General features: G+C 47.9%; 854 protein-coding genes, 10 tRNA genes, 2 other RNA genes, 14 pseudogenes, 3 riboswitches and 3 other annotated features (1 of these 886 cut by a window edge). Of the genes and pseudogenes, 408 read left to right on the top strand and 472 right to left on the bottom strand.

Translation table 11 applies throughout. The features are described from left to right. Positions 1 to 81 precede the first annotated feature (81 nt). The 12 genes from nagA to LACSTY_RS08775 all read left to right on the top strand — a co-directional run bounded on the left by nagA (position 82) and on the right by LACSTY_RS08775 (position 14,729). Positions 82 to 1,227: an N-acetylglucosamine-6-phosphate deacetylase gene (gene nagA, locus LACSTY_RS08830; protein ID WP_049170065.1), complete on the top strand. Its 1,146-nt coding sequence runs from the start codon at positions 82 to 84 to the stop codon at positions 1,225 to 1,227. A gap of 24 nt (positions 1,228 to 1,251) precedes the next feature. Next, positions 1,252 to 1,953: a GntR family transcriptional regulator gene (locus LACSTY_RS08825; protein WP_087912366.1), complete on the top strand. Its 702-nt coding sequence runs from the start codon at positions 1,252 to 1,254 to the stop codon at positions 1,951 to 1,953. 199 nt (positions 1,954 to 2,152) lie between these two features. Next, positions 2,153 to 3,616, top strand: a complete 1,464-nt coding sequence (locus tag LACSTY_RS08820; RefSeq protein WP_087913275.1) for a nicotinate phosphoribosyltransferase — start codon at positions 2,153 to 2,155, stop codon at positions 3,614 to 3,616. 1 nt (position 3,617) lies between these two features. Continuing rightward, positions 3,618 to 4,814, top strand: coding sequence for a serine hydrolase domain-containing protein (locus tag LACSTY_RS08815; RefSeq protein ID WP_087912365.1), 1,197 nt, complete (start codon positions 3,618 to 3,620; stop codon positions 4,812 to 4,814). Then, complete coding sequence (gene nadE / locus LACSTY_RS08810) at positions 4,814 to 5,641, top strand: NAD(+) synthase (RefSeq protein WP_087912364.1); 828 nt, start codon at positions 4,814 to 4,816, stop codon at positions 5,639 to 5,641. Before LACSTY_RS08815 ends, nadE begins: the two co-directional genes overlap by 1 nt. 112 nt (positions 5,642 to 5,753) lie before the next feature. Beyond that, positions 5,754 to 6,917: a serine hydrolase domain-containing protein gene (locus LACSTY_RS08805; protein WP_087912363.1), complete on the top strand. Its 1,164-nt coding sequence runs from the start codon at positions 5,754 to 5,756 to the stop codon at positions 6,915 to 6,917. Between the two features lie 583 nt (positions 6,918 to 7,500). Then, positions 7,501 to 10,164 (top strand): cation-translocating P-type ATPase, encoded by a 2,664-nt coding sequence (locus LACSTY_RS08800; RefSeq protein ID WP_087912362.1) that lies wholly within the window; start codon positions 7,501 to 7,503, stop codon positions 10,162 to 10,164. Between the two features lie 59 nt (positions 10,165 to 10,223). Beyond that, a complete protein-coding gene (locus LACSTY_RS08795; protein WP_087912361.1) occupies positions 10,224 to 10,661 on the top strand; it encodes a hypothetical protein in 438 nt (145 codons plus the stop codon). Between the two features lie 717 nt (positions 10,662 to 11,378). Beyond that, positions 11,379 to 12,374 carry a tryptophan ABC transporter substrate-binding protein gene (gene trpX, locus LACSTY_RS08790; protein WP_151466845.1) on the top strand — a complete coding sequence of 332 codons (996 nt, stop codon included), beginning with the start codon at positions 11,379 to 11,381 and terminating at the stop codon, positions 12,372 to 12,374. Then, positions 12,371 to 13,270 (top strand): ABC transporter permease, encoded by a 900-nt coding sequence (locus tag LACSTY_RS08785; RefSeq protein WP_025012662.1) that lies wholly within the window; start codon positions 12,371 to 12,373, stop codon positions 13,268 to 13,270. Before trpX ends, LACSTY_RS08785 begins: the two co-directional genes overlap by 4 nt. Next, positions 13,263 to 14,015 (top strand): ABC transporter ATP-binding protein, encoded by a 753-nt coding sequence (locus LACSTY_RS08780; RefSeq protein ID WP_087912358.1) that lies wholly within the window; start codon positions 13,263 to 13,265, stop codon positions 14,013 to 14,015. The genes LACSTY_RS08785 and LACSTY_RS08780 overlap by 8 nt, the downstream gene beginning before the upstream one ends. A 261-nt stretch (positions 14,016 to 14,276) precedes the next feature. Next, the gene (locus tag LACSTY_RS08775; RefSeq protein ID WP_087912357.1) at positions 14,277 to 14,729 is read left to right on the top strand and encodes a SprT family protein; all 453 of its coding nucleotides are present in this window, start codon (positions 14,277 to 14,279) and stop codon (positions 14,727 to 14,729) included. Here LACSTY_RS08775 and LACSTY_RS08770 read toward each other — a convergent pair. Then, entirely contained in the window at positions 14,722 to 15,186 is a 465-nt protein-coding gene (locus tag LACSTY_RS08770; protein ID WP_087912356.1) for a GNAT family N-acetyltransferase, read from the bottom strand. The genes LACSTY_RS08775 and LACSTY_RS08770 overlap by 8 nt on opposite strands. 103 nt (positions 15,187 to 15,289) lie before the next feature. Further along, positions 15,290 to 15,375: transfer RNA gene (locus LACSTY_RS08765), tRNA-Leu, on the bottom strand. Positions 15,376 to 15,565: 190 nt separating this feature from the next. Between LACSTY_RS08765 and LACSTY_RS08760 the strand changes: the two genes are divergently transcribed. Beyond that, a complete protein-coding gene (locus LACSTY_RS08760; protein ID WP_049172308.1) occupies positions 15,566 to 16,171 on the top strand; it encodes an ECF transporter S component in 606 nt (201 codons plus the stop codon). A 45-nt stretch (positions 16,172 to 16,216) separates the two neighbouring features. Next, positions 16,217 to 17,359 carry a M20 family metallopeptidase gene (locus tag LACSTY_RS08755; protein WP_225362686.1) on the top strand — a complete coding sequence of 381 codons (1,143 nt, stop codon included), beginning with the start codon at positions 16,217 to 16,219 and terminating at the stop codon, positions 17,357 to 17,359. 94 nt (positions 17,360 to 17,453) lie between these two features. On the opposite strand, the gene LACSTY_RS08750 is transcribed toward LACSTY_RS08755, so the two are convergent. Beyond that, positions 17,454 to 18,272: an aldose epimerase family protein gene (locus LACSTY_RS08750; protein WP_087912354.1), complete on the bottom strand. Its 819-nt coding sequence runs from the start codon at positions 18,270 to 18,272 to the stop codon at positions 17,454 to 17,456. Between the two features lie 113 nt (positions 18,273 to 18,385). On the opposite strand from LACSTY_RS08750, the gene LACSTY_RS08745 reads away from it, so the two are divergent. Together LACSTY_RS08745 and LACSTY_RS08740 are read left to right on the top strand one after the other, a co-directional pair. Next, positions 18,386 to 18,949 (top strand): restriction endonuclease, encoded by a 564-nt coding sequence (locus LACSTY_RS08745; RefSeq protein ID WP_087912353.1) that lies wholly within the window; start codon positions 18,386 to 18,388, stop codon positions 18,947 to 18,949. A gap of 177 nt (positions 18,950 to 19,126) precedes the next feature. Further along, positions 19,127 to 19,957 carry a TIM barrel protein gene (locus LACSTY_RS08740; protein ID WP_087912352.1) on the top strand — a complete coding sequence of 277 codons (831 nt, stop codon included), beginning with the start codon at positions 19,127 to 19,129 and terminating at the stop codon, positions 19,955 to 19,957. Here the strand turns inward: LACSTY_RS08740 and LACSTY_RS08735 are convergent. Beyond that, positions 19,954 to 20,253: a hypothetical protein gene (locus LACSTY_RS08735; protein WP_087912351.1), complete on the bottom strand. Its 300-nt coding sequence runs from the start codon at positions 20,251 to 20,253 to the stop codon at positions 19,954 to 19,956. The two genes, LACSTY_RS08740 and LACSTY_RS08735, sit on opposite strands and share 4 nt — an antisense overlap. A 472-nt stretch (positions 20,254 to 20,725) precedes the next feature. Here LACSTY_RS08735 and LACSTY_RS08730 point away from each other — a divergent pair, with 472 nt between their 5' ends. The 4 genes from LACSTY_RS08730 to spxB all read left to right on the top strand — a co-directional run bounded on the left by LACSTY_RS08730 (position 20,726) and on the right by spxB (position 26,384). After that, positions 20,726 to 21,907 (top strand): thiolase family protein, encoded by a 1,182-nt coding sequence (locus LACSTY_RS08730; RefSeq protein WP_087912350.1) that lies wholly within the window; start codon positions 20,726 to 20,728, stop codon positions 21,905 to 21,907. Between the two features lie 9 nt (positions 21,908 to 21,916). Further along, positions 21,917 to 23,197, top strand: coding sequence for a hydroxymethylglutaryl-CoA reductase, degradative (locus tag LACSTY_RS08725; protein ID WP_087912349.1), 1,281 nt, complete (start codon positions 21,917 to 21,919; stop codon positions 23,195 to 23,197). After that, a complete protein-coding gene (locus tag LACSTY_RS08720) occupies positions 23,181 to 24,374 on the top strand; it encodes a hydroxymethylglutaryl-CoA synthase (RefSeq protein ID WP_087912348.1) in 1,194 nt (397 codons plus the stop codon). Before LACSTY_RS08725 ends, LACSTY_RS08720 begins: the two co-directional genes overlap by 17 nt. A 255-nt stretch (positions 24,375 to 24,629) precedes the next feature. Then, a complete protein-coding gene (gene spxB, locus LACSTY_RS08715; protein WP_087912347.1) occupies positions 24,630 to 26,384 on the top strand; it encodes a pyruvate oxidase in 1,755 nt (584 codons plus the stop codon). 61 nt (positions 26,385 to 26,445) lie between these two features. Here spxB and LACSTY_RS08710 read toward each other — a convergent pair whose 3' ends face one another. Together LACSTY_RS08710 and rlmD (LACSTY_RS08705) are read right to left on the bottom strand one after the other, a co-directional pair. Further along, on the bottom strand, positions 26,446 to 26,934 hold the full coding sequence (locus LACSTY_RS08710; RefSeq protein ID WP_087912346.1) for a nucleoside 2-deoxyribosyltransferase: 489 nt from the start codon (positions 26,932 to 26,934) through the stop codon (positions 26,446 to 26,448). A 76-nt stretch (positions 26,935 to 27,010) separates the two neighbouring features. Beyond that, the gene (rlmD, locus tag LACSTY_RS08705; protein ID WP_087912345.1) at positions 27,011 to 28,378 is read right to left on the bottom strand and encodes a 23S rRNA (uracil(1939)-C(5))-methyltransferase RlmD; all 1,368 of its coding nucleotides are present in this window, start codon (positions 28,376 to 28,378) and stop codon (positions 27,011 to 27,013) included. Positions 28,379 to 28,454: 76 nt separating this feature from the next. Between rlmD (LACSTY_RS08705) and LACSTY_RS08700 the strand changes: the two genes are divergently transcribed. Beyond that, positions 28,455 to 28,835 (top strand): hypothetical protein, encoded by a 381-nt coding sequence (locus tag LACSTY_RS08700; RefSeq protein ID WP_087912344.1) that lies wholly within the window; start codon positions 28,455 to 28,457, stop codon positions 28,833 to 28,835. An 11-nt stretch (positions 28,836 to 28,846) separates the two neighbouring features. Here the strand turns inward: LACSTY_RS08700 and LACSTY_RS08695 are convergent, their stop codons facing one another. Further along, on the bottom strand, positions 28,847 to 30,367 hold the full coding sequence (locus LACSTY_RS08695) for a helix-turn-helix domain-containing protein (RefSeq protein WP_087912343.1): 1,521 nt from the start codon (positions 30,365 to 30,367) through the stop codon (positions 28,847 to 28,849). Positions 30,368 to 30,439: 72 nt separating this feature from the next. Between LACSTY_RS08695 and recX the strand changes: the two genes are divergently transcribed. The 3 genes from recX to LACSTY_RS08680 all read left to right on the top strand — a co-directional run bounded on the left by recX (position 30,440) and on the right by LACSTY_RS08680 (position 32,391). Beyond that, complete coding sequence (recX, locus tag LACSTY_RS08690; RefSeq protein WP_087912342.1) at positions 30,440 to 31,237, top strand: recombination regulator RecX; 798 nt, start codon at positions 30,440 to 30,442, stop codon at positions 31,235 to 31,237. A 73-nt stretch (positions 31,238 to 31,310) separates the two neighbouring features. Next, positions 31,311 to 31,847: a nucleoside tri-diphosphate phosphatase gene (gene ntdP / locus LACSTY_RS08685; RefSeq protein ID WP_010487673.1), complete on the top strand. Its 537-nt coding sequence runs from the start codon at positions 31,311 to 31,313 to the stop codon at positions 31,845 to 31,847. A gap of 25 nt (positions 31,848 to 31,872) precedes the next feature. Continuing rightward, positions 31,873 to 32,391 carry a hypothetical protein gene (locus tag LACSTY_RS08680; RefSeq protein WP_087912341.1) on the top strand — a complete coding sequence of 173 codons (519 nt, stop codon included), beginning with the start codon at positions 31,873 to 31,875 and terminating at the stop codon, positions 32,389 to 32,391. A 112-nt stretch (positions 32,392 to 32,503) separates the two neighbouring features. On the opposite strand, the gene LACSTY_RS08675 is transcribed toward LACSTY_RS08680, so the two are convergent. Next, complete coding sequence (locus LACSTY_RS08675) at positions 32,504 to 32,938, bottom strand: GNAT family N-acetyltransferase (protein ID WP_087912340.1); 435 nt, start codon at positions 32,936 to 32,938, stop codon at positions 32,504 to 32,506. Positions 32,939 to 33,014: 76 nt separating this feature from the next. Between LACSTY_RS08675 and LACSTY_RS08670 the strand changes: the two genes are divergently transcribed. The 3 genes from LACSTY_RS08670 (at position 33,015) to LACSTY_RS08660 (ending at position 37,266) form a co-directional block, all read left to right on the top strand. Beyond that, complete coding sequence (locus LACSTY_RS08670) at positions 33,015 to 34,193, top strand: AI-2E family transporter (protein ID WP_087912339.1); 1,179 nt, start codon at positions 33,015 to 33,017, stop codon at positions 34,191 to 34,193. 73 nt (positions 34,194 to 34,266) lie between these two features. Continuing rightward, the gene (locus LACSTY_RS08665; RefSeq protein ID WP_087912338.1) at positions 34,267 to 35,625 is read left to right on the top strand and encodes a hemolysin family protein; all 1,359 of its coding nucleotides are present in this window, start codon (positions 34,267 to 34,269) and stop codon (positions 35,623 to 35,625) included. 66 nt (positions 35,626 to 35,691) lie between these two features. After that, positions 35,692 to 37,266 carry a peptide chain release factor 3 gene (locus LACSTY_RS08660; RefSeq protein ID WP_087912337.1) on the top strand — a complete coding sequence of 525 codons (1,575 nt, stop codon included), beginning with the start codon at positions 35,692 to 35,694 and terminating at the stop codon, positions 37,264 to 37,266. 128 nt (positions 37,267 to 37,394) lie between these two features. Here LACSTY_RS08660 and LACSTY_RS08655 read toward each other — a convergent pair whose 3' ends face one another. Both LACSTY_RS08655 and LACSTY_RS08650 read right to left on the bottom strand, forming a co-directional pair. After that, a complete protein-coding gene (locus LACSTY_RS08655) occupies positions 37,395 to 37,688 on the bottom strand; it encodes a DUF1827 family protein (RefSeq protein ID WP_025012683.1) in 294 nt (97 codons plus the stop codon). 168 nt (positions 37,689 to 37,856) lie between these two features. Beyond that, complete coding sequence (locus tag LACSTY_RS08650) at positions 37,857 to 40,085, bottom strand: ATP-dependent Clp protease ATP-binding subunit (RefSeq protein ID WP_225362685.1); 2,229 nt, start codon at positions 40,083 to 40,085, stop codon at positions 37,857 to 37,859. 219 nt (positions 40,086 to 40,304) lie between these two features. Between LACSTY_RS08650 and ykzS the strand changes: the two genes are divergently transcribed. The 19 genes from ykzS to nrdG all read left to right on the top strand — a co-directional run bounded on the left by ykzS (position 40,305) and on the right by nrdG (position 61,103). Next, entirely contained in the window at positions 40,305 to 40,496 is a 192-nt protein-coding gene (gene ykzS, locus LACSTY_RS08645) for a protein YkzS (protein ID WP_010487689.1), read from the top strand. A gap of 142 nt (positions 40,497 to 40,638) precedes the next feature. Beyond that, entirely contained in the window at positions 40,639 to 40,905 is a 267-nt protein-coding gene (locus LACSTY_RS08640) for a phosphocarrier protein HPr (RefSeq protein ID WP_003566007.1), read from the top strand. Then, positions 40,905 to 42,629, top strand: coding sequence for a phosphoenolpyruvate--protein phosphotransferase (gene ptsP / locus LACSTY_RS08635; protein WP_049171742.1), 1,725 nt, complete (start codon positions 40,905 to 40,907; stop codon positions 42,627 to 42,629). The genes LACSTY_RS08640 and ptsP overlap by 1 nt, the downstream gene beginning before the upstream one ends. A 262-nt stretch (positions 42,630 to 42,891) precedes the next feature. Next, positions 42,892 to 44,316 carry a sugar porter family MFS transporter gene (locus LACSTY_RS08630; protein ID WP_306390910.1) on the top strand — a complete coding sequence of 475 codons (1,425 nt, stop codon included), beginning with the start codon at positions 42,892 to 42,894 and terminating at the stop codon, positions 44,314 to 44,316. Between the two features lie 335 nt (positions 44,317 to 44,651). After that, positions 44,652 to 44,749: riboswitch (TPP riboswitch) on the top strand. Positions 44,750 to 44,791: 42 nt separating this feature from the next. Next, on the top strand, positions 44,792 to 45,397 hold the full coding sequence (gene thiT / locus LACSTY_RS08625) for an energy-coupled thiamine transporter ThiT (RefSeq protein ID WP_010487772.1): 606 nt from the start codon (positions 44,792 to 44,794) through the stop codon (positions 45,395 to 45,397). A gap of 359 nt (positions 45,398 to 45,756) precedes the next feature. Then, positions 45,757 to 46,242, top strand: a complete 486-nt coding sequence (gene purE / locus LACSTY_RS08620) for a 5-(carboxyamino)imidazole ribonucleotide mutase (protein WP_087912334.1) — start codon at positions 45,757 to 45,759, stop codon at positions 46,240 to 46,242. Further along, positions 46,239 to 47,354: a 5-(carboxyamino)imidazole ribonucleotide synthase gene (gene purK / locus LACSTY_RS08615; RefSeq protein ID WP_087912333.1), complete on the top strand. Its 1,116-nt coding sequence runs from the start codon at positions 46,239 to 46,241 to the stop codon at positions 47,352 to 47,354. Before purE ends, purK begins: the two co-directional genes overlap by 4 nt. Continuing rightward, positions 47,348 to 48,076, top strand: coding sequence for a phosphoribosylaminoimidazolesuccinocarboxamide synthase (purC, locus tag LACSTY_RS08610; RefSeq protein WP_162494865.1), 729 nt, complete (start codon positions 47,348 to 47,350; stop codon positions 48,074 to 48,076). The genes purK and purC overlap by 7 nt, the downstream gene beginning before the upstream one ends. Beyond that, positions 48,069 to 48,329 (top strand): phosphoribosylformylglycinamidine synthase subunit PurS, encoded by a 261-nt coding sequence (gene purS, locus LACSTY_RS08605; RefSeq protein WP_087912332.1) that lies wholly within the window; start codon positions 48,069 to 48,071, stop codon positions 48,327 to 48,329. The genes purC and purS overlap by 8 nt, the downstream gene beginning before the upstream one ends. After that, positions 48,326 to 49,012: a phosphoribosylformylglycinamidine synthase subunit PurQ gene (purQ, locus tag LACSTY_RS08600; RefSeq protein WP_087912331.1), complete on the top strand. Its 687-nt coding sequence runs from the start codon at positions 48,326 to 48,328 to the stop codon at positions 49,010 to 49,012. The genes purS and purQ overlap by 4 nt, the downstream gene beginning before the upstream one ends. After that, on the top strand, positions 48,999 to 51,215 hold the full coding sequence (gene purL, locus LACSTY_RS08595; protein WP_087912330.1) for a phosphoribosylformylglycinamidine synthase subunit PurL: 2,217 nt from the start codon (positions 48,999 to 49,001) through the stop codon (positions 51,213 to 51,215). Before purQ ends, purL begins: the two co-directional genes overlap by 14 nt. Continuing rightward, positions 51,191 to 52,645 (top strand): amidophosphoribosyltransferase, encoded by a 1,455-nt coding sequence (gene purF, locus LACSTY_RS08590; protein ID WP_087912329.1) that lies wholly within the window; start codon positions 51,191 to 51,193, stop codon positions 52,643 to 52,645. Before purL ends, purF begins: the two co-directional genes overlap by 25 nt. Further along, on the top strand, positions 52,642 to 53,652 hold the full coding sequence (gene purM / locus LACSTY_RS08585; protein ID WP_087912328.1) for a phosphoribosylformylglycinamidine cyclo-ligase: 1,011 nt from the start codon (positions 52,642 to 52,644) through the stop codon (positions 53,650 to 53,652). Before purF ends, purM begins: the two co-directional genes overlap by 4 nt. Beyond that, positions 53,649 to 54,218 (top strand): phosphoribosylglycinamide formyltransferase, encoded by a 570-nt coding sequence (purN, locus tag LACSTY_RS08580; protein ID WP_306390909.1) that lies wholly within the window; start codon positions 53,649 to 53,651, stop codon positions 54,216 to 54,218. Before purM ends, purN begins: the two co-directional genes overlap by 4 nt. Beyond that, positions 54,219 to 55,742 (top strand): bifunctional phosphoribosylaminoimidazolecarboxamide formyltransferase/IMP cyclohydrolase, encoded by a 1,524-nt coding sequence (gene purH / locus LACSTY_RS08575; protein WP_087912326.1) that lies wholly within the window; start codon positions 54,219 to 54,221, stop codon positions 55,740 to 55,742. 430 nt (positions 55,743 to 56,172) lie between these two features. After that, positions 56,173 to 57,417 carry a phosphoribosylamine--glycine ligase gene (gene purD, locus LACSTY_RS08570; protein ID WP_087912325.1) on the top strand — a complete coding sequence of 415 codons (1,245 nt, stop codon included), beginning with the start codon at positions 56,173 to 56,175 and terminating at the stop codon, positions 57,415 to 57,417. A 212-nt stretch (positions 57,418 to 57,629) separates the two neighbouring features. Then, on the top strand, positions 57,630 to 58,073 hold the full coding sequence (locus LACSTY_RS08565) for a CopY/TcrY family copper transport repressor (RefSeq protein WP_087912324.1): 444 nt from the start codon (positions 57,630 to 57,632) through the stop codon (positions 58,071 to 58,073). Further along, the gene (locus LACSTY_RS08560; protein WP_087912323.1) at positions 58,063 to 60,309 is read left to right on the top strand and encodes a heavy metal translocating P-type ATPase; all 2,247 of its coding nucleotides are present in this window, start codon (positions 58,063 to 58,065) and stop codon (positions 60,307 to 60,309) included. Before LACSTY_RS08565 ends, LACSTY_RS08560 begins: the two co-directional genes overlap by 11 nt. Before the next feature lie 215 nt (positions 60,310 to 60,524). Further along, entirely contained in the window at positions 60,525 to 61,103 is a 579-nt protein-coding gene (gene nrdG / locus LACSTY_RS08555; protein ID WP_049171719.1) for an anaerobic ribonucleoside-triphosphate reductase activating protein, read from the top strand. A gap of 482 nt (positions 61,104 to 61,585) precedes the next feature. Here nrdG and LACSTY_RS08550 read toward each other — a convergent pair whose 3' ends face one another. After that, positions 61,586 to 62,665 carry a sensor histidine kinase gene (locus tag LACSTY_RS08550; RefSeq protein ID WP_087912322.1) on the bottom strand — a complete coding sequence of 360 codons (1,080 nt, stop codon included), beginning with the start codon at positions 62,663 to 62,665 and terminating at the stop codon, positions 61,586 to 61,588. Between the two features lie 9 nt (positions 62,666 to 62,674). Next, on the bottom strand, positions 62,675 to 63,349 hold the full coding sequence (locus tag LACSTY_RS08545) for a response regulator transcription factor (RefSeq protein ID WP_010487816.1): 675 nt from the start codon (positions 63,347 to 63,349) through the stop codon (positions 62,675 to 62,677). Between the two features lie 167 nt (positions 63,350 to 63,516). On the opposite strand from LACSTY_RS08545, the gene LACSTY_RS08540 reads away from it, so the two are divergent. Next, on the top strand, positions 63,517 to 64,287 hold the full coding sequence (locus tag LACSTY_RS08540) for an ABC transporter ATP-binding protein (protein ID WP_025012701.1): 771 nt from the start codon (positions 63,517 to 63,519) through the stop codon (positions 64,285 to 64,287). Further along, on the top strand, positions 64,271 to 66,346 hold the full coding sequence (locus LACSTY_RS08535) for an ABC transporter permease (RefSeq protein ID WP_087912321.1): 2,076 nt from the start codon (positions 64,271 to 64,273) through the stop codon (positions 66,344 to 66,346). Before LACSTY_RS08540 ends, LACSTY_RS08535 begins: the two co-directional genes overlap by 17 nt. Before the next feature lie 200 nt (positions 66,347 to 66,546). Here LACSTY_RS08535 and tnpA read toward each other — a convergent pair whose 3' ends face one another. Then, complete coding sequence (gene tnpA, locus LACSTY_RS08530; protein ID WP_087912320.1) at positions 66,547 to 67,017, bottom strand: IS200/IS605 family transposase; 471 nt, start codon at positions 67,015 to 67,017, stop codon at positions 66,547 to 66,549. Between the two features lie 74 nt (positions 67,018 to 67,091). On the opposite strand from tnpA, the gene LACSTY_RS08525 reads away from it, so the two are divergent. Further along, positions 67,092 to 68,342, top strand: a complete 1,251-nt coding sequence (locus LACSTY_RS08525; RefSeq protein WP_087912319.1) for an RNA-guided endonuclease InsQ/TnpB family protein — start codon at positions 67,092 to 67,094, stop codon at positions 68,340 to 68,342. 153 nt (positions 68,343 to 68,495) lie between these two features. On the opposite strand, the gene LACSTY_RS08520 is transcribed toward LACSTY_RS08525, so the two are convergent. Beyond that, positions 68,496 to 69,017, bottom strand: a complete 522-nt coding sequence (locus LACSTY_RS08520) for a monooxygenase (RefSeq protein ID WP_087912318.1) — start codon at positions 69,015 to 69,017, stop codon at positions 68,496 to 68,498. A 68-nt stretch (positions 69,018 to 69,085) separates the two neighbouring features. On the opposite strand from LACSTY_RS08520, the gene LACSTY_RS08515 reads away from it, so the two are divergent. From LACSTY_RS08515 to LACSTY_RS08505, 3 genes are all read left to right on the top strand, one after another. Further along, entirely contained in the window at positions 69,086 to 69,823 is a 738-nt protein-coding gene (locus tag LACSTY_RS08515) for an MBL fold metallo-hydrolase (RefSeq protein ID WP_087912317.1), read from the top strand. A gap of 251 nt (positions 69,824 to 70,074) precedes the next feature. After that, a complete protein-coding gene (spxA, locus tag LACSTY_RS08510; RefSeq protein WP_010487825.1) occupies positions 70,075 to 70,473 on the top strand; it encodes a transcriptional regulator SpxA in 399 nt (132 codons plus the stop codon). A 635-nt stretch (positions 70,474 to 71,108) separates the two neighbouring features. Then, on the top strand, positions 71,109 to 71,792 hold the full coding sequence (locus LACSTY_RS08505) for an adaptor protein MecA (protein ID WP_010487827.1): 684 nt from the start codon (positions 71,109 to 71,111) through the stop codon (positions 71,790 to 71,792). A gap of 114 nt (positions 71,793 to 71,906) precedes the next feature. Here LACSTY_RS08505 and LACSTY_RS08500 read toward each other — a convergent pair whose 3' ends face one another. From LACSTY_RS08500 to LACSTY_RS08485, 4 genes are all read right to left on the bottom strand, one after another. After that, on the bottom strand, positions 71,907 to 73,724 hold the full coding sequence (locus LACSTY_RS08500; protein WP_087912316.1) for a glycerophosphoryl diester phosphodiesterase membrane domain-containing protein: 1,818 nt from the start codon (positions 73,722 to 73,724) through the stop codon (positions 71,907 to 71,909). Further along, positions 73,721 to 74,662: a dihydroorotate oxidase gene (locus LACSTY_RS08495; RefSeq protein WP_087912315.1), complete on the bottom strand. Its 942-nt coding sequence runs from the start codon at positions 74,660 to 74,662 to the stop codon at positions 73,721 to 73,723. Before LACSTY_RS08495 ends, LACSTY_RS08500 begins: the two co-directional genes overlap by 4 nt. 129 nt (positions 74,663 to 74,791) lie before the next feature. Then, positions 74,792 to 74,974 carry a hypothetical protein gene (locus tag LACSTY_RS08490; protein WP_087912314.1) on the bottom strand — a complete coding sequence of 61 codons (183 nt, stop codon included), beginning with the start codon at positions 74,972 to 74,974 and terminating at the stop codon, positions 74,792 to 74,794. Between the two features lie 12 nt (positions 74,975 to 74,986). Then, positions 74,987 to 75,373 (bottom strand): hypothetical protein, encoded by a 387-nt coding sequence (locus tag LACSTY_RS08485; RefSeq protein ID WP_047107557.1) that lies wholly within the window; start codon positions 75,371 to 75,373, stop codon positions 74,987 to 74,989. A gap of 167 nt (positions 75,374 to 75,540) precedes the next feature. On the opposite strand from LACSTY_RS08485, the gene LACSTY_RS08480 reads away from it, so the two are divergent. The 3 genes from LACSTY_RS08480 to argR all read left to right on the top strand — a co-directional run bounded on the left by LACSTY_RS08480 (position 75,541) and on the right by argR (position 78,018). Then, a tRNA-Gly gene (locus LACSTY_RS08480) sits at positions 75,541 to 75,611 on the top strand. A gap of 219 nt (positions 75,612 to 75,830) precedes the next feature. Then, complete coding sequence (gene argS / locus LACSTY_RS08475) at positions 75,831 to 77,513, top strand: arginine--tRNA ligase (RefSeq protein ID WP_087912313.1); 1,683 nt, start codon at positions 75,831 to 75,833, stop codon at positions 77,511 to 77,513. Positions 77,514 to 77,562: 49 nt separating this feature from the next. Next, entirely contained in the window at positions 77,563 to 78,018 is a 456-nt protein-coding gene (gene argR, locus LACSTY_RS08470; RefSeq protein WP_087912312.1) for an arginine repressor, read from the top strand. 445 nt (positions 78,019 to 78,463) lie between these two features. Here the strand turns inward: argR and LACSTY_RS08465 are convergent, their stop codons facing one another. Then, the gene (locus tag LACSTY_RS08465) at positions 78,464 to 79,294 is read right to left on the bottom strand and encodes an RluA family pseudouridine synthase (protein WP_087912311.1); all 831 of its coding nucleotides are present in this window, start codon (positions 79,292 to 79,294) and stop codon (positions 78,464 to 78,466) included. A gap of 111 nt (positions 79,295 to 79,405) precedes the next feature. On the opposite strand from LACSTY_RS08465, the gene LACSTY_RS08460 reads away from it, so the two are divergent. The 3 genes from LACSTY_RS08460 (at position 79,406) to LACSTY_RS08450 (ending at position 82,978) form a co-directional block, all read left to right on the top strand. After that, complete coding sequence (locus LACSTY_RS08460) at positions 79,406 to 81,448, top strand: PBP1A family penicillin-binding protein (protein WP_087912310.1); 2,043 nt, start codon at positions 79,406 to 79,408, stop codon at positions 81,446 to 81,448. 22 nt (positions 81,449 to 81,470) lie between these two features. Then, a complete protein-coding gene (locus LACSTY_RS08455; RefSeq protein WP_010487847.1) occupies positions 81,471 to 81,818 on the top strand; it encodes a YlbF family regulator in 348 nt (115 codons plus the stop codon). Between the two features lie 191 nt (positions 81,819 to 82,009). After that, complete coding sequence (locus tag LACSTY_RS08450; RefSeq protein ID WP_087912309.1) at positions 82,010 to 82,978, top strand: 3'-5' exoribonuclease YhaM family protein; 969 nt, start codon at positions 82,010 to 82,012, stop codon at positions 82,976 to 82,978. Between the two features lie 94 nt (positions 82,979 to 83,072). On the opposite strand, the gene LACSTY_RS08445 is transcribed toward LACSTY_RS08450, so the two are convergent. The 3 genes from LACSTY_RS08445 to LACSTY_RS08435 all read right to left on the bottom strand — a co-directional run bounded on the left by LACSTY_RS08445 (position 83,073) and on the right by LACSTY_RS08435 (position 84,916). Continuing rightward, a complete protein-coding gene (locus LACSTY_RS08445; protein WP_010487850.1) occupies positions 83,073 to 83,978 on the bottom strand; it encodes a peptidylprolyl isomerase PrsA in 906 nt (301 codons plus the stop codon). 147 nt (positions 83,979 to 84,125) lie between these two features. After that, positions 84,126 to 84,485: a YtxH domain-containing protein gene (locus LACSTY_RS08440; protein WP_025013350.1), complete on the bottom strand. Its 360-nt coding sequence runs from the start codon at positions 84,483 to 84,485 to the stop codon at positions 84,126 to 84,128. Next, positions 84,482 to 84,916 (bottom strand): HIT family protein, encoded by a 435-nt coding sequence (locus tag LACSTY_RS08435; RefSeq protein ID WP_010487852.1) that lies wholly within the window; start codon positions 84,914 to 84,916, stop codon positions 84,482 to 84,484. Before LACSTY_RS08435 ends, LACSTY_RS08440 begins: the two co-directional genes overlap by 4 nt. A 97-nt stretch (positions 84,917 to 85,013) precedes the next feature. Between LACSTY_RS08435 and LACSTY_RS08430 the strand changes: the two genes are divergently transcribed. The 4 genes from LACSTY_RS08430 to trmB all read left to right on the top strand — a co-directional run bounded on the left by LACSTY_RS08430 (position 85,014) and on the right by trmB (position 88,982). After that, the gene (locus LACSTY_RS08430) at positions 85,014 to 85,745 is read left to right on the top strand and encodes an ABC transporter ATP-binding protein (protein ID WP_087912308.1); all 732 of its coding nucleotides are present in this window, start codon (positions 85,014 to 85,016) and stop codon (positions 85,743 to 85,745) included. Beyond that, positions 85,742 to 86,956 (top strand): ABC transporter permease, encoded by a 1,215-nt coding sequence (locus LACSTY_RS08425; RefSeq protein ID WP_087912307.1) that lies wholly within the window; start codon positions 85,742 to 85,744, stop codon positions 86,954 to 86,956. Before LACSTY_RS08430 ends, LACSTY_RS08425 begins: the two co-directional genes overlap by 4 nt. A gap of 209 nt (positions 86,957 to 87,165) precedes the next feature. Next, positions 87,166 to 87,939: a phosphotransferase family protein gene (locus tag LACSTY_RS08420; RefSeq protein ID WP_087912306.1), complete on the top strand. Its 774-nt coding sequence runs from the start codon at positions 87,166 to 87,168 to the stop codon at positions 87,937 to 87,939. Between the two features lie 404 nt (positions 87,940 to 88,343). Next, the gene (gene trmB / locus LACSTY_RS08415; protein WP_087912305.1) at positions 88,344 to 88,982 is read left to right on the top strand and encodes a tRNA (guanosine(46)-N7)-methyltransferase TrmB; all 639 of its coding nucleotides are present in this window, start codon (positions 88,344 to 88,346) and stop codon (positions 88,980 to 88,982) included. Here trmB and LACSTY_RS08410 read toward each other — a convergent pair. Next, positions 88,979 to 89,320 carry a hypothetical protein gene (locus tag LACSTY_RS08410; protein ID WP_087912304.1) on the bottom strand — a complete coding sequence of 114 codons (342 nt, stop codon included), beginning with the start codon at positions 89,318 to 89,320 and terminating at the stop codon, positions 88,979 to 88,981. The genes trmB and LACSTY_RS08410 overlap by 4 nt on opposite strands. 162 nt (positions 89,321 to 89,482) lie before the next feature. Between LACSTY_RS08410 and LACSTY_RS08405 the strand changes: the two genes are divergently transcribed. The 18 genes and pseudogenes from LACSTY_RS08405 to thrS all read left to right on the top strand — a co-directional run bounded on the left by LACSTY_RS08405 (position 89,483) and on the right by thrS (position 113,015). Next, complete coding sequence (locus LACSTY_RS08405; RefSeq protein WP_010487858.1) at positions 89,483 to 89,800, top strand: thioredoxin family protein; 318 nt, start codon at positions 89,483 to 89,485, stop codon at positions 89,798 to 89,800. 14 nt (positions 89,801 to 89,814) lie between these two features. Then, positions 89,815 to 90,453 carry a YtpR family tRNA-binding protein gene (ytpR, locus tag LACSTY_RS08400; RefSeq protein ID WP_087912303.1) on the top strand — a complete coding sequence of 213 codons (639 nt, stop codon included), beginning with the start codon at positions 89,815 to 89,817 and terminating at the stop codon, positions 90,451 to 90,453. 171 nt (positions 90,454 to 90,624) lie between these two features. After that, positions 90,625 to 91,407: pseudogene (locus LACSTY_RS14760) on the top strand (DNA translocase FtsK); the annotation flags it as partial. A gap of 90 nt (positions 91,408 to 91,497) precedes the next feature. After that, a pseudogene (locus tag LACSTY_RS14755) lies at positions 91,498 to 93,000 on the top strand (DNA translocase FtsK); the annotation flags it as partial. Next, positions 92,997 to 94,319 carry a UDP-N-acetylmuramate--L-alanine ligase gene (gene murC, locus LACSTY_RS08390; RefSeq protein ID WP_087912301.1) on the top strand — a complete coding sequence of 441 codons (1,323 nt, stop codon included), beginning with the start codon at positions 92,997 to 92,999 and terminating at the stop codon, positions 94,317 to 94,319. The pseudogene LACSTY_RS14755 and the gene murC, both read left to right, overlap by 4 nt. Positions 94,320 to 94,590: 271 nt before the next feature. Then, entirely contained in the window at positions 94,591 to 96,111 is a 1,521-nt protein-coding gene (locus tag LACSTY_RS08385) for an AcpB/EbpR/MafR family transcriptional regulator (RefSeq protein WP_087912300.1), read from the top strand. Positions 96,112 to 96,527: 416 nt separating this feature from the next. Further along, positions 96,528 to 100,034 (top strand): cell surface protein, encoded by a 3,507-nt coding sequence (locus LACSTY_RS08380; RefSeq protein WP_225362684.1) that lies wholly within the window; start codon positions 96,528 to 96,530, stop codon positions 100,032 to 100,034. Positions 100,035 to 100,068: 34 nt separating this feature from the next. Beyond that, the gene (locus tag LACSTY_RS08375; protein ID WP_087912299.1) at positions 100,069 to 100,845 is read left to right on the top strand and encodes a WxL domain-containing protein; all 777 of its coding nucleotides are present in this window, start codon (positions 100,069 to 100,071) and stop codon (positions 100,843 to 100,845) included. Between the two features lie 41 nt (positions 100,846 to 100,886). Beyond that, entirely contained in the window at positions 100,887 to 101,222 is a 336-nt protein-coding gene (locus tag LACSTY_RS08370) for a hypothetical protein (RefSeq protein WP_151466843.1), read from the top strand. 85 nt (positions 101,223 to 101,307) lie between these two features. Further along, positions 101,308 to 102,330 carry a WxLIP family cell surface protein gene (locus LACSTY_RS08365; protein WP_225362683.1) on the top strand — a complete coding sequence of 341 codons (1,023 nt, stop codon included), beginning with the start codon at positions 101,308 to 101,310 and terminating at the stop codon, positions 102,328 to 102,330. Between the two features lie 287 nt (positions 102,331 to 102,617). Beyond that, positions 102,618 to 103,328, top strand: a complete 711-nt coding sequence (locus LACSTY_RS08360) for a Bax inhibitor-1/YccA family protein (protein WP_087912297.1) — start codon at positions 102,618 to 102,620, stop codon at positions 103,326 to 103,328. Positions 103,329 to 103,501: 173 nt separating this feature from the next. Then, entirely contained in the window at positions 103,502 to 106,147 is a 2,646-nt protein-coding gene (gene polA, locus LACSTY_RS08355) for a DNA polymerase I (RefSeq protein ID WP_087912296.1), read from the top strand. A gap of 11 nt (positions 106,148 to 106,158) precedes the next feature. After that, on the top strand, positions 106,159 to 107,007 hold the full coding sequence (gene mutM, locus LACSTY_RS08350; protein WP_087912295.1) for a DNA-formamidopyrimidine glycosylase: 849 nt from the start codon (positions 106,159 to 106,161) through the stop codon (positions 107,005 to 107,007). After that, a complete protein-coding gene (gene coaE, locus LACSTY_RS08345; protein ID WP_087912294.1) occupies positions 107,004 to 107,606 on the top strand; it encodes a dephospho-CoA kinase in 603 nt (200 codons plus the stop codon). The genes mutM and coaE overlap by 4 nt, the downstream gene beginning before the upstream one ends. Before the next feature lie 54 nt (positions 107,607 to 107,660). After that, complete coding sequence (gene nrdR / locus LACSTY_RS08340) at positions 107,661 to 108,128, top strand: transcriptional regulator NrdR (RefSeq protein WP_005687991.1); 468 nt, start codon at positions 107,661 to 107,663, stop codon at positions 108,126 to 108,128. Between the two features lie 68 nt (positions 108,129 to 108,196). After that, complete coding sequence (locus LACSTY_RS08335) at positions 108,197 to 109,546, top strand: replication initiation and membrane attachment family protein (protein WP_087912293.1); 1,350 nt, start codon at positions 108,197 to 108,199, stop codon at positions 109,544 to 109,546. Continuing rightward, on the top strand, positions 109,546 to 110,481 hold the full coding sequence (dnaI, locus tag LACSTY_RS08330; protein WP_087912292.1) for a primosomal protein DnaI: 936 nt from the start codon (positions 109,546 to 109,548) through the stop codon (positions 110,479 to 110,481). Before LACSTY_RS08335 ends, dnaI begins: the two co-directional genes overlap by 1 nt. A gap of 557 nt (positions 110,482 to 111,038) precedes the next feature. Next, positions 111,039 to 113,015: a threonine--tRNA ligase gene (gene thrS, locus LACSTY_RS08325; RefSeq protein ID WP_010487873.1), complete on the top strand. Its 1,977-nt coding sequence runs from the start codon at positions 111,039 to 111,041 to the stop codon at positions 113,013 to 113,015. Between the two features lie 102 nt (positions 113,016 to 113,117). On the opposite strand, the gene LACSTY_RS08320 is transcribed toward thrS, so the two are convergent. Next, the gene (locus LACSTY_RS08320; RefSeq protein ID WP_087912290.1) at positions 113,118 to 113,687 is read right to left on the bottom strand and encodes a histidine phosphatase family protein; all 570 of its coding nucleotides are present in this window, start codon (positions 113,685 to 113,687) and stop codon (positions 113,118 to 113,120) included. A 145-nt stretch (positions 113,688 to 113,832) separates the two neighbouring features. Between LACSTY_RS08320 and LACSTY_RS08315 the strand changes: the two genes are divergently transcribed. Together LACSTY_RS08315 and LACSTY_RS08310 are read left to right on the top strand one after the other, a co-directional pair. Then, on the top strand, positions 113,833 to 114,225 hold the full coding sequence (locus LACSTY_RS08315; protein WP_087912289.1) for a hypothetical protein: 393 nt from the start codon (positions 113,833 to 113,835) through the stop codon (positions 114,223 to 114,225). Beyond that, positions 114,215 to 114,910, top strand: coding sequence for an enhanced serine sensitivity protein SseB C-terminal domain-containing protein (locus LACSTY_RS08310; RefSeq protein WP_049172141.1), 696 nt, complete (start codon positions 114,215 to 114,217; stop codon positions 114,908 to 114,910). Before LACSTY_RS08315 ends, LACSTY_RS08310 begins: the two co-directional genes overlap by 11 nt. A gap of 2 nt (positions 114,911 to 114,912) precedes the next feature. Here the strand turns inward: LACSTY_RS08310 and LACSTY_RS08305 are convergent, their stop codons facing one another. Further along, positions 114,913 to 115,866 carry a sugar-binding transcriptional regulator gene (locus tag LACSTY_RS08305; RefSeq protein ID WP_087912288.1) on the bottom strand — a complete coding sequence of 318 codons (954 nt, stop codon included), beginning with the start codon at positions 115,864 to 115,866 and terminating at the stop codon, positions 114,913 to 114,915. A gap of 120 nt (positions 115,867 to 115,986) precedes the next feature. Here LACSTY_RS08305 and LACSTY_RS08300 point away from each other — a divergent pair, with 120 nt between their 5' ends. Next, a complete protein-coding gene (locus LACSTY_RS08300; RefSeq protein WP_087912287.1) occupies positions 115,987 to 116,736 on the top strand; it encodes a DeoR/GlpR family DNA-binding transcription regulator in 750 nt (249 codons plus the stop codon). A gap of 318 nt (positions 116,737 to 117,054) precedes the next feature. On the opposite strand, the gene LACSTY_RS08295 is transcribed toward LACSTY_RS08300, so the two are convergent. Continuing rightward, on the bottom strand, positions 117,055 to 119,508 hold the full coding sequence (locus tag LACSTY_RS08295) for a glycyl radical protein (protein ID WP_087912286.1): 2,454 nt from the start codon (positions 119,506 to 119,508) through the stop codon (positions 117,055 to 117,057). A gap of 314 nt (positions 119,509 to 119,822) precedes the next feature. On the opposite strand from LACSTY_RS08295, the gene LACSTY_RS08290 reads away from it, so the two are divergent. The 5 genes from LACSTY_RS08290 (at position 119,823) to rplT (ending at position 122,915) form a co-directional block, all read left to right on the top strand. After that, positions 119,823 to 120,611: a glycyl-radical enzyme activating protein gene (locus LACSTY_RS08290; protein ID WP_087912285.1), complete on the top strand. Its 789-nt coding sequence runs from the start codon at positions 119,823 to 119,825 to the stop codon at positions 120,609 to 120,611. A 154-nt stretch (positions 120,612 to 120,765) separates the two neighbouring features. Beyond that, positions 120,766 to 121,467 carry a fructose-6-phosphate aldolase gene (locus LACSTY_RS08285; RefSeq protein ID WP_087912284.1) on the top strand — a complete coding sequence of 234 codons (702 nt, stop codon included), beginning with the start codon at positions 120,766 to 120,768 and terminating at the stop codon, positions 121,465 to 121,467. A 263-nt stretch (positions 121,468 to 121,730) separates the two neighbouring features. Continuing rightward, on the top strand, positions 121,731 to 122,246 hold the full coding sequence (gene infC, locus LACSTY_RS08280) for a translation initiation factor IF-3 (RefSeq protein ID WP_171024638.1): 516 nt from the start codon (positions 121,731 to 121,733) through the stop codon (positions 122,244 to 122,246). Between the two features lie 77 nt (positions 122,247 to 122,323). Further along, positions 122,324 to 122,524, top strand: a complete 201-nt coding sequence (gene rpmI, locus LACSTY_RS08275; protein WP_003565872.1) for a 50S ribosomal protein L35 — start codon at positions 122,324 to 122,326, stop codon at positions 122,522 to 122,524. A gap of 34 nt (positions 122,525 to 122,558) precedes the next feature. Then, positions 122,559 to 122,915, top strand: a complete 357-nt coding sequence (rplT, locus tag LACSTY_RS08270) for a 50S ribosomal protein L20 (protein ID WP_025013361.1) — start codon at positions 122,559 to 122,561, stop codon at positions 122,913 to 122,915. A 136-nt stretch (positions 122,916 to 123,051) separates the two neighbouring features. Here the strand turns inward: rplT and LACSTY_RS08265 are convergent, their stop codons facing one another. From LACSTY_RS08265 to LACSTY_RS08245, 5 genes are all read right to left on the bottom strand, one after another. After that, positions 123,052 to 123,615 (bottom strand): LOG family protein, encoded by a 564-nt coding sequence (locus tag LACSTY_RS08265; protein ID WP_087912283.1) that lies wholly within the window; start codon positions 123,613 to 123,615, stop codon positions 123,052 to 123,054. A 73-nt stretch (positions 123,616 to 123,688) separates the two neighbouring features. Then, the gene (locus LACSTY_RS08260; protein WP_087912282.1) at positions 123,689 to 124,657 is read right to left on the bottom strand and encodes an NADP-dependent oxidoreductase; all 969 of its coding nucleotides are present in this window, start codon (positions 124,655 to 124,657) and stop codon (positions 123,689 to 123,691) included. A gap of 5 nt (positions 124,658 to 124,662) precedes the next feature. Beyond that, complete coding sequence (locus LACSTY_RS08255) at positions 124,663 to 125,304, bottom strand: alpha/beta hydrolase (RefSeq protein WP_049172146.1); 642 nt, start codon at positions 125,302 to 125,304, stop codon at positions 124,663 to 124,665. 15 nt (positions 125,305 to 125,319) lie between these two features. Beyond that, entirely contained in the window at positions 125,320 to 126,288 is a 969-nt protein-coding gene (locus LACSTY_RS08250; protein ID WP_087912281.1) for a ring-cleaving dioxygenase, read from the bottom strand. Continuing rightward, on the bottom strand, positions 126,281 to 127,180 hold the full coding sequence (locus LACSTY_RS08245) for a VOC family protein (protein ID WP_087912280.1): 900 nt from the start codon (positions 127,178 to 127,180) through the stop codon (positions 126,281 to 126,283). Before LACSTY_RS08245 ends, LACSTY_RS08250 begins: the two co-directional genes overlap by 8 nt. 243 nt (positions 127,181 to 127,423) lie before the next feature. On the opposite strand from LACSTY_RS08245, the gene LACSTY_RS08240 reads away from it, so the two are divergent. The 12 genes from LACSTY_RS08240 (at position 127,424) to LACSTY_RS08185 (ending at position 137,957) form a co-directional block, all read left to right on the top strand. Beyond that, on the top strand, positions 127,424 to 127,960 hold the full coding sequence (locus tag LACSTY_RS08240) for a YqeG family HAD IIIA-type phosphatase (protein WP_025013367.1): 537 nt from the start codon (positions 127,424 to 127,426) through the stop codon (positions 127,958 to 127,960). After that, positions 127,941 to 129,065, top strand: coding sequence for a ribosome biogenesis GTPase YqeH (gene yqeH / locus LACSTY_RS08235; RefSeq protein ID WP_087912279.1), 1,125 nt, complete (start codon positions 127,941 to 127,943; stop codon positions 129,063 to 129,065). The genes LACSTY_RS08240 and yqeH overlap by 20 nt, the downstream gene beginning before the upstream one ends. Positions 129,066 to 129,149: 84 nt before the next feature. Continuing rightward, on the top strand, positions 129,150 to 129,461 hold the full coding sequence (locus LACSTY_RS08230) for a YhbY family RNA-binding protein (protein WP_087912278.1): 312 nt from the start codon (positions 129,150 to 129,152) through the stop codon (positions 129,459 to 129,461). An 8-nt stretch (positions 129,462 to 129,469) separates the two neighbouring features. Next, entirely contained in the window at positions 129,470 to 130,120 is a 651-nt protein-coding gene (locus tag LACSTY_RS08225; protein ID WP_025013370.1) for a nicotinate-nucleotide adenylyltransferase, read from the top strand. Continuing rightward, positions 130,113 to 130,712 (top strand): bis(5'-nucleosyl)-tetraphosphatase (symmetrical) YqeK, encoded by a 600-nt coding sequence (yqeK, locus tag LACSTY_RS08220; RefSeq protein ID WP_070650473.1) that lies wholly within the window; start codon positions 130,113 to 130,115, stop codon positions 130,710 to 130,712. Before LACSTY_RS08225 ends, yqeK begins: the two co-directional genes overlap by 8 nt. 3 nt (positions 130,713 to 130,715) lie before the next feature. Continuing rightward, positions 130,716 to 131,075, top strand: coding sequence for a ribosome silencing factor (rsfS, locus tag LACSTY_RS08215; RefSeq protein WP_010487900.1), 360 nt, complete (start codon positions 130,716 to 130,718; stop codon positions 131,073 to 131,075). Further along, a complete protein-coding gene (locus LACSTY_RS08210; protein ID WP_087912277.1) occupies positions 131,072 to 131,809 on the top strand; it encodes a class I SAM-dependent DNA methyltransferase in 738 nt (245 codons plus the stop codon). Before rsfS ends, LACSTY_RS08210 begins: the two co-directional genes overlap by 4 nt. A 49-nt stretch (positions 131,810 to 131,858) precedes the next feature. Beyond that, entirely contained in the window at positions 131,859 to 132,995 is a 1,137-nt protein-coding gene (locus LACSTY_RS08205; RefSeq protein ID WP_087912276.1) for a nucleotidyltransferase, read from the top strand. 67 nt (positions 132,996 to 133,062) lie between these two features. Then, positions 133,063 to 133,611, top strand: coding sequence for a YceD family protein (locus tag LACSTY_RS08200; RefSeq protein WP_087912275.1), 549 nt, complete (start codon positions 133,063 to 133,065; stop codon positions 133,609 to 133,611). A 267-nt stretch (positions 133,612 to 133,878) separates the two neighbouring features. Next, positions 133,879 to 135,297: an NADP-dependent phosphogluconate dehydrogenase gene (gene gnd, locus LACSTY_RS08195; RefSeq protein ID WP_087912274.1), complete on the top strand. Its 1,419-nt coding sequence runs from the start codon at positions 133,879 to 133,881 to the stop codon at positions 135,295 to 135,297. Positions 135,298 to 135,684: 387 nt separating this feature from the next. Next, a complete protein-coding gene (locus LACSTY_RS08190) occupies positions 135,685 to 136,371 on the top strand; it encodes a response regulator transcription factor (protein ID WP_003565833.1) in 687 nt (228 codons plus the stop codon). Then, positions 136,371 to 137,957, top strand: a complete 1,587-nt coding sequence (locus LACSTY_RS08185; protein ID WP_162494864.1) for a HAMP domain-containing sensor histidine kinase — start codon at positions 136,371 to 136,373, stop codon at positions 137,955 to 137,957. Before LACSTY_RS08190 ends, LACSTY_RS08185 begins: the two co-directional genes overlap by 1 nt. Positions 137,958 to 138,142: 185 nt before the next feature. Here LACSTY_RS08185 and yidC read toward each other — a convergent pair whose 3' ends face one another. Both yidC and LACSTY_RS08175 read right to left on the bottom strand, forming a co-directional pair. Next, positions 138,143 to 139,132 (bottom strand): membrane protein insertase YidC, encoded by a 990-nt coding sequence (gene yidC, locus LACSTY_RS08180; RefSeq protein ID WP_049172171.1) that lies wholly within the window; start codon positions 139,130 to 139,132, stop codon positions 138,143 to 138,145. Between the two features lie 58 nt (positions 139,133 to 139,190). Further along, a complete protein-coding gene (locus tag LACSTY_RS08175) occupies positions 139,191 to 139,472 on the bottom strand; it encodes an acylphosphatase (protein ID WP_025013374.1) in 282 nt (93 codons plus the stop codon). A gap of 244 nt (positions 139,473 to 139,716) precedes the next feature. Between LACSTY_RS08175 and LACSTY_RS08170 the strand changes: the two genes are divergently transcribed. From LACSTY_RS08170 to LACSTY_RS08115, 12 genes are all read left to right on the top strand, one after another. Continuing rightward, a complete protein-coding gene (locus LACSTY_RS08170) occupies positions 139,717 to 140,478 on the top strand; it encodes a TrmH family RNA methyltransferase (RefSeq protein WP_087912273.1) in 762 nt (253 codons plus the stop codon). An 83-nt stretch (positions 140,479 to 140,561) separates the two neighbouring features. Continuing rightward, on the top strand, positions 140,562 to 141,065 hold the full coding sequence (locus tag LACSTY_RS08165) for an HD domain-containing protein (RefSeq protein ID WP_005684434.1): 504 nt from the start codon (positions 140,562 to 140,564) through the stop codon (positions 141,063 to 141,065). A 228-nt stretch (positions 141,066 to 141,293) separates the two neighbouring features. Next, positions 141,294 to 141,680, top strand: a complete 387-nt coding sequence (locus LACSTY_RS08160) for a winged helix-turn-helix transcriptional regulator (protein ID WP_010487928.1) — start codon at positions 141,294 to 141,296, stop codon at positions 141,678 to 141,680. Between the two features lie 382 nt (positions 141,681 to 142,062). Continuing rightward, the gene (gene pheS, locus LACSTY_RS08155; RefSeq protein WP_087912272.1) at positions 142,063 to 143,109 is read left to right on the top strand and encodes a phenylalanine--tRNA ligase subunit alpha; all 1,047 of its coding nucleotides are present in this window, start codon (positions 142,063 to 142,065) and stop codon (positions 143,107 to 143,109) included. 1 nt (position 143,110) lies between these two features. Further along, complete coding sequence (pheT, locus tag LACSTY_RS08150; protein WP_087912271.1) at positions 143,111 to 145,522, top strand: phenylalanine--tRNA ligase subunit beta; 2,412 nt, start codon at positions 143,111 to 143,113, stop codon at positions 145,520 to 145,522. 178 nt (positions 145,523 to 145,700) lie between these two features. Further along, positions 145,701 to 146,852 (top strand): endolytic transglycosylase MltG, encoded by a 1,152-nt coding sequence (mltG, locus tag LACSTY_RS08145; protein WP_087912270.1) that lies wholly within the window; start codon positions 145,701 to 145,703, stop codon positions 146,850 to 146,852. 237 nt (positions 146,853 to 147,089) lie between these two features. Then, positions 147,090 to 147,728 (top strand): uridine kinase, encoded by a 639-nt coding sequence (gene udk / locus LACSTY_RS08140; RefSeq protein ID WP_087913269.1) that lies wholly within the window; start codon positions 147,090 to 147,092, stop codon positions 147,726 to 147,728. A 66-nt stretch (positions 147,729 to 147,794) separates the two neighbouring features. Further along, the gene (gene greA, locus LACSTY_RS08135) at positions 147,795 to 148,265 is read left to right on the top strand and encodes a transcription elongation factor GreA (RefSeq protein ID WP_010487938.1); all 471 of its coding nucleotides are present in this window, start codon (positions 147,795 to 147,797) and stop codon (positions 148,263 to 148,265) included. Between the two features lie 228 nt (positions 148,266 to 148,493). After that, positions 148,494 to 149,198: a cell wall-active antibiotics response protein LiaF gene (gene liaF, locus LACSTY_RS08130; protein WP_087912269.1), complete on the top strand. Its 705-nt coding sequence runs from the start codon at positions 148,494 to 148,496 to the stop codon at positions 149,196 to 149,198. Further along, positions 149,195 to 150,259 carry a sensor histidine kinase gene (locus LACSTY_RS08125; RefSeq protein ID WP_162494863.1) on the top strand — a complete coding sequence of 355 codons (1,065 nt, stop codon included), beginning with the start codon at positions 149,195 to 149,197 and terminating at the stop codon, positions 150,257 to 150,259. The genes liaF and LACSTY_RS08125 overlap by 4 nt, the downstream gene beginning before the upstream one ends. Continuing rightward, complete coding sequence (locus LACSTY_RS08120; protein WP_087912268.1) at positions 150,252 to 150,917, top strand: response regulator; 666 nt, start codon at positions 150,252 to 150,254, stop codon at positions 150,915 to 150,917. Before LACSTY_RS08125 ends, LACSTY_RS08120 begins: the two co-directional genes overlap by 8 nt. After that, the gene (locus LACSTY_RS08115) at positions 150,898 to 151,197 is read left to right on the top strand and encodes a HesB/YadR/YfhF family protein (RefSeq protein ID WP_010487945.1); all 300 of its coding nucleotides are present in this window, start codon (positions 150,898 to 150,900) and stop codon (positions 151,195 to 151,197) included. The genes LACSTY_RS08120 and LACSTY_RS08115 overlap by 20 nt, the downstream gene beginning before the upstream one ends. Before the next feature lie 95 nt (positions 151,198 to 151,292). Here the strand turns inward: LACSTY_RS08115 and LACSTY_RS08110 are convergent, their stop codons facing one another. Further along, positions 151,293 to 153,887: a YfhO family protein gene (locus LACSTY_RS08110; RefSeq protein WP_087912267.1), complete on the bottom strand. Its 2,595-nt coding sequence runs from the start codon at positions 153,885 to 153,887 to the stop codon at positions 151,293 to 151,295. A 145-nt stretch (positions 153,888 to 154,032) separates the two neighbouring features. Between LACSTY_RS08110 and LACSTY_RS08105 the strand changes: the two genes are divergently transcribed. From LACSTY_RS08105 to LACSTY_RS08085, 5 genes are all read left to right on the top strand, one after another. Next, positions 154,033 to 156,159 carry a peptidoglycan D,D-transpeptidase FtsI family protein gene (locus LACSTY_RS08105; RefSeq protein WP_151466841.1) on the top strand — a complete coding sequence of 709 codons (2,127 nt, stop codon included), beginning with the start codon at positions 154,033 to 154,035 and terminating at the stop codon, positions 156,157 to 156,159. Positions 156,160 to 156,348: 189 nt separating this feature from the next. Beyond that, complete coding sequence (locus tag LACSTY_RS08100) at positions 156,349 to 157,038, top strand: rhomboid family intramembrane serine protease (RefSeq protein WP_010487950.1); 690 nt, start codon at positions 156,349 to 156,351, stop codon at positions 157,036 to 157,038. Next, positions 157,035 to 157,289 (top strand): YqgQ family protein, encoded by a 255-nt coding sequence (locus LACSTY_RS08095; protein WP_010487952.1) that lies wholly within the window; start codon positions 157,035 to 157,037, stop codon positions 157,287 to 157,289. Before LACSTY_RS08100 ends, LACSTY_RS08095 begins: the two co-directional genes overlap by 4 nt. Further along, entirely contained in the window at positions 157,282 to 158,244 is a 963-nt protein-coding gene (locus LACSTY_RS08090) for an ROK family glucokinase (protein WP_010487954.1), read from the top strand. The genes LACSTY_RS08095 and LACSTY_RS08090 overlap by 8 nt, the downstream gene beginning before the upstream one ends. A gap of 22 nt (positions 158,245 to 158,266) precedes the next feature. Then, on the top strand, positions 158,267 to 158,674 hold the full coding sequence (locus LACSTY_RS08085; protein ID WP_010487956.1) for a rhodanese-like domain-containing protein: 408 nt from the start codon (positions 158,267 to 158,269) through the stop codon (positions 158,672 to 158,674). 70 nt (positions 158,675 to 158,744) lie between these two features. On the opposite strand, the gene LACSTY_RS08080 is transcribed toward LACSTY_RS08085, so the two are convergent. After that, the gene (locus LACSTY_RS08080; protein ID WP_010487958.1) at positions 158,745 to 158,924 is read right to left on the bottom strand and encodes a DUF3042 family protein; all 180 of its coding nucleotides are present in this window, start codon (positions 158,922 to 158,924) and stop codon (positions 158,745 to 158,747) included. A gap of 68 nt (positions 158,925 to 158,992) precedes the next feature. Between LACSTY_RS08080 and miaA the strand changes: the two genes are divergently transcribed. Beyond that, the gene (gene miaA / locus LACSTY_RS08075) at positions 158,993 to 159,952 is read left to right on the top strand and encodes a tRNA (adenosine(37)-N6)-dimethylallyltransferase MiaA (protein WP_087912265.1); all 960 of its coding nucleotides are present in this window, start codon (positions 158,993 to 158,995) and stop codon (positions 159,950 to 159,952) included. Then, positions 159,936 to 161,198, top strand: coding sequence for a methionine gamma-lyase family protein (locus tag LACSTY_RS08070; protein WP_087912264.1), 1,263 nt, complete (start codon positions 159,936 to 159,938; stop codon positions 161,196 to 161,198). The genes miaA and LACSTY_RS08070 overlap by 17 nt, the downstream gene beginning before the upstream one ends. A 107-nt stretch (positions 161,199 to 161,305) precedes the next feature. Here the strand turns inward: LACSTY_RS08070 and LACSTY_RS08065 are convergent, their stop codons facing one another. Continuing rightward, positions 161,306 to 163,396: an Orn/Lys/Arg family decarboxylase gene (locus LACSTY_RS08065; RefSeq protein WP_087912263.1), complete on the bottom strand. Its 2,091-nt coding sequence runs from the start codon at positions 163,394 to 163,396 to the stop codon at positions 161,306 to 161,308. A gap of 306 nt (positions 163,397 to 163,702) precedes the next feature. Here LACSTY_RS08065 and LACSTY_RS08060 point away from each other — a divergent pair, with 306 nt between their 5' ends. The 4 genes from LACSTY_RS08060 to LACSTY_RS08045 all read left to right on the top strand — a co-directional run bounded on the left by LACSTY_RS08060 (position 163,703) and on the right by LACSTY_RS08045 (position 169,787). Continuing rightward, positions 163,703 to 164,065 (top strand): MerR family transcriptional regulator, encoded by a 363-nt coding sequence (locus LACSTY_RS08060; RefSeq protein WP_010487965.1) that lies wholly within the window; start codon positions 163,703 to 163,705, stop codon positions 164,063 to 164,065. A gap of 18 nt (positions 164,066 to 164,083) precedes the next feature. Continuing rightward, the gene (glnA, locus tag LACSTY_RS08055) at positions 164,084 to 165,424 is read left to right on the top strand and encodes a type I glutamate--ammonia ligase (protein ID WP_010487966.1); all 1,341 of its coding nucleotides are present in this window, start codon (positions 164,084 to 164,086) and stop codon (positions 165,422 to 165,424) included. A gap of 236 nt (positions 165,425 to 165,660) precedes the next feature. Then, complete coding sequence (locus LACSTY_RS08050; protein WP_087912262.1) at positions 165,661 to 168,054, top strand: Xaa-Pro dipeptidyl-peptidase; 2,394 nt, start codon at positions 165,661 to 165,663, stop codon at positions 168,052 to 168,054. A gap of 71 nt (positions 168,055 to 168,125) precedes the next feature. Beyond that, positions 168,126 to 169,787: an ATP-binding cassette domain-containing protein gene (locus LACSTY_RS08045; RefSeq protein WP_087912261.1), complete on the top strand. Its 1,662-nt coding sequence runs from the start codon at positions 168,126 to 168,128 to the stop codon at positions 169,785 to 169,787. Between the two features lie 79 nt (positions 169,788 to 169,866). Here LACSTY_RS08045 and LACSTY_RS08040 read toward each other — a convergent pair. Continuing rightward, positions 169,867 to 169,940 (bottom strand) — tRNA-Arg (locus tag LACSTY_RS08040). 359 nt (positions 169,941 to 170,299) lie between these two features. On the opposite strand from LACSTY_RS08040, the gene LACSTY_RS08035 reads away from it, so the two are divergent. From LACSTY_RS08035 to recN, 16 genes are all read left to right on the top strand, one after another. Then, positions 170,300 to 170,422 carry a hypothetical protein gene (locus tag LACSTY_RS08035; protein WP_087912260.1) on the top strand — a complete coding sequence of 41 codons (123 nt, stop codon included), beginning with the start codon at positions 170,300 to 170,302 and terminating at the stop codon, positions 170,420 to 170,422. Positions 170,423 to 170,634: 212 nt separating this feature from the next. Next, positions 170,635 to 170,874 (top strand): hypothetical protein, encoded by a 240-nt coding sequence (locus tag LACSTY_RS08030; RefSeq protein WP_032958366.1) that lies wholly within the window; start codon positions 170,635 to 170,637, stop codon positions 170,872 to 170,874. Between the two features lie 192 nt (positions 170,875 to 171,066). After that, positions 171,067 to 171,135 (top strand) — a sequence feature (ribosomal protein L21 leader region). A gap of 30 nt (positions 171,136 to 171,165) precedes the next feature. Continuing rightward, positions 171,166 to 171,477, top strand: coding sequence for a 50S ribosomal protein L21 (gene rplU / locus LACSTY_RS08025; protein WP_005684402.1), 312 nt, complete (start codon positions 171,166 to 171,168; stop codon positions 171,475 to 171,477). 11 nt (positions 171,478 to 171,488) lie between these two features. Next, entirely contained in the window at positions 171,489 to 171,839 is a 351-nt protein-coding gene (locus LACSTY_RS08020) for a ribosomal-processing cysteine protease Prp (protein ID WP_010487974.1), read from the top strand. A gap of 18 nt (positions 171,840 to 171,857) precedes the next feature. Beyond that, positions 171,858 to 172,148, top strand: coding sequence for a 50S ribosomal protein L27 (rpmA, locus tag LACSTY_RS08015; RefSeq protein WP_003564659.1), 291 nt, complete (start codon positions 171,858 to 171,860; stop codon positions 172,146 to 172,148). Between the two features lie 75 nt (positions 172,149 to 172,223). Further along, positions 172,224 to 173,291: a M24 family metallopeptidase gene (locus LACSTY_RS08010; protein ID WP_087912259.1), complete on the top strand. Its 1,068-nt coding sequence runs from the start codon at positions 172,224 to 172,226 to the stop codon at positions 173,289 to 173,291. Positions 173,292 to 173,378: 87 nt separating this feature from the next. Next, positions 173,379 to 173,942 (top strand): elongation factor P, encoded by a 564-nt coding sequence (efp, locus tag LACSTY_RS08005; protein WP_010487979.1) that lies wholly within the window; start codon positions 173,379 to 173,381, stop codon positions 173,940 to 173,942. Between the two features lie 20 nt (positions 173,943 to 173,962). After that, positions 173,963 to 174,418 (top strand): Asp23/Gls24 family envelope stress response protein, encoded by a 456-nt coding sequence (locus LACSTY_RS08000; RefSeq protein WP_010487980.1) that lies wholly within the window; start codon positions 173,963 to 173,965, stop codon positions 174,416 to 174,418. A 1-nt stretch (position 174,419) separates the two neighbouring features. Then, positions 174,420 to 174,827 carry a transcription antitermination factor NusB gene (gene nusB / locus LACSTY_RS07995; RefSeq protein WP_087912258.1) on the top strand — a complete coding sequence of 136 codons (408 nt, stop codon included), beginning with the start codon at positions 174,420 to 174,422 and terminating at the stop codon, positions 174,825 to 174,827. 122 nt (positions 174,828 to 174,949) lie between these two features. Continuing rightward, positions 174,950 to 175,801, top strand: a complete 852-nt coding sequence (folD, locus tag LACSTY_RS07990) for a bifunctional methylenetetrahydrofolate dehydrogenase/methenyltetrahydrofolate cyclohydrolase FolD (protein WP_087912257.1) — start codon at positions 174,950 to 174,952, stop codon at positions 175,799 to 175,801. Further along, entirely contained in the window at positions 175,794 to 177,143 is a 1,350-nt protein-coding gene (gene xseA / locus LACSTY_RS07985) for an exodeoxyribonuclease VII large subunit (protein WP_087912256.1), read from the top strand. Before folD ends, xseA begins: the two co-directional genes overlap by 8 nt. After that, the gene (locus LACSTY_RS07980) at positions 177,136 to 177,363 is read left to right on the top strand and encodes an exodeoxyribonuclease VII small subunit (protein ID WP_010487989.1); all 228 of its coding nucleotides are present in this window, start codon (positions 177,136 to 177,138) and stop codon (positions 177,361 to 177,363) included. The genes xseA and LACSTY_RS07980 overlap by 8 nt, the downstream gene beginning before the upstream one ends. Then, positions 177,360 to 178,208 (top strand): polyprenyl synthetase family protein, encoded by an 849-nt coding sequence (locus LACSTY_RS07975; RefSeq protein ID WP_087912255.1) that lies wholly within the window; start codon positions 177,360 to 177,362, stop codon positions 178,206 to 178,208. The genes LACSTY_RS07980 and LACSTY_RS07975 overlap by 4 nt, the downstream gene beginning before the upstream one ends. Beyond that, a complete protein-coding gene (locus LACSTY_RS07970) occupies positions 178,208 to 179,038 on the top strand; it encodes a TlyA family RNA methyltransferase (RefSeq protein WP_087913266.1) in 831 nt (276 codons plus the stop codon). Before LACSTY_RS07975 ends, LACSTY_RS07970 begins: the two co-directional genes overlap by 1 nt. A 101-nt stretch (positions 179,039 to 179,139) precedes the next feature. Then, on the top strand, positions 179,140 to 179,592 hold the full coding sequence (locus LACSTY_RS07965; protein ID WP_010487998.1) for an arginine repressor: 453 nt from the start codon (positions 179,140 to 179,142) through the stop codon (positions 179,590 to 179,592). Between the two features lie 4 nt (positions 179,593 to 179,596). Continuing rightward, complete coding sequence (recN, locus tag LACSTY_RS07960; RefSeq protein WP_047106288.1) at positions 179,597 to 181,294, top strand: DNA repair protein RecN; 1,698 nt, start codon at positions 179,597 to 179,599, stop codon at positions 181,292 to 181,294. Between the two features lie 236 nt (positions 181,295 to 181,530). Here recN and LACSTY_RS07955 read toward each other — a convergent pair whose 3' ends face one another. Continuing rightward, on the bottom strand, positions 181,531 to 181,833 hold the full coding sequence (locus LACSTY_RS07955) for a hypothetical protein (RefSeq protein ID WP_087912254.1): 303 nt from the start codon (positions 181,831 to 181,833) through the stop codon (positions 181,531 to 181,533). Between the two features lie 123 nt (positions 181,834 to 181,956). Here LACSTY_RS07955 and LACSTY_RS07950 point away from each other — a divergent pair, with 123 nt between their 5' ends. From LACSTY_RS07950 to ftsY, 26 genes are all read left to right on the top strand, one after another. After that, positions 181,957 to 182,640, top strand: a complete 684-nt coding sequence (locus LACSTY_RS07950; RefSeq protein WP_162494862.1) for a patatin-like phospholipase family protein — start codon at positions 181,957 to 181,959, stop codon at positions 182,638 to 182,640. 66 nt (positions 182,641 to 182,706) lie between these two features. Next, a complete protein-coding gene (gmk, locus tag LACSTY_RS07945) occupies positions 182,707 to 183,333 on the top strand; it encodes a guanylate kinase (protein ID WP_025012432.1) in 627 nt (208 codons plus the stop codon). A gap of 58 nt (positions 183,334 to 183,391) precedes the next feature. After that, positions 183,392 to 183,640 carry a DNA-directed RNA polymerase subunit omega gene (gene rpoZ / locus LACSTY_RS07940; protein WP_010488005.1) on the top strand — a complete coding sequence of 83 codons (249 nt, stop codon included), beginning with the start codon at positions 183,392 to 183,394 and terminating at the stop codon, positions 183,638 to 183,640. Between the two features lie 215 nt (positions 183,641 to 183,855). Next, entirely contained in the window at positions 183,856 to 185,055 is a 1,200-nt protein-coding gene (gene coaBC / locus LACSTY_RS07935; RefSeq protein ID WP_087912252.1) for a bifunctional phosphopantothenoylcysteine decarboxylase/phosphopantothenate--cysteine ligase CoaBC, read from the top strand. Positions 185,056 to 185,059: 4 nt separating this feature from the next. Then, positions 185,060 to 187,477: a primosomal protein N' gene (priA, locus tag LACSTY_RS07930; RefSeq protein ID WP_087912251.1), complete on the top strand. Its 2,418-nt coding sequence runs from the start codon at positions 185,060 to 185,062 to the stop codon at positions 187,475 to 187,477. 58 nt (positions 187,478 to 187,535) lie between these two features. Beyond that, positions 187,536 to 188,492 carry a methionyl-tRNA formyltransferase gene (gene fmt / locus LACSTY_RS07925; protein ID WP_087912250.1) on the top strand — a complete coding sequence of 319 codons (957 nt, stop codon included), beginning with the start codon at positions 187,536 to 187,538 and terminating at the stop codon, positions 188,490 to 188,492. Then, on the top strand, positions 188,479 to 189,819 hold the full coding sequence (gene rsmB, locus LACSTY_RS07920; protein ID WP_087912249.1) for a 16S rRNA (cytosine(967)-C(5))-methyltransferase RsmB: 1,341 nt from the start codon (positions 188,479 to 188,481) through the stop codon (positions 189,817 to 189,819). The genes fmt and rsmB overlap by 14 nt, the downstream gene beginning before the upstream one ends. A gap of 9 nt (positions 189,820 to 189,828) precedes the next feature. After that, positions 189,829 to 190,572, top strand: a complete 744-nt coding sequence (locus LACSTY_RS07915) for a Stp1/IreP family PP2C-type Ser/Thr phosphatase (RefSeq protein ID WP_047106281.1) — start codon at positions 189,829 to 189,831, stop codon at positions 190,570 to 190,572. Then, on the top strand, positions 190,569 to 192,566 hold the full coding sequence (gene pknB, locus LACSTY_RS07910) for a Stk1 family PASTA domain-containing Ser/Thr kinase (RefSeq protein ID WP_087912248.1): 1,998 nt from the start codon (positions 190,569 to 190,571) through the stop codon (positions 192,564 to 192,566). Before LACSTY_RS07915 ends, pknB begins: the two co-directional genes overlap by 4 nt. Next, complete coding sequence (rsgA, locus tag LACSTY_RS07905; protein WP_087912247.1) at positions 192,563 to 193,468, top strand: ribosome small subunit-dependent GTPase A; 906 nt, start codon at positions 192,563 to 192,565, stop codon at positions 193,466 to 193,468. The genes pknB and rsgA overlap by 4 nt, the downstream gene beginning before the upstream one ends. 180 nt (positions 193,469 to 193,648) lie before the next feature. Continuing rightward, positions 193,649 to 194,299 carry a ribulose-phosphate 3-epimerase gene (gene rpe / locus LACSTY_RS07900; RefSeq protein ID WP_087912246.1) on the top strand — a complete coding sequence of 217 codons (651 nt, stop codon included), beginning with the start codon at positions 193,649 to 193,651 and terminating at the stop codon, positions 194,297 to 194,299. Next, the gene (locus tag LACSTY_RS07895; protein WP_087912245.1) at positions 194,296 to 194,964 is read left to right on the top strand and encodes a thiamine diphosphokinase; all 669 of its coding nucleotides are present in this window, start codon (positions 194,296 to 194,298) and stop codon (positions 194,962 to 194,964) included. Before rpe ends, LACSTY_RS07895 begins: the two co-directional genes overlap by 4 nt. A gap of 155 nt (positions 194,965 to 195,119) precedes the next feature. After that, a complete protein-coding gene (gene rpmB, locus LACSTY_RS07890) occupies positions 195,120 to 195,305 on the top strand; it encodes a 50S ribosomal protein L28 (RefSeq protein WP_010488015.1) in 186 nt (61 codons plus the stop codon). A 222-nt stretch (positions 195,306 to 195,527) separates the two neighbouring features. After that, complete coding sequence (locus LACSTY_RS07885) at positions 195,528 to 195,890, top strand: Asp23/Gls24 family envelope stress response protein (protein WP_010488017.1); 363 nt, start codon at positions 195,528 to 195,530, stop codon at positions 195,888 to 195,890. A 59-nt stretch (positions 195,891 to 195,949) separates the two neighbouring features. Then, positions 195,950 to 197,626, top strand: coding sequence for a DAK2 domain-containing protein (locus LACSTY_RS07880; RefSeq protein ID WP_087912244.1), 1,677 nt, complete (start codon positions 195,950 to 195,952; stop codon positions 197,624 to 197,626). Positions 197,627 to 197,734: 108 nt separating this feature from the next. Then, positions 197,735 to 199,774: an ATP-dependent DNA helicase RecG gene (recG, locus tag LACSTY_RS07875; protein WP_087912243.1), complete on the top strand. Its 2,040-nt coding sequence runs from the start codon at positions 197,735 to 197,737 to the stop codon at positions 199,772 to 199,774. Positions 199,775 to 199,797: 23 nt separating this feature from the next. Then, complete coding sequence (gene plsX, locus LACSTY_RS07870) at positions 199,798 to 200,847, top strand: phosphate acyltransferase PlsX (RefSeq protein ID WP_087912242.1); 1,050 nt, start codon at positions 199,798 to 199,800, stop codon at positions 200,845 to 200,847. Positions 200,848 to 200,877: 30 nt separating this feature from the next. After that, positions 200,878 to 201,120 (top strand): acyl carrier protein, encoded by a 243-nt coding sequence (gene acpP / locus LACSTY_RS07865; RefSeq protein ID WP_047106272.1) that lies wholly within the window; start codon positions 200,878 to 200,880, stop codon positions 201,118 to 201,120. A 457-nt stretch (positions 201,121 to 201,577) separates the two neighbouring features. Then, positions 201,578 to 202,600, top strand: coding sequence for an ABC transporter ATP-binding protein (locus LACSTY_RS07860; protein WP_010488029.1), 1,023 nt, complete (start codon positions 201,578 to 201,580; stop codon positions 202,598 to 202,600). A 2-nt stretch (positions 202,601 to 202,602) separates the two neighbouring features. Next, entirely contained in the window at positions 202,603 to 203,556 is a 954-nt protein-coding gene (locus LACSTY_RS07855) for an ABC transporter ATP-binding protein (RefSeq protein WP_010488031.1), read from the top strand. Beyond that, complete coding sequence (gene opp4B / locus LACSTY_RS07850) at positions 203,556 to 204,518, top strand: oligopeptide ABC transporter permease (RefSeq protein WP_025012446.1); 963 nt, start codon at positions 203,556 to 203,558, stop codon at positions 204,516 to 204,518. The genes LACSTY_RS07855 and opp4B overlap by 1 nt, the downstream gene beginning before the upstream one ends. Positions 204,519 to 204,534: 16 nt before the next feature. Continuing rightward, the gene (locus tag LACSTY_RS07845) at positions 204,535 to 205,446 is read left to right on the top strand and encodes an ABC transporter permease (RefSeq protein ID WP_087912241.1); all 912 of its coding nucleotides are present in this window, start codon (positions 204,535 to 204,537) and stop codon (positions 205,444 to 205,446) included. A gap of 192 nt (positions 205,447 to 205,638) precedes the next feature. Continuing rightward, positions 205,639 to 207,429 carry an oligopeptide ABC transporter substrate-binding protein gene (locus tag LACSTY_RS07840; protein WP_087912240.1) on the top strand — a complete coding sequence of 597 codons (1,791 nt, stop codon included), beginning with the start codon at positions 205,639 to 205,641 and terminating at the stop codon, positions 207,427 to 207,429. Positions 207,430 to 207,521: 92 nt separating this feature from the next. Continuing rightward, positions 207,522 to 208,217 (top strand): ribonuclease III, encoded by a 696-nt coding sequence (rnc, locus tag LACSTY_RS07835; protein ID WP_010488038.1) that lies wholly within the window; start codon positions 207,522 to 207,524, stop codon positions 208,215 to 208,217. Positions 208,218 to 208,236: 19 nt separating this feature from the next. Further along, entirely contained in the window at positions 208,237 to 211,791 is a 3,555-nt protein-coding gene (gene smc, locus LACSTY_RS07830; RefSeq protein ID WP_087912239.1) for a chromosome segregation protein SMC, read from the top strand. Then, entirely contained in the window at positions 211,791 to 212,786 is a 996-nt protein-coding gene (gene ftsY / locus LACSTY_RS07825) for a signal recognition particle-docking protein FtsY (RefSeq protein ID WP_087912238.1), read from the top strand. Before smc ends, ftsY begins: the two co-directional genes overlap by 1 nt. A 90-nt stretch (positions 212,787 to 212,876) precedes the next feature. Here ftsY and LACSTY_RS07820 read toward each other — a convergent pair whose 3' ends face one another. Together LACSTY_RS07820 and LACSTY_RS07815 are read right to left on the bottom strand one after the other, a co-directional pair. Next, positions 212,877 to 213,191, bottom strand: coding sequence for a hypothetical protein (locus tag LACSTY_RS07820; protein WP_010488042.1), 315 nt, complete (start codon positions 213,189 to 213,191; stop codon positions 212,877 to 212,879). A gap of 440 nt (positions 213,192 to 213,631) precedes the next feature. Further along, positions 213,632 to 213,823: a hypothetical protein gene (locus LACSTY_RS07815; protein ID WP_010488043.1), complete on the bottom strand. Its 192-nt coding sequence runs from the start codon at positions 213,821 to 213,823 to the stop codon at positions 213,632 to 213,634. 231 nt (positions 213,824 to 214,054) lie between these two features. Between LACSTY_RS07815 and LACSTY_RS07810 the strand changes: the two genes are divergently transcribed. The 12 genes from LACSTY_RS07810 (at position 214,055) to LACSTY_RS07755 (ending at position 223,191) form a co-directional block, all read left to right on the top strand. Continuing rightward, positions 214,055 to 214,396 carry a putative DNA-binding protein gene (locus LACSTY_RS07810; RefSeq protein WP_049169472.1) on the top strand — a complete coding sequence of 114 codons (342 nt, stop codon included), beginning with the start codon at positions 214,055 to 214,057 and terminating at the stop codon, positions 214,394 to 214,396. A 12-nt stretch (positions 214,397 to 214,408) separates the two neighbouring features. Further along, positions 214,409 to 215,845, top strand: a complete 1,437-nt coding sequence (gene ffh / locus LACSTY_RS07805; protein WP_010488046.1) for a signal recognition particle protein — start codon at positions 214,409 to 214,411, stop codon at positions 215,843 to 215,845. Between the two features lie 95 nt (positions 215,846 to 215,940). Further along, on the top strand, positions 215,941 to 216,216 hold the full coding sequence (gene rpsP / locus LACSTY_RS07800; protein WP_003564756.1) for a 30S ribosomal protein S16: 276 nt from the start codon (positions 215,941 to 215,943) through the stop codon (positions 216,214 to 216,216). Positions 216,217 to 216,228: 12 nt separating this feature from the next. Continuing rightward, the gene (locus tag LACSTY_RS07795) at positions 216,229 to 216,483 is read left to right on the top strand and encodes a KH domain-containing protein (RefSeq protein ID WP_049169471.1); all 255 of its coding nucleotides are present in this window, start codon (positions 216,229 to 216,231) and stop codon (positions 216,481 to 216,483) included. A gap of 69 nt (positions 216,484 to 216,552) precedes the next feature. Next, positions 216,553 to 217,071 (top strand): ribosome maturation factor RimM, encoded by a 519-nt coding sequence (gene rimM / locus LACSTY_RS07790; protein WP_025012453.1) that lies wholly within the window; start codon positions 216,553 to 216,555, stop codon positions 217,069 to 217,071. Then, positions 217,061 to 217,855 carry a tRNA (guanosine(37)-N1)-methyltransferase TrmD gene (gene trmD / locus LACSTY_RS07785; protein ID WP_087912237.1) on the top strand — a complete coding sequence of 265 codons (795 nt, stop codon included), beginning with the start codon at positions 217,061 to 217,063 and terminating at the stop codon, positions 217,853 to 217,855. The genes rimM and trmD overlap by 11 nt, the downstream gene beginning before the upstream one ends. Positions 217,856 to 218,047: 192 nt before the next feature. Beyond that, positions 218,048 to 218,395, top strand: a complete 348-nt coding sequence (rplS, locus tag LACSTY_RS07780) for a 50S ribosomal protein L19 (protein WP_010488055.1) — start codon at positions 218,048 to 218,050, stop codon at positions 218,393 to 218,395. A 314-nt stretch (positions 218,396 to 218,709) separates the two neighbouring features. Continuing rightward, positions 218,710 to 218,886 (top strand): hypothetical protein, encoded by a 177-nt coding sequence (locus LACSTY_RS07775; protein WP_010488057.1) that lies wholly within the window; start codon positions 218,710 to 218,712, stop codon positions 218,884 to 218,886. A gap of 31 nt (positions 218,887 to 218,917) precedes the next feature. Beyond that, a complete protein-coding gene (locus LACSTY_RS07770) occupies positions 218,918 to 219,163 on the top strand; it encodes a DUF896 domain-containing protein (protein ID WP_049169468.1) in 246 nt (81 codons plus the stop codon). Between the two features lie 60 nt (positions 219,164 to 219,223). Next, entirely contained in the window at positions 219,224 to 219,445 is a 222-nt protein-coding gene (locus LACSTY_RS07765; protein WP_010488061.1) for a YneF family protein, read from the top strand. 190 nt (positions 219,446 to 219,635) lie between these two features. Further along, a complete protein-coding gene (locus LACSTY_RS07760) occupies positions 219,636 to 221,393 on the top strand; it encodes an ABC transporter ATP-binding protein (protein ID WP_087912235.1) in 1,758 nt (585 codons plus the stop codon). After that, positions 221,383 to 223,191, top strand: coding sequence for an ABC transporter ATP-binding protein (locus LACSTY_RS07755; RefSeq protein ID WP_087912234.1), 1,809 nt, complete (start codon positions 221,383 to 221,385; stop codon positions 223,189 to 223,191). Before LACSTY_RS07760 ends, LACSTY_RS07755 begins: the two co-directional genes overlap by 11 nt. An 81-nt stretch (positions 223,192 to 223,272) precedes the next feature. Here LACSTY_RS07755 and LACSTY_RS07750 read toward each other — a convergent pair whose 3' ends face one another. The 3 genes from LACSTY_RS07750 to LACSTY_RS07740 form a co-directional block, all read right to left on the bottom strand. Beyond that, positions 223,273 to 224,055, bottom strand: a complete 783-nt coding sequence (locus LACSTY_RS07750) for a DUF1003 domain-containing protein (RefSeq protein ID WP_087912233.1) — start codon at positions 224,053 to 224,055, stop codon at positions 223,273 to 223,275. Between the two features lie 38 nt (positions 224,056 to 224,093). After that, positions 224,094 to 225,488 carry an amino acid permease gene (locus LACSTY_RS07745; protein WP_087912232.1) on the bottom strand — a complete coding sequence of 465 codons (1,395 nt, stop codon included), beginning with the start codon at positions 225,486 to 225,488 and terminating at the stop codon, positions 224,094 to 224,096. A 185-nt stretch (positions 225,489 to 225,673) separates the two neighbouring features. Beyond that, positions 225,674 to 226,324, bottom strand: coding sequence for a lysophospholipid acyltransferase family protein (locus tag LACSTY_RS07740; RefSeq protein WP_049169464.1), 651 nt, complete (start codon positions 226,322 to 226,324; stop codon positions 225,674 to 225,676). An 82-nt stretch (positions 226,325 to 226,406) separates the two neighbouring features. On the opposite strand from LACSTY_RS07740, the gene LACSTY_RS07735 reads away from it, so the two are divergent. The 26 genes from LACSTY_RS07735 (at position 226,407) to lepA (ending at position 257,754) form a co-directional block, all read left to right on the top strand. Further along, positions 226,407 to 227,141, top strand: coding sequence for a tRNA1(Val) (adenine(37)-N6)-methyltransferase (locus tag LACSTY_RS07735; RefSeq protein ID WP_087912231.1), 735 nt, complete (start codon positions 226,407 to 226,409; stop codon positions 227,139 to 227,141). Further along, positions 227,131 to 227,397 (top strand): GIY-YIG nuclease family protein, encoded by a 267-nt coding sequence (locus LACSTY_RS07730; RefSeq protein WP_087912230.1) that lies wholly within the window; start codon positions 227,131 to 227,133, stop codon positions 227,395 to 227,397. Before LACSTY_RS07735 ends, LACSTY_RS07730 begins: the two co-directional genes overlap by 11 nt. Before the next feature lie 155 nt (positions 227,398 to 227,552). Next, complete coding sequence (gene rpsB, locus LACSTY_RS07725) at positions 227,553 to 228,341, top strand: 30S ribosomal protein S2 (RefSeq protein ID WP_010488078.1); 789 nt, start codon at positions 227,553 to 227,555, stop codon at positions 228,339 to 228,341. An 84-nt stretch (positions 228,342 to 228,425) separates the two neighbouring features. Continuing rightward, positions 228,426 to 229,307 (top strand): translation elongation factor Ts, encoded by an 882-nt coding sequence (gene tsf, locus LACSTY_RS07720; protein ID WP_087912229.1) that lies wholly within the window; start codon positions 228,426 to 228,428, stop codon positions 229,305 to 229,307. Positions 229,308 to 229,531: 224 nt separating this feature from the next. Further along, positions 229,532 to 230,251, top strand: coding sequence for a UMP kinase (pyrH, locus tag LACSTY_RS07715; RefSeq protein WP_010488080.1), 720 nt, complete (start codon positions 229,532 to 229,534; stop codon positions 230,249 to 230,251). Beyond that, complete coding sequence (gene frr / locus LACSTY_RS07710; protein ID WP_010488081.1) at positions 230,251 to 230,808, top strand: ribosome recycling factor; 558 nt, start codon at positions 230,251 to 230,253, stop codon at positions 230,806 to 230,808. The genes pyrH and frr overlap by 1 nt, the downstream gene beginning before the upstream one ends. Positions 230,809 to 231,496: 688 nt before the next feature. Continuing rightward, positions 231,497 to 232,249: an undecaprenyl pyrophosphate synthase gene (uppS, locus tag LACSTY_RS07705; RefSeq protein ID WP_087912228.1), complete on the top strand. Its 753-nt coding sequence runs from the start codon at positions 231,497 to 231,499 to the stop codon at positions 232,247 to 232,249. A gap of 35 nt (positions 232,250 to 232,284) precedes the next feature. Then, positions 232,285 to 233,073, top strand: a complete 789-nt coding sequence (locus LACSTY_RS07700; protein ID WP_306390906.1) for a phosphatidate cytidylyltransferase — start codon at positions 232,285 to 232,287, stop codon at positions 233,071 to 233,073. 16 nt (positions 233,074 to 233,089) lie between these two features. After that, positions 233,090 to 234,331, top strand: a complete 1,242-nt coding sequence (rseP, locus tag LACSTY_RS07695) for an RIP metalloprotease RseP (protein WP_087912227.1) — start codon at positions 233,090 to 233,092, stop codon at positions 234,329 to 234,331. A 23-nt stretch (positions 234,332 to 234,354) separates the two neighbouring features. Next, positions 234,355 to 236,085: a proline--tRNA ligase gene (locus LACSTY_RS07690; protein WP_087912226.1), complete on the top strand. Its 1,731-nt coding sequence runs from the start codon at positions 234,355 to 234,357 to the stop codon at positions 236,083 to 236,085. Between the two features lie 128 nt (positions 236,086 to 236,213). Further along, positions 236,214 to 240,548, top strand: coding sequence for a PolC-type DNA polymerase III (locus LACSTY_RS07685; protein ID WP_087912225.1), 4,335 nt, complete (start codon positions 236,214 to 236,216; stop codon positions 240,546 to 240,548). Between the two features lie 252 nt (positions 240,549 to 240,800). Continuing rightward, a complete protein-coding gene (gene rimP / locus LACSTY_RS07680; protein ID WP_025012466.1) occupies positions 240,801 to 241,280 on the top strand; it encodes a ribosome maturation factor RimP in 480 nt (159 codons plus the stop codon). 16 nt (positions 241,281 to 241,296) lie between these two features. Continuing rightward, positions 241,297 to 242,508 carry a transcription termination factor NusA gene (gene nusA / locus LACSTY_RS07675; RefSeq protein WP_049169458.1) on the top strand — a complete coding sequence of 404 codons (1,212 nt, stop codon included), beginning with the start codon at positions 241,297 to 241,299 and terminating at the stop codon, positions 242,506 to 242,508. A gap of 11 nt (positions 242,509 to 242,519) precedes the next feature. After that, on the top strand, positions 242,520 to 242,813 hold the full coding sequence (rnpM, locus tag LACSTY_RS07670) for an RNase P modulator RnpM (RefSeq protein ID WP_010488102.1): 294 nt from the start codon (positions 242,520 to 242,522) through the stop codon (positions 242,811 to 242,813). Between the two features lie 2 nt (positions 242,814 to 242,815). Continuing rightward, positions 242,816 to 243,115: a YlxQ-related RNA-binding protein gene (locus LACSTY_RS07665; protein WP_049169456.1), complete on the top strand. Its 300-nt coding sequence runs from the start codon at positions 242,816 to 242,818 to the stop codon at positions 243,113 to 243,115. A gap of 20 nt (positions 243,116 to 243,135) precedes the next feature. Continuing rightward, complete coding sequence (gene infB / locus LACSTY_RS07660) at positions 243,136 to 245,925, top strand: translation initiation factor IF-2 (RefSeq protein ID WP_087912224.1); 2,790 nt, start codon at positions 243,136 to 243,138, stop codon at positions 245,923 to 245,925. A 203-nt stretch (positions 245,926 to 246,128) separates the two neighbouring features. After that, positions 246,129 to 246,482: a 30S ribosome-binding factor RbfA gene (gene rbfA, locus LACSTY_RS07655; protein ID WP_003565780.1), complete on the top strand. Its 354-nt coding sequence runs from the start codon at positions 246,129 to 246,131 to the stop codon at positions 246,480 to 246,482. Positions 246,483 to 246,609: 127 nt separating this feature from the next. Beyond that, a complete protein-coding gene (locus LACSTY_RS07650) occupies positions 246,610 to 247,401 on the top strand; it encodes a TerC family protein (protein WP_191981854.1) in 792 nt (263 codons plus the stop codon). A 54-nt stretch (positions 247,402 to 247,455) separates the two neighbouring features. Beyond that, the gene (truB, locus tag LACSTY_RS07645; protein ID WP_087912223.1) at positions 247,456 to 248,364 is read left to right on the top strand and encodes a tRNA pseudouridine(55) synthase TruB; all 909 of its coding nucleotides are present in this window, start codon (positions 247,456 to 247,458) and stop codon (positions 248,362 to 248,364) included. Between the two features lie 5 nt (positions 248,365 to 248,369). Further along, positions 248,370 to 249,314, top strand: coding sequence for a riboflavin biosynthesis protein RibF (gene ribF / locus LACSTY_RS07640; protein WP_087912222.1), 945 nt, complete (start codon positions 248,370 to 248,372; stop codon positions 249,312 to 249,314). 1 nt (position 249,315) lies between these two features. Next, positions 249,316 to 250,461, top strand: coding sequence for a radical SAM family heme chaperone HemW (gene hemW, locus LACSTY_RS07635; RefSeq protein ID WP_087912221.1), 1,146 nt, complete (start codon positions 249,316 to 249,318; stop codon positions 250,459 to 250,461). 158 nt (positions 250,462 to 250,619) lie between these two features. Further along, positions 250,620 to 251,666, top strand: coding sequence for a heat-inducible transcriptional repressor HrcA (gene hrcA / locus LACSTY_RS07630; RefSeq protein ID WP_049169452.1), 1,047 nt, complete (start codon positions 250,620 to 250,622; stop codon positions 251,664 to 251,666). A gap of 67 nt (positions 251,667 to 251,733) precedes the next feature. Beyond that, a complete protein-coding gene (gene grpE / locus LACSTY_RS07625; RefSeq protein ID WP_087912220.1) occupies positions 251,734 to 252,327 on the top strand; it encodes a nucleotide exchange factor GrpE in 594 nt (197 codons plus the stop codon). A 30-nt stretch (positions 252,328 to 252,357) separates the two neighbouring features. After that, positions 252,358 to 254,226, top strand: coding sequence for a molecular chaperone DnaK (gene dnaK, locus LACSTY_RS07620; RefSeq protein WP_049169450.1), 1,869 nt, complete (start codon positions 252,358 to 252,360; stop codon positions 254,224 to 254,226). A gap of 113 nt (positions 254,227 to 254,339) precedes the next feature. Further along, a complete protein-coding gene (gene dnaJ / locus LACSTY_RS07615; RefSeq protein WP_049169449.1) occupies positions 254,340 to 255,512 on the top strand; it encodes a molecular chaperone DnaJ in 1,173 nt (390 codons plus the stop codon). A 403-nt stretch (positions 255,513 to 255,915) separates the two neighbouring features. After that, complete coding sequence (lepA, locus tag LACSTY_RS07610) at positions 255,916 to 257,754, top strand: translation elongation factor 4 (RefSeq protein WP_306390905.1); 1,839 nt, start codon at positions 255,916 to 255,918, stop codon at positions 257,752 to 257,754. A gap of 155 nt (positions 257,755 to 257,909) precedes the next feature. Here the strand turns inward: lepA and LACSTY_RS07605 are convergent, their stop codons facing one another. From LACSTY_RS07605 to LACSTY_RS07595, 3 genes are all read right to left on the bottom strand, one after another. Beyond that, positions 257,910 to 258,140, bottom strand: coding sequence for a hypothetical protein (locus LACSTY_RS07605; protein ID WP_025012476.1), 231 nt, complete (start codon positions 258,138 to 258,140; stop codon positions 257,910 to 257,912). 5 nt (positions 258,141 to 258,145) lie between these two features. Next, positions 258,146 to 258,622, bottom strand: coding sequence for an ASCH domain-containing protein (locus tag LACSTY_RS07600; protein ID WP_087912219.1), 477 nt, complete (start codon positions 258,620 to 258,622; stop codon positions 258,146 to 258,148). Between the two features lie 191 nt (positions 258,623 to 258,813). After that, on the bottom strand, positions 258,814 to 259,185 hold the full coding sequence (locus LACSTY_RS07595) for a hypothetical protein (protein WP_049171355.1): 372 nt from the start codon (positions 259,183 to 259,185) through the stop codon (positions 258,814 to 258,816). A gap of 293 nt (positions 259,186 to 259,478) precedes the next feature. Here LACSTY_RS07595 and recJ point away from each other — a divergent pair, with 293 nt between their 5' ends. The 5 genes from recJ (at position 259,479) to LACSTY_RS07570 (ending at position 264,116) form a co-directional block, all read left to right on the top strand. Further along, complete coding sequence (gene recJ, locus LACSTY_RS07590; RefSeq protein WP_087913261.1) at positions 259,479 to 261,773, top strand: single-stranded-DNA-specific exonuclease RecJ; 2,295 nt, start codon at positions 259,479 to 259,481, stop codon at positions 261,771 to 261,773. Continuing rightward, positions 261,770 to 262,297, top strand: a complete 528-nt coding sequence (locus LACSTY_RS07585; protein WP_010488148.1) for an adenine phosphoribosyltransferase — start codon at positions 261,770 to 261,772, stop codon at positions 262,295 to 262,297. Before recJ ends, LACSTY_RS07585 begins: the two co-directional genes overlap by 4 nt. Positions 262,298 to 262,384: 87 nt before the next feature. Continuing rightward, positions 262,385 to 262,885 carry a Cys-tRNA(Pro) deacylase gene (ybaK, locus tag LACSTY_RS07580; protein ID WP_087912218.1) on the top strand — a complete coding sequence of 167 codons (501 nt, stop codon included), beginning with the start codon at positions 262,385 to 262,387 and terminating at the stop codon, positions 262,883 to 262,885. A gap of 16 nt (positions 262,886 to 262,901) precedes the next feature. Continuing rightward, positions 262,902 to 263,219, top strand: a complete 318-nt coding sequence (locus tag LACSTY_RS07575) for a DUF960 domain-containing protein (RefSeq protein WP_049171364.1) — start codon at positions 262,902 to 262,904, stop codon at positions 263,217 to 263,219. Between the two features lie 102 nt (positions 263,220 to 263,321). Next, positions 263,322 to 264,116: an N-formylglutamate amidohydrolase gene (locus tag LACSTY_RS07570; protein ID WP_087912217.1), complete on the top strand. Its 795-nt coding sequence runs from the start codon at positions 263,322 to 263,324 to the stop codon at positions 264,114 to 264,116. Between the two features lie 219 nt (positions 264,117 to 264,335). Here LACSTY_RS07570 and LACSTY_RS07565 read toward each other — a convergent pair whose 3' ends face one another. Beyond that, positions 264,336 to 264,935, bottom strand: coding sequence for an Ltp family lipoprotein (locus LACSTY_RS07565; RefSeq protein ID WP_162494880.1), 600 nt, complete (start codon positions 264,933 to 264,935; stop codon positions 264,336 to 264,338). Positions 264,936 to 265,486: 551 nt separating this feature from the next. On the opposite strand from LACSTY_RS07565, the gene LACSTY_RS07560 reads away from it, so the two are divergent. From LACSTY_RS07560 to LACSTY_RS07545, 4 genes are all read left to right on the top strand, one after another. Beyond that, positions 265,487 to 265,574, top strand: a tRNA-Ser gene (locus LACSTY_RS07560). Between the two features lie 260 nt (positions 265,575 to 265,834). Further along, on the top strand, positions 265,835 to 266,221 hold the full coding sequence (locus tag LACSTY_RS07555) for a hypothetical protein (protein ID WP_010488153.1): 387 nt from the start codon (positions 265,835 to 265,837) through the stop codon (positions 266,219 to 266,221). Next, positions 266,221 to 266,424, top strand: coding sequence for a hypothetical protein (locus LACSTY_RS07550; RefSeq protein WP_087912215.1), 204 nt, complete (start codon positions 266,221 to 266,223; stop codon positions 266,422 to 266,424). The genes LACSTY_RS07555 and LACSTY_RS07550 overlap by 1 nt, the downstream gene beginning before the upstream one ends. Positions 266,425 to 266,831: 407 nt before the next feature. Beyond that, positions 266,832 to 267,218 (top strand): DUF1093 domain-containing protein, encoded by a 387-nt coding sequence (locus LACSTY_RS07545; protein ID WP_087912214.1) that lies wholly within the window; start codon positions 266,832 to 266,834, stop codon positions 267,216 to 267,218. A gap of 164 nt (positions 267,219 to 267,382) precedes the next feature. Here the strand turns inward: LACSTY_RS07545 and LACSTY_RS07540 are convergent, their stop codons facing one another. Beyond that, positions 267,383 to 267,631, bottom strand: a complete 249-nt coding sequence (locus LACSTY_RS07540; protein WP_010488157.1) for a hypothetical protein — start codon at positions 267,629 to 267,631, stop codon at positions 267,383 to 267,385. A gap of 104 nt (positions 267,632 to 267,735) precedes the next feature. On the opposite strand from LACSTY_RS07540, the gene LACSTY_RS07535 reads away from it, so the two are divergent. The 8 genes from LACSTY_RS07535 (at position 267,736) to LACSTY_RS07500 (ending at position 274,696) form a co-directional block, all read left to right on the top strand. Then, positions 267,736 to 268,341, top strand: coding sequence for a DNA-3-methyladenine glycosylase (locus LACSTY_RS07535; protein WP_162494861.1), 606 nt, complete (start codon positions 267,736 to 267,738; stop codon positions 268,339 to 268,341). Continuing rightward, positions 268,338 to 268,832, top strand: coding sequence for a DUF3013 family protein (locus LACSTY_RS07530; protein WP_087912213.1), 495 nt, complete (start codon positions 268,338 to 268,340; stop codon positions 268,830 to 268,832). Before LACSTY_RS07535 ends, LACSTY_RS07530 begins: the two co-directional genes overlap by 4 nt. A gap of 61 nt (positions 268,833 to 268,893) precedes the next feature. Continuing rightward, positions 268,894 to 269,847 (top strand): 50S ribosomal protein L11 methyltransferase, encoded by a 954-nt coding sequence (gene prmA, locus LACSTY_RS07525; protein WP_087912212.1) that lies wholly within the window; start codon positions 268,894 to 268,896, stop codon positions 269,845 to 269,847. Next, positions 269,847 to 270,575 carry an RsmE family RNA methyltransferase gene (locus LACSTY_RS07520; RefSeq protein WP_087912211.1) on the top strand — a complete coding sequence of 243 codons (729 nt, stop codon included), beginning with the start codon at positions 269,847 to 269,849 and terminating at the stop codon, positions 270,573 to 270,575. Before prmA ends, LACSTY_RS07520 begins: the two co-directional genes overlap by 1 nt. Positions 270,576 to 270,612: 37 nt before the next feature. After that, the gene (locus LACSTY_RS07515) at positions 270,613 to 270,936 is read left to right on the top strand and encodes a membrane protein (RefSeq protein WP_049171380.1); all 324 of its coding nucleotides are present in this window, start codon (positions 270,613 to 270,615) and stop codon (positions 270,934 to 270,936) included. A 337-nt stretch (positions 270,937 to 271,273) separates the two neighbouring features. Continuing rightward, complete coding sequence (locus LACSTY_RS07510) at positions 271,274 to 273,499, top strand: RelA/SpoT family protein (protein ID WP_047106218.1); 2,226 nt, start codon at positions 271,274 to 271,276, stop codon at positions 273,497 to 273,499. A 124-nt stretch (positions 273,500 to 273,623) separates the two neighbouring features. Then, the gene (gene dtd, locus LACSTY_RS07505; protein ID WP_025013559.1) at positions 273,624 to 274,070 is read left to right on the top strand and encodes a D-aminoacyl-tRNA deacylase; all 447 of its coding nucleotides are present in this window, start codon (positions 273,624 to 273,626) and stop codon (positions 274,068 to 274,070) included. Then, positions 274,070 to 274,696 carry an HAD hydrolase-like protein gene (locus LACSTY_RS07500; RefSeq protein ID WP_087912209.1) on the top strand — a complete coding sequence of 209 codons (627 nt, stop codon included), beginning with the start codon at positions 274,070 to 274,072 and terminating at the stop codon, positions 274,694 to 274,696. Before dtd ends, LACSTY_RS07500 begins: the two co-directional genes overlap by 1 nt. An 80-nt stretch (positions 274,697 to 274,776) precedes the next feature. Here the strand turns inward: LACSTY_RS07500 and LACSTY_RS07495 are convergent, their stop codons facing one another. The 3 genes from LACSTY_RS07495 to LACSTY_RS07485 form a co-directional block, all read right to left on the bottom strand. Next, positions 274,777 to 276,099, bottom strand: a complete 1,323-nt coding sequence (locus tag LACSTY_RS07495) for an N-acetylmuramoyl-L-alanine amidase family protein (RefSeq protein WP_087912208.1) — start codon at positions 276,097 to 276,099, stop codon at positions 274,777 to 274,779. A 140-nt stretch (positions 276,100 to 276,239) separates the two neighbouring features. Continuing rightward, on the bottom strand, positions 276,240 to 276,920 hold the full coding sequence (locus LACSTY_RS07490; RefSeq protein WP_087912207.1) for an HAD family hydrolase: 681 nt from the start codon (positions 276,918 to 276,920) through the stop codon (positions 276,240 to 276,242). An 18-nt stretch (positions 276,921 to 276,938) separates the two neighbouring features. Further along, positions 276,939 to 277,397 (bottom strand): HIT family protein, encoded by a 459-nt coding sequence (locus LACSTY_RS07485; RefSeq protein WP_087912206.1) that lies wholly within the window; start codon positions 277,395 to 277,397, stop codon positions 276,939 to 276,941. A gap of 624 nt (positions 277,398 to 278,021) precedes the next feature. Here LACSTY_RS07485 and hisS point away from each other — a divergent pair. From hisS to LACSTY_RS07460, 5 genes are all read left to right on the top strand, one after another. Further along, positions 278,022 to 279,305, top strand: a complete 1,284-nt coding sequence (gene hisS, locus LACSTY_RS07480) for a histidine--tRNA ligase (RefSeq protein ID WP_087912205.1) — start codon at positions 278,022 to 278,024, stop codon at positions 279,303 to 279,305. Position 279,306: 1 nt separating this feature from the next. After that, positions 279,307 to 281,112 carry an aspartate--tRNA ligase gene (gene aspS / locus LACSTY_RS07475; RefSeq protein WP_087912204.1) on the top strand — a complete coding sequence of 602 codons (1,806 nt, stop codon included), beginning with the start codon at positions 279,307 to 279,309 and terminating at the stop codon, positions 281,110 to 281,112. Positions 281,113 to 281,206: 94 nt separating this feature from the next. Next, positions 281,207 to 281,650 (top strand): peptide-methionine (R)-S-oxide reductase MsrB, encoded by a 444-nt coding sequence (gene msrB, locus LACSTY_RS07470; protein ID WP_087912203.1) that lies wholly within the window; start codon positions 281,207 to 281,209, stop codon positions 281,648 to 281,650. Between the two features lie 281 nt (positions 281,651 to 281,931). Beyond that, the gene (locus LACSTY_RS07465) at positions 281,932 to 282,852 is read left to right on the top strand and encodes a YitT family protein (protein ID WP_010488175.1); all 921 of its coding nucleotides are present in this window, start codon (positions 281,932 to 281,934) and stop codon (positions 282,850 to 282,852) included. A 113-nt stretch (positions 282,853 to 282,965) separates the two neighbouring features. Further along, complete coding sequence (locus LACSTY_RS07460) at positions 282,966 to 283,853, top strand: deoxyribonuclease IV (RefSeq protein WP_087912201.1); 888 nt, start codon at positions 282,966 to 282,968, stop codon at positions 283,851 to 283,853. On the opposite strand, the gene LACSTY_RS07455 is transcribed toward LACSTY_RS07460, so the two are convergent. Further along, entirely contained in the window at positions 283,850 to 284,680 is an 831-nt protein-coding gene (locus LACSTY_RS07455) for a pyruvate, water dikinase regulatory protein (RefSeq protein WP_087912200.1), read from the bottom strand. The genes LACSTY_RS07460 and LACSTY_RS07455 overlap by 4 nt on opposite strands. Before the next feature lie 260 nt (positions 284,681 to 284,940). Continuing rightward, on the bottom strand, positions 284,941 to 286,398 hold the full coding sequence (locus LACSTY_RS07450) for an ISNCY family transposase (protein ID WP_087912199.1): 1,458 nt from the start codon (positions 286,396 to 286,398) through the stop codon (positions 284,941 to 284,943). A 215-nt stretch (positions 286,399 to 286,613) separates the two neighbouring features. Between LACSTY_RS07450 and rpsU the strand changes: the two genes are divergently transcribed. From rpsU to LACSTY_RS07350, 20 genes are all read left to right on the top strand, one after another. Then, entirely contained in the window at positions 286,614 to 286,790 is a 177-nt protein-coding gene (gene rpsU / locus LACSTY_RS07445; protein WP_005687665.1) for a 30S ribosomal protein S21, read from the top strand. A gap of 27 nt (positions 286,791 to 286,817) precedes the next feature. After that, positions 286,818 to 287,252: a GatB/YqeY domain-containing protein gene (locus tag LACSTY_RS07440; RefSeq protein WP_191978411.1), complete on the top strand. Its 435-nt coding sequence runs from the start codon at positions 286,818 to 286,820 to the stop codon at positions 287,250 to 287,252. Between the two features lie 405 nt (positions 287,253 to 287,657). After that, the gene (locus LACSTY_RS07435; protein WP_087912198.1) at positions 287,658 to 288,644 is read left to right on the top strand and encodes a PhoH family protein; all 987 of its coding nucleotides are present in this window, start codon (positions 287,658 to 287,660) and stop codon (positions 288,642 to 288,644) included. A 3-nt stretch (positions 288,645 to 288,647) separates the two neighbouring features. After that, positions 288,648 to 289,106, top strand: coding sequence for an rRNA maturation RNase YbeY (ybeY, locus tag LACSTY_RS07430; protein WP_025013638.1), 459 nt, complete (start codon positions 288,648 to 288,650; stop codon positions 289,104 to 289,106). Continuing rightward, positions 289,090 to 289,488 (top strand): diacylglycerol kinase family protein, encoded by a 399-nt coding sequence (locus tag LACSTY_RS07425; protein WP_025013637.1) that lies wholly within the window; start codon positions 289,090 to 289,092, stop codon positions 289,486 to 289,488. The genes ybeY and LACSTY_RS07425 overlap by 17 nt, the downstream gene beginning before the upstream one ends. A gap of 2 nt (positions 289,489 to 289,490) precedes the next feature. Then, positions 289,491 to 289,880 (top strand): cytidine deaminase, encoded by a 390-nt coding sequence (locus LACSTY_RS07420; protein ID WP_010488204.1) that lies wholly within the window; start codon positions 289,491 to 289,493, stop codon positions 289,878 to 289,880. Further along, on the top strand, positions 289,877 to 290,779 hold the full coding sequence (gene era / locus LACSTY_RS07415) for a GTPase Era (protein ID WP_087912197.1): 903 nt from the start codon (positions 289,877 to 289,879) through the stop codon (positions 290,777 to 290,779). The genes LACSTY_RS07420 and era overlap by 4 nt, the downstream gene beginning before the upstream one ends. After that, positions 290,779 to 291,594 (top strand): DNA repair protein RecO, encoded by an 816-nt coding sequence (recO, locus tag LACSTY_RS07410; RefSeq protein ID WP_087912196.1) that lies wholly within the window; start codon positions 290,779 to 290,781, stop codon positions 291,592 to 291,594. The genes era and recO overlap by 1 nt, the downstream gene beginning before the upstream one ends. Before the next feature lie 111 nt (positions 291,595 to 291,705). Beyond that, positions 291,706 to 292,017, top strand: coding sequence for a hypothetical protein (locus tag LACSTY_RS07405; RefSeq protein WP_087913258.1), 312 nt, complete (start codon positions 291,706 to 291,708; stop codon positions 292,015 to 292,017). Between the two features lie 503 nt (positions 292,018 to 292,520). Next, positions 292,521 to 293,417, top strand: a complete 897-nt coding sequence (gene glyQ, locus LACSTY_RS07400; protein WP_087912194.1) for a glycine--tRNA ligase subunit alpha — start codon at positions 292,521 to 292,523, stop codon at positions 293,415 to 293,417. A 1-nt stretch (position 293,418) separates the two neighbouring features. Then, complete coding sequence (gene glyS / locus LACSTY_RS07395; RefSeq protein ID WP_306391005.1) at positions 293,419 to 295,488, top strand: glycine--tRNA ligase subunit beta; 2,070 nt, start codon at positions 293,419 to 293,421, stop codon at positions 295,486 to 295,488. Positions 295,489 to 295,683: 195 nt separating this feature from the next. Next, positions 295,684 to 297,453: a DNA primase gene (gene dnaG / locus LACSTY_RS07390; RefSeq protein ID WP_087912192.1), complete on the top strand. Its 1,770-nt coding sequence runs from the start codon at positions 295,684 to 295,686 to the stop codon at positions 297,451 to 297,453. Positions 297,454 to 297,466: 13 nt separating this feature from the next. Beyond that, the gene (rpoD, locus tag LACSTY_RS07385) at positions 297,467 to 298,717 is read left to right on the top strand and encodes an RNA polymerase sigma factor RpoD (protein WP_080958079.1); all 1,251 of its coding nucleotides are present in this window, start codon (positions 297,467 to 297,469) and stop codon (positions 298,715 to 298,717) included. A gap of 149 nt (positions 298,718 to 298,866) precedes the next feature. After that, positions 298,867 to 299,577, top strand: coding sequence for a tRNA (adenine(22)-N(1))-methyltransferase (locus LACSTY_RS07380; RefSeq protein WP_087912191.1), 711 nt, complete (start codon positions 298,867 to 298,869; stop codon positions 299,575 to 299,577). Further along, a complete protein-coding gene (locus LACSTY_RS07375; protein ID WP_087912190.1) occupies positions 299,564 to 300,358 on the top strand; it encodes a Nif3-like dinuclear metal center hexameric protein in 795 nt (264 codons plus the stop codon). The genes LACSTY_RS07380 and LACSTY_RS07375 overlap by 14 nt, the downstream gene beginning before the upstream one ends. A 178-nt stretch (positions 300,359 to 300,536) precedes the next feature. Continuing rightward, positions 300,537 to 300,725 carry a 2-hydroxymuconate tautomerase gene (thmT, locus tag LACSTY_RS07370; RefSeq protein ID WP_025012407.1) on the top strand — a complete coding sequence of 63 codons (189 nt, stop codon included), beginning with the start codon at positions 300,537 to 300,539 and terminating at the stop codon, positions 300,723 to 300,725. Between the two features lie 35 nt (positions 300,726 to 300,760). Further along, positions 300,761 to 301,108 carry a metal-sulfur cluster assembly factor gene (locus LACSTY_RS07365; protein WP_047106198.1) on the top strand — a complete coding sequence of 116 codons (348 nt, stop codon included), beginning with the start codon at positions 300,761 to 300,763 and terminating at the stop codon, positions 301,106 to 301,108. Positions 301,109 to 301,215: 107 nt separating this feature from the next. Then, on the top strand, positions 301,216 to 301,959 hold the full coding sequence (locus LACSTY_RS07360) for an SAM-dependent methyltransferase (protein ID WP_087912189.1): 744 nt from the start codon (positions 301,216 to 301,218) through the stop codon (positions 301,957 to 301,959). 213 nt (positions 301,960 to 302,172) lie between these two features. After that, complete coding sequence (locus tag LACSTY_RS07355) at positions 302,173 to 303,129, top strand: ABC transporter permease (protein WP_087912188.1); 957 nt, start codon at positions 302,173 to 302,175, stop codon at positions 303,127 to 303,129. Continuing rightward, complete coding sequence (locus LACSTY_RS07350) at positions 303,116 to 304,447, top strand: RsmF rRNA methyltransferase first C-terminal domain-containing protein (protein ID WP_087912187.1); 1,332 nt, start codon at positions 303,116 to 303,118, stop codon at positions 304,445 to 304,447. Before LACSTY_RS07355 ends, LACSTY_RS07350 begins: the two co-directional genes overlap by 14 nt. Positions 304,448 to 304,535: 88 nt before the next feature. Here the strand turns inward: LACSTY_RS07350 and fni are convergent, their stop codons facing one another. The 3 genes from fni to mvk are packed head-to-tail and all read right to left on the bottom strand — an operon-like array spanning position 304,536 to position 307,483. Continuing rightward, the gene (fni, locus tag LACSTY_RS07345; RefSeq protein WP_087912186.1) at positions 304,536 to 305,570 is read right to left on the bottom strand and encodes a type 2 isopentenyl-diphosphate Delta-isomerase; all 1,035 of its coding nucleotides are present in this window, start codon (positions 305,568 to 305,570) and stop codon (positions 304,536 to 304,538) included. Continuing rightward, complete coding sequence (mvaD, locus tag LACSTY_RS07340) at positions 305,536 to 306,540, bottom strand: diphosphomevalonate decarboxylase (protein ID WP_087912185.1); 1,005 nt, start codon at positions 306,538 to 306,540, stop codon at positions 305,536 to 305,538. The genes fni and mvaD overlap by 35 nt, the downstream gene beginning before the upstream one ends. A gap of 7 nt (positions 306,541 to 306,547) precedes the next feature. Continuing rightward, positions 306,548 to 307,483, bottom strand: a complete 936-nt coding sequence (mvk, locus tag LACSTY_RS07335) for a mevalonate kinase (protein ID WP_087912184.1) — start codon at positions 307,481 to 307,483, stop codon at positions 306,548 to 306,550. Positions 307,484 to 307,605: 122 nt separating this feature from the next. Between mvk and LACSTY_RS07330 the strand changes: the two genes are divergently transcribed. The 9 genes from LACSTY_RS07330 to LACSTY_RS07290 all read left to right on the top strand — a co-directional run bounded on the left by LACSTY_RS07330 (position 307,606) and on the right by LACSTY_RS07290 (position 322,748). Continuing rightward, entirely contained in the window at positions 307,606 to 311,145 is a 3,540-nt protein-coding gene (locus tag LACSTY_RS07330) for a PD-(D/E)XK nuclease family protein (protein WP_087912183.1), read from the top strand. After that, entirely contained in the window at positions 311,142 to 314,852 is a 3,711-nt protein-coding gene (addA, locus tag LACSTY_RS07325) for a helicase-exonuclease AddAB subunit AddA (RefSeq protein WP_087912182.1), read from the top strand. The genes LACSTY_RS07330 and addA overlap by 4 nt, the downstream gene beginning before the upstream one ends. A gap of 43 nt (positions 314,853 to 314,895) precedes the next feature. Then, positions 314,896 to 317,676, top strand: a complete 2,781-nt coding sequence (locus LACSTY_RS07320; RefSeq protein ID WP_306391002.1) for a helicase C-terminal domain-containing protein — start codon at positions 314,896 to 314,898, stop codon at positions 317,674 to 317,676. 172 nt (positions 317,677 to 317,848) lie between these two features. After that, complete coding sequence (locus LACSTY_RS07315; protein WP_025012400.1) at positions 317,849 to 318,340, top strand: cell wall elongation regulator TseB-like domain-containing protein; 492 nt, start codon at positions 317,849 to 317,851, stop codon at positions 318,338 to 318,340. Positions 318,341 to 318,392: 52 nt separating this feature from the next. Beyond that, positions 318,393 to 319,568 carry a pyridoxal phosphate-dependent aminotransferase gene (locus LACSTY_RS07310; RefSeq protein ID WP_025012399.1) on the top strand — a complete coding sequence of 392 codons (1,176 nt, stop codon included), beginning with the start codon at positions 318,393 to 318,395 and terminating at the stop codon, positions 319,566 to 319,568. A gap of 30 nt (positions 319,569 to 319,598) precedes the next feature. After that, positions 319,599 to 320,897 (top strand): asparagine--tRNA ligase, encoded by a 1,299-nt coding sequence (gene asnS / locus LACSTY_RS07305; RefSeq protein ID WP_087912180.1) that lies wholly within the window; start codon positions 319,599 to 319,601, stop codon positions 320,895 to 320,897. Between the two features lie 54 nt (positions 320,898 to 320,951). Continuing rightward, positions 320,952 to 321,572 carry a DnaD domain-containing protein gene (locus tag LACSTY_RS07300; protein ID WP_049170398.1) on the top strand — a complete coding sequence of 207 codons (621 nt, stop codon included), beginning with the start codon at positions 320,952 to 320,954 and terminating at the stop codon, positions 321,570 to 321,572. A gap of 61 nt (positions 321,573 to 321,633) precedes the next feature. Then, complete coding sequence (gene nth, locus LACSTY_RS07295; protein WP_087912179.1) at positions 321,634 to 322,287, top strand: endonuclease III; 654 nt, start codon at positions 321,634 to 321,636, stop codon at positions 322,285 to 322,287. After that, entirely contained in the window at positions 322,284 to 322,748 is a 465-nt protein-coding gene (locus LACSTY_RS07290; RefSeq protein ID WP_025012395.1) for a deoxycytidylate deaminase, read from the top strand. Before nth ends, LACSTY_RS07290 begins: the two co-directional genes overlap by 4 nt. Positions 322,749 to 322,934: 186 nt before the next feature. Here the strand turns inward: LACSTY_RS07290 and LACSTY_RS07285 are convergent, their stop codons facing one another. Next, a complete protein-coding gene (locus LACSTY_RS07285) occupies positions 322,935 to 325,247 on the bottom strand; it encodes a PBP1A family penicillin-binding protein (RefSeq protein WP_087912178.1) in 2,313 nt (770 codons plus the stop codon). Then, a complete protein-coding gene (gene recU / locus LACSTY_RS07280) occupies positions 325,240 to 325,866 on the bottom strand; it encodes a Holliday junction resolvase RecU (RefSeq protein ID WP_087912177.1) in 627 nt (208 codons plus the stop codon). Before recU ends, LACSTY_RS07285 begins: the two co-directional genes overlap by 8 nt. 66 nt (positions 325,867 to 325,932) lie before the next feature. Here recU and LACSTY_RS07275 point away from each other — a divergent pair, with 66 nt between their 5' ends. The 6 genes from LACSTY_RS07275 to LACSTY_RS07250 all read left to right on the top strand — a co-directional run bounded on the left by LACSTY_RS07275 (position 325,933) and on the right by LACSTY_RS07250 (position 330,441). Beyond that, complete coding sequence (locus LACSTY_RS07275; protein ID WP_087912176.1) at positions 325,933 to 326,508, top strand: SLOG family protein; 576 nt, start codon at positions 325,933 to 325,935, stop codon at positions 326,506 to 326,508. Positions 326,509 to 326,563: 55 nt separating this feature from the next. After that, positions 326,564 to 326,962 (top strand): cell division regulator GpsB, encoded by a 399-nt coding sequence (gene gpsB, locus LACSTY_RS07270; RefSeq protein WP_010488257.1) that lies wholly within the window; start codon positions 326,564 to 326,566, stop codon positions 326,960 to 326,962. 12 nt (positions 326,963 to 326,974) lie between these two features. Beyond that, an RNA gene (gene rnpB / locus LACSTY_RS07265) (RNase P RNA component class B) lies at positions 326,975 to 327,340 on the top strand. Between the two features lie 649 nt (positions 327,341 to 327,989). Continuing rightward, on the top strand, positions 327,990 to 329,141 hold the full coding sequence (locus LACSTY_RS07260) for a THUMP domain-containing class I SAM-dependent RNA methyltransferase (protein WP_087912175.1): 1,152 nt from the start codon (positions 327,990 to 327,992) through the stop codon (positions 329,139 to 329,141). Positions 329,142 to 329,144: 3 nt separating this feature from the next. After that, positions 329,145 to 330,080, top strand: coding sequence for a phosphoglycerate dehydrogenase (locus tag LACSTY_RS07255; RefSeq protein ID WP_087912174.1), 936 nt, complete (start codon positions 329,145 to 329,147; stop codon positions 330,078 to 330,080). Between the two features lie 133 nt (positions 330,081 to 330,213). Then, entirely contained in the window at positions 330,214 to 330,441 is a 228-nt protein-coding gene (locus LACSTY_RS07250) for a hypothetical protein (protein ID WP_025012388.1), read from the top strand. A 78-nt stretch (positions 330,442 to 330,519) separates the two neighbouring features. Here the strand turns inward: LACSTY_RS07250 and lplA are convergent, their stop codons facing one another. Next, complete coding sequence (gene lplA / locus LACSTY_RS07245) at positions 330,520 to 331,533, bottom strand: lipoate--protein ligase (protein ID WP_049170414.1); 1,014 nt, start codon at positions 331,531 to 331,533, stop codon at positions 330,520 to 330,522. Positions 331,534 to 331,886: 353 nt separating this feature from the next. Here lplA and LACSTY_RS07240 point away from each other — a divergent pair, with 353 nt between their 5' ends. Both LACSTY_RS07240 and LACSTY_RS07235 read left to right on the top strand, forming a co-directional pair. Further along, positions 331,887 to 333,791, top strand: a complete 1,905-nt coding sequence (locus LACSTY_RS07240; RefSeq protein WP_087912173.1) for a M13 family metallopeptidase — start codon at positions 331,887 to 331,889, stop codon at positions 333,789 to 333,791. A 236-nt stretch (positions 333,792 to 334,027) separates the two neighbouring features. Next, positions 334,028 to 334,918 carry a LysR family transcriptional regulator gene (locus LACSTY_RS07235; protein ID WP_087912172.1) on the top strand — a complete coding sequence of 297 codons (891 nt, stop codon included), beginning with the start codon at positions 334,028 to 334,030 and terminating at the stop codon, positions 334,916 to 334,918. Between the two features lie 165 nt (positions 334,919 to 335,083). Here LACSTY_RS07235 and nrdF read toward each other — a convergent pair whose 3' ends face one another. The 3 genes from nrdF to nrdH form a co-directional block, all read right to left on the bottom strand. Further along, positions 335,084 to 336,064: a class 1b ribonucleoside-diphosphate reductase subunit beta gene (nrdF, locus tag LACSTY_RS07230; RefSeq protein WP_025012384.1), complete on the bottom strand. Its 981-nt coding sequence runs from the start codon at positions 336,062 to 336,064 to the stop codon at positions 335,084 to 335,086. Positions 336,065 to 336,117: 53 nt separating this feature from the next. Beyond that, entirely contained in the window at positions 336,118 to 338,289 is a 2,172-nt protein-coding gene (gene nrdE, locus LACSTY_RS07225; RefSeq protein ID WP_087912171.1) for a class 1b ribonucleoside-diphosphate reductase subunit alpha, read from the bottom strand. Between the two features lie 69 nt (positions 338,290 to 338,358). Next, the gene (nrdH, locus tag LACSTY_RS07220) at positions 338,359 to 338,589 is read right to left on the bottom strand and encodes a glutaredoxin-like protein NrdH (protein ID WP_010488276.1); all 231 of its coding nucleotides are present in this window, start codon (positions 338,587 to 338,589) and stop codon (positions 338,359 to 338,361) included. A gap of 318 nt (positions 338,590 to 338,907) precedes the next feature. Between nrdH and LACSTY_RS07215 the strand changes: the two genes are divergently transcribed. Both LACSTY_RS07215 and LACSTY_RS07210 read left to right on the top strand, forming a co-directional pair. After that, positions 338,908 to 340,359, top strand: coding sequence for a helix-turn-helix domain-containing protein (locus LACSTY_RS07215; RefSeq protein ID WP_087912170.1), 1,452 nt, complete (start codon positions 338,908 to 338,910; stop codon positions 340,357 to 340,359). 137 nt (positions 340,360 to 340,496) lie between these two features. Further along, complete coding sequence (locus LACSTY_RS07210; RefSeq protein ID WP_010488279.1) at positions 340,497 to 340,823, top strand: hypothetical protein; 327 nt, start codon at positions 340,497 to 340,499, stop codon at positions 340,821 to 340,823. Between the two features lie 171 nt (positions 340,824 to 340,994). Here the strand turns inward: LACSTY_RS07210 and cls (LACSTY_RS07205) are convergent, their stop codons facing one another. Then, positions 340,995 to 342,464, bottom strand: a complete 1,470-nt coding sequence (cls, locus tag LACSTY_RS07205; protein WP_049169835.1) for a cardiolipin synthase — start codon at positions 342,462 to 342,464, stop codon at positions 340,995 to 340,997. A gap of 300 nt (positions 342,465 to 342,764) precedes the next feature. On the opposite strand from cls (LACSTY_RS07205), the gene LACSTY_RS07200 reads away from it, so the two are divergent. Continuing rightward, positions 342,765 to 343,367, top strand: coding sequence for a nitroreductase family protein (locus LACSTY_RS07200; protein ID WP_025012382.1), 603 nt, complete (start codon positions 342,765 to 342,767; stop codon positions 343,365 to 343,367). Positions 343,368 to 343,486: 119 nt separating this feature from the next. On the opposite strand, the gene LACSTY_RS07195 is transcribed toward LACSTY_RS07200, so the two are convergent. Beyond that, positions 343,487 to 343,885: a ribonuclease HI family protein gene (locus LACSTY_RS07195; RefSeq protein ID WP_087912169.1), complete on the bottom strand. Its 399-nt coding sequence runs from the start codon at positions 343,883 to 343,885 to the stop codon at positions 343,487 to 343,489. A gap of 24 nt (positions 343,886 to 343,909) precedes the next feature. On the opposite strand from LACSTY_RS07195, the gene LACSTY_RS07190 reads away from it, so the two are divergent. The 14 genes from LACSTY_RS07190 to LACSTY_RS07125 all read left to right on the top strand — a co-directional run bounded on the left by LACSTY_RS07190 (position 343,910) and on the right by LACSTY_RS07125 (position 360,094). Further along, positions 343,910 to 344,314: an EbsA family protein gene (locus tag LACSTY_RS07190; RefSeq protein ID WP_010488282.1), complete on the top strand. Its 405-nt coding sequence runs from the start codon at positions 343,910 to 343,912 to the stop codon at positions 344,312 to 344,314. Between the two features lie 12 nt (positions 344,315 to 344,326). Continuing rightward, positions 344,327 to 346,000, top strand: a complete 1,674-nt coding sequence (locus tag LACSTY_RS07185) for a formate--tetrahydrofolate ligase (RefSeq protein WP_049169833.1) — start codon at positions 344,327 to 344,329, stop codon at positions 345,998 to 346,000. Between the two features lie 108 nt (positions 346,001 to 346,108). Further along, positions 346,109 to 346,576, top strand: coding sequence for a signal peptidase II (gene lspA / locus LACSTY_RS07180; protein WP_025012380.1), 468 nt, complete (start codon positions 346,109 to 346,111; stop codon positions 346,574 to 346,576). Then, entirely contained in the window at positions 346,573 to 347,493 is a 921-nt protein-coding gene (locus LACSTY_RS07175) for an RluA family pseudouridine synthase (RefSeq protein WP_087912168.1), read from the top strand. The genes lspA and LACSTY_RS07175 overlap by 4 nt, the downstream gene beginning before the upstream one ends. Positions 347,494 to 347,851: 358 nt before the next feature. Continuing rightward, complete coding sequence (gene pyrR / locus LACSTY_RS07170; protein WP_010488286.1) at positions 347,852 to 348,400, top strand: bifunctional pyr operon transcriptional regulator/uracil phosphoribosyltransferase PyrR; 549 nt, start codon at positions 347,852 to 347,854, stop codon at positions 348,398 to 348,400. Between the two features lie 3 nt (positions 348,401 to 348,403). Beyond that, positions 348,404 to 349,711, top strand: coding sequence for a uracil-xanthine permease family protein (locus LACSTY_RS07165; protein ID WP_010488287.1), 1,308 nt, complete (start codon positions 348,404 to 348,406; stop codon positions 349,709 to 349,711). Continuing rightward, positions 349,698 to 350,639: an aspartate carbamoyltransferase catalytic subunit gene (locus tag LACSTY_RS07160; RefSeq protein WP_087912166.1), complete on the top strand. Its 942-nt coding sequence runs from the start codon at positions 349,698 to 349,700 to the stop codon at positions 350,637 to 350,639. Before LACSTY_RS07165 ends, LACSTY_RS07160 begins: the two co-directional genes overlap by 14 nt. Positions 350,640 to 350,647: 8 nt before the next feature. Next, positions 350,648 to 351,922 carry a dihydroorotase gene (gene pyrC / locus LACSTY_RS07155; RefSeq protein ID WP_087912165.1) on the top strand — a complete coding sequence of 425 codons (1,275 nt, stop codon included), beginning with the start codon at positions 350,648 to 350,650 and terminating at the stop codon, positions 351,920 to 351,922. After that, on the top strand, positions 351,919 to 353,001 hold the full coding sequence (locus LACSTY_RS07150) for a carbamoyl phosphate synthase small subunit (protein ID WP_087912164.1): 1,083 nt from the start codon (positions 351,919 to 351,921) through the stop codon (positions 352,999 to 353,001). Before pyrC ends, LACSTY_RS07150 begins: the two co-directional genes overlap by 4 nt. A 2-nt stretch (positions 353,002 to 353,003) precedes the next feature. Next, positions 353,004 to 356,186 carry a carbamoyl-phosphate synthase large subunit gene (gene carB, locus LACSTY_RS07145; protein WP_306390999.1) on the top strand — a complete coding sequence of 1,061 codons (3,183 nt, stop codon included), beginning with the start codon at positions 353,004 to 353,006 and terminating at the stop codon, positions 356,184 to 356,186. 52 nt (positions 356,187 to 356,238) lie between these two features. Next, a complete protein-coding gene (locus LACSTY_RS07140) occupies positions 356,239 to 357,108 on the top strand; it encodes a dihydroorotate dehydrogenase (protein WP_087912163.1) in 870 nt (289 codons plus the stop codon). Continuing rightward, the gene (gene pyrF, locus LACSTY_RS07135) at positions 357,105 to 357,824 is read left to right on the top strand and encodes an orotidine-5'-phosphate decarboxylase (RefSeq protein WP_087912162.1); all 720 of its coding nucleotides are present in this window, start codon (positions 357,105 to 357,107) and stop codon (positions 357,822 to 357,824) included. The genes LACSTY_RS07140 and pyrF overlap by 4 nt, the downstream gene beginning before the upstream one ends. Beyond that, positions 357,817 to 358,458, top strand: coding sequence for an orotate phosphoribosyltransferase (gene pyrE, locus LACSTY_RS07130; RefSeq protein WP_049169826.1), 642 nt, complete (start codon positions 357,817 to 357,819; stop codon positions 358,456 to 358,458). Before pyrF ends, pyrE begins: the two co-directional genes overlap by 8 nt. 562 nt (positions 358,459 to 359,020) lie before the next feature. Then, positions 359,021 to 360,094: a PTS sugar transporter subunit IIC gene (locus tag LACSTY_RS07125; protein ID WP_410055337.1), complete on the top strand. Its 1,074-nt coding sequence runs from the start codon at positions 359,021 to 359,023 to the stop codon at positions 360,092 to 360,094. Positions 360,095 to 360,235: 141 nt separating this feature from the next. Here LACSTY_RS07125 and LACSTY_RS07120 read toward each other — a convergent pair whose 3' ends face one another. The 3 genes from LACSTY_RS07120 to LACSTY_RS07110 form a co-directional block, all read right to left on the bottom strand. Further along, positions 360,236 to 360,547, bottom strand: coding sequence for a MazG-like family protein (locus tag LACSTY_RS07120; RefSeq protein WP_025012370.1), 312 nt, complete (start codon positions 360,545 to 360,547; stop codon positions 360,236 to 360,238). 13 nt (positions 360,548 to 360,560) lie between these two features. Then, a complete protein-coding gene (locus tag LACSTY_RS07115) occupies positions 360,561 to 362,261 on the bottom strand; it encodes an NFACT RNA binding domain-containing protein (RefSeq protein WP_087912160.1) in 1,701 nt (566 codons plus the stop codon). Positions 362,262 to 362,396: 135 nt separating this feature from the next. Beyond that, complete coding sequence (locus LACSTY_RS07110; RefSeq protein WP_087912159.1) at positions 362,397 to 362,669, bottom strand: AbrB/MazE/SpoVT family DNA-binding domain-containing protein; 273 nt, start codon at positions 362,667 to 362,669, stop codon at positions 362,397 to 362,399. A 189-nt stretch (positions 362,670 to 362,858) separates the two neighbouring features. Between LACSTY_RS07110 and LACSTY_RS07105 the strand changes: the two genes are divergently transcribed. The 15 genes from LACSTY_RS07105 to LACSTY_RS07035 all read left to right on the top strand — a co-directional run bounded on the left by LACSTY_RS07105 (position 362,859) and on the right by LACSTY_RS07035 (position 375,948). Continuing rightward, positions 362,859 to 363,725: a DegV family protein gene (locus LACSTY_RS07105; RefSeq protein WP_049169823.1), complete on the top strand. Its 867-nt coding sequence runs from the start codon at positions 362,859 to 362,861 to the stop codon at positions 363,723 to 363,725. 74 nt (positions 363,726 to 363,799) lie between these two features. Then, the gene (locus LACSTY_RS07100; RefSeq protein ID WP_087912158.1) at positions 363,800 to 364,360 is read left to right on the top strand and encodes an NUDIX hydrolase; all 561 of its coding nucleotides are present in this window, start codon (positions 363,800 to 363,802) and stop codon (positions 364,358 to 364,360) included. Between the two features lie 298 nt (positions 364,361 to 364,658). Continuing rightward, the gene (hisC, locus tag LACSTY_RS07095; protein WP_087912157.1) at positions 364,659 to 365,756 is read left to right on the top strand and encodes a histidinol-phosphate transaminase; all 1,098 of its coding nucleotides are present in this window, start codon (positions 364,659 to 364,661) and stop codon (positions 365,754 to 365,756) included. Between the two features lie 141 nt (positions 365,757 to 365,897). Then, positions 365,898 to 366,152 (top strand) — a binding site (T-box leader). Positions 366,153 to 366,408: 256 nt separating this feature from the next. Then, entirely contained in the window at positions 366,409 to 367,557 is a 1,149-nt protein-coding gene (locus LACSTY_RS07090; protein ID WP_087912156.1) for an ATP phosphoribosyltransferase regulatory subunit, read from the top strand. Then, positions 367,554 to 368,183: an ATP phosphoribosyltransferase gene (gene hisG, locus LACSTY_RS07085; protein ID WP_087912155.1), complete on the top strand. Its 630-nt coding sequence runs from the start codon at positions 367,554 to 367,556 to the stop codon at positions 368,181 to 368,183. The genes LACSTY_RS07090 and hisG overlap by 4 nt, the downstream gene beginning before the upstream one ends. Before the next feature lies 1 nt (position 368,184). Further along, complete coding sequence (gene hisD, locus LACSTY_RS07080; protein ID WP_087912154.1) at positions 368,185 to 369,465, top strand: histidinol dehydrogenase; 1,281 nt, start codon at positions 368,185 to 368,187, stop codon at positions 369,463 to 369,465. Between the two features lie 41 nt (positions 369,466 to 369,506). Then, positions 369,507 to 370,091 carry an imidazoleglycerol-phosphate dehydratase HisB gene (gene hisB / locus LACSTY_RS07075; RefSeq protein WP_087912153.1) on the top strand — a complete coding sequence of 195 codons (585 nt, stop codon included), beginning with the start codon at positions 369,507 to 369,509 and terminating at the stop codon, positions 370,089 to 370,091. Next, the gene (gene hisH / locus LACSTY_RS07070; protein WP_087912152.1) at positions 370,091 to 370,717 is read left to right on the top strand and encodes an imidazole glycerol phosphate synthase subunit HisH; all 627 of its coding nucleotides are present in this window, start codon (positions 370,091 to 370,093) and stop codon (positions 370,715 to 370,717) included. Before hisB ends, hisH begins: the two co-directional genes overlap by 1 nt. Then, positions 370,695 to 371,444: a 1-(5-phosphoribosyl)-5-[(5-phosphoribosylamino)methylideneamino]imidazole-4-carboxamide isomerase gene (gene hisA, locus LACSTY_RS07065; RefSeq protein WP_087912151.1), complete on the top strand. Its 750-nt coding sequence runs from the start codon at positions 370,695 to 370,697 to the stop codon at positions 371,442 to 371,444. The genes hisH and hisA overlap by 23 nt, the downstream gene beginning before the upstream one ends. Continuing rightward, entirely contained in the window at positions 371,413 to 372,171 is a 759-nt protein-coding gene (gene hisF / locus LACSTY_RS07060) for an imidazole glycerol phosphate synthase subunit HisF (protein WP_087912150.1), read from the top strand. The genes hisA and hisF overlap by 32 nt, the downstream gene beginning before the upstream one ends. Continuing rightward, positions 372,168 to 372,491, top strand: coding sequence for a phosphoribosyl-AMP cyclohydrolase (gene hisI, locus LACSTY_RS07055; RefSeq protein ID WP_087912149.1), 324 nt, complete (start codon positions 372,168 to 372,170; stop codon positions 372,489 to 372,491). The genes hisF and hisI overlap by 4 nt, the downstream gene beginning before the upstream one ends. 6 nt (positions 372,492 to 372,497) lie before the next feature. After that, positions 372,498 to 372,830, top strand: coding sequence for a phosphoribosyl-ATP diphosphatase (gene hisE, locus LACSTY_RS07050; RefSeq protein ID WP_087912148.1), 333 nt, complete (start codon positions 372,498 to 372,500; stop codon positions 372,828 to 372,830). A gap of 203 nt (positions 372,831 to 373,033) precedes the next feature. Further along, positions 373,034 to 374,122: a histidinol-phosphate transaminase gene (gene hisC, locus LACSTY_RS07045; protein ID WP_087912147.1), complete on the top strand. Its 1,089-nt coding sequence runs from the start codon at positions 373,034 to 373,036 to the stop codon at positions 374,120 to 374,122. 146 nt (positions 374,123 to 374,268) lie between these two features. After that, positions 374,269 to 375,066 (top strand): fumarylacetoacetate hydrolase family protein, encoded by a 798-nt coding sequence (locus tag LACSTY_RS07040; protein WP_087912146.1) that lies wholly within the window; start codon positions 374,269 to 374,271, stop codon positions 375,064 to 375,066. A gap of 246 nt (positions 375,067 to 375,312) precedes the next feature. Further along, positions 375,313 to 375,948, top strand: coding sequence for a nitroreductase family protein (locus LACSTY_RS07035; protein ID WP_087912145.1), 636 nt, complete (start codon positions 375,313 to 375,315; stop codon positions 375,946 to 375,948). A 181-nt stretch (positions 375,949 to 376,129) separates the two neighbouring features. On the opposite strand, the gene LACSTY_RS07030 is transcribed toward LACSTY_RS07035, so the two are convergent. Further along, positions 376,130 to 377,332: an MFS transporter gene (locus LACSTY_RS07030; protein WP_087912144.1), complete on the bottom strand. Its 1,203-nt coding sequence runs from the start codon at positions 377,330 to 377,332 to the stop codon at positions 376,130 to 376,132. A 97-nt stretch (positions 377,333 to 377,429) separates the two neighbouring features. On the opposite strand from LACSTY_RS07030, the gene LACSTY_RS07025 reads away from it, so the two are divergent. The 4 genes from LACSTY_RS07025 (at position 377,430) to LACSTY_RS07010 (ending at position 381,923) form a co-directional block, all read left to right on the top strand. After that, positions 377,430 to 378,125 carry a response regulator transcription factor gene (locus tag LACSTY_RS07025; protein WP_010488338.1) on the top strand — a complete coding sequence of 232 codons (696 nt, stop codon included), beginning with the start codon at positions 377,430 to 377,432 and terminating at the stop codon, positions 378,123 to 378,125. After that, positions 378,118 to 379,077 (top strand): sensor histidine kinase, encoded by a 960-nt coding sequence (locus LACSTY_RS07020; protein WP_087912143.1) that lies wholly within the window; start codon positions 378,118 to 378,120, stop codon positions 379,075 to 379,077. The genes LACSTY_RS07025 and LACSTY_RS07020 overlap by 8 nt, the downstream gene beginning before the upstream one ends. A 93-nt stretch (positions 379,078 to 379,170) precedes the next feature. Then, complete coding sequence (locus LACSTY_RS07015; RefSeq protein ID WP_087912142.1) at positions 379,171 to 379,941, top strand: ABC transporter ATP-binding protein; 771 nt, start codon at positions 379,171 to 379,173, stop codon at positions 379,939 to 379,941. Continuing rightward, positions 379,938 to 381,923, top strand: a complete 1,986-nt coding sequence (locus tag LACSTY_RS07010; RefSeq protein WP_087912141.1) for an FtsX-like permease family protein — start codon at positions 379,938 to 379,940, stop codon at positions 381,921 to 381,923. The genes LACSTY_RS07015 and LACSTY_RS07010 overlap by 4 nt, the downstream gene beginning before the upstream one ends. A gap of 117 nt (positions 381,924 to 382,040) precedes the next feature. On the opposite strand, the gene LACSTY_RS07005 is transcribed toward LACSTY_RS07010, so the two are convergent. The 8 genes from LACSTY_RS07005 to parE form a co-directional block, all read right to left on the bottom strand. Further along, entirely contained in the window at positions 382,041 to 382,394 is a 354-nt protein-coding gene (locus LACSTY_RS07005; protein WP_087912140.1) for a hypothetical protein, read from the bottom strand. A gap of 104 nt (positions 382,395 to 382,498) precedes the next feature. Continuing rightward, entirely contained in the window at positions 382,499 to 383,620 is a 1,122-nt protein-coding gene (gene xerS, locus LACSTY_RS07000; RefSeq protein ID WP_087912139.1) for a tyrosine recombinase XerS, read from the bottom strand. Positions 383,621 to 384,672: 1,052 nt separating this feature from the next. Beyond that, positions 384,673 to 385,605, bottom strand: coding sequence for a manganese-dependent inorganic pyrophosphatase (locus LACSTY_RS06995; protein ID WP_087912138.1), 933 nt, complete (start codon positions 385,603 to 385,605; stop codon positions 384,673 to 384,675). A gap of 28 nt (positions 385,606 to 385,633) precedes the next feature. After that, positions 385,634 to 386,602, bottom strand: coding sequence for a LysR family transcriptional regulator (locus LACSTY_RS06990; protein WP_010488353.1), 969 nt, complete (start codon positions 386,600 to 386,602; stop codon positions 385,634 to 385,636). Between the two features lie 120 nt (positions 386,603 to 386,722). Further along, positions 386,723 to 387,574 (bottom strand): pyruvate formate-lyase-activating protein, encoded by an 852-nt coding sequence (gene pflA, locus LACSTY_RS06985; protein WP_087912136.1) that lies wholly within the window; start codon positions 387,572 to 387,574, stop codon positions 386,723 to 386,725. Positions 387,575 to 387,712: 138 nt separating this feature from the next. After that, entirely contained in the window at positions 387,713 to 389,974 is a 2,262-nt protein-coding gene (pflB, locus tag LACSTY_RS06980; protein ID WP_087912135.1) for a formate C-acetyltransferase, read from the bottom strand. A gap of 253 nt (positions 389,975 to 390,227) precedes the next feature. Beyond that, positions 390,228 to 392,669, bottom strand: a complete 2,442-nt coding sequence (gene parC / locus LACSTY_RS06975; RefSeq protein WP_087912134.1) for a DNA topoisomerase IV subunit A — start codon at positions 392,667 to 392,669, stop codon at positions 390,228 to 390,230. Between the two features lie 6 nt (positions 392,670 to 392,675). Further along, the gene (gene parE / locus LACSTY_RS06970) at positions 392,676 to 394,688 is read right to left on the bottom strand and encodes a DNA topoisomerase IV subunit B (protein WP_087912133.1); all 2,013 of its coding nucleotides are present in this window, start codon (positions 394,686 to 394,688) and stop codon (positions 392,676 to 392,678) included. A 311-nt stretch (positions 394,689 to 394,999) separates the two neighbouring features. Between parE and plsY the strand changes: the two genes are divergently transcribed. After that, on the top strand, positions 395,000 to 395,623 hold the full coding sequence (gene plsY / locus LACSTY_RS06965) for a glycerol-3-phosphate 1-O-acyltransferase PlsY (RefSeq protein ID WP_087912132.1): 624 nt from the start codon (positions 395,000 to 395,002) through the stop codon (positions 395,621 to 395,623). A gap of 79 nt (positions 395,624 to 395,702) precedes the next feature. Here plsY and LACSTY_RS06960 read toward each other — a convergent pair whose 3' ends face one another. The 19 genes from LACSTY_RS06960 to LACSTY_RS06870 form a co-directional block, all read right to left on the bottom strand. Beyond that, complete coding sequence (locus LACSTY_RS06960; RefSeq protein ID WP_010488372.1) at positions 395,703 to 396,581, bottom strand: aldose 1-epimerase family protein; 879 nt, start codon at positions 396,579 to 396,581, stop codon at positions 395,703 to 395,705. A gap of 39 nt (positions 396,582 to 396,620) precedes the next feature. Continuing rightward, positions 396,621 to 398,030 carry an ATP-dependent protease ATPase subunit HslU gene (gene hslU, locus LACSTY_RS06955; protein WP_049169800.1) on the bottom strand — a complete coding sequence of 470 codons (1,410 nt, stop codon included), beginning with the start codon at positions 398,028 to 398,030 and terminating at the stop codon, positions 396,621 to 396,623. 32 nt (positions 398,031 to 398,062) lie between these two features. After that, the gene (gene hslV, locus LACSTY_RS06950) at positions 398,063 to 398,587 is read right to left on the bottom strand and encodes an ATP-dependent protease subunit HslV (RefSeq protein ID WP_087912131.1); all 525 of its coding nucleotides are present in this window, start codon (positions 398,585 to 398,587) and stop codon (positions 398,063 to 398,065) included. Between the two features lie 121 nt (positions 398,588 to 398,708). Then, on the bottom strand, positions 398,709 to 399,605 hold the full coding sequence (xerC, locus tag LACSTY_RS06945; protein WP_087912130.1) for a tyrosine recombinase XerC: 897 nt from the start codon (positions 399,603 to 399,605) through the stop codon (positions 398,709 to 398,711). Positions 399,606 to 399,815: 210 nt separating this feature from the next. Continuing rightward, positions 399,816 to 401,135: a methylenetetrahydrofolate--tRNA-(uracil(54)-C(5))-methyltransferase (FADH(2)-oxidizing) TrmFO gene (gene trmFO, locus LACSTY_RS06940; protein ID WP_087912129.1), complete on the bottom strand. Its 1,320-nt coding sequence runs from the start codon at positions 401,133 to 401,135 to the stop codon at positions 399,816 to 399,818. A gap of 371 nt (positions 401,136 to 401,506) precedes the next feature. Continuing rightward, on the bottom strand, positions 401,507 to 403,591 hold the full coding sequence (topA, locus tag LACSTY_RS06935) for a type I DNA topoisomerase (protein ID WP_010488381.1): 2,085 nt from the start codon (positions 403,589 to 403,591) through the stop codon (positions 401,507 to 401,509). Positions 403,592 to 403,842: 251 nt separating this feature from the next. Next, a complete protein-coding gene (gene dprA / locus LACSTY_RS06930; protein WP_087912128.1) occupies positions 403,843 to 404,658 on the bottom strand; it encodes a DNA-processing protein DprA in 816 nt (271 codons plus the stop codon). 51 nt (positions 404,659 to 404,709) lie between these two features. Continuing rightward, positions 404,710 to 405,468 (bottom strand): ribonuclease HII, encoded by a 759-nt coding sequence (gene rnhB / locus LACSTY_RS06925; protein WP_087912127.1) that lies wholly within the window; start codon positions 405,466 to 405,468, stop codon positions 404,710 to 404,712. Next, the gene (gene ylqF / locus LACSTY_RS06920) at positions 405,452 to 406,312 is read right to left on the bottom strand and encodes a ribosome biogenesis GTPase YlqF (protein ID WP_087913256.1); all 861 of its coding nucleotides are present in this window, start codon (positions 406,310 to 406,312) and stop codon (positions 405,452 to 405,454) included. The genes rnhB and ylqF overlap by 17 nt, the downstream gene beginning before the upstream one ends. Positions 406,313 to 406,965: 653 nt before the next feature. Further along, on the bottom strand, positions 406,966 to 407,676 hold the full coding sequence (locus tag LACSTY_RS06915) for a uracil-DNA glycosylase family protein (protein ID WP_087913255.1): 711 nt from the start codon (positions 407,674 to 407,676) through the stop codon (positions 406,966 to 406,968). 94 nt (positions 407,677 to 407,770) lie between these two features. Further along, on the bottom strand, positions 407,771 to 408,106 hold the full coding sequence (locus LACSTY_RS06910) for a DUF6176 family protein (RefSeq protein ID WP_087912126.1): 336 nt from the start codon (positions 408,104 to 408,106) through the stop codon (positions 407,771 to 407,773). Between the two features lie 275 nt (positions 408,107 to 408,381). Next, positions 408,382 to 410,529, bottom strand: a complete 2,148-nt coding sequence (locus tag LACSTY_RS06905) for a hypothetical protein (protein ID WP_087912125.1) — start codon at positions 410,527 to 410,529, stop codon at positions 408,382 to 408,384. Beyond that, positions 410,480 to 414,058, bottom strand: coding sequence for a DEAD/DEAH box helicase family protein (locus LACSTY_RS06900; RefSeq protein WP_087912124.1), 3,579 nt, complete (start codon positions 414,056 to 414,058; stop codon positions 410,480 to 410,482). The genes LACSTY_RS06905 and LACSTY_RS06900 overlap by 50 nt, the downstream gene beginning before the upstream one ends. Positions 414,059 to 414,283: 225 nt before the next feature. Continuing rightward, positions 414,284 to 415,753, bottom strand: coding sequence for a S41 family peptidase (locus LACSTY_RS06895; RefSeq protein WP_439898599.1), 1,470 nt, complete (start codon positions 415,751 to 415,753; stop codon positions 414,284 to 414,286). Next, complete coding sequence (locus tag LACSTY_RS06890) at positions 415,695 to 415,937, bottom strand: YozE family protein (protein WP_010488395.1); 243 nt, start codon at positions 415,935 to 415,937, stop codon at positions 415,695 to 415,697. The genes LACSTY_RS06895 and LACSTY_RS06890 overlap by 59 nt, the downstream gene beginning before the upstream one ends. A gap of 2 nt (positions 415,938 to 415,939) precedes the next feature. Then, positions 415,940 to 416,458 (bottom strand): peptide-methionine (S)-S-oxide reductase MsrA, encoded by a 519-nt coding sequence (gene msrA / locus LACSTY_RS06885; RefSeq protein ID WP_087912123.1) that lies wholly within the window; start codon positions 416,456 to 416,458, stop codon positions 415,940 to 415,942. Positions 416,459 to 416,482: 24 nt separating this feature from the next. Continuing rightward, the gene (locus tag LACSTY_RS06880) at positions 416,483 to 417,124 is read right to left on the bottom strand and encodes a YpmS family protein (protein ID WP_025013419.1); all 642 of its coding nucleotides are present in this window, start codon (positions 417,122 to 417,124) and stop codon (positions 416,483 to 416,485) included. Positions 417,125 to 417,129: 5 nt separating this feature from the next. Next, positions 417,130 to 417,975 carry an SGNH/GDSL hydrolase family protein gene (locus LACSTY_RS06875; RefSeq protein WP_087912122.1) on the bottom strand — a complete coding sequence of 282 codons (846 nt, stop codon included), beginning with the start codon at positions 417,973 to 417,975 and terminating at the stop codon, positions 417,130 to 417,132. Positions 417,976 to 418,463: 488 nt separating this feature from the next. After that, positions 418,464 to 419,306: a DegV family protein gene (locus LACSTY_RS06870; RefSeq protein WP_025013421.1), complete on the bottom strand. Its 843-nt coding sequence runs from the start codon at positions 419,304 to 419,306 to the stop codon at positions 418,464 to 418,466. 193 nt (positions 419,307 to 419,499) lie between these two features. Between LACSTY_RS06870 and trhA the strand changes: the two genes are divergently transcribed. Further along, positions 419,500 to 420,141, top strand: a complete 642-nt coding sequence (gene trhA, locus LACSTY_RS06865; RefSeq protein ID WP_025013422.1) for a PAQR family membrane homeostasis protein TrhA — start codon at positions 419,500 to 419,502, stop codon at positions 420,139 to 420,141. Positions 420,142 to 420,288: 147 nt separating this feature from the next. On the opposite strand, the gene LACSTY_RS06860 is transcribed toward trhA, so the two are convergent. The 5 genes from LACSTY_RS06860 to LACSTY_RS06840 all read right to left on the bottom strand — a co-directional run bounded on the left by LACSTY_RS06860 (position 420,289) and on the right by LACSTY_RS06840 (position 425,633). Continuing rightward, a complete protein-coding gene (locus LACSTY_RS06860; protein ID WP_087912120.1) occupies positions 420,289 to 420,774 on the bottom strand; it encodes a dihydrofolate reductase in 486 nt (161 codons plus the stop codon). Between the two features lie 116 nt (positions 420,775 to 420,890). Next, complete coding sequence (locus LACSTY_RS06855) at positions 420,891 to 421,841, bottom strand: thymidylate synthase (protein ID WP_087912119.1); 951 nt, start codon at positions 421,839 to 421,841, stop codon at positions 420,891 to 420,893. Positions 421,842 to 421,868: 27 nt separating this feature from the next. Continuing rightward, a complete protein-coding gene (locus LACSTY_RS06850) occupies positions 421,869 to 423,761 on the bottom strand; it encodes an ABC-F family ATP-binding cassette domain-containing protein (protein WP_087912118.1) in 1,893 nt (630 codons plus the stop codon). 94 nt (positions 423,762 to 423,855) lie between these two features. Next, positions 423,856 to 424,311 carry a hypothetical protein gene (locus tag LACSTY_RS06845; RefSeq protein WP_025013426.1) on the bottom strand — a complete coding sequence of 152 codons (456 nt, stop codon included), beginning with the start codon at positions 424,309 to 424,311 and terminating at the stop codon, positions 423,856 to 423,858. Between the two features lie 125 nt (positions 424,312 to 424,436). After that, the gene (locus tag LACSTY_RS06840) at positions 424,437 to 425,633 is read right to left on the bottom strand and encodes a CCA tRNA nucleotidyltransferase (protein ID WP_087912117.1); all 1,197 of its coding nucleotides are present in this window, start codon (positions 425,631 to 425,633) and stop codon (positions 424,437 to 424,439) included. 101 nt (positions 425,634 to 425,734) lie between these two features. Between LACSTY_RS06840 and LACSTY_RS06835 the strand changes: the two genes are divergently transcribed. Then, positions 425,735 to 426,613 carry a YitT family protein gene (locus LACSTY_RS06835; RefSeq protein ID WP_087912116.1) on the top strand — a complete coding sequence of 293 codons (879 nt, stop codon included), beginning with the start codon at positions 425,735 to 425,737 and terminating at the stop codon, positions 426,611 to 426,613. A gap of 11 nt (positions 426,614 to 426,624) precedes the next feature. Here the strand turns inward: LACSTY_RS06835 and LACSTY_RS06830 are convergent, their stop codons facing one another. The 8 genes from LACSTY_RS06830 to LACSTY_RS06795 all read right to left on the bottom strand — a co-directional run bounded on the left by LACSTY_RS06830 (position 426,625) and on the right by LACSTY_RS06795 (position 435,382). After that, complete coding sequence (locus tag LACSTY_RS06830) at positions 426,625 to 427,893, bottom strand: tetratricopeptide repeat protein (protein ID WP_087912115.1); 1,269 nt, start codon at positions 427,891 to 427,893, stop codon at positions 426,625 to 426,627. 302 nt (positions 427,894 to 428,195) lie between these two features. After that, entirely contained in the window at positions 428,196 to 428,471 is a 276-nt protein-coding gene (gene hbs / locus LACSTY_RS06825) for a non-specific DNA-binding protein Hbs (protein ID WP_003658248.1), read from the bottom strand. Positions 428,472 to 428,704: 233 nt separating this feature from the next. Next, entirely contained in the window at positions 428,705 to 430,012 is a 1,308-nt protein-coding gene (der, locus tag LACSTY_RS06820) for a ribosome biogenesis GTPase Der (RefSeq protein ID WP_025013430.1), read from the bottom strand. A 141-nt stretch (positions 430,013 to 430,153) separates the two neighbouring features. Beyond that, positions 430,154 to 431,467, bottom strand: a complete 1,314-nt coding sequence (gene rpsA / locus LACSTY_RS06815; RefSeq protein ID WP_087912114.1) for a 30S ribosomal protein S1 — start codon at positions 431,465 to 431,467, stop codon at positions 430,154 to 430,156. An 88-nt stretch (positions 431,468 to 431,555) separates the two neighbouring features. After that, positions 431,556 to 432,221 (bottom strand): (d)CMP kinase, encoded by a 666-nt coding sequence (gene cmk, locus LACSTY_RS06810; RefSeq protein WP_087912113.1) that lies wholly within the window; start codon positions 432,219 to 432,221, stop codon positions 431,556 to 431,558. A 65-nt stretch (positions 432,222 to 432,286) separates the two neighbouring features. After that, entirely contained in the window at positions 432,287 to 432,946 is a 660-nt protein-coding gene (locus LACSTY_RS06805) for a LysM peptidoglycan-binding domain-containing protein (RefSeq protein ID WP_087912112.1), read from the bottom strand. 59 nt (positions 432,947 to 433,005) lie between these two features. After that, positions 433,006 to 434,415, bottom strand: coding sequence for a RecQ family ATP-dependent DNA helicase (locus tag LACSTY_RS06800; protein WP_087912111.1), 1,410 nt, complete (start codon positions 434,413 to 434,415; stop codon positions 433,006 to 433,008). Beyond that, positions 434,402 to 435,382 carry a helix-turn-helix domain-containing protein gene (locus LACSTY_RS06795; protein ID WP_087912110.1) on the bottom strand — a complete coding sequence of 327 codons (981 nt, stop codon included), beginning with the start codon at positions 435,380 to 435,382 and terminating at the stop codon, positions 434,402 to 434,404. Before LACSTY_RS06795 ends, LACSTY_RS06800 begins: the two co-directional genes overlap by 14 nt. Before the next feature lie 83 nt (positions 435,383 to 435,465). Between LACSTY_RS06795 and LACSTY_RS06790 the strand changes: the two genes are divergently transcribed. Further along, positions 435,466 to 435,723, top strand: a complete 258-nt coding sequence (locus LACSTY_RS06790) for a ferredoxin (protein ID WP_087912109.1) — start codon at positions 435,466 to 435,468, stop codon at positions 435,721 to 435,723. A 170-nt stretch (positions 435,724 to 435,893) separates the two neighbouring features. Here LACSTY_RS06790 and LACSTY_RS06785 read toward each other — a convergent pair whose 3' ends face one another. From LACSTY_RS06785 to dnaE, 11 genes are all read right to left on the bottom strand, one after another. Then, entirely contained in the window at positions 435,894 to 436,472 is a 579-nt protein-coding gene (locus tag LACSTY_RS06785; protein WP_047106101.1) for an ECF transporter S component, read from the bottom strand. A 96-nt stretch (positions 436,473 to 436,568) separates the two neighbouring features. Beyond that, positions 436,569 to 436,687: riboswitch (FMN riboswitch) on the bottom strand. A 76-nt stretch (positions 436,688 to 436,763) separates the two neighbouring features. Next, positions 436,764 to 437,510, bottom strand: a complete 747-nt coding sequence (locus LACSTY_RS06780) for a pseudouridine synthase (RefSeq protein WP_070651831.1) — start codon at positions 437,508 to 437,510, stop codon at positions 436,764 to 436,766. Then, positions 437,494 to 438,111, bottom strand: coding sequence for an SMC-Scp complex subunit ScpB (gene scpB / locus LACSTY_RS06775; protein WP_087912108.1), 618 nt, complete (start codon positions 438,109 to 438,111; stop codon positions 437,494 to 437,496). The genes LACSTY_RS06780 and scpB overlap by 17 nt, the downstream gene beginning before the upstream one ends. Beyond that, complete coding sequence (locus tag LACSTY_RS06770) at positions 438,111 to 438,836, bottom strand: segregation and condensation protein A (protein WP_010488453.1); 726 nt, start codon at positions 438,834 to 438,836, stop codon at positions 438,111 to 438,113. Before LACSTY_RS06770 ends, scpB begins: the two co-directional genes overlap by 1 nt. Next, positions 438,811 to 439,197 carry an N-acetyltransferase gene (locus tag LACSTY_RS06765; RefSeq protein WP_087912107.1) on the bottom strand — a complete coding sequence of 129 codons (387 nt, stop codon included), beginning with the start codon at positions 439,195 to 439,197 and terminating at the stop codon, positions 438,811 to 438,813. Before LACSTY_RS06765 ends, LACSTY_RS06770 begins: the two co-directional genes overlap by 26 nt. Positions 439,198 to 439,262: 65 nt before the next feature. Further along, positions 439,263 to 440,144, bottom strand: coding sequence for a site-specific tyrosine recombinase XerD (gene xerD, locus LACSTY_RS06760; RefSeq protein ID WP_087912106.1), 882 nt, complete (start codon positions 440,142 to 440,144; stop codon positions 439,263 to 439,265). Between the two features lie 4 nt (positions 440,145 to 440,148). After that, a complete protein-coding gene (locus LACSTY_RS06755) occupies positions 440,149 to 441,030 on the bottom strand; it encodes a CvfB family protein (protein WP_049169845.1) in 882 nt (293 codons plus the stop codon). Between the two features lie 41 nt (positions 441,031 to 441,071). After that, positions 441,072 to 441,533, bottom strand: a complete 462-nt coding sequence (locus LACSTY_RS06750; protein WP_087912105.1) for a DUF441 domain-containing protein — start codon at positions 441,531 to 441,533, stop codon at positions 441,072 to 441,074. A gap of 225 nt (positions 441,534 to 441,758) precedes the next feature. Then, the gene (gene pyk, locus LACSTY_RS06745) at positions 441,759 to 443,525 is read right to left on the bottom strand and encodes a pyruvate kinase (protein WP_010488463.1); all 1,767 of its coding nucleotides are present in this window, start codon (positions 443,523 to 443,525) and stop codon (positions 441,759 to 441,761) included. A 59-nt stretch (positions 443,526 to 443,584) separates the two neighbouring features. Beyond that, the gene (pfkA, locus tag LACSTY_RS06740) at positions 443,585 to 444,544 is read right to left on the bottom strand and encodes a 6-phosphofructokinase (RefSeq protein WP_010488465.1); all 960 of its coding nucleotides are present in this window, start codon (positions 444,542 to 444,544) and stop codon (positions 443,585 to 443,587) included. Positions 444,545 to 444,655: 111 nt separating this feature from the next. Next, positions 444,656 to 447,952, bottom strand: a complete 3,297-nt coding sequence (gene dnaE, locus LACSTY_RS06735; protein ID WP_087912104.1) for a DNA polymerase III subunit alpha — start codon at positions 447,950 to 447,952, stop codon at positions 444,656 to 444,658. Between the two features lie 95 nt (positions 447,953 to 448,047). On the opposite strand from dnaE, the gene LACSTY_RS06730 reads away from it, so the two are divergent. Then, positions 448,048 to 448,242 carry a YjzD family protein gene (locus tag LACSTY_RS06730; RefSeq protein WP_010488470.1) on the top strand — a complete coding sequence of 65 codons (195 nt, stop codon included), beginning with the start codon at positions 448,048 to 448,050 and terminating at the stop codon, positions 448,240 to 448,242. A gap of 182 nt (positions 448,243 to 448,424) precedes the next feature. Here LACSTY_RS06730 and LACSTY_RS06725 read toward each other — a convergent pair whose 3' ends face one another. From LACSTY_RS06725 to obgE, 10 genes are all read right to left on the bottom strand, one after another. Further along, positions 448,425 to 449,285 (bottom strand): hypothetical protein, encoded by an 861-nt coding sequence (locus LACSTY_RS06725; RefSeq protein ID WP_010488472.1) that lies wholly within the window; start codon positions 449,283 to 449,285, stop codon positions 448,425 to 448,427. 91 nt (positions 449,286 to 449,376) lie between these two features. Further along, positions 449,377 to 450,930, bottom strand: coding sequence for a bifunctional metallophosphatase/5'-nucleotidase (locus tag LACSTY_RS06720; protein WP_087912103.1), 1,554 nt, complete (start codon positions 450,928 to 450,930; stop codon positions 449,377 to 449,379). Further along, on the bottom strand, positions 450,927 to 451,481 hold the full coding sequence (locus LACSTY_RS06715; protein ID WP_039638984.1) for a DUF1836 domain-containing protein: 555 nt from the start codon (positions 451,479 to 451,481) through the stop codon (positions 450,927 to 450,929). The genes LACSTY_RS06720 and LACSTY_RS06715 overlap by 4 nt, the downstream gene beginning before the upstream one ends. A 455-nt stretch (positions 451,482 to 451,936) precedes the next feature. After that, positions 451,937 to 452,128, bottom strand: a complete 192-nt coding sequence (gene rpmF / locus LACSTY_RS06710; RefSeq protein WP_005686472.1) for a 50S ribosomal protein L32 — start codon at positions 452,126 to 452,128, stop codon at positions 451,937 to 451,939. 180 nt (positions 452,129 to 452,308) lie between these two features. Continuing rightward, on the bottom strand, positions 452,309 to 454,915 hold the full coding sequence (clpB, locus tag LACSTY_RS06705; RefSeq protein WP_087912102.1) for an ATP-dependent chaperone ClpB: 2,607 nt from the start codon (positions 454,913 to 454,915) through the stop codon (positions 452,309 to 452,311). Between the two features lie 125 nt (positions 454,916 to 455,040). Continuing rightward, positions 455,041 to 455,367 (bottom strand): LapA family protein, encoded by a 327-nt coding sequence (locus tag LACSTY_RS06700; protein ID WP_010488491.1) that lies wholly within the window; start codon positions 455,365 to 455,367, stop codon positions 455,041 to 455,043. A 13-nt stretch (positions 455,368 to 455,380) separates the two neighbouring features. Next, positions 455,381 to 456,166: an SDR family NAD(P)-dependent oxidoreductase gene (locus LACSTY_RS06695; RefSeq protein WP_162494879.1), complete on the bottom strand. Its 786-nt coding sequence runs from the start codon at positions 456,164 to 456,166 to the stop codon at positions 455,381 to 455,383. 110 nt (positions 456,167 to 456,276) lie between these two features. After that, entirely contained in the window at positions 456,277 to 457,236 is a 960-nt protein-coding gene (gene rnz, locus LACSTY_RS06690; RefSeq protein WP_087912100.1) for a ribonuclease Z, read from the bottom strand. Between the two features lie 196 nt (positions 457,237 to 457,432). Then, positions 457,433 to 459,436, bottom strand: coding sequence for an acyltransferase family protein (locus LACSTY_RS06685; protein WP_087912099.1), 2,004 nt, complete (start codon positions 459,434 to 459,436; stop codon positions 457,433 to 457,435). A gap of 40 nt (positions 459,437 to 459,476) precedes the next feature. Continuing rightward, positions 459,477 to 460,763: a GTPase ObgE gene (gene obgE, locus LACSTY_RS06680; protein ID WP_087912098.1), complete on the bottom strand. Its 1,287-nt coding sequence runs from the start codon at positions 460,761 to 460,763 to the stop codon at positions 459,477 to 459,479. A gap of 248 nt (positions 460,764 to 461,011) precedes the next feature. Here obgE and LACSTY_RS06675 point away from each other — a divergent pair, with 248 nt between their 5' ends. The 3 genes from LACSTY_RS06675 to LACSTY_RS06665 are packed head-to-tail and all read left to right on the top strand — an operon-like array spanning position 461,012 to position 464,649. Further along, positions 461,012 to 461,761, top strand: coding sequence for a DeoR/GlpR family DNA-binding transcription regulator (locus tag LACSTY_RS06675; protein WP_087912097.1), 750 nt, complete (start codon positions 461,012 to 461,014; stop codon positions 461,759 to 461,761). After that, positions 461,758 to 462,672 (top strand): 1-phosphofructokinase, encoded by a 915-nt coding sequence (gene pfkB, locus LACSTY_RS06670; protein WP_087912096.1) that lies wholly within the window; start codon positions 461,758 to 461,760, stop codon positions 462,670 to 462,672. The genes LACSTY_RS06675 and pfkB overlap by 4 nt, the downstream gene beginning before the upstream one ends. A 9-nt stretch (positions 462,673 to 462,681) precedes the next feature. After that, positions 462,682 to 464,649, top strand: a complete 1,968-nt coding sequence (locus LACSTY_RS06665) for a PTS fructose transporter subunit IIABC (protein WP_087912095.1) — start codon at positions 462,682 to 462,684, stop codon at positions 464,647 to 464,649. Positions 464,650 to 464,759: 110 nt separating this feature from the next. Here LACSTY_RS06665 and uvrC read toward each other — a convergent pair whose 3' ends face one another. From uvrC to LACSTY_RS06650, 3 genes are all read right to left on the bottom strand, one after another. Beyond that, the gene (uvrC, locus tag LACSTY_RS06660) at positions 464,760 to 466,568 is read right to left on the bottom strand and encodes an excinuclease ABC subunit UvrC (protein WP_087912094.1); all 1,809 of its coding nucleotides are present in this window, start codon (positions 466,566 to 466,568) and stop codon (positions 464,760 to 464,762) included. 180 nt (positions 466,569 to 466,748) lie between these two features. Then, positions 466,749 to 467,495, bottom strand: coding sequence for an amino acid ABC transporter ATP-binding protein (locus LACSTY_RS06655; protein WP_087912093.1), 747 nt, complete (start codon positions 467,493 to 467,495; stop codon positions 466,749 to 466,751). Then, positions 467,485 to 468,942: an ABC transporter substrate-binding protein/permease gene (locus LACSTY_RS06650; protein ID WP_087912092.1), complete on the bottom strand. Its 1,458-nt coding sequence runs from the start codon at positions 468,940 to 468,942 to the stop codon at positions 467,485 to 467,487. Before LACSTY_RS06650 ends, LACSTY_RS06655 begins: the two co-directional genes overlap by 11 nt. A 350-nt stretch (positions 468,943 to 469,292) precedes the next feature. Here LACSTY_RS06650 and LACSTY_RS06645 point away from each other — a divergent pair, with 350 nt between their 5' ends. Next, on the top strand, positions 469,293 to 469,454 hold the full coding sequence (locus tag LACSTY_RS06645) for an SPJ_0845 family protein (RefSeq protein ID WP_049169759.1): 162 nt from the start codon (positions 469,293 to 469,295) through the stop codon (positions 469,452 to 469,454). A 116-nt stretch (positions 469,455 to 469,570) separates the two neighbouring features. On the opposite strand, the gene LACSTY_RS06640 is transcribed toward LACSTY_RS06645, so the two are convergent. The 5 genes from LACSTY_RS06640 to LACSTY_RS06620 all read right to left on the bottom strand — a co-directional run bounded on the left by LACSTY_RS06640 (position 469,571) and on the right by LACSTY_RS06620 (position 475,331). Further along, entirely contained in the window at positions 469,571 to 469,861 is a 291-nt protein-coding gene (locus tag LACSTY_RS06640) for a nucleoside triphosphate pyrophosphohydrolase family protein (protein WP_010488525.1), read from the bottom strand. Further along, positions 469,858 to 470,460, bottom strand: a complete 603-nt coding sequence (gene yihA / locus LACSTY_RS06635) for a ribosome biogenesis GTP-binding protein YihA/YsxC (RefSeq protein ID WP_049169758.1) — start codon at positions 470,458 to 470,460, stop codon at positions 469,858 to 469,860. The genes LACSTY_RS06640 and yihA overlap by 4 nt, the downstream gene beginning before the upstream one ends. Positions 470,461 to 470,656: 196 nt before the next feature. Further along, entirely contained in the window at positions 470,657 to 471,907 is a 1,251-nt protein-coding gene (gene clpX / locus LACSTY_RS06630; protein WP_010488530.1) for an ATP-dependent Clp protease ATP-binding subunit ClpX, read from the bottom strand. 161 nt (positions 471,908 to 472,068) lie between these two features. After that, positions 472,069 to 473,409 carry a trigger factor gene (gene tig / locus LACSTY_RS06625; protein WP_087912091.1) on the bottom strand — a complete coding sequence of 447 codons (1,341 nt, stop codon included), beginning with the start codon at positions 473,407 to 473,409 and terminating at the stop codon, positions 472,069 to 472,071. A 185-nt stretch (positions 473,410 to 473,594) separates the two neighbouring features. Continuing rightward, complete coding sequence (locus LACSTY_RS06620; protein ID WP_087912090.1) at positions 473,595 to 475,331, bottom strand: ABC transporter ATP-binding protein; 1,737 nt, start codon at positions 475,329 to 475,331, stop codon at positions 473,595 to 473,597. Positions 475,332 to 475,480: 149 nt separating this feature from the next. On the opposite strand from LACSTY_RS06620, the gene LACSTY_RS06615 reads away from it, so the two are divergent. From LACSTY_RS06615 to LACSTY_RS06600, 4 genes are all read left to right on the top strand, one after another. Beyond that, positions 475,481 to 475,855 (top strand): MerR family transcriptional regulator, encoded by a 375-nt coding sequence (locus LACSTY_RS06615; RefSeq protein ID WP_087912089.1) that lies wholly within the window; start codon positions 475,481 to 475,483, stop codon positions 475,853 to 475,855. A gap of 71 nt (positions 475,856 to 475,926) precedes the next feature. Continuing rightward, positions 475,927 to 476,301 (top strand): carboxymuconolactone decarboxylase family protein, encoded by a 375-nt coding sequence (locus LACSTY_RS06610; protein ID WP_025012906.1) that lies wholly within the window; start codon positions 475,927 to 475,929, stop codon positions 476,299 to 476,301. Positions 476,302 to 476,306: 5 nt separating this feature from the next. Continuing rightward, a complete protein-coding gene (locus tag LACSTY_RS06605) occupies positions 476,307 to 477,032 on the top strand; it encodes an SIR2 family NAD-dependent protein deacylase (protein WP_087912088.1) in 726 nt (241 codons plus the stop codon). An 89-nt stretch (positions 477,033 to 477,121) separates the two neighbouring features. Beyond that, entirely contained in the window at positions 477,122 to 477,988 is an 867-nt protein-coding gene (locus LACSTY_RS06600; protein WP_087912087.1) for a DUF3737 family protein, read from the top strand. A 312-nt stretch (positions 477,989 to 478,300) separates the two neighbouring features. Here the strand turns inward: LACSTY_RS06600 and tuf are convergent, their stop codons facing one another. The 5 genes from tuf to rpsO all read right to left on the bottom strand — a co-directional run bounded on the left by tuf (position 478,301) and on the right by rpsO (position 484,096). Continuing rightward, positions 478,301 to 479,491, bottom strand: a complete 1,191-nt coding sequence (gene tuf, locus LACSTY_RS06595) for an elongation factor Tu (RefSeq protein WP_010488554.1) — start codon at positions 479,489 to 479,491, stop codon at positions 478,301 to 478,303. Positions 479,492 to 479,708: 217 nt separating this feature from the next. Further along, on the bottom strand, positions 479,709 to 480,614 hold the full coding sequence (locus LACSTY_RS06590; RefSeq protein ID WP_087912086.1) for a hypothetical protein: 906 nt from the start codon (positions 480,612 to 480,614) through the stop codon (positions 479,709 to 479,711). Positions 480,615 to 480,696: 82 nt separating this feature from the next. Beyond that, entirely contained in the window at positions 480,697 to 482,379 is a 1,683-nt protein-coding gene (locus LACSTY_RS06585; protein ID WP_047106075.1) for a ribonuclease J, read from the bottom strand. Positions 482,380 to 482,690: 311 nt separating this feature from the next. Next, positions 482,691 to 483,380 carry a hypothetical protein gene (locus tag LACSTY_RS06580; protein ID WP_087912085.1) on the bottom strand — a complete coding sequence of 230 codons (690 nt, stop codon included), beginning with the start codon at positions 483,378 to 483,380 and terminating at the stop codon, positions 482,691 to 482,693. Positions 483,381 to 483,826: 446 nt separating this feature from the next. Beyond that, positions 483,827 to 484,096 carry a 30S ribosomal protein S15 gene (gene rpsO / locus LACSTY_RS06575; RefSeq protein ID WP_005685642.1) on the bottom strand — a complete coding sequence of 90 codons (270 nt, stop codon included), beginning with the start codon at positions 484,094 to 484,096 and terminating at the stop codon, positions 483,827 to 483,829. A gap of 247 nt (positions 484,097 to 484,343) precedes the next feature. Between rpsO and rpsT the strand changes: the two genes are divergently transcribed. Next, the gene (gene rpsT, locus LACSTY_RS06570; RefSeq protein WP_010488569.1) at positions 484,344 to 484,598 is read left to right on the top strand and encodes a 30S ribosomal protein S20; all 255 of its coding nucleotides are present in this window, start codon (positions 484,344 to 484,346) and stop codon (positions 484,596 to 484,598) included. 146 nt (positions 484,599 to 484,744) lie between these two features. Here rpsT and holA read toward each other — a convergent pair whose 3' ends face one another. The 23 genes and pseudogenes from holA to LACSTY_RS06460 form a co-directional block, all read right to left on the bottom strand. After that, positions 484,745 to 485,806: a DNA polymerase III subunit delta gene (gene holA / locus LACSTY_RS06565; RefSeq protein WP_087912084.1), complete on the bottom strand. Its 1,062-nt coding sequence runs from the start codon at positions 485,804 to 485,806 to the stop codon at positions 484,745 to 484,747. After that, positions 485,793 to 487,997, bottom strand: a complete 2,205-nt coding sequence (locus LACSTY_RS06560) for a ComEC/Rec2 family competence protein (protein WP_087912083.1) — start codon at positions 487,995 to 487,997, stop codon at positions 485,793 to 485,795. The genes holA and LACSTY_RS06560 overlap by 14 nt, the downstream gene beginning before the upstream one ends. Further along, positions 487,994 to 488,185: pseudogene (locus LACSTY_RS14750) on the bottom strand (ComEA family DNA-binding protein); the annotation flags it as partial. The pseudogene LACSTY_RS14750 and the gene LACSTY_RS06560, both read right to left, overlap by 4 nt. A 77-nt stretch (positions 488,186 to 488,262) precedes the next feature. Beyond that, a pseudogene (locus LACSTY_RS14745) lies at positions 488,263 to 488,656 on the bottom strand (SLBB domain-containing protein); the annotation flags it as partial. 81 nt (positions 488,657 to 488,737) lie between these two features. Next, the gene (locus tag LACSTY_RS06550; RefSeq protein WP_162494860.1) at positions 488,738 to 489,826 is read right to left on the bottom strand and encodes a SepM family pheromone-processing serine protease; all 1,089 of its coding nucleotides are present in this window, start codon (positions 489,824 to 489,826) and stop codon (positions 488,738 to 488,740) included. Then, on the bottom strand, positions 489,804 to 490,307 hold the full coding sequence (gene coaD, locus LACSTY_RS06545; RefSeq protein WP_039638970.1) for a pantetheine-phosphate adenylyltransferase: 504 nt from the start codon (positions 490,305 to 490,307) through the stop codon (positions 489,804 to 489,806). The genes LACSTY_RS06550 and coaD overlap by 23 nt, the downstream gene beginning before the upstream one ends. Continuing rightward, entirely contained in the window at positions 490,300 to 490,866 is a 567-nt protein-coding gene (gene rsmD / locus LACSTY_RS06540) for a 16S rRNA (guanine(966)-N(2))-methyltransferase RsmD (RefSeq protein WP_087912081.1), read from the bottom strand. Before rsmD ends, coaD begins: the two co-directional genes overlap by 8 nt. Next, positions 490,853 to 491,200, bottom strand: a complete 348-nt coding sequence (locus tag LACSTY_RS06535; protein ID WP_025012967.1) for a YlbG family protein — start codon at positions 491,198 to 491,200, stop codon at positions 490,853 to 490,855. The genes rsmD and LACSTY_RS06535 overlap by 14 nt, the downstream gene beginning before the upstream one ends. 17 nt (positions 491,201 to 491,217) lie before the next feature. Next, the gene (locus tag LACSTY_RS06530) at positions 491,218 to 494,655 is read right to left on the bottom strand and encodes a pyruvate carboxylase (protein WP_087912080.1); all 3,438 of its coding nucleotides are present in this window, start codon (positions 494,653 to 494,655) and stop codon (positions 491,218 to 491,220) included. Continuing rightward, complete coding sequence (locus tag LACSTY_RS06525; RefSeq protein WP_087912079.1) at positions 494,648 to 495,820, bottom strand: FtsW/RodA/SpoVE family cell cycle protein; 1,173 nt, start codon at positions 495,818 to 495,820, stop codon at positions 494,648 to 494,650. Before LACSTY_RS06525 ends, LACSTY_RS06530 begins: the two co-directional genes overlap by 8 nt. A 287-nt stretch (positions 495,821 to 496,107) precedes the next feature. Further along, entirely contained in the window at positions 496,108 to 497,952 is a 1,845-nt protein-coding gene (gene typA / locus LACSTY_RS06520) for a translational GTPase TypA (protein ID WP_010488589.1), read from the bottom strand. Between the two features lie 268 nt (positions 497,953 to 498,220). Continuing rightward, positions 498,221 to 499,000, bottom strand: a complete 780-nt coding sequence (locus LACSTY_RS06515; protein ID WP_025012969.1) for an inositol monophosphatase family protein — start codon at positions 498,998 to 499,000, stop codon at positions 498,221 to 498,223. Between the two features lie 2 nt (positions 499,001 to 499,002). After that, a complete protein-coding gene (locus LACSTY_RS06510; protein ID WP_010488593.1) occupies positions 499,003 to 499,284 on the bottom strand; it encodes a UPF0223 family protein in 282 nt (93 codons plus the stop codon). Next, positions 499,274 to 500,167: a Rossmann-fold NAD(P)-binding domain-containing protein gene (locus LACSTY_RS06505; protein ID WP_087912078.1), complete on the bottom strand. Its 894-nt coding sequence runs from the start codon at positions 500,165 to 500,167 to the stop codon at positions 499,274 to 499,276. The genes LACSTY_RS06510 and LACSTY_RS06505 overlap by 11 nt, the downstream gene beginning before the upstream one ends. 305 nt (positions 500,168 to 500,472) lie before the next feature. After that, entirely contained in the window at positions 500,473 to 501,876 is a 1,404-nt protein-coding gene (gene lpdA, locus LACSTY_RS06500) for a dihydrolipoyl dehydrogenase (protein ID WP_087912077.1), read from the bottom strand. 2 nt (positions 501,877 to 501,878) lie between these two features. Next, entirely contained in the window at positions 501,879 to 503,519 is a 1,641-nt protein-coding gene (locus tag LACSTY_RS06495; RefSeq protein WP_087912076.1) for a dihydrolipoyllysine-residue acetyltransferase, read from the bottom strand. A 17-nt stretch (positions 503,520 to 503,536) separates the two neighbouring features. Further along, on the bottom strand, positions 503,537 to 504,514 hold the full coding sequence (locus tag LACSTY_RS06490; protein WP_010488601.1) for an alpha-ketoacid dehydrogenase subunit beta: 978 nt from the start codon (positions 504,512 to 504,514) through the stop codon (positions 503,537 to 503,539). 2 nt (positions 504,515 to 504,516) lie between these two features. Continuing rightward, on the bottom strand, positions 504,517 to 505,629 hold the full coding sequence (pdhA, locus tag LACSTY_RS06485; RefSeq protein ID WP_087912075.1) for a pyruvate dehydrogenase (acetyl-transferring) E1 component subunit alpha: 1,113 nt from the start codon (positions 505,627 to 505,629) through the stop codon (positions 504,517 to 504,519). A gap of 261 nt (positions 505,630 to 505,890) precedes the next feature. Further along, a complete protein-coding gene (locus tag LACSTY_RS06480) occupies positions 505,891 to 506,706 on the bottom strand; it encodes a P-type ATPase actuator domain-containing protein (RefSeq protein WP_087912074.1) in 816 nt (271 codons plus the stop codon). A 216-nt stretch (positions 506,707 to 506,922) separates the two neighbouring features. Beyond that, positions 506,923 to 507,086: riboswitch (M-box (ykoK) riboswitch) on the bottom strand. A 105-nt stretch (positions 507,087 to 507,191) separates the two neighbouring features. Continuing rightward, positions 507,192 to 507,746, bottom strand: coding sequence for a peptide deformylase (gene def, locus LACSTY_RS06475; protein ID WP_010488607.1), 555 nt, complete (start codon positions 507,744 to 507,746; stop codon positions 507,192 to 507,194). A 234-nt stretch (positions 507,747 to 507,980) separates the two neighbouring features. Beyond that, positions 507,981 to 508,886, bottom strand: coding sequence for a beta-L-arabinofuranosidase domain-containing protein (locus tag LACSTY_RS06470; protein WP_250645002.1), 906 nt, complete (start codon positions 508,884 to 508,886; stop codon positions 507,981 to 507,983). After that, positions 508,828 to 509,979 carry a glycoside hydrolase family 127 protein gene (locus LACSTY_RS06465; protein ID WP_250645001.1) on the bottom strand — a complete coding sequence of 384 codons (1,152 nt, stop codon included), beginning with the start codon at positions 509,977 to 509,979 and terminating at the stop codon, positions 508,828 to 508,830. The genes LACSTY_RS06470 and LACSTY_RS06465 overlap by 59 nt, the downstream gene beginning before the upstream one ends. A gap of 389 nt (positions 509,980 to 510,368) precedes the next feature. Then, complete coding sequence (locus LACSTY_RS06460) at positions 510,369 to 510,818, bottom strand: hypothetical protein (RefSeq protein WP_087913252.1); 450 nt, start codon at positions 510,816 to 510,818, stop codon at positions 510,369 to 510,371. Positions 510,819 to 511,362: 544 nt separating this feature from the next. Here LACSTY_RS06460 and LACSTY_RS06455 point away from each other — a divergent pair. The 3 genes from LACSTY_RS06455 to LACSTY_RS06445 all read left to right on the top strand — a co-directional run bounded on the left by LACSTY_RS06455 (position 511,363) and on the right by LACSTY_RS06445 (position 514,381). After that, the gene (locus LACSTY_RS06455) at positions 511,363 to 511,575 is read left to right on the top strand and encodes a DNA-dependent RNA polymerase subunit epsilon (protein ID WP_010488611.1); all 213 of its coding nucleotides are present in this window, start codon (positions 511,363 to 511,365) and stop codon (positions 511,573 to 511,575) included. Between the two features lie 4 nt (positions 511,576 to 511,579). Continuing rightward, the gene (rnjA, locus tag LACSTY_RS06450) at positions 511,580 to 513,262 is read left to right on the top strand and encodes a ribonuclease J1 (RefSeq protein WP_047106055.1); all 1,683 of its coding nucleotides are present in this window, start codon (positions 511,580 to 511,582) and stop codon (positions 513,260 to 513,262) included. 168 nt (positions 513,263 to 513,430) lie between these two features. Continuing rightward, entirely contained in the window at positions 513,431 to 514,381 is a 951-nt protein-coding gene (locus LACSTY_RS06445) for a diacylglycerol/lipid kinase family protein (RefSeq protein WP_087912073.1), read from the top strand. 66 nt (positions 514,382 to 514,447) lie between these two features. Here the strand turns inward: LACSTY_RS06445 and LACSTY_RS06440 are convergent, their stop codons facing one another. The 12 genes from LACSTY_RS06440 to LACSTY_RS06385 all read right to left on the bottom strand — a co-directional run bounded on the left by LACSTY_RS06440 (position 514,448) and on the right by LACSTY_RS06385 (position 527,296). Then, complete coding sequence (locus tag LACSTY_RS06440; protein ID WP_162494845.1) at positions 514,448 to 514,606, bottom strand: hypothetical protein; 159 nt, start codon at positions 514,604 to 514,606, stop codon at positions 514,448 to 514,450. A 234-nt stretch (positions 514,607 to 514,840) separates the two neighbouring features. Then, the gene (locus LACSTY_RS06435; protein ID WP_025012978.1) at positions 514,841 to 516,058 is read right to left on the bottom strand and encodes a GNAT family N-acetyltransferase; all 1,218 of its coding nucleotides are present in this window, start codon (positions 516,056 to 516,058) and stop codon (positions 514,841 to 514,843) included. 6 nt (positions 516,059 to 516,064) lie between these two features. Continuing rightward, positions 516,065 to 518,533 carry an SF1B family DNA helicase RecD2 gene (gene recD2 / locus LACSTY_RS06430; RefSeq protein WP_087912072.1) on the bottom strand — a complete coding sequence of 823 codons (2,469 nt, stop codon included), beginning with the start codon at positions 518,531 to 518,533 and terminating at the stop codon, positions 516,065 to 516,067. Next, entirely contained in the window at positions 518,520 to 519,188 is a 669-nt protein-coding gene (locus LACSTY_RS06425; protein WP_087912071.1) for a tetratricopeptide repeat protein, read from the bottom strand. The genes recD2 and LACSTY_RS06425 overlap by 14 nt, the downstream gene beginning before the upstream one ends. 42 nt (positions 519,189 to 519,230) lie before the next feature. Then, positions 519,231 to 519,893: a histidine phosphatase family protein gene (locus LACSTY_RS06420; protein WP_087912070.1), complete on the bottom strand. Its 663-nt coding sequence runs from the start codon at positions 519,891 to 519,893 to the stop codon at positions 519,231 to 519,233. A 208-nt stretch (positions 519,894 to 520,101) separates the two neighbouring features. After that, on the bottom strand, positions 520,102 to 521,235 hold the full coding sequence (gene mnmA / locus LACSTY_RS06415) for a tRNA 2-thiouridine(34) synthase MnmA (protein ID WP_087912069.1): 1,134 nt from the start codon (positions 521,233 to 521,235) through the stop codon (positions 520,102 to 520,104). A 192-nt stretch (positions 521,236 to 521,427) separates the two neighbouring features. Further along, positions 521,428 to 523,698, bottom strand: a complete 2,271-nt coding sequence (locus LACSTY_RS06410) for an ATP-binding cassette domain-containing protein (RefSeq protein ID WP_087912068.1) — start codon at positions 523,696 to 523,698, stop codon at positions 521,428 to 521,430. A gap of 202 nt (positions 523,699 to 523,900) precedes the next feature. Next, entirely contained in the window at positions 523,901 to 524,242 is a 342-nt protein-coding gene (locus LACSTY_RS06405) for a DUF1831 domain-containing protein (protein ID WP_010488627.1), read from the bottom strand. Positions 524,243 to 524,549: 307 nt separating this feature from the next. Beyond that, positions 524,550 to 525,713 carry a cysteine desulfurase family protein gene (locus LACSTY_RS06400; RefSeq protein WP_087912067.1) on the bottom strand — a complete coding sequence of 388 codons (1,164 nt, stop codon included), beginning with the start codon at positions 525,711 to 525,713 and terminating at the stop codon, positions 524,550 to 524,552. A gap of 13 nt (positions 525,714 to 525,726) precedes the next feature. Next, positions 525,727 to 526,437 (bottom strand): 5'-methylthioadenosine/adenosylhomocysteine nucleosidase, encoded by a 711-nt coding sequence (locus LACSTY_RS06395; protein ID WP_087912066.1) that lies wholly within the window; start codon positions 526,435 to 526,437, stop codon positions 525,727 to 525,729. 66 nt (positions 526,438 to 526,503) lie between these two features. Continuing rightward, on the bottom strand, positions 526,504 to 526,764 hold the full coding sequence (locus tag LACSTY_RS06390; RefSeq protein ID WP_087912065.1) for a hypothetical protein: 261 nt from the start codon (positions 526,762 to 526,764) through the stop codon (positions 526,504 to 526,506). After that, positions 526,751 to 527,296 carry an NUDIX domain-containing protein gene (locus LACSTY_RS06385; RefSeq protein ID WP_087912064.1) on the bottom strand — a complete coding sequence of 182 codons (546 nt, stop codon included), beginning with the start codon at positions 527,294 to 527,296 and terminating at the stop codon, positions 526,751 to 526,753. The genes LACSTY_RS06390 and LACSTY_RS06385 overlap by 14 nt, the downstream gene beginning before the upstream one ends. Positions 527,297 to 527,533: 237 nt before the next feature. Here LACSTY_RS06385 and LACSTY_RS06380 point away from each other — a divergent pair, with 237 nt between their 5' ends. Both LACSTY_RS06380 and LACSTY_RS06375 read left to right on the top strand, forming a co-directional pair. Continuing rightward, positions 527,534 to 528,196: a 5-bromo-4-chloroindolyl phosphate hydrolysis family protein gene (locus tag LACSTY_RS06380; RefSeq protein WP_087912063.1), complete on the top strand. Its 663-nt coding sequence runs from the start codon at positions 527,534 to 527,536 to the stop codon at positions 528,194 to 528,196. Beyond that, positions 528,193 to 529,395 (top strand): toxic anion resistance protein, encoded by a 1,203-nt coding sequence (locus tag LACSTY_RS06375; protein ID WP_162494859.1) that lies wholly within the window; start codon positions 528,193 to 528,195, stop codon positions 529,393 to 529,395. The genes LACSTY_RS06380 and LACSTY_RS06375 overlap by 4 nt, the downstream gene beginning before the upstream one ends. A gap of 113 nt (positions 529,396 to 529,508) precedes the next feature. Here the strand turns inward: LACSTY_RS06375 and LACSTY_RS06370 are convergent, their stop codons facing one another. Beyond that, positions 529,509 to 530,945, bottom strand: a complete 1,437-nt coding sequence (locus LACSTY_RS06370) for an MFS transporter (protein WP_087912062.1) — start codon at positions 530,943 to 530,945, stop codon at positions 529,509 to 529,511. A 175-nt stretch (positions 530,946 to 531,120) separates the two neighbouring features. Here LACSTY_RS06370 and LACSTY_RS06365 point away from each other — a divergent pair, with 175 nt between their 5' ends. Beyond that, on the top strand, positions 531,121 to 532,026 hold the full coding sequence (locus LACSTY_RS06365) for a phosphate ABC transporter substrate-binding protein PstS family protein (protein ID WP_087912061.1): 906 nt from the start codon (positions 531,121 to 531,123) through the stop codon (positions 532,024 to 532,026). Positions 532,027 to 532,132: 106 nt separating this feature from the next. Here the strand turns inward: LACSTY_RS06365 and tnpC are convergent, their stop codons facing one another. The 20 genes from tnpC to LACSTY_RS06265 all read right to left on the bottom strand — a co-directional run bounded on the left by tnpC (position 532,133) and on the right by LACSTY_RS06265 (position 551,791). Continuing rightward, the gene (gene tnpC / locus LACSTY_RS06360; RefSeq protein ID WP_087911750.1) at positions 532,133 to 533,650 is read right to left on the bottom strand and encodes an IS66 family transposase; all 1,518 of its coding nucleotides are present in this window, start codon (positions 533,648 to 533,650) and stop codon (positions 532,133 to 532,135) included. A gap of 100 nt (positions 533,651 to 533,750) precedes the next feature. Continuing rightward, positions 533,751 to 534,104: an IS66 family insertion sequence element accessory protein TnpB gene (tnpB, locus tag LACSTY_RS06355; RefSeq protein WP_087911751.1), complete on the bottom strand. Its 354-nt coding sequence runs from the start codon at positions 534,102 to 534,104 to the stop codon at positions 533,751 to 533,753. Further along, positions 534,079 to 534,276, bottom strand: coding sequence for a hypothetical protein (locus LACSTY_RS06350; RefSeq protein WP_087911752.1), 198 nt, complete (start codon positions 534,274 to 534,276; stop codon positions 534,079 to 534,081). Before LACSTY_RS06350 ends, tnpB begins: the two co-directional genes overlap by 26 nt. 208 nt (positions 534,277 to 534,484) lie before the next feature. Beyond that, positions 534,485 to 534,706, bottom strand: coding sequence for a cold shock domain-containing protein (locus LACSTY_RS06345; protein ID WP_087912060.1), 222 nt, complete (start codon positions 534,704 to 534,706; stop codon positions 534,485 to 534,487). A 12-nt stretch (positions 534,707 to 534,718) separates the two neighbouring features. After that, positions 534,719 to 537,505: an isoleucine--tRNA ligase gene (gene ileS, locus LACSTY_RS06340; protein ID WP_087912059.1), complete on the bottom strand. Its 2,787-nt coding sequence runs from the start codon at positions 537,503 to 537,505 to the stop codon at positions 534,719 to 534,721. 247 nt (positions 537,506 to 537,752) lie between these two features. Further along, positions 537,753 to 538,544, bottom strand: a complete 792-nt coding sequence (locus tag LACSTY_RS06335) for a DivIVA domain-containing protein (protein ID WP_047106042.1) — start codon at positions 538,542 to 538,544, stop codon at positions 537,753 to 537,755. 190 nt (positions 538,545 to 538,734) lie between these two features. After that, on the bottom strand, positions 538,735 to 539,514 hold the full coding sequence (locus tag LACSTY_RS06330) for a YlmH family RNA-binding protein (RefSeq protein WP_047106041.1): 780 nt from the start codon (positions 539,512 to 539,514) through the stop codon (positions 538,735 to 538,737). 6 nt (positions 539,515 to 539,520) lie between these two features. Next, positions 539,521 to 539,808 (bottom strand): YggT family protein, encoded by a 288-nt coding sequence (locus tag LACSTY_RS06325; protein WP_010488652.1) that lies wholly within the window; start codon positions 539,806 to 539,808, stop codon positions 539,521 to 539,523. Positions 539,809 to 539,820: 12 nt separating this feature from the next. Further along, positions 539,821 to 540,279 carry a cell division protein SepF gene (locus LACSTY_RS06320; RefSeq protein WP_087912058.1) on the bottom strand — a complete coding sequence of 153 codons (459 nt, stop codon included), beginning with the start codon at positions 540,277 to 540,279 and terminating at the stop codon, positions 539,821 to 539,823. A gap of 17 nt (positions 540,280 to 540,296) precedes the next feature. Continuing rightward, entirely contained in the window at positions 540,297 to 541,559 is a 1,263-nt protein-coding gene (ftsZ, locus tag LACSTY_RS06315; RefSeq protein ID WP_025013180.1) for a cell division protein FtsZ, read from the bottom strand. Positions 541,560 to 541,583: 24 nt separating this feature from the next. Continuing rightward, positions 541,584 to 542,933: a cell division protein FtsA gene (gene ftsA, locus LACSTY_RS06310; protein ID WP_087912057.1), complete on the bottom strand. Its 1,350-nt coding sequence runs from the start codon at positions 542,931 to 542,933 to the stop codon at positions 541,584 to 541,586. A 112-nt stretch (positions 542,934 to 543,045) separates the two neighbouring features. Next, positions 543,046 to 543,900: a cell division protein FtsQ/DivIB gene (locus tag LACSTY_RS06305; RefSeq protein WP_087913250.1), complete on the bottom strand. Its 855-nt coding sequence runs from the start codon at positions 543,898 to 543,900 to the stop codon at positions 543,046 to 543,048. Positions 543,901 to 543,905: 5 nt separating this feature from the next. Continuing rightward, positions 543,906 to 544,997, bottom strand: a complete 1,092-nt coding sequence (gene murG, locus LACSTY_RS06300) for an undecaprenyldiphospho-muramoylpentapeptide beta-N-acetylglucosaminyltransferase (RefSeq protein ID WP_087912056.1) — start codon at positions 544,995 to 544,997, stop codon at positions 543,906 to 543,908. Continuing rightward, positions 544,998 to 546,377, bottom strand: coding sequence for a UDP-N-acetylmuramoyl-L-alanine--D-glutamate ligase (murD, locus tag LACSTY_RS06295; protein WP_047106035.1), 1,380 nt, complete (start codon positions 546,375 to 546,377; stop codon positions 544,998 to 545,000). It lies immediately after the preceding gene. A 28-nt stretch (positions 546,378 to 546,405) separates the two neighbouring features. After that, positions 546,406 to 547,371 carry a phospho-N-acetylmuramoyl-pentapeptide-transferase gene (gene mraY / locus LACSTY_RS06290; protein WP_087912055.1) on the bottom strand — a complete coding sequence of 322 codons (966 nt, stop codon included), beginning with the start codon at positions 547,369 to 547,371 and terminating at the stop codon, positions 546,406 to 546,408. Between the two features lie 14 nt (positions 547,372 to 547,385). Further along, a complete protein-coding gene (locus LACSTY_RS06285; RefSeq protein WP_087912054.1) occupies positions 547,386 to 549,533 on the bottom strand; it encodes a penicillin-binding protein in 2,148 nt (715 codons plus the stop codon). Then, complete coding sequence (gene ftsL / locus LACSTY_RS06280) at positions 549,530 to 549,895, bottom strand: cell division protein FtsL (protein WP_049169714.1); 366 nt, start codon at positions 549,893 to 549,895, stop codon at positions 549,530 to 549,532. The genes LACSTY_RS06285 and ftsL overlap by 4 nt, the downstream gene beginning before the upstream one ends. Positions 549,896 to 549,907: 12 nt before the next feature. Next, positions 549,908 to 550,849 carry a 16S rRNA (cytosine(1402)-N(4))-methyltransferase RsmH gene (gene rsmH / locus LACSTY_RS06275; protein ID WP_087912053.1) on the bottom strand — a complete coding sequence of 314 codons (942 nt, stop codon included), beginning with the start codon at positions 550,847 to 550,849 and terminating at the stop codon, positions 549,908 to 549,910. Between the two features lie 2 nt (positions 550,850 to 550,851). Next, complete coding sequence (mraZ, locus tag LACSTY_RS06270) at positions 550,852 to 551,283, bottom strand: division/cell wall cluster transcriptional repressor MraZ (protein ID WP_010488673.1); 432 nt, start codon at positions 551,281 to 551,283, stop codon at positions 550,852 to 550,854. A gap of 175 nt (positions 551,284 to 551,458) precedes the next feature. Beyond that, positions 551,459 to 551,791, bottom strand: a complete 333-nt coding sequence (locus LACSTY_RS06265) for a hypothetical protein (RefSeq protein ID WP_025013188.1) — start codon at positions 551,789 to 551,791, stop codon at positions 551,459 to 551,461. A 289-nt stretch (positions 551,792 to 552,080) separates the two neighbouring features. Here LACSTY_RS06265 and LACSTY_RS06260 point away from each other — a divergent pair, with 289 nt between their 5' ends. Further along, positions 552,081 to 552,200 carry a DUF4044 domain-containing protein gene (locus LACSTY_RS06260; RefSeq protein ID WP_003565145.1) on the top strand — a complete coding sequence of 40 codons (120 nt, stop codon included), beginning with the start codon at positions 552,081 to 552,083 and terminating at the stop codon, positions 552,198 to 552,200. 101 nt (positions 552,201 to 552,301) lie between these two features. On the opposite strand, the gene cls (LACSTY_RS06255) is transcribed toward LACSTY_RS06260, so the two are convergent. The 12 genes from cls (LACSTY_RS06255) to LACSTY_RS06200 all read right to left on the bottom strand — a co-directional run bounded on the left by cls (LACSTY_RS06255) (position 552,302) and on the right by LACSTY_RS06200 (position 563,611). Next, entirely contained in the window at positions 552,302 to 553,735 is a 1,434-nt protein-coding gene (cls, locus tag LACSTY_RS06255; protein WP_087912052.1) for a cardiolipin synthase, read from the bottom strand. Positions 553,736 to 554,057: 322 nt separating this feature from the next. After that, complete coding sequence (locus tag LACSTY_RS06250) at positions 554,058 to 554,870, bottom strand: amino acid ABC transporter substrate-binding protein (RefSeq protein ID WP_087912051.1); 813 nt, start codon at positions 554,868 to 554,870, stop codon at positions 554,058 to 554,060. Further along, entirely contained in the window at positions 554,867 to 555,505 is a 639-nt protein-coding gene (locus LACSTY_RS06245; protein WP_087912050.1) for an amino acid ABC transporter ATP-binding protein, read from the bottom strand. The genes LACSTY_RS06250 and LACSTY_RS06245 overlap by 4 nt, the downstream gene beginning before the upstream one ends. Before the next feature lie 12 nt (positions 555,506 to 555,517). After that, positions 555,518 to 556,174 carry an amino acid ABC transporter permease gene (locus LACSTY_RS06240; protein WP_039638949.1) on the bottom strand — a complete coding sequence of 219 codons (657 nt, stop codon included), beginning with the start codon at positions 556,172 to 556,174 and terminating at the stop codon, positions 555,518 to 555,520. A gap of 621 nt (positions 556,175 to 556,795) precedes the next feature. Beyond that, complete coding sequence (gene minD / locus LACSTY_RS06235; protein ID WP_010488690.1) at positions 556,796 to 557,593, bottom strand: septum site-determining protein MinD; 798 nt, start codon at positions 557,591 to 557,593, stop codon at positions 556,796 to 556,798. Next, positions 557,594 to 558,250 carry a septum site-determining protein MinC gene (locus LACSTY_RS06230; RefSeq protein ID WP_087912049.1) on the bottom strand — a complete coding sequence of 219 codons (657 nt, stop codon included), beginning with the start codon at positions 558,248 to 558,250 and terminating at the stop codon, positions 557,594 to 557,596. Positions 558,251 to 558,264: 14 nt separating this feature from the next. Then, positions 558,265 to 558,795: a rod shape-determining protein MreD gene (gene mreD / locus LACSTY_RS06225; RefSeq protein WP_087912048.1), complete on the bottom strand. Its 531-nt coding sequence runs from the start codon at positions 558,793 to 558,795 to the stop codon at positions 558,265 to 558,267. Between the two features lie 3 nt (positions 558,796 to 558,798). After that, a complete protein-coding gene (gene mreC / locus LACSTY_RS06220) occupies positions 558,799 to 559,659 on the bottom strand; it encodes a rod shape-determining protein MreC (RefSeq protein ID WP_010488695.1) in 861 nt (286 codons plus the stop codon). An 87-nt stretch (positions 559,660 to 559,746) separates the two neighbouring features. Beyond that, on the bottom strand, positions 559,747 to 560,748 hold the full coding sequence (locus tag LACSTY_RS06215; RefSeq protein ID WP_005684795.1) for a rod shape-determining protein: 1,002 nt from the start codon (positions 560,746 to 560,748) through the stop codon (positions 559,747 to 559,749). Positions 560,749 to 560,884: 136 nt separating this feature from the next. Next, positions 560,885 to 561,553, bottom strand: coding sequence for a RadC family protein (gene radC / locus LACSTY_RS06210; RefSeq protein ID WP_047106024.1), 669 nt, complete (start codon positions 561,551 to 561,553; stop codon positions 560,885 to 560,887). Between the two features lie 130 nt (positions 561,554 to 561,683). After that, positions 561,684 to 562,328: an HAD family hydrolase gene (locus LACSTY_RS06205; RefSeq protein ID WP_087912047.1), complete on the bottom strand. Its 645-nt coding sequence runs from the start codon at positions 562,326 to 562,328 to the stop codon at positions 561,684 to 561,686. Continuing rightward, positions 562,325 to 563,611: a bifunctional folylpolyglutamate synthase/dihydrofolate synthase gene (locus LACSTY_RS06200; RefSeq protein WP_087912046.1), complete on the bottom strand. Its 1,287-nt coding sequence runs from the start codon at positions 563,609 to 563,611 to the stop codon at positions 562,325 to 562,327. The genes LACSTY_RS06205 and LACSTY_RS06200 overlap by 4 nt, the downstream gene beginning before the upstream one ends. Positions 563,612 to 563,885: 274 nt before the next feature. On the opposite strand from LACSTY_RS06200, the pseudogene LACSTY_RS14740 reads away from it, so the two are divergent. After that, positions 563,886 to 564,125: pseudogene (locus LACSTY_RS14740) on the top strand (hypothetical protein). Between the two features lie 36 nt (positions 564,126 to 564,161). Here the strand turns inward: LACSTY_RS14740 and LACSTY_RS06195 are convergent. From LACSTY_RS06195 to ezrA, 5 genes are all read right to left on the bottom strand, one after another. Next, entirely contained in the window at positions 564,162 to 566,804 is a 2,643-nt protein-coding gene (locus LACSTY_RS06195; protein WP_087912045.1) for a valine--tRNA ligase, read from the bottom strand. Positions 566,805 to 567,062: 258 nt separating this feature from the next. Then, positions 567,063 to 567,265, bottom strand: a binding site (T-box leader). A gap of 37 nt (positions 567,266 to 567,302) precedes the next feature. Further along, complete coding sequence (locus tag LACSTY_RS06190; protein ID WP_087912044.1) at positions 567,303 to 567,971, bottom strand: redox-sensing transcriptional repressor Rex; 669 nt, start codon at positions 567,969 to 567,971, stop codon at positions 567,303 to 567,305. 295 nt (positions 567,972 to 568,266) lie between these two features. Next, entirely contained in the window at positions 568,267 to 569,484 is a 1,218-nt protein-coding gene (thiI, locus tag LACSTY_RS06185) for a tRNA uracil 4-sulfurtransferase ThiI (RefSeq protein WP_087912043.1), read from the bottom strand. Positions 569,485 to 569,500: 16 nt separating this feature from the next. Continuing rightward, positions 569,501 to 570,658 (bottom strand): cysteine desulfurase family protein, encoded by a 1,158-nt coding sequence (locus tag LACSTY_RS06180; protein ID WP_047106020.1) that lies wholly within the window; start codon positions 570,656 to 570,658, stop codon positions 569,501 to 569,503. A 384-nt stretch (positions 570,659 to 571,042) separates the two neighbouring features. Next, positions 571,043 to 572,746, bottom strand: coding sequence for a septation ring formation regulator EzrA (gene ezrA, locus LACSTY_RS06175; protein ID WP_087912042.1), 1,704 nt, complete (start codon positions 572,744 to 572,746; stop codon positions 571,043 to 571,045). Positions 572,747 to 572,922: 176 nt separating this feature from the next. Between ezrA and msrC the strand changes: the two genes are divergently transcribed. Both msrC and rpsD read left to right on the top strand, forming a co-directional pair. Further along, positions 572,923 to 573,405 carry a free L-methionine (R)-S-oxide reductase MsrC gene (gene msrC / locus LACSTY_RS06170; RefSeq protein WP_025013882.1) on the top strand — a complete coding sequence of 161 codons (483 nt, stop codon included), beginning with the start codon at positions 572,923 to 572,925 and terminating at the stop codon, positions 573,403 to 573,405. Positions 573,406 to 573,580: 175 nt separating this feature from the next. Next, a complete protein-coding gene (gene rpsD / locus LACSTY_RS06165) occupies positions 573,581 to 574,192 on the top strand; it encodes a 30S ribosomal protein S4 (RefSeq protein WP_010488729.1) in 612 nt (203 codons plus the stop codon). Between the two features lie 147 nt (positions 574,193 to 574,339). Here rpsD and LACSTY_RS06160 read toward each other — a convergent pair whose 3' ends face one another. The 6 genes from LACSTY_RS06160 to LACSTY_RS06135 form a co-directional block, all read right to left on the bottom strand. Further along, positions 574,340 to 575,179, bottom strand: coding sequence for a DUF1129 domain-containing protein (locus LACSTY_RS06160; protein ID WP_087912041.1), 840 nt, complete (start codon positions 575,177 to 575,179; stop codon positions 574,340 to 574,342). Continuing rightward, positions 575,151 to 575,519 (bottom strand): PadR family transcriptional regulator, encoded by a 369-nt coding sequence (locus LACSTY_RS06155; RefSeq protein WP_087912040.1) that lies wholly within the window; start codon positions 575,517 to 575,519, stop codon positions 575,151 to 575,153. The genes LACSTY_RS06160 and LACSTY_RS06155 overlap by 29 nt, the downstream gene beginning before the upstream one ends. A 168-nt stretch (positions 575,520 to 575,687) precedes the next feature. Then, a complete protein-coding gene (locus LACSTY_RS06150; protein WP_087912039.1) occupies positions 575,688 to 576,992 on the bottom strand; it encodes an APC family permease in 1,305 nt (434 codons plus the stop codon). Beyond that, positions 576,985 to 577,734 carry a gamma-glutamyl-gamma-aminobutyrate hydrolase family protein gene (locus tag LACSTY_RS06145; RefSeq protein ID WP_087912038.1) on the bottom strand — a complete coding sequence of 250 codons (750 nt, stop codon included), beginning with the start codon at positions 577,732 to 577,734 and terminating at the stop codon, positions 576,985 to 576,987. Before LACSTY_RS06145 ends, LACSTY_RS06150 begins: the two co-directional genes overlap by 8 nt. 314 nt (positions 577,735 to 578,048) lie before the next feature. After that, complete coding sequence (locus tag LACSTY_RS06140) at positions 578,049 to 580,223, bottom strand: Tex family protein (RefSeq protein ID WP_087912037.1); 2,175 nt, start codon at positions 580,221 to 580,223, stop codon at positions 578,049 to 578,051. A 118-nt stretch (positions 580,224 to 580,341) separates the two neighbouring features. After that, a complete protein-coding gene (locus LACSTY_RS06135) occupies positions 580,342 to 580,854 on the bottom strand; it encodes a hypothetical protein (protein WP_087912036.1) in 513 nt (170 codons plus the stop codon). A 169-nt stretch (positions 580,855 to 581,023) separates the two neighbouring features. On the opposite strand from LACSTY_RS06135, the gene LACSTY_RS06130 reads away from it, so the two are divergent. Beyond that, entirely contained in the window at positions 581,024 to 581,533 is a 510-nt protein-coding gene (locus LACSTY_RS06130; RefSeq protein ID WP_087912035.1) for a hypothetical protein, read from the top strand. Positions 581,534 to 581,702: 169 nt separating this feature from the next. On the opposite strand, the gene LACSTY_RS06125 is transcribed toward LACSTY_RS06130, so the two are convergent. Genes LACSTY_RS06125 through LACSTY_RS06105 form a run of 5 tightly spaced genes read right to left on the bottom strand, consistent with a single transcriptional unit; the run spans position 581,703 to position 588,898 of the window. Then, entirely contained in the window at positions 581,703 to 582,356 is a 654-nt protein-coding gene (locus tag LACSTY_RS06125; protein WP_087912034.1) for a GNAT family N-acetyltransferase, read from the bottom strand. Positions 582,357 to 582,402: 46 nt separating this feature from the next. Next, positions 582,403 to 583,215, bottom strand: a complete 813-nt coding sequence (locus tag LACSTY_RS06120; protein ID WP_087912033.1) for a DUF2399 domain-containing protein — start codon at positions 583,213 to 583,215, stop codon at positions 582,403 to 582,405. Between the two features lie 36 nt (positions 583,216 to 583,251). Beyond that, on the bottom strand, positions 583,252 to 586,374 hold the full coding sequence (locus tag LACSTY_RS06115; RefSeq protein WP_162494858.1) for an SbcC/MukB-like Walker B domain-containing protein: 3,123 nt from the start codon (positions 586,372 to 586,374) through the stop codon (positions 583,252 to 583,254). Continuing rightward, positions 586,371 to 587,390, bottom strand: a complete 1,020-nt coding sequence (locus LACSTY_RS06110) for a hypothetical protein (protein ID WP_151466850.1) — start codon at positions 587,388 to 587,390, stop codon at positions 586,371 to 586,373. Before LACSTY_RS06110 ends, LACSTY_RS06115 begins: the two co-directional genes overlap by 4 nt. Positions 587,391 to 587,401: 11 nt before the next feature. Next, the gene (locus LACSTY_RS06105) at positions 587,402 to 588,898 is read right to left on the bottom strand and encodes a hypothetical protein (RefSeq protein WP_087912030.1); all 1,497 of its coding nucleotides are present in this window, start codon (positions 588,896 to 588,898) and stop codon (positions 587,402 to 587,404) included. Between the two features lie 198 nt (positions 588,899 to 589,096). Here LACSTY_RS06105 and LACSTY_RS06100 point away from each other — a divergent pair, with 198 nt between their 5' ends. The 6 genes and pseudogenes from LACSTY_RS06100 (at position 589,097) to LACSTY_RS06075 (ending at position 596,650) form a co-directional block, all read left to right on the top strand. Further along, positions 589,097 to 589,987 (top strand): ABC transporter ATP-binding protein, encoded by an 891-nt coding sequence (locus LACSTY_RS06100; RefSeq protein WP_087912029.1) that lies wholly within the window; start codon positions 589,097 to 589,099, stop codon positions 589,985 to 589,987. Further along, positions 589,984 to 590,748 (top strand): ABC transporter permease, encoded by a 765-nt coding sequence (locus LACSTY_RS06095; protein WP_049169028.1) that lies wholly within the window; start codon positions 589,984 to 589,986, stop codon positions 590,746 to 590,748. The genes LACSTY_RS06100 and LACSTY_RS06095 overlap by 4 nt, the downstream gene beginning before the upstream one ends. Before the next feature lie 16 nt (positions 590,749 to 590,764). Next, positions 590,765 to 591,859: a sensor histidine kinase gene (locus tag LACSTY_RS06090; RefSeq protein WP_191981870.1), complete on the top strand. Its 1,095-nt coding sequence runs from the start codon at positions 590,765 to 590,767 to the stop codon at positions 591,857 to 591,859. Next, complete coding sequence (locus LACSTY_RS06085; protein ID WP_087912028.1) at positions 591,856 to 592,464, top strand: response regulator transcription factor; 609 nt, start codon at positions 591,856 to 591,858, stop codon at positions 592,462 to 592,464. Before LACSTY_RS06090 ends, LACSTY_RS06085 begins: the two co-directional genes overlap by 4 nt. Positions 592,465 to 592,888: 424 nt before the next feature. Continuing rightward, a pseudogene (locus LACSTY_RS06080) lies at positions 592,889 to 593,142 on the top strand (response regulator transcription factor); the annotation flags it as partial. A 79-nt stretch (positions 593,143 to 593,221) separates the two neighbouring features. Then, positions 593,222 to 596,650, top strand: coding sequence for an AAA domain-containing protein (locus LACSTY_RS06075; protein ID WP_087912027.1), 3,429 nt, complete (start codon positions 593,222 to 593,224; stop codon positions 596,648 to 596,650). Positions 596,651 to 596,932: 282 nt separating this feature from the next. On the opposite strand, the gene LACSTY_RS06070 is transcribed toward LACSTY_RS06075, so the two are convergent. The 4 genes from LACSTY_RS06070 to LACSTY_RS06055 all read right to left on the bottom strand — a co-directional run bounded on the left by LACSTY_RS06070 (position 596,933) and on the right by LACSTY_RS06055 (position 598,776). After that, positions 596,933 to 597,562, bottom strand: coding sequence for a glutathione S-transferase family protein (locus LACSTY_RS06070; RefSeq protein ID WP_087912026.1), 630 nt, complete (start codon positions 597,560 to 597,562; stop codon positions 596,933 to 596,935). A 49-nt stretch (positions 597,563 to 597,611) separates the two neighbouring features. Next, positions 597,612 to 597,896 carry an ArsR/SmtB family transcription factor gene (locus tag LACSTY_RS06065; RefSeq protein ID WP_087912025.1) on the bottom strand — a complete coding sequence of 95 codons (285 nt, stop codon included), beginning with the start codon at positions 597,894 to 597,896 and terminating at the stop codon, positions 597,612 to 597,614. A 144-nt stretch (positions 597,897 to 598,040) separates the two neighbouring features. After that, the gene (locus LACSTY_RS06060) at positions 598,041 to 598,358 is read right to left on the bottom strand and encodes a carboxymuconolactone decarboxylase family protein (RefSeq protein ID WP_087912024.1); all 318 of its coding nucleotides are present in this window, start codon (positions 598,356 to 598,358) and stop codon (positions 598,041 to 598,043) included. A gap of 1 nt (position 598,359) precedes the next feature. Further along, the gene (locus LACSTY_RS06055; RefSeq protein ID WP_087912023.1) at positions 598,360 to 598,776 is read right to left on the bottom strand and encodes a cupin domain-containing protein; all 417 of its coding nucleotides are present in this window, start codon (positions 598,774 to 598,776) and stop codon (positions 598,360 to 598,362) included. 219 nt (positions 598,777 to 598,995) lie between these two features. Here LACSTY_RS06055 and LACSTY_RS06050 point away from each other — a divergent pair, with 219 nt between their 5' ends. Further along, positions 598,996 to 599,877: a LysR family transcriptional regulator gene (locus LACSTY_RS06050; RefSeq protein ID WP_087912022.1), complete on the top strand. Its 882-nt coding sequence runs from the start codon at positions 598,996 to 598,998 to the stop codon at positions 599,875 to 599,877. A 114-nt stretch (positions 599,878 to 599,991) separates the two neighbouring features. Here the strand turns inward: LACSTY_RS06050 and LACSTY_RS06045 are convergent, their stop codons facing one another. After that, a complete protein-coding gene (locus LACSTY_RS06045; protein WP_087912021.1) occupies positions 599,992 to 600,762 on the bottom strand; it encodes an ABC-2 transporter permease family protein in 771 nt (256 codons plus the stop codon). Further along, positions 600,755 to 601,687 carry an ABC transporter ATP-binding protein gene (locus tag LACSTY_RS06040; protein WP_087912020.1) on the bottom strand — a complete coding sequence of 311 codons (933 nt, stop codon included), beginning with the start codon at positions 601,685 to 601,687 and terminating at the stop codon, positions 600,755 to 600,757. The genes LACSTY_RS06045 and LACSTY_RS06040 overlap by 8 nt, the downstream gene beginning before the upstream one ends. Positions 601,688 to 601,843: 156 nt before the next feature. Here LACSTY_RS06040 and LACSTY_RS06035 point away from each other — a divergent pair, with 156 nt between their 5' ends. The 3 genes from LACSTY_RS06035 to LACSTY_RS06025 all read left to right on the top strand — a co-directional run bounded on the left by LACSTY_RS06035 (position 601,844) and on the right by LACSTY_RS06025 (position 605,212). Beyond that, positions 601,844 to 602,518, top strand: a complete 675-nt coding sequence (locus tag LACSTY_RS06035) for a response regulator transcription factor (protein WP_087912019.1) — start codon at positions 601,844 to 601,846, stop codon at positions 602,516 to 602,518. A gap of 18 nt (positions 602,519 to 602,536) precedes the next feature. Further along, the gene (locus LACSTY_RS06030) at positions 602,537 to 603,433 is read left to right on the top strand and encodes a sensor histidine kinase (RefSeq protein WP_025012605.1); all 897 of its coding nucleotides are present in this window, start codon (positions 602,537 to 602,539) and stop codon (positions 603,431 to 603,433) included. 138 nt (positions 603,434 to 603,571) lie between these two features. Next, complete coding sequence (locus LACSTY_RS06025) at positions 603,572 to 605,212, top strand: peptide ABC transporter substrate-binding protein (RefSeq protein ID WP_087912018.1); 1,641 nt, start codon at positions 603,572 to 603,574, stop codon at positions 605,210 to 605,212. Between the two features lie 51 nt (positions 605,213 to 605,263). On the opposite strand, the gene LACSTY_RS06020 is transcribed toward LACSTY_RS06025, so the two are convergent. The 9 genes from LACSTY_RS06020 to LACSTY_RS05980 all read right to left on the bottom strand — a co-directional run bounded on the left by LACSTY_RS06020 (position 605,264) and on the right by LACSTY_RS05980 (position 613,541). Beyond that, positions 605,264 to 606,076, bottom strand: coding sequence for a PHP domain-containing protein (locus LACSTY_RS06020; protein ID WP_087912017.1), 813 nt, complete (start codon positions 606,074 to 606,076; stop codon positions 605,264 to 605,266). A gap of 279 nt (positions 606,077 to 606,355) precedes the next feature. Further along, positions 606,356 to 607,084 carry a deoxynucleoside kinase gene (locus tag LACSTY_RS06015; protein WP_087912016.1) on the bottom strand — a complete coding sequence of 243 codons (729 nt, stop codon included), beginning with the start codon at positions 607,082 to 607,084 and terminating at the stop codon, positions 606,356 to 606,358. Between the two features lie 79 nt (positions 607,085 to 607,163). Continuing rightward, a complete protein-coding gene (pnuC, locus tag LACSTY_RS06010) occupies positions 607,164 to 607,895 on the bottom strand; it encodes a nicotinamide riboside transporter PnuC (RefSeq protein ID WP_010488807.1) in 732 nt (243 codons plus the stop codon). A 229-nt stretch (positions 607,896 to 608,124) separates the two neighbouring features. After that, positions 608,125 to 609,060 (bottom strand): SDR family NAD(P)-dependent oxidoreductase, encoded by a 936-nt coding sequence (locus LACSTY_RS06005; protein WP_087912015.1) that lies wholly within the window; start codon positions 609,058 to 609,060, stop codon positions 608,125 to 608,127. Between the two features lie 28 nt (positions 609,061 to 609,088). Further along, the gene (gene msrA, locus LACSTY_RS06000) at positions 609,089 to 609,919 is read right to left on the bottom strand and encodes a peptide-methionine (S)-S-oxide reductase MsrA (RefSeq protein ID WP_087913248.1); all 831 of its coding nucleotides are present in this window, start codon (positions 609,917 to 609,919) and stop codon (positions 609,089 to 609,091) included. A gap of 442 nt (positions 609,920 to 610,361) precedes the next feature. After that, the gene (locus LACSTY_RS05995; protein ID WP_087912014.1) at positions 610,362 to 611,048 is read right to left on the bottom strand and encodes a histidine phosphatase family protein; all 687 of its coding nucleotides are present in this window, start codon (positions 611,046 to 611,048) and stop codon (positions 610,362 to 610,364) included. 93 nt (positions 611,049 to 611,141) lie between these two features. After that, entirely contained in the window at positions 611,142 to 612,011 is an 870-nt protein-coding gene (gene sdaAA / locus LACSTY_RS05990; protein WP_049169582.1) for an L-serine ammonia-lyase, iron-sulfur-dependent, subunit alpha, read from the bottom strand. Positions 612,012 to 612,058: 47 nt separating this feature from the next. Further along, positions 612,059 to 612,724, bottom strand: coding sequence for an L-serine ammonia-lyase, iron-sulfur-dependent subunit beta (sdaAB, locus tag LACSTY_RS05985; protein WP_087912013.1), 666 nt, complete (start codon positions 612,722 to 612,724; stop codon positions 612,059 to 612,061). A 166-nt stretch (positions 612,725 to 612,890) separates the two neighbouring features. Then, positions 612,891 to 613,541, bottom strand: coding sequence for a DUF1054 family protein (locus LACSTY_RS05980; protein WP_191981863.1), 651 nt, complete (start codon positions 613,539 to 613,541; stop codon positions 612,891 to 612,893). A gap of 89 nt (positions 613,542 to 613,630) precedes the next feature. Here LACSTY_RS05980 and LACSTY_RS05975 point away from each other — a divergent pair, with 89 nt between their 5' ends. Continuing rightward, entirely contained in the window at positions 613,631 to 614,077 is a 447-nt protein-coding gene (locus LACSTY_RS05975; protein WP_087912011.1) for a YueI family protein, read from the top strand. 122 nt (positions 614,078 to 614,199) lie between these two features. Here LACSTY_RS05975 and LACSTY_RS05970 read toward each other — a convergent pair whose 3' ends face one another. Beyond that, positions 614,200 to 616,164, bottom strand: a complete 1,965-nt coding sequence (locus tag LACSTY_RS05970; RefSeq protein ID WP_191981869.1) for a glutamate--cysteine ligase — start codon at positions 616,162 to 616,164, stop codon at positions 614,200 to 614,202. Positions 616,165 to 616,389: 225 nt separating this feature from the next. Here LACSTY_RS05970 and LACSTY_RS05965 point away from each other — a divergent pair, with 225 nt between their 5' ends. From LACSTY_RS05965 to LACSTY_RS05955, 3 genes are all read left to right on the top strand, one after another. Beyond that, the gene (locus tag LACSTY_RS05965; RefSeq protein ID WP_087912009.1) at positions 616,390 to 617,685 is read left to right on the top strand and encodes a replication-associated recombination protein A; all 1,296 of its coding nucleotides are present in this window, start codon (positions 616,390 to 616,392) and stop codon (positions 617,683 to 617,685) included. A 440-nt stretch (positions 617,686 to 618,125) separates the two neighbouring features. Next, positions 618,126 to 618,404: a hypothetical protein gene (locus LACSTY_RS05960; protein ID WP_049169588.1), complete on the top strand. Its 279-nt coding sequence runs from the start codon at positions 618,126 to 618,128 to the stop codon at positions 618,402 to 618,404. A gap of 60 nt (positions 618,405 to 618,464) precedes the next feature. After that, the gene (locus tag LACSTY_RS05955; RefSeq protein WP_087912008.1) at positions 618,465 to 618,965 is read left to right on the top strand and encodes a universal stress protein; all 501 of its coding nucleotides are present in this window, start codon (positions 618,465 to 618,467) and stop codon (positions 618,963 to 618,965) included. 170 nt (positions 618,966 to 619,135) lie between these two features. Here the strand turns inward: LACSTY_RS05955 and LACSTY_RS05950 are convergent. The 13 genes and pseudogenes from LACSTY_RS05950 to LACSTY_RS05890 form a co-directional block, all read right to left on the bottom strand. After that, positions 619,136 to 619,546: pseudogene (locus LACSTY_RS05950) on the bottom strand (XRE family transcriptional regulator); the annotation flags it as partial. 399 nt (positions 619,547 to 619,945) lie between these two features. Next, complete coding sequence (locus LACSTY_RS05945) at positions 619,946 to 620,914, bottom strand: DUF2785 domain-containing protein (RefSeq protein WP_049169590.1); 969 nt, start codon at positions 620,912 to 620,914, stop codon at positions 619,946 to 619,948. Positions 620,915 to 620,995: 81 nt separating this feature from the next. Continuing rightward, positions 620,996 to 621,376, bottom strand: coding sequence for a DUF1694 domain-containing protein (locus LACSTY_RS05940; protein ID WP_010488839.1), 381 nt, complete (start codon positions 621,374 to 621,376; stop codon positions 620,996 to 620,998). Between the two features lie 333 nt (positions 621,377 to 621,709). After that, a complete protein-coding gene (locus LACSTY_RS05935; RefSeq protein ID WP_087912006.1) occupies positions 621,710 to 621,892 on the bottom strand; it encodes a hypothetical protein in 183 nt (60 codons plus the stop codon). Positions 621,893 to 622,134: 242 nt separating this feature from the next. Further along, on the bottom strand, positions 622,135 to 623,571 hold the full coding sequence (sufB, locus tag LACSTY_RS05930) for a Fe-S cluster assembly protein SufB (protein WP_010488843.1): 1,437 nt from the start codon (positions 623,569 to 623,571) through the stop codon (positions 622,135 to 622,137). After that, positions 623,564 to 624,010, bottom strand: coding sequence for a Fe-S cluster assembly sulfur transfer protein SufU (gene sufU, locus LACSTY_RS05925; RefSeq protein WP_025012621.1), 447 nt, complete (start codon positions 624,008 to 624,010; stop codon positions 623,564 to 623,566). Before sufU ends, sufB begins: the two co-directional genes overlap by 8 nt. Then, the gene (locus tag LACSTY_RS05920) at positions 623,997 to 625,193 is read right to left on the bottom strand and encodes an aminotransferase class V-fold PLP-dependent enzyme (protein ID WP_087912005.1); all 1,197 of its coding nucleotides are present in this window, start codon (positions 625,191 to 625,193) and stop codon (positions 623,997 to 623,999) included. Before LACSTY_RS05920 ends, sufU begins: the two co-directional genes overlap by 14 nt. Then, entirely contained in the window at positions 625,186 to 626,217 is a 1,032-nt protein-coding gene (locus LACSTY_RS05915) for a SufD family Fe-S cluster assembly protein (protein ID WP_087912004.1), read from the bottom strand. Before LACSTY_RS05915 ends, LACSTY_RS05920 begins: the two co-directional genes overlap by 8 nt. Next, positions 626,210 to 626,977 (bottom strand): Fe-S cluster assembly ATPase SufC, encoded by a 768-nt coding sequence (gene sufC / locus LACSTY_RS05910; protein WP_010488859.1) that lies wholly within the window; start codon positions 626,975 to 626,977, stop codon positions 626,210 to 626,212. Before sufC ends, LACSTY_RS05915 begins: the two co-directional genes overlap by 8 nt. A 333-nt stretch (positions 626,978 to 627,310) precedes the next feature. Next, entirely contained in the window at positions 627,311 to 628,000 is a 690-nt protein-coding gene (locus LACSTY_RS05905; RefSeq protein ID WP_010488862.1) for a methionine ABC transporter permease, read from the bottom strand. A 4-nt stretch (positions 628,001 to 628,004) separates the two neighbouring features. Next, positions 628,005 to 629,057: a methionine ABC transporter ATP-binding protein gene (locus tag LACSTY_RS05900; protein WP_049169593.1), complete on the bottom strand. Its 1,053-nt coding sequence runs from the start codon at positions 629,055 to 629,057 to the stop codon at positions 628,005 to 628,007. Between the two features lie 18 nt (positions 629,058 to 629,075). After that, positions 629,076 to 629,906 carry a MetQ/NlpA family ABC transporter substrate-binding protein gene (locus tag LACSTY_RS05895; RefSeq protein WP_087912003.1) on the bottom strand — a complete coding sequence of 277 codons (831 nt, stop codon included), beginning with the start codon at positions 629,904 to 629,906 and terminating at the stop codon, positions 629,076 to 629,078. A gap of 747 nt (positions 629,907 to 630,653) precedes the next feature. Next, positions 630,654 to 631,475 (bottom strand): MetQ/NlpA family ABC transporter substrate-binding protein, encoded by an 822-nt coding sequence (locus LACSTY_RS05890; RefSeq protein ID WP_087912002.1) that lies wholly within the window; start codon positions 631,473 to 631,475, stop codon positions 630,654 to 630,656. A gap of 771 nt (positions 631,476 to 632,246) precedes the next feature. Here LACSTY_RS05890 and LACSTY_RS05885 point away from each other — a divergent pair. Further along, a complete protein-coding gene (locus LACSTY_RS05885) occupies positions 632,247 to 633,371 on the top strand; it encodes an ArgE/DapE family deacylase (protein ID WP_087912001.1) in 1,125 nt (374 codons plus the stop codon). A gap of 109 nt (positions 633,372 to 633,480) precedes the next feature. Here the strand turns inward: LACSTY_RS05885 and LACSTY_RS05880 are convergent, their stop codons facing one another. The 21 genes from LACSTY_RS05880 to LACSTY_RS05780 all read right to left on the bottom strand — a co-directional run bounded on the left by LACSTY_RS05880 (position 633,481) and on the right by LACSTY_RS05780 (position 650,097). Next, a complete protein-coding gene (locus LACSTY_RS05880) occupies positions 633,481 to 633,780 on the bottom strand; it encodes a glycine cleavage system H family protein (protein ID WP_087912000.1) in 300 nt (99 codons plus the stop codon). Positions 633,781 to 633,790: 10 nt separating this feature from the next. Next, entirely contained in the window at positions 633,791 to 634,996 is a 1,206-nt protein-coding gene (locus LACSTY_RS05875; protein ID WP_049169598.1) for an FtsW/RodA/SpoVE family cell cycle protein, read from the bottom strand. A 94-nt stretch (positions 634,997 to 635,090) separates the two neighbouring features. Then, positions 635,091 to 635,312, bottom strand: a complete 222-nt coding sequence (locus tag LACSTY_RS05870) for a DUF2969 domain-containing protein (protein WP_025012630.1) — start codon at positions 635,310 to 635,312, stop codon at positions 635,091 to 635,093. Next, positions 635,305 to 635,610 (bottom strand): membrane protein insertion efficiency factor YidD, encoded by a 306-nt coding sequence (gene yidD, locus LACSTY_RS05865; protein WP_010488878.1) that lies wholly within the window; start codon positions 635,608 to 635,610, stop codon positions 635,305 to 635,307. The genes LACSTY_RS05870 and yidD overlap by 8 nt, the downstream gene beginning before the upstream one ends. An 8-nt stretch (positions 635,611 to 635,618) precedes the next feature. Further along, positions 635,619 to 635,789 carry a DNA-directed RNA polymerase subunit beta gene (locus LACSTY_RS05860; protein WP_010488880.1) on the bottom strand — a complete coding sequence of 57 codons (171 nt, stop codon included), beginning with the start codon at positions 635,787 to 635,789 and terminating at the stop codon, positions 635,619 to 635,621. A gap of 10 nt (positions 635,790 to 635,799) precedes the next feature. Further along, positions 635,800 to 636,789, bottom strand: a complete 990-nt coding sequence (locus LACSTY_RS05855) for a rod shape-determining protein (protein ID WP_025012631.1) — start codon at positions 636,787 to 636,789, stop codon at positions 635,800 to 635,802. A gap of 64 nt (positions 636,790 to 636,853) precedes the next feature. Next, positions 636,854 to 637,090, bottom strand: coding sequence for a DUF1146 family protein (locus LACSTY_RS05850; RefSeq protein ID WP_010488885.1), 237 nt, complete (start codon positions 637,088 to 637,090; stop codon positions 636,854 to 636,856). Positions 637,091 to 637,380: 290 nt separating this feature from the next. Further along, entirely contained in the window at positions 637,381 to 637,812 is a 432-nt protein-coding gene (locus LACSTY_RS05845) for a F0F1 ATP synthase subunit epsilon (protein WP_087911999.1), read from the bottom strand. 14 nt (positions 637,813 to 637,826) lie between these two features. Next, the gene (gene atpD / locus LACSTY_RS05840; protein WP_087911998.1) at positions 637,827 to 639,293 is read right to left on the bottom strand and encodes a F0F1 ATP synthase subunit beta; all 1,467 of its coding nucleotides are present in this window, start codon (positions 639,291 to 639,293) and stop codon (positions 637,827 to 637,829) included. 175 nt (positions 639,294 to 639,468) lie between these two features. Further along, positions 639,469 to 640,392, bottom strand: a complete 924-nt coding sequence (locus LACSTY_RS05835) for a F0F1 ATP synthase subunit gamma (RefSeq protein ID WP_047105963.1) — start codon at positions 640,390 to 640,392, stop codon at positions 639,469 to 639,471. 11 nt (positions 640,393 to 640,403) lie between these two features. Beyond that, a complete protein-coding gene (atpA, locus tag LACSTY_RS05830) occupies positions 640,404 to 641,933 on the bottom strand; it encodes a F0F1 ATP synthase subunit alpha (RefSeq protein WP_025012634.1) in 1,530 nt (509 codons plus the stop codon). A 23-nt stretch (positions 641,934 to 641,956) separates the two neighbouring features. Continuing rightward, positions 641,957 to 642,502 (bottom strand): ATP synthase F1 subunit delta, encoded by a 546-nt coding sequence (gene atpH / locus LACSTY_RS05825; RefSeq protein ID WP_087911997.1) that lies wholly within the window; start codon positions 642,500 to 642,502, stop codon positions 641,957 to 641,959. Further along, positions 642,489 to 642,977, bottom strand: coding sequence for a F0F1 ATP synthase subunit B (gene atpF, locus LACSTY_RS05820; protein ID WP_010488895.1), 489 nt, complete (start codon positions 642,975 to 642,977; stop codon positions 642,489 to 642,491). Before atpF ends, atpH begins: the two co-directional genes overlap by 14 nt. A 34-nt stretch (positions 642,978 to 643,011) precedes the next feature. Beyond that, a complete protein-coding gene (atpE, locus tag LACSTY_RS05815) occupies positions 643,012 to 643,224 on the bottom strand; it encodes a F0F1 ATP synthase subunit C (RefSeq protein ID WP_010488897.1) in 213 nt (70 codons plus the stop codon). 22 nt (positions 643,225 to 643,246) lie between these two features. Continuing rightward, positions 643,247 to 643,957 carry a F0F1 ATP synthase subunit A gene (atpB, locus tag LACSTY_RS05810; RefSeq protein WP_010488899.1) on the bottom strand — a complete coding sequence of 237 codons (711 nt, stop codon included), beginning with the start codon at positions 643,955 to 643,957 and terminating at the stop codon, positions 643,247 to 643,249. Positions 643,958 to 644,256: 299 nt separating this feature from the next. Further along, the gene (upp, locus tag LACSTY_RS05805) at positions 644,257 to 644,886 is read right to left on the bottom strand and encodes a uracil phosphoribosyltransferase (RefSeq protein ID WP_010488901.1); all 630 of its coding nucleotides are present in this window, start codon (positions 644,884 to 644,886) and stop codon (positions 644,257 to 644,259) included. Positions 644,887 to 644,926: 40 nt separating this feature from the next. Beyond that, entirely contained in the window at positions 644,927 to 646,159 is a 1,233-nt protein-coding gene (glyA, locus tag LACSTY_RS05800) for a serine hydroxymethyltransferase (protein ID WP_087911996.1), read from the bottom strand. A gap of 164 nt (positions 646,160 to 646,323) precedes the next feature. Further along, the gene (locus LACSTY_RS05795; RefSeq protein WP_087911995.1) at positions 646,324 to 647,346 is read right to left on the bottom strand and encodes an L-threonylcarbamoyladenylate synthase; all 1,023 of its coding nucleotides are present in this window, start codon (positions 647,344 to 647,346) and stop codon (positions 646,324 to 646,326) included. Between the two features lie 81 nt (positions 647,347 to 647,427). Further along, positions 647,428 to 648,258 carry a peptide chain release factor N(5)-glutamine methyltransferase gene (gene prmC / locus LACSTY_RS05790; RefSeq protein WP_087911994.1) on the bottom strand — a complete coding sequence of 277 codons (831 nt, stop codon included), beginning with the start codon at positions 648,256 to 648,258 and terminating at the stop codon, positions 647,428 to 647,430. Next, positions 648,251 to 649,330, bottom strand: a complete 1,080-nt coding sequence (gene prfA / locus LACSTY_RS05785) for a peptide chain release factor 1 (protein WP_047105956.1) — start codon at positions 649,328 to 649,330, stop codon at positions 648,251 to 648,253. Before prfA ends, prmC begins: the two co-directional genes overlap by 8 nt. A 176-nt stretch (positions 649,331 to 649,506) precedes the next feature. Further along, positions 649,507 to 650,097 carry a thymidine kinase gene (locus LACSTY_RS05780; protein ID WP_049169604.1) on the bottom strand — a complete coding sequence of 197 codons (591 nt, stop codon included), beginning with the start codon at positions 650,095 to 650,097 and terminating at the stop codon, positions 649,507 to 649,509. Positions 650,098 to 650,224: 127 nt separating this feature from the next. Between LACSTY_RS05780 and LACSTY_RS05775 the strand changes: the two genes are divergently transcribed. Continuing rightward, the gene (locus LACSTY_RS05775; protein WP_087911993.1) at positions 650,225 to 651,577 is read left to right on the top strand and encodes a Mur ligase family protein; all 1,353 of its coding nucleotides are present in this window, start codon (positions 650,225 to 650,227) and stop codon (positions 651,575 to 651,577) included. Positions 651,578 to 651,682: 105 nt separating this feature from the next. On the opposite strand, the gene LACSTY_RS05770 is transcribed toward LACSTY_RS05775, so the two are convergent. Together LACSTY_RS05770 and LACSTY_RS05765 are read right to left on the bottom strand one after the other, a co-directional pair. Continuing rightward, positions 651,683 to 652,696, bottom strand: a complete 1,014-nt coding sequence (locus tag LACSTY_RS05770) for a serine hydrolase domain-containing protein (protein ID WP_087911992.1) — start codon at positions 652,694 to 652,696, stop codon at positions 651,683 to 651,685. Positions 652,697 to 652,731: 35 nt separating this feature from the next. Then, entirely contained in the window at positions 652,732 to 653,598 is an 867-nt protein-coding gene (locus LACSTY_RS05765; protein ID WP_087911991.1) for a VOC family protein, read from the bottom strand. 378 nt (positions 653,599 to 653,976) lie between these two features. Here LACSTY_RS05765 and LACSTY_RS05760 point away from each other — a divergent pair, with 378 nt between their 5' ends. Beyond that, complete coding sequence (locus tag LACSTY_RS05760) at positions 653,977 to 654,735, top strand: flavodoxin family protein (protein ID WP_087913245.1); 759 nt, start codon at positions 653,977 to 653,979, stop codon at positions 654,733 to 654,735. Positions 654,736 to 654,859: 124 nt separating this feature from the next. On the opposite strand, the gene LACSTY_RS05755 is transcribed toward LACSTY_RS05760, so the two are convergent. The 4 genes from LACSTY_RS05755 to LACSTY_RS05740 all read right to left on the bottom strand — a co-directional run bounded on the left by LACSTY_RS05755 (position 654,860) and on the right by LACSTY_RS05740 (position 660,118). Next, entirely contained in the window at positions 654,860 to 656,746 is a 1,887-nt protein-coding gene (locus tag LACSTY_RS05755) for an ABC transporter ATP-binding protein (RefSeq protein ID WP_087911990.1), read from the bottom strand. Continuing rightward, on the bottom strand, positions 656,746 to 658,476 hold the full coding sequence (locus tag LACSTY_RS05750) for an ABC transporter ATP-binding protein (protein WP_087911989.1): 1,731 nt from the start codon (positions 658,474 to 658,476) through the stop codon (positions 656,746 to 656,748). Before LACSTY_RS05750 ends, LACSTY_RS05755 begins: the two co-directional genes overlap by 1 nt. Before the next feature lie 59 nt (positions 658,477 to 658,535). Then, a complete protein-coding gene (locus LACSTY_RS05745; protein ID WP_025012648.1) occupies positions 658,536 to 659,192 on the bottom strand; it encodes a TetR/AcrR family transcriptional regulator in 657 nt (218 codons plus the stop codon). Positions 659,193 to 659,398: 206 nt separating this feature from the next. After that, the gene (locus tag LACSTY_RS05740; RefSeq protein ID WP_087911988.1) at positions 659,399 to 660,118 is read right to left on the bottom strand and encodes a histidine phosphatase family protein; all 720 of its coding nucleotides are present in this window, start codon (positions 660,116 to 660,118) and stop codon (positions 659,399 to 659,401) included. Positions 660,119 to 660,265: 147 nt separating this feature from the next. On the opposite strand from LACSTY_RS05740, the gene LACSTY_RS05735 reads away from it, so the two are divergent. Further along, positions 660,266 to 660,601, top strand: a complete 336-nt coding sequence (locus LACSTY_RS05735) for a hypothetical protein (protein WP_087911987.1) — start codon at positions 660,266 to 660,268, stop codon at positions 660,599 to 660,601. Beyond that, complete coding sequence (locus LACSTY_RS05730) at positions 660,594 to 660,779, top strand: hypothetical protein (protein WP_010488926.1); 186 nt, start codon at positions 660,594 to 660,596, stop codon at positions 660,777 to 660,779. Before LACSTY_RS05735 ends, LACSTY_RS05730 begins: the two co-directional genes overlap by 8 nt. A 182-nt stretch (positions 660,780 to 660,961) precedes the next feature. On the opposite strand, the gene LACSTY_RS05725 is transcribed toward LACSTY_RS05730, so the two are convergent. Further along, positions 660,962 to 661,032 (bottom strand) — tRNA-Gln (locus LACSTY_RS05725). 126 nt (positions 661,033 to 661,158) lie between these two features. Between LACSTY_RS05725 and LACSTY_RS05720 the strand changes: the two genes are divergently transcribed. Both LACSTY_RS05720 and LACSTY_RS05715 read left to right on the top strand, forming a co-directional pair. Then, complete coding sequence (locus LACSTY_RS05720; RefSeq protein WP_087911986.1) at positions 661,159 to 662,589, top strand: C69 family dipeptidase; 1,431 nt, start codon at positions 661,159 to 661,161, stop codon at positions 662,587 to 662,589. Positions 662,590 to 662,845: 256 nt separating this feature from the next. Continuing rightward, entirely contained in the window at positions 662,846 to 664,039 is a 1,194-nt protein-coding gene (locus LACSTY_RS05715) for an MDR family MFS transporter (protein ID WP_151466853.1), read from the top strand. 86 nt (positions 664,040 to 664,125) lie between these two features. Here the strand turns inward: LACSTY_RS05715 and LACSTY_RS05710 are convergent, their stop codons facing one another. After that, on the bottom strand, positions 664,126 to 664,263 hold the full coding sequence (locus LACSTY_RS05710; protein WP_010488931.1) for a hypothetical protein: 138 nt from the start codon (positions 664,261 to 664,263) through the stop codon (positions 664,126 to 664,128). A 504-nt stretch (positions 664,264 to 664,767) separates the two neighbouring features. On the opposite strand from LACSTY_RS05710, the gene LACSTY_RS05705 reads away from it, so the two are divergent. Further along, positions 664,768 to 665,604 carry a TIGR02391 family protein gene (locus tag LACSTY_RS05705; RefSeq protein WP_087911984.1) on the top strand — a complete coding sequence of 279 codons (837 nt, stop codon included), beginning with the start codon at positions 664,768 to 664,770 and terminating at the stop codon, positions 665,602 to 665,604. Between the two features lie 101 nt (positions 665,605 to 665,705). Here LACSTY_RS05705 and LACSTY_RS05700 read toward each other — a convergent pair. From LACSTY_RS05700 to LACSTY_RS05690, 3 genes are all read right to left on the bottom strand, one after another. Then, positions 665,706 to 665,777: transfer RNA gene (locus LACSTY_RS05700), tRNA-Glu, on the bottom strand. A gap of 184 nt (positions 665,778 to 665,961) precedes the next feature. Next, positions 665,962 to 666,429, bottom strand: coding sequence for a nucleoside deaminase (locus LACSTY_RS05695; RefSeq protein ID WP_087911983.1), 468 nt, complete (start codon positions 666,427 to 666,429; stop codon positions 665,962 to 665,964). 97 nt (positions 666,430 to 666,526) lie between these two features. Beyond that, positions 666,527 to 667,444, bottom strand: coding sequence for a Gfo/Idh/MocA family protein (locus tag LACSTY_RS05690; RefSeq protein WP_087911982.1), 918 nt, complete (start codon positions 667,442 to 667,444; stop codon positions 666,527 to 666,529). Positions 667,445 to 667,906: 462 nt separating this feature from the next. On the opposite strand from LACSTY_RS05690, the gene LACSTY_RS05685 reads away from it, so the two are divergent. The 7 genes and pseudogenes from LACSTY_RS05685 to LACSTY_RS05660 form a co-directional block, all read left to right on the top strand. After that, positions 667,907 to 669,070 carry a glycosyltransferase family protein gene (locus LACSTY_RS05685; RefSeq protein ID WP_087911981.1) on the top strand — a complete coding sequence of 388 codons (1,164 nt, stop codon included), beginning with the start codon at positions 667,907 to 667,909 and terminating at the stop codon, positions 669,068 to 669,070. Positions 669,071 to 669,223: 153 nt separating this feature from the next. Continuing rightward, complete coding sequence (locus LACSTY_RS05680) at positions 669,224 to 669,988, top strand: sunset domain-containing protein (protein WP_087911980.1); 765 nt, start codon at positions 669,224 to 669,226, stop codon at positions 669,986 to 669,988. Beyond that, positions 669,988 to 670,177: pseudogene (locus tag LACSTY_RS14735) on the top strand (DNA/RNA non-specific endonuclease); the annotation flags it as partial. The gene LACSTY_RS05680 and the pseudogene LACSTY_RS14735, both read left to right, overlap by 1 nt. Positions 670,178 to 670,263: 86 nt before the next feature. Then, positions 670,264 to 670,839 (top strand): annotated as a pseudogene (locus LACSTY_RS05675) (DNA/RNA non-specific endonuclease); the annotation flags it as partial. Positions 670,840 to 671,117: 278 nt separating this feature from the next. Next, complete coding sequence (locus tag LACSTY_RS05670; RefSeq protein ID WP_087911978.1) at positions 671,118 to 671,405, top strand: putative quinol monooxygenase; 288 nt, start codon at positions 671,118 to 671,120, stop codon at positions 671,403 to 671,405. A gap of 207 nt (positions 671,406 to 671,612) precedes the next feature. Beyond that, entirely contained in the window at positions 671,613 to 672,215 is a 603-nt protein-coding gene (locus tag LACSTY_RS05665) for a DUF4352 domain-containing protein (RefSeq protein ID WP_087911977.1), read from the top strand. 198 nt (positions 672,216 to 672,413) lie between these two features. Then, positions 672,414 to 673,253, top strand: a pseudogene (locus LACSTY_RS05660) (tyrosine-type recombinase/integrase); the annotation flags it as partial. Positions 673,254 to 673,393: 140 nt separating this feature from the next. Here LACSTY_RS05660 and LACSTY_RS05655 read toward each other — a convergent pair. From LACSTY_RS05655 to LACSTY_RS05450, 41 genes and pseudogenes are all read right to left on the bottom strand, one after another. Then, positions 673,394 to 673,468 (bottom strand): annotated as a pseudogene (locus LACSTY_RS05655) (glucose-6-phosphate isomerase); the annotation flags it as partial. Positions 673,469 to 673,664: 196 nt separating this feature from the next. Beyond that, positions 673,665 to 674,840 (bottom strand): GH25 family lysozyme, encoded by a 1,176-nt coding sequence (locus LACSTY_RS05650; RefSeq protein ID WP_087911976.1) that lies wholly within the window; start codon positions 674,838 to 674,840, stop codon positions 673,665 to 673,667. A gap of 10 nt (positions 674,841 to 674,850) precedes the next feature. After that, positions 674,851 to 675,264, bottom strand: coding sequence for a phage holin (locus LACSTY_RS05645; protein ID WP_087911975.1), 414 nt, complete (start codon positions 675,262 to 675,264; stop codon positions 674,851 to 674,853). Positions 675,265 to 675,278: 14 nt separating this feature from the next. After that, positions 675,279 to 675,629 carry a hypothetical protein gene (locus LACSTY_RS05640; protein WP_016386759.1) on the bottom strand — a complete coding sequence of 117 codons (351 nt, stop codon included), beginning with the start codon at positions 675,627 to 675,629 and terminating at the stop codon, positions 675,279 to 675,281. Positions 675,630 to 675,733: 104 nt separating this feature from the next. Next, complete coding sequence (locus tag LACSTY_RS05630; protein WP_016381085.1) at positions 675,734 to 676,024, bottom strand: hypothetical protein; 291 nt, start codon at positions 676,022 to 676,024, stop codon at positions 675,734 to 675,736. A gap of 1 nt (position 676,025) precedes the next feature. Continuing rightward, positions 676,026 to 678,461 (bottom strand): phage tail family protein, encoded by a 2,436-nt coding sequence (locus LACSTY_RS05625; RefSeq protein ID WP_306390989.1) that lies wholly within the window; start codon positions 678,459 to 678,461, stop codon positions 676,026 to 676,028. Further along, on the bottom strand, positions 678,462 to 680,459 hold the full coding sequence (locus LACSTY_RS05620) for a distal tail protein Dit (protein WP_087911974.1): 1,998 nt from the start codon (positions 680,457 to 680,459) through the stop codon (positions 678,462 to 678,464). It lies immediately after the preceding gene. After that, positions 680,460 to 683,549, bottom strand: coding sequence for a phage tail protein (locus LACSTY_RS05615; RefSeq protein WP_087911973.1), 3,090 nt, complete (start codon positions 683,547 to 683,549; stop codon positions 680,460 to 680,462). Then, a complete protein-coding gene (locus LACSTY_RS05610; RefSeq protein ID WP_016373369.1) occupies positions 683,542 to 683,895 on the bottom strand; it encodes a hypothetical protein in 354 nt (117 codons plus the stop codon). The genes LACSTY_RS05615 and LACSTY_RS05610 overlap by 8 nt, the downstream gene beginning before the upstream one ends. Positions 683,896 to 683,993: 98 nt before the next feature. Beyond that, positions 683,994 to 684,326: a tail assembly chaperone gene (locus LACSTY_RS05605; protein WP_016383085.1), complete on the bottom strand. Its 333-nt coding sequence runs from the start codon at positions 684,324 to 684,326 to the stop codon at positions 683,994 to 683,996. 86 nt (positions 684,327 to 684,412) lie between these two features. Continuing rightward, on the bottom strand, positions 684,413 to 685,045 hold the full coding sequence (locus LACSTY_RS05600; RefSeq protein ID WP_016373305.1) for a phage tail tube protein: 633 nt from the start codon (positions 685,043 to 685,045) through the stop codon (positions 684,413 to 684,415). A gap of 11 nt (positions 685,046 to 685,056) precedes the next feature. After that, positions 685,057 to 685,461: a gp17 family tail completion protein gene (locus tag LACSTY_RS05595; RefSeq protein WP_003575579.1), complete on the bottom strand. Its 405-nt coding sequence runs from the start codon at positions 685,459 to 685,461 to the stop codon at positions 685,057 to 685,059. Further along, positions 685,462 to 685,827, bottom strand: coding sequence for an HK97-gp10 family putative phage morphogenesis protein (locus LACSTY_RS05590; RefSeq protein ID WP_016373306.1), 366 nt, complete (start codon positions 685,825 to 685,827; stop codon positions 685,462 to 685,464). It lies immediately after the preceding gene. Then, the gene (locus LACSTY_RS05585; protein ID WP_087911972.1) at positions 685,824 to 686,126 is read right to left on the bottom strand and encodes a hypothetical protein; all 303 of its coding nucleotides are present in this window, start codon (positions 686,124 to 686,126) and stop codon (positions 685,824 to 685,826) included. The genes LACSTY_RS05590 and LACSTY_RS05585 overlap by 4 nt, the downstream gene beginning before the upstream one ends. Positions 686,127 to 686,130: 4 nt before the next feature. Further along, positions 686,131 to 686,505, bottom strand: a complete 375-nt coding sequence (locus LACSTY_RS05580) for a phage head-tail connector protein (protein WP_087911971.1) — start codon at positions 686,503 to 686,505, stop codon at positions 686,131 to 686,133. A gap of 227 nt (positions 686,506 to 686,732) precedes the next feature. Beyond that, positions 686,733 to 687,746: a capsid protein gene (locus tag LACSTY_RS05575; RefSeq protein ID WP_087911970.1), complete on the bottom strand. Its 1,014-nt coding sequence runs from the start codon at positions 687,744 to 687,746 to the stop codon at positions 686,733 to 686,735. A 15-nt stretch (positions 687,747 to 687,761) separates the two neighbouring features. Next, complete coding sequence (locus LACSTY_RS05570; protein WP_087911969.1) at positions 687,762 to 688,418, bottom strand: DUF4355 domain-containing protein; 657 nt, start codon at positions 688,416 to 688,418, stop codon at positions 687,762 to 687,764. Positions 688,419 to 688,542: 124 nt separating this feature from the next. Next, entirely contained in the window at positions 688,543 to 689,535 is a 993-nt protein-coding gene (locus tag LACSTY_RS05565; protein WP_087911968.1) for a minor capsid protein, read from the bottom strand. Next, positions 689,501 to 690,928, bottom strand: a complete 1,428-nt coding sequence (locus LACSTY_RS05560) for a phage portal protein (protein ID WP_019892308.1) — start codon at positions 690,926 to 690,928, stop codon at positions 689,501 to 689,503. Before LACSTY_RS05560 ends, LACSTY_RS05565 begins: the two co-directional genes overlap by 35 nt. 4 nt (positions 690,929 to 690,932) lie before the next feature. Further along, entirely contained in the window at positions 690,933 to 692,288 is a 1,356-nt protein-coding gene (locus tag LACSTY_RS05555; RefSeq protein WP_019892310.1) for a PBSX family phage terminase large subunit, read from the bottom strand. Further along, positions 692,266 to 692,799, bottom strand: a complete 534-nt coding sequence (locus LACSTY_RS05550) for a terminase small subunit (RefSeq protein WP_019892312.1) — start codon at positions 692,797 to 692,799, stop codon at positions 692,266 to 692,268. Before LACSTY_RS05550 ends, LACSTY_RS05555 begins: the two co-directional genes overlap by 23 nt. 135 nt (positions 692,800 to 692,934) lie before the next feature. Continuing rightward, entirely contained in the window at positions 692,935 to 694,152 is a 1,218-nt protein-coding gene (locus tag LACSTY_RS05545; protein WP_306390987.1) for a hypothetical protein, read from the bottom strand. Between the two features lie 948 nt (positions 694,153 to 695,100). Then, positions 695,101 to 695,173: transfer RNA gene (locus tag LACSTY_RS05540), tRNA-Ile, on the bottom strand. Positions 695,174 to 695,335: 162 nt separating this feature from the next. Further along, positions 695,336 to 695,406 (bottom strand) — tRNA-OTHER (locus LACSTY_RS05535). Between the two features lie 275 nt (positions 695,407 to 695,681). Next, the gene (locus tag LACSTY_RS05530; protein ID WP_087911966.1) at positions 695,682 to 696,110 is read right to left on the bottom strand and encodes an ArpU family phage packaging/lysis transcriptional regulator; all 429 of its coding nucleotides are present in this window, start codon (positions 696,108 to 696,110) and stop codon (positions 695,682 to 695,684) included. A 217-nt stretch (positions 696,111 to 696,327) separates the two neighbouring features. Next, positions 696,328 to 696,495 (bottom strand): hypothetical protein, encoded by a 168-nt coding sequence (locus LACSTY_RS05525; protein ID WP_161492242.1) that lies wholly within the window; start codon positions 696,493 to 696,495, stop codon positions 696,328 to 696,330. A 57-nt stretch (positions 696,496 to 696,552) separates the two neighbouring features. Beyond that, on the bottom strand, positions 696,553 to 696,840 hold the full coding sequence (locus LACSTY_RS05520) for a hypothetical protein (protein ID WP_087911964.1): 288 nt from the start codon (positions 696,838 to 696,840) through the stop codon (positions 696,553 to 696,555). Further along, a complete protein-coding gene (locus LACSTY_RS05515) occupies positions 696,837 to 696,962 on the bottom strand; it encodes a hypothetical protein (protein WP_257789392.1) in 126 nt (41 codons plus the stop codon). Before LACSTY_RS05515 ends, LACSTY_RS05520 begins: the two co-directional genes overlap by 4 nt. A 107-nt stretch (positions 696,963 to 697,069) precedes the next feature. After that, the gene (locus tag LACSTY_RS05510) at positions 697,070 to 697,435 is read right to left on the bottom strand and encodes a RusA family crossover junction endodeoxyribonuclease (RefSeq protein WP_003607027.1); all 366 of its coding nucleotides are present in this window, start codon (positions 697,433 to 697,435) and stop codon (positions 697,070 to 697,072) included. After that, positions 697,432 to 697,686 (bottom strand): hypothetical protein, encoded by a 255-nt coding sequence (locus LACSTY_RS05505; RefSeq protein WP_012491444.1) that lies wholly within the window; start codon positions 697,684 to 697,686, stop codon positions 697,432 to 697,434. The genes LACSTY_RS05510 and LACSTY_RS05505 overlap by 4 nt, the downstream gene beginning before the upstream one ends. 46 nt (positions 697,687 to 697,732) lie before the next feature. Next, on the bottom strand, positions 697,733 to 698,182 hold the full coding sequence (locus LACSTY_RS05500; RefSeq protein ID WP_087911963.1) for a hypothetical protein: 450 nt from the start codon (positions 698,180 to 698,182) through the stop codon (positions 697,733 to 697,735). Then, positions 698,179 to 698,511, bottom strand: a complete 333-nt coding sequence (locus LACSTY_RS05495; RefSeq protein ID WP_087911962.1) for a hypothetical protein — start codon at positions 698,509 to 698,511, stop codon at positions 698,179 to 698,181. Before LACSTY_RS05495 ends, LACSTY_RS05500 begins: the two co-directional genes overlap by 4 nt. After that, on the bottom strand, positions 698,508 to 699,290 hold the full coding sequence (locus LACSTY_RS05490) for an ATP-binding protein (RefSeq protein ID WP_019892357.1): 783 nt from the start codon (positions 699,288 to 699,290) through the stop codon (positions 698,508 to 698,510). The genes LACSTY_RS05495 and LACSTY_RS05490 overlap by 4 nt, the downstream gene beginning before the upstream one ends. Then, positions 699,277 to 700,128 (bottom strand): DnaD domain protein, encoded by an 852-nt coding sequence (locus tag LACSTY_RS05485; RefSeq protein WP_087911961.1) that lies wholly within the window; start codon positions 700,126 to 700,128, stop codon positions 699,277 to 699,279. Before LACSTY_RS05485 ends, LACSTY_RS05490 begins: the two co-directional genes overlap by 14 nt. 15 nt (positions 700,129 to 700,143) lie before the next feature. Further along, positions 700,144 to 700,944 carry a 5'-3' exonuclease gene (locus LACSTY_RS05480; protein WP_087911960.1) on the bottom strand — a complete coding sequence of 267 codons (801 nt, stop codon included), beginning with the start codon at positions 700,942 to 700,944 and terminating at the stop codon, positions 700,144 to 700,146. Further along, positions 700,925 to 701,791, bottom strand: a complete 867-nt coding sequence (locus tag LACSTY_RS05475; RefSeq protein WP_072672149.1) for a recombinase RecT — start codon at positions 701,789 to 701,791, stop codon at positions 700,925 to 700,927. The genes LACSTY_RS05480 and LACSTY_RS05475 overlap by 20 nt, the downstream gene beginning before the upstream one ends. 12 nt (positions 701,792 to 701,803) lie before the next feature. After that, the gene (locus tag LACSTY_RS05470) at positions 701,804 to 702,211 is read right to left on the bottom strand and encodes a host nuclease inhibitor (protein ID WP_087913243.1); all 408 of its coding nucleotides are present in this window, start codon (positions 702,209 to 702,211) and stop codon (positions 701,804 to 701,806) included. Between the two features lie 99 nt (positions 702,212 to 702,310). After that, positions 702,311 to 702,439 (bottom strand): hypothetical protein, encoded by a 129-nt coding sequence (locus LACSTY_RS05465; RefSeq protein ID WP_003581996.1) that lies wholly within the window; start codon positions 702,437 to 702,439, stop codon positions 702,311 to 702,313. A gap of 12 nt (positions 702,440 to 702,451) precedes the next feature. After that, positions 702,452 to 702,673 carry a helix-turn-helix domain-containing protein gene (locus LACSTY_RS05460; RefSeq protein WP_003582309.1) on the bottom strand — a complete coding sequence of 74 codons (222 nt, stop codon included), beginning with the start codon at positions 702,671 to 702,673 and terminating at the stop codon, positions 702,452 to 702,454. Next, positions 702,652 to 703,200, bottom strand: coding sequence for a hypothetical protein (locus tag LACSTY_RS05455; RefSeq protein ID WP_003582311.1), 549 nt, complete (start codon positions 703,198 to 703,200; stop codon positions 702,652 to 702,654). Before LACSTY_RS05455 ends, LACSTY_RS05460 begins: the two co-directional genes overlap by 22 nt. Before the next feature lie 65 nt (positions 703,201 to 703,265). Further along, positions 703,266 to 703,412, bottom strand: a complete 147-nt coding sequence (locus LACSTY_RS05450; protein ID WP_003594175.1) for a hypothetical protein — start codon at positions 703,410 to 703,412, stop codon at positions 703,266 to 703,268. Between the two features lie 87 nt (positions 703,413 to 703,499). Between LACSTY_RS05450 and LACSTY_RS05445 the strand changes: the two genes are divergently transcribed. Continuing rightward, a complete protein-coding gene (locus LACSTY_RS05445; protein WP_016371378.1) occupies positions 703,500 to 703,727 on the top strand; it encodes a DUF2188 domain-containing protein in 228 nt (75 codons plus the stop codon). Here the strand turns inward: LACSTY_RS05445 and LACSTY_RS05440 are convergent. Both LACSTY_RS05440 and LACSTY_RS05435 read right to left on the bottom strand, forming a co-directional pair. Then, a complete protein-coding gene (locus LACSTY_RS05440) occupies positions 703,724 to 703,879 on the bottom strand; it encodes a hypothetical protein (protein ID WP_003582323.1) in 156 nt (51 codons plus the stop codon). The genes LACSTY_RS05445 and LACSTY_RS05440 overlap by 4 nt on opposite strands. Then, complete coding sequence (locus LACSTY_RS05435; protein WP_016369986.1) at positions 703,876 to 704,118, bottom strand: helix-turn-helix transcriptional regulator; 243 nt, start codon at positions 704,116 to 704,118, stop codon at positions 703,876 to 703,878. The genes LACSTY_RS05440 and LACSTY_RS05435 overlap by 4 nt, the downstream gene beginning before the upstream one ends. 135 nt (positions 704,119 to 704,253) lie before the next feature. Here LACSTY_RS05435 and LACSTY_RS05430 point away from each other — a divergent pair, with 135 nt between their 5' ends. The 8 genes from LACSTY_RS05430 (at position 704,254) to LACSTY_RS05395 (ending at position 709,580) form a co-directional block, all read left to right on the top strand. Continuing rightward, a complete protein-coding gene (locus LACSTY_RS05430; protein ID WP_003607004.1) occupies positions 704,254 to 704,685 on the top strand; it encodes a helix-turn-helix domain-containing protein in 432 nt (143 codons plus the stop codon). Beyond that, positions 704,686 to 705,132, top strand: a complete 447-nt coding sequence (locus tag LACSTY_RS05425) for an ImmA/IrrE family metallo-endopeptidase (RefSeq protein ID WP_019892387.1) — start codon at positions 704,686 to 704,688, stop codon at positions 705,130 to 705,132. 46 nt (positions 705,133 to 705,178) lie between these two features. Beyond that, on the top strand, positions 705,179 to 705,772 hold the full coding sequence (locus LACSTY_RS05420; RefSeq protein ID WP_019892389.1) for a hypothetical protein: 594 nt from the start codon (positions 705,179 to 705,181) through the stop codon (positions 705,770 to 705,772). 59 nt (positions 705,773 to 705,831) lie between these two features. Continuing rightward, a complete protein-coding gene (locus LACSTY_RS05415) occupies positions 705,832 to 706,533 on the top strand; it encodes a DUF3862 domain-containing protein (protein ID WP_003574520.1) in 702 nt (233 codons plus the stop codon). Positions 706,534 to 706,613: 80 nt separating this feature from the next. Continuing rightward, positions 706,614 to 707,384: a DUF4393 domain-containing protein gene (locus LACSTY_RS05410; protein WP_019892391.1), complete on the top strand. Its 771-nt coding sequence runs from the start codon at positions 706,614 to 706,616 to the stop codon at positions 707,382 to 707,384. A 269-nt stretch (positions 707,385 to 707,653) separates the two neighbouring features. Then, positions 707,654 to 708,079 carry a pyridoxamine 5'-phosphate oxidase family protein gene (locus LACSTY_RS05405; protein ID WP_087911959.1) on the top strand — a complete coding sequence of 142 codons (426 nt, stop codon included), beginning with the start codon at positions 707,654 to 707,656 and terminating at the stop codon, positions 708,077 to 708,079. Between the two features lie 23 nt (positions 708,080 to 708,102). Next, positions 708,103 to 708,306 (top strand): hypothetical protein, encoded by a 204-nt coding sequence (locus LACSTY_RS05400; RefSeq protein ID WP_060611504.1) that lies wholly within the window; start codon positions 708,103 to 708,105, stop codon positions 708,304 to 708,306. Positions 708,307 to 708,395: 89 nt separating this feature from the next. Continuing rightward, positions 708,396 to 709,580 carry a site-specific integrase gene (locus LACSTY_RS05395; protein ID WP_081528605.1) on the top strand — a complete coding sequence of 395 codons (1,185 nt, stop codon included), beginning with the start codon at positions 708,396 to 708,398 and terminating at the stop codon, positions 709,578 to 709,580. A gap of 126 nt (positions 709,581 to 709,706) precedes the next feature. Here the strand turns inward: LACSTY_RS05395 and LACSTY_RS05390 are convergent, their stop codons facing one another. The 3 genes from LACSTY_RS05390 to LACSTY_RS05380 form a co-directional block, all read right to left on the bottom strand. Continuing rightward, positions 709,707 to 711,047 carry a glucose-6-phosphate isomerase gene (locus tag LACSTY_RS05390; RefSeq protein WP_039638901.1) on the bottom strand — a complete coding sequence of 447 codons (1,341 nt, stop codon included), beginning with the start codon at positions 711,045 to 711,047 and terminating at the stop codon, positions 709,707 to 709,709. A gap of 194 nt (positions 711,048 to 711,241) precedes the next feature. Continuing rightward, positions 711,242 to 712,099 (bottom strand): GRP family sugar transporter, encoded by an 858-nt coding sequence (locus LACSTY_RS05385; RefSeq protein ID WP_087911958.1) that lies wholly within the window; start codon positions 712,097 to 712,099, stop codon positions 711,242 to 711,244. Between the two features lie 162 nt (positions 712,100 to 712,261). Further along, entirely contained in the window at positions 712,262 to 712,867 is a 606-nt protein-coding gene (locus LACSTY_RS05380; protein ID WP_087911957.1) for a VanZ family protein, read from the bottom strand. A 469-nt stretch (positions 712,868 to 713,336) separates the two neighbouring features. On the opposite strand from LACSTY_RS05380, the gene LACSTY_RS05375 reads away from it, so the two are divergent. The 3 genes from LACSTY_RS05375 to LACSTY_RS05365 all read left to right on the top strand — a co-directional run bounded on the left by LACSTY_RS05375 (position 713,337) and on the right by LACSTY_RS05365 (position 716,996). After that, positions 713,337 to 715,595: an LTA synthase family protein gene (locus tag LACSTY_RS05375; protein ID WP_087911956.1), complete on the top strand. Its 2,259-nt coding sequence runs from the start codon at positions 713,337 to 713,339 to the stop codon at positions 715,593 to 715,595. 75 nt (positions 715,596 to 715,670) lie between these two features. Continuing rightward, complete coding sequence (locus LACSTY_RS05370; protein ID WP_047105931.1) at positions 715,671 to 716,417, top strand: hypothetical protein; 747 nt, start codon at positions 715,671 to 715,673, stop codon at positions 716,415 to 716,417. Positions 716,418 to 716,426: 9 nt separating this feature from the next. Further along, complete coding sequence (locus tag LACSTY_RS05365; RefSeq protein ID WP_087911955.1) at positions 716,427 to 716,996, top strand: branched-chain amino acid ABC transporter ATP-binding protein; 570 nt, start codon at positions 716,427 to 716,429, stop codon at positions 716,994 to 716,996. A 106-nt stretch (positions 716,997 to 717,102) separates the two neighbouring features. Here the strand turns inward: LACSTY_RS05365 and purB are convergent, their stop codons facing one another. The 8 genes from purB to LACSTY_RS05325 all read right to left on the bottom strand — a co-directional run bounded on the left by purB (position 717,103) and on the right by LACSTY_RS05325 (position 724,507). Beyond that, on the bottom strand, positions 717,103 to 718,398 hold the full coding sequence (purB, locus tag LACSTY_RS05360; protein ID WP_087911954.1) for an adenylosuccinate lyase: 1,296 nt from the start codon (positions 718,396 to 718,398) through the stop codon (positions 717,103 to 717,105). 113 nt (positions 718,399 to 718,511) lie between these two features. Continuing rightward, positions 718,512 to 719,621 (bottom strand): ATP-grasp domain-containing protein, encoded by a 1,110-nt coding sequence (locus LACSTY_RS05355; RefSeq protein WP_047105929.1) that lies wholly within the window; start codon positions 719,619 to 719,621, stop codon positions 718,512 to 718,514. A 20-nt stretch (positions 719,622 to 719,641) separates the two neighbouring features. After that, positions 719,642 to 720,970 carry a nucleobase:cation symporter-2 family protein gene (locus tag LACSTY_RS05350; RefSeq protein WP_025013166.1) on the bottom strand — a complete coding sequence of 443 codons (1,329 nt, stop codon included), beginning with the start codon at positions 720,968 to 720,970 and terminating at the stop codon, positions 719,642 to 719,644. An 8-nt stretch (positions 720,971 to 720,978) separates the two neighbouring features. After that, positions 720,979 to 721,557 (bottom strand): xanthine phosphoribosyltransferase, encoded by a 579-nt coding sequence (locus LACSTY_RS05345; RefSeq protein WP_151466854.1) that lies wholly within the window; start codon positions 721,555 to 721,557, stop codon positions 720,979 to 720,981. Positions 721,558 to 721,747: 190 nt separating this feature from the next. After that, the gene (locus tag LACSTY_RS05340; RefSeq protein WP_025013168.1) at positions 721,748 to 722,383 is read right to left on the bottom strand and encodes a glycoside hydrolase family 73 protein; all 636 of its coding nucleotides are present in this window, start codon (positions 722,381 to 722,383) and stop codon (positions 721,748 to 721,750) included. A gap of 6 nt (positions 722,384 to 722,389) precedes the next feature. Beyond that, positions 722,390 to 722,875, bottom strand: a complete 486-nt coding sequence (locus LACSTY_RS05335; protein ID WP_087911953.1) for a GNAT family N-acetyltransferase — start codon at positions 722,873 to 722,875, stop codon at positions 722,390 to 722,392. A 301-nt stretch (positions 722,876 to 723,176) separates the two neighbouring features. Further along, positions 723,177 to 723,377, bottom strand: a complete 201-nt coding sequence (locus LACSTY_RS05330) for a cold-shock protein (protein ID WP_003566521.1) — start codon at positions 723,375 to 723,377, stop codon at positions 723,177 to 723,179. A 164-nt stretch (positions 723,378 to 723,541) separates the two neighbouring features. After that, positions 723,542 to 724,507 carry an aromatic acid exporter family protein gene (locus LACSTY_RS05325; protein WP_087911952.1) on the bottom strand — a complete coding sequence of 322 codons (966 nt, stop codon included), beginning with the start codon at positions 724,505 to 724,507 and terminating at the stop codon, positions 723,542 to 723,544. A 135-nt stretch (positions 724,508 to 724,642) separates the two neighbouring features. Between LACSTY_RS05325 and LACSTY_RS05320 the strand changes: the two genes are divergently transcribed. Both LACSTY_RS05320 and LACSTY_RS05315 read left to right on the top strand, forming a co-directional pair. Next, positions 724,643 to 725,281, top strand: a complete 639-nt coding sequence (locus tag LACSTY_RS05320) for a YkyA family protein (protein WP_025013170.1) — start codon at positions 724,643 to 724,645, stop codon at positions 725,279 to 725,281. A gap of 47 nt (positions 725,282 to 725,328) precedes the next feature. Further along, positions 725,329 to 726,258, top strand: a complete 930-nt coding sequence (locus tag LACSTY_RS05315) for a glycosyltransferase family 2 protein (protein ID WP_087911951.1) — start codon at positions 725,329 to 725,331, stop codon at positions 726,256 to 726,258. A 70-nt stretch (positions 726,259 to 726,328) separates the two neighbouring features. Here the strand turns inward: LACSTY_RS05315 and LACSTY_RS05310 are convergent, their stop codons facing one another. Then, positions 726,329 to 728,068, bottom strand: a complete 1,740-nt coding sequence (locus tag LACSTY_RS05310; RefSeq protein WP_087911950.1) for a putative glycosyltransferase family protein — start codon at positions 728,066 to 728,068, stop codon at positions 726,329 to 726,331. Positions 728,069 to 728,334: 266 nt separating this feature from the next. Between LACSTY_RS05310 and LACSTY_RS05305 the strand changes: the two genes are divergently transcribed. The 3 genes and pseudogenes from LACSTY_RS05305 to LACSTY_RS05295 all read left to right on the top strand — a co-directional run. Beyond that, entirely contained in the window at positions 728,335 to 730,974 is a 2,640-nt protein-coding gene (locus LACSTY_RS05305; protein WP_087911949.1) for a YfhO family protein, read from the top strand. Between the two features lie 430 nt (positions 730,975 to 731,404). Beyond that, the gene (locus LACSTY_RS05300) at positions 731,405 to 732,235 is read left to right on the top strand and encodes a PRD domain-containing protein (protein WP_049172278.1); all 831 of its coding nucleotides are present in this window, start codon (positions 731,405 to 731,407) and stop codon (positions 732,233 to 732,235) included. Between the two features lie 41 nt (positions 732,236 to 732,276). Next, a pseudogene (locus tag LACSTY_RS05295) lies at positions 732,277 to 732,507 on the top strand (PTS sugar transporter subunit IIB); the annotation flags it as partial. 209 nt (positions 732,508 to 732,716) lie between these two features. Here LACSTY_RS05295 and LACSTY_RS14695 read toward each other — a convergent pair. The 5 genes and pseudogenes from LACSTY_RS14695 to LACSTY_RS05275 all read right to left on the bottom strand — a co-directional run. Beyond that, a pseudogene (locus LACSTY_RS14695) lies at positions 732,717 to 732,863 on the bottom strand (KxYKxGKxW signal peptide domain-containing protein); the annotation flags it as partial. A gap of 468 nt (positions 732,864 to 733,331) precedes the next feature. Continuing rightward, positions 733,332 to 734,903 (bottom strand): hypothetical protein, encoded by a 1,572-nt coding sequence (locus tag LACSTY_RS05290; protein ID WP_087911948.1) that lies wholly within the window; start codon positions 734,901 to 734,903, stop codon positions 733,332 to 733,334. Positions 734,904 to 735,002: 99 nt separating this feature from the next. Continuing rightward, a complete protein-coding gene (locus LACSTY_RS05285) occupies positions 735,003 to 736,058 on the bottom strand; it encodes a DUF1015 family protein (protein WP_161492240.1) in 1,056 nt (351 codons plus the stop codon). Beyond that, complete coding sequence (locus tag LACSTY_RS05280) at positions 736,058 to 737,020, bottom strand: ornithine cyclodeaminase (protein WP_087911946.1); 963 nt, start codon at positions 737,018 to 737,020, stop codon at positions 736,058 to 736,060. Before LACSTY_RS05280 ends, LACSTY_RS05285 begins: the two co-directional genes overlap by 1 nt. Beyond that, entirely contained in the window at positions 737,001 to 738,821 is a 1,821-nt protein-coding gene (locus LACSTY_RS05275) for an aminotransferase class I/II-fold pyridoxal phosphate-dependent enzyme (RefSeq protein WP_161492239.1), read from the bottom strand. The genes LACSTY_RS05280 and LACSTY_RS05275 overlap by 20 nt, the downstream gene beginning before the upstream one ends. A 246-nt stretch (positions 738,822 to 739,067) precedes the next feature. On the opposite strand from LACSTY_RS05275, the gene glf reads away from it, so the two are divergent. Then, positions 739,068 to 740,183 (top strand): UDP-galactopyranose mutase, encoded by a 1,116-nt coding sequence (gene glf / locus LACSTY_RS05270; protein ID WP_087911944.1) that lies wholly within the window; start codon positions 739,068 to 739,070, stop codon positions 740,181 to 740,183. 110 nt (positions 740,184 to 740,293) lie between these two features. Here the strand turns inward: glf and LACSTY_RS05265 are convergent, their stop codons facing one another. The 9 genes from LACSTY_RS05265 to LACSTY_RS05225 all read right to left on the bottom strand — a co-directional run bounded on the left by LACSTY_RS05265 (position 740,294) and on the right by LACSTY_RS05225 (position 751,508). Next, positions 740,294 to 741,142: a hypothetical protein gene (locus LACSTY_RS05265; RefSeq protein WP_087911943.1), complete on the bottom strand. Its 849-nt coding sequence runs from the start codon at positions 741,140 to 741,142 to the stop codon at positions 740,294 to 740,296. Beyond that, positions 741,132 to 742,580, bottom strand: coding sequence for a glycosyltransferase (locus LACSTY_RS05260; protein WP_087911942.1), 1,449 nt, complete (start codon positions 742,578 to 742,580; stop codon positions 741,132 to 741,134). Before LACSTY_RS05260 ends, LACSTY_RS05265 begins: the two co-directional genes overlap by 11 nt. A gap of 58 nt (positions 742,581 to 742,638) precedes the next feature. After that, positions 742,639 to 743,400 (bottom strand): accessory Sec system protein Asp3, encoded by a 762-nt coding sequence (gene asp3 / locus LACSTY_RS05255; RefSeq protein ID WP_087911941.1) that lies wholly within the window; start codon positions 743,398 to 743,400, stop codon positions 742,639 to 742,641. A 21-nt stretch (positions 743,401 to 743,421) separates the two neighbouring features. Further along, on the bottom strand, positions 743,422 to 744,987 hold the full coding sequence (gene asp2, locus LACSTY_RS05250) for an accessory Sec system protein Asp2 (protein ID WP_225362721.1): 1,566 nt from the start codon (positions 744,985 to 744,987) through the stop codon (positions 743,422 to 743,424). Then, positions 744,977 to 746,074 (bottom strand): accessory Sec system glycosyltransferase Asp1, encoded by a 1,098-nt coding sequence (asp1, locus tag LACSTY_RS05245; protein WP_161492238.1) that lies wholly within the window; start codon positions 746,072 to 746,074, stop codon positions 744,977 to 744,979. The genes asp2 and asp1 (LACSTY_RS05245) overlap by 11 nt, the downstream gene beginning before the upstream one ends. 51 nt (positions 746,075 to 746,125) lie before the next feature. Continuing rightward, complete coding sequence (gene asp1, locus LACSTY_RS05240) at positions 746,126 to 746,566, bottom strand: accessory Sec system glycosyltransferase Asp1 (protein WP_087911938.1); 441 nt, start codon at positions 746,564 to 746,566, stop codon at positions 746,126 to 746,128. A gap of 11 nt (positions 746,567 to 746,577) precedes the next feature. Then, on the bottom strand, positions 746,578 to 747,816 hold the full coding sequence (locus LACSTY_RS05235) for a preprotein translocase subunit SecY (RefSeq protein WP_087911937.1): 1,239 nt from the start codon (positions 747,814 to 747,816) through the stop codon (positions 746,578 to 746,580). Positions 747,817 to 747,868: 52 nt separating this feature from the next. Further along, positions 747,869 to 750,217, bottom strand: coding sequence for an accessory Sec system translocase SecA2 (secA2, locus tag LACSTY_RS05230; protein WP_087911936.1), 2,349 nt, complete (start codon positions 750,215 to 750,217; stop codon positions 747,869 to 747,871). A gap of 274 nt (positions 750,218 to 750,491) precedes the next feature. Next, on the bottom strand, positions 750,492 to 751,508 hold the full coding sequence (locus LACSTY_RS05225) for a glycosyltransferase (protein WP_151466799.1): 1,017 nt from the start codon (positions 751,506 to 751,508) through the stop codon (positions 750,492 to 750,494). Between the two features lie 401 nt (positions 751,509 to 751,909). On the opposite strand from LACSTY_RS05225, the gene LACSTY_RS05220 reads away from it, so the two are divergent. The 3 genes from LACSTY_RS05220 (at position 751,910) to LACSTY_RS05210 (ending at position 755,356) form a co-directional block, all read left to right on the top strand. Continuing rightward, positions 751,910 to 753,025, top strand: coding sequence for a glycosyltransferase (locus tag LACSTY_RS05220; protein WP_087911933.1), 1,116 nt, complete (start codon positions 751,910 to 751,912; stop codon positions 753,023 to 753,025). An 87-nt stretch (positions 753,026 to 753,112) separates the two neighbouring features. Then, complete coding sequence (locus LACSTY_RS05215; RefSeq protein ID WP_087911932.1) at positions 753,113 to 754,225, top strand: glycosyltransferase; 1,113 nt, start codon at positions 753,113 to 753,115, stop codon at positions 754,223 to 754,225. Between the two features lie 36 nt (positions 754,226 to 754,261). Continuing rightward, positions 754,262 to 755,356, top strand: a complete 1,095-nt coding sequence (locus LACSTY_RS05210; protein WP_087911931.1) for a sugar transferase — start codon at positions 754,262 to 754,264, stop codon at positions 755,354 to 755,356. Positions 755,357 to 755,477: 121 nt separating this feature from the next. Here LACSTY_RS05210 and LACSTY_RS05205 read toward each other — a convergent pair whose 3' ends face one another. The 9 genes from LACSTY_RS05205 to LACSTY_RS05165 form a co-directional block, all read right to left on the bottom strand. Then, positions 755,478 to 756,764, bottom strand: coding sequence for a zinc metalloprotease (locus LACSTY_RS05205; RefSeq protein ID WP_087911930.1), 1,287 nt, complete (start codon positions 756,762 to 756,764; stop codon positions 755,478 to 755,480). Positions 756,765 to 756,843: 79 nt separating this feature from the next. Further along, positions 756,844 to 758,391: a glycosyltransferase gene (locus LACSTY_RS05200; protein ID WP_087911929.1), complete on the bottom strand. Its 1,548-nt coding sequence runs from the start codon at positions 758,389 to 758,391 to the stop codon at positions 756,844 to 756,846. Then, the gene (locus LACSTY_RS05195) at positions 758,388 to 759,908 is read right to left on the bottom strand and encodes a glycosyltransferase (protein WP_087911928.1); all 1,521 of its coding nucleotides are present in this window, start codon (positions 759,906 to 759,908) and stop codon (positions 758,388 to 758,390) included. Before LACSTY_RS05195 ends, LACSTY_RS05200 begins: the two co-directional genes overlap by 4 nt. Before the next feature lie 350 nt (positions 759,909 to 760,258). After that, positions 760,259 to 768,667 (bottom strand): KxYKxGKxW signal peptide domain-containing protein, encoded by an 8,409-nt coding sequence (locus tag LACSTY_RS05190; protein ID WP_087911926.1) that lies wholly within the window; start codon positions 768,665 to 768,667, stop codon positions 760,259 to 760,261. A gap of 3 nt (positions 768,668 to 768,670) precedes the next feature. After that, complete coding sequence (gene asp1 / locus LACSTY_RS05185; protein ID WP_151466800.1) at positions 768,671 to 770,236, bottom strand: accessory Sec system glycosyltransferase Asp1; 1,566 nt, start codon at positions 770,234 to 770,236, stop codon at positions 768,671 to 768,673. Between the two features lie 10 nt (positions 770,237 to 770,246). Further along, the gene (locus LACSTY_RS05180; protein WP_087911924.1) at positions 770,247 to 771,833 is read right to left on the bottom strand and encodes a glycosyltransferase family 4 protein; all 1,587 of its coding nucleotides are present in this window, start codon (positions 771,831 to 771,833) and stop codon (positions 770,247 to 770,249) included. 559 nt (positions 771,834 to 772,392) lie between these two features. Beyond that, entirely contained in the window at positions 772,393 to 773,307 is a 915-nt protein-coding gene (gene galU, locus LACSTY_RS05175; RefSeq protein WP_049173056.1) for a UTP--glucose-1-phosphate uridylyltransferase GalU, read from the bottom strand. A 162-nt stretch (positions 773,308 to 773,469) separates the two neighbouring features. Next, on the bottom strand, positions 773,470 to 774,543 hold the full coding sequence (locus LACSTY_RS05170) for a phosphomevalonate kinase (RefSeq protein ID WP_049173046.1): 1,074 nt from the start codon (positions 774,541 to 774,543) through the stop codon (positions 773,470 to 773,472). A 204-nt stretch (positions 774,544 to 774,747) separates the two neighbouring features. Then, on the bottom strand, positions 774,748 to 775,638 hold the full coding sequence (locus LACSTY_RS05165) for a glycosyltransferase (RefSeq protein WP_087911923.1): 891 nt from the start codon (positions 775,636 to 775,638) through the stop codon (positions 774,748 to 774,750). A 210-nt stretch (positions 775,639 to 775,848) separates the two neighbouring features. On the opposite strand from LACSTY_RS05165, the gene LACSTY_RS05160 reads away from it, so the two are divergent. Beyond that, positions 775,849 to 776,058, top strand: coding sequence for a DUF1659 domain-containing protein (locus LACSTY_RS05160; protein WP_087911922.1), 210 nt, complete (start codon positions 775,849 to 775,851; stop codon positions 776,056 to 776,058). 20 nt (positions 776,059 to 776,078) lie between these two features. Next, positions 776,079 to 776,312 (top strand): DUF2922 domain-containing protein, encoded by a 234-nt coding sequence (locus LACSTY_RS05155; RefSeq protein WP_087911921.1) that lies wholly within the window; start codon positions 776,079 to 776,081, stop codon positions 776,310 to 776,312. A 220-nt stretch (positions 776,313 to 776,532) separates the two neighbouring features. Here LACSTY_RS05155 and LACSTY_RS05150 read toward each other — a convergent pair whose 3' ends face one another. Further along, positions 776,533 to 777,579, bottom strand: a complete 1,047-nt coding sequence (locus LACSTY_RS05150; RefSeq protein ID WP_087911920.1) for a glycosyltransferase family 2 protein — start codon at positions 777,577 to 777,579, stop codon at positions 776,533 to 776,535. Between the two features lie 188 nt (positions 777,580 to 777,767). Next, positions 777,768 to 778,592, bottom strand: a complete 825-nt coding sequence (gene map, locus LACSTY_RS05145) for a type I methionyl aminopeptidase (protein WP_025013679.1) — start codon at positions 778,590 to 778,592, stop codon at positions 777,768 to 777,770. A 199-nt stretch (positions 778,593 to 778,791) separates the two neighbouring features. On the opposite strand from map, the gene LACSTY_RS05140 reads away from it, so the two are divergent. After that, a complete protein-coding gene (locus LACSTY_RS05140; RefSeq protein WP_049173038.1) occupies positions 778,792 to 779,253 on the top strand; it encodes a flavodoxin in 462 nt (153 codons plus the stop codon). Positions 779,254 to 779,330: 77 nt separating this feature from the next. Here the strand turns inward: LACSTY_RS05140 and LACSTY_RS05135 are convergent, their stop codons facing one another. From LACSTY_RS05135 to LACSTY_RS05125, 3 genes are all read right to left on the bottom strand, one after another. Next, positions 779,331 to 780,332, bottom strand: coding sequence for a YihY/virulence factor BrkB family protein (locus LACSTY_RS05135; protein WP_087911919.1), 1,002 nt, complete (start codon positions 780,330 to 780,332; stop codon positions 779,331 to 779,333). A 136-nt stretch (positions 780,333 to 780,468) separates the two neighbouring features. Continuing rightward, a complete protein-coding gene (locus tag LACSTY_RS05130) occupies positions 780,469 to 781,845 on the bottom strand; it encodes a DUF2252 domain-containing protein (protein WP_087911918.1) in 1,377 nt (458 codons plus the stop codon). Positions 781,846 to 782,076: 231 nt separating this feature from the next. Next, positions 782,077 to 782,685, bottom strand: a complete 609-nt coding sequence (locus LACSTY_RS05125) for a TetR/AcrR family transcriptional regulator (RefSeq protein ID WP_010489114.1) — start codon at positions 782,683 to 782,685, stop codon at positions 782,077 to 782,079. A 275-nt stretch (positions 782,686 to 782,960) separates the two neighbouring features. Between LACSTY_RS05125 and LACSTY_RS05120 the strand changes: the two genes are divergently transcribed. After that, positions 782,961 to 784,196, top strand: coding sequence for an aminopeptidase (locus tag LACSTY_RS05120; protein WP_087911917.1), 1,236 nt, complete (start codon positions 782,961 to 782,963; stop codon positions 784,194 to 784,196). 99 nt (positions 784,197 to 784,295) lie between these two features. Here the strand turns inward: LACSTY_RS05120 and recQ are convergent, their stop codons facing one another. Continuing rightward, entirely contained in the window at positions 784,296 to 786,083 is a 1,788-nt protein-coding gene (recQ, locus tag LACSTY_RS05115) for a DNA helicase RecQ (protein ID WP_087911916.1), read from the bottom strand. Positions 786,084 to 786,200: 117 nt separating this feature from the next. Beyond that, positions 786,201 to 786,923 carry a hypothetical protein gene (locus LACSTY_RS05110; protein WP_087911915.1) on the bottom strand — a complete coding sequence of 241 codons (723 nt, stop codon included), beginning with the start codon at positions 786,921 to 786,923 and terminating at the stop codon, positions 786,201 to 786,203. Between the two features lie 475 nt (positions 786,924 to 787,398). Here LACSTY_RS05110 and LACSTY_RS05105 point away from each other — a divergent pair. Beyond that, positions 787,399 to 787,472 (top strand) — tRNA-Arg (locus LACSTY_RS05105). A 148-nt stretch (positions 787,473 to 787,620) separates the two neighbouring features. Here LACSTY_RS05105 and LACSTY_RS05100 read toward each other — a convergent pair. The 5 genes from LACSTY_RS05100 to LACSTY_RS05080 all read right to left on the bottom strand — a co-directional run bounded on the left by LACSTY_RS05100 (position 787,621) and on the right by LACSTY_RS05080 (position 792,422). Beyond that, positions 787,621 to 788,937 carry a Fic family protein gene (locus LACSTY_RS05100; RefSeq protein ID WP_087911914.1) on the bottom strand — a complete coding sequence of 439 codons (1,317 nt, stop codon included), beginning with the start codon at positions 788,935 to 788,937 and terminating at the stop codon, positions 787,621 to 787,623. A gap of 239 nt (positions 788,938 to 789,176) precedes the next feature. After that, positions 789,177 to 789,599 (bottom strand): DUF3284 domain-containing protein, encoded by a 423-nt coding sequence (locus tag LACSTY_RS05095; protein WP_087913240.1) that lies wholly within the window; start codon positions 789,597 to 789,599, stop codon positions 789,177 to 789,179. A 183-nt stretch (positions 789,600 to 789,782) separates the two neighbouring features. Next, positions 789,783 to 790,112: a PTS lactose/cellobiose transporter subunit IIA gene (locus LACSTY_RS05090; RefSeq protein WP_049173021.1), complete on the bottom strand. Its 330-nt coding sequence runs from the start codon at positions 790,110 to 790,112 to the stop codon at positions 789,783 to 789,785. A 37-nt stretch (positions 790,113 to 790,149) separates the two neighbouring features. Continuing rightward, the gene (locus LACSTY_RS05085; protein ID WP_087911913.1) at positions 790,150 to 791,454 is read right to left on the bottom strand and encodes a DEAD/DEAH box helicase; all 1,305 of its coding nucleotides are present in this window, start codon (positions 791,452 to 791,454) and stop codon (positions 790,150 to 790,152) included. Positions 791,455 to 791,468: 14 nt separating this feature from the next. Then, positions 791,469 to 792,422, bottom strand: coding sequence for a Gfo/Idh/MocA family protein (locus tag LACSTY_RS05080; protein WP_087911912.1), 954 nt, complete (start codon positions 792,420 to 792,422; stop codon positions 791,469 to 791,471). Between the two features lie 208 nt (positions 792,423 to 792,630). On the opposite strand from LACSTY_RS05080, the gene LACSTY_RS05075 reads away from it, so the two are divergent. Continuing rightward, the gene (locus LACSTY_RS05075) at positions 792,631 to 792,987 is read left to right on the top strand and encodes a DUF4828 domain-containing protein (RefSeq protein ID WP_087911911.1); all 357 of its coding nucleotides are present in this window, start codon (positions 792,631 to 792,633) and stop codon (positions 792,985 to 792,987) included. Between the two features lie 103 nt (positions 792,988 to 793,090). Here LACSTY_RS05075 and LACSTY_RS05070 read toward each other — a convergent pair whose 3' ends face one another. Further along, a complete protein-coding gene (locus tag LACSTY_RS05070; protein WP_049173017.1) occupies positions 793,091 to 793,447 on the bottom strand; it encodes a YxeA family protein in 357 nt (118 codons plus the stop codon). A gap of 129 nt (positions 793,448 to 793,576) precedes the next feature. Then, positions 793,577 to 794,302 carry a GH25 family lysozyme gene (locus LACSTY_RS05065; RefSeq protein WP_087911910.1) on the bottom strand — a complete coding sequence of 242 codons (726 nt, stop codon included), beginning with the start codon at positions 794,300 to 794,302 and terminating at the stop codon, positions 793,577 to 793,579. A gap of 347 nt (positions 794,303 to 794,649) precedes the next feature. Here LACSTY_RS05065 and LACSTY_RS05060 point away from each other — a divergent pair, with 347 nt between their 5' ends. The 4 genes from LACSTY_RS05060 (at position 794,650) to LACSTY_RS05045 (ending at position 797,468) form a co-directional block, all read left to right on the top strand. Further along, positions 794,650 to 794,844 carry a hypothetical protein gene (locus tag LACSTY_RS05060; protein WP_025012952.1) on the top strand — a complete coding sequence of 65 codons (195 nt, stop codon included), beginning with the start codon at positions 794,650 to 794,652 and terminating at the stop codon, positions 794,842 to 794,844. Between the two features lie 37 nt (positions 794,845 to 794,881). Then, positions 794,882 to 795,814, top strand: coding sequence for an SPFH domain-containing protein (locus tag LACSTY_RS05055; protein WP_049173014.1), 933 nt, complete (start codon positions 794,882 to 794,884; stop codon positions 795,812 to 795,814). Between the two features lie 200 nt (positions 795,815 to 796,014). After that, positions 796,015 to 796,887 (top strand): DegV family protein, encoded by an 873-nt coding sequence (locus LACSTY_RS05050; protein ID WP_087911909.1) that lies wholly within the window; start codon positions 796,015 to 796,017, stop codon positions 796,885 to 796,887. A gap of 125 nt (positions 796,888 to 797,012) precedes the next feature. Beyond that, a complete protein-coding gene (locus LACSTY_RS05045) occupies positions 797,013 to 797,468 on the top strand; it encodes a GNAT family N-acetyltransferase (protein WP_087911908.1) in 456 nt (151 codons plus the stop codon). Positions 797,469 to 797,553: 85 nt separating this feature from the next. Here the strand turns inward: LACSTY_RS05045 and LACSTY_RS05040 are convergent, their stop codons facing one another. Next, positions 797,554 to 799,458 carry a M13 family metallopeptidase gene (locus LACSTY_RS05040; protein WP_087911907.1) on the bottom strand — a complete coding sequence of 635 codons (1,905 nt, stop codon included), beginning with the start codon at positions 799,456 to 799,458 and terminating at the stop codon, positions 797,554 to 797,556. Positions 799,459 to 799,580: 122 nt separating this feature from the next. On the opposite strand from LACSTY_RS05040, the gene LACSTY_RS05035 reads away from it, so the two are divergent. Next, positions 799,581 to 800,456: a PPK2 family polyphosphate kinase gene (locus LACSTY_RS05035; RefSeq protein WP_087911906.1), complete on the top strand. Its 876-nt coding sequence runs from the start codon at positions 799,581 to 799,583 to the stop codon at positions 800,454 to 800,456. A gap of 71 nt (positions 800,457 to 800,527) precedes the next feature. On the opposite strand, the gene LACSTY_RS05030 is transcribed toward LACSTY_RS05035, so the two are convergent. The 11 genes from LACSTY_RS05030 to pcrA all read right to left on the bottom strand — a co-directional run bounded on the left by LACSTY_RS05030 (position 800,528) and on the right by pcrA (position 816,977). Further along, the gene (locus tag LACSTY_RS05030) at positions 800,528 to 801,340 is read right to left on the bottom strand and encodes a Cof-type HAD-IIB family hydrolase (protein WP_087911905.1); all 813 of its coding nucleotides are present in this window, start codon (positions 801,338 to 801,340) and stop codon (positions 800,528 to 800,530) included. Positions 801,341 to 801,444: 104 nt separating this feature from the next. Beyond that, positions 801,445 to 802,668 (bottom strand): MDR family MFS transporter, encoded by a 1,224-nt coding sequence (locus LACSTY_RS05025; RefSeq protein ID WP_225362714.1) that lies wholly within the window; start codon positions 802,666 to 802,668, stop codon positions 801,445 to 801,447. A 464-nt stretch (positions 802,669 to 803,132) separates the two neighbouring features. Beyond that, positions 803,133 to 805,184 carry a glycoside hydrolase family 3 N-terminal domain-containing protein gene (locus LACSTY_RS05020; RefSeq protein WP_087911904.1) on the bottom strand — a complete coding sequence of 684 codons (2,052 nt, stop codon included), beginning with the start codon at positions 805,182 to 805,184 and terminating at the stop codon, positions 803,133 to 803,135. 451 nt (positions 805,185 to 805,635) lie between these two features. Then, positions 805,636 to 807,006, bottom strand: a complete 1,371-nt coding sequence (gene rlmD / locus LACSTY_RS05015) for a 23S rRNA (uracil(1939)-C(5))-methyltransferase RlmD (RefSeq protein ID WP_306390982.1) — start codon at positions 807,004 to 807,006, stop codon at positions 805,636 to 805,638. After that, positions 806,999 to 808,033: a diacylglycerol kinase gene (locus LACSTY_RS05010; protein ID WP_087911903.1), complete on the bottom strand. Its 1,035-nt coding sequence runs from the start codon at positions 808,031 to 808,033 to the stop codon at positions 806,999 to 807,001. Before LACSTY_RS05010 ends, rlmD (LACSTY_RS05015) begins: the two co-directional genes overlap by 8 nt. Positions 808,034 to 808,251: 218 nt before the next feature. Beyond that, entirely contained in the window at positions 808,252 to 809,682 is a 1,431-nt protein-coding gene (gatB, locus tag LACSTY_RS05005; protein ID WP_087911902.1) for an Asp-tRNA(Asn)/Glu-tRNA(Gln) amidotransferase subunit GatB, read from the bottom strand. Between the two features lies 1 nt (position 809,683). Beyond that, positions 809,684 to 811,138 (bottom strand): Asp-tRNA(Asn)/Glu-tRNA(Gln) amidotransferase subunit GatA, encoded by a 1,455-nt coding sequence (gene gatA, locus LACSTY_RS05000; RefSeq protein ID WP_087911901.1) that lies wholly within the window; start codon positions 811,136 to 811,138, stop codon positions 809,684 to 809,686. 3 nt (positions 811,139 to 811,141) lie between these two features. Then, positions 811,142 to 811,438 (bottom strand): Asp-tRNA(Asn)/Glu-tRNA(Gln) amidotransferase subunit GatC, encoded by a 297-nt coding sequence (gene gatC / locus LACSTY_RS04995; RefSeq protein ID WP_087911900.1) that lies wholly within the window; start codon positions 811,436 to 811,438, stop codon positions 811,142 to 811,144. Positions 811,439 to 811,490: 52 nt separating this feature from the next. Further along, positions 811,491 to 812,642, bottom strand: coding sequence for a CamS family sex pheromone protein (locus LACSTY_RS04990; RefSeq protein WP_087911899.1), 1,152 nt, complete (start codon positions 812,640 to 812,642; stop codon positions 811,491 to 811,493). A gap of 12 nt (positions 812,643 to 812,654) precedes the next feature. Beyond that, positions 812,655 to 814,679 (bottom strand): NAD-dependent DNA ligase LigA, encoded by a 2,025-nt coding sequence (gene ligA, locus LACSTY_RS04985; protein WP_087911898.1) that lies wholly within the window; start codon positions 814,677 to 814,679, stop codon positions 812,655 to 812,657. 45 nt (positions 814,680 to 814,724) lie between these two features. Then, entirely contained in the window at positions 814,725 to 816,977 is a 2,253-nt protein-coding gene (gene pcrA, locus LACSTY_RS04980) for a DNA helicase PcrA (protein ID WP_087911897.1), read from the bottom strand. 255 nt (positions 816,978 to 817,232) lie between these two features. Between pcrA and LACSTY_RS04975 the strand changes: the two genes are divergently transcribed. The 5 genes from LACSTY_RS04975 (at position 817,233) to LACSTY_RS04955 (ending at position 821,297) form a co-directional block, all read left to right on the top strand. Continuing rightward, the gene (locus tag LACSTY_RS04975; protein WP_087911896.1) at positions 817,233 to 818,021 is read left to right on the top strand and encodes an SGNH/GDSL hydrolase family protein; all 789 of its coding nucleotides are present in this window, start codon (positions 817,233 to 817,235) and stop codon (positions 818,019 to 818,021) included. Between the two features lie 3 nt (positions 818,022 to 818,024). Next, positions 818,025 to 819,233, top strand: coding sequence for a zinc-ribbon domain-containing protein (locus LACSTY_RS04970; protein WP_087911895.1), 1,209 nt, complete (start codon positions 818,025 to 818,027; stop codon positions 819,231 to 819,233). An 84-nt stretch (positions 819,234 to 819,317) separates the two neighbouring features. Then, positions 819,318 to 819,488 carry a hypothetical protein gene (locus tag LACSTY_RS04965; RefSeq protein ID WP_087911894.1) on the top strand — a complete coding sequence of 57 codons (171 nt, stop codon included), beginning with the start codon at positions 819,318 to 819,320 and terminating at the stop codon, positions 819,486 to 819,488. A gap of 188 nt (positions 819,489 to 819,676) precedes the next feature. Continuing rightward, positions 819,677 to 820,984: a Y-family DNA polymerase gene (locus tag LACSTY_RS04960; RefSeq protein ID WP_087911893.1), complete on the top strand. Its 1,308-nt coding sequence runs from the start codon at positions 819,677 to 819,679 to the stop codon at positions 820,982 to 820,984. Continuing rightward, a complete protein-coding gene (locus LACSTY_RS04955; protein WP_049169976.1) occupies positions 820,962 to 821,297 on the top strand; it encodes a hypothetical protein in 336 nt (111 codons plus the stop codon). Before LACSTY_RS04960 ends, LACSTY_RS04955 begins: the two co-directional genes overlap by 23 nt. A 147-nt stretch (positions 821,298 to 821,444) precedes the next feature. Here the strand turns inward: LACSTY_RS04955 and LACSTY_RS04950 are convergent, their stop codons facing one another. Together LACSTY_RS04950 and LACSTY_RS04945 are read right to left on the bottom strand one after the other, a co-directional pair. Then, on the bottom strand, positions 821,445 to 821,948 hold the full coding sequence (locus LACSTY_RS04950; protein WP_010489165.1) for a hypothetical protein: 504 nt from the start codon (positions 821,946 to 821,948) through the stop codon (positions 821,445 to 821,447). 22 nt (positions 821,949 to 821,970) lie between these two features. Then, positions 821,971 to 822,405 carry an ACT domain-containing protein gene (locus LACSTY_RS04945; protein ID WP_025012936.1) on the bottom strand — a complete coding sequence of 145 codons (435 nt, stop codon included), beginning with the start codon at positions 822,403 to 822,405 and terminating at the stop codon, positions 821,971 to 821,973. A gap of 314 nt (positions 822,406 to 822,719) precedes the next feature. Here LACSTY_RS04945 and LACSTY_RS04940 point away from each other — a divergent pair, with 314 nt between their 5' ends. Then, the gene (locus LACSTY_RS04940; protein WP_039638878.1) at positions 822,720 to 822,926 is read left to right on the top strand and encodes a hypothetical protein; all 207 of its coding nucleotides are present in this window, start codon (positions 822,720 to 822,722) and stop codon (positions 822,924 to 822,926) included. 64 nt (positions 822,927 to 822,990) lie between these two features. Here the strand turns inward: LACSTY_RS04940 and LACSTY_RS04935 are convergent, their stop codons facing one another. From LACSTY_RS04935 to LACSTY_RS04920, 4 genes are all read right to left on the bottom strand, one after another. After that, positions 822,991 to 823,524, bottom strand: a complete 534-nt coding sequence (locus LACSTY_RS04935) for a GNAT family N-acetyltransferase (RefSeq protein ID WP_049169974.1) — start codon at positions 823,522 to 823,524, stop codon at positions 822,991 to 822,993. Positions 823,525 to 823,619: 95 nt separating this feature from the next. Further along, a complete protein-coding gene (locus LACSTY_RS04930; protein ID WP_087911892.1) occupies positions 823,620 to 825,167 on the bottom strand; it encodes a sensor histidine kinase in 1,548 nt (515 codons plus the stop codon). Then, positions 825,164 to 825,895 (bottom strand): response regulator transcription factor, encoded by a 732-nt coding sequence (locus LACSTY_RS04925; protein ID WP_087911891.1) that lies wholly within the window; start codon positions 825,893 to 825,895, stop codon positions 825,164 to 825,166. The genes LACSTY_RS04930 and LACSTY_RS04925 overlap by 4 nt, the downstream gene beginning before the upstream one ends. A 16-nt stretch (positions 825,896 to 825,911) precedes the next feature. Continuing rightward, entirely contained in the window at positions 825,912 to 826,307 is a 396-nt protein-coding gene (locus tag LACSTY_RS04920) for an SdpI family protein (protein ID WP_087911890.1), read from the bottom strand. Positions 826,308 to 826,421: 114 nt separating this feature from the next. On the opposite strand from LACSTY_RS04920, the gene ssrA reads away from it, so the two are divergent. Further along, positions 826,422 to 826,785, top strand: a transfer-messenger RNA (tmRNA) gene (gene ssrA / locus LACSTY_RS04915). A 588-nt stretch (positions 826,786 to 827,373) separates the two neighbouring features. Here the strand turns inward: ssrA and LACSTY_RS04910 are convergent. Both LACSTY_RS04910 and LACSTY_RS04905 read right to left on the bottom strand, forming a co-directional pair. Further along, positions 827,374 to 827,661 carry a hypothetical protein gene (locus LACSTY_RS04910; RefSeq protein WP_151466801.1) on the bottom strand — a complete coding sequence of 96 codons (288 nt, stop codon included), beginning with the start codon at positions 827,659 to 827,661 and terminating at the stop codon, positions 827,374 to 827,376. 393 nt (positions 827,662 to 828,054) lie between these two features. After that, positions 828,055 to 828,255, bottom strand: coding sequence for a hypothetical protein (locus LACSTY_RS04905; RefSeq protein ID WP_087911887.1), 201 nt, complete (start codon positions 828,253 to 828,255; stop codon positions 828,055 to 828,057). Between the two features lie 428 nt (positions 828,256 to 828,683). Between LACSTY_RS04905 and LACSTY_RS04900 the strand changes: the two genes are divergently transcribed. Both LACSTY_RS04900 and LACSTY_RS04895 read left to right on the top strand, forming a co-directional pair. Next, the gene (locus LACSTY_RS04900; protein ID WP_087911886.1) at positions 828,684 to 828,992 is read left to right on the top strand and encodes a hypothetical protein; all 309 of its coding nucleotides are present in this window, start codon (positions 828,684 to 828,686) and stop codon (positions 828,990 to 828,992) included. Between the two features lie 13 nt (positions 828,993 to 829,005). Then, positions 829,006 to 829,131, top strand: a complete 126-nt coding sequence (locus LACSTY_RS04895) for a hypothetical protein (RefSeq protein ID WP_257789391.1) — start codon at positions 829,006 to 829,008, stop codon at positions 829,129 to 829,131. Between the two features lie 111 nt (positions 829,132 to 829,242). Here the strand turns inward: LACSTY_RS04895 and LACSTY_RS04890 are convergent, their stop codons facing one another. The 16 genes from LACSTY_RS04890 to LACSTY_RS04810 form a co-directional block, all read right to left on the bottom strand. Continuing rightward, positions 829,243 to 831,537 carry an alpha-galactosidase gene (locus LACSTY_RS04890; RefSeq protein WP_087911885.1) on the bottom strand — a complete coding sequence of 765 codons (2,295 nt, stop codon included), beginning with the start codon at positions 831,535 to 831,537 and terminating at the stop codon, positions 829,243 to 829,245. Positions 831,538 to 831,776: 239 nt separating this feature from the next. Further along, complete coding sequence (locus tag LACSTY_RS04885; protein ID WP_087911884.1) at positions 831,777 to 832,646, bottom strand: lysophospholipid acyltransferase family protein; 870 nt, start codon at positions 832,644 to 832,646, stop codon at positions 831,777 to 831,779. Then, positions 832,643 to 833,599, bottom strand: coding sequence for a glycosyltransferase family 8 protein (locus LACSTY_RS04880; RefSeq protein ID WP_087911883.1), 957 nt, complete (start codon positions 833,597 to 833,599; stop codon positions 832,643 to 832,645). Before LACSTY_RS04880 ends, LACSTY_RS04885 begins: the two co-directional genes overlap by 4 nt. Beyond that, the gene (locus LACSTY_RS04875; protein ID WP_087911882.1) at positions 833,600 to 834,439 is read right to left on the bottom strand and encodes a glycosyltransferase; all 840 of its coding nucleotides are present in this window, start codon (positions 834,437 to 834,439) and stop codon (positions 833,600 to 833,602) included. It abuts the gene before it with no gap. Beyond that, positions 834,436 to 835,200, bottom strand: coding sequence for a lysophospholipid acyltransferase family protein (locus LACSTY_RS04870; RefSeq protein WP_087911881.1), 765 nt, complete (start codon positions 835,198 to 835,200; stop codon positions 834,436 to 834,438). The genes LACSTY_RS04875 and LACSTY_RS04870 overlap by 4 nt, the downstream gene beginning before the upstream one ends. Before the next feature lie 291 nt (positions 835,201 to 835,491). After that, positions 835,492 to 836,853: an amino acid permease gene (locus LACSTY_RS04865; RefSeq protein WP_025013835.1), complete on the bottom strand. Its 1,362-nt coding sequence runs from the start codon at positions 836,851 to 836,853 to the stop codon at positions 835,492 to 835,494. 286 nt (positions 836,854 to 837,139) lie between these two features. Continuing rightward, complete coding sequence (locus LACSTY_RS04860) at positions 837,140 to 837,598, bottom strand: hypothetical protein (RefSeq protein WP_025013834.1); 459 nt, start codon at positions 837,596 to 837,598, stop codon at positions 837,140 to 837,142. A gap of 343 nt (positions 837,599 to 837,941) precedes the next feature. Beyond that, on the bottom strand, positions 837,942 to 838,955 hold the full coding sequence (locus LACSTY_RS04855; protein WP_087911880.1) for a class I SAM-dependent methyltransferase: 1,014 nt from the start codon (positions 838,953 to 838,955) through the stop codon (positions 837,942 to 837,944). A gap of 105 nt (positions 838,956 to 839,060) precedes the next feature. Next, a complete protein-coding gene (locus tag LACSTY_RS04850) occupies positions 839,061 to 839,375 on the bottom strand; it encodes a hypothetical protein (RefSeq protein WP_087911879.1) in 315 nt (104 codons plus the stop codon). Beyond that, on the bottom strand, positions 839,372 to 839,842 hold the full coding sequence (locus tag LACSTY_RS04845) for a ComGF family competence protein (RefSeq protein WP_087911878.1): 471 nt from the start codon (positions 839,840 to 839,842) through the stop codon (positions 839,372 to 839,374). Before LACSTY_RS04845 ends, LACSTY_RS04850 begins: the two co-directional genes overlap by 4 nt. A gap of 240 nt (positions 839,843 to 840,082) precedes the next feature. After that, entirely contained in the window at positions 840,083 to 840,484 is a 402-nt protein-coding gene (locus LACSTY_RS04835; RefSeq protein WP_225362713.1) for a type II secretion system protein, read from the bottom strand. A 20-nt stretch (positions 840,485 to 840,504) separates the two neighbouring features. Next, on the bottom strand, positions 840,505 to 840,825 hold the full coding sequence (locus tag LACSTY_RS04830) for a type II secretion system protein (protein ID WP_025013539.1): 321 nt from the start codon (positions 840,823 to 840,825) through the stop codon (positions 840,505 to 840,507). A gap of 2 nt (positions 840,826 to 840,827) precedes the next feature. Next, positions 840,828 to 841,784 carry a type II secretion system F family protein gene (locus tag LACSTY_RS04825; RefSeq protein WP_087911875.1) on the bottom strand — a complete coding sequence of 319 codons (957 nt, stop codon included), beginning with the start codon at positions 841,782 to 841,784 and terminating at the stop codon, positions 840,828 to 840,830. After that, the gene (locus LACSTY_RS04820) at positions 841,781 to 842,650 is read right to left on the bottom strand and encodes an ATPase, T2SS/T4P/T4SS family (RefSeq protein WP_087911874.1); all 870 of its coding nucleotides are present in this window, start codon (positions 842,648 to 842,650) and stop codon (positions 841,781 to 841,783) included. Before LACSTY_RS04820 ends, LACSTY_RS04825 begins: the two co-directional genes overlap by 4 nt. 126 nt (positions 842,651 to 842,776) lie before the next feature. Then, on the bottom strand, positions 842,777 to 843,508 hold the full coding sequence (locus LACSTY_RS04815; protein WP_087911873.1) for a YebC/PmpR family DNA-binding transcriptional regulator: 732 nt from the start codon (positions 843,506 to 843,508) through the stop codon (positions 842,777 to 842,779). 70 nt (positions 843,509 to 843,578) lie between these two features. After that, entirely contained in the window at positions 843,579 to 844,073 is a 495-nt protein-coding gene (locus tag LACSTY_RS04810; protein ID WP_087911872.1) for a VanZ family protein, read from the bottom strand. 73 nt (positions 844,074 to 844,146) lie between these two features. Between LACSTY_RS04810 and LACSTY_RS04805 the strand changes: the two genes are divergently transcribed. Further along, a complete protein-coding gene (locus tag LACSTY_RS04805; protein ID WP_087911871.1) occupies positions 844,147 to 845,952 on the top strand; it encodes a M3 family oligoendopeptidase in 1,806 nt (601 codons plus the stop codon). Positions 845,953 to 846,088: 136 nt separating this feature from the next. On the opposite strand, the gene glmS is transcribed toward LACSTY_RS04805, so the two are convergent. The 4 genes from glmS to cdaA all read right to left on the bottom strand — a co-directional run bounded on the left by glmS (position 846,089) and on the right by cdaA (position 851,545). After that, positions 846,089 to 847,900: a glutamine--fructose-6-phosphate transaminase (isomerizing) gene (gene glmS, locus LACSTY_RS04800; protein ID WP_087911870.1), complete on the bottom strand. Its 1,812-nt coding sequence runs from the start codon at positions 847,898 to 847,900 to the stop codon at positions 846,089 to 846,091. Positions 847,901 to 848,194: 294 nt separating this feature from the next. Continuing rightward, positions 848,195 to 849,559, bottom strand: coding sequence for a phosphoglucosamine mutase (glmM, locus tag LACSTY_RS04795; RefSeq protein WP_049169938.1), 1,365 nt, complete (start codon positions 849,557 to 849,559; stop codon positions 848,195 to 848,197). A gap of 28 nt (positions 849,560 to 849,587) precedes the next feature. After that, the gene (locus LACSTY_RS04790) at positions 849,588 to 850,691 is read right to left on the bottom strand and encodes a CdaR family protein (RefSeq protein WP_087911869.1); all 1,104 of its coding nucleotides are present in this window, start codon (positions 850,689 to 850,691) and stop codon (positions 849,588 to 849,590) included. Further along, a complete protein-coding gene (gene cdaA, locus LACSTY_RS04785; protein WP_010489262.1) occupies positions 850,688 to 851,545 on the bottom strand; it encodes a diadenylate cyclase CdaA in 858 nt (285 codons plus the stop codon). Before cdaA ends, LACSTY_RS04790 begins: the two co-directional genes overlap by 4 nt. 196 nt (positions 851,546 to 851,741) lie before the next feature. On the opposite strand from cdaA, the gene LACSTY_RS04780 reads away from it, so the two are divergent. The 4 genes from LACSTY_RS04780 (at position 851,742) to LACSTY_RS04765 (ending at position 857,231) form a co-directional block, all read left to right on the top strand. Continuing rightward, positions 851,742 to 852,479, top strand: a complete 738-nt coding sequence (locus LACSTY_RS04780) for an ABC transporter ATP-binding protein (protein ID WP_087911868.1) — start codon at positions 851,742 to 851,744, stop codon at positions 852,477 to 852,479. Further along, on the top strand, positions 852,469 to 853,611 hold the full coding sequence (locus LACSTY_RS04775) for an ABC transporter permease (protein WP_087911867.1): 1,143 nt from the start codon (positions 852,469 to 852,471) through the stop codon (positions 853,609 to 853,611). Before LACSTY_RS04780 ends, LACSTY_RS04775 begins: the two co-directional genes overlap by 11 nt. A 26-nt stretch (positions 853,612 to 853,637) precedes the next feature. Further along, the gene (locus tag LACSTY_RS04770; RefSeq protein WP_087911866.1) at positions 853,638 to 854,288 is read left to right on the top strand and encodes a TetR/AcrR family transcriptional regulator; all 651 of its coding nucleotides are present in this window, start codon (positions 853,638 to 853,640) and stop codon (positions 854,286 to 854,288) included. Between the two features lie 129 nt (positions 854,289 to 854,417). Then, complete coding sequence (locus tag LACSTY_RS04765; RefSeq protein WP_087911865.1) at positions 854,418 to 857,231, top strand: cation-translocating P-type ATPase; 2,814 nt, start codon at positions 854,418 to 854,420, stop codon at positions 857,229 to 857,231. Positions 857,232 to 857,391: 160 nt separating this feature from the next. On the opposite strand, the gene LACSTY_RS14730 is transcribed toward LACSTY_RS04765, so the two are convergent. From LACSTY_RS14730 to murB, 8 genes are all read right to left on the bottom strand, one after another. Next, a complete protein-coding gene (locus tag LACSTY_RS14730; RefSeq protein WP_010489269.1) occupies positions 857,392 to 857,583 on the bottom strand; it encodes a hypothetical protein in 192 nt (63 codons plus the stop codon). Positions 857,584 to 857,805: 222 nt separating this feature from the next. Beyond that, complete coding sequence (locus LACSTY_RS04760; RefSeq protein WP_087911864.1) at positions 857,806 to 858,879, bottom strand: ABC transporter substrate-binding protein; 1,074 nt, start codon at positions 858,877 to 858,879, stop codon at positions 857,806 to 857,808. Beyond that, positions 858,863 to 859,696, bottom strand: a complete 834-nt coding sequence (locus LACSTY_RS04755; RefSeq protein WP_010489273.1) for an ABC transporter permease — start codon at positions 859,694 to 859,696, stop codon at positions 858,863 to 858,865. The genes LACSTY_RS04760 and LACSTY_RS04755 overlap by 17 nt, the downstream gene beginning before the upstream one ends. Beyond that, complete coding sequence (locus tag LACSTY_RS04750; RefSeq protein ID WP_151466835.1) at positions 859,693 to 860,466, bottom strand: ABC transporter permease; 774 nt, start codon at positions 860,464 to 860,466, stop codon at positions 859,693 to 859,695. Before LACSTY_RS04750 ends, LACSTY_RS04755 begins: the two co-directional genes overlap by 4 nt. 142 nt (positions 860,467 to 860,608) lie before the next feature. Next, complete coding sequence (locus LACSTY_RS04745) at positions 860,609 to 861,697, bottom strand: ABC transporter ATP-binding protein (protein ID WP_010489277.1); 1,089 nt, start codon at positions 861,695 to 861,697, stop codon at positions 860,609 to 860,611. A gap of 13 nt (positions 861,698 to 861,710) precedes the next feature. After that, on the bottom strand, positions 861,711 to 862,250 hold the full coding sequence (locus tag LACSTY_RS04740) for a helix-turn-helix domain-containing protein (protein ID WP_010489279.1): 540 nt from the start codon (positions 862,248 to 862,250) through the stop codon (positions 861,711 to 861,713). A 273-nt stretch (positions 862,251 to 862,523) separates the two neighbouring features. Beyond that, the gene (locus LACSTY_RS04735) at positions 862,524 to 864,635 is read right to left on the bottom strand and encodes a cation:proton antiporter (RefSeq protein WP_087911862.1); all 2,112 of its coding nucleotides are present in this window, start codon (positions 864,633 to 864,635) and stop codon (positions 862,524 to 862,526) included. Between the two features lie 33 nt (positions 864,636 to 864,668). Next, complete coding sequence (gene murB, locus LACSTY_RS04730) at positions 864,669 to 865,571, bottom strand: UDP-N-acetylmuramate dehydrogenase (RefSeq protein WP_172493414.1); 903 nt, start codon at positions 865,569 to 865,571, stop codon at positions 864,669 to 864,671. A 134-nt stretch (positions 865,572 to 865,705) separates the two neighbouring features. Between murB and LACSTY_RS04725 the strand changes: the two genes are divergently transcribed. Both LACSTY_RS04725 and LACSTY_RS04720 read left to right on the top strand, forming a co-directional pair. After that, positions 865,706 to 866,464 (top strand): exodeoxyribonuclease III, encoded by a 759-nt coding sequence (locus tag LACSTY_RS04725; RefSeq protein ID WP_087911861.1) that lies wholly within the window; start codon positions 865,706 to 865,708, stop codon positions 866,462 to 866,464. Positions 866,465 to 866,476: 12 nt separating this feature from the next. Next, a complete protein-coding gene (locus tag LACSTY_RS04720; RefSeq protein ID WP_047105830.1) occupies positions 866,477 to 867,019 on the top strand; it encodes a 3'-5' exonuclease in 543 nt (180 codons plus the stop codon). A gap of 426 nt (positions 867,020 to 867,445) precedes the next feature. On the opposite strand, the gene LACSTY_RS04715 is transcribed toward LACSTY_RS04720, so the two are convergent. The 5 genes from LACSTY_RS04715 to LACSTY_RS04695 all read right to left on the bottom strand — a co-directional run bounded on the left by LACSTY_RS04715 (position 867,446) and on the right by LACSTY_RS04695 (position 872,018). Further along, positions 867,446 to 868,705 carry an ABC transporter permease gene (locus LACSTY_RS04715; protein WP_087911860.1) on the bottom strand — a complete coding sequence of 420 codons (1,260 nt, stop codon included), beginning with the start codon at positions 868,703 to 868,705 and terminating at the stop codon, positions 867,446 to 867,448. Then, positions 868,698 to 869,594, bottom strand: coding sequence for an ABC transporter ATP-binding protein (locus tag LACSTY_RS04710; protein ID WP_087911859.1), 897 nt, complete (start codon positions 869,592 to 869,594; stop codon positions 868,698 to 868,700). Before LACSTY_RS04710 ends, LACSTY_RS04715 begins: the two co-directional genes overlap by 8 nt. 194 nt (positions 869,595 to 869,788) lie before the next feature. Beyond that, complete coding sequence (gene tsaE, locus LACSTY_RS04705) at positions 869,789 to 870,253, bottom strand: tRNA (adenosine(37)-N6)-threonylcarbamoyltransferase complex ATPase subunit type 1 TsaE (protein WP_087911858.1); 465 nt, start codon at positions 870,251 to 870,253, stop codon at positions 869,789 to 869,791. Beyond that, positions 870,250 to 871,227, bottom strand: a complete 978-nt coding sequence (gene pta / locus LACSTY_RS04700) for a phosphate acetyltransferase (RefSeq protein ID WP_010489293.1) — start codon at positions 871,225 to 871,227, stop codon at positions 870,250 to 870,252. Before pta ends, tsaE begins: the two co-directional genes overlap by 4 nt. A gap of 101 nt (positions 871,228 to 871,328) precedes the next feature. Further along, positions 871,329 to 872,018 (bottom strand): uracil-DNA glycosylase, encoded by a 690-nt coding sequence (locus LACSTY_RS04695; RefSeq protein WP_087911857.1) that lies wholly within the window; start codon positions 872,016 to 872,018, stop codon positions 871,329 to 871,331. Between the two features lie 118 nt (positions 872,019 to 872,136). Between LACSTY_RS04695 and LACSTY_RS04690 the strand changes: the two genes are divergently transcribed. Together LACSTY_RS04690 and LACSTY_RS04685 are read left to right on the top strand one after the other, a co-directional pair. Further along, positions 872,137 to 873,030, top strand: coding sequence for a Cof-type HAD-IIB family hydrolase (locus LACSTY_RS04690; protein ID WP_010489297.1), 894 nt, complete (start codon positions 872,137 to 872,139; stop codon positions 873,028 to 873,030). 48 nt (positions 873,031 to 873,078) lie between these two features. Beyond that, positions 873,079 to 873,585 (top strand): LURP-one-related family protein, encoded by a 507-nt coding sequence (locus LACSTY_RS04685; protein WP_010489299.1) that lies wholly within the window; start codon positions 873,079 to 873,081, stop codon positions 873,583 to 873,585. 381 nt (positions 873,586 to 873,966) lie between these two features. On the opposite strand, the gene LACSTY_RS04680 is transcribed toward LACSTY_RS04685, so the two are convergent. Continuing rightward, positions 873,967 to 874,539 carry a GNAT family N-acetyltransferase gene (locus tag LACSTY_RS04680; RefSeq protein WP_049172340.1) on the bottom strand — a complete coding sequence of 191 codons (573 nt, stop codon included), beginning with the start codon at positions 874,537 to 874,539 and terminating at the stop codon, positions 873,967 to 873,969. Positions 874,540 to 874,838: 299 nt separating this feature from the next. Between LACSTY_RS04680 and LACSTY_RS04675 the strand changes: the two genes are divergently transcribed. From LACSTY_RS04675 to LACSTY_RS04660, 4 genes are read left to right on the top strand one after another with little or no spacing between them, the layout of a single operon-like run. Further along, positions 874,839 to 875,900, top strand: coding sequence for an ABC transporter ATP-binding protein (locus LACSTY_RS04675; RefSeq protein WP_087911856.1), 1,062 nt, complete (start codon positions 874,839 to 874,841; stop codon positions 875,898 to 875,900). Beyond that, positions 875,890 to 876,783: a carbohydrate ABC transporter permease gene (locus LACSTY_RS04670; protein WP_049172338.1), complete on the top strand. Its 894-nt coding sequence runs from the start codon at positions 875,890 to 875,892 to the stop codon at positions 876,781 to 876,783. The genes LACSTY_RS04675 and LACSTY_RS04670 overlap by 11 nt, the downstream gene beginning before the upstream one ends. A gap of 17 nt (positions 876,784 to 876,800) precedes the next feature. Then, complete coding sequence (locus LACSTY_RS04665; RefSeq protein WP_039638850.1) at positions 876,801 to 877,622, top strand: carbohydrate ABC transporter permease; 822 nt, start codon at positions 876,801 to 876,803, stop codon at positions 877,620 to 877,622. 9 nt (positions 877,623 to 877,631) lie between these two features. Then, the gene (locus LACSTY_RS04660) at positions 877,632 to 878,948 is read left to right on the top strand and encodes an ABC transporter substrate-binding protein (RefSeq protein ID WP_087911855.1); all 1,317 of its coding nucleotides are present in this window, start codon (positions 877,632 to 877,634) and stop codon (positions 878,946 to 878,948) included. A gap of 179 nt (positions 878,949 to 879,127) precedes the next feature. Here LACSTY_RS04660 and LACSTY_RS04655 read toward each other — a convergent pair whose 3' ends face one another. Continuing rightward, positions 879,128 to 879,304, bottom strand: coding sequence for a hypothetical protein (locus LACSTY_RS04655; protein ID WP_161492237.1), 177 nt, complete (start codon positions 879,302 to 879,304; stop codon positions 879,128 to 879,130). A 185-nt stretch (positions 879,305 to 879,489) separates the two neighbouring features. Between LACSTY_RS04655 and LACSTY_RS04650 the strand changes: the two genes are divergently transcribed. Beyond that, positions 879,490 to 880,731 (top strand): MBL fold metallo-hydrolase, encoded by a 1,242-nt coding sequence (locus LACSTY_RS04650; RefSeq protein WP_087911854.1) that lies wholly within the window; start codon positions 879,490 to 879,492, stop codon positions 880,729 to 880,731. Positions 880,732 to 880,774: 43 nt separating this feature from the next. On the opposite strand, the gene LACSTY_RS04645 is transcribed toward LACSTY_RS04650, so the two are convergent. The 34 genes from LACSTY_RS04645 to liaX all read right to left on the bottom strand — a co-directional run bounded on the left by LACSTY_RS04645 (position 880,775) and on the right by liaX (position 919,473). Continuing rightward, positions 880,775 to 880,963 (bottom strand): helix-turn-helix transcriptional regulator, encoded by a 189-nt coding sequence (locus LACSTY_RS04645; protein ID WP_010489313.1) that lies wholly within the window; start codon positions 880,961 to 880,963, stop codon positions 880,775 to 880,777. Continuing rightward, positions 880,963 to 881,247: a hypothetical protein gene (locus LACSTY_RS04640; protein WP_047105819.1), complete on the bottom strand. Its 285-nt coding sequence runs from the start codon at positions 881,245 to 881,247 to the stop codon at positions 880,963 to 880,965. Before LACSTY_RS04640 ends, LACSTY_RS04645 begins: the two co-directional genes overlap by 1 nt. Before the next feature lie 160 nt (positions 881,248 to 881,407). Next, positions 881,408 to 882,070: a beta-phosphoglucomutase gene (pgmB, locus tag LACSTY_RS04635; RefSeq protein ID WP_087911853.1), complete on the bottom strand. Its 663-nt coding sequence runs from the start codon at positions 882,068 to 882,070 to the stop codon at positions 881,408 to 881,410. Next, on the bottom strand, positions 882,063 to 884,324 hold the full coding sequence (locus tag LACSTY_RS04630; RefSeq protein WP_087911852.1) for a glycoside hydrolase family 65 protein: 2,262 nt from the start codon (positions 884,322 to 884,324) through the stop codon (positions 882,063 to 882,065). The genes pgmB and LACSTY_RS04630 overlap by 8 nt, the downstream gene beginning before the upstream one ends. A gap of 48 nt (positions 884,325 to 884,372) precedes the next feature. Next, a complete protein-coding gene (locus LACSTY_RS04625; protein WP_087911851.1) occupies positions 884,373 to 886,118 on the bottom strand; it encodes a glycoside hydrolase family 13 protein in 1,746 nt (581 codons plus the stop codon). A 483-nt stretch (positions 886,119 to 886,601) separates the two neighbouring features. Continuing rightward, positions 886,602 to 887,075: an SsrA-binding protein SmpB gene (gene smpB, locus LACSTY_RS04620; RefSeq protein WP_047105815.1), complete on the bottom strand. Its 474-nt coding sequence runs from the start codon at positions 887,073 to 887,075 to the stop codon at positions 886,602 to 886,604. A gap of 71 nt (positions 887,076 to 887,146) precedes the next feature. Continuing rightward, positions 887,147 to 889,516, bottom strand: a complete 2,370-nt coding sequence (gene rnr / locus LACSTY_RS04615; protein ID WP_151466803.1) for a ribonuclease R — start codon at positions 889,514 to 889,516, stop codon at positions 887,147 to 887,149. 1 nt (position 889,517) lies between these two features. Then, a complete protein-coding gene (locus LACSTY_RS04610) occupies positions 889,518 to 890,252 on the bottom strand; it encodes an alpha/beta hydrolase (RefSeq protein WP_087911848.1) in 735 nt (244 codons plus the stop codon). 245 nt (positions 890,253 to 890,497) lie between these two features. Then, the gene (gene secG, locus LACSTY_RS04605; protein ID WP_010489332.1) at positions 890,498 to 890,734 is read right to left on the bottom strand and encodes a preprotein translocase subunit SecG; all 237 of its coding nucleotides are present in this window, start codon (positions 890,732 to 890,734) and stop codon (positions 890,498 to 890,500) included. A gap of 164 nt (positions 890,735 to 890,898) precedes the next feature. Beyond that, on the bottom strand, positions 890,899 to 891,267 hold the full coding sequence (locus LACSTY_RS04600) for a hypothetical protein (protein ID WP_087911846.1): 369 nt from the start codon (positions 891,265 to 891,267) through the stop codon (positions 890,899 to 890,901). Positions 891,268 to 891,372: 105 nt separating this feature from the next. Beyond that, positions 891,373 to 892,953 carry a ClC family H(+)/Cl(-) exchange transporter gene (locus LACSTY_RS04595; protein WP_087911845.1) on the bottom strand — a complete coding sequence of 527 codons (1,581 nt, stop codon included), beginning with the start codon at positions 892,951 to 892,953 and terminating at the stop codon, positions 891,373 to 891,375. Between the two features lie 140 nt (positions 892,954 to 893,093). Next, entirely contained in the window at positions 893,094 to 894,398 is a 1,305-nt protein-coding gene (eno, locus tag LACSTY_RS04590; RefSeq protein ID WP_010489337.1) for a phosphopyruvate hydratase, read from the bottom strand. A 48-nt stretch (positions 894,399 to 894,446) separates the two neighbouring features. Further along, positions 894,447 to 895,202 (bottom strand): triose-phosphate isomerase, encoded by a 756-nt coding sequence (gene tpiA / locus LACSTY_RS04585; RefSeq protein ID WP_010489338.1) that lies wholly within the window; start codon positions 895,200 to 895,202, stop codon positions 894,447 to 894,449. Positions 895,203 to 895,280: 78 nt separating this feature from the next. Beyond that, positions 895,281 to 896,471: a phosphoglycerate kinase gene (locus LACSTY_RS04580; protein ID WP_010489340.1), complete on the bottom strand. Its 1,191-nt coding sequence runs from the start codon at positions 896,469 to 896,471 to the stop codon at positions 895,281 to 895,283. A gap of 180 nt (positions 896,472 to 896,651) precedes the next feature. Beyond that, a complete protein-coding gene (gene gap / locus LACSTY_RS04575; protein ID WP_025013036.1) occupies positions 896,652 to 897,674 on the bottom strand; it encodes a type I glyceraldehyde-3-phosphate dehydrogenase in 1,023 nt (340 codons plus the stop codon). Between the two features lie 36 nt (positions 897,675 to 897,710). Beyond that, positions 897,711 to 898,748: a sugar-binding transcriptional regulator gene (locus tag LACSTY_RS04570; protein ID WP_087911844.1), complete on the bottom strand. Its 1,038-nt coding sequence runs from the start codon at positions 898,746 to 898,748 to the stop codon at positions 897,711 to 897,713. Positions 898,749 to 899,306: 558 nt separating this feature from the next. Beyond that, positions 899,307 to 899,378 (bottom strand) — tRNA-Arg (locus LACSTY_RS04565). A 329-nt stretch (positions 899,379 to 899,707) separates the two neighbouring features. Beyond that, positions 899,708 to 900,298, bottom strand: coding sequence for an ATP-dependent Clp endopeptidase proteolytic subunit ClpP (clpP, locus tag LACSTY_RS04560; protein WP_005684526.1), 591 nt, complete (start codon positions 900,296 to 900,298; stop codon positions 899,708 to 899,710). Between the two features lie 117 nt (positions 900,299 to 900,415). Further along, complete coding sequence (locus tag LACSTY_RS04555) at positions 900,416 to 900,871, bottom strand: MarR family winged helix-turn-helix transcriptional regulator (RefSeq protein WP_010489365.1); 456 nt, start codon at positions 900,869 to 900,871, stop codon at positions 900,416 to 900,418. A 300-nt stretch (positions 900,872 to 901,171) separates the two neighbouring features. Then, complete coding sequence (whiA, locus tag LACSTY_RS04550; RefSeq protein WP_047105807.1) at positions 901,172 to 902,119, bottom strand: DNA-binding protein WhiA; 948 nt, start codon at positions 902,117 to 902,119, stop codon at positions 901,172 to 901,174. Between the two features lie 4 nt (positions 902,120 to 902,123). After that, positions 902,124 to 903,152 carry a gluconeogenesis morphogenetic factor MgfK gene (gene mgfK, locus LACSTY_RS04545; protein ID WP_087911843.1) on the bottom strand — a complete coding sequence of 343 codons (1,029 nt, stop codon included), beginning with the start codon at positions 903,150 to 903,152 and terminating at the stop codon, positions 902,124 to 902,126. Beyond that, on the bottom strand, positions 903,149 to 904,036 hold the full coding sequence (gene rapZ / locus LACSTY_RS04540; RefSeq protein WP_010489370.1) for an RNase adapter RapZ: 888 nt from the start codon (positions 904,034 to 904,036) through the stop codon (positions 903,149 to 903,151). Before rapZ ends, mgfK begins: the two co-directional genes overlap by 4 nt. A 137-nt stretch (positions 904,037 to 904,173) precedes the next feature. Next, the gene (locus LACSTY_RS04535; RefSeq protein ID WP_010489372.1) at positions 904,174 to 904,713 is read right to left on the bottom strand and encodes an HdeD family acid-resistance protein; all 540 of its coding nucleotides are present in this window, start codon (positions 904,711 to 904,713) and stop codon (positions 904,174 to 904,176) included. A gap of 215 nt (positions 904,714 to 904,928) precedes the next feature. Continuing rightward, the gene (gene uvrA / locus LACSTY_RS04530; protein WP_087911842.1) at positions 904,929 to 907,817 is read right to left on the bottom strand and encodes an excinuclease ABC subunit UvrA; all 2,889 of its coding nucleotides are present in this window, start codon (positions 907,815 to 907,817) and stop codon (positions 904,929 to 904,931) included. 193 nt (positions 907,818 to 908,010) lie between these two features. Continuing rightward, entirely contained in the window at positions 908,011 to 910,026 is a 2,016-nt protein-coding gene (gene uvrB, locus LACSTY_RS04525; protein WP_049171476.1) for an excinuclease ABC subunit UvrB, read from the bottom strand. A 172-nt stretch (positions 910,027 to 910,198) separates the two neighbouring features. After that, positions 910,199 to 910,846: a YfbR-like 5'-deoxynucleotidase gene (locus LACSTY_RS04520; RefSeq protein ID WP_010489378.1), complete on the bottom strand. Its 648-nt coding sequence runs from the start codon at positions 910,844 to 910,846 to the stop codon at positions 910,199 to 910,201. Positions 910,847 to 911,051: 205 nt separating this feature from the next. Continuing rightward, positions 911,052 to 912,779 carry a phospho-sugar mutase gene (locus LACSTY_RS04515; protein ID WP_087911841.1) on the bottom strand — a complete coding sequence of 576 codons (1,728 nt, stop codon included), beginning with the start codon at positions 912,777 to 912,779 and terminating at the stop codon, positions 911,052 to 911,054. A gap of 496 nt (positions 912,780 to 913,275) precedes the next feature. After that, on the bottom strand, positions 913,276 to 914,223 hold the full coding sequence (gene trxB / locus LACSTY_RS04510) for a thioredoxin-disulfide reductase (RefSeq protein WP_087911840.1): 948 nt from the start codon (positions 914,221 to 914,223) through the stop codon (positions 913,276 to 913,278). Between the two features lie 65 nt (positions 914,224 to 914,288). Continuing rightward, complete coding sequence (locus tag LACSTY_RS04505) at positions 914,289 to 915,344, bottom strand: NAD(P)H-dependent glycerol-3-phosphate dehydrogenase (RefSeq protein WP_087911839.1); 1,056 nt, start codon at positions 915,342 to 915,344, stop codon at positions 914,289 to 914,291. A gap of 10 nt (positions 915,345 to 915,354) precedes the next feature. Next, a complete protein-coding gene (gene lgt, locus LACSTY_RS04500) occupies positions 915,355 to 916,182 on the bottom strand; it encodes a prolipoprotein diacylglyceryl transferase (protein ID WP_010489395.1) in 828 nt (275 codons plus the stop codon). A gap of 1 nt (position 916,183) precedes the next feature. Then, positions 916,184 to 917,143, bottom strand: coding sequence for an HPr(Ser) kinase/phosphatase (hprK, locus tag LACSTY_RS04495; RefSeq protein ID WP_010489397.1), 960 nt, complete (start codon positions 917,141 to 917,143; stop codon positions 916,184 to 916,186). Positions 917,144 to 917,371: 228 nt separating this feature from the next. Continuing rightward, the gene (locus LACSTY_RS04490; RefSeq protein ID WP_010489400.1) at positions 917,372 to 917,707 is read right to left on the bottom strand and encodes a phage holin family protein; all 336 of its coding nucleotides are present in this window, start codon (positions 917,705 to 917,707) and stop codon (positions 917,372 to 917,374) included. Positions 917,708 to 917,709: 2 nt separating this feature from the next. Beyond that, positions 917,710 to 917,970 carry a hypothetical protein gene (locus LACSTY_RS04485; protein WP_010489401.1) on the bottom strand — a complete coding sequence of 87 codons (261 nt, stop codon included), beginning with the start codon at positions 917,968 to 917,970 and terminating at the stop codon, positions 917,710 to 917,712. Positions 917,971 to 917,982: 12 nt separating this feature from the next. Continuing rightward, complete coding sequence (liaX, locus tag LACSTY_RS04480; protein WP_087911838.1) at positions 917,983 to 919,473, bottom strand: daptomycin-sensing surface protein LiaX; 1,491 nt, start codon at positions 919,471 to 919,473, stop codon at positions 917,983 to 917,985. A 234-nt stretch (positions 919,474 to 919,707) separates the two neighbouring features. Here liaX and LACSTY_RS14725 point away from each other — a divergent pair. Continuing rightward, positions 919,708 to 919,967, top strand: a pseudogene (locus LACSTY_RS14725) (hypothetical protein). A gap of 38 nt (positions 919,968 to 920,005) precedes the next feature. On the opposite strand, the gene phoU reads toward LACSTY_RS14725, so the two are convergent. From phoU to pstA, 4 genes are all read right to left on the bottom strand, one after another. Next, positions 920,006 to 920,683, bottom strand: a complete 678-nt coding sequence (phoU, locus tag LACSTY_RS04475) for a phosphate signaling complex protein PhoU (protein WP_010489405.1) — start codon at positions 920,681 to 920,683, stop codon at positions 920,006 to 920,008. A gap of 10 nt (positions 920,684 to 920,693) precedes the next feature. Further along, positions 920,694 to 921,458, bottom strand: a complete 765-nt coding sequence (pstB, locus tag LACSTY_RS04470; protein WP_010489407.1) for a phosphate ABC transporter ATP-binding protein PstB — start codon at positions 921,456 to 921,458, stop codon at positions 920,694 to 920,696. Positions 921,459 to 921,467: 9 nt separating this feature from the next. Then, on the bottom strand, positions 921,468 to 922,286 hold the full coding sequence (pstB, locus tag LACSTY_RS04465; protein WP_025012524.1) for a phosphate ABC transporter ATP-binding protein PstB: 819 nt from the start codon (positions 922,284 to 922,286) through the stop codon (positions 921,468 to 921,470). 84 nt (positions 922,287 to 922,370) lie between these two features. Next, a protein-coding gene (pstA, locus tag LACSTY_RS04460) for a phosphate ABC transporter permease PstA (protein WP_010489412.1) crosses the window boundary here: on the bottom strand, positions 922,371 to 922,746 show its end. The gene runs 509 nt beyond the window's last position; only the last 376 of its 885 coding nucleotides appear in the window; the start codon falls outside the window, past its right edge; its stop codon occupies positions 922,371 to 922,373.

Genomic DNA, 922,746 nt, shown 5'->3' with positions numbered 1-922,746 from the left:
GTAGGCCACCTTGCAACTCTGGTCTATACCGGTTATACTGGTTAATGATAGTCAGGACATTAAATGATTAGGAGTGGTATTGTGACGGTTACGGTATTGAAACACGCAACAATTTATACAGGATTGGAACGCATTGAAGATGGGTATATCCGCTTTGACGACAAGATTCTGGCGGTTGGCGATATGTTTGATTACAAGGCTCAGGCTGGTGAACAGGTCGTTGACGTTCAAGGTAAAACGTTGATACCGGGATTCATTGATGTCCATGCTCACGGCGGTTATGGCTTTGATGCCATGGATGGTGATGCCGATCAAATCGATGAAATGGCCACCAAGATGATGACGCACGAAGGGGTTACCACCCTTTTTGCTACAACCATGACTCAATCAACCGAAAATATTGATAAGGCCATGCGCGGCGTGAAACAGGCAGCCGAACGCAATCGCATTATCCAAGGTGTCCACCTCGAAGGTCCGTTTATCAGCAAGGTCTTCAAGGGTGCCCAACCAGAAGAATATATTAAGAATCCTAATATCGATTTAGTTAAGCAATGGCAGGAATTATCCGGCGGTCTGGTTAAGCTGATCACTTATGCGCCGGAAGATGAAGGTTCCCGCGAATTTGAAGATTATCTTTTAGCACACAACATTGTGCCATCAGTCGGCCACAGTAATGCAACGCGCGAACAGATGCTGCAAAGCAAAGCGACCCATGTGACTCATCTATACAATGCACAGCGTGGGTTACGTCACCGTGAACCAGGCGTCACCGGCCACGCGATGCTTGAAGACAATATGTACTGCGAATTGATCTGCGACGGTTTCCATATTGTGCCTGACATGTTACGCTTGGCCTTTGATCAAAAAGGTCCGGAACGGATTGAATTGGTTACCGATTCCATGCGCAGCAAAGGGATGCCGGAAGGAAAAAGTGAATTAGGCGGCCAGACGGTGTATGTTAAAGACAAACAGGCGCGGCTAGCTGATGGTACGCTTGCCGGTTCCGTTTTAATGTACAAGGATGCCTTTAAAAATGCGATGAGCTTCATGGATGCTTCTCTGTTTGATGCGGTTGAAATGTCGTCAGTCAATCAGGCTCGCGAATTCAATCTGACGTCCAAAGGAACCCTTGAAGTAGGTAAGGACGCCGATATTAACATGTTGGATCGCAACCATGATCTCATTGCCACTTATAGTTATGGCGTCAAACATGACACTGAAGACTGAACCACGTATTGGAGATGATGATTGATGGAGGTACCGGTTTATATTCAAATTCATAACGCGATTCGGGCTGATATCGAAGCCGGAAAATGGCAGGTCGGCGATCGTATTCCTTCCGAACGCGATCTCGCGGTGACCTTTAATGTTTCCCGAATGACGTTGCGGCAGGCCATTCAAACTTTAGTCGACGAAGGTATTTTAGAACGGCGCGTGGGTTCCGGAACGTATGTCGCGAATCAAAAAGTTCAAGAAAAAATGTCCGGCGTAACTAGCTTCACGGATTTGATGCAGGCCCAAGGTAAGGTACCATCCAGCAAGACGGTATCTTATCACGTGGCCCAGCCAACCAGTTCGGAAGTTGAAAAGTTGAAGCTGGCTCCAGGCGAGCAAGTGCTGCGGATGGAACGAATCAGGTATGCCGACAAGGTGCCGATCAGTTTTGAAACAGCTGCTGTTCCGCATGATTTAGTCAAAAACTTCACCAAAAAAGAAATGACGGCTAGTTTCTATCACACCTTGGAGAAAAAAGGCGGCTACGTTCTTGGCGGCGCACAACAAACCGTCAGCGCAATGTTAGCCAGCGAACGGATTTCCGAATATTTGGCGATCAAACGCGGCGATGCAATTCTACGGCTGCGGCAGGTTTCGTTCTTAAACGACGGCACACCGTTTGAATACGTCCGCACGCAGTATGTTGGCGAGCGATTTGAGTTTTATCTAGAGCGGTAATGAATCAGTATTAGCATGACCAAAAGGCCAGAAAACAGATTTTATTGTTTTCTGGCCTTTTGCGATGATGAGAAAAATGGCACAGCACGCTTCCTGCAAAGCGGTCCGCAGTGGTATATAATCATTACCTATATGATTGAATTAAATGCTCAAAAGTTAACGTACGTTGTTTTTGTATGTTGCTGGAAGGGGAAAGATGATGGCTACGCAATTGGGTGAAGGACTGACACTCCACACCGATTTTTATGAATTGAATATGATGAACACATTTTTTGAACGAGGGATCAGTGAACGTCATGCAGTATTCGAGGTTTTCTTTCGGGAGTTACCATTTGGCTCGGGGTTTGCTGTATTCGCCGGACTAGAACATGTGATTGATTACCTGAATCATCTCAGCTTTTCCGAAGACGACCTGGCTTATCTTAAGGCGCAGACAAATTATTCGGATGCGTTTATCGATTACTTGCGAAAGTTTAAATTTAGCTGCACAGTGCGATCAGCTTTAGAAGGCGATCTGGTTTTCAATAATGAACCGATTTGGCAAATCGAAGGGCCACTGGCGCAGGCGCAGTTGGTTGAAACCGCTGTTTTGAACATGATCAATTATCAAACGCTTGTTGCCACCAAAGCGGCGCGGATTCGCAGTGTTGCCGGCGCCGACCCCTTGATGGAATTCGGTACGCGCCGGGCACAGGAAACCGCAGCAGCGTTGTGGGGCACTCGAGCGGCTTACATCGGTGGTTTTAACGCGACGAGCAATGTTTTGGCCGGTAAAGAGTTCGGTATCCCGATTAGCGGAACCCACGCCCACTCGCTGGTTCAGGCCTATGGCAACGACTACGATGCCTTTAAAGCGTATGCGCAGAGCAACAAGAACGTGGTTTTCTTAGTTGATACTTATGACACCTTGCGTTCCGGTGTTCCCGCGGCAATTAAAGTGGCTAATGAGTTTAAAGGCCGGATCAATTTCCTTGGCGTTCGGATTGACAGTGGCGATATGGCGTTTATTTCCAAGCGTGTGCGTCAGCAATTAGACGATGCCGGGTATACTTCAGCAAAAATTTATGCATCGAATGATCTCGATGAAAACACGATTCAAAACCTGAAAATGCAAGGTGCCAAAATTGACATCTGGGGTGTTGGTACGCGACTGATCACCGCGTACGACCAGCCAGCGTTGGGAGCTGTATTCAAGCTTGTCTCGATTGAAGACGCCAGCGGTAAGATGCATGACACGATTAAGTTATCCAATAATGCCGAAAAGGTGTCGACGCCAGGCAAGAAACAGGTTTGGCGGATTACACGCCGGGATGACGGTAAGTCGGAAGGCGATTACGTGGCATTAGCCGATGAGCAGATTGACACTGACCGCAGCCTCTACATGTTCCACCCTAATTTTCCGTATATCAATAAAACGGTTAAAAACTTTGAAGCCAAGCCACTGTTGCAACTCATTTACGATCAGGGGAAACAGGTTTATCAAACCCCGCCACTCGCTGAGGTTCAGGCGTATGCCACCCGCAGTACCAATGCTTTGTGGGATGAATATCGGCGCATTTTGAATCCGCAAGACTATCCGGTCGACTTATCGCAGCGGGTGTGGGATAACAAGATGGACTTAATTAAAAAAGTGAAATCGGCGGTTGCTGACCGCGAGGAATAATATGAAACACGAAAAAAAATGGGGTTGGACACGCTGGTTGATCTTGGGACTCTTCGCCGGCCTTGTCATCGGCATCGCGGTTTATGGTAGTTATGATTACTTTTATCTCCGCCCGCAAACCGAAGCCAAAGAAGAACGCGCCCGGCGCAAGTATGAAACCGAGCTGAATCGGCATCGCGCGATCGAGCAACGCCTGCAAAATGCCACGCGTCAGGCAACGAGCACCACTGATCGGCTGATGCAACAGGTTATCCCTGCAGAAGCGCAACCTTTTTTAAAAAAACTGGAAGCCGATCATTTTAGCGGTACCGTTTTAATGATGCGCAAAGGGAAAGTGATCCTGAACACGGGGTTGGGTTATGCCGACGCTGAATCTGGTCGTTTGAACGGGCCTGAGAGTCTGTATCAAATTGGCTCGATTCAAAAAGGGCTCACTGCGGTCTTGCTCATGAAACTTGTGGAACAAGGCAAGGTACACCTGACGGATCCGATTAGTCGCTATTTACCAGGCATTCGCACGGGCAAACAGGTGACGTTGCGGATGATGCTGGATATGCGAAGTGGCTTTTCATTGAAGCGTAATCAACCGACCCAACTATCAGATGCTGGAATAGTCCGGTGGTCAATTGCCAATTTGAATTATGGTGCGAAACAGTACGCGTATGAACCGGTTAATTTTGTTTTATTAGCCGGAGTGATTGAAAAAGTGACCGGTCATTTATACGCCGACTTAATTCAGCAGGAAATATTTAAAAAGTTAAAGTTGACGCATTCGGGATTTATGCCTGAATTGTATCGTGAACCTAATCAATCATTTGGGTATAATGGTCCCAAGGCGAATCCTTATTCGCGCCGTTACGTCGAGCCGTCTTTGAATTATAATCGGGAATTGGGGACTGGTAATATTTACACGAGTGCCGGTGATTTATACCAGATTATGGCGGCCATCAATCAAGGCAAGATTATCAGGCGCTCATCGGTCGCCACATTACGTGATCTGAATCAAGGCCAATACACGGCGGGTGTGTATAATTTTGGCAACTACACACTGACGCATGGCGTTGTGGCCGCACAATCAGCGGCAACTGTCATGGATAGCAGCGGTCAAAATGCGGTCGTGCTGTTGGCAAATACGGATCAGGTGACGCGGGATCTAGCCCAAGCACTTTATCATGACATGATTAAGGGAGTGAAGTAATGCGTCCATTACAAGCAAAGATTATTAAAGCATTAGGCGTACAGCCAACAATTGATCCTGAAACCGAGATTCGGCGGAGTATTGATTTTTTAAAAGACTATCTTAAGAAAAATACGTTTTTGAAAACATATGTGTTGGGAATCTCAGGTGGCCAAGACTCGACGCTTGCCGGGACGTTGACGGAAAAAGCCATGCAGGAGATGCGCGCCGAAACCGGCGATCAGGCGTATCAATTTGTGGCCGTTCGTCTACCTTATGGCGAACAAGCCGATGAGGCGGATGCCATGGCAGCCATTGACTTCATGCAGGCAGACGTGGTTAAACGGGTCAATATCAAACCTAGTGTCGATGCCATGGTCGCGGCAGTGGAAGCCAACGGATCAGCCATTTCCGATTTTAACAAGGGCAATATTAAAGCCCGAATGCGCATGATTGCCCAATACGCGATCGCCGGTAATATGTCCGGCGCCGTCATTGGCACGGATCATGCCGCGGAGGCGGTCACCGGTTTTTATACCAAATTTGGTGACGGCGGTGCTGATTTGACGCCGCTTTATCGCTTGGACAAACGCCAAGGTGCGGCTTTGCTGAAGACGCTGGGCGCACCGGCACATCTTTATAAAAAGGCGCCGACTGCCGATCTTGAAGACAATCGGCCGGCTTTGCCAGATGAAGTTGCGCTTGGCGTCAAATACAAGGACATCGATGATTATCTAGAAGGCAAGCAAGTGAGTGACCATGCTGCCGAGACGATCGAACGTTGGTACCAGAAAACCGCACATAAGCGCCATCTGCCGATTACGGTTTTTGATACTTTTTGGAAATAAGCATGGCAAACAGCCAACATCGGCGAAGTTTCGCTCAAAGGTGTTATGGCTGTTTTTTTGCGCTGGTTTAAGGTATGCTTTGGTACACATGGCAGTAGGAGGTTGAAACGCAGTGCGTCATCGTTGGGCTCTTTGGTTAGGCATTGTGACATTAAGTGCACTTTTATTAGGCGCTGTGGCTTTTGTCTGGCAGAAGAAGATAGCTATTCCGGATAGACAGGCTAAGGTTTTGTCGTCGCAGCGGCATGAGCAGGCGACTCACCGTGAAGCCGTGCAAACGGCAGCAACGCATTTTGATGAGCGTCTGGACCGGCCGATCGACACATCGGCAGGCAAATCGTTCAAAGAAACCTTAACAAACGATAAATTTATTGGCAGTGCTTTGATTATCAAACAGGGTGAAATTATCTTCAATGGCGGCGTGGGTTACGCCGATGCCGCAGCGAAACGCGTTAATGGGCCAACGACTTTGTTCCAGATCGGATCGATCCAAAAAGCGGTCACTGCAGTTGCCGTCATGCAGCTGGCTGAAGAAGGCAAGTTGCATTTGGATGATCCGGTTGGCAAGTATTTATCCGGCATCAAAACCGGTGATCAGGTGACATTGCGCATGATGATCGATATGCGTAGTGGTTTTGCGCTTAGAAAGTATCAGCCTTCCGTTATGGACGATGCCGGTATTATTCGCTGGGCAATCGGCAATATGACCTATTTACCGCAGCGAAACTACGCGTACCAGGCGGTTAATTACCAATTACTCGCCGGTGTGGTTGAAAAAGTCGCTGGCCGTTCTTATGAGCAGCAGATCAGAAAGACGATTATTGACCGATTGGGGCTTAGACACACCGGATTCTTGCCGGGAATGCTGACAGATACCAACCGCTCATTGACGTACACGGGGCCGGTAACGAATCCTTATCAAACCTCCATTGGCGAACCAGAACTGTGGTACAACCGCGAGCTGGGTACCGGCAATATGTATACGACTGTTGCTGATTTGTATCGGTTGCTGCGGGGCATCGATGATGGAAAAGTTTTGCCATTATCAGCGTTAAAGACATTGCGCAATCGCGATGACGGGGTTTATACGGCAGGTATTTATAATCATAGCGACTTTTACTCAACGAATGGCACCGTGGCCGGGCAAATGGCATCAACTGCTATTAGCCATGATGGCAAAGACGCTGTGATTTTGTTGAGCAATTATAATTCACATGCGCTCAATCTCCATGATGAAGCCGTTCGTTTGTTCCAAACGTTGCGGCAAAAGGGATAGGTCGAACCCCTTTGTGAATTAATTTGGCTTGTTGAAAGGCGTTCACTGGCGTAGGAGTCTGCGTATAAGGCCCTTGATCGCAATGGCCAAAGCCTGAGCTTGGGGGAATAAGGCCTGTGAGGCAATCCGGCTCCGAAACGCGCTTACAGTCGCAGAAACCTACGTGTAAGGACCTTGAGCGTGATGGCCCAAGCCCGGCCATCACGCTCAAGGCCACTTACACTCCGGTTTCTAAGCGCTCCTGTTCGCGCTCTGAAACGCGATCGCAGGCCCAGAAACCCGCGTGTAAGGACCTTGGTCGCGATGGCCAAAGACCAGGCCATCACGCCCAAGGCCGCTTACACTCCGGTTTCTGACCGGGCCTGCTCACGCTCTGGATTTTTAACGATCGCTTGCGCAAGGCTGCTTTGACCTGATATACTTGAAGCAACATAGGGGAGTAACTAGCAGAGCTTTTCTGCGACAACATCACCAACAAGGCTATGTCTGGTGTTGTCTTAAATAGTGAGACTTATGGATCTACTGCTGGTAGGCCATAAGTCTCTTTTTGGCTACCGGCCCAAACAAAGAAGGAGGCACTATCTTGGCAAAGAAACCGCCATATGCATTAAGCAGTCAAGAAGTTTTGCAAGAAGAACAAACCCAATTGACTGGACTATCTAAAGAAACGGCACAAACCCGGTTGGGTGAAAACGGGCCGAATGAATTGGCCCAGGCCGAGAAAAAGAGCATGTTGGCGCGCTTTTTGGATCAGTTCAAGGATTTCATGATCATTGTCTTGCTTGCCGCTGCTTTGATTGCCGGGTTCTTGTTGAGTGAATGGGCAGATGCCGGGATTATTTTGGCTGTTGTGTTACTGAATGCCGTTTTCGGCGTTTTTCAGGAAAGCAAGGCCGAAGAAGCGATTGACGCGCTCAAGGAGATGTCGACGCCGAATGCACACGTTCGGCGTGGCGATCAGGTTTTGACGATTCCAAGCAGTCAGCTGGTTCTGGGCGATATCGTGTTGCTGGAAGCTGGTGACGTGGTTCCTGCTGATTTACGGTTGGTGGAAAGCGCTAATTTAAAAATCGAAGAAAGTGCCTTAACAGGTGAAAGTGTGCCGGTTGATAAATCCACGGCACCACTGGACGCTGATGACGTTGGCATCGGTGACCGAACCAATATGGCCTTCATGAACAGTAATATCACTTACGGTCGTGGTGTTGGGGTCGTTGTTGCCACCGGGATGAAGACTGAAGTTGGTCGGATTGCCGGGATGATCAATGCCGCAGAAGAAACCACGACGCCGTTACAGGAAAACCTTAAGAGTCTGGGTAAGACGCTGACCGTGATGATTCTGGTCATTGCAGTCATTGTGTTTGCAGTCGGTATTTGGCGGAATGCGGCAAGTCTGCCGGAAATGTTCCTGACGGCGGTGTCCTTAGCGGTTGCGGCTATTCCTGAAGGACTGCCGGCAATTGTAACGATTATTTTGGCACTGGGAACCCAGAAAATGGCCAAGCGCCACGCTTTGGTCCGCAAGCTGCCAGCTGTGGAAACTTTAGGTAGCACCGATATTATTGCCAGTGATAAAACCGGAACGCTGACGCAAAATAAAATGACCGTTGAAAAGGTTTATTACGACGGTCAGCTAAATAATGCCAGTGACGGCATCCACGGCGGCAATCCGCTGATGACCATTATGAATTTTGCTAATGATACGCAGGTTCAGGATGATGGTAAATTACTGGGGGATCCAACCGAAACCGCGCTGGTCGCATATGGGAAGACCCAATCGTTTGATCTGAATCACGCCTTGGCAGACGAACCGCGGATCGATGAAGTACCATTTGATTCTGAACGTAAATTGATGTCGACCCTTCATCGGCGGGCAGACGGCAAGATTCTGGTGACAACCAAGGGTGCGCCGGATGAATTGCTCAAGCGCGTGACTGAATTGGCCACCGGTGATCAGGCAGCACCGATGTCTGACAGCGAACGTGATGCCATTTTAAAGGCCAATAAAGATATGGCCACCCAGGCTTTGCGGGTGTTGGGCATGGCGTATAAGGTCATTGCTGCAGTTCCTGAACCGGTCAATTCGGAGACAGTTGAAAATAATCTGATTTTCGCCGGTTTGGTTGGGATGATCGATCCGGAGCGGCCTGAAGCAGAAGCAGCGGTTGCAGAAGCAAAATCAGCCGGGATTCGGCCAATGATGATTACCGGCGATCACCGCGATACTGCTGAAGCAATTGCGGTTCGGCTGGGGATCATTGATCAAGGCGATGATGATGCTGTCATTACCGGCGCCGAACTTGATCAGCAAAGTGACGAAGAATTTGCCAAAAATGTTGGTAAATACAGCGTTTATGCACGAGTGGCACCAGAGCATAAAGTTCGGATTGTCAACGCCTGGCAGAAAAAAGGTAAAGTTGTTGCGATGACCGGTGACGGTGTCAATGATGCGCCTGCTTTGAAGGCCGCCGATATCGGCATTGGCATGGGGATCACCGGCACAGAAGTTTCCAAGGGTGCCTCTGACATGGTGCTAGCCGATGACAACTTCGCCACGATCGTTGTGGCCGTTGAAGAAGGCCGAAAAGTCTTTTCCAACATTCAAAAGGCGATTCAATACCTGTTGTCCGCCAACCTTGGCGAAGTACTGACGTTGTTCATGATGACCATGCTTGGCTGGGATATCCTGGCACCGGTGCACATTCTTTGGATTAACTTGGTGACGGATACATTCCCGGCGATTGCCCTTGGGGTTGAACCGACAGAGCCGGGGATCATGAAGCAAAAGCCACGTGGTCGCAAATCCAACTTCTTCTCAGGCGGCGTCGGTCCAGCGGTCATCTGGCAGGGTATTCTTGAAGGCTTACTGACCTTAGGCGTTTACTGGTTTGCCATCACGTATCCGGTTCACAGTGGTCAAGCAGCGATGCATGCGGACGCATTGACGATGGCGTATGCTACTTTGGGCTTGATTCAGCTCTTCCATGCCTTTAACGTCAAAAGCATTCATCAAAGCCTCTTCACAGTTGGTGCCTTCAGAAATAAAGCTTTCAACTGGGCAATCCTTGCTTCCTTTGTGTTGTTGGCTGTCACCATTCTGGTACCGGGATTCAATGGACTCTTCCACGTGACAACGCTGGATTGGCACCAATGGTTAACGGTTTTAAGTGCCGGGGTTACCATGATTGTGCTCGTCGAAATCGTCAAGATCTTCGAACGTGCTCGGCGCAAGCGGCGCGGTCTGTAAATCTTCAGCATTCGGAAAAAATTGATGGATTAGTTTTCAAGAGAGGATTCGTGCTTTTCATGAACAAGCAACAAATTAAAATGGCGCACTATGGTACCACGATCAATGATGTGGTGGAACAAACCCAGGACAATCAGGAAAAGATGGCGCCTTTGTTTGAGCCATTACGTGAAGCGATTGATGCCGGCAAATTGGCCGATTATGATCAGGACACCTATGATGACACGCGGGTCGTGTTTCGTGAGGGTACCGATGCTTACAAAAAGTTACTCACTCGATTGCAAGAAGTCGCGGTTCCTGCACGGTTGGTCGGGCCACACCGTACACTAATTCACAACTTTGCGACCTTCACGGAGGCGTGTGAAGCCATGACCGAAAGCCTCAAGTCTGACTTAGAAGTGGATGTCACAGCGTTTAATGCAGCCGAAAAAGCGCAAGACGAAGCGATCCAAAAATTCACCAAGCAAATTCAAAAGATTTCAGCGATCTTACAGTGATTTTTCTTCGTGAAAAGGATCATTTTCGCTTGACATGAGAAGTTTGCTCACGTATCTTTAATTTACCAACTTATTTCAAGTTTAAACGAATGGAGGAAACCAACATGAAAGCACTGCTTACCTTAAAAACTTGGCAAAGCCAACTTTAGGTAGGTTGCAGACGCAACCTGCCAGACGCGCAGGTTGTGTCTATGTTGGCTTCTGATCAATTTGTCCGCATAGATACCCTACAACGGGACTATGCGGTTTTTTATTTGCCGCGAAGGTCTAAACCTGCCGCGGCAATTTTTGTGTGAGCGTGAGCCGGCGCGCTTAGGGGTCGGAGTGTAAGTGGCCTCAGGCGTGATGGCCGGGCTTTGGCCATTGCGACCAAGGTCCTTACACGCAGGTTTCTGGGCTGGCGAACGCGTTATAGAAAGCTGAGCGTGAGCAGGAGTGCTTAGAAATCGGAGTGTAAGTGGCCTCAAGCCTAAATGGCTGGGTTTTGCCATTTAGGCTTGAGGTCCTTACACGTAGATTTCTGCGACTGCGAACGCGTTATAGAAAGCGAAAGCAGAATTTATCGACTAGACGTCATTAGAACTAGCTGCCATGGTTGGAAGGAAATGAGCCATGGCGACAACAAGGCCTTTACATGCCGATACACGCGTCACGGCTCGATACACACAACAACCTCACCACACCAAACCAAAAATCACAACAATTGGAGGAACCCGCATGAAGCGAATGCTTGGATTGATCATCATCATTTTCGGCTTTTTAGGCATTGCCTATTTTCAAAGCGGTACGACAATGCAACGGACGCAAACAAAGCCAACAGTAGGAATTTTACAGCTGACGACTCACCCGGCGTTAGATGCGATTCATAAAGGCATTATTTCAGGACTAAAAGATAAGGGTTACGTTAACGGAAAAAACATTAAGATCGACTTCCAGAATGCTGAAAATGATCAGAGCAATCTGAAGTCAATGTCGGAACGGTTTACCCAAGAAAATGCGGCGGCCACCGTGGGAATTGCAACACCGGCGGCTCAGGCACTGGCCAATGTTAACCAGAAAACGCCGATCATTCTTGGCGCCATTACCGATCCGGTGGCGGCTAAATTAGTCAAAAATGTCAAAAAACCGGGTGGCAATATCACCGGTGTTTCTGACCAGGCGCCGATTGCGGCCCAACTGAAGCTGATTCGCCAGATCATGCCTGACGCCAAAACGCTGGGTGTGATTGCCACTTCTAGCGACGACTCAGCCCAGACACAAGCTAAAATGGTGGCAAAACTCGGACCAAAAGAAGGGTTTACGGTGAAACGGTATGCCATTAGTTCCACCAATGATTTAAACCAAGTGGCAAGTCAAATGGTCAGCCAAGTTGATGCCGTTTTCGTGCCGACTGACAACACGGTTGCAAGCGCGATGCAAACGCTGGTTGCGGCGGCTAATGCGCGCAAGGTGCCAATTTTTCCGACTGTCGATACCATGGTTAAACAAGGTGGAGTTGCCACGATCGGAATCAATCAGTTTCATCTAGGCGTTGTGACCGGACACATGTTAGCGGATGTTTTGAAAGGCAAAACCAAACCCGCAACGACGCCCATTCATTTTGAAAAAACAGGCGAGCTTATTTTAAACGAGAAACAGGCAAAACAGTTAGGGTTGACCTTACCTAGCGCGTTAGTCAAACAGGCAGAGACGAAGGGAACGGTGATCAAATGAGTTTAGGCGTTTCGGCAATTGGTCAAGGATTACTTTATGGGTTAATCGGACTTGGCTTGTTTTTAACATTTCGGGTTCTGGATTTTCCCGATATGACAGTTGAAGGGACTTTCCCGTTTGGGGCGGCAGTCGCGGTTAGTGCGATTACCCATGGCATTTCGCCGATCATTGCGACACTGCTTGCTACCGGAGCGGGGATGCTTGCGGGCTTGGCAACAGGCTTATTAACGACAAAAGGACGGATTCCGGTCTTGCTTGCTGGTATTTTGGTTATGACCGGCCTGTTTTCGATTAACTTACGAATTATGGGGCGGGCGAACTTATCCTTGTTGCATCAAGCCAATCTTTTTCAGGAATCGTTTTTGAAGGATCTGCCGCCATACTTTAACAGCGTCGTGATTGGGCTGGTGGTTGCGGTCGTTGTCGTCGGATTACTGATGCTGTTTTTAAACACCCAATTGGGCCAGGGCTTTATTGCTGCCGGAGATAATCCGAACATGGCGCGTAGTTTGGGGATTGACCCTGATCATCAAATGGTGCTTGGTTTAATGGTCGGGAATGGGCTTGTCGGACTTGCCGGTGGCTTGTTAGCGCAGAACAACGGCTACGCGGATGTCAATATGGGTATCGGGATCATTGTTATCGGGCTTGCCGCCATCATCATCGGTGAAGTCGTTTTCGGTGAACTGACCTTGTCACAGCGCTTGGTCGCCGTGATTCTGGGCAGTATTCTATACCGGTTTGTTCTGCTAGTGGTTTTGGCACTGGGATTCAACGCCGACGACCTGAAATTGATTTCGGCAGTGGTCCTAGCCGTTGCCATCATGGTGCCGCAAATCGATCATCAACTGCGATTACGGCGAGTTTTGCAAAAAGGGGTGCAGGCACATGGCTGAATTAATATTGGATCACGTCACAGTCAATGTACCGGTCGCAACGGAAGTAAAAACCTTGCTTCAAGACGTGACGTTAACGGTCAAAACCGGTGATTTCGTAACAGTCTTAGGCCATAACGGCGCAGGAAAATCGACGCTGTTTAACGCCATTACCGGTGATCTGCCGGTGAGCGGAGGAACGGTGACCTTAGCGGGTAAAAAGTTGAATGGGCAACGTCCGGAGCAACGGGCGCGTCACATTGCCCGAGTCTTCCAAGATCCGAAAATGGGCACAGCCCCGCGGATGACGGTCGCCGAAAACTTGCTATTAGCCAGTCACCGTGGCCAGCGCTTAAGTTTGCGCTCACGGGGACTTACTGCCCAAAAGGAGCGGCTGAAAGAACTTGCGGCCAAAACCGGGAATGGTCTGGCTGAAGCGCTTGATAAGCCGACTGAACAACTTTCCGGCGGGCAACGGCAGGCACTGAGTCTATTAATGGCCACCATGCGCGAGCCTGATCTGTTATTACTTGATGAGCACACGGCAGCACTGGACCCGCACACGAGCCAATCAATCATGACGCTGACTAACGAAATTGTTTCGGGCCAACATTTAACCTGCTTAATGATTACCCATCAAGTCGAAGATGCGTTACGCTATGGCACGCGCTTAATCGTTTTGGATGCCGGCCAGATTGTGGCTGATTTTGATCAAAAGAGAAAAGCGGCGCTAACCCGTAACGATGTGTTGGCGTTCTTCAGCTAAAATAATATTTTTAGTTAGCTGAAGCATTCAAGTCAATGCGTCTCGATGCATAAAAAATGCGTGACGCGTGAGTCAGATTTAATTTTGCAATGACATTAAAAATCGGTTCTAGATGATCGTGCACATCAATCATGCATGAACGCCTAGAACCGATTTTGTATTATTGGTATAGATTTTTTATGAACAGATTAGCGGTCAGCGTCAGTCGTGCAATCGAGCATCACTTGATGTACACTGTTGGCTCGGAGGTAATGTTCAACGATGACAAACCAAGAACTACAGGCACGCGTGGAGGCAATTTCCGTGGCGGCATTTCACCAGCCGTTCCGCCACCGTGCCATTTTCAATGCCCGGCTTAAAACAACTGGTGGCCGGTTTCATCCAGCTGACATGAATTTGGACTTTAACCCCAAACTCTTTGCCGCTTATCCCCCAGCAATCACCGATGGCATCATCAAGCACGAACTGGTGCACTATCATTTGTACGCCCAGCATCGCGGGTACCAACACCGCGATCATGATTTTCGCCAATTACTGGCAGCAGTTGGCGGGTCCCGCTTTGCTCCGCCGCTACCCACGACCGGCCGTCAATATACCTATGTTTGTACGCAATGCGGCCGGCAATTCATTCGTCGGCGGCGGATTGACGTCAGACGGTATGCCTGTGGCCACTGCCGAGGCAAGTTACGACTACAAAAAACGGTGATCAGTTGAGTGGCTTTTGTAACGTTAAATTGACTGGTTCAAAACCGGCCTTGGCGTATACTTCACGAGCCGTCTTATTAGCACTGAGGACATTGAGTTGGATAAAAGATGCCTGGTGACTTTTGGCAAAAGCCGTAACTGCCGCCATCAGCTGCTTTGCCAAGCCGTGATGACGCTGATCAGGGATGACGAAGAGGTCGATGAGTTGGGCAAAATGTTGCGGCACGAATTCAGGACTGGCACTGGTTTGTGCTAAGACAACCAAGGCAAAACCGGTAAGTTTCCCATGACTTTCGGTCACAAATAACCGGGCAAGGTCGTTTTGCAGATAATCGGCAAAATATTGGCGGTTATCAGTGGCTAATGGTCGATACGTTTCTGGCGCCAATGTCGCCATTTCCGTTGTAAGCTGTTGGTAAAGATCCACGATTGCAGACAGATCAACAAACTGGGCTTCACGAAGCATTTTAAGTTACTCCTATCTCATTCGAATTAAGCGGTTACGGATAACCAATCATTAAAAAAGATCCGATCAACAAGTTATCGTTGTTGGTCGGATCTTTTTACGCTGCGGGCAAGAAGACTCGAACTTCCATGAGCAAAAATGCTCACAAGATCCTTAATCTTGCGCGTCTACCAATTCCGCCATGCCCGCATGGCTATTTAAGCACAAGAAATATTATAGAAAATCAGATGATCAAAGTCAACAAAAATTTACTATTCGGTTGAACCCGTAGAGTGGCGAAAAGTTGACAAGTCCTGACTGAAAGCTGAACTTGTTTGGTGCTGCTTGGAACGTGTATAATCTGATAGAGCTAACTGTAAACAAATAGGGGGTGTCCAGCATGACGCGTCGAGGGAAAGCGTATAACATTGCTATTATTGGAATTCTCGGTGCTTTAATTATCCTCCAGGCTTATATTCCGATGGTGGGGTATGTTCAGATTTTTCCAGCCTGGCCTGCCATTTCGACGATTCATTTGACCGTCATTATTGGTGGGATTGTTCTAGGATATGGCGGTGGTGCCAGTCTTGGCTTATTATGGGGGCTGACGAGCCTGATCCGTGCTTATACATCAGCGACTGATCCTGTGACTTTATTGCTTTTTCGTAATCCGATTATTGCATTGGTGCCGCGCGTCATGGTGGGTCTCGTGGCGGCGTTTATCTTTCACCAAATGTTTAAGCGCCATCAAAGTGCGCTGGCGCAAACGATTAAAATGGTATTCGCCGGTGTGGCCGGTGCCTTGACCAACACACTTTTGGTCATTGGCTTTACCTGGTTGCTTTTTTCGAGCAAGGCTGCGCAAATTGTGCCAGGTGCTAATGCATCCAATCTTGGGTGGCTGCTGATCACGGCGCTGGCCATTAACGCGGTTGCTGAAGCTTTGCTAGGCGGTATTGTCACACCCATCTTAGGCCATGCGTTACTGCGTTTTCGGCGAAAGTAGTTTTAGAATCAGCAATCATGAGTTTTGAGAAGCGGAGGTTTTGGATTGACAGATGAAGAGCAGCAAGTCGTTGATTTATTGCAGGCAATGGTACAAGTACCGAGTGTTGGCGCAAAAGAAGGTCAAGTTGCTGAGCTGATTGAGGCTTATTTAGCCCCTGAGTTGCAAGCCGGTTTAATTAAGCGCGAGCGGATCACATATGCGCCGGGACGGGATAATCTGGTTTTGACCGTTGGCGATCCAAATGCCAAACGGTGGCTAGGTGTCGATGGGCACATGGATGTTGTCGATGCCGGCGATGAATCCAAATGGCAGTTTCCACCGTTTTCAGGACAGGTAAAAGACGGCAAGTTATATGGCCGCGGGGCAACGGATATGAAATCCGGGTTGGCAGCGGTGGTTGTCGCTTTGAAACAAGTCGCGCATGCGCAACTGGATCATGGGATTCAGTTGATGGCCACTGTCGGTGAAGAAATCGATAATTATGGCGCCCGGCAATTGGCAGCAGCGGGTTATGGCGACCGCCTCAATGGTCTTTTAGTGGCAGAGCCTGGCAATAGTAACGTGGATGCGGCTGAGCGCGGGATTATCGATTATACGTTGACCGCGCATGGTAAAGCAGCGCATTCATCGCGTCCGGATCTTGGGGCCAATGCCATTCACGGTTTGTTTGCATTTGCTAATGCGGCATTGACCGCAACAGCGCCGTTGCAGGCCAAGGATGATCCGATTTTGGGACACGCCACGCACAATATTGATATTATCCATGGCGGGAACCAGATCAACTCGCTACCTGAGTCGGCCTATCTGCGTGGCAATATTCGCACAACCATGATCGCCGACAATGATGCGTTTATTCAGGCGCTAAAACAAGCAGCGAAAACGCCTGTACCTAAAGGCGTGCATCTGGCGCTTTCAATTGACTCAGTACTGGGCGCGGCTGCTGCTTCGCCTGACAATGCCTTGATTGAGACCGTTCAGCAGGCACGGCAACGTATCGGTCTTGATCGCGGGGCCGTGGCGTATCGGACCGGGATTACTGATGCAGCACTGTTTTATCACGATGGGTTGGATCTGGCAATTTATGGGCCGGGAAATGATACATCACATGAGACCAACGAATATGTGGCGCTTCAAGATGTTTTTGACAGTGTGAAAGTTTATAAAGATGTTTTCCTGAACTATTAACCAGAATATTGACAATCAAAAAACCTTGTGCGGGTCATGCGTACAAGGTTTTTTGGTCAACTAAATGCGTTTGTTAGACGCAACTGAGTCTGGCTTACGACTCGTGCCGAATGCCTAGGTGATATTCAGCATGATGGTGCCATGTCGCACCTGCAGGAAGTTCCCAGGCTTGTGCTTGCAAATTAGCTTCAGGGGCAAAGCCGACTGCCACATGGGGCTGTCCGAGGATGCCGTTGAAATTGTTTTGCGTGCCAATGTCGGCAAACGGATCGATTCGGGTAGCCGGCGCATCGGTCAGGTAATGGAGTTGCCAGTCAGCGGCTGCTAAGTCGTAGTCCTGAGCCGCATAAACTTTTGACTGTTGTGCGATCATACTTGGCTGCGAGGCAATTGTTAATTTAGCCTGCATCATCGTTTGTGCCGGATCAGCTGTGAGCAGCCAAGGCAATACCAGCCGCGGATGTAGATGAATTGAAGCGCTGGTTTGGATTGTCATATCAATTGTCCAGACGTTCGCATTGTTGAGTCGGTGGGTAATGCTAAGTTGACGCATGCCGGGCTGGCCATCAGCACCTTCTGGCAAGTCTAGCGAAAACGTGATGACTAAATCAGGATCCTGACTGGTTTTCACCGCCCAGTTCCAGTTTTGCCATGCGCCAGGGACATTGGCTTCGTCTGGTTGCAGCGGACCGGTCATGGCGCCGAAAAAGCCGGGCTGATGCAGATAGTCTTCTAAAGTGACAAATCCAAGCAGTAAGTTAGGGTCAAATCCGGTCGCATTAGGCAGACGAACCTGTTGGACCCGGGCACCGAACGTTAAAAAGCGTAAGGTCATGTGATGATCGTTCACCAAAGTATATTGGGTAATTCGTTCCTGACCGACTTTGGCAAAAATTTTGGCGCTTAGTTTCATGGCGAAAACGCTTCCTCTCTCAATAGTTTAAGCCTACAGAAAAATTGCTCCAGATTCAATGCAATCATGACTTGAATCTGCTAGGCTTGATAAGGAAAGAGAAGGGTGGAACCATGAGAACGTTACTTAAGAAGGCCTATCAATTACTGTGGGCACTATTTATTCTGGCACTTGCCTACAGTTTCTGGGCCCGCGACATTCTGCCCCGGCAGTTGCGACCATATGGCGATCCGGCAAGTTTTGTGATCATTAGTCTGTTTGTGGTGGTGAATGCCGTTTGGCTGTACCATCACCATTTTCGCTTCCGTGATTTAAAAATGGAAAATGTCGACATCATGGAAGGCGAGAAATTTGAGGAGTTTTGTGCTTACTTGTTGAAGCGAAACGGTTTTAAACATATTCAGCTGACGCAAGCTTCCGGTGATCAGGGAATCGACATTATCGCTCGAAAAAAAGGGCAGTCCATTGGGTTTCAATGCAAACGCTATACCGGTTTTGTCGGCAATAAAGCGGTGCAGGAAGTTTGGGCCGGCCATCAATTTTATAAACTTGATCAAGCAGCGGTGATCACCAACAGTGACTTTTCCGACTCGGCAATCGCACTAGCGGATGATCTAGGGGTTATGCTCATTGATCGCAAAAAGCTCAAGCGGCTTATGAGAAGACTGCCAAGTTGAGGTGAGCGTGAGCCGGCGCGCTTAGAAGTCGGAGTGTAAGTGGTCTTGGGCGTGATTGCCCGGGCTTAGGCCATCACGACCAAGGTCCTTACACGCAGACTTCTGCGCCGGCGAACGCGTTATGGTAATTTGGGCAACCGCGTGTTATCAGTTTGATGAGGAGGCAGCAAACAATCGATGTTACTGGGATTAAAAGCTAGTACAGATGAACGGCAGATTCGTGATCGGTTGCAGTATCATCCGGACGTATTTGAATTTCACTTAACCGAAAACGATTTTACGGCAACGGGATGGGCCCATTTTTTGAAAATGGTGACTTGGGTGCGCAGCCAAGTGCCTACAGTGGTTTTCCATCATCCGATGCGGTTCGGCGGTCAACGTAATGAATTAGCCATGAATCCGACCAAGTATCCGACGCGTTATGATTTTATGATGACTAGTTCGATTAAGCTCATGAATCTGGCCAAAAAGGTGAATGCGACGGCGTTGATCCATGGGGGTTATCGGGTGGACACACCAGGCGATTATGCTGGGTGGACGGACGTTGCCAAGGCGCAGGATGTTGCTTTAGCGCGGATGATTGCGTTTGCTCAGGAGGCACCGGGACACGTTGTCTTTGAAAACTCCATGTCCCCCATTTTTCGCTATGGCGATCCTGATTTTGAGGCGCGGATATTGCGTTGGCAGCTACCGTTAGCCTATGATACCAGCCACACCTTCATCACGCTTCACGGCGATAATGATCGGCTCATGGCCAGTCTGGCGAATCTAAAGCCTTTGGTTCGGCACTATCATCTTGTCGATTCGATGGGTAAAACGCATGACAGCCTGCCACTTGGGCAAGGCCGGATTGACTGGGCGCGGGTTTTGCCGCTGCTCAACCCTAAGGCCAGTCGGATTTATGAAATCGGATTGAAGGATCAATTCAACTGTGAAGAAATGATTGCCAGCCATCACTATTTAGAAAAGGTGGCTGAGGAATTAGCCGCAGCCAAGCACCCAGCCTAGTTAAGTAGTAAATCGTTCTGGCGCTTGATGAACCCAAAAAGAGCGCGTGGTCCATTTGCGTCAGTCAGATACAAAAATCGCGCTTGGAGATCCGGTTTATTTAATAAGAGCTGCAATTCCCAGACACGTAAAGGCGCTTTCCGGGTCAAGTTGGGTTTAAAAATCAGTTGCGGCTGATCGTCCGCGGTTGTCAGGATAAAGTCATCAAAACGGCTCGGTGTTGGTTGCGTGTCCAGCAACACGGAGGCGTTTTTGTTTTGGTCGGCTAATAACGCGAGTAAATCAATCACTCGCATGGTGGCGGCCTCCTTTCTAATGGCAAAAGTTAAGGATTCATGAAGAAGGTTGGTGCTTATCAGAACAATCGCATACAATTTAAGCAAGCTTATGTTTGATTTGGTTTTATGAGATGTAGATAGCATAACGAGTGGTTAATTTGCGCGGGAGGCTTGGGTGAATTTATAAGAACGTGCGCTGGCTTTGTAAGCACAGTTTTTGTGCAGGTGCCTGCCGACACTTCGGCTTCTAAGCGCGCCAGTTCACGCTCTCAAACGCGTTCACTGGCGCAGAAGCCTGCGTGTAAGGACCTCAGTCGCAATGGCCTAAGCCCGGGCCATCACGCCTGAGGCTACTTACACTTCGGCTTCTACCCGCGCCAGTTCACGCTCTCTAATTATAGCTCAGTGTTTTGCAGTTAAGTCTGTGATAAACTGTAACGGTTTATCTAAAAAGCGTAAGAAGCGCGATTGGACGTATTAGGAGGTCATCATGGAAGAAGTTGTCATTCTCAGTGCCAAGCGAACGCCGATTGGGAAGCTGGGCGGCGAGCTTGCTGGCGCCAGTGCGGTTGATTTGGGGGTTGCAGCGGCACAGGCAGCTATTAAAGCAGCGCGGGTTGATCCTGAACAATTGGATCAGGCTATTTTCGGGAATGTCTTACAGGCCGGTTCCGGTCAGAATGTGGCACGGCAAATTGCGTTAAAAAGCGGGATGGCAAATCGCTCCACGGCCATGACGGTCAATGAAGTGTGCGGATCCGGATTAAAGGCGATTCGGCTGGGACAGGCGGCGATTCAATTAGGCGAAGCCACTGCTGTGCTGGTTGGCGGTACAGAAAGTATGAGTCAGGTACCTTATTACGCCGAAGCCATGCGTGCCGGCCATAAATTTGGCGACACGGCATTTGTTGACGGATTGAGCCGCGACGGTTTAAATGACGCCTTCAGTCAGCAACCCATGGGGATCACCGCGGAAAATATTGCCACGCGCTTTGAGATTAGCCGTCGCGACCAAGATGAGTTTGCCTTGCGCTCCCATTTACGCGCGGCAGCTGCAGCGGCTGAAGGTCGATTTAAATCGCAGATGGCGCCAGTCACGATTGCCGGTCGCCATGGCGATGTCACCGTCGAAACCGATTCCGCCATCCGTCCAGACACGTCACTGGCCCAACTAGCCAAGCTGCCGCCGGTTTTTGAAGTTGGCGGTACGGTGACGGCTGGTAATGCAAGCGGTATTAATGATGGTGCTGCGGCTTTGGTTTTGATGGCCAAAAGTAAAGCCGAGCAACTAGGACTACATTATTTAGCGACGATTACCGATTATACTGAAGTCGGCATTGATCCGGATATCATGGGCTATGCGCCTAAATTGGCGATTGATCAATTGCTTCAGACCAATGGCACTTCGATCGCGTCCATTGATCAAGTCGAACTTAATGAAGCCTTTGCCTCCCAAAGCGTTGCGGTGATGCGTGACTTGGGCTTAACCGATGAACAGGTGAATATCAATGGCGGTGCCTTAGCGTTAGGGCATCCACTTGGGGCATCCGGTGCGCGCATTATGGTTTCATTACTTTATAACTTAGCAGAACGTGATGAAAAGACCGGTATTGCAGCTTTATGTGTCGGCGGCGGTATCGGCATCGCGATGCAAGTCGTCCGGCATGTTTAGGAGGGCGTGATGAAATTTTACGAAAAAACGCCTGAAGAAAGGCGCACGCAATTGATTCGCGAAGGTTCGCTGACGCAGGCGGATGCCAGTTTATTCGCGGCAACGTTATCCCTTCCTGCCGCAACCGAAGCGAAGCTGATCGAAAATTCAATCGGTGAATTTTCGCTACCTTTAGGGATTGCCCGAAATCTATTAGTGAATGGCCAGTTACATCAGGTGCCACTTGCCAACGAAGAACCTTCTGTTGTAGCAGCCGCCAGTAATGGTGCGCGGATTGCTGCCGAAAATGGCGGGGTTGTGGCACGGGTTGATTCGCATCAGGTGGTCACCGAGGTGGTTTTGACAGACTTAGCCGATTTGGAAGCTGCCAAGCAAACGGCTTTGGCCCATCAAGCAGACATCAAAGCGATTGTGGCAGCCGCCCATCCTTCCATGATTCAGCGTGGTGGCGGGTTAGTTGGCGTTGCCGTGTCGGTGTTAGCCAACCGTTTTTTGAAGATTCGCTTAACCCTTGACCCTAAAGAGGCGATGGGCGCCAATTATGCCAATACGGTAGCCGAAGCAGTTGCAGCAGTCGTTAAAACCTGGCTCAACGGAACGATTTTGGTCAGTATTTTAACAAATGCCCCAGCAGAGTTAGTGACCGCGACGGTGCAACTTGATCCGCCGACCCTTGCCACGAAGACAGCGTCAGGTGAGGTAATTGCCAAAAAAATCGTGCAACTTAGCGAATTGGCTTTTGTCGATCCGGAACGTGCCGTAACGCATAATAAAGGAATTCTTAACGGCGTCATTGGAGCAGTTTTGGCAACTGGCAATGACACGCGGGCGATTGCCGCAAGTGTGGGTGCTTTCGCAGCTGCTAGCGGCCAATATCAACCTTTATCGCGCTGGGTGATGCATGCCGGTAAGTTAGAAGGAACCTTGCAAATACCGTTACCGCTCGGAGCGGTCGGTGGTGCAATCGGTGCCTTGCCACTGGCACAAGCTGTCCGCCGCCTTGGTGGTTATCGAGATTTAGCCACCATGCAGCAGGTGATTGCGGCATTGGGCTTGGTGCAGAATCTTGCGGCATTGCGGGCACTGGCCGGACCGGGTATTCAAGCCGGGCATATGAAGCTGCAAGCTAATGCCTTAGCGATCGCGGCTGGTGCCGACGAACGCGAACTGCCTGCTCTGGTCGCTGCATTGCGGGAAGGGCAAATGGACCTAGCACATGCCAAAACTTATTTAGCAAACATTCGATCAAATCAGAAAGTAGGCCAATCAAACAATGAAAATCGGGATTGATGCCATTGCAATGGATACACCGGACTTTTACGTCGATTTAGTGGAACTCGCAAAGGTTCGGGGAGATGAACCGGACAAGTACACCATCGGTATCGGCCAAGATGAACAGGCGGTACCGCCTTCAAGTCAAGACATTGTGACCATGGGTGCCAATGCTGCAGCGCCACTGATGACCCCGGCAGTCTGGGACAGCCTGGGAATGGTGCTGGTCGGAACCGAAAGTGGTGTGGATGCAAGCAAATCGGCAGCGTTGTTTATTCATCAGCTGCTGGACTTGCCTGAATGGGTACGTGCAGTTGAATTAAAAGAAGCCTGTTATGGCGGAACCGCGGCTTTGATGATGGCGCGGGATTATGTTGCTGGGCATCCAGATAAAAGCGTGCTGGTCATTGCGGCTGATATTGCCCGGTACGGCTTGGCGACAGCGGGTGAAGTCACTCAAGGTGCCGGCGCCGTGGCGATGATCGTCAAGGCGGCTCCGCGACTGATCACGATCGAGCCGGATTCGGTTTATCGTTCGGCATCAATTAATGATTTTTGGCGGCCGGTTTATCAAGATACTGCAATTGCACAGGGAAAGTATTCCACTGAACAGTACCTGGCCTTCTTTCAGGCGGTCTGGGATCGTTATCAGACAGAAAACAGTTTGACCGCAGCTGATTTTGCGGGGATGACCTTCCATTTGCCTTACACCAAAATGGGCAAAAAGGCGTTGGATTTAGTCTTGCCCGAAGCCGACGACCAGACTGTGAGCCGGTTAAAGAAACGTTTTGACGCTAGCACCCGTTACTGCCGCCGGATCGGAAATATTTACACGGGATCGCTTTATTTGGGTCTGCTTTCCTTATTGGAGCACGATGCAACACTGCAGGCCGGCGACCGTATCGGGCTCTTTTCATATGGCTCGGGTGCCGTGGCGGAGTTCTTCAGCGGGATTTTGCAGCCGGGCTTTAAGGATCAACTAAACTCGGCCGCCCACGCGCGTCAGTTAGATGAGCGACAACAGTTGACGGTGCCGGAATACGAGGCCCTGTTCAGCGACAAGGTGCCTTATGATCCCGAAGATTATCGGCCGGATCCAGCGTACTTCCGTGGCAAATTTGTGTTGACTGGCGTGGTTGGGCAAGAGCGCTTGTACGAAAAGCGGCCGGCTAATTCATCGACTTCGACACGTTAATCTGATTTGTGGCTGGTTATTTTATGGCGGTTATTTTCGGCAAACGGTATGAAACATGTCAATCTGTATTAGTCAATTTGGTTGACTGTTATGGTTCCAACGGGCTTATTATGCCGGTCATGGAAGCGATTACTAGGCTTTTGGCTTTTTTGCAAGATTAGTTGAGGTGAAAGGGCTTGCATTGCTGACGATTAATTGTTATACTCATTTTTGTAATGAACTTACAAAATGTAAGTAATAATGGAGGCAAGTGTCATGACAGAAAAAATCAACGCTGCAGACGCAATGATCAAGGTGCTCGAAGACTGGGGCATTCATAACATTTATGGGTTGCCTGGTGGTTCTTTTGATAGCACGATGAATGCACTTTATAATCGGCGTCACACGATCAACTATGTTCAGGTTCGGCATGAAGAAGTCGGTGCGTTAGCCGCAGCCGGTGAAGCTAAAGTAACTGGCCGCATTGGCGCAACGTTTGGTTCTGCTGGGCCTGGGGCAGTACATCTGCTGAATGGGTTGTATGATGCTCAATACGATCATGTGCCGGTTTTGGCTTTGGTCGGGCAGGTGCCGACTGCTGCCATGAACACCAACTTTTTCCAGGAAATGAATGAGAATCCGATGTTTGCCGATGTTTCGGTTTACAATCGGACAGCGATGACGGCTGCTCAGTTGCCACATGTGGTTGACGAGGCCATTCGCCAGGCATACAAGCATCAGGGTGTGGCAGTGGTGACGATTCCTAAAGATCTTGGTTGGGAACAGATTGATGACAATTATGTATCATCGGCCAACCTTTATCAGAAACCGCTTTTGCCTGAGCCGGACCCGGAGCAGGTTGCGACAGCTTGGAGCATCATCAAAGGTGCCAAGAAGCCGATTTTATACGTTGGTAATGGCGCGCGTGGTGCTCGGGACGAGATTATCGCTTTTTCTGAAAAAACGCACATTCCGATTATCACGACGGCTTTGGCAAAAGGCGTTGTTCCTGACGACTACAAGGCAAATATGGGTTCTGCCGGCCGGGTTGCGTCCAAGCCGGGCGTTGAGGTTGCCCGTGGTGCCGATATGGTCTTGTTCCTTGGTTCGGATTTCCCATTCCAGCCATACTTTATCGCACCGAATGCCAAATATATTCAAGTTGATATTGATGCCAGCAAGTTTGGCCGACGTCACACCGTTGATTTAGCGGTTCTTGCTGATGCCAAGAAGTTCATCAAAGCATTGACCAACGTCGCTGAGCCATTACCGGAAACGGCTTGGTATCGCGCTTCATTAGCCAATAAGGCAAACTGGGTTGATTGGATGAAGTCTTTTGAAGACGACGCTGAAACGCCATTGCGGGTTGAGCCAATCTTCAAGCTCATCAATGAAATGGCGGAAAAGGATGCCATTTTCCAAGTCGACGTTGGTAACGTGACGATTAACGGGATGCGCTATCTTAAGGCTAACGATGATCAGGCCTTCACCACGTCCGGCTGGTATGCGACGATGGGTTATGCGTTGCCAGCAGCGATTGGGGCACAATCAGAGTTCCCGGATCGTCAGGTATGGTCAATCTCTGGTGATGGTGGCTTTGCGATGGTGATGCAAGACATTATGACACAAGTGAAGTATCACCTGCCGATCATTAACGTGGTTTTGACGAACCAAAGCCTAGGGTTCATCGAAGCAGAGCAGGATGATACGCACCAGCCACACTCAGGAGTTGATCTGATCGGTGCCGATTATGGCAAAGCTGCCGAAGCCATGGGCGCTCAAGGTTTTGAAGTCCACACCCTGGATGAACTTAAGGATGCGTTTGCTAAGGCGAAGGATCGGAAGGGTCCGGTTGTGATTGATGTGAAGATTTCCAACTTGCGGCCGATTCCGGTTGAGCAATTGGTTCTCGACAAGCAAACCCAGGATCCCGAAGCCGTTGATGCCTTCGTGAAGAAGTATCATGCCGAGAGTCTGATCCCGTTCCGGCAATTGCTTGAAGATGCAGAAAAAACCACTGCGAATGTTTAGTTGAGTCATAAAAAAAGCTTCCGTTCATCAGATTGTTATCTGGTGGCGGAAGCTTTTTTGATTAGCTAGGCTTAAGGTTTGCTCGGACTTTTATGGCCGCAACCAACGCTGCTTCATCGGTGTAGATGGCGCCATTGAGTTTGATTAGCCCTGTCGTATAAAGATTTAGATAATGGAATTGATTTTCGGCAACCCGTTGCAAGGCGTCAAGCTTTTGCTGATTAGTAGCGCCAAGACGCCGACTGTCGGTGTAAAGGCCGAGTATCGGGATTTTGGTGGCATAGGCGACCCCAATTTCAGTGGCCACCCCATTATCGATGACTGGGCCGTCTAAGATAGCCACCAACAGATCAGCAGCCTCCAGGCGATCAGTATCAGCCTGGGCGATCATTTTGGAATCGGCATAAGCTTCCTTATTGTTAATTGCCGCGTTTTCTTGAGGCACATACAGATCGACCTCAGGAACGGCGGTGCGAATTTGCGCGGCTAATTTTGCGTTGTAATCAAAGTCGGCATGACTGAAAAGGGCGTTGGCAAAATAAATTTTCATGGCAGGAACCTCGCTTTGAATGGATGAATTGGGGGAAGAATGGGGATTGGTGAAGATGCTGCTTCATTTAACGCGATTAGCGTCGCGTAAACTTAACAACCGCCTCACAGCGCGCCGTTTGTGGGAACATGTCGATGCTTTGAATCCAATCGACCTTGTAATGTTTGGCCAGAGGAACGAGATCCCGCGCTAACGTTGAGGGGTTGCAGGAAATATAAACGAACTTCTTAGGATTAAGGTTCAGCAAGGCATCGATAAATGGACGTTCAAGGCCGGCACGCGGCGGGTCGACAATCACGGCGTCAGGGTGAATTCCTTCTTCCAGCCACTTAGGAAACAGTGTCTCGGCTTTGCCAACAAAATAATGGGCCTGGGTAAAGCCATTATGAGCCGCGTTGGCCTTCGCGTCGGCAATCGCTTCAGGCACCGTATCCATGCCGTAGATTGTCTGGTATCGGTCAGCGAGGCTGATACCGACAGTGCCGATTCCACAATACGCATCGACCAGTGTATCGCATGGTGCCAATTCAAGGGCATCTTTTGCGACAGTATAAAGACGTTCTGTTTGCGCTGGATTAAGTTGCAAAAAGGCTTGTGGCGACACCTGAAAAGTGCGGCCTAACAACGTCTCTTGAATATAAGGCTGGCCAGCCAATAGTCGGCTTTCCTTGCCCCAGATCAACGATGTATTGCCGGGGTTAATATTTTGAGCAATGCTGACGACCATAGGCAAGCGCGTTGCAATGGCCGCGACTAATTTTGTCTGCTGCGGTAGTTTAGCGCTGTTGGTAATGAACGTGACTTGCACTTCACCAGTTGCAAAAGACTCCCGAACGACCAACGTTTTGACAATGCCGGCGTTCTTTTTTTCTTCGTAAATTGGAATCTGGAGCTCTTCAAGCAGCTGACACAAAGCAGTCACGACTTTCATCGTTAATGGTGCTTGCGTCAAAAAATGGGTTAACGGGACGAGATGATGTGAGCCGGGCGCATATAAGCCGGCGCGAACATGACCATCAATGACCCGAACTGGGAACTGAGCCTTGTTGCGATAATGCGTCGGGTGTGCCATGCCGATGGTTGGCTTTAAGTCATAATGCTGCCAGCCGGCTGGTTTGAACTTGGCTAAGGCCTGTGCGACCACATCCCGTTTGAAGCGCAATTGTGCCGGATAAGCAAGGTGGTTTAATTCGATCCCGCCGATCTGCCCATAGAGCGGTTCCGTGGGTTTCACCCGATCAGGTGAGGCCGAACGAATTTTGTGCACCTTGGCTTCAAGATAGCGGTCATGAATCGCTGTTACTTCAGCAACGACAACCTCGCCGGGGAGCGCACCGGTGACAAAGGTGATTTTGCGTTGATAGTACCCGATACCTGCGCCGTTGATATCCAAACGCTTGATAGTCAATGGAAAACGTTGTCCGATTTTAACCGTGGTTGCCATAAATACTCCTTTACGCTGACAAATGGTGACGATCCCTGAAAAATTCTAGTATAATGTACTTTCAGGAGGATTGACTGTGAAAATTACTTATTCGAATACCATGAGCAAAAAAATGACGGCGACCGTTTGGCAAAACGAAACGCCACATGTCATGCACGTTGGCGAAACGTTAGATCTCAAAGTCCAACGCGGCGACAAAATAACCTATAAAGTTGGCAGATTGAACAAGGTACATGCGATTGATTATCAAAGTCCTGAGGCTAAATTTGAAATTCAGATCAATCGCAGCCTGCAAAATGCCTACTTTGTCGTGATGTTTCTGATGGTGGTTTTTTTGTGGTTTAACCGCAATAGTAACTTAAACAACACGATGTTGGTTACCGCGGTCGTTCTGGGACTGGCCGGCTATGAGGCGTTGGTTTATTTTGTCGGCTATACCGCCAAGCCTTTTCACTAAAATAAAAAGGTTCACAACTGCGCTGATGAGCCGTGTTGACGCTGTAATTGTTTGAGTCGGCGATAAAGATTGAAATAATCTAAATCAGTCGGTTCCGGCATCCAGGTAATCAGCGGGGTTGCGGGATCAAACGGGTGGCCCAGACGCGGGATCACCCGTTTTGGTTTGGTGAGGCTGGTGATGATCAAATCCGGTTTAACCGCTGCATCAGGTGGCACAACCCGGATAAAGCCCAGATCATCCAAAAAGTTGAGCAAGTCCCGTTTGGCAAACGAGTCATGCTCGATGAGAACATTGACAACCATCTGCATGTCCCGGTTAAGTTCAGGATAATTGTCTCTCACCAACAGATACAGGCCGCTGACGAACGGCTCGGGGAAGTCAGCAAAAATGGATTCAGGCATCGATTTAGGAATTTTTTTGAGGTACTGTTGAATTTCCGCAGCTAATTGACTGCTGTCGGCTTCTTCGTAAGGTGATTGGGCAAAGTCGATGCGCTGGCTAAATCGCCCATCGAGTACATATTCATTAAAACTGAGACGATACAGATTAGCAATCATGACTTGGCTTTCGGCAATCAGCTGGCGATCCGTTTCTTGCAGCTGATCGTTCAAGTGGCTGAGCAACCCAAAAACAAATCGATTCACGAGGTTATCGGTTTCATCGAAATGTTCGATGATTTGCCGATCAAGCGTTTGCGGTTGCCGAGTCACGGTCATAAAATACATGCGCATAAAATAATAAAATTGTTTTTCCGCCTTTAGTTCTGACGCTGACAGATTAGGAAACCGTGATTGGGTAAAAATCAAATCCGGCAGGTCATCGTGTCCGGAAAAAAGCAGCTGCATGCGGCGATTCGGCAATAGGGCATGGCCTGCTTTGATCCGCATCAGCTGAATGGCAAGAATGACCAATGCTTCCTTGGACATCGGTTGCACCGGTACCAACAAAAAGGTTGGCGCAACCTGATTAATCTCCGTCAAAAGCGTCTTTGCCTGCTGCTCCTGATCAGCTGAAAACGGCCAGCCCGCACCACGATAAGCAAGCATAAAAAAGGTAAACATCGCCAAGCGGATATGTAGCTCATCACCTTCGATTGCCCAGGTTGTGCTGTTGAGACTGACGCCATTGTCCGCCAAGTAATCCCGAAATGGGGTAATCCGGCGTCTCAAGGTTGAAACACTTGTCTGGTGATTTTCTTTAAATCGGTGAAAATCAGGATGCGGATTTTTAAACACGTCATCAAAGAATTCAAACGGCAGGCTGTCTTTAAGCAAGGCAAAGCGGTATTGGTTGAGCGTGACCCGTTTTAAAAATTGGGTAAAATTTGCCTCGTCAACGGCTTCGTCAGGAATGATTTTATTAAGCTGAACCAAAACGGTCTGAAATGCCGTGTAGGTTTGCGAGTATGATAAACCTGTTGTGCGGCTAAGTGCATTGATCGATATGGTTGTTTGTGGCAAGGTCTTCATTGCCCGAAATAGTTGATAATTAATCAAACTATGACGGTCAAAAAAACTAGCTTCAAACATAACAGACCTCCATCTTATTTATCAAAAGTATAACATAAGTGATGACATGATTAGAAAGGTGGTCAAAAGCGCATGGGGCAAATTACAAAGATAACAGCGCAAAAACGGCGGGGACGCTATAATATTTTTTTGGACGGTGAGTATGCCTTTCCGGTCAGTGAGACGACATTGGTGAATTATCAGCTCGCCAAAGGGATGACACTCACACCAGCGGAGGAGGCCCAGATCAAGGACAGCGAAGTCGTTGCCATGGGTTTGGAGATTGGTTTGAATTATATCAATCATCAAAGTCGCACTCGCCATGAAGTCAAGGAACGGTTGGCGAAAGAAGAATTTCCAGAAGACGTCATCGGCCAAATCTTACAGCGTTTAACCGAGTTGGGGTTTTTAAACGATGCCGAGTATGTTCAGCGTTATTTAGAAGCCAATAGCAAAATGGGCGAAGCCGGACCACGCATGGTGCGTCACAAGCTTGAACAGAAAGGCATTGCGGCCGATTTGTTAACCGAGCAACTGGCCACCATCCCTTCAACAACCTGGACTGAAGCAGCGGTGCGTGCGGGTCAAAAAAATCTGCGCCACCATCAAAACCGGGCATTTAAGGATCAATTACAGCGACTGCGGATTGCCTTGATTCAAAAAGGTTTTGACGAAGCAACGATTACTGCCGCGATTGAAATTCTCGATCCGCAACCGGATGCAGAAAGTGAGCTGGCACTTTTAAAAGCCGAGGCAGCGAAACAGTGGCGGTTAAAACAACATTACGAAGCGCGAATTCGTAAGCAAAAGGTCAAGTCGGCCTTATTTCGCAAGGGGTTCGATTTGGATGCCATCGATGATGTTTTGGCGGATTTGGCAGAAAAGGACTAGAGCTCTAGTTTTTTAGCGGTATCCGATAAGCTTTGTTATAATGGAAATCGGAATTTTAGAAAGCGGGTTTTGTATGCTGATCCCTAAAGAAGGCGACTCGTTCGCCATTCAGAGTTATAAACATGATGGCAGTTTGCATCGCACCTGGCGTGACACGATGGTGCTTAAAACGAGTGAAGACGCCTTGATCGGCTGCAATGATCATACCTTGGTCACCGAGTCTGACGGGCGTCGCTGGTTGACGCGGGAGCCGGCAATTATTTTCTTTCACAAGCATTACTGGTTCAATGTGATTGCGATGATTCGTGAAGGCGGCGTTTCGTATTATTGCAACTTGGCGACCCCTTTTACCATGGATCAGGAAGCACTGAAATATATTGATTACGATTTAGATGTCAAAGTGTTTGCGGACGGGGAAAAGCGCCTGCTGGATGTTGATGAATATGAAGCCCACCGCAAAATGTGGCAGTACCCCGCCACGACGGATCGTATTTTGAAAGCCAACGTTAAAGTGCTGGTCGATTGGATCAACCACGGTAAGGGGCCTTTTTCCCAAGCCTATGTAGATTTGTGGTATCGCCGGTACTTACAATTGGCCCATCGAATCTGAAGACGGTATGAATGTTGGAGGCAATATGAAACAAATTCCGCAACAACCTGCACAATTATTTGCAGGTCATGCTTATACAACCGAAAGTAGCGATCAACTCGGCACGTTTCGCCCTGCGTGGACGGATTTCGAACAGCGACTGGGATTTAAATCGCTTGATCAGTTGGCCAAAACGCCTAACCGAACGGCGATGGTGATCTTTTCGCCGTATGATACCTTTCTGTACTGGATTGGCAGCTTATTGCCGGCGGGGACAGATGTACCAAAAGCTTACGACTGTTTCCAACTGCCAGCGGCGACGGCCGGGCAAGTGAAGCAACCGGCCAGTCAAGTTTTGGCAAAAGAATTACCGTTGGCTACCAGCTTTAATAAAGGCTTACAGATCATCGAGCAGGCAGGGTATCCGCTCCCGGAACGCCTAGGTCAGACGGATCATCCGTATTATTTAGAAAGTTATCTGCTTGATGGGGCGGCGGTCAAAACGGTGGCTTATCGCCTTTATATTGATCCGGATCAGTTGACCGGGGTTGACGAATATGAATAAAAAAGCAAGCCCGGCATGGCCTGCTTGCAGTGATGGGCTTCTAATAAAATCAAATTAGAAGCGTATTTTTTTCAAATTTGAATGGTTTAATCGGACTAACCTGAAGCACCGCCTAATCTAGTTTCAGTATCATTTCACGATGGCGAATGCCGGCATCCAGGAATTCCGGTCGATTCGTTAATTCAAATCCTAAAGTTTTATAAAAACCAACTGCCTGAATCTGGGCGCCGAGTTTTAGAAACGCCACATGGTGCTGGCGGGCATATTTGATGATGGCGGTTAGCACCATTTTGCCAAGGCCATGCTTGCGGTAGACCTTTTCCACGGCAACGCGTTGAACGTGATAGCCGTTTGCTTCCGGTAAAATTCGAGCAGTAGCCACAGGCAAGCCAGCGTCATAAAGGACAAAGTAGGTGGCTTTTCCTTCATCACTGTCGACTTCCAGATCTGCCGGGACGTGCTGTTCCTTGACGAAAACATGTGTCCGGATCTGAACGCTATCTTGGTGAATCGGTGAATCTAAAGCAGTTGTTGTCTTTACTTCCAAGGTACGAACCTTCTTTCCGTTTTGATAAATTGTTTGCTATTATAACACTAGCGAGAAGAGGTTGGGGAGGCCAATTATGTTTGATAAGTTACGCCATTCAAAATTAATGTTCTGGTCAGTCGAGTTATTGGTACTGATTTTCGTGGTGATCGGCTTAACCCAGGTCTCGTTCTTATTTGCGCCGGTTGCAACGTTCTTTTCAACGCTGCTGATCCCGATTCTGTCGGCCGGATTTTTGTTCTATTTGTTTAATCCGATTGTGAAGCTGTTGCAGCGGCTTCATATCAGTCGCAATATTTCGATTCTTTTGATTTTCCTAGTCGTCATCGGTGCCATTGTTCTGATTGTCATGGCCGTCTTGCCGAATCTGATCTATCAGGTTACGCAATTCGTTACCAATATCCCGGACTTCTTAAAAGGGCTGCGATCCTTTATCAGTAAGGCGTCGCACTATACTTGGTATCAACGGCTTAACATTGGTAAATATGTGGCAAGTTTACAAATATCGCCGAGCAAATTGTTGAGCCAGGTGTTAGGCAGCTTTTCAAGCGGCCTGCCAGGTATGATTGGCTCCTTGGCAAGCATTGTGGTCAGCATTATTACGATTCCGGTGATGCTCTTTTACTTCCTTAAAGACGGCGAAAACTTCGTGCCAAGTATTCAGCGACTCTTACCGCGGCGGTATCATGCGGAGGTGGCAACAGTGTTCACACGCTTGAATGCCACACTATCGCATTATATCGGTGGTCAGGCAATTGAATGTTTATTCGTTGGCACCTTTACCTTTATTGGCTATCTGATCATTGGCATGCCATACGCGTATCTGCTGGGTTTCATTGCCGGTGTGGTCACCATCATTCCTTATTTGGGACCGTATATTGGCATTGCCCCAGCGCTGGTCATTGCGGCAACCCAGGGATGGACCAAAGTTTTGCTGGTTGTCTTGGTTGTTGTCATTATTCAGATGACTGACGGGAACTTCATCTATCCTAATGTCATCGGTCGGTCTTTGGACATTCATCCGTTAACCATCATCATTTTGCTGATGGTGGCGGGCAATTTATGGGGGCTACTGGGCACTATTTTGGCTGTACCGACTTATGCCGTGATCAAAACCGTCATTACTTACTTATACGAACTATATCGGTTCCATCAAGAACATAAGGATGACGAAGATTTTGATGATGAGCGCGAACTACCCGAGCCGACCCCACAGGACGGCGCGCAGCACGATTCTGAATTGAAAAAGAAATAAGGACTTGCTATACTGAAGTGATCGAACTACGGGGATGAGTCCCCGTTTTTTTTACGAAAGGTTGTGTTTTTGAATGGGCAGTGACCCAGACGGTCAGATATGGGGACAGTTAATCCTCATTATCTTTTTGACTTTAATTAATGCAGGATTTGCTGCCGCAGAAATTGCGGTCGTTTCAAGCTCACGTACCCGAATGCAAGCACAGGCAGACAAGGGTGATCGAAAGGCAGCTAAGTTGGTTGCCATTATGAAGGATTCCAGCCGGTTTTTGGCCACGATTCAAGTCGGCATTACCTTTGCCGGATTTTTTGCGTCGGCTTCGGCGGCAACCACGTTGGCTGATCGGATTGCGCCGATTTTTGGTAACTGGTCTTTTGCGCATGAAGCAGCGGTGATTTTAGTCACGTTGATCTTATCGTATTTTTCGCTCGTCTTCGGTGAACTTTATCCCAAGCAAGTGGCGCTTCAACGGGCAGAACGCGTGGCCAAGATGAGTGTGACACCGATTAGTTGGTTAGCGACCTTAATGCGTCCGTTTGTCTGGCTTTTGTCGGCATCAACTCAACTTTTAATGAAGTTGACCCCCATGGAATTTAACCACCAAGGCGAATCTGTTACGCGTGAAGAAATGGTCGCCATGATCGAAAATGGTCGGAATGCCGGCGCCATTGATCCTGATGAATATCAAATGTTTGAAGGGATTATCTCGTTGTCAGACACAATGGCCCGCGAAGTGATGGTCCCACGAACAGATGCCTTCATGATTGATGCCGAAGAACCTGATCAAAAAGCAATCGACGCGATTTTAAATAATATTTATTCACGAATCCCGGTTTACGAAGAGGATAAGGACCATGTCATCGGGATTGTCCATATCAAGAACTTACTCAAGGAGGCACGGCGAGTCGGTTTTGAACATGTTAAAATCGAATCGGTGATGACGGAGCCGGTGTTTGTGCCGGAAACCATTACCGTGGATGCATTGCTCAAGGAAATGCAAACCCGCCAACAACAAATCGCCATTCTTTTGGATGAGTATGGCGGTGTTGTTGGCATTGTCACGATTGAAGATTTACTTGAAGAAATCGTCGGCGATATTGATGATGAATCGGATCAGGCGGAGCAGCTTTATACGAAACAAACGGAGCATGACTATGTCGTTTCCGGGCGGATGCCGATTTCGGAGTTCAATGATTTATTCAAAACCAGTCTGGATGTGCCGGATGTTGATACCATCGCCGGCTATGTGTTGACGCAGCTTGGTGCGATCCCTTCGACGCATCATAGCGAAAAGCTTGAGCTGGCACCGGGCGTCATGTTGTCGACCGGCAAAGTGGAAGGGTCACGGCTTGTCAACGTTCACATTCATTTAACTGATGTGCCGACGTTAGAGACATCGACAGAAGTGTCGTCCAAGGAGACGGATAGCTAGCACGGCTCAAAATGACATAGAGCAGATGCTGGCAGTAACTTTGAACATTTTGGAAGGAACCAGATAATGAAACCACAGGAATTAGCACAAGAAGTCGCAAAACGGCGGACATTTGCGATTATTTCTCACCCGGATGCTGGGAAGACTACGATTACCGAGCAGTTATTGCTGTTTGGGGGCGTTATCCGTGAAGCCGGAACGGTTAAAGGCCGAAAGTCCGGGCATTTTGCCAAATCGGATTGGATGGAAATCGAAAAGAAACGTGGTATTTCGGTTACGAGTTCGGTGATGCAGTTCGATTATCAAGGCAAACGTATTAATATTTTGGATACCCCTGGGCACGAGGACTTTTCCGAAGATACGTATCGGACGCTGATGGCTGTCGATGCTGCCGTGATGGTGATTGATTCGGCGAAAGGGATCGAAGCCCAGACGAAGAAGCTGTTTAAAGTTGTTAAGCAGCGTGGTATTCCTATTTTTACCTTCATGAACAAATTGGATCGTGACGGCCGCGAGCCGTTGGATTTGATTGCTGAATTGGAAGATTTGCTGGGCATTGAAGGTTATGCGATGAACTGGCCGATTGGGATGGGCAAAGGCTTGAAAGGGCTGTACGATCGGGTGAATAACCGGATCGAACTGTACCGACGAGAAGGTGACGATCGGTTTTTGCCGCTTAATGATAAAGGCGAGCTTGATCCCAGTGAACCATTGACTCAGGATTCCATTTACACGCAAACGATGGATGACATCGAGCTGTTAAACGATGCGGGTAATCAATTTAGCCTCAAGAAAATCATGGCTGGTGATCAGACGCCGGTTTTCTTCGGATCAGCCTTAACTAATTTCGGCGTTGAAACCTTTTTAAAAAGTTTCGTGAAATATGCGCCTGAGCCGGGTCCCAAAAAGACCGAGCAAGGTGATGAAGTGATGCCGACCAATCCGGAATTCTCAGCGTTCGTCTTCAAGATCCAAGCGAATATGAACCCGGCCCATCGCGATCGGATTGCGTTTGTGCGAATTGTTTCCGGCGAATTTGAGCGCGGCATGGATGTCGTTTTACATCGTACCGGTAAAACGATGCGGTTGAATAATTCGACCGAATTTATGGCAGACAGCCGCGAAACCGTTTCGACTGCGGTTGCCGGAGATATCGTCGGCTTATATGACACCGGTAATTTTCAGATTGGCGATACCATTTATCAAGGTAAAACGCCGATCCAATTTGAAAAGTTGCCACAGTTTACCCCAGAAATCTTCGTGCGCGTCACCCCTAAAAATGTCATGAAACAAAAGTCATTTCATAAGGGCATGCAGCAGCTGGTTCAAGAAGGGGCGGTCCAACTTTATAAGACTTACCATACAAATGACTACATTCTCGGTGCGGTCGGGCAATTGCAGTTTGAAGTTTTCCAGTTCCGGATGTTGCATGAATATCACTCCGAGGTTGTGATGACCCCGATCGGTTCGCGCATTGCTCGCTGGATTGATCCGGATCAAATGGACGAAAAGATGAGCAGTTCGCGGAACTTGCTCGTGCAAGACATTCACGGTGATCCGTTGTTCTTGTTTGAAAACCAATACGCCGAGCGGTGGTTTGCGGACAAGTATCCGGATGTGAAATTGACGGCTAAGCTTTAATCTTGGCAACAAAAAAACGGCTGTTGGCCGCTTTTTTGTTGCCGGATTTTGAGGTGCCTTTTCGCTTATACACGAGAACCATGACGATGCATCGTTTGATCGCCTAACGAACGAACAAAAGCCCTCTTTTATTCAGCCTGACGTTCTAGCTTAGGCACCGTTACCTCGGCTAAATGGTGGCCCATGATTGGCGAAACCTCGTCAATGGACTTTTTGAGCAGCCGGTCAAGCGTGAAGGCAATTTCCTCACGTTGAATGTTGCGGCGTTCGTTGGTGAACAGTATCTCGATGTGTGAAGGTGCTTCTGTATAAACAACGGTGGTTTGACCGAGTGAAAAGACTTTGACAAGTCGGGCATCAGTGCCGCTCAGTTGCTGGCTTACCAAATTTCTAAAGCTGTTGGTGACATTAATTAGTCGCATGGTCAGGCCCTCCATTTCTCTTCCTACTGGTTTTATTATAAAACAATTTAAGGAAAAATAATATTATGTACAATCGAAAGCCCGCGAACATTTTGTCCGCGGGCTTTCTGTCTTTGCATCAATCATCCTGATCGTTATGATCGGGTGATGTTTGATGTTTGCTGGTTGTTACTTTTTACTGGTTTTTGAAGGCGTTTCGGCTTTCGCAGGTTCGCCAACCGTAATTTCACCATTGCTGATGCGTGCTTCAAGTTCCTTGGCATCCGGATGATCCAGATAGAAGTCAGCTACCCGATCTTCAATCTGTTCCTGGATTACCCTGCGTAATGGCCGCGCACCCATGGATGGATTGTAACCCAGACTGACCAGCTTCTCTTTGACCGGATCGGTGACATGAATCGTCAGACCCTGACTCTTGAGATTATTGTTGGTGTCAGTGATCATTAAGGAAACGATCTTCAACAAGTCATCTTTAGAAAGTGGCTTGAATTCAACAATATCATCGAAACGGTTGAGGAATTCCGGCTTGAAGTAATTGCCAAGCTGATCCAGAACGCTGTGCGTCTTGCCACTCAAGGTTGCACCAAAACCGACATTAGCCTCGGCGTCAGTTGATCCGGCGTTGGACGTCATGATGATGATGGTGTCCTTGAAGGAAACGGTACGGCCTTGCGAATCTGTCAAGCGGCCATCATCCAGAATCTGCAGGAACATGTTCATAACATCGGGATGGGCTTTTTCAATTTCATCTAACAAAATCAGACTATAAGGATTCCGCCGAACTTTTTCAGTTAACTGGCCGGCTTCCTCGTAGCCAACATAGCCTGGCGGTGACCCGATCAGTTTGGAGACGCTGAATTTCTCCATGTACTCCGACATGTCAAACCGAATCATGGCATCTTCCGAACCGAACAGCTCTTTGGCAAGCTGCTTGGCCAGCTCGGTTTTACCAACACCGGTAGGCCCAACGAAGAGGAAGGAACCGATTGGCCGGCCGGTCTTATTGAAGCCAATCCGGTTACGGCGAATGGCCCGCGCAACCTTGTCAACCGCCTCGTTTTGACCGATGACGTGCTTTTCAAGATCGCTGGCAAGGTTCTTCAACTGTGCCTGTTCTTGTGCTTTCAGTTCACCGACAGGAATGTTGGTCTTTTCTTCGACAATCTTTTCCATGTCCTTTTCGGTGACAGTTGGCACTTCATTTTCAGGGAGATTTGATTGCTTCTTGGCCATGTCTTCTAATTTCGTGACTTGATCGCGATAGAAGGCGGCTTTTTCGTAATCTTCCTGTTTCAGTGCTGCCTGTTTTTGATTCTCGGCATCCGCAATCTTGGTTTTAATCGTTTCAGGATCAACGGTCGCAATCGTCAGATTCTTACGGGATCCGGCTTCGTCCAACAGGTCAATGGCCTTGTCGGGCAAAAAGCGATCCTGAATGTAGCGGTTGCTGAGTGTAGCTGCGGCTTCAATCGCGGCTTCCGTGTACTTAACGTGATGGAAGTCTTGATAACGCGGCTGCAAGCCTTTCAGAATTTTAATGGTTTCGTCAACGCTAGGTTCTTCAACCATGACTGGCTGGAGTCGCCGAGCAAGTGCGGAATCTTTTTCAATTTGCCGATACTCGTTGCTGGTGGTTGCGCCAACCAGTTGCAATTCGCCACGAGCGAGGGCAGGTTTCAAAACGTTGCCTGCATCCATACCGCCTTCAGCGTTGCCGGCACCGACAATTTCGTGAATTTCATCAATAAATAGGATAATGTTTTTATTTTGTTTGAGTTCATCGATCAATTGTTGCATCCGCTGCTCGAATTGACCACGAATACCGGTTCCTTGAACGAGGGAAACGACATCAAGGCGAATAACGTGACGATCCTGGAGTTTTGCCGGTACGTCGCCATTGGCAATCTTCAAAGCCAAGCCTTCGACGACAGCGGTTTTACCGACACCGGCTTCACCGATCAGAACCGGGTTATTCTTCGTCCGGCGATTCAGGATTTCGATCACCCGTGAAATTTCCTTGTCGCGGCCGATGACCGGATCAATTTGGCCTTTGCGTGCCTGTTCGGTCAGATCAACACCGAATTGACCCAGTAATCCCTTACCGCCATTGCCATTGCGGCCGTTGTTACCATTGCCGCCGCGTCCTGCCTGAGTAGGCGGGATCTGCGCGTTAGGCTGTTGCGGCCGATCCATTCCCTGATTCATCGCACGGAAGATATCATCTAAGCTCCCGAACCCAAACGGATCAGTAGCATTTGTTGGATTCATATTTCCTCCTGCTTGTTTCTTGAGTAATTGATAACAGTTTTGGCAGAGATTGATCTCCTGCCGCGTTCCGTTAACAACGGTTGAAAGATGAATAGTGGCTGGATTCTTATGACAGTTTTCACATAACATTTTGTCACAACCTTCCTGTCTAATTAGGTGCCACATATAGTCGAAAAAGGTTTGACCTTTCTTGACCTATGGCAATAGTATACACCCTCATGTTGAGAATGCAAGCACTCGACACACAAGAGTGCTAAAAAGTTCCAAATATTTCAGTGATATCAGGCATTAGCGCTTTTTCAATGCCTACTTTTATGCTAACCTTATGGAGTGAGGTGAGGCAAATAGATGACTCAGGATTATGTCGCTTTAATGGATGAGTTAAAGACTGGTCAGCGTGACAAGATCACGGTGACGCCCGAAACATTCATGGCGTTTCGGGCGGCATGGACAAATTATCCCGATCGTGAAGAAATTGTGGGGACGGCAAAACGCGATGGTGTCATCGAATACCATTACCGGTCAGTTGATTCCCGCTAAATAAGCGTCAAATCTCATGTGACGCTTGTGGCAAGCTACAAAAAATGGTAAGGTTTACATGAATTGTTTTAGGTGTTAGTGTGCCTATAAACTATTCGGAAAAACACTAGAAATCTAGTTAATATGAAGGAGCAGATCAGTCATGGAAAAACGTGAATTTAACATTATTGCAGAAACCGGGATCCACGCACGTCCGGCAACCTTGTTGGTACAAGCAGCCAGCAAGTTCAACTCAGACATCAACTTGGAATATAAAGGCAAGAGCGTTAACCTGAAGTCCATTATGGGTGTTATGAGTTTGGGTGTTGGCCAAGGCGCCGATGTTACCATTTCTGCTGAAGGTGCTGACGAAGCAGACGCAATTGCTGCTATTACCGATACTATGAAAAAAGAAGGCTTGGCTGAATAATGGCTGAACATTTGAAGGGAATCGCTGCTAGTGATGGGATCGCCACAGCGAAGGCCTATTTACTGGTTCAACCTGATTTATCATTTGACAAAAAAACGGTTGATGATCCTTCAAAGGAAATCAATCGGCTGAAGCAGGCACTTGATCAAAGTAATGATGAGTTAAAGGTTATCCGTGCAAAGGCCGCTGAATCGCTTGGCGAAGAAGAGGCTCAAGTTTTTGATGCCCATATGATGATTTTGGCTGATCCTGACTTTACCGGTCAGATCGAATCCAAGATCAAGGACGAAAAAGTAAATGCCGAACAAGCTGTGAAGGAAGTTTCCGAATTCTTCATTCAGACCTTTGAAGGCATGACTGATAATCCGTATATGCAGGAACGTGCTGCCGATGTTCGCGATGTAACAAAGCGTATTATGGCGCATTTGTTGGGTCGTACATTGCCGAATCCGGCGTTGATTGATGAAGAAGTCATTATCGTGGCTCACGATTTGACCCCTTCTGACACGGCACAGCTCAACAAGAAGTATGTGAAGGCATTCGTCACTGATATCGGTGGTCGGACGGCCCACAGCGCAATCATGGCGCGTTCATTGGAAATTCCTGCTGTTGTCGGAACCGATGACGTCACCAAGAAGGCCCAAAACGGTCAATTGATTTCCGTTGACGGTCTGACTGGTGAAGTGGTCATTGATCCTTCGACGGATGAGGTTGCCAAATTCAAGCAAGCTGCTGAAGCATTTGCCAAGCAAAAGGCTGAATGGGCGCAACTGAAGACGGCGAAATCCGTGACGGCTGATGGCAAGCATTTTGATGTTGCGGCTAACATCGGGACCCCGAAGGATCTTGATGGTGTGCTGGCAAATGGTGCTGAAGGTATCGGCCTGTATCGTACCGAATTCCTTTACATGGATTCTTCCGAATTGCCGACTGAAGACGATCAGTTCGAGGCCTACAAGAAGGTTCTTGAAACCATGAATCCAAAGCCGGTCGTTGTTCGGACAATGGATATTGGCGGGGATAAGCATTTGCCGTACCTGCCATTACCGCAAGAACAAAACCCATTCTTAGGTTATCGTGCGATCCGGATCAGTCTTGATCGTCAGGATATTTTCCGTACCCAATTGCGGGCTTTGTTGCGCGCATCTGCATTCGGTAATCTGCGGATCATGTTCCCGATGATCGCAACCATTTCCGAGTTCAAACAGGCTAAGCAGATCTTCACAGAAGAAAAAGACAAGTTGGTTAAGGATGGCGTTAAGGTATCCGACAACATTCAGCTTGGCATTATGATCGAAATTCCTGCTGCGGCAGTTCTGGCTGATCAGTTTGCTAAGTATGTCGACTTCTTCTCGATCGGGACTAACGATTTAATTCAGTACTCAATGGCGGCTGATCGTGGGAACGAACATGTTTCTTACCTGTATCAACCATACAACCCATCGATCCTCCGGCTGGTCAAGCATGTGATTGACTCAGCCCACAAGGAAGGCAAATGGGCTGGCATGTGTGGTGAAGCTGCTGGTGATCCGATCATGGTTCCGTTGCTGCTTGGTATGGGACTTGACGAATATTCCATGTCTGCAACTTCTGTTCTTAAGGTGCGCAGCTTGATGAAGCGGCTCTCCACCGAGGACATGGCTAAGATGGCCGATGTTGCTCTAAATGAAAATATTTCGAATGACGAAAATGCGGACTTGGTTAAAAAGACAACCGGTCAGTAATGACGTCATGATTTGAAGAAGGCTGTCATCCCAAACAGGGTGGCGGTCTTTTTTAATTGCTTTAAAGCTTTGGCGAGAGCTTTGTCATTTCTTTTAAGTGGCTTGGTAAGTAGACGGCAATGCCTGGGCAGATCGTATTTACCTGGTGCACATGCAGCATTTTCAGAAAAGTGGTATGGTTATTATGTAAACTAAAAAGGTCGAGCCGCGATGCAGATCTGTGATAGTAAGTATGGTGGTTCACCGAATGAGGGGGAATTGCATGTATTTACAACATCAAACAAAAACAGGCTTGCAGCGCAGGACTGGTGCTTTTTCCACTGCGCGTGTTCGGTTACGACTAGTGGCGCTCATTTCGACAATGGGCGGGCTTCTTTTTGGCTATGATACCGGCGTCATCAATGGCGCTTTGCCGTTTATTTCCAGTGAACTTAAATTAGCACCGGGTTTACAAGGATGGGTCACCAGTAGTTTAACGTTAGGCGCGGCATTTGGTGCTGTGTTGGTCGGCCGGGTTAGTGATCGATACGGGCGAAAACGTTTGATTACCGGATTAGCCGGTTTATTTTTTCTCGCCACCCTCGCTTCTTCACTAGCGCCCAGTGCTGGTTGGTTGATTGGGGCCCGGATGGTCTTGGGGCTGGCAGTCGGTGGTGTTTCGGTTTTGGTTCCTAGCTTTCTGGCTGAAATTGCGCCAACGAATCGGCGTGGTCGGCTTGTGACCCAAAATGAATTAATGGTCGTCTCGGGTCAACTGCTTGCGTTCATCTTGAATGCCGTTTTAGGGACGAATTTTGGCAATGTTCACGGTATTTGGCGGTGGATGATCGTCTTGGCCGTGATCCCAGCTATTCTTCTGGGTGTTGGCACCCATTTTGTTCCTGAATCACCGCGTTGGTTAATGATGAAGGGCCGTCAGCAAGATGCTGAAGACAGCCTCGCAGTTTTGCGAACACCGCAAGAGGTTCCAAATGAGCTTGAACATTTAAAACAGACGATTGCGAAAAGTGCAGAACATAAAAAGGTCAAGCCGGTTGATGCACTCAAGGTTAAGTGGATTCGCCGACTATTGATGATCGGTATCGGCTTAGGCGTTATCCAACAAATCGCTGGGATTAATGTCATGATGTATTATGGAACATCAATTTTGCAGATGACTGGATTTGGCCGCAACAGTGCGTTGATTGCCAACATTGCCAATGGGGTCACGGCGGTCGCTGCTACAATTGTCACGATGCAACTGCTTAAACATGTGCCGCGCCGACCATTATTGATTATTGGTTTAATTGGTACGTCACTGGCGATTACAGGTGTGACATTTGCTTCCCGTTTGCCGGCAGGATCGCCGATGCGTTCTTTTACAACCATTCTGATGATGATGCTCTTCCTGGCCTTCTTCCAAGGAGCGATTAGCCCAATGACCTGGCTGCTTATGTCGGAGATTTTACCGGAACAGTTGCGCGGCCTTGGTATGGGCACAGCGACCTTCTTCCTGTGGTTGAGTAATTTTGCGGTTGGGGTGCTTTTCCCAATTGGCTTGGCACAGATGGGGATGTTTTGGACGTTCGTTTGCTTCATTGTGACGAATATTGTCTCGTTGCTGTTTGTCGTTATCTTTGTACCGGAGACGGCAGGGAAGTCGTTGGAGGCTTTGCACCGTGAAGAAAAGGCGCGGTTGAGTCGGTGAGTGAAAAAATTCATGTTGCAAGATTGCCGCTGTTCTGAAGTACGCTCACGCTCCATAAAACGCGTTCGCAGGCCCAGAAACCTGCGTGTAAGGACCTCTCTCAAGTATAAATGGTAAAAGGCAGATCAGTTCCTGATGCACTTAAAAACGCGCTCACCAGCCCAGAAACCTCCACATAAGGACCTCAGACCTAAATGGCCAAAGCCCGGCCATTTAGGTCTGAGGCCACTTATGCTCCGGTTTCTAACCGGGCTGGTTCACGCTCTGCTCTGGGTAAAATATTTGCCCTTTCTCCAAAGTCTGGTAGGATAAAGTTGTATCAATTAATTCGATGAACCTTCACAAAGGGGAGCCATTGGCTGAGATCGGGGAGACCCGGACCCTTCGAACCTGTTCGTTAATGCGAGCGTAGGGATTTGTGAACGGTCGGAAGCGACCTTCTTTGTGAGTGGGGATTCACTAGGAGGCTTTTTTTATGCAACAACATAAGCGTCTGGTTGTTATTTTGGAAACAGCGATTATTGCCGCGTTTGCGATGGCGCTGACGTATATTCCGCATACCACCGGTGTTTCGGCGATTGAGTTGAATTATGGCTTGATTCCGATTGCGGTGCTGGCGATGCGGCGTGGGGCGATTCCTGCCGCATGGGCTGGCTTTGTCTGGGGCATTCTTGATTTGATTCTGCGTGGCCTTAGTGGCGGCAGTGTTCTGAACCCGATTCAGGGCTTTCTTGAATATCCAATCGCCTTTACGCTAGTTGGTTTAATGGGATTGACCTATGCTGCCTTTCAAAAGAACGTTCGCGGCGGTGAAAAGGTAAAGGCTAGCGGCTATGCTTTCGCCGGTATTATCATCGGTACTTTTGCTAAGTACTTCATTCACTTTATCGCTGGTGTTGTTTTCTGGGGCAGTTATGCACCAAAAGGCATGAATGCCTGGATCTATTCGTTGATCGTTAACGGCGGATCTGCGCTGTTCAGTACCGTATTGGCGATTGTCGTTGTCGGCATTTTGCTAACGGTCGCGCCACAACTCTTTATTGCCAAAGATGGCAAGTCGCTTTCTACCAAAGCAGCTTAAGCCGTTGCATCATTCGTAAAAATGACTGGCTGGTTCTTGTCTCCCCGTATTGTAAGGGGTTAGGCATCTAGGCCTTAAATCGGTTCCAAAGATGAAACAAATCTTTGGAGCCGATTTTTTTGTTTTCAAGAAAACTGAAGATGATTAGCGCGGCAGTTGCTGAATTTGAAGCCCTTTACGTAGCCAAATTTTCCCATTGAAGTTAACGATGATTCAAGTTTTAGGCACTGCAAGAATTAATATCTCTAGTAAAACACGAACATTAATTTGAAATAAGTCCAATATAGTTCCATTTTACGGTTGAATGTTGTTTCTGAACGTGCTATTCTCAAAATATCTTAAAGAAAGCAGGGAACAAGATGCAGAAAGTAGCTGTGGTCATGGGCTCAAGCTCCGATTGGCCAACCATGCAACAGGTTGCAACGCAATTGACGGCGCTGGCGATCCCTTATGAAAAGCGCGTTATTTCGGCTCATCGGATGCCGGATAAGCTTGCGGAATTCGGTAAGCAAGCGGCTGATCAAGGCTTTGGGGTGATTATTGCTGGAGCAGGCGGTGCGGCTCATTTACCGGGGATGCTCGCAGCCAACACCCTTTTGCCTGTCATCGGGGTGCCAATTAAAACCCGAACATTAAATGGCATTGATAGTTTGTTATCGATTGTCCAGATGCCCGGCGGAGTGCCAGTCGGAACCATGGCCATCGGTGATGCCGGTGCTGTAAATGCTGCTTTATTTGCCGCTTCAATCCTAGCTTTGACAGATGAGGCATTAACCCAACGTCTCGAAGCCTTTCGTGCCGAGCAGACCAAACGCGCCGAAGAAAGCGAGGCTGCGCTCAAATGATTGATGTGGTGACGTCTCCGGCAACAATCGGCATTATCGGCGGTGGTCAGCTTGGTCGGATGTTAGTCCAAAGCGCCAAGACGATGGGTTATCGTGTCGGCATTCTCGAACCCACACCCAATTCACCGGCAGGGCAGGTCGCGGACTTCCAAATTACGGCGCCCTACGATGACCAAGCGGCGTTGACCAAGTTAGCCAAGGAATCCGATGTTTTAACTTATGAGTTCGAAAATGTTGACTTAGCTGCACTTGAGGCTGTCCGACATTTAACTCGCATCCCTCAAGGCACTGCGATTCTAGCAACGACCCGAGACCGCATCAAGGAAAAGACTTTTCTTGAAACCCACGGCGTTCCAGTAACACCGTTTGCGGCCGTTGATTCACCGGCAACACTGAAAACCGCGATTGCCAAGATCGGCCTGCCAGCGATTCTGAAAACCACAACAGGCGGTTATGACGGACACGGCCAACAGGATATCAACACACTGGCAGATGTACCGGCGGCGGAAAAACTACTTGCGCATGGGCCCTGCATTTTAGAAAAACGCCAGCAATTCGATCGCGAAGCCTCTGTCATGATCACGCGTGATGGTCGCGATCAAGTCCGAGTTTTCCCGATTGTTGAAAATCGGCACAAAAATCACATTTTGCATCTCACTTTAGCACCGGCGCCGAGCATTTCATCGGTGTTAGCGCACAAGATTGATGACCTGGCGACCAAAATCGCCTTAGGACTTGATTTACGTGGTGTGTTAGGCGTTGAGCTGTTCCTTGAAGGGGATAACGTCATTGCCAACGAGCTGGCACCGCGGCCGCATAACTCCGGTCACTACTCGATCGAAGCATGTAACTTTTCCCAGTTCGATGCGCACATTCTGAGCATCTGTGGCTTGCCAATCCCGCCGATTGAATTGAAGCAGTCAGCGGTCATGCGCAATTTGCTCGGTGACGATTTAACCCAGGCCAAAGCAAAGTGGCCGCAGCATCCCGAATGGCACATGCATGATTATGGCAAAGTCGAGATTCGCCCTGGCCGTAAGATGGGGCACATCACGGTGACCGATGATCGCAATGTTTTGGACATACTTAAACAAATGGAGGCAGCATGGTGAAGAAGACAACGTTACTGTATACCGGCAAAGCCAAGCAGGTTTTTGCAACCGAGGATCCGGATGTTTTATGGATGGCTTACACCAATCAGGCCACGGCTTTAAACGGGGAAAAGAAGGCACAGATTGATCATAAAGGTGAGCTAAATCGCGCCATTTCGACCTTGTTGTTTAAAGAGTTAGCTGCCGCCGGTATTCCAACCCATTACATTGATTCGCCGGATGCCACTACGATGATCGTCAAAAAAGCGACGATGCTGCCGCTGGAAGTGGTGGTGCGTAATTATGCATCAGGACACTTTGTCACGAAATTCAATGTGAAACCGATGATGAAGCTCGACCCGCCGATCCACGAATACTATTACAAGTCCGATGAACTCGGCGATCCATTCATGAACGAGGCACAAATTTTCGCTTTACATGAAGCAACGCCTGAACAATTACGTGAAGTTCGTGCATTAACCGACCGCATTAATGCCTATCTCACAAAACGTTTCAATGAAGTTGGCATCACCTTGGTTGATTTCAAGCTTGAATATGGGACGTTAAAAGACGGCACATTGGTATTAGCAGACGAACTGTCACCGGATAATTTCCGCTTGGTTGACCAACAAACAGGCGCGTCGCTTGATAAAGACGTTTTTCGCCAAAATCGGGGTCCGCTAACACCGGTTTATCAAGAAGTGCTTAATCGACTACAAGAAAAAGGAGCTGCTCATGTTTAAAGCTAAAGTTTACGTGACCTACAAACCTTCTGTACTGGATCCCAAGGCTGAAGTCATCAAAACGGCCTTAAGCCGGATGGATTATCACAATGTTGATGACGTCTTGTATGGTAAATATTTCGAATTAAAGCTTAGCGGCACCGAAGCAGCGGTACGAAAGCAAGTCGATACGATTTGTGATCAGTTGCTTGCTAACGTCAATATGGAAACTTATCGCTTTGACTTGGAGCCAGTCACGGAGGATGAGGCATGAAAGCGGCCGTTATTTCTTTTCCCGGATCCAATTGTGATCTGGATTTGCAGTGGGCAGTGCAGCAAATTGCCGGTGCCGACTGTGAATTGATCAAGCAGGATCAAACCGATTTAAGCAGTTACGACGTCGTGATGGTACCCGGCGGTTTTTCTTACGGTGATTATTTGCGCAGCGGTGCCATCGCCCGGTTTTCACCCGTCATGACGGCGCTAAAAGATTTTGCGGATGCTGGCGGGTATGTGCTTGGTATCTGCAATGGCTTTCAGATTTTAACTGAAGCCGGTTTGTTGCCAGGGGCCTTGCAGTGGAATCGCGATCTGAACTTTATCTGCGAGCCGGTGGCGTTGACCGTTGATCGCGCGGACACGGCATTCTCGAATCAATATCAGGTCGGCGAACAGTTGACGTTGCCGATTGCCCATGGTGAAGGCAATTATTATGCCGATCCCGAAACGTTGGCGGAGCTCGAAGCTAATGGCCAAGTGGTGTTTCGGTACGTCGACAATCCGAATGGTAGTGTTCATGACATTGCAGGCGTGACCAATGCGGCGGGTAATGTTTTAGGGATGATGCCGCATCCGGAGCGTGCGGTTGAAGCCTTACTTGGCGGTACTGATGGATTAGGCGTCTTTCATTCGCTTATCCAACAAACGAAAGGAGCCGACATTCGTGGCACACGTTGAAATGAGTCCAACGGCCATTGCGGAAAAGAAATCCTATCTGGACTTGGGATTGACTGAGGCCGAGTATGAGCGTTTTGCCGAATTAATCGGCCATCAACCTAATGACACTGAAATCGGTTTGGCAAGCGGCATGTGGAGTGAACACTGTGCTTATAAGTACAGCAAACCGATCTTACGCCAGTTCTGGACCAAAAATGAACGGGTTTTGATGGGGCCTGGTGAAGGTGCCGGTGTCATTGATATCGGTGAAGGCAAAGCGGTGGTGTTTAAAGCCGAAAGCCATAATCACCCTTCCGCCGTCGAACCTTATGAAGGTGCCGCAACCGGTGTCGGCGGGATTATCCGCGACATTTTCTCCATTGGCGCTAAGCCTGTAGCGATGCTGGATTCACTGGCTTTTGGCGATCTTAATCAACCGCACACGCAACATCTGGTTGACCGGATTGTTGCCGGCATTGGCGGTTATGGCAATGCAATCGGCATTCCGACAGTGGGTGGCGAAACCAATTTTGATGGTAGCTATACGCGCAATCCGCTGGTAAATGCGATGTGTGTGGGCATCATGGATAAGGATCAGATTCAAAAAGGCAAAGCAGCCGGCGTCGGTAATGCCTTGATTTATGTCGGTGCCAAAACCGGTCGGGATGGCATTAATGGTGCCAGCTTTGCCTCTAGTGAATTTTCCGACGACGAGGCGGCGGATCGCTCAGCCGTTCAGGTCGGCGATCCATTTATGGAAAAGCTATTGATGGATGCGTGCCTTGAGATCACCCAGCAACATCAGCAGGCACTTGTCGGCATTCAGGATATGGGTGCGGCAGGGTTGGTTTCGTCCAGTGTTGAAATGGCCGGTAAAGCCAATAGCGGCATGGCCTTGGATCTTGACTTGATTCCGCAGCGCGAAGCCAACATGACGCCATTTGAGATTATGTTATCCGAGTCGCAGGAACGCATGCTGCTTTGTGTTCGCGCCGGTTTTGAACAAGAAGTCTTGGATGTCTTTGCTGCCTATGATTTAGACGCAGCAGTTGTTGGCCACGTGATTGAAGGTCATCAATACAAACTTTATCATCATGGCAAATTGGTTTGCGATGTGCCGGTCAGCTCTTTAACCGATGATGCACCGGTTTATGAACAAGAGGCTAAGCAGCCGGAGCGTCTGGCTAACCCGGCACCTGATTTTGATCCGATTGTGACAGATCCGGTCGCAACCTGGAAAGCGATGATGGCGATGCCGACCATTGCCGACAAGTCATCCTTGTACCGGCGCTATGACGCGCAAGTGCAAACCAATACCGTGGTTCTGCCAGGCAGCGATGCCGCAGTGATTCGTGTGCGAGGGACGCATCGGGCACTGGCGATGACGACCGACAGTAAGGGACGGTATCTCTATCTCGATCCGCAAGTCGGTGCCGCAATAAGTGTCGCCGAGGCCGCGCGGAATCTGGTTGCCAGCGGCGCAGAGCCATTGGGGATTACCGATTGCCTCAACTTTGGCGATCCGACCAAACCGGAGGCATTTTACGAACTTGCCGAGGCAGCTAAAGGCATTATTCAAGCGACCAAAGCGTTTAATGCACCGGTGATTTCCGGTAATGTGTCGCTTTATAACGAAACGAATGGGCACGCGATTTATCCGACGCCGATGATCGGGATGGTGGGGCTGATTGAAGATCTCAGCACCATCACGACAGCAGCGTTTAAGCACGCCGATGATCTGATTTATCTGGTCGGTGAAACGCATGGCGACTTTAACGGCAGTGAGTTGCAAAAACTACAAACTGGCGGCGTTTCCGGTCGATTATTCGACTTTGATTTAGAAGCAGAACAGACTAATCAAGCGTTCGTCTTAAAAGCGATTCGGCAACATTTGGTGACTGCCGCCCATGATTTAAGTGATGGTGGGCTGCTGGTGGCACTTGCAGAAATGGGCTTTGCCAATGGTCTGGGCGCCAAGATTAAGGTGACGTTGCCAACCAGCTGGGGCTTTTCCGAAACCCAAGGCCGCTTCTTGATAACGGTGGCACCAGAGAATCAAGCAGCATTCGAAGCTTTAAACGGTTCGGCCAAACTGATTGGCCATGTCCAGGCAGCACCACAATTCGACGTCACAACGGTCAGTCATCAATTTTCGGTGGCCTTGAGCCAGCTGCAAACTGCATTTGAGGAGGCACTCCCATGGTACATGAACCAAAAGGCTTAAATGAAGAATGCGGCGTCTTTGGTATTTGGGGCAACCCCAACGCTGCCAGTATTACCCATCTGGGCCTGCACACGCTGCAACATCGTGGACAGGAAGGTGCCGGCATCGTTGGTCTCACCAAAGAAGGCATGCGGCGCCATTATGGTTTGGGACTGCTAAGTGAAGTGTTTACTAACACCGATCAGTTGCGGCCATTGATGGGTCGGGCTGCTTTAGGTCATGTTCGCTATTCAACAGCAGGCGGTCGCGTTCTGGAAAATATCCAGCCGCTACTTTTCCGGTTTTCTGATGAGTCAATCGCTTTAGCGCACAATGGCAATTTGACCAACGCGATTAGCTTGCGGCGGGAACTTGAAGATCAAGGTGCCATTTTTCAATCCACTTCGGATACCGAAGTGCTCATGCATTTGATTCGTCGCCAGGTCGACAAGCCTTGGTTGGTTCAGCTAAAAACGGCACTGAATGAAGTGCACGGTGGTTTTGCGTTTGTTTTGCTGACCGAGCATGGCTTGTATGCAGCGGTTGATCCTCACGGCTTTCGGCCGATGGTGGTCGGCGTCATGCCAGATGGTGGTTACATCGTTTGCAGCGAAACTGCTGCGTTAGATGCGGTGGGCGCCGACTTTGTTCGCGATGTTCAGCCTGGTGAATTAATTACAATTGACGATGCCGGGTTGCACCTTGATCATTTCACGACAGATACCACGCTGGCCGTTTGTTCAATGGAATATATTTATTTTGCCCGTCCGGATTCTGACATTCATGGCATCAACGTTCACCAGGCGCGCGTACGCATGGGCGAGCGTTTGGCTAAGGAACAACCGGCCGACGCCGATATTGTTGTCGGGGTGCCTAATTCATCACTGTCAGCCGCGATCGGTTATGCTAAGGCCAGCGGGATCCCTTATGAAATGGGACTGGTCAAGAGCCAGTATGTGGCGCGGACATTCATTCAACCGACGCAGGCCTTGCGTGAAAAAAGCGTCAAAATGAAGTTGAGTGTCATTAAGCCCGTCGTTGCCGGAAAGCGGATCGTTTTGGTCGATGATTCGATTGTGCGGGGAACCACTTCCAAACAAATCGTTAAATTGCTCAAAGAAGCCGGAGCTGCCGAGGTTCACCTGCGCATTGCCAGTCCGCCATTGCGGTTCCCGTGCTTTTATGGCATTGATTTTCAAACGACCAGCGAGCTGTTTGCAGCCAATCACACGGTTCCGGAAATGCGTGATTTGTTGAATGTTGAATCACTTGGATTTCTTTCGACTCAAGGGCTTGAAGATAGTATCGGGTTACCGACCACGGCTCCGAATGGCGGGTTATGCGTGGCTTATTTCACCGGAAAATATCCAACGCCGCTTGACGATTATGAATCCGACCTGAATAAAGAAGTTGCGTCACTCAAAGTTAATGTTGCGGAGGTTAGCGCATGACAGATTACAAAGACGCTGGCGTTGATATTAAAGCCGGTGATGAAGCGGTGCAACGAATTGCCGCGTTAGCCAAGGAAACAACGAATGAAAATGTGTTAGCAAGTGTTGGCGGTTTTGCGGCGGCATATCGGTTGCCGTCTGTCCCACAGCCGACTTTAATCAGTGCCACGGATGGGGTCGGAACCAAGCTACTGTTGGCCTTGCAGTGCGATGCGCATGAAACGGTTGGCATTGATTTGGTGGCGATGGTGGCCAATGATTTGCTTGCCTCAGGTGCGCAGCCATTGTTTTTCCTTGATTACATGGCGGTGGATCATTTGGATGTGGCGCGTGCCGAGTCTGTGGTTCGCGGGATTGCGTTCGGTTGCCAACAGGCCGAGATGGCGCTTATCGGTGGTGAGACTGCTGAGATGCCGGATATGTATCCGCAACATCATTACGATTTGGCTGGGTTTGCGGTTGGCGTTGTTTCGGCACCAAAACGGTTACCGCAACATGTCGCTGAAGGGGACGTGCTGATCGGTTTGCCAAGTTCCGGGGTTCACAGTAACGGCTATTCGCTGGTGCGGAAGTTGTTGGCCGAAACCGATTTGGGCAGTCAGACACTGGAAGACGGTTCGGAAATGATGCAAGCGCTCATGCGACCGACGCGAATCTATGTTAAACAGGTGCTGCCTTTGATGCAGCAGGGCCTGATCCATGCGGCAGCGCATATTACCGGTGGGGGGATTACCGAGAATCTGCCACGGGTGATCCCCGATGGTTTAAGTGCCCACGTCGATCCGCAAGCATGGCGGCGGCCGGAACTTTTTGATCGTCTGCAACATGCCGGTCATTTGAGTGAAAGCACGATGCGGATGACCTTTAATCTTGGCATCGGTATGATTTTGGTAGTCGCTAAGGAATCGGTTTCCGCAGTCCAGACGGCCTTGCCAAGCAGTAAAGTGATCGGCGAAGTTGTCGCAGACCCAGCGGAAAAGATTCACTGGCAGGTGGCAGGCGAATGAAAGCATTAGCTGTTTTTGCATCAGGGAACGGAACCAATTTTGAAGCATTGTTTGCGGCTTCGCAGGCGCATGATAGCAATTTTCGCATTGTGGTGGTGGTTTGTGATCGGGCACGTGCCCCGGTGATTCGCAAAGCAGCCCATCATCAGATTCCAACCATTGTCGTGAACTTCAAGGACTATACCGATAAGGCGGCAGCCGAAGCTCACATTTTGACGGCGCTTCCGCCGGTCGACGCGTTGATTCTGGCAGGCTACATGCGCATTATCGGCCCGACCTTGTTAGATGCATTTCCGCGGCGCATTATCAACCTGCATCCGGCACTGTTGCCAAGTTTTCCCGGGCGCCAAGGGATCAAGGATGCCTTTGATTATGGGGTGAAAGTAACTGGTGTGACCGTCCATTACGTTGATGCGGGTATCGATACCGGCGAAATCATTGCCCAGGATCCTGTCCGGGTACTGCCCGGCATGACATTAGCCGAATTGGAAGCCGCCATTCACCGTCAGGAGCATCACACTTTTCCGGAAACTGTCAAGAAACTCATTCAAGAAGGAGCGATTTAAGTGAAACGAGCATTGTTAAGTGTCTCTGATAAAACCGGTTTGGTACCTTTTGCTAAGGGATTGATTGAACGGGGTTTTGAACTGATTTCAACTGGCGGCACCCATCGTGAACTGGCTGAAGCAGGCGTGGCCGTGACCAGTGTTGAAGATGTGACCGGTTTTCCGGAGATGCTTGATGGCCGGGTTAAGACACTGCATCCTAAAATTCATGCCGGTATCCTGGCGCGCCGGGATGATCCGAAGCATATGCAGGCGTTGGCCGATCATGACATCCAACCGATTGACGTGGTGTGTGTGAATCTGTATCCGTTTGCTGAAACCATTAAACGGGCTGATGTGACCCGGGCCGAAGCTATTGAACAAATTGACATCGGTGGTCCTTCTGCTTTGCGCGCCGCGGCTAAAAATAGTGATAGTGTCTGGGCCGTGGTTGACCCGGCTGATTATTCAGCAGTTTTGACCGGTCTTGATCAAGATGATGCGGCGTTGCGGCAGAAACTGGCAGCCAAGGTTTTTGCAGTAACGGCGGCTTATGATGCCCAAATCGTTCATTACTTAGATCCAGAACCATTTCCGGAGCAATTCACCCCGACTTACCACAAGCGCCAAGACCTGCGCTATGGGGAAAATAGTCATCAGCAAGCGGCGTTTTACGTTGAACCGGATCCTGATCCGACGAGTCTGGCGGCTGCCAAGCAGTTGCACGGCAAAGAGCTTTCGTACAACAATATCAAGGATGCTGATGCTGCTTTGGCGATGCTGCGTGAATTCAAGCAGCCGGCTGTTGTGGCAGTTAAACATATGAATCCTTGTGGCATTGGCTTGGGCGAAACGATCGAAGCTGCATGGGACAAGGCGTATGCGGCAGATCCGATGTCGATCTTCGGTGGCATTATTGCGCTGAATCGGCAAGTAGACTTGGCGACTGCCGAAAAAATGCATAAATTATTCCTTGAAATCATCATGGCGCCGGGCTTTGACGATGATGCCTACGAGATTTTGGCTAAGAAGAAAAATGTGCGCTTGTTAACGATTAATACGGCCGATGTGCCAGAAGAACTGGGCACCGAAACGGTTTCGATTTTCGGCGGCCTACTGGTACAAACGCGTGACGATAAGACGGAAACACCGGCAGATATGACCGTTGTGACCAAGGTGCAGCCGACTGCTGATCAGTTAAAAGCCTTGGCGTTTGCGCAAACCGTGGTTAAACACGTGAAGAGCAATGCGATTGTGGTCGCCCAGGCAGATCAGACGTTAGGCATTGGCGCCGGTCAAATGAATCGGATCGGGTCAGTCGAATTGGCATTGACCGAGGCGCAACAAAACGAAAACTTTGCCGGCGCCGTCATGGCCAGCGACGCCTTCTTCCCAATGGACGATTGCGTTGATTACGCTGCGAAACACGACATCAAAGCCATCATCCAACCAGGCGGCAGCATCCGCGACAAAGACTCCATCGCCAAAGCAGATGAATACGGCATCGCCATGGTAACAACGGGTGTGCGGCACTTTAGGCATTAAGAGCGTGAGAGCGTGAGCTGGCGCGGTTAGAAGTCGGAGTATAAGTGGCCTTAGGTGTGATGGCCCGAACTTGGCCATTACGCCTAAGGTCCTTATACGTAGACTTCTGCGCCAGCGAACGCGTTTTGGCGCCAGAAAGCTGCAGTGCAGGTCTTGGGCCATTGCGGTCAAGGTCCTTACACGCAGGTTTCTGGGCTGGCGAACGCGTTTTGGCGTCAGAAAGCTACAGTGCTGGTCTTTGCCATTTAGGGCTAGATGTCCTTATACGTAGACTTCTGTGCCAGTGAACGCGTTTTGGCATCAGAAAGCTGCAGTGTCGGTCTTAGGTCATTTATGCTCAACACCCTCACACAAAATTTTTACGCCAGCAAACGCGTAAATGCCACCCTCATCACCCACAAATATGCGCCCATACGCGCGAGGAGGTTTTATGAAACAGGTTCTTGTCATTGGCGGCGGTGCCAGAGAAAGTGCCCTTGCGCTAAAATTCAACCAGTCGCCACAAGTTGACCACGTCTATGTGGCACCCGGTAATCCGGCTATGACGCTTTTAGGCGTTGAGCCAATTGGTATAAAAGAAGCCGAAGTGCCGGAACTGATTCAGTTTGCCCGGGATCATCAGATTGATTTGACGTTTGTCGGTCCTGAAGTACCCTTGGCGGCTGGCATTGTCGATGCTTTTCAAGAAGCTCATCAGCCGATTTTTGGCGTGACGAAAAAACTCGCCCAACTCGAATCCAGTAAGACGTTTGCCAAAGACTTTATGAATCGCCACCATCTTCCGACCGCTGCCAGCAAAACCGTCCACAGTGCACTGGAAGCCCATGCCGAGGCAACGTTAATGGGATTACCAATTGTTCTTAAAAAAGATGGTCTTGCCGCCGGAAAAGGGGTCGTCATTGCCCAAGACGCCGCTGCCTTGGACGATGCGATTGATCGACTTTATGAGGGGCACCCAGATGCAACGGTGCTTCTTGAACAATACCTTGAAGGGGAAGAAGCATCGGTGATGGCGCTTTTCAATGGTCAAAACCGCGTGATTTTACCATTGTCGCAGGATCATAAACGCCGGTTCGCGGCCGATCGTGGGCCTAACACCGGTGGCATGGGCGCCATTAGTCCGCTACCACAATTCACTGCCGACCAAGTAGAGGCAGCTGAGGCATTAGTTGATGCGACGTTGGCAGGGATGCAGGAGGATGGTCTTAGCGGGCAAGGCGTGATGTACATCGGCCTGATTTTTACCGCTGATGGTCCTAAAATTTTGGAATACAACATGCGCTTTGGTGATCCGGAAACACAGGTGCTGTTACCTCAGATCGAAAATGATTTTTATCAGTTGGTAACGGATTTGTTGAACGGCCAACAACCGGATTTGAAGTTAAATGGCCAATCCTACGCGTGCTTTGTTGCGGTAAATCCGGATTATCCCGGTTCAGGATTAAAGCAGGTCCCGGTGATTGTGCCAAAAGACTGGCCGATTGGCACCTGGTTGCCAGCAGGCGTTAACCTGATGGAAAACGGCTGGATTAGCAGTTCAGGCCGAATTTTCTCGGTCGTAGAGGCGGCACCAACTCTTTCTGAAGCTATTATGAAGGCTAAAAAGGCCATGGAAAGTGTCCAAGGGGTTTTAGATTATCGCACTGACATTGGTTTCCATGCGGTCAAAGCCTGAAGAAAACAATCAGCGGTAAAGCCTGATTTTGGCGAATAGCATTAACGAAATAGGCACTGTGACAGTTTCTTGTCGCGGTGCCTATTTGTATGTCCATTTTTTCAGGATGCGCAGGCATTTCCAAATAAAATTAAAAAATTGATATTGACATTCATCGTTTACAGTTGTAAATTATAAGCGTTGAAAGATTACAAGTGTAAACGGAGGCAATTATGGAAACACCAACAGTCGACATCTCCCAATCGGAATGGGAGGTCATGCGTATTATTTGGACACTCGGACCTTTAAAAAGCAGCACGCTTGCCGCTATTTTGGCGGATAAGATGGGCTGGAAGGTTGCAACTACCAAAACCTTTTTAGGACGCTTGGTTAAAAAAGGCGCACTTGTAACGGAAAAACAAGGTCGTGAATTTTTGTACCATGCTACGGTCGGCGAGCAAGCATCCATGGATGCAGCAGTGACTGAGCTGTTTAGCCATTTATGCCAGATGAAAATAGGCAAGACATTGGATCACTTGATAACGCACGTGACTTTATCAAAACACGACATCAACGACCTACAACAAACATTGACAGCCAAGCTGCCGGATGCACCGACAATGGTCAGCTGCAATTGCTTGCCAGAAGGGTGTAAGGAGGAAGTTCATGAAGGATAGTAAGATGGAACATGCAAACGGAACGACTGGAAAAACCAGTGAGATGCAACATGAGCACATGCAACATGATGATATGGCGGATATGCCAATGGACAATGAACAGATGGGGCACCAAGCTGGTATGGAAACCATGGCCATGGACCAGGGAACCATGGCTCATGGTCAAATGAATCATGGCGACATGCATATGAGCCATGGTGACATGAGCCATATGGATATGCATCACGGCGATATGTCGCATATGGACATGGATCACGGTGGTGGTCATATGATGCATATGGGCAATCTCAAGCAAAAGTTCTGGGTCAGCCTGATTGTGATGATTCCAGTGCTTTTGCTTTCCCAGTTTATGGGGATGAACATCCACTTAGGCGCTTTGCAACTACCGATCGTATTTCCCGGATCTGACTGGCTGGTTCTGATTTTATCGTCATTTCTGTTCTTCTATGGTGGCTGGCCATTTTTGACCGGAGCTAAATCCGAATTGCAACAGCGGCAGCCAGCGATGATGACGCTGATTGCAATGGGCATTACCGTTGCTTATGGTTATTCACTTTACGCGTTTGTGATGAATCATTTTATCGCGCCGAATGGTATGGTCATGGATTTCTTCTGGGAACTGGCAACATTGATCGTGATCATGCTGTTAGGGCACTGGATTGAAATGAATGCGGTCATGGCAGCGGGCAATGCGGTCGAGAAACTTGCGGCGTTGCTGCCAAGCCAAGCGCATGTCGTGCATGGCGATCACGTGATGGACATGCCGTTAGCAGAAGTTCAGGTCGGCACGCGTTTGCGCGTTCTGGCAGGTGAACAGATGCCGGCTGATGGCCAGATCGTCAGTGGTAGCAGTAGTGTGAATGAATCCCTAGTTACCGGTGAAGCCAAAGCCATTCATAAAGCTGAAGGCGATCGGGTCATTGGTGGATCAGTCAATGGTGATGGCGTCATTGAAATCAAAGTCACCGGTACTGGCGAAAGCGGCTACCTGTCGCAAGTGATGAAGCTGGTTCAAAGTGCCCAGGCCAATAAGAGTAAGGCAGAAGGGATGGCCGACAAAGTTGCTGGCTGGCTTTTCTACGCAGCATTAGCAGTCGGTATTCTGGCATTCTTCATTTGGCTAACAGATGGAGCGGCAATTGCCTTTGAACGCATGGTCACCGTTTTCATCATTGCCTGCCCGCACGCACTGGGACTGGCAATTCCATTGGTCATCGCGCGTAGCACCAGTATTGGCGCAACCAATGGCTTATTGATTCGTAATCGTCAGGCACTTGAAACTGCCAAACATGCGAAGTTTATCTTAATGGACAAAACCGGTACGTTGACTGAAGGTAAATTCACCGTTGCCAAAACCGTTGCATTTGCCAATCATGATGAAGCCCAAGTCTTAGCCTTGATGGCCGCACTTGAGAGTCATTCAGAGCATCCGCTGGCAACCGGCATTAAAGCCGCAGCCAAGGAACAGCAATTAAATGTACCTGCTGCTCAAAATGTTCAGGTACTCAAGGGTATTGGTCTTCAAGGCGAAGTTGATGGCCAAGCTTATACCATCGTCAATGCGCGTTACTTGAAAGACCATCAGTTAAGTTATGATCAGGCCCAAGCCGATCATTTGGCGGCTGCCGGGAACTCATTGGCCTTCTTACTACAGAAGGATCAGGTTTTAGGGATGGTAGCTGAAGGCGATCAGTTGAAGCCATCAAGCAAGCCGTTCGTAGCGGCCTTGAAGCGTCAAGGGATCACACCAGTTATGTTGACTGGTGACAATCATGAAACAGCCAAGAAGGTTGCGGACCAGCTGGGGTTAACCGATTTTCAGGCAGAGCTCAAGCCTGAAGATAAAGTTGCTCAGGTCAAGGCTTATCAGCAGCGTGGCGTTGTGATGATGGTCGGCGATGGTGTCAACGATGCGCCTAGTCTGGCTCAAGCAGATATCGGGGTAGCAATCGGTGCTGGTACCGATGTGGCCATTGATACGGCCGATGTGGTTCTGGTTCACAGCGACCCGGCTGATATTCTTAACTTCTTATCGCTGGCAAAGGCGACGAACCGCAAAATGGTGCAGAACCTTTGGTGGGGAGCTGGCTACAACATTTTAGCCATTCCGTTGGCAGCTGGTATCCTGGCGCCGATTGGTTTCATTCTCAGTCCGGCAGTCGGCGCGGCGATCATGTCGTTATCAACGATCGTGGTTGCGTTAAATGCCATGACGCTGCATTTGAACCGTGCTTAGAATAATCAAGCTTTGATATGAATACCGGCTCGCCATCAAGATATAGATGACAAGCCGGTATTTTGTGTACAACTAATACTATATATTGGGGTTAAAAGATGATACGATAAAAAAGACTTACCAAACAAGGTGCCGGTTTACCGACCAGCACTTCGGTAGAAACCAAGTCTTACACTGCATCGCTACAATGACTTCAGAAAGAGGCAGATATTGTTATGACCACCAATCGCTTACCACAGAATCCTAAACCTAAGGAATGGCTCGCTAGCGACCTTTCCCAGCAACGTATTGCGGATTACAAACCATTTAACTTTGTGGATGGCGAAGGTGTGCGTTGTAGTTTATACGTATCTGGCTGCCGGTTTGCCTGCCCCGGCTGTTACAATCGGGTTGCCCAGAATTTTCGATATGGGAAACCTTACACTCAGGAGTTAGAAGATCAGATTATTGAAGATCTTAGTCAGTCATATGTACAAGGGCTGACATTATTGGGCGGCGAACCGTTTTTGAACACGCAGGTATGCATTCGGTTATGCCGCCGGATTCGGCAGGAATTTGGCCACGACAAAGACATCTGGAGTTGGAGCGGGTACACATACGAGGAACTGATGCAGGATTCTGAAGATAAGTTGACGTTATTAGGGCTCATCGACATCCTGGTCGACGGCCGCTTCTTACTGGCACAAAAAGATTTAACCTTACAATTTCGCGGCAGCGCCAATCAACGCATCATCGACGTGCCGGCAACGCAAGCGGCTGGCGAGATTAAACTTTGGAAGAACCTGATTCGCTAACATAAAAAAAGAACGAGTGACTTCCGACATGCAGTTTAATGCAGAAAGTCACTCGTTCTTTTTTTGTTAGATGTTGCTGACTAAAAGGCGCATGAGTCTGCGTCATAATTTATAGCTACAATGAAAAGGTGGACACACTCTGCAATAATGAGGGTAGTATGCTTCCTTTTTGTTTCCGTGAGGTAATATGATTGGGTTATTTAAGACGTTAGTGCCAAAGCGGAGCAATCGTAGGCCAGATGGGGCTCAGCCGTGCAAACAACACAGCGACCGATCTTGTCGCTGATGTTGTTAGGCGACTTTGAGACAGCGGTTTTCTGGCTCAAAGCGCCGTCTCCGCTCTAGCTTCGCTTCGCCACCCCAGCTGGCCGGAGATTGCGGAGTTTGGCATGGCAAGGAACGTATTGCCTAAAACTGTTTGATCGTTCAAAATTCACTAATCTATGAACGTTCTTGCAAAATTATGGCTCAGCCTCATGCATTTAACTATTAGAAGATTGCTCGCGGTTGGTTTTGGGATGATGGACCGTTTGGCCGGGATCACTGTAATAGCTGACATATGGAAAATGAATGGTCACGGTGGTCCCTTGGTTGATCACGGACGTCAGCGTCAAATGATGGCCAAGTTTTTCGGAAAGCTTTTCCGCCAAAAAGAGCCCCAAACCAGTTGATTTGTGATTCGATATCCGTCCATTGCTCCCAGTAAAGCCTTTTTCAAACACACGATGTTGTTCATCTTTAGGAATGCCAATGCCAGTGTCGGTAATCATGAGCTGGGTTTCTTTGCCGGTATTGCGAATGGTAGCACTGATGCGGCCGCCTTCCGGTGTGTATTTCACGGCATTTGAAATCAGTTGCGCCAAAATAAACCGCAGCCACTTATTATCGGTTAGCACGGTTTGATCCTCGCCATTAAGCTTAAATGACAGGCGTTTGTTGATAAACCCGTTCCGCTGACTGGCGACGACATCATTTACAAGTGGTTTTAACGGCGTGTTGTGCAGCAGATAATCTTTGGAAAAACTGTCGAGTCGGGAGTAGTACAAAACTTGCTCGACATAAAATTCGATCTGATCCAATTGCAAATTAAGATTATCGAGTTTGTCGTCCGGTACTTGCCCTTCAAAACTCTCAGCCAAAAGCGAAACCGCCGCTAGCGGCACTTTAATTTCATGGACCCAGGAATCAATGAAGTCTTTTTGATCTTGTTGCTGGGCTAATAAGGCGGTAATCTGTTGGCGATGCAGCGTCAGCATTTGGTTGTACGTATCGGCAACAACTTGTTCGAGGCCTGATTCGCCACCAGGCAGCGGCCAGTCCAGCGCCGCATCCTTGGCCTCTTGACGGTCATGAAGTTGGGCCGCAAACCGCCGAATTCGGCCAAAGTGGGCCACAAAAAAAGCGCTCGCAACAAGTGTTACTAATAACACTGCGTACCAGAGTGTTGACATTTTAACTCGATGTTGAGGATCCAGCCAGATAATGATGGCCGCTAACCCAACACATAAAATGTAACCGCCAATAGGCCACAGGTGGTCTTTGACGTAATCGCGAAAACGCATGGCAGCCTCCTAAGGAACGATATAGCCCTGACCGACTTTGGTTTGGATATAATCTTTTAAGCCGGCTTCTTCGATTTTTTTGCGCAACCGATTGATGTTAACCGTTAGCGTATTATCGTCAACAAAACGTTCATCTTGCCAGAGATCTTTAAGGAGACGGGACCGGCTGACGATCTGCCCATGTTGCCGCATGAGGATCTGCAGTAACTTGTACTCGTTTTTTGAAAGGTTGATTTCATTATCATTAACCTGCGCCATTCCGTTTTTTAGGTTCAACATAAGGCCGTTGTGTTCCAAAACATCCGTGCCTTGATCGGCGTAATTATAGGTTCGGCGCAACAGTGCGTTGATTTTGGCGATCAAAACTTCCATCGCAAACGGTTTATTTAAGAAATCATCGGCGCCCATGTTCATGGCCATGACCATGTCCATATTGGTGTTGCGGCTTGAGATAAAGATGACCGGCACCTTAGAGACTTCGCGAATCTTTTGGACCCAATAATAGCCGTCAAAAACCGGCAGATTGATGTCCAATAAAACCAAGTGAGGCTTTTCTTGCAGAAAATCATCGAATACAGCGTTAAAATCAGTCACAACGACTGGTTCGAACTGCCATTTTTTTAGGTTGTCAGCGATCAGGCCGCTGATGGTCTGATCATCCTCTACGATCATGATTTTAAACACGTGATCAACTCCATTCCTGCACTTATCGTATAAGTTTTGGCCAGGAAGCACAAGCCGCGAGAACAGTTGGTTAATAAGAAAATATCGCTGACATGGGCAGTTTGTCAGTGAGGACGATGAACAGCAGTCACCACTGGTTTTTGGTAGAATGATGACGGAGGTAAGCCATGGCAATTTTAGAAGTATCTAATTTAAGTAAAATCTTTGGACAGCGACATGATCGGGTTCGCGCTTTAAATGACCTTAGCTTTCAGGTTGCAGCCGGTGAATTCATCGGTATCATGGGGCCAAGTGGTGCCGGGAAGTCGACCTTGCTGAATATTTTGGCCACGATTGAAACGCCTAGCACAGGTAAGGTCAAAATTGCCGGATATGATCTGGAAGCTTTGAATGAAAGCCAACAAGCCGCATTCCGCCGTGACCATCTGGGCTTTGTTTTTCAGGATTTTAATCTGTTAGATGATATGACGGTCGCGCAAAATGTCCTTTTACCACTGACGTTACAGCGTCATGTTCAACCAGATCGCGCTGAACGTCTCCGGACGGTGTCCCAGCATCTCAATTTAGACCCGTTATTAAAAGCGTTTCCCGGTGAATTAAGCATGGGACAGCGGCAGCGGGTGGCGGCTGCACGGGCGGTGATCACGCAGCCGAGCCTGCTGCTGGCTGATGAACCGACTGGAAGCCTTGACTCATTGGCAGCTACAGACTTTTTGCGGTATCTCCAGCAGTTAAATCAGCAGGAGAAAACCACAATTTTGATGGTCACCCATGATCCGTTTACGGCTAGTTTTGCCAGTCGGATTATTTTCATTAAAGATGGCGCGTTTTTTGCTGAAGTAACCCGCGGCAAATCCCGTGAACAGTTCTTTGATCGCATCATTGATATGGAAGCGACGGTAAGCGGAGGAGGCCATGCACGTGTGGCAACAGATTAAGACCAACCTTGTGCGACATCGGCACGAAGATGGCTTGCAGATCATGATCGCTGCGTTAATCAACGCCATTATGTATGCGATTGGCGCGGTGGCGAACAATCGGTTGATTTTAACCGATGCCAGCAAGCGCCTAGGCAGTCTGGATATTGTACCCAGTCTGTTAATGATTGTCATGGTCCTGCTCGCTTTGTTTTCGATCAGTTTCCTATTGTATTTAAATAGCCTGTTAATTGCCCGCCGTGATCAGGAGATCGGCTTATACCGACTATTGGGATTATCTGGAGCCAAACTTGGCCTGACCGTGTTTATTGAAAGCTTGATTGTCGGTGCTATCGGGTTTGTGGCTGGTGTCTTGCTTGGACTTATTCTGTCGCCATTGTTAGGCATGGTGTTGATCCGCTTGATGGCCTTGCATACGCCGATTGGTTTTATGGTTTCGCCGTCAGCGTTGCTGGATGTTTTGACATTGATGGGCGTTGTCTATCTGTTAGTCGGTGCGGTTAACGCCATTTATGTTCAAAATCCACTCCGGCAATTCATTCGGCAACAAGATGTGCCGGTTGCGCCTAAACCGCAGACTTGGTGGCGGTTTTGGCTTGGCATTGGCGGTTTTACGTTACTGGTCGGTAGTTTATTAACCATGTTACGCCTGTTGCCGATTAGCGGCAGTTTAATGCGCTTGCTGCCATGGATTCCGGGTCGAATGATGCTGCCGATTTTATTGGTCGTAGTCGTGGCAGCTTTGTTACTGGGGCTATTTTTAGTCTTCGCCGACTTCCTTCCAGGATTGGTGGCGTGGTTTCAACGTCGTCATGAGATGCAGACCCGCAATGCAAGTGGGATTTCCCGTCATCTGATTATCAAAAGGTTGCAAGGCAATGCCCATTCATTGTGGTTGACGACTCTTCTTTGCGCGGTGACGATTACGATGCTGGGCAGTTCAGTCATGCTTTTTCAATACAAGCAGGAGCTGGTATTGCGCGAAATTCCAACGACTGTCGTGGCCTCCGGTGTCGGCGTCGATAATGTGACCGACGTTTTGAAAAAAGCCAAGGTTAAGCCGACCCATGCGGTTACCATTTCGTCTAAATTAGTCTATGCCGAGATTCGGTTACGGGATCAGGTCGGGCAGGTTCGCGAGCAGCCTGGTGTTTACAATGTTGTTGCAATGCGTGATTATCGGCGGGCAGCACGACTGCAAAAGGGTTTAACGCCAGTTCGATTACGCCAACAGGAAGCTCAGCTAATGTTGCCAAACAGAACCGGGTTTCGACCGGTTGGCGCGCGGCGTAATCCGGATCGGGCGATTATGTTACCAGGCAGTGATACGTCACTTCGGCTCACCCAGACAACCAATCTTTTTCCAACTGGCAGTAACAACTATTTTGATCGGGGATTACTGGTTAGTGACCAGACATTTGACATGTTAGAAGGCACCCCGGACCGGCTATATATGGCTAAGCTGCCAAAAAACAAGACCGCGCGACGGGCACTGGCACAACTGCAGCATCTGGACAATAGCCAGAATCTACAGGAATACGTCAATATAGGTGACAATGAGCTGGCAGGCGATGATTTGACGGTCACTAATCGGGTGCGTACCAAAATGAACTTCTGGCGCAATCCGATCGGGCTGCAAGCATCGCAACAAAATTTCGTCAGTACGTTATATGGCTTTTTACTATTTTTGATCTTACTGTTAAGTGGCGTTTTTGTGGTCGCAACCGGCAGTATTTTATTGCTCAAACAAGTCATCGCCGTTCGTCAGGAGACTCGGCATTTTCAGATACTGAAGCATCTGGGGATGGATCCGCAACAGATTCGACACACGATTTATCGCCAGGCGGGGGTTGTTTTCGCCGTCCCACTTGTATTCGGTATTATCATGGCACTGTGTGTGATCAGCGTGATGACCAATTATCTTGATAATCCGCCGTCGCGTTATCTCGGTCTGATGATTGCCATTTATGCCGGGATTGACTGGCTGTTTTATCAGGCGACTGTGCATGTCATGATTCGTATGGTTGATGGGCCGGTTAGCCGGTGGGTTAGCGACTGATGAAAATGCATCAAAAAGCACCAGAATGACCAGCGAAGATCAGCGATAACGGTGGTTAGTTATCGGGGAATCGGTTCCGCCGAATTCTGGTGCTTTGATGTTAGCCGAATACTGGCCGGGTCACGTGACGGGTATGTTAAAAATTTTCCAGCTGCATGATCGGCTTGTTTTAATTATGGCTGGCCGGAAATCCAGTGACTTTAGTCATGGGATGGATAGGCCCTGTCAACGCCTGTTAGGTTTTTTAGTTCGTTGTACTTTTGGTTGTTGATGTAATTCTCAACGACGTCCTTGCTCATATTGCCAAGTGTACTCATGTAGTAGCTGGGTGACCATAAATGTCCGCTCCAATCTTGAGAATGACGAATTTCCGGATGTCGTTTGAGAAAGATAAAGGCACTTCTACCCTTGAGCGCCTTGATGGCACTGGTTGGTGCCTTGCTAGGCGGAAAACTGATCAAGACATGGACATGATCGGGCATGACTGCCATTTTTTCGATCACAATCTCATTATCATCGGCAACCTTTTGTAAAATGTTCTTCATTTCATCTGCCAGTTCCTTAGTCGCAAAAGTTTGATTGCGATATTTCGTGACCCAGATCAAATGGTAATGAAAATTATAGATATAGCGTCTGGTATAAATTGCGTCTTGGAATTTTCCTTTAGTCATAAAAGTCACCTCAATTGTTAGAGTCATTGTCCAATGCTATAATACCATTACAGCAAGAAAAGAGGTGAGATTAAATGAAGTCAATGGCACAATTAGAATATCATTATGGCTTGAAGGTTCGCATCTACCCAAGTGACCATCAAAAGAAATTGATTAAGCTGAACAGCGATGCCAGTCGCTTCGTCTATAACGAGATGGTTGCGATTGGTAAAGAGCTCTGGCAATTAAAACAAGTTAAGCTACCAATTGATACGGTTCAAGATCGAATCAAGCAGCTTGAACTACGGCAAAATGCCAAGCAGCTGTCAAATCATTTCCAATTCTTAGAAGACAAGCGAATTGACAGTCTTGCTAAGGCTAACGCTATCCAGAACTACCGCAAGGCATGGAAAGCCTTTCGGAAGGTTCATAGTACTGGCGTCCCAAAATTCCACCGCAAAAGCTATGCGTGGGGCTATCAGACTAATTGCCAATATATCCAGCAGAAAACGACGCAGCTAACCAACGGGACCGTCTGCTTTGAAGATGGCAAGCACATTTTAGTGCCTAAGTTAGGTCGGCTACGCATTAAAGGCTCCCACAAACGATTACTGAATCGGAAAGCAGAAACTCGTATTGGCACGGTCACGATTACTAAGGACGCCGCAGACCGTTTCTTTTTATCCATGCAGCTGGGTTCTGATACACCCTTCATGACGAAGCCTGCCAAGACCAACCGACAAACTGGCATTGACCTCAACACGGAAAACTTCTTGACCACCAGTGATGGCAAAGTCGTAGCCAACCCGCGCTACTATCGAACAATTAAGGGACGATTGGCTAAGGAACAACGCATTTTGTCACGCCGTGCTCGAAGGGCAAAGAAAGAGCATCGGCCGTTACGGAACAGTAAAAATTACCAAAAACAGCGCTTGGTAGTTGCCAAAATTCATGCCAAGGTTCTAGATCGCCGTAAGAACTTCCTGCACAACGTCTCAACCACACTCATCAAGAACCACGATTTGGTGGTTGCAGAGGAATTGCGAAGTAAGAACTTACTAAAAAATCATGCCTTGGCCATGAGTATCGCAGACGTAGGCTGGCGTACATTCTTAGGCATGCTAACTTACAAGGCCGACCTTTATGGTCGCCAGTTTATAACGGTTAATCCTAAGAATACCACTCAAACCTGCCATCATTGCGACTTCGTCATGGGAACAGAAGGCACTGATAAGCTGACGCTTGCTGATCGAGAATGGATGTGTCCTAAATGCCAGACCCATCACGTTCGCGATCACAATGCCGCTCAGAACATACTGATCAAAGGTGTTGCTAAATTAGCCTGAATAGGCTCGTCCCTATGGCAACCTGGGGACACTAAAGGCACTGGTAATTGCCGTGTAAGACAGGCAGTTCGTAGAACTGCCTGCAGTGGTGTATCTGTGCAAATTGTGATTCAAGTGCTCGTAACAGGGGTGTTTGCTCACAAGCCACTGACTTTAGCCAGTGGTGGTTGACTCTTTTTGATGGGGGTCAATGACGGTATAACCCGCTTCATGAAAGCCATTAGCCGAAGCGGCGCGGCGAATGAACTCCTTGACTGACGAGAGCGCTGGGGTATTCTTGAACTCGTAGTAGTCATTGCTGGATTGCCAGACAGAAACCATCAGAAAATTATCAGGGTGTTTGACTTCTTGCGCCAACAGGATGTGATTTTCCCCAAGCAAGATGTCGTGGTTATCGATCAATTGTTTGATTTTTGATAAGAACACTTTGACATCGTCCGTGTCCAAATTAAAATACATGAACTGCACATAGCCGTTTTGTTCGGTTGGGCCTAAGCTCGTAATGATGTCGTAACGCAATGGCGCACTGAATGTCGCCCGGCCACTCGGATCGTAAATCATGTAATCCAGGCCGCTTTGTGCCGGCTTTAACAATTTTAGTTGGGGATCATGGCGCTCATCGAGCAATTTGACAAGGAACGACTTGCTACCGAAGACTGTTTGTATTGTGGACATACCGACCACCTCCACACTTATTATAAACTTCTTAGTGGCTTTTCAGGTTGAAAGGGAGGAAAAACTAAATGAAATTGACAGTTTTAGGTTATCTTGGCGGTTATCCGGATGCCGGCCACGCGACCAGCACCTACTTAGTTGAAAGCGGCGATTACCATTTATTAATGGATTTAGGCAGTGGCGGTCTGCTTGCCTTGGAGAAGGTTTTTGATCCATTGCAACTAGACGCCGTATTGCTGACGCATTATCACCACGATCACACGGCGGATGTCGGGGTGTTGCAATATTACTATCAGCTGCGTAAGGGTGACAAAAAAGTCTCGCCACTGCCAATTTACGGTCACACGATGGATCCGTTAAACTTTGGCAGTCTTACCTTTGGCCCGTATACACAAGGCATGGGCTACTCCGCTGACAGTACCTTGCATTTAGGACCGTTCACGATCACGTTTCTTGAGACGCAGCATCCAGTGCCAGCCTTTGCTGTGCGCATTGTTGAATCAGGGACCAATAAAGTGCTGGTCAACACAAGTGATACGCGTTACTTTCCTGGATTGGTACCGTTTGCAAAAAACGCCGATCTCTTGATGGCAGATACCAATTTTCTGGCGGATCAACCGACACCACGATGGCATTTAACCGCACCTGAGGCCGGCGGCTTAGCAAAGGATGCCGACGTCAAGCAACTCTTGTTGACACATTTGCCGCAACAACTCGACCTTGATACCTTAAAACAACAGGCTGCAAAACAAGCAGTGGGCATACCAATTTTGTTAGCGACAGATGACTTGACAATTAATGTCTGATAGTGATCATAAATGTTCACTTAAAATGAGAACTAAATGTTAAAAAATTAGTTATTATAACTTGAGCTATTTTTCACAAGAAAACTTATAAAAACGTTGATTGTGCAGAGATCTACAGAGATTTCAAAATTGGATTTTCAATTTTTAAAAAATTATTTTTCTGAATATGATTGCGCCGCTTCGAGGCAATCTCGTATACTATACCTGTAGTTGAGAAGGATTCCTCGTCAAAGAAAAAGGAGCGAGCGCTCATGGTTATTTTATACACGTCCCCAAGTTGCACATCTTGTCGGAAGGCGCGCGCCTGGTTAAAGGAAAATAAGATTCCTTTTAAAGAACGTAATATTTTTTCTGATCCATTGAACGTTGATGAAATCAAGCGGTTATTGATGATGACCGAAGAGGGTACCGAAGAAATTATTTCAACACGTTCGAAGATCTTCCAGGAGCTAGGGATTAACATCGATGAGTTATCGACTGGCACGCTGATTAAACTGGTAGCAAAATATCCGGGTTTACTGCGGCGGCCGATCATGATGGACGACAAGCGTCTTCAGGTTGGTTATAACGAAGACGAGATCCGGCGCTTTTTGCCGCGGTCTGTGCGTACCTTGGAACTTCAACAGGCGCAATTATTGGCAGGATTTTAATTTGAAAAGTCGTGGTCTTTTACCCGCGTGACTGTTGTACTTACACAAGCTAGCAGCCAATCGGTCATTAATCATAAAACAAATAACAAATTGTCTCGACACACGTATAAGTGTTGGGGCATTTTTTCGTTTTGACGAATAAATTTTTTTGGGGGGAGGATTTGGTTCTGAAATGCGTTGACTGGCCAGAAGCCTTGCAATACGGGCCTTGGTCACTGCACTGTGGCCAGATTGAGGGGTGTGGGGCAATCCGGTTCCGAAACGCGCTCGCAGGCCCAGAAACCTCCACATAAGGACCTCGAACCTAAATGGCCAAAGCCCAGCCATTTAGGTTCGAGGCCACTTATGCTCCGGTTTCTAACCGGGCCTGCTCACGCTCTGAAACGCGTTCATTGGCGCAGAAGTCTGCGTGTAAGGACCTCAGCCGCAATGGCCTAAAACCGGGCCATCACGTCTGAGGCCACTTACACTCCGACTTCTAACCGCGCCAATTCACGCTCTGTGCACTAGACTTGATCATAGCGCTTACGTGCGGTAGAATGCCTTGACGTAGTAAATCTGCTATAATGTAGTAAGTGGTCATGTGATGAACCACAGAACTCAGGGTTCCGTGACTAAAGTGAGGTGCAGCAATCATGGAAATGGAACGGATTAATGCAAATACGATCCGGGTCATGTTAGGTAACGATGATCTAGCGCAACGGGGGATTACGGTATTGGATCTGCTTGGCAATCACAAGCAGATTGAGAGCTTCTTTTACAGCATCCTCGATGAAGTTGACAAAGACCATACGTTTGCCACAAACGAGGCCGTGACGTTTCAGGTCATGCCAAGTCAATCCGGGCTCGAATTGTTGATCAGTAAGAATGGTCAAAAGAATGATGATAGCGACACCGGTTCTGATGATGACAGTACGGACACCCAAGTACCGGATTATATTCGTCAGCAGCTGCAGGGCTTAGACGCCAATGATCAACACGATCAGCAGGCAGTCGACGAAGGCGGTTATATTGACGCTAAAAAGGCTCCGCAAACCGAACTCGTTTTGAAATTAAAGGACTTTGAAGACTTTATCAGCCTTGCGCAGACGCTGCGTTTGGAAGGCGGAAAGAGCGACCTTTACCGGTATAAGCAAAATTATTACCTCGTATTAACGTTCTATCCTAATGAGATTTCCTCTAACGAAGCCCATGACGAAATGGCGGTTGCACTGGAATTTGGTGATCGTTCGCCACTATCATCCGCAGTTCTGTCCGAATATGGTAAGCGTTTGATGGAGACCAGTGCGTTAGAAACGGCACGTTATTACTTTAAATAAATAGGTTCAGTAACTGAGCGATATTGATCGTCTAAAGAAAGCCGGCACCTTTTCCAAACTGGAAAAGATGCCGGCTTTTGCGTTGTCTGTGCTCAAAAGATGTCACTCGAGGCATTAAAATGGTGCATTGTCTTCGGTTGAAAAACCATTCAAATAATTCAAGAGCTGATCAGCATAACTAGGGTGATCATTCATCTCGCGCAACGTCGTCTTTAACAGACGCAACTGATCAGTAATGATGCCATCAGCGTCCATGAACGTCATTTTCTGCATGTCATCAGGATCGTTAATGGTCCAAGCATAGACAGCTTGATGATGGTCGTGGGCTTGATCAGCAACCGTGGTAGAAAGTGTGGTTGATTCTAACGTATAGCCGCTAGCTGGCGTTTCTGGGAAAACCAACGTGTACGGTAAAATAAAGAACGTCTTAAGCTTCGGAACCCGTTTGCGCAGCGTCTTAACCACACCGTAATCAAGCGAATGTACTTGATCATGATTGGCTAATAAGCGTTTGGCATAGTGGTTGATGAATCGATCCATCATCTGCGGACTGTCCTGTGGCGTGGTTTTGATCTCCACTAGCAGTTTTTGATGAACCTGTTCAGCTGCGGCCAAATATTGGTCAAAGCTTGCGACTTTGGCTGCGTGGCCATTTTCGCGCGCGGTCAGTTGCGTGATTTCCGCCAGTGTTAGTTGATGTGGCGTCGCGTCTTTACCAGTTAGAGCCTTCAGATTCTCGTCGTGCATGACGACAAACTGATGATCCTTGGTTTCGTGAAGATCCATTTCGACATAATCTGGTTTTTCTTTGGCAGTTGCCAGAAGCGCCGGAATGGTGTTTTGAACCCCGTTGCCGTTATCGACGCCGCGGTGAGAGATCGTTAACGGCTGGGTGGTTAACGCGCCGATCAGGTAGGCATGATAAAACAGACTCGTTCCGCCGATAATCATCATGATTAAGGCAAATGCGCTCACTCTAAAAACCCAATTGCGTCGCCGCTTTGGTATTTGCACAACGTGGTCCTGACTGTCGATCAGATGAAACGTTTCCGCTTGCGAAGTCGCCAGTTGGTAAAGCATGACAGTGAAAAAGGCCGTGATCAGCAACATGGCGACTTGCAAAAGGCCGAGATTAATCGTTGCACCCAGTAGTGACCACTGTTGCCACTGCTGGTCTAGATAGGTTTGAAAAGCATACAGGCCTGCAACTAGCAGGATGGAAAGCACTAACACGGGAATCACAATCAGGATAACTGCCCATAAAGTTCGCCAGGTTTGACCGCGGGTTGCCCGCCAGCTGCGAACCACCGTTGCCCGCGGCGATTGATCACTGAGGATTAGAGCAGGCAATAAAGGCAAGAGGCGAATAGCCAGCCAAGTGCCCAATAAATAAAGCACCACGATCAAAACGGTTAAATACCACCGATCAAAGATGTAATCGATGATGAAATCAGGAATTGTCAGTTTTGCCAATAAACTGGTTTTAAAGACGATGCTTGAAAAGGGGAAGATTAACACGAAGTAAGCAATTAAACTCACAATGGTCGTGGGTGTCAGGCGCCTGGTTTTCCTAATAGTGGCGCCGGCCAGTTGCCTAAAGCTTAAGTGTGTTTGTCGATGAATGTTTTGAATGCCTAACAACAAAAATGCAAACTGCCAGTAAACAAACAACAGCAATATCAGTCCGATTAGCACCAGTAACAGTGCTGTGACCGGTTTGGCCGTGGCAATCTGTCCCAGGTTAGTCAAAGTAATATAGGGTACCTTTCCTAAGCGTAAGACTTGTTGGGCACCGAAAGTTAGTAGTGGGATGATGGCGAGACCGACAACTAAATTGGTCACGCTAATAAGCAGAAAATAGGCACCCCAGTGTCGGGCAAAGTCTTGACTATTGTGCTTGAAATACGCCCAGACTCTGATTTTTTCGTTCATGATAAGACTTTCAATTGCCCCTTGAAGTCGCTAATGGCACTGTAGCCCTTAGTTTGCATCACGGCGCGTAACTCCCGAGTTAACCGCGTGAACGCAGCGGGGCCTTCTTCTTGCAAGAGGGTACCCACCTGCACAAGACTTGCGCCGGCCAGAATTAAATCGTAAGCATCCCGGCCGTTGGTCACGCCACCGGTTCCGATTAGTTGAATCTTAGGATCGAGGCGCTGCGAAAAGGCCCGGACGTTAGCAAGTGCGATTGGTTTGGCGTAAGCACCGCCGATGCCGCCAAAGCCACCCTTAGGCTTGATCAACGCCGTGTCGGTTTCCGGATCAATCATCAGGCCGTTGCCGAGGCTGTTAATCGAATTTACGAATTTAAGCGGGAATTGATTGAGAATCGCCGCCATCTGGTCAAATTGCGCGAGGTCAAAATAAGGCGGCAACTTGACACCGGCCGGTTTGGTAAAGAAGCTAAAGAGATTGGTCAAAACTTCCTGTGTCCGGTCAAAATCATAACCGGTCTGAGGCTTGCCGGGAACATTCGGGCAGCTTAAATTGAACTCAACCAAACCGTTAAAATCTGAATCTTCAATGGCGTGGGCCATCGCCAGATTTTCTTCCATGGAAAGACCGGCAACTGACAGAAAAATCGGCTTGTCAGGATTGGCTTTTTGGAAATTCAGTGCATAGTCCAAGTAATACTCCAGACCTTCATTAGGCAACCCCATGGAATTAATCGAGCCTAGTTCTAAGCGGGCATACCGCGGGCTGGGATTGCCAAGCCGCTTTGCCTGGGTCGCGCTCTTGGTAACCAAAGTTCCGGCATCGCTTTGTGCCAGTTCATCCAGTTCGCCTTTGGTGTAGCAACGTACGCCACTGGCATTCATAAACACGTTGTCAAATTGAAACTTATCAATACTTGTATGCAGATCAGTCATGTCCACACTCCTTCAATATTTGCTGTTCCCATTTAAGCATAGAAAAGCGCCAGAAACCAGTCGCCGGCTCGCCAGCCAAACAAAAACGCCCCGGCATCGCGGAAAAGATGGCGTACGGAGCGTTAATCATTAAGTGAAGGCATTCAAAACCAAAGCAATTAAAGCAACTGCACCACTCATCAGCGTCAAACGACGAGCGCGATCAGGTGGCCGATGCCTAAGCATCAACACCAGCCAACTCAATAAACCGACAAAAGCTGAGAGAATACCAACAACAAAGACTGCCAATAAGATCATTTGAAAAGTTCGCATCTTATCAGTACCCTACAAAGCAACATTGTCATTTGGCGTTACCAAGCCTGCAAGTTTGGCGGCTTTTTGCCGAATATCGTCTGGCGGCGTTTGCGGTAAGGTAAAGTGTGTCTCCATTTTGTGGGGATCAAAGTCTGGCGTGACGCTCACTAACGAGTAGAAAACGTTACTTGAAACAGTATCCGGAATATCTGACAGTGTATAGGCGCGGATCTCGGCTTCTTTTTTTGGCAGATGGCTTAAGAAATCAGCCAAGACCCGATATGAATAATAAACGGTTTCTTCATACGTTGTCCCGACTGCCTCAGCATTAGGGATATTAGGAAAACTGATGCGATAACCAGTTTTGGTTTTCTCGTTGCGCGCCACGAAATAATAGTGACGTCCCGTTTTTGCCATCTCAACCACTCCTCTTCTTTCCTATTATTATAGCACGGTGAGAAAGATTAACAACAAAATTACGCGTACTCATTTTTAAGATGTTTTCTCATTGAAATCATAGAAAAAAAGACCGATTGCGGCTTTGCAAATGCGCATCGCCGTGATACACTTATATGCGTTGATTTGCGGTCGTAGTTTAGTGGTAAAACTCCAGCTTCCCAAGCTGGTGTCGCGAGTTCGATTCTCGTCGACCGCTGTATAGGTCCGAAGAGAAAGAGGATGTCAGGTCAATCGGCGTTTTGACAGTGAGATCGGCTAGTGCAAACGATCACGTCAGACCAGGCGGCGCGCTTTTGAGGATCAGTGTTTTGAGTGGACATATGTCAAGTAGAGTGGTACCGCGGGCAAAGGCTCGTCTCTTCGATAAGGGAGAGATGGGTCTTTTTTCGTGGCATCATCATTTTAGGAGGAACTTATGGATTTTAAAGAACTTGTTGTCAATGCCCTTAAATCAGCCTTGGCGGGTCAACTGGATGAAGCGAAGATTGCCGCGTTAGTTGAAACGCCTAAATCGTCTGACTTAGGTGATTATGCTTTTCCAACTTTCTCATTAGCCAAAATCCTGCATCGCGCACCCAAAATGATTGCCAGCGATTTGGTGGAAAAAATCGATGCGGCGCCATTTGAACAGGTTAAAGCGGTTGGCGGTTATGTGAACTTTTATTTGGACAAGATTAGTTTTGCCCACGAAGTCCTGAAAGCCATTGCGCAGGAAGGCGAGCATTACGGCGATGCAGAGTTGGGCAAAGGCAATGTCCCGATCGATATGAGCAGCCCTAATATTGCCAAGCCAATGTCAATGGGCCATCTGCGTTCGACGGTTATCGGCAATGCGCTGGCCAATATTTTGGCAAAAGTCGGATACAGTCCAATTAAAATCAATCACCTTGGCGACTGGGGCACCCAATTCGGTAAGTTAATCGTGGCCTATAAAAAATGGGGCTCCGAAGATGCGGTCAAAGCCGATCCGATCAAAAACCTGCTTCACTATTATGTGCAGTTTCATGAGAAAGCCGAAAAGGACCCCGAATTGGAAGGAGAAGCACGGGCATGGTTCAAACGCCTTGAAGATGGCGATGACGAAGCACTCACGCTATGGCGCTGGTTCCGGACCGTGTCACTGGCTGAATTCAACCGCATTTACAAGATCCTCGGCGTAGATTTTGATTCTTACAACGGGGAAGCTTTTTACAACGACAAAATGGACAGTGTGGTTAAAACGCTTGAGGACAAACATCTGCTCAAAACCAGTCAAGGTGCTGAAATTGTCGATTTAAGCAAGTACAACCTTAATCCGGCGCTGATCAAGAAGTCCGATGGCGCTACGCTTTATATGACGCGTGACCTTGCTGCGGCAATTTTCCGCAAGAATCATTATCACTTTGTCCAAAGCCTGTATGTGGTTGGTAATGAACAGCGCGAGCATTTCCAGCAGTTGAAAGCAGTTTTGCTGGAGATGGGTTATGAATGGGCCAATGATATTCATCATATTCCGTTTGGTTTGATTACGGCGAATGGCAAGAAACTGTCAACCCGCCGTGGCAACATTATTTTGCTGGAAAAAGTTTTAAACGATGCGGTTGATCTAGCCAAGCAGCAAATTGCCGAAAAGCACCCGGATTTGCCGAATGCGCAAAAGGTAGCCCATGAAGTGGGTGTCGGGGCGGTTATTTTCCACGACCTGAAAAATGAACGTTTGGACAACTTTGATTTCAATTTGGAAGAAGTGGTTCGGTTTGAAGGCGAAACCGGTCCTTATGTCCAATATACCAATGCCCGGGCGCACAGCATTTTGCGGAAAGCAGACATTGCACCTGCGCCGGAAGTTGCCTTGAGCGATCCGGCTGCATGGGATGTTTTGCGGGCATTAGGCGACTTCCCAGCCATTGTTGCGCGTGCTGCCAAGGAGTATGAACCTTCCGTGATTGCCAAGTATGCTTTGCGTTTGGCCAAGGCGTTCAATCAGTATTATGCCAACGTCAAGGTCCTGGTTGAAGACAGTGAATTGCCGGCCCGGCTCGCGATGGTGAAGGCGACCACGCAGGTTTTGGAGAATGCCTTGAATTTACTCGGCGTGGCCGCACCGGAAGAGATGTAGTCCGTCAGATCATCGCGACTAGCGACAGCGTCATGGTGGAGGTATTGGGATGAACAAGAATGAACGGCAGGCAGCGTTGGCGCGGATCATCAATCAAAAGCCAATCGCCACCCAAGAAGAGCTTCTGGCGGCTTTAAAAGCGGCTGGTATTGATGCCACACAGGCAACGATTTCCCGCGATATTCGCGAAATGAAAATCGTGAAGGCACAAGATGCAACAGGAACGCTGCGGTATACGATTTTTCGTGGCTCGGCGGAATCACAACTCGAGCGTCTAGGCCGTTCGATCCGTGAAGTCGGCTTGTCAATCACCCGGGTTCAATTTATGAATGTCATCAAAACACTGCCGAGTAACGGTAACCTGCTGGCTGCCATCATCGACGATATCGATTTCGATCAGGTCGTCGGCACCATCGCCGGTCATGATACCATCGTGGTCATCAGTCCCGATGAAGAGCAGGCGAAGTGGTTTGAAGAAGCATATCGGCATGCTTTTGATCGGTGATGGCGGTGTTGTTTGGTTGAGGCGTGACGAGTTGACAAAAGACGTGGCTGAGCCATAACTAATGACGACAATACAGAAGCGAACATACTTTCCAATGCTGATTTGAGTATGTCCGCTTTTTGTTTTCCCAGGAGAATTTGCTAGGATTATTAAGATATCAGTGCCAAAGCGGAGCAATCGTAGGCCAGATGGGGCTCAGTGGTGAGATTGTACTAGCCGGGCGGTCTTCCCGGCGTAGTACAAGGCCGAGCTTAGAGACTCTGCCGGTTTTGCAGAGGCTCTAAGTCGTGCCCACCACGTTCCAGACCCAGCTGGCCGGAGATTGTGGAGTTTGGCACGACTCGGAACTTATTACCTGAGCTTTTTTGATTGTTAAGAATTCACTAATCTATGAACGCTCTTGCAAAATTATGGCTCGGCCTCGTCTTTCTATGCGACCGATCACCTAAAATGGCACCGGACTAGTGACGGTGAGTTGTTCGTCACTAAGCGGCTTTGTAAGGCGAACGCGATAGGCGTGCAGGCGCATTCGCGGTTCATCACTTGGCAATGCGTATAATGGATCACCGATGATTGGATAGCCGATGCTGGCGAGATGGACGCGGATCTGGTGAGTGCGGCCGGTTTCCAGGCGAAGCAGAACGGTGGCAGTCGTCGCCGTTTCCGCAATTCGTTGGTAATGAGTGACAGCCGGCGCACCGTCAGGCCGAATCATCCGCTTGCGTTTGTCTTGCGGATCATGGCCGATTGGTGCGTCAATACGGCCTTCTTTGGGGATGCCGCGCTGAACCACCGCAAGATAGTCGCGGTGCATGGTTTTGGTCGCCAGCTGCCGATTAATGATGGCTTGTGCCAGGGGATTTTTGGCAATGACTAAAAGTCCGCTAGTTGCCATATCGAGCCGGTGCGTGATTAGCGCCGGCTGTGGGGCCAAATACGCTGCAGCCTGATTCATCAAGGTGCCGGTTTCTCCCGGCTGATTCGGATGGGTTTTCATGCCTGCAGGTTTGTCGACAATGAGTAAGTTGTCATCTTCATAGCGGATATCGAGATGGGGCGTTTCCGGCACATAGGCCAGGCGAATCGGTTCGTCGTAAGTCATGGCGATACGGTCACCGGTGGCCACTGGCTCGTTAAAATGCCGATAATGCCCATTTACCTGGATCGATCGAGCAACGCGCATCTGATGTTGCCGTTTGCGGGGAATCAACCAGGATTGAAGCTGATCACGCAGACTCGCATGCGTTTTAGCAATGGCGATGGTTTGAAATAACAAGAGTTTTCCTCGTTTCCTTTGACCATAAAGTTTGCTTAAAAACCTGAAGCCGGGATTTAGGTAGCGCCTGGCTATGCTACAATAAATAAGATTCACAATAGGAGGGCAGGCATGGAATTTTTATCACGTGTCTGGCAGGGCATTCGGTGGTTCTTCCGCCGGTTTCAGGTGATTCGTTGGCTGATTTTAATCGGACTAACGGTCATTTTGGTGTTCTCTGCCTGGTTTACTTATAAAGCCAAAACCGCTGATGTTCAAAATATTAAAAGTACCTTGCAAACCAAAACGGTCATTTATGATGATAACAATGAAGAAGCAGGGACATTGTATGGCCAAAAAGGGACCTATGTTGAGTTAAAAGACATTAGTAAGCAGGTTCAAAATGCGGTGATCTCAACGGAAGATCGAACTTTTTATACCAATGGCGGGTTTTCGATTAAGGGGATTCTGCGGTCTGCATTCAATTATGTTATCCACCACGGTCAGATTATGGGTGGTGGCAGTACGATCACCCAGCAACTCGCCAAGAATACGTTATTGACACAGAAACAGACGATCATGCGTAAGGCGCAGGAATTGTTCATGGCCATTCAGCTGAATAAAGTTTACTCCAAGCAGGATATCCTTGCCATGTATCTCAACAATGCGTATTTTGGCAATGGTGTTTGGGGCGTGCAGGATGCGGCGAAACGGTATTTTGGCAAAAATGCCAGTCAATTGGATGCCAGTGAAGGGGCCATTTTAGCAGGGATGCTGCGGAATCCCAGTTACTACAATCCTGCTGACCATAAAGACAACGCCATTTCGCGACGCAACGTTGTTTTGCAACTGATGGCCGACAACCATAAGTTAACCCAGGCTCAGGCCAATGCGGCTAAAGCCCAGTCGGTGCAGGTTGTCGATGCCTTTTCAACGGCTAATGCGCAGAAATACCCGTCTTATTTCGACTCGGTTATTGAAGAAGCGCGGAGTGAAGGTATTAGTGTTGATGACATTTTGAACAAAGGTTATAAGATTTACACGAACTTAGATCAAACGTATCAGCAGAACCTGCAAACCAGTTTTGAGCAGAACTGGGCATTCCCGGCCGATGCTGCGGATGGTAAACAGGTTCAGGGTGCCTCCATCATCTTGGATCCCAAAACCGGTGGTGTGCGCGCAGTCGTGGGCAATCGCGGTGAGCATACCTTCTTAGGGTTTAATTATGCCACCCAGTTGCGCAATTCACCCGGTTCGACGATTAAGCCGCTGATGGTTTACACGCCGGCACTGGAAAATGGCTACCATTACGATTCGATTCTGAAAGACGAAAAGCTTAGTTATGGTAAAAATCAATATACGCCGACCAATGCTACGGGAACCTATCTGGGTACCGTGCCAATGTATAAAGCGCTGGCGGATTCGATTAATGCGCCGGCGGTATGGTTGTTAAACAAGATCGGCGTTCAAAAAGGGGTTTCCAGTCTTGATCGTTTCGGCATTCAACTCAAATCAAGCGACCAGAACCTAGCAGCGGCACTTGGCGGTTTGAAAAATGGGGTGTCCCCGCTCATGTTAGCGCGGGCGTATGCGGCGTTTGCCAACGGCGGTAAGCTGCCGACGACCCATTTTATCCGCAAAATTGTCGACGCGACGGGCCAGACGGTGGTCGATAATTCGAACCCGCCAAGCCGGCAGATCATCTCCAAAAAAGTGGCGCAGGAAATGACCAGCATGATGATTGGCACGTTCAACGAAGGCACCGGATCGACGGCCAAACCATCCGGCTACACCATTGCCGGGAAAACCGGCAGTACCGAAGTGCCAAGCAGTTGGGGCTATGGTACAAAAGACCAGTGGGTTGTCGGATATACACCGGATATCGTCAATGCGACCTGGATCGGTTATCCGACAACCGACAGTCAGCATTTCCTGCAGGGCACAAGCACTTCTGGCGTAGCACCGTTGTTCAAGCTTGAAATGTCCAAATTAATGCCCAATACCCCGCAAACCGCCTTTGATACCAAGGATGCGGCACAAATGGCAAGTATTCAGACACCAGAAAAAAATGACGATATTTGGCAAGGAATTCAAGATGGTATCGATAAAGGCATAGACAGTGCCAAGCAAACTGTGGGAAAATGGTATGATAATATCAAGGGCTGGTTCAAATAGGCTCAAAAAAGTGAGGTAAAGTATGGCAAACGTTTACGACACCGCTAATCAGATGGCGGAAGATATCAAGACCACTCAGGAATTTCAGGATCTCAAGAAGGCATTTGACTTGTTGAAGTTGGACACCGTTGCTTACGGCTTGTTCCAACAGTTTCAGCAAAAGCAATACGAGATGCAGCAAAAGTCAATGCAGGGACAGGATTTCACGGATGAAGAAGTGAAATCGCTGCAGGCACTTGGCGACAAGATGCGCGACATCCAACCGATCCAAAACCTGATGGCCAAGGAACAAGGCCTGTCACAGATGATGGACGAACTGAATAAGATTATTTCCCAGCCAATTATTGATGTTTATCAAAGCAAACCTTAATCAGTTAACTGGGTCAGTGTAGGTGCTGAATCCGTTTAGGAACCTGCACTGGAAAAAGTTCCGGAGAGCGTTCTCTCTGGGGCTTTTTTATTTTGGCAACAAGTGACGAACAATTGAGACCTTCCTTGTACTTTAGGACTGACATCGGTATGATTTAGTTAGCTTGTATAGTAAAGGAAAAGGTGACAACCGTGGCAAAACGGCTTTTTGATTACCATAATGAAGAAGATGTACGGCTTCCCGTGCTGATTAAATCGGCTGAAGTTCGCGTAGCCAAGAATGGCAAAAAATTTATTGCGATGATTTTCCAGGATAACTCCGGCCATATTTCCGGGAAGTTCTGGGATGCCACCGCTAATGATATTGCCCAGTTTAAAGCGGGTGAGGTGGTTCGGCTATCCGGGAAACGTGAACTATACCAAGGTAATCCGCAAATCAAGATTTATTCAATGCGCCTTGCAACACAGGAGGAGGGCAACGATCCCAAGAATTTTGTCGAGCGGGCACCGGAAGCGCCTAATGCCATGGAAGAAGAGCTGAATAGCTTTATTTTTGAGATCACCAACGCCAACTGGAATCGCATCGTCCGTAAGTTGATTAACGATCACAAAAAGGCGTTCTTCAGTTATCCGGCTGCCAAGTCGAATCACCATGCGTTTGCTGGCGGGCTGGCGTTTCACACGCTGAGTATCTTGCGGTTGGCCAAAAGTGTCACCGCTCAGTATTCGAGTCTAAATAAAAGTCTGCTATACGCCGGGGCCATTTTGCATGACTTAGGAAAAACCATCGAATTAAGCGGATCGATTTCGACCGATTACACAGTACCCGGGAATTTAATCGGGCACATTGTCTTGATTGACGAGCAAATTGTGCTGGCTGCCCATCAGCTTAAAATCGACATCAATGGGGAAGATATGTTGCTGTTGCGGCATGTGGTTTTGGCCCATCACGGATTGCTTGAATATGGCTCACCGGTTCGCCCGCAGTTATTAGAGGCGCAAGTGCTGCATGAGCTGGATGAGATGGATGCCTCTATCAATATGATGACCACCGCTTACCAGCATGTTGATCCGGGGACGTTTACCGAACGACTTTTTGGCATGGATAATCGCCGCTTTTATCGGCCGACGAACGGTCAGACATTTCCGGATCCGCATTGATGCCATTAAGTAAAATGGACTTTCAAAAATAAAAGATACACAAAAAGGCTCGCGCCACGGCGCGAGCCTTTTGCTATCTTGCTTGGTCCTGTTTTTAGTTGGAAGTGCTTGAACTGCTTGAGCCGCTGCTCAGGTAGCTTGAAAGAACGTCTTTAAGGTCGTTATCCTTAATTGAAACGTTAGCCTTCTTCAAGACTTTGGTAATAACACCGTTCATCACGGTCTGATCACTCTGCCATGAAGTGTAAATCTGATTTTCCAGATCCTTCTTGTGTTCCTTCATGGTACCTTTCTTGCCGATGGAAATGGCACGAATGACATGGTACCCATATTGGGTCTTAACCGGTGTTGTCGTGATATCGCCAGGCTTTTTGAGCTTGAAGGCAGCTGTCTTGAAGGTTGAATCCAAGCTGGTATCCGTGTTATCGAAGGCAGTTAACTTACCACCTTTATTCTTGGTACCTGTATCGATAGAGTTCTTCTTAGCCAAAGCCTCGAAGTTCTTTTCGGTTGGATCCTTTTGGTAATCGGAAATGATTTGCTTAGCTTCATCTTCGGTCTTAACCAAGATATGCTGTACCTGAATCTTGGGTTGGTACTTCTTCCACTGGGCTTCAATTTGCTTCGTGGTTGGCTTCTTCATGTCCTTTAAAGCAACTTCGGAATACAACGTTGTCCGGATTTGATCTTTGAAGCTTGATTCGGTGTAGCCGTTTTGTTCAAGCGTTGAATCAAATGAAGAACCATATTGCTTCTTCAGCTTGTTGAACTGGCTGTTGACCTTTTTGTCTGACACCTTGTTCGGGTATTGTTGTTCTAACGCCTTTAAAACGATCATGTTACGTAAGGTCGCTTGACCGGTGGTGGTCTTCTTCATGGCGTTATAATACTCATCTTTGGTGATCTTGGCACCCTTCATATTTGCAACAGTGCCGCTTGAACAGCCTGCTAAGGTCACTGCTACAAACAAGCCAACAACGCCGAGAATCCATTTTTTCATGCAATCACACATCCTAATCTAAAAAGTTTCTGTTTAACACTGCCGTCTACTATACCATAACTTATCGCCATACGCCGATCTTCACATAACTTTCAATAATCCGTCACGGCTTGGCGACAACTGCTTACGCCATTTTCAATGTTTGGGTTAAGGTTTTGCTGTAGACGTCGGTGCTTTGGTGCCAAGATCGCTGACTGCCTCATTGATCTTGTCGAGATGTTCCTGGATCGCGTCCGTGCGCGGTGCCGTTTCGAATTCGAAAGTTTCGACGCTGTTGGTAATGTCTTTCATGGCTGGCTTGAGCGTTTGATCAACTTCAGCGGACAAGTTCGTTAGCGTCTCACTGAGGTGGTTGATGCTTTGGCGAACTTGGGTGACGCCATTTGCAACGCCGTTAAAATAAGCAGCAATCTCCTGTTGCCGTTGCGGACCGGTTTTTTTGGCCGTTAATATTCCATAAATTGTACCGGCAACCGCGCCTAATAAAAAGCCGTGACGAAATTTCATGCTTGTGCCTCCAGCTGGTTGCGAATTTTGGCGGCAACGGCCTCAAGCTTGGCATTATCGTACTGAGCGCTGTGATCGCCGAAATGCATACCGAAGTCGTCTTGATCGCTGTAGCGCGGGATCAAGTGGATATGTGAATGAAAGACGCTTTGATAAGCAACTTTGCCGTTATTGTTCAAAATGTTCATGCCTTTGATCGCCGGATTGCTTGCCTTAATCGCCCGGGCAATTTTAGGCACCCGTTCAAAAACTGCGGCGGCCAGGTCGGTATCATAGGCAAAAATATCGGGAACGTGTTTCTTAGGTACGATTAACGTATGGCCCGGCGTAACCTGCGTGATATCCAAAAACGCCTTCACGACATCGTCTTCATAAACCGGAACGTTGGGAATCTCATTGCGAACAATTTTACAAAAAATGCAATCAATCATGTCCTTGCCTCATTTCTGCTTACGCTTTTGTTAATAGAAACCTTGATTTCATGCTATCATATCCCTAACTGAAATTATACAGATAGGGACTGGTAAGATGACTTTAACAATTGATGGACTCACTGGCGGTTACGGCAATTTAACGATTCTCAAAGATGTCAGCTTCTCGGTACCTTCAGGCAAAATTGTCGGGTTGATCGGCCTCAACGGAGCAGGCAAATCGACAACCATTAAACATATTATCGGTTTACTGACGCCACAAGCCGGCACGATTGACTTAGATGGCAAAACGCTCAAAACCGATCCGACCGGGTTTCGCGCAAGCCTAGCTTATGTCCCCGAAACCCCGGTGCTTTATCCCGAGTTGACGCTGCGCGAACATCTTGACATGACGATCATGGCTTACGACCTCGATGAAGACGAAGCTTGGCGCGAAGCCGATACAATGCTAGAACGGTTCCGCCTTGACAACAAACTGGACTGGTTCCCGGCTAAATTTTCAAAAGGTATGCAGCAAAAGGTGATGATAGTGGCGGCGTTTATGACGCATGCCCAACTATTCATCATCGACGAACCGTTTACCGGTCTTGATCCGCTGGCCATTCATGATCTTTTGGACATCGTCACGGCTAAAAAGCAGCAAGGGGCATCGGTGCTCATGTCAACGCATATCCTGGCAACCGCCCAGCAGTATGCTGACGAGTTTGTGTTGATCAAATCCGGAAAAGTGCGGGCGACCGGCGACATGGCCTCCCTGAAGCAACAATTCGGTTTGCAGGACGGCAGCCTGGATGATATTTACATGAAGATGACGGAGGAAAAAGCATGATCAAGTTGTGGCGAACCCGTCTCCGTCAACATGTGCAAGAACAGCAAAAATATTTGCGGTTGGTGTTTAACGATCATTTCGTTTTGATTTTGCTGATTTTGTTTGGCGGTGCGCTTTATGCATATAGTCAAATTGTTAAAACCTTGCAACCTTCTGGATGGCTTGCTTTAGGACTGGCTCTGATTTTCACCGGCTTTCTGAGCCTTGGTCAGCTGGCCACGCTTGCGGAAGCACCGGATCAAATTTTCTTGTTGCCAAAAGCCGAAGCCTTTAAAGCTTATTTGTTGAAGGCACGCCATTATAGCATGATCCTACCTGGCGTCTTGTTGACGTTTACGAGTTTAGCGATGTGGCCGTTATTTGCGCAGCTTGGTCAGGATCCGGCAAGCGGAACGATGGCATTGCTCGTGTCCTTGTGGTTGTTTAAAGATCTTGATTTGTGGTTGCAGTTTTTACAGCGGTACCACCTGCCGAATCGTTGGCATCACCAGCGGCTTATACTGCTTAGCATTGCGTTCATCGCCTTGTTTGGCGGATTTTACCTTCATCCTGCCATGACGCTTTTGGTGGCGTTAATCTTGGATCTTGTTTTTAGATGGCAGTTAAAATCGGTGCTTGACCAAGGACAATTGAATTTTTCCGCTTTAATTAGCTTGGAAGAGGCACGAATGGGGCGGCTGTATCGGTTTTACAATCTCTTTACCGATGTGCCTGGCTTAGCCAACAGTGTCCATCGACGCCGATATCTGGATGGATTGTTGAAACTGGTCAAGCCCCAGCAGGCAACGACATGGCTATTCCTGTATTTGCGTGGCTTTTTGCGCGGCGGCGAATACCTTGGTTTGTATGTGCGTTTACTCGTCATTGGTGCCGTGATCGTGGCCGTTTTGTCACCGTGGTGGCTGGTGCTGGGCTTTGCCATCTTGTTTCTTTACATGGTCGGGTTCCAACTGTTACCGTTTTATTATCAGTATGATGATATTGTCTTTGTGCATTTGTATCCCGTGGCGCCTGAGCAGAAGCCGGCTGCGTTTGAGCAGCTGTTAACGGTTTTGCTGTTGATTGAAGTACTGACATTTACGCTTGTGACACTTGTTCGGCTGCAATGGTTGGCAGCCGGGTCAATCTTCATCGGCGGAGGACTTTTCGTCTGGGCATTTACCCGCTGGTATGCGCGCATGCGGTTAAAACAGCATCACGTCATGATTTAATCCTGGTTGGCTGACAGCTCTAAGTCAAATCAAAAACGTTCGGTGGAAAATGAAAAGCCTGCGTATTTCGTCAGGTCAGCTGCAATTGGCAGTTAGTCTTGACGGGTAAATCGCAACTTAGTAATATGAAACGTGGACGCACGAGCGCCTGGGAGTGTCTTTTTGATGACTAGAACCATTCCTGCGGCCAGATATAAGGAGTAGTGCCTATGGAGTTTGAATTAGATGCCGGGTGGTCCCTGCAGCCTGCAGGCGGTTCCACCGGAAGTGCGTTTCTTGGGGTTTATGCGAATCAAAAATATTTCCTTAAACGTAACGCGTCACCATTTCTTGCGGCACTTTCAGTTGAACACATCACCCCGCGGTTGCTATGGACGCGCCGGGTCAGTACCGGCGATGTGTTAACCGCACAAGAATGGTTAGACGGCGAAACGTTGACCCGCGAGCAAATGATGCAGCCGGTCGTCGCCAGCATGTTAGCAAAGGTGCACCACTCAAGTTTATTAAAGCGAATGCTTCGCCAAGTTGGCGGTCAGGTTTTGGATCCTGATCAGTTACGCCAATCGTTGTTGCAAAACTTTCCCGAAAATCTCGCGGCCCAACCGCGAGTGGAGCAGGCACTGGCGGAGATCCAACGCTGGGTGCCGCGGGTGACCGTGCAAAGTGTCTGCCACGGCGACCTGAATCACAAAAATTGGCTGCGAGCAAACGGCCGCCTGTATTTAGTTGATTGGGAGCAAGTGGCGCTGGGCGATCCGGCTTATGATCTTGCCGATGTCATGGCGCATTATGGTAACCACGACACGTGGCCGGCGTTCCTAACAGCTTATGGGGCAAACGTGGATGATCATTTGCAACATCGGCTTTATTGGTACAGTGACCTGCACTTATTAAGCGATATGAAGACCGCTGCGTTACATCAGCGATCGGATGAAGTGGCAAAAGCCCTGCGCCAGTTCGAAGTACTGCAATCCACACATTGAAGTGGTGCAACAAGTAGCAAATCAAAAGGCCTGTGGCAAAATGGCTTTGTCGCGGGTCTTTTGATTTGTTGAGCGTGAGCCGGCGCGGTTAGAAGCCGGAGCATAAGTGGCCTTGAACCTGAATGGCTGGTCTTTGGCCATTCAGGTTCAAGGTCCTTATGTGCAGGCTTCTGCGCCGGCGAACGCGTTATGGAGAGCTGAGCGTGAGCCAGTCCGGTTAGAAACCGGAGTGTAAGTGGCCTTGGGCGTGATGGCCGGGCTTTGGCCATTGCGACCAAGGTCCTTACACGCAGGTTTCTGGGCTAGCGAACGCGTTACGGCAGCCACCAGCCCTAAACAAATATGCAAGTTAACTCAAAAAATCACCGCATTAAACAATACTCAAAGATAAGGAAACGATACCAATGCGATTACGTAACAAAACATGGGCCAAACCATTGATTGAGGCTCATCCAGAGATGATCCTCGTACGGCCAGAAAAAATGCCCGGTCAGTGGCAGACGCGGTTTACGCAGGGACAGCCACTGTATCTTGAAGTCGGTTCTGGCAAAGGCCAGTTTATTGTTGCCATGGCTCAAGCCCATCCGGAATATAATTTCATCGCTTTGGAATTGCAGGAGGCGGCCATTGCCATGATTCTAAAGAAGCAGGTGGCGTTAAAACTGCCTAATCTTCAGCTCGTTTTAGGCGATGGCGCCGATTTAACTGATTATTTTGCTGATGGTGAAATTAGCGGTTTGTTTTTGAACTTTTCCGATCCATGGCCAAAAACCAGACACGAAAAAAGACGGCTGACTTATCGCGACTTTTTGCGGCAATATCAAGCAATTATGAAACCAAACGCATTGCTGCAGTTTAAGACCGATAATCAATGGCTTTTTGAATATTCGTTGGTGAGCATGAATAACTTTGGCATGACCTTTGACCTCGTGTCGCTTGATCTTCATCACGACAAGCGCATTACCGACAATGTGCCTACCGAGTATGAGGAGAAGTTCAGTGCTGACGGCGGCCGGATTTACGAGTTAGTTGCGCATTTTTAGATTTCCACCAAGTGAAGTTGGTGGCGTCGCCATAAATGGCCATCAGGTTGTACCGCAAATTCAAATTGTTGGTGTGTATGGTGTTGACGTATCGTCAGGCCACCTGTATAAACTCGGATATGGTGCTGACTAGGCGTTTCAATCGTTGTCGGATACATGGCAATCCAACTGTTCTCAATGGTTCCGCGGTTTGCGAAACCGGCTTTAATGTTGGCTAGAAGCCGATTAGGGATGGTTCGGTAATAAAGTCGGTGATGAATCAGCACCGATGTTCCCGCTGTGATGATGCCGGTTGCTAGCCAGACAGCAAAAGACGATCTTAATTTCGAAACTCGCATGATAGCCCTCCTTAACGCAAAAGATGCGACGACTTTTTTCAGTTATCAGCTTGTGGCTAAACGTCTAACTTAAGTATAATGTAACTAATATGAAGTGACATTGCACCAATGCGATTTTCCTGTTATAGTTACTTTTAAATAGTAAGTGAAAGGATGTTGGCTATGAAAGAACTTGGATCGAATACAGCAATTTTGGATGAGGTTAAAAAACCAGGCAAAAAAATGCTGTTCTTTTCTGCGGATTGGTGCTCGGATTGCCGCTTCATCAAACCGGCAATGCCGGAAATCGAAAAAGATTTTCCGGACTATGAATTTGTCGCGGTTGATCGCGATAAGAATTTAGAAGTTGCCCAGGACATGGGTGTCTTCGGTATTCCTAGCTTTATTGCCTTTAATGACGGCAAAGAAGTCGGCCGGTTTGTCAATAAAGATCGTAAAACGAAACAACAAGTCGAGGACTTTATCAACGGCTTGCATTAATTTTGGAGGTACGCATGCTTATTACCAGTTATAATCAATCAGCATTCGGCGATACGTTAATTGCGATCACAGGGCCGGATACAGCGACACAGACAACCCAGCAAAATGGGGACGTTGTGGCGATCTTAAATGACCAAAATCAGGTGATCGGCTATAACTTTTTCAAGGTCAGTCAATGGCTGGGTTCTTTAACAGGCAAAGGTCAGGTTAAGTTGACCAAAGAACAAGTGGCGAAACTAAATGCTGCTATTCAAGAAGCAGGGTTGCCGGGCCAGCTTGAAGCAGATGACAAGCCCAAGTTTGTGATTGGCAAAATTGTCGATTTCAAGGATCATCCTGATGCTGACCATCTACATGTGGCGCAGGTTGATATTGGTGAGAAGCAAGTGCAGATTGTTTGTGGCGCGCCCAATGCGGCTTTAGGACAAACGGTCGTGGTGGCACTGCCTGGTGCGATGATGCCAGATGGTAAGATTATCTGGCCCGGTTCCTTGCGCGGGGTCGCCTCTTACGGCATGATCAGCAGCGCCCGAGAATTAGCCATTCCGGGGGCACCACAACGCCGTGGTATTCTTGTGATGCCAGATGAGCTGGCTGCCGGTACTCCGTTTGATGCTAAAGAAGCCGCTAAAGTGGTGGCTGCGCAAGCCTAATAGAACATTCAAGGTAGATTGTAAATCGACTCAAGTGCAATGATGCTTGAGTCGATTTTTTGTGAGCGCGTTATGAGGAAAAGATTATTTTTATAGATCAAGGATTCGGGGAACCGGTGCGTATGCTAAAATGGAGACACCGTTAAAACACGATAAAAAGGGGATTCAATCATGGCACATTATGATGGGCCGGCATTTTTACATCAAAATAACTTGCCAACACCTGAATCCGAATTAACGAATTCGAAATGGAAGCAGCCGCAAGATGAACCATATCACCTGCCACCTCAGCTGGCACATACGCCAAAAAAACCGGTGAATCCGCGGAAAGTTGCAGAAGCGCAAGCCGATTTGCGGGCCATGAGTCATCCGCTGCAAAGCCATGATCGCGATCGAATTGCGAGTCTCAAAACACCGAATAGTACGGTTCGAACCCTGCCGAAAGAGCGGATTGACTATCAGAAGATCGCGACAGCTTTAAGGCCGGATGAGCAAAGCGTTTATCTTTTTGTGGGTCACGGCACCAAGCCAAGTAAGCAGATTGAAGCTAATTCATTAGCGATTGCGGTGACATCATCGGAATCTGTTGGCAAAGAAGAAGGGGCTTCTGGGGCAACTTCAACAACTGCTTCCGGACCAGTTGCAGGCGAACCGGCCGCGGCTGTTCATGAGGCAAGTGAACCGCATAAGTCGCATGCCGTTGCAGCAGCTGTTGCTAAACCAGTTGAGTCGCAACCGGCGTCTGACGCAGAAAAGCAGGGGACGGCCAAAGAAAACAGCAACCCTGCGCCGTCAGTGGAAGTTTCATCAATGCCAAAGACGCCATCCGCCAATGCCGGGCAGGAGACGAAACCGCATGGGCCTAATAGCCGCAAAGCTGCCCGAATCGAGGCGTTAAGACGCAAGCATGAAGCCAAGAAACTGCGCAAGGCGTTAGCAGCACAGAAGGCGAAGACGTTAGCAAGCAGGGATGCCGAAAGTGCACGGTCAGCGCCGTCAATACCGGAAGCACGAGGCGCAAGCGAGGCGTCTACAGCACAATCGCAATCAGGAACAGCCGGGCTGCCTGCGTCAATGACAACGTCGGAACACCCCGTTACAGCGGTTAGCGCAGATGATGCCACCACAGAGACCATCCCGCCATTACGCTTACTTTCGCCGCCAGTCGTGGCTGATCAGGCAGCCCAGCGTGACTGGGTGCTGCAACAGCGCCAGCAACTTGATCAAACGCTTCAAGCCTTTAACGTGGACGCACATGTGGTCGCTCATACCATCGGTCCCACCGTGACGCAATTTCAGGTCAGTTTGGCAAGCGGGGTTAAGGTTAGCAAAATCACCAACTTGAATGATGACCTTAAACTGGCACTTGCTGCCAAAGACATCCGCATTGAAGCTCCGATTCCCGGGAAAAATACGGTTGGTATCGAAATCCCCAATTTGAAACCGCGACCGGTCATGTTACGGGAAGTGCTCGATACTCCCGCCTTTCAACAAGCAAAATCGCCTTTAACCATTGCACTTGGGGTGGATCTTTTTGGTCAGCCAGTCGTCACAAATCTGGCCAAAATGCCGCACGGGTTGATTGCCGGTGCGACCGGATCGGGCAAGTCGGTCTTTATCAATAGCTTGCTGGTTTCGTTGTTGTACAAAGCCACGCCACAGCAAGTTCGTTTGCTTTTGATCGATCCTAAGGCCGTTGAGCTGGCTGGATACAATGGTTTACCACATCTGGTGTCGCCGGTTATCTCCGATCCTAAAGCTGCCAGCGCGGCATTGAAGTGGGTTGTTACCACGATGAATGACCGTTATAAGAAGCTGGCAGCGGCCGGCGTTCGAAATCTGGAACAATTTAATGTGAAGGCTAAGCGCCATCAAGAATATAACCAAGTGTTGCCGTATTTGGTCATTATTATTGATGAGTTGGCGGATTTGATGTTGGCAGCTGGTAGCGAGATTCAAGACGATATTGCGCGGATCACCGCCAAGGCGCGTGCGGCTGGTATTCATTTGCTGGTTGCCACCCAACGTCCTAGTGTTGATGTGATCACCGGTACGATTAAGAATAATATTCCAACGCGAATTGCCTTCATGACCGCCAGTCAAATTGACTCGCGAACCATTATCGATACCGCTGGCGCAGAACGGCTTTTAGGCCGCGGCGACATGTTGTACTTAGGCAACGGTGCCAGTCAGCCGATTCGACTGCAAGGTACGTTTGTCGATCGGGAAATCGATCAAATTGTAGATTATGTGAAGGCGCGGCAAGGACCGCGGTACTTATTTGATCCAGCAGGACTTGTCAAGTCGGCTGAAGCCGAAGCCAGCTATGCCCATGAAGATGAGCTTATGCCCGATGTTTTGGACTACCTGGCTGGTGAACGCCACATTTCGACATCTAAACTGCAGCGCGTCTTTTCAATCGGGTACAATCGCGCGGCAAATCTCATTGATACACTGGAAGCTCGGCATCTAGTGTCGGCAGCTAAAGGCGCCAAACCGCGTGAAGTTTATTACACACAAGCAAAGAAAGAGGAACAATCGTCATGACAGAGGCAACCTATTATTTTATTGGTATCAAAGGCTCAGGAATGAGTGCGTTGGCACTGGTGCTACATGATTTGGGCCACAAGGTGTTGGGCAGTGATATTACCCAGTACACATTTACACAAAAAGGTTTGGCAGCAGCCGGAATCACCATGCTACCATTTGATCCTGCCAATCTGAAGCCAGGCTACACCGTCATTGCCGGCAACAGTTTTACCGAAGATCATCCGGAAATCAAGCAGGCCAAGGCGATGGGGCTGACCATTTATCGCTATCATGAGTTCCTCGGCCAATTGATTAAGGGTTATACCAGCATCGGGGTTGCCGGTGCCCATGGCAAAACCAGTACAACGGGGTTGCTGGCCCACACGTTAAGTGGTGTTGCCAAAACCAGTTATTTGATCGGTGATGGTACCGGCAAAGGCGTGCGCGATTCAAAATTCTTTGTTTTTGAAGCGGACGAATATCGGCGGCATTTCTTGGCTTATCATCCCGATTACATGATCATGACGAACATCGACTTTGATCATCCTGACTATTATCACGGCTTTGAAGATGTCTACGATGCTTTTGAAACTGAGGCTAATCAGGTTCAAAAAGCGATCGTGGCCTGGGGTGATGATCCATGGTTACGCAAATTAAAGGCTAAGGTGCCGGTTTATTATTACGGCACCAGTGATCGGGACGATTTTCAGGCGCGGAACGTGGATCGCGACACTAAAGGCAGCAGTTTTGATGCCTATTTCCACGATCAGCTAATCGGCCACTTCTTTGTTCCATTGTTTGGCGAACACAGTGTCCTCAATGCGTTGGCTGTTGTTGCAGTCGCACATATGGAGAAACTTGACGCTGGGTTAATTGCCCGTGAGCTGGGAAACTTCGGCGGGGTCAAACGGCGCTTTGCCGAAAAGGATCTCAAGGATATGATCATCGTGGACGATTATGCCCATCATCCTAATGAAATTAAGGCAACGCTGGATGCAGCCCGCCAAAAGTATCCTGATAAAGCGATCATTGCGGTTTTCCAACCTCATACTTATAGCCGAACCAAAGCCTATGAACCGCAATATGTCCAAGTGTTGAGCCAGGCTGATCAAACGTTCCTGACACCGATTTTCAGTTCTGCCCGTGAAAAAAATGGCAACATTCGGTCAGAGGACGTTGTGGCCCAAATCAAAGGCGCTGCGGTGATCCATCAGGAAGACATGCGACCACTGCTCAAGTTCCATCACGCGGTTGTTGTCTTCATGGGCGCCGGCGATATTCAAAAGTACGAAAAGGCTTATGAGTCGTTACTCAATGAAGAATCATTCCCTAAATGACTAAAAAGCCGCTGAACCATTTCAATCGATTGTTTTACTGATGTGTCCCAATATAGGCACTGTGTCTTACGCCAAGACCAGTTGCTTATATTGGGTTTTTATTTGGATTAAAAATCATATTAAAATTATAAAAATTGTAGAAACATCTATTCTGCGGATAAAAGACACTAAAAAAACAAGCTGACACGATAACATTGTCATGTTAACATGATGAAACATTGATGAACGATAACTTAGAATAATCCAATGGTAAGATCGCGAGGCGAATGGCATGGATTTGTATGATTTTATTGAAAGCAACGAAGCTAGAGATGTGAAGCTGTTGCAGTTACTTTTGACAGCCGGAACGCATGGCTGTTCTTACTCCCGATTACTCGAAAGTCTACAAGTGACTCCAAGTACACTTGCTGCCACTGTGGCGTCTTTGCAACAACGGCTGCAGGCATTTGACGAAGCAGCTCAAATTAGACAATGCAACGAGGGAAAAGGGCGCAGGCTCTTTTTGGAAACGCAAAAGCCGGTGTTGTTTGATGACTTGTACCGGAAACTTTTGCGACAGTCGAAGGAATATCAGATCTTGGCAACACTACTGGAAAAAGGAAAATGTCGGGTTGACGAGTTTGTCGCGCAGTTGTACATGAGCAAAGCCGCCGTGTTTCGCAAAATCAAACAATTAAATCTCGGATTGAAGTCGCATGCGATCAAAATTAAAAATGGCACGTTGACTGGCTCAGAGGTTGAGATTCGGTATTTATATTACCAGTTGGTTTTAAATAGTTATGATAGCGAAGAACTTGCAGCTTTGGCGGCAACTTTTTCGGCCCGGCGTTACATTAAGAGATTCGAAGCCCGATCAAAGGTCAAATTTTCTCCTCATGGTGAAATCAAGCTTTGTGTTTGGCTGGATATTGCACTTAAACGTCATTTTACCGGCGATAAAAAATTTACCGGTATCCCGGAAGAAACGCTTCATCAGCTGGAAGTAAATCCGCTTTATCACATGATTAGAAATTGGCTATTTGAAATTGCCAAGCAATATGCGCTGGCTTTGGATGAATTTGAAGTCTATAACATCTATATTTTTGTTTGTTCGATGGACATCATTGATTTCTCAGCAACTGATCCTCGTCACGTTGAAAAATATTTGGCACTAGCTTTACCGACTGTGCAGCAGCGGAATCAATATTTTATGGCGGCGTTGCGGCAAATCTGTGCGGGCTTTGAGACGCAGTGTTCAGATGCTTCCAGGATCCGCATGCAGTACACATTAAATCAATTACATCATCGAATTCAGTTTTTCCAAGGAGACTTTAGGTTATTGGCTCAGCCATCTGACCGGGTGTCAATCAATGATCAGCAGTTGCAACATTTAGAAACATTGGCCAGTGAGTTGACTGCGATCGTGGCCAAGGATGACCCATGTTGCGCTGCGCCTGCTAAACGGCTTTTTTTAACGCAACATTATGTGCGACTTTTAATGGTGACCCATGTTCAAATCGCTAAACCGATTCGAATCGGCCTTCTGCTGAACGACGACTGGTTGGCGACATCTGCGGTAATGGCGCGCTTAAAACTGGCTTTGGCGGGCATGTGCTCGGTTGTCCTTGAAATTGCGGAGGCACCGGCGACATATGATTTGCTGATTACCAGTTTCAAAATGTCGTCAGCCGCAATTGCCGCTAAGTATCATTATCAAATCAATGAAATTGAAACAACTTACGATATTGATCAAATCAAGTCTTTGCTGGTCAGCATCATTCGCGAGCAAGCTGCCATCTCCAGTCAGTTTTGAAAAGGCAAGGCCGCAGCTCAGAACCGTTTTTAATTAATGATTTATGGCATTTAGGTTAATTGGATGATGAATATTCGGTATTTAGAAAATAAAATAGAATTGATGCAGGAAGCAGTTCTTACAACGAAAGTAACTGATTTTAATTAGAAAAAATTAATATACACGATAAATATAAAACAATATAAAAGCCAAAATCAGAATCTCCAAAAATCACAATACCCAAAAATGTGAAATTTATGAGACACGCAAAACCTATAAAATTAGTTTTTGTAACATTCAGTGTTACACAATTGGATATTATGAAAGGAGTGATAAAGGTGCCGTCAAAGCACATAAGATGGTGTTTCGTGCTATTAGCGCTGTTTACCGGTGTATGCATCAGTTGCGCATTTTTTGCTTTTGAGAAGCAAGGTAACGTGCAAACGCGGTTTAAAGACCGGATTGCGAACCCAGTTAAGGCCGCTGATCGTCGCATGGCTGGGAATACACAGTATGGCAAGCTGAAGCAACCAGCGATGGTGCCTTTAAGCAAAACGGCCGGCCCTGCCTTATCAGCAAGACTGCTACTGCCTGGAGCAAGGATTGAGGGACAGGATGCAGTGTTTACACTGGGTGAGTATTTTAGTACCCAGACAAGATCACGGTGGATGAAGGGTGCTTATGAAGCTGATGGCACCAGTGTCCCATATTCCAATTCGAATATTTGGCCAACAATTCCCGACAAGGTTCAGAGCGCGACACGGCAAATGGGGTTGAATGAACCCAATAAGCGAATTGACGTGTTGTATAACAATCAACAGATTGATTTGCTGTTTCATTCGCGCACAGGCAAAGTGACGGGCGTTGGCTCGGCAACTGCTAAATATGGTAATGCCATTATTGTTAATGGCCGAGAAACCTCAGCAAATCGCAATGCCATGGGCGTTTTGTCCTTGGTTGACAGTGATCCGGATGGGGTTTTAAAAGTGATTGCCACATCTGGCGGTAGTAGTGACAATGGAAAAATCAATTCAAACTTTGGAGACCAATTTTATGGTCGGTTTGAATATATTTCGATGCGGGATCACAAATTTTTGAATTTGGGCTTTTTTCAAGATAATACTGCTGGTGCCACCGGGAATACCAAGAAGCAGGATTTTCTGAATCAGTGGGGTTTGAATCGCGTGCAACCCGTTCAGCTGGGTGACATCATTAAAGTGGAAAATGTTGAAGGCAAAATCAGCTATGCCAAAGACTCACAGGTGCATACGTTGTCGGAAGCTGAATATCCCAATATTAAGAAAGCGGTTTTCTTTCAAATCACGAAACAAGGGTTTAAACCGATGAAAGTGAACCAGCTTGAAACAAGAGTTGTCGATGTGCCACAAAATGCCACTGATGCGGAATTAGATGCAACGTTCCCTAAAGCACTCGGCATTAAATACAATATCGTTGCTAAGCGGTTTAGAACGCGACCGGATGTTAGCAAGCCCGGTAAAACCAAAGCATTTGTCCGGACTTTTGAAGTGTTAGAAGAAGATCGCGTTGCGGATTTTGACTATGAAGTCGAATTAAATGTGATTCCGGCTGGCGACATTAAAGCTAGGGACGGTCATTTTGTCCTAGGTGAACAGTGGCGGGCGAAAAATTTAAAACGCATGTTTGTCAGTGCCAACCAACTTGATGGCACCCCGGTTGCATGGGTGGATGATCAAATCGAACTTTTGCTACCGCAGGCAATCAACGACAAGCTGAATGCTAAGACTAGGCGGATTGATGTCCTGTTCCAAAAGCTTCCTGCACCGTTCCTCTTCAATTCGAATACGGGTCACATTCAGTCCACGCAGACGGCAACGGCAACCTATGGTAACGCCATTGTTATGCGCGGCCAGGGTGACGAAGCTGGTCAATCGCGTGATGCCGGTGGTGCCTATGTGTTGTTGAATGATGACGGCTTAAAAGTCATCGCCACTTCTGGTGCGGCTAATGATAATAACGCACTCAATGACCAGTTTAAGGGAAAGCCATACGCTGCGATTGCTCATGTTGATATGAAACAGTCAACCACCAAGAATCTGTCAAAAGAATCACTCAATTGGTTTAATGGTGATGCTAAAAAGCAAGACTTTCTGAATGCGTGGGGCAACAATCGTGAATTGCCGGTCGAACCGGGTGATGTCATCTTAGTGGCCAATGAAGCAGGTAAAATCGGTTATACCCAGGATTCTAAAGAACAGCAACTGACGGCGATTAATCGTCCCAAGGAGCTTTATTTTGAAATTACCGATAACGGTTATCGACCACTACAGGTGAATCAGTTAAAACCACAAAGTGTCAATATTCCTGTTCATGCCACTCAAGATGAAATGGATCTACGGTTGCGTGAATTCTTTAAATTACCGGCCAAAGCCAAGCTGGCAATCAAACGTTATGAAAGTAACCCTGACGTCGGTAAAGTCGGCAAGACATCGGCAAAGGTAGTCGTTTCCGAAAAATTAATGAGTGGTAAGGAAGTTGAAGCCACCTATGACGTGCCGGTTCAAGTTGTGAAGCGAGCCACTTTTGCGACTCAGCCAATCACCTTCAATTTAGGTGAAACTGTCACGATGGCGAAATTAGGTGCGATGCTTGTGTCAGCTAAAGAGTACGATGACCGCGACGTCAAGTGGGGTGATCAGAAGCTCTCGATCAATCGGCCGCAAGCCATCGACAAGTTGTTAAATCCTAAGAACCAGCGCTTGACCAAAATCGGTAATCCCATTGATGTGACGATGCGTTTTGATGCCAGCACTGGGAGCGTCTTGTCCACCAACACCATGAAGGTTGGTTATGGGAATGCGATTGCGATCAAAGGTTATGAAATGACACCGCGCTATGCTGGCGGCGTCTTGGCGCTTGTTAAAGAGCAGAATCAGTTGCAAATCGTGGCAACGGATGGTCTCGATGATGATAATCGCGAGGTTCACAGTATCTTTCCAAAGCAGAAGTATCTCAGCACGTCTCTTTATACCACCACGGGTACCATGTTAACCGTACATGATCGCAAACAGCTTGCTGCCGAAATGACAGCAAATGGCGATACTCGGAAGCAACAGCTGCTGGATCAGTGGGGAAAAGATCGGATTGCCGCGACCAAACCTGGCGATGTACTTGCTGTGGAACATCTTGAAAACAAAGTGAGTTGGATGCAAAACGGTGTTGCCCAAAGTATGCCCAAACGTCAAAACAAAAAGGAGTGGCTGTTCGAAGTCACCGATCAAGGCTATCGATTGTTAGATTTGAATCAAATGGTTTTCCCAGCATTAACATTTGAAAACCATACGGATCCGTCGAAGGTCGAACAGGTCATTAAAAATGAAGTTGCCAAGCAACAGGCGTCATTGAAGATTGAATCAATTGACATGCCTGACTTAAAGACTGTTGGGAAAAAGCAAATTCAACTCAAGGTCAGCCAAGCCAGCGTTGCCAGTGTTAATCAGCGGATTGCCTATGTGTACGAGATTCCTATTGAAGTAACTGAAGGCAGTCTCAGCTTTGTTCAAATGCCTAAAGTGATTGATTTTGGTAGTGTCCGGATTGACGGGCAGAAGATTGAAGTCCCTAGAGTAGGCGATCAATCAACCATGACGATTAAAGTCAGAGATGGTCGGAGTCGAAAGACAAGTTGGACGCTTGATGTTCAACAACAGTCGCCATTGACCGACAGCAAGCAGCGAACGGTTAAGCAATCGCTATTGTTTTTCCGTGAAGATGCACATGAATATCCGCTGAAAGTGGGTACGAATCAACGGATTAAGAAAGTTTCCAAAGCACAAATCGATCATAGCTTTACCTATGATGCGCAAGCAGGGTTGTTGCTACGCATTCCGGAGAATATGTTTGATTTTTCGGCTGACACTTATGATTTTAAATTGCAATGGACGTTAGGCGACACACCAGTCTGAGATGTGAAGAATTTATTCAGGAGGAAGATGACAAATGAAGACACACACAAAATTAAAGTTCATGGCGTTTGCGGCGTTGACGGTGGGGATGGCAGCGAACTCAGCGGTTGTCCATGCCGACGACGCCCGCACGGTGACAACTGACGGCAGCGTCAAGATTATGCAATCAGATGCGCCGACTCGGGTTTTAAATCCACTTAACCCCAAAGACAAGACGCCGGGTACGGTAGCTAATGGCGACAATACCAAAAATGCAGGTGGTGAAGGCTTAACGTTAGACTATGTGTCGCAACTTGACTTTGGCCAATTAAAGTTGGATCCGACTGTTGCGACAACAGTTTATGCTAAGCCTGATCAGTGGACAGGCCAGGATGGCAAAACGATTCCGGTGCCTAATCGCTTCCAGGTGACGGATAAGCGGCTGGGGGCAGACGCTTGGAAGGTCAGCTTGTCGGCATCCGATCTGAAGTCAGACGAAAAGGATAGCCAAGGAAAGACAGTTAAGCTGGAGAATGCTTTCATCACATTGCTGGAAAGCAGTGTTGTGGATGGACAGGCTCGCGATGCCAGCAACCATTTTGGCTTAAGTAAAGCCATTAAAGTTTATATGGGTGACGGCCAAGCGACTGACGTTTTGGCCGTCAACGACAAAGATGTCGCTAAGGGAACCTTTATTAACCTTTTTAATCCGGCTAAGGCAGGGGAAGGTGTGTCATTGACCGTTCCGGCTGAAAGCTACACAACGAAGGGCTTGAAGTCAGCTGAATTCACCACCAAGTTGACATGGACGCTAACCAGTGCGCCGATTTAATCAAGATGATGAAGAAGGGTATCAGCGGGGCTTTCGTCATCTTGGCCTACTTGGTGAGCATGCCACCCGGGCAGGTTACCGCATCAGCTACCTTTGAAACCGAAGCGCGCGTTCAAATCGTTATCGAACCGACCGGTCAACGCGGCGGGTCGTTGCCACTGCCTGACTTTAAGTCGATTCAGATTAAGAGTTCAAAAGTGCCTGATCGTGGATTGTCTTCGTTGAGCGTTGAGAGCGGGGATGCTCGATACCTGCCAAAACTAAACGAATGGATCAAAAATAGTCTGGTGCTTTGCGGCATTGGCATTCTCTTGATCGCGAGTGTTTTGTATGGTCGGAAAAAGGTTATGGATCGATTAACTTTAAAGAAAGGATAAGACCCAGTGCAAATATCAGTGCCTGGCAAACTGAGTGTTGGTGTGGCTTGATAGCTGACCTTTTGGGCTGGTTTCAAGAAGAAAAATGATTAAGAAAAATTGGCTTTTGTTGAGCTTGGCTATAGGGTTGATTGCTTTTGGGATTGGTTTGCGGCCGCAACAGGTGTTGGCTGCTGATGATGCCGGCTTTACCGTCAAAACGGTTTTACCGGCAAACCAGCGGGATACAAGTCAGACATATTTTGATTTGCGGGTCTCGCCGAATCAGGAGCAGGATCTAGAGGTCGTGATTCAGAACCGCAACACAGCACCTTTGACAGTTTTACTGGCTGCCCACTCAGCGTTTACCAATGATAACGGGGTCGTTGAATACGGTAAGTCTCCTAAACCGGCTGATCCGACTTTACCGGTCAACCTGCAGGAAATTGTGACGTTGCCGGCTGAGGTGACGATTCCTGCTCTTAGCCAACAAACCGTTAAGATCCATTTGAAAATGCCGGCCAAGCCCTTCTCAGGAACGGTGCTTGGTGGGTTGCAATTCAAGGCCAAGCCTGATGATAAAGACACGGAAAAAGGTGCTGTAACCAATCGCTATGTTTATGCGGTCGGCTTAATGTTGTCGGAATCCGATCAGCCGGTCGTACCGGATTTGAAATTGCGACAAGTGGCAGCGGATAACGATCACGGTCAGCCGGCAATTCTTGCTAATATCCAGAACTTTGAAGCAGCCATCCTGCGCAATTTGCACGTGAGCGGTTATCTTTATCGCCAATCAGGCGGTAAGGCGCTTTATCGATCCGAAAAAACTCGTATCAACATGGCACCGAATTCCAATTTTAATTTCAAGCTTAATCTTGGTAAAGGCCCGTTGGAACCGGGAAAATATCGACTTAAGCTGGTTGCCAAAGGAGGCGGGCGCACGTGGAACCTGACGCGGACATTTACCGTTTCCAAGAAAGATGCCGACAAGTTACGTGAGTTATCTAAACCAGAGACGCCAGCAGCATCGATACCGTGGTACTTGATTCTCATTGGTGGGATCGTGTTAGGTATCAGCCTTTATGCCGGTTTCAAGAAAATCCAATCAATTCGCCGCTGCAAACGGTAATCTGATTCACCGACTCTGCTCAATGACGAAGTTGTCTGAGTGAGTTTGAAAATCATTGCCGTAAGTTAAGAAAGTAGGCCTTCTCATACTCGTTCTAGAGTGAATGAGGAGGCTTTTTGCTGTTTATCTGCGTCATTAAAAGTTACAATAAAATCACTGCACCTCAAGATATTGAGAGCATTATCAGTCATCAAACCCGGCAGCACAAGATCGGTCGTTGGTCGGACTGACAAATGCTACAATAGCAGTTATAATAGATACAGATAGTTGAAAGGAATGAACGCAATATGCAAGAACGCCGTGTTGTGAACGAGGCCGGCTTGACACAGTTCTTCTCCCGCATCTACACCTTGATGGGGAGCGGGCTGGTTGTGACGGCGCTCGTGAGTTATTTACTTGGAGTCACTTTTAAAGCAGATTATACGAACTTTGTAGGTGCACATCCGATTGTTTTCTGGGTTATGCTTGCTTTACCGCTGATTTTATCCTTCTTTGTCACAGGACGACGCGCCCAAGCCAGTGCGGGTTATGCAACGTTGATGTTTTATCTGATGTCGGCAAGCTTTGGCTTTACCTTTGCAATGGTTGCGATGGTTGCGCGGACTTCGAACTTGGCAGTTGCTTTGGCAACAACGGCGGTGGTCTTCCTCGTCATGTCGATGGTTGGCCATTTTGGCAAGCGTGATTTGAGCAAAGCCGGTAACATTGCCTTTGTTGCGTTGTTCGGCGTGATCATCATGTCTTTAGTCAACGTGTTTATGGGTTCGACAGGTCTACAGATGCTGATCTCCTATGCCATCTTGATTATCTTCATCGTCTTGACCGCTTGGGATACGCAGCGTTTAAAGAACCTGTACCTGACAACCGGCAGTGACGGTCAGGCGGCAATTTCAGAAAATTCCCTGGCTGTTGTCGGAGCATTGATGCTCTATCTGGATTTTCTGAACCTATTCACCGCCATTCTGCAGATTCTGGGCGTTGGCAACAATAATAATTAAATGTATTCAAAAGCTGGCTGAATGCCGGCTTTTTTTCTACCCAAAACTAACGCTAGTGGCGAACCGCCAAATATGAACCACCCGCCAAAAAGGCCTAGAATTTGGTACAATGATTGTGACAATTAACTCATGACATCTTCAGAGGTGGTCTGAGAAGAAAAGGAAGCTCATATATGACGAGTCAAACTAAATTATTGCTGATTGACGGCAACTCGATTGCGTTTCGCGCTTTTTTTGCCTTATACAATCAGCTCGATCGGTTCACCAATCAGGATGGGCTGCATACGAATGCGATTTACGCGTTCAATAACATGCTGGAAATTGTTTTGAAGTCTGTTCAACCTGACGCGGCGCTGGTGGCATTTGACGCCGGTAAGACCACGTTCCGCACCGCGAAGTATGCGGATTATAAGAGTGGCCGAGCCAAAACGCCAAGCGAGTTATTGGAACAGCTGCCGTATATCAAAGAATTGCTTGACGATATGGGCATTCAGCATTATGAATTAAAAGATTACGAAGCCGACGACATCATCGGAACCATGGCGAAGCGGGCAGATGACGCTGGCTGGCAAACAACGATCGTGACCGGTGATCGAGACTTGACCCAATTGACCACCGACCAGACGACAGTGCAGGTGACTGTCAAAGGCGTCAATGAACTTGAAGCGTATACGCCGGAGCATGTTAAAGAAAAGCTGGGGATTACGCCGACACAAATCATCGACCTGAAAGGCTTAATGGGTGACACCTCTGACAATTATCCTGGGGTTACCAAAGTCGGCGAAAAAACCGCGTTGAAATTGCTGAAGCAGTATGGCAGCATTGATAACCTTTATGCGAATATTGACGGGATGAAAACATCCAAGTTGAAAGAGAACCTGATCAATGATAAGGATAAAGCCTATCTCAGTAAGCAACTCGCCACGATTGATCGCGATGCTCCCGTCACAGTCGACTTGGCTGATGTCACTTATTCTGGACCTGACTTAGCCAAACTGCGGGAATTTTATACCAAGATGAACATGAACTCGTTACTGAAAAAGATCGGCGGGGATGTGGCTAAACCTACGCAGCCGGTTCATTTTTCGGTGCTGGATGATAAGTCCATTTTGGCCCTGACGAAAATCACGGAACCAATCACTTTTGAAATCGAAATGTTGGACGACAATTATCATATTGCCGACCAGATTGGTTTTTTTATTGGCACGAAAGACGAAACGTATGTCAGCACGGACGTTTCCTTGCTGACGATTCCCGAAGTGACCAAATGGCTAGGTGATTCGAAGCGGGATTTGACGGTGTTCGATGGCAAGCGCAACATTGTGGCTGCCCATCGCTTAGGATTAGAGTTACCGGACATCGCGTTTGATGTTTTACTGGCTTCATACTTGATCAATCCGGACGAAAATAGCAATGATTTAGGCAAAATCGCCGAAGACCATGATTATCACGACCTGCCGCGGGATGAAGATGTTTATGGCAAAGGAGCCAAGCGCCAAGTACCAGAAGATAAAAAGCTATTTGCCCAATTTGCCCGCAAGTCAATGGCACTTTTTGCGTTACGTCCCGACTTAACCGAAGATCTGGCTAAACAGGAACAGACCGATCTTTTCACGGACATGGAAATGCCATTGGCGCGCGTGTTGGCAGAGATGGAAATTCAGGGAATCACGCTTGATGCCCAGACCTTAAAAGATATGGGTACAGAGTTTTCACAAAGCATCAAGGTGCTGGAAGAAAAGATTTATGGTGAGGCTGGCGTTAAGTTCAATCTGAATTCGCCAAAGCAACTGGGCGAGATCTTATTTGAAAAGCTGAATCTGCCGGTCATCAAGAAGACCAAGACAGGTTATTCTACCAGTGTCGATGTCTTAAACGAGCTAAAGTCTGCCAGTCCAATTGTTCAGGATATTCTGGATTATCGCGGGTGGGCTAAGTTGAATTCGACGTATGTTGTGGGGTTACTGAAGGCGCAAATGCCGGATCACAAGATTCATACCCGTTACTTGCAGACGTTAACCCAGACCGGCCGCTTAAGTTCCGTTGATCCGAATATGCAAAACATTCCAGCGCGAGACGAAGGCAAAATCATTCGGAAGGCGTTTGTGCCGTCCCATCCTGATTGGCAGATTTTTAGTTCGGACTATTCGCAAATCGAATTACGCGTGTTGTCACATATTTCCGGTGACGAAAATATGCAACAAGCCTTTAAAAATGGCGTCGATATTCATGCCAACACAGCGATGAAGATTTTTGGCTTGGATTCACCGGATCAAGTCACGCCGGATATGCGACGGCAAGCCAAGGCAACTAATTTTGGAATTGTTTATGGTATTAGCGACTATGGCCTGGCACAGAATATCGGAATTTCGCGTAAGCAAGCCAAAGCTTTCATTGATGGCTATTTCGAGCAGTATCCTAAGGTTCATGATTACATGGCCAATATGGTTAAAAAGGCGCGCGAAGACGGTTACGTCGAGACACTGTTCCATCGCCGCCGCTATTTGCCGCAAATTCATTCACGTAACTTTAATTTACGTAAATTTGCTGAGCGCACCGCGATGAACACGCCGATCCAAGGCAGTGCAGCGGACATTATCAAAGTTGCAATGATTCGCATGCAAAAAGCGTTAACCGATGCCCATCTGCAAGCCAAAATGCTGTTGCAAGTGCACGATGAACTCATTTTTGAAGCTCCCACCTCAGAAATGGAACAGCTTGGCAAACTTGTGCCTAAGATCATGGACTCTGCCGTGCAACTGGACGTGCCGTTGAAGGTCGATAGCCACTACGGCCCGACTTGGTTTGATGCAAAATAAGGAGAACGGGAATGCCAGAGTTACCTGAAGTCGAAACGGTTCGCCGTTCATTATTGCCACTTATCAAAAACAAACGGATCACCGCGATTAGTACGAATTGGGCGAAAATTCTGATTAATGGCTTGCCAACTTTTCAAAAAGAAGTCGTCGGCGCTGCTGTCACCACGATCGATCGCCGGGGAAAATACCTGTTGATTCGGCTGAACAACGGTGAAACCATTGTCAGCCATTTACGCATGGAAGGTCGCTATTACGTCGTTAGCGATGACCATACGCCATTTGACAAGCACGATCATGTGACTTTTACGTTCCAGGATGGAAGCCAACTGCGCTACCGGGATTTACGCAAGTTTGGCCGCATGCGCTTGATTCATACTGGTCAGGAACAATCGGTGCCGGCGTTGGCAAAATTAGGTCCGGAGCCGACCCCTGCGACGTTTGACGAGGCGGCGTTTGCCCAAAAACTAAAACGCCATCATAAAGCGATCAAATCGGTTTTACTGGATCAGACCGTTGTTGCCGGTATCGGCAATATTTATGCCGACGAAGTTTTATGGTTGAGTCGTTTGAATCCATTGCAGCCAGCTGATACGCTGACAAAAAAAGAAATTCATACCTTACATGACAATATTATCAAGGAGTTAGATGCTGCCATTGCTGCTGGTGGCACCAGTGCTCATACCTACGTGGATGCAAAAGGTAACCGCGGCTCTTTTCAAGATGCCTTGCATGTTTACGATCGGGAAGGGACGCCTTGTGATCGCTGCGGCACACTCATTGTTAAAATCAAAGTCGGCCAACGCGGTACCCACTATTGTCCCCACTGCCAACCTCTGCATCAAAGGAGGCGTCCGGCATGACCTATTTATTGGGTTTGACAGGCGGTATTGCCTCAGGAAAGTCAACGGTGAGTCGAGTCTTTAAAGCAGCTGGCTATCCAGTCGTAGATGCCGATGTGATTGCGCGCCGGATTGTCGAACCCGGTCGGCCTGCACTCGCCCGCATTGTCCAGGCATTTGGGCCACAAGTGCTGCGCGCGGACGGTAAACTCAACCGTGCCAAGCTTGGTGAGATTGTCTTTTCCCAACCGCGACGTTTGGAGGCGCTGAATCAAATTAATCGACCGTACCTGCGCGCGGCGATTAATCAAGCGTTAGAGCAGGCAAAAGCCGGCGGTGCTGCGATTGTAGTTGGCGACATTCCACTTCTTTATGAAGCTGATTATGCCGATGCATTCGATGGTGTTGCTGTGGTCACCGTTGCTCCTGATGTTCAACTGGCCCGGCTGATGGCCCGCGATGGTTTGACAGAAGCCGAAGCCAAAGAACGCATTGCATCACAGATACCCTTGGCGGAAAAAGCGGCCATGGCTGATTTTGTCATTGACAATAACGGAAAATCAGAAGCAACGATTGCCCAAGCGAAAGCCTTAATCCGCCAGTTACAGCACCTATCATAAGCGGCGTGTGCGTGCTATAATTAATTATCAAACTTTGATTAAGAAGGTGGAGTCGTGCAATGTCCCCATTGCCATCATAATAGTTCGCGGGTCGTTGATTCGCGTCCCACAGACGGCGGTCGGGCGATCCGACGCCGGCGCGAATGCGAGAATTGCGGGTTTCGCTTCACGACTTTTGAACGAGTCGAGCAAACCCCGTTATTGGTAATTAAGAAAAATGGTACCAGAGAAGAGTTCAATCGTGAGAAGATTCTGAAAGGGCTGATCCGGGCCGCAGAAAAACGACCGGTCACCATGGAGCAGATGCAAGGGATCGTTGATTCGGTTGAAAACCAATTGCGTGCGATTGGTGAAAATGAAGTTTCCAGTCAAGCCATTGGCGAGTATGTCATGTCCAAGCTAGCAGATGTTGACGACGTGGCTTATATTCGCTTCGCCAGTGTTTATCGGCAATTCAAAGATATGTCCGTCTTCATGCAAGAGCTTCAGGATATGATGAAGAAGGAAAAGACCAAGAAATAGTGAACGTGAAACAAACGGACCTGGGGCAGTTGTCTCAGGTCCGTTGTCTGAAAAGAGGTGAATTCGATATGCAGCGTCCGGATACGTTTATGCCCCAAGCAGGCTTTGTGTTGACCAAGGCAGGTTATTTTAGCGACTTTGATGAAAAGATCGCTATCTCGCTTTATCAACCGCTCGTGGGGCCGATTGCCATGGCGCTTTATCTAAGTCTATGGCAGGAGGTCAAAGACCGCGCTTTGGTGACGGATCGGCGCCCGCAACTCTGGCTGTTGGATTTGTTGGATATCGACATCGATCAACTCTTTGTGGCTCGCGTCAAACTGGAAGCAGTCGGCTTATTGCGAACTTATACGCAAGTCGATTCCCTAGGACGCTATTACGCTTATGAACTTTACCCGCCAGTGCAACCAGATGCCTTTTTTAAAGATGATTTGATGGGCCTGTTGCTTTATGACAAGGTTGGTGAAAAACGGTATGACGAACTGGTTGCACAGTTCAGTCTGAAACCGGTTCGCCGCCCGGAATGGCAGGAGATCACGGCAAACTTTTTGGACGTGTTTCGCTTTGACCACAACTTAAGCGGGGAACCAAGTGCGGTGGTTGCCGCCAAAAAGGCAATGGCTCAAAATCAGCCTCAACTACCGCGGCTTGGTAATGGCGAAGGCTATGACTGGGAACTTTTGCAATCGTTGTTAGCCAACAGCAATATTCAGTCAGGTCAATTAGCCAAACACCAAGAGGCACTGTATCAAATCGCCGGGTTTTACGGGATTCAACCACCTGACTTTGCGCGGCTGATCAGTCGGGCGACGGATGTGATGACGGGCAAAATCGACTTGAACGCGTTGCGGCGGCTGGCCGAGCAAAGTTATACCCGCCAGCAGCCTAAAACTAAGCCGCAACCAGTGGCAACCAAACCACCAAAAGTGGCCAGTGCTGACGAAGCGCTGCTGAAACGGGCGAAAAGCATGCCGCCACGCCAGTTTTTAACCGCAACCAAGCAGGCTAAAAATGACCGGATGTATCCGGCTAATAATGAATTGCGCGCGGTACAGAGCCTTAGTGAACGCAACGTTTTTGATGCCCCCACCATTAATATTTTGATCGATTATATTCTCCGAACGAATGATAGTATCAATCAAGCGTTGATGGATGCCATTGCCAACAGCTGGTTGAAGGCCAACGTGACGAGCCCGGAAGCAGCGTTACAGCAGATTCATACGTTTGAAGAGCAAAAAGCAACTGGAAAAAAGCGTTTTCAAAGCCAATCCAAAGGTGTGCGGCAGGAAAAGCTGCCAGATTGGGCTAAGGAAGGCTATCAACCCAAGAAGAAAAAGGTCAGCGAAGCAGATCGCCAGACGTTGGCTGCTCAACTGGAAAAGTTACGGCAACTCGGTGATAAGGGAGGGACGAACTAATGGAAGATATGCGCAAACGCTTGGCAATGTTAATGGACTCTCGACAGTGGCGGGAGCGGTATTTCAAAATGGTCAAGGCAGCCTTGCAGGATCCTGATGTCCAGACCTTCCTTAAGCAACACGAGGCAGAATTAGCTGATGATGCGATTGATCGCGGCACGGCGAAGATATATGAATTCGTCAGTGAGCGGAACAAGATTGCCCGTGGTGAATTACCATTGGCACCCGGCTATCAACCCACGTTAGTCGTTGCTAACGGGCTGATTGATGTTGCGTATGAGCCGACAGATGCAAAGCTTGCGGCTGACGAAGAGGCCAAGCAGGCGTCGCTAGTGACCTCGGTTAATATGCCCAAAGATATTCACGATGCAAGTCTGACAAGTTACGATCCGACTGATGAGCGAGTAGATGCGCTCTTGGCAGCAAACCGGTTTGTATTGGCAGTGGTCGCCGATCCCAAAACATTTCACCAAGGCCTGTATCTAAGCGGTCCATTTGGCGTCGGTAAAACCTATTTGCTCGGTGCCATTGCCAATGATCTTGCCAGCAAAGGCGGCATTGCCACGACGCTGATTCATGTCCCGACCTTTGTTGTTGAAATGAAGAGTGCCATTGGCAGCAACACGGTTTTGAAAAAAATCGATAGCGTCAAACGTGCGCAAGTGCTGATGCTTGATGATATTGGTGCTGAAAGTATCAGTCCCTGGGTGCGGGATGATGTGCTTGGCATCATTTTGCAATACCGCATGCAGGAAAAAATGCCGACGCTGTTCAGCTCCAACAAAAGCATGGCCGATTTAACCGAATCTTTGGCCGGAACTGACCGGGGTAATTCCGAGATGCTAAAAGCGCAACGCATCATGGAACGGATCCGTTTTCTGGCTAAAGAAGTAACGGTCGGCGGAGAAAATCGCCGCAATCCGCTGGCCAATTAAGTGCAATTCAAAAGAGAATAACGCAATTTTCAGAAAACCGCTTGCACCTGGCCGCGCAATGTGGTTCAATGTAGCTATCGAAGACGGAAGCAATAAAGGATCATCCGACAGAGAGCAAGGCCGCGGCTGAAAGTCTTGCAAGATCTGATCCGAACCACTTCTTGAGATTGCCGAAAGGCCCAGTTGCGCAGGTTACGCGTTAATGAAGTGGCCCGCAGCAAGACTGTCGGCAACCTGGGTGGAACCGCGATCACAAATCGTCCCTGATGTCTCTTAGGAGATGTTAGGGGCGATTTTTTTGTGAGCGTGAGCAGGAGCGCTTAGAAATCGGAGTGTAAGTGGCCTCAAGCCTAAATGGCTGGACTTTGGCCATTTAGGCTTGAGGTCCTTACACGGAGATTTCTGCGACTGCGAACGCGTTATCGCAAGCGGAAGCCGCAGTGTCTGGAACTGAAGCGTTGTGCCCTTAGGCATTGCGACCAAGATCCTTACGCACAGGTCTCTGCATCGGTGAACGGATGGTTTCTTCGAAAAAACAACAAAGGAGAGTCTTTCTTATGGCATTAGATATTACGTTTCCAGATGGCAATGTTAAACAATTTCCAGATGGTACAACGGTGAAAGCTATTACAGAAGGCATTAGTAACAGTTTGGCCAAAAAGGCGGTTGCCGGCAAGTTGGATGGCGAGTTGATCGCTTATGACGAACCGATTGCTCATTCTGGCAAACTGCAGATTATGACCAAGGATGATGCCGAGGGGCTGACGGTTCTCCGGCAAACGGCAGCGTTTGTTTTGGCTGCAGCACTCAAAGCTTTGTATCCTGATATTCATTTTGGTCAGGGTCAGGCGACCGAGGATGGCTTCTATTACGATACCGATCGGGCGGATGGCCAGGTAAGTGTCGATGATTTGCCAACGGTTCAAAAGAAAATGGAAGAAATCATTAAGGCCAACGCTGCTTTGGAACCGGTTGTTCTCAGTCGTGCCGATGCTTTTGCCCGCTTCAAAGACGATCCTTTCAAGAAGCAATTGGTCGAAGCTGCTGGTGATCCGATTAAGGGTTACAAGCTCGGTGACTTTGTTGACTTCGAAGAAAAAGTCCTGCTACCAAGTCTCAAAGATCTGAAGCATTTCAAACTGCTGTCAGTTGCCGGCGCTTACTGGCAAGGCAAGAGCAGCAATCCGATGCTCCAGCGGATTTACGGGACGGCTTATTGGAGTGAAAAAGGTCTCGAAGATGATGCTAAACGCCGTCAGGAAGCAGCTGAGCATGATCACCGGGTTATCGGCCGCGACTTGGATCTTTTCTTCGTCGATCCTAAAGTCGGTGCCGGTTTGCCTTACTGGATGCCAAATGGGGCAACAATCCGGCGGGTGATCGAACGGTATATTATCGACAAGGAAATCGCAGACGGCTACGAACACGTTTATACGCCGGTGCTTGCCAACCTCGACTTATACAAGACATCCGGTCACTGGGATCACTACCGCGAAGACATGTTCCCGCCAATGGACATGGGCGATGGTGAAATGCTTGAATTGCGGCCGATGAACTGCCCAAGCCACATTCAGATTTACAACCATCATATCCGTTCTTATCGTGAATTACCGCTGCGCATTGCTGAATTGGGCATGATGCACCGCTATGAAAAGTCCGGCGCACTGTCCGGCTTGCAGCGTGTTCGGGAAATGACGCTAAATGACGGCCACACTTTTGTTGCCTTGGATCAGGTTCAAGAAGAATTCAAAAAGATTCTGCGCCTGATCATGGACGTTTACGAAGACTTCAACATTACCGATTACAGCTTCCGGCTTTCATATCGTGATCCCAAGAATACCGAAAAGTATTTTGATGACGATGAAATGTGGACCCGCAGCCAGAGCATGCTTAAAGGTGCGATGGATGATCTGCATCTTGATTACTACGAAGCTGAAGGCGAAGCTGCCTTTTATGGGCCAAAGCTGGATATCCAGACCAAGACGGCCTTGGGTAATGACGAAACGATGTCGACCATCCAGTTGGACTTCATGTTGCCAGAACGCTTCAACCTGACCTATGTTGGCAAAGATGGTGAAGAACATCGACCAGTCATGATTCATCGTGGCATTGTCGGCACGATGGAGCGCTTCATCGCTTATCTGACCGAAATCTACAAGGGTGCCTTCCCGACCTGGTTAGCACCGACACAGGCTGTTTTGATCCCGGTTAACAATGATCTGCACTTAGACTATGTCAACCGCATCAAGCGCCAGATGTTGGCAGCCGGCTTGCGGGTCAAAGTCGATGATCGGAATGAAAAGATGGGCTACAAGATTCGTGAAGCCCAGACTAAGAAGATCCCGTATACGGTTGTTGTCGGTGATAAGGAACTCAACGATGCTGCCGTTTCGGTTCGGCGTTACGGTGATGAGCATACCGAAGAAGAAGCCGGTAACATGTTCATTGACGCGATGGTCGCTGAAGTCAAGAACTACAGTCGCGATGGCAAAACCAAGCCCACCGAGGCAAAGAAGGTCTTAGGCGATAAATAGCTTGTCGAAGTGAACAAAGAGGGAACCCTTGGATGAGGCTCCCTTTTGTTTTGCACAAATAGCGTATTGGTTAGGCGGGTAAGATTGAATTGAAGGTGAAAACTATTCTAGCGAAATGAATGCTTTGAAATTTTCCGACCAAGAAGCGATCCGGACGATTTGATGATCAGAGACTTCAAGCCGAGTCACGGCTGCATAGGATAAGGTTTTGAAAAAATCACCACCCTTACCAGGCATTGCGGACTCAATGACACTGCTTATTGCTGTCCCATGGCTGCCTATTGCAACGAATGAAGTAGCTGGCAGACTGAACAGAAAAGAAAGATAACGTTTTTGAACCTGAAAAATGGACTCACCAGGGCTTTTAAAGAATGTCAGATCACGCCATTGGTGAGCAACATATTCAGAAAAGTCGGATACCCATGAAGGCATTTTTCGCTCGACAAGTCTGTCATCAGTTTGAATAGGCAAACCATGATCGCGCGCGATGGGGACAACTGTATCGACTGCACGTTTAAACGGACTCGAAAAAATTGTGCTGTAAGGTATCTGCCGTAGATTGTAAGCGATTTGCTGACTTTGACGATATCCCTTTTGTGTAAACGGTCGAGAAAAATCATCATGGACTGTCGTGTCAGATTCAGCATGTCTGATCATATCAATTATTGTCATAGATATCCCCTTAATCATTGGCAATCTTCAAGTTAACGCGGTCAATTTGAGATTTGCTTTCAACTTATCACAGAATCTGACTGGTTTCACTTATGTATGATACACTGGACACATTTACGACAGACAGCAAGGAAAGGGTGACTAGGTGGTTATTGCGTTATGGGCTTCATGGCTCGTTTTATTTTTCGTCACAAAAGTTTTGGCAGCCAGCTTGTATTTTGTTGTTCTACTGGTTTACTTGAAGTTGCCGTGGCGGACTCCCAGTCAGCGCGGCCGCTGGCTCATTGCCCATCGTGGTCGCGGCCTGCTGGTGTTGATGGGGATCGTGATGTTTTTAACGGCACTGGCCGCGTATGGCATTGCCAATTGGTGGTTCGGTAAAATTGAATTTCAGCCTCAAGGCGTTGCGGTTTTCGGCAGTGTCGGCATCGTTTTATTGTCATGGCTGATCGGCTTACCTAAAAAATTACGGAATTTTCGCAATAAAATGAACCTCAACCGGCAGCACAATAAAGGAGAAGATGACGATGACCAATGAGCCACAAGTTCAAAATCCCCAGTTAATTCATTTGATGCGGCTTTTAAGAACGGATCAAAATGATGACACGCAAGCGGCTTTTTATGCTGGCTTGAAAAGTGCCAAGTTTATGTTACCAGTCGGAACGGCACGTACAGGCGACCCGACCGTGGTGATGCTTACTGATGACAATGGGCATGATTATTTGCCAATTTTTACGGATCAGGCAAACTTTGCCAAAAGTCCGGATCACGATCATTTTGCGGTTGCGACGATTGCTGATTGTGCCAACTTTCTATATGAGGATCGCGACATTTTCGGCGTGGTCATCAATCCATATGATGAAAACATGGTATTGTCACGTGCCAATCTATTTTATGTGGCAAAGCCGGATCAAGCCAAACATGGCGAGGCTGTTCGAATTAGTGAACCACCTCGCGAAACCGCTGATCTTGTTGAGCAGTTGCGGGAATACCTGCCAAAAATGCCAACTGTGCACGCCGCTTATTTGGTTACGATGATGCGTGCGGATGACGCACAGAGTTTGCTACTGGTTGTCGATGCTGACAAAGACGCTGATTTACACGCATTGGTTGGTTTTGCGGAAGCTTACTTACCGGAAACTCAGCAATTTCATGTCAGTCCAACCGATAATGAACTAGGCAGATATGTCAGTGGTGAGTTTTCGCCTTTTTATCAGCGATGACATTATTTGTCTCTCAGCGTATTGATCCGTTCCGCAGTTTGTTGATCGGTGATTAAAGTGTTGATTAGATCCATCCGTAAGCAAGCGTTGATTGCTGGCGCTTTTGATAAACCACGCGCAACCGCAACGGTGTTGGGCGTGGTTTTTAATTGCTTGGGATCGATCGCAATCGTACGTGAAAATAGATCACCGCGCAGTATTTTACCGTTACGATCGAAAAAAGTACAACAGCAATCGCCAATGACTTCGCGATCAGACAGCTCGTCAAAATCCTGAGTTGACAGCAGGTCACGCCAACGACTTGTTCCTTGTCTCAACGCCCCGCCAATCCCAACGAAGGCTAAGTCCAGATGTGCCCAAGCATCCCGCACGGGTTGGAATTTTTGTGAATTCACAATCTGATCGTGTAATGCTTGTGTTTTTTGCACTGCAGCAGCATCAATAAACAGAGCTTTGCCATTGAACTGACGAGCCGCGTCATAAACGATCGCGTTGACGTGGTATTTAGTATTTTTAGGACTTGGTCCGCCAACTAATGGGACGAAAATGGCGTTGGTGTGGACGGGATGGTTGAGTTGGCCAATCATGCCAGCTAGCGTTGTTCCCCAAGCAAAGCCAACGCGATCGTGCGGTTTGATCACACGTTTAAGGTAGTGTGCTGCTGCTGTTGCGAGTTGTTGATTTTTAGCCTCAACCGAATCACTTGCTGAAGAGGGAATGATCACTACTTGGCGCAGTTTAAAAGCCTGCCTCAACTTTTCCTCAAGCTCAAAGATTTCGGTATTGGCGTGATTGACCCGGACTGTCACAATGCCTTTGGTGCGGGCGCGTTTTAGTAAGCGACTGACAGTTGAACGGTCAATATTGATAGTTTTCGCAATTTGCGATTGGGTTTGATCTTTCACGTAATATAGATAAGCAACTCGAGCAACAAAGTCATCTGGTTGTTCAGACATCACCATCACCTCCCACCAAACGTAGCATAACAAATGTCAAACGTAAACAAAGTGAGTTCATTTGAAACTATATATTTACGATATTAAGTGATAAACTTTAAATACATCGGAGGGATCAGCATGGGAGAAAAGCGCATTGACCGTATCCTTGATCGCGTTAATCAAGCCGGAGAGATTGAAGTTTCTCAGTTAGCGAAAGAACTTGCAGTTTCGCAGGTTACAATCAGAAAAGATCTAACGACTCTCGAGGATAAAGGTCTGTTACGAAGGCAGCACGGGGTCGCGATTCTAAACGATCCAGCCAATTTACGTTTTCGCTTGGCACAACATTATGAAACTAAGGAGAAAATCGCAGCTAAAGCAGCAGCGCAGGTCAAGGATCATAGTACGATCATGATTGAATCTGGATCGACTTGCGCCTTACTAGCCGAAACCCTCGGTAAAGAAGGCAAGCAAATAACCATCATTACGATTTCAAGTTTTATTGCGGATTATGTCAGCAATTATCCAAATTTAAGCGTGATCTTGTTGGGCGGGAACTATCAAGCTACTGCGCAGGTTTCTGTTGGTCCATTGACAAAGCAAATGTTAGCAAATTTTCAGGTGCAGCAGTTGTTTGTCGGCACAGACGGTTTCAGTGCTCAGCAAGGTTTTTATGGCAATGATATCCTTCGCACCGAAATCGTTCAGGCAATGGCGCGGCAATCCCGGTTTGTGACTATCCTGACTGATTCGAGTAAATTCAATTCTGTTAGTCTTGTGCATCAGTTAGATTTCGCAGACATCAATCAAGTGATCACAGATAAAGGGATTCCACAAGCGGCTCAACAAGCTTTAGAAGACGCAGATGTCAAGGTGACCATTGTATGACAGAGTCACCTGTTGTGGAATACCACAAGACTCAACAACATTCCAGTTTAACTTTACTCTATTCGTCACAAAATGCTGTGGCTACCGCAGATTTAACTGGATTGCTTACGCTAGAAAGACTGAACGCAACGGCTTCGATGTTCCTTTTAGATAAGGGCTATCGAAGCCGTTTTAAATGGACTTCACAATCTTGCACTTACATCGAGCAACAAAAAGCGAACACACCTAAGCATGTTCGCATAGTTTGACCGTAAATGATGTTGCGGTCATTTTTTGTTGAAGTGGTTAAATGCGGGAAGACTGAAAAGAAGCTGGCTTTTAAAAGCTTTGTTCGGTTCTTGCAATGATATCATCCTGCGTTTCCTTGGACAATCCAACGAAGAAGGCAGAGTATCCGGCAACGCGAACGATTAGATCGCGGTGTTGGTCAGGATGTATTTGGGCATCAATCAAAGTTGCACGATCAACAATATTGTATTGAACATGGTAGCCATGCAGCCTGTTGAAGAACGTGCGCAGTAATGCTACCAGTTTCATGCAAGACTCGGTCGTTCGCAGGATCTGCGGTGACATCTTTTGGTTCAGTAGTACGCCGCCAGTAATGGCTTTGGTATTAAGCTTGGAGACACTTTTGAAAACAGCAGTCGGTCCATTGGTATCCATGGCGTGTTCGGGTGAACAACCTTCGGAAAGCGGTGTCCGCGCATGACGGCCATCTGGGGTTGCCAAGGTACTGTGACCTTGACCAACGTTGGCTGAAATCGAGCTTGTTCCGGCGTAGCGAAGACCACCGATTGGGCCGCGACCATAGCGCGTATTTTTGTATTTTGCGATTTCATCAATATAAGGTTGATATGCATCAGCAATCAACTGATCGACATAATCATTATCGTTACCATATTTTGGCGCGTCATTGAGTAACATCTGGCGAATTTGTTCACCGTCAGCACCGGCAAAGTCGTTTTTGAGGGCTTCCCACAGCTGTTCGGGAGTAAGCTTTTTTTCTTCGAAGACTAATTTTTTAATTGCTGCCAGTGAGTCTGCTAAGTTAGCGATTCCGACTTGTAAACCGGAAATGAAATCGTAAACAGCTCCGCCTTCTTTGATCGTTTTGCCGCGACCAATGCAATCGTCTGTCAACGTCGAACACAAGATATCGGGATATCCCCGTTCCAAGACCATGTCGCAGGTATTCTCGATAATGACACTTTGTCTGGTGATCTCCCGCAGCGACTTGTCCCATGCAGCCATCAATTGATCGTAACTGGTCATTTCCGAAAAGCGGCCATAGTCAGGTAAAAGCTGTTTGCCGGATTCAGGATCAACCCCACCATTCATGACAATCAGAAGTGTCCGGGGAAAATTAACAAAACTCATTCCGGTGCAACGATAGCCCCATTTTCCGGGGATGGCAGTTTCCACGCAGCCAATGGCAGAATAGTTATACGCATCTTCTTTTTTAATGCCGCGGGCGATGAAGGAAGGGATAATGATTTCATCGTTGTTGAAAGCCGGCATCCCAAGGCCTTGCTTCACGACTTGCACGCAGGCCAGCATAAAATCGTCAGATAAATTCTTGTGATAACGGACGGTTAGGTTTGGCTGAGGGAGATGCGCTTGAGCGATTGCTTGAAGGATCAAATAGGACATTGGGTTAACAGCATCTTGTCCGTCTTTGGTCTGGCCACCGATTGTAATGTTTTGGTATAGCGGTGAGCCGGCTGAAAACTCTGTGTGCGCCCATGATCGAACCTTGTTGATCGTCAAAGTCTTCAAAGCGAGGTTTGTCAACAGTTCGACCGCCTGATCTGACGTTATTCGCCCGGCTTTGATGTCAGCTTCATAGAAAGGATCCAAGTATTGGTCGACGCGGCCGTATGAAACAGAGTGACCATTGGATTCGATTTGGAGGATCAGGTGGATTAACCAAACCGATTGAACAGCTTCCCGAAAAGTTGTTGCCGGTTCGTAAGGAACTTTTTGTAAAATCGTGGCGATCTTTTCGAGGTTGGCTTTTTCGTTTGGATCAGCCGTTTTGCTGGCCATTTTTGTTGCGAGGTCAACGTAACGCTGAGCAAAGCGCCGCACTGCGTTAATCACGATCAGGCTGGCCTGATAGAAATAAAGTTTCTTTTGTTGGTCATAGTCAGTCAGGTCAAGGTCAGCCATCGCCGTCTGAACCCGAGCCTCGTACCACTTCAAGCCTTTGTTGATTAATGTGCTGTAGCCTACTGCGATATGACCGTCACCGGAAGTGATGTTGCCGTCAGCGCCGATAATCCCTAAGTCGTAGAAAAGACGGCTTTTAGGAGGGAAGGCGGCTAATCCGCGATCCTCCAACGTATTGTTTTGCCAGTATGGCGCAATTTCGCGGAGTTTCTTTTTACTGTCTTCAGTGATGTAGAAAACGTCACCTGGACGTTTTTCGAAGGTATCTAGTTCGTCAATAACCCAATTCATCGAATATTCAGGGAAGACTGGAGCCCAACGATTTTTTTGTGCTTGATTGCCGACGATTAAAGTTTCAGGCTCAATAAAAATCGTCATCTTGTCGAGAATATGTGCGAGTAACTTGGCTCGTAAAACATCCACTTGTTCATTTTGGTGCGCTTTGTAAGCCTCTGTCGCCAATACGGCACGTTCTGGATCGACATATGGTTTTGCATTGATAATCTTGTTACGTAAATTGTTCATACGTGGTGTTAACTTGCCGAATTCACCTTGTGTGATGGGCGTGAATTTCGTAGTTTTATTTTGTACGACAGCATCCATAATGGTTCGACCTCCTTGAAATAAGCATTTCATGGCAATAATCGGTTGCGTCTAACTAATTACAAACAAAATGTAACATTGCTTCATTCGTAAATCAATCAGTAAGCATCGTGTTGCTCGCGATTGCACAAATGTGCTTGGCCGAAATTTTTGAACTTGTTGGCCTTTCCTGGGGTTAAGCCAAAAAGACCGATCCTTAGCTAAATAACAATGAAACACTTCTATAAAAACTAAACAAACATGTTTTACCACAATTCATAATTGTTGCGTTCGTAAGTGAAGATGCTAACGTATGAATTGAGGAGGTGCTGGTTATGTCCAATGAACTAGGACTAGTATTCAATATTCAGAAGTTTAGCCTCAATGATGGTCCGGGCATTAGGACGGTCGTGTTCTTTAAAGGTTGTCCATTGCGTTGTAAGTGGTGTTCAAACCCTGAATCACAATTGGGAAAACCGGAACCTATGTACGATGAATCGAAGCAACGCAATGTGACAGTCGGGCGGTGGTATACCGTTGATGATGTGATGAAAATCATTGTTCAGGATATGGATTTCTATGAAGAATCCGGTGGGGGCGTCACGCTTTCCGGTGGTGAGATTCTTTTTCAGCCTACTTTTGTCACGGCATTAGCAAAGGCGTGCCACAATGCCGGCATTAATGTTGCGTGCGAAACAACTGGCTATGCTAATCCAAAAGTGTTCACGGATCTGGCTCAGTACATTGACTTGATGTATTACGACTGTAAGCAATGGGATTCTGACAAGCATCGAGCAGGTACAAATGCGCGCAATGAACTTATTTTGAAAAATTTGCAAACGGCGATGCATATGCAAAAACTTACGGTACGTGTCCGCATACCAGTCATTCCCGGCTTTAATTATAGTGATGATGATGCGAGGCATTTTGGTGAATTATTCAATCGTATTCATGTCCCAGAAGTGGAGTTGTTGCCGTTTCACCAATTTGGTCTCAAGAAGTACGAAGACTTGCATCGAGAGTATGCTTTGAAGGATGTTAAGCAGCTTCAGACAAGCGACCTCGAAAGCTTTCAAGAGATCTTGCAACAAGCGGGGATAAAAGCAACTATTAATGGTTGGTAATTTTCGTAGAATGGCACACAGAAGCACGAAATAATCAGTATTTAGACGTTCAAGCGCTGGTCAGTTTGAGATGTTCATATTGTTAACTGATCACGCTTGATGAAACTTGAACTAGATTATTGTAAAGACAATAGAAAACATATGAGGTGGAAAAATGGAATTTCTTTTAGACACAATTCACATTGCTGATATTGAAAAATACGCTAAGATCATTTCTTTAGCTGGGGTGACATCCAATCCAACGATCGTAAAGAAAGAAGGTAAGGTCGACTTTTTCGATCATATGCGCCAGATTCGTTCCATTATTGGTCGCGATCAGTCTCTTCATGTTCAGGCTGTTGGCCAAACCACAGATGCGATTGTTAAGGATGCCTTTGCAATCGTTTCTAACATTGATGAAGATGTTTTTGTCAAAGTACCGACGAATGAGGCAGGACTTGCTGCGATTAAGATTCTGAAGCAAAATGATATTCATGTGACTGCAACCGCGATCTACAGTGAATTCCAAGGCCGCCTTGCGATCGAAGCCGGGTCAGATTATCTGGCGCCTTATTATAATCGGATGATCAATATGGGTATTGATGCCAAACAGGTTATTAAGCATCTTGCCGATCAAATTGCGTTTCAGCACGCATCCACTAAGATCCTAGCTGCTAGTTTCCACACCGTTGGACAAGTAAATGACGCTTTCCAAGCTGGCGCTCAGGCAGCAACCATGGGTGTCGATATTTTGCGCTCTGCCTTACAAAACCCTGCTATTAGTAATGCCGTTCTTGACTTTACCAAAGACTGGGAGAGCGTTTATGGTGTCGGCACTAACATCGCGACACTTGCTGACGAAGTTCTTGATCACTGATATCTTATATGCAAAGAGTTTAAAAAGGCCGCAAAAAACAGCTGCGGTCAATACAATCCAAACATACATCGACAACGAACTTCTTGACGCAGGCAGGTTGCTCCTGTATAGTAGTTGATGTTGAGAAAAAGCAGAAGTTCCCGCTTCTCGCCCACGTCTTTAGACCTCTAGGCTCATTAGTTCGGTATTTAATGAACAGCGGGGGTCTTTGCGGCCACGCTGTTTTTGTTTTTTCTCTGAAATTCACACGGAGGTGAACAACCATAGCAAGAGATCTGATAGTCAATGACAGTATTCGCGCACGTGAAGTTCGATTGATCTCCCAGACCGGTGAACAGCTCGGCGTTAAGAGTACGCGTGACGCCTTGGCCATTGCCGAGGATGCAAACTTAGATGTTGTCTTAGTATCGCCTAATGCCAAGCCACCGGTTGCCCGCATCATGGACTACGGGAAATTCCGATTCGAGCTGCAGAAAAAAGAGCGCGATGCTCGGAAGAAACAAAAGACTGTCACCATTAAGGAAATCCGCTTGAGCCCGACCATTGGTGAAGCAGATTTCAATACCCGGCTTAAGAACGCGACGAAGTTCCTGAAAAAAGGGGACAAGGTCAAAGTGAGCGTTCGATTCCGTGGTCGAGCAATTACGCACAAGGATCTTGGTCGTAAGGTTCTTGAACAGATGGCGGATGCCGTTAAGGAAATTGCTACTGTTGAAACTCATCCAAAGATGGATGGTCGCAGCATGTTCTTAATGCTTGCACCGCGAGCCGATAAATAATCATCGGCGAATGTTACAAAGGCGTGCACGGCTTTAAGTAGTCGTGCGCGCATTGATGTTTAGAGGAGGAAAAAGACATGCCAAAATTCAAGACCCACCGCGCTTCCGCAAAGCGTTTTAAGAAAACCGCATCAGGTGCCCTTAAGCGCGGTCACGCATACACGTCACACCGTTTCCACGGCAAGACGAAGAAGCAGCGTCGTCAATTGCGTAAGTCAGCATTGGTATCCCACTCAGATATGAAGCGGATCCGCCAGATGCTCAGCCAGATGAAATAATAAGCTATCGGATTTGATTTGAGGAGGAATTCTAATGCCACGTGTTAAAGGTGGAACAGTTACTCGTAAGCGTCGTAAGAAGGTACTGAAACTCGCTAAGGGTTATCGTGGTGCCAAGCATTTACTGTTTAAGGCAGCCAGTGCCCAGGTCATGGTTTCGTATCGCTATGCATTCCGCGATCGCCGCGCCAAGAAGCGCGATTTCCGGCGTCTTTGGATTGCCCGGATTAACGCAGCAGCGCGCATGAACGATATTTCTTACAGCAAGTTGATGCACGGCCTGAAACTCGCCAATGTCGACATGAACCGTAAGATGCTCGCTGATCTTGCTGTCAGCGACCCGGACGGTTTCAAGGCTTTGGCGGATACCGCTAAAAAGGCTTTGGCTTAATCATCATGTAACCTGTTGACTGGCGTAGGTTCTAGTTGCGTCAGTTTACGCTTACTTATAAAAAAGACACGTCATTCCATTCGCTCTGAATGAAACGGCGTGTTTTTTTATATGAGTTATATACCAGCTTGATTGGTTAATGATATTGTCGTACCCCGAGCGGTTGGTAATTAGCGATGAACGTGCTGATTTCCTGCAGATCAGATGAAAATAACAGGTTGTCAAATGCATCCTGGTCGAAGAACCCTTGATCTACCGCTGTTTGGTACATCTGATGCAGCGGCTCGTAATAACCGTCTTGATTGAACAAAACAGTAGGACTGGCGTTTAATCCGATCCGGGAAAAAGAAATGGCTTCCGTAATTTCTTCTAACGTTCCCGGGCCGCCGGGTAAGGCGATATCGACATCGGCCAGTTCAATCATTCGGGCCTTACGGGTACCCATATCCGCGACAACTTCCAAATCCGTCAGGTCGGGCATGGCCAGGCCGCGATCTGCTAACACCTGAGGCATGACGCCAATGACTTGACCGCCATGTTGAAGCGTACTGCCGGCAACCGCACCCATTAAGCCTAGCTTGCCGCCGCCGTAGATTAAAGTATCACCACGCTCGGCAATCCAGGCACCAACCTGTGTAGCTGCCTGAAGAAATTCATCATTAACGCCATGATTGGCACCGCAATAGACTGCAATTTTCATATCTTTCCGCCTTTCCGTGCATGTTGTTATCATACGGCGGGAAAAGGCGGGTCGCAAGCGGTTTTTTGAGGCACTACAGGTGGTTAACGTCTTTGCGAATCGGGTGGATGACATGGCGGCCTTGCATAACGACTAACTTGCCTGGCGCGTGATGCGTTTCCAGCATTTCATGGCCGGCAATCACACCGTCAACATTAAATGGGAAAGCCTGAGCGACACGAACCTGTAGTCCCCATTTTTGGGCGACATCCTTGAGATAGGCAAAGCCATCATGCACCGAGTAGTCCTTCGACGGATTTAACTGCAAATGAGTCACGTCTGGTTTGCTGCTGAGATCAACATCGGCATAAGCCGTTGTGACATACTGACCGTTTGGCTTAACAAGTTTTAATGCAGCGCCATGATCGGCAGCGCCGAACACGGCATTGACCACAGCATTGGCTGCATCTTCCGGCAAATCGTCAGTGTAGCCGAAGATTTGATCGGCACCTAGCTGCCGCAGATACTCACGATGCTGCTCACCAGCCACGGCGATGACGTGCAACTTTTCAAACTTGGCAATCTGCACCAAGATGGCACCGACGCCACCGCTGGCACCGATGACGCCCAATGTTTCTCCAGGTTTAAGATTCAACATATAGTGAAGAATGTTAAACGCTGCCAAGCCGACTTGCGGTAACGCCGCAGCATCCAAAAAGCTTAGCGCAGTCGGCTTTTTGTAAACTTTAGAGGTTGAAGCCGTCACAAATTCACTATAGCCGCCGATCGGACGATAATTCAAAACAACATCGCCCACGGCAAAATCCGTGACACCTTCACCCAGCTTGGTAATACGGCCAACCACATCCGTTCCCGGTACCACGGGGAACTTAACTTTCCGAAACGCCGCCTGTTCACCGCGGCGCAGAGAAGCGTCATAAGGGTTCAAGCCAAAACCCAAGACCCGCAACTGTACCTGACCGGCTTTTGGTTCTGGAACCGGGGCGTCAATACTTTTAAAAACACTTGGCTTGCCATATTCCTCAAACCCAAAACGTTGCATAAGATTCACCTCCGTTGCCAATCCTGCAGTCGGCCACTATTCGCCAACCAGGATTTGGCATTTGCCAATTCAGCTTCATTTAAATTATGGCTTTGCCCGTGCCGGAAAATCGTCACGTCCGCCCCTTGTTCTTTGAGATAAGTGGTCAACACCTTAAAGTTCTGGGCTGGCACGATCGGATCCTGATCGCCATGAGACATCCAGACTTTGACATCACTTAGATCTTGCTGGGAATCAACCGTTGAAAGTGCCATCGGGTGGAAAAAGATGCCGGTGTGAAAAGTATCGCGCCGCGTCAACAATGCGCGCGCAGCAACGTTGGCACCGTTTGAATAGCCGACGACCACAAACCGGTTATAGTCAATATTGAATTTCTGGCAAAGCTCGTTTAAAACCGAAAAAAGCCAAGTGGTTTCCTGCTCAAGGTTGGCCAAATCAAAGCCGCCGTTTTCCGAATGCCGAAAATAACGATTCATCCCTTGTTCCTGAATGCGTCCACGTATCGAAAGCATGGGACTATTAGGCGACAGGTATTTCCCGATCGGCAGCAAATCATTTTCATTGCCGCCTTGGCCGTGTAGCAATAACAAAGGGGAGACGGTGGGGTCACCTTTTACAAAAGTATAATTGACGTTTTCTTCTGCCATAACTACCTCCACAAATTAACGACCGCGCCAATCGGTTTTGACTGGTGTGAGCTGCTTTTCGATTTCATCGCGTTTGCTTTCCAGGAATGGCGGCAACTCAAGGTGGATGCCGGCTTCATCATAAGTTTCGTCTTGTAAGAAGCCTGGTCCGGTTGTAGCGATTTCGAAAAGAATTTGCGGTGCTGCCCGGAAATACTCGGACTTAAAGTAGAAGCGGTCGACATAGCCGGATTGCGGCAGGCGATATTGCTTGATACGATCAATCCATGTGCCAAGCGTCTCACGTGTATCCGTGGAAAAGGCGGCGTGATGAATGTTACCAAAGCCTTCAACGGCAATTGGCAGATCTTCGCGGTGTTCCAAAATGACCTGTGCTCCGTGACCGCCTTCACCAACTTCGTATAGGGACCAGTTACCGTCTTCGGCGATCTTGGTATAACCCATAATTTCTGTTAGCACATATTGCATGTGGCCGAGATTGAAAATCGTAACCGTGACCGGCCCAAGACCGGTGATGGCAAATTCTTCCGGAACATCATTGTGTTTCCAAGGGGTGCCACCTGCGACTCCATGATTGTGTTCATCGGAGATAAGCTGAAACTGCTGATCATCCTGATCGTGGAAATTAATGATTTTGGCATCAAACTGGGTGCTGATGCCATCGTTTGCGACTCCTTTTTCCGCAAATCGCTTGAGCCAGTAATCTAAGGCAGCATCACTTGGTACCCGGAAGCTGGCCCGCGAAATCATATTCGTGCCTTTTTTGCCTTTTTCCTGATTGGGGAACGTGAAGAAGGTCATGTCGGTGCCGGCAGTGCCTTGGTCATCGGTAAAATAGAAGTGATAGGTGTCTAAAGCATCCTGATTCACTGTTTTCTTGATCAGATGCAGCCCTAAAGTCTTGCTCATGAAATCAAAAATGGCTTGAGGATTACTTGCCATGGCGGTGACGTGGTTCATGCCGAGTAATGGATGTTCAATCATGGAAATCCACTCCTTTGGTTTTAAAATAACTTTCAATGGTCGCCCGCCGCGCTTCGAACTTCGGCGGCAGGCCCAGTTTCTCGCCTAAGTGTTCCAGCGGCTCGTCTAATGTAAAGCCGGGCTCTTGGGTTGCAAATTCAATGCGGTTGTCAGCCGGATCACGAACATAAAGGCTTTTAAACCAGCCGCGATCGGCAAACTCTTCAACTTCGTAACCATGTTGTGCGGCAATGGTACCAAGACGCGGCAACGCTTCTTCATGGTCAACGGTTAAAGCGAAATGATCCATACTGCCACGGCCAAACCGTTTGACATCGTCAGTCAGGCTCGGTTTTAGTGTCAAAGTGTTGCCCGCTGCCAGCTTAAATTGTTCATGTTCGGCTTTCTGGCCTAGCATTGCTTCGAAGAAAGCCTTCTCAGCCTCGTGATCAGCAACAGGGATGTCAACATTGATGAGGCCGGTGATCTGTCGGTTGCCGGGGATGTCGTTAGGAACCGTTAAATGATCTGGCAAAGTCTTCTGGAAGGCAATCAGCCGAACCGGCGTATCAGAAGGATCAACCAACGTAAGACGGTCCGCGGCTTCAGAAATCACACAGCCGGCTTGCTGCAGCCGTTCAAACCAAAAAGGCAAAGAATCGCCGGGGATCGCCAAATCGATCCCGCCTAATTGATTGCGCCCGTCATAACGGTGGCCAAGCCGATCAATGACGAAAAAAGTCACGACGCTGCCAGGCGTTCCCTGATAATCACCGAAAAACAGATGCCGGACGTGAATATTTTCCTGATTAACCGTATTTTTTACCAACCGCAAGCCCAAAACATTTGTATAAAAATGAATAGTTGCGGTTGCGTCGCCAGTTAAAAGCGAGACATGATGCAAACGGGTCATGGTGTTGCCTCCTATTTTGAAACACTTACTAAAAATAAGTATAACAGGCTTAATAACGGAATGCGAGCGTTTGATTTCAAATTCATCGTACCCTGTTTGCAACAATAAGGCGATTATTTCGTCTTTTTAAAATAGCGTTTTCATTGTGGACGCGTCGTAGGTATTAGGCAAACGGCCTCGCGCTTAGGCATCTTTTCCGCTATAATATATAGAATATGAACAACCGGAGAGGGGACAAGATTTGTGGCAGTTTTTGAGCCGACTTGGCTGGTAACGAATATCTTCAGTCTGACGCCTGCCAGTCTGAAACAGCAAGGCATTAAAGCGGTGTTGACGGATCTTGATAATACGTTGATGGCTTGGGATCATCCGGAAGGTACGGCTAAACTGACTCGCTGGCTTTCAGATCTGAAAAAAGGCGGCATTCAAGTGGTGGTCGTCTCAAATAACAACGCTAATCGTATCCACAAGGCAATGGCCAAGCTTCAGGTCGCGTATGTGGCGCGAGCATTGAAGCCGTTGCCGGTGGGGATTACCAAAGCACGTAAGGAATTGGACTTAAAACGCTCGGAAGTGGTGATGGTCGGGGATCAGCTCCTGACTGATATTTGGGCTGGCAACCTTGCCGGCGTGCGCACGATTCTAACGCAACCACTGGTGGAAAGTGATGCGTGGAACACGCGGATCAATCGGTTTTTTGAAGGCTTCGTTTTTAAAGCACTTGCGAAAAAACGGCAGCTGAATTATCAGGAGGATATTCATGGACACCATCAAAAATGATGAAGAGCGCCGCTGCATAGGCTGTGGCGCTATTTTACAGACAACAGATCCAAAACAACCCGGATACTTGCCTGCTGCTACTTTAGCTAAAGCTGACACTGAAGACGATATTTATTGTCAACGGTGTTTTCGGTTGCGGCATTATAATGAAATCGCACCGGTCACATTGACAGATGACGACTTTTTACGTTTGTTGAACGCAATTGGTGAGAGCAACGCGCTAATCGTGAATGTGATTGATATTTTTGATTTTAATGGCAGCGTGATTCCCGGATTACACCGGTTTGTCGGCGATAATCCGGTCATTTTGGTGGGCAATAAAGCCGATGTTCTGCCTAGGTCGCTGAATCCGAACAGGTTAAAAAATTGGTTGCAGCAGCAAGCCAAAGCACAGGGGTTACGCCCGGTTGCGACGATACTGGCCAGTGCCAAAAAGGGGTTTGGCGTTGACGACTTATTAAACGCAATCGAAAAATATCGAGAGCATCGCGATGTCTACGTTGTTGGCGTGACAAATACCGGAAAATCGACTTTAATCAACCGAATTATCAAGGAATTAACGGGTGTTGAGAACCTGATTACCACTTCGCGTTTTCCAGGCACAACGCTGGATCGGATTATGATTCCGCTAGATGACGGCCAGTCGCTGATTGATACACCAGGTATTATTCATCGGCATCAGATGGCACATTTTGTGGGACCTAAGGATTTAAAACTGGTATCCCCGACATCGGTGATCAAGCCGGCCACCTATCAGTTAAATGAAGGACAGACGATTTTTCTTGGTGGATTGGCGCGATTCGACTATCTTCGCGGCGGCCGTCAGTCGTTCGTGATCTACACGGATAATCAATTGCCGTTGCACCGCACCAAGTTAGCTAACGCTGATGATTTTTACCAAAGACATGTTGGCGGCCTGCTTGCGCCACCGCAAGCCGATGAAGTGGCCCAGTTTCCGCCACTGGTACGGTTTGAGTTCACCCCAAAGGAAAAGTCGGATCTCGTTTTTGCCGGACTTGGCTGGATTACCGTACCGGCCGGTGTCACGATCGCAGGCTATGCGCCTAAAGGTGTGGATGTTCTATTGCGAAAAGCATTTATTTAAGTTTGATTGCGATCGCAACGATGTGGCTAGCCGCAGTTGAGTCAAAGTTGACGAAAGTGCCATCAGAGGAGTTGTTTTAAAAATATGTTAACTGGTAAACAGAAACGCTATTTACGGAGCCTGGCGATGACGACCAAACCGTTGATTCAAGTTGGCAAAAATGGGCTTGGTGATGCGTTTGTCGCTGGCGTCAAAGATGCGTTGGAAACGCGAGAATTGGTAAAAATCAGTCTGCTGCCAACCGCCGATGATACCCCGCGGGAAGTTGCTGACACTTTACAGGCCGCGATTACCGGCTTGGAAGTGGCTCAGATTATCGGCCGCACGGTGATTGTCTACAAAGAAGCAGCCAAAATCGAGCATCGCCGAATTAGTCTTGAAGTGAACGCACGGTAGGGATTGCGATGGAAAAGACGCAGAGTGTCACCTTAACTCAGCCGGTCATCTCAGTGGCGATGCGCGAACAGATTCTAGGTGTGCATCGCCGCAAGCAGGTGGGCCTGTTTGGCGGAACCTTTAATCCAATTCACAACGGCCATTTAATTATGGCGGAGGCAGCGGGCACCGAACTCGGCTTGGAAAAAGTTTACTTTATGCCGGATAATCAGCCGCCACATGTTGATACTAAAACAGCTATCTCGGCACGGCATCGGGTGAACATGGTACAATTGGCCATTGCTGACAATCCGCTTTTTGGATTGGAAGGCATCGAAATACGCCGAGGCGGTATTAGTTATACCTATCAAACCATGCAGGCGTTGCGACGGCTACATCCGGACACTGACTATTATTTCATCATCGGCGCTGACATGGTCGATTATTTACCCAAGTGGGCTCATATTGATGAACTGGTCAAACTTGTGACTTTCGTGGGCGTTAAACGCCGCGGTTATACACCGGCCAGTCGCTATCCGATTTTATGGGTCGATGCCCCGCTAATCGATATCAGTTCGACCGCGGTGCGTGAACGGGTGCAAAATGGACGCAGCCTGCGTTATTTGGTACCAGACCCAGTTATTGACTATATTCAAAAAGAGGGATTATATCGTGAATGAACATCAGTACCCTGACAGCTTGACACACGGCTTAAGCCGCCAAGAAATCTTAAATCGCTTACGCAACCGCCTGGACGAACCGCGTTACGAGCATTGCCTGCGCGTGGAACAAACAGCCATTGAACTGGCTAAGCGATTTGATCAAGATGTTGATCGTGCCGGTTTGGCCGGTTTGCTGCACGATTATGGCAAAGAAATCCCGGTCGAAACCTACAAACGGGTGATTGTCGAAGATGGCTTTGATCCCAGTTTGTTGCAATATGGCCGAGGCGTTTGGCACGGGGTTGTCGGCGTTCATTTTATCCAAACCGAAGTCGGCATTACGGATAAGCAGGTCTTGACTGCGATTGCCCGGCACACAACCGGGGATCCGGAAATGACGCCATTAGATGAATGTATCTTTGTCGGCGATTTTATTGAGCCGCAACGAGCTTTGCCTGTCGAAGCCAAGGCGCGCAAGGCTGCTGAAACGAATCTGGAAGAGGCCAGCCGCATCGAACTGGAAAATACGTTGATGTACCTGATCGGCGCGCGCAAGTTGGTCTTTCCTAAAACACTGTTAACTTATAACGCATTTTTATCAAAGGAGTAGTTTATGGTCGACGCAAAAACAATGTTGGAAATTGCTGTTAAAGCCGGCGATTCAAAGCGGGCCGAGGATATTGTCGCTTTGGATATGCGCGGTGTGAGCTTATTGGCGGATTATTTTGTCATTATGAGCGGCACTTCAGATCGTCAGGTACAGGCGATTGTGGATGAAATCGAAGAAAAAGAAGAAGCTGCGGGTGTCGATATTCGCCGAATCGAAGGCCAAAAAGGTTCGAAATGGATGCTCATCGATTTAAATGATGTGGTTGTTCATGTCTTTATGCCGGAAGAACGGCAATTCTATAACCTTGAGAAGTTGTGGCAAAGTGCACCGCTTGTCAACGTGGATCAGTGGGTTGAGGCATGATTTACACCACTTTTGCCGAAGTTTATGACAAATTGATGGATCAGTCACTGTATTTACGGTGGCGGGATTACGTTAAACGGCGGGTAGCGCCAGCCAATCAGCCTTTGCTGGAGCTTGCTGGTGGTTCGGGCTTTCTCGCCGTGTTGTTGGCACAGTCAGGCTATCAAGTCACCGATCTCGATCTGTCAGACGACATGTTGACATTAGCTGAAGAAAAAGCACTTACTGCTGATGTTGATTTAACGCTGATCCAAGGTGACATGCGGGATTTACATGACTTGCCGAAGTTCCCCGTGGTCACCTGCTTTGATGATTCCATTTGCTATATGCCCGATCTTGATGCAGTTAAGCAAGTCTTCGCCCAGGTGGCGGCATTGCTACCTTCAGACGGAGATTTTCTTTTTGATGCCCATTCGCTTTACCAGATGGATCACGTTTTTCCGGGCTATATGTACAATTATCAAAGCGATGACTTCGCTTTTTTATGGAACAGTTTTGTCGGTGAAAAACCGCATAGTATCGAACACGATCTGACGTTTTTCATTTATGACGAGGACTTAGATGCTTACAAGCCGCTAACCGAAACCCACAAGGAGCGCACTTATCCGCTGGAAGATTATCTGGCGGCGCTGCAGGCGACCGGCTTTGAAAAGGTTGAAGTCACGGCTGATTTTGGGACGCAACCGGTTTCGGCCAAGAGTACCCGCTGGTTCTTTCACGCCAAGAAGCGGTAGGCAAAAACGAATTCTGATTTGACTGACGAAGGCGATTCTGGAGGTGCGTATGCAAGCTGTTGGCATGATTGCGGAATTTAATCCGTTTCACTCAGGCCATGCTTTTGCATTGGCTAAAGCGCGAAATTTAACGCACGCAGATGTCGTCGTGGTGGTCATGTCAGGCAATTATGTGCAACGTGGGGAACCGGCGATTTTTGATAAGTGGGTACGTGCAGAGGCGGCACTGACTCATGGCGCCGATATCGTGCTTGAATTACCGGTGACCGGTGCCGTTCAAGCGGCCGATCAATTCGCGCAAGCCGGTGTGTCAGCCTTAGCAGCATTGCATGTACCGGCACTGGCATTTGGTACCGAACACCCTGAGTTAGATTATTTAGATCTTGCCCGGCAATTGGCGTCGACTGATATCACGGACCCGGGTTTTGCCGATTATACGCAGACTTACGCGACCCAGCTGAATGCTGCCTATGCGAAGGTGGCGGGGATTACGCAGACGGACCCAAACTTTATGTTGGGCTTGAGCTATGCCAAAGCGGTTTTGGCATTACAGGCGCCGATGCAGCTTTACCCTTTCGGCCGACAGGGTGTTGGGCATGATGACCAGAAGATCAAAGCCAATCTTGCCAGTGCGTCGGCGGTGCGACAACACTTGCGGGAAGGGGAGCCCATCACAGGTATTGTGCCAGCAGATTTGATTTCGGTTTATGCTGAGCAACCGCAATATGGCTGGTCGCAATTTTTCCCGTGGTTAAAATATCGCCTGCAAACGGCTGATTTAGCTGAGTTGCGGCAAGTGGCGACGATGGCAGAGGGGTTGGAATATCGGTTCACCCAGCAGATTGATGATGCTCATGATATGACCGAATTTTTACACCGGGTTAAGTCAAAGCGCTATACCTATGCCCGATTGCGCCGGCTTGCCTTAGCCATCACACTCAATATGACAACCGCTGCTGTTGCGAAAGCCCGGCGCCTGCCACAACTGCATGTCCTTGGTTTTACACCGACTGGCCGGCAATATCTGCGCACTGTCAAACACCACTTGGCTTACCCCTTGCTCACACGTGTCAGTGCTGATATGCTTGCACCGGATGGGGTCTTGGCCATGACCCATCGCGCGGATCGATTAATCACAGCCATTGGTGGCGTCGAACAGAATTATGGTCGACCGCCACTCATGTGAGGCGTATGAATCGATTTTTATCCGAAGGTCCTAGGCTTTCGCATGTATTTTTAAGGAGGAGACTGCCATGTTGAAATGGACCATTCAGGAATTAATGAAACATGATGAGCAACCGTTACACTTCAGTACCACGTTAGATGTCAAGGATGATCTGCAGGATCGCGATCCGGAGATTCTTGATGTGAGTCCCATTCAGGTGAGTGGGGATGTGTTGTATGATCGCGGCGATTTTCTGGTCAGTGTTAATCTGACCGGTACGCTCGTGGTGCCGTCCACCCGCAGCCTGAAACCGGTGACCATGCCGCAGAACTTTACTTTTAGCGAAATCTATTTAACCGATGAAGGCCATGCGGATCAGTATGAAGACGGCGAAATCCTGATGCCCCTCGAAGAATCCGAGCTTGATCTTTTGCCAGCGGTCGAGGATCATTTGTTGCTCAGTATTCCTATGCAGGTGCTCACACCGGAAGAAGCAGCCACCGGTGATATGCCTGCCGGAGATGAATGGGAAGTGCTCGCCGAAGATGAATACAAGAAGCGGACAGAAGAAGAAAAGAAGGCAGATAATCCCTTTGCAAAGTTGAAGGGGATGTTCCCGGATCAGGATGAATCGTGATGGGTACGCTTGTTGCTAAAAAGCGCCAGGCAAACCTGCATGATAAAATATGAACAGATACTAGGTTCTAATCATGAATTAAGCAGTGCTCACTGGCATAAGTCGGGCACTGCTTTTTTTATTTGCCTGGTCACTCAGTCCGAACTTGGCTAACTTGAAAATAATACATTTTACCTGCCTGCGAAGGCTTCTGAAGACTGTTAAATCAAGGCTGTTTCTGCTAACATGAATGGAGTAAATGTTGAAATTAATGAGGAGGTTTCCGTAATGGATAAACCACAAATCGGCGTTGTCGGTATGGCTGTAATGGGTAAGAATCTTGCCTTGAACATTGAAAGCCGCGGCAATACCGTTGCAATCTACAATCGAACCGGAAGTAAGACCAAGGCGGTTGTTGACGAGCATCCAGATAAGAAGTTGGTACCAAGTTATAAGATCGAGGACTTTGTTGCTTCGCTCGAAAAGCCGCGCCGAATTATCATGATGGTTAAAGCTGGCGCCGGCACTGACGCGGTTATCAAAGAATTGTTGCCTTTGCTTGATAAAGGCGATGTTTTAATTGATGGTGGGAATACTTTCTTTGAAGATACCATGCGCCGGAGTACCGAATTGGACAAATCCGGCATTAATTTCATCGGCATGGGCGTTTCCGGTGGCGAATTAGGTGCGCTGCACGGTCCTTCCCTCATGCCTGGTGGTCAAAAGGAAGCCTATGATCTGGTTGCACCAATTCTTGAAGCCATTTCTGCAAAAGCTGACGATGGCGCACCATGTGTCACTTACATTGGGCCAAATGGTGCCGGTCATTATGTCAAAATGGTGCATAACGGCATCGAATACGGCGATATGGAACTTATCGCTGAAAGTTACAATTTGATGCGTAACCTGCTTGGCTTGGATGTTAAAGAAATTGCCGACATTTTCAGTGACTGGAATAAAGGCGAACTGGACTCTTATCTCATTGACATTACAGCCGACATTTTGACCCGCAAGGACGATCTTGGCAGCGACAAACCAATTGTTGACGTGATTCTGGATCGTGCCGGTAATAAAGGCACGGGTAAATGGTCATCACAATCAGCGCTTGAATTGGGCGTTCCGCAGAGTGTGATCACCGAATCCGTATATGCTCGTTACATCAGTGCCATGAAGCAGGAACGGGTGGCAGCAAGTAAAGTTTTGCCAAAGCCGGTTGCCAACGTTTCGGTCGACAAAAAAGAAGCCATCGAAATGATTCGCAAGGCTCTGTACTTCAGCAAACTGATGTCATATGCTCAAGGCTTTGAACAAATGCGCTTCGCCTCAGAAAAATACGACTGGAATCTCCAATATGGCGAATTGGCAAAGATCTGGCGTGCCGGCTGCATCATCCGTGCCCGCTTCTTGCAAAACATCACGGATGCTTACAACAAAAAGCCAGACTTGCAAAACTTATTGCTAGACGATTACTTCCTGAATATCGCCAAGAATTATCAGGAAAGTGTCCGTGATCTGGTTGGTCTCGCCGTTAAAGCCGGTGTGCCGGTTCCGGGTTTCTCCGCAGCGATCAGCTACTACGACTCTTATCGTTCGCCAGTGCTCCCAGCTAACCTGACGCAGGCGCAACGCGATTACTTTGGTGCCCACACTTACGAACGAACCGATCGCGATGGCATTTTCCACTATAGTTGGTACCACGAAGCTTAAAAATTTAATGACCAATCAATCGAGTCAATCCGTAAACATACCGGATTGGCTCTTTTTGGGTTAAAGGCTGAGCCAAAGATGTACGCTGATGGCTTGATGGAAATTGGCGGTAGACCGCTTATGAAAATAAAATTAGAGAAGTGCTGGGCGAGTGGGTAACTCGGTTAAGTATGAGCGTGGACCTGTTTATGAGAACCTGTCCGGATTGAAAAATGAGAAAACCACCGAACAAACTTTTTTCAATGGCGATTGTGCCCATCATTGCGCGGCTTATAGCCAAAATGAGAAAACTGTGCTAAACTAGCTTAGCATCGTTTTTTAATGAGAAATCACGAATAAAGTTGCGTTGCGTGTGTAGTGCCACTAAGAAAGCATAAGGAGACCCTGATGAGTAAAATACTGATTATTGAAGACGAAAAAAATCTTGCCCGGTTTGTCGAGCTGGAATTAAAACACGAAGGCTACGAAACGGAAGTCCATTTCAATGGTCGCACCGGACTTGAGGCGGCGTTGGCTGAAGACTGGGATGCCATCCTGCTTGATTTGATGTTACCTGAGTTGAATGGCCTTGAAGTCTGCCGACGGGTACGACAGGTCAAGAATACGCCGATTATCATGATGACGGCCCGTGATTCTGTGATTGATCGCGTTAGTGGCTTGGACCACGGCGCCGATGATTACATTGTCAAGCCATTTGCCATCGAAGAATTGTTGGCGCGGTTACGCGCGTTGTTACGCCGAATTAGTATCGAAGGCGAAAACAACACCGCTAAACAAACCACGATCAAATATCGTGATCTCGTGATTGAAAAGGAAAACCGGGTTGTTCGGCGCGGTGATGACATTATCGAGCTGACCAAGCGTGAGTATGAATTGCTTTTGACTTTGATGGAGAACGTCAATGTGGTCTTGGCTCGTGACGTCTTGCTTTCCAAGGTCTGGGGTTATAACTCCGATGTTGAAACGAATGTTGTCGATGTGTATGTCCGCTATATTCGTAACAAAATCGATCGGCCGGGTGAACCTAGTTATATTCAGACGGTTCGGGGAACCGGCTATGTCATGCGCTCGTAATGGTGATTAAACAGACAAGTACCGGGCAAAAGAAGAAAAGTCCCCGCATCTCGTTAAAGGTCAAATGGGCCGTAACGGTTGGTGTCGGGATTTTTGTCACTTTTGTCACCTTTTCGATGATTCTTTACGGCGCAATGCGACAGATTCTGTTGAATCAGGAGCGCCGAACCGTCACGGACACGCTTAGTACTGTCGTCCAACGACTTTCCCCAGTCAGTGGCGATTTGACCATTGCCCAGGTTGTTCCGCGGTTGGAAGGTACAACGGCGTCGGATCAACCTTCGTTACCGGCACCGAGTGAATCACGTGAGCGGATTTTTTCTGATTCGGTGATTCAAAAGTTGGCGCAGGCCGATGTGAGTGTTTCGGTTTTCTCGCGCGATCGCACGAATATTTTTCAGTCGCGGGATACGCCCATCACGTTAGGCAAGGTTCATGGCACCGAGGTACAGGAGAGCCATATTGGTGATTTTAACGGTCTGGTAGGCACTGCACCAATTTATTCGGCCACGACGTCTGACCTAATTGGTTATGTACAAGTGACGAATAAACTAACGGCGTTCCATGCGACCATGCACGAAATCACCTTACTGATTATGGGATTGAGCTTTGCGGCGGTGTTGATTTCAATTCTAATTGGTTATGTTTTGGCAACCCGCTTTTTAAAACCCATTAAATTAATCACGAATGCCATTGATGTGGTGAATGAGGAACCGGAAAGCACCGTTCGCATTCCCGCGTTGAAGCGCAACGATGAGCTCGGTGACCTAGTGCTTGAATTTAATGGCATGTTAGATCGGATTCAACGTTATATTGATCAGCAAAGCGAATTTGTACAGGATGTCTCGCATGAGCTGCGGACGCCGGTTGCCATTTTGGAAGGCCATCTGCAACTGTTGAACCGGTGGGGCAAGGATGATCCCGAGGTCTTGGATGAGTCTTTGAAGGCATCGTTGCAGGAAATTACCCGCATGAAGAGTCTGATTCAGGAGATGCTGGATCTGACTCGTGCTGATCAAGTGGATGTTCAATTTCCTAATGCCGTGGTCGATGTGCATAAAACTGTTCAGCAAGTTGTCGCTGACTTTCGGATGATCCATCCCGACTTCACGTTTACGTTAGATGATGACCTCGAGAAGACCACGTATGTTCGCATGTATCGTAATCATTTAGAGCAGGTCATGATTATTTTAATGGACAATGCGGTCAAATATTCGACTAACCGGAAAGAGATTCATGTGTCAATGGCGCAAAACAGTGGCAATGGTGTTGCTTTGGCCGTGCAGGACTTTGGCGAAGGCATTGCCGAAAAGGATCGACGCCGTGTGTTCAATCGCTTCTACCGCGTTGACAAGGCTCGCAGTCGGGAAAAAGGCGGCAATGGGCTCGGATTATCGATCGCCCAACAGTTAATTGAAAGCTACCACGGACAAATCGAAGTCGACTCGGCGTTGGGACATGGTTCCATTTTCCGAATTGACTTGCCGACCATTACCGAAGCAAAAGCGAAGGCGCTTAAGGCTCAGGAAGAAGCTAAACAAGCGGCCGCGCCAAAAAGCGATACCACGATTAAAAGTAATTTGTGACTTCCAAGTTGACTGAAAGTTGTTAGCGCTTCTCACGCAAAATCGGCTGCAGAGACAAAATTTGTCTTTGCAGCCGATTTTGTTGTCTTACGATCAGAAATTTTAGTTGCCTTAGCACCTTGGTGAGCGCGCACAGTATCAAAAAAGCCGCCCGGGAAAACGGACGACTAAGAAATTTGATCGGTTTATTTGCGTGGTCGCTGCTGCTTACCGGCATTGCGCTTACGTAATTTGTTATGGTCGATGGCATCTGGATCTGCCGGCTGGTGACTGCCGCTAGTCGCACCAGCTGTCGCAGTGACTTTGCCCCAGTCATCAAAGGTATGTTCATTAACAACGATGACCGGTGGATTTTCTTCCATTTCTTCATCGAGCCGCTTACGAATGTTAGGCGTTACGATGTAAGTCACAATCGCTTGCTGGATGATGAGGATAATGCCGCCAGCACCAAAGTAGAGACCTAAGCCGGCATTGTACATCATACAAAAAATAAACGTCATGATCGGGTTCAAAAAGGCCGTTGTCTGCATCGCTTTTCGCTGTTCCGGCGGCACGCCCTGCAACATGATCAAGCTGACCACAATATACGGCAAGGTGGCTAAAATTGTGACGATGAAATTGGAGTGGCCTAGTTGAATACCAAAGAAGGTTGCCCGCGAGATTTCCGGTGAGTACGCAATGGCTTGGTAAAGACCTGAGAAAATCGGCAACTGAATGAGCATCGGCAAACAACCCATGGACGGAATCATACTCGTCCCGTTGGCGGAATAAATTTTCCGCATGTAGTTATTGGCAGCTAATTGTTGCTCCGGGGTTTTGGCTTTTTTGGTCGCTTCTTGGACAATTTTCAGTTGTGGCTGGAGGATTTTTTGCTTTTCCTGATAAGCCGTCATGGTCCGTTGTTGCCGTAACATGAGCGGTAACACGATTAAGCGGACCAGTAAGGTGATCACGATAATCGCAATCCCGTAGCTGCTGGTCGTGCCGACAAACCCGGCAATCCACTCCATCAAGTGCTGAAGTGGCAGCCCAATGACTTTATAAAAAGTGCCAAAGAATGGATCCGTTGGTGGTTTAAGCGTGACCCCTTGTTTCGTGGTTGGAGCACACGCGGCTAATAGTAAGGGCAATAAGCCCACAATTCCTAGTGTAAATACTTTTTTCGACTTGTGCATGAATAATTTCCCTTCAAAATGTCATCGGGTTTAACTATACTGTATGGGCTGAACGGATTCAACCGGTGACGCGAAAACCATGGAAGTCTGGAATGTTTTCCAAGGGCTTCTCTTCATAAGTCGAAACGTTAGCATAAGGATTAGGACCTGCCTTAACCTGGGCGACAAATTTTGCCAGATTAAGCGGTTCGCCGGCTGCCTGAATAAAAACAGAGCCGTCAGAGCGGTTTTCGATGGTGCCGCTAATGTTCAGATTATCCGCAATCATCTTCGTGGCCCAGCGGAAACCGACGCCTTGCACCCGGCCACGGACGACGATTTGTTTTGCAAGTTTGACCAAAAAGACACTTCCTTTCTTACTATCACGCATACCTAGTATCAGAAAGCTTCCAGGTGCGCTCATCTCGTGAGAAAACTGCCTGTGAAAAAGCATTAAAGTCCTTATCCGCGCTTTCTCCACAGTCCATACTAGTGTAGCATAAGGCTTATGAGTGCGGCGACAATGGACTAAAGTTTGATTTTTAAAAATGAACTTGTTGGCAACTGTAAACATCGCCGAACATTGGCGCCAGAAGGAGAATTTTATGGAATATATTTCATCACCTAAGAACGACAGAATCAAGACCGCTAAAAAATTAACCGTTAAGAAACACCAAAAAGATGCCGGACGTTACTTATTGGAAGGGCGTCATTTGGTTCAGGAGGCGCTGGCGAGTGGTCAGACGCCTTACGATATTTATGCAACCGAACAATATTTGGATGACCGCGCGCTCAAGCCGTTTTATGACAAAATCACCCAGATTTCGGAATCAGTCGCGGAACATCTCAGTGACACCGAGACACCGCAAGGCATTTTTGCGGTTATGCCACGGCAGGCCGAACAATTACCTGATCCTTTGAGCGGGCAATTTTTGTTGTTAGACGCGATTCAGGATCCCGGCAATGTCGGAACTTTAGTACGTACGGCAGATGCTGCCGGCATCAAGACCGTGATTTTCGGGCAGGGAACGGCAGATGCTTTTGGTCCAAAAGTCTTGCGGGCCATGCAGGGCAGTCAGTTCCATGTCCGTATTGTCTCTGCCAAGCTGATGCCGATTATCAAAGCACTGCAACGGGCCGGCATTCCGGTTTATGGGTCGGAACTCAATGAGAAGGCCAAGAGTTATCGCAAGATTCAGCCAAGTGCGCAATTCGGGTTGATTGTCGGCAACGAAGGTAACGGTATGGATCCTGTTCTTTTAAAGCAAACCGATACAAATTTATATATTCCCATTCGCGGACAGGCAGAATCGTTGAATGTTGCGGTCGCTGCAGCGATCATGATGTTTCATCTAGTTGGGGATTAAGAATCTATTATGAAGGTGCCTTTTAGGGGTGGAAGCTGTTATACTATAAGTGTGTTCATCAAACCACAAAAGGAGCAGATGTCTTGAGCAAAAAACGCGATTGGCAATCGGATGCTGAGTATGTAGGGTATGTGGCTGATTTATTGGCCAAGCCTGAGGTTCAGCGACTGGCAGAACACCCGCAACATCATTATTCTAACCGATTGGAGCACTCGATCAGTGTTTCCTATCAGAGCTATCTGATCGGGAAACGGCTGCATCTGAATGTTCGTGCGATCGCCCGAGCAGGCTTGTTGCACGATCTGTTTTACTATGATTGGCGCAAAACCAAGTTTGACTTGGGGACGCATGCCTTTATCCATCCTCGGATTGCTTTACGGAACGCTGAGAAGCTGACCGAATTGTCACCGATGGAAAAAGACATCATCATCAAGCACATGTGGGGCGCAACAGTTGGCTTGCCTAAATACAAGGAGAGTTTTGTTGTATCTCTAGTTGATGATTATGCTGCGATGGATGAGGTCGTCGTACCATGGATGCACAAGCTCCGGCATCCGATCCACACCCACTTAAAGGCTTTAAATTAGGATCGTGATATGACAGTGGTAGTTGCCACCGTCCACACGGGAACCGCGGATATTTATCTGCGGTTCTTTTTTAGGGAAGACCGTCCCATTCGAACCTAGTGAGTTACTTTATTAGCTAATTTGCCAAGTTTGTCTGGACTTTCTTATACATCGGGTTGTAATATTTTGCCAGTGTGGTATGCTAGCACTATCTAAATGTAAGTAAGTGGGAATAATGAGGTGAGTAGAGTGGATGCAACAGTAACCAGTACAACCGATTGTCAAAGTCAGCAAGTCGCTCTTTGTCCTAAATTTCAACATACATTTGAAATTCTAGGCAAGAAATGGAACGGTTTGATCCTGGAAGTGTTATTGAACAATGGCAATTCCCGGTTCAAGGATATTGCGAAGCTGATTCCGCGTTGTTCAGACCGGGTTTTGGTTGAGCGTCTGAAAGAACTTGAGGGCGAAGGCTTGATCAATCGTTTGACCCATAAGGATTCGGCGTTAATCGAATATGCACTGACAGATAAAGGCCGGGCTTTGAATTCGGTGATGGCAGCGGCACACGCTTGGGGCGATGCCTGGGTTACGGATGAAGAGTGCCACGCCAATGAGACTCAGAAAAACGCGTAATTCACGCGTTTTTTCTTTTTAACAGGAGCCAGTTAAAAAATCAGCTCTTGACGTCAGCGCTCAATTTGCTAAGCTTGTTTTATCTAAAAACATAAAAACCATGACGAAAGCCCAAACAGGCTGGTAAGACAGGGAGTGACGTTCATAAGACTGCGAGACGTCTGTTACCAAAATGTTTGTCTTCACTTTCCGAGTTGACTTTTGAGGTGGCAACACTTAGAAAGCTCCGGCCTGGCCGTTACCTTGTTGAGTGCATGGATCAGTGTGACCATGAACAAGGGTGGTACCGCGACGCTTCGTCCCTTTTGAAGAGGGACTTTTTTTATGCCTTCAAAACGCATAAAAAAATGCCACTTGCAGTCAGTAATCGAGGAGGAAAAATATGGATTTTCAAACCAAGCTCGAACAACTTTTTCAACAAAACAACGAGCGCATCAAAGAAGTCAATTCGTTGGATGACTTGAATCAGATTCGCGTGCAGCTATTAGGGAAAAAAGGTCCGATCACCAGCGTCCTGCGTGGGATGAAGGATCTTGCAGCCGATGAACGACCAAAAGTCGGTGCATTTGCCAACAAAATTCGTGATGAGTTGAGTGCCGCGATTGAAGCCCGCAAAGCGCAACTGGAACAGGCGGTTATTGATGCCAAATTGGCGTCGGAAACCATTGACGTGACATTGCCGGGCGACCCGGTTGTTGCTGGTACGCCGCACATCATTATCCAAATCATGGACGATCTTGAAAGCTTCTTCATGGGCATGGGGTATCAAGTGCTGAGTGGCCCGGAAGTCGAGGAAGATCATTATAACTTTGAAATGATGAACATTCCCAAGGACCATCCGGCGCGTGATATGCAGGAAACTTTTTATATCAACAATGAATTGCTGATGCGATCACAGACGAGCCCGATGCAGGCGCGGACCATGGAAAAGCATGATTTCAGTAAGGGGCCGTTGAAGATGATCAGTCCGGGTGTGGTTTATCGTCGCGATGATGACGATGCCACGCATAGCCATCAATTTCACCAAATGGAAGGATTAGTCATTGATAAGCACATTACCATGGCTGATCTCAAAGGCACCTTACTGGCCATGTGTCAGCACGTGTTTGGCGCTGATCGAACGATTCGGTTACGTCCGAGCTATTTTCCATTCACGGAACCGTCTGTCGAAGTTGATGTTTCCTGCTTCCGGTGCGGTGGCAAGGGCTGCCCGGTTTGCAAGTATACCGGGTGGATTGAAGTCCTCGGTGCCGGCATGGTGCATCCGAATGTTCTGCGGGCAGCTAAGATTGATGCCGATGTCTATGGTGGCTTTGCATTTGGCCTCGGTCCGGATCGGTTTGCCATGCTGAAATATGGCATTGACGATATTCGCAGCTTTTATACAGACGACTTGCGCTTCCTAACGCAGTTCAGTCAGGAGGGTTAAGATGAACGTTTCATATGATTGGTTAAAAGAACTCGTCAATGTCCCGGTTTCACCAGAAGAACTGGCCGACAAGGTTTCCCGAACCGGGATAGAAATTGATGGGGTTAAGCACCCTGACGCCGGATTGAAAAAAATTGTGGTCGGGAAAGTGCTGACAAGTAAGCCGCATCCGAATTCCGATCATCTCAAGCTTTGTGAAGTGGATGTCGGCGAAGCGGATCCGCGGCAGATTGTTTGCGGTGCTCCTAATGTCGCTGCAGGACAAACGGTCATTGTGGCACTGCCAGGTGCGCGGATTGCGGACAATGTCAAAATTAAAAAAGGCAAAATGCGCGGCGAAGAAAGCCTCGGGATGATTTGTGCGCTTCAGGAAATCGGCTTTAACGAAAATGTGGTGCCGAAGTCCTATTTAAACGGCATCTATGTCTTCAACGAACCATTGAAGCCAGGTAGTGATGCCTTAGCCGCGTTAGGCATGCATGATGCCATTTTGGATTTTGAAATTACCCCTAACCGCGCGGATGCTTTAGGGATGCACGGCGTTGCGTGGGAGGTCGGTGCCACCTATGCCGAAAAACCGCATTTTGACGAGAAACCGTTAACCGAGGGCACAAAGTCGATTGCCGACTATCTAAGTGCGGAAGTCAAAGATGCCCACGATGCACCGAGCTATCAGCTGCGGGTTATTGATCATGTTAAGGTCAAAGAAAGTCCACTCTGGTTGCAACGGCGTCTCTGGAATGCCGGCGTTCGACCAATTAATAATATTGTCGATATCACGAATCTGATTATGTTGGCATATGGTCAGCCGCTGCACGCGTTTGATTATGCCAAACTCGGCAGCCAACACATCGAAGTCCGCCGTGCCAAAAACGGTGAGCCGTTAACTACCTTGGATGGTCGGGAACATGAACTGGATGATCGCGATATCGTCATTACGAACGGTCAGGTGCCGGTTGCTTTGGCCGGGGTCATGGGCGGCTTGAATTCGGAAATTTCCGAAACCACCACAACCGTTGTCGTTGAAGCGGCTAGCTTTAATCCGGTCAATGTGCGGAAAACCGCGTTGAAATATAATCTGCGCTCAGAGGCGTCTTCCCGCTTCGAAAAAGGCATCAATCTGGCTGATATTAATCATGCGTTGGATGCTGCCGTCGCTTGGATGGCTGAATTGGGTGGCGGTCAATCGGCTAAAGGCACTTTGGGTCCGACTGCTGTTGAAGCCAAGGATGTGGTGGTAGATATCTCACTAGACCACATCAATCACGTCTTAGGCACCGATCTGCAAGAAGACCAGGTAACCGGCATTTTTCGCCAGTTAGGTTTTGGCGTCACAGTTGCGGACGGTCTTTTTGCGGTTGCGGTTCCGCCACGCCGCTGGGATATCCACATTAAAGCGGATCTGGTTGAAGAAGTTGCGCGTATTTATGGCTTTGACAATTTACCAAGTACCTTACCAACGACAACCATGACGATTGGGGAATATACCCCGAAGCAGAAACGGATTCGGCGGACGCGGCATCTTCTTGAAGGGTTGGGCTTAACGCAGGCGATCACTTATGGCTTAACCACTGCCAAAGCGGCTGAGCAATTCAAATTGCAACCAGGCAAGCCAACTCAGGTTGATTCGCCGATGACAACCGATCACGCTGTGTTACGCATGAACATGGTCACTGGGTTATTAGATGTCATTAAATACAATCAGGCCCGTAAAGAAACCAATGTGGCGATTTATGAGCAGGGCCGCATTTTTACCAAAACCGGCAATCAGGTTCGCCCGACTGAAATCGAGTACCTAGGTGGTGCATTGACTGGTCAGGTGACGACCAAGACTTGGAACCAGGATGCCCGTCCCGTTGATTTCTTTTATGTCAAAGGGATTGTCACCCACTTGCTTGAAGATTATTCATTGACAGAGCCGGTACGGTTTGCGGCAACGCAGGCAGTGGCCGAACTGCATCCGGGTCAAGCTGCCGATGTTTTTGTTGGCGACACGCGCATTGGCTTCTTAGGGCGCCTGCATCCCGCATTTGAGCATGACAACCATTTACCAGAGACGTTTGTCTTTCAGCTGGATCTTGACGCCTTGTTCGTTGCTCCAAAACAGGAAAAGATTGCCCAACCGGCGCCGAAGTTCCCGGCCGTTACGCGCGATATTGCACTTCAGGTCGCCGAAACAGTCACGAATGCACAAGTGATGGACGTTTTCCGGCAACACGGCGGTGCCTATCTCAAGCAGGTTAAACTTTTTGATGTTTACGCAGGTGAACACGTTGCTGAAGGCCAAAAGAGCTTGGCATACACGCTGACTTATCGGCGGGATGACCAGACGCTGACTGAAGACGAAGTGACGCAAGCGTTCGATCGTGTTAAGTCTGCGTTAGCATCAGATTTGGCTGCTGAGATTCGCTAATCATCAGTCGCAATTTACCGCGCAATTAGGTATGATGGTCACTGGTTATTAAGCTGCTGCCGAAGATAGTTCGGCGGTGGTTCTGTTACATAAGCGGCTGTATGCTGCCAGTTTGGATTATAGGCACATTTAGGTTAATCCGCGATAAACAACAGTACGTAAAAAGGAGGCATCTTTTTTGGATAGGCGATCCCGACATGTAGAGGACAAACGGCGGTTGCGCGCTGATGAAAAAAAGGCGTCGCACAAGATTGTCGCGTGGGTTCTGAGTATCTTGTTTGCGGTGCTGGTGATTGTTGGCCTGATGGGGTATCGGTACGTCCACTCGGCACTTCAGCCGGTGAATCCGAATGGTCAGACTTCTGTCAATGTAACGGTGCCTGCAGGTTCATCCACCAAACAAATTGCCGCCAAATTGGAAGCCAAGCACGTGATCAAAAGTGCCATGGTGTTCAATTATTATGTCAAGTTTCACAACATTGCTGACTTTCAGGCCGGCAGTTATCAGTTGACACAACGTGATTCGATGAATCAGGTGATCCAAAAGTTGCGGGCTGGCGGCACAGCAGCCACCGCGGCGGGACAGTTGCTGGTTAAAGAAGGCGCGACAATCGAGCAAATTGCGACATCCGTGAACAAGCTGGGTAAATCAAATCAGAATCTGACAAGCAAGAAGTTCATGGCGCTCATGAAAAATCAGACCTTCTTTAATAAAATGGCCAAGAAATACCCGCAGCTCCTGAGTTCTGCTGCTTCGGCCCAAGGCGTTCGCTACCGCCTGGAAGGTTACCTTTTCCCAGCCACCTATAGTGTGAGCGCAGGCGAAACGGTAGAGGATCTGGTTGAAGCGATGTTAGCTAAAACCGACAGCGTCATGCAAAGTTACTATAAGAGTATCAAGAAGCAAGGGTATACGGTTCAGGAAGTCATGACCTTGGCTTCGCTGGTTGAGCGTGAAGGGGTGACCCAGGAAGATCGCCGGACAATTGCCGGGGTCTTCTTGAACCGTATTGATGCGGATATGCCATTGCAATCCGATATTTCAGTTATGTATGCTTTAAATACGCATAAAACTCATTTGACCAATAAGGATACCAGTGTTGATTCGCCGTATAACCTATATGTGCACACCGGTTACGGGCCGGGTCCATTTGATTCGCCAAGTGAGCAAAGTATCACCGCGGTGTTGAGTCCAAACGACCGCAGCAAGCATTATCTGTACTTTGTTGCCAACCTGAAGACCGGCGAAGTGCTGTATGCTACCACGCGTGAACAACACGACGAGAACACGGCTAAGTTTGCCAGCGATAACTCATCAGTCAATAAGTAATTTATATGTTGGCCATAGCGCCCCTTATCCACGACTTTAGTAGCATGATTTACTTATGGATTGATCTTGACAGGCAAGACGGAGCAGTTCTATCGTGTTAGAATCAGTGGCGAAAGTTTAGTGACTCAATTAAAGAAAAACGGCCTTGGAAATGATGCTTGAATGCTGGACATCTTTTCCAAGGCTGTTGTGCGCAGTTTTTTCTGTCAACGATTTAAATTGAAAGAAGGCCAGCAGATGCAGCAAAAGAAACCCATTGTGATCGGTGTGACCGGTGGTTCTGCCAGTGGCAAGACCAGCGTCAGTCGGGCGATTTTCGATCACTTTTCCGGGCATTCTTTGCTCTTGCTGGCACAGGATGCGTATTATAAGAAAAGCGACAAACCGTTCTCGGAGCGGAAGAAAATCAATTATGATCATCCGTTGGCGTTTGACACTCCGCTACTGAAGCATCACCTGGATGAGTTGATCCATCGCCACGCGGTTGACCAGCCCGTTTATGATTACACGATTCATAATCGTTCGGATAAAACGGTGCACCTTGAGCCTAAAGATGTGATCATTCTTGAAGGGATTCTGATTCTTGATGATGAGTCGTTACGTAACATGATGGACATTAAGGTATTTGTTGATACAGATGACGATATTCGTGTCATTCGTCGGATCCGGCGCGACATGATTTCGCGCGGGCGGACACTAGATTCAATTATTAATCAATATTTAAAAACCGTAAAACCGATGTATCATCAATTTGTTGAACCAACGAAACGCTATGCGGATCTGATCGTTCCGGAAGGCGGTCAGAATCAGGTCGCCATTGATTTACTGGTGACCAAGATCAAAGCCATTCTAGCGGAACGCGGTTTACAAGAGTAGCCATTGACAAATGGCTCCCGGATTAATAAAGTGACTAAGGAAAATAAGAAGTGAGGTAAGTATTTTATGGCAGACAAAAGCTATCCGATGACAGCAGAAGGTAAAAAGAAACTTGAAAACGAACTTGAGGAACTAAAAACCAAGAAACGCCCAGAAGTTATTGAGCGGATCAAGGTAGCCCGGGGGTTCGGCGATTTGTCCGAAAACTCAGAGTACGAAGCAGCCAAGGATGAGCAATCCACACTTGAAAATCGGATCGTGACGATTCAAACAATGCTGCGTTACGCCGAGATCATTGATGCCAAGGCCGTTGCCAAAAACGAAGTCTCCATTGGTAAAAAAGTGACCTTTGAAGAAGACGGCGACGAGGAAACATACGAAATTGTCGGGGCAGCAGAAGCCGATGCTTTCAATGGCAAGATCAGTAATGAAAGCCCGATTGCCCAAGGCCTTATTGGTCGTAAAGTTGGCGACAAAGTTACCATCAACACTCCAGGCGGCGAAATGACCGTGACGATTACAAAGGTTGAAGGCTAATCCCATTTTATAAAAGCTAGCCGGCAAGCACATCTCCGACGACGAGGATGTGCTTGCTGGCTTTTCTTATGAGCAAATATCACTTGCCGGTGAATATCAGCCTTACGCCCTAAGCTAGCGAGCATTTGATTCGTTATAATAAATCAAGGATATGGTAGTCGGGTACGAATTTGGTGATGCCTCACTGCCAGATAAATTCACGATTTTGATTAAAAGGAGGGATCGCAAATGCGCCGCTGGCAACTGTTTTTGGGGATTGAATTTGCGCTCTTACTCTGGCTAGGATTCCAGATCATTACGAATCCCATGGCGTTGGCAACGATCCTGATTGGCTTTCTATTTCTTTTCTTAGGGATGCACTGGCACCGGCTGCGGACTTTTAGTGTCACGTTTGGCGGTGTATTAATGGTGCTGGGTATTTTTATTAATCCCGCGATTTGGCTCATATTGATGGTGGCCGGGATCTTTTTGATGATGGTTCTGACCAAGCCAAAAGCAGGCTTTTCGGTTTGGAATCATAAACAGTACGTTGCGCCGGTAACGGAGGCTCCAGGTAAAAAAGCCGGGCGCCGAACGATTCATTCCTGGGCGGGGCGGCAAACGATTGCACCCAGTTACGATTGGGATGACATCAACATGGTGGTGCCGGCCGGCGATACCATCATTGACCTAGGTGACACTTTTTTACCCAAAGGCGATAGCGTGATTATGATTCGCAAAGGCTTTGGTAAAACCAGAATTTTGGTTCCCGTGGGTGTTGGCGTTGCTGTAGAACATGCGACGTTTTATGGGCGGCTGCATTTTGAAGATTCCGACTCGATGCTGCATAGCCAAAGCGTGACCGCTTATTCGCAGGATTACGACGATGCACCGCGTCGAATCCACATTATCACGAATGTGGTGGTGGGCGACTTGGAGGTGCTGGCAGTATGAGGAGACGGATGTTAGTCGGTTTTTTTCTGATTCTTCTGGTCTGGACGATTTTGGTCGAGGCCTGTTTGGTGTTTATGCTGGCAAAAGTGACCCATCATGATTTTTTGCAGCTGTTGTTAGCAAATGTGCTTTCAGCGCCGTTATTTGTTTATCTTTTTATTGGAGCCTTACTGATCAGTTCCGGCGCCACCGTGATTGTGTTATGGCGACAACGGGTGATGCGCAATCAGTTAGATAGTCGTCTTGCGCAGTTGAATGCCGGGCAATATCAAGCCCCGATTTTTAGTCGCTCTCAACAAGCGGTCGCAGCATTAGGCCAGCAACCAGCTGACTTGCTTGAAGCGTTACGGCAAAAAATGATACGCTTACAACGTGAGATTGAACGTTATAGTAATACGCCTGTGCGCTTTTCCGGCGAAACCCGTGAGGCCATTCTGACCGGTGAACGTCATCGGTTGGCCCGGGAACTGCATGATTCGGTTTCCCAGCAGTTATTTGCGGCGATGATGATGTTGTCCGCACTGCGGAGTGTCGCGGAACGCGATCCTAAGCAGGAAGCTTTGCAGAAGCAGTTGGATACGATTCAAAAAGTGATCAATGAAGCCCAGGCGGAAATGCGGGCGTTGCTATTGCATCTACGTCCGACTAATCTTGAAGGCAAATCGCTAAAGCAGGGGATTATCCAGTTGTTGAAAGAATTGCAAACCAAGATTACAATCAAAATCACATGGCAATTGGATGACATTAAGTTAAATGCGGCGACTGAGGATAATCTTTTCCGGATTGTTCAAGAGCTGCTTAGTAATACATTACGCCATGCTAAAGCCGATAGCCTTGAAGTTTATCTGAAGCGGTTGCAAGATATGGTTATTTTGCGTATGGTGGATGATGGTGTTGGGTTTGATCCAAAAGAAACTAGTGGCAACGGTAACTATGGTCTTGCCAATATCAAGGAACGCGCGGCGGCCATGGGTGGAACAGCCAAGGTCGTGAGCGTAGTCGGTCAAGGAACCAGTGTTGAAGTCAGAGTACCGTTATCAAAGGATGTTGCGCATGATTAAAGTATTGATCGTTGATGATCACGAAATGGTTCGATTGGGACTGGCGACTTATATTGGCGTTCAGCCTGACTTAGAGGTGGTCGATCAAGCCGAAAACGGCCAGGAAGGCGTCGATATGGCGTTGAAAGATCGGCCTGATATTATCTTGATGGATCTGGTGATGCCGGTAAAAGACGGCATTACGGCGACTAAGGAGATTCTGAAAGCTTGGCCAGAAGCGCGGATTATCATTTTGACCAGTTTCATCGATGATGCCAAAGTGTATCCAGCCATGGAGGCAGGGGCGGCGAGCTATATTCTGAAAACCGCAACGGCGGAAGAAATTGCCAAAGCCATTCGTCAGACTGCCAAGGGCGAACGGGTACTTGAGCCGCAAGTGACCACCAAAATGATGAATCGCATGAATCATCCGCAACCGCAGTACGACGAACTGACTAACCGCGAACGCGAAGTTTTGCAGTTGATTGCGCAAGGCAAGTCGAATCAGGAAATTGCCTCGGCGCTATTCATTACATTAAAAACGGTTAAAACGCACGTCTCAAACATATTAGCCAAGTTGGATGTCGAGGATCGGACCCAGGCGGCGATTTATGCGCTCAAGCATGGTCTGGTTAAAAATGATCAAGGAGATGATGGGGTTGCAACTCGCGATCACTGATAAAGCAAGTCAATGGTTTCACCGTGAATTAAATTTACCGGATCAAGGTGCCGGCATTCGTTTCTTCGGCAAAGCTTATGGGAAGACCCAGGTTCATGATGGTTTTAGCGTGGGGATGACAAGGGATGATCATCCTGAGCATCCAATCATGTCGGTCGAAAAAGACGGTGTGACCTATTTTGTCAATCCGACCGATGCATGGTTCTTTGAAAACCTTGCAATGACGGTTGATTACGATGCCCATCTGGATGAACCTAAGTACGAATTTAAAGAAGAATAAGCCAGATTGCAGTCATACTTCATGTATGATTAATCTGCACGCAAAAAAATCCTCGGGCGCGGTTGCTGTTGCCTAAGGATTTTTTGCTTTTCAGATCAGGATTTCCGGTAGGGCTGGTGCCGAGTTGTGACAAACCACCACCCCACCGTCAGAAGCAAGCCGATAACCGTTATCAGGCTGCCCCAGCCCAATAATGGCGGCGTGTAGCGCATGGTGATGCGATAATGCCCGGGCTTAAGCGGAATGGCCATGAAAATACCGAGACTGGTTTTGACGGAAACCGGGCGGCCGTTAACGCGGACGTGCCAGCCTGGTGCCGTTGGGATCGTTGTTTGTAACATTTGATTTGGTCTGCGAATAGTGACATCAGCCGCAATGGTGGTGTCAGTGGCGTGTTTAACCCGCCAACCGCCAGCTTGTAACTGTTTGAGATCGTGTTGAATAGTACCGACATCAGCTTGATACAGACCAACATTGTCAAACCAGGCTTCTTTTTTATTGAGCTGAAAAGTTAACAATTGCTCCTGGAGGCCCTTCTTAGGCGTGACGTTAACAGTGAGGGTGTTGTTAAAACTGTCAGGTAGCGCCACGGTTTTCCCATTTTGCTTGAGGTTCACCAGATGATTGGCAAAATGGCTGCCAAGCGTCAGAACGTAGCATTTTCCCGCTTGCGGTTTAAAACGATAGGTCACAGTATGGCGGCCCTTGCCAACCTTGGTAAATGTCGAGGTGCCATTTGATGTCGTGCGGCGAACGCCGGTAAGTGTCGGTTCGGGGAGTGGCAACGCGCTAAAATAAGGATCGGTGTCTTTTCCTAGGGCAGCTTGGAGAATAAACGATTGATTGGCAACAGGCGTATCACTATAAAGTTGCTGTTTCAGTAAATCAGTGTTGGCCGCGAAGCCAATTTGTTGAGCGAATGGCGACCGCAGAATTTTCCAAGGGCCGACTTGGTTCACTTGCCGATACCACTTTAAATCAGGTCGTTGCCCGGCATCAGGGAGAGAAGACCGCGCATGAGTCGGCGTCAAAAAGTACTTCATCCCCAGCAGACTATCGGTGATTAAGGTGCCATTGGTGTATGCAACCGAGCCATCGTCTTCGGGTTGGCCAATTTGTCCAAAGAACTTCGGCAAAGCAGGCTCAAGCAGCGAGTTGAATTGATCGGCACCGCGATAGTTGCCGGTCATCGGATCGTTACGCGTCCGAATTGTGGTTTTGCCAATGCGAAAGAATCCGTGATCTTCTTTCTTAACGGCGTTGGCACCTTGGACGAGCGCCGCGGTATAATCGTGGTAATCACGGTGGTCGAGGTAAGCCAGCTGATTCAGTGTCAGAATCATGCTGCCGCTCATATCCACCAAAACAATGGCAAACCCAAACCATAACGGCCGGTGCTGGTCCAGACTGAGCCACACAAGAACTAGTAACAGCGAACCGATGCCAAACACGAGATTACCGAAAGTCAAAAAGCTGAAGTGTTTCAGATTAAGTGCGACATCACCATAAATCAGCCCGAATACGATGAGTAAAATGACGAGCTTTTGAAGCGATAATCCTGTTTCTATCTTTGCCAGACTGCTAATACCTAAACTCAGGAACCAGAAGCACAAGACAAATGTAAAACGATACGGATACCAAACCGGAAATTGAAAACCATGCCACAATAAATCCAGCGGTTCGAACATGCAGGAAAGTAGCAAGAAACCGGTCACCAAGGCAGCCGCAATTTTCTGCCGCCATGACTGCTGTCTGGATAAGAAGAAAAGGACTGCTAGAACAAATCCTAAGGCGCCGACGTAAATATTCGGGAACCCTGAAGGCATTTGATCAAAGTTGAAACTGCCCGGGATCAGCTTGCTTAACAAGCGATCCGGGGCATACTCAAAGCGCCACTGGAACGTTTTGACCGTATAAGTTGCTTTGGATTGGGCAAGTTGAAACCAGGTTGGAAGGAGTACCACGGCGCTGCACATAGCTGCCAGTAAGCTGGCGCCTATAAAGCGCAGGCCGATGCGCCAGGCGTGCCGCCAAGACTTGGCATGGGCACCGAGCCAATAAGCGGCGTATAATACCAGAAACAAAGCGATCATATAGCCTGTGTAAAAGTTAATGATTAGGGCAGCTGCCAGCCAGCCGATATAGGCAATGTTCCGGCCTTTGGTGAACAACGCCTCCGCACTTTGAACGATCAGTGGCAGCAAAATCGCTGCATCTAGCCACATCAAGTTGAAACTGTTTGCCAACAGCCAACCGCTAAGCGCATATGCCAATCCAAAAGCGGAAATCATCAGCCCGTTAATTCCGTGGTGTTTGGCATACCATCCCATGGTTAATCCGGCCGTGCTGATTTTTAGAATCATGATCAAAAAAGCAGCAACATCCAGCATGTCAGCGGGGAAAAGAATTACCAACAAATTAAACGGACTCAGTAAATAATATGCAAAGACGCCAAACATGTCGCCGCCTAATCCTTTATTAAAGGCATAAAAAAGCTGCCCTGGGTGGCCGAGCAGAGTTTGGCGAAGATAGGCAAAAAAGTCAATATACTGTTGGCCCAGATCAACCGTGAGCACGCTGCTGGAACCAAACGGGAAAACGCCGCGAATAGCAAAGTAAAGACCGACTAACAGTCCCGGCAGTAAAAAACTAAGGATCAGCGGATTGTTTTTTAACCATCGTCGTCGCACAGGTACCCACCAACTTCTAAATTAAAATTAATTCCGGCTTATTTTCGTCCGGCATCGCTATTTCAAGCATATCATAAGACACATAGCGTTTTGCCGGGTTCTTTGCTACACTTTAAAAGATAGAGATTTCAAAGGAGCATTTAGGGTGAAGTACATTCGTACACCGCAGCCGAAACGAAATAAAAGTCACATTCCGTTTCGCTTAAATTTATTGTTTTTCATTGCGTTTCTTTTGTTAGCGGCACTGGTTGCCCAGCTGGCTTATTTGCAGATTCTAAATGGTCCCCGATTGGCTGCCGAAGTCGATCGGACGAACAAAACAACGGTCACCGGCAATGTACCGCGTGGGTTGATTTATGACAGTAAAGGTCGCGCACTTGTGACTAATAAGGCTAATAATGCCATCACCTATACCAAGAGTGTCGGAACCAAATCCCAGCAAATGTATGATATTGCCAATCAGCTGGCCAAGTTGATTGATAAGCCGGCTGAGAATCTAACCAAGCGTGATTATATTGATTACTACCTTGCGCAGACCAAGGTGTCAAAGCGAATCACCAAAAAGCTGCCTAAGCAGATTCAAAAATTGCCTTCAGCGGACTCCGATAAATTGTATAAATATCAAGTTGCCTATGTTCGCAAACATATGCCGACGTTGACGCCCATTCAAAAAGAAGCAGCAGGACTTTATAAAATCATGAACGGTGCCACGCAGTTGTCCACGGTTTATTTGAAAAACCAAAATGTCACTGCTCATGAGGTGGCGGTTGTCGGTGAACGGCTGACGCAGATGCCAGGCGTTAACCTCGGCACTGATTGGGAACGCTCATACCCTAATGGCGAGTCAATGACCTCGATCATCGGCCGAGTTTCCAACGAAAAAAGCGGGCTGCCTGCCGATGAACTGAACGCCTACTTAGCGAATGGGTATGCGCGTAATGATCGCGTCGGTACCAGTTACTTGGAAAAAGCGTATGAGAACGTTTTGAAAGGTTCAAAGAGCCAAACCCAGGTTGAAATCGGCAACAACAACCAGATTGTCCAGTCGGTTTCCAAATTCAAGGGGCAGCAGGGAGCCAATCTGAATCTGACCATTGATTCGGAATACCAAAAGAAAGTCGAAAAGGCGTTGGATGACACCTTTAGTTCGGTTCGCTCGGCCGGTGCCGGCAGTTTATCGGATGGTGCATATGCCGTGGCAATGGATCCAAATACCGGGCGGATTCTGGCCATGGCCGGGCAACATCAGGATACGCAGACCCATAAAGTCGAAGACGATGCGCTTGGGGTTATCAATCGTGCCTTTGTTGTCGGGTCTGCGGTCAAAGGGGCAACGGTTCTCGGTGCACTTCAAGACGGAGTTATTACGGTTGACCACAATACCCAGGCAGACACGCCGATTTATTTGCCGGGTACACCAGTTAAAAAATCCGTTTACCCTGTCGGTACGTTCAGCTCGCTGGATGCTGCTTCAGCGCTGGAAGTGTCCAGTAACATTTACATGATGTGGCTGGCGATGAAGGAAGGCCATTACGCTTACTCGCCGAATAATTATCTAAAACTAGACAACAACATTTTCAGCAAGATGCGCGGTTACTTCAATCAGTTCGGTTTAGGGATTAAGACCGGCATTGACTTACCCGGTGAAATTGCCGGGCTAGAAGGTAAAACACATGATACGTCAGGTAACCTACTCGTGGGGTCAGCGCTGGACTTGGCTTACGGAAACTACGATAACTACACCTTGATTCAGATGCTGCAATACATCAGTGCGATTGCTAATAATGGCTACCGGATGCGCCCTTATCTGGTCAATAGTATTAGTCAGACCTTGAGCGATGGCAGTAAGGGACCGACTTTAAGTACCACTCAGCCATCTGTGACGTCTAAAATCGAGAATACGCAAGCACAAATCGATCTGGTTAAGCAGGGAATGTGGCAGGTTGTCCATGGTACGAACGGGTGGACGACGGCAACGTCTCTGAATAGTCTGAATCCTGGAGTCGCTGGGAAAACCGGGACTGCGCAAGGCTTTACTCGTCAATCAAAAGGGTCGGCGTTGACTGAGACCATTACGGAAAGTTTTGTTGGGTATGCGCCCGCGAAAAATCCCAAAATTGCGATCGCGGTTATTATTCCCAACCTGAAAGCTGAAACGACGACGCCTTATCAGTTGCAAATTGCCAAAGAAATGTTTAGCGACTTCTACAAGATGAATGACATCAAAGAAGACAAGGGCTATTCAATTCATCAAAAGACCGTCAATGGTTAACGTTGTTTTGTTGGCAGCGTGTGCAAAAAATGCTAAACTACTACAAGAACATGGCCGTCAAGTGATTGATTGGCACTGGTGGCAATGGGAAAACAACAGGGTCACCTGTTGTTTTTTTAGCGAGATTGCCGCTTGGCGACGGTTATACACGCACTAGCTGCTTGGGCAGTCAGGTTAGAAAGGATTTCAATGAACTACGCAAATTGGCGCTCACGCTTTCAAAATTCAGCCTATGTGACCAACGGCATTTTGGCCGTTACGATTTTGGTGTTCATTCTAGAGACACTTTCCGGTGGCAGCACCAATACTGAAGTGCTGATTGCTTATGGTGCCCGAGCTAATCCGCTTATTTTATACGGACAATGGTGGCGCCTGATCACCCCGGTATTTGTTCATATTGGCTTAACGCACATCTTGATGAATGGCTTTTCGTTATACTTTTTAGGCGAAATGACCGAACGTTTATTTGGTCATTGGCGGTTCTTCCTGCTATATTTCATTTCCGGTTTTGCCGGCAACGTGGCAAGTTTTGCTTTCAGTCCCAACACGTTGGCAGCAGGAGCCAGCACCGCGATTTTTGGGTTGTTGGGAGCTTGCTTGATGTTGGGGGATACCTACCGCGATAACCCCGTCATTCGGCAATTGTCGCGTCAATTTTTGTTGTTGGTTGTCTTGAACTTGGCATTTAACCTTTTCTCTAGCGGCGTTGATATTTATGGCCACATTGGCGGTGTGCTAGGCGGTTTCTTAGCGGCCGGCATGTTGGGAGCCCCGGCACTTGGTCGTATGGGGACTGTCCGGCGCGTCGCTTCGGCAGTCACCTTGATCTTTGGACTGGTTGCTTTGATTTTATTTGGAATTCAGCGCGGAATCGTATGAAAACTTATTATGATGTTTTGCAATTATTAAAGAGCTTTGGCACCTTTATCCATGTCGGTAAACGGGTGTGGGATATTGAGCTGGCAGCACTAGAATTAGACCGTTTGCATCAGGCAAAATTGATTGACGATAAGGTTTATCTGAATGCGAAAGTTGTTTTGCGGCATGCCCATGAACAAGAAGAGCAAGATCCCTTGAATCACGATTTACCTTTGCATTCGGATCAACGGAGGAATGATCAAAATGAATAATCAAAAATTAATCGGGGTTGACTTAGGCGGGACAACCATTAAATTTGCTATTTTAACCCAAGCAGGCGATATTCAGCAGCGCTGGAGTATCGACACCAACATTCTGGATGAAGGCAGCCATATTTTGCCGGATATTGTGACATCCATTAACGAACACCTAAAACTTTACAACATGTCGCCAGCCGATTTTGCCGGCATCGGCATGGGGTCTCCGGGTTCTGTTGATATCAAAGCTGGCACCGTTATTGGCGCATATAATTTGAACTGGAAAACATTACAGCAAGCCAAAAAAGTGATTGAATCCGGCACCAAGATTCCTTTTAACATTGATAATGACGCCAATGTTGCGGCATTGGGCGAACGCTGGAAAGGCGCCGGTGAAAATGATCCGGATGTGACCTTCGTGACGCTTGGTACGGGCGTTGGTGGGGGCATTATTGCAGATGGCGAGCTGTTACATGGCGTTGCCGGTTCTGCCGGTGAGTTAGGACATGTCACCGTCGATCCGGTTAACGGGTATCTATGTACCTGTGGCAAGCGCGGCTGCCTCGAAACAGTAGCTAGTGCGACCGGCGTGGTGCGGGTTGCTCGGGACATGGCAGAAGAATTTGCCGGCGACTCAAAGTTGAAGCAAACGCTGGACGATGGGGACGAGATTTCTAGCAAAATCGTTTTCGATTTGGCAAAGGACGGCGATCGCCTGGCTTTGATGATTGTGGACCGGGTTTGCTTCTATCTTGGTTTGGCCTTAGCGAACGTTGGTAATTTATTGAATCCGAAATTCATCGTCATCGGTGGCGGTGTGTCGGCAGCGGGCGACTTTTTGCTTAAACGCGTCGATAAGTATTTCAAAGAAAATACGTTCCCGAATGTTCGTGAAACCACCCGATTGCGGTTGGCAACGTTGGGCAATACAGCTGGCGTCATTGGGGCCGCAAGCTTGGCGCTGAAGTAAGGGAAAAAGGAGAGTCGTGTAAGTGTTAACTTATCTGTTAATCTTTGTTGGATTATTTTTAATTTACTGGGGCTTCAGCTGGTTGTGGAGCTATTATCAAAAGTCGAAATTCAAGGCCATCGGTGGCGAAATTTCACCTGAAGAATTTGAGCACACGATGCGCAAAGCCCAGATTATCGACTTACGGGAACGCAACGAATTCAAAGCAGGCCATATTCTTGGTGCGCGTGACCTTCCGTATACGCAGCTGCGTGAGCGGTTAGGCGAGATGCGTAAAGATTTGCCGGTCTATCTCTATGACAAAACCGGCGTCCTTTCGTTGCGGGCAGCACGGCGCTTGCGCAAGAATGGCTTTGAGAAGATCAGCTGGTTAAAAGGCGGTTACGATAACTGGTCAGGCAAAATCAAAAAAAGCCCGACTAATTATTGAGCCGTACATAGGCAGCAAAAAAAGCAATCGCACTGGTCGATTGCTTTTTTGTTAAGCGATGCTTATTTGCTTAGCCTTGATGGGCTGAGAAGCGTTTGCGATTAGCTTTGCGCCGATTTTCATTGATTTCATCGGCCTTGGTTTCAACAGGTTCGACATAGTTTTTCTTGAAGGCGAAAACACTGCCGGCAATGGCGCCAAGCGTCATCAACGTGCCAACGAAAAAGCCGCGTGCAAATTTATGTTTCATGAGAATCCCCCCTGATTGGTGATCTGTGATACTGAATTTATTATACTATATTGATGGAGCTTAATGAAATGGATAAACCGGTAAACCGCATCGTCATGATTGTGGGACCAACAGCAGTGGGTAAAAGTGATCTTGGCATTTACTTGGCCCAGCAGCTTCAAGGCGAAGTCATCAATGGTGATGCGTATCAAATTTATCGTCATATGAATATTGGTACGGCCAAAATCATGCCTGACGAAATGGCCGGTGTTCCGCATCATTTACTGGATATCGTTGAGCCGACGATGCCTTATACAGTCGCTAAGTTTAAAGAAGCCGCCGAAAATGCCATCACGCTGGTCAGCAAACGGCATCATCTGCCGATTTTAGTTGGCGGGACCGGTTTTTATTTGAATAGTTTACGCCTGAATCTGCCGCTGGGTGGTAAAGCGCCGCCAAAAAGTGTCCGTCAGCGATGGCAAAAGGCATTAGCCGAGCATGGTGCGTCATGGTTATGGACGCAGTTGGTACAGCGTGATCCGGTCGCGGCCAAGCAGATTGAACCTGCTAATACGCGCCGGGTGATTCGCGCACTGGAAGTCATTGAATTGACTGGCAGGCGGTTTTCCGAACAGACTCAGCCCCAACCGCTTTATGAAACATTGGTTATCGGCTTGACCACGGACCGCGCGGTTTTATACGAGCGAATCAATGCGCGGGTGAATGCCATGATGGTTGAGGGACTGGAAGCAGAAGTCGCCAATTTGTTAAAAACCGTTCCGCCTGATGCTCAGGCAATGCAGGCCATTGGCTATAAAGAACTGGTTCCATATTTTAAAGGTCAAGCTGATTTGGCTGACTGTGTGGCACTCATCAAGCAGCATTCACGCCACTTTGCCAAACGGCAGCTGACGTATTTTCGCAACCAAATGCCGACACACTGGTTTGATTTGGTTGCTCATCCGGAAGAAAAGCAGGCAGTGGTTGCGTTAGTGCGGCGATGGCTGAAGCAATCGGTTAAAGGAGAAAAAGATGAGTTGGACAGATAAATTTGATCCCGCCTTATTAAAAATGGTCAGGGAAGTCGATACCCAAATCGCACCACAATTGGCTGCGATTGATGAACGAATTTTGGAGAACCAAGATAAAGTTTTAACGAGCTTTCAGAAACACCATGTTGCCGAAAGCTATTTAACCGGATCAACCGGTTATGGCCATAACGATGAGGGCCGCGATGTGCTTGAGGCCATCTATGCTGACGTTTTAGGCGGTGAAGATGCGCTTGTGCGGCCGCAATTTGTCTCCGGCACCCACGCCATCGGGGTTGCATTGCTTGGGCTTGTCCGCCCGGGGGATGAGATTTTGTACATCACCGGAAAGCCGTATGATACGTTGCAAGAGGTGTTGGGACTTGCTGGCAACGGCATTGGTAGTCCTAAAGAATATGGCATTGGCGTCGATTATGTCGATCTTTTGCCAAATGGGGCAGTCGACAATGACGCGGTTAAGGCACGGCTGACCGCTAAAACCAAAGTGGTTGCGATTCAGCGTTCGCGTGGGTATGCAACGCGCGATTCGTTTACGGTTGATCAAATTGCGGCGATGATCAAAGTTGTTCGCAGCGTGTTGCCGAATGTCTGGATTTTTGTCGATAACGCTTATGGCGAATTTTCCGAGACAACCGAACCACTTGAAGTTGGCGCCGACGTCATGGCCGGGTCGCTGTTTAAAAATGCTGGTGGCGGCATGGCCAAAACCGGTGGGTATATTGTCGGCAAGAAGGATTTAATTGAGCGCATCAGCTATCGCTTTACAGTTCCTGGTCTTGGTGGTGCCGAGGGGGCGACTGTCGGTGCGCTGGCTGATATGTATCAAGGTTTCTTCATTTCACCGCAAACAACCGGTAATGCGATTAAAGGGGCGATCTTTGAAGCGGCATTATTTGCTAAACTAGGCTTAGATGTATCACCAACCTGGGATGCGCCGCGGACGGACCTGATTCAAACGGTTAATTTCGGTAATCAAGCTGACATGGTCAAGTTTGCCAAAGCTATTCAGGCCAATTCGCCGGTTGACAGCTTCGTGACGCCGATTCCGGAGAAAATGGCTGGTTATGAAGACGAGGTCATCATGGCCGGTGGTACTTTTGTGGCCGGATCGACGGTTGAATTTTCCGGTGATGGTCCATTGCGTCCGCCATACACACTGTATTTGCAAGGCGGCTTGACTTACGCGCATATTAAGTTGGCAACCATGGGAGCGGCCCAATCGACTTTTTTTGATCAAGCTCAATAAACGATTTGTATGTCAAAAAGCGTCAGCGTCACTGCAAACAGGCAGTGCACTGGCGCTTTTTTGATTTGCTCGTGAAAAATGTAAAGTCTGAAAAATTCCAAAAATCGCTATTTCTCAGCCACGACCTGCACGTAAGGTTCACCGTCCGCACCGGTCACAATGCCCTGAATCTCCGGCGTGAATCCGGGAAAACGCCGAATCCCGGCAAATAGGGTTTCAAAATAGTGAATGGCCACCGCACGCCAGCGTTCGCCCGGCACGACGACGAAAATGCCAGGAGGATATGGCAATGCCCCGGCAACCGCGATTCGGCCTTCCGCTGCCTGTAACGGGATGGTTTCAAATTCTCCACGAACAAAGCAACGGTCGGCTGCTTGCGGCGTCATAGCAGTCGGTATGTTGTTCGTGTTTGTAAAAAGTAATTGTTGCTGCTGGACTAACTTAGCTTCGCGGAAAAAGTCGGACATGTTCTGGCCCAGTTCGCGTAAGGTCATATGCAGATAAGCTTCACCGGTTTCAGCCACTAATTTTGGCAATGTTTCGGTAACGGTTTTGTTGGCAAAGTAATCTTTTTCGAATTGTTGCAAAACTCGGCGAAGGTGCTGCCAGTCGGTTGCGGCAGATCCCGGCGTTACCAAAAAGAGCAAGCTGTTCAAATCGGCTTTTTCCGGGACAATTCCGTGATCAAGCAAGTAGCGATCGACCAACCAGCCGCTAACGCCAAATGTCGCCGTTTCCGGTAGCAGCACCGTGACCTTGCCAGGATCAAGATAAGCTTGGTTCGGCTTTAAGTGCAGGAGCTGATGCCACTTGGCGTTAGGCGTCATTGACCAGGCTTCCGCAGAAGTCGTTGCCTTTTCAGGAGCAATTGCGGTTAATGTCGGGTTTTGATAGGCCGAAAACAAACGAGAATCACTTAACGAGCGGCGGAAGGCGAGTGCCGCCAGAAGCGCATCGGCCCAGATCTTTTGACCCCGGCGGCCTTGATTGATTGCGGTATTAGCGACCAACGATGCATAAAGTGGGTAAGAGTAGCTAGTGGTGACATGTTTAAGGTACGCATGGTTGAACTGCTCATGGGTGACATAGCGTGGCTGTCCTTTGATGTGCGCATCTTTTTTATGAATCTGAGACGCTTGGCCGAAGCCGGATTGTTGCTTGTGAACGCTTTGGGTGACGATGATGCCCGGATCATCCGGACCCAATGGCACTTGCAAAGGATCCGTTGGTTTCATGGCCGGAATGAAGGGCTCGTATCCGCCCCAAGCGGCATCAAAGGCAATGTAGTCCGTTAGTGGGCCAAAAAGATCAAGTAATTGGCGGACATTAGGAACAATACCGTCGAAGGTTTCCAGCTCAAGAATGGTCAGTCTAAACGGATGGCGCTCTTTGGCTTTTTGCGGATCAATGGCCGCAACCAGTTGGCGTAGCCGGTTAGCGCTGATATCAGTAAGGTCGAGTGGACCGATTAATCCGCGTTGGGTACGGAGGGTGTCAAGGTAAACCGGGCGGGCCCCATTTTGTACCAGCGCGGCATTATAAAATGATTTGTGATTATTGCGGTCAAATAAAACCAGATCACCTAGCGTCAGCAACGCACTGGCTACAATGTTGTTGGAGCCAGTCGTGCCATTGGTGACAAAATAAGTTTCATCAGCATGGTATAACCGCCCCGTGGCTTGTTCAGCTGCCAGCGGGCTGCCGCCATGTGTCAACATGTCCCCCAGCGCAGTGACGACATCGCTGGTATCGCTGGCAAAAAAAGTGTCACCATAAGCTTGATAAAGTAAATAACCGGCGGGCGCTAATCGATCGTAATGGCCGCTGTGGTGACCGGGGGTGGCAAAGCTTGTGGGATTTGCCTGCGCAAAATTCAGTAGATCATTTAGAAAAGCAGGAATCATGGTCTTTTCGTAATGTGTCGCTGCCGCGGTGATTTGAGTGAGCAAACTAGCATCAAGTCGCGGTGCTTCAGTCACGTCCAGCTGGCCGGTTGAATCATTTTGGCGGTGGCCAATGACAAAGACCGGCAAAGGCAGTTCACTGGCAACAAGTTGGTCAAAGACATTTTGATCGGCCGCATGCACCACCACTGCATTGAAAGCTGCCGAAGGGTAATCATTAAACGGCAGCCAGTCAGTGGGTAAGTTGACAGATTTCATGGTCGGGGTGTACCCAACGTGTAAATGTAAGGTCATGATGACAACGTCCTTTCAAAAGCCTAGTTACTGTTATCATACGTTTCATAGCTGAAAATACCTAGAAAAAATCTGGCTTGCAGTAAGCTTTCGGATTGCTCGGATAATATGGACAAGAATGGCAAGTTGACTTAGCAGAAAACGCTTCTTTTTTGAATGATTAGATCAACATATTGGTCTATAACAAGTTGACCGTAAAAATAAAATTTTTTCATTTTTTACGGTAAATGTAAGAAAACCTTACATGTTGCGTTGACACCGTTTATCTGGTTTGATAAGCTGACATCGTTGTAAAGGAGGATGCCTATGGCTGAGATCGCTGATCTGAGAACGCGATCGGTTTTGCCGATTGGTACAGTTATGTTGTTAACAGACTTGACTGCCCGCCAGATTCGTTACTATGAAGCCCAGGGGTTGGTCAAGCCCGAGCGCAACGCCGGCAATCACCGAACTTATTCGCTTAATGACGTTGATGAACTGCTGGAAATCCGCAGTCAGATGGCAGATGGTTTCACGCTGGCTGACGTCAAGCGGTTGAAGCATCCACGTCATCGCGAGGATAGTGATGCCGAAGTTCGCAAAGTGTTGCGCGACGAACTGCTGAATCAGAGTCGACTCAATCAAAGCCCGGATCCGGGTCCCACCATCGGCTTCCGACAATCACACTAAAGATAGGAGTTCACGTATATGGCAAGAAAAGCAATTACCGCTGATGAGATTCGCCAGACAGTTAAGGATGAGAACGTCTTATTCTTGCGCCTGATGTTTACCGACATTAACGGGATCATTAAGAACGTCGAGGTGCCGATTTCCCAGTTGGAAAAGGTGCTGAATAATAAGATTACCTTCGATGGTTCGTCGATTGACGGTTTTGTTCGAATCGAAGAAAGCGATATGCTGCTCTATCCGGATCTTAACACTTGGCTATTGTTCCCGTGGGAGAATGATCATGGTAAGATTGCCCGGCTGATCTGCTCGGTTCATCGTCCAGACGGCACACCTTTTGGCGGCGATCCGCGTAACAATCTGATCCGTGTCGTGAATGAAATGAAAGAAGCCGGCTTCACAGCTTTCAATATCGGCCCTGAACCGGAATTCTTCTTGTTTAAACTGGACGAAAATGGCAATCCGACAACGAAGCTGAACGATCATGGTTCTTACTTCGATTTTGCGCCGCTTGATATGGGCGAAAATTGCCGGCGTGATATTGTCCTTGAGTTGGAAAAGATGGGCTTTGAAGTCGAAGCTTCCCATCATGAAGTAGCACCGGGCCAGCACGAAATCGACTTCAAATATGCCGATGCACTTGACGCTGCCGATAACATTCAAACCTTTAAACTTGTGGTCAAAACCATTGCCCGCAAACACGGCTTGTATGCGACCTTTATGCCAAAACCGCTTCACGGCATCAACGGTAGCGGCATGCACATCAACATGAGCCTTTTCCACGACAAAGGCAATGCTTTCTATGATCCAAATACCGACGATCAGTTGAGTGAAACGGCGATGCATTTCCTTGCTGGCGTTTTGCGCCATGCTTATGCGCTGACCGCGGTTAACAACCCAACCGTCAACTCCTACAAACGACTGGTGCCAGGATTTGAAGCCCCGGTTTATGTGGCTTGGTCCGGCAAAAACCGCTCACCACTGATTCGGGTACCGCAGTCACGGGGATTATCAACCCGCTTGGAGTTACGCTCGGTTGATCCGACTGCCAATCCTTACTTAGCCATTGCCGCAATCCTTCAGGCCGGCCTTGATGGCGTCAAGAACCAGTTGAAGCCGGAAGAAGCGGTAGATCGTAACATTTATCGGATGCAAGACGACGAACGTAAAGCAAATCATATTCAAGACCTCCCATCAACCTTGCACAATGCGTTGAAGGCATTGGCGGCTGATGACGTGGTCAAGGCTGCCCTGGGTGAACATTTGTATCAAAGCTTTATGGATTCGAAGAACCTCGAATGGTCCGCATACCGCCAGCAGGTTTCCGAATGGGAACGGCAACAATACCTGGAATTGTATTAATTCCAGCCACCCAAAAGCTGTTGTTAACCTTTTCCTTGACTAACTGGTAAAAACAGTCAAGCATTCCATATTTCAAAAAGCTTCAGACGCAACCACGCCTGAAGCTTTTTTGATTGCGTACGATCTGAAAAACCTCAACTGTTGTAGGGAGTTAATCAATATTAATAGTTGAAAACGCTAAATGAGATGGCTACACTGAATTTATCACATTTCTCTCATAAAGGACGGCACTGCTCATGAAATTAAACCAATTCGCGCGGTTAACACCTGAATTTAGCCAACAATTAACGGAACTTGCCCGCATCGGCTTGCCGGCAGATCCTAAAGGTGACTTTGCAGATACGGCTGCAGCCATGTATGCGGCCTTTTTCCCGGAAGCTTATCAGCCCGCGGCCAAACAAGATAAATTCGCTCAGATTGCAGTCGATTCGCGGCAGAATCTGACTGAATGGTTGGCATCGGGGCCCACGCAGATGACCCGGCAAAACTTTTACAATGTAGCCCTGCAGTTGCTGGGGTTTGAAGCCTTCACCGATTTCGATTTGGCAGATCCATTGACGTTTATGGCAGCGACAAAATTGCCAAGCATTGATCATGATTTGCTTGACACCGAGGATTTCCTTAAGGCTAGCTACTTATTGTTGATGACGCGAACCAAACACTTGGTGAACTTTCTCGATGATTTAGCCAATCGTGGCTTTTTCAAAGATTTTCAGTCGTCGGCAACCCAACCGAAACCTTTATTGTTTAATGGTAAAGTGCAACAGGTTTTCGATGCGCGTCAAGCTATCCGCGAGCTGGTATGGATTGAGTCTGATGTCGACTCAGACCACGATGGAATGCGGGATCTTTTAGAAGCGACGATTTATCGACCAAAAGCCACCGAGCAAGGATTGAAGGTTCCGGTTCTATTTACCGCGAATCCATACTTTCATGGGACCAATGATGTGACAGCTGCGACGCATGTTCCGGAAACGGTTTTGGCGGTCAAGTCGCATGGAGCCTCGAAGGCGGAAGTGACAGCTACACCGGCTCAAACCGAAGACTTACCGAAGCGGGTCGTTACTGGCGAGGTGACAGAGGCAGAGGCTTATGCCGAAGAAAATAGTATGTATGCGTTCAATGATTATTTTCTTGCGCGCGGGTTTGCCGTGGTTTACTCAGCCGGCGTCGGGACGCGGTATTCAGACGGCTTTCGGACCATTGGTGGACCTGAGGAAACTGCTGGCGCGGTTGCGGTCATCGAATGGCTGACCGGTAAGCGCCGGGCGTTCGCGAATCGTACTTCAGGTGTTGCTATTAAAGCTTGGTGGTCAACCGGCAAAGTTGCGATGACCGGTAAGTCTTACTTAGCCACGCTGGCTATTGCTGCAGCAACAACCGGTGTTGAAGGGTTGAAAACCATCATTGCCGATGCCGGCATTTCTAGCTGGTATGATTATTACCGCGAAAATGGGCTGGTCGTGGCGCCCGGCGGCTTTCAAGGCGAAGACGCCGATGTTTTGGCCGTTGATACGTTTTCCCGGCAGAAATCCGGCGGCGATATGATTCGCATCAAGTCGGCTTGGGAGCGTCATCTTGCTGCGATTACCCGTGATCAGGATCGGACGACGGGTGCCTATACCGCGTGGTGGGATGCGCGTAATTACCGCAAAAATGCCGCCAACGTCAAAGCCGACGTGGTGTTGATTCACGGGCTCAATGACTGGAATGTGAAACCTAAAAACGCGATTCGCTTCTGGCAGGCAATCTCAGATTTGCCGATTCAAAAGAAACTGATTTTACATCAAGGACAACATGTTTATGTTCACAATGTTCGCTCGTTGGACTTTTTGGACATGATGAACTTGTGGTTGACACATGAGCTGTTAGGGGTAGCCAATGATGTTGCAGATGTTTTGCCGAATGTTATTGTGCAAGATAACGTGACTCCGCAGACCTGGTCAGCCTATACCGATTTTGCTAATCCGGAAGCGGAACATGTGACAACTGAGGTCAACCTGAAGAATGACTTTGAAGCAGCTACCGATCAGTTTACCGATCATGCCACGGCAACGTTTGCGGCGCAACATGACACCAGCGCCAGTTTCGAAAAGGCCATCATTACCCCTAATAGTGCTTACGCTAACAGCCGGTTGTGGTTGACCCAACCAGTGCTTGAGCGTGATCAAATCCTGGAAGGCATTCCACATCTTGAGCTGACGTTGGCAGTTGATGCACCGACCGGCATTCTTAGTGTTCGGCTCGTGGATCTCGGCGAGGCCAAGCGTTTTGGCGAAACCGCAGCCACCGTTGCGGCCAATGATTTACAGTTAGGCTTTGATTTTAAAACAACCGATATTGTCGAATTCAAGCCGGCCGCTAAGCCAACCCCAAGTAAACTGATAACGTTAGGTCATATTAATTTACAAAATCCTAAAAACGCCTACGAAGTGCAGCAAATCACACCGGGCCAGTTTTTTCACGTGAGTCTGGATCTGCAACCGACGCACTATCACTTACCGACCGGCCGGCAGCTTGCCTTGATCATCCATGGTGCCGATATGGCGCAAACGATCCGACCGACAAAAACCACGCATTATCAGGTTGACTTGGCGAAAAGTACTTTAACATTGCCATTCCGACTTTAAAAAATACCGTCCACGGTTGAGGACAACATCGTCATAAGTTTACGCCGTCTCGGGAAAAGGACGTGAAGTGGATGGTTCATCAAGAACGTCAGATTAATTTACGTTGGGTTATTCGACAGTTGCCGCTGACTTTAATAGTGGTGCTATTTTTACTGAGTCTGACAAGCACTTTGGAGCCAATTTTAAATGGCGTGGTTTTCGGTCAGCTGGTCAATATTGACTTTAGTAATCTTGACGCTGTGGTGCGTTATGTGTCATTAGCTGCAGCTGCCTACCTCGTTACCTACACATCACTCTATCTGTTTTTGCGCGCCCAGCAACGCGCTGTTCGGGTGTTGAATCAGGCACTTAAATCAGCGTATTTCACCGCCTCAGTCGCGCACGCAGGGACTGACGCCACGGAGGTTTCTGACACGATCAATGATGTGACCGGCGTTGCGAAACAAATTGAACAAGCCTACTTTGTCGGACTTATCAACATGCTGCAACAAGTGATTGGCTTGATCATCGCTGTGGCTTTTATCCTGAAAACCAATATCGTGTTAAGTTTGGTCTATGTGTTATTTTCTGCATTGTCACTGCTTCCGAGTCACTTTGGCAGAAAGAGCCTGGCAAAAAAGTCGGACATTTGGGCTAACACCAATGCCGGTTTGGTCTTGAGTATGAAAGACATTTTTCAAGGCCGAATGGAAATCTTTAATTTTAAAGCCTGGCCGGTCTTCTTCACCCGATTTAAGCAACATTTGAGCCAAGAAGAACGCGACTATGAACGAATGAATAACTTTCAATATTTATTTCAATATGTTTCTTGGCTATTTGCCATTGCGGCGTTTTTGTTGCCATTTTTTATCGGCCTCCTCTTGATGGCCAAAGGATTGTTTGGTGTGACGACCAGCGTCATTTTGACACTGACAATGACGGCAGATTCTGTTGTAGGCGGCGCTCGCAGTTTGAGCAAATATCAAAGCCAAATTGTTAGCACGAGTCAGCTACGCGTGTTACCGGCGGCTGGTAAATTTGAAATATCCAAGGTTGATGATGGCGAGTCAAACCCAGAAGCTTTAGAAGGTCAGCTTGACATCAGCGATCTAACTGTTGTGCGTGATCGGCATTTAATCTTGAGTGATGTCAATATCCGCCTTGAACCGGGTAGCAAAGTCATCGTGACCGGTCCTTCTGGAATAGGTAAAACAACCCTTCTAAAAGCAATCACCGGTCAAGTGACATCTCAGGGTGCGATTCGGTTTGCCGGTCAGCCGCTGCATGCTGGTGATTTTGTTTTGGTGTCGCAAAATGTCTGGTTATTTAATGGTACGTTGCGGGATAATATCACGTTATATCAGGCTTACGATGATGCCGCGGTTTTGGCGGTTTTGCGGCTGGTGGGCCTTGATCAGGAATTGGGTGAGCATGTGCTTGATTTCAAAATTGTTGATAACGGCAGTAATCTATCAGGTGGACAAGCGCAGCGCATTGCGATTGCCCGCGGACTGTTGCGCAAAAGTCCCATCTTTTTACTTGATGAGATTTCCTCAAGTCTTGATCAGACCAATGCTGATAAAATTCATCGCATTATTTACACGCTACCTGCAACGGTCATTGAAGTCGCGCATCATTATCAGGAAGCCTTGGCGCAGGCGTATGGCGTAAAGATTTACGAAATGGTTGATCACAGGTTGCGGTTAAAAAGTGAGGGTTCCAGGGAAGTTGCTACTGGCACAGAAGCTATTTAAGGGCGGCATTTAAGTAACCTTGGGTAAAACAAAAAGCCCGAGATATCGGACTTTGAGTGGGAAATCTGCTTACTTTAAGTGTGCCAGCCGGGATTTGAACCCGGGACAAACGGTTTAGAAGACCGTTGCTCTATCCAGCTGAGCTACTGGCACAAATCGTTATTAAGTATACGAGAAGCGCGGGTAGGCGTCAACGGAATGTTGAGGAACTTGGACTTTGTGAGGTGGGGCGAAGAGTGTTTAATGGTGCGGGAGGGGGGTTACGTGTTGGCAGCTTTACAGCGCTCGTAGTTAGGCAATCCGGCTTTGAAACGCGTTCGCAGTCGCAGAAATCTCCGTGTAAGGACCTCAAGCCTAAATGGCCAAAGCCCAGCCATTTAGGCTTGAGGCCACTTACACGGAGATTTCTAAGCGCTCCTGCTCACGCTCTTGACTTCCTAACAATAAGTGAGTAACATACACTCAATCGCTACCGAAGGCCATTCACATTTTTTAAGAATGGAGGGATTCTGATGGGATATCGAATCCAGTTGAACATGAAGACGCAAGAATTTATCGCGATTGATCCGCACAATGCTAAGCACATTGGTAGAGGCGAGACAATTGAAAAAGCGTTGCAACAACTGAAGAAATAATGTCTTGCTGCCGGTGAATGACTTCATACCGGCGGCTTTCTTTTTTGCCAAGGGACTAGTGCCATGGAGACTTTTTATGCTATATTAGGTTCCTTGGCAGGGGCAGGCTCAGATTTTTTCTGGGCCTTTTTTTGGCTCGAAGTCGCCGATTAAAACGTTTCCTTGTTGAAACTGGTTGGCTTGGCTATAATTCCATCCAGGGGGTGGCACTTATCATCATTTTGCTGAACATCTTCATTTTACTGGTTACCGCCGCATTGCTAATAACGGTAACCACCCAACTCAGAAAACCGATTAATTGGATTGTTGATGGCATTTTATATGTGGCCTTACTGCTGATTAATGCAGCGTTTGGCGGCTGGTTGACGTTCTTTACCTTGATTTATGCGCTTTATATGCCCGCGGTCATCATTGGCGTTTGGCTTTACCGCCAGCAGCACTTGCCGCAATAAGAAAGCTACTGTCTTAAGTCTGCAATTTAATTTGACCATTTAATTGACGTCAAGCCGAGTTGCAAAACGGTAGCGGGTTTGGAACAATCAAAAGCTGTTATCATCAGCGATCGACAAAAAACGGCTATTATCGGCGATGTGCTTGCAACTTGGCGTGCTGTCTGGTAATATTAGTCCGTTGTATTTGGCACCCCTCCTATGCAACCGCACATCGTTAGGTTTTAAGCGTAAGCACCTAACTTGGCGAGTCTTCAGGGGAAAAGCCGAGAGGCAAAACAGGAGGTGCACACAGTGTACGCAATTATCAAAACAGGCGGCAAGCAGTATAAAGCTGAAGTCGGTGAAGCCATCTATGTTGAAAAACTTGATGCCGAAGAAGGCAAGCAAGTTACTTTTGACGAAGTGATTATGGTTGCTGGTGAAGGTGATGCCAAGATTGGCACGCCAACTGTAGCCGGCGCAACCGTGACTGGCAAGGTCGAAAAACAAGGGCGCGAGAAAAAGGTTGTTACTTACAAGTACAAGCCTAAGAAGCATTCTCATCAAAAGAAGGGCCATCGTCAGCCATACACGAAAGTCGTTATCGACGCGATTAACGCATAAGAGGTCAGTTTATGATCAAGGCAATTTTTCATCGCGATGAGCATGGCGATATCGTCAGTTTCGAACTGAGTGGCCATGCCGATGCCGGTAAAACCGGCAAGGATATCGTCTGTGCTGCTGTTTCGGCTGTGAGTATCGGCGCCGTCAATGGTGTCGAAGCGCTGGCGGGTTTTAAGCCTGACGTTGATGCGGATGAGGTCCATGGCGGCCATCTGCAAATGACGCTCAAGTCGGCAATCACTGGCGAACAGTTGCACATTAGTCAGATTTTGTTGGAAAATTTATTGCTTGAATTACAAAGCATCCAAGATCAATATCCTGATCGCATTTTGATTACGACAAAACAATTAAAACAAAATTAATTCTCGGAGGTGTACGTTATGTTAAAGATGAATCTGCAATTCTTCTCTCACCATAAAGGTGGCGGTTCGACATCTAACGGCCGTAATTCTGCAGGCCGGCGTTTAGGTAGCAAGCGTGCCGATGGTCAGTTTGTTAAGGCAGGCAACATCTTGTATCGCCAGCGCGGTACCAAGATCCATCCTGGTGAAAACGTTGGCCGCGGCGGCGACGATACCTTGTTTGCGACTGCTGACGGCGTTGTCAAGTTTGAACGCTTCGGCCGTGACAAGAAGAAGGTTTCAGTTTATCCGGCAGCAGCTGCTGAATAAATATTGATGACGTCCCGGTAATCGGGGCGTCTTTTTTTCAAAATTTTAAAATGACGTCAATAAGGAGTGGTTTGGATGGATCGAATGACAGCATTGCAGGCGCGGATTCTGGACAAGAAATTGGATGGCTTTTTTGTTACCGATGCCACCAACGTTACTTATTTGACAGGTTTTACTGGTGAAGAAAGCGCCTTGCTGGTGACGCCGGAGAAAGCTTATTTTATAACGGATTCTCGGTTTACCGAGCAATTTAAGCAGCAGGTACATAATGCCAAACTGGTGTTGCATCAAGATGGTTTGTATAAGACAGCAGGCGACTTAGCCAATCAATTGCAGTTGACCAGAATTGGCTTTGAAGCCGTTCATCTGAATTATGCCGATTATGAAGCCTTTGATCTTTTAACGCAGGGAACACTGGTGCCAACCCGTGACTTTGTTGAAACCCAACGCGAAGTCAAAGACGATGAGGAACTGGCCTTGATCAAAAAGGCAGTTGCCATTGCCGAAAAAGGTTACCAGCATGTTCTTGATACGATCAAACCTGGCATGCGGGAAATTGACATTGCCAATGACCTGGACTTTTTCATGCGTCAACTTGGTGCCAGCAATGTCTCGTTTGAAACAATTGTGGCTTCCGGCACGCGTTCGGCAATGCCGCATGGCGCAGCAACGGAAAAGAAGATTGCCAAAGGGGACATTGTGACCCTCGATTGGGGATGCATCTATCACGGCTACATGTCCGATTTGACGCGGACGTTTGCAGTCGGTGAGCCAGATGCCAAGCTTAAGACGATTTACCAAATTGTTTATGCGACGAATCAGAAAGTCCAGCAAGCTTTGAAGCCTGGTGTCATGGGCCGGACGATTAATGACTTGGCGCATAACGCAATTAATGACGCTGGCTATGGTCAATATTTTGGCCATGGTACCGGACACGGCATTGGCTTGTCGATTCATGAAGGCCCTGGCGCCTGGGGTCCTTATCTCGATGTGCCAGCCGCAAAAGGCAATGTCGTGACCGATGAACCCGGCATCTATGTTCCGGATCTTGGCGGTGTCCGAATTGAAGACGATTTGGTCGTGACTGCAGACGGCAATCAAAGTCTTAGTCAACCGGCACCAGCTGAATTACTGGTACTGTGAGGCTGTCTACGTGGCATGGCTGTTGCAAGCATCTTCACCGCTTGCTAGAATAGATTTAGCTTACAACTGAATGTATGGAGGAAGTTCATGATATCTGTTAATGATTTTAAGAATGGTTTGACGATTGAGGTCGACGGTGACCTATGGCGAATCGTTGAATTTCAACACGTTAAGCCAGGCAAGGGTTCGGCATTTGTTCGCTCAACCTTGAAGAACCTGCGCACGGGTGCGGTACAGGAAAAAACGTTCCGATCAACTGAAAAGGTTGAAAAAGCGCAGATCGACAGTAAAAACATGCAGTACCTTTATGCCGATGGCGATAATTACGTCTTCATGGACACCGATACTTACGATCAACTGACACTTCCTGGCGATGAGATTCGCGACCAGTTGAATTATTTAAAAGAAAACATGAATGTTAAAATTATCATGCACGGCAATGAAACCCTGGGTATTGAGTTGCCGAAAACCGTTGACTTAACGGTTAAGGAAACCGAGCCAGGCATTCGCGGTAATACCAGCAGCGGCGGTTCAAAACCAGCCACCATGGAAACCGGACTAGTCGTTCAAGTGCCGTTTTTCATCAACACTGGCGACGTACTGACGATTAACACGGATGATGGTACTTACATTTCACGTGCCAATAATTAAGGCTTAGGAGGGTTCTCGCGATGGCTGAAGAAACCAATATCATATTAGCAAATCGGACGGATGCCCAAGGGACCATTGAAATTGTTCCTGAAGTTTTGGAAGTCATTTTGGGCATTGCTGCGAGTCAGGTAGACGGTGTCTATCAAATGCGCGGTACATTAGGCTCTTCAATTAACGCCTGGTTTGGCCGTGCCAACCACGGTAAAGGCGTTAGTGTGACAGTTGCCGATGATAAGATTACGGCTGATGTCTACGTTTATCTGGATTATGGTGTCTCCGTTCCGAAAGTGGCTTTGGCCATGCAAGAACAGCTACGTGAACAGTTACTCTTTATGACGGATTTGACGTTAAGCGAAGTGAATGTGCATGTCGTTGGCGTCATCCCTGAAAAGACGGAAAAAGTCAATCCGGATGATCTGTTTAAAGATGATGACACTGATGAACCATCAACAACGAGCAGCAAGGATGACGATTAACATGGAATCACGACACGCGATCCGTGAAGCTGCCTTTCGAGCGCTTTTTGCGTTGGCAACGAATCCGGAAGCAGATAAAAGCGCCGTATACGCAGAAGTTTTACCTAAAGATACTGAAGTGCCGCCTTATTTAAGTGAATTGGTAGAAGGCGTCTTGACGCATCAGGAGGCATTGGATGCTGCCTTAACGCCTCAGCTTAAAAAGGGATGGACGCTGAATCGGTTGACCAAACCGGACTTAATGATTCTGCGCTTGGGCTTGTATGAAATTCGCTATGAAGAAGCGATGCCGGAAGCTGCGGCAATTAATGAAGCCATCAATTTGGCCAAACGTTACAGCGATGACCAATCTGCTAAGTTTATCAATGGCATTTTGGCTAATTTTATTGAAGCATCGCCGAAAGCGTAAGTTAACCGGTCAAAGACAATTACTTTGGCCGGTTTTTGCTTTATACCGGTACTTGACGCGATCGAGGAACCGAACATTGGTTGTTATATCAGACAATGCTAATCAAATGGGGAGTGGTTTTTGTGGCAACGCGATTGGATGGCAAGGTAGTTTCAAAACGCATTCTTAGTGAACTTCAACAGACAGTGACTGGTTTGGCGCAACAAGGTGTGACGCCAACACTTGCAGTCATTTTAGTGGGATCGGATCCGGCCAGTCAGGTTTATGTGCGTAACAAACAACGGCGCGCGGAGGAAATCGGGGTTCGTTCCTTAATGTTTAAGTTGCCAGAAGAAACCTCTCAGGAAACCTTGTTGGCAAAGGTAGCTGAATTGAATCAGGATCCCGATGTGGATGGCATTCTGGTCCAGCTGCCATTGCCAAAGCAACTGGATGAACAGGTCGTGATTAATGCGATCGATCCCGATAAAGACGTGGATGGCTTTAGCCCGGTGAGTGTGGGCCGCTTGTGGACCAATGAACCGACTGTTGTGGCTTCGACCCCTTATGGCATTATGGCGCTGTTAGATGCCTATCAGATTGATGTCATCGGTAAGCGGGTGGTCATTGTTGGCCGCTCGAACATTGTCGGCCGGCCGCTCGCTGGTCTGATGGTGAATCACGATGCGACGGTGACCATTGCCCACAGTAAAACCCGTGACCTTAAAGCGTTAACCCGTGAAGCGGATATTTTGGTTGTTGCCATTGGCGTGCCGCATTTTATTGGCGCTGATGCGGTTAAACCCGGGGCAACGGTTATTGATGTCGGTATTTCGCGCGGAGCTGATGGTAAACTGCACGGCGATGTTGATGCCGAAGCGGTTGAGCCTATTGCTGGTGCTTTAACACCGGTACCGGGTGGCGTAGGACCAATGACCATTGCCTCGCTAATGGCTCAAACGGTTGAACTGGCGAAGAGGCGATTGCATGGTTGATACCGACCAGTACTTAAGTGTCACCGCACTAACCCAATATTTAAAACGTAAATTCGATGCCGATCCTTATCTGGCCAAGGTTTATTTAACCGGTGAAATTTCCAACTATCGTAAACGGGTGGGCAATCAATATTTTTCGCTCAAAGATGATCACGCTAAGATTGGCGCCTTGATGTTCCGCAATGCTTTTAGCAAGTTGCAATTCAATCTTGAAGAAGGCATGAAGGTTCTGGCAGTTGGCCGCGTTAGTCTGTATGAACCAAGTGGTGAATACCGGCTGATTGTGGAACGATTGGAACCGGACGGCGTTGGCGCACTCTACCAAGCCTTTGAGCAGTTAAAGAAAAAGCTGGCTAGCGAAGGGTTATTTGATCGCAATAAACGTTCGTTGCCGTTGTTTCCTAAACGCGTGGCGGTTGTGACCAGTCCCAGTGGTGCGGTGATTCAGGATATCATGACCACTGTGGCGCGCCGTTATCCGATTCTACAGCTGACTCTTTTTCCGGCGGTTGTCCAAGGGGATCAGGCGGCGGATTCGATTGTCAAACAGTTGAACCGCATTAAGGCCATGTCAGACTTTGATGCCGTCATTATCGGCCGCGGCGGCGGTTCGATTGAAGACCTGTGGCCGTTTAACGAAGAGAAAGTGGCGCGGGCTTTAGTCGACATGCCCATCCCGATTGTGAGTTCGGTCGGACATGAGACCGATACGACCATTACGGACTTCATTGCCGATCGGCGGGCGGCTACGCCAACGGCTGCTGCGGAAATTGTAACGCCCGTGACGCTGGTAGACGCACTTAATCGCATCTCAGAAGATCGGGTGCGTCTGGTCAATGCCATGCACAACCGACTCAAAAATGCTGCCAGCCGACTGCAGCGCTCTGCAGAAAGCGTCGTCTTAACCCAGCCTGATCGTTTGTACGACCAGTACGTGCAACGCGTCGATCAATTGCGGCAGCGGCTTAATCAAAGCATGGTCAATCAATTGCGCGAAAATGACCATCGTCTGGCCATGGCGACGCAGCAACTTGATGGGCGGCAATTACTGATAAAAGTCGTGAACCTCAAACGGCAACTGCTCGATGATCAACACCGTCTAGATCGGGCAGTCATCAGTGTTGTAAAGGCTAAGCGTCAAGCGGTGGCCAATGCGGCGCTTGGACTGGACCATTTGAGCCCATTGAAGATACTGGGCCGAGGATTTGCCTATGTAACGGATGACACCGGGCAGATGCTCAAAAAGACAGATGACTATGCGGTCGATGCCGACATTCACATTCATGTTGCGGATGGTCAAATTGGCGCTCATGTGACAACAAAGGAGAAGAATCATGGCTGAACCTACGTTTGAAGAAAAACTTGCCCAACTTGAGGCAATTGTGAATCAGTTAGAGCAAGGCGATGTACCGCTTGAAAAAGCCTTGGATCAATTTAAAGCTGGTGTGAAACTGAGTCAGGAACTCGAAAAAACATTGAAGTCAGCTGAAAAAACAGTGACAGAAATGGTGAGTGACGATGGCACCACCCAACCTTTTCAACCTAAAGAAGGCCAACAATGAACCCGATTTTAAGTCAATGGCGGACAGCCGTTGAACATACATTAGATGAAACATTGGCAAAGGTACCTAACCCGCATTTGCGTGCCGCGATGGCTTACTCCGTCGATGCAGGTGGGAAGCGATTGCGCCCGCTGCTTTTATTGAGTGTGGTTGCTATGTATGATGGTGTGGTTGCTGAAGCACTGCCTGCCGCTGCTTCGCTTGAATTTGTGCATACTTATTCATTAATTCATGACGATTTGCCCGCGATGGATAATGATGATTTGCGGCGCGGCAAGCCAACAAATCACAAGCAGTTTGGCGAAGCATTGGCGATCTTGGCCGGGGACGCACTTTTAACCGATGCCTTTGCCTTATTGAGTCAACATTATCCGGATAAATGCGCTGCGTTGGTTCAGATTCTTGCCGAGGCAGCCGGTAGTTCGGGGATGGTTGAAGGCCAGGTCCTCGATATGGATGGCGAGCGAGTCCAGTATGATTTGGCGACGCTGAAGCACATGCATCAAGCCAAAACCGGTGCCTTGATTCAAGCCGCTGTGGCGATGGGCACCGTATTCGTAACGATCCCCGAAGCTGATCAGGCGGCCTTGGCAGATTTTGCGGCTGCTTTTGGTCTCGGTTTTCAGATCAAGGATGATATTAACGATGTCACCAAAACAACTGCCGAGTTAGGCAAAACAGCGGATAAGGACGTTGCCGAACATAAAAACACCTTCCCCGAGCTACTTGGACTAAAAGGTGCCGAGCAGGCGTTGGTAACTCAAATTCAGCAAGCTGATGCAGCGTTAAAGAGCTTAACCGTCGATGCGGCGACGCTACAATCGATTTTGGCGGTGTTGAAATGATGGAAAAAGTCAAAAAAGAACGAGTCGATGTCCTGCTGGTTGAACAGGGACTTTTTGAATCCCGCGAACAAGCAAAGCGATCGGTCATGGCTGGTGAGGTCTATGATCAGAACAACCAGCGCTTGGACAAGCCCGGTGTCAAGATCCCAGGCGATGCGATTTTGCACGTGAAAGGTAAAAAAATGCCGTATGTCAGCCGCGGCGGACTTAAACTGGCAAAAGCCTTGAAATCGTTTCACCTTGATTTAACCGGCAAAACGGTTTTGGATATCGGTGCATCAACGGGCGGTTTCACTGACGTTGCATTACAAAAAGGTGCCAAGATGAGCTATGCCTTGGATGTTGGCTATAATCAGTTAGCGTGGAAATTGCGCGAAGATCCGCGAGTCAAGGTGATGGAACGCGTGAATTTTCGCTACAGCAAACCGGAAGATTTTACTAACGGCCCGGTTGAATTTGCAATGACAGATGTTAGCTTTATTTCATTGAAATTGATTTTACCGCCACTAAAAGCAATTCTGATCCCCAATGGCCATGCGGTTGCTTTAATTAAGCCGCAGTTTGAAGCAGGTCCAGCCCATGTTGGCAAGCACGGCATTGTCCGTGATCCCCAGGTCCATCGCGATGTTTTAAAAATGATCGTTGATTTTGCCAGTGCGACTGGTTACAACGTTTTGGGATTAGACTATAGCCCGATTAAAGGCGGCGAAGGCAATATTGAATTTTTAATTCATTTACAAAATGCCGAGCAAACGCCGGGCAAGGTCGCGCCCACTGTGGATATTGAGGCAACATTGAAGGCTGCTTATGCCGAGTTAAAACGCCCTTAATGTATATTTATGCAAAACCGTGGCAACCCTGCAATGCATGCGCTATGCTAGAGCTAAAGCATTCGAGCTACTGGGATGCCATTTTTGATAGAGGTGAGCATATGCGCAAGCGTGAACGACAAGCAACCATTCAGCGGTTAATTCGGGATGAACCCATTGAGCGGCAAGAAGACTTGGTGGCGCGCCTGAACGACTTGAACATTCCGGTAACCCAAGCAACCATTTCACGCGACATCAAAGAAATGCAGTTGATTAAAGTGCCGGCAGGGGAAGGCCACTATCGCTACAGTATGCCAGTTGAAAAGCAGCTTCCGGCAACTGACAAATTGAAGCGGACGCTTGTTACAGCGATGAAGTGGGGCGAGGCCATGGATAACTTCGTCCATTTAGCGTTGTTGCCGGGAACGGCGGCAGCAGTTGAAACATTAATTGAGCAGTTGGATGATCAGCGGATTTTTGCAACGATTAGTGGTGATGCGTCAATTTTGATTATTTGTCGGTCGGCGCAATATGCGTCAGCAGTGTTGTCTGAACTTGAGGCAATGGTGGGGTGAAGCAATGTTACAAGAGTTAGCAATTCATGATTTTGCCATCATTGACAACCTGGCGCTGAGCTTTCAGCCAGGGATGACGGCGCTTACAGGAGAAACCGGTGCCGGGAAGTCAATCATTATTGATGCGGTCGGTCTGCTTGCGGGCGGACGCGGTTCCGTGGACTTCATTCGGACCGGCACTGCCAAAGCCAGCTTGGAGGGCTTGTTTGATGCGCAAGCAAATCCGGCTACTGAAGCCAAATTGCAGGCATACGGGGTCATGGATCCGGATCAAAAAGACACGGTCTTATTACAGCGTGAATTATTCCGCAGTGGGCGTAATGTTTGCCGCGTCAATGGACATTTGGTGAATACTGCCACGTTAAAAGCTATCGGCGAGACGCTGGTCGACATTCATGGTCAAAACGAACATCAGCAGTTAATGCATTCCGAAACGCACTTAGGTTTGTTGGATGCCTTTGCTGGTGATGATTTGCTGAAAATTCGGCAACAGTATGCTGAGGTTTATCACAATTACCAACACACCTTACAGGCCGTTAAGCAAAAACAGGCAAACGAACAGGAATGGGCACAACGGCTGGATATGCTGAAATTCCAGGTTAATGAAATTCAAAGTGCAGATCTGCATCCGCATGAAGATACGGATTTAAGTACCGAGCGAGAACGCTTGGCCAATTTTCAAAAAATTAATTCAGCGTTACAGGAGAGTTATGCATTGCTAAGCGACGAAGAGGTTAATGCGCTTGACCAAATCGGCCAAGCCATGTCGAGTATGCAAAGTATTGCGGATTTGGATCCTGATTTTGCGGCCATCGCCGATAATCTGCAAAGTGCCTATTACAGTTTGCAGGATGTCCAAAATGATTTATCTAACGAGCTTGATGATCAGGAGTTTGATGAAGGTCGGCTTGATGAAGTTGAAAAGCGCCTTGATTTATTTAATCAACTCAAACGTAAATACGGTGAAACGCTTGATGAAGTCATTGCCTATGGTAAGCGTGCGGCCGCAGAATTAAGTCAGATGGAGCAGGCCGAAACCTCGGTTGAAGATCTAGACAGTACTTTGAAAGAATCCCGCGCGCAGTTGCAAAAACTGGGGTCAGCCTTGTCCAAGCGGCGGCATGCGGCGGCCAAACAACTGACCAAAGCGATTCATGAACAGCTAGCATCGCTATACATGGATAAAACAGTCTTCTCGGTTCATTTCACGAAGGCCAAAGATTTTCGGCCAGATGGTTTGGACGAAGCGGTTTTCTATATCCAGACAAACCCAGGTGAAGAAGCAAAACCGCTGGCTAAAATTGCCTCAGGTGGCGAACTATCGCGCTTGATGCTGGCAATGAAAACGATTTTTGCCCGATCCGAAGGTGTGACAGCCATTATCTTTGATGAAGTTGACACTGGGGTATCCGGTCGAGTTGCCCAGGCAATTGCCAATAAAATCAGCCTCATTGCCAAATCTTCGCAGGTTCTTTGCATTACGCATCTGCCACAGGTCGCTGCCATGGCGGATCACGAGTATGTGATCAGTAAAAACGTCCATGACGGGCGAACCACCACGCAAGTTAACAAACTAACGGCTAAAGCACGGGTTGATGAAATTGCCCGTATGCTGGCTGGTGAAAAGATCACCAAACTAACGGTCGAACACGCCGAAGAGTTGTTGAAAATGGCCGATGAGTTCAAACACGGTCGGACATGACCTCATTTGGCGTCCAAGCTTAGCCATTAAGTGATGTACATTTACGGAACTGAATAGCAAAAAAATCGCTCGCAAGACATAAACTTTGTCTTTGCGAGCGATTTTAATTTAAATGTATCACTGGCTTCAGTGCGGCAAACATGTGATGTTAGCCTAACGATGCAACTTAGAAACGTAGCGATGGTTTCTAATGCACAGCTTTAATGTTCAACATGATTGGAATTGGAAAGGGCCTGTTAATCAAAGCGCTTGATAAAGTTGACACTTGTGCTGGTCATGACGCGGAAAACGTTGCTGTGGTATGCTTTGGCTAGAAAGCGGTTGTTGCCGAGCGTCCGAATAATGTGACCAACAAAAGGTGACGATTCGTGATTAAAGAAGAGTGCCACTTTATAGTGACGCTGCATGGCCTGATCAATGAAAAGATCCACCTGATGCATTGGCATGCGAGCAGTGGGCGCTGCCAGATCGAATATTTCGCGATAAGAAGCCACAAGATGCTGGGTGACGCTTTGCAGTGCTGATGATTTATTTTCCATGATCAAGCCTCCGAACATTTGTTTGTAACTTCATTATACGAACATGTGTTCAAACTTGCAACTACTTTTTTAACTTAAGATCGCTTCAGTCACAAGGTGATGTGCAAACGGAGGTGCGTTAGTTTGACCCTTGCAGTTGTTTTCGGTGGTGGCGCGGCGCATGGCGCATATCAGGCAGGCGTGTGGACTGTTTTGGGTCCGCGCCTGGCACCGACTTTTGTGATCGGTTCTTCAATCGGAGCCATTAACGCGGCGGCAACAGCCCGCATGACGCCATTCCAATTAGCCCGCTGGTGGCAATATTTTACGGCACGCAAAATGACCGGACCGGTGTTTGCACGACGTAATTTTGTTCCACTGCTTGATCAAATGCTGAAGATGCCCAAACGCGATGATCGAGCGGTGCTGGTTGTGACAACCTCGCTGCCGGATTTTAAAGCTCATGTCACTAGGTTAGACGTGCTTGATGCCGTGGATGCCAGAGAATGGTTATTAGCATCAAGTGCGATGCCGGGTGTGTTCACGCCGATCAAACGACAAGGCGTTAATTTTGTGGATGGTGGCGTGGTCAATGATTTACCGGTTGATCTTGCCAGAGATATCGGTGCTGATTTTGTCGTGGCGATTAGTGGTGAAGGCATTGGCCGCATCGGTCATGATCACGGCGATTGCTATCTAAAACCCAGTCGCCGGTTGCCGCAGCTCTTTGATTTTCGGCCAAGTGCCATCGCTGCCATGTTGGAATTGGGTCGTCAGGATGCCAAAAAAGCGTTACCCCGCATGACGTTTTTGTTACCACATCAATGAAGCAGTTGAAATCAGCGTCGAAAAAGTGCAAAATGTTTGGTAATACTTAACGAAAGAGGTTCACACATGCACGAACGGGGGATGCTGATTGTTTTGTCTGGCCCTAGTGGCGTTGGCAAAGGAACAGTTCGGCAGGCCATGCTGAATGGTAACTATCGGGATTTTCAATATTCAATTTCAATGACGACACGCCAAATGCGGCCCGGTGAGGTTGACGGGGTTGATTATTATTTCAGAACCAAGGCGCAGTTTGAGCACGAAATTGCGACAGGTGGTATGCTGGAATATGCGAAGTACGTGGATAACTACTATGGTACGCCGCTGAAATATGTGAATGAGACGCTTGATTCCGGGCGTGATGTGTTACTTGAAATCGAAGTCAATGGTGCGATGCAAGTGCGCAAGAAATGTCCCAATGGCGTTTTTATTTTCCTGACGCCACCAGACTTAGGTGAGTTGCGCCATCGGCTAAAAGGCCGTGGTACCGATGACGATGAAACGATTGATAAACGCATTCGCAAGGCGGCTTCGGAAATCACGATGATGGAAAACTACGATTATGCCGTGGTCAATGACAAGGTTGATTTGGCTGTAAAACGGATTGAACGCATCATTGAAAGCGAACATTTACGGGTGCCACGCGTGATTGATCGTTATAAAGGCATGTTGGCAAGCGCCGACTTAGCCAGATAATGACAGGCTGACTGCTCGCCATGGCAGAGCGGCTATTATGACAAAAAGGAGCTTCATTATGATTATTTATCCTTCTATTGACAAGTTACTGGAAAAAGTACCTTCACGCTATTCGCTAGCGGTGTTGGCCGCAAAACGTGCTCATGAACTAGAATCCGGGGATCTGAAAATGTTGTCTGATTATAAATCTGACAAGAGTGTCGGCAAAGCACTTGAAGAAATTGCCGCGGGTGACGTGGTCATCGATCCAAAGTCCAAGTTACTTGAACGCGATGCTGAAAAGCTGGATCACAAGGAACAAGCATAAGCACCCATGATGTTTATCCATTTGGGTTTGCGCCAATAGGAAAAGGAGGCAGGGACGCTGCAAAAAAGTCCACTGCCTCTTTTTATTGAGCGCGAGCAGGAGCGTTTGGAAATCGGTAATCCAGACTCTGACGCTCGGCTCTCGCAACCATGCAAGCATGCCGTTCACTGTTTGCTATAATGAACCTAAGAATACAGAAGTAAAAGGGGTGCCTCATGAAGAAGCAACAGATAGCCCTGTTTGTCACTGGCGGTATTGCTGCTTACAAAACGCCGTTGCTGGTTCGGGCTTTAGTAAAAGCAGGCCATGATGTGCGCGTTGCAATGACAACGAGTGCTGAAAAGTTTGTCACGCCGGAAACACTTGCGATTGTTAGCAAGCACGCCGTTTTAACCGATGGACATGAATTTGACCATCCCGAACATGTCGCTCACGTGGCTTTGGCTCGTTGGGCCGACTTAGGCGTTATTGTGCCAGCCACGGCCAATACCCTGGCAAAACTGGCGGCAGGGATGGCCGATAACGTTGTGACGACAACCTTATTAGCGATGGCCGCTCCCAAGCTCATGGTGCCGGCTATGAATGATCAAATGTGGCAAAATCCGCAAACACAACACAATATAACCAAGCTAACCGAGCAGCAAGGGTATCTTTTACTGCTACCGGCAACCGGTCAGTTAGCAGAAGGCTATGTCGGCGTTGGCAGAATGCCAGAGCCAGACCAGATTGCCCTTTACATCGAAAGCCTTGATGAACCGCTGCTAAAGGGTCGGCATATTATCGTGTCAGCCGGGGGCACCAAGGAACGGTTGGATCCGGTACGGTTTTTAACCAATGATTCATCTGGCAAAATGGGTACCGCTATTGCCAATGCAGCGGCTGGTGCCGGGGCTACTGTCACGCTGGTCACAACGAAGCAATTGCCAGTTGTTCCTGGCGTGACGGTTAAACCGGTGACAAGCGCTCAGTCGATGGCAGATGCCATTATGAATGAGTTTGCAGAGGCCGATGCTGTGGTGATGGCGGCAGCAGTGGCGGATTACCGCGCACCGACCATTAGTGACCATAAACTCAAAAAAGTTGACGCCAATAGCGGCTTAACGTTGACCTTGGTTCAGAATCCGGACATTCTGGCGACGTTAGGCCAAAAGAAAACCCATCAGTTGGTGATTGGGTTTGCCGCTGAAACCAATGACTTGTTGGCGAATGCCCAAGTCAAACTAACGAAGAAAAAAGCAGATATGATCGTTGCCAATGCGGTTGATGCAACGCATGGGTTCAATGCCGATACGGATGCGGTGACTTTATTGCGGCCAAACCAGCCGCCAGTGACATTACCAGAGATGTCCAAGCAACAAGTGGCCACCGCGCTGGTCAAACAGCTAGCAACGATGTTACCGAAACAAAAGGGGTGAGCGCTTGGCAACGATTGCCAAAGTGATTGTGGATGTTCCGACCATGCAAACTGATCGGCCGTTTGATTACCTAGTGCCACCGCGTTTGGATGGTGCACTTCAAGCAGGCATGCGCGTTTGGGTGCAATTTGGCAAAGGCGATCGCAAAGTCAGTGGCATGGTTGTGGCCATTGCCAATCAAAGTCAATATGATGGCGAACTTAAGCCGCTCCTGGATGTACTCGATCCGGCGCCGGTGCTTAATCACGAAATGCTAGGATTGTCCAAATGGTTGGCGGAAACCACTTATTCATTTTGGATTGCCTGCATGCAAACGATGCTGCCAACGATGCTAAAAATCGATGCCGTCAAGGTAGCCGAGCCTCTTGGGTTGTCTGCTGATGAACGCACCCGATACTTCGGTCAAGCAGATAGCGTCGCCATGAATACATTAAGTGATGAGCAACAGATTGCCCTGATGAAGTTGGCCCAGGCCGGCAAAGTGGCGATTTCTTACATTAAAAAAGATCGTGCACGCGTCAAAAAGGTCTTTTATCTTGTGCCGCAGTTGTCACCTGAGCAGGCTGAGGAGCAAAAAAAACAGGTACGCAAAAACGCCGTCAAACAGCTGGAACTTCTTTCCTTCATCAAAACCTGGTCGGCGGAACATCAGCGCCCTTTGTTAACGGAAGTGGAGCATCGCCATCACCTGACAAAATCGGTTATTAATCAGGCAGTGGCAAAAGGCTGGCTGAAACTAGAAGCGCATGAAACCTACCGTGATCCTTATCCGCAACTTCAGCATCAGCCATTGACGCAACCATTGCCGCTCACAGACGACCAGCAGGCAGTGGTCAAAACCATTAACGCGGCCGTTAAAGCTAAGGAACCTGAGACGTTCTTGTTGGAAGGCGTCACCGGTTCCGGTAAAACTGAAGTCTATCTTCAGGTGATTGCCCAAGTGCTAGCGGCTGGACAGACAGCCTTGATGCTGGTTCCCGAAATTGCGCTCACGCCACAGATGGTGGATCGCGTCAAAGGTCGGTTTGGCATGCACGTGGCGGTGATGCACTCAGGCTTGTCAGATGGGGAAAAGTACGATGAATGGCGGCGAATTGCCCGCGGCGAAGCCCAAGTGGTCGTCGGCGCCCGCTCTGCTGCTTTTGCGCCGTTGAAGCATATTGGCGTCTTCATCATGGATGAGGAACACGAAACCAGTTATAAGCAAGACTCCACGCCACGTTACCATGCACGTGACGTCTTGTTAAAACGGGCGCAGATTCATCATGCACCGGTCGTTTTAGGCTCCGCAACGCCTTCATTGGAATCACGTGCCCGAGCGGAAAAAGGCGTCTATACACTATTACGGTTGCCGCATCGAATCAATGATCAACCGTTACCACCGGTTCACATTGTGGATATGCGTGAAAGCTTTGCGCAAGGTGGGCAAGAAGACTTTTCCGCGCCGCTGTTGGACGCTTTGAAGTTACGGCTGCAGCGTCATGAGCAAAGTGTGTTGCTGCTGAATCGCCGTGGTTATTCGAGTTTTGTTATGTGTCGGGATTGCGGTTATGTTGCAAAGTGCCCTAACTGCGACATCAGCCTCACGTTACACATGGATACGCACACGTTGAAGTGTCATTATTGCGGCCACGAAGAAGCCATTCCGCGGCGCTGCCCGCAGTGTGGCTCGGATAAAATCCGTTACTTCGGCACCGGTACGCAAAAAGTGGAAGCACAATTGCAAAAGTTGCTGCCAGATGCACGGATTTTGCGTATGGATGTCGATACCACACGGCGCAAAGGTGGTCATGCGCGGATTTTGAATGCTTTTGGGGCCCACCAGGCAGATATTTTGTTAGGCACCCAAATGATTGCCAAAGGATTGGATTTCCCTGACGTAACACTGGTTGGCGTGATTAATGCCGATACGGCGCTAGGTTTGCCGGATTTTCGAGCAAGTGAGAAGACGTTTCAGTTGTTGACGCAGGTCAGTGGCCGTGCCGGGCGCGCTGATAAGTCCGGTGAAGTATTTGTGCAGACCTTTAACCCGGATCATTATGCCATTCAGTATGCCAAACGCCAGGATTATGAAGGCTTCTTTCGGCAGGAAATGGCGGTTCGTCATCAAGGCAACTATCCGCCGTACTTTTTTTCGACTAAGATCGGTGTCAGTCATGTCGATGAAACCCAAGCTGCTAAAGCCATTTTTTCGCTGGCAAAGGAGCTACGCGATCGGTTATCCGATCAAGTGATCATGCTTGGCCCGACGCCCGGACCGATTGCCCGTTTGAAAAATCGCTATATTTATCAGATCGTTTTAAAATACAAGCATGAGCCGACGTTGGCTGAAACATTGCAACACATTCTTGAAGAAACCCAACAAAGCAGTCGTCAAGGCTTTCAGGTGACGATTGATCCCGAACCACTTTCATTTGTGTAAAAAAACAACAACCGATTCGTTAGTATCTTGTTAACGAACTTAAGGTTTGGAGGAAAATATGACTTCAGTAATTTTCTTAGGTACACCCGATTTTGCGGTACCCATTCTAGAAGGTCTGATTGACCAAAACTATGATGTTGTGGCGGTCATGACCCAGCCGGATCGAAAAGTCGGTCGTAAGCAGAAGGTGGCTGCCAGTCCGGTTAAGCAGGCTGCCGTCGCCCATGACATCCCCGTGTTACAGCCGGAAAAACTTAGCGGCAGTCCCGAATTAGCCAAGGCCATTGCTTTGGCGCCTGATTTAATCGTGACGGCAGCTTATGGACAGTTCTTGCCGACCAAGTTTTTGCAGGCAGCCCAAATCGCGGCGGTCAATGTCCATGGCTCTTTGCTGCCAAAATATCGTGGCGGCGCGCCGATTCAATACAGCATTATCAACGGTGATGCCGAAACCGGCGTGACGATTATTGAAATGGTGAAGAAAATGGACGCCGGCGACATGTTTGCCCAAGCTAAGTTACCGCTAACCCGCCAAGATGATACCGGCACCGTTTTTGCTAAGCTGTCGTTGTTGGGCCGCGATTTGTTGTTGGCAACACTGCCGAAGATTATTGACAACACAGCAACCCGCACCCCGCAGGATCCTGAAAAAGTGACGTTTGCGCCAACGATTACCAAAGAGCAGGAACATCTCAACTTTCATTTACCGGCGCAAGCGTTAGATCAGTGGGTTCGTGCGCTTCGGCCTGATGTGGGAGGCTATGTCTATATGAATGGCCAGCGCACGAAACTGTGGGCAGTGACGCCATTGTCCGAAAAAACGGACTTGCCTGCTGGCAGTGTCGTGGAACGCAGCAAGCATCAATTGGTGGTGGCAGCTGGGGATCAAACCACTTTTCAAGTTGACGAATTGCAGCCAGCCGGTAAAGGCAAGCAACATATCGCCGATTATTTGAACGGTCCTGGCCGTGATTTGACAGTCGGACAGCAGGTGATCACCGATGAAGCCAAATAATCCGCGATTGCTGGCAGTCCAGACCTTGACCCGCGTTGTGGGTAAAGGCGGGTACTCCAATCTGACACTTGACCACGTCATCACTAAGTATCGGCTTGACAGTCGGGACGCTGGTTTGTTGACCAACATTGTCTATGGGGTGATTCAGCATCAATTAACCTTAGACTACTTGTTGAAGCCGTTCGTCAAAAATCGCCAGCTGGATCCCTGGGTTCGGTGTTTGCTGCAAACTGCTGTCTATCAACTACAGTATTTAGACAAAGTGCCGGCGCGGGCAGTTTTTTTTGACAGCACCGAAATCGCCAAACAACTGGGCCATCAAGGCATTGCCAAGTTTGTGACCGGGGTGTTGCGCCAAGCACAGCGCACCGGCTTCCCGGATCCCGCGACCATTCCCGATCCGCTCGAACGGCTTGCAGTCACCAGCAGCACGCCGATTTGGCTGGTTAAGAAGCTCCAGGAACAGTTGGGTGTCGCCAAAACAGCCAGCGTACTGGCGGCCATCAATCAGCCTGCGCATGCGTCAATTCGCGTCAATACCACCAAAATAACGCCGGATGCTTTGCTGAAAATCTTACAGCCGAGCTTTCCTGAACTACGGGAAAGCCCGCTGACGCCGATCGGCTTGATTGCTCCCGGCGGACATTTGGCGGGCACGCCGGAATTTGCTGCAGGGAATTACACCATGCAGGATGAAAGTTCGATGTTGGTGGCGCCGAGTCTGGATATTCAGCCAGGTGATGCAGTGTTGGATGCATGTGCGGCTCCTGGTGGCAAAACGACCCACATTGCCCAGTATCTTGATCCTGACCAAGGCGGGCACGTTACAGCCCTGGACCTTCATGCCAATAAAATTCGGCTGATTCAGCAAAATGCCAACCGCCTCGGATTAGCCGATCGGGTTTCTGCCCAAATGTTGGATGCACGGCAAGTTGATACAACTTTTGCTCCTGAATCGTTTGACAAGATTTTAGTTGATGCGCCTTGCTCCGGATTGGGACTGATTCGCCGTAAACCGGAAATCAAGTACACCAAACAGGCTGATGATCCGCGCCATTTACAACAGATTCAGTTGGCGATTCTTAATAGCGTGGCGCCCACATTAAAAATCGGTGGCCGCCTGACGTATAGTACATGTACAATGGTGAAAGAGGAGAATCAGGATGTTGTCGCGCAATTTTTGGCTGCTCATCCTGAATTTGAACAGGTGCCGGTTTTGACGCTCAAGCCATTAACCAAGGCGCATGGGGCACCGGCACTGCAACTATTTCCAGACGATTATGATACCGACGGCTTTTTCATTGCCAGTATGATTCGCCGTAAATGAGGGGTATGTATGGAGTTTGCTTATCGCACGGACATCGGTCGGCGGCGACCAAATAATCAGGATTATGTCGGCATTTTCAAGAACAAATCCGACGCAACGTTTGCCTTAGTGGCTGATGGGATGGGTGGCCACCGCGGCGGCGATGTTGCCAGTGAAATGGCGGTCTCGCATCTTGGCTATGCGTTTGAAAAGACCGATACGGCGGAAATCGAGTCAATCGTGCGTTGGCTTATTTTTGAGTTGCAACAAGAAAATGACATGATTTTACAAAAAGCCAAGCAATACACTGATCTGTCTGGCATGGGAACAACCGTGGTGTCGGTCATTATCAGTGGCTCACGGTTTGTCGTGGCCAATATCGGTGATTCGCGCGGGTACCTTTATCGTAACGGACATCTGATTCAGATTACTGAGGATCATAGCTTGGTCAACGAGCTGGTGAAACATGGCGAACTGACGCCTGAAGAGGCCAAACGCTTTCCGCAACGGAATGTGATCACCCGTTCTTTAGGGGTCAGCAGCGATGTTGACGCTGACGTAACGATCTACGACATGGAGTATGATGATTACCTGCTGCTCTGTTCAGATGGCCTGACCAACATGGTTGACAACGAAAGCATTGCGGCGGTTTTACGCGAAGATATGCCAATTGGCAGCAAGGCCCAGGAGTTGATTCTTCAAGCCAACGCAGCTGGTGGCCCTGACAATATTAGCGCCTTGATCATTCATCAGGATCGGAGGGAACCGTCATGATCGAGCCGGGGACGATTTTAAATGAACGCTATAAGCTCATCAAAACATTAGGCGAAGGCGGCATGGCCAACGTCTATTTAGCGCACGATCTTATCCTCGATCGTGACGTTGCGGTCAAGGTTTTGCGACTTGATTTACAAAACGATCCTGACACGGTTCGGCGGTTTCAACGTGAAGCCATGGCGACCAGCGAATTGGTGCACCCTAATATCGTGTCGATTTATGATGTGGGTGAAAGCCATGGTCAGCAGTTTCTGGTCATGGAGTATGTTAAAGGCTCTGATTTAAAACATTATATCGTTGAGCATTTTCCGATTCCTTATCAGCGCGTTGTCGATATGATGGAGGAAATTCTGTCTGCGGTTCAAACGGCTCATGATCACAATATTATTCACCGCGATTTAAAACCGCAGAATATTTTGATTGATGCAAACGGGCATGCCAAAATTACTGATTTCGGGATTGCGGTCGCGCTATCGGAAAATTCCATGACGATGACCAATTCGTTATTGGGATCGGTTCATTATCTTTCCCCTGAGCAGGCTCGGGGGAGTATGCCCACGCGACAAAGCGACATTTATGCGCTCGGGATCATTCTTTTTGAAATGCTGACGGGGTCGGTTCCGTTTGAAGGCGATTCGGCAGTCTCGATTGCGTTGAAGCATTTTCAGGAAGAGGTTCCTTCAGTTCGGGCGTTTGATCCCCATATTCCGCAAGCTCTCGAGAATGTTGTCTTCAAAGCGACTGCAAAGAATCCTGCCAATCGGTATACCAGTGCAGAGGCCATGGCAAGCGATTTGAACACTGCATTGAGTCCTGCCCGAGCGCATGAAGCCAAGTACGTGGTTCCTAAAGACGATTTGGATGAAACGCGAGTTGTGCCGATCGTTCCTAATGGCCCAACTCCACCGCACAATTCTGATGGCGGGGCGGATCAGCCTGCCAATCAATCTGCGCCTGAGAACCGCCCTAAAAAGAAGCGCCGCCGCTGGCTTATTGTGGCCATTAGTGCAGTCGTGGTTCTTTTGCTGCTGATCGGGATTGGCGTTGTGACGGCCAATCAAAAGGCAGACGTAACCGTACCCGATTTACGCGGCATGACAACCGCTCAAGCCAAAACCGCGCTTAAAAGTGCGCGGTTGAAGGTCGGAAAGTACCGCTATGCATACTCAACCAAGGTGGATAAGGATTTAGTCATCGATTCTGATCCTAAACGGCAAGTCAGCGTGAAAGAGTCGTCGAGCGTCAACCTGATTTTAAGTCGGGGACAACCGCGGATCACGCTGGATAATTATGTCGGGCAGGATTACAGCGATGCCAAGTCTGATCTGCAAAAACGGGGCGTGACTGTAAAAGAGAAGCTGATTAAAACAAACGAAGCGGCTGCAGGCAAGATTCTGTCTCAAAGTATTAAAGCCGGAACAAAAGTGATCGCCAGCAAGACAACCATCACGTTTGGCGTTGCCGAACCAATCAAAGTCAAAAAAGACAACACAACGTTTGCTTTACGTGATCTCACCGGTTACACGGAAAAGAGTTTACGCGACTACGCTAATGAAGTCGGCTTAAAGATTGTGATCAGTCAAAGTTACTCCGATACGGTCGATACTGGCATGGTGATTAGTCAGAACCCAGCTGCAGGGACACAGGTTCAATCTGGAGACACTGTCAATGTCACCATTTCCCAAGGCGCAGACCCTGATAAAGTCAAAACTGTTTCAAAAACTATTTCGATTCCGTACCAGGCACCATCTGCTGCTTCCGGTAGCGCGAGCGCGAGTGCCAGCGCAAGCAGCAGTGGCGTGACACCAAATGGCATTCAGGTCTTTATTGGTGATAAGACACACAATATCAGTGACATCAATAAAACATTCAATATCACGGCAGATGACCAAGTCACGATTACGTTGCAAGTTAGCAAGAAGTATCCCGGAAGCTACCGCGTTGTGCGGGATGGCACAGTGATTGCGCAGGAGGCAAATATTACCCAATGAGTGATGAATTAACCGGAAGAATCATTAAACAAATTAGTGGGTACTATGATATTGCGGCCGGTGAGACAGTTTATCGCACCCGTGGCCGTGGTAGTCTGCGCAATGACAACATCACGCCGCTGGTGGGTGACTTTGCGGTCTTTCAACCCGGCCACGGGGATGATGAAGGTTATCTTTTACGGATCTTGCCGCGGCAAAATGCGTTGGCACGCCCGCCAGTCGCTAATGTGGATCAGGCTTTACTGATTACCTCTGCCGTTGAACCGGACTTTTCCTTGAATTTATTGGATCGCTTTCTGGTTTATCTCGAAGGCCATGCGATTCACGCTGAAATTTATTTGACCAAAACCGATTTGACCCCTGCCAAGTTACTGGAAAAGATTCGAACATCATTGACAGGCTACCAAGCGATCGGCTACGCTGTTTTTGCGCCGGAGCATGTTTTTGATCAAGCGGTTTTGAAACAGGTTCAAGCTAGTTTTGCGGATAAATTGACGATTTTTACTGGCCAAACAGGATCAGGGAAATCGACTTTGATCAACCACTTGGTGCCGGGACTGGATTTGGCGACTGCGTCTATCAGTCGTGCATTGAATCGTGGGAGGCATACGACGCGGACAACGGATTTGTATCCGATTCATGGCGGGTTAGTGGCTGACACCCCAGGGTTTTCATCGCTTGGCCTGCTAGATGTGACCTTAGATGATTTACGCGACCGATTCCCTGAATTTGTTGCTTTGGCACCTAACTGTAAGTTTCGCGGGTGTCAACACGTTAGCGAGCCCCACTGTGCAGTCAAGGCAGCTTTGGCCGCTGGCAAGATCATGGCGAGTCGCTATGAAAATTATTTGCAGTTTCGCGAAGAATTAAGCGGTAAGCGCCCGGTTTATAAGAAAAAGTAATCGATCATGCGAGGACCGACTTTTAAGCGCGCGGTTCACGCTCACATTAACGCGCTCGCCAGCGCAGAAGCCTGCGTGTAAGGACCTTGGTCGCAATGGCCTAAGCCCGGGCCATCACGCCCAAGGCCACTTACACTCCGGCTTCTGACCGCGCTGGCTCGCGCTCACGGAGGGATTCCTATGAAAATTGCCCCATCAATTTTAAGTGCTGATTTTGCTCATTTAGCTCGCGATGTTGAAAGAGTCGAGAAAGCAGGGGCGGATTTGTTGCATGTGGATGTTATGGATGGCCACTTTGTCGGTAATCTGACGTTTGGTCCCTTGGTCATTCAGGCGTTGCGTCCGGTGACGAATCTGCCGCTGGAAGTGCATCTTATGGTGAGTGATCCGGGTGTTTGGGCACCGGAGTTTGCCGAGGCCGGTGCCGATACGATTTTGGTGCACGAAGAAGCAACCAGTCATCTTTATGGTGTCTTGCAACATATTCGCGCTGCCGGGGTTCGTGCCGGAGTGGTGGTGAATCCCGGTACTTCACTGAGCAGTCTGGATGAAGTGTTGCCCCTTGTCGACCAGGTTTTGGTGATGACGGTCAATCCCGGATTTGGTGGGCAGAAGTTCCTGACGCCAATGGTTGATAAGGTTGCGCGATTGCACAAAATTCGGCAGGAACGAGATTTACATTTTGCGATCGAAGTTGATGGTGGGATTAACGACCAGACAGTGAAGGCGGCCGCAGCAGCCGGCACCGATATCTTTGTGGCAGGTTCCTATGCGTTCGGCGCGCCAAATGTCGGTGACGCAATCACGGCACTGCGCGAGGCGGTCAAATGACAGACGTCAATATCATGGCTGGCGGACCGCATGAGAATCTCTCAGAGGACTGGCAACAGTTGGTCGGCGAATGGATCGGGGTTGATCGAGGCACCCTGCGATTGGTCAAAGCAGGTATTAAGCCAGTACTGGCAGTCGGCGATTTTGACTCATTAACAGCGAGTGAATTTCAATTAGTTCGTGAGCACGTTCAAAAGATTGAACAGGTTCCGTCGGCAAAAGACGATACGGATACCGAACTGGCGGTGAAGGCGGCCTTAACGGACTTTTCCGCAGACAAAGTGACACTGATCGGGGCAACTGGCGGCCGACTGGATCATTTTTTGTCCAACCTGTTTTTGCCGCTTCAGCCGCGTTTTCTTGATGACATTGAACGGATTCATCTTCTAGACGAGCAAAATCGCGTCGATTATTACGGTCCGGGAAAACACGAAATTCAGCCGTTATCGGGTTATCGCTACGTGGCGGTTATTAATTTAACGCCCGTGACGGCTTTGACGATCATTGGTGCCAAGTATCCTCTGAAAGCGTGGGACGGTGCGTTTCCTTACGCGTGGGCGTCAAACGAATTCATTGGAAACGAACCGTTTACGGTCAGTTGGACAGCAGGCCAAGTTGCGATCATTTACAGCCGCGATCGTATCGGTCAAAAAGTCGACAACTAGCTACCAAATGACAGTCAGTGTGTAATCATTGTCGCGGCCAATCGAGGCTGTCAAGTAATTTTACTTTGCAAAACTTCTTGCATTCGCCGCGGGGCTATGATAAGTTAGTTGAGTGAAAAATTCGAGGGTGACCTTGAAAAAAAGGAGGTCATATTGTGGCTAAAGATGTTATTACAGGTCGTCATACCACGTTTGGCAACAAGCGTTCACACGCTTTGAATTCAAGCCGGCGCACATGGAAAGCCAACCTGCACAAGGTTCGTATCCTTGTTGATGGTAAACCAAAGCGGGTATGGGTTTCTGCACGTGCCCTTAAATCAGGTAAACTGACCCGGGTTTGATACCATAAATACAAAAAGATCCTGACAATGAATGTGATGTATCCATCATTGTCAGGATCTTTTTGCTTCTTCAGCGCGGGCGTCGAAGCATCCGTCAGTACGATGGCCTAGGCAGGAATCCACAAGCGGTGGCGCTTTTAATGCTTTCGTGCCTATGCTACACTAACTGGTAGAATTGTACGCGGTGTGAAAGCGCATCGTGAATGGCTAGGAGGATTCAGCATGGCGGTCAAAATCAAAACCAAGTATGGGATTATCGACATTTCCAACAATGTCATTGCAACAGTGGTTGGTGGTGCCGCGACATCGATTTACGGGATTGTCGGGATGGCAAGCCGTAACCAGATTCGGGATAATCTCAATGACATTTTGAAGCGTGAAAATTATGCGCGCGGTGTTGTGGTACGCCAAACTGACAATGGCGTCAAGATTGAAGTCAACATCATTGTCAGTTATGGTACCAAAATATCCGAAGTTTGCCGAAATGTCCAAGACAAAGTAAAATACAACCTCGAAACGATGTTGGGGGTCACAACCGACGAAGTGACCGTCATCGTCCAGGGCGTCAAGGTATTAGGCGACTGACATTAAGGCACTGTCAGCTGACGGTGTAACGATATTAAGTTCTTCGAGGAGGATGTTTCGTGGCAGTAACCGAAATAACGGCGACTAAATTCCAGGACATGATCCGGGTAGCCGCACATCGCATCAATAAAAATGCTGATTTTGTGAATTCATTAAATGTTTTTCCGGTGCCTGATGGCGATACCGGAACCAATATGAATCTGACGTTTCAAACCGGTGCCAAGGCAGTGTTGGAATCTAACGATGCTGGCGTTGGCGATCTGGCCAAGCACTTAGGCAAGGGCCTGTTGATGGGCGCCCGGGGTAATTCGGGGGTTATCAGTTCCCAGCTTTTTCGTGGCTTTGCCAAGAGCGTAGAAGGTAAGAAGAGTCTGACCGCTCAGGATTTGGCTGACGCGTTTGCTCATGGCGTCGAGACGGCGTATAAAGCGGTAATGAAGCCGGTTGAAGGCACGATCCTGACTGTTGCCCGTGAAGCCGCCAAAGCCGGCTTAAAAGCGGCTAATGGCTCAGATGACGCTTTGGTCGTTATGACGGCCGTTGTTAAGGGTGCTAAACGTGCATTAGCCAAGACGCCGGATCTGCTGGCTGTTTTGAAAGAAGTCGGTGTGGTTGATTCAGGCGGTCAAGGACTGGTCTTTATCTATGAAGGATTTCGTGAAGGCTTATCCGGTGAAGTCAGTTCGGATGTTCATGATGTCACAGACGAAGAAATGACCGAAATGATCAACGCCGTCCACCACCAGAGCGCCCAGACCCAACTGGATCCGGCCGACATTGTTTATGGTTATTGTACCGAAATGATGGTTGAACTCGAAACCGGCGATCATTTCAAGCACTTTGATTATGAACCGTTTCGTAACTATTTGAATACCCTTGGCGACTCGACATTGGTGGTTGCTGATGAAGAAGTGGTCAAAGTCCACGTTCACACTGAACATCCTGGCACGGTTTTTCGTTACGGCCAGCAATTCGGTGAGCTTATGAAAATCAAAGTCGATAACATGCGCTTGCAACAGGAAAGCATTATCGAACGGGAAGGCTCTCTAGATGCTCATGCCAATGACCAACCACTAGCTGAGATGGGTGTTGTTGCCATCGCTGCCGGTGAGGGACTCGGCGAGCTATTCAAGAGTCTGGGCGTGACTTATGTGCTAAACGGCGGGCAAACCATGAATCCAAGTACCAATGATATTTTGGATGCTGTGAAGGCCGCTCACGCCAAGCATGTGATCGTCTTACCAAATAACGGCAATATTTTCATGGCGGCAGAAGCTGCTGCTAAGGCCGCAACTGACGTAGAAGTCGCTGTCGTGAAAAGCAAGACCATCAATCAAGGCATGACCGCTATGCTTGGGTATAATCCAGACGCCGATTTGGCTACCAATCAAAGCGAAATGACCGCCCAACTACCGAATGTGATTAGCGGTTCTATTACGCAAGCAATTCGCGATACCACCATTAATGGACTGGCTATCAAAAATCACGATTGGATGGGGATCATTGACGGCACGATTAGCGTCACTGATCAGGATCGCCAACAAGCAGCGATTGCCATGGTAAACAGGATGATCAATGACGACAGCGAAATTGTCACGATCATTGTGGGCGCCGATGCTAATCAAGGCGAAGCTAAGAAAATCGCGGATGCAGTTGGCAAAGCGCATCCGGATCTGGAATTTGAAATTCACCAAGGCGATCAGCCGGTTTATCCTTATCTTGTCTCAGTCGAGTAAACAAGTTGCTTTACTGCCAAGGTGTCCCGCATGCGGGGCACTTTTTTGCGACATGAAAGGCTAAGCACAGTTTGTCGTTTACCATCTTATTGCGAAGGAGGGATGATGATGGCGCTCACGGACCCGGTTAGCGTTTTACCCGGTGTTGGTCCTAAGCGTGAAGAAGGCTTGGCCAGTTTAGGCATTCATACGGTCGGTGATGTTCTGTTTTATTTTCCATATCGCTATGATGACCTTAAAGTTAAAGACCTTGCTGAAGCAGCCGATCAAGAAAAGCTGACGATCAAAGGCGTCGTGGTTGCCGATCCGGTTATTAGCCGTTTTGGGCCGCATCGCAGCCGGGTGAATGTCAAGCTGCAGGTCGAACGCAGCGTCATTCTGGTCACTTTCTTCAATCAACCGTGGTTAAAAGATCGCTTTCAGATGGGCGATGAAGCAGCAATTTTTGGCAAGTGGGATGCCCAGCGCCGCAGTTTGACTGGGATGAAAATTCTGGCCACCCAGTCACAGGATCAGCCGTCCATGGCAGCGATTTATACTGTGAATAAAAACATCCGGATGGGTACGTTACTTGACCTGATTAAGGCGGCGTGGGCGCGTGATCATCAGCATATCCATGATCTGATCCCTGCTAGCATTCGTGAGCATTATCGGTTAATGACGGACGAACAGCTGGTCCATGGGATGCATTTTCCCGACACGCCGCAAGAAGCCAAGGCAGCGCGCCGAACCGGTGTTTTTCGCGAGTTTTTCCTGTTTCAACTGCAAATACAAGCGCTGAAACAGCTTAATACCAACAGTAGCAACGGCCTTGCTATTCCGTACGACAATCAGGCGTTGCGCGCACTGATTGCGACGCTGCCGTTTTCATTGACCAATGCGCAAAAGCGGGTTGTGAATGAGATCTGTGCGGACATGCGCCGGCCCAATCATATGAATCGCCTGTTGCAAGGTGATGTGGGCAGCGGGAAAACGATTGTTGCAGCGATTGTCTTGTATGCGGCGGTCACAGCCGGCTATCAGGCTGCCTTGATGGTGCCGACAGAAGTGCTGGCGGAGCAACATTTTGCTAAGCTGCAAAAACTTTTCGCCAATTTTCCGGTTAAGCTGGGGCTCTTGACGGGATCCACAACCGCGAAGAGGCGGCGTGAACTGCTGACCGACCTGCGAATGGGCACACTTAATTTGATCATCGGGACCCATGCGCTGATTCAAAAAGGCGTCGATTTTAAAGCCTTGGGGTTGGTGGTTATCGATGAGCAGCATCGCTTTGGGGTCAATCAACGCAAGGTGCTTCAGGAAAAAGGGCAGAAACCAGATCTACTGTCCATGACCGCGACGCCGATTCCTAGAACGCTAGCGATTACGGCATACGGTGAAATGGATGTCTCCACCATTGATGAATTGCCGGCAGGGCGCAAGCCGATTACCACCACTTGGTTGCGCAAGAATCAAGTCGGTCAGGTTTATCGGCTGATTCGCAGTCAGGTGCAGGCAGGAAGTCAGGTGTTTGCCATTACCCCGCTGATTGCGGAATCGGAAAAGATCGACCTACAGAACGCCGAGCAGCTTTTTGCAGATATGCAAAAAGCGGTTGGCAATCTTGGGCAGGTTGCGTTGTTGCACGGCAAAATGAAGCCGGATGAAAAAGATCGAATCATGCGGGCGTTTAGTCAGGGTGACATTGCGGTGCTGGTTTCGACGACGGTGGTTGAAGTTGGGGTGGACGTCCCCAATGCGACGGTGATGGCCATTTTCGATGCTGATCGCTTCGGCCTATCGCAACTTCACCAGCTCCGCGGCCGGGTGGGTCGTGGCAGCAAAGCAGCGCAGTGTTTGTTGATTGCTGATCCTAAAAATGAGCAAGGAGTCGCGCGCATGCAAATCATGACCAAAACCAATGACGGCTTCTTGTTAGCCCAAAAAGATTTGGAAATGCGCGGTTCGGGTGATATTTTTGGAGATAAGCAGTCAGGACTGCCAGAATTTAAAGTGGCCGATCCTGTCGGGGATTTTCCAACTCTGGAAGCTGCCCAACAGATTGTGGCCCGGATTTTTAAAACTGATCCGCACTTGCTGGAACCTGAGCATCAACCGCTAGCCGCTTATCTGGCTGCTAGTCGGCAGATGAACGGCAGTTTGGATTAAATGCGAAAGGAACGAAGAATTTTATGAAAATTGCAATTGATGCAATGGGCGGTGACCACGCTCCGGAAGTTGTGATTGCCGGAACGGAAAAGGCGCGCGACCATGACGCGGATTTAGAATTTATCCTCTATGGGGATGAAGCCAAAATCAAACCTTTGATTCATAATCAGGATCGGCTGACGATCGTGCACACGGCCGAAAAGATTAACAGTGACGATGAACCGGTTCGGGCGATTCGGCGTAAGAAACAGGCTTCGATGGTGTTGGCGGCGCAAGCAGTTAAACAAGGCGACGCGACCGCGATGGTTTCACTAGGCTCCACCGGGGCGTTATTGGCAGCCGGCTTATTCATTATCGGCCGGATCAAGGCCATTGAACGGCCGGGTTTGTTGCCAACGTTGCCGACTGTTGACGGCAAAGGCTTTGTGATGTTGGACGTTGGTGCCAATGCGGAAAACCGTCCGTATCATTTGTTACAATACGCAATCATGGGTAGCTACTATGCTAAAGACGTTCGCGGCGTTGACAATCCACGCGTGGGCTTGCTTAACAACGGCACAGAAGCAAACAAGGGCGACAAGTTGCATCAAGAAGCGCATGATCTTTTGTCTGCTGCTCCTGGGATTAACTTCGTGGGAAACGTCGAGTCCAGTGATATTCTCAATGGACCTGCCGATGTGGTCGTCACTGACGGCTTTACCGGCAACGCAACGTTAAAGGCAATTGAGGGTACTGTCCGCACTGTTATGCACATGTTAAAGGGTGCCATTTACGATGGCGGTGTTTCCGGCAAATTAGGTGGTCTGTTTTTGAAAAACAACCTCAAGTCGATGGCACAAACCTTCGATATTTCTTCATACGGTGGCGCGGTCTTGCTTGGGCTTAAAGCGCCGCTGGTCAAAGCTCACGGCGCGGCTGATGCTGACACGGTTTATTACACCTTGCTGCAGACAGCCAAAATGGTTAAAAATGGCACGGTAGCCAAAGTGGTGGATTATTTTGACGCTCACCCTGAAATTGCCGAAGCAAAAACCACTGATAAAGCCGTAGACAACGACGGCGGAAACAAGTAAACTAAATTGGCAGATGAATGGAGGAGCGGCATGAGTGAAGACGAAATTTATCAAAAGATCGCAGGCTTGATTCAGGACCATTTTCAGTTAAGTCCTGACAAAATCAGTCCAAGCTTGAATTTCAAGCAAGACCTTGATGCAGATTCGATTGACATTGTCGAATTTGTTTTGGAACTCGAAGATGCATTCGGCGCGGAAATTCCAGATGACGATGCGGAAAAGATCCAAACAGTTCAAGATGCGGTTGATTACATCAAAGCACATCAAAAATAGTGAATGCGTGAGCTGCCAGTGATGGCGGCTTTTTTATTTGTGAGCGCGAGCCGGCGCGGTTAGGAGCCGGAGTGTAAGTGGTCTTTGGAGTAATGGCATTGCGACCAAGATCCTTACATGCAGGCTCTTGCGCCGGGGAGCGCGTTATGGTGAGCGCGACTCACTTTCGTTTTTACGAGCCGCACGCAGACTATAAAGGACGTTTTCTTCAAACAAACCGAATTTTCTGATATGATCAGCTTGCAGCATCATGTTGAGGATGCTCGATTTTCCTTAAAGCTCGCCATCCTTGTGCACGAATCATTGATGGATTTATCCGTAAATTTCGCGCTTCAATGGCGTTGGGACGCATTTTTGGCTTGCATAACCACTATAATTTCTTTATACTTAGAGACAATTATTTCAAAAATCTCATCTTGTTTTAATCTTGCGTCAAGTACGCAAAGGAGGAGTTCGTTTGGATAAACCTGAAGATTTGCTGCTAGATGTGCAACATCTGCACACCGGATTCAGACTTGGAGATGCTTTTTATGATGCTGTCGATGATGTCAGCATCACGTTACGAAAAGATGAGATTCTGGCGATTGTAGGTGAATCAGGCTCCGGCAAGAGTACTTTGGCAACCAGTATTATTGGGCTTCATGATCCGCGTAATACAAAAGTGACCGGTGATATCTTGTATAACAATCTGAATCTGGTCGGGTTAAATGAAACCCTGTTTGATCGGATTCGGGGTAAGGATATTGGCATGATTTTCCAGGATCCGTTAGCTGCGTTGAATCCGTTGATGCGGATTGGCGAGCAAATTGAAGAGACGCTGGTTTACCATACCAAGATGAACAAGGAAGAACGCGATAAACGGGTGCTGGAACTGCTGAATCAAGTCGGCATTCCCAATCCCGAACGGACGGCACGTTCTTACCCGCATGAACTATCTGGCGGGATGCGGCAGCGGATTGTCATTGCGATTGCGATTGCCTGCAAACCACCGATTATCATTGCCGACGAACCAACTACCGCTTTGGATGTCACGATTCAGGCACAAATTCTGGATTTGTTGGAAGATATTCAACGGGAAATGCATTCCGGCATTATTTTAATTACCCATGATCTCGGCGTTGTGGCTGAAACCGCTGATCGCGTGGCGGTGATGTATGCGGGACAGATTGTCGAAAGTGGCTCGGTGATGGATGTCTTCAAACATCCGACCCACCCATATACCCGCAGTCTGTTGCGCTCGATGCCGCAAGCCGACTCCGATGATGACGAGTTACACGTCATCCAAGGCGTGGTGCCGTCATTGAAGAATATGCAGATGGAAGGCTGCCGATTTGCTCCCCGAATTCCATGGATTCCGGCATCTGCTCACGAAGAGCATCCGACCATGCATGAGGTCGCACCTGATCATTTTGTTCAGTGCACGTGCTACAAAGACTTCTATTTCCCGGATGACGACCAAGCGGCTGAAAAAGGTGAGTAATTATGGCAATGATTGAAGTTAGAAATCTAAAAATACATTATCCCATTCGTTCCGGCTTCTTTAATCGGGTGACGGATCATGTGCTGGCAGTCGATGGGATCGATTTTGACATTGAGCAAGGCGAAACATATGGCCTGATTGGCGAGTCCGGTTCAGGCAAATCGACAACCGGCAAAGCGATTGTTGGACTGGAACCAGTGACGTCCGGTTCGATCATGTACAAGGGTCAGGACATCACCAAGCGCAGCGTTCGCAAGCACATGCAGTACAACAAGGACGTGCAGATGATTTTCCAGGATTCGCTATCTAGCCTGAATCCCCGTAAGCGCATTGAAGATATCATTGCTGAGCCGATTCGTAATTTTCAGAACCTGACCAAAGACGAGGAGCGTCATCGTGTTCAGGAATTACTGGATATCGTTGGGATGCCGAGTGATGCTTTGTACAAGTATCCGCATGAATTTTCCGGCGGCCAGCGTCAGCGGATCGGGGTTGCCCGGGCCATGGCGACGAATCCTAAGTTGATTATCGCCGACGAACCCGTATCGGCACTGGATTTGTCCGTTCAAGCGCAAGTGCTGAACTTTATGAAACGCATTCAGGAAGAATACAACATTTCTTATCTGTTCATCTCACATGATCTGGGCGTTGTGAAACACATGTGTAAAAAGATGGCGATCATGCATCGTGGCCGTTTCGTTGAAATCGGAACGCGTGAAGATATTTATAATCATCCGCAACATATTTACACGCAACGGCTTTTATCCGCGATTCCTGATGTTAACCCCGATGATCGCGAGGAGAACAAAGAACATCGGCGCGAAGTCGAACGCGTTTTTAAAGAAGAAGAATCTAAATATTATTCCAAGGAAGGCCGCGTTTTGGATCTCCAGAAGATTTCCGATACACATTACGTTGCGCTGCCAGATTCAACGATGAAGGGAGTGCATGATTAATGTGGAAAACAATTCTACGCCGGATCTTAATCATGATCCCGCAATTGATTTTACTGAGTGTGCTGGTTTTCGTCCTGTCGAAAATGATGCCAGGGGATCCGTTATCCGGTAATTTTCAGCAAGGGCAAAGCGCAGCGCAGATGGCGGCCTTACGTCAACAATATGGCTTGAATGACCCGTGGTATATTCAATATGTCAAATGGGTTGGCAACATGTTCCATGGTGATTTGGGTCAGAGCTTCGTTTATAAACGGTCGGTAACTGGTCTGATCGGTGAACGGGCTGTGAACACATTCTGGCTGGCATTGATGTCAACGGTGATTCTCTATGTTATCGCCATTCCAGCCGGTGTGATTGCCGGCCGTTATGAAGGTAGTAAACGAGATTCTGCAATTTCGGTTGCATCCTTCATTTTGATGGCCGTACCACCATTTGTTTTCTATCTGTTAGGGCTCATTTTCTTCGGCTTCTTCTTACAATGGTTCCCAACCGGTGGGAGTGTGTCGTCAACGTATAATCCGGGAACACTGGGCTATGTCTGGGATCGGATCTATCACATGATTCTACCGGCGTTAGTCGCGGGGATTATCACGACGCCAAGTACGATTCAGTATCTGCGTACCGGGGTCATCGATAATACTCACCAAGACTTTGTTCGGACCGCTCGTTCTAAAGGTGTGCCGGCCCGCGTTATTTTTGATAAACATATTTTGCGTAATTCCTTATTGCCGATTGCAGCGTTCATGGGTAATCAAATTACCAGCCTGCTGGGCGGCTCCGTCATCTTGGAAACCGTCTTCAGTTATCCTGGAATGGGTCAACTCTTTGTTTCGTCGATGACCAGCCGTGATTATCCGGTGGTTATCTCGCTGGTGCTTTTGTTCGGCTTCCTGACGTTGCTTGGTAACTTACTGTCAGATATCATCATGAGTATCGTGGATCCGCGGATCCGGATCGAGTAGAAGGTGGGGAAAGTTTATGCAAAACAATGCAAATGAAGTGGCGGCTAACACCACAAAAATTGAACAATCACCTTCTAACTTCAAGGTGATTCTGAACGAATTCCGCAAAGACAAGGTTGCCGTGGTCTCGCTATTCTTAGCGGTAGCCATTATTCTAGCTGCGTTTATTGGCTCAATGCTGTTTAACGTTGGCGGTGCAACACAGGTTAGTATCATGGATCGTTATACGGCACCTGGTGTCAATGGGTATATTCTCGGAACCGATGAAGGTGGCCGGGATATGTTCAAATATTTGTTCTTTGCTGCCCGCAACTCAATTACTATCGGGATTTCCGTTGCTTTAATCATCGAGTTTGTTGGCGTCGTGCTTGGAACAATTTCTGGATATTTCGGTGGTTGGATCGATTCTGTGATCATGCGACTAGTTGACTTTTGGATGATTATTCCGTCGTTGCTAGTTATCATTGTGTTAGTCACCATCGTTCCGCAGTATAACGTTATTAGCATCATTTTGATTATGTCTGCTTTTTACTGGATGACCACGACTCGACTGATGCGCTCGTTAGTGCTATCGGAAGCGCGTAGTGAATACGTCATGGCCTCAAAAACATCAGGAACATCGAACTTCAAAATCATGTTTACCGGTGTTTTGCCAAATATAAGTTCATTGATTATCACCGACTTAACCTTGACGATTGCCAGTTCTATTGGGATTGAGACGGCACTTTCTTTCTTGGGCTTTGGGCTACCAATGGATACACCTAGTTTGGGGACCTTAATCGGTTACGCTTCAAATCCTGATTTGATCTTTGATCGTTGGTGGGTTTGGTTCCCTGCAGTGCTGGTCTTGCTGACACTGTCACTATCAATTAACTTTGTGGGCCAGGCTTTGCGGCGCGCGGCTGATTCACGGCAGCGGCGTGGTTAAGTTGATTTACTTTTTCTGAAATTTCATGAAGAGACACTCAGACAAAACTGGGTGGCTCTTTATTTTTGAAGAAAAAAAGAAAAATTTGTGGCGAAACATTGGTCATTTCGTTCTAATTATGCTATCATTTAACTCACATGAAGCGTTGCTTCGCTTACATATTGCGATGACGGCGCGGAAGGGGGAAAAAGTATGAAAAAGCGTTCTGTGCTCGGAATGATCACGCTCGCTACCGCTTTATCCATCACCTTGGTAGCCTGTGGCAGTAAGAGTTCGAACTCCAGCTCAAGTACATCTAATAAGGCTGTGAAATTACCGATCTCTTATAACAACACCAAAAAGGCAATTAAGGGTGGTACTCTTAATGTCGGTGTCGTTGACGACTCACCATTTAAGGGGGTTTTCAACGAAGAACTTTATACAGATGGATACGATGCTGATTATATGTATCCTGCGGCTGAAAGTCTTTTTGCTTACAACAGCACCTTTAAGTTCAACAACAAAGGTGCTGCCACATTGAAGCAAGACAATAATGCCAAAACAGTCACTGTAACGATTAAGCCAAATGTCAAGTGGTCGGATGGCCAACCGGTTGTTGCACGTGATTTGGTTTATGCATACGAGATCATTGCGAACAAAGCAACCAAGAGTCAACGTTATACTGAATCTCTCCAGAATATTGAAGGCTTAACCGAATACCATGAAGGCAAAGCCGATTCGATTTCTGGATTAACCATGCCTAAAGGTGATAATGGCGACACGCTGGTCATTCATTTCAAGGAAATGAAACCTTCGTTCAACACATCCGGCAATGGTTACTTCCTAGAAAGTGCCGCACCTTATCACTACTTGCATGATGTGGCTTTCGATAAGTTGGAATCAAGCGACAAGATTCGTAAGCATCCGCTCTTCTTTGGGCCATATCAGATGAGTAAGATTGTTGCAGGTCAAAGCGTTCAATATACACCAAATAAGTATTACTGGAATGGCAAGCCGAAGTTGGATAAGATCACCTTTGAAAACGTTTCTTCTGCTTCCAGTGCCTCGGCGCTTAAGAATCACAAGTACGATCTAGTTTATGAAATGCCGACGGATACTTGGAGCGACTGGAAGAGTGTCAAAGGCTATCAGAACTTAGGTCGCCAAGGTCTGATTTATACTTACATCGGCTTTAAGTTAGGTAAATGGGACGACAGTAAGAGCGAAAATGTTTATAATCCTAAGGCTAAGATGGCCAACAAGAGCCTGCGTCAAGCCATGGGTTATGCCCTCAACAATGACGAGGTTGCTGCCAAGTTCTACAATGGCACCCGTTCTCGTGCGACAACATTGATTCCTCCTATCTTTGGTAAAGCTCATGCTGACTTAAAGGGTTATGATCTTAATATCAAGAAGGCTAATAGCTTACTTGACAAGGCTGGCTACAAGAAAGGCAAAGATGGTTATCGGACTGATCCAAATGGTAAGAAGTTGACCATTAACTTTGCTACCATGGCTGGCGGTTCAACGGCTACACCGTTGGCTCAAGATTATGTTCAGCAATGGAAGAAGATCGGCTTGCGTGTCAAGCTGACAACTGGTCGGCCAATGGAATTCAATTCCTTCTACGATAAGGTTCAGAAGGATGATAAGAGCGTTGATGTTTATCAAGCTGCATGGCAGTTGTCATCTGACCCATCTCCAATGGATCTGTATTCACAAAAGGCACCATTTAACTACACGCGTTTCGTTTCGGACAAGAACACGCAATTGTTAAATGACATTGATGGCTCAAAGGCAATGAATCAGAGTTATCGGAACAAGGCCTTCCGGGCATGGCAAGAATACGCCCAAGATGAAGCCTTCGTTATCCCAACTCTGTATCGCCAGCAAATCTTCCCGGTTAACAAACGTGTGAAGAATGCTAGCGTTGACTATGCTTCGGCTAACAACCTGAACTGGGCAAAGATTGCTGTTACCAGCACCAGCACAGCGAAGAACTAGTCAAAGTACCTCGAAAAAGGCATCTGCAATCGCAGGTGTCTTTTTTGGTGTGCTCTTGTATAATTAGAAGGTGATAAAAAGGAGGGCTCTTCATGGTTGCCTCAGAGTTTGTGAGTGAATTGCGTCAGCGTTATGGGATTGAATTTCACGATCTCAGTCTATTGGATGAAGCCTTCACGCATTCCTCGTATGTTAATGAACACAAAGAATTAGGGTTAAAAGATAACGAGCGACTTGAATTTCTTGGTGACGCGGTGCTTGAACTGACCGTTTCTGACTATCTGTATCGTAAGTTTCCGGACAAGCCGGAAGGTGATTTGACCCGTATCCGTGCTGCCGCGGTTCAAACTGCAGCCTTTTCGGCGTTTTCAAAAGAGGCGCATTTTGATCGCTATATTAAGCTGGGAAAAGGTGAAGAAAAAGCCGGTGCCCGCAAGCGATTGACGTTGCTGGAAGACTTGTTTGAAGCATTTAACGGTGCCTTGTACTTGGATCAAGGCCGTAAAGCCAATATCAAATTTGCCGAACAGATCATTTTTCCTAAGATTGATGCCGGTGAGTTTTCGGCTAACCAGGATCATAAGACTGCATTACAGGAAACCCTGCAGCAAAATGGTGATGTGGCGATTGTGTATCACCTCCTGGATGAAAAAGGTCCTGCTCATGAACGCCAATTTCACGTTGATGTTGAAGTTGAAGGTCGGGTATTAGGGACCGGGTTCGGTAAAAATAAAAAAGCGGCTGAACAAGCTGCAGCCAAGGCGGCTTTAGCCCGCTTGAAAAAGTAAGAACTAGAATGGGGTCATCATGGAATTAAAGCGTTTGATCATTAATGGCTTCAAATCATTTGCAGATAAAACCGAAATTGATTTTGTATCCGGTCTGACTGGGATTGTTGGGCCAAATGGTAGTGGAAAAAGTAACATCACCGAGGCGATTCGCTGGGCATTAGGCGAGCAAAGTGCCAAAAGCCTGCGCGGCGAGCGAATGGGTGATGTTATCTTTGCAGGTACGGACAGCCGACCTGCTTTGAATCGTGCGGCGGTTACCATGACCTTCGACAACAGCGATGGTTATCTCAAAAATCAGCCAGCCGAAGTTTCGGTGACGCGCCGATTGTATCGCGATGGCACCTCGGAATTTCTGCTCAATAATCAAGATGTTCGATTGAAGGACATTGTCGATCTGTTCATGGATTCCGGCTTGGGGCGTGAGAGTTTTTCGTTTATCTCGCAAGGCCGGGTTGAAGCGATTTTTAATAGCAAACCAGAAGAACGCCGGGGCATCATCGAAGAAGCCGCTGGCGTTTATAAATATAAGCAACAGAAAACCAAAGCCGAGCGCGAGTTGGCTAACAATGACGACAACCTAGCGCGGATTAACGATATTATTGTCGAGTTGAAGCATCAGGTTGAACCACTGCGGGAGCAAGCTTCACTGGCCAAGGATTATCAGCAGCAAACCGCGGACTATAAAAAGATTCACCAAACACTTTTGGCACTGGAAATCGAACAGCTAGCGGCGGAGCAGGAGAAGACGCAAGGTGAAGCCAAAGTGACCAAGGCGACCATTGCGGCGCTGACGGCAAAGGTTAAGGATCTGGAAAATCAGTCTGAACAGTTGAGTGCGGTGGATCATCAGCATGAAGAACGGTTGAACCAGCTGAATGACCAAGTCTTGAGTCGTTCGATGAAACTGGAAAATCTCAGCGGTGAAGCGAACCTCTCTAGCGAACGCTCAGCCAACGCGGCGACAACCTTGGCTGATTTAAAAGATCGGTTGACCCACGCTCAGCAGGCGCTAACAGAGGCAAATCAGCGACTGGCCGACTTAACCAAGCAGCTTGATGCCTCCCAGAAAAAACAGCAAGACCTCAAGGAACAGTTGGCCCAACAAAAGCAAGCTAGCCAAGACCCGGCTGCTTTAAATCGTCAGTTGGAGTCTGTTCAGAATCACTACATTGATTTGTTGAAAGCCCAAGCTGACAATAAAAATGCTCAGGCTGCCTTACAAAAAGACCAGCAACTTGCGGCGAGTCAAAACGCGGCGCACGATCGGCGAATCTATGAACTGAGCAAGCAGGCGCAGGACCAGGAGGCCAAGGTCAATACGCTGTTAAGCCAGCAGCAAAAGTTACAGGCCAAAGCCGAAACGCAACAAACTGTCGTTGAAGAAGCTAAAACCAAGTTGAATCAGCTGCAACAAAACCGCACTGCCCAGCAACAAACTTATCAAGACGAAATGGCGACTTATCAACGCGCACGCGCACGGTATGAGACGCTTTCTGAATTGAATGAAGACTATGCGGGCTTTTATAACGGCGTTCGGGTTGTGCTGAAGCATAAAGCAACCTTGCCGGGTGTGATTGGTGCGGTGGCTGAATTGTTGGAAGTACCGACCGCTTACCAGCAAGCGTTTGATTTGGCGTTAGGTAGCAATCTACAGGCCATTGTCACCCGCGATGAAGCAGCAGCCCAACGTGCCATCAGCCTGTTAAAGCAACAGCGAGCCGGTCGGGCGACTTTTCTACCTGCTGCTGTGATGCGGCCACGTGAGCTGCCGAGTGCGGTTTTGCAACTGGTCAAAGGTGCGGACGGCTTTTTAGGCACAGGGCTGCAGCTTGCCCAATATCCGGCTGATCTAAAGTCCGTGATGGCTAATCTGCTAGGGAGTGTCTTGATTGTCGATACCCTGCCGCACGCGATTACCATTGCCAACACCACTCATCACCGTTATCGTATTGTAACGACGGCTGGGGATATTTTGAATCCAGGTGGCTCACTGACAGGCGGCCAGGTCAAGCAAGGCCGGCAAGCTTCACCGCTGGCACGCAATCAGGAAGCCCGCCATCTAAAGACCCAACTGCAGGAATTAGTCGAAGATCTCAAAAAGAAGCAAACTGACTTGACCGAATTGACCAAGCAGGAGAACACCGCCCAAACCGCCTGGCAAGACGCTCAGGCGCAGTCTCAGGCGTTAGCAGCCGATCTAACGGCCATTACCAGTCAGCACACTGCACAGGCAGAGACGCTACGGCAGGCGCAGCGACAGTTGGCTGCCGCACAACAGGCTAATACGGCTCAGGCTGATTTAAGTACCAAAATGACCGAGCTTCATCAAGCGGGCAAAAAAATTGCTCGTGACATCGAAGACGCCCAGACAGAAATCGAACAACTGAAAGCTGCCGCTGCCGCTGCGGCCGATTCCCGGTCGAAGCAAGCAACAGCCGAAAATGCGTTGAAGACGAAGCTGGCAGTGGTGACCAATGACTTGCAGACACTGCATGATCAGCATCAGCAATGGCAAACGCAGGCGAGGGATGCAACCGAACAAATCACGGAACTTCAGCAACGCATTGAGCACATTACCGCAACGGCTAAGGAAACGGCGGCAGAAAAAGCCAGTCGTACGGCCACAATTGCCAAGTTGCAAGAGGAACTGAAGCAACTGAAAGCCGAGCAAACCAAAGTCACCCAAACCAAGGCAGCCAATCGCGGCAAATTAAGCGAGATTTCTGCCAGGATTACAACGACCTATGAACAACAGCATCAGGCCATGGCTACCTCCGAACAACAGGCGGTGGCACTTAACCGGGTGAAGTTGGGCTTGGATGCTCGCCTGAACACGTTAGCCGAGGATTATCAGCTCACTTACGAAGCGGCCAAAGCTGCCGTGGTGCCGGATCACGCACCGATTCCTGAATTAAAGAGCAAGTTGAAGCTTTTGAAACGCGGCATTGATGAATTGGGGCCGGTTAATCTGAATGCGATCGAGCAGTTCAAAGAGGTCAATCAGCGCTACGAGTTTCTCACCAAGCAGCAAGACGATCTTTTGGCGGCTAAACAGCAGCTTGAAGAGACGATGCACGAATTGGATGAAACCGTCAAAACACGATTCAAAAATATGTTTGACCAGACGAATAGTGCGTTTGAAGCGATTTTCCCGCAAATGTTTGGCGGTGGGCATGCCCATCTCAGCTTGACCGATCCTGACGATCTGTTGGCAACCGGGATCGAGATTTCCGCACAACCGCCTGGTAAGAAGCTGACGCGATTGTCATTGCTGTCAGGTGGCGAACGGGCGTTAACCGCGATTGTGTTGCTTTTCGCGATTCTAAAAGTCCGTCCGGTGCCATTTTCGATTTTGGATGAAGTTGAGGCGTCACTAGATGATGTCAACGTTAACCGGTTTGGCGAGTTCTTACGCCATTATGCCAGCGCGACCCAATTTATCGTGATCACGCACCGTCACGGCACGATGGTTGCGGCCAATGTCTTGTACGGCGTGACCATGCAGGAATCCGGTGTGAGTCGGATTATGGCAGTCAGTCTGGATCAATCACAGAAAGAGGCGACAAGTTAATGGGACTTTTTGATGCGATTAAAAAGGCGTTCACCGGGGATGAACCGGAAACGCCTGAAGAAAATAAATATGATGAAGGTCTGAAAAAAAGCCGCAGCAGTTTTGGCGAAAAGCTTAATGCGTTATTTGCCAATTTTCGGACGGTGGATGAAGACTTTTTCGATGACCTTGAAGAGATGCTTATCGAATCCGATGTCGGGTTTGAAACAGCGGTTCGGTTGAGCGATGAATTGCGCGAAGAAGTTAAGCTTAAAAATGCGAAGGATCCCAAGGCCGTTTCGCGAGTCATCGTTGAGAAGCTGGTAGATATGTATGGTGAGGCCGGCAAAGGTGAAGATAACCAGCTCCACTTTGCCGAAGAAGGGCCAACTGTCTTTCTGTTTGTGGGCGTTAATGGCGCCGGCAAAACGACCACTGTTGGCAAGCTAGCGCATCAGCTCAAAGAAGAAGGCAAGCGCGTCTTGCTAGTGGCAGCCGATACCTTCCGTGCGGGCGCTATTCAGCAATTGCAAGAATGGGGCCGCCGCGTTGATGTGCCGGTGGTGGCCACGAAAGAAGGCGGCGATCCCGCAGCCGTTGTTTTTGACGGCGTTAAGCGGGCAAAAGAAGAAGGCTACGATGTGGTGTTGGTCGACACCGCTGGCCGCTTGCAAAACAAAGTCAACTTGATGAATGAGTTAAACAAGATTAAACGCGTGATCGTCCGTGAATTGCCGGATGCGCCGCAAGAAGTCTTGTTAGTGCTGGATGCCACGACCGGCCAGAATGCACTGAATCAGGCGAAAGAGTTTAACCAGACGACCCAAATTACCGGCATCGTGCTAACCAAGCTGGACGGTTCTGGCAAAGGCGGCATCGTCTTGGCAATCCGCAATGAGCTGCATGTACCGGTCAAGTTAGTGGGGCTGGGCGAAAAAATGGATGACTTGCAGGCATTTGATCCGACGAAGTTTGTGACCGGCTTGTTTAAGGGCTTGATTGAAGTCAAAGCCTAAGTCAAGGCAATAAATGAAAAGAAAAAAGCGTTGCACCTGTTCGTTCCAGTGCAACGCTTTTTACGTGCGTCAATCCAGCGCGTTGATGATTTAGGCTGTCTGGACTTTCTTTTCCCGGCCAAAGATGACTTGCAAGATAACCAAGACAAGGTAGCCGATTAGCAGGTAAGTGAACCAAGCGGATGGTTGGACTTTACTTGCAAACCAGTATTGTTGCCATGCTGTATTGCTCATGATCCATGCAAATAGCCAGCCTAAAAGACCGAAAATGGTGTTGATAATAGCAAAGAACCATAAATTGCCGTTTTCATGGTTGCTCAGGTAAACACATGAGAAAACCAAACTCCACAATCCCCAAGCAGCAAGGACAGCAAACACGGCCCAGTAAATAAAGGTTGCGACCATATTCTTCCCTCCAATTTTTCACATGTTCAGTGTACCACGAAATGAGGCAAAACCGGAAATGTGAATCCGCTTTCGTCGATCCATCCTGTTTTGTCTAGGTCATAATTCACAACGGCAGTATGGTTCTTTGTTTTCCCAAGAATAATTCGGCAGAGTGTCGAGATGTTAGTGCCAAGGCGGAGCAATCATAGGCCAGATGGGGCTCAGCTGTGGAAACAACACAGCGACCGAGCTTTGTCGCTGATGTTGTTAGGCGACTTTGAGACAGCGGTTTTCTGGCTCAAAGCGCCGTCACAGCGTTCCAGCCCCATCTGGCCGGAGATTGCGGAGTTTGGCGCGGCCTAGAGCCTATTGCCTGAGACTTTTCGTTATCGTTCGGAAGTCACTAAACTGTGAATGCTTTTTCAGAATTATGCTCATCCCCGAATGCAGCTTCCTAACTACACAAGCTGGACATATTCTTTAATCAACGTCACTTTGTCTTGGTCGCTACGATGATACACCAGCTCTTGCGCTAGTGCGATCGCCAGAAAGTGATAGTCGTTCTCATCAAGCAGATGGATGGTAGCGTCAACTAAATCATCGGTAGTTTTAAAACCAGCTGCTGTCATTTTTAGATCCGTTTTTGGCATGTGAAATCCAGTCCTTTCTAAATGACGATGAGGTGGTTGTAACCGATTACATTTTAAGTGCTTAATGACCGTTCGTCTAGCTTGTCGTCTTTTTTAAACCGTAAGATGCGCCAACTATTTGCCACTGCTAATTGACCATTTCCGGCGATACCGGTATCCTTATACAAGGACCATGTTCAAGCGGCCGGAGAACCGATATACCGGCAATCATGGGATTAAGGGAATGACATGATGGAAATCGAAAAAAATTATCGCATGAACTCATTGTTTGAGTTTTATGGCCCGTTATTAACGGATAAACAACATGCGTATTTGGCTTTGTATTACGGCGATGATTATTCGCTGGGCGAAATTGCGACTGAATTCAACGTGTCGCGCCAGGCGGTTTACGACAATATTCGCCGAACCGAAGCCAGTCTGGAAGAATATGAAAAGAAGCTGCATCTTTTTGCCAATTACCAAGCGCAAAATGAGGCGGTGGATGCGCTGGTGGGCTATGTCCGCACCCATTACCCGGACGACAAGGTTTTGAGCACATTATTAGAACGAGTCGCGGATCAAACCGCGAAATAGCAGGGGGATACTATGGCATTTGAAGGATTATCGGAACGGTTACAAAAAGCCTTTAGCGGATTACGGCGAAAAGGTAAGGTCAGTGAAAGCGACGTTCGCGAGGCCATGCGGGAAATTCGGCTGGCGTTGCTGGAAGCCGATGTCAATTTTGATGTGGTTAAGACGTTCATCAAAAACGTCCGCACTAAAGCAGTTGGTACAGAAGTACTCGAAAGCCTGACCCCCGCCCAACAAATCATTAAGATTGTCAACGACGAGTTAGTCAAAACCATGGGCGAGGCAGCGGTGCCGCTGAACAAGGCGCCGCATATTCCAACCGTCATTATGATGGCTGGGTTGCAAGGGGCCGGGAAAACCACAACGGTCGGCAAGCTAGCCAAATATTTGATGGACAACGAGAAGGCGCGGCCTTTGCTGATCGCGGCCGACGTTTATCGCCCTGCAGCGATTGATCAGCTGCAAACCATTGGCAAGCAGCTGAATGTGCCAGTCTTTGAGATGGGCACCGATACCGATCCGGTTGAAATTGTGCGGCAAGGCTTGGCCACCGCCAAAGAAAACAAAAACGATTACGTCCTCATCGATACCGCTGGCCGCTTGCAGATTGATGAAAAGCTCATGAACGAGCTTAAGAACATCAAAGCACTTGCGCATCCGAATGACATTTTGCTGGTCGTTGATGCCATGACCGGTCAAGCGGCGGTTGATGTTGCCAAAGGCTTCAATGAACAGCTGGATATTACCGGAGTTGTTTTGACGAAGTTGGATGGCGATACCCGTGGCGGGGCGGCACTGTCTATTCGCGCCGTCACCGGCAAACCGATCAAGTTCATCGGGCAAGGCGAAAAGATGGATGCCTTGGATGTCTTTTATCCGGACCGGATGGCCAACCGGATTCTTGGCATGGGCGACATGTTGACGCTGATTGACAAAGCCCAAAAGAACTATGATGAAAAGCAAGCGCAAGAAGTCGCTGAGAAGATCCGTGAGAATTCGTTTGATTTTAACGATTTTCTCGATCAGATGGACCAAATTAGCAAAATGGGGCCGCTTGAGGACATCATGAAGATGATTCCCGGGATGGCGAATAATAAGGCGCTGGCAAATGTCAAAATGGATCCTAAGGACATTGCCCACATGAAGGCCATTGTTTATTCGATGACCCCGCAAGAACGGGAAAATCCGGATTTGCTGAATCCGAGTCGGCGGCGGCGGATCGCCGGTGGTTCAGGCCGGCCGGTTGTTGAAGTCAATCGCATGATTAAACAGTTCAATCAAAGTAAACAAATGATGAACCAGATGAGTAAAGGCAATATGAAGGGCCTTGACGGACTCATGGGTGGCGGTGTTTCCGGCAAGCTAGGAAAAATGGCGATGAACTCAATGGTCCGCAAGCAAAAGCGCAACAAGAAGAAGCGGCTTAAAAAGGCCAAGCGATTCCATTCATAAGCCGAACAATTTTCCGTGTAAAGAAAAAAGGCTTTACAGCTTAAATTTTTTTTGCTATGCTATCAAGGTTGATAAATGAGCAGGAGGTGGACTTAGTGGCAGTTAAAATTCGTTTAAAGCGGATGGGTTCAAAGCGTAAGCCTTTCTACCGGATCGTTGTAGCAGACTCACGCTCGCCGCGTGACGGTCGTTTCATCGAAGCCGTGGGCTATTACAACCCGTTGACTAATCCAGTCGATTTAAAGTTAAATGAAGAAGATATTTTGAATTGGCTTCAAAAAGGCGCACAACCTTCAGATACTGTACGTAACTTGCTTGGCAGCAAGGGTATCATGCAGAAGTATCATGAAGCGCGCTTTGCTAAGAAATAAGGGCGGTCTTGAATGGTGGATATCGGTAGTTTGATCAAAGCCATTGTTACCCCGCTGGTTACCAAACCAGAAGCCGTAAAGGTGACGGCACATGAAACAGGCGAGTATATGGCCTTTGATCTGGCTGTTGCACCTGAAGATGTCGGCCGCGTGATCGGCAAACAGGGCCGGGTTGCCCAGGCAATCCGAACCATTGTATACAGTGTTAAAAGCCCGTACAATAAGCGGGTGCGGCTCAATATTTTGGATGCGCCGCATACAAAATAAAAAGGCTGGCGCATACCGCGTCGGTCTTTTTATTTTGACATGACTGGTGGAGACATAAGGAGGAAATGTATGCCCGAGTATTATGATATTGGTACGATTGTGAATACCCATGGCATCCGCGGTGAGGTTCGCGTACTTGTGACGACAGATTTTCCGGAACAGCGGTTTCAGGTGGGGAAGACGGTCTATGTTGCGACTTCGCCCAAAACGGCGCTGACGATTCAATCAGTTCGCGAACATAAAGGCCTCACGATGCTGACGTTTAAAGGCTATACGGATATTAACCAGGTTTTACCGTTCAAAGGAAAAAAAATGCAGGTCACGGATGCTGCCTTACAGCCGCTTGAAGCCGGTAGCTATTATTATAAAGATATTATCGGCTTGACGGTGATTGATGAGCATGGTCAGACACTCGGCAAAGTCAGTGAGATTCTCAGCCCCGGTCCTAATGATGTCTGGGTAATTCCCCGCGCCGGTAAAAGTGAGATTTTGTTGCCGTTTTTAAAGTCTGTGGTACAGTCGATTGATCTGGAACGCAAGGAAGCGCACGTCATCGTGCCGGAAGGGTTGATTGACGATGCAGATTGATGTTTTAAGCTTGTTTCCAAATATGTTTGAGCCATTGCGCGAAAGCATGATCGGGAAGGCGCTTGAACGCCACCTGCTTAACTTTGATGTGGTTGATTATCGCAGTTATAGCCATGACAAACACCATCACGTAGATGACACGCCTTATGGTGGCGGTGCTGGCATGTTGCTCAAGCCGGAACCGCTGTTTGAGGCCATGGATGGGGTCAATCAACGCCATCCGGGGCCTAAGCGGGTTATTTTGATGGATCCGGCAGGCAAAAAGTTCGACCAGCAAGCCGCCCGGGAACTCTCGCAAGAAAGCCACCTGGTCTTCATTTGTGGGCATTACGAAGGTTATGATGAACGGATTCGGACACTTGTCACCGATGAATATTCACTTGGCGACTATGTCCTAACCGGCGGCGAGCTGCCGGCAATGGTCATGATTGATGCCATTGTCCGGCTTTTGCCAGGTGTTTTGGGTAATGACGAAAGTGCCCACACCGACAGTTTTGAAAATGGCCTGCTCGAGTATCCGCAATACACCCGTCCGCCTGAATATCGCGGTATGAAGGTGCCTGAAGTCCTCCAAAATGGCAACCATCAGCTGATTGCCCGCTGGCGGTTGAAGGAAAGTCTGCGTCGAACCTTTCTGCGGCGGCCGGATTTGCTTGAGCGGGTCGAACTTGATGATGCTGCCAAAAAACTGTTACGCGAGGTTAAAACAGAAGAGGCTACTAAAGCAGCAGAAAGACGGTTAAATGCAAGCACCCGGAACGCAGAAGATTCGGAGCAAAATTAGGCCCGAAATGCTACGAGGTTTTTGGATTAGGCAGTCTGGTTGTTTAGAAACATAGTGGCTGCCAATCTTGTAAAGAATTTTCTCTTTACACGCATCACCGGACATGCTAAACTTATTGATTGTGATACGTCACATATCAACGGCATTCCGCTGTTCGGGATGATTATGAATGTCGGCAAAGGAGAAAGACCAATGAACCCATTGATTCAAGAAATTACCAAGAAACAGTTACGCGACGATATTCCTGACTTCCGTGCAGGTGATAACGTCCGCGTCCACGCCAAGATCGTTGAAGGCGAACGTGAACGTATTCAGCTCTTTGAAGGCGTTGTAATCAAACGTCGCGGTGTTGGCATTTCCGCTACCTACACTGTTCGTAAAATCTCAAACGGTGTCGGTGTGGAACGGACATTCCCATTACACTCCCCACGGGTCGAAAAGATTGAAGTCACCCGTCACGGCCAGGTTCGTCGGGCAAAACTCTACTACCTACGCGCACTCCGCGGCAAAGCAGCACGTATCCGCGAAAAGCGTCGTTAATCTTGGAAAAGGCCGGAAACGGTCTTTTTTTGTTTTGAGCGTGAACCGGCGCGTTTAGAAGTCGGAGTGTAAGTGGCCTTGGGCGTAATGGCCGGGCTTTGGCCATTGCGACCAAGGTCCTTACACGCAGACTTCTGCGCCGGTGAACGCGTTATGGGAGTTGACGGGGGATCCCAGTCCAAAAGCCAGACTAGTACAAGAACCACAAAAGGTCCTTACACGCAGATTTCTGCGACTGCGAGCGCGTTATGGGAGTTAACGGGGATTCCAGCTCACGCCACCACCGCGCCACGACAGACTCGAGGTGAAGGCTCATGAACGATCAGTTGATTTATGTTGTCTACTACGCGGACCGCTTGGCGCCTATCGAGTTGCTCAAAGCCTTCTCTTCTCGGCGCCGTGCCGCAGAATATGTTGCGATGTTACAAAATGCGCCGTATCCTGATCATGAAGCCGCAAATTATCACTACCACGCGGTTCAACTAAATTAAGTGATGATATTAAAACTTAGGGGGCAACATGATGGCACAACAACCAAAAGAACGACTGGATCGGATCAATGAATTAGCCAAGAAAGATCGCAGCGTAGGGTTGACACCTGAGGAAAAAATCGAACGTCAACAGCTGCGTGAAGCTTATTTAAAAGATTTTCGTGCCGGTTTACGCGATCAAATCGAGCACACCCAGGTTTTTGACAAAAAAGGACAAGAAATCACCAGCAAAAAAGTCCAAAAAATCCAACGCGAACATGGCTGGCGGAAAGATTAGTCTTTTCAACAACAAAGCGCTTTAGTACAATGAGAAATGAAACTTGAAGGAGGCCGCACATTGCTAATCACAATACTTGTGGGGATCATTGCGTTACTGGTCGGCTTAGCAGGCGGATTCTTCGGCGCACGGGCATATATGAAAAAGTATTTTCAAGATAATCCGCCTGTGAACGAAGACATGCTGCGCACCATGATGATGCAAATGGGGCAAAAGCCATCTGCTAAGAAACTGAACCAAATGATGGCGCAAATGAAACAAGCCCAACGTAATGCTAAGTAATTGCTAAGAAAACGCGATGACAGAGATGCTTTCTGTCGTCGCGTTTTCGCGTCCTAACGATGTTTGTGCTATCATGAGAGAATATTCATAACTAACGGCGCTTATGAGAAAACATAAGTCATTTATTTCATAAAACAAGCAGCTTGATTCTGAACGCGCGAATTAGGTTGGCGATTTAAGGAGCATGGTTGTGGGAATTTTTAGAAAATTAGGGTGGTATTTTAAACAAGAGTGGCGGCGTTACCTGTTAGGCGTGACCTTTTTACTATTAGTAGCCTTGGTTAATTTGATTCCGCCAAAGGTCATCGGCGATCTAGTTGACGCGATGAGTAAATCACGGCTGACAGGCAATTATCTTGCCCTTATGCTGGGGCTGCTGCTGTTCTCCGGAATTGCGCAATATCTCTTCCGTTATGGATGGCGTAATGCAATCTGGGGCGGGGCCGCAAAGTTGGAGCGCACGTTGCGGACCCGTTTATTTTGGCATTTTATGAAAATGGACGCGACTTTTTATCAAAAACATCGCACCGGGGATTTGATGGCACATGCTACCAATGATTTAAACGCGGTGCAAAACGTGGCTGGTGCCGGAATTTTGACCTTATTTGATTCGTTCATTACGGGAGGCACGACCATTATCGCGATGATTTTGGTCGTTGATTGGCGACTGACGATTGTGGCTATTTTGCCGATGCCTCTGCTGGCCGTGATGGCGCGTAAGTTAGGCACCAGACTGCATGCGGCGTTTTCCGAGTCGCAGGCGGCATTTTCGCGGTTGAATGATAAAACGCAGGAAAGTGTCAGCGGTATCAAAGTGATCAAGACATTCGGCCAGGAAGCGGAGGATACGGCCGACTTTAACCGGATTGTCGATCGAACCGTGCAGATTAATCGCCGGGTTAATTTTATTGATGCGTTGTTTGATCCGACGACCAGTTTGATTATGGGGCTTACCTATGTGATTACGATCATTTATGGCGGCTGGCAAGTGGTGCACGGGCAAATTTCAATTGGCCAGTTAGTTTCATTTGTGACTTATGTTTCGGCGTTAGTCTGGCCTATGTTTGCGATTGGCCGACTGTTTAACATTCTTGAACGTGGGAATGCCAGTTATGATCGGGTCAACGAACTGCTTCAGGAACGCTCGACAATTCTCGAAGCCAAAGACGCGATTACCACGCCGGCGCATGGTAATATCCGGTATCAGATCAACAAGTTTAGTTATCCCAACGATCAGCAGGTGGCCTTGAGTCGGGTCCATTTTACTTTGTTGGAAGGCAACACGCTCGGGATTGTCGGGAAGGTCGGCGCCGGCAAGAGTACGATTTTCAAACTTCTGTTGCGTGAATTCGATAATTACGATGGGTTCATTGAATTCGGCGGTCATAACATCAAGGATTATTCGCTGGATGCCTTGCTTGATTCGATCGGCTATGTCCCGCAGGATAATTTTCTGTTTTCAACCACGGTCGCGGACAACATTCGCTTCTCTGCCTTTGAAAAGGGCCAGCAGGACGTGGAAAATGCTGCCAGGGAAAGTGCGGTGCATGATGATATCAGAAAATTCACGGCGGGTTATGAAACGTTAGTCGGCGAAAAAGGCGTCAGTTTATCTGGCGGACAGAAACAACGCTTGGCCATCGCTCGGGCGGTCATCAATGCGCCTGAATTGTTGATCCTGGATGATGCCTTGTCAGCAGTGGATGCGAAAACCGAAGAAGAAATTCTGACCAACATGAAACGTGATCGCGCGCATAAAACAACGATCATTGCGGCTCATCGCTTGAGCTCAGTGATGCATGCCGATGAAATTATTGTTTTGGAAAACGGCCAGGTCATTGAGCGTGGTACACATGCCCAATTGTTGGCCAAACATGGTTGGTATGCCGAAATGTGGGCAAAGCAGGAAATGGAAGCAGCGGAGGAAGGTGACGTACGTGGCAAGTAAAGGTTACGAAAGTGCATGGTCTAAAAGTATCCCGGTGCGACAACAGATTAAGATTATGCGTCGACTCATGGGCTTTACCCGACCATACAAACGTCAATTCATCGGTGCGATTGTTGCTGCGGCGTTATTGGCAGGTATGAACGTCTTACTGCCAAAGATCCTGCAGATTTTTATGGATCGGTATTTGGCGAATCAAAGCGCGACCGTCAAAATTCTCCTATTGTTTGCGGTCTTATACGCATTTGGCACCTTCGTAAAAGCCGTCTTTCAGTTCTTCCAGACCTTTTTATTCAACATGGGCGCTGAACGGGGACTTGAAGATGCGCGGCGACAGTTGTTTGCTAAACTGCATACACTTGGCATGCGTTATTTTGATCAGACGCCGGCTGGTTCGATTGTCTCGCGCGTCACGAATGATACCATGACTTTCTCTGATTTCTGGAACGTTATTTTGGCGGTCATCGTCGGCTTGTTCTCGGTTATCAGTAGCTTTACCATCATGTTTGCGGCTAATCCTAAAATTGCGTTGTTGGTGGCTGCGTTCTTACCCATTTTGTTAGTGGTTGTCTGGTATTACAGCACGTACAGCTCCAAAGTTTATCGGCACATGCGCGAAAAGCTTTCCGAGTTGAATACCCAGCTGAATGAATCGATTGAAGGTATCAGCATTATTCAGCAGTTTCGCCAGGAAAACCGGATTAGCCGTGAGTTTGAAGCGACGAATCAGGAATACCTTGACGCTCGAAAGGCCATGATTCGCGTGAACTCCTTGCTGCTGTCGTCTGTGATCAATCTGTTATATTCGTTCGCATTGATTGCAGTCTTGTGGACGTTCGGGCTGATTTCCATGCATAGTTATGTTGAAGCTGGTTTGGTGTATGCGTTCACCACGTATACTGCTAACTTCTTCAACCCGATGGTCAACATGATGGATAATCTGTCGTTTCTACAAGACGGTGTGGTAGCTGGTAGCCGAATTTTCCGGATTTTGGATAGCAAAGAGTACGCGCCCGCCCAGCACCCTGACGCGCATGCGGTGATTCAGCAAGGCAAAATTGAATTCCGCCATGTTAGTTTTGCCTATGATGGCAAGCACGATATTTTGCATGATATCAGTTTTGTTGCCAACCCTGGGGAGACGGTGGCATTAGTTGGTCATACCGGTTCGGGTAAAAGTTCGATTATCAATGTCATGATGCGCTTTTACGAGTTTGGCAAAGGGCAGATTTTGATTGATGATGTCGACATTCGTGATTACCCGATGGAAGAATTGCGGAAGAAGCTTGGTTTGGTGCTGCAGGATTCCTTCATGTTTTATGGGGATATCAGTAGCAATATTCGCTTGTTCAATGATCAGATTACGGATCAGCAGGTTCAGCAAGCGGCTGAATTCGTTCAGGCGGATCGCTTCATCAACAAATTACCGGATCACTATCATGCCAAGGTTATTGAAGGCGGAAGCGAGTTTTCCAGCGGCGAACGGCAGCTCATTTCATTCGCCCGCACGGTTGTGACGAATCCCAAGATTCTCGTCTTGGATGAGGCAACTGCCAATATCGACACAGAAACCGAGTCAGTGATTCAGGAGGGCTTGCGGCGTATTCGACAGGGACGGACGACGATCGCCATTGCCCATCGTCTTTCGACTATTCAGGATGCCAACCTTATTTTGGTACTGAATGCCGGGCGAATTGTCGAACGTGGGACGCATGAATCCTTATTGGCTAAACATGGTCGCTATTATGAAATGTATCATCTGCAAGTCGGTGACAGTGGCGCTGAATCCACTAACAAATGATGGTATCCGAAAATTTGGTGTAAAAAAGAACATCCGCTGTTTGGTAAGTGGGCATCACATGCCACGCCAAATAGGGATGTTTTATTTTTTCGATTTTTCCTCGTGCACGACCTTGTCGGTTTCATCCTGACTGGCTTTAAGTAGTTCAAGCTGTTGGCGGGTTTCCGTCAACTGGTTGACCATTTCGCCCATAACCTCAACTGTCAGGCGCTGACTTTCAAATAAATTCGGGTTGTCGTCGGCAATAATGTGGTCCAGTTTGGAATGAAGTAAGCGAATCTCTTCTTCCGACTTAAGATTAACATGATAGTCATTCTTGGCTTCAAGTCGATCATACTCAGCCGCGCGGTTCTGGCTCATCATAATGAGCGGTGCCTGCAACGCTGCTACCATACTCAAAAAGAGGTTTAATAAAATGAACGGGAACGGATCAAACTTATGGCCAAAGATGCCCACCGTGTTGAGAATCATCCAAACCACCATGAAGCCGGAGAAGAGGATGATAAACGGCCATGAGCCGGCATACTTGGCAACCGCGTCAGCAATTCGTTCGCCGAATGTGTTCGTTGCTTCCATGTTGTCGTAAACATCGGTCAGTTGAAAATCATCCTTGACCAATGCCTGCGACATTTTACGGTTGATCTTTTCATGGGCCCGTTCATCTTGGCGTTGTTGGCGTCGCATCCGTTCAAGCCGATAATTTAATAAATGCGAATTGCAGATGAAACTATTCTTAGTGGCCTTGGGATAATCGTTTTTGATAATGTTGACGAGTTTGGTTTCCAGATCACTTAAGAAAAGCCCATCACTGATGGCATATACTTGACCATCAACAAGGCAGGTTGCTGTTTGTTTATTGACCAATATTATTTTCCTCTCTTAAGTAAATATGATGTTGATTGTTACCTGATTTTTGCTTCGGAAACGTGCCCGTGTCTGATGCCATAGCTGAAATAAATGACCAAGCCAAACGCAAACCACGCGAGACTCATAAGCCAGGTTTCAACACTTAATTGGGTCATGAGCAACAGGCAAAAGAGAAACGACACGATTGGCGTCACTGGGTAACCGGGAACGTGAAAGCCATCATTAGTGATGGCTTTATGTCGACGTAACGGGATGATGCCGATGGACACAAACGCGAATGCAATCAGCGTGCCGATGTTAACAAGGTTGACCAGCTGGTTTAGCGGCACCAGCCCGCCCATGATCGCGATAATCGCAACCACTGTCCAGAGGGCATTTTCCGGTAGATGTCCGCTAATATGACCGAACCAACGGGGAAGCAAGCCATCACGGCCAATAGCATAAATCAATCGGGATGAGCTGTAAATCATCGTGACCATCATGGTGAACATCCCTGCCAGTGCACCAACCGAAATGAAACCGCCAAGACCGCGTAAATGAACCGCACCGAGCGCAAACGCAACTGGATCAGCAACGTCCAGTTTGGTAAATGGCACCATTCCTGTCAAAACAATGGCGACTAAAACATATAGGACTGTGGCGATGATCAAGGTACCGATAATCCCACGAGGCAAGGTGTGTTGAGGTTGCTTTACTTCAGGAGCTGACGCCGACACTGCGTCAAAGCCAAGGTAAGCAAAGAAAACCATGGCAGCCCCGGCGAGAACGCCTTTGGCACCAAATGGCAGGTAAGGATGCCAATTCGCCGGCTGAACGTAAAAGAAACCGACGATCACGAAAATAAGAATGATAAGCAATTTAACTAAAACCATGAGTCGATTGATCGCCATCGAAGACTGCATGCCACGCGAAAGCATAATGCCGATTAACAAAACAACAAGGACGGCAATCAGGTTGACATAAGTACCGTGGCTAGGCGAGAACGGTCCGGCAATCGCTGCAGGCAGATGAATATGAAAACCCGTTAGCAAACTGGCAAAGTAGGCAGAAAAGCTAGTCGAAACCGCAGCAACTGCCAACATGTATTCAAGAATGAGTGCCCAGCCAATGATCCAGCCAAAAACCTGCCCGAAAACAATATTGCCATACGCATAAGCCGAACCCGCCACCGGCAGTGCCGAAGCAAATTCCGCATAACACATGGCAGCCAATGAACACACAACCGCCGCCAAAATGAACGCTATCGTGATTGCCGGGCCACTCGTTGTAGCGGCAACGGTACCAGGCAAAATAAAAATCCCAGTACCGATAACGGCACCAATGCCTAATGCAATCAAATCTCGCGTCGTTAAGCTTCGTGTCAGTAAATCATCAGCTTTAAGTGCGGCCGCCAAGTCTGGCTTACGGGTCATTCTTTTCCAAAGATTCATAAGGATACTTGTCCTTTCTATTCTGCGCCGGGGAGCGCGTTATGAAGAAGTGAGCGTGAGCCAACTCCTGTATCGGCGAACGCGTTGAGGGGGCTGAACGTTCACTGGGTACTACACCCAAAAGCACATAACATCAAACGGTTCAACACAAGCCCATCCAACGAAAAAGGTTCGACAAGCGAACCTCAAACGTCACCATGTTCTTTTTCTTCCAGATATTTCTTCTTATCAGGAATGTACTTATAATCCGGATTGATCGCGTGATCCAACGCCGCAAACTTTTCTTGCAACTGATCGCTAAAGGTTGCGAGCGCTTCGTCAGTCAGCCGACCTTTTGGAGGCTCAACCGGTGATCCGAAACGGACAATTGCAGGTTTGCGTTTAAACAATGACCAAAAAGTTCCCGGGCCTTGATAGACAGCCGGTACAATCGGCGCTTTTGCCAACTTGGCAATCAGAATCGCCCCGCCTTTCATATCCGCGGAGTAACGCGAGCCGGTAGGGAAAATCATTAGCGCCTTATTTTCCTGCTTTAAAGCACGGACCGGAACCTTGATGGCACTGGGGCCGGGATGCGCACGATCAACCGGGAAAGCCCCAACTTTAACAAGTAACCAGCGCAACAGGGGATTTTTAAACAATTCGCTTTTTGCCATAAATGAAAAATGGTGCGGCCAAGAGGCAAGTGCGAGGAAAACCGGGTCGAGCCAGGAGCGGTGAGGCGCAACCAGGACAAATGGCCCGTCAGGCAATTGTTGCTTATCCTGAGCCTTAACGTGTCCATTGATGAGCCAGAGTAAACCGGCTACGACATAACGCAGAAAACTATAAAACATGGCTTATTCTTCCTTCATGGTTAAACTTTTGTGGTAAATTATACCATTGTAAACCAGCTTTCGGAGGAAAAAGGTGTTGGAGATGTCATTACTGCCAGATGAACGGGTCGACGTGCTGGCCAGTCGCAACATTAAAATTATACAAAGTGCTACGGTTTTTTCGTTTTCATTAGATGCAGTTTTACTGGCCAATTTCGCCCAAATCAAGCGGCACAGCCGAGTAGTTGATTTAGCAGCCGGCAATGGTGCTGTCGGGCTTTTTTTGGCGCGCGAAACAGATGGCCAGGTGACCATGGTGGAATTACAACCACGGTTGGCAGATATGGCGCGTCGTAGTGTCGAATTGAATCATCTGACAAACGTTGATGTGCATGCTGGTGATTTAGCACAGACAACTCAGGTGGTCGCAAAGGATTCAGTTGACGTTGTGACGTGTAATCCTCCCTATTTTAAGGTGAGTGACCAAAGTATCACCAACCCGAATGATCATCTTGCTTTAGCGCGACATGAATTAACCACTGACTTCGCTACGGTGGCAAAAGTCAGCGCCGATTTATTGAAGTATCAAGGCAAAGCCTATTTTGTTCACCGTCCGGAACGCCTTGCAGAATTGCTGGCAACTTTAACCGCGGCCGGTTTGGCGCCTAAGCAGTTGCAATTCATTCATCCGCGCGAGGATCGGGAGGCAAACATGGTTTTGATTGCAGCCATCAAAGCCGGACGACCGGATGGCTTGCGAATCATGCCGCCACTGATTGTGCATGAGGCAGATGGCAGCTATACGCCAGTCGTCAGGAGGTTGTTGCATGGTGAGTAAGTATTATTACTTTTACGTACTCTTATGCGCCGATGGAACCTTCTATGGCGGCTTTACTGATGATGTTGAAGCGCGATTAGCCACGCACAATGCCGGTAAGGGTGCGAAGTATACGGCATCGCGGCGACCGGTTCGGTTGTTGTACCAGGAAGCATTTCCCGAAAAGCACGAAGCACTCTCGGCGGAATGGCACTTTAAACATCAAAATCGGCGCAAAAAAGAGCAATTTTTAACCGCGCATCATGTCAAGTGGTAGGGCTTGTCAAAGTCGTGAAAAGTCTGTATACTTTATCGAGTGCGGTATGCACAAACCACATTGACTGACTGATCGTGAGTGGGGTGCTTCCTTTGAAGTCCACCTGCGAGCTGACGTTGTCAAGAGGAATAAAACCATAATGGAGGAACAAACACATGGCAGTATTAAGCATGAAACAGCTTCTTGAAGCTGGTGTACATTTCGGGCATCAAACCCGTCGTTGGAATCCTAAGATGAAGCCGTATATCTTTACGGAAAGAAACGGTATCTACATCATCGATCTGCAAAAGACCGTTAAGATGATTGACGATGCTTATAATTTCGTGAAGGAAGAAGCCCAAAACGGCGGCGTCTTCTTGTTCGTTGGAACAAAAAAGCAGGCACAAGATGCTATTGCTGAAGAAGCAACCCGCGCTGGTCAATACTACGTTAATCACCGTTGGCTCGGTGGTACGCTGACCAACTGGAACACGATTCAAACCCGGATCAAGCGGCTTAAAGACATCAAGAAGATGGCTACAGATGGCACTTTTGATGTCCTTCCTAAGAAAGAAGTTTCACTTCTGAAGAAGCAACAAGAAAAGCTTGAAAAATTCCTTGGCGGCATCGAAGACATGCCACGGATTCCGGATGTGCTGTTCATTGTTGACCCACGCAAGGAAAAGATTGCGGTTCAGGAAGCACAAAAGCTGAACATTCCGATCGTTGCGATGGTTGATACAAACACCGATCCTGATGATATTGATGTCATCATTCCTTCTAACGATGACGCGATTCGTGCCGTTCGTCTGATTACTTCCAAGATGGCTGATGCAATCATTGAAGGCAACCAGGGTGAAGACCAAGGCGACGACCAGGACCAGCAGCCAGCTGCCGATAAGAAGGCTGACTCCATGGAAGATATCGTGGAAGCCGTTGAAGGCGACAACAAGAGCGCTAATTAATTAATTAAACATTAAGCTGTCTGAGGGTTTCGCATACTGCAAGATCTGCAGGCAGCTTTTTTACAATCAAGGAGGATCAGATCCATGGCTCAAATTACTGCTGCACAAGTTAAAGAATTACGTGACCGCACCCAGGTTGGGATGATGGATGCCAAGAAGGCGTTGGTCGCAGCTGACGGCGATATGGACAAGGCGATTGATGTCTTGCGCGAAAAAGGTTTGGCAAAAGCGGCTAAAAAGAGCGGCAACATTGCAGCTGAAGGTTTGGCAGAAATTGCCATTAACGGTAACACCGCTGCGATTGTTGAAGTGAACTCGGAAACCGACTTTGTGGCTTCGAATGATCAGTTTAAGGACTATGTCAACAAGGTAGCAGCGGCGATTGCTGCTAACAAGCCGGCTGATCTTGACGCTGCCAAGGCGACCAAGATGAGTGATGGTCAGACAATCGATGAAGGTGCTATTGCCTTGACCGCGGTTATTGGCGAAAAGATCAGTTTGCGGCGTTTCCAGGTCGTTACCAAGACAGATAATGAACATTTTGGTGCCTACTTGCATAACGGTGGCCAAATTGCCGCTTTGACGGTTCTGGATGGTGCCGATGACGACACTGCCAAAGATGTCGCAATGCATGTTGCTGCGATCAATCCTGAATATCTAGATCGCAGCAAGGTGCCAACTGATGAATTGAAGCATCAGACAGATATTTTCACTGAAGAGACCAAGAACGAAGGCAAGCCAGAAAAGATTGTCCCTCGTATCGTTGAAGGCCGAGTTAACAAGTGGTTGAGCGAGATTTCACTGGTTGACCAGGAATTTGTTAAGGATCCGGACCAAACCGTTGCCAAGTACGTTGCTGCTAAGGGCGGCACCGTCAAGGGTTACGTTCGTTATGAAGTCGGCGAAGGTATTGAAAAGAAACAAGAAAACTTTGCTGATGAGGTCATGGACCAAATCAAGGGTTAATGACCCAACAAAAGGGGACTGTCGATGAGGCAGGGCCCCTTTTCTATGGCAAAATGAAGGCGCCACGTTTTGGACAAAGGAAAGTTGGATGTCAGCGGGCGTCATGAATTTTCGGCCATCCAGTTGAAGAGCTGGTAAAACAGGCAGTTGTCTGCAGCTTCTTGCCGCAGAAATGCTGTGACTATGGTAAAATAGTGCCAGCAACCAACGGAGGGATAAGATACATGGTCAAATATAATCGGATCGTTTTAAAAATCAGCGGAGAAGCGCTGGCAGGAGAGGCTGGTTTTGGGATTAAGCCACCCGTCATTGCAACGATCGCTGAACAAATCAAGCAGGTGCATGAACTGGGTGTGCAAATCGCCATTGTTTGTGGCGGCGGTAATATCTGGCGCGGTGAAACCGGTGCCGAGATGGGCATGGAACGCGCGCAAGCCGATTACATGGGCATGTTAGCCACCGTCATGAATGCACTGGCTTTGCAGGATAATCTGGAAAGCCAAGGTGTCCCGACTCGGGTACAAACGTCGATCGAGATGCGGCAGATTGCGGAACCTTACATTCGACGCAAGGCCATTCGCCATTTAGAAAAGGGCCGTGTGGTGATCTTCGCTGGCGGTACCGGCAACCCGTACTTCAGCACAGACACAACGGCAGCGTTACGTGCTGCAGAAATCGGTGCTGATGTCATTTTGATGGCGAAGAACAACGTCGATGGCGTATACTCCGCTGATCCTAATAAAGATACCCACGCCGTGAAGTACGAAAGTCTCACACACATGGACATCATCAATAAGGATCTGAAGGTCATGGACTCAACCGCCAGCACGTTGTCAATGGACAATGACATCGACTTAGTTGTCTTTAACTTGAATGAGCCCGGTAATATCAAACGGGTTGTGGAAGGCCAAAAGATCGGCACCACAATCGAAGGGAGAAGCTAATGGCAAATCAAATTATCGAACAGGCAAAAACCAATATGGGCAAAACCGAAGAATCATTGCAGCGCGAACTAGGTAATATTCGCGCAGGTCGCGCCAACGCCAGTTTACTTAATCAGATTACGGTGGAATATTATGGTGCGCCTACCCCGCTGAACCAGATGGCAGCTATCACTGTTCCTGAAGCGCGGGTCTTACAAATCAGCCCTTATGACAAATCTGCGCTGAAAAACATTGAAACGGCCATTAATGCCAGTGATTTGGGCATTAATCCGGCTAACGATGGCGACGTGATTCGTCTGGTGATTCCGCAACTCACAGGCGAGCGCCGGAAGGAAATTGCTAAAGAAGTCGGTAAATTTTCCGAAAATGCCAAAATTGCAGTGCGCAATATCCGGCGTGAAGGACTTGACAAGCTGAAACGTCAGGAAAAAGACGGGGATATCACCGAAGATGAATTGCATCGGCTTGAAAAAGACATGCAAAAAGTCACGGATGAAGCAACCAAGCGCATTGACGACATTGCCGCAGCTAAGGAAAAAGAAATTACCGAAGTTTGAGATCACTGAAGCTTAATGGTTGTGGGCAAACCTCAGAGGAAATCTGGGGTTTTTGTTTTTTGGTGGTGCGTGAGTGCGCGGGCGTCTGTGTGTAAGAGCTTTGGGGGCGATTGCACAAAGCTTTTCACTTCAACTGCCGGTGTTGAGTGAAGTACTGTTAGCCGATGCTGCATGGAAACGCGCTCCCCAGCGCAGAAGCTTGCGTGTAAGGACCTTGACCGCAATGGCCAAAGCTTCTACCTCTGGTGTGTGAGGAGGATTCGCCGATGCTGCACGGAAACGCGCTCACTGGCCCAGAAATCTGCGTGTAAGGACCTTGGTCGCAATGGCACAAAACTTTTCACTTTCAACTGCCGGTGTTGAGTGAAGCACTGTTAGCCGATGCTGCATGGAAACGCGCTCCCTAGCGCAGAAGCTTGCGTGTAAGGACCTTGACCGCAATGGCCAAAGCTTCTACCTCTGGTGTGTGAGGAAGATTTGCCGATGCTGCATGGAAACGCGCTCACTGGCCCAGAAATCTGCGTGTAAGGACCTTGGTCGCAATGGCCAAAGCCCGGCCATCACGCCCAAGGCCACTTACACTCCGATTTCTACCCGGGCCAGTTCGCGCTCTTGCCTTTTTTCTGCTACAATCGTTTAAGACATTTGGTGCTTGAGGGTACCATGGACGTTGTGAGGAGGCGCCAGTTTGGCCACAGCCAAGGGTTCTAAAGTAAAGCTTGATCTTTCACGCATTCCTGCGCATATTGCGATTATTATGGACGGTAATGGCCGCTGGGCGAAGCGGCGTTTTTTGCCGCGGGTTGCCGGGCATAAGCAGGGCATGCAAAATGTTAAAACCATTACCAAAGCGGCGAGTCGCCTTGGCGTTAAGGTTTTGACTTTGTATGCTTTTTCAACCGAAAATTGGAAGCGGCCAGGTTCTGAGGTCAATTACTTAATGCGCTTGCCAGTCGACTTTTTTAATGACTTCATGCCTGATTTAATTAAGGAAAATGTTAAAGTTGAAGTTATGGGTGAGTTGGCTGACTTGCCTGAGCCGACACGTCAAGCGAGTGAAAAGGCAATGGCTGATACGGCTAATAATACCGGGATGATTCTCAACTTTGCTTTGAATTATGGCGGTCGTGATGAACTGGTTCACGCCGCCCAAAAGTTGGCTAAACAGGTTCAGGAAGGTACGCTCAAACCAGAGGAAATTGATGATTCCCATTTTTCCTCCGCTTTGATGACAGGATTTCTGGGCCCGTTGGCTGATCCGGACCTGCTGATTCGGACCAGTGGCGAGTTGCGGATTTCTAACTTTTTACTGTGGCAGATTGCATACAGTGAACTGGTTTTTGTGGATGATTATTGGCCGGACTTCTCACCGGCTGCCCTTGAGTCGGCGATCGCAGCTTATCAAGCGCGGGATCGCCGCTTTGGCGGTTTGAAAAAATAATCAATTAATGAAATGGTGATGGAGGATTTATTATCATGAAACAACGGGTCATAACGGCGGTCGTTGCCTTAGCGATTTTTATTCCGATTTTAATCCTGGGCGGCGGTTGGATCGATACAGCCGGGGCGGTTTTGGCATTGATCGCTTTATCAGAAGTCTATATTATGCGGAAGCGGATTATTCTTTCGCCGGATTTCCTGATTGCGGCGCTTGGTGTCTTGGTCGTGGTTTTGCCAAATAGCTTTTTCCGCTGGCTGCCTGCCTTTTTGGGCCGTATCGATTTGATTTATGTTGCGGTTGCCTTGTTGCTATTTTTAACGGTCACGACCAAAAATCGGACAACCTTCGATGATATCGGCGTCTCGGTGCTTTCGTTCTTTTACATTGGAACCGGTTTTCATTATCTGATCAGCGTGCGGAATGATGCAGGTTTGGATACGTTGATGTTTGCGCTGTTAATCGTCTGGCTTACCGATACCGGTGCTTATATGATCGGCCGTAAGTTGGGCCGTCACAAACTATGGCCGGCGATTAGCCCCAACAAAACGATTGAAGGCAGCATCGGCGGCATTGTTCTGGCGTTGATTACCTCTGCTATTTACTTAATGTTTTTACCGCAATACTATACATTCTGGCCGATGATGGGCATTGCGCTGTGTTTATCCGTTATCGGGCAAATCGGGGATTTGATTGAATCTGCGTTGAAACGGTTTTATGGCGTTAAGGATTCCGGGAAAATTTTACCGGGACACGGCGGCATCTTGGATCGATTCGACAGTCTACTGCTGGTATTGCCAATGTTGCATCTCTTTGGCATTGTCTAACCTTTAAGGAGCACATATGACCACAATCATTGCTTTTATTGTTATCTTCTGCATTCTTGTGGTGGTTCACGAGTTTGGCCATTTCTACTTTGCAAAACGCAGCGGTATTCTGGTGCGTGAATTTTCGATTGGCATGGGTCCAAAGCTTTGGGCGTCACATAAGAATAATACGACCTACACATTGCGCCTGTTGCCACTGGGCGGTTATGTGCGTATGGCAGGCTGGCAGGATGATGAAGATGATATCAAACCAGGCACGATGCTGAGCTTGATTTTGAACGATGCCGGTAAAGTTGTCCGCATTAATGCCAGTGACAAAACAACATTAGAAGGCGGCATGCCGGTTCAGGTCAGTCGCGTCGATTTGGTCAAGGACCTTGTCATCGAAGGTTATCCGAATGGTGATGAAGAGACCTTGCAAAGTTGGCAGGTTGATCATGACGCCACTATCATCGAAGAAGATGGCACAGAAGTCCAGATTGCGCCGGAAGACGTGCAATTTCAAAATGCACCGGTTTGGCGGCGGCTCTTGGTCAATTTTGCCGGACCGATGAATAACTTTATTCTCGCTATTTTGACGTTCATTATTTATGGTCTGATTTTTGGCGTGCAGATTTTGAATACTAATCAGGTTGGAACCGTTCTTCCCGACTACCCGGCTGCCCAAGCAGGACTTAAATCGAATGCTAGGGTTGAATCCATCGATGGTAAGAAGATTCATTCATTTACGGATCTTTCGAATCAGGTCAGCAAACATGCCGGCAAATCAGTCATGTTTACTGTCAAGCAGGATGGCAAAACACAAAATATTGCGATTAAACCGGATAAGAAAGGTAAGATTGGCGTGATGGTGCCCGTTGAGAAGTCACCGGCGCGCGCCTTTACTTATGGGTTTACCCAAACATGGGATCTAGCTGTTCGTACCTGGGACGTCTTGAAGTCAATGGTCACTGGCGGTTTTTCACTTAATAAGCTCGCCGGGCCGGTTGGCATTTATACCATGACCAGCCAAAGTGCTAAAGGCGGGCTTGCCGGCTTGTTGTTTTTCATGGGTTACCTAAGCCTTGGTTTGGGCATTTCCAACCTATTGCCGATTCCGGTCTTGGACGGCGGGAAAATTCTATTAAACCTGATCGAAATCATTCGGCGCAAACCACTCAAACCGGAAACTGAAGGTGTGGTCACGATGATCGGTCTGGGTTTGATGGTCTTGTTGATGCTCGCCGTCACGATTAATGACATTATGCGTTACTTTTAAATAAACTAGCTTTGGAGGCTGACATGAAACAATCACGGATGTTTATTCCCACAGAAAAAGAAGTACCGAGTTCAGCGGAAGCAAAATCACATAAAATGATGTTGCGTTCTGGCTTTGTTCGCCAAGTTCAAGCTGGTGTTTACGCTTATTTGCCGCTCGCTGAACGCGTCCTAACTCGCATTGAAGCTATCATTGACGATGAAATGACGAAGATTGATGCGGTTAAGATGAAGATGCCGGTCTTGTTGCCAGCCGAACTCTGGGAAGAATCCGGACGTTATGAAACTTATGGACCGAACCTGTTTAAGTTGAAAAATCGCCAGGATCGTAAAATGATTCTGGGGCCGACCCATGAAGAAACCTTCACGGACTTGGTTCGCAATGAACTAAAATCGTACAAGCGCATGCCGCTGGTTCTTTATCAAATTCAGGATAAGTTTCGTGATGAAGATCGTCCACGCTACGGCGTCTTACGCGGTCGTGAATTTATTATGAAAGATGCCTATTCGTTTACCAGCAATGATCAGGATCTGGATACGATTTATCGCCAGATGGAGCATGCTTACACCAATATCTTTGATCGCTTAGGGCTGCGCTACCGCACCATTATCGGTGATGGTGGGGCCATGGGCGGTAAGGATTCCAAGGAGTTCTCCGCGATTGCGCCCATCGGTGAAGATACTATCGTCTATTCGGATAGTTCCGACTATGCTGCCAATTTGGAAATGGCCACCAGCATGGCGCTACCTAAGCAAGGCGTAGAAGCTCAGGCGGAATTAAAACCGGTTGATACCAAAGATGCCAAAACCATTGCGGAAGTTGCCGCATTATTGAAGGTACCAGAACAAAAGCTGATTAAGGCCGTTTTGTTTATGGCTGATGGCGCGCCAGTCCTGGCTTTGGTGCGTGGTGATTATGAAGTGAACGACACCAAGCTAAAGAACATTTTAGGTGCAGACTTTCTTGAAATGGCAACCCCTGAACAGGTTGAGACGGTCATGCATGCCGAAGTTGGCAATATCGGTCCCGTTAACGTCGACAAAGACGTGCGGATTATTGCCGATAACAGTTTAAGCGGCTTGACGAACTTGGTGGCAGGTGCTAATAAGGCGCACACCCATTTTCTAAATGTTAACTTTGATCGCGATGTCACGCCGGAAAGCTTTGCTGATATCCGATTTGTCAAGGAAGGCGAAGTCTCGCCGGATGGGCAGGGCGTGCTTAAGTTTACCCGTGGGATCGAAATCGGCCATATCTTTAAGTTGGGCACACGTTACTCAGAAACCATGGGTGCCAATTTTCTCGACGAAAATGGCCGCAGCCAACCCATCATCATGGGTTCATATGGGATCGGTGTTTCGCGCTTGCTTTCAGCGATTGCCGAACAGCAAGCTGACGATCATGGCTTGATTTGGCCAACGACGATCGCACCATTTGACATTCACTTAATTCCGGTTAATCTAAAGCGCGAGGAACAAAAGACGCTGACAGCTTCAATCGAAAGTATGCTTGAAGAGGCTGGTTACAGTGTTTTGGTTGATGACCGTAATGAGCGACCGGGGGTTAAATTCGCTGATTCTGACTTGATCGGGGTACCATTACGCGTAACAGTCGGGAAAAAAGCGGTCGACGAGATTGTTGAACTAAAGTTGCGTAAAACCGGCGAGACCATTGAAGTCAAGAAGGAAGAGCTGATCAGTTCGATCAAAATCCTCATGGCCCAGCTGCATAAACAAGAACAAGCAAAAGCATAATTGATTACGATGATGCTGGGGCAAAATCGCCAATCCGATGATCGCCATGACAAAAGTAATTTCGACATGGCATTGATCACCACGTGGCGGGTTGTCCCAGTTTCTGCCATCTAAGAGGGGTGCACAATTTGGCTTTATCCCAACATGAGATGTTTGAAAAATTACTGGATCAGCTTGATTTGCCAGCGGATGTCAAAAATGATCCGGCGCTGGCAGAAGGTGTGGTCCAAGGCGTGACCATCCACGAGCAATCACAGAGGTATGACTTTACGCTGGGATTCCCTGCGATTCTGCCGTTTCAGATTTTTAATCCACTGGCGACCCAATTGCCGCTTGCGTTTAAACAAATTGCCAAAACTAACTTGACCATTGCGGTGGCTCATCCGGTTTTAACCGATGAATTGCTGGCTCAATATTGGCGGTTTGTCGTGCAAAACGCGGAAATCGGTACTGGGATCGTGCGGGAGTTGTGTGAAAAGCAGGTTCCGACCTTGGTCAATGGTCGTGCGGTGATCACCGCGGAAAACGAACAGGTTCGCCAATACTTGATTCATCAGGGTTTAGGCAAGCTTGAGGAGACCTATCAGCAAGTCGGATTCACCGGGTTGCGGATGCAGGCAGATGTTGATGAAGAGCAGGCTGCTCAGTCAGTCGCTGCCTTCGAAGCCCAAAAAGCCGCCCAAACGGCCAAAATGGCGCAGGCCGCGGCCGAAGTGGTTAAACGCCAAGCCGCCAAGCAGAAACAAGAAAGCACTGATGGCCCAGTTCAAATGGGTCGTCAGCTAAAAATGAGCGATCCGCCACAGCAGATGGTGACCATCACACAAGAAGAGCGATCCGTTACCGTTGAAGGCTACGTTTTTGATGTCGAGGTGCGCGAGTTACGCTCCAAGCGCCAATTATTAATCTTTAAAATCACGGATTACAGTTCCAGTTTCATTGCCAAGAAGTTTAGTAACGGTGCCGATGACGAGGCAATGTTTGCCCGAATTCAAAAAGGCCAATGGTTACGCGTCCGAGGCAGCGTTCAGGAAGATAATTATTCCCGTGAATTGACGATTAATGCCCAGGATATTCAAACCGTTTCACACCCTGATCCGACTGATGACGTGGAAGGTGAAAAACGGGTTGAACTCCATTTGCATACCAACATGAGCCAGATGGATGCAACGAATTCGATCACCGATTTTGTTAACCGCGCAAAAGAATGGGGTCATAAAGCCATTGCCGTGACGGATCATGCCGGCTTGCAGGCTTACCCAGAAGCACACACAGCGGCAGATAAGGCCGGATTAAAAATGCTATACGGCGTTGAAATTAACCTAGTTGACGATGGCACACCTGTCGCTTATCGCGCTAACGAACCTCGCGACCTTGCCGATTCCGAATATGTCGTCTTTGACGTTGAAACAACCGGATTATCAGCGGTCTATGACAAGGTCATTGAATTGGCCGCGGTTAAGATGAAAGATGGTCAAGTGATTGATCAATTTGAAGAAATGATCGATCCTGGTTTTCCCTTGTCAGAATTGACGATTAATTTGACGCATATTACAGATGACATGGTTCACGGTTCGAAATCGGAAGAAGAAGTCTTCAAACTTTTCCAGCAATTTTGTGACGGTGCCATTATGGTTGGCCACAATGTGACGTTTGACGTGGGCTTCCTGGATAACGGGTATGAACGCCACGGACTACCGGACATCGAGAATCCTGTTATTGATACGCTGGAATTGTCGCGCATGCTGCATCCGGAACGCAAGAATCATAAGCTCGATACGTTGGCTAAGCTATATAAGGTCAGTCTGGAACACCACCATCGCGCCAACGCCGACGCCGAGGCAACCGGTTATTTGCTTTACGCGTTGGAAAAGGAAGCGGCCAAGCTTTATGGCATGACCAAGCTTAATCAGCTGAATGATCGGGTTGGAGCGGGCGATGCTTACAAGGCTGCCCGACCGAGTCATGCCGTGGTTTTGGCTAAGACGCAGGCGGGATTGAAGAATCTGTTCAAACTGGTTTCACTTTCTAATGTTAAATATTTCTACCGCGTACCACGGGTGCCACGCAGTCAGTTGCAAAAATTACGTGAAGGTTTGCTTGTCGGATCGGCCTGCTCCAATGGTGAAGTTTTCACGGCAATGATGCAAAAAGGGGAAGCCGAGGCCCGGGAAAAGGCTGCTTTCTATGATTATCTTGAAATCCAGCCATTATCGGTTTATCAGCCCTTGTTGGAAGCAGATTTGATCAAAGGCGAATCGCATCTAAAGGATATTTTGCAAAAAATTATCAAAATCGGCGAAGATATGGAGAAACCGGTGGTGGTCACCGGTGATGCTCATTACCTTGATCAACACGATGCCATTTATCGCAAAATTCTGATTCATAGCCAAGGCGGTGCCAACCCGCTGAATCGTCACAGTTTGCCTGATGTGCATTTTCGCTCAACTCGGGAAATGCTGGATGATTTTGACTGGCTAGGTGCTGAAAAGGCCAAAGAATTGGTTGTGACCAACTCCAATCTGATTGCTGACTGGATTGACGATGACATTTCGCCAGTCAAAACCAAACTCTATACGCCTGACGTGCCTGGTGTGGAAGACAAACTCAAGCATGATGTCATGACCACCGCTCATGAATTATATGGTGATCCTTTGCCGGAAATCGTCGAACAACGGCTGGACAAAGAGTTAAAAAGTATCATTGGTAACGGATTCTCGGTCATCTACAACATTGCCCAACGACTGGTTTTAAAGTCGAACAAGGACGGATATTTGGTTGGTTCGCGAGGATCGGTTGGCTCTAGTTTGGCAGCGACAATGGCGGGCATTACCGAGGTCAATCCGTTGCCGCCGCATTATCGCTGCCCTAAGTGTCAATACAGTGAATTCTTTACGCATGGCGAAGTCGGTTCCGGTTTTGACTTACCTGATAAGGTCTGCCCGAAGTGTGGCGCTGAGCTGCACAAAGACGGTCACGACATTCCTTTCGAAACCTTCCTCGGGTTCCACGGCGATAAGGTGCCAGATATTGATTTGAACTTTTCCGGTGATTATCAACCGATCGCCCATAACTATATCAAGGTCATGTTTGGTGAGGATCACAGTTTCCGGGCCGGAACAATCGGTACGGTTGCTGACAAAACAGCTTATGGTTATGTCAAAGCTTATGAACGTGACACTGGCCAGCAACTGCGCGGAGCCGAAATCGATCGGCTGGCGCAAGGTGATACCGGGGTTAAACGAACAACCGGGCAACATCCTGCCGGCATTCTAATCGTCCCGGCTGATATGGATATTTACGACTTTACCCCGATCCAGTATCCGGCAGATGATCAAAACGCTGCCTGGATGACGACGCATTTTGATTTCCATTCGATTCATGACAACATTTTGAAAATGGATGTACTGGGCCATGATGATCCGACCATGATCCGCATGTTGCAAGATTTATCCGGAGTTGAGCCGAAGTCAATTCCGACTGATGACCCTGGTGTGATGGCGCTTTTCTCTGGCACTGAAAGTCTCGGGGTTACCCCTGAACAGATCAACTCGAAAATGGGCACACTGGGCATTCCTGAATTTGGTACTCGGTTTGTCCGCGGCATGCTCGAAGAAACCAAACCGACAACCTTCAGCGAATTACTTCAAATCTCCGGTCTTTCACATGGGACCGACGTGTGGTTAGGTAATGCCGAGGAATTGATCAAGCAAGGCATTGTCACGCTAAAAGAAGTCATTGGTTGTCGTGACAACATCATGATGGACTTGATTCATTGGGGCATGGATGACTCGATGGCCTTTAACATTATGGAACACGTTCGTAAAGGGCGTGGGATTCCGGATGATTGGCAAAAAGCCATGCGGGAAAATGAAAACGTGCCGGACTGGTACATCGATTCCTGCTTGAAGATCAAGTATATGTTCCCGAAGGCCCATGCCACGGCTTATATTTTGATGGCGTTACGAATTGCCTGGTTCAAGGTTCATTATCCGCTGGTGTACTACACGGCTTACTTCTCCGTGCGTGCGGAAGACTTTGACCTGGCCGCGATGAGCCACGGCAAAGAAGCGGTTAAGGCCGCCATGAAGGAAATCACTGACAAAGGGATGGATGCTTCGACGAAAGAGAAGCAACTCCTGACCGTGCTGGAGATTGCCAACGAATGTCTGGAACGCGGCTTCAAGATTAAAATGATTGATGTCACTAAGTCTGATTCGCATGATTTTCTGATTCAAGATGACCACACGATTCTGGCGCCGTTCCGCGCGGTTCCGGGGTTGGGCGATAACGTTGCGAAACAGATTGTTGCTGCCCGCGAAGAGAAACCGTTCCTGTCTAAAGAAGATCTTGCCAATCGTGGTAAAGTCTCTAAGACACTGATTGATTACATGACAACCAACCATGTGCTAGATGATTTACCAGACGAGAACCAACTCTCGCTTTTTGACGGATTATTTTAAAATGTCAGGCAATATGATGGTGGCATAACCTCAAAGTAGCAAAATCATGTGAAGTTGGTAGTGACGCTTACTACCACAACGGACTGCCTGTTTGCAAGTGGCGGCTATCTATGGTATTGTAGCAATAGTAAAGTAAGGTTCTGGCGGTGAGTGAGCAGCGATGCTCACTCTTTTTATTGGCGAACGTCATGATGTTTGTCTGGCAACCGTTAGAATCAAAGGTCTTGAGTGAACAATAAAGGAGGCGGTGGCTTGAGTACGCAATCGGTTGTTGAAACCGTGACCGCTTTGGTCAAACCGATTTTGGACGACCATCATTTTTACCTCACGGATGTCGAATTTGTGAAGGAAGGCGGCGGCTGGTACTTGCGGGTGTATATCGACAAGCCAGGTGGCATCACACTGGATGAATGTGTGTTGGTCAGCGAAGCTTTGTCCGAGAAACTGGACAGTATGGACCCGGATCCGATTCCGCAACAATACTTCCTTGAAGTTTCCAGTCCCGGTGCCGAGCGACCGTTGAAACGTGAGATGGATTATGAGCAGGCAGTCGGCGACTATATTCATGTCTCGCTATTCAAGAAGCTGGACGGTAAGAAAATCTTCGAAGGTACTTTGAAAGATCTGAAACCTGACCAGTTGACATTAACGGTCAAAGATAAAAGCCGCAAATTCGATCAGGTCATCGACCGAAAATTGATCGCTTCTGCACGGTTGGCGATCGAATTCTAGTGGAGGTAAGAAAAGCATGTCAAAGGAAATGATCCAAGCACTTGACGCCTTAGAGCAAGAAAAAGGCGTTAAGAAAGAGGTTGTGATCGAAGCTTTGGAAGCCGCATTGGTTTCCGCGTATAAGCGTAATTACAATCAGGCGCAAAATGTCGATGTGGAATTTGATCCTAAACAAGGCGACATTCATGTCTATGCTGTCAAAGAAGTAACTGATGAAGTTTTTGATTCGCGACTGGAAGTAAGCCTCAAGGATGCCTTGGCGATCAATAAGGCTTACGAAATCGGCGACAAAATCAAATTCGAAGTCACCCCGAAGGACTTCGGACGAATCGCTGCCCAAACCGCCAAGCAGGTGATTATGCAGCGTGTGCGGGAAGCCGAACGCAGTATTGTCTATGATGAGTATTCTCAGTATGAAGATGAAATTTTACAAGGGGTCGTCGAGCGGCGCGATAATCGGTTCATCTACGTTAACTTAGGTAAGATCGAAGCCGTTTTAGGCCGCCAAGATCAGATGCCGAACGAGAAGTATGAGGCACACGATCGCATCAAGGTTTATGTGACCAAGGTCGAAAATACCAGCAAAGGCCCGCAAGTCTTCGTTAGTCGAACGCATCCGGGCTTGGTTAAACGCTTGTTTGAGCAAGAAGTTCCGGAGATTTTCGACGGTACGGTTGAAATTGTCAACATTGCGCGTGAACCCGGCGATCGGACGAAGATTGCGGTTCGGGCGACTAATGATGCTGTCGATGCTGTCGGTACGACGGTTGGCCCGCGCGGTGCTCGAGTGCAGGCGGTGGTCAATGAGCTGTCAGGCGAAAACATGGATGTTGTTCAGTGGGAAGAAGATCCTGCTGATTACATCGCCAATGCTTTGAATCCGGCACAGGTCATCGCGGTTCAATTCAACGATGAAGATAATGACCGTTCGGCAACCGTGATCGTTCCTGATTATCAGCTGTCACTGGCCATCGGTAAAAAAGGTCAAAATGCGCGGCTTGCCGCAAAGTTGACTGGCTATAAGATCGATATTAAGCCAGAGTCCGAAGTTGAATTCGTGGATGACGATGAGTTGTCAGAGGCGGAAGCTGAAGCAGCAGAGGCGTCAGATGATCAGGTCGACAACACCGAGGCAGCTAGCGATGAACCAACCGAAGCCGAACAATCGGATGACACATCCGAGGCAACACCGGTCACCCCAAACGCTGACGACCAGTCACAGGCATAAGGAGGCGAGCCATGAAAAAGCGTAAGATTCCAATGCGCAAGGACTTGCTAAGCAACACGATGATGCCCAAGAAAGAACTTGTTCGGATTGTTAAGAACAAGGAGAATGTTGTCGCAATCGATCCGACTGGCAAAGCAGCAGGACGGGGCGCATATGTAGCGTTGAATCCTGATGCTGTGAAACAGGCTAAGGGAAAGAAACTGATTGACGCAGCCTTCGGTATCACCATTGACCCGACCTTTTATGATGATCTTTTTGCTTATGTCGATCACCAAAAGGCGCGTCAGGAACTATTCGGCAAGTAACCATGCAAAAACAAGCCGTTTTGAATTTATTGGGATTGGCCCGCCGCGCCAGTCGCCTTACCACCGGTGACCAACTGGTGTTAGGAGCGATTCGTTCCGGCGATGCAAAGTTGGTGTTCGTCGCCAGTGACGCAAGTGCCAATACCCGCAAGAAGTTTTCCGATAAAAGCAGCTACTATAAAGTTCCTTTGGTGACAGTATTCTCCAAAATGGACTTATCACAGGCTATTGGTAGTGATCGTTCAATCATTGCCGTGGCAGATGCAGGCTTCGCCAAGAAGATGCAAGAGCTGCTCACCTAAATTGCAGGGAGCGTGAAGAAATGGGCAAAAAACGCGTTTATGAATTTGCCAAAGAAATGCACGTCGATAATAAAGACGTGATCGATATTGCCAAAAACTTGGGTATCGAAGTAAAGAATCACATGTCCTCGATCGATCAAGATCAAGAAGCAAAAATCAAGGGGGTGTTGAGCAAGTCTTCAGCAGCTAAAACACCTTCAACATCAGCGGCTGCTAAACCGACCAAGTCAGCAGCAGCGCCTGCAAGTGCTAAAGATAATCAGCATGCAGCTGCAGAAAAACCGACCCGGCATGAGCATAAGCCGGCACGGTCCAACAAAACTGCTGACGGTAAAATCATTTTAAGTAAGTCAACGATTTTGCGACCACGGGGCACCCAGACAGCGCATAAGTCCGGGAATCACAACCGCGGTGGCGAGCAACCGGCAGCAGCTGCTAAAACAGGAAACCGCAATACCAATCGCAGCAACAATAACAACCGTTCTGCGAATAACAATCGCCCGAATGATCGCAATCGGCGCGATCGTAATCGCCGGTTTGACAACCAACGTGTGACTGGCCCAATGCCACGTGCCGGACGTCCGACCGCAGCCAATGGCAATCCGCGTCCCGTTGCAGGCAATGGCGGGAAATTCGTCAAGCCGGAATCCGAACGACAACAGCCAAAGCGCCAACAAGAGGCTAAACCAGCCGTAGCGAGTAAACGTCCTGAACGCTCTGAGTCGACTCGGACGAAGCAGCGGCCACAAACGGAACAACGGCCGCAACGGACAGAACAGCGTCCTCGCACCGAACAACAACCAGCTGCAAAAACCAATCAACGCTTTACAAAACCGGCTGCCGTTACGCCAGCTGCCAAACCAGCAACGGTCGGCAGTCAGGACAACCGCAATAGTCGGCGCGGTGGTGGGAATAACAACTTTGGTCGCGGCAACAGCTTTGGGAATCGCAACGGGTTTAACCGCAACAGCAACCGACGCAACAAGAAGAACAAGCGCCGTCAGCAGAGCCAGCCGAAGAAGGAAATGCCACAGCGCAAAGAGCGGCCGTTACCAGAAGTCTTGAATTATGAAGTTGGGATGAATGCTCAGGAACTGGGCAAGATCCTTCACCGTGAGCCAGCTGAATTAATCAAGAAACTGTTTATGCTGGGCGTGATGGTCAACCAAAACCAGAGCCTAGACAAAGACACCATCGAACTTCTGGCCACCGATTATGGTATTGACGCGAAGGAAAAGGTTCACGAAGATATTTCCGATTTGGACAAAGTGTTCGAAGAAGAAAACAAGAACCAAGACAACTTGCAGCCACGGCCGCCAGTTGTGACGATCATGGGGCACGTTGACCATGGTAAAACAACCTTGCTGGACAAGTTACGGCATACGCACGTGACTGAAGGCGAAGCCGGTGGCATTACGCAGCATATTGGCGCGTATCAAGTTAAATTACGTGATCGCTTGATTACGTTCCTCGATACTCCGGGGCACGCGGCCTTCACCAACATGCGGGCGCGCGGTGCTGATATTACCGATATTGTTGTTCTGGTGGTTGCTGCTGACGATGGTGTGATGCCGCAAACCATTGAAGCGATTCATCACGCCCAGGCTGCCAAGGCGCCGATCATTGTAGCGGTCAACAAAATCGATAAACCAGGTGCCAATCCGGAACACGTCATGGAGCAATTGACCGAATATGGGCTGATTCCAGAAGACTGGGGCGGCGACACGATTTTTGTCAAAATCTCAGCTAAATTCGGTAAGAACATTGACGAATTATTGGAAATGATCTTACTGGAAGCGGATGTGCTCGAATTGAAGGCTAACCCTGATCAGCGAGCTGTCGGTACGGTTATCGAAGCACGTTTGGATAAAGGCAAGGGACCAGTTGCAACGGTCTTGGTTCAACAAGGGACGTTGCATACCGGCGATCCGATTGTTGTCGGGAATACCTTTGGCCGTGTCCGTGCTATGACCAACGATCATGGCCGCCGGGTCAAGGATGCGTTGCCATCCATGCCAGTCGAAATTACCGGACTCAATGACGTGCCGCAATCCGCTGATAAGTTCGTTGTCTTTGCGGACGAACGGACTGCGCGGGCGGCCGGTGAAGAACGGGCAAAACGGGCTCAAGAAGAAGAACGCAAGAACACAACGCATGTCACGTTGGACAATCTGTTTGAAACGATGAAAGAAGGTCAACTCAAAGAAGTTGACGTTATCATCAAGGCGGATGTCCAAGGATCTGTTGAAGCTTTGGCAGGTAGTCTTGAGAAGATTGAAGTCAAAGGCGTTCGGGTCAACATTATCCACCAAGCAGTTGGTGCGATTAATGAAAGTGATGTGACACTGGCCGCAGCAAGTAATGCCATCATCATTGGCTTCAACGTTCGGCCGACCGCAATGGCTAAGGCGCAGGCAGAACAGGATGATGTTGATATTCGCCTGCACAGTGTCATCTACAAGGCAATCGAAGAAGTCGAGTCTGCGATGAAGGGTATGCTGGAGCCAACTTATGAAGAGAAGGTTATCGGTACGGTCACCGTTCGTGAAACGATTCCGGTTTCCAAAGTCGGCACGGTTGTCGGTGGTTACGTTGACTCCGGGTATATTACCCGCGATGCCGGCGTTCGCCTCATCCGTGATGGTATTGTCAAGTATGAAGGCAAACTTGGTTCACTTCGTCGGTTTAAAGATGATGTCAAGCAAGTTCGCCAAGGCTTTGAACTCGGGCTGACCATTGAGAATTATAATGATATTAAAGTCGGTGATCAGATCGAAGCCTTTACAATGGAAGAAGTACCGGTTAAGTAAACAGTGTACGGAAGTCATTTAAGGGATAGGCGTTTGCTGGCTGTGAAAAGTTGACGAACGCTCCACCATAACGCGTTCGCCGGCGCAGAAGCCTGCGTGTAAGGACCTTGGTCGCAATGACAAAGAGCGCTATCACGCCCAAGGCCACTTACACTTTGGCCTTTAAGCGCGCCGGCTCACGCTCAACAGGAGGTAATTCGCAGATGAAGCATCGTATCGGTCGAGTTGAGACTCAGATCCAACGTGAAGTTGATGATATCTTGTTAAAGGATGTTAACGATCCGCGGGTCAAAGGCGTGACGATTACCGGAGTCAAACTGACCGGTGATCTGCAACATGCCACCATTTTCTACAGTATTCTCGATGATGCACCTGATAAAGTCGAAGCAGCCCAAACCGGCTTGGATAAAGCCAGTGGACTGATTCGGCGTGAAGTCGGGCAGCGGATTCGGCTGTTCAAGGTGCCGGAAATCGAATTTGCTCAAGACAAATCCGTTCAGTATGGTGCCCGTATTGATCAGTTAATTAACGAAGTGCGGCGCAAGAATTTAGAATAGCGTTGTTCAACCAGAGAGGGTTCAGTCGCAAAGACTGGATCCTTTTTTGGTGCACCAATTTTCAATAACATCATCATGCAACGAGCAGTCTTCTTTTTCTCGCAATAGCCGCTTTAGCTTTCCTGGCTTGAACGGTATAATAATAAGCATTGAGAAGGGAAGGATCACGATCAAGTTTTTAGGGGCCTTATACGGACCATTCTTTTCTATCCACAACTGGCAGCTGGCTTTTTCGATCAGCGGCTTAGTCACGATTTTTAGCTTAATCCTTTTAGAATGTATGCTCTCCGTTGATAATGCGGTTGTTCTCGCTGCCCAGACTGAACAGCTTAAGGCCGAGTCGGATCGCAAAAAGGCCTTGATGTATGGCATGGGTGGGGCGTATCTGTTTCGCTTCATTGCCATCGGACTGGGAACTTACTTATTACAGTTTTGGCCGATTAAGGCACTTGGCGCTTTGTATCTGGTATGGATGAGTGCCAGTTATTTTTATGCGGTTCGTCATCCTAAAAGTAACACCGGCAAGCGAACCAAACGCGTTCATGGTTTATGGGGAACGGTTTTTCAAATTGAGAGCCTCGATATTGTCTTCTCAGTTGATTCAATCCTGGCAGCTTTGGCTGTCTCCAGTAATCCGGTCATTGTTTTAATCGGTGGTTGCTTAGGTATTTTGGCGATGCGGATTGTTGCTCAAGTGATCACGACCTTCATTGACCGGGTACCTGAACTGGAAACTGCGGCGTATGTCCTTGTTGGTCTTATTGCCATCAAGCTTGGATTAAGTTTGCCTATGATTAACGTTAAAACGCCGGACTGGCTTTTTTCGATTTTGGTGGTGTTGATTTTCATTTGGGCAGGATGGCGACATGCGGTGCATGCCAAGCATCATCGCAGTATGTATACCAAGCCAAAAGCGTGATGGCGTACAATAGTCAGCGTTTTTTAATTTTAAAAATTGAAAGGGGCCGAATTCATGAACGGCATTCTTCCGCTGTATAAACCGACCGGCATGACCAGTGCCGATGCCGTTTATCATGCACGCAAGCTTCTTCACATTAAAAAAATCGGTCATTCCGGCACGCTTGACCCAAACGTTGACGGTGTTTTGCCGCTCGCGATTGGCGCGGCAACCAAAGCCGTGCCCCAATTAATGGCCAGTGGCAAAATTTATACCGGCGAAATCACACTTGGCTTTGCAACGACCACTGAAGATCTTGATGGTGAGGTGGTGAAGCGAACGCCGATGGTGAAGCCGGTACCGGTGCATGAACTGGATCAGGCACTCACCCAATTGACGGGCGAAATTACCCAAGTGCCGCCGATGTTTTCAGCCGTCAAAGTCAATGGCAGACGGTTGTATGAATATGCCCGAGCAGGTGAGTCGGTTGAACGGCCAAAACGTCAGGTAACGGTAAAACGGTTTGAGCGAACCAGTGAACCGGTTTTCGATGCAACTCAAGGGATCCAACGTTTTCGTTTTGAGGCTGCGGTGTCTAAGGGGACCTATATCCGAACCTTGGCAGTTGATGTTGGCCAATCGCTAGGCGTCGCTGCAGTGATGAGCCAATTGACGCGGATTAAAAGCGGCGGCTTTACATTAGCCCAAGCGGTCAGTCTTGAAGCCTTGGGGCAACATATTGCTGAGGGCACTTTAGCGGCAGTGATTCAACCGATTGACATTGCATTTGCCGATTTACCGCAAGTCGATTTGACGACAAATCAATATGAAGATGTCCGGCATGGCCGATTTTTGACCCTTCAGCTGCATGCGCCACGGGTTCGTCTACACTATGCTGGCGTTTTGAAGGCGATTTATCGGTTCGAAAAGCAGCAGTATCGCCCTGATATTATGTTTTTAGCGAATGAGAAGAATGAGAGATAATTTTAATGGAAGTCATTGATATTCACCCGCCGTTGCAGGCATCAGCGGCGCCGCCACAGCCCATTGTTTTAACGCTGGGTTTCTTTGATGGTGTACATCGCGGCCATCAAGCCGTGATTAAAGCAGGAAAGCAAATAGCTTTAACCAAAAAATTGCCGTTAGCCGTGATGACATTTGATATTCATCCGGCTGTTGTTTATCGCGGCGTTAGTAAAACAACGATTCAGTATCTGTCTACGCGTGACGAAAAGATTGATCTAATGCGGCAATTAGGCGTGGATTTGTTGTATTTTGTTCACTTTACACCAGAATTTGCTGCCTTATCGCCGCAAGCGTTTGTGGATCAGTATTTGGTGGGCTTGAAAGCTGATACAGTTGTGGCCGGTTTTGACTATACTTACGGTAAACGCGCGATTGCCAATATGGCGTTGCTGCCCGACTACGCGCACGGCAGGTTTGAAGTTGTTAGCGTACCTAAGTTGGCCGAAGATGGTGCAAAAATCAGTTCGACCCGGATTCGTGATGCGTTGGATCAAGGGGATATCGATACGGCAAACGAGCTATTAGGGTACGCTTATTTAACGACTGGCAAAGTGGTGCATGGCGAAGCCCGTGGTCGAGAACTTGGCTTTCCGACCATTAATCTGGCAACATTAGGTCAGCAGCGGCTTCCTGGCATCGGGATTTATGCCGTGACGGTAAACGTGGATGGTACTTGGTATCTGGGGATGGCTTCGATTGGCCGCAATGTCACGTTTGGCAGTGATCGCGATGTGACGCTTGAGATTAATCTGCTCGATTTTAGCCGCATGATCTATGGCAAAACTGTCCAGGTTCGTTGGTACCACTATCTGCGCGGTGAAGTGAAATTTGCCAATGCAGAAGGTTTGATTATCCAGTTAAAGAAAGATGAAGCGGCGGTCCGTCAGTATTTCGCGAGGAAGGGTTAAAATGGCAGGCGCATATATTCATATTCCGTTTTGCGAACATATTTGTTACTACTGTGATTTCAATAAAGTCTTCATTGAAGGTCAGCCGGTTGATGACTATGTTGCGATGCTGCTTAAGGAAATGCGGATGGTCATGTCAGAGCACCCCGATGAGAAAATCGAAACGGTGTATGTCGGCGGCGGGACACCTACAACGTTGACGCCCAAACAGTTAGCGACACTTTGCCAAGGCATTCGCGACATCTTGCACTTCGATTCTGGTGAATTCACGTTTGAGGCGAACCCCAATGATTTGCTGACGACCGATAAGTTGCAGGTTTTGCATGATTATGGTGTCAATCGACTATCAATCGGGGTTCAGTCTTTTAACGACGATGTCCTCAAACGGATCGGACGGATTCATCGCGCCAAGGATGTGTATGTCGCGATTGCCAATGCCAGAAAAGTCGGTTTTGATAATCTGTCGATTGATTTGATTTTCCGATTACCTGATCAAAGCCGGAACGACTTTTTAAATAGTCTACAAAAAGCACTCGATTTGGATTTACCGCATTATTCGACGTATTCACTCATTCTTGAACGGAAAACCATCTTTTATAATTTGATGCGCCAGGGCAAATTGCGCTTGCCAACGCAGGATGTCGAAGCCGATATGTACCAGGATGCCATTGATTTAATGGAAGCACATGGCAGACATCAATATGAAATCAGCAATTTTGCCAAGGATGGCTATCAATGCCAACACAACCTGCTTTACTGGCAAAATGACAAATATTTTGGCTTTGGAGCTGGTGCGTTTGGTTATCTTGGTCGCGATCGGTATCACAATTATGGTCCGATCAAACAGTACCTTACGCCGCTTCACACCGATCGTTTACCGGTTTTGGCCCATCACTTGGTTCCGGTGTCCGAACAAATTGAAGAGGAAATGTTTCTTGGTTTGCGAACCATGCGCAGCGTAAGTGAAAAACGCTTCTATCAGCGCTATCATCTGACCGTTGATGCCGTTTATGGCGAGACCGTACCTGAGTTGGAAAGCCAAGGCTTGTTACAGCGCAATGATGGCTTCATTCGGCTGACCAACAAGGGCAAGTTTTTAGGTAACGAAGTCTTTCAACAGTTTTTGCTTGACGAGCCGCTTATTTAAACGGCTCTTTTTTCTTGAAAAAATGGCCGCCACTGGCTAGAAACACCGAAAACACTGAAGATTTTAGCAATGTCGCCTTGACTTTGCTAACGGTGCTTGGTATATTATTCAGTGTATTAGCACTCGCGCGAAACGAGTGCTAAAGGTGAGGTGAGAAAATGTTGACGAAACGGCAAGTGCTCGTCTTAAAAGAAATCATCCGCCTGTTTACTGAAAGCGGAGAGCCGGTTGGTTCAAAGCGATTGATGCGCGAGCTGCCCATTCATGTCAGTTCCGCCACAATCCGTAATGATATGGCGTCGCTAGAAGATGCCGGTTTGATCACCAAGACCCACAGCAGTTCCGGGCGTGTACCGTCAACGCAAGGCTATCGTTATTATCTCGATCACCTTGTTGAACCGGTGCGTGTTTCGCATCAAGAACTGGCGACTATCAAGCAGGCATTTAGCCAGCGATACAATAAGATGGATGAGATTGTCGCGCAAAGTGCGCAAATTTTGTCCAATCTGACGAGTTACACGGCCATTAGCTTGGGACCTGAAGTAACCAATATCAAGCTGACAGGTTTTCGCCTTGTTCCATTAGGCAATCACCAAGTCATGGCGATTTTGGTCACGAATAACGGTAACATTGAAAACCAGGTCTTTACCGTATCGCAAAACATCTCATCCGATGAGCTTGAAAAGGCGATTCGAATTGTCAATGATCAACTCGTTGGACTGCCATTAATTCAAGTTGCACAGCGGCTGAAAACCGATGTGCCTTCGATGTTAATGCAGTATCTGACCAGTCCTGAAGGCTTCTTGGATATCTTTGGTAACGTTTTGAAATCAGCTGCGTCCGAGCGCTTTTACGTTGGCGGACGGTTGAATCTGATGGATTACCTAGGCGATTCCGATATCCATGAACTGAAAAAGATTATGTCATTGATTGACGCTGATCACGGTGATCTGACGGAACTGCTTGGCGGACCGATTCGCCAAACGCCGGTTCAAGTACGTTTGGGGCCGGAGCTTAAGCCAATTGATTTGGCCAACCTCAGTTTGATCACCGCTAGCTACGATGTTGGTGATCACGGCACCGGGATGATCGCCTTGCTAGGCCCGACACAGATGCCTTATTCGAAAATGATCGGACTGCTGGATGTTTTCCGTGAAGAGCTGGCAAAACGGTTGACGGATTATTATGCCAACTTTGATCAATGAATATTAAAAAATATTTGCTAGCGTTGCTTCATGACGACTGGCAAATATGGTTTAAAGGGAGGATACCATGGCAGAGAAAAAAGCAAAGCAAACCGCGGCAGATACCGCCAAACAGGCAAAGCAACCTGCTGAAACGTCAGGATCTTCGCTTAAAGAAGAAATTCTGAAAGAAAGCATCGCTGATCTCAATGATCAACTGAAAACCAGCCAACATGACGGTGAACAGTTGAAGAAAGAACGTGATGAATTTGAAGATAAATATCTGCGAGCAGCCGCGGAGATTCAAAACATGAATCATCGGTTCGAAAAAGAGCAACAGAAGATGCTGAAGTACGACGGCCAGAAGTTAGCAAAGGCGATTTTGCCAGTTGTCGATAATCTTGAACGTGCGCTTGCAACCGAGGCCAAAGATGATAGTGCTGCTTCACTGAAAAAAGGTGTCCAGATGGTTTATGACCATTTGGAGCGTGCTTTGAAGGAGAACGGCATCACTGCTATTGATGGCACCGGTGAAAAATTCGACCCGAATACCCAACAGGCTGTACAAACAGTCGCGGCTGATGACAAACACGCAGCTGATACTGTCGCTCAGGTCCTGCAAAAAGGGTATTATCTCAAAGATCGCGTTTTACGCCCTGCTATGGTCGTTGTTGCTAAATAATTAAACTGAAAATAAAGAAGGTATAACAATATGAGTAAAGTTATTGGTATTGACTTAGGAACCACCAACTCAGCTGTTGCGGTTTTGGAAGGCAATCAGCCAAAGATCATTACAAATCCTGAAGGCAATCGGACCACACCGTCTGTTGTTGCTTTTAAAGATGGTGAAATTCAAGTCGGTGAAGTTGCCAAGCGTCAGGCAATTACCAACCCGGATACGATTGTTTCGATCAAACGCCACATGGGCGAAGCCAATTACAAGGTTAAGGTTGGCGACAAGGAATACACCCCTCAGGAAATTTCTGCGATGATTCTGCAATACATCAAGAAATTTTCTGAAGACTATCTGGGCGAACCGGTTAAAGATGCCGTTATTACCGTGCCGGCTTACTTCAATGACAGTCAGCGTCAAGCTACCAAGGATGCCGGGAAGATTGCCGGCTTGAATGTTCAGCGGATCATTAACGAACCAACCGCCTCAGCATTGGCTTATGGCTTGGACAAAGGCGACAAGGATGAAAAGATCCTGGTTTATGACCTTGGCGGTGGGACCTTTGATGTTTCCATTCTGCAATTAGGTGATGGCGTCTTTGAAGTTCTGTCAACCAATGGCGATACCCATTTGGGCGGGGATGATTTTGATAACAAGATCATCAACTGGTTGGTTTCCGAATTCAAGAAGGACAACAACATCGACCTGTCTAAGGACAAGATGGCCATGCAACGTTTAAAGGATGCTGCTGAAAAGGCAAAGAAGGATCTGTCTGGCGTTACCCAGACCCAGATCAGTCTACCATTTATCTCTGCTGGCCCTAATGGACCGTTGCACTTGGAACGCACTTTGACGCGTGCTCAGTTTGACGAAATGACCGCTGACTTGGTTGCCAAGACCAAGCAACCGGTTGAAAATGCGTTGAAGGATGCCAAGCTAACCAACGCTGACATCGACAAGGTTATCTTGAACGGTGGTTCTACACGAATTCCGGCGGTTCAGGAAGCCGTTAAAGAATGGACCGGCAAAGACCCAGATCACAGTATCAACCCTGATGAAGCTGTTGCTTTGGGTGCTGCTATCCAAGGTGGTGTCATTTCCGGTGATGTTAAGGATGTTGTCCTGCTGGATGTTACCCCGCTGTCACTGGGTATTGAAACCATGGGTGGTGTCTTCACCAAATTAATCGATCGTAACACGACCATTCCGACTTCCAAGAGCCAGGTCTTCTCAACTGCAGCTGATAACCAGCCGGCCGTTGACATTCACGTTCTGCAAGGTGAACGGCCAATGGCAGCGGATGACAAAACGCTTGGTCGCTTCGAATTGACGGATATTCCGCCGGCACCACGTGGGGTTCCGCAAATCGAAGTCAAGTTTGATATCGATAAGAACGGGATCGTTCAAGTTTCTGCCAAGGATCTCGGCACCGGCAAGTCACAGAACATCACCATTAAGAGTTCCAGTGGTTTGTCCGATGAAGAAATCGAACGCATGAAGAAGGAAGCCGAAGAAAACGCCGAAGCCGACGAAAAGCGTAAGGAAGAAGTCGACTTGAAGAACGATGTCGATCAGTTACTCTTCCAGACTGATAAGACACTCAAGGACGTTGACGGCAAGGTTCCTGAAGAAGATATCAAGAAAGTCAAGGATGCTCAAGAAGCTTTGAAGAAAGCGCAACAAGAAAACAACCTTGATGACATGAAGCAAAAGCGGGACGACTTGAACAAGCTGGTTCAGGACATGACCGTTAAGCTTTATGAAAACGCCCAGAAGAATCAGCAGGCACAAGGCGGCGCTGCGAGTGGTGCTGCAACCGGTGCAACGCAAGGCGGTACCGACAAGAAGTCTGACGATGATACCATCAATGGCGATTACAAGGATGTTTCTGACGACGATAAGAAGTAAGGTCGCAGATCATCAGCAAAAAGCCGAAGCCGCGGCGCGGTTTTGGCTTTTTGTTTGAATTATGCTATGCTGAATTGGCATTTTCAGTCACGATCTGAATCGAGGAGGAACTCATGGCGGATCAGAAAGATTATTATGAGACGCTCGGTGTGAGCCGGGATGCCGATGATGACACCATTCGTAAGGCTTTTCGCAGGCTATCGAAAAAATATCATCCCGATCTCAATCACGCACCAGGTGCAGAGCAAAAGTTTAAAGAGATAAATGAAGCCTATCAGGTCCTGTCTGATCCCCAGAAACGTGCGGCCTATGATCAGTATGGTTCTGCTGATGGTCCGCAGGGATTTGGCAACGCCGGCGCAGGAGGAGGCCAGGCAGGCGGCTTTGGCGATTTCGGTGGCCAAGGTGGTTTTGGCGGCGGCTTTGACGATATCTTCAGCCAATTCTTTGGCGGAGCTGGTGGTGGTGCTCAAGCGAATCCGTCAGCACCGCGTCAAGGCGCCGATTTACAATACCGGATGGACTTGACGTTTGAAGAGGCGATTTTTGGTAAAGATACCAAGATCTCCTACGATCGCGAAGCTGTTTGTCATACCTGTCATGGTAGTGGCGCTAAACCGGGTACCAGCCCGGTAACGTGCCATAAGTGCCATGGTACCGGTTACATCCAGGTACAACGAAATACGGCCTTTGGCACGATGATGACACGCCAGGTTTGCGACGTCTGCGGCGGTACCGGTAAAGAAATCAAAGAAAAGTGCCCGACTTGCCATGGTAGCGGTCATGAACAAGAACGTCACACTATTGATGTCAAGGTTCCAGCCGGCGTTGAAGACGGTCAGCAAATGCGGCTGCAACAAGCTGGTGAAGCGGGAACCAACGGCGGGCCTTACGGTGATCTGTACATTGTTTTCCGAGTTGCACCAAGCAAAAAGTATCAACGGGACGGCGCAGAAATCTATCTGACCATCCCATTAAGCTTTGCGCAGGCTGCATTGGGCGACGAAATCAAAGTCGATACGGTTCATGGACCGGTTGAGTTGAAGATCCCGGCAGGTACCCAAAGCCAGACTAAGTTCAGACTACGCGGTAAGGGTGCGCCAAGACTGCGCGGCAACGGAACCGGCGATGAAATTGTTACCGTCGAAATTCAAACGCCAAAGCATCTGAATGAGAAACAAAGAGCAGCATTGATGCAATTTGCTGCTGCCAGCGGTGAAGATGTCACGCCGCATAATGGCACGTTGTTTGACCGTGTTAAAGAAGCGTTTAAAGGCGGGAAATAAAGCGCTAAAATTAATTGACACAAAAAAATCGGTTCTGGAGGCAACTTGTCGCTGGAACCGATTTTTTGATATCCTTGTCTGGCAACTTCAATCTAACTTGTCTGGTTGCGGAAACGCGCTCACAGTCGCAGAAGTCTGCGTATAAGGACCTTGGTCGCAATGGCCTAAGCCCGGGCCATCACGCCCAAGGCCACTTATACTCCGACTTCTAACCGCGCCGGCTCACGCTCTGCTTGAAACGCGTTCGCTGGCGCAGAAACCTGCATGTAAGGACCTTGGTCGCAATGGCCAAAACCGGACCATCACGCCCAAGGCCACTTACACTCCGGTTTCTAACCGCGCCAGCTCACGCTCTGCTATAATAAGAATCAAACGTTCGCTTAGAAAGTAGGCACTATTAAAGATGAATCATGAAGAAATGCTGGAACGACAAAAGCATATCCGCAATTTTTCGATTATTGCCCATATTGATCATGGCAAATCGACGCTTGCCGATCGCATTTTGGAATTAACCGACACCATTGCCAAGCGTGACATGCAGGCGCAAGTGCTTGATGATATGGCGCTTGAGCGGGAGCGCGGGATTACGATTAAACTCAACGCGGTCGAATTGCACTATAAAGCCAAAAATGGCGAACCCTATATTTTCCACTTGATTGATACGCCGGGACACGTTGATTTTAGTTATGAAGTCAGTCGCAGTCTGGCGGCGTGTGAAGGGGCACTGTTAGTTGTCGATGCCACTCAAGGGGTCGAAGCCCAAACGCTCGCCAATGTTTATTTGGCGATTGACGATGATCTGGAAATTATTCCTGTCATCAATAAAGTCGACCTGCCCAGCGCCCAGCCGGATGTGGTCAAAGAAGAAATCGAGGAAATGATCGGCCTTGATGCTTCCGATGCGATTTTGGCAAGTGGCAAAACCGGGCTCGGTGTTCCGGAAATTCTTGAACGGATTGTAAAAGACATTCCTGCACCATCTGGAGATATAAACGCACCCTTGCAAGCTTTAATTTTTGATTCGGTTTACGATGATTATCGTGGCGTTGTGCTTGATGTCCGCGTTAAGGAAGGTCAGGTCAAGGTCGGTGACACCATTCAGCTGATGAGCAACGGCAAGCAGTTTCAGGTAACAGAAGTCGGGGTTATGTCGCCTAAAGCCGTTAAGCGCGACTTTTTGATGGTAGGGGATGTCGGCTACATTACTGCATCAATTAAGACGATTCAGGATACTCGTGTCGGTGATACTGTCACACTAGCGGATCGGCCGGCAAAAGAACCATTAAAAGGCTACCGGAAAATCACGCCAATGGTTTACTCCGGACTTTTCCCAGTCGATAATGCGAAGTTTAATGATTTGCGCGAAGCATTGGAAAAATTACAGCTCAACGATGCGGCGCTAGAGTTCGAACCAGAAACGTCCCAGGCGCTTGGTTTTGGCTTCCGTTGTGGGTTCCTAGGGCTGTTACACATGGATGTCGTCCAGGAGCGCCTGGAACGCGACTATGGCCTTGATTTAATCATGACAGCGCCAAGTGTGGACTATCAGGTAGTCCTGACAGACGGAACCGAAAAGACCATTGATAACCCAGCTGACATGCCGGATGCCAGTGAAATCAAAGAAATTCGCGAACCCTACGTGAAGGCTTCGATTATGGTGCCAAACGATTATGTCGGGCCGGTCATGGAACTATCCCAGCGTAAGCGCGGCGAATTTGTTACGATGGATTATCTGGATAAGTATCGGGTTAATGTGATCTACGAACTACCGTTATCCGAAATCATCTATGACTTCTTTGACGACCTCAAGAGCAGCACCAAAGGATACGCTAGTCTGGACTACGAAATTATTGGTTACCGTCAAAGTGATCTGGTCAAAATGGACATCCTGCTCAACGACGATCCGGTTGATGCCCTAAGCACCATTGTTCACAAAGACTTTGCTTATGACCGCGGCAAGGCCATTGTAGCCCGGTTGAAAACAACCATTCCGCGGCAACAGTTTGAAATTCCGATTCAGGCAGCCATCGGCAACAAGATTATCGCCCGCAGCACCGTCAAGGCTTATCGTAAAAACGTTCTGGCTAAATGCTATGGCGGTGACATTACCCGAAAACGCAAATTGCTGGAGAAACAAAAGGCCGGTAAGAAAAGAATGAAAGCGGTGGGGTCTGTGGAGGTGCCTCAGGAGGCGTTTATGAGCATTCTTAAGATGAATGACGAAGAAAGCCGCGGTAAATAGCGGTTTGTAGTCATTTAAATCTGTAACGTTTACTGAGACTGTTCCTCTAAACGGCAGCTATGCATTTTTGACAGCTGACAATAACTCATAGTAGCGAAACAACCAGGCGCTGGTGATCCGTGGCGTCTGGTTGTTTTAATCTACTTTCGTGCAGTCTAATAGCCCTCATTCTTACGCTGATGATCATCCACAATATGTTTTGCCTTATGTGCCAGCTTGCGTTCCGGTTTGAAGAACTGGTATGCGCCATAGGAAACCAATCCGCCGAGCGCTGTAATGCCGAAAACAAGGATGTAGATAGTCGCGTCTAAAGTAGGGTGAGGGATGTCCTCGAGTTTCCCTGTGACTTTCTTTTCCGCTAATGCCGTGCGATTTTTAAGACTCATGTTCGTCACCTCGCTTGAACAATCGGATAAACCGTGTGAAACTCTTCGACAACAACCATTGATGAGGCGGGATCAAACTGAATGCCGTTTGCCTGATATTCTTGGCGGAAAAACGCCTCATGAGCTGCCCGCCAGCTTGCCAACGATTGGGAGCCTTTACCTTCACGTTTGGCGATCGTGGCATCGACTTTGGTAAATGGCGTCACAAACACATTGTCCGTGAAAGTCAAGGCGACAGGGCGATCCTGACGATCCAAGATGATGTTGTAAACACCGGCAATTGGTAGTGGATCCTGCTCAATGGTATAGAGTTCAAAGCCGCTGGTGGTTGCGGTCTTTTGGCCGGCTTTCACGAGAGCAGCCAGCTGGTCAGCCAACTCAGGTCCGCCCAGTTGATAGGCATCTTCGTAGGTTGCGGCGGGTAGATCCAATGCAGCTTTGGCTTTAGCAAAAAAGTCGTCCAATACTTGCTGATCAGCCATGACTTTCACGTCCTTTCTTTATCATTATTATCACACAATTCTCAAAATGGTGCATGATTATCTCATTAAAAGGCCGCACACATGAGTATCAGTCAATGCCCGCCATTAGGTCCTTCTTGATACAGAAGCATCATTTAACAGTAAGAAAAAATCGATGCCTTGCGCGGGCATCGATTTGTCAACATTCAGTTTTAGAAGACCTGTTCGTCAACTTTGCGCATGACGATCTTCGGTACGGTTAAACCAAGTTCATTTGCCAAAGTCTTCATGGCTTCTTCACGTGTCTTGATTTTATCCATATCCCAGATGATGTTGGCGATTCGTCCATTTTCGTAATCAAAAGGTTCCTCGTAGAAGTAATCATCGTCGTTGTCGCTGTGAAGTTTTGCGGAAACCTTCTTCGACAATGCCCGGGTGTAATCACGGTCGATCATTTCCGGAACGTCTTTTTCCGTTACATAACCGACTTTCTCAATTTGCTTAGCTGCCTTATCGACTGCTTCGTCAGAAACTGTAATCTTCTTGCCGGCCTTTTCATTGAATTGGTCTTGAGATTTTGCCATGGTGCTTCCTCCTTAAAAATCGTAACGGTCTGCGAAAGGCTTTAATCCGTTACGCTTTGTCTAATAAAGACAACCCCTCAATTACGGATTGTCCGGTTAAAGTCGCTGACTGGAGTAGGGCTTTCTAACAGTTTAATTATATCACGCTTTTTCTTGCCCGAACGGATGGGTTTGGTAAAGAAGCGTTAGAGGAGGTTAAGAAAGCCAGTGCTGCAATGGAAAACTTGTGGCAACCGGTTAATTCGTGGCGGGTTGTCTGGTATACTGGATCGGTTAGAAAGGAACGAAACAATATGACGCAGTATCAGTGGCAACTCGCCGCACAACCCGATCCAGCAGCCGTTCAACAATTAAGCCAGACATTAGGCGTGCCGGCCTTTTTGGCGACTTTGTTGTGGCAGCGCGGTATTAAGGATAAATCTGACTACGAAGCGTTCGTACACCCAGACATCAGCCGGCTGCACGATCCATTTGCGTTGCACGGCATGGATAAGGCAGTTGCGCGAATCCTAAAAGCAATCGAACATAATGAAAAGATCACGATTTACGGTGACTATGACGTTGACGGCCTGACCAGCAGCGCCATTATGCTTGAAACATTGCAGAGCCTTGGCGCGGAACCTGATGTGTTTATTCCGGATCGATTTGCTGACGGTTACGGCCCAAATGCCGAAGTTTATGCCTATTTGCAGAAAACTGGGACGCAACTGGTGATCACGGTTGATAACGGCGTGGCTGGCGCTTCTGTGATTGACGCCGCTCAGGAAGCCGGGATGGACGTTGTGGTCACGGATCACCATGAACTACCCGCAAACCTGCCTCATGCGGTAGCGGTCGTGCACCCGCGGCATCCTGATGGTCATTATCCGTTTGGCGATCTTTCCGGTGCCGGCGTGGCGTTCAAAGTGGCAACCGCACTGCTTGGCGAGCCGCCGCTTGAAAGCGTCGATTTGGCTGCCTTAGGGACGATCGCGGATTTGGTTAGTCTAACCGATGAGAATCGCGTCATTGCACAGTTGGGTTTGAAAATGATTCAAACTCAGCCGCGGGTGGGGATTGCCGCAATCTTAAAAGAGGCGGGCGTTGCCCCAGAAACTGTCAACGAAACAACAGTCGGCTTTGTGATTGGTCCGCGACTGAATGCACTAGGACGCATGGGCGATGCGAATCCCGGCGTCACCTTGCTGACGACTTTCGAAGAAGATGTTGCGGCTGATCTGGCGCAACAGGTTGGTAAATTAAATCAGGAGCGCCAAGGATTGGTCAGCAAGATTGCTACAGAAGCACTGGCAATGGCACAGACCCCGGAAAACCAGGCTGCCAAGACTTTGCTGCTGGCGAAAAAAGGCTGGCACGAAGGCGTTGTCGGGATCGTTGCCAGTAAAGTGGTTGAGGCGACTGGCAAGCCGACACTGATTATGAATATCGCCGATGACGGTATGACTGCTAAAGGCTCGGGCCGTTCGATCGAGGCGTATCATCTTTTTAACGCCTTAGAACCGGTTAGAGACAAAATGGTGGCGTTTGGCGGTCATCATATGGCCGTTGGGTTAACGGCCAAGGTCGAGGCACTACCGGCAATTCATGCACAGATGGAGGCGGCTGCAGCAACGATGCTCAAAACCGTGCCAAAACCGACACTGCCGATTGCTGCGCGTCTGGAAAATGATGATTTGACGTTAGCGCATTACGAATTGATTCGCCAACTTGCGCCTTTTGGCCAGGGCAATCCCGAACCAACCTTTTCACTTCGGCCGCAAGTGATTCAAAATGTGAAGCAAATCGGCAAAGAAAATACTCATCTCCGGTTTCAGGTAGACAATGGCATTAATGTCATCGGTTTTGGCTTTGGTGAGGCCGCCGCAACGCTGGTTGACGCCCAAGCCGTTAAGCTTGCTGTCAGACTGGATCAGAACACCTGGCAAGGCAATACGAGCCTGCAACTGATGCTAAAAGATTATGAAGTCAAGCAACCGCAAGTCATTGATTGGCGAATGCCTTCCATCGATGGCGGTCAATTCAAAAGCAGTCGCACCTATGTCTTTTTTGATGCGAAAGTTAAGCAGCAGTTTGAGCGGCAATTCTCCTTTGGTGGCCCGACGCTGACGGCTGAGCAAGTCACATCGCCGTTAGCCAACGCCGTTTTGGTTGATTTGCCGCAGAATCGGGCACAGTTGCGGGCGGTCATGCAGCAAATCCAACCACCAGTCGCCATTATGTTTTACGGCGCACCCAGTCATTTAGTGGCCATTCCGACGCGCGTTGAGTTCGGCGCTGTTTTGCATTTTCTCAAGGCCCATCCCGGTTTTGACAAGCACTACATTCCGGCAATCGCTAAAGCCGTGCACTTGACGGTCCATCAGGTGATCTTGGCGATTCAGGTGTTTTTTGAACTTGACTTTGTTACAATAGATGGTGCTTTTATTTCTCCAGTCACAGCACCGGCCAAGAAGCCACTGCAGACGGCCAAGGCTTATGCAGCGCGCGAAGAATTCCTGACGCTCGCGCAGCAGCTGCAAACCATGCCGCGGGCCCAGTTGGAAGCGATGTTGCTGACGGAGCATACAGACAGTGAGGTAGAATCATGACCATCAATTTTAAAGATTACATCGCAAGTGTGAAGGATTTTCCGGAACCGGGAATTATTTTTCGCGATATTTCACCGCTGATGGCAGATGGAAAGGCATATGCCGCAGCAACTGACGAAATTGCCGCTTACGCCCAGGACAAAGGCGTTGAGATGATCGTCGGTCCGGAGGCACGCGGCTTTATTGTTGGTTGTCCGGTCGCTTACAAGTTAGGCATTGGTTTCGCACCGGCCCGGAAAAAGGGAAAGCTGCCGCGGCCAACCGTTAAGGCCAGCTATGATCTGGAATATGGCGAAGCCACCCTTTATTTACACAAGGATGCCATCAAGCCGGGGCAACGGGTCCTGGTTTGTGATGACCTGCTGGCAACCGGGGGTACCATTGCCGCAACGATTCGCCTAGTTGAACAACTGGGTGGTGTGGTGGTTGGTACAGCCTTTTTGATTGAATTAAGCGACTTACATGGCCGCGATAAGATCAAGGACTACGATATGTTCACGTTAATGGCATACACCGGCGCTTGATGGTGGTATTTTCGCTGCAATTGCCCTAGTATTTTAAGTGAAGGTTTTCAAGTAGGTCAGATGGAAATTTCGTGAGGAGGGGTCGCAATGGCTAAACATCATAAGACAGAAAAAACCTTGGTCGAAAAAATGTTAGACAAAGCGGGCATTACCTACGTGCCTTATGAATTTCCGACCGAAGAAGTGGGCGACGTTGCCCAGTTGGAAGTCGATCACCTCGATGTTCCGGAACATCAGATTTATAAAACGCTGGTATTGACCGGCAACAAGACCGGTCCAGTGGTTGGCGTTGTTCCCTTAGACCGACATGTCGACTACAAGAAGCTAAGCAAGGTCTCCGGTAATCGTAAAGTAGGCATGGTGCCATTGAAAGACCTTGTGAAAACGACTGGCTATGAACACGGCGCTAACACACCGATTGGCATTCATGAACGCCACAAGTACCCGATCTTTATCAGTCAAGAGGCCGAAAATCAGCAGCAAATGATTGTATCAGCTGGCAAAGTCGGCCGTTCCGTTGGCATTGATCCCAAAGTGTTGGCAGACTTTGTCGATGCACAGTTTGCGGATATTGCCACGCAGGACTGAGGAAAGGAGCCAAGTCATGTTTGAAGCAAATCACAGTCGATTCGCGACATTTGGCATAATTTCGAACTTGCCAGGCGAAATTATCGATAGTATTTGGATGATCATCGACCGCAACTTACAAGGCGTGGTGCCACTGAACAACTTACTGCGCTTTGATCTGCAGAACAATCAAGGTAAGCTCACGGTTCATTTTAGTGAGGAAGGGGCCGACACGGAAATGGCCGTGGATCTGCCATTCCCATACGATCCCAGCTTCCCGGACACCGTGATGGCTTATGATGATGGTGAGAGTCAAACCATTCTTTTACCTGAAGAAGGCCACCGCGAATCGTAATGTCGCACTTAATCAAGTAAAAGGGCTAATCAGCATCGGGCGAAAATCGTTCGGTGCTGATTTTTTACGGTGCATCGTTTGCAATAAGGGGGTGCTTCATATTTGAATGACCAAAACGCGACGTACACGGTGTTGAATCCGGATCGTCATTCACCGGTCGTCATCAGTTTACCGCACAGTGGCACTTGGCTCCCTGAGTCCATGAAACAGGCATTGTTACCAACTGCTGTGCTAGCCAACACGGATTGGTTTTTGCCGAAACTCTATCGCTTTTTACCAGCCGCTGGGTTTACGACATTGATCAATCACGTCAATCGTTACGTTGCCGATCCCAACCGCGCCGTGACTTACGATCTGCACCATGATTATCGCTCGGCCACTATCTATCAACGCAACACGTTTGACCATCCGCTCTACGCAAAACCTTTGACGACTGTGCAGATGCAGCAACGCGTCCGCATGTTTTATTGGCCTTATCGTCATCAGCTGGCTAGCTTGCTGAATCAAAAGAAAGCAAAATTTGGTCATGCTTATTTAATTGACCTGCACAGCTTTGCCCAATATCCATATTATCCGGGCGTTAAGCCAAAAACCATTGTCTTAGGCAACGATCATGACAAGACCTCCAGCAAAACATTTCGGCAAGCACTAACAAATCGGTTAATCAAGCAGGGCTGGACTGTCGAAAATAATTTTCCGTTTCGCGGAGGCGACATCACGCGTCATTATGGGCACCAACAGGGAATAACGGCGATTCAAATTGAACTGCGCTATGACCAGTACATTGCGCACAGGACTTTTGGTGAAGAGGTGCTCACGCAATATCAGCCGGATGTTTTTGGGCAGGCGCAAAGGCGTTTAGCTTTTTTGACAGATTTTTTGAATCGTCTGGATTAAAGCGGGCATCTTGATCTCGATGATTGCGTTGCCAAAATCTGAATCAGAATAAAATGCTAAAAAGACAAAAAGACACCGGTGAGTTATTTTCTCACGGGTGTTCTCGATAGTTGATGTAAACAGGCAATCTTGTCCCCCAAACCAAGTGTTAGCTTGATTTAGGCTCGATCATTGAGCGAAGGTTGTTTCAGCGTAACTCAAGTTTAAAAAGAGTTGCGGCTACTTATCACTAAGATGTTGAACAGCATAATTTGCTTCTTCAGCGGTGAACTTTTCACCATGCTCTGAAGTTAGCTGGTCACGAATTGCATCAGGTGACATCGCCATGTCCTTTTGGTACGACTTAGCTTTCTCCAACGCGTTTTTGTTCCAATCTGCTTTGACATTTTGAATGGCATAATTGCCTTCTTCAGCGGTGAACTTTTCGCCGTGTTCAGAAGTCAGTTGATCCAGTATGCCAGCCTTTGACATGTGCATTGTGTCAGCATAATTTTTAGCTTTCTTAACAGCATTCTTATTCCAGTCCGACGTGACATGATCAATCGCATACTGCGCTGCTTGAGCTGAGAACTTTTCACCATGCTCAGAGGTAAGTTGGTCATAAACGCCTTGTTTCGACATATTCATCATCGTTGCATAGGACGTTGCCTTGGCTAATGCCGAGCGATAATCGGCCGGTACATCAGGTTCTTTGGATTCAGCCTTGGATGGCGTTGATTTTGACGCATCAGCAGTTTTACTTTCAGTTTGACTAGAGCTAGATGTTTGTTTTGAGCTGTTGTTACCTTTACCCCCAGCCATTCCGCCAGCAATAATCATAACAACGACAACAAGTAACCAGAACCAAATTCGCTTATAAATCGGCTTTTTCTTCACTTAACTTTTCCTCCAAATTATCTATTTAATTGTTTAAAAATAATCCGATCTGCCCCGACAGATCGGGATTCCTACTTGTCATTTCACTTGTGAACCTTCACAACAACGATAAAATGGGCATTAACTTCCCGAAGAGCTGAAAGTCGAAGGCGCCTGTTTGCACCTTTAGAAGCATATTATACAGTCTAACAATTTATGTCAACAAAATAAAACTTGTAGATGGTACAAAAAGATTGTGCACAAATTTAAATATTTTAATAACACTTTTTATTTATAGATTAAATTTAGACTTGTATTTAGTAATTTTGCAAAGGCATGCATAATCAAATCAGACAAAACAGTTACAAACGTCACATAATTAGAAGGCGACACAGTGTCACCGTTCATCTAAATGATCAGCAACAAGATTTAGTCTCTTTGAAGTTAGTCACACAAATTTTAAGAGATTTGCTTCCCAAAATGCAGGCATTTTGTTATACTAGTTCTTGTGTTTTGGAGAGTTGGCAGAGTGGTAATGCAACGGACTCGAAATCCGTCGAACCGGCTAATACCGGCGCGCAGGTTCAAATCCTGTACTCTCCTGAGATTGAAAGAGCGTGATACCGGGATTTAACGCCTGTTATCACGCTTTTTTTACGCCATTAGTATGGTTCCAAAATCGACTATGCGAACCTGCACATCACGCGGTCGGTTTCCATCCAGTCCGTTTCATTTTTACTCGCTATACCACAATTCAACAGCAGAAGATTAATAACCTTTGTATAAACAGGATCCATCATCGTGCAATGGTTTCTGCAAACTTGTATAATACAGTTACTGCTAAAACAAGGGATGATCGACACTTGAAAATTTCCATTAAAAAAGTACCGGCACTTTATGATTTGATTTACGGGGCGTTTGCCCTTGTGATGCTGATTGTTGCGATCGTAACAACTTTGCCCAACGGATTTTCTTTTACAAGCGTTGGCGCAACGCTGATGACATGGGCGGACCATCTGTGGTGGTTGACCGTGCCTGGCATCATTTTTCATCTACTGTCGTATTTTGTGAGTCAACATTCACGATTGCTAACAGTGGGCAACATCATTGGGTTATGCGCCTTTATTGCCTTTATTTTGATTCCTAATTATAGTGTCTTCGCATTGATTGGATTGGTCGTTGCCATGCTGCTTATTTTGAGAGGCGCCAATCGCTCACATCGAATGCGCGAGGAGTCGGAGGTGTCATGATGCCTTGGTTAAAGCATAAAAAAGATGACGAACCGGAAGTCGGCATTGGCGATCATGATTTTAGCCAGTTTGTTAAAAATGCCCGCCGCGATCCGCAACGTTTCAAGGCGGTTCAGTCAGTCTTCAGCCGACTAAAACGCAGTCCGCATAAAAACAATAACAATCATCCGCCAGTGAAGCATTCACCCAAAGATGCGCGTTAAGACCATTTAGTAGTTATACAAGAAGGTATATCAGCCTCGGGACGATCTTTGTCTCCGAGGCTGATTTTGTTGCCGCGCATTTGTTTATGCTGCTGTCACGCAAACAATCCTCAGATATTTCGAGATTACCTTCCGCCGAGCGATACTTGCAAAAGTATTAAAGCTAAATTAAGAGTAATTATTTTGTTGTTTTGATCTTACAAAAATGTTCGATCAAGACCTTATTCGTCCCTTAAAATGACGGTCTGTGAACCTATGCAACTAACGCAGATGCCTCTGTAGTCCTTGTCCACCTTACGTTCATGACATTTTTGTCACGATTTAAGAAAACTCTAAAGGCGGTAAAGATAGTTGCAACTTTTCAATTGGATTGACATAATGTTGGTAACAAAAAGGAGCGATTATCCATGAAAAGAGTTATAGGTGTGGTTGCGTTACTTGCGGTTCTCGTTTTGGGCTTTTTTGGTTATCAGTATTGGAACAGTACCTATAATGGGGTTGACGCTTATGCCGTGGTCACTGAAGGCAAAAAGGAAGCTTCCAAGAATGATGATGGCTCGCCTTATAAAGTGAATGGCAAACAATACTACACGTATGAATACGATTTCGTCTGGATTACAAAAGATGGTCAAGAACGAAAACTCGGGTTCTCATCTCCAGAATCGGCTGATCCCAAGCCATTAACACCAGGTACGTATGTTAAAGCCAAGATTTCGCAAAAACGGGTCATTGCTGGACCACAAACCGTTTCGGCAGATTCGGTTCCTGCGGCGATTAAGGATAAGCTTAAGTAGTTTTCGGTGGCATTGAGAGCATGACGCTAGCATGGCATGGACATAGTACAGAGACCTGAGCTGAGTCCGACCACGCTTTGCTTTCTAGCCATATCGGTTCACACGTAAAAAAGAGGCAAACAACAGCCTATAAAGACTGCTAGTTTGCCTTTTTTTGCTAGCCATTATTTTTGGTCAGGCAATGTAAGCGCGCCGTCTTCGACCAATTTGCTTAAGATTCGATAAAGTAGTTCTTCGGAAAAATCCCGCGACTCTGATAGCAAATAACTATAGGTGTCAGCTACACCCGGATCCGGTACTTTGGCTAACCATTTTTGGAGGCGGGCATTGACCTTGTCGTCTGTGTAGAGTTCGGAGACCAGTGTATCGGCTTGTTGACTGATAAGCGCGCGCAATGCTAAGTTTTCTGCCATGTTCAGCTTCCTTTCCAGTTGGTTACTATTATACCTGGCGATATTTTGAAGGCAAAGCCACTTAGCCCTTTGCATTCGTCTGAAGCTAGGCTAATATATTAAGCATGATAATTCCTTGGTTAGCAACACAACCAACACTTCAATCCGCCCAACAATTGCTGGGGATGAAGTTAAGTTTAGCCAACTGCAGCGGCTTAATTGTCGAAACCGAAGCTTACCTCGGTGTTCGCGATCAAGCGGCACATGCGTTTGGTAATCGGCATACACTGCGTAATCACAGTTTATTCCTGGAAGCCGGGACTGTCTATGTGTATCAAATGCGCCAATATTGTCTGTTGAATATTGTGACACAGGCGGCTGATATTCCGGAGTGTATTCTGATCCGAGCGCTTGAACCGATTAGCGGACTGGAGGACATGGCGCACCGGCGTCATCAAACCGGTGTTGGGCTTACAAACGGGCCGGGAAAGTTATGCCAGGCGTTAGCGATTGATCGCCAGCTCGATGGGACTGCGTTAAATGACGGTCAATTAAAACTAACGCCAACAACGTATCGGCCCCAGAATATCGCAGTCAGTCCCCGAATTGGCATCCCCAATAAGGAACCTTGGACAAGTGCGCCACTGCGATTTTATGTGTCCGGCAATCCGTTTGTGTCGGGCTTGCCGCGGCGAGACCAGGATCGGAAAATGAAAGGATGGCAAGCATGAGCCAACTGAATATGTTAGATGCAATCGGCGAGAAAATGGATCAGCTCGATTTTGACGGCGATCTTAGTTTGAACTGGGATAAGGATGCCCACGTCATTGAACTGGAAATCACGATGACGGCACAGGGTGAGGCAGGCATCGAGGTTGAAGACCAAAACGGCGCGACCATTGATGACGGACCGGTCACTTATCAAGATGCAATTCTTTTTTATGACGAAACCCGGCTGCATGGTGAAGATTACGCCGATGACTATCTGGCCATTTTCGGGTTTAACGGCAAGAAAGGCATTGACGTCGCAACCGTGGATGCGTTGTTCATTTACTTGCAGGATTTGCTGGACGATGGTGAAAGCGATCTGATGGATTTTGTCGATGGCACGTCTGACAATGATCTTTTTTCATTGAATTTCGACGATGCGGCGTTTGAAGAGATTCTGGCGCAACAACCTGACGCCAACAATCGGATCTTTTTGCCGTATCCAAAGTATTAATAAGTTGATGAGTGAGTGTTAACCGCAAGTGGATGATAGGCGGCACTAAAAGGAGACATCGATGAACAACGATTGGACAGCGTTAACGGTAACAACCTCGACTGAAGCGATAGAGGCGGTTAGTAATATTTTGATGGAAGCCGGCGCCGAAGGGATTCAAATTAAGGACGCCGCTGACTTCAAAAAGGCGACAATTGATGCTCACGGAACTTGGTTCGACCCGACGACTATTCCGCATTTGGCTTCAGGCGCTCAGGTGATTGGTTATTTTGATCCAGCTATTTCACTCATTGAACAGCGCGACCACATTGCGTCTCAAGTCAAAGAATTGAAGCAATTCGGATTAGATCCCGGGGCGGCAACGGTCACGTTGACCGATGTGCGGCAGGCGGATTGGGCCAATGTGTGGAAACAGTATTATCATCCGCTTCGAGTTTCGCGGTTTTTGACCATTGTGCCTAAGTGGGAACATTACACCCCGGAACAAAATGGCGAAATCGTCTTAACGCTGGATCCGGGCATGGCGTTTGGCACTGGTACTCATCCGACCACCCAGCTGATGTTAGGATTACTGGAATCAGTGGTTCGTGGCGGCGAGACGATGATTGATGTCGGAACGGGTTCCGGAATTTTGGCGATTGCAGCCGAGCGTTTGGGTGTCAGCCGGATTTTAGCAACCGATGTCGATGATGTTGCCGTCAAAAATGCCCAGTCTAACATTGAGCTCAATCCTGTCAGCCACATCACGGTAAAGGCAAATGATTTGCTACAAGGAATCACGATGTCTGCTGATTTGATTGTTGCCAACATTTTAGCTGAGGTTTTAGTGCCTTTAATTCCGCAGGTTCAGGAACGCTTGAAGCCCAGGGGTCATTTCTTGCTTTCCGGCATTATCGCCGACAAAGCTGCCTTGATCACGCAGACTTTGCAGGCCAATGGGTTTACGATTGCCCAACGGCGTGAAACAGGCGGCTGGGTGGCACTCGATGCCGTGATTCAAGAGGAGGACGACTGATGCAACGGTTTTTCACCATACATAAGTTGCATGAAAAGCAGACGTTAACATTGGAACCAGCGATTGCCAAGCATGCCATTAAGGTGTTGCGGCATGAGGTGGGCGATGTGATTGAGTTGGCCGATCCCGAACGCCACGTTTATCACGCCACGATTCAAACCACAGATCCGCTGACGGTCTTGATCGGCGAGGATGTTACGCAACCCGTTGAACTGCCGATTGCAGTTGAAATTGTCTGCGGTGTCAGCAAAGGCGATAAAGCCGAGTGGATTGTCCAAAAAGCAACCGAATTAGGCGCTGCCAAGATCGGCTTTTTTAATGCACAGTGGGGCACTGCCCGCTGGCCGGCCGAACGGGTTGCCAAAAAATTGAGCCGGCTGGCGACCATCGCGCAGAATGCCGCGGAGCAAAGTCATCGCAATCTGGTTCCTGAAGTGGCAATGTATGCTAAGCTTAGTGATGTAGGCAATAGCGCGGCAGTCAAGCTGGTTGCTTACGAAGAAAGTGCCAAGCAAGGCGAACATGCCGCACTGGTAGCAGCGTTGGCAGAAAAGCCGGCATCATTATGTGTTGTTTTTGGTCCGGAAGGCGGTATTTCACCGGCTGAATTAGCTGGGTTAAAAGCAAATGGCTTCACACCAGCCGGTCTTGGCCCGCGAATTCTACGGGCAGAAACGGCGCCGCTTTACTTACTGAGTGCCGTTTCGGTTCTCACCGAGCTTACTTAATTAAAAATTGAATCATTGATAAAGGAGACTATCGCTGATGAGTCGTGTCATGAATTGGGTCAAAGTTCCGCGCAACACCATTATTTGTTGGAGTGTCTTCGTGACCTTGCTCCTCCCTTGGGTCTTCCCGTTACTGCATCTCAGCACTGCCATTCGCGTTGGGGTACTGTTCATTTTGATCAATATGTTGAGTGCCTGGTGGATTGGCAAAATGATTCATCGCCATCATTTAGGCTGGTGGTGGCTTCTGGTTTTACCTGTCTTGTTTACGTTGATGGTTTTATGGCGTTACAAATGGTATGGGTACTTTTTTCCACCGATCTACATCGTTTTAAGCCTACTGGCAATGGCAAAGGACTAGCATTTTGCCAGAGAATCGTTATAATTTAAGGGTAGTTTAAGAACAGATGAAACCAGCTGTGCGACTATTGTTTCATCAACAACGTGCAGCGATCATGCGCGAACTGACGCGATTAATCAAGCGTAACGAAGCGGCGATAAGCGTGTTGTCCCGGCCAAGTCGGAACAGACCGTTTATCGCCCTTCTCATAATGTCGGTGCGCCTATTAACGCGCTCACCGGCGCAGAAGTCTGCATGTAAGGACCTTGAACGCAATGGCCAAGAACCGGCCATCACGTCCAAGGCCGCTTACATTCCGACTTTTAACCGCGCTGGTGAGCGCTTAGGAGGAATTGGAATGGCCGAAGAAGTTGAACTTACCCAACCGGATGTCATGAAGTTGTGCAAAGCTTATATGAATCCTGAACATTTGGCATTCGTCGAAAAGGCCTATAAATTTGCTGCATACGTTCATAAAGATCAGGTTCGCAAGTCCGGTGAACCTTACATCATCCATCCCATTCAGGTAGCCGGGATTCTTGCCGAATTAAAAATGGATCCGGAGACTGTGGCTTCCGGGTATTTACATGATGTCGTCGAAGACACCAACATTACGTTAGGTGACATTGAAGAAGTATTTGGGCACGATGTTGCGGTTATTGTTGATGGCGTCACCAAACTGAGCAAAGTCACGTATGTTGCGCATAAAGACGAACTTGCTGAAAACCACCGGAAGATGTTGTTGGCGATGGCCAAGGACTTACGGGTCATCATGGTCAAACTGGCGGATCGCCTGCACAATATGCGGACGCTCCAGCACTTACGCCCGGACAAGCAGCGGCGGATTGCCAATGAAACGTTGGAGATATATGCGCCTTTAGCTGATCGTTTGGGGATCAGCACCATCAAGTGGGAGCTCGAAGATTTGTCGCTGCGCTATCTAAACCCGCAACAGTACTATCGGATTGCCCACTTGATGAACAGCAAGCGAACCGAACGCGAAGCCTATATCCAAGAGGCCATTGAAGAAATCAAAAAAGCATTGGCTGACTTGCATATCAAATACGAAATCTATGGTCGTCCCAAGCACATTTATTCGATTTACAAAAAAATGCGCGACAAACACAAGCAGTTTGACGAACTCTATGACCTGCTTGCCATTCGGGTGATCACCGAAACGATTAAAGACTGTTATGCGGTTTTAGGCGCCATCCATACCAAATGGAAACCGATGCCTGGACGGTTTAAAGATTACATCGCGATGCCAAAAGCCAACCTGTATCAAAGTATTCATACAACGGTTATCGGGCCCATGGGCAAACCACTAGAAGTGCAGATTCGAACCGAAGAGATGCATCATGTGGCTGAATATGGTGTTGCGGCACACTGGGCCTACAAAGAAGGTCAGACCAGTAAAGTTCAGTATGACAAGGCTGGTAAGAAACTGGATATTTTCCGCGAAATCCTCGAACTGCAGGATGAAAGCAGCGATGCGGCCGACTTCATGGAAAGTGTCAAAGGCGATATTTTCACCGATCGGGTTTATGTATTTACGCCCAAGGGTGATGTCTACGAGCTCCCTAAAGGTAGTAATCCACTTGATTTTGGCTATCTCATTCACACTGAAGTCGGTAATCATACGGTCGGGGCAAAGGTCAACGGTAAAATCGTACCGCTGAATTATGTGCTCAAAAACGGCGATATTGTCGAAATGCTGACAGCGAGTGGCAGTGCTCCGAGTCGTGACTGGATCAAGATTGTTTATACCTCCCGTGCCCGCAACAAGATCAAGCGCTATTTTAAGCAAGCCGATAAAAGCGAAAATGCCGAAAAAGGCCGCGATATGCTGGAACACGAGCTGCAGGAGGAAGGCTATACCCCTAAAGAGTTCCTGACCAAGGAAAACCTGTCCGGGCTCATGCAGCGGCTGAATTTTCAAACCGAAGATGAACTGATGAGTTCGATCGGCTATGGTGAATATACACCGAAAGTCATTGCTAATCGGCTGACTGAGAAGTATCGCCACGAGAAGGCCGAAAAAGATCGTAAAGCTAAAGAAGCCGCGATCCTGTCGAAGAATCAAAAAGTGACGACGGTTTCCAGCGAACGCCATCAGCCACAAACCCATTCCGAAGATGGCGTGGTGATTGAAGGCGTCGATAATCTGCTGGTTCATCTGGCCAAGTGCTGCATGCCTGTGCCTGGGGATGCGATTGTCGGGTATGTCACCAAAGGCCGTGGTGTGACTGTTCATCGTGCCGATTGCCCCAACGTTCAAAATTCCAAGGAAATGTCCGGCCGGCTGATTGAGGTTCGCTGGGAGAATGAAGAGGATCAAAAGCAGCTCTTCAACACAGATCTCGAAATTTACGGATACAATCGCAGCGGATTGCTGAGTGATGTTCTGCAGGTTCTCAACGCCCAAACCAAAGCCTTGAATAATATCAATGGCCGGGTCGACCATGACAAAATGGCTGACATTCATGTTACGGTCGGGGTCCGCAACCTTGCCCACTTGGATAAGTTGATGGACGCTGTTAAAAATGTCCCGGATATTTATGAAGTTAAACGGGCCAATGGTTGATCGAAGGCAGCAGTCGAGCAACATCACCAGCTTAGACTGAGATGTTTGTTCCTGCTGCCTTTTTCGGCCACGATGAGACAGCACCGGTTTCAAATGAAAATGAACGAGAAAAGGAGAGACATTTATGCGCGCAGTCGTACAACGCAGTCTAGCCGCCCAAGTGACCATTGAGGGGCAGACAGTCGGAGCCATCGACCACGGTTTTGTCGTGTTATTAGGCGTTGGTCCGAACGATACCCAGGCCGACAGCGACTATCTGGCGGAAAAAATCAGTAAATTAAGGGTGTTTAGTGATGATGCCGGCAAAATGAATTTGGCCTTGGCAGATGTCGGTGGTCAGATTTTGTCGATTTCCCAATTCACGTTATATGCCGATACCCGCCGTGGCAATCGGCCGAGTTTTACCAATGCAGCAGCCCCGGCTTTAGGTGAGCAACTGTACCAAGACTTCAATACCAAACTACGGCAACTGGGGGTCACAGTGGCGACCGGTGAATTCGGTGGCGATATGCAGGTGAGTCTCACTAACGACGGTCCAGTTACCATTCTGTTTGATACGGAGGCGAAGTAATGCTGGTTAATGCTATTTGGGATTTTGACGGCACGCTGTATGATTCCTATCCCGGCATGATGAAAGCCCTTAGAAGCCTCGTATTGGACAACGGCGGGCAAATTGAACCGGATGCTTTGTACCACCAAGTCAAAAAGACTTCGATCAAAAAGTTTCTAACCGATTTCGGTAGCAAAGTAGGGCGCTCGGTGGATGAATTAGAGGCTGACTACCATCACCGTGCTCGTGCTTACCTTCATGACATTCATCCTTACCCGGCGGCGCTGCCAGTGTTGCAGGCAATCAAGGATCAAGGTGGCAACAATCTGTTGTTAACGCATCGCGACCACAGCGCATGGCAGATTCTAGGGGATGATCATGCGGATACGTTGTTTCTCGGTGGTGTGGATTCCGATCTGAACCTACCGCGCAAACCGGCACCGGATGCGATTCAGTATCTGCTTGACCGGTTTCAGCTGAACCCGGCAGTTACCGCCATGATCGGTGACCGTTCTCTGGACATTGATGCTGGCGTCAACGCAGGGGTCAAAACCATTTACTTCAATGTCGATGGGTTAAATGCCGTACCGCAAGCGGACTTTAAGGTGAATACTTTGGAAGAAATTCCGCCTTTGTTCCGTAAGTAAATAGTTGCAACCAAAATACCCGCTAAGGCAACCGCAGCTGCCTTAGCGGGTATTTGATTGGTCGAAAACAAGTGAAACGATTATTGGTGATTGCCAGCCTTGAAGTAAGCATTCAACCCATTGACGATATCCGTCGCTATTTTGGACTGATATGTCGGATCCTTGATGTGTTTGAAGTCTTTGTCATTGTTGATGTAGCCCATTTCGTTCAAAATGGCCGGCTGCTTGTTATCGCGCAAAACTTCATAATTACCAAAAGCCACACCACGATTCTCCAGCGGTAAGCCGGTCAGCGCACCATTAATCGATTTGGCCAGCGCGAGATCCTTTTTACTGCTGTAGTAATAGGTGGTGAAGCCTGAAGCAGAGTTTTTGGATGGACTAGAGTCAAAGTGGAAGGAGATGAACGCGTCTGCGTGGGCATTGTTGGCGGTGGTCGGTCGTGGAGCAAGATCAACAAACGTATCGGTGGTGCGTGTCATGATGACGTTTGCTCCGGCTGCGCGCAAAGCATTGGCGACAAGGTCTGCCGTTTTCAGGGTGTAGGTTTTTTCATAATCAGAGCCATCATTGGCAATGGCGCCGGTATCGGTACCGCCGTGACCCGGATCAAGAACAATCGTCGCTTCGGAAAGCTTGGTTGCGGCTTTTTGCGTCTGACCGTCATTAGGCGCGCTGACTGTCCAACTAGCCACAAAACCGGTTTTTCCATCAGGCGTGGTAACTTGGTACCAATCATCCTGCTGCTTGATAACGGTTAGTTCCGTGCCTTTGTCCAGTTTTTCGACAACCGGCGCATTGATACCCGCCGCATTTCGTAAATTAGTCGTTGTGTTGGTCGTGACTTTTAGCGAGGGGTTACTTTGGGTCTGCGTCAGATTTGCCTGAGCAGGTTGTGCGAGGTTCGTTGTCTGGCCGGTCAGCTGGACACTGCTGCTGGTGATCCACGCCGCAGTATTGTTGTATGCGATTTGCGTCCAGTTGCCTTCCTGATAGACGACCTTAACACTCACGCCAGCATTAAGGGAGCCTAATTGTTTGGCATCCTGGCTCGCATATTCGCGCACATTGACCGGTTGATTGACGGTGGCAACTTTTGCCCGAGTTGTGGCGGCTTCGCTTTGATCGACCAGCCATGATGCCACCCAACCAATTCGATTCCCGGCAAGCCGCACTTGGTACCAGGAATTCTTGGCACCGATAATCGTCAGCTGATTGCCCGACTTAACCTGGCCCATAATGCCATAAGCAAGCCCGGGCCCCAGCCGCACGTTAACCGTGTCGGCCTTGACCGTCATATATTGCGTATTGGCCATGACACTGGTCGTCGCGGCACCAACGCCAAACAACACCGCCAGCAAAATGATCAATGGCCATTTTTTCAATTGTCCGATAGGTTTCATGACCCAGCCTCACCATTCTCTAAAAATCGTTAAGTTCATTATAGCAAATCGGCTGGTAAAAAGGCGGTAAAGACGGTTTTAGCGGTCTGGAAAGGCGACTCCAGGTTATTTTCAACTTAGCGTGTAAAAAAATGCCCGTCTCAATCAGACAAATCCTGCGCGGCAAGTTTCGCAATGTACGCTGGCACTGGTGTCAGGTCATTAAAAACCTGATAGGGCTGATACCTTGTCATGCCGTTGAGATGCTCACGGTTGATCCAGACTTTTTGCCAGCCCATCTTTGTACAAGGAACAATATCCCACCAAAAACCTTTGGCAATATGCACGTGCTGTTTAGTGGAATGACCGATTTGATGATCAACATACTGAAAGAATGCCAGCGTTGGCTTGTAACAGCCCGTTTGTTCCGGTAAAAAGATGTCATCAAAAAGATAGCCAAGCGTTGCGGCATTATCGGCCATGATGTCAATCGAGGCATTCGACATGAGAAGCAAAGTGTGTTGCTTTTCTTTAAGTTGTTGAAGAACGGCCATGACCTCGGGAAAGGGCCTAAGTTGATGATAAGCTTGAACAAGCAATTTTGCCTGCTTTTGAAAGAACAATGCCGTTCCAAATATCATATCTAAGTATTCAAGATCCCTTTGAATGAGGTTTTCATAAGGCACGATTGTCTCACCGTACATCAGACGATCTTCAAAACTGCTGTATGTATTGACAACTGTTGTCTCATTGCGTTTACATTTGCGCGCCAGTTGCATCAGCAATTGCTTAATCGGGGTGGTATCTAACAAAGTCCCATAGCAATCAAACGTTAAGATCAAACGAACACTTCCTATCTTTTAATGGTTAGATTCGAGTTGCAGTTTCAATGCATCAGTAATTCGCTGCCGAATCATATGATGCCTAATAGGATCGTATTGATATCGCGAATCACTCCAGTATGACGCGGGATACAACCAAACCGGCTTTGCCAGACGGTTCGGACTTTCTGTTTTGTATCGTGGAAACACATGTGCATGTAAGAAGTGATCAGTGTTACCAAGAATGTCATAGTTCACGCGCACTGGCTGGCATGCAGATAAGACCGCATCGCCCAAAGCGGCCATACTTTGCAAAAATAAGGTTTGTTCAGGTTTTGTCAATTGATTTAAGCTATCAACTTCGCGTTTTGGCAACAACACGCTATATCCGGGAAGAAACTGAACATCACCAAAAACAGCAAAGCCACCTGGTAACTCTGCCATCACCATCGGATTTTTACCCGCTAAAGCCGACTGAATGCGATTATCTTGCCACACCGCCATCATCCCTAATCAAAATTTAATTTTGTAAATTAAAATCATCATACGCGCATGGCTTTTTAAAGACAATGTCGCTCTGAAAGCAAATTTAGCGTTTACATCAGGCTAAACGCCGTTGACAAAGCTTTCTGTAAACCGTATGCTTTAAACAATAACTAAGACCTGTGACGGAGTAGGATAGATCAACTTTAAGCGACCCGGAGATGGTGAAAGCCGGGACCGATCGAAAAGACACTCCCGAGGTGATCAAATTCCGGAACGCCACCGTTATGGCAAAGTAAAACACAAGGTGGTACCGTGTCCGCACCCTTCGAGTAATCGAGGGGTGCATTTTTTTAGAGCGCGAACTGGCGCGGTTAGGAGCCGGAGTGTAAGCGTCCTTGGGCGTGATGGCTGGTTTTTGGCCATTGCGACCAAGGTCCTTACACGCAGGCTCCTGCGCCAGTGAGCGCGTTTCGGAACCGGATTGCCTCCCAATATCTATTGTTCCAATCCCATAGTCGAACGGAATTTCGCCATTTAGACTCGAGAATCTTAGACAGGCTCCCGTAACACGCCCACCATCAAAATCCACCCGATCACCCAACCCCATCACATCTCTCAGACTACAGGAGGTCCCTCATGAATTATCAACGTCCAAAAGGCACAGCCGATATTTTACCTGGCCAAAGTGAACGTTGGCAGCAGGTAGAAGCTGTTGCCCGTAAAATTTTTGCCCAATACCAATACCGTGAAATCCGCACGCCGATTTTTGAAAATGTCGACGTATTCTCGCGCAGTGCTGGCGACACCAGCGACATTGTGACCAAAGAAATGTATACCTTTAAAGATAAAGGCGATCGAATGATGGCCTTGCGTCCTGAAGGCACTGCCGGTGTCGTGCGGGCCTATGTCGAAAACAAATTATACGGTCCTGAATATGCGAAGCCTTACAAAGTTTATTATATGGGGCCAATGTTCAGGTATGAACGCCCGCAAAGTGGCCGCCAGCGGCAGTTCCATCAAATTGGGGTCGAAGCTTTTGGCAGCGATTCTCCGGTACTCGATGCCGAAACGCTCGCCTTGGCTAAGCAGTTGCTTGAAGCTTTAGGCGCCAAACACCTTAAGTTTGTCATCAATTCGTTGGGGGACCCAGCGACGCGTAAAGCATTTCATGCAGCGCTTGTTGATTACCTGACGCCGTTCAAAGATGAGCTTTCTGAAGATTCTAAAGTTCGTTTAGAAAAAAATCCACTGCGCATTCTCGATAGTAAAGATCGTCATGACCAAGAGATTGTCGCCAATGCGCCTTCAATTCTGGATTATCTGACCCCAGAAGCTCAACAGCATTTTGATCGCGTGAAGACGTTGCTGACAGGGTTGGGGATTGATTTTGACGTGGATGCGACCATGGTCCGCGGGCTTGATTATTACAACCACACGATTTTTGAAGTCATGTCCGATGATAAAGTCTTTGGTGGCGGCTACACGACGATCTTGGCAGGCGGCCGTTATAACGGGCTGGTTGAAGAACTCGGCGGTCCCGAGACTCCCGGAATTGGTTTTGCTATGGGCGTTGAGCGCTTGATGCTGTTGATGCAATCAGACCAAGAAGCCGCACAACCGGATGCCTACATCGTCACCATCGATCAGGGTGCTGACCAAGAAGCCTTGCAAATGCTGACAGCCTTGCGTCAACAAGGCTTTACCGGCGAGATGGATTACATGGGCCGCAAAGCAAAGGGCCAGTTTAAAGCAGCCAACAAAGCGCATGCGAAGCTGGTTTTGACGATCGGCGAAAGCGAACGCGCAGCCGGCACCGTCCAGATTAAAAATATGGCAACCGGCCAGCAACAAGCTTTTCTGCAAGCAGATGTGTTGGCGGATTTTGGTAAAATTTATACGCAAGTAACGGAGGCAAAATAGTATGAGTAAACGAACCTGTTATGCCGGTGATGTGACCACCGATTATGTCGATCAGGAAGTAACCTTAAAAGGGTGGGTGCAGAAACGCCGCAGTCTCGGCAGTCTGATTTTTATTGATTTGCGGGATCGGGAAGGCATCGTTCAACTTGTTTTTTCTGAAGAATTTGATCAGGACGCGTTGACAGTGGCCAATTCGGTACGCTCCGAGTATGTGATCGAAGTGCACGGAGTGGTCAAAAAACGCAAGCCGCAAGCGGTGAACCCGGAAATGAAAACCGGTGATGTCGAAGTTGAAGTCCATGACATCACTATTTTGAACAAGGCCAAAACGCCGCCATTTTATATTGAAGACAATGTTGCCGTAACAGAAGAGACCAAATTAAAGTATCGCTACCTTGACTTGCGCCGGCCTGAGATGCAAAAGAATATCTTTACCCGCGCTCACATCATGCGTAGTGTGCACCATTACTTAGATGACAATGGCTTTATTGATGTCGAAACGCCGACGTTAACTGCTAGTACGCCTGAAGGGGCCCGGGACTATCTAGTGCCATCGCGGGTTTACCCTGGTAGCTTCTATGCTTTACCACAATCACCGCAATTATTTAAGCAACTCCTGATGGGGGCCGGATTTGATCGGTACTACCAAATCGCCCGGTGCTTCCGCGATGAAGACTTGCGCGGCGACCGCCAACCGGAATTCACCCAGATTGACCTTGAGACCAGTTTCTTGACGGCAGAAGAAATTCAAGATATTACTGAAGGCCTAATTGCTCAGGTGATGCACGATGTAAAAGGCATTGATGTCAAATTGCCATTCGAGCGGATTACCTGGCAGGATGCGATGGATAAATATGGCTCTGATAAGCCGGATCTTCGCTTTGGCATGCAGATTCAGGATGTTTCCGATTTAGTCAAAGATTCTGATTTCAAAGTTTTTGCGGGTGCCGTGCAAAATGGCGGCCAAGTGCGGGCAATCGTTTTGCCTGGCGGAGCCGATAAATATTCACGGAAGATGATCGATGCCCAACAGGACTACATCAAACGTTTTGGTGCTAAGGGCTTGGCGTGGTTGAAAGTAACAACTGATGGCATTAGCGGCCCAATTGCCAAGTTCTTCGGTGACGGCAAGACGCTGACACAAGCGGTTGGCGCCCATGCTGGGGATCTGGTTTTATTTGTAGCAGATAAGGCAAAGGTCGTTGCTGATTCGCTAGGTTATCTTCGCACCCATTTTGGCCATGATCTCGGTTTGATTGATGACAAGCAGTTCCGCTTCTGCTGGGTGGTTGACTGGCCACTGTTCGAATATGACGAAGGAATTCAACGTTGGGTTCCGGCGCATCATCCATTCACGATGCCAAACGAGGAAGACGTTCATCTGCTTGACACCGATCCGCATGCAGCACATGCCCAAAGTTACGATATTGTATTGAATGGTTATGAATTAGGCGGCGGCTCCATCCGTATTCACAACCGCGAGATTCAAGAAAAAATGCTCAAAGCGCTTGGCTTTACACCGGAACGTGCTCAAAAGAGCTTTGGCTTCCTGCTGACGGCGCTTGATTACGGCTTCCCGCCGCATGGTGGCTTGGCTATTGGATTGGATCGGTTTGTCATGCTGCTCACAGGCCGCACCAACATTCGCGATGTCATTGCCTTCCCGAAGAACAGCAAAGCCAGCGAACCGATGACCAGTGCACCTTCACCAGTTGCGGACGTACAACTTAAGGATTTAGGTATCGAAGTTCGCCCCGATGTTGATCCGGAAAAAGAGCATGAAGGTGACGAGAACTTAACCGAATAAGGGTCGTCACTTTCGCCTGAAGTTGCTGTACAATTTAATTGCTGACAATTGAAGCACCTACCGCTATAATGAGTTGTAGCGGAGGTGTTTTTTTATGTTCGATAAAGCAAAACGGCCGTCAAAAGCCGATCTAAAGAAGCAACTGTCACCTGAAGCTTATGCGGTTACGCAAAAAGCCGCGACTGAACGGCCGTTTTCCGGTCAGTATGATGATTTTTATCAAGATGGCATCTATGTAGATGTTGTTAGCGGCGAACCGCTATTTTCCTCCCAAGATAAATATGATGCTGGCTGTGGCTGGCCATCTTTTACCAAACCGATTGCAAAACTCGCCGAACACCGGGATCAGAGCTTTGGGATGGAACGCGTCGAAGTCCGTAGTCCCGAAGCTGATTCACACCTTGGTCACGTCTTTAACGATGGCCCGATTACAAAAGGCGGCTTGCGCTATTGCATCAATTCCGCAGCGCTTCGTTTCATCCCGGTTGCCGATCTCGACAAAGAAGGCTACGGCCAGTACCGGCAACTATTCAAGTGAGCGTGAGCTGGCGCGGTTAGAAGTCGGAGTGTAAGTGGCCTTGGGCGTGATGGTCGGGCTTTGACCATTGCGACCAAGGCCCTTACACGCAGACTTCTGCGCCAGTGAACGCGTTAAAGTGAGCGGGAGCTGGCGCAGTTATGATCCTGCGCTGGTGAACGCATTATGACACCCGTCAAAATAAATAAACCGACCGATTTTTTGATTTGGTAGCAATCAAAGACCGCCCTTGTTATACTTGATCACGACATGATTATGGGTGACAGGGAGCGGTTTTTGATATGGAAGAGATTGATCGGCTAATTCGCCGACATCAAAATTGGTCACGATTATCAGCGGCATTTTTCTATAGTATTTGTGTCGCCGTTGCGTTGAATATGTTTTGGGAACCGGGTGGGGTTTTTGCCAGTGGCATTACCGGTGCGGCACAGCTTTTGGCGACTGTGGTGCGAAAATGGTTTAACTTCGACATTGCGCTGCCATTCTTTTCGCTGGCGACAACGGATTTATTTTCAACTGGGACCCTGCTATTTTTCTTGAACGTGCCACTGTTTATTTTGGCATGGAAGGCAATCGGCCACCGCTTTACGGTGTTCACCTTTTTGGCGGTTATCTTTTCGACGATCATGATTCGGTTGCTTGGGGTATTAACACCGCTGACTAAAGACCCCATCGTTTGTGGTATCTTTGGCGCGGTTGTGAATGGCTTGGGTACCGGCTTTGCTTTGCGCAATAATATTTCCACTGGCGGTATCGATATTCTCGGGATCGTTCTGCGTAAACGGACCGGACGGACGGTTGGCACGATCAATATTATGTTCAACGTGCTGATTATCTTTCTTGCCGGTTTTGTCAATGATTGGCCGCATGCGTTGTATTCGGCATTGGCAATCTTCATCAATGGGCGGGTCATGGATTCGCTATACACGCGCCAGCAACGGCTGCAGGTTATGATTGTGACTGCCCGGCCTAAGCAGGTGGTTCGGGAGATTCAAGGTTCGCTACGCCGCGGCATCACCATTGTTCACGATGCAGAAGGAGCCTTCCATCACGAGGAAAAAACCATCCTGTTCACGATCATTTCCCGGGCCGAAATGTATGACTTAGAGCAGGCCATGCGTCACAGCGATCCGTATGCATTTGTGTCAATTACGGACTCGGTCAAAATCCTCGGCCATTTTTACGAGCCAAAAACGGATTAACCGCGCTAACATGAACCCGGAAAACAGCCGGGTTTTTTGATGAAATTTTTTCTGATCACCAGCAATCTCAATTGAAACGATTGCTGGTTGATCATACATAGGGGGCTTTTTAAATGTTAATCGGTGCCAATGTCAGTATGAAAGGCACAAAAATGTTGTTAGGAGCCGTTGAAGAAGCGGCTAGTTATGATGCCAATACGCTGCAGTTTTATACGGGCGCACCGCAAAATACACGGCGTAAACCAACGAGCGAAATGCGCATTCCTGAAGGACTGGCGGCGATGACCAAAGACGGCATCAGTCATACCGTTATTCACGCACCTTATATTGTTAATCTTGGCAATACGAAGAAACCCGAGAACTTTGAATTTGCGGTGCAATTCATGCGGGAAGAAGTTGCCCGAGCAGACGCGTTACACGCCTATACCATGCCATTTCATCCCGGTGCGCATGTGGGCGCCGGTCCTGAAGCCGCTATCAAGCAAATTGTGAAAGGCTTGAATCTTATTATTGACCCTAAACAGAACGTCACGATTGCGCTTGAAACCATGGCAGGGAAAGGAACGGAAATCGGTCGTTCGTTTGAAGAACTTGCCGCGATCATTGACGGCGTGACCTATAACGAAAAGCTACGCGTGACTTTTGATACTTGCCATACCAACGACGCCGGTTACGATGTTAAAGATGATTTTGATGGCGTTTTAAATGAATTTGATCACGTCATCGGTGTGGATCGATTGAGCGTCATTCACGTAAACGATTCCAAGAATCCGCGTGGTAGCCATAAGGATCGCCATGCCAACATCGGGTTTGGAACAATCGGGTTTGACGCTTTAAATCGAATTGCCCATCATCCCGCATTGGAAAAGTTGCCCAAGATACTCGAAACCCCGTATGTCGGGCCAGATAAGAAACATCAGGTCCCGCCATACGGGGAAGAAATCAAGTGGCTCAAAAGCGGCCATTTTCAACCGGAAGCTTTGCGCCGGTTGATGGATTAATGGGTCTCAGTATTATCAAATTCATCTAAGCCCATGTGCTCCAAAATCAAAGTCGCGGTTTCTTCAATCGATCGGTGTGCGGTGTTGATCACCATGCAGCCGATTTTTTTGTAGAGATCTTCAGCAAACTTCAATTCTTGATTGACTTGATCACGCGCCGAATAGGCAGTGTCCGGATTCAAGCCATATTGAATCATGCGCTGGCGCCGAAATTCCATTAAAACGGAAGCATCTGTGGTCAGGCCGACAATCTTTTTGGGATCAACCTGCCAGATTTCTTCGGGAATATGGGCATTGGGTACCAAAGGCAAATTGGCGACTTTGAGATTGCGATTGGCGAGAAAAAGGGATAGTGGTGTTTTGCTTGTCCGTGATACGCCGAGCAACACAATATCTGCTTCCAAAAAGCCTTTCGGGTCTTTGCCGTCATCATACAAGACCGCAAATTCCATCGCCGAAATCCGATCAAAATAACGTTCATTGAGATCATGCACGGCACCTGGAACGTGGTTGGGTTCTTCATGCGTAATTGATTTGATGCCGCTGATGATCGGCGACATGACATCGATCGCGATGACGCCTTGGTCTTTGGCGTAATGCGTTGCCAGTTGGGCGAAACCGTCCGTAACAAACGTCATGATCGCCAACGCATTTTCTTTCTTTGCTTCATCAAGTGAACTGTAGATCTTTTCCTTTGTATGAATAAACGGAAATCGCACGTAATGGGCTTCAAATTCCGGGAACTGTGCGGCAACCGCCTGCGCAAGTCGCAGTCCGGTTTCACCAACCGAATCTGACATGATGTATAAATTCAATTCTTGGGTCATAATGCCACCTCGCTACTTAGATAACGCTATCATAGCATAATTCAAACGAGCAAGTGAATGTTGAAGAACAGGTTACCAGACGCTAGCAAATCTTTGATTGTAACCGATAATGGCGTTAAGATTTAGTTGAGAACGCATCATTGCGGATAACAGCGGTTGTTTATATAAAAATCTGGAATCGCTTATGTCAAGCGATTTTCGACTTTGACAGTAAATTCCATAAAACATGCGTCCGAAAACTGGACGCGAGATGATCCTAATTAGACTTGAATCGCTTGTGAATTCTTGTATGGATATCGTTCGGCGACCAACTGTTTAGCCCTTGTCCTGTTAATGCCAAGAGAATCAAGGTAATCGCGATAGTTGGCGCGGCGCCACGGATGCGTAATTGCCGGGATTTTCTTGGTTCGTTTAGGAGTTGGTGCCGCAGCTGGCGTAAGATCGAATTTGGCTGACATGAACTGTTCTTTTGGCACACAGAAAAGATCGTACACCTGGTCATCATCAGTGGTCATATAAAGTCTGCCCGTGAAGCTTTTGATGACTAAGACCTTTGTATGCGGTGGTAAGTAAACCAATTCGCCATTCCGGTGTGGCAGATAGCGTTTGTTATCAAAGCGAACACAATGTCCGTGGCCGATGCTGCGTTCATTGGCAATGATCAAAATATTGTCAATTTCCTTGGGTGTTAGTTGCTTATCAAACACCGACATGCTACTTTTGATGGTAGATGCGAAGCGGTCATTGTAACGCTTGATAAAGCCGACCAAAAACCGATTGGCATCTGCGATTGTGGTGATGTTATGCAACCGCAGTTCACTTGTGAGCCGATCTTGAAAAGTCTCCAGAAGACGTTCTATACGGCCTTTGGCTTGCGGAATACTGGTGACCGAAAGTTCTGTTCCAAGTGTCTGGCAGGCATAACCGAAACGTGTAAGAGGGTTCTCGGTCGAAGGTGAGCCCTCTTTTTTGTTGCTGTTAAACACGGTGCGCCGATCCGTTAGGAATTCTGCTGGAGCGCCATAATCGCGAAGGACTTGGGCAAACACGTGATAATAGCCGCTGAGTGTTTCCTGTTGGGCAAAGTAGCCGCCGACAACGTTCCCGGACTGATCATCAATGGCTGCGTGTAAAGTGGTTTTTTGAGTGCCAAACCAATACTCCCAGGAAGCATCCATTTGTACCTGTTCACCAGAATAATGTTTCCGAGGACGTTCTGGATGGGCTTTGATGTTTTCAACGACCTCGATGGCTGACAAGGTGGCTTCATCACGTTTGGATAGGAGCTTGGACTTCTTTTCTTTTTCTTTTAATTCACGCTTGATCCGACGTTTTGTGGCCTTGTGAGCTTTGGGTGAGAGAATGTGGTGGTGTCTGAATAAGAGCCGGAGTGAGGATTCGGAGATGGCGATTTGTTCGGCAGTGGTTAAGAACTCATGAAAATGGGCGATGTTGAATCCGGCATACTTGTTGGTGTACAGACGAATGATCTGGCGTTCGAGTTGCGCGTTGCGTTTATTGGCGGGCTCACGACCGGCATTGCCATGGATAAAGCCGTCTTTGCCTTGTTGCTTGTAAAGCTTGATCAATCGGTAGATGGTTCGTTCGGAGCGCTTGAGCTTAACGGCTGCGCGTTGCACGGAGGTCTTACCATTGACCACTGCTTTGATGACTCGGTAACGTTCTTCTTCTTTCATTGTTAAGACAACCTTCTTCATGTGATTCCTCCTAGATGTATCTTCTAAGAGGTTACAGTTTTTGTGACACTTTGGCTAACTGCTTACTTAAGACAATATCGCTTGCGGTCGACAGTTTATATAAAAATCTGGAATCGCTTATTGACGCGTGGTTGTCAGTTTTGTATACTAATAAACGAACTATTGGCTATGATATCCGTCAGTGGTTACACAAGTGTCGGAGGGAGGGATATCACATGGCTAAGACAGTTGTTAAGAAAAACGAATCTCTCGATGACGCTCTTCGGCGCTTTAAGCGTACTGTATCCAAGTCTGGTACACTCGCTGAATACCGCAAGCGTGAATTCTACGAGAAGCCTAGCGTACGCCGCAAGCTGAAGTCAGAAGCTGCGCGTAAGCGTAAGAAGTATTAATAAAGGACTTGGTGAATAGTGGCTTTAATGGATGAGCTTAATGCTCAGATGAAACAAAGCATGTTAGCCAAGGACAAGGTAACGTTGAGCGTCGTCCGGATGTTGAAAACAGCGTTGGTCAATGAAAAGATCAAAGTCGGCCATGAGCTTTCCGAGGATGAAGAAAAGAGCGTTCTTGCGACTGAATTAAAGCAGCGCAAGGAAAGCGTTTCGGAATTCAAAAAAGGCGGCCGTGATGATCTGGTTCAGGAAACCGAAGCTGAAATCAAGGTTGTGGAACGTTTTCTGCCAGCCCAGTTAAGTAAAGACCAAGTTGCCGACATCGTTGATGCAACAATCAAAGAAGTCGGAGCAACAGGCAAGCAAGACTTCGGCAAGGTAATGAAGACGCTGATGCCCAAGGTTAAAGGCCAAGCTGATGGCGGTCTCGTCAGCAGCGTGGTAAAAGAAAAACTTAGTTAACGACAAAGCCGGTGTTAGCACCGGCTTTTTATTGTGGTGATTGCGCGTGTTGTCGAGTGTTGGCGTTTAGGTTGCACATGGGCTAAGTGTAAGGAACTGTGGCTTTCTTGCGCAGAAACGCGTTCGCAGTCGCAGAAATCTACGTGTAAGGGTCTTAGAGCTAAATGGCTAAAATGCCAAAACTGTGCTGTTCCGCAGAAGAAGTATGATCGATACTGCTGCGGAAACGCGTTCGCAGGCCCAGAAACCTGCGTGTAAGGACCTCAGACCTAAATGGCAAAAGACCAGCCATTTAGGTCTGAGGCCACTTACACTCCGGTTTCTAACCGGGCCTGCTTACGCTCTTAAAATATGCTAAACTAATACCATCTTTACCGCTTAAAATATTTGTTAGGGGGCCAATATTTGGCACAGGAAACCTCGGAGAAAATTTTCCGACTTAGTAATCCAGACATGGCGATTAACCTTGTCGGCATTAATGATGCTAATTTGACGTTGATTGAAGAAGGCTTGAACGTTCGTATTTCGCCTTTTGGTGACGAATTGCGCATTAGCGGCGAACCGGAGACGGTTAGTTTGACTTTGCAGCTGCTGGAAGCAACGAGTAAGTTGTTGTCGCAGGGCATTAAGTTGTCACCGCAGGATATTGCCAGTGCGGTTGCCATGGCGAAACGCGGGACATTGGAGTATTTTGCCGACATGTATAGCGAAACCTTGCTGCGGGACGCTAAAGGCCAACCGATTCGAGTTAAAAATTTTGGCCAACGCCAATATGTCGATGCGATCAAGCATAACGATATTACTTTCGGGATCGGTCCTGCTGGGACAGGGAAAACTTTCTTAGCTGTAGTCATGGCCGTTGCCGCGATGAAGGCCGGACAAGTGGAGCGGATTATTTTGACGCGGCCGGCTGTCGAAGCAGGGGAAAGTCTAGGCTTTCTTCCCGGTGACCTCAAAGAAAAGGTCGATCCTTATCTGCGCCCGGTTTATGATGCGTTGTACGCCGTTTTGGGCAAAGAACACACTGATCGGCTAATGGATCGCGGAGTCATTGAAATCGCGCCGTTAGCCTATATGCGCGGCCGCACACTCGACAACGCTTTTGCCATTCTTGATGAAGCGCAGAATACGACGCAGGCACAAATGAAAATGTTTCTAACACGTCTTGGTTTCGGCTCAAAAATGATCGTCAACGGCGACATCACGCAAATCGATTTGCCGAATAATGCCAAAAGCGGTCTGCTACAGGCGGAACAACTGCTAAAAGGGATTAGCCACATTGCCTTTACGCAATTTTCATCACAAGACGTTGTGCGGCATCCGGTCGTTGCCAAGATTATCGAAGCGTACGGCAAACACGACTTACAGCTGCAGAAACGGACAAAGGGGTAAGCGATGGACTTAGAATTATACGATGATGATCATTTATTAGACGCACAACATCATGATCTGATTCAGAAATTGGTTGTTTTTTGCGGACAACAGTTAAAATTGCCAACTGATACCGAAATGTCCATCACGATTGTCGGTGATGATGACATTCAGGAAATTAATCGGAAATATCGCGACACCGATCGCGCGACGGATGTCATTAGTTTTGCGATTGAAGATGGCGAAGACGATCTGCCGCTACTTCCGGGCATGGCAAAGAACATTGGTGATCTGTTTATTGATCCGCTGACGGTTCGCCGCCACGCCAAGGAGTATGGCCACAGCTTTGAGCGCGAGCTGGGGTACACGGTGGTTCACGGCTTCTTACATCTAAACGGCTATGATCACATTAAGCCGGAAGATGAAGCCGTGATGATTCCGCTTCAAAAGAAAATTCTGGCAGCTTATGGCCTTACCCGATAAACAAATCGGCAAAAACAAACATTTTATCCAAAGCGCCCGCCACGCGCTCGATGGGCTGCGCGTCTTTTTTGTCGACGAAAATAATTTCAAACGCGAATTTACCAGCGCGGCTTTGGTGATTATTGCCGGTATCTGGCTAAAAGTACCGCCATTTTCTTGGTTCGTCCTGATTTTAGCCATTCTGCTGGTTTTCTTAGGCGAATTATTGAATACCATTGTTGAAAATCTGGTGGACTTCATTATTGGGGAACACTATGATTTACGGGCAAAAAAAATTAAGGATATGAGTGCTGGCGCCGTTTTGCTGGTATCCTTAATCGCCGTAGTCGCCGGCGTTTATGTTTTTGGGCCACCGTTGTTAGACCTTTTGAGGAGTTGGTAATGTTGTCTGTTTTACGTACCGCTGCCTTGGCAGCACGCGAAAATGCGTATGTTCCTTATTCCCATTTTGCGGTCGGCGCGGCTGTCCGCGTCGGTGACCGGATTTTCTCTGGCGCCAACATCGAAAATGCCAGTTACGGCCTAAGTAATTGCGCTGAGCGGAGTGCGATTTTTGCGGCTGTGAGCGCTGGCTATACCAAGTTAGATGAATTACTGGTGATTGCCGACACGGAAGGCCCGGTTTCACCTTGTGGGGCATGCAGGCAAGTCATCAGCGAGTTCTTTCCAGCCGATGCAGTTATCACGCTGGCCAACGTTCGCGGCGATTCGCAACAAACAACGCCGCAAGCATTACTGCCGGGAGCATTTTCGAAAGGAGACTTAAACGCGTGAGCGAACATCATTCTGGCTTTGTGGCCATTATCGGTCGACCAAATGTCGGCAAATCAACTTTCATGAATCGGATTTTGGGTGAAAAGATTGCCATTATGTCACCTAAGGCTCAAACAACGCGAAATAAAATCAACGGCATTTATACCACGCCAGATGCCCAGATTGTGTTTGTTGACACGCCCGGGATTCACAAGCCTAAAAATGAACTTGACGACTACATGGATAAAGCGGCATTGTCGACCCTGAATCAGGTTGATGCTATTTTATTCATGGTCGCTGCAGATGAGCAAAAAGGTGCCGGTGATGCCTATATTATGCGGCAACTGGCCGAGGTGAAGAAGCCGGTTTATTTAATTCTGAATAAAATCGATTTGGTTAAACCGGACGATCTTTTACCGCTTATCGAAAGCTATCAGCATGATTATGACTTCGCCCAGGTCTTCCCGATCAGCGCAACCATGGGTAACAATGTCGACGACTTATTGACCTCGTTGACCGCAGCCCTGCCGGTCGGGCCGCAGTATTATCCGGAAGATCAGCTGACCGACCATCCGGAATATTTCGTCGTGGGTGAATTGATTCGGGAGAAAGTCCTCGAACTTACCCGCGATGAGGTGCCGCACGCCACAGCTGTTCAGGTCGAGCGCATGAAAGATCGAGAAGGCGGCAAACTGCAGATTGAGGCCTACATTATTGTCGAACGGGATAGTCAAAAAGGCATCATTATCGGCCACGGCGGGCAAATGCTGAAGCAAATCGGTATTCGAGCACGCCGAGACATTGAGAATTTACTGGGCGATAAGGTGAACTTGAAGCTGTGGGTTCGCGTCCAGAAAAACTGGCGCGACAACAATGCTTATCTCAAATCACTCGGCTATAACACAAAGGATCTGCGGTAATGGTCAAGCAAGCGCAAACCTTTGAGGGACTTGTGATGTCCCGCCAAAATTATCGCGAATCCGATATGTTAGTTAAAATTTTAACCGATCAGTTCGGTAAGAAAATGTTTCTGTTGAACCGGGCGCGCAAGCCCGGTTTTACTTTAGCTGCTGGCATTTTGCCATTTACGCATGCCGACTACATCGGGGAGATTCGTGAGTCGGGCCTCTCGTATTTGTCCGCAATTAAAAATGCCACGCAATACCGGCAGATTTCAACCGATATCACGCTAAACGCTTACGCATCGTACATCTTTGGGTTGCTCGATCTGGCTTATCCGGATGGGCAACCAGTCGGGTTTTGGTTTAATCAGATCAAGCAAGCCCTGCATTTGATTGATACCGGTCTTGATCCGCAAATTATCGCTAATGTGATTGAAGTTCAGATGCTTAAAGTGTACGGCGTGGAGCCCAATTGGCGCGGTTGTGTGATCGACGGCCGCACTGACTTGCCACTTGATTTTTCTGAAAGCTATGGCGGTTTACTCTGCCAGCGTCACTGGGATAAAGATCCCCATCGACTTCATGCCAGTGCACGCGCGATCTTTTACCTGCGCCGATTCAGTACATTGAATCTGGGTCAGGTTAAACACATTGACGTTAAGCCTGCCACCAAAGCTGAGCTAAAACGCATTCTGGATGTCATTTATACCGATATGGTCGGCGTGACCCCCAAGGCCAAGCGGTTTATCGACCAAATGAATCACTGGCAGGATCGCCTGCCGGACGCGCATCAACCCAGCGACTCCCAGTCGGACAACGAGCATCGAGAATAGTCATTGTTTTTCCACGTGTTTATGGTAGATTGAAGATAAGTAAGCGGTTTCGTGATTGATGATTTTTGGGTGAAGATGATTTCAGCAGGTGTTTTAAAAGGGGTGGCGAGCATGGCAGAGACATTACCCAGAGCTGTCAAAGTCTGGATGGGCGCAAACATATTGCAAATCGAGTTTGATAACGGGCAAACGTGGTTCATGCGGACACATTTTATCGATAATTATGTATCCTCATGGTCGCCGAGCAAGGGCAAGGACAAACGGGTTAACTTTTTTGTGGCACCGACTTGGGAATGGCTCGGTGCCAATGCCCGGATCGAATCCGATGGCAAGGTGACGCTTTTTGAAAAAGATACCTATACGCCTGAGGAACTTTGGCATAACAGCAAGTCAAGCATTGATCAGCTGTCTGGGATTAATTAGCATTTCTTGAAGCGGCTGGTTGACATGTCCATTTTTTGAAAACGCGTTTACTGGCGCAGAAGTCTGCGTGTAAAGACCTCAGGCGCAATGGCCAAGCCCGGGCCATCACACCTGAGGCCACTTACACTCCGACTTCTAACCGCGCCAGTTCACGCTCTGTTTTCAGAAAGTCGACAGTTCACGCTCTGTTTTCAGAAAGTTGCTTGACAGCACCTACCGCGATGCTATACTTATTAAGAAAATTGAATCGGTGATGAGAAAAAGGGTCATATCGGTACTGAACTTCAGCGAGTCAGGGATAGTGTAAGCCTGGTGGCGGTCGGTATGATTGGCGTTTTCGAACCAAATGATGAAGCTGCAGGCAGGTTTTGTAACTGTCTGAAGTAGGGTGGAACCGCGCAGAAGCGTCCCTACGCCATATCTTGGCGTAGGGACGTTTTCGTGTTTATAAAAACAGTTGCCCGAGCCAAGATCCACTTCGATTCACCGGGAAAGAGGTTGTCATGACAACAAAAATGGACATCCAAACGATGATCCAGACCCTGCAAAAATTCTGGGGTGACAAAGGCTGCATGTTGATGCAAGCCTATGATGTAGAAAAAGGCGCCGGCACTATGAGTCCGTATACCTTTTTACGGGCAATCGGACCGGAGCCTTGGAATGCCGCGTATGTGGAACCATCGCGGCGCCCGGCAGATGGTCGTTACGGTGAAAATCCGAATCGGCTGTTCCAGCATCACCAATTTCAGGTGGTCATGAAGCCGTCGCCGGAAAACATCCAGGATTACTATCTGGATTCACTTGCTGCGCTTGGTATTGATCCTTTGGAACACGATATCCGCTTTGTTGAAGATAACTGGGAGAATCCTTCCATGGGTTGCGCCGGTGTTGGCTGGGAAGTCTGGCTTGACGGGATGGAAGTCAGCCAGTTTACGTATTTCCAGGTGGTCGGCGGTCTTGAAGTATCACCGGTGACAAGTGAAATTACCTATGGCGTTGAGCGCTTAGCTTCTTACATTCAAGATGTTAACAGTGTCTTCGATCTCGAATGGGGCGACGGTGTTTTGTATGGGGACATTTTCAAAGAACCTGAATATGAACACAGCAAATATGCCTTTGAAGTCAGCGACCAGAAAATGTTATTGGGATTTTTCGATGCTTATGAAAAAGAAGCGTGGCGGCTGATGGATCTTGGCTTGGTTCACCCTGCTTACGATTACATTCTCAAATGCAGCCACACTTTCAACTTGCTAGACGCACGCGGGGCTGTTTCCGTGACAGAACGGGCCGGGTATATGAGTCGGATTCGCAAGATGGCACACAAGGTTGCCCGAGCATTTGTAGCTGAACGCAAAAAGCTGGGCTTCCCATTGCTGCAGCACAAAACGGAGGTGCAATAACATGACGCATGACTATCTGATCGAAATTGGCCTTGAAGACATGCCTGCCCATGTTGTCACGCCAAGTTTGAATCAATTCCACGAGAAAACAGTTGCTTTTCTAAAAGCCAATCATCTTGAACATGGGCGTATTGACCGTTACGCAACCCCGCGGCGGCTCGCGTTACTGGTTCATGATCTGGCGGCGAAACAAGCGGATATTGAAGAAGATGTCAAAGGCCCGGCTAAAAAGATTGCCCAAGATGCAGATGGCAACTGGACGAAGGCTGCGATCGGCTTTTCGCGCGGTCAGGGCATGACCCCAGACGACATTGTCTTTAAAACCGTCAAAGGGGTCGATTATGTTTACCTGCATAAAGCGATCAAGGGGAAAAGTGCTGCCGAGATTCTGCCAGGGATGCTGGATGTCATCAAGAGTCTGACCTTCCCAACACGAATGAAGTGGGGCGCGTATGATTTTGAATACATTCGCCCGATTCACTGGCTAGTCAGTTTGCTGGATGGTGAAGTTGTGCCGATGAAGTTGCTGGATGTCGAAGCCGGTCGTGTGACCCAAGGCCATCGCTTCCTCGGAAAACCTGTTTCCTTGCCGAATCCTGATGCCTATGTGTCTGCTTTAAAAGACCAATTTGTGATTGTGGAACCAGCGGCGCGTAAGCAGCTTATCCGCGACCAAATCAAGCAAATTGCCACTGATCATCAGTGGCAAATCGATCTTGATGCCGATTTATTGGAAGAAGTCAATAATCTGGTTGAATGGCCAACTGCTTTTGCCGGCACGTTTGACAAGAAATATCTGGCCATTCCTGAAGCTGTTCTGATCACCTCAATGAAGGACAATCAGCGTTACTTTTATGCCCGCGATGCAAACGGGAAAATGGTCAATGCCTTCATCGGCGTCCGCAATGGTAACCGCGACCACTTGGCCAACGTGATTGCCGGAAATGAAAAAGTGTTGACTGCCCGCCTTGAGGATGCTGCCTTCTTTTATGCTGAAGATCAAAAGCGCAGTATTGCCGACGATGTTGAGCGCCTGAAAGCGGTCAGTTTCCACGATAAAATCAGTTCGATGTATGACAAAATGGCGCGCACAAAAGTTATTGCTGATTTGCTTGCTGACCAGTTTGGCCTCTCTGCCACAGATAAGGCTGATCTGGACCGGGCAGCGTCGATTTACAAGTTTGATCTGGTCACGTCAATGGTCGGCGAATTTCCTGAACTGCAGGGCATCATGGGCGAACATTATGCGCAACTGGCTGGCGAGAAGCCGTCTGTTGCCCAAGCCATTGCCGAGCATTACGAACCGATTGCTGCAGACGGGGCGCTGCCGCAAAGTCTTGTCGGCACCGTATTGGCCATTGCGGACAAACTGGATTCGCTCATGAGCTTCTTTGCGGTTGATCTGATTCCAAGCGGTTCCAATGATCCATACGCCTTGCGCCGCCAAGCATACGGCGTCGTGCGCATGATCGCCGCCCACGACTGGCCATTTGCGCTAGCTAAGCTGCAGCCAGCGATTGCCAAAGCATTAACTGCTGCCGGAAAAACAAACGGGCTTGATTTCGCCGCCCATCAACAGGCACTTAATGACTTCATCATTGACCGCGCCAAGCAACTACTACAAGCTGAAAAGATTCGCCACGACATCGTGGATGCGGTCACCATTCGCAGCGACGCTGACATTGCCGGCATTTTGGATGCGGCCAAGCTGTTGACTGCCCATGCAGCGGATGATGACTTTAAAGCGGTTATGGAAGCCTTGGGACGGGTTTTACGGATTACCGGCAAAAAAACCGTTGATACTCCCGTTGATCTCGCCAAATTTGAAAATGAAACTGAAGGTCAGCTGCACGAAGCAGTGACGACGACGGCTAAGACCTTCGATGCTGAACCGACTGAAGCCGATTACCAAGCATTAAAAGCCTTGGTTGAGCCTATTAATGCTTATTTTGACGCCACGATGGTGATGGCCGACGATGCCGCGGTGCGGGCTAATCGCTTGGCTACCTTGCAGCAACTCGCCCAGCTTATTCGCCAATTCGGTGATGTTAGCCAGGTGATTGTTAAGTAGATTTGCCTTTTTGACGAGGAAGCGCTATACTGTATCTTGTATTATTATGCCGATAGACTATTGAAAAGTCGCATTTCACATGAGAAGTGCGACTTTTTACCGCTGTTTCAGTCGGTTCAAGTCGTGCAACAGTCAAGCGGGAGCGCCATTGCTGTTGCGCCTGTCATGGAAAGGGAGTGAGCTGATATCGCCGGAATGATTCCAGAGGCCACTGTCGATCAAGTCCTGAAAGCAGTTAACATTGCTGACTATATCGGACAATTTGTCCAGTTGCGTAAAACCGGCCAAAATCTTTTTGGCCTCTGTCCTTTTCATGAAGAGCATACGCCATCATTTTCCGTCAATGAGTCAAAGCAGATTTTCCATTGCTTTTCATGTGGGCGAGGTGGCAATGTCTTTAAGTTCGTGATGGACTACGATAATGTCACGTTTCCCGAAGCCGTTAAGAAAGTGGCTGATTTCGCCGGTATCCCGCTTAATGTGCAAATCGGTCACGCCGCACCGGTTGACCCGGAGATTGCCAAGCAGCAACACATCCTGCAAGATACTGCCGATTTATTTCACCACATTCTGGTAAACACCGAAAAAGGTGAAGCAGCACTGGCATATTTGCATAAACGTGGGTTGACAGATGAAACGATTGAAGAATTCCAGTTGGGCTACGCTCCAGAAGAACGCAATCTGTTAGTGGCTTTCCTGAATAACCGTAAAATCGATTATCAGGATCAACGCGCAAGTGGTTTATTTGTCGAAGATCAGGCAGGTAAATTGTTTGACCGCTTTAATGATCGTGTCATGTTTCCATTGACAGACGGCAATGGTAAGGTGGTCGGTTTTTCCGGGCGGATCCTGCAAAATGATAAGTCGCAGGCCAAGTACCTGAATAGTCCGGAGACAAAGTTGTTTAACAAACGCGATGTCCTGTTTAACCTGCATCGCGCAAAAGCCGAAATTGGGCGCGACGGGGGACCGATTCTTTTTGAAGGCTACATGGATGTCATCGCTGCTTATCAAGCCGGCGTTAAAAACGGCATTGCGTCAATGGGTACTAGCTTGACGACCGAGCAAGTCGACATCATCAGCCATTTGAGCAAACGGTTGACTGTTTGTTACGATGGTGATGAACCCGGCCAAAGAGCCATTGAACGCGCAGTGACGATGTTAGCCGATCATCCTAGGCTGCAAACCGATGTGGTGGTTTTGCCAGATGGCATGGATCCTGATGAATATATTCGAGCCCGCGGTGCTGAAGCTTTTCAGGCGCAAGTCAAGTCGGTTTTGACACCAACAGCTTTTATGTTACAATTCTTGGCCCGCGGTGTGGATATGCATAACGATCAGGCTAAATTGACTTACTTGAATGCTGCATTGAAAATCATTGGTAAGATCAGCGATCCGGTTGCCCGGGCAGTTTACGTTAAACAGCTAGCCGAAACGACCGATGTGCCGATCGCGGCGTTGAATCAAAGTTTGCCCAAACCGCAGCAGTCACAACCACCCGTTGCGCGCCCTGCTGTTACGGAACAACCGGCACGCCCGCTTGATCGGTACACGGCGGCGCAACGGCAGTTATTATATTATGTGTGGCATGATGATTTGGTGATGCAGCGGTTGAAAAATGCAACATTCGTATTTCCAACCGCTTATTTCCAGACACTTTTTACCGGCTGGTTGAACTTTTTGCATGAACAGCCAGACGGTGATTTAGCGGGATTCCTGGATCGGGTTGATCCCGAACTCAGCGGCGTGGCGACGGATGTTGCGATGCAGTCATTGCCTGAAGCCACCGAGGCAACCATTGACGAGTTAATTCAGACGATCACGTCTGCCTCGACGGTGACCCGGCTGCAGGCAATCAAACAGGCGATTGTTGAAGCGCAACGTTTGGGAGACAAGCAGAAACAAGGCGAGTTAACGGTGCAATATGTGAATCTCATGAAACTTTTGAAGCAACAACAAGGCTAGGGGAGGAACTTTAATGGCTGAGAAAAAAACAGCAACTGAAGTAAGCAAGACCACAAAGAAGACAACGGCTGCATCTGCCAAGAAGACGGCAACAGATGTGAAGGCGACGGCCAAAAAGACCGCAACCAAGAAAACAACGGCCAAGAAGACTACCGCTAGCAAGACCCACACAACCACGAAGGCATATGATAGTGCTGTCAAGGCTGTGATCAAAGATTACAAGAAGAAAAAGCAGATTACCGAAGATGACCTGACCGCTAAATTGATCAAGCCATTCGAGCTTAAGAGCAATGCGATTGATGATTTGATGCAGAAAATCGAAGACAACGGCATTGCGATCGTCGATGAAAACGGCGAGCCGGCAACCATCAGCCTGAAAAAGCAAAAGAAGGTTTCCAAGAAGGAAATGAGCGACATGTCCGCACCTTCAGGGGTCAAGATTAATGACCCTGTGCGGATGTACCTGAAGGAAATCGGTCGTGTTTCCTTACTGACGGCGGACGAAGAAGTCGCGCTGGCGCTGAAGATTGAACAAGGCGATCAGGAAGCCAAACAGCGCCTGGCTGAAGCCAATTTACGGTTGGTTGTTTCAATTGCCAAGCGGTACGTCGGCCGGGGCATGCAATTCCTGGATCTGATTCAGGAAGGTAACATGGGCCTGATGAAGGCGGTCGAGAAGTTTGATTACCGCAAAGGATTCAAGTTCTCCACGTACGCGACCTGGTGGATTCGTCAGGCGATCACCCGTGCGATTGCCGACCAAGCCCGCACCATTCGGATTCCGGTGCATATGGTTGAAACCATCAACAAGCTGATCCGCATTCAGCGGCAACTGCTTCAGGATCTTGGTCGTGAACCAACACCTGAAGAAATTGGTGCCGAAATGGATATGCCAACTGAAAAAGTCCGTGAAATCCTTAAAATCGCCCAAGAACCGGTATCCCTTGAAACCCCAATTGGTGAAGAGGACGATTCCCATTTAGGTGATTTCATTGAAGATCAGGACGCCACCAGTCCGGAAGACCATGCTTCCTATGAACTGCTCAAGGAACAGCTGGAAAGTGTTCTCGATACCTTAACTGACCGCGAAGAAAATGTTTTGCGGTTGCGCTTCGGTCTTGACGATGGTCGTACTCGGACACTGGAAGAAGTCGGCAAAGTCTTCGGTGTGACCCGCGAACGGATTCGGCAAATTGAAGCAAAGGCGCTGCGGAAACTACGCCATCCAAGTCGTTCCAAGCAACTTAAAGATTTTCTTGAATAATTAAAGCAAGTCTGCAAAGCCGCCGTCTCTCGGTTGAGAGATAGCGGCTTTTTGCGTTCAAACCAATTGATTTTAGACCGAATACCAGCATCTTCGCATCAGTTTGTTATAATGAAAACTGTTAATTAGATGAGGGGATCGTAAAGTTAATGGATCATATACATTTATCAAAGCGCCTGCAAACGATCAGTACGTTTATCGAACCCGGCGAACGGGTTGCGGATATTGGTACCGATCATGCTTTTTTACCAATTGAGCTTGTGCAGCGCGGCATCATTCAATTCGCCGTTGCAAGCGACATCGGCGCCGGTCCGGTGGCAATCGCCAAACAAAACGTGGCTGCCGCGGGGTTAACCGAGCAAATCGACGTGCGCGAGGCAGACGGTTTAGCCGGAATCAAGCCGGTTGATGCCATCTCGACCATTGTCATTGCTGGCATGGGCGGGCAATTAATTACCAATATTCTAGACGCAGGCAGTACGCGCATGGACGGCACCGAAACACTGGTACTGGCGCCGAATCGTCACCAATATGATGTCCGTCTCTGGCTAGACAAGCATGGATACGGTATTATCAGCGAACAGATTGTCGAAGATGAAGGCCATATTTACGAGATGATGGCAGCTGGCAAAACCAAGCCGGATGTTCCGTATTCAGAAGCAGATCTGCGCTTCGGCCCCATTTTGCGCCGCCAGAAAAATCCGGTGTTTATGAAAAAGATGCATCGGGAGGCTGAGAAGACCGAAGCCGTTCTTGAGGGGTTGGCAGACGCGCGAATGGTGCCACTGGCTAAGATTCGCGAACAGGAGCATATCCTGGCGCTCATTAAGGAGGAGTTAAACGCACATGACAAGCGGTAAGCAGATTATCAATCGATTCGAAGATTATGCACCTTTAAGCCTTGCTTGGGAACGGGATCCCAGTGGGCTGCAATTAGGCAATCCAGAACGAACAGTCAAAACGGTTTTGGTGACCCTTGATGTTCGTCCGGAAGTGGTTGAGGAAGCCAAAGCGGTTCATGCTGACATGATTTTTTCCCACCATCCGGCCATGTTTCGGCCAGTTCACAACCTCGACCTGCGGGTACCGCAAAACGCTATGTATGCGCAGATTCTGAAGGACGATTTGCTGGTTTATAGCGCCCATACGAATTTGGATCGGGTTCAGGAAGGTATGAATGACTGGCTGGCCGAAGCACTCGGTTTAAGCCAGGTCGTGCCGTTTATTAACGAAGGTGAAGGCGCCAATATGGGGCGGATCGGCCTTTTACCGGAACCAGTCCGGCTCGAAGCCTTCGTTGAACAGGTCAAAGCTGCTTACAACGTTAAGGGACTTCGGGTGATCGCGCGCGACTTGGATCGCCAGGTTCAGCGGGTTGCCATTCTTGGCGGTGATGGCGGCGACGCGTTCAACGATGCCAAGGAAGCCGGCGCGGATGTTTTCATTACCGGTGATGTGTACTATCACACCGGCCATGACATGTTGGCAGCGGATTTGCCCGTCATCGACCCAGGCCATCACATCGAAGCCATCATGAAAGGCAAAGTAGCCGCCTTGATCAATGAATGGGCAGCAGTAGAAGGTTGGGACGTCAAAGCTATTCCGTCCAAGTTATCCACGGATCCGTTTACGTTTATGTAGTCACCGTCAGATAATCAAAAAAATCAGCGTTCAATCACTAGGTTGGGCAAGACACTAAACTAACGCCTAGAGAATCTTGACCCATACTAGGCTTCGCGAAAACGTGCGCAAAACGGCTTTGCATGCTAAAATGAAACAAATTAACTTTCACCAATGATGATTGAAGGAGCGAAATGCTATGCCATTAGTCCATATTGATTTAATTGAAGGCCGCTCGCCGGAGCAATTGAAGGCGCTTGTCAAAGATGTGACTGCTGCAATTGTTAAGGATACCGGCGCCCCAGCTGAACATGTGCACATTGTGTTAAATGAAATGGCAAAAGAACATTACGCCGTTGCGGGTGTTTTAGCGGCCGATAAGGCGTAAGGTTCTGCAAGTTTTTTGGAAAGAAGGGACCGCTGATGGCAGATCATGACGAAGCCGCCACCCAGGATCAGGCATATTTTGATAAAATGAAGCAACAGATTCTTGATGCGCTGGAGACAGTGATCGATCCTGAATTGGGAATCGATTTGATTAATCTTGGGCTCATTTACGGGGTTGATCTGGATGAAGATGGCAAGTGTACCGTTGAAATGACGCTGACCACGATGGGTTGCCCATTGACGGATATGCTGGATGCCGATATTAAGCGGGCCTTGACTGCGATTGATGGGATCGAGAGTGTCGAAATCCATCTGGTTTGGTACCCGGCATGGGGCCCGGAACGGCTCAGTCGCTATGCCAAAATGGCACTGGGTATCCATTAACGTTTTGGTTGTCAAAATTCACCGTAAAAGCCGCCGTTTCTGGCGGCTTTTGAGTGTTTTCCTGCAAGTTTCTTTTTTACTAGCATTCGTTAAATATCGAGGTTGACATGGCTTATTGGACCCGGTTAAATGAATTAGCGCGCAAGTATACGCCCATTTTGCCACTTAAAGAACAAATGACGGCAATGGATGCGTGGCAAACGGCAGTAGCGAATCATCGCCTGCCGCAACACGCCTTACCTTGGTTAGGATTGACTGCGCCGCAAATCGAACATGCTTTAGCTTTGCCTGACGCGCGATTGGCGGAGTTGCAGCAACTGGATCATTTGTTGCATAATTTTCGGCGTTACATTGCGTTTCATTATGGGATGTGGTCATTTGTCCACACCGACTTCTTTAACGTCTGGCATCATTTATATGGCTCCCAGCGTTATTTGGAAGTGGCAGCCGGTAATGGTTATGTTAGCGCCGGTTTGCGGGCACAAGGCGATACCACGATTACAACGGACGCGCACACTTGGGTCAAAGAAAACGTGACCGGCCAGCAACCTTTAGTCCCAGTTAAAACCGCCACCGCTAATGCTTCCTTGTTCCTATATGCCGACCAGGTTGATGCGGTGGTCATGGCGTGGAGCCCGGATAAGGATCCGAACGATGTGCGCTTTTTACATATCATGGCGCGGTCTTTTCCCGATAAACAATTGTTTGTGATCGGTGAGCGCCAAGGGGCCACCAACAGTCGCTTGTTTTGGCAGGAAGCTCGACAGGTACCGGATAGACGCGTGTTCGCGTTGAATCGAGCTTTGGGTCATTTTGATGCGATTCATGAGCGGGTGTATCGGTTGCAGTGATGCTGGCTGGTGGGGTGGTTACTATTTCTGATAGTCTACTGCTAGTTAAAAAGTGGGTTTTCCTTTCACCATAACGCGTTCGCCGGCGCAGGGGTCTGCGTGTAAGGACCTTGGTCGCAATGGCCTAAGCCCGGGCCATCGCGACCAAGGCCGCTTACACTCCGACCCCTAAGCGCGCCGGCTCACGCTCAGCTCACTTCACAGGAGGGTCTCGTGAAAAAATTATTTTTGATTGATTTTCTATGGATCGGCTTGGCGATTTTGGCTGGGTTGGTTTGGTCGCAGCATGATCAAAATGAATATGCCAGTCAGCTGGATCATCTTGGGATGTCTGAAATGGCGCAGGAATATGTCACGAGCAGTTCGCGAAGTGTGACGAAGGCGGTGGCTGAGCTTGAGAAAACCGATTTTTCCGGTTACCAAGTGCAGTTTGTGACGAAACAGCTGGTTTACGTGTATCAACGTGGGTCGGTCGCGAGTCTTCCAGTGGAAACCGGACAATGGTTTTCAACGGGGGATTTTGCCTCAAGTCTGCCCGTGGCGGTGGTCGGCCATGATTTAGCAGATAAGCTTTATACCGGCAGTAATAATCAACGTTATCTGAGTGTTAACAGCCAGTACATTCCGGTCATGGGGACAGTCGGTACGCGCAAGGGCAGCCCCCTTAACAAAGCAGTTTTCCTGAATGCTTCGCCGAGTATGGCGAATGAAGGTCTGACCTTGAAGCACGTTAAAATTTATGTCGATGGCGCCAATCAGCATAGTAAGACATTGAAAACTATTTTACGGGCAAGTCGTGTCCATCGCGTTCATTTTAGCGACAGCGATGCGGCTACCTGGTGGCGCGCTTATGGGCAAACTGCTTTATTCTGTGTGTTACTGCTAATGGGAGCAGGAATCTTAAGTTTATTGATGGTGACGTTGATCGGGCCGTTACAAACATCCGGCTTGGAAATCAACATGCGTGCCAGATATTTACGCGGTGTTTTATCTAGCTGTGCTAGTCACGTGGGCATCAGTCTGTTTCTCGGCGGCCTGTTTGCCAATTGGTGGTTCTACTTTACCACCCGGACCAATATCTGGAGTTTTCTGGTTATTTTAACGATCGCCACTATTATTTTCCTGCGTTACTTAATTCGCAGAAAGGATCGAACAAGTGCAACTACCTGAAGCTTTTAAAGAAAAATATACCCGGCTATTAGGTGCGGATGCAGCGGCTTTTTTGGCCAGTTTTGATGCAGCACCGGTGAGTGGCTTCCGGCGTGATCCCGCCAAACCCTGGCCGCTGGATGAAGCAACGGATGATCCTGTTCCTTGGAGTCCTTGGGGGTATTACGGCAAAATTGCCGGAAACGATATTGATCATGTGGCCGGTCTCGTTTACAGCCAGGAACCCAGCGCTCAGTTTGTGGGCACGGTCGCTGCGCCACAAGCAGGTGAACGGCTTCTTGATCTTTGCGCCGCTCCTGGCGGTAAGTCGACGCAATTGGCTAGTTATCTGGGCGATACCGGGTTGCTCGTTAGCAATGAAATCAACCCGGCCCGATCCAAGGTGTTATCCGGCAATCTCGAGCGCTGGGGCAGTCAAAACATTTTGGTGACCAATAATGATCCCGACACGTTGGCGAAGGCTTGGCCGCAAACATTTGACCGAATTTTGGTTGATGCACCGTGTTCAGGCGAAGGCATGTTTCGCAAGGATCCGGATGCGGTTCAATATTGGCATCGCGATTATCCGGCCGAATGCGCTGCCAGACAGAAGCAGATTCTGCAAGCGGCCGTTAAAATGCTGCAACCCGGCGGCGAGTTGATTTATTCGACATGCACCTTCAGTCCGGAAGAAGACGAGCAAATCATCGCATGGTTACTGGCAAACTATGACATGACAGTTGAGCCCATCAAAACCTATTCGGGAATGGAAGCCGGGCGACCGGAATGGGCCGATGGCAACCAAGAGTTAGCCAAAACGGTACGCTTGTTCCCACATCGGCTGCGCGGCGAAGGTCATTTTGTGGCTAAATTACGCCTAGCTGGCGAAAAAACGGTGCACACACCTGCAACGGTTTCAGTCAAACCTTTAGCGAAGCCAGCAATGGAAGAGGTCCGCGACTTTTTTGCGACCAGTTTAAATCAGCCGTTAACCGGGCAATTCTATCGTCACGGTGATTTCTTGTCATTGCTGCCAGCAACCATGCTGCCATTTGACCGGGTCAAAGTGGTGCGGGCAGGTTTGGAACTTGGCAGTTTTCGCAAAAAACGTTTCGAACCCAGCCACAGTTTGGCCACCGCATTATCGGCAAATACGTTTCAGACCGTCATCGAGGTTGATCAGGGTGATTATGCCCGCTATCGCCATGGTGAAACCTTATCGGCAACCGCCGCTGGTAAGCGATTTGTGTTACTCACGTTTGAACACAAACCGTTTGCGATCGGCAAATTGGTCAATGGCACCATCAAGAACTTTTATCCAAAAGGGCTGCGCGTTTAGCCAGTAATCGGTATTAAAAAAGATGATCCAAGAGTGCGACTTTTGACTCTTAGATCATCTTTTTTGCCGGACCCACTGCTGTTAACGGTCAAATCGCCGGCAAATTGCGAGCACGGCGATAATGCTCCAGCTCGGTGCCGAGAAGGGCGGGAGCACTTTGCAAAGCTTGCCAGTTTGTGACGCCAAGCAATGCATAGAGTTGCCGGATCTGGTGTAGAAACTCCTGAAAATAAGCAAGGGTTGCGGCATAGCCGGTTTGAATCAAATGATGAAGCACAAGTCCGCTAATCCCGACCGCGTGTGCGCCTAACCGCTGCGCCTTGACCACATCTAGCGGTGAACGAACGCCACCGGTCGCCAGAATCGTCAGCGGCAAACCCCGGGCTTCAAGCAAGGATTCAGCCGTCGTCTGACCCCAGTCCCGCATATACGCAAAGTCCTGCTGCGGCCGGCGTGCATTTTCAATGACGGCAAAATTGGTGCCGCCACGACCGCCTACATCGACATAGCGGATACCAAGCTGTTGCAAGGTCTGCAAGTCTTCACGAATAAATCCGTTACCGACTTCTTTTGCCACCACCGGGACGGAGACTCCCGCCGCGATCGCCTGAATGTTGTCCTGCCATAAAAAGTCGCGATCACCTTCAGGCATAACAACTTCCTGCGCCGCATTCAAATGCACCTCCAGCGCATTCGCGTGCAACATGGCCACTGCCTTCTTGGCTGCGTGTACATCATGACCGGCACCGATGTTAGCCAGAATAAAGCCATCAGGATTGTGTTGCCGTAATGTCGTGAATGTTGAACTCAACTCGGGATCATGCAAGGCGACTGACTGCGAACCACTGGCAATTGCAACACCCAACGCATTTGCCAATCCGCCGAGTTGGGTATTCAATTTGCCGGTCTGTGGCGAACCGCCAGTCATCGCGTTAATATAAATCGGCCAGCGCCACCCAAAAGGTAACGGAGGCGTCAGATCAACATCAGCTAAGGCCGTTTCCGGAAGCGCACGATGAAGCAGTCGGATTTGATCAAACCCGGCATTAGCATCGGCTTTGAAATATTTTTCCGCCAAGAAGACGTGCTCATCCTTGCGATGTGATTGCTGACTCTGTGTCATCAAACTGCTCCTTTGTAATCACTTGAGCGTCTGGGCCAATTTTAGTGCTGAGGATGCGATCACCGAAAGCTGGCCGCAATGCGGTCATGAGCACATCCACATAGGGTGCCGTTGTGAGAATTTTGACATTAGGTCCCGCATCCATAGTAACAAAGGCCGGAATACCGAGTCGGCGCTGTTCCTGCACCAATTGCCAGGCGCGTAAGGTTTCTGGCAGAAAATAGGTAAACGGCGGCTCTTCAGCCATGATCGCAGCGTGCATACGCATACTTGACAATTCAGTGAGCGCGCCGATCGTGTCAAAATCGTCTTCAGCCAACGCCGTGATCATGGGACTTATCAAGGTTTCGTTAGCCTCCACCCACGCCTGGTAATAAGGGCTGGTTGCGGCCGTATTGGCCATGCCGGTGCGGGAACTGACCGCTTTTTTCTGATCCGAAACGGTGACAACCAACATGCGTAACGGCAAGGTCGGCTGAATCGCCAAGGGTTCGGCAAATGAAGAGGCATCGTCAAAGCCGCGATGCCAGATGACGGCGCCGCCAAAAATCGATCGGGTTGCCGAGCCGGATCCGCGCCGAGCCAAACGCGATAAGTCGGTCGGGGATAAATCTAAGCCAGCGGCACGACTGGCGGCCAATGCCAATGCCGCAAATGCCGAGGCAGAACTGGCCAAACCGGCAGCAGTTGGTACGTGGTTCAACGAGCTCACCCGGGCGCGGGTTTTAATATTAGCTAACTTCCGGACGTGATCCAAGAACCGGCTGACAGCGACTGGCGATTGTGGTTGATCATTGAGGACAAACTGGTCTTCTGAAAGTGTTGAATCAAACGTCACCGCTGTATCTGTATAAAAATCGTTCAGCGTCAGAGAAATGCTGCTCGTTGCCGGCAACATAAACTTCTTGTCAGCTTTACCCCAGTATTTAATGAGCGCAATATTCGTATGCGCACGTGCGTAAGTTGTCATAGGTGCCTCATTTCGTTTCAAAGTGATATTCCCAGACCTTGACCGCATTAGCTGCTTTAAGCGCCTGAATAATCGTCGGCGCCTGGTCTTCTGCAGCAAGGGCAATCATACAGCCGCCCATGCCGGAGCCAGTTAATTTAGCCCCATATGCGCCGTGATCGATGGCGACATTAATCAATCGATCCAGCTCCGGACTACTGACACCAAGTGCAGCCAAATCGGCCTGATCGCGATTCAATAGTTGCCCTAACATGATGATATCATCCTGTGCCAAAGCTAATGCTGCCTGGCGAACCGCGGTGCCGATGTCCGTAATAAGCGGTCGATAAACTTTAGGCGCCTGTTTAAGCTTTTGCGCGACAAGATCGACCGCGACTTTGGTTTGACCCGCAATGCCGGTATCAGCAATGAGCAAAACGCCATTCCGCGGCATCATGATTGACCGCAATGATTTGCCCCGAACAAACCACTGCGGCTTTTCGGCACTAGCCGTTGCTGCATCTAAGCCGCTGGGGTTGCCATGTAGCGCTTTTTCGGAAATATCGGCCCAGTTCAACAACGCCGTGCGCGTTAACGGCGTCTGAAACGCATCGTAAAAGGCCCGCACGACCGCCACCGCAGTTGCAGCTGATGATCCCATTCCTCGCTCAGATGGCAAGGCACTAGTAATGGTGAGGTGAAAACCTTGCTTACTGGCATCGAAGAACACAAGCAACCGGCGAATCAGCATGGCAATGCCGGCAAAGTTGGTCAGCTGACCCGCGTTCAAATCACCGGTAAAAAAAGCCGACGTCACCTCTTGGCGACCATCAGGCAGCGGCGCCACCCGTGCTGACAAGCCGATGCTTTTGACCGGAAGCGCAATAGCGGGTTCCCCATAAACGACCGCGTGCTCCCCAATAAGAATAATTTTTGCGTAACTTTTACCCGTCCCGATTTCCATATAAACACCTCGTTAATATTCTTTACTTATGATAGCGCAAACGCCGATCGGACACTACTTAGTTATGCTAGACTAAAGCATAAGTCATCATCACCATTGATTGAAACTTGAGGAGGCACAGCATGGGGCTGCAGTTTATTTTAGGCGACGCAACAAGGGATCATGCCCAAACCATGGCAGCTATGATCCAGGAACAACTCGCGGCTGATCCGCAAAATCAGATTTTCTTTTTAGTGCCGAACCATATTAAATTCGAAGCAGAAATCGATCTTCTCAAACGCTTGCGCCAATTGCAACAGGGTGAGGCGGATGCGTACGCTCAGAGTCGGGTGCAGGTACTGTCATTTTCGCGTCTGGCCTGGTTTTATTTGAAAAACACGCCACTTTATCAACAACCACGGCTTGATCAGGCAAGCAATACCATGTTGGTGGCCAAAATTCTGGCTGATCGGCAAGACGACTTGACCATTTATGCCGGCGAAGCGCAACATACCGGTTTTGTGACGCAACTTGCCGATCAACTAAGCGAATTGATGATCGGCCGCATCACGGCCGAAGATCTGATGCATACGGTATCGGCTTTAGCTCCCGGTGATCGGCATCGCGCGAAGTTGCGCGATTTGGGAATCATTCTTGACCAATATGAAGCAGAAATCGGCCCTTATGCCACGACCGCAAGTTTACTGAGTGGCTTGCAGCAAGCCATGCGCACGCAGGACCTAAGCCATACGTTTATCTATCTCAATGATTTTAACGTATTTTCTGCTTCCGAGTCCGCGTTAGTCGAAACCATGCTCGAAACGGCCGCCGAGGTAACGCTCGGGTTAGTTTTGAATAAGCCCTATCCGCTTAATCCGCCTGTTGCTCCCAACTTATTTTTACCCGCTGGCCGACTTTATCAACGGCTTTATCAAAAGGCGAAAACGCTGCATGTTCCGATTCGCCCGGATCGATTTGCGGCACCTCGTCAAATCAGTCGCGGCATGCAACAAGTTGCAAATTGGTGGGAGGCCAATACGGACCTGCAACCATCAACAGCTCCGACTTCTGAAACCGGTGAGCAAATTCATCTGGCCATCGCGACCGACCCGTATCAGGAACTGCGGCATGTGGCTCAGCACATTTATCGCGCAGTTCGGCATGGTGCGCGCTATCGTGATTTCCTGATTTTAGCACGACGATTGGAACCCTATGCAACCGTGATTCCGGCGATTTTTGCCGAATTTTCGATCCCGCAGTTTACTGATTTGCAACGACCGATGAAGGACCATCCGCTAGTTGTCCTGATGGAAAGTCTGTTTGCAATTCAAAAACACGATTATCAGTATCAGGATGTCATGCGTCTACTACACACAGAACTATTGTTGCCGGAAGGGATGTCACTGGCCGAATTTCGGGATGCAGTGGACACAACGGATAACCACCTAGTGCGGACGGGCATTGCCGGGAAGCAGCGCTGGACGCAACCAGCTGCATGGCGCTATTTTCAGCGCAATCCTGACGCCGATGATCCGCAGATGGATCCGGAAGCTGCTAAAACCGCGCAGATCAATGCGATTAAAACGTTGATCGCCCAAACCGTCCCAACGTTGCTAAAACAGTGGCAGACCGCAAAAACAGGGGCGGAGGCTGCAGGTGACCTGTATCGTTGGTTGGACGCAAATGGCGTTGTTGATCAACTGCGCGCTTGGCGACAAACTGCCAGTGACGCCGGTGATCTGACCCGCAACCGCGCCCATGAACAGGCGTGGACCACTTTTACCGCGTTATTGGACGACTATGTCACGATCTTGGGCAGTGCCAAATTTGACCGGGAGCAGTTTCACGAATTGCTGGCCGCGGGATTTGCCAGTGCCACGTACACCCAGATTCCAGCGACGCTTGACGCGGTTGTTATTTCTGAAACCGGATTGGTGCGGCTAGCGAAGGCAAAACATGTATTCGTCATTGGTGCAACCAATACGGCCATGCCGGATGTTCCCACTGATGATGGCGTGTTGAACAGTGAGGAGCGCCAATTGTTGGCTGCTCAATTGCCGGATGATCGCTTCTTGCCTGAACAGGGACCGGCAACGACTTTAGGCGATCCATTTATCAATTACCTAGGCTTCATGGCAGCGTCAGACGAATTGACGTTGAGCTATCCGGTTCAAAACGCCCAGGAAAACAGCGAAAATCAGGCCTCACCTTATTTTCAGCAAATGGGAAATGCACTGCACCTAACGCCAACCGCCTGGGCGCCGGTTTCGCTGACAACGCCAGTCGAAACCGTTTTAGGCAGTCCGCGGGCAATGTTGAGTGACTTTGTGCGCACTGCTGGTGATGCCCAACAACAAAAGCTGCCGTTGGGTCAAGCGTGGCAAAGTGTTTTGGCGGCGTTGAAACAAACCGATTTGGCAACGTTATCCCGCCGCCTCGCCGGTAGCTTAACCTATCAAAATGATCCGGGGCGCCTTGATCCGGATTTAGCTATCCAACTTTACGGGCGGGACATGAATGTGTCGGTTTCCCGGCTTGAAACTTACTATCTGAACCACTTTGAATATTTTCTCAAGTACGGCTTGCTCCTGCAACCGCGCCCGGAATTCGAACTTTCACCAGCCGACACCGGCAGCCTGTTTCATGCGGTGCTGGATCGCTATTTGACCCAACTACGCGAAGAACATGTGGCACTGGCAGACGTTGACCCAGCCGTCATCGCTGCCGCCATTCCGCCACTTGTCGAAGACATTGCCAGCCAGCCGGGCTACGAAATTCTCGGCAGCACGCATCGCATGCTCTATCTGACCAGACGTTTAAGCCGGCTACTGATCCAAGTACTGGTCAACATGCGCCAGCAACAACAACGCAGTGGGTTTCGTCCGCTGCGCACCGAATTGCAATTTGGACGAATCGGGGACACCAAAGGCTTGCCGGGGTTATCCTGGCCGTTGCCGCATGGTGGCCGCGTCAACGTTCGCGGCAAAATCGATCGCTTAGATGTTTATCGTGAACCGAATGCGCGCCGCTTTATCATTGTTGACTATAAGAGTACCCAGCATCGGTTTAATGACAGTGATGCCTATTACGGGATTGCCTTGCAAATGCTGACGTACATTGAAGCCATGACAAACGTTCCTGTCGACCCGCCGTTTGTCCCGGCCGGAGCATTGTATTTTCATCTTCAGGATCCAACGCTTCAATACACACCGACGTTGGAACCGGTCATTGAGCGGCTCAAGAAATTCAAGTATCTGGGTTTTCTGGTTGCCAATCATGGTGACGAACTCGCCGCGGTTGATCGCACGATTTCACCGGAAAGTGGCGGCGCTAGCGAGGTTGCTCCGTTAGGGTTTAAAAAGGATGGCAGCTTCAACCGTAGTCAGTCGAATATTTTAACGCCGGATGATTTACGCGCTTACTTGGCACACAATCAAGCACTGATCATCGATGCGGCCACTCAAATTCTCTCCGGCAATATTGACCTGGCACCTTTCCAATACGGTCAATCCTCAGAAGTCGTCAGTCGCAGTGATTACCAAAGCATCATGCTTTTTGATCCGGCAACCGGCTTTGATCATTATCATCATGTTCCTAAATTAAAACGGAAAGATGTCGTCAATCGCCTCACAACGGACCCTAAGCAGACGCCAGATTCTAAAAAGGAGACACCGCAATCATGACAAAATTTACTTCGTCTCAACAGGCAGCGATCGATCATCATGGCCATGATGTGCTGGTTTCTGCTTCTGCCGGTAGCGGCAAAACGACGGTGTTAGTTGAACGGATTATTCAGAAGATCCTCAAACAGCATGCCGATATCACCAGAATGTTGATCGTCACTTTTACCCGCGCAGCAACCGCCGAAATGCGGACCAAAATTCAGTCGGCTTTAAAGCAGACACTGACGCAAAAACGGCATGAACTCAATGCCGAGGACCGCCGCCATTTAGCCAATCAGATTGCGATGGTGAACGCGGCCAAAATCAGTACTTTGGATGCTTTTAGCCTGCAGATTGTCCAAACCTACTATTACGTCATCGATCTTGATCCTGGTTTTCGGTTACTTACGGATGAAACAGAACGTTATATGTTGCAGGAACGCGTGTGGAATGACTTACGCGAGCAATTCTATGCTGGTGACGATGCCGCCGCTTTTGAGCAGTTAACGGCTAATTTTAGCGGTGACCGTGATGACAGTGGCCTCCAGGATTTGATGTTTGAGCTAATGCGTCAAGCAGCGGCGACGACCGATCCTGAAGCCTATTTGCGTCAATTAGCCGAACCGTATGCACCCGAGGCGTGGGAGCAAACCTTCAACACCCAGATCTGGCCGCGGATGAAACAAAAATTACTGCAAATCACCACAGATCTCACCCAAGCAGCAGCACTGGCCGATCAATTACCCAACCCGATCTGGCAGCGCCAAATCGAAGCCGATCTGGCACCACTGCAACATTTATTGGAAAATGCCGCCCCGACTTATGACACGGTCCGAGCCGTTTTGGCTGATCATCAATTTGAAACATGGTCGAGCACCAGGAAAGGGCTTGATGACAATGATAAAGCAACCAAAAAAGCGGCTAAACAATTACGTGATGCGGCCAAAACCACATGGCAAAAACAAGTTGCGCCGGAATTTGCACTGACAGGTGAACAAATCAAGGATCTGCTGCAGACGGTTCAGCCAATGATGCAAATGTTGACAAAAGTGGCACGACAGTTTTTGGCGGCCTTAACCGCTGAAAAAGCAGATCGTCATGTCCAGGATTATAGCGACATCGCCCACAACGCGTTGAAGATTCTGCAGCAACAGGATCCCCAAACCGGTGCACCGATTGCCGAGAATTATCGTGCTAGCTTCGATGAAGTGATGGTCGATGAATATCAGGATATCAGTCCGCTGCAGGAAGCATTATTAGCAGCTGTCAGCACCTCTGACCCCGGTGACCGCTTCATGGTAGGGGATGTCAAGCAAAGCATCTATGGCTTTCGGTTAGCCGATCCGCAACTCTTCATTCATAAATACCAATCTTTTGCCGATCAGCCCAGTGATCCTACCGCTCCCGAACGGATTATTCTGGCAGAGAACTTTCGCTCAACCAAGAATGTGTTGGCATTCACCAATCTTATTTTCAGCCAAATCATGGATCCAGAGGTGGGAGACTTAAGCTACGATGATCGCGCCGCTTTGAAGTATGGGGCCGTGGATTACGGCGAATGCCATCCGGCGGTCAAAATGCTGTTATACAGCAAGGCCACCTCAGATGAGGATGACGAGAGTACTGATGCACCTGATTTGCCTGAAAATGAAGACGATGATGAACCTTTAGATGTCGCCACCGGCCAAACCCAAATGGTCATTGCCGAAATTCAGCGATTGGTTGAGGATCCGGAGGCGAAGTTATGGGACCGGGCGAATCAAACTTACCGTCGGATCCATTATCGTGACATCACCTTGTTAACCCGCCAAACCACACAAAACAGTCTGATCCAGACACAGTTTGCTGCAGCCGGCGTACCGCTGTTCGTGGCGGATACGAAGAACTTCTTTAAAACCACCGAACTGATGGTCATGCTTGCGTTGCTTAAGATTATTGACAACCCCAAGCAGGATATTCCATTAGTTGCGGTTTTGCGTTCGCCAATTGTCGGACTGTCAGCGGATCAACTAGCGCTCATTCGCCTAGCAGCTAAACAGGTTCCTTACTATGATGCAGTCACTGCCTTTTTGGCTGCGACACCGTCCACGCCGTTAGCCAAGCAAACCCACGCAACACTCACACAATTTTTCCAGCAGTTAAAACATTTTCGTGACCTCGCACGGGAAAATGATCTTGTGACCTTGCTATGGGCGATTTATCAAGAAACCGGTTTTCTCGATTATGTCGGTGGAACCCCCGGTGGCAGTCAACGTCAGGCCAATTTGCAAGCCTTGATTGACCGGGCCCAAACGTATGAATCAGGCGGATTTAAGGGCCTGTTTGCCTTTATTCATTTCATCACCCTCATGCAGAAACAGGATCAGGATCTCGCCACACCTGCCCAAGTCGATCCGGATCAAGACGCGGTTAGGTTAATGACGATTCATAAAAGTAAGGGCCTCGAATTCCCGGTCGTTTTTGTCATGCAAACCAATAAACATTTTAATCGACGTGATCAACGCGGCGCGGCCATTTTGACCAAAAATGGCATCGGCGTTAAATGGCTGGATCCGGAAACCCGGGTTGAATACGAATTACCGCAGTATCAGGCCGCAAAAGCCGCCCGCCAAAATCAGACGCTTGCTGAAGAAATGCGGCTGCTGTATGTCGCCTTAACCCGAGCGCAGCAACGGCTATATGTTGTTGGGGCAACGATGAGCGGCCAGCAACTCACATCTGCCGACAAAACGGTGGCAAGATGGGCTAAAGAAGCAGAAGGCGAAGAACTGGTACTGGCTCCCCAGATTCGCAGCGCCGCGACAAATTACCTGGATTGGATCGGTCCGGCACTGATTCGCCATCCCCAAGTCAAAGGTTTAGCCGAAACTACCGTAAAGCCTGCTCTCATCGGTGATTCAACCGAATTTGCCATTGAAATCGAGGTTAATCCGCAAGTTAAACCGGCGGCCACCGCTACAAAATCAGCTCCGACTGAAGCGCCGTCACTCGACTTAAGCAGCTGGTTCAAGCAGCAGTATCCATTTCAGGCCGCCACCACCACTGCCGGCTTCCAAAGTGTTTCTGAAATCAAACGCGCCTTTGATGACCCGGATACGATGGAACTGGTGGGTGCCGATCGGTTTTTGGGAGCACAACCACCGCTGGGGGACTTAGCCGCACCGGCTTTTCTGACCCAATCGGCAGGTGGCGTCAGTGCGACCGAAGTCGGCACCGCCACCCATTTGTTGTTGCAACTGGTAGACCTGACGCAACCGGTGACGCATACAAGCCTTGATGAACTACGACGCCATCTGATAACCACGGGCGCTATCCCTAAGGAAGTAGCCACCCGTATTGACTTGTCCGCACTAGTGCGCTTTTTTGCGACTGACTTGGGTCGCCTGCTGCAGGCCAAACCGCAGCAAGTTCATCGGGAAGTGCCATTTTCCATGTTGTTGCCGGCAGATCGGTTATTCGAAGGCATGAAGGATGACCCCGGCGAAGATGTTCTGATTCACGGGATCATTGACGGTTATGTCAGTGATACCGATGGGGTGACGCTTTTTGATTATAAAACGGATCACGAACCTGATCCTGAAGTATTAGTGGCGCGTTATCGCGGTCAGTTGAACCTTTATGCACAGGCATTGACCCGGCTGCAAACCAAGCCGGTTAACCATCGTTATCTGGTTTTGTTGCGAACCGGTACGATTGTTGATTTGGTGGCCAACCCAATCGGGAAATAGTATGATAGACGCAGTATGTTTAGACGGGAATGGATAAGAATTTATGAATGCTGACACCACGTTTGCTGTGGTCGATCTGGAAACAACCGGCACCAGCGTCAAAGATGGCGACCGGATGATTCAGTTCGGATGTGCCTTGTTGCGCCATGGCAAAATCATTCAAACAATTTCACAAATGGTTAATCCTGATCGCTCGGTGCCGCAGACCATTCTACGGCTGACAGGGATTAATCCCGATCGGTTAGTCGCAGCACCGTATTTTGACGAAGTGGCACCGGTCTTACACGACTTGCTGACAAACACGGTTTTTGTTGCGCACAACGTTAATTTCGATTATCCATTTTTGAATGCGGAATTTGAACGGGTCGGCTTGCCAAAATTGCAGTTGGAAGCCATTGATACCGTTGAACTGGCGCAGGTTTTGCTGCCGGAAATCAGCAGCTTTCGCTTGAGCGATTTAACCGCGTATCTTGCCATTCGACACGATAATCCACACCAAGCCGACAGCGACGCGATCAGCACCGGCAAATTGCTATTACAATTAACCAAACGATTTCAGGAACTGCCTAGTCCGACCCAACAGGCGCTAATTCAACATCGCGACGGATTTATTCGGGAAACCGGCGATTACCTCAACCTGATTGCGACACCGCCGCAGCCGCTTAAAAAAGCCTACGTTCAAGTCGGCTCGTTGGTGCTGCGGCGGCCCGTGACACCGACAACCGACTTTGCACTTTCAGGCGCTTATCCGGCAACCGACTTAGCCAAAAAGCATCTGTTGCAACCGCGTTATCGGTTTCGCAAGGCACAAGCCAAAATGATGGATGCCATCTTTGCCCATACGCATCAACCTGAGCAACCATTATTTGTAGAAGCCGGCACAGGGTTAGGGAAGACATTAGGCTATCTCTTACCTTATGCTTACGCTGCGACCCCCGAGCACAAACTGGTTATTGCAACGCCAACATTGGTTTTGCAAACCCAGCTCATGCAGAAAGCCATTCCGGCACTCAACGACTTGCTAGGGCGCACAGTACCAAGTGTGGAAGTTAAAAGCCCGCAGCATTATCTGGATCTAAATAAATTTGCTGCCAGCCTGCATCAGGAAGCACCGACCCGGCAAACCCAGTTACTGCAAATGAAATTGTTGGTTTGGCTGACTCAGACAACGACAGGTGATTTGGACGAGTTGCATCTGACGACATATCGTGCGCCCTTGTTTTTGCAGATTCGGCACACCGGCGATGTCGGTACGCCGTTTACCAATCCGTTTTACACGTTGGATTTTTATCGACGTCTGCAAACGGCCACGGACGCAGCGGTAATTGTGGTCACGAATCATGCCTTTCTTGCGCGCCATGTCGAGCAACTTGCAGGTGGACAGCCATTTTTGGTGGTGGATGAAGCACAGCATTTTGCGGATAACACCGCAGCAGCGTTCGCCCAACATATGGCGTTAGGCCATTTGCGGCGTCAATTGCGCCATCTATGGCAGTTAAGCGATCCCGATGAATCTCACTCCTTAGTTGCGGTTTATCAAAGCGAGCCGGCGATGCAAATGGTTCTGCGACAACTACATCAGTTAACGGAAACGGCGCAAACAACCGTCACCACTTTGCAGCAAGACATCTACCGGCACTTTTTCCACGGTAAAACGACGGCGATGTCTGGTTTTGTCAATTTAAGTTTGGATCCGGCCGCCGTCGACTGGCTACGTGAAACTCAGTCGGATAAGGTTAAACTATTAATCAAAGTCATTGGCCGGCTAACAGTGACGGCGGATAAACTGACGGCGGATTTTAATAAACGCCCACGGTTCTTTTTAAAAAGTGACGGTCAACGTTTTCAGGCACTGGCAGCGTTGCGCATGAGCTTGGCTGATCAACGCAATCGGCTGCAGGAAATGCTTCGGCGATTGCCGGAGCTAATCAACGGCCGGGCTGCCGTTGCGTCAATTACCTTGAGCCAGGTGAAGGATGTGGCAAGCTTAGGCTTAAGTTGGGATGTTTTTCAAGTTGGCGCGGCGGTGCAACAGTTACTTCGGCAATTTACGGCACCGGTTTTCGTCGGCGCAACGTTGACGGCTGCCCGCTCCTTTGATTTTTTGACCCGGCAACTAGGCTACCCTGAGTTGCCGGAAACGAGTTTTCTGAAACTCCGCAGTCCGTTTCATTATCGTGACCAAGCCAAGGTGTTGGTTGCGACAGATGCGCCAAACGCCAGCGAGGTGTCAGCATCAGCCTATGCAGACTACCTCGCTCAGGCAATTGAGCTGCTAGCCGACAATCAGCATCAAACCATTGTCCTGTTCAACTCTCTGAATGTGATTGACGAGGTTTATCAGCGACTGATCCATCGCCCCATTGCCGACCTCAAAGAACTGTTGGCACAAGGCGTGACCGGCTCGGCGGAAAAGATTGCCAAGCGCTTTGCAGTCGGCGAACAGAGCTTGTTGTTAGGCGCTGCCAGCTTTTTTGAAGGTATCGACTATCCTGATCGCTTGCTCGAAATGGTCATCTTAACCCGCTTACCGTTTGACGCACCGGAAGCACCCATCACCAAGGCCCGCTATGCGCAAATCAAAGCCAGCGGCGGCGATCCATTCACCAACGATGCACTGCCACGAGCAACGCTTCGCTTACGCCAAAGCTTCGGCCGCCTTATCCGTACCGAAACCGACCGCGGTGCTTTCGTCATCTTGGATCCGCGCTTCATCACTACGCAATACGGTAAAAAGATGCAAAAATCCTTACCGAATATTAAACCCATGACCATGCCTCTAAACGATATGCCAGAGTATGTCAAAATGTGGCTAAGAGCGTGAACCGGCGCGCTTAGGAGTCGGAGTGTAAGTGGCCTTGGTCGCAATGGCCCGGGCTTAGGCCATTGCGACCAAGGTCCTTACACGCAGACTCCTGCGCCGGTGATCGCGTTTCAGCAGCATCGGCCAACCTTATACTTACAACTCACTCACCCAACAAAGGAGGGAACAATCCATGCGGCGTCACCGACGTTTTGATTGGCTCAAATTTTCCTTGATCAGCGGCCTCATCATTCTCATCATCGCGGTTATCGGTATTTATGCCAAAAGTATCTCGCCTTATCAGCAATTACGCAGCCAAGCTGAACGAATTGCCACCAATCGGGCCGACCTGAAAACGATTAACGGCTTTTGGTGGTATAACCGCGATAAAAGCTACCTAAGCGTTGCCGGACGAACGCAAAAAAATAAGTCCGTCTACGTTGTTATTCAGAAAAAAACCGGCAAAGTCGATATTTTAAACCAAAAATCCGGTATCACCCGGCAACAGGCGATCCAACAAGCGACAAGTGATAACAACCCGAAGAAGATTTTAAACGCTTCCTTAGGTAAACGTGGCTCGGAATTCGTTTGGGATATTGGCTATCTGTCAAAGTCTGGTAAACTGAATTACGTGACGTACAGTTTTCGCAGCGGCGAACAGCTGAACGCGATCAAAAATCTATAAATTAGCATGATTCGACATCCTGCGTGGTGTCGACACTGTAGGAGGCGCCCTCGTGCATTTAGCAAAAAGAATCCTCAACGTTGCACCGTCCGCGACATTAGCATTAAGTAATCAGACTAAGGAACTGAAGGCGAAAGGCGCCGATGTGATTGACTTATCGATCGGTCAGCCGGATTTTCCGACCCCTAAAGCCATCGATGACGCGGCAGTTGCTGCCATTCAAGCCGGCAATGCTAGCTTCTATACGGCAGCAACCGGTATTCCGGAATTAAAACAAGCCATCAGCGATCGGATTTTTGCCCAGGATGGGGTCCGCTATCCGGCGCGCCAGATTGTTGCGACTACTGGAGCAAAGTTTGCTTTATACGCCTTATTCCAGATTTATTTAAACCCAGGCGATGAGGTGTTGATTCCGGTTCCGTATTGGGTTTCCTATGAGGAACAGATTAAATTAGCCAGCGGCATCCCACACTTGGTCATGCCAGCAGTTGGCCATAAAGTCAGCGTTGATGATCTTGAAGCTGCGCGAACGGACAAAACGCGCGCGTTGATCATCAATTCGCCGCAAAACCCAAGCGGTGTCGTCTATAATCGCACCGAATTGACCTTAATCGGCAACTGGGCCTTAAAACATCACATTCTGGTAGTCACTGATGATATTTATCGGGATCTGATTTACAATGGCACATCCTATACATCCATGATCAGTATTGATCCTGACATTGCAGATAATACGGTTTTAATTTCAGGCGTTTCCAAATCTTATGCCATGACCGGTTGGCGAATCGGCTATGCGGCGGGTCCGGAAAAGCTCATGCAAGCCATGGCAACCTTCATCAGCCATACCACCTCTAATCCGGCAGCCGTCTCCGAATACGCTGCAGTAGCGGCGCTTACCGGTGACCAGAGCGTTGTCGAAAAGATGCGCCAGGCGTTTGAAGAACGACTCAACCTTTTTTACGATTTGTTGGCCGAAATTCCTGGGTTTGATATGGGCGAAAAACCACAAGGGGCCTTTTACCTTTTCCCGAATATTAAGCGAGCAGCGCAGTTGAGCCATTATGGCACCGTTGATGATTTTATTAGCGCACTGTTGAATGAAACCGGGGTTGCGATTGTTCCTGGGCGCGCCTTTGGGATGCCGGATCATGCGCGCATCAGTTATTGTAAAGATCTTAACAGTCTGCGCGAAGCAGCGCGGCGCATTCAGGAATTTGTCCGGAAATAATTTTATATTTTTAAAGTGGGGAGTTAAGGCATGACCGAAAAGATTCGCATCATTGATGCAAAGGAACATGTAAACGAAGAAGTAAAAATTGGCGCGTGGTTGACTGACAAACGAAGCTCGGGCAAGATTGCCTTTCTTCAGTTACGCGATGGCTCGGCGTATTTTCAAGGCGTTGTTTCTAAAGCCGACGTGTCTGATGAAGTTTTCAAGCTTGCCAAGGAATTGCGCCAAGAGTCCAGCATGTGGATCACCGGCGTCATTCATCAAGACAGCCGAAGTCATTTTGGCTACGAAATTGAAGTTCGCGACATCGAACTTGTCGGCGACTCTGAAGATTATCCGATTACCCCTAAGGAACACGGGATTGAATTTTTACTGGATCACCGCCATCTTTGGTTACGGTCCAAACGGCAATTTGCCATTCAACAAATCCGTAACGAAATGATCCGGGCAACCTTTGAATTCTTCAACAACGAAGGCTTTATCAAAATGGACCCGCCAATTCTGACTGATTCGGCACCCGAAGGAACAACCGAATTGTTCGAGACCGATTACTTTGATAAGAAGGCTTATCTCAGTCAGTCCGGCCAGCTGTATGCCGAAGCAGGTGCTATGGCTTATGGTAAAGTCTTCACTTGCGGTCCTGTGTTCCGGGCGGAAAAGAGCAAGACCCGCCGTCATTTGACCGAGTTTTGGATGATCGAACCAGAAATGGCCTTTTGTCATCAGGAAGAAAGCCTCAAGGTTCAGGAGCGTTATGTTGCTTACTTAGTTCAGGCGGTGTTGGATAACTGCAGTTATCCGTTGCATTTGCTCGGTCGCGATCCTGAAGTCCTCAAACAATACACCAAGCTCCCATACCCCCGCATCAGCTATAAAAAAGCGATCGAAATGCTGCAGGATGCCGGAATGGATGTGAAGTATGGTGATGATTTTGGTTCGCCTGAAGAAACCTACCTGTCTGACCAATTCGATCAGCCGGTGTTTGTTTTGAATTATCCGAAAAACATCAAGCCGTTTTATATGTTGACGGATCCGGATGACCCGCAGCAATATGTCTGTGCCGATATGCTAGCACCTGAAGGCTATGGTGAAATCATTGGCGGTTCCGAACGTGAAACCGATTATGACACGTTAAAGGCTGCCATCGAAAAAGCCGGGCTTGATTTGGATGAATACGAATGGTACCTAGACTTGCGCAAGTATGGATCCGTGCCGCATTCCGGTTTTGGTTTGGGTCTGGAGCGGGCAATTACCTGGATCTGCAAGCTGGATCACTTACGCGAAGCCATCCCATTCCCACGCATGATCAATCGTTTGAAGCCGTAATGGCACGCAAAAGTCGGACGCCAACGCGCCGGCTTTTTTTGGAGGGTCACAAGAATGACTGATTTAAGGACTTACACTGAAGCAGGGCAGTTCAGTGTCTCGAACCTGCTGTTTGACCATTATCCAGCATTGGGACTGACACAGACCGAATTTCTGACGTATCTTTTTTTGGACCAATGGCAATCCGAGCATCATCAGGCACCGGATCTCAAAGCATTAGCCAACCAGATGAATGTCGCACCCAACGCGATTTACACAGCCATTGAAACCTTGATTCAAAAAAAGGCGATCGTGCTGGAAAGCGTTCCTGACAATCAAGGGCGGATGCGTGATTACTATGATCTCAGTCCGCTACTTGCAAAGATTCCGAATAGCGGCCAAACCGCCAGCACGGCGATGACGCAACCAAATGCCGATGCCCAGACAAACGTTTTCAATCAAATCGAAATTGAGTTTGGTCGGCCGCTTTCACCAATTGAGCAGGAAACCATTCGGGACTGGTTGACCACTGATCATTATCTGCCGGAGGTCATTTTATTGGCATTACGCGAGGCAGTTTTGAATTCGGCATACTCATTAAAATATATGGATCGCATTTTGCTAAACTGGGAACGTCGCCATCTCAAAACCGCGCAGCAAGTTCAAGCTGACATCAAGCGGCATCAGGAACTTTAGATTCCCCATCACATTATCATACTTTCATTGAGTAAAACCGGTGAAACTAGGAGGCGCATTCATGACTGACGCAGAGGCTAGGCAATTGTTTAACCAAATCATGGCACTATATCCTGATCCCGAACCGACGTTACACGCGACAAATCCCTTTGAAATTCTGGTAGCGGTGATGCTGTCGGCGCAAACGACAGATGTTGCCGTCAATGCTGTCACCCCGGCATTGTTTGCGGCTTATCCAACTCCGGAAGCAATGGCCGCTGCGCCGGTGACGGATATTGCCGAAAAAATCAGCCGACTCGGGTTGTACCGGACGAAAGCAGCCCACTTAAAGGCATTAAGTGCCATTTTGGTTCAGTCATATGGCGGTAAGGTTCCGGCTGACGCAGCTGATTTGGTTAAGCTGCCAGGGGTCGGCAAGAAAACGGCGACGGTCGTACTTAGCGATGCGTTCGGCATTCCGGGCGTGGCCGTCGATACACATGTCAGTCGGATTGTGAAGGGGTTGGGATTAGTTTCGCCTAAGGCCACACCAGTTCAGATTCAGAAGCGACTGGAAGCATTAATGCCGAAGTCTACCTGGATCAAGTTGCACCGCAGCTTGATTCGTTTTGGTCGCGAGCATTTACGCGCCCGCGACCCAAAAATACCGGCCGGTTCCGAATGGTCATTTTTAGCACAGCATTACGCGCCGCTTAAGGAGGCAGCTAAGCATTGACAGATAAAATTGTGCCATCTAAACGAAAGGTTCACCGTGAAAGTTGGGATCATTATTTTCTCGAACTCGCGCAACAAGTTTCGGAACGGTCAACTTGTGAGCGGGCCACGGTTGGCGCTGTTTTAGTGCAGGAACACCGCATTATTGCCACAGGCTATAATGGCGCCATCAGTGGCGATCCGCATTGTGATGAGGCAGGGCACTTAATGCGTGACGGCCACTGCATTCGCACGATTCACGCAGAGATGAACGCAATTATCCAATGCGCAGCCAACGGTGTCAGTACCCACGGCGCAACCGTTTACGTGAACTTTTTCCCGTGTCTGAATTGCACCAAAGCTTTGATTCAAGCCGGGATTAAGCGCATTGTTTACGCGCACGACTATCGCAATGACCCATATGGTGAGGCGTTGTTAAAACAACATCATTTGGATGTCTTACATTTAGCACCACAAGATTAATGTTACAGAAAAGGTCTCACTGTTTGATGTGTATGCATCAAAGCAGTGGGACCTTTTTACATGAAATGCGAAATTGGACGGACCCAGAATTCGATCAAGTTTCCACGTCAAAAAACTCGACGCCACCGCCAAAACATTTGGCAGTAACGTCGAGCTTTTTAGTATTCAGTCGGCAGTTTAAATGCCTTACTGATTGCCGCCAGAGGAGCCACCACCGCTTGCCGATGAAGGCGTACTATTTGAAGATGAAGATGGCTCTTCTTGTGAAGCCTGCGAGGCACTTGGCGTTGTGACACTCGGTGTGGAAACGCTTGATGCAACACTTTCGGAAACTTCACTGCTTGAGCTTTCATCACTGGCATGAGAAGACGAGGATTCGGAACTCGTGCTTGAAGACGATGACTCAGCGACGGCTTTACGGCTGCTTGGCCCATGACCACGGACGTACAGTTCCTTAGTTGTATTACCTGAGCCGCCAGTAATCGCGGTTCCTGGATTGCTGCCTTTTAGAATGTTGTAGGATTCAACCGTATCTGGTTTGGTCCAGTCGCGATTATCCAGATTCTGTGAGGTATAACTCATCAGCGCTTTGTATATTTTCTGCGAGATCTCCTGCTCAGCATAACTAATGCCATGCGACGTCGGTTTATCGTAGCCTGTCCAAACCGAAATGACCCGATTGCGCGTATATCCGGTGAACCAAGCGTCCTTAGCAATTCCCGTTGCGTTTAACGCCGGATTTTGTTTAAGTTCGGCATCGCTGTAATCGGTGGTCCCGGTTTTGCCGGCCTGGTGAAGTCCGGAAATAGCTGCCGCTGTCCCGGTACCCTTAGTCAAGACACCTTTCAGCATATCCGTAATCATATACGCCGTGCTGGACTTCATCGCACGCGTTCCTTGACTATTAAAGGTCTGTGTGTTGCCGTCAGCACTCACAACCTTGTTGACGTAATACGGTTTGTAATACGTGCCGCCGTTCGCAAACGCGCCATAAGCGCCGGCCTCTTGAACCGTGTTAACCGAAGCACCAATCGCACTTGAAAGATATTGTTCCGAACTTGGCAAATCAATGCCCAAGCCTTTCAGGAACTTCACGGCGTTGGTCATACCAACAGCACTCAAAGTTTTGACCGCCGGAATATTCCGCGATTGTTCCAGTGCCGTCCGCATGGAAATACGGCCTTGATATTTTTTGTCCCAGTCATACAAGGAAATACTGGTTCCCGGATACTGGTAAGGTTCATCCAGCATTTGCTCATACGTGGAATAGTTCAGATATTCAATTGCCGGGCCATAATCCATGAGCGGTTTCATGGTTGACCCATTACTACGGGTGTTTTGCGCCGCGCGGTTATAAGCAAGGCGGACATCGCCGGTTTTACGGCCACCAATCTGTGCCAGCACTTCACCATTATCCGGATCGGTCATGGTAACCCCGGTTTGGAAAGAATCATCAGGGAAGCTCACATAGTCATCGGTATTAACAATGTCATACAACCGGCGCTGAGCACTCATGTCAATATTGGTATAGATATCCAGATTATCAGTATACGGATTTAACCCGGTTTTCTTCTTCACTTCGGCTATCACCTGGGTGAGGTAAGAATCGACAATCTTGTCATTGGTCGTGGTATTAGTTTGCTGCTGTTTCGGCTGCAAGCCATCCGTAATCGGCGTAGCCTTGGCCTTTTTAGCGTCTGCTGCTGTGATCTTCTTGTCCCGCAGCATGGCATCAATAACCGCATTGCGGCGCTGGGTTGCCTTTTGCGGATATTTGTAAGGGTCATAGCCTGCAGGGCTTTGCGGAAGGCCGGCAATAAACGCCGTCTGCGCTAACGTCAGATCTTTGAGCGATTTATTAAAATAAAACTTGGCGCCGGTGCTCATCCCGTACTGACCATAATTCATGAAGACTTTGTTGATGTAGTACTCCAGAATCTGATCCTTACTGTATTTTTGCTGAACCTGCATCGCTAGCCAAGCTTCCTGAGCTTTACGACGTAGGGTTTGGTCAGAAGACTTGGTACTAAAAACAGACAGCTTAATGAGCTGCTGCGTCAAAGTCGAACCACCTTGAAGGCCATCGCTGGTTCCAGTAAGGTTGTTGAAGGCGGCGCCGATGATTCGAACCGGATCAATGCCTAACTTTTCATCGTAAAACCGGCGATCTTCAATCGAAACAACGGCATCTTTCAACCGCTGCGGAATTTCGGAAGCTTTCACGTAATCACGGTTTTCGAGTCCAAGCGTCGTGATCTCGTTTCCGCTGCGATCATAAATGGTGCTGGAACCGCCTGATTCCAACTTCGCCTGGGTGACTTCAGGGGCATCTTTGGCATACCAAGAGAACAGGCCCACGCCTGCAATGAACAGGACAAGCAATCCAAGCAATGTCCACTTGAGAATACGCCGCCACAATTTCTTTGGCGGCTTGGGTCCATTAGTGAGTTTATCTTCGCGGCGTCGCGCCATTCGCGACATGTTCTGATTATCAGCCACGCAAATTACCTACTTTCGTTTCGATCAACCAGTCAACGCCGTCAAGAAACGGCACGACCGGTTGCAACTGCGGATGGAGTTCAAATCCGTGTTGAATGATTTTTGTTAAAGGAATCGACTTACGGCCACCGGTGCTCTGGTGATCCCAGCATGCGATTAATCGGCTTGCCGGAAAAACAAAAAGCCGCTTAATTGTCGCAAATCGAATCACAACAAAACAGATCCCGTTTTGCTTCAAGCAACGCCGAAAATGATCAATCTGGTGCTGATGGAAGTTTTTTAGCGGGAAGCTTGTCTTATTCTTGGTTTCCTTGGCCTCAAAGTCAAGGTAATAACCACGATAAACCCCATTATAATCTGTGGTGGAAGGGGTCTTAAAGTAGGCTTCACGAATCACCGCCTGGCTACGTTTGGGGTAGTCGACTTTTACAATTTGCACAGGCGTCGGCTTTTTATACACGACCGCCTTGTCAACACTGCGATAATACTGATTACTGAGATTAAGTTCTTCTTCTAATGTCATCCCACGCCCGCCATAAATCGTTGGGCGCGAAACGGAACTGGGTGACAATTGCGTCCCGTCTTTGTATGGATTACCATTGGGATAACGAATGGTCATGCGATCACACTCCTGGCGCTATTATACCAATATCAACCGCGTTGGCCTAATATTTGGAGGAAAATCATGGCTGGAAAACGATTATGGATAACCGGATACCGTGCCTATGAACTCAACGTCTTTGGCAATCAGGACCCGAAGCTAAAAGTCCTTAAAACTTCATTAAAAAACACCTTACTTCAGTATCTGGATGAAGGTTTAGACTGGTTGATTACCGGCGGCCAATTAGGCGTTGAGCAGTGGGCAATCGAGGTCGCTTTAACGCTGAAGCCATTGTATTCCGACTTTAAAATTGCGATGATGCTGCCGTTTACGGATTTTGGCTCAAAGTGGAATGAAGCAAATCAGGGACAACTGGCCGCACTACGCCAGCAAGTCGATTTTTCCGATGCGGTTTCGCAGGCACCTTATCAACGGCCCGCGCAGTTACAAGGTTACACACGGTTCATGACCGCACACACGGATGCTGCGGTGATTGTTTACGATCCGGAGTTTCCCGGTAAGCCGCAGTGGGATTACCGCGCTGCCGAAGATATGGCAAACCGGCGTGATTATCCGGTCACGTTGATTACGATGGACGATTTGGAAGACACTGCCCAAGAAATGGCAGAAGCGGAAAATGAGCATTTTCAAAACGATTGAGATATGGTAAGCTTATTGTTAGTCTGGTTCCATGAAAACAATGAGGTGTGTCGGAATGGATAGTAACAAAGAAACAAAATTTAGTATCCAGTACGGACCTAAAGATATTTTGGACAAGAAGTTCAAGAATAAGGTTCGCGGTTATGATCCGGATGAAGTCGACGAATTTTTAGACGGCATCATTCGTGATTATGAAGCTTTTACTAACGAGATTGATCGACTGAAAGAAGAAAATGCAAAGCTGTTTAGTCGGGTCGATGAGCTAACCAAACAGCTGAGTGTTTCCAAGAATGTCAGTGCGCAGACACCGCAAACCAACGCTGCCGCCACAAATTATGATATTCTTAAACGTCTGAGTAATCTGGAGCGTCATGTTTTCGGTTCAAAGCTGTCGGATAGCGGCAGCGCTGATACCCACGATGACAACAGCCATTCCGACGTTGACCAATATTGATGATCACATGTAGATCCTGAGTGATCGCGGTCTGCATCTGCAGGCTGAGGAAAGTCCATGCCCGCACAAGCTGCGATGCTTGTAGTGTTCGTGCTAAGCCCAATAAGCTTAGGGACCGTATCAACGGTTACGGCGACCAACCGCGCTAAGGTTTCGGCTATGCGCCAGTAGGTCTGAAAAGTGCCACAGTGACGAAACGTTCAGGGAAACCTAAACGGTGGAACGGGTAAACCCCGCGAGCGAGTAACCCAAACTTTTGGTAGGGGCGTTTTGCCAAGCAAACTGAAGCGACGGCAATACAGCGGCAACGCTGAGATAGATGATGACTGAAGGAACCTGCGCCTGAACAGGTTCTGGAACAAAACATGGCTTATAGGGATCTACATGCAGGCACAGCTCGGGGAGACTCGGGCTGTTTTTTTGTGAGCGCGAGCCAGCCCGCTTAGAAACCGGAGTGTAAGTGGCCTTGGGCGTGATGGCGGTCTTTGCCATTGCGACCAAGGTCCTTACACGCAGGTTTCTGGGCTGGCGAGCGCGTTATAGAAAGCGAAAGTAAGACCTCCGATAGTCCTCAAATAGAAAGATCTTAAGTTAGCAGGTTTTTGGCCATTGCGCTCGAGGTCCTTACACGCAGATTTCTGCGACTGTGAGCGCGTTATAGAAAGCGAAAGTTAGACTAATACTTGCCCACAATAGAAATCTCCTGTTTACACGGTCTTTACCATTGCGACCAAGGTCCTTACACGCAAGCTTCTGCGCTGGCGAGCGAGTTATAGAAAGCGCAAGTCAGACTAATACTTGCCCACAATAGAAATCTCCTAGTTAACGCGAGCTTTGCCATCACGCCAAAGGCTCTTACACGCCGGTAAACGCGTTACAGAATGCAAAACTCAATCGCCTATCCTCGCCTATCCCGTCACCAACAATTCCCCCACCTTAAAATCCAACATCGCCAACCCCGCCAAAAAAAGTTAAACTAAACCTGAACACCATTCTTTAAACCGGCATTTTGAAAGGAAATCACGTCATGACATATCAACTCGTCGCAACCATGGCAGCAGGACTTGAAGCTGTTACGACCAAGGAACTAAAAGCACTGGGCATTGAGACCCGAACCGAAAATGGCAAAGTGTATTTTCAAGGCGATGATCAAACCATTGCCTTAACCAACGTCTGGTTGCGTAGTGCCGATCGAATCAAAATCGTGGTCGGTCAGTTTAAGGCGCGCACTTTCGATGAATTGTTTGAAGGCGTCAAAGCATTGCCGTGGGATCAGTATTTGCCACTGGATGCGGCGTTCCCGGTTGAAGGCCGGGCGGTTCGCTCACAGCTGCATTCTGAGCCTGACGCGCAAGCCATTACCAAAAAGGCGATTGTCGAGAAAATGTCGGCCGTTTACCACCGCACCACCCGTTTACCCGAAACCGGAGCTAAGTATCCGCTTGAAGTTTCGATTTTAAAAGATGTGGCAACACTGACGCTGGATACAACCGGTCCCAGCTTATTTAAACGCGGCTATCGGATTGCCAAAGGGGAGGCACCGCTGAAAGAAAACTTTGCTGCGGCACTGGTTTTGCTCACCAACTGGCATCCTGATATGCCGTTCGTCGACCCCACAACTGGTTCCGGAACCATCGCGATTGAAGCGGCTTTGATTGGCCATCATTTGGCGCCTGGCTTACAACGACACTTCGCATTTGAAAACTTCGGCTTTTTTGATCAAAACGTGTTGCAGACTACCAAAGATCAGGCTATGGATCAGGCAGACTTTGACCGAGAACTTGATATTCAGGCGAGTGACATTAACGGTGACATGATTGACATGGCCAAGTTAAACGCCCAGCAAGCAGGTTTACTTCATAGCATTCAGTTTAAACAATTAGCGGTTAAAGATTTCACGACCACTAAAGAAAATGGCGTCATAGTGGCTAATCCGCCTTATGGCCAACGTCTAAGCGATCAAGCGGCCGTTCGCCAGCTATATGCGGAAATGGGTCGGGCTTTTGCGCCTTTGACCACCTGGAGCAAATACATTCTAACGAGCGACATGGGCTTTGAGAAAGCCTATGGCAGTAAAGCGACCAAACGCCGCAAACTTTACAATGGCACAATCCGAACCGATCTTTTCCAATATTGGGGTAAACCCAATTGGCACCATCACAACAGAAAAGAGGGATGAATCGTGAAGATTCTAAATAGCTTTAGTCTTGAACCGGCGCAACGGCAGGCATTGGAAAAAGCCGGGCATACCGTGATCGAAGAAGACCAACTGGACGCAACGACCGTCCAGCAAATCGATGTCATTTACGGCTGGCATGCGGCCTCAGCAACGGTTAATTATGACCATCTGCAGTTTGTCCAGGCAATGTCCGCTGGTGTTGACTATTTACCGCTCGCTGATTTTGCCAAGCATCACGTCTTACTGGCCAATACCAGCGGCATTCACGCAGAACCGATCGCTGAATATGTGCTCGGCGCTTTGTTCACCATCAGTCGTGGCATCCTACCGGCGATTCGCGCAGGGCGCCATATGTGGACATTGCGTCAGGAACGGCCGCCAATGACGCTACTGAAGGGGTTAACGGTGGTTATTTTCGGAACCGGCCATATTGGCTCGACGATTGCCTCCAAGTTGCAAGCGCTAGGATTGCATACGATTGGTGTCAGTGCCCATGGTCGGCCTGCAGCTGGCTTTGAGGATGTCGTGACCGATGCTGAGACAAAGCGGGTGATTCGAACGGCTGACATTGTGATTAACGCACTGCCGCTCACGCCTGCTACCAGACATTTTTACAACGAAGAATTCTTTGCTGCTCTCGATCGGCAGCCAATTTTCGTTAACATCGGGCGCGGGGCGTCCGTTGAAACAGCGGCACTCGTTCAAGCGCTGCAATCCCAGCAGTTGCGTGCCGCTGTCCTTGACGTGGTCGATCCCGAGCCATTGCCACAAACCTCGCCGCTTTGGGACATGGATCAGGTTTTGTTGACGCCGCACATTTCCGGCACGGTTCCTCATTTGCGCGACCAAGTTTTTAAAATTTTTAATGAAAACCTCCAAGCCTTGGTATCACGCGGTCAGTTAGCGAGTCACCAAGTCGATCTGAGCCGAGGTTACTGAAATTTAGTCCGGCAACCGTTATACTGAACTCGTAAACGTTTTCAGTTACTGTATTGCCCGGCAAACCGACAATACGCGTTGAAACAGTTGCCGCCAGCATTTCAGACGGCATGAAGATGAAGGAGGAATTCTTATGGCACAACGCCCGGAAGAAATTACCAACTTGCTTCAAGATGCTTTACACTCACAGCACGAGGTTGCGATCGATACGATCGATCGCCGCTGCCTAAAAGGCCGTGTCGTCGACATTAAGGCGGCAAAAGTTAAGCCGTACAACGAACGCGGCGTCATTACGGTAGCAACTGGGCGAGGAGCTAAACGAATTCAGGCGTACGCCATTAGCCAAATTAAATATAATTAACGCTTCTAAGAAGACGTAGATAAAGGGGCAGCCGGTAAAATGGCTGCCCCTTTTTGGAAATATTGAACTGATTAATGCTTAAGGTACCAGCAAGTTGATCACGTCATCTTTAGGAATATTGGTGAAGTAATCATTGGTGTTAATGCCATCCAGCGTCTCCTTAACTGCCTGAGACGTATACGGCTTGTCTTTCAACGCAGCAGCGACGTCAGCAACATCTTGTGGTCCAAAGAAGTCACCGTAGAATTTAACGTTTGCGATTTTGCCGTCTTTAATATCAAAGCGGGCATCGATTGTACCGTAATCGAAATGCTTACGCTTCTTGGTAGTGAATTCCGGACTGTGGCCATAAACCCAGTCCCAATTGTTGTAAACGTCGTCATAAATCTTCTTGATTTCGACTTGGTCAGCGTCAGTAACGTGATATTCCTTGTCTTTAATCTCAGCAACATCATCCACACCGAACAAACGCGTTAACAAGATATCCCGAAATTCTGGAAGCGTCATATCCTGATACTTTTTGTCCAAGTAAGGGCGCAGGTTGGTGACCCGACTCTTAACGGACTTAATACCTTTACTCTTAATCTTGTCTTCCGGTACGTTGAGGACCTTTGGAATGACACTCATGTCCACATCCAGCATTAAAGTACCATGAGAGAACGTCTTGCCGTTGCGGGTGTACATCGCACTGCCAGAGAACTTCTTGCCGTCAACCAGCATATCGTTGCGGCCGGAAACCTCGGCGCTCGTGGCACCCAACGTGTGAATCGCATCCACAATCGGCTGAGTGAAGGACTTGAAGTCGCCGAATTCTTCAGAATCACTATCGACCACAAACGAGAAGCACAGGTTGCCCAAATCATGGTAAACCGCACCGCCGCCTGATAGCCGCCGCGTGACAACAATATTGTGTTCCTCAACATACTTCTGATTCAATTCTTCCAGTGTATTCTGGTTGCGCCCGACAATCACACTCGGCTTTTCATAATAAAAAAGCAACAATGGCTCATCGAACTGTTTGGCGTTCATCAAATACTGCTCCGTCGCCAAATTCTCGCGAATATCGTGGGACTTCATAATGACATAGTACATCTATGGGTTTCCTCCTTGTGAGCGTGAACCGGCGCGGTTAGAAACCGAAAGGCCGGTTCAACATCCGATCTTGTGGCACTCAACGAAGATTGTTAAGCGCCATTTGGTACATGCTCTATTTTAACGAGTTAATCATTAAAAAGAAAGCGATTTCGATTGTAAACAATTCATTAGTTCGAATGGTATCGATTCCATAAAATATTTTTATATACTGGCGAGTTGAACATTTTTTATTGATCATCCGTTTCCGCTTTTTGTTGACAACGCCGGCCGTTCAGCTGATTCCTCGTGCAACTAAATGAGAAATGCGTTAAGATTGTCATATATCGTTTTATTATGAAAGGAGCTTTTGAATGACGAGTAAAGTGCGCTACCAAGATGATCTATACCGAGCAGTAAATGGGGCGTGGATGGATCAAGCAGTCATTCCTGATGACAAAAGCAGTACCGGCGGCTTTCAGGATTTAGCCGACGAAGTAGAAGAAAAAATGATGGCTGACTTTGCAGCTGTTGCCGATGGTTCAAAAGAAGCACCGGACAAATATTTTGCGCAGGCAGTCACGCTTTATCAGCAAGCCAAGGATTTTAAGACGCGTGACGCTGCCGGCTTTGCACCGGCTTTACCAACGTTGCACCAAGTTGTCGCCATCAAAGATTTGGCTGACTACAATCAACGTGCTGCCGAATTACTGCAACAACAGCTCATTGATCCGCCGTTCAACGTCTTCGTCGATGCCGATATGAAAGATACCAGCAAAAATGTGATTAATCTCATGGGACCCAAGACCATTTTGCCGGATACTTCCTATTACGCCAAAGACAATCAAAACGGCGCCCAACTACTTGCGATCTTCAAGGACATGATGAGCAAGCTATTGGCATACACCGATCTTGATGAAGCGGCGCAAAAGTCAACCTTGGCTGGCGCGCTTGCTTTTGATGCCGAAATTGCTAAACACGTCAAAAGTTCCGAAGAGTGGGCAGATTATCCAAAAGCTTACAATCCAATGCCGACAACCACTGTCGTTGAAAAGCTCAAACCGTTTGATTTTGAAAACTTCCTTAAGGCAATTTTCAAAACGGTTCCGGATACCATTGTTGTCGCAGATCCGCGCTTTTTGGATGAATTCGGTCAGTTATTCAATGAAGCCAATTTTGCGAACTACCGCGACTGGCTTTATGTATTAAGTCTCGATAGTGTTGCAGGTTTCTTGAGCGAACCGCTGCGACAATTAGGCGGCACCTATAATCGCGCATTATCCGGGGCACCGAAATCACCGGATCAGGTTAAGCATGCTTATCGGGTAGCCAATGCCTATTTCAGTGAGCCAATCGGTATTTACTATGGCCGCACTTATTTTGGCGAAAAGGCGAAAGCCGATGTAACCCAGTTGGTGGAAAAAATGATTGCCACATACAAACAGCGCTTGGCCAATTCTGACTGGCTCTCACAACCAACCAAAGATAAAGCCATCCTTAAGCTGGATAAGATGGTACTCAAAATGGGCTATCCGGACAAGCCTGAAGCCATTTATGATTTACTGCACGTTGACCCGGAAAAGTCTTTACTTGAAAACTTAAAAGCCATGCAAATTGTTCAGCAACAATACAATTACGATAAGCTGGGCAAGCCGGTTGATCGCAGTGTCTGGAACATGCCGGGCCATTTGGTCAATGCCAGTTACGACCCGTCAAAAAATGACATCACCTTCCCAGCAGCGATCCTGCAGGCGCCATTTTATTCATTGAAGCAGACCGCCTCAGAAAACCTTGGTGGCATCGGCGCCGTTATCGCTCACGAAATTTCGCATGGGTTCGATAATAACGGGGCACAGTTTGACGAATTCGGTAATATGGTCAACTGGTGGCAAAAAGCAGACTATGCGCACTTTAATGAGCTAACCAAAGCCATGATTGACGAATTTGATGGTCTCGAAACCGAAGCAGGCAAAGTTAACGGTAAACTCGTTGTGTCGGAAAATATCGCCGACGCCGGTGGTTTGGCGGCAGCTTTGGATACTGCCAAACGCGAGCCGGATGCCGATCTGCGTGCATTTTTCATTAACTGGGCGCGTATCTGGCGCTCCAAGTCCCGCCTAGAACGGGCAAAAATGTTGCTGGCTGTCGATGTTCATGCCCCGCATGAGCTGCGTGCCAATATCCAGCCACGTAATCTGGATGACTGGTACACGACCTTTGATGTTCAACCAGGCGACGGCATGTATCTGCCGCCGGAAAAACGCGTTCAAATTTGGTAATCCCATTAGCATCGACTCAGTGAGTCGATGCTTTTTTAGAAGAATGGGCTAAACAAAGCACCACGAAATGCTGATAACCAGAAGTGAATGCATTGAAGCATCATCTTCCGAGCTGCGGATTTAAACCACAGTTGAGCAAAGGCGTGTGAAAGGGAATACAAAGTGGTCTTGATAGGTTATAATAATTATAGGAAAGAATCTGCGATAATCAGAACTGATAGGAAGTAGGGGAGCTTATGGAACTGCAGACGTTGCGTAACTTTATTGAAATTGCCGACCATGGCAGTATTACGGCTGCTGCCAGAACATTAGGTATTTCCCAGCCGGGGTTATCGCGGCAATTAAAAGATCTGGAAAAAGAACTGGGCGTTAAACTGCTGATCAGGGGGAATCGACGAGTCACCTTGACGGAAGATGGCACCTACTTATTGAACCGGGCCCGCGAGTTAACCGCCATCGCCGAACGCACCAAAAATAATTTGCAAGGCAAACATACACTGGGTGGTGATCTTTACATTGGTGCCAGCGAAACCAGTGGCAAGCGCCTGATGTTGCAGGTTGCCCAATCACTCCGGCTGCAGTACCCCAGTCTACATGTCCATGTGACTTATGGTTCCGATGAAAGTCTGATTGCTAATCTTGAAGCAGGCATGTACGATTTTATTCTACGTCCAGGCAAGGAACAGACTCAGTACGAAAGCCTGCCGCTACCGATTCGCGATGCCTGGGGCGTTTTGATGACCACAGATGATCCCTTAACCGATAACCTTCTGATCACGCCAAACGATCTCAACGATAGCGAGCTGATTCTGCCGCGAGCCACGCATACTCGCAATGCCTTTGAACACTGGTTAGGACAGGGACTCGACCCGGCTTTCATCGTTGGCACCTACGATTTGACCGCTGATGCTTTAGGTATGACCGCAGTCGGATTAGGGCGCGCGCTATGTCTCGAATATCTGGCGACGCAAACATCGAACACTTCCTTAACTTTCCGTCCTTTAGCTCCGGCATTAGCCGATCCGATTGCGTTAGTGTGGAAAAGAGACCGCGAACTTTCACGCATCGCCCAACGCTTCTTAAGCCTCGTTCATGAAACGATCAGCCGGCAAAAAGCAGAAAGTTAGACCGAAAGGAAAAGCGGCTCTCGCACGATCATCCAAAATGGGTTATTCTCGCCAGTCTGACTTAAAAAGTGAATATCAAAAACCGGCTCCAGATACGGATCGCATAACCTGCGACGCATCTGGAGCCGGTTTTTTAATTTTTCAACACATTCATTTCCGAAAGCCTTACTTATCGTGGCCTTCGTCTTCGGTTGAAAATGTATAGTCGTCATCCTGCATGGCTTCAACCTGTCCCAGTCGATAACCATTACCAACTTGGGAGAAGAAGTCGTGGTTGGCTGTTGACGTCGAAATGCCGTTCATAACAATCGGGTTCACATCGTCAGCCGTATCTGGAAAGGCGGTTTCCTGGCCCAGATTCATGAGCGCTTTGTTGGCGTTGTAACGCAGGAAAGTCAAAACCTCGTCCGTCCACTTGGTTTTAGCATACAAATCATTCGTATACTTTTCTTCATTTTCGTACAGATCGTAAAGTAAATCGTACATCCAGTCCTGCAACTTTTGCTGCTCGGCTTCTGGTAATTCATTGAAGCCTAATTGGAACTTGTAGCCGATGTACGTGCCATGGACACTTTCATCCCGAATGATCAGCTTGATGATCTCCGCCACATTGGTCAGCTTGTTGTTGCCTAAATAATAGAGTGGGGTAAAGAAGCCTGAATAGAACAGGAAGGTTTCCAAAAAGACGCTGGCGATTTTCTTTTGCAACGCCGAACCATTGTGGTAAATATCGTTGATCTTGTTGGCTTTGTACTGAAGATGTTCATTATGATTCGTCCAGTCGAAGATTTCATCAATTTCAGCAGGGGTGTTCAGCGTTGAGAAAATCGACGAATAACTCTTGGCATGAACACTTTCCATGAATTGAATGTTGTTCAAGACCGCTGTTTCCTGCTGTGTACGGATATTCTGCCGCAAACTTGCCATGCCGTCTTGACTCTGCAAGGTATCCAGCAGCGTCAGCCCGCCAAAAACATGCCCGACAACCCACTGTTCATCAGGACTCAGTGAGCGCCAATCGTCTAAATCATTGGACAAAGGGATCCGGGTATCCAGCCAAAATTGTTCCGTCAACTTTTCCCAAGTCGCCTTATCGACTTCATCTTCAATCGCATTCCAGTTAATCGCAATATATTGTTTTGCCATATTCCTCGCTCCTTGTATGTAAAAACAGGGGAGATCCCCCTGTTAAAAGATAATCAAATTGAGCAACTTTCACAAGCATTGCTGCCGATTTCTTCCTGGTCATCGGTGTAAGTCCGGATGTAGTAAATCGACTTCAGACCTTTGTGATGTGCGTAGTTCCGCAAAATATTCAAATCACGCGTCGTCATCTTGTCGGTTCGGCCGTCTTTCCACGGATAAAGGCCAGCAGGAATGGTACTACGCATGAACAAGGTCATCGCCATCCCTTGATCAACGTGCTGTTGGGCAGCGGCATAAACATCAATGACTTTACGCATGTCGATGTCGTAGGCACTTTGATAGTAAGGCATGGTGTCATTCGACAAACCGGGTGCCGGGTAATAAATCGTACCGATTTTCTTCTCTTGACGATCCTCAATCCGGTTAACAATCGGCTGCAAGGAGGCACTGGTATCGTTAATATAGCTGATCGAGCCATTAGGGGCCACAGCCATCCGGTTTTGATGATACAAGCCGTCCTTCATCACACTCTCTTTGAGTGCTTCCCAGTCCGCCTGGGTCGGAATGTGAACATCCTTAAACAAATCACGCACCTTGTCGTACTTAGGTGCCCATGATTGTTGGATATACTTGTCAAAATAACTGCCATCAGCGTATTTACTGTTTTCAAAATTATGGAAGGACTCGCCACGTTCTTTAGCAATCTTGTTGGATGCCTTCAACGTGTAATAATTCAGCAACAAGAAATAGATGTTGGTGAAATCAAGACTTTCCGGTGAACCATAATACATATGGTTCTTAGCAAAGTACGTGTGCAAGCCCATCGCACCAAGGCCGATGCTGTGCGCCATGTGATTACCGTGCTGAACAGATGGCACAACGTCGATATTGCTGTGATCGGTGACATAGGTCAATGCCCGAACCATGGCTTCAACGCTGTGACCAAAATCGCGACTATGCATCAAATTAGGAATATTCGTGCTGCCCAGGTTGCAGGAAACATCTGTCCCTAAGACTTCATATTCCTGTTTGTTGTTGAGCTTGGACGGTACCTGCACCTGCATGATTTCCGAGCACAGGTTGCTCATGATGATTTTGCCATCGATCGGGCTCGCATTGTTGGCAGTGTCGATGTTGATGATGTAAGGATAGCCGGATTCCTGCTGCAATTTGGAAATTTCATTTTCCAGATCGCGGGCCTTGATCTTGTATTTCTTAATGTCCGGATTGGCCACCATGTTGTCGTATTCCTTGGTAATGTCCACATACGAAAATGGCTTGCCATAAGCCCGTTCAACCGAATAAGGGGAGAACAGATACATATCGGCGTTGTCCTTAATAAGCTCGTAATACTTATCAGGGACAATCACGCCGAGGCTAAGGGTCTTCACCCGATACTTTTCATCCGCATTTTCCTTCTTGGCACCCAGGAAACTGATGATATCAGGATGGAAGACATTCAAATAAACCACACCGGCACCTTGACGTTGGCCCAGTTGATTGCTGTAGGAAAAAGAATCTTCCAACAACTTCATGACCGGCAATACGCCACTTGCAGCACCGTCAATGCCTTTGATTGGCGCACCGGCTTCACGCAGATTCGACAGCGTCAGGCCAACCCCGCCACCAATTCGTGACAACTCAAGGGCAGAGTTAATCGCGCGGCCAATCGAATTCATATCATCGGTAATTTGCAGTAGAAAACAGGATACCAGTTCACCGCGGCGTTGCCGACCAGCGTTCAGGAATGATGGGGTAGCCGGCTGATACCGCTGATGGATCATTTCATCCGCTAAGTCAACCGCTAGCTGCTCATTACCATCCGCAAAGAAGAGGGCATTGGCAAACACCCGATCTTTGTAATCTTCAAGATACTGAGTGCCATCGTCGGTCTTTAACGCATACTGAGCGTAATACTTATAGGCCGCCATGAAGGACTTAAACTGAAAATGCTGGGCCGTCAGAAATTGATCCAGCTTTTCCAGGAAGGCCGGCTGATACTTTTTTAAAAAGTCGGCTTCATAATAGTGATGGTCAACCAAATACTTCAAGCGCTCTTGTAGCGACGAAAACTTCATCGTATTTGGCGCCACATTTTCAGTCAAAAAGGCTTGTAAGGCTTCCTTGTCCTTATTGAGCGGAATTTGGTCGTTAACGGGAATATTGATCTCGTTGTTAAGGGCGTAATAAGTAACCTCGTCCGGACTGATTGTTTTTAATGACATGCTAATCCCTGCTTTCACTGCAATTTATCTTCATTCGGTTAAGTTCGATGCGATAAAAAAACTGGCTGTTCAGACAGCCAGTTGCTTCAAGGCATCCGGTCGAAACCCGGAGAATGAATCAAGCCCATCTGCTTCAAGAACAGGAACCTGCTGGAATCCCTTTTTCTTTAAGTAATCGATGTATTCAGGTTCCTCGTTGATGTTGTGTTCCGTAAATGGAATCTTGTGGGTATCGAGGTAGCGCTTTGTCATCCGGCATTGTGGACAGCCATTGCGCGTGAACAGTGTGATGTTACGCATAGGTATCATCCTTTCTTGTTATCTTATGTAGTTTAGAATACTCAATATTGGGGTGCATGTCAATGAAAAACACCATATCTTGGGGCTAATTTTTTTGATGCCCCAAAGCATATGGTGTCGACTTGATTTTCGCTTACTTTTAGTATAGCAAGAATGCATGTCAGACGCCAGTGCTAATCAATCATAGACTGACTTAAAGTGGCGAAAGCCTGTCCGCTAAGGAAACAGGCGTCTGAGACAAGTACACAAGCATCATTTATCCGGTTGCCGATCTTCTTTGCTATACTATAGCAAAAATTTGGAAAGGGAGTCGTCACCATGGCGTTTGAAGAATTGTTCCTAGACCGCGAAGAACGCGAGCGGTTGGCGCTTTATGGCGATTTGCGAGACGCGCCTAATCGGCAAATGAATATTGCAACGGCAGCGATGGCCCGCGGCGAGAGCTACCGGCAACTGCGACGGCAAATGGCGAAGGTCGCCGAGGATTTACATGCAATTGATCCTGATGCACCACCTTTATTACGTAGAGGGGATGGCAATATGACGGCACCGCCTCCGATTAGTCGCGTTCGTTACCGGATCTTTTTGTTTCGCCGATCGCTTCCGGGAAAACTCTTGGTCAAAACATTGATGCAACCTGATTTAACGTTGCCCATGTTATTAGAAGAAACCGGTTTCTCACGAGCAGCTTTTTTCCGACGGATTTCCGCATTACGCGGGTACTTGCGCCAAAAAGAGGTCACCATTAATCTCACGCCTTTGGCACTTGCCGGCGCAGAGCCGCGAATTCGCCAAGTTTATCGCCAATTATTGTGGCAGCTAGTCGACACCCAGGATCCACTGTTTGCCACGATGATGCCGCAGTCCCGCCAGCTGGTTCAGTCTTTGCAGGCAGCCGGTTTGATTCGACCGGACTTCTCCGTCAAGCAACTTCAATTTTCGGCCAACATTAATCTGTATCGACTGCAGGCGAATCATTCAATCAGCAACACCCTGAATTTCGCGGCATTACAACCTCGCCCAGTGTTGCCTGAGGAGCTGCCAGATGTCTTGGCACATTTACCCCGTGAAGTGGCGGAAGCCGAAATCCTTTATTTGTATCTCGGGCAGTGGCGGATTCCGCGTTTCCACACTGAACAACAATTCGACGCTGCCGGATTTGTCGGTTACCATGTTGCCCACAATACCTCGGCGTGGCAGACCGTCGAAAAAATCCGCACCGAATTCAGTCGGCATCTAATCGGTATTTCACCAGCAGTTTCCAAAGATCTGGCCTTAGCCGGCAATTTATTGAAAATTCTGATCAGTGAACGGATTTTTCCTGATGGCGCGTATATCGACTTAGCGAAAACCGCCGGCCCAATGCGGCCGCTTTTTCCACGTCTTGGCAAGGCGATTGAAGCCTTTTTTGCTCGAGAAGAACCGGATGAGAGAGTCCGTTCAGAGATCATTGACGGCTTCTATCAATTGCTTTGGCCGTTCATGACCGAAAGTGCGGTTGCCAATAAGCTAAAAGTAGCGCTTGATCCACTGATGCCCCAGCCTTTATACGAAACCGTGCGGCTGAATCTTGTGCATCCCGCATACATTCGCCTAGTTACCATTAACCAACATCCCGATTTCGTGATTTCCGCGCATACTTTGGCTGCAAGCGAGGAATCCATTGTACCTGATACCCCGGTCTTTTATCTAGACAGTGAGCGCTTTGAAAGCTGGTCTGCGCTTTATCAAGTATTATTTCGACGCTCACGCCAGCAGTTTCATCTCTGAAAAATGGGCAGGCATCACCGACGCAAACTTTAATAGATTAGTAAAAACGCTGTTACCGATGCTTTTGGTAAAATAGGCGGCGTTGATGAAAATCCGGCGTAGGTGCATACTAAAAGTATTAGGAGATGACTGCGAACATGAAACGTGACAAGAAAGCAGACGAGGCCGCTGTCGTTGATATGAATGACACGCTGATGGACTATGCCCATAAACGCCAGCCACATGTCGAAGATCTGGCTGAAGAATTAGCTAACCGCGCTAAAGATGATCTGAATGCCATTGATGCCTACCTAAAAGATGGGGGCGAGGCCCGCAAAGAATATCAGGCTATTGCGGAAGGTTACCTGCGCGACAAATATAACCTGGAAGGCGACGAGTTAACGACTGCCCGTGACACACTTGTCCAAGCTGCCATCCACTATCTTCTCGGCCACACCAAGGCACTAGACGATTGGCAACGGTAATTAGCCGACTCGTCAAGTCTTCTCAAGTGCTATTCTGGCGATCAGCCAAACACCTATGCTTATTCTGAAAAATACCATATTTTAAACCGCAAAAACGCCGCCTCAACACACCATGCTGAAGCGGCGTTTTTGTGACAACATTGTTCAATTTTTGATGACTTACAGGCTGGCTTACAAAATCGGCGACAGAAGCCGGGAAAAGTCCTGTTTGAAGCGTAACCAGCGGCTTTGACTAGCGATAATCGCTGGTGTCAATAAGTAGCTCTGCTTCATATCCGCTTCAAAGATTTCGGCAAGTGCCCCAGCAACCTTACGATCGTAAATGAAGGCATTCACTTCAAAATTCAATTTAAAACTACGAATATCGAAATTGGCTGACCCGACACTGGCAATGGCATCGTCGACAACCACGGTTTTTGCATGCATGAAGCCATGTTGATAGTGGTAAATTTTGACGCCAGCACGAGCCAGATAGGTGGCATAGTACTGGGTCGCACGGAAAATAAACGGATGATCCGGCATATCGGGAATCATGATTCGGACATCAATGCCCGACATGGCGGCGGAAACGAGCGCATCAATCACCGTGTCATCCGGAACCAAGTAAGGGCTTTGAATCCAAACCGACTTGGTAGCGCTGGTGATCAGCTTGGTGTAACCTAACTTGATTTGCTGGGTAGGGCGATCAGGTCCCGATGCGACAATTTGAATCGGTGTGCTGCCAGCCGTCATGCTCTCGTTTGAGCGATTTTCGGTACTATCCTGCTCGACATTGTAGGCAATCTCGTCCTGTTCACCGACCGTCGCATTCCAATCCATTGTGAAGCGAATTTTCAGCGCATAAATGGTGTTACCGATGATACGCAGGTGGGTATCGCGCCAATAGCCGAATTTTGGTTTACGGGAAACATACTGATCGCCGACATTGAAGCCGCCAATATAGCCGACGTGATCATCAATCACAACGATTTTGCGATGATCGCGGTAATTCAAGCGAAAGTCGGTAATCGGATGTTTGGAGCTAAAATAGCTCTCAGCCTGACCGCCGACATCGGTTAGTCGGCGCCACCATTTTGCCGAGGCACCCATCGACCCCCAAGCGTCATATAAAACCTTAACCGTCACGCCTTGTTTGGCCTTTTTAATCAATAATTGCTGAAACTGATTGCCTAATTCATCATTATAAATGGTGTAATACTCGACATAAATGTAGTGCTTGGCGCTTTCAATGTCGCGAAACAACGCAGCAAACTTCTTTTCGCCATCGGTATAAAGCTGAACCTGGTTATGGGCCAGCACCGGTGCCTGGGCCGTATTCAGGAAAAAGGCGGTCAGAGCTTTTGCCGCCGGAGTGTAATCAGTAGGAGGCAAAAGTTTATTTCGGGCATTTTCGTGTTTTTGAAGCGACACAAACGCTTTGACCCCAGACTCATACTCACGCTGAATCCGGCGCAGTTTTTTGGTCGAGAGTCCGCGACCCGCGAACAGATAAAAACCGAACCCGATGATTGGCAGGAAAATCAGCACCAGCAACCAGGCCCAGGTTGTCGAAATGTCGCGAACTTCACGAAGAACCGTAAAAATCGCACCCGTCGTGTTCAAAACCAAAATAATAATAATTAGCCAGGTGATCAGCGACATAGCGCACCTCCAAGAAGAATAGTTTCATTGTACCCAAGCCACCTATCTCTGTCACGTTAACGGAAACAATCCCTTCTGGTAAATACGCTTAAGTGTGATCGTGACCTGATGATCGAGCCATATGTTGCACTTTCTGAAAAAATATCGCTCAAGGGGTTTACTTACTAATAGTGAGTTGGTACACTTACTTTTGTTCTGCTACATTTTTTTCGCATTGTCTTTCCTGAGGGCTAGTGAATAGCTAGGTTATCAGATACATGCGTGACAATGTGGCCATTAATAGAAAAAGGTGGTTTTCCTGTGAATCAAGATCTTCTGAACCTTCTCAAGCAACGCCGTTCCATCTACGCACTCGGCAAAGATGTTAAGCAAAAAGACGATGACATCATCGAACAAGTTGAATCTGTCATTCAGGCAACACCAACGGCCTTCAATTCGCAAACAACCCGAGCAGTTTTCCTATTTGGCGGACAACACGACAAGCTTTGGGATATCGTGGTTAAGCGCTTGAAGAGTGAAGTTCCGACTGAGGAAGCCTACGAGGCAACCAAGAAGAAAGTAGCTGGCTTCAAAGCCGCCTATGCAACGATTATGTACTTTACCGATACCGACATCGTGAAGCAGCTGGAGCATGACTTCCCGCTGTACGCAGATAACTTTGCAACCTGGGCAGAGCAGGCTCAGGGATCGGCTCAACTCAACACCTGGGTGGCCCTGGCTAACAATGGCATTGGTGCAAATCTGCAACACTACAATCCCATCATTGATGAGCTTGTCAGCGACGCCTTTGATATCCCGCAAAACTGGCAATTGCGTGCCCAGATGCCGTTTGGTTCCATCGAGGCACCGGCACAAGATAAGGATTATATGGATCGTACCAGCCAGTTTAAAGTATTCATGTAATCACAGGTGCTGAAGTCTTTCGGCTGAGGCGTCATTTTACTTTAAAAATCTATGTTCATGCCAAAAGAGGCCGCGATATTCCGAATAATGGAATGTCACGGTCTCTTTTTGTCGAAAAATTAACTTTTCGTCTCTGCTTCACGTAACCCTTGCTGAGCCAACGTGTGAGCACCACGGTTTTGACGATCGGGCAACCAGTTAGGCAGCACAAGCGGAAACCGGTCAATCAAGGCCAGCAATTCTGCGGTTAAAGCAGGATAATGTTTGGCATAGCGTTTCTCAACCGCCTGAACGACGAGCTTGGAGTCACTATAAAAGGCGACTGGCGCGGTTGTTAACTTAGCATTGATTAATAGTTCAAATCCAGCAATCGCAGCAGCAAATTCCGCCTCATGATTGGTCATCGGTGGTAAAGCGGCATGTCGTTGGATTTGCTGAGGCAAACCGCTGACTAGGATGCCAATGCCAGTCGGGCCTGGGTTGCCTTTTGTAGCGCCATCTGTGTATAGTTTAAGCATGATTTCTCCTAAGGAAGTGACAAATTGGCTGACTATCGAACACATTATCAACCTGCCTGGATCGATTTTAGCATGTTTTGGAGCGCGATCGTGATCGGTCTCAGCTTGGCGATCATCGTCCAGCTGGAAAGTACGAAACCTTCATGGCTGGCGATTGCGATTGCGGCGATTACGATTTTGACGGCTATCGGCCAGATTTTGCTGCTTCGCCTGATTGCGACTGAAAAAGGCATTCGATTAACCAGTCTTTTTAAAAGTAATACGATTAATCTGTCATGGAGCGAAATTGAGGGGTTTACGTCCGGCCATTTGACAGTTATGCTTAAAACCAAACAATACGGTCGGGTTTCGTTCCTGATGTTCGGCAAAAAGCGAAAACAAAAGATCGTAGCGTTGATCGAAAAAGGATTGGAAACATCAACTAAATAAGGAGTGTGTTGTATGTCTGATATTGAAATTGCCCAGGCCAATGAAGCGACCTCAATGTGGCCAATTACGAAAGTTGCAGCAAATCTAGGCCTGACCGATGATGATCTGGAACTTTATGGCAAGTCTAAAGCCAAACTTAGCTTCGCGGCTCTCAATGCGTTAAAAGACAAGCCTTTTGGCAAGCTTGTTTTGGTGACCTCGATTAACCCGACTCCAGCTGGTGAAGGCAAATCGACGATTACGGTTGGCTTAGGCGATGCGCTTCAGCAGCGCGGCCAGCATCCCGTCATCGCATTGCGGGAGCCATCATTAGGCCCGGTGATGGGGATGAAAGGCGGCGCGACCGGCGGCGGTTATGCGCAGGTTGTGCCGATGGAAGACATCAACTTACATTTCACCGGTGACATGCACGCTCTGACAACCGCGGTCGACACCCTCGCAGCCTTAATCGACAACCATCTGCAACAAGGCAACACACTTAATATCGACCCACGGCGAATTCTTTGGAAGCGCGCTTTGGATATTAACGATCGTGCATTGCGCCACGTCACGATCGGGTTAGGCGGCCCAACCAGCGGCGTGCCGCGTGAAGACGGTTTTGATATTACCGTCGCAAGCGAATTAATGGCCGTCTTGTGTCTTGCGGAAAACATCGCGGATCTCAAAGCCCGCATCAGTCGCATCGTGATTGGCTATACTTATGATCGTAAGCCTGTAACCGTGGCCGACTTAAAGGTCACCGGCGCCATTGCCATGTTATTGCGGGATGCGTTGAAGCCAAATCTGGTCCAGACCCTGGAACATACGCCGGCGTTCATTCATGGCGGCCCATTTGCCAACATTGCCCACGGCTGTAATTCCGTTTTAGCTACCCGGACAGCGTTGCAACTGGGGAACATCGCCATTACCGAGGCAGGTTTCGGCGCTGACCTTGGTGGCGAAAAGTTCATGGATATTAAGACACCTGTTTTGGGTAAAACCCCGGATGCCGTGGTTATTGTGGCAACGGTTCGCGCCCTGAAATACAACGGTGGCGTTGCGTTAGCTGATTTACAACAGGAAAACCTGGATGCCTTGGCTCAAGGTTTTGCGAACCTTAAGCGGCATATTCACAGCATGCAGGGCTATGGCGTGCCGGTTGTGGTAGCCGTTAACCGCTTCACAAGCGATACAGATGCCGAGGTTCAGTGGCTTATCGATGCTTGCGCAAAATTAAACGTCAAAGCTGTTACCGCAACGGTTTGGGCTGACGGCGGCCGCGGTGGTTTAGCAGTGGCAGATGCGGTGTTGGATGCCTTGAAGCAGCCGGCAAGTTTCACGCCACTCTATGATGTACATCAGGATGTCAAAACCAAGATCAAAACCATTGTGCAAAAGATCTACGGTGGTGGTGACGTTGTTTATGAAGGAAAAGCCAACGCTGCACTGCGAACGATCGCTAAAAATGGTTGGCAGGATTTACCGGTTTGCATGGCGAAGACCCAGTATTCATTGACCGATAACCCCAAAACATTAGGGGCACCTGAAGGATTTACGATTCACGTACGCGACATTATCCCTAAGCTTGGAGCAGGGTTCTTAGTCGTCATGACCGGAACCGTTTTGACCATGCCAGGACTACCAAAAGCGCCAGCCGCTTTAAACATGGATGTCACCGATGATGGTAAAATTTCCGGACTCTTTTAAATCATTCATGTTTTCGGCACAAGATGTAACCGTCATTTTTCGAATGGCGGTTTTTCTTTTGGCGCGGTACACTTAAAGGCAAATGTCATTTATTCAGGGGGAACTTCTGTGTTTATCTATGTGATCGTTGCAGCTGTCTTGGTTTTGATTGATTTTGTCATTAAAACCTGGGTGAGCGCGCATATTCCACTTGGCGAAAGCCAGCAACTGATTCCGGGCGTGATTGATCTCACGCACATCCGTAATACCGGTGCGGCTTTTTCCATGTTTGAAGGGAAACAGTGGTTCTTCTACGTCACAACAGTCCTGGCGTTTGTGGTCGTAGCGTTGCTTTGGCGTGATAGCCTGCACAAACCGGTTTATCGCCTGGGTCTGACGCTGATCACGGCAGGGGCGATTGGTAACTTCATTGATCGGCTGCGGTTCCAATACGTCACGGATATGTTTCACCTTGAATTTTTGGATCAGTGGCGGTTCAACGCTATTTTTAATTTTGCCGATATGTGCATCACGTTCGGGGTGATTCTGGTTTTAGTGTTTATTTTGTTTGATCGCGACAAGGCGGTGTCCGCATGACCGAGACCTTTACCATCACGACTGAACAAGGGCGTATCGATAAGGTGATCACGGCACACGAATCGACCCATACCCGCAGTCAGGTACAAAAATGGCTTCAGGACGGCCTGGTCACCGTTAACGGCCAGCTGGTGAAGGCCAATTACAAGGTCTCGTCAGGAGATGTCATTGCCGTTTCAATTCCGGAAGCCCGGCCCTTAAAAGCCGTTGCGGAACCGATTCCGCTTGACATTGTCTATGAAGACGACCAGGTGATCGTGGTTAATAAACCTCAAGGCATGGTTGTCCATCCAGCGCCGGGCCATCCTGACGGCACCTTGGTGAACGGCCTGCTTTATCATACTGACTTGCCTGGTATCAACGGCGTCATTCGGCCGGGGATTGTGCACCGCATCGATAAAGACACTAGCGGCTTGCTGATGGTGGCCAAAACCGAAAAAGCCCAATTGAGTTTATCGGCGCAACTTAAAGCCAAAACGTCCATTCGTGAATACCTTGCGTTAGTTCACGGGACGTTTAAAGAAGATGAAGGTACAATCGATGCGCCGCTTGGCCGTGATCCGCGTGACCGCAAACGGCAGGCCGTGGTTGCTGACGGTCGGCATGCTGTTACCCATTTTCAGGTGCTGGAACGATTTGCCCACTATACCTTGATCAAATGCGTTCTGGAAACCGGCCGGACGCATCAGATCCGCGTGCACATGGCTTACATTCACCATCCGGTAGCAGGCGATCCTTTGTATGGGCCTAAACGCACACTCCCAGGCAACGGCCAATTTCTCCACGCCGCCAAGCTCGGTTTTGTCCATCCAACCACCGGCAAACGCTTAACATTCACGGCACCGGTCCCCGAAATTTTCGAAAAAACCTTAGTTGATCTGCGCGCAGGCATTGACAAGACCCGCAACGTCCGGTAATCTTAACTCAATCAAACAAGCACCTTTAACTAAGTCCAGTGAGGCTTAGAAGGTCCCTTTCCGTTGCGGCGGATTATTCAGGCTACGGTCGCCTTCTATCCAAATTGGATGGGAGGCGTTTTTTTTGTGCGCGAGCTGGCGCGGTTAGAAGCCGGAGTGTAAGTGGCCTTGGGCGTGATGGCCCGGTTTTGGCCATTGCGACCAAGGTCCTTACACGCAGGCTTCTGCGCCAGGGAGCGCGTTATAGAACGAGAAAACCCAATCACTGAATCGCCTCCAATAGAACAGCCCCAAGCAAGCACCTTTTCCACCCACAACCCACACCAACCAGCATACATACAAGAAAGGATGGCACATCATGACACAGTCCAAACAGGTAGTCGACGAGGTAACGATGAAACGCGCATTGACCCGAATCAGTTATGAAATCATCGAACAAAACAAAGGCTTGAACGATCTCGTTCTTGTCGGCATTAAAACACGGGGGATTTATCTGGCCCACCGCATTGCCAAACGCCTTGAACAGCTCGAAGGCCTCCAGGTTCCGGTCGGCGAACTGGACATCCGCTTTTATCGCGATGATGTTCATAAAATCGATCACGAACATCAACCCGATGTTGAAGGTGCGCAGCTGCCAGTTAACATCACTGGTAAGCACGTCATCCTGGTAGACGATGTCATTTTCACTGGCCGCACCATCCGCGCGGCTCTGGATGCCTTGATGGACGAAGGCCGGCCACGGAAAATCAGTCTGGCAGTTTTAGTTGATCGCGGTCATCGCGAGTTACCGATTCGTCCTGATTTCGTCGGCAAAAATATTCCAACCTCCCTTGACGAACAGATTCAGGTACAGGTTGCGGAACTTGACGGCAAAGACGGCATCAGCATCGAAAAGATGGGGGACTAGTCAATGGCTTTTCACAACGATGAAGCGGTGTTGGACATCGGCGACAAGCCGAAGTTCGGTCAATGGGTGGGCTTATCCATTCAACATCTTTTCGCCATGTTCGGGTCAACCGTGCTGGTACCGATTCTGGTCGGTTTGGATCCAAGTATTGCCTTATTCTCAAGCGGGGTTGGCACTTTAGTCTATATTTTGATCACCCGCGGTAAAATTCCGGCCTACATGGGATCAAGTTTTTCATTCATTACCATCATGCAGGCGTTGATGAAAGGTGCCGGTTATCCCGCGATAGCACAAGGCACCGTTGCTGTCGGGGTTGTTTACCTGATCGTAGCCTTGATCGTTGCCCGCAGCGGGTCGGCTTGGATTGATCGCGCCTTACCGCCGATTGTCGTTGGGCCGATTGTCATGGTCATCGGATTGTCACTGGCCGGCACTGCCGCAACTGACGCCACCATGCGAACGATTTCCGCGACCAAAAGCGTGTACGACCTGCGCTACTTCGCCGTTGCCATGATCACGTTGGCTTCGGTCATCATTTACAACATGTATCTCAAAAAATTCATTAGCTTGTTACCGATTCTGTTGGGAATTGTCACTGGTTATGTGGTAGCGCTACTGTTTGGCATCGTGGATCTGACTTCCGTTCAGCAAGCTGCCTGGTTTGACCTCCCGAAGTTCGAGTTGCCATTCATCAGCTACAAACCGCAACTTTACTGGGGTGCAATTCTCTCAATGGCACCCATCGCTTTTGTCACCATGACCGAACACATGGGCCACATCATGGTCCTCAACAAATTGACAAAACGCGACTTCTTTAAGGATCCGGGCCTGAATCATACTTTGGCAGGGGATGGCACGGCTTCCATTATCGCCGGTTTCGTCGGCGGCCCACCGGTGACCAGTTACGGCGAAAATATCGGGGTGCTTGCCATGACCAAAGTTCACAGTGTCTATGTGTTAGGCGGCGCTGGCATGTTTGCCATCCTGTTCGCTTTCATTGGTAAGTTAAGTGCTTTGATTCGCAGTATTCCAAGTCCGGTCATCGGCGGCATCAGCTTCCTGCTGTTCGGCGTTATCGCTTCCAATGGCTTACGGGTTTTAATTGACAACAAAGTCGACTTCGACAAAAAACGCAACCTGATGATTGCCTCGACCATTCTTGTGATCGGTATCGGCAATGCCAGCCTGCAATTCGCCGGGTATCAATTCTCCGGCCTTGCACTGGCAACCGTGATCGGAATCTTCCTGAACTTTGTTTTACCAGAACATGCCGCTAACGAAGAAGGGGCAGAAAAAAATGACCTTATCTAATCTCACTGATACACCATTTAAAGATTTTGTTTCCGCTGAACAAGTTGACGAAAAAAGCGCCTTGGCATTAATTAACCGGGCCGAAGACTTCAAGGCTGGTCAGACAGTTCATTTTCCGGAGCCGATCTATGCTGCCAATTTATTCTTTGAAAATAGCACCCGCACACACACCAGCTTCGAAATGGCCGAACGCAAACTAGGGTTGACCGTTATTCCTTTTGATCCCGCCCACAGTTCGGTTTCGAAAGGCGAAACCTTGGAAGATACGATCAAAACGATCGGTGCCATCGGTGTCAACATCGCTGTCATGCGTCATTCTAAAGACGGCTATTACAAAGAACTCATGGGCGCCTGGCCGACAACTGCCATTGTCAATGCCGGTGACGGTGCCGGTCAGCATCCATCCCAGATGATGTTGGATTTAATGACGATTCACGAAGAATTCGGGCATTTTGACGGCCTGAATATCGGGATTGTCGGGGATCTTAGCCACAGTCGGGTTGCGCGCAGTGACATGCAAATGCTCCACAGACTCGGTGCGACGTTGCATTTTGCCGGGCCAAAACAATGGTACGATCCTAGCTTCGACCGTTACGGCGACTTCATCAGCGTGCCAGACCTGGTCAAACAGGTCGACGTTTTGATGTTACTGCGGGTTCAGCTTGAGCGGTTTAATGCTGACAACCGCGAAGCATTTTCCAAAGAAAGCTATCATGCGAAATACGGTATCACGGATGCTTTAGCCAAAACCATGAAGCCCAATGCCATTTTCATGCATCCGGCACCGGTCAACCGCGATGTTGAATTAGCCAGCGACTTGGTTGACGGTCCGCGCTCACGGATCTTCACCCAAATGCAAAATGGCGTCTTCATGCGGATGGCGATGCTTGAAGCGGTTATCAACGCCCGTCACTTCGGAGAGGAGTAACTTTACTTATGCTCATCAAAAATGCCCATATCATCAGCGATACCGAATACACGGCGGATATTCAGATCACCGACGACAAAATTACGGCGATCGGCCAGCAACTTGCTGCCCGCGGTGATGAAACCGTCATTGATGCCACCGGTGCAACAGTCGTTCCGGGACTGATTGACGTCCATGTTCATTTTCGCGAACCTGGCTTTACTGCTAAAGAAACGATTAAAACCGGGGCTCAAGCAGCCGCACATGGCGGATTTACCACTGTTGTTGCGATGAGCAATCTAAAACCTGTTCCCGACACAGTCGCCACCTTGACACCGGTATTGGCGAAAAACCGGAGCGATGCCAAGATTACCGTCCGGCAGTTTGCCCCGATTACGCATGACTTACATTCAGATCAGCTAGTCGACATGCCGGCGTTGCTGGAAGCAGGCGCTCTGGGCTTTTCCAACGACGGCGTTGGCGTTCAGGATGCCGATACCATGTATCAAGCTATGAAACAGGCGGCTAAACTGAAAGCACCGATTGTCGCCCATATCGAAGATGCCAGTCTCATGCACGGCGGCGTCATCAATGCCGGCCCGGTTGCCGAGAAATTGAACCTGCCTGGTATCATCAATCAGACCGAAAGCAGCCAGCTGGCGCGCGATCTGGACTTGGCAGAAGCCACCGGTGTTCATTACCACGCCTGCCATGTTTCAACTCGCCAAAGCGTGGCCTTGATTCGCGAAGCCAAAAAACGCGGCGTTCACGTCACTGCCGAAGTTTCACCACATCACTTACTACTTGATGAAAATAATATTCCAGGCGATAACCCGATGTTCAAGATGAACCCGCCATTGCGTTCCCGCGCCGATCATCTGGCCTTACTTGAAGGCTTGCAAGACGGCACACTGGACATGATCGCCACCGATCACGCGCCGCATACAGCTGCAGAAAAATCCGGTTCTTTTAAAACTGCGGCGTTCGGCATCGTCGGTTCCGAAACCGCCTTTCCACTGCTTTACACCAAACTGGTCAAATCAAAAATGTTCACGCTTAAGCAACTGATTGCCAAAATGAGTAGGGTTCCGGCAGAGAAGTTTGGTCTGCCAGGCGGCCATATTACGGTAGGTGGTCCCGCTGATCTGACGATTCTTGATTTGGATACCACATACACCATTGATCCTGCTGACTGGTTCTCAAAGGGCAAGAATTCACCGTTTATCGGCGAAAAAGTTCAGGGCCAGGCCTTGTATACGATCAGTCGCGGGCGGATTGCCTATCAAAAGGGAGGACAAGCATGAAGCGCTATTTAATTCTTGAAGACGGCAGCGTTTTTCCTGGCGTCGGCTTTGGTGCGGAAACCGTCACAACCGGCGAAATTGTGTTTAACACCGGCATGAGCGGTTATCAGGAAACGATTACCGACCAAAGTTACAACGGCCAGATCATTACCTTCACTCAGCCGCTTATCGGCAATGTAGGGATCAACCGCGATGATTATGAAAGCATTGATCCCACCGCCAAAGGCATCGTGGTGCGGGAGGTAGCGCGGGTCACCGGCAACTGGCGCAGTCAGATGACACTCGATGAATTTCTTAAACGCAAACATATTCCGGGCATCAGCGGTGTTGACACCCGTGCTCTAACCAAAAAAATTCGGGAAGTCGGCGCCATGAAGGCCAGCATTGTGGATGCAGCCGATGAACATGCTTTTGATCAACTCAAAGCGTTGGTGCTTCCGAAGAATCAGGTGCAACAGGTTTCGACTCAGCAAGCCTATCCGGCACCTGGTACCGGCCGCAATGTGGTGGTCATCGATTTTGGCCTCAAGCATAGCATTTTACGGGAATTGGCCAAGCGTCAATACAACGTAACCGTGTTGCCAGCGACGACAACAGCTGCCACCATTCTTGAATTGGCACCGGATGGCGTGATGCTGACCAATGGCCCCGGTGATCCAAAAGATGTGCCGGAAGCGCTGGATATGATTCGCGGCATTGAAGGTAAAATTCCGTTATTCGGGATTTGCCTCGGCCACCAGTTGTTTGCCTTGGCCAACGGCGCTGATACTTTTAAGATGAAATACGGTCATCGCGGGTTTAATCATCCGGTTCGCGAGATTGCGACTGGCCGTATCGATTTTACCAGCCAAAACCACGGTTATGCCGTTGATCCGGACAGCATTGATCCAGACACCTTATTAGTCACCCACGTTGAAATCAATGATGGTACGGTAGAAGGCTTACGCCACCGGCTTTACCCAGCCTTCACGGTTCAGTTCCATCCGGATGCTGCTCCGGGTCCACATGACGCCGACCATCTTTTTGATGAGTTTATGGAAATGATGGATGCATTTTCAGATCGTACGCAGAAAGGATAATCATGCCAAAACGTCAAGATATTCATAAAATCTTAGTGATCGGCTCAGGTCCGATTATCATCGGTCAGGCCGCAGAATTTGATTACTCGGGGACTCAGGCTTGCCTTGCCTTACGTGAAGAAGGCTATGAAGTTGTTTTGGTAAACTCCAATCCGGCCACCATCATGACCGACACGGAAATCGCCGATCGGGTTTATATCGAGCCGTTGACCGTCGAATTCGTCAGCCAGATCTTGCGTAAAGAGTTGCCAGATGCCATTTTGCCAACAATCGGCGGACAAATCGGTCTGAACCTTGCCATGAAACTAAGCAACACCGGCATTTTGGACGAGCTCGGCATCGAATTACTGGGCACCAAGCTTAGCGCAATCGATCAAGCCGAAGACCGCGAATTGTTCAAAAATCTGATGCAAAAACTCCACGAGCCGGTTCCGGAGTCCGCCATCGCCAACAACGTGGATGAAGCGCAGGAGTTTGCCGACAAAATCGGCTTTCCTGTCATCATTCGCCCAGCCTTCACCATGGGCGGCACAGGCGGCGGTATTGCCGATAATGAAAAAGAGCTGGCCGAAATTGCCGAAAACGGTTTGAACCTGAGCCCGGTCACCCAAGTGTTGATCGAGCGTTCCATTGCCGGCTATAAGGAAATCGAATTCGAAGTCATGCGCGATGCTTCCGATTCCGCCATTGTGGTCTGCAACATGGAAAACTTCGATCCAGTCGGTGTGCATACCGGCGATTCAATGGTCTTCGCCCCGACGCAAACGCTCACGGATAAAGAAGTCCAGATGTTGCGTGACTCAGCCTTGAAGATCATTCGTGCGTTGAAGATCGAAGGCGGCTGCAACGTTCAGTTTGCCCTTGATCGCAACAGCTTCAAGTACTATGTCATCGAAGTCAATCCTCGGGTCTCCCGGTCCAGCGCGTTAGCTTCCAAGGCCACCGGTTATCCAATCGCCAAAATGGCCGCTAAAATTGCAGTCGGCTTGCATCTGGACGAAATCAAGAATCCGGTCACCAAGAAGACTTGGGCCGAATTCGAACCGGCCTTGGACTATGTGGTTACCAAATTACCGCGTTTCCCATTCGATAAATTTGAAAATGGCGACCGCACCCTCGGCACCCAAATGAAGGCCACCGGTGAAGTCATGGCGATTGGCCGAACACTTGAAGAAAGTCTGCTAAAAGCGGTACGCTCACTTGAAGTCGGCCTCATTCATCCTCGCCGTCCGGCTTTTGCCAAGCTCAGTGACGATGAATTAAGTAAGCATATCATTCAAGCCAACGACGAACGGCTCTTTTATCTAGCTGAAGCATTTCGGCGGGATTACACCATCGATGAAGTCGCCGAATTGTCCAAGATGAACCCATTCTTCCTCGACAAGATTAAACACATCGTCGAATTGGAACGGGAACCAGCTGCGCATAAAGCCGATTTGCCGTTGCTCGCCGAAGCAAAGCGTTATGGCTTTGCTGATGAAGAAATTGCCCAGCTTTGGGGCTTACATGCGGATCAGATTCGGCAAATGCGCAAGGAACAGCACATTTTACCGGTTTACAAAATGGTCGATACCTGTGCCGGCGAATTTGCTAGTGATACCCCGTATTACTACAGCACTTATGAAAGCAGCACGGAAAGCTTCAAAAGCGATAAGCCGAGCGTCTTAGTCATCGGTTCCGGTCCGATTCGGATTGGTCAAGGGGTCGAATTCGACTATGCAACGGTTCACAGCGTTAAGGCCATTCAAAAAGCCGGCTATGAAGCCATCATCATGAACAGCAATCCAGAAACGGTTTCCACTGACTTTTCGATTGCGGATAAGCTGTATTTTGAACCATTAACCCTTGAAGATGTTCTGAACGTCATTGACCTGGAACAACCAGAAGGCGTGATCGTGCAGTTTGGCGGCCAAACAGCGATTAATCTGGCGGAGCCACTGGCTAAACGCGGCATTAAAATTCTGGGCACCTCCGTTGAGGATCTTAATCGGGCGGAAGATCGGGATCTGTTTGATCAAGTCATCAAACAATTGAAGTTACCGCAACCAGAAGGCGGTACCGCAACCGATAAAGCCGGCGCACTGGCAGTTGCCGACAAGATTGGTTATCCGGTTTTGGTTCGGCCAAGCTACGTGTTAGGCGGCCGGGCGATGGAAATCGTTCATGATGCCGATGAATTAGCCAGTTACATTGATCGGGCTGTGTCGGTTTCCCACGACCATCCGGTTTTAATTGATCACTATCTGGTCGGTAAAGAATGTGAAGTGGATTGCATCTCTGATGGTGAAACGGTGGTTTTGCCGGGGATCATGGAACATATCGAACGCGCCGGCATTCACAGCGGCGACTCGATGGCTGTTTATCCGCCGCAAACCTTCAGTCAGGACATCATTGACCAGATTACCGATGCAACGATCAAACTTTCACGGGCTTTGAACTGCATCGGCTTGATGAACGTCCAATTCATCATTCATCAAGGCAAAGCATATGTCATCGAAGTTAATCCGCGAGCCAGCCGCACGGTTCCTTTCTTAAGTAAAGTAACCAATGTCAAACTGGCACAAGTTGCGACCTTGGCGATTCTTGGATTGAGTCTGAAAGAGCAGGGCTTTAAAACGGGCTTACTGCCAAACCAGGCAGGGATCCACGTCAAAGCACCAGTGTTCAGCTTCTCCAAGTTGAATCATGTCGATAGCTTGTTAGGACCGGAAATGAAGTCTACCGGCGAAGTTATGGGCAGTGATACCACCCTAGCCAAAGCTTTGTATAAAGCATTCGAAGCAGCCGGCATGCACTTGCCACAATTTGGCCGCGCGTTAATCACGGTTAAAGACGCTGATAAAACCGAAGCAACCGAACTGGCCAAACGGTTCCGCGAAGTCGGTTACCAGCTGGTCGCCACCAGCGGCACAGCCAAAGCATTTGAAAAAGCCGGGATTACGGTTGAAACCATCGAAAAACTTGATAGCGGCAAAGAAACTATTTTGGAAGACATTGCCGACCGCAAGATTCAGTTGGTGATCAACACCATGACCGCCGACAAGAAGACCTCAAGTGATGGCTTCCGCATTCGGGAAACTGCTATCGAACATGGCGTACCATTGATGACCAGCCTCGATACCGCAGATGCCATTTTGAAGGTCTTGGAATCACGGGCATTCTCGATGACACCAATTAGAAGTTAAAACCGACAACTGCCGGCAGTAGCAACCGTTACAATAAAGGAGGCAGCATCACATGATTCAATTACCCGGCTTTACGATGAAGAATCCGTTCATGCCCGCCAGCGGGACATTCGGTTTTGGCGAACAATACGCCAAACAATATGATTTGAATCTGCTGGGGGCATTGGTGACCAAATCAACCACCTTATTGCCACGGGTTGGCAACCAAGGCAAGATTTTTGCTGACGGCCCGAGCAGTACACTGAATGCCGTCGGGTTGAAGAATCCAGGATCCGAGGTTGTGTTACGCGAAAAACTGCCTTGGCTGGCAAAGAACTATCCTGATCTGCCAATCATCGCAAGCATTGCCGGTGCCGATGTTTCTGAATATGCAGCGGTTGCTAAAAAGTTGAGCGCGGCCCCAAATGTCAAAGCTCTGGAAGTTAACATTTCCTGCCCAAATGTGAAACAAGGTGGCATGGCGTTTGGTACGGATCCGGTGGTTGCTGCGGCCGTCACGCGCGCTGTCAAGGAAGCCAGTTCGGTCCCGATTTTCGTTAAACTCACGCCTAATGTCACTGACATCACCGTGATTGCTAAAGCAGTCGAAGCCGCTGGTGCAGATGGCATCTCCTTGATTAACACGCTGGTGGGCATGCGCTTGGATATTCACACTGGCCGACCGGTTTTGGACAATGTGACCGGCGGTGTTTCCGGTCCGGCCATTCTACCGATAGCACTGCATCTGGTTTATCAGGTTGCCCACACTGTTCATGTTCCAATTGTCGGCATGGGTGGGGTCAGCTCCGGCCACGATGCTGCTGAGATGTTAGCTGCAGGCACCCAGGCAGTCGCAATCGGATCGGCCAATTACTACGAAGAAAAGGCAATTCCTAAAATTGCCGCAGCATTTGCACGCATTCAGGAAGGACAGGCGGTATGACACCTATCATTGCACTCGATTTTAAAGATCAGGCGACCACACTTGATTTTTTAGCGCGTTTTCCCAAAGATGAACGGCTTTTCGTCAAAATCGGGATGGAACTTTTCTATGCTGAAGGGCCGGCGATTATTACCGCCATTCAGGCAGCACACCCGGTTGATATCTTTCTCGATTTGAAACTTCATGATATTCCGAATACAGTTGAAAAAGCCGCTTGGCAATTAGGCAAATTAGGTGTGGCGCTGACAACCGTGCACGCAGCCGGCGGTAAGGAAATGATGCTGGCAGCCAAACGCGGCTTGTTGGCAGGAGCTAAAGCCGCGCACCATCCAGCACCCAAAATGCTCGCCATTACCCACCTGACCTCAACTGATCAAACCATGTTGGAAAACCAATTGTCCATCGACGTGCCGCTTAATCAGGCCGTTCAACACTTGGCGGCCATCGCGCAGGCCAGTGATGCAGACGGCGTTGTTGCCAGCGCCTTAGAAACGCCATTGATCCGCAGTGTGACTAAACCTGAGTTTCTTGTCGTCACACCGGGAATCCGGCCACAGGGTGCGGCAATCGGCGACCAAAAACGGATCGTCACACCGGGACGGGCCAAACGGTTAGGCAGTTCGGCCATTGTTGTCGGCCGCCCGATCACACAGGCACCTGATCCAGTTGAAGCCTATCAATCGATTAAGAAAGCGTGGGAAACAGCACATGACTAAACTAGAAAATCAAATTGCCAGCGATTTACTCCGCATCAAAGCCGTCACATTACGTCCCGAAGAGCCATTTACTTGGGCAAGTGGGTTAAAAAGTCCAATTTATACCGATAATCGTCTCACTATCGGTTACCCTGACGTTCGCAGTAAAATTGCGGCCGGCTTAGCCCAGGAAATCGTGGCTCATTACCCGGACGTGACGGCCATCGGTGGGGTGGCCACTGCCGGGATTCCGCATGCGGCTTTAGTCGCCAATCTGCTGAACTTGCCATTGGTTTATATTCGGAGTAAGCCTAAAGACCACGGGCAGGGGAGACAGATTGAAGGGCACCTTCCAGAAGACGCCAAGCTGGTCGTCATTGATGACCTGCTATCGACGGGCGGTTCCGTGCTCAGTGCCGTGGCCGCAGCGCAAAAAGACGGTGTCAACGTTCTGGGGGTCGCAGCAATCTTCAGTTATCAGCTGGCAGCAGTGACTGCTAACTTCGCCAAAGCAGGCTTGCCATTCTTCACGCTGACCAACTATACGGCGCTCATTCAAACTGCTGAAGCTCAAGGCGCCATTACGACTCAGCAGCTAAGTTCCTTACATCAATGGCGTGAGGATCCCGCCAAGTGGGGCGATCGGTTCCAATAATCGCTAGGCCGTCGAGCATATTCATCAAAATTTAATCGGAAAGGCCCTGTCAGCAATGTTGAAAATCGACATTGCTGACAGGGCCTTTCTTTGTTGAAATGTGTCTAAAGCTACGAGGACGTTTTGCAATTTTTGTGCGTTAGCTATGACTATCATTAAAAGTGTAATTGCAAACAGCTGAGCATACTGGCTGTTTCATATTAAGCGTAGTGCTCCCTGATAACGATCATTGAATCACAATCATGTCTAAAGATGGCCAGCAAATACTGAATATGTCCTTTTAAAATTGAATTAATACGCGGGTTCCCCTTGATCTAAAGTTCACTTATTGACGGCCAAAACGTTTAATTTCGCGACTATAATTTATCGTTGCGACCATTGCAATACCCACTGATATATAACAGAAAAATTATATTAATTAATTTCAATCTAATGCTAGACTTATTTGCACATCTTCTGTTAATATTCTCATTACATTCTTATTAAGGGGGAAAAGTCAATGGCAGGAGATTCAACAACAAAAGGAATGCCCGCTGCAGCCGAAACAATTGCTGACGCACCGATGCAAGGAGAGCGAGGTTCTCACGCGACGACTGCCCAGGCAACCAGTATGACAGTGACGGCTTTTATCAATAAGGTTTTATCAGGGACAGCGTTAGGGGTCATTATTGGATTGATTCCAAATGCGGTTTTGTCCGGCATTCTCAAGTATTTTGGAACGAACACATTCGCGGTAACCTTGACGCAAGTCGCAGCCATTTTTCAAATTGCCACCCCCTTAATTATCGGCGGCTTAATCGCGCTGCAATTTGAACTGAAGCCTTTGCAGATGATGGTAACGGCAGGGGCAGCGTTTGTTGGCTCGGGAGTCGTGAAGTTCAATCCCGTTACAAAAACCTATGTCGGTGCCGGGACTGGCGATTTGATCAATACCATGATCACGGCATCAATCGCTGTCTTAGTCTTGCTATGGGTGAAAGATCGGTTTGGTTCAACAGCTGTTATTGCTATGCCAATTCTAGTCGGGTGTGGCGTCGCTTATATTGGGGTACTGTTGCTGCCATTCATCGCTGCTTTCACAACGGCGATCGGCGATGTCATCAATAGCTTCACCACCTTGCAACCGATCCTGATGGCCGTTCTGATCTGCTGTTCTTTTGCCATTTTAATTGTCAGTCCGATTTCAACTGTTGCTATCGGGCTGGCGATCCAACTTCACGGCGTTTCGGCAGGGGCATCAGCAATGGGCGTTGCCGCCACAACCTTAGCACTGGTGGTTTATTCCTGGAAGGTCAACAAATCTGGCGTCACGATTGCCATTGCATTAGGCGGAATGAAAATCATGATGCCAAATCTGTTTAAGCACCCAATTATCTTGCTTCCATGCTTGTTCACGGCAATCATCTCCGCAATTCCGGTCGCGTTATTGTCAATCAGCGGGACGCCACAGTCGGCCGGCTTCGGAATTGTTGGCATGGTCGGCCCACTTGCGGCCATGGATGCTGGGTTGGCGATTCCGCTGGTTTTACTTTGCTGGATTGCTATTCCAATCGCGGCAGCATTGCTAAGCAAAGTGCTATTTGAAAAGATACTAAAATTGTTCGACAGCCGAGTTGTTTTCAAATTTTTGGGTTAGTAAAGACGCACTCTAAAAAATATCCAAAAATAGTAACCAAAAAATGACCAAATATCCCCAATCGCAAGCGGGTATATTTGGTCATTTTTTATTGGCCGTGGAACATGATCGCGCAGTCTCAATCTTTACCTAGACACTGCTTCATTCAAGATGCTTATGGCCTTGAGCATCATATACACGATGGTCATTGATGGCAACTTTTGCATTAACCGCCTCAGCCAAATCAATCCCCTTGATTTCGGCGATGCCGAGCAGATAAATGGTGACGTCAGCCAATTCTTCAGCGATATTGTCTTGGTCGCGCTTAAGCAGTGCTGTGGTCAGTTCAGCCATTTCATGATAGGCGAGCAGCATTTCAAAATTGGTATCGGTCGTGTTCCAGCCATGTTTAACTTTGTTAGCAATAATGTGTTCCTGAATCGGTCGACTAATTTGTGCAGATGTGTTGGTCATTTAAAATCCCTTTCTATTTCGTCGGCGGGGTGCGCAGTTTGTCGACTAATTCAGCATCTGGCGTGACACTCACCGTTTTTTGCCCTTCGTAAACAACAAAGCCGGGTTTGGCGCCATTGGGTTTACGAATTTTCTTCACTTCAATCCAATCAACGGGAACATTGGCGCTTTCCCGAGCTTTAGAAAAATATGCCGCCAGTTTAGCCGCCTCTAGCAGTGTTTTCTCACTGGGCTTACTGCTGTCGATAATGACGTGCGAGCCAGGAATATCCTTGACATGCAGCCAAATATCGGTTTTCTTGGCGGTATGCAAAGTCAGTTGGTCATTTTGTAAATTGTTCTTGCCCACCCAGATTTTCGTACCATCACTGGCATAAAATTGATCCGGCTTGGAAACTTTCTGACGTTTGTTACCTTTCTTCTGCTTCTGTTTCCGCAAATAGCCTTGCTGCTGCAGCTCAAGGCGAATATCGGCTAAATCCTTGGGGCTGGCCACATTAATTTGGGCCATAATGCCTTCCAGATAATCGAGTTCCTCCTGATTTTCCTGCATTTGTTGGTTCACATGAGCAACCGCATTGCGTAATTTCGTGTATTTGGCAAAATATTTCTGGGCATTGCGGGATGGCGTGAGCTGATTCGAGAGTGTAATTTTAATCGGCTGGTTATCCGCATAAAAATTCGGTAATTCGATGCTGGTCATGCCACGCTTCACCTGACTCAGATACGTCGTCAGAATTTCCCCACGAATGCGGTAATCATCGGCCTTTTCCGTTTCCTCCAGCGTGCGTTTCAATTTACGCTGTTTTTTACGGTCTTTATCGATGACGTTTTTAATGACATGAATCAGGTTGCCGCCTTGTTGCAAGACGCGATCGTGCTCGGCTTTTTGTTCATAATACGCGTCAAGCATTGTGCTCAAGGTCGGGTAGTACTGCTGATCGCCTGACAGCGACTGATAGGGGATGGCAGTAAAGACCGCTTTTTTGCCTTGCGTCGTAATCGTCGGCGCTGGCGCTTCAAGTTCCTTGAAAAAGCCATCCCATCCAGCATCGCCTTGATTGAGGCGCAAAGCCAGTTCCGCCGCAGAATCCTTGGCTAACCCTTGATAATGTTGCTGAAGCAAGGCGGCGCGGCTGAGTGTTGGCGTCACTTGACGTTCTAGTTCGTGGTAAAGTCGATCAGGATCATCAAACGGATTGATTTTGTCCTGTTTTGGCGGCTCCACATACGGCGCACCAGGCATCAACGGGCGATAGCGATTCTGGTCAGCCGAGACGTGGCGAATCAAATCAATGATTTTTCCGGTTCGCTTGCTAACCAAAAAAATATTACTGTGTCGGCCCATCATCTCGATAATCAAACGCAGTCCTAACTCATCACCCAGTTCATCGCGCGTTGAGAATTCAAAATGCAACACGCGATCGTTTTGCACCTGATGAACTGCCGTTAATGTTGCGGCGTTAAAATACTTTCGCAGCGTCATGGTAAAGGTAGCGGGAACATCGGGATTCGTAAAGGGAATATGGGTAATTTGCACCCGCGCGTACTGCGGATTGGCCGACAGTAGCAGGGGATGATTTTTACGTCCAGCGCGAATGGTAATCACGACTTCGTTTTCATAAGGCTGTTGAATTTTTACAACACGGCCTCCGCTTAAGATTCCGTTAAGCTCTTGGGCCATGGCATGAGTAAAGATTCCATCAAAAGACATGTTAATCCGCTCGCTTTCCAATTGTCCCAATCATTTTACCGGTTTTAAGGCGTTTATGGAAGAGCGAGAGATTTGCGTCCTTCAGTAAGATCAAGATTTAGGGAAATGACGTCGCTCTAGTGAAACCTTCTATTTTCAGTCATCGATCAACTCTGCCCCAACATCTTTCCCCCAATCAGGCTCAGGTGTGTCGATACTACCGTGGGCCGCATCCTGTTCGCGAATGATCGACCATAGATCCGACTTTTGTTCTTTATCGATCATAACTTGTCCATGATCAGTCAGCTGAAAAGCAAGCTTATCATGATCGCTCAATCCCAGTTTTTCACGAACGACCTTGGGAATGGTGATCTGGTGCTTACTGGTCATTTTGGCCACGGCCAATGTGGTATGCTTTGAAGTCGTCACTGCAAGGTCCTCCTTAGAATTGTCTATGCTCAAAATATAGCATAGTTAGTGTTGAAAGACAGCCGTCCGGAAAACGGTCGCGAACCATCTATCGTCAAATTTAGATAACACGCTCCCGGGTGTTTCTCCTTGATCTTTGCATTTTATGGTATGATGTAGACAATCATTTTTAAAAAAGTGGGTGCCTGTATGAAAACTGCTATCGTGACGGATAGTACCTGTTATCTGCCGCAAGCCGAAATCGACAAACATCACATTACCGTGGTGCCGATTCCGGTCATTCTTGACGGCGCAGTCTATGACGAAGGTAAGGATATTACCACAGAAGAATTCTACGCCAAACTAAAAACCGCAAAAACATTTCCCAGCACCACGCAACCGCCACTGGGTGAGATGCTGAAGCTTTACGAAAATCTCGCCAACGAAGGCTATGACACCATTATCAGCATTCATCTTGCCAGCACGATTTCCGGCTTTGTCAATACCTTAAAAGGTGCTGTTGATGAAGTTCATGGCGCTAAAGTTTATGTTTACGATTCCCAAATTACCGTTATCCTAATGGGCTGGTTGGTTCTAGCTGCGGCGCAAATGGCTGAGGCCGGTAAGGATCCGGAAGCCATTTTGGCACGGCTGGATGATCTGCGCAGCACTATGGGCGAATACTTCATTGTTAACGACTTGCAAAACCTCGTCCGCGGCGGCCGCTTAAGTAATGCCTCAGCCTTTATCGGTGGTATGCTGAAAATTAAGCCATTATTAACTTTCGACGATCAGTCCCATAAAATCGTTGCTATCGAAAAAATCCGTTCCATCAAAAAAGCTTACGCCCGCGTTGAGACGTTGTTCCAGCAAGAACTTGAACGAGTCGATTATCCGATTCGCGCTGTGGTGATTCATGCTAATGACCCTGAGGAAGCACAGCGCTGGTTGACGGATCTTCAGCAGAAGTTTCCGACTGTTCCGTTCGAACTTTCCTATTTCGGCCCGGTTGTCGGGACACACTTAGGCGAAAAGGCCATTGCCCTAGCATGGATGAAGGATTTCACCAAAGCATAAGTAAAGTCGCGTCCAGGCGCGGCTTTTTTGATTTGAGCGTGAGCAGGAGCGCGTTATTTTGAGGAGGACTCAGTATGTTTTTTGACCAACCCTTAGCGAAGGGAAAAATTTTAAGTGAAACGCCGCATTATCACGGTCCGATTTTCGATGTTGTGACGCAAAAAATCAAAACGCCTGATGGTCTGACGGTTGAACGCGATTTGATTCGCCACGCCAATGCTGTTGCCATGCTGGCACTGACAAACGATGGGCGAGTGTTAGTCAATCGGGAATATCGGGTGGCAACCAACAGCGAAGTTTTTGGATTGCCTGCCGGATTAATCGATCCTGGTGAAGATTGGCAAACTGCGGCGAGCAGGGAACTGCACGAGGAAACCGGTTATCTGACCCATGATTTGCAATGGCTGACCGCGGTCCGTTCCAGCGAAGGGATGACCGATGAAACAGTCAATCTTGTGCTGGCCAAAATTAACTTAGCCGCCAAAACATCGCAAGATTTCGATAAGGACGAATTCGTCACCAGCCGTTTAGTGCCGTTTTCTGAGCTGGTTGAAGGCGTCAAAGCAGGTAAAATCAACTCGGCTCAAACCGTTGCGGCAGTGACTTACTATTTATCCTTTGTTGCCAATAGCTGAAGTTCGCTGATCCATGACACCAAACAGGCACTAAAGGACTGAATTCCGTCTTTTAGTGCCTGTTTGTGTGGGCAAAAGTCGATGGCGTAAGACTGTTGGCAACGAACTTCGTCTGGCATAAATGATGTAAAAGGCTCCAACATCTTTTATATTTAGCACAATTGAATAACGTTTGAAACTTTCAAGCGAGAAAATTCAGGTTAGGCTCTGTTACATTTATGAATATTTATGCATTTTATATTTACATCGCACCCAAATGCGGGTAAACTCTAAGGCAATCAAGAAAGCAGGTGGCGTGATGTTGCGCAAAAGTATCGCCGGGTTGCCGGATTACGTATCAGACAGTACCCCGGAAAGAATCGCCAAAGCAGCGGGTTTGGCAAAAATGACACGTTTATCTTTCAATGAAAATCCTGTCGGCACTTCTCCTAAAGTGCAGGAGGCCATTGCCAACTGGACTTTTTCACAAGCCCGCAGTTACCCTGATCCGGATGCCATGCCGCTGCGAACCGCCGTGGCTGAGCGGCTGCAGGTGCCCGCAGATCAACTGCTTTTTTCAAGTGGCTTGGACGAAATGATTGCCTTGATTTGCCGGACCTTCCTAGACGTTGGCGACGAGAGCCTTCAGCCATGGCCAACTTATCCGGAATATCAATTGCAAGCAGCGATTGCCGGTGCCGTGACGGTTAACGCACCGGTCGACGAGGACACAGGACGTATTGATCTTCAGGCTCTGTTGGCAGGCATCACGGCAAAAACGAAAGTCATTTGGTTATGCAATCCAAACAATCCCACCGGAACCTACTTGTCGGTCAGCGAAATTGCCGAATTCATGGCGCAAGTACCGGCGGAAATTCTGGTTGTGGTGGATGAAGCCTATATTGACTTTGTTGATCAGGTCCCCAATCCTTCAGTCTTGCCGCTTATCACAAAGTTCGCCAATTTATTGTTAATGCGCACCTTTTCCAAGCTTTACGGCCTCGCCAATTTCCGCGTCGGCTTTAGCATCGTCCCTAAGGCGCTCATCCCAAAAATGCAAAACGTGCGCTTGCCTTATAACATTAGCGGTCTCAGCCAAACGGCCGCTTTGGCAGCATGGAAAGATGTTGCCTTCACGCAAAAAGTTAAACGCCAACTTTTTGCGGCGCGCCAGCAATGGACAGCATTCTTCGATCACCAGCACATCCGACATTACACCACTCAGACCAACTTTATGCTGTACCAAGTGCCGCAACCACAAGCATTAGGCGCTTTCTTAAAGCAGCATGGTTATCTAGTGCGCGATAGTATGGTTCCCGGATGGATTCGCCAAAGCTTTGGGACGCCAGAACAGGATGCTGAAGTGCAGGGGTTGTTGCTCGATTTTTTGAAGACGACATCTCCGCTGGCAAAATGATCATTTTGAATATCGCAATCTCGTTCTTGCATCTAAATTAAAAAACAAACGGTTGGCAATCGGCGGAACCTAATGCAGTTATTTTAAAAAAGTGGTTGACATTTTTCTAAAGGTCGTTATGATTAGAGTCACATTAACAAACATGAAGTTGTGATTAGACCAAGTAAGCTACCACCGATCCCAAGAGAGCGCTCATTGCTGAGAAAGCGCGATCGACCAGCCGAACACACATCTAAGAACTTGATGGCTGAACCAAGTAGGCTGTCACGCACCCGTTGCGTTATCACCGCTGCCAGTCACAGTTCGCGCAAGCCGACTTGTGGCTGGTAGGTGAGGTTTGGGTCGTGAGGTCCAAACAAAATTGAGGTGGTACCGCGATCACCAGTCGCCCTCGAAAACGTAAAAACGTTTTCGGGGGCTTTTTTTATATGAGCGCGAGCCGGCGCGTTTAGGGGTCGGAGTGTAAGTGGCCTTGGGCGTGATGGCCCGGGTTTAGGCCATCGCGTCCGAGGTCCTTACACGCAGACTCCTGCGCCGGGGAGCGCGTTATAGAAAGCGAAAATTCAACCAGACTAATCGCCCACAATAGAAAGATCACCACCCCAAACAACTTCACACCAGAAAAAACCGCACCAACGAAAGGAGCACCGTCATGTCAAATCGCCATTTGCCTGTTGGTACCCGCGACGAATTCGGGCCGCGCGCTATCCGTAAAGAAAACCTAATTCAAATCATGAGCCGCCATTTTATCGATGCCGGATTCGATCGGGTCAAAACGCCCTTGTTGGAATATCGCGATGTTTTCCAGCCGCTGACCGTCACGGGTGAACAACCTTATCAGATGCTCGATGACGCAGGGGAGACAGTTGTGATGCGACCGGATTTGACATTGCCATTGGCGCGCTTATTGAGCACTACCAATATTCAGCCGCCGGTTCACTGGTGGTATGTCGGTGATATTTTCCGCGTTAGAAAAAGTCTGAGCGGTACTTACAATCAAATCACCCAAGCAGGCATTGAGTTGATCGGTTACGCGTCTTTGAAAGCCGAATGGGCGTGTTTAAGCGAAGCCATCCGCATTTGTGATGACTTGCAGGTTGCCGATTTAACGCTGGAGCTTTCCGATGCGCGCTTTGTTCCGCAAATTCTGCAGGCTTTAGCGCTGGATCCCGAGACCAAGCAGACACTGCAGAAAGCCTTTTTCACGAAGAATCTTAGTGCCTACGAACGACTGATCGAACCACTTGCCGACAATGCGCTATACCTATTCTTAAAACAGTGGCCTTGGTTATTCGGCCCGGCTGCCAATGTTTTCGAACAATTAAGGCAATTATTGCCACCGGCATTTGTAAGCGATCAGGTAGCACGTCTGCAGACGACCGTCGATTTCTTAAAGGAGCAGTTTCCGAACCTTAACGTCACACTGGATTTAACCAGTCAGCCACCGCAATCGTATTATACCGGCATTTTCTTCCACGCTTACGTCCCTAATCGGCGCGAATATCTGTTTAGCGGCGGGCGCTACGACCGGCTCATGGCCAGCTTTCAACGCGATCTGCTGCCGGCAGTCGGATTGGCATTTGATGTTGATGCCTTAACGGACACCGTTCAGGAACCAACCGCATCATCGCAGACCTTTGTTTATAGCTTACCTTCCCAGTGGCAGGAAGCAGCAGCGGTTGTCGCCACAACGCCCAATGCCCGGCTTTGCCTAGTCGATTCGCTTGCTGAAGCCCGGGCATTGGCAAAAAACCGCCATGCCCGCTTAATTGATCTTTCCCCCAAGGAGGCCACACTATGACGTTAACCATTGCATTGGCAAAAGGCAGGACAACTGAACAGGTGCTGCCACTACTCAGCGCTGCCGGTATTGACTGTACGCCGCTCCAGGAAAAAAGCCGGCGCTTGCTCTTTACCGATGATCCGGATTTTCATTTTGTCCTTGTCAAAGCGCCTGATGTCTTGACTTACTTGAACCGCGGCACCGTGGATATCGGCATTGTCGGTTCGGATATCCTCGAGGAACAAGGTCATCAACAGTTTGACCTGTTGGATCTTAGAACCGGTCGTTGCCGCTTCATTCTCGCATCAACCCCTGACTTTGACCCATATCAGACAAGTCGCAAACGAATCGCCACCAAATATCCGCACATCGCCCAGCGCTATTTTCAGACACAAGGCGAAGACGTTGAGATGATTAAAATCGAAGGGTCGGTTGAGCTGGCACCACTGACCGGCATGGCTGATGCGATTGTCGACATCACTGAAACCGGGACGACCTTACGCGAAAATCATTTGAAGGTTTTTGCCACACTAACGCCAGTGTCCACCCATCTTGTGGTGAATCGGCTGGCGCTCAAGCAAAAGAAATTTGCCATTTACCAACTCATCCAAGCACTGAAACGGGTTCGTCCCCAGGAGGTTTAACATGAAAATTCTTACCGGCACTTTAACCCAACTTCAAAAACAAGTCGCTGCTCGCGAACAAAACCTAACACAAAATACGGCGGTTCAAACAACCGTACAGGAAATTCTGGCTAACGTGAAAGCAAAAGGAGACGCTGCTTTGCGGAACTACAGCATGCAACTTGATCACGTCTCAATCGATGACCTGCGCGTTCCGCAAGCAACAATTGATGCTGCCTTGGCAAACTTATCGCCGAAATTATTAACAGCGTTGAACTTGGCCAAGACCAACATCACAAGTTACCACCAGTTAGAAATCAGCCATGGCTTTATCGATAGTCCGTCCGCAGGCATCATACGCGGCCAAAAAGTGACGCCGCTTGACGCAGTTGGCTTATACGTTCCCGGAGGTACCGCTGCTTATCCGTCAACGATTCTCATGACGGCGATCCCGGCCAAGCTTGCGGGCGTCAAGAAAATCGTCATGGTGACACCACCACAAAAAGAAGGACTCAATCCGGTGGTTTTGGCCGCTGCCAAATTGGCTGGTATTGACGAAATTTACCAGATCGGTGGCGCCCAGGCGATCGGGGCTTTGGCTTTTGGTACGGAAACCATCCCACGCGTCGACAAAATTATGGGGCCAGGAAATCAATATGTCGCGGAAGCCAAAAAACAAGTCTTCGGAGCGGTTGCCATCGATATGATTGCCGGTCCATCGGAAATCGGGATTATTGCCGACGATTCGGCCGATCCTGTGCGTGTAGCCGCCGATCTCTTATCGCAAGCAGAACATGACCCCAACGCCCGGGCAATGCTCGTTACACCTAGTGAAAAGTTGGCTGAGGCCGTCAGTGATCAAGTCGAAATTCAGTTAGCAACGTTGCCACGAGCGGCCATTGCCCGCACTGCGATCAGGAATCAGGGCTTTATCGCTGTTGTTAACGACACGGATGCCGCATTTACCCTCATAAATACGATTGCGCCGGAACACTTAGAGATCCAATTGCCTGATCCGATCACTTACTTAAATCAGATCCAGCATGCTGGCTCGGTATTCCTTGGCGAAAATGCTGCAGAACCGGTAGGCGATTATGTGGCCGGCCCGAACCACGTCTTGCCAACTGCCGGATCGGCGCGATTTTTCTCACCTTTAGGCGTTTATGATTTTGTGAAACGAACCCAATTTATTCAGTACAGTTCCGAAGCGCTGGCGCGACAAGCTGATGCGATCGTGACGTTGGCGCGAACCGAGGGACTAGACGGTCATGCTGAAGCCATTTTGAAACGGACAGCCCGATAAATGTTTGTCAACGCATCACTTAACGACAAGGAGGTTTTTCCATGCGTACAGCCACGATCACCCGAACAACCAAAGAAACCCAAATTACGATCAGTCTCGACCTTGATCAGCAAAGCGGTATTGCCATCGATACGGGCATAGGGTTTTTTGACCATATGCTAGAGGCGTTTGCCAAGCATGGCCGCTTTGGTCTGACAATCAAAGCCCAAGGCGACCTAGATGTTGACCCGCATCACACGATTGAAGATACCGGTATCGTCTTAGGCAGTTGTTTCAAGCAAGCGCTCGGTGACAAAGCGGGTATTGAACGTTTTGGCAGCGCCTTTGTTCCCATGGACGAAACACTGGCCCGTGTTGTCGTTGATCTTTCCGGTCGCGCCTACCTGGTGTTTGACGCCGAGTTAACCAACCAACGACTGGGCGGCTTTGACACGGAAGTCACCGAAGATTTTTTTCAGGCAATTGCCTTTGCTGGCGAGTTTAACTTGCATGCGGCTGTTTTATACGGACGCAATACCCACCATAAAATTGAAGCCTTGTTCAAAGCGCTTGGTTGCAGCATGCAAGCGGCCGTTGCCGAGAATCCGGCTGTCAAGGGGATTCCTTCAACTAAAGGAGTGATTTGATGATCGTCATCGTGGACTATGACACCGGCAACACGCTTAACGTCAAAAAAGCGCTCGACTATTTGGCGATTGACAATCAGCTTTCCGCCGATCCTGCCATTATCATGGCAGCAAGCGGTCTGATTTTGCCAGGGGTGGGCGCCTTCAAAACGGCCATGAACGCCTTGCAGCAAAGACATCTCATCTCGGTGATCCAGGCTTTTGCTGCAACCGGTAAGCCATTACTCGGAATCTGTTTAGGCATGCAGCTCTTGTTTGATCGCAGTGATGAGTTTGGCGAAACGCAAGGCCTGGGACTTATCCCCGGACAGGTCGTCGCGATTCCGACAAAAGGGGGTATCACGATCCCACACATGGGCTGGAACACCAACACGCTGACCCAAGACGATCCGTTTGCGGCAGGATTTGCCAATCAAGCGACCTATTTCGTGCATTCTTATTACGTCCAGACCAAAAGCGCGTATACACTTGCCACAACCGATTACGGACAACCACTGACCAGTATCGTTCGGCGCCAAAATATTCTCGGCACCCAATTTCACCCAGAAAAAAGCGGCGCGATTGGCCTTGCCGGTTTGCAGCGTTTTAAGGAGATGACCGACCATGCAACTTTATCCAGCCATTGATTTATTAGCCGGCAAAAGCGTCCGCTTAACGCAAGGCGATTACCAACGCGTCAGTTTAAGCGCAGACCCGCTGGACCAGGTGGCACGGTTAAATGCTGCGGGTTTAACCCGTCTGCACTTGGTTGATTTAGACGGCGCCCGTGCCCAACAACCGATTAATCAAGCTGCCATCAAGACCATTCGCCAACACACCTCGGCGTTTATCGAACTTGGCGGCGGTATTCGCAATCTGGCAACGATGAATGAATATCTGACAGCCGGTATTGATCGCCTTGTCCTCGGTTCCGTTGCCATTACGGATCCTGAAATGGTTGAGCAGGCGATTGCGCAATTTGGTTCACGGCGAATTGTTGTCGGCATTGACGTTCGCTCTGGTAAAGTCGCCACAAACGGCTGGCTGACCACAACTCGGCAAAACGGCGTGGACGTGATGCAAACGATGCAGACAGCCGGGGTGCACACGGTGATCGTGACCGATATCGGCCGGGATGGCACGATGCAAGGGCCAAACGTTGACTTACTAAGGACGCTTCAACACACCATCCCTGAGATCAACATTGTAGCCAGTGGTGGTGTTCGGACGCTGGCTGACTTAACCGCCTTACGCACAGCCGGCATTCACGCCGCCATTATCGGAAAAGCGTGGCAAACCGGCGCCATTGATCTAAACAAACTCAAAGAATTGGAGGATGACGATGCTGACCAAACGAATTATTCCATGCCTTGATGTCGATCAGGGACGGGTTAAAAAAGGCGTTCATTTCATCCAGCTCAAAGATGTTGGCGACCCGGTTGCCATCGCCAAAGCTTATGAAGCCCAAGGAGCCGATGAACTTGTCTTTCTGGACATCACTGCCACGACTGACGCCCGCCAAACCATGACCCAAACAGTGGCCGCAGTGGCAGCGCAGGTTTTCATGCCGCTCACGGTGGGCGGGGGGATTCGCTCAGTTGCCGATATGCACGACTTGTTGCGCGCCGGAGCTGACAAGATTGCTTTAAACTCGGCTGCTGTGAAGCAGCCGAAACTTATCACGGCCGGTGCCGAGACATTCGGCAGTCAGGCGGTAGTGGTCGCCATTGACACCCGGTGGCAACCTGAACGCCAACGCTACCAGGTCACGATTAATGGTGGCCGCACGCCGGTGGATCTCGATGCAATTAGGTGGGCCAAACAGGCAGTCGCCGCCGGAGCAGGTGAGCTGTTGGTCACGTCAATGGACGCTGACGGCACGCAGAAAGGCTTCGACTTAGCTTTGTATCGCCAATTAAGTGCCGCGGTGACAGTTCCCATTGTCGCAAGCGGCGGTGCAGGTTCCGCCGAAGATTTCGTTGACTTGTTCAAAGAGACCGCCGTTTCGGCCGGCCTCGCCGCGTCCATTTTCCATTTTGGTCAATTAACCATCCCCGAAGTTAAAACGGTTTTAAAACAAGCAAAGGTGGTGGTTCGATGATCGCACTTGATTTTAAAAAGGGCTCAGGTTTGATCACGACAGTTATTCAAGATGCTCAAACTCAACAGGTTTTGATGGTGGCGTACATGAATGCCGAAAGTTTTGAAAAAACCTTGGCAACCGGTGAAACCTGGTTTTGGTCGCGCAGTCGCCAGATGTTGTGGCACAAAGGTGAAACTAGCGGCAACATCCAAAAAGTCCAATCAATCGCCGTTGACTGCGATGCGGACACGTTGCTGATATCGGTTCTACCCGCAGGTCCCGCCTGTCACACCGGGCACACGAGTTGTTTTTATCGCACTTATGCAAGAAAGGAATGATCAGCCATGACAGCTGCCAAACAAAGTATCACCGAACTATATGACCTCATCAAAGACCGCCAAACCCAGCCGATTCCCGGTTCCTATACGGATTATCTCTTCACCAAGGGACTGGACAAGATTCTAAAAAAAGTCGGCGAGGAAAGCACCGAGGTCATTGTCGCTGCCAAAAATCCTGATGACGCCGCCTTTGTCCTCGAAGTCGCCGATCTGACTTATCATATTCTAGTGCTGATGGTTGAACGCGGTATCACCCTTGATCAGATCGAAGAAGAATTGGCGAGTCGCGCAGGGAAAATGAGTCGTCTGAAGGAACGCAGCAGCATCAATAAATATTGATGGTTGAATAGCCAGCGGTTGTCACACATTTAACGCCGCTCGCTCACGCTCACTATAACGCGCTCCCCGGCGCAGAAGTCTATGTGTAAGGACCTTGGTCGAATGGCCTAAGCCCGGGCCATCACGCCCAAGCCCACTTACACTCCGACTTCTAACCGCGCCGGCTCACGCTCACTTTTTTTGCACACGAGGAGGAAAAGAACATGCTTAAACACACCGTTGAGCATTTACAACCTTACATCCCAGAAAAACCACTGACCGATTTAAAAAAAGAGCTGGGGTTAACCAGCCTGGTCCGAATGTCGGCAAACGAAAATCCTTTTGGTACCAGTCCTGAAGTGAAACAGGCGGTAGCTAGCTGGAACTTTGCGCAAAGTCGTGATTATCCGGACGGTAACGCGAGTCAGTTGCGCATGGCGGTGGCTAACCAACTTCATGTTGCGAGTGAGCAGCTTGTGTTTGGTAACGGTCTTGACGAAGTGATTGCCTTAATTGCCCGAACCTTTTTGGAGCCGGGGGATGAAGTTGTCGAGCCTTGGCCGACGTTTTCCGAATACCGGTTACATGCCGAAATTGAAGGCGCCAAGGTGGTGGATGTCCCGGTTCAACCCGAAACCGGCAACTTCGATCTAGCCGCGGTGGTGCAGGCCATCACACCACGAACAAAGCTGATATGGTTATGTAACCCGAACAATCCCACAGGCACACTGCTGTCACTGACGGCATTAACCCGGTTCATGCGCCAAGTACCGGAAGATGTACTGGTTCTGGTAGACGAAGCTTATATCGAATTCACCGACGACTATCCCGCCACAAGTGCAATCGGCCTGCTGACGCAATTCGATAATCTGGTTGTCTTACGCACTTTTTCCAAAATCTACGGGCTGGCCAATTTTCGCGTTGGTTTTGGGATTTTTCCGAAGCAGCTGGTCGCCTATCTTCAGTCGGTACGCTTGCCTTATAATCTCAGTACCATCGCACAATTGAGCGCCCAGGCTGCGTTGGCTGATCAGGCATTTGTTCAGACAACACGAAGCCGCGTTCGGCAGGCACGTCGCAGCTGGGAAACTTTTTTGACAGATAGCGCGTTGCCGCATTATCTCAGCCAAACGAACTTTCAATTTTTTCAGGCACCACAAAATCAAGCGCAAGCCCTCAAGCAGGAATTGCTTCAGCACGGCTTTCTTGTTCGTGATGGACTCATGCCTGGCTGGTTGAGAGTCACTTTTGGAACCGGAAGCCAAAATCAAGCCGTTCAGCAAGTTATTCAGGCGTTTCAGGCGAATCTCTGATGAGCGTATACCAAGATCGTGTCTTAGTTCATCGCCTCGCGTCACCTAAGATTAACTCATCTATCACGGCTAATGCATTTGGCACCACGATTTTTCAGAAGTAAACTGAAGACGTACCTTAATACTTCTGAAAGGAAGTTTTTCAAGTGAAAATTGCCAACATTGGCGGTCAGCCGCATCTGATCACGTCAGCATCGACTGCACAACCGATTACGAATGCGCCGGAAGTTTTGACTGCCTTAACGCAGCCGGCATCATTAACGCTCGGGCCGACTTTTCAATTTACCGCTGACCAGCTGGAAGCACCCATCACGACTAGCCAGCAGATTTTTGCGATCGGGATGAACTTTTTGGATCACTCGGAAGAAATTCACATCAAGTTGCCAACGGTTCCAAGTGTTTTTACCAAATTCAGTAGCTCATTGGCCAAGCCGACTGCCACGGTGCGCATGCATGGGCCCAAAACCGACTGGGAAACCGAGTTAGTCGTGGTGATCGGGCTTGGTGGCCGCAATATTCCTGAAGGCGAGGCGATGCGCCATGTTGCCGGCTGGATGGTCGGCGAAGATTTAAGCGATCGGGCGGTTCAGTTTGCGAATGCGGAACCGCAATTTTCTTTGGCAAAGTCGTTTCAAAACTATTCACCCATCGGTCCGTGGGTCACATCACCTGACGAAATCGCCAATCTGGATAGGCTACAAATCACAACAACGGTCAATGGTCAGGTGATGCAGCAGGCAAGTCTGGACCAACTGATCTTTAAAGTACCCACGTTAATCCATTATCTTAGTGGGATTGTGGCACTGCAGCCCGGCGATCTCATCTTCACCGGAACGCCGAGTGGTACAGGTGTTGGCCGCGATCCGCAAGTCTTTTTGAAGCCTGGCGATCAATTGACAGCGGCGATTACAGAATTAGGTGCATTACAGTTGACGATGGCATAGCAGACTAATGATGGCGCTTTCATTTTTCTTATAAGGCCTATACCATTTTTAAATATCACTAGGAAAACGCCAACATTTAGCGTATCCTGAAGATGTTCAAAAATATTAACGCGTTCCCCGGCGCAGAAGTCTGCGTGTAAGGACCTTGGTCGCAATGGCCTAAGCCCGGGCCATCACACCCAAGGCCACTTACACTCCGACTTCTAAGCGCGCCGGCTTACGCTCACATTCTAAGAGGTGAATTTGATGTTGGAAAACAATAACTTTGATGAAGTCGTCATGAAACGCCACACTGCACGCGAATTTGATCCGGAAATTACTATCAGCAAAGGCGAATTGCTACAGATGATTACTTATGCGACAAAGGCGCCGAGCGCATTAAATATGCAACCGACCCGTTTTGTCGTGGCCCAAAGTAACGCAGCAAAAGAAAAAATCGCCAGCGTGGCTGGAACTAATGCACCGGAAATTTTGTCCGCATCCGCGGTTGTGCTTGTCGGTGGTGAACTGGATTTAGGGCCATTTGAAGCAGAACTGTTCAAGCGAGCAGCGGCAGCAGGCTTGCTGACCGACCGCGCCGTTGAGCATCAAAAACCCATGATCGAGAATCTGGTAGCATCTTTCCAAACCGACAAACAGGCGTTACGTGAATTCATCATTCAAAACAGCAGTCTGGCCGCTATGTCCTTCATGTTGGCTGCGCGCGCCTATGGCTATGAAACCGGCGCTATGACTGGTTTTGATCACGAGAAGATCTTACCGGCACTCGATCTTGATCCTGAGCATTTCATGCCAACGCTGCTTATTGCTGTGGGTAAGCCAAAGAATGCGCCGGACTCACTTTATCGGATCCCAGCAAGTAAAGTCACCTTTTTTAAATAAACATATTGCTCGCAAACGTCTGCTGGTGGGTCATGATGACTGACCACTGGCGTTTTTTACCAGCAGCTCTTCAGCGATTTTAAACTTGAATAGAAAAACGCCTCATCACACATGAAGTGCCGCTGTCCGGCCCGTCGTGATGAGGCATTTTTGAATACATCGTGATCAGCAGTAGGCATCGCTACCAACTCAATTTTTTTAACCGCTGCCAGAACCAGTATGCAACGCCAATTAATAGTAGCCCGGTGACGATGAAAATCCATCCGATCGGCACCCAATCTGCCAATGGTCCATATGCCAACATCGCCAGCGGATAGATACCGGTCGATAGGATTGCCCATAACGAAAAGACGCGCCCTAACTTATCTGCTGGTACATTCTCCTGCAGATAAATCGTCTGGCCGGCTTGAATCAACGGATAAAAAATACCGGAAATAAACATGAAGAACAGATAAGTGATGAACGGCTGTTTCAGCCCCATTTCCGCAAACGCAATACCGCTGCCGGCAAAGCCAATGGCGATGAGGCCAAGCTGGTCGCGAAACTTTTTGTGGCGGGCAATAAACAGGCCCCCTAAGCCAGCACCGATCGTCCACGACCATTCGTTGAACGTCAAATGCCAGACTTCCGAGCCAAATGTCCGATTCACATACAACGTTGATAGTTGCGAGGATGGCGCAATTAAAATAAAGGCCGCGCCGGTAAACAACATGAACGCCAACAGCAACGGTGTATTCCCCACGTAACGCAGGCCGGCCGAGATCCCATTTTGCCGTTTGCTGGCCCGATCCCGGCGCGCAGTTGGCGTCGGTACATGAACCACCCCTAGGCAAAGTACCGCTAACGCCGCAGTCAAGGCATCAATGACGAATATCCAGAAGATTCCCAGATCGCTGAGAATATAGCCCGCCAATAATGGTGACATCACCAGCATTGCCGCCATCAAAATTTGATTGTAGCCATTGACCCGCGTAATTTGTTTAGCCGGCACCAGCTGCGGCAATAAGGCATTGGCCGCCGGATTTTCCAGTCCGTTGCCAAAGCTGCGGATCACGGCAATCACCAGCAACAGCCATAGTTCCTGGGTCACAAAAGCAAACACGTAGGCAACAACGAGGGTCAAAACCGTGACCGCAACGGCAGAGAGAACAATCAGCCATTTTCGGTTATACCGATCAGCCAAAACGCCAGCGGATAAGGAGATTAAAATCGCCGGTAACGAGGTAGCCAATGACACATACGTCATCCACGCGCCTGAAGACGTTTTTAAGGCAATGTCCCAAAGCACCGCAAAAAAGACGGTTGACGTACCGAAAACAAATAAATTTTGACTCAACAGAAAGGCCGCAGTTTGTCCTTGCCAGCCGATTTTTGATTGTCCCAACTTAAACACCTGAAATCAGTTAAAATAGAAACTGACTTTAGTGTAAATCAAAAGATCAAAAAAACCCACGAATCACCACGAAGGGAGCGCAATGAGCATGCCCCAAAAAATTTTTATTGTTGAAGACGATGATGTGATCGCTAAAACGATCGCTAATTACCTGAATCGCTGGGCGTTCACGGTCAGCCTGGTTAAAAAGTTTGACCAAGTCGATGAAGAGATTCGCGCCGCTGCACCGGATCTTGTGATTATGGACATCAGTCTGCCATATTTTAACGGCTTTCACTGGCTGAGCGAACTACGCAAGCACAGCAACGTACCGGTTATTTTTCTGACGAGTTCCGGCGATGATATGAACCTCGTGATGGCCATGAACCTGGGTGCTGACGACTTTTTGGCCAAACCGATCGAATTGCCGGTTTTGTTGGCGAAGATTCAGGGGATGCTGCGGCGGACTTATCAGTATCAGCAAACCGAAACCAATTTAACCCACGACGATTTCACACTGGTGCCAACCGATAATCAGCTTCGCTCACCAGCAGGCGTGCTTGATATCACGCCCACTGAGACTAAGTTATTGAGCCTTTTGTTTAGTGCCAATGGCGAAGTTGTGACCCGCGAAGCCATGATCGAAAAATTGTGGGAAGGCGACGAGTTTATCGACCGCAATGCATTGGCCGTGAATATGAATCGGCTGCGCAAGAAAGTCGCACCGGTTGGCCTGGCGCAACTGATTGAGACGGTCAAAGGTAAAGGTTATCGGTTGGCCAGCAAGGAGGCCGGCCATGATTAAGGCTTATTACCATGCACGCTGGATGGTTTGGTTAAGCCTGCTCACGTTGCTTCTGACCGGTTTATTGGCAAATTGGCTGGTTAATGTCTCAATTGAGGTAATCCTTAACATGTGGCTGTTCGCCCTGATTCCGTTACTCGTGATTGGCGGTTACGATCTGTGGCGTTTCAACCGGGAATGGCAGCAATTACAAGCGGATGTCTCGTTGCTGGACGATACCCAAATCACCGATCCGTTGGGCCGCGCGTATTACCAAAAAATCCAGTCTTTGCAACAAACTGTGCGAAAAAACAGCGACACCTACCGCGATCGCGAGCAGGAAATGTTAGACACCTTGCAGTTGTGGACGCACCAAATCAAAACGCCGCTAACGGCTTTGGATTTGCTACTGCAGGTAGAACCGGTCAATGCAAACGATGCCCGGCTGGAAATCAGCAAAATCAATCGCTATCTGACGGTGATGTTAAACTACCTCAAACTGACAACCCTCAACACCGATCTGGTTTTAACCGAAGTGGCGCTAAAACCACTCGTCAACGAAACCGTTCGCGATCTGGCTAAATTGTTTATTGCCAAGGATTTAACGGTCTCCGTCGAAGCATTGCCAACCGTTGTCAGTGATAGTCAGTGGCTGCGGTTTATTTTTGAACAACTCTTGACGAATGCCATTAAATACACGCCGCGCGGGTCCATCCGGATTTACGCAAAAGGGGATGCCGTTTTTGTCGCCGACACTGGTATCGGTATTCTGCCAGAAGACCTACCGCGGATTTTTGAACAGGGGTATTCCGGCTATAACGGACGCGCTAATCAAAAGGCTAGCGGATTAGGCTTATTCCTTAGCCGTCAGATCGCCGAAAAATTAGGCTTGCGGTTAACGGTGACGTCAAAAGTCGGCGTTGGCAGTACGTTTGCGATTCATTTTCCCCAAACCCGATGGCTGGCAGAGTAAGCCAGCTTACCAGCTTGTAAGCAACCGCAGCCGACTGTAAGTAGTTTTAGGGTGCCATCCCTTTTAAGCTAGTCAGTGAAAGGGGAAGATCGTATGTCAACGTTACTTAAATTAAAAAATGTCGAAAAAACCTATACAAGTCGGGGCGCCCAACCCGTTCAAGCATTGGTTAATATCAGTTTTACAGTCGAATCAAGCGAATTCGTCGCCATTATGGGGGAATCAGGATCCGGTAAAAGTACGCTGCTGAACCTGATTGCGACACTGGATAACCCTACAGGCGGTGAAATCACGCTCAACGGCCAGGATCTGCGCAAAGTCAAAGAAGGGGCGCGCGCCAAATTCCGGCGGGAGCACCTTGGTTTTATTTTTCAGGATTTTGACTTGCTTGATACCTTCAACGTGCAAGACAACATTTTTCTGCCACTGGTTTTGGCAAAAAAGCCGCTGGCGATCATGAAAGAGCGCTTGGCTAAACTCGCACCGCGGTTGGGCATCAGCGACCTCTTACAAAAGTATCCGTACGAGCTCTCCGGCGGCCAGCAGCAACGGGTCGCCGCCGCCCGCGCCATGATCACCGAACCGGAAATTCTGCTGGCCGATGAGCCGACTGGGGCGCTTGATTCCAAAACTTCGAGCGAACTCTTGGACTTGCTGACAGACGTGAATGCCCAGAGTCAGCAAACCATTCTCATGGTGACGCATAGTGCCATTGCTGCCAGCCATAGCAAGCGGGTACTTTTCATCCGGGATGGCCAAATTTTCCATCAACTTTACCGGGGCGAACTTGATCAGCCAGAGTTCCTGACCCGAATCAGCGAGACGATGACGGCGATGCTGACGAAGGAAGGCGAAGGCCAATGAAATTCTATTTCAAACTGGCCGCCACCAACCTCAAAGCAGACCGCCGCTTATTTGTCCCATTTGTCATCACCACCAGCTTCCTAATGGCGATCAATCTGATCATGCTAAATGCCTATGCCAGCAGTGATGTTCTGTTCAGCGAATTTGGCGCTTCGGCTGGCAGATCGCTGTTCATGTTTGGCTCGGTCATTACCGCAATCGTCTCCATCATTTTAGTGATTTATGCCAACAATTTTCTTCGCAAGCAACGCATCCGTCAGCTCGGTTTGTACAACATCATCGGTTTTGGCAAAGGCGAACTCAGCAAAATGATGGCCATCGAAAAATTGCTGCTTCTGTTGGCAACATTGCTATTGGGCGGTGCTTTGGGAACAGTCCTGTCGCGGATTAGCTATCTGACACTGGCCAAGGTGCTGCATGTCAACCACCACCTTGAGTTTGGTCTGAGCCAACAAGCCTTCAGCATTGCCGGCATCATCACAATCGGACTCTTCATCATCTTAATGTTCATCGATGAAATCTGGCTTATTCGCAAGCAGCCAATTGACATTGTTCGCGAACAAAGCGCCGGTGAGCGGGAACCGAAGATTGCGTGGTTCACGCTGATTTTCAGCCTTGTATGTTTAATCGCCGGCTATACACTGGCCGTTGTCATCACCAATCCGCTGGAAGCCATGAGTATGTTTTTCTTTGCGGTCATACTGGTCATCACAGGAACATATGGCTTATTCACGTCGGGTTCGGTTTTTGTCTTAAAATGGCTGCGGCGTCAAAAAAACTATTACTACCAGCCTAAGCATTTCATTAATGTCTCGAATCTGCTTTACCGAATGCAACAAAACGGCGCCGGTTTAGCATCAATTGCCATTTTGGTGACCATGACCCTCATTACGCTGGCCACGACCGCCACGCTTTTCTTTGGTATCAATGAAATCGTTAACGCACAAACGCCAGTCGACTTATCTTACTCCCTTAAAACAAATGATACCGAAGCTGCCAATCGCGTCACCGAGCTGGCCAAAACCCATCACGTCCGTATCCGGTCAATTCGCACGTTTACTGGCCCTTCCAGCACGTTGGCATTGCTTGAAAAAAACCGGTTGAATTCCCAAAGCAGTATCAACGGACCGTTTGGCTTTGACAATGCCCGCAGCGTCCAGTTGATGACCATTGCGAACTATAATCGTTACACTGGACAACACCGTTCGCTGAATGGAAACAATATTCTTATTTACACGTCCAATCATTTCGCTGGCAATACTCTGACAATCGGGAAGCAAACTTACCATGTCGCAACGCGGGTTTCAAGCTTTCCCAATGCACCGAAAACGTTTATTCCCAATCTTTTCGTCGCATTTCCATCTGAAACACAAATGCTCGCGGCATTGCATCATTTGTACCCGAAAAAGACCATGGCCGAGCTTAAAACAGATGTCACCACGAATCAGGATTTAATGTTGAGCGGCAGTCATGCCAACCAAACTAAGCTGTATCAAGATTTAAACAAAAGTGGCATCGCACTTCCTGACACTGTTCAGTCCCGCGCCGTCAATTACGACGATACCGCCAGCATGATGAGCAGCTTTCTGTTCCTCGGCATCGTCTTTGGTGCCACGTTTATCTTGGCAACTTTGCTAATACTTTACTACAAGCAACTGGCAGAAGGTTATGCTGATGAGCGGCGTTACACCATTCTCCAGCGAGTCGGCTTAAGCCTGCGCGAGGTGCGGTCAACCATCAACAGCCAACTGCTCATGCTGTTTTATCTGCCGTTGGTCGTCGCTGCCATCCACGTTGGCTTTGCCTTGCCATTCGTTCAGCGAATCATGATGCTGTTTGGCTTGCCTGATTGGCAATTCTTCCTGACCGTTTCACTCATCACGTTAGCCATTTTTGCCGTGATCTACGTGTTAATGTATCGTCTGACCGGCAATGTTTATTACCGCATCGTTTCCCGCCGCCAACCAACCAGTCGCAGGTAGTTAAGGGGGCTCTGGCGATAGTCCGGTGACCACCAAAACTCTAAAAAAAGTGCCGTTCCTGACCCATCGTTTATTTACAACGATACTGTCAGAAACGGCACTTTTAGTTGTTATGTCTCAAGCCGGCTGCAAGGCTTTAATCTCGGCAATCAGCTTAAGCAAGTTTTGTTCAGCGGTTTGATAATCGGCCATTTTATCGGCGAATTGCTCATCAAAACCGGCAAGGCCGCCTGCCGCAAATGCGTATTCGAATGGACAAACTGCTTCATAGGCAGCCGCAAACCGCTTTAGCAGATCATGATACTGCTCACCGCCAAGCTGCAAAGCCATCTGAATTACCCGGAAATCCGTATAAGCCATTTCGAATTGTACAGCCCAAGCCCGCATGAAATCATGCCGCGCCTGAATATGCAGAAAATGGTGCTCGGTGGTCCAAGCCAGCCGGTTCACTGAATCCTTAACATCCAACACAATGAATCACGCCTTTCTATTTACCCCTATGCTAACTGGCTTCATTATAAGCCTGTCCATGAAAAAACGCCTGAATAACACCCGTCTAGGCTAATTCAGGCGCACTAGTTTTCATGCGGTTGTTGGGTGTGCCGATCCAACGCCTTGGCTGCTGTTTCAGAAACCTCACGCAGCGCGGCTTTTCCACGTTTATCGCTTAGGTTAATGTAAAGATCAGTCGCACTTGTGGTCGTCTGCCCAAGCTGATCGGCCACTTGTTGCACATCCTTGGTCACCGTATAAATATTCGTCCCTAACGTATGCCGCGCTTTATGCGGTGTGGATGGTCGACCATAAGCCGTCGTGTAACGTTTAAAAAAAGCCTCGATCGTATTTTGGCGAATCCGCTTCACCGTTTGACCGACCTGCGTTACAAACAGCGGCGAGGTCGGCTTTTGATAGCCAATAATGGCCGCACGTTGTTGTAAATACGCGGTGAGATAGGGGTCAATCCAGTCCGCAAAATTCACCCGATCCTGAAAATTGCCTTTGCGCACAACCTGCACCGTGTGTCGGTCCATATTCAAATCTTCCAGATTCATATTGACCAACTCACTCACACGCACACCAGACCCAAACAGCAACGCAATAATCGCCAAGTTGCGTTGTTTGGCAGCCTCAAAATACGCGCGTTGTTTCGAAGGCAGTTGATGCGCATAAACCTGATCCAGCCAGTGCAGAAATTTAGCATCTTCACCGTCCACAAACAGCATTTCCTGCAATTTGTGATTGCGATAAGCCGTCGTCTCGGCGTGGGTTTTTAATTTAACCTTATTCCAGACATTGCGGTAAAAGTAAGGCTCACCGTCTTCATGCGGTTCACTTTCCTCGGTCAAAAATCGATAAAGCGCCTTAATGCCCACCAATCGCAAGGCAACACTGCGCCGCGTCATCCGTTTATTTGGATGCGTTTTGGAAGGCCGCTCTAGCAGATAAGCCATAAAAGCCTGCGCATCGCGTAAAGAAAGGTGCTCCAGTGTTTCAAGCGGCACAGATTGCTGGGAAGTGGCGGTCGTCACGCCGCTAGCGATCAGCCAGTCAAGAAACTCCTGATAAAAATGCAGATACTGATAAAGGGTAGAGTCAGCAATCGGAATCGCTTTTTGGCTGTGATAGTAGTCCTGAATGTAGTCAGGCAAAGAGGGCAGCATGACGTGGATTAATTTTGGATAATTCTGAGTCGACAAGCAGCATCACCTCGAACATATGTTTTCTTCTAGATAATGCTAGTATACCTGAAAAAAGAGGCGGATGCCGAGGAAGATGAGCGACTTAACCGCGATTTAACGCAGATCGTCTCGGCAAAATGACGTGAGACTGTATTGAATAAAGTTCTAGCTTTATCCAAAGGTAAACGTCAAAGTCTGGTTAAGGTCGCCAAATCCCGTTAATTCTTAAACGTGTTTATGAACCGAATTTATGTATGAAAACTCGCTCGCACCACCGAACTTTAAAATTCGCAGTCTGCAGCACTGGATGCTGCTTGCTACTGGAAAAATTCAGTTGGTGGTTGTTGTTTGGCTACAATTTTGAACAAGCTTCAGCAATTCATCATGAATCAGCTATCAGCTATCAGCCAAAATATGCGGCCATCACAAAAATGGCAATGATGCAACAATTGATTGATTTTTGCCAGTCTGGGCAAATTTACTGATTATCCGATAAATGTCCGTTTAAGCCAAAACATCTGCATAAAGTTTGCTGATCAGTCATCGTACATAAAGTTTGCGAAAAATTCTTAACCTCGAATCAAACCGCTGCTTTTGTGCCGATCTCGTTGCTGTTAAAAAATTTCCGATATCCACGAGTGGGGGAGTGTACTAGGAAGAATTTACTGCCACGGCAAAATACAGCGAAAATTGCCGTTCCTTGATTCTCCATTCTAGTTTACATAATATATATTATACGAAGTAGTATGTAGGTCGTTGATTTCGCATATTTTCCAGGAAGTTCACTCAAATTACGCAAATCTAGCATTCTCGTGTGCTCATTGAGCCGATCAGTTAACCGCTCGTAAATTTCCGGCACACATACAGTCAATCAAGTCTACACCAAATCTTGGTTCACAAAAATTTGCTAACCACGTTTGATCATCATCGTCAGGACATCTGCTTTCAATCGAACGAGTCACTCAGTTTAGCTTAAGTGCTCTACCATCTTGCCAACTTAAACAACACAAAAAATCGCAGCCAAGGCGTTCAGCTGCGACTTAATTAACTATATTCGTAAAACGGACAGATCAACCTTCAAATACTTTTTGCATCGGTGGCACGACTTGCTTTTTACGTGAAACTACTCCAGGCAATGACAAACGAGCGTTCGCATCAAACTTTTCGTTAAACGCTGCCGCGACTTTATCGCGATCCGCACCAACAGCAAAGCCAGTTGAGTTGCTGTTCAAAATATCCGTTGCGATCAGCAAGAAGTCGTCATAACCTTTGGCCTGTGCTTCCTTGGTCATGGCGTTCAACAGATCGTCCTGACGCGCATAGATGTCATCCAGATCAACGGTATTGACCTGACCGATCCGGATCGACTTGCCGCCCATTGTGAAGCTCTTGGCGTCGCCTTCGATAATATCCATATCAGACTTAGCAGCCAAATTAGTGCCAGCCTTCAGCATGGCTAAGCCGTACGATTGCAAATCAATTCCGGCAATTTTAGCCATTTCAGGAAGAATCTTTTTGTCCTTGTCCGTGGCAGTCGGCGATTTCAGCAACAATGTGTCGGAAATCAACCCCGATGCCATCAAGCCAGCCAATGTTGGCGAGATCGTGTAGCCGTGTTCCTGAAATAGTTCGAAAATCACGGTGTTCGTGCTGCCAACCGGTTCTGCGCGATAGAACAGCGGTGCAGCGGTGTGAAAGTTCGCAATCCGGTGATGATCAACCACTGACGCAATCTGCACGTCCTCGATATCAGCAACACTCTGTTGAAATTCGTTATGGTCCACCAACATCACAGTGTCAGTTTCATTTGCTGCAGTTTTAATGACCCGCGGTGCTTGAACCTTGAAATGATCCAAAACAAACTTGGTCTCGTCATTTGGTTCACCGAGTGCTACTGCTTCAACATCTGTGTTGCCCGCCTGCTTTTGAAACTCGGCCCAGCTCATGGCACTGGTAATCGCATCCGTATCTGGGTTTTGATGTCCAAAAATCAAAGTCGTCATATTAATCGATCGCTCCTCAGCTCAATATTTACCTTTCAATCTTACCACTGTTTTCGCCGACCCGCGACAGATAATCTTTTTCTGCCAGATAGGCGTCAAACGTCTTAAAGAAGTTGGCAATCCGCGGAATATCAGCTTTTTCTTTTCGATAAACGAACGAGGTCTCAAAGCGAATGGCCGGTTCGAATGAAACAGCATGGGCTTTGATTTGATCAGCGTGGGCCGTCACAAAACTCGTCGGCAAGGCAGTATTCACGCCGGTGTGATTAACAAACTGCGTAAGTTGATATGGCGTGGTAAAGTGCGCAACTACATGCGGAAAATCAACCATCTGATTCTTGTAGGCTTCGTGAAGCATCTGCCCCAGGAAATAATCATCCGGATAAGTAACCCATGGTTCAGCAAGCGTATCTTTAAAATGAAGGCGCTTACGGTTTGCCAACGAATCGTCATGATGTAAAAACAGCAATTGCTCATCAAGAATTTTCTTGCTGGCGTATGGTTTCCAGTTCTTGATCGTCTCATCAGGCAGATTCATAATCGCCAAGTCAACCTGATTGTTTTCTAATGCTTCCCAAATTTCGTGACGGGTCATCATCCGCAAAGTGATTTCAACTTCGGGATTCAAATCATAGTAATGCGCAATGAAGGCGTTAAAGGCACTGTCTTCAATCGAACTCAACAAGCCAATGTTAATCTTACCCACAGTTGCGCTGGTACTTTGCTGAATCTCGTCAGTCGTCTGGTTCAGGATCTCATAGATCTCGTGGGTTGCCTTCAACATTGTCTGACCGGCATCCGACAAATGCAGTTTCTTCCCAACAGAGTAGAACAGCGGCGCCCCCACTGTCCGCTCCAGCTTCTTGATTTGCTGCGTTAATGCAGGTTGGGTAATGCCCAACAGCTGAGCGGACTGGGTGTAGTTCATTGTTTCTGCAAGTTGCAGAAAATACGTGAGAGTCTTCGAGGAGAAAATGCGCTCTTGCTTCGTTTTCATGGGCGGCTTCCCTTTCATTTATAAATTTATAATACTGATCATTTATCATCATAAGTGGCATTTTAAAAAAACGCAACAGATTTGCCGCGTTTTTAATCGTTACGTTAAGTTCTAACTAAACTACGCCTTGGTAGCCGGACGCGGACGCCAATTTTGCCAGCCAGTGTAATCTTGGACATGCAACAGATTTTCCGCATTCTTAACCCGATCTGCTGATGGTGGTTCGATGCCTTCCAGTGGATAGGTAATGCCAAGTTCATGGTATTTCTTGACCCCCAGCGTGTGATAAGGAAGGATCTCGACTTTTTGAACCACATTCTTGTCTAAAGTTGCGACGTAGTCCCCTAACCGTTTAAGGTAAGAATCAAAATCGGTACGTTGTGGTACCAACACGTGCCGGATCCACATATCATCACCGTGATCAGACATATATTGAACCATATCCAAAATGTTTTCGTTGGGGAATCCCGTTAATTTCTTGTGCTCAGCGGAATCAATATGCTTAATATCCACCAATGAAATATCCGTGACCGCCATAAGCTTCTCAAACTGACCAAACCACGGCTGATCGCGCGTGAATGGCCCACCCGAAGTATCAAGACAAGTTGAAATACCAAGCTCCTTGGCTTTAGTAAAGAGTTCCAGGATAAAGTCGATTTGCACCAGACTTTCCCCGCCGCTGCAGGTAATCCCGCCTTGTTCGCCCCAGAAAGCCTTATAGCGCTGTGCATCCGCCAAAATCTGATCAGCTGTCATTTCCTCACCGACGCCGATATTCCAAGTATCAGGATTGTGGCAGTATTGACAACGCATGCGACACCCCTGCATGAAGACGACAAAACGAATCCCGGGTCCATCGACTGAGCCGAAGCTTTCGACTGAGTGAACGTAACCCTTAATTGGGCCTTCATGATCCTGCCCGACCTGTTCCAAAATATTTAACGGGCTTTGTGATTGATCGATAAGTTTCATCTATGCCGCCTCCACTGCTAGTATGCTGATAGTTTTCAAACGATTTTCATTTCAGTTTGTCAAAAAACGGCAACAGCAACGTTGCCGTCTTTTGACAAAACAGGAATGATTTCCTGTTTTGATGTTGAGTTGACTGGATTACATTTCGTCGAAGAATGTCCGTGCGATAACGTCATCTTGCTGTTCCTTCGTCAAGTCTGCGAAGTATACGCAATAACCTGAAACCCGGACAGTTAAGGTTGGGTATTCTTCTGGGTGCTTCTGTGCATCGATTAACGTTTCCTTGTTGAAGACGTTGATGTTTAGATGCATGCCGCTGTTCTCCATATAACCGTCGACCATGTGAACCAAGGTGTCCTTACGGGTTTCATCATCATGTCCCAGGGTATTTGGTGTAACCCCGAACGTGTTGCTGATACCGTCAGTTGCATAATGATATGGAATCTTGGCGGTGGACATCAAGGAAGCCAAGGCACCGTTCTTTTCTGCGCCATATGCCGGGTTGGCACCTGGTGAGAATGGTTCGCCTTTCTGACGGCCGTTTGGTGTTGTCCCGGTGTTCTTACCATAAACCACGTTGGAGGTGATGGTCAGAACACTGGTACTCAACTTAGCACCGCGATACAGATGATGGGTGTTCATCTTATTGTAGAAGGTCTTCACCAACCACTTAGCGATGTTGTCGGCCCGATCGTCATTGTTACCATAACGCGGATAGTCGTCGTTGTCAGCAACAAAGTCAATCGCAATACCATTTTCATCGCGAATCACTTTAACATGACCGTACTTGATCGCACTAATAGAGTCAACCGCATGTGACAAGCCGGAAATACCAGTTGCAAACGTCCGGTTCAGCCGGGTGTCCTTCAATGCCAACTGTGCTGCTTCGTAGTAATACTTGTCATGCATGTAGTGAATGACATTCAGCGCATTAACATAAACGTCAGCTAACCAGTCCATCATCTTGTCGAACTTCTTCATGAATTCGTCGTAATCGATGTAATCACTGGTGATTGGTTCATATTCAGGACCCACTTGTGCTTCCTGGATTTCGTCTTTCCCACCATTGATGGCATATAAGACGGTCTTTGCCAGGTTTGCCCGAGCGCCAAAGTACTGAACGCCGTCAGCGATCGGCTGTGCGGATACACAGCAGGCAATGCCATAATAGTCCGTGCCCCATTCGTTACGCATCAGATCATCATTTTCGTATTGAATGGTTGAACTTTGGATGGAGACTTCAGTTGCGTAGCGCTTGAAGCCTTCTGGTAAGCGTTCGCTCCACAATAACGTAATGTTTGGTTCCGGTGCTGCACCCATGTTGTCTAAGGTCTTCAGGAACCGGAAAGCGGTCTTGGTGACATGATGCCGACCATCATTACCCATACCGGCTAAGGACAGGGTTGCCCAGATCGGATCGCCGGAGAAGAGTGAATTATATTCTTCAGTCCGAATGAACCGAACCATCCGCAATTTCATAACCAAATGATCAATCAGTTCCTGAGCCTGTTCTTCGTTTAACTTGCCGAGACGCATATCCCGTTGAATGTAAGCATCGATAACCGTATCGATCCGGCCAACAGACATCGCCGCACCATTTTGCGTCTTAACGGCTGCCAGATAGCCAAAGTAAATCCATTGAACGGCTTCTTGAGCGTTTGCTGCAGGCCGGGAAATGTCATAACCATATTCTTTGGCCATTTTCTTCATATCGTTTAACGCACGATATTGTTCGTTGATTTCTTCGCGCAGTTTGATGACATCATCGGTCATTTCACCGTCGCCAGTCAGGTTATAATCGTTAACCTTTTCTTCCATCAACCGATCGATACCATAGATGGCAATCCGTGGAAAGTCTGAGACGATTCGACCACGGCCATATGCATCAGGTAACCCAGTAACGATCTTGCAGTGACGAGCCTTGCGCATTTCCGGTGTATAAGCATCAAAGACGCCTTGGTTATGGGTTTTACGATATTCAGTGAAAATTTTGTGTTCTGCAGGATCAGTTTCGAAGCCATAAGCTTTCAAAGCATCTTCCGCCATCCGAATGCCACCAAATGGCATAAAAGCACGTTTGAATGGCTTGTCCGTTTGAACGCCGACAATCTTTTCGAGATCTTTGTTGAGATAGCCAGGGCCATGTGACGTAATGGTTGATGGAATGTTGTTGTCTGCATCCAAAACGCCGCCATTGGCACGTTCTTGCTTCTTCAAGTTCAGAACCTGGTTGTTCAAAACAGTTGTTGCTTCAGTGGGGCCAGCAAGGAAACTCTCGTCCCCATCATATTGGTTCAGGTTATGCTCGATAAAATCGCGCACATTGATTTCTTCTTGCCAGTCACCGCCGTTAAAGCCTTCCCAATAATTAGGAACTTTGGTTTCGTCAAGCTGTTTCATAGGTGTTTGCCTCCTAAAGTGAATTACAGATGTGACAGTTCTTACAAACTCAGTATAACACGGTGCGGGATCTATGCAAGCGTTTTATTGCCTATATAACAGGGGTTCTTTTGTTTTTTTAGTGTATTTAGTTGTTTCATAAAAAATGCTTAAGAGCTATTTTGATAAGTTGTGCACAATCGTTCTGTACTAGAATAATTAAAAATAGCCGCTCCTGTACTATTACAGAAGTGGCTATTTTGGTATTTCTTGTTTAGTCCTTTTCCGGAATCACTTCACGGGTACGGACAAAGACCGGTGTCCCTTGAACATCCGTATCGATGACAAATGAGCCGTTGGAGTAACGATCACCGGTTGGGTGTTGGCTCGGCGTCAGCGTGACAACTTTGTCAGCATCAGTCAGTACATCCAAGCGGGTATTCACATCAACTGCCATCATGGCGACGATGCGATGCGGATCACGCTTAAGCTCGCGCAAGACCAGCAGACCGCGTCGAGCCCGACTCATTTCGCCGACTTCACTTAATGCCATCCGTTTGAAGGCGCCGCGTTGGGTCAGAATCCCGACCACCGCACTTTGCGGGTCTTTAACCAGAATGAAGTTAACAACCTCGTCTTCCGGTTTTAGATCCATACTTTTAACGCCGGTTGCCCGTGCGCCAACAGTCGAAACATCAGCTAACGGGAATGTTAATCCATATGCGTGCCGACTGACAACAAAAACATCTTGCAACTGATCAGTGGTGAAATAAGCATTCGTGACCACTGCACCGGCCGTCTTGAGCTTCATAGCCAGCATCGGTTTGCGTTTATAAGTTCGCTGCGGCTGTAAATCACTCAGCGCTGTCTGTTTAATATAGCCATCACTGGAACCAAGAACAAAACTACCGGCAATGTGCAACTGATCAAAGGCAAAGACTGCCAATACCTTTTCATCGGTACCCAGTCCGACTGTCTGGCTCAGGTGCTCGCCAGTATCTTTCCAGCGGGCATCACCGATTTCGTAAACCGGCCGATAAATGATGTTCCCGGCATTGGTCACAATATAAAGGTGCTGCAGCGTGCGCAACTCACCAGTGAAAATGGCCAAATCATTCGCTTTGAGCCCGTTATCGTCAGGGTCAACGGCCTGGTAACTGCGCAACGAACTGCGCTTGACGTAGCCATCCCGTGATACTTGAACCATAACTGGCTCATCAGCAACCGTCACCGTCGTTGCAACTTCAAGCGTTTCAATTTTAGCCTGGATACTGCTACGGCGATCGTCCCCGTATTCCTTGGCAATCCGCTTGAGTTCCTGCTCAATGACCCGATCACGCGCGGCCGGCCGCGCCAGAATATCCTGATAACCAGCGATAGCCTTAGCCAGTTGCGCCGCTTCGTTTTGTAAGGCAGTAATATCGGTATTGGTCAGGCGATACAGCTGCAAGGACACGATAGCTTCTGCTTGCGCCTCGGAAAAGTCAAACTGCTTAACCAAATTACGCTTGGCATCGCCTTTATCCTTAGAAGCACGAATAGCCGCGATCACCTGATCCAAAATCGACAGCATCTTGATCAGGCCTTCAACAATATGCTGCCGTGCCTGTGCTTTGTTCAGTTCATACCGCGTGCGGCGAGTGACGACATCACGGCGATGGGCAACATACGCTTCCAGCATCGGCTTTAAACCTAGCAGTTTTGGCTGCATATCGGCGATGGCAACCATATTAAAGTTATAAGTGATCTGCAGGTCGGTATTTTTGAACAGATAATTCAAAATGCCTTGGGCGTCGGCTTCTTTCTTCAGCTCAATGACAACGCTTAAACCAAAACGGTCACTTTCATCCCGAACTTCTGCGATGCCATCGACTTTCTTGTTAAGGCGCAGTTCGTCAATTTTCTTGATCATTAAGGCTTTATTGACATCGTAAGGAATCTCGGTGACAACAATCTTTTCCCGTCCGCCACGCATGGTTTCGATATGCGTGCGTGAACGCACCACAATCTTGCCGCGGCCGGTTTCATATGCTTGCTTGATGCCGTCAAGCCCTTGAATAATCCCACCGGTTGGAAAATCCGGACCTTTGACATATTGCATCAAGTCATTTAGGTCAGCTTGCGGGTGCTTTAACAGGTGCAAAATGGCATCCACTACTTCGCGCAAATTATGCGGCGGAATTTCGGTCGCGTAACCAGCGGAAATACCGGTCGCACCGTTGACTAACAAATTAGGAAATCCAGCCGGTAAAACTGTTGGCTCCTGCGCCGTGTCATCGAAATTAAGGACCATGTCCACGGTCTCTTTGTCAATATCCGCCAGCATTTCTTTACTGATCTTGCTCAGACGCGCTTCCGTGTACCGCATTGCGGCAGGCGGATCCCCGTCCATCGATCCGTTGTTGCCGTGCATTTGAATCAACGGTGCCCGCAACTTCCAATCCTGGCTGAGCCGGACCATTGCTTCATAAATCGAACTATCGCCATGTGGATGATAGTTACCCATAACGTTACCGACACTTTTAGCCGATTTACGAAAACCTTTGTCGTAAGTGTTGCCATCCTGATTCATCGCAAACAAAATTCGGCGCTGAACCGGCTTTAGCCCGTCACGAACATCCGGCAATGCCCGCTCTTGAATGATGTATTTCGAGTACCGGCCAAACCGGTCGCCCATGACCTCTTCTAAGGTCAACTCCTGAATCTGATTGGCCAATGGCTTTTACTTTCCTTTCTTGTCTAACTGTTTAACGATTTGCTTGGCACCAAACTGCAACTTTTCGTGGTTAGCTGTCGGTGTTTCCAAAATACTACCGTCGTCATCCATGTCAAACTTAACATGATGTTCAATCCATTCACGCCGCGGTTCGACGCGATCGCCCATCAAAGTCGTCACGCGCCGTTCGGCTAACTGGGCGTCGTCAATCCGCACCCGAATCAACGTGCGCGTCTCTGGATTCATAGTGGTTTCCCACAACTGATCGGCATTCATTTCTCCAAGCCCTTTGAAACGGGTCAGCGTATAGCCCTTCCCCATGGCTTTGGTTTCCTTAGCCAGCTCTTCATCGGTCCAGGCATAGCTGATCTTAGTTTTAGCACCAGCACCTTTTTGCAGCCGATATAACGGCGGTAACGCAATATAAACCCGTCCAGCATCAATCAGCGGGCGCATGTACCGATAAAAGAATGTCAGCAGCAGAATCTGAATATGCGCGCCATCGGTATCCGCATCGGTCATGATGATGATCTTGTTGTAGTTTGCCTGCTGGATATCAAAATCTGCGCCGACACCGGCACCGATTGTGTAAATCATCGTATTGATTTCTTCGTTCTTAACGATGTCTTGTAGCTTGGCCTTTTGCGTATTCAGGACTTTCCCACGCAACGGTAAAATCGCCTGGAACTTGCGATCTCGACCTTGTTTAGCAGAACCGCCGGCCGAATCCCCTTCGACTAGGTAAAGTTCATTGCGTTTAGGATTTTTGGTCTGTGCTGGGGTTAATTTACCGGAGAGCAGTCCCTGATCTTTTTTCCGCTTACGGCCGGTCCGACTGTCATCGCGCGCCTTACGCGCTGCTTCGCGGGCATCCCTGGCCTTAATCGCCTTACGTACGAGTTCCTGGGACTCTTCCCCATTTTCCATCAAAAACGTGGAAAGATTTTCGTAAACAATACCGTCGACAACTGTGCGAGCTTGCGGGGTACCCAGTTTGCCTTTTGTCTGGCCTTCAAACTGCAGGATTTCTTCAGGAATCCGCACGCTTAAAATACCGGCGAAGCCTTCCCGAACATCACTGCCTTCAAGGTTCTTATCCCTGTCTTTCAACAAGCCGACTTTGCGTGCGAACTCATTAAACGCCCGGGTCATCCCACTACGCAGGCCGATTTCGTGCGTGCCGCCATCTCCGGTGCGCACATTGTTAACGAAGGAAATAATATTTTCGGAATAGCCATCATTATATTGGCCGGCAAAGTCAACCACAATGCCGTCTTTCTTGCCTTCAAAATTGATGACTTGCGACAAGGCATCTTTACCTTCATTCAGATACTTAACGAAACTCACCAAGCCATCCGGATAGTGATACTGATCGCGTTTGCCGGTGCGCTCGTCAATTAAGTTAATCGTAATATTTTTCAGCAAAAAGGCTGATTCGCGCAACCGTTCAGCGAGTGTATCATAGTTGAAAACCGTGGTCTGGAAAATCGTCGGATCCGGTTTGAAGGTGATCGTGGTGCCATTTGGCTCATTCACCTTACCCAGCTTTTGCAAACCACCGTCCGGATGACCACCGTTGATGAAGTGCTCCTCAAAAGCCCGTTTGTCGCGGACAACCCTCACGGTCAGTGATTCAGATAAGGCATTCACGACACTGGACCCAACCCCGTGCAGACCGCCTGACGTTTTATAGCTGTTTTGGTTAAACTTCCCGCCGGCGTGCAGCACCGTTAGGATCACTTCAATCGTCGGCTTGCCGCTGGGATGCATCCCCGTCGGCATCCCCCGTCCGTGATCCTGCACGGTAACTGAATTATCGGCGTGAATGGTTACATTGATTTCGTCCCCAAACCCCGCGAGCGCTTCATCGACTGAGTTATCCACGATTTCATAAACCAAATGGTGCAATCCGCGGCCATCGGTGGAACCAATATACATCCCAGGCCGCTTGCGAACGGCTTCCAGACCGTGCAGCACCTGAATGGATGAATCATTATATGCTTGCGTTGCTTTGTCCATAATAAACTCCCTTTTTGAAACAACTAATTTATAGAATACACCACGCACCCGCAGAGCGCGAACAAAGCATGACTAAAAAATACTTAGAAAACGGCACGAAGGCGATCTCGGCCAACATTCGCACGCAACCGCTTTATGAGCTACGTATTTCCAGTGTAGCCTTCACGTCCATAAAAAGTCTGCGTTGACGTTTCTCTAGGGCATTTAACCCATTATTGCAAATCGAATGTGTGTTCGCATTATTTTAACGGCGTATCACTCAAAAGTCAAAAATGCTAAAATAGTTTTTAAGTCTGAGAGGAGGGGCACACTTGGTTCTTGTGCTTTGTTTTATACTCGCTTATTTCATTGGTGCCATTCCGTTTGGTGTGGTGATTGGCAAAGTATTTTATCATACCGACATCCGCAAAGGTGGCAGCCATAATATCGGGACAACCAACGCTTATCGAATGCTAGGACCGGTTGGCGGAACACTGGTGTTGCTATTGGATATTCTAAAAGGAACGTTGTCAGCCAGTTTACCGATTTTGTTTGGAATTGACCACCACTGGCTGATTCTGATTGTCGGGCTGGCGGCTGTCTTAGGTCATACCTTTTCGATTTATATTCATTTCAAAGGTGGCAAAGCAGTGGCGACGAGTGCCGGCATTTTGCTGGCGTATAATCCGGAATTCTTCTTCATTGCCTTTGCTATCTGGTTTAGTCTGATCTTGCTAACGTCCATGGTCAGTGTCGCCAGTACACTTGGCATGGTCATTATCACCTGCTGGTCGCTTGTTTATCACGACTGGTTGCTGACCACCGTGGCTTGCGGTCTGCTTGTCGTTTTCTTCATTAAACATCGGGCCAATTTTAAGCGCATCAAAGCGGGCGACGAGAACATGGTCCCATTTGGCCTCGGCCTTTACTTACGGCAACACCGCCGGCAGCGATAAGGGCAACGAAATGTACCAAGCAAAAAGACATCCCCTGTTGGATGTCTTTTTGTTATCGATCACCAGCTATCCTACCGAATTAAAAAATGCTGATTGTGTAGCCCTTTTCAAACGCCGTTCCCGGTTCGAGACGATTGATGCCCAGCTTCTTGGTGAAATCGCCGGTCGTGCCAATCGTATCTGCGATGCCCCACCAAGGCTCAATGCAAACAAACTCACCCGTCTTGGGATAGGGGCTCCATACGCCTAAGTAAGGTGTGTCTGTCATGGTGACACTCACACCGTGTTTGGTTTTGTCCGAAAGCAGATTAAACGAGGTCTTACCAAGCGGAGCAAAGATGAGTGCATCATTTTTAAACGTCTCATGGGTCAGCGCCAGATTGGCATCAGTTGCGGCCAGCGTTCGGTGCGTATAATCCACGCCTTTGCCGGCAACCAGCGGAATTTGAACCAGCGACTTGCGCGGTTTGAAGTTCATGTAATAATCCGTAAACTGCGTGTCTGCTGTCATCGGCACCTTGAAGCCGGGGTGTCCGCCAACACTGAAGTATAAAGGGGCCGTTTTGTCTGGATTATCGACATGGTAAGTAACGTGTAGGTTATTATTTTCCAATGCATAGGTGATAATCAGACGAAACGCAAAGGGATACATGGCACGCGTCTTGTCGTCATCTTTAAGAACAAGGCTGGCCTTAAAAGGCGTTGCCGACACGACTGTGAAATCACGATCACGGGCAAAGCCATGCTGGGTCATGTGGTAAGTTTTGCCAGCATAATGATATTGGTCATCAGCCAGTGCCCCGACAATCGGGAATAACACCGGTGCGTGCCGCGGCCAGACTTCCGGATCAGCCTGCCACAGGCGCTCACGCCCAGTCAGGTTATCCTTGATACTAGTCAGCTCGGCACCATGCCGACTGATGTCAACGGTCAAAAAGTCATTTGCAATCGTTACCATACATCCTCATCCTTTATCTACAGTTCTCCACGGGTTGCCTTACAAAATATACCGGGTCATGTTCGTATCGGCAGCGATATGGCCGATCTTATCATCGACATACTGCTGGGTCACCGTCACACTGCCCATTGCCATATCCGGACCTTCGTAAAGCACATCTTCCAATAGCTTTTCCAAGATGGTTGCTAACCGTCGCGCGCCGATATTATCGGTATCGTGATTAACCTGCGTGGCAATTTCGGCAATCCGATTAACGGCTTCCTTGGTAAACGTGATTTTCACGCCATCAGCACCAATCAAGGCAATATATTGTTTAATCAACGCATTGTCCGGTTCGGTCAGAATCCGTACGAAGTCTTTTTCGGTCAAATCCTTTAGCTCAACCCTGATCGGGAACCGACCTTGCAATTCGGCAATCAAATCACTCGGTTTGGCTTCAGCAAATGCCCCTGAACCGATAAACAAAATATGATCCGTGTTAATTGGCCCATACTTGGTGTTAATCTGCGAGCCTTCGACGATTGGCAAAATATCGCGTTGAACCCCTTCGCGAGAAACTTCACCACTGGTATGCTTGTCGCCTGCTGCGATTTTATCAATTTCGTCAATAAAGATAATGCCATTGTTTTCGGCACTCTGGATGGCGTCGTGATAAATATCGGCATGGTTGACCAGTTTATCCGACTCTTCTTTAATGAAGATTTCGCGGGCTTCCTTAACGGTCATGGTGCGCTCGACTTTTTTCTTGGGCATTAACGCACCAATCGTATCACTTAAGTCAATCCCCATTTGGCCGTACATATCACTCATGCCGCCGCCTTTTTTCTCGTCGTTGACGGCAACGGTAATTTCCCGATCCTCTAGCAAGCCTTTTTCCAGCTGTTCAGCGACACTCAGGCGTTTGTTCCGAATGTCATCGGTCACTTCGCCACCAGCATCGGCATCGTCAGCAGCAGGTGTCTTGCCGTTTTGCATGCCTTGTAACATGTTCATCATTTCAGCCATCGGATTCGAGTTCTTTTCTTTGCGAATCGCTGGTACCAAAATTTTAACGAGGCGTTTGTTGGCTTCCTTTTCGGCGCGAACGCGGACTTTCTTGAACTGCTTTTCTTCTTCCATCGCCACTGCGGTTTCAGCAAGATCACGGACCATGGATTCAACATCCCGACCGACATAGCCGACTTCCGTGAATTTGGTCGCTTCGACTTTAACGAAAGGCGCATCTACAATTTTGGCTAATCGGCGGGCAATTTCCGTTTTCCCGACACCGGTTGGTCCGATCATCAACAAGTTCTTCGGCGTGATTTCTTCTTGCATCTTGGGTGACAACTGCATCCGGCGGTAGCGATTATATAAGGCAACCGCAACGGCGCGTTTGGCATCGTCCTGACCGATGACATATTGGTCAAGTTTTTCAACGATTTGTTTAGGTGTTTGAACCTCTACCATTTTAAACCTCCTGTGAGCGTGCTCTGGCCTAGTCAGAAACTCTCAACGATAATGTTGTGGTTGGTGAAAATGTCAATGTTACCGGCAATATTAACTGCCTCTTTGGCAATGTCGGCCGGCGTCATGTCAGGAGCGTGCCGCAACATCGCAATGGCAGCAGCTTGGGCAAAATTACCGCCTGAGCCGATCGCCACGACATCCTCGTCCGGATCAATGACTTCCCCTGAGCCGGATACAAGCAACAAGTCGTGTTCGTCCATGACGATCATCATCGCTTCGAGCTTTTGCAGCGTTGGATCTTTGCGCCAATCCTGTGCCAGCGCCACTGCGGAACGCCGTAAGTTGCCGGCATAGTGCTCAAGCTTCTTTTCAAACCAATCTTGTAAAGTGAACGCGTCGGCAACGCCACCGGCAAAGCCGATGACAACTTGATCATGATAAATGCGCCGAACTTTTTGGGCGTTGCCTTTCATAATGACTTTTTCGCCCAAGGTAACCTGGCCATCGCCTGCTAAAGCGGTTACGCCATCTCTTCTAACTGCTGCAATTGTTGTCATTATTATGCTCCTTTTCTTTCCCCCCTGATGAATTGAAACTCATCAGCGGTGGCGGTTATTAGCAACCGACCAATAGTCATACTTTAGAAAACTCAAGCACCGATTACATCGTACTTTAGTCTTAATGATGCTTAGGATAATATTTCATGTACTCGTTTTTTAAATGCGCCATCGTGACGTGGGTATAAATCTGGGTCGTCGACAGACTCGCATGGCCTAGCAATTCCTGGACGGTGCGTAAATCCGCTCCATGATCTAACATGTGCGTGGCGAAGCTGTGCCGCAACATGTGGGGATGGATATTGGCAGTCAGACTCGTCTGTTTAATAAGCTGATCCAGAATGTATTCAATCCCGCGTGCTGTGATCGGCCGACCATATTGGTTGACGAATACCACCCGATGTTGGGTTTGGTGCTTCTGCATCAACGTGTGGCGTCCATCCTTTAGATAAGTTTGTAACGCGCGCTGGGCGTACTGACCAAATGGTACGTAGCGATCCTTATTGCCTTTCCCATGAATCAGTAACAACCCTGTATTAAAGTCCACCTGGTTGAGTGTTAAGTTGGCACACTCGGAAACCCGGATGCCGGTGCCATACAAGACTTCCAGCAATGCCCGATTGCGCTGGTCAAGTGGCGTTTTGCCTTCAACGGTTTTAAACAGTTCCTGAATTTCCGCCTCATAGAAAAACTGCGGCAGGTTATGGTGTTGCTTCTTCAATTCAACTAATTCAAATGGATTGCGCTTCACAGCACCAATTCGTACCAGGTACCGATAAAAGCTACGCAAACTGCTAATTTTGCGGGCAATGGAAGTACGAGCCAGTCCCTGTTTATTCAAATTGGTTAAGTAAGTCTGAACGTCCAGGTCATCTACCTTGCTAAAATCCGTGAATCCGCCATTGGCCTTGAGAAAAGCCTGGAATTCCTGAATGTCGTTTAAATACGCCGTGACGGTTTCTGGTGAATACTGCCGCTCGACCGTTAAGTATTCCTGAAAAGCTGTAATTGGCTTCATCCCGACATCCCTCCGCTTAATAGATTAACATAAAAAGAACGATTGTTGACGTTTTCAGAAGCTAAACCTTAATAGCTGGCGGTGAATTTTCGCTCTCCAGGCACCAAGATTGCTTAAGCACTGGCTTTGTTCCATTATAATAAGTTCTTTATGAAGATAACATGACACGACAATGAAAAAATCCCGGTTACCCGAGATCTTTGTATATTTTTAAGGTTGGTTAACGCGGCTTAATTCATTTTTAAATGCCGCAAGATCGGTCAAGGCCCGTTCTGCTAGTTGCTGGTTGCGCTCCTTCTTTTGCCGCACTTTGACTGCTAGCGGCGGCATAATGCCGAAGTTTGCGTTCATCGGCTGAAAATGCGTTGGCGAGGTGTGGGTGATGTAATGTGCCATGGCACCCATCGCCGTTGTTTCCGGAAATACCAGCGGTGGCAAATTCTGTGCCAGCCGAGCTGCATTTGTCCCGGCAATTAATCCGCTGGCAGCACTTTCAACGTAACCTTCAACGCCGGTCATCTGCCCTGCAAAGAAGAGATCCGCGCGCCGTTTAGACGCATACGTCGGCTCAAGGACAGCCGGTGATTTCATGAATGTATTGCGATGCATCACGCCATAGCGGACAATCTGAACATTTTCCAATCCCGGAATCATCCGGAAGACCCGTTTTTGTTCACCCCACTTGAGATGCGTCTGGAAGCCCACGATGTTATATAGGCTCGCCGCCGCGTTATCCTGCCGCAGCTGAACGACCGCATACGGTGTTTTGCCGGTTCGCGGATCCTCCAAGCCAACTGGTTTCAGCGGACCGAACAGCATGGTCTTAATCCCGCGTTTGGCCATCACTTCAATTGGCATGCAGCCTTCAAAAACCGTCATTTTTTCAAAGTCATGTCCTTCCGCAACCTCAGCGGAGATCAATGCCTGATAGAACGCCTGAAATTCTTCCCGGTTCATCGGGCAATTTAAGTAAGCAGCTTCGCCACGATCATAGCGCGACTTTTTATAAACAATGTCGGTATCAATGGTGCTGGCGTCCAAAATCGGCGCGGCAGCATCAAAAAATGATAAGCCAGCTTCACCGTTTAAGGCGACAATAGCATCAGCCAAGCCCGGTGCGGTCAACGGCCCTGTAGCAACTACTGTCACCCCTTCAGGGAAATCAGTCAGCTCTTCATGGATGACATGAACCCGGGGATGCGCCATGAGTTTCTGGGTCACTAACTGGGAAAATGGCTCGCGGTCAACCGCTAGCGCACCGCCAGCTGGCACGGCGGTCGCATCGGCACTTTGAATAATAATCGAATCTAAGCGCCGCATTTCTTCTTTCAACAGTCCAACCGCGTTCGTAATCTGATTGGCACGCAGCGAGTTTGTACAGACCAGTTCCGCAAAATTGGCGGTGTGATGCGCCGGGGTCATGGTAACCGGACGCATTTCATATAAATTGACGTCGACACCTGTTTGGGCGATTTGCCAAGCGGCTTCGGACCCGGCCAGGCCAGCGCCGATGACGTTAACAATAGGCATGGTGAATTTCCTCCTTTGGTGTGGGGTTTTGGATCGAGAGTGGAACGGGGATTCTTAAAGTTTGTTTGATGTGGGTTTGGTGATGCTGCATTTAACATGTGCTTATTGGTCCAGCGGCTTGTGTGTAGGAACCTTGGGCGTAATAGCCAAGGAAGATCTTCTTATGGAAAGAAATTTGTCCGATGCTGCCGTAAACGCGTTCGCTGGCGCAAAAGTCTGCGTATAAGGACCTTACGCGCAATGGCCTAAACCCGGGCCATCACGCCTAAGGCCACTTATACTCCGACTTCTGAGCGCGCCAGCTCACGCTCTTGCCTAGTTTATCAAAAAAAACAGCAGACCCAAAGGATTCGGGCTTGCTGGTTTTGGTTTTATGCTTTTTGTAAGGCTTCCTTGTAATCGTTGTTTGGGCAAACGACTTGGGTGCCGGCTTTGGTTTTCTTTTCGACTAAGAAATGACCACAGACCGGGCAGTCGCGGCCAACTGGTTTGTCCCAGGAGACAAAGTCACAGTCCGGGTAGCGCGAGCAGCCATAAAAGACACGGTTACGCTTGCTCTTGCGTTCGACCACCTGACCCTCGTGACACTTAGGACAAATGACGCCAATTTCTTTGACAATCGCCTTGGTGTTGCGGCAATCCGGGAATCGAGAACAGGCGTAAAATTTACCGTAACGCCCCATTTTGATAACCATGGGTGCGCCACAGATGTCGCAGTTAAAGCCTGCTGGTTCGTCCTTAATCTGAATCTTTTCGATGCCGGTTTCGGCGTGCGCTACTTCTTTCTCAAACGGCTTGTAGAACTGATCAATAACCTTTACCCAGTTGGCTTCGCCGGTTTCGATGCTGTCTAATTCGGACTCAACATTTGCCGTGAACTTAATATTGACGATATCAGGGAAGAATTCAACGATCAGACTGTTGACGATTTCGCCTAATTCGGTCGGTTCAAACCGGCGGGCATTGAGCTTAACGTAATAGCGCTTCTGGATGGTTTCAATGGTCGGAGCGTATGTTGACGGCCGACCAACACCATTTTCTTCCAACGCCTTAACCAGATTAGCTTCTGAGTAACGGGCTGGTGGCTGGGTAAAATGCTGGGCCGGATCGGTTTTCAGCATTTTAACGGCATCCCCGACAGCAAGCGGCGGCAAGACATTGTCCTTTTCATCGTTATCCCGCGAGGATACGTAGAGCTTAGTAAAGCCTTCAAACTTCATCTGACTGCCATTAGCACGGAACGTAACATCATTTTGGTCAAGAGTAACGGCGACGGTGTCGATCACTGCCGGTGTCATTTCACTGGCAACAAATCGGCTCCAAATCAACCGATATAGCTTCATTTGGTCTTTATCCAAAACCGAAGCCAGACTTTCGGGCGTCCGCAACGTACTGGTTGGGCGAATCGCTTCATGGGCGTCTTGAGCCCCTTCCTGAAGTTTGCCTTGACGGATTTTGACAGCGGCATAAGCTTCGCCGTACTTTTCGTGCAGATAGTGGCTGGTCTCGGTTTTGGCGACATTCGAAACACGAGTGGAGTCAGTACGCATATACGTAATCAACCCGACCGTGCCTAACTTGCCGCCTAAATTAATACCTTCGTACAGCTGTTGCGCCAACATCATGGTTTTCCGGGTTCGGAAACCCAGCTTACGGTTGGCTTCCTGTTGCAAGGTACTGGTGGTAAACGGCGGTGCCGGGAAACGCTTGCGCTCTTTCTTAACTACTTTGGTCACGTTAAACGGCTTGGTTTTATCGACCTGGCTTAAGACTTTTTGAACAGCCTCATTATTCTTTAAGGCCTGTTTCTTGTTCTTGATGCCGTAAAAACTGGCTGTAAACTTTTTGCTGCGGCCTTTCTGGAACTCTGCATCCAGTGACCAATACTCTTCAGGAATGAAATTCTTGATTTCATTTTCGCGATCAATGATCAGTTTTAATGCGACACTCTGAACCCGGCCGGCACTTAAGCCTTTTTTGACCTTCTTCCACAGCAATGGGCTGATGGAATAGCCTACGAGCCGATCGAGAATCCGCCGGGCCTGTTGGGCATCGACGAGATCCATATCAATCCCGCGTGGCGTCTTAAACGCGTTTTTAACTGCGTCTTTGGTGATTTCGTTAAAGACGACACGATTTTTGGCCTGGGGATCCAAACCGAGAATATGGCTGACATGCCACGCAATGGCTTCTCCTTCACGATCCGGATCGGCTGCGAGATAAACGCGGCTAGCTTTTTTAGCGTCTTTCTTTAAGGATTTAATGACATCGCCTTTACCACGAATCGAAATGTACCGAGGTTCGTAGTTGTTTTCAACATCAACACCCATTTGACTCTTAGGTAAATCGCGAATATGCCCTAAACTAGCAACAACTTTATAGGTGCGGCCAAGATATTTTTCAATGGTCTTGGCTTTAGCTGGCGATTCAACAATGACTAACTTCTTGTCGGCCATGAACGCGCTCCTTCCGGTGGCATTGCTACAACAGCAAGCCCTGATTAATTTGTGCGGGCTGACGGGTTACCGTCAGTGCTTCATGATTCAGTAGGTTACTACGATCGGTCACAGTGGCGCAATACACTTCCGCCTAAAACCATCCGATCACGCCTGCTGGCTCAAAACAGTTGCTATCATAAGCTAGTCATTTTGCTCTTGTCAAATCAAATGAAAATTTTCCTACTATAGAAAGGGCACTTTTTGGCACTTCACGGGTAATAATGCAGGTTCTCGATCAACGTATCCGGACCGGTCACAATTGCCGCGCCCGCTTGAATTAGCGCATTGGTTCCCGCGCCTAAACGCTCGCCAAAACGATTAGGTAACGCAAAAACTTCACGATTATGCTGCAAGGCATAATTTGCCGTGATCAGACTGCCGCTTTTGATTTCCGCTTCAGTGACCATCACCCCATGCGCCAACCCGGCAATAATCCGATTACGTGCCACAAATTGGAACCGTTGCGGAGCTGTTCCGGGCGGGTACTCGCTCACAATCAACCCAGCGCGGCCGATCCGTTCCTGCAGCAAACGATGCTTAGCCGGATAGACCTGATCGATACCGTTAGCGATCACCGCAATTGTCGGCAAACCAGCTGTGAGTGCCGCCTCATGGGCCATGCTGTCGGCGCCGGTTGCTAAGCCACTTACAATCGTCATTGCCGGCAGCTGCGGGAATAATTGTGCTAAGGCAGCCGCTGAATAACCGGTAGCCTTTCGCGAACCAACAACACCCAGCGTTAATTGCTGAAGCAACTTTATCTGACCGCGATAAAAAAGCACCAGTGGCGGCTGGGGAATTTCACGCAACCGTGGTGGATAAGCAGCATCGACATAAGTGACGTAAGCTGACTGCCGCGCTACCGCCAATAATGGTTCCGCCGACTGAGTCAGTTTCTTGTCAAGTTCGCGTTGAAATGCTGTTAAATCGGTTTTGGCACGAATAGCTTCTTCCAAAGCGACCGCCAAGCGCGGATTCTGATGGGTTACTAGATGCCAAGTTAATAAAAAGTCACGTAATGTCATGCCAGAAGTTCCTCCTGTCAATACATTACGCGGCTTAACGACAATCACATCTTAGGAGTTTAAACAATCACGCACTGGCCCAAAACTTCGCCGATGAATCGGCGTGACGCCATGAGCAGCCAGACCTGCTAAGTGTGCTTTCGTACCGTAACCCATGTTGTGTTTAAAATCATAACCAGGATAAACTTGATCGTACATCACCATCAGCCGATCCCGAATCACTTTCGCAACAATACTAGCCGAGGCGATGCTAATACTATTTGCGTCGCCTTTTATCAACCGTTCTTGTGGCAAATCGACCGGCACATGCATCGCGTCTACCAGCAAAAACTCCGGCGCAACGCGTAAATGACTCACCGCCGTTGCCATCGCAAGTTCAGTCGCGTGGTAAATATTCTCCCGATCGATCTCGCGATTATCGGCAACGCCAATGCCAACCGCGATGGCCTCCGTCAAAATATGCGGGTAGAGCACATTGCGCTCGTGAGCCGTCAGTTGCTTTGAATCATTCACTGGCCATCGAAAATGATGCGGCAGGATAACCGCCGCCGTCACAACTGGGCCAGCCAGCGGTCCCCGCCCTACTTCGTCTAACCCAGCAACATACTGGTACGTTCCCCATAACTGGCGCTCATACCTGCTGCGATATTTCAGTGCCACCGCCTCGGCAGCGCGATGGTCTTCACGCCGTTGATAAGCCGACAGTAATTTGCCCGCACCAATGCGACTATCATTTTTGAGCGCCGTTAAGATCGCGGGATCGACATGATCTGCTTGCAAAAGCGCCTTATACTCACTCAGTGTCGGCATCGGTCTCACCAGGCTTTTCCAAGGTAAAGCGGCCTAATTTCCCCTGCCGAGCATCGAAAATCAGCCGTTCCGCCATTCGATTGAATTCCTCTCCGAATCCCTGCGTTTTTGTCAGCTTCACCAGCAAGTCATGCGGTGCTGCTTGCAAGTCAATATCAGTGAGATGGTAAGCTTTTTTCAGGGCGTCCGGGTAATGTGCCATAAAATAAGTTAAGCCATATAAACCGACCACATCTTCTTGGAATACTGCGTCGGCAATCGCACCGGTAAACGCCAGACGCATCCCGATCGTCTGTGAGGCAAACTTGGGCCACAAAATCCCAGGGGTATCCAGCAACTGAAAATTATCACTTGCCTTTAACCACTGTTGATTCTTGGTCACACCGGGCTTGTTGCCAGTTACCGCAATATTGCGATGAACCAGGCGATTCAGAACCGTCGACTTGCCAACGTTAGGGATGCCAATACACATCGCCTTGATCATGGGATTACGAATCCCCCGCGACTTCTTCCGAGCAATTTTCTCCGCCATCAATTTGGTGGCCAACTGCGGAATTTGCTGCAGTCGTTTGGCATGTTGCGCATCAATCGCAATCGCGGCAAAACCTTGATCTTGATAGTATTGCACCCATTCTCGTGTCAGGGTCGGATCCGCCAAATCTTGCTTATTGAGGATCACCATGCGCGGCTTTTCGCCAATTATTTCATCTAACATTGGGTTGCGCGATGATTCAGGTGTACGCGCGTCAACAACCTCAAGAATGAGATCGACTTGTTTAATTTTTTCCTGTACCTGTTTACGGGCCTTCGCCATGTGGCCCGGGAACCATTGAATTGCCAAGATTTTCAGACTCCTTATGGGCAAAATACTTGTTTATATCTGAGTTATATAAAGCTTGTTTAAAGTTTGATTTTGAAAGTTACCGATGCTTATGTTACACGAGAAAACAAGTACTGCCAATGCGATTCAAAACACTGCATCACTCAAATCAAATTATTCCCAATATTTTTTACAACCAGTGAATTCCATGATACAATTTCTATAGTTGAATAGAGGCCATCGAGTTGCCCCTCGATGGCCTCAAGCGCAGTTCAGAAGACTGGATCAAAGCTAGTTCTTACGAGCTGGCTTTTTTAGTATCTGGCGAGCCTTGGCGTAATTGAGATACGCCTTGGACAAGATCCAGACAGCGATGGCAAAATCAACCATCGCGAACCCTCCAGTCACTCCGATTTTGCATTGACCTCACCTCCGCCTTCAGATAAATAGTTGAGGGGTGATGTCCTGCAAAACTGCTGGGCTAGATCTCTTTCGGGAGCTACCCTTGTGATGCTAGATTATCGTTAGTATAGCAAACCACTTAGATATAGCATAGACTTTGAGTCTAAGTTTAGTGCGGTTCAGATAAAGAAGAGCTTATTTCAATCCATAGGAAAAGATGGCTCTTTTTCCTAAAAGCTTGTCCAAATCGTCGAATAGCCATAACGCTTGTGTCGTCAAGTTCTGCTTAATGCTGAAATATATTTTCCCATATAAAAGTCCTTGTTTCTGAGATTATATTGCATAATGTAGCGTGGGTGTTCAAGTGGGACGATTGATTTAAAGAAGTGCTCTGTCTGATTAATTTCATTTAATTTCCTATAGTTTTCGCCACTTCCAATACAATAGCAAACTTCCGTGTTCACTCCAAACTCAATCTGACTTCGCAGTGAATTTACAATAAATGGTAACAGCTTTTGCTGAAGGCGTCTGTTCTCATAATAGTTGCAATTGACCTCATTGCCCTTTTCATTTACTTTGATCAATCCTAGAGGGCATACAAAACTTAGAAAAAAGTCTTTGTAAAATTTATCCTTACCACCGTACTTGTCCATAACGTCGTATAAGAAGCTTGATGAGCCTCGATTAACCCGAAATTCATTAATTGTAATACCTGTCTCTTTTTTAAGCTCATCTTCATCTTCAAAAGGAACGCCGGTTATCGCTGTTCCACGGCGTGCAGGTGAACTTCCAAGTATCAATCGCCGCGGCTTGGTGTCATTGAAATACTTTTTATAAAATGTCGTCACTGTCTTATTGACGGCATTTTTTTGAGTACCGCTAAAAGGATTGACTATGCGATAGTTTCTGGGCAAATCAATTGAGACATGCTTGAGGCTTTCACTAAATGCCAATACTTTGTTGGCAAAGGTTTCCTGCTGATCCATCTGTCTTTCTCTCCCCTTGGTACTCTTCGTGGCAGCGAGTTGTCTCTTCACCATAAACAAAGTTCTTTAAAAATATGATAAACCCCAAAGCTATTCAGTTACCTATCAGGTTCGGATTAACAAATTCATTTTCCAGCCGGAACTTCAAGCTTGGAACCGATTCATCAATACATTCACGCCAAAAAGCAACGTGAGCCTGATCGATGGGATTGGAACTTTCTTCAACATCTGGACTAGGCGCGGTTTGCTCAGAATACCAGCACAGATACATCCGACTATTACACGAAAGCGAAAAGATTCGCTCAACGGTGATGTGTTCAGGCACTAAAGTTGCATTGACAGCCTCCTGATGACTTTTCAAGAAAGCCATCCATTCTTGGGCACGCGCAATTTTGTCGGGATGGACAGCAAATCCTTCTAATTCAATCAATGTTGTTCAACTCCTCCGATTATTTCCTTAACCTTACAGAAAAGCGCACACCCAATCAAGGCATGCGCGCATCTAAATAACTTCAATCTAACTTACTTCGTGACTTCCTGCACCGCGGCTTTCACCATCGGATCATCTTTCGTGAGCTGATCACTCAACTTCTGGGCAAGAGCTGCCAAGGTTTCCTGATCGGCTGTGCCTATTGCGGCAAATTCGGTGGTTTACTGGAAGAATTTAAAGGTCAAGATAAGCTTCTGGCATTAATTATTCTTGATCTATCGATATTCCGGATGCTGTCTCATTACACTACCCCAATATTCTCTGAGATATTTCACTGGATATGGTACGACTGTGTACTGCCCACTGCGGACAAACTCGACGCTCATCATAGCTGCCAGTTTAGGAAATAATTCATCAATTATGCCAGCGTCACCTGCTAGCGGCAAAAGACGGCGCAGTGTCACCGCACGATTCACAACCGGTTTTAACGATTTATCGCTGCCTACGAAGTAAAACGTGTTAAAATGCCCTTCGCCTTCTTCGATACGCGTAAGGCCAATCCATTTCATCCCTGCAAGTGGCGAGTCCGGCAATTCTCGCTGTAAGGTTGTTTTCAGTGTAAATGTCGCATTTTCGGTCAAAAACTGGTTAACCTGTCTCATATCGCGACGCTTCGGATTGAGTCCTGCTTTGCGGGCTGCTTCATCCAAATCTTTTAAGGGAAAATTGGGTGGCATACTAGTCACGAGTGCTTGCAATTGTTCGTATGCCGCAACATAGTCTGAGTCTCCGGAAACCATTGGCCGCAGTTTTTTTAATTCTTCAACTACTTCGCTTCTCGTAAGGGGTTTGTCAGGCCTATTAAGTTCCAGCTGTTTCCGGATTTGTTTACCATCTGGCATAACCGTACGATTGAGGCGTTGAATCAACAGTTGTTTATTTCCAAAACGCACGACACAGTCCACGCTATCCCATACAGAATAAAACTTTGGAGCCGCAAGACTATCAAACACCCTTTTGCAAACCTGCGTATACTCATCATCGCTGGTTAAAGCATTTAAACGCACTTTTTTCTTAGAAAACCTTAGTTCCATCTCTGGTGTAAAGGCTAATTTGATAACCATTACTTCGGGATCGAAGGATTTTTTCAAGAAGGCGAAGTAGTAAAACTCCAGCGGCTGCGTCAGACTGGCAAGCTTTGGTTCCACCGTTTTTAATTTCCCATTTGCCAAGTCACGCTTAATACATAGTTCTTGAATAAGTTTTACTATCGCCACATCTCGCGCAGGATCGTGATGCTTCCCTGACACCTTTGGCTTCCACGTGATTTCCTCGTTGTCCTCCTGATAATGACCGAAATTTTCTACCGTCACATGTTGAACAATTTGATCATTCTTAGCTACTTCATAACCATCCTCCACCGCGCTACCACGGACATCGCGAATAACCTGTATGTTGAACCCAGATTGAATTTTCTGCGAACGAACAACATGTACGCTGTTTTTACGTACCAGTTGGCTTCGAGTCAAATGGTCAGCCAGTTGATCAGCCAATTCCTGCGATAACAGATCATTCTCCTGCGCATAAATATTAAGTGAAGATCCAGCTAATTGTTGCCAAATGGTTTCACGTTTGCTGAGCTTCAAACGTGAAGAATGTTCGACTAAGCTTTTGTGGAACGTCACAGGACGAAGTAGATATTTTCCCGCATGTAAATTAAGATTGTCGAGAACGAGTTGCGCGACGCCAACTTTGCATCTAAAGAAGCTTGATAAATCTCTCAATGATAGAAAGTCGATATAATTCCGATTTGATGTGTGATTACCCCGGACAAAATAGATTCCGGGTGACGGCTGGTAACGGCGTTGAAAGCGTTCGCGCTCGCTATCATATTGATAAATTCGTTTGTCCCACTGGAATTCGGTTACTTGCGTGAAAGTTTGAATGCTCAAATCCAGATCCTGCTGCCAATTAACCTTTAACTTCAGTGCATAATACTGCTGGCGCATATCACGAAATTCTCGGTACCAATCCTGCCCAGAGATCAAGAGCTCTGGTGTCTTGCAAGGCTCCAAAAGTGAATTTTCGTTTGCCGATTGCTGATTTAACAGTAGTTGCAATAAATGGTTAGGATAGATTTTGAACTTCACCATATCTTCCAGCAGTATCTCGTGCAATTCCAAACCGGCAATGGTCGGTATGGCTGGTAATTGGCGAAACATCATGAGATAGTCACCCTTTTTGTAACGATCTCTGATACTCGTAACGGCCTCTGGCGACCATGATGCAAGCAATTTGTTATAGTCCTTAAAGGCGCTTCGATCTTTAATCTTCACAAACAAGAACTTAAAATCTGCTTGCAACTGCATCATATTAATCTTGTAATCTAATCGCGTCGTTCGAATCATTGACTGTTGTTCCATTCAGGAACCTCCAAACATTTAATTTTTGCTCAGGCGTTAGTAAAAACTTTCCTTGATGATCAATGAGACCGGAGATTTCAAGTATCTTCCCGTCAACCGTCATAACAGGTTGTATTTGATTGCTGGCCAGAATGTTAATAATAACGACACGCCATTTCCGTTGCGTGTTAGCCTGTAATTTTGCCAGCTTTGCTTCAACTTTTTGACGTTCAGCTTTTGTGTCAACGTCAGGTGCATCACGCCAATTTTTGAAATCAAGGGCCACTTTTCCTTCCCATTGAAAATCAAACAGTTCGTAATTTTCAGGCTTGAAAAAATCCTCTAACTTAAGCGACCACTCGTTTTGAAAGATAAACTGACCACTCACTTCGCCAAGCAGTCCGCGATAGTTGTAAAACTGGGCTGGATTCAAGATCCGTTCATTTGGTTCCCACTTTGTCGGAATATCTAGCGACTCAAGTGCCTCTTTTAGACCTGGATAACGACACATTGCGACTAAACCTGCCGCTTCAGCCGAAATTTCCATACCGGTTCCATTAAAATCAAACTGACCTCTTTTATGATTGATTGGTTTGACTTCATAACTGACATCTAAATGCTCGTTCAATAAATATTGCAAACCGAATTCGTCGTCACGTTGTTGAAAGACCTGACTGGATTTCAAATCCTTATCGCTCACAGTGGGGTGGCGTACATAAAACCATCTGGTGTCATGATAGATTTGTGCCCAGCTTTTACTGGTCTGTAAATACGCCAAAACGAATCGAAAATCACGAAATGTATTAAATGTCGCATTCTGTTTGGCAATTTCAGCACTAGGCTTCTCAAAGTCACGCTCCCAGTCTTTAGCAGCCACCAGTAAGCAGCGATATTCTTGACCAGTCTTCTCTACGTCGATACCACTGTCCGTCACCATCTGTAACACATTCAAAGGCATAACAAGGCGGATTACGGGCATTTTGTTGAAAGAACGGTTCATTCTTCCAAGCGCTTGAATGATGGTCCGTGAATAGCTGACATAAAGACTGCGAGCATATTCAGGATGCCTCTTAAGCTTTTGCTGTTGTAAGCTAGTTAAATATTCATTTAGATATTTGATGTTTATCTCATTAGCATCAAAAAGATATTCTCGCTCAATAATGGAATGAAGCCCTGCTGCATCCATCCCAAACGGCAAATTGCTGCTGAGAATATGGGTGACTTCGCCTAAATACATGCCGGCTAAATCAATGGTATGTTGACGAGGATCATCTTTACTAACCCCCTTTGGCGCAATGTTGGCAGCTTGCTCCCTTTCGTACTCATTCATCTCGTGTTGGAGATTTTGTCCAATGCCGATCGTTTGATAAGCGCTCAAAATATAGACACGTTTACCGCCTTGGCTAACTAAATTCAAAGCATCAGAAAGCTGATTTTGAGGGTTTTCTGGATTTCGTGATGAGACAATCCTAAGTTCTGTGTTCATACCCATCCTTCCACCAAGTAATTCTTTAAGCGTTGTAAAAGTACCCTTAATATAATTCTCATCCATTTTCCCATCAGCACCGGGGAGTAATGATTGCAAACCCAAAAACGACGTCATTGATGGATCAGTCAGAAAAATGACAAAACTGTTGAATAGGTTGAGGTATCGTCTTGTAAAGTACTTTTTGTCAATCCGTGATTGCTCCGAGGCCGGAATACAATTCACTAGCTTTGCCAATTCCGCATCTAGTTCCCAGATTTTCTTGTTATCAATCTTTTGATTGTTTTTCGGAAGTATTTCCGAAAAAGAACGATCAACAATACCCGTTTCTACTTTGGCTTCAATATTCTGTTTGGCATAGCGACTTTCAAAGTCAAATTCTTTAATGGTCGTCTCACTCAGGTAATGAACACCATCCAGCAGACGCGGACCAAGCATCTCTCTAAGATAATCAAGGTCATAGTTGTCTAACACGGTAGGCAAAGTAGCAGTGGCAGATAAACCCAAAACGTTCGCCTTGCTTAAAAGATTCAATAAAGAACGTTCGGGTGTCTCATTGAAAAAGCACGCATTAATTTTTGTTTGCAGGTCATGCTGGGGATCATTTGTGAACTGGAATAAACTCAGCCCACGTTGCTGGAAACGTCGACCACTGTGAGCGTGATACGTCGTTTTAACCTTAGTGGGAGATGAAAAGTCATGGCCTAATGAAAACAGAATCTTAGCTTGCGATTTAGACAATCCCAAAGCAGCATAAATGCTGAAGCAGGCATCCTCGATCGTCATGGCATCATCAAGCGAGCTTAACTTCTGATTCTCTGAAACCTGGTATTCCCGGGCCCGATTCAAAATAAACTTCGTTGCACCTTTAAGAAACACAGAAATTCTCGGCAACATTCTTTGAAAATTTAAGTCATTGCGTGGTTGTCTACCGAGCACAACTTGCCTTAATTCCTCATCAAAATAGGCATGCCAAGGTTTCCCCACGCTCACCCAATTTGTTTGAGGAACGTGCATAACAAATCCTGAATCCCGCCCTTGTTCCTCCATTTTGTACAGAAAGTCCAGTTTGAACTCAGCTGTCAGTTGTTCTGCGTCGTTCAGGATTCTCTTAAATGCATCGCGGGAGGTGAAGCTTTTTCCCAGCTTGGCCGGTAGTTGTCCTTCATTAACTTTATTCAACCCTTTGCTAAGATCTACAAACAAAGAATTTAAATCAGCTTGTATCTTCAAGGCTTCATCAATAGCGCTCTCTAAAATCTGCTTTTTGGTGCTATCAAATTCATCAAGGACGACTAATGCATCTTTCAGGATCGGAGAATACCGGAATGCCTTTGATCGTTTTTCGAAGAATGGTGTATAGCTTTTAATAAACTTGGCCGTTGTTAAAATAATGATTTGCTTTTTTTCTAAATCAAACGTCGGATACGTTTCATTTAGCCATTTCGAATCCGCTTTCGGTTGCTTACTTACAAATTCGCGGATCTTCCCTTTACTAATACTATTTAACTTGAACGCAGATGCTCCCTCTCCGGAGATGTTCCTGAGTTTCACATGAGCTTTATCTGCCAAAATCGTGATCATCGCCCGACGAACTTGATAATCAGCACGGCTAAGCATGGTCCAAGCATTCTTCAGATCAAATTCGTTCTCTTTCATCATTCCAAAAGATTTAAAAGCATTTCCTAAGTTTTCTAAACTTTTTTTAAAAATAGGTGAATTCCTATAAAGGTCGGGGATTTGTTGATGATCCCAGTCATTGATCAATTTGTTGACGGTATCTTCCAACGAACGAACAACCGCAACTCGCTCACTAAAAGCTTTATGTACTGCACCTGACTCTTCACGCCAAGCAGCCTCAAAATCCTGTTCTTTCAAATTCTTTTTTTGATCGGTGACAAAAAAGGCGCGAAAGTTTTCGTGCTTAGCGGCATAGCGGCACAGAGCCCGGATAATTGTATAACTTTTCCCGGTACCTGTGGGCGCGTTCAACAGCATCAAGGCATGTTCCGGAGATTGCGACTGTAACTTTTTGATCATTCCTAAAAAATCGGATACTTGCATTTTATTAACTCACATCTTTCTTTGTTTCTGGCTTAAGTAAGGATGATGTAGATTAACAGTCCGTTTTCACACGAGGACTTAGCTATTTAATTAAGCCAGTATACTTTTATTTCAAATAGTATACAGTATAATTTTGCACAATCAATATTTATATTAGTATTTAAACGTAAAAAAATACGCCCACACCCTTAAGGCATGCGCGCATCTAAATAACTTCAATCTAACTTACTTCGTGACTTCCTGCACCGCGGCTTTCACCATCGGATCATCTTTGGTCAGCTGATCACTCAACTTCTGGGCAAGAGCTGCCAAGGTTCCCTGATCAGCTGTGCCGGTTGCGTCGAGTTTGTTGGCTTGCTGGAAGGATTTGACGGCAGCTTGAGTCGCATCGTCGTATTGGCCGTTAACGTTAACAGAACCAACTTTCAAAGCCGTCAACATTTGCTGCAGGGATTTCACATCGCTACCCTTGTCTCCGGGCTTGAGCTGGGTCGCATTGATCAACGTGATTTTGGCCGCAGCCGGATAGTCAACCTTCACATCGGGGGTTAAGCCCTTGTGGTTGATCCAGGTGCCGTCTGGTGTGAGCCATTTGGCAACGGTCAGTTTGAGCTCTTTGTTACTGCCCATTTCGCCGACATTTTGAACGGTGCCTTTACCAAAACTCTTCTCACCGACTAACGGAATATTGCGGTTTTGGTGCAATGCAGCCGCCGTGATTTCGCTGGCCGAAGCTGAATTGCCATCAATCAGCACCGCGGTTTTCTCGGTAATCTTAAAGCCGCCATCGAGTTTCTTACCAGCTTTGTAGACCTCTTTGGCGCCGTTACGGTCTTCGATCTGCATCACGGTTTGGCCATTCTTGGAAAACATCGAGCTGATCGACAAAGCAGCTGTCATCATGCCGCCAGGATTTTGGCGCAGGTCGAGTACAAACGACTTCGCGCCTTCTTTGCGCAATTTCTTAACGGTTGCTTTGAATTGCTTCACAGTCGGTTCGCTGAAGGTGGAGATCGTGATGACACCAACCTGCTTGTTTTCCGGCGCAAGCTTGCCAGTCACGGTATCAACCGTAATCTTCTTGCGCTTCATGGAAAATGTTGCCTGCTTGTTGCCGCGCTTGACCGTCACTGCAACAGTCGTTCCGATTTTACCGCGAATCTTGTCAACCGCTTGCGTGACCGTCTTTTTGGCGACATCTTTCCCGTCAACTTTGAGCAGGACATCGCCTACCTGCATGCCGGCTTTTTTGGCTGGCGTGCCTGGCAAAATGCTGGCAATCGACAGACTGTCGTGATTTTGTTGAATCGTGGCGCCAATTCCCCCAAACGAGGCAGAGATGGTGTCGTCAAGGTCGGTTTTGTCATTGTTTTGCAAATAGACCGAGTAAGGGTCGTCAAGCGTCCCCAACATCCCCTTGATCGCCCCGTCTGTCAGCTTGGTCGTGTTCACCTTTTTGTAGTAATTGTTGGTGACTGTTTCGTACGCGGAAACGACAGGTGCCAATGCCTTAGGAACGCCGGTTTTCAGCACGCTTTGTTGGGCCTGCTGATACGACAAGGCATAGCCGCCTGCTGCACCGCCGCCAAGCGCAACTACAAAGATCAAAATGACCGCCCACAGTGGAACCTTGTGTTTATTGATTGGAATCGCCTCCTGTGCTTTCGCTGGCCAGATAGTCGTGGTACGTTTCATCAAAAATCGCCATTGTCGGCAGATAATTACCGTTTAATTCCAGGTAATCACTTAGCCGATGGTAATCTTTCTCCTGTTTCGGAAAACTTTGATCCAGAAAAGCGTTCTTGGCAAACTCGGCAATTTCCCCATGGTCATTGGGATTGCGCAATGTCATGAGATATTCGTAAAAAGTCCGATGCATGATTAGTCCTTCCAGTTTTTGTCAATAAAAGCTTGGCGTTGTGCATGTTCCATTGCGTACCGCCGCGGATTCTTGGCGTAAAATTGCTGATGCTCCGGTTCGGCCGGATAAAACGGCTTGGCCGGTTCAATCTGCGTCACAATTGGGTCGGGGAAGCGTCCGCTGGCTTCTAACGCCGCCTTCGACGCTTCAGCGGCTTTGCGTTGCGCTTCGTCTTTCACGAAAATAACCGGCCGATAATTGTCGCCACGATCCTGAAACTGTCCCATGGCATCAGTGGGATCGGTTTGCTGCCAATAGATTTCCAACAATGCGGGATAGTCAATAACGTCTGCATCAAAAGTGATCTCAACGGCTTCGGTATGGCCGGTCGTATGCGAAGATACTTGTTCATAAGTTGGATTAGGCACATGCCCACCGGTATAACCGGAAACCACATTTAAAATGCCAGGTTGTTCCTCGAACGGTTCAACCATGCACCAAAAACACCCGCCGGCAAAAATAGCAGTTTCTTTTTTCATGTTTCATCAGCCTCTTTCTAATGGTTACGGCTCATCAGGCAGATAAACCGCAAATTCAAGATCATCATTGGTGAGATCCAATTTGGTGGCCTTTAGTGTCATCCCATTTTGAAGTTTAAATTGGCTCAATTTTAGCACAACAGTTCCGGCCTTACTATTCAGACTTACCCAACGCGGGATTTTATAACTATTACCGATATAACTCATGACAAAACTAATCGGCACCGGTAACGCACCGACATTCAGATCCTTCGCTTTGAGCAGCACGTCGCCATTTTTCAGAACCAATGGATCGAACGTTAACTGAAATTTAACGGAATTGCCAAGAAATTTGAACTTACCGCTTAACGCAGCCTCGTTCGTACCCAGCGTCACCGCATATTTGACGTTGCTGTCACGCAGATAATTTTTTAAATAGTGGGCCATGATGCGATTGGCGCTGGCTTTGGTGAGCTTCACGGTGAAAACCGGTTCATTCGTGGCCGTGGCGGTTTTAGCGGTTGTGTTGATGTTCACCGGTGTCAAAATTGTCTTCGTGAACCAGATACCGGTTCCCAGCAGTAACCCGACCAGCACAAGCAATAACCATTTCCACCAGTTAATCCCGGTTCTGATTTTTTTGGGCTGCGGCGTGTTTCGCTGACGTGATCGTTTCTTTGCTTCCATCCTACCTACTCCCACTCTTTCTTCGTTGCCTGTATTTGTTTCATAAGCTGCTTCGTCATCTGCGCATAACCAGCATTATTGGGATGAAAATGATCCTGAGAGAAAATAAGCGGATTACCTTCGCCGGAAGTTGCTTCTTTGAGCGCTTCTTTAGCCGAAGCCTTGTTTGCTGCTGTGTCCCCGCTCGACAAAACGCTGTCAATATCAACGTAGTAAACGTGTTTAAACTGTTGTAATGTTTTTTGAGTCGCTTGATTCCAGGCAGTGACGCTGTTGGTCATCGCCGTCATTTTTGGAAAATAAACGTAAAATGGATTGTAAATGCCAAAAACGTAAATCGGCGCGGATGGATTTTCCTTGCGAATCGTGGTAAGTAGCGTTGTCAGGCGTTTTTGAAACGCAGTACTGCCTGCCGTAATCTGCTTTTCAGATAGCGTCAAAAAGTGCTTTTGGAGGACATGCATTAAATCATTTCCGCCGGCAGTCACGGTAATGATATTGGCGCGTTTCAGGTCAGTACGGATCTTGGCCTGTTTGTTGATGCGGTTGAGAATTTGCGTGCTGGTGTCGCCACTAACCCCGTAATTTTTCGTCGTGACCTGATACTGGCCGGTTGCCTCTAAATCACTTTTCGTTAACCCGACATACCCGCCATTGTTGGTTGCGTCGCCGACACCATAAGTTAACGAATCGCCAACCGCCGTCAGCTGGATCTGTTTAGGCGTGTTCGAGGCAACTTTAACCTCACTTGGGCTAGTTGCTGGTCCAAACAGCTGCCACCCGCCAAACGCCAGCAGGCAGGCAACCAGCACAACGCCACAAGCTATAAAAATATTTTTTAATTTAGCCATATTGCCTCCCATGAACGCATGTGTTGTTAGTCATAATAGATTATTGTACTTGACCGCGGGTGAATAAACAAAGGTGAATGCTTTTTGACTTGTTTTTATGGTATCGATACCAGTTATTTTTGCGTGGTGGTTGTTGGCGTTTAGCAAGCGGTGTTTGGTTGAGTGCGGATGTGTCGTTGGGCCTGCGCTTGGCTATAACGCGCTCACCAGCCCAGAAACCTCCACATAAGGACCTCAAGCCTAAATGGCCAAAATCTATTTAAAGCGGCGGTGTTCTATTGCGGGCAAATGTATTATCAAATTTTCGCTTTCTATAACGCGTTCACCGGCGCAGGAGCCTGCACATAAGGACCTCAAGCCTAAATGGCCAAAAACCAGCCATTTAAGCTTGAGGCCACTTATGCTCCGGCTCCTAACCGCGCCGGTTCACGCTCACAAACAAAAAAGGCCAACGCCTCCACGCCGGCCGATCGAAGTTTATATAAAATTTAATCAACGTAATAAATGATCGCAAGGGCGCCGGGACCGGTGTGGGTTGCGATGACCGGATCGGTTGGCCGCACCAGAACCGGGACGCTTGGTAAGACTTCCGCAATGCGCTTGCCAACGTCTTCACCTAACTCGGTTGCACCCGCCGTTGAAATGCCAACACTTTTTATATTCGGCATTTTGGCCATTTGACTGATTGTTTCAGTGATAAAGTTATTGATGGTCTTCATGCCGCGGCCTTTGCGTAGCGCTGACAACTCGCCATCTTTCAACTGCAAAACAACTTTGATATTCAAGAATGACGAAATCAAACCGGAAACGCGACTAATCCGTCCACCTTTAACCAAGTTATCCAAACTCGTGACCCCTAAAACCAATGTTGTGTTGTCGCGGATTTGCTTGATTTTATCAAGAATCGTTTGCAGATCCTTACCGGCCTCTGCCATTTCCGCAGCTGCCAAAACCTGAAAGGCCAGCCCGCGATCCGTCGATAACGAATCAACGACCGTCACTTTGCCCTTTGCAAGTTGCGCGGCCTGCCGTGCTGAGTTAACGGTGCCACTAAGCGTTTCCGTCATATGAATCGCCAACACCTGGCTCCCATCGGCAGTCAACTTATCGAAAACATCCGTAAAAGTGCCGATTGCCGGCTGGGATGTCTTTGGCAGATTATGCGCCGCTGCCATTTCATCCATAAAGTCTTCGCGGGTGATCGTTTCACCGTCAATGTAAACCGTATTGTCAATCATAATAGTCAACGGAACAACCGTAATATGGTACTTGCTGATCTCTTCTGGAGTCAGCTGAACGGAGGAATCCGTGACGATCTTGATATTTGCCATGTCTGAGCCACGCTTTCTGTTAGGTTCGTCTACCGTCATAATTATAGCAAACTCCCTAACCAATGTCAGTATACATTACCTAGTTATCATAACTACATTGTGTTGTTTTGTAAACCGTAACATGGTAGAATTTGATATGTAGCAGCGACAGTCGCATTCAAAATTTACGCGGCTGTCTTCAAGGAGGTTGGCAATGCGCGTGTCAAAATCAAGCCATTATGAATTTAACAATGAAATGTTTAGCGCCATCACCCATGCGTTCGCACTCGGCTTGGCCGTGATGGGAACCGTCATGTTAGGCGTTAAGGGAATCAACAGTGGTAGTCAGGTCGAATTATTCAGCCTTATCGGGTTCGGTGTTTCGCTGATGTTGCTCTACACTGCTTCAACTGCCTTTCATGGTTTCTATTTTAGCAAGGCCCGCCATGTTTTGCAGGTACTGGATCACTCCGGCGTCTTCATTTTAATCGCCGGTTCCTACCTGCCGTATTGCTTGGTGGCCATTGGCGGCAAACTAGGCACCGGTCTTTTAATCGCCATTTGGACTTTATGCCTCGGGGGAATTGGCTATAAGCTCTTTTTCCTGAATCGCTTCAAACATTTGGAAACCATGATTTATGTGGTGTTAGGTTGGCTCTGCGTGATCGGCATGGTTCCGCTATGGCATCACCTGGGCCCGGTCGGATTCAGCTTATTAGTGGCTGGCGGCCTAGCTTACACTGGTGGTGCCATGCTCTACTTGCAAAAAGGCATCCCATACATTCACGTTATCTGGCATCTCTTCGTCATCCTTGGCAGCTTGTGTATGTACTTGTCGATTTACTTTTACCTGTAAACGTAAAATAGCCACGAAAAAACGCCTCTCCCGTCATGTGAAGAGACGTTTTTTCTTGGCTATTGTTACCGAGATTTTATCCCCGGCATGTTTTACTGGCAAAGACTAATACATCCAAAAGTAGCGCTTACTAAAGTTGAATTAAGCCTACTTTTTCCAAACTTCATACGTGTGGGTCAAATCCGGATTAACATCTTCAACAGTGCGGCTGGATACTTTGGTGAAGGCATCCCAATCTAACGGGATCATTTTCGTATCGCCATCAAAACTTCCGGCCAATCGCGTGACCAGCAAAGTATCAACGTCATCTTTAAAGGCTGTAAAGATTTGTGCGCCGCCTGCGATAACGAGATCTTGGTCAGGATGCCGCTTGGCGTAAGCGAAGACTTCAGGGACATCATGCAGCACAACAGCCCCCGGCGCCTGATAATCGGCTTGATGGGTCAAAACAACATTCGTGCGCTCAGGCAGCGGCCGCTTAGGAAAGCTTTCGTAGGTACGCCGACCCACAACCATGATTTTGCCCACCGTTTGTGCCCGAAAATAATGTAAATCATCCGGCAGATGCCAAGGCAAATGGCCATCCTTGCCGATAATGCCATTGCGATCCTGTGCCCATAAAAATTCGGTCATATGAAACTCCCCCTTGATCGTTGAAAAATCTCCAAGTCGCTGGATAAACACTTTTGCCATCAATGATTTAATTGATCATACCACGGGCCGCATTAATGAGTCCCCTGACAAGCCCGTCAAACCGCAACTGGCGCCTTGATGGCCGGGTATGGATCATAGTTCAGCAATTTAATATCTTTCATCTCAAAATCAAAAATATCGTGCTTATCCGGATTCAAAACCAATTTTGGTGCTGGACGCGGGGTGCGGGTCAGTTGCTCTTTAATTTGATCAATGTGATTGACATAGAGATGAGCATCGCCAAATGTATGAACGAACTCGCCGACTTTTAGCCCGCACTGGTGCGCGACTAAATGCGTCAGTAACGCGTACGAGGCAATGTTAAACGGGACACCCAGAAAAATATCGCCTGACCGCTGGTAAAGTTGCAAGGACAACTTGCCGTCATTGACATAAAACTGATAAAGCGTATGGCAAGGCGGCAATGCCATGGTCGGAACATCTTCGGGATTCCAAGCCGATACAATTAAACGCCGCGAATACGGGTGCGTCTTGATCTGCTCGATAACATCCCCTAGCTGGTCGATGGTTTGGCCGGTACTGGTGCGCCAGGCACGCCATTGGGACCCATAAACCAACCCGAGATCGCCATATTTCGCAGCGAAGGCATCATCGTTCAAAACCTTTTCGTCGAACTTAGCCATTTCTTCCTGATAAACTTTTGCAAACTCGGGGTCTTTTACCCGGCGATGACCAAAATCCGTCATATCCGGTCCGTGATATTCCGGACTGGTGACCCATTTTTCAAATGCCCATTCATCCCAGATATGGTTTTTGTGTTGCAGTAAGAACCGAATGTTGGTGTCGCCGCGCAAGAACCACAACAGTTCACTTTTAATTAAACCAAATGGCACTTTTTTAGTCGTCAGCAACGGGAACCCCTTGCTGAGATCAAAGCGCATTTGATCTCCAAAAATACTGTAAGTGCCGGTGTGGGTGCGATCGGGTTTGAAATGTCCTTCATCGAGGACTTTTTTTGCAAGATCGAGATATGGCTGCTCTAACATCGTCTTTCCCCTTCTATCGTTTATTGCTCATACATATTGATCCAGCTCGGCGAACCGGTCAAACTTCTGGTCAATCGTCTGGTTGATTTTGTCACTCTTTGCCTGAAGATCACCTAACTTAACGTAATCTTCGCCGTTGACATCGGCCATTTCCGCCTGCACTTTGGCCAAGCGCTCGTCGAGTTCATCGAGTTCTTGTTGCAGTTTATCATACTCTATTTTTTCCGCGTATGTGAGTTTCGACTTCGCTTTCGGCGCAACTTTTTCCGGTGCCGGTTTGGTTGCGACAGGCTTAGCTTTTGGTGTCGCCGGTTGCGCAGCTTGCTTAGCCAGGTAATCGGAAAATTCACCAACAGCGCGGTCAATCTGGCCATTGCCATTGAAGATCAGCAGCTGATCGGCCACTTTATCAAGAAAATAGCGATCATGCGACACGGTGATCACGGTGCCGGGAAAATGATCCAGATAATCTTCTAAGACCGTCAACGTCGCAATATCCAGGTCGTTCGTCGGTTCATCCAACAGCAAAACATTCGGTTGCCGCATGAGCACCTGCAACAAATAAAGCCGCCGCTTTTCGCCGCCGGAAAGCCGTCCGATTAACGTGCCGTGCATATTGCGTGGAAACAGAAACTGCTCCAGCATCTGGGTCACTGATACCCGTTGACCATCTGCCTGCACGACTTCTTCGCCGACTTCTTGCAAATAGGTAATGATCCGTTTATTTGGATCGAGATCGGTATTCATCTGGGTGTAATACCCCAACTGAACCGTTTCTCCTAACGAAATCGTGCCGCTGTCCAGCTTCTGCTTGCCGGCAATAATGTTTAACAACGTTGACTTACCGGCGCCGTTTTGCCCGGTAATGCCGATTCGGGTTCCCGGCTGAACCAACCAGTTAAAATCGTTTAATATGACCTGATGACCGAAGCTCAGGTTGGCGTGGTTCATTTCGATCACTTTCTTGCCGAGCCGCGCACTGGCAATCTGGATCGGATCCAATTGCTGATCAGGTGTCGGCGCATCGTCTTTAGCTGCTTGCAGTTCTTTAAACCGATTGATCCGCGCCTGCTGCTTGGTCGACCGTGCTTGAGCGCCCGCATGCATCCAAGCCAGCTCCTGGCGATAAAGTTGCGCCTGTTTATGGTTAGCCGATTTCTCAGCCTCCAGTTGATCAGCCTTTTTGGCGACATATGCCTGATAGTTGCCTTGATACTGGAAAAGTCGGCCGCGATCCAACTCAAAAATGCGATTGGTGACGCGATCCAAAAAATAGCGATCGTGGGTGACCACGATTAAGGCGCCGCGATAATTGCTTAAATATTTTTCGAGCCAGGCGATGGAATCAAAGTCAAGATGGTTCGTCGGCTCATCCAGCAGCAAGAGATCAGGTGATTCAATCAAAACCTGCGCCAGTCCTACCCGCTTTTGCTGCCCGCCGGAGAGGCTACCGACCCGAGCCGACAAGTCGTCAATATGCAGTTGTGTCAGAATCGTCTTAATATCGGTTTCGGCCGACCATGCGTCTTCTTGGGTCATTCGGGCATCGGCTTTGGTGTAGGCATCGGTTTTCGCCTGATTCAGTGGATCCTTGGTGTAGGCAGCCAATGCCCGTTCATACTGCCGAATAGCCTGAAAAACCGGCGAATCCCCACGATAAATGGCATCCATGATCGGCAGCTCAGGATCAAGATCAGGTACCTGGGCCAGGTAGCTGATGCGATAATTCTTCGGCGTTTTAACCGTGCCGGCGTCTAATGCTTCCAGCCCAGCCAAGGCGCGAATCAGCGTGGTCTTTCCGGTACCGTTCACCCCGATCAACCCGATGCGTTCGCCTTCATTGATTAAAAAGTCGATTTGTTTGAATAATTGCTTGTCACCGTATGCCTTGCTCAGGCCTTCTGCTGTTAGCGTCTGCATGTTGTCCCTCATTTCCCTTGTATCGTTGTCCATCTTAGCAAGAAGCAAGGCACAAGAAAAGGCCGACTCACTGTCGACCTGCCTGTTTGCTGCCTTAAATCCGTGGATATTCGTCGTCCACGGTATGTTGGGCATCAATGACGATGTAAAGATGACCATTCTTGGCTAGCTTACTGGTTTGATACTCATTATCAAGCCCGCTCGGATCTTTTTGCTTAAACGGGAAGTAAATTTGAACCTGCTTTTTGGCTTCGGCATCGAATACCAAGTCCATTTTTTCAATGTCCTGATATTTCGTAGCGCGACCAAACATGCCCATTTCAAGTGAACCGGTGTTGATGTCGCTTGATTTGACATGATCGGCTTCCGGTAAAATTTCAACCTTGAAGCTCTTGCAAGGATGAATTTCCTGAATCTGGCCGCCGTGAATCCGCCCATAGCTGGTGGTTACCCGGCTGATCCAGACATCGGCCAACTCATCATGCTGGACCGTCCATTCATCACCATTACGAAAATGAAAAACCAATTGTTCAAAAACATGTTCTGCCATTAGAAATCCCCCTTCACGATCACACCAGCATCAAGGTTGGCCAGAAACTTTTGGGAAGCCTTGCGACCACCCATTGATCCTGATGTGACGTTGTTGTATGTGCTTACATGCTCATCATAACACACTCACTGCCGTTCTCGAGACATTTCAATTGCTGCAGGCAACAACTTTTTGGGATCATTGGGCAAAACACCGGCCACAACCTGTGATTCAACCTGACGAAGCAATTTCCCCATTTCGGGGCCGGGACGAACACCGGCTGTGATTAAATCACGCCCGGTCAGTGCCAGCTCCTTTTTTGAGTGAATTGGCAACTGGGCATATGCTGCTGCCAGCGCCTGTCGATCAAAGTCCGGTTTCAGCAAGGCGGCCACTTCACCAGCAACTGCCACAGCTCGGGAGCCGGCAGTATACAAATCCCAGGCAGTCGGCGTTGATATTTTGGCCAGCAGCGTCACCGTCTGACTGACCAGATCAATTAAGTCGTTAGATTGCTTCCAGGCTTTTAAGGTTGGTTCCGGAGCTAACTTGAGCATAAAAAGCAGCGCGCTCCAACCGCTGGCAATACCGCTAAAAGGGGTGTCCGGTAGCTCGCTAAAGTGCCACAAAGCCGTTCGCTGGCCAGCCAGTTCCGGGGCATACGCAAACAATCCGGTCGTCACAAAGTCTTGAATACCAAACCGTCGATCAATCCCTATCAAAAGCCGGTTAAATTCCGCCGCAGTCCGTTCAACCGAAATATGCTTTAGCAGCGGAGCATTTGCCGTAATTGCTTCTTTGGTCGCCGGCTCAATGTGAAAACCCAGCTGACTTTCAAACCGGACGGCGCGCATCATCCGCAGCGCATCCTCGTGAAAACGCGCGTGCGGATCACCAACTGCCCGCAACTGGTGCTTTTTCAAATCGGCCAGTCCGTCGAATAAATCAATAATCGTGCCGTCATGGCGAACTGCCAAGGCATTAATCGTAAAGTCTCGGCGTTTGAGATCTTCTGCCAATGACCGGACAAATGTCACGTGATCCGGCCGGCGAAAATCCTGATACCGCGACTCGGTTCGAAATGTGGTGACTTCGTATCCCGTCCCATGGTCCAACACCATCACAGTCCCATGCTCGATACCGGTATCGACGGTGCGCTTAAAAATGCGCTTAATCTCCTCCGGGTAGGCTGAGCTGGCGATATCGACATCATGGATCGGCAGCCCTAACAACGCATCGCGCACACTGCCACCGACAAAATAAGCTTCATAACCGGCTGCTTCGATTTTTTTTAAAATGGGAATCGCAGCTTGAAAATCAGGCTGCTTTAAATCTAACTGCATTTGCCCTACTCCTTTTGTTTTGGCGTTGACCTCACCTCAAAAATACCGCAAAATAAGATTTCTGTTAAAATGAGCTTAAATTCTTTTTTGGGAGGCACCTTATGTCACGCAACATGCGGGTTTGTCTGGATCTTTTGATGATTGTTCTCGGTTGTGCTTTATACGGATTTGGCTTGGTCTATATTAACATTGCCAACCACCTGGCAGAAGGCGGCGTCACGGGGATTACGCTGCTGATTCGTTACTGGTGGCACGTGGACCCGGCTTACAGCACAGTATTGCTTAATATCCCGCTTCTCATCGTGGGGTATAAGTTTCTGGGAAAACGGGCGTTGGCGTATACGATTTTCGGAACGTTAATGTTGTCGGCATGGCTATGGATTTGGCAGCGGGTGCCATTAAGCATCGATATTCACCACGACTTGTTCATTTCCGGGGTGCTGGCCGGTCTTTTTGGCGGTTTTGGCAGCGGCTTGATTTACCGCCACGGCGGCACAACTGGCGGCACCGATGTTGTGGCCAGAATTGTCGAGCAACAAACGGGGGTGCCGATGGGGCGGACACTGCTCATTTTTGATGCAATCGTTTTGACCATTTCGCTGACTTATTTGAACCTTGAATTGATGATGTACACATTGCTGGGTGCCTACGTCTTTTCCCGCATTGTTAACTTTACGCTGGATGGCGCATATGCAGCCAAAGGTGTGCTGATTGTTTCGGACCACAGCCAGGCAATTGCCACGGCAATTATGAATGATCTTGAACGCGGCACCACCTTTTTGCACGCGGAAGGCGGCTTTGCGCATGATCGCAAGCAAGTCGTTTACGCGGTTGTTGCCTCAACGGAAATCGCCTATACGAAACGGTTGATCGAGGCCATCGATCCCCACGCCTTCATCAGCATTCTGGATGTCCACGAAGCATTAGGCGAAGGCTTCACTTACCAGAAGAAACGGCGACGACTTTTGTTCGGCCACTAATCCCTCGCACTTTAATCCGCCTCATCATTGAGTTCATCTAACCGCATTTGCATGTCATCATCGGTCGGCACCAGTTTCAGGTAACGAACCAAAGCAGCTTTGAGTTCGGCGCGGGCACCGGTTGACTGGAAGAAATCAATCAAATCATGAAGAAAGTCTGGCGAATCCTGGAAGCGATTGAACGCTAACAGGTAATTCTCTCGGGCTTTTTTAACATCATCCAGCCGATCATAACTTTTAGCCATGTTCCAGTAAATCTGCGGGTCGACATCACCGCTGCGATCAATCTGGCTAAGAAAATCGATATTCTCCTGATCACGTTCCTGCTGAACCAGAAAATTACTCCAGGCCAACATATTGCCTTGATCTTCCGGATCGATTTTCAGTGCTTTTTGTAAATAATTTTCGGCTAAATCGGGATTATCTTCACTAAGCGCTAGTTTGCCGCCTAACGCGTATAAGTTTGGGTTCGTGTCATCGACCATAACCCCCGCTTGAACGGTGTCTAAGGCCTTATCAGGCTGATTCTGGGCCTCATACGCACGTGCCAACGGTAAATAAGCATTGGCATAACTTGGATCGGTGTCAATTACCGCCTGTAAGTTGGTAATGGCCTTGGCCGGATCATCCAACTGCAAATACAAACCGCCAAGTTCAAATCGGCCACTGAGATCCAATGCATCCACACCGACATCCTCATAAGCAGCCACTGCGTCTTCATATTGGCCGGTTTGCGCCAGACTGGCCGCCAGCCGCGCTTCAATGTTAACCCCGGCAAGTTCCTTGGTTCCGCCCGCAAGAAGCTCGTTGTACGCCGCAATCGCCTGAGGAAAATGACCCCAGTCAAAATAAAACTCGCCAAGCGCAAATGTTACGACCGGCTCTTTGGGCGCCAGTTTCTTGGCTTCCAATAACTTCTGCTCACTAACTTCATACAACCCCAGTGTCTGATAAACATCGGCGGCGCTTACCAGACTTTGGACATAAGCCGGATCGCCTGGCTGAATGCGACTCAGATAGTTCAGTGCAGCATCTGTATCGCCGTCAGAAACCGCAATATCGGCCAAAGCAGTGGCCAAGTCGCCTTGATCCGGATACCGACCTAATAGGCCCTGATACAACCGCTTAGCTTGGCCATTGAAGCCCATGGCGTAAAGTTCTTCAGCTAGATTGTATTGGGTTTCGTCGTCATCATGCTTCAAAACCTGCGTAAAAAGTTGACGCGCCGTCTCCATCTGACCTGCTTCAAGTGCATCGAGCATTTTTTGTGCGTAACTCATAACTGCCTCCGTATCTGAAAAGCCAAAATAAATTCCATATGCATAAGTTTAACATGTGTGAGCGTGAACCGGCGCGGGAGAAGCCGGAGTGTAAGTGGCCTTGGGCGTGATGGCGGGCTTTGCCATTGCGACCAAGGTCCTTACACGCAGACTTCTGCGCCGGTGAACACGTTAATGTGAGCGTGAACCGGTACTTGAGCCAGTAACCACATCATGACTTATCACAGCCAAAACGCGCAAAAACCGAGTCCGCTAAGACTCGGTTTTTGGTGGTACTTTAACAGTTGACTCAATTGAACCGTTTATTTAACGGCATCCTTGAGTGCTTTACCAGGCTTGAATGCTGGTACTTTAGATGCTGGGATCTTGATCTCGGCACCGGTTTGTGGGTTGCGACCCTTACGAGCAGCACGCTCACGAACTTCGAAGTTACCAAAGCCGATTAATTGAACCTTGTCACCCTTTGAAAGGGAATCCTGGATGGAACCGAAAACTGCATCAACAGCTGCGGTTGCGTCCTTCTTGGTCAAACCGGTTGCAGTTGCAACGCTTTCGATCAATTCTGCTTTGTTTGCCATGAACATTTCACCTCCATAATTGATTAGATGCGTGAACACCTAAACATGTCCATTCCTGACCGCTCAGGAATGAAGAAACAATGATAATTATGTATCACCATTTCAGGTTTAAACATAGCATAGCAAGCCCGCCGTGACAAGGTTTTTGCCAAAATTTTTGCTCGATAATCGCGGATTGGTTATCGAAAATCTCGATTTATTGAATGAAAAGTCATTATCCAACATTGTAAAAATTATTTACGTTGACGGGCAATGACGTGAATCGGCGTCCCGCTAAAATCAAATGCCTGACGCAACTGGTTTATGAGAAAGCGCTCGTAAGAAAAGTGCAATAAATCGGGATCATTCACGAAAACCACGAAAGTTGGCGGTTTGACGGCCACTTGCGTCATATAATAAATTCGCAAGCGTTTCCCATTAACTGTCGGTGTTGGTGTGACAGTAATGGCATCCATCAAGACATCATTCAACACGCTACTCTGAATTCGCCGGGTTTGGTTTTCTGAAACCTCGACGATCATAGCTGGCAAGCTCTGTAAACGTTGTTTGGTCTTAGCTGAGACAAAAATTATCGGCGCATAATCCAGATATTGGAATTCCTGGCGAATCAAATTCTCAAAATCTTTCATGGTGTGATTATCTTTTTCTACCGTATCCCATTTATTCACCACGATAATAATACCGCGTCCAGCTTCATGGGCATAACCGGCGACTTTCTTGTCCTGTTCGCGAATGCCTTCTTCCGCATTAATGACGACCAAAACCACATCTGATCGGTCAATCGCACGTAAAGCCCGCAGTACGGCGTATTTTTCTGTATTTTCGTAAACCTTGCCGCGTTTACGAATCCCGGCGGTATCAATCATGGTAAATGTTTCGCCATCGGCTTCAAACTTGGTGTCGATGGCGTCGCGCGTTGTGCCTTCAATGGGACTCACGATGACGCGATTCTCCCCTAGAATAGCATTCACAAGCGATGACTTCCCGACATTCGGGCGGCCAATCAGACTGAACTTAATACTATCGTCTTCAACTGAATTGGCTTCTTTGGGGAACGCCGCCAAAACAGCATCCAAAACATCGCCTAAACCGATGCCATGGGTACCGGAAAGCGGAAATGGTTCGCCAAAGCCTAATGAATAAAAGTCATAGATATCCTGCCGGCGCTCTGGATTATCGACTTTGTTTACAGCCAAAACAACCGGCTTTTTCGCTCGATAAAGTATCTGTGCCACCCGTTCATCAGCATCAGTGACACCTGCTTCGACACTGGTCAGAAACAGAATCACATCGGCTTCCTCAATGGCAATTTCAGCCTGATCTTTAATTTGGGACAGAAACGGCTCATCGCCGAGATCAATCCCGCCAGTATCGATCACCGCGAATTCTTTGCCTAGCCATTCGCTTTTACCGTAAATCCGATCGCGCGTGACGCCTGGCGTATCTTCAACAATCGAAACCCGTTCACCGAGAATCCGATTAAAAATAGTTGATTTACCGACGTTAGGCCGGCCGACAATGGCAAGTGTTGGTAAAACCATGTTGTGGCCTCCTTTCTTTGCTGAGGTCTTTTATGAGCACTTTTAAAATGTATCGCAACCGATCCGCTAATTTTATGTGCAACAGACCGTTAGCCATAAAAAAAGTTGAGCCAAGGCTCAACTTTTTAAAGGACGGAACAATTACTTGTTGTCATCCTGATCATCGTTCTTACCTTTAGCAGCGTCTTTCAACGCATCGCCCAAGATATCACCAAGTGAGAAGCCGGAATCATCTTGCTGATACTCAGCAGGAATCGATGTCGACTGATGACGATCATTGCCACGACGCGGACGGGATGAACGGCGATGTTCGTTATTGCCGCTGTTATTGCCGCCTTCGTGCGCTGGCGTTTCGCTGGCGCCTGCTGGACGATCCTGCAATGCTTTGATGGACAATGCCAAGCGATGTGCGTCAGGGTCAACTGACAGCACTTTAACCTTCACTTCTTGGCCTTCCTTTAAAACATCAGCTGGCGTTGCAACATGCTCATGTGAAATCTGAGAAATATGAACAAGGCCTTCGACACCAGGGAATACTTCAACGAACGCACCAAACGTCGTCAAGCGCTTAACCGTGCCGGTCAAAACTGAGCCAGCCGGTGCTTTTTCTTCGATATTATCCCATGGCTGTGGCAGGGTTGCCTTGATGGACAAGGAGATGCGATTACGGTCAGGATCAACATTCAAAACCTTAACCTTAATCTCTTGACCAACCTTCAAGACATCACTTGGCTTATCAACATGGTCGAATGAAATTTCAGACACATGAACCAAACCATCCACACCGCCGAGATCAACAAAGGCACCAAAGTTGGTCAAACGAGCAACCTTACCTTCAACGACATCGCCTGGTTGAATCTTAGCAAAGATTTCTTTGCGTGCTTCAGCTTTGCTTGCTTCAACAATCGCTCGATGCGAAAGAATCAAGCGGTTTTCACTAGGTTCGATTTCAATAATCTTAAATTCGAGTTCTTTGCCTTTATATTGATTGAGATCTTCAACAAAGTGATCTTCAACCATTGATGCCGGGACAAAGCCACGAACACCGGCATTGACAACCAAACCACCTTTGACAACGCTGGTGACAGGTGCCGTGATGGTTTCGCCGGCTTCATATTTAGCCTGGATTTCTTTCCAAACCTTTTGTGCTTCAAGACGGCGCTTGGACAGCAGGAACTGACCATTTTCTTTATCTTTGCCAACCGTTGAAAGCACAACTAAATCAAGTTTGTCGCCGACCTTGGCAACATCGTGAATGTCATCGATTGGCTGAGTTGATAACTCCTTGATCGGGACCACGCCTTCGACGCCTGTTCCTTCGATCCCAACGATCAATTGTTTATCTTCAACAGCAAGGACATCTGCCTTAACAGTGTCACCAATCTTTACTGTAGTGACACTCTTAAGGGCGTCCGCCATTGTTTCGGTGTTCTCATTAACGTTATTATCACTCATGCCAAAAAATCCTCCTATGCAGCTGTATACTGGATCTATTGTACTTGAAAACGAAACAAATTACCAGCGCTTATTTCGCCCCGGTTAACTAATGCGTTTTCGCTTCTGCCACTAATGTCAGAATCCGTGCCACGACTTCATCAATCGACATATCGGTCGTATCGATCCGAATCGCATCGGACGCTTGCCGTAAAGGTGACACCGCCCGATGGGAATCTTTACGGTCACGCTCGGCAATTTCAGCCTCGAGTGTCGCCAGTGGTGTCGTGATCCCCTTTTGAACGTTTTCTTTATAGCGCCGCTTAGCACGCTCTGTAACTGACGCTACCATGAAAATTTTCAAAGCGGCGTTTGGCAAAACGGTTGTCCCGATATCGCGGCCATCCATCACAATATCATGAGTCGCTGCAATGTCACGCTGCCGCTTAACCAATTCGGTTCGCACACGCGGTAACGCCGAAACCTGGGATACATTATTCGTCACATCGGGCTCACGGATGGCCAGCGTCACGTCCTCGTCATTCATGAAAACCTGTTGTTCCGTTTCGCCGGGGGCAAACCGAATCACCATCTTGGCGAGATGCTGCATAATGGCTGTTTCGTCGTCCAGCGGTAATTGATCCTTAAGCGCCATATATGTGACGGTGCGATACATCGCACCGGTATCGCAATAAATAAAGCCTAATTTCTTGGCGACAAGTTTTGCAATGGTACTTTTGCCGGCGCTTGCCGGGCCGTCGATCGCAATCTGCATGAATTTCCTCCACAACACACGCCCCTGTTCATCTCGTCAATGGTTCGAACAGGGGCGCGTTACATTTATTTCACTTTTAAAACGGTTCCGGGTGTCAGGCTGGAATTGGCGCTGAGGCCATTTAGCTGCAAAAGTTCATCCAACGACATACCATGATTAGTTGCAATCCGATAAAGATTATCCCCAGACTTAACCGTGTATGAATTGGCCGCCGCAGTACTGGCCTGACTCGGCGTTGCAGTGCTCGCTGCAGACGCCGCTGCGCTAGGCTGTGTTTGTACAGAGGCGCTGCTGGCTACCGATGCCTTATTCGTCTCCTGCTGTTGAGTCGACGGCTGCTGTGCCGGCTGCTTGCTGCTTGCTTCATTCTTAGAAGTTTTTGCCGCTTTAGAAGACTTTTCGGATTTTTTAACCTTTGATCGATGGCTGGCTTTCTTGGCGCTTTGAATCACCACTTTGTCATTTGACAAATTTGAGCCACTGCTGCCTTGGCTTCCCCAAACCTTAAAGTAAATAATTGGCGATAAAACGAGCAAAATCAAAATAATTGCCAAAATCCATGTAAATTTTGAGCTACCTTGGCGTTTTTTACGGGTGGCCAATCGACTTAAATTGCCTTGGTCATCACGATCATCATCGAAAAGGGTTTCCCAAGGCTTGTTTTGATCGTCACGCTTATGTTCTTGATCCGCACTGTCATGTTGGTGTTTATCTTTTTCGGCCATCACGAACCTCCTCACTACATGGATTTATTGTATCATATCGCAGCAAATCAGGACGCCGCTTATCTAAAGATTTGCCTAAAAACGGCTTGCCAGTGTTTCGGCTGGGTTGTCTGATGTCTTTTTTCTGTGACAAAAGTTTGTAAGACGTCCGACGTCACTGGGCCGCAGCAAAATGAGCCGTGTGCCGGAGCCGGTGAATCAAAGTGCTTAAGTAATAACGCCCGTCGACAACCGGATGCGTTGACAAAAGCTGCCATCGCCGTAAAACTATTCTGTTTTTCCGTCATTCGCTTCTCAAGTTGCTGCTGCGTTTGAAGCAGCGAAAAGCCGGCCGTAATATACGCTTCAATCAAGCTGACTTGCGGATCGTCAAAATTGCGATAAATCTCCGGGTGGGCAAAAATAGTCTGAATCATCGTTTGGTCAGGCAGCATTCCTGCCAGCGCCTGACTGCGTTTCAAGTCATCCTGAGTCACCACCATCGCCGCTAAACTAGGCGCCCCATCACGCCCGGCGCGACCGATTGCCTGGTAATACGCTTCAAGCGACTCGGGTACATGTAAATGAACGACAAGGCGGACATTTGCCTTATCGATGCCCATGCCAAAAGCACTTGTGGCGCAAATCACCTGAAGCTGATCGGATTGAAACTGTCGCTGAATCAAATCACGCTGATGCTGGTCCAATCCGGCATGATAAAAGGCGGCTGCCGTCCCGGCTTTTTGCAATTCGCCGGCCAGGTTCTCAGATGCTGCTCGGGTCGGACAGTACACAATCGTTGACCCAATGTTTGCTGCCATAATATGTTGAAGCTCCTGCTGCTTTGCTTTCTCATTGGGACAGACATCAACCCCGAGAAAAATATTCGGGCGATCAACCGAACCGGCAATGGTGACTGGGTTTTGCATGCCCAATTGCGTCAAAATATCTGTGCGAACCCGTTCAGGAGCGGTTGCCGTAAGCGCCAAAACGGCATCAACGTGTAATTGGCTTCGGACTTGTCCCAACTGTAAATAGGCCGGGCGAAAATCCGGGCCCCATTGAGAAATACAATGCGCCTCATCAACCACAAACAAGCCCAAATCAAGTTGCTTGAGTGCCACCAATACATCCGCACGCTGCAACATTTCCGGAGAAATGAAAAGATAACGATACTGGCTCAAGTTTTGCAAAACTTCAGGAAACACATTTGGGACAATTTGTCCCGACAAAGCCAAGACCCGTTTCTCACCCGCCGCCTGCAACCGGCCCACCTGATCGTGCATCAAAGCAATTAAAGGCTCGATAATCAACGTTGGCTTTGCTTTGATGATCGTTGGCAACTGATAACAAAGTGACTTACCGCTACCGGTTGGCAGTATCCCCAAAGTATCCTGCCCTGCTAAGACTGCCTGAATAATTGCTTTTTGTCCGGGCCGAAAATGTTCAAAGCCGAAATGGTCGGCCAATAAAGTTTCAAGTTGCGGCACGCGGCCATCTCCCTTGCAGTTTAAAAATCTGAAACAAACGAATCTGAAAAAATTCACTGTCCGGAATCGTCGCCAGTAACGTCTGATGATCCTGCCATTGATCCACCTGATCCAAAGCGTGATGCACCGCTGGCGGAATCAGTCTGGCTATCGGAACATCCTGACCCATGATAGCGGCTAATAGTAGATGCTCTTTGACAGTACTCATTTTGCGATGACTTTGTGCGGCAACTGTCGCCAAATCAACGCCTAACCGAACTTGCTTCAAGGTCGCTTGAGCCGGACGCGTCACCAACTCCTGCGGTCCACCCCACAAGGCATACCATTGATTCTTGGCTGCAGCAATTTCCTGAATCAACGCAGCTAAAGCATTCACATTGGCAAAATGTGCCGATAATGTTGCCGGTTGGCGCTGACCTGCGTAATTGTGCCCGATCAGGTTGGCGGCGAGCTCATCAGCAAGCGACGCCGGTAATCGCTCAAAAAGATCGGTTAATTCATCAACCGCTGTCTGAACACGCGTTTGTCGATACCAGCGCTTCACAGCCTGCTGGGTTGCCCAATCAGTACTGATCGGTCGGTAAGCTTGCGAATGATAGCTGGCTTCGGATAAAACCTGAACTGCTAAAAAGAAGCGCGGTGCGAACCTGTCAACCCGCATCCATGGTTGGTAGTAAGCAGGTAGTGACACCTTCTGTGCTGCTTGAATCCGACGCTTTTGGCCGCTTTCCGTTAACACCAATCCGGTTTCCGTGGCCGCTAAACATTTTTGTGCTTTTAGCTTCGCCACGGTGGCTAAAAACGCCTCCTTCGATAATCCGGGATAAAGATGGAGCCATTGCAACTGATGATGACTCAAAGCCGCATAGAGGATAGAAATGGTTTGTTTACCGGTTAACAGCCCAAATACAGACCGTTCGCGGCGCGGTTGGGTATTAAAAAATTGGATCACCAAGTCCGGCAGCAAAATAAGCACCTCTTTTTCCCGGTTGTTATTGTACAATGACAGGTAGTTGAAATCATGACAAAAGATTGAAGGCGAATACGATAATGGCTTTATATGGCAGAGTGGAACGGCCTGAATGCATCGCGTGTGGTTTATGCCAGATGCTGGCGCCAGACTTATTTGACTACGATCAGGCAGGCATCGCCTATTATAAGCCTGATCGCAATACCGGCACAAAAGCGCTTGATGATCAGGCGACGATTCATTTTCGTTTAGCGTATAAACGGTGCCCGACGCGTGCAATCAAACGCAGTGACCATCCGTTTGACGCCGATCCTTATACGCCAACCAAGGCAGAATAAGTCAGCTGTCTCTCTCATACATCGATTAACGCTCTATTCATACACTACGCCGTTTTCAAATGATGCCTGCCTGTAGCCAAGTCGCGCAAAAAAACTTCCGCCAAATTGACGGAAGTTTTTGTTTGCAAACGTGCAGCTACTAAAGGTTCCAAAAGGCCTCGACGAATCGATTAGTGGCTCATCTGCATTTCTTGACGGGCAAGCCAAGGTGCCAGTGCCTTCGCAATCGCAAAGAAGGCGACTGAAATCACGACACCCTTAATCAGATTGAATGGCACAACGCCAATCAGCACGTAACGGGTTAGCGACATGCCTAAGTTGAAATTGAAGACCGCCATGTACATCGGCGTGATCACCAGCCAGTTCAGAATGCTCATCACCAAAGTAAGGCTTAAAGTACCTAAGACCAGGCCTTCGACTTGGCGCCATAAACTGTGTTTGCCGCGAACGGTGTAAACCACCGGCAGTAAGAAGCCGACACTGGCAATAAAGGCGGCCAAATCACCGATGAGGTTCACAACACCGCCGCCAGTCAAAGCGAAATGGACCAGACTCCGAATAAAGGCGACACCGATGCCGCCAACCGGCCCATAAAGCAGCCCTCCTAGCAACACAACCAAGTCAGATAAATCCAACTTCAAGAACGGAAACGCCGGAATAATCGGAAACGAGAACATCATCAATACGTAACCGATCGCCGCTAATAGTGCGATACCTACCAAACGATGAACTTTAGAACGACTTGCCATAATACATAACCTCCATGAGGCCGTCTTCCGGAACTTAAAAAGACCTATTCCTCCTTCAGGGGGAATAGGTCTCGATTGAATGCAGATTCAAAAAAGCCCCATCTTCTTCCATCTAGACTATCACTATCGGTACCGGAGTCACACCGGTTCCACCGCAAACGCGGGTCGCGGACTATACCGCCGGTCGGGAATTACACCCTGCCCTGAAGACGAACCAATTATTTAATTACAAGCATACTTTATCAGAGGTAAGGCTTAAATTCAAGCGATTACCTTGAAAACGTTAACAACTTAATGTTTTTCGTCCTGATCACCAGTAAGTTGCCGTAAATCATGCAACTCCTGCGGTTTAATCTCACGGTGTTCTCCCGGTTGTAAACCGGCAAGTGTCAGGTTGCCATAAGCTTCACGGGACAGCTTGATCACTGGGAAGCCAACCGCTTTAAACATCTTTTTCACCTGATGATTCATGCCTTGATGAATGGTGAGCGCCACAATTGCGGTTTTCTTTGCCTTATCTGTCGACAGAATCTCGAATTTTGCTGGTGCCGTCATTTTACCGTCAATGACCACCCCTGCTTTAAGCGGCGCTAAGGCAGGACGATTCGGAATGCCTTCCACTTTGGCGACATACTTTTTCTCGAGTGCATAGCGCGGATGCATGAGATGGTTGGCTAACTCGCCATCATTCGTCATCACTAACAAACCGCTGGTGTCATAGTCTAGACGGCCAACCGGGTAAAGTCGTTCGCGAATATCTTCAAAATAATCAGTGACGACTTTCCGGCCTTTGTTGTCCTCGACTGCGCTAATCACGCCACGCGGTTTATAAAACAGAAAATACCGTTTAGCCTCTTTGCCGATTGGAACACCGTCTACTTCAACGTCATCATGCGGACCGACTTTAATGCCCATTTCAGTTGCAACTTGGCCATTAACTTTCACATGCCCGGTAGCGATGAGTGTCTCTGCATGACGGCGTGAGGCGATGCCGGCATTGGCAATGACTTTTTGCAATCGTTCAGTTTTGGTTGTCATCTTGTTGGTTTTGCTCCATTTTCTTATCGTCTTCAGCCTGTTGCGACTGACCATCATCACGAAATGCTGTAAAAAGATCGACTTCACCGGTATCTTCAGGTGCATCGGCCAGTGGCGGCAGATCTGCCAACCGATTGAGGCCAAAGTAATCAAGGAAAAACTGGGTGGTCGCATACAAAATCGGCCGTCCCGGTGCTTCTTTACGGCCGGCTTCTTTAATCAGTTGCCGGGATGCTAATGTTGTCAACGCACCGGAACTTTGAACGCCCCGAATTTCGTCAATTTCGATTCGCGTAATCGGTTGCTGATAAGCAATGATAGCCAAAACTTCCAGCGCTGCCTGTGACAAACCAGCAGCAGGAGGACCGGCAAAATACTTTTTGATAGCAGCTGCAAAGGCCGGTTTGGTTAACAAGTAGTAACGGTCAGCAAACTGTTGGATCTGTAAGCCCCGCTGTTTGTCGGCGGCCAGCTTTTGCTGATATGCTTCCAGTTGTTGGCGCATCGCACTTTCGCTGATTTCCAAAATCCCGGCAAGTTCGCCTAGGGTCACGCCGCTTTCACCTGCTGTATACAGAATAGCTTCTAATACCGGCTCCATTAAGCGGCCTCCTTCAGCGTCACCGTGATCGGATCAAACGGCGCATCTTGTTCGCAAATCACCTGATCGCTTTTCATCAGTTCCAACAAGGCCAAAAAGGTCGTAACCACCTGTTCAACCGAATGGACCGCCAACAAATCGGCAAACAAACATTGACCGTCTTTTTGCAACGTCTTCAAAACTTCCCCGATGCGTTTTTCGACCGACACCGGCTCGGTTTCAATATGCGCAATTGTCTGGCGAGCCGCCTGTTGCGCTTTCATGACCCGGGCCATCGCTGCCTGCAGGTCAATCAATTTGACGGTTCCCGGAGCGAGCGGCACAGCCATTTTCTCGTCTGGTAATGTCGTCGGCTTGGCAAAGGATTGTGCTCGTTTAGCTTCCCGGTGCTTTAAATCTTTGGCTGCTTCTTGGTAAACCTGATAAGTCAACAGCTGGGCCACTAAATCCGCCCGCGGATCGGTTGGCTCTTCCGGCTCAGTGGTTTCCGGTTCCGGTTGCGGCAACAAAAGCCGACTTTTTAAAACCATTAAATTAGCGGCCATGACAAAATAATCGCCGGCTACATCCAGCGCCAGATCCTGCATCTGGTGCAGGTAATCAAGGTACTGGGTGGTAATCTCGGCGATCGGAATATCGTAAATATCCACTTCGTTTGTCCGAATCAAATGCCACAACAAATCCAACGGTCCGGAGAAATCATTCAGCACGAGTGTCAGTGCCATGGTCATCCTCTTTTCGAAACTTGTTAAAAGCAGCTATCAATGACGCATGCTCTAAAGCCCCCATCAATTTCTTATCAGGGAAAAGCTTCGTCAACTCTGTCAGCGCAGCAAACGCCGTCGCCTGATCACGAAAATTCGGTGAAAAGCTCAAATGCCGCACCAAAACAAAATCATCACTTAACTCGATACCGATCACACCGACAAAATCATGCCCCTGCTTATACAAATACAGCGCATGCGAATCGTCTTCGGTGTACATCTTAAGTTCGGTCCTCAAGTGTCCGACATCTTTGAGATCGGGAATAAAAGACAAAAGTCCCATGGCGATCTTTTCGTAGTCGTTTTTGTATTTAACCAGCATATTTGCCTCCAAGAGATACTCTCGTAACACTCTATCATACAAACCGCGTTGGAGCAACGTACTCCCTAACCGCGCGGATGCGTTTTATGGTAGACCGCAACCAAATGCTGATTACTAAGATGCGTGTAAATCTGCGTCGTACTAATGTCACTATGTCCCAATAATTCCTGAACAACCCGTAAATCTGCCCCGTTTTCAAGCAGTCGCGTTGCAAAACTGTGCCGCAGCGTATGCGGGGTGACATCTTTTTGAATGCCCACACTGGCAATATAGGCCTTTAAATTCTTCCAAATTGCCTGCCGGGTGAGCGCATGTCCATGAAAATTGACGAAAACAGCTTTAGGTTGGTGCTGCTTAATCAACCGTGGCCGCGCATCACGCAAATATCGATTAACCCACTCTGTTGCCTGGGGACTGATTGGCACGAGCCGCTCCTTGTCACCTTTCCCAGTCACCTGCAACAAGTTCATGGCTAAATGCAGTTGATCCATGCGTAGCCCGATGAGTTCCGACACGCGCAACCCGGTCGCATACATCAATTCAAAAATGGCGCGATCACGCAGGCCAAGTGGTTTCGTAATATCCGGTTTGGCCATAAGCGCGTCGATTTCTGGCCCTGACAACGTTGCCGGTAAATGCTGCGCCTTCTTCGGGGTATCGATTTTGGTCATCGGGTCGGTTTTAACAGCCCCTTCCCGCAACAAAAATCGGTAAAATTTTCGCAGCGCCGAAATCATCCGACTGACTGACGCAGGGGCTTTCGTATCATTTTGTTTTTTCAAAAATGACTGAATAACCGCAAAATCTTCCGGAAAGGTGGTCCGTTTTTGGGATGTCAGCCAAGCCTGAAAGGTCATTAAGTCCTGTTGATAGCTTATTTGCGTCGTGGCCGCCAATCCACGCTCAACATCTAAATAATGAATAAAATCTGCAATCAACCCGTGCATGTTCTTACTCCTGAGATGCGTTACCGTTTGTCTTTAACAAAATCGTATAACCTGCTTCTTCTTTAATCAATCCGGCTTTCAATAAGTGACCTAATGCCCGCTTAAACGCGCCTTTACTAATGCCAAAGACCTGTTTAATCGCATCTGGATCGCTTTTGTCGGTATAGGCGATTTTGCCAGCAGGATCATGTTGCAACACCGCCAAAATCATCGCCGCATCGTCGCCAATCGCCTGGTATGCCCGTGGCTTCAACGATAGATTCAGTTCGCCTTGATCACTGACACCAATCACGCGGGCATGCAACACCTGACCCAGTCGCGGCTCGACATCACGTTGACTTGGATGAATAAAGCCAAGGTAAAAGTCATCTGTCAATACCCGCGTACCCGCCATTTTCAGGCGATAAGCCGTTGCGGTCACATCAGCATTCATTTGGTCAGGTTTGGCACGATTGGCCACTGCCCGAATAATCGTTTCGTCGGCGAGATTGCCCCACAACCGGTCTTTTTTATCGGTTGTCAAAGCAATCATCAGCCGATCTCCGCGTTGAGGCCAAAGTCGATTGAGCTCAGGCAATTGATCCTCACTCACCACGATATCTTTATCCGGTAAGCCGATATCAACAAAGACCCCTAAATCGCGGCGCACTTCAACAACTGGCGCGAATGCGTAGTGATCGCGGCCCACCTTAGGCAGTTTGGTCGTTAAGCGGGCCTCGCCATGCTTATTCTCATAAGCAAAACCTTCAAGTTCACTGCCGATCTCAGGCAAAGCTGCTAATTCCTTACGATCGATTGCCAAGGTAACGCCATCGTACTGAGCGAATACTTCTTTTTCATTGTGATCCGTCACGTGTGCGGTGACGATTTGGCCATTGAATTTCATTTTAATGATCATGTCTCCCTTTTAGCTGGATCCGACTTGCCTTACCGTCCAGGCAGTATGTTGAACGCTGTCAAAATAACATAAGTAATGCCACTAGCAATCACCGGACCGGCAGCGATGCCTTTTAAGAACACAACCCCTAAAATCGTGCCAAAAACCAAAGCAACTGTCATTTCCGGACTCATGGCTAGCAGACCGACACCTTTGGCAGATAACACTGCCACTAAAACGCCGCAGCCAATGGCAATCCAGCCAGCCGGACTTTTAATCACGTGCAATAACTCTTTCAAGCCGATTTCACCTGTCGCAATCGGCACCATAATCGCAGCCGAAATGACGGTGACACCCCAGTTAATGCCTTGACTCTGCAACAATTTCATCAAATGCTGCGTTTGCGGCAGTATTTTTAGCACCATCACGACAGCAACGCCGATCACGAGGCTCTTATTTTTGCCAAGTAACGCAATGATCAAAATGGCAAGTAAAAATAACCAACTTTCCACAGGTGCGCTCCTCCAATCATTTGCCGATCAGGATCATCGGCTGCCTGCTATTCATCTCATCAATTCATACTGCTCTTCATTATAAGCTACCCGATCATCGCTGACGAGTCCCCAGTCATTTTTGCTAGCAGTTAATTGCTAAAATGAGAACTCATTTCAGCCATCAAAAAACTCCTGAGTTTCCTCAGGAGTTTCTGAAAACCAATGTTAAATTGATTGTCCGGATTAAAGGGCGTTGGTAGCACCTTTATAAACAATCCCCCGACGAGAATCAACGGTAATGATCTGGCCGTCAGAGATAACGCTGGTAGCATTTTCAGCACCAACAACAACCGGAATGCCCATGGCAATGCCGACAACAGCAGCGTGACTGGTCAAGCCGCCAGTTTCAACAACCAAGGCAGCCGCTTTTTCGATTGCTGGCAGGTAATCTTTATCGGTCGTCTTAACAACCAGAATGTCACCCTTTTGCATCTTAGCAGCAGCTTCTTGCGCATTGCTTGCAATGACCGCTTTACCAATCGTGGATTCGTCACCGACACCTGAGCCTTGAACCAGCTTGGAGCCGATAAGTTGAACCTTCATCACGTTGGTTGTGCCAGATTCGCCAACAGGAACACCGGCAGTGATCAGAATCAGATCGCCTTCCTTAGCAAAGCCAAGATCTTGAGCCTTCTTCGTTGCCAAGTCGAACATAGCATCGGTGTTAGCAGGTTTGTCGGCAATAATTGGGTAAACACCCCAGTTAACCATCAAACCACGCTGGGTCTTCTCGTTAAAGGTAATGGCAAGAATGTCAGCCTTCGGACGATACTTGGAAATCATCCGTGCGGTGTAACCGGACTGGGTAGCAGCAACAATCGTCTTGACGCCGAGGTTACGAGCCGTGTGTGCAACACTTTGGCCAACAGCTTCGGTAATGTTCTTGTTGCTGTATTCCTTCAAGGCAAATGCATCTTGATCCATCATCGCTGCTTCGGTATATTCGTCGATCCGGGCCATTGCAGCAACAGACTCAACAGGATAATCACCATTAGCAGATTCACCGGAAAGCATCGTTGCATCGGTACCATCAAAAACAGCGTTCGCAACGTCGTTTACTTCGGCACGGGTAGGACGAGGGTTTTCCTGCATGGAATCAAGCATTTGAGTAGCGGTAATAACCGGCTTGCCCAAAGCATTGCACTTCTTGATCAACCGTTTTTGAACGATCGGGACATGTTCAAATGGAATTTCAACACCCATGTCGCCACGAGCAACCATCAAACCGTCAGAAACCTTCAAGATGTCATCGATGTTGTCGATACCTTCTTGAGATTCAATCTTAGGGAAGATCTGAACATTAAGCGCGTTCTTTTCTTCAAGGAGTTCACGAATGTCCAAAACATCCTGAGGCTTACGAACAAAGGATGCAGCAATGAAGTTGATCCCGTGATCCAAACCGAAACGAATATCATTGGAGTCTTTTTCAGTGATACCAGGTAAATTGATGGCAACGCCTGGAGCATTGACACCTTTCTTACCGCCAAGAACACCGTCGTTTTGAACAACAGTGACAAGCTCGCGGTTCTTCTCGTCTTTTTCGGTGATCTTCATGTCGATCAAGCCATCATCGAACAAAACGTGGCCGCCAACATGCGTGTCATCGTAAAGACCAGGATAAGTAACGGCAACCTTTTCCTTAGTACCCTTCAAACTGGCATCCATGGAGATGCGAACTTTATCACCCGTGTGGAATTCGATCGTGCCATCTGGGGTATCCTCAAGCGTGGTCCGAATTTCGGCACCTTTCGTATCAAGCATGATACCAACGGTCTTGCCCGTGATCTTTTCAGCCTCGTGAACCATCTTCATCCGTGCCAAGTGTTCTTCGTGATCACCATGGGAAAAGTTGAAACGGAAAACGTTGGCGCCCGCTTCGATCAACTTAACGATGATGTCAGTGGTGTTACTAGCAGGTCCAAGTGTGCTGACGATCTTGGTTTTTTTCATAAGTGAAATCGCTCCTTGCAATTATTTAAACAGACGTTAATGTCGTTTGTTTACAGAAATTAAAATGTTAACTCTTCCGCCAAGGTGTAGAGCGAAAGTTCAGCGTGGTGCTTAGCATCAAACAAGGTCCGGACGTCATGCGCCGTGATCTTGTTGTTTTCAATGCCGACTGCTAATGCACCCTTGCCGTCCAGCAAAAGTTCAACGGCGTAAGCACCCATTTGTGAAGCCAATACGCGATCACGAGCGGATGGTGCACCGCCCCGGACAATATGGCCCAGAACCGTTGCACGTAACTGGAAGTCGCCGTAAGCTGCCAATTCTTTGGCGAACTGATCGGCATGCATCACGCCTTCAGCCAGCAAAATAACCGCATGCTTCTGACCGCGTTCACGGGAACTTTGCAACTTCGATGCAATCTTTTTAACATCAAAGTCGTGTTCCGGAATGATGACATCTTCAGCGCCACCGGCTACCCCAGACCAAAGTGCGATGTCACCAGCCTCACGACCCATAACCTCGACAACAAAGGTACGTTCATGGGAAGCCGCGGTATCACGCAACCGGTCGACCGCCTCAACCACGGTATTGACTGCAGTATCAAAACCGATCGTAAAGTCGGTGTACGGAATATCGTTATCAATCGTTCCCGGCAAGCCGATCGTATTGAAACCGTGGCGGGTTAATGCCAAAGCTCCGTGATAAGAACCATCGCCGCCAATGACAACCAATGCTTCAATTCCGAACTTGTTCAGCTGTTCAACGCCGCGCAACTGGCCTTCTTCTTGAGCAAATTGCGGATAGCGTGCCGAGTACAGCATGGTCCCGCCACGCTGAATCTTATCGCCGACAGTTGACTCGCTCATTTTAAAAATATCGCCAGCAACTAATCCGGCAAAGCCATAATTGATGCCGTATACTTCAAGGCCTTCATGCATCGCCTTGCGAGCAACAGCCCGGACCGCAGCGTTCATGCCTGGTGCATCGCCGCCACTGGTCAAAATACCAATGCGTTTCATTATTTCACCTCATGCATATTCTTTTGCGATATGTCCTACCACAAATACTCATTGAGTTTACCACTTTTCTGAAACAAAGTCCTTGAAAATGAGAACATTTTACAATTTTCTCTAGGACTCCTGACGCGTTCTTAGAACAACATTGGTGGCGCCGAACTGTGACTTCAGGGCTTCCACCAATGTTGTATCAGCCTTGACCCAGTATCGCTTGTCTAACAAAATACTTTCACGAGTAGCGGTATCGACAGTGATAACAGGTGTTGTTCCATGAGCGGCTTGCAATTTTTTCAGTAAATCGGTTCGCAAAACCGTATTCTTCGCGTCCAGCCGAATGAATAATTCGGCACTTGGCAGGCTAGCTAATAACGGTTGTGCATCCTGAATCCGATTTACCACCAGCTGCAAGTCGTCATTGCGCTTTTCCACGCGCCCGTTCACAAATACCACCGTATCCGTGGTTAAGTCTTCAATCGTCGGATAAAGGTTTGGGAAAACTGTCAGCGACACATTGCCGGTAGCATCCTGGCCGTCCACAAAGGCCATCGGTTTGCCTGTTTTCGTCCGAATTCGTTTGATATGCCGCACCAGCAGCAAAATGTTTACCGTCTGCCCTTCCTCCAGATCGCTGACGCTCACCAAGGTATATTGGGTTTTCAACGGCGCATATTTATCAACCGGATGTCCGGATAGATAAACCCCAAGAACCTCCGCTTCGGCTTCAAGCCGCTCACTGGCGGACATTTCCGGCACTTTGATTGTTTTAGGCGCCAACATCGAAAAGAGCCCGACGTCGTTGCCTGCCAATTTAACAGAATTAATCAACTCGTCCAGATTGGCTAGCGTTTGCGCCCGATTCGCATCAAACGTATCAAATGCCCCGGCAAGAATCAATGATTTAAAGTTGTCAGCTTTTAACCACTTGGGATCCAATCGTTGTAAAAGATCGCGTAAGTTTTTAAACGGGCCATTTTGACGGGCGGTAAAAATGGCTTCGCTAAAGTCGCGGCGCATCCCTTTGACGGACAACAGGCCAAAACGAATTTTTCCTTGGCTTAATTTAAAACCGCCATTGCTGGCATTAATATCAGGGCCTAGCAAACCGACTTTCCGGGCCTTGGCTTCTTGAACGTAGGTACGCAGTTTTGGCAGATTGTTCATACTGGCATTCATCAAGGCGGCAAAAAACGCTGCCGGATAATGAACTTTTAAATAAGCCAGCCAAAAGGCAACCTTGCTATACGCAACAGCATGTGAACGGTTGAAGCCATAATTGGCAAACCGATCAATGTAGGCGTAAACGGTTTTGGCCGTTTCTTCAGGGAATCCCTGTTTAACGGCGCCTTCGATAAACTTGTCCTGTTCGGCTGCCAGCACTGCGGACTTTTTCTTGCTCATCGCTCGTCGTAACAAGTCCGCTTCGCCAAGACTGAAGCCGCCCATAACGTTGGCAACCTGCATGACCTGCTCCTGATAAACGAGCACGCCATAGGTCGGCTTGAGGATTTCGGTCAGCGCCGGATCTGGGTAGGCAATCGGCTCCTGGCCGTTTTTGCGAGCAATGAAAGTATCGATATTTTCCATTGGCCCGGGTCGATACAAGGCATTAACCGCAACGACATCTTCAAATGCAGTCGGATGCAATTTTCGCAAGACATTTTTGATGCCGGAAGACTCGAACTGAAAAACGCCATTGGTATCGCCACGCGCAAACAAGTTTAGCGTCGGTTTGTCGTCCAGCGGAATGGTCTTGGGATCAAACGGCTTGCCGGTATCCCGTGCCACAAAATGGCTGGCAGCGGCCAAAATATTAAGGTTCTTCAGTCCCAGAAAATCCATTTTCAACAAGCCTAACGCTTCAACGTCATCCTTGGGAACCTGAGTTTGTTCGAGTCCGTCACCACTGGGCTGCAAGGCCACGGTATCGGTTAGTGGCTCTTCTGACAGCACGATACCCGCCGCATGCGTGGAGTAATGCCGCGGCAACCCTTCTAAAGCTAGTGCGGTTTGAAACAGCATCCGATTTTTGGGTGAGTCGGCAACCAAATTCTTGAGCGGCTGGCTTTGCTCATAAGCTGTCTTCAAATCAATGTGAAACAAATTAGGGATTGCCTTACTCCATGTGTTACTTTCAAACTGACTTAAGCCAAATACCCGCGCAACATCACGAATCGCCTGCTTGGCCCCGAATGTTCCAAAAGTAATGATCTGCGCCATGTGATTCTCGCCATACTTGTCGTGCACATACTGAATTAACTCGCCGCGGCGGTTGTCTGGAATATCCAGATCAATATCCGGCATCTGCGCCCGTGCCGGATTCAAAAATCGTTCGAACAGCAGATTATATTCAATCGGATCGACTTCGGTAATGGCCAGCGCATAACTCACTAACGAGCCAGCCGCCGAGCCACGTCCGGCGCCGGTCATGATGTTCACCTTGTGCGCATAATTCATCACATCCCAAACCACCAGAAAATAATCGGCAAAGCCCATTTCGATAATGACATGCAGCTCATATTGCAAACGTTTCTGGTAAGCTTCTGGAATCGGCTGGCCATGAAAACGAGCGTCAAGACCGGATTTAGCCAGTTTGGTCAAATAATCTTTCGACGGTATCTGATCCGGCGTCTGGTAATGCGGCAGCTGAGGCTGTTTAAAGTCAATGGTGACATCGGCACGGGCGGCAATGTCAGCAGTATGATCCACCGCTGTCTGTAGCCCAGCCGCTGCAAACGGTGCAGCAGCGTCTGTTGGCGGTTTTAACCAAGCTTCACCGGCATCGGTTAAAACCGGATCACGAAAGTTTAATTGGCTGCCTTCATCAATGGCAACCATGACTTTTTGCGTAAAGGCATCGGTTGGGTCACGATAAAGAACATTGCCCAATGCCAGCGGTTCAAGCTGGTGCGCTGCGATAAACGCCGGAATAGCACTGTCAAGATGCGCCTCATCCACACCGACATAAACCGACGCCGGCTGCTTGGCTTTTAAAGCCGTTAAAAACGCCATTGCCTGCTCATCGTGATGCGTCGTAACGGCCTCCGCAAATGGCGAATCCGGCAGCGCAATGGCGGCCAACCCAGTCAGCGGTAATAAATCAGCAAACTTAACCGGTGTCTTCGCCAGCATGATTTGCGTCGATAATTTCAGGAGCTGGTGATAACCGGCAGTATTTTCAGCAATGACTAATAAGCGGGCATCGTCAATATCAATCTGCATGCCCAGCAACGGCTTTAGCCCTGCAGCTTTTGCCTGGCGATAAAACTCGACCAGACCGTAAACCACATTGGTGTCGGTTAAGGCAATGGCCGTGTAACCCCTTGTTTTGGCTGCCTGAATCAAATCAGGCAGTGCCAATGGGCTGTGTAATAGGGTATAATTGCTATGAACCTGTAATTGGGTAAACGTCATCTTGCCACCTCACCCCTATTATACTGAAAATTGTCACAATTTCAGTTGATTTCATCAAGAGTCGTGGTAAGATGACGACAGAAAAGAGGGATTTCATGCGGTATCTACCTACCATCGTCTGGGGCCTGATCCTCGGCCAAGTTGTCGGCTTCCTGGTCGGCGCCTTGAGCGGCAGCAGTTACGATCCTAAAACAAGCGCGATCGTTAGTGTTATTTTCATCGTGATTTTATTTTTCTTCCCGCCGGTTATGCAGCACTTTGCCAAGTCAGCAGGAAAACCAGAACATTAAACTACAACGTGCCAATTGAATACGCTTGACAGATCAGTATCCCAAAAAAGCACCTGGAGACGGCCTTCGTATTGGCTGCCCTCAGGTGCTATTTTCATGATCTCTAAATTTCGATGTTCAGTTGGGCTCCAAACTACATGATCAGTGCGCGTGGAACCAGCCATTCAACAATTTTGGTTGAACTACTTTGTGACGTAAAGGTACAAAGCGGTGGTTGAATAGCCAACGTCAAAATGCACACCGTTGCTCTTAATCGTGCTAATCGTTGTGGCGTTGTTCTTAGATTTGGCATCTTTTGTCAGTTTCTTGAAGTGCGAGAAAACGGTTTTGGCATTGGCACCGACCGCCGTACTGAGGAGCCCGAAATCAGTTGCGAAGGCCTGCATCTTCTTGCTGTCCTTGAGAACCGCTAACGGCACAATAACAGCAAAGCCCATTGCCTTGCCATGCGCAACACTCGCGCGATAATTGATATCAGCGGTTTTTAAGATGGACTGAATACCGGTTTTGGCCGTTGTTGGCAATTGATTTGTCTTTGTATTGGCCGTTGCCTGGGCCATCAGCGTTTTAAGTGCCTGTGCCTGTTGTGCAGCTGCCATTTTTTCTGCAGGGGTCATGCCAGCCGCATTTTTTTGGAGCGCAGCCGCTGCTGCCTGCCCCTGTTTCAACTTAGCTTGATCAGCTTTTGAAAGACTCGATACTGCCAGCATCTGATTGAATTTAGTTGCAATATCGGCGTAATTCCCTAATGACTTGCCTGCTTTAACAGTAACATTAGTTTTGAGTGAACCCGCCTTGAGGTTAACCTTCTGTGCCTTATCGGTGATCGGTACATCGATGACAAACGTGCCACTGTTAACCGGCACGCTTCCTTTGCCAGCGTCACTGGTGTAACTGACGCGTTTGACGCCACTGGCATTGCCCTTGACCGTTGCAACTAGCCCATCGCGGCCGTAAGTTGTTTTTGTGGTGCTTAATTGCTGCCCGCAGCCTACCAGCAATAATGCCAATAGACCAATCAGACCGTATTTCCAAAACTTCATGACGGAACATTCCCTTCACTTGATCTCAATTAATGACGTCCATCAGCATAAGCGTTCACTGGGCACTTGACAAGCAAAATATGACTCAGTGTCACATTGACGGCAAGACGGTGAAATTATGATCTGCCACTGCTTTTAAAATCGGATGAACCTTCAAATAATCAGCAATCAATTCGGTCATATCTTTTTGGTTTTCGCGAATGATCTTTTCCGGTCCAAACATAGCAAAATTACCACCACCGGCTGCTCGGTATTGGTTGACGGCAACATCATAGCTTTGCGCTGCTGTCACCGGTTGCCCATGGTACGTCAGTTTGGTCACGCGTTGACCGACTGGCTGGCGAATGTCCAACGTATAATCGATGCCCTGATACATATCATAATTATAATGTTGCGGCTTAGGACGCTCGAATCGCGGTGTCACTGTCAACTGACCATCAGCAGTCAATGAAAAGTAGGTCGCACATTGTTCTAATGCGGCTTTAAGATCCGCACCCGTCAAGCGCAAGACAGCCAGTGTATTAGGATAGATATAGTTGGTCACGACATCGCGCATCGTGATGGTCGCGCCGAAACCGCGGCCTTCGTTATTAAACAAAGCGGTACCGGAAATATCGGCGCCGGTACTGGCCATTTGTACTCGCTGAATAAACTCGATATAAGGAGTTTCATGCACCCGCGCCGCAAACGGATCCCGAATCCGCATGTCACCTTGGACTTTTGCCAATGGCTGATCAAGCCAAGTCTCGACAACTTGATTGAGCGGCTTGGCAACGTCCACAATGGCTTCGCTGGCAGCCGAAGCACCGGCTTTAACCAAAACCGCTTTGCTATCGGTCACCTGATAACCAGTTGCAGTTGGGGTCAGGGTTAAAGTGATTTTACCGACTGCTTCGCCGCGATAGCCCGGTTGCGTAATCGGAACGCAGTTAACAGTTGCGGCCAACTGGCGATGTTGATGGCCCGTAATCAACGCATCGATTCCAGGAATCTGCGTCAACGCATAACCCACATTTTCACCAGTTAAGCGTTCGGTAGGCTGCCCGGTTCTTAAATCCCGCTCAAAACCGCCATGATAGGCCACAATGACAACATCTGCCTGCTGTCGTAAACGCGGCACATAATACTTCGCCGTCGTGATTACATCCTGAAATTGAAGCCCGGCAATATTTTTAGGTGCCTCCCAGTGCGGGATATAGGAAGTTGTCAAGCCAAGAACAGCAATTTTGACCCCATCCCGTTCAAAAATTTGATAAGGAGCACCAAAAGTGGGTTTACCATCACGGGTAATATTCGCATTCAACGTTGGATAATTCAGCGTTGCCAACGCTTGCCGTAAATAGTCGGCACCATAGTTAAACTCATGGTTGCCGATGATGCCCGCATCATAACCAATCGCGTTGTAAATTTGTGTAATCTGCTCCGGCTGGCGACTAATCTTGGCGACATAATACGCTAATGGCGAACCTTGCAGCCAATCGCCATTTTCAATCGTCAAAACCGGACCTGGGGCAGCAGCTTTTTGCGCATCCAAAATCGTTTTGGCTTTGGCAAGGGAGAAAGGCAGGTCCTGCTGGCGTTTAACATAATTAGTTGGCAGAACAAAACCATGGGTATCGCTGGTCGACAATATCGTGAGTTTCATGCCTTTTTTCCTTCCTTTGGCGCCGGTGTTTCTTCGAGTTCCAGCATTTTTTCAACCATCAGCTTTTGCAAAACCGCATTAATCGCTAATGTCACCACTGCATGCTGAGTCGCCGTGGTGTCTGGTTTATTAACCCGGTTAATGGTCAAGGCATCATTAAAATCTGAGTTTGCCTGCTCAATGGCACTGACAAATGTAAGGATAAAGGTGTCATACGCTTGAGCGACTGGTCGATCTTCTTTGGCAAAACGGATCCCTTTTGCAATCATGTCCAACGCAAAAACCGGTTTCAACATGGCAATCACTAAAATATTCGCCAATTGTTCCGGATGGTATTTTTTCTTGATTGGCGCCTTAATCACCCCTTTTTTGACATAGTTGTTCACCATGGTCGATGTGATCTCACCAAAACCAAGCGGTGATACAATGTCATTCACATATTGAATAACCTGATCCATGTAAAGATCAAATTGGGGTAAATCGGCCCAGCGCGGAAACTGTGCTTCTTGAAGTTGTCGCAGGTAGTCAGCAAATTTTTTGTTATCAGCCATATTGCACCTCGTTTTAGCTACATTATATCATGACAGTTAGTTTTGATAACCAAATGTTCACTGGTTCAATAGTTGAATATCTACTATGCTATTTGTCCTGTATTTATTTAATTTCTAAAGATCTGATTATTTATAGGGGGCTATCTATGCATGGGTTTTTTCGGTTCTCGCGTTTGATTACGCGATCACCGGCGCAGAAGCCTGTGTGTAAGGACCTCAGACCTAAATGGCCAAAATAACGTTAACGGGAAGCACTGTTCTATTGTGGGCAAATGTGTAGTCGACTTTCGCTTTCTATAACGCGCTCACCGGCGCAGAAGCCTGCACATAAGGACCTCGCACCTAAATGGCCAAAGACCAGCCATTTAGGTGCGAGGCCACTTATGCTTCGGCTTCTAACCGCGCCGGTTCGCGCTCAACAAAAAAGCCAACACCGATGATGTGTTGGCTTTTTATTATGCATTTGCGTTATCGTCAGACTTCTTGACCACTTGTGCACCCTTGTAATAACCCTTAGGTGAAACGTGGTGGGAAACGCGGTATTCGCCGGTTGCTGCATCGAATTGCAAGTTAGGCACATTCAACTTAATGTGACCGCGGCGCATACGCTTCTTGGTCTTTGACGTTCTGCGTGCTGGAACTGCCATGAGCGGAAAACCCCTTTTTTAGTAAGATTTCTAAACTACTTTATACGGTCGATGATCAAAATGCAAGTCCGATCATCATCACGCGTGGACAGAAACTTGTTCTGTCACAGCAACGCTAATCATACATGAAAAGCGGCGTCAAGGCAAGGGTCTTTACAGAATAATTCAGCTGTTGCAAGCTTACGCCTTGGCTGCGACCTGCTTGGCTTTAAATTGCAACTGATCGTCGACAACAGTGATCACGACTTCCTGACCGGGTTCGATGGTGCCGCGAATGAGCTCTTTGGCCAACGGCGTTTCAACGGCACTGGTGATTAAACGTTGCAGCGGCCGAGCGCCAAATGCCGGATCGTAGCCCTTGTCGGCCAGCCAAGTCTGTGCTTCTGGCGTCATATCCAAAGTGATCTGCTGATCGGCCAACCGGGTTCCCAACTGATGCAAATCTTTAACGGCAATTTGTTTAACATCATCCAGTGAGAGCGGGTGGAACATGATAATGTCATCAATTCGGTTCAAGAATTCCGGTTTGAAGGCCTTATTGACCAGTTGACGCACTTGATCCTTCGCCTGCTGACTGACGGTGCCATCAGCTTGAACGCCATCCAAAAGGTATTCCGAACCCAGATTCGAGGTCATAATGATGATCGTGTTCTTAAAATCAACCGTCCGGCCTTGTCCATCGGTTAAGCGCCCGTCATCTAACACTTGCAATAAGATATTGAAAACATCCGGATTGGCTTTTTCGATTTCGTCCAGCAACACAATCGTATATGGATTACGCCGAACCGCTTCTGTCAATTGCCCGCCTTGTTCATAACCGACATAACCCGGCGCGGCACCAACCAACCTTGAAACACTGGCTTTTTCCATATACTCTGACATATCAATGCGGACCATGTGCTTTTCCGAATCAAATAAATCCTCAGCCAACGCTTTGGCAAGTTCGGTCTTCCCGACACCTGTGGGTCCCAGGAAAAGGAAACTGCCCAGTGGACGGCTTGGGTCTTGCAGCCCGGCACGCGAGCGCAAAACCGCATCAGAAACCGCCGTGACCGCTTCATTCTGGCCAATAACGCGTTTGTGTAAATTGTCTGCCAGATGCAGCAACTTTTGGCGATCGCCTTCAACCAGTTTAGCAATTGGAATGCCGGTTTCCCGTGAAATCACTGCCGCAATTTCATTTTCAGTCACACTTTCCTGCACTAACCAGGACTGGGGCCGATCGTTGTTTTCCATAGCTTGCAACTCTTTTTCAAGTTGGGGGATCGTGCCATGTTGTAGGCGGGCCGCGGTTTCTAGATCATAACGGCTTTGGGCATCTTCCAGCTCATGTTTAGCCTTGTCAATTGCCGACTTTTTCTCGTTAAGCTGCCGGATATCTTTCTTTTCTGCTTCCCACTGCGCCTTTAACTTATTGGTTTTTTCCTTCAAGTTAGCCAATTCGGCATCAGCGTTCTCTAGGCGCTTCTTACTTGCCGGATCACTTTCATTCTTCAACGCCTGCTGTTCGATTTCCAATTGCATCTGTTTGCGTTCAGCAACGTCCAGTTCGGTTGGGCGGGAGTTCATTTCGACATTGATCGTTGCGCACGCTTCATCGACCAAATCGATCGCCTTATCCGGTAAAAACCGGTCCGTAATATACCGGTTCGACAAGGTTGCGGCTGCCACGAGCGCCGAGTCATGAATTCGTACCTTGTGGAAAATTTCAAATCGTTCCTTCAAGCCGCGCAGAATGCTGATCGTGTCTTCGACGCTTGGTTCCTGTACCAGAACCCGCTGAAAACGCCGCTCCAAGGCTTTGTCTTTTTCAATGTTTTCGCGATACTCATCAAGCGTTGTAGCGCCGATCAGATGCAACTCACCACGCGCCAGCATCGGCTTAAGCAAGTTGCCAGCATCCATGGAACCCTCAGCGCGACCGGCACCGACAATGTTATGAATTTCGTCAATAAAAAGAATGATTTGCCCTTCACTCTTTTTGACTTCTTTCAAAACCGACTTTAACCGTTCTTCGAATTCCCCACGGTATTTGGCACCTGCTACCAGACTGCCCATATCCAAGGAAATAATCGTTTTATTTTTTAAATTGTCCGGCACATCGTTTTTAACAATCCGTTGGGCCAAGCCCTCAACGATCGCGGTTTTCCCGACCCCCGGTTCGCCAATCAAAACCGGATTGTTCTTGGTTTTACGACTCAGGATTCGGATCACATCGCGGATTTCCTCATCCCTACCAATGATTGGGTCCATTTTTCCGCTGCGTGCTTCTTTGACCAAGTCAGTGCCGTATTTCTCCAGACTCTTGTAGTTCGCTTCGGCATTTTTGCTGGTCACTTTTTCCCCGCCACGAATCTTGTCGACAACCTGGCGTAGCTTCTTGGCATCAACTTTAGCATCGTTGAGTAAGTACTGGGTAATCGTGTTATAGCGTTGTTGATAAAGCGCAAGCAACAACGCCTCAGTCGAGATGTAAGTGTCACCGAATTCATCTTTAACGGTGTTGGCGTCTGTCAGTAATTGTGCCAGGTTTTGGGACATACTCTGGCCATAAGTACTGGCGCCTTCCACGACTGGCTCAGCTTCAAGCGCCGCATCAATGGCTGCATTCAGTCCTTGAACATTCACGCCGGCTTCACGATAAATCTGCTCAGCCAACTGATTAGGTTGGACTAGACTTTTCATGACATGCGGAATGTCAATTTCTTGATGATGTCGCACTTGGGCAATTTGCTGCGCAGCGCCTAAAGCCTCGGCAACTGCTTGGGTAAAATTATCTGGATTCATCCACGTATCCCTCCATAACCGTTCATTAACTGTTTATTGTTTTCAAATCCACTTTACGATATTGGTCAGTAAAGGTCAAACATTATCGAATAAAAAACGCGAATCGCATCATCCGCGTTTTGTCGTTATTTTTTCGTTGAATCAACCGGCTCTTCCTTAGGTGCCTGAACCGGTTTAGGCGCTGGCTTTTCGGCTTTGTTCGCCTTCGTCAATTCAGTGATGCGCTGCTGCAATTCACGAATCTGTTTTTTGGCATTGGCAACGGCACTGGTTGAAATTAACCAGGTGACCACTGCGCCGATTAACACAGAAACCGCAATGATCACGATCAATGGCCACTCCAACTGAATCCCAAAAAAGTTAACCGAAACGCCTTGACCATTTAGCAACGCAAAAATAATTAAAATTAATGCAAGTACCAATCCGATAATAAATCGCTGTTGACCCTTCATTCAAGCCACCCCTTTATTTTTTGTTCAGCAAACCGCCTGCTAACCAATCGCCGATATGTGGAAATAAAGTATACAGGTCAGCACCCAGATTCATCAACCGAGGTGTATTGATTTCCCGTACCGGATGGTTAAATGTTGCAACAATTCGCCACGCCAGTTTATCAGGATCCAATACCAGCCAAGAAACGCTGGCCAAGTAGTCCAATGCCCCAGCCGATTTGAAGAAGTCGGTTGCAATTGGTCCCGGGTTAACGGTTGTCACATTGACCCCAAATGGCTTCAATTCCAGTCGCAGTCCGTTACTATAACCCACCACTGCAAACTTTGTCGCCGAATAAATAGCTGACTTGGGTGTGGCAATTTTACCGGCCATCGATGAGACATTGATGATGTGTCCTTGGCCACGAATCGCCATGTCGCGTCCCAGCAGCTTGGTTAAGTACATGGTTCCCAAAACATTCACGCGAAACATGCGTTCAACCAAGTGCATATCCGTGTCAAATGCATTCTCAAAATGACCAAAACCGGCTGCGTTGACTAACACATCGACAGATCCGACGGTGGCATGAATGCGCTCAACGACGGCTTCAATAGCGACAGGATCAGCCACATCAACCGGAAAAGCAAACGCTGGCCGACCAGAAAGTGAACTTGCCTCTGCTTGAGCCTGACGCAACTTGTCACGTCTACGTGCTAGGAAAACCACCGTTGCCCCTTTTTTGGCGGCTTCCAACCCAATTGCTTTACCCAATCCGGCTGATCCGCCAGAAATAACTACTGTTAGGTGTTGTTTCACGATGCTGCTCCCTCCTTGTACGCTTTGCTGTTCCAATCACGCTTAAGCCACTGTAACTTCAAGCCGGCACTGCTTTTCAGCCAATCACCATTGTCGCTTGCTGACAGAACCGGTTATTGAACGGATCCCGCCGACGTCAACTGGGGACTGGCAAACGGAATATTAACTTCTTCAAAATCCTTCACCACGTGGGTATTGGGGAAAATACGCTGGGCACTTTTTTCTAACATCGCAACGCCGGGGCCAAGATACCGCGCAGAAATGTGATTCAGCAACAACTTGCTGACACCGGCGCGCTTGGCTAACTCGGCAGCCTGAATATTGGTTGAATGATAGTACTGTTTGGCTAACTGGCTTTCGTCCGGGCCAAAAGTACTCTCGTGAACCAGAACATCTGCACCAGCTGCTAGTGGCAACGCGCGACTGCATTTTCTGGTGTCGCCAAAAATAGTCACAATCCGGCCCGGTTGTGCTGGCCCGATAAAATCATGACCGTCAAACGTCCGGCCATCGGGCAACGTCACCTGTTTACCTGCCTTTAACTCGGCATAAACCGGTCCAGACGGAATTTTAGCGGCCCGGACCTTATCAATCAGCAACTCACCCGGATGTGGCTTTTCCTCAACCCGAAACCCAAAACTGGTGATGCGATGGTCAAGTCGGTCGAAACTGACTTTAAAGGTCTGATCTTCAAAAACCGTTCCCGGATGCCGCAGCAACACAAACTTTAAGGCATAACTCAAATGACTCTGGGAAACCTTCAGACTGGTTCTAACAAAATCCTCAATGCCAGGCGGCCCGTAAATCGTGAGCGGATCAGTGCCGCCTTGGTTAGCGCGACTCGCCAAAAACCCCGGTAACCCGAAAATGTGGTCGCCATGCAAATGGGTGATGAACACCTTGGCAATCTTTCGCGGTTTAATCGTGGTCTGCAGAATCTGATGCTGGGTGCCTTCGCCAACATCAAATAGCCAAACCTCATTGCGTTCGTCAAGCAGCTTTAAAGCCAGACTGCTGACATTGCGAACTTTGGAAGGCGAACCGGCGCCTGTACCCAAAAATTGAATTTCCATACCATACTTCCTATTCTGTCAAACTTCACTTTGTAGTCTACCACAAGTCCTGCAGAATTATCCTTGTTTGATCGCGGATAACGCTGCTTAGCCTTGGCAAAGCGGCGCACAGGCAAAAGAAAGTTCCGATAAGAACGATTGGCTTTCCAACCCCTTACCGGAACTCAGTTTAGTTGACGCTAGCTTCAATAAAATGTTAATCAGCTGACTGTTTGGTTTTATCCAAAATGGTCTTGGCAATAAACGCCGCATACTGTGGGTTACCTGTTGGATTCATGTGCACCATATCCTTGTAGAACCAATCAGGATGTCCATCAGATTTACGGAACCAGTCAATCACCGTCAGATTCTTATATTGCTTTTGCGCAGCGTCCAACCTGCCATTGACATCATTTTGCCATGCCCGCGTTGGCACCCGCACATTAATCCAGAAGACTTGCCGATCCGGGCCAATCGCCTGCATCATCTGAGCAAGCTGTTCGTCGGAAAATGGGCCGTTGGTGCCTAAACCGATTAACACAACGTTCGCTAACACGCCTTTTTCCGCATAACTGCGAACCAGATCAATACTATTGATCATTTGCCGAGATACAGCCGCATCAATCACTGCTTTAGGGAAGATCTTCTGTAGGCCCTCTTGCCCGTCAAGCATGACTGAGTCGCCAATCGCGGTTAATCCCAGATCCTGGGCCCGTTGCAATTCGATTTGGGTTAAGCCATATTGTTCATACTCTTGGTTAACCGGATGGGCCTTGGCTTGCGAAGCATACTTCGACTCCTGTGCACGGGATCGCGATTTTTGTTCAGTTTTATTTTTGGCTTCTTTACGCTCTTCGGCTAAGCTAGAACGCATGGCTTCCAGACGCTTGGCCTTTTCCTTAGGCGATTCCGCGCGTTTCTTAAGTTGTTTGGCCAGCGGCGAGTCGTCGCCAACCGCCTTAGCTGATGGTGCCTTGGCTAAACCAACACTGCCAATCGCCAGAATGACCAACGCTGCATAGCTGATCCAACGCGCCTTGCCCATACGTTTCTTCGGATCGGCCAACCCCTTGATAAACGCCCAGGTTTTATGATAGTCAAAATGCGCCGCTGGCTGCTCAATCCACCGATACGAAGCCTCGGAGATCGCCACGATTAAGACGACTTCAATCACCGGATACAAAACCGGATGATCGGCAATGTTGCGGAAACGATTCTCCCAGAAAATCATGACTGGAAATTGGTAAAGGTACAAGCCATAACTGCGACTACCGATATAGCTAAACAATGGATTACTCAGCAGGCGATCAAAATGCGCCGCCGGATGGGCAACAACCGCAACCAGAATCGTCGTCAAAATGGAGAACAGCACCATGCCGCCTTCATAAAGAAAGCTGCTTTGGGCGTCAACCGTGAAGACCATGGCTAATAAACCAACGAAGCTCACCGTTCCCATTAAATCGAGACTAATCACCCACTTTCGCGGTAAATGCTCCGAAAGCCGACCACTTGGCCAAATGAACGCTAAGGCGGCACCGAGCAAAATCGAAAACGCCCGTGTGTCGGTACCATAGTACAATCGGCTCGGATCAAAGGCAGCAGGTGACGTGTGCGCAACGGTCATCATATATAAGATGGCCATCCACGCGCCACTGGCTGCCGCCAAAATCAAGACAATATTGGCAATCTGATGCCGGTTTTTAACTAATAGCAGCAAGCCTAAAACCAAAAATGGCCATACCAGATAATACTGCCCTTCGATTGAAAGCGTCCACAAATGCGTGAAAGGTGATTCGCCGTTAGCATAGCGCGCAAAATAAGACTGACCGTTCAAAATCTGCCACCAATTATAGACATAAAGTAAATTGGTCAACACCATCATATGCAGATTGTGCAGGAGATTTTGCGAAAAAAGCGTGATATAAGCTGCAGTTCCAAACAAAACGGTAATGAGTGCCGGATAAAGACGTTTAAATCGCCGAATGAAAAAACTCTTAAAATCAATTCGCCCATTGCGATTAAACTCGATCAATAAGCCATCCGTAATTAAATAACCGGACACAACCATGAAGATCGGGACACCTAGGTAACCACCCCGAAATAATTCGGGACGCAAATGATACAGGATAACACCAATGACACCAATTGTCCGTAAACCGTCAAATCCATGAATATACCGGCGCTTTCGTCTACGCGTCTGTTTCAATTGAGGCCCCACCATTCTTTAAAAAGATTACTGCTCCCAGCTAGTTCACTGGAGATTATTCAACAAATTCAAAGGTAAAATCATCAATCGCAACTAAATCGCCGCTTTGCGCACCTGCTTCGCGCAGCGCATCGTCAACACCCATGCTCCGTAACTGCCGCGCAAACCGCATGACGCCATCTTCGTGATCAAGATTCGCCATCTTAAACGCGCGTTCCACTTTTTCACCGGTTAAAACAAAGGTGCCATCGCTATCCCGCGTCACCTTCAAGGCCGGTTCGGGAGCAAACTTGTAATCGGCGGTTTTAACGGTTTCCTGTTTCGGTTCAAATTGTGGTGCGGTTTTCAGCACTTGCGCGGTGCGATGCATTAACGGCATGACCCCGCGATGCATCAGACTGGAAATTTCAAAAATATTGGCTGGATCAATGCCACGCTTAAGCAAAGCTGCTTTAAACTCAGCAAATCTTTCATCTGCACCTGGCAGATCCATTTTCGTCGCAACAATTAATTCCGGCCGCTTTAAGATATTCTCATCATAAGCACCTAGTTCGCGACGAATCTGGTCATAATCTTCCAGCGGTTCGCGGCCGTTTTCCGGATCCATTTCAACCAGATGCAACAGAACCCGCGTTCGCTCGACGTGCCGCAAGAACTGGATACCAAGGCCGACACCATGTGAGGCGCCTTCAATTAAACCCGGCAAATCAGCCATAACAAAATCTGTGCCGTCGTCTAGCTGGACCATGCCAAGGTTTGGCACTAATGTCGTAAACTGGTACGCGGCAATCTTGGGCTTAGCCTGCGTGACCACCGACAATAAAGTTGACTTGCCGACTGACGGGAACCCAACCAGACCGACATCAGCGAGGACTTTCAACTCCAATTTAATGAAGCGATGTTGTCCGGGTTCACCATTTTCGGCAATTTCCGGCGCAGTGTTTTTGGGTGACACAAAATGAATATTACCGCGCCCGCCACGACCGCCTTTGGCAACAACCAGTTCTTGCCCTGGCTTCGTCAGGTCACCGAGGACTTCACCGGTATCGGCATCGGTGACTGTGGTTCCTGCCGGTACGGCAATCCGCCGATCTTCAGCTGCCCGCCCATACATGGACTTCCCCTGGCCATTGCCACCGGCTGGCGCTTTGAAGTGGCGTTGGTATCTGAAGTCCATCAAGGTTCGCAACCCTTCATCGACATATAAAATGATACTACCACCACGGCCGCCATCACCTCCAGCCGGGCCGCCAAACGGCACGAATTTCTCACGCCGAAACGCGACCATGCCGTCACCGCCTTTGCCCGCCTGAACTTCTACTTGTACCTGATCGACAAACATTGGCGATCCCCTTTCTGAAAAAACATAATTTATAATTATACCCGTTAACCCGCCATCCGCATAGCAGATCGCATGTCTTTCTTATTTTACCACGTCAGACAGTAGGACAAGTACTTTAAGCACAACAAATGAAAAAAGTGCAAAGTCCCTTGAAACACGCCTGTTTTTGACCGTTGTGAATGTTTTCAACGGTTTTAGGTTGATTTTGAACGTTTCATCAGTATAATGAAGAGCGAGGTGAAACGAAAGTGCTTACAGAAGAACGGCGACAATACATTCTTAGCCAGTTACAACAGCATACTGTCGTCAAATCAAAAGCGTTAATGGCGGCTTTGGACGCGTCAGAATCAACCATTCGGCGAGATTTGGACGAACTTGAAGCCGCGGGCGAACTTAAACGGATTCACGGCGGGGCCAAACGAATTAACGGCCTTGGCGACGAACCCGATGTGGCCAGCAAGTCGACCCAAAACTTACGCGCGAAACAAGCTATTGCCCGCGCCGCCGCCCACCAAGTCGAACAGGATGATCTAGTTTTTCTGGATGCCGGGACAACGACAGCCCAACTCATCCCTTTTCTGGCTGACCTTGGGGTGACGGTGATCACGACTGGTGTTGATAATGCCTCTTTACTGGCGGATTATCAAATTCCGACACTGATGCTTGGCGGCATGGTTAAGTCAGCAACCAAAGCGCTTATTGGCGCGACCACTGCAGAAGCACTTCATCATTATCGTTTCGATATCGCCTTTATCGGTACGAATGGGATTCACCCTGAGTTTGGGAACACCACACCTGATCCGGAAGAAGCCGTGATCAAGCGCTTGGCGATTCATCAAGCACGTCAGCCGATGATTCTTGCCGATCCAAGCAAGTTCGAACAGGTCAGTTTCGTGAAATTCGCTGACATTGGCGATGTCACGATTCTCACCAGTTCATTACAAGGACTGCCAGCAAGTTACCACCGGTTCCAAAATATTAAGGAGGTCCATTCTTGATCTATTCAGTTACGCTCAACCCTTCGATTGATTATGTCATCGAATTGCCCCAGCTTGACCTTGGTGCCGTCAATCGTTTGACCCACGCGGTTAAGTTGCCAGGCGGTAAAGGCATCAATGTCAGCCGAATTCTTCAGACACTTGGCTTACCGACAACTGCTTGGGGATTTCTCGGGGGATTCACCGGCACCTTTATTCAACAACAACTCGATGCCATCGCGATGCCTTGTGACTTCACGAAGATCAAAGGTGATACCCGAATTAACGTCAAACTCAAAGCTGAATCGGAAACCGAGCTCAACGCAAGCGGGCCAACCATTACCAATGATGAAATTGCCGACTTTAAAGCAAAGCTAGCCAAACTCGCAGCTGGCGATGTTGTCGTGATGTCTGGTAGTTTGCCACAAGGGCTGCCAGCCACCTTTTATCGCGACTTAATTCCGGCCATCCACGAGCATCAGGCCGATTTTGTTATTGACACCACCGGCCAGGCACTGCTAGACACGCTTCCGGATCATCCACTGGTCGTCAAGCCCAATCATCATGAACTCGCAGCCTTATTTAACGACAAGCCGTATGCCGACAATGATGCCATTATTAAGGCTGGTCGCCGCTTATTGGATCAAGGGGCACAGCACGTTTTGATTTCGATGGCTGGTGCCGGTGCTTTGATGATTGAACGCGATCACGCCTGGCTCGGGACAGTTCCAAAGCAGCCGGCCGTTAACTCGGTCGGTGCCGGTGATAGTATGCTGGCGGGCTTTACCGGAACGTTTGCCCAAACCCATGACGCCTTGGAAAGTTTCAAGGTCGGTATCGCGTGCGGTTCTGCGACTGCCTTTTCCAAGGATCTTGCCACTGCCGATAAAATCGCTGCTGTTAAACAAACCATCAGCATCACTGAAGTTTAGGAGGACAAAATGGACATTCGTGACTTACTACTAAAAAATGTCATGATCATGGATCTCAAAGGAACCACCAAAGAGGCTGTGATCAATGAAATGGTCGACAAGTATCACGCAGAAGGCATTGTAACCGATGCCGACGAATATCGTCAGGATATTTTAAAACGTGAAGCTGAGTCCACCACTGGGATTGGTGAAGGCATTGCGATGCCTCACGCCAAAGACAGTGCCGTTACTCGAGCAACCGTGCTTTTTGCCAAAAGTGCCAAGGGTGTTGACTTTAACGCGCTCGATGGCCAGCCGGTACACTTATTCTTCATGATTGCCGCCCCTGAAGGCGCCAACAATGAACATCTTGCCGCTCTGGCTGCCCTATCTTCCCTTTTAATCAATCCAAAACTGGTAGCGGACTTGAAGCAAGCCAAAACACCGGACGAGGTACTGGATTTATTCGGCAAGGCTCAAGCCGAAAAAGTTGCTAAAGATAAAAAAGAGGCTGAAGCGGAAAAAGCGCAGGAAGCTAAAGATGCTGCCGCTAAGCAAGCCGAATTCAAAGAAGAAAAGCGTAAAGAGCGACCATTTATCGTCGCTGTTACCGCCTGCCCGACCGGGATTGCCCACACGTACATGGCGGAGGCTGCGTTAAAAGAAACCGCGGAAAAGATGGGTGTCGATATTAAAGTCGAAACCAACGGCTCCGAAGGGATCAAGCATAAATTAACCGACAGCGATATCAACCGAGCAACCGGGGTCATCGTTGCTGCTGATAAAAAGGTCGAGATGGATCGGTTCAACGGTAAGAAGTTGCTGAACCGGCCTGTCATCGATGGCATCAAAAAGCCTGAAGAATTAATCGAAGAAACCCTTAAAGGTCAGGGGCAGGTCTTCCACGCAAGCGGTGCGGATGCGCAAAGCTCTGATAATGAAGAAACTTCCGGCGGCCTCTGGAATCGAATCTACAAAGACCTGATGAACGGTGTTTCCAACATGCTGCCATTCGTTGTCGGCGGCGGGATTATCATGGCGATCTCATTCATCCTTGAACAATGGTTGGGTAAGACTTCCATGTGGTTCACCTTCACTAATAATCTGGGGACATTTGCTTTTAGCTTCCTGGTCCCAGTACTAGCGGCGTATATCGCTGAATCTATCGGCGATCGACCGGCCTTGATGCCTGGGTTCGTTGGTGGTTATATGGCAACGGTCGCTTCCGCTTCGGTTGTGAAGGCCCAGAATCCGGCTGGTTTCTTAGGCGGTTTGGTTGCCGGGTTTGCTGCCGGCTGGATGATCGTTGGTCTGAAAAAGGCTTTGGCCAAAATGCCGAAGTCACTAGACGGCATGCGCACTATCCTGCTGTATCCCGTCATCGGTTTGGCCATTATGGGCCTGCTGATGTTCTTCATCATCAACCCGATTTTCGCCGCGATCAACGGGGCATTAATTAGTTTCCTTGAAGGTATGGGAACCGGTAATGCCATTCTCATCGGTGTCATTTTGGCTGCCATGATGAGTATCGATATGGGCGGCCCGTTCAACAAGGCGGCTTACACGTTTGCCATCGGGGTTTATCAGGCATCTGGCTTTAAAGACGGCCGTTGGATGGCTGCTGTCATGATCGGCGGGATGATTCCACCATTGGCCATTGCGGTTGCCTCCACCTTCTTCCCGAAGAAATTCACGTTGCAGGAACGTAATGCCGGCTTATCCAACTATGCACTTGGGTTGACCTTTATTACTGAAGGTGCGATCCCATTTGCCGCGACCGATCCCGTGCATATTATCGGTAGTTCCGTTGTTGGCTCCGCGATTGCCGGCGGGTTAACCCAGCTCTGGCACGTCAATGTTCCGGCACCGCACGGCGGCATTGTGGCCCTTCTGCTAACAAATCAGAAACTGGGGTTCGTCATGTCACTCATCATCGGGACTGTCATTGCCGCGTTAATTCTTGGCTTCTGGCGCCCGGTGGCTAAAGAGAATCAATGATTCGTTTTAGCGCAGGTTCAACCTGTACCATTAATTGATGCTCAAATAAGAAATCGCAGCGACAAACAAATCGCTGCGATTTTTTTGTATCCAATTTTTCTGAGTAAGACTTAAACCCGGCGCGCTGGCGTTGGATCAGCCGTTAACGAAAGCTTCAATGCCTGCGCAACGCGTTTGGAAATGCCCAGCTCCTGAAGGTCTTCGATCGGCGCTTCTTTGATTTTGGTGATTGTTTTAAACTTACGCAACAACTTCAGGCGGGTCTTGGGACCGACACCCTTGATGCCTTCCAAACGCGATGCCAGTGAGTTCTTGGCGTGCAATTGACGGTGAAATGAAATTGCAAACCGGTGAACCTCATCCTGGATGCGTTCCAGTAAATAAAAGCCCTGTGACTTCGGATCCAGATTAATCATTTGATCAGCATTGCCAAACAGAAGCGCTGCGGTTTTATGCTTGTTATTCTTAACCATCCCGGCAACCGGAATATCAAGGTTCAATTCATTTTCCAAAACGTCTTTGGCAGCATTCATTTCAATTTCGCCGCCATCCATCAAAATCAAATCTGGCAGTGCCGCATGTTCCTTTAACAACCGGGTATATCGCCGCCGAATGACCTCACGCGTATTCGCCGCTTCGTCCGCACCATTATGAGTTTTGTCAGCATCCAACTTATATTTGCGATAGTTGTTCTTGGCTGGCTGTCCGTCAACAAATTGAACCATTGCAGAAACCGGATCGGCACCTTGAATATGACTGTGGTCAAAAGCTTCAACCACATGGCCCATTGGTAACTTTAACGCCGCCATCAATTCCTTCATAGCCCCGATTGTTGTGCGATTATCCAATTCCATTAAGCGAAACTTATCTTCGAGCTTGATTTGGCTGTTCTTCGCGGCTAATGCCATCAGATCGCGTTTCTCGCCTCGTTGCGGGGTACGCACCGGAACACCTAAGATATCGGCAAGCACCTTATTATCCAGCCCTGCCGGCACCAAAACTTCATGCGGTTTGACATTATTTTTGCGACTATAAAACTGCAAAATGAAAGACTCGAACTCTTCTTTTGCCGTGTTAACGACCGGAAAAAGCCGCGATTCGCGCTTCATCAACCGCGCCTGACGAATGAAGAAGACCTGGATGCTGATCCAGCCTTTGTCCATATAGAAATTAAACAAGTCACGCGTGGTATTGTCATTCGAAATAATTTTTTGCTTTTCAACGGTTTGTTCAATGTAATACAACTGGTCGCGAATCTCCGCCGCCCGTTCGAACTGCAGGTTTTTAGCTGCCCGCTCCATTTTTGCCGTCAGACTGGCCTTGGCTTTGCTGACGTTACCATTCAGGAAACGTTTGATCCGAGCAATCTGGTCGGCATATTCTTTTTCCGGTACAGTGCGAAAACATGCGCCCAGACACTGACCCATGTGATAATACAGACACGGTCGTCCTTGATACCCGTTGCACCGGCGTAATGGGTACACTTTTTGAATAAAGTGCATCGTTTCCTGCGCCGCATAAACATTGGGATACGGACCGAAGTAGTAGCCGCCATCTTTGCGAATCGTGCCGGTGATTTCAATTTTCGGATCGCGCTCGTGAGTAATCTTGATGTAAGGATAGCCAGTCCCCTTTTTGAGCTTGATGTTGTAATACGGCTGGTACTTTTGAATCAACGTGATTTCAAGCAAAAACGCTTCTTTATTCGTCGAGGTCACAATATAGTCAAAATCAGCCACCTGTGCCACCATCGCTGCTACTTTGCCATCATGTGAGCTCTTGAAGTAAGAGCGAACGCGATTCTTTAGATTTTTGGCCTTACCGACATAAATAATCTTCCCGTTAATATCTTTCATCTGGTAACTGCCGGGCAGATCCGGCAGCAACGATAATTTATGCTCAATGTGTGCTGATGCCATCGTAATCTCCTTATAAAACAAATGTTCGCTTAACATTATAAAGATTCTAAAATTAGATTGCAAGCGACGCACTTGCCACGTACGGCCGCGAATGTGAAGCTATTTGCCAGCGCACCTTACGTGTCAACCCAAACAAAAACCTTACCCAGAAAATGCCGGATAAGGTCATGAGGTAAAAACTTATTGCGCCAAAATCTTGGATAGGAAATCCTGTGTCCGGGCTTCCTTGGGGTGTTCGAACAGCTCTTCAGGTGTGCCTTTTTCAAGAATTTTGCCGCCGTCCATGAACCATACTTGGTCAGCCACGCTGCGGGCAAAGCCCATTTCGTGGGTCACCACCACCATCGTCATGCCGGTTTTGGCAAGATCCTGCATAACCTTGAGCACCTCGCCGACCATTTCGGGATCCAATGCACTGGTCGGTTCGTCGAATAGCATGACATCCGGATGCATCGCCAGCGCCCGGGCAATGGCCACCCGCTGCTGTTGGCCGCCAGAAAGACTGGCTGGGTAGGCATCGGCTTTTTCACCCAAGCCAACCTGTTCCAGAAGTTCCTTGGCCGTTTTGGTTGCTTCTTCATCCGTCACAGTTTTGACTTTTAACGGCGCCAGCTTGATATTTTCCAAAACCGTCATATTCGGGAAAAGGTTGAAGCTTTGGAACACCATGCCCATTTTTTCCCGGACATTATCAAGCTGCTTTTCGCTGAGATCAACCAAATTAGTGCCTTCAAACAGAATCTCGCCTTGTGTCGGCCGATTAAGCAGATTTAAGCTGCGCAAAAAGGTACTTTTCCCGCCGCCGGATGCGCCGATCACAACAATCACGTCACCTTGATTGATGGTTTCGCTAATGTCATTCAAAACCACATTGTCACCAAACTTCTTGATCAGGTGGTTAATTTGAATTAAAGGTTTATGCTGCATGATTCATCTTCCTTTCAAAATGACTCAGGAGCTTGGATAGCCCGAATGTCAGAACAAAGTAAAGGACCATGGCAACCAGAATTGGTTGAACCCCTTTGTACGTTGCGGTTTGAACCACTGTCAGCTGATAAATCAGGTCCGTGACCCCAATGATGGAGACAATGGAGCTTTCCTTAATCAGCGAGATAAATTCATTCCCCAACGCCGGCCAGATATTCTTGATGGCTTGCGGTAAAACAACGCTCGTCATCGTTTGCCGTTCGGATAGCCCAAGCGAACGTGCTGCTTCGGTTTGACCGACCGGAATGCTATCGATCCCGCTTCGGATAATCTCCGCCACATACGCAGCGGAATTAAGCGATACCGCGATAAGTCCGGCGACCAGTGCCGGAATGTCGATGAAAATCCCGATCCCGAAGTAGACAAACATGACCTGAATCATCAACGGCGTGCCTCGAACAAATTCGATGTAAGCAACCCCGATGAGATGTGGCAGGCGGTGTTTGCTCAACCGCAATAAGGCAAAAATCGTACCGAGCAAGACCCCGAAGAACGCCCCAATTGCACTGATGAGTAAGGTATACTCAACCCCTTTAAGGAAATAAGTCCAGTAGTGCAACATGCTCGTATCCTCGGTATTCGTCTTCATGTAACTGCCAGCGGTTTTAAGGTATTGCGGAATCAGCTTTTTCTGTTTGATCTCCGCCAGACTTTTATTCGCCGCTGCCACCAGCGAATCGGATCCTTTGGCAAACCCAATCGCCGTCCCCATCGTGTCACTGGAGAGATTAAAATGTCCGGGGATTTCGACAAGTGAATCGTCATTGGACGTATACGCCTGAGCAACCGCCCCTTCGGCCACAACGCCGGCCACTTTATGCGTCTTCAACGCCAAGATTAAATCGGTCACCTTCGTCAATCCCAGCGTCGTGCTTGATTTCATCTGGCTTTTAGCTAAGGTTTCTTGAAGACTTCCGTTTTGGACCCCGACTTTTTTATTGGCGAAGCTTTTGTGGTCCTTATAAATCTTGGCATCGGTTTTGTTGATGATAATATCCTGGCCCGATTTATAATACGTATTGGAAAAGTCAATCGACTTACGGCGGGCATTGGTTGGCGACATCGCAGCAAGCACCATATCAACCTTGCCCGACTGCAAGGCGACCAGCAATGAACTAAAATTCATCTGCTTAATCACCAGCTTGACGCCAAGATCTTTCGCAATTTTACGAGCAACCTCGACATCCATGCCGACAACCTGATTCTTATCATGTTTATTCACCAAAAACTCATAAGGTGCATAATCGGGGCTTGTCCCCATGACAATTGTGCCTTTTTGTTGAATCTTTGCCAGACTGTCATCAGCGTGAACGGTTTGCATATTTAAGGTCACAACCGCGGCAAAAACTGCGAACAAAGCGACTAACCAGCGTTTCAAATGATTCATAATACCCTCCTTGATTACAAGAACGTACTATACGCTAAAATTCATTTTTATGCAACTAATATTCATAATTTGCTTTTTGGTAATTTACTCGGTTTATAACGACATCCGTGACTGATGGGACAGCGACTATCAACTACCCGCGCCAGGCCTACACTTCTTCTTTTAAATGCGTTCTCTGGCGTAGAGTCTGCGTGTAAGGGCCTTGGTCGGAATGGCCAAGCCCGGTCTGTGACTTTCTTGCGCAAAAACGCGTTCACCGGCGCAGGAGCAAAAACGCGTTCACCGGCGCAGGAGCCTAGACGCTTCGGATTGTTGATGCTATACTTTCACCAAGGAAAGGGGTGGCGTGCATGGCACTTAAGATCAACACTCAAACCAACCTGAACGACATGTTCGATAAATTTGCAAGTTTACCTGGCGATAAGGAACAGGCAACCGGGCCGGATCCGAAACATCAAGAGAAACTGGCTAAAAAAGCCCATAAAACCGACGAGAAAAAAGCAAAGGATTAACTTTGTGATCCAGTATGCTGTGTAAAAAATGGTGAACAACAAAAAAGATTCAAGCGCTGACCCTCGGCGCTTGAATCTTTTTTTATGCACACTTGATTGAAAACTCTAAATGAAGATTACTTCTTTGATTGCGGATACCGCTTTGCCAACGTCTTAATATTGTCGTTCGCGACATCATCAAAATCAATATCTGCCCATAAAGCAATCTGTGAAAGGTACCACAGCACATCGCCTAATTCATGTTTCAGCTCTTCTTTGTCCAGATCCTGACCTTGGAAAGTATACTTTTTAATCAAGTCAATGGCTTCGCCGCTTTCACTTGCCAAGCCTAAAGACAAATTAGTCAAAACATGTTCGTTCCCAGCCAATGTGCGATTGGCTTTTTGTTGATACTCATTAAAATTCATTTCAAACTTCCCTCCACACCCGCTGTCTGCTCCAACCACGACCAAATGGCATCATAACCCTCACCTGTCACAGCCGAAAACGGAATCACCACATCTGTTTGATTCAAGTCCATGCGTTTGGTAATTTGCTTAACCACATGCAGCCGTTTGCTTTTAGGCGTTTTATCGATTTTGGTCGCCACAACCAGTGTTTTAATTTGATAGTACTTTAAGTATTGATACATGCTGATGTCGTCAGCTGTCGGATCATGCCGACTATCCACCAGCAACACGGCACCATGCAGCGGCTGCCGTGTTGTCAGGTACGTCTCGATCATCGCAGCAAACTTCGCCCGTGCCGCTTTACTGACCTTAGCATAGCCATAGCCAGGAACGTCAACAAAAAAAAGCCGACTATCAAGGTCATAAAAATTAAGCGTCTGGGTTTTCCCAGGCACGCTAGAAGTTCGCGCCATGGCTTTGCGCTTGATCAGTCTATTAATGAGTGAAGACTTTCCAACATTGCTCCGTCCGAGAAAGGCAATCTCCGGACGACCATCTGTAGGATATTGCGCAGCTGCCACTGCACTGATTGTCAGTTTGACATCATGGACGTCCATCTTGAATGGCCTCCTTTTCTTGTTATCACTTTAATCGACGCAAGTACGCCGTTGCCTTCAATAGTTTAGCATACTTTGCCGGCGCCCGCCTCACTGGTTAGACGGAATAGAAGCAAAGGGTACATAAGCTTTTATTCATAAACGCAAAAAAGCACCAGGCTGCTTCGCCTGATGCCTTCAATCTACATAGTTATCGTTAAGATGCTTCGCGACCCTTGGTTAAAACCAATTGTGGCTTAGCTTTGCCTTCAACGGCTGCCTTGGTGACAACCACCTTGTCCACATCGCTGCGGCTTGGCAGGTCAAACATGGTGTCTTGCATAATGGCTTCCATGATCGACCGCAATCCACGCGCACCGGTGTCACGGACAATTGCCTGATGAGCAATGGCCTTCAACGCGTTAGGTGTGAATTCCAGATCGGTATCATCCAGACTCAATAGCTTCTGATACTGCTTAACCAGTGCATTCTTAGGTTCCGTCAAAATGCGAACTAAGTCATTCTCGTTAAGTTTCTCCAAAGCTGCCAGAATCGGGATACGGCCAATGAATTCAGGAATAATCCCAAACTGCATCAAGTCTTCTGGAATAATCTGCTGCATCAAGGATTTATCCGGATCAACCTGATTGTTGGAGTCCGTGCCAAAGCCGATGGTCTTCTCCCCGATTCGATTCTTCACGATACTTTCAATGCCATCAAAAGCACCACCAACGATAAAGAGGATGTTGGTCGTATCGATTTGAATGAATTCCTGCTGGGGATGCTTACGGCCACCCTGCGGCGGAACATTGGCAATGGTACCTTCCAAAATCTTTAGAAGTGCCTGTTGAACGCCTTCACCTGAGACATCCCGGGTAATTGAAACGTTCTCGGCCTTTTTGGCGATCTTATCGATTTCGTCAATGTAGACGATCCCTTTTTCTGCCCGTTCAACGTCGTAATCGGCATTTTGCAACAATTTAAGCAAAATGTTCTCGACATCTTCACCGACATAACCGGCTTCGGTCAACGTTGTCGCATCCGCAATGGCAAACGGCACGTTGAGAATCTTGGCCAGTGTCTGTGCCAGGAACGTCTTCCCTGAACCGGTTGGCCCGATCAGCGCAATGTTGCTCTTTTGGAGCTCGGTATCGTCTTTCGTTGCCGTCTGCATCTGATTAACCCGCTTGTAGTGGTTATAAACGGCAACCGAAAGCGCCTTCTTGGCGGCATCTTGACCAATAACATAGTCGTTAAGGGTCTTCATGATCTCAATTGGCTTCGGTACTTCTAGCAGATTTTGATAGGCTTCTTCTTTAAATTCTTCGTCAATGATCTCTTTGCAGAGGTCAATACATTCATTACAAATATAAACCCCAGGGCCAGCAACGATTTTCTTCACTTGATCCTGTGACTTGCCGCAAAAAGAGCAAGTAACCGGACCCGTTGTTTCAACGTTGTCAAACATCTGATTCAACCCTTTCTTGTTACCTTTATTCTACCAGAACCGTCAAGTACCGACTAGCAACGACACAGTTAGGCTTTGTCAACAAAACTGCTTGCTAGATGCGTGCCTCAAGACGACAAAAGAGACGATCAAGGATCGTCTCTTTGACGCGACATTGACACCTATTTATCGGTTTCACTATCAGAATCAGCCTTGTCAGCTTCTTCGTCCTTGGCTGGTTCAACTTCTTTGGCGTTATCCGTAATGATATCAATGGCTTCTTTAACACCGATATCATGCTTCAGCATATCTTCGCTTAAAGCCTGACGAACAGCCTTTTCATCCATGTTGTATTCAGAGGCAAGATTCTTAACCTCTTCCTTAACCTGATCCTCGGTTGGCTGAATATCTTCAGCTTTTACAATCGCTTCAAGAACCAAGTTGGTACGAACACGGGTTTCGGCGTCGGCCTCAAACTGCTTGTGCAAATCAGCTTCGGTCGTACCAGTTAGTTGATAGTACATCTTCGGGTCGATCCCTTGACGTTGCATATTGCCAAGATATTGATCCATCTGATTGTGCACTTCTTGTTCGATCATGGCACTAGGCACTTCTTCGATCGTCGCATTCTCGGTTGCTTTCTTGATTGCCGCTTCCTGCACCGCATTCTTTGCAGCTTCCTTACGCTGATCAGTCAGTTCCTTCTTGATCTTTTGCTTCAATTCATCAAGGGTGTCAACATCCTCATCGAGGTCCTTGGCAAAGTCATCATCAAGCTCTGGCAATTCCTTAACCTTGACTTCATGAATCGTTGTTTTGAATTCTGCGGCTTTGCCAGCAAGATCGGTGGCTTTGTAGTCATCCGGGAAGGTCACTTTTACTGTGACTTCATCGCCGGATTTGTGGCCGACAAGCTGTTCTTCAAAGCCAGGAATAAAGGAGTTGGATCCTAATTCCAAGCTATAGTTCTTGGACGAGCCGCCATCGAATTCTTTGCCATCGATGGTGCCGACATAGTCAATGACAACCGTGTCGCCGTTTTCGGCTGCTTTATCGTCCTTGACCACAAGTTCGGCTTGTTGTTCGCGACGCTTTTCCAGTTCAGCGTTAACATCGTCGTCAGATACCTCAACATCTTGCTTAGGCACTTCAACGCCTTTATATTCGCCAAGCTTAACTTCAGGCTTAACCGTGACATTTGCCTTGATAACCCAAGGCTTACCATCGTCCATCGACTCAACATCGATTTTCGGCTGGTCGACTGGATCGATGCCGGATTCTTTAACCGCTGCTTCATACGCATCCGGTAACAAAATATTTAACGCGTCTTCGTATAATGCTGCGTCACCGTACATCCGCTTGAACACCGTGCGGCTTACTTTGCCTTTTCGGAATCCAGGAACGGTCAGGTTCTTGCGAACACGTTGAAACGCCTGGTCTAAACCTTGTTGAATTTTTGGTAAATCGATTTCAAAAGTAAGTTCACCATCATTGGTGCCCTTTTTTTCCCATTTTGCAGACATGCTGTACCTCCGACAATTAGTCTCGCAATTCACATTGCATACTTAATGTATGATACCCGAAACCGGTGGGAATGTAAACGTTGTGCCGGAAAAAGGCGACATTAGATGTTTTTTTTCACATTTAAAACTGGTACATGAGGATCTCACTGGTGGTGTGAACATTTGAGTATCAGGGTTTTGCCTGACTAATTGAACTGCAAATCATAAAGTTCTTTGTAGCGACCGTTTTGCGCCATTAACTGCTCATGATTACCAGCCTCCACAATTTGACCATGCTCTAACACAAGAATTTTATCAGCGTGTCGCACGGTTGAAAGCCTGTGCGCAATCACTAACGACGTCCGGTCGGCCATTAACCGATCGAAGCTGGCTTGTACAAAACGCTCCGACTCATTGTCCAAAGCTGCCGTCGCCTCATCTAGGATGACAATCGGGGCATTTTTCAAAAAGACCCGGGCAATTGCAATTCGTTGCTTCTGGCCGCCAGATAACCGAATTCCGCGCTCGCCTACCTGAGTCGCCAGACCTTGAGGCAAACTGCGTATAAAATCGGCAATGTTAGCCGCTTCGGCAGCCTGCCAAATCGCTGCTTCGCTGGCAGATGGCGTCCCATATTCAAGATTCTCCTGAATAGTGCCATCGAGCAGAATCACATCTTGCGAAACGATGGCAATCTGTTGGCGCAAACTCATCAGATCCGCCTGGCGCAAATCGATGCCATCCATCAGAATTCGCCCGCCAGTAGGATCATAAAACCGCGCCAATAAATTCGTAATCGTCGTTTTCCCTGCGCCGGAAGAACCCACTAGCGCTACCACTTCTTCTTTATTGATGGCAAAGTTGATGTCGTGCAACACCGGCACATCCTCATCGTAACTGAAGTCAACGTGATCAAACCGAATTTGTTTCTGAAATCGCGGTAAGCGCACGGCGTTTGGCGGCGACACGATTTGCGGTGAAGCGGCCTGCAATGCCTCAATTCGCTCAAATGACACCGTCGCCTGTTGCAATTGTTGAATGAGTCCGGTCAACTGACGAATCGGCGCCTGTAAAATGCCAAGATAAGCGGTATAAGCAACGATCAAACCGACCGTGAACTGGCCATGCATGACCTGAATAGCACCAAAGCCCAAGATAATCGCCGTTCCTAAATAGTTAACGAAGTCGGTTAACGGCGAAAAGGTTGCACTGAGTTTGGTTGCTTTAAGCTGATAGTCACGGTTGCGCGCATTGGCGTGTTGAAACGCGGTTGCTGTCATTTCCTCGGTTGTAAAACTTTTAATCAATCCAATGCTGGTTAAAGCCTGCTGAATTTGATTATTCATCATCCCGGAGCTTGCCCGCACCTGGCGATAAGCAGCCCGAATGCTGCGCACGAAAATATTGTTCAAAACAAATAAAACCGGAAAGGTCAACAAAATCAGTCCGGTCAGTTGCCAATCCTGAACAATCATCAGAACCAGCACCACGACAAAACTGAGCAGGCTGCCAAATAATCCCAGCGTATTGCTCGAAATTAGCCGCTGCAACGTATTCACGTCGCTCGTGAGCACCACCATCAGATCACCGGTCTGGCTCGTCTCGAAATACCGCATATCCAAGCCTAACGTGTGCCGAAACAAGTCATCACGCATGCGGGCAATCGCATGTAAACTGACCTGCCCGATCCAATAAGTGCTGAGCCCGCTTAGCAAGCCGGCCACCGCCGTCAGCAATAATGCCAAGGCAATCGCGCCAAGCAGTGTCCCCATAGCGCGTTGGGGAATCACCTGATCAATGACATATTGCGTTATTCGCGGAACCAGGTACGAAGCCACGGCTACGCCAACTAACGCTACAATGATACGTAACAATTTACGTTTCATATCCGCCAGCTGGCGCCAGAAAAATGCGATCATTCGCCAAGTTGTTGATTTCGCCAAATGAATGCCCCCCTTTTCCGAAGCTTTATCATATAACAATAATTTTAATTAAGCGATTAAAATGCTCAGGCTTTTATATAAGTGTTGACTAATCTTACGGAAAGTCTCATCATACAACCCAACATGATCTATGAAAGAAGGCTTCACTGATGGGTTACCCGATTGGTAAATTTTCAAAAATGGTTTCACTGTCAATTGATACGTTACGCTACTACGAAAAAGAACACTTAATTGTTCCCGACCGCGATCAAAATAATCGCCGAACCTACACAGACGCCGACCAACGCTGGATTGCCTTCATCAAACGGTTAAAGGCTACCGGCATGCCCATTAAGGAAATCAAAACGTATGCACGTTTACGTTATCAAGGTAATAGCACGATTGACGAGCGTCTGGAGTTGCTATTCACCCAAAAAGCCCGCTTAATGGCGCAACGACAGGAAATTGATGCCCATATTGCATTCTTGGAAAATAAAATTGCGACGTATCATCAGCTAAAAGCAAAATTGCTAGAAAAGAATTAAAAAAAATGATTGACATGGAGTTAACTCCAGCATTTAGGGTAAAGACATCCTAAATGAAAGAGGTTATGAACATGTCAGAAAAAACACGATTAGAAAATGGTCAGGAAACCCTTGCTCAAGTTGATGGTGCAGCGGCTGCCAACGTCATGCATTCGCTAGCAGATATTGCGCCTGATGTTGGGAAGTATATTTTGGAGTTTGCTTTTAGCGACATTTACAATCGTCCCGGGTTGGATTTAAAGCAACGGGAAATGATTACCCTGACCGCGCTGCTTATCCAAGGTGACACTGCCGATCAACTACAAGTCCATCTCAATGGCGCGCTTAACGTTGGTTTGACCAAAACCGAAATCGTCGAAACCATGATTCATTGCATACCCTATATCGGCTTCCCTCGGGTACTCAATGGCTTAACCGTTGCGCGGCGCGTTTTTGAAACCAGATGAGCGCCATGAGCCAAAAGCAACGTTTGCAACAGGCAGCAGCGCTGATTCGTCAACATCACCGAATCGTTGCATTTACGGGCGCCGGTATCTCGACTGAATCGGGAATCCCGGATTTGGATGGGATTGATCAAATCTTAAAAAGATCGCATAAATTTGCCGGTAATGTCTTTCGTTTTCTTGACCCGAAAGAGGCGATCGCCGATCCACATGCTTTTTACCAAATGTACCGGCAGACATTTTGCCAACCGCAGGCACGTCCCAATAATGCCCATAAAGCGTTAGTACAACTCGAACAGGCAAAAAAGCTGCTCGGTGTTGTGACGATGAATGTTGACTATCTACATCAAAAAGCCGGAACCCACAATATTGCGGAATACTGGGGTGATGTCCGGCGTAATCATTGCACGATTTGCCATCGCCCCAGTGACTGGCAAAAAACGCCGACAGCTGCCCTCCCGCTTTGCCCTAACTGTGGCGGACTGATTTTACCGGATTTCGTTCTAAGGCACTTGGCAACTTATCCAGACGAAATTCGGCACGGCCAGCAAATGCTAGCACAAGCGGACCTATTATTAATCATTGGCACGCGTCAATCCGCCTCAGGTTTTCGGTTGGGTTGCCCCAAAATCGTCATCAATGCATCCCGAGTCTCTATGGAACACCTGGCAGAGCCAAACACTGTTTATTTATCTGGTAAAGCTGCTGAGATTCTCAGTAGCATCGTAGCTTGAAAAGTCTCAGATCATTGTGTTAACGGTCTGAAAAATGCCGCATGCATCAAATCATTTTCTGGAACCACAAAGAAAGAAGCGAACCTATCATGGTGAATTACAACAATCAATTTTTTCATGGTGAACGTCCCTTATTCGGTCAGGAACATGCCACCATCGTTGGTACAACTTTTGGAAAAGGCGAGTCCCCGCTAAAGGAAAGCCGGCATATCAAGTTAAATCAATCAATCTTTCAGTACAAGTATCCTCTGTGGTACAGCCAGCACATTGCAGTGACGAACACCATTTTTGAAGCCATGGCTCGATCAGGCATCTGGTATACGGTTGACATCGCGGTTTCGGATAGTGAGATCCAGGCTCCGAAAACTTTTCGCCGGAGTCAGGATATTCGTCTAAAAAACGTCCATTTTTCCGATGCAAGTGAAAGTTTGTGGAACTGCGATCACATCAGCCTCGACCACGTGCAGGCAAGTGGCAACTATTTTGGCATGAACAGCTCGAACATCGTCGCCGACCATCTCAATTTGATTGGTGATTACGCCTTTGATGGTGCCAAAAACGTCGAGATGCATCACTCTACGCTTGTGGCTAAAGATGCGTTTTGGAACTCTGAAAATGTCACCATTTACGACTCCACCATCAACGGCAATTACCTCGGCTGGAATGCCAAGAACCTGACGCTCATCAACTGCACCATCGAGAGCAATCAGGGATTGTGTTATATCGATCATTTAACCATGAAGAATTGTGCCCTGCTCCATTCTGATCTGGTTTTTGAATATAGCACCAATATTGATGCGGATATTTGCTCAGATATTATCAGTGTCAAAAATCCAGGCAGCGGGAATATTCGGGCGCAATCTATCGGTAAAACTATTTTGGAAGCTGATAAAATCGAACCTGAGAAAACGCAGATCACATTGGCGGAGCCTGGCGAAACGAAGCAGTCTGCTTAAAGGTAATCTGACTAACTTCGGGGATTTGAGCAAGTCGTCCTCTATGAGCAGTGGCAGCCAATCAATCGTATTAAAAAATCTCAAGTCTTACTCGGCTTGAGATGTTTTTGGTTGTTTGAAATAGGCACTTTTTCGCTGGCGTAAGAGTTTGCGTGTGAAGGCTTGTGGGCGTCACGTCCATAGATACGTTAAAAGGAGCTATTCTATTTGAGGCAATTAAGTATCTTACGTGCGCTTTCTAACCGGGCTGGCTCACGCTCAAACAAAAAAGCCCACAAGCAAGCTTGCGGACTTTAAACGTTTATTCAGAAATTAGTCAAGAATTTCGGAAACAACGCCGGCACCAACAGTACGACCGCCTTCACGAACGGTGAACTTGGTACCTTTTTCGATAGCAACCGGAGCAATCAGGTCAACTTCGAAAGTAACGTTATCGCCAGGCATAACCATTTCAACGCCTTCTGGCAATTCGATCACACCGGTAACATCGGTGGTGTGGAAGTAAAACTGCGGACGATAGTTGGAGAAGAATGGCGTATGACGGCCACCTTCTTCTTTTGTCAGGATATAAACTTCACCCTTGAACTTGTTGTGCAACTGGATGGAACCTGGCTTTGCCAGAACCTGACCACGTTCAACTTGGTCACGGTTGATCCCACGAAGCAGAACACCAACGTTATCGCCGGCTTCACCAAGATCCAAGGTCTTACGGAACATTTCAAGACCCGTAACGGTGGACTTGAGAACATCTGGCTTCAAGCCGATGATTTCAACTTCATCGCCGACCTTAACGGTACCACGATCGATACGGCCAGAAGCAACAGTACCACGACCAGTGATAGTGAAGACATCTTCAACAGGCATCAAGAATGGCTTGTCGGTTTCACGAACTGGAGTTGGGATATATTCGTCGATGGTATCCATCAATTCCATGATAACCTTTTCCTGTTCCTTGTCGCCTTCAAGTGCTTTCAAAGCAGAACCACGGAGGACAGGAATATCATCACCAGGATAATCGTATTCGCTGAGGAGTTCCCGAACTTCCATTTCAACCAAATCGATCAATTCTGGATCATCAACCAAGTCAGTCTTGTTCAGGAATACAACGATGTAATCAACACCAACCTGACGTGCCAACAGAATGTGTTCACGTGTTTGTGGCATTGGGCCATCAGTTGCGGCAACGACCAGAATCGCACCGTCCATCTGCGCAGCACCGGTGATCATGTTCTTAACGTAGTCAGCATGCCCTGGTGCATCGATATGTGCATAGTGGCGCTTTTCCGTTTCATATTCAACGTGGGCGGTGTTGATAGTGATGCCACGTTCTTTTTCTTCTGGTGCAGCATCAATCGAAGCATAGTCCTGCGCTTTGGCAAGGCCTTTCTCCGCCAATACTTTGGTAATAGCCGCGGTCAATGTTGTTTTACCGTGGTCAACGTGCCCGATCGTACCAATGTTTACGTGGGGCTTTGTGCGTTCATAGTGTTCTTTTTCAGCCATGAAAAAACGAACCTCCTGTATTTTTCGTAAGAATACAGGATACGTTTGTGTACCCTGATAATCCTTTACGTTTAAGTGTACTACATTTGAGCGTAAATACCAAAACAAATATCTACGCTGGAAATGAATTCCAGCAATGAGTATACATGGTCATTTTCACTTTGTAAACAGATAGCGTCAAGTTTCTTTCATTTACAGTGAAAACGTATCATTTCGCCTATTCAGACAATTTCGCTGTTTCGGCCGCCTGCCAAGCGAAAAGTTTGTCAAAACCAGTTGCTTTCCCCTGATGATGATCAAGATACGCCTGCACAAACGCCGCTTGATCCGGAATCAATCGTTCGATGTCCGGATACAAGAATGCGATTTGCACTCGCGCCATCTGGACAAGCGCCTTGCCTAACTCCTGATCGTCATCGCCCAGTGCATCCTGAAGCCGCGCCAGAATTTGCGGTCCAGCTGTTTCCTCCGCCATTCCCGGCAGTTCACTAGGAATCAGTGTCTCCTGCCGATCGTAAGCTTGATACTGCACCGGCTGATCATACCCGACATTTGTCAGCAAATCCAGCAACGAGACGCGCATGGCAACCGGCACTGACAAGTCCATCAAATCGGGTACCGCGGCTTCAATCAATTGTTCTTTTGGCAGAAGTCCGACCTGACTGAATAGATCTTGCTGTTCTTGCCGTGAAAAGCCGCCTAAATGGCTTAGCTTGCGCACCAAGTCTGCAATTTGTTCGCCACGCTGTTTTAAAACTGCAGCTTCAGCGGTTTCGATTTGTTTTAGAAAATGTTGCCGCCGCTCCGGCTTCAGCTCACGTAACATCGTCCGCGCCATGACGAAATTCAATGTACCCAGCCAAGCATCCAATGCCAGTTGGGTGTCTGCATCGGTTTCTAAAAATGTCTTGTAATGCGGCAGGATCACATTGAGACTTTCATGATATTGCTTAAGCCCGTTCAGACTGGCCGATAATGGCCTGGCAATGGCAAAATTCTGCTCAGCCTCATAGGCCTTTTCAAGATGTGCGGCTGCCGAGGCAAAGTTGCCCTTTTGTAGAGCTTTCTCACCAATAACAAAGTGGCGATTTTCGTTGTCCGGTAATGATACCATCTTTGCCATACAATCCTCCTATCTTGCCGATAATCACTTGTCTCTAAGCTAAACAAAAAAATCCGGATACTGTCCCGAATTTTTTACTTAGCTATTGGCGCTTGGCACTATTCTGGTTAACTTCCATGATCACCGGTAAAATCACGGGACGGCGCTTGGTTTGCTCAAACAAGAAGCGGCTGAGCTTATCGCGAACATCCTGTTTTAGATGGGTCCAATCAAACTCCTTATTATCGAGATTCTTTTGAACCGTTTCTGTGACCAAAGTGCCACTTTCCGCAAGCAAATCACGGCTGGTTTTCAGATAAACGAAGCCACGACTGGTTACTTTAGGCGTGGAAACAACCCGCTTTTTCTTGCGGTCAATCGTGACGACGGCAATAAAGATGCCATCTTCAGCAAGCATTTTACGATCGCGCAGGACGATGTTACCAATGTCGCCAACGCCAATGCCATCGATCATGGTGTTGCCGGCATTGACATGACCAGAAGCATTCATCTGGCCTTTTTCATAGCGTAAAATATCGCCCATGCCGACAATAAAGATATTTGCTAGCGGGATCCCGGCTTCATGCGCGATTTCAGCATGCGCCGCCAACAGCCGATACTCGCCTTGCACCGGTATCAGATATTCCGGCTTCAGCAGGTCGATCATCAATTGAAGATCGTTCTTATAAGCATGGCCGGAGGAATGAATATCATCGCCCAAAACCTTAACGTCACCACCAGCGCGATAAATCATATCTTTTGTCCGCGCTGCCATGGTTTCCATCGCATGAGCAATGGTTGTCGTGATGAAGACGAGATCGCCGTCATGAATGTGGATGAGGCGATGGCGTGATGTTGCCATTCGTTGCAGCGACTTCATTGGTTCGCCCATCCGACCGGTTTCGAGAATAACGGTTTTTTCTGGCGCCAATGCCTTCAATTCCTTGGTTTTAGCCAAAATATCGTCATTAGGCAGCTTGATATAGCCTAAGCGAATGGCCGTCTTAACCACCTTTTCGACATCGCGCCCGGTCAAGACAACCCGGCGGCCGAGTGATGCGGCAGCATTAATGACTTGCTGAATCCGCTGAATGTTGCTGGCAACCCCTGCCACAATAATCCGGCCATCCTGATATTCAAATGTTTCTTTGATATGGTCGTAGATTTCATGCTCATTGGCATTCGGATAAGGCGATTCCGCATTGGCTGAGTCTGACAGCAACGCGAGAACCTTCTTGTTGCCAATTTGTGCCAGCCGTGACCAGTCCGTTTGATACATCGGCGTCGCACTAGGATCAAACTTAAAGTCCCCAGTGTAGACAATCTGGCCTTCGCTGGTTTCAATATCAATCCCCAATGAACCCGGAATACTATGCGTAGTCTTAAAGAACGACACAGACACATCGCCAAAATCGATCACGGACTTTTCGTCAATGACATGAAAATCCTTAAATTTCTTGGCCTGACTGTCATGCTGCATAAAGACTTTGGCCATGGCAATCGTCAATTCCGATCCAAAAACCGGAACCGGATGATCTACCAGAAAATACGGCAGCGCCCCAACAGCATCTGCATGCCCGTGACTCAGGAAAATACCGGCAATACGGTCAGCATTTTCGGTTAGGTAGCTAAAATCGGGAATGACAACATCAATTCCCAGTAACTCATTATCAGGATATTTCAATCCAAAATCGCATACAAAAATTTGGTCGTCAACTTCGACGGCGTACATGTTTTTTCCGTTTTCACGTACCCCACCAAGAGCGACCAGATTGATCTTCGTCATGGTTTCACCTCGTGGTTAAATTATGGAAGCATCGTTGACAACCGTGCGTTGCAACATGCTTCCGCCGAATAAATTCTGCTACCAGTGTAACACACGAAGCGGTGAAAACCTATAGAACCGACATTGCCGGCACCTGATCCTATGATGTTTGAATGCAAAAAGCCTCCCCGAACTGCCGGCCTAGCAACGTTTGATGAGCTGGTAGCAAGTCAGCGAGCTGCATAAGACGGATTTATTCGAACAGGCAGGTAACGTGACTACTAGCGTTCTTTTTTCAATGGTCGTTTTTAGTTGCTTGTACTGCCATCCATTCACACTTCGTCGGCAAAGAACCTGCGGACATTTGCCTGATTTTGCTTGGCCGCTTCAAGTGCAGCCTGATAACCGGCATCGCTAGTTTGTGCGGCATCCAAATGGTACGCGGCGACTTCGCGGCCATCCGCTAAAACCACGGCAACTTCGGGCGAACTGCCAGCAGCAAATTGTCGCCCATGATCAAGCGCCATTACCGCTAGCGCCGCGCGATCAGTCACTGGGCCAAACCCGACACCATGAGCATGCGGCAGCAGATTAACTAACCAAGTGCGCAAGTCAGCTGGTTGTAATTTTTGATCAGGCACCGTTAAAAACGCTGCTTCGCCCAAGGACCAGAAGTCCAGAGACGTGCCAGCAGGTTGGCGAATTAAAGTCAACGGGAAAGTCTTGCGTGGCCGGCTGGCTTCATCAGGTGAAAGTGCCGTTACCATTGCTTTAAGCGACTCCGGCAGCATGGACGTGTCCGGATCAAATCCGAGCAACCGGTTAGCGATCGACCGGATCAACTGCACAATTGCCGGATCAATTTGAGACGAAATAACTTGAGCCTGCTCATCGCGGGTCACGGCAACAAATGCCCAGTGACCGTTTATTGCCGCAAGCACCCAAGCGCTGTTTGGGGTAGCGCCCAAAACAGTGACCCGTAATAGTTGATTTTGATAGCGTTGCCGGTATTCTTCGTACATAATCGCCCATCTCCTTAGCTGGTTTGTCTTGCTGTTACGTTGGTTATAGCATTTTGACCTAAGAATAGCCAAGATGACATCACGCGCTTATGGGTGCAGGATCCGGAGTGTAAAGACCTTGGTCGCAATGGCCAAAAACTGCAATTAGGGCAAAAGCGTTCTATTCAAGGCCTGGTACGATACCCTTCTTCTGATTTCTATAACGCGTTCACTGACGCAGGAGCCTGCGTGTAAGGACCTCAAGGCTAAATGGCCAAAACCGCACTTTCCCTTGCTACTACCATAACGCGTTCACCAGCCCAGAAACCTGCACATAAGGACCTCGAACCTTAATGGCAAAGCCCAGCCATTAAGGTTCGAGGCCGCTTATGCTCCGGTTTCTAACCGGGCTGGTTCACGCTCACACCAAAAAAGGCCGCCTCAACAGGCGACCTTTGGTGAATAGCTTAACGACGCAGGCCTAATGACTTGATTAAGTCACGGTAGCGGATGATATCTTTGTTACGCAGATAAGCCAGCAAGTTACGACGATGGCCGATTTTCTTCATCAGACCGACGTAGCTGTGATGATCTTTCTTGTGGACGGACAAGTGATCGTTTAATGCCAGAATTTCTGCTGTCAAAACCGCGATCTGAACCTCTGGTGAACCGGTATCACCATCATGTCGTGCATATTGCTTAATGATTTCGTTCTTTTGAGTTTGGTCAATTGCCAATGTTGTGTACCACCTTTCTGAATATTGCCTGAAACTGAGTAAAGCGTCGGTGGATCGCCAAACTAAGTATCAGGTTCAAAGTACTGTCTAACTTTACCGGAGTTGACCGGCGATTGCAAGTCATTTTAGCTATCAAGCAATTTTCCTTTACAAGTTTTTATTGCATTGGCCGCTTGGCTTCTGTATAATAGCGTCTGTTGAAACTTATGCAGTTTTATCATAATCCACTGTTGGAGGTGAACATCTCATGCCACAAATCAAATCTGCAATCAAGCGTGTTAAGACACAAGAAGCCGCTCGCGAACGCAACATCGCTCAGTTGAACGCAATGCGTACTGCTGTTAAGAAGTTCAAGAGTGCAACCGAACAAAATGCTGACAACAGTCAGGATCTTTACAAGGCAGCAACTCGTGCCATCGACATGGCAAACAGCAAGGGCCTCATCAAAAAGAACAAGGCCGGCCGCGATAAGAGCCGTCTTTCAGCCCTACTCAACAAGTAATCAAGGCGTTAAGCCAATTTAAAACAGCTACCGCGTGTTTTGCGACACGTGGTAGCTGTTTTTTGATGTCCAAGTATTTGACCAACTGATGACGACCATTACCCTAACAAACAAGCCGCGGTATTTAGCGACCACTCATCGCCCGGTTAACGTACTGATTGACGCTGATTACCACGATGACCAGCCGATGACTGTCCCGTATATTTAAGCATAAAAAGTTCAAACGCCAATTCCTTATCAATGGTCCCGGTTTTCATAGCCGTTTCGGTATCAACCAAACCACTATAAGCCTGCGCTAGCTGTTGGTAAGGCAATCGATCAACTTGTCGCAGTGCCAACTTAACGCGATAAGGATGCGCTTTAAGCGTTGTGGCAATATTCCCTTGGCCATACCCTTTTTGAGCCAACAGCTTAACTTGCAGTAATAAACGAAATTGACCAAGCATCAAGGAATTCAACCGAATCGGCTCTTCTCGCTGGGCAAGCAGATCCCGGTACAATGCCAAAGCATCCGCTGCATGTTTGCGTAACACATCCGTTACCAAATCAAAGACTCGGTCATTGAGTTGCTTGGGTACGAGTGCCGAGACCGCCGCAACAGTTAGCGGGCTACCATCGCTGGCGTAGGTCAAAAGTTTGCGCACTTCTCCCATCATGATGGAATACTGGCCATTCGTGCGCTGCACAAGTGTGTCCAGTGCTGGAGCCTCAATGCTAACTTTATGTTGCTTGAAAATTTGCGCCAATGCCATGCGGGCAGCCCGTTCATCAAGTGGCGCCGCGTCAACAATCAACGCGGACTTTTTCAGTGCTTTTGTCAGTCGCTTACGTTCATCCAACTTCTTGTAAGGTGCCACCAACACCATCATGGTTGACGGCACAGGATTTTCAAAATAGGCCTGTAATCCGGCAAGATCATGATCAATTTTATCCGTACTTTTCTCGCCGGTTAAAAAGTAAGGTGCGTCAATCACTACTTCGCGATAATCGCCGAAAAACGGCATTGACGTAGCATCGTCTAAAGCCACGCCCACAGGGGTCTGATGCATATCGTAACGACCAAAGTTCATTGCCTTTTGATCTTCGGGAATCATGCTGGCAATCGCTTGTTGGGCCTGTTCACGCAGCGCCTGTTCTTCGCCAAGAATGAGCGTCAGTGGCGGGCGATCGCCATTTTTTAGATGTTTGATAAAATCACGGACCTGCATGTGACCTAAACTCCTTTATTTTTAACCAACTGAATAATTCGTCTTCTTGGCGATAAGGGCTTGATTCAACCCATATCATCCCCTGCTCATACGTGCCTACCGCTGGCACACCGGCCTTGGCAAACGTTTCAAGTGTCTCCCGATGCGGGTGACCATAGCGATTGGCAACTCCTGCAGAAATTAACGCTGCCTTTAAATCTAAACTTGCAACAACCGCGGGATCACTGGAAGTTTTTGAACCGTGATGCCCTGCTTTTAAAAAATCGGCCTTAAGTTGGCGCGGTAAAACTTGTGACCTTTCAATCGTCTGATCAGCATCACCGGTAAACAACCAGTTACTTTTGCCTATTTTACCATAGAGCACAATCGAATCGGCGTTCTTATCTTGCGGATTGGGGCGCGCATCTACCGTCGGCCAGAGCACCTGAAATTGTAACGGGCCCACCTGAAGCTGCTGATCAGCCGTAACAACCTGCATCGTTCCCACCCGCTGTCGAACCTTACGAATCATGGGATGGCTCTGCGCGGTTGGCGTCGTAATTAGGCGACTGATCGGCATGAGTTGCGCCAGTAACGGGGCATCCCCCAGATGATCCATATGCGGATGGGTCACGACCAATGTATTTAAACGCGCATATCCGCGCGCATGCAGGTAAGGAACAATGGCCCGGCTGACAGGTGGATGACTGGTTTGACCAAAGATTCGTCCGCCAGTATCAATCAACATCACGCCACGGCGAAAAGGCGCTTCGATTAAAATAGCGTCCCCTTGCCCCACATCAAACATCACGACCCGATAATTCGGTTGATACCAGCACCACGCCAGCACAACCAAAAACCAGCTAATGGCGAGTGGCCACTTCAGCCGAGTAATAACAATGGCCATCACAAGCACACCGGCAACAGCTAACCAACTAGGAAAAGCACCGATGATCATTTGTCCCGGCAGTCGGCTCAGTCCGATCAACACGGTTTCCAACAGCTGGAGGGCATCATTGAAAAGGCGTGTCACTCCCGAATGTGGCAATGCCAAAGCCACAACCAAACCGGGCATAATCGCCAATTCAAAAATTGGCATCAATAACCAATTAAAAATCACTGTCAGCACATTAAAGCTAAACGTATGCCAGGCAATAACCGGCATGCCGGCCAGAACCAACCGCCAATTCAGTTGCCATTTACGCATGGTCGGCAAACTAATGAGTAAACCGGTCATTAAATAAGTCAGCTGCCCACCCATCGTCATTAAAATTCGCGGCTGCCAGATTAAATTCACCATCAGCACCATGCCAAATAAATCTAGACCGGTAAAGCCTAACTGAAGATAGCGATTAACGATCCCGGCTAGTCGCATCCAGACAGCACGCCACAAGCCTGCCCCCAATGGCAACAAGAGCAATAAAAGCGGCAACAAGCCCATCAGCGCCAAATCAACAACGCCTTGAGGTATCCGAAGCCGGGCAGCGAACCAGTATAGCGCCGCGACTAATGCAAACAGATGTAATCCGGATATGGAAAAAAGGTGGAAAACGCCTAAGTCGACAAATGCCTGCCGCTGGGTCATAAAGTCATCATCCATTTGGCCCAATAACAGTCCCTTTGCATATTGGCGTACCTTAGGCGGCAATTGGGCAAAATAAGCAAAGATCTTAACGCGCCAACCGTCGATGACATCCTGTAGCTGCCGTTTCGGCTGGAACGAAAAATCTAAGGTTGGTTTAACTAATTCATAAGCAAGTTGCCGACTCTGCCACGCGTAAGTTGCATAATCAAATTCATATTGATTGCGCGCCGGAGCTAGGCGTGTCACTTCGTAAGCACCCTCTAGCCGCACGGGCTGATCATTCGTTGCCAATTTGCTGGCGACCGCCTGGGAGACCGTACCACGACCGCTAACACTGACGCCGTTAGCCGCCCGACCGATAAAACTAACATACCCCTCTTTAAGTTTAATAGCCGAAGCCGGAATAGCGATACTGCCATGTGGCTGGGGCGGATGGCGCCACTGAAGGACATCCATAACGCCGCGTCCCAACCCAATCACGAAAAACAAACCAACACAAATAGAAATCGTTCGATCCGTTTTAATAATCAGCCAAATGACCAATAACCCCGTCACCCACCAAAACCCGATTCCGCCCATGTTACCGGCAAGTAAAGCAACTGTCACCAAAATAAGCCGGCCGCTCATGGCCCCAGCGTAAACTGCGGAGCCAAAGTTTCAAACGTTTTATCGCCGATTCCCGGCACTTCCTTGAGCTCGGCAATCTCTTTGAAACCGCCATGACTATCCCGATAATTAATAATATCAGCGGCTTTTTTCGGTCCGATCCCGCTAATCGTTTGCAGCTGGGTCGCATCTGCTTTATTGAGATCAACAGCACCGCCGCCACCAGCGGCTTGAGTCTTCGCTTCGCCGCTTGAAGCAACCCCGGAAGTTGCCGTAGCGGCCGGTGCAGCAACCGTCTCCCCTTTTTCCGGTACATGCAGGCTTTCCTGATCACTGGCAATTTTGGCTAAATTAACCTGTTGCATATCGGCATTGGCCGTCAGCCCACCAGCAGCTTTGACGACCTCATCCCACCGCGTGTTTTCCCGGACCGGATAAATACCAGGCCGCAAGACTGCCCCTTTGAGATGCACAAATCCTTGCGATGGCCGACTGCGACTGCTTGCACTGCCGGAAGAACGGGACATCATCACCTGCGAACTGCCGCTAGCACGCCCACTCTCGGACAGCGGTTGGTTAGCCGAACTGCCTTGAGCCTGTTGCCAAAAAAAGAACCCGCCGATGACAATAATCAAAGGCGCGTACCAATATGTTTTGAGCCAATACGTCAGTGTCGTCATTTTTCTCACCTCGACAACACATTACGCAAGCCATTAAAAAAGAACCGCCAAACTGACAGTTCTAGTTTTAAAATCATGACGTTACTTGGCGGTTTTCGAATAATTTTCCATATACCGAATCACATCGCTTAAAGTCTTGACCGGTACGATTTTCATCTTGGTCTTAATTTGCTTAGCCGTCTGCACCGCTTCCGTATAGTTGTTGACATAATTTGGATCATAGTGCTTCAACTTTTTGGTGGCAGGCTGATTCGGAGCAAAGAAAACTTTGGCCCCCTTGGCATCCGCGGCGACCACTTTCTTATCGATGCCGCCGATTTGGCCAACGTGACCAGCTGAATCGATGGTGCCGGTTCCCGCAATCACGTGTCCGCGGCGCAAATTCCGATGGGTGATCTGCGTATAGATCTGCAAGGCAAACATGGTGCCGGCACTCGGGCCGCCGATATTCCCCGCATCAATCTTAACCTTAGGATCACTCGTGACTGCTGTGTTTTCGGTCAGCGTGATGCCAATGCCGGCGCGCTTTGTCTGTGGCAAGCGAATCAACTTCGCCGTGGCCTGTTTGGTCTTACCTTGATGTTGATACGTCAGCGTAATGGCCGCGCCCACTTTTTGCGATTTAATCGCATTCACATAAGCGTCGGCGGTTTTATATGATTTACCATTTAATTTGGTAATGGTGTCACCAAGAGCCAATTTTCCCTTGAAGGGTGACTGCGGCAAAATCGACATCACATAAATGCCGCGATGGTGGATCTGATACGGTTTCTTGGCAGCTTTGAACGCTGCTGCGACCGCATTATTGGCGGCACTTTTCATATAATAGGCCTGCAACTGATCGTATTCGGCGCTACTGTCATTGCCCATTAAATCTTGCTTGGAGACAATATCGGTGTGGGCCTGCGTTTTGCTAAACAGTAATAACGCTGGTGAAGCGGGACCGACCACGCCCACCGTCGTTAACATGTAACTTCCCTTGGCATTGTCTTTACTGCCGGTGACCTTAACATAAGGCTTCAACGACTCCGCCGAGCCCGGTACTTCCAGATAATAGTTGGTCGGGAAGAAAAGAAGCGCAGCTAGCACGATAACGCCAACCAAAATACCAATGAGCCACCGCCAGCGTTTTTTCTGTTTTAACCGATTAGTTGGCTTGATGAGGCTCACCTAGTTTCTTGTATAAGGCTTTTTCGACTGGCGCCGGCACAAACCGATGAATGTCGCCACCAAACGCCGCGACTTCCTTGATAATCGTACTGGACAATGCATCGTACTGCTTATCCGCGAGCAAAAAGACCGTTTCAATCTGACTGTCCAAGTCATGATTAACCGTGGCAATATCAGCCTCATAGCCGAAGTCCGCAACGTTGCGAATCCCCCGAATAATAAACTGGGCACCAATTGATTTGGCAAATTCAACCGTCAAACGCCTAGGTGCCGCTACTGCTTTGACATTTGGCAAGTCGGCAGTACTGGCCGCGATCAATGCCAATTTTTCATCACTTGAGAAAAGTGCCTTCTTGCTGGTATTCGTCATCGCCGCTACGACCACTTCATCAAACAAGCGACTAGCCCGCAAAACGGTATCCAAATGACCATTCGTAAACGGATCAAAGCTGCCAGGAAATACTGCGATTTTTTTAGTCATGATCTTCCTCGTTTCGCTCTAAAATCAAAACCTGTGCCACGCCATAAGTCTGGCGCCGAAGTTTGGTGTATCCGGGAATGACCTCAGGATAAACGACATCCAGTCCGGTTTCAACCAAGACCCGACCTCCGGGTACCAAGAGATCACCGCTGACAAACGCAGCTAACTGGGCAATCGCATGTTGTTGCGCATAAGGCGGATCCATCAAAATGAGATCAAACGACTGACCCGCGGCAGTAAAATGTTCGATTGCTTTGGTAACCGACATTTTTAAGACTGTAAAATCTTCGGAATGTTTGGTGAGTGCCACATTGGCGTTGATCGTTTTGATCGCCGCGTATTGACGATCTACTAACACGGCATCGTGCATCCCGCGCGACACCGCTTCGATTCCCAGTGCCCCGGTGCCTGCATATAAATCAAGGGCATGACCGCCATCAAAATATGGTCCGAGCATATTAAACATGGATTCTTTAACTTTATCGGCTGTCGGTCGCGTCTGGTTACCCGGCACCGCGTTCAGCCGCAAGCCGCGAAAGGCCCCGCTAATGACTCGCATGATGATCCCCTTTTGGCTTGTCAATTGTCATCCGGTCGCGCCGCCGCTGTTTTGCTTTGGTTTCCAGATCTTCTTCTGTCGGTTTGAATTTACCGATATCGCTGCCGAACTCGGTTTTTAATTCCGGACGATGCGACGGTTCGACACGTTTGACAAACCGCAACTTACTTAATTTATTGCTCGCTGCCGTAATTTCGTCGCGATCCATATACAAATAAACATATTTCATGCGCCGCGAAACATACATAATGGTGCCGTAACGCCGCAGCGTCTTAAGTTGCTTAAGTGAATACACCCAAACAACTAGGCCCTGCCGCTGTTTCATTGAAAACATGCTTTCACCTTCTAAACTCACTGCTTGGCGGCACCGGGCTGAAGCTTGGCCAACAGTTCCTGACTTTTAATTAACGCGCCTGCCTCAACATACAAGTGGGTGACGGTGCCGGCAAACGGCGCGTGGACGGTTGTTTCCATTTTCATGGCTTCGATGACAAACAGAGCATCGCCTTTTGCAACCTGCTGCCCTTGTTTGATTGCGACTGAAACAATTTTGCCGGCCATTGGTGCGCCGATTTGGTTCTTGTCAGTCGGTTCTGCCAACTGATGCTGCAATCCGGCACTCTTTTGGTGGGCATCGCGAATCTGGATCTCCTGTTTCTGCCCGTCAACCGTGAAATAAAGCGTCTTCATGCCACTGGCATCCGCCGTCCCGATCGCATTTAACTGAATAATCAGCGTTTTACCAGCCTTGATTGGCACCGAAACGGTTTCGCCAATCCGCATGCCCTGGAAATAAGAAGGCGAGTCAAGTTTGGTGACCGGTCCGATCTGCTTCTGCTTGCGAACAAAGGCCTTGAAAACATCCGGATATAAAATGGCGCTTAAAACTTCTTCAGTGCTTGGTTCAGCCACGCCCGCCGCGATCAAGTCCTGCCGAACAGCGTCGAAATCGACCGGCTTAGCCAGTTGGCCCGGTCTGACAGTCAGCGGTTTTTGCCCTTTGAGGATTTTTTTCTGTAAATCTTTAGGAAAACCGCCAACCGGTTGACCTAAATCGCCTTTGAAAAAGGCAACCACGGATGCCGGAAAATCATATTGTTCCCCATGGTCCTTGACCATTTCCGGTGTCAAGTGATTCTGCAGCATAAACAGCGCCATGTCACCGACCACTTTTGACGACGGGGTTACCTTAATGATATCGCCGAACAAAGTGTTGACTTGCGCATACATGGCTTTAACGGCTTCGAAGTCTGTAATGCCCATACTGCGGGCCTGCTGTTGCAAATTGCTGTACTGGCCACCTGGCATCTGAACAGTGTAAATATCGGTTAGCGGCCCGGTCACGCCGTTGCCAAAGTCGGCATAGTAAGGCCGGATTGCCTGAAAGTAACGATCCAACGACTGGGCTTTTTCAATCGCCACCTCAGGCTGACGCTGATCGCCACTCAAAGCATAATAGAGACTTTCCAGACTTGGCTGACTGGTTGTCCCCGAAAAGCTACTTTGCGCGACATCAACAATGTCGACTCCAGCGTTCGTGGCTGCCAAGTAAGTAGCAATGCCATTGCCGGTCGTATCGTGGGTATGCAAATGAATCGGTACCGAAACAGCGTCTTTTAACGCACCAATCAAGACTGAGGCCGCTTGTGGTTTAAGCAGTCCCGCCATATCTTTAATGGCAATCATATCCGCACCGGCATCAACAAGTTGCTTGGCCAGCGCCACATAATAAGCCAATTGATATTTTGGATGGGCATCGCTTAAAATATCGCCAGTGTAACACATCGTTGCTTCCGCAAGCTTACCGGTTTGTTTGACCGTATCAATACTCAGCGTCATTTGCGGCAGCCAGTTCAGACTGTCAAATATTCGAAAAACATCGACACCGTCATCGGCAGCCTGTTGAATGAAAGCTTTAATCACATTGTCAGGATAGTTCTGATAACCAACGGCATTACTGCCACGAAACAACATCTGTAACAACGTATGCGGTAATGCTGCGCGCAGTTTTTTCAATCGGACCCACGGATCTTCATTCAAGAACCGGTACGCCACATCAAACGTCGCACCGCCCCATACCTCCATCGAAAACAGATTAGGCAAGCCGTTACCCATATCCTTGGCAACCGTCAGCATATCGCGAGTCCGCATGCGGGTAGCAAATAAACTTTGGTGGGCATCACGAAAAGTCGTATCCGTCAGCAACAGCGATTTGTGGTCTTTTACCCAATCAGTAACGCCATTTGCACCCTTGTCTTTAAGCAGTGCCACTAAATCAGTCTGCGGCTTGGTTGTTGGAAAATGGCTATCGTATTGCAGTTCAGGATAATACTTTTGCGTTTGGCGCTCAACGCCTTTAAAGCCGTTAATCGTCACATCGCCAATATACCATAACAGCCGGGAAGCCAGATCCGGCTTGGCTTGCACCTGTAACAACTCAGGATGGGCGTCAATGAATGCTGTTTCTGCTTCGCCTGTTCGGAAGGTTTTAGTTGACAGCAAATGCTCTAAGAAGGCAACGTTGGTTTTAACACCGGTAATTTGAAATTCGTGTAAGGCGCGCTGCATTTTGGCGACTGCCGCCGGAAAATTCGGCGCATGGACGCTGGCTTTTACCAACAAAGAGTCAAAATAAGGGCTGACGACGGCGCCCGCATAAGCATTGCCGACATCCAGCCGAATACCAAAACCACCCGGAGAACGATAAGTATTGATGGTTCCGGTATCTGGCATGAAGTTGTTTTCCGGATCTTCGGTCGTAATCCGGCACTGAATCGCAGCGCCATTTTCACGCAGCTCATCTTGTTGCGGCAGGTGCAGATCGGCAAACAAATCCGCTCCGGCAGCAATCCGCAATTGCGACTGAACAATATCGACACCTGTGATGAGTTCCGTAATTGTATGTTCCACCTGAACGCGGGGATTAACTTCAATAAAGTAATACTGATCGCCGTCAACCAGAAATTCTACAGTCCCAGCGTTTTCATAATGCAGACTTGCCATCAAGTCCACGGCACTTTGGCAGATCTTCGCACGCAAAGCGACCGGCAAAGCAACTGCCGGCGCAATTTCAACGACTTTTTGCTGGCGGCGCTGGACGGAGCAGTCACGTTCAAAAAGATGCAAAAGATGTCCGTGCTCATCGCCTAACACCTGAACTTCAACGTGCTTAGCCGAAGCGATGTACTTTTCGACGTACATGCGATCATCGCCAAAACTAGCCTTGGCTTCATTAACCGCATTTTGATACACTGCTTCCAGCTCAGCCTCGGAGTGAACGATGCGCATCCCCTTACCGCCACCACCGCTGGCTGCTTTAAGCATCACCGGGAAACCGTGTGTTGCGGTAAAATCCTGAATCTCGCTGAAATCACGCGTTGGCTCCGGTGTTCCCGGGATCGTTGCCAACCCGGCTTTGTGTGCCGCTTCTTTCGCTGCCACTTTATCGCCGAACACATCAAGCAACTCTGAGCGCGGACCGACAAACGTCAATCCTGCAGCCCGAACTTTACGGGCAAACGTTGCGTTTTCAGAAAGCAACCCATAGCCTGGATGGATCGCATCCGCCCCGCTTTGCTTGGCAATGCGAATGATATCATCCATATCCAGATAAGCGGCAATGGGTGCCTTACCTGCGCCTACTTGGTAACTTTCTTGAGCTTTGAACCGGTGAATCGACAAGGCATCTTCTTTGGCAAAAATGCCAACGGTCTTGAGGCCCAACTCCTCACAGGCACGGAAAATCCGAATGGCGATTTCGCCACGATTCGCGACTAAAACTTTATGCATGCGTTTTCTCTACCTTTCGTTGCGTACGTTCGCTATGATAACTGATATTGAGCATAATCCCGACTGCCATCGACAAAACAATCATACTTGACCCGCCATAACTAATAAACGGCAGCGTGACCCCGGTAACAGGTAACACACCGGCGACGGCACCGACATTGAAAACCGTTTGGACAAACATCATCGTCGCAATGCCGTAAGCAATCAGAGTGTGATACGTATTTTTGGAACGAATGCCAATCAGATAAAACCGCATCACCAGGAAAAACAGTAAGCCCAGTACGACCACTGTGCCGACTAAGCCCAGTTCTTCGGCAATGACAGCCAAAATGAAATCAGTATAAGGCTCAGGTAGATACCCCAGTTTTTGACTGCTCATCCCCAACCCGACGCCAAACAAGCCGCCATGATTAATAGCATAAAGCGAATTAACCACCTGATTACCGGCCGCGTTTGCCTTTTCAAAGGGATGAATCGCGGCAACCAACCGCTGATAAGCATAATTATGTTCCAGACCCGGGAAGTGATAATGCGAGACAATGTAATATCCCAAGACCCCTGTCGCAATCAGCGCAACCAGCCAAAGTAAGCCATAGCGCATTGGAATCCCGCTAGACATCACCACCACCAGCGTGATCAAAAAGAGAATGGCGAAACCGCCAGTATCCGGTTCGACGAAAACCAGCAACATCATCATGCCGGCAATAAATAGCGGCTGCCACATCTGACGCAGGCGAAAATTTTCCTGCCGAAAGCTATCTTCGCGCGACGTCAACATATGCGCCAGATAAAAAATCAAAATCATTTTGGCAAATTCAGACGGTTGCAGGCGAAAACTGCCGATGGAGATCCATGCAGCGGCCCCGTTAACCGCCCGTCCGTGTATGATTAGGTACACCAACATGACAAACAAACCCGACATCAAGACAAATAGCACCCAACGATTACGCAAAATCTTAAGGGCCATATTGTCAAAGAAGAACACGGTTCCGATCCCGAGCACCACAAAAACAATTTGTTGCAATAAGTATTTAGTTTCTGCGGCACCATATTGCCGCTGCACCCAATAAGCGCTAGCGGAATAGACCATCACGATCCCGATGGCACACAGAACCAGATAGGGTACCAAAATGAAGTAATCCACATGGCGTAATTTTTTCCTCAAGAAAAACGCGGCCTTTCAAGCAATGATTGGATTTATTATAGCATACCGACTACGACCGCCAAGGCGCTTTAAAGACAGTTATTGCTAAGTTTAACTTGTTTTAACTTGATTTTATGCACACCAAGCGTGAGAATTGGCAGCTATTTTTTCTGAATTAGTGCAACGGGACGGTTCGAAAACAGCCGGTTTGTCGGCCTCGCTGCAGGTCATTACCATTTTTTACTGCACTACTCGCCTATTTATGCCAAAGAAAAAACCGCCAAAATTAGCGGTTTTCAGAAAATAAACTATTTAGATGCAGCAATCTTCTTACGCTTGGCTGCCTTTTGACGTTCGCCTGTGTTCAGGATCTTCTTACGTAAGCGAATGTTCTTTGGCGTTACCTCGCAATATTCATCATCATTCAAGAATTCGATGGATTCTTCAAGCGTCATTTTCTTTGGCGTCTTGATCGCAGCTGCGTGATCTTTCCCGGCAGCACGGGTATTGGTCAGGTTCTTCCCCTTGGTGACATTGACAGCAATGTCATTTTCGCGGGAGTTTTGGCCAACAATCATGCCTTCATAAACTTCGGTTCCGGCATTGATGAACAATTGCCCACGATCTTCAACCGACTGCAAGCTATAAGTGGTAGCAGTACCGGCGTTGATCGAAACCAAAGCGCCTTGAGTACGACCAGGTTCCCAGTTCTTGATAACCGGCGCATACTTTTCGAAGGTGTGGTTCATGATCCCGTAACCGCCAGTCGAAGACAGAAATTCAGTCGAGTAGCCGATTAAGCCACGGGAAGGTGCCAGGAAAGTGAGGCGCGTTTGCCCGTTGCCTTCATTTTCCATGTTCTGCATTTCGCCTTTACGTTGGCTCATCGCATCGATAACCGTACCGGTATATTGTTCCGGCGTATCGATCTGTACGTTTTCAAACGGTTCCATCATCACGCCATCGATATCGCGATAGATAACTTCTGGCCGGCCGAGTTGTAGCTCGAATCCTTCACGCCGCATTTCTTCAACCAAAATGGACAGATGCAGTTCCCCACGACCGGAAACCATCCAGGCACCAGCCTGATCGGTATCGTCAACACGTAACGATACATCAGTCTGCAACTGGGACTTCAAGCGTTCTTCCAGTTTGCGCGCAGTGACATTTTTACCTTCGCGACCGGCAAACGGGCTGTCATTGGCCACAAACATCATTTGCAGCGTCGGTTCGTCAATCCGCAAAATCGGTAACGCTTCTGGCGTGTCGGCAGCCGTCACGGTTTCACCGACAAAAATGTCATCCATCCCGGAAACGGCAATCAGATCTCCGGCTTTGGCGGAATTGATTTCAGTCCGGGTTAACCCGAAGAAACCAAATAATTTCGTCACGCGGAAGTTCTTTTGCGAACCATCCAATTTCATAACGGTAACATTGTCGCCGATTTTAATCTTGCCGCGGAAAATCCGGCCAATACCGATTCGGCCAACATAATCGTTATAATCCAGCATGGCCACCTGGAATTGCAACGGTTCGTCACTATTATCGATTGGCGCAGGAATTGTTTTGATAATGGTATCAAAAAGCGGGTTCATCGTATGCTTTTGCGTTGACAGGTCGGAATCCATACTGGAAGTCCCGTTAACGGCGGAAGCATAGACCACAGGAAATTCCAACTGCGCATCATCGGCACCTAATTCGATGAACAATTCAAGTACTTCGTCCACGACTTCTTCTGGACGGGCACCCGGACGGTCAACCTTGTTGATAACTACAATAGGCGTTAAATGCTGTTCCAGTGCCTTCTTCAAAACAAAGCGCGTTTGCGGCATCGGGCCCTCAAAGGCATCGACAACCAGCAAAACCCCGTCAACCATCTTCATAACCCGTTCTACTTCACCGCCAAAGTCGGCATGTCCCGGGGTATCAAGAATGTTGATCGTTGTATCGCCATACTTCACCGCCGTGTTTTTACTCAGGATGGTGATACCACGTTCCTTTTCAATGGCGTTGGTATCCATCGCCCGATCTTGTAATTGAATGTGTTGATCAAGTGTATCCGATTGTTTAAGCATCTCGTTAACCAAAGTTGTCTTACCATGGTCAACGTGGGCAATGATCGCAATATTGCGAATATCGTCACGTGTTTTCACGTTTCTACTTCCTTTCTGCTGGCACTACAGGCCGCTTACCACATTAAAAAAGTGCCAGCAACTGACACAGTTATACGATTTTGAATTATAACACACTCTACCCAATCTGTCTGGATTTTCTGAAAAGTGAATTGCTTCACGCAGCCATTTTAGCTGAATTTTCGTAAAAGAACCGCTGTTAGGCTAATAAATAGACGAAAAACCGGCGTCTCGAACAGTCGCCGGTCATCGTTGCTCGTTTGTGAGCGCTACTTATTGTGGCTTGAAATCACTCGCCAGCCATCATTGTAAGAATCGTGCGATGCGCCTGCGGTGTGGCAGCCACAACGACGCCTGGTTGACGCAGATCAATCGGTGAACCATCTTCGCGACTGAATTGAACACCCAGACCCTTTGTAATCGCCATGCCGGCCGCCACATCCCAAGGCTGCAAATATGAAACGTAGCCAAGTTGTCGGCCTAACGCGATTTCGATAAACTCCATGCCAGCACTGCCACTCATTCTCGGCCCGGAACTTGCCAACGCAATATCACCTAAATGTAGCCGATTCTTGATCGTCATTGGACCGGTCACACCCAACAACCCGTCTTTCAGTTGCAAATCCGGTAATTTTGTCAATGTTCGTCCCGCAAACGTAACAGGTATTTCCGGTCCGCCACTCAGCACCTCATTACGCATGACGTCCATAATTGCCCCGACAACCGGTTGTCCGTCACGATAAACACCAATCATGATCGCGAAATGAGCCTGCTGTTTGACAAAATTCATCGTACCGTCAATCGGATCGACAAAAAAGACCAATCCGTTGAGATCCGTATCATCATGGGCATGGCCTTCCTCGCCGATAATCCGTGCTGTCGGATACTCGGCTTTGATGTGATCAATTAGAAATTGCTGGTTAGCTTTATCGACATTGGTGACCAAATCATTGCGATTACTTTTACGCGCGACATCTAATGGTTTCGCCATTTCCGCTAAAATTTGCTTCCGACTTTCCGCAAACCAGCTGATCAGGGTTTGCCGTAGTTTTTCTGGATCTTGCGTCATACTTAACTCACCTTCACCTTAATCTTTTGGCTCACACCTTGGCGCGCCATCTGTACAACAGTATACATGGAATAGCCGGACAGTGCTTCAAACTCCCGATCCAGTTGACGTTCAGTGCCTTTATCCGGTACCACCTGTTTGAATCCACGGTAGGCTGCCAACAGGTTATCCCGATCGACGCCATGCTCATACGCATCTTCAACGAGTGCAAAGAAAGTCGTCACTTTAATTTTTTCGTCAGTTGTCCAGTCAAGGTCTAGTGGATAGCTGTAATTAGGTTTCATTTTTATCTGCTCCTTGTTCGATTGCTTCGATTTCGGCTTGAACAGCTTGAATTGCTGTGCTCAAAGCCGCCTCTTCATCATCGGACCCCGCAACTGTCGCCAGTGTGACCACGCCACGTTCGTCCAACAAAATCGGTGAGCTGTCAACTTGTCCGGTTTCATCGTCAGAATCTCGCAGATGTGCGAATGTCCCAATGAGCTTTTCGCCAGCAAACGCAGCCAGAATCGGTTCTACAAGCCGACCCACCAAAACGGTCAAGGCGCTTGCCAAAAAGGCATGAACAGCCGAAGCCGCTTCGGTAAAAACGGCTTGGTCATCATTTAGTAACCGCAGTATTGGCGTTGCCCCGACATAGGCTCGGCTCCAGATCAATACTGGTGACTGACTGGTGCCAACGACATAGGCCGTTACTTGTGTGGCTGGGACAGCCAGTCGATCCGCTAAGAATTGTTCAAAGCGCCACGTCGCACCGAAAGTCCCTAATCCGACAACCTGCCGTTTATTCAGCCCGGAGAACCGCTGGGCAAAATAAGTGAAGCGTTCATCATGCGTCATCGCCACGACAACCCGACCCGTAAAGCCTGCTGCCATCGCTGAATTCAGAACCTTACGAATTGAGGCAATGTTGGTCGCCACAAAGTTTTCATCATCCGGCGTTTCGGTATCAGTTAGAATCAACACATCCGCCGTTTTGAGAACTTTCGGGGTTACCTTGATAAACGTATTGTGGCAAATTTGACTCAGTGCCGTCAAACCGGCGACATCCACCAATGCCGCATCCGGCTCGTAGCAACCAATTTCCAGATCAAGTGGTGACGCAATTAACGTTTGCAAAAGTGCTTGTGTACTACAACTGGCTCCGTGAACGACGACTCTTTGCATGAAACCCCTTCCCCTCAGTTGCGTTACCTATATTCTAGCGGAAGCGCAATCTTAAGACAAAATTAAAAAGGACTTTAGGTGCAATTGTTAACTAACTGAAATATTAACGCCTTCTCATATGAAAATACCGTTGTTATCTTCTGTCTGGTGGTCATAAATTGCCCTGAATTTTCAAAGTTAGCAAGATTAGTCTTTTAAAAAGTGTGCACAAAAAAAGACACTGGTGAAAATCCAGTGTCTGCTTAGTGATCCTAGAAATTGTGACCCGAAACTAAAACTAATTCTGACAATGACCGATCCAGCTGCTAAATATTGATTGGTAAGCCTAATGCAACTTCGGCATCGTCCATGATCGTTTCGCTTAAGGTCGGATGCGGGTGAATGGTCAGCGCCAAATCCTCGACGTTCAGACCGCCTTCGACAGCCACAGTCAGCTCGGAAATCAAATCACTGGCGCCGGCGCCGGCTACCTGACCACCAATAACCGTGCCGTCTTCATTGGTGACAAGACGGACAAAGCCTTCTGTTTGGGCCAAACTCAAGGCGCGGCCATTAGCAGCGAATGGGAACTTGCTTGCCTTGGCTTTGATGCCCTTGGCTTTGGCTTCTGCAAGCGTCATGCCAGTCGTTGCAAGCTCAGGATCTGTGAAACAAACAGCCGGCATTGCTTTATAGTCAACCGCACTCGCTTTGCCGCTGATCGCTTCAGCAGCTACCTTACCTTCGTAGCTGGCCTTATGGGCTAACGCTGCACCCGGAACAACATCGCCAATTGCGTAGATGTTTGGTTTGTTAGTGCGGCCTTGCGCATCAACCTTGATCAAACCGCGATCAGTCGTTTCAATGCCGACAATGTCCAATCCTAAATCATCCGTATTTGGCCGACGTCCGACAGTGACCATGACATAGTCAGCGGCCAGCGTCTGTTCTTTGCCATCAGCGGTATAAGTGACCTTGACACCGTTACCGGTATCTTCAGCTTCTTTGGCCATCGCATTCGTGATAACCGTGACACCGCGCTTCTTAAAGGAGTTCAATACCAACTGAACCATATCCTTTTCAAAGTTCGGCAGAATCGAACTGGTCCCTTCAAGGATCGTGACATGTGCACCTAAGTTTGCATAAGCGCTTGCCAATTCAGAACCGATGTAGCCACCACCGATAACAACGAATTCTTTTGGAACCTCCGGTAAATTCAAGCCACCGGTCGAATCAAGAATTCGTTTACCAAATTTAAAGCCCTTAATTTCAATCGGCCGACTGCCGGTTGCGATAATCAGGTTTTTGAAGGTGTACGTTTGGGCAGAATCCTTTTGCATGACCCGTAAACTATGGTCATCTTTTAAGAAAGCAGTACCCATGATTGAATCAATCTTGTGCTTCTTGAACAACATTGAAACACCGCTGGTTAAGGTGTGAACAACCTTATTTTGCTTCCAGTCCTGCGTCTTTTTGAAGTCAAGATCCGCACCCTTAGCGTTAATGCCGAACGTGCTGGCGTCCAAAGCTTCTTGATAACGATGCCCAGCATTAATCAATGCTTTTGATGGAATACAGCCAACATTCAAACAAACACCGCCGATGAAAGTACTTTCGATCACGGTAACTTTCTGGCCCATTTCAGCAGCACGAATGGCAGCAACATAGCCGCCGGGGCCGGAGCCAATTACAACAGTATCCAAATCGATTGCAAAATCGCCTACAACCATACTTATCCCTCCATCAACAGCAGATCAGGATCCGCCAACAATTTGTCCATCAGATTCAATGCTGTTTGCGCCAGCGCACCATCAATTAGACGGTGATCATAACTCAAACTCAGCTTCAGCAGATTACCGACAACAATTTCGTTATCAGCATTGACGTATGGTTCCTTGGCAATTTTACCAACACCAAGAATTGCAACTTCCGGCTGATTAATAACCGGTGTGAACCAGCCGCCGCCAATTGATCCGACATTACTGATGGTCATGGAACCGCCACGCATTTCATCTGGCTTCAATTTGCTGTCATATGCCTTCTGCGCATTGTCACTGATCTCTTTGGCAATTTCAAACATACTCTTCGCATCGGCGTTCTTGATAACCGGCACGTACAAGCCATGATCCGTGTTGGTTGCAATCCCGATGTTGAAATAATGCTTGTAGACAATTTCATCGGTGGTATCGTCAATAGACGCATTAAACTCAGGATACTCACGCAAGACGGTGACCAATGCCTTGACGATGTATGGCAAGAAGGTCAGCTTAATGCCTTTATCAGCCGCATACTGCTTGTATTTCTTGCGGTGAGCCATCAACTTAGAAACTTCGACTTCATCAAAGCTCGTGACATGTGGGCTTCGCTGCTTGGATGACAACATTGCCTTCGCAATTGCCTTACGCGTTGGCGTCATCTTTTCACGCGTTTCAAGTTCGGCTTCGCTACTGCTTGAAACATATGGTGCAACAGGTTGTGGCTTTGGTGCTGCCGGTGCTGCTTGTGCCGGAGCAGACTTAGCTGCCGCTTGTGCTGGTTGTGCCGGAGCTGCTGCTGTGGTTGAAGCACCTGCCTTAAACGCATCAACGTCAGCTTTGGTAATGCGGCCATGCTTACCGGTTGCAGGCACTTGCGAAATATCAACGCCTTGTTCACGCGCGTATTGCCGAACAGAAGGCATTGCCAAAATTTCGCGATTTGGATCTGTTATGGCTGGCACGGCACCCGCTGCTGGGTTTGGTGCGGAAGCAGTCTCTGTCCCAGCAGCACTTGTTGCCGGTGTAGCTGCCGGTTCACCGGCAACTGGCGTATCGTTATGGCCCGGAGCATCAATATCAACCAAGGCGTCGCCAACAGATGCCGTTTCCCCTTCAGGAACCAGAATCTTGACAACTGTTCCGGTAACCGGAGATGGAATTTCTTCGACACTCTTGTCACTCTGAACTTCAAGAAGAGTATCATCCTCCTTGATTTCATCACCAGGCTTAACGTCCCACTTGACGATTTCGCCTTCTGCCAAGCCTTCGCCTAATTCCGGAAGCTTAAACTGATACACCGACTTAGCGGCGGTCGGCGCAGGTGCAGCCGGTCCAGCGGTAGAAGCTGCCGGTGCTGCTGACTGGGCAGGCGCACCTGAACCATCATCAATTTCAACCAATAAATCACCGACTGAAGCTGTTTCACCTTCCGGTACCAAAATCTTTAAAATTTTCCCGGATACTGGCGACGGAATTTCTTCGACACTTTTATCACTCTGAACTTCAAGAAGGGTGTCATCCTCCTTGATTTCATCACCAGGTTTAACGTCCCACTTGACGATTTCACCTTCTGCCAAACCTTCGCCAAGTTCTGGCAGTTTGAATTCAAAAGCCATGTTGGCACCTCTTCTCTCTAGAAATTAACGGTTTCCCGAACTTTAGCTTCAATATCCTTGGCATTTGGCAGCCAAATGTTTTCGGCTTGACCAAATGGGAACGGCGTATCAGGAGCCGCAACCCGACCGATCGGTGCCTCAAGTGACAGAATTGCCCGTTCAGAAATTTCACTGATAACGTTGGCGGCAACACCGGCCATCCGCTGAGCCTCTTGAACGACCACTGCCTTATGTGTTTTCTTAACCGATGCAATAATAGTCTCAACATCAAGTGGGGCAATGGTCCTTAAATCAACAATTTCAGCATTGATGCCATCTTTAGCTAAATTATCAGCCGCCTTGAGCGCTTCACGAACCATCGCACCATAAGTGATGATCGACACGTCGGTTCCTTCACGCGTTACCGCTGCCTTATCCAGCGGCACCGTGTAAGTCCCTTCTGGAACATCCTGACGGAACGACCGGTAAAGTTTCATGTGTTCAAGGAATAACACTGGGTCATTGCTGCGAATGGAACTAATCAGCAAACCTTTAGCATCATATGGGTTGCTTGGAATAACAACCCGCATGCCCGGGAACTGGGCGATCAAGCCTTCAAAGTTATCACTGTGCATTTCCGGTGTATGAACCCCACCGCCAAATGGTGCCCGAATGGTAATCGGCATGGACCGCGTACCACCCATCCGATACCGCATCCGCGACATCTGACCGCCAATACTATCCATGGTTTCAAAAACGAACCCAAAGAACTGGATTTCCGGAATCGGCCGCCAGCCGGTTAATGCCAATCCAATGGCCAAACCACTAATGCCTGACTCGGCAAGTGGCGTATCAAAGACACGATCCTCACCGTGTTTAGCCTGCAAGCCATCCGTTGCCCGGAAGACCCCACCGTTTTTACCAACATCTTCGCCGAATACCAAGGTTTTAGGGTCGTTCGCCAACTCAACATCAAGCGCATCAGTGATGGCTTGGATCATTGTTTTTTGTGCCATGGTTACTTCGACTCCTTTCCTTGAAATTCTGCCAGTTGTTCAGCCACATTCTGCGGTGATTCTTCATAGGTATCTTTCAGGAACCGCGATACCGTTTGCTGTGGTGCCTTATCGGCTTCGTTAATGGCATTCTTAATATCGTCTTTAACCTTTTCGATCAAGGTGTCTTCCTTGTCCTTGTCCCAGAGACCTTTATCGGTTAGGAAGTTACGCATTCGAATCAACGGATCACGTTTCTGCCACAATTCATCTGTTTCCTTTGAACGGTAGCGTGTCGGATCATCGCCGGATAACGTATGCGGACCATACCGATAAGTCAGTGTTTCAATCAAAACCGGACCATTGCCAGCCGCAGCCCAAGCTCTGGCTTCCTTGGTAACTTCATAAACGGCCAGTGCGTCCATACCGTCAACCTGCACGCCGGGAACCCCGGCAGCCACTGCTTTTTGAGCCAGCGTCTTGGCCGCCGTCTGATTGGCACGCGGAACGGAAATCGCGAAGCCGTTGTCTTGAACGATGAAGAGTGCCGGTGCTTTAAAGTGTCCGGCAAAGTTAACGCCTTCATAGAAATCCCCCTGTGACGTACCACCATCACCGGTATACGTAAAGGCGACTTCATCGCTGCCATTTTTCTTCAAGCCAAGCGCAACACCAGCAGTCTGCACATACTGCGCACCAATAATGATTTGTGGTGGCAGTGCATGAAAATCTTCTGGATATTCGTTACCTGCGACATGACCACGCGACCACAAAAATGCCTTGTCCAGTGGCAGGCCATGTTGGATCAGCTGCGGTAAATCACGGTAGGCTGGCAGCAGCCAATCTTCTTTTTTCATTGCCGCATGACTGCCAATCATGCTGGCCTCTTCGCCTGCACTCGGCGCATAAAATCCTAAACGTCCTTGCCGGTTTAGCGCTGTTGCCCGTTGATCAAGCACCCGTTGCCAAACCATCTTGGACATCAAATCAACCAACTGATCATCACTGAGATCGGGCATGATATCAGGATTGACGACTTTGCCAACCTCATCCAGAATCTGGATCGTCGGCTTAAAATCGGCATCTTGATTGTCTAGCAGTCGTTTAAAATCAACTGCAGCATGCTGTTTTGCCATAATCAGAACCTCTTTCCATTCCTGTAGTTATTAACCCAGGAAAACTGTACTAATGAAAATCTTTACAAACAAAGCGTAACATTGCAAAATTGTCGTTGCAAGCGTTTTATTTCAAGGTACACAAGAAGTACTTTTTACGAAAAAAAGCCGCCCGTTATGTCATTGTCAGACTATAACAGGCGGCCCCTTTTATTAAGACACAAAAAAAGCACGTCGTTTCACAATCGCGTGCCTCTTCATCTTCAAAACATTGTCCGTGCATCACGAGACCGGATCTTGGTTGTGCCAGAAATCACTGGTTTTACTATGATGTTTCATGGCGCCAACCAAGGTGGCGTGGCGTGCAAAATCCACATCTAAATGAATTTGCACTGCACGATTTATTTGTTTGCTTTTGAACAACTCTGCTGGGAGAACTGATACAGTCATGCGAGCCACACAGCAAATCTGTTTCAACGCAAGCGTTATAGCGGTAACCGCACTCATTACAAGTGAAGTTGACGCTAGATTTGTGGATTGATTCGCAAGCTGCATTAACGCACGGTCCAGTAGACCATTATTCCAAACTGCAGTCACAGTCGCTTGGGCGTCGGTTGCCATCACGGCACCAGCTACGCCCACTCCAGCAGGCACCCGCTGATTCAACAAAACCAGCAGCCCGGCCATGTCACTTGGCAAGGTTACGTGCGCTTCAGGGGACAATGCAACATCAACAGGCAGTTTTTCTCCCGCTGTCAGCATCAAAACATCACCAACGACAAGGTCTTGCGCTTGAACCTGACGAACCAGTCCTTCACGCACGACCAACACTGATTGTTGGGGATTGCTTTGATGCCGAGTCAACGCTGTGATCAAATAAACGACCACAGCCATCAAAAATCCAAGCAGTATCGCAATGATAGCAGTTAAAAGCCAGTTGTGACTGACAAAGCTAATTAGGCTGCTCACACCAGCCAGTACCGCCAGCAAAGGCAAAAAGAGTTTTGTCTTGCTGATCGGATTCTGGTGGGATGTCACTGCTTTTTGAGCCCTTTGCGCTTCATAGCGCGTCAGGCCGCTTGATATCATCATCAACATCGACAAACTCCTTTCCGTATATCCCGAAAAGAGCCGCGATGCTGCCAAATCCATTAATTTCACTTAAGAGATCGTAGCGGCAGCATAATGGGCCTTCCGGGATCCGCTAAATCGCTGCTACTACCGCTACTCTTTGAAGATTGTTCCATTATGCTCACCACCTTTTCTACTTTCCCTCAGATAAAAAAACTGCACGCCGATTGAGGACGTGCAGAAATAGCATCCCAATCGTTTAGTTTTAGCACTATACGCCTAGAAGCGAGCTTCAGTTGCGTTAGCGTAAGCCTTAATGGGCAAACGCAGTTGACTCAATTGGCATCTCTCGATGTTTCTGAGCAGCAACATTGTTCGTATAGGAGCCTCACCTAACGGAAAGCACCGTATTTATTTACCGTAATCTATAGTAGCCGATGAAAAGAGGGATGTCAACAATAACACGCACCCTCTTCCACAATTGTGCCGACCGCAATGAAAATTCAGCTGTTTTAATGAATCAAAACAGCATTTGGATCGATTGAGAAGGGATGTTCCTTATTGATGTGGTCGTAAAACAAAACACCATTCAAGTGGTCAATCTCGTGCTGGCACACAATGGCAGGATAGTTCTTAAGGCGGACTTTTTTATGTTCTCCGGCCTCGTTTTGATAAGCAATCGTGATGCGATCGGCGCGAACGACATAACCGGGAATATCTTTATCAACAGACAAGCAGCCTTCACCTTCAGCAAGAGCAGCGTGCTGTACGCTGTTGCTGATGATCCGCGGATTGATCAAAACTTCCTTGAAAAGGATTTCGTTATTTTCTCCGGGCACGAGAACCGCAGCCATCGCTTTGCTCTGGCCGACTTGCGGTGCTGCCAAACCAACGCCGGGGCGCAAATGGTATTTTTCGTTTTGCTCTTCATCTTGACTAATCACCAGATAGGCCATCATGTCGTGAGCCAATTTTTTGTCTTCATCAGAAAGAGGAAACGTTACTGGCTTAGCTCTTTCACGCAAAACTTTAGCGCCGTCACGAGTGATATCCTTCATTAAATACAAGATCCGTACCTCCGTTCATTTCTTTTACTAGATTAGCACACCGCTGCAAGTGTGAAAAGCAAAGCATGAAAGAACCCTTAGAAATCGGAGCATAAGTGACCCCAGGCAATTATTGCCGTCCCCCACGTTCCAGTTAGTTTTGGTAAGCATTCGAAGTGTTGATTGTGTTACAGCAAAATTACACCTCACCCAGCCAACCAGAGGAACCAAATCATTAGGTATCGCGAATCACCCTTACATCTGGTGCACCCAGACCATCATTTCTCCTGGGGTTCGATTCGCCCATGCAAAGTACGGGATGAAAGTGAGCTGCTTCTTATGTGTCAGCGTGGTTGCCGGTGTACCGTAGAGGTTGCCAATCGGCGTGGCGGCGTCCGTGTGCAGGGCCGTCGTGGTAATCTTCACTATCGGCACCGCAAAGGCTTGATCATCGGGGGTGACGGTGAACGCCGGGGTTACCGGCAGGGTATTGGCCTGGAGCTGACAGCCATTATCTGCTTGTTCTAGCGTGTAGACCACCGGCCCGCGCTGGATGGCAGTTTTGCCCACATCGTCCTTAACTCGGGGGTCGGCGTGGACCATTTGCACGCTCATGTCTAGCGTGACTGCGATCTGCGTTGTACCCGACCAATTTCTCTTAATCCTCAGGTAGCCTTGATCCAGTTCCACAGCCAGCGGTTGACCATTGACGGTCACCGCGTAATGATCACGACTCCAAGCAGGAATTCGAATTGCCACAGTCGTTTTCACCGTTTTCTTTGCCGTGATGGCAAACTGCACATCACCAGACCAGGGAAAATTGCCGGTCTGCTCAATGGTTAGCCCGTTATCGAAAGTGGTCTCATTGCCGATGAACTGATCCGCATAAATCGCATCCTCCGTCACGGTGTAGATGTACTGATCTACCGACGCCACCAGTCGGGCGAGGTTCGGCGGGCAGCAGGCGCAGCCAAACCAAGCGGCGCGCTGCACTTTAACATGGGACTTCATGGGATCTTCCTTGCTGGCCTTGGGATCCACTTCCAAAGGATTCACATAGAAGAAATGCTTTCCATCCAGGGACATGCCCGAAATCGTACCATTATATAGTTCCCGCTCCAGTATATAGTTCCCGCTCCAGCACATCACCATAATCGGCATCCTGGTAAGTATCCCGCATCTGCTTAGCAAAGAAGGACATCGCACAAGAAGCGCAGGTCTCGGCATAAGCTGTGTCGTTGGGCAAATCGTAATCGAAGGTGAAGGCTTCGCCCTTGGGTGCAGACGAGCCCACGCCGCCGGTAATATACATCTGCCGGCGGGTAACGTTCTTCCATAGACGCTGGCTGGCAGCAAAGAGACTTTCATCCCTGGTCTGCCGAGCCACGTGGGCCATACCGGTGAGCAGATAGACCATCCGGACGGCGTGGCCCTCCACACTGGTCATTTCTCGAACAGGCACGTCATTTTGGAAGTAAGATGGTTCTGGATCCGGCTGGCTGGCATCGCTATAGTAGGGGTCCTCAATCTTCTTAGCTTGAACGTTCTTAACCTGTTCCTCGAAGAAATTATTGGGCCGGGTGCCTCGCTGGTCGATCATGTACTTTGCCACCCGGGTGTACTTGACGTCGCCGGTTTCGTCGGCCAGTTTGGCCAGCGCCAACTCAATTTCCGGGTGCCCGGGATAACCGTGCATCTTTTTATCTTCGGGTCCAAAGTTGGCATCGATGCAGTCACCCATTTTCTTGGCGATGTCCAATGCCTTCCGATAATGTGTCGTCTGATAGTAGGCAACCCCGGCTTCAATGTAATGGCCCATGACGTACAGCTCATGGCTCAGGGACACGTGGGTAAATTTATGCTCCGGCGCTTCAATCTGAATGTATGTGTCGAGGTACCCATCCGGCTCCTGAGCTTGGCTAATGATGTCGATGACGTTGTTGGCGATACCTTCTAATCTCTTGTCCGGTGCATATCGAAGAGCATACGCCACGGCTTCCAACCACTTGTAGACGTCGGAATCTTGGAACCAGAAACCATAAAAGTGTCCCTTGGCCAAGCCGGCAGCGATTTTTAGGTTCTCAACAGCATGGCTCTTTTCCACGGCGTCGTATGCCCCAGCGTTTTCTTTCTCAATCGTGATGGCCCTGTCGTCGTTAATGACTGACCACTGGTAAGGAATTAGCTTGTCTTTGACGATGGTCCTGTACTTGGTCCAGAACGGATCTGTGACTTTGATGTTCTCGATTTTCATATGTACGTTTCCTCCTATAATTTCAACACATCTGTACATCTTGTACGACAAAGGCAGTATTCAAAAAAAGCGCTTAATTTTCTGTACGCTTAATGGCCATGTTGTTGTTCCCATTTTCTCTGGTTCGTGTTGTTACTTATTATCTTAGTGCGGAACCCGCTCGATGTTAAAAAGTATAATGGCGTTAAAGAAGAACCGATCCAAGACTATTTTTCAGCCTTGAATCGGTTCCTTTCATTTTTGAAGTTTCTGGGGAGTTGGAAATTTTACCTTCGCACATGCTTTCTTTTAGCTATAAGTTATGGTCCAGCCTTTTAACCGCTTGGTCCCTGCAAAGGATGATTTTCGCAACAACAATGACTGTGCGCTGCACCTTCTACATCATTCTCTCACGCCACGCGATTGACATCACGGACATACTCAATGGTTGCTTGGTTGGTGATGAACGCGACATCGACATGCAATTGGCCGTCCAATACAAAAAAATCGGTAATCACAAAAGGCGGCAATGCAGGATCCGAACTTGCAATGTCCAATTCTTCGGCTGCGTTCTGCAAAGCTTTTTCAAGGGGCTGCTGTTTGAGGGTTTTTGTTTGCAACGGTAATTGATATGAAAATGCCATGATGCCATGTCCCCATATGTCTGCCATCGGTTTTGACACCAACGGCTTAGCGACGGGAAAGTTCAGTGTCTGTAAAGCTGCCGCCATTGTTTGATCTGTTAATCGTTGGCTGTGATGAAGTAATATTTGAATGGCTTTGTTGCGCCGCCAGCGTTTCCTAAATGCTAAGAGAATTGCCACGACAACCAGTAACAGGACGACTAAAAACCATGCTATGACGTCCACCCCCTTCTAGAGAACACTTTTGTTTCTTCTATCATTATTATACCTAAAACCAGTCGCAACTCGCTAATCCGACAAAAACATTTGGCAGTCATCGCCGTTAATCTAAAATTCTGAAAAGTGCTGACTCATTTTTTAACTCGCAATCGTGAGTGTTAACGCGGAAGCTGACGTGTAAAAGTGGTAATGGTAATCGCTAAAATCCGCTACGCACCGTCCAATCCTGCTGTTCAACATGTAACTGCCCTCTTCAAAATGCGTTCTCTGTTCATTCCTTCTTGATTATGCTAAACTATTGCTAGCTGTTGTATTCACAACAAATCGATCGGTCATAAAGGTTTTAGGAGTTGTGGCAAGAAATGAACCACAGCAAGGGTGCTTTGTTGCCATTTTGCGGTTCAAGCGGTGCGAAATATCGGCCATTCCAAGGAGATCGACCATGTTTTTTTATGGTTCGTTATCTCGGTGGTGTGTCCCTTTTTTCGGAAGCCATTTTGTCACACTTCCTTTCTTTTTGTACCACGGAAGGAGTCCAATCATGATCTACAAAGTCTTATATCAAAAAGACAAGGTCCAAAATCCGCGGCGGGAAACAACCCAGACGCTTTACCTCGAGGCGCCATCTGCGGTTGAAGCGCGTGCACTTGTAGAAGCGAACACGCCTTACAACATTGAATTTATCCAGGAACTCTCCGGAAATTTCCTGGAGTATGAGGAAAAGTCAGCTAACTTTAAGCTGACCACCTTCTAATCATATGAAATTAAATATTAAAAATAACGAAACCGCCGTCTTTGCTGTCGGCGGTTTAGGTGAAATCGGGAAGAACATGTACGGGGTTCAATTCCAAGATGAAATCATCGTCATCGATGCGGGGATCAAATTTCCTGAAGATGATCTGCTTGGGATTGATTATGTCATTTCCGATTATTCCTATTTAGTTCAGAACAAAGACAAGATCAAGGCTTTGGTCATTACCCATGGCCACGAAGATCATATCGGCGGTATTCCCTACTTCCTTAAGCAGGTTCCAAACGTCCCGATTTATGCTGGGCCGTTAGCAGCTGCCTTGATTCGCGGCAAGCTGGAGGAACACGGCTTGTTACGCACAACAAAGCTGACGGAGATCAATGAAGACACCGTTTTAAAGTTTAAAAAACTGAGTGTTGAATTTTTCCGCACCACCCACAGTATCCCGGATACATTGGGTATTGCCGTCCACACGCCACAGGGAATTGTCATTCAGACCGGTGACTTTAAGTTTGATCTGACGCCGGTTGGTGACCAACCTTCACCGAATTTTCAAAAAATGTGTCGTTTCGCCGAAGAAGGCGTCCTAGTCTTAATGTCTGATTCGACCAATGCCGAGATCCCGACGTTTACCAAATCAGAGCGCTTTGTCGGTAAGTCGATTCGCCATATTTTTGATCGAATTGATGGGCGCATTATCTTCGCGACATTTGCGTCCAACATCTCGCGAATTGCCCAGGCTGCTGATGCCGCCATGGCACATGGCCGCAAGATTGCGGTCTTTGGCCGTTCGATGGAAACCGCGATGGTCAATGGCCGTGAGCTAGGTTATCTGAACATCCCGGACGATGTTTTAATTGACGCCCACCAGCTGAATTCACTGCCTGCCGATAAGGTTATGATTCTGTGCACGGGTTCGCAAGGTGAACCGATGGCTGCGTTGAGCCGGATTGCGAATGGTACCCATCGCCAAATCAGCATTCAGCCCGGTGACACGGTAATCTTCTCCAGTAATCCGATTCCGGGCAACACAGTCAGCGTTAACCACGTGATTAACCAGCTGAGCGAAGCCGGTGCCGAAGTGATTCATGGCAAAGTCAACAACGTCCATACTTCCGGCCACGGTGGTCAAGAAGATCAGAAATTGATGTTGCGCCTGATCAAACCGAAATTCTTCATGGCGTGCCACGGTGAATATCGGATGCAAAAGATTCACTGCGAACTCGCGCAACAATGCGGGGTTCCGGAAAAGAATTGCTTCATCATGGAAAATGGTGACGTATTGGCGCTCACGGAAAAAAGTGCGCGGATCGCGGGCCACTTCCCTGCTGGTGATGTTTACATCGATGGCAGCGGTGTTGGCGACATTGGCAATGCGGTTATCCGCGATCGCCGTATGTTGTCAGAAGAAGGTTTGGTCGTTGTAGTTGCAACCATCAACATGCAGAAGCAAGCGGTTTTGGCTGGCCCGGATTTGCTCTCACGCGGATTCATCTACATGCGTGAATCAGGCGAATTGATCAACCAAGCGCAACGGCGGGTTTATCGCACGATCAAATCCACTTTTTCCAATAATGAAAAAGTAACCGAGGCAAGTTTAAAAGACGCGATTATCAGTAACTTGCAGGAATTTCTGTTCGATAAAACCGAACGACATCCAGTTATTTTGCCGATGTTGATTTTACTTTAAAGCCGACTTGTCAAAAACAATCGTTGTTCAAAATGTCGATCATGGCCGTACTGCCGCATTGTTGCCGGCAGTACGGTATTTTTTTGGCTTCTGGAGAGGACGTCATTGCATTGTTTTTCTTCAGTTTTTCGGTATAATTGATTGCGTGTCTGATTAGGAGGAAAGTTGATGGCGGCTGTTTTTTATTATCTTATCTATAACCCGGCGGCTGGTGGCGGTGCGGCCATCCCGATTTTTAAACAGGTTAAGGCCGTCTTGGATCAGCGCCAGTTGCCTTACGCGATCAAAACCTCGCGTTATCCTGGCCATACCAACGTTATTACCAAACAGATCGGTAACTTCAACACGCATGAACACCCGGTTCTGTTGGTGATCGGCGGCGATGGCACGTTGAATCAGGCTATCAATGGATTAATCGGCACTCGCCAACATGACATCCCGGTTGCCTATGTACCAGCCGGATCGGGCAATGATTTCGCCCGAGGCATCGGTATGTCAGAGGACCCGATGCATGCGCTAGAACAGATTCTGCAAGCTTCTAAGCCGGTTACAATTGATATCGGTCACTACCACGAACGAACTCGCGATGAATCCGGTTATTTTGTCAATAATATCGGCATTGGGTTTGATGCAGCCGTCGTCAATGCCGCCAATCACAGCGACAGTAAGCAACTGTTAAACAAATTCCACCTCGGCAAGTTAACCTACTTATTCCATGTTCTCGGCATGTTACTGACCCGCCGCCCTTTTCCAGTGGCAGTTTATGAAAAAGGTGTCCGCCATTTTTTTCACCATGCTTATATTTGTACCACCACGAATATTCCTTACTTCGGCGGCGGCATCCGGCTTTACAAACCCGCCGATCCGACTGATGGCCAGTTAGACTTGGTGATCGTAGAATGGTTCAATATCGTCTCATGGGCCTTGGCAATGCTACAACTGCTGCGCGGCAAAACACCGACCAGCAAAAGCGTTCACCTTTTTCATGCGAATAAACTAACGGTCGAGACCAGCTCCCTGGAATTCGGCCAGATGGATGGCGAAGAGATGGGAACGCGACCATTTGAAATTGACTTCTCAGTGGCCAGCCAGCGCTTTTGGATTGACCGCAGTATTTAAATGAATGACAAAAGTTGCTGAGCCCAATTTTACTAGGACGTTCATAGATAAGTGAATACCGAACAATCAAAAAAGCTTAGGCAACAAGTTCCTTGCCGTGCCAAACTCCGCAATCTCCGGCCAGATGGGGCTGGAACGCTGTGACGGCGCTTTGAGCCAGAAGCCCGCTGTCTCAAAGTCGCCTAACAACATCAGCGACAAAAACGGTCGCTGTGTTGTTTGCACGGCTGAGCCCCATCCGGCCTACGATTGCTCCGCTTTGGCACTGACATCTTAATAATCCTAACAAATTCTCCTGGGAAACTAGAAGCGGACATACTCCAGTTATTGTTGGAGTATGTCCGCTTCTGTATTGTGTCCGTGAATTATGACCTAGGCTCGCCCTTTTGCGATACTCAGTGCTTTTGTTGGATATACAAACGCCAAACCGGTTACTTAAATTGTGCTACCAAGATCCAATCAGAAATAATCCGAAAAGTAAGGCTCTTCCATTGGCACGGCATTTTCCAACAGTTTAATGGCATGCTTACTAGCCGAAAGCCGTTCGATTTGAGCCAAATAAGAGGGCCGCCGATAACTCATGAGCATAGTCGTCAGTGTCTGGATGTCTGTCGTAATGGCTTCACCAACCGGCCGATCGGTAATGTGCACCTGCTGATTTTCATCCCAGTAAACACCGAATGTCCCGTTGTTCCATGGCGCTAACGGATCACTCACAATAAAGTGGAACGGTTCAGTCGTCTCCGTTGCAAACGGGTATTGCGCCAAGAAGGCTTTGACATCCACAATTCGCGCCATGAAGTAAGGTTTAATGGTTTGATAGATATCACCGTCATCCAAGAGAAAATGCAGCGGCTCATTTTTGTAAATATTGCCTTTAACATGTGTCACCATTGAAAAATGGGCACTGATGAAGTTCCACAACCCGACGCGGGCTTCCTGATTGGTGTAGATCATTTCCTTCACGTGGAAAACCTCGTCCGCAATCCAATACAAAACATAGCCTTGAGGTTGATCGTCGGCATCATAATACACACCGGCAGTCCGTTCTTCTTCATTTTCCCAGCGCCAATACTCATCCCAGTTTAACTGGTTGCGGATCATGGCGCCGTGATTTTTCATGGCGAAGCGGTTGTACGTTTCAATCACGTCAGGATCATCAATTTCCAGACGTTCAACGTGACCAGGAACATTAACCTGTTTCGGCAGCTGAGTATCTTTGACGTCAAACGTGAGATGATCCGACATAATCTCCCAGCCTTTTTTGCGATAAAACGGAATGCTGTAAGGATACAGATACGAAATCCATTGTTTGTGGCTACGCATATGCTCCAAGCCCAACTTAACTAAATCGTGCATCAGTCCATGACCCGCGTATTCCGGATAAGTCCCGACGCCGGTTAGTCCGGCCATTTGATACAACGTCCCATGAATGTTCACCGTGCAAGGATAAATAGCAAGGGAACTGACAAGCTCATCTTTATGAAACCACCCCAGCACATCTGACTTTTCCAAAACCGGACGCTTGGCCCGCTCCAACTCGCCTTCTTCATAGCCGGATTGTTCTAAGTCTTTTTGCGTAACCTGAAACACATAAGTCAAAAGATCATTGAACTGCTCAAGATCCTTAGGCGTCACTGGCTTAATGACCAGTGACTTGCGTATGTTGTCCTCCATACAAGATTAATTCTCCTTCGTCATAAACATTTGCGGGGTTATACCATCCATTCCAATCATCGGATCAATTTTCTGCGAAGCTGCCAACGCTGGCGTTAACTGGTGAGGTGCCGTTTTGGCAGGCCTAACTTCATTATCCGAGTCGGAACCATTTGTGTCAATTTGTGCGGATTGTTGCGGCAAAGCTGGTTGTGGCACCGCAGCTTCTTCAGCAGCCGTTTGCGATCCTTCGATGTCAAACACCTGCTGCAACCGCTGAACTAACCCTGTATGCCGATTCACGGCCACTTCGCCAACTGCCGTTTCAAAAGCTGCAAGTTCACCCACCAAAATCAGAAATGACTTTGCTCGGGTAATGGCGGTGTAGAGCAAATTTCGCCGCAACATTCGGCGACTTTGCAAGGTTAGCGGCAAAATCACCATCGGGAATTCGCTCCCTTGAGCTTTGTGGATCGACGTCGCATAGGCCAGCGTGATTTTGCTAAAGTCGCTACGCTTATAGGTGATCTCATTGCCGTCAAAGTCAATCGTCAGCTCATCGGTTTTGCTAGGTGCTTCCTTTGCTAACGTAATCCCGACAATCTGGCCGATTTCGCCATTGAAGACATTCTGATTAGGATCATTGACCAGTTGCAGGATTTTATCACCGATTCGATACTCGGTGTCGCCAAAATGAACGGTTTTGGTCCGCGCGCTACGTTTAGGATTTAAAATATTCTGCAGCATTGGATTGAGGCGATCAATTCCCGCCGTTCCGCGATACATTGGCGCCAAAACCTGAATGTCGGCGATCGAAAACTGCTTAACAGCCGCCCGCTTCACGACCTGACCCACGACTTCCGGCACTTGGCTAGGCGTGCATGCCAAAAAACTGCGATCCACTTGCGGTTGCGTGAAATCGTCAGGAAGTTTACCGGCATTCACCGCATGAGCTAACGGAATAATCGAACTATCGGCGTCCTGGCGATGAATATGAGTTAAAGCTGCTTGTGGCAATGCGCCGCTGCGTAAAAGATCCGCGAAAACCTGACCCGGACCCACACTAGGCAACTGATCCTTATCCCCGACCAAGACAATCTGCATGCCGGGATGAAGCGCGGTCAACAGCGTCCGAAATAAATACGTATCGACCATCGACATTTCATCAATAATCAACAGCCCATCTGGCAGATCATTAGGCGCAAAATCCTGGGTATCCACGCCCAGTCCCAATAATCGATGAATGGTACTGGCCGGTAATTGCGTCGTCTCGCTAATTCGCTTAGCTGCACGGCCAGTCGGTGCTGCCAACATGATTGGAAATGGATCATCCGAGTTATACTGATTGGCATCTAACGAGAGGTCATGTAGTCGCGCATAAGTACGGACGATCCCATCTGTCACGGTCGTTTTTCCGGTACCGGGGCCGCCAGTCAACAGGAAAATCGGCGAGCGTAAAGCCGTGACAATTGCTTTTTTTTGGACATCATCGTAGGCAATGCCGGTGTCTGCCTGCACTTCCGCTAACGTTTTTTCAATATCTGGCAGCTCAGGTTCTTCAGCCTTCGCGCCTGCTTCGGCTAATCCCTTCAACTGACGGGCAATCTGCCACTCTGAATCATAGAGTCGTTTAGGAAAAATCCGCTTGCCTTCAGCGACCAGCTCATTATCTTTAGCTAGGGTCACAATGGCCTGACCAACGTCATCCGGCTTAACGGCTATATTCCGTGCCCGCTCTAACAAATCAAGTGTCTGGGTAACCAGTGTGCGCAGTTCGACAAAAGTATCCCCTTCACCATCGGTCAGGCGTTGTAGCGTGTCCATGACGGCACCGCCGAGACGCAATTGCGAATCCGGTGCGATATTCAATTTGGCAGCAATTTGATCGGCGCGGGTAAACCCGATGCCGGCAATATCATTGATGAGTTGATACGGGTTTTGCTTAATCACCTCTAGCGCATCATTTCGGTACTGCTGATAAATCCGCCCGGCCATGTTACTGGTGAAGCCGTAATCATTCAGTCCGATGATGACGCGTTCCATGCCTTGATTCGTCTTGAGATTGTCAACCAGCATTTTTCGCTTTGCGGCAGTGATGCCAAGGCCTTCAAGCGATGCAGGATCATCCAGAATCTGATTAATTGCATCTACCCCAAGCTTATCAATGATCTTCTCGGCAGTTTTTGGCCCGATACCCGGAAACTTATCCGAACTGAGGTAATTGATCAAACCGGTTTTGTTGGTTGGCTGATCAACATGATAATTATCTGCTTGAAACTGTTGGCCATACTTGGGATGGTCGATTACGTGACCGGTAAACGTGTAAGTTTCGTCTTCTTTGATGTCACCAAACGTTCCGGTCACGACAATGTCCGGCTCGGTCCAGGTGATGGTCGTAGCCGTAATGTCAATCAGGAGAATTTTAAAAAAATTCGTCGGATTCTGAAAGAAAATGCTTTTGACCCGGCCGGTGACACTATCCTCATGCCTGTCCATCATGACCCCCCTGTAACTTTAAAAACCGGTTGATGTCGGCGACCGCGCTGGCCTTTTGATCATAGCCTTTCGGATCGAGTTGCTTGGCTTCATCCAGATAATGACTGCCATCCTTACCGGCAGCGCTCAATGCCATGCCATAAGTAAACAGAATTTGCGGTTGTTTGGCGTCAAGCAATGGCTTCAAAATGTCCGCTGCCGCGTCAAACGCTTGTGCTGCCAATAACAAATCGGCTGCAAGTAAAGCCGCGTCGGTTTGTTTAGGTGCCAATTCGTGGGCGGTGAGGGCAAATGCGAGGGCTTTTTTGGTTTGACCTGCCTGTTGATAACTCAACGCCAACATGTAAGTGGCATCGTTCTTGAGGTGTTTGTCCTTGCGACATTTAGCAAACCAGGCTGCTGCGGCTGGATAATCCGCCTGTGCATAGGCAAATAAGCCGGCCGTGTATTGGAGTTCAATATCAGTCGGGAAAAGGTTGCGGGCTTTGGCGAGCAGTTCGCCAGCCTGATCCAAGGCCTTCAAGCTGATGAGCATTGTTGCCAACATGGCATAGCGCTTAGGATCTTTCGGCGCAGCATCAATGGCTTTGACTGCTGCATGAATGGCTTCTTCGTGTTTTCCTTGGTTAAATGCGGTTAAAATATCTGAATCCATAACAACCTCTTTACTCATATCGTGGTCATGCTGTGTCAAAAATCAAATGGTGTCGGTTGGTTTTGGCGGTTCCGGTAAAAAGCCGGTCTCGTTCCAGTCGATTAATTTAAACGGCAGACTTGGTCCATCTGCCTGTAAAATCGTCACGCTGCTGTTTGTAAGGCCACCATCTTTGCGAATCTCGGCTAATGGCGTCCCCAGCAAACTTTGGATAACCGCGGCCAGTGCGGCACCATGACTGATGTACAACAAATTAGCCTCACCGCTCCGATCCATCGCAACTGTCGCAACGATGGCCGGAATGGCGCGATTGATCAGCTGGGGAAACGACTCGCCATGAATTTTTCGCGGATCATAAGCAGCCGGTTCATGCCGAAAAGCATGTAGCTCTTGCGGAAAATGCTTGGCAACGTCACTGAACGTCATGCCTTCCATTTTGCCCAAGTTGAATTCGCGCAACGCCGGCATAACCGTTAGTGGAATTGTTTCATTTAAGTCTTTAATTAAAGTCTGTGCCGTCACCCGCGCCCGTTTAAGCGGACTCACATAGGCGTGGGCAAAAGGAATACCACGCAAATAGTCGGCTAATGACTTGATTTGCTCAAAACTTTCCGGAAGCAACGGGGAGTCCCCATTTGCGCCTTGATAACGTCCTTGATTATTCCATTCGGTTTTGCCATGGCGTACAAAATATAATTTGGTCACGAGCCGCACTCCTTTTACGTCTTAACCTTTTCATTATCAGTATTTTCGCCATAAATATCAAGCACACTCAGGGATGGATCAAAACTGACAAGTGGTACCTATAACGCGTTCGCCGGCGCAGGAGTCGGCTCACGCTCAAAAAAAATCAGCCCTAGAGACGACAAGCATCTCCAAGACTGAAGCTTTTCTAATCGGTCATTATTCGTTACTAAACGTACTGTAACTCATTCGTGTGGGCATAAGCTGCATCAATGGTACCGCCGCCTAAGCACTCGTCGCCGTTATAAAAGACAACGGCCTGACCTGGGGTAATAGCACGAACCGGCTCGTCAAAGTCAACAGTGGCTGTGCCGTCCGCATGATAGTGAATCGTAACGCCCGTGTCGCGCTGGCGATAACGGAACTTTGCTGTCATGTGGGTGCCTTCTGCCGGTGCCTCTCCGGTTGTCCAGTTAAGGTTTGACGCACTGAGACTCGTGGCCATCAAGGCAGGATTATCAAAACCCTGGCCCACGTAAAGGATATTCTTGTCTAAATCTTTGCCAACAACAAACCAAGGCTCAGAATTTTGCGAATTGCCGCCGATGCCAAGGCCTTGACGCTGACCGATCGTATAATACATCAGCCCGTCATGGGTGCCCATCTCGACACCATCAACGGTCATCATTTTACCGGGCTGCGCTGGCAGATAGGTACTTAGAAACTGCTTGAAGTTGCGCTCACCGATAAAGCAGATCCCGGTCGAGTCTTTCTTCTTCGCTGTAGCAAGTCCTGCAGCAGCCGCAATCTTACGTACTTCCGGCTTCTGCAGGTGGCCAATCGGAAACATCGCTTTCTTAAGCTGATCCTGGGAAAGCTGGCTTAGGAAATACGTCTGGTCTTTATTGCCATCAGCTCCACGCAACATGTGAACCACGCCATCCTCATCGGTCTTCACCTGCGCATAATGACCCATCGCAATGTAGTCCGCATTTAACTGCTCAGCATAGTCCAAAAATGCCTTGAACTTGATTTCCTTGTTGCACATAACATCGGGATTCGGTGTCCGGCCGGCTTTATATTCGTCTAGGAAATACTGAAAAACCCGGTCCCAGTACTCTTTTTCGAAATTGATCGAGTAATAAGGGATCCCGATTTCACTTGCTACCTTAGCGACATCTTCGTAGTCCGTGGTCGCCGTACAAACACCATTTTCATCGGTGTCGTCCCAATTTTTCATAAAGACACCGACAACATCATATCCCTGTTGCTTCAGCAAAAGCGCCGTGACACTGGAGTCAACGCCGCCGGACATGCCGACAACAACTCGGGTGTTGGAATTGTCCAAAACAATCACCATCATTTCATCAGATTCTGGAGATATCCGATTTGAAGGTCGAATTCCAGTAAGTGTTATTATAGCAGGCCACAAAAAGATAGCAAGCACAGCTCTGCACAAGCCTTTTCCGACTTTTGGGTTAAAGTGGACCAAGTTTTTTAAATCGCCCAGACGCACTGTGACGGTTAAGCGGCGTCGATTACCCCGCTTCTGGCATTATGCCCGCCGTTCCGGAGCTTCGTTATATTGTCGCAATGCCTGGCCGGTTCGGGATTGCTTGACCTGCATGCTAGCTTCTGGGGTTCCGGCGTATAAAATCCGCCCACCATAAATGCCGGCATCAGGGCCCATATCAATTAACCAATCGGCCTGACTGATGACTTGCAGATTGTGTTCGACAATGATCAGTGAATTTCCGGCGTCCACCAAATCGTCAAACAAGCGCAACAATTTGGTGATGTCCTGTAAGTGGAGGCCGGCTGTCGGTTCATCTAGTAGGTAAACTTCGCCCGTACGATTTAATTCAACCGCCAGCTTGAGGCGCTGCTTTTCCCCACCTGACAACGTGGTCAGCGGCTGGCCGAGTGTTAGGTAATCAAGCCCCACCCGCGCCATATTCCGTAGCGGCTTGGCAATCTCACTTGTTTCAGCGAAGAAGGTTTGCGCCTTAGCAATCGGCATTTGTAACACATCGGCAATATTTTGCCCGTGATAGGTGTAACTCAATGCCTGATCGTTATAACGGCGCCCGTGGCATTGTTCGCAGACGGAGACAACCGGATCCATGAACGCCATGTTCGTAATCGTTACCCCTTTGCCTTTGCAGCGTGGGCAGGCGCCGCGACCGTTGTAGCTAAACCAACTGCTGCCAACATGGTTAGCGTGAGCAAAAACTTTGCGAATCGGGTCCAGAATTTTCAGGTAAGTTGCCGGCGTCGAGCGAATATTGGCGCCGATGTCGGCCTGCGCCAGATCAATGTATGGCACCGTCAGATGATCGCGTAATGCGCTAACCAGCGTACTTTTACCTGATCCCGCAACTCCGGAAATCACGGTTTCGATGCCCAAGGGAATGACGGCATGGACATCTTTCAAGTTGTGCCGCTTAATGTGAGGCAGATCAAGCGTCGTCTTGGCTGGCCTCGGTTGACGAAACGTCAGTCGCTGTTTAAGCAGACGGCCAGTCAGCGCTTGGCTAGCCAACAACTGCGGATAGGTGCCGGTGAACGTGATGTGGCCACCGGTTGTGCCGGCACCGGGACCGACTTCGACAATGTAATCACCTAATGCAATTAACGCCGGATTGTGTTCGACAATCAAAATCGTATTGCCTTTTTGCTTTAACCGCACCAGTGCCCGCTTAATCAATTCGATGTCATGCGGGTGGAGGCCGACGCTGGGTTCATCAAGAATATAAACCATGTCGACCAAAGCGCTGGTCAGAAACTTAGCGATTTTGATGCGCTGGGTCTCGCCACCTGAAAGTGTTTCTGTCGGCCGATCCAACGAAAGGTAACCTAACCCGATATCAATTAAAGCATCGATTTTCCGCAACAGTTCGCGGATCACATCTTGCGCTAGTGGAACCTGAATTTTCTTCAAAAACTCCCGCACGTTGACCAGATCCATTTTTAATACCTGCGCAATATTGGTCTGATTGATGAGGCAGGTCAACACTTCCGGACGCAGGCGGGTGCCATGGCATGCAGGACAGGGCTTGCGCGTCACGATTTCGGCAAGTGCCGCTTTGTGGTGCTCCGCTTCTTTTTTGCCAATAATCGATCGCTTGATGCGCGGCACAACCCCTTCATACAGAGCCGTTCGCGGCCATTTGGCAGGTGCATGCTTGAGTGTCTGTTGCGGCGCATATAACAACAGCTTCATTTCTTCCGGCGTATAATCCCGTAACGGTTTATCGTTGTCAAACAACCCACTATAGACATAGCGCCGCCACCGCCAAGTATCGGGCCCAAAACTGACAAAAGTAATGGCGCCTTCGTTCAATGATTTGTCGGGATCAATCAACTTTTTAACATCAATATCATCGACATAGCCGAGTCCCTGACATGTTTGGCACATTCCCTGCGGCAGGTTGAATGAAAAGGTATCCGAATAACCGATAAAAGGTTTGCCGATTCGGGAAAAAAGGAGCCGTAAAAGTGAATAAATCCCAGTATAGGTAGCTAGCGTCGACCGGGCATTTTTCCCGATTCGTTTTTGCTCAACTACGATGGCGACCGGTAAATGGTCAATTGAACCCACGTCGGGTTGGCCATACTTGGGCAGATATTGCTGGGTAAAGCTGGGAAAGGTTTCGTTTAGTTCCCGGCGCGATTCAGCCGCGATGGTGTCAAAGACCAACGACGACTTGCCTGATCCAGAACGCCCGACGAAAACGGAAATGGCGTACTTTGGAACTTTAATATTCACATGTTGCAGATTATTCTGATTGGCGTTATGCACTTCGATGAAGCCGTGCTCGAACATCCAGCGTCCCCCTAACCATTCGTGTGCTTGCTGACGCGCGCTCATCACAACGCGCCGGCTTACGCTAAAAAAACTTTTAATAATACCAGCTTAGCACTTTTGATTTGCAGACATGACCATCACGGCGATTCAATCATTCATGCTCAACGAAAAAAGCAGCAATCTCCTCACACAAGAAGATTACTGCTGGTTTCAAACCCGATTACTTAGGTTCAATAACGCCGCGTTCAATTAAATTGTTAACCCAGTACTGATACTGTTCAACATTTTCTTTGGTACGGTCATTTTTAAAAATGTTAATCGCCTTTAAGCCATTTCCAGTGGTTACGTCGAGTTGGAACTTGTCCAAGTTCTTCGCCACCGTCATTTTGAGCTTATTCGCCGTCGTGTACGGTGAGTTAGGATCCAGAGACCGTTGCAACTGAAAATTGCCATTCTTGGTTTGAACAAAGCCAAGATCGATCAACGTAAACCGTTTCAACTCTGAACCAATTCGATAAGTCTTCGGATCGCCTTGCGCAGATCCTGTGGGTGCTAATGCCATTATGAAACATCCTCCTGAGCGTGAACCGGCGCGCTCAGGAGTCGGGGTGTAAGTGGCCTTGAGCGTGATGGCGGTCTTTGCCATTGCGACCAAGGTCCTTACACGCAGACTCCTGCGCCGGCGAACGCGTTAATGTGTGAGCGTGAACCGGCGCGTTTAGAAACCGGAGTGTAAGTGGCCTCGGGCGTGATGGCCCGAACTTAGGCCATTGCGACAGAGGTCCTTACACGCAGGTTTCTGCGCTGGCGAACGCGTTAATATGAGCGTGAACACGCTTTACTAACATTAAGTTTAGCATATCATGCGACTACTGTGCGGCTTGTTTAGCAGCCAGCCGTTGCACAATCGGCAGTAGCGTATCAATGAAGGCTTGAATATCTTCCTGAGTGGTCTGTGCCCCAAATGAAATACGGATTGATTCGCCCAACCGCGGGCTATCCGCACCAAACATTGCGGTCAGGACGTGCGAAGGCTCCAGCGACCCCGCCGTGCAGGCAGACCCGCCTGAAACAGCCACACCGGCCAAATCGAGGTTGGTTTGTAAGGCATAGGTGGAAATACCCTTCAGCCACAAATTGAAGACGTGATTGACATTGTCAGGTCTGATGTCGCCATTAATTGCGTAAGGAATATCGGCATCATCTAAGGCGTTCATGATTTGTTTCTTGAAGCCAAGATATTTGGTCTGGCGCTTTGCCTTTTCTTCAGAAGTGATCAGCTCAACGGCCTTTGCAAAACCGGCGATACCGGCAATATTTTCGGTGCCTGCACGGCGTTTGAGTTCCTGCTCGCCGCCTTTTAGCAACGATGGAAACTGCACTTTGGGATCGCGATATAAGAAGCCGACCCCCTTTGGTCCGTTGATTTTGTGCGCGGATACACTCAACATATCAATGTGCTGGGCTTTGACATCAATATCCAATAACCCATAAGCCTGGGTGGCATCGGTGTGGAACCAGGCTTGATGATCCACCAGCCGTTCGCCGATTTCAGTGATTGGCATGCGGCTACCGACCTCATTGTTGCCCATCATGATCGTGACCAGAATCGTGTCATCATCCAAGGCTGCATCAAAATCAGCCAACCGAATACGCCCATTTTCGTCAACCGGCAGATAGGTGACCTGGAAGCCCTCTTTTTCCAAGGCCTTCAGTGGCTGCAAGACTGAAGGATGTTCAATCGCAGTTGTAATGATGTGCTTCCCCAAAGCAGCGCGGGCATGCGCCGTCTGGGTAATGGCCGTATTGTTGCTTTCGGTGGCACCGCTGGTAATCACCATCTCGCCGGGCTGGGCATGAATCGAGTCGGCCAGAACTTTCCGACTTTTGTCCATCACGGTATGTGCTTCCCGTCCAAACCAATGAGTCGAGCTCGCGTTACCAAAGTCATGCTGCATTTGATCTGTCATCGTCTGAATGACTTCAGGCGCCATTGGTGTTGTAGCGGCATTATCAAGATAAATATGTTGCATAAAAAATCAGCTCCTAATCATGCTGAGATGCCTGTAAATGGGCAAAGAACTGCAACAACATCGCGGCACTTTGCTCACCTGCTTTAATCACAAACTTGTCAAAATCGACGCCGGACTGTTCATCGGCCACGTCACTCATGGCGCGAATCACGACAAATGGCGTGTGGAACTCTTTGGCAACTTGGCCGACTGCCGCACCTTCCATTTCACTGGCCAGTGCCTGCGGATAGGTTTTCAAAATCCGGGCAATGGCTTCTTTCCCGTTAATAAATTGGTCCCCTGACACAATCAAGCCTACTTTGTGCGTCAAACCAGTTGCCGCAGCCGCTGTTTGAATTTGCGTCACATATGACATGCCTGCTTCAAAAATCTGTGGCTGTTGCGGAAGTTGTCCCGGCAAGTAGCCAAAGGCCGTAGCGTCCACATCGTGATAAGCCACGCCACTAGAAATAACCACATCACCGATCGCCAGGCCGTGGCCAATCCCACCGGCACTACCGGTGTTAATGACGACATCAGGCTTGTACGTCGCCAACAACAATGCAGCTGTCATCGCGGCTTGCACCTTGCCAATGCCGGATTGCACTAAAATCACATCGACATCGCCAATTTTGCCTTCAAAATAATGCTGACTGGCAATAATTGTCTCATGCTGCTGGGTTTGCCGCGCCAACAACGTGCGAATTTCCTCTTCCATCGCACAAATCACACCGACTTTAATCAAAAAATCCCCTCGTTCTCTCTATCAAATATGACGCTATTTTCACGCCTCGTAGGTTCGATACATCCCTTAGCCAAAATAAAGAACCAAAAAGACAATCACAATCAACCCAAAGACAATGCCGATCGCCCAATTCAGACGTTTTTTGAGGCTATTGACTTTGCGAAACGTCATTTCATCAAAACGTGCCGCCTTAACCTCTGGCTTGTCGCGCGTCTGCCGGGCGTATTCTTTTTCCACTTCAACCCGTTTGGCTTCGCGATCACGAGCTTCTTGCTTCTTTTTCTTCTGGGCTTCACGGTAGGCTTTACGCGTGTTAACTTCTGCCATGCTGTTCCTCCTGCTGCTGCCAATAAAACAAGGCTAACAGCGTCTTACTGTCACAAATTCTGCCATCATCAACTGCTTGTTGAGCTTCATCAAACGTTAGCCAATGACTATTCACAAATTCATCGGCATCTTGCGGCAGACGCTGGGCAGCCTGTGTTAAGTGCCGGGCTAAAAAAAGTGCCATGGTCGCATCCGAAAAGCCAAGTGATTGAAAATAACTGGCAAGCGGCTGCCAGTTCAGTGCCTCCAAACCGGTTTCTTCATTTAATTCGCGTTGGGCAGCAGCCAGTGGCATCTCGCCTTGGTGGATCTTTCCAGCCGGAATTTCCAGCGTTGCTTGGCCAACAGTTGACCGAAACTGACTGACAAACAAGGCTTGATGTCCTCTCAACGCCAAAATGCCCGCAGCCGGCTGTGCACGCACGATTTCCCGCTTAGCTGTCTGATCATCGGCCAGTTTAACCGTCAGTTCATCTACTGCTACCAATTCACCCGTAAACACCCGTTGTTGTGCAATCGGTTTTTCCTCCATCACAGCCGCCTCCTCGTCCTATTTATTCACAAGTGCCAAGCCGTCAGTCACTGAATCGTTAACCGACTCAAAACGTTGCCAAACACCACTTTTATGAAAGATCATGTCATCAGCTTACACCAGCAAACGATGCAATGCTTGATCTTAACAAAAAATTTGCGAATATCCAACTTCCGGCTGATAGTCAACCTATAGGACTGTGCTAAACTAAACTCAAACGAAAGAGGAAGTGATCTCGTGGCCACAAGCAAACGTATTCGCATTTGGCGAATCATACTCTGGGCCGCCATGGGTGCGGTATTAGGTGCCTTATCTGGGCGTTGGGCAATCGCTGTTTTTGTCGGCGTTGTGTTTGCCTTCGCTCGCTTTATCGGTGAACTAAGCCGACCGAAGCCAAAATCCACCAGTCTGCCCGGTTTGGATCCAAAAATGGCTGAACACTATGCGGCTTCCGGATTAAGTGATGAAGAAATCAAACTTTTTAGAAAGACCATGGCTGAACTTGCCGATCAAATTCGGACCATTGAAGCATTGACAAAGCAAGTGCCAAAGCTTCGTGCGCTCACACTTAATACCGATTTGATCGATTTGCTGCACGCTTATTTCGAGGCACTGGTGCAAGCTCCGCAGCGGCTGACAGATGCCGGCACTTTTGTCTATCAACAGGTCCCGAATCTGTTGGATTTAATGCAGAAATATGCCCAAATCACACACCATGAAGTCAAAACGGCTGACACCTACGAAACGTTAGATAAGGCCTTTGAAACGATGACCGGGATGGCGGGTAAGATCCGCACCGATTATCAAGCCTTCATTAAAGATGACTTGGATGACCTGGATAGCGATGTCCGCCTTGCCAAGAAACACCTTGATCCTAATAAGATGCATGAAACGGAGTGACCAACGTGAGCGACGACAAACAAACAAATTTGACCGATGACCTATTAGCGGATCCCTTCAGCACCTCATCCGGCGCAAGCGATACCGCGCCCAAAATCTCCGAGGCAGCAACAGCCAAGCCGAAACTGACCCCGGAACAGGAAGCCAAAGCGCAGGACTTGGCCAGCAAAATTGATGTCACTAAAGGCGAAACTGTCTTAAACTACGGTGCCGATGCCCAAAAGCAGCTTGGGGTTTTCTCTCAAAACATGCTGACAAAGGTGCAAAGCCAAGATACTGGTGCCGTTGGTGACGCGTTAACCAGCCTGATGACGCGTCTAAATGAAGCCAATCCTGACGAACTAAAAGCAGAAAATAACAATATTTTCCGCAAAATTTTTGGCCGTGTCAAGCGATCTATTTATGAAATCACCGCAAAGTACCAAAAAATCGGTGCTCAGATCGATACAATCGCTAACCGGCTCGAAACATCACAACAGGGTTTGTTAAACGACAACAAGCTTTTAGACGAGCTTTATGACCAAAACAAGGCGTATTTTGATGCCTTGAATATTTACATTGAAGCGGCGAACCTGAAGCTGGCCGAATTAAATGATAAAACGATTCCTGAAGCAGCCAAGGCCGCCGAAGCAGCTAATGACCAAATGGCGATCCAGCAAGTCAACGATCTGCGGCAGTTCGCCAGCCGTTTGGAAAAACGGGCGTATGATCTGCAATTAGCGCGGCAAATTACCATTCAGCAAGCGCCGCAGATTCGCTTGATCCAAAACACCAATCAGGCGCTGGCAGAAAAAATCCAAGCCAGTGTCAACACTGCCATTCCTCTATGGAAAAACCAGGTGGCTATCGCCCTCACCCTTTTGCGTCAAAAAAATGCGGTCACCGCACAGCGCCAAGTTTCGGAAACAACCAACGATTTGCTTAAGAAGAATAGTGAGATGTTGAAGATCAGCTCAATTGAAACTGCCAAAGAAAATGAACGTGGCGTTGTCGATATCGAAACGCTGACACAGACACAAAACGATCTGATCGATACCTTGAAGCAGACGCTGCAGATTCAGCAAGATGGTCGCGTCAAGCGTCAGAATGCCGAAAAACAACTTGTCCAAATGGAAGGCGAACTTAAGCAGCAACTGCTAAATTATACCCACGGCGATATGGATAATCAAAATCCTAAAGACGTCACGCCGCACGTTTAATGGGTCTAAATTCTTAATTAACCTTGAATAGCGTAAAGTCCGTGATTTCGTCATCACGGACTTTTTGTTTTGGCTCGTTTCCCGCCAATTTTCAGTTGAATGGGCTTCCCTGACTAAGCATCGCCAACGCCACGAATTTGCCACATCCGATACCCTGTCAGCGCCAAGGCTAAGAGGCATAAACCGGTTGCAACCCAAAACGACACGTGCATCCCTGCGATAAAGACATCAGGCCGACCGGTTAGATAAGTTGTTACCTTCCGCCCAGCCGTGTGACTCATTGAGGAGAACAAAACCGTCGTTGCCGTCGAAATACCGACAACCATACCTAAATTACGTGCCAATGCATTCAATCCGCCTGCAATTCCAAGATCTTGCGGTGCCACACTCGACATCACGACCGTATTATTCGGCGCCTGGAACAGGCCATTACCAAACCCAACTAAGCCAATCATCAATGCTACGAAAACAAATGAGGTCTGTAAATTAAAAAGCGCATACCCAATCTGACTGCCAACAATGAACAACAATCCCACCATAGTAATTCGATAAGGACCGATGCGGTCGGCAATTGAACCAGCCACCGGTGCCACAATCACTTGGACAATCGGGAAAATCATGAGCAAGTAACCGGCTTTTTCTGGCGATAATCCGCGCGCATTCTGTAAATAAAATGGCGAAATCACATTAAAGAAGAAGTTCGTCACAAAAATAAAGAAAGCCGATAACAAACTTAACGTAAACGCGCTATTCCGAAATAACTTAAAGCTAACTAGCGGATCGGTCTTATGATTTTCAATCCGAATAAAAGCAGCCAAAGCGATCATTGCGATGACGAACAAGGCAAGAATCACCGGATCCGTAAAACCACGCTCCTGACCCAGAAAAATACCCATGAACAGCGCCAGAATAAACCCTAAGAAGCTGATGAAGCCTGTCCAGTCAATCGGAACCCGCTTGCTGGGTAAATCCTTCGGTAAAACAACGGATCCGAGAATCAACGCAACAATGCCGATTGGAATATTGATCCAAAAAATATAGCCCCACGGCAGTTGCCCCAGAATCAACCCGCCAATCCCAGGGCCGGCAATCGCACCAATGGAAACAAACGACCCGATGAGACCCAAGGCACGCCCACGTTCGTTCATCGGAAAAATTTCTGTCACGATCCCGTTGTTATTCGCCATCGTCATGGATGCGCCCGTTGCCTGCACAATCCGCGCCGCCAGCAACAAGGCCAAACTATTGTTAAAACCGGCAAACAATGAACCGATGAGAAACAGCACCATCCCGATACGAAATACTTTGATCTTGCCAATCGAGTCGCCTAATTTTCCGAAAAATAAAAGCAGTCCGCAGATCATCATCAGATAAATGGACACAACCCATTCAGCCTGATTCATCGGAATTTTCAAATCTCGACTCATCACCGGCAACGCAATATTGACAATAGACCCGTCCAGCGTCGACATGATGGTAAACATCCCGATGGCCGTGATGATCCACCACCGGTTTTTCTGGACTTTTTGGTTATCAATGTAATTTTTCACATTTTCCGCTCCTTCTCAAACGCCTAGCTGTCCTATTATACGCCGAATCTTGTTACTTTTTCAAAGGAACCTACCCCTTATTTACAAAAGCAAAACGCATTCTTTACATCAAAGTGGCGAAGTCTTTACACTCATTCTTTATCCTTAAGTTATTCAAGTATTGGAGGGAAAAGTAATGAAGCATTCGAAGTTGTTAGTCGGTTTGACCGTGGCCTTAACTGCCACTTTAGTATTAACGGGTTGCGGGTCGAAATCCGCCAGCAGTTCAAGCTCGTCAAGCTCGGCCGCAGCGAAGCAAAGTAAAATCCTTGCCGTTGGGTCCACAGCCTTGCAGCCGCTGGTTGAGCAGGCCGCTAAGCAATATCAAACCGACAATCCTAAGGCCGAAATCACCGTTCAAGGCGGCGGTTCCGGTGCCGGATTAAGTCAGGTGGCGGCTGGATCGGTCACCATCGGCAATTCAGACATTTTCGCTCAGGAAAAGAAAGACTTGAAGGCCAGCGATCTGGTTGATCATCAGGTCGCGGTGGTTGCCATTGCCCCGGTTGTCAACAAAGATGCCGGCGTTAAAAACATTACAACCCAGCAGCTGGTCGATATCTTCCAAGGCAAGATCACCAACTGGAAAGATGTTGGCGGTAAAGATCAACAAATTGTCTTGATTAACCGTGCGCAAGGCTCTGGTACCCGTGCCACCTTTGAACAGTTCGGTATCAAGACGGACAAAGTCAAGACCAGTCAGGAACAGGATTCAAGCGGTACCGTTTATCAGATGGTTTCCTCAACGCCTGGTGCGATTAGCTATCTAGCCTTCTCGGCAATTAAAGATGGCGTCCAAAAGCTCGCACTGGACAAGGTGCAACCAACTGACAAAAACGTGACGACCAACACCTGGAAGATCTGGGCTTACGAGCACATGTACACCAAGGGTAAGCCTAGTGCATCAACCGCAGCGTTCATCAACTACATTCAATCAAAGAATGTTCAAAAGACGCTGGTTCCTAAGCTGGGTTACATCCCCATCACCAAAATGACCGTTGCCCGCACGTACGACGGTAAAATCGAAGAAGTCAACAAGTAACCTGCTCCATAGTAAGCGCACGATTGTGCAGTACATTTAAAACGGCTCCGATATCCCTTATGCTGTTAAGGAATACCGAAGCCGTTGTTTTTGTTTTTGAGTCGTTCTAGCGTGAACAACTCGCTTGAACCTGCGGCGACCATGGTAAATAATCCTGTAGCGCTTTAGAATCGCCAGGAATAGGGAGGTTGGGTAATTCAGTAAATAAGTATTCAAGATATCTGCGGCAGTCGAGTCCGTTGGCCTCGGCGGAGCGTATCACACTTAAAATGATCCCGCTTGATCGGGCGCCTTTGAAGCTCTTGGAAAACAGCCAGTTTTTACGGCCAATCACGAGTTCTTTGACGGCACGCTCAACGCGGTTATTTGACAGCTCCAAACGGCCGTCTAATAAAACATTTTCCATGGCTTCACGTTGGCTGAGTGCATAGTCAACGGCGCGGCCAAGTTTGGATTGCGGTAAAACATGGAGGGTTTCACACCATGTGAAGAACTTGGATAGCTCTTCCTTTAGTTTGGCTTGCCGCTTTTCATAGCGCTGTTCCGGCGTGAGCAGTTTCCAGTTCCGCTCCAGCTTGAACATGCGGTCGCAATAATCGACTCCTTTCTTGGCTTTGCTCTTTGTCGTGCTCTGTTGACCCATGGCCTCAAAGAACTTACGACGGATATGGGAGAGGCAAGCCACTCGCGTGACTTGATCAAGTTTCTCATACACTTGATAGCCGTCGGTTTGAAGATAACGGGTATAACCACTAAGAAAATGCTTTGGGATCTCAGTGCCACGGGAATCGGCGTGCTCATACAGAAAGATCTGCTTATCTTCTGCGCGGCCGGAAGCGAAGACCCAGTAATAGGTCTTCAGCTTTTCACTTTCCAAGACCCGATAGCTGGTTTCATCGGCGTGAACCACGTCCTGTTTGAGCAGCGTTTGATGCATCAGCTCATAAAGACTAGCGAGTCCATAGTCGCAAGCCAAGATATGCCAGTTGGTAATCTGTTGGCGCGTCAGTGGGAACCCCGCTTCTTCCCAGTCCTTTTCCTGGCGATAGACGGGAACTTTTTTGCGATACTTTTCAATCATCGTCTGAGTGAGGATACTCGGTGAAGCGAAACTATTGGGAATCAGTGGACGGGGTACCGCCGCCTTTTTAATGACGCTGTGATCCAGTTGATTTGAACACTGGCGACATTCGTAGGCGTGCTGATAGTGGACGTGTACTTCAAAATGTTCCGGAATTCTAACGGGTTCGCGACTGGTAATCGTGGTGCCAATATCACGCATCTCGGTCGCACAGTGTGGGCATTGTCGGGCCTCACCGTCCAGCTCATGATGCACTGGGACTTGAGGGTATTGCGCTAACACCATGGCCTTCTTGCCCTTTTGCTTCTTATGACAATCCGGCTTTTCCGGTTTTGACGCCGTTTCCGCTTGTTCCAGTTCGGACGGTGCCGGTGTTTGAAAGACAGTACTTTGATCGAAGAGGTCCACTTGACCGTTAGTGAGGCTTTCGCGCTTAACCCCAAAAAGACGATGCTTTAGAAACGCAAGTTCTTCGCGAAGTAGCGCATTCTCTTGTTTGATATAGTCATATTCTGCTTGCGTGATGACTGCTTCGGCTGGCATTTTGCGTCTCCCGTTCAAATAATTGAAAAAAGTATATCAAGCGGAGAAACGAAAAGAAAGCCTTTTCTCTAATTTCGGGAAAAGACTTTCTAAGGCCGGATTAGTACACATGCCCCGGTGTCATGGGCTGAATCGTGCGGCGCTCCTCGATCGCTAAACCGTTGACTAACCGCGACATCTGCCGGTAATTCAACCGGCGAATTTCAGTGCGGTCTCGTGGCCATTGCATATAGCCATTTTCAAAGCGTTTGTACAAAAGTAGAAAACCGCTTTTGGTCCAGTACAGTGCTTTGAAGCGATCCTTGCGCGTGCCACAAAAGATAAATAGCGCATTGTCAAAGACATTCATGTTGTACTCTTCCGTGACTAACGCCGCTAAGCCATCAATGCCTTTACGTAAGTCGGTGCGGCCGCAAATGATGTAGATATTAGCTTTGGACAGGTCGGGAATCATGGGTCATCAACTCCTGCAGAATAATGCGAGCCATCACCTTATCGATACCATTGTAAAAGAGTACCTCGGCTTCCTTGAGTTTAACCTTGGCACCTAGTTTTGGCTTTACGACAACCGAGGCACCATCGCGGTTCACCATTTGGATCGGCACCATATCGTTGGGTTGGGTCATAAAAAATCCTCCAATCTTCTTGATAAGACAAGTATAAACGGAGGATTCCAACAGTTATAGGTACGGTGCTATATGACGCTTACGCTCCATATTTCTACCATACAAACAGGCTGTATACAAAAAACCGCGATCACAGTTGATCGCGGTTTTTTGATCATGCCGATTCTTTTAATTGAATGATTGTCGCATCTTTATATCTGCCAGTTGATTAATCGTCTGAATGATCGGCCTCATGATGAACCGTCACATTGGCAGCTTGAGGACCACGGGGACCTTCCACGATAACAAAGTCAACCAGTTCTCCCGGCGTCAGACTTTTAAACCCGGGTTCACTAATTGCTGAAAAATGAACGAAGATATCCGGCTGACCATCGGCTTCGATAAAGCCATAGCCTTTGTCGACATTGAAATTCTTAACTCGTCCTTGCATGCTGTCACCTGCTTATTTATCAAAACCGTTTGCGACGACCTCAGGGTAATTGGCCTCAACAATGGCGGCACAGCGACTGCACAATTCAGGTAATTTTGGATCGGCACCAATGTCAGTGCGAACCATCCGGCAACGTGGGCATACTTCCCCTTTAGCGTGGGTCACAACCACTGCCATATCTTCGAACTGTTCGGCATCTGCCGGCGCTTTGGCATCGCTTGGCGCAACTTCAAAGTGACTGGTGATCAACAGTTGCATCACGTTAGCTTCAACGTCATCCAACATGTCCCGAACCGGCTCGGATGGATAAACCGTGACTGCTGCTTCCATCGATTTACCGATGACCTTGTTGTCCCGCGCAACTTCAAGCGCCTTTTGCACTTCGGAACGGAAATCCATGAATGCTGACCAAATGTCGAGTAACTGATTCTCATCGTCAAAATGCGTGACGTCCGGCATGTCAGACAAGGCGGCGTAAGCAGTATCTTGTTTCAGATACGGCCAAACTTCTTCCGCTGTATGCGGCAAAATCGGCGTCAGCAACTTCGTCAAATCCAGCAAAGCGGTATACATCACTGTCTGCATGCTCCGCCGCTTAGGATCGTTTTGGGCCTCGATATAAACCACATCCTTGGCAACATCGAGATAAAAGGCACTCAGATCGTTAACCAGGAAACTGCTAATGGTTTTTTCAACCGTTGCAAAATCGTAGACATCATAGGCCGCCTTGACCTTGGCAATGACCTGATTCAGACGAACCATGAGATAGCGATCAACGGAGCCGAGGTCGTCATAAGCAATGGCATCCTTTTGCGGATCAAAGTCACCGGTATTAGCCACCATAAACCGTAATGTATTGCGAATTTTACGATAAGCCTCAGACGTCTGGGCAAAATTGTCAACCGAAACCCGGACATCAGACGAGGAGTCCACGGTTGCGACCCACAGCCGAATGATCTCGGCGCCGAATTGCTTTTCAATTGTGGCAGGCACAATGGTATTGCCTAGACTTTTACTCATTTTCCGACCCTTGCCATCAAGCGTAAAGCCTTGAGACAGGATGCCGCGATATGGGGCGACACCGGTTGCAGCCACGCTGGTAATCAAGCTGGAGTTAAACCAACCACGATACTGGTCGGATCCTTCCAGGTACAGATCAGCCGGGAAACTCAATTCCGGACGCTGAGCCAAGACTGCCTGGTGTGATGAACCTGAGTCAAACCAGACATCCATGATATCTTTTTCTTTGGTGAATTGACCATGCGGGCTATGCGGGTTCGTGTACCCTTCCGGCAAAAGATCCTTAGCCTCGCGTTCAAACCAGACATTGGAGCCATATTTGCCAAATAAGTCGGCGACATGGTTAATGGTTTCTTCTTCGATAATCGGCTCGCCGTCTTCAGCGTAGAAAATCGGGAGCGGAACCCCCCATGCACGTTGGCGGGAAATGACCCAGTCACCACGATCACGAATCATATTGTACAGACGGGTCTTACCCCAACTAGGCTTAAAGTCGACTGTATCAATCGCCTTCAAAATCTGATCACGGAAAGCTTCAATTGAGGCAAACCATTGCGTTGTGGCCCGGAAAATGACCGGCTTTTTGGTACGCCAATCATGCGGGTAACTATGGGTGAAGAAATCCAGTTTCAACAGTGCGCCTTTTTCAGTCAAGGCTTTGGTGATGAGCTTATTGGCATCATCATAAAAGACCCCTTCAAATCCCGGCGCATTTTCGTTCATGTAGCCCTTGGCGTCAACGACCGAAATCACGGGCAAGCCATATTTCATGCCGACTTTGTAGTCATCTTCCCCATGTCCAGGAGCGGTATGAACTAGGCCGGTCCCAGCGTCAAGCGTGACGTGGTCAGCTTCCATAACCAAGCTCGTACGATCATACAGAGGATGCTTAGCCGTCATTTTGTCCATGGCCGTGCCTTTGAAAGTTTTGAGAATCTTAGGCTGATCCCAGCCAATTTCTTCAGCCACCTGATCAAGCAGTTCGGCTGCCACAACATACTTGTGGTCGCCAACTTGAACCTGAACGTAATCAAACTTCGGATTAACCGCAATGCCGTAGTTCGCCGGAATGGTCCAAGGCGTGGTGGTCCAGATAACCAGTGACGTATCCTGATCCAACAAGCCTTTGCCATCAACTACCGGAAACGCTACATAAATCGACGGTGATTTATCATCGTGATATTCGATTTCGGCTTCGGCTAACGTCGATTCAGATGACCAAGACCAATAAACCGGCTTCAAACCATGGTAAATGTAGCCTTTTTTCGCCATTGCCCCGAAGACCCGAATCTCGCTGGCTTCGTAGGCATGATGCAGCGTAATGTATGGATGTTCCCAGTCACCCATCACGCCTAAACGCTTGAAATCAGTCCGCTGCTTATCAATTTCCTTCATGGCAAATTGCCGACACAGTTCTCGATAATCAGTCATCGACATTTCCTTACGCTTGACCCCTTGTTTGGCCAATTGCTGTTCGATCGGCAGTCCATGAGTATCCCAGCCAGGAACATACGGTGCCCGGAAACCGTTCATGGACTTGTACCGAACGATAATATCCTTGCTGATCTTATTCAGGGCATGGCCCATATGGATATTCCCATTGGCAAAGGGTGGGCCATCATGCAACATGAAGGTCGGTTTGCCTTCGTTTAACTTCTGTCGCTGCTCATAGACATGATCTTCGTCCCACTTTTTTTGCCAAACCGGTTCGTTCTTTGGTAATCCGGCGCGCATCGGGAAAGTTGTCTTCCCCATATTCAACGTATCTTTAATTTTCACGTGTCCAGCTCCTTTTGTTGATTGAATGAAAAAAGCCCGCCCTATATTAGGACGAGCAAACGTGGTACCACCTAACTTCAGGGAACAAGTCCCCCTCAGTGATTGCTTAACGGTGATCAACCGGTCCCGCTTATTGACTCGGCGAGACAACTGCGAACTGATATCATCAAGCGGTACTTGCCAGGCTCACACCTAATTCCTGGCTCGCTGCAAAGGGGACCGCTAAACGACGCGTGTTCATACGTTTTTAGACATTTTGATCGGTTGTCGCATCAGAATCGTCACTGGTTGATTCACTTGATTCTGATTCTGATTCCGATTCGGCAGTCGCTGAATCAGCCGGTGTTGCTTCAGCGTTGGCTGAGCTTGAGGTTGCACTTTGATCATCTGGGAAAATAATCTCCGTGTAGGCATCGGCACCGGAAGCTGCTCCCTTAGAGTTTACGAAACCAGCTGGCGAATTGTCAAGCGATTCCTGACTCGGATCCGTGGTATCCGGAGCTTCAGGTGAACTGGAAAGCAATTCTTTCCACTCCGGACTCTTCACAACTTCAAGCTGCGATTCTAGCATGACCTGTAATCGCTGACGGAAAACCCGGCTTTGGCGTTTAAGATCCTCAGTTTGAACGGAAATATTTTGCCGTTTCAGTTCCGCATCATGCAACGTCTGCTCCGTTTGCGCCTGTGCCTGGTGCATCTTTTGATCCGCATCGGATTTGGCCCGATTCAAAATCGCCTGGGCATCCTGTTGTGCTTGCTGCTTGATCAAATCAGCTTCCTGATGCGCACTATTTTTGACTTTCTCAGCACTCTCTTGCGCCACAATGATTGACTGGTTCAAGGCTTCTTTCATGTCCGTGAAATACCGAACCTTTTCCTTGGCATCTGCCAGTTCCTTCTTAAGTCCTTCATTGTCCTTAATCAGACTGCTGTAATCTTTAACGATCTGGGCAAGAAAATCATTCACTTCATCCTTGTCATAACCGCGCATTTTACTGCTAAATTCTTTATTATGAATGTCCAGTGGACTTAAAGCCATAAAATTGGTCCTCCTTGTATAGATGAGCGCCAGCTTGGTTCTTTCGCCGCCGGTTCGCACTTCCCTTAACGCGCTCCCTTAGCGCAGAAGCCTGCGGTGTAAGGACCTTGGTCGCAATGGCAAAGACCCCGCCATCACGCCCAAAGTCACTTACACTCCGGCTTCTAACCGCGCCAGCTCGCGCTCATCCTTACTTATGAATAACCGCCGCCGACACACGCAACTTACCTTTTTTAGTTTCACCAAGAATCGCATCCAGTCGCAAGCGGCCGAAACCGCGAACCGAGATGATATCCGACGTCGCAACTTCAGCGTCCGGCGCCTCGGTTTCACCGAAATTCAACCGGACTTTTCCGCCTTGAATCAAAACCTTGGCGCGTTGTCGCGACATATTGAAACCATGCGCCACAACCGTATCGAGTCGCAACGCACTGATTGAAAAGTCGATCGGTTCCCAGTCGTTCTCGGGAGTGACCGCCTGATCTAACGGATAGTCGGTAAAGTGAACGCCGACACGGCCGATTTTCGTGATATTGCTCATGACCCAGTCTTCCATGTGGGCGGCCACAAAGAATTGCCACGTTTGCCCGTCTGTAATGATATCGCCAAAAACATCGCGATCCAGTCCGGCGTTTAATAATGTTCCTTGAATCGTACTATGATGCATCTCGGCAAACTTTTCCGGATACACAATCTGCAACAAGCGAATGTCAAAATCATCCGGTTGTGCTTCATAATAATCCGGCGCAAAAATCAACCGTTGGCGCTCAGCATGCGGATATCCGCCAAAATGCATGAGTTTCATGTCATCGTGGGCACTGATCAGACTGTCAGCGATTAAACGCTGTCGGGGATCGGTAAAATCAGTCAAAACAGCGCGATACTCGGTCCGAGCCGTTTCGACTAATTCAGCGAAATGGTCGATCAGTGCTGCTTCGTCTTTTCGAAAATGTTGATAGATGGCGTCCATGATTTGTCACCCAATTAATTGAACGAGTATCAGGAATAAACGCGACCAGCCGAACTTAATCAGCGAAAGCACGAAGAACGCCAGGATCGGAGAAAGATCCAACCCGGCAATTGCGGGAATGAACCGCCGGAAAATACTTAAAAACGGATCAACCCACCGTTCCAGGAAGCGATCAATCGCCGTCCCTTGAGCGTTAGGAAACCATGAAATCAGAATGTAAACAAACACCATGATCATGTATAAGTAAATCGCCCAGTCACCGACTCGGTATAATGCATAAAGAAAATTGAACACTTGACACCTCGTTTAGTGTTGTGATGAAAGATTCAAACCGTCAGAATCAATGGTGCTGGCTAAGGAGCCGTCAATTTCAAAATTGGCTGGCGTAACCAAGAAAATCGACTCACCGATCCGCTTAATCTCACCATTAATCGCGTAGACCGTGCCCGTAAGAAAATCAACAATCCGTCTGGCATCATCTGCGCCAATCCGATCAAAATTAATAACGACCGCCCGATTATTCAGTAGATGCGAGCCGATCTCCTTGGCATCTGAATAAATTCTGGGTTCAAACACCACAATCTTAGCAGCCTTCCCGGTCGGTGCAGCCATCGCGACGACCTTGTTACCGCGGTAATGATTCACATCCCGATCCTCCGGCTGCGCTGCCTGCGTCTGTTCGTCTCCTTGGTCCTGATAATCATCTTCATCATCATCCATGGCAAAGAAGTTGTTGAATTTTTCGCCTAACTTACCAAACGCCATGTTCCATGACCTCCTGACTATTGACGCCGACGCTTAAAGAACGGCGGCTGGTCGTCGCTTCCGGCATCGTCTGCATTGGTTTGATTTTCAAAAATATCAAAATCTTTTTTCTTCACATTGTTCATGTCATCGGAACTCGGTGTTTGTCGTTTGCTTGGCTCGCGCCGTAAATCCCAGTTACCAAATGGATCGTCACTTTGTGCTGACTGATCGTCATGCTGATCGTTACCTGCAAATGCCGGACGATAAGTGTCATTACCTTTGTCGTGATCGGCACCGCGTGTTTGAGCAGCTGGGCGGCGGGAGCTTTCCCGGCGCTGGTCTTCTTCTTCAATCCCAGTGGCAATGACGGTTACAACGACTTCATCACCAAGCTCTTCATTGATGGACGTTCCGAAAATGATGTTAACATCGTCTTTGGCAGCATCGGCAACAATTTGTGAAGCATCCTGTGCCTCAAACAAACTGAGGTCCGGTCCGCCTGTAATATTCAGCAACACCTGTTTGGCCCCGCTGATATTGACTTCCAATAATGGACTGGAAATCGCCTTTTTCGTCGCTTCGACCGTCCGGTTTTCGCCGGTGGCACTGCCGATTCCCATCAATGCGGAACCTTGGTTGGCCATCACGGTTTTAACATCGGCAAAATCGAGGTTGACGTATCCAGGACTGGTGATCAGATCGGAGATGCCCTGAACCCCTTGGCGCAAAACATTGTCCGCTGCATGGAATGCTTCAAGCATCGGGGTCTTTTTGTCCACGATCTCGAGTAGTCGGTTATTGGCAATAATGACCAATGTATCGACATGTTCCTTCAGCTGGGCAATGCCTTCAGTGGCGTTTTTAGCCCGCTTAGGCCCTTCAAACGTGAATGGGCGGGTAACCACCCCTACCGTCAAAGCACCTTGGTCTTTGGCAATCTTAGCCACAATCGGCGCGGCACCGGTACCTGAACCGCCACCCATGCCCGCCGTGACAAAGATCATATCGGCACCTTGTAATGCGGCACCAATCGCCTCTTCACTTTCTTCCGCAGCCTTCTGCCCGATTTCCGGATTGGAACCGGCGCCCAAGCCGCGCGTCAATTTCGGTCCAAGCTGGATCTTGGTTTCTGCGTTGCTGGCATTCAGCGCCTGTAAATCGGTATTGGCAGCGATAAATTCAACGCCTTTAACGTCTTCGGCAATCATGCGATTAATGGCATTGCCACCCGCACCGCCAACACCGATAACTTTGATGTTGGCGCCTTTTTCACTCTGTGCGTCCATTTGAAAATCCATTCGTGTTCCTCCTAGAATCGAGATTTATTCAAAGAAATTACCAAAGAACCGGCGCAAGGCAGATGGCTCCTTAGACTTGGTTTTGTCTGTCTGCTTGTCGGGCTTGCGCTTGACGAGACGCTGGCCTTCCGAAGCAGCGGTTTGTTCCGGCTGTTTTTGTGGAGCCGGTGATGGCGAAGATGATGGCATCTGCGCGCCGTCAACCATAAACGGCGTCGGCAGAACGCTGGAAACCAGCATTTCGATATCGGTCATCTGAGCAGCATATTTGATCAGTGCCAGTCCTTCTGTAAAGGAAGGATGGCGAAGGCCCATGTCATCGGGAATAAAACGCTTGACCGGGCGATCAAAAATATCCTGTGCTAACTCGGTAACCCCTGGCAATGCCGTCGTGCCACCGGTGATCACAACGCCACCCGGCAGCTCAAGTGCATTGACGGCATCGAGTGCCTTTTTCAGGCGCTTGAAGATTTGCGCGACCCGCGCTTCGATAATTTCCGATAAGTATTTTTCCGAAATCATCGCCGGTTCATGTTTACCGACAACGGTCACGGGGAAGGTTTCTTCTTCGCTGGTAGCTAGCGAATCCGCATTGCCGTATTCGCGTTTTAACTTCTCTGCATCCGTAAAGCTCGTGTTTAATACGACGGAAATATCTTTGGTGATATATTCGCCGCCTTCTTGATCGACCGACGTAAACTTGAGCTTGCGATCGTGGATAACAGCCGCTGTGCTTTGGCCGCCACCCATATCGATCAAGACCGTCCCGAAGTCTTGTTCACCATCCGTCAACGCCAACCGGCCAATCGCCAGTGGTGAAATGACCAGTCCGCCAACCCGTAACCCAGCTTTTTCAATGGCTTTTTTCGTGTTATGAATCACGGTTTTGGGAACCGTTAGCATAATGCCGCGCATCTCAAGCCGAACGCCCAACATCCCACGAGGATCCTTGATATCGTCAAACCCGTCAACGATAAATTCGGTCGGAACCAGTGACAATGTTTCACGCTCAGGCGGCAGGTTGCGAACCAATGCAGCCGCAGCAACACTGCGGACATCGTTGTCAGAGATCTCTTTGTTCTCCTCACCAACGGCAATCATCCCCGAAACCTGTTCAATTTGTAGCATATTGGCAGGGATGCCAGCCACAACCCGATCGATCTTGATATTTGCCTTGTCTTCAGCTTGGGCAACGGCCGCCTGGATGACTGCGACTGCCTTATCGATGTCAACGATCACCCCACGACTAACGCCTTCAGACCGCTGACTTCCCACACCAATAACATTCATTTGTCCCTGTACTGCTTCGGCAACAATGACTTTTATTGAGGTGGTTCCGATATCAAGTCCAACGTAAATACCTTGATTATCCATGTATCGGGAACCTCCTTGTGTAACTTTTTAATCAACTTAATTTTCATATTAAAACGGTGCCATCATCAGTGTAACACACTCATTTTCTGATGAGAAAACAAACCTTACAAAATCAGTCATTTGACGACTTTTCACCACTTGAATATGGCCGCCAGAAAGCACCGACTTCTAAATCAACGACGCCTTTTTTCTTGACCTGTGAAACAATTGCTGGATAGTACTTGATTTTTTTGGCAATGGTACGCGAATCGGCTATGATCCGATAACCATCGCTCATGTTTAAAGCAATCTGGTTGGGATTGGCGTCACCGCGGCTTGCATCGATTTCCGAAATGTCATGACGAATCGCATCAGGAAACTGATTCAGTAACTCAATCATTTTAGGTAATTCCTTGGCAGTGAATCCAGAAAAGACGGGGTAAGTGTCAACCGGTGTTTGCGTGCCGGCCTTCAACACCTTGCCAGTGACCAGAATCTTATGGTAAGCGTGATTCCGATACACATAACCGATCGTCTGATATTCACTTGTACGAATGATAATCCGGTTGAACCCTTTTATAGTTAGGCTGGCTTCTTTAATTTCCGGTAAAGATTTCTGCACCCGTTGCGCAATGTCATTTTTATGCACCAGCACACTGAGCATTAAATCGTTATCCGACAGTTTAGTCGCATTGATGACTTGCTGATCAGGTACCGTTGTGACACCTTGGACACTTACCAATCCGACTTTAGACAACGGACTGGCAAAATAGCCAAAAACCCCCAGCAAAAATAGCAGGGGGAGCAGGATCAACGCAAGGTTCTTGATCAGTTTACGTCGCCGCAAATTTTGAATCTTCGGCAGCTCAACATCCAGCTTCGGCTTTCGGCGCCGATCATGTCGCGGCTTCTGTTGCTGACGCGCTTGATATTGCTGCCACGGTGTCAGCGGATCAGATTGCTGTTCTTTTTTTCGGAGCCAAGCCAAAGTCATCACCTACGTTTCGAAAGGAGTGTTGTCATCACAGCGATCAGTTGATCACTGGCATCCGGTACGCCTAGTTTCTTTGATGCCTGCGCCATGGCGGCACGTTTGGCATCATCCTCCATGAGCGTCACCACCCGCTGGGGAAAATTCTGGCCTAATTCAGGTTCGGTAATGGTTAGCGCCGCACCTTGTTTGGTTAAACTCTGTGCATTTAAATATTGATGGTGGTGGGTCACGTTAGGGCTCGGAATCAAAATAGCCGGAATGCCTAGCGCCGTGATCTCCGCAAGCGTCGTCGCCCCCGCCCGGCTGATCAGCAGCCCGACATCAGGTAAAATTGACGGCATATCATCAATGTATGGCACAACCTTAATCGAAGAAGGTAACGGCGGCAAAGATGTTTTGATGTTATCATAATGGCTACGTCCAGTCGCAAAAAGCACCTGGAAATCAGCTTTGCCCCAAACCGGCAATGCTGCTAAAACCGCCTCATTGATCTTGGGTGCTCCGCGTGAACCGCCGAAAACCAATAAAGTACGCTTGTGAGGATCAAGTCCGAAATCCTTTAGACGGTCATTCGGTTTTAACCCGGCAACCTGCTGCGCTCGGGGATTGCCGGTTACCACCACTTTTTTTGCCGGAAACGCTGAAGCCACTTCAGGAAAAACAATGGCGACGCGATCGACAAAATGGCTGAGAAACTTGTTTGTCACACCGGCAACCGAGTTCGATTCATGAATCACGGTCGGAATATGCATTTGCGCGGCAGCGAATAAAATCGCGCCGGAGACATAACCACCCGTGCCAACTACGATATCTGGTTTGAAATCACGCAACAACTTTTTTGCCTGACCCAAACTGCCAATAAACTTTTTGACCGTTGTCAGATTGCTCAAGGAAAGACTGCGCTTGAAGCCTTGCAGGTCGAGTGTCGCAAATTTCAGGCCGGTTGCCGGCACAATCCGACTTTCCAAGCCATGCTCGGTGCCGACATAAAGGACATCATCGAGTTTACCTTCCGCCCTCAACGCCTCGATTAACGCCAAGGCCGGATAAATATGGCCGCCAGTACCGCCACCGGAAATAACCAGCCGCATTTAATTGCCCTCGCTTTCGACCGTTTGTTGCAACTGATGAACCGCCTTGATGAAGTCATCGCCACGGACTTCAAAATTTGGATACTGATCCCAACTGGCTGCTGCCGGCGATAGCAAAATGACATCCCCCGGCCGACTGGCTTCATAAGCTAGCGGTACGGCGGTCATCACATTATCGGTTTTTTGAACCGGCACCCCGGCATCCTTAGCGATTTTGGCCATCAGTGGTGCTGTCTGCCCAAAAACAACCATGCTCTTCACGTGTTCCTTGACCAGCGGCGTTAACGCATCCATCGGCAAGCCGCGATCCAGTCCACCTGCCAGCCAAACGATCGGCTGATGAAACGCGTTAAGCGCAACGGTCGCAGCTTCGACGTTGGTCGCCTTGGAGTCATTATAAATCCGGCGTCCTTCCAGCGTTTCCAAATACTGAATTCGATGTTTGACCCCGGAAAAGGTCCGCAACACCTCGCGAATCGCGTCATCTTCGACCCCTTTTAACTTAGCTGCGGCAATCGCTGCCAGCGCGTTTTCAATGTTGTGCAGACCCGGAATCTGCATCTCACTGGCTTGCATGATTTTATCGCCATCAAACGTCAGCCAGCCATCAATCAGCGAAGCACGAGCACCAGGCGCCTGCTTACGGGAAAACGGCACAATCTGGGCGTTACTTTGCTTGGCGAGCTTATGCATTTCCGGAAGATCCCAATTCATAATGAAATAGTCATCCGGCGTTTGGTTCATCGTGATCCGCATTTTGGCTGCAACATAATTGGCGCGACTGCCATGCCAATCCAAATGCGCTTCATAAATGTTGGTCAGAACCGCGATGTGGGGATGCAGGGTTTTGATGCCACACAGCTGAAAACTCGACAACTCCGCCACAATCGTATCGTCTTTGCCTGCCTTTTGGGCGACCTGACTGACGGGAATGCCGATATTGCCAGCATCAAACGCATGGTGCGGCCGCTGCTGGTTCAACATCAGGCCGATTAATGTGGTTGTGGTGGTCTTGCCGTTCGTGCCTGTGATTCCGATCCATTCGGCTTCGGATACCTGATAAGCCAACTCCGGCTCGGTAATAATCGGCAAGCCAAGCTCCTGCGCCCGCTTTACCATGGGATTACTGTATGGAATGCCGGGATTTTTGACCATCAATTCAAAATGTTCATCCAGCAATTCGACCGGATGCCGGCCGGTAATCACGCGCATCCCGTCTGCTAACAATTCCTGCGCATCCTTATTGTTATCGAATTTCTGCTTGTCATTAACCGTCACCAAGGCACCTAATTTATGTAGTAAGCGAGCAGCGTTGACACCGCTCTTTGCCAGACCTAACACAAGCACCTTTTTATTACGATAATCCGAAATATTTTTCACAATTGATCCTTCTTTTTATAGCGTGACTTTAAAGAAAAAATACCAGATAAATGCCGCTAGCGATCAGCCCGACCAGCCAGAACGTCAAATCAATCCGCCACTCGGACCAACCTTTCATCTCAAAATGATGATGAATCGGCGACATCAGGAAGATTCGTTTGCCGGTTAACTTAAACGACGCCACCTGCAGGATGACACTGGCAGTTTCAATGACATAAATGATCCCAATCAGTAATAACGACCATTCGCGATGAAGCAAAATGGCGACGACTGCCAGCATGCCGCCCAGCGCCAAGGAACCTAGGTCGCCCATAAAAATCTGTGCTGGTTTATGGTTGAACATCAAAAAACCAAGCATGGCGCCGACCGTGACAAGGCAGATAATCAGCACATCCGTCCGGCATTCGCGGGCAGCGATGATGGCATAGGTACCAAACGAAATCGTCGTCTGCCCAGCAACCAACCCGTCTAAGCCGTCGGTTAAATTGACTGCATTGCTAAAACCAACTAGCCAAAAAATGACAAAAACAACGTAGAACCATGTGGCACTGATATTGCCGATCACCGGTACCCATAAGGTATGATCGAACCCTTCATGAAAATACGCGATCAGAAAAATCACGGCGCCCAGAATCTGACCTGCCAGCTTTTGCCAAGCCTTCAGCCCTTCGTTACGATGATGAACCAGTTTTTCAAAATCATCATAAAAGCCTAGCAGGCCGTATAGAACCAAAATAAACAAAGAAATCCAGACACTCAGCGTCAGTTGGTGTTGCCAAATGCTAACCCAAATAGCCGAAATAATCATCGCGGCAATGAAAATCAGGCCGCCCATTGTTGGTGTCCCTGATTTCTTCTCGTGCCAACTCGGCCCTTCTTCGCGAATCACCTGGCCTTCTTTTTTGTAACGCATGTACCCGATAAATAGCGGCATAAACATAATTGTAATGGCAAATGCCGAAACCATCGGAATGAGCATCTGAGCAAGTTGCATGACTATCCCCAATTCTATTGTTGTTTGAACTCGATTGTTCCGCTGGTATCGCCTAAAAGAGTTCCTTTGGCAATACTTTGTTGAACAACAAAGCCGTCACCGACAAGTTTGAATTTCTTACCGGTCAATTGTACAAATTTTAACACATCGGATTTCGACCAACCAGTAAGATCAGGCATGGTCATAGCACCATTGGTCAAAAGCAGCACACGCGAATCGCGCAGTGCCTTGGTTCCACTCGCTGGTAATTGTTGAACAACTTTATTGCCTGTGCCAATTGTGGCAACGTCAAAGCCAGCCTTTTTCACGGTATCCTGTGCGGTGGTTAACGCAGCATTCGTCACCGCAGGAACATCAGCCGTATTAGTGTCTTTTGCGACGGTGCCGTTGGCGGTTGTATCAAGCGCCCGTTGCATCATCGGTTTGAAAATGCTGGCCAAAATTGTTTCAGCTGGTTCCGTCATTTTCTGTGGCTGTTTCATGGTGACATAAAGCACATATTTCGGATCCGAAGCCGGCGCAATACCGGCCACACTAAAGATGTAGTTAGAATCACCGGTGAGGTAACCGCCTTGCGGACTGGCAATCTGTCCGGTACCGGTTTTAACCGCTAAATCAACGCCTGGCATTTTATACGCAACCCCGGTACCATCTTCATCGTTAACCACGTGTCGCATGGCGTCAATGACCTGAGCGGCGGTTTCTTTGGAAATGGGCTGACCGACAACTTCAGGTTTATAGACCGTTTCTTTGCCATTCTTGTGCACGACCTTGGACACAATTTGTGGCTTCAGCATTTTACCGTCATTGGAAACCGCACTAATCGCCTGCATCATTTGCATGACATTCACTTCAATGCCTTGCCCAAACGAAGTGATCGCCTGGTCCAATGGCTGGGCAAAACTGATACGCCCGTTGGTTTCACCTGGTAACGTGATGCCGGTTTTTTGGCCAAATTTAAATTTATCTAAATAACTCTTCCAGACACCGGCACCCATTTCCTGTTCGATTTTCACCATGCCGACATTACTTGACAATGGAAAAGCTTTGCTCAGCGGAATCGAGCCCCAGCCGCCACTGCGCCAGTCATTGACCGTTCCGCCGTCAAGTTTCACGGAACCGGATTGGTAATATTCATTTGGGTGATACTTGCCGCTCTGGATGGCCGATGCCAGTGTGACAATTTTCATAACGGATCCTGGTTCGTAATTGTCTTCAACCAAGGAATCCCGCCACATATCGCCTAAGCCTTCACCGGTTGAGGCATCGAATGTCGGTCGCTGACTGGCCGCCAAAATTTTGCCGGTTTTGGCACTCATCAAAACCGCCGTCAACCCTTTTGGTTCATATTTGGTTTGGACATCCGTCATCAGCGTTTCCAAATAGGATTGAAGACCGCTGTCCAGCGTGGTGTAAACCGTTCCACCATTAACCGGCGTTTTTAACTTGGTTTTGGCATTAGGCAGCTTGTACCCGTACGCATCGGTTTCGCTGCGGCGATAACCGTTGTCCCCGGCAAGAACGGTATTGAATTGCTTTTCCAGTCCCATAACCCCGGTAAGTCCGCTGCTTTTATCTTGTGCCTGGGCAATACCAATCACGTGACTGGCAAACACGCCGTTGGGATAAAGCCGTGACGGGGTTTCCCGAAAATGGATTCCTGGCAGCTTTTCCGCGTCGATTTGCTTTTTAATCGCCAAACTCAATTTGGTGCCGGGAGTCCCGAACTCGACTTGGAAGACATGCTTTTTGGTCGGATTTAAACGCGCCAGAATCTTATCTTCACTGATCGCCAAATAACGGCTCAACACTTTGGCCGTTTTTGCCTTGTCGGTGACGTAATCAGGCTTATCACCATTCTTATTTTGTTTATCAAGAATGGCATAAATCGTATACGTATTTGAGTCTTCGGCAATCACATTGCCAGTGCGATCCAAAATAGCCCCGCGCTGGGCTTGTAGAACCGTATCCGTACGATATTGTTTTTGCCGCTGCTTGGCTAGGTTGTTAGAATCCACTTCGCCAACTGTGGCAACAAAAGAAAAACGAAGAACGAAGCCACCGAGAATCAGGAGCGTAAACCCGATCAGTCCGATACCAAATAACTTACGATTCCGGGCTGGATGTGCATTCGTTGATCGTTTTGATTTGAAAAGTTTCATTGATTATCAACACGCTTTATATTGCCATTAATGATTTTAAACCCATGTGCTTTTGCGAAAGCATCGAGTCGTTCCGAATTAGAGAGCTCACCAATTTCCTGCTTGAGATTCGCGGTTGCCTGCGATTGCTTCATAATGCGCGCTTGTAAATCTTCGTATTGGCGCTGGGTATTGCTCAGGCGGTTTTGCATGAACAGACAGACCACACAAACAACCGTGGCCAAAACACCACAGGCGAACATCAAGGTTTTTTCGAATCCGCTAAAAGCGATATGTGTTTGTGGCGCGGGTTCGTTAACTGTTTTATGTACCGGTTTAGGCGCCGGTTGCTGCACCAAAGGTCTTGCTGTACTCTCAAGCATTTATTGTACCCCCTAGTTGCGAATTTTTTCGATAACTCTGAGCTTAGCGCTATGTGCACGGTGGTTTTCGGCCAACTCATCAGCGCTTGGTAAAATCGGCTTGCGCGTGACCAAGCGATAGTGCGGCTGGGCAGATGCCGGAACAACCGGCAAACCGCGTGGAACGTCTTGAACTGACGAAACTTCCTTAAACATGGTCTTAACCAGCCGATCTTCTAACGATTGAAAAGTGATCACGCTGATACGACCATCGACATTGAGTAACTTCAATGCCTGCTCTAACGATGATTCCAGTGCTGACAGTTCGTCATTGACCGCAATGCGAATCGCCTGAAACACTTTCTTGGCGGGGTGACCACCGGTGCGCCGCGCCTTGGCAGGAATCCCCGCCTTAATCAAATCCACGAGCTGAAAGGTCGTGGTAATCGGCCCTTCAGCCCGGGCTTGCTCGATCCGCCGCGCAATCTGTTTGGAAAAATGCTCCTCCCCATAACGCGAGAAGATGCGAACCAACTCAGCATATGGCCATTCATTCACAATGGTCTTCGCATCGAGCTTCTGCCGCTGATCCATACGCATGTCCAGCGGTGCATCGAAGCGGTAGGAAAAGCCGCGCTTGGAATCATCAAATTGCGGTGATGAGACGCCGAGATCATACAAAATACCATCTACATGGCTAATGTTCAATTCAGCCAGTGCCGTCGTTAGTTCCCGAAAGTTACGGTGAACCAGCGTCAGTTGCGGCGGTAAATTGCCAAAGCTAGCGGTCACAGCAGCAATGGCGGCTTCATCCTGATCAAACGCGATCAAGCGCCCTGTTGTCAGTTGCTTTAAAATCTGACGGGTATGACCGCCGCGTCCCAACGTAGCATCGACATAGATGCCATCCGGTTTCACGGCTAAAGCTGCCGTTGCTTCTTTTAATAGAACCGTTTCATGTTTGAATTCTGTCATCACTACAACCCAAAGTCCGTTAAGTTTTCCGAAATATCATCAAAGTTTTCTTCAGCCGTGTCAGCAAATTCCTGCCAGCGCTCGGCATCCCAAACTTCAATGCGAGTATTGACGCCGACAAGCACGCATTCCTTTTTTAAAGCCGCGTGCTTAAACAGCGACTTAGGAATGTTAATCCGCCCCTGCTTGTCAATCTCACACTCAGTTGCGGCCGAAAAAAGAAAGCGGGTAAAGGTACGGGCATCTTTTTTGGCTAACGGTAACGTTGCCAGTTTGGCCTGAAGCTTGTCCCATTCAGCTATTGGATAACCGAAAAGGCAGCCGTCCATACCACGAGTTAACACAAACGATGCCCCCAGTTGCTCACGGAATTTAGCTGGAATAATCAGACGCCCTTTAGCGTCGATACTGCGTTCAAATTCACCCATGAGCATAGCTGGCACCTCCCTACGATTTTTAGTCTACCACAACGCCCCACTCTTCTCCACATCTAACCACAATTGAAACAAAATTTAGTTATTTTATGTTTTAAAAAACCTTTAAGACGCAAAAAAGTCCGTGATCACAAGGATCACGGACTTTTTTAAAACGTGGGTAGAAAGTGGGGACTTATCCCAAAAAGTAGATCAATATGCCGCCAAACCACCAACAAGTGGTGGCCAATGAGAGGATTCGGGTCAACATACGCCAATAACGGTGGATAATGAGATCATATTCACGAACGACCTGCCAGATAACCAGGATCAAAGCGATCACCATGGCCGTAAACAAAATCACCCAAATAAAATTCGGGGTTTTCGTAAAAGTCAGCTGGAAAATCGCCCAAAAATTAACCACTGTCAATAAGAAGAACCAAGAACCGCCATGAAAGTCAAAGTACACGACTGCCGCGACAACCATGCACCACACTAAAATCGGCAATCCCAACGCGAGCAACACCATGATAAGTCCCCCTGGAGGCAGCCGCCTGAAGCGCTGTCTGTTGATACTATTCTAATTAACCCTACCCAAAGCGAGGATAAGCGTCAAGCTCGATTTAGTTGAAGATGGACCATTGCAGTGGCAACTCATGCCGAACCATTTCAACGCCACTGTCATTCACCACAAAGTAGAACTTTGCGAACCGTTAAAAAATGGCAACTTTTTCAAAATCCCCCCAGCATCTCAGTTGCCGATCCTTGCAAAAACCAGTACAATGAGAGCCAGCAGAATAACAAAGGTGGTGTTTTCGGTGCAGAAAAAGAAAAAGTCTAAATTTCAAAAAATGACGATCATCAGCGCTTGGGTGATGATTATCATTACTGTGCTCGGCGTCGTTCTCGGTGCCCTCGCTAGTTTGCAACTTATCTAAACCGATCACCCAAGAACCATCGTAGAATAACTTGCTAAAAAGACCTAACGACACGATTCGTCTGTCGCTAGGCCTTTTTTCTTGTGCTCGCACCGGTTGTGTCACAGAATCGGGGCCAACAACCGCGAGAGTTCCTCCCCCAGTCGAGCAGGCCGTTTTTTGGCATCGATAACCTTTTGCGTATACGGCATTGCCCGCTCCATGTCGGCAAGGAAAAGTTTCTGAAACGTTTTACCGATCCGGTGATCATAAATGAACGCGGCAATTTCAAAGTTTAACTTAAAGGAGCGAATGTCAAAGTTGGCGGTTCCGGTAGAAACGTATTTACCATCGACCACAATGGTTTTGGCATGCAGGAAACCTTCCTCATACAAGAACGCCTGACCACCATTAGCCACGACTTGATTCAGGTAAAACTGCGAAGCTTTGGCCATCAGTTCCTGATTGGTTTTCTTGGGAATCATAACGCGGACATCGACACCGGCGTTGGCCGCGATTGTCAAGGCATCCAGTAAACTGTCATCCGGCACGAAATACGGCGACTCGATCCAGATACTGCGCTTAGCCTGATTGATGAGACCCAGATAGCCCAGTTTAATCGCTTCAACCTGCTGCTCCGGTCCTCCGGCAACCACTTGCATCGTTGTATTGCCGGTGACAACCGGTTCGCGGAAAAGAACATCAACATCTTTAACCTGTTGCTTTCTGCTGGTCCCATTCCAATCCATCAGGAAACGCGCTTGAATCACAGCGACCGCCTTGCCTTGAATCCGGAGCTGGGTATCACGCAACGTAGGCAAGCCGTGATGCTCCTTACCTAAATTAAAGCCGCCCAAATAGGCTAGATGTCCATCAATGACAATCAGCTTACGATGGTTCCGAAAATTAATCCGGGGGTTCCACCGCCCAAGTTTCGTCGCGACAAACCGCTCGACCTGGCCACCGGCATCCGTCAATCCTTTCCAGAAACTGATCGGCAAGCCATGAGAACCAAAAGTGTCGTACAAAACGCGTACGGTAACACCGGCATGCGCCTTTTCAATTAATAAATCCCGTAACTGCCGGCCCACTGCATCCGGCTGAATCGTGTAAGCTTCAATATGAATGTGCTCGGTCGCTAACCCGATGTCTTCAAACAGTTGCTTGAAAAAAGCTTCGCGTAACGCCAAAACCTGAACCTCATTATGGGTGGTCACCAAAGCATCATCGGCCCGCAGTAACGTGCGAACCAGCTCAGAAACGCCGCCGCTACCAGGGGTGCCAATTAACGGCTGGCCGGCTGCAAGTGCTTCTTGCTGCTGAACGACCAAGTCATTGATGCCTAAAAGTCGTTGCGTCATCAAGTCTTGCATGCGATTAGCCCGCAGCTTACGGCCAAACACAAAATAAATGATAAAACCCACAAACGGCAGCAGCATCAATACCAACAGCCACGCCCATACTGCGGAGATGTCACGATGCGAGCGAAAAACCGTCACAATCGCAATCAACGCATTCACAAGATAAAGCCCGCCAAAAATCAGCCCAAGCCACATAAACTTGCCTCCTCGCCAGATTCACGCTAAAAGATGCCATATCAGACTGCTTGCCAGCCAATCGCATGGCAATGATTATACTCTACTTTACCGACAAGGCAGCGTAAAAGTCCAGTGGTACTGACGTAACGACGGCTCATTCTCGCTCCGTTTTCTTTCTAAAGATTGGTGCCCTACCCACATCCTCTGACAATAAAAACGCTAGGGGAAATGCTACGGTAAGATGAATCAGTGCCTGCCACAGCATAACTCTCAGCGTTTATAAATGATTGATCAGTGATGACTCGTTACCACCCAAAACTCATCCGACCGCACTCGCCACTCACTCTTCAACTTTACCGAACCACTTCTTTTGCAGTTTTGCGATGGTGCCATCGGCCTTCAATGCCTTCAAACCGGCGTTAATTTTGCCACGCAAGACATGGTCGGATTTACGCATCCCCACAGCAAAATCTTCTGGCGGAAACGGATCATTAACGATGTGATAGCTTGACGGGTCCGCTTTGTGGGCAATGTAATAGCGCGCATAAACCTCATCCATCAAAATCCCCTGAATCCGCCCCGCGTCTAAATCAATAAAGGCATCATTGAACGTATCGTAAAGAATTGGGGTTTTGTTGGCAATCATGTTCTTTAGAATCTTCGGTTGCGCGTCCAGGTCAAACGCACCGCTTGATCCCGTCTGCACGCCTAGCGTTTTCCCTTTCATATCCTGCAACGAGTTGATCTGACTCTTGGTTTTGGTAACCAGAATCTGGTGGTTAATCAGGTAGTTGTCGGAAAAGGCAACTTTTTCTCTGCGTTCCGGCGTGACGGAATAGCCGTTCCAAATCAGGTCAATGGTTTGATTTTTCAGTTCGGTTTCTTTCATGGACCAGTCAATTGTCTGAAAATCGGCTTTGATGCCATAACGCTTAAAGACTGCCTTTGCCAAATCAATGTCATATCCGGCAAGCTGACCATTCTTTTGCCGAAAGCCCATCGGCACGAACGTATCGTCTAAACCAATCACGACTTTTTTAGTGCGCTCAATCCGCGGCCAGGAATTGCTGACGGTTTCGCGCGCACAGCCGCTAATGATAAAGCCTGCCATGGCCAAAATGACCATGACGGCTAATAAAATTCGCCGTTTCATTGGCCATCACCGCCTTTGCCAACGTGATAAGTCGTGTCCGCAACACTCTTGGCAAAGTCCATATCATGGGTCACCACGACCTGCGTCATCCCGGAAGCCTTAAACTGATTAACCATCTCAGCCACGTTCTCCCGCAACAACGGATCCAGTGCGCTGGTCGGTTCATCATACAAAAGAATTTGTGGATTCAACGCCAACGCCCGCGCGATCGCGACCCGTTGTTTTTGCCCACCGGAAAGTGAATACGGATATGCCTGAGCCTGATCGCTTAACGCCAATTGATCCAGTAATTTCTTGGCAGTCGCATCTGCCTGCTGTTGATCGATTCCTTGCAATGTTGGTGCCAGCGTGATATTCCGCATCACGGACAAATTCGGAAAAAGTTCGAAGTTCTGAAACACAACACCGATGATCCCTTGTTTACGCATGGCCTGCGCGGTTGTCGGCTCGCCGTTCCAGATCATGGTACCTGAATCAGCCTGCTCCAGTCCGCTGATAATCCGCAGCAGTGTCGTTTTCCCGGCACCGCTGGGACCAACGATCGCTAGGGTTTTACCATCTTCAATGGTCACTGTGACATTTTTCAAAACCGGTCGGCCGTTAAAAGATTTGTTGATATTTTTCAGTTCTAACATGTTCGACGCCTCCTAGCGATAGTATGAAAATGCTGCTTCGATCCGTTTTTGCAGGAACGTCAGGATCAGCGTCAGTAACAGGTAAATGACCCCGACCAGCACAAGCGGCAACAAGGTGACATCGCGGGCACTGGCAATATTCCCGGCCCGCAGCAGATCGCCCAAGCCGATGACATAAACCAAGCTGGAATCCTTCACAAGGTTGATGACTTCGTTACCGATGGACGGCAACACGATTTTAACGACTTGCGGGATAACGACATACCGCAATGCCTGCCAGCGGGTCATGTTTAAAACGGTGCTAGCTTCAAATTGGCCTTCATCAACGGCCCCAAAGCCGCCACGGAAGATTTCTGCAAAGTAGGCGGCGTAATTCAGAATAAATGCGACTAAGGCCGCCGAGAATCGATCAAAAACAATCCCGACAATCGGTAAGCCATAAAAGATAAACATCAATTGCAACAATAATGGCGTGCCCCGAAAGACCCAAACGTAACCTTCCAAAAGACCCTTTCCTGCCTTGCCCAGAATCGATTTAGGTTTGGGAATCAGTCCCACTGATAAAATCAAGCCAAGTGGAATGGCGCCAACCAACGTGATGGCAAAAATCCCCAAAGTCATTTTCACACCAGATAATAAGGCCGGTAAAATCTGAAAAATATAAGTCATGGTGCTTCCTCCTTCAAATACGTGACAACTTTACTGCCATGGTTTCTGTTCATTTTATTAAACGCGTTTTGTGGTTGGCGGGCCGCAACCGGTGACCGACTGATAATGCAAAAAAAGCGTCCTCTTGCATCAAGCAAGAGGACGCTTTTTTGCGCGGTACCACCTCAATTTGCCGACTGTTCACACAGTCGACCTCATGTGGTTGAAATCAACTTCATAATCATCATTCGAAATCACAGTCATAAAAAAATCCTCTTACAGCAAGCTGCTGTAAGAGGACGGCTTAAACCGCGGTTCCACCTCAGATTTACCAATTGCTCACACAATCAGTCTCATGTAGTTATTTCAACCACGGCGATAACGAGCCCAACCGAGACGACCTACTAAGGTTCAATCGCCCACTCATGGATGTGTGATCAACGGATGACTGCCCGGTTCCCATCAACCCGGACTCGCTTAAAATCATGACCGCTCATCGATTCCACTCAACGCTTTAATGAATTGTCACTAAATTACACCGAAAATCATCGAAAGTCAACTATTCCTAAAAATTCGTGCAGCTTTTCGTCGGAAAAGTGATGGCCGAATTCCAACGTCGACGCACCACACCGTGTGGCTTAATTAGTTATGCCGATGAAAAAGTTTTGACCAGAAGCCTTGCTTTTTAAGGCGAATGTCCATTAACGGCACGCTGTCGCCCAACAGTCGCCGGGCAATATTGCGGTAACCTTTGCTGGCCAAATCATCCGGATCCATCACAATCGCTTCACCTTTGTTTGAGCTCTCAATCACACCGTCATCATCAACGATAATGCCCAGCAAATCGAGTCCCAGATGACTGGTGATTTCGTCAATGTCCATCGAGCGGCCATCTGCCAGCATATTTTGCCGAATACGGTTGATGATCAATCGCGGTTTCAGCGGCATATCCCGCTGTTCAAGCAAACCAACCACCCGATCGGCATCACTGACTGCCGAAATTTCCGGTGTGGTCACCACAATCGCCCCATCGGCAGCACCCGTCGCATTGCGAAAGCCTTGCTCAATACCGGCAGGCGAATCAAGAATGATATAGTCAAAATCCGGCCGCAACTGTTCAACAATTTCGACAACCTGCTCGGGCTCTATGGCATCCTTTTCAGCATTTTGCGCCGCTGGCAATAAGTATAAAAGGTCATCAAAGCGTTTGTCTTTGATCAAGGCTTGATGCAATTTAGCCCGGCCGGTTGCGACATCGACAATGTCATAAATAATCCGATTAGATAGCCCCATGACCACGTCCAAATTACGCAAGCCAATATCAAGGTCCAATAAAACCACCCGCTTGCCCTGCAAAGCCAATGCGGTGCCGATGTTGGCCGAGGTGGTCGTTTTACCAACACCACCTTTACCGGAAGTAACCACTAACGCTGTACCCATCTACATTGCCTCCATTTGCTTGAATAATCGCGGCCGAAGATTCGCCAGTTCAGCCATTTTGGCGTGTGTCATTGTATGTAACTCACTTAAATAAGCGACTGGCTTGAGCGGATCATAGTGATCAGCGACAATCTCGATCACATCGGCAATCCGCACCTGGCTGGCCCCCTCAAGATCGCCAACCACAACGGCGCGCGTATCCCCTTGGCTGCCAGCCTGCACCACGCCGCTGACCTTACCCATCACAAAAACATTCCCGGAAGCACATAAGGTCGCACCGGCATGCAGATCGCCCAAGAACAGCACATCACCCATGATGTCAATCGTTTGGCCAGACCGAATCACCCCACCAATACGATGCGTCATTTTGGCCGTGACCATATCTGCCACCACATCTTTGTCAACGACCGCACTGGTAATGCCGTTGATTGAAAAACGCGGATAATCGGCGAAAACCGATTGAATTTGGGCAAGCTGCTCTTCAGTCAACAAACGATTACCGGTTTCCAGGCGATAACTGACTTCACCAGTCGGCGTTTCTTCATACAGCTTCCCCAGTAACGTTTTCAGCGTCCCGATGATCTGCATAAAATCCGCCGTATCTTGAAGCTGCAGTGCCAGACTGTCGTTTCGACCTTTTAAGACCACACTGTCCACATCATCACCCCAAACTATTCTTCCGCTAAGTTAATCAATACCCGATGCAATGGACCATACACAATGACGAAAAGAATCAGGTTGACCGTCAACCCCGGCCCCAAATGATTGGCAATCAGCATCACTACACTGGAATTGCCATAACCAATAAAATGATTCACAAAATAATTGGCGACACCATACAGCAATAGCGCAATGATATACACCATCCCGACAAAAACCGCGGTGTGCGGAATGTACGGCCGAATCTGACGCACGATATAAATCACTAACGCGAACAATAAAGCATTGACGCCTAATATGCCGGTGTAAAAGCTGTCAAAAATCAACCCGATCAAGGCGGCAATCCAGGTCGTGTACTTCTCTTCCGGAACTAGCAGGGTCACCATAACCAAGCCTAACAAAGTCAGCTGCGGCGTACCCATAAAACTCGGCCGCATAATCCACTGGGCTAATACGGATGCCAGACTGCCATCAATTAATAACAGCAAAAGCAGGATTGAAATAATCCACCAATGCCCTGTAAAGTGTTTTTCGTTCAACATATATCAGTCACCCTTGATTGTCCGCGAAATGACCGTCACAACCGTTACATCATTGAGATTCGCAGCCGGTGACAGATAAACGGTATTGGCAAGCCCATAGTCATCTTTTTTAACACTAGTGACTTCTCCGATAAGCAAGCCTTTAGGGGTCATGCCGCCCAAGCCGCTGGTCACGACTTTATCGCCTTTTTTAATCGCATGCTCGCTGTTCAGTTCGCCAAGAACCAAGTCACCCGACTTTTCGTCATAGCCAGTGATGATCCCGTTAACTTCTTTATCCTCACTCGTTTCAACGGCGGCAGCGACGCGATCACTGGACTTATTGGCAGTCGATAGCATTTCGACTTTTGAACTGGTTCGATTGACTTCAACGATCCGCCCGACCAATCCGGATCCGGCCATCACCGGCATGCCTTTTTTAACCCCTGCCGCGCTGCCTTGGTTAATCACCACCATGTTCCGCCAATCACTCGGTGTTCGCAAAATAACGGCGGCACTGATCTGCGAGTAATCAGTCAAAGTACCGTTCAATTTCAACTGTTGTTTCAGCTGTTTGTTTTCGCGTTTCAGGGTTTGAACCTGTACTTTGGTCTGGGCCAGACTATCTAGCTGTTGTTTCAGGTGCTGATTCTCCTGGAACGTATCCATCAGGCTATGCACGTCATCCAACCCGTTACGGGCAAAATCCCCTGGTAAGGCAACCAACCGGCCACCGATGCCAACAACATCATTGGCAATCCGCTGAATAAATGGCGGGGTGTTGCGATTATTGCTCGCATAAATCGACCCAGCGACCAGACCAATACTGACCAGCAAAGCGATCATGAGGGCGATCAATTTTTTATTGGAAAAGAATTTCTGCATTGGTTCCTCCGTCACACTCGCGAAAAGAGGCCAGGATCCTTCATCCCAGCCTCTTGCCACACACAAACCATCTTCATTTATGGGCTGTTAACGTTTCTTTAAAACGTCAATATTCTTCAACGATTCGCCAGTTCCGATCGCAACGCAATCCAGCGGGTCTTGCGCGATGAAAACCGGTACTTTGGTTTCATCGGAAATGACATCCGGCAGATGCTTCAAAAGCGCCCCGCCACCAGTTAGCACAATACCGTGATCAATCACATCAGCCGCAATTTCCGGAGACGTTTCTTCCAGCGTCTCTTTAATAGCCGTGATAATGTCAAGCACGTTCTCATGAATCGCCGAGGCAATGTCCGTCGCCGAAATGTCAATCGTCTTAGGCAGACCACTTAACAAGTCGCGGCCGCGAACGGTCATCCCGTCAATGTCAGCGGCTTTTTCAACCGATGCCGACCCGATTTGAATTTTCATCGCTTCAGCGGTTCGTTCGCCGATTAATAAATTAAAATTCTGTCGTAGATGATTGATAATGGCTTCGTCAAACTTATCGCCAGCCACCCGAATGGAGCGGCTCGAAACGATGCCGCCTAATGAAATCGTGGCAACATCGGTTGTGCCGCCACCGATATCAACGACCATACTGCCTGTCGGGTCCATAACCGGCAAGCCGGCACCGATCGCCGCGGCGTATGGTTCTTCAATCACAAACGCATCCCGTGCACCAGCTACTTTAGCCGCATCGATAACGGCACGCTTTTCAACTTCGGTAACCCCACTTGGCACGCAAATCATCACCTGCGGATGGCTGCCATTACCCAATGCTTTTTGCATGAAGTATTTCAACATGGCCGCAGTTGTGTCGTAGTCAGCGATGACCCCATCTTTCATTGGTCGGATCGCCACGATATTGGTCGGGGTACGACCGATCATGTCGCGGGCTTCTTCACCAACGGCAATGACTTCTTCCGTCTGAGTATTCTTCGCGACCACGGAAGGCTCATTTAAGACGATGCCCTTGCCGTCGACGTAAACTAAGGTATTTGCGGTGCCAAGATCGATCCCGATATTCTTTGATCCAAATCCAAACAAGACGTTCTCTCCTTATGCTGACTCATTTCGTATTAACTCCATGCATTATAGCATATTTATTTCTGTGACAAAATGTGAAACCGCCTGATTTTGGCACCTTACCGCCAATTTCAAAAAACCTTACAATTTTCTTGAATTAATTAAAGTCAGGATCGTCTCGGGCAAAAGAATAAAACGCCTTCCCGCCGATAATCAAATGATCCAGCAAATTCATCCCTAGCAACGCCGCCGCTAACTGAAAACGGGTTGTCGTATCGCGATCTGCCTGACTCGGCGCCGGATCTCCGCTCGGATGATTGTGAACCATAATGAGATTTGTGGCACTCAACTTTAATGCTTCACGAAATACCACCCGCGGATCGGCCAATGCGGAATCAACCGTACCAATCGCCACAGTTTGCTCGGTAATAATCTGATTTTTGACATCTAAAAACAAAATCAGCATGGACTCCTGATTAGCACCGGCAAAACGCGAAACCATGGTCTTGCCTAACTGTTCGCTATTTTTAATCTGCCCATAACGAACGGATTGTCGGCGCATCACTCGGCGGCCCAGTTCTACACCTGCCAAAATACTGGCGCGTTTGGCCGCACCTAAGCCGCGAATGTGATCCAGTGAGTCACCATCGCCTTCCGCCAAACCTTGTAATGCCGGATAGGTTGCCAACACCTCACTCACGATTTCTTTGACCGGATAATGCTGATTGCCCGCCCGCACAATCAGTTGCAGCAATTCCGCATCTGTCAGTGCTGCCGGTCCGTGCGCCAATAACCGTTCACGCGGTTGTTCAGTTGCATCTGCCATCGTTTTCCCCCTGGTAGCACACGTACAGGTCGCATCAGTTCAAGTCCCACATTGCGTTTCGAGCTGACGCTGATTGAATGTCCTGGTTGCGCGCTGCGATTTTGAGCCAATTCATGACTCACTAGGAAGATTACGCAAATGTGCCATGCTTTTGCAGCCAGTCCGGCAGTTCGGTGATAGATGATAAAATAGCGGTCGCTTTCTCATCCGGTTGCTGGGCAATACCGGGAATCATGACCACAGGCAGGCCAGCTCCCTCTGCGGCCGCCACCCCGACGTGCGTGTCTTCGATGACGATCGCCGGGCCAGCGCCTAAATGCCTTTTCATGACCTGATACACTTCGGGATCCGGCTTATGCGCCTCGACATCACTGCCGGTCAAAATCGGGTCAAACCAGTCTTGCCAACCGGCTGCTGCCAAAACCACATCAACATAATGCTGAGCGCTACTAGTTGCCAATGCCAGCCGATAACGAGCAGCCTGCAGCGTTCTCAAGGCTTCATCAGCTCCTGGCAACACAAAATCGGCACCATTGCGAATCCGATCCAACACATCCTTGGTCGAAAATTCTTGAAACCACGCAGCATTTTCCGACCCCACAAGATCTGCAATAATCTTGGCTTCGTTTGGCCCCGCCGAACCGACTAACGGGCGAAAATCATCTTCGGTTCGCTTCAATCCCAACTCAGCTGCGGCGCGCACGTTGCTTTGAAGATAAATTGCTTCGGTATCAACCAAGGTTCCGTCCAGATCAAAAATCACGGTTGTTGTCATGACTTTCCCTCCAATAAAGTTTGACGCACGGCAGCAGCGAGATACAAGGACCCAGTGATCACAATCGGTTGTTCCGGGTCATTATCCAAGCTGGCTGCCAACGCGGCCTGCCATGAGTCTTTTAATTGCCCTTCATGAAGCCTTTGGTACCCGGCTTCAGGTAATGCACGTGGTGTTCCCGGCACTGGCACGAGGTAAACAGTCACAAAAGCCCGTGTCAGCATATCTGCCATCGATGCATAATCCTTATCGGCCAAAATACCGGCAATCACCGTAACCGGTCCGGAAAACAGTTCATGCAACGCGACGACCAGACCCTTGATACCGTCCGGATTATGCGCACCATCCAGCACAATAAACGGCGAATCACTGATCTTTTCAAGCCGCGCTGGCCAGCGACTGGCCGCAATTCCTTGGCGAATATCGTGCGCCGTTAATGGCCAATGGGTTACCTGTGTATAAATTTTAGCGGTTTTAATCGCAATCGCCATATTGCGCTGTTGATAGTCACCGACTAATGGCACGGTCAGATCCGCTAACGATCCGTCTTCATCTTGGTACGTCAACCGCTGTCCCCAGCCGTGCAGCTTGGCTTTGGGAACAGTGAAATCTCGACCGAAGCGAAACCACTGACTGCCGGTGGATTGCGTTTTGGCCGCTACCACTGCCGCTGCTTCGGGTACCAAATCACCGGTAACGACCGGAACCCTAGGCTTGATAATACCCGCCTTATGCGTCGCAATCGCCGTGATGGTATCCCCTAACAATTTCTGATGATCCAGCGCCACCTCTGTCAACACACTCACAACCGGCGTGATGACATTGGTTGAATCGGTATCTCCGCCAATACCGACCTCGATAACCGCTACATCAACGCGGCGTTGGCGAAAATACCAAAAAGCCAAGGCGGTGACAAATTCAAACTCGGTTACATTAAAGTCAGGGTGAGCAGTGCGCAAGTCATCAAGTGCTGCCCGGGCGACCGCAACCGCCTGTACCAGTTCATCATCGGGGATCGGCACATGGTCAATCATCATGCGTTCATTGAAACGCATAATAAATGGCGAGGTAAACAACCCCACTTCTAATCCGCTCGCTTCCAGCACGTGCGCAATGGCATTAGCCGTCGATCCTTTCCCGTTCGTGCCGGTAATGTGGATATAGTGACCTTTTTCCTGCGGGTCGCCGAGCGCATGCAACAGTGTCAAAATACGACGATGATCGCCGGTTTTGGCTAAACGCGGAAAAGAATGAATATAAGCAACACTTTCAGAGTAGTTCATCGTTAACTTCCTTCAATCGTGACATCCATTCAGACACCGCCTCTGCAGCGCCTAAATATGGCTTAATCATACCAGAAAATGCTGGTCGGCTCGTTCACTGACAATGGAAATTTTTGTCAGATTCAGGTGAACACACGGATTTACGTGTACAAAAAAGAGGTTGGGTCATAATTCATAGCCACAATAAAAAGGCGAACATACTCTGCATTGCGCGCAAAGTATATTCGCCTTTTTGTTTCCCTGAGGTAATTCGGTGAGGGTATTTAAGATATTAGTGCCAAAGCGAAGCAATCGTAGGCCAGATGGGGCTCAGCTGTGAAAACAACACAGCGACCGGTCTTTGTCGCTGATGTTGTTAGGCGACTTTGAGACAGCGGTTTCCTGGCTCAAAGCGCCGTCTCCGCTCTAGCTTCGCGTCGCAAGCCCCAGCTGGCCGGAGATTGCGGAGTTTGGCACGACAAGGAACTTATTGCCTAAGCTTTTTTTGATTGTTCGGAATTTACTAATCTATTAACGTTTAACGTTCTCACAAAAATTATGACTCGACCTCTTACGCCTGCTGCAACTGCTCAAGCCGCTGCTGGGTGCTGCTAAGCTGATCAGCGAAGTCGCTGCGTTTGTTGCGTTGTTCGGCGACAACCGCTTCAGGCGCTTTGGACAGGAAGCCTTGATTGTTGAGTTTCTTGTCAATTCGGGCAATTTCCTGTTCAAGCTTCTTGGCATCTTTGGTTAACTTGGCTTTTTCTTCGTCCAAATCGACCAATTCATTGAGCGGAACAAAAATCGTTGCCCCGGTAATGACGGCACTGCCAGCCATTTTCGGCTCAGCCACATCAGTTCCGACGGTGAAGTCCTTGCTGTTAACAAACCGATCAATGAAATCGAAGTTCTGGTCAAAAATCGGCTTCAAAGCAGGATCCGTTAACTTCACGATAATATCAACCTTAGTCTTAAGCGGTGCGCCTGCTTCTTTACGAATACTGCGAACGCCGCGAATAAGCGCAATAATGGCATCCATCGCACTGGTTGCATCGGCATTTTCAAACGCAGTATTTTCAACCGGATAACTGGCGGTCACGATTGATTTGCCAGTGTGCGGCAAAGCCAACCACAACTTCTCGGTCACAAACGGCATCACCGGGTGCAAAAGCCGCAGAATTTGATCAAGGGCATAAGCCAAATTAACCCGTTTAGCTGCCTTAGCCTTTTCATCGTCGCCGTACAGAACTTCCTTGCTCATTTCAACATACCAGTCCGCAAAGACATTCCAGGTAAAGTTGTACAGAGTTCGACCCATTTCACCGAATTCAAAGCGTTCAGACAGATCGGTAACCTGCTTGATGGTTTCATTTAATTGCGAAAACAGCCACTTATCGGATAAGTCGAATGTACTTGGATCAGGCTGCTGCGGCTTGTCTAGATCATCCAGGTTCATCATCACGAAGCGTGAAATGTTCCAAATCTTGTTGATGAAATTCCAGGCAGCTTCAACCTGTTTGTAACTAAACCGTGTATCCTGCCCCGGCTTGTTACCTGTGATCAGGAACCACCGCAAAGCATCGGCGCCATATTTTTCAATGACGTCCATCGGATCAATCCCGTTTCCTAACGACTTGCTCATCTTGCGGCCTTGTTCGTCCCGCATCAGGCCGTGAATCAGCGTGTATTGGAATGGCCGCTCACCAGTAAAGTGCAATCCTTGGAAGATCATGCGGGCAACCCAAAATGGAATAATATCGTAGCCGGTGACCAAGGTGTTGGTCGGATAATACCGCTTATAATCCGGCGCATCGGTATTCGGCCACCCCATCGTGGAAAATGGCCACAAAGCACTGGAAAACCACGTGTCCAGCACATCAGGATCCTGTTGCCAATTTTCAATATCTTTCGGCGCTTCCATACCGACGTAAGTTTCACCGGTGTGCTTGTTGTACCAAGCCGGAATCTGATGGCCCCACCATAATTGCCGGGAAATGACCCAATCGTGAATATTTTCCATCCATTGCAAATAAGTGTGCTCAAAGCGCTCCGGAACAAAGGTTACTTTCTTGTCGCTTTCCTGTTGCGCCTTGATGGCTGCTTCGGCGAGCGGCTTCATTTTGACAAACCACTGCGTTGACAAACGGGCTTCGACTTGAACGCCGGTCCGCTCGCTGTGACCAACACTATGCACAATCGGTTCGACTTTAAGTAATAGGCCTTCCTTATCCAAATCCGCCACCATGGCTTTACGCGCTTCGAAACGATCCATCCCATTGTATTTGCCGGCATTTTCATTCATCGTGCCGTCGTCATTCATGGTATTGATGCGCTTCAGATCATGGCGATTGCCAACCTGAAAGTCGTTAGGATCGTGCGCTGGGGTGATTTTAACGGCCCCGGTTCCGAAGTCAGGATCAACGTAAGCATCCTCAATAATTGGAATTTTGCGGTTAGCCAGCGGCAGAATCAATTCCTTACCGACCATATCTTTGTAACGCTTATCGCCGGGATGAACGGCCACCGCGGTATCGCCCATCATTGTTTCCGGACGGGTCGTGGCGATTTCGATATACCCGCTACCATCGGCAAACGGATACTTAACGTGGTAAAACGCGCCTTTATCGTCTTTATGAATGACTTCGATATCGGACAATGCCGTGCGGGCTTGCGGATCCCAGTTAACGATATATTCGCCGCGGTAAATCAGGCCTTGTTTGTAGAGTTCGACAAACACCTTGCGAACGGCTTCGTTCAGGCCCTTATCCAAGGTGAATCGTTCACGGCTGTAATCCAATGACAAGCCCATCTTTGCCCACTGACCGTGAATGGTTTTGGCAAATTCATCTTTCCATTCCCAGACCTTCTGGACAAACTTTTCGCGGCCTAAGTCATAGCGACTAATGCCTTCCTTGCGCAATTTGGCTTCAACTTTCGCCTGCGTGGCAATTCCGGCATGGTCCATCCCCGGCAGCCATAGCGTATCGAAGCCTTGCATCCGCTTTTGGCGAATCACGATGTCCTGCAAGGTTGTATCCCAGGCATGGCCCATGTGCAGCCTCCCGGTTACATTGGGTGGCGGAATAACAATCGAATACGGCTTGGCTTTTGGATCGCCGCTTGGTTTAAAAACATCTTCGTCCAGCCATTCCTGATAGCGGCCTGCTTCGACCGCTTTATGATCATATTTTGGTGCTAATGCTTCATCACTCACTGGCTCCACCTCACAAATTTTTTCTGTCCATCCAGGTTTTCAGAACTGCAATATGCAGATTTGTCGACCGCGTTGGTTCGCGCTTCCTATAACGCGCCGGCTCACGCTTCTCCATAACGCGCTCCCCGGCGCAGGAGTCTGCGTGTAAGGACCTTGGTCGCAATGGCAAAAAACGCCATCACGCCCAAGGCCGCTTACACTCCGACTCCTAACCGCACCGGCTCGCGCTCACACAAAAAAAGCCCTAATTTATATAAAAATTAGGACGATTTCACTCGCGGTACCACCTAAATTGGGAATAACTTCCCCACTTAATTCAGGATAACGGCTGTCACCGGCCGTTCCCTACTCACTTCAGGACGGCAGCTCACAAGCTACAATCACGACCCCTTTTCGAGATTCACACCAACCATCTCGTCGCTGGGAAAAAAGATCATGACCCTCTTGATCATTGCATTAGCTGCATTATAACCCGCGGACATGGCAGGGTCAACGCTGTCATGATTGCTTCAAAGGTGCTTTTTGCTCTTGTGTTAACTTATTTTGATGATCAACAAACAGTAACGCTTGTAACTCACTAGTCAGATCAATATAGCGAATTGTTGTTTCGGGTTGGGCGGGAACCGGCTTAGGTGCAAAGGTTAAAATCGCCGTTATGCCGTTAGCTTCAAGTTGGCTAATCACTGCTGCCTGCGCAGAACTCGGCACACAGACAATCGCGGTGTGCATACCTGGACGGATTTTTTCGGATAAGGTCGCCAAGTTATAAATCTGAATGCCCGCAATCGTTGTCCCGATCAAGCTGGGATCCGTGTCAAAGCCCATCACAATCGATAAGTCGGGATTGCGCCGGAAATTGTTGGTCAGCAGCGCGCGCCCCAGATTCCCACAGCCTACCAACAGCATCTGCTCTTCGGAGTGAACCTCTAATAGCTCGCCAAAAACTTCCGCAAGCAAATCAACTGAATAGCCATACCCGCTGCGGCCTAGGTCGCCAAAATTAGAAAAATCGCGGCGAATGGTGGCTGGTGCAATGTGCACCAACTTGCTTAACCGATCCGAGCGCACCCGTTTGACACCCGATTGTTGTAAAGCTTTGACCGTTCGATAGTAAACCGGAATGCGTTTAATCGTTGCTTGCGATAATGCTTGTTTATTGACGACCAAAATGAACACCTCCGTACCTATTTGTTAAATTTTTCACATATTCAGTTTAACAGATGTAAGCGATTTTAGCCACCTTTTTCATGCCAAAAAATTGGCGAATAGCAGATTGTGCTTCATGTTGACTCAGTTGCCAACGATGCAGGAGATCATCATCTATAAGCATCAGAAAGCAGTTTCACGAAGCCGCCGCTAAAATGATGAGATTTTTTGTGAACTTTTTCTTTTAGACAACAAAATAACACCGGGCGGCAGAGGCAACAAAATCGTTACCACCTGCGTCCGGTGCCATTAAGCTTTAAAGCAACTCTGCAATAACGTCCTGATCCTGATTCATAAACTGATCGGAGGACTTGATCTCCTGAATTTTCATCCCGGCTAAGGCACGCGTCATCAGCCCGTCAACATCCAGTTTGCTTTCATAATAGCGCGCGCGATCGGTCTTGGGTTTGGTCTTCGGGGATGGCGGCGCAAAAATCGTGCAACAATCCTCAAACGGCATGATCGACAAGTCATACGTGTCGATTTTTTCCGCTTCGGCAATGATTTCATTCTTGTCCATCGTCGCGACCGGTCGAATAATCGGCATGGTCGTCACATCGTTAATCGCCGCCATGGACTCCAACGTTTGTGACGCTACCTGGCCGACCGATTCACCGTTGAAAATGGCTAGATCGCCACGCTGCTTGGCAATTGCTTCGGTGAGGCGCAACATCATCCGCCGCTGAACCGTCATCAGATAGCCTTCCGGAACTTTCGCCTTGACGTCTTCCTGGATTTCGGTGAACGGTACTTCAATAAAGTAAATCCGCCCAACATACGGGGTCAATTTAGCCGTCAGCTGCTTGGCCTTATTTAACGCCTGTTGGCTGGTATAAGGCGGACTGAAAAAGTGCACCATTTCAATGTCCACACCGCGCTTCAACGCATAATAACCTGCCACCGGCGAATCAATGCCGCCGCTAAGCATCAAGGCAGCTCGGCCTGCTGTCCCGACCGGCAAGCCACCTGCACCCTGAATGGTCTTGGTTGACAGATAAATAGCCTCACGCCGAACTTCTACACGCAAAATCATATCAGGATGATGCATTTTAACCACTAGATCCGGCCGCTTATCCGTCAAAAAGTCACCGAGGTCCAGATTCATCGCATTCGTGTCCAACGCAAAATCATGGTCACTGCGCCGCGTATTCACCTTATAGCTAATGCCTTTAGGGGCCGTTTCGTTCATCAGCTGCAAGGCAACTTCATGCACTTTGGTCATATCTTTTTCAACGGCAATACTCGGGGAAAAATTCTGAATGCCAAAGACCTGTGACAGCCGTGCCATCACCTGATCACTGGGTTCGCCATTCAACTCGATATGCATCCGGTCGCGTTTTGGCCGAATCGTCAGCTTAGGAAACTCATGCAGCGCACGCGTCACGTTCCCATTCAAGCGCCCGATGAAAGCTTGGCGATTCTTGCCTTTGGTCGAAAGTTCGCCGTAACGAACCATTATTTCTGAATATTGCATCTTAAAATCCTTTCAGCTAGACAGTCGCCTTATCGAGCTTGGCAAACTTCGCATAAATCTGGTCAAATGCGTCATTAAACGCATCAGCCTCGGCTAGCGTATTGGCTTCATCAAGGCTAACCCGAATCGCCGACGTCGCAATTTTCGGATCAGTATGCATTGCCGCCAGCGTACTGCTTTCCGTGCCTTTTTTGCTTGAGCAGGCGCTAGTTGTCGAAATATAAATCGCATGATCTTCAAACGCATGGACAATCGTTTCGCCGCGCACACCCGCAATGGCAAAACACAGAACATGCGGGGCAAAATCCGGCGTCAACTGGCTAAACATTGTTACCTTAGGCTTTTGGCTGACATGATCGTAAATACGCTTGCGAACCGCCTGCTGCTGGGCTACATTGTCGTCTTCGTTTGCTAACAACAACCGCAACGACTTTGCCATCGCCGCAATTGCCGGGACATTTTCGGTTCCTGAACGCCAATCACGCTCCTGGCCACCACCGGTCAGCAATGGATCGATCATGCGGCCTTCCTTGGCATAGATAAACCCGGTACCGCGCGGCGCATGGAATTTGTGCCCGGAAAAACTGAGAAAATCAATCCGAGGATCCTGCAATGCGCTATCCAAGCCCTTACCAACCGCCTGAACCGCATCAACGTGGAAATGAATATTGGGATAAGCATCCAAAACCCGTGCGGCCTGAACAATCGGCTGCATACTGCCAATCTCATTGTTCACGGCCATGATTGAAACCAGAATCGTATCCTTCCGAATCGCGGCCTTCAAATCATCGATATGAATAAAACCGCGGTGATCAACCGGCAGGTACGTGACTTCAAAACCCAACTTTTCAAGTTGTTTCATGCTATTCATCACAGCTGGGTGCTCGATACTGGTCGTGATTAAATGCCGGCCAAACTCACGCTTCGCCATGGCCGTTCCCTTAATCACCCAGTTATCGCCTTCCGTGCCGCCGCTGGTAAAATAAATTTCATCCGGCTTAGCCCCAATCAACTTGGCAATCTGCGCCCGCGAACTCTGCAAAACCTCATCAGCCTTCGTCCCCAGCGCATGCAAACTACTCGGATTACCAAAAAAATCCGTGCTGACCTTATTGTAAGTCGCCAACGCATCAGGCGAAATCTTAGTCGTCGCACTATTATCAAAATAAATCATCAGCCGGCCCCTTCCGTTCTTTAGACTGGGTTGAATTATAGACAAAAAGTTAGTAAGTTTCAAGAGAGCGCGAACAGGAGCGATTAGAAATCGGAGCATAAGTGGCCTCAAGCCTAAATGGCTGGGCTTTGGCCATTTAGGCTTGAGGTCCTTATGTAGAGATTTCTGCGACTGTGAGCGCGTTTGTATCGGAGAACTATAGCAGTCCAAGGTCCTTACACGCAGGTTTCTGGGCTGGTGAGGGCGTTTTTGCGCCAGAAAGCTGCAATCTATTTAGGCTTAAAGCCCTTATGTGAAGATTTCTGCGACTGTGAGAGCCAACAGTCCCAACCCCCTCACGCCAAAACAAAAGCCAGCCCAATCAGACTGGCTTCCCAACAATTCCTAATATAATGAAGCTTTCTTCCGCGCAAGATAAGCATCTTCAACCTTCTGATAACTTCCCTGCTCGGTCTGTTCCAGCGCCGTTGCGAGCGTATCCGCAGCCTGCTGGTAATCAAAATGCAGATAAAGTTCCGTGGCATGCTTCACGGCATCGGCCACCGGCTTAACCGTTGTCTTGTAGCGGTTAGCATACTGCATCAATTCTTCAGTCAGACCGGCAGCATCTATCAACGCACTGGTTGCCTTCTTCAAATCCTCAATATCGTTGGCAATTTTAATCAAGAACTTCGCAATCGCATCCATATCGATTTTAACTTGATTCAAATCGTGATTCAGCTGTTCGATTTCCGAGGTGACATGCTTCACCTGATCTACATAATCCTGCGGCAGTCCCGGCAAGTGGTGGCGAACAATTTCATGTTTGATATTGCGCATATCAAGCTCAAAGTTTTCTGCCTGCTTGTTGGCAACAATCTCGCCTTTCTTCAATCCGGCCACATCTTGATTAATTTGAACCTGGTGCTTTTCAATTTCGGTTAATTGTTCTTTAGTCGCATCAAACCGGCCAATCACATCAGAATAAACCGCTTTGCCGGCCTCGATGGCATCAGTGTCTTTCGTATAATTGGCATCAATCGTGTCGAGTTGCATTTTTAGATTTTTAGCCGTTTTGATTTCATGATGATTCAGGGTATAGCTTTGATCCAGATGCTCCAGCTCGGTTTGCAGCTCGCGATTCTGACGCAACGCATGGTCAATGAAACGCCGCAAGTCAGGGGTAGCCGCGTCAACCCGCTTCTTGGCTTGCATTTCCTTTTCCATAATCGCATACATCTTGTCGATCTCAGCTTCGATTTCGGCATTAGCCGCAGCAGTTGCAGCCACGTCAATTGACTTCAATGTGGCGTTCGCGTCTTTCATTTTTGCTTCGACATCCGCCACCATGCCTGGGATATCATCCGTGAAAACATAATGAGCGGTGGTTAATTGCCGATAACCGTGTTGAATTTCGTTAATCTGGCCGGGGAACTCATTGACCTGTTCATTAACCAGCGGTGGCAATTCTTTGACCTGCTTTTTCAACTCGTCCATTTGTTCAGCCAACTGCTTAATCTCTGCCTTGGCTGTTTGGTGATCGCCATCGTTGTTGATCTGGTCGATTTTTTGGAATAATTGGGCGAGTTGTTGCAGCCGTTGTTCCAACGCCGGCTGGGCATCGCCGAAAACAAAGCTTTTGGCAAGGATGGTCTTGCGGGAAACCTGATAATCATCCCGCAGCCGCAACATTTTGCTCCGATTATCGGCCTCATCATGCCGAATATCCTGTAAGGCATCACTAATCAGTTCATATTGGTGGCGGGCCGTTTCGATTTTGGCTTCCAACACTTTTGCAATCTTAGAGGCGTGATCAAACCGGAATCGTCTGACCTGATCTTCCAAATCAAGCAAAATTTTCTGGAGGTCTGCCAAGTCATGATCGTTTAATTGGTCAAAAGCCCGCTCCCATTTGCCAAACGTCGCAAGGCTGTCGCCGGTCAGCTTCAGTTGCTCAATGCTGCGGATTTGACTCGAAAGCGCACCAATATCAATCGCCTCGACCTTTTCGTCTAAGTTCTTGATGCGAGTCTGAAAATAATGCTGCAGCCACCAGACACCGCCAGCGGCCACAATTATAATCACGACGATAATAAAGAACCAGATCATCCCTACACCCTCTGCTTTACCGATTATCTTTTCTGATTGCATTTCGCCCGCTTCACAGCTAAAATGCCGTTAAGTGTCAAAACACGAGAATATCCTAGCTACAAGTATCGCAAAAAAAGCCTTCAGTTAAAAGGCCTATATGCCGCTTTTCATAAATTCCTAAAAGGACTGATCAAATGACGACTCTCGATCCCATCATTATCGACCAACTCGATGGCTTACTCACAGGTGAAACCAACCCTATTACCGCACTCGCTAATGCCAGCGCGTTGCTAAACGATAGTATGACCGACCTCAACTGGGCCGGTTTCTACCTTTTTAATACCAAAACCGGGCAGCTCGACCTCGGGCCATTCCAAGGTAAAGTTGCCTGCATGCACATTCAGCCAGGCAAAGGCGTTGTCGGCACCAGCTTCCAGCAACAATCTGTCATCCGCGTTGCGAACGTTCACGAATTTGCCGGCCACATTGCTTGCGATTCCGCCAGCAATGCCGAAATCGTGGTTCCTATCAACGTTGACGGTAAAACAGTTGCCATCATGGACATCGATTCGCCAAAATTCGATCGGTTTAGCGAAGAAGACGAAAAGATCCTGACGCAATTCGGGCAGACACTGGCCGCACACCTTGACACTGCCGCGTTAAACACGGTATACTAGCTCGCGTGTAAAATAATGCAGCAGCGGCCGGCATGGTCGGCTCCAGTCCTGCCTCGGCGTTAAGCCGGTGACAGTAGTAACCGCGGCTGCAAAGGTGAACCTTTGCAGGACTGCCCGTGTGCTAAAGCCGCAATTCGTTATTTTACTCCAAATAAAAACTTGGAGGAATATCTATATGTCTCGTTATACTGGTCCTCGCTGGAAGCAAAGCCGTCGTCTCGGCTTGTCCCTTTCCGGCACTGGTAAAGAATTAGCTCGTCGTCCTTATGCACCTGGTGATCATGGTGCCAACAACCGTCGGAAGATCTCCGAATACGGTCAGCAATTGCGTGAAAAGCAAAAGCTGCGTTGGATGTACGGCTTAAACGAACGTCAATTCCAGAACCTGTTCCTGCGCGCCGGCAAGATCAAAGAAGGTACCCATGGTGATAACTTCATGATCCTGCTCGAAACCCGCTTGGACAACATGGTTTTCCGCTTAGGTCTGGCTTCCAGCCGTCCGCAAGCACGCCAACTTGTTAACCACGGTCACATCACCGTTGATGGCAAGCGCGTTGATATTCCTTCCTACGAAGTACAGCCTGGTCAAGTGATCGGTCTTCGCGAACGCTCACAAAACCTCGCCATCGTCAATGACGCCATCGAGAACACCGTTTCCCGTCCGGCCTACGTCACCTTTGACGACAACAAGAAGGAAGGCTCCCTCGTTCGCTTACCAGAACGTGGCGAACTCGAACCAGAAGTTGACGAATCACTGGTTGTTGAATACTATAACCAGAAACTTTAATACTTCAAATGGTGCAACCAACTTATTCTGTGAGTTGGTTGTTTTTTTAATCGCATCGAACACTTCAAAAATTAAAAAGACCAAATCAGGAATTCTCAAAATCCTGATTTGGCCTTTTCCGTTTCATGGGCATAACGTTGATCAATTTCAGTCATCAGTCTTTGTTTTACGGGCGGCGAACCAAGTTAATACACCAAAGATGATCAACCCTAGTATCATGAATGCCGCCAACCCGATCCGTCCTGGTGTGCTTTTGAGCAGAAAAGGTTGCCATGCTGGGATGCGCGTGGCTATGCCAATCGCCGCCATGATCGCAATAAATGGCACAAATGGCAGCCACATTGTTTTATCGTCTTGCCGCCAATAAACCAACCCCAGTACAATCACCAAAATGCCAATCAACACCATGCCGCTGATTCCCGACAAATCAAGTTGCCACGGTGTTTTAACGAAAATTGGTAAGATAAAACCTGGCGCAACAAGCACACTACATGCCAGCCAAAGGAAAAAAATCTTCAACTTGCCCCATTGCTGACTATTCTTATAGGTTGTGTGTCCGACATACTTAACAATCGCAATGGCCACAAAAGTGAAATAAACGCCAACTATGAGTTCATCACCAATATCCCAAGGTTGATTTGCAACCATTAAATTGGGAATGGTTGTGATCAAAAAATAGCCAATCAGGACATAAGCGATCATTTTAAACGAATTGAACCAGCCAATCGGAACTTCAGCTAAAATGTCGTCGGCAGTTTCTTGCGGTTGTTTGCCAAAATAATCAACAGCTTCTATGCCATCTTTCTGTGCCGCCAAGATATCTGTCAAAATAGTCAGCAATTCCTGCTCAATGGTCTTGCTGTCTTTTAATACCGATTTTGTACGCATATATAGCAACAAGTCTTCGTAATACTTCTTATTTTTCGGTGTCAGTTGCGACCGTAGCTTATTATTTTCCTCAATGAGCTGGTTTCCCTTGGTCGTCATGGCTCATGCCCTCCTCTGCGGCTAATAATTGGGTAACATGCTGTGATAATTGGTGCCATTGCTGGATAAAATCATGACAGGCAACCATACCGTCCGAAGTAACTTGATAATACTTACGCGGAGGGCCGTCCGGTGATGACCTTAGTTGGCTGGTGATCAGCCCCTTTTTCTCCAAAGCCATGAGCAGCGGGTAAATGGTGCCTTTGGAAATTTCGGCAAAGCCATACTTTTCCAGTTCTTGGCTTAAAGTATAGCCATAGTATTCACCGCGACTAAGTATGATCAAGACGCAACCCTGTAGGATGCCTTTGAGCATTTGTGTGTGCAAATCCTGGGCCATCTTTTTTCCTTTCTCCGCTAGTAGGTAATGCCATTTAGTTCCTGGACATAATATACCCTAGGATGGCCTAACATGCAATACATAATACCTAAAAACACAATGTCCTCAAAAAGCCAGCCCGACTCTTCCAAGTCAAGCTGGCTTTCTTTTCAGAAAATTCTTTTAAACTTACGCCTTACCATGTTCCCGATACGTATACGTCAAGAAATAAAATGGCACCGCAACAACAAGCGCGCCGAGTCCAATGACAAGCTGGCTTACCTGTACCTGAACCAGCAGCCACAAGCTGACCAGAATTGCCACTGCCGGGATAACCGGACCTAAAGGCAAATGGAAGGTGCTGCTCTTGTCTTTGGTTTTGGTGTGGGCAAAGACGATGACGGCCAAACAAGTTGGGATGTATTGAGCAAATCGCGAGACTGCGCTGATTTGCGCCAAGTAGCCAAATGTGCCGGAGTAGGCAATGATCAGAGTGATGGTGGCGGACACAATGATCGCAACGTATGGCGAGTTCACGCGATTACGTTTGGCCAGCAGTTGCGGCATCATGTGGTTTTCCGCAAGTGCCACACCGGACCGTGGGGTGATGAAGGAGCTGGCAACCAACAGCCCGCCAGTTGATAGCAATGTTCCAGCCGCGACTAAGGCGTTGCCGAAGCCGCCTGCCACTTTGGCAAAGGCTGTTTGAATCGGGGTGTCAGTATTCGCCAATGCACTACCTAAAATGCCCGTGCTGACAACCTGAATCAGAATATAAAAGAGTGCCACCACTGTCATGACCGTGGCCACTGCTTTAGGCAGGTTACGCTTGGCATTTTTCATGTCACCTGCCGCAACCACGAGGCCTTCAAAACCGGTGAATGCGTAGAACATAACAACTGCGGCTTGGCCGAAGCTGCCGGATTTGTAACTACCGCCGGGGAATAATGGCGTGAAGTTGCTGCCTTTAATAAAGAAAATGCCAATCGCAACGAATAACACCAGCGGCACCAATTTGGAAACACTAATAATGTTGTTGACGACGGTCGAAACCCGGACGCCAGCGATGTTCATCAGGGCTAACCCGATAACCATGACCGAAATAACCGCGTCTTTGATCACTGGCTGGTTTAGTGACGGGAATGTTCCGACCAAAGCGGTGGTAAAAGCAACTGCCATTGTAGCCTCGGCAATAATGCGAATCGCCCAAGTCACAAAGCCGACTTCAAAGCCGACAAAATCGCCAAACGCATCTTTAGCATATAAGTATGGGCCGCCATCCCGATCAAAATAAGTAGCTGCCTGCGCAAAACAAAGCGCAATCGTAATCACGAGCAATGCATCAAACAACAACACAAAAATGCTGGCAGAACCCATTAATTTGGCTGCCTGATTTGGTAAAAGGAAAATGCCGGAACCAATGATGCCGTTGATGCCAAGTAAAATCATACTCCAGTAGCCCATTTGTTCTTTTTTCACGATGCTATTATTCATGAGCATCACCTCCTGCGCGTTTCACAATGTCGCTAAATAATGGTAATTGGTCGGGAAAACTCGGCCACATGTTCTCCGGATGCCACTGAACCCCGAGAATCAAATCAGAATCTTTGCTTTCCACTGCTTCAACTACGCCATCAGGAGCCTGCGCGGTTACCTTCAAATCCGGCGCGACCTCTTTGACCGCTTGATGGTGACGGGAATTCACATAGCTACTCGTGCCCATCAATGCGGCTAAATGCGAACCGGGCGTAATTGCGACATGATGCGTTGGCCACTGTCCGGGTGCGGCTTGTGAATGGCGAATCGTGGCTTTAGGATTTTGGCTCGGTAAGTCTTGATACAACGTTCCGCCTAATGCCACATTTAAAATTTGAATGCCACGGCAAATGGCAAAAATCGGTTTCTTTGCTTCTAAAGTCGCCTTAATTAAAGCAATTTCAAACCGATCCTTTTGATAAGTCGCACGCCCCATGGCTTGAATGGGTTCTTCATGGTAAAACGTCGGGTCAACATCCGGTCCACCTGGCAAAACCAATCCGTCGAAAACGGCCACATACTGTTGTGCTAATGCTTCGGAAGCAGCATCATCTTCCGGATACGGCAAAATCAAAGGCGCGCCGCCAACTTTTACAATGGCGTTTTTAATCATATTGGGCGCCATGTCTGCGTAATTTAGATTGATGACAGGCGAAGGCGCGACCATTGAATCACCTGTAAGTGCGATAATCGGTCGCATGCTATCAGCTCCTTGTATTTTAGATATTCTTGTATTTTAATCTTTATATAATTATTTTCAACCAAGAATTTAATATAAGGCCGAAAATTCTTTTTGACCTGTACTGTATAAAATAACAGACCTTTTCTGTGCTGGTATCCTTCTAGTTCTACAAAATCGACCAAATGTGCATTCATTTCAAAGTCGGGTTATGTTTAGCCAATTTTTTTGGTTAGCTACGAAAAAACGGATTGTCATCTCCATTCTCAGGGATGACAATCCGTTCATCTAACTTGTCTAATTTACAAATACTAAAAGCTGTCCATCATGATTGATTATTTCTCAGGGCCGACCATTGATAACTGAATGCGTTCCCGAGCCAAGTCCACCGATTCGATCCAAACTTCCACAATATCGCCAATAGCCACAACGGTTTTCGGATCGCGAACGAATCTACGGGCCATTTTGGAGACATGGACCAAGCCGTCGTGTTTCACCCCAATGTCGACAAAGGCGCCAAAATCAACAACATTGCGCACGGTTCCCTCCAGCTTCATCCCCGGTTTCAGATCCGCCATGGTTAAGACATCTTTGCGCAAAATCGGTGCCGCCATGTTGTCTCGCAAATCTCGACCCGGATTCTGTAGGCTGGCGACAATATCTTTAAGTGTTTCGGCACCAACGCCTTCATTAACGAATGGTGCTAAGTCAACGTTGCTGACTTTGGCGACCGCTTGTTGATCGCCAAGGTCTGCTTCAGATAGACCTGCCGCTGCCAAGATCTTTTTGGCGACCGGGTAACTTTCCGGGTGAATGTCAGTGTTGTCCAGTGGCTGCTTACCGCCAATGATCCGCAAAAACCCGACTGACTGTTCGAACGATTTCGGCCCCAAGCGCGGCACTTTCTTTAGCTCAGTACGACTATTATAGCGACCGTTTTCATCCCGGTAGTGCACAATATTGAGCGCGACTGTTTTTGATAAACCGGAAATACGCGTCAACAGCTGGTAACTAGCGGTATTCAGGTTCACACCAACTCGGTTAACTGCACGTTCAACGACTGCATCTACTTCATTAGCCAGCTCTTTACTCGGTAAATCATGTTGATACTGGCCAACACCGATTGACTCGGGATCAATTTTCACCAGTTCGGCAAGCGGATCCTGAAGCCGGCGGGCAATACTGATCGCGCTACGCTGTTCAACCTGCAAATCAGGAAATTCATCACGCGCTTCCTGACTGGCAGAATAAACCGACGCACCGGCTTCATTCACGATCACATAGTAAATATCGCGTTTAATCTGCTTGAGCGTTTCTGAAACAAACTGCTCCGACTCACGGCTTGCCGTTCCGTTGCCAATGGCGATCATGGTTACCTGATACTTTTCGAGTAACGCAATCAGCTCAGGCGCGGCTGCCTCGCGCTTCTTTTCCGGCGCCGGTTTGTGCGGATAGATGACCGCTTTATCGAGAAACTTACCATTCTCATCTACCACTGCCAGCTTACAACCGGTGCGGTAAGCAGGGTCAAAACCGAGAACAACCTTGCCCTTAATCGGTGCCTGCATCAGCAAGTTGTACAGGTTCTGGCCGAATACTTTAATCGACTTTTCTTCAGCGTCAACGGTTAACGTACCGCGCACTTCCCGCTCAATAGCCGGGCCGACAAACCGCTTATAGGCATCCTGATAGGCTTCTTCAATGAACGCCGTTGCTTCGCAGTCAGGACGATTATCGATGATTTTAAAATGAAAATACTGCATGACCGAAGCCGGATCGACCTGCACCTTGACCGACAGAATCTTTTCTTTTTCGCCACGGTTAATGGCCAGGGTTCGGGTCGGGGTCATTTTTTTGATGGTTTCTTCAAAATCATAAAACTGCTGGTAAACGCCTTTTTCGTCTAGTTCCTTGCCTTTGGTTTTAACCGTGGTGCGAATGGTTCCGGTTCGCATCGTAAAATTGCGCACCCAGTTACGAATGGTGGCAATCTCGCTGAACGTTTCTGCCAGAATTTCGTGCGCCCCGTCCAAAACATCCTGCACTGATGCAAGCTCTTTGTCCGCGTCTACGTATTTCTGCGCTTCGTCATTCAAACTGCCAGTGGGAAACGACAGCAGCCAGCGCGCAAACGGTTCAAGCCCCCGCTCTTTGGCAATGGTCGCCTTAGTTTGTCGCTTCTGCTTGTAAGGTAAGTAAATATCCTCGACGTCTTGAAGCTTCGTGCTGGCGTGAATCTGCCGCTCCAGTTCAGGCGTCAGCTTCCCTTGCTCGGCAATGCTTTTGATCACCGCCTCTTTGCGATCCTGCAAGGCCGTCACATGCTTGTACGCTTCCTCGATCGCCTGAATCTGCACTTCATCGAGGCTGCCGGTCATCTCTTTCCGATAACGCGCAATAAACGGAACCGTATTGCCTTCTTGCATCAGATTCAAAACGGCGCTGATCTGATGATGAGTGATGTTAGTTAAATCCTGCTGCATTAACTGGACAGTTTGTTCTTCAATCAATTTAACGTTCCTCACAATTTCTACTTGGCTTCTTGTCGACTCAATAAGTACCATATTACCAAAATTGCGGATGTTTTTCTTTTAAGGATTCGTACTTTGACTGATTTTCGGCAAAAGATCAGTACTTGGTCGAGTTGCTTTCGGTCCGCAGCCACGCGTCATATTGATCGACATACCACTGATCAAATCCACGCCCGTTTTTGAGGTAAGTGTCCTTATTAGTTTTCATAACAAGCCCGATTAAGGCATTCTTCTCATCGGGTAACGGCGGTAATTTAGCGCGATTGTCGGTCAAGCTCTTGATAATCGATACTTTCGTGGGTCGTTGCAAGCCGTAATCAATCACCTTGACCGCTGCATAGCCTTTTTTATACCGATGCACGCGTGCATTGAATTGAACAATCTCGCCTTTGGTTAAAAGTCCCAATTCGGCAAACTGTTTCGTATAATTGAGCCAAAGATGATCTGTGACCTCTTGATCACCAAGCATGACGTGTTCAAACAAGATTGTTGGCAAAAAACGCGTGTTGATTTTTCCGCGCATTGTCCGCTTCATCCCAATGCCGGCATAAGTTGCTTGAAACGTGAAGCGTTCGTCAGAACCCAATTTTTTAAGCTTTTTCCTAGTCATTTGCGTCTCCCCCAATTTTAACCGACCATCATTTGTCAGCTTTTGTGTTAATAATAGATTTTGCTAAAAGCGCCATTTCTGTTAACATAGCTAGCAAAATTTTTAAATGAATAATCGGGTATTGGCTGTGAAATGTTGTGCAAACTACGCTAATCAATAGAGGGATAGCATGCTTATTCGAACGATGCAACGCCGCTCTTTTATCAAACAACCGGGTAACATACTAACCACTCCGCGTTCCCGCGAGGTTTGGCACGAGTCCGATTTCAGCGGTTTTTGGGAACCTTATGAATGGATGCGCCATCAGTTTGAGCTTCGCCGAATGTCGCTAAATCCTGATAATGCGTTGCTCTGGGGCTGGATTCATCCGCTTCACGAAGAAGAACAATATCGCGGCTTCAATGATCGGCGTGTTGCGTCAGTTCAGTTAATCGTCGATATTCCCAGCCAATTTGTTCTAGCAAGTGATTTTGATGCGTGGCATATTCCTCTAGGTCATGGCAATTTTTCCGACAATCTTTCTAGTAATGATCATGACTGGGAGAAGTTATTCGATGAGCACTGGCTTTTAATGAACGGCTGGGAACCGCAAAGTAAAAATGCTTACGTGCAGTGTGTTTTCCCATATATCAAACGGGAATGGATTCGAAACATTAAGTATTTTCGCGGCATTTATTAATGACAATTTCAAATTTTGAAACATAGAAGGTGACACGGTGTCACTTCTCTTGCAAGATAACTAAAAATGCCAGCACACTTGTAAATAAGCGTACTGACACAACAATCACCGTTCCAGAAATCTTTCAAAGAACTACAACCTTTACTTGGTAAATTTAAAGCAAGACTGGTCAGAGTTCCAGAGTATAGACATTTTCGGTTACAACTTTGTGAACGTCTGTCAACTGTTTGATGTTTTCAGACTTACCGACATAATATGTCTCCATGTCCTGCCCGTATGCAATCTCCTGATCGTGTTCATCGTAAACAGCGACCTGCTTATCATCGGTGACACGGAAATGAGTCCATTCTGGTACATGATTCTTGGAACTATGGCCATGAACAATTGATGCTTGATAACAAAGTCTTGCGCCAATTGCCTGGTACAAACCATTGGCCGCTTCATCATCAAGCGTATAAATTAACAAAACTCCACCACGTATTTTTAATTGGGATCGCAATTGGCTCAACAATGCCTTAGCGATCCCAATATGTTGATAATCAGGGTGCACCGCAAGCGTATCAAGTGTTGTCAGGACTGTCCCTTCAGGAAGACCATAAGATGTCGCTTTTGCTTGACCTTTTTCCAAGAAAATAGCCTCAGCAATGCCAATAACTTGTTGATCCTTAATTGCGACAAGTGAAACACCTGTGTCATCCGAAACAGTTCCCTTTTCGGCAGTAATCTCGTCCTGAAACGAACTACGCATATATGCCAGTGCGCGACATCGCAACCAGCTCTCCAGCATTTCCGGTTGATAATTTTTAATTGTGTATGTGACCATCGTTCCCCCTATTTGTAAACATCTTCCATCAACCAGTCCCAGTACCTTACTTTCCGGCGTCAAGCCACTGCCCAATCCGCTCCTCATAAATCCCCATCAACTGTTCTTGCTCAACAAACTTCCCAAATAGCGTGATCGTTGTCATCTCGGCCTGATAGACAGGCGTCACGACCTTTAATTTCCTAGTACGATGTGGATCTTTTTTTCCCATATCAGCCAGCCAGATGCGAACATCTTTAGGCGTCTGCAAAGCCGCCACGTCTTTTGCAGCGGTCTGTTTTAGCAATCGCGCGAATTGATCAGCCATTTGCACGCCTTTGCTGTCGAGATCGCCTAAATAGACATGACGCATGCCGCGGTCTTCGAGGCGCTGAATAAGCTGAACGTAAACGTCATTGAAGTCATTGCCGGATTGCAAAATTAATGGCCAATTTGGATGTTCTTGATGCAGCAACGCGAAGACGCCATTGTTTTCAATCACCACCGCCTGCGTGTTTTTCAACGGAAAGTCGAGCATTGGTTTGAGCTGCCAGGGATTCAATGTCAGCGGCTGAGGCAGGTCGGTCGCAAAAATATTGGCCGAGGTAAACGCCATTCCGATGAGGCGCGCCGTCAGTTCATTGACTTGGCCAGACTGAAAGCAATGGGTCATGACCCAGCGATAATAGGCAAAAAGCGGCGGATCTTCGTGCGGATCGTTCAACGCATGAGCGGTTAATCCCAGCGCGACTGCCTGTTGTCCACGAGGCGGCAAGGCTTTCCCGCGCGCAATTTGATCAAACAATTGATCCAGTTGCGCAGCTTTTTCCGGTGCTGCTTGGCCTGTCAGGCTTTCAAAAGCATCGCTGTAACGACTCACGCTTGCTGTCCTCCTCTTACCTAACTAATCCATGACTCAATCATTATCGGTGTCCTTTTTCCAAATAAAGTTCTGCTGAACGCGATTTAAATGGAAGCGGCCGTCGCCTTGCTGCGGTGAGGCCATGACGTCCCACACAATGTTGTCGACGCCGTCTGCCAAAAGCTTGTTTTGCGCCCCGCTTGGCATCGTAGCAATAAAGCTGAAGCCAAAATTAACAATCGTTTTGGCAAAAGACTTAGCTGTTTCCGGATCGAGTTTATCGGCAAACTCGTCAAACATGACCAAATGCGGTGCATCGGCACGATTCGACCGTTGCAAAACCATTTTCGGCACCAGCAAGAGTGGTAACACCATCGCCTGCGCCTTTTCCGCGCCTGAACCGCCGGACTGGACAAATTTATCGTCCACTACTTCAAAATCGTTTTCACCGCTTTGACGCCGCCGAATCAATACCTCAAAATCGGACCATTCGCGCGTATCGAGCAACTCCCGCGCAGCAGCAAAGAACGCGTCATCGTCATTTGAAACCTCGGTGTTGTTAGCAAGTTGGTCGAGGTGCTGTTTCACCAACGTTTCAAGATGCGGTCGTTGTTGCCGCTGCGGATCACAGGCTTCTTCGATGGCTTCTGGTGCGATCCCCTTGATCGGCGTCAAGCGGACTTTCAATTTGATATGTTGATGGCCGGCCCCAGCCGCAAGAATCTGGTTGTAAGTCGTGATGACGTTGTACTGCGCACTGATCGCTGCCGTTGCCGCCTGGACAAATGTCGTATAAGCCATGTCATTGCCGCTTTGTTCTTCAGCTAAAGCTTTCTCCACCGCGGCATGATCATCATCTAAAAGTTTCAATGCTTTGTTAACGTCAAACGCCACCACGGTCAAGCCATTGTCTGCGACTGAACGCTGTTGGCGCATCGCACTGGCTTCAGCAGGAAAGCCGCGATCGGCAAACAACACATCGAGTGCATTTTGATCCTCTCCGTGACCGTCATGGCGGTGAATCAGGCGACCAATTTGATCACTAATATCCGCATAATTGCTGCTGCGAATTTTGGCGCGATTACTTGTGGCAAACGCCAACAATCCGTCAATGTCAGTCAGGTGAACGTCCTCTGGAAAATATGGCGTCAACGTTTTAAGTTTCCCTGCAGCATCTGCCGCCTCTTTGGCTAATTGCGTCGTGTCTGCTTTAATCGTACCAGTCAAAGTATTGATGACACCTTGTCTGGTGGCGATTTCGGTTTCCACGCTTTGCAACTGTTGAGTTAACTTTCTTTGCTTGGTAGCTGCCGCGGCCAAACGTTTCGGCAATTCCGGATCAATTTTCAAAGCTGCTTGTTCGGCCTTCAGCCGCGTGATGGTTTGCGCCAACTCGTCCTCGTCAAAGTCGGGATCAAAGAAGTCTAACCAAGTATCAAGGTTACTCTGCTGGGCTTTTTGCTCGCTTTCATTAGCAGTTAACAGCGACTGTATGTGAAGCAAAGTCTGCACCAGCGGTTTGAGCTGTTTGCGCAGATCCTTCAACTGAGACAAAATTGTTGGATCTTCTAAAATCACAGTCAAATCCGGCTGTTTTTTCAGAATCGCTGACTGTTGGTCACGCAAAGGCTGATATTGCGTGTTCATTTGCGCCGCGCCTGCTTCATGAATGGTTCGGTTGTCTTCCTGCAAACCATCATGAACCCGGCCGCTACCAAACCCCTGCACTCGCGTATCAATGGCGGTTCCCATTTTGGCTTGCATCTGCTTGGTAATACCGACATCTGTGCTAAGACGATTGATCGTCTCTTCCAGCCCATCATACTGAACCTTCGCCGATGAGACTTGATGAATGTAATGCCCAAGCCCTGCTTCAATCTCCTGCCAGTCATCAGCCTGCATCACTTGGGAAAAGTTGTTCAACGTGCTTGTCAAAGCGAGTAGTTTGACTCTGATCGGGGAAAGATTGGTTTGCGTGTGATCGGCCAGTTGTTGTTTAATCCGATCATGTTTGATGGCCAAGGTTGCCAGCTGCTGCTGTAATGCTGCGACTTTTTGTTGTGTCTCGCGATAACGGTCCAATTCGGCTTGGCTGGTTTTAATCTGTTGTTCGTATTGCGCCCGGCGCTTAATCAGCTGATCCTGCTCGGCTTTTTCGTTGCGCAACTGCTCAACCTGCTCCGTTATTTCCGTTACCGCTTGATTTAAATCAGCCAGTTGTGCGGAATAAGCCTGTACTTCCTGCTGCGTATGGGTCAATGTTTCCTGGTTAGCGGCATTGCGGGCAAACCGTTGGCTATACGGCGTCAATAAAACTTCTTGGAGATGATTCAGGTTATGCCAAAAGATCCGCGATTTCATTTGCTTCAATCGCCGTTGACCTTCGCTGATTCGTTTTAACAGTCCACGATACGTATTCACCTGCCGCTGACTGTCAGCGAATCGGCGAATCACCATATCATCGATACCTTCCTGGGCGTCTTTTAATGCCGCAAGAATCGGTGCGAACTTTTCATTGCCGGACGTTAACGTCGGCGAGGCTAATAAGCGATAGGCATTTGCTAGACGGCCTAGTACTTTGCCGTCGCTAAAACCGTAAATGCGGGTCGCGGCAAATTCTCGGTAATCTTCCGGCCGATCAAACACATGCAGTTGGTCACCCATCGCGGCATTCGCAGCTTTGAACTGATTTTTATCGAGACTTTTCCCTTCAGCATCCGTTGTGTGAAGCTCTAACGCATCAGTCGGGTTCGGCGCGATGACAATAAACCACCAAGTTGGCTTGCGCGGATCATCTTCCACCCGCGTCGCACCAAGACCTAAGATGACTTGACGCTGATCCGAGCGCATCAAAACGTAACTATAACCTGTCCTCACTTTCATAGCGCCCGGATCCCAGCCGAGCAGCATCGATTCAAAAGTTCGTGTATCCCGACTGCTATTGCGGACACTTGCACTTTGCGAAACTTTCTCTGTGTTCTTAGCTGGGTTAAACGATGGCGTCGTAATGGCACCATCAATCAGCATTGGAAAGAAACAGTTGGCAAGCGTCGTTTTGCCGACCTCATTTTCGCCGATCAAGGTCAGATTGCCATTTTCAGCCGCTTGCATATCCAACTTGGCGTACTTATTAAAATTACGCAAATGATAACTGACTGGCACTAATTGTTGCGTCAAGATTTAGCTCCTTCTTTGCTTTCTTCATCCTGCGTCACCGCAAACCGCGCCACAATCGGCGTTGGCACCCAGTAATCATCCTGAGCACGCATTAAATCATTTTCAAGTAAGGCGGCCTTTACCTGACTTGGTTGAATCGTGAAGCCTGGAAAAAGTTCGGCAGTCACGGTTTTGATTAAGCCAGTCAAGTCATCGGCGGCCACGCCCGACCCCAGTTGATGGGCGACAACTAACGCAGCGAGGTAAGGCTTGGCAACGCTGGGCTGCCGCTGTTGATCCAACAATAACGCATACTGATCCCCGACTTCCAAAACGAACCGGCCACCTTGAGTCCACTGCTCGGCAATGGCTTCTTTATGGGCCTCGAGGACAGGCCAAAGTTGCTGCGTGGTTTTGGGACTCATGAATTGTTCCGTCAACAACACCCGATTGACCTTTTGAACCTCGCTCAAAGCCGGCTGCGTTTGGTCATTGGTCAAAAAATCGACCAGGTTTTGGGCAAATTCGTTAAAGTTGGGATGGATCTCCCAGTAGTCATCAATTTCGGCAGGAATATTTTCCGCGCCTTCCTCAAGGCGATCCGGCGTGAACAGCCCAAAACGCTTCACAAACAGTGCATCAATGCAACGCAGTAATTCGCGTTCGTCAAGCTCGGTCACTTCGCTGTGCACCTGACGGACGAGTTTTTGCGTCGGAATGGCACGATCCTCCAAATTGCTCTGTAATTCCGGTTCATTGATGATCGTTTTCACGGTTGCCAAAAGCACATGCACGACTTCCGGCGAAAGTTCTTCCTTACCGATCATGAAGAAAAGATTCTCTTGAAAATTCTCCGGCGTTGCACCGAACATATTTTTGAAATAGTAACTAAGCCGTTGCTGTACGGACAGCTTTTTGAGTTCACTAATGGCAGCGCGACTGATTTGAGTCGCAGCGGGTAATGGCGTTGTGGTAAACATGCCATGATCCAGCAGTTCATTGATGACAAGTTGGTCTAACTTGGTAATTCTGGCCATAAGTGCCCTCCTCAAGCAAACGTAAATTTAAAACCGCACGGCAACACGACCGCATAATCTTCTCCGGCCACCTGCAATTGCAGTGGCGGCGTGTTCGGTAAGGCATCCACTGCTTTGGCGGGACGGCCGAAGGGGGCAAAGCCATTCAGATCTTCGTGATAAGTCGCTGCAAACAACTTGATAATCTCGTCCCGCGCTGTGACAGTCTGCAACGTCAAATCGTGATCCACCCGACCGTGACGATCATCCACCATCAACGTTTGGCGAAATTCGCGTAACCCTGCCACCTGCGCCTGTTCGGTGGGTGCATCATCGGTGATATCCGGATTATCGGTCTCGCTGGCTGGCTGCTTGCGGGTCGGATTCGCTAAGTAGCTGACCGGTCCCATTGTTGAGGCATCAAGCAGATCGCTGGGATCTTCCACCTCGCGATCCGCCGGCAAGTGCCGTGGCACCTGCACCGGAATGTGAAGTTGTTGATAGTGTGCCAGCAAGCCATCTAACTTTTTGGAAAGCGCCTTGATGTCAATGGTTTGGCGCTTGGCATGTTCAAACTCCTGGCTTAACAAGTGAACAATGCCCAATAACGTGTTAAACACTAAATAAATCGAATCCAGACTGCTGTCAATCGCTGTGGCAGTCGGACTCATACTGAGTGCTAACCGCGTCATCTGCGCCTGCGCCCATTGTTTGGTCCGCTGCAGCCGCATCACTAACGCTTCTTGACGGCCAACCGCCCGAGCAGCATCAAGATCATCACTGCCTTGCTGGGAATGAGCAATCTGATCGGCAAAAGTGGCATCATTTGCTAAACCTTGAATCCGTGACGCCTGATTCAGCATCTGCTGATAAGCAGGAATTGCCTTGTGGCGCAACATCTGCTGCAAGTGGCTGGCCGCCTGACTGCCGTGATTGAAGGCAATATCATTGGCTAGTTCATCAAGGTCATCCTCAAGTTTATGAATACCTTTCATGACATCATCGTATGCATTCAGCATGTTTTGAAAATCATTGTAAAGCTGCGTGTCAGCGCCTGAACGCACCGGTACACTCAGTTTCGCCACCAAATCAACATATTCCTGAATCCGATTTGTGTTAGCGGTAATCGTTGTTTCAGCGTCAATGACTTTTTGCATCATTTTCAAATATTCAATGCCGCTGCTGGTAATCCGATAAACATAGGATTGGATAATATGGTAGCTGCCATTGTGCATGCGCGCACGCACTTTTCGCGGATTCATCTCGACCAAACCAGCTTGCGTGACCAGCACATCAAGCACTTTCTTCAAAACATCGTCAGCAATCGGTGTTTCGCCACCGCTCGCGTCCAGATAATCGTTGTTATATTTTCGTGCCAGGTAGCTTAACGTAACGGGCTCACTGCTACTACCGGCATCACGGTAAAGAATCGTCAACACGAACCACCCGGCAAGCGGATGATGCACGCTCAAACCTAATTGAGTTGCCAATAATAACTGCCGCAAAGGTGCTGATAAGGCTGCTGCCATAAGCTGGTCCCTTTCTATGTCCATACCACTGTCTGATGCCTTCCATTATACAAGAAGAATGCCTCGCACAATAGCGCCCACATCCAGCATGCTGTCAGACTTTTTGCAAAACATGACATTTGTCACACCACATTCATGACATTCGCGACTACTACCCAATCTCCCGACCACGTAGTATCAGTAGTGGAGGTGGACAACATGACCACAATCATTCAAACAGAACATCTAAAATTCAACTATGACAAGAAACAGGTTTTAAAAGACATTAACTTAACCGTCCATGCCGGTGAAATCATCGGCTTGATAGGTGTCAACGGCGCTGGTAAAACAACGCTACTGAACATTTTGCTAGGGCTTTTATCGGGAAAAGGCGCCGTCAGCGTTTTTGACAAAAAGCCCGGTAACCCCAATAGCAAGGCCCGAATTGGCTCGATGCTTCAAGGCGACATGATCATCCCCGGCATTACTGTCGGCGATATGTTAAAACTTGCCGCTGAACAGACTGAGCATGCGCTTGACCCAGACAGCTTGCTTGCCGATCTGAACCTGACGCAACTCAAGACCCAGCGTCTCGGTAATCTCTCCGGCGGCCAACTTCGCCGTGTCACCTTTGCCGTTGCGTTAATCGGCCAACCTGATCTGCTGTTCCTAGACGAACCGACTGTCGGCATGGACGCGAATGCCCGAAAAGCTTTTTGGGATCAAGTTGAACAACTGCGACAACAAGGCAAGACCATCGTTATCACTAGTCACTACCTCGAAGAAATTCAGCAAATTGCCGATCGCTTATTGATCTTGCAAAATGGCCGCTTTACGTTCGATGGCACCTTACAACAGCTTCAAAAACAACATCTGGGCGCCACAATCACTTGTGAAACCGATCTGCAACCAGCCATTTTTAGCGGACTGGCTGATGTCGATCACGTCCACAGCATGGGTGACAAACTGGTCATTCACAGCCGCAACGGTGATCAGACGCTGAAAGCACTCGTACCGATGCTCGATCGACTGCATCAAATCAGCTTGAATCGCGAATCACTTGAAGACATTTTCCTACAGTTAACGAAACAGGAGGTTCCACAATCATGAAAACATTCTTAGCTCAAGTGGCCTTTGACGGCAAGCGCCTGGTGCTCCGCAACTTTTCGTTTATTTTCTTCTCGCTCCTAATGCCAGCAGGATTCTATCTGCTTTATACCAAAGTCATGATCAGTGGCTCTGCTGTTGAAATTAAACAATTTAATATTAGTTATATGGATCAAATGATTGTCTTTAGCATTCTCCTCGAAGCTCTTTTCAGCATTGCGTCTATCTTGAAACGCGATCGCGACAAAGGATTCACGACATTTTTAAGATTATCGCCAAAAGGCATGGTCCCCTATTACGTCTCAATCACTTTCTGGATGTTGATGATGAGCTTGCTTTCGGTGATTGTCTTAGGCGGCATTGCGATTGGCGTTAACAATGTCAGCCTTGATGCTAGTCAGTGGTTAGGCTTCCTTGGCATTATTTTGGTCGGTCAATTACCTATCCTGATGATTGGCATTGCGTTGTCTCATATTCGGCGTGAAGAAATGCTCAGCTTGGCCAGTAACTTACTCACTTTTCCCATGGCCATTATCAGCGGCTTATGGTGGCCGATCAGCCTGCTGCCGAAGTGGTTACAAACCATCGGCAAGGAGACGCCGACTTACTTCGTGAATAATCTCTTAAATCAGGTGACCTCACGTGCTACAGTAGACTTAACAAATCTAGTTGGGATTGCTGTCTGGTTTGTGCTCGGCAGTTTGCTGGTGGTTGTCATGACTAAACATGAACAACGGAAGGGCGTGGCTTTGGGTGAAGCATAATCTTCGGTCATGGTTAATGAATCTTGAATGGACCAGCTATATTTGGCTGGTCTATTTGCCGTATATCATGGCTCAATATGTTCCGACAAAATCGGTCACTGACTGGATTTGGCTCGGCTTGGGCGTGGTGTTTCTGGTCGTCTACATTCTGGTCAACGAAATCGACCGATGGCTACCTGTCACCATCCCGCTGGAGCTGGCGATCACCGGTTTATTTGCCATCTTCGCTTTCAATGATTACATGATTATTTATCCCGGTTGGCAAGTGTCCTTTATTTTAGCTAGGTACCCACGAAAATATTTTCACTGGTTCGCCACAGCCTTCTATCTCATTATTCTCGTGGGTCTATGGCGTGCCAATCTGGTCCATCCGGGTACTTTAAGCATCTCAAATGGTAACCTGCTCAATCTCGTTTTCCCGCTTGTCTCGCCAATCTTTGCCTATACTGCCTCACGCTCCATTATCCGCCAACGCCAACTTCGGCAAACAAATCGGCGTCTGCAGGCCATCGTTCGTCGTGGTGAACGGGAACGGATTGCCCGCGACTTGCACGACACCCTCGGCCAGAGCTTTTCGATGATGACCCTTAAGGCAGAGCTCGCCAAAAAACTACTGGACAAGGCACCTGAGCGCGTCGGACCGGAACTGGACGACATTGCCCAAACCAGTCGTCACGATTTGCAGTTGGTTCGTTCGATCGTCAACGACCTGCACCAACAGTCGTTAAGTGAGATGATGTTGACGCAAGGGAAAAATCTTGCGGAAGCAAATGTGGTTTTGCTGACAGACGGCGAAAATGACGCCACTGAATGGCCAACCAAGGTGCAGATTCATCTAAGTCCGGTTATTTCCGAAGCCATTACGAATGTGATACGCCATGCGCACGCGCATCAAGTTGAGATAACCTTCGAGCAAACGCCAAGCGACTATATCGTCAACATTCAAGATGACGGACGATCCAAAAATAATTATGCTCGTGTTGGGTCAAATGGCATGAGCGGCATGCGACAGAGAATGGAAGAAGTTAACGGCACCTTTGCGATCATCCACAATCGGCAAGGTACCCTGGTCACACTTACATTACCAAAGGAGTGGCAGCAACTATCATGATTACGTTATATCTCGCTGAAGATCAAAGTATGTTAAACTCGGCACTCACCCAGCTGCTGGACTTAGAAGATGATTTGCATGTGCTGGGAAGTGTTGGAGATGGTGAAAAGGCATGGGAAGACATCCAGCAGCTCAAGCCCGATGTTGCCATTTTAGATATCGAGATGCCCAAACTAACCGGCCTTGATGTCGCCGATAAAATTCATGAAAGTGACTTGCCAACGAAAGTCATTATTTTGACCACCTTTGCGCAAAAGGCCTATTTTGAGCGCGCTGTTGCGGCTAAAGTGAACGGTTATCTTTTAAAAGACAGTCCAAGCGACGACTTAATCGCAGTCATTCGTAAAATGATGACTGGGCAAACAATTTACGCGCCAGAGTTGGTGACAAACATGGTTACGGCCGAAAGCAATCCCCTCACTGACCGCGAACTGGCAGTTTTGGCAGAGGTTGCTAGCGGGTTGTCTTCTAAGCAAATCGCTGCTTCCTTGTTTTTGTCTGAAGGTACAGTGCGTAATTATCTATCGGCCATTTTTAGCAAGCTCGGGGTACATAATCGGATTGAGGCGGTGGAGGTGGCTAAGCGGAATAAGTGGTTGGCTTAGGGTTGCTGTCATCGCAACAAATGTTGAAGATGCGGACAGGTATTATGGTATATTATTAGACAAGAAGGAGAGAGCTCCCGCGATGAAAGTCAAAGTGCAAATGTAAGGTACACATGAGATTGCTAGTGCATTCGCTCTCTTCCTACAAAATACATTTTGCGAGTTGACTCAAGACTTGCTTTTTTACATTTTATAAATATCTTTAACCGCCACATATTCTTCTCATGTTTTAGAAAACACACTATGTTGCGGTCGCAGTCCGCGTGACTGCGTGAATTGAAGTCTGAGACACGCTGGAAACAATTTTGAGATAGCTGAGTCGTAGTTTTCATGGTTACCTCAGTTGAACTTAAAATTAAACAGCATCACCCCATTCTCCTGAACGTAGACTGGGGTGATGCTGTTTAATTTTTAATATTCTCGAAACATGATCACTGCCGAAAGCAACCCCCTCACCGACCGCGAACTGACAGTTTTGGCTGAGGTGACTAGTGGCTTACCCTCTAAACAAATCGCTGAGGTCTTTTTTGGTCTGAAGGGACGGTGCGCAATTATCTCTCCACCATTCTTAGCAAGCTTGGGATGCACAATCGGATTAAGGCGGTGGAGATAATAAGTGGTTGGCGTAGACGGTGTAATCTAATTCTCACACTTTGGCCAAAAAACAAGGTATACTAGTTTCCAAAATAGCATTGCTAAAAAATTTTGAACAGAGTACTTTTGCGCGTCATTTTATGTGCATCGTGGGGGAGATTAAATGATTGATAGAAAAAAGCTAGCAAACTACTACCTTGAAAGTTTGCGTCAGAGCGTGCTAATAAGTGGTAATGCTGCTAAAAGTCCTCATCTCGATATTGCTTACGAGGAATTCCGTGAAGGACATGTTGCTGCAAGCAAGATGAACTCACTCAACGCCAGTATTGTGAAGAAACTTAAAACGCAAGATTCGCTGGATATTCTCATCACACCAGTTGTTATTCCAGTCTATAATCGGGTTATCTTCCCCATTATTATTCCTGCCACCATAAATGCTAGTGGGCAATTGGAACACGAGGAGTATGCAACACCTTGGATCCCACGTGATCTTATGTCTCCAGTTATTGAAGACTCAACCGTGTCCTCCCTTTACCGGCCAATTGCGGATGTTAGCCAGTATTTTGAGGGGATCAAAGGAGGGGCATTCAACGATTTGTCGTGGACAGATTATGTCAAGCAAACGGAGATACTGTTCAAAGACTTAACTGGAAAACGAATATCAGATTTTAACACCTTGGAATATACCAGTGGCCAACAATTTCACGCATCAATGCCCAAAATATGTCGTATTAATCTTGGTGGCCAGATAACTGGCATGTCATTCTGGATTCAAAGGCTTTATCAAGTCATTATTGAGACTAAAAGATCACTGCCATTGCTAGATTCATTGAACCCGGAAATTTCTTCCGATCAAAAGGACGTTTCACTGTCAAAAAGTGAAATTCAAACGCATTATTCGCATCATTTAGGTCAGATGACGCCGAAGTATGGCATCACGGCCACCCAACGCGATGCTCTAGCCTATTTTGATGCAACATCAGACGGCAAAACTCTTGCAGTCAGCGGTCCTCCTGGCACGGGAAAAACGACACTCATTCAAAGTGTTGTAGCGACTGAGTGGATTAAAGCAGCAGTCAAGCAAACTATGCCCCCAATTTGTGTCGCTTCTTCAGTTAATAATCAAGCCGTAACAAACATTATCCGCAGTTTTAAGTCCAATACTTCAGATGATTCAAATTTAGACAGCTTTTATCTTCCCAACACGTCAACGTACCAAGGCGCTAGGTCAAACAAAGCCATATTAGCTTCTCATTGGTTACCAAAACATAACACGTATGGTCTTTATCTCGTTTCCGCCGACAAGCTTGCGGAGAGTAGCAAAGAATTTGCGGCCATTTCTCGAAATAATACTGACTACCTAGATCAGATGATTCAAGCTGACTATCTAGAACAAGCGAAGGAAGAGTTTCTTAATAAGTTCTCCACTGTATTTCCTAACCACGGCCATTCCTTAAAACAAAGTCAAAGTAGCCTTCATAAACTTCTTCAAGAAGTTGTCGAGGATATACAAACAATTGCAAGCGGGCAATATGTTGACAACGATTCAAAAATAATTACCTTGACAACGACGCTTAGTTCACTGGAAAAAGAATTGGCTAGCAGCAACAATAGGTTGACGGCCGCTGAAAAGTTCTTGGCAGACTGGCTTGATTATGATAATCAACAATCAGGTGTGCTTGATTATCTCCCGCTCATAGGTCCGCGGCGCAAGGCTGAAAGAAAAGCATCTTATTTGCATTTGAAAGGTAAACCGGCAAATTCTAATCCGGAAACTGAATTGGACGAGGAAAGGAAAACAAATGAACGGGTCAAAGCACAGATTGATGATGCACAATCTAAATTAGATGCCATTAACACAGCGAAGACGACATTTATGCAAGCTTGTCAACGCTATAATATTGACTCAGATTCAGTTAACGGACAGATCGATACTAAGTTGCGGTACTTAGCATTTCTTTTAGCGACCCATTATTGGGAGGCAACATGGTTACTGAATGTTGTTCAGCCGAAATCAGAAACTCAGCCAAACGATAGCTTTTCCAAATTACGCCAGCAATGGCAATTACGAGCTATGTTAACACCTTGCTTCGTTGGTACGTTTTATCAAGTTGATGCTTTCTTCATGGACCAAAAAACACCTTTGTTCAACGCCATTGACCTTTTAATTGCTGACGAATCAGGACAAGTAAGCCCTGAGCTAGCCGTTGCCAGCCTAGCACTTGCCAAAAGATTCCTCGCGGTTGGTGACACGAAACAAATCCAACCCATCTGGAGCATCCAAGAAAATGTTGATGAAGCAAATATGAGAAACCTCGGTGGGTTCACTGAGTCGGAAGCAAAGGTTATGAAGGATAATGGTTTTACAGTCTCAACAGGAGATTTAATGACACTTGCTCAGAATCAAAGTGCCTTTACTGGAGACTCAGAGTCAGATAGTGGTCTACTACTGCGCGAACATTTCCGTTGCTTGCCACAGATTATGAACTACTTTAATTCACTCGCCTATAACGGTAGACTTATTTCAATGCGCAAAGAACCGGCAGCAACAACTGAAGTCCATTTGCCACAAATGGGCTATGCCCACCTCTTTGGTCACGCCACTTCAAGAAACGGCAGTCGATACAATCAGCGCGAAGCAGATGCTATCGCCTCTTGGTTAAGTGAACGGAAAAACAAGCTGCTTTCCCTGTATAACGAGCACGATCAGTTATTGGGGAAAACTGTCGCAATCATTACCCCCTTTAAGGAACAAACAATAGAAATCAAAAAAGCACTGACCCGTCAACACTTGGATGAAGAGGAAATCATTGTCGGAACAGTTCATGCTCTGCAAGGAGCGGAACGTCGCATTATTATTTTCTCCCCTGTATATGATACAGCGAGCAATTCTTTCTTTTTTGATCGTGGCGTTAACATGCTAAATGTGGCAGTATCAAGAGCCAAGGATAGCTTTCTATATTTTGGAAATACAGATATTTTATCAACTAACGGGACAGCACCATCATCTCAACTTGCACGCCAGCTATTCGCACATGAAGAGAATGAATTGCGGGGTGCATCATATTTTAAAGCCTCGGAAGTCACAACGCGACTGATTGGCGCTGATAAGCATGATAACTGGTTGATTCAGCACTTGTTACGCGCTTCAAGACAGGTCGATATAAACTCTCCTTATATTTCCGGCCGATCCATTAAACAAGGTGCAAAACCTTTGCTTGCGGCTATAAAAAGGGCCACAGAACAAGGTGTTCAAGTTAACATCTACTCGAGTCGTGGAATGTATAATAAAAACAGCCCACATTATATTGATCAAATGGACAACTTTAATTTGGGTGTCGCTTTCCTCCAAGAGTCTGGGGCAACTGTCGTTGATTCGCCATTTCGAGTTCACTCCAAGCAAGTTGTGATCGATGGTCATATTTTAGTGGATGGGTCCTTCAACTGGTTTTCAGCTGTCCGAGATGAATCAAGTCAATATTATAATACTGATACTTCAACAGTAGTTGATGATGCAAGGTTAGTTAAGGAGTTTGCATTACCTTTCATGCTAGAAAGCAATGTTGAAAAGCGTGTCAGCAAAATGAATTGATACAGGTATTAAATGCAAACAAGAAATTAGGAGCGATTATCCTCAAAAAATAAGATAATCGCTCCTAATTTCTTATTTAAATCATTTGTTCTACGACTTCCTAATACCAGACAAGAATTCAAAAGAATTCACAACATCGGAAAAACTTCAAACCATTTAGAATTCAATGCTTTATAAAGATAGATGATCTGATCATATCCAGGATCGGCTTCCAAAAACATTCAAACTTATACCGCAATGCTGCTAGACAACTAACAGGTTTCAAAATAGCTTTATCCATTTTTATACATCCGTGACACTATGCGGCTTGCCCTCAACCCTAAGTACCTCTTTCACACTAGGCCGCTCACGCATTGATTCGTCAAACGCCTGTAACTTCTGCAACCCATCAAACGAAAAACCAAGCCGTCGCATCCAGTTAGTCATGACAAAAAGATACGGATCCGCCATCGTAAACCTATTACCCATCAACCAAGGTCCTTGAAGTCGTGTTTCAACGTACTGCAATCGCGGTGCCACCCGTTGCCACACCAACTTTTTTGAAACCGCGGTATTCGGTAACCAATTACCACGGCGAAATGGCGATATAAAATTTTTGTGCAATTCAGTCGCAATATAATTTAACCACATGCGTTCCTGCCAGTAAGCCATACTGTCCTCTGAGCTTCGATAATCACCTTTAGCTTTTCGAGCTATATACTCCAATATAACAGCGCATTCAGTTAGATATGTTGACGGTGAAATTTGCAACGTTGGCACATATGACTTGGGATTGATCTGATTATAATTACCGCCTTGCCAAGTTTTGCGATCCAGGTTGACTTTTTCCACCTCAAAATCCATACCAGCATCTGTCAACAAAATATGCGGCGCCATTGCACTGGTGCCTGATGCGTAAAATAACCTAAGCATATTGTGCATCCCCCTTTATTCGATGAATATCGAATTAAAAGGCAAAAAATTAAAGTGTCGCCAGAAAGCCTGGTAAAAACCGATCAAAAGTTGCCTCGTTGATAGATAAATACTTGGTTTGGGCTACTTGGCGTGTATGTGTTAACCCCGCTAATCGCATGGCGCGAAAATGATACGAGACCGTTGATTTACTTAAATTAAGATGCGCACTAACCTCCGAGCACGTCAGCTCTCGTCCCGCGTGGTAAAGTATCCGCAAAATCTCAATGCGATGCGGTTCACCAAGGACTTTAAAAATGTTTGCAATTTTCTCGTCTTTTTGTTCGATATCCATAGAACTAGCGTAGTTCTTCTGAATGCCGATGACAACCCCATTCACAGAAAAAAAGGCAAAGCCTCAGTCGCTCACGGCCACCAAGTCTTTGCCAATTTTTAGCTGATAAAATCCATAGTTTTAGTCAATCGCGCGCCAATCTAATCATTCCCCATAGACTTCCTTTGCCAGAGCAAACGCAGACCAAGCTTTTGGCCACCCTGCATAAAAGGCTAGATGGGTAATTTCAGCAACCACTTCTTTCTTGGTGATGCCATGCTCCTTGCCCATACGCAGATGTGCCTTTAGTTGCGGAAAATCGCCGCTGGTCATGAGGCATGCAATTGTAACGAGACTACGATCGCGCGCCGATAGTTCATCTTCTTTTGACCAGACTTCTCCGAATAACACGTCATCATTAAGAGCAGCAAACTGTGGTGCAAATTCACCCAATTGTTTGCGTCCGGCTGTTTGTTTTACCATGCTACTTTACCTCCCGTAGTTGTGCATAAGCTTGATCAGAGACTGGCTCTAACCATTCACTGGTCCCCTTGGTAATTGCCACGTGACTAAACCAACTATCTTTGGTCGCCCCATGCCAGTGTTTGACGCCTTCGTATATCGTGACGACATCGCCTGGACGTAATAAGCGTGCAGGTTCACCGGCCGCTTGGTACCAACCTTCACCACTCGTAACTAATAAGATTTGAAAGCCATTGTGATGAATATGCCAGTTATTCCGGCATCCGGGTTCAAAAGTCACATTGGACACGTGCACGTCAACGCCATCGGACGCATTTGCTAAACTTTTCAGATAACTTTTTCCAGTAAAATATTGTTGATACGCGCTATTAACCGCACCTAATCCAAAAATGCCTGCTTGTTGATCTTTATCGTTCATTGCTTGTGCCTTCTTATGTTTTCTTCCATTATCGGTCAGACGTTTAAAAATGTATAATGCTTATATAACATGTTAAGTTATGTGTTTTCTCTATATTTAAAATCAACATGCGTTCATCAACCGAAAAGACTAAATCTCAAACGAAACAATCTGTCCCGATTCATCTCGTCTGAGGTTTTGTTTCCATCCAGGCAGATCGTTTCATTAGGGGGCTTCTCAGTGGAATTAAGAACTTTGCGTTACCTCGTGGCCATTGCGGATGCGGGCACCATCACAGCCGCAGCCAATAAGATTCACATTTCTCAACCCGCCTTGTCCAGACAAATGCAAGAACTTGAAGCCGAGCTTGGCACCAAACTCTTTCAGCGCAAGCGCCGGGCGATCAGTCTAACGGCAAATGGTACCTATTTGGTCAATCGTGCGCGTCAGATTCTCAACCTAACAGAAACTGCAATTGCCGATATCACGGATGAAAATATCATCGGCGGCAATTTGGCAATCGGTCTCGGCGAATCCCATCTCAACCGCACCATCCTGCGCGCCGTTAAACAGCTGTTAGTCGCATACCCAAGCATCCAGCTGCAACTTTATAGCGGTAATGCCGATGAAATCACAGAACGACTTGATCAAGGTTTGTTGGACTTTGGCGTTGTGATTGATCCAACTGACACTTACAAATATGCTTTTAGCAAAATTAACGGCGAAAATCTTTGGGGGTTACTTATACCAACTAATGATCCCTTGGCTAGTTTGCCTGGTATCTCCGCCCCTCAGATAAGCGGGCACCCACTCATTGTTTCAGAAAGACAATCGGTCGTAGAAATGTTGCAAAAATGGGCCGGTCATCATTTTTCCGAAAGCCAAATTGTCGCTCGTTACAATTTAATCTATAATGCTGGATTACTTGCAGAGGCGGGATTGGGTTACGTAGTCGGCATCAGTCGGCTCCTGAACCAAGAAGAAATATCATTAAAGTTTGTGCCCTTTTCGCCTAAGCTTGCGACACAAATGACACTCATTTGGACAAAAAATACGCCGCTGTCAAAAGCAGCGCAGACGTTTTTGATGTTTTTTCAGCAAGTAAATAACCAGACATCGTAACAATACTTTTCCATTTTTTAATCTGCTCAATATGTGAGACAAAAACCAGCATGTAGCCTGACCGAAAGTCCGGCACATGCTGGTTTATTCGTTTAGAACGCCTCTTAAACCACCCTACAATTCCTTCCGCCGCAAAATCAAAACCGACAACCCAATCATCACAATCAGAAAGCCAAAACTCACCGCAATGTACGGCGGCAACGCGCTCATTTTCATACTGCCAACGCCGAGACTCTGCGAAACACCAAAGAAATTAAAATACTTGAGCCAGCCCCAATGTGCGATAAGATTGAGGACTTCGATGAGTATCGGGAAAAGCACCACGACAATCGTAGCAATTGTCATCGAGCCGGTTGCGATCAACAAGAAAACGCCGAGACTGAAGACAACACTCAGAAAAAAGGTCGCTGCAACAATACTTAGCCCCATTGTCTGCAAAATTGTTGACCAATTTCCGCCTAATGCTCTGCCTTTGATTAACCCACCGATAAGCACCATGCCAAAGTTAACCGTAAATAAAATCAGCAGGTCCAACAACATCACCAAATACTTTGCCAATATGAATTGCAGTCGCGAGATTCCGGAAATCAACGTGTTTTTGTAAACTTTTTGCGTGAATTCGTACCCAAAGACAATCACGAAGACGCCAATAAAGAAGTACAACAATAGCGTCGCGGTCATATTGGCGGCTTTCAAACCAAACAACACCGTCCACGGCCGATCAGCAATTTGTGCAAAAACACTGCTGCCAACTGACACCGTGACACCACCAACACTTTTGGCTAACACTGCCCAAACAGCATAAAAGATTGTCACACCCAACATCAGATACATGCCGACCGTATGCAATTGTCTATAGAAGTCTGCGCGAATTTGATTAATCATGGTTGGCCCCCTGCTTTTCTGTCTGACCCAACAATTGCAGATAGAATTGTTCCAGTGAGCCAGTCTGATGACTGATGTCTTGAACCAAGACGCCATTTGTCACCAATAGTTGATTCACGCGGGCAGCATCAACATCCCCCTTGCGCAACAACAGGTGATGATCGTCAAGCACGTCGAAAGGTTTATAACCGTTGTGGTCAAGTACCTGCGCGGCTAGAGGCGCTTGATCAACTGTTATGGTCAGGCCTGATTGATTCGCTTGATCCAATTCGGTCTTGCTCAGTTGCTTGATCATTCTGCCATGGTGAATAATGCCAAACCTTGTCGAAACCTGATAAAGCTCACTCAAAATGTGACTCGAAATCAGCATCGTTGTTTGCCGTTCTTCGTTTAACCGCTTGAGCAGAAGGCGAAATTCCATAATGCCGGATGGATCCAGTCCGTTAATCGGTTCATCCAAGATCAAAAAATCTGGGCGCGGCAAAATAGCCAATGCTAGTCCTAACCGTTGCCGCTGGCCTAATGAAAGGTGGCGTGCTTGTGTTCGCTGTTTTTCCTGAAGACCCACAAAATCAACGGTTTCAGCAATCACTTTTTGATCATCAATGCCGTGTTGAATGGCGCAGAGACGTAAGTTTTGTAAGACGGTCAATTTTTCAAACGCGGCTGGGCTTTCGATCACAGCACCAATGCGACTCAATGCGCGCTGGTAGTGCCCGGCATTTTCCCCTAATAACGTAATTGTCCCTGTTTGCATCGGCGAAAGTCCCGTAATAAGTCGCATGAGGGTTGTTTTCCCTGCCCCGTTTTCGCCGATCAAACCGAAAATATCGCCGCGTTCAACGGTAAAGTTGATGTGATCTAATGCCTGAAAATGGCCGAAATGTTTGCTAACCTGTTGAATCGTTAATATTGGTTCGCTCATGATGCTTAGCCTCCAAAATTTTAATTTGCTTTTATCCTACAATTCCAGACTACCGAGTCTTTCTTAATTACTAGCATAATCAATCCTTAATTAAACCTAAATTGTGGCATCCAGGCTTGTTAGTTTACACTGTCATTAGTAGGAGGTCGCGACATCATGGCTAAAATTTTAATTGTTGAAGACCACAAAGATATACAAGCGCTGTTACAAGATGTGCTGGCACCGACTTACGAGGTTGTCCAAGCCTTCGATGGGATTCAGGCTTTAACGCAATTTCACCAAACACACCCTGATCTTGTAATTCTCGATCTCATGTTACCGAATGTCACCGGCGAGAGTGTTCTGACCACAATCCGCAAAACTTCGCAAGTCCCGGTCCTTGTTTTGACCGCTATTCAGGATAAGCAGAAAACCGTGGCATTGCTAAAACAAGGAGCTAATGATTATCTAACCAAACCGTTTGACATCGACGAGTTGCTTGCGCGTGTTCAGGTTCAGCTACGTCAAAATAAACCCACCACCGCACAGGAAGATGATGCATTACAAGTTGGCGAAATTGTACTCGATCCAAAACGCCATGCTGTCACCGTCAACCGCCGTCCATTGACTTTACCCAAAAAAGAATACGCCATATTGGCACTCATGATGCGCGATCCTCATCAAGTGTTTGATAAACGCCAACTTTACGAACAGGTCTGGGGCGAACCTTTTTTAAATGCCGATAACACGCTTAACGTCCACATCAGCAATTTACGAACCAAAATCAACGATCTGGCTCAGAATCCGAAATACATCATTTCGATCTGGGGCATCGGTGTTCGACTCGTTTGACAAGGAGATTTTTTTATGATGCTTGCAATCATTATCGTACTTAGTCTTATTTGCTTGCTGGTGACCAGTCTGTTTTTGCTTGTCATCATCGACCTGAGACGGATCAACCATGATTTAGACTATATCAATCATCACGAGACAAACGCCGGCGTGACCAGTAACACCAACCTTCCTTTGATCCGCGGACTGACTGCTGGGATTAATTGGAATCTCAATAAGATGCGCAAACTGCAGATCGAACAAATCGAGCAAGAACAAAAAATCCACCAGATGCTGATGGATTTGACCCACGATATCAAAACACCGCTCACGGTCGCTACTGGCTACGTTCAGCTGCTTGATCGCGAGCCTACAGCCGACGCCAAGCCCTTTCTAACTCGCATCGCCAATAATTTACGCTCGGTTAACTATTACCTGCACTATCTGATGGACTTCAATCTTATCCAGGAAAAAACGCGCACTTTAAATCGCAAGCCAATTGACGTTTCAACGTTGCTCAAAACAGAACTTTTCGATTATTACGATCAGCTCACTGCCAATGGTTTGCAGGTCAAGCCTGACGTTACCGATGGAATAACCCTTGTCACCGATGAGACCCTATTACGCCGAATTATCCAGAACTTAATCGGTAACTGGCTTAAATACGCTAAAAACCAAGCAAGCCTTTCCCTCACCCGCCAAGATGCCAACCATATCGTCATGATTTTTACAAACGATACGGCAGAGCCGGTTCGCCATGTTGAGCGGTTGGCCGACCGATTTTATACCACTGACACCGCACGAACCACTCAAAGTGTTGGATTAGGGCTGAGCATTGTTCAATCATTGACGACAACGCTTAGTGGCAAAATGGCCATTGATGCGTACGATCACACTTTCACTGTCAAACTGACATTTCGTGAAAGCACAAAATGACCGCACCAACTAGTGATTATTTTAAAAGTTCAGGCAATTTCCTGAGTCAATTCTTTCTTCCCTCCCCAAGATAAAACGCTTGCTTTTTGTAAGTATCTTGTTATCCTAAAAGCAGTTTACGAAATGGAGGGGCTCGCTTTGAAAACGCAACAAAAATGGCTCGTGATGATGACCGCTGCACTGACTCCGGTTCTGGCTGCATGCGGCCAGTCATCAGCTAAAACCAGTTCTAGTGCGAGCAAGCAGCAGGTCTGGCACCGAATGGAATCGGATGTTTTACAAACGCTCGACCCTAGCAAAGCATCCGAAGGCGTCTCTGGGCAAGCGATCATTGACACCATGAATGGCCTTTATAAGTATGAAGGACATGATTTACAACCGGCGATGGCAACGAAAATCGTCAAGCCAACCAATAATGGGCTAACCTATACGTTTAAACTGCGAAATGCAAAATGGAGCGATGGCTCGCCGGTGACCGCTCAGGATTTTGTTTTCGCATGGCAGCGCACGGTTAACCCAGCCACGAAATCATCGCAGGCCAACATGTATTCCGGCATTCAAAACGCCGATGACATTCGCGCTGGAAAGAAACCTGCGTCAACGTTGGGCGTCAAGGCGCTTAACGACAAAACACTGGAAGTTACCTTGGAACATCCCATCCCATATTTCAATAGTCTATTGAACAACGTCGCCTTTTTCCCGCAACCGGCCAAACAGGTTCAAAAATGGGGCGACAAATACGGCACCAAGTCTGCTTACACGCTTTCCAATGGCGCCTTTAAATCTAAGGACTGGAGCGGAACCGGCGATAAATGGGTGGAAGTCAAGAATAACCAGTATTGGAATAAAAGGAACGTCCACCTGACGCAAATCGATGTTCAGGTTGTCAAAGACAGCAATACCGCGCTTGACCTTTATCATACCGGCAAACTGGATGACGCCACGTTAACCGGTCAGCTCGCTGCTCAGCAAAAAGGTAAAACTGGGTATGTTGCCAACAAGCGGGCGCGCACTTACTTTTTGGAGTTGAATGAAAATAAGGTGCCGGCTTTTAAGAACACTAAAATTCGCCAAGCAATTTCAATGGCGATCAACCGTGATTCTTTTGTCAAAAATGTGCTCGCTGACGGCTCGATCGTTGCCCGCGGTATTACGCCTGCCGACCTCAGCCAGTTGCCAAATAGCTCGACAGATTTCGCAACCGCCGTCGCTAAAGGCACTAAAGCTGTCACGTCTTACGACAAGAAAAAGGCCCAAACACTTTGGGAACAAGGGTTGAAGGAAACCGGCCTCAAGAGTGTCAGTGTTGAATTGCTCGGTGATGATGTTGATGCGGTTAAAGCTACACAAGAGTATCTTCAGGGAACGTTACAGGAAAATCTGCCGGGGCTTAAAATCAGTATCGCCAGTGTGCCGGCCAAAAATCGCCAACAACGCGCGTCAGACCGCAATTTTGATATGGTTCTGAGTACGTGGGGTGCCGATTATCCCGATCCCAACACGTATCTGGATCTTTTCACTAGCACGAGTGAGTACAACCACGGTCAATGGCAAAACAGCGACTATGATAAGCTCATGACCAAGGCCAACACAACTGATGCGAATGATCCGACAGCGCGGTTCAAAGACATGACGCAAGCCGAACAACTGTTAGTCAATCAAGCCGGCGCCATTCCGCTTTATCAGCTCGTCGCCGCCCGGATGGTAAATCCGAAAATGCACGATCTCAAAACCAGTCCCGGGAACAGTTTTAACTTTGTCTATGCCTATTTGAAGTAAACCAAAAGCCGACTCCGATGCGCGAGCCGGCTTTTTAGTGTTTTCATTTGATCAATACACATTATTCGCATCAGTCACTGGCGGTTCGATAGGCACCATGGTTCGCTTGTGATGACGATAGGTGGCGATTTCTTTGACGCCATGACGTTTGAGCATGGCCAACGCCTGCGCAAAATTAGCCTCATAGTGCGGACCTTCGTGTGCATCGCTGCCGATTGTAAACAAATGTCCACCTGCCGCTTGATACCAGGTGATGGCCAGATCATACAAAGGCGCATTATGCCACTTATACATGGACTTTGTGTTTAGTTCCAACGCTAGATCATGATCCACGGCAATGGCAAAAATTTGATCGAGCGCCGCTTTTCCCCACGCTTCTAACTGCTCCGGCGTTATTTCAAACTGCCGCACTCCATAATCAAAATGCGCCAACACGTCAGCATCATGAAAGCGTTGGATACCAGTTAACATGCGTGAAAAATAGTCCGTCAACACTTGCTTGGGTGGTAGTGTTGCGATTTGCGTGTCCAAATAATCATGTTTGCCATCATGATGGAAGCTCAACAACGTAAGATCAAAGTCATGATGCGCCAAATAGTCGCGCAGTCGCGGTTCGGCTGGGGCAAAATAGCCGGCCTCAATGCCCAGCAGCATCTCATTATGATAATTCGTGGCAAGGGCTGCTTGAGTCCGTACCATGCCGGCATAATCCGGTAGATCATCGCGCCCGCCATCGTCAGGATTATCGAATTCCAGATGTTCGGTGGTCACAACCGGCGCCTTGGTTTGCGCCAGATAATCGCGCAATTGAGCTTCAGAGTCAAATGAGTATAAAGTGTGCATGTGTTGATCGTAAATCGCCACAAATAATTGCCTCCTCCAAAAAAGTCACGCTGTGCAGACAATGACGCTCCGTTTGATTTAATGTCATCGCTTCATTAAGCATAGCATAAAAGTTACGTGAGAACGGTACCTGCCGACAACCGACCGGTACGCTCGACAGAAGCAAAATTTTTTCGCTCAAATCTGCCAAAAAGTCGATAACGTTGAGACGTAAAAAGGTCTTCAGCAACCGACCCGAACTCGAGTCAGCGTACCGAAGACCATTGTTTATATCGTCATTGTTAAAGCCAACGCGATCGATCAAGCAAATTTCGAAATCGGGCCGGCTGCATGTTTGGCTTGTAAGGCGTCAAATTCTTTAGGCGACAGCTTACCCAAATCAACTAACTTGGTTTCGATTTGATCAAGTACCGTGGCACGGTCAGCCGCGGAATGGATGAAATCGTAGCGATCGCGATCCACCGTAATCATGGATGATCGAGTATAACCTTTAGCCCATTCTTGATACGCGGTGTTCACCCGCCGATAATAATCCACTAACTCCGGCTTTTGGCGAATATCTTCCATATCCCGACCGCGATTTTGGATCTCATCAAGCTCGTGGTCTGGATCGATTTTCAGATAAACTGCCAAATCCGGCAAACCATTCCACGGACTACCGTTGACATTGCTCTGCATCTCCTGTGACAACGTGACATAAACATTGTAATCGACATCATCGATTTCACCATGCTTATGTAACTGTGATGCCATCACAAAGTCGGACTCAAGCGATGAATCCATAATGGCATTTTCTTGGGTAACGGCTTTTTTTAATTGCTGATAACGGAAGGTTAGAAAAGCAATCTGCAACATGGCACCTGTGCGCTTGCGACTGTCTGCTCCGGCACCATAAAATTTTTGCAACATATTGGCAATCATGCCGTTGCCTTCAACATCTTCATAATACGCAGGGGCTTCCATATCTTTCGACAAAACTTTTGTCAATGAAGTTTTTCCTGCACCAATACTACCCAGAATGTAGATCACAAATCTCGCTCCTCAATTATCCGAATTAAAATGATCACAACAAATCAAAACATTACCACAACGGCCACCCAAATACCACTTAAAGTGCCTTTAAGCCAAGTTGCTTGCGGCCGCGATTGAACCATGGGCTGACCGTGAAAGCAAGAATATCATTGATGACGTAAATACTGGAATTAATGGCCATCGCCAGGCTGGCATCGCCTTGCGCGAACGTGACCGCCCACAAAATCAGCTGTGCAATGCCGCTGAATAACCACCAGAAGTATTGATTGTTGTAACGCAAGAAGCAAACAATGCCGCCTGTCAGCGAAATCGCGAACGCCATGCCATCGTAAATCGGCCGCGGATCATTGGTGTACTGGCCGATTAAGTAAGCACTGACAGCCCAGACAACCAGCGTAAAGCCAATCGAGAGCACCCACTTTTGCAAGTTGAAGGTCTTCAAATGATTCTTGGTATCGTCATTCCAGGTCCGCACACTGATCAACACTGGCAGATCAAGGGTGATGACATAGGCAACCTGTTCAAACATCGAAAGATAATTGCGGGCGGTGAACCCGACAAAAATAAAGCACGCGGCACTCAACAGACCTAGCCAGCCATTAACGGCTTTGGTCGCGTTGATGGCCAAAACACAAAGAACGCCAAGTGTGGTGCCGATGAAGGTAATCACCGTTACTGCCGTTATTTTGGCATCCACCAGCGTCATGAGCTGACAGCCAAAAGCAAACCAAAACAAATAATAATTTTGTTGCGGCCATCCCTTTAACTGATGCAGCAACCAACTAAAATAATTCCCAGACGTTTGCACGAAACAAGACCCCTTTAAGCTTGAATTTCGTCGTATGATAACGAACGTCTTTATTATGCCGCAAGATTTATTGAAATGTAAGTCTTGCATATACAAGATATTGGTGGTAATAGTCGCACCCACCACAACATATGCTACACATATAAAACCGTTTTCATGCCCATTAAACCGGCTTTTCAGAAAATTGGACTATTTTTGTGATTTTATCGCGCCTGGAAAATATCCTGTTTCAAACTCCGGTAACCTGCCGCGATGCACGATAAAGCCGATTTAATAAGTCCTGATCATGCAATTCGGGGCGACTGTTCCAGCTCCATAGCCCCGGATAACCACGCAGCCCGTGCCATGACGCCGGGGCATACACGACACCGCCTTGTGCATGGGCATCCGTTGCGGCGTAAAGCGCTGGCAATGCTGCTCGTTGAGGCGACTGCCGCAGCCATGGCATGATGCGAAAGCTCAATGCCGCCAATCGCATTGGCCAAGCTGTTGCCCGTGACTGAATGGTTTTAAGACTGGTCGCCGCCAATCCCGGGCTCGAACCATTGACCATGACCGATTGTCCCGCCTCGTGGAACAGCTGATTGAGTTTCACCGCCATCATCGCCTGAGCTAATTTTGAGTTGGCATAAAACGTCCATGGACGGTAATGGCGTCCATCAAATTGATTAAAGGTTAAATGCGGCCGCCCCATAGCAATCGAAGCAACGTTCACCACCCGGGCATTTGGCGTTTTTTCTAACAACGAGCTTAGACGCAAAGTGAGCATAAACCCGGCGAAGTAATTAACCGCCCACATCAATTCAACACCATCACGCGTGACCGTGCGCTCAGCCGGCATCATGACACCGGCATTATTGATTAAAATATCCAGCCGCGGCAAAGTTGCCAGGAGCTCATCTGCCAACTGATTCACTGCGGTTTGATCACTCAGGTCAGCTGCGATGAAACAAATCAGTTGCCGTTGCGTTTGCTGTTTCAACGTTTCAACCGCTGCCTGCCCTTTAAGCCGATTTTTCCCAATAATGATCACAGTTGCGCCATGTCGCAGCAATGCCGCGCTCATGGCAAAGCCAACGCCGCTGGTGCCGCCAGTGACGACTGCATATCGCCCAGTAAGATCAGGCATGTCGCGTTCCGTCCAATGTCGTTTAGGCGCCTGCATCTGTGTCACCTCCGTTAGTGACGACCTTTTAAGCCCGTTTTCGCCGCTTCAACAGCATCCTTAAATCGCCTTGCGCATGCTGAAACTTAAGAAACTGCTGGCGGGTCTTTTCAACCATTCGATACCGTTTCGGGTTCTTTTTGTAAAAATCCTGATGATAGTTTTCCGCTAGCCAAAATGTCGCGGCCGGCTCAATGGCTGTCACGATCGGGCGCAAGTAACGACCCGAGGCTGCTAGCTTAGCCTTCGCTTCTTCGGCAATCCGGCGCTGGTCATCATTGCGCACGAAGATTACTGGGCGATAATGACCACCACGATCCTGAAACTGGCCCAAGGCATCAGTTGGATCCGTTAGTTGGAAGTAAAGATCGACAAGTTGTTGATACGACATTTTCCGCGTATCGAAAATAATTTCAACGGCTTCCACATGGCCGGTGGTGTCGCTGATCACCTGTTCATAAGTCGGATGGTCAACGTGCCCACCCGTATAGCCGGAAACAACCGATTCAACGCCTGGCTTATCAACAAATGGCTCCACCATGCACCAAAAGCAGCCGCCAGCAAAGATTGCCCGATCCTGATAAGCAAGATCGCGCTGAAAATGCGCACTCACATCAGTTTCGCTTGCCGCTTCAGCATCCCCAGTTTGGGTTCGATAAAAATCGGCTAAATCCGGGGTTAGATTATCGCGGATCGCAAGCGGCCGCAAACTGGCTTTTAGCTGATCCCAACTTGTTCCGACTGTTTGCCCTGCTTCAACTTGCTGCTTTGCCCGCAACAACTGCTCTCGCTCAAAGGTTCTCGTCCCCGGTGCCAGCAATAAATTCGTTAACTTTGCAAGATAGACTTCCGGCGCCATCTTCATCGCACATCGCCTCCAATGATTGATTCACCATTAGTATACGCGTGCTGCTTATTTTTAGATAGTGCACAATCTTTTTAACCGAAACAATGCGGAAAAGCACAGGCAATAAGTTTCGGTCCGTGCCAAACTCCGCAATCTCCGGCCAGATTGGGCTGGAACGTGGTGGGCACGACTTAGAGCCTCTGCAAAACCGGCAGAGTCTCTAAGCTCGGCCTTGTACTACGCCGGGAAAACCGCCCGGCTAGTACAATCTCACCACTGAGCCCATCTGGCCTCCGATTGCTCCGCCTTGGCACTAAGATCCATATATTCCTACCGCGTTATCTTTCCGAAAGCTAAAAACGAACGCACCTCCATTTTTTTCATTATTGGAGTGCGTTCGCTTCTGTATGGGAGCCATGAATTATCATCAATTCTCAGCTTTTTTGAGATCCAATCATTGTGACCACGCTTCTTGTAACCCCTGATCCCGAAACGTCGTGTTATCCACCCAGTCCACTTTGAAGCGACCGTTTTGGTACATCACCTTGCTGACGCTGGCATTTGTGAGTTCGGTGCGATTGGGTAAATCAGCGCCATGTGCCAGCAGCCACAACAAACTGGCAGTCCCGTGACTGACGACCAAAATGCTCGTCTCATGAGCGGCTTCTGCTGCGGCGACAATCCGGCGCAATGCCAAATCATAGCGGGAAACAATTTGTTGGGTGTTTTCTGCCTGATTGGTCACATCCGCGGCATGAAACCTGTCAGGAATTGTCTCAAGTGGCACCTTGCCACTTGTCACGAGTTGATGGTAATCCGGGACGCCAAAAACTTCTTCTGAAACATCTTTGAGTTCGCGACCTTCAAAAATACCATCATTTTCCTCACGTAAACCGCTATTGGTTTCAACTGGCTGTTTTTCGTCCATCCCCAAAAGAATCTGTTGCGCCGTTTCTTGAGCGCGAATGAGATCACTGGAGACAACCCGATCAAACTTCAAGCCACTTGCCTTTAAGCCCAAACCCAGAGCAAATGCCTGTTTACGGCCATGGGCATCCAAGCGCGAATTAGTCACACCTTGAATCAACTGGCGAACATTACCTGCAGTTTCTCCGTGTCGGACTAAGTATAAATTAATCACAGTCTGCTCCCTTTCAAAACGTGCCATTCACCGACATCAACAATGAATCATAGCTGTCCTTGCCCGAATGTTTCATTCAGTTATCCTCGACAATCATGCTTTGCCAAAGATTTTCTTCTTCAACCGTAAACCCGTTGGTGTTGTCGCCAAGCCACCTTCACCGGTTTCCCGCAACGTAGCCGGCAACTGCATCCCCACGCGATTCACGGCTTCGATCACTTCATCGGCCGGAATCACACTAATGCACCCGGCAAGCGCCATATCGGCGGAAATCATGGCCTGACTGGCACCCAGCGCATTACGTTTCACACATGGCACTTCCACCAAGCCGGCAACCGGATCGCACACCAACCCCATCATATTTTGCAAGGTAATCGCAACGGCCGTAGCCGCCTGCTCGGCCGTACCGCCGTTAGCCGTCACCAACGCCGCCGCGGCCATCGCACTAGCCGAACCGACTTCTTCCTGACAGCCGCCTTCCGCACCGGCAATTCCAGCGTTATTGGCAATCACCAAGCCAAACGCACCGGCTGTGAAAAGAAAATCCAGCTGCTGGTCATGGCTCAAATGAAGCCGATCGCGCATTGCTAGTAAGACCCCGGCCAAAACGCCCGCCGAGCCAGCAGTCGGTGTCGCGCAAATAAGTCCCATTTTGGCATTGACTTCATTCACCGCAATCGCATTGCGCACTGCTTCCATAATCGGCTGACCGCTCATAAATTGCTGGTCAGTAATATAGGTGTTCAGTTTCTTCGCCTCGCCACCGGTCAGACCAGTGACACTTTTAACGCCAGCGATGCCTTCCTTCACCGATCGCTCCATGACTTCAAGGTTTCGACTCATCAAATGGCGGATCTGCTCTTCGGTTCGCGTCGAATTTTCAACTTCCGTGTGCACCATCAGCGCCGCAACAGAAGGAAAAGCATGACTTTGCTCAACAAGCTCTTTGACGGTATAAAACATTTTCCGCTCCTTTATCAGGCAATTCGTGACAACTTTTTAAATGCGATTCACTCGAAATAAGTCACATTGCGCATGTGCGGCAGCAACTTCAACTTTGCCAGAATATCAGCTTGATAATCATCAGCCTCAATAATCATAATTGCCTGCTTACCTTTAGCCGTTCGCGTGACCGTCATGGTGCCGATATTAATCCCTGCATTCGAAAAAATGCCAGTCACTTTCGCAATCATCCCCGGAACATCATCGTGAATGGTGATATAAGTCGGCTGGCCCATACTCAACGAAATCTTGAAGCCATTGATTTCTGTGATCTGAATGTTACCGCCGCCAATCGAAACGCCGGTCACCGCCAGTCGATGATCGCCAGCTTGCAAGACGATATGGGCCGTGTTAGGATGATCAACCTTATCGCTTTTCGGCACAAAACTGACTTTGATGCCTTGATCGTATGCCAATTTCAAGGATTCCGGCAGTCGCGGATCATCAGGCGCCATCCCCAGTAGTCCAGCGACCAGTGCCACATCTGTTCCGTGACCACGATAGGTTTTGGCAAATGATTCATACAGATAAATCGTAATGACTTCCGGTTTTTCGCCAAAAATATCACGCACGACTTTGCCGATACGTGCCGCCCCGGCAGTATGGGAACTGCTCGGCCCGACCATGACGGGACCGATAATATCAAAGACACTGTGAAACCGAATATCTGGCATGGCTTTCTCCTTATTTGCGGGTGTCACCAGTCGCTCAACGCAGGCTGACGTTTAAAAACAACGTGAGTTTCTATTCAATGTGATTTTACCACCCTGAACTTCGGTATGCTTGGTTTTAAGAGCTTTCGTTCTATTTCTTCCTCGCGGCTAATTGACAGTCAGTTCATCACTTTTTTGCCTGATAAGCCGCCACGTTTTGCACGAGCTGATCCAATATCGGTGTCAATTCAGCGACACGCTCCTGAATCTCTGTCCACAAGACATCCGGGGTTGTCCAAATAGGATCATCTGCTAAATATACCTGTCCGATGAGGAACTCGGCATTTTTAACCGTTTCAAACCGCGCAATTTTCTTTGTCAACGCGGTTGGACTGAGCGCAACCGCAGCCTTGGCGGTATGGTCATCAGCTATCAGCCAGTGACCGGGCATCTTTTTGACCAGCGGTGCGACGCCTGCCAACAGCTGCGGTACCATTTTACTTTCACGCAAACAAGCGAGCCATAAAAACAGACGATCATCCCAAAAGCCCAATTCAAGGTGCGGCAACATTTTATAGCCGCGCCGACTCGTGGAAAAGGCAACCCATGTGTTAGGCGGCGGATTCTTATGGCGGCGCTGATGTTTTGCGATATGGGTAAAAACCGGGCGATTGGCCGTCTGCAACAAAGGCACAATTGTCTTGGCGGCCTCGGCAAACTTTGGATCTAGCCGCGCGCGAATTAAGGCCATTCGCGCCTCTAGTGTTGGCGCTGCAAAAGCCTCGAAATCTGCTTGGGTAAACACTGGCCTCTCATCCCTTTCTTTACAAAAGATCATGTTACAATGAGACACATGAAGTGGCGGTGATTAGTGACTAGATCATCACTGCTTCACAGATAACTCAATTGAAGGAGGACGCATCAATCATGTCAGACGATAACATGCAGGAACATCTGAATAGTGCACTTTATGGTCCCCCGCAGACCAATCCCGATGAGCGCCGGCGGTTTATGGGTTCATTACGCGAAAGAGTTGCCTTACGCGTTTCCAACCAGGAATTGGCTGACCCTAAACGCCAGCACCAAGTAGCCCCGCTGCTAAAAGATTTCCATGACCACGGCTACAAGGCCTTGTTAAACGGTAAACTTGATAACGCCATCACGGGTCCTTACATGAAAATGCTCACCGACGCCAACATTCCGTTTACGCTGGTGGCAAATGAAACCGCCCAAACTGATGACAAAGCTGCGGGCCTGCTGATTGTTTCAGACAAAGCCATCAACCAAAGCACGATCGACCTGCCACCATTGGATCAAGATCAAGACAAAACCAAACCCAAGAAACGCGGCTTCGATTTGTTCAAGCATCTGTAAGCAAGCTATCACTGGCATGGTTCACATCAATAAAAAATATAAAAGCAAGTACTCCCAGAAACGCGTGCGTTTCCGGGAGTACTTTTGTTTAGCTGGAGCGACAGAACTTTTAATGACATCAGTTACTTTTCAGCAAATAACCAGTTCAACAGTTTCGGCGCAATGAAGCGCGGTGTGCCCATATCCGGCTGTTGCGGTGAAGTTAGGTCTGGTGCCGGATTGACACTGATCACCACGGCTTGTCCTGCCACATCCGGATCATAGGCAGCATACAGATTATCAATCACGATGTCGACTGCGGCTACTGGCAAATCAAGAGCTGCCGCTGCTTCAACGGCCAGCTTTTTATAACTTGGATCAATCTCATCCGTGACATCATAAAGATCGCCACCGGTTTGCGGATGGGCTGCAGTCGCCAGAAAAATCTGCTGGCCACGCCGCAAAACGGTCTCCGGGGTGACGGATTGCAACTTCAATTGACGCAGAGCAGCGGCATCGAGTTGCAACTGGCGGGCAGCCGGTCGGGTCCCATTTTTCAGTGCCACCAATTCTTTAATGGCTTTGCGGCCATCTCCCACCACATTCGCCGCCGCGGTTTCCAAAACACTGAGGACCTGCTGACTGACAATGGTAAAATGATAGGTCGTTCCCCGCGCCATCATCTCGATTAAGACCCCGTGATAACGGTTGGCTTCATGAAAAGCGCGGGCAAACTCCTTTTCAGTCGGCGGAACTGCAAACTGTTCAACCGCAACGCCTTGGCTGCGTGCTTCCGGTTTAACCACAATGCTTTTATGCGCAAAACTCCGCTCAAACGCTGACTTGGCATCTGACCACCGAGTGAACTTCGCACCGCGGGCAACCGGTATGCCAGCCGCAGCAAGTAGCTTTTTCGCGGCATGCCGGTGCGTCGCAACTAACAAGGCATTACCCGGCGTGTATTTGGTAATGGTACCATCGACAATCACGTGTGTTTGCGTATCTGTCGCAATTTGCACCAACCCTTGTTGCCGATCCAAAAGCGTAAATTGATAACCGCCATCAATGGCAGCCTGCACCAACGCCTGCGTATTACCCGACAAATCGACCATGCCCGGTAACCCGTCCGTGCCCGCCAAATCCGTGCGGGCTTCCTCACTTAACGATTTGGCCGCGGCATTTTTATCGCCAAAAGCGGCCGCAACCTGACCGGCAACCGTCGTCTCCGGTTTCATCAAACGGGTTTGCATCAGTTCAAACGCCTGCTTCTGTTGCGCTGTCATTCCCATATGATTCAACCACGTGGCCATAGCATCCATGGTCGCTGTCAGTTCCTTAATTGGCGTTGCAGGCTCCATTGCGGCAATTTTCCCTGCTTCTTCCAAAGCATGGCGACGCACTTCACTGGCCACCGCGACCGGAATCGCCGGCTGACTCAACGCAAACCAGCAACTATCCCGTAAAAAGGTCAGCATTTGAGGGGTTATGCCGCTAGCTGTATAAGGGTCAAGTTCGACCATGACATCCAAGGCCAGCGTTCGATCCAGATGGTCCGGATCGGTCACCTTTTGAACCAGCTGGCGCTCCTGATCCGGCGATGGCCAAAATGCTTGGTGACCGGACAGCGGCGTTGCAGCAAATAAATCCGTCAGTAAAGGCAACTGGCGCATCAGACCATTCGCAACCAAGTCGTAAACCTCATTGCGGTAAGCCACATAATCCGGACCCTGCCCCTGAAAATTTTCCGCAGTATACAGGCGTTCAAACAACGTTTCCGGCAAAACAATGCGAACGACTTGCTGATTCACGTGCTCTTCGGAAAAAACCGGCAAACGCCCGCCTTCAGGCAAATTTGCCCAAATACGACTGAGCCCTGCGCGCAATTCAGCAACCACACCCGCAAAATCGTCCAACAACGGTGTCGCCACCTGCAAAGTCGAAGCCGACAATGGCTGTACCAATGCATGTCGACTTAATTGGGGCCAGGCAGCCAACTGCGCGCCTTCCGGTAACACCGGCTTCACCGTCCGCACAACGCCAAGCCGGGTCTGCGTGGCCAAATCAGATAAATGCTGTTTTTGAATCAGTTGCCAATAATGATTCACAATGTGTCATTCCTTTAGTTGATGATTTAGAATTAGATTAACACGCTGGAGGCAAGAGCGCGAACAGGAGCGGTTAGAAATCGGAGTGTAAGCGTGTTTATGCAAGAGCGCGAGCCACCACGTTGAGAAAAACTTCTTCCCGTCCCGCTAAGCTCCCTTGCAATTCTTTACACCTTAATCAAGACAAACTCAACTGTTACACGCAACCTTTTACGAGGAGGAATTCCTTTGCAACAACCGCTTGCTTATCGCATGCGCCCGCAAAATTTAGATGAAGTCGTCGGCCAACAGGATCTCGTCGGTCCAGGAAGAATTATCCGCCGCATGGTCAGTGCCCATCGCCTAAGTTCCATGATTCTCTATGGCCCGCCCGGCACTGGGAAAACCAGCATCGCCAGCGCCATTGCCGGCAGTACGAAATATGCTTTTCGCATTTTAAACGCTGCCACTGACACTAAAAAAGATCTGCAAATTGTCGCGGAAGAAGCCAAAATGAGTGGCACGGTGATTTTGCTCCTGGACGAAATCCATCGATTGGATAAAACCAAACAGGACTTTTTGCTGCCGTTACTGGAAAGTGGCCGGATTATCTTGATCGGGGCCACCACTGAAAATCCTTATATGAATATCCAGCCCGCCATTCGCAGTCGTACCCAGATTTTCCAGGTCAAACCGTTGACGGCTGATGATATCAGCACCGCCATTGATCGGGCACTGACAGACAAAAAACGCGGCTTAGGCAAGTATCAGGTCGATTTACAGCCAAAGGCCCGTGACTACCTCACCCACGCCACAAGCGGCGATTTACGGGCCGCACTCAATGGTCTTGAGCTCGCCGTTTTATCAACCCCGGCAGATCAGGATGGCACCATTACCATTGACTTGACGACCATTCAACAAAGCCTGCAGAAGCCATCGTTAGCCGGAGATGTCAATGGCGATGCCCATTACGACATTATTTCAGCGTTTCAAAAGTCCATTCGGGGCTCTGACGTGAACGCCGCTTTGCACTACCTCGCCCAATTAATCGCAATCGGCGACTTGAACAGTATTACGCGGCGGTTGTTGGTGATCGCTTATGAAGACATCGGCTTAGCCAATCCGGCAACCGCCAGCCGCACGCTAACGGCGATTCAAAGCGCCGAACGCTTGGGACTTCCTGAAGGTCGCATTCCGCTTGCCGATGCTGTGATCGATCTTTGCCTTGCACCGAAAAGTAACTCCGGCATCAAAGCGATTGACGCCGCCCTCGCTGACGTCGAAAGTGGCCACGCTGGCCAAATTCCCGATGATCTGCGCGATGCCCATTACCGCGGCGCCAAGAAACTGGGACATGGAAAAGGCTACAAGTTGCCGCACAATTATCCTAACGGCTGGGTAGCGCAGCAATACTTGCCAGATAATCTCAAGCATCAACAGTACTACCATCCTAAAACCACCGGACGTTATGAAGCCGCGCTAGCCCAGCGCCAGCAGCAACTTGAAGAATGGCAACGTGATGCCGAAAAGTTGAAGAAAAAGTAACGAAAGCGTTTCCGCTTGCACCTATGCGGCTTCTCGTGCTACTATAACGGTGAAAGTTCTAAGGTGTTCGCGCTTCCTTAACTATCAGTTGACCGAACAGTATCGAGACCTTGGGACCGGAAGAGCCATAGACGGTGCTGCTATTTCACTTAGCGGCTAATGTCTACGACGTCTGGACCCACATAGCTAGCAGCGGGTTTCAACGATCCGGGAAGAAAACGGCACCAATTAGTCTTTCACAAAAAACCAATCATGTTTTTGGCCGGCTCCGTGCCGGCTTTTTTAATGCCAAAATTGCAGCATTACTGAAGCGAATGCCCTCCAAGTAACTGCAAGTTGTTAATCAGATCATTCATGTACGTCGGCGATATTAAAAAGCCAACCGCTTTTCCTTGCTGCTGTGGCATAATATAAGCAAACGGCTAGGAAGGACTGATCCTTTGACAATCATTTTAATGTGCATTTACGCGGTCGCCTTGTTCGGGTTGGCAGCCTACACATGGCTTCATCGCTATCAGAACTTTCTGATTATCAAAAAACCGTCTCCGGGCATGACGCGTTTTCTCAAGAACTTTGCCTATCTTTTCACCCTTGTCGGCATCCTCGCCATCATCGGTGGGATTCTGTTCCCGATGTGGGCGAATTTGGTCATTTTGGTTAGCGGCGCTTTTTTAGCAACCGTTTTTGTTTTTATCAGCCTAACCCAGATGAAGTTGTGAAACGCTTTTCATTTAATTTCCCGATGGAATCAAGTACAATGAAGATAGAGGTGATGAGGAATGTTACAACAATATCAACATATTTTGGTTGCGATCGATGGCTCATATGAAGCCGAGTTAGCATTCAAAAAAGCGGTTGCCGTTGCCAAACGAAATCAGGCGGAGTTAATTCTTATTCATATCGTTGATACCCGCGCGTTCCAGAACGTTTCCAGCTTTGATTCAGCGATGGTCGAACAAGTAACGGAAAATGCTAAGAGCACCATGGAAGGTTATGTCGATCAGGCCAAAAAAGCCGGATTAGACAAGGTCAGTTTCAGCATTGAATACGGCGCACCAAAAACAATCATCGCCAGAGACATCCCCAAAGCTAAAAATATCGATCTGATCATGATTGGGGCAACTGGTTTAAACGCCGTTGAACGTCTGCTGATTGGATCGGTCACCGAATACGTCACGCGGAACGCTTTATGCGATGTCCTCGTGGTTCGGACTGACTTGACCAACAAGCCGGCACTGGCAAGTACGAAAAAACCAACCGAACAACATCAAGATGAATAAACCTTAGTAAACTGAATGACGGAGAATTTACCAATTCGCCATTCAATTGATCCAAACGCATTGGGAACATAAAAATACCTGAGACCATTGTCAGCTGCATCAAACAGATGCTGTTGACAATGCCTCAGGTATTTTTTGAATATCACCAAACGATTGCCGATAACTGGCGGTTATGCAGTCTCGCTGTTTGGCTTTTGTGTTACCATTTCGGCAGCAAGACTTGCCGCCAGTGCAGTGGATCCGGTAACTTGAGCAAACGCAATGGCGATTTGATAACTCTTAGCTGCCTCCGGATTACCAAGTAATTTCAAGGCTCGGGCCTGCAAGGTGTAAAGTTCGTCAAGCAAAAAAAGCTTATCGTGCTTAACGGCTTCACGAATACCATGGTCGGTATACTTCAAAACGGCTTTAAAATCACTTAGTTCGTAGTATACGCGCGCAATATGCCAATAAATCGTCAGTTCAACATCGAGATACTTACTGTCAGACAGCGGCACATGTTTTAACATGCGCAATGCCTGATCAATGTAGACCCGTGAACGATCAAAGGTATGCTTGTCCGCATATGCCAGTCCCAAGCCACGGATAACTGGTTTTAAAAGCTAACAATAACAACCGGTATTTATTCTTTTTTTGTAAAAAAATTTTTTAAATTTTGAGCTTTGATAATGAAAAAGGTCACAATGTCAAAACTAGCATACTATAATATCTGTTTATTTATATTTAAACATAAATATTTCTATTGCTCTGGTCTTCAAAAATTGTTACAACTCATAGGCCATACAAATCAACCTCATCCTGCTTTTAGTAAGATTAAAAAGTATACCAATCTCTTACTTAAAACTGGCTTCTGCTTAAAAACGCGTTCGCTGGGCCAGAAACCTGCACATAAGGACCTTGGTCGCAATGGCCAGGATCGGGCCATCACGCCCAAGGCCACTTATGCTCCGGTTTCTAAGCGGCCCAGCTCACGCTCTCATTCAGAATAGATCGACAATCTGTTGAATATAATCCGTAATCGGTTGCGGCAAATCAGCGCGTAATGTCAGTGCCTGCAACAAACGATTGCGATTGTACCACCGCACCCAAAAAGCGTAAGATTCCTGCGGGCGAATATTGACCAGCGTATGTTGCCAGTTCTTGAGGCACATTAAAAGCGTCTCGCTATAAAACTGGTTAACATTGGTGATACCGCTGAGATACAAGGCCATTCGATGATCCTCGCCGAAAATTAACGGCGTTTCAATGCGCCGCCAAGCTTCTACGACTGCTGCCATCAAGAAGACTTTCTCGGATCGCGGCAAAACATCGACTTGACTCAGTTCTTCCAACATATTGCCAATATGCGTAAATGCATGGGCCCAGCCTTTGGTTTCGACATATCCCCGGCCATCTCTTTCAAGCAGAATATACGTCCCGATATTCTGCACAGTTGTCAGATAATCAGCTTTACTGAGAATATGATAGCGATTCTGATCGGCATAAATCATACCGCTCAAAATCATAACCGCAAAGCTTCGCAGAAACACGGCATCATTTTGGGGCTCGAAGATATGACTGAACAAAATATCCGGCGCTTGCAACCGTTTAAAAAGCGCCTTGACTTGCTCATTCGTAAACGCCTCTGCCTGAAACAAATCATTAAATAAGAAAAAAACGCCTTTGTCCCGGACAGCAGGTTTGGTACTGGCTAAATGCGCCACCAAAAAGGCAATCTCATCATCAGTGACGCTCGGATCACTCGTTTGCTTGATCCGCTTTTGAATGGTTCGAATTCTTGCAATAGCGGTTTTATCATCGCGCGGAATCGTGACACGCGTTTTCGATTCCGTTGCGATGCTATCAATGACTTTTCCCAGCATATCCGGCAATGTTGCAAAAATTTTACCTTGATTCAGTAATGTCCGCAGTTGCTGGACTGTGGTTTGAATAGTATCAAGTTGCGTCAAAATGGGCCTCCTTTTAAAGCTAAATGGCATTGTGGTGCGGTTTGCCGTCGCCAAGCAATCCCATGGTCATGCCTGCTGGTTTTACAACAAAATCGGACGACTGATTTTTTGCGTTGGATGTGCAAGAACCCAGCCAAAGTCGGTCGGCAACACTCGCTTGGTGACGCGCATCCCCGGCTGATTCATAATCGTAAATGGATATTGATGCGCCAGTGCTTGCAACATATATTGATTGACTAAGCTTTCCCCCATCCGACCGTTCAAAAAGATCCGATAACCGGGATAGCGCGTCAGCACCGAGTCAAGCATCGCCGTAATTCGGGCATCCCGCAGTTGCCGAATGGTCACGGCCATTGCCACCCGTTCGCGAAAATTGCCTAGAAAAGCCCGCTTTTCATCCGGCTTGATGGTTGGAATACCCAGCGCCATTGTTTTAATGAAATGTTCCAAGTCTTCAGCCATGATCTTCCTCCTGCCGCTTGATCATAATGTGCTACCCAGAAGTCACGATTCGATTAGCCAACGCCAATCCATACATTCACCCATTGTAGCACCCGTGTCTAAATAGCGTCCACTTACTCCGAAGGTCAAAAAACGACAAGACCGCATGGCAGCTATCACACTTGCCATGCGGTCTTGTCGACGTTCGGATCAACAACCCGAACCGGCACCGTCTCTGCTAATCAAGTTACCTAGCTCAAGACAACGTCGCGATGTTTAATTTCCTGAGCCTTATCTTAAAAACGTTCGGCCACTTCCTCTCACCTACTACCACATCCCCCAACTTTATCCACTTTAAACGCGCTTTTTACGATACAAACGCGCAATTCGCTCCACATAAGCTGTCGGAGCCTTTTCAATGCCTTCATGGCGATCCCGATAATGCCAGATCTGGCCAATGCTGATGCCAGTTTCCTGTGCAATTTTAGACAGCGCCATTGATTGCAAGACTTTCCTTGCTTTATCATAGTTGTCCATTAGCAGCCCCCCTCAATGTTGCCATTTTGGTACCGCATCTATCATAAAACAAAAAGTTAGGCTTGCCTAATACTTTGTTTAAAAAAACAGCCAATCACCAACTAGCTGCGTATTCACGCGAGTATTGATGACTGACTGATTTTAGACATACCGAAATTATCCAATATTAACTTGTCGATTATTTTGTGGAGAGTACTTTCCTAGAAGCACCAAAACGCCCCACAAACCGCGTCACCACAGCATCACCCAACCGAGCCGTCCATTTCCATGCCGATGAGGCGATTCAACTCAACCGCATATTCCATCGGCAACTCTTTGGTGAACGGCTCCACGAAGCCCATGATGATCATTTCGGTCGCCTTGGCTTCGGAAATCCCACGGCTCATTAAATAATACAGCTGCTCTTCCGAAACTTTCGAAACCTTTGCTTCGTGTTCCATTGAGACCGTCGAATTGTGGATTTCGTTGTAAGGAATGGTGTCGCTGGAACTCTTTTCATCCATTAAAATCGTGTCGCATTCCACGTGACAAAAGGCGTTGTCGGCCTTTTTGGTAAACCGAACCGTTCCGCGATAGTCAACTGCCCCGCCATCTTTGGCAATGGATTTGGAGACGATCGAACTGCTTGTGTTCGGCGCATTATGAATCATGCGCGCCCCGTTATCCTGATCGACACCTTCGCCGGCCACCGCAATACTGAGCATCGTCCCGTGTGCCCCTTTGCCGTCCAGATAGACGCTAGGGTACTTCATGGTTGTCTTACTGCCAAGATTGCCGTCAACCCACTCCATTGTGGCATTATCAAGCGCCTGAGCCCGCTTGGTTTCAAGCGAGAACACATTCTTGCTCCAATTTTGAATCGTCGTGTAGCGGCAATAGGCATCATTTTTAACAAAGACCTCGACGACCGCTGCATGTAAACTATCACTGGAATAATTCGGTGCCGTACACCCTTCAACATAGTTAACGTGCGCGCCCGGTTCCACAATGATGAGGGTCCGTTCAAATTGTCCTGTGTTCTCCGCATTGATTCGGAAGTAACTTTGAATGGGCACATCGGTTTGGACACCTTTAGGAACATAAATAAAACTGCCGCCTGACCAAACCGCACCATTAAGCGCCGCAAACTTGTTGTCGCTAGGCTTAACCAATTTTCCAAAGTATTCATGCACGAGTTCGGGATATTCCTTCAACGCCGAATCCATGTCCATGAAAATAATCCCTAGCTTTTCAAATTCATTGCGCATATTGTGATAAACCACTTCAGATTCGTATTGCGCACTGGCACCGGCCAGGTATTTCCGCTCGGCTTGCGGCACGCCGAGACGATCGAATGTTTTCTTGATCGTATCCGGCACGTCATCCCAATCGCGATACGTGCGATCAGTCGCTTTTTGGAAATAAAGCATATTGTCCAAGTCCAAATCCGACAAATCCGGGCCAAAATTCGGCATTGCCAGCTTACGGTATGTTGCATACGCCTTCAACCGATAATCCAGCATCCACTCTGGCTCATGTTTTTCCGCCGAGATGGCCCGTACCGTTTCTTCGGTAAGCCCACGGCCAGTTGAATAGACCGGCTTGATATCGTCTTTAAAATCAGCGGGGTTTTCGTCAGGTAAAAAGTCGATATCCGCCGCAACAGTTTCATTATTTTTGGTATTTTTTGTCTCAGTCATCGGTTTTACCTTTCTGCGTCAAAACTTGCGCAGCTGCTTTCCATGCTAACGTGGCACATTTGATGCGTGCCGGAAACTGATGAACGCCTTTTAACACAGCTGCATCCCCCAGCCGGTCGGCATCAGGAACATCGCCTTTGATAATCAGGTCGGAAAAAGTTTCGACCATCTGCTCAATTTCGGCTGGCGTTTTACCTAGAATCTGATCGGTCATCAGGCTCGCACTCGCCTGGGAAATGGTACAACCACTGCCGGAAAAAGCAACATCGTTCACTCGGCCATCCTTTTCACTAATCTGCAAGTGTAAAACATCACCGCAGCTGGGGTTGCGCACCGTGATCTCGTGATCAAAATCAGCTAAAACGCCGTGATGCCGCGGGTGTTGCGCCTCGTCGAGAATCACCGCGCGATACATTTGATCTAGCTTAGTCAATGCCATGGAAATACCTCCTTGCGGCCTGAACAGCTTCAACCAATTTCGTGACATCATCCTGATTGTTGTAGACCCCAAAACTGGCGCGCACCGTTGCTGGCACTCCTAACCTGGCCATGAGTGGCTGGGCGCAGTGATGGCCGGCGCGCACGGCGATTTGCTGCTCATCCAGGAAGGTGGCAACATCGTGGGGATGAATACCCGTTAAATTAAACGAAACCGTTGCCAGACTGTCCTCGTTGCCATAAACCGTTAGATCCGGAATCGCCGTCAACGCGGTTCGCAATTGATTCGTCAATTCATGTTCGGTTTGTAATGCCGCGGCATCAACGTTTTCCTGAAACCAATGCAATGCCGCGCCCATGCCAATCACACCGGCGATATGGGGCGTGCCGGCTTCATACTTGATCGGCCCGTCTGCCCACGTACTTTCTTGATCACGAACTTCGGAAATCATTTCACCGCCAAATTGAATCGGCGGCATTTTTGCCAATAAGTCAGCACGACCGTAAAGCGCGCCGATCCCTGTTGGCCCATAGATTTTATGTCCGGAAAAAGCGTAGAAGTCCGCGCCTAACGCTTGGACATCAACTGCCATATGAGCGACTGCCTGAGCGCCGTCGACGACAACAATGGCCCCCACGTCATGCGCTTTTTTCGTAATCTCTGCAACTGGCAGCGTATCGCCGGCAACATTGGTCACTTGGGCAATCGCTACTAAGTTGGTGCCTGGGGTAATCGCGGCCAACAAGGCGGGCACGTCGACTGTCCCGTCCGGATGAACCGGCGTTACAGTGAAGGTTGCTTGCTGACGCTTAGCAAGTTGCTGCCACGGAATAAAATTGCTGTGGTGTTCGGCGCCGCTGACCACAATCCGGCCGCCAGCAGGCACTGCATGCGGGCCAAATGCACTCGCCACCAAATTCAGACTATCTGTCGTGCCACGAGTAAAGATAATCTCATCGGCACTTTGGGCATGAAGGAAATCAGCGACTTGCTGGCGAACTCCTTCATATGCCTCAGTCGTATCATAGGCCAACTTGTAGAGACCGCGGTGCACGTTGGCATTATCATTAATATAGTAGTTCTGTAGGCTATCCAACAAGGCTTGCGGCTTTTGAGAAGTCGCTGCGGTATCTAAATAAACCAGATCAGGATGAGCCTTAAAAAACGGAAATTGTTCACGCATCTTCAGCCACCAGCGTTCGATCAATCGTTGCAAACAGTTCTTTCTTCAGCCGAACATCGTCGATTTCAGCCAAACCGCCTTCCAAAAAGCCGCGGATCACCAATCGCTTTGCTAAGGTTGCGGAAAGTCCGCGACTCATTAAATAGTAAAGCTGATCGGCATTCACCCGCGTCACGGAAGCAGCATGTCCGGCCGTGACGTCATTTTCATCAATTAATAGGATTGGGTTGGCATCGCCTTCTGCTCGCTGTGATAACATCAACACGCGATTTTCCTGTTGGGCATCGCTCCCGCGGGCACCCTTGATGATGTGGCCAATCCCATTAAACATCAGGTGGGCATTACCGGTAATCACACCGCGTTGGTTAATGTGCCCCACCGTATGCTGGCCTTCATTGGTCACAGACGTCGTATAGCTGACATGCTGATTGCCGGAAGCCAAAACGCCCACGTTAACTGTTGCTTCGGCGTTTTGTCCCAGCAAGCGAACATCGACCCGATTCAACCCGGAATTATGCGAAAACCCGGCCAATGTCCAGTTAAGCTTCGCATTGGCGGCTAATGTCGCCGTGCGATTCACCAACACAGTGTCGGCAGTAAAGCTATCATAGCTCAGCCAGTTAACGTCCGCGTCGGCATCAATCACCAGCATGAGCCAAATGCCTAGCACATGGCCGCCACTAGCCCACTTTTCCTGCAGGGTAACCTTGGCGCCTTTGCCAACATGAACGTACAGTAAACCACCGGCGTTTTTCGGCCCGGTCAGGACGATGGGGTCATCGCCGCTGACAAAATGGGCGGGAATATCGACTGTCGTTGCCCCTTGAGGTGAACGCAGCAACCATGCATCAAGCGAATTTGTCGGCGTAAAACGCTGAACTTCACTAGATCCGGCAGCGTAGGCAATTGCCTGAGGAGCATGCAAGATAACCCGATCCTCAACATTGTCAGGTTGGTTCTTCAAATAGCGCGCCAACGGAAACTTAGGCAGATTAGGCGCCGGCAGCGTTGTTGTTTCAACCATTTTGTTCACCCACTTTAAGGTGTTCATAGCCGGTCTTTTCCAATTCTTTGGCTAAGTCAGGGCCACCGCTTTCGATGATCCGGCCGCCTTTCATGACATGCACCACATCAGGAATAATATAATCCAGCAGACGCTGATAATGGGTAATGATCATGCTGCCAAATTCCGGCCCGCGCATCAGGTTAACGCCTTTGGCAACGATCCGCAGTGCATCAATATCCAAGCCGGAGTCGATTTCATCCAGTAAGCCAAAATGCGGATGAATCATCATCAACTGTAGAATTTCATTACGTTTCTTTTCACCCCCGGAAAAGCCTTGATTCAGATACCGATCTGCCATTGATTCCGGCATCTCAAGGGTTGCCATCGTCTTATCTAATTGTTTCAAAAAATCGGTAATGCGAATCTGATCATCTTCCGGACGCCGCGCATTGATCGCAGCACGAATGAACTCAGCATTCGTTACCCCGGCAATTTCCTGCGGGTACTGCATGCCAAGAAACAATCCGGCACGCGCCCGTTCATCGACAGCAAGGTCCAGAATCGACTTGCCGTCAATCAGAATGTCGCCTTGGGTCACCTCATAAGCCGGATTGCCCATGATTGTCTCGGCCAACGTCGACTTACCTGTACCATTAGGACCCATAATGGCGTGAATTTCGCCCGTCGCCAATTTCAAATTGACTCCGGTTAAAATCTCCGGATGCTCCGGTTCTGCCTTAATTTTGACGTGTAAATCTTTAATCTCAAGTGTATGCACAATGTTACCCCCGACTGGATTTGACTTTTCGTTATACCGTTATTCTACGTCATAACAACGGGTGCGGCAAACATGACAAGAGCGTGAACTGGCGCGGTTAGGAACCGGAGTGTAAGCGGGCTTGGGCGTGATGGCCCGGGCTTAGGCCATTGGCGACCAAGGTCCTTACACGCAGGTTCCTGCGCCAGTGAACGCGTTTCAAAACCGGTCTACCGTATCCCGCATTCGACACATTCAATATCAGTATACATGCAAACGCCCCACAATCATCAGACTTTGCTTATCTGACAATTGTGGGGGCGCTTGAATACAAAACGCTATTTTTTATCGCGATTAGTGGTGGCTCTTCCGTGCAAAGAAATCGCCGATAAACTGAACCAAGAAGACCAGTGCCAAAATGAAGATCAGGGAAACAATGATCACGTCGTACTGGTAACGTTGGTAGCCGACCGCAATGGCCAGATTCCCGAGACCGCCACCACCGACAGCCCCAGCCATGGCCGTTAAGCCGATGACGGAGATGATCGTCAAGACGGAAACCCGAATCAATTCGGACAACCCTTCACGCAAGTAAACGCGCCAGACAATCCCTAATGGTGAAACGCCCATCGCTTCGGCCGCTTCAATGACACCAGGATCAACCGTCAACAAGGCATTTTGTACCTGCCGCGCGTAAAACGGAGTCGTGCCGGCAATCAATGGTACCAACGCCGCGGTCGGTCCGATGCCGGTTCCGACAATGGCGCGCGTCACTGGCGTCATGATCGCCAGCAAGATGATAAACGGCACCGCTCGGAAGATGTTCACCAACTTATCCAAAACGAAGTAAAACGGATGATTGGCCAGTAGCCCGCCTTCATCGGTCAAGACCAGTAAGATCCCAATAATAATGCCTAGCACGCCGGCAACAATTGCCGTCAAGGCCGTCATGTACAGCGTCTCGTTGATCGCCTGCGTCACGCCGCCATCGCCGGACCAGATAGGCACAACGTTAGGAAAATATTTTGTAAAAAATTGTACCATCTGCCTAGGCCTCCTTCTTTAAAATGTCTTCAATTTTGACATCTTGCTGCTTAAGATACTGAATGCCGGCGTCCACTTGTGCTTGATCCCCTGACAAAACCACAATTAGATTACCAAATGGCGTATCCTGTAAAATCTGAATATCGCCAAACAAAATGTTCGCAGTCACGTGGTAACTTTCAAACAACTTGGCCACCAATGGTTGATCGGCCGAAGCCCCGACGTAAGTTAACCGCAACAAGCGATCATTCGGCCCAAGGTTCTTAACGGCAGGCTGCTGCAAGACTGATTCAATCGCCTGATCAAGCTGCAACGTCGTATCGATGAAATCCTTGGTCAACTGCTGCTTCGGATCGGAAAAGACCTGCAGCAAATCGCCGCGTTCAATGATGGCACCTGCATCCATGACGGCAACACGATTACAAATCTGTTTAACCGCCTCCATTTGGTGGGTAATCAGAACAATCGTTAATCCCAACCGTTCATTCAGCGATTTCAAAAGATCCAGAATTGAACTCGTGGTTTTCGGATCCAACGCACTGGTCGCTTCATCGGAGATCAAGATTTCCGGATCAGACGCCAAGGCCCGTGCAATCCCGACCCGTTGCTTTTGCCCGCCGGATAGTTGCGCCGGATAGGAATTTGCCCGATCTGTCAGCCCAACCAAATCCAGCAGCTCAGCAACTTTCTTCTTTATCTCCTGCTTTGATTTAATGCCTTTTAACGGAAACGCGACATTATCGGCAATCGTGCGGCTGTTCATCAAATTAAAATGCTGAAAAATCATGCCGATCCGCTTACGTTCCTTACGTAGCTGTGCCGCTGACAAAGCTAGCATATCCTGGCCTAAAACATTGACGCTGCCGCTGGTTGGCCGCTGCAACAGATTGATGGTCCGGACCAATGTCGACTTGCCGGCTCCTGAATAGCCGACAATCCCATAAATATCCCCGCGATTGACCGTTAAATTGACGTGATCAACGGCATGTACCGAGCGGGTCTTCCCGTGGAATTCAACGTCCACGTCTTTTAACGTCACAACTGCTTGATCTGACATAATTGTCCCCGTTTCTAATTAAAACTTGTAGTTCCAGGCTGGCAATGTTGAGCCTTTGTAAACCTTCTTCAGCAGCTCAGCCGTCCGCTTCGTCTGGTAAGCTTTGACAATCTTCTTGTAAGTGGCGTTGTTCTTGTCTTTCGCCGACTTGGCAGCTATGAAGTTAACCCATGGCTTAGACTGCTTGGTAATCTTTTCAACCGCAATCGCATTGGCCGGCTTCAGATTGGCTGCTGCCGCAATATCATTATTGACAACGGCCACTGCCACATCATCCAGTGAGCGTGCGGTCTGGGCTGCATCCAGTTCGGTAAACTTCAAGTTAAGCTTATTTTCCGTAATATCGCGAATGGTTGGCGATGCCACACCCTTTTTCAGTGTCAACAAGCCGTTTTGCGCGAGTAACTGCAGCGCCCGGCCTTCGTTGGAAGGATCGTTAGGCAAGGAAATCTTATCGCCTGCTTTCACTTCTTTGAGCGACTTGATCTTGTTGGAATAAGCGCGCATCGGCCCGATATAAGTTGCACCGATATCGACGATCTTAGTGTTGTGTTTCTTATTCCAGTTGTCTAAGAAATTATGGTGCTGAAAAGCATTCAATTGAATGTCGCCGTCTTCCAGTGCCTGATTCGGTTGGTTATAATCCGTAAACTGCACCAGTTTGATGGTCACACCCTGCTTCTTTAACCGTGACTGGATGTCCGTCCAGATCTCCTTGTCCGTACTCATGATGCCGACTTTAACCGTGGTACTTTTGCTAGTGCTTGATGACGACTTACCACAGGCTGCTAAAACAAATAATGGCAAAACCAAAGCAAGTGTGATAATGGCTCTTTTCCAAGACTTCATAAACTTTTCCTCCTCGTTCGGGTTCACGAACAATATGCGCAAGCTTTTTGGAAAAATAAAAAAGCTCGCTCCTAAACACAATGTTTTAGAAGCGAGCCAGCTCGCGGTACCATTCTAATTCGACGCCAAAGCGCCCTCAGTAACAGGCAATCACCTGTGTGCGGAATAATGACCGCCAGCCATCATCGCCTAACCACTGCTCAGCGATACCGATCAATGAGCCATCTTCGATTCAATCAACTACCCTGCTCTCAGCTAATCAGGTTTTCTGTACAGTCTCATCAAATCTACTCACTCATATCATTCGTTTCCCGAAATGAATTAAGATGAGTTTAGACGAAAGAAGAGGGACTTGTCAAGCAAAAGGTTAGAGAGAGCGTGAGCGTGGCCGTTTAGAAACCGGAGCATAAGTGGCCTTGGGCGTGATAGCCTGTCTTTGGCCATTGCGACCAAGGTCCTTATGTGCAGGTTTCTGGCCACGCGAACGCGTTTAGGCAGAGCGTGAACTGGCGCGTTTAGAAGTCGGAGTGTAAGTGGCCTCAGGCGTGATGGCCCGATCTTGGCCATTGCGCCTGAGGTCCTTACACGAAGGTTTCTGGGCCTGCGAACGCGTTTTGGCGTCGCTTTGTCCTCATAAACTTATCATGCCATTCTCCAAACAAACAAGCCACTAGCCACCTGAAAATTCCTCAAATCGGCACTCGGAATGCCAACCCAACAGTTTTCCTAAACACATTACCCACGATCTTAAAACTTCTGTGTCCAGGCCGGCACTTCACTCCCATGATACAGTTTTTCAATCAGATTAGCCGTATCCTTCGTCCGGAATGCCTTCACAATTTTCTGGTAAGTCTTATTATTTTTGTCCTTCTTATTCGCCACAAACACGTTAATCCAAGGTTGACTCTGTTTGTTGACCTTCTCCGTGTAAATAGCCTTCTTAGGATTCAACTTGGCATCCTGAGCCACGCCTGAGTTAATCACGGACGCTGCAACATCTGGTAAGGAACTGGCCGTTTGCGCGGCATCGACCGCCTTGAGCTTCAAATTCAGCTTGTTGGCGGTCACATCACGGGTCGTTGGCAAAGCCACCTTCGTATTGAGCTTGATCAAGCCTGCCGCTTGCAGCAACTGTAACGCGCGGCCTTCGTTAGTCGGGTCATTTGGCAACGCAATCGTGTCGCCTTGCTTGATCTGACTAATTTTCGTGATCTTCTTAGAATAAATCGCTAACGGCGCAATAATCGTCTGACCGATGCTGACAAGATCACCATGATGCGTCTTGTTCCAGTTGTTCAGAAAATACTGATGCTGGAATAAGTTCAAATCAATATCATGATCCTTCAACGCTGTATTAGGTTGGTTGTAATCAGAGAACTGGACAATTTTAATGTTGATACCCTGTTTCTTGACCTTCTTGGCAACTGATTGCAAAACCCGATTATCCGCACCAACGACCCCAATCTTGACCGTTGTCTGCTTCTGACTGCTACTACTGCTGTTGCCACAGCCAACCAAAATCAGTCCTAACACTGCAATGGTGGCAAAAATCTTCCAAAAACGCTTCATCTTGAATCCTCCTCGTATATTCGGTGCTCAGCTCTATTGGCTTGATTGAATGATAAACGGACTATGAATGTAGTGGCTTGCGTTCACCGGGTTGCCTATCTATAACGTCTATAATGCGCTTCCCAGCGCAGAAGCCTGCATGTAAGGACCTTGGGCGCAGTGGTTTTCATACCTTAGTACTCGTACTGTTGAGGGCTTGGTGAGGGTTTAGCTTTCGCTTTCTATAACGCGCTCGCAGTCGCAGAAATCTACGTGTAAGGACCTTGAAGCCCAAATGGCCAAAGCCCAGCCATTTGGGCTTCAAGGCCACTTACACTTCGATTTCTAAATGCTCCTGCTCGCGCTCAAAAAAAGAAGCCCACCTCTAACCAAAGACAGTTAGAAGTGAGCTTCACCCACGGTACCATTCTAATTGGCCGTGCTGTGCGCGACCCACTCACCGGACGGATTCATCCGGGAGCGCGTTAATGGGCGCTGGCCATCACAGCCTTACACAAAATGTTCGGTGTGCCGTGTGCACTAAGCCATATTCGCGCGCGCTTGCAACCCCGCTCTCATCAATTCGGGTTTTCTGTACTGTCTTGCGACCGCTACTCACTTAGTCCGTTTATCATCAATTTCAAGTTTGTATTCATGAGTTTAGCACAAATTTTTTAGTAGTCAAACATTGAATTTTAATTCAAAAAGAGTGTAAGCTTGCTTCAACATTGGCCGTCGGTGAAAAGTTCAATTAAGCGGTCATGAAACATCGCACTGAAAGGATGAGCAAATATGACAGATCCTGTTGCACTGTTGCAAAAATTAATGCGCATTGACTCAGCAAACGGTCACGAGCTGGCCGTGGCAAAAGTTTTGCAGGCTGAGTTTGAGGCCGCCGGTATTCCTACCAAACTGATTCCGTACAAAGATGATCGGGTTAATTTAGTGGCAGAACTTAATCAAGGTGGTCGCGTGCTTGGCTTCACTGGTCACCAAGATGTTGTCAGTCCTGGCGACGAGTCTGCGTGGACGTACCCGCCTTTTTCCGGAAAAATTGTCAACAATGTCATGTATGGTCGCGGGACTGATGACATGAAAAGCGGTCTGGCGGCGATGACACTCGCGCTGATTGCCTTGAAGCAAGCCGGTTTTAAACATCACATTCGGTTCATGGCAACGGTTGGTGAAGAATTTGGCGCGATGGGCGCTCGACAACTCACTGAACAAGGCTATGCCGATGATTTGGCAGGCTTGATTGTTGGCGAACCAACTGACAAATTGCTGCAGTATGCGCATGGCGGGACCGTCAACTACGAAATCGACAGTGAAGGCGTTTCGGTTCATAGTTCGCGACCGGAAAAAGGCGTCAACGCCATCGATGGATTAGTGGCCTTTGCCGAACGAGAGCCAACTGCCTTTGATCAAGCACCGGACGATCCGGACTTAGGCGTCTTTCGGCATTCAATCACGGTGATCAACGGTGGCGATCAAGTCAACACGATTCCCGCCCATGCCTATCTACGTGGCAACTTGCGGCCAACTCCTGCTGCCAATATTGACTTAGTTGTTGACCTGCTGAAGCAATTAGTCGATCAGGCTAATCAAGCTACGTCTGCCAAATTAACGCTCAAAGTTTTACACAGATTCCTGCCAGTGCACTCCGACAAAAATGGTCACCTTGTCACCACTGCTAATCAGGCAATTGCAGCTGTCACCGGTACGCCAGCCAAACTTGCGGTAGCTTACGGCGGCACCGATGCGTCTGAATTCATTCGGTCTGACAACCACTTTGACGTCATCGTTTATGGCCCGGGCGACAATCATTTCAGCCACCAAGTCGATGAACACGTCGACTTAGACAGCTACACGACTGCCATCAAAACCTATCAGGAGATGGCAAAGCGGTTCTTCAACTAATACTTGCACCATCAGAAATTTAAAAAGCAGCTAGGCATCATGTCGATGTCAGCTGCTTTTTAAATTGTACACACCACGCACCTGTCAAGCTGCTGAAAGGTAGTCAGGGTTATTTGGTTGAAACAGTCACAACCCAATTGTGATTATGATCGGTTTCGTCTAACAAGGCAGGTTTGTCACTAAGTTCTTGGTGAACATCTACCACAGTCCCGGCCAGCGGTGCCTCAAGATCGAGGACAGCCTTTTCCGCTTCAACACTCAAAAACGGTTTACCAACCGTTAAACTCGTACCAACTTGCGGTAAATCAACAAATTTAATTTTACCTAACGTTTCCTGTGCATCCTGGGTTAACCCCAAACAAACCTGACCCGCCGCCAGTTCGTCTTGCCAAAAATAAGTCGTTGCCATTTTCTCGCTCCTATTCAAAATCTTCTGTGTCGCGGCTGAACATGTAGCTTGTATGGTGATAGCGCATCGAGAGGACCATGCCGACCGATAGCATATTTGCAAGCAGGAATGAACCCCCTTGTGAAATGAACGGTAGCGGAATCCCTGTCAGTGGCAACAAGCCGATGTTCATGCCAATATTTTCAAACACGTGGAATAAGATCATCATGATGACACCGGTCGAGATGTAAGCATAAAACTCGTTCTTGGTATCAAACGTGACCCGAATCATCTGATAGATCAACATAAAGTATAACAGAATCAGCACCGCTGCGCCGACAAACCCGAATGCTTCGCCAATCACGGAAAAAATCATATCCGATTCCCGCACTGGCACCGCGACGGCCATGTGGAACGGGCCTTTTCCGGTTAACTGTCCTGAACCGATCGCCTTCATCGATTGCCATAATTGGTAACTATCGCCACTGGTGCTACCAGATGGATTTAACCATGAATCGATTCGGGCAAATTGATACGTTTTGAAGCCGATTGAGCCGAGAAACGACCGGCCCCACGACTGCGTAACCAGCAAAATGGCCAGTGTTCCAAGTGCAGCTGCGCCTAAGGCAATCGGTAATAGAATCCGCCAATTAATGCCCGCCACCAAGGTGACCCCGGCAAAAATGGCCAGAAAGACCAGCGTTGTCCCGAAGTCATTTTGCAACTTCATCAAGACGGCAATCGGAAGGGTCCACAACACCATGCGGCCAATTAATTTCCAATCGTTTTGGATCGTGTGTGAATAAGCTGCATTGTGCTGGGTGACGACTCGGCTTAGCATCAAGATATATGCCGGTTTCATGATTTCCGAAGGTTGGAAACTGATTGGTCCAAGTGCAAACCAGCTTTTGGCACCGGTATTAAGCTCAGTCGCCCGATCATAAAAAATCAAAACGGCGATCATCAGAAAGATCCCGATACCATACAAATAAGGCGCGATTCGCCACAGCTGTTCTGCATCAAACCGCATGACGAAGAAGATCCCGATGCCACCAATCGCGTACCAGGCTGCCTGCATAATCGTGGCCCTGACCGGATTCTGCGAAGTCGAACCATCATGAGACGCCGCCAGATAAATTGACACTAAACCAATCAGCGCCAGCAGCATGACTGACAAAATGATGCCGTAGTCGATGCGATCGCCTTCAGAATTTGATTTAATTTCGTGCGATTCCACGGCAAACCTCCTGTGAAGCTCCTGGTTTATACACTATTTTAAAAAACACTCGCTGGGCCAGGAGCTCGCCCAGTTTGCGTTCTGCCAAATCGCGTCAACCCTGATGCAAATGATATTCCGCAATCAACGCGTTGACAGCATCATCCATACTTTTAAAGCGATTTGGCTTGTCTGAACCGGCAACGTAAGCAGCAAACCGGGTGCCATCCGGTTCAATAAACCCAATTTCCTGATCACCGATTTTTAACACCGAAACCGTATGGCCATTACGGGTTTCATCCGTTTGGGTGACCTTGATGTTTCTTTCTTTAGCCATGATGGCCTCCTAGCTTATGATTAAGATTTTGAATGTCGCTGAGATCCAAGTCATTTTCAGGATGCGGATTCCGCCGCAACGTGAAATAAGCCGGGACCGGATCAAGTCCACCTTTAACAAAGGGGTTGCACCGCAAGATCCGGGCAATCCCCATGAGCGTCCCTTTAATGGCGCCATGTCGCTGCAACGCCTGAATCATGTACGTCGAACAGGTCGGATAATACCGGCAGCTCGGCGGCAATAACGGGGAAATAAACCGCTGGTAGCCCCGCACCAGCCAGGTCAGGATTTGCTTCATGTCCACTCCTAACGCAGGAAATTAAAGAAATGGATCCACGTCGACGGCAAAAAAACCTTAAACGGATTGCTGCCGCCCATACCAAAACCGATCAGCAATCCTAAAATCAACGCAATCGCCGCAATGATCAACCAAATTTTAATGTGATGAAAAATGCGTTTCGGATACTCCGGGTCCATAAGTTAACTCCTAGTACTGCCGATGATGTTCGATGTTGTCCAGTAAGACACCTGTGCCTAAAGCAACCGCGTCTAACGGATCATCAGCCAAGAGCACTGGCACCTTCAATTCCGCGGCGAATAACTGGGAGATGCCTTTCAATAACGCACCGCCGCCAGTCAACATAATGCCGCGATCGATAATATCGGCAGAAAGCTCTGGCGGGGTCTTTTCCAAGACACCTTTAGCGCCGTCGATGATCGCCATCATGGTTTCGTGCAAAGCGTCAGAAACTTCCTCGGAAGTCACCGAAACCTCACGCGGCAAGCCGGTTGCGATATCCCGACCACGAACTTCAATGGTTTCTTTAGGATCGGCGTCGTAAACCGCGCCGATTTTGATTTTAATCTGTTCAGCGGTATGCTCGCCGATAATCAGCTTGTGTTTGTTCTTCACATAAGCTGCAATCGAAGAGTCCATTTTGTCGCCAGCTAACCGCAGTGAACGACTGGTAACAATCTCCCCCAAAGAAAGTACCGCGATGTCACTGGTACCACCACCGATATCGATCACCATGTTCCCTTGCGGCTGGAAAATATCCAAACCGGCACCAACTGCTGCTACCTTGGGCTCGAACTCAAGGTAGACATGGCGACCACCGGACTTTTCGGCCGCCTGAATGATGGCCTTTTGCTCAATGTCCGTAATGTTCGTTGGGGCACAAATCAAAATATTGGGTTTGGAAAACACGCCTTTTACATTTAATTTGTTAATGAAATATTCAAGCATTGCTTCGGTAATGTCGAAATCAGCGATAACGCCATCTTTTAGTGGTCGAATTGACCGAATGTTACCCGGTGTGCGCCCAACCATTTTATAGGCTTCTGTCCCCACCGCTAATACTTTGCCGGTATGGGTATCAATGGCGACAACGGACGGCTCATTTAAGACGATGCCTTTGCCTTTAACATTGATCAGTACATTGGCTGTCCCTAAGTCGATCCCAATATCTTTTGCCATGGGTATATATCTCTCCTCGTAAATTGACTAACTATCGCATTATAACATAGTTAAGACGAGGTTTTTATAGGAAAAGTTTAGGTAAGTTTAAAGCTGCTTGAACGAGCGATAAAAAGAAGGAGCTAACCAAATAACCTAACCCGACGGCCATGAAAAGCAACAATACTTGCGCTTCACGGACATGGTTGGCCTTAATGAACCGCTCAAAACGCAGCGCATTCAATGCCCGGAATGCCAACATGATGAAAACAAAATGGGACACGAGCGTTATGGCGGCATTTAGGCCGATTTCCTGAAACATGCGATCACCTCATACGCTATCTTCCCGCACTTTCGGCATTCATGCAAGAGCGTGAGCAGGAGCGCTTGACCTAGCAGAGTTATGTCCGCCTAACTGAAACTGACGCTTTTTCATAACGCGCTCCCCGGCGCAGAAGTCTGCGTGTAAGGACCTTGGTCGCAATGGCCAAGCCCAGGCCATTGCGCCCAAGGACACTTACACTCCGACTTCTAACCGCGCCGGCTCGCGCTCACAAACAAAAAGGCACTAAAGGCAAAATCGCCTCCAGTACCTTTTTGTTCTTCATGAGTCTAATGACTGGTTTTAACGTTGATCCGGTTGATGGCGCGTCGCAATGCGACTTGCGCCCGTCGCAGATCATCTTGGTTGTTTTCAGTCTTGGCCTGCTCGATCCGCTTCTTGGCCCGATCGCGTGCTGCTTGAGCACGGCTCAGGTCAATATCGCGTTCGCGTTCGGCTGAGTCAGCGACGATTGAGGCGACGTTATCCGAAACCTCCATGAAACCGCCGTTGACCGCAATTGAATCGTTATGATCGCTTGAGTCAACACGTTGTACGTCAACCTCCCCGATCGCTAACGGGGTGACGATTGGCTCATGGTTGGCCATGATCCCTAATTCGCCAGCAACAGAATGAACCACCAACATCTTGGCATGATGGTCATAAACCAAACCATCAGGCGTCACGATATTGACGCGAAGAACATTGCTCGTTTCTGCCAAAACACGTCGCCTCCTTAGTTAGCTGCAGCTTGTGCAGCTGGCTTTTCGTCAGCATCCGTGTCCTGTTCATCAGGAGCAAAGCCCATCTTCTTAGCCTTTTCGACAACTTCTTCAATGCGGCCGACTGAACGGAAGGCATCTTCCGGATAGTCATCGTATTTGCCGTCCAGAATTGCCTTGAAGCCTTTAACGGTTTCTTCAACCGGTACATATGAACCTGGTTGGCCGGTGAAACGTTCCGCAACGTTGAAGTTTTGTGACAGGAAGAATTGAATGCGACGGGCACGGGCAACGATCACCTTTTCCTCGTCGGACAATTCGTCCATCCCTAAAATAGAGATGATATCCTGTAACTCGCGATAACGCTGCAAGACGCGCTGCACTTCAGTGGCCACATTATAGTGTTCCTCGCCGACAATTTCCGGTGTCAACGCACTGGAAGAAGATTCCAGCGGATCAACAGCCGGATAAATCCCTTGCTCAGTTAAACGCCGTTCCAAGTTGGTTGTGGCATCCAAATGGGCGAAAGTTGTCGCCGGCGCCGGATCGGTATAGTCATCGGCAGGCACATAAATAGCCTGAATGGAAGTAACCGATCCTTTTTTCGTCGAGGTAATCCGTTCCTGTAGCTGACCCATTTCAGTTGCCAGTGTCGGCTGATAACCAACGGCTGACGGAATTCGGCCCAGCAAGGCAGAAACTTCGGAACCAGCCTGGGTAAACCGGAAAATGTTATCGATAAACAGCAGGACGTCCTGACCTTCGACATCACGGAAGTATTCCGCGATTGTCAAACCAGTCAAGGCAACCCGCATCCGGGCACCAGGCGGCTCGTTCATCTGACCAAAGACCATGGCTGTATTCTCCAGAACGCCGCTTTCCTTCATTTCAAAGTAAAGGTCGTTCCCTTCACGGGTTCGTTCGCCGACCCCGGTGAAGACGGAGATGCCGCCGTGTTCTTCGGCGATATTATGAATCAGTTCCTGAATCAAAACGGTTTTACCGACACCGGCACCACCGAAGAGTCCAACCTTCCCGCCTCGCAGGTAAGGTTCGAGCAAATCGATGACTTTAATGCCCGTTTCCAGAATTTCAGAACTGGTATTCAAATCTTCGAATTTTGGTGCATCACGGTGGATGCTGTCACGCCGATGATCCGGTCCAAAAGCTTCGCCGCCATCGATGGGGTCACCCAATACATTGAACACCCGACCCAGTGTGTCTTTACCGACAGGCACTGAAATCGGACCGCCAGTATCTTGAACTGCCATGCCGCGCTGCAAGCCATCGGTCGAATCCATCGCGATGGTCCGCATGACGCCATCACCCAATTCCAAGGCAACTTCCAGCACCAGCTGGGAGCCATCCTTACGGGTAATTGTCAAGGCGTTGTTGATTTCTGGCAAATTATCATTGATTGGGAACGCTACGTCGACAACAGGACCGATCACTTGCGCAATTTTACCAGTTGCATTTGGCATATTCGTCCTCCTTGAGCGTGAGCCAGCCCGGTTAGAAACCGGAGTGTAAGCGGCCTTGAGCGTGATGGCCCGAACTTGGCCATTGCGACCAAGGTCCTTACACGCAGGTTTCTGGGCTGGCGAACGCGTTATGGTGAGCACAAACCGACCCATTCACAAGCCGGCTCATACCTGTTTATTCTAGTGCTGCCGCACCACCGACAATTTCAGTAATTTCGGTCGTGATCGCAGCCTGCCGTGCCCGGTTGAACTGGGTCGACAGATGCGAGATCAAATCGTTGGCATTATCGGTTGCGCTGCGCATGGCGGTTGTCGATGCGGCGTGCTCAGCCGTTTTCGCATCCATAATCGCACCAAAGATCAGACTTTCCGCATACTGCGGCAAGACTGCATCCAAGACAGCGTCAAGATCAGGTTCAACCAAGTACTCAACGTTGGTGTCTTCAACTTCGCTGACGTCCAAGTCACTGATCGGCAGCATTTTCTCCGCCCGAAAAGCAGAAGTTAACGTATTAACATGGTGGTTATAGCAAACGTAAAGTTCGTCAAACACACCATTATCATACATTGTCACGGCTGTTTTCACGATTTCACGAACTTCGTTAAAAGTCGGGATATCGGAGACACCACGGTATTCATAAGCTAGATTCAAACCACGGGCCTTGAAAAAGTCCGCACCGACGCCACCAATGGCCATCATGACATAATCATCCGGGCCTTCGTGATCGTCTTTGATCATCTGCATCATCGCTTTTAAAACCGTACTGTTATAACTGCCAACCAATCCGCGATCACTGGTGATCACGAGGTAACCTGTCTTTTTGACCGGACGCTTCTCGAGCAAACTGGCAACGGAAACAAGCTGATTCTTATTCGCCTCAGCATCATTATTCGCAGCATTAGCTAACTCAAGAAGTTGTCCCGCAGCTAAATGAGTCACAATCTGACGGACCTTGTCAGCATAAAGTTGATATTTTCGGGCCCGCTTTTCGATCTGACTCAATTTGGCACCGGAAACCATCTGCATGGCTTGCGTGATCTGACCGGTTTTCTTGGTCGAAGCGATCTTGCGCTTGATATCCATTAATGATTCAGCCATGCGGCACCTCCTTAACCTTTAGCAGCAGCAAGTTGTTTGCTAGTCTGGAAGCCACCGGCAAAGGCTTTGATCTGTGCATCCAGCTTATCGGTGTCCGGTAAATTACCGGTATCCTTGATCTGCTTTAACAAATCAGCCGCATTGCTATCGAAGAAATCAAACAGTTCGTCTTGGAACCGGCCGATGTCTTCGATTGGAATCGGATCAAGAAAACCATGGGTCAAAGCATAGAGAATGATAACCTGCTTTTCGACCGGCAATGGCTTGTGTACTGGTTGTTTCAAAACTTCAACCGTGCGCCGACCACGATTCAGCTTGGCTTGGGTAGCAGCATCCAAGTCAGAACCAAACTGGGTGAAAGCTTCCAGTTCACGGAAGGATGCAAGATCCAGCCGCAGTGTCCCGGCAACTTTCTTCATGGCTTTAACCTGGGCATCCCCACCAACTCGGGAAACGGAAGCCCCGGCATCAATCGCCGGCCGTGTACCTGCATAGAACAGATCGCTCTGCAAGAAGATTTGCCCATCCGTGATGGAAATAACATTAGTCGGAATATAAGCCGAAATATCGCCAGCCTGGGTTTCAATAACCGGCAACGCCGTCATCGAACCGCCGCCGAGCTTATCGCTCAATTTAGCAGCACGTTCCAACAAGCGACTGTGGGTATAGAAAATATCCCCAGGGTAGGCTTCACGACCAGGCGGACGACGGAGCAGCAAGGACAGCTCACGATAAGAGGTTGCCTGCTTGCTTAGATCATCGTACACGATCAAAACATGTTTGCCATTGTACATGAACTCTTCACCCATAGCCGCACCGGCATAAGGAGCAATGTACAGCATTGGCGCCGGTTCAGAAGGGCCAGCCGTCAAAACGATGGTATAATCCATCGCACCATATTTCTTCAACGTTTCGACCTGGGCACGAACCGTACTGTCCTTTTGCCCGATCGCAACGTAAACACAGATCATATTCTGATCTTTTTGATTCAAAATCGTATCAATCGCAATGGATGTCTTCCCGGTTTTCCGGTCACCAATGATCAACTCACGCTGACCACGGCCAATCGGAACCAAGGCATCGATCGCTTTTAATCCGGTTTGTAAAGGTTCGGATACAGATTTGCGTTGCATAACGCCAGGTGCCTTAAACTCGATCGGACGGGTTTTATCCGTCTTGATCGCGCCTAAGCCATCGACTGGCTGTCCCAGGGAATTGACAACCCGGCCAATCATGGCGTCCCCGACAGGAACTTCCATAATCCGACCGGTTCGCTTAACCTGGTCACCTTCGCGAATCTCATCGAAGTCACCTAAGATAATGATCCCGACATCGTTCGTTTCAAGGTTTAACGCCATCCCGTATGAGCCATTGCTAAATTGGAGCAATTCGTTGGCCATGGCATTTTCCAGCCCAGTGGCACGGGCAATCCCGTCACCAATGTAAGTAACGGTGCCAACTTCTTCGGCCGCCAAATCATCTTGATATCCTTCAAGTTGTTTTTTGATCAGAGAACTGATTTCCTCAGTCTTGATGCTCATCCGGTTCACCTCTTTACTTATCTCTAATCTGCCAGCAGTGCTGCCTTCATCTTCTCGAAACGGTGTTTAACCGTTCCATCGATAACCGACCCGTGTGCTTGAATGCGCACGCCGCCGATGACGCTCGGATCAACGATTTGTTCCAATTGCGTCGACTTCATGCCAAAACGCGCAGCAATGGCACTGCGCAAGGCATCGGCTTGGTCTGCTGACAAAGCAACTGCAGTCGTAACAGTCGCTGTAATAATACCGGCTTCATCATCATAAGCGCGATTGAATGCCATGATGATATCCGGCAATGCACCGAATCGACCATATTGCTGGGTTAACTTCAATAAGTTGGCCACAAGTGGACTGGCATTCTTGGTCAAAGTCGCCATCAGGTTGGCTTTGTCATCTGCCGTAATTCGGGCATTATCAAAAATTGTCAGGATCGTCGGATTTTCTTTGAATACAGACGCTAGCGCCTGTAACTCTTCATGAACTGTCGCTACCTGATCCTGGTCATGGGCTGCTTCCAGTAATGCTTTTGCATAACGCGGTGCAACCATTTGATTAGTGACTGCCATTTGCATCACCTAACCGTTTGATGTAGTCGTCGATCAAATCTTTTTGATCAGCTGCATTAAGTTCCTTACCGATCAACTTCTGTGCGATCGTCAGACTTAAATCAGCCACATCGTTCTTGGCACTGGCCAAAGCATCTTTACGGGCTTGGTCAATGTCTGCTTGCGCATTTTTCTTCAACGTGGCGACTTCCGTATTGGCCGCGTCAACCAATGATTGTCGTTGCTTCTCGCCGTTTTCCTTGGCTTGATTGACAATCTTGACAGCATCAGCCTGGGAGTGTTGCAGTTCTTCCCGTCGCTTGGCTGCTAAAGTTTCCGCATCTTTGCGGGACTTTTCAGCATAGTCCAAGTCGCCGGAAATCTTTTGTTGGCGATCCGCCATCATTTTAGTAACTGGCTTCCATGCCACTTTCCCGACTGCAATCACCAAGATCAGAAATGTAACAAGTGTGAAGAGTGTGTCACCTAAACTCATCTTTTGCCACTCCCTTCTTTATTGATGAACTGAATTAACGGAGCATCAACATGAAGGCAACAACAACAGACAGGATCGGAACAGCTTCGATCAGGCCGACACCAATGAACATGGTACCACGCAAGGTTCCGGCCATTTCCGGCTGACGCGCCATACCTTCAAGTGTTTTGCTGATGACCATCCCATTACCGATTGAAGCACCGAAGGCAGCAATGCCGGCGGCTAGTGAGGCAGCTAAAAATTGCATAAGAAATTTCCTCCTAAATTAGTTACTCGGGTAGAACTTTGTGTGATGTATAAACCATACCAAGCGTGACGAAAACGTACGCCTGAATACTACCAATGAAGACTGAGAACCCTTGCCAAGCTATCTCGGCTACCGTTGCACTAACAAAGTTGAGTGCACCGCCGGAAAAGGCCCACTGCCGAATTAATAGAACCAAAACTTCGCCAGCGAAAATATTCCCATAAAGCCGCAAAGAAAGCGTGATAAAGTTCGTAAACTCTTCCAATAGGTTAATTGGCAAGAGAATCGGAACCGGTGACGCATATCCTTTGATATAACCTTTGAAACCTCTGAAGACAACGCCAAAATAATGCGAAAGCACTAGAACTGTCATCGCCATCGTCATGGTAATCACCGGGGATGCTGTTGGTGAGCGGAACCAAGTATCTTTACCAATATCTAACTCGATGAATAACCCGATTTGGTTACTAATAAAAATGAACAGGAAGAGCGTAAACGCAAATAAATTAAACGTGTAGCGCTCCGAACCGGGCATCGCACTTTTGACGATACCGTTTGTAAAGTCCATGGCCCATTCCAGTACGTTCTGCTTGCCACCTGGCCGCATTTTCAGGTTTCGTGACAGCCATAGCACCAGTAAGAATACCAGAACTGCCGAAACCAAAACACCAATGTCGTTGGTCAGGTTGAAAGTTAAGCCGAAAAGCTTGATCGAGGGATATTGTTCGTTCACAGAATTCACCTCCTTACTGAAGTGGCTTCATATCATGTGTACCATCGAAAAGATGGGGCAAGATTGCAGAGACTTCGATAATCGTTGGTTACTAGGGTAGACCCTTGAAACACAATCATTACTCTAACACCATTTCAGTGAAAAAACAAAGCACTAAAAAGAGAAACTTTGGCCGTCATAAAGGCTTTTTCACTGATTTTTTCACGGCGGCCACGGTTTTCACGGGTCTTAATGCACCCACAAAAAATCTTTTAACTAAAAATGAAAAAGGCATGTGCGTGACCACATGCCAATTCATGTCATTTTGTCCCAAAAAGTCTGTCGCCGGCATCGCCGAGACCAGGCACAATATAACCGTTTTCATTCAAATGATCATCCAGCGCGGCTGCGTAAATGTCCACGTCCGGATTAGCGGCCTGAACAGCTTTAACCCCTTCAGGAGCAGCAACCAGTACCACGAGGCGCATCGATGTCGCCCCGCGCTTTTTGAGTGCTTCAATCGCCATGTTGGCCGAGCCACCGGTTGCCAGCATCGGATCAACAATGATTAAATCCCGCTGGTCGATATCCGGCGGCATCTTAACAAAGTATTCATGCGGCTTCAGTGTCTTTTCGTCACGGTACATGCCAATGTGACCGACTTTGGCCGCTGGAATAAGGCGCAAAACGCCATCCACCATGCCCAAACCGGCACGCAGAATCGGAATAACCGCAAGTTTCTTACCGGAAAGCTGCTTTTGAACCGTTTTACCCATCGGTGTTTCGATCTCAACACTTTCCAGTGGCAGATCCCGTGTGATTTCATACACCATTAATTCCGCGATTTCGTTAGCGATTTCGCGGAATTCCTTAGTGCCGGCATGCTTATTTCGAATCAAAGTAAGCTTATGCTGAATCAACGGGTGATTTAAAACTGTAAATTTACCCATGCGAGGCCTCCTGTGTGAGCCATTTGTTTGTAAACCCTATCTATGATAAGGGATGACGGGCCGTCAGCGCAAGGACTTCTTGACGAATTTGATCCAAAGCCGGTTGATCATCGCGATGCGCAATTGCCGCACTGATGAGTTCGGCAACCCGCTTGCTCTCTTCTGGCGTAAAGCCGCGGGTGGTGATGGCAGCTGTGCCGACGCGGATACCGCTGGTTTTGAACGGGCCGTTTTGCTCACCCGGGATCTGGTTTTTATTGGTGGTAATGTCCACTTCGTCCAATAAATCTTGAACTTGCCGCCCGTTGACGCCATAACCCGTCACATCAATTAGTACCATGTGATTATCCGATCCGCCGGAAATCAGCCGTAAATGCGGATCTTCCTCAAAGCCGGCGACCATGGCCTGCATATTATCGAGAATCTGTTGCGTGTATGTCTTGAATTCAGGCTTCAATGCTTCGCCCAGCGCAACAGCTTTAGCGGCAATCACATGATCCAGCGGTCCGCCTTGAATGCCTGGGAACAAAGCGGAATTAATGGCTTTACCATATTCAGCCTTGGCCAGAATCATCCCGCCACGCGGTCCCCGTAACGTCTTATGCGTCGTGGTCGTCACAACGTCTGAATACGGCACCGGATTCATATGCACCCCACCGGCAACCAGTCCGGCAATGTGCGCCATATCAACCATTAAAAAGGCACCGACATGATCGGCAATTTCGCGGAACTTTTTGAAATCAATCTCGCGGCTATAAGCCGAGGCACCGGCCACAATCAGCCGCGGCTTAATCTGTTCCGCCTGTTCCCGGATCTTGGCATAATCCAAGCGTTCGGTTTTGGCATCCAACCCATAATGATAAAAATGGTACTCCTGACCGCTAAAGCTGACCGGACTCCCATGGGTGAGATGCCCGCCGTCGGTCAGATCCATCGCCAAGACTTTATCGCCATCTTCCAAAAAAGCGCGGTAGGCTGCCATATTGGCCTGTGATCCGGAATGCGGCTGTACATTCGCAAACTCTGCCCCAAAAAGTTTTTTTGCCCGATCAATAGCCAGCTGTTCGGTCACGTCTATGTATTGATTACCACCATAATACCGATGGCCAGGATAGCCTTCGGAATACTTGTTGGTCAAAACCGACCCCTGAGCAGCGCGAACTGCCGGTGAAACAATGTTCTCCGAGGCAATGAGTTCGATATTATGCTCCTGACGCTCTTCTTCATGATGAATTGCGCCGAAGACTTCTGGGTCTTGTGCCATGAAATCCATGTCTACCACTCTCCTCTTGAATGCATTCATTCCTAGTACCCAACTTACGACCTGCCCCTTTTGCAATCGTGTTCGCCGTGAAAGCCTAATGTACAAGGCTTAATGTCACGAATCCAAATAAGGCCAACTGACACTCACTGGTCAGTTGGCCTTATTATAGCAAATCAAAACGAATCTGTAGGCATATTTGGTTGATAGTGGACATTACCGGCAGATTTAAGCAGACGATTCATGTAAGCCATGCTTAATTCACTATGGGAAAATGCCTGCGCCAACACAAGTGTGACATCCGGATGAAGATCGAACCAACGCAACCCGGCAAACAAGGCGTGGGTCGCACTTTTAATGTCCTGCCCCAACGAATAACCCGGTACCGCCGAGAATTTGGCAAGAATCGGATCAGTCGCCAAAATGCCAAAAGTCTGTCCGGTCTTTTTAGCCCATTCGACTGCTTCGGGAAACTGGCCCGGATCATCGACAACCACCACTTGAGCAGACGGCGCATAGTGCTTGTACTTCATCCCCGGTGCTTTGGGCGCTTCATTTTTGCCAACGTGATGAATCGCTGAATCGATCGGCCCTAAAATTGGCTCCAATTCATCAGGACCAATCGCACCCGGGCGCAGAATTGCTGGTGGCGTGACAGTTAAATCGACAATGGTGGACTCAACACCGACCCGGGTTGGCCCATCATCGAGTACGCCAGCGATTTTGCCTGCCAAATCATGCAGCACGTGATCCGCCGTGGTCGGGCTGGGTTTGCCGGAAGTATTGGCTGACGGACCGACAATCGGGACGCCGGCAGTCGCAATCAGCTTACGTGTTAAGGCGTTATCCGGATTGCGGAAAGCAGCCGTCTGCAAGCCGCCAGTCACCTTCATGGACAAGCGCCCAGGCAAAATATTCAGAATCATCGTCAACGGCCCCGGCCAAAAAGTCGCCATTAGTTTAGCTGCTGCAGGGGTAATCGTCGCATATTGCCCGACCATCGCCGCATCCGCCACCGTCACAATTAGTGGATTATCTGAAGGCCGGCCCTTGGCTGCATAGACTTTGCCCACCGCATCCACATTGGTCGCGTCAGCACCCAGGCCATACACCGTTTCAGTGGGAAAAGCGACCAACTCGCCGCGCTTTAAAGCAGCGGCGGCTTCCGGAATATCAGATTCATGATAACGTTTTGACAAATTTTCCTGCCTCCATATTTTATCTGTTGCTGCGTAACGCCCAAAGAATCGGTTTCGCTCCGAATCCTTATCGGAAAACGCCTAAAATTGCAGCTTGGCCATGCGCGGGTGACCGGCCATATCCTGCCGAAAAGTCACTTGTGCTTGGGGTACCTTTTCCGCGAATAACTTCTGTAGTGACGGTTGTTGCCGGTAACCGAACTCTAAATAAGCGGCTCCATGGTCATTCAGATGAGCCGGCAATGCTGCGACAAACCGTTCAAAAAGTGCTAGCCCATGATGATCGGCAAACAAGGCCAACTTAGGCTCATAACGCAAGGTACTTTGATCCATCACCGGCGTTTCTTCAGGTGCGATATATGGCAAATTAGTGACTACAAAATCAAAACGGCCCGGCAAGTGACTAAATAAGTCACTCGTCACAAATTGCCCCTGCACGTGTTGCGCCTGCGCATTCTGCCTAGCAACTGCCAATGCTGCTTCGGAAACGTCACTTAGCGTCATCGTGATTTGTGGCAGCTGGCGAGCCAAGGTAATACCGATCGCACCGCTACCGGTTCCCAAATCTAAACCGGTTCGCGCCGCGGTCTGCTCTTTTGCGACCCAATCAACCAGCTCTTCTGTTTCAAATCGCGGAATCAACACTGCTGGCGTCACTTTGAACATCGCACCAAAAAACGGCGCCACACCGGTGATATATTGCGCCGGTTCAAATTTTGCTAGCCGGGCGACATCTGCTTGAAATTGCTGCCATGATGCATCGGGCATCACGTCTTGCCGATGCAAAATCAATTGACTTGGGGTCCAGTTTGCCCGGGTCATCATGACATACCGCGCCCCATCAGGATCAACATGGTGTTCCGTCAATAACAAAGACGCCCATTTGAGCGCCTCAGCGTATGTTTTAGACATTAAGCGATTCCATCTTCTGGGCCTGATCGTGAACAATCAAGGCATCGATAATTTCGTCAAGGTCGCCGTTCATGATGCGATCCAACTTATTAAGCGTCAAGCCGATCCGGTGATCCGTAACCCGGTTTTGCGGATAATTGTAAGTGCGGATTCGCTCGGAACGATCACCGGTTCCGATGGCATTTTTACGCGTCTGATCGTACTTTTCCTGATTTTCGGTTTCGTAATAGTCGTAAACCCGCGAGCGCAGAATCTGTAACGCGCGCGCCCGGTTTTCCTGCTGGCTGCGTTCGTCCTGCATCGACACGACAATCCCGGTTGGAATGTGGGTCATCCGCACCGCCGAACTGGTTTTATTGACGTGCTGACCACCGGCACCTGACGAGCGGTAAACGTCTGTCCGAATATCTTTAGGGTCGATTTTTAGATCCACTTCATCATATTCAGGCATGACGCCAACGGTTGCCGTGCTGGTATGAACCCGGCCGGCACTTTCCGTCACAGGCACCCGCTGTACCCGGTGCGCCCCGTTTTCATACTTCAGTTTGGAATAAACATTGTCACCAGTAATCATGACGACGACTTCTTTATAGCCACCCACTTCAGTCGGCGTTGAATCAATGATTTCCGCTTTCCAGCCTTGGCGTTCAGCGTAATGCATGTACATATTCAACAAGTCACCGGCAAAAAGACTGGCCTCATCGCCACCGGCAGCCCCGCGGATTTCCATGATGATGTTTTTGTCATCATTGGGATCCTTAGGCAGCATCAGGACCTTGATCTTATCTTCAAGATCGGCTTTTTGCTTTTGCAGATCGTCAAGGTCTTCTTTAGCTAGCGCTTCCATGTCCTCGTCTTTACTCTCACGAAGCACTTCTTCGCTTTCCTTGATATCGGACAAAACCTGTTTGTACTTTTTGTAGGCAGCCACGACATCCCGCATCCCGCCTTCTTCTTTCGACAAAGCCAGATACCGCTTCGTGTCGCTAATAACCTCAGGGTCCGACATTAACTCTTCTAATTCATCATAACGATCCAAAAGACCGTCCAGTTGTTCAAAAATTTTATCCATTTGTCCTCCTATGAGCGTGAACCGGTGCGGTTAGAAGTCGGAGTGTAAGTGGCCTTGGGCGTGATGGCGGTTTTGGCCATTGCGACCAAGGTCCTTACACGGAGACTTCTGCGCCGGTGAACGCGTTACAGCCGAGCGTGAACCGGTGTGGTTTAAGAGTCTGCGCCACCTACTCACTAATCCTGATGCTCGATCTTGTCTAACGGCGGGTGGAAATAATGATGCCGGCAAACCGGGTAATACGACTCGTTACCGCCAATCAAAACCTGCTCGCCTTCATAAACCGGCTTCCCGTCATGAATCCGCAAGTTCATAATGGCCTTTTTGGCGCAAAACCAGCAAATCGTTTTCATTTCTTCAATTTTATCTGCATACAGCAGCAGGTATTTAGAACCTTCAAATAACTCATTACGAAAGTCATTCTTTAAGCCAAACGCCATGACCGGAATATGCAACTCATCAACAACCCGCGCAGCCTCAAAAATGTGATGCTTTTGTAAAAATTGAGCTTCGTCAATCAGCACGCAGGCCGCGTGCGGATCGGTTTCCTTGATCGTTTCATACAAATCGGTTTCATGCTTAACCGGAATCGCTGTCCTTTCAAAACCAATGCGACTCGCAATCATACCAACGCCGGCTCGATCATCCAAGGCGCTGGTCATCAGAATTACCCGTTTATTTTGTTCTTCATAATTATGCGCGACTTTCAGGATTTCAATACTTTTACCTGAGTTCATCGCACCGTATCGAAAGAAAAGCTGGGCCATGTGCCGCCTCCATCTAAAATCTCACAGCTCACAGTATAACGGATTTTTTTCGCAAAGAACACCGTGACTGCCGGTTTGCTTGTCGTTTATGCTAAAATAGTCCCATTAAGTTGAGAGGAAGAACGCCGTGGCATTTTCAGCAAAAGCCAGTCTGGCAACTGCCATTGGTCGCAGCAGCTACTGGTTCTTACACACATTTTTAAAAGGCGGGTCAAGCCTCCCTGGCAAACTCGCCAATAAAATCGATCCGCGCGTTTTGCAGGCGCTGGGTCGTGACTATGATGTCATCGTGGTGACCGGTACCAATGGGAAAACCCTGACGACGAGCTTGATCGTCAAAGTGCTCAAGCAAAAATATCAGGAAGTTTTGACCAATCCCACCGGCTCGAACATGCTGCAGGGTATCACCACTGCTTTCTTGGCGCAACCTAAACACGGGCATGACCGGGGCATCGCGGTTCTGGAAGTCGACGAGGCTAACGTTGCCCCAGTAGCTGCCCAGTTAAAACCGAAAGCTTTTGTGCTAACCAATATCTTCCGTGACCAGATGGATCGTTATGGTGAGTTCTACACGACCTATCAAAAAATTCTGGACGGCGTCACCCTTGATCCTAAAGCTGTTGTGCTGGCTAACGGGGATGCGCCAATCTTCAGTTCCCGTAAGTTGCCGAATCCGGTTCACTATTACGGCTTTACGTTGACTGATGAAGGTGATCACAAAGCCCCGCCGAATACGGATGGCGTCTTGTGCCCGGTCTGTCAACATATCTTACATTATCACGCCATCACCTATGCCAACCTTGGCAATTATTTCTGCCCCAACTGCGGCTTCAAACGGCCACAACTGAAGTATCAGGTGAACACCGTGACCAAAATGACGCCGCAAAGCAGTGATTTCGTCATTGACGGCCAACCTTGCCACATTGATATCGGCGGTACGTATAACATATACAACGCCTTGGCCGCTTTTGCCGTTGGTCGGACTTTTGGCGTCAGTCCTGAACAAATCAGCCAAGCGTTCGCCTATGACGAGAAAGTTTTCGGCCGGCAGGAAGTCATTCAACTCGGCGACAAAAAATTAACGTTGATTCTGGTGAAAAATCCCGTCGGTTTGAATCAGGTGCTCAGCATGATCGAAACGGCGAAGCAGCCTTTTGGGTTTGCTATGCTGCTGAATGCCAATTATGCAGATGGTATCGATACCAGCTGGATTTGGGATGGTAACTTCGAAGATTTTGTTGCCAGCAAAAAAGCCGCGACATATCTGGTCGGCGGCGAGCGTTACAAAGATATTGCATTGCGGCTCACAGTCGCCGGCGTTCCGGAAGCCAAGCTCATGACTCAACCGGACCTTAGCGACGTCATCACGGAGCTGCAAAAAATGCCGCAGAAGCAACTTTACGTTTTATCAACCTACACCGCAATGTTACAGTTGCGCAAGAAGTTGAGCGAAGGCGGGTACATTAAGGCGGGATTTTAAGTTGAACCTATAAACGCCATCGTTGTAACAAAAAACAGGACCTGACTGTCAAAGGGTCCTGTTTTTTTGCGCTTGACTACGATTGGCCAGTTATTCTTCCTGCGTTCAAGACTCATTCGTCCCTGCGTCCGGCCGGTCCGCCAAAAAGCGTCGCACGAGTTGGTCGCGTTTACCAAGGAACTCACGATTAGGCTGCGGATGGACGCGGTTTGTCAACACGATCAGTGCCAGTTGACTTTGCGGCTGAATGAGCCAGAAAGTACCGGTATAGCCCGTATGGTACAGCCACAGCCGTCCCTGGCCATCATGCCGAAGATCCCAGCCAAGACTGCGACCGAGCTGATGGGCCGTCCAGTCACGGGTTAGCTGCTGGGCATGATCGGGCCACGCCGACGCCTGCTTTTGCCCAAAGAAGTATTGCGTGAACATCTCCAAGTCGGCCAAGCTCGCAAACAAGCCGGCCGCACCGCTATGCTGACCGAGGATGGCACTTTTGGGATCGTGCACGACCCCGCGCCGCAAGCCGGCAACCGGATCGTAAGTCGTTGGCACACATTGTTCCGGATCCGGTTGAAACGTTGCTTTGGGCAAACCGAGCGGACGCAGAACCTGTTGCGTGATAAGTGTTTGAATCGGTTGGTGATAGATCTGTTCTAGAGCCCAACCGACCAACAACAAATTCACATCCCGATAAACGACTTTAGCATCGACTTCATCTGTGACGGCCAATTGCGTCATGAGGGCGCGTTTCAACGCTGGCGCCGGCAAGTCATCCCGATGCGGAATATACCCTTCCAACCCAGACGTATGCGTCAATGCCTGCCGAAATGTGGTGGCATGCGGAAACGCCGGCAAAAACCGTTTCAACGGCATCTCCGGCGCAACCAGTTTCTGATCCCAAGCCTGTAAAAAGACGGTGGTGGTGCCGATAACCTTCGTCAGGGACGCGACATCATAAAGCATCCCCGGCCGCAACGGTGCTGGCGTGGGTTGCCACTGCGCATCGCCGTCCACTCGGCTTTGCACATCTTTTCCCGTCATAAGCGCCACACTAAATCCAGGTATGATGCGTCCGGCCACCCACGCCTGCAACTCCGCAGTGATCGCTTGAAAATCCATTCTGGCCTTCTTCCCGACGCCGAGTCACAACCATACTACGCCACGCGGAACCACAGCGTGAGCCGATTGGGACCGGCAATCATCAAAAATTGATTCTCATGATGATAATCGTAGTCCGTTAGCCCGGCTGCATCAAGGTTCATCAAGATATTCTCCATCGCCATTTTGTCTGGCAAAATAAAACTCACATAATCCAACCCGTACATATCAGGCGTCGGCAATAATAACGTCGCTTCTAGCCGCAAATTAATACCAATGTGGTGACGATAATCACCTGCAGCCAAAAAGACTTCGCCGGTATTGGGGCTAGGCTTTTCCCGAAAACCGAGTCCGTCTTCCAGATAGTGACTGGTACTGGCCAAGTCCGCCACCCGAAACTGAACGTAACCAATGGTCGTCCCGGAAGGCAACCGATCATAATCCCGCGCCGCATGTTTACCGATTTCAGCCGGATCAATGGCTTCTTCGGTTTCATCTTCCCAGTTGTACTGTCGTTCCTCTTGATACTGCTCAATCGCGCGATCAATCGTAAACGCAACGCCATTGCCTTCCGGATCCTTAGCCAAAAAGCCTTGCTGATAACCGGTTTGAAAAGCCTTCGTTACTGGCTGATCCTGCTTCACGATCCGATACGCTGCACCCAGCGCCCCCGGATTTGGCAGCAAAATCGCAAAATGATCCAATCCCGTTACTGGTTTCTGCGGTGAGAGTCCCTTAATTTGATGTAAAACGACTAAAACCTGTTGATTAAGCCGGGTTCCCAAATAAATCGTATCGCCATTTTGACGCAACAAATCCAATCGGGCGACCTGCTGATACCATTGGCTCTCCTTGGCCAAATTAGCAACTTTAAGTGCAATAAAATCCACACGCGTTTCTTCTGGCAATGCAATCCCTGCCATGTTCATCCGCTCCTTGTCTGTTTAAGCACCGATTGAGTTCCAGCTTCCCAATTCGGCCTGTTGCCAACAGCATAATGAGTCAGGTCATTTTTTGCCAACAAAAAGCTTGTGATTTGAAACAACGGTGGTTTCCTTGCTGGTTACGACTCGTAAATTCGCTTGCCAAGTCTTGTTATTTTTCTTACAGTTATAGATGGTGGGGTTGCGCGAAAAAGCGGTGAAGAAACGGGCTCACGCTCCACTTTAACGCGTTCACCGGCGCAGAAGCCTGCGCGTAGGGACCTTGGTCGCATTGGTCAAAGACCTACCATCACGCCCAAGGCCACTTACACTCCGGCTCCTACCCACGCCGGTTCACGCTCAGGAGGTTTGTTTTACATGAAAATATTAGGTATATACGGTGGACAGGATGCCAACGGGCTGACGGCAAGTTTGGTTAAAGCCGTCTTATCGAGCGTGACTGCGCCTGCCACCACTGAATTTGTTGATTTAAATCAATACCAGATTCGGCCGGACGTTTCTGATCAGGCCAACCCGACACTGGACGAACTTGAAGCCAAGCTAAAAAGCGCCGATGTGTGGGTTTTAGGCACCCCAACCTACTTCGGTACGGTCGCCGGTCAGTTCAAGCAACTGCTCGACTGCATGCGTCACCGGATGACACGCATGACCAAAGAAGGCGATACGCTGCCCGGCATTTTCAAGGATAAGCATTATGTCAGTGTGACCAGCTGTTTTGCCACTGCTTTGGACAACACGTTTACGCATCAAACCGACGCTACTTTGGTGGCGATTGACAAGGCAATGACGGCGGCTGGTGTCCATAAGATTGCCGAATTGGTACTCCCGCATACTTGGGGCATGACGACCTTACCGGAAGCCAAAATCAATCAGGCGCACGCACTGGGCACGAAACTCGCGACTTTTAAAAAGAAGGATGATGAGACTTTGAAACGTTACATATTATTGTTTGGCATGATTGCGATCATGGCCTTGGCCACCATGGGCATTCAGCAAGTTTTACCGGGAGTGGCGACTAATTTCTGGTGGCGCTATGTCAGTTTTGTCGTGATCTTCTTCGTCCTACTCGCTTGTTTGCTGCATTATGCGACCTTCATGCGTCACAAGCGGCGTTAATCAGCACAGCCACGATTATGTACAAAAATAACCTCAGGGAGATCATGTTCGTCTCTCTGAGGCTATTTTTTAATCGCATCCAGTTAAATTTTAGCTTGCAACACAACCACGACTTCCATTGAAACTAAATCGCAACATTGCCACTGAATTGGCTGTTGTACAAGTCCGCATAGAAGCCATTCTTCGCCATCAATTCGTCGTGGTTGCCGGTTTCAACAATCGAGCCGTGATTCATCACGATGATATTGTCGGCGTCACGAATGGTCGATAGCCGGTGGGCAACAACGAAACTGGTTCGGTCGGTCAGCAAGCGATTCATCGCGTGTTGAATATGAATTTCGGTTCGCGTATCGACAGAACTCGTCGCCTCGTCCAAAATCAGAATTTCCGGATCTGCGACAAATGCCCGGGCAATCGTCAGCAACTGCCGCTGCCCTTGGGAAATGTTGGAGGCTTCTTCATTCAGAATCGTATTGTACCCATCCGGCAACTGGCGCACAAAATTATCAACATGCGCTGCTTTGGCTGCGACAAGCACTTCATCATCTGTGGCATCTTCGCGGCCGTATTTCAGATTATCCCAAATCGTGCCGGTAAACAGCCAGGTATCCTGAAGCACCATCGCAAAATGTGACCGAACATCTTCCCGTTTCATGTCACGGGTATCCGTCCCATTCAGCCGGATTGAACCGCCGCTGATATCGTAGAAGCGCTCCAATAGGTTGATAATCGTCGTTTTCCCGGCACCGGTTGGCCCGACAATCGCCACCATCTGCCCAGGCTTCACTTGCAGATTATAATCCTTCAATAGCAGCGTATCCGGCGTATAGCCAAACTGGACATGATCCATGACCAATTTGTTCGGATCATTCGGCACTGCCGGCACACCGGACGGATTGTCCTGCATATCTTCTTCGTCCAACACGGCGAAAATCCGTTCTGCACTGGCAATGGTCGACTGAATCGTATTCGCCAAATTAGCCAGTTGTGAGATTGGCTGGGAGAACTGTTGCATATATTGCAAGAAGGCTTGAACATTCCCCAAGGTGATGGTCCCGTTGGAAACTTCAATTCCGCCCATGATCGCCACAAAAACGTAACCAATGTTATTAAGGAAAATCATCAAAGGCATGATGATGCCGGAAACAAACTGAGCCTTCCATGCTGCGTCGTAAAACGCCTGGTTTTGGCCTTCAAAGTCCCGAACCTCATCATCTTCGCGGTTGAAACTTTTAATAATGACTTGGCCGCCGTAAGTTTCTTCAACTTGGTTGTTCAATAACCCCAGTGCCTTCTGCTGAGCAGCAAAGAAGCGCTGTGATTTCGGAGCAACGATGCCGACAACAATTAACCCAAGCGGAATCGTCACCAGTGCGATCAAGGTCAGTTTCCAGGAAATGGTGAGCATCATCCAGATGGTTCCGACAAACATGACGGCACTCGTGACCATCTGTGTGAGACTCTGTTGCAAGGTCGATGCGATATTATCCATATCGTTGATCGCTCGTGACATAATGTCCCCATTGCTGTGGGTATCATAATACTTGATCGGAACGGTTTTCATCTTGTATTTCAGATCTTTTCGCAGCTGATAAACGGTGTTCTGCGAAATTCGCGTCATGATGAACTGCTGCAAGAAGCTGAATAAGGCGCTGCCCAGATAAAGAATCAACACGATCAGAATAATGTGCTTGATCTTGTCAAAATCGATCGGGTAACTGCCGACCGCTATCCCGGCTTTTTGCTCCGCCTGGCCCTTCATGACACCTTTAAAGATTTCGGTCGTTGCTTCACCTAAAATCTTCGGCGTACGAATCTGAAAAACCGTTGAGGCAATGGCTAGGACCAGCACGGCGATAATACCGATCAGCCGGTTACGCATATACCCAAATAGCCGCCCGGTCGTTTTCCAGAAATTTTTCGGCTTTTCAACGAGACCGGCTCGACCACCTGGCCTCATTCGTGGACCGGATGATGGCCGCTTGGTTGCGGATTTTTGATTGTCTGCCATTATTTCTCGTCTCCTTCCCGAATCTGTGACTTGATAATTTCCTGATAAGTTGGGTTGGAGGCTTTCAACTCAGCGTGGGTGCCTCTACCGACCATTTTGCCTTCGTCCAAGACAACAATCTTGTCCGCATCGGCGACCGTGGAAACCCGCTGGCCAACAATCACAACGACTTTGGTTTGAATTTTCTTGTCGGCTTTCAAAGCTGCTCGTAAATTGGCATCGGTTTTGAAATCCAAAGCTGAAAATGAATCATCAAAGACATAGATCGACGCATCCTTCACCAAAGCACGCGCGATGGCCAAACGTTGACGCTGGCCACCGGAGAAGTTACCGCCGCCTTGTTCCACCTGGTAATCCAGACCTTCAGGATTGCTTTCGATGAAATCGCGGGCTTGGGCAATATCTAATGCGTGCCAAATATCATCATCTGTCGCGTTTTCATTCCCGTATTTCATGTTGTCACGAACGGTTCCGGTAAACAGATTGGCTTTTTGCGGTACAAACGCGACTGCTTCATGCAGCTTCTTCAAGTCGACGTTTTTAACATCTTCGCCATCGACTCGGACCGCCCCCTTTTCAGCATCGTAAAAGCGCGGGATGAGGTTAACCATCGTGGTTTTACCGCTCCCGGTACCGCCGATAATCGCCATCGTCTGGCCGCCTTTAACATGAACGTCGATATCGCGTAACGCCGGTTCTTCAGCGTGATGATAGCGAAATTGGACGTGGTCAAATGCCAAGTCAGGGTTAGCGGTATCCAAGGTTTTCGGTGATGCCGGTGTGGTGATCCGACTTTCTTGGGCCAAAACGTCATTCAGACGGGCTGCTGAAGCCTGCGCCCGGGGAATGAAAACAAAAATCATGGACAGCATCATGAAGCTCATCAAGATCTGCATCGCATAAGTCATAAATGCAATCAGGTTCCCGGTTTCCAGTGCTTGCTGGGCGATTAAATTACCACCCCACCAAGTAATCCCGATATTCGTACCGCTCATAATCAACGTCATCACAGGGAAAACCGCCGCAATAATCGAGAAGACTTTGACCGCATTATGCGTATAGTCCTGGTTGACGCCTTCAAACCGATTTTGTTCAAAATCATCCTGCCGAAAAGCCCGAATAACCCGCACACCGGTGAGTCCTTCCCGGAACACCAGGTTGATGTTATCGGTTTTCTTCTGCATCGCCTTAAACAATGGCACCGCAAAATACATGATGATCAGCAAGAAAAACGCCAGCAATGGTAAGCTGATCAGGAAAACCATGGTCAGGGTGTGACTCTTTTGGTAGGCAAGGAAACTAGCACCAATTAACATAATCGGCGCCATAATCATCATCCGCAAGATCATCATCCAAACGTTTTGGATCTGTGTCACGTCATTGGTCGTTCGCGTAATCAGTGAGCTCGTCCCAACCTTATCCATTTCATCATGGGAATAGTTAATGACTTTGCGATAAATGTCCGACCGTAACTTTTGGCCCAGCTTTTGCGATGTGCGCGACGCCAAAAAAACGTTCCCCACACTAGCGAGAATGCTGAGTAAAGCAAACAAAATCATTTTCATACCGGTTGCCCAGATGTAATCAATATCACCTTTGGCAACCCCGTTGTTAACGATATCGGCCGTCAGATTCGGCAAATATAAATTGCTCATCACCTGAACAATCATGAACAAAATAGCGCCAATAACGGCTATGCCAGACATGCGCTTTTTTGCAAGTTTAAGCATAATTTCCTCCTAACAGATGCTTTTCGGACCCATACAGGCAGTCCGGTGTTGTGCGCGGCCTAATGATGTTTCTTATCACGGGCAACGCCAAATTGCAACCAGTCAAGAAGCTGATCGCTGCGTCGTTTGAGTTCAGCGACCGTAATCGGCTTACCTTCAGCCTGGTTTGAATAATAATAGGCGATCGTCTGCATGAACATACCGACAATCTGACGAATCAGTAAACTGACCTCATCATCTGTCTGAATACGAAGCCGACTGCGATCAATGCTAGTCAATAAGAAATCATGGATTTCTTGATGACCATGATGCGGCTTTAGAAACGGCGCCTTAGATCCGGCCATTTTGGCGGCGCTATGAAAATCCATGTGTAAAAAAACGTTCCGATACAAAGCCGCATGCGGCCCATGTGCCAGTGCCGTGATGGTTTTGCCGAAAAATTCCGACATGGCAGGAAACAGATCGCCGTGATGCTTCGTCATGACCTGTTGCAAAGTCAAAACGGTCCGTTGCCGCACGGTTTCCAATAAATAAAAATACAGATCCGCCTTGTCATCGAAATATTGATAGTAACTACCGCGCGGAATGCCGGCATGCTTAATAATATTACTAATACTGGTTTCATTAAATGGGGCGCGGGCAAATTCTTGATACGCCGCGTCCATTAACCGCTGTTGTTTTGCTTCCGGCAAGCGGAAGAATGTTGCTTTCGGCATGGCGACCCCCTTTCTGCTCCGAGTTTCTCAGCCCGACTAACTGTGACTCGGTTGTGACAATCCGTCATATGACAAGGTGTCATTATAGACGCTGTTCTTTAAAAAAGCAATCAAAAAACGGTAACTTCAGTCAGAGGTCTGAAGTTACCGTTTCGCCTTGCTTTTTCAATCGCACCGTGTTCAAAAATCGTCCACGACACTCACCGTCATTTTGTCCCATGCTTGGCCGCATCATCGTCGGCTTTCGGCTCATCATGACGCAAGGCCAAAATGTCCTGTTCCCGCGTCAGATTCACGCCGCGGACGCGCATTTTCTGATTCACAATATCAATTCGCGTCACGCTGGTATTTTTCAACAAGCTGAATGGCAGCTGATCAGGTGCCAGCTGATAAATCAAAGCACTTAAAAGCAAGCCGTGCGAGACAACCAAAATATCGCTGTCATCCGGGCTCTGCTCATCCACCTGCTCAAAGGCTTGGCGGGCGCGCGCTAACAAATCAGGAAAATCTTCCGCTTGATGAGTTGGATCGGCGTTGCGAATGGACCGGACTAATCCCGGAAAACGGCTTGATCCGACCCAAGCCCGCCACGCCGTTGTCAGCCCATACCGACGAATCGTCCGTGCCATAATGGCATTGCCTGGATCACCTTCTAACCCGCCGAAATAATATTCGCGCAAGGCAGACAACGCCACTAACGGCGGCTTAGGTTCATGCCCGGCAAGAATCCGTTTGGCCGTTTCCAACGTCCGCGTTCGATCACTCGAAAAGGCTTTGGCAAACGGCACCGGTTGCAATAACTCACCCAACCGATCGGCTGCATCTCGCCCTTTTGCAGTCAAATTGGCATTCGTAATCCCTTGCAATAGCCGCGCCGCGTTCATCGGCGTTTCACCATGTCTGACTAAATATAGCCTTTTGGTCATTTTTCGATACTCCTATAAATTGCCCACTGTTCTCTCAAGACAATTCGCCGCCAAATATTTCGCCAGTTTGAAAATAGACCGGCTCACGTGCTATCTTCATCCATGGTATCATGAAATCCGTAAGCATCTTTGAATGGAGGCCTTTTTTTGATTGACGCAGCCATCATGATCCTGGCATATGCCCACGACCATCCGCAAAGCTATCACGTCCGCCAAGTCCCGTATCAAAATGTCACCAGCATTTTACTCGACGACCGCGTGATCTTTCCTAGTCAACAACTCTTCTTCCCGCCGAATCGGTTACGGGTCATCCGGTTGCCGGAACACTTTTCCTTCAATAACCCAGAGCTTAGCGCTTGGCTATTGAGTCTACTACCTGAACTAGGCGAAGACGTTGAAACCCCGTCTACTAACCAGATGTGGATGACCACCAGCCATCTGACAAAGGCTAAGCGCCTGCTGATCGAGGTATCATTTGAATAGCGCCGTCAAAGCCGTCTTTACCCGCGGATTACGCGCGGTGTTGATGGCTTTCTTCTTATTCATCGCCAGGGCGTTTCTAACCTGGCCATGGTTAGCGTTTATGATTGCGGCTTTTTTAATCTATGCCTGCATTTGCTTTGCTTATGCCGGCTTTTTGGCGTGGACACAGCGGCTTTGAGGGTTCTTCCAGCATCGTCATAACGCACTCACCGGCTCCTAACAGCGTTGGCAGGAGCATAAACGTGCCGCAATCATCCCACATTTTCCTGAAATAAATTCTTGCTTGCGGTAAACGAAAAAAACAGAAACCTTTTTATCAAGGCTTCTGTTCTTATCGATAGGCTATCGTCGTATCTAGGATTGGGTAGATAGGGATCGAACCTATGATTATGGATTCAGAGTCCACTGCGTTACCACTTCGCTACTACCCAGTAACTTAACAACGAATAATATCTTAAAAAAGATTTGCGCGGTTGTCAACGACTTTTTTTACGGAGGTGCAAAAAAATTGATTCTGTCGTAAACTGTTACCAATACTTAAGAAGTGAGGCGCAAGAATGAAAATTGAATCTGCATGCACTTCGATTCTGGTTGGTAAGAAGGCCAGCATCGACGGTTCAACGATGATCGCTCGTAACGATGACACCTTTAGTCCCTTGACACCGCAACGTTTCTATATGCACGCTGGATGGAAAGGCGAAAAATCATTACACGTCAAGTCACCGCTTAATGGGTTTGAAGCAGACTTGCCGGAAAATGGTTATCGCTATAATGCCGTTCCCAATGTCGAAAACGATAAGCTCGGCGATTACGAAGAAAGTGGCATCAACGAGCGCAATGTCGCCATGTCCGCAACCGAAAGTACTTACGGTAATGAACGGGCATTGGGCTTTGATCCACTTGTCAAAGATGGTCTTGATGAAGATCTGATCGTCAACATGGTGCTGCCATTCATCGAATCCGCGCGCCATGGCGTTGAATACCTCGGCCAGCTGATCAAACAATACGGTTCGCCCGCAGGTAATTCTGTCCTGTTCTCTGACAAAGACAGTGTCTGGTACATGGAAATCGTCACCGGCCATCACTGGGTCGCTCAGCGTATTCCTGACGATGCCTATGCTATTGCGGCCAATCAAGTTGCCATTCAGCAGGTTGACTTCGAAGACACCGACAATTTTGCCTGGAGCGAAGGCATTCAGGAATTTGTTGAAGACCATCATCTCAATACCGACAAAGAAGGCTGGAACTTCCGCCACATTTTCGGCACAATGAATGAAAAAGATCGCCACTATAACACGCCGCGGGTTTGGTACGGTCACAAGCTGCTCAATCCGGAAATCGCGGCAGATCCTGAATCAGCTGACTTACCGTTTATCATGCGGACCGACCATCTGATCACTCGTGAAGATATTGCCCAGATTCTTGGCAGTCATTACAACGAGACGCCTTTTGATCCTTATGGCCACGGTGCGGATGCCGACCGCTTCCGCTATCGTCCGATCGGCTTAAATCGCACCCAAAATTCCCACATCTTGCAACTACGCAGTGACGTTCAGGAAGGCTTGGCGGCGATCATGTGGCTGGCAATCGGCATGCCGACCTTCAGTCCATATGTACCGTTTTACTGCAACGCCAATGACACGGATCCCAGCTATTCGAAAACGCCGAAAGCCTTCGATCTCGACGCTGACTCCGCGTACTGGCTGCATCGCCTGCTCGATGTCCTGGTAGAAGCGCATTATACCCAGTTCATTCAGGCTGATCGCGATTATCTGACAGCTCTCAATCGCGATTATCGCGAAATGCTTCAATCCTTTGACGAAGGCGCCAAAGAGCTTGGTGCCAAGGAATTAACGCAGTATCTAACCGAGGCCAACTACAAAATTGTTGCCCATACCAAGGCAGCGACTAAGGCTTTAATTAACGATTATGTCATGGAAAGCCTGAAGTTATCGAAGCTCACCTTCAACATGGACAAGAATCTTTAGTCACGTTTGTTAAGCAAAATAGGTACCACTCATTCAATTATTTTTGAATCTGTCAATTAGAAAACATCCTTGCTATTTTATGCGCGAGGATGTTTTTTTATCGTTTTACATTGGCTATTTCCTCTGCCCGCGAAAAAACGCCACTCTTCGTAAAGCCGTAATTGACCTCATGCCAAGGCTTGACGTACCATGAGATTATTGCGTTATTGTCAAATCAGGCAGTGGCCATAACTGATCATATAAGGAGGCAATGTTGATGGCGCACGAAATCAGGTTACGCTGGCTGCTTACAGGAGCACTGTTAAGTAGCATCGGGATGAGCTTCATCTGGCCACTAACCAGTATTTATCTACATAATCGTCTCGATATCTCGTTAACGGTCATCGGGATTGTCTTGTTACTGAACTCTCTGGGTAGCGTCATCGGCAGCATTGTTGGCGGACGGCTGTACGATCAAGGGGATCCATACCGGTTAACCCTGTTCGGCGTCGGTCTAACCGGACTTGTACTCATTGGCCTGACTTTTTGGCACGGGTGGCCTGCCTATTGCATTTGGCTAACCTTACTCGGTATCGGATCCGGTTGGAACATTACCATGGTCAACTCACTGGGAACCAGTTTACGCTCAAAAGATGGTCGCTACGTTTTTACCATGTTATATTTCGCCCAAAATGTTGGCGTTGTGATCGGAACGGCGCTGGTCGGTTTTGTCTATGATATCAGCGTAACCTTACTGTTCTTAATCGCTGTCATTTTATATTCATTATTCTTCACAGTCGTGCTCACAAAGTTTCGGCCAGCTGCAAAAATAACCCAATCCCAGCCAAAAGAAGTTACCACAACAGCAGAGAAGCCATCTTTACCAGCCGCAAACAAATTGATGCTGATGACTTTCTTCTTTGCACTACTGGTTTTTTGGCTGATGTACCAGCAATGGTCCTCAAACTTATCGGTGTACATGACAAGTCTCGGCATTCCACTGCGCAATTACAGCTTCTTATGGACGCTCAACGCCGCTTTAATCGTGGTCATTCAACTCTTCTTGAATTGGTTCAATGAACACGTGAATGGGATTCGCATTATCTACCAAATTCTGTTTGGCCTGGTGATGGTCGCCATATCCTTCCTCATCCTCATCACTGCGCGAACATATAGCTTCTTCGTCATCGCCATGATCGCGCTAACCACCGGTGAAGCCACCGCTTCCCCTGCTATCCCCGCCTTGGTCAATGATCTGACGCCCCGCGCCATCAAGGGCCGCTATCAAGGCTTCGTGAATTCCTGGGGATCTGTTGGCCGTGCACTCGGACCGCTTTTTGGCGGCCTTGTCATCGACTGGCTCAGCTACCGTAGTCTCTTCATCATCGCCGCAGCCGGTGTCTTCACCTTAGTCACTATTCTCCTCTCTATCTGGCTAAAAACTCGCCACGACTTGGTTCGCTATCAGTAAGGTTCTAATTTTCAGTATCGACTACAAAAAAGCCCCCATCCGCACCATTGACAGTTAAGTTCATGCCAACGACGGATGGGGTTTTATTATGCGGCTTTGTTTGTCGCTTTTAAATTATGAATGGCTTGTTCAATCGTTCGACCAGTTCCAAAATGATTCTGGTCATGCGCATCAATCGCCACAAACAACTGGTTTTTAGTATCGAGTTGAATTCGATATTGCATGATGCCGTCGCCTCCATTTTCAATCGTTTGGTTCTGCGTGATATGCAAGAACCCTACATTGTTTATGTTAAAACAGTTGTCAAGGGGTAGAGAGTTGTCGAAAAAAGTCAAAAATTCGTGCCATCAATCACTGTCTTTCACCATGCTAGTTAGTCAAAGTAGATTAACGTCAGCAATAGTCGCGAGGTCAATTCCAGATAATTGCTACCAAGTTTTACGATCGTCAACATACACTGGTGATTTTCTTACCCGCATCCGCACTCGTCTCTTTAAAAATTTAAGATATCAATTTGTACAAATAGAGCATTTTTCATCGATTTTGTTTAATCTGCCATTTTCACTGATCGTCAAGCTTTTTTTCTGTCAATTAGCTCTCGAACTGCTGTTTGATATCACGCGTCAGCTATTTTCCGCAAATTTTCGAGAACCAAAGTGCTTTTATTTTTTACCAAAGCAATGTAAAATTTTTCTGGATACACTAATCATAAATTGGGAGAGTAAATATTGAAAAAAATTACAGAAGCAACAATCGAACAAATAGCTAAAGTACTTGGAAGGGAATTAACAGGTTCTGAAATAACATCAATGCTCGAAAATCTTTCTCTCTACGATTTTGACAATGATCGCCGAGTATCAAACCCAAATTTAACGAATACCACAAAATGGCGTCGTATCAATGAATCAATTATCGCAAAAATCCATGATGTATATGGCAATCACGCTCCGCTTTGGAATGTTATCCAATACGTCGCCAACCCCGCACGATACATAAAGCAACCAGGTCAGTGGCGAAATCTCCGCCAGTCAATTAACGAAATACTAATCTTTAATGGTTATGAGTTAGGTGATGATGGTCTTATAAACCAAGTCATTGCAGCAAACACTATGACCGAAGCGCTAGAACGGACTCAATCATTATCAAATAGATTGGCCCCATTAAAGCTTGACAAAAGAGTGATGATGTTCTGCCGTGAAGAACTTTTAAGAGAGGATTATTTCCATGCAATCTTTGAAGCAAGCAAAGGATTAATGTCCCGAATTCAATCTCTTTCTGGTCTTCAGCTAGATGGCACCCGCCTCATCGAAAAATCGTTTTCTCTCCGAGCCCCAATTCTTTTTCTTCGTAACAATCGACTTCAAACCGCTGATGAACGGGACATGTACTTTGCAATTTCAGCCTTATTGAAAACAATCGTGTACATGTATAGAAATCCTCAAGCGCACCATCCGAAACTCTATGATGAAAAGAATATCGATGATGCCGTTTCTGCCTTTGTCATGATCTCTAAAGCTCACCGCATCTTAGACAATGTAATGGACGTTCGAGGGTGGGACGAGTAATATAATAGTTCAGATCCGACCTTTGGCCCCAAAACAAAACCCTCAAAGCGCCGTTATAAAGGCATTTTGAGGGTTTTGTTTTATCTGTTTGATTCTATTTCTCACCCGTACGGGATTCGAACCCGTGTTTCCGCGCTGAGAACGCGGCGTCTTAACCCCTTGACCAACGGGCAATGTGTGGCGCTTTATCGTACCCAAACTATTCTACAGGAAACCTTGGAAAAGTCAACTGTATTTTGGCCAGTACAAAGCCATGTATTTTGGCCAGTACAAAGCCATTTGTCGACCAGCACAAAGCCATCCGTAGCCTGGTACATCGTTCGCGCCGCATCTTCAAATAAATGGCATCACTCGCAACTAATACAATTTCTTTTGGGCTGTTTGATACGCTTTAAAGGCACCAATCGTCATGTCCCGATCATGCTGACTCAATGTAAGCATCTTCCCTTTCAGGCCATCGTTAATGAAGTCATAGATGGCCGCGTCCCGAAATCCGATCGTTGCAGCGTCATCCGCCGTGTTGCCATAATAAACCTGTTTGATGTTGGCCCAGATGATCGCACTAAGGCACATCGGGCAAGGCATGGCCGAAGTATAAAGCTCGCAACCGGACAGATCATGAGTTCCCAGCGCTTGCCCAGCTTTTCTGATGGCAGTAATTTCACCGTGTGCAGTCGGATCATGGTCGACCAAAACCTGATTATGAGCGCGACTCACGATCTTCCCATCCTTGACGATGACGCACCCAAAAGGACCGCCATCTGATCCATTAACATTGGCACGCGCCTCTTCATTGGCAATTTCCATAAACGATTTTTGATACATATATCTTGTTTCCCCCATGACAAACTAAGTAGAGTGGACACCTGTTAGTTGGCTCTATTTTAAAAGTCTCTCAGCTAGCAATCCATGAAAATAGCGATCATTCTTGAATCTGATTAACCAGATCCGCGACAACAGCATGTGCCAGCTGACTGGTCGCAGGTGATACCGGATTCTTGCTGTCTGGATCGGCGACAGCCTGTACGAAGGCTTGAACCATTGAAGCGAAGCCACGTGTCTCCAGCATTGGCTGCCAATTCGGCGCAAATGTTTGTGACGCACCGCCACGTCCATAAACAACCAGCTGATCTAAATTCTGCACTCTTTGGATGCCACTCGGAGACGCAACTTGCGCTTCTTCAAGGTTGGTGCCGGCCTGCAAATCAATACCGGCCTCACCACGAATGCCAGGCGCGGTGAAGGTCACGCTTGCCTGTTGAAGTTGACCATCTGAAGTTGTATGCACCGCATATCGCGTGTTGGGTTTTTCAGGATAACCCGCCAACATTAGCGCTGTGTCCACTGGATGAATGAAGAGATCCCACAAGGCATGTTTTGTGTCATCAAGTGCGTCAATTCTGTTCTTGTCGACGCGCACACCGGTTTTATCTGCTACTTGAGCCAGATCCTGAATCATCGGGGCAAACCGACGATTAAACCCGACCGTCAACATCACGTGTTGGGATTCGGCCAAGTCATAAAGTTCATTAACCTGTCCCATGTCAGTTGCCAACGGCTTATCGACAAAAACATGAATACCCTTTTCCAAAAAATGTTTGACATATTGATAGTGAGTTTCTGTTGGCGTATGAATCATGACGGCATCAAGCTGCTTTGCGTCTAACGCTTCCAGCGAATTCCCCGCCGCAGCCAGCCCATATTGCTTTGACAGTTGTTGTAATTTATCTTCATCGCGGGTGCTTAACAGCCACTGCACTTGATCTTGCATTTGTGCATAAACCGGTAAATATGCTTTTTGGGCAATTGAGCCCAAGCCCATGACACCAATCGTTAACATAACTTCACCTGTTCTTTCATTGATATGGATACTCTCACACTAGCACAGGCCTCTCCAAGGGTAAAGATAAGCATTTATTAGGATTTTTATATTGGCTATCTTCTAAGTTTTCTGTATAACCCTCATAATGTCTTTAGACTTTTTAATCATACAGCTCTGAAATACGATTGTCCGCGCGAAAGTCAGCATGTAGAAGCCTCTGTCGCAATGGTCGAGCTCTCCTCCAGACCGACTTATAACCGCGCTCAGTCACGCACTCTGTTCCGGGCAAACTTGAAAATTTTTAATATTTGGCTTACGGTTATTATGTAAACTAAATTAAACATTAGGTCTTCGCAGAATCTTTTCATTAAACGGGTACTGCTGCTGTAAAAACAACAGTGGCACCAGGCCTCTTTTTTCTACCCATTTTTCTGCTTGTGGCCTACATGCTCAGTATGCCAATTGATAGGAGGAACGGCTGTGAAACCTGCAAAAACTAAATTTAATGATGCCCCTGATGGCAGCATTCATCAGTATAATCAGATACTTAAATATTTCAATGACCGGCCGGCCGATCAGACCAAGCCGCGTGGTAATCGAATAACGTTTGTCTCAACCGGAATCATCGGTTATGATGGCGGCCAAACAACCATGTTACACTTAGGCACGCTCCTAGCCAACGCGGGTTATGACGTTTATTACCTCAGCTATGTCCCGCAAAGCCAAGACGAAATGATCCAAAATGCTGAATTTAATTACCCCGGCTATAAAGGTACATGCCTGCCGATGGGTGAACTCGAATCGCACCAATCCGATATTTGGATCGCCACTTTATGGGAATCGGTCTACATCATTAAAAATAAACCCGGCTATAAGATGTACTTTGTCCAGGATTACGAACCGTATTTCTACCCTTATGGTGACCGCTACCAGATGGCGCGACGTACGTATAGCCTCGGCCTGCACATGGTGACGCTTGGTCCATGGTGCGCACATATGATCACAACGCATTGCCAGGTCAATAGTCCAATTGACGTCATCAATTTTCCGGTTGATGTTGCCCGATATCCATTTAAAGAACGTGACACTGCTCCGTATCAAAAAAAGCAGCAAATTACGTTAGCTGTTTACACCAAATGGAGCAGTCCGCGACGGGCGCCTGTCACGATTCAAATTGTCCTTGAAAATTGCCGCCACATCTTGCGTGCTAAGGGCATTGATCTAAAAATCAAATACTTCGGTACGGGGCGTAGCAAGCGTTTTATCAATGGTGAGAATCTCGGAAAGCTAACACCGCCAGAGCTTAACCAGCTTTATCATGAAGCTGATTTCGGCATCGCAACCTCGATGACTAATTTCTCCTTGGTTCCTTACGAAATGATGAGCGCCGGTCTTCCCTTGATTGATTTCAAAGAAGGTACTGGCAGTTACTTCTTGAAAGACAATACCTACTTCTCTTGTCATCTTGACGAGCGTGATCTTGCCAAAACGCTTCAGGCAGCATGTGCAAATCCTGAAACGATCACACAGCATATTGAAAAAGCCCAAGCTTATCTGAAAACAATCAGCTGGGAACGAACCGAAAAAGACATGCTGGCAATTATCGCCAATCTTTATGCCAATGTTGACGTTGTAAAGTCATAAATTGAATCCGACGCAGTCATAAGTCAAAAATTAAGTCCGACGCTTGCCGTTGGGCTTTTTTTCTGGGAAAATAAACCTTAGAAATAAGTTCATACGAATATTTTTTAATCGCAATATTCGTACAATTGTCACTAGGGAATTTGGAGGAGAAAAATGTCAACACTGGGCAATTTATTTGTCATGCTCGGACTGATTGGTACAGTCTGGGGCACGATTCGTTTGGTGCGGCAACGCAAGCATCCATTAACGAAACGTTTCAACCTTATTATATTGATCGGCGGCATTGTGCTCATGTTTGTGGGCAGTCCGATGGTCGACACAAAACCATCAACAGCTTCATCAGCGCAAACAACCACCAAGAAACTGACTGCAAAGCAGAAAAGTCTTTTAAAATCGGAAAAAGCACGTGGCAAGGTTTTGTTAGCAGCCAAGGCTAAGAAGTCTTCAGAATTAAAGGCACTGAAGAAGGAACAAACCAAGCTGGAAGACCAACTTGACGCCCGTGCATCGTCATCGCGAGCTGTTGAAGAATCAGCATCTTCAGCAGCTTCAGAATCAGCGTCCCGGGAAGCATCAGCCAGCAAAGTCGCGGCGTCATCTGCACAGGCAGCTTCTTCATCCCAAGCCGCCGCAGCTGCTGCGGCAGCTAAACAGCAGGCAGAAGAAGCAAAGAAATCTGCTGCACAACAGCAACAACAGCAACAACAGCAACAGCAAGCTGCCGCAACTCAACAACAGGCGCCTACTAATCAAGGCGATATGAATACTGCAGAGCAGGGAACTATTGTCGGCAACAGTCGTAGTATGATTTATCACGTTCCAGGTCAAGCAGGATATCACATGAATTCTGCTAACGCCGTTTACTTCAAGACTGAAGCTGATGCACAAGCTCATGGTTACCGAAAGGCGCTGCGATGATGAAAAGAAAAATAATGAAATACCTCACCCCCTTAGTCGTTCTGGGTGTCCTGTTAGTCGGCTGCAGTTCTGAAAGCAGCTCGAAATCAGCAAAAACAGTGGTCGATCCGGTGGCTAGTCAGACCAAGCTTAACAAGAAAACCGCGTCAGCTATCAGCAGCCTTGACGATGCGATCACTGACAAACGTGAACAGGTCAGCAAACTCAAAACAACCTTAAACAAGCAGGAACCAGAAGTAAAAGCATCAGAGGCCCCGAGCAGTTCCCCGGATACCAGCAACTTAGCTAGTCTTGACTACACCGGTCAACAAGAAATAACCGTCAACAACAATGACCCCGCTTTTAACAAAAGCGATCTTTCCACAGCAAAAGGTGCCTGGGCAACTTACAGCGATTTAGACAGCCAAAATCGCGTCACCGATGCGAATGCACTTTTGAACAAATCGCTGATGCCCTCAGCCAAACGTGAACCCCTCACCTGGAATCCAACCGGCTGGCATAACAAAAAGACAGCACACGGATGGCTCTACAATCGCAGCCATCTGATCGGTTACCAGCTGACTGGTGAAAATAACAATCCTAAGAACCTGATGACGGGAACCCAAACGCTTAACAGTCCACTCATGTTGGCTCATGAAATGGACATCGCGTACTACCTCAAACAAAACAGCCAGCATTACGTGCGTTATGAAGTCAAGCCAATCTTCCGCGGCAATGAGCTCGTTGCTCGTGGTGTCCAAATGCGGGCGCAAAGCGTTGGCGACGACACAGTTCGATTCAACGTTTATATCTTCAACGTTGAACCGGGATATACTATCAATTACGCAGATGGTACCAGTACCAAAAACTAAAACACAAGAATCCTTTACTGAAAGCCGTTAGACAACATTTGTCCGTACGGCTTTTTTCTTCGGCCATTTTCAATTGTTGAAGTGGGTTCGTTTGTGATGTTCCAAATCACTTTTGGCACAGCCCAATCATTCAGCTATGATCTCACCCACTTGCAACAATTATGACGCGGTAAATTGCTAGTAATCGGGTATAATGAAATTATGTTAAGGCGTCTCTTTAAACGCCTTTGTCAATACATTACGCCACAACAAACCCAAACCCCTTTAGGAGGATTCAAATGAAAGTCATTAATGTCACGTTAAAGGTAAAGCCAGAACTGACGGACAAGTATCGCCACTTCATCAGTCTGCTGGTCGAAGGATCGCGTGCCGAAGCCGGCAATCTTAGCTACGATCACTTCCAAAGCCTCGCCGACCCCAACAAATATGAAATCATCGAGCATTGGCAAGACGACGCAGCTGTCGAACTACATAACCAAACGGCGCATTTCCAAAAGTTTCTAGCGGGAATTGACGACTTTTTGGCGGAACCGCTTGAGATTGTGCGGATGGATTATACGGAGTAGTTGGATCTTCTCAACGCTAAGACATGTATCGAAGACGAAGTTACTTGAGATGTGCTCACCATTCTGATTTCAATTTATTTTTCCGACATCGACGAAGATGAGGTAGTTTGGTTGAAATTATGAAAGCACTTGATATTCCGCTATACATGAAAAACGCGGCAAGATCAACAATTGCTAAATATTATTTTTAATTTTGGAGGAGTAAAAATGAAAAAGACAATTATTATCGGATGCTCTATTTTGGCAACATTAGTGCTTAGTGGTTGTGGAAATACTACTGGAACTTCTTCAGGCAAAAATGGTTCTGAAGTTGCTTCACTCAAAGCTGAAAACAAATCTCTTAAAAAACAACTAGCAGCAGACAACAGTACTACATCAAAGAAACGTGTTCTTTCCCCCGTTGGTGAGATTCAATACACGATCACCAATATCACTACTAAAAGAGTTGAGAACGAGAGATCAAACTATACGAATGCGGAGTACAACTTTTCTGGTATCAAGGATTTCCCGTCCAGGTATTATCGAACAGAGATCAGCTACCAATTAAAAAATATAGGCGCAAAAGCATTCAGTTTATCAAACACTTCTTCTAAAGTGCTAGACGATGATGGTATTGAGTACACGCGTGACAGTACCACAAACTTTGGTATTGATATGAATTCTAACGGCAAGGTTCAACCTGGCACAGCAACGACTGGAACATTCTATTTATTAACTAAAACCAAACCAAATGTAAAAAATATAAGTATTAATGTCGGTGACCAATTTAACGGTATTGATTCAGTTGGTAAAGGCGGCATCGCCAAGTAAACGTGGCCACTAGCGCAAACAAATAGCCTTTCGGGGCTTTTATTTTCAGCCAATAAACGAACATACGTTTGAATTATTGAACTTCAAAATCCAAAAGGAGTGCGATTTTATGGCATCAATCCAGCATTACTATTTGAAAGATGGAACAAAACGTTGGAGATTCCAAGTTCTCGCAGGAATAAATCCTCAAACTGGTAAAAAGAGCACCAAGAGTTTATCAATTCACTTTTTGCAGATGGCTTGTCGTTAAATACCGTGAAGTTAATCAACGGAACGCTTCATAATGCACTTAAAAAAGCTGTTGCTATCGGCTATCTTGAGAAAAACCCAGCGATCGGTGTTGAATTCAGTGTTTATGCAAAGACCCCATCCAAAAAGTTACATTACTGGTCCAAAGAACAAGTCGCTGCTTTCATTGATGCTGCAGAAGCAGACAAGGAACCAATGTGGCTTCCCTTCTTCGTGACGCTCATTGATTGTGGACTACGGGTCGGTGAAGCAATGGCACTGCGTTGGTCAGATATTGACTTCGCCAAGAACACGCTAACTGTCAGTGCTACGCGGATTTATCGTGCCGAGACTGGGGTGAACAAAGGAAAGATCGCACTTGATCGCCCGAAAACTGCCAGCTCTGCCCGTACCGAGTATATGACTGAACGTGTCGCTCATTTACTTCAGCAGCAATATGAGCGTCATTTTAACATCGGCAACGTTAGTGGTTTTCGGTTTGCTACCAACCATAACCAAGAATTTGTTTTCACTTATTCAACTAAAGCAAAGTTTGGAGAACCTATACGTGCTCGCGCGACGACAGGCGCATTCAATCGCATCACCAAACGAGCAAATCTTCCCCATATTCGAATTCACGATCTAAGGCACACCCATGCTGTTTTAATGCGTGAAGCAGGATTGAGTCTTGATGACATTAAAGATGACTTAGGGCACAAAGATGTTTCAACGACACAAATATATGCGGAGATCTCTCCTGCCAAAAAGCAAGAAAATCATCGGCGATTTGAAAAGTATCTCAATGAATGAATACGCAAAAAAGCCTCAAAAATGGTGATAGAAATGCACGGCTAACTTTGGCTATTCAGCCAAAATTCAGCCACGAACATTTACAACCCAATTTTGAGGCTTCTTTTTTAAACTATTTCAAAACGCACAAACCCTCACGACTACAGCCGCGCATTCAATTCCTTCGTCATATCCTCATACCCGGGACGACCGAGCAATGCGAACATGTTCTTCTTGTTGTGATTTGCTTGAGCACTGATTTCATAGGGTTTCAAATCGCCGGTGTAAAAGCAAAAATAGCTCTATATCAATTTCTTAGGTTTCATAATTTCGGATTCACTTCACCACAACTTCACCACGAATTACTTATATTTATATTATTGCATAAGTAAAAAAGTCCTCCACCCGCGTTAGCGAGCAGAGGACTTTTTGTTATCGGATATACAGGCTTTCGCCTGGATGAATGACGCTGTAAATTGACTTGCCGTTGTTAGCGGCTAACGTGTACATGCTGATGCCATACTTGCTGGCAATACTCCAGAAGCTGTCACCAGAGCGGACAGTGTAGTACGTGTGGCTTACCGGCGAAGTATATCCAGACGAACGCGAGCCATAGCTCTCCCCACCATTCACGCCCAAGGCAACATAATGATACCTGCCTGAGTAGCTGAGATAACGTGCCCAAACATATGTGCCACGGATATACACGTGATCATAAATCACACTTTCACCCGGAGCATAGCTACCAACGGATGCATAGCCGGTGCCGGCACCAGTGCGGATGTTAACAGTCGCGGAAGGCTTGAAAACGCCAGTTTGCGCATAGTCGGTATCAGTGGCTGCGGTTGATTGCGCTGGTTTGCTTGGTGCTGGGGTGATAGGTGTTACTGGTTGCTTCGAGTAGCCATTATCGGTGACACCAAGCAAATCAATATTACCGTCGAGGCCTTGCGACAGCCCAAATGCGCTCGTGTACTGCCAAATAGCTACCCCATCCATACTTGGAAAATAACCATAGTCTGGTTTGGTAGTTGGCATATAATCACGGTAAGCAGCGATCCAAAGGCTGTCAGGAAACTCTCTCAGAATGCGCTGATAGTCAACATGTGCCAATGTATACGGTTTGTAGCTGTAATACATCGGTGTGTAACCCTCAGCTTGAATGCGCCGCATGCCAGCTAAAATGGCATCCGTATTAGCTGCCATATTGCCAGAAGCACCATCTTCGTAGTCCAAAGCAACGATGCTTCCCTTTGGTGTCTGCGCTTTGATACGAGGCATATAACGGTCAAGTGCTTCTAACCCCAACTGGCTACTTCCACCAACGCCATACCAGATGTAGCTATGCACACGTTTTCTTGCTGCCTTTGCACTGGCAATTTGGCTATCGTACGTCCACTGATCGATGTAAGTACCACCGTAAGTCCCACCAATCTGAGCGATGACGAACTTATCTTGATCGGTGCCGTATCGTCCACTTGCTCCCTGATACTTTGACCAATCAGGTCCCTGATCACCCTTTGCTGCATTGACATGCGATGGCAAGGCAAAAGAAATAGCCGCCAAGAAGGCGACTACCAAGGTGATGAGTTTAGTTTTAAATTTCATGGTGCCCTCCTTATCGCTGTGGAGCAACAGATGTCGGTGCTGACTCCGCCGGTGCTGCATAAGACGTCTCTGGAACCACTTCACTAGCAGCAGTTACCTGGTCAGCCTCTTTATCCGCTTGCAGTGCCTTAATCTGGTCCTCTAAGGACTTGATCTTAGCTGCCTTGGTGGTAATGAGTGCCGGGTAAGCTAACGCCTGTTGGCTGTCGCTGACGCCCTCCGTGGTTGGATCAACGGCTACCCCGACAATGGTCAATAATGCAAACACTGCATTGACCACTGCAGTGAGTTCTTTACCCAAACTAGCAAAGTCCCAGTTGTAACCGAAGACTGCCGCCACCGTTTGAATCACCAACAAAGAAGCTGGCACAATGGCCAGCCAGAATTTGACGCTTAATACTCGTACTTTCCAATTAATCTTCATACTGAACATTCCTTTCAGTTTTTAATCCGAAGTTGCAAAACTTTGTTATATAGCGCTTCGCCCGTTCCGTTACCGCCCAGTGCTTTGTAGCTGCGGAAAAGGTAATTAAGATCGTCCAAGTCGTCCGTGCTGATATACCCCACCTCGATATGATGGTTACACAGCATGTAAACCTCATGATGAAGCAAACCGACAAGGCCTGAATCAATTGCCTTTCCATGCTTTCGATGCATGCGCCATTGGCTTGCAAACCAACCAAACAAAGCTCCACCACCCAACTCCACAAACATATCTATCCAACTCTTGAAATCCACATCTTTATACTTCCTTCCATAAAAATAGCCGCTAGCTTTTGCTGGCGGCATAGTCACTGCCTGTAATTTGTTTGTATTGGTCCTCCGTTATTTGCCGCCCCACGTACTGCTCTATCGGGCACCCCCAAGAATATAGTGTGCCACAAAATTCAAAGTCACTCATTTTTTCCACCATCCTCAAGCTTTGTCACACGGGCATACAGCGCGGCAATCATCTGCTGTTCAGGTGACGGTCCGGGAAGTGGATGATCATTAGCCGGATCGTAACCCTCATCGGCAACGATTTTACCGTCTACAAGAGATGCGTGATCCTCAAAAAACTGAGACACGTCAGTTGCCTCTATGATTTGTTGACCGTCCTCTGTTGATCCTACTTTGGCATCTTCCGCTTCATAGGCCCAGTTGGTCAGGCGGTTTTGCTCATCTAGCCAAATCTTAATCTTCATCTTAATTCACCACCGCATCATTAATCGGATACGCATCACGAGTAATGAAACTCAAGCTGCCAGCATACCCACCTTGACTACGCCACGGAATGATGTAAATTCCACCCGCTGAAACATACAATTCACAGGCCGCACCCGTATACGACATGCTACCGAGTAACCTTGCTGCATCATCATTATTAAATGGGCTATATCCTGGTCGAATGTTGGCAATTTTGACCCACCCGTTGCTAGTTTTCATGTCAAAAGCAATCCCAATGGTGACATTTGGGCCTTTTCTTGAATATCCAATGTTCATATTTTTAACATCATTGGTTTCAAGGCCGCTATCAATGTGCTGATAGAAAACCGAATCAGCCGCCGTAAACGTTGATGCAAGCGTGACATCTTTGCCAGAAGGATTATATAAAGATTTTAGTGTGAGCATGCCTTGGCGTGCATCAACGGAACTAACTTCCTTACCATCGTACATTGACTTGCTAACCAACCCCAACTGATCAACTTTAGATTGATACGTTTGCTTGCTATTACTATCCAGCGTTGCATTCGTGACCATGCTGCCACCACTAATTTTTGTCGTCCCACTGATCGTATTTGGAAAACCATCTGGTTGGATGTGGTTGAAAGATGAGATAAAGGTAGATCCGTTAAAAGTGACCCCATTAAAAGTCATGCCATTAAAGGTTTCGACATTTAATGCTTTGGCTGCAATTGGTTTTGAATCCCAACCACTTGTGGTATCAAATATGGCAAAAGCGGCAAGATTTCCGTCCTCGTCGGTTAACCAGTGCTGGTCCCCAGCCTTTGGTTTAGCAGGGTAACTCGGGCCAACCGTCACAACTGGAACATTATCACTACCATCTTTACCATCACGGCCATCTTGGCCCTTGAACAAGGCCCACAAGTAGCGCGTCGGGTCGGTGCTGTCAGCTTGGGTTTCGTCAACGTACTGCCCGAAGTAAGATCTGCCGCTAGCGTCTGTTACCGAAAAATCAGTTTTACCATCGATGCTATTAGCATACGCAGTATGAAGATAGCTGCTGATGCCATCGTCACCTTTAGGCCCAGGCTTACCATTAGCTCCGTCTTCGCCCTGAATCAACTCCCAGCGATTAGCATAATCAGCCGGATTGTCGCTTGGGACTGAAGTCTTGTCAGACCAAACAATTGCTCTATACTTTTTGCCAGCTGGTAGTGCTGACATGTTAGTACCCTTATCATCATCGGCATAGCGGGTCCAGGGATAAAATTTAAGTGTTTTAGCCATGTTGGCCATCTGGTTGGCAAGATCGCTGAGCCGTTGGTCAAAGCTGACTGTTTCATGCGCGAACTCACCCAGAGTCAACTGCACTGAATGGTTAGCACGGCTGCGCTGAATGCTCAATACCTTGGCAGACAGGAATAATTGTTGGTTTTCATCGGCGATGTGGACGGTTTGATTCAGTGGTACGTATGGCGAATTAACCAAATCAATGTCGTACGTTTCGTTTGGGTGGTTATACTTTTTCAAGTCTGCCAAAGCCGCTTGCAAAAGTTCCGCCTGCGATTTTGAATCAAACGTTTTAACCCGATTCCAGTCAGACTGTGTTGGGTTAGGGTTGCTGTTGCTTAACAAACGTGAATATTTCTGCACAGCAATGGTATCGTGCAAGAACCCGTACTGATCAAGCACAAACTGTCCCGTTGGATCAGTCCATTTGTAGCCGATCAAGTTGATTGGGTCCTGATTAGTTGATCCATTCGTACTTTCTGGCACCGCTCCATAAGCCTTGATAGATGTTTCCATGTCATAGGTATCGAGATGCGTGACGATATTGTTGATGTCCTTATTCATTTCAAAGAAAATCAAGCTGTCACCGGCCGTTTCATGCCGAATGTTAATGACACGCTTAACCAAGTTGGTTCCAACAAACTCAAAGCCAAAACTAAGCACTGCATCAAAATCTTTTGCCACGGCAATAATGCGAGCCAACGATGATTCTTCACTAGTCCACTCGAGTGTTCGAACATTGTCAGGAAATTCGTTGATGCCAATCTCCCAGCCAGAATCATTTGTAAACCTTGTGATGTAGTCAGCGATGGTATATGGCTTGTCGGCCTTGAAGGCGCCAACGGTTTCGTTAATTAAATCATTACCAGCATCGCTGGCAACAATTGAGTGAATGTGGCCTAGTGAATCATGGTCAACCGATTCAATCACCATTTGGTGAGCGTTGCCTTCTTCATCTTGATACATGATGAAGTTGGTTGCTTTAGCCATCTCATTGACTGCTTGTTCCTGATCAGTCGTGAAGTGAATATCAAGAGAAAGCTCGACCGCAGGACGATTGTCAACACTTTGTGTTTCTATATCGTTGTCAATTCGCCATTCGCCTTTGCCATCAGTCGACCCAACACCCAAAATGTTTGATTTTCGATCTGCAAAGTAATACTCCATTTATAGCCAGGCCTCCCTTATCTCGACTTCACACGCAAATGGTTGTGCCCAGCTTGATGGCATGAGCTGAATGATGGTATCTCCTGGTTGTAAAAGAAACTTGTCCCACTGGTTGCCTAATGTATGCAAGGTGCGATCTTCATTGCCATTGAAATAAGTCTTGGTATTAGCCACATCAATTGCAATCACATCGCCATTGCTGAAACGATTCTTAATATCCGTATACCAGCTTACGTTCTGCCATTTGACGGTAGAGGCAATGAGATACATAGTCGATTCGCCCCATGTCTTGTCACGCATGAACCACGCGGAAAATTGCTTAGTCTCGACACTAGCAGCATCCGCAAAAGTGAATTGACGGGTAATAGTCGTCTCTCTTCCTTGATTGCCAACCCATGGTGAAACTCGGAAAACAACCGAATTACCAAATTTCTGCAATTCCAACTGAATGAACTTGTCGTTAGTGAAGATATTGCGATCCAACTGTTCATTGACGACTAGTTGATTTTTGTAGTAACACATCCACCAAATTTGGTCAGACAGCGCACTGTTGTCTTTCAAGATCATTTGAAAGATTGGCTTGCCGTCACTTTCTAAGGTTGTTTCGAGTGAACCTACCTGTGCTACACCAGTTTGAAAGCGCGTCATGACGTCCCAAGTTAGGTTACTCGTAAAGTCGCCGTTATGTGTCTGGACGAGATCATGCTTGATTGAAGGCCCATTCCAATACAGATGAGTGCCAGTAATACTAGGCCAATTAGGCTCAACCTTCCAGCCATCGTAGCTGTCCTGTGTCCAAATCGCATTGCCGATCTGTTCGTTCGGCGTAGCTGGGTTGTCTCCCCAGTAAAGGTTATTGGAAGCCGCTTGATTATCCATGTGCGAGCCTTGAACGGCAGCCAAATTCAAGGCAACTTCACTTTCTTCGCTGGTATAGCCATCAACTTCTTCAGGGTTGCCAAATTGAAGCACGCCCCCCTGACTATTGGCAAATCCTAGAAAGCCGTTATCTGCATGCATGGTGGCCGTAATAACTGGCTCAACAGGATAAGTGCCGCCATTGTGTACCGTGACGGTGTTGGTATAGTATTCAGGATCAGCTGGGTTAGGTGACCAAGGAGAAGCAGAAGTGCCTATTTCAACCTTAATCCAGACTTCGATTGTGGCATTCAAGTTGAACATTTCCAAATTAATCTGATTGGTCGTTCCTGTTAACGGATTTTTGACAATTGTTTTAGGCGATGATGTATAAACACCATTTTCAGTAATAGGAATCTGGTTAATTATTCCCGTCCAATTACCGGTGCTTCCGGCATCTTTGATGTCAATGTAGGAATCAATGCCGACCGAACTGTCTATTTTGCCTTGATAATTAGTAACACTAACTTTAACGGTGGTAGTAATTGTTTTCCCTGACAAATCTTCTGATAACTGTACGGTGATGGGATACGCATCAAACTGGTCAGTATTAGAGGCAAAACCGTGTGAAGCTATGGCAAAGTTCACTGGCACGTCCTTGTATGGCATGTTGTCAAACGTCTTCGTGGCTACCGAGTGCGCAACGCCATCGGGGACAAATAAAGTGAACGAAGATGTGATTGCATTTCTGCCTTTAGGAACATCGTCAACATCTGTGAGCACGGCATTCCAATACACAGACAAGTCATCATTGAACGAAACCTGATGAGTGTCACCGTGCAAGATGCCACTTAGCTTATAGAAGGCGGTGCGAAATGCCTCATCATCATCAGCAATAAGCTGATAGCCAACAGTTATCTCGCGAGATGGGTTGCGAACGTATTCAAGTGTTTCCCCATCAGATATGCCTATGGCATTGCTAGTAGCAGATTGCTTAAGAAGCTCTCGTCCACCAACTTGCAGCGTCCTATATCCGGGCACAAGATTCTCAATGTATTGTCCATCGATTAGCATCGCTTCTGCTGGAAGCTGATTATCATCTGCACCCGTGAAGGGTGTCGTTTCTCTGAAATCGTACAATTAGACTAACCCCTTTCGATAATTGCTTACCTTTGTCAAACGATTAAGCTCTGTTTGCATTGGGTTTGCGGTTGCACGAGCAACCTCTCGGCCGTCAATATACAGAGGAACCTCAATCGTTTGCTTGCGAGTGTAGTTGACATCAAGATTTGAAGACAAGGTTGCCCCCTGAACGCCATTGTTGAGAGACTGTAATGATGCATTAAGTGAAGAGTCATCAATAGCTGGCATCGTGACAGCGGCACTATCAGCAATAGCTTGTGCCATGCTCGAAACGTTCTTTTGGACATTTGAAAACTTATCAGTAAGTCCTGCATTCAAGCCGTTCATGATCGCGTTACCAGCAGGTATGAGCAACTTGGCATCGTAACTGATTGGGCCTTTATGCTTGCGAATCCATGAAGCAATACCGCCAACAAAATCCGTGATCTTCCCCCAAACGGCCTTAAGACCATTCAAGAAGCTGTCCATGATGGCGCGACCAGCGGCCATTAAATCAATGTGTCTAAGAGCGTCGAATGCTCCTTTGATACCGCTAACTACGCCGTTTACCATGCCAGTAAAGCCTGACCATACAGCCTTTGCACCATTAAAAATACTGGTAGCAGCTCCAATCACGATAGACTTTATGTTGCTCCAAGCCGATGAAAAGAATGATGTAATGCTGTTCCACAATCCGGAAAAGAATCCGGGAAGTGCATTCCAAATTCCCTCGGCTGTGCTTACTGTTCCGCTCCATAGTCCTGATAAGAATGAAACAACACTGTTCCATACGCCCTCGGTGGTGGACACAATACCATTCCATAATCCGCTAAAAAATGACGAAAGCGCACTCCAAATAGTGGAAGCAGCAGATACGGCACCATTCCAAAGCCCCTCTAAAGCTGAAACCAAAGTATTCCAAACAGTCATTGCATAAGTTTGAATAAGAATCCAAATACCGGAGAAATACGTAACAAGGCCATTCCAGATCTGACCAGCGGCGGAAACAATGCTGTTCCAGATAAGCTGAAGATCGGCACTTAACTGTGTCCAATTTCCAGTAAGCAAATCGATGACAATAAGAATGGGACCCATAATAACTGCTTTAAGCATGTTCCAAACACCGGTAGCAACTTGGACAATCCCATTCCAAATTGTCGTCAGGGAACCACCAAAGGTTGACCATATGGCAGTGGCTACTGCAACTATTCCATTCCACAGAGTCGTGAAGAATATGGATAGCACGTTCCAAACTGCCGTTGCTGCAGTAACAGCACCTTGCCAGATAGCTGAGAGAGTGGTTGTGAATGCTGTCCAAGCAGCCGATGCCGTGGTCGTAATCCCAGTCCATAGATTGCTGAAAAAACCTGTAATGCCGCTCCAAGCTGTCTGAATGCCGCTAATTGCAAATGTAAACGCACCCGATATAGCATTCCAAAGAGTTTGTGCAACTCCTACAAGCCCTTGCCAAGCTCCTTGTAACCACGAAACAAATCCCGACCATAGTTTTTGGCCAGTCTTGGTTTGGGTAAAAAAGTACACCAGACCAGTAACCACTGCTGCAATCCCAGCAATCAAAAGTACCCACGGATTCATGCCTAAGATCAATCCGAATGCTTTCCATACACCACCAGCCATTTTTACGATAGTCCCGAAGTTAGTGATAACGGATATAACGCCTCTAATAGGGCCAATCATTTTAGAAAAAACACCGAGAACGCTTGAAAATCCGCCAATGGCTAATCCAATTACTTTGAAAGCACCGACAGCACCAAAAATTGCCGCTGCAAATGATTTAACGATGTCGTTAGCAAACGCCGCTTTAACAATAGCTGCAATTGGCTTCAAAACAGCCATCACTCCGCTTAGAGCGCCCTTAACACCGTCAAAAATTGCTTTCCACGGTAAATTAGCAATAAAGTCCCCAACGGTAGTCATCGCTTCCATTGCTGCTACTCCGAAATCTGTAACAGCTTGTTTGATTCCGTTAAATATTCCCGACATTTGCCCATTACCGAATGCCGAATTAAAAGCATCTCCGACCTTTTGAGCAATACTAATTAGATTGACAAATGCAACATTGACTAAGCTACCAACTAGGCTCCAAATGGTTTGTAAAATGGACCCGACCCCTTGGAGAACGGAACTGAGCCCGCTCATCGAGTCGCCATTCCCCAAGTTGCCTAGTTGTGTCTTGATGTTCAATACCAATGCCGAAAATGGAGAAAAGAATTTGCCGATTGATGATATAACAGAATCAAAATTAATTGCGCCAATCTTATCAATGATTCCACTAATAGCTCCGACAGCGACTTTAGACATTGCCTGCCAAGCAGGCTGAAGCTTGTTTGCCAGTGTTTCCTGAAGGCCGTCCATTGCCTCGCCGACTGTCTTGTAACTCGTGGCCATCTTCTGGAAAGCCTTGCTGTTGCCTGCCTTTTCGATACCATCAAAGAACTGCTGTGTGCTTACTTTGCCGTTTTGAACATTCTGAACGAGTTCTTTGGTAGTCATACCCATTGCTTTCGCCACAGCCGCCATGCCTGCTGGAGTCTGTTCAAGCATTAGGCGGAAGTCAGCCCACTGTACCATCGGCTTAGCGGCCATTTGTGTACCTTGTTCCATCAACGTCTTCATGGCTTGCTTTGGATCATCAGTGGCAGCAGCTAAGCCACCCATTCCTTTGACAAGACTACCTACTCCTTTTACACCTACTGATGCAAACTGCGCATAGGCAGAGGCCATATCAGACGAGCTATAAATAGTCTCCTGAGCATATGATTGCAGTGACTTTTCAATTGACGAAATCTGTGCAGGCGTCTTACCCAGAAACTTCATGTTCCCCTCAAACGTCTGCCAAGCTTTACTTGATTCGTCTAGTTCTCCTACCATACTTCTCACACCATCGCCAATAGCCCCTACCACTTTGGTAAGACCTATGGCTCCAGCAATTTTGCTCACGGTTGATACAAAATTACCCGCTGGTCTTGTTGACTTTTCAAAGCTATCACCGACCTTTGACGCAGAATTCGCGATGTTATTGAAAGTGCCTGAAAAGTTGCGGTCAACGGCAGATAAAATTGCTTCAACACTAAAACTATCAGCCATGTGATCCCTCCTTTCTTTCTGATAACGGAATAATTTTGCCTTCGCGCTTCAACCGCTGAAATTCGGCCATCCGTTTTGCAAATATCTGCGCACGAGAATGCTTTAATTCTGTTTTGCTCATAAGTGAGATCTCATAATCCGGTTCATAGCTTGAACGCACCTGATCAACGGTTGCTTTCTTGTCAAAGAAGTCATCAAACGTCTTGAACTTAGGTTTAGGGTTCTTGCTCCCGGTTGTTGCCTGCACTTGTTGGTTCATCCATGCTTGCTGTGCAATCTCGTTCTGTCTATCGACTTGCTTGAGCTGATAGGCTTCCATACGCAGCTCATACTCAACAAGTGTCATACGTTCAATGTCTCGAATATTAGAAAAGCCTAGATAGGCTAACGAATTTAGCAAGATTTCGCGATACTGTTGCTTGCTTGTCTTGCTGTCGTCCTCATCTAGGCCTTCATGTTTTTTGCTACTGCTTTTACTGCGTTAGCGCTGTTCATTTCATCTGCAACTTGCTTAAATAGAGAGTCCAAGTCTGTGTTGCTGTCAATAAAATCATCGACTTCATTAGCTGACGGTCGCTTTTTCGATGTCACGGTGGCTGAATAAATGGTGTCTGCTAAAACAGCAGCATCGTATGCATTCAGACCAGCTAGTGCCTTTGCAACACCCATGCCAAAATTAATGCCATGCATAACGGCACCCAGATTCTTATCCATTTCGCGAACAAAGCGGACACCAAAGTTAAGCTCATATTCTTTACCGTTAATGGTTAATTGCATGATTTAATATCCTTTCTTTTAAAGCCGCCCGGGTTTAACCCGTACTGTTAATTTCTTAGGCGACTGATGACAAGCCTCTTGTGCTGTTATGCTCCAGTACTAGAACCGCCCTGAGCCGGTGCGGTGCCAGAACTGATCTGAGCCGGTACGGTATCAGCAGTGTTAGTACCCGGATCAACAGCCTTGTCCCAAACAGTGCCACCACCGGTCTTGTCAGTATCAGTGACCTTGCCAACCCCAAGGAATACATAATCGACCTGTTCCTGAGTTTCGTCATCGAGAGTTGTCCATCCGCGTTTAGGCGTGCCATTAACTGAGAATGTGACATCGCGAGTAGAGTGATCATCAGGATCATTGTCGCTGCTATCTTCTTGCACCGTTACCTGCATATACCATGCAAGATACTTACCTTCAGCGTTCTTGCGTTTGCGGTAGAGAATCCAAAAGTCGAGCAATTCACCGTCAAACAACGAGTCGTACATTACGTCTGCAATTGCGGCTGTGTTGTTCAGGAACTCGACTTCAAGATCGGTACTTGCCGAGCTTCTTGTTGCTACATTGCCGTCCTTGGTAACAGTGGAATCACTGTCAACAGACGGGTCAAAGGACAGCGAAGTCTGCCAAGGGATAATTTGGCCGCTAACCGTTGCTTGATCGCTATGTTTGCGAGCCAAGGCAACAACGTCCATGCCTTCTAGCACTTTTAATTCATTTGCCATATTATGGCCTCCTATAAAATGTTGAGATTGAGTATCAGCGTGGCTCGGTTGAGAACCGTGTCAGGGACACTCTGGTCTTGTGTAAACTCTTTTGACTGGTCTTCTACACGTCCATAGAATCGGTAATCATCAGTTAGCACTTGCCCAATCGCGGCACTAAAAAAGCGCTCCGCCATATCAGATACGGTGAAACGCTGTTTTTTGTCGCCCCAGATGTCGATGGTGATTAGCACATTGCCATTGAGTGACGTCTTTGTTGCGGTAGGAACAACTTGAATATCGCCAACAATGACGAAGGGATATGGGGCGTTCTCCTGCTGCATGGGCAAATGGTCGTAGGTCTTGTACCCAGATGATTGCGAGAAAGCATAGAAGTAGTCATAGAGCTCTTGCTCTGGTGATGTGATTTGAATCACCTACTTTGCTGCTTGTTTAAGCTGATTAATAAACTGCACTTTCTGATAAAGGAACGCAGGCTTCAATACAGGACGTGCCCGCATGAAACGGGTCCCGTTTTCGGTGTATGGGTTGTATTCCATTGACATGCCAACTATGCCCGTTAGACCGCCATCTTCAAGCGATAACTTGATACCACGCTTTGTAGCACCAGTAGGATGAGCATACACAGTGCCCGTCATTTGCTGAGAACGAGTCTGGAGCTGTGCTGTCTGCTGTTTGACGATTTGTTTGACAACGTCCATCTTCGCTCGCTTCAGCAGACCAGCAACCAATTTGTCCATGCCTTTAATCTCCATGTTGTAGCTAATGCTGGCTTTGCTCATTTCGTCTCACCCACAATCAAAGTAGCGTTTTGAAGTGGGACACGGTCAGTATTAAGGGCATAATGAGTCGCTTCATCATCAATCGTTAAATAGCTCCAATTGACCGTGATTGGCTCAACTAATCGGATCACCCTTGCTTTTTGAGCATAGTTGCCGAATAGCTGAACGCTCTTGTTTGTTCCCATGTCGGTGACACTGGCAACTGCAATGGCAACCTTTTTCACATCACCGTATTGATGCGTTTGCGGATTATATTCTTCATCATCAAGCCAGAATGTAACCTCATGATCTAACCGCATATGATCACCTCTTTGGGTAGCCAGAAATGAAGCTAACGGTACCAAGAGACGTAGCATTCTTCCCGTTGGCATCTTTCCAGTCGTCGATGTCGTCAGCAAAATCATCGAAATCGTTAGATTTGAACGTGAATGACTGGCCTTCTTGCTCGTAAGACGTCATACCTTCGTTCTTACGCCTGTTGTAGCGTCTGATGCATACTTCTAGGGCAATGTATGAAAGCTCCTCTGGGAAGTCTTCTGTGGGCTTTAAATCGAGCTTAAACCGGAGAGCTTTGGTGGTGTTGGTAATGATGAGATTGAGAACATCATCTTGTGTGTCAGTTTTGATTTCCATCATCGTCTTCAAATCCGCAAGCGTTACCGGATCAGTATCAGCCATGTTATGCCTCCTTTCCGCCGCCCTGCTTTCGCAGCACTGTGATTTTCATAAGCGACGGTGTTCAAGCTAGTCTGAAGGGACAAGTGCAAGCAAGTCTGCCTTCAAAGTCTTCCCAGTGTAATCGATACTGTGGGCGTCCAGCCATGCTTTGATCTCATCAACGGTTTGAGCGCTCGTTGGTTTGACATCTCCGCTAGGGTCGAAGCCGTCGTCATTCCCAGACGGCGCTACGCTTTTGGGGCATTGATTCCAGCAACAACGAACTTCTTGTCGATAGTGAAGCGATAGTCAACGATACCAATGTTGCGAGGATCACCAACCAGATCGTACATAGATGTTTCAGAAGCATTAATTGCGCTGTAGCCAAGACCGGCAACCTTAGTAACATCAGTGAATGACGTACCCGCAATTTGCATTGCAAGAGTACGGCGGTTGATAACCGCAGTCTGACCACCATTACCAAGACTGTCGCGTTTGACCTCATAGCTGTTTTCTGGATTAGCCAAGCCATAAGAAACAGCACCGTTAGCAATGATGAACGCGTCCGTGGTACCATCTGCTGCAACTGGCAGTGCATCGTCTTCAACAATCTCAATGCCGTTGTAGTAGCTGATTGGCGTACCACCGTTTGATGGCTGAATGGTATCAATCAGGTTCTGATCACGCATTGCACCAACAGCGGCAGAATTGAGCACGATCTTCGTCAGTTGAGGGTTGGCAACGTCACCCATGCGAGACAATGCGGCAATAAAGTCACCAGCAGCCAAAGGCGCTGGCGTGCCCATGCCATATGCCTTAACAGCCTGCAAATCCGCATTGAGGAATGCGTTCTTCAAGACTGCAATCAGAAGCTTGTTGTCCTGGATGTTCCAGAATGATGCGAATTGTCCTGCAATTTGTTCTGCAACCGGAGCGCCCGTCGAAAGCTGACCAAAGTCTGTGTAGCCAAACGCTTTGGCTTGGTACATCTGTGGAGCAATGGCGCTGTAGCTGTCAACATTTCCGACAGTAATGTCGCTAGTGTCGTTCCACGTCTGAGCTTCCCCGCTCAGACTGTGCAGGGTAGGAATAGTTACATAAGTACCGCCCTTGAGCAATTGTGCCTGAATGATTGGGTCGGTAGTGAGAATGCCGCTGGAAAGCAGACGGTTAGTAGCAGTTTGCTGTTCTAGGACATAATCTGCGAATACTTTAGGTTCGACCAAATTCAATTTGGCTGTTGCACCACTAAATTCTGGCATATTTGTTTACCTCTTTCATTTTGTGAGTAATTTGTTGTACATCTCTGGGTCTTTTCGTTGCAATTCGCTGCGCTCTACCAAAGTCATATCCTTGAGGCTCTTCGTCTTGCGGTTGGAGGACGGGTCCAATGGTGTACTGCCTTTCAGCAGTTCTTGACGGACGCGCTCTGCTACGGCTTGGTCGTGCGCAATGAGCCACTTAACATTGGTCTCGGTTGATTCTGCCTCAGGCGTTACAACATGCTTCAAATCGTCCTCTGTGACAGATAGCTTGGCATCTTCGAACATTGAACGAGCTTGTTTTCCCATTTGGTAGCTTGCGAGCTGTGATTTGAGCTCATCTCGTTCTTTTTGAGCCTTTTGAAGCTCATAATCCTTCTTCTGGTCAGCATTCATCTTGGCCAGCTTTGCAGCCTCGTCAACAGCAGCTTGCTTCTCCTTCTCGGCACGAGCAAGACGCTTTTTAACAATATCGTTGACCTGTTCATCGGTGTAGACGTGCTTACCATCAGGATCAGGGTCAGCCGGTTCTCCTTGCTTCTTTCCTTCAGGAGGATCTACTGGATCACCATCTTTTGGCTTAGGCGGATCGACTGGATCTTTCGGATCGCCTTGAGGATTATCTTCAGCGAAAAATTGCAAATTCATAGGCATTAAAATCTTGGGAATCATGTTAAGAACTCCTTCCACAGCTTTTTAGACGGATCAGGCTTGCGTCTTAATTTACCGGAGCTTTTATAGTCGATCACGCTTGGACTTGATGGCATAAAAATAGCCGCTAGCTGCGGCTTAGAAATTATTCAGCTTCATCACTCGGTGCATAAGCCGCAATGGAGCATCGGCAATTTGGGTGGACGGGAATATCCGGCACATCATCAACCCTGTATATGCCTTCACCAGTTCTGCCACCTTCTGAAATCTCCTTGCACACATCACACGCGCTTGGCTCAGCCACCCATTTGCAGTACTGATAGTCAAATTTGTGGAAACTATCTAATTGCGCCTGTGTTTGAATTCGAGCTGACTCAGTACGTGCAATTCGTTCTGTCACATAACGGTGATTGTTCACCGTTTCTGCCACTTGACCGCGTAGCTTGCGAGCAATCTTTAGCGGACTCTGTCCTTGAATGGTGGCGGATGTCAGCAGTTCATCCAGTTCAGCCTTTAGAATGTCTTGGTTGATCCAGATGCGCTGTGAGAAGGTGTAATCGCCCTCTCGTTTGGAGAGCAACTTGGCTAAATCAGTGTAGCCGCCCATAGATACCGTCTCTCCAAGTATTCCGGCTTGCCGTTTGATCTCGGATTGATAATCCTTGCTCAGCTTGGAAACAAGATCAGCGTTCACTTTCATGTGTGCATCAAGCATTTCTTGACCAATCTCACTCTTGAGCATTTCTAAACGGTTAATACGCATGGTAGCGTTGTATAGCTTGAGACGATCATTGACATCCTTGCTAAAGTCGGAATATTTGAGCGGTTCACCGTTGTACATCTTTCTAGCATCATCAACGATCCGCTTGGCTTCGACTTGATAAGCTTTAATATCGGTGGCCATCACTGCTTGACGCGCACCGGCCATACTGTCGTTGCTATATGCGGCATACTTGGCAAACTCTGAATTAATATCCTTTTGAATGTTGGTTAAAGCTTTGTCAAAATATTCCTGAATTCGGACATTGAACGCCTCGTCATTCTTAAGGTTCTCGACAATCCATTTCCGTTCAGCGGCCGTTCGCTTATTCCAGTAGGCAGAATTACTCGCTATCTGTTGTTGAGTCGTTGTTGTCATCATTGCCACCACCATTCAGCAATTTCTGGAAGTCCGGGCTTGACGGACTGTTAGCAGCAGCGTCTTTTGCTTTCTGGGCGGTCTCATCAGCGATGCGTTTCATTTCGGCCTTGGGATCATCGACAAATGATAAGGTGCTAAGCATAGTCTGATCTGATACGAGGCCTTTTAGTTTAGAAGCCGCGTCCGCTTCGTCGGTAATGTTCTCCGGAAGATTTCGCGTGAATGCGAAGTTAAGCTTTTGCCAGTCATCAGATTTACTTTCTGGAAGGATTGTCCCAACACTGAATGCGATCTTGTAAAGCTCCCGGAGTGACTGAGTAAACTTACGGTCCTGATTGGCCGCTAGATTGCGCATTGGTAGCAATTTGTATTGCAATGCAACGCCAGAACTATTGCCGCTGAATGCTTCATCGTTCAAGTTTGCAACCATGCTGATCTGATAGATCATGCTGATGAGGCGATCAATGAGGTGCTCTTGAATGGCATCGCCATCAGGTTTGGTCAGAAATTCAGCTACGCCTTGAGCAGAATCGGCGTCTGGAGCATAGATAATCTGGTTGCCATTAAGATCGAGTTTGGGGTTGCCGTCATCGTCCTCATCGAGTTTCAGGCCTTTGAGAACCAAGTACGCATTGTCAAAATACTCATTCTGGTTTGCCTTTTGGCTTAGCACCTTGTCTAGTGCATCAATTAGCGTCTCAACGTTCTCAAAGATGCCTTGACGCTCAGTGTTCATGAAGAACTCAACTGCTGGTACTTCGTTAAATGGATTAAATCCGTCTGTTCCTTCGAGGCGTGTCATATCAAGAGCGTATATTCCGTCTTTCAGATACACCTTGCCGGTTAAATTGTTGTCTTCATCATGCCAATACATGACAAATGCAATGGATTTGTGTGCTACCGTGTCATCATAGATGATGAATGAATTGATAGGTGAACTGTATGCAATACACGTATTGCTGTTCTCGTCTTGGTACAAAAAAGCAAGCGCCCTTCCGTAAATGGATGCTTGCTTGCTGATTTCGCTTAATTTGTCCTGAACGCTATTCGTGTCGTTCCACTCTTGCAACACAACGTTGTCCTGTGTGTTATCGAGCGTGATCTTAGGTGGAATGCCAATGTAAAACCCATTGTAGGTATCCACGATATAGTGAGCCAAGTTGCCAACAAGACGGTTGTCTGGCCCGTGGTCTTTGGCATTTTCATGAAGAATCTTATGCTTGCCAAGATACATCTTTTTAGCAGGTAGATATTTTCTGCGAGCTAGTTCATCATTTGTGCTAATGAAATTAGTGATATCGTCCCCAGTAATAGCTGTATCTACTGGAAAAATGAACACATCACCATCTGTAATTGAGCCTTTACCTTGAACTGTTAATATGATGGCCACCTCCTTAGAAGTATTTGCTTGTGTTCTTGAATGCTCGTGCCTTGTTGGCCTGGCTAAGTTTCAACTGTCCGGCATTGTCCATTACCATATATTTGAAAGCATCGACCGTGTGATCGTGCTCTTTGATTACGTGTGGATCGTCAGACTGTGCGGTCTTTTCATCCCACTGGTATTGCTGATGTTCTGAGATGAATATCTTGTTGTCGTCATTTTCCAAGTAGAACACACGTCCTTGAGCAAGCAAGTTAGACACGAAGTCAATCATGTCCGCTTCCTTGCCCTTGACAATGCCATGCCAGCGAATGCCGAACTCTTTAACAAACTCGTTTCTCAGCGCACCTTCAGCAGAATCAATCGTGTATTTAAGCACGGGATGATTATATTTTGACCTTACCTTATCAATGAACGACTTTATCTCTGGCACAAGGTCACTTGGTGCCTTCTTCACGCTCTGATTAGCTGGAGAATAGTAATAGGTGTCTAGCACGATCAGGTTGTTCTTGGCCGTAACAGCGGCCGCCACGCACGTGGTTGCGCTATTAATATGGCCAGCATCTATTGAGAAGACAAGACGCCTAATTGGATCGTTGCTTGGCACCTCATCCAGCCTATGAAACAAATGCATGTTGTAGACGTTGGTTCCTAATCCAATCACATCGCCAAGATAAAGCCAACGGTAGTAGTCATAATCGTTGGCTTTATACTTTTCGATCAGTCTAAGCTGCTGTTCGTCAGTGAATCCAAGATCATCATCGAGATAAGTTGATTTGTCGATGAAGAAATCGTTGTCTCCTCTAACACTATCAATCCACTCATTAATCCAGTCATATGGATTCTTTGGTGGGTTATACGTGTAGAAGACTTGAACCTGATCAACCCATGGTGATTTCTGTCGAATGAAGGTTGGATTAGTTTGGTCAAACACTTCAGCAGATTTGAAGTTGGCTGCTTCTTCATACCACACAGCAATCACGTTACGAACGGTGTTAGACTTCAGCTTTTCAGGCTTGTCACCGCCATAGAAGTAGAATGTGCTACCAGTTCCACGATGCGTTATGCGCATAGGCGATACGTTGAACACAAACTCGTCTGTCATTTTGAGCATGTCAATTGCCCAACCGATTTGGCTGTATACAGTATCACGCAAGTTAACCGTGTTCTCTCGAATGACGATGATGTTTGCTTTATGGCCTTCTTGCGCTTGCCTTTTAAGCATCATGACAAGCTTCAGACTAACTGTCGATGATTTAAATGAGCCACGACCGCCGTTAAGTATCAAATATGGTGCCCTTGAATGCCAAAACGGATAGAAATGTGGTTGCACCATCTTGCTTAACTTAATCATCTTCTGGGACGTCATCGACAATCACCGTCCTGTCTTGCGAATCCGCATCAGTAATCAATTTAGCCTTAGCTTCCATGATGTCAGCCTCAGCTTTAGACTTGCGAACATCGGCCTTAGTTTTCTCAATATCAGTAATAATCTTCGTTAGCTGAGCATTGAGCAGCTCATCATTACCAGGGTAACGCTTTAACAATTCGCGTCCTGCTGCCATGCGGTCTTTGATACTTGGATCGTTTTCAACAGCATCTGCACCGTCTGGAGTACTAACTATAATTGTCTCTTTTGCCTCTCCACGAAGTACTGTGGTGAAGTATTGAAGCACCTCAGCAGCCTTGGCAATCTTGTCAGACTCGATGCGTTTCATGCGCTCATCGATGGCAGCTTTAATGTTAGGTTTTGTTAGGTTTTCTGCGCCAACAAATCTAGCCGTTCTTTTGCTGTATCCTGCTTCTAGTGCCGCTTTGGTAGCATTGCTATCAGCAATATAAGAATCAACGAACTTCTTCTGTTTTGCTGTCAGTCGCATTACATATCACCACACCTCCCGCGCTTTTTCTTGTCTTCCTTAGCTTTCTTCTTTTGGCGCTCTTCTCTTGACAACTTCTCGATGATGTATTTTTCTGTTCCGCAGACGTAGCCGTAGTCTACTCTTCCCATACGCTTAGTTGAGCTCATAAGTACACCTCAATCGTGTGTCGTCATAAACGAACGCATACAGCAAATGCTTGCCCGTGGTGAAGCCATTCTTAATCTCATAGGGATCATTTGGCTTTGCAGTTCCAAGCTGACGCCACATAATGCCACGATCATCTTTAAACCTCTCGCTATGATAGTGGCCTGAGTGAAGTTCGTATGTTTTTGCCATATTGAATATCTTTTTGTACTCAAATGGAAAAAGCCCTGTCAGCTTGTCCTTGGCTACATCTCCGTGGGCGAGCATAATGCCAACATGCCCTAGCAAGTATGCACAGCGCCAGTCGGTTGCCGGATTACTGTCATTGAGATCAACGTGTACTTGTGGATAGCGATCTATCAGCGCATAAAGAAAAGCGTATTCGAGATCACCTGAATGGTTACCGAACACGCTCTTGATTGAGACGCGATTGCTATATTCAATTGCCAGCGGAATAATCTGATCAAACAACTTCACAGCATCATGGAATGCCTGACGCATGTTTGCGTGATCTAATTGTGTTCCTCTAACCGTTTGTGTTGCATGAATCTGATCACTATGGAATAGATCTCCCAATTGCTCGATTACAATCTCGTTGTAGCCGTCCATGATGATCTCTCTGAGTTGACTCACCATGTCTTTTAGATCGGCGAATGTTGTCCAGCCAAAGTGCAGGTCAGGCAATGGAATTACTAGGTTGCGATCGCCCGATTTCTTCATGCCGTAATTGACCGGAATGATTTTGTCGTTGAACGCTTCAGCCATTTCACTTATCGATAAGCCTTGTTTCGGCTTTACGCGAATATGAATGCTGTACTGCGAAACTGTGCCGTCTTCGGTACTATGCTGCTCATACACTTTGTAGTCGCCTAATACCATCTCGAACTTATCAGGATCGTATCCACACAACTCCATCAAAGTTCGTGGGTCTTTATTTGGCTCATGCTTGAGTCTCATTAAGGCAGTGACTGTTTGGCTACCATCAGCATTAAGAGCGACTTTTCTGTCAGCGGATGGCGTCTCCCTATTTGTGCCGTCTGAATCGTATTCATTCTTTAGTGGTTTTTGGAACTCGATGCCAAGCCGTCTTGCTTTTCCTTGAAGCGCATCGTAGCTAATTCCTAGCTTGTCTGCCGTCTCGCGTCTGGTAAAGCCTTCAGAGGCGAGCTTCCTAATGTCACCGATCTGTTTATCTGTCCATTGCATCTACTCGCCTCCTGAAATATAATAATTGTGAGCCACATGCAATCATGTGCTGCTCTTTTCATTTTTATTCCTCAGGCTCTCGGACTCGTCCCCGAGAGCTTTTTTATGTGCCTATTATAAGTATTGTGTTACAATGACTTAGTGAGTTCATTCTCACACTTCAAAAGTGATTGGCCTTCGTTTTCCCAGAGCGAGGGCTTTTTTGTTGCACAAAAATAGCACCTCACCGTTTGGCGGAGTGCTCGGGTAAATAAAAAGACGCCGAAGCGTCTTCTACGGATTTCCTCGTTGCTCTCACGGCATTGTTCAGAATACGTGTTACGGTCTTTAGCTTTTTCATCATGATTGCGTCGTATTGGCACTGAGTGTACAAGCCGGGAGAAACTCCAAAATGAAGGACCTTTAGGGCATCCATTTTGCTATTACGTTAATAGAACGACACTGCATTTCTGGGCACTGCTCTTGGTATGTTTGCGCCTGTTGCTTATCTGCGCACAACAATAGGTTATCAAAAATGGTGTGACTTTTTTGTTTCTGCAAAACGTTTATCCACCTTCCACATAATTGTGGCTGACCCTACATCCGAAAGAAAACTAACAGCTAAGTCGCTAGTCAATCTGCCTGACGTATACTGAACGGTATCCTGAACCCACTTATAGTATCTGTGATATAGTCCTGGGCCAGCATGAAGAAAATCGTTTCTAGACAAATTGTATTCGTGATATTCGCTGTCAAGACTTTTCCTTAGCTCACGAACATCTGTCAGGTCTTCGCGCGTTAATGGTCGATTTCTCTTCATTAGTTCACTCGCACGCCGGTTATAAGCGTCAATCCTATCTGACAGTTCTTCGATCGTTGGCTCGCTCTTCCTAAAGTTAATCGGTTTCATTTCAATCACCTCAAAAAAATAGTACTCCAGCATGAGCTGGAATACTACATTGAGGTGAGTGTAGACGGCAGGGCTTGAACCTGCACCCACGCAATTATAAGTTGCGCGCTCTACCGATTGAGCTACATCTACGTAAGCGAGCAGACGGAGTTGCACCGCCCGTTTCAGCGTTGCTTAACCGGTTTCAATGCCTTCCCTTGTCTGCTGATCGCATAATTGATGGCCGAGACCTAAACTAGCGCCATCATGAGCACGTCTGCTGCGCGTTCCAGTATTTGCCGTTTGTATCGACAATGCAACTGGCAGGAGTCGAACCTACCCGCCGGAACGTCTTCCGGGTTCCCACTAGCCGGAGCTTCAGTTGCTGCTCGCTCGCCCATTGTCAGATGGGGTCATCGCAAGCTGTGCCCGGTCGCTAAACTGGACAATGTGGCATGCGGGAATCGAACCCGCCTGACTATCACCGTCAGTCCTAATTGCCACGCCTTGCCACAGCTTTATCATCACCATGGCTCGGAGGAAAAATGCGGTGCTTTAGGATCGCTCCCTTGGCACAATACAATCATATGGGATTCCTTTTTTAGTTCGCCACTCATTTATCAATCAATTAGTCCTCAAATAGTCCTCATTCATCGATCATTTATTGCTCACTACTTTTTCTGGGTGTGACGCCAAAGTACCAGGCCGCTGCTAACAACGCATTTTTCTTTCTGCGTGTGTAGGTTGCTGCAGATATATCGAGAATATTCATTGCATCACCGTCTGGCGTATCTGTTTCGGGCCCATCGCAATAGCGCACCCTTAATAAACGCTGATGTGATTGTTTCGGCATTGATGCAATACAATTGTCGCACCAGTCACAGAACTTACGTGCCGATTCTTGTCTCTCCAAACGCTGCTGTGCATACAGCGGACGCTGAACAGTGCTGGCAGAAGTTCCGTCTCCCCATGCACTAGTGATCTTTGGATTGACTGGCGCCTTTATGAATCCACGCTCTGCTCGGTATTTATTCAGGATATTTTCGACTGCTTCCCGATCCTTTTCATCGCTAATTGATAAAAGCTCCATCACAAGCGCCACTCCTTATGGTATAATTAAATTTGTAAAAGTTTGGGGAAACGGCGTGCCGTAATGGTGCGCTTTTTTTGATGCTTTTAAATGTACTTTCAACATGTGCGTTTGCTATACTGATTAAGGAGGCAGCCTCTATTGTGGCGAAATTCATTACTTACATCTCTTAGCTTAATCTGCCTCCGGCGCGTCCTTCATCAGACGCGCTTTTTGTTTACCTGAACTGGAAGGCAGCAAGCCATTGTTCAATCGTTGCAGCGGCCACATTGAAGACTGGATAAAGTGCTTTTGCAAGTCCGTCCATTTTGTGCTCATATTTTCTGCGTTCATACATGAGCTGTTCCTTGCGCGCTCGCATGACTGCTCGATGTCTATCATTCATTTCATTGCCGCTCCTCCCTGATTGAATCCGCATAGGAATTATAGTTTACTGATGCTTTCATTTTTCTTCCTCCAATTTCACGATTTCTTCCATGGTGCTTACCCATTCAACAGCGATTATTTCAACGAACTCTGCGGGTGATTCTTTCCACATACGCCTGAATGCTGGTAGGTCTTTTTCAGCAATTAGACCGTTCTCATCAATCTCTTCGGCTTCGCACTCTTCTTCTAAGCTTTGTATCAGCGTACCCAGACTTGTATATCCGTCCATATTGTCAGGCAAAATGTAGCCTTTTAGCGCCGTTTCCATAGTTGAACCATACTCAAAAGAATCAAAAGGGTTCATTTTTCGTCCTCCTGTTTGATTGGCACAAGCTTGTAGTCGCGTCCATCAAGCATGACGCCCACGACCTTGCCAGTCTCTTTGCTGATGTAGATGTCATCGAACGTGTTGTCTCCAGTTTTCATTGCTCGGCCTCCTCACAGCCACATAGCAGCGCAGTAAGCACAACGGCCACCATCGCACTATCAAGCGACATATGTTTAAACCCTTTTCTCGTCATTTGTGTGCCTCCTCAATCGATTTCTTCGACTTCAACTCTCGGGTTAGCTTTGTCAATAAAGAACCGATCTCGCAGTTCTACAATGTGATCCCAGTTGTCGTTTTCTAAAAATTCAGCCTTTTGCATGCCGTCGAAGATAAACTTGTGCTGAAACGCGATGTTGTCCGGGTCTGTTCGCTTGTCATACCAGTACCAGTCGAAACTTAGAGGTTTTCCCCATTGAAATTTCACGCCCTGATTCATCGCTTTTCTCACAGCCAACATTACCGTTTCCGTTGCTTGTTTCTTGACTTTTGCTCCGCCAAACATATTGCCTCGTTCAACCTTGATGTACTGGTTAAGAGTCATGAGGGGCAATGGGATAATGATCCTGTTCACGCTGGCTTCACGTCCTTCAGATAGTATTGACGTTGCTTGCCATCAACCATCTCAACCGTTGTGATTAGCTCTTTGGGTGCCTTGCCATCAAAAGCAACTGGCTTGTTGATGTCTTGACGTTCACCTCTGGCGTTGTATCGCTCGATTCTGATGATTCGTGCCACACCGCCAAGATCACGCACGCCCATGAATACTCGATCAGGAACCATAACCAGATCACCGACCATCATTTTTGTTTTAATTGCTTGCATTTGAAGATTCCTCCTGTAGTTTCTTGTATTATTCATCGCTAAATGTCTAACGACTAACAATCTCTTCATGGCCGTTGTTGCGGCGCGGTAACTTGATCTCAAACTCACTTGCCACTCGCTTCACGAACGTTGTTGACTTCCCAATCCGTTTTGCAACCTCTGTTAGTGTTTTGCTCTTGCTTGCCGCCTCAGAAACTTGTACTGCATACTTCTTATGGTTAGCTTCCCCGCGTTTATTTACAGCCTTGATGCTGCTGATCAGTGCGACTGAAGGCATATCTCGATTATCAACACCGGCTACCGCACGTTTCTCGACAATCGCTTTCTTTGATACAACGATCAGGTTATTGAACGCTTGCTTTTCGATTTTTGAGAATGCTTCGCTTTCAGAAATATCTAGCTTAACTGCGTTTTTGTATCGCTTTTGCAATTCAGCTTTGAAGTCGCGCCACACTTTGTCGCCCTGCTCGTATAAACGCACTGTTACTTGTGTCATAATTCTGCCTCCTGCTTAATTAATGGCGTTTCTGAAAAGTCCAGTGTTGCGAAGTGCTTAGCTAGTTTAATTAACTTAAGCAAGTTGCCCGAAACTTCGCCGTTAGCATATATGCTATCTGACGCTTCATGAATCATGCGTGTATTTGCCTGAACAATGCTCTCAACAAGCACGACGATGTCTTGCCACTGTGCTTCAGTAACGTTTAGGAAACCACTGTCATAATCGCGTTCGATGTCCGCTACTGTTTGATTCATGGCCGTTTCGTAGGCCCGCAAACGTTCATCCAAGCGTTGCAAATATCTATTCGTCATTTCTTCGACTCTCACTTTTGTTTTCCCCTTACGTCTTTCAAATCTTCAAAGTTGAGTGTGCAGTCTTTTGATTTTGGAATGAGGCGGCTAATGAGTTTGCTGTTGTACATGTGCTCAAGCTCACTCAGCTCGTTGTTCGTTGTGATGATTGTTGATAGACGAGGACTGTTGCTCTCAAAATCAAGGCGGGCATTTGCAACGCGATACATCAGCTCTTGCATGTCACGTCTCACTGGCTTGATGTCGAGTTTCATACCGCCTTCTGTGCCGAAGTCGTCCAACAACAGCACGCCAGCCTCTTTCATTGCCCGCTCAATGCCTGCTAAACGCAGGCGAACGTCTGGTGCATCGTATTGAAAGCCCATCAGGTTACTCAGCTCTGCTGTTGAAATAAACAGTCCCGACTGGCCTTGATCGCGCAATCTGGTTAGCATTGCTAAGGCCAAGGACGTTTTACCCGTCCCACGCGGTCCAAACAGAACCACGTTCTTAGGCACTTCCGCCATTTGCTTGGTCAGCTTGTATGCACGATTCCCCAGATTCCTAGAGTTTTGCTGATCCGTTTGTAGTTCAGGCTGCCATTTTTCGAACGTAAACTTAGCCGGAACGTTTCCGGGGAAGACTGAGTAGCGATAAATGGCACGTGCCTTTTTACGGTTCAATGCGGCCATAGAGCGTTCGTAGAAGCGGTGTTCGATCTCGGCCTGAGTTGGCAGCGTATTAACGTCAATTCCACGCTTCTCAATGATTCTTTGCACGTCCGCATGTGTGAATAGTCCTTTAGTCGACTCCATATCCCCAGTTCTCCTTTTTCGGTTCGGTGTGCGGCGTTCGGTTTGACTGGCGTTCACTATCGTTTGCTTCGACAGCAGCAGCCGTGAGAAGACGCTTGCTCTCCCAGTTTTTCAAGATGCCGTTGACGTACTTGTAGTTTCTAACATTGCTTTCAACTGCAGTCCTTAGCGCCTTTAGAACTAGCTTCTCAGGTTCAGGTGATCCTGCTTTTCGCATGTCATCAACCCAATCAACAAGGCTTTCTCTGGTGAACGGTGATAGTTGTCCAAACCCATTGCCTTCCCAGAAATTGCAAATATCAAGAATTGATGATGACGACGATGACGGTTCTTCAGTAGGCCTCTCTGCTGCCTTTACTGGAGCAGTAGTCTGTTGTCGTTTAGTTTTGTCTAGTTTAGTCTCGTCTTGTTTAGTGTATGTGCTACTGTGTTGCCTACTAGGTTGTAAACTACCTTGTAAACTGTGTTGCCTACTAGGTTGCCTACTGTGTTGCCTACTATTTGACACACTGTCATCAGCTTGACTACTAGGTTGCCTACTATCTGACGTACTAAGTTTTCGTGAAATATCGATGACTGAGTAGGTCGTTGCCTTAACACCGTTAGTTTGAAAATCTATCAGCCCTGACTGCTTTAGCGCGTTGCGGGCTTTGACGATGCCCTGACGGCTTAAACCAGTCAACGTTTCAAGTGTTCGATTCGGCATATTGAATTCGCTTGGCCAGCCTAGCTGGTTACATTGGTAAACCAGCCCATGCCATAATGCTATCTGTCCTGTGCTTAGCGGATTAACGCTTTGCTGAATGTAGAACTCTCGAATTAGCTTGAATAAATCCATGCGGTGAGTCACCTCCTACTCGACTAGCTCATCCATGCTGATAATTGTGGCGACTCGTTTAGTTGCCTTGCAGTAATCACAGGCCTCACAGCGATGTGGCCGCACCTGACCGGATTTAACCGCCTCAATGCGTTCTGTGCTGTCCTGGATCTCTTCCAGTGCCTCGTCCATACGGTACTGTGGCACTTCGATGACGGCATGGTCGGGTACATCTTCCTTGGTCACGGCAATGATGAATGCTCGTGGTCGCCTTCCGTAATTTTGGTAAATCAGCTCCTGATAAACCGCCATCTGAAGCTGATAGTTATAGGCATCAACGAAACTGGTTGGCTGACGTTCTCCTGGTTTCCAATACTTCTTGTGAAGCGACTGTGTGGTCTTCAGATCCAAAAAGAATGACTTTGTGGAGTCGAAGCAGTCCAGCTTGCCCATCCACTCGACCCCAAACAGATCACCGGTAAGGATCTCTTCTTTTTCACCCTGATAAAGTCGTTGAACATTCTCATCAGCTTCAAGCGTGGCAATCATCGCATCAGCTTGTTTATACGGGGCTTTCAGTTGTCCTTTTGATGATCCACGAGTTGAGAACATCTCTGGGTGTCCTTTGATAAAAGACTCATGAGCTTGCTTGGATTCGAAATAGCTGTGTAGATAGTTTCCAACCAGCAAGGCAGTCGGATCACCTCTTGGCGTCCATTTACCTTGCAACTCGGCCATCGCTTCTGCTTCGCATGTCAGAAATTTCTTAAACCAGGTAGCAGACTGATATTTGAAACTGGTATCCAGCGAGTAATAATTATCCTTGTTGACCGTCAAAGATTTCTGGTTGTTTTCCTGCATTTGGGTCGTGGGTAATGTCTGGCTTAAGAGCATCTGGCTTCACCTCCGATTTTGTAGCGGGTTCAGTGGGAGCATTAAGTACACTTTCAATCGAATTGGGGTCGTCTTCCGGAGTGACATCCTTGATTTCTGTATCTACTTCAACTGGTTTCTCATCAGCGGTAACGGCACTCTGCATGTCGGTTGTCATTGGGCCCCACTTAGTCAGCAACGATTTGATTACCGTCTTCAGGGCCATAGCCTCGTAGTTATCTTTCCAAACGCCCTTGGGCTCCGTACCACCACCGGATTTGCTGAAACGCTTGCGGTGATCATCGACTTGCTGATATGTCCAATAGACCATCTTTTCAAAACCGTTAGTCAGTTTGAACGATGCGGCATAGCCAACCGGTTTTTCGCTTGCTTCGCGATCGTGGAAGTTCGGCGTGTACTCAAGTTCCTCTGTTAATGGGTTCCAGCTCTTGAACTCATCTTCATAAATTGGTAAAGCAGTCAGGCGCTGATACCGTCCTGATCGTTGAGCTAATTGGATATAGCCTTTATAACCAATCTGTGGCTGCGCCTGGTTCTTGTATGGAACGATGTAGACAAAACCCAAGCTCGGGTTAACCGGAAGATCGAGCGTTGCTGCTACCATGGCCGAGTTGATAACACTTAGCTGATCAACTCTGGCTAAGCTTGGATTAAGGCTTACCGCGCTGGCAATCGATGAAAGAAACTGTGGGGCCCGTTTGTCCAGAACCGCCGCAAACTTGTTTCGAATAGCCTGTGTCTCAATTAGTTGCTTAACCGGCATTTTTGTTAGGTCATATTGTGTCGTCATATGCTGCTCCTCCTATTTCCATTCCTGAAATCCTTGATTCTTCATGAAATCGATAATGTCTAAGCTGTCATCGCCGAAGAAAATCTCAACCAGTTCTGTTTTCGGATACGTAGAACTAGCAGCGTCTTTTAAGAATCGCTCAGGGCCGTGAATGTTGATCCAATCTTTCAAGTATTCCTTCGCCTTGTCTTTGTTAAAGGCGCCTTCATAACGCGATGTAGCACAGCTTTGATAGAACCAAGGCTTCTTTGTATCAACTTCATACTCATCGGCGGTGGCCAAAAACTCCTCCGCTTGTTCGATATCCATATCTTTGGGCAGGACGGTACCGTGATAGGACTCCCAATCGGCAATGGCTTTATCTTCAAGCGCTTCTCGTCGTTGATACTCGTTCAGAACCGCTGTGTTGTAATCAAGCATGGTCATCAACCGCCTTCCGTGATAAAATTAAGTCATAATAATATCTGCTCAGTTTCTGATTTCCCGTAGTAGGAGCTACGGGATTTTTTTGTGCTCTTTTTATCGTGTCCATTGTTTCCAACCTCCTACTGCTGTGGCACCGATCATGATGCCAGCCAGAGCTACAAGAAGATATTTCCAAAAGGCTGATGATGGGTCGAACAGCACCGACATGATTGCTTCTAGCATTTGTTAGGCCTCCTATTGTCGTGCAAACCAACGCTCCATCTTCTCAGGCTCAACTCGCTGTGTTTTACCTGGTCCAACGAATGGAGCGCCACGCTTCTTCCAACGGCTCACTGTCGCAGCAGAAACCTGATAGTGTGCCATGACATCTTTTGGCGTCCAATAAATTTTCGGTTTAAATGGCTTGCGTGTCCTTTGCGGCTTAGTGGGATCGATCAGTGTGAATCCTTGTTCCATGCCTGCTCATCCTTCCTCATATAATGAAGTTTCTGATAATGTGGGAGCCTTTCGCTGAAAAGATCCATAATTGAGATGCCTAGCATTTCACAAATGGCATTCAGCTCGGTTAGATCTGCGACTGTGCTATCCAATTTTTCGAATGCGTATGCTTTCAAGTTTTTAGCGTCATCGCGTGTAAAGTTGGGGTCATTAGCAAGGCCCTCAATGTCGTGCTTGATGAAAGAAGCTTTCTCCTCGTCTTCTTCTCGTTTATCGGTGAATAAAAGCCCGCGTAAATCGTGGTATATTCCGTCACCACTAAACAGCTTAGGGATTCCTAGAAACAAGTTAGCCATTTCATAGCTTAGTTCGCTGTCATTCATCGAATTGGCAATGTCAGTAGCCTCATTTGCTCTAATGGGAGTTCCATGAAAATAGTTGTTGATCGTTGAGCGCCCTAATTTTGCTGCATAAGCGATCACCTTCTGTGGCGTGTTGGTTCTAGTAGCGAACCTATTCAAAGGGCTACTAATTGTTGCTTTCATACGTTCCACTTCCTTTAAAAGATGAAATATTGGTGGATATTGATTCATGCTAGAGAAGGCTATGATTAACCCATAGCAAGTTGATCAGCGTCTTCAGCTAGCCATTCGTCAACGTGGCCCTTCAACTGCTCGTCAGGCATTTGTTCGAATGCAAAGGCCGGAACCTCTGGGTAGACGCGGGTCAAAAAATCAATCATTGCTTCGCGTGTCATATGGCTCACCTCCTTAACTTGAAAACTGAATATTGTGTGATTGCCTCCCGCCGAGTGCGATAATTGCATCGAAGGGAGGCGAATAAAATGGGTAGAAACCAATGGATTTCTCCAAAGGACGGTAGATGGTCTGTTCATGGAGAAGGAAACTCGAAACCAACAAAGATATTTGATAAGAAATCAGATGCTTTGAAGTTTGCGACCGAGATTGCCAAAAACCAGAATTCTGAAGTTATAAGCCAAAAACAGAATGGCCAGATTAACTTGAAAAACAGTTTTGGCAACGATCCTCATCCACCAATTGACAAAGACTAATTCTTATAATTAGGTGTCATTCGCACCCGAAAACCATCAGCAAGCTCAAAGTCATCTGCCGTGACTATTGCTATGGTTTTTGGGTGCTTTTCGTCTGTTTCAACGATAATCCTCGTATAATCTTGCAAAGGCTTAGGATCTTTCTCGTTCATTTGACTGCCTCCTCTCGCTGGGCGGGAATGTGTTTATCTCCTGATGTGATAGTATCGCTAAAAAAAAGTTCACCAACAGATTTTCCGTAATGCTCAGCAACTCTACGTTTAGTTTTGTCAGAGCCATTCCGATCACCAGTTTCCATCATGGCAAGCATAGATTGTGCGATGCCAATAGCATTGGCTGCCTGTGCTTGAGACTCTCTCTTAGCCTTTCGTGCCTCTAAAAGCTTGTTCATTGTTTCGCCTCCTTATCACTTGATGTGATAACTATATCATCGCTTCACGTGATAGTCAACAGAAAAAATCACTTTTTGAAATAAACCGCAAAAATCACTTCTCGTGATTGTATAATCACATTAGGAGGGCTGCTCATGAATATTGGCGAAAGAATTGCAATGCTACGAAAAGAGCGAGGCTGGAACCAACAACAACTCGCAGACAAAATTAACGTGAGTCAGTCCACTCTTGCTATGTGGGAAACTGACAAACGGCGTCCAAACACAGATGCTTTGAACGACCTGGCGGATATATTTAATGTTTCTTTGGATTTTCTTATGTATCGTACAAATAAACGCAGATATTATGAGCTAACCGATAAGGACACCAAAGATATCGCTAAACTGGCTCAGCAGATTATTGACGGTATGAATTCAGATGCTAGTGTCAATTTTTACGGTGAACCGATGACAGATGATCAAAAGCAATCTATGAGGGACATCATAGAAATGGGGCTTCGTATCAATAAAGAAAAAGCAAAAAAGAAATTCACACCTAAGAAGTATCGAGATACGGGCGGTGATTAAATGTCGTATGCCAGTGACGTTGCTGACCAAACTTTTAAACGTACGGCTGATGTCGCAATAGATTCGACTGATCCATTTTCCATATGTAAAACATATGACTATGGGGTAAAACGGGTCACCATGCCCAATTCAACCATGGGGCTATCAGTCAGGACTAATCGCTGCGCAACGATATTCTTGAGTGACAATCTTACCGATTCTCAGGAACTGCTTGTTCTTCTCCACGAAGTTGGCCATTGCCGTATGCATAAAAACGATAGCACGCCATTTATGCGTTCTATGATGATTGGCGGTTGGATACCAAGAATTGAACGAGAGGCAAATGAATTTGCTGTTAGATACATGGTGGACATTCTGAAGGCTCAAGACATTGAAATCACAACAACTTATGGGATACTTCAATATTTCAACTTGCCAGAGTCTTTTGACCGTTTTGTATTTCTTTAATTAACGAAGCTTAATTTTCAAGAAATTTCGCAGAAGGAGCATCAAAATGGGCTTTTTTGACAACCTAATAAGACATGCTAAAAGCTTAGAAGCCAATAAACCCATCAAGAATCTAGCAATTCAAAAAACCAGCAGCGAAGTGCGCCCTAACACTAAAATTAAAAAATCCCCACAGACAGTCAGAAAAAATCCTAATACAGGCTTCCCGATGGCAAAAGAAACCTCTATACAACGAGCACGGGAAATGTATAAACAAACCATCTCAATCTCAAAATACAAACCATCTGGAAATAAAAAGCTTGATTATGAAATGGCAATCATCGATGAAGTCCTTCCCCATTATCATTTAGGCGATCTTTATTATAAAGAAGGCGACTGGGTCAAAGCCGAGAACGAATGGCTATCCATTGTCAAGAAAATGGGGCAGCTTTCAGCCAACAAATTAGCTGTCATGTATCACAAAGAGAAACGCTTCAAAGACGAAATTGCAATCTTAAAAGATGGATTTAAGTATTCCGTGCACAATAAGGTTTATCCAATTTCTGATAAAGATTTGGTATCCGAGCGCATATCCAAAGCCACCATTTTTCTAACAGCTCATATTGATCAAGATAAATCAGTCGGATACAAGCTGAAGTAATTGTTAGTCCAGACACGGAAGACGATAAAAGCTGAAAATTATTTATGGAGGAAAACAAAATGGCAAAAAAGGTAATGGGTGCTGACGGCAAGCAGTATAAGGTAAAGAAGCCTTTTTACAAGCGCGTTTGGTTTTGGGTATTAGTTATTATTGTGGTAGCAGCGATTGGCGGCGGCCTCAATAATAAGGGGAAATCAAGCAGCGAATCCACAGAAAAAACGGCAGTTAGCAAAACGGATAAATCATCTTCAAGTACATCAAAAAAGGACAGCGGCAAGATTACTCGTGCAGACTTTGACAGCATCACTCTGGGTGATTTGATGCAAAACGGCAATGGTGGTGCCAAATTAGATGATTTAAAAGCCAAGTTTGGTAACCCATCTTCTACCTCAAGCAGTACCACAAACGGAGTTAAAACTGATCTTGTCACTTGGACTAATGTTGAGGGCGGCTTGGGAGCTAACGTGATTGTCTCCTTTACCGATGGAAACGCGTTCAGCAAAAATCTTACAGGCTTCAAGTTAAGCCGCAAGCAAAAGATCACTTTGGCAGATTTCAATGCATTCCAAGACGGAACGAAGTACACTGACTTCACCTCAAAATGGGGACAACCTGACTATTACAATGAAAGCCTGATCGGTGGTCAAAAGAATGTTGTGGCCGGTTATACATCTGGTGTAAAAGGTGATCTAGGTTCCAACTTCAACGTTACATTCACAAATGATGCTTTAAGCGGGAAAACTCAGTCTAATATGAAGTAGTCCTTTTGAAGGCCCCTACTTGGGGCCTTTATTGGGTACAAAAAAGCCCCGGTGGCGAGGGCTGAAGGAGAGTTGATATTATGACAGGTATGAATCCGATTCCAGATGAGACAACAAACGCTTTATTAAACCCCGCTGCGGCATCTCTAGGCGAAGCTGCTGGAACGGTTCTTACATCGGGTTTCAATTTAATACTTAACCCACTACGTAAGTTTAATATTAGAAAAGAGCAAGAAATAACAGATTATGCTACGAGAATTAGGGACCACATTGAAACGATACCAGAAGAAAATAGGGATGGATCAAAAGTCAATTTTGTTCTTAAGGCGGTTGATGACTCCAAATTCAGGCTTAATGAGCAGGAAATGCGTGAAGCATTTGCCCGCTTGATCGCCAAAGGATTAGACAATCGTGTGAATAGTACTTTTTATCCAGAATATGCGAACATTCTTTCGAATATGTCCGTAGAAGAAGCTTCTCTAATACGTGAAATAAATAGCAACTATGCGTCTCAAGTACCATCCATTACGTTGATTGCAAGACAACCGTCTGGCAGCACCCGTGATGTTTTAGCTACAGCATATTTATTCGATAGCAAGGAAGATGGTTCAGGGAAACTAGATGTACCAATAAATCTGCTTGAGCATTCAGGTATAGTCAAGATAAAAGAGAACTCTTGGCTAACTGCTGATTACTATAAAAAGAAGTATGAAGCGTACGAATCAAGGTGGAGAATGGTTGGCGAAGCTCCCCAAAAGTTGGGTTTTGCAGATAATGAAACTTTAGACTTTCGGAAATCGTTTGTGGCCTTTTCTGATTTTGGCAAATCATTTGTGAAATTTATTGTTTAATCTAATTTTATTGTCGATTCGATTTTCCATGATTGCAAGTTCTTTAACCAAGCCATTTGTGTAAATCCGTAGAGCGATTGCAACGACAATAAGACTGACGATCAGAGCAACAAGAATTAATGTGAAAAGCACTGTATCACCTTCTTTGTTTGACTCTAGCATTAAATACTATTCACCTAATTATAGCAAAGATGAATAGCGTTCACCATCAACGGCTAATAGCCCCGCCACCCGCATCAAATTAATAGTTAAGACAAGGAGTCTTACTTATGGCAAATTCTACGATCAGGCAGGCCGATATACTGTTAAGAGAGTGTACCGTTATGCAGGTAGCTACGCTTGATACCGATACCGGTTTTCCTAATATAGTTTCGCTGACACCACTTAAATCACACCGATCGCTTAAAGAGATCCTTTTTTACACTGATCGCGACACTACTACCATTCACAACGTCCTAGAGAAGCCTGTGGTGGCTGTTTACTGTTTCAATGAGCTACACCACTCATCGTTGCTATTACGTGCAAAAACAGCTGTATTGACTGCTGAGGAGGTTTTGCCAAACTTTGCTGAAAACCTCAACACTTTTCAAGAATCGCTACAGTATGATCGACCCGTCATCATTCGTTGCACACCACTAACCGTCAAGATTAGATACAACAATGACATCGAGTTCAGCAAGCTAAACGAAATCTAAGCTTAGTTCTTGGAGATGTACTTATGAACGGTCCAGATACATTAAGCGAGGCACACTTCATTGGCCTCATCATTGTTCTTATAGGCGTCTACTTCGCCCTGTTTGGCCACAGGCATCATTGGGTTCGTTGGCTCATTGACCCTGATAAGCCCGGCAGCAACCTGTGGTGGGCAGCCGTTTTTATCATTATCGGCGCGCTCATGATGATGGTTAGAAAGATGCAATAATACGACCCCATAACGGGGTTTTATTTTAAGGAAATAGCGAACATACGTTTGAATTACAAGCTCTAAGAGTTCAAAAGGAGTGCGATATCATGGCATCAATTAGCTCATATAAACTAAAAGATGGCAAAAAGGCCTGGGAATTCTATATATTCGCTGGTGTTGATCCTCAGACAGGAAAAGAAATAAAAATTCATCGGCGCGGTTTTCCAACCGAAAAAGTAGCCCAGCAAGAAGCAACTTTAGCCGAGGCCGAAATAATCAGAGGCCACTCTCACTACCAAACTGAAAGAATTTTAATGGCTGATTATCTCAATCAGTGGATCACTAAGCTTAAGGTTAATGTCAAAGAGGGATCCATGATTATCTATCGATATAATCTTAAGAAATACATCATCCCAAAAATTGGCGATATTCGACTAGCCAAATACACGCTTAAGGAACATCAGGAGTTCATCAGCAGTCTATTCAATGATGGCTTGTCTCTTAACACAGTAAAGCTCATCAATGGAACGTTGCACAATGCGTTAAAAAAAGCCGTTGCAATTGGTTACATTACCAAAAACCCTACCGTTGGTGTCGAGTTCAGTGCGTATGCTAAAGACAATTCCAAAGAACTTCACTTTTGGACAAAAGATCAAGTTGGATCTTTTATAGAAGCAGCTGAAGAAGATAAAGAGCCTATGTGGCTATCATTCTTTGTGACACTAATTGACTGCGGGCTTCGTGTGGGTGAAGCCATGGCTCTTCGCTGGTCAGACATTGACTTCAGTAAAAATACCTTATCAGTCAATGCAACACGAATCTATCGTGCTGAAACTGGATCAAACGCTGGCAAAATAGCGCTTGATCGTCCCAAAACATTAAGCTCTAAGAGAACCGAATATATGACCGCTCGAGTAAATGATCTTCTTCAACAACAATATGAGCGCCATTTCAGTCACGGCAATGTACAAGGTTTTCGGTTTTCTACTAGCCACAATAACGATTTTGTCTTCACCTATTCGTCTGATGCCAAGTTTGGACAACCGCTCCGATCTCGAGCAACTACCGGTGCTTTTAATCGCATCACCAATCGGGCTGGGCTCCCTCACATCCGTATCCATGATTTAAGACACACGCATGCCGTTTTAATGCGTGAGGCAGGATTAAGCCTTGATGACATCAAAGATGATCTTGGGCATAAAGACATTTCAACCACTCAAATTTATGCTGAAATCTCTCCGGCAAAAAAGAAAGAAAACCATCAACAATTCGAAAAATACCTAAATCAGTGAACACAAAAAGAGCTCCAGAATTTGTGTATAAGTCCGAAGTCTTCACCAAAACTTCACCACGGACTTTTACAACATGATTCTGGAGCTCTTTATTTACCACATTTCAAATCGTGCAAGCCCTTGCGATTAAAGGCGTGCGTTCAATTCCTTGGTCATATCCTCATAACCCGGACGGCCGAGCAATGCGAACATGTTCTTCTTATAAGCTTCAACGCCTGGCTGGTTGAATGGGTTGATGCCATTCAAGTAACCGGAGATTGAAACGGCTGCTTCAAAGAAGTAGATCAGATAACCCAAGGTGTAAGCATCTTGTTTAGGAATGGAGACGGTCATAACCGGTACGCCGCCATCCGTGTGTGCCAAAACAACGCCTTCATAGGCTTTGCGGTTGACAAAGGACATCTTCTTGCCGGCAAGATAGCCGAGGCCGTCGAGGTTCTGGGCGTCGTCTGGAATGGTCAGATCGCGATTAGGTTCTTCAACCCAAACAACGGTTTCCATTAAATTGCGCAAACCTTCTTGGATGTACTGGCCGAGACTGTGAAGGTCGGTACTGAAGTTGGCGCTTGAAGGATAGATCCCCTTTTGGTCTTTACCTTCAGATTCACCCATCAGTTGTTTCCACCATTCGCCCAGATACTGAAGCGTTGGTTCGTAATTTTCCAGCAATTCGGTGGTGTAGCCTTTGCGATACAGGATGTTCCGCAAAGCAGCGTATTGATAGGCTTCGTTTTCCTTCAAGTCAGCTGATGCATAGGCTTTGCGACCATCGCCGAGTCCGCGCATCATTTCATCGATGTCGCCGCCAGCTACGGCAATTGGTAACAGACCCACGGCAGACATAACGGAGAAGCGGCCACCAACATCATCCGGCACAACGAATTCTTCGTAGCCTTCAGCGTCAGCTTCTTGCTTCAAAGCACCCTTGGCCCGATCGGTTGTGGCATAGATCCGTTCCTTGGCGCCTTCCTTGCCATACTTTTCAATTAACTTGGCCTTCAAAATGCGGAAAGCAATTGAAGGTTCAGTTGTCGTACCGGACTTGCTGATGACATTGATCGAGAAGTCGCGATCACCAATGATGTCGAGCAAGTCAGCCAGATAAGTACCGGAGATTGAGTTACCTGCAAAGTAAACTTCTGGGAACTTCAAGTCAGGATCAAGGTTGCGGAAGGTTTGAGAAAGAAAATCAACGGCCATCCGTGCGCCTAAATAAGAACCACCGATCCCGATCGCAACGAAGACCTGTGAGTTGCCCTGAATCTTCTTGGCTGCTGCCTTGATCCGGGCAAACTCATCTTTATCATAATTAACCGGCAAATCAAGAAAACCGCGGAAATCCTTACCGGCACCGGTTCCTTCACGCAATTCCTTGTCAGCTGCAGTTACCAACGGCTGCATCTGTTCAAGCTCATTGGCATGAACGAACTTGTCCAGCTTAGATGAATCAAATTTGATGTACGACATCGTGTGCGTTCCTCCTCTAAATACGTCAATTGCCGCCAAAACTTTTGCTTTGACCGCTATCATAAAAAGATTGCGGTACCGCTTCCAAACAAAATTTTCACCAACAAAGGGCGCTGTTCAAATTCACACTCTAACAAGTTAACTTTAAAATTGAATTTGTAAAAAAGCAAGCAATCCGGCAACTTCTCGTCAGATTACTTTGCTTTCATGATGCCCAGCACAACGCCGCCGAGAATGACGAGTGCCGAGCCCCAGCTGACCCAGACCATTTCCTTGTGCGTCTTGCGCTCGCCGAGCAAGTAAATGGAGCCAAATGTCGAAATCACGATCCCCATTTGTGAAAGCGAGTAAGAAACTGCCAACCCGACTTTCGCCATGGATAAGAGCATGAAGACATTCCCGGTACCCCAAAGCAGCCCAGTCAAAATATTCTTCACAGTTGCTCTGGCAAAAGGCTGATGGCCAATGCTCATCAATAAGGCACCAATAATCATCCCCACAGATTGCGGCATGACGACTGCCAGTGCCCCTAATTGCCCTGCATTGACGATGATGGTGTACCCGGCATATCCCGCTGTAGAAATCAGCAAGGTCCGGATGCCTTTGGACACACCGGATGCGGAAGTGACATCATCGTTTTGTTCGCGTCGTGACGTTAACGTGGCACCAATAATTAGCAAGACCAACGCCAAAATGCCAAGCGTTACATCCCTGCCATTATGCCATTCGTGAAACAAAAGGGCACCAGCCAGCGTAGTCGCAATGAGTTGCATGCCGGTGGAGATGGGCATGGTCATCGAGACACCCATATACTTCATTGATTGAAACTGTTGGCCCTGACCCAACGCCCAAAAAAGCCCGGAAATAATGCCAAGCAGCCACGTTTTGCTATCTAGCGCCGGGTGCATGACGAGCAAGGTTCCAACGCCGAAAACCAGCGCGCCAAACGTCATTCCCAAAGTTTGCTGATACGCATTGCCTCCAAGTTTTCCACTGACCAAACCAATGGAGCCCCAGGCAAACATCGGGATCAGCGCAAGTAAAATTACCATAACGCGCCTCTTTCTATATATCGTATCGTTAAGCTAAAAATAGAATACAGGCTAGTATTCTATCGGTTTTCCAGTAGCAAAACAACCAAAAAATCAGTTAGAAAACTAAGAGAACTTTTGGTTTAATCGATACTCGGCACGCAAAAATCTTTTCGACACCGGTTAGCGATGTAGATGCCACATGCGGTAAAAACCGTAACCCAGGATGGCGCCAATCAAATTAAAAATCACATCGTCAATATCGGCCACCCCGCTGATCAGCAAGAATTGCAGCGTTTCAATGCTCAGGGATGTCACCAATCCGATTCCGATGGCAGAACCCAGTTGTCGCCGATGTGTACTGATCCAAGGCACGCCAAACCCTAATGGCATAAACCAGGCAATGTTCCCCAGTGATTGGTACCATAGATCAAAATGACTCGCCGCTTGCCGCAACTTCAATGTTTCAACAAGTGGCTGTAAGTTAATCACTGAAAGCGGTCGATCCCAATGAAACGTCAACTGCCATGGGTAATAAACATCACGGAAAACTGTCAACGCAAACAGTAAGATTAGATAGCCCACAAACAGGCCCAGTTTAAGCTCATGGCCAAATGATGTGCGCCGGTGAGTCGTTAGCAGCCAGAAGCACCGTAATGCCGCAAATATTAATAGGTAAAGGATCGTTTTGTCCAAACTATAAACCACCAGCCGCACCAAAGGAAAATGGTTGACGCGGCTTAATGATGTGCTGTTAATCCAATTGTAAAATGGCCCCAGAAAAAGCATCACGTTACCTCCAGTAGTCATTGTAGCAAACCACCTACCGGATACCCACCGTACATCTGGATTTCAATAACTTTTAAAGACTCCATAAGAATCAGCCAGTCTTGACTGGATTTGACTTGGTTGCGGTATGCTGTTTCGGTGCGGAAATGTTGGCTAAAAAAATTAAAACGCGTTCACCAACCCAGAAACCTGCGTGTAAGGACCTCGGGCGTAATGGTCAAAGCCCGACTATCACGGCTAGGACCGCTTACACCTCGACTTCTAACCGCGCCAGTTAACGCTCTGACTTAAACGCGTTCGCGTGGCCAGAAACCTGCACATAAGGACCTTGATCGCAATGACCAAAGCCCGGCCATCACGCCCAAGGCCACTTATGCTCCGGTTTCTAACCGGCCCCGCTCACGCTCTTTGTGCAATTGCCTATTTGCGGGTACAATGACAAAGAACAAAGTGGAAAGGAGTTACCGCTTTGAAACGGTTACGACTCAATCGCCTTTTATTGTGGCTTCGCAATACCCGGATCGGCTTTTTGGCGCTCCTGCTTTTTTTACTGTGGGCTAAAACGCTTTTTGGCTATTTTTTTGATTTCTCGCTAGGCCTAAATGACCCGCTTCAATATACCTTACTCATCCTCAACCCCTTAGGCACTGGCATCATTTTGCTCTCGTTAGGGCTTTATCCAAAACATGCGCGGCGTGGTTATCTGGTTGGCATCATTGTCTACATATTAAGTAACTTATTATTGCTCTCTAACGTCCTTTACTATCGTGAGTTCACCGATTTTCTGACGGTCACAACCATCCTCGGCGTTTCAAAGGTCAGCCAGGGACTTGGCGCCAGTTCACTGAGCATGGTGAAGCCACATGACATCATTTATGTACTGGATATTGCCCTGGTTGCGTTAACTTATATGGGCTACAGCGTTTGGAACATCTGGCGCTATATTCACAATCAACCACTAAAATGGCCGCATTTTGGCTTATCGCTTGATACCAGCCGCATGCCTTACCACTTACCGCAAGCAGTTACGGTGTTTGGCGTGGCCTTCTTTGCCTTGCTCACCGCTACCAGTGAAATGAATCGCCCGCAGCTGCTGACCCGGACTTTTGACCGCAATTACATTGTCAAATACTTAGGGTTGGCACCTTTTACGGTTTATGATGCGGCGAAAACCGCCCAGAACAATCAGGTTCGCGCCCAGGCAGATAGTGCCAATCTCGATCCGGTTCTGCAATACACCCGCTCTCATTATGCCGCCCCTAACGCCAGCTATTACGGCGCAGCTAAAGGCAAGAATGTCATTATCATCCACCTTGAGAGCTTCCAGCAGTTTTTGATCGGCCAAAAAATTGATGGCCAGGAAGTCACCCCGTTTCTCAATTCATTGATCAAGGAAAAGGATACGCTCAGTTTCAACAACTTCTTCCACCAAGTCGGCCTCGGCAAAACAAGCGATGCAGAAAACATGTTGGAAACCAGCACGTTTGGGATTGCCAATGGCTCGCTGTTCAGCAGTCTTGGCACGGAAAATACCTTTGAAGGTGCCCCGGCCATTCTTAAACAACGCGCCGGCTATACCAGCGCGGTCTTTCATGGTGGTTCTGCTTCTTTCTGGAACCGAGACAATGTTTATAAAAGCCTTGGCTACGATGATTACTTTTCCGGTAACTTTTATAATCATGACGAAAAGGCCGCAACGGAATACGGCATTAAAGATAAATTGATGCTGGCTGAAACGCCTAAATATTTGGAGCACCTGCAACAGCCGTTTTACACCAAGATTATTACGACCAGCAATCATAATCCGTTTTATATTACGCAAGCAGATTCCGACTTTCCCGATGCCGGGACCGACGACGCAACGATTAATGGCTATTTTAAAACGGCTCATTATCTTGACGAGGCGTTACGCGAGTTCTTCAATTACCTGAAAGCCAGTGGTTTGGAAAAGAATTCACTGGTCATGCTTTACGGGGATCATTTTGGGATTAGCAACGATCGTAATACCACTTTAGCCCCGTTATTAGGTAAAGATCCCAGCAAGTGGACAGCATTCGATAATGCGCAGTTACAGCGGGTTCCGCTGATCTTCCACATGCCAGGCCTCAAAGGCGGTATCAACAATACGTATGGCGGTGAAATCGATGTTTTGCCAACATTGCTGCACTTGCTGGGCATCAGCAGTAAACGCTATGTTCAGTTTGGCACGGATCTGCTTTCGAGCCAGCATGATGATGTTGTCGCGTTTAGGAACCACAATTTTGTGACGCCGAAATACACTGTTTTAGGCAGCAAGGTTTATGACAACACAACTGGCAAACTCGTGACCATGACCCCTACTTTGCAGGCGGCCATCACCAAAGACCAGAAATCGGTTGATACACGGTTAAGCCTCTCTGATGATGTGGCCAATCGTAATTTGTTGCGTTTCTATGTGCCGTTGGGGTTCAAACCGGTTAATCCGGGCCAGTATGACTACAACCAGAGTCTTAGCAAGGTCTTGTCGCTCGAACACAGTCTCGGCAGCAAGAGCACCAGCCTCTATAGCAAAAATAATGACCAATCAACAACTGGTCTGTACCAAACCGATGCGCCTGAATTAGCCGATGACACGCAACCCATCACCGATTTTCCTGAAAAAGTCCAAGCCCAGACTGAATCCTCTGCAAGTGAGTCGGAATCGAGCAGCTCAGAAACAGTCGACATTCGAACCAAACAAATCAAATAACATAGTGAATGCTCGCTTTAAGTTCACACTTTGTTCAAATTCTTTGCTTATACTGCTTATGAGGTGAACGGGTAGATGCATTTCTTTGAGCGAACGTTCTCGGGTTTCCGTTATCATCGCCGTTATTACATTGTGATGATGCTGCTGTCGGTTGCGTTCTGCTTGATCAGCATCATGCTGATGACAAGTGAAATGATCGATCAATCCGCACAAGGGGCATTTCTGCAGCGTCTTAATTCTTTTGGCGATCAAAATAAAGAAGCCATTCTGCTGAGTACGCAGGTTGGTCAGGCACATATCAAAATGGTTCAGTCTGCGCAATCATTGTTGAATCGGGTCATGATCCTCAATGGTATCTGCTGGCTGATCGGCACGGCTTGGCTATGGCATCATCGCCGCTCTGAAACCGACGCGCTTTATTTAGTAGGCAAAAGCAGTATGTCCATTGGCTTGCAGTATGCTTTTGAAGCTTTCTTTAGTTTCTGGATCAGTTTTATGATCAGTGTCTTTTTGATCATTCTGTTTAACGACCAATTGATCCAGTTTCTAACCAATGCGAACCGCTCCGTTTTTGGCCATCTGCTGCAGGAAGGCTATCAAAGTGTGGACATGAACCGGGCTTTTCGGCAATTATTTGCCCGTCACCTAACCGGATTTACTCGTGAAACTTTATTTTATTACGGCGGTAGAACTGATGACATCACCCAACCAACGGGCTTCCTAACAACTTTAGGTAGCGGAATGGCCGTGATTTTCATCACCAATCTTGGATTAGTGACCCCGCTTTCAATGATTCGTAAGCGACGGGTCATGCCGCGTTAGGAGATATCTATGTTATTTCGGTCAAAACAACTTGATGTGTATCGTGAAAACCTCGCGAAGCTTTTTGCCCCTAAAACGATTCAATACTTGTACGTGCCAGACGAGGCATCGCTTAATGACTTGCGCGACCAATATATCAAGAACTTTGCGAGCGGTGGCCTGCTGAAGCAACTTGCATTCATTAGCAGCCGTGATACAGGTATTCTGGATTATCTCAGCGTCCGCAATAATCTGTATATTAATGGGCACAGCAAAAACACGGATTTTTTGCCGGAATGGTTGAATAGTAACTCGCCAATTCTCGATCAGCCAGCTGCTACATTGGACACCATGCAACGGCTATACCTGCAATTTTATCGTGGCTTAGTGGGTAAAAAACGTTATTTGTTGCTAAGTGGCCGCGCCGAAGTGTTTGACCCGCAAGTTACCCGCGCCTTTTTAACTGAAGCTAATCGTGCCTTGCAGCAAACCGACAGCTGCCTGCTTGTCTTGACGACAGATCAATCACTTTTAAGCGCCAATCCCCAAAATGCGTGGGAACAACCGCCAGTACTATCTTTAAACGCCATTGCCAAATAATCTGGCTCATTTAAACCTGTCACTTTAAGCAAAAACCGGTTCTAGACAAATTGATGTCTAGAACCGGTTTTTTTGTCTTCACTTACCAAAACGTGCAGCGGCTAAGTTATACTAACCCAACACGCTTGAATATTTCGTCAACATGCTTGAGGTGATAATGATAATCAAAGGCGTCATCCAAATCGGCCTTGGACAGCCGACCCATGATTTCAGGATCTGCCTCTAACAACGGCCGAAACTCACGATGTTCATCCCAGGCAACTGCTGTTTTTGGCTGAACCAGATCGTAGGCTTGCTCACGACTCAGACCACTTTCAATGAGTTTGAGCATGACCCGCTGACTATAAATCAAACCATGCGTCAAATTCATGTTTGCCTTCATCCGTTCTGGGAAGACGTCCAAGTGATCAAGGATGCTAGTAAAGCGGTGCAGGATATAATCCAGCAGGCCGGTGGCGTCCGGCAACATGATCCGTTCGGCACTGGAATGTGAAATATCGCGCTCATGCCACAGTAAAACGTCTTCTAATGCTGGCGTTTCGTAACCGCGGATGACACGGGCTAACCCTGAGACATTCTCTGAACCGATCGGATTACGCTTATGTGGCATCGCACTGGAACCTTTTTGGCCTTTGTTAAAGTGCTCTTCGACCTCATGAACCTCCGTACGCTGCATATGGCGGATTTGCAAGGCAAAACGTTCAACCGAAGTCGCAATCAATCCCAGCGTCTGAATGTAATGTGCGTGCAGATCACGTGGCAGCACCTGCGTCGAGATTTCCTGTGCCCGAATGCCCAGTTGCTTGGTCACATAGGCTTCAACCGCTGGTGGCGTATTAGCAAACGTCCCTACTGCACCGCTAATCTTACCCGCTTCAACATCACTTGCGGCATCTTCAAATCGCCGAATATCCCGATTAATTTCGGAATACCAAGTCGCAACCACGAGACCGAATGTCGTCGGCTCAGCGTGGACACCATGCGTCCGCCCCATCATCACCGTATCCTTATGCGCCTTCGCTAATTTTGCCAAGCTCGCTTTTAAGGCATCCAGATCCGATCGCAGAATTTGATTGGCCTGCTTCAATAAGTATCCTTGCGCCGTGTCGACCACATCGGTACTGGTTAAGCCAAAATGAACCCATTTTTTCTCCGGTCCAAGGCTTTCGGAAACATCGCGGGTAAACGCGACCACATCATGATGGGTCACGGCTTCGATTTCATGAATCCTATCAACATCGAATTTTGCATTGACACGCAAGGCTTTGACATCGCTGGCTGGGATTTCTCCTAACTTAGACCAAGCTTCGGCCGCCAAAATTTCAACTTCCAGCCAAGCAGCATACCGGTTCTTTTCTGACCAAATTGCCGCCATCTCAGGGCGACTATAACGCGGAATCACAGGTTTTTTCCTCCTCTAAGGTGAGCACGACTTTTAAGATCCATGAGGTTCAGATCTATCCAATTAATAACCACTAACTGACCAATCCGCAAACTTATAGCTTGATAAAAACGTTACTGAATAACAAAATGTCCGGTTGCGTTAATACTGTCTTTGATTGCCTTCAAATCGCCAACGATTTCAATTTCACCGACTAACTCGCCGCCGTTCGGATAGAAAGCGAAGCGCCAGTCAGGCTTGATTTGAATTTGCGTCAACACCGCGTCCATATCTTTTTGCCGGAGCGGAATGCCAACTCCATCCTCAGCCAGTTCCAATTCCGGTAACGGCCAACCAAGAATGGCCCGCAGATGTAACTCGTATTCGGAAATGTCGCTGGTACTCTGCATGAGATGACCATACAACTTTGGCCCCGGGTAAACCCGCTTGACGTACAGTGTGCCATTTGCCGCTAAGAAGAATTCAAGGCTAAAAATGCCGGTGTAGTCAAGTTTCTTGGCAATTTTTTCGGCAATACGCCGAATTTCCACAATAACGGCCGGATCAACGTCAGCGCGCACCGATGAGGCTTTGAGCTGATGATGGTCAAAATAATTTTGGATGACCGGTCCGATTCGAATGGTCGTGCCGGCTTTTGCCACCATCACGGCCACCTCTTTGATATTTTGCAAATAGGCTTCCAAAATATACGGACGTTGTTGCAACAGTTGCTTAGCGCGATCCACATCATCCGGTGTCGACAACAATAACTGCTGATCGACCCCCATCCCTTTTTGAATTGGCTTCAATAAGGCGGGATAGCCAATCGTATCAATCGCTTCATTGATATCGCCAGGCGTGATCACCTGGGTATAAGGCAAAATATTCATGTTGAGATCGTCAAGAAAGACTTTTTCCAGATAACGATCCTGCGTTACCGTCAAAATGTCGCTTCCTGAAGGCAATTGACTCGCGGTTGCTAACTCCGCTAAGATCGCGCCGTCCACATTCTCATCGGTAAACGTCATGACCGTACTCATTTGCGTCAATTCCTTTAACGCAGTGCGATCATCCGACTTACCTACCAAGGGAATATCGGCTTTTTCAAGCGCAATATCGGTTTGCGTTGGTGCCAAAACCACAGTACGCATGCCCATCAGACTGGCTGTATCAGCCATGCGAAAAGCTGAAACTCCGCCGCCGATGATGCCAATAGTGGCTCCTGGACTAATAAATTGCGTCACATTTGTTCCTCGCTTTGACTTTATTTATCTGAATCATTTTCGTTTAAACCGCGATCAATCGGCATTTCCGGTGTCCGACTAGGTGAATTGAAAATCCAATTCAACAGCACGGCGCTTAAGCTGGTCATCAAAATCCCTGATCCGAAAAGCAGCTGAATGGTTTTCGGCAAAAACTGGACGATATGCGGCTGAACGGTCACCCCTAAGCCTAGACCGATCGAGATCGCGGCAACCAACAGATTTTTATCATTTTCAAAATCAACCTGTTGCAGCATCCGGATGCCTTGAACCGCCACCATGCCAAACATCACTAACATCGCGCCTCCAAGAACCGGTGCAGGAATGATCGTGGCCAATGCACCGATTTTTGGCAACAGCCCCAAAATAACCAGGAAAATTGCCGAATAGATGACTGGTTTTCGCGTTTTAATCCCTGAAAGCTGCACCAAGCCGACGTTTTGCGAGAAGGTCGTGTACGGGAAGGTGTTAAACAAACCGCCTAACATGACTGCCAAGCCCTCCGCACGATAGCCACGTTTCAGATCGTCCGCTTCGATTTTCCGCCCAACGATATCACCTAAGGCAAAGAAAACGCCAGTACTTTCAACCATCGACGTCATCGAAATCAGAATCATCGTGACGATCGAACTCCATTCAAAATGCGGTACCCCAAAATAAAATGGCGTCGGCACATGAAACCAGCTAGCCTCGACGACTGGCTGGAAACTAACTAACCCGAAAAAGCCAGCTAAGACGGTCCCGGCGATCAAACCGACCAAAATGGCGATGGAGTGCAGAAAACCTCTCCCCCAAACGTTAATGGCCAGAATCAGCAACACCGTGAACGTGCCGACCAGCAGATTCGTCATATTGCCGAAATCTTTAGCTGTTGTGGAACCCCCACCAAGATTCTGGAAGGCAACCGGAATTAACGATAATCCGATCACCGTAATCAGTGAGCCGGTCACCAGCGGCGGAAACAAAAAGCGCAGTTTTGAAAACGCCCCGCCAATCAGAAAGACAAACAAACCAGCGACGATAATGGCACCGTACATCGTCTGAAAGTTGAATTTCTGTCCGATCATGATCAATGGTGCCACTGCCTGCACCGCACAGCCCAAAACAACCGGTAATTTAATACCAAAATATTTATTGCCAAATACCTGTAAAGCAGTGGCAATGCCACACATAAAAATATCAATCGAAACCAGGTAGGTCATCTGCTCTGAAGTAAAGTGCAAAGAGGCACCGATCAGAATCGGCACCAGCACCGACCCCGAATACATGGCTAACAGATGTTGCAGCCCCAGTGCAGCCGCTTTTGGATTGGAAATGCTTTTACTTTTCATGTTTGCGCTTAGTCCTCCGGTGCAAAAATGACGTGGCCATCTTTAAACGCACTAATTCTTGCCAAAGATTCAACCCGGACATGCTTATCATCCAGCAGCTTGCGGCCTTTCTGGAAGGTCTTTTCGATGACAATCCCGACACCACTCAATGTAGCGCCGGCTTGGGCAATGATCTCCATCAACCCTTCAACCGCTTGGCCATTCGCCAAAAAATCATCAATAATCAGCACATTGTCGTCCGCGGAAAGGAACTTGCGGGAAATCGCAATTTCATTGGAAGTCTTTTTGGTAAATGAATAAACCGTGGCAGTGTACAGATGATCCTTTAAGGTCAGACTCTTGTGCTTGCGGGCAAACACAAGCGGCTTGTGAAACTCCATCGCCGTTGCAATCGCAGGGGCAATGCCGGAACTTTCAACAGTAAGGATTTTGGTGATCGGCTCATTGCTGAAACGCCGGTAAAATTCCTTACCCAGATCGGCCATTAAATCAGGATCGACTTGATGATTCAGGAAGTTATCCACCTTCAACACATCTGTTCCGATAACTTGGCCATCCTTTTTGATCCGGTCTTCCAGTAATTTCACCACAAGCACTCCTTCTATTTGTAAATTTTCAACAAGCTTACCATAAAAAACGCTGTGGAACAATACAGCTTCAGCGATTCCCGAACGAGACAAGTAGCCGCTTTCACGACCATAAGAGAACAAAACCCCTGTGATTTGGGGTTATTAAAGCCAAACAACAGGGATTGTGTCATCATTAAAATACGAACATTCAGCTGTCATATTGCGTCAGATTCCAAGTTTCAATCAGATGAATCAACTTTTGCGGATAATCAGGATCGGTCGCATACCCATCTGTCTGCAGAGCCGATGCTGCCGATTTGTAATCCTTGGCCGCGCGCACGGTCGCATATTGTTGCGGATTCCAGTCAGTCCCGTTAACAAATAATAGCGCGTGATCACGGATTGATGCCGTATCATCGCTGTATACCCGAAACCGTCCATCAACTGTAATCCACTTATCATTGACATATTCTTTGGTTCGTAGCACTTTGGTGTTCGCAGGATCCGTTCCTTTAATGCCGAACAGATTGTGATAATCTTTGGCCAATGTGCTTGTTCCCCAGTCGGATTCGAGAATAGCCTGTGCCAACGTAATACTGGTCAAAACGCCATACTGTTTCTGCATGGCCTGTGCTGTCGGTGCCAGTCGCTTGATAAAAGCCTCTTTCTTCGCCTTTTCAGCGGCTTTTTTATCGATACTGGCCTGCTGTTGTGAAACTTCCGCTTGACGCTGTGACCAATATGAACCGACCACCAACGTTGCCCCGACTGCAAAAAACGCCAGAACGAGCCAAGCAGCCAGCGGAATCTTTTTCAATGTAAAACGTCGGCGCTTTTTCGCCAATAGCCTTTACTCCTTCGTCTCATTTTCACGTGTCAGTAACAACTTGCGCCGCAAAACCAGCATATCCTGTAACTTCAATCCGTCAGCATAGACAGGCTGGCTGTATTGGTCAAAGAAATGTTTCCGAATCGAATCCAACCGAAACCCGCGTCGCATATAGAAGCGGAGATTATCAAAATCAACATCGCCGGTGCCCACCAAAATCTCCTGATACTGCTGAGTGGCATACACCAAGCCCACGTGCCGCAATAAGCCGGACGCAATGCCTTGGCGGCGGCGCGCAGACGCGACCGCGAGATTTTTCAATTCAACCGTCTGCTCATCGACTGGAATAACCATCGCGACGCCGACGGGCACCTGATCATCAAGCGCGGCAAAAAGTGTCCCTGTACTTAAATAGCGACTAAGCATGGCGGGATCTTCATCCCCCACCAATAGGAGATCTAAATACTGAATCCTTGCCTCAGGTGCCACTTCTTCAAATTTTAACATCGCGCCCCAGCCTCCATTAGCCCTATCCAAAGATGATGATTTTATTATAGATTAGTTTACCATGGACCAATGGCGCTGTTGCTACGAAACGTTGTTTTTTTATGAAAAGCTAGAGAATCATCTCAGGCTATAACGCGTTCGCCAGCCCAGAAACCTGCACATAAGGACCTTGGTCGCAATGACCTAAGTTCGGGCCATCACGCCCAAGGCCACTTATGCTCCGGTTTCTAACCGGGCTGGCTCACGCTCACACAAAGAAAAACCGGCTGCATCAAATGCAGTCGGTCAATGGTTTCTTTAATTAGTCTTTGTTAACGTTAACCGCTTGTGGGCCGCGATCGCTATCTTCGACTTCAAACGTTACCGCTTGGCCTTCTTCGAGGGTCTTGTAACCGTCGCCTTGGATAGCTGAGAAGTGAACGAAAACATCGCTGCCATCTTCCCGTGTGATAAAGCCGTAACCCTTTTCAGCGTTGAACCATTTAACTGTGCCGTGTTCCATGAGAACATTCCTCCTTGCGTCATTTGACGCATGATAATATCGTGTATTTCTGTTTGGTACAAGTGGAAGAAAGTTCTGAAACCATGCAACCACGACCATTCAAAAAGTACATGTTTAGTCTACCATCACGGTAAAATCGTCGCAAGTGTCAGCACTTTCAGAAATCAATTTTGCGAGGAAATAATGTGATTGAAATTGCGCTTTAACTGTAATAAGCGGGAGAAGTCTTCCAGAAAATAAAATAAACGAGCACGGCTCTCAAACGACGCGCGATCAGTCGGCAGCGATGAAGCCGCGAAGTTGCGCTGAATCTTTTTGACCATCGTAACTAGTTGCGTCGCCGGATTATCTTCATTCAACACACTAGCTGTCATCGACAAGGCATCGCTGATCACAGCCGCCTGCAAAACCGGCGTCTCGATTCGATCCAGGCTATCCTGCATTTGGCGTAACAGTTCATATTGATTGGCTCGCATCTCGAAGTAAGCTTGGTAATAGTCATTTTCCGACCACAATTGATTGTCACTGTGGCGATTGGCCCAAGCCACTGCAGCATCCAGTGTCATTTTCAAATCTGATAAATTCGCCCAGTTATCGGCACTTTTAAGATGCTCCGGCCCCAACTGTTGACTCATATGATCGATGATTTCCCGCATTTCCGCTTCGACCTGCGCCTGAAATTCCGTGATTTTGGCTTCCAGGCTCGGCATAAACAAATTTGCCACAAGCGCAACGCCGGCACCGACTGCCAACAACAAAAGTTCATTGCGAATCCAGAACCAGCTGCAGCTTTTGGCCATCATAAAATGCGTGACCAACACGGCCGTCATCACAATGCCGCTTTGCACTTCGAACACGTTGGTTAGTGGAATGAAGATTAAAAGGAAAACGCCAAACGCCAGCGCATTGTACCCCAGAACCAAGAATGCCCCGATCGCAATGACAAAGCCCAACACAGTTGCCAGCAGTCGGTAGGCAACCAGCCTGAACGATGCTTTGGTGGTATTCTGAACCGACAGAATCGTAATGATACCGGCAGCTGTCCAATATTCAAGATGTAAGGCATAAGCAATGAGCATCGCAACCGCTGTTCCCACCGCTGTTTTAACCGTTCGCATACCGATATGCATAACCAATTCCTCCATTTGCCTTTAGTTTATCATACGTTGTTTTGTTATTAGCGCGATTGCTTCTAAGCCCGCTCACCATGTAGCCTCTAGTAATTCTTTTGTTGTTACGCTACCATAGAAAAAGAGGACTAAGACATGAAAAAATTACTGCCATTATTAGCCGTGCTAGCCTTTCTTTTTGTTGGGTGTTCGGCCACTTTAAATCAAAAAAAGCAATTACTGACGACAACGCAGACTGTGCAAACTCAAGTGCAGCAGGAACAGCAAGCGTTGCAGGTCATTGGCTCGACGGTGAATGATTTTCCGTCCACCTTTGAGAAGGCATACCAAGATGACCCGTCGGCAGATCTAAAAAATGACGATGGTGCCGTCAAGAAATTGTTGGATAAGCGCGCCGCAGCGTTTAAATCATTGGAAGCGGCGAACACAGCGCTGACTGATGCCAATAATACCTTGACCAAACTCAATAACCAACCGTCTGAAGACATGCCCCAAGCGCCGTTGAGCAAGGTACTCACCAGTCTCAAGCTGGCCAAACTCGATCACAAAACCCTGGTTAGTTATTATCGGGAAATGTTGAGTGCCGAGGACGATTTTTTCGCGGCCACGGCTGGTAGTGACGTCTCGCAGGCGGATTTGGAAACCCAAATCTCACAACTTAATCAATATTACAGTTCACTGAATCAACAAATTGATGTCATGACCGCTAACCTGACAACAGTGACGAGTCAGAATGCCAAGTTAACTAAGGCGGTCAAAACGATGCACGACTGATGTTGACACATCACCATAACGCATTCACTTTCCGAGGAGGCTTCTTCATGCCGCAAAGCGTGGCAATTATTATTCCCTGTCATAATGAATCCGAAAATGTTCCCTTGATCTACCAAGCTTTAATGAAAACTTTTCAAACCAATCTGACTCAGTTGGAGCCGCAAATCTGGTATGTCAACGATGGCTCGACTGACGACACGCTCGCTCAAGTCCAGCACCTGCAAGACAGCGATCCGCAAGTGCACTACATTGATCTATCGCGGTCATTTGGTAAGGAAGCGGCGATGTATGCGGGATTGGTCACCGCCAAAGCCGATTATTATGCCGTGATGGACGCTGACCTGCAAGATCCGCCAGCCATGTTGCCGGATATGTACGCTGCCCTTCAGGAAGGTTATGACATGGCCGGCGCCCAGCGGACAGATCGTTCCGGTGAAGCGCCAGTGCGGTCATTCTTTTCCAATCTCTTCTATAAATTCATCAATCGGGTCTCTCAGACCCAGATTGTTCCCGGCGCTCGCGATTTTCGGCTCATGACGCGCCAAGTGGTTGACGCGATCGTACATATGACCGAGCGTAATCGGTTTTCGAAGGGGCTTTTCAGTTGGGTTGGCTTTAAAACCAAGTACCTTCCTTACCAGAATATCGAACGTCAACATGGTGAAACCAGTTGGTCCTTTACCAGCCTTTTGCGTTATGCCATCGATGGGATTATTGATTTTTCCGATGCCCCGCTGACCTTCGTTTCGATGATCGGCATTATCAGCTTCTTAGGCGCGTTTGCGGCACTGGTATTTATCGTCATTCGGGCAGCGCTCTATGGCGATCCGACAGCAGGCTGGCCGTCGATGGTCTCGATTTTCCTCATGATCGGCGGCATTCAACTGTTTGCGCTGGGTATTGTGGGTCGTTACATCGGCCGGATCTATATCGAAACCAAGCAACGCCCGATTTTTATTGCCCGTAAAATCAAATAAAACCGGCGTGCAAACTTCTCAGCTAGTTAAGCGCAAAAGTCTGACACACCGGTACATTGACCATAACGCACTACTTCGTATCTTCTGAAGTGGTGCTTTTTTCTGGATCAAAATTGCGAATCGCGACAAAGATCCAGCTTAGGAAAAATATAATGGCAGCTGCCAAGGAAAGCCATCCAGTAACATGTTGCAATCGCGTGCCGGTGTAAACAACCCGCACCCGGTGACTGCCAGCCGGTGCCGTGATGGTCAAGCGGGCATTTTTGCCTTCAGCCCGATACGGAACGACTTTCCCGTCAACGGTGACATTGTAGCCGACGTAGGCAAACTTAGGTAATTGCAAGACAACCGAGCGCGTGCTGGTATAACCAAAGCGCAAATCGTTATAATGCTGGGTCAGCGGGGTCAGACGCTGAAGTTTATGTGACGGCAAAACCACGGCCTGGTCTTTCTTGAAAAAGGTGGTGGTATCGAATTGTTTCGGTGCATACTCCGATCCGCCGCCAGTCGCATCGCCATAGTAGCCGGCAGCATTTTTGTCTGTCACCCGATAAGTATTGGCGTTCGTCATGGTCGTATTAATCGTCGCGGCATAGCTAAACCCAACCACGCAGGCCGCCAAGACCATCCCCCATGCGAAACGTTGCGGACGCACTTTTTCTGCCACCAACAAAGCCACAGCCAGACTCAGGAATAAAGTCGTTAGCTCCAAGTATCGCCACGGAAACTGAATCGTGCCTAAAACGGTCTTCCGAAACAGTGACCATGGAAAAAGGTTGGTACTTAAGTAAATGGTGATGAAGCCCAACCCTGCCGCTACTTTGACAGAACGGCTTAACTTAGGCCACCACAGCGCCAATCCGATCGCGATACCCAGCATCAAGACGCCCATCCCCGGACGGAACGTCTGGTTCACGTTTTGCATGTTGCTGGTGGAGGCATACATACTCAATGAGTTTTGAAACAAGTCGCCTAGGCTGTATTGCAGGTAATTAAGCCAAATGGTTGCAGATTCGGCAAGTTTAAGCGGCAAATGTTGCGAAATCTCCAACATGGGCAAGTAGCTGCCTACCCCCATCAACAAGGAGCTAATCGCCGCATATGCTGTATACCGCACCATCCGCCATGAAACCCGTTTCAAAGCCAGCAACACCAGGAACCCGCCAACCAGAAATTCGAGCACCATCACGAGCGACAACATGTGCGCGTACATCAGGCCGGTCACGCCAAAGGCCAATATGAACCAGTTATCAGACTGCTTCACATAGATCAGGTACATTCCGGCTGTAATGATCGGTAAAAAGATAAAGGCAAGATTCTCACCAAGTGCCCCGCGAACAAAGGCATCCAGCATCCGATAGACCGCTGTTGTATACACGACGCTGAAAACGAATGCCGCAAGCGGACGGCGACGAATTTTCAGAAAACTAGCGTAGGCTGCCAGCACCGTCACCACCAAAATCAGCGTTTGATAACCATAGTAGGCGCTGACCACCCCGAGTCCAGCTAACCGCAGCCAAACATATGGGAACAGCATCAAGGACGGATAAAAGGCGTCAAAAGCATAGCCAAAGTGGCGAACTTCTTCAGGAAAAACCTTGGGAAAGTATGACCCATGCTGCACACTGGTGACATAGCTTTCCATGCGACGCAATTGCGGCATCGTGTCATCTTGGTGGAAAATATAGGACAGATGCAGTTGCGGCCACTGTACCAATAACACCAAAGCAACTGCCAACATCGGCAGCAGCCAGATCGCATTTGTTTTTAAAAATTCCCTGATGTCTGAACTTCTTGTTTGTGTCGCCATAAAAGCCCTCCAAACGATGATCATCGCGAACGTTCTTCTAATATTGTAACAATAACGACAGTGACGGGCGAAGTGAATTTTAAGGAATCATCAAGACTTGCAACTTAAAACGTTTTCATACTGTTCCGGCTGCTGCACCTGGCCAGTCCCGCGTTATGATTAAGTTAATATTTAAACTTAGCTTATTTTTTATTCGGCGCGGTTTTTGCTATCATATTAATTATTAACGACTAACCGATTGCTTTTCAAAGGAGTCTTGCCCGGATATGTTGCATTTCAAAAAAACCAAAACCTGGCCGCTACTGCTTGTGAGTTTTGCGCTGACCTTTATCATCAGTCTCTGTGTTTTTGCCGCTTTAAAAATGGCGCCATTTGGCTCATCGTCCATTCTCGCCAATGATTCGGCAGTGCAATACATCGACTTTTTTACTTATCTCAAGCACGCATTGGCAGGAACCGCAGGCAAGGCGTATTCCTTTTCGAATAGTCTTGGCGGCGGTATGTATGCTAACTGGACTTACTACTTACTGAGCCCGTTTAACCTGATCTTTGTTCTTGTGTCACGGCATGCGTTGCCGGTTGCCATGCTGTTTGTGACGGCACTTAAATACAGTGCCGCAGCGGTGACGGCTCAGTGCTATGCCAGTCATCATGCCGGCGCCCGTTGGTACACGTTGGTCTTCAGTATCAGTTACGGCTTGTCTGGCTTTTTAGTGGCCAACTTTCTTAACATCATGTGGATGGACGGCGTAATTCTACTGCCATTAGTGGTCTTAGGCATTGATCGGCTGTTTGAAACGCATCGGATCATGCCGTACGTCTTGCCACTCAGTCTTAGTTTCATAACGAATTATTACATTGGTTTCATGATCGCAATTTTTGCGGTTTTATATTTCGGTTGGCGCTGGGCGATCCACCATCAAACTCACCTGCTCCGCAAAATCGGATTATTTGCTGGCGGTTCGTTACTAAGCGGTATGCTTGCGGCTGTGGTGTTAATTCCGACTTACTTTGCCTTAGCTGCTTCCCGGCTATCAAGTGCTGGCGCTGATTTCAGTGTGAAGGCACTTTATTCGCTGCTCGATCTGCCTTCCAAGTTCATCCCCGGGAGTTTTAATTTCGACCAACTTTCCAACGGCTTACCCAATCTTTACATGGGCATGATCGCGCTGCTGGGAGCGGTGTTCTACTTTTTAGCGACATCTATCCCGGTTCGCGAACGGCTCATCTCTGGTGGCTTGACCTTGCTTCTGATTCTGTCGATTTGGCTGAATCCGCTCGTGTTAATCTGGCAAGGCTTCCGGGCCCCGGTCTGGTATCTGTACCGCCATTCGTTCATCGTGATCTTCTGGCTGCTTGTGCTGAGTCTGCGTGGATTCGCCCATCTACCTTCCGTCTCCCGCTTCCGCCTCGGTATGGCCAGCATTACGACGGCAGGCTGCCTACTGATCCCGACGATTCTAAGAATGGCCACCCACAAATACGTCACCGTGCTCAACCTCACCCTCGGCGGCGTCTTTTTGCTAGTTGCCGCACTCCTGCTTTATAGCATCCGCAGTCGGCTGCTACCGCAAAAATGGCTGGTCAGCGGCATCGTGATCTTACTTGTTTTAGACATGGGCACCAATGCGTTCACGAGTCTAAAAGCGATTAGTTTCGTGCCTGCAGCGGACTTCACCGTCACCAGCAAGGTTCTCCAAGCCGGTTATGATGATGCTAAAGAACTCGGCTCAGGCGGCTTTTATCGTATCAACGCCGATAGCCAACGCTCGATGGATGATCCGTATCAATATAATTTTAACGGCATCAGCACTTTTTCTTCGGTACTCAACACCAGCACCATCAACACCTTAACTAATGTAGGCGCCATTGGATCAGCTGGTCGCGTTAAAAACAATGACCTCACTTGGCCGTTGGAAAGTCTGCTAGGCGTCAAACAGCTATTGATCGTTAACACGCAAAGCAAGAAAACCGGGACAAAAGCCTATCAGCAAGTTGCCTCCCGAATCATTTCCAACCCGCGCTACGACTTATCAGCTTATAAGCTCGTGGGCCACAACGACTATTTCAATATTTACCAAAATCCCGATGCTCTGCCGGTAGCCACCCAAATTTACCGGAAAATTCCAACCCAGGTTCAGGCCAACCCAGTGCTGCAGCAAAATGCGTATTTTGAAACGCTGTCGCCTCAAGCCAACCAGACAATGCTGACAACCAGCGACTTTTCCGGCATCAGTGTCGACAATGTCAAGCCGCTCACAACCTTGACGAACGCCGTTGCGACCAAAGTCAACAAGAAAAACGCTGCTTCGATTACGTTAACGGTCAACCCGACCAGCGAACAGCAATATCTGGTTATGGGTGAAAACATGCGCAAGAACATGGCAATCAGTATCAACAACATTCCGGTTAAAAATGACCCCGACACTGGCAGCAAAACAGTTTCAATGCCGATCAATAGCACCAAACCAACCACGATCACGTTGACGTTTAACCGCGGCCTCAATCAAATTGATCTCGATCACTTTGCGTTATACACGCTCAATCGAACCGCGTTTAAACAAACGATTGCCACGGCCAAGCAAAAAGCTCCAAAACAACGCATTCAAAATGGCCGAGTTACCCTGACAACCAAGGCAAACAACAGTGGTTATATCATGCTGACCATTCCTTACGAAAAAGGCTGGCAAGTTAATTCTAAGAACGTCACCTTGCAAAACTACCGCGGATTCATCGGCCTCAAAGTCCCCACTAGCCGTTCGACGTTCACCTTAACCTATCACACGCCTGGTATCACCCAAGGCTGGTGGCTGACCATTATCGGCGTTCTGGTGGCTATTGGTGTCACCGTCTACGAATATTGGCCGAGCAAACGACGACACTTGAAGCAGACAAAACGAATTTGATCGTCGTGAGTTCGCTCATCGAACAACGTAGAGGCTTTGCCTTTGCCTTGCTAGAAACGACTTCAAGCTGATAAATCTAGTTATACCTAATTTAAATAAAAATAATAACAACCCATGATTTTGTTCATCAATCCATGGGTTGTTATTTATTTTTAAATTAATAAGTAGTAAACAAGCAAAAAATATAAAGAACTTTTAGTTTACATGGTTGCGTTTTCATCATTTGATTGCTAAAATGCAACTATCAACTGAATAAACAAGCGTATGTTACTGGTAATGCAGGCAAGACTTTGATCATCGTTTCGACATCAAACGATCTTCTTAATTTTGCCTGTTTTTTCTCGCCTTAAAATTTGGTCACCCCATTTACCAAATGCAAAGCCCCTCAGTTGCTAGGCTTAATGGCAAACTTCAAGAAAGGAGGAGTTGTGTGTTTCGCATCAAAAAGGTTCTCAACGTCAACGTGGTGCTCGCCGAACAAAACGGGGATGAATATATCGCCTTTGGTAAAGGCATCGGCTACCATCAAAAGGTCGGTGTCACCATCCCCGATACCGCGGTGTTCAAGAAGTTCATGCCACTAGATGACAGCCGCAAAAGCGAAATGATCCAGTCGCTTAATCGCATTCCCGCGGTTTACATCAGCATGACCTCACAGATTGTCACTTATGCCGAAGAAAAACTGCAGGCTTCCCTGCTCCCCAGCATTTATTATGCCTTAACGGATCATCTTCATTTCTCGGTTCAGCGCTACCACGCCCAACAGGCATTGGGCAATCGCATTTATTGGGAAATGAAAACCTACTACCCTGACATTTTTACCATTGGCGAATACGGCTTAACCGTTGTGCGCGATACCTTAGAAGTCACATTACCTAAGGAAGAAGCCGCCAATATCGCTTTTCATATTATCAATGCCACACCGGCTGCGACCGCCAAAGCCAATGTTTTGGAAGTCACCCAACTCGTTGATAACGTCCTGCAAGCCGTTCGCGCGCTCACTGGCGGCACCATTGCGACCACCAGCCTGCACTATGAGCGGTTCGTCACCCACATGAAGTTCTTCGCCGAACGCTATCTGAGCAACACCATGCTGGAAGATGACGGCCAGTTGCTGGTCAATGTGTACAGTTTGTACCCTGAGGCAGCCAAAATTGCCCTCAAAGTCGACAAAACGATCATGGCTATTTACAATAAACCGCCGACAAAAGAGGAACTGGCTTATCTCATTATTCACATCCACCGTGTGTTAATCGGTTAAACCATCGTCACGCACTCAAACAACCCACCAAGGAGGAACCTATGACTGACCATCCAAAAATCACCGATCGCATCATGCAGGCGGTCGGTGGCGTTGACAACATTAAAAGTCTCAGCCACTGCGCGACACGTTTGCGCTTTGTCTTAATCGATAAAACCAAGTTCAACACCCAACAGCTTGAACAGATTCCCGAAGTGTTAAGTGCCGTCAGCTCAGGCGACGAATCCCAAGTCGTCGTTGGCGCCAAAGTAACCCTATCACTGGCCAAACTATTTGTGGCAGAATTCGAAATGCTTGTTGAACTAACAGCACTAGCCGAAACACTTTCGGAAAGACTTCCCGCTTCAGATACTGAAGTTGATTCCGAAGTCGTGTTGGAGGCCTGTGTTGAATTAGCCGGGATTGTTGCAGTATTTTGAGTCGCTAAAACATCATCTTTGCCAACGACTTTCCCTACTTGCGGTTGATTTGCAGCCTGAACGTTATGCGGCAAAATAAACATACCGCCTAGCAGTCCAGCTACTGTAGCCGTTCCGGCAACTAACCATCGTTTGCCGGCCTTATACATCCGAAAACGGACTTTGCCGTTTTCTTTAATGAATTGCTCGCGTCTATTTATTTTTCCCATGTCATAAAAGGCCTCCATACCAATATCAAATGACCCCAACTAATACTTACACTCATCTCAATGATATAACTAATATTATCAAAATTCAAAATTATTTTTTAAATAAGTTACTTACTTTTTGTTATTTTTAAGCGATTAATATTTGTGCATGTCTTTAACACTTTCTATTTATCACGTTTTCTTGTCGTTATCTGAGTACCACGTTTCAAAAACAAATTCCGTGCCTTCAACCCAGTAATTGGAGCAGTGCTTCAGTACCATTTTTTTGCTATACAGATACTGGTATTCAAATAGATTAAGCTTCAAAAAAGGTTACAAAAAAGCTCGCTGACATCGTAATTTTTACGCTGGCAGCGAGCTGGCAAATTTTTTTGAATCAGGAAACTAAAGTGACGCAAATACAAATTTTAAAATACTGAAGAAAAGATTTGAGCAATATAATCACTTCTAAACCAGCATTCTCAATGCCTAAATTCCCATCTCTTTAAGCATTGCCTGCAAAATAGTTTGCTCTGGATGCTCATTCACCAACCAGTTTTGCGTATTGGCAATTTGTTGGGTCCTTTTGTCATCTGGCTCACGCAAGAGGCGCAATAATTCTTCTTGTGCATGATCGATATCTTGAACGGCATGCAACCCCTGGAGAATTTGCTCTCCTTCTGGCGTAAAAGGCGTATGGTCCTTCCGCAACAATGCCACAATTGGTTTACGTTGAATTTGCATTTCATAAAATGCGGAATAACCGTCTGTCAAAATCGCATCGGCAGCAGCAGACGCCCCATACTGTGATTGATGCTGTAAAATTCCACCATTTGGTAAAGCCGCGAAAGTTTTTAAAAATTGATCGTACTGTTCCAATGTAATGCCAGGAACAGGCTCAGTAGCAATGATTTCACGTAACAGCGGGTGTGGATTGAACAAAACTGAAAGCTCTTGATGTTTGCGTGTCCATGCCAGCATGGCTTGGTATATCTTTGGAAAAGTTCCAAATTTGAACCACGTATCAGTCACCGAATGATGAGCCGTCCAAAGCACACGCTTACCTGGATGGTTGATTGGCCATTCCGGGGTCGCATGTTCGATCATCTTAGCCTTCATAGATCCCACCGGCTGGAAAATGTCCTGGGAGACAAATGATGCCGCAATGGCCTTCTTTTCATCTGGATAAAGCGGCTCAGCGGTAAAATAGCGCCACACATGCAAGTAATAGTCATTTGTCAGCATCGTTCCCTTTTGATGATGAGGCGCGTAGGTCATTTTTTCTGTGATTGTATACGGCACATGAATTAATCTTGCCCAATCAAGGTGATCAGCTTGAAAGGCTGATGGATAGTCACCATCCCATTGTGATTGTCGAATAATGAAATCAGGCAGCCACAAACGTAATTTCTGTAAAGCTGCTTCGTAGTTGCCCTTTACAGGGATGCAAATTAATTGCTGCTTGTGTAAGAATGCGGCGACGTCATCGAGTGTCGGCAAAACGCTCAAATCATAATACTGCTTATCCATAACGAGAATTTTAGCTTCAAACGCTTCATCCTCTTGAAGTGTCTTCATTAATGGTAAAAGTGCAGGTAAGGTTTCGACGCTATTCAAAATAAAGGCAACGCGAATACGCGAGCGTGTTTTGATCTTCTTCATGAGCGGTGTGACGGTCAAACTAGCCTGATCAAAATGAGCATCAAGCTGATTGTCAAAACCATTCTTAAGATCATGTAAGCTTTCGGGCAAATGGCGGGCCATTAATTGATGTTTGACAGATGGGTCGAGCACATAATCGCCAATTAAGGTGAATTTAATCATTCCGGATGGGTTTTCAGGAAGTGGAAAACGCGTTGTGATCTCATGATCCATATCAAGAAACTGCAGTTGATTATCATGCACTTGCCAAAAACTCTCATTGTGTGCCGCGTAGTTACTAATCTGTCCGTCAGAAGTTAAAATCATATCTCGCGTATATGGCTCTTCATCCTTTTTGCCAAATGCAAACCATTGTTGTGTGAGATAATTCTCCCAGATGTGACGTTTCTGCTCATTCATAACCTGCCTGTGACCTCCCAAATTCTCTCATGTGCGTCTATAAAGCAATATCTTATTTTGCAAACACAATAGTTCTTAAAGTTGACTGCATGACTTCCTCTATTGATAACGACTCAAAATCAACATAGAAGGCGCCTTAGGAAACATCCAAGTTGACTTCGGTGGCAGAATATTACTATCAGCTGCCGATTCCAAAAAGGCCGCTTTCGACATCGCGTGAACTTTGAAAAAGACAGCATTTTTATTTCTTCGATGGCGTTGGAACTCCTTTTCACTTAGATAATGGACTTGTTGTTGTCCATCAAAGATTCGAAATGCTTGCTGGATGAGTTGTGTATTCAGGCGATAAATATCGTTGTTCCAAAATCCATCTGCATCAAGCCCGATCAGCTGAATACGCCAAGCTTGCTTCCCGCGAAACATAATCACGGTTCCTGGTTTAGGCTCAGGATTACTTTCCGAGAGCAATGTTACCTGAAATTTCTTTTCGATGAAGTGTAAACTTGCCGCAAAACGATCGTCGCTGATGCGGATCAATTCTCGGTGAATGGGATCAATTCGAATATCGTTAAAATCAACAACATATGCCAAGACGTTTTGCTTAAAACCGCTTAATGACGTGGCATATAGCCGATGATGCCCATCACCGACATAAAGATGATCAATTGAATTGAACCGATCAAGCAGTGCCGTTGCATCTGCTTCGCCATAGTAAAATAGCCGAATCCCATTAAACTGATAAGTAGCATTCGGGACATGATGCGCAACAAACGCTGCCAAATGCATATCTTTGTTCGCCATCAACAAGACAGGTGCGGCTTCTGCATTGTACCCACGATAATTACTAAGCATTCCTTGAATCGTATCCGGCAGCACGAGTTCATGGTTCCGGACATGCTGTTGTTGATACTCGCAAATTGGAAGATCACAGACAAGTCCCAAGATTCCTTGCTGCTCTAAAATATAGACGCCGCCATGATGGACTGCCAACGGTTGCCGGTTCAGTTTCTGCTTTTCACGTTTATCTAAAAAAAGTGTCCGCTGATCAAAGTGAATCTCGTTATTGGCGATCTGTGCAAGGTTAATGAATTCAGAATCATACAACTTGCCAGATAAATTGACATAGCTATTTTCGAGTGACGCTAATTTAACCATTACCGATACCATACTTTCTTTTGCGGCTCCTGCCAGTCAAATGAAGCTTTTCCTTGTTTATTCGCCAGTTCGTAAAACTTAGCAGCAAAAAACAAGTCATGTAGCGCCGTGCCAATGTTATAGACTGTGAACCGCTCTTGATCATTCTGGCGACCAGGCGCATGACCCGTCACCACATCGTTCATCTGTGCTAACCCGCGAAACTTGTCAAAGTATTTAAAATTGCGAATCTGGTCTACGGAATCGCAATAAATCCGATCAACAACTGTATCGAGATTCATAAATCCCCGGGTGTGAATTGGCACCAATAAGGTTCCGGATTCCATCACGCTGGTATCGGTTAACATATTTTTTGCGGCATAAGTAACCGAAGAAACCACCACATCCGATTGACGGAAGACCTCTTCAGGAGTTGTCGCGATCTGAACATCAGCTAATGAAATGCCTTTTAGCGACTGTACGTACCGTTTGAAATCACTCGCTTGATCCTTATACTTCAGTAACACAATCTTTAAAGGATCGTCATGAATCGACAATAATGACTTTGCGGTTGACCTAGCCTGATTACCCAATCCAATAAAACCCACACTTTTATAATGCGATTTCGCTAATAGTTGAATACTGTGAGCTGCAACCGCACCAGTTCTAGCGGTTGTAATATAATCGCCGTCCATAATGGCTTTTAATTGACCATCGCTTAAATCATAGATCATGATATGACCCGTTAGTGCTGGTTGGCGAGCGGGGATGCGATTAATTACCTTTACACCGGCAATATTCAGCTCAGGGATGACAACTGGCATAAAATTATAAAAGACTTCAGGGCTTGGCTTTAAACTTATTTTAGCTGGCATCTGAATATGGGATTGCATTCGCAGTCCGTCGTCAACCCATTTCACTTTTTCTTTCTCAGAAACGTGCAGTTGCGCCAGTTGGTTAAAATCAAAAAGTTGTGTTTCCATCGTATGCCCTCAATGCTTGAATAAGTGCCTGATTTTCTGTCTCCGTCTTAACTGCAATACGCACGTACTCGCCTTCAATGCCAGGTTTTGTCTGCAAATTCTTAATTAAAACATTGGCCGTCTCAAGAAGATAAGCGCTAAGATCCTCGCTTGCGACACCAACGAGTTGAATCATGAAGAAATTTGCCTGTGATGGCAGAACTCTCATGTACGGAATAGCTTTAAGCGCATTGAAAAAGCGTTCGCGCACCTTGTAAAATGTATCTAATCCCTCGTTATAAGCTACTTGATAACTGCCTATTTTTTGGAGAAAGAACTGCCCAAAAGCATTGATATTCCAAATGGGTAATAGCTTCTTCATCTTGACGATTAACGCTTCATTGCCACTTGCTAACACGCCTAAACGAATACCAGGAACTCCATATGATTTCGAGATACTCTTAATAACAATTAAATTCGAAAATCGGCTCAAAAGACGCTCATCCAGCAGAGATGGCTCGTGCTCAACATCCGAAAAATCGATAAACGATTCATCAACAATAACCCGAATGTCACGTTTTCGCGCCCACTCGCAAATAACAAGCACTTCTTTCTTTCGTAAGTAATGACCACTCGGATTGTCTGGGTTGATGAGAATCAAGGCTTTGACAGGATGCTTGTCAAAATGATGGATAATGTCTTCCGCTGTATAATGAAAACCAGTTTTTTGTGTCATCATTGCTTCAATCCGTGATGCTTGTAAACGATTGGGGTATTCCTCAAAAGTCGGCCGAATGGTACCAATCTTCCCTGGTGTCATTTGCAAAACCGCTTTAATTAGCTCTGAAGCGCCATTACCCACTACAACTCTTTTGGGCATTAAATCAAAAGCATCAGCCGCTAATCCTGAATTGACCGCCATTCCTGAAGGATAAGCCGTTAATAATTGTGGTAACTCAGCCTGAAACTGCTGAACAAGTTCATCTGGCGGAAAGAAAGGGTTTACTAAGTAGGCATAATCCTTGAGATCAGGAAATCGCCAGTAACCGCCATATTGCTGGCTCAGTAATTTCATTTTTACAGCTGGATCTGAATTTAATCGAACTTCTGCAAGCTGTAGTTCTTCCGATGTGTCAACTTCATCCCAGTCCTTAGCCTCAACCACAACCGCGTGTAAAAGCCCCTTATTTAAAGTGACTAACGCGCCGAACACTGTTTCATAATAGTCATTAACGCCAAAACTCTTAATTTGCTGATGCAGATATGGCAAAAAATAATGTTGATTAAAATGAGAACTCAGCTTGTAGATATTGACGGTTTTATAATAGTCGTTTGCCTGCGCTTCTCGCTGATTTTCACGCGGTAAAAAGGCCGTAATCTGATAATCCTGATCAACTGTGACAACGGTTCCGTCCATCCAATTACGCAAAGGGCTGACGAAGGCGGTATCTGTTGGCGCATCGCGAATAATATCGATCACGTCATCCCGAATAATGACATCGGATTCGACCAACAACGTTTCGTCCTCTTCTAAAAAAGAGCTCGCCTTGGCCACAGACACGATATTATTCGACGTTGCAAACTCATCATTCGTAATGACTGTCACTGGCACGTGGGATTCAACTGATTTTAAATAGCTTGTTAGGACCTCTTCCTTGTAGCCAGCCACAATAATGATGCGCTTGAGGTTAAGTCGATTCAGTTGCCGGAGCATCCGCGCAATCAACGTCTCGCCGTTGAATGACAACATACATTTTGGCATATGCTCTGTCGCCTGTTTAAATCGACTACCCTTACCTGCCGCCAGTATTACTGCTTGCATCTTATTCTTCATCCTAACCAAATGTTATTGAGAAAAGTCTTCGCAGTTAAGCATAACATTAATTACATAATTCATAAACGGAAATCAAAATGTGAATATGTCCTCCCATGCTGCTTCCATCAACTTTTCAAACCATGACATCATTCTGGTCTCGCACCTTGCTTTTACTGAGACAACTGCTTAGAGTTGACGCTTTTGCTAATATGTTAAAATAAACGCATTAAGATCACAAAGGTGGTTTAATTCTTGAAGATTTTGGTTGTTGGTGCAGGCTTGTTCGGCGCTGTCTGTGCCCATGAACTTGCAAAAAAAGGGCACCATATCACAGTTATCGAAAAACGAGATCATGTTGCCGGCAATGTTTATACTCGTGACATTGCCGGTATTCAAGTACACGAATATGGTGCGCACATTTTTCATACATCAAATCCCAAAGTGTGGAACTACGTGCGGCAATTTGCGCGCTTTAATCGGTACACTAACCAAGTGATTGCTAACTACCGCAATACTTTATACAACCTACCCTTCAATATGAATACTTTTTATCAAATGTGGGGAATCACCACGCCTAAAGCTGCGGAAGCCAAAATTGATTCACAGCGGAGCCGCTTACACGAAAAGAAACCTTCAAATTTGGAAGAACAAGCCATCTCACTTGTGGGTACGGATATCTACCACAAACTGATTGAAGGATACACAACCAAGCAGTGGGGACGCGCGCCGAAAGACTTACCCGCCTTTATTATCCGCCGCTTACCTGTTCGTATGACCTTCGACAACAATTACTTCAACGACCGCTACCAAGGTATTCCTGTTGGCGGTTATACCCAGATAGTCGAAAAAATGCTGGATGTTCCGCATGTCACAACGCATCTTAAAACGGACTTCTTTTTGGCCAAAGACGACTTTCTGCAACATTATGATCACATCATTTTTACCGGCTTGATTGACAAGTTCTTTGATTACCGTTTCGGTGAATTAGAATATCGATCATTACGTTTTGATACAAAGCTACTTGACGTGCCAAACTTCCAAGGTAACGCTGTTATTAACTACACAGATGCATCCGTCCCCTATACGCGTATCATCGAGCATAAATGGTTTGAATTTGGTCATGGTAATCCAGATCAAACTGTCATTACCTATGAGTATCCACAACCTTGGAATCGCGATGTTGAACCTTATTACCCGGTTAACGATACAACTAATAACCACCTGTTCACCCGTTACCGTCAATATGCCGAGCAATCAGTCCCAAACGTCACTTTTGGAGGACGGCTTGGTCTTTATCGCTACTATAATATGGATCAAATTATCGCTGCCGCCCTGCAGTTTGTTACTAAGAGTCCTCTTTTTAAGTGAGGGCTGTTGCGTCTCTCTACGTAATTCCATGACAAAAGGCGTCTGTACGCAATTAATAAAATGCATACAAACGCCTTTTTCCTTGACTGATTAATGTCCATTAAACGACATTACCCAATTCTGATCTTATTCATAGGCACATTAGCCTGGCCGATTTTTTGAAAAGCCGCCAGCGGCATCCGTACTTCCTGAACATATGGGATATCGTTCGTCAGAATTGCCTCAAGGTTACCGCGCAAAACATGGTTATCATCAAAAGGACTTTCGACTAACTGTAACACATTGTGCGAGCGGGTCTTGACCAGTGAATCCAGCTCAACGCCCATGTAGTTAAAAGTAACCGTATCATTGGTATGCACTCTCTTAGCCATTTGGTCTTGAATAAATTCCCCTAAGTTAGCATAGTGCGTGTTCACTTCATGGCTGATCGGATCTTCAATGGTAATGTAGTTGATTGCGTTATCGTAGTAATAGTATCTTAACACCGGACGTTGCTGCGTGTCGTAGAAGACAATTTCTTGAATCTCGTTGTTGTAATAAAAGATATTACTGAAGACACTACCATCAGCTGCATATTCTTCAATGTAATCCAAGCTACCATCAGGATTAGTGTAGCGGATGTCTTGTGCCGCCCGCCGTGAGTTTGGAAACAAAAATTCACGGCCAATACTATCGCCTTCGTGTAAAATCGAAATACTGCCATTTTTGTTCATATCAACCTTAGCAGAATAAGGTACGCGAACTTTGTTGAAAAATCTGTATTCTTTGGGGTGATAGGTACGCTTTGTCACTAAGTCAACGAGGTTAATGCCTTTTAGCCCCTCTTTTGCCAAAACCTGTCCGTAGTCCGGTTCAGCCGTTAGCGTCAAGAGTGTGGCATGGTCGCGCGCTATTCGTTTTTTGATATCCGGCCAAATGGGGGATGTCAAATCAACTGTGTTCAACAACTCATAATGCATCGATTAAGTTCCTCCATTTTCCCGCTATAACGTGATCCTGAAATGACGTAACTGAAATCTGTGTGTTCTTTTGAAGTTGCGCGTAGTCTGACTTCATGAGCCGCTCAATTCCTTGCGTTAGTTGCTCAATGTCAAATTCGTCATCTTCGCGCTTGAAATCCTGTAAAAAGCCATTCTGGCCATCTTTGACTAACTCCAATGCCCCAAACCGTGCTTTAAAGGTCACAATTGGCAGTCCAGCATTCAAAGCTTCGATATAGGTCAGACCAAAACCTTCGGAAAATGAAGCAGAAATAAACGCGTCATACTGCGGATAAACATCCGCCAAATCATCGGATAAGCCCTTAAGAACCACATAATCCTGCGCGTTTTCTTCTTCGATGGCCTTTTTAATTTTGACATCTTCACTGCCTTGACCATAAATGTCAAAGCGAATATCGTGGCCTTGTTTATGTAACTTCGCAACAGCATGGACGATCAGATCAATATGCTTTTCTGATGCCAATCGCGATGCTGTCATCAATCGAATCGGTTCTTTCAACTCACGTGGCGTTATTTTCGCAGGCTCGTCAGAAACGCCACCAACTGGAATGGTTACAAACCGCTTGCCATCATTGGGAAAATCAACCAACATGTCTTGGCGTTGCAGCTCGGTCGCAACCACAACTCGATCAAACGCTGACAAGTGATCAAACAAAAATTCATAATGATTGTTCCATAGAGGATTTTCCGGATCATCCCTGTCGGATAACTGATCGGCGTGGATCATATAAATCAGTTTTGACTCAGGAAGTCGATAGTTCATTAAAGCTTGGTCCGTGTTTTCGCCACGATCAATAATGAAATGACTGGGGGCACCATACGCCGCATCAAGTTGCGCAAAGAAGTAACGATAAAGCAAAAGCGCATTGCGGAAAAATAAGTGCTTCCCTCTTTGATCGTACAAGTGGATGTTGGCAATAATTCTTCCGCGATTTTCATCGTCAATGATCTCGTACATGACGCGCCGTTTGCCACTCGCAACGTCAAACAACTCAACGCGACCGGTACTAACCATCAAAACCTTATTTTCGAGATGGTGGATATCTGGATACTTAACGTAATGTTCAACCACCATCATGCCTGAATCGGTCATATATTCGCGCTTTCGGTGCGTATTTGTACCGTCAATCACCAGGTTATCCTCTGGAGGCGTCATTCGCTTTTCAAGTCCATTTTTAAGGTAATCATCGCCCAAAACAAGATACTCCCAAAGATTGATGACCTGGTCGTCACGCAAATGCCAGCGATCCATCGCAGGGTGTAGCTCACGAATAAGATCTAAGAAGACGAATCGGTAAGGTATGCCAACCTGATCAAATCGCTTTGCCCGATAAAATTCGGCATGTTCGACACCAGAGTTCCCCATGCCCATAGCCGCATTGACAAAAAAATTCATACTGAGTTCTCACTTTCCTTGGTTTTTAACACCATGACGCTTTATTTAATTAATACCTTTATTTTTCACCTTGAAAGACGTTTTGGCAAATTCTTCTTGCCAAAACCGCTTCATGGGCTGGCATGCGCCAATTGAATGATTCATCAAATGACTGGCGATCGCGTAAGGCTTTATACGCCTGCTCAGCAATCGATCGGATTTCTTCTTCATCATTCAGCCTTTCAGCCGGGATTCGCAAATAATACTGATCTGCCATTTCACTAAGCTCAAAAGTCTCATTTGGTACTCGTTGCCGCAAGACGACCATTTCCTTGCCAGCAGATTTTGTATCATCATGAACGTGAAGTAAGCGGTTAGTCACTGACTCGGTGATCTTTATCGATTGCATCACAGCAGTCGGTGCCAGATAACACGAAAAGAAATGGATTTTTTCATTATTGATATTCAATAACTCAAGCCGATAATTATTTGCACCCTCCGGCATTGTAAACTCACCATCTAAGTGTTGGCCATAATGCTGCGCAATGATATGGTCGCCATCATCCATGAAGCGGATATTCACAGTTACCGACCTTTCTGGAACGACTGCTGCTTCAACATGGTACGCATACTTCTGCCCCCGCTTAAGCAAGGGAATCTGGACATGTGGCTTGCGGTCGGCTTTCATAGGTAGATTTTCCCAATAATGCATCGCTGTCCCAGGAGCTTGAAGGGTGTTCGCAAAACTGACAGACCCATCCTGGTGATATTCGATTTTTGACCCATAGGTATAACTCGCTGAAGGCGTACGTTCCCAGTGAAGCATTGTCAAATTAGCCATTTATTCTCCTCGCTAACAAACTCAATCAACGTTTCTTCCATACTGCTGGTGAAGCAAATGTCGAAATTGCATCACAAACCAGTTAACAATCCCATCTGTATCATCATTATGGCGTCCAACCAAACCTTTCGATAGGATTCGCGCCATCGGCTCAGCCTTTTTGAGATACTGTCGAACCTGCTGAAAAGCATGCGGATCATAATCATCATTCATCATATAAGCAAAAGCAAATGTCGTATGACTAAAATCCGCCTTTTTAAAGACACGCCAGAATCGTTCATTTAATTTTTCGGCTCGCGACAAATCACCTTCATAAAACAGTAACATGTCAAGACTCGTTGCAAAGTCGCCTGGTCGCGTCAGGTGGGTTCCTTTGGCAATGGTTCCCACGTTGACCAGTGGTTTGCCGACAACAATCGCAGATGGCGCGAGCCTTGCACCGTAATAAAGCGCCCCAAACGTGCCCATAGACAAACCGGAAAGAATAAGCTCATTCGGTTTAAAATGCAACCGTTTCAACGTTCCCCGGATAGCTGCCATAACTTGTTGCTGTAATGCTTCACTCCCGAGGTAAAAAGCGCCGCCTTCCAAGCGAGAATCGGCGATCAATAAGAATGGCCCGTGAAACATCCGCATCATATAATTTCCTTCGAAACCTTCTGCAGAACGGTATCCCGAAAAATAAACATTGAGCGGCGGCTTTAAATCGCCGGCATCAAAATAAATTGCTAGTTCCGTATTCATGCCGGCGGGTTCGATTAAGCGCCGATCATTTAGCAAAAATTCGCCGTAAGGACCGCGTGATCGCCGAACATGAAATTGACCAATATGAAAGGTGCCTGATCCACTGGCAAAAACAGTTAGTTGCATGTTGCAACCCTTTTCGCCACCCTCAACTTTGAACTCCTGCCTGAGTTCATCGTCGACTTTTTCTTCGGATCGCAAAAATTCATTGGTTTCAAGATCATATTGCGTGACAACTGCCTTCAGATGAACACTTGGATCCAAGCGTTCAAATTCGACCAGTACCGTATCTAACATGTGCGCCGGTACCCACTGAGCAACGTTGGGATAAGCCATCAAACGCCACTGATGATCAAGATCAACCTTGAATTCATGATAAGACTGGCCTTGCTGGCGAATGCCCCCTTCAAAACCGGGCGCAATTGTAAACCAGCTTGGCGGCATACGATACCCCGCCTGATTGCCAAAAAAGTACTTATTGATGGTCGTCGCTAATACATTGACATCGCCAAAGTCAAGCTGATGAGCACCTTTTAGCTGCATGATTTCCTGGCAATCGGGCGGCATCTTAACCGCCTGATCATATAAAATCTGGTTGGCCGGTAACGCGGTTAAAACTTCTGGCTGATCGCACCATGGCGTTGTCTTGTCAATCAGAAACAAGGCATCCTGATAGTATGGATTTAAGCGGTTTAATTTAAACAGCGCTTGCTCCTTAACCGGAGGTGTGTCAGCGTCACTGACCCAAATATATTCAAACTCGTCCACTAATAACGTTTCCAGCGGTAACGCGTTTTCTCCAACCTGAATAACTTTCTTCGTATTGCGCTTTTTAGCTTTCACCAAATGTTATTACCTCTTGCCACTTTTTAATCAAGTGGTCAGCTGAGAACTTCTCGATCAATTCGGCATTCACCACCAGTGACTGATTCCAGTTGCTTAACGTTTTTAAAAAGAAACGGCATGCTTCGGGAATCGCGGTCAGATCGGAAACCACAATGCCGTTTTGATGCTCACGAATAAGCGTGCTTGACTGCCTGACAACGAGCGGCACACCATTGCTGATCGCTTCGATCATCATCCGCAAGTCAGGTATGGTTGCAGTATCGACATATACCCGAGCCTGATGCATCAACGCTTCCTGTACGTCACGTTTAGCAACCTGAAGATGAATGCGACTGGCAACGAATTCTGCGGCACTTAACGCCTGCCAGTTCGGCAATTCTCGAAGCTTTTTCCCACGTTTGTCAAGTCCGGCGATCGGCTTGCCACTGCGTTGATCGGCTACAAATTGGGCAACTTCCTGATATTGCTCGCCGGTCAAATCAACATCAAAAGTTGATTTAATGAAAGCTTGAAGATGATCTGACATTGTCTTCACTTGCCCCTCACTGCCTTCGACAATCAGTGCCTGATCATCTTCATGTTGCAATACTTTAATTAGTTGGATCAGTAACCGTCGTGCCTCATCATCCTGAATATTGCCAAGTCGCCAATAAATTGAGTCTAATGCAGTCTCATTGCTTAATCCCAGATTTAATGTTGTTGCATATTGGGGGATCACGTATTTTGCGACTTGATCTGCCTTTGCCTTATTTCCCTTAGCTTCGGCCTGCCGAACGAAAAGTTGTTCATCCGCCGAGGTTGGAAAAACGAAAACATCCTCATCATTGATTTGAATCAAATCCTTTGCAGTTAACTCATGTTTTTGATTAACCAGAAAGATCATCTGTTTCAGAAAAGGTTGTCCACTGCGTAATTCAAGTGTGTCTGTTTCCAGATCAGTGACAATTGGCGGTGATTGTTGAAGTTGCATGCTCTGCTTCATTAAAAATTCATAGACGATTTCTTGCATCGACTGGTAACTGGCAGCTGCAAACCGACCCTTCTGACTGTCAGCAACCGTTATCTTCTGTGACGTTTGCGTCAAGACCACATAGCCTTTGTCATCTAACCAGAATGTTTTCCAATGACCATCTGTTTAGGTCACCGTCCTGGTTGTCACAAAACCACGATCATCATACTGTTCCTTGACGACTTCACCAGAAGGCAATCTACGTTCAACCCAGTAAACAAAGCCTTCCTTGTGAAAGTGTGCCTGCATAACTTTTTTTGATCCCTGAAAATAAAAGACATCCCGCCCTAGAAAATAAGGAATCGCCTCTTTGGGCAAGACAAGATCCTCAATCGTGAATGGCATCCCCGATTTCATATGAATGCCCTGAATGTCATCATATACATTGGTCCACGAAAAGGTTTCTAACCCGACTTGATATAACAATCTGCGTAAGTCTGGCATTTGATTTGTAAACAACATCGAAAACGGTACCTTATTTTCCTTGAACATGGTAGCCAATTCAATGACAGGATCTATTTCCGGATGATCGGTACCACTCGTAAAAGTCGGCATCAGTGTTAACATGATCCACTCCCTCACTCAATTGGCTCATCAAACAAGCTATAACGATTCTTATTCCATAACGCAATAAATTGTTGCGTGACTGTGTCGGTAATTGTCACCATAATAAACACGCCACCTAAATACATGGCATAGTTCGAGGCAGAGGGTAAATACATGCCTATTGCCAATGGAACAACGCCAATTAACAATAAATAAAAATCACCAATCATGCTTAACCTAAAAAAGTGTCCCATGATGAGGGCTTCGGTGGCATCACCCGGCGTCGTGTGATAAACGTAATCCCCGCGTTCCTTTAGTTGGCGCGCCATTTTTGTCGGGCTAAGATTAATCAGACCAAAGGCAAAACCAAGAAACAAGACAATAAATGCATAAGCAAGAATACCAGGCCAATGATTGTAATTGATCTGTGTGATAACAAATTGACCAACATGGGTATATTGGTAGCCGAGTGCTTCGACAACCTGCTTTGGTAAGACAAATAACATGTTGGAAAACATAAACGGCATTGCGCCCGCTGCTAAAAAGGGCAATGGCAAATATGACTCACTGAAGGTGCTCTCTAAGGATGGTCGTTGTATAGGGATACGCTGTTCCGCCCGATAGACAAGCAACCCGGAAATAAAGACTAAACCGGTAACAACAATTCCGACTGTTACATTGGTAGGGTTAAGCTTCAAACGCGTCGTGCCATAGCCATATAAAAAAGAATGCGGCAAGCTGGTAATGATCCCCGGGATAATCAGTGCCACAGATCCTCCGAAGCCATGATTCGCATTTTCGAGCCCGATAAACAATGCAAACATGGCACCGGCAACCATATATAAAACCGCCGCTGCAACACCCAAGTTAAGGTTGTCACTGATTAAATACAATGGTGCAATCGCGTCGCGCAAATAATAAACCATCACAATGCCTTGGAGGACAGCTAAAATGAATGTCAACAGACGCTGTATAAAACCGACTTGCTGAACTGACAAATTGTTAACTGAACGAATATCCAATGACGCAATCGCCTGCCACACAATCATGGCAGTCATATAAGGTCCCAGACCCAGCGACAACAATGTCGGCATATTCATTTGTCCGCCTGTCGTCAGGCCAAACATTTGCAGCAATGCATTATGGCCCATCATTTTTCTGGCCATTGCAACGTCAAATCCGGGCAGCACAACTTGTTGCCCCAATGCATATACAAAAAGTACTAGCAGTGTAAACAGGACCCGTTTAGCAACGTCCTGATGCTCTCTCATATATTTCACCCTTTAAATCGCTCTGTAGCACCATCGGTTAACATTTTCAAACTCAAGGAAATTGAACCTGAATCGTGCCGTCTTTATTGAAGACCAAATCAGAACAAAGCAAATTTCGCGTAATTCTAACGTTCATATGCTTCTTCATTTCGTTAAAAGTACGCCGCGTTTCCTTTTGATATTCAAATAGCGGATCGCGCCCGTTGGTTGTCCGATTCATCGTAACCGCCTGTAAAGCTTCCAGATTATCAACTTGGTCAATCCAGGACATATCAATTGTTTTTAAAAGCGTAATCCTTTGAAAATAAAGCCATTGCATAGGATCGGTTAACGACTCATGCTTTTTTTCAAGCTGGCGGGTCATCAACGACAACATGTATGTGGGATCCTGCCACTCTGTAGCATGTTCATCAAGCGTTTTTGGCAAAAAATCCCGGTCGATGTTTGAATAAACAAAGTCCAAAAATTCTGAAATATCGCCATCGCGGTGTTCATGAGCAAAATCGTCCGCAACGCGTTTGAAGACACCGTGAATAACCCGATCAAGCGAAGTTGCCACCATAATCTGGTCTCGGGTTGCATAAACACTGTCTCGTTGTGCCCGAAAAACCTCACCATACTGTAACGTCGAAAAACGGGCGCTGCGTCCATTATTGCTGACGCGATCCTGGGCATGATCAATGACTTTGCGAAACCGCCCATGCCGACTAAGCTGTTGCGCTTGATCATGAGCATGGTGATAGGTGTATTTACGCACCCACTTTGGCGCATTCTGAATGACGATCCGGTCTTCCAGCGAGGTATAAAAAATACTGCTGCCTGGCTCTCCTTGTCGTCCCGCGCGGCCACGCAATTGATTATCAACCCGACGATTTGCCATTCGTTCGGTTCCCAAAACAAGCAGGCCGCCTTTTTCTTTGACCCCTTTGCCTAGTTTAATATCGGTGCCACGCCCAGCCATGGATGTTGCAACCGTTACAGCACCAAGTTGTCCTGCTTCGGCAACAATCTTGGCTTCTTTAGACGCACTGCGCGCATTTAATAAACTGTGTGGAATTCCTTCACGCAGTAATAAACGTGAATACAGGTTAGATAATGACAAAGAACCTGTTTCAATAAGGATTGGCCGTTTGTCTTTATAAGCCTCACGAACCGTTTTTAACGATGCCAACAGTTTTGCTTCTTGACTAATATAAAGTTCATCAGGTAAATCATGGCGGATCATCGGCTCATTTGTTGGCACCCGATAAACCGCCAACCGATAAACTTCCATAAACTCGCCAGCATCCGTTGCGGCTGTCCCTGTCATGCCCGCTAGTTGTTCAAACATCCGGAATAAATTCTGGTATGTAACCGATGCCATTGTTCTCATTTCATCGGTTACTTTAACATGCTCTTTTGCTTCGATTGCCTGATGTTGCCCGCTCTGCATCTTCATCCCGATTAACTCACGGCCATTATCGCGATCAACCAAAACCACTTCGTTATGATCGACAACATAATCACGATCCGGCTTGTATAGAAAGTGTGCCTTAAGTGCCAAAACCAAATGGCGGTATAGTTCATACCACGTTTTGCCTAAAAGATCGTCAACCCCAAAATAATGTTGCATTCGCGCAATACCTTCTGGCGTAAACCAGACAGATTTGTGATCATCACTGATCTTATAATCCGCTTTTTCTACAAGCATATTAATCATGCGATCAGCTGCTAAATAGTAATTCGAGTGCACTCTGGGAATGCCGGCGATAATCAAAGGCGTTTGTGCACTATCAAGTAAAATTGCATCGGCCTCGTCAATTAAGGCGTAACTCATATGCCTAATGTATTGCTCTTTGGGATTAGCCGCGAGATTATCAAACAAATAGTCGAAGCCAAGTGCGGAATTAGTGGTATAGACAATGTCAGCGCCGTATATCTTCTCACGATCGCGTTTTTCGCCTTCGTGTCCTGGTTGGGCAACACCTGAAGCAACCGACAAACCTAACCACCGATACACTTTGCCCATCTGTTCTGCATCTCGATTAGCCAGATAACCGTTAGCGGTGATCAAAAAATTACCCGCCCCTGTCAAGCCATGTAAATACATCGGCATGGTAGCTGTCAGGGTTTTCCCTTCACCTGTTTTCATCTCGACGATATTATTGTATTCCATAGCAACAGCACCGAGTATTTGAACCGGAAAGGGCCGCATATGTAAAACGCGAAAATCCGCTTCACAGACGACAGCAAAGGCCTCGGTCAATAATGACCGTAAAGCGTGTCCATTCTTTAGTTGTTCACGAAATAAAACGGTTTGATGACGAAGCTCTTCGTCACCCATGGCTTGATACTTGGCCTGCAAGTCAATGATTTTTTTTGCTCGTTTCCGATACCGATAATCTGATCCCCAGAAATTCATTAACGGATCTCCTAACATAAACTTGTTCAGTATTGCTTTTAATTTTTCTTGTCTCTATACTCAAACTATTATGACAAGTAAAAAAGGAAATTTAATTGACAAAGACATTGCCCAACGAGTTAAGAAGGAAAACGAAGAAATTACCAAGCCTTCAAAAGACCATGTAAAAGCCAGTACGATTGTCCAAGTGACAGTTGCGTTGCTTTTGGCTGTTATGGTCTTATTCGGTCTTGTTTACTCGCTCATTCAGATTTTTTAACCTTAACGCCTGAATTTAAAAAGGCAGCGTGCCTTTCACCGCCAATACGGCTTGGAGCGCAGCCATTTGATTATGTCTGCCTGTTCGTATTAAGTTGCTGATGTTTGCGACTTTGTCAACAAGTTGGTTATAGTCATCCTCAGTAATACCCGCCATGATGTTCGGCAAGTTATCCAGTGAGTCGATCGCGATACCAAGTCCGTTTTCACTAACATATCGTCCAATTGCTGTTTGGTTAAACGCAATAACAGGCAATCCGACCGACAAATATAAACTAAATTTATGGGTCATATTGATTCTTGCATACGGGTCAAAATGATTTTCGGTGTCTGCATCCCAGATCAAACCATAGCCATCATTTAATGCCAAAGCCAACTCTTCTTGCCGATAACTTCCTAAATATTCAACTGACTCTGCTAAAGAGTATGGCAACTTTGTGTCACCATCGGCAGAGCCATATACCTTAATGTTTAAATCAGCCGGTACATTTTTCAAAAAACCGGCTTTTCGCTCTACTAAGTTGCCTGCATAGTGAAGTGTTTGCGAAAACTTTGGGCGCCGATAAGCGATCGCTTGGTGATAGCCCCACGGCCCGCTGGGAATCATCGGAATGCTAACACCGTCGGAAGCTAACTGATCCTTGACAAGTTTCGTTCCAACAATCAAGCCGTCAAACGACTTCAAGAATTTTAAAACTTCTTGTTTGTTGTAAGAATCCGGAAAGCGCAAATACTCGACATCATGTACAAATGCAACGATCAGCGCGCCCTGCTTATGTACAAGTTCAACAACTGCTTCTTCTACTTCCGGTTCGGCATACGTCGGAATCTGAAAAATAACGACGTCGCCTTTGGTCACTGTTGCGATCATCCCTAAAATTTCTGATCGCCAGTGCTTATCATTCCAAAATACGTATCGTGACAGGAAAAGGTTATGGAAGCCGATTTTTCCATAAAAATAAGCCGTATCCATCTTTGCCTTAATGGTTGCCTGATCCGTATCCGGCTGTAATGGTGAAATTATATATTCCATTAGTTTAAATCCCCCATGCTGTCAAGCAGCACTATGTTTTCTAAGTAACGCCATTATAGCATAACGTTACAAAAATATTTTTAACCTTGAGCAGATTCAGGAATTGTCAAGTTATAAATATATTGATTTAAGTTTCTCGCTAATCACTTTCGCTCAAATACTGGATGCCTTCATATCAGTATTTACCACTAACTTTTGGTGAATTGCTTGCAAGCGGATATTTAAGGTGTGTCTACCCAAAAATCATTGAATTTTGTTGCTTTTTGTCGCTCACACGCCGATACTAAATTAATAAGTATTTTTGTAATGGATAGGTATCAGAACCAGAAAGACCGCATGAACACCGTTACCCGCCATTCGCAAAGTTTAAAAACAAAATGGAAAGAGCATGGGTTGGCATCATGGCTAATTATTTTTTACACTTTAACGGGTCAAATGAACCTTCTTATCCGTTCTGGGGAGAAGGCTTCACAGGTAAGCATTCTTTGGATCATGAGTCTTTTCTACGAGAACTTGGCTTCAGACGGATTGATGCCTTTTTTTATCGCTGGCCTGAAGAACCAAAAGACTCGTTAAATGCCCGCATGGATGGAATCCTGGGTGGTTTGAAAGTAAACGATTGCTTGGTCGTTCAATGGCCCTTACCGGAGATGGGTGAACGTTGGCTTCAAAAGTTATTTGAAAAAGTACATGAGTTCGGAGCAAAACTAATCTTCTTGATCAATGACCTCACGAGCTTACGTCACGGCTTAATACTTCCTGAAAAACATAATCAAGGAGAAATTCAAAAAACACTCAGAAGCCCCGAATTAAAACCTGAAATGATATTTCTTCATCAGGCCGATGCCGTGATAACCTCTTCTGAACAAATGGCACAGCAGTTGAAAAAAGAATTGGCTTTAACCGGCCAGAAACTGTCACCGCATGTTACCTGGCTCGGTCCCGATGGCTATAGAACCCGATATTTTCAGGGACACAGAGACTTTAAACAGGGAATCGATTTTGTCGGCTCTCTGCCAACGGCTCCTTTTTTATCACAGCTTCCAGAAGACCTGCATCTTAATGTATACGGTAGCCAATCACAAAACCAACCGCTGTCACAGCACAAAAATGTGACGCTTTATCCTTGGAGCGATCCTGAAGCAATCCCCCAACTACTTAAAGGCGCATACGGTTTGGTTTGGGACTCGACACAATATCCAAACGTGGCGGGCCCTCTAGGTGAATACGAAAAATACCATACCTCCGTGACATTGGCCATGCATTTAGCAGCGAATGAACCGGTTATTGTTTGGTCTCAAGCTGTAATAGCCGATTTTGTTCGTAAAAACGGTCTGGGTTTGGTGATTGATTCCCTGGAACAATTGTCCAAAAGAATAGCTGCTATCGCCGATTCAGACTATAACCATACGATTAACAACGTTGAAAGAATCAGCCCGCTTATTAGAGAAGGCTTTTATTTAAAAAAGGCTATGCTAAACGTTATTGCGATGATGTTTGACCGCGCAAACGACTAAACGTATGAGTGGCGTGGGCACATTGATTTTTGTGAATCATAAGTGCTCCATTCACGTGAAAATGACTTGGTAAAAAGAGGTTCATTGATGGCAAACTATATATTTCATTTCAATGATAGTATTTATCCCGGCTATCCATTTTGGGATTTTGGTGCAGCGGGAAAATGCCACTTAGATCGCGAAATCGCTGCAGAGGAGATTGGGTTTTCGCGGATTGATGGGTTTGTTTATAACTGGAATACCGAACCGCCAGATGTTCTTAATGCGCGAATGGATGGCCTGCTAGGCGGATTACAACGACACGATTGTTTGTTGGTTCACTGGCCCCTTTCGCCAAACTTCAGTCATCGTTGGATTCAAGCATTCATTGATCGGGTCCATCTGTTTGGTGCCAACTTAATTTTCTTGGTAGATGATATGGCTAGCTGGCGCTTCAATCCGGTCTTACCCGATCCAGAAAAAGGCAACATTGAAAAGTACATGGCATCGCTTGATGTTTCCGCAGAAGTTAATCTTTTAAGTCAAGGCGACGGCTTTATTTTCCATTCAGAAGCAATGGTGCAACATTATCGCGAGCAATTACAACTAGCCGATAAAAAGCTAACTGATAACGTTTCCTGGTACGGTCCAAGCCTAAACATGACTAACTATTTTCAAGGACGCCGGCGCTTTGATCAAGGTGTCGATTATGCGGGTGCACTTTTCAAAGCCGCCTTTCTGCACAAGCTTCCTGACAAATTCAAATTAAATATTTATGGCGCGCGCGAAAAAGACAAGGAACTTATCAAGCACAAGAATATTCATCTGCACGCACGGGTTGATCCGGAGGCGATTCCCCAAATGCTTGAAGGCTCTTACGGATTGGTTTGGGACTCAGAAAGCTATCCCGATGTTGTTGGCCCTCTTGGTCAGTATGAACGATATAACACCCCTGCCAAGTTCCCGATGTATTTGTCGGCTAATGAACCGGTGATTGTCTGGTCGCAAGCTGCAACTGCTGATTTTGTCCGTAAGAATCAAGTTGGCCTTGTGCTTGACTCGCTCGCAGAACTACCAAATGCGGTGCGCGACGTTAGTGAAGAGCAATACAACCAAATGCTCAATAATGTCATGCGCATTAGCCCGCTGATTCGCAACGGATTTTTCCTGAAAAAAGCTATTTTGGATGTCATGACAAAGATTTATGTACGAAGTGTTTAAAATGGAGCGCTTTTAAGGTATATGAGGAGGTCGCTTATGTTATGGGTTAGTCGTGGAAACTACATGGCTGTCAAAGCTGGTGATGAAAACAATCGAACAGCCATGTACAAAGCACGCGAGGATTATACAGCAGACTTGATGGCTATTGGGGCACAACCCTTTGACTTGTTTATTTACTATTGGCGTGATGAACCGGATGAGAGCCTGAATGGCCGCCTGGATGGTATCCTAAGCGGGTTTCATTTAAACGACACCCTTATTTTGCAAGTTCCGGCCTTTATACGCCCCCTCAACTTAAAGTTGCTGATTATTAAAATTCATGAAGCCTATCACGGTAAAGTCATCGGTTTAGTTCACGACTATTATCCACTATGGAATATAGCTGCTGCGAAAGAAGATACTGATTCCGATCCATGGCTCGATCAATTCTCATATCGTACTTATCCAGCACTTTTTTCTATGTTTGATGGACTTATTGTGCACAGCGAACCTTACAAACAGGCCATTCAAAAAGAGCTTAATTTCAAGGGACCAATTGTCACACAAGGTCCTTTTAGCTACCATTTAGCTCCTAATACCGACATTAGCGAACCTCATTTTGAGAAGAAGTTGGTTTTTGCCGGTAATATTAACAAGTCCAACTATCTAGACAAGGTGCCAAATTCGTGGCATCTTGATATTTTTGGGAAGAAGCCAGAGGGAAACATACTGGAACAAGGTTCGGTCGTTTATAAGGGATCCTACCCGCCCACAGAATTACCAAATCATTTTGACGGCGGATTTGGACTTGTTTGGGACTCAGATAGCTTCGATCAGGTAACCGGCGAGTCTGCAAATTATAGTCGAATTAGCTATGAACATAAGCTTAGTCTATACCTGGTTAAACGCATGCCGGTCTTCATCTGGAAAAATGCCGCTCCTGCAAAATGGGTCACGGAAAATCACTTAGGGTTTGCTGTTGAAAATCTTGCCGATATTTGGCCGATTATTGAGAATCTCACGGAAGATGACTATAGAGAGATGCAAAAAAACCTTGTGCATGTTAGTAACCTGATTCGTGACGGTGCGTTTGCAAAGCATGCGGCACTTGAAGCGGTGTTAGCGGTTAACGAACCTTACAATAAATGGTAATCGAAGGCGATCTTCGACTTTTTGAATCCCATGGTCAAAAAAATAGTAGGTCCGCATCAGCAAATGCGAGGCCTACTATTTTTACTTAAAGTATTTGTTGATTGATCGTGACCCTAATCAGTCAGTCGACAACCTTGGTCAGATAATCCCAAAGAACAAGATATCTCCCACCTGCATAAATCTGATAGGCATGATTACCGTTAACATCCGTGTAAGTTGTCAGAACCTGCATTTGCTTACCAGTCAAGTTAAGGGAAGCTGTCGTGCCAACGTATCCGATTCCAACCTGATAAACGTTTTCATTGCCCGTAATTTCAATTTTAGTAGGTGTAAAATCACGCGTGACCAATTTTGGCGTGTCTGCGGAAAGATTACTAATCAAATCTGTATCTGAAATGTTGGTTGCTTTGCTCGTATCTTGATAAGCATCACCTGTAATAATATCCTGATCACCCCAGATGATATAGTATTGATCCCCGACTTTAATCTGATAGTACCGGTTACCGCCGGCACTGACATACCCTGTCACGATCTGTTGCTGCGTATTCGTTAAGTTAAGGGAATTAGTCGTACCAACCTCACCGCGGCCAACCTGATAAACGTTTTGGTTGATCTTGATTTCAATCTTGCCGCCATTAAAGTTTCGGCTTACCAAGTGATCACTGCCAAACGTCTCGCTAGCAATTGGATCTGTCGGTAAAATCTTTTCAGTCGTACCGTCGTCCCTAAAGTCACTCATATTTGGGATGTTAATTGGTTTTGCGTTTGGATACAACTGGTTGAGATCCTTAAGCATGTCGCCAACAGCATTAACGTTATACGCTGGGATATTAGGCAAGATGCCCTTTGCAAGATCATCTGCTCCGCTAGTACCCATCAGTGCGCCAGGGTCATGATTGAGACCCAATGCATGACCCATCTCATGACTCGTTGTCGAAACTGCTTGGACAAAACCATTATGCGAAGTGGCTGCATTTAGGGTACTATTGCCAATTTCGATAATGTTCTGCCAGCCCTCGTAAACAACGCCATTATAGCCAGTTACACCACCAACACCGTCTGGTAAATCAGCCGGCTTAATGACAACATCAGCATCCGCCTTTGGTACATTTGCTTGCTGATAACTCATGATTAAATTAATACCCACAGCCTTGTTCCAGTGATCAGCAGCAGTCGTGATAACATTCTTTTGCTGAACTGCATCTGCATCATAAATTAAGGTGCCATTTTGGTTGATGGTCGTTATTGCAGATAAAACGCTCGGTTTCGCATTATCCGGTTCACTTTTGTAAAACGTTGTATTATCAGTGAACTTAATTTTTGCATCAACTTGATTGGCGGAGCTGAATACGCCAATCCCCAAAACAGCCACTATGGTCGAGAGTAAAACCCACCATTTCTTGTTCATAAAACCGCCTCCATCTTTCACTTTTAATTGTATCACTTTAAAAAAAGTGTGGTTGAAGTTTTTAAACTATCGAAATTAATTAATGTGAATTTACATCAACCGGCACCTGAAGATCATCCAAAAATGCCTGCCACTTTGCCACAACATGAGCTTTCGAATACGTCTGCGCCAGTTTCTTAGCCGCCGTACTCTGCGCCTGCCATAAGTCAGTATCGGTCAAAATCTGGGCCAGACGTTTTGCCAGCGTTGTCTGATCGTTGAGTGGCACTAAGAAGCCGTTTTGGCCATCTTTGATTTGCTCGTTGATGCCGTAATGCACATCATAGGCCACAGCTGGCATGCCGTGAGCCAAGCTCTGCATCAAGGCGAGGTTAAAACCTTCATAATAACCGGTTAAGGCCAAAACCGTTCCTTGATCAAACGGTTTGCTTAAGTCAGGCACATAGCCCATAAACCGTACATGATCTTGTAGGTGTGCTTCAACAAGCTGCTTTTGCAAATTCTGATAATACGATTGGTCGTTGACGTAGCCGTAAATTTCCAGTTGAACGTCCGGTACCTGTTGCTGGATTGATTGAAGGGCATCAATGAGTTGATCGAGCTGCTTTTCCGGGTGAATGCGGGCAACGCTGATGATCGTGTGCCTTTTCCGCTGGCTTAACGGTACAGGCGAGTTTTCTAAAAGCGTGGACGCGTTATACGCCGGCGGAATGGCCCAGGTTTTAACGCTGGAACGTTGATGTAAATCAGTTCCTTGGCTTTTGGTGGCGGTCACAAAGCCGATGACGCTTTCCGGATGATCGATTTCCTGCTGGACCCGATCCACGTATGGACTTTTCATCGGATCATTAGGGTCTTGGGTGTGGGCAGAGTGCCGAACTGCAATGACTTTTGGATGCGTGGCCAGGGCAAACAACGGCGCATCCCCCATTTCCGGCCAATCAGCAAAGAAATAGGCAGGCTGGCCGATCGCCTGCAACCGCGATAAGAAATCGGTTATCAGCTCCTGCCGCGTCGTGAAGATACTGAGGCCATCATCTGTTTGGAGGGTGGTTTGCTGCAACACGTTATGCCCGTTATCGTCTTTTTGGTAGGTGTTTTCATAACCTACCTTGCCATCTGGACGCATCATTTGTTCTGTCGTCAGATAGCCATCTTCATCAAAGATATGCCGCATCGATAAAAAACCACGCACATCGTAATAATCTGTTTGCAGTAATTGATCGCGGTGCCCGTAAAAATCGATTTTGTCGATCTGATCAGGTGCAAACGGATACCCTGAGTCCGGCTTAGCTAATGTCACCGTCACGACCCGATAACGCCCTTTGTAGTAATGCACCTGTCGCTCTTGGCGAACCGGTGTGACTAAATTACCAAAATCAAGATCAGTCAGCGTCCGCCGCGGACCATGATAAAGAATGACTTGCTGAAAAAAGTCGTTCATATTGATGCAATCTTCCGCCGCAATGCCGGCTCTGAAGCGATTCAAATCGCTAAACCGATTATAAATGGTGGATATGATTTTAACCGGCACACCCATTTCTTTAAAAAGGCGATAACGTTGGCGAATGGCATAATCAATGCCTGAGAATTCATAACGGATCACATCTGTCATTAAATAAATCATTTATTCTGCTCCCTTGCTGGTTGAATAAATTGATTCTGCCATGCCTGCCACACTTTGTTCTCGCTGAACCGCGCCGCACTCGCATATGCTCCGTCACTCAATTGGCGAAGCAGCTGATCATCCTTGAACAATGCAATCGCCTTTTCTGCAAGTGCATAAACATCGCCATTCTTAACGATATAACCACTTTTCCCATCCATAATGATGTCACTGGGGCCATAATTAACGTCGTAACTGATGGCAGGAACACCGTGCGACTGCGCCTCTAGCAGTGCTAAACCGAAGCCTTCATAGCGGCTGGAAATCAGCATCAATTGTGCGTTGTTGTAAACACCGGTTAAATCCGGTGTATAGGCAACAAACGTGACCGCATCGTGCAAGTGTGCTCCATCGACTTGTCTTTGTAACTGATCCATTAATTTTTGATCATTAATGTAGCCATGAATGCTTAACGTTGCATCTGGAACGGCCTGTCTTATCTGAACAAAGGCGCTGATTGTGTCCTCGAGTCGCTTTTGTTCATGAATCCTGGAGACACTGATAATATGATGTGATTGCCGCTTGTCGAAGGGAACGTGTTTTTCTGCCAGCGTTTGATCAGTAATAAATCCAGCCGGAACCGTTTTAATCGGAAAGCTTTTAACTCGCTTCGCAATCATCGAAGACTGCTTGTGCGTCGAAGTAAACAGTCCCTGGAACCGCGACGCCTCCTTTATTTCTGCGCCAAGCGTCTCACTCAGCGCACCGGTTAATGGGGCATCAGCCGCGGTATGCACGTTATGCCAAAATGAAATCGTATAGACATGTTGCTGCATATGATAGATACCCGGATCCACCGCATAAGAACGGTCAGCAATCATCCCTTCCGCATCTTGCTTGACTAACTGATCATAAAAGAACCCTGTCAACTCGTCATCTGAATCAAAATAATAGGATCGTGCATGATAACGCAACCAGATTCGTTCAGCCTGATCCCCTTTTACGTTCTGGAATTGCTTGACAATGACCGGCACGCCCACGGCATCATAAAACACTTGGCGGTTATGTCCTCCTGAAGCAGCGTAATAAATAGAACTCGACAAAAAGCCCCGGACATCATACAAATCCTTACGTTGCAGTTTGCCATTTGTGCCATAATACTCAACCCGTTCGATCTGGCCCTTTTCATAAAAAGTATAATCCGTGAACGTCCAGACCTGCATCACTTTTTGGCCTTTGCGACGATATATGACGTTCATTCCATTGTCTTCTGCGTCAGCATTCACAACTTTAAAATTCGCGATATTTTCTCGAGGACCATGATAAAATAAGCGACTTTGAAAAAAATCATACAGATTGACAACATCATCAGGCATTAATGATTCGCGCGTTAAATACAAGTACTGATACCGGGCATAAGTGAACGTTGCGATTTTAGCCGGAACATTGTGCTTTTGAAACAGAATCAAGCGCTTCATCTGAGCATTCTCGATGCCTGAGTTATTATAATCAATTGCCGATGTTAAGAAGTAAAACATAAGCAGCTCCTTATCGTAAAAGCCAATGAAAGTTATGCATAAAAATCGAATCTGAACAATTCATTACATCCATAATTTTAGCACAGATATACGCTTTTTTAATTCGTAATGGCTCTGTTTTCAATAAAAAAGCATCTCGTTTGACTGTACGATTTGACTCGTTCATCAAACAAGATGCTTTTTTGGAGAGCGTGAGCCAGCCCGTTTAGAAACCGGAGTGTAAGTGGCTAGGACGTGATGGCTGGGCTTTGCCATCGCGCGACCGAGGTCCTTACACGCAGGTTTCTGGGCTGGCGAACGCGTTATGGTTCAAGTGTCAGAAACGCTTGTCTGATAAGCGATTTTCATGATCAATCATCGGAACGCTTGCGTTTCTTTAGGCCGCCAAGGAGCAGTGAGAAACCTGCCAGCAGCAATCCCCAAATCGAGAGACTTGTAGCCTGCTCATCGCCAGTTTGTGGTAACTGACGGCGAACATTACTATTACGGGCATTACCATTAATAGTCTTATTTCTAGAATGAGCGTTAGAGTCAACACGATTCTTATCACCATTAGACGTATTGCCAACGTTGTGATTGACTGGTTCAGGCCTTTTTGTCGTATCACTCGGCTTCGTCACATGATCGCTAGGCTTTTCGTCAGACTCGCCACCACCAGTACCTGGTAACTCGTGCTGACTGGTTTTGCCGTTAAACAGTAATTGAGCAGTTGCGTAGGTGACCGCGCCACTTCCGCTATCATGACCGTTGACAAATCTTGTACCAAACGCAATCTCAACCTTATAACCCGATTGATCCGCCAACTTGGTCAGGATGAATTCGATCGTATTGGCTGGAATGCTATCACTCGCTTTTTGGTTCTGTGCTTTCGTGAATGCAGAAACTAAGACGTACTTGAGTGAAGCTGGATCAAGCGAATGACCGTAAATGTCCGTGATGCTCGTGATCATACTCTTAATGGTGTCTGCAGTGATGGCAGCATCGTTGTTAATGTTGATGTCATGAATCGCCACGACCGGATTCCGCAAGTTATCACCGATCAGGTTGTTGCCTAAATTATTGTTGCCTTGGTTGTTGGACCCGATGTTACCGTTGCCGATGTTATTCGAGCCGACATTATCACTCCCTTGATTATTGTTGCCTTGGTTGCTGTTACCGTTGTTGTTAGAACCGATGTTACCGTTACCGGTATTGTTGTTGCCGTGATTGTTATTACCAGTATTATTCGAGCCCACATTACTATTGCCAATGTTTTGGTCACCAAAGTTGTTGGAACCAGCATTGCTGTTGCCGGTGTTGTTGTCACCTGAGTTATTCGAGCCCACGTTGCTGTTACCAGTGTTCTTGTCGCCTGAGTTGTTTAAACCGGAATTACTGTTGCCAGTATTGTTGTCGCCGTAATTGTTCGCGCCAGCATTACTGTTGCCAGTGTTGCTATAGCCGGAATTGTTCGATCCGGTATTATCGTTACCAGTATTGTTGTCACCCGAATTGTTCGATCCGATGTTACTGATACCGGTATTGTTGTCGCCTGAATTATTCGAGCCCGTATTACCGTTACCAGTGTTATTGTCGCCAGAATTATTCGAGCCAGCATTACTGTTGCCAGTGTTGCTATAGCCGGAATTGTTCGATCCGGTATTATCGTTACCAGTATTGTTGTCACCCGAATTGTTCGATCCGATGTTACTGATACCGGTATTGTTGTCGCCTGAATTATTCGAGCCCGTATTACCGTTACCAGTGTTATTGTCGCCAGAATTATTCGAGCCAGCATTATTGTTGCCGGTGTTGTTGTCGCCAAAGTTATTCGAACCAGCGTTACTGTTGCCGGTATTGTTGTCACCAGAATTATTCGAGCCCTTATTTCCATTACCAGTGTTGTCGTCTCCGGTATTGTTGTTACCCGAGTTACTGTTCCCGGTATTGTTGTCACCGGTATTGTCCGAACCCGAATTGCTGTTGCCGGTGTTGCCGTCACCAGAATTATTCGAGCCCTTATTAGCATTGCCAGTGTTGCCGTCGCCAGAATTGTTTGATCCCAAATTGCTATTTCCAGTGTTGTTGTCGCCCGAGTTGTTGGAACCAGCATTATTATTCCCAGTATTGTTGTCACCGGTATTGCTGTTGCCAGAGTTGTTGGAGCCAGCGTTACTGTTGCCGGTGTTGTTGTCGCCAGTATTGTTCGAGCCCTTATTACTATTACCAGTGTTATTCGATCCTGTATTGCTATTTCCGATGTTTCCGTCGCCAGAGTTATTGTTGCCTGAGTTGTTCGAGCCTTTATTACCGTTGCCAGTGTTGCTATCTCCGGAGTTGTTAGAACCAGCGTTGTTATTCCCGGTATTGTTGTCACCGGAATTATTCGAGCCCTTATTACCATCGCCAGTGTTGGCGTCGCCGGTATTGTTCGAGCCTTTATTACCGTTGCCAGTGTTGTTGTCGCCAGAATTATTCGAACCCTTATTTCCATTACCAGTGTTGTCGTCTCCGGTATTATTGTCGCCGGAGTTGTTGTTACCCGAATTGCTGTTACCGGTATTGTTGTCGCCAGTGTTGTTTGAACCGGTATTGCTATTTCCAGTGTTGCCATCGCCAGAGTTATTGTTACCTGAGTTGTTCGAACCCGAGTTGTTCGAACCCGAGTTGCTATTGCCGGTGTTGTTGTCACCGGAATTGTTCAAGCCCGAATTGCTGTTTCCGGTATTGTTGTCACCAGTATTGTTGGAACCCGAGTTACTGTTGCCGGTATTGTTGTCACCAGTATTGTTGGAACCCGAGTTACTGTTGCCGGTATTGTTGTCACCAGTATTGTTGGAACCCGAGTTACTGTTGCCGGTATTGTTGTCACCAGTATTGTTCGAGCCCGAATTGCCGTTACCAGTGTTGCTGTCACCAGAATTGTTCGAGCCCTTATTACCATTACCAGTGTTATCGTCGCCGGTATTGTTGTCACCCGAGTTGTTTGAACCTGAGTTGCTGTTACCGGTGTTGCTGTCGCCAGTGTTGTTCGAGCCCTTATTGCCATTACCACTGTTGTCGTCCCCGGTATTGTTCGAGCCCGAATTGCTGTTACCGATGTTGTTGTCGCCAGTGTTGTTTGAACCAGCGTTGTTGTTGCCGCTGTTGCTGTCACCGGAATTATTCGAGCCCTTATTACCATTACCAGTGTTATCGTCCCCGGTATTGTTCGAGCCCGAATTGCTGTTACCGGTGTTGTTGTCGCCAGTGTTGTTTGAACCAGCGTTACTGTTTCCGGTGTTATCGTCCCCGGTATTATTGTTACCCGAGTTGTTCGAACCAGCGTTGTTGTTGCCGCTGTTGCTGTCACCGGTGTTGTTTGATCCCTTATTACTGTTGCCAGTGTTATTGTCTCCGGTATTGTTGTCTCCAGTATTGTTCGATCCCGAGTTGCTGTTACCGCTGTTGCTGTCACCAGAGTTATTAGAGCCCTTATTTCCATTGCCAGTGTTATTGTCTCCGGTATTGTTGTCTCCAGTATTGTTCGATCCCGAGTTGCTGTTACCGCTGTTGCTGTCACCAGAGTTATTAGAGCCCTTATTTCCATTGCCAGTGTTGTCGTTGCCGGTATTGTTGTCTCCAGTATTGTTCGAGCCTGAGTTGCTGTTACCGGTGTTTCCGTCGCCAGAGTTATTGTTGCCTGAGTTGTTCGATCCCTTATTACTGTTGCCAGTGTTATTGTCTCCGGAGTTGTTCGAACCCGAATTACTATTACCAGTGTTGTCGTCCCCGGTATTGTTGTTGCCCGAGTTACTGTTGCCAGTGTTGTTGTCTCCGGTATTGTTCGAGCCCGAATTGCTGTTACCACTGTTATCGTCACCAGAATTATTCGAGCCCTTATTTCCATTACCAGTGTTGTCATCCCCGGTATTGTTGTTACCCGAGTTGTTGGAACCAGCATTACTGTTACCGGTATTCTTGTCTCCGGTATTGTTGTTACCCGAGTTACTGTTGCCGGTGTTATTGTCACCGGCATTGTCCGAACCCGAATTGCTGTTACCGGTGTTATTGTCACCGGTATTGTTCGAACCAGTATTACCGTTACCAGTGTTGTCGTCTCCGGAATTGTTTGAACCCGTGTTGCCGCTGCCATGATTATTCGCAGCGGTGTTCGCTGCAGCCTTTGCTTGTGCTTTGCTGTTTTCCTCGGAAGCCAGCACTGCCTCACTTGAAGCTAGACTCGCCGCAGTTGACGCTGCATCGGCTGCGCTACTTGCAACAGAATTATTTCCTTCTATGCTAGCTGAAGTTGCAACTACCGCAGCACTTGAAGCTTGGACCGCGTAACTTGCCGCATTTGATGCTGCTGTGCTTGCAGATTGAGCAGCCGAACTGATAGCAGCATCATCTGGCCAACTAGCTGCAGCCTTGGCTGCTGCATCTGCGGCAATTGATGCATTTTTCGCTGCCGTTTCCGCATCAATAGCTGATTCGGAAGCAATTTTTGCATATTCAGCCGTTGCTCGCTTGGCGTATTCCTCAGCAATTTCTGCTGCATCGATCGCCTTCTTCTTTGCGACTGCAGCATTGCTGGAGGCCAACAGCGCTGTAGCTGCCGCGGAAGAAGCTGCCGTCGTTGAACCAGCTGCTTCAGCACTTGAAGCAAGAACCGCAGCACTTGAGGCAAGGGTAGCATAACTATTGGCCTCAGAACTTGCTGAGAGGGCAACCGAAGCAGCACTGGCGGCATAACTTGCTGCAGTGGATTGTAGGCTGCTATTGGAGGCGTACGAATTAGCAACCTCGGCATAGGACGATGCAACATTAGCAAAGTCTGTTGTCTCTTGAGCACTTGACGAGGCTGCCGCTGCCGCACTTGAAGCAGCTGTTGCATAGATACTGTTAACCGTCAGTTTTGCCGGACCAAGTTTAATTGTCTGGGTTTTGTTATTGGAAGTATAACTGACGACCAAATAATAATAAGCACCGTCTGTTAACTCAACATTATTCAGCGTCAAGCTATCGTTTGTAGCGCCGGAAATAGCACTCCCTGAATCGTTGGCTGAATTAGCTTTATACCATTGATATTTAATATCGCCAGAATCCAGCGTCGTCTGCGGGGTAAACGTTACATCCGTGCCGACGTTGGCAGTTTGATCGGTAAGGCCATTGCCAATCGTGACTGTCTTAGAATCTGAATGGGTCGACCCATCACTGTTTGTAATCGTAACAGTAATCGTCGTTTGTCCGGTCTTAAGAGCTGTTAAATTACCAGTATTATCAATTGTGGCGACTGACTGATCACTACTACTCCAAGTGACAGTCCCTGTGGCGTTGTCCGGGTCCGTTGCGTACGTATACGACCCTTTCTGGCCATCGAGTACATAATCATCACCGTTAACAATCGTTATTCTGTTTGCATGAATGTCATTTTCATAGACATCGACTTGGCCGACGCCGCTGTACCCCGTGTCGTTAAATCCACTAGCTGCCTGAAAAGATGCCTGAAAACGTAGAGATCCAGCATAGTCAGTCGTTTTAAAAGTCAATGTACTTAAAGCATTACGATTAAACCAGCTGTCTTTACCATTAACCACTGCATTCGTTACATTAAAGTCTTTAATATATTGGCTCGCATCCGCAACAGATATCCATTTTCCTTGAACAAACACATACCAAGTGACGGTCCAAGTGGTGTCGAAAGGTCTGAAGCCTATATAGTAACTTGCCGCCAACGTTACCGTTTTACCACCAGTCACTGTGGAGACATTTTGCGGCGATACGCCTTTTCCTTGTGCTACGACAATACCAAGTGGAACCCAGGCATCGCTGGAAACCGCTCCTTGCGTCGAAGTGGTATCAAGCGAATAGTTCTTGACCCGTTCGGCCAGTGACGACGCTGTAGCTGCATTGCTTGTGGCCATAGAGGCAAAGGTTGATGCCTGGACCGCAGCAGAGCTTGCTGCCGTTGCATAAGAACTCGCCGCAAGCAAATCGTTAGCCGCCACAGCGCTGGATGCCAAACTCAACTGATTCACCGCTTGCGTCGCGGCAATTAACTCTGAGCCGCGATTGAGATCAACTTGTTGGGCAAAACTCGAAGCAGCACTCGCATATGCATAGGCTAGCGATGTGTTCTTAAGTGCGCTTGCGGAACTCGCGACCGCGGCGACCGAATTAGCTGTTGACTCGGCAGCTGTTGCGGCACTGGTAGCTGCGGTTATCTGGTCGCCATAAACCTTAGATTGGTTAGCAAAAATCTTCGCAATACCTTCACTGCGGGCGCTAGTAGCTGCTGATGCTTGCTGATACGCTTGGCTCATCGTTGTGTTTGCTGTTAAAGCAGCCAAAGATGCCTTGGTGAAATCACTCCCAGCTGACTTAGCCAATGCTGCTTGGCTTGAGGCATCATTTGCCGAACTAGTCGCCAACGAAAGCGCCTGACTGGCTTGGGAAAGATACGTCTGGGCATTTGAAGTCAACGAAGGATCAAGTGTCGCAAACGCATTACTGAGGGCCGCATACTCAGAACTTGCCAGAGAGGCGGCCTGACTAGCCGCTGAGGCAGCAGCACTTGCCTTAGTGGCATAACTAGATGTCAGGTACTCAGTGGTTTTATCGTGTTCAACACTTGACGGATCACCTGCAGCCGCACCCATTGCAGAATTGATTGATTCTTCGGTTTTAACAGCAGCATTGCTTGTTTCAGCTGCTGCCGAACTGAGAGCAACCGCGACTGAAGAAGCCAATGCCGCGTATGAAGCAGCAGATGCATACTGACCACTGCTTTCTGCCGTTGACGCACTCACAGCGGCTTCACTCGTTGCTTTAGCTAGACTATTTGCGGTGGTGGCCGCGGCACTTGCTATAGCAGCATAGGAATTTGCCAGACTGGCGAAATAAGCCGCCGCTTGACCACTTGTGTCAGCGTTGTTTTTCAGATCCGTAATGGCTTGGCTAGCTGATTGCTCCGCGGTATTCGCGGCTGATGCATAATTGGCAGCCTGGCTATTGGCCGCTTGGGCTTGCTCAGTGTAAGAACCTTTAGGGTCACTAACGAGAATCGTGATGGTGTTAGAGGCAGCGCTGAAGGTTTTCGTGAAAACCCCCCACTCACTTCTTGTTCCGCTTGCGACTACTTGGAAGAAGTAAGTGCCAGCAAAGTCTGGTTTAAACGTCAGTGAAGCATCTGAATTGCTAATCTTCTGCCAATTCTTACCGTCAGTTGACTCGTACCAATTATAGGTTGGGGTACCTTGAACCTTGTTGTTCGGTCCTAAGTTGCCAATTGTTGTACTTAAATTTGCGGTACCGCCTAACGTTACTGCATTCGTTGACGTTACCAAGGATAACGTTGCTTCCGGGGTATCTGATTTTTCAGCTGACTGTGTCCCGGAAATATCCTTGTTAAACTGTGCCGCCAAACTGGCTGCCTTTTGAGCTGCGGCTGCATAGGAAAGCGCCGCAGCAGCGACACTGCTGTTAACGCCGGCTAACGAGTTCGCCACTTGAACGCTAGCAGGTTGAATGGCGGCATTGCTGCTGGCCACAGCCGCTGCGCTGGAAGCTTGGTTGGCTAGACTCGTTGACTGTCCGGCATAACTGGCGGCCTGAACGGTTTTGGCAACGGATGCGGTTGACGAAGCAAGGCTTACTGCACTATCCGCGACACTGGCAGCTAGGCTTGCTGATGAAGTCGTTTTAGCCCGAAAATCAGCAATCGCCAAAGAGTTGGCCACCTCAGCACTTGAAGAAGCTGCATTGTACTGAGTGATAGCCTGCACATCAGCAGTATCTGCCTGTGTTTTAAACTGATTTAAAATAGCATCCCCTGCCACGACTGCATCAAAGTTGCCGCTAGCGGCTGCCGAACTTGCTGCCTGATACTGTGCGGCTGCAGATGCTGCTGCTTGCGCGGCTGCGGTTGCTGCCTGACTAGCACTAACTGCAGCTGAAGAAGCAGCCAAATAAGCCGCCTTCACATCACTGTTATCCGCAGCATACTGTGTCGCAGTATAGGCGGATGTCACTTTTTGTGTGGCCGCACTGGCTTGTCCCCTAGCTCTGTCGGCAACTGATGCTGTCGCCGCTGCCGCACTGCTTTGCGCGGCTAAAATACTCGGCATAGCTGCTACAGCTGCATCATGCGCGGCGGTTGAAGCCAGTCCGGCATAACTGTCAATTAACGATGCGGCACTTTTCGCATTCGTTGTGGCGGTTGATGCTGCTGCGCTGTTCTTTTGTTCAGCATACATCGATGCCAACGTTGCATAGTGATTGACGAGCTTCTGGGCATCAAGTGCACTGTTATAAGCTTGGGTTGCCTTGGTTGCCGCGGCACTGGCATTGGTATTACCAGCTGCTCGACTAGCATAACTGTCAGCTATAGCAGCATAAGATGACACGGTTGCTAACTCAGCGGAAATCGATTTAACCAGTTCCGGATCAACGGTACTTGGCGCCTCACTTGAAGCTGCCACCGATGCTGCACTGGTTGGCGTAGTTGCCGTTGGTTGCGATGGCGTCGCTGCGGATGATTCAGCTGCTGAACTAGCGGTTGACCCTGTACTTTGACTGGCTGCCGATGCGGTAGCGTCCATTGTATTTGGTGCGGCAACCTGGCTGCTGGTGGCAACACTGTCATCAGCCAAAACCTGCTGCGTCTGGCTCACTTGCGCACTGCCAAGCCCCAACGCAAGAACGAACATGGAAGCAAAAACCCAATGCTTCCCATCTTTATACATCTTAAAATTCGTTTCTTTTACATTTTTATTTCGCTTTAAATTAATGAAAGCCATGTGCTAATTCCCCCCTAACGCCTTGGACGTCAGCGATGCCGAGAGATCAGAACTCGCAGTTTCCCGGATGTCTTTCATCGCCTTTTTCCAAGCCGTTTCGGCATTTGCCTGCGAGAAATCTCCTCGTTTTTTCAATGCGGCAGTGTGCATTTGTTCCCATAGTTTCCGATCCGACAAAATCTTTGTCACTTTTGCTGCCATATCCGTTATGGCGCCGTTTTTAGCAAGATAGCCATTGACGCCATCCGCAACCAACGCTCTTGCACCATAAGGAGTATCGTAAGCGACGATTGGAACACCGTAACTCATTGCCTCTAGCAGGTTCATCCCAAAGCCCTCATTTCGGGAAGTCTGCAAGATGACGCTTCCTTTTTCATAGACGTTTGCCAACTGATCGCCAGTGACATAATCAGCAAAGGCCACCTGATCGCGTACGCCTTCTTTTTTTGCTAAGTCCTTGAGCTTCTCGAGATAGTCTTGATCAACCGCATAGCCCCGAAACTCAAGCTTGGCATCAGGAAGCGTTTCGTGAACTTTGGCTAAAACGCGGATCGCCTGATCAGGACGTTTTTCTGGCGAGAGTCGTCCTACAAACAAAATCAGATGCGGATCGCGTTTTGCTTCGTTGATTGGTTTTAGGCCGCGCGGAACATAGGTATCTGGCGCAACGATCACTGGCAGAGCCGGCAAACGTGCGCGCAAATCTTTTTGTCCCGCCACAGTGGCAACGATGAGCCCGTCAAAATCTGCACGGTGCTCTTCAAGTAACGGTTGATAAGCCGGCAGCCAGTCAGCACGCTTGCCCGACCGCCGCAACGGCACGTCATGCAAGTATGCCCACTTGCTACCAGCTTGTTGGACACTTGCCACGACATAGTCCAAATCGCGCCGATCAGAAATCAACAGGCTATGCGGATGCGCAGCCGTCAGTTCATTCAGGAAAAATAAAAGCAGCTGGTCTTCGAGATTAAACCGAAAGTTACGCCCTTTATAATCCAAAAGCTTCCACATTGTCGGCTGAACCTTGCCCTCAATATTCATATGCGTTACTTCGAGAATCGTTTTACCAGCCAGATTTAAAAATTTTTGGACGGCAAGCTGGCCATCCGGATGAAAATAGTCGATTGACGACTTGAAGCCGCGCCAATCAAAGTTTTCTCTAACCGTTGGATTATTAAAACGATCCAAATACGTGATGCTATGAACCAAGCCGACAGTCCCTGGCATGACCTGAATCTTGGCAATTTCTCGACCAGCCTCGTTAATCATTGTTTCGTTAGGGCCATGTGCAATCAAATGATATTCATCCAGAGGAATCTGCGACAGGAGGCGTAGATTTTGTTCGCGCCGCGGCACATCCACTGTTCCTTGGAAAAAATCGTACATATTGAGCACATCTTCTGCTTGTAGCCCTAAATCAAGGCGATTATGGGCTAACAACGGATTGTAGTTGCGTGTCACATACTGCGCACGAAGGCCCATCTCTTTGAAAAGCCGAACCCGTTGCGCTTGGGAAAACTCGGTACCGGAACTCATGATGAAAATATCGTTGCCGATAAAATAATTCATGCCTTTTTCCTCATTGTTTGTGCACTAATGCTGGCATGGCCTGTAACTTGCTAGGCCATTTTGACTGAGCATCCTTTAGCAGCGCTTGCCAAGCCTGCCATACATTGGTTTCTGAATACCGTTCTGCCGAATCATAAGCACCGCTCGAATATTGTTGTGCCAGTTCCGGATCGCGCAGTACATCAAGTATGGCGGCTGCCAACGCCTTGTAATCGCCATTAGCCACAATTCGACCGTTGATCCCATCTTCAATAATTTCATTGGGTCCATAATTGACATCGTACGTGAACCCGATCAACCCGTGTGAAATGGCCTCCATGATACCCAGGTTAAATCCTTCCATCCGCGACGTGAGGCCATACATCATGGCATGATTTTCAACTTCTGCAACATCAGTGATGTAACCTTTAAACTTCACAACCTCTTCCAGGTGATTCTCTTTGATCGCCGCTTCAATCGCTCGCCGCGCTTTGAAGTTTTCTGAAGGATCCGCATACCCATATAAATCTAAGCTGACAGCAGGTATCGCGCGATGCACAATACCAACAGCCCGCACCAGATCATCAAGTCGCTTTTCCCAAGCGATACGGGCAAAAACGACCATTTTGCCAAACTGCCGCTTTGCTACAGGAATTCGTGGTTCGGCTAGCTGTCGATCAGGAATAATGCCCACAGGAATGGTAAACAGTTTTGTCTGCGGCGAAAACCGTGCCTCGACGTCCCGAGTTTGCCGATGAGTCGCTGAAACCACGGCATCGTAACCGTTCATGGCGTGCATGCCAAACTCATAAAAGTTGTTCAAAATGGCATTCATCGGATCTTGTGAGTCGCTGGCATGTGAGTTGTGCAAATAAAACACCGTATAGGCTGGCCTTTTCAGATGGAGCAAGCCCCAATCCCCTAAATGTGAGCGATCAAGCACAAAAATATTCGGTGTCGTTTCTGACCAAAAAGTCTCGTTAAGTAAATCAAAAAAATGTTTGGTCAGACGCTCAATCGTATCAAATTGACGGATAGTTCCATCCCGATCAATCAATCGCCAGCCTGACTTTTGGCGCTTGCCAACCGCGTCATCCTTATTAAAAGTTTCCAAGACCGTCTTCCCGGCAGGCGTTTGCCAAGTTTCCGTGCCGATTTTGTTGTCTGGTGTATACCATTGGCTTAGTGATGCAAAACCGCGACTGTCATAGTGATCGACCCGAAAAAGATTGTTGAAACCGTCAAAGAGTTCAACCGACTGAACTGTCCTATCGTCATTCAAATTAACCCGTGCAACCAGCTGCTCGCGTGCCGTGAAGACCAGATCCCGCGTCTTCTCATGTCGCACGTGTGTATTCATGACCCCAAAATCAAGCTCTGCCGTAACAATTTTTTTGGCAGGGACATCCAACGCTTCTTGAAAATAGTCAAACATGCCAATCAGCTGTCGATCCGCAATCCCAGCCTCTTTGGCGTGAATATGGAGTTGTGGATCCCAGTCGCGAATCACGATACGCGACTCAACGTGATGGGCATTAAAGAGTCTAAAGCGAGCCAGTTCCGCATGTTCAATTCCCGACTTTTGTTTGGGCATTGATGCGTTTATGAAGAAATTCATACTTGTAAAATCCTCCTGCAACGCTTCCACTGGATTAGACGGCCATTAACGAACACAAATTTCAGTGACTTCCGGTACCATCTCCCTCCTCGATGTTTGGCTTAACCAAACTTATGTTATATTATATCTGACAGAATTAATTTTTAAAAGTTATTACCTCGGTTTATTTTTTAAGTCAATTTTCAGTTTAATCATTTATAAGTTCCTTCATTTCAACGTTTTCAATAACTTATAGTTAAATTAAAAAGGACAACTGAAAATGCTTGCAAGAACGATTTGACACAAGCCGTATTCATAATTCAAAGGTTATTTAATATACCCTATCAGCTTATTAACCGGTTTTGTATCCACTATGACTTAACACCAATGGCAGCTGGAATCGCCCACAAAAAAAGCTTCATTTCAGCCACTTGTTCCTGACTGAAATGAAGCTACTATCGAAAACTAAATTTAAGCTGCCGCTGACATAACCATGAGGAAGGACACTTCATCGTAAGACGAATAGCCTTGCCTTGTCCCTTTTGCTCCTCATGTGTCATCGACATTCATTTACATCAAATTACTTTTTATTTGCCGGTTTGCCAACAGATTTGCCTGACTGCAATTTCGCGGCTAAATCAAGAATATAAGCCCGCAGCTCATCCTTAACTTCTGGATGGGTTAAGCCATATTCGATATTGGTTTTGACATAACCGAATTTGTTGCCGACATCATATCGATCGCCGGTAAACTCATGGGCGAAGACCCGTTGCGTTTGATTCAGTGTGTCAATAGCATCGGTCAGCTGGATTTCGTTTCCTTTACCCGGCTTTTGGTTTTCAAGAATGTCGAAAATCTCCGGTGTCAATAAGTAACGGCCGATAATTGCCAAGTCGCTTGGTGCATCAGCGACTGCTGGCTTTTCAACGAACTTCTTCACGTTGAAGAGGCCTTTGGAGACTTCTTTTTCAGGATCAATGACGCCGTAAGCCGATACCTCATCATGTGGAACTTTCTTAACGGCAAGAATCGAGGCATGGGTCTTATCGTACTCATTGATGAGTTGTTTGGTTAACGGAACCTTGTCATTCATCAGATCGTCACCAAGCATCACAACGAATGGTTCGTCGCCTACAAACGACTTAGCCAACCGAACGGCATCCCCAAGGCCACGCGGATATGGCTGACGCACGAAGAACAGGTTAACCCCGATATCGGTGGTTGAATGAACAAGCTGTAGCAAGGCATCTTTATGTTTTTCTTTTAGATTTTGTTCCAATTCTGGAGCCGAGTCGAAGTGATCCTCGATGGAACGTTTTTGTTTACCCTCAACAATCAGAATATCTTCAATACCACTGGCTTTAGCTTCTTCAACGATGAATTGAATGGTCGGTTTGTCAACAATTGGCAACATTTCCTTAGCTAAAGCTTTTGTTGCCGGCAAAAAACGGGTCCCAAGCCCGGCTGCCGGAATAACTGCTTTACGAACTTTCACACGCATACAAGTCCCTTCTCTACTAATTTAACTACCTACTCTACTATACTAGAAACCGCTTGCGAAGAGTACACGATTCCGCTAATTCTAAGAAAGAATTCATGACTTCATCGCAAAAAAATAAAAAAATCTCGGTTATTGTCAAAATGACCGGGATTTTTGTTAATCATTAATTTCATGGACTTTGAACTTCAGCGGTTCAATATGGTGCTTTCGCCAAGCCGCCAACAACGGCTGAATGGCCTGATGGGAATCAATCAAGACAATCCCACAGTCACCACCGCCTGCGCCTGACGATTTAGCCGCGCCACCTGCTTCTTCAGCCAGCGTCACCAATTGCCGCAAAGCCGGCGTTTGAATCGCAACCCCGGAAAAGTGTGCCAACTCGTCCAACAATTCACGGTTACGGCGAATGCCAGCCTGAATATGACTGAGCGAATGTTCCCTAAAGCCGGTAATGAGTTTCTCAAGTGTCTCGCGACTTGCCGTCAAAAACTGTTGATAAAGTTGTGGCTTTTTGGCTTTAGCCAAGGTGATTTTATCGACTAATTGTGATGTCGATGCTGGCGAACCGGTCCAGCCAACCAGTAGTTGCATATCTGCTGGCGCCGTTAACAACTCAATCGACAAGTCCGGCCAGTCAGCGTTGATCAAATCTGCCAGTGACATTTGATTTCTGGCAGCTGCCAGCCATGCTTTGTCAAACGAGCGGTAAGCGATCCAACCGCCATAAACCGAGGCAGCAATGTCACCTAAAGAGCCATTACCCTGAACATCGAGGTGGGCAATGGCCGCAAGCTTATAAATCTGGTCTTTGGACATCTTCAAATCATAAAACTTGGCAAGCGCTTTGATCGTTGCAACCGTTACCGCCGCGGAACTCCCCAAACCATACTTCTTTCCGTCTTTGGCATCCAGTTGCGAGTCAATATAAAGCTTGTATAAAGCAAGCGGTTTATTTAATTCACGCGCATACTGCTCTGTTAATTTAATCGCCGAGAGAATGTAATGAAATGGATTATCCCGGTTATCAAAAACCATCTCGTCGCCTTGGCGTTGCCAGTATAACGAGTTTTCTTGATACTGTTCAGACACGATACTGCCGAAATGCTTCGCGGCTTCGACCGTCACAGTGACAAATTGATCCAATGCCACAATGATTGCCGGGAAGCCGGTTTCGACCACCGCGTATTCACCGGCAACATAAAGTTTGCCTGGCGCCTGCGCTGTTATCACACAATCAGAACCCTTCAATTTTCATTAATCAAGGACCCCAGAAGGAATCCGACTGTAAGTATAGCTGACCTTAAGTGACAAAAATGTTAGTCAGCAAAAACCTTACCCTTTTTAAAGAAATACCTTAATTATTTTAGCAGACATTAGACTTTCTGCAAGAGCATGAGCCGGAGCGTTTAGAAATTGGAGCCATCGGCGTCCCTGTCAGTTTCGCTTCGCAGGATCCAAAAACGCTAACTGTTTCTCCTTAATCTCGGCAAACGTCTGCCACCACATTCTTTCCCAACGCGTGATTGGCGTAAATTTATCCCACGGCATGGGAAAATAGCCATTCGAGGCAAAATGAATGATTCCAGGCCGGTCCAACTGCCTTCTTATCTCATTGACCCGTTGCGGTGCCAAATGTTCATACTTATTCAGTAACCGATCATCGTATTGCAGATTAAACCGCCACGGTAACAGATGGATGTGCTGATAAAAGACAATATTGATAATATTTTGGTCACCATACGGGTAATTACGCCGATTGATGGCAGCCATCATCTTGTCAAACGGCGCAAAAGCGCGATAGGCGCGGGCATTAGCCACAAATACCCCTGCATCGATGTACTGGTCTATACTCGGCAGGAAAAATTCCTTTGCCCGATTATGATTCGGATGCGTGGCGTCTTCGTAATCCAAAACCCCGCCAAGGATGTCTTCCGGTGTTAGCTGATCAAACAGCTCATTCACATCGGTCGTCACCAGCACATCATTGTCCAAATACGCCAACTGATCATACGCCTGGAAATAATAAGGCAGCAACAGCCGCCAAAGGACCATTTTCGGCAATTTCGTGCCTGTTTCAAAATGATCTGAGACTTTTCCCATCATCTCGTATGGCGGCGTCCAAAAATCAATCGATATTTGTCCCTTGCCATACAATTGGGGCATTTGGCGAACGAAGTCGATATCTTCTTGATATCCACCTTCCAGTATCACCAGTATTTTCAGCGGGTCGTCTGATTCATAATGATTGATTAAAGATGTTATCGCCGTAACGGTCAACATAATATGTAAACCTTTTACACAAAAGACGACTGCTCGATTTGTCATTCTATCTCCTTTGATAATTGTCATGTCACAGATTGCGTACCTTCAGTGCTGCTGTACGTTAAAATTTTTCCTCACCGCGTTGTCAAATCATCTCCCTTAGCAATTTATATCAGTGTAAGGCAAAACAAACGCCTTACCAATCAAACTACTGTTAATCGATATCGGCCGAGTCGTTAACAAACCAGTCATTCACTATAAGGAGGAATCACCATGAGCCGCAATATCACGAGCCAAACGATTGTTTATACCCTGACCGACCCGGAGAACGAAGCATTCAAGCAGGTACGGCGGATGAACAACGTTGACCCTAATGCCAAAGACGAAGAATTGCTGGCAATCGGTCAAGCGTTTGCGAAGCTTTATCCAAACGCAACACTGACCAGCACCGTCTTGCAACAACAAGCTGCTGTCATCGCCTAAGTTAACCGGAGGGATTATTGATGAAAACACTGATTTTTAGTTTCAATTCCGAAGCTGGTAAAGCCACAAGCATTCGGATCAACAAATACGATGCCGAGATCACGGTTGAACAGGCGCAGCAATTCGCCGACGCTGTTGCTCAGGCACAGGCTTTCAAAAAGGAAGGCATGAACCTCTATGCCACACCCGTCAGTGCTAAGGTAACCGAAACCAACAGCACCGACCTCTTCACCACCGAAAAAAAGCCCGCGTAAAGTAAAGGGTCAAAACTGACCTCCCCCAACACGGCACCCCATTTTCCATGATGATCGATATGAAGCAGCCATTGCCCTCGAAAGAAGGTGACGGCTGCTTTTTGTGAGCGCGAACCGGCGCGGTTAGGAGTCTGCGCCGGTGAGCGCGTTATGGAGAGAGAGTCTCCAATAAGCACATGCCTGAGATAGAACAAATTCCTCCCTCAACATGAACGATCCATCATGACTCCTTCTTAGGCTCATCATTTTCACGACCAGCCAGCTTATTCAAGTCATCAAACGTTGGCAAACCTAACAAATGCGACCAGGCGCGCAACTTACCTAAAAGGCTCGCCTTTCCCGGCTTGTCGGACGCCAACGCATTGGCATCCCCTGCTGAAATAATCCCCTGAAATTCGCGGGCATACTGCGCCAACACCATTCCCAGCTGCTGCGCATATCCCCAGTTAGCCACTAACTGGCGCGGCGACATTTTCGATAACACAAACAAACTCAACGCTGCGTATCGACGCACGGCCAGCGAGGTCAATTCCGGTTTCTCCCGGGCGAGAGTCAGAAACACTGCTCCCAGTTGATGAATGGCTTCCAAATCACGTTTTTGAAATTTGGCGTGAACACTGCTAGTCGCGTTAAATCGGTAGTAATATCGCGGTTGGTCGACAAAATGAATTTGATCAATGCGCGGCAAGAGTTGGCCGATGAAGTATGCATCTTCAAGCAAATTAAAGTTGGCAACCGGCACTGGCTCCTTAAATAAATCGGCGCGAAACATTTTATTCCATAAATAGCCACGCAGATCATGGTCCTCAAGCCAATACCGATACTTGTCATCACCTTCGATTGTAAATACAGGCGCGTGAAACGACCGGGCTTTAATTTTAGTGCCGCCAATATAGTTATAGTAATTGACCACCGTCATATCGACCCGCGGCGTTTGCATCCCTTCTGCCATAGTGGATAACCACTGGGGATGAACCAGATCGTCACTGTCCATGAAAGCGAGGAACGAGCCCTTGGCGTGTTCTATGCCAACTTGCCGTGCGCGGGCCTGGCCGCCATTGTTAACGCGAACAACATGCAATCGCGCATTCTGGCGGGCATAGGCTGCTAAAATAATCTTACTGGTATCCACTGACCCGTCGTCCACACAAATGATCTCAAAATTCGAATAATCCTGCGCCAGCAAACTATCCAGTGCCTGAGCCAGATACTTTTCGGCATTATAGACCGGCATGATGACCGAGATCAATGCTTCCTGAGCTGACATATCGTCCCTCTTTTCCCTTGTACTTGCAATGTCTATTATCCGACAGCACGGCGGCCAAAAGCGATATATTTAGCCAAATAAAACAACAAAAGCAGGAAACAAATGGCTGCTTCCTGCTTACAGGTTCCGTGATGGCTGGTTCTGATCAACCGTTCGTCATGCCTTGGTCTGGCTAACGGCGAATCCCATTATTCCGGAAGCGTCTTGAGATCGTCTTCGGTCAACTGATACTTGGCATCAATCGGATCACCTTGTGAGGTCAGAATTTTCGGACCGTTATCCGTAATCACAAGGGTATGCTCGTACTGGGCACATTTGCTGCCATCAGCCGTGACATAGTATTCCCACGTATCACCTGGCACCTGCTTGCCCTTAATCTTCCAGGTACCTTCCGTGATCATCGGTTCGATCGTAATGGTCATGCCTGCCTTGAGCCGCAAGCCGTGACCAGGAACGCCATAATGCGGCACATTCGGACTTTCATGCATCGTCGGTTGAATGCCATGACCCACAAGCTCACGAACATCCCCATAACCGTTGTCGTCTTCTGTATAGGTCTGAATCGCCGCGCCAATATCACCGATTCGATTACCGACGACCGCTTCATCAATCCCAAGATATAACGACTTCTTGGTCACATCCATCAGCTTTTGGTCAGCTTCTGAGACTTTGCCGACACCATATGTCCAACAGGAATCGCTAAAATAGCCATGCCAACTGATCACTGTGTCGACGCTCACAACATCGCCGTCTTTTAATTTCAATCCCTTACGCGGAACGGCATGAGCAACTTCATCATTAATGCTGACACAGGTCACATACTTGTAGCCTTCAAAACCAACTTGTTCTGCTTTAGCGCCATGAGACTCAAAAAACTCTTTGGCAAACTTTTCAATTTCCCAGCTGGAGATTCCCGGCTTAATAATATCGCGCAAGCCAACATGCATGGCTGCTAAAATGGCACCTGACTTGGCCATGCCTTTAATTTCACGTGCTGATTTGATGGTAATCAAACTTCTTGCCTGCTTTCCAATACGATTTTAACTCGCAATTAGTGTAGCATTAATTGGAAAAGAGCGCGAGTGCAGCCGGTATGACGAATGAATCGCCCAGAAGTTGCCACCCTATGCTATAATCAGGCGAATGAGCAAGAACAACAGCCTCGCCGTCATCGGAATTCGAGGGCTGTTTTTTAGGAGGATGACTAGAATAATGGCAAGCGCGAGAATTGTATATGCCAGCCTAACCGGCAACAATGAAGACATCGCCAGTATTGTTGAAGAGGCTTTTGAAGATTTGAATGTCGATGTCACGACCACGGAAGTCTCACAAGCCTTGGCTAGCGATTTTGAAGATGTTGATATTTGTGTGACGGCAACTTACACCTATTCGGATGTTGGTGACGGCGAGTTACCGGATGAAGCCGTTGATTTTTATGAAGAGCTTCAGGATCTCGACCTGACCGGTAAAGTGTATGGCTGTTGCGGCAGCGGCGACCGGTTCTATGACGACTTCGCCACGTCTGTCGATGATTTCGACAAGGCGTTCGCCAAAACCGGCGCAACCAAGGGAGCCGAGAATGTTAAAATCGATCTTTCTCCTGAAGAAGAAGACATCAAGCATCTGGAAGCCTTCACCAAACAGTTAGTCGAAAAATTCAAATCTATGCAATAAAATAAACTGAACCCAAAAGGCTCGCGCAGATTGTCGCGCGAGCCTTTTATTGTGCCGCTGAAGGCAAATTGCATTCATTAGGATTCCTCTTTTGGCCGCGGCGTTTTCACCCGCCGCTTCACAAAGTCGTGGACTTTTCCCTTACTGCGATGAAGCCGACCGATGAAATACTCTGCCGTCAGCGCATTGATCACCGCACCCCACAATAAAACCAATGACGAAAAATTCAGCCACAACATAATCGCAATAAACGTACCGATAGTGCCGTAAGACAGGTAACGGGTGCCGAAATAATGCATATACAACGAAAAGGCTTGGGCAATCAGAAGCCAGCCAATCACTGTGAATGCAGTGCCTGGCAGCACCGTCCATATTTTGATTTTGACATTCGGTAAAAAGTAATCAAGAAACATAATGATAATGAATAATGCCGTAACCGTCACCGGCCAACGTAAGGTATTAAATGTTTTTAGCCAATCATCATTCAGCCGTAACAATGGGATCAGCCACTCAAGAAATTGGCGGCCAAATGCAAAGACAATCAAAATCGATCCCATCACAATAATCAGCGTGAACGTCATGAGCATCGACAACAACCGTTGAATAATGAAATTCTGCGTGGCATCTACGCCATAAACCTGATTAAAGCCCATCTTCAGGCCATTCACGCCTAGGCTAGCAGCCCACAATGTGGCGACAGCACCGATTCCCAATAACCCACCACTACTTGTGTTCAATAAATTGGCAATCACCGGATCGAGCCACTTCATCACATTAGAAGGCACCGCCTGTGTCAAATAAGTTGCTAAACTACTGTAAGTCAGCCCCAGGTATGGCAAAGCGTTGGCAACAAATAAGATCAAAGGAAAGAGCGATAATAACGCATAGTAGGCGATAGCCGCCGCGCTTTGGCCGATGTTGGATTCAGCCACACGATTCATTGCCAAGCGGACAAAGACCCAAAACTTGGTCCGGCGCGGCAACTTCATCTCTGCTAATGCCATCTGGCCCGAACGGATCATGGCCTGTTGCTCCGTTGAAAGTAACGGTCGTTTTTTACGATGATTTTTCCGCGCCATGCTTTACCCTCCTTCCCAGCCAATGATTAAGGCTCTCTTTAATTTTGCCAGAGTTAATCTAGTAAAAACAAGCAAAACATATTTTGATTCATAAATCATTTGAATAATGACGATCTTCGAAATGGCGCCTCGCCGATCACGCCAGAAGATGGGTGCCAACTGCACGGAGAAAAGCTGAATAATCGGCTTTAACCTGATTTAAATACCACTTGCTCCACCGTTGAACGGCACTGTCGAAGTGCTTATCCAGATAACCGGTGACGACTGCTGCCTGCGGTGTTTGGGCGTGCGCCATCGCCAAAAGGTAGGCCGTCATCTGGGTATAATACTGAAATTCAGTGAAGTTGAGTTCCTCCAGATCCACCGATCCTTTCATATCCCGAAACTGGCGAACATAATAACTTTTATCGCCGACATTAAACCAACCTAAAAAAGGATCAGAGGCTTTTTGAAGAATCATCTGAGCGGCAATGATTCGCTGTCCTTGACTGACTTCCTGTTGCAAAGTCATGCGTTCGGTATGCGGCAACAGTTCCTGCCGTGGCGGCAATGCTTCCTTGACCTGCAGGACTAAATGACTGCCGCCTAAGCCACTGAGCAAAACCAAATAGCAGTTCGTCCCGAAGCTGCCAATACCGACGCTGTGGTGAATAATATCCGTAATTCGATACTGGCTTAACAAAACCAGAATATCCGAACGCGTGGTCTTGCGATATTGGGTAAACCCATCATAAATCGCCTGGTAAGTTGCTTGATCAAGCCGCACGGAACTCGGCGGATCGTCTTTGAACCGCATGTGGCCATCATCAGTTGTCAGGGTATATTTTTTAACGACAGAATCATTATTGCGTTTTGTCGCTTTCTTAACGAATTTCGCCAACAATTGCGAGTCTTCTGCGCCGGGAATTTCCTGCATAAGATGATTGACCTCAGTGGATTGATAGAAGCGATCCAAAGCACCAAGCTTGAAGAGATCCCGTAAGGTTTTGCGATAAATGCTGGCATCGGTTTGCACCAGCTCATCTAACTTATCTGCCGCAAACCCCTGCTGATCACCAAGCAGATAAACACTGGTTAGTAGACGTTTGATATCAAATTCGAAGCTATTAATCTGAGCTTCGTCAAAGTCATTGAGGTCGAACAGCAAATTTCGTTCCGGCGAGGCGTAAAAGCCGAAGTTTTGTAAGTGCGCATCGCCATCGATTAACAGATTGATCCCCGATTTCTCACCTTGGCGCAAATCATACGCCATCAGTTCGGCAGTGCCACGGAAAAAGGCCGCCTGCGATGCACCCATTCGCTGGTGACGCATTGGCAATAGCGATTCCGTCAAATTCTGTTCCACACTATTAATAAACTGAACTGGATCACGATCAATTTTACTAACGGCAGCGAGGCTCTCAATCGGGGCGGTTTCTCGAATCTTTTTCCCCGTCTCCTTCAAATCATCAATCGTATACTTAGCTGCGACTCGCTCGCGTAATAATTCTTTAAGGTCGGATGAACTTCCCATAACTGACTCCTTCTTGGTTTTAGGTGCTGTCCGTTTCATTTTGTTAGGATAACACTTGGTAAGTCAAAAATAGCGCATTGTTGAGCGGTTTTCCAGTACTGTGAGCGCTGGAGCAACAAAAAAACCTGCTTGCACGCGACCTTACACCGGTCAATTGGCAAGCAGGTTTTATTCACATTAGTTTTATCGACAACAAGACGCACGGCAAAACGATGTTCCCCAGTTTATCGTTTAATAGCCTTGTGCGATTTGGGCTTTTTCAAACCATGAGATTCGCGGGTCGTCTGAAAACCGACCATTGACAATAAAGTCTTGCGTCACGGCGGTTAAAATGTCGACCATCTGATCGCGGGTGATATCGATGAAGCCCGGTGCCATCAAATTAGCAATCCCGGTTGCGACAATCCATACCCCACAAATCGTGTTGCGCAATTGCGCTTCGCTTAAGTTTTTGGCAGGTTCATAAGCATCAAAGACGCGCATAGCCGTACTCATTGCATATTCGCGCATCTCGTCAACCCCAAAATGATCTTCAACAAAAACCGCGCGGTAAAGCGGACGATTCTCTAGTGCAAAGTAAATGTAAGCCAACCCCAAGTCAACAACCGGATCATTCGTATAATGCTTAGCCATCTTCAATGCCAACAGTTCTTTGATACGATCCATGACGGCTTGCTTTAATTCAGCCATATTCTTGAATTCTAAATAAATCGGCTGAGTCGAGCAGTTCATTTTCTTTGCAATATTCCGTGCGGTAAAACTCTTAAAGCCTTGTTCCACAACCAGGTCATATGCTGCGTTGAGAATCTGATCATGCGTGATAGTTTTCTTTCGTGCCATATTGTTCCCCTTACTTTCTTTAAAAGTTATTTAAAACTAACTTGCACACAACTAAATTTTAGACACTTGGGGCAACATCTCCACTCCAAAAGATATGCCCTGTGCCTTGCTGTTATTTTACCAGAGATGAAAGCATAAAGGAACAGAATTCATAAAGAAATTTCAGTTTTTCTTAATTTATTTTGACATTTTTTGATGCCAGCCCGAGGCATCTTACGTCAGTCAGCGATCTGACTATGGTAAACTGTTGCCAAACTACTTGGAGGGATCCCATTATGCCATTAGCCAACTTTAACGAAAAGCTTAAACAATACGCCGATCTGGCGGTGGACATTGGTGTTGCCGTCAAACCCGGCGATACCGTCTATCTGCAGATTGCCGTGGACCAGGCCCCACTTGCGCGCCTGATTGTTGCCGCCGCCTATCAACGCGGTGCCGCGGAAGTTCAGGTTCAATGGTCTGACGATACACTCAAACGTCTGGATATGGCGCATATGGCCGAGGACCGCCTTTTCAATATTCCGCCTTTTGTTAAAGGTCAATTTGATTACTGGGTCGATCACCAAGCCAAACGGATCACCGTCATCTCGAGTGATCCGGACAATTTGGCCGCCATTGATCCGACAAGAATTGCCAAATATCAGGAAGCTTTCACGAAAGCCTACCAACGCCTGATGAACGCCATCAGCTCAATGAGCATTAGCTGGACGATTATCGGTGCTGCCAGTCCGGCGTGGGCGCAGAAAGTCTTTCCAGACGCCAAAACACCGCAAGAAGCGACTGACCAGTTATGGGAAGCGATTTTCAAAACCACCCGCGTCGACCAGCCTGATCCAGAAGCCGCTTGGAAAGCGCACGATCAGAAATTGAGCGCAAAGGCGAAATGGCTGACGAATGAACAATTTGATCAACTTCATTACATGGCGCCGGGGACGGATTTGGTCGTTGGATTGCCGAAGAGTCACATTTGGAAGGGCGGTGGCGCCTTCAATCCGCGTGGCGAAGAATTCATGGCCAACATGCCAACGGAAGAAGTCTTCACGGCTCCGGATTTCCGGCGAATCGACGGCACGGTTGTTTCGACCAAGCCCCTTAGCTACAGCGGCCAGATCCTGGAAGGCATGCAATTTACGTTTAAAAATGGGCAAGTTGTGAACGCCCATGCCGATCGGGGGAATGATGTTTTGCAAAACCTACTCAAAACGCCTGGCGCCCGTTCACTAGGCGAAGTGTCGCTGGTGCCGGATCCATCCCCCATCTCGCAATCCGGGCTTATTTTCTTCAATACCCTTTATGACGAAAATGCGTCAGATCACATGGCACTCGGCCAAGCCTATCCATTTTCGGTCAAAGACGGCGTGGCAATGAACGCCGAACAACGAAGGACGGCAGGCTTAAATCAAAGCCCTACCCATGTTGACTTCATGATGGGCTCCGCCAACATGAACATTGATGGCATTAAACCTGACGGCACTGTGGTACCCATCTTCCGCAACGGCGACTGGGCGTAGTGTCCAGCATCATAGCAGCGTTAAAAAAACCGAATCAAAGCATTTTGCAACAATTGCAAAAATGTCTTGGTTCGGTTTTTGATTGATACGCCAGTCGACTCAACTTTGCGCTTTTGCCGGTTGGATCGCCCTTAAGACATCCAAAAAGATTTGACCGTATTTGTCGAGTTTAGCTTGGCCGACCCCTTTGACCGCCAAAAACTCGTCCATCGTTTGCGGCATCGCGTTGCCAATCGCCTTTAGCGTTTTGTCCGAAAAAATCATGTAAGGCGGCAAATGCTGTTGTTCTGCCAACTGGCGCCGAGTACTGCGCAATTCCTGGAAGATTGTGTCATCGACTTCCAGTGTTTGCTTCGCTTTCTGCGCGGTTTTCTGGAAAACAGTTGCCTGGCCGCGTAAAACCTCGGCTCCTTTGGCGGTAAGCCCAAGTGTCGGATACTGGCCGCCGCGGGTCTCAAGATACCCACCAGCCGTCAAAAAGTCGATAAACGTTGTGATGTCACGCTGACGGCGATTTTGCATCAAGCCGTATGTAGACAGCTGATCCAAGTGAAACGACAAGACACGCTGATTGTGCGCCCCTGCAAGTACTTGGGCAACAACGCCCTTGCCAAATCGTTCGTGTAGCCGCACAACACATGACAACACCTTCTGGGCATCGATGGTCACGTCAACCGATTCGCGATCATCAAGACAATTAGAGCAGCGGCCGCATGGCTTAGTTCCCGTTTGCCCAAAATAATCCAAAATAAACTGTTGTAGACACTGGTCGGTATTGGCATAACGTTCCATTGTTTTTAGTTTGTCGTATTGCCGCTGTTTGTGCGCCTCGTCGCCTTCGGATTGGTCAATGAAGAACCGTTGTACCTGTAAATCTTGCGGCTTGAATAACAAAATGGCTTCGCTTGGAAGGCCATCCCGTCCGGCACGCCCGGCTTCCTGATAATAAGACTCCAAATCCTTGGGAATTTGGGCATGAATGACAAAACGAACGTTGCTTTTATTGATGCCCATGCCAAATGCATTCGTTGCAATCATAATCAGCTTGCGATCGAACAGAAAATCTTCTTGATTGGCTGCCCGCTGCTTTTCAGTCATACCGGCGTGATACTTTGCCACTGGTAACTTTTTATGTTCTAAGAACGTATAGAGGCGATCCACCTCTTTGCGAGTGCTCGCGTAAATAATGCCGGATTGATCGACATTGAGTTTAAGATAATCCAGCAGATAACGATCTTCGTCCTGATCACGAACCACTTTAAAGCTAAGGTTATCGCGTTCAAATCCGGTATTAATGACCCCATCATCCGGAATCATCAGACGTTGACAAATATCCTGACTGACCCGCGGCGTAGCGGTTGCAGTCAAGGCAATCACAGGCGGATGTGCTGGCAACTGGGCAGCGACCTGGGCTAGATTCAGATAACTTGGCCGGAAATCATGTCCCCACTGTGAAATACAATGGGCTTCATCAATCGCAAAAAGCGCCACATGCGTCGCGGCAAGTTGCTGCACAAACCAATCGTTGTCAAATCGTTCTGGAGCCACATACAACAACTTGATCTGCCCCGATTTTGCCTGATCCAGTCGCTCGTTAATTGTCTGAAAATCAAGCGTGCTGTTAATAAACGTCGCTGGGATATCATTGTCATTTAATGCATCAACCTGATCCTTCATCAAGGCAATCAAAGGCGACACCACCAATGTCAATCCCGGCAGTAACATAGCCGGCACCTGATAGCACAACGACTTACCACCACCGGTCGGCATCACGACTAGGGTGCTTTCTCCTGCCATCACGCGATCAATTGCCTGTTTTTGGCCGGTTCGAAAATGATCGTAGCCAAATTTTTCTTTTAAAATCGTTGTTGGTTGCGTGACAACCATACTTGTCCTCCTAACCGGTTTTTGCTTGCCTCAATTATAGATTTTGATAACTATAGCAGATGCCCTTTTCAAAAGTATTAACTGCGAAATGTGACGCCCTACCACAAATTGCCGTATTTAAAGCAAATTGACTACAAACCAAATAACCAGACTAAAGCCTAACACCATTAAATCCAGTAGTAATAAATTCAAATTCAACAAAGTCCACCACGCAAAGCCAGCTGGCCAAAACGTGAGGAAGAGATAGAAAATGACGATAGTGCCTAAAAAAGCCACCGGTGCACTTTGCCACATATTCTGCAGGTCGCGATGCGATAAAGCGACACCTGGCGTCAAAATCAAGGTCACGACTAGAAAAATAGCCAACCACTGCCAGTTAATCGCCACCATGCCGCGCATCATGACCCATTTTTCACTGAGGCTCGATGAAGCCGCAAGCACTTGCCACACCTGATTGCCTGCCGGGAAAAACGCCCACCGACCAAGGACCAGAAGAACAACGCTGATGCCCCAAACCGGTGCGCTGCTGGATAAAAACAACCCCAGCTGGGCAAGCGGATCATGCCTGTCATAACGCAAACTGACATGTGCAGCGCTGCCTTGCAACGGATCGGCTCGCAACGAAAAATTCGTCACCTGTAACCCAAATAATCGCGCAACAGCCGCATGCAACAACTCATGAACAAAAATGCCCGGCTTCATGTACCATATTTGCGTGTTCGATCGGCCGGCATGGTTTACCATGGCTTGAACCGTCGCACCATTAACCGCGCTAATGAGCAGGATGCCACCAATGAAGATCAACCATCCGGGGACATAAACATTCATGAAAGCTTGCATGTGGGCATCCTCCTTTGGTATGGGTGGATTTTGGATCAGTTAACGTGTTGCTGAAGGAGACGAGGTTATTCACCGATCATTGACGGCATAAGAATGACAGGCTGCTTGGCGCTTTTTTTGCCATTCATTTCGCTTCCATAAACCGTTTGTCAGCCCCAAAATCTGCGTGTAAGGGCCTTGGGCGTAATGGTCAAAACCCGACCCGTACCGATACTGCCGCGAAAACTCGCTCACTGGCGCAGAAGTCTACGTGTAAGGACCTTGGGCGCAATGGTCAAAACCCGATCCCCGTACCGATACTGCCGCGAAAACGCGCTCACTGGCGCAGAAGTCTACGTGTAAGGACCTCAGGCGCAATGGCCAAGACCGGGCCATCACGCCTGAGGCCACTTACACTTCGACTTCTAACCGCGCCAGTTCGCGCTCTGATTAATTTGCCCTAAACGCAGCTTTAGTTTAAACTTGTGAATGTTCCGCGGTAGTAGCTCAATCGGATAGAGCGCCGGCCTCCTAAGCCGTAGGTTGAGAGTTCGATTCTCTCCTGCCGCATCATTATAGCATACCAAAATCAACTAACATAAAATCCACAAAAAGCCTTCCGTCTGTGTTTTTCGGGAAGGCCTTTTGCTTACACGGTAAAAAACCAATAAAAATAGCAATAAATCTCAAACGGTTCAGTGCCTTTGTTAGTCTGCAATCATTTTGATGGCAGTATTTCGGCTAACACTTCTTTGCTTATGACGTGCTGCAGTGGATTTTTTGAAACGCTTGTAATCATTTTCTTACTTTCCAGCATATCAATGGCACGTTTAGTTCGTGTTCTCGGAATCGAGTTAGGGGTTCGCTTAAGAACTTCAACAATATCACGATCTTGTATACCATAAGTGATGCTTTCGGTAAATAAATACGATTGAAGAAGAACGTACAGGACCTCCTTCATCACGTCATCCAGATCAGTGAACTTCGCATACAACTTTTTGCTGGTTGATTGCAGCTGTTCCTTAGACGACTCCAGCTCATTTATAACGTCTGTTTGACCACTTTCGATAATCTTTAACATCCCTTTTAGAAAGAATGTTAGCTCTGCCCTGTTTTCAATATTATCAGCTTCTTGAAAGAGCCGATAATAGGTCGAAAGATTGTTGTGGATAGCGGTTGAAACAGATAGACCCGTAAATGGATCGAGCTTACTTGAAATATACGATGACAGCAAATATCGTCCGGTACGGCCATTTCCATCCAAAAATGGATGCGTATTTTCGAACATGAAGTGCGTGATAACCGCTTTCTCAAGGGTAAGCAAATCATCACTGTTCATAAATATGATTAATTGTTCCAAGGCCACTTCAATTTCGTTTTCGGTAACAGGCGGTATATGAACAGCGTGAGCATCTGTACCAATAAATGCAAATTTATTCCTAAATAATTTACCATCGGGCAACTTTGCGTCTGGTATTTCTCCTTTTAGCAACTCATCATAAATGTCACGGTAATCCTTCAACCCGTTAATCTGCCTCATTCTACCAGTGGCCGAATCATGATACTTCCGAATGGTAGACTCCAACCGTTTCTCGACTCTACCAGGCTTCTGCTGTAAATTACCAATGATGGTTCCAATTTCCTTAGGATTTGTCTGAATGCCTTCGATTTCGTTCGTAAAAATAATCTCGTTACTCAAAAGCTTCTTTAAATAACTTCTAATCGCAACAGGAGGCAATTGCTGATGATTGGCTAAATTGACAATCGTCGCCGAATGACTCTGAATACGACTCACAAGGAGATTGATATCATGTGTCTCGACAAAGAATATAGGGTATTTCGCGACAGAAATCGCTTTATTTTCTGCGGCCGCGAGATCCAACAGAGCCGGGTTTTCAAGTACAGGAAAGAGCGTAGTTTTAACCGTGGACGGCCCTGAAAGTCTGAGTCGATATTCAGCATCAATTTCCTGAGGGCTCTTTCTGCCCGTGCCATTATTGTTGTACTTAAATTTGCTTAATGGTAAATAGCTCATGCGTCACCACCTTCATTCTTTAAATTCCATAAATATTGCTGATTGTTTCTTAATTATCGCCCTTAATTTTAAAAAATCAAGTATTTTTAAAAATAGGAACTCGGAAATAAAAGCCAACATGTAATATATCCGAAAAATAGAGAATAGAAAAAGTCTTCCACTTGCACCAGCGAGCAGAAGACTTTTGTTGTCATTAACTTTCATTGCTAGTAACAATGGTTCAACGCGTAGCTTACTTGTTAAGCAGTTCGATACGACCGTTCAATCGAGTCGAGCATTCGCCCAACGTTGCGCCGGCGCTTGTGGCCTACGAGCAGCTCAGTGATCATTTGCTTCAGCTGGGCAACCCAGTTGATCGGCTGAACGGTTTCACTCACCTGAACGCGACTGGCCGCGGCACTCAACGGTGTGATCAAATAACGGACTTTGAACCGTGAGAAGCGCGTCATCGTCAGCATCGCAAATTCGCGATTGATCACATTTTGTGTGACTTTCACCTGTGCCCATTCACCATCAGGAAACTGCTTGCGGTAGGTAAAACCACCAAGCTCAGCCATATCAACTGGCTGATGGCCAGCTGCGATAATATCGGCTTGGACCGGCGCTACGATTTTACTATATAAAAATGCTGCCGGTGTCTGTAATGTCTTTTCAATTTTCATGGGGATTACCTCTCTTGCTTGTGAGCGTGAGCCGGCGCGCTTAGGGGTCGGAGTGTAAGTGGCCTTGGGCGTGATGGCCCGGGCTTAGGCCATTGCGACCAAGGTCCTTACACGCAGACCCCTGCGCCGACGAGCGCGTTATGGTGACGACGGTTATGCTGATACCTGCCACAGCCACCCGTTTTACTTTTGGGCATGGACTTGCTGGTAAAGATCAATAATCTCATCGGCAAGGCGACGAATTGTCATGGCACTCATAAGATGATCCTGACTGTGCACCATTAATAAGGTGACGTCAACTTTTTGACCTCGTGCCTCGTACGTCAGCATTTGGGTCTGGGCTTGATGAGCTTGCTTCAGCTTCGCATCCGCGTGTTTCAAAAGTTTGCGGCTGCGTTCGATTTGATCGGCTTTGGCTGCATCAATCGCTGCCATCGTCGCTTTCTGCGCATCACCGGCTGCACTCATCAGCGTCATCATAGCAGCCATTTGTTCCGCCTTCATACTTTCCATGACTGCCCTCCGTCCTTATCATACCGCTGATTTTGTCTCATGGCTGTTTCTTATGCTTACCTTTATTCCGCCGATCCCGCACGCGATTTTTTTTATGTTTGCGATGCGGCTTCTCGCCCGGATCAGCTGCTTCAGCTGGCTGCTCTTTCTTAAGCATTTTTCGTGCTGACTTTTGCTTAGGTACTTGAGCTGCTGAATCAACGGTGGCGCTGTCTTTTGGCGTGTCTGCCGATGGTGTTGGTGGCGTGTCGACTAACTTTCCATCGACCATATACGCCCGGTGAATCCCATATTGCGGTACCAGCTTGGCCAAGTCACGGCGATCATGATCATCCCCCAAGGTCACGACCATCCCTGACTCACCCATGCGGCCGGTGCGCCCGGCGCGATGAATATACACTTCGGCTCGCTTTGGCGGATCAAAGTTCACCACGGCCGGTAGCTTGGGAATATCCAACCCACGGCCTGCCATATCGGTCACTAACAACAAAGTCACGCGACCATGCCGAAAATCGGTTAAGGCCTTTTGTCGGCTGGTTTGGCGGCCTTCCCGCGATAATACGGCAAAGCGTACGGCTTGATGGCGCAAAATGCCGGCAGCCCGTTCTAACGAGGCATTTTGATTGAAGAAAACCAGTGCCTTGAAGCCATCGGTGTGGGCCAGCGTGCGCAACCAATCGATTTGATGCGCGCGATCGGTTTGCAAGAAAAGGTGCCGAACCGTTCCTTGCGTCTTGTCGATGGCACGGACATCAATCAATTTAGGCGTTTTGCCAAACCACTTAGACATTTCCTTGAAATAAGGGCTTGGCGTGGCGGAGAAAAATGCCAACTGCGTTTCGGCCGGAGCTGCCGCAGCGATTTCCCGAACCTGCGCAAAGCCGGGATCCCGCAACATCTCATCGGCTTCGTCAACGACCAATGTTTGCAAACCGGCCAGCTTTAACTTATGCGATTGAATCAGTTCCAACAAACGTCCTGCTGTCGCCACAATCACTTCCGGTTTTTCTTTAAGCCGCGTCAACTGCCGCTTCACGTTCGCCGAACCGATAATGCCTTGAACGTTGACATGGATATCTTGCGCGTAAGGCGTTAACACGTCGCGCGTCTGGATGGCCAACTCTTGCGAAGGTGCCAAAATAAGCAGCTGAAGGCCATCACCCGGCACGATTTTTTCTAATAGCGGTAAGCCAAATGCCAGCGTTTTACCTGATCCGGTTGGTGCCAAGCCAATCACATCTTCATCGGTTTTTAGCGGCTGATAAACAGCAGCCTGAATCGGCGTTTGTTCGGTAAAGCCATCAGCCTGCCACCGTTTTTGAAACGGGGTTGCAATTGTCAAAATGATCGTCCTCACTAAAAGTCCAGATTAGCGGAAGTCCGCAGAATCGACATAACTTGGTGTACTTCCTTGGCGAGTTGCCAAGCTTTATCAAAGGCATTCCGATCCTGACCGGTAATTGCCTTGGCAAAGTAAGCAGCCTCCGCTTCCATTGGATTATCCAGCTTTTTGGTACTTAAAACCTGATCGTCAAGTTTAATCGTCTCAAGTTCCGCTGCATTATCCATCGTCAGGGTCTGCCTGCCGGAATAAATCTCCGATGGCAGCGAACTATTGGTCGTTTTGCCGGTGATTAATGTAACAGAAAAGTCACCATAATCCAACCGCGCTACACCATCACCATCAACGCCGCTTTTAAGAAAATGCGGCAGGTAAACGGCATTGTCAGGAACCCCGAACCACGCAACGGCATCGTAAACCAGATAAATGCCCAGATCCATTAAGGCACCGCCTGCGAACTCGGGGTTGAAAACATTCGGTAATTTGCCAGCCAAAAAAGCATCATATTTGGACGAATACTTCATATACGTGAGGGTCGCGCCATCGATTTGCTGGCGGTGGGTGAAGTCGTTGACAACCTGGAAGTTATGCTCATAGACGTGGCGCGCAGCTTCAAAAAGATACAGTTGTGGCTTTTTGCGCAACGCTTCATCTAATTTTTCAAATTCCATGGCTGTTGCAACTAATGGCTTTTCAACAATCACGTGCTTATCGGCGTCAAGTGCCGCCAACGCTTGCGAGGCGTGCAGACTATTAGGACTGGCAATATACACCACATCCACATCGCTGCCCAGAAAATCGTCCATCTTCGTATACGCCGTTGCAGGTGCCGTCTGGTCGATGAATGACTGGGCACTTTCTTCGTGTCGCGAATAAACTGCCGTCAGCTCAAAGGCATTGGTGGCCTTTGCTGCAGCCACGAATTGCTTGGTGATCCATCCTGTTCCGATCACGCCGAGTTTCAACATGGCACATCCTCCTTCAAACATGATCACAGCCGCATTCATCCGCGACTGTGCACGTTCTTTTTTGATTCAACCATGGCCTAAATTAAAGGTCATCAGAACCGCTCATGATTATTGTAACAGCCCAGTAACAGAAAAACAGCACCACTGTAACCACTAAATAAAAATCTCATGGTAGACTAAGCATAGATAAAAATGGGAGGTCGAAAACATGGCGAGTTTTTTACGCGGGTTGAAATCTGCACTCGCGCACCGCGGTCATCATCACAAGGATAAGGGCAAAGCACCGAATCCGGCAATGGCATTGGCAAAGAACTTCACGGGAAGCTTTGCTTTTCTTGATGAACAGACCAACAAGACCCACTCGCTAGCGATCTCGCCGCAGCTGCAGATCGCAATCGACAATAAAATCCTGCCAGGGCAAGTGGTCGGGATTACCATTAACGAGCTGACATTTCTTGATCATTATGGGTACAAACTGGTCATCACAGCAGACGACAATGGCCCACAGACCATTTATGACGAAGCTGAAGACGCCACCTATGCCATTATTATTCCAAGTGCGTGACAAGCAACAACTATTCGCTGGCGCAGAAGCCGATTTACGCTAATACCCAAAAAAGTGCCGATCCATTGCGGACCGGCACTTTTTGCTGTCTTTTTGTGATGGCCTACTCAAGCTTGGCCAACGCTGCTTTGGGAACCTGTGAACGTGAGATGCTTTCCCAACTGGTGACGCCTTTTTTATCATTATAGGTGACTTTCAGAAACGCATTTTTTCTTAACGGACGATCTCGATTCGCATTAAACTTCAACTGTTGTAAGCCGCCTCGCTCGTCAAAGCCAGGCAGATCGTAAGCATAAATCGTGTGCTTGTTGCCTTCATTATCACGATTGGTGACTCGCTGACCAGTGTTGGTAATTTTTGTGTAGTACGTGGTGCCGCCATAATTGGTGATTTCAAAAATCTTTAAACCGCCAAAAACGAGTACAACCAGCACGACCAGGCCGATCAGTACTTTTTTCATCCTGTTCACCTCGCTATTAGTATGGCCCAATATGCCACAATCGAGGATAGTTTCGGCGAACATTTAACGAACAGTTTTGTTAGATCAGCGTGTTTTGCGAATGGTCAGGATGATTGCGCAATTGAGCGCCTATTGCGCCAGTCGCAAAAATCTGCTTCGCTTTCCCATAAATACGGCAGCGCGATAAGTTGCTTGCGGTCCGTTGGGGATACGGGCACCTGCAGTATATTGCCAAAAGTTGCCCTTTTGCGCCGGCTGTTTGTCGCTCACGAACCACCGTGGTGCTTGAGGTGCAACCGTTTTGACTTTTCCCAAAATATCAGGGCTTCCCATCAATAATACCGGCCGATGATATTGCTGCTGAATGGTCGTTATAAACGCATTCAAATGCTGAGTCAGCCATGCAGCACTCGGCTTTCGCTCACTGTAATAACTTAAATAAATGCCGATGGGAAGATCGCCAATATTTGATCCGACTTTTCGCTCGAACTGAACTGCTTGGGCTTGTGGTGTGGTTTCAAAACTGAAAACATGATAGACGCCAATGCTTAACCGACTGCCGGTCGCCTGGTTAAAATTCGTATTGAAATTGTCATCAAAATAGCTGCTGCCTTCCGTCGCTTTGAGATAAACAAAGCTGACTTTACTGGCGCGTAAACGATCAAAATCCTGAACCCCGTCTGTCTGGTCCAACCGCACGCCCAAAATGGGGTATGTTGACGGATCCGGTCGCGGATTGCGCTGCAACCACCATCCTACCAGCAACAAGACAACCAGTATGCCACCGGCGACGAATAACCACCGATGCCACCGATGGCGATAAGTATCTGCATAAATGACCCGCCGACTTCGCAAAAAAATCCTCCCTTATCGCCGCACCCCTTTTTAAAGGCAAACGGTCGCGTTGATTGGTCCTATTGTAACAAAGTCAAACGTTTTTCGGATAATAGGGTTAGAAAATTCTTGCCCATGAACATACAAAATGCAATTTTTACTACGGTAACCCGGTATTTTACGGCGCATGCTAAAACCCCGATTCAGCGCTTTATCAATATCGCAACAATCCTCACCATAAAGCTTACTGTCGCTGAGCCGTCCTGATTGTCTTTCCACTAACCGTGCTTTAGAATTAGCTTGTGATGATAATGGTTAGGGTCAGCCGCCATTATTAATCTGGATACATTTGGAAAGGAGCGACGCCAATGCTTGATGATCGGCTTTTAGGAACCACCTTTATTTTGCCAACCTCGGCGCGACAAGGCGAGATAACGCTGTATGGGATTCATTATCATTATCGCGTCAATGATGATGCTGCGGCTGGCGATTTGGTTGTTGTGAATGCGGTTTCACCTTTGTTCCTCGGCGTCGTTAAACCGGAACATCGCTTAAAATATTAAGCCTTAGAGCAGTTTTGACTCATGGGGGGTCTTGTATATGAATGTTGTTCTTATTTCAATCGCAGTGATTGTTTTAGTCATTGTCATCGCTGTGCTTTTCACCAGCGTTGCCATTATCCATACTGGTGAAGTTGGCATCGTCGAGCGACTTGGTAAGTATGTGGCAACGCTGCAGCCTGGTTTTCATGTGGTACCGCCGTTTATCTATCGCATCACCGAAATTGTCAACATGAAGCAGATTCCGTTAAAAGTTGACGAGCAGGAAGTCATCACAAAAGATAACGTTGTCGTGCGGATTTCCGAAACACTTAAGTATCACATTACCGATGTCAACGCCTATGTTTACCAAAACAAAGATTCCGTCCTTTCAATGGTTCAGGATACCCGGGCCAATTTGCGTGGGATTATCGGTAATATGGATCTGAACGATGTTTTAAACGGCACCGAGACCATTAACCAAACCTTGTTTCAGCAAATTGCTGAAACAACTGCCGGTTATGGCTTGAATGTCGACCGGGTCAACATTGATTCCATTCAGGTAGATGCCACGATTCAGGATTCCATGAACAAACTACTCCGGGCTTCACGGGAAAAGGAAGCTAACATCATGGAAGCAGAAGGCCACAAGCAAGCAGCGATTGCCAAAGCTGAAGGTGAAAAGCAGGCAGCCATTTTGGAAGCCGAAGCCAATAAGCAAACCCAGATTCTCCAAGCTCAGGGCCACGCGGAAAGTCAACGGTTAATCGCTGCTGCCGTTAAGGATCAAATCAACTCAATCAATGCCGGGTTGATCGACAATGGCGATTTATATTTGAAGTATAAAAATGTTGAAGCCATCGAAGCCTTGGCTAAAGGCACGGCCAACACGGTTGTTTTGCCAAGCACGGCTATTGATTCATTAGGCACTTTGCCGGCGTTAGGCAAGTTGTTTAACCAAACGTCTGATGCGAAAGATACGAAAGAAAATTAAGTCTTTTAAGTCGAATCGCACAAGTTGCCCTTCGACTTTTTAGTTCTGGGTAAATTTAACGCCATCAGAGCACCCCGAATTTTTAACCACTTTGACCTACGTTATGTTGGTAACAGCCCCTTCACTTTCGCAACCAGGTCAAACAGCGTAGTATTGATTTTAATAAACCCGTTATTCGTCGGGTATTTTGAGGTGAGTCCATGTATCAACTCTTAACCGATTCTTGTTGTGATCTTCCTTATCAGACATTGCATGATCATCACGTCGATTTCGTTTCGATGCACTTTACGATTGATGGTGTGGAATACGAAGACGATCTTGGCGAAGATCACTATGATATCAACGCCTTTTATCAGCAGCTCAAGCAGAATGTCATGCCGACCACGACGCAGGTTAACGTCGGGCAGTTTGTTGACTTTTTCACGCCTTACGTCAAGGCGAAAACGCCCATTCTCTACATTGGCTTTTCCAGCGGCCTGAGCGGAACTTTCAACTCGGCCACCCAAGCGCGAGCCATGTTGCTGGAAAAGTATCCGGACGCCCAGATTTACTTGGTTGACACTTTGGCCGCGTGTGCCGGTGAAGGCCAGTTTGTCCTTGATGCCATTGATAAACGCGATGTCGGCATGCCGATCGATGAATTAGCAAAATGGCTAACCGATCACCGACTTGACTATCGGATGTGGTTCACAGTTGACAAGCTTGATTTTCTTTACCATGGCGGCCGAGTTTCCCGAACGTCGGCAGCATTGGGCACCATGTTGAATATCAAGCCGGTGATGGATGTTGATACTGAAGGAAAGCTACGCGTCGTTCGAAAAGTTCGCGCCCGCAAACGTTCACTCATCGACTTGGCTAACGAAACCTTAAAAGCCATTCAGGAAAATCCGCAGCACCGCGTCATTATTTCCACGTCCGGTGATCAAGAGGCAGCCAACTTTATCAAAGATCGACTTCACGAAGCGTCGCCAGAAACACCCCTGCAAATCGGCAACATCGGTCCGACGATTGCCAGCCACACCGGCTTCGGCTGTGTCGCGGTTTTCTCGATGGCAACGGAAGATCGGCAGTAATGATCGGTAACACCAACCGTCACATATGCTTGTGTTTTAAAAAAAAACGCCACAATACCTCTCTAGCAATTTCACCAATTGGAAATCTGAAAATGCCATATTTTTAAACAAGGAGGTTACTCGTTATGGCGACACGACGCGCAATGCCAGAAGATATACCGCATCTATTACCACTTGTCCAAGGCTATTATCACGACAGCCCAGTACCGCTAACGATCGATTCACCGGCAATGGCCGCACATCTCGAACGTTTGCGTGACGACCCTGGGCTTGGTTATTTGTTAGTCGCAGAACACAATGAGCAGTTGGCTGGTTTTGCCATTTTATATCGCAGCTTTGATACGCGAACGTTAAAACCGGTGCTCATCATCAACGACGTCTATGTTGCACCCAAGTTTCGGCGCCGCGGACTGGCGCGGCAACTCATGGCCGCAGCATTTGAGCTGGCAGCCGATGAGGGCTTTGCGAGTGCCAACTGGCAGACCCGCACCAGCAACCTAGGCGCCCAGCATCTATATGACCAGATCGGTGAACGGGAAACCGGATGGCTGCATTATCATCATGCAATTCCTGACACATAGAAAAAAGGCCGGCTCTTGTCATCAGTGATGAGAGCCGGCCTTTTTTTGTCAATTATGTTTCATTTAAAACACTTTCGTTTGAAAATCAACGATGCCAGATCGTCAATCGCTTCTGTGGCTGCCGATACATGCCATCTTGCGGTTGTACATGGAAAGCCTGGTACCACGCCGGAAAGTTCTGGACTGGCACATTCACGCGTAACGCAGCCGGCGCATGGACATCCTGACGTAACAGCGTTTTAACTCGCTCTGGCCGCATTTTGGTAGCCCATGAACGGGCATAGGTCGTGAAAAATGCCTGCAGATCCTTGGCGTCAGGATGTTCGCCAAGCAAAGCCAACGCGACATCCATCCCTGCGTTATCCGCCATGTTTTCACTCACTGTCAGCTTGCCATTAACCTTAACACCTTCATACGTCCGCCCATCAAATTGCGCCGCCATCGCTTTAACCAGTTGATTGAAAGCCTGCTTATCGGCTGGCGTCCACCAGTTGTGCAGATTCCCGTACTCATCATACAGCGCTCCATTATTATCGAATGAATGTGAAATCTCATGGCCAATGGTCACGCCAGTACCGCCAAGATTCTGTGCTTTTGTCCAATTAAGCGCGTAATAAGGCGGCTGCAAAATCCCGGCCGGAAATGTGATGTCATTTTTCAATGGGTCATAACTGGCATTCACCAGATGGCCTGGCATGTTCCACTCATTGCGATCTACCGGTTGGCCTACCTGCTTAAACCAAAATTGCTGTGTCTGGCTGCTTAACTTAAGAATGGCTGTCAGTAAATCGTCATCGGCATCTACCGTCAAGTGGTCATACAGTGAAAAGAGCTGATCGGGGTATCCCATCTTCACCTTCATGGTGGCCAACTTGCGGATCGCTTTTTGCTTGGTCGTCGAACTCAGCCAGGTATTGTTCTCGAGTTGAACGCGGTACTGCGCAAGAATCTGTTCGACTATCGCGGTGATATCTGCCTTTGCATCGGCACCAAAATAAGTTTGACCGTAATATTGACCGATCACATCGTCAAAATATTCGTTGGCAATGCCAAAAGCATGCTTGGTCCATGATGACGCCTCAGGCTGCCCCGCCAAGAAACGATCGTATTGTCCGGCGAGCTGCCGTAGATCATCGCTTAGGTAAGTTGCGCAAGACAACAATTCGTTGATCACCATCCACGCATGCCACTCGGGATAATTGTCGGCCGTGATAAGTGTTGGTAGGTTCGGCACGTAATTCGGGACCACGGCATTAACCTTGGTCGGCGTTTGCGGCATTAAATCCGCAAAGGCCTGGGGGATACCCAAGAATCCGGCAGCTTCCTCAAATGCTTGCCACGTCATCGGATTGTCAAAGGTACTATCCACGGCTAAATCAACATTATCCGGCACATCCGCTGCCAAGCGTCGGTCAAACCGCTTAGCCGCTTCAACATAATCTTTTTGGTCACTTTCACTGAAACCTGCAGCTCCCAACATGGCCGTCGCCATTTTCGACCAGGCTGCTAGATCAGCGGCGTTTTCCGCATCACCATTACGATACATCGCAGCATCAGGCAAAATCGTATCCGGACCACTCAGATTTAAAATATTGTGCTCAGCATCATGCATATCGGCATCGATATACGACGTCACCGGCAACACGTATTGTTCGGCTATCAGCGTCGCCATCGCTGCCCGAAACTGATCTAAGGTTTTAAGCTTTACCAGTGTCTGGACGCGCGTGCGCACAGGATCAATCCCCAACTGCTGCCGCTTGGCTTTGTCATCAGCCTTTGCGAATAACCGGGCGGCATACCGTAACGGCGACACGGTGTCACTTCCTGTCAACGCCATCTTTCTTAAATCGGCCACCAGCTTCGTGCGAATCTCGTCCGATAAATCACTATCCGCACTAACAACGCTCTTATCTGGTGGAATCTGCGTTTTCTCTTGCCACGCGCCGTTAATCGCCATGTACAAATCATCCTGAATCCGTGGTAAAGCCATTGAAATCCCCTCGTTTCTTGATCGTAAGTTTAGCATAGGTTTAAACACAAGGAGCGTCAATCACTTGCACATCACGCTTGGAACCACTATGTTGAAAATAAGCAAATAGTGAGGGTGATTAAATGACATTAGAAAAATACCGTTTCGACGGAACTGGCACGTTTGACATTAAGGCATTCGCCACGGCACCACCAGATGAATTTAAGAACAAAAAGGACAAAATCAAGGAAGATATCGAGCATAACATCAAGACACTGTCGAAGGTGCAAGAACATCTAGCCGCGCAGAAGCAATACAGCGTTCTCATTATTTTTCAAGGGATGGATGCAGCCGGGAAAGACAGCATGATTGAGCACGTGATGTCCGGAATTAATCCCCAAGGAACAACGGTTGTGTCGTTCAAGGTGCCTACTGAATTGGAATTAAGCCATGACTTTTTGTGGCGCATTCATAACGCCTTCCCGGCTGGCGGCGAGTTAACGGTTTTCAATCGATCGCAATATGAAGAGGTGCTCGTCGATCGAGTTCACCCAGAACTACTACTGAAAGAAAATCTTCCCGGTATCGATTCGGTTTCCGATGTGCATGACGACTTGTGGACAGAACGCTTTGATGACATTAAGGCACTCGAAGCATACGCACGCCGCAACGGCATCTTACTTTTAAAGTTTTTCCTGCATATTTCCAAAGCCGAGCAAAAAGACCGCTTCCTCAAGCGCATCGAAATTCCGGAGAAAAACTGGAAGTTCTCACTGGCCGATATTCGCGAACGGCGCTATTGGGACGACTATCAAAAGGCTTACCAAGAGGCCATTCAGCACACTGCCACCAAGAAAAATCCGTGGTACATTATTCCGTCTGATGACAAATGGTACTCACGCTTGGCGGTTTCGCAGATTATCAATCGCGAAGTGACCGCCCTGCCGCTTAAGTATCCGGTCATCTCGGAAGCGCAAAAGCAGGGGCTGGTTCAGGCCGTGGCTGATTTAAGAGATTAGATTTATTTTATTTGAAACTGTTTTAAATAAAACCCCTCAACTTCATGACTTCCGAAGTTGAGGGGGTTTTATTACGTTTCACCCATGGCGTATCGTTGAATCGCAACGGCCGCGCCATCGTGATCATTATCAGGTACAACTGTTTTAATGACAGCTGACACTTGTGGCAAGGCATTGGCTAAGGTCACGCCTAACCCAGCGGCCTGCAACATAGGCAGATCATTTTCACCATCGCCCAGCGCCATCGTCTCCTGTATCGGAACGTTGTACAGCGAGCTCAGCGTTTTTAAAGCCGATTTTTTCGAAACACCATGCCGCACAATTTCCAGATAAGTTGCCTTCGACCGGCTGGCAACCAGCTGCCATTCCGGATGCGCCAAAACGATTTTCTCAGCACGATCCACTATCGCCGGATCGCCCATGCATAGCATTTTCTGCACCAATAAGTTATCACGCAACATGTCCCGTATCGGTGCGGTTGTCGGCATTATATCAGTGATTGCGTTTTCCTGATCGGTCCATTTATCAAAAGCAGCAACATACCAGTGCGTGCCGCTGAACACGTTCAAACTCAGAGGAAGCGTCGATAAAGCGTGATAGACACGAGGCCCAACCCCTTCCGGCCATGAGGTTGCCGCTAATATCCGAAGCTGCTCACCTTCTGGCTGACCAATCAAAGCACCGTTCAGACTGACCAGCGGCACTTCCAGTCCCATTTGGCGGGCCAATGCTGTCATCGCCAACGGAGGACGGGCTGACGCCAAGACGAAAATCCCACCCGCATCAACATAAGCCTGAATTGCCTGTTTAACCCCCGCCGTCAGCTGATGTTGCGAATTCAGCAACGTGCCATCAATATCACTCAAAATCAAACGATAGCGCAAGAAAAAATCTCCCTTCCCGATCAGGATGAACCGAACATTTTCAAAAAGGTAACCGGAAACATCGCACCCTCATCATTTCAAGCGGCAACTGACCTTGTCAAGCGCTATCTGCTATTCGCCGCTGGATGTAACGGATCATTCAGCGCAGGAATGCTCTCCCGAACCGTAAAGGCAAAGCCTAATGCTGCCAAAAGAATCAACCCCGTCGCACTGACGAAGAGCAGGCGATAACTGCTAGTTCCCTCAATAATCATCGCGCCCAACAGCGGTCCCAGAGCCCGGCCCGCGGAGGCAAATCCCTGAATCAATCCTTGATAACGGCCTTGTTGCCCAAGCGGCGTAAACAACGTCACATAAGTCGAAACCGCCGGCAACGCCAGAACTTCTCCTACCGTCAAAACGATCATCGCAACAATGAACGTCGGGTAGGCACCAGAACCATTCAATAAAATTAAAAACGATCCGGCAAACAAGATAAAGCCAACGACCAAGCGTAACCGAATATGTTTCAACAACCAGCGATCAAATGCTGTCAAAATCGGCTGGAACAACACAATCAATAACGCGTTGATGGTCCATAAGAAACTGTAATCCTTAATCGTGAGCCCTTCACTTAGCATAAAGGCAGAAATGTTACTTTGCCACTGCTCGTACATCAACCACGTCACAAATAGTGTCACCATCAACATCACCAGACGTGGCCGCGCCGGATTCCGGCCTTCTTGGGTCACCTGCTTGGCAGACGCCGTGATCGTCACCTTTTCAATGCGATAGTGCCACAGTGCGACTACCAAAAAGATGGCAAATAAACCGGCTGCCAACGCAAAGACCATGGCAATGCCATAAGGTAAAACAAAGCCGACAATCAGAGTACCGATAACAAGGCCAAGGTTTGACGTAAAATAGAGCACATTAAACACAACACTCGGGCGCTTGTCCCGAATGCGCGTCGCATAAGAATTGATGGCTGTGGCTGTCACCCCGCTGCCTAAACCGGAGATGACTAACAGCAACGGATATGCCGGCCACCCATGAAAGAATATCAGCAAAGCGGTTGCGCCAAGATTCAAGCCGATCCCGGCCAAAATGGTGCCATAAGGTTGCCAATGATCAAACAGCCAGCCGCCGAGACTATTGCCCACAACCATAAACATCGAATTCAAAAACAAAACGATGCCAGCCACGGTCAGCGACTCACCCAAATATTCATGCATGTAAATCGTTGTTAACGGCCAAATCAGGCTAATACCCGTATTGGTAATCAGTGATCCCAAAAATAACCACTTCATGGCCAAGGTCTTATGTTGCACAATACTCCCCCATTTCATGTCACTGCTACTGATGATAATGGAAACGAGCGGAAAATGGCAACACGAATGAGCAAATATTTAGGTGGTTATCATGATTTGCCCAAAAATCTTAGGCAATAAGTTCCCGGCCGTGCCAAACTCCGCAATCTCCGGCCAGCTGGGGCTGGAACGTGGTGGGCACGACTTAGAGCCTCTGCAAAACCGGCAGAGTCTCTAAGCTCGGCCTTGTACTACGCCGGGAAGATCGCCCGGCTAGTACAATTTTCACCACTGAGCCCCATCTGGCCTACGATTGCTCCGCCTTGGCACTCATATCTTAAATAACGCCATCATATTACCTCAGGGAAATAAAAGGTGAATATACTCATCATTGCAGAGTATGTTCACCTTTTTTATTGTGACAAGGCTTTATGAACCAGCCTCTTGTTTGTTAACATATCTTCCAAACAACTTGCCAGAAGCAATCGTACTATCTGATCATTTTAGTCGCGTGCTTTACGCCACCAAATCATACCCGCCGTGGTCAAAATGAGCACGACACCGAGTATCACAAGTCCGTTAACCACTTTTTCGCCTGCATGTGGCATCACGTTGTTGTCTCCGCGAACTTTGTTAGGCGACTTTTTATCGGTAAAGGCCACTTTCTTTTGCTGCCCGGCTCCGGTATCTTGAGTTTCCAATCCGGTTGCGGCCGTTTTTAGCACTTGGACCGCATGATCAATGACAGGTTGCGTCGCATTTTTATCAGCAAGAACCTGTTTGGCCGCAGCTAATGCCGCTTCCAGTTTTGTCCAGGTACTGTTGGTGTATCGCTTAGCATCGTATGCCAGGACTTGGTCAATCAGTTGCTGTAAAGCATCTTTATTGATTTTGACATTAGCTTTAACAAGCCCGGTAATGGCTGTCTGCAGTGTTTGCGCTGCTTGGTCTACCGCGGCTTGCGTAGCCTCCTGATCCGTCAAAACCTGATTAGCAGCAGCCAGCGCGACTTGGTATTTACCCCAAGAATCACTGGTGTAATCATTGGCGGCATAGGCGGCGCCCTGGTTCACGAGTGACTGAAGCGCGGTTTTATCGACTTTCGCGGCTTGCAGCGGTTCAATTGTCACCTGTGCATCTTCAATCCCCGGCAAGCCCGTGGTCAGGGTCAGTTGTTGCGCCTTTACTGTTAACGGAATCGTGAAGTTGAATTTACCGCCGGCACCGACATCAGCCGTGGCGACAACATGCCCTTGATCGTCTTTAACCGTCAGCGGCTCGCCGGTTTGCCAGTTACTATCCACAACCGTGCCCGACACAGTTGCGGTCTTTTTCGCTTGGTCATAAGCCACGTTATCGACCCGCACCTGTTTGGTTTCGAGTTGTGCGGCAGTTAAAAGCCCCAACTTACGCTTCAATGACAAAATCCGGAAAACATGCTGATCAATCGCCTGTTCCGAAAGCTGGCCATTGGTGACAGCTTGGTGAATTTGCGGAATGGCCGTCGCATAATCATCGTTCATAATGCAGTCATTGCCGGCTGCTACCGCCAGAACGTCAACCGGAACGTTGTTATGGCTGGCCGCAAATTTAGTAATCGCGCCCATCCCCAACGCATCCGTAATGATCAACCCTTTGTAACCGAGTTTATCACGCAGAAGGTCAGTAACAACGCTCTTGGAAAGTGATGCCGGATAAACCGGATCAACGGATTGCATCACAATATGGGCAATCATAATTGAATCAACGCCAGCATCAATGCCTGCTTTAAAGGGCAGAAGATCCTCTTTTTCAAATGCTTCTTCCGATTTTGTCACAACAGCAAAATCAGTATGGGTGTCAACTGCCGAACCATAACCCGGAAAATGCTTAACGGTCGCTGCAATGCCGGTATTTTGCCATGCAGGAACAACCTGTGAAATATAATCTGCTGTTGCCGTATAATCCTGACCGATCGTGCGTGGATAAATGAAACTATCGGTATCAGCCGTGCTGTCAGCGACCGGTGCATAATTCCAGTTAATGCCTAAATTCTTAAGTATCGTACCAACCTGCTGCGCTTCCTGGGTCACTTTTGCCATACCGCCTTCAGCAAATAAGGTTTGTGGTGACGGAAAAGCACGCCCATTCGCAATCAACGGATTCTGACTCAATCGCGAAACACTGCCGCCTTCTTGGTCAACGCCGATCAGTAACGGTAACTTAGCACTATCCTGAAAGCTCTGCAGTTTGTTCTTAAAGGCTGTTTGTGCCGCCTCCGGTGTTGATCCTTCCACGCTCGTGAAATCAGCACCGTAAACGATTAAGCCTCCAAGATGATACTTCGCCACATCGGCACGTGCCTGCGCTGTGTCTTGCGGTGTCCGTGAAACAAACATCTGCCCGATTTTCTCATCAAGCGACATCTTGGAAATGTACTGGTTCAGTTCCGCGTCGCTAATCGGTTGGTCACCAGCAGCATGAGCGACTGAAGCACTTGAAGATAGACCAATTGATCCTAAAAGTAAGACGCCACATCCAAGTATGGACGCCACCCGTTTGCCAAACTTCTTCATGAAAGTCCTTCTCCTTCCACAAATCTCCCAAAAAATACTTAACATCATATTCTTTATCAGGTGAGATGACTGCCAAGCGCTAATAACTGGTAGACTTGACAGTGCACTAAATCCGGTTGTCTAGAGAATCATTAAGCACAGGCTCATTCTTTTCGGAAACTAGCAATTCCTAGTCATTTCTATTACTATACCGAAAGTTGAAACGTTATTAATATTTTGTTATCCCCTCCCATTTAGTTTGCAAATACCAGCCATTAACGACAGTGTAAGCGTATGCGCCATTGCTGATGGTGTCAAGCAATAATTGATTTAGAACTATTTAATTTTTAATGATAAGATAAGGCAATCACTATTAAAAAAGCCAATCTCAGATTGACGATTTTCGTCACTAAGATTGGCTTTCGCAAATACTTATGCGTTAAATACTTTATAAAAAACCTTACACCCGAAATTAATCGAGCGTCAAAGCCGTAATGCTCTCAATATGCTGCGTCTGAGGAAACATGTCCACCGGCTGCGTTTGCTTGGCGGTGTAACCGAATCCTGCCAACAATTGCAAATCCCGCGCCAATGTTGCGGGATTGCAAGAAACGTAAACGATCTTCGGCGGCTTCATGTAACCCACCGCATCAATGAAGCTCTTGTCCAAACCTTTACGCGGCGGGTCAACCATCAGGACGTCTACCGGCAAGTCAGCGTCTTTCCATTTCTGAATCACATCTTCGGCCTTGCCAACTTCAAACGTCACATTTTTAATATGGTTTCGCGCGGCATTTGCCTGAGCATCGCGCACCGCTGATTCAACCACTTCAACGCCATAAACGTGTTTGGCATGACGCGCCATGGTGAGCGAAATGGTGCCGATACCGGAATAAGCATCAATGACAGTTTCTTTACCGGTCAATCCCGCGGCTTCAATGGCTTGGGTGTAGAGTACTTCGGTTTGAACCGGATTCACCTGATAAAAGCTAACCGGCGAAATCTGAAATTCGCTGCCTAATAGTTTATCCAAAAGATAATCCTGACCATAAATCGTTTTTGACTTGCGGCCAAGGATGACATTAGTCCGTTTATCGTTTAAATTCACCACAACGCTTGTGACTTCCGGCAACGCCAACGTAATTTCTTCGACAATATCTTTCAGGTGTGGCACCTGCCATGTGCGCGATACCAAAACGATCATCATCTGGCGCGTGGCGTGACCGCGGCGAACCATGATGTTCCGAATAACGCCGCGGTTGGTCCGCTCATCGTATGCTGGCACCTTGTATTTTCGTAAAAGATCCCGAACAACCACAATGGCGTGGTCAATTTTAGGATCCTGAATCAGAAAATCTTCAATTGGCACCAGATCATGGCTGTGTTTTTTATAAAAACCGGTTTGCAATTCACCGTTGACCATGCGGACCGGCACCTGCGCTTTGTTGCGATAACCGAGTGGATGCTTCATGCCAATGGTGGGCAAAACATCAATCGCTAAGCGGGCTTTTTTATAAAGTTCTTCGATTTGGCGCTGTTTGAACTTCAGTTGCGCCGGATAAGCCAAAATCGACAGCGGCGCAATCCCTGTGCGAATATAAGCACCGTCTGCGCCCGCGACTCGATCAGGCGAATCGGTTAAACGTTTGACCACCTTGGCAAAGCCGTATTGTTTTTGAACTTTCAGCACGTGCACCTGCATTTTTTCGCCAGGTAAAGCATCTTCGATAAACAGTGGAAAGCCAGCGACTTTTGCGACGCCCATGCCTTCATAAGTGAGATCCTGAATGGTAACTTCCAGATCCTGATTCTTGGTAACAGCTGGTTGGGCCAAATTAGTCATCCTTTTCATCTTGTGAGCCGATTTGACCATCACCATCAATATCACGATGCGAGATCGATTCGACTTCTGCCATGTAATCCTTTTGCTTCTGCGCATCCGTCCCAAGATTCTTGGTTGGGATTTCATCCAGATTAGCATACATCGCAATATGTTGCTTCAAATTAACAAATGTCATCGGGGCATCGCCGCCATATTCACCATCTAGGTTGATTTTAAGCGTTTCATTGCCGCCGGTTTTGACTTTCAGTTTTCTGGTCTTGGTGTAAATAATGTTTGGGTCATCAACATGCCGCCCGCCGTTGAACACCAACGCCATCAGCTTCAGCAAATTCGCCATATTCGCCGTTTTGACGATAATCAGGGAAAATTTACCGTCACCCAAAGCAGCGTCAGGCACAATCTGTTCAAAGCCGCCAACCGAATTGGTCAAACCGAGAAAGAACATGCTGGCCGGACCTTCGTAAACGCCGCCATCATATTCCAGCTTCATCGGCATCGTCCGAACAGCCGGCAGCATTTCCGCTCCTTTGATCACATAAGCAAAATAGCCAAAAATCGATTTAACTTCAGACGGCACTGAATAGGTAAGCTCACTTAATAAGCCGCCTGCCGCGATGTTCATGAAGTAGTGATGGTTTGCCTGACCAATGTCCATCGCCAGCGTCTGCCCTTTTAAAATCACCCGTGCCGCTTCAACCGGATTATCCCGGGAAATTCGTAGTGCCCGGGCATAGTCATTGGTGGTGCCAGCGGGAATGATCGCCATCTTCGGTCGCTTCTTGGCCGGGGCGATGCCATTGACAACTTCATTAATCGTCCCATCCCCACCGGCCGCGACAATCAGTTCAAAACCGGCTTCCGTGGCGCGTTTTGCTTCTTCGCGAGCGGAAAAAGGCTTCGGCGTTGTCTGGAACGTCGAGCTTTCATAACCTGCTTGCTCCATGATATCTAAAATGTCAGGAACGAAACGCTTTAGCCCTTCGTTGCCGGAGGTAGGGTTGTAAATCAAACGCGCTCGTTTTCTCATGGCTTATTGACTCTCCTTCAGTGCACAAGTTAACGCGCAATGCTGCGAACTTGTGGGTTCTCTTTATTCGGTTGGTGCATGTCCAAATCTGATAGCGACAAAAAATTTTAGCTTAGCCTAAACCGGAAAAACGGCGGCCCCGTGATTCACTCCGGACCGCCGTCAATCTTTACCAATTGTATGCTTACTTGCTAATGGTTCACAAGTACTGAAACGAATTAGCGCTTCTTGATCTCTGCCATCAGAATTTGGTTGACGACTTTAGGATTGGCCTGACCATGCGTTTGTTTCATGATCTGACCCACAAGAAAGCCAATTGCCCGGTCCTTACCAGCTTTAAAGTCATCAATACTTTGCTGGTTATCATCCAACACTGCTGTGATAATCGGGGTTAGTTTAGCCGGATCAGACAGTTGAATCAAGCCTTTTTCGCGAACCCAATGATCAGGATCGGTATCATGTTGGATAATTTCTTTGAAGACTTTCTTAGCCATCTTGCTGGAAATCGTACCGTCACCGATTAACTTGATCATCCCTGCCAAATGCTCTGGAGTCAGCGCAACTTGGCCTAGCTCCATATGCTTGGCATTCAGATAGCCGGATACTTCGCCCATCAGCCAGTTAGACGCCTGCTTGGCATCAGCACCTTGCACCACGGTGGCTTCAAAGAAGTCTGACATTTCCTTGGTCTGGGTCAAAACGCCGGCATCATATGCTGGAATGCCCCAGTCTTGGATGTAATGCTCACGCCGTTCTGCCGGTGGTTGTGGCAACGATGCCTGAACCTCGTCAATCCACTGTTGTGATACCGTGACAGGCGGTAAATCCGGTTCCGGGAAGTACCGATAATCATCGGCGCCTTCTTTGACCCGCATCAAAATGGTCTCTTTTGTATCCGGATCCCAACGGCGGGTTTCCTGACGCACTTCACCACCACTAAGCAACACCGACTGCTGGCGCTTTTCTTCAAATGCCAGCCCATCGCGAACATGAACAAAGGAGTTCAGGTTCTTGATTTCGGTTTTAGTGCCAAGATGTTTTTGCCCGATTGGCCGAATGGAGAGGTTGGTGTCAACACGCATGGAACCTTCTTCCATTTTAACATCGGAAGCACCGGTAAACTGCACAATCTGGCGAAGCGTTTCAAGATAGGCATACGCTTCTTCTGGACTGGTGATATCCGGCTTGGAGACGATTTCGACCAGCGGCGTGCCTTGCCGGTTCAAGTCAACATAGGAATAGCCGTCGTCTTCATGCTGGTTTTTACCGGCATCTTCTTCAACGTGCAGTTCCGCAATGCCGATTTTTTTCTTCTTGCCATTGACTTCAATTTCAACCCAACCGTTTGTCCCAAGCGGTTTCTCACTTTGGGTAATCTGATACGCTTTTGGGTTATCCGGATAAAAATAGTTCTTCCGATCAAAATGCGTCTCGCGGGTCACATCCGCGTGCAATGCTAAGGCGACCATAATGCCAAGTTGGTAAGCGCCGCGGTTAATACTCGGCAAGACACCCGGGAAGCCCCAATCGATGACATTCGTTTCGGTATTAGGTTCCTGACCATAAGTCACCGGCGCTGGCGAGAACATTTTTGACTTGGTTTTTAATTCAACGTGGACTTCAAGTCCGATTGTCGTTTCAAAATTCATCTTATTTGCCTCCCGGGATCTGTGCTAAGTAGTCGTTTTGTGCTTCAAACGCTGCGGCAACTTGGAAGATCGTGCTTTCGGCAAACGGTTTGCCAATGAGTTGCAACCCAACCGGCATCCCATCAACGAAGCCCGCCGGTACGGAGGCTGCCGGTAAGCCGGCTAAATTAACCGGGATTGTCAAAATATCATTCATGTACATCGTGACCGGATCGGTAACTTTTTCGCCAATTTTAAAGGCGACGGTTGGTGTTGTCGGTCCGATAATTAAATCATAATCATTAAAGACAGCTTCAAAATCACGGGTAATCAAAGTCCGTACTTGGCCGGCTTTTTTGAAGTAAGCATCGTAAAAACCGGCAGATAGACTAAAGGTTCCCAACATAATTCGCCGCTTAACTTCAGGTCCAAAACCTTCAGAACGGGAACGAACATAAACGTCTTCGATATTGTGGACGTCCTTGGCGCGGAACCCATAACGAATCCCGTCAAATCGCTGCAAGTTCGAACTAGCTTCAGAACTGGCGATGATGTAATAAGCCGGAACAGCGTATTGGGTGTGCGGCAGTGAAACTTCCGTCACCGTGGCGCCCAAGTCTTCAAGCTGATTGGCCGCCGCTTTGATCTTGTCGGCAACTGCCGGATCGACCCCTTTACCTAAGTATTCCTTAGGCAACGCAATCTTCATGCCTTTGATCGCCTGACCAATCTTTTCGGTATAGTCAGGAACCGGTGTGTCAGCGGTCGTACTATCCCGTTCGTCGTGGCCAGCAATCACATTCAGAACCTGCGCCGCGTCTTTAACGTTACGAGTCAGCGTCCCAATCTGATCAAGACTCGAACTGAAAGCAATAAGCCCCCACCGGGAAACCCGGCCGTATGTCGGCTTGAACCCGACAATCCCGTTAAAAGCGGCCGGTTGACGAATCGAGCCACCGGTATCACTACCCAAAGCAGCAACCACTTCACCAGCAGCAACAGCAGCCGCGGAACCGCCTGAAGAACCACCCGGAACGCGCGTATAATCCCACGCATTTTTGGTTGTCTTAAAAGCCGAGTTTTCGGTTGAAGAGCCCATCGCAAACTCGTCCAGATTGGTTTTTCCAACATTGATCGCACCTGCTGCTGCGAGTTTTTCGACAACGGTTGCATTATAGATCGGATTAAAGTTAGCCAGAATCTTGGAGGCTGCGGTCGTCACCACACCCTTGGTCACGATGTTGTCTTTGATGGCGATCGGAACCCCGGATAACGGTTGGTCTGCATCAATTCCGGCAGCATCCACAGCAGCTGCCTGCTTTTTGGCTCCGTCTGCATTGATGGCAAGAAAAGCCGCAACATCCGGGTCGATTTTGTCAATGCCGGCTAATGTCTCGTCAACTAATTGCTGACTGGTTAACTTACCAGTCAGCAACTGTTCATGAAGCTGATCGAGACTGGTCTTAAAGTAATCCACGCGTTAATCGTCCTCCTTATCAATAATCGCCGGCACTTGAATCAAGGTACCCTTCTTGGTCGGAACATTCTTGAGCAATTCGGCAACCGGTTCCGCTGGCTTGGCAACATCCGGACGCATTACGTTCTCCAGATGAATACTTTGCGTGGTGACCGGTACATCTTCGGTCGAAACCTGCTCCAACTGTTCGACCATATCCAGAATCTCCGCAAGTTGATCGGTGTACTTCTCCAAATCAGCTTCAGAAAATTGCAGCTTGGCCAGACCGGCCACATGCGCAACACTGTCTTTAGAAATCATGCAATCCCCGCTTTCATTTTCTTTTTCATTCGTAGTTTACCATAAGATTGCCTCAATAACTCCCAAATACATGAGTATAAAAGCCTTTGTCACCGGAACTGCGCGAAACAAACGCCTGGATGCCTTGCGTACTTTGAATGGTAATTTCAATCGGCACGCCTGAAGGAAGGTATTTGCTGGCAGCAGTTGAAATATACTGGGTAAAGCTCTGAATTTCGGTCAACCCATAGAACTGGGTATTAACGGTGATATTCAGGCCAGCCAAGTTGCCATCTTCATAATGTGCCTGAGCAGTAATCCCCGCTAAAGTCGGGAAGAACCCTTTTACCTGATTCGTAAAACTGGAAAAGTCATTCGAAACGGTACTGTTAATCGCCTTATGATCGCCGACTACCGGTAAAACCTCATTTTGCTGATTAAGTTTCTTCCATGAACCGATATCGGTGCCACTCTTACTGGTAGCATGTTCGACATAAACACCGCCGACTAGACTATCCTGTTCCGCATTTTTATAAATGCCGACCACAATTGGAATATCATCCGGTACTTTTTCCATGTCGCGTAAGCGGGCGACGACTTTTGCCGCAATCGCTTCGCCTTGTTTCTTGATGGTTTCATCGGAGATTTCTGTCTGATATTGGGCGCCATATTCCGTCTTGGTATAATAGTCGACCTTGTTCATCCCTAACGCAATCGCGATCCCGCCTAACTTCATGCTATTGCCATCTTGCAGCATGAAATCCTGTTCAAGAATTTGTTGCAAATAAATCGGGTTACGGGTATCAGGATCCTTTTTCCCATTATCAGGCGGATTTAGGCCTTCAGCATTGGATTTTGATTCACGTTTCAGCCAGCTTCTGGCAGTGGCGGTGCTCAAGAGCTGCCCTTCTTCAAAAGAATACTTATCAGTCGGGAACTGGTTCTTGGCTAACGTCTGCAAGCCACTTTCCATACTCTTGATATTGAAGGTGTTGTCGCCTTGGTCATTTTGCTGCAGCGTCAAACCACGTGCACTGCTCGTCTGATAACGGCCGTTCTTGATAACCCCTTGATACATACTGTTATCAACTGTCCCCGTTGTCTGGTAGCTTCCTGTTTTAGTGCCGCCTGTACTGCTGCTATTACTGTCTAGATTCAACTTGCCACACGCTGCTAACAGCATAATCGCACCGGTCAGTAAGGTTAACGTCAAAAATTTCTTCATTGATGAAGTTCCTCAATTCTTCAAGTTCGCCAACAATTCTGTTTCATCCATAGTCGGAACATTTAATTTCTGGGCCTTCGTCAGCTTACTGCCAGCTGCTTCACCGACAATCACCAAATCCGTTTTCTTTGAAACCGATCCGGTAACTTTGGCGCCTAATTTTTCAAGCTGTTTCGTCAGATCCGGGCGGGAAAACTCGGCAAATTTACCTGTGATGACCACGGTTTTCCCGGAAACAAAGCTATCTTTTACCGCCGGCTGCGTCGGACCGGTATAACGTAGGTTGACCCCTGCAGAACGCAATTGATCGATCAGCTTTCGTACCGTATCAGTCTTGAAATAGGTCACAACGGCTTCGGCAATAGTCGGCCCAATATTAGGAATCTCCGCAATGTCTTCCTGACTGGCAGCCATCAGGTGGTCCAAATCGCCAAAATGTTCCGCAAGAATTCGCGCGGCTTTCCCGCCAACGTGACGAATCCCCAATCCAAAGATTAGGCGTTCCACGGAATTTTGCCGACTGTTATGAATCGCACTTAATAAATTATTAATTGATTTTTCTTTGAATTTGTCCAGCTGAGCCAGATCGGTTGCAGTCAGGCGGTAGAGATCGGCGACATCCCGCACTAGGTGTTTGGCCTGCAGCTGCGCAATGATTTTAGGACCCAAGCCGTCAATGTTCATGGCGTTACGCGAAGCAAAATGCGTCAGCTGCTCCTGCATTTGTGCCGGACACATCGGATTAATGCACCGCAACGCCACTTCATCATCGAGGTGCACTAGTTTCTGACCGCACGACGGACATTTTTCCGGAATCGGTGTCGGTGGCGTATTCGCCGGGCGTTTGGCAACCAGCACCCGCGAAACTTCCGGAATAATGTCGCCGGCCTTATGCAGCATGACGGTATCGCCAATGCGAATGTCTTTATCATGAATCATATCCGCATTGTGTAAGGTTGCCCGCGAAACCGTTGTTCCGGCCAGCTGAACCGGATCCATCACCGCAGTCGGCGTGACGACCCCGGTTCGACCGACAGTCCAGACGATTTCATGGATTACTGTCTCGGCTTCTTCAGGCGGAAACTTATACGCAATTTCCCACCGCGGCACTTTAACCGTGTTACCTAACTGGGCTTGCAGCGCCAAGTCATTGACTTTTAAAACGATCCCATCAATTCCATACGGCAACGCATCGCGATCACTTGTGTACTTAGTAATGTACGCATCAATCGCCTGCATATCACTGGCAACTTCTGAACTGGGATTGGTGGTAAAACCCAAATCATGCATGAACGCAATCGCTTCATGTTGCGTTTTCACGTTAAACCGATCAGGATCAATCAACGTGTAAATAAACGTGTCCAGTTCCCGACCGGCCGTGACGCGCGGATTCAGCTGACGCAAGGAGCCCGCGGCCGCATTGCGCGGATTGGCGAATGGCGGATTACCTTCAGTTTCCTGCCGAGCATTCAATTTGGCAAACGCTGCTTTAGGCATATAGCATTCACCGCGTACTTCGAGTGACAGTGGCTTTTTTAAGGTTTTCGGTACCGAATCAATGGTCAACACATTCTTGGTGACGTCTTCGCCAATGTTACCATCGCCGCGCGTCGAGCCTTGGACCAATTTGCCATCTTCATAAATAAGCGATAAGGCAAGTCCGTCAATTTTTAACTCCACATTGTAATCAACCGGATGCCCAACATTAGCCTGCATGCGCGCATCCCATTCGCTAAGTTCTTCAAATGAAAAGACATCGCCCATCGACAACATAGGGATCGGATGCTGAACTTTGGCAAAATCCGAGTTGATCACATCGCCAACCTGTTGCGTCGGCGAATCGGGGGTGACCAGTTTAGGAAATGCCGCTTCTAACGCCTGCAAGTCACGATAATGATCGTCATAAACGTTATCCGTTACGGTCGGTGCGTCTTTGGTGTAATACTCCAGACGCCATTGATTTAATTGCTTGCGCAGCTTGGCGACTTCCGCCTCGGCTTCTTCAAGCGTAAATTGAGCAGCTGGTTTTGTTAACACGGCGAGCCTCCTTGAACACCATACTTCATCCTCACGAGCCTATCATTAAGATTCAATTTTCTTGATCGGGGCAAACGCTGCTAGCAACCGCTTGATCCCCATCGCTTTAAAGGCAATGTCCAATTCCTGATCATCGCCTGTTCCGGTGACCTTGACGACTGTACCCGTTCCCCACTTACGATGCGCCACCTTGTCGCCAGCTTCCCAACTGGTTTTCCCTGCACCGGTTGTCGGTATGGGTTTAACCGTCACCGGCGTTGCGGCAGTCTCGGCATGACGACTATACGGCGAACTAAACGCCCGATCGGTTCGATTAATAAACGGAATATCGCTTTTTGGCTGATTACCGCCGACCACTTCAAGCAAATCCGGATCGATTTCTTCAATAAAACGACTAGCTGGATTATTTTGCCGCTGGCCATATAGCATTCGGGCATAGGCATTGGACAGATACAGCTTCTGCTTGGCGCGCGTGATGCCAACGTAAGCCAGACGCCGCTCCTCTTCCAGCTCGCCTTCGTCCATAGCCGCCCGACTCAGCGGGAAAAGGCCTTCTTCCATGCCAACCAAAAAGACAACCGGAAATTCCAGTCCCTTAGCCGCATGCAACGTCATTAAGGTAACTTCCTGAGCATCTTCTTCTACTTCGTCCTGATCCGACAGCAGCGCCAGCTCAGCCAAAAAGTCGACAAAAATGTCACTGTCTTCATTTTCCGGCTGATAGCGCTCGTCAAATCCTTGCGTCACCGATAGCAGTTCTTCAAGGTTTTCAATCCGAGTATCGGCTTCCAGCGTGTGTGCTGCCCGCAACGCATCCAGATAACCGCTCTCATCCAAAATGGCCTGCATCATGTCCGTAACATTCAAATCTTTGCGGCGGGCGCCGAGTTCCTGAATCATTTTGCCAAACTTCGCCAGATTACCGCGCGCTTTGCCGGAAATGGGGCTGAGTTCGGCATTGGCTGCTGCTTCCAACAACGACCACCCGTGCTGACTGGCAAATGCTTCCAGCTTTTCGACACTGGTATTACCAATGCCACGCTTTGGTTCGTTCACAATCCGTGTGAAACTCATATCGTCTTCAGGATTGACGACTAACCGAAAATACGCAAGGGCATCCCGAATTTCCTTCCGATCATAGAACTTATGACCGCCCACCATTTTGTAAGGAATATTGGACTTGACGAACGCCTCTTCAATCGCCCGTGACTGTGCGTTCGTTCGATACAAAATCGCAAAATCACCATAGTGGCGATGATGTTCGGCCATTTCTTCTTCGATGCGTCGGATGACAAAAATCGCTTCGTCAGTTTCACTTTGGGCGCGATAATACGTGATTTTGTCACCTTTGCCATTTTCGGTCCACAACGTCTTCACCTGCCGATTCAGGTTGTTCTTAATCACGTCATTGGCCGCACTTAAAATGGTCTTCGTGGAGCGATAATTCTGCTCAAGTAAAATCACACGGGCCTTAGGGAAATCCTTTTTAAAATCCAAAATGTTCTGCATGTTGGCACCACGCCAGCCGTAAATGCTCTGATCCGCATCCCCGACAACGCAAAGATTGTGGTAACCTTCTGCCAGCATGTGCACGAGTCGATACTGGGCCTCGTTCGTATCCTGATACTCATCAACGTGAATATAACGGAACTTACGTTGATAAAATGCCAGTGTCTCTTTGTCCTTTTCAAATAATACGATGGTTTGCATGATCAGATCGTCAAAATCCAACGCCTGATCGCTACGGAGCCGTTTTTGATACTCCGCATAAACTTCCGCGACAATTTTGGTAAAGGGACTATTAGCCTGTTCGTCCGCATAAGTCTGCGGATCGATTAAATCATTTTTGGCATTCGAAATGGCCCCCAGGATTGACTTGGGGTCGTAGCGTTTGGGATCCAAATTGAAATCCGCCAGAATGTGTTTAACCAACGTCAGCTGTTCAGCTGGATCCGCAATCGTAAAGGCGCGATTATAGCCGAGCTTGTCAATATCCCGCCGTAAAATCCGGACGCAAAGTGCATGGAAGGTCGAGACCCAGATATCCCGAGCAATTTCGGGATCAACGAGCTTCCCTACCCGTTCACGCATCTCACGAGCTGCTTTATTCGTGAAGGTGATGGCAAGGATGTTCCATGGATTAACGTTTTTTTCTTCTACCAAATAAGCAATCCGGTGCGTTAACACCCGCGTCTTGCCGGAGCCTGCGCCAGCCATAATCAAAACCGGTCCTTCGGTGGCCAGTACCGCCTCGGCCTGCTTATCGTTCATACCCTTTAATGCGGCATCCATTACCATTTAACGAATCGTCCTTTCAGAAAAACCAAGTGAAAAATTCCTTGACCTATTGTACCAAACTTTGGGCCTAAGCGTGAGTGCCGGCAAGATACGATAGCGGCCAAAACAGGCGGTATTTAATGCTTATTTTAGATTCTCGCTTGACCCGAAATTTCCGTCATTCGTTGTTATTGCATATTCATTGCGTTGACAGGTCACTCTGATACACTTAAAGAAAGCAGTCAGAGAAACAGTGACTTAAAACAAGGTGGTTCTATGAAAAAAGTTTGGGTGGGGTTGGGACTTTTATTATTACTGTTGGCTGCCGGTTGCGGTGTTCAACGGCATGCAGCTAAATCCAGTCGCGCATCGACATCCGCAAGTTCGCGCCAAGTAAGTGCTTCACAGAAGGCATCATCGGTACCAAAGACGCCGTTAGCTAAATTGAAGGCTCGCTCAAAAGATACATTGGTTTATGCACCTTTTGGCGACAGCCTTTCTGTCGGGCTTTTTGCAGATAAAAAAGCCAGTCGCTTCACTTCGCTTTTTGCTCAGCAGTTGGGGCAATTAACCGGCAAAACCGTTACTGAGGCAGGCATTGCCGAAGTCGGTAAAACTGCCACGAATCTCGGCGTCCCGGCGTTGTCAAGCTTAGTGGCGCAGCAGCCGGACGTAGTGACGATCGAGTTTGGCACCAATGATGCTGTGGGAGGCGCGTCCACCTCAGCGCTCAGTGCTTACCGCCAAGCCCTCACAACCATTGTGACAACGCTGCAAGAAAAGACCACCGCCCAATTGATCCTCATGACAACTTGGTCGCCGAACAACGGGCCGTATGCCGCCGCGGATTTGCAATTTGACGCTGTTGTCAAAGAGATCGGCCGTTCTCACCACGTGCCAGTGGCTGACTTAGCGACGATCTGGCAAGGCCATGATGATGTAACCGGCCCGGCTGGCACCGCCATTCCTGACTTTGCGGCTAATGGTCCGCGCGACACGTTTCATCCTAATCAAAAGGGGCATGATCAAATCGCTGCCCTACTCATCAAAACTTTGGAGGAATGATCCATGCAAGCATCTTTAAAATTTTGTCCTAACTGCGGTCAACCGATTGGCCCTGATGATGACTTTTGTCCAAACTGCGGCTTTGATTTGCGTGCTGCGCGACAACAGGCGCAAAGCACAAATCAAAAAGAAGCAGCCAATTCACAATCGTCACCTGCCACTCCTTCGTCCACCGCTTCTTCCACAACGGCTACTGCCGAACGTCGCCGCCCACCACGGTCACCACGGCGTTGGCTGCTCGTAACCGGGATTGCCGTGATCTTAATACTGGGAATCGCTTATTTTGCTGGCGCGACTTATTACAGTCAGGATCGGCAAGTCACCGAGCTGGCCGAAGAAATGACCAGTGGGGATGCCGATGATATGGCGGAAGTCGCGGTAGCCAGCGATGGGACGGCGTTGCACGAGGACGATTTGAAGCCCCTTGCGCAACTCATCAAAAACCGCAGCGATCGCAGTCTTCTGCATAGCATGATTATGGCTAAGTCGACCAGCGGCACAGTTCAGATTGTCAAGGCAGGCCATGAGCTGCTTATTTTTCCAAAATATAAAGTCAAATTAGGGACCGCCGATGCCGTCGTCAAAACCAACCTTAAAAATGCCACACTCACTTTGAATGGCACGCCGGCGCAAGCCAAAGCGCATGACGGCCAATATATCATCGCCGGCCAACTGCCGGGTGTCTACACGCTTAAACTCAGCGGCACGCATGACGGCTCAACCAAAGATTTCACGCGGGAAGTTGTGATCCCGCTAAAAGGTCAAGCATCGGATTTAACTTTAGATGCGGCAACGGCTTCCTCCAGTACCACATCTTCCAGTACCACCGCATCGCAAAATTCACATCCAGACAGCAATACCCACGATGATGATCACGATGACGATTATGATGACAATGGCGTCACGAAAACGACACGCCAGTATCCTTCTGATACGTCAAAGCGCAACGACAATCATTCCACCAGTGGCATTGTGGGCCGCTGGGAATCAGGCGACCGGGCAACGTTCACTTTTAATAGCGATGGCACTTATACAGCGACCAATAACGGCACACCAAGCAACGGTAAGTGGGAAGTCGTTTATCGTGACGGCAATGTCTTCAACATTAAATTCACCAAGTCTGATGGTGGCAGTGTCGTTGAACCCTTTGCACTTGATGATGAAGATCTGATCGAAACCAATCTCAAAATTAAATGGGAACGCGATGACTGATTTGTCCGCATCCCCTTTGTCATTGATGCCATGGTGTTATACTAATGGCAGTATCCGAATTTAATTCGTTAGGAGGCGGATCGTATGACATCAGATAAGTGGCGGCCATTAGTGGTCACGTTAATCGTCATTGCCGCCATCTTTGCCGCCTTGTTCATCTTGGAAGTCTTTAACAATGGCGGCAGCATGGGAATTGCCCACGGCAGCATGATGCGCGGCATTTCGTCCTGGCACATGGGTGGTTGCATGCGCTAGATGTTTGCATTTTGATCGCTTCATTGATGCCCCTGTTTGTGCATATGCACAGCAGGGGTTTTTATGTGGCGCTGAGCGTGAGCCGGCGCGCTTAGAAGTCGGGGAGCGCGTTATAGCATCCCCCAAAAAAATAAATAACTTGCCTAAGCAAACATATGTTCGTATAATGATAAACAGAGGTGATCTTCATGGCCTATGATTATCCACACGAACCGCATCGGGTCATTTTTTTGATTGACAATAAGTCCTTTTACGCCTCAGTCGAAAGCATTGAGCGTGGACTTGATCCGCTCAAAACCATCCTAGTTGTGATGTCTGAACAGGAAAACACCAACGGCGGACTCATTTTAGCGACTTCGCCCATGGCCAAAAAAATGTATGGTCTCAAAAATAATGTCAGCCGCCAGCGCGATTTGCCCAATGAGCCGCATCTGATTGTCGTTCCGCCACGCATGAACCTCTACATTCAGAAAAATCTGGCTATTAACGATATCTTCCGTCAATTCGTCGCCGATGAAGATCTGTGGGCTTACTCGATTGATGAATCCATCCTCGATTTAACCCATACCTGGCAGCTTTTCGGGAAAACGCCGCGAGCAGTTGCCAAGCGTATTCAGTCAACTGTTCAGCAAAAACTGGGCCTGCGTACGACGGTCGGAATCGGTGAAAATCCGGTACAAGCCAAAATTGCCCTCGATGTTTATGCCAAGCACAGTCCTGATTTACTTGGCGAAATTAAGTATGCGACGGTCTCGAACACCATCTGGAAAATTAACGAGATGACCGACGTCTGGAGTATCGGTCACCGCACAGCAGCGCATTTAGCGCGCATGGGCATTACGAACATGTACGAACTCGCCCATGCGAATCCTTATGCCTTAAAACAGGAAATGGGTATTATCGGCACTCAGCTGTTTGCAACCGCTTGGGGCGTTGATCGCACCAAAATCAGTAAGCGCATTGTAACGCGCCAGCCAAGTATCGGTAATTCCCAAGTGCTTCCGCGCGACTATAGCAATCAATTCGAAATCGAAATTGTCATCAAAGAAATCGGTGAACAGGTCGCAGCCCGCTTACGTCATCATCATAAACGTGCCGGTGAGCTTTCACTGGGTATCGGATTTTCATATGCAGAAAGCCAGCAAGACGGTCGGTCCGGTTTTACGCAAGCAAAGCGAATTCTGCCGACCAATCGCAACACCGACATTGTTGCGACGTTGCGCGAGATTTTTCGGAAGAACTGGCATGGCGAAGTTATCCGCAATGTTGCCGTCTTCACATCCCGGCTGGCACCTGACACTGGCGAGCAACTCAACTTCTTTGAGCCGGTCGATCGCCAAATCAAGGCCACCGATCTGGAACGAACACTCGATACGATTCGCAGTCGCTTCGGTTTCAAGGCGTTGGTGTACGCCAAAAGCGCGATGCATGGCGGCACAGCCATTCAGCGTGCATCACTGGTAGGAGGACACAATGGCGGCAATAGCTATGACTAAAGACCTTAAAATCATCATGGAACGGTTAACGCCACTATTTAAGCGCAAACGAAATACACGGTATTGGATCTCACTGGTGAATCAGACCTACACGCCAGCGTTCAATTTCTTTTTTAACATCCAACCTAAGGATCAACGGCAGCGCTCGATCCCGTTGCACAGTCTGCACGGCTATGATCTTGCCCAGTTAGAGGCTTTCCTTGGCTTGTTACGCAAACAAACCCAATTAACCATCGAATTTGTTGGCTTTGAAGACATGCGCTGGCCGCAAACCAACCGAGTCATTCAACGACGTGCCCGTCTTGATGAATGATGCCCTGCTTGGCAGTCTGACTGCGTGCCTAATATAGCTAAAACTGAATATTGACTCCAATAAAAAAGCCGGCCTCAGACAACAAGACCGACTTTTCATCATGATTAGCACTAATTGATCGATGCCACCATCAGACGATTGATCAAATTAATAGGCAATCGTATAAGAGTGGCGTTCATCAAGCACAAAGGCCTCAGCCATCTCGGGGCCGTGCTGAGCAAGAATCTGATCCGCTAGATAAGCCTGAAGATCTTCATGGAAGTAGGTTTCAAACCCAAAACTCCACGCCTGCACCAAATGTTTTCCTTGGCGCCGTCCGGCCTTAAAGTTCTCATAAATTGCGTGGTAAATGGAACGACCCGTTAACCGGACGCTTACTGGCAAGACAACGCGTTGATTGCCATGCCGGAAACGCGCATTAACCGTCCGAAAAGTCATGAAGCGAATAATGAGCAAAACACTTGGAATCATAATGCTTAAGCCCACTAGTGCGACAAAAATGATGCCCAAAACAAAGCCAACAGCACTAACTGCCATGGCGCCGGAAATCACGACGCTTAGGCCAATCACAAACAAAATCAGTAACAACGCTGGAAATAAAGCAACGCCAGCGACTAAAACCCAGAGCAACAATTTAATTGCTATTTTCATAAAGCCTCCAAAAACATGCTGTTTATTCAATGGAAATCAGGTGCACATCACTGACACCGCGAATGCCGCCAAGTTTAGTAGCGAGATCATCGAGGGTTCCTTGAAGCGCCGAAATATCAAATGATATAACGACACTTGCCCAGTTGTGGATCGGAATATTCTGGTTAATGGTCACAATGCTGGCTTGAGCTTGTGACATCACAGTCAAAACTTCCGACAAAATGCCACGATCGTGATGAAGCATCAATGAAATGACCGCCTTACGTGATGCCATTTCATGATCTGGTAAAAACACATAGTCCTTGTATTTGTAATAAGTGCCGCGGGAAATGCCAACTCGCTTAACCGCTTCGCTCACCTGTTTAACTTCGCCATTTTGGAGCAATGCCCGCGCGGCAATTACTTTGCCGACCACGTCCGGAAGAATCGAACTGTCAACAATATAAAACTGCTTCACGCGAATCCCCCCAAAATGAACCGACTGCCAGTATGCGCTTCTCACCGACAGACATCCGTTCGAATATGTTCATATTGTAACAGTCATTGCCACTTCTGAAAAGCAATCGTCAAATTGTAAAAGATTTGACATGTTTTCAGGAAAATAAGCTCTCTTTACTTATAACACTTCGCCAAGCGCTGTCAATTCCACTTTAGGTAATCTCCGTTATAGCTCGATAGCTGCACCTATTTCATCAATGAACCTTTAAACGTCTGCTATTTTGCAGTAGGCTGATGGTGTCTTTGAAGGGAAAAGCATGAGGGGGCTTTTGAATGAAGATGCGGCAACCGTATCATTTATCTTGGCAATTACTGACAGTGGCAATCATCATCGCGTTTATAGCGTTTGTCGAATACTGGCCGCACCTGAGTGATGACGCGTTAATGGGCAGCGGGCTCATCAGTGGTGGACTTTGTATCGGTGCATTACATATGGCGCACCACGTCACCGACACGTCCAAAAGTCACAAGAAAAAGTAACACCTCTTGCCAGACAAAATGAGCTGCGGTTTTAACCGCAGCTCATCACTGTTAACGCCTGATGTTACTCCAATGTTTCAGCTAAAAAAGGATGCGCGTAATTGACTTTTCCGCGCACGCTAGCCAAAACGCCGGGGACCAGCTCCTTAATGAGATGGTCTTCGGCCACGATCGGAAACGGTGGCTCGAGTCGATAGTTTGCGGCCTTGCGAAAGCCGATGCGGCCGAAGAACTGCCGATCGCCGATGACGCTGACAAAATCGCGACGTAGATCTGTGGCCCGCATATCGAGCTCCGAAACAATCGCCATCCCTAATCCACTGCCTTGATAATCAGGTGCTACGGCCAAGGGGGCCAAGGCCACACCTTGCATATGGGCATCAGGCGTAATGGTGACTGCAGTCATCAATCCGTAACCGACTAAATGACCGTCGATGGTCGCCACCACTTCCAGCGCTGCATCATAATCAGCGGTGCGTCGTAACTCAGCGACTAACGCTGCTTCTCCGTGATAGCCGCGCTTGCTGCCGCTAAATGCGGTTTGCAATAAGGCGTCTACCTCGGCAAAGTCGTTTTGCTGTATTCGTCGAATGGTCATAATTGTCTCCCTTTTGTTATAATAATTTTTATTATACACGTTTTAACGTTTCGGTGACGTGCTGTTTCGATATCACTGCCATTTTTGAGGATGCGTTATTTATTTGGCTTAGTCTGCTGATCTGAGCCACTGGTGGTGTTGGCTGTCGAGTCTGGCTTGGTCGCAGCTGAATCGCCTGATGGCTTTGAACCGGTTTGCTTCTTTTGCTTAGGTGCCGTCTCTTCATCAGGGAAGATTAAAGTAAACGTGGTACCTGATCCTAATTCAGAGTCAACATCAATGGTGCCGCCATGCAGGCCCATCAGTTGATGGACAATGGCCATACCTAGACCGGATTCGCCGTATTTCGTATTTTTCCGCGAAGGATCAGCTTTATAATATCGCTCCCAGATGTTCTTCATCTGATCTTTGGACATACCGATGCCGGTATCACTCACCCTAAATTCGGTTTGGTGGTAGCCTAATTTCCCATTAATCGTAATTTGTCCATTTTGCGTAAACTGAACCGCATTTTGGACAATGTTGAACATGATCTGAACAAACCGGTCATGGTCGGCATAAGTTGGCAGCTTTTCCGGTGCTTCAATCGTAATCTTGTCGCCAGCTTCTTCGGCTTTTTGTGCCAGTTGTTCGGCAATATTATCAAGATCCTTGCGGGCGTTGAAGGTATGTTTGCTCAAAAGAATCTGATTCGTGCGAATCTTTTCATAATCAAGGTTCTCGTTGACCAAGCGAATTAAACGATTGGTCTCGTTACGCATGAGTTCAATGCTCTTCCCCTTGCTTTCTTCGGGAATTGCATCATAAGCCAAGCCTTCCAGCAAGCCGTTAATCGTCGTCAGCGGTGTCCGCATTTCGTGAGCTGCATCCGCCATAAACTGCCGGCGCCGATCTTCTTGCCGCTGAATTTCCTGCTGGCTGGCTTTCAAAGACGTCACCATGTCACGAAAATCATCCGCTAGTTCTGCCACTTCATCATGGCTGCGGCTTTTCATTTTGACGGTCACATCATAGTTACCTTCCGCCACCTGATGCGTCGCCTGGCGCAGTTGATTAATGCGGCGAACCTGATACGACGCAATGAAGTAGCTAATAATAAAGGCCGCCAAAGTCGATAAGACGAAAGCGATGAGTAAGTTGTGCTCGGTCTTGTTAATCGAGCTTTGAATTTGCTCGACCGGTGCAAATGCCGCAATGACAAATAGTAGTTTCTCACTCAAAAAAACCGGCTGGTAATAGATCGTCATATTTTGGGACCGGCCGCTCACAGGATTCGTCATCAGCTCCGGTACGGCAACGGCTGAACCTTGTTTTAACTTTTTCCAGTAACTTGATTTAATCGCTGCCATCGGGCTTTTTTGTGAAACCGGATACTTAGCCACGTTGTTCGCATCATAAATAACAAAATGCACGTGTTGATCGCTAAGAATCTCCTCGGCATTTTGGATGAAGCGTGCATTGATCACGTAAGTATTTTCATCGACAGCGTTGTTTTTTAAAACGTCAGTGTACTGCTCAAGCTGCTTAAACCCATTTTCCCAAACTGTATTGGTTGTTGAACGAATGAACAGAATCGACACAATTACCAAGGTCACCATGATAACTGCAAAAAAGCCGATTAACTGTTGATAGAGCATTTTCATTGATCAAGCCCCGAATCATCAAACTTGTACCCGACGCCCCAAACGGTTTGAATGATTTGCGGACCGACTTTTTCGATCTTTTGACGCAGCTTTTTAATATGCGCATCGACTGTGCGTTCGTCACCATAGTATTCATAATCCCACACCAGCTGAAGCAATTGTTCGCGGGAAAAGACCTGCTTGGGGCTCTTGGATAAAGTATGCAACAAATCGAACTCTTTGGGTGTCAGACCCTCGATTTGTTTGCCATTCAAATAAGCTTCACGCGTCTTGGTACTGAGCTTGAAATGGTCGGTTTCAACGTCAAAGCCATCCTTCTTTTCCTCCGGCGCCGCCTGCTCCGCACCGACTTCGGCACCAACTTCAGCGCGGCGATGCAACGCCTTGATACGCGCAATTAGCGTAATCGGCGAAAACGGTTTGGTTACATAGTCATCCGCGCCGAGTTCAAGTCCCAGCACCTGGTCACTTTCAGTATCGCGGGCCGTCAACATAATCAACGGGACGGTTTCACTGATCTGGCGGATTTCCTTGGCCACCTGCATCCCGTCCATTTTAGGGAGATTCAGATCCAGGGTGATGATGTCAAAACTATCGGGTGCTTCTTTAAACTTGGCAAGCCCTTCTTCGCCATCATAAGCGTTAACAACTTCCCACTTTTCTTTTTGAAAAAACATGGCCATCATTTCTGCCACGCTTGTATTGTCTTCAATCATTAATAGTTTCACTGATAAACCCCTCATTTCACAAATCTTTAAAACCTTTACGGCGTTTAGGTTTCGGAACGTCATCCGGTGCGACATAATCGTAAGGAAGCTGATGGTGGGCTTCAAGATACTGTTTTAGCCGGCTTTCGGTATAAACGAATCCCGGTAAGAATAACAGTACCGCCACAAAAAGCCAAATGATGAAAAAATTATCCCACGAAAACCGGTGAATGATCCAACCGGCAGCGCCTTCGAGAGCCCCGGTAACAATCAATGCCTGGCAAAACCACCGTTGCGCTAGACGAAAACTATCGGCATTGACACTGGCGAGATAGGATGTGTAGCCCCAGAAATTGGTTTGATGTCGCGGTCGAAAAAGTACCAGAAGGATGCCCATTAGTAATTGCATGCATCCAGCAACAAGTAAGATCATAGACATGCCTCCATAAAATTAGCTTAAAACCTAAGTTTGCGTCAGTATAGTACCAAGTGCAAACATTTTGACAAGTTTAATTATACCGTGGTAAGATATCATTTGCACCTTGTCGGGGGTGTAATGGTCTCGACATTGCTTTTCGCGCATGCGGTGCACCTCGGAGGCTCGGCTCCGTCATCAACGGAACAGTTAATATAACTGCAAAGAACGAAAATTCTTACGCTTTAGCTGCTTAATAACCAGCTAGCGTGATCCTTCCGACTTCGCTCAAGGGTCGGGTCTGGGTCTCAAATCATTGAGCTACGGTTGATGCTGCCACCTGAGGCATCAACAAGAGACTAGTAGGTTAGCCGCCTTGTGTTAGCCTTGCTGACTGGCGCGACATCGCGGCGAATTTTAAATCAATCAGCTATGGGTGTAGAGCTGCATGTAGCAGGGGTGATGGACAGGAGTTCGATTCTCCTCACCTCCATTATTAAGCTTTCTGATACTTTCCGTTAGTCCCGAAATACTGTTAAATCAGCATTTCGGGGCTTTTTGTTTTCGGGTGTTTGGGGTTGTTTTTGAAGTGAAGTGCACAAATTTACCCCCGATAAACCGCAGTATATAGGGCCTGATTTCGATACGGCCTCCGAAAAAAGTGCACAAAAGAGAACTTCCATCCAAAAAAATGAGCAACTAGAAAGTCTTTTTGTTGTAAGAAAAAAGCACCCGATCGGCCAATCAGTGTGCTGTCATTCATGTCATATTCGGTTTGTGCTGGGGCCCGTCTAGTATTCTGTGTTTGCCGGCTGAGTTTAACATCATCCTCGCGGTAGACTTATTATTACTTAATGACCCGAATCGATTTTATCTCGTGCCCATACACAAGGTAAAGTGACGGATCATTGTCTAATCTAATATCGTAACTCTCTCCGTCCTCATCGTCATACTCGCTTGTATAAGCCGTCACCTTAGCATGAGACCATTTATCCAAAGTAACAGCACCCGTGGGATCCTTGAACTCAATAGCAACGATACGCCCAACAAGATTTGGTTTCAATTTCAACTAAGCTCATCCCCTTTATATGGCACAACATACATCAGCGCAAAACCAACGTGTTGAGATTAGCCCCAAGCCGCCCCCACTTTTCAGGAAATTCTTTTTTCCAAACAACTCGCTTAATGAACTTCGAGCGTGTTCTAAGTAGCTCGAGAGGATGACAGAATCCATTTCTGGTTTAGAAATAAAAATGATGTCGCCAGAATTACGATTCATTTCTACGATGCCGCCTTTTTTTCGATCGTCTTCTGGATAAAAACTATATGACACCGTGTCGGGTGTAACAGTCAATAAGAACATTGTCAGCATTACTCTACCCCATTCTCCTATTTGAAGTTCATTAACACTTTTTGACAACCATAAATGATGCTCGTGATAGCAGACCGAGTTTAACGTCATTCCCCCGGTGGACGTGTTATTACTTAATGACTTCAATAGATTTAATTTCGTCTTCTGAAAGCGAAATATACGGACCAATGGCAAGCCATCGCTTTTCGCGAGGTGAAATAGTAAGTTCTTGTTTACCGGAATAAGAATCCTCTGCAGGCACTCACTCATCAATGTACCCCGAAATGATTTCACCATCAGTGAGGACGATTTTGACCGTCTTATTATGATAACTTTCAAGTTTCATCATTCTCATCCTTGTTTGTGATTGCTAGCTAAGTTTAACGTCATTCCTGCGACGGACGTGACTGATGACTAAGAAACCGTTTCAATCTCAGACTTAAAAACTTCAACGGGTCGCCCTTTCAGTGATCCTTCTGCCGGGATAATCGTCATAGACTGCTCATTATTTTCGTTATCATAAGCTTCAGTGACATCATCAATATAGCCGACCAAAATTTGTCCATCAGAAAAGGTTAGCCGAACATTTTTAAATAAATATTTATCAAGATTCATATTGATCCTTCCCTGAGGCAAATTTTTCACTAACATAATAGTTATCCTTAAGTCGTAGCCACGCTCAGGTTAATTATACTGGATCCCCCTGAAATTCGATATGAATTTCGTCTGATCTTCCTCAATCGGCTTGGTATACCTAGAATGTCCTTCACGATCACCCTTAAACTCCTCTTGTTGCCATTGCTTCAGCAAGCTCACGCTAAAAATTAACCTCATTCCGAGTCAAAGATCACCTGCGTTTAGCAGCGATTTGCTAAACTAGTAGAGTCAATTGAAAAGCTCCTAACCCACCCATTCACATTAACGCGTGCGCAGTTGCAGAGATCGTCATGTAAGGATCTCAAACCTAAACAGCCATTTAGGGTTGAGGCCACTTACACTCCGATTTCTAAGCGTTTATGCTCACGTTCAGGAGGAAAATGCCCATGAATCGCGAAGTTACCACCCTAATTAGCATTCTCGAATCAGCCGGTTTTTCGCATGACGAGCTTGCCGGTACAATTGCTGAACTGAATGATGCCGTTAATAACGGTCAGGCAACATCCATTCAACTTGTGAGTCCGGGTGCCGCGGCACGCTATATCAAACGAATCAACGATGAAACCATTTTCCAAGCCCGATTCCGTCATAGCGATGAACCGGACCTGCTTAATAATGAATCAAGTGACGAACGGATTGAAAATCCCAATCAGGATTCGTGCATTGTAATCAGCTACGACCCAGCCCAACATTAGAAAGGAGGCGCGCATGAAGAAGATCGAGCATCGACCGATTGCAATCGTCACGATCATCGCCGGCAGTCTCGGCGTTGTCGCCAGTGGCATGAGTCTTGTCTCCGGCATTCTGCTGTTGACCAAGCGTCGCCGATCGTAAGTCAATCAAAAAAGCAAAACACCTGCCGTTGCAACTTGCCCTTAAATTTAGGAACAAGTCACAACTGCAGGTGTTTTTTAATGTTCAACGATGTTCATGCGCTAAAATTATTCAGACGTGGCCAACTTTCTCCTTGCCTTCTTCTTCACGCCGCCGATTAATGGCCTTTATATCGGTAACTCCGTCAAACGTTAGCAAGGCAGATTGGTAGTCACCAATGAGTTGGGCTTGCTCGCGGTTGGCACCATTAAACTGAATCGGTAAGCGGACGCCAACTCGCTGAAGCACGTCGCCGGAAATCGGTCCGGTGTGACCATTCACCCAGTAACGTCGATTCGGCTGGGCTAACGGTATTTTCATATATTGCACTGTCCGACTGTCGGCATCGGCAAGGACGCGGAAGAACCCTAAAACCAGTCGCTTACGGGCATGATCACTTAGCAACCATGCCACCTGATTCTGACCATTGGATTGACGCGGCAACAATAAGCTGAAGTCGCCATTTAGAACAAGCGGCTGCAGATCATGATAGTAAGAAATCTGGTCCTTGATTATTGCCAGTTCTTTTGGTGACAACTTGGTTAAGTCGAGTTCATAGCCTAAAATGCCAAACGCTGCAACACGAAAACGGGTTGCCAATGGCGTTGTCCGTCCGACTTGTTCATTCGGCACGGCCGTAACATGATTGCTCATGCAGCTTAATGGATAGGCAAGCGCCGTTCCTGACTGAATGGCCAGCCGTTCAATAGCATCGGAATCGTCACTGGTCCAGATTTGCGGGCTATAAAAGAGAATGCCCAAGTCAAACCGGCCGCCGCCACCAGCACAACCTTCAATCAATAACTGCGGAAATGCCGTCAACAGTTTCTGATACAGTGTATAGACCCCTTGAACATAGCGGTGGAAAAATTCGCCTTGGGGGTGGCCGATTTTAGCCAAATAAGGTGAATATGCCTCGGTGATACTCCGGTTCAGATCCCACTTAACGTAATCCAGGTGCGTTTCGGTGATAACTTTTTGCATCTGATCGAAAATATTGTTCACGACCGCCGGATTGCTGAAGTCGAGCACATACTGATTGCGGGTGATCGAGAAGCGCCCGCGTTTTGGCCGAACTACCCAATTCGGATGCTTCTGGAAGAATTGCGACCGCGGTGATACCATTTCCGGTTCAAACCACAGACCGAACTGCAATCCGAGGTCGTGAATCTCCTGGGCAAAGTGGCCAAGTCCGTCTGGAAACTTGTGCTTGTTGGTAAACCAATCACCAAGCGAGCTCAGATCATTATCACGCGTCCCAAACCAGCCGTCATCAAGGACAAAACAGTCCACCCCGACTTGGCGCCCGAGTTTGGCTAAGCGCAACAGCTTTTGTTCATTTAAGTCAAAATAAGTTGCTTCCCAGCTGTTTAATACCACCGGACGCGTTTTTTGGCGCCATTGGGGATCAATAATATGCCGCGCTACAAACCGCTGATTGACCTGTGCCAGTCCGGCAAGCCCGCCGGAACTGAAGCTGAAAACCGCTTCAGGCGTGGTAAAACTGGTCTTCGGATCCAAACGCCAACTAAAGGATGCCGGATGAATACCGATTAGTAGCCGCGTCTGATCCCACTCGTTGACCTCGATACTATCCAAGAAATTGCTGGAATAAATCAAGTTGGCGCCATAAGTGTCACCACTGGTAAACGACCGATTGACAGCATGTAAGGCCACAAAGGGATTCTGTTCATGACTGGAGGCCCCCCGCAACGACTCGACCGAAAACGTACCTTGCGTTAGTGGCTGAGTTTGAATATGCCGCTCTTTTGCCCAATTACCAGATAAGTGCACAACATCAAATCGACCCTGCGGCAGATTCAAGACCCCACTCAACATCCGCTGAATCATCACCGGTTCAGAGCCTTGGTTGGTCAAAGTCGCAGCTCGAACCACCGTCGCACTGTCGGAAAAAATGGTATATTGCAACGTCAGTAACAATTGTGCCGTTTCGTCTTCCAGATGAATCGTCAAAACATCCGTCAAAGCCGGGTTACCAAAACTGGTCGGATGATGAAGATCACGCATTTTCGTGTGACTGATATGATAGTCTTTGAATACAAAATTCGGATACACCGGTGCATCGTCCTGCGTCACACTTAAACTACCTTGCCTAAAATCACCGGTACCATAAACCGGATATTCCTGCTGGGCATCGCCTAAAGCAAAAGGCTGGTCACTAGAAAAATTAGCCATCCAGGCATACGGACTGGAACCTTGTGACAAATAATCCAAGTCTGTGTTGGTTAGTGAAAGTCGCGGTCCAAAATAAAGGTGCCCAAGCTGCCCATTTGGCAACAGCGAACATAGATAACTGATTTTCTGATTATACAAATGAAAGGCATGATCGTGAATAACGTCGATCAATTGAGATCCCCCTTTGATTTTGTTCATTACCTTCGTTATAGCATAGAATTTGCGCAGATGTTGTTTTCTGAAAAAGCAATTATGAATTTTCTCAATGAGCACCAGGCACTTGCCTGCGAATACTTTTCGCTTAAATGGCAAAATGTTCCCCAATCGCAGAAATGAAGTCAGTTCGCATCCATACACAAAAGCCGGAAACTGTTTTCATAATTTTGAAAACGGCTCCCGGCTTCTTTTTATTATTGCGGATCCCAGCCTGCAATGTCTTGTGATGAAAAGGTATACGTCAATTTCCGATGATAAGCAGCTTCATAGGCACGACACTTTTGCTGGTAATCGCGTTGCATCATTTGAAAACTGTTGTCCCGAACCGATAATTTGGGATCGGGATAAATGGGATCAAGGACGTGGAGAATGTAGCGAACTTCCCGCAGTTGTTGATTCTCTCTGGCCGGCAGATCGCGAATTTCCGTGAAACAGGAAATGATCGGCACATTGCCAGATGCCGCGTAAAAATAAGCGCCGCGCTTTGGTGGCCGCGGTTTGCGGTAATTAAACCACATCTCCTGTTCTGGATAAATCAGAACCCAATGATGCCCGTTAAACGCCGCCGTCAGCATTTGCATAAACGGGCCGTTCAGAAAACTGGGTCGCCCGGATAACGGAATCGTATCATCATAGTTCATGACAAACCCCAACAGCCCTTTCATGGCCAAGTTCGTATCCTGACTCACGATATACATCCGATGACGACCTGCCAAACGGACCGCTTTACGTACCGCCATATTTTCAAAAGGACTGAAATGGTTGCTGGTAATGACCCCGCCACTTTTAATGGAGCGAATCTTATCAATGCCAACAACGTCGACATCCTTTGTCACCCGCAGCGCGTAAGCATTCACCATGAGGCGGCAAATCAATGTTTTGAGCCGAAACGACCAGGCCTGTCGCTGATGCAGGTAGCGGTTGATGATCGCCGTTTCCTCAGCTTCGGAAAAAGTCGGATCATGCTGCTCGACTTTGACGTTGAACGTTTTGGCAGTAACCGCTCGGCGAATGTTCTCAATCACCGCCGCCCGATCCGGTCCGACAAACTTTCCCGATTTCATAGCGCCACCTGTTCACCATGTTTGACGGCATTCAAGATGGTGTTACTTGTATGACATGCCTGGACTGCGGTCTTCAACATGCCGGCCATACTGTCGCGATCGGCTTGTTGATCAGCTGGCGTAAACGCCGCTAACTGCTGCTTCAAATCGTTTTCAAACCCCGAAGCCGGCGCGTAATGCCAGAACCGGTCGCCTAGCTTGGCATTTTGATAGTGCCACGGCTTACCAAAAAGATTATAGTGAATCAGCTTACCACCAGGTTCTGCAGCGGTCGGCACGCCGGTTTGCATGTTCCAGATTTTCGGTAAGTACTTGATTCGATGCTGTGCAATGACATTAATGTAATCCTGATCAGCCGCAATCATTGTGAAATGGTACGTTTTCAACAAATGCAGGAACCGACTTGAAAAGTGTTCCTTCCGCAACTGAGCCAGATTCATCAATAACACGCCCGAATTAATATACTCGCCTGGTTGAACGCCAAAATCACGTTGGATGTATTCAATCGTCTCCGGATAAGTCATCATCACCGGATCAGCCACGCCGGCAAATAAATGATCGCCCATGTCCGTTGCAAATAAGGTGGTTAGATCCCCATCGGCTACCGTATCGGCATCGATATAAATAGCTTTATCATATTGGGGAAACATGTCGGCAATAAACAGCCGAAAATAAATTGTCAGCGTCACATAATCGCCGCGTAACTTATTTGTATCGCCACTAATTTGTTTTGTCACCGCATCCATCGCAATGAATCGGATCTTAAAGTGCGGTGCTGCCAATGCTGCCAGTCGCTTTTGGTTATCCGCCAATAAGCCGCTGTTAAGAATATTGATTTCAAAATCAACTTGGGGATTTTTATTCGCCCGAATCGAGGTCAGCGCAACGGCCAGACATGGGACGTACCCATCATCTACCGAAAAGAAAATTGGAACCGTGGTCGTATTGGTCATTTAAGACACTTCTTTCAATTTAGGGGCTAGATGCCGATAATCTTTTAACAAATCATCATATTCATGTAAGCCTAACTGCTGATGCACCGCCTGAATCTGCCAAGGCTTGACGGTCACAATCCGAAAATATGGCCAGAAACGGAAAAAAGTCGTGAAATGTTGAAAGACGGTATCCGGTTTAAGCTGATGTTGTTCGTTATATTTTTGCGGCAAGATTCGTTTGAATTTAGCCTTTATGTTCAAAGCACTTTGATCCGGCATGAACAGCCAGCGATGCCGAACCAGCCGCCGACACCGAACCAACAAACCATCTTCCCGAATATGGGCAAGATTCATCAACAGCACGCCGGAATTAAGATAATCGAACCAGGCAAGCCGATGATGAAACCACCATTTGCCATAATGATCTAAGACACCGGCAATATCAACATCCGTCATTGATTGATTGTAAAACGCATCAAACGGGCGACGGCAAATCACATCCGTATCCAGGTACAATACGCGATCGGGCAACTCCGGCACTAAATCGGCATACAGCCGAAGCATACAGTAAGGCGTAAACATCGTGCCCATGTTAGCAAGCGGTGGATTAGCCAAGAATTGGTCCGTGATGTCAATCCGCGTCAGTTGATGAGCCGGATTCTGTGCCTGCATCAGCTTCGCCATCCGCTCAGCTGTCTCAGCAGCGAACGGTTGGTAATGATGGCCCTTGACAGTTAACGTCGCCGTCAAAATAAAAATATGTAACGGGTGGCGCGTCTGCCTCATTAGCGACAATGTGGCAATCAAAACGCCGTCTGTCATGCTCGCGTCACCGCAAAACAAAATATTGGTGGTCACGGCCGCGCCCTCCCTTCCTGTTGGTATCGAATATACTCGGTATTGCTTAAAGTGGCACGGTTCGTCATGACTTTTTTTACCTGCTGGGCTAACTTTTGTTGCCGCAACTTGATTGGGAGTTGACGATCAGGCCAAAATGGACCGTCGACATACAAAATACGCCGCGGTTTGCGCCGCCAGTGACGTTTTTGATACGTCATGGTGGTCACAAAAACCGGCGCATCAAGTTCGACAGGATAATGAAACGCACCGGTCTCAAACGGGCGGATGCCGGTATAATACGGCCAGACATGGGCTTCAGGATAAATCATGACAACATGCTTAGCCTGAATAAGCTGGCGAATTTCGGCATTGAAATCTCGCAACTGATGTAAACGCCGCGGAACCAGGACACCCCCGCCATAAGGTACCAGACGGCCAAGAACCGGAACGCTCAAATTAGCAGCAGACGCCAGTGTAAATACTCGACGTGACTGGTTTACCCGCATTGGTGTGAAAACATCCCCAAACGGCTGGGTATGATTCCCATAGACAAAATAACCGCGACCGGCTGCCTGACGAAAAGCCTGCCGATTGCGGACATGCAGCTTTATGCGACAGTAGCCTTGGGCAAACAGCCATGATCCGCCATAAACAAGATCCGCTTTCAGTCGAAACCCACGCGTAGGCTGCCACCGATAATTAGCAGGGATGACGGAATTTTGATTAGGCGCTGCAACAACGTCATCGGTCAACCGCCGATAAGTCAAAACTTTAGCCATCAAGATCTCCTCTCTCCCCGTGAGTGAACATGTTATGGCGCCCGAACGTAAACCACTCCGCTCTCAAGCCAAGAACGGTACCATCACCATTAATAACAAAAATAACGCCACCAAAACAATTTGCGACCCACTAACAGCATAACGCGTCAGCAAAGTTAGTCAATCCTAAATTTAAAAATGGCAAGTGGTCACTCAATCTATACACATCATTAAAAAGGCTTTAGCCGGCAATCGTCAAAGAGAAGTTAAGTGATCGCTCAAATTACTGTCAATGTTCAACAACCCGATTTTTTACGCTTTTGCAGCTCGTCGTAACCGCCGTAATATAAAGAGTGTTGCAATCCAAACAACCGCAAAAATCAGTGCCGAAAGCATTGCCCGATCGAACAGCATGATAATAGCGGTCAGGAGGAGAAACCCTAAAACAAGGTAATCCGAAACTGGATAAAACGGCATCCGAAAGCCTTCCTTATGTGGATATAACTTTTTATATCGCAAGTGCGCCAACATGATCATGGCCCAGACAAACAGAAAGCTGATCGTGGCCATACTTGAAACCAACGTGAAAACCGCGCCAGGAAGGAAAAGATTCAAAACAACCGCCACGGCAATCACAGCCGTCGAGATCAAAATCGCGCGAGCCGGCACCTGCCGCCGTGACAATTTGGCCGCCCACTGCGCTGATTGACTTTTACCGGTGACCGTCAATGAGAAAAGTAGCCGACCAGTACTGAAAATAGACGAATTACATGCCGAAGCTGCAGCAGTTAACACAACAAAATTGATGATATCAGCGGCAAATGGAATACCCACGTTATTGAAAACTTCAACAAAGGGACTGTTAACCGGCGAAACATGCCGCCATGGATAAATACACATGATGACAAATAGCGCGCCTACGTAAAATAACAGAATCCGCATCGGAATTTCGTTAATGGCCTCGGGAATCACTTTATGCGGATCCTTTGTCTCACTTGCCGTCAACCCGACCATTTCGATCCCGACAAAACTAAACACAACCATTTGCAGTGACATTAAAAAGCCACCAAATCCTTTGGGGAAAAGGCCCCCATCATTGACAAGATTAGCCAGACTCGCATGGCCGAGCGGCGTTTTGAAACGAACAATCATCATGAAAATGCCCAGGACAATCAGCCCAATAATCGCGACAATTTTGATCAACGCAAACCAAAACTCCGCTTCACCGAAAAGCCCGACGCTAACCAAATTCAGTAACAGCAAGACAGCTAATGCAATTAAGCCCGGCAACCACTGCGGAACGTCAGGCAACCAAAACTTAATGTATAAGCCGATGGCAGTCACTTCGGCCATTGCCAGCGCGACCCAGCAAATCCAGTAAGTCCAGCCTGTGACCCAGCCAGCATCTTTTCCCAAATACTTGGTAATAAAGTCAATAAATGTGTGCGAATCCACATCAGACATCAATAACTCGCCCAATGCCCGCATCAACAAGAAACAAATGCCACCAGTTATTAAATAAGCAAACAAAATCGAAGGACCGGCCGAGTGAATAGATTGACCGGAACCAAGAAACAAACCAGTTCCAATGGTACCCCCAATCGCAATCAGTTGAACATGGCGACTTTTCAAATTCCGCGCGAGTTCAGGTTGATCATCTTTTTCGGCTTGCATGCGCTTCCTCCTTAAATATAAATGACCCGGGTCAGCTAAGAAGATAGTAAAAAACCGACTTCTTAGCCAAATGTTTTCGATTCGACAAATTTAAAAGTTTGGATGTTAAATTCGAATATGACAATACGACCGCTGTTATGCCATCATACACGACAACAAACACTGACAGGTACTTTCAACCAATTGATCATAGCAATATCGTGTCATTATCAGGAATGGTACATATCGTTTAACGAATGTCCGTATTAGAAAAATTATACACCATTTTCAGAAAACCCCAAACCAATCACTGATCGACAATCTTAATTTGCTCGGGTGCCATTTTATCTACCAGGAAGCTTTGAAGGGTTTGCGGCGCTTGGCGGAAGTGCAATCTTAAGACCGTCACCTGCCCCATCTGTGCTAATAAAAGTGTCCCGGTGCCTTGTGCCTGCAAAACGAGTCCACTCAGATTTTGATACATCCGAATACTGCCCAAACCGCCAATAATAGCAGGATCCGCCAAACCTTTTTGCCAGCTTGCAAAGCAAAGAAACATGACCACAATGAAGCCGCCACTGACCAAATCGTCAAAATGGCGACTTTGCTGCAGCGTTAGGACTAGGCTAAAAGCGGCAATCGCCAGATAAAAAACGATTCGCCAGACTTTTGGCGTTGCGCGGATCCGCACATGTACAATATCAAAAATGGTGACGCCGACCGAAACAATAGCAATTAAAACATACGCAATACTTAATAACGACATAAACATCCTCCTGTTGGTGATAACTTATTCTAACCGATTGCGCGCTAAAAAGCAGGAACCCACTCGCAGAGCGCGAGCTGGCGCGGTTAGAAACCGGAGTGTAAGTGGCCTCAGGCGTGATTGCCCGGTCTTGGCCATTTGCCCTGGAAGGTCCTTACACGCAGGTTTCTGGCCCAGGGAACGCGTTTATGAGGGCAGCAAAGAAAACCAAACAGGCACTGGAGACGCGTTGCTTAAGTCTCCAGTGTCTGTCTGGTTTTGATAAAATATTGCAGTACTTCTGTGTAGCAGTGCGCCACTGAAATAAAATGAGCTGACGCTAACACTTCTGATGCAACGTTATTTACAACACAATATTGGCTGCCGCCCAATCCTTGACCTTACCAATAAAGGCCGCAAATGCGTCACGATCATTGAGGTCCGGAAACTGCCCAAGTAAGACCTGCTTAGCGCGTTTGACGTCTGGACTTGGCTTTTGCAAAATCAATAGGCTCTTTTCCGCATTCTTATCGGCAAAAAAATCATCTGGCAAGTTTAACAAACCCTGAAAATACATGGCCTTTGCCAGCCATTTGGTTAAGCCCTCTGCCTCTTTAGAGCGAAACACCTGACTAGGCACATAAAACAAGCCTAATCCGCCCGGCTTCAGGACATTCATGCTTTGTTCAATTAACAGGTGATGCGCATAAGAATGGCCTTTCTTGGTGGCAGTCGCAAACTTTTTAACGCGTTCATCAACCGGGTAATAGCCCACTGGCAAATCTGAAACCACCACGTCAGCATCTTTAAACAAAAGATTGTCCAAAGCATCTTGATGAAATAAATCAACGTCTAAGTGTTGAAGACTGCTACTCATTCCTGCTACTGCCAGCAACGCCTCATCATTATCAACGCCAAAGCCTTTGACTTCGACATTCCAGGCCTTGTGAAGCTGATTCATGACCGCAAACAACAAATTTCCGGTTCCTACCGCCAAATCAGCAACCCTCAGTTGATCGGGATGTTGTTGAACAAAGATGGTGACCATAAATGTTGCCAGACTAGCCATCGCGTCCGGCGTTATTTGCTTGTTCGGCTCAATCCCATCGACTTTAATAGCTTTCACCAAAACCAACTGTAACGCCTGACGAATTTCTTCCGGCTCATAGGTAGCCAGCTTAATTTGATCAAACAGCGCGGTTAGCTTCTTTTTTGCCTCATCATTAGGCAAACCATCTTCCTGCATCACCTCACCTGAGTCAAGATCCTCTCCGGCTTCAGTAATCGCCGCAATAAAAGATGTCTTCAACTGTTGATTCAAGATCGTCGTGCTGTCATCTAAAACATGGTAAAGCTTTTCAAGATGTTCGTTTGCCAAACCAGTGCCTCCTCGTTACTCTGTCAGTCAACGCGTGTCCCTACAGGAAATTTCCCGTGACCCTTAATTGACGCCTTGTCTTTTAGTGTACTGATTGGCAAAAACTTATTCAAGCATCTCTGCTTTGGAAGCCTTGATTTCTGAAGGTTGTGCTGTTTCGTTTGTTGATGAATTTGATTCGGTGGTGTCACTCGATGGCACAGTTTTATCAGTGAATGTCTCTTCCGACGCCTGACTCTTAGCTTCGCCTTGTTGCCTCCAACGTGAATACGCCGCTTCAAATTGAGCTTTTTCGACTTTTGCGATCACTTGATATCGTTGCTGCCATAGTTTGAATTGTTCGAACAGGCCAACAGTCAAAGTTAGAAAAACAGCAAATAAGATCAACGTGTTGACAAACACACTCCCACGAAGCTTCATGGCTCCAAAAACACCCCACCTTCAAATGGTTGAGCTGACTTTAATCGTAAGGTATATAAGAAGCCCTGTGGAGCAGCTTGAAACTTTGCTGACTTAACTTGCATAAATAAAGGCACGTGCCCATCATCATTCGTCCTAGATCGAATAATGCCTTCTTTACCACGTTTGGCATAAAACTCATATGCATATATCTTGGTTTCGGCACCATCCTGTCCTTGCAGGCGCACGCGATTATCCTTCAGCTCGAGTTGTTTCATTTTATGAGCGTACACATCTGCTTGTAAATCTTGTTCTGCTTGTAAAGCTTGAATTAAATATTGGTCTTGTTGGGTAAAACGTTGAATCCCAGTTAAAAGCGGTCGCCAAAGCAACAGAACTACCATCATCAATCCCAGTCCGATGACAACCTCGACCAAACTAAAAGCTTCAAGGGGTAAATGAGAAAATCTTCCCTTTCTTGTTGTCATGAACGCGGACCCCCTTCTCGCGCAACTCCACCTGCCATACATCAGGCCCTACTTTGACCTCGGTTCTTCCACCTGGTGATGGTAATCGAACCAACGCAATTCGTGCTGCATAATAAGCCGTCGTTTCCTGGCGGGCTGGAATCACAACCCGCTGATATGTTCGAATTAAAAGCGTTATCCAGCTTGCTGCAATTAAAACCACCCCCAAAGCAGCCAAGTGTTCAACTAGTAAAACACCGCTCAGTTTTTGACGAATACGCCTCGCCCCCATCCTAGTTGAAAACTCACTCTCCAAAATCGTTTTTCAGCGTATTTAAAATTTAGCGAACCAGCTTGAGTGATTTTCCCCCTTGGGTTACAAGAAATTGTTGACGAACCGTCATATGTCAAAGAAGAAGGAAATTTTAATACTCGAAATTTACCGTCAATTGTTGCAAACTCCACCTGTCTTTTTGAACCTTTTACGTACATATCGCCGTTTTTGTGATCGCTCCTTGCCTTCATCTTCAGCATTTCCCATTCTTCGATGAGCGTCTCCATAAACTCCCGCTCCTGCCGATGCGTCAGGGCCCCTCGTCCAACCGGCACCGCTACCAAAGCTAATGCCGTCAAAATAAACATCACCGCAACGATCTCGATCATGGTAAATCCACTTAACCGTTTCATTTAGCGAATTTTGGCGGCGAACCGGATGTTAGTTTATAACCGCCTTTTTTAAGTGCATCGGCCTGACTTTGCGAAATCACGTCTTTTTTGACCAGTTGATCAGGGGAACTAAAATCAACGCCACCTTGATCAGGCTCGTTGTAAGTCATTTCCAACTGCGTATTGACAGTCGCAACCGTGGCTTTCAGATTTTGCGTATCAACGCGTTTCATCTGTCCTTGAATCGTCAAGACCAGTGCCAACGTTAGCAAAATAATCACACCTAAAGCTGCTACGACTTCGATGAGCGTGAACGCCCGTAACTTTTTCCGTCGCATGTTCAAACACCTCCTAAGGATTGATAGAGTGGCAATAAGATCTGCAAATAAACCAGTAAAATCTCGCCACCGATTAACAAAAACAAAAGCGGTTGGATCAAATTAACTAATTTCTCCAATTGGCGCTGCAAATTAAAAAATAGTTGCTCTCCGAATAGCTTGAGGCCTTCCGCCACCAGATGTCGTGACTGTCCCATCGTTAATAAACGCGCGACTTCATCTGGGACAAAAGGTTCCTGGAGCGCCTCAGTCAATTCCTGTCCACGTTGGACTTTCGCCTGAATCCGACTGCCTAAATTTCCCAGTGGCCCTTCTAGCGTCGCTAAATGCCGACAAAAATCAGAAATATCAGCTCCTGCCAACAAAAATTGAGCCGCTCCGGAAGTAAATTGAAACTGATAATACATCCGCAGAACCTGCCGCATTCCCGGCACTTTTTGTAGAACCAAGAGACGCTTAAGCGGGGTTAAACGGCGCCAAATCAAATAAATCAGTACGCCAAACCCGATCAGAACAGCGAGACCACCTAACTGAACCAATACCAATTCCGATCTCGGCAAAGACAAGGCCGGTAGCACGCCAAAAACCACCACAACCTGTAAGACCATCAACATGGCCAATAACAGACACGGATAAACAAGCAGTTGGGTCATTTTCTGCCGATTGCGCACGCGTAAGCCAAGATAATCGCCCGCTACTGTTAGCGCCTTAGCCAAATCACCGTGAATCTGTGCCAACTGTAACTGTTGAAAAAGGATCGGTGCCAGCTCTTGGTGCGCGACCGCTTCTGAAAAGGCAATTCCGTTAGCCAGTTCCGCTTCAATCCGTTCCCAAACAATCCGGTATTTTGGCGCACTGACGCGCAGGTAAGCAAAAACATCTGGTAAACTGAAACCAGCCGTGATTAACGCAGCACTCTGGCGGCAAAAACGTTCCTGCGCAATTAACGGCACCTTCATGAAACCACCTCTTGTGCTTGGCTTTGCGACGAGCGTTCAAAAACAACCAGTTCTGCCACCGGGTGAATCACCGGACGATAGCACAACGCAATTGCCGCACTGGCAGTCAACGCAGCCGCAACCAATGCTTCAGATAGGCCGAAACTCGTTAACCGCAAAGGCGTATCATCGGCCGAGCGTGCATGAACCGTTGCCAACACAATATGACCGCTAATGGCTGCTTCACAGGCACTTTGCGCGGTTTGCCGATCACGAATTTCTCCGATCAATAAGACATCGGGACGATGACGCAAGGCCGCCTTTAGCAGCTGAGGGTAACTCATCTCTGCTTCCGGATTCACCTGAAGCTGAAGAAATTGAGGTTGATTGATTTCAACGGGATCTTCTATCGACAACACCATTCGCGACTCCGCCAACCGCGTAGCTAATTGATAAAGTAGCGTTGTTTTACCTGATCCGGTTGGCCCGGCCAGCGTCAACATCCCGCGTCGTTGCAACAAAATGCTCATCAACCGATCCAAGAGTTGCCGGGCGCCGTCCGCATCTGGAATGCCGCTGATTAACCGCACGACCAACGACTCACGGCCGCGATAGTCCGCCACCGAACTTAATCGCAAAAATACTGACGGCGCTTCTTGATAGAAAGCACCTAGTTGAACGCGCCGATGTTCTGCCACGTTCATCCCCGCCATGAATTTCAGGTAATTAATCTCCTGTTGCCCTATGCGCGTCTCCCGCCTTGCCAGGGTCATCAGTCCTGTAGGTAGTCGAAGTCGAACAAGATACCCCTCTGCACTCGGCAAATAATAGATATCACTGGCGCCTTTTGCCAATGCACTCGTCAACAATTCATTCACTGATTGCATGCCTTTCCCCCCTACACTAAAAGAGTTCGCAATTCACAGGGAAACTCCTTTTACTGCCGATTTTTGAGCAAAATAAAAAAGACAACGCATCTGCATTGCCTTTTCAAACATGTTCTAATAAATCATTTAGTCGTCTGGCCAGTCGCCGGCTGTGTAGACTTCCTGAACATCGTCATCGTCTTCCAGTTGGTCAATCATCGCCTGGAACTGTTCAACTTTGTCCTTGGGAATCGGTGTCAGGTTTTGCGGCACCATGGTTAATTCATTTTCCACGAATTTATAACCCTTTTCTTCTAACGCATCACGAACCTGCGCGAATTCTTTAGGGTCGGTATAAATTTCAAAGGCTTCATCCGACGTCTGCATATCTTCGGCACCGGCTTCAAGCGCATCTTCCAGCATCTGGTCTTCGTCAACGTCAAAATCTTCGCGGGAAATAACCAGATAGCCCTTGCGATCGAACATATAGGAAACCGCACCGGCTGCCGCCATATTGCCGCCGTGACGGGTAATTGCAACCCGCACGGAACTGGAAGTCCGATTACGGTTATCGGTTAAAGCTTCGACCAGAATCGCAACGCCACCCGGGCCATAGCCTTCATAAGTCACTTCATCATAATTAGCTGCATCGCGATCGCTCGCTTTATCTAACGCCCGTTTGATGTTGTCTTTAGGCATGTTGGCAGCTTTGGCTTTGTCCATGACCAAACGGAGGGATGGGTTACCACTGGGGTCAGGACCACCTTGCTTTGCTGCCATGTATAATTCACGTGATAATTTCTGGAAAATCTTACCACGCTTAGCATCCTGAGCGTTCTTACGGCCTTGGATGTTATGCCATTTGGAATGTCCTGACATGATAAACCCTCTTTTCATAAGTATAGATGCATACGGATCGTTAAAATTATAGCAAAGAATGAACCGTTATTCAACGTCGCTTCCGCCGCCACCATAGCCATCCCCACATCACCGTCACGGCAATGGCTGCTGCCACTGTGTCCAGCATCACATCCTGAAACAACGGCGTCCGGCCGCCTGTCAACATCTGGTGGAATTCATCAAACGCGGCAATACCAGTACAGCTCAACGTCACCAGTGGCCAGTGAAGCCACCGATTCTTTTGATACATAAATGTTCCTTGGGTCAAGCCTAACCCCAATAGGAAAAAGATCGTGACGTGCGCGCCTTTGCGAATAAAGAACTCGACAAATTTAAAGTAACCCACCTCTGCTACAGATTGCGTTTCACCGGCATAATCAAAGTGAATCGTGCTCAGAAATGGTTTAAAAGGTTCACTTTGCAACAGCCGTTCCATGAGCGGCACAGTTGTCTGCTCCTTATAAGTCATACTTGAGCTCACGAATAAAATAAATAAAAGTGCTGCAGTTAACCAAAGTCCCCAATGGCGTTTAAAAGAATGCACAAACTTGACCTACTTTCACTCATAATTTTCTCATCTACTGTATAATGAACGTATTTCGAAAGGAAGTGCTGATATGTCTTACCCGATTAACTGGAATCTCGATTCAATCTTCCCCGGTGGCATCGACTCACCACAACTTGCCGCCCGAATCCAACAGGTAGCAGACGAATTGCCGCAACTGGAAACTCAAGTTGCTGCTTGGTCGCCTAGCGATGACGCTCCTGAGTTTACCGATTTCAAAACTTTTTGGCAACTGTTTGAAGATATTAGCAAAGGCCTAGGCACTACTGGTAGCTTTGTTGAAATGATTGCCAGCGCCGATACGGCCAATTTAAAAACCGGCCCATTACAAGGTCGGCTCACCACGCTCGAGACGCGTTTTCAAAACATCAATAATCCACTCGCCAAAAAATTAGCCGCCATGTCACAAACCGCGTTCGATCAACTGACGGCAACTGGTACTTTAGCGGAAAGTCGCTTCGGCCTCGCTGAAATGCGCGACCATGCCAAGGATCTGCTTGATGACCAAACCGAAACCATGATCAATGACCTGGCAGTTGATGGGTACACCGGCTGGAGTGACCATTACACCACTTTAAGCGGTAGCCTGAAGTTTCCGGTTGTCGAAGACGGTAAAACAACCGAGCTGAGTGCCGGACAGACGCAGAATAAATTTGAGGGTGCAACTGATCCAAAAGTGCGTCAGGACGTTTTCAACGTTTGGGAACACGTCTGGGATGATCATGCCAGTTTATTCGCCGAAACGCTGAATCATATTGCGGGATTCCGGCTAACCGATTACCGCTTGCATCATTATCCGGATTATCTTTACAAACCGCTTCAATACAACCGCATGCAACGGGCCACATTGGATCAAATGTGGCACACCATCAGCACGAATAAGGCACCATTTGCCGCCTACCTCACTCGCAAGGCCCAACTAACCGGCCAGCCAACCATGACTTGGCATGATCAGTGGGCGCCGGTTATCGTTGGCGATTTTAAGCCAAAAACATACACCTTTGACGAAGCAGCCGAATTCATCGTAAGCAATTTTGCCAAGTTCTCACCAAAAATGGCCGCTTTCGCCAAACACGCCTTCGAAAACGGCTGGATTGAAGCCGAAGATCGGCCAGGCAAACGCGCCGGTGGCTATATGACCAGTGTGCCGGATGTTAAAGAAAGCCGAATTTTCATGACTTTTGACGGCTCGGCATCTGGCGTTTCAACCATCGCCCACGAACTAGGCCACGCCTTCCACAGTGATATTTTGAAAGACATGCCGGTTCTGCGTCAAGATTATGCCATGAACGTTGCCGAAACTGCCTCGACGTTTGCTGAATTAATCGTGGCCGATGCAACTGTCAAAGCCGCCACCGATCCCGCAGAAAAGCTTAACCTACTTGATGCCAAAATGACCAATCCAATAGCCATGCTGCTGAACATCCACGCCCGCTTCCTGTTTGAAGACAGCTTCTATCAAGAACGGGAACACGGCATTGTCAGCGTGCCGCGCCTAAAGGAACTGATGACCGCGGCCCAGCAAAAAGCCTATGCTGGCGGTTTGAGTTCATTTGACCCAATGTACTGGGCGGACAAACTACACTTCTATTTTGACAATCCGCCGTTCTACAACTTCCCGTATACGTTTGGCTACCTGTTCTCTAGCGGCATTTACGCCAAGGCGCAACAAACCGCAAACTTTGAAGATGATTACATCGCACTGCTGCGGGACACGGCCAACATGTCGACAGAGGAACTGGCCAAAAAGCATCTCGGTGTTGATCTGACGCAACCGGCATTTTGGCAGCAAGGCATCGACCTAGCCGCCAAGGATGCGCAACAGTTTATGCAGTTGAGCGAGGATTACTTAAAATAATTGCTGCCCATTTCTTCTTAACGTAAAGATTCTGATGAGACAAAAAGCCTGTTTGCTAAAATGCTAGCAAACAGGCTTTTTAGTGGGCAATATCACCGTTTTAAGATTAACATTTACTTTTCCATCAATACGCGTCTTATTCGACCGTAACGGACTTTGCCAAGTTACGCGGACGATCAACGTCATAGCCGCGATCGGCACTTGTGAAGTATGCCAGCAATTGCGCCGGAATGATGGTAACAAGTGGTGCCAGCAGTGGATCGATGTCGTCCACAATAATCTGGTCACCCTTTTGTGCCTGACTGGCCATCGCAATGTGCAAGACTTTAGCACCACGGGCCTGAACTTCGTCGGCATTACTGCGTGTGCGGGCAGCTGTGACCGGGTCGGAAATGATGGCGACAACCGGCGTATCCTTTTCGATCAAGGCAATGGTGCCGTGTTTCAACTCGCCAGCAGCAAAACCTTCTGCCTGCACGTAGCTGATTTCCTTGAGCTTCAACGCCGCTTCCAGGCTGGCGTAATAGTCGCCGCCGCGTCCGATATAAAAGGCGTTGCGTGTGGTTTTGAACATATCCGTCGCCAGTTCGTGGATACGGTCTTTTTGATCAATCAAAGCTTGCTGGCCGGTCGCTGCCAACCCCAATTGGTGAATGACGTCAAAGTCCTTAGCTGCCTGCAGACCCTTGGCTTCCCCAACGGCCTTGGCAACCAATGCTTCAACGGCAATTTGGGCGGTGTAAGCCTTGGTCGAAGCCACCGCAATTTCCGGACCACCATGCAGCAACAAGGTAAATGTTGCTTCACGGGCAAGGGTTGAACTGCCGACATTGGTAATGGTGAGCGTCTGATAACCTTGCTTCTTAACTTCAACCAGCACCTGACGAATATCAGCTGTCTCGCCGCTTTGGGTTAGGAAAATAAACAGCGGATGCTTGGACAATAACGGCTGATGATAAGCAAACTCCGAAGCAACGTGCACTTCAGCCGGGATGCCTGCCAGCTGTTCAAACAACGGGGCACCGACTAACCCGGCATGATAACTGGTGCCGGCTGCAACAATATATAGACGATCGGCTTGCTGTAAGGCCTTCATCAGGTCCTCAGGAATCACCACATGATGTTGATCATCGGTATATTTTTCAACCAAACGGCGCATCACAATTGGCTGTTCGTCAATTTCCTTGAGCATGAAGAATGGGTACGTGCCTTTAGAAACTTCACCGTCATCGACTTTAACCGTAAACGGCTTACGTTCTTCGACTTTGCCATCAAGTGTTTCGATGTGAATGGCATCAGCCGTCAGCGTCACAATTTCCTGATCCTTGAGTTCAACAAATTGGTCGGTTTCGCTCAGCATAGCCAACGCATCGGAAGCCACAACGTTGAAGCCCTTGCCCCGACCGATCAAAAGCGGGCTCTTGTTCTTAGCCACATACAGCACGGTTGGATCCAGGCGATCAACCATGGAAAAAGCGTATGAGCCTTGAATTAACTTCAATGTCTTGCGCAACGCCTCTTTGGCAGACAGGCCTTGACGGGCAAACAAGGCAATCAGCTGTACCACAACTTCAGTATCTGTGTCACTATGCAGTTCGATGTCTTGAAGGTATTGCTGCTTCAGGTCATTGGCGTTGGTCACAACCCCGTTATGCACCAGATAGAAGCGTTCGTCATTAGAAACCTGCGGATGTGCATTGGCTTCGGTCGGTCCACCGTTTGTTGCCCAGCGTGTATGACCAATCCCCATGACGCCCTGAACATCCGGTGTCACTGCTTTTTCCAAATTAGAAATATGGCCAACCCGCTTGATCAGATGGTCATGACCGGCTTGATCGTTTACATAAATGCCAGCTGAATCATACCCCCGATATTCCAGCTTCTCGAGCCCTTTAAGCAAGATTTGGGTTGCATTTTTCTTACCGATAACACCAACGATTCCACACATAGTCAACATCCTTTTCCTAATGTCTACAAATTGGTTTAGACAGATTTTTTTATTGGTATCGCTAAAAACAAAGCTAACTATATGTTTTAAGCGGCAGTATGTCAATACTAAATTTTCAATGGTATACTTTTCGCAAGATTATTGGTCTATATCCATTCCTCCGAAAACGTGATCAACCTTGAAAATTCAAGGTTTGATTGCTTCAGATTTACCATAAACACTGCAACAAAAAAGCCGCCGAGATTTTTCCTCAGTAGCTTTTTTGGTTAAACCCTCATGTAATTTATATGAATCTTAATCTTTTTGACTGCCCATCTCGCGCTTAACGACTGCGACAATCTGATCAACATAACGTGATACTAGGTCTTCGGTTTTGGCTTCAGCCATCACCCGCAGCAGTGGTTCCGTACCGGAAGGACGCACGAGCACGCGGCCATCGCCAGCCATTTCTTTTTCAACCGTATCGATAGCTTCTTGAATTTCCGGATAGGCTTGCCAATTATCCTTGTCGGCAACTTTGACGTTAACCAGTTTCTGAGGATAATCCTGAACCGGGGCTGCCAGCTCGGACAGTTTCTTGCCCGTCTTCTTCATGACGTTTAGCAAGTGGATACCCGTCAACATGCCATCGCCGGTGTTGTGATAATCAAACAAAATGATGTGGCCGGATTGTTCGCCACCGATGTTGTAACCGTCTTTACGCATGGCTTCCACGACATGGCGGTCACCAACCGCGGTCTGAACAGACTTCATACCATTGGCTTCAAGCGCCTTATACAAGCCGAGGTTGCTCATCACTGTGGTCACAACCGTATCTTGTTTCAGGCGGCCTTGTGACTTCATATAGCTGCCTAGAATGAACATGATCTTATCGCCATCGACAATGTTACCTTCTTCATCAACGGCAATGCAGCGATCACCATCGCCGTCAAAGGCCAGGCCGACATCGGCACCTTTTTCAACGACAAACTTGGCCAACGCTTGCGGATGCGTTGAACCTACGTCAGCGTTGATATTTAAGCCGTCCGGGCTGGTTGCCATCGTATCGAAGTCCGTGTCAAGATCGGCAAAAATCCGGCTAACCAAACCACTGGTAGCACCATTAGCACCGTCTAAACAAACATGAATGCCACTTAAGTCATCCGAGAGTGTCTGCTCCAAAAATTGCGTATACTTGAGCGCACCTTCAGGATAATCGTCAACGGTTCCCAGTCCCTCTGCAGCCGGACGCGGCAGGTTATCTTCCGGTGCATCTAACAAAGCTTCAATTTCTTCTTCCGTTTCGTCAGAAAGCTTGTAACCGTCTGCGCCAAAGAACTTGATACCATTGTCGGCAACCGGATTATGTGAAGCCGAAATCTGAATCCCGGCATCGGCTCCTTGGATTTTAATTAGGTAAGCAACTGCCGGCGTTGTGATAACGCCAAGATCCAGCACTTCAATGCCAACCGACAGTAATCCGGCAATCAAAGCATCTGCTAACATCTGACCGGAAATCCGGGTATCGCGCGCAACCAGAACCAATGGCCGATGACTGGCATCCTCTTTGTGCTGAGTCAGCACATAGCCGCCTGTGCGACCGAGTCGAAACGCCATTTCTGGGCTCAATTCCTTATTAGCAATGCCACGAACACCATCGGTACCAAAATACTTTGTCATCTTAATTTTTCCTCATTTCTTCCAGTGGTTATTTTTCACTTGCTGATGTGCTTTCGCTTGATGAACTTGATTGAGAACTACTGGCACTGGATGAACTCGATGAAGCGGTTGACGTGCCAGCGTTAGCGTTGGTGCCCACATCATCATCGTCATTACCACCACCATTACCAGTCCCTGTGTTGCCAACACTCACGGTCACCTTAATGGTTTTTGGATCAGCCGCAGAAATACTGTCGTTGAGATCTGTTACGTTGAACGTCCGCGTTGTTGTCGAAGTGATGCCACTGATATCAACAGGAACGGTCAATTTACTCAACTTATCCAGACTTTGCTGGTCTCCATATACGGTAACCTGTTTTGTGTCTGACGACAAGGCGTACGTATGCCCGCTTGCCGCATTGCCGGTTTGCTTCAACTCAATATTTACTTTTTTACTGGGTTGGGAAATCGGTAACGTGACATGCACGGTTTGCGGTGATAGCACCACATTCATAGTATTGCCATTATCATCCAACGCTTGCAATAGCACTTCCTGGTCAACGGTCTTGCGGGTATTGTGCGCCAACGAAACATTGGCAACGACCTGGGCAATCGAGTCGATCACGGAGCGTGCACCCGTCACTTCAACGGTTCGCGCCGAAAGCTTAGGATCACCTGCTGCATAACCGGAAGCGATGCTGGCCTTATTATAGCGAACCTGAATCGGCATGGTCTTATTGTCCCGCACCTGGATGTCGACAGTCACTGATTTAGGCGAAATCGAGTAGCTCAAATCTTTGTTCAAACCTTCCGCCTTCAAATGAACGCGATGCTTGCCAACCCCTAAGTTGGTTAAATCAGCAACCACCCGAAAATTCTGGGTATTGGCAGTCATGGTCACTAAAGAAGCCGTTCCTGTCAGTGCAACCGATACTTTTGATGGGTACCCAGTGATGAAATACTTGTCGGTATTGGCGTTAACCTGCAACGGTACTTTCACGGTCTGAGTCTTGTTCGCTACCAGGGTTGTATCATCGTTGGCATTCTGCCGCGTGTTGTTGATACTCTCAACGTTGACATAAGCGAACAACCCGATCGCGAGAAGCAAGGCTAACAACCGATTAACCCATGGCTTATCCCATAAGCGATTCATTGCTTGCCCTCCTTCTTTTTGCGTTGACTAAAAAGCCGCGAAAAGAAACTGACAACCGGATTTGGATTGGGTGCCTCTTCTTTTGGTACTAACTGAGCCGTCAAGAACTTCATGTAATCCTCACGCGTCAGGTTACGAATCAAATTATTATTGTTCGTAATCGTGACTTCGCCGGTTTCCTCAGACACAACAATCGTCAAGGCATCGGTCACTTCACTGATCCCGACAGCTGCCCGATGACGGGTACCCAGTTCCTTGGGAATCAGGTTACTGTCTGACAACGGCAAATAAGCCGCGGCTACCGCAATCCGATTGTTCCGTATGATAACTGCCCCGTCATGCAACGGCGTGTTAGGAATAAAAATGTTGATTAACAACTCGCCACTGATATCCGCATCAAGTGGAATGCCAGTCTCGATATAATCTTCAAGGCCGGTATTTTTTTGAATGGTAATCAGAGCACCGATGCGGCGTTTGCTCATATACTGGATCGCCTTGTCCAGCTCCTTGACCATGCGCGTTTCGGCTTCATGTTGGTTATTGTTTGAGCGGAAAATCAACGATCCACGTCCAAGATGCTCTAGGCCGCGGCGGATTTCCGGTTGAAAAATAATGACCAGCGCCGGCACACTCCAGGTAATCACCAAATCCGTCAGGTACCCGACCGTTTTGAGTTGCAAAAACCAGGAAATGATCTTGATGGCCGCAATGACAAAAACACCTTTAAGCAGCTGCACGGCTTTGGTGCCGCGAACCAGCATGATCAACCGATAAATGACGTACCAGACGACGAGGATGTCAACCAGATTGATAAGAGTGGACCAAGTTAATAAATTTGCGAGATAGGTGCGCATCCGCGTTCCTCCATTGTGGTTTGAAATCAAACTTCTGAATAATTATACCACGAGATGCCTAAACGGCGGGCGCTGAACCGAATGAAGCGGTGCTGCGGCCTTGACCGCGAAAAAATAAGCTTGCTTTTTTGGTAAAAGTCATGATAATAGCAAGTGAGTGAGCACTCACTATATTCCAAAAGAAAGTGGCTAAAATATGTCAAGAGAACCCGTTGTCCAAGTGGCCTCCCTGCAGCAAGGTTACGGTCAAAAAATCGTCCTTAGTGACATTGATCTCACCTTAAATCGTGGACAGATTCTGGCTTTAATCGGTCCCAGTGGTGCCGGCAAAACGACCTTGATCCGAACTGTTATGGGTATGATACGTCCCCGATCCGGTCAGGTACTGGTCTTTAATCGGCCTGTCCCCAATCGCTTGCTGCTAGCGCGGATCGGATTCATGGCTCAGACTGACGCCCTTTACGAAAGCCTGACCGGCGCAGAAAATCTCACTTTTTTTGCCAAAATGCAAGGCGTCAAGCGGCCACAAATGGCTGAACAATTGCGCTACGCTGCGCATGTCGTTAACTTGCAATCAGCGCTTGATCAAAGCGTCAAAACTTATTCTGGCGGCATGAAGCGGCGTTTATCGCTTGCCATCGCGTTAATTAGCAAACCGCCGCTTCTGATTCTGGATGAACCGACCATCGGCATTGATCCTGAATTACGGCGCAAAATCTGGCAGGAATTACACAGATTAGCTAGCGATCAAGGCGTCACAATTATTCTAACGACCCATGTCATGGCCGATGCCGAAGAAGCCGATCTGCTCATGATGATCCGCAACGGAAAAGCCATCGCCCAAGGCACCCCTGACCAACTCAAAGCAACCTATCACACAGATTCGATCGAAGCGGTCTTTTTGGCCGCAGGGAGGCAGCAAGATGCGCGTTAATGCATTGATCAGTCGTATTTTCAAAGAAATGATTCGCGATAAACGGACACTGGCACTGATGTTCATTGCGCCGTTGTTTATCATGACGTTAATCTTTTTCCTTTTCCAATCCAACACAAATACAAAAGCCGACTTAGGAATACACGGTGTAGATACATCTGTGGTTCAGGCCTTGGATACGGATCGAATCCGGCTCCACCATGTCGGCAATGAAGATCCGACCATGCTTATCAAAGATCACGATTATGCTGGCATCCTGACCCAGAAAGGCGACAAACTGACACTATTACTCGCCAATGCCGATCAAGGGAAAAGTGCCCTCTTGAAACAGGGCTTACAGGCGGCAACCATCAAGCTTAAAATGCAGGCAGCTGCTACTACGATTAAAAATCAAGCAACCGCTTTACAAAAACTGGCATCAGCGTTACAACATTCCACGCGTGGAACTGCACAGGTAGCAGGGTCCCAACCGGCGTCAACTGCTACTCACTACCGAATCGCAACTCATTATCGTTACGGATCGGCTAATTCGACTTACTTTGACACCTTACTGCCGATTCTGATTGGCTTCATCGTTTTCTTCTTTGTTTTCTTGATTTCCGGCATCGCGCTATTACGTGAACGCACAACCGGAACGCTTGACCGATTGCTGGCAACTCCTGTGCGGCGAGGAGAAATTATTAGTGGCTATTTATTGGGCTATGGCATTTTTGCGGTGATTCAAACAATCTTGATTGTCGGCTATGCTTTGTTCGTCTTTAAAATCCAAATTCTCGGAAGCATTGCCGCAATTTTTCTAATCAACTTATTACTGGCAATCACGGCGCTTTCGCTTGGTTTACTGATTTCAACGTTTGCCAATACGGAATTTCAAATGTTACAGTTCATCCCATTGGTTGTCGTCCCGCAAATTTTCTTTACCGGGCTGATTCCTGTGAATCAAATGCTCGGCTGGTTGCAACCGATTGCCCGCTTAATGCCGCTTTATTACGGTGCCGATGCGTTAACCGGCATTATTGCAAAAGGCCAGTCATTAAGCGTGTTGTATCCGGACGTCATTGCCCTCCTAGGCTTCTTCTTACTATTCTTAAGCTTAAATCTTGTCACCATGCGGCATTATCGACAGGTTTAACCAAATCCAATTAAAGAAGGAAGTGAATGATCGTGCAGCCGCATAATCTGACGGATTTATTCTCCTCATCGCTTGCTGAAAGCCAGCTGTCAGCCAAGCAACAAGCGGTTTTGAAAGCGAGTCTGAGCCTTTTTTCGGAAAAAGGATTCGATCGTACCAGCACAAAAGATATCGCCCACCTGGCAGGCGTTAGCGAAGGAACGGTTTATAAGCAGTTCAAAACCAAAGAAGGCATCCGCCAAGCGTTACTCGCGCCCATGATCCAACAAGTTATCCCGAACGCATTCACTGAGTTCATTCATGAAATCGGCGAGCAACACCTACCTGATCTGCATACGTTTCTAACCTTCATCGTGCATAATCGCATGGCCTTTGCCATTGAGAATCAGGCGCAACTTCGGATACTGGCCGCCACTCTTTTGCAAGATGCGGCGCTAAGCCAGGCACTGGCGGAAAAGTTTCAAAAGCAATTCATAGACAAGGCCGTCCAACTGCTCGCCTTCTATCAGCAGGAAGGTGCACTTGTTAACTGGCCGCTGACTCGCATCCTTCGCTATCTTTTCGGTACCATTTTAAGTTACCTGCTGCCAGTTGTCTTGGGGATGCAATCTGATTTTGACCTTGAGACTGCGGTTTCCGAGGCCGTCGCATTTCTGGAACGCGGGTTACATGCCTGATAAAACCAGATATACCAGCTATAAATCGCTAAATTTTAATCACCCAAATTCAATAGTTTTGGGTGTTTTACAACCCACAGAACGTTAGAATGTATTTAAACGTTTTAAAAAAGGAGCCGTGCTTGAGTCATGAAAAGTGAAAAGGAGACGCGGCGCAAGTTTGCAACTGAATCGGTTGCGGATTTACTGAACGACTTGCACACAACGTCAACTGGATTAAGTCAAAAAGAAGCGGCTGCGCGTCTTGCCAAATATGGTGAAAACACGATTACCCGCGAAAAGCAAAAATCCCAGTTACTAGTCTTTCTTAAGAACTTTACCAGTGTCATGGCGATTCTACTCTGGGTGAGCGGGTTTGTTGCAATCCTATCCGGCACCCTTGAGCTAGGTATTGCCATCTGGCTGGTCAATGTTATTAATGGTATTTTCAGTTACTGGCAGGAACATGAAGCCCAAAAGGCAACGGACTCACTCATGAAAATGTTGCCGACTTATACGCAAGTCTACCGGGATGGCAAACTGCAACAAGTCAACGCTACCCAAATCGTGCCAGGCGACGTCTTCAATCTGCAAGCCGGCAATGCCGTACCGGTTGATGCCCGCCTGATTAAGGCCACTTCCGTCCAAGTCGACCAGAGTGCCCTCACCGGTGAATCCGTCCCCGAATCTAAAAAGGTTGACTACAACGCTGGCCAAGGCGAATTTGCTGAATCCAATCTTGTCTATGCCGGCACCACGGTTGGCGCCGGAACGGCAACGGCCATTGCTTTTGCAACCGGCATGAAAACCGAATTCGGGCGGATTGCCGCATTAACCCAACAACAAAAGCGGAGTCTAAGCCCGTTGCAATTAGAGCTTAATCGTCTCACAAAACAAATTTCGCTCATTGCCATCAGCTTAGGCGTTCTTTTCTTTGTGGCTGCCATCTTCTTCGTTCATTATCCGGTCGCTCAAAGCTTTATTTTCGCGTTAGGCATGATTGTCGCGTTCATCCCCGAAGGCCTACTGCCAACGGTGACGCTTTCGCTGGCTCAGGGCGTGCAGCGCATGGCCAAGAAACATGCCTTGCTCAAAGATTTAAACAGTGTTGAAACGTTAGGCGAAACGACCGTGATCTGCTCGGATAAAACCGGTACGCTGACCCAAAACCAGATGACAGTCGATCATATTTGGACCCGGTCACATACTTATACCGTGAGTGGCCAAGGCTATGTCAATAATGGCCATATTGAGTTAGACGGCAAACCGGTTCAATACGGCAGCGATCCTGACTTGGATCTGCTCATTCGTCTGGTTGCATTCAACAACGACACCGAAGTTGAACCAGCAAAAGGCCAAGCCCGACCGAAAATCCTTGGCACACCAACCGAAGCATCACTGGTGATCCTGGCGCAAAAATCCGGAATTGACGTGAATGCTTATACCAAAAAATACCCGCGGCTTAAAGAGCTCCCCTTCGACTCCGATCGTAAACGGATGACCACCATCCACCAGCACGATGATCACACGCTGTCCATCTGTACCAAAGGCTCTCTCAGCGATTTACTGCCGCACTGCGATACCATTCAGGAAAACGGCAAAGTCCGGCCTTTAACCGCAGCAGACAAGGAAGCAATCGATGCTGCCAACCGCAAGTATGCTTCTCTAGGCCTTCGCTCAATTGCGACTGCTTATCGTGAAGTTCCTCAAGAAGCCGATAAACAAAGTCAGCTCGACAACCTCACGATTGAGACGGCCGAAACCAAGCTTACCTTTGTCGGCTTGGCCATCATGTCCGATCCACCGCGTCCGGAAATTTACGATGCCATCGAGAAATGCCATCGGGCCAGCATCAAAATCATCATGGTGACCGGTGACTCCTCGTTAACTGCGAAGTCTATTGCCGTTAAAATTGGTTTGACGTCCGACAAAGCGCGTGTCGTCACCGGCAGTGAACTCGATGCCATGAGCCAAGACGAGCTCAAGCAGGCACTGGCAGGCGAAATTATTTTTGCCCGGGTGGCGCCTGAACAAAAATATAAGATTGTTTCTACCTTACAGGCCATGGGTGAAATCGTCGCATCCACCGGTGATGGCGTAAATGATGCGCCCGCTTTGAAGAAAGCGGATATTGGCGTTGCCATGGGTGTCACTGGAACCGACGTCGCCAAAGACGCGGCCGACATGATTCTTACCGACGACAACTTTGCCTCTATTGTTGCCGCCATCGAAGAAGGCCGCACCGTTTACAGCAACATTCAAAAGTTCTTGGTTTACATTTTGAACTCCAACCTGCCAGAAGCGGTACCATCTGCCCTCTTCCTCTTCTCGCGCGGTGCCATCCCGTTACCGTTGACTGTCATGCAAATCCTGACAGTCGACCTCGGAACAGACATGATGCCGGCACTGGGATTAGGATCCGAAAAAGCCGAGCCTGGCATTATGGATAAACCGCCACGCGCACGTGATGCTCACCTTATGAACCGCACTGTTTTATGGAAGGCGTTTGCCTGGTATGGCTTAATTGCATCTATCATTTCCAGCGGCGCTTACTTCTTCGTCAACCATCTAAACGGCTGGCCGTTACGCGGCCTGGCAACCAGCGGCTCAACCTACGTCATGGCCACGACCATGACCCTTGCCGCGATCATCTTCTGCCAGATCGCTGCCGCTATGAACTGCCGCACCGAAAATGCTTCGGTCTTTAAAGTCGGCTTGTTCACCAATCACTTGGTCTGGTTCGGTATTGGCTTTGAAATCTTTCTGTTAGCATTGCTTAGCTACACGCCATTCTTACAGAACTTGTTCCACACCGGACCGTTAGCACTCACCGACTGGCTTTTCCTGGCAATCATTCCAATTCCCCTCTTCCTAATCGAAGAAGGCCGCAAATGGCTTAATCGCCGGCGTTTATCGCGTGAAAAAGTCACGGCTACCGCGCGTGCGTCAAGCGCTACTCGTTAACGACCCGTGTGTTGTAAATCAATTAAAAAAGGTCCAGAAGACATGTGTTACATATGCCTTTTGGACCTTTTCTAGTTGGTCATTGTTTGTAAGCCTTTAATGACTCTATGTGTTCTCATTGCCTCACCAACCGGATTAACGGAACAGACCAGCTACAGTATCACCACTTTTTAAAAACCGTGACCGTCTCACCTAGTGCGCAGAGCCCAAAGGCCAGCATGATGATGATATAAGGTCGGTTCACTTTAATTGCCAAAGCTGCTAATAGCAGACAAACCACTGCCAACCACAAACTCAGACAACAAATGATATCGAGCCACAAACCTTCGTTGTGCCGACTATGTTTTCTCATTTGGGTCACCTCATATACAATCTATCATACCTGATTGAGCTGCCTAGGACTACTGTATGCTTTCTTTCAATCTGTCTGGTTAAGATGACTTGACACCATTTTGGAGGCTTAATGGTTGCGGCTTGTTTGATACTATAAAAACTATCATAAATTCAAAACAAAAAATCCGCACCGGTCAGGGACTCTTTCCCGTCTGATGCGGATAGTTTTAGATACGAGTTCTCAACGGCGGTACATCTTAAATTCTAAGAATAAATCATTGTAGAGCCCAACTTTCGCCGGCGGAAGGTCTGAATAGATCTCCAAATGCTTCATGGTCTCGTCATCTGGATAAAACTGCCGATCATTTTGGACGCTTTTTGGCAGCAGTTTTTTGGCTGCGGCGTTTGGCGTCGCATAGCCGACATATTCAGCATTTTGAGCGGCGTTTTTGGGCTCCATCATGAAGTTTAGAAAGGCGTATATGGCTTTGAAATGTTTGGCGGTTTTTGGAATGACTAGGTTGTCAAACCAGAGATTGCTGCCTTCTCGCGGAACGACATAGTGCAGGTGTTTATTGTTGGCCAGCATTTCACTGGCTTCACCTGACCAGTCGACAGCGATTTTAGCTTCGTTTTCAGCCATATACATTTTGATTTCATCGGCGACAACGGCTTTGACGTTGGGCGACAATTGATCGAGTTTGGCTTTGGCCACTGCCAGCGTCTGCGGATTGGTTTCGTTAACTGACTGGCCCATTGAGATCAAAGCCGGCGCGAAAACATCACGCGCTGAGTCGATGAGCATGATCGAATCTTTGAACTTAGGATTCCATAATTGATTCCAGTGTTGAACTTCACTGGCTTTGACGAACTTGTCATTATAGATGATCCCCAGTGTCCCCCAGAAATAGGGAATGCTGTACTTATTGCCTGGATCGAATTCTTTGTTAATCAAGCGCGGATCCATATTCTGCATCCCGTTTAATTTACTTTTATCGAGCGGCAATAGCAGATTAGCCTTTTTCATTTTCTCAATCATATAATCCGACGGGACAGTCAAATCGTAGCTGGTGCCGCCTTGCTGGATTTTGGTAAACATGGCTTCATTGGAATCGAATGTTTCCTGATTCACGTGATAGCCGGTTTGCTTTTCAAATTTGCTGATTAATGCAGGGTCAATATAATCGCCCCAGTTGAAAAGATTCAGCGTGTTGTCGCCGGTATTGCCTTGCGACTTTTGCAGGTCCTGACTCCAAACTGCTAATCCCAGGCAGACTGCTAGGATGGCGACCGCAATACTAATGAGTCGTTTCATTGATCAACGCCTCGCTTTCTCGCTTGTGTTTGGCTCGGCGGCTCTGGCCCGCCCGTTGCAGGAAGTAGTAACCGACAACTAGCAGTAAGGCAAAGACGAACATGACGCCGGATAATGCATTGATTTCCAAGCTGATACCTTGGCGGGCGCGAGCGTAAATCTCGACAGCCAACGTTTCAAACCCATTGCCAGTCACGAAGAAGGTCACCGCAAAGTCATCCAGCGAGTACGTAAATGCCATGAAGAATCCCGAGAAAATGCCAGGCGTGATGTAAGGCACGATTACGCGCGTCAGCACCTGATAGTTGGAAGCGCCCAGATCGCGCGCAGCATCCAGCAAGGAGTGACTCATTTCCTGCAGACGCGGCAGGATCATCAGCACCACAATCGGAATCGAAAAGGCAATGTGACTCATCAGCACCGACCAGAATCCCAGCGGAACCTTTAACGCCGTGTAAAAAATCAGAAAGCTGGCACCGATAATAACATCCGGACTTACCATCAAAATGTTATTGAGTGACAGGACCGTATTTTTCATCACGGGACGGCTGGTCCGATCAATGGCCAGCGCGCCCAATGCGCCGATAATTGTTGCAATTAAGCTCGACAGCAACGCCACCAGCAACGTATCCAGAACAATCTGAATCATTCGCGTATCCGCAAATAGCTCAGCGTAATGTTTCCAGGTGAAACCGGAGAAATTACTCATCCGGTCACCAGTCGAAAACGAATAGATCACGAGATAAAAAATCGGCACATATAGACAGATGAACACGAAAATCAGATAAAGGTTGGACCATTTAAACTTACGCTTCATGACGGCGCACCCCCCTTCTTCTTTCGTTCACCGGTCAGGAACATGATGATAAACATGGCAACAATCAAGACCACGCCGATCGTTGAACCCATGCCCCAGTTCATTGTCGTCAAAAAATGCTCTTCAATGGCGGTCCCAAGGGTGATGACCCGATTCCCGCCAATTAACCGGGTTAACATGAACAGACTTAAACTGGGAATGAAAACCGCCTGAACCCCTGATTTGACCCCTGAAATCGTCAACGGCCAAATCACTTTGGTAAACGTCTGCCAGCCTTTTGCCCCCAGATCTTGCGAGGCATTCACCAGATTTTCCGGCAGCTCTTCAATCGCATTGAAAATCGGCAGAATCATGAACGGAATTTCGATGTAGGCAGCAACAAAAATAAAGCTGAAATCAGTAAAGAGAAATTGTTGCGGCGCAATCCCAAACATTCCTAAGAAACTGTTGACCCCGCCGTCCTGGCTGAAGATGCCGATGAACGCATACGCTTTTAGCAACAAGTTGATCCACGTTGGTAAAATGATCAGCAATAGCCACAATTGCTTATGCTTGGCATAATGCAGCAGATACGCAGTCGGATAACTGATCAGTAACGTGGCAAAGGTGATCAAAAAAGCATACCAAACCGAATTAATCGTCATCATAATATAAGTGCCGGATTTAAAATAAGTTTGGTAATTCGCCAAGGTAAAATGGCCGCTGATATCAAAAAAGCTTTGATAAACGATCAATACCATCGGCGCGATGACAAATAGTGCGAGCCACATCACATAAGGCGTGTAAAATGCAACATTCGTGGTGGATTTTTTCACGATGACCCTCCTCAGATTCAAAATCTAATGGTGCCTGCCAAGTGTTGGTTTTTCCAGACTACAAACGCCGACAGAACACCGATCCCCCTACCACGGATCAGTCGCCTTCATAGGTTTCCAGCCGTGCGTCGAATTCTTCTTCGGATTCGTTCAACCGCATGACGTGAATATCTTCAGGATCAAAGGTTAATCCGACTGTTTCCCCGTCTTTTGCCGGATTTGTCGAGTGAATCAACCATTCGTTTTTCAGTTGATCGTACGCGACAATTTCGTAATAATCGCCGCGAAACAGTTGGGTATCAACTTCGACATTCACTTTGCCGGCGTCGGCTGCCGTAATGTCCAAATCTTCCGGGCGCAGGACAACTTCAACGGGTTCATTTGGCCGCATGCCGGCGTCGGCGCATTCAAACTGTTTGCCATTGAATTCAACCAGGAAGTCCTTAATCATATGGCCAGGGATGATATTACTTTCGCCAATAAAGTCCGCAACAAAGTGATTGACCGGTTCATCGTAAATATCCACCGGTGTTCCACTCTGCTGAACCTGGCCATCGTTCATGACAAAAATTTCATCCGACAATGCCAGCGCTTCTTCTTGATCATGGGTCACAAACAAAAAGGTAATCCCCAATCGTTCCTGCAATTCGCGCAGTTCGTACTGCATATCCTTACGCAGCTTGGCATCAAGTGCTGACAATGGTTCGTCCAAAAGCAACACTTGCGGCTCAAGGACAATTGCCCGGGCAATGGCGACGCGTTGCTGTTGGCCGCCCGATAGCTCAGAAATCTCCCGGTCGGCATAACCTTGCAGCCGAACCATTTTAAGCGCATCCGTCACTTTAGTCTGAATCGTTTCTTTGCTCATGCGATGCAACCGCAATCCGAACGCAACATTGTCAAAAACGTTAAGGTGCGGAAACAATGCATAATCCTGAAAAACGGTATTCACCTTGCGTTGGTTTGCCGGGACATCGTTTATTTTTTTGCCATCAAAAAGAACTTCGCCTTCCGAGACATCCAAAAATCCGGCAATGGCGCGCAAAATCGTTGTTTTACCGGAGCCAGACGGGCCAAGCAGCGTATAAAACTTTCCTTGTTCGATTTCGATATTGACATCTTTTAATACTTGCGTGTCGCCATAACGCTTGCCGACATGCTTCAGTTCCACAATAATGTTGCTCAATGACCCCAACTCCTTATAAATAAGATGCTGTCGCAACCAGCAGGCACTTGCTGCGACCCGTTGCTGCGTTGACAAGTTGATGTTGTTTCGTTGCGTGAAAATAAATGGTTTCACCTTTTTTGGCAACATATGCCTGATCGCCCAACAGCAGTTTTACTTTGCCGCTGACAACGTAAACAAAGGTCTCAGCCGGAGATGGTTCAAACGTTTTAAAAATGCCATCCGGGGCAAAATCAATCATCACCGGCTCCATCTCATTCTCGTTACTTTCCGGCACCAACCACTTCAGTTGATAGCCTTTGTCTTCATCCAGATAAGTGACCTGGTCTTCTTCGTGGTAAACCAGCGAATCAACCGGCTCTTCCCGGAAAAAGTCTGCCGGAGACTCGCCTAGAACGCTCAGAATATCAAAGAAGGTCTCGAGTGACGGAGAACTCTGGTCATGTTCAACCTGCGAAATATACCCTTTCGATAAATCTGTCCGTTCGCCAAGTTCTTCCTGCGTCAGGTTTTTTCGAATGCGCAGATCACGAATTTTACTGCCAATATCCATGGCACACCGCCTTTTTAGGTTTCGTTAAACTAAACTTCAAGTTTACTGACTCTGCCTATTATACAAATGTCATGCATCAACGCAAGCTTTTATAACTGAGATGGGCAAAAATATTTTTTCATGCAAGACTACGTGTCTGAAAATTTAATAAATACCGCCACAAATCGTTAGCAGCACAAAAAAATGGCGGCATCACATTTTCCCTTGGGAAAACATGATGTCGCCATTCGTTTCTTAACCAAGAATCACACCAATCTTGTCAGTCTTCTAGAATCAAACTTCTTCTAAAGACGTCAGAGTCGCCGCATTTTCGGTAAAGTTGACATTTTGATTCAGCCGCTGGGCCATCGTCATGGTGATGTAGCCTTTTTCCATCAAATCATGGATAGCTGTTCGTTCTGCGGCAAACGCGATGGCGCGCAACCGACTTAGCTCATGTTCGTACTGGGTGGATTTATGCGTATTCAACGCCTTGACCGAGGCGATGCGATTGCGGTACTGGACAATCAATGAATAAATCACCTGGCGATTGTAATGGTGAGCCTTGTTTTCTTTTTGCCGGAGAAATTTCGACAAGTACTTCAACCCGCCTTTTGCCGTTTCTTTTTCAATGAACAATTTCTCGTTAAAGAAGCGATGCGAGCGGTTTTGCTCACTGGCCACGGTGTACCAGAAGTGTGATAGTCGCAACGCGGAACGGTCAAAAAGCATGCGCAGCGTCGGCCGACCCGATCGTTTGGCCATGGAGTCCAGATCATCCATTCGGTGCTTTAATCGCTTGCGTGCTTTGGCATAACTCTTCGACATGATTTTGTTTTCCCGCCACAAATCGTCCAATGCATATAATTCGCCTTGAACACCGACTTTGCGCAAGTCGAGTTCATCTTGAACCAACGGCGGAATTGCTGCACCGGTATCCTCGGCTAATTCAAGGCGACGGATCAGGTTTTGGTATTCCGCAATGAGATCCAACGCCGCTTTTTGATTCGATTCCCGACGCTCTGATTCAACGCGGCGGACCGCCATCTGGTATACAAACATCTGCGCCTGGCTCAGGGAAATAATCCGTACATCATTCGTGTGATCTTCGTCAGACTCAGTGTCATCATCGGTTGCTGCAATGGTAGAACCACGCGTTTGCAAAGGTGCGACTGACCGAGTCACGATTGGCAAGGCCACAATCGCCACAATCAGGCTCAACACCACGACACCTGCCGCAATAAACAGCATCAGGCTCCGTTCCGGAAACGGATCCCCGTTGGCCAGAGCAGCGGGTACCGCGAATACCCCGACCAACGTAATGGCACCGCGAACGCCTGAAATACCGCTTAACAATGCCGCGCGCCATGAAGGCTGGTTGCCTTTTGAACGGACCGTCAGCAACATGTAACCATAAATCCATAAGGTCCGTAAAATCAGGATACCCAGATAGACCAAAACGACAAAGCCGAGTGCCTGCAACGTGCTGACTTCATGATCGGCAATCGTATCGCGCATCGCCACCGGCAGTTCAATGCCTAAAATCAGGAAAATAATCCCATTAAGCGTATAAACAATTAAATCCCAAGTCCGTTCCGACACGATTCTTAATTCCGGTAACGCAGTCACATACCGATTATGTTGCGTATTACTCAGCAACCCGGCTACGACGACGGCGATAACGCCGGAAGCATGCATGAACTCGTCAACAATCAGATAAATAAAAAATGGCGTTAACACCTGCAAAATGGTATGCAGAATCACATCATTGATCCCTTGTTGCAGCAACCAGTTCCGGCTTAAGTTAATCAGTCCGATTAAAACAAGTCCGGCCAATGCGCCAACTAACGCAACATAGAAAAAATCCTGAACGGCGTGACCAAACGCAAACGTCCCGGTCAGTGTTGCGGCAATGCCATATTTGAATCCGATCAAGCCGCTGGCATCATTGATCAGGCTTTCACCGCTGACCAAGTGCAAAACCCCACTCGGCAGATGGGTCCGCTTGGCCAGGCTCTGAACCGCAATCGGATCAGTCGGGCTGAGAATCGCGGCCAAGGCAAAACTTGCAGGCAGCGGCAATGGTGGGATCAGAAAATGAATCAAGTAACCGCCAACCAGCATCGTTGCAAAAACCAGAAAAATCGCATTTCCGATGATCGGACCGCGCAATTCCCACAACTCCCGCCGTGGAAAATGCCGTCCATCGTAATACAACAGCGGCGCAATGAACAAGAGCATGAACCAGTCCGTCGCTAAATTAATCGTTAAATGAAAAAACAAAGCCGCGCCGAGTCCCAGCGCGACTTGAATCAAAGATACCGGGACAGCGACAATGTAGTGGCTGAGCACGTTTGACACGATGACCAGCGCCATCAAAAACAAGACGGCTTCGACTAAATGCATTGTGGGGCCCCTTTCTTTTATTTTGAATGTAGGCTACGACTGCAAGGGTTCGCCAATGATGCGGACTTCAGTTTCCAAATCGACACCAAATTTGGCTTTAACCGTTTTCTGGATCAGGTGGATCATATCCAGATAGTCAGTGGCAGTTGCGTCACCTAAATTGATGATAAAGCCTGCATGCTTCATTGAAACCTGCGCACCACCAATAATGTGGCCTTGCAGTCCGGCCTTTTGAATCATCGGACCAACAAAATGATGCGGCGGCCGCTTAAAGACTGAACCGCAAGACGGATATTCCAATGGCTGTTTAGCCGCCCGTCTTGCATTCAGTTCGTCCATTTTGGCGCGAATTGCCGGTTTATCGCCGGGTTTCAGAGAAAAGGTAACGCTTAAGACAACATCGCCGGTATCCTGAACAATACTATGGCGATACCAGAACTTCAATTCGCGATGGTTATAGGTTTTGAATTCACCTGCGCGTGTCAACACATGGGCGCTGCTGATGACATTGCAGACTTCACCGCCGTATGCCCCAGCATTCATGAAAAGTGCGCCGCCGACACTACCTGGAATCCCGGCCGCGAACTCAAGACCGGTCAATCCGGCGCGATACGCAGCTTCGGTCGTGTCAATGAGGCGTGCGCCAGCCTGAGCCGTTACGGTGTTATCTGTCACCGTAATCTCGTTCATGGCCGTCAAAATCAAGACCAGTCCACGGATACCGCCATCGCGCACAATTAAATTACTTGCGTTTCCAATGACCGTTAAAGGCAAATGCTGTTCCCGCGCCGATTCAACCAGAGTCCGGACCTCGGCGACGTTTTTAGGAAAAGCCAGTAAATCGGCTGGCCCACCGGTTTTTGTAAACGTATAATGGCTTAACGGTTCATCATGCATAATGGTGATCCCTTCAAGCATCCGTGGTGCATCTACCACAACATCAGGTCCTTTCAAAAAGACTACTTATATATTTTAGCAGAATTTGACGCTTGTGAACACTTACCTCTCCGTGCGTTTGTTAGAAAAGTCTAGTAGAATAAAAGAGCAATGTAGCGATAGGAGTGAACGTTTTGAAATTAATTTCATGGAACGTGAATGGCTTACGGGCCGTCTTAAAAAAAGATTTTATGACCATTTTTAATGAACTGGATGCTGATTGGTTTTGTCTTCAAGAAACCAAAATGCAGGAAGGCCAAGTGACGCTTGACCTTCCTGGCTACTATCAGTATTTTAATTACGCGGAACGCAAAGGTTATTCAGGTACCGCGATTTTTACGAAACACAAACCGCTCAATGTGTCTTATGGGATGGGCATTCCCGAGCATGATAAGGAAGGCCGCATCATTACGCTTGAATATCCCAAGTTTTACTTGATGACGGTTTACACTCCCAACTCTGGCGGCGAGCTTAAGCGACTTGATTATCGCCAACAGTGGGATAAGGATTTTCGCGACTATACTAACCAATTGGCGGCAAAAAAGCCCCTTGTTTATTGTGGCGACTTAAACGTTGCCCATGAGCCGATCGACCTTAAGAATGATAAGACCAATCACCATAACGCTGGGTTCACCGATGAGGAACGTGCCGATTTCACCGAGCAACTTAATAGCGGCTTTATCGACACTTTCCGCCATCTGTATCCCGACACTGTCATTTATTCTTGGTGGAGTTATCGGTTCCACGCGCGCGCCAATAATGCCGGGTGGCGGATTGACTACTTTGTCGCCAGTTCAAACTTTCAGCCATATGTCAAAGATGCCAAAATTCTCACCGATATCATGGGCAGTGATCACTGCCCGGTTGAACTCACCACGCAAGATTTACTATAGGAGCCTTAAACAATGGACTTTATTGCCATGGACTTTGAAACTGCCAACCGCAAACGCGCCTCGGCCTGTTCGCTTGCCTTAGTGGTCGTGCAGCAAAATCGGGTTGTTGATAGTTTCTACACGCTCATCAACCCGCAGATGCGCTTTGATCCGCAAAATATTCGCATTCACGGGATCACACCGGATATGGTTCAAAACCAGCCGACGTTTGATCAGGTTTGGCCGCATATCCAGATGTTCTATACCCCGGGTCGCATCGTCACAGCCCACAATGCCCCGTTCGATGTGTCGGTGTTGCGTCTGACACTTGACCGGTATGGCATTGCGGCACCGCGCTATCAAGTAATCGATACTGTTCGAACATCACGACAATTTTTACCGAAGCTGCCGAATCATCGGTTGGATACGGTCAGTGCCGCGTTAAAAATTCCGCTGGAACATCACCACAACGCGTTGGCAGATAGTTATGCCTGCGCACGAATTCTCATTGCCGAGAACGAACATTTTGGCGAAGCCCGAACGAAAGCTATGATGAAACTGGCTAAGGCTGGTTGATGAATAGGCCAAAATCTGAATGAAGATCATAATTTTTAGCCGAACGTAAAAACGAACGTATCCAATTTCGGAATGCGTTCGTTTTTTATTCCACAAGGTTAATTTGGTTGGAATTTTTAAGATATCAGTGCCAAAGCGGAGCAATCGTAGGCCAGATGGGGCTCAGTGGTGACATTGTTGTTGGTGGGGCGCTTTTTGCCCCACCTACAACAAGGCCGAGCTTAGAGACTCTGCCGGTTTTGCAGAGGCTCTAAGTCGTGCCCACCACGTTCCAGCCCCAAGCTGGCCGGAGATTGCGGAGTTTGGCACGGCTCGGAGCTTATTGTCTAAACTTCTTTGACCTTCGGAATTCGTTAAACTGTGAACGCTCAGACAAAATTATGGCTCAGTATCAATTTAATTTAGAAACTGTGCTGGCCTGTCATATCACTTTTTAGCGACGCTGCGCTCTGACTTCCAGATGCTAAAGGACGTTTTCATCGACTGCCACAAGCCTGAACCGGAGTATACCAATACATTGTTCCGGTAGACTTTTACCGTAAACATGGTAAACAGCACGAGGAAGACGAGGCTGATGGCGACGCTGATCCACGCCTCGCCCATGCTGGACCGACCCAGTGACATCTGGGTGGGCATCACGAAAACATTCAGGAATGGGACATAGCTCGTAATCTGTGCCAAAGCCGAATCGCTTGATTGAGCCGCAATCGTAATGAAATACCCAATCAACCCCAGCATACTAATCGGCATGGCTGCCTGTTGCACCTGCTCCTGATTGGAAACCAGCGAGCCGGTCAACGCCGCCAGTACTGAGTAAGTCAAGGTGCCGATGATGAAGAAGACGACAATCATCGCTGTGGTGCCAGACACCAGAATCGAGAAGTCAAACTGTTTCAAAACACCCGATACAAACGACTGGTTTTTGACGAATTGCCAACTAATCACCCCGGCAACCACATAAATTGCCAGCTGTGTCAGTAACAGCGCGAAGATCCCCGCCAGTTTACCGAAGAATTGGGTGGTTGCGCTCACGGAGGACAAAAGAATCTCCATGATACGCGAGCCTTTTTCCGTAGCAATCTCCTGAGCAAGAATCGAGCCGTAAACCATGGTTACCATCAAGATTAAAATCATGGCGACAACCGCAACCCCGTGATTCATCAGTTGCGTTGAGTTTGACTTGGTCACCTGTTTGCCGTTTTCAATGGCCACCGTTTTAGTGCTAACCATTGGCGGCTGCGTCAGTGCCCTGACTTGGGCTGCTGTGAGATGCATACTTGCTGCGGTGCTGCTAAGTTTCAAGCCGCTGAGTGCTGTAACCAAAGTGGTTTTATCCACCTCTTGGCCGTTATCCCGCGAAACATAGCGCGAGCGGAATTGATCTTTGGCATTGACAGTTAAAATGCCATCAACTTTCTCATCGTTCAGCGCCGCATCGGCCTTTTTACTCGATGGGTACACTTTAAAATGCAAATCATCGTTGTTTTGCTTGCTTAATGCCTGACTGACCGCGCTGACATCGCTGACGACTGCCACTTGGGCGGGTGCCTGCGTTTTGGCAATGTAAAAAGCAATGCCAAATCCAATCGCAAGAAAAAGTAATGGCGATAAGACCAAAAAGATCCACGAACCACTTTTGGCATTCTTTTTGTAAACCTGACTCATGACGACCCAGAATTTATGCATGTGTTTCACCCACTTTCAAGCGGAAAATCTCATCAAGCGTTGGTGGTTGTTGCCGAAATTCCGGTATGTAGCCATTGGCAACTGCTTTTTCAAAAATTTTGCGGCCCACTGCGGGATCTGCCAGCGTCAATTCAAATTCCTGACCATGTTGGCGAATGTTCGTTACACCATCAAAGGCTTGCAAATCATCTCGGGTTAAACCGGATTCAATAAAGAGCTTCGTCCGGCCAAAGCTTTCGCGGATATCACCGACAGCGCCGTTTAAGACCATCTTTCCTTGTTTCAACATCACCAAATGATCCGAGATGGCTTCGACATTGGCCATATCGTGGCTGGAATAAATAATCGCCGCGCCATTGTCTTTTAGCATCTCAATCCCGGCCATTAACAAGCTCGCATTGACCGGATCGAGCCCAGAGAAAGGCTCATCGAGGATCACCAGTTTAGGCATATGAATCATGGTCGCAATCACTTGCACTTTTTGCTGGTTACCTTTGCTCAGGTCCTTGATTTTATCGGTTGCCTTGCCTTTAACCTGAAAACGTTCCAGCCATTCGGGAATCCGAGCTTTCACATCCGCCGTCTTCATCCCGCGCAATCGGGCAAAATAAATAATCTGATCCTGCACGCGCATCTTCGGGTATAAACCGCGTTCTTCAGGCAAATAGCCGATGATGTCATAGTCCTTGGCCGTTAACGGATGGTCATTCCAGGTAATCGTTCCGGCGTCTGGGGTCAAAAAATTCAAAATCATCCGAAACGTCGTTGTTTTACCGGCACCGTTTTGGCCGATCAGTCCCATAATTTCGCCAGGCTTGACGGTAAAACTCACATCATCAACCGCCGTCATGGTGCCAAAAGTCTTGACGAGATCTTTAACTGCTAACATTGCACACCTACTTTCAGAATTCATGTCACACGCCACATTGCTAACAGTGTAGCATGTATACTTTGCTTATCAAAATATAATCTTTAACTATCATAGCCAATGATTAACCTGTTACACTAAAAATAGCACTAGAGCCACCACTGGTTTTAGTGCTATTTTGGTTGAAATTGAAATAAAAATCGGTGCCGCCAAAGTTATTTGAAGCTTTGAAGCAATGTTTCATAGCGCTTACCCTGGGGAACAAATTCAAGATGACGGGTTGTATCCGACTGCTCATCTTTTTGAAAGTGCACCAGCAAATCGGCTTCGGGTTCGCTTGCACCCAGAAAATCCGGCCATTCAACGACTGAAACGCCGTCACCTTCAAAGTATTCTTCAAGTCCAAGATCTTCGGCACCACCATCTTCCAAGCGATAAAGATCCATATGATACAGTGGCAGCCGACCGTGACGATATTCGCGAATAATCGTAAACGTCGGGCTTTTGACATAATCCGTAATGCCTAGACCCTTAGCCAGACCCTTGGTAAAACTGGTTTTGCCGGCACCAAGATCGCCATCCAAGAGAAGGACATCCCCTGCCTGTAAATGCGGACCTAGCGAAGCGGCGAATGCCTGTAGTTCGGCTTCGCTGGTAAAATCTTTTTTCAAGCTTGTCATAGCAAGGTCTGGGCCGCTGTAATAATGGCCAACTTGTAGACGTCTTCTTCGTTAGCGCCACGACTGAGGTCGGAAACCGGCTGATTCAAGCCTTGCAGAATCGGGCCGATGGCTTCAAAGCCGCCAAACCGCTGGGCAATTTTGTAGCCAATGTTGCCGGATTGCAATTCCGGGAAAATAAAGACATTGGCTTCACCGGCAACTTTGGACTCCGGCGCCTTTTGCTTAGCAACGGTCGGGACAAACGCCGCGTCAAACTGCAACTCACCATCCAATGCCAAATCCGGTGCCAGCTCGTGAGCTTTCTGGGTTGCGGCCACCACTTTGTCCACTTGTGGCCCTTTGGCACTTCCCTTAGTGGAAAATGACAGCAAAGCAACCCGCGGCGGATCGATGTCGAATAAAGCCGCCGTTTTCGCTGATTCAACCGCGATTTCTGCCAGTTGATCGGCATCCGGATCGATATTAATCGCATTATCCGCAAATAAGTATCGTTCATCCCGGCCACGCTGCATGATAAACGCGCCGCTAACAAGATGAACGCCGGGACGGGTCTTGATGATTTGTAAAGCCGGCCGCACGGTATCCGCCGTTGAATGCACCGCACCGGAAACCATGCCGTCTGCTTCCTTCATGTAAACGAGCATGGTGCCAAAATAATTGGCGTCCTGGACAATCTTTTCCGCCTGTTCAGGGGTTGCTTTGCCTTTACGCCGCTCAACAAACGCGGTCACCATTTTGGCGTGAAGGTCATCATGCTCAGGATCGCGAACCGTCAGCTTGCTTAAATCCCAGCTTTTTTCGGTTGCCAGGTTGTGAATTTTCTCAGGGTTACCCAGTACAATCGCCTGCACCAATCCATCGGCGGTCAGTCGTACCGCCGCGCCTAAAACCCGCGGATCCTCGCCTTCCGGAAATACAATGCGCAAATGCTTGTCGTTAATCTTGTCTTTTAAGCTTTCAAATAAATCCAAATCTTATCCCTCCATAAAAGCGCTTTATTCCTCATCATCATACCGTTTTTATCGGGTCGTGACCAGCGGAAGACAATGGAAAAACACTTTGCGTGACTTGATTAACTTGACGCAGTCACGGTTTCTGGCAGTTGCCAATTAATCGGCGTTTCGCCCATTTTTTTCAACGCTTCATTGGTGCGCGAAAACGGCCGGCTGCCAAAAAAGCCGCGAGACGCTGACAATGGACTTGGGTGCGCGGAGGCAATGATGGCATTTTTGCTGGTATCAATCAACACAGCTTTCTTCTTGGCAGCATTGCCCCACAAAATAAACACAACCCCGCCACGCGCAGATAAAGCCGCAATTGCTGCATCGGTCAGCTCCTCCCAACCATGATTCTGGTGGGAATAAGCCCGGCCTGCCTGCACGGTCAAGACCGCATTCAGCAACAAGACCCCTTGATCGGCCCATGCCTTCAGATACCCGTGATGTACCGGCGGATAGCCCAAATCGCTTTGTAATTCTTTATAAATATTTTGCAACGACGGCGGCAATGCCACACCAGGCGCCACGGCAAAACTCGCCCCCACCGCCTGATGCGGATTATGGTACGGATCCTGTCCCAAAATGACCACTTTGACATCATGAAATGGCGTCCATTCAAATGCCTGAAAAATGTGATGCATTTCCGGATAAATCGTTTTGGTCGTGTATTCTTCCTTTAAGAACTCATGCAGCCGGGCATACTCGGGACTTTCAAAAATCGGTTCCAGCACCGTCTGCCAATCATTATGTATTAATGTTTTCAAAAGCTGCACCTCCGCAAATAGTGTACAAGAATCCCTGCGCGTTTGCTACCGGGCAAGCGCTTTTCATGCTAAAATTAAGGACGTAATCGCACCATGACAAACCGGAGGGAACAGTAATATGATCAAACTTATTGCATCAGACATGGATGGCACGCTTTTGAATGACAAAATGGAAGTCTCAGACGAAAATGCCAAGGCCATTCGTGAAGCACAAGCCGCTGGTATCGAGTTCATGGTTGCCACCGGGCGCGGTGTTACCGAAGCCAAGCCATTATTGGCGGCACAGCAGCTAAAGCCCGCGTTCATCACCTTAAACGGCGCCATGGTTTTTGACGAGGCCGGCAAACCGGTTGTCACCATCCCTATCGCCGATGATTTAAGCCAGTACGTTATCGATACTTTACAAGCAGCCGACATCTACTTTGAAATCACAACTAACAAAGGCGTCTTTTCCGACAGTCGGGTTAAGCGCATTCAGAACGTGGCAGACTTGCTAGTCGATCTCAACCCTGATACCACTTACAAGCTCGCCGTTGCTTTGGCGGCTGCCCGGTTGGAAATCATGAATATTAATTATGTGGATGACTATCAAAAATTACTGGACGATCCGACGATTCAGATTATGAAAATCATCGCTTACACCGGCGAAACACCTGACATTTTAAAGGCCCCGGCTAAAGTATTTAAAGCGACCGGCAAATTAAGTGTCACATCCAGTTCCGTTAACAATATTGAAGTCAACAATATTAAGGCGCAGAAAGGTTATGCGGTTGAAGCTTATGCCAAACAAAAAGGCATCACAATGGATGAGGTCATGGCCATCGGTGATAATCTGAATGATGCCAGCATGATCAAAATGGCCAAATACGGCATCGCCATGGGCAACGCGATCCCTGAAATCACCGACTTAGCCTGGGGTACAACCGGCACCAATGGTGAAAATGGCGTTGCCGAGGCGATTCGCAAAGCCATTCGGATCAATAAAGCGGAAGCAACTAACGCGCGTTTCTAGGATTGACAGCTGAACCACATCATGCAAGCCTTCAAGGGAGGTTAGCAAATGGCGTTATATCTTGACATCAATGCATTGAGTACCGGCAGTCTCAGTGTGGTCAAAACCGACAATGGTAAGCCTGCCTACATTCTGACCGCCCGTCACGGTCTCATTAACGGTGGTTTCGATTTGAATACGCTCAGTGGCAACCCGTTAGGTTCGATCCGGCAGAAAACGGTCAGTGTTTTCCCGCGATATGATCTGTACATCGCCAATCGGAATGTTGCCAGCGTCAAAAAGATGTTCGGCGTCTGGCACCAGTTTATTTTTATTTCAAAACTCAACTGGGTGGCTATGGGGAATCTCTTAAATAACCATTACCAGGTCTTCCACGGCGTTAAAACGATTTTCAGTGCTGAAGAAGTTGCCCCGGCGATCGTCAAGCTAACCATTCCTAACAATCGTGACATTCCAGCCGCCATTTTGCTAGCCGCCATCCTCGATCGCTTCCGCCACGTCGGCGTGGCCGATCCGCTCAAACGTTACGAGTACGGCCTGGACTTTCCGGATTAGCGGCTAGGTTTGAAACAGCTTAGGGCAATTAGTCCCTTGCCGTGCCAAACTCCGCAATCTCCGGCCAGCTGGGGCTGGAACGTGGTGGGCACGACTTAGAGCCTCTGCAAAACCGGCAGAGTCTCTAAGCTCGGCCTTGTACTATGCCGGGAAGATCGCCCGGCTAGTACAATTGCACCACTGAGCCCCATCTGGCCTACGATTGCTCCGCCTTGGCACTAATACCTTAATAACCACATCGAATTACCCCTTGGGAAAACAAAAAGTGAGCACACTCTTTAGCCATTATTGGAGTATGCTCACTTTTATATTATGACCGTGAATTATGATCCGGCCTTTTGTTTTGTTTAGGTCATAAGTTTCTGCTTCAAATCGCAGCCGCTACTCACCCACTGGCCGAACCATATGATCATAACGGTGACTGCCGATCATGAGTTCACCGTTTTTAACAAAGCCATTGCGTTCATAAAGTTTCTTGGCGCGCGGATTTTGCTGGTCGACATTCAAACTGACAACATCTGCTTTGCGTGAGCGGGCAACCGGGTCAACGGCTTGCAGCAATTTTGTGCCGATGCCATGGCCTTGAGCACTTGGCGCCACTGCCAGTGTGTCCAGATACCATTCTCCCGGGTAAGTTTCGGTATCCGTAAACAGCGAAGATTGTGGCGTTAAGCCCAGCTTTGGCAATAACGGTTGCAAGGCGTCATCAATGTGTGCCTCCTGTTCGTGCAGATATCCGACTGCGATGCCTTCAATTTTGCCATTTTGATCGGCCACGAGCATCTGGGGATAGCCGTAGCGATAAGTCGGCAGAAGAAATGCCTGTTGCAATACTGCATAAAGCGTCTTCTTCGGCACGCGCATCAGTTGCGGAATTTCCATTTCGGTAAAAACAATGTCAATCAGCGGTGCCACCTGAGCGGCATCCGCAGGTTTACTTGGACGTATGATCACAAAAATCGCTCCTTTTTCTTGTTGTTTATTATAGCAAAAAAAGCGAACGTTCGCGTGTTACCGCTTCCGAATCATTAATCAAATGTTTTTAAGCGAATAAGTCCAATTTTCCGCCGTTCTGGGTTAAAATATGTGAAGAGTTGTGTTGGCTTGCTGCCTACTAGATATAGTCAAGTGGCATAGCTACAACGCAATATCTTGTTCCAAATTTTCTTTTTGGCGCGACCCTGTTTGGCAAACCATGCGGGACCGACGAACGGAGGTGAGGAGCAGAAAACTATTTGAAGGAGCGTACTGGGTTGAAAGTTACTTTCAAGGACGTCACGATGTCCTACGATGGCAAGACAGATACCCTGAAGGATCTGAATTTTACCATTCCCGACGGCACGCTGGTTTCCCTGCTGGGTCCTTCCGGCGGCGGTAAAACCACAACGTTGAATTTGATTTCAGGGTTGTTGTCCCCTACTGCTGGGCAAATCTTTTTTGGTGACACCGATGTGACCAAAAAAGATGCCTTAGCCCGTAAAGTCGGCATGGTATTTCAGAACTACAGTCTGTATCCGCACTTGTCAGTGTTAGACAATATCGCCTTTCCGCTGAAAATGGCTAAAGTCAGCAAGGCCGAGCGCCACGCTAAAGCTAAGGATCTTGCCAAGTTGGTCCATGTCGAAGATCAGCTTGACAAGAAACCGGGTGCCTTGTCTGGCGGCCAACAGCAGCGTGTCGCTATTGCGCGGGCGCTGGCCAAATCACCAAGCCTATTGTTGCTGGATGAACCGCTATCCAATCTTGATGCGCGGCTGCGAATCGAGATGCGGGAAGAGATTCGCCGAATTCAGCGCGAAACCGGCGTTACGACCATCTTCGTCACCCATGACCAGGATGAAGCCTTGCATATTTCCGACAATATCATGGTCCTGGCTAATGGGTCGATTCAGCAATTCAGTTCACCGCAGACACTCTACGATCAGCCTAATAACCTGTTTGTGGCTAAGTTTATCGGCGAACCCGTCATTAACACCATTCCGGCACAGGCCTTAGCTGCCGATCTTGCAGGAGCCGTTCCGGAAGACATTTTGAAGCAAGCCGAAACTGCCGGCATTCGCAGTGAGGCACTCATCCCTTACGATGCCGGTGAGAATGTGTTGGCCAAACTCCATGGCAAGATTACCCAAAGTTCTAAATATGGCCGGGAAGCCACCGCCAATATTACTTACAACGGTGAACATCTCTTGTCGACCGAAATGTCCGGTGTTTCCAGTAGTCAACCGGAGTTGGATTTTTATCTCACCAAATCAGGATTCTTTCTCTTTGATCAGTCTGGCGCCTTGATTTTTGGTGGTGAAAGTCATGCTAAATGAAAAAGCCAGCTTAAAATCGACAGCCAAGGCAGCGTTGTATTTGCTGCCGATGCTCGTCATTACCATTACCTTTAACATCTGGCCGATCATCAATTCTTTTTTAATGAGCCTTTACACCAAGTATGACTTTTACACGGATAAGGTGAGCGGCTGGGGATTCGACAATTTCGTCTATCTCTGGAATGATCCTGACTTTCACCTTGCCGTGCGGAATACGTTGGTCTTTGTGGTCGGCGTGGTGCCGATAACGGTGATTCTATCCCTGATCATTGCGTTGCTGCTGAATCAGGTCAAGATCATTTCCGGCTTTTTCCGAACCGTCTATTTCTTGCCGTTCGTTACCAGTACCGTCGCCATTGCCATGGTCTGGAACTGGATGTTTCATGGTAATTACGGCTTGGTCAATTACTTCTTGAGTTGGTTTGGCGTTCATCCGATCAACTGGCTGACCGATCCGCACTATGCCTTATTGGCGCTGATCATTATGAGTATTTGGAAAAGTCTTGGTTTTAACATCATCCTTTTCCTGGTTGGCTTAAACAACATTGATCATGGCTACTATGAAGCGGCGGAAATTGACGGTGCGAATGCTCGTCAGCGATTCTGGAACATCACCATTCCGATGCTTTCACCGATTACCTTCCTGGTTTCGGTCAACGGGATTATCGGTAGCTTCAAAGTCTTCGATGAAATCTTTGCCTTGTTCCAAGGAACACCGGGACCGGGTAAGGCCGATTTGACGATTGTGTATTACTTGTATCAGAAGTTTTACACCGAGTATAAGTATCCGATTGCCGCGGCATCAGGCGTTGTGCTTTTCTTCCTCATCTTGCTCGTGACACTCGTGCAGTTGTGGTATTCGCGCAAGCACGTTCACTATTAAGGGGGGGAAGCAAAAAAATGGCTAAAAAGCTCAGTAAGGTTTTACTTTATCTGATCGTTATTTTAGGGGCCATCACCATGCTGATCCCCTTCTTATGGATGATCTCGACGTCATTGAAAACAGCACCGGAAACCATTGCGGTACCGCCGATCTGGATTCCCAAGTCCCTCCAGTGGGGCAATTACGTCAAGGCATGGAATGAAGCACCGTTTGGTCAGTACTTTATTAACAGTATTATCGTCACGGTCGTCACCACGGTTGGCCAGCTTTTCACCAGTATTCTTGCCGCATTCGCCTTCGCACGGCTGAAGTTTTACGGCAAAAATATTTTGTTCATCATCTTTTTGGGAACGATGATGATTCCGGGGGAAATGCTGATCATCCCTAACTTTGTGACCCTGTCGCATTTAGGGCAAATCGACCACTACGGCGCGTTGATTCTACCATGGTTGGCCAGTTTCTTTACGGTTTTCACCTTGCGTCAAACATTCCAATCCACACCGGATCAGATTTATTACGCTGCCAAAATCGACGGCGCCTCGGACTGGAAATATCTATGGCAGGTGCTCGTGCCAATGAGCAAGTCCACCATCACGGCGGTGACCGTCCTTCAAGTCATCGGTTCATGGAACGCTTTCATGTGGCCGTTGATCGTCACCAACTCCGATAAGATGCGGACCCTGCCAGTCGGCTTGCAGGCCTTCACGACCGATGCCGGCACACAATATCAACTTTTGATGGCGGCTTCTACTTTCGTCATCATTCCAATGGTCATTTTGTATATCTTCTTGCAGAAGTACATTATTGCTGGGATTTCTAAAGCTGGATTGAAAGGATAATCTATCAAAATGAAAAAGCAAAATTGGGTAAAACGAGTCTTACTTGCAATGCTGACGATCACACTGGTTGCTGTCTTGACCGCGTGTGGTAGCAACAGCAGCAGCAAATCCAGTTCCACGACTAAGAGCGATTCAGGCAAACGTGTCACCATCACCTTCTGGCATGGTATGAACGGTCCTTACCAAAAAGCTATCAACCAGATCATTACCGATTTCAACAAGAGTCAAAAGCAATACAAGGTTGTCGGAACCGCGCAAGGTAACTACACGGCCCTGCAGCAAAAGATCATGGCTGCGGCCAAGTCACGCAACCTGCCAACCATTGCCCAGACCACTTACACGACCGTTCCTGATTACGTTAAAAACGGGTTTATCACCCCACTCGATCAGTACATGCTGAAGGGTGACAACAAGATGAGTGACAGCGACTTGAAGGATATTTATCCAGCCTTCCTGTCCAGCTCGAAGTATCAAGGCAAGTACTACAGTGTACCTTTCTCCAAATCAACCCGAATCCTTTTCTATAATGAAGCACTGATGAAGAAGTACAACATCGACAAGCCTAAGAGTTGGGAAGACATCAAAAAAGATGCCGACAAGCTGAAGGCTGATGGCGTTGCCGCAATCGGTTTTGACAAGAGTTTCGATATGGAATTCGAAGGCTTAGCCCGTCAAGCCGGCAATCCGCTCATTTCCGCCAAGCCATTGAAAGCCAATTTGGACAGCAAGAAGACCATCACCGCAGCCAACTTCATCATGGATATGGTTAACAATGGTGAAGCCAAAACTGCCGGTGAAGATATTTACGGTGACAAGAACTTCACCTCCGGCAAGACCCTCTTCTATGCCGGCTCAAGTGCCGGGATCACAAACATGAAGCAAAATGCACCTAAAGACTTCAAATGGGGCACCATGCCGCTGCCAAGCTACAAAGGCAAGAAAGCGACCGAACTCGCCGGTAATGATATCGTCCTCTTCAAGTCCGCTTCAACCGACCAGCAAAAAGGTGCTTGGGCATTCATGAAGTTCCTGCTATCTGAAAAGGAAACTTCCAAGTGGGCCCAGTTGACCGGTTATGTTCCACTGCGTAAGTCCGCGGTTCAATCTGCTGACTTCAAGAAGTATCTGAACGAAAACGAAACCAGCAAGGCTGCGGTTGATTCCCTCGGCTTCGGCTTCCAGTCCACGGCATTCATCGGCTTCTCGGAATATCGTAACGATCTTCTGAACGCCGTTGATGCTATGCTGACGAAACACGAAAAGCCGGAACAGGCATTAAAGACCCTGCAAGGCCAAGCTGAAACCATTATCAAGACAAACAAGTAATGGCAGCTCGCATCATTCGCGTGAATGATTGAAACGAAGCCTTGTTTAAAATAGCGTCAGACATGATCGACCCCTGAGATGCACCGCGTCTCTGGGGTCGATTTGTTTAAAAGCAATATTTGTTTAATATGGCTGATTTTGATAGCACGAATAATGCTCAGTTTCAAATTTTGACCGGCTTACGGTTCGTCGTCATGATTTGCCCTAATAAAGATAAACCAGCCTAAATAGGCGAAGAAAGCCAATGCCACTCCACCAACAAGGAACACATGCTTGATGACTATCAATAGAATACAAGGAAGAACCACAAGAATGGCATAAAGAATTCCGAGAACTATTTTTCTAACTTTGTCCAAGGCTAGACCCTCCTCACAACTTTTACAGATCCATAAACATGAACACCCCAGTTGATCAATGTCCACTCTTAAAATACGATAACTGCCACGATTCAAAAACGAAAAATCTTTATTTGCTTTTCAAGCATCCGCGGAGTACGCTTTAATGTTCGCAAAAATATTGACGAGACATTGGAGGAAATCACGTGACTACGATTCGCTTTTTAAATGGGTTAAATACCATTGGCGGTAATATTGTCGAGTTCGTCACTAAAACCAGCCGGGTCATTATGGACTTTGGGGTTGCGGCTGATTTAAGCCAGGGAACTGTAGCTTCGGCCCTCGAGCAGGGAAAACTACCGCATGTGCCCGAACTCTTTTTCAACCAACCTGATCATTTTCCCGACGAAGCGATTTTTATCTCCCATCTGCATATTGATCACATGGGCGCTTTGCAGTACTTGCAAAAGGATATCCCGATTTATCTTTCGGAACCGTCGTACCGCCTCTATCGACTGCTCATTCAGTTAGGTATCGAAAAACCGGTCGCGAACCTGCATCCTCTCGCTTTTGAAACCCCGCTTGCGGTTGGCGATCTGACGGTCACTGGGTTTCACAGCGATCACGACGAGCCGGGTGTGATGGCGTTGCTGGTCAATGACGGTTCGCGCCGTTTTGCGCACTCAGGCGATGTCCGGCTCAACGGCCCGCATGCTGATCGGGTTCACGCATGGGCCAAACGGTTTAAGGAAGAAAAAGTGAGTCTTTTGATGCTGGAAGGCACTAGTTTTTCGTTTGACACCCCGATTCCCGTTGAAGATCAGGACCATCCCAGTGTGCCATTGACGGAAATGAGTCTGCAGACCAAGTTTCAGCAATTATTGGCCGATAGCTCACAGCTCGTGGTCATCAACCCTTACAATCGCAATTACGAGCGCTTAGAAGCCTTTCAAGTCTCGGCTCATGTCAGTGGTCGGCAAATGGTTTGGGAGCCTAATGAAGCGGCTATTTTGACATCTATGACCGGTACGCAGCCCGATACCATTCTCGGCCAAACGATCCAACTGACCGAAATCGCGCAACAACCGCAACGCTACGTCCTTCAAAACAGCTTCACAAATCTGGCCTCACTAGCAAACTTACCGATCAGCGCGTACGTTCACAGCAACGGTGAACCGCTGGGCGACTATGATCCGCGTTTCGCTCAGTTAAAAGATTGGTTGGCTGATCACCAGATTCCATTAGTGTTCATGAATGCCTCAGGCCACGCCGCTCGGGAAGATTTGATTGAACTAGTCAAAGAAGTCAACCCGCGTGTCGTCGTGCCGTGGCATAGCTTCCATCCCGAACGCGAGGCTGATGCGATTGATGCCCAGACAAATGCCGATGTGCTATTGCCGGAAAAGGATTTGTATTACGATTTCGATCCTTTAACTGAAGAAGAATAGTTAGCAAAAAACAGGCTGCAAGGACACTTTGCAACCTGTTTTTTTAATGCTGGAATAGATCATCTACCGTTGTCTGCAACTGTTTGGCTAAAGCAAAGGCCAAGGAAAGTGTCGGGTCATATTTATTGTTTTCAATGGCGTTAATGGTTTGGCGTGTGACGTTAACAGCATCGGCCAATTCCTGCTGAGTCAGATTTTGCCGGGTTCGGAGTGTGCGGATTTTATTTTCCACTACAAAATCAGTCCCAAAAGTCCGATTAAAATTAACCCAGCGGTGATAACCACTCCCCAAACCACGAATTGCCTCGGTTCGCGGTCAGTATCATCGGCCTTGTGTTTATGCCACTCGTAGATAAAGCCAAAACCAACTGGCTGCAGCGCCACAATAAGACCGATTGTTATATTTTGAAATGATGTCAAGATATCATAAATCACTAAAGCAAGGACTGTAATGAAATACATGTATTTAGCAGCTGTATCCATGAATTTCTGTTCCATCTCATCTGACCGTCGCATGCTCAGCACCTTCTTTTGTCAAAACTTTTTTACATTTTCAGTATAAAACCGTTCTGCTAAATGTCAAACATATTTGACTTTTCAACCGGATACGAAGGTCATCAGAAACAAAAAGAACCATGCAAAAAGCTGATTCTTTCGGTAAACCGCATATGGTTCATCACCGACCTTCAAACGCCGCCACAATACGATCATAATCCAGCTGATCCGTCGTCGACACGCGATAGTCGGCCGCGGCTAACTTGTCCGCATCCCCAATGCCCACCGCAAATTGGCCAGCCGCTTTGATTGCCGCAATGCCGATCGGCGCGTCTTCAAAACTGATGACTTCATCGGCTTGCAACTGCAACAACTGCTGGGCTTTGATATAAATTTCCGGATCGGGTTTGCCATGATGAAGGCTGCTTGGGTCAACGATGGCATCGAACTGTGACGCTAAACCCAGTCGCTGCAAAATCATCGGGGCGTTTTTAGATGCCGAAGCAATTGCCATTTTTAAGCGATGTTGCTTGGCTTTTTCCAGTAGCAACGGAATCCCCGGTAGGATATCCGCGGACGTAATGGACGCAACTAATGCCCGGTAGCGCCGGTTTTTCTCCTCCGTCAACGCCACCTTCTGCGCCTCATCATAGTTCTGTTCCTGGTGGCCGTAGCGCAAAATCAGTTCAAGCGAGTCCATGCGCGCGCGACCGCGTAAAGCCGCATCGGCTTCAGATGGCAAGTGAATGCCCAACTGCTCGGCTAATTCGTGCCACGCCGCTAAGTGGTACTTTTCCGTGTCGGTTAAAACACCGTCCAAATCAAAAATGAAACCTTTAAGCATGGCCATCCTCCACTTCCAAGTGCACCGGTTTGCCATCAATGATAATATCCAACGCCGGCCCGGCCATTAGTGAGACATTGACCTTTTGCCCGACATCAACGGCTAATAAGCACCCGCGATAGTTGAGTTTGAACTGATATCGGCGCCAATTTTTCGGCAACTGGGGGTGGAACCGCAGCTGATCATGATCGTAGCGCATGCCCGCGAAGCCCTGCACGATTGCCAGCCAGCTGCCACTCATGGACGTGATGTGCAGGCCGTCTTGCGTATCGTGATTGTAATCATCCAGATCCAACCGGGCAGTGCGGGCGTAAAGTTCAGTTGCCTTATCGATTTTGCCGAGTTCAGCTGCCAACACTGCATGGATAGACGGACTCAGCGAACTTTCGTGAACCGTGAGCGGCTCGTAAAAATCAAAGTTGCGTTCTTTTTCCGCCTTGGTAAAGCGATCATTCAGGAAATACAAGCCTTGTAACACATCGGCCTGTTTGATGAACGGTGAGCGCAAAATGCGATCCCATGACCAATGCTGGTTAATCGGCCGCTGATCTGCCGGAATCGTGCTGGCAGACCGCAGATCCTTATCCAGGAAGTTGTCCTGCTGCACAAAAATGCCTAATTGATCATCGGTCGGATAATACATATGGTCGATAATCGCCTGCCAATGCTGCTTTTCCTGATCAGTCACGGCAAGTGCAGCCACAATATCGGCATCGCCTTTTGCCAATCGTTCTAAGGTATACTGCAACTCCCACACGGCCATGGTATTGGTGTACCAGTTGTTATTCACGTTATTTTCGTACTCATTCGGCCCGGTCACACCGTGGATCATGTATTGTTGGGTACGCTGGCTAAAATGAACCCGATCTGCCCAAAAGCGCGCGATCCCTACCAATACTTCCAAGCCATCATGTTTGACGTAACTTTCGTCGCCGGTATAAGCCGTATATTGATAAATCGCAAATGCAATGGCAGCGTTGCGGTGAATCTCTTCAAACGTAATTTCCCACTCGTTGTGACATTCGATGCCATTAAACGTCACCATTGGATAGAGCGCGCCAGCTAAGCCTTGTTGCCGAGCATTGTGAAACGCCCCTGGCAACTGGTCATGCCGATATTGCAGTAATGCCCGCGTCACTTCCGGCGGGGTCACAGCCAGATACATTGGCACGATAAATGCCTCCGTGTCCCAGTACGTCGCCCCACCGTATTTCTCGCCAGTAAATCCTTTTGGCCCGATGTTAAGTCGCTTGTCTTCGCCGTAATAAGTCATAAACAGTTGAGCAATATTAAACCGAATGCCTTGTTGAGCGGCCGGATCGCCTTCGATCACGACATCACTTTTGGCCCAGCGCTGATCCCAGCGGGCAGTGTGCGCAGCCAAATGCGCTGCAAAGCTTTGGGCGCTTACTTGCTTCATCAGCTGAGCCGCCGCCGTTGCTTGGGCCGCCGGTGCAACATCACGGCTAGTGACCACAATCGCGTCTTTTTCCAGTTGATAGCTCTGGCCTTCCGCTAACTGCACCGTCACCTGCTCATGTAATTGACCGCTTGTTGTGGCGACCTGACCATTCACTGGCTGATCATTCACGAGCAACTGTTGCTTGAGCAAAACAGTAAACTGCGGTACCCCATAAGGATTAGGTTTAGTTTGCAGCTGAATACTTTTGGCTGCCGCATCTTCATGCAATGGCACCCAAAAGCGCTCATCATAATTACTGTCTTCGTTGGTGACCTGACCATCCAAAGATGCGTCAAACGTCATCGCGGCATGACCACGCAGCACCGTGGCCTTGACGCTCACAAATGCCGCTTCTTTAATCGTTTGGCTTAGAAAGCGGGCAAACTCAAACTGCACTTCCACACCATCGCCAATGTAAACAAAACGCCGCGTCAGCAAGCCCTGATGCAAATCCAGCGCAAGATAAAAATCCCGGTACCGACTCGTTGCCAGATCCACCTGCTCGCCATTGACCGTAATTCCGATCCCCAGAAAACTCGGTGCATTAATCACCTTGCCAAAATATTCAGGATAGCCGATTTTCCACCAGCCAACCCGGGTTTTATCCGGAAACCAGACACCGCCTAAGTAAGTGCCTTGAAGTGAATCGCCACTATAGCCTTCCTCAAAGTTACCCCGGAGGCCCATATAGCCATTGCCAACGGCCGTGATACTTTCCTGCAACCGCCGATCAATCTTATCCAAATGATGCGTGGCAACCAGCCAAGGATCAACTTCAAATAATCGTTTCAAATTTTTGCCCTCTCTATGCAAATTGAACGTGCAACTGTCAATTTGTCATCAACCCGCGACAACCATGAATCCTTTAGGCGCCAACTGACCATCCACAAATCCTTGCGCGAAAACAGCCTCCCTATTGACGACAACTGGATGCTCCGTGGTATTAAAATAGCCGGTCAGCATCTCGCGTCCCTGCCGAACCACTTTAATCAAGCCGGTATCAGTCACACTTAGCCTTGTCATACCGGTTCCAAGCGTGGTTGCATGCTGACGGCGAAAATCAACCAGTGCGGCTACCCTTTTCCAAATCGGCTGACCCAGTTTAGTCCAGTCCATCGGCTTCCGGTTATCCGGATCGGCCCCACCGGACATGCCCATTTCGGTTCCATAATAAAGGCAAGGGCTGCCGGTTTGCATCAACGTGAATGCCAGTGCCTGCAACGCCAAGTCTTCATCCCCGTGTGCCAACGTCAAAATCCGCGGCGTGTCATGGGAATCCAACATGTTCAGCATCACCTGATTGGTTTGATCGCGATACAGCATCAATTGGTCCGTCAACAAGGCAACCATTTCTGCAGCCGTTCGCCGCCGCTTGAAAAAGTGATCTTCAATCTGTTGCGTGAAGGGATAATTCATCGTCCCCGAAAATTCGTCACCGTTTAACCAAGGCTGACTGCGATGCCACACCTCACCTAGCACATAAAAATCCGGTTTGATTGCTGTGACGGCTTGATAGAACTTTTTCCAAAAGTGATGATCCACTTCATTGGCAACATCCAAGCGCCAAGCATCAATATCAAACGTTTTGATCCAGTACGTCGTCACCATCAACAAATAGTCCTGAACTTCCGGGTTGGCAGTGTTTAATTTGGGCATTTTTTCTTCAAAGGCAAACGTATCATATTGTGGTTGGCCTTCACCCTTTAACGGATTATGAAAGGGCGTCACCGGGGTTTGATGCAAATGAAACCATGACGCAAAGCGGGACTTTTCGCCATTGCGCAACACGTCTTGCCACTGCAGGCTGCCATAACCCATGTGATTAAACACCGCATCCAGCATCACCCGCATGCCGCGTTGATGCGCCGCGTGAATCAATTTGGCCAACAACGCCTTATCGCCAAATGCAGGATCCACATTCAGGTAGTCAATCGTGTCATATTTGTGATTCGAAGTAGCAGTAAAAATCGGGCAAAAGTACAATCCATTGATCCCCAGGGCCTGTAAATCATCAAGGTGATCCAGCACCCCTTGCAAATCACCGCCATAAAAATCCTCTCGTCCAGGATGATCCGTCGGGTGCCATGGTTTGGTACCATCTGGATCGTTATTAGGATCACCATTGGCAAACCGCTCCGGAAAAATCTGATACCACACCGTCGTTTTCACCCAGTCAGGCGTTTTGACACGGTCAATCGCCTGAAAATAAGGCATCCGAAAATAGTTTTCGGCCTCATGTCGTGCGTCCGCGCTATTTTGGCGCAGGCCACGATCACCGTACAGCCAAACCGTGCCATCTTGGCCAGTCACTTCAAACAAGTATTGCAGTCGACGATAAGGCGCCTCCAGCGTCACGCCCCAATGGTCCAACACTTGCCCGGTGCCTAAAAGCGTCATTGTTTCGCGCTGATAGACGAGCTGATCATCGCCATGGGCATCGGGAATGCGCCAATACGGATCGCCATACAGAACCGTCACCTTTGCGACATCCTCGCGGGCAGTATGAAAACGCAGATGAAGTGTCTTATCCGTATATAAAAAGCTATCTTCACTTTCCGGTCGATGTGCTAAAGCCGCCAAATTCATGCCGCAATCCCTCCTTGAACTGACTCCTGTGTTAAAAATTCACCGCATTGGTTTGAGCCATACGATTTGATATCTATACGGCGATCATACAGCCTTCACGCAGCACACTCAATCAATCCGCATGCTGTTTTACCTTTTGCTGTCCCCGATCATCGCAAAAAGCTTAGGCAATGAGTCCCGAGTCGTGCCAAACTCCGCAATCTCCGGCCAGAGGGGGCTGGAACGCTGTGGGCACGACTTTGAGCCTCAGCAAAGCCCGCTGAGTCTCAAAGCTCGGCCTTGTACTACGCCGGGAAGAGCACCCGGCTAGTACAATTTCACAGCTGAGCCCCTCTGGCCTACGATTGCTCCGCTTTGGCACTCATATCTTGAATAACTCAGGAAAATAAAAAGAGTGAACACAACTCATTGCCGAGTATGTTCACTTCTTTATTGTGGCTGTGAATTATGACCCAGCCCCTATTTTTTAGTGCATGCATTCAATTAATAACGAGCTTTCAAGGCACGTTGGACTTCACGTTCTTGATCTTTACGCTTCAGGGTTTCACGTTTGTCATAGTTGTGTTTCCCTTCAGCGACGCCTATCAGTACTTTTGCATAGCCATGTTTCAGATACATCCGCAAGGGCACAAGCGTCACGCCTTGGCGCGCTGTCAATTGGCCAAGCTTGCGAATCTCTTTCTTGTGCAACAGCAGCTTGCGATTGCGCATCGGATCAACATTAAACAAATTACCTTCCTTGTAAGGGCTAATATGCACATTTTCAAGCCATGCTTCATTATTACGAATACGGGCAAAACCATCCCGCAAATTAATCTTACCATCCCGCACAGACTTAATCTCGGTCCCCGTCAGTGCAATACCAGCTTCATAGGTATCAAGAATGTTGTAATCATGTCCGGCTTTTTTATTCTGGGCGAGCAGGTTATCAGGTTTTTGTCGATGTTTCTTAGCCATTAAACCACCCTTCCTTTGTGAGCGTGAGTCAGCCCGGTTTCTGGGCTGGCGAACGCATTATCGCATCAGCCCTACTTAGCACCACGCTTAGCATTATAATGCTTCCCTTGATGCGGTGCCCCAGCCGGTTTACGCGGGCGTTGATTATTGCGCTGATTACGATTGCCGCCCCGGTTACCATTGCCAAAACTTGGCCGATTGCCGTTCGAGCGGCGATCGCGCCGGTCATCTTTTTTGACCAGCTTGCCTAAATCACTCGTCGGCGTCTTGTCATCCGGGATAAGTGAAAAGTCCACCTGCCGCTGATCAATATCGACGTTATCCAGTTTGACCCGCAAAGATTGGCCGACACGATAAGTTCGCTTGGTGCGTTCACCGACCAAGGCCATCTGACTTTCGACAAAGGAATAATAATCGTCGCTCATCCGTGTGATATGAACCAAGCCTTCGACTGTGTTAGGCAAGGCCACAAACATACCGAAGCTTGTCACCCCACTGACAACAGCGTCGAACTCTTCGCCGACCTTGTCCGCCATGTATTCGGCTTTCTTCAGGTCGTCAACAGCCCGTTCAGCGTCAATACTCCGCCGTTCGGCCATAGACGCTTGCGTCGCAATGTCAGGCAGCTTCTTGTTCCATGACGCCTGAACGTCATCACCGGCGCCTTCTGTTGCATAGTCGCGAATCAAGCGATGCACAACGAGGTCAGGATACCGCCGAATTGGACTGGTGAAGTGACAGTAATACTTCGCTGCCAAGCCAAAATGTCCAAGCGGATCCGGTGAATACCGCGCCTGTTTGAGACTCCGCAACAGTTTAACGTTGACCATCGCTTCTTCTGGCGTTCCGGTAACATCGGTAACAACGTCTTGTAGCTGTTTTGGTGTGATCTCTTTACCTTTTTTCATGGGTACCGTAATCCCAAAACTGGCAATGAACTCCATGAATTCCTTTACCCGATCAGCATCCGGAGTTTCGTGGACACGGTAGAGGAATGGTAAATGTTCTTTATTGTAGTGTTCTGCCACGGTTTCATTGGCTGCAAGCATGAAGGATTCAATCATGCGCTCAGAAACGCCACGCTCCCGCAACACGATATCGGTCGGGTGGCCCATATCGTCCACAATGATCTTAGCTTCATTTTCTTCAAAATCAATCGCACCGCGGGCATGCCGCATTTTATACAGAATCTGATGCAATTCGACCATGTCTTCAAACATCGGCACGAGTTCCTGATATTCGGCCATCACTTCCGGGTCGTGGTCAGTCACAATTTTGTTCACATTGTTGTACGTCATGCGGGCATGGCTCTTGATGACACTTTGATAGATCTCGTGACTCACCACATGGCCTTCGTGGTCGATTTCCATGTCACAAGACATCGCCAAGCGGTCAACACCCGGATTCAACGAACAAATACCATTGGACAACCGAAATGGCAACATTGGAATCACGCGATCGACCAAATACGTACTGGTGCCGCGGTCAAATGCTTCCTGATCCAAGGCGGACCCTTCCGTGACATAATGCGAAACATCGGCAATGTGGACGCCAAGATGGAAGTTGCCATTTGGCAGTTTCCAAACGACGACCGCATCATCAAAGTCTTTACTGTCATCGCCATCAATCGTGACAACTGCCTGATCAGTGATATCTTTACGGCCAACGCGTTCTTCCGGCGTCACGTGATCCGGAATGGCATTGGTCTGATCCATCACTTCATCCGGAAATTCGGTTTTAATGTGATTTTGCAAAACCAATGACATGATGTCCACGCCGGGATCATTCTTATTCCCTAGTGTTTCCACCACCATGCCGTACATTAATTTTGGATGGTATTCAGTCGGAAATTCAGTAATCTCCGTCACTGTCATATCGCCGAGTTGCGGGATCGTCCCGGTATCCTTGACATAAACCGGATAATTCTTCAGCTTCTTTTCATGGCTGACAACCATGCCGATAAAACCGGACTTAGCCCGATCTTTATCGGAAAAAGGTTTGAACTCGCCAACCAGGGTCGTTAAGCTGCGTTGAACAACCTTGGTAATTTCGCCTTCTGCTCCGCGCGAATCGTTTGGCCGCGCTTCGCGAACAATGCGAACCTCAACCGTATCGCCATCCAAGGCAAAATCCGTGCTGGTCGATGGCACATAAACATCATCATCCAAGCCTTCAACGGCAACGAAACCAAAACCTTTTTCATTACCATGGAAAACGCCGGTCAAAACTTTAGGCGCGCCACCCAATGCATAACGGCCTTCATGATTGGCGTGGATCAGATTGTCATTTTCCATACCATTTAGTGCCTGTACCAGCACTTTAAAATCCGCGCCTTCATTTAATTTCAACGCGCGACTAAGTGTCTGAACCGAATAATCAATCTTCGGATTCCTGCGAAATGTTGCTAATAATTCATTACGAATATGGCCAACTGTGGTCATGCTATCCCTCGTTTTCTTGTTGCATAAATTCAATAACGTCTTGTTCTAGTGCATGGTGAGCTGAATTAACGGTAATCACGTGCTTGGCCCCGTCGTACCAGTGAAAATCCACGCGGGCCGCGTTGATCAAAGCATCGCGTAACTGGTACGCCAATCGACCATCCACTAATTCGTCCTCACCGGCCTGACCAATGAAAGTCGGTTGCTTGACTAGATCCAAATCGGCCGCAACCCCGGTGGCAAACTGATCAATTGCAGTCAGTTGCCCCGGTAGGTAAGCCAGAATCTGGGTACTTTCATCCGGTTTATTGGCCAAGCGATTCATATACTGGGCATATTTTAAAAATCCCGGAATCAAATGATGCTTGCCTGGCAGAATCGGCGATGAAAAAACGCCGCCAGCCGTGATGCCAGGTAACTTCTCTAAAGCTTTTACCGCAAAAATGCCACCTAACGACAGGCCGAACACAAACACGCGGGGGTACTTTGCGGTCATATGGGCAACGGCAGCGCTGGCTTCTGCCCACCAGATGTCTGGATTGCCCTTCGTCAAAATGTCCATGGGCTCGATCGTTCCATGCCCGGCAAAAAGCGGCACATACACCCCATAACCGACACGTTGTAAGGCTCGGGCCATAAAATTCATGTCATTGGGGCTGCCAGTGTACGCATGAAGTAAAACAACGCCTGTGTCGGTGCCTTCGTATTCAAAAGGTTGCGGTTTGCGAAAAATCATGGTGAAGTCGTCCTTTGTGGATGTCAATGATATGCGACGCATGAATGCCGATTTTTGGAAACTGTGCACGTTTAGCTGGCCAAACTGATGTCAAAATGGTAAGCGCAGCAAAAGCTTGATACAAAAGCCATAGTTGCAGACCGCCGATGCACCGCACAAGACCTTGTATGCTTAATCGCCAGCTCTAGTCAGGTTGGATCATGCTTCTGCAAAAAAAGCCCCCTGAATGTTCCAGGAGACTTTGGTTAATGGGCTTCCAGATAGACCAACGCGATGGCGAGGCCGAAGAAAATGACACCCAATACAACGGTGACTTTCTCCATGAAAGCTTCAAAACCGCGGGATTTGGTCTTCCCGAATAAATCGGTTGCCCCACCGGACAATGCGCTTAACGCATCCTGTTGTTTGCTTGGTTGCATTAAAGTTGCGATCACGATAAAAATCGAATCGATCACAAGTAATGTGGTCAATAAACTTTGCAAGTTGTTGCCTCCCTTGCGAAAAATCTCACTTTAGTAGTTTAGCATAAAAGCAAGGCAAAGGCGAATCTTTGCTGATTTCAGTCATCTTTTTCATCATTGATCTAAAATTAGCCAATTTCAAAGACCAGTAGGCGACTCTCCGCAATATCATGGCCGTTGAGCGATCACGCAATATGAGGCTTTTTTCTGAAAGTCTGATACAGCATGTAGCCACCGATCACGGCCACCAGGAAAGGCATCAAATAGCTTACCTGATCTGCCACGCTAACCGGCAACATTTGATTCAAGCCAATGTTCAAACCCATCAGTACCGGATAACCTAAATACCACCAGCGCATCTGCTTATCGATAATAACGCCAACTATGACGAGCGCAACCATGCCCCAGTTCGCTACAAATCCCAGTAAGAATGGCACAATAAAGCTGGCAAAACCGCCACCGGAAGATGTGAGTAACCCCAGTTCGCCACCAACCGAATAAAATAACCCAAGTAGGATGCTTGCAACAGCGTACACGATGCGAAATGTTCTCATGGTGATCAAGTCCCTTCTGTTGACGATAGCCATCACTTTGACAGGTTCATTATACATGCATACCGATTAGCTGCCACCTAAAAGCTGCGATTCACAGACACGGCATCACACTCGCGTTTTATGCGCTGTCGCCAAAGCCGCAGAAAGGGCATCGATTCGTTTTTTCACCCGCACACGCTCAGCCGCATCTGTCAGCAATACCAGTGTATCGCCTTCTCGAATCAATGTATCGCCATGAGGAATCACTTCCCGCTCACCCCGGCGAATTCCAATCAGCAACGACTCTTTTGGCCATGGCATATCGCGCACCAACTTACCATTGAGCGAACTGCCCACAAAAACCGGGATTTCCAGTCGATCAGGCTGGTGCAGCTGCTCAACGGTCTTGGGGAATGTCATTTGTTCAAGCAAGGCTTCATAAATCGGCGCACCACCAAGCAGGTCAACCACGAGATAAGCCGTCAACGACAGCACCGCCAGCGGCATGAGATGGGTCAGATTACCCACCATTTCGGTCACCAATAAAATCGCGGTAAACGGCGCTTTCCCAATGCCGGCAAAGTATCCAGCCATCGAGAAGATAATCAGATTCATAATGTAAACATGTGGCAACAAGCCCAACTGATACATGACCACCCCATAAATGGCCCCGATAATCGCCCCTAACGATAAAATCGGCAAGAAAATACCGCCTGGCAACCCTGAGCCATAAGAAATCATGGAAAAAACAAAGCGAATGGCGAAAATACCCAGTAACGTCAAAAGTGGCGGTACATACTGACCAAACCCGACAATCAAGCTATTGCCGCCGCCGAGCAGATTAGGGGTAAAATAACCGACCGCAATCAATAAGATGAACGGCACGACTCCTTGCACGACCCGTGGTAAGTGGGTCAATCGTTGATACCACCGCGGCATGGATAAAAGCACCCGTTGGTATAAATAGCCTAGCAGCCCTAGAAGAATGCCTAGCAGGATCAAATGCCAGTAACTGGTAACCGGCAAACTTCGCGAATAACTCAAATGTAGCACGGGAACCAGTCCAAACACATACAGCGAGATGAAATCCGATCCAATGGCACCAGCCAGTGCAGTCAGCCAAACCAGCGGCGAGAAATTATGGTAAACCTCTTCCAACACGAACAGGGTCCCAGCAATCGGCGCATTGAAGGCAGCTGCGAGTCCGGCTGCCGATCCGGATGCAATTAGGAGACGCCGATCGGTTCCGCGCAATTTAAATCCACCGGCCAAGCCTTGACCCACGGCTGCGCCTAATTGAATCGAAGGCCCTTCACGACCCAGAAACAAACCGGGAGCAAGTGACAGCACACCACCGACGAACTTACGCCAAAGAATGGCCCACCAATGCATTTCCAGTTCGCCGGCAAGCTGACCTTCTACTTGAGGAATGCCTGACCCGGAAATATAGGGTTCTTGTTTTAACATTAGGGCCACAAGCGCCGCCAGCACCAGATTAAAGGCAATCAATAAGACCCAGTGCCACCAGACAAACGGCCCCATATGTAAGTATCCGTATACCTGATGACTGGCGCGCAACCCGACTTCAATACAGTAACGAAAAGCACTGACCACCGTACCGGTCATCAAGCCGACCAATAATCCCAGCAAGACAAACCGCAGGCGGGTGATATCGAATTTTTCTTTTTCCTTAATGATTCGTGCCACAACATTTCCCTCCATGCCAACATTCATTCAGTATAAACCTTAAAAGGAAACGAGAGAAATCCCATTCTTTCAAAAAATTAGGAAAAAAACACGCCACTTGTCATAAGTGACGTGCTCGTAACGACAGCAACGGCGATTAATTAGTCGATTGCTTTAACGTTGTAGAAGGACTTGCGACCCTTGTATTGTGATTGTGCACCTAATTGATCTTCGATGCGCATCAACTGGTTGTACTTGGCAATCCGGTCGGTCCGGCTCATGGAACCGGTCTTGATTTCACCGGCGTTGGTTGCAACAACCAAGTCAGCAATCGTGGTGTCTTCGGTTTCACCGGAACGATGTGAAACAACGGCGGTGTAGCCAGCTTCTTTAGCCATTTCAATTGCTTCGAAGGTTTCAGTCAAAGTACCGATTTGGTTCAGCTTGATCAGAATTGAGTTAGCAACGCCCATATCGATACCCTTCTTCAGGTAATCGGTGTTGGTAACAAACAGGTCATCACCAACGATCTGAACTTTGTCGCCCATCTTCTGGGTGAATGTCTGCCAGCCTTCCCAGTCGTTTTCGTCGATAGGATCTTCAACAGAAACGATCGGATACTTGTTGATGTAACCATCGATCATGTTGGTCCATTCTTCGGTGGTGTACTTCTTGTCAGGGTTTGACCACTTGGTTGTGTAAGTCTTGGTGTCGGCATCGTACATTTCTGAAGCCGCAACATCAAAGGCCAAGGCAATGTCGTCGCCTGGCTTGTAGCCAGCCTTCTTGATCGCTTCAACAAGTAGTTCGAAGGCTTCTTCGTTGTCCTTCAAGTTAGGAGCGAAGCCACCTTCATCACCAACAGCGGTAATGTCACCTTTGCTCTTCAACAAAGCCTGCAGTGCATGGAAGGTTTCTGAACCCATGCGAACGGCTTCACGAACACTCTTGGCACCAACAGGCATAATCATGAATTCCTGGAAGTCAACAGTGTTAGTTGAATGTGCGCCACCATTAAGAACGTTCATCATTGGCGTTGGCAGAACATGAGCGTTCGGGCCGCCAAGATATTGATACAATGGCAGGCCGACTTCATCAGCAGCAGCACGGGCAGCAGCCAAGGAAACACCCAAGATGGCGTTGGCACCCAGCTTGCCTTTGTTTGGTGTACCATCAAGATCGATCATGGTTTGGTCGATCAGGCGTTGTTCGGTAACGTCAAGGCCAATCACAGCCTTGGCAATTTCATTGTTGACATGACCAACGGCCTTCAAAACACCCTTGCCGCCAAAACGATCCTTGTCACCGTCACGCAGCTCAACGGCTTCGTGTTCACCGGTTGAAGCACCTGATGGAACTAATGCGCGGCCAAAACCGCCATCTTCGGTATACAATTCAACTTCAACAGTAGGGTTGCCACGTGAATCCAAAACTTCGCGTGCCAATACATCAGTAATGATAGACATATATTCTTCTCCTTTTTGCCAGAAGGCTGTTTAATATTGGAAACCAGATTAATCTTGGTAGTTAGCCAAGGCGATGAAACTTTCAGGATCCATCGAAGCGCCACCGACTAAGCCGCCATCGATATCAGGCTTAGCCATCAATTCTTTAACGTTCGCTGGTTTAACGGAGCCGCCGTAAAGAATCCGAACAGCGTCTGCCGTGTCTTTATTATACAACTTCTCAACGGTCGCACGAATGTGGGCAACAACTTCTTGTGCCTGATCGGCAGTCGCAGTCTTACCGGTCCCGATTGCCCAGATTGGTTCGTAGGCCAAAACAGAAACTTTGACTTGGTCAGCAGTTAAGCCAGCCAAAGCTGCTTCGATTTGCGAGGCAACCCAGTCTTCGGTTTGGCCAGCTTCACGCTGGGTCAAACTTTCGCCGCAGCAGATAATCGGCAGAAGATTGTTCTTAAAGATAGCCTTAGCTTTCTTATTGATATCTTCGTCGGTTTCGTGGAAGTAACCACGACGTTCGCTATGGCCGATGATGACATAATCAACGCCCATTTCCTTTAATGCTTTCGGGCTGGTTTCGCCGGTATAAGCACCTTCATCTTCAAAGTAGCAGTTTTCTGCCGCTGTCTTTAAAGGTGTGCCTTCTGCTCCGGCAACCAAAGTCGTCAGATCAATGGCAGGTGCGCCAATAACCGTTTCAACTTTGCTTGCGTCAGGCAGTTTGCCTTTCACAGCATCCAAAAAGGCTTGCGTCTCCTTGGGGTTTTTGTTCATTTTCCAGTTACCAGCAATGAATGGTGTCCGCATGACTTAGCTTCCTTTCATTATGTACCGACACGCTCAGCACGCGTCGGCATTGACTGTTAGATCAGCATCACTGACAAATTACTTGTCAGAAATGGCTGCGATACCTGGTAACGTCTTGCCTTCAAGATATTCAAGGCTAGCACCGCCACCAGTGGAAATGTGGGTAATCTTAGGTGCGATACCCAATTGCTTGGCAGCAGCGGTTGAATCGCCACCACCAATGATTGTCGTAGCATCCTTCAAATCACCGAGTGCACGGCCGACTTCCAAAGTACCTTCAGCATAGTTGCTCATTTCGAACACACCCATCGGGCCGTTCCAAACAACCGTCTTGGCACCTTGCAAAGCATCTTTGAATTCTTGAATCGTCTTCGGGCCGATATCCAATGCCATGTAGCCATCCGGAATATCGCCTTCAACAACCTTATGAGGAGCATCGTTTGAAAATTCTGGGGCAACAACAGAATCAACAGGCAAAAGCAACTTATCGCCGGCTTGGTCCATAATCTTCTTGGCTAAGTCGATCTTGTCTTTTTCAACCAATGAGTTACCGATGCTCATACCCTTGGCTGCATAGAAGGTATAAGTCATGCCACCACCGATAAGGATCTTATCAGCTTTAGGCACTAAGTTTTCGATGACACCGATTTTATCGGAAACCTTGGCACCACCCAAGATAGCAATGAATGGGTGCTTCGGGTTGTCAACAGCGTCGCCTAAGAACTTGATTTCCTTTTCCATCAAGAACCCGGCAGCTGTTTGCTTCATGTTGGAAGCAATGCCGACATTGGACGCATGCTTACGATGTGCCGTACCAAAGGCATCGTTGACGAATAGGTCGCCAAGGCTTGCCCAGTACTTGCCTAATTCAGGATCATTGCCGGATTCTTTCTTACCGTCAAGATCTTCAAACCGGGTGTTTTCCATCAAAAGCACATCGCCATCGTTCATTTTGGCAATAGCATCTTCCAGTTCCTTGCCACGGGTAGCCGGTACAAAGGTAACTGGCTTCTTCAGCAATTCACTCAAGCGTTGGGCAACTGGCTTCAATGTCAGCTTAGCCTTATCTTCTTCGGTCTTAACCCGGCCAAGGTGTGACAGCAAGATTGCCTTGCCGCCGTGATCAATGACATATTGGATGGTTGGCAATGCTGCCACGATCCGGTTGTCATCACCAATAACGCCATCTTTGATCGGCACGTTGAAGTCAACGCGGATCAGAACTTTTTTATCTTTAACATCTAAATCTGAAACGATTAATTTAGCCAAAAGATTTGACCTCCTTCATTTTCCCAAAGATGGTGGATGAACACGCGTCCTCCACCATGGTGCTCGCAAAGGGCAAAAATCAGCATAAAACCGATGATTTCTGTCGCCTTTCCAAAAAAAGCGGAGGGAGTAAAGCTCCCTCCGCTTCGGATGTTGCGGTTAGAAAAGCGTTACTCCGGATTAGAGAGTAGCAAATTTCAGCAAGGTACGGATCATCTGGCAAGTAAAGCCATATTCGTTATCGTACCAAGCAACCGTCTTAACTAATTGATAGTCACCGGCAGTTGTAACTTCAGTCTGAGTAGGATCGAAGATTGAACCATAAGTCGTACCGATTACATCGGAAGATACGATTTCGTCTTCGTTCCAGCCGAAGCTAGGGTTGTTTTCGGTGTGCTTCTTGATAGCTTCGTTGACTTGGTCAGCAGTAACGTTCTTGGTCTTCAAGATGGAAACCAATTCGGTCAAGGAACCGTCAACAACAGAAACACGCTGTGCGTGACCCTGCAACTTGCCGTTCAATTCTGGGATAACCAAACCGATAGCCTTAGCAGCACCAGTGCTGTGAGGAATCGTGTTAGCAGCGGCAGAACGTGCAGCACGCAGGTTGCCACCACGAACCGGGCCGTCAAGCAACATCTGAGTTGAGGTGTAAGCGTGAACGGTGGTCATGGTACCAACTTCAATGCCGAATTCCTTGTTCAGGAAGTAAGCCATTGGTGCCAAGCAGTTGGTCGTGCAAGAACCAGCAGAAACAATCTTATCGTCTGCATTCAAAGTGTCATCATTAACATTGTAAACGATGGTCTTCATCTTGCCAGCTGGGGCAGAAATCAGAACACGCTTTGCACCTGCATCCAAATGAGCTTGTGACTTTTCAGCAGAGGTATAGAAGCCTGTGCATTCAAGAACATAGTCAACGCCATCGTTCTTAACCCAAGGAATGTTCTGGGCTTGCGGTTCTGCGTAGACGCGGTATTCTTTACCGTCAACGACAATACCGTTATCGGTTGCACTAACTTCACCAGGGAAAGTACCATGAGTTGAATCATACTTAAGCAAGTGAGCCAGCATGGTTGGGCTGGTCAGATCGTTGATCGCAACAACCTGGATGTCATTGCTCTTTGCACCCAATTCGTAAATACGACGGAATGCCAAACGACCGATACGGCCAAAACCATTAATACCAATCTTAACAGTCATGCTAAAATTTCCTCCTTTAGGAAATAAGGTTTTATTCTAACGGGTTGCCCCAGTTAAAATCGAATTTGTTGCACCGATGTCAGTTAACAGCCACGTTCGACTCGGTGCGTGTTGCATGTACGCCGCAATTGCTTTGGCTTTACTTTTACCCGCCGCAACTGCGAAGACATACGGTATATGATCAAGATCCGCAAGCTGTAATCCGATTTGCGGTATCTTGTAAACGACCTTGCCCTTGGCGTCGTAGAAAACGCCGAACGCCTCGGCAACGGCATGCTTGGCTTTCAGCATGCTGATCGTGTCAGGCGACATGCCACGGCGCTTAGCCATGACCAGCGCATCGCCCACACTATGAATCACTACCTGAGCTTTGTCGATAAGGTTTAAAACATCTCTCACCGATGGCTCTTTGATTAAGGACTCATAGGATTCCGAGCTTAGATTCTCAGGAACATATAAAGCCCGGTACTTGCTATCGGTTGCTTCTGCCATTGCAGCCGCAATCGAGTTGGCCTGAATGGTCACGGCTTCACCGAGGCCACCCCGCGCAGGGACGAACGACAGTTCACGGCCCGCAGATAGCTGAAAAGTTAACTGCGTGGCTAAATGTGCCATCGTTGTGCCACCCATAACGGCAATCGTTAAATGCCCGGGTGGCAACAGTAACTGTAAGGTTGAATTCAACGTCTTGCCAAGTTCATCAAGAACCCGGCTACTCTGATCCGCATCCCCGGAAACAACCAGACAATGGTCAATGCCAAGATGCGTTGCCAGCCGCTTTTCGTCATCTTTGATTCCCAGCAACTGATTCATCAAATGATCAAGACCGTGAAAAGTTTCTAGCCCTTTTGCTGTCAACACCATGCCAGATTTCGAACTTTCTAAAAGTCCCTGTCCGCGCAAAAAATCTGTTTCTGTACGTAACGCGCGTTCTGAAATCTTCATCTGTTCGGCTAACGTTCGCCGACCAACCGGTGCCATCCAGTTAATAAATTGAAGGACCTGATAGCGTTTAGTGACGACGCCCATCAGATCAGGCGCGATCGCTTTGAGCCACGCAAGTTCAGTATGCATAAGGCACGTCCTTCTTTAATGGGTCATTTCACGTCCCTCCGAGTCGTTTGCCGACCCAGCAAGCTGAAAAAAATTAGGAACCCAACGTTTGCTGTTTTCCCTTACCAACAAAACCAATTGTAGCAGGGGTTCCGCTTTATCGCAAGTCTGTTGCCTAAATCGTCTCAAAGTAATCACAAAACCGGCTAAGTTTGAACATCTACTTCAAGAATGGTTCAAATGTTCGGCATTTACCAGTTTTGGCAACCTCGCTGCGGCTTTTTGATATCAGGGGTTTCGGCTTGCTTCTAATGAAATTTTCATGCACTGTATTTCGGTCTATTTCAACAGCCTACACACAGCCAGTCATGGGTTCTTTCATCAATGCTTGTTCTGTTTTGAGCATTTTTCAAGCGAAACTGCCATTTGGTGAGGGAGCGATTTCATTTGGCGTTTTCTTAGCTTAAAAAGGGCTATGCTGATCAGCGACATTTGCGTCCTACAAACACATTATGGCAAACAAAAAGCCCGCCATAGCGGACTTTTCTATTTTCGGTATTTTCCATATGACTGGAATTCTGCGCAGCCCGGGAGTCGAACCCGGATTTCGAGAACCGGAATCTCACGTGCGATCCATTACACTAACCGCGCAAGTACCTAATTATATTACTCAATCAGGAGGTAATTTGCAAGTCTTTTTATGTAGAGCGTGAACTGGGCCGGTTAGAAACCGGAGTGTAAGGGGCCTTGGACGTGATGGCTGGGCTTTGGCCATTGCGACCAAGGTCCTTACACGCAGGTTTCGGCCCAGTGAGCGCGTTTCGGAACCGAATTGCCCCCAAACCTTATTTTTTCACTGCCTATACTGATTCATTCTCGGCGGTTATCCTCAAATTCCTTCTACCCGTCCTTCCACTCCCACGAATCCCACGAAAAAAGCACACCACTAACCAAAGCGGTGTGCCAATTCGTTTAAGCCTTTATTTTTGATTATTCTTATTAACCAGAATATCATCAATCAAGCCGTAATCCTTGGCTTCCTGAGCGCTCATATAGTGATCACGTTCAGTATCCTTCTTGATTTGCTCAACTGTCTGACCTGTTGCATCGGCCAGGATCTGGTTCATCTTTTTACGTGTCTTCAAAATTTCTTCGGCCGCAATTTCGATTTCGGTTTGCTGACCTTGGGCGCCACCTGAAGGCTGATGGATTAAAATGGTCGAATTCGGCAAAGCAAAGCGTTTGCCTTTCGTGCCACCGGCTAACAGGACAGATGCCATGGATGCAGCCATCCCAATAGCAATGGTCTGAACATCGGACTTGATGAAGTTCATGGTATCAAGCATCGCCAAGCCGCTGGTGATCACACCACCGGGACTGTTGATGTAAAGGTAAATATCCTTTTCAGAATCCTGTGCATCAAGAAAAAGTAACTGGGCGATGACAGAGTTTGCCATTTGATCGTTTACTTCACCGGACAACATGATGATCCGGTCTTTTAATAGACGTGAGTAAATGTCGTAAGCACGTTCGCCACGACTGGTTTGTTCAACGACGGTAGGTACTAGCATGTCCTAACCTCCTGAAAATCGTTTTTTAGCACTCTTTAAAGTACAGTGCTAAGTATACTGCTAAAGTCAAATAAGGTCAAAGATTTTAATCACAATCTTTGACCTTATAAAAATCGTTCAGACTTGTGGGTAGGCGTCGTCAGCGATAGCACTCAGATGCTCATCGACACGCGTTACCTCAGTCTTGATACGATCATATTCAGTTTGCGGCAAATTCATCAATTCCATGCAGGAGCCAACATGTTCAAAAATCTCGTCGCGAGCGTCCAAAGCCTTTTGCGTCAAGCTAACATCAACGCGACGTTCATCTTCGGTTGATCGTTTGCGGCTGATCCAGCCGTCTTTTTCCAGACGCTTCATTAACGGTGTCAAGGTACCGCTGTCCAACTCAAGTGTTTGGCCCACCTGCTTAACCGACATCGTGCCGTGTTCATACAGCGACAGCAACGTAATGTACTGCGGATAAGTCAACTTAAATGGCGCTAATGCCTGAGCATAGAAATGATTATATTGTTTCTGTGCCTTGTAAATTGCAAAACAAAGTTGTTCATTTAATGTGATCGGTTTGACCATAGTGCTTCCTCCTAAAACCTAAGCAACAATTGTATCCCGCTGAACGTGACAATTACCACTTCATCTGGTAATAACATCACTGCAAATCCGAATGTAAACTGACTCATGTTTCTTGTCGTGGCACTCGTCAACCAGCGCACTGCCGGACAGTTTTTAGCGTCCTAAAAGTGGCAGCCGGGTCGTTCAAACGCCTACATCAAATAACTTGATGTCGGTTACATTGTACACGATTATCTTGAGGAAACAAAGGCATTATCTTATAAATATGACTTTTTGCTTATCTTGCAATTATCATAGCTGCTAGGCATCTTCCGGTTGCTGGTAACCCTCAGCAATCTGATTGAGTTTGCGCAACCGATGATTGACGCCTGACTTCGAAATGGTCCCACCCGGAACCATGGCACCCAACTCCTGCAACGAGACATCCGGATGGGCTAAGCGCAAAACGGCAATTTCGCGCAGTTTGGTTGGCAGATTATCCAACCCCACATGATCTTTAAGATAGTTGATATTCTCAATTTGTTTCTGGGCCGCATCAATGGTTTTGTTCATATTCGCCGTTTCGCAATTCACGAGGCGGTTCACCGAGTTACGCATATCCCGCACAATCCGGACATCTTCGAACTTAAGCATCGCATTCGTTGCCCCGATCACCTGCAGGAAATCCGCGATTTTTTCGGCTTCTTTTAAATAAACAATATAGCCGCTTCGGCGTTCGACGGTGCGCGCATTCAGGTTGAAATGATTCATCATTTTCAAAATGCCGGCATTGTGATCGGCATACAATGAATAAATTTCCAGGTGATAGCGCGATGTTTCCGGATTATTCACCGATCCGCCGGCTAAAAAAGCGCCGCGCAAGTACGAACGCATCCGTTGTGGTTCTTCCAAAACCGTTGCTGGGACCGTCGTCGAAATCGCCATCGTTGTCGGATCCAAAATTGACAAATCCGACAGAATATCATTGACACCTTCCGTCAGGCGGACAATGTACTGATAATTTTTTTTGAGTTTCATTTTGCGATGAACGACCAAGTTGGCTTCATGCCGGTAAACCTGGCGAATCAAACTATAAATTCGCCGGGCAATGGCTGGGTTTTCGGTTTGAATGTTTAACACAAATCGATGGGCCATCAACGTCAGGCTGCCGTTCATCCGGATCAATGCCGACAGCTCTGCCTTCGCATGTTCAGGATGAACCTCGAGTTGGGTCAGTTCTTTTTTCACCATACTGGCAAAGCTTGCCATGCCCTCACCTCCGGATTTTTGCGCTCACTTGAAAAGCCAAATTCAAAATTTCCTTGGCCACCTTGTCGCCATCATGGAAAACGCCGCGATCACGCAACTTCAAAAAGTCTTCCGAAATCACGCGACAACCCATATCCCGCAAACCTTGATAATTATGCTTAACCGGCGTCAGAATTTCGTTGTACTTTTGGTGATCGAGATAATTCTCGGGGACCGGTTCGATATTGACGAGCACGGTATCGACAAAATCCTCCCCCATCTGTTCATTCAACACCCGAACATGGTCGGCATCGGTGAAGTTTTGTGTTTCGCCTTTCTGCGTCATGATGTTGACGATATAGATGACTTCGGCCTGCGTTTTCTTCACAGCGTCACCCAGATTGCCAATCATCAGGTTCGGCAGGATGCTGGTAAACAGACTGCCGGGCCCCAGCACGACCACATCGGCATCCATAATGGCATCAATGACTTCATGGACAGCTTTAGGTTCACCATTAGCCGGATCGGTTTCGGAGACGGAAATATGCTTGATATTCTTACCGGCAGCGGTAATTTCGGATTCACCGGATAGGCTCGTCCCATCTGTGAACTCGGCATTAAGTGTGAGTGGCGTGTTGCTGGCAGGATAAACGTGACCATCCACCTGCATCATTTCGCTCAGTTGCTGAACCGCCGGGAAAATGCCGCCTTTCATCTCTGACAAAGCCGCAATGATTAAGTTGCCAATCGCATGGCCGGCAAAAAACGCATCGGTCGTGTTAAAGCGGTACTGGAAAATATCCAGATACAGACTTGGCAACTCCGACAAGGCAACAAGCACATTGCGAATATCACCAGGCGGCACTACGTTAATATAATTGCGGATGGTACCTGACGACCCGCCATCATCGGCAACCGTCACAATCGCTGTTACGTCAGCATCCTGTTCATGCAGACTATGCAAGATAACCGGCAATCCGGTTCCGCCGCCAATCACGACGACTTTAGGACGCCGCCCGCGAATGACGCGGATAAATTTAGTTTCCCGACTCATGAACGATTCACCGTCTCCTTATGTTTCTTAATGTCCCGATGGGTAATATCAACCGCATACGCATCCGAAAATGCCTTACCGATGCGCTCCGCAAACGCAACGCTTCGGTGTTGACCGCCTGTGCAACCGATCGCGATCGTCACACTGGTCTTCCCTTCGGCTTTATACTTGGGCATGATCTCAGCCAGCAAATCGTAAAATTTGTTGTAGAAACTCTCGGCATCTTCATTGTCCATTACATAGTCATAAACTTCCTGATCCAAACCGGTTTTTGGCCGGTAAGCCTTGACGTAAAACGGATTAGGCAGGAACCGGACGTCCATGACAATGTCCGCATCAATCGGCAGCCCATATTTAAACCCAAATGACATGACTTCAATATGAAAGGCTGGCTGACCGCTATTTTCTTTGAAGTTTAAGAAGATCTTTTCGCGTAACTGTCGCGGGCTCAACGTGGTGGTATCGATCACGACTTGCGCCCGATTCCGTAACTCGGTTAGTAGCACACGTTCTTTTTTAATGCCGTCCATCAACCGGCCTTCCATTGCCAAGGGATGTGAGCGGCGGGTTTCCTTGTAACGCGAAACCAGTTCTTCATCCGTCGCGTCTAAGAACAAAATGCGCGAATGAACGTAAGCGTTGTTGTCCAGATTAGCCAACATGTCGATAATCTGGTCATAAAAGGCCCGACTACGCAGATCCACGACTAGCGCAACCTTTGAGATCTTCCCAGATTCCTTAACGAGTTCCCAAAACTTAGGAAGCAGCGCTGGCGGCATGTTATCAACGCAAAAATACCCCAAATCTTCAAACGCCTGCATTGCAACGGTTTTGCCGGCACCCGACATCCCAGTGATAATAACAAGATCCAAACTTTCAGTCATAAAAGGCTCCTTTGTGCTCATATTCAATCAAGTATAACATTCCGGGCGTGTCATTCCTACCATCACAGACTCCCGAAATAAAAAAAGCCGAAGAACCGGCTTAGAAACACCGGTTCTTCGGACTTTTGGTGGACAATTTAAATGTTGCGTCGAGCAAAAGCGATGACAATACACTCGATGCCGAACAGGACGAAGAACATCGCCAACAAGGTCACCAGCGTCACTGCTGCAATCACCGGCTGCATGAACAGCATCAGCGAAACAATGACCGCCAGAATATCCAGAATCAGATAAACGACAAACCAGCCCGTGCCGGCAACGCGCAGATGGCCGACATTGAACAATGAGCCGACAGAATCGACCAGGAACCAGATAGCAAACATCATGGTGATCGTCGCCACGCCTAAGCCAGAATTCAATAAGAAAATCAGGCCAATGACAAGGTCAAAAATCCCCATAATCAAGGAAATCCATGCCAATCTACCGGTAAACTGGCGCAATGTGGAAAAGCCCGCAAGAACCGCAATCCCTCGAATAATGGCAACGACGGCAAAGATAAAGGTAACCGTCCTTAATGTTGCTAACGGGTACCGTAAGACCACAAAAGCAGCAACCAGAAACAGAATACCGGTGATGAACTGCCCCCAGTCAAAGCCAAAACTCTTTCGATTCAACATATTATTCCCTACTTTCTTGATCATTTATATCATACCATTTCAAAAAGTAATTCAATAAATTGAATTGCCAGAATTTTTAAAGATTTTTAAAGATACGGGCAAATGCCACTAGCCACGCATGATACGTAGCCTTTAAAAAGTGATCAAAAATCGGTCAAACGCTGCTCATTTATGTACATAAATAGTCGCGGTTTTAAACGCGACTATCAAACGCATTATTTCTTGGTGCTGCTTTTGGCCTGACCATCCTTGCCGGCAGCCGCTTCCTTGGTCCGTTTGGTGTCACGGATCAGAACCGGTTTGAGATATTGGCCGGTATAACTGTCAGCCACCTCGGCGACTTGTTCGGGCGTGCCTGTGGCAATGACACGGCCACCGCCATCCCCGCCTTCAGGACCCAGATCAATGACCCAGTCGGCAGATTTAACCACATCCAGATTGTGTTCAATGACCAAAACCGTGTTGCCTTCATCGACTAAGCGTTCCAGCACTTCCAGCAAGCGCTTAATATCATCGGTATGCAAACCGGTCGTCGGTTCATCCAGAATATAAAAGTTCTTACCGGTCGAAAGCTTCTGCAACTCACTGGCCAGCTTCATCCGCTGCGCCTCACCACCGGAAAGGGTTGTAGCACTTTGACCCAGCTTCACATAGCCCAAGCCGACATCCACAATCGTCTGCAACTTACGGCGAATCTTTGGAATGTTTTTGAAGAAATCGGTCGCTTCTTCAACGGTCATATCCAACACTTCGGCAATGTTCTTGCCTTTATACGTGACCTCCAGGGTTTCGGAATTGTACCGTTTGCCGTGGCAAACTTCACACGGCACATATACATCTGGCAAGAAATTCATTTCAATCTTGATAATCCCGTCACCTTTACAGTTTTCACAGCGACCGCCCTTGATGTTAAAACTGAACCGTCCTTTTTTGTAACCGCGCAGTTTGGCTTCGTTGGTTTCTGCAAATAATCCGCGAATATCATCAAAAACGCTGGTATAGGTAGCTGGATTGCTCCGTGGCGTCCGACCGATTGGACTCTGATCAATATTGATTAGCTTCTCAATATTTTTATAACCCAGAATCTTATCATATGGTCCGGGTTTTTCAGAGTTGTGATTCAGCTTTTGGGCCAAGGCTCGCCGCAAAATCGAATTGACAAGCGTTGACTTGCCCGATCCGGAAACCCCGGTAACCACAATAAACTTGCCTAATGGAAAATCAACATTGATGTGCTTGAGATTATGGTCGGCAGCCCCTTCCAAACGGATCACTTTGCCATTGCCTGTCCGACGCTTCAACGGTACCGGAATAAACTTACGGCCAGATAGGTATTGCCCCGTGATCGACTTGCGTACCCGCGCCACTTGCTTAGGCGTTCCGGCCGCCATGATCCGGCCGCCATGGTCACCGGCACCCGGACCGACATCGATCAGGTAATCGGCTGCCCGCATGGTGTCCTCGTCATGTTCAACCACAATGAGCGTATTGCCTAAATCACGCATTTTTTTCAAAGAGGCGATTAAGCGATCGTTGTCGCGTTGATGCAGGCCGATTGACGGCTCATCCAGAACATACATGACCCCGCTCAAATTGGATCCGATCTGAGTTGCCAACCGAATACGCTGCGCCTCGCCGCCAGATAGCGTCCCGGCGCTACGACTCAAGGTCAGATAGCCAAGGCCGACATTGACAAGAAAAGTTAAACGATCGACAACCTCTTTCACGATTGGCTGAGCAATCACACTTTCAGCCTCGCTCAGCTGAATCTGCTTAAAGAACGGTAAGGCATCTTTGATCGCCAAATCGGAAACTTCGGCAATATCACGACCGGAAATTTTTACGGCAAGTGCTTGCCGATTCAGCCGCTTGCCATGGCAAACCGGGCAAGGCAGCGCGGTCATGTAACTCCGCATCTGTTGGCGTGTAAAATCGCTGTTGGTCTCGGCATAGCGCCGGGAAATGTTGGTCAGTACCCCTTCAAACGGCACATCGACATCCCGAACGCCGCCAAAATCATTTTCATAATGGAAATGGAACGGCTTGCCATTGCTGCCATCAAGAACGACGGTGCGTTCCCGCTTGGTCAACTTCTCAAACGGCACATCCATGCGCACTTTAAAGGCCGTTGCGGCTTGTTCCAACAATTCCGGATAGTACTGGGAACTGATGGGATTCCACGGAGCAATCGCGCCTTGTGCCAAGGTCATGCTTGGATCCGGGACGACCAGATCCATATCGACCGTGAGCTTAACCCCTAAGCCATCACATTCCGGGCAGGCACCAAATGGGGCATTGAACGAAAAGAGGCGCGGCTCCATTTCACCAATGGTAAAGCCACAAATCGGGCAGGCAAAATGTTCGGAAAAACGTAACGTCTCGCCGCCGATCACATCGACATTGGCATAACCTTCGGACAAACGTAACGCCGCTTCGAATGAATCAAACAACCGGCTGCGCGCTTCAGGCTTCACCACAATCCGGTCAATCACGATATCAATATCATGAGCCTTGTTTTTATCCAGCTCATAGTCGGCCGTTGCGTCCATCACTTCGCCGTCAACGCGCATGCGCACATAACCTTCACGCATAATCTTGGCGAAGACTTTCTTATGACTGCCTTTTTTGCGCCGCACAATTGGCGACAGAATCTGAATGCGGCTCTTTTCCGGTAATGCTAAGACGCGATCCACCATTTGTTCGACACTCTGGCTCGTAATCGGTGTCCCATCGTTCGGACAAATCGGATGACCGACCCGCGCCCACAACAACCGCAGATAATCGTTGATTTCCGTGACGGTGCCGACCGTTGAACGGGGATTCTTGGAGGTCGTCTTTTGATCAATCGAAATCGCCGGACTGAGGCCATCAATCGAGTCGACATCTGGTTTCTCCATCTGGCCTAAGAATTGACGCGCATAGGCAGACAGACTTTCAACATACCGGCGCTGGCCTTCTGCATATAACGTATCAAACGCCAGGCTGGACTTGCCAGAACCTGACAGCCCCGTCATGACCACGAGTTTGTTACGGGGAATGGTCACGTCAATATTCTTTAAGTTATGGGCACGTGCCCCATGGATCACAATTTTATCATTTGCCATTCACAAAAAATCTCCTCATTTAAAACAAGCCGCCCGTAGCCAGAACGTCACCCCATCTGGCACGACAAAGCGGATCAGTTCCTGCGTCTCAGCCAACGCCAGGATCACGACAACAAAACAGCCACGATCGCCGGATCTAATCAAGGTAATCATGGCTGACTTTGTTTCATCATGCAAGTTCGTTACAAAAATCTCAAGACATATCTGCCTGCAACTCCAGAATAGTATCCCGTAACGATGCCGCCTGTTCGAAATCCAGTTTCTTGGCCGCCGCCTGCATTTGTGAACGCAGGTTGGCCACCAATTCTTTCTTATCGGCTTTGGTCATGTCTTCATAGTCAACCTCGGCAAAGGTCTTCTTGGCCTCGGCTTTCTCATCGTCAGACTGTTCGTAGGTCGAAATAGCTGCCCGAATCGGTTTGATAATGGTCTTAGGCTGAATATGATGTTCTTCGTTAAACTTCTCCTGAATCGCCCGCCGCCGCTTGGTTTCATCAATCGCGGCCTTCATCGAATCAGTGACTTTGTCCGCATACATAATCACTTTACCGTGCTCATTACGCGATGCCCGGCCGATCGTCTGGATTAAGGATCGTTCTGCCCGCAAGAAGCCTTCCTTGTCAGCATCAAGAATCGCAATCAGCGAAACTTCCGGCACATCAATGCCTTCACGTAAAAGGTTAATGCCAATGAGCACATCAAATTTACCAAGCCGTAAATCACGAATGATCTTTGTCCGCTCCAGCGTCTTGATATCGCTATGCAGGTAGCGGACTTTAATGCCCATATCCTTCAGATAATCAGTCAGATCTTCCGCCATTTTTTTAGTCAAAGTGGTAATGAAGACCCGTTCATGAGCATCAATGCGTTTGTTGATTTCACCAACCAGATCATCGATTTGTCCCATCACCGGACGCACTTCAATCTTCGGATCCAGCAAACCGGTTGGCCGAATAATCTGCTCAGCAATATCTTCTTTGGGTACGCGACTCAATTCGTAAGGCCCCGGGGTGGCACTGACATACAAAATGCGCTTGACATGCTTTTCAAACTCGTCGATCTTCAGCGGCCGATTGTCCAACGCGCTTGGCAAACGAAAGCCATAATCAATCAGCATCTGTTTCCGCGCCCGGTCACCGTTGTACATCCCCTTAACCTGCGGCATCGTCACATGGCTTTCGTCAACCATGATCGTAAAGTCTTTCGGGAAAAAGTCTAACAGTGTGTACGGCGGCTCGCCCGGTTTGCGGCCATCCATGTGGCGAGAATAATTTTCGATGCCACTGGTGAAGCCCATTTCGCGCATCATTTCAATGTCATAGTTGGTCCGCTGTTCCAAGCGTTGCGCTTCAAGCAACTTGTTTTCGCCGCGTAACACCTTCAATCGGTCTTCCAATTCCGCCGAAATGCTCTTGATCGCGCGTTGCATCTGTTCGTCACTGGTCATAAAGTGGGTGGCCGGGAAAATGGCAACATGATCTCGCGTGCCGATGACTTCACCGGTCAATGCGTCCACTTCAGTAATTCGGTCAATCTCGTCACCGAAAAATTCAACGCGAATGGCATGATCGTCACGGCTAGCCGGGAAAATTTCAACAACATCCCCGCGAACCCGAAAACGGCCACGCTGAAAATCAATGTCATTGCGATCAAATTGGATATCGACCAGTTGCCGCAGCAACGTATTCCGATCAATGGTCATGCCGGTTCGTAGTGAAAGCACATGATTTTTATATTCATGCGGATCACCTAATCCAAAGATCGATGATACCGACGCCACCACAATCACGTCGTTTCGTTCAAGTAACGCACTGGTTGCACTATGCCGCAACTTGTCAATTTCGTCATTAATGGCACTGTCTTTTTCAATATACGTGTCCGTGCTAGGCACATATGCTTCAGGCTGATAATAATCATAGTAAGAGACAAAATATTCAACCGCATTATGCGGGAAGAATTCCTTAAACTCGCCATAGAGCTGTCCCGCTAAGGTTTTATTGTGCGATAAAATCAAAGTCGGCTTATTCAGGTTGGCGATGATGTTGCTCATCGTAAATGTCTTCCCTGTTCCGGTCGCACCTAACAGGATTTGTTCTTTCTTGCCTTCTTCAAACCCTTTTGTCAGCTTGGCAATCGCCTGAGGTTGGTCCCCAGCCGGCTGATAAGGTGAAACCAGATCAAATTTACGATCAGCGATTCGTTCGATCATCGACATGCCTCCAATCAACATGTGACGCGCGGCTATTCCCACGCGCATTAACATCCATTTGTATGCGGTGTCCCGCCGTTGTACCAAAATTTTTCATCAAAAAAGTTGGAACCGATTTGAAACGCATTCCAACTTCCAACTTGCATATTATAACATAGCGAACATACTTTCGCTACTTACTTGGCTCGTGTTCAGCCATGGTTGCTTTGGTCAATTTGGCCAATTGATCACGACTGGCAAACTTCTCTTCCAACATATCCGGCAAAACCTGATCGAGGAAGTACCGGACACTTGGCCGATTCTTAAATTCCAGAATGGTACTCAGACTTTCCGTGTAAATATCAAGAAAGACCTGTTCCGGATTACCTTTTTCAATTTCGCCAAATCCTTCGTAGAGCAAGTCAATTTTATCGGCCACGCTTAAAATTTGGCCTTCAAGCGTGTCGTCTTTGCCTTCGGATAATCGGCGGCGATAACGATCCTGGAAATCGCGCGGAATTTCATTTTTGATGAAGTTCTCCGTCATCGTGGCCTCAACGTCAGCAAGCATCTGCCGCAATGTCGGCGTGGCATATTTGACCGGCGTTTTGATATCGCCGATGAAACGTTCCGTGTAATCATGGTTCAGCGACTTTTCGTAGAGCATCTGCCAATTAACCTTGTTCCCCGCCAATTCCTCGACATCGCCCAGCATCTGTGCGATTTCCGCAACCTTAAAGCTGTGGGCCGCCACCGAGTGCTCCTGATACTTGAAAAAGCCCGGTGCCCGCCGCAGTGTCTCCAGATTACTCAGTCCTTGGATAAATTGGTGCATGCCCATGTCAAAATGACCTCCTGTTGTTTGTTGTGACGATCAAAAAATTACTTAAATTGCTAAAAGACTACCACCATAGCCAGACCATTGCAAGGTGTTTCACATTTTGGAACTTGGTTGTACATAAGTGAATGCAAACAAATAGACCCTGAATGTTTCGTCAGGATCTATTTAAGCTTACGCAGAAAACACCTTTACCACGCTGATTGGTTTAGGCTTCTTCACGAAAATCATTCAAGGCTTTTTCGAACGCCTCGAGTTTCTCTTGCGCTTTTGCGTCAGTTTCTGCCTTGGTGCCAACATAGAATTTGACTTTTGGCTCCGTGCCGGATGGGCGAATTGCAATCCAAGTGCCGTCTTCCAAAATATATTTCAGTACATTGCTGGATGGCATCGTCAGTTTTTCAACCGTGCCGTCTGCCGACTTCGCTTCTTGACTCAGGAAGTCTTCCACTTTGGCAATCTTGACACCGGCAAAATCATCCGGCTGCTCTTCGCGGAACTTCGTCATGAGATTAGCCATTTGCTTTGGACCGTCAACGCCTTCAAAATCAACGCCAACCGTCTTTTCAGCATAATAACCGTATTTCTTGTACAGTTCCTGAACGCCATCCCAAAGTGTCTTGCCTTGTGACTGGTAGTAAGCGGCTACTTCAGCCAGCAAGACCGTGGACTGGATCGCGTCTTTATCCCGAACGAATGGTTTGATCAGGTAGCCATAGCTTTCTTCAAAGCCAAAGAGGAACTCGTGCTCGCCTGTGGCTTGGAAGTGCTTGATCTGATCCCCGATAAACTTGAAGCCGGTCAAAACATTGATCATGTCCACGCCGTAATCTTTCGCAATCGCCGTCGCTAATTCGGTTGAAACGATTGACTTCACAACTGCGCCGTTTTTCGGCAACGTGCCGGCTTGTTTGCGGGCTTCGAGAATATAGTGCAACAATACCGAAGCAATTTGATTACCGGTCAGCAACTGATAATGGTCGCCAACTTTGACCGCGGTCCCCAAACGATCAGCATCCGGATCAGTGGCAATCAACACATCCGCACCGATTTTCTTGCCCAATGCGATCGGCAAATCAAAGACTTGGGCAAATTCAGGGTTCGGGAACGGGGTTGTCGCAAATTCCGGATCGGCAATGCTTTGTTCCGGAACCAAGCGGAAGTTTTCAAACCCGGCATTGCGCAAAACCATTTGTGCCGGAATGCGGCCAGTGCCATGTAGCGGGCTATAAACCAGCGACATGTTCTTCCCAACAGTGTGGACCAATTCAGGATTGATCGTCACTGTAGCAACTTCGGCGTAATAGGCTTCATCCACGTCCTCGCCGATCAGCTGCATCAATTTCTTGGCCCGCAATTCGTGAACATTTAACGCTTTAATCGCAAAAAGATCAGATGCCGACCGAGCGTACTTGGTAATTTTGTCGGATTCTTCCGGCGGCATTTGACCGCCATCTGGACCATAAATCTTGTAGCCATTGTATTGCTTCGGGTTATGACTGGCCGTAATCATAATCCCGGCGTAAGTCTTCAAATGGCGTACCGCAAAACTCAACTCCGGTGTTGGCCGCAGCTGGTCAAACACATAACTCTTGATGCCGTGAGCGCCAAGCACACCGGCACTTTGATAAGCAAATTCCTGACTCATGTAGCGGGAATCATAGCTAATGGCCACGCCGCGCGCCTTTGTTTCATCCGTTAAGGTGTCCATAAACCGCGCCAGACCCTCAGTTGCCTGGCGTACCGTATAAATGTTCATCCGGCCAATGCCGGCACCAAGAACGCCGCGCATGCCAGCAGTCCCAAATGCCATGGGGGCAGCAAACGCTTCTTCCTTAGTTGTTTCGTCGTCGGCCATTTTCTTAAGATCAGCTTTTAGCTCCGGATCAAGTGTTGGTTCATCGACCCATTGTTGATACGTATCACGGTAACTCACGTGATCAGCTCCTATCTGTCTAAATTGATAATTTCGGGTACAGCCCTTCCCTTTCCAATCATACTATAAGTAACCAACGCTTGGTTGAAAACGCGCTCAAATAAGAAAATTCTTTTGCGATCCATTGAGAAGTTGGGGCAATAAATTCTATACCGTGCCAAACTCCGCAATCTCCGGCCAGCTGGGGCTGGAACGGGGTGGGCACGACTTTGAGCCTCAGCAGACCCGGCTGAGTCTCAAAGATCGGCCTTGGCCTAAAACGGGAAAACCGCCCGTTAAGGCCAATTTCACCCCTGAGCCCCATCTGGCCTACGATTGCTCCGCTTTGGCACTAAGATCTCAAGAGACTTGACAAATTATTCATAAGTAAACAAAAAACAAACTTACCACCATCGTATCAACGGAAAGTAAGTTTGCTTTTAAAGTTTGACCTTATACTAGGCCATGGCAGTTTCCTATTTTTAGCTTCGAATCAATTCTAGTACACTAAAAATAACTAAGCTTTAACTTCAATGTTGGTATCGTTCAAACTTTGGATATAGTTGAAAACGCCTTGCCCAGCAGTACCGCCTTCGCCTACCGCTGTGGTGATCTGCCGCAGGTCTTTGGCACGAACGTCACCGATGGCAAAGATGCCCGGTACCTTTGTCCGCATGTGATCATCGGTTGGAATCCAGCCATGATCGTCCAGAATGCCGAGATCCTGGAATGGTTCGGTCATCGGCATGATGCCGACATAAATGAAGACACCGGCAACTGGCAGGACATGCTCTTCTCCGGTTTCCTTGTCGCGATACTTGACGCCGGTTACTTTCATGTCATCGCCTTGGATTTCCTGAACCTGGGCGTTCCAGACAAAATGCATCTTGTCATTGCCAAAAGCGCGTTTCTGGATAATCTGTTGCGCACGCAGTTGATCGCGGCGGTGAATAACCGTTACCTTTTTGGCCATTTGGGTCAGGTAAAGGCCTTCCTCGATCGCTGAATCGCCACCGCCAATAACGGCAAGTTCACGGTCCTTAAAGAAGGCCCCGTCGCAGACTGCGCAGTACGAAACACCACGGCCACTGTAGGCTTCTTCGCCGGGCACACCCAGCTTTTTGTGTTCTGCGCCTGTCGCAATCACAATCGCCTTGGCTTCAAATTCGTCTTCATCAGTCTTGACCAACTTGGTTGCGCCATGATTCTGAACGCTGATCACATTACCATAGGCGTATTCTGCACCAAATTGAGTGGCGCCATCATACATTTTTTGGCCAAGATCAGGCCCAAGGATTGACTTGTAACCCGGATAGTTTTCTACTTCAGCGGTGTTGTTCATTTGACCGCCATAGACACCGCGATCAAGCATTAACACTGACAAATTGGCACGCGAAGCATAAAGCGCCGCCGTCATGCCGCCAGGACCGGCACCGATCACGATTACATCATATTTTTTTGCCATGGGCAGTCTCTCCTTTTGCCGTATTGCTTACAAATAGTAAGCTACGTAGTCTAATATACAGGGTTTTAGTGCTTTTGTAAACTAGCATTATCAAAATCAAATTCCGGCTTGCCGGATCGCTGCATGAGATCGGTAATGACCGCGCGAATCGGGGCATTTTCATACAAGACCTGGTAAATCGCATCGGTAATCGGCATATCGACGCCCAGCTCACGCGCCATGTGATGGGCAACCTTGGTCGTTGAAACGCCTTCGACCACCATCCCCATATTCTTCAACACGTCTGGAAGCTTCTCACCTTGACCCAACGCGTTACCAGCGCGCCAATTGCGGCTATGAACGGAAGTGCAAGTCACAATTAAGTCGCCGACACCGGATAGGCCGATAAACGTGAGCGGCTCGGCACCTAGTTTTACGCCCACCCGGCTGATTTCTGCCAGCCCGCGGGTCATCAAGGCAGCTTTGGTGTTATCGCCATAGCCGAGGCCATGCAGCGCACCGGCACCGATGGCAATCACATTTTTTAACGCTGCGCCGATTTCGACGCCGATCACATCGGTATTCGTGTAAAGCCGAAAATAGTCGTTCATGAATAATTGTTGCACTTTTTTCGCCAGCGGTAAATCTTCAGATGCGGCGGTTAAGGTGGTAATGTCATGCGTAGCAACATCTTCGGCATGACTCGGCCCGGAAATCACAACAATACCCTGAATGAGATCCGGTGGCAAGACCTCAGCCAAAACCTGCGAAATTCGCAACTCACTGCCGCGTTCCAAGCCTTTTGCCGCATGGACAATAATCGGCTGTTCGCCGCGGCCACGGTGCGCCTGCAAAATCGGCTTGACTTGTTCGGCCACACTGCGAATGGCATTGGTCGGCACCACAAATAAAATCACGGTCGCCTGGTCCAACGCCTGGCCTAAATCTGCGGTCACGTGAAGCGCATCGTGTAATGAAAATTCAGCACCCAGGTAGTGCTCATTTTTGTGAGTCTGCTTCATGGTCGCAACTTGTTCCGGACTATGACTCCATAAATAAACGTCATGACCATTTTCTGTTAGCAAGTTTGCTAACACCGTTCCCCATGAACCAGCACCTAACACTGCTATTTTTGTCGGCACAAAATCACTCCTATTCAACTGCTTTCAGCGGATTGCCGTCTAAATACCACGCAACGTCTCCCCGGCGCCGCCGATACCAGATTAACGCACCAGCCGCGATGAACAAAATAATCGACAGAATCTGGGAAACCCGCAGACCTGGCACCACATATAACGAATCGGTCCGCATGCCTTCAACAAAGAAGCGGCCGAAGCTGTACCACATCACGTAACTCAAGACGATCTCGCCTTGCTTGAACCAATGCTGGTGATGCCGCACTGTCATGATTAAGGCAAATCCAACCAGATTCCACATACTTTCATACAAAAATGTCGGCTGGCGATATGCGCCACCAATATTCATTTGCTGAATGATAAACTCTGGCAGATGCAAGCCGCGTAAGTAAGCCAGACTTGTGATCGCACCATGGGCTTCCTGATTCATGAAATTGCCCCAGCGGCCAATCGCTTGCGCCAGCATCACTGTAGGCGCCGCAATGTCCAGCACGAGCCAGGCTGGTAGCCACTCAATGCGACAATAAATCGCAAAAACAATCACGCTAGCAATCAAGGCCCCATAAATCGCAATACCGCCATGCCAGATGGCAATGATCTCGCCGGGATGGGCGGCATAATATGGCCATTCAAATGCTACATAATAAAGGCGCGCCCCGATGAGTGCAAATGGCAACGCCCACAAAATTAAATTCAGAATGTGATCTTCTTTAATACCGCGTTTTGGTGCTTCCTTCATCGCCAGATAGACTGCCAGTAAAACGGCGCTGGCAATAATAATCCCGTACCAATGAACTTCCAGACCACCCAACTGAAACGCGATTGGATTGAGTACTAATAACAAGTTATTTTTCCTCCGAACTGCTCTGGTCGCTTGCTTCGTTATGTTCGATCAGATGATTAAGATTTTTTTCGAATGTCTTGGTCGCATCATAGCCCATTGACTTGGCGCGGAAATTCATGGCTGCCACTTCAATGATGATCGCTAGGTTACGCCCAACTTTAACCGGTATCGTAATCTTAGGAACCGGTACGTCAAAAATAAGCTGTGTCTGTTCACCGGAACCCAGCCGGTCAAAAGTCTTATCCGGCGTCCAGTTTTCCAGGTGAACGATCAGTGAAATCGTTGTGTCTTCGCGAACAGCACCGGCACCAAAAAGATTCATGACATCAATAATGCCCAAGCCGCGAATTTCCAGCAGATGTGAAAGGATCGGCGGCGCAGCACCCACGATGGTTTGTTCATCCTGTTGATAAACATCCACCCGGTCATCTGCGATCAGCCGGTGCCCACGTTGAACCAGTTCTAAAGCCGTTTCTGATTTACCAACGCCGGAATCGCCGGTGATCAGCACGCCCAGACCATAAATATCAACCAAAACGCCATGCATACTGCGGCGTTCTGCCAGCTGTCCGTCTAAGTATTCGGTGATCAAGCTTGACAGCCGCGTTGTCGGTAACCGTGAACCCAATACCGGAATATGCGCCGCGGTGGCCGCCGTAATCATTTCCGCCGGTGGTTGCAACCCGCGCGACACCAGAAACGCCGGGGTGTCCTCGGTTGCCATCCGTTTCAAAATCAATAACCGCTCTTCCGAGGACATATTCCGCGCAAATGAAATTTCTGTCCGACCAAAAAGTTGAATCCGTTCATGCGGATAATAATTAAAGTAACCTGTCAACTCAAGTCCGGGACGCGAAATATCGCTCAAAACGACCTGCCGAGAATCAAGATACTCCTCACCACTGTATACCTCAAGCTTAGTCGCCTTGACGAGTTGCCGTACCGTCACGCTGTCTGCCATGAAGTCCACCTTTCTTTCGCCATGTTTGCTTCATTTTACCATAACTCGGTGAACCACACGGGAACGACAGAGAAAATAGCTTTCAAAGTCGCCGCATTTCGCCAGAATAAGGTCAAAAGGTTGCTTCCCATTAGTGCGCCGGATTACGCTAAGATAAAAAGAGTCGGTCCCCCTAGACAACTTTCGTCTTGAGAACCGACTCTTACCGCAGCTTTCAATCAAGCCGCACTATTTTTTACCCACAAAAATCATATTCATCACTGAAATGATGATGGCCAGTACCATGGTCGAGCCAAAACCGCTGAAAACAATTCCGGGAACAAACCACGTCATCATACTGAGCATCAAGCCGTTGAGGACGATTAAAAACAACCCTAACGTGAGAATTGTAATTGGAATCGACAGAATCACCAGGATTGGTCGTAGCAAGCCATTAAGAACTCCTAAAACAAGCGCACCGACAACGGCCACACCAAAGCCCGCAACATAGAGTTGACTAGGAAACAGTTGCGCATAGATTAAGAAAACGGCGGTTGTGATGATGGTACGTTTGATGAAATTCATGACTAGAAATCGCTCCAATCATCATCATGTGACTCGGTAACGTGGGTGGCGTTTTTACGCGGTCGCGACGTACCTTGATCGCGATATGGATGCCGTGGGCCACGGCGGCCATCACGGTCATGGCGCGAGAATAGCCATACAGCCAAAACCACCAGAAGTGCCGGTACAATTAACATTTTCAACAAGATGATCCCGATCGCAAATACCGCCACCAAAACCAAGCCAACGATGAAAAACATTAATGGAATTAATAGAAAAGGCATAAGCGATCCCCCTTAGTCATTTGAATCTTTCAATTGAATATTGCCACTGGTCGTATTGAGTTTCAACTCACTACTGCCGGTTCCTGGACGCTCCAGTCCGAAGCGTTTGCTACCTTTTGCCGGTTCAGTCACATTGCTCAGGCGACTCTTAATACTGCCAAAATGGGTCCGGGCTTCGCCATTCAAGGCAATCGAAGCCGGTACGGCAACTTTCACATTGCCATTCATCGAAGTCCCTTCGAGTTTGGTAAAGTCGGTGTGATAGGTGGCACGGACCGTCCCATTCACGGTTTTCAGTGCGGCAGTTGCTGAGTCGGCATCAACGGAAACGTCGCCGTTGACAGTGGTCAACAATAAATCATGTGTGCGCCCGCCCTGAACCTTGATAGAACCATTGACACCTTCACTCTCGATCATGACACCATCAATATTGGTGAAGGTCATTTGACCGTTGGTGCTCTTAACATAGAAATCTTTTCCGGTCATGCCGGTCAGATCCGCACTACCGTTGAGTAAGCGCACAGCCACATGATCATAGCTGCGTTTTGGCAGTGAAATGACTAGGTCGGCCTGGACGCGCTTATTAGGCACCTGGAAGCTGAAATGGTCATCGGTGACATCAATCCGGCTGCGGTCTTTAAACGCGTCCAGCGGTGTCGGCGCATCCATCTTGCCGTACAGCTTGATAGCAGCTTCGACTTGAATACCCGGTTGATCCCAAGGTTTAAAATGCACGTCACCATTAGCAACCTTCACATCCAAAATGGTTGCCTTACTGTCAGGAAACTTAAATACATGCTCGAACTTCTCTGTGGCTAGGCCAGGAACGGTAACGGTGACATTCTTCCAATCAACATTGTCCAGTACATTGTTGACGGTATCTTTGACAAAGCCGCCGATTTGCGAGGTCGCATCCCCGATGTTTTTGCCAAGTTCGGAAAAGACGTCACGGGCATCTTTTTGCCACTCGTCATTGAAAATCTTATCACCGATCTTTTGACGTTCCAGATCGTGTTTCTGATGACGGAGTGTGGCGAGGTTAGCTTTGAGCGACTCAACCTGGCCGTTTAACTCGGCTAGTTGATCGGTGAGTTTCTGATTCTCCTGCTTTAATTCCCCACGCTTTTGGTATTTCTCTGGGGACAAAGCTTCAAGATCTTCCATCGTGTCTAAGACGATAATCTGTTCGTTATTAGCTTCAATTTGCTTGTTGATGCTGGTTACTTGCGTTGTTGCCGCATCCAACGCACCGGCTGCTTCGGCAATCTCGGTGTTGAGTTCGGTCAACGCAGCATCGGTGTCAGTATCGGTTTCTTCGTGATCATCGTGCTTGGCTTGATCATGCGTATCTGACTCCGAGTTGTCTTCGGGAGCAGTATGATCGGCCGGGCTGTCGGCTTGGGAGCCTTGCTGTTTGGCGAGGTTCTCCAAAAGTACCAGTGCCTCTTCGCTTGAAATAACGCCTTTTTTGACGAGGTCTAAAATTCTTTCGCGTTCATTCATGGGTTATCCCTCCAGGATTTGATTACATGATTAGTATGCACGGAATTTGACCACGGCGCATAGGTCCAAAGGTTGATTTTTAAACGGGTCGGAAGACGGACGGTCATCGATATTGAAAGTGGCTAGGTCATAATTCATTGTCACAATATAAAGGCGGGCACAATTCCGACATTTCGAAATTGTGTCCGCCATTTGTTTCGTCATGAATAACTTATCAGAAGTTTTGAGATCTTAGTGCCAAAGCGGAGCAATCGGAGGCCAGATGGGGCTCAGCCGTGGAATTGTTGTTGGTGGGGCGCTCTTTGCCCCGCCTACAACAAGGCCGAGCTTCGAAACCGCGGGCTTTGCGGGTTCGAAGTCGTGCCCACAGCGTTCCAGCCCCATCTGGCCGGAGATTGCGGAGGTTGGCACGGCTTGGAACTTATTGCCTAAGCTTCCCCCGCATCATCGGAATCATGACTCGGCCTCTTGAATTGGACAAAAATGCTAACTGAGCACTTTTAACAATCCCCATTGTTAAAGTGTCCCTTCATCAGAACTTGTCTTCAATCGCATTGGAGTTAAGTTCAGTGATTTTCCCGGTCTTTAAGTAAACAATCCATTCGCAGATGTTGGTGACATAATCACCGATTCGTTCCAGATAAGAGGAGACCAGCATATAGTCCATCGAACCAACCACGGTTTCCGGGTTGTCCTGCATCTGGCGAATACATTCTTTATAAATTCGGGAGGAGAAGTCGTTAATTCCGTGGTCTTCAAGCGCAATTTTTCGCGCCCGCGCGGAGTCTTCCTTAACATACGCGTCCAAAACCTGCTCAACCATTTCCTTGACCGCTTCGGCCATGCCGGCAATCTCGGTTTCGATTTGCGGCACCCGGGTTTTGCCTTTGACGCGAATCGTTGATTTGGCAATGGAAACCGCATGATCACCCATTCGTTCGAGATCAGAACTGGCCTTCATCACCGTCACAATCACCCGCAGATCCGTCGTAACCGGTTGCTGCAGAGCAATCAGTTCAAAGCTGCGTTTTTCCAAATCGACTTCGCGTTCATTGATGTGTTTGTCTTCCTGGATCACTTCGCGGGCCAAACTCTTGTCATGATTAATGAAGGCTTTCACGGACTTATAGATGGCCTCATTGACCATCATCCCCATTTCCGAAAAACGTACATGAAGATCGTTCAATTCGTCAACAAAAAGTCGTCGCATACTACCCCTCCTACCCGAAGCGTCCAGTGATGTAGTCTTCGGTTTCCTTTTCTTTTGGATTTAAAAACATTTGTTTCGTGTCAGCGAATTCGATCAAATTACCGGTTAAGAAAAAGGCCGTTTTGTCCGAGATTCGGGATGCTTGATGCATACTGTGCGTTACCAAAATAATCGTGTACTGATCGCGTAAGCCCAGCAACATATTTTCGATCTGAGTGCTGGATATCGGATCCAAGGCACTGGTCGGTTCATCTAACAAAATAACATCCGGTTTGACCGCCAGCACCCGCGCGATGCACACCCGCTGTTGTTGGCCACCTGACAACGATAACGCACTGTCATGCAAATGGTCTTTGACTTCATCCCAAATGGCCGCTTGCTTTAAGCTTGTTTCAACGGCCTCATCCAGCTTACTTTTATCTTTAACACCGGCCAAACGTAATCCATAAATCACATTTTCATAAATCGAAAAAGGAAAAGGATTCGGTTGTTGAAACACCATGCCAACTTGCTTGCGTAACTGAACCACATCTTCGCTTGGCGCATAGATGTTTTGGCCACGCAAGCTGATCGTGCCGGTAATCGTGACGCCTGGGATCAGATCGTTCATCCGATTAAGCGTGCGTAAATAGGTCGACTTACCACAACCTGAAGGCCCGATTAAAGCCGTGATTTCGTGCTGGTTGAAATCCAGACTAATCCCTTTTAGTGCTTCAAACTTGCCGTAAAAAAGATGAACATCTGAACTGGTAATGATTTTTTGTGCTTCAGCCATGGGGACCTCCTAGCCGAAATGTCCGGAAACATAATCGTTGGTTGCTTTAATCTTGGGACGCGTGAAGATCTTACGGGTTTCATCATATTCAAGTGCGGCGCCGCTATAAAAGAACGCGGTATAGTCGCTAATCCGAGCTGCCTGCTGCATGTTATGTGTAACGATGATAATCGTATACTTATCCTTCAACGCTAGCAAGGTATCTTCGACCGCTGAAGTCGAAATCGGATCCAACGCACTGGCCGGCTCATCAAGCAACAGAATATCCGGCTTCATTGCAATGGCCCGGGCGATACACAACCGTTGTGCCTGACCACCTGACAGCGACATGCCGCTTTGATTCAGATCATCTTTAACCTGATCCCATAAGGCGGCTTGCTTCAAACTGGTTTCAACAATCTCATCCAGCTTCTTTTTGTCCTTAAGACCAAAGCGGCGCAATGCAAAGGCAATATTGTCATAAATAGACTTCGCAAACGGATTAGGCCGTTGGAAAACCATTCCGATGTGTTTGCGCATTTCATAGACATCAACGGCATCGCTGTTAATATCGATGTTGCGATACATGATCTTGCCAGTGACACGGGCACTTTCAATATTATCGTTCATTCGATTCAGCGAACGCAAGTAGGTCGACTTCCCGGAGCCACTCGAGCCGATCAATGCGGTGATTTTATACCGTTCAAAAGGCAGCGATACGCCGTGAATGGCCTCACTGTCGCCATAAAAAACATGCAGGTCCTTCGTTTCAATGGCAATCTCCTGCTTGTCCCGATCAAACGGGCGGATATACGTATCATCTAAAGAATACTTTTCAAGTTCTTGCATCTTGAACCTCCATGCCTTTTCATGATAGGCGCCATGACTATCTTCATCACGTCATCCGCGCAAATCATCATCGTGAACCACGCATTAAGCGGCGGTCATCTTTTTGAATAAACGATTACCAAAATACCGCGCACCCACATTGAAGATTAGAACGGCGATAACCAGCACCGCACTGGCACCGGCGGAAACCGCAACCGCATCCGGCTGAATCCCTTCAGAGTTGATTTTCCAGATATGCACCGCCAGCGTCTCGGCTGGGCGGAACGGGTTCAACGGGCTAGCAATGTTCGCTGGATTCCAATTGGTAAAATCAAGCGCCGGCGCACTTTGTCCAGCCGTATAAATCAATGCCGCAGCTTCACCGAACACACGGCCGGCGCCAAGAATCATCCCGGTAATGATCCCCGGCAACGCTTCAGGCATCACGACATGTAACACCGTTTCCCAGCGTGAAAGTCCA

The sequence above is a fragment of the Lacticaseibacillus styriensis genome, from assembly GCF_030770295.1.
Lineage (GTDB): Bacteria > Bacillota > Bacilli > Lactobacillales > Lactobacillaceae > Lacticaseibacillus > Lacticaseibacillus casei.
This window is presented reverse-complemented; position numbering and strand designations above follow the sequence as displayed.

Excerpts from the sequence above, each read along its gene's own strand:
- pheT (WP_087912271.1), top strand. The coding sequence starts at position 143,111 with ATGAACGTTTCATATGATTGGTTAAAAGAACTCGTCAATGTCCCGGTT.
- LACSTY_RS06720 (WP_087912103.1), bottom strand. The coding sequence starts at position 450,930 with ATGAAACTCACGATATTGTCGACCAGCGATACCCATGGTTTTGTTCTG.
- ntdP (WP_010487673.1), top strand. The coding sequence starts at position 31,311 with ATGCTGATCCCTAAAGAAGGCGACTCGTTCGCCATTCAGAGTTATAAA.
- LACSTY_RS06150 (WP_087912039.1), bottom strand. The coding sequence starts at position 576,992 with ATGAATAATAGCATCGTGAAAAAAGAACAAATGGGCTACTGGAGTATG.
- LACSTY_RS07015 (WP_087912142.1), top strand. The coding sequence starts at position 379,171 with ATGTCAACGTTACTTAAATTAAAAAATGTCGAAAAAACCTATACAAGT.
- thiI (WP_087912043.1), bottom strand. The coding sequence starts at position 569,484 with ATGCAATATTCAGAAATAATGGTTCGTTACGGCGAACTTTCGACCAAA.
- hisH (WP_087912152.1), top strand. The coding sequence starts at position 370,091 with ATGATCGTCATCGTGGACTATGACACCGGCAACACGCTTAACGTCAAA.
- LACSTY_RS07700 (WP_306390906.1), top strand. The coding sequence starts at position 232,285 with ATGAAACAACGGGTCATAACGGCGGTCGTTGCCTTAGCGATTTTTATT.
- yqeH (WP_087912279.1), top strand. The coding sequence starts at position 127,941 with ATGGACACCATCAAAAATGATGAAGAGCGCCGCTGCATAGGCTGTGGC.
- LACSTY_RS08565 (WP_087912324.1), top strand. The coding sequence starts at position 57,630 with ATGGAAACACCAACAGTCGACATCTCCCAATCGGAATGGGAGGTCATG.
- LACSTY_RS08095 (WP_010487952.1), top strand. The coding sequence starts at position 157,035 with ATGAAAACTTATTATGATGTTTTGCAATTATTAAAGAGCTTTGGCACC.
- rpe (WP_087912246.1), top strand. The coding sequence starts at position 193,649 with ATGAAAATTGCCCCATCAATTTTAAGTGCTGATTTTGCTCATTTAGCT.
- LACSTY_RS07440 (WP_191978411.1), top strand. The coding sequence starts at position 286,818 with ATGGATGAGCTTAATGCTCAGATGAAACAAAGCATGTTAGCCAAGGAC.
- LACSTY_RS06790 (WP_087912109.1), top strand. The coding sequence starts at position 435,466 with ATGGCTTTATATGGCAGAGTGGAACGGCCTGAATGCATCGCGTGTGGT.
- rpoD (WP_080958079.1), top strand. The coding sequence starts at position 297,467 with ATGGCTGAGAAAAAAACAGCAACTGAAGTAAGCAAGACCACAAAGAAG.
- LACSTY_RS06875 (WP_087912122.1), bottom strand. The coding sequence starts at position 417,975 with ATGGCTAAATTAAAAAATATTTTTATAGCTTGTGGCGTTGTGCTGGTT.
- LACSTY_RS04990 (WP_087911899.1), bottom strand. The coding sequence starts at position 812,642 with ATGAAGAAATTTTTGACGTTAACCTTACTGACCGGTGCGATTATGCTG.
- LACSTY_RS08070 (WP_087912264.1), top strand. The coding sequence starts at position 159,936 with ATGAGTTGGACAGATAAATTTGATCCCGCCTTATTAAAAATGGTCAGG.
- msrA (WP_087912123.1), bottom strand. The coding sequence starts at position 416,458 with ATGAAAAAAGAAACTGCTATTTTTGCCGGCGGGTGTTTTTGGTGCATG.
- LACSTY_RS05075 (WP_087911911.1), top strand. The coding sequence starts at position 792,631 with ATGGCGAGTTTTTTACGCGGGTTGAAATCTGCACTCGCGCACCGCGGT.
- thmT (WP_025012407.1), top strand. The coding sequence starts at position 300,537 with ATGCCATTAGTCCATATTGATTTAATTGAAGGCCGCTCGCCGGAGCAA.
- LACSTY_RS06085 (WP_087912028.1), top strand. The coding sequence starts at position 591,856 with ATGATTACGTTATATCTCGCTGAAGATCAAAGTATGTTAAACTCGGCA.
- rpmF (WP_005686472.1), bottom strand. The coding sequence starts at position 452,128 with ATGGCAGTTCCAGCACGCAGAACGTCAAAGACCAAGAAGCGTATGCGC.
- LACSTY_RS05110 (WP_087911915.1), bottom strand. The coding sequence starts at position 786,923 with ATGCAAGCTTTCATGAATGTTTATGTCCCCGGATGGTTGATCTTCATT.
- LACSTY_RS06870 (WP_025013421.1), bottom strand. The coding sequence starts at position 419,306 with ATGGCAAATATCAAGATCGTCACGGATTCCTCCGTTCAGCTGACTCCA.
- hisE (WP_087912148.1), top strand. The coding sequence starts at position 372,498 with ATGACAGCTGCCAAACAAAGTATCACCGAACTATATGACCTCATCAAA.
- LACSTY_RS08660 (WP_087912337.1), top strand. The coding sequence starts at position 35,692 with ATGAAACCACAGGAATTAGCACAAGAAGTCGCAAAACGGCGGACATTT.
- udk (WP_087913269.1), top strand. The coding sequence starts at position 147,090 with ATGCAGCAAAAGAAACCCATTGTGATCGGTGTGACCGGTGGTTCTGCC.
- LACSTY_RS05625 (WP_306390989.1), bottom strand. The coding sequence starts at position 678,461 with ATGGAGTATTACTTTGCAGATCGAAAATCAAACATTTTGGGTGTTGGG.
- LACSTY_RS04970 (WP_087911895.1), top strand. The coding sequence starts at position 818,025 with ATGCAAGCATCTTTAAAATTTTGTCCTAACTGCGGTCAACCGATTGGC.
- LACSTY_RS04775 (WP_087911867.1), top strand. The coding sequence starts at position 852,469 with ATGCGCGTTAATGCATTGATCAGTCGTATTTTCAAAGAAATGATTCGC.
- LACSTY_RS07665 (WP_049169456.1), top strand. The coding sequence starts at position 242,816 with ATGCAAAAACAAGCCGTTTTGAATTTATTGGGATTGGCCCGCCGCGCC.
- mvaD (WP_087912185.1), bottom strand. The coding sequence starts at position 306,540 with ATGACAACTTACGCACGTGCGCATACGAATATTGCGCTCATTAAATAC.
- mgfK (WP_087911843.1), bottom strand. The coding sequence starts at position 903,152 with ATGAGTCGGGAAACTAAATTTATCCGCGTCATTCGCGGGCGGCGTCCT.
- liaX (WP_087911838.1), bottom strand. The coding sequence starts at position 919,473 with ATGAATGAACGCGAAAGAATTTTAGACCTCGTCAAAAAAGGCGTTATT.
- LACSTY_RS04850 (WP_087911879.1), bottom strand. The coding sequence starts at position 839,375 with ATGAAGCTTCGTGGGAGTGTGTTTGTCAACACGTTGATCTTATTTGCT.
- rlmD (WP_087912345.1), bottom strand. The coding sequence starts at position 28,378 with ATGGCAACCACGGTTAAAATCGGACAACGTTTTCCATTGACTATCAAG.
- LACSTY_RS07810 (WP_049169472.1), top strand. The coding sequence starts at position 214,055 with ATGGAAATCGAAAAAAATTATCGCATGAACTCATTGTTTGAGTTTTAT.
- purE (WP_087912334.1), top strand. The coding sequence starts at position 45,757 with ATGCAGAAAGTAGCTGTGGTCATGGGCTCAAGCTCCGATTGGCCAACC.
- LACSTY_RS08425 (WP_087912307.1), top strand. The coding sequence starts at position 85,742 with ATGATCAAGTTGTGGCGAACCCGTCTCCGTCAACATGTGCAAGAACAG.
- LACSTY_RS08735 (WP_087912351.1), bottom strand. The coding sequence starts at position 20,253 with ATGCGAGTGATTGATTTACTCGCGTTATTAGCCGACCAAAACAAAAAC.
- addA (WP_087912182.1), top strand. The coding sequence starts at position 311,142 with ATGACAAAATTTACTTCGTCTCAACAGGCAGCGATCGATCATCATGGC.
- LACSTY_RS08255 (WP_049172146.1), bottom strand. The coding sequence starts at position 125,304 with ATGGCAGAAGAAAACGTCAATTATACTTTTGTAAAAGGTGACCCCACC.
- gatB (WP_087911902.1), bottom strand. The coding sequence starts at position 809,682 with ATGAATTTTGAAACGACAATCGGACTTGAAGTCCACGTTGAATTAAAA.
- LACSTY_RS08815 (WP_087912365.1), top strand. The coding sequence starts at position 3,618 with ATGAAACACGAAAAAAAATGGGGTTGGACACGCTGGTTGATCTTGGGA.
- LACSTY_RS07495 (WP_087912208.1), bottom strand. The coding sequence starts at position 276,099 with ATGAAACCTATCGGACAATTGAAAAAATGGCCATTGATCATTTTGCTG.
- LACSTY_RS05420 (WP_019892389.1), top strand. The coding sequence starts at position 705,179 with ATGGGCTTTTTTGACAACCTAATAAGACATGCTAAAAGCTTAGAAGCC.
- LACSTY_RS08750 (WP_087912354.1), bottom strand. The coding sequence starts at position 18,272 with ATGAAACTAAGCGCCAAAATTTTTGCCAAAGTCGGTCAGGAACGAATT.
- tsaE (WP_087911858.1), bottom strand. The coding sequence starts at position 870,253 with ATGACAAGCTTGAAAAAAGATTTTACCAGCGAAGCCGAACTACAGGCA.
- glmM (WP_049169938.1), bottom strand. The coding sequence starts at position 849,559 with ATGACAAAGTATTTTGGTACCGATGGTGTTCGTGGCATTGCTAATAAG.
- rbfA (WP_003565780.1), top strand. The coding sequence starts at position 246,129 with ATGAAGCATCGTATCGGTCGAGTTGAGACTCAGATCCAACGTGAAGTT.
- LACSTY_RS05080 (WP_087911912.1), bottom strand. The coding sequence starts at position 792,422 with ATGTTGAAACTCGGCGTGATCGGAACAGGATGGATCACCAAGCAATTC.
- LACSTY_RS04755 (WP_010489273.1), bottom strand. The coding sequence starts at position 859,696 with ATGAAGCGTAAGTTTAAATGGTCCAACCTTTATCTGATTTTCGTGTTC.
- LACSTY_RS07150 (WP_087912164.1), top strand. The coding sequence starts at position 351,919 with ATGAAGCGCTATTTAATTCTTGAAGACGGCAGCGTTTTTCCTGGCGTC.
- LACSTY_RS05350 (WP_025013166.1), bottom strand. The coding sequence starts at position 720,970 with ATGAAAAGTAAAAGCATTTCCAATCCAAAAGCGGCTGCACTGGGGCTG.
- LACSTY_RS04880 (WP_087911883.1), bottom strand. The coding sequence starts at position 833,599 with ATGACCAATACGACCACGGTTCCAATTTTCTTTTCGGTAGATGATGGG.
- pyk (WP_010488463.1), bottom strand. The coding sequence starts at position 443,525 with ATGAAAAAAACCAAGATCGTCAGCACACTTGGACCTGCTAGTAACACC.
- LACSTY_RS06915 (WP_087913255.1), bottom strand. The coding sequence starts at position 407,676 with ATGGATCAGCAGGAAACCTTTGCCAACAAAGTATTGGCATTTAGTGAA.
- LACSTY_RS04835 (WP_225362713.1), bottom strand. The coding sequence starts at position 840,484 with ATGATCGAGATCGTTGCGGTGATGTTTATTTTGACGGCATTAGCTTTG.
- LACSTY_RS04660 (WP_087911855.1), top strand. The coding sequence starts at position 877,632 with ATGAAAAAGCAAAATTGGGTAAAACGAGTCTTACTTGCAATGCTGACG.
- LACSTY_RS06995 (WP_087912138.1), bottom strand. The coding sequence starts at position 385,605 with ATGACGACTTTGATTTTTGGACATCAAAACCCAGATACGGATGCGATT.
- LACSTY_RS08375 (WP_087912299.1), top strand. The coding sequence starts at position 100,069 with ATGAAGACACACACAAAATTAAAGTTCATGGCGTTTGCGGCGTTGACG.
- LACSTY_RS07735 (WP_087912231.1), top strand. The coding sequence starts at position 226,407 with ATGTCATTACTGCCAGATGAACGGGTCGACGTGCTGGCCAGTCGCAAC.
- LACSTY_RS07210 (WP_010488279.1), top strand. The coding sequence starts at position 340,497 with ATGAAACGTGACAAGAAAGCAGACGAGGCCGCTGTCGTTGATATGAAT.
- trxB (WP_087911840.1), bottom strand. The coding sequence starts at position 914,223 with ATGGCAAAAAAATATGATGTAATCGTGATCGGTGCCGGTCCTGGCGGC.
- LACSTY_RS07510 (WP_047106218.1), top strand. The coding sequence starts at position 271,274 with ATGGCCGAAGAAGTTGAACTTACCCAACCGGATGTCATGAAGTTGTGC.
- smc (WP_087912239.1), top strand. The coding sequence starts at position 208,237 with ATGGAATTAAAGCGTTTGATCATTAATGGCTTCAAATCATTTGCAGAT.
- LACSTY_RS14730 (WP_010489269.1), bottom strand. The coding sequence starts at position 857,583 with ATGAGAAAACATAGTCGGCACAACGAAGGTTTGTGGCTCGATATCATT.
- LACSTY_RS05315 (WP_087911951.1), top strand. The coding sequence starts at position 725,329 with ATGCCGCAAAGCGTGGCAATTATTATTCCCTGTCATAATGAATCCGAA.
- LACSTY_RS05575 (WP_087911970.1), bottom strand. The coding sequence starts at position 687,746 with ATGCCAGAATTTAGTGGTGCAACAGCCAAATTGAATTTGGTCGAACCT.
- LACSTY_RS06895 (WP_439898599.1), bottom strand. The coding sequence starts at position 415,753 with ATGAAACGTACCACGACTATCTGGCCAGCGAAAGCACAGGAGGCGATT.
- trmD (WP_087912237.1), top strand. The coding sequence starts at position 217,061 with ATGCAGATTGATGTTTTAAGCTTGTTTCCAAATATGTTTGAGCCATTG.
- holA (WP_087912084.1), bottom strand. The coding sequence starts at position 485,806 with ATGCAGGTCCGTGATTTTATCAAACATCTAAAAAATGGCGATCGCCCG.
- LACSTY_RS04665 (WP_039638850.1), top strand. The coding sequence starts at position 876,801 with ATGGCTAAAAAGCTCAGTAAGGTTTTACTTTATCTGATCGTTATTTTA.
- LACSTY_RS06400 (WP_087912067.1), bottom strand. The coding sequence starts at position 525,713 with ATGCAACATATTTATCTTGATAATGCCGCTACAACACCAATGGCGCCT.
- LACSTY_RS04740 (WP_010489279.1), bottom strand. The coding sequence starts at position 862,250 with ATGGATATTGGCAGTAAAATTCGTGATCTGCGCATTCGAAAAAACCTG.
- msrC (WP_025013882.1), top strand. The coding sequence starts at position 572,923 with ATGACGACTCTCGATCCCATCATTATCGACCAACTCGATGGCTTACTC.
- LACSTY_RS08515 (WP_087912317.1), top strand. The coding sequence starts at position 69,086 with ATGAAATTGACAGTTTTAGGTTATCTTGGCGGTTATCCGGATGCCGGC.
- prfA (WP_047105956.1), bottom strand. The coding sequence starts at position 649,330 with ATGGATAAAATTTTTGAACAACTGGACGGTCTTTTGGATCGTTATGAT.
- LACSTY_RS05720 (WP_087911986.1), top strand. The coding sequence starts at position 661,159 with ATGAAAATTGAATCTGCATGCACTTCGATTCTGGTTGGTAAGAAGGCC.
- LACSTY_RS05320 (WP_025013170.1), top strand. The coding sequence starts at position 724,643 with ATGAAAAAATTACTGCCATTATTAGCCGTGCTAGCCTTTCTTTTTGTT.
- LACSTY_RS05210 (WP_087911931.1), top strand. The coding sequence starts at position 754,262 with ATGTTATGGGTTAGTCGTGGAAACTACATGGCTGTCAAAGCTGGTGAT.
- pheS (WP_087912272.1), top strand. The coding sequence starts at position 142,063 with ATGGATTTTCAAACCAAGCTCGAACAACTTTTTCAACAAAACAACGAG.
- LACSTY_RS08285 (WP_087912284.1), top strand. The coding sequence starts at position 120,766 with ATGGAATTTCTTTTAGACACAATTCACATTGCTGATATTGAAAAATAC.
- purD (WP_087912325.1), top strand. The coding sequence starts at position 56,173 with ATGAAACAGGTTCTTGTCATTGGCGGCGGTGCCAGAGAAAGTGCCCTT.
- dnaE (WP_087912104.1), bottom strand. The coding sequence starts at position 447,952 with ATGACGTTTACCCAATTACAGGTTCATAGCAATTATACCCTATTACAC.
- rsmB (WP_087912249.1), top strand. The coding sequence starts at position 188,479 with ATGAAGCCAAATAATCCGCGATTGCTGGCAGTCCAGACCTTGACCCGC.
- LACSTY_RS06900 (WP_087912124.1), bottom strand. The coding sequence starts at position 414,058 with ATGCAAGTATCCGATTTTTTAGGAATGATCAAAAAGTTACAGTCGCAA.
- LACSTY_RS05445 (WP_016371378.1), top strand. The coding sequence starts at position 703,500 with ATGGGTAGAAACCAATGGATTTCTCCAAAGGACGGTAGATGGTCTGTT.
- LACSTY_RS05855 (WP_025012631.1), bottom strand. The coding sequence starts at position 636,789 with ATGGCAAAAGATATTGGGATCGACTTAGGGACAGCCAATGTACTGATC.
- LACSTY_RS06285 (WP_087912054.1), bottom strand. The coding sequence starts at position 549,533 with ATGAAACTTTTCAAATCAAAACGATCAACGAATGCACATCCAGCCCGG.
- LACSTY_RS08650 (WP_225362685.1), bottom strand. The coding sequence starts at position 40,085 with ATGTTATGTGAAAACTGTCATAAGAATCCAGCCACTATTCATCTTTCA.
- LACSTY_RS07565 (WP_162494880.1), bottom strand. The coding sequence starts at position 264,935 with ATGATTATTGCTGGCGGAATGGCTGGGGGTAAAGGTAACAACAGCTCA.
- LACSTY_RS08455 (WP_010487847.1), top strand. The coding sequence starts at position 81,471 with ATGGCAAACGTTTACGACACCGCTAATCAGATGGCGGAAGATATCAAG.
- LACSTY_RS08440 (WP_025013350.1), bottom strand. The coding sequence starts at position 84,485 with ATGAAATTTCGTCACGGCTTTTTATTAGGCGCGGTTGCCGGTACAATT.
- LACSTY_RS07535 (WP_162494861.1), top strand. The coding sequence starts at position 267,736 with ATGATAATTCCTTGGTTAGCAACACAACCAACACTTCAATCCGCCCAA.
- LACSTY_RS08630 (WP_306390910.1), top strand. The coding sequence starts at position 42,892 with ATGTATTTACAACATCAAACAAAAACAGGCTTGCAGCGCAGGACTGGT.
- LACSTY_RS06580 (WP_087912085.1), bottom strand. The coding sequence starts at position 483,380 with ATGTACGAAGAATACCGGCAACGCTATCAAAATCAACTATTACGGGTC.
- topA (WP_010488381.1), bottom strand. The coding sequence starts at position 403,591 with ATGGCCGACAAGAAGTTAGTCATTGTTGAATCGCCAGCTAAAGCCAAG.
- hemW (WP_087912221.1), top strand. The coding sequence starts at position 249,316 with ATGGCAGGCGCATATATTCATATTCCGTTTTGCGAACATATTTGTTAC.
- LACSTY_RS05040 (WP_087911907.1), bottom strand. The coding sequence starts at position 799,458 with ATGGCTTTACCACGGATTCAGGATGATTTGTACATGGCGATTAACGGC.
- LACSTY_RS05130 (WP_087911918.1), bottom strand. The coding sequence starts at position 781,845 with ATGGGAAGTTCATCCGACCTTAAAGAATTATTACGCGAGCGAGTCGCA.
- rsfS (WP_010487900.1), top strand. The coding sequence starts at position 130,716 with ATGGTCGACGCAAAAACAATGTTGGAAATTGCTGTTAAAGCCGGCGAT.
- cls (WP_049169835.1), bottom strand. The coding sequence starts at position 342,464 with ATGTCGCTGATCACCTGGCTAATTATTATTATTTTGGTTTTGAACACG.
- hisD (WP_087912154.1), top strand. The coding sequence starts at position 368,185 with ATGAAAATTCTTACCGGCACTTTAACCCAACTTCAAAAACAAGTCGCT.
- LACSTY_RS07315 (WP_025012400.1), top strand. The coding sequence starts at position 317,849 with ATGCGGCGTCACCGACGTTTTGATTGGCTCAAATTTTCCTTGATCAGC.
- pdhA (WP_087912075.1), bottom strand. The coding sequence starts at position 505,629 with ATGGCAAAACAGCATGCTGCAGTTGATTTTAAACGACTGCTAGACAAT.
- LACSTY_RS05060 (WP_025012952.1), top strand. The coding sequence starts at position 794,650 with ATGCTTGATGATCGGCTTTTAGGAACCACCTTTATTTTGCCAACCTCG.
- LACSTY_RS08730 (WP_087912350.1), top strand. The coding sequence starts at position 20,726 with ATGGAAGAAGTTGTCATTCTCAGTGCCAAGCGAACGCCGATTGGGAAG.
- LACSTY_RS05410 (WP_019892391.1), top strand. The coding sequence starts at position 706,614 with ATGACAGGTATGAATCCGATTCCAGATGAGACAACAAACGCTTTATTA.
- LACSTY_RS07885 (WP_010488017.1), top strand. The coding sequence starts at position 195,528 with ATGGCGGTCAAAATCAAAACCAAGTATGGGATTATCGACATTTCCAAC.
- LACSTY_RS08495 (WP_087912315.1), bottom strand. The coding sequence starts at position 74,662 with ATGACTGATCTGCATACAAGTATTGATAAGTTTCAATTTGACAACGTG.
- LACSTY_RS05665 (WP_087911977.1), top strand. The coding sequence starts at position 671,613 with ATGAAAAAGACAATTATTATCGGATGCTCTATTTTGGCAACATTAGTG.
- LACSTY_RS06160 (WP_087912041.1), bottom strand. The coding sequence starts at position 575,179 with ATGACGACCAAGGGAAACCAGCTCATTGAGGAAAATAATAAGCTACGG.
- LACSTY_RS06410 (WP_087912068.1), bottom strand. The coding sequence starts at position 523,698 with ATGTTCGAGCACGGCTTCATCGAAGTGCATAACGCCAATCAGAATAAT.
- LACSTY_RS05430 (WP_003607004.1), top strand. The coding sequence starts at position 704,254 with ATGAATATTGGCGAAAGAATTGCAATGCTACGAAAAGAGCGAGGCTGG.
- LACSTY_RS05135 (WP_087911919.1), bottom strand. The coding sequence starts at position 780,332 with ATGGCGCGGAAAAATCATCGTAAAAAACGACCGTTACTTTCAACGGAG.
- LACSTY_RS05055 (WP_049173014.1), top strand. The coding sequence starts at position 794,882 with ATGAATGTTGTTCTTATTTCAATCGCAGTGATTGTTTTAGTCATTGTC.
- glyS (WP_306391005.1), top strand. The coding sequence starts at position 293,419 with ATGACGCATGACTATCTGATCGAAATTGGCCTTGAAGACATGCCTGCC.
- LACSTY_RS07515 (WP_049171380.1), top strand. The coding sequence starts at position 270,613 with ATGAGTCGTGTCATGAATTGGGTCAAAGTTCCGCGCAACACCATTATT.
- LACSTY_RS08260 (WP_087912282.1), bottom strand. The coding sequence starts at position 124,657 with ATGCAACGTTTTGGGTTTGAGGAATATGGCAAGCCAAGTGTTTTTAAA.
- tuf (WP_010488554.1), bottom strand. The coding sequence starts at position 479,491 with ATGGCTGAAAAAGAACACTATGAACGCACAAAGCCCCACGTAAACATT.
- LACSTY_RS05225 (WP_151466799.1), bottom strand. The coding sequence starts at position 751,508 with ATGGAATATATAATTTCACCATTACAGCCGGATACGGATCAGGCAACC.
- LACSTY_RS05190 (WP_087911926.1), bottom strand. The coding sequence starts at position 768,667 with ATGGCTTTCATTAATTTAAAGCGAAATAAAAATGTAAAAGAAACGAAT.
- LACSTY_RS05235 (WP_087911937.1), bottom strand. The coding sequence starts at position 747,816 with ATGAGAGAGCATCAGGACGTTGCTAAACGGGTCCTGTTTACACTGCTA.
- LACSTY_RS06510 (WP_010488593.1), bottom strand. The coding sequence starts at position 499,284 with ATGAAACCTAATTACAGCTATCCACTAGACCTTGACTGGACAACTGAC.
- hprK (WP_010489397.1), bottom strand. The coding sequence starts at position 917,143 with ATGGCAGACAGCGTGACGGTACGGCAACTCGTCAAGGCGACTAAGCTT.
- LACSTY_RS05310 (WP_087911950.1), bottom strand. The coding sequence starts at position 728,068 with ATGGCGACACAAACAAGAAGTTCAGACATCAGGGAATTTTTAAAAACA.
- LACSTY_RS07550 (WP_087912215.1), top strand. The coding sequence starts at position 266,221 with ATGCCTTGGTTAAAGCATAAAAAAGATGACGAACCGGAAGTCGGCATT.
- LACSTY_RS05285 (WP_161492240.1), bottom strand. The coding sequence starts at position 736,058 with ATGGTTAAATTAGCGTCACTCGAAAATAGCTATGTCAATTTATCTGGC.
- LACSTY_RS05520 (WP_087911964.1), bottom strand. The coding sequence starts at position 696,840 with ATGAACCCTTTTGATTCTTTTGAGTATGGTTCAACTATGGAAACGGCG.
- LACSTY_RS07745 (WP_087912232.1), bottom strand. The coding sequence starts at position 225,488 with ATGAATCTTTGGAAAAGAATGACCCGTAAGCCAGACTTGGCGGCCGCA.
- LACSTY_RS07375 (WP_087912190.1), top strand. The coding sequence starts at position 299,564 with ATGACAAGCGGTAAGCAGATTATCAATCGATTCGAAGATTATGCACCT.
- LACSTY_RS07600 (WP_087912219.1), bottom strand. The coding sequence starts at position 258,622 with ATGGCTGATCAGCAAGTATTGGACGACTTTTTTGCTAAAGCCAAAGCT.
- sdaAB (WP_087912013.1), bottom strand. The coding sequence starts at position 612,724 with ATGCCAGATATTCGGTTTCACAGTGTCTTTGATATTATCGGTCCCGTC.
- LACSTY_RS05975 (WP_087912011.1), top strand. The coding sequence starts at position 613,631 with ATGTCAGACGATAACATGCAGGAACATCTGAATAGTGCACTTTATGGT.
- atpH (WP_087911997.1), bottom strand. The coding sequence starts at position 642,502 with ATGGCAGTCACTAATCAAATGGTTGCACCGCGTTATGCAAAAGCATTA.
- LACSTY_RS06205 (WP_087912047.1), bottom strand. The coding sequence starts at position 562,328 with ATGACAACAACCGTGATTTTTGATCTGGACGGAACCTTGGTTGATACC.
- LACSTY_RS08485 (WP_047107557.1), bottom strand. The coding sequence starts at position 75,373 with ATGGCAAAAACGGGACGTCACTATTATTTCGTGGCGCGCAACGAGAAA.
- LACSTY_RS06095 (WP_049169028.1), top strand. The coding sequence starts at position 589,984 with ATGAAAACATTCTTAGCTCAAGTGGCCTTTGACGGCAAGCGCCTGGTG.
- recG (WP_087912243.1), top strand. The coding sequence starts at position 197,735 with ATGGCGCTCACGGACCCGGTTAGCGTTTTACCCGGTGTTGGTCCTAAG.
- LACSTY_RS04780 (WP_087911868.1), top strand. The coding sequence starts at position 851,742 with ATGTCAAGAGAACCCGTTGTCCAAGTGGCCTCCCTGCAGCAAGGTTAC.
- scpB (WP_087912108.1), bottom strand. The coding sequence starts at position 438,111 with ATGGAGCCGGTATTAGAAGCTATTCTGTATACAGCAGGTGAAAGCGGC.
- LACSTY_RS05045 (WP_087911908.1), top strand. The coding sequence starts at position 797,013 with ATGGCGACACGACGCGCAATGCCAGAAGATATACCGCATCTATTACCA.
- LACSTY_RS06890 (WP_010488395.1), bottom strand. The coding sequence starts at position 415,937 with ATGCATCGGACTTTTTACGAATATCTCATGACATTGCGCAATCCCAAT.
- LACSTY_RS05070 (WP_049173017.1), bottom strand. The coding sequence starts at position 793,447 with ATGAAAAAAGTACTGATCGGCCTGGTCGTGCTGGTTGTACTCGTTTTT.
- phoU (WP_010489405.1), bottom strand. The coding sequence starts at position 920,683 with ATGCGACGACTTTTTGTTGACGAATTGAACGATCTTCATGTACGTTTT.
- LACSTY_RS06905 (WP_087912125.1), bottom strand. The coding sequence starts at position 410,529 with ATGGAACAACAGTCAATGATTCGAACGACGCGATTAGATTACAAGATT.
- LACSTY_RS07425 (WP_025013637.1), top strand. The coding sequence starts at position 289,090 with ATGGCCTTACCCGATAAACAAATCGGCAAAAACAAACATTTTATCCAA.
- LACSTY_RS08090 (WP_010487954.1), top strand. The coding sequence starts at position 157,282 with ATGAATAATCAAAAATTAATCGGGGTTGACTTAGGCGGGACAACCATT.
- LACSTY_RS08655 (WP_025012683.1), bottom strand. The coding sequence starts at position 37,688 with ATGCGACTAATTAATGTCACCAACAGCTTTAGAAATTTGGTAAGCCAG.
- LACSTY_RS07820 (WP_010488042.1), bottom strand. The coding sequence starts at position 213,191 with ATGGTCGCAACCTTTATTTACTGGGCCGTGTTTGCTGTCCTTGCTGCT.
- LACSTY_RS07115 (WP_087912160.1), bottom strand. The coding sequence starts at position 362,261 with ATGTCTTTTGATGGAATCTTTACTCATGCCATGGCCCAAGAGCTTAAC.
- LACSTY_RS08020 (WP_010487974.1), top strand. The coding sequence starts at position 171,489 with ATGATCAAGGCAATTTTTCATCGCGATGAGCATGGCGATATCGTCAGT.
- recU (WP_087912177.1), bottom strand. The coding sequence starts at position 325,866 with ATGACCATTCGTTATCCCAATGGTAATCCATACAAAGACGGGACGCAA.
- LACSTY_RS06530 (WP_087912080.1), bottom strand. The coding sequence starts at position 494,655 with ATGCATAAAGTTTTAGTCGCGAATCGTGGCGAAATCGCCATTCGGATT.
- rnr (WP_151466803.1), bottom strand. The coding sequence starts at position 889,516 with ATGACCACAGTTGGCCATATTCGTAATGAATTATTAGCAACATTTCGC.
- glyA (WP_087911996.1), bottom strand. The coding sequence starts at position 646,159 with ATGGATTTCATGGCACAAGACCCAGAAGTCTTCGGCGCAATTCATCAT.
- LACSTY_RS05485 (WP_087911961.1), bottom strand. The coding sequence starts at position 700,128 with ATGGATTTATTCAAGCTAATTCGAGAGTTCTACATTCAGCAAAGCGTT.
- mnmA (WP_087912069.1), bottom strand. The coding sequence starts at position 521,235 with ATGATGGTGATTGTTTTGGACAATTCCAACACCCGAGTTGTTGTCGGC.
- LACSTY_RS08780 (WP_087912358.1), top strand. The coding sequence starts at position 13,263 with ATGGCTGAATTAATATTGGATCACGTCACAGTCAATGTACCGGTCGCA.
- rnpM (WP_010488102.1), top strand. The coding sequence starts at position 242,520 with ATGAAAAAGCGTAAGATTCCAATGCGCAAGGACTTGCTAAGCAACACG.
- miaA (WP_087912265.1), top strand. The coding sequence starts at position 158,993 with ATGGATAAACCGGTAAACCGCATCGTCATGATTGTGGGACCAACAGCA.
- LACSTY_RS05380 (WP_087911957.1), bottom strand. The coding sequence starts at position 712,867 with ATGCTTTTTCTGGGGCCATTTTACAATTGGATTAACAGCACATCATTA.
- LACSTY_RS05475 (WP_072672149.1), bottom strand. The coding sequence starts at position 701,791 with ATGACGACACAATATGACCTAACAAAAATGCCGGTTAAGCAACTAATT.
- LACSTY_RS06180 (WP_047106020.1), bottom strand. The coding sequence starts at position 570,658 with ATGATTTATTTTGATAATAGTGCGACGACTAAGATTTCGCCTGATGCG.
- LACSTY_RS08310 (WP_049172141.1), top strand. The coding sequence starts at position 114,215 with ATGACCAATGAGCCACAAGTTCAAAATCCCCAGTTAATTCATTTGATG.
- LACSTY_RS05275 (WP_161492239.1), bottom strand. The coding sequence starts at position 738,821 with ATGCAAGCAGTAATACTGGCGGCAGGTAAGGGTAGTCGATTTAAACAG.
- LACSTY_RS05590 (WP_016373306.1), bottom strand. The coding sequence starts at position 685,827 with ATGAGCAAAGCCAGCATTAGCTACAACATGGAGATTAAAGGCATGGAC.
- rimM (WP_025012453.1), top strand. The coding sequence starts at position 216,553 with ATGCCCGAGTATTATGATATTGGTACGATTGTGAATACCCATGGCATC.
- LACSTY_RS05450 (WP_003594175.1), bottom strand. The coding sequence starts at position 703,412 with ATGACACGCGAAGCAATGATTGATTTTTTGACCCGCGTCTACCCAGAG.
- atpE (WP_010488897.1), bottom strand. The coding sequence starts at position 643,224 with ATGCAATTTTTAGCTGCCTCACTAGCCGCCGGCATTGCTGCCTTCGGT.
- LACSTY_RS05765 (WP_087911991.1), bottom strand. The coding sequence starts at position 653,598 with ATGGCAGGGATTGCATTGCCAGAAGAAACGCGTGTGGATTTTATTGCA.
- LACSTY_RS06045 (WP_087912021.1), bottom strand. The coding sequence starts at position 600,762 with ATGATTAATCAAATTCGCGCAGACTTCTATAGACAATTGCATACGGTC.
- LACSTY_RS06505 (WP_087912078.1), bottom strand. The coding sequence starts at position 500,167 with ATGCAAAGAGTCGTCGTTCACGGAGCCAGTTGTAGTACACAAGCACTT.
- LACSTY_RS05600 (WP_016373305.1), bottom strand. The coding sequence starts at position 685,045 with ATGGCAAATGAATTAAAAGTGCTAGAAGGCATGGACGTTGTTGCCTTG.
- LACSTY_RS06640 (WP_010488525.1), bottom strand. The coding sequence starts at position 469,861 with ATGAATTTTAATGAGTATCAACAAAAAGCCAATCGCACATTGGCTGGG.
- LACSTY_RS08190 (WP_003565833.1), top strand. The coding sequence starts at position 135,685 with ATGAGTAAAATACTGATTATTGAAGACGAAAAAAATCTTGCCCGGTTT.
- LACSTY_RS08245 (WP_087912280.1), bottom strand. The coding sequence starts at position 127,180 with ATGACCCGTTTGCATCATGTCTCGCTTTTAACTGGCGACGCAACCGCA.
- LACSTY_RS08435 (WP_010487852.1), bottom strand. The coding sequence starts at position 84,916 with ATGATTGATTGCATTTTTTGTAAAATTGTTCGCAATGAGATTCCCAAC.
- nrdG (WP_049171719.1), top strand. The coding sequence starts at position 60,525 with ATGACCACCAATCGCTTACCACAGAATCCTAAACCTAAGGAATGGCTC.
- LACSTY_RS06645 (WP_049169759.1), top strand. The coding sequence starts at position 469,293 with ATGGCACTTAAGATCAACACTCAAACCAACCTGAACGACATGTTCGAT.
- ezrA (WP_087912042.1), bottom strand. The coding sequence starts at position 572,746 with ATGATCTGGTTCTTTATTATCGTCGTGATTATAATTGTGGCCGCTGGC.
- LACSTY_RS07955 (WP_087912254.1), bottom strand. The coding sequence starts at position 181,833 with ATGGAAAATAAATCATCAGCACTGCAAAGCGTCACCCAGCATCTTGTG.
- parE (WP_087912133.1), bottom strand. The coding sequence starts at position 394,688 with ATGGACAAAGCAACGCAAGCATATAATGATTCATCCATTCAGGTGCTG.
- LACSTY_RS05515 (WP_257789392.1), bottom strand. The coding sequence starts at position 696,962 with ATGAAAACTGGAGACAACACGTTCGATGACATCTACATCAGCAAAGAG.
- LACSTY_RS04935 (WP_049169974.1), bottom strand. The coding sequence starts at position 823,524 with ATGACCATTCGACGAATACAGCAAAACGACTTTGCCGAGGTAGACGCC.
- LACSTY_RS05610 (WP_016373369.1), bottom strand. The coding sequence starts at position 683,895 with ATGACACTTGTTGAGTATGAGCTGCGTATGGAAGCCTATCAGCTCAAG.
- LACSTY_RS06240 (WP_039638949.1), bottom strand. The coding sequence starts at position 556,174 with ATGACTTATATTTTTCAGATTTTACCGGCCTTATTATCTGGTGTGAAA.
- purM (WP_087912328.1), top strand. The coding sequence starts at position 52,642 with ATGACAGATTACAAAGACGCTGGCGTTGATATTAAAGCCGGTGATGAA.
- LACSTY_RS06785 (WP_047106101.1), bottom strand. The coding sequence starts at position 436,472 with ATGGCAAGTCGTTCTAAAGTTCATCGTTTGGTAGGTATCGCACTATTA.
- rlmD (WP_306390982.1), bottom strand. The coding sequence starts at position 807,006 with ATGACTAATTTGGCCCAACCAGCTGTTACCAAGAATCAGGATCTGGAA.
- LACSTY_RS08820 (WP_087913275.1), top strand. The coding sequence starts at position 2,153 with ATGGCTACGCAATTGGGTGAAGGACTGACACTCCACACCGATTTTTAT.
- sdaAA (WP_049169582.1), bottom strand. The coding sequence starts at position 612,011 with ATGTTTTATACCGTCAAAGAGCTTGTTGAGCAAAGTCATGCTTTTCCT.
- LACSTY_RS04790 (WP_087911869.1), bottom strand. The coding sequence starts at position 850,691 with ATGAATCGCTTATGGGATAAGCCATGGGTTAATCGGTTGTTAGCCTTG.
- LACSTY_RS08785 (WP_025012662.1), top strand. The coding sequence starts at position 12,371 with ATGAGTTTAGGCGTTTCGGCAATTGGTCAAGGATTACTTTATGGGTTA.
- LACSTY_RS05640 (WP_016386759.1), bottom strand. The coding sequence starts at position 675,629 with ATGCCGCCAGCAAAAGCTAGCGGCTATTTTTATGGAAGGAAGTATAAA.
- LACSTY_RS08460 (WP_087912310.1), top strand. The coding sequence starts at position 79,406 with ATGGAATTTTTATCACGTGTCTGGCAGGGCATTCGGTGGTTCTTCCGC.
- clpP (WP_005684526.1), bottom strand. The coding sequence starts at position 900,298 with ATGCTAGTACCTACCGTCGTTGAACAAACCAGTCGTGGCGAACGTGCT.
- pyrF (WP_087912162.1), top strand. The coding sequence starts at position 357,105 with ATGACACCTATCATTGCACTCGATTTTAAAGATCAGGCGACCACACTT.
- recJ (WP_087913261.1), top strand. The coding sequence starts at position 259,479 with ATGACGCAGTATCAGTGGCAACTCGCCGCACAACCCGATCCAGCAGCC.
- ftsZ (WP_025013180.1), bottom strand. The coding sequence starts at position 541,559 with ATGGATTTTCAAATGGACGCACAGAGTGAAAAAGGCGCCAACATCAAA.
- LACSTY_RS07215 (WP_087912170.1), top strand. The coding sequence starts at position 338,908 with ATGGCGTTTGAAGAATTGTTCCTAGACCGCGAAGAACGCGAGCGGTTG.
- LACSTY_RS05370 (WP_047105931.1), top strand. The coding sequence starts at position 715,671 with ATGCATTTCTTTGAGCGAACGTTCTCGGGTTTCCGTTATCATCGCCGT.
- spxA (WP_010487825.1), top strand. The coding sequence starts at position 70,075 with ATGGTTATTTTATACACGTCCCCAAGTTGCACATCTTGTCGGAAGGCG.
- purS (WP_087912332.1), top strand. The coding sequence starts at position 48,069 with ATGTTTAAAGCTAAAGTTTACGTGACCTACAAACCTTCTGTACTGGAT.
- LACSTY_RS08065 (WP_087912263.1), bottom strand. The coding sequence starts at position 163,396 with ATGACCTTACATTTACACGTTGGGTACACCCCGACCATGAAATCTGTC.
- LACSTY_RS07895 (WP_087912245.1), top strand. The coding sequence starts at position 194,296 with ATGACAGACGTCAATATCATGGCTGGCGGACCGCATGAGAATCTCTCA.
- dprA (WP_087912128.1), bottom strand. The coding sequence starts at position 404,658 with ATGACATTACGTGACTTTTTATTAACTTGGCATCTAGTAACCCATCAG.
- LACSTY_RS04485 (WP_010489401.1), bottom strand. The coding sequence starts at position 917,970 with ATGCCTTTTCTATTAATTCCATTAATGTTTTTCATCGTTGGCTTGGTT.
- LACSTY_RS05100 (WP_087911914.1), bottom strand. The coding sequence starts at position 788,937 with ATGAGCTATTTACCATTAAGCAAATTTAAGTACAACAATAATGGCACG.
- LACSTY_RS05260 (WP_087911942.1), bottom strand. The coding sequence starts at position 742,580 with ATGAATTTTTTTGTCAATGCGGCTATGGGCATGGGGAACTCTGGTGTC.
- hbs (WP_003658248.1), bottom strand. The coding sequence starts at position 428,471 with ATGGCAAACAAAGCAGAATTGATCGAAAGCGTTGCAACTGCAACCGGT.
- LACSTY_RS05020 (WP_087911904.1), bottom strand. The coding sequence starts at position 805,184 with ATGAAGAAGTTTGGCAAACGGGTGGCGTCCATACTTGGATGTGGCGTC.
- LACSTY_RS07690 (WP_087912226.1), top strand. The coding sequence starts at position 234,355 with ATGAAACAATCACGGATGTTTATTCCCACAGAAAAAGAAGTACCGAGT.
- LACSTY_RS07235 (WP_087912172.1), top strand. The coding sequence starts at position 334,028 with ATGGAACTGCAGACGTTGCGTAACTTTATTGAAATTGCCGACCATGGC.
- hslV (WP_087912131.1), bottom strand. The coding sequence starts at position 398,587 with ATGACAACAATTGCAGCAGTTAGAAGAGATGGCGTAACCGCTTTAGCA.
- rpoZ (WP_010488005.1), top strand. The coding sequence starts at position 183,392 with ATGATTATTTATCCTTCTATTGACAAGTTACTGGAAAAAGTACCTTCA.
- LACSTY_RS06365 (WP_087912061.1), top strand. The coding sequence starts at position 531,121 with ATGAAGCATTCGAAGTTGTTAGTCGGTTTGACCGTGGCCTTAACTGCC.
- LACSTY_RS05755 (WP_087911990.1), bottom strand. The coding sequence starts at position 656,746 with ATGGCAGACAATCAAAAATCCGCAACCAAGCGGCCATCATCCGGTCCA.
- LACSTY_RS07320 (WP_306391002.1), top strand. The coding sequence starts at position 314,896 with ATGAATGCTGACACCACGTTTGCTGTGGTCGATCTGGAAACAACCGGC.
- LACSTY_RS04955 (WP_049169976.1), top strand. The coding sequence starts at position 820,962 with ATGGCGGCAATAGCTATGACTAAAGACCTTAAAATCATCATGGAACGG.
- LACSTY_RS07975 (WP_087912255.1), top strand. The coding sequence starts at position 177,360 with ATGAACCCGATTTTAAGTCAATGGCGGACAGCCGTTGAACATACATTA.
- LACSTY_RS07520 (WP_087912211.1), top strand. The coding sequence starts at position 269,847 with ATGCAACGGTTTTTCACCATACATAAGTTGCATGAAAAGCAGACGTTA.
- LACSTY_RS07730 (WP_087912230.1), top strand. The coding sequence starts at position 227,131 with ATGGTGAGTAAGTATTATTACTTTTACGTACTCTTATGCGCCGATGGA.
- purN (WP_306390909.1), top strand. The coding sequence starts at position 53,649 with ATGAAAGCATTAGCTGTTTTTGCATCAGGGAACGGAACCAATTTTGAA.
- LACSTY_RS05215 (WP_087911932.1), top strand. The coding sequence starts at position 753,113 with ATGGCAAACTATATATTTCATTTCAATGATAGTATTTATCCCGGCTAT.
- clpX (WP_010488530.1), bottom strand. The coding sequence starts at position 471,907 with ATGTTTGACAACGTTGAAACAACGGGTCCGGTTACTTGCTCTTTTTGC.
- LACSTY_RS04570 (WP_087911844.1), bottom strand. The coding sequence starts at position 898,748 with ATGCATACTGAACTTGCGTGGCTCAAAGCGATCGCGCCTGATCTGATG.
- LACSTY_RS08490 (WP_087912314.1), bottom strand. The coding sequence starts at position 74,974 with ATGCGAACTTTTCAAATGATCTTATTGGCAGTCTTTGTTGTTGGTATT.
- trmB (WP_087912305.1), top strand. The coding sequence starts at position 88,344 with ATGCGATTACGTAACAAAACATGGGCCAAACCATTGATTGAGGCTCAT.
- LACSTY_RS07545 (WP_087912214.1), top strand. The coding sequence starts at position 266,832 with ATGAAAAGAGTTATAGGTGTGGTTGCGTTACTTGCGGTTCTCGTTTTG.
- LACSTY_RS08695 (WP_087912343.1), bottom strand. The coding sequence starts at position 30,367 with ATGTTTGAAGCTAGTTTTTTTGACCGTCATAGTTTGATTAATTATCAA.
- LACSTY_RS08505 (WP_010487827.1), top strand. The coding sequence starts at position 71,109 with ATGGAAATGGAACGGATTAATGCAAATACGATCCGGGTCATGTTAGGT.
- LACSTY_RS06425 (WP_087912071.1), bottom strand. The coding sequence starts at position 519,188 with ATGGATTCAGATATTTTAACCGCATTTAACCAAGGAAAACACGAAGAA.
- LACSTY_RS06490 (WP_010488601.1), bottom strand. The coding sequence starts at position 504,514 with ATGGCACAAAAAACAATGATCCAAGCCATCACTGATGCGCTTGATGTT.
- der (WP_025013430.1), bottom strand. The coding sequence starts at position 430,012 with ATGGTTTTACCAACACTTGCCATTGTCGGCCGGCCTAACGTCGGTAAA.
- nadE (WP_087912364.1), top strand. The coding sequence starts at position 4,814 with ATGCGTCCATTACAAGCAAAGATTATTAAAGCATTAGGCGTACAGCCA.
- LACSTY_RS05915 (WP_087912004.1), bottom strand. The coding sequence starts at position 626,217 with ATGGTTGAAACAACAACGCTGCCGGCGCCTAATCTGCCTAAGTTTCCG.
- LACSTY_RS06335 (WP_047106042.1), bottom strand. The coding sequence starts at position 538,544 with ATGGCTTTAAGTCCACTGGACATTCATAATAAAGAATTTAGCAGTAAA.
- LACSTY_RS06065 (WP_087912025.1), bottom strand. The coding sequence starts at position 597,896 with ATGGATATCGAACAAAAAGACGAGAAAATTGCAAACATTTTTAAAGTC.
- LACSTY_RS05565 (WP_087911968.1), bottom strand. The coding sequence starts at position 689,535 with ATGACAACAACGACTCAACAACAGATAGCGAGTAATTCTGCCTACTGG.
- pflB (WP_087912135.1), bottom strand. The coding sequence starts at position 389,974 with ATGAAACAGCTTGACGAAACCAAAGTTCCTAATTATTGGGAAGGCTTT.
- LACSTY_RS06350 (WP_087911752.1), bottom strand. The coding sequence starts at position 534,276 with ATGACCCAACCCAACGATATGGTGCCGATCCAAATGGTGAACCGCGAT.
- LACSTY_RS04490 (WP_010489400.1), bottom strand. The coding sequence starts at position 917,707 with ATGAATTTCATCAAACGTACCATCATCACAACCGCCGTTTTCTTAATC.
- LACSTY_RS05365 (WP_087911955.1), top strand. The coding sequence starts at position 716,427 with ATGTTATTTCGGTCAAAACAACTTGATGTGTATCGTGAAAACCTCGCG.
- upp (WP_010488901.1), bottom strand. The coding sequence starts at position 644,886 with ATGGGTAAATTTACAGTTTTAAATCACCCGTTGATTCAGCATAAGCTT.
- hisB (WP_087912153.1), top strand. The coding sequence starts at position 369,507 with ATGCGTACAGCCACGATCACCCGAACAACCAAAGAAACCCAAATTACG.
- nrdH (WP_010488276.1), bottom strand. The coding sequence starts at position 338,589 with ATGCGTAACATCACACTGTTCACGCGCAATGGCTGTCCACAATGCCGG.
- LACSTY_RS07530 (WP_087912213.1), top strand. The coding sequence starts at position 268,338 with ATGAGCCAACTGAATATGTTAGATGCAATCGGCGAGAAAATGGATCAG.
- LACSTY_RS07365 (WP_047106198.1), top strand. The coding sequence starts at position 300,761 with ATGGCAGATCATGACGAAGCCGCCACCCAGGATCAGGCATATTTTGAT.
- LACSTY_RS04940 (WP_039638878.1), top strand. The coding sequence starts at position 822,720 with ATGAAGATGCGGCAACCGTATCATTTATCTTGGCAATTACTGACAGTG.
- LACSTY_RS07380 (WP_087912191.1), top strand. The coding sequence starts at position 298,867 with ATGGATCATATACATTTATCAAAGCGCCTGCAAACGATCAGTACGTTT.
- LACSTY_RS05390 (WP_039638901.1), bottom strand. The coding sequence starts at position 711,047 with ATGTCGTACATCAAATTTGATTCATCTAAGCTGGACAAGTTCGTTCAT.
- LACSTY_RS06405 (WP_010488627.1), bottom strand. The coding sequence starts at position 524,242 with ATGGCATTAGCACCCACAGGATCTGCGCAAGGCGATCCGAAGACTTAT.
- LACSTY_RS06605 (WP_087912088.1), top strand. The coding sequence starts at position 476,307 with ATGAGCCAAAAGCAACGTTTGCAACAGGCAGCAGCGCTGATTCGTCAA.
- infB (WP_087912224.1), top strand. The coding sequence starts at position 243,136 with ATGGGCAAAAAACGCGTTTATGAATTTGCCAAAGAAATGCACGTCGAT.
- gnd (WP_087912274.1), top strand. The coding sequence starts at position 133,879 with ATGGATAAACCACAAATCGGCGTTGTCGGTATGGCTGTAATGGGTAAG.
- gap (WP_025013036.1), bottom strand. The coding sequence starts at position 897,674 with ATGACTGTTAAGATTGGTATTAATGGTTTTGGCCGTATCGGTCGTTTG.
- LACSTY_RS04965 (WP_087911894.1), top strand. The coding sequence starts at position 819,318 with ATGACATCAGATAAGTGGCGGCCATTAGTGGTCACGTTAATCGTCATT.
- LACSTY_RS05140 (WP_049173038.1), top strand. The coding sequence starts at position 778,792 with ATGGCAAGCGCGAGAATTGTATATGCCAGCCTAACCGGCAACAATGAA.
- LACSTY_RS06960 (WP_010488372.1), bottom strand. The coding sequence starts at position 396,581 with ATGGTAACGATTGCAAATGACTTTTTGACCGTTGACATCAGTCGGCAT.
- LACSTY_RS08035 (WP_087912260.1), top strand. The coding sequence starts at position 170,300 with ATGGGATATCGAATCCAGTTGAACATGAAGACGCAAGAATTTATCGCG.
- LACSTY_RS08430 (WP_087912308.1), top strand. The coding sequence starts at position 85,014 with ATGACTTTAACAATTGATGGACTCACTGGCGGTTACGGCAATTTAACG.
- LACSTY_RS05330 (WP_003566521.1), bottom strand. The coding sequence starts at position 723,377 with ATGGAACACGGCACAGTTAAATGGTTCAACGCTGAAAAGGGTTACGGC.
- LACSTY_RS06250 (WP_087912051.1), bottom strand. The coding sequence starts at position 554,870 with ATGAAACGGCGAATTTTATTAGCCGTCATGGTCATTTTGGCCATGGCA.
- pstB (WP_025012524.1), bottom strand. The coding sequence starts at position 922,286 with ATGCAAGAACTTGAAAAGTATTCTTTAGATGATACGTATATCCGCCCG.
- LACSTY_RS07025 (WP_010488338.1), top strand. The coding sequence starts at position 377,430 with ATGCCCCAAAAAATTTTTATTGTTGAAGACGATGATGTGATCGCTAAA.
- LACSTY_RS06755 (WP_049169845.1), bottom strand. The coding sequence starts at position 441,030 with ATGAAATTCAATGGCCAAATCGTCACCGCACACGTGACGGATCACAAT.
- LACSTY_RS06585 (WP_047106075.1), bottom strand. The coding sequence starts at position 482,379 with ATGACGAAGATCAATCTGGTCGCTCTTGGTGGGGTACGTGAAAACGGA.
- tnpA (WP_087912320.1), bottom strand. The coding sequence starts at position 67,017 with ATGACTAAAGGAAAATTCCAAGACGCAATTTATACCAGACGCTATATC.
- LACSTY_RS06770 (WP_010488453.1), bottom strand. The coding sequence starts at position 438,836 with ATGGCACTGACACTCGTGCTGAATGATTTCTCCGGACCGTTGGATTTG.
- LACSTY_RS08665 (WP_087912338.1), top strand. The coding sequence starts at position 34,267 with ATGGGCAGTGACCCAGACGGTCAGATATGGGGACAGTTAATCCTCATT.
- hisC (WP_087912157.1), top strand. The coding sequence starts at position 364,659 with ATGTTGCGCAAAAGTATCGCCGGGTTGCCGGATTACGTATCAGACAGT.
- LACSTY_RS05160 (WP_087911922.1), top strand. The coding sequence starts at position 775,849 with ATGAGCCGCAATATCACGAGCCAAACGATTGTTTATACCCTGACCGAC.
- LACSTY_RS05265 (WP_087911943.1), bottom strand. The coding sequence starts at position 741,142 with ATGCATTATGAGTTGTTGAACACAGTTGATTTGACATCCCCCATTTGG.
- rapZ (WP_010489370.1), bottom strand. The coding sequence starts at position 904,036 with ATGACTGAAAGTTTGGATCTTGTTATTATCACTGGGATGTCGGGTGCC.
- mvk (WP_087912184.1), bottom strand. The coding sequence starts at position 307,483 with ATGGAAATCGGGACGGGTAAAAGTTACGCAAAAATTATTCTTATTGGG.
- rpmA (WP_003564659.1), top strand. The coding sequence starts at position 171,858 with ATGTTAAAGATGAATCTGCAATTCTTCTCTCACCATAAAGGTGGCGGT.
- LACSTY_RS04625 (WP_087911851.1), bottom strand. The coding sequence starts at position 886,118 with ATGAATTTGGCGGCTTTAGCACATCGACCGGAAAGTGAAGATAGCTTT.
- LACSTY_RS05290 (WP_087911948.1), bottom strand. The coding sequence starts at position 734,903 with ATGAATGAGCAGAAACGTCACATCTGGGAGAATTATCTCACACAACAA.
- dtd (WP_025013559.1), top strand. The coding sequence starts at position 273,624 with ATGCGCGCAGTCGTACAACGCAGTCTAGCCGCCCAAGTGACCATTGAG.
- LACSTY_RS05050 (WP_087911909.1), top strand. The coding sequence starts at position 796,015 with ATGTATCAACTCTTAACCGATTCTTGTTGTGATCTTCCTTATCAGACA.
- LACSTY_RS05095 (WP_087913240.1), bottom strand. The coding sequence starts at position 789,599 with ATGAAAATTGAAAAGACATTACAGACACCGGCAGCATTTTTATATAGT.
- LACSTY_RS06590 (WP_087912086.1), bottom strand. The coding sequence starts at position 480,614 with ATGGCAAAGATGGTATCATTACCGGACAACGAAAATCGCCACTTTGTT.
- LACSTY_RS07195 (WP_087912169.1), bottom strand. The coding sequence starts at position 343,885 with ATGCTTAAACTATACACAGATGGCGCTACAAAAGGCAACCCAGGCCCG.
- hisG (WP_087912155.1), top strand. The coding sequence starts at position 367,554 with ATGACGTTAACCATTGCATTGGCAAAAGGCAGGACAACTGAACAGGTG.
- LACSTY_RS06200 (WP_087912046.1), bottom strand. The coding sequence starts at position 563,611 with ATGAACTACTCTGAAAGTGTTGCTTATATTCATTCTTTTCCGCGTTTA.
- recX (WP_087912342.1), top strand. The coding sequence starts at position 30,440 with ATGGGGCAAATTACAAAGATAACAGCGCAAAAACGGCGGGGACGCTAT.
- efp (WP_010487979.1), top strand. The coding sequence starts at position 173,379 with ATGATATCTGTTAATGATTTTAAGAATGGTTTGACGATTGAGGTCGAC.
- LACSTY_RS06075 (WP_087912027.1), top strand. The coding sequence starts at position 593,222 with ATGATTGATAGAAAAAAGCTAGCAAACTACTACCTTGAAAGTTTGCGT.
- LACSTY_RS05630 (WP_016381085.1), bottom strand. The coding sequence starts at position 676,024 with ATGAAGATTAAGATTTGGCTAGATGAGCAAAACCGCCTGACCAACTGG.
- nrdF (WP_025012384.1), bottom strand. The coding sequence starts at position 336,064 with ATGGCAAAACAATATATTGCGATTAACTGGAATGCGATTGAAGATGAA.
- recQ (WP_087911916.1), bottom strand. The coding sequence starts at position 786,083 with ATGGTTGTCACGCAACCAACAACGATTTTAAAAGAAAAATTTGGCTAC.
- LACSTY_RS05880 (WP_087912000.1), bottom strand. The coding sequence starts at position 633,780 with ATGGCAACGACTTATTTTTGGCAAGACGAACTGGCGGCGGGTCAGGTT.
- LACSTY_RS06860 (WP_087912120.1), bottom strand. The coding sequence starts at position 420,774 with ATGACCGAATTTTTATGGGCACAGGATCGCAATGGCATTATCGGCAAG.
- LACSTY_RS04900 (WP_087911886.1), top strand. The coding sequence starts at position 828,684 with ATGAATCGCGAAGTTACCACCCTAATTAGCATTCTCGAATCAGCCGGT.
- LACSTY_RS06155 (WP_087912040.1), bottom strand. The coding sequence starts at position 575,519 with ATGGCCCAGGATTTGCACACACAAATGCTCAAAGGCATCCTACAGGGT.
- LACSTY_RS05885 (WP_087912001.1), top strand. The coding sequence starts at position 632,247 with ATGACAGATCCTGTTGCACTGTTGCAAAAATTAATGCGCATTGACTCA.
- LACSTY_RS06030 (WP_025012605.1), top strand. The coding sequence starts at position 602,537 with ATGCTTGCAATCATTATCGTACTTAGTCTTATTTGCTTGCTGGTGACC.
- purK (WP_087912333.1), top strand. The coding sequence starts at position 46,239 with ATGATTGATGTGGTGACGTCTCCGGCAACAATCGGCATTATCGGCGGT.
- LACSTY_RS08525 (WP_087912319.1), top strand. The coding sequence starts at position 67,092 with ATGAAGTCAATGGCACAATTAGAATATCATTATGGCTTGAAGGTTCGC.
- LACSTY_RS07855 (WP_010488031.1), top strand. The coding sequence starts at position 202,603 with ATGGCAATGATTGAAGTTAGAAATCTAAAAATACATTATCCCATTCGT.
- LACSTY_RS07405 (WP_087913258.1), top strand. The coding sequence starts at position 291,706 with ATGGCAGAGACATTACCCAGAGCTGTCAAAGTCTGGATGGGCGCAAAC.
- LACSTY_RS04670 (WP_049172338.1), top strand. The coding sequence starts at position 875,890 with ATGCTAAATGAAAAAGCCAGCTTAAAATCGACAGCCAAGGCAGCGTTG.
- yidD (WP_010488878.1), bottom strand. The coding sequence starts at position 635,610 with ATGAAGCAAATCCTGACCTGGCTGGTGCGGGGCTACCAGCGGTTTATT.
- LACSTY_RS08080 (WP_010487958.1), bottom strand. The coding sequence starts at position 158,924 with ATGAAACATAAATTTGCACGCGGCTTTTTCGTTGGCACGTTGATGACG.
- rseP (WP_087912227.1), top strand. The coding sequence starts at position 233,090 with ATGACCACAATCATTGCTTTTATTGTTATCTTCTGCATTCTTGTGGTG.
- xerD (WP_087912106.1), bottom strand. The coding sequence starts at position 440,144 with ATGCACGGGTTGATTGCAGATTTTATTCATTATTTAGATGTTGAGCGT.
- pyrH (WP_010488080.1), top strand. The coding sequence starts at position 229,532 with ATGGTCAAATATAATCGGATCGTTTTAAAAATCAGCGGAGAAGCGCTG.
- LACSTY_RS07595 (WP_049171355.1), bottom strand. The coding sequence starts at position 259,185 with ATGGCAAAATCTCAAGACCAATTCAATGAAAAGGCCGGCAAGAAGATT.
- LACSTY_RS06245 (WP_087912050.1), bottom strand. The coding sequence starts at position 555,505 with ATGTTAGAACTGAAAAATATCAACAAATCTTTTAACGGCCGACCGGTT.
- LACSTY_RS06105 (WP_087912030.1), bottom strand. The coding sequence starts at position 588,898 with ATGGCAGCAGCCTTATCAGCACCTTTGCGGCAGTTATTATTGGCAACT.
- LACSTY_RS06110 (WP_151466850.1), bottom strand. The coding sequence starts at position 587,390 with ATGGCCAGAATTACCAAGTTAGACCAACTTGTCATCAATGAACTGCTG.
- LACSTY_RS06125 (WP_087912034.1), bottom strand. The coding sequence starts at position 582,356 with ATGGTCACATACACAATTAAAAATTATCAACCGGAAATGCTGGAGAGC.
- LACSTY_RS06100 (WP_087912029.1), top strand. The coding sequence starts at position 589,097 with ATGACCACAATCATTCAAACAGAACATCTAAAATTCAACTATGACAAG.
- LACSTY_RS07465 (WP_010488175.1), top strand. The coding sequence starts at position 281,932 with ATGGAAGAGATTGATCGGCTAATTCGCCGACATCAAAATTGGTCACGA.
- LACSTY_RS04760 (WP_087911864.1), bottom strand. The coding sequence starts at position 858,879 with ATGAAACGACTCATTAGTATTGCGGTCGCCATCCTAGCAGTCTGCCTG.
- LACSTY_RS05670 (WP_087911978.1), top strand. The coding sequence starts at position 671,118 with ATGAAAGTCATTAATGTCACGTTAAAGGTAAAGCCAGAACTGACGGAC.
- LACSTY_RS08670 (WP_087912339.1), top strand. The coding sequence starts at position 33,015 with ATGTTTGATAAGTTACGCCATTCAAAATTAATGTTCTGGTCAGTCGAG.
- rplT (WP_025013361.1), top strand. The coding sequence starts at position 122,559 with ATGCCACGTGTTAAAGGTGGAACAGTTACTCGTAAGCGTCGTAAGAAG.
- secA2 (WP_087911936.1), bottom strand. The coding sequence starts at position 750,217 with ATGAATTTCTGGGGATCAGATTATCGGTATCGGAAACGAGCAAAAAAA.
- LACSTY_RS08290 (WP_087912285.1), top strand. The coding sequence starts at position 119,823 with ATGTCCAATGAACTAGGACTAGTATTCAATATTCAGAAGTTTAGCCTC.
- glnA (WP_010487966.1), top strand. The coding sequence starts at position 164,084 with ATGGCAAGAAAAGCAATTACCGCTGATGAGATTCGCCAGACAGTTAAG.
- LACSTY_RS08045 (WP_087912261.1), top strand. The coding sequence starts at position 168,126 with ATGGTTCATCAAGAACGTCAGATTAATTTACGTTGGGTTATTCGACAG.
- LACSTY_RS06535 (WP_025012967.1), bottom strand. The coding sequence starts at position 491,200 with ATGTTTTCAATGAAACAGCGGCAGGGCCTAGTTGTTTGGGTGTATTCA.
- recD2 (WP_087912072.1), bottom strand. The coding sequence starts at position 518,533 with ATGGACAGGCATGAGGATAGTGTCACCGGCCGGGTCAAAAGCATTTTC.
- LACSTY_RS06330 (WP_047106041.1), bottom strand. The coding sequence starts at position 539,514 with ATGGACGCCATCTATCAACATTTTCGAAAAGACGAAGCAGCACTGATC.
- LACSTY_RS04950 (WP_010489165.1), bottom strand. The coding sequence starts at position 821,948 with ATGAAAATAGCAATTAAATTGTTGCTCTGGGTTTTAGTCGCTGGCGTT.
- LACSTY_RS07965 (WP_010487998.1), top strand. The coding sequence starts at position 179,140 with ATGCGCAAGCGTGAACGACAAGCAACCATTCAGCGGTTAATTCGGGAT.
- LACSTY_RS06005 (WP_087912015.1), bottom strand. The coding sequence starts at position 609,060 with ATGCAGGCGCCTAAACGACATTGGACGGAACGCGACATGCCTGATCTT.
- LACSTY_RS04735 (WP_087911862.1), bottom strand. The coding sequence starts at position 864,635 with ATGCATTTAGTCGAAGCCGTCTTGTTTTTGATGGCGCTGGTCATCGTG.
- LACSTY_RS07605 (WP_025012476.1), bottom strand. The coding sequence starts at position 258,140 with ATGAGTCTTAAAAATCGCACGGCATTAGCGGAAAAGAAAGTCACAGGG.
- gpsB (WP_010488257.1), top strand. The coding sequence starts at position 326,564 with ATGGATAGTAACAAAGAAACAAAATTTAGTATCCAGTACGGACCTAAA.
- msrA (WP_087913248.1), bottom strand. The coding sequence starts at position 609,919 with ATGGCGCCGGAAGTCTATCTTGCAAAGTTAACGAATTTATTGCTGGCA.
- LACSTY_RS07275 (WP_087912176.1), top strand. The coding sequence starts at position 325,933 with ATGGCTGGAAAACGATTATGGATAACCGGATACCGTGCCTATGAACTC.
- rpsT (WP_010488569.1), top strand. The coding sequence starts at position 484,344 with ATGCCACAAATCAAATCTGCAATCAAGCGTGTTAAGACACAAGAAGCC.
- atpD (WP_087911998.1), bottom strand. The coding sequence starts at position 639,293 with ATGCCAAATGCAACTGGTAAAATTGCGCAAGTGATCGGTCCTGTTGTC.
- gmk (WP_025012432.1), top strand. The coding sequence starts at position 182,707 with ATGCACGAACGGGGGATGCTGATTGTTTTGTCTGGCCCTAGTGGCGTT.
- aspS (WP_087912204.1), top strand. The coding sequence starts at position 279,307 with ATGAGTAAACGAACCTGTTATGCCGGTGATGTGACCACCGATTATGTC.
- LACSTY_RS05780 (WP_049169604.1), bottom strand. The coding sequence starts at position 650,097 with ATGGCCCAGCTTTTCTTTCGATACGGTGCGATGAACTCAGGTAAAAGT.
- LACSTY_RS06035 (WP_087912019.1), top strand. The coding sequence starts at position 601,844 with ATGGCTAAAATTTTAATTGTTGAAGACCACAAAGATATACAAGCGCTG.
- LACSTY_RS08640 (WP_003566007.1), top strand. The coding sequence starts at position 40,639 with ATGGAAAAACGTGAATTTAACATTATTGCAGAAACCGGGATCCACGCA.
- LACSTY_RS05465 (WP_003581996.1), bottom strand. The coding sequence starts at position 702,439 with ATGCTAGAAGCAATCATGTCGGTGCTGTTCGACCCATCATCAGCCTTT.
- pyrC (WP_087912165.1), top strand. The coding sequence starts at position 350,648 with ATGCTCATCAAAAATGCCCATATCATCAGCGATACCGAATACACGGCG.
- LACSTY_RS08500 (WP_087912316.1), bottom strand. The coding sequence starts at position 73,724 with ATGAACGAAAAAATCAGAGTCTGGGCGTATTTCAAGCACAATAGTCAA.
- coaE (WP_087912294.1), top strand. The coding sequence starts at position 107,004 with ATGACCTATTTATTGGGTTTGACAGGCGGTATTGCCTCAGGAAAGTCA.
- LACSTY_RS06805 (WP_087912112.1), bottom strand. The coding sequence starts at position 432,946 with ATGGCCGAAAAAGATAAACACCAACATGACAGTGCGGATCAAGAACAT.
- LACSTY_RS06265 (WP_025013188.1), bottom strand. The coding sequence starts at position 551,791 with ATGGTGTTGCTCGCGTTGGGATTGCCGATTTTAGTGTGGTGCATGGTT.
- rsmH (WP_087912053.1), bottom strand. The coding sequence starts at position 550,849 with ATGACAGAATTCAAACATGAAACGGTTCTATTAAAAGAAGCAACGGCA.
- LACSTY_RS07585 (WP_010488148.1), top strand. The coding sequence starts at position 261,770 with ATGACCATCAATTTTAAAGATTACATCGCAAGTGTGAAGGATTTTCCG.
- whiA (WP_047105807.1), bottom strand. The coding sequence starts at position 902,119 with ATGGCAAGCTTTGCCAGTATGGTGAAAAAAGAACTGACCCAACTCGAG.
- LACSTY_RS08305 (WP_087912288.1), bottom strand. The coding sequence starts at position 115,866 with ATGTCTGAACAACCAGATGACTTTGTTGCTCGAGTTGCTTATCTATAT.
- LACSTY_RS07090 (WP_087912156.1), top strand. The coding sequence starts at position 366,409 with ATGTCAAATCGCCATTTGCCTGTTGGTACCCGCGACGAATTCGGGCCG.
- LACSTY_RS05425 (WP_019892387.1), top strand. The coding sequence starts at position 704,686 with ATGTCGTATGCCAGTGACGTTGCTGACCAAACTTTTAAACGTACGGCT.
- LACSTY_RS04765 (WP_087911865.1), top strand. The coding sequence starts at position 854,418 with ATGAAAAGTGAAAAGGAGACGCGGCGCAAGTTTGCAACTGAATCGGTT.
- LACSTY_RS08360 (WP_087912297.1), top strand. The coding sequence starts at position 102,618 with ATGCAAGAACGCCGTGTTGTGAACGAGGCCGGCTTGACACAGTTCTTC.
- LACSTY_RS08185 (WP_162494864.1), top strand. The coding sequence starts at position 136,371 with ATGGTGATTAAACAGACAAGTACCGGGCAAAAGAAGAAAAGTCCCCGC.
- LACSTY_RS07300 (WP_049170398.1), top strand. The coding sequence starts at position 320,952 with ATGACTGATTTAAGGACTTACACTGAAGCAGGGCAGTTCAGTGTCTCG.
- LACSTY_RS08710 (WP_087912346.1), bottom strand. The coding sequence starts at position 26,934 with ATGAAAATTTATTTTGCCAACGCCCTTTTCAGTCATGCCGACTTTGAT.
- sufB (WP_010488843.1), bottom strand. The coding sequence starts at position 623,571 with ATGACTGAGACAAAAAATACCAAAAATAATGAAACTGTTGCGGCGGAT.
- LACSTY_RS07460 (WP_087912201.1), top strand. The coding sequence starts at position 282,966 with ATGTTAATCGGTGCCAATGTCAGTATGAAAGGCACAAAAATGTTGTTA.
- LACSTY_RS05385 (WP_087911958.1), bottom strand. The coding sequence starts at position 712,099 with ATGGTAATTTTACTTGCGCTGATCCCGATGTTTGCCTGGGGCTCCATT.
- LACSTY_RS05395 (WP_081528605.1), top strand. The coding sequence starts at position 708,396 with ATGGCATCAATTAGCTCATATAAACTAAAAGATGGCAAAAAGGCCTGG.
- LACSTY_RS04690 (WP_010489297.1), top strand. The coding sequence starts at position 872,137 with ATGATCAAACTTATTGCATCAGACATGGATGGCACGCTTTTGAATGAC.
- tpiA (WP_010489338.1), bottom strand. The coding sequence starts at position 895,202 with ATGCGGACACCATTCATTGCTGGTAACTGGAAAATGAACAAAAACCCC.
- LACSTY_RS08560 (WP_087912323.1), top strand. The coding sequence starts at position 58,063 with ATGAAGGATAGTAAGATGGAACATGCAAACGGAACGACTGGAAAAACC.
- hisC (WP_087912147.1), top strand. The coding sequence starts at position 373,034 with ATGCTTAAACACACCGTTGAGCATTTACAACCTTACATCCCAGAAAAA.
- LACSTY_RS08100 (WP_010487950.1), top strand. The coding sequence starts at position 156,349 with ATGAACTACGCAAATTGGCGCTCACGCTTTCAAAATTCAGCCTATGTG.
- LACSTY_RS04555 (WP_010489365.1), bottom strand. The coding sequence starts at position 900,871 with ATGGTCAAACCGATCACATTAAATGAACAACTTTGTTTTGCAATTTAC.
- LACSTY_RS07815 (WP_010488043.1), bottom strand. The coding sequence starts at position 213,823 with ATGCCAAAAACGGATCTAAAAATGACAGCAGCTGGTTTTAAAACTACC.
- LACSTY_RS07185 (WP_049169833.1), top strand. The coding sequence starts at position 344,327 with ATGTCTGATATTGAAATTGCCCAGGCCAATGAAGCGACCTCAATGTGG.
- LACSTY_RS05435 (WP_016369986.1), bottom strand. The coding sequence starts at position 704,118 with ATGAACAAGCTTTTAGAGGCACGAAAGGCTAAGAGAGAGTCTCAAGCA.
- LACSTY_RS05895 (WP_087912003.1), bottom strand. The coding sequence starts at position 629,906 with ATGAAGTCTTGGAAAAGAGCCATTATCACACTTGCTTTGGTTTTGCCA.
- spxB (WP_087912347.1), top strand. The coding sequence starts at position 24,630 with ATGACAGAAAAAATCAACGCTGCAGACGCAATGATCAAGGTGCTCGAA.
- yidC (WP_049172171.1), bottom strand. The coding sequence starts at position 139,132 with ATGCACAAGTCGAAAAAAGTATTTACACTAGGAATTGTGGGCTTATTG.
- pflA (WP_087912136.1), bottom strand. The coding sequence starts at position 387,574 with ATGAAACTTATCGATCAATCACAAAGCCCGTTAAATATTTTGGAACAG.
- tnpB (WP_087911751.1), bottom strand. The coding sequence starts at position 534,104 with ATGATTCCCGACCTGTCCAAAGCTAATATCTACATCATTTGCGGCCGC.
- murG (WP_087912056.1), bottom strand. The coding sequence starts at position 544,997 with ATGCGGCTGGTTATTTCCGGTGGCGGTACTGGCGGCCATATTTATCCG.
- LACSTY_RS05890 (WP_087912002.1), bottom strand. The coding sequence starts at position 631,475 with ATGAAGCGTTTTTGGAAGATTTTTGCCACCATTGCAGTGTTAGGACTG.
- LACSTY_RS06650 (WP_087912092.1), bottom strand. The coding sequence starts at position 468,942 with ATGAATCATTTGAAACGCTGGTTAGTCGCTTTGTTCGCAGTTTTTGCC.
- rpsA (WP_087912114.1), bottom strand. The coding sequence starts at position 431,467 with ATGAGTGATAATAACGTTAATGAGAACACCGAAACAATGGCGGACGCC.
- LACSTY_RS07455 (WP_087912200.1), bottom strand. The coding sequence starts at position 284,680 with ATGACCCAAGAATTGAATTTATACATCATGTCAGATTCGGTTGGTGAA.
- lepA (WP_306390905.1), top strand. The coding sequence starts at position 255,916 with ATGAATCATGAAGAAATGCTGGAACGACAAAAGCATATCCGCAATTTT.
- LACSTY_RS08795 (WP_087912361.1), top strand. The coding sequence starts at position 10,224 with ATGAACAAGCAACAAATTAAAATGGCGCACTATGGTACCACGATCAAT.
- LACSTY_RS05650 (WP_087911976.1), bottom strand. The coding sequence starts at position 674,840 with ATGAAATTTAAAACTAAACTCATCACCTTGGTAGTCGCCTTCTTGGCG.
- LACSTY_RS05220 (WP_087911933.1), top strand. The coding sequence starts at position 751,910 with ATGGCTAATTATTTTTTACACTTTAACGGGTCAAATGAACCTTCTTAT.
- LACSTY_RS08200 (WP_087912275.1), top strand. The coding sequence starts at position 133,063 with ATGTTGAAATGGACCATTCAGGAATTAATGAAACATGATGAGCAACCG.
- truB (WP_087912223.1), top strand. The coding sequence starts at position 247,456 with ATGAACGGCATTCTTCCGCTGTATAAACCGACCGGCATGACCAGTGCC.
- LACSTY_RS07035 (WP_087912145.1), top strand. The coding sequence starts at position 375,313 with ATGTTGGAAAACAATAACTTTGATGAAGTCGTCATGAAACGCCACACT.
- rpsB (WP_010488078.1), top strand. The coding sequence starts at position 227,553 with ATGGCAGTATTAAGCATGAAACAGCTTCTTGAAGCTGGTGTACATTTC.
- murC (WP_087912301.1), top strand. The coding sequence starts at position 92,997 with ATGACAGAGGCAACCTATTATTTTATTGGTATCAAAGGCTCAGGAATG.
- glyQ (WP_087912194.1), top strand. The coding sequence starts at position 292,521 with ATGACAACAAAAATGGACATCCAAACGATGATCCAGACCCTGCAAAAA.
- LACSTY_RS06880 (WP_025013419.1), bottom strand. The coding sequence starts at position 417,124 with ATGGAAGCAAAGAAACGATCACGTCAGCGAAACACGCCGCAGCCCAAA.
- rpsU (WP_005687665.1), top strand. The coding sequence starts at position 286,614 with ATGGCTAAGACAGTTGTTAAGAAAAACGAATCTCTCGATGACGCTCTT.
- LACSTY_RS08770 (WP_087912356.1), bottom strand. The coding sequence starts at position 15,186 with ATGCTTCGTGAAGCCCAGTTTGTTGATCTGTCTGCAATCGTGGATCTT.
- LACSTY_RS08720 (WP_087912348.1), top strand. The coding sequence starts at position 23,181 with ATGAAAATCGGGATTGATGCCATTGCAATGGATACACCGGACTTTTAC.
- LACSTY_RS04845 (WP_087911878.1), bottom strand. The coding sequence starts at position 839,842 with ATGACAACAAGAAAGGGAAGATTTTCTCATTTACCCCTTGAAGCTTTT.
- LACSTY_RS06515 (WP_025012969.1), bottom strand. The coding sequence starts at position 499,000 with ATGACGCAAGATCCAGAAAAACTACGGCAAACCCTGATCAGCTGGTTT.
- LACSTY_RS06730 (WP_010488470.1), top strand. The coding sequence starts at position 448,048 with ATGCGGTATCTACCTACCATCGTCTGGGGCCTGATCCTCGGCCAAGTT.
- LACSTY_RS08000 (WP_010487980.1), top strand. The coding sequence starts at position 173,963 with ATGGCTGAAGAAACCAATATCATATTAGCAAATCGGACGGATGCCCAA.
- LACSTY_RS07845 (WP_087912241.1), top strand. The coding sequence starts at position 204,535 with ATGCAAAACAATGCAAATGAAGTGGCGGCTAACACCACAAAAATTGAA.
- LACSTY_RS05550 (WP_019892312.1), bottom strand. The coding sequence starts at position 692,799 with ATGCGACTGACAGCAAAACAGAAGAAGTTCGTTGATTCTTATATTGCT.
- LACSTY_RS05980 (WP_191981863.1), bottom strand. The coding sequence starts at position 613,541 with ATGATCTTTTGTAAAGAAAGGGATGAGAGGCCAGTGTTTACCCAAGCA.
- LACSTY_RS08230 (WP_087912278.1), top strand. The coding sequence starts at position 129,150 with ATGTTAACTGGTAAACAGAAACGCTATTTACGGAGCCTGGCGATGACG.
- LACSTY_RS08410 (WP_087912304.1), bottom strand. The coding sequence starts at position 89,320 with ATGCGAGTTTCGAAATTAAGATCGTCTTTTGCTGTCTGGCTAGCAACC.
- LACSTY_RS05125 (WP_010489114.1), bottom strand. The coding sequence starts at position 782,685 with ATGGCACGAAAGAAAACTATCACGCATGATCAGATTCTCAACGCAGCA.
- tsf (WP_087912229.1), top strand. The coding sequence starts at position 228,426 with ATGGCTCAAATTACTGCTGCACAAGTTAAAGAATTACGTGACCGCACC.
- LACSTY_RS08250 (WP_087912281.1), bottom strand. The coding sequence starts at position 126,288 with ATGATTGAACATCCATTACTCGGCATGAACCACGTCACCGCCATGGCA.
- LACSTY_RS08210 (WP_087912277.1), top strand. The coding sequence starts at position 131,072 with ATGATTTACACCACTTTTGCCGAAGTTTATGACAAATTGATGGATCAG.
- mraY (WP_087912055.1), bottom strand. The coding sequence starts at position 547,371 with ATGCAACTTGCTCAGATGCTCATTCCGATGGTTTCGGCATTTGCCATT.
- lpdA (WP_087912077.1), bottom strand. The coding sequence starts at position 501,876 with ATGGTTGTAGGCGATTTTGCAATCGATTTGGATACTGTTGTAATTGGC.
- radC (WP_047106024.1), bottom strand. The coding sequence starts at position 561,553 with ATGGCAGATGCAACTGAACAACCGCGTGAACGGTTATTGGCGCACGGA.
- frr (WP_010488081.1), top strand. The coding sequence starts at position 230,251 with ATGGCAAATCAAATTATCGAACAGGCAAAAACCAATATGGGCAAAACC.
- LACSTY_RS07915 (WP_047106281.1), top strand. The coding sequence starts at position 189,829 with ATGGAGTTTGCTTATCGCACGGACATCGGTCGGCGGCGACCAAATAAT.
- LACSTY_RS05715 (WP_151466853.1), top strand. The coding sequence starts at position 662,846 with ATGGCGCACGAAATCAGGTTACGCTGGCTGCTTACAGGAGCACTGTTA.
- LACSTY_RS08385 (WP_087912300.1), top strand. The coding sequence starts at position 94,591 with ATGGATTTGTATGATTTTATTGAAAGCAACGAAGCTAGAGATGTGAAG.
- LACSTY_RS05555 (WP_019892310.1), bottom strand. The coding sequence starts at position 692,288 with ATGACGTCCCAGAAGATGATTAAGTTAAGCAAGATGGTGCAACCACAT.
- LACSTY_RS06780 (WP_070651831.1), bottom strand. The coding sequence starts at position 437,510 with ATGACAACCAAAACTGAACGATTGCAAAAAGTCATTGCCAATGCCGGC.
- asnS (WP_087912180.1), top strand. The coding sequence starts at position 319,599 with ATGACCGAAAAGATTCGCATCATTGATGCAAAGGAACATGTAAACGAA.
- LACSTY_RS04920 (WP_087911890.1), bottom strand. The coding sequence starts at position 826,307 with ATGATCTTACTTGTTGCTGGATGCATGCAATTACTAATGGGCATCCTT.
- prmA (WP_087912212.1), top strand. The coding sequence starts at position 268,894 with ATGAACAACGATTGGACAGCGTTAACGGTAACAACCTCGACTGAAGCG.
- LACSTY_RS05860 (WP_010488880.1), bottom strand. The coding sequence starts at position 635,789 with ATGGACCCGGAGTATCCGAAACGCATTTTTCATCACATTAAAATTTGG.
- LACSTY_RS08365 (WP_225362683.1), top strand. The coding sequence starts at position 101,308 with ATGATTAAGAAAAATTGGCTTTTGTTGAGCTTGGCTATAGGGTTGATT.
- LACSTY_RS06850 (WP_087912118.1), bottom strand. The coding sequence starts at position 423,761 with ATGCAGACGCTAACAGCAGAAGGCCTGAGCAAGGCATACGGTGACAAG.
- LACSTY_RS07140 (WP_087912163.1), top strand. The coding sequence starts at position 356,239 with ATGATTCAATTACCCGGCTTTACGATGAAGAATCCGTTCATGCCCGCC.
- LACSTY_RS06715 (WP_039638984.1), bottom strand. The coding sequence starts at position 451,481 with ATGGCTGATAACAAAAAATTTGCTGACTACCTGCGACAACTTCAAGAA.
- LACSTY_RS06390 (WP_087912065.1), bottom strand. The coding sequence starts at position 526,764 with ATGGCAGAAGTTAACACGCGTAAAGCCTACCGTGAAGCCCAGAAGAAA.
- pyrE (WP_049169826.1), top strand. The coding sequence starts at position 357,817 with ATGACTAAACTAGAAAATCAAATTGCCAGCGATTTACTCCGCATCAAA.
- hslU (WP_049169800.1), bottom strand. The coding sequence starts at position 398,030 with ATGGTAGAGGTTCAAACACCTAAACAAATCGTTGAAAAACTTGACCAA.
- LACSTY_RS07575 (WP_049171364.1), top strand. The coding sequence starts at position 262,902 with ATGTTTGAAGCAAATCACAGTCGATTCGCGACATTTGGCATAATTTCG.
- LACSTY_RS05585 (WP_087911972.1), bottom strand. The coding sequence starts at position 686,126 with ATGCGGTTAGATCATGAGGTTACATTCTGGCTTGATGATGAAGAATAT.
- LACSTY_RS05920 (WP_087912005.1), bottom strand. The coding sequence starts at position 625,193 with ATGCGTGAACAATTTCCGTTTTTTAAGGCTCATCCTGATCTGGTTTAT.
- lplA (WP_049170414.1), bottom strand. The coding sequence starts at position 331,533 with ATGTACTATGTCATTATGAAGTCCCACGATATTCGCGAGAATTTGGCG.
- LACSTY_RS05415 (WP_003574520.1), top strand. The coding sequence starts at position 705,832 with ATGGCAAAAAAGGTAATGGGTGCTGACGGCAAGCAGTATAAGGTAAAG.
- LACSTY_RS06130 (WP_087912035.1), top strand. The coding sequence starts at position 581,024 with ATGCTTATTCGAACGATGCAACGCCGCTCTTTTATCAAACAACCGGGT.
- LACSTY_RS07175 (WP_087912168.1), top strand. The coding sequence starts at position 346,573 with ATGACCGAGACCTTTACCATCACGACTGAACAAGGGCGTATCGATAAG.
- mreC (WP_010488695.1), bottom strand. The coding sequence starts at position 559,659 with ATGCAGAAATTCTTTTCCAATAAAAAATTGATCGCCCTCATGATCGCT.
- LACSTY_RS07240 (WP_087912173.1), top strand. The coding sequence starts at position 331,887 with ATGACGAGTAAAGTGCGCTACCAAGATGATCTATACCGAGCAGTAAAT.
- dnaG (WP_087912192.1), top strand. The coding sequence starts at position 295,684 with ATGATTCCAGAGGCCACTGTCGATCAAGTCCTGAAAGCAGTTAACATT.
- LACSTY_RS04885 (WP_087911884.1), bottom strand. The coding sequence starts at position 832,646 with ATGAAATCGGGAAAGTTTGTCGGACCGGATCGGGCGGCGGTGATTGAG.
- gatC (WP_087911900.1), bottom strand. The coding sequence starts at position 811,438 with ATGATTTCTAAAGACAGTGTTGCGCATGTGGCCGGTCTGGCCAAGCTG.
- LACSTY_RS06835 (WP_087912116.1), top strand. The coding sequence starts at position 425,735 with ATGTCACGCAACATGCGGGTTTGTCTGGATCTTTTGATGATTGTTCTC.
- LACSTY_RS04710 (WP_087911859.1), bottom strand. The coding sequence starts at position 869,594 with ATGTTAGCAGTTAAAGATCTCGTCAAGACTTTTGGCACCATGACGGCG.
- LACSTY_RS08120 (WP_087912268.1), top strand. The coding sequence starts at position 150,252 with ATGATTAAAGTATTGATCGTTGATGATCACGAAATGGTTCGATTGGGA.
- LACSTY_RS05150 (WP_087911920.1), bottom strand. The coding sequence starts at position 777,579 with ATGTCAGCTCAGGAAGCATTGATCTCGGTCATCATGCCGGTCTATAAT.
- LACSTY_RS04910 (WP_151466801.1), bottom strand. The coding sequence starts at position 827,661 with ATGCTGACAATGTTCTTATTGACTGTTACACCCGACACGGTGTCATAT.
- rnhB (WP_087912127.1), bottom strand. The coding sequence starts at position 405,468 with ATGCCGACACTGAGTGAGTATAAGGCGCTTTTGCAAGCAGATCATGTC.
- LACSTY_RS05750 (WP_087911989.1), bottom strand. The coding sequence starts at position 658,476 with ATGCTTAAACTTGCAAAAAAGCGCATGTCTGGCATAGCCGTTATTGGC.
- LACSTY_RS06600 (WP_087912087.1), top strand. The coding sequence starts at position 477,122 with ATGGTGAATTACAACAATCAATTTTTTCATGGTGAACGTCCCTTATTC.
- nusB (WP_087912258.1), top strand. The coding sequence starts at position 174,420 with ATGGAATCACGACACGCGATCCGTGAAGCTGCCTTTCGAGCGCTTTTT.
- LACSTY_RS04830 (WP_025013539.1), bottom strand. The coding sequence starts at position 840,825 with ATGCGACGGAAAAAGTTACGGGCGTTCACGCTCATCGAAGTCGTAGCA.
- LACSTY_RS06145 (WP_087912038.1), bottom strand. The coding sequence starts at position 577,734 with ATGCGACCGATTATCGCACTTACAGGTGATTCAATGGTCGCGCCTTCG.
- LACSTY_RS06725 (WP_010488472.1), bottom strand. The coding sequence starts at position 449,285 with ATGAAGTTTTGGAAATACGGTCTGATTGGTCTATTGGCATTATTGCTG.
- LACSTY_RS06040 (WP_087912020.1), bottom strand. The coding sequence starts at position 601,687 with ATGAGCGAACCAATATTAACGATTCAACAGGTTAGCAAACATTTCGGC.
- LACSTY_RS06070 (WP_087912026.1), bottom strand. The coding sequence starts at position 597,562 with ATGCTTAGGTTATTTTACGCATCAGGCACCAGTGCAATGGCGCCGCAT.
- LACSTY_RS08335 (WP_087912293.1), top strand. The coding sequence starts at position 108,197 with ATGCAGCGTCCGGATACGTTTATGCCCCAAGCAGGCTTTGTGTTGACC.
- LACSTY_RS05530 (WP_087911966.1), bottom strand. The coding sequence starts at position 696,110 with ATGGAGCTTTTATCAATTAGCGATGAAAAGGATCGGGAAGCAGTCGAA.
- LACSTY_RS06610 (WP_025012906.1), top strand. The coding sequence starts at position 475,927 with ATGTCAGAAAAAACACGATTAGAAAATGGTCAGGAAACCCTTGCTCAA.
- LACSTY_RS05400 (WP_060611504.1), top strand. The coding sequence starts at position 708,103 with ATGAACGGTCCAGATACATTAAGCGAGGCACACTTCATTGGCCTCATC.
- cls (WP_087912052.1), bottom strand. The coding sequence starts at position 553,735 with ATGTGGCTTGGGCTGATTTTTGGCGGGCTTTATCTTGTGAATGCGTTG.
- LACSTY_RS07740 (WP_049169464.1), bottom strand. The coding sequence starts at position 226,324 with ATGTTTTATAGTTTTCTGCGTTATGTCGTAGCCGGTTTACTCTGGCTC.
- rpsD (WP_010488729.1), top strand. The coding sequence starts at position 573,581 with ATGTCTCGTTATACTGGTCCTCGCTGGAAGCAAAGCCGTCGTCTCGGC.
- LACSTY_RS05900 (WP_049169593.1), bottom strand. The coding sequence starts at position 629,057 with ATGTCAGATCAAGCAGTTGTGACGTTAAAAGACGTGGACGTTGAATTC.
- LACSTY_RS07165 (WP_010488287.1), top strand. The coding sequence starts at position 348,404 with ATGGCTTTTCACAACGATGAAGCGGTGTTGGACATCGGCGACAAGCCG.
- LACSTY_RS05505 (WP_012491444.1), bottom strand. The coding sequence starts at position 697,686 with ATGCAAGCAATTAAAACAAAAATGATGGTCGGTGATCTGGTTATGGTT.
- uvrC (WP_087912094.1), bottom strand. The coding sequence starts at position 466,568 with ATGGCATCAGCACACATTGAGCATAAATTATCGTTGCTGCCGGATCTG.
- LACSTY_RS06455 (WP_010488611.1), top strand. The coding sequence starts at position 511,363 with ATGATCTACAAAGTCTTATATCAAAAAGACAAGGTCCAAAATCCGCGG.
- argR (WP_087912312.1), top strand. The coding sequence starts at position 77,563 with ATGAACAAGAATGAACGGCAGGCAGCGTTGGCGCGGATCATCAATCAA.
- LACSTY_RS06055 (WP_087912023.1), bottom strand. The coding sequence starts at position 598,776 with ATGAACGATAAAGATCAACAAGCAGGCATTTTTGGATTAGGTGCGGTT.
- dnaJ (WP_049169449.1), top strand. The coding sequence starts at position 254,340 with ATGGCGGATCAGAAAGATTATTATGAGACGCTCGGTGTGAGCCGGGAT.
- pknB (WP_087912248.1), top strand. The coding sequence starts at position 190,569 with ATGATCGAGCCGGGGACGATTTTAAATGAACGCTATAAGCTCATCAAA.
- LACSTY_RS05645 (WP_087911975.1), bottom strand. The coding sequence starts at position 675,264 with ATGAAGATTAATTGGAAAGTACGAGTATTAAGCGTCAAATTCTGGCTG.
- thrS (WP_010487873.1), top strand. The coding sequence starts at position 111,039 with ATGGCATTAGATATTACGTTTCCAGATGGCAATGTTAAACAATTTCCA.
- LACSTY_RS07360 (WP_087912189.1), top strand. The coding sequence starts at position 301,216 with ATGGCTTATTGGACCCGGTTAAATGAATTAGCGCGCAAGTATACGCCC.
- LACSTY_RS05120 (WP_087911917.1), top strand. The coding sequence starts at position 782,961 with ATGCCATTAGCCAACTTTAACGAAAAGCTTAAACAATACGCCGATCTG.
- obgE (WP_087912098.1), bottom strand. The coding sequence starts at position 460,763 with ATGTTTGTCGATCAGGTACAAGTAGAAGTTCAGGCGGGCAAAGGCGGT.
- LACSTY_RS08300 (WP_087912287.1), top strand. The coding sequence starts at position 115,987 with ATGGGAGAAAAGCGCATTGACCGTATCCTTGATCGCGTTAATCAAGCC.
- LACSTY_RS08445 (WP_010487850.1), bottom strand. The coding sequence starts at position 83,978 with ATGAAAAAATGGATTCTCGGCGTTGTTGGCTTGTTTGTAGCAGTGACC.
- LACSTY_RS04815 (WP_087911873.1), bottom strand. The coding sequence starts at position 843,508 with ATGTCAGGACATTCCAAATGGCATAACATCCAAGGCCGTAAGAACGCT.
- nusA (WP_049169458.1), top strand. The coding sequence starts at position 241,297 with ATGTCAAAGGAAATGATCCAAGCACTTGACGCCTTAGAGCAAGAAAAA.
- LACSTY_RS05835 (WP_047105963.1), bottom strand. The coding sequence starts at position 640,392 with ATGGCTGAATCATTAATGGATATCAAGCGCAAGATCGCTTCGACCAAG.
- LACSTY_RS05200 (WP_087911929.1), bottom strand. The coding sequence starts at position 758,391 with ATGATTTATTTAATGACAGATGTGATCCGTTATGAATTCTCAGGCATT.
- rsgA (WP_087912247.1), top strand. The coding sequence starts at position 192,563 with ATGAGTGATGAATTAACCGGAAGAATCATTAAACAAATTAGTGGGTAC.
- LACSTY_RS05280 (WP_087911946.1), bottom strand. The coding sequence starts at position 737,020 with ATGGAAACACAACTTTTTGATTTTAACCAACTGGCGCAACTGCACGTT.
- hrcA (WP_049169452.1), top strand. The coding sequence starts at position 250,620 with ATGTTGACGAAACGGCAAGTGCTCGTCTTAAAAGAAATCATCCGCCTG.
- LACSTY_RS06470 (WP_250645002.1), bottom strand. The coding sequence starts at position 508,886 with ATGCCGATTATGGTGATGTGCTGGAGCGGGAACTATATACTGGAGCGG.
- LACSTY_RS06090 (WP_191981870.1), top strand. The coding sequence starts at position 590,765 with ATGAATCTTGAATGGACCAGCTATATTTGGCTGGTCTATTTGCCGTAT.
- LACSTY_RS05690 (WP_087911982.1), bottom strand. The coding sequence starts at position 667,444 with ATGTTAACGATTGGTGTCATGGGCTTGGGCTCAATTGCCCAAAAAGCA.
- rnc (WP_010488038.1), top strand. The coding sequence starts at position 207,522 with ATGGTTGCCTCAGAGTTTGTGAGTGAATTGCGTCAGCGTTATGGGATT.
- LACSTY_RS05940 (WP_010488839.1), bottom strand. The coding sequence starts at position 621,376 with ATGGCTGAAGACTTGGAACATTTCATTAAAACAATGGCGCTGGGTATT.
- LACSTY_RS08295 (WP_087912286.1), bottom strand. The coding sequence starts at position 119,508 with ATGGATGCTGTCGTACAAAATAAAACTACGAAATTCACGCCCATCACA.
- LACSTY_RS06135 (WP_087912036.1), bottom strand. The coding sequence starts at position 580,854 with ATGACTAGGAAAAAGCTTAAAAAATTGGGTTCTGACGAACGCTTCACG.
- prmC (WP_087911994.1), bottom strand. The coding sequence starts at position 648,258 with ATGTCTAAAACATACGCTGAGGCGCTCAAATGGGCGTCTTTGTTATTG.
- LACSTY_RS04870 (WP_087911881.1), bottom strand. The coding sequence starts at position 835,200 with ATGGCTAAAGTTTTGACTTATCGGCGGTTGACCGATGACGTTGTTGCA.
- hisS (WP_087912205.1), top strand. The coding sequence starts at position 278,022 with ATGAATTATCAACGTCCAAAAGGCACAGCCGATATTTTACCTGGCCAA.
- LACSTY_RS07540 (WP_010488157.1), bottom strand. The coding sequence starts at position 267,631 with ATGGCAGAAAACTTAGCATTGCGCGCGCTTATCAGTCAACAAGCCGAT.
- LACSTY_RS06685 (WP_087912099.1), bottom strand. The coding sequence starts at position 459,436 with ATGGTGGGGCCTCAATTGAAACAGACGCGTAGACGAAAGCGCCGGTAT.
- LACSTY_RS04520 (WP_010489378.1), bottom strand. The coding sequence starts at position 910,846 with ATGGGCATGCACCAATTTATCCAAGGACTGAGTAATCTGGAGACACTG.
- uvrB (WP_049171476.1), bottom strand. The coding sequence starts at position 910,026 with ATGATCGAACGAATCGCTGATCGTAAATTTGATCTGGTTTCACCTTAT.
- polA (WP_087912296.1), top strand. The coding sequence starts at position 103,502 with ATGACGAGTCAAACTAAATTATTGCTGATTGACGGCAACTCGATTGCG.
- LACSTY_RS05745 (WP_025012648.1), bottom strand. The coding sequence starts at position 659,192 with ATGCCGAAAGCAACATTCTTCCGCTTGCCGGAAGCAAAACAACAGCGG.
- mutM (WP_087912295.1), top strand. The coding sequence starts at position 106,159 with ATGCCAGAGTTACCTGAAGTCGAAACGGTTCGCCGTTCATTATTGCCA.
- tig (WP_087912091.1), bottom strand. The coding sequence starts at position 473,409 with ATGTCTGCAAAATGGGAAAAAAAGGGCACCAATGATGGTGAACTTACT.
- LACSTY_RS06495 (WP_087912076.1), bottom strand. The coding sequence starts at position 503,519 with ATGGCTTTTGAATTCAAACTGCCAGAACTTGGCGAAGGTTTGGCAGAA.
- LACSTY_RS07770 (WP_049169468.1), top strand. The coding sequence starts at position 218,918 with ATGGCACAACAACCAAAAGAACGACTGGATCGGATCAATGAATTAGCC.
- dnaI (WP_087912292.1), top strand. The coding sequence starts at position 109,546 with ATGGAAGATATGCGCAAACGCTTGGCAATGTTAATGGACTCTCGACAG.
- LACSTY_RS07775 (WP_010488057.1), top strand. The coding sequence starts at position 218,710 with ATGAACGATCAGTTGATTTATGTTGTCTACTACGCGGACCGCTTGGCG.
- LACSTY_RS05165 (WP_087911923.1), bottom strand. The coding sequence starts at position 775,638 with ATGACAAATCGAGCAGTCGTCTTTTGTGTAAAAGGTTTACATATTATG.
- LACSTY_RS07970 (WP_087913266.1), top strand. The coding sequence starts at position 178,208 with ATGGAAAAAGTCAAAAAAGAACGAGTCGATGTCCTGCTGGTTGAACAG.
- LACSTY_RS08775 (WP_087912357.1), top strand. The coding sequence starts at position 14,277 with ATGACAAACCAAGAACTACAGGCACGCGTGGAGGCAATTTCCGTGGCG.
- ytpR (WP_087912303.1), top strand. The coding sequence starts at position 89,815 with ATGCTTATTACCAGTTATAATCAATCAGCATTCGGCGATACGTTAATT.
- asp1 (WP_151466800.1), bottom strand. The coding sequence starts at position 770,236 with ATGAATTATTTTATCGGCAACGATATTTTCATCATGAGTTCCGGTACC.
- opp4B (WP_025012446.1), top strand. The coding sequence starts at position 203,556 with ATGTGGAAAACAATTCTACGCCGGATCTTAATCATGATCCCGCAATTG.
- LACSTY_RS06765 (WP_087912107.1), bottom strand. The coding sequence starts at position 439,197 with ATGCTGGTTAAATACAAAAACGACTACGAAAAGATCGCCATGGGACTT.
- LACSTY_RS04770 (WP_087911866.1), top strand. The coding sequence starts at position 853,638 with ATGATCGTGCAGCCGCATAATCTGACGGATTTATTCTCCTCATCGCTT.
- LACSTY_RS08550 (WP_087912322.1), bottom strand. The coding sequence starts at position 62,665 with ATGCGTTTTCGCGATTACGTCAAAGACCACCTGTGGCCTATTGGCGGT.
- LACSTY_RS06320 (WP_087912058.1), bottom strand. The coding sequence starts at position 540,279 with ATGGCGTTTGGTAAGTTAGGCGAAAAATTCAACAACTTCTTTGCCATG.
- yihA (WP_049169758.1), bottom strand. The coding sequence starts at position 470,460 with ATGGACGTCCATGATGTCAAACTGACAATCAGTGCAGTGGCAGCTGCG.
- LACSTY_RS07120 (WP_025012370.1), bottom strand. The coding sequence starts at position 360,547 with ATGACCAACACATCTGCACAAATTAGTCGACCGATTCAGGAACACATT.
- argS (WP_087912313.1), top strand. The coding sequence starts at position 75,831 with ATGGATTTTAAAGAACTTGTTGTCAATGCCCTTAAATCAGCCTTGGCG.
- thiT (WP_010487772.1), top strand. The coding sequence starts at position 44,792 with ATGCAACAACATAAGCGTCTGGTTGTTATTTTGGAAACAGCGATTATT.
- LACSTY_RS08825 (WP_087912366.1), top strand. The coding sequence starts at position 1,252 with ATGGAGGTACCGGTTTATATTCAAATTCATAACGCGATTCGGGCTGAT.
- fni (WP_087912186.1), bottom strand. The coding sequence starts at position 305,570 with ATGACACAGAGTCAGCAATCACATCGCAAGGATGAGCACGTCTTCTTG.
- LACSTY_RS05155 (WP_087911921.1), top strand. The coding sequence starts at position 776,079 with ATGAAAACACTGATTTTTAGTTTCAATTCCGAAGCTGGTAAAGCCACA.
- LACSTY_RS08010 (WP_087912259.1), top strand. The coding sequence starts at position 172,224 with ATGGATCGAATGACAGCATTGCAGGCGCGGATTCTGGACAAGAAATTG.
- acpP (WP_047106272.1), top strand. The coding sequence starts at position 200,878 with ATGAGTGAAGACGAAATTTATCAAAAGATCGCAGGCTTGATTCAGGAC.
- LACSTY_RS06830 (WP_087912115.1), bottom strand. The coding sequence starts at position 427,893 with ATGAGTTACGCACAAAAAATGCTCGATGCACTTGAAGCAGGTCAGATG.
- LACSTY_RS05850 (WP_010488885.1), bottom strand. The coding sequence starts at position 637,090 with ATGTTTCAGGAAATCGGCCTAAATGCCGCCATAACGCTCGTGTCCCAT.
- LACSTY_RS07010 (WP_087912141.1), top strand. The coding sequence starts at position 379,938 with ATGAAATTCTATTTCAAACTGGCCGCCACCAACCTCAAAGCAGACCGC.
- ftsY (WP_087912238.1), top strand. The coding sequence starts at position 211,791 with ATGGGACTTTTTGATGCGATTAAAAAGGCGTTCACCGGGGATGAACCG.
- LACSTY_RS05695 (WP_087911983.1), bottom strand. The coding sequence starts at position 666,429 with ATGTATCAAAAATCGTTTATGGAAATTGCCAATGAAGAGGCGCGTGCC.
- coaD (WP_039638970.1), bottom strand. The coding sequence starts at position 490,307 with ATGACTAAAAAAATCGCAGTATTTCCTGGCAGCTTTGATCCGTTTACG.
- mreD (WP_087912048.1), bottom strand. The coding sequence starts at position 558,795 with ATGTTGAACGAAAAACACTTTACAGGGCATTGGTGGATTATTTCAATC.
- glmS (WP_087911870.1), bottom strand. The coding sequence starts at position 847,900 with ATGTGTGGAATCGTTGGTGTTATCGGTAAGAAAAATGCAACCCAAATC.
- rnz (WP_087912100.1), bottom strand. The coding sequence starts at position 457,236 with ATGGAAATTCAATTTTTGGGTACAGGCGCCGGTTCGCCTTCCAAAGTT.
- LACSTY_RS05325 (WP_087911952.1), bottom strand. The coding sequence starts at position 724,507 with ATGCATATCGGTATGCGAACGGTTAAAACAGCGGTGGGAACAGCGGTT.
- LACSTY_RS05205 (WP_087911930.1), bottom strand. The coding sequence starts at position 756,764 with ATGAACAAGAAATGGTGGGTTTTACTCTCGACCATAGTGGCTGTTTTG.
- asp1 (WP_087911938.1), bottom strand. The coding sequence starts at position 746,566 with ATGTTAACACTGATGCCGACTTTTACGAGTGGTACCGATCATCCGGAA.
- LACSTY_RS05460 (WP_003582309.1), bottom strand. The coding sequence starts at position 702,673 with ATGGAACAAGGATTCACACTGATCGATCCCACTAAGCCGCAAAGGACA.
- tnpC (WP_087911750.1), bottom strand. The coding sequence starts at position 533,650 with ATGCCAGCCGAAGCAGTCATCACGCAAGCAGAATATGACTATATCAAA.
- LACSTY_RS06700 (WP_010488491.1), bottom strand. The coding sequence starts at position 455,367 with ATGAAGGGTCAACAGCGATTTATTATCGGATTGGTACTTGCATTAATT.
- ptsP (WP_049171742.1), top strand. The coding sequence starts at position 40,905 with ATGGCTGAACATTTGAAGGGAATCGCTGCTAGTGATGGGATCGCCACA.
- LACSTY_RS05570 (WP_087911969.1), bottom strand. The coding sequence starts at position 688,418 with ATGATTCCCAAGATTTTAATGCCTATGAATTTGCAATTTTTCGCTGAA.
- LACSTY_RS04640 (WP_047105819.1), bottom strand. The coding sequence starts at position 881,247 with ATGCGACGGTCAGATGAGATGGAACAGAAATTCATGGATACAGCTGCT.
- nth (WP_087912179.1), top strand. The coding sequence starts at position 321,634 with ATGACTGACGCAGAGGCTAGGCAATTGTTTAACCAAATCATGGCACTA.
- LACSTY_RS08060 (WP_010487965.1), top strand. The coding sequence starts at position 163,703 with ATGGCTGAGATCGCTGATCTGAGAACGCGATCGGTTTTGCCGATTGGT.
- eno (WP_010489337.1), bottom strand. The coding sequence starts at position 894,398 with ATGTCTATCATTACTGATGTATTGGCACGCGAAGTTTTGGATTCACGT.
- LACSTY_RS04895 (WP_257789391.1), top strand. The coding sequence starts at position 829,006 with ATGAAGAAGATCGAGCATCGACCGATTGCAATCGTCACGATCATCGCC.
- purC (WP_162494865.1), top strand. The coding sequence starts at position 47,348 with ATGGTGAAGAAGACAACGTTACTGTATACCGGCAAAGCCAAGCAGGTT.
- ribF (WP_087912222.1), top strand. The coding sequence starts at position 248,370 with ATGGAAGTCATTGATATTCACCCGCCGTTGCAGGCATCAGCGGCGCCG.
- LACSTY_RS07020 (WP_087912143.1), top strand. The coding sequence starts at position 378,118 with ATGATTAAGGCTTATTACCATGCACGCTGGATGGTTTGGTTAAGCCTG.
- atpA (WP_025012634.1), bottom strand. The coding sequence starts at position 641,933 with ATGAGCATCAAGACTGAGGAAATCAGTTCTCTGATCAAAAAACAACTT.
- msrB (WP_087912203.1), top strand. The coding sequence starts at position 281,207 with ATGTTCGATAAAGCAAAACGGCCGTCAAAAGCCGATCTAAAGAAGCAA.
- LACSTY_RS04860 (WP_025013834.1), bottom strand. The coding sequence starts at position 837,598 with ATGTCGTTATTAAGTATTGCGTATGTTTTAATTGCTATTGTTTCGGTC.
- LACSTY_RS04805 (WP_087911871.1), top strand. The coding sequence starts at position 844,147 with ATGTCTTACCCGATTAACTGGAATCTCGATTCAATCTTCCCCGGTGGC.
- uvrA (WP_087911842.1), bottom strand. The coding sequence starts at position 907,817 with ATGGCAAATGATAAAATTGTGATCCATGGGGCACGTGCCCATAACTTA.
- LACSTY_RS05760 (WP_087913245.1), top strand. The coding sequence starts at position 653,977 with ATGAAAATATTAGGTATATACGGTGGACAGGATGCCAACGGGCTGACG.
- LACSTY_RS04820 (WP_087911874.1), bottom strand. The coding sequence starts at position 842,650 with ATGCAATCAGTGAATGAATTGTTGACGAGTGCATTGGCAAAAGGCGCC.
- LACSTY_RS08320 (WP_087912290.1), bottom strand. The coding sequence starts at position 113,687 with ATGACAATAATTGATATGATCAGACATGCTGAATCTGACACGACAGTC.
- smpB (WP_047105815.1), bottom strand. The coding sequence starts at position 887,075 with ATGGCTAAGAAACATCGACAAAAACCTGATAACCTGCTCGCCCAGAAT.
- LACSTY_RS05470 (WP_087913243.1), bottom strand. The coding sequence starts at position 702,211 with ATGCTTGATTACAACACAGCGGTTCTGAACGAGTATCAACGACGAGAA.
- hisF (WP_087912150.1), top strand. The coding sequence starts at position 371,413 with ATGCTGACCAAACGAATTATTCCATGCCTTGATGTCGATCAGGGACGG.
- LACSTY_RS05025 (WP_225362714.1), bottom strand. The coding sequence starts at position 802,668 with ATGAAATGGGGGAGTATTGTGCAACATAAGACCTTGGCCATGAAGTGG.
- LACSTY_RS08745 (WP_087912353.1), top strand. The coding sequence starts at position 18,386 with ATGAGAACGTTACTTAAGAAGGCCTATCAATTACTGTGGGCACTATTT.
- xseA (WP_087912256.1), top strand. The coding sequence starts at position 175,794 with ATGGTTGATACCGACCAGTACTTAAGTGTCACCGCACTAACCCAATAT.
- LACSTY_RS04535 (WP_010489372.1), bottom strand. The coding sequence starts at position 904,713 with ATGTTGAATCGAAAGAGTTTTGGCTTTGACTGGGGGCAGTTCATCACC.
- LACSTY_RS05770 (WP_087911992.1), bottom strand. The coding sequence starts at position 652,696 with ATGGATTTTCAAGCGATCACTGCGGAGTTGCAGGCGTGGGTGGCCGGA.
- ybaK (WP_087912218.1), top strand. The coding sequence starts at position 262,385 with ATGGCTAAACATCATAAGACAGAAAAAACCTTGGTCGAAAAAATGTTA.
- LACSTY_RS08420 (WP_087912306.1), top strand. The coding sequence starts at position 87,166 with ATGGAGTTTGAATTAGATGCCGGGTGGTCCCTGCAGCCTGCAGGCGGT.
- LACSTY_RS08205 (WP_087912276.1), top strand. The coding sequence starts at position 131,859 with ATGCAAGCTGTTGGCATGATTGCGGAATTTAATCCGTTTCACTCAGGC.
- rnjA (WP_047106055.1), top strand. The coding sequence starts at position 511,580 with ATGAAATTAAATATTAAAAATAACGAAACCGCCGTCTTTGCTGTCGGC.
- cdaA (WP_010489262.1), bottom strand. The coding sequence starts at position 851,545 with ATGCGCACCTATCTCGCAAATTTATTAACTTGGTCCACTCTTATCAAT.
- ykzS (WP_010487689.1), top strand. The coding sequence starts at position 40,305 with ATGACTCAGGATTATGTCGCTTTAATGGATGAGTTAAAGACTGGTCAG.
- LACSTY_RS06465 (WP_250645001.1), bottom strand. The coding sequence starts at position 509,979 with ATGAAAATCGAGAACATCAAAGTCACAGATCCGTTCTGGACCAAGTAC.
- cmk (WP_087912113.1), bottom strand. The coding sequence starts at position 432,221 with ATGCAGATTGCGATCGACGGCCCGGCAAGCGCCGGCAAAAGTACCATT.
- purF (WP_087912329.1), top strand. The coding sequence starts at position 51,191 with ATGGTACATGAACCAAAAGGCTTAAATGAAGAATGCGGCGTCTTTGGT.
- LACSTY_RS04600 (WP_087911846.1), bottom strand. The coding sequence starts at position 891,267 with ATGAGAACATTTCGCATCGTGTACGCTGTTGCAAGCATCCTACTTGGG.
- LACSTY_RS06060 (WP_087912024.1), bottom strand. The coding sequence starts at position 598,358 with ATGGTAAAACAAACAGCCGGACGCAAACAATTGGGTGAATTTGCACCA.
- xerC (WP_087912130.1), bottom strand. The coding sequence starts at position 399,605 with ATGAAGCCAATTACAGCTTTTCAGGAATACTTAACGGTCGAGCGGCAG.
- LACSTY_RS08760 (WP_049172308.1), top strand. The coding sequence starts at position 15,566 with ATGACGCGTCGAGGGAAAGCGTATAACATTGCTATTATTGGAATTCTC.
- LACSTY_RS05335 (WP_087911953.1), bottom strand. The coding sequence starts at position 722,875 with ATGTTAAAATTTGAAGAAGTGGCACCTGAGGCAAGGATTCAGTATTTA.
- fmt (WP_087912250.1), top strand. The coding sequence starts at position 187,536 with ATGACTTCAGTAATTTTCTTAGGTACACCCGATTTTGCGGTACCCATT.
- LACSTY_RS06385 (WP_087912064.1), bottom strand. The coding sequence starts at position 527,296 with ATGGAGGAAAAACCGATTGCACAACAACGGGTGTTTACGGGTGAATTG.
- ftsL (WP_049169714.1), bottom strand. The coding sequence starts at position 549,895 with ATGCTTGAGAGTACAGCAAGACCTTTGGTGCAGCAACCGGCGCCTAAA.
- LACSTY_RS05090 (WP_049173021.1), bottom strand. The coding sequence starts at position 790,112 with ATGGAAAGTATGAAGGCGGAACAAATGGCTGCTATGATGACGCTGATG.
- pstB (WP_010489407.1), bottom strand. The coding sequence starts at position 921,458 with ATGGCTGAAGCACAAAAAATCATTACCAGTTCAGATGTTCATCTTTTT.
- LACSTY_RS08725 (WP_087912349.1), top strand. The coding sequence starts at position 21,917 with ATGAAATTTTACGAAAAAACGCCTGAAGAAAGGCGCACGCAATTGATT.
- LACSTY_RS07100 (WP_087912158.1), top strand. The coding sequence starts at position 363,800 with ATGTTTTTTGACCAACCCTTAGCGAAGGGAAAAATTTTAAGTGAAACG.
- LACSTY_RS05905 (WP_010488862.1), bottom strand. The coding sequence starts at position 628,000 with ATGGTACAATTTTTTACAAAATATTTTCCTAACGTTGTGCCTATCTGG.
- hisI (WP_087912149.1), top strand. The coding sequence starts at position 372,168 with ATGATCGCACTTGATTTTAAAAAGGGCTCAGGTTTGATCACGACAGTT.
- LACSTY_RS05605 (WP_016383085.1), bottom strand. The coding sequence starts at position 684,326 with ATGCAATTAACCATTAACGGTAAAGAATATGAGCTTAACTTTGGTGTC.
- LACSTY_RS05500 (WP_087911963.1), bottom strand. The coding sequence starts at position 698,182 with ATGACACAAGTAACAGTGCGTTTATACGAGCAGGGCGACAAAGTGTGG.
- LACSTY_RS08125 (WP_162494863.1), top strand. The coding sequence starts at position 149,195 with ATGAGGAGACGGATGTTAGTCGGTTTTTTTCTGATTCTTCTGGTCTGG.
- LACSTY_RS07840 (WP_087912240.1), top strand. The coding sequence starts at position 205,639 with ATGAAAAAGCGTTCTGTGCTCGGAATGATCACGCTCGCTACCGCTTTA.
- LACSTY_RS05615 (WP_087911973.1), bottom strand. The coding sequence starts at position 683,549 with ATGGCTGATAGTTTTAGTGTTGAAGCAATTTTATCTGCCGTTGACCGC.
- grpE (WP_087912220.1), top strand. The coding sequence starts at position 251,734 with ATGGCAGAGAAAAAAGCAAAGCAAACCGCGGCAGATACCGCCAAACAG.
- carB (WP_306390999.1), top strand. The coding sequence starts at position 353,004 with ATGCCAAAACGTCAAGATATTCATAAAATCTTAGTGATCGGCTCAGGT.
- pyrR (WP_010488286.1), top strand. The coding sequence starts at position 347,852 with ATGACACAGTCCAAACAGGTAGTCGACGAGGTAACGATGAAACGCGCA.
- LACSTY_RS08740 (WP_087912352.1), top strand. The coding sequence starts at position 19,127 with ATGTTACTGGGATTAAAAGCTAGTACAGATGAACGGCAGATTCGTGAT.
- LACSTY_RS05955 (WP_087912008.1), top strand. The coding sequence starts at position 618,465 with ATGTTACAACAATATCAACATATTTTGGTTGCGATCGATGGCTCATAT.
- greA (WP_010487938.1), top strand. The coding sequence starts at position 147,795 with ATGGCAGACAAAAGCTATCCGATGACAGCAGAAGGTAAAAAGAAACTT.
- LACSTY_RS04720 (WP_047105830.1), top strand. The coding sequence starts at position 866,477 with ATGGACTTTATTGCCATGGACTTTGAAACTGCCAACCGCAAACGCGCC.
- LACSTY_RS07250 (WP_025012388.1), top strand. The coding sequence starts at position 330,214 with ATGGCACAACGCCCGGAAGAAATTACCAACTTGCTTCAAGATGCTTTA.
- LACSTY_RS06655 (WP_087912093.1), bottom strand. The coding sequence starts at position 467,495 with ATGCAGCATAAACCTTTAATTCAAATTAACCACCTGATCAAGAAGTTT.
- trmFO (WP_087912129.1), bottom strand. The coding sequence starts at position 401,135 with ATGCCTATTGTTAACGTCATCGGCGCTGGCCTGGCCGGGTCCGAAGCC.
- LACSTY_RS08225 (WP_025013370.1), top strand. The coding sequence starts at position 129,470 with ATGGAAAAGACGCAGAGTGTCACCTTAACTCAGCCGGTCATCTCAGTG.
- LACSTY_RS06840 (WP_087912117.1), bottom strand. The coding sequence starts at position 425,633 with ATGCAGTTAGATTTAAAGCAGCCTGATTTTCAAGCTGCGATTCCCATT.
- asp3 (WP_087911941.1), bottom strand. The coding sequence starts at position 743,400 with ATGGCTAATTTGACAATGCTTCACTGGGAACGTACGCCTTCAGCGAGT.
- LACSTY_RS08050 (WP_087912262.1), top strand. The coding sequence starts at position 165,661 with ATGAAATTAAACCAATTCGCGCGGTTAACACCTGAATTTAGCCAACAA.
- hisA (WP_087912151.1), top strand. The coding sequence starts at position 370,695 with ATGCAACTTTATCCAGCCATTGATTTATTAGCCGGCAAAAGCGTCCGC.
- rplS (WP_010488055.1), top strand. The coding sequence starts at position 218,048 with ATGAACCCATTGATTCAAGAAATTACCAAGAAACAGTTACGCGACGAT.
- pfkA (WP_010488465.1), bottom strand. The coding sequence starts at position 444,544 with ATGAAACGCATTGGTATTTTGACCAGTGGCGGCGATGCACCAGGCATG.
- LACSTY_RS04960 (WP_087911893.1), top strand. The coding sequence starts at position 819,677 with ATGGCCTATGATTATCCACACGAACCGCATCGGGTCATTTTTTTGATT.
- LACSTY_RS05035 (WP_087911906.1), top strand. The coding sequence starts at position 799,581 with ATGACATTAGAAAAATACCGTTTCGACGGAACTGGCACGTTTGACATT.
- LACSTY_RS05440 (WP_003582323.1), bottom strand. The coding sequence starts at position 703,879 with ATGAACGAGAAAGATCCTAAGCCTTTGCAAGATTATACGAGGATTATC.
- LACSTY_RS06445 (WP_087912073.1), top strand. The coding sequence starts at position 513,431 with ATGGCGGCTGTTTTTTATTATCTTATCTATAACCCGGCGGCTGGTGGC.
- rsmD (WP_087912081.1), bottom strand. The coding sequence starts at position 490,866 with ATGCGAGTCATTAGCGGGGCCTTTCGCGGCTTGCGGCTGAACGCGGTG.
- LACSTY_RS06435 (WP_025012978.1), bottom strand. The coding sequence starts at position 516,058 with ATGGAGGACAACATACGCAAGTCACTGGTCATTAAGCCAGTGACGCCT.
- LACSTY_RS05870 (WP_025012630.1), bottom strand. The coding sequence starts at position 635,312 with ATGGCTAAAGAAAGAAACATCAAGGTCACCCAAACGGATGAAACCCGT.
- LACSTY_RS07330 (WP_087912183.1), top strand. The coding sequence starts at position 307,606 with ATGGGGCTGCAGTTTATTTTAGGCGACGCAACAAGGGATCATGCCCAA.
- trpX (WP_151466845.1), top strand. The coding sequence starts at position 11,379 with ATGAAGCGAATGCTTGGATTGATCATCATCATTTTCGGCTTTTTAGGC.
- recO (WP_087912196.1), top strand. The coding sequence starts at position 290,779 with ATGGTCAAGCAAGCGCAAACCTTTGAGGGACTTGTGATGTCCCGCCAA.
- LACSTY_RS08405 (WP_010487858.1), top strand. The coding sequence starts at position 89,483 with ATGAAAGAACTTGGATCGAATACAGCAATTTTGGATGAGGTTAAAAAA.
- LACSTY_RS05935 (WP_087912006.1), bottom strand. The coding sequence starts at position 621,892 with ATGGACAACTATGATAAAGCAAGGAAAGTCTTGCAATCAATGGCGCTG.
- coaBC (WP_087912252.1), top strand. The coding sequence starts at position 183,856 with ATGAAGAAGCAACAGATAGCCCTGTTTGTCACTGGCGGTATTGCTGCT.
- mraZ (WP_010488673.1), bottom strand. The coding sequence starts at position 551,283 with ATGCTCATGGGTGAATTTGAACGCAGTATCGACGCTAAAGGGCGTCTG.
- LACSTY_RS08540 (WP_025012701.1), top strand. The coding sequence starts at position 63,517 with ATGGCAATTTTAGAAGTATCTAATTTAAGTAAAATCTTTGGACAGCGA.
- LACSTY_RS07795 (WP_049169471.1), top strand. The coding sequence starts at position 216,229 with ATGGTGGATATCGGTAGTTTGATCAAAGCCATTGTTACCCCGCTGGTT.
- LACSTY_RS06855 (WP_087912119.1), bottom strand. The coding sequence starts at position 421,841 with ATGTTAGAGCAGCCATATCTCGATCTTGCAAAAAAAGTCCTCGATGAA.
- LACSTY_RS06345 (WP_087912060.1), bottom strand. The coding sequence starts at position 534,706 with ATGCAAGGACGAGTTAAGAATTTCAATGTCGACAAAGGCTATGGCTTT.
- liaF (WP_087912269.1), top strand. The coding sequence starts at position 148,494 with ATGCGCCGCTGGCAACTGTTTTTGGGGATTGAATTTGCGCTCTTACTC.
- LACSTY_RS07260 (WP_087912175.1), top strand. The coding sequence starts at position 327,990 with ATGACATATCAACTCGTCGCAACCATGGCAGCAGGACTTGAAGCTGTT.
- LACSTY_RS04825 (WP_087911875.1), bottom strand. The coding sequence starts at position 841,784 with ATGAAGGTGCCGTTAATTGCGCAGGAACGTTTTTGCCGCCAGAGTGCT.
- LACSTY_RS05305 (WP_087911949.1), top strand. The coding sequence starts at position 728,335 with ATGTTGCATTTCAAAAAAACCAAAACCTGGCCGCTACTGCTTGTGAGT.
- LACSTY_RS04685 (WP_010489299.1), top strand. The coding sequence starts at position 873,079 with ATGGCGTTATATCTTGACATCAATGCATTGAGTACCGGCAGTCTCAGT.
- ffh (WP_010488046.1), top strand. The coding sequence starts at position 214,409 with ATGGCATTTGAAGGATTATCGGAACGGTTACAAAAAGCCTTTAGCGGA.
- LACSTY_RS05455 (WP_003582311.1), bottom strand. The coding sequence starts at position 703,200 with ATGAAAGCAACAATTAGTAGCCCTTTGAATAGGTTCGCTACTAGAACC.
- LACSTY_RS07160 (WP_087912166.1), top strand. The coding sequence starts at position 349,698 with ATGACCTTATCTAATCTCACTGATACACCATTTAAAGATTTTGTTTCC.
- LACSTY_RS08680 (WP_087912341.1), top strand. The coding sequence starts at position 31,873 with ATGAAACAAATTCCGCAACAACCTGCACAATTATTTGCAGGTCATGCT.
- clpB (WP_087912102.1), bottom strand. The coding sequence starts at position 454,915 with ATGAATCCAGATAATTTTACCCAAGCAGTTGCCGAGGCTTTAGGCGCT.
- LACSTY_RS05180 (WP_087911924.1), bottom strand. The coding sequence starts at position 771,833 with ATGAATTTCTTCATAAACGCATCAATGCCCAAACAAAAGTCGGGAATT.
- LACSTY_RS05490 (WP_019892357.1), bottom strand. The coding sequence starts at position 699,290 with ATGGAGTCGACTAAAGGACTATTCACACATGCGGACGTGCAAAGAATC.
- LACSTY_RS07125 (WP_410055337.1), top strand. The coding sequence starts at position 359,021 with ATGCAAGGAGAGCGAGGTTCTCACGCGACGACTGCCCAGGCAACCAGT.
- LACSTY_RS05525 (WP_161492242.1), bottom strand. The coding sequence starts at position 696,495 with ATGAATGATAGACATCGAGCAGTCATGCGAGCGCGCAAGGAACAGCTC.
- sufU (WP_025012621.1), bottom strand. The coding sequence starts at position 624,010 with ATGGCATTGACTAAGCTAGATCAAATGTATCGCGCGGTGATTCTCGAC.
- LACSTY_RS04865 (WP_025013835.1), bottom strand. The coding sequence starts at position 836,853 with ATGCAAGCCGAAAAAGATGATCAACCTGAACTCGCGCGGAATTTGAAA.
- dnaK (WP_049169450.1), top strand. The coding sequence starts at position 252,358 with ATGAGTAAAGTTATTGGTATTGACTTAGGAACCACCAACTCAGCTGTT.
- purQ (WP_087912331.1), top strand. The coding sequence starts at position 48,326 with ATGAAAGCGGCCGTTATTTCTTTTCCCGGATCCAATTGTGATCTGGAT.
- LACSTY_RS04975 (WP_087911896.1), top strand. The coding sequence starts at position 817,233 with ATGAAAAAAGTTTGGGTGGGGTTGGGACTTTTATTATTACTGTTGGCT.
- LACSTY_RS05580 (WP_087911971.1), bottom strand. The coding sequence starts at position 686,505 with ATGGCTGATACTGATCCGGTAACGCTTGCGGATTTGAAGACGATGATG.
- LACSTY_RS07450 (WP_087912199.1), bottom strand. The coding sequence starts at position 286,398 with ATGAAGAAGGTTGTCTTAACAATGAAAGAAGAAGAACGTTACCGAGTC.
- LACSTY_RS04930 (WP_087911892.1), bottom strand. The coding sequence starts at position 825,167 with ATGAAAATGCTCTATCAACAGTTAATCGGCTTTTTTGCAGTTATCATG.
- LACSTY_RS04715 (WP_087911860.1), bottom strand. The coding sequence starts at position 868,705 with ATGCATAAATTCTGGGTCGTCATGAGTCAGGTTTACAAAAAGAATGCC.
- recN (WP_047106288.1), top strand. The coding sequence starts at position 179,597 with ATGTTACAAGAGTTAGCAATTCATGATTTTGCCATCATTGACAACCTG.
- LACSTY_RS06990 (WP_010488353.1), bottom strand. The coding sequence starts at position 386,602 with ATGAAAACGAAGCAAGAGCGCATTTTCTCCTCGAAGACTCTCACGTAT.
- LACSTY_RS06845 (WP_025013426.1), bottom strand. The coding sequence starts at position 424,311 with ATGGCAGAACATGTTTTTGAACAATTGGTTTTTCATTTTCGTAATGGT.
- LACSTY_RS07980 (WP_010487989.1), top strand. The coding sequence starts at position 177,136 with ATGGCTGAACCTACGTTTGAAGAAAAACTTGCCCAACTTGAGGCAATT.
- LACSTY_RS05545 (WP_306390987.1), bottom strand. The coding sequence starts at position 694,152 with ATGCAATGGACAGATAAACAGATCGGTGACATTAGGAAGCTCGCCTCT.
- pcrA (WP_087911897.1), bottom strand. The coding sequence starts at position 816,977 with ATGGTAATGGATGCCGCATTAAAGGGTATGAACGATAAGCAGGCCGAG.
- LACSTY_RS07105 (WP_049169823.1), top strand. The coding sequence starts at position 362,859 with ATGAAAACTGCTATCGTGACGGATAGTACCTGTTATCTGCCGCAAGCC.
- LACSTY_RS05195 (WP_087911928.1), bottom strand. The coding sequence starts at position 759,908 with ATGTTTTACTTCTTAACATCGGCAATTGATTATAATAACTCAGGCATC.
- LACSTY_RS05010 (WP_087911903.1), bottom strand. The coding sequence starts at position 808,033 with ATGAGAAAACGAGCGCGTTTGATTTACAACCCTACCTCCGGCAACGAA.
- LACSTY_RS05710 (WP_010488931.1), bottom strand. The coding sequence starts at position 664,263 with ATGCAATATCGAATTCAACTCGATACTAAAAACCAGTTGTTTGTGGCG.
- trhA (WP_025013422.1), top strand. The coding sequence starts at position 419,500 with ATGCGCGTGTCAAAATCAAGCCATTATGAATTTAACAATGAAATGTTT.
- LACSTY_RS04750 (WP_151466835.1), bottom strand. The coding sequence starts at position 860,466 with ATGTGGCTCGCACTATTTGTCATCGCGCCGATGGTATTGATCGTTTAT.
- LACSTY_RS05405 (WP_087911959.1), top strand. The coding sequence starts at position 707,654 with ATGGCAAATTCTACGATCAGGCAGGCCGATATACTGTTAAGAGAGTGT.
- rpmI (WP_003565872.1), top strand. The coding sequence starts at position 122,324 with ATGCCAAAATTCAAGACCCACCGCGCTTCCGCAAAGCGTTTTAAGAAA.
- LACSTY_RS07500 (WP_087912209.1), top strand. The coding sequence starts at position 274,070 with ATGCTGGTTAATGCTATTTGGGATTTTGACGGCACGCTGTATGATTCC.
- LACSTY_RS04610 (WP_087911848.1), bottom strand. The coding sequence starts at position 890,252 with ATGATTTTTCGCAAACCGCAACCTTTTGAATACGAAGGCACCGACACA.
- LACSTY_RS05680 (WP_087911980.1), top strand. The coding sequence starts at position 669,224 with ATGTCAACACTGGGCAATTTATTTGTCATGCTCGGACTGATTGGTACA.
- LACSTY_RS06615 (WP_087912089.1), top strand. The coding sequence starts at position 475,481 with ATGGGTTACCCGATTGGTAAATTTTCAAAAATGGTTTCACTGTCAATT.
- LACSTY_RS08170 (WP_087912273.1), top strand. The coding sequence starts at position 139,717 with ATGGAATATATTTCATCACCTAAGAACGACAGAATCAAGACCGCTAAA.
- pgmB (WP_087911853.1), bottom strand. The coding sequence starts at position 882,070 with ATGCTTAAAGGTTTCATTTTTGATTTGGACGGTGTTTTAACCGACACG.
- atpF (WP_010488895.1), bottom strand. The coding sequence starts at position 642,977 with ATGAGTTTAGGTGACACACTCTTCACACTTGTTACATTTCTGATCTTG.
- LACSTY_RS06560 (WP_087912083.1), bottom strand. The coding sequence starts at position 487,997 with ATGAGCGGCCGGCTTATTTTGGTGACAGTTGCTTTACTTGCCGGTAAC.
- LACSTY_RS05740 (WP_087911988.1), bottom strand. The coding sequence starts at position 660,118 with ATGACCAAAAGGCTATATTTAGTCAGACATGGTGAAACGCCGATGAAC.
- ftsA (WP_087912057.1), bottom strand. The coding sequence starts at position 542,933 with ATGGATAATCAAGGTATTTACGTTGGACTTGATATCGGAACCACCTCA.
- minD (WP_010488690.1), bottom strand. The coding sequence starts at position 557,593 with ATGGGTACAGCGTTAGTGGTTACTTCCGGTAAAGGTGGTGTTGGTAAA.
- LACSTY_RS08265 (WP_087912283.1), bottom strand. The coding sequence starts at position 123,615 with ATGAAAATTGCAGTCTATTGCGGTGCCAATCATGGCGTTAATGATGAA.
- LACSTY_RS08520 (WP_087912318.1), bottom strand. The coding sequence starts at position 69,017 with ATGTCCACAATACAAACAGTCTTCGGTAGCAAGTCGTTCCTTGTCAAA.
- nrdE (WP_087912171.1), bottom strand. The coding sequence starts at position 338,289 with ATGTCATTAAAAACAATCAGTCCGGACGAGGTTACTTATTACGCCCTT.
- ybeY (WP_025013638.1), top strand. The coding sequence starts at position 288,648 with ATGGACTTAGAATTATACGATGATGATCATTTATTAGACGCACAACAT.
- plsX (WP_087912242.1), top strand. The coding sequence starts at position 199,798 with ATGAAAATTGCAATTGATGCAATGGGCGGTGACCACGCTCCGGAAGTT.
- LACSTY_RS06480 (WP_087912074.1), bottom strand. The coding sequence starts at position 506,706 with ATGTTGATGATGATATCAAGCGGCCTGACGCGCTATGAAGCGCAAAGG.
- LACSTY_RS04905 (WP_087911887.1), bottom strand. The coding sequence starts at position 828,255 with ATGAATCTTGATAAATATTTATTTAAAAATGTTCGGCTAACCTTTTCT.
- LACSTY_RS06665 (WP_087912095.1), top strand. The coding sequence starts at position 462,682 with ATGGACATTCGTGACTTACTACTAAAAAATGTCATGATCATGGATCTC.